Here is a 922,746-nt window from a genome sequence, read left to right on the forward strand (position 1 = left end):
CTCAGCCTTGAGAAGCAAAAAATCTATTTCTCGTTCCCACGCTCCAGCGTGGGAATGCATATCGGTCTTCCGCGTCGCATGGATTCCCACGGCGGACCGCTCATCGTTATACACATCTCTGTGCGACAACCTGCTGAGCTTCCAATGCAATGACAAAATCGCGCAAACGCTGCAGTCCGATCCACATGGCTTTGGCACCCGGCGGCCCGTCATGCTTGCGTCCGAGATAACCGCCCAAGCTCGCCACCAAGAGAATCACTTCGCCCAAGCGAGGTGGCGTAAGCGGCGGCGGGCAAAGCTTAACCACAATGTAAGCAGCCCGCCACTCCTGTGGATCGAAGATAATTTCACAATCCATGTCCGGCGTAGTCCGTCCCAACATCAGCGTGAACAATACCCGCCAGGCAATAACCATGTACAACGCTAAACAAGGTAGCAGTCGGTCCTCGGTTTCCAGATGCAGTCGCTTAATCTGGCATCCGCTCTTGAGCACATGGAAGTACACTTCAATGCACCACCGCACGGCGTACCACATGACGATCGTTGCCGCCTGTTCGAAACAATCGATCGGCAAGCTAGTCAACAATAGCCATTCCAAACGTTCCACGCCAGACGGTGGTGCATCTTCGCGTGCCAGCACCGCATTGATGGTGAGTTCCGGTAGCCGATACCCTATCCGCTTAGGCGGTTTGAGGGTCACTGTAATGGCGCGTAACGTGATATGCGCCAGTCGCGCCGTGCGGTTCGGTCGCGGTTTGACGTTCACCTCAGAGTAACCCAATACAGGAGCTTGCTCCACGGCGGCCCACAGGCATTTCGTACCGTTCTCCGGCGAAGCCAACACTCGGTTTTGCGCCGCACGTACGATCCATTGAGCCCGTACCGCAGGTGCGTAGTCATGGTATTCGGCAAACCACTCGTAAATATCGCCCTCCCTGTCGGCAAGATTGATCAGCAGGGTGTCCGGCATTTGCGCCTGTAAAGCGCAACTGTCCTGGTAACTTTCCAGCCAATGGCGACTCTCTTTTTCGTCTACGCCTTTGTGAAGTCGTTCACTCCTTTGGCTTGGGATCTCTCGAGGCCAATACGATGCTTTCACGACACCCAAACAAATACGCGATGGCGTAAAGGCAACTGTCGGATGCAGGCGGCGCAAGTGTTTCTCCACGTCTTTCACTGTGCCAAGTCCCTTCGGCCCCAAGCAAATATTCTTATCGTCCTCGGTGGTGTCCTGTGCCAGCAGCACGATTGGGCTGCTCTTCATGCGCTCGATCGTGGCATCTCGATGCGGCGCCAGTATCTTCTCGAATGTCGTCTTAGCGTTATTGAAGAAGCGATAGGCTCCCATCGTCTCCTTCCAGCCTCCGCAGGCCGCCGGAATACTGAGTTGTGGATGCTCGCCCAATTGCTCCAATAGCAAGGCCAATCTCTTGTTTAGACGTTGATCTTCCAAATTGGCAGTTTGCACTTCTTCTTCGGCCCAGTTGCTCATCGCCTTTCTCCTGTTTCTGTGTCTCCTTGTAGTTTAGTCTTTGAGGGACTTGTGTATAACGATGAGCGGCGGACCGTGGGAACCAGGAAAATTAGATATGCAGGCAAATTTGCCCGATTTACCGGCTAATATCAAAATATTAGGCATATTTGCCTGCTAATCAATGGTTATGCGTTATCAACAATCGCTTTCTTTGCGTCTAAAATTTGCTCATCTGTAAGGTGTTCAAATTCTCCAATACCAAGTGTTTTCCTGCACGCTTGCCCAATTGGAGATTTTGCGCCCTGGTGGTGATACAAAATCCAAGTCAGTAGCCTTCTGATATGCCGCAATTCATTCTCGGCTTCTTCATTACCATATGTTGCTTCGTCTAATGCTGTCAGCATTGTTCAGCTCCCGCCGCATAACACGGCACTAAAGGCGACACCCGGAAGCATCGCGGTATTGTTTAATTTAGTCGGCGGCGCGCCTTAGTTCGGCGTTATGCGGCACATTTCCAGTTCCGCCGCATTTGTGGCACGATTCGCTCTCTAAACCGTACAAACGCAAATCGGCATAGTCTGTTTTGACTTCACCGCTCCCGGCACATGCCAGGCATTTCCGCATAACCACACGTTGCACCGGAACAGCTAAAGCTAAGTCGTTTTCGGTGTCGCCGTCTTCGTTAAAATTTATTTCACTCATATCGTTCTCCAGTTAATCCGCTGTCCGGTAAACTCTGCGCGTTAGGCGGCTCATTCTGGTTCGTCTTGTTGTAATCAAGTTGTGCCTTATAGGCACAACGCGCCAACAACAATACCGCCTCAGCTAATCCAACAACCTCTAACCTATCTTCTTCATTATCGCTTTGCGATAGCCTTATCAATTGTTCTGCGGTTTTCTTCATTGCCCAAAAATGAAGCATCACATTTATTTCATTGTTATCATCCACGCTTTGTAAATAACCGTCGCGTTTACCTTCTGCGTGCCCAGTGTAAAAACCGTGGCCCCATTGTTTACTACTCAAATTTTTCTCCAATAAAAACGCATAACCAGTCAGTCAACCCGACCGCTATCGCGGCGGGTTACTTTTTCCTGAATCCGTGACTCCACATATTGCCAGACCTTTTATTCGTCATACTCTTCCAAAATTCGCTGAATTTAAAAGTGTGGTCCGGGCAATCGAGTTTAACGGCTAGAAATGCAGCGTATTATCTGGAATATTTTCCCTGCATGATTCAATTTGATGGACTTTAGGCGCAGGATTCCCAAGCCACTGTGAATTTGCGGCGTTGTGCTATCGATGGCAGAGCGATCAGTCGCTAGCCGGCGGCGAGTTTGGCGTAGGTGGATTCAAAAGCGATGAAACCGGGACAGCTCTGTGAAAAGCGCAGCTTCAGCCGGTGCCCGCTACGGATGAGTCGCGCGGCCAGATACATCAGTTCCTGGATCACGGTTTTGATACGCCGCCGCTTGGCAGGATGCCTGACCGGGCTTTGTTCGCCCAGCAAGCCGATCAGGCCTATCCAGCGCAGGATGTTGTAGCTATAGGCGCTGAGGCTCATGATCAGGTCGTTGGTGGCAAACTTGCCGGATGGCAGGCGCTCGATATCCAGATCGGTCTTGAATTCGCTGTGGAATTGTTCAGCGGTGGCATGGTCGCGATAGAGGGCAATAACCATGGCATCGTCGTAATCGGCCACCGGCAGACTGGTCCACCAGCCTTCGATTTCGATATCCGGTAGCACGAGGGCTTGGCCTTGAGCCGTGATGGTGCGCTCGGTGATTTGCATGACCCGGCGACAGGTATAGGTTTTACCGTTGCGAGTGTGTTGCTCCATGACACTGAACAAGGCCACGCGTTTGCCTTCGCGCGGTGTGGTCCACTGGCCGTGTTGTTCGGCGTAGGCCAGCCAGGCGTCGGCATCTTGTTTACGCGGGTTCCATTTGATGATGAAATCGACCTGATCGGCTTCGTGTAAGTCGATGCGATTGTCGAGCGCGTCGTGACCGCCATCCAGCCGGACCAACAAAGGCAAAGTCGTCAAACGTTTCGCGGCGGCGAGTCCGCGCTCCAGCGCATAGCGGAATTCGTATTGGCAATGCTGCTTGCCTTCGCGCAGTTCATTACCAATACACCAGCCCTCTTTACCCAGATAGAGGGCAATCGGGGCGTAGCCGTCAAAACCTTTGTAGGTTCGGGAGACGCCTTCTTTGCAGGTTTTTTCGTTGTTCATGGGGTAAACATCGATATCCAACGCGACATGGCCTGTGGCTAACGGCGTTACCGGCACCTGGGCGTGAGCCAGAAAATCGAGGTTGCTTTGATAAATGATCGGTAATAAGGCGTCGGCGTGTTCATCCAGTCGCTGTCTGAGGCGGGCGCTGGAGGGTACTTGATGAATGGCGAGCGCGGCTTTGAAATAGTCGTCGTCGCGATGGTTTTCGATGGCTTCGAAGTCGCTTTTGCCCAGGCTAAGGGTGCCTATATAGCTTTTGATAATATCGGCGTGAGCAATACCGTGCCGTAGCGGAATACCTTTTTCCAGCGCCTGATTGAGCTGGCCATATTGATTCAAACATAAACCGACCAAGGCTAATCCAGAATGGCTGGTATAAAATTCAGTTTCAGATTGCTCCAGGATAAACCGCTTCATGAATCACTCGCCGGGTGAATGGAAGAATAGCGGTATTATCCCAGAATAAGCGTTTTAAATCATTGCGTTGCGGCCGTGGATGGCCTTTTAAGTCACGGATTCAGGTTTTTGCGTTATACGTCAAAATCATTTTCGTGAAATAATTCGATCGTTTCTTTTGATTTACTATTCGCAGTCAATTTTAGGACTTACGCATTGACGGAAGCCTGAAACTGTGGGTTCAAATATTCCTTGCCGACCATGAAGCTGTTGACGAATGCGGCGATCACATCCTGATACAACGTTCTTTGCCATTGGTAAGCATTGCGAATAATTTCAGTAAATTGCATTCGCTGCAGATGAACATAGCCACATAAAGCGGCAAAGATATGGTTGAGTATCGGTACTTTGCTACGGACTTGGAACTTCTCGATGTTGCAAACCTGCTTGATCATGCGGTGGTATTGCTCGATCTGCCAATGCTGGTCGTGCAGTTTCTGAAAATCGGATTGCTTAAAGGCATCATAAGCCTCAGCCTCTGGCAGGAACACCACGTAATGGCGCAGTTGGTCTTTTAACCGCGTCCGAAACAGCTTCACGTTGCCAAAATCACGTAACCAGACCCGCATGCCGTCGTCAGGAATGTCCAGTTTTTGTACCTGGATCCAGGTGCCTTTTTCCGTCGACACCCGGCGATTGCTTTCCACCGCAAACATAAACCCCATCCGGTGGTTTTTTACCGTCTTAAGGTTGTCCACACAGGAATACCAACTATCCCCGGTCATAAAATTCGGTTGTAATCCCCAAGCCAGCACCTCGCCCAACATGTCGAGGAAATAATCATTTTTGGTTTTTCCTTCTGCCTTGTCGTATACACGATAGTTAACGGGCAGGCTGCGGCCTTGCGGGTCAGTGTAGTATAACGTGATGAGATTCAAGCCTTTAACCACGCGATGATGCTTGCCAGACCAAAAATGTCCAACCAGTTCCATGCGTTGGCTGTAGGGTTTGTCTAAGGTGCTGTCATCCACGTTCAGCGTCCCGCCCACCAAGTTCAACAGACATTTTGCCTCATTGAACAAGTCTTTCGGCTCGTAACTTTCTCGTAACAGGAAACGATTCACGCTGTCATGGGAAATGTTCATCACCTCGGAAAGACGGGTGCAGGTACTTGATTTCGGTTCGCTCATCAAAAATCCCATATACATTGGCAAGGTGCAACGCGCTGTCGGTGGGCGGCTAGGCTTTCTTATCATCCCTGAATCGTTCTTGTTAAATGTACTTCCTATGACATAGTTATTGCTTGATCGTCAATGCGTAAGTCCTAAATTTTATGTACCACCATCCGGACGCAACAGAATTTTCACGATCAACAAATCCAACCCGCCCAGGATATTTGGGTTTTCCGAGACGATCCTGGTCTCGCCGTATCGTAACAATCTGTCCAGGCCGTATAACTCGGCGCTCAACCGGAGCGCGGAAGCAAGGTTCATTCATTTCTCAGTCTCCTGGGCCGCGCCCGGTTAGCTTTGCGTTATGCGGAATCTAATATTTGCTTAATTCTGCTAATGAACTGCTCTTTTGTTTCATGATGCGATGTACAAACATGTGTAATTTGTTCCAGTTTGTCAGTGGCAAAATCTATATCTAAACCAACTTGCTTCGGGTCTGGCTGTTCTGTATCGGCTCCTCGGCGCCATTCATTGAAATAGCGCAGCCTCATAACCACACGTTGCACCGGAACATCTGAAGCTGCGCGGTTTTCAGAGTCTTTGTCTTCGTCAAAATTCGTTTCACTCATGAATCTCTCCAGTTAATCCGCTGTCCGGTAAACTCTGCGCGTTATAAGTGGTTATAATAACCATCATGAACAGCAAGCAACTGATTAAGCAACTGGAACAAGACGGCTGGTATCTGGCGCGGGTCAAAGGCTCACACCACCAATTCAAGCACCCCACCAAACCCGGTTTGGTCACCGTCAAGCATCCAGACAGCGACATTCCAAAACCCACGTTGCACAGTATTTACCGGCAAGCCGGTTGGCGTTAATTGCATAGGAGAAGCACCCATGAAATTTACCGTTGTTTTGCATACTGATGATGGTCATCATTACGGGGTCATCGTGCCTGATCTTCCCGGCTGTTTTTCCGCCGGTGACGGCATCGATGAGGCGCTGTCATCCGTCATAGAAGCCATTGACCTGCATGTTGAAACATTGCTGGAAGACGGCGGCGATATTCCGGCACGTTTGCCCATCGATGCGCACAAAGACAATCCTGATTTTGCCGGCGGTATTTGGGCGGTCGTTGACGCGCCCATTGAAAAATACTTTGGCCCGGCGGAAAAAATCAACATTACCTTACCCAAGCTGTTACTGGCCAAGATCGATAGCTATGCTAAGGCGCATGGCGCTACCCGCTCAGGGTTTCTGGCCGATGCGGCGCGCTCTGCCATGCGGTAAGTGGTAGGGTACGCACGGCGTACCCTACAATTGGGCATTATCAGCGCCGGATAACGCCATTTGCTTTCGCTTGGCGTTGCTGCGGCTGGTTTTGCCGCCTTCCGCGCAATTGGGCGGCGGCAATAGATTGGATTCGGGGGCCGCCTCCAGGTGGTCTTTCAGCATTTGAAAGGGGATTCTGACGCTGCCGTCTGATACGAGCTTGCCAATCAGCTTACCCTGGCGCCGCAGTTTTTGAATGGTCGATACGGACACGTCTAGCAGCTTGGCGGCGGTTTCTTCGCTGACTGCCAGGGGTTCACAGGTAATAATCTCTTTCATGGGTTATTGTCCGTCGTTGAGAGGGTCAACCAAGTGTTTGGCCGCGCGATCGATGTCAGCGCGGTCGGCGTTGTATAACAGTTCGTACAGCCGGCGCATTCTGCCAGTGCGCCTATGGCGGGCGCGGCGGAATACTTCGCGCCAGTCGCCACCCAGTTCCATGGCCGTGCAGGCTTCGAGCAGGCGGTTATGCAGCTCGTGGATCTGGGTGTCGGTGAGTTTAGGCAGTTGTTTGGTTAGGCTCATCGTGTGCCTCCGCTTCAATTTCATCCGCCCATTCCGCCACCAAGCCAGCCGCGCCGGACAATTCGCGTCCATGCTGGCTGTATAGCGGGTTGAATCCGCCGTAGAAGTCCATTGCCGTTGCGATCTCGAGCATGTCGTCCTGGAGCAGGCGCAATTTATGGGCGATTTGTTGTTTTGTCATCGCGTTACACCGGTTTGCAGCAACTCAAAGGCTTTGCTGACGTACTTGGCTTGATGTATTGCGTCTGACAGGGCGTCGTGTTGGGTGCCGTCGAACGGGGTTTCTTTTTTGGCATCTATGCCGGTGATACGCTTGGCGATGTCTACCAACGTGCGGGTGTCGCGTTCTTGCCAATAGTGCCATGGGGTCGTTAGCCCGTGGCGTTCGTATGCGCTGCGCAATATAACCAAATCGAAACTAGCGCCGTTGCTCCAGATGTTATGCGCCATTCTTGACCAAGCCGAAAGTCTGTTCAATGCTTCGGCCAGGTAAATTTTTTCGCCATCCAGCAGTCTTGCCTGCGCTTCTTTTGGCTGTTTTAGCCACCACTCGACGGTATCCGCACTAATGTGGCCAAACCACGTCACATCTTCCATGTTGATTTTGGTTTGATAGCTTTGGCCTATTTTCCCAGTGGTAATGTCGAACAGGCAGAGTCCGATACTCAATATCGCTGCATCGTGCCGCGTACTCAGGGTTTCTAAATCGATCATGATGTCGTTCATGTTTAATCCTGTTGGAGGGTTTTGTCTTCGATAAACGTGTCGCAACCGCCTTGGTCATCAATCATGGTGCTGACGTAAGGCAAGGCTTCGATGGGATCGAATTTGATGGTGATAAATCGCTGGCATTGGCGTTTGCGCGGGCAATGCATGCCGTAACAGCGGGTGATGTCGTTGGGGAGTGGTGTCATGTTGTGCATCACGCGACGTCCGTCGGCAAAAAGGATTCTGCGCGGTTGATCCATCCTGACAAAAACACGCGCTGGGTAGGATCTGCTTTGACCAAGCCCTCATAGAAAATCACTCTTCGGCGGACCAAGACTTTGATCAGCTCATTGCCCATGTGTTGGGCGGCGACTTTGGCGGCGGCGCTGGTTTTGGGGCCGATGCGGCCGTCCGCTTTGCCGCAGTCGTAGCCGTGGCAATTCAGCGCATCCTGCAGCAGCTTGATGCCGCGCTTGCCGCTGTTGACCACCATGTCAAAGACGATGGGGCGGATCAGTTCCGGCAGGTCGTTGATTCTGGGTTTGATGTAATACTGGCTGTAATAAATGTCTCGCGCGGTTTGTTTGCTGAGCTTTTCAACGTCGGCTACCGTCGCTTCGCGGGCTAGCCACAGCGTGAGGGTTTTTTGGGTGATGCCCATGTTGGTGGGGCCGCCGCGGTCGGCGGGATGATTCACAAAGCCGCCTTCGCGCTTGAGGATTTGTTCGATTTCGTGGTGGATGTTAAAGCTCATGCCGCCTCCAGTTTTTCCAGATCCATCCTGATGCCAAACAACAGCGACTTGACGTCGCCCGGCAGCAGGTCGTTGTTTTCCATCCGTTCCAGCAATTGCAGCTTTTCGGCCTTGCGCTCGATCATGGGTCCGGCGATGGCGTGGATTTTGTTGACCAGGGCGATGATGGCCGCGTCGATTTCATAGGCGGGATCGAGCAGCAGCGATTGCCCGGCGGGGGCGGTTTCCTGTTGCAGTGTTTCCAGCATGGCCGGGGGATAGGTTTTGATCGGCAGTTCCGCGGGCGGCTCGATGACGGCATTGTCATCGGCGGCTGGGTCATCGGCGTCATCGTGAAGAACCGAATAAGCCGCGCGGCCTTGCGGTGTTATGGTCCAACGGCAGCCGTCCATGCCTTGGCGGGCGCCTTTGCTGACGTGGCCAGCATTGAGCATGGCGTTGAGTGATCTGCTGATTTTTTCAGCGTCGTTGTTGCTCAGTTCCTGCGGTATTTTTTCCAGCAGTTGTGAGCGAAACAGGCCAATGGGCGATTCTGAAAGCTTGCGTGCGATGGCGCTTTGTAAATTATCTGCCATTTTTTTTCCTCTTCTGATAGTCGGCAACGGCTTGTTTTTTGATTTCCAAGCCGCATATCTGTGTTTCTCTCGTTCCCGCGCTCCGGCGTGGGAATGCATATCGGTCTTCCGCGTCGCATGGATTCCCACGGCGGACCGTGGGAACCAGAAAAGGTGCTCCTAGTGATGACGTTGCGGTTTTTGCAATTGCGCGATGACGCGGGTTGCGCTTTTGCGGGTTTGGTCTAGCGCCGTGGCTGGGCTGTGGCCGTTTTGCAGATAGTTCATAGCCAAGCGGACAAAGGCGTTGATGTCGTAAGACTCGGTAAAGCCCAAGCGCTGCAGCATGACCGCGACTTGTGCCGCCAACCTGGCGCGGCGTTCCGCCGGGTCGTACACGATGCGCGGCGCATGGTTGATATGGGTGTTGCGGTTGAGCATGTTGTTGATTACGCATGGCTTGAGCATGCGGCCTCCTCAGCGTGGGCTGGTTGATAATTTGGGTTAAAAATCGTTTGCATGGCTGCGAATGCTTGATCGTATGCCGCTTCAAATTCTGTGTCCCACAGAAAGCCTCTGTTTCTACGCATCAAGGTCATAACAGCGCTTAAACCTGACATTGCTTCGGCATATGAGATTACGTTTCCTGGGCGATAGGCATTTTTCCTGGCGTAATCCTCGACCAGCTGGTCCAGCACGGCCTTAAAGGCTGGCAGGTCTATTTCGTAGACTGTTGACATGGCTTTATCCTCTCGATTGAGTGTCAGGCCTCCCAAAAAGGGCTGCCGAAGCAGCCAAGGAGGACATACAAAGCGAGCACTTTGCACAAAGCACCCTGCGTCAAGGCGCTTTGTGCAAAGAGTGGCGCGCAAGGAACGAATTGAATAAAGAAGCTTGCGCGTCTGATGACACGTAACAGTTCGCCGATGTAATAAAACTGTTCGCCTTTCGGCACTGGCTCGGGTCTTTTTTCGGAGCCCGAGGACTCCGCGCGTCATCCGAAAAACCCCGTGCCGGTATTGCGAGGTATGCCGAGAGAGGGTTGCCCGGCACAGGGTTTTTCGGATGGGCCGGTTAAGCGCCGGCCGCGCCGTGATATTCCGTGGTTGCCCGTCTATCCAGTTCCATCAGCTCCAGTACCGTCATATCGATGACTTCCTTACGCGATGCCTTGATCAATCGGGCCAGGCATTGCTGGTAGCCGGCGTTGCCGGCGCCGATGGTGTGCAATGCATGCACGGGTTCAAGAATCTTCGCTATCTCATTGATGCTCATGGTCATGGCTGTCTCCCTCTGTACGACGTGATTGGTCGCCGCCTGGTTACCACCCAGGCGGCTATCGCCTTTCTCCCTCATGCCCGTGGAGCCGCTCCGGGCAGCGATGCGATGTTCTCGCTGTGCGCCTGTCGATTCAGGCCGCCTGGTTGGTTAGGCCGGGCTTTGGCTCCGATGCTCTGTTAGCCTGCGGCGGCGATGGAAAAAGACCCCGGGGTTAGCCGGGGTTGAGTGCTCTTCTCATCAACAGGCCGGTGGCTGCTGGGTAATGAGTTTAGCAAATAGCTAAACGATGTCAAGCAAATTGCTAAAGTTTTTTTTCGTAGGCAATAAAAAACCCGCCGAAGCGGGTCGTGTGATTGTTGCTTGTATAAAGTAGGATACAATATAAGCATGAAAACGACAGCCTACTTTCAAAACGACGTATTGATTAAACGGCCTTACCTTCGGCTGGAGTGGTGCCAACAAGCTGTAGAGCATCCGTTACGCCGCGAAATACAAGACGATGGCAGAATTAGGTATTGGCTATTTGTCGAGGAATTAGGTAAATATTTGCGCGTGGTAACGCTGGCCGATGGCGTTACCATTCATAATGCTTTCCCAGATAGGAGATTTAAGCCATGAAACTGAGTTACGATCCTGAAACCGATTCGTTGTACATCCACCTAAGCGATAAGGCGTCTGTCGATTCTGATGAAGTCGCTGACGGCGTAGTGTTGGACTTTGATGAGAACGGGCATTTGGTGGGAATTGATGTGCAGCATGCTAGCCAGCATGCGGACATTCAATCGCTGGCAATCTCTCATTTGCCATTAACCAACTTGCAGGCCGCTGCGTGATCGACGCCTCCATGCTAGAAAGACTTCAAGCCGCGTTGGACAACAATGACGCGCAGGGGTTTAGTAGGGAGCTGGGAAATATAGCCAAATTGCGCAGTATGGCCCAGCTTGCCAAAGATACCGGGCTTGGCCGTGAGAGTTTATATAAAGCCTTATCCGGCGAAGGCAACCCCAGCTTTGGCACGATATTGAAGGTGATTCATGCGCTAGGCCTAAAGCTGAATGTGCAGTTACCAGAAAGGACGGTATGAAAGCCCGCGCGGGGCGGGCTTTTCAGGTTTGTGGGCTAGGCTTATTTCTTGTTGGCTATCACTTTTAGGGTGTCTTTGATATCGGTCAACTGCGAATCTATACTATCAATGTGTTTTTCTATCTTTTCGACCCGATAGTCAAATTTTTCGAGTTGGTGGTCGATTCGGTCTAAGTCGCCCTTTATTTCGGCCCGGATCATGCCCGGTAATGCGGTTTTAATCGTATTGGTAGAAAAAGTAGTGGCTGCGATAATGGTGCCAAATAAGGTAATGGCTATGCCGATCATCCATTTGGTGTGCGCGGCTTCGGCCTTGGCCATATTGGCCTCTACCTGCGCAAACTTGGTATTGGAATCGCCCATCATTCTTTCGAATTTAGCATTGAACTCGCCCAGTGCTTTTTCGAATCTTGCAGCCGCGTCTGCTTCTTTGACCTTGATTTTGTTATCGAGGCCGGCCATTTCTTTTTCGATCCACTCTTTCGATGGGGCGCTGCTCATGGGTGCAAACAGTATTGGTTTAGACGAATTTCCATGATCATAGTCTACATCGGTATTTTTGGAATGGTTAGAATAGCTAGCAGGGCAATCGCGCTTTGTAGCACTTGCACGGGCAAGGGGTTTAGTATAGCGATTTTGCCTAATATCCCAGATGCTCCCAGATCCAACCCCCTATTTTGCTGACCTCACAGACCCGCGGCGAGAGGGCAAAAACAAACTCCACAAACTCACGGATATCGTGATGATCGTCTTATGCGCAGTATTGAGCGGCATCGAGGATTGGGTCGGCATGGAAGAGTTTGCCGAAGAAAAAGAAGATTGGCTGCGGACCTTTTTGGAATTACCGAATGGAATTCCCTCGCACGATACCCTGAGTAATGTCTTGGGCCGCCTGAATCCCCAAGCGTTTGCCGAGACCTTTCAACGTTGGGTGCAGGCGGCATTGCCAAGCCTTTCAGGACAGCAAGTCTGTTTGGACGGCAAGACCTTGCGCGGCAGCCGCGAAGGGGATAAGGCCGTGCATTTGATGAGCGCCTTTGCGGCTGAAGCGCGTTGGGTGTTGGCGCAACAGGCGGTGGATGAGAAGACTAACGAAATCAAGGCGATCCCCGATTTATTGTCGATGTTGGACATCAAAGGAGCTCTGATCTCGATCGATGCCATGGGTTGTCAAAAAGCCATTGCGAAAACCATCGTTACGGCGCAAGCGGATTACGTGTTGGCACTGAAGGATAATCATCCGAACCTTTGCGAGGATGTCAGGTTGTGGCTGGATACTGAAAATGCCAACGACCGCTTACCGGTCTACGAAACCATCGACAAAGATCACGGTCGCCTGGAAATACGCCGTTACAGCTTGAGTAGCGAGATTGCTTGGTTGACGCAAAAACCTGACTGGGCCGGGCTACAAGCCATTGGTCGGGTTGAATCGATTCGCACCCTCGGTGACAAGACCTCGGTTGAGTGTCGCTACTATTTGTGTTCGTTTACGGATTTGCAGCGCTTTGCCGAAGGGGTACGGCAGCATTGGGCGATAGAAAATTCCCAGCACTGGGTGCTGGATGTGCAGTTTGGCGAAGATGCGAATCGCGCCAGAACAGATCATTCCGCCGAAAACTTGGCGTTGATGCGACGGATGGCACTCAATTTACTACGAAATAACGGACCTACTAAAGACAGCTTGAAGCGCCGCAAGTTGCGAGCATGTTTGAACGATAACTATCGCTTTAAATTACTCTTCGGAACATCTGCAACATAGCGCGATTGCCCTGGAATAGCTAGTGGCATAAGTCTCAGACAGTTTGACAGTCGATGTGTAATTTGTCGGTGGGATGTGGTCAATCGCTGTCATTGGTTGCCATTGATTTTAGTGCCGGATTAACTCTAATTTGCTCATTAATCGCGTCGCGAAGATTGATCAGTGTGTCTAGTGGCATTGTAACCAGGCATTCTTCGTAATTAACGACACCCTGAATTTCATTATCAAAGGTTTGCACCGGTTCTGCCCGTAAAAACCGGATCATGGCATCGTGGTGCGATGAATTGAGCATAAAACCGTTGGCATAAATCGCTCGGTATTCTTTCGCTTTTTCCATTGTCATCGTTTTTAATTGATCATCGGCCATGAGGCACTCCAGGTTGGTTTGATTTAACTGGTTCCCACGGTCCGCCGCTCATCGTTATACACATCTCTGTGCGACAACCTGCTGAGCTTCCAATGCAATGACAAAATCGCGCAAACGCTGCAGTCCGATCCACATGGCTTTGGCACCCGGCGGCCCGTCATGCTTGCGTCCGAGATAACCGCCCAAGCTCGCCACCAAGAGAATCACTTCGCCCAAGCGAGGTGGCGTAAGCGGCGGCGGGCAAAGCTTAACCACAATGTAAGCAGCCCGCCACTCCTGTGGATCGAAGATAATTTCACAATCCATGTCCGGCGTAGTCCGTCCCAACATCAGCGTGAACAATACCCGCCAGGCAATAACCATGTACAACGCTAAACAAGGTAGCAGTCGGTCCTCGGTTTCCAGATGCAGTCGCTTAATCTGGCATCCGCTCTTGAGCACATGGAAGTACACTTCAATGCACCACCGCACGGCGTACCACATGACGATCGTTGCCGCCTGTTCGAAACAATCGATCGGCAAGCTAGTCAACAATAGCCATTCCAAACGTTCCACGCCAGACGGTGGTGCATCTTCGCGTGCCAGCACCGCATTGATGGTGAGTTCCGGTAGCCGATACCCTATCCGCTTAGGCGGTTTGAGGGTCACTGTAATGGCGCGTAACGTGATATGCGCCAGTCGCGCCGTGCGGTTCGGTCGCGGTTTGACGTTCACCTCAGAGTAACCCAATACAGGAGCTTGCTCCACGGCGGCCCACAGGCATTTCGTACCGTTCTCCGGCGAAGCCAACACTCGGTTTTGCGCCGCACGTACGATCCATTGAGCCCGTACCGCAGGTGCGTAGTCATGGTATTCGGCAAACCACTCGTAAATATCGCCCTCCCTGTCGGCAAGATTGATCAGCAGGGTGTCCGGCATTTGCGCCTGTAAAGCGCAACTGTCCTGGTAACTTTCCAGCCAATGGCGACTCTCTTTTTCGTCTACGCCTTTGTGAAGTCGTTCACTCCTTTGGCTTGGGATCTCTCGAGGCCAATACGATGCTTTCACGACACCCAAACAAATACGCGATGGCGTAAAGGCAACTGTCGGATGCAGGCGGCGCAAGTGTTTCTCCACGTCTTTCACTGTGCCAAGTCCCTTCGGCCCCAAGCAAATATTCTTATCGTCCTCGGTGGTGTCCTGTGCCAGCAGCACGATTGGGCTGCTCTTCATGCGCTCGATCGTGGCATCTCGATCCGGAGAGTCGCTATTTTTGCCGAAAGATTTTTTCGGGCATCCTGCTAGAAAAAATCGGCAAAAATCACGCGACCGCTTATGCCTTCGGCGCCCCGATTCGTCCGCGTCACCTCGTTCCGACCCAGCAAGGGGTCGGAACTTTGGTTCTCGCATGACTTGACGCCGTTTCGCGATGCCTTGCAGGTTTTCTTCGCTTCGCTGCGAAAACCCGCCCGGCGCTACGGCTATCGGGGACTAAAAATCTTCACTTCGCTGGCGCTCCGTTTCCAAGATTTTCAGCGGCGGCGCCAGTATCTTCTCGAATGTCGTCTTAGCGTTATTGAAGAAGCGATAGGCTCCCATCGTCTCCTTCCAGCCTCCGCAGGCCGCCGGAATACTGAGTTGTGGATGCTCGCCCAATTGCTCCAATAGCAAGGCCAATCTCTTGTTTAGACGTTGATCTTCCAAATTGGCAGTTTGCACTTCTTCTTCGGCCCAGTTGCTCATCGCCTTTCTCCTGTTTCTGTGTCTCCTTGTAGTTTAGTCTTTGAGGGACTTGTGTATAACGATGAGCGGTCCGCCGTGGGAACCTCTGTAGGCTTCCGTAGGAACGAGGAATGCTAAGCCGCCGACCATTCGGCAATCTCTTCCGCAAGCCGCTTTGGGCTGTCGTCGGCCTCGATCAGCCAGTGTTTATCGCGCATTTTCCATAACAGTTTATCCAGCACATTGTCGGTGGCGTCCATCTCTTTGGCGGTCAAATGCATGTCGGCGCGGGGACGCAGGATGAACAGACCAATTTGACCGGGTCTGGGTTTCAAGCGGTCGGCGGTATTGAGATCCAGTTGAGCGTTAAGGATATGCTTTTCCACCGAGGCCGGATTTTTATAGCAGGCCGAGATGATGCTGCCGTAATGGCCGATGGGTTGCAAAGGAATATCCAGGCGGCGTTTTCCAGTTGGCGTGTCGATTTCCAGATAATCGGTTTCCGCAATGAGGGCGTGCGTTTTATGGAGGCCGTGTAAATGATCCAGTTGTTCGTAAATCAAGCCTCTGGCTTTCTGGTTGGTCAGCGCCTGGAATGCGCTTTCCTCTCGCTGCTCTTTGTTTTCCGGTGCTCTGCCGATGGGAATGACGGTATCGTAGAGATTGTTCAGAATCGCGTCGATATTGGCACCGGCCGCGTGAAAAGGACCTTCGACGTTGATGTTGTAGCTGGGTAAAGCCAACAGCGATTCTTCGTTGACCAGTTGTTCGCGCAGCAGTTGCAGCAAAAAGCGGGTTTGTTCCTCGATGGCATCCCCATAAAGGCAGCGCAACCGCGCGTAATGCGCCAGAAACCGGTAATGCAGCGCGCCTTCAATATCGCAAAAAACCACGCCCACATTAAAGCGGTCGCCGCTTTGCAAGTTGGGTGTCATGGCAATCTTGTACCAGCGTCCGATGACGTTGTTTTCGGCGTTGTGTTGCTGTCGTGCTGCTTCCAGCAAGGCTTTCATAGCAAAGCGCCGAAACGCTGGGCAATCAGGCTTGGGCAGATAGTGGCGCGTTTCATAATGAATCGATGTAGGGCTGTGAGCTCGTTATTATCGAGCAAAAGTTTCCACCAATACACCAGTTCTTGCAAGACTTGAATATTGGCGGTCATGGCGCTTTCGGAAAAATACATCATTTCGTTAACCTGCTTGACGTCGGCCGGTCCGCGATCGGTCCACAAAATGTAAGCTAATAAATTCTGGATTTTTCGACCGGGTTCCAGCCAGTCAGCTTGCCAGGTTCGATGTATGGCAATGTCCTCATGATCGATCAATGTATAGCAGTGCTTGCCGGTGCGGATCAAATTGCCGACGTTGCGATCGCTATTGCCTAGCCATTCATCGAATACCACCGTATCCAATACATGTTTCCATTTGGAAATATCGGCGATGAACACCGGATTTTCATGCACATTTTTCAAATTATAGTGAATTTTTGGGCTGGAGCCAGGGATAGAGCAGGTACACCAGAGTGGAATTAAGTCGTCTTGATCCGGGAATGCCAGTCTGGAATCTATGGATTGCAGATAACCGGCTTTGACCAACACAATGAACGCTTTCGGTGCTATCGGTAAACCCAGCGCCATTGCCAGAAGGTAGGCCGTTATTTCATTGACCAAGCTTTTTGGATGAGTTGCGGCGGGATAAAAACTGGCGAATACGCTGTGATCCTGATGGCCATCATTGATAATCGCCTGATGATTATGGCCAATTCCGTCTGGCGCATGGCTCAGAAAAATTCGGTAGCTTTGTTCATTCAGAAGAGTGATTTTTTTGGGCCTCGTCAAGCAATTTTCCATATGACGGTTTCTCTCTTTTCCTTAAAGGATGGGGTGACGTTAGTCTTTGAATGATGGATTCCAGCAGCTTCAAGTCCTGGTCGGTCAAGTAGCCCTCTTGATCCGCTTTGGCCAGGGTTTCGAGTATCGACCGGGTGTTAGGTGATGACGTGGCGATCAATGCCGCCAAGTTATTATTGATCTGCCCCTGAAAATGCCCGCCGACGCCTTCGAGCGTGGCGTTTAAATTCCCTACGGCATTTCGTGGATGGTATTGGTCCATCCATCCTCTTGGTTTTCCGCAGCCATTTTCTAATTTGCGGGCGAAATCCTCGCCAATGTTTCGAGAATGCTTCGGATTTTCACTCAGTACCTGGCTGATATAAGCAGGGTCTGTATCCGCTAGCTTCGCAATAGTGGATTTCTTGCCAACCTCATCAATCAAGATGAGCAAGTTCGTTTTTCTAATTTCGTTAATAGTCAATGCCATAACGAGATTAAAACGGGTTTTAGCTATTTGATAAATGGGCTGCATGCTAAATTACTTTGACAAGCTTTAGCCATCTGCTAAACTTATTTTTATGGACATGAAGGATTTCTTGAAATCAACCAAAAAAGAGGAGCGTGAACGACTAGCAAACGCCGTCGGCTCATCGGTTGCGTATTTTTATCAGGTCGCTGGCGGTCATCGTAAGCCCAGTGCAAGTCTGTGCGTGTTGTTGGAACAACACTCCAATGGGCTTCTCACAAAAGAAGAATTGCGGCCGGAATTTTTTGGACCTACTAACCATAAGCCTTTTTTGCATGGCAACAGTCTGTCACCCATGGCCGACAAAAGAAATTAGGAGAGATGCGATGACACACAGAATCAAAGCGATCCTGGTAGACAAGGACGGGCTGACCCAGCGCGAAGCCCAAATCGCCGCCTTGCTCTGCGAAGGGCTGTCCAATAAAGCCATTGCCCGGCGCCTGGCCGTCAAGCTGTGCACGGTGCACAAGCATCTGGAGCACGTTTACGCCAAGCTGGAATGCCAGCAGCATGAATTCGATTCGCGCTGCGCGGCGATTGCTACCTTGTTTCGGCGCGGCATGGTGTCGTTCACGTGTGATGAGGGGGCCTGAACCATGCCAAAACCCAATCTCATGGCGGTTATCGTGTTGATCGTCTCCATCTACGCCGGCATCGCGTGGGGACGGCTCAAGACCGCCTGCCTGTGGTGCGGCACGCGGTTGATCGATTTCTTGGCGGGCCATGCCGGGGATTTTGAATGATAGTCAAGTCCGGCATCACATACGCCGTCGCCCAGCTGGTCATGCTGCCGATTGCCCTGACAGCCGTGAGCATCATCGTGGTGTGGGCCGTCGGCATGGGGCTGTGCCAATTGGGACTGTGGGCCTGGAAGAGGCTGGATGGGGAGGATTGCCAGTGAGCCGCAAAGATGACCAAGGCAAATTGGACTGGACGCTGATTCCGTGGAAAGGCTTGCGGCCGGTGGTGCGGGTGCTGGAATTCGGCCTGTGGCATGCGGTGTGTTGTTTGTTGTTTATGTTGGGGCTAGGTGATGAATAACGTTTTTTTACCGCTGATTAAGATCGAAACCATGTCCAGCTTGGAAATTGCCGAGCTGACTGGGAAAAATCATTCGCATGTGCTCCGTGATATACGGGAAATACTGGCCGAGCTATATGAGGTTCAGAATCCAAATTTGGATTCTATTGATATTGAAGGGGTTTCGGTAGAGATTGCCGAAAACGGCATGACAAAACAAATATGGCTGGACGAAGAGCATACTTTGACGTTGGTCACGGGTTATTCGATTCGCCTGCGCCGCAAGGTTGTGGCGCGCTGGCGTTACCTGGAAGAGCAACTGCGCGTCGTGCAATTCCGCCAAGGCACCAAAAAGCACCAACTCAATGCCATGGAAGCGCTGAGTCATTTGCTGCCCGATGATCTTGCCGACGAAGCGCTGAGTTACATCAAAGCCAATACCGTGGTCAACAAAGCGGTCAGCAACCTGTTCGGGTTTCCCAAGATGCTCAAGAAAGACGACATGTCGCCCGACATGCTGTCGGTGCGTGAGCGGGTGATGGACGATTATCTGAAACTCTACGATGTGCTGGACGACAACGCCAAGGTGGCGGCGATCGTGTACGAAAAATACCAGCCCAAGCGGATCGAGGCGGCATGAACCTGATTGACGGGGGCAAAACGGGTGATGAATGATTTGGTATTCGTTAATGCGAAAAAAGAAGCGGTGACGTCGCATGTGGTCATTTCGGAAGGGATGGAAGTGACGCAAGATTCTTCATTAAAACTGATCAAACAATACAAAGCGGACTTGGAAGAGTTTGGAAGGGTCCGATTTCAAATCGTACCCTTTGAAACCCCTGGTGGCATTCAAAAGCGCAAGGAGTACCTGCTCAATCGTGATCAAGCCATATTCCTGATCACGCTCATGCGTAACAACCCTAAAACCGTCGAATTCAAAAAGCAGCTAGTTAAACAGTTCACATCGATGGAACGCTGGATACACGAACGCGCACAGGCGTCCATCGAGGCGCAGTTGATGTGCGAAACCTTGCGCGAAGTGCGGCAGCTGGCCGGTCAGTTGACCGAGGGTTTTCATTACGCCAACGAGCACAAGCTGATCAACTTCGCCATGACCGGTGCCTACACGGCCATGGATAGGCGGGGACTGGATGCCGTTTCGCTCAAAGTGCTGACGGCGCTGGAAATGCGTAATGCCGTTTTGATCGGCGCAGGGATCGACCGGGATACCCGTCGGCAAGCGTTACTGAATCTGTGCCAGGAGTTGAAGGCGTTATCGGAGTTGGCATGAAGGCGGCATTGCTGGCCATGATCGCCGTCCTGCAAGCAAAGTGTTTCGGAGGATGTGATGAAACCTAAGTATGAAGTGATCGAGATCGACAACGCCCAAGTGACGGTTGATATTTCGTTGCTGAGCAAAACGGAAGAGCTGTTTTTTAATGCGACGGACATGGCCAAGCATTTTGGCAAAAAGCCAGATGATTTTTTAAGGCTTTCCTCCACTGCGGAATACATCGATGCCATTTTAAAGTCGGGAATTCCCGACATTAAAACCGTCGATGACCTAATCAGGATTACAAAAGGTAAATATGGTGGTACCTGGTTGCACAAAGAATTGGCCTTTGAGTTTGCGGGATGGTGTAGTGCGATATTCCGTCGCAATCTGCATAAATGGGCAGAAGCCAGGCTGGAACAAGAGCGCATTTGGCGGCAAAAGCGCCTGGAAACCAAGACCGGATTCAAGCCGCTGACCGACGCCATTCAAAAAGCGCATGATCCTGTCATGCCGTATCACTTTTCCAACGAGTGCGAAATGATCAACAAGATCGTGCTGGGCATGCGCGCCAAGCCATTTTGCGAGCAAAACCAAGTCACCCAGGTGCGTGATGCGCTGGATGCGCGGCAGTTGCAGGAAATCAATCAATTACAGTTGATCAATGCCGGGCTGATCCAGATCGGCATGGATTATGAAACCCGCAAGATGCACCTGCAAACGTGGTATGAGCGGCAATTGCTGCTCTAAAGCGGCTACGCGATCAGGCAGCGTTTTCAGTTGCTTCCATAACGGAATCATGTCCAGGAGTTTAGTAATGTCCGATACAGAAACCATAAAAGCCTCGTTGATTAATGAAACGCAAATAGAAAAAGACGGCCTCTTAAAAGCCCGTTTGTCGTTCGATCAGCTTTCAATCATAGAGCAAACGGATGGAAATGCCACGCTGGAAGTCTTGCATGCAGGTCTCTCAGTGCGCTTTATGCTCACGCCGGAGCAATGCCGCTATTTGGCGGGTTTACTGATCAAGGCGGCTGATCGTGATTGACACCGCCGCCGTGCTTGGCTGGGATTTAGGCCGCCAATTCATGTACCCCCAAGCTATCCCGTTTGGCCTCCCATTGCCAAACATCGTAAGCCGCCTGGGCAGCCAGCCACGATTCGGCGCTCTTGCCGAAAGCCAGTTCCAAACGCACGGCCATTTCCGGGCTGAGTGCGGTCTTGCCGTTGACCAGTTCGGACAACGCTTTGCGCGACACATTCAACGCTTTGGCGGTTTCGGTAATACTCAGGCCCAACGGCTCGAGCCACAGATCGGCCAAGATTTCGCCGGGATGCGGGGGGTTAAACATGCGCATGACGATACCTCCTCAATGGTAGTCCAGATAATCGACGACATAAACATCGCCGTCCTCGAAACGAAAGATCACACGCCAGTTGGCTTGTACCGTGACCGCCCAAAATCCGGCAAGATCGCCTTTCAGCCCGTGCAATTTCAGCGCAGGCGCGTTAAGGTCGGACAACTCGCGGGCATCGTTGAGCAGCGCCAGAATCAGCCGCAGGCGCTTAGCATGTATCGCCTGAATGCCTGCCTGGCTGCCGGTGGTGAAAAACTTTTCCAAGCCTTTGTGCGTGAAACTTTTAATCATGGGTTGATTGTAACCCGCAAGGTTACGCACTGCAAGATTGACACAGCCATGGCGCAAGGCTGTGCCAAATTACCCCCAACGCATCCTAACGTATGCCGCTATCGTTTGGGAAATGGCGGCATTCAAAGCTTGTTTTCCGCCGTCTTTGCTGGCCGCCTTGATCTTATCCAGCAAACTGGCTTTTTTGCCGGTCAGGGTTTTCGGTACCAGATTCAATGTCAACAGGCCCTTGCCGGTCAATTTGACGAAGCTGTAGCTATCGCCCGATTGAGACAACGAACTGCAACGGATAAACCCTTCGGTAGCCAAAAAATCGAACGTGCCGATCAGGTTTTTCTTTTCTATGTCGTCCAAGTCCTTTTGGATACCGTCCAGCAGCAGCGGAGAAATGTCTTGAGGAAATGCTTCGTACATCCGTTCAAGAATTTTGGCGGCAAAGCGGTTGAAATCGTCGATATTTTGAGACATAGCGAGGCTCCAGCATGAAATTGCAATTAAAAGTAGATGAGCGCGGGCGTTATTTCCAGCTGATAACGCCGTCCGGCGAAGAGATCGAAGGCGTACTGGACATCAGCTTAGGTGTGGGTGAGGACGAATACCAGCATCGCGGTCAGTCGGTCTATGCGCTGGTGAAATTCCAGGTGGGCTGCGGCGCGCTAGACTTTGCCGGCCACTTCACCCAAGAGGCGGCTGAGGAAATTCGCCGTAAATGGAATAAGCGCTGTGGTAAATCCCATGATTGACACCGCCGCCGTGCTTGGCTATGCTGTACCCACTGTCCCACATTGGACAGGCGGGTTTGGTCGCCCGTTGAGATATGGCGCAGAAGCTATGCGCCGCAAGTCGTGTGGCTTTTTTTACGCCCGAAATCCGTCTTTGGCGGGTGGCGTAATGGGAGGCCGCAAGGCCTGCCGGTTCCATATCCCGGTCGACCAACCCGTTACGTCATCCGCCGCCCTGAGTTTGGTCGCTCCGGTCGGTGGTTTAAAAACCGCAGATATGGAGCATGCCATGAGCAAGCACACCCCAATTGCGCCCAGCGCTATCGAAATTTCCCACGTTGCCATTCGCCAAGACGATCAAGGCCGTTATTGCCTGAACGATCTGCATAAGGCATCTGGTGGTTTGCAAAAACATCAGCCTCGCTACTGGCTTGATAACCAACAGGCTAAAGACCTGATTGCCGAACTCGAAAAAGATGATAGCGGAATTCCGCTATCAAAAATCCAAGGACGCGGCAAAGCCCAAGGCACCTACGTCGTCAAAGAACTGGTCTACGCCTACGCGATGTGGATCAGCGCCAAATTCCACCTGCAAGTCATCCGCGCCTACGATGCCCTGCAGCACACCCAACCGGCCACACCGGCCTTGCCGCGTCCTCACACCGTCCGCTTGTCTGGCGATCACTACGCCGGCGGCGGTATCCGGATCGAAGGCGATAAAGCATGGCTGACATTTGGCATCAAAACCGACGAATTGTTGTTCAACCTGCGCCAAATCGGTTATGAGCTGATCAACCGTAATGAATTGCCGCAGCGCTTGGGCGAAATTTACCCCGAACATCGCTTGATCTCCCGCGACGAATTCCAATTGTTTCAACTGATGCGGGAAATCTTTACCGTCAACGAGGGCGGCAAGCCATGCTGACCACGGAACAAGAACGCAGTGTGTTGACTCATTTATTCACGGTGGAGGGCTAGGCCATGTCTCAAAACATTCAATTTTTTCAATTCCACAACTACAGTCTGCGGATGCTGGTCGATGAAAATGGCGAGCCGTGGTTTGTTGCAATGGATGTTGCAGAAATACTCGATTACACCGATGCGCAAGCGATGACGCGAAGGCTTGACGAAGACGAAGTTCGAAACCGACAAATTGTCGGTTTTGGCAATCGAGGTGTGACCACTGTCAATGAGTCGGGTTTGTACTCCTCCATTATCGGTAGCCACAAACCAGAAGCAAAGGCGTTTAAAAAATGGGTTACGTCCGAAGTATTGCCCTCGATCCGCAAGCATGGCTATTACGTCGCACAGGGGTCATCGGCGCCGGATTCCGTGCCGCAGTTTGAAGCGCCCAATGAGCTGCTGCCGTTTCAACGGGTCAAGGGTAGCCAGTTGTCAAAGCTGTGCAAGATGTCAAAAAGCCTGGGGCATGCGTATTTGATCGAGTGCGGCGTGACGCCGGAATACGTGTCTAAGCTGCTGCAAACCCATGACCCTTATGCGGCGTTGGTTTCCAATCCTGCCGCGATCGTAGAGCGGGAATTGACCGTGCCATTCGAGGTGTTGCAAGCCGAGATTCCCATGAGGGCTGATGCGGCGGATAAAGAGTTTTTCTATTTACTTTCATCCACCTGGACGGCGCTGTGTGGCGATTATGATGCTATTGCCACGGCGAGAATGCTGAAGCATCGCGGGTTTTTGAAGTTTTACCACCAAACTCTGCTCATTAAAGCGCCGCGCGGGCTGCTTGGTGGCGGTAGGCCGCTAGTGTATGCGGTCAAAAGATCAATGGTCGAGGCATAGGCGCCGCCATGCTGACCACGGAACAAGAGCGCAGTGTGTTGGACGCCATGGCCGCTGTTGGCCTGGCGTCGGCCAAGCCGTTGGCGTTGAGCGTAGATGAAAAGATCAAGCGCTTTAAGTTGCAGGACGATAAGGCCGGCAAGGCCAGCGGTTGGTTGGTGCTGTACGGCAATATGGACGTCATCGCCGGGGCGTTTGGTAGCTGGCGAACCGGCGAAAGTCATAGTTGGTGCAGCAAGGCTAAGCATGAGATTTCGGCAGCGGAACGTGAGTCGCTGCGTCTGCGCTATGAGCAGGTGAAGCGGGATCGGGACGCCGAACAGCAGAGGGTTTGGGCGGAAGCGGCGGCCAAGGCGGATCGCTTGTGGAATGCTGGCGGGCCGGCCAAGGCGGGCGATCATCCGTATTTGCAGGCCAAGGGCATTAAGCCGTTTGGGCTTAAAACGCTGCGGCAGTCGTTGATGGTGCCGGCGCGTAATGCCGATGGCGCTATCACGACGTTGCAGTTTATCAGTGCCGATGGCTCCAAGCGGTTTTTGACCGGCGGCAAGATCACCGGCAGTTATTACAGTATCGGTAAGCCGGGGACGATTATTTTGATTTGCGAGGGCTTTGCTACGGGGGCCAGTCTGTATGAGGCGACCGGTTACGCGGTGGCTGTGGTATTCAATGCGGGGAATTTGAAGCCGGTGGCGCTTGCGCTGCGGGCGAAGTTTCCCGATATGACGATTTTAATCTGCGGCGATAACGATGTTGGCACCGAGGGTAATCCGGGCTTGACCAAGGCGATGGAAGCGGCTGCTGCGATTGGCGCTAGGTATGTGGTGCCGGATTTTACCGAGGAGGCGGCGTGAGCCAGACCGATTTTAACGATTTGGCGCAAGCGCGGGGCCTGACGGCGGTCAATTCTCGCATCAAGCAGGCGTTATTCAGTGATGACAGTGCGCCGGATTCTCCGTCCCCCCCGGTGGATGCCAGTGGGCCGCGCACGTTGGCGGATTTCGAGCAGCTGATCGAGGATTCCGAGGATTTCGATTACCTGACTGAGTTTTTGTTGCGGCAAATCGCTAAGGCAAAGCATCTGCGCAAGCCGGCGGTCGAGCGCTTGATTGGGTTGATCGCGAAAAAGGCGAATACCACGAAGGCGGCGTTGCAGGATGAGTTTAAGGCACTGTCGGCGCGGTTTGGCGATAACGTGCCGGATACGCCTGTCAGCGAGGATGATGTGGTGGGTACGTTGAATCAAATCCATGCCATTCTGCCGATGGGCGGCCGCACGGTGATTTTGAATCGGGAGTTTGACCCGGTGATGCATAAGAAGTTTTTGACCTTTTCCAGCCGTCAAGACTTCGTGTTGAAGTATTGCAATAAGAAAGTCTTCATGAACGGGGAGTCGGTCGGTTGGGGTGATTATTGGCTTGAGCATCCTGAGCGGGCGGAATACGCGGGGATGGTGTTTTTGCCGGGTGAAAATGAGCCGGGTTATCTGAATCTGTGGCAGGGCTGGGGATGTGCGCCGGGTGAGGGCCAGTGTGGTTTGTATTTGGCCTTTGTGCATGAGGTGATTTGCAGCGGGGATGATGATCTGTATGACTATATTTTGAATTGGTGCGCGCATCTGGTGCAAAGGCCGCAGGAATTACCCGAAACGGCGCTGGTGTTTCGGGGCCGGGAAGGGATAGGCAAGAATACGTTTATCGAGCCGTTGGCCAGGATCGTGGGGCAGGAACATTATTTGATGTTGTCTAGTTTGAATCAGGTGACTGGGCGTTTTTCCGGGCATTTGGCCAATGCATTACTGATTTTTTGCAATGAGTCGGTGTGGGGCGGCGATAAGTCCGCTCAGGGTGTTTTGAAAAGCATGATCACAGATCCCGTACAGCCGATCGAGTACAAGGGTCGTGATTTGTCGATGGTGCGGTCGTTTCGGCGCTGCATTTTCGCGACTAATGAGCAGTGGGCGGTTCCGCGAGGTGCAGACGATCGGCGCTATGTGATTACTGATGTGTCGGATGAGCGCAAGGGTGATTGGGCGTATTTTCAGGCGCTGAATAAGGAGATGCGGGAAGAGGGCGGTACCGAGGCGTTGATGGCGTATTTGTTGGGCCGCGATATTAGCGCATGGCATCCAAGACAGATTCCGGACAACATCATCAAGCGCGGGCTGGATTTGAAGCTGATGAGCGCCAATAGTGTCGTGCGTTGGTGGTTTGAGGCGTTGATGCTGGGCTATCTGTTTGAAGACGGCGATGCCTATTCGGATGCGCATAAGTTTGTCTGGCCTGATCGGATCAAGCGGGAAGTGCTGGGCAATCTGTATCTGGCGTATTGCAAGAAAAACAATATCTCCCATTCCGAGCAGATGCATACCGTGGGTGAGCATTTGCGCAAGTGGGGCGTGCGTTCTACCAGGCCGCGTGAGAATGGCGACAGGCCCTATTACTACGTGTTGCCGACGATTGATGAGGCGAGGGGCGTTTTTGGCCAGTTGTGGGGCGTGGAAGCCTCGGTTTGGGAGGGTGATGATTAGGTTGGTCCGGTTGGCGGTCTTGGACCGGTCTTAAATGGTCGAATCCTGAAACCCGCGCGGTTACTGGGGCGGTCTAGGCAGTCTAGGCAGTCCAGGCTGTTTTTAACATTGCCCGCTTGGTGTGTTTTTGTGTGATGCATGAGAGAGCGGCCAATATTTTTTATTTTATTTATTTACCCTAGACCAATTAGACCGCCTAGACCAAGCCAGTAAATTCAAGGGTTTTTGGTCTTAAAACGGTCTAGGTGGTCTTGAGGTTTTTAATCCATAGATGGGGAGTTGGTGATGCTGAAAGTTGATTTTGAGAATCGGAAAAGCCCTGAGGATATCGCCAGACATCTGGATGGGTATCGTTCGCAGATTCCGTTTGCCACCTCATTGGCGATCAATCGCACGGCGGATTTGGTCAGGAAGGCGATCGTGGCGGAAATGAAGCGGGTCTTCGATAGGCCGACGCCGTTTACGCTGAATAGCCTGTATGTCTCGCCGTCGAACAAGGACAAGCTGGAAGCGGTGGTGTGGCTGAAGGATGGGAACGATGTTGTTAAAGCCGGACCCTATGCAACCATGACAAAGGATGGGGTGAACTGGAGTCGTTATCAACCAAAAGACATCGCTAAGTCAGGCAATGTTGGCACGCCGGCAACCAAGTACCTGGGGCCTGAGATATTCGGCGGGCAGCGGAATGCCAGGAATTCGGAGAGACGCTTGCGTGATGCTGGTTTGTTGGGATCAAGTATGTTTACCACGCCCGCCAAGGGCGCAGAAGCATTGCTGGATAAGTATGGGAACATGAGTGGAAGTTTTGTAAAGCAGATTCTGTCTGGCTTGCAGGCAGCAGACTATGCATTAGGGTGGACGTCAAACGTCACTGCACGATCTATAGCGCGCAATCCAGATAGGGCAATGTATTTTGTCGTTGGCGGTAAAGAAAACCCGCAAGGTATTGCGAGGCGAAAACCAGGGTTAAGAGATATTGGCAAAGATAGCAAAGGCAAATGGCAGGTAACTAGACGCCGTTCGCCAAAAGGGCAAGCTATATGCGGTCCATTGGAACCTGTGCTGTGGTTCGTCAAGGCGCCCAACTATGAGCCTCGTCTGGACTTCTTCGGCATCGGGCGCAAGGCGATCGATGAGAACTTGGAACGTGAGCTGGTCAAGGCCATGAAATACGCTATCAAGACAGCAAGGTAAGCATGCAACAAGACAACAACAAATCAGGTTTGGTAGCGCATCTATTGGATACCGGATCCAGTCGGCATCCATTGCTGCCAAGAGTATGCAACGCATGTTACGACCTATTGACCGAAGCCATCGCCAATGCCGGCATTCACAACCAGGTAGCCGTGCATTGTCCGCATACCATGGTGCTGGTCGAAGTTGAGCTGCTGGACGGCATGCCGCTCGGCGTCATCGCCACCGGTCCCATCACACAAGACGAAGCCCATGCCAAGATCAATGCCGAATAATTGCGGGTCCTTCCAGGCCAAGCCCGTTAAGGGTAATTCGAACCCCGCCTTTTATCTAGCGGCTGGGGTTTTGGTGTGTTAACTGAACGGATAACATGACGCTATGGTGTTATTAACTCAAGCTGATTATGCAAGGCAGCGCGGCGTCAGTAAGGTAGCGGTACATAAAGCTATCAAATCTGGCCGCATATCATTGATCGATGGAAAGATAGATCCAGAGGTCGCCGACATTCAGTGGGAAAGAAACACAGACAAAGTCAAACAAGCCGCTGCCAATAGCGGACGCATGCGCGACGCTGAAAACAACCAAATTGCCACGTTGCTTGCCCAATCCTCGCCGGTAGTCGAGGATTACATGCACTGGAAGACGCGCCGCGAACGCGCCGAAGCCATACGCTCCGAGCAAGACCAAGAACGCGAAGCTGGCAACCTAATCTACCGCGACCAAGCCGAGCGCGGTGCCAAAACCGTAGCGCGCCTGTTACGCGACCAACTACTCTCAGTGCCATCCAGGCTGGCGGCAGAACTTTCGGCCATCACCGAAACCACCATCATTGAACAAAAGATTAGAGATGAAATCCGCACCGTTTTGTCAGGCATGGATAAACTGATCCAGCAATACGCCGAAGGAGTTGATGATGAGGCTTGATGTAGCCGACGGCTTCCTATCCTTCATGGCCGCATTTGCTGATGGATTGCGCCCCGATCCCGACATGCACGTTGACGAATGGGCAGACCAACACATGGTCATCCCCAAAAAATCCGGCGCAGCGGAACCTGGCCCATACCGCACCGACCGAACACCCTATGCCAGGGAAGTCATGCGCTGCCTATCGCCGACGCACCCATGCCGCCGCGTCATCGTCATGGGCGCCTCGCAAATGCTCAAAACCCAAGTCGCGCTAAACTGGATAGGGGCATCGATCCACCAGGCACCGGCCAATATCCTGGCGCTGTTCCCCACTGAAAAACTCGTCAAGCGCGTCTCGCACCGGATAGGCGAAGCCATCAAATCCGTGACCGTGCTCAACGACCGCGTAGCAGCGCCCCGCAGCCGCGACAGCCGCAACACCATTGACACCAAAGAATTTGACGGCGGCACATTACACCTAGCCACTGCCCGCTCGGCCTCAAACCTCTCAGAAATCTCCTGCCGCTACGTCTACGGCGACGAGCTAGACCGTTGGGAGATCGACGTTGGCGGCGAAGGCGACCCGATAGAACTGGCCGAAGCCCGGACATCCACCTTCGGCTTCAACGCCAAAATCTACTTTTCCAGTTCGCCGACCATTGAAGGCATCAGCTTAATCGACAAACTCTATCGCGCCTCAGATCAGCGCCGATACTATGTGCCATGCCCACACTGCGGACACATGCATACGCTAGAATGGGACCGTATGAAATGGTCAGAAGACCTTAGCGAAGCCTGGATGGTGTGCCCGGACTGCGGCGCTCTGATTGAAGAAAGCCACAAAACCCAAATGCTGGCTCAAGGCGAATGGCGATCAGAAAACCCGACCGCCGCCAATGGCGCCACCGTAGGCTTCAGCATATCCCAACTCTACGCGCCGCTAGGCTGGCAAAGCTGGGCCAACCTAGTAGAAAAATACATCAAAGCCAAACATGCGCTGGAAAAAGGCGACAAAGGCCCCATGCAAGTGTTTTATAACACCCGCCTGGCGCTTTGCTTTGACGCCGCCGACGAACGCGTGGCCGCTGACGCACTGAAAAAACGTGCCGAAGCCTACCCACTGCGCAGCGTACCCCAAGGCGCCTTGGTGCTGACAGCCGCCGTCGACGTCCAAGGCAACCGCCTCGAAGTCATCATCATGGGCTGGGGCGAGGGCCTGGAACGTTGGGTCATCGACTACACCATCATCACCGGCAACCCCGCCGAAGATGGCGTCTGGCAAGAACTGGATCACCTGTTACAAACCCCGCTATACAACCACTACGGCAAACCCATGGCTATCAGCGCCTGCGGCATCGACTCCGGCGGCCACTACACCCAAGACGTCTACCAATTCGTCCGTCCGCGCCGGCGCCGCAAGGTGCTAGCCCTCAAAGGCGCAAGTCGCCCTGGCAAACCCGTCATCTCCAGCAAACCCAGCCTGGTCGACATCAACTGGCGCGGCCGCGCGGAAAAGCACGGCGCCGAACTCTGGATAGTCGGCAGCGACACCGCCAAAGACTGGCTCATCACCCGCTGGAATTTTTCCGACGGCGCCGGCGCCATCCATTTCAGCCAAGAACTCCCAGACAGCTTCTACGACCAAGTCACAGCCGAACGCAAACTGATTCGCTATCGCAAAGGCCACGCCATCAGCGAATGGGTAAAAACGCCCGGCGAAGCCAACGAATGTTTAGACCTTTGCGTCTACAACCTCGCCATGGCCCAATTTTTGGGCTTGCACAAAAAAAGGCCCAATGAATGGGAAAAGCTCAGAGAAACATTCGAGCCCATTAATGGCGATGTATTCAGCCTGCCGGACAATCAAGACACAGCGCAAAATGCTGACCAGCCGGCACAGATTAAAAACCCTGTAAAAGCATCAGCCAATGTATCGGCAATACCCAGCATAAAGCCTAGCAAATTATTCATCCCCACATGAACGACGACAGCGACATCTACAGCCAAATTCTGCGCGAAATCCAGCAATCTGTACTGTATTTCGGCATCGACGCTGACATATCGCGCGACATGGCCGGCGCGATTACCGAAAAACTACGCAAACTGTTAAGCAAACATACCGTTTACTTTCCGGAAAAACCTGCTGACCGCAATGCACAGATCCGCGAAGCCTTCAACGGCTGCAACCGCGAAGAAGTCTGCGAGCAATTTGGGATTAGCAAGGCCACGTTTTATCGGGCGATTAGCGAGCGGGTATGACGATAAGTCTGCAACGCTTCGGGATCAGCCTGAGAACGCTGTCTCTTTCAAGAAACCTCAAGCTGCAACATCCAGCTCGCTCATCAAGTCCGGGTGGTTCATGATGATTTTCAACAGGCATAACACCCCGCCCGGCGGAGTAAACCGACCTTGTTCCCAGTCGCGCAGGGTAGCTGCCGGTGTTTGGATGCGCTCGGCAAATGCCTGTTGCGATAAACCCGTTTTAGCGCGCGCCGCGCGTACCAAAATCTGTTCCGGTGTCGTTATTCGGCCTTCGCCTGTTTGCATTTCCGCCAGGCCTTGGCGCAAATCGTCCAGCATCATGCCTGCGTCGTCCTCAATCGCTTGTGCTACTTTTTCAATATCCATGCTATACCGCCCTTGGAATATCACCGGGCTTGAGGTTGGTCTGATCCGTTTTTTGATACATCGCTACCAGAACCAGCGTGCCTTGCTCGGTAAAGTTGAAATAAATCACGCGGACACCTCCGCGCTTGCCTTGTCCCGCTATCGACCAGCGGACTTTTCGCGCGCCGTCTGCTCCCGGAATCACATTGCCCGCCAATGGATTGGCGGCTATCCAATCGATGAATGCCAAGCGCTCGGATTCAGACCAAACTTTATCGGCTTGCTTTTGAAAGGTTGGGGTTTCGATCACGGTGCGCACAGGCTAAGTGTACGGGATTCCCGTATAGTGTCAAGCCCAACACCCAATTCGATGTCGTTGACCGCTCTGGCCAGCCTTGGCTAAGGGTGGGGCAAATTGCCCAAGCCTTAGGATATAAAGGGGTGACCGTAAGGATTCGTGCGAAAATGGGCAATAGCGTCTATGCTAATTTTATTTGGGCTTCGTTGCTCTCCAGATCAAGCCGGAAATCATAGTCTATCGGCCCCGCCTCGCTATCCCGTAACTCATACATGCCGAATCGGCTAGGGTGTTGCCGGTATGGACTAAGAGCCCGCAATATGTCTGGCGTCAATATCATACCTTCATCCTGCAATTCCTTCAGTGCTTGCGTCATGCTCTTACAATTGTGGAAGATCAGTAAGTTTGCAATCAGGTGATTATATTTGATGACTTTAAGCTGCTCATCCCGTACATTTTCTTGAATCAGGTCAGAGGCGAAGTAGATCCATTGTGCGAACTTGTTAAAGCTCTCGCACCGATTCGTTGCGCTCTGAATCAGACGCCGCAATTCTTCGCTATTCACGTACTCCAGAAGGAAACAGGTACGGACGACCCGGCCAAGTTCCCGAAAGGCGTAATACAATTTGTTTTTCCGACTGGCCGTGCCTAGCTTACGCAGGATCGTCGAAGGTGCGATTTTGCCCGCTTTAATCGACAACGCAATCTGTAGCATATCCGGTAGATGCCGGGAGATCAGCGCCCAATTGATGTTGTCCTTGGCGAATAACTCGCTAATATGGTTATAAGCCTCATCCGAAGAGGGTTTGTAGCACTTCAAATCTTTCCAATTGCGAATACGTGGCATTAGTTTGATGCCCAGCAGATAAGCTAGACCAAATACAGGCGTACTTTGCGCCTGTGTATCGCCATGCAGCGTATCCGGCTGAATATCGGATTTATTCTTGGTCAGTCCGTCAAGAATGTAGATCGCCTCCCAAACGCCGCAAGGAATAAAATGCGAGAACAGGGCGATGTAATTGTCGCTCACATGATAGTATGCGATTCCACCCCAGCTACCGTAACGGATGTGGTACTCCGAGAGTAGATTGTTTTCGTAAAGATCCCACAGGGTGCCATCGGCAGCCGCACGTTTTGCATTTCCCCACAGTTTGGGTAACCAGAAGCGATTGTAGCCATTAATGACTTCACAGATAGCTGCTTCGAGTTTTTCGGTGGTGACATGCCGTTGATTGACGAATGCTATTTGCCTATCGCTGACACCGGACACACTCTTTGCCACCTGCGTTGGCCCAAGCCCTGTGCCATAAGCAAATGTCGTTAGTATCTGCCGACGATCTTCATCCTCCAGCTTGCTTTCGTGTCCACTTAACGGCCCAAAAAATTGTCCCCAGTTCAGCCACTGCATTGTATCGCCCAGCACATCAAGCATTGACAGGTCGAGTGCCTGCAATTTCCGCGTCAACGCTTCTTCAACGACCCTAAACCCTTTCGGCTCAGGCTTTTTGATAAGCCTTGCCAGTGTTGCTCGGCCATTGACGATATTGAAATTCGTATTACTCAGATAGTCGCGGTCAACTGCATTGGCGGCATCAGTGAGTTGAATCCGAAGATGATCGACGAATGCCTGACTCTCGACCGGCAGACCAACCAGCTCCCCATATTCAGCCAAAGCTTCGTTACACTCATCAGTAGACAAAAGCTGATCGCGGGAATCCGAGTAAGTATCGCTGCCCGGCACACAAATGTCGGCTGATTTCAGTTCCTGAACCAGTTGCCGAAAGACACAAACCTCGAACTGACGGCGGTTTACACGACTCGGCTCTAATTTGCAGTCACTTTCGCCGGTGACAAGTTTCCACCATTTCGCCGGCATCCAGTCCAAATCCTGCGGTGTTAGTACAGTTTCTCCCTTGCCGTTTAACGTGATCCAGTCGGAATGACGACGGTTGTAAGCAAGCACGAAGGCCAAGGCATTTTCAAAGCTTTTATCCTGACTGGTTGCGACGAAGCGAAGCTTGGCCAGGATTCGGAACAGTTCGCTCCGACGAGCTTTAAAATAGCGCCACATGAAACGGCATTCGTTTTTGCCGCCAAACTCTGAGTGAACGCGCGAAAACTCACATAAATCCGGTCGTTCAGTGAACAGTTGGCGGGCTTGGGTAATTTGATCGTCTACCGGTTGGTCGGACTGTAAGAGCGTATCGAGCTGGGCGAATCGGCGCAGAATTTCATCGGTCTTGTCCTGATTGGCCGTCAGGTAATCTTCAAGTTCTGCATCAGCCAGGTGTTGAACTTTCATCATCTGTTTGCAGATCATATCGCACAGATCGTCGGTTACCCGTGCTAATTGGCGCTCAATCAGGGCCAATGAAACGGTATAGCGCTTTTTCACTTCCATATCCGCCATGCTGGCGGCGTCCAGACTTAAGCCTTCCAGGGATAATTGCTGCCGTTTGACAACCGGGATATTGCGTAACAAGTCCTGATTACCAGCCAAGGCCGATAGTTGGTCATAGCGCGTTAGTAGTTCTCGCAAACCGCTCTGTGTCACCTTGGGTGCATCGATTTTCAGATCGTTCCACGGGCTGGTTTGGCAGTCTTCGCCGACCAGAAATAAGGCATCAAGTTGGGTGCGCTCAGCGTCACTCAAACGCTCATAGACATCACGGAACAGCGTTCGATAAGTTGCCGACCGCTGATCCTTGGCTTCTCGCAACAAAGTACCGAAGGCTGGCAGCTCGTACCGATACTTTACCAGTGTCTCGATCCCAACATTGATAATATCGGCTAAGTCGTCCTTGGTTAGCGCGGTGTCAACCAACGCTTGGCACAACAGCTTGTTTGCCTCGCTATTAAACTGACTAACGTTCAAATAGCTGCGTATCAGACCGACATGAGTTTTGCGCGAGCGTGAATCGTCGTAGTGCTTTAGCACTTCCCGATCAACGGGGACTTTTTGGATTTCCGCCAAATGGGCAATGATTGCGTCCGGAATTTGATCCGATGTTACAAAGTAGCCCAAACGCTGAAAGATCTTAAGGGTAAGGAGAAAACCGAATCGGTTACTCTGTCCACGCACAACCTTTGTGCAAAATTCACGCTCATCAGGGGTTGGGGAGTACCACCGCTCTAATTCGCCTGTATTGAAGCAGGTTTTTAATCTGGGGTAGGCCGTATCGCTCGCTAGCATGGCAGAAACTCGTTCATTACTGAACGCTCGACCAGCCTATTCGAGCCAAGGTTTCGATCAGCGTGGTACGTTTTACGCCAAAGTTACGGCAAACTGCGGCCTTGGACATACCACCTTTTAGCGCTGTAGTGATGGCCTCCAATTTTTCACCCACAATGGCGGGTGGTCGTCCGCCAATCCGTCCTCGCCGTTTAGCGGCAGCCAATCCAGCAACAACCCGTTCCTTTGTCAATGCTCTTTCATACTGGGCCAATGCCCCGAATACATGAAACAATAATTCGCCGGACGGTGTTGTTGTATCCATGCCCTCGGTGAGCGACCGGAAGGCAACCTGATTTTCTTTCAGCGCATTGACGATGGATAACAGGTGAGACAATGAGCGGCCAAGCCTATCCAGCTTCCAAACCACCAGAACATCGCCGGGGCGAACGAACTCCAGTGCTTTTGACAATCCTGGCCGATCATCTTTGGCGCCGGAGGCATGATCTTCAAATAAATGCCGACTATCGACGCCCGCCGCCATGAGCGCATCGCGCTGTAAGTCGGTCGTCTGGCGATCAGAGTCAGATGATACCCGCATATAACCAACAAGCATGTACGAAAAACCCTTAAAAATTAGTTTACGCATGATACATCATTGCGACAGGGTTTTTCGTACATTTCTGAGGGTGCTTTAAGCCGCGATAGCTGTGCTTTATCAGACTAACCGGAAAACAAGTGTTTTACGACACTATAAAAATGACATCATAAAGCCTATAATGCTATCATTGATATTTAACGTAAGAGGTGAAAGCAATGGCGTCTGTCACTGTCCGCAACTTATCTGATGAAACTCATCGCGCCTTGCGTGTGCGTGCCGCTATGCATGGTCATAGCACAGAAGCTGAAATCAGGGCAATTTTAGATAATACTGTCAGGCCCGATAATCGAATTAAGCTTGGTTCTTTGCTGGCCAAAATTGGTCTTGAAGTGGGCGGAGTCGATCTTGAGATAGAGCGTGATAAATCGCCTACTGAACCTTTGGATTTTGAATGATTTTGCTTGATACCAATGTCGTTTCTGAGCCTTTAAAAGCGTCCTGCGATAAAAGCGTACTTTCTTGGATTGATGAACAAGTCATCGAAACACTGTACCTCTCGACAATCAGCCTTGCAGAACTGCGTTTTGGTATCGCGGTGCTGCCAGAGGGTAAACGCAGGGATACTCTCTTTTCCAGCCTAGAGCAGCAAGTTTTACCGTTATTCGCTGGACGCATCCTGCTTTTCGATGAGTCGGCATCGCAAGCTTATGCAACATTGCGTGCCCGTGCCCGTACTGCTGGACAGGCCATTGCTACTGCAGATGGATATATTGCTGCAATTGCTGTGGCGCATGGTTTCGCGGTAGCAACTCGCGATACGTCGCCATTTGAGGCTGTTGGTTTAAAAGTCATCAACCCTTGGACGTGGATGGCTCATTGACGCAAACGTATTCTGATTGAATTGAACACTGATTCTGGTAGAAGTTGAACACCTAAAACCAAACGCATCGGTGCTACTAAAGCAGTCTAATTTGCACCATGGATGCGTATACCCCCCAAAGTCGCCACCAGTTCCGATACGATTACGCCAGTAGTGAATGACTGCTTTTGGAAGTGGCGAATTATAGCAATCGACCCAAACCCGTCATACGACTTTCTCCAAAGCGGTCGTATGCCAAAACATCGTTTTTCGGATTTCGCTTATAGGGGTAGCCACAGAATTCGGAAAAAATAGTACGCTAAGATTTTTCAGTGGTCCGCAGTGGTCTGAATTGCCCCTCTTCAATCTTTCTGTTCTGCCGCCAAATGTAATCGCCAGTCAGATTGATGTGTTCCCAACCCAACGGCGACAAGTATTGCAGTAGCGCATCATCAATAGGCTTGTCCAATCCCCGCAGTTTTTCGACAGCCCTTTCCAGATAGACGGTGTTCCATAACACAATGGCCGCCGTTACCAAATTAAGGCCGCTGGCACGATAACGCTGTTGTTCGAAGCTTGGGTCGCGGATTTCGCCCAGGCGATTAAAGAATACCGCTCTGGCTAAGGCATTGCGGGCCTCGCCTTTATTCAGTCCCGCATGAACACGTCGGCGCAGTTCTACGTTTTGCAACCAATCCAGAATGAACAAGGTGCGCTCGATACGGCCCAGTTCGCGCAAGGCCACAGCCAGTCCATTCTGCCGTGGGTAACTGCCCAGTTTCCGTAGCATCAACGACGCGGTGACAGTGCCTTGTTTGATTGACGTCGCAAGCCGTAGTATCTCGTCCCAATGCGTTTGGATGCTTTTGATATTCAAATTACCGCCGATCATGCTCTGCAACGCTGGGTAATCTTGGCCGTTTTTCGGTACATACAGCTTGGTATCCTTCAAATCGCGAATACGGGGCGCAAAGCGAAAGCCCAGCAGATGCATGAGTGCAAAAACATGGTCGGTAAAGCCGGCGGTATCGGTGTAATGTTCTTCGATCCGCAAATCCGATTCGTGATACAGCAAACCATCGAGCACATAGGTCGAATCGCGGATACCGACATTCACGACTTTGGTATGAAAAGGGGCGTACTGATCGGAAATGTGGGTATAGAACAATCGGCCCGGCTCGCTGCCATACTTCGGATTGACATGGCCCGAGCTCTCGGCCTTACCGCCAGCCCGGAAACGCTGGCCGTCAGAAGACGAGGTCGAGCCATCGCCCCAGTTTTCGGCAAACGCATGATTGAACTGGGCATTCACTAACTCGGCTAATCCGGCGGAATAGGTTTCGTCCCGGATATGCCAGGCTTGCAGCCACGACAGTTTGGTGTAAGTCGTGCCGGGGCAAGACTCGGCCATTTTGGTGAGCCCCAGATTAATGGCGTCGGCCAAGATGGCCGATAGCAACAAAGTGCGGTCTTTAGTCGGCTCTCCATCCTTCAAATGCACAAAATGCCGGCTAAAGCCGGTCCAGTCGTCCACGTCCATCAATAATTCGGTGATTTTGATGCGGGGTAACAACATGCCTGCGTGGTTGATCAATTGTTGTGCCGCTTCAGGAACGACGGCATCCAATGGGGTGATCTTCAGCCCTGAATCGGTGATAATGGCATCGGGAAGTTCATTGGCCAATGCCAAACGGTTTACCGTGCTCAGTTGTCGTTCAAGCAACTGCAACCGATCATGCAGGTATTGTTCGCAATCCGGATTGACGGCAACCGGCAATACTTTTGCCTGTTTGAGTTCTTGGAATTTCACGGAAGGCAACAGATATTCGTCGAAGTCGCGGAATTGTCTGGAACCCTGTACCCAGATGTCGCCGGACCGGAGTGCGTTTTTCAGTTCGGTGAGCGCACAGATTTCATAGAAACGGCGGTCAAGCCCTGGGTCGGCATGTACCAGCGACTTCCAGCGCGGTTTGATGAAAGCCGTCGGCGCATCAATCGGGACTTTGCGCGTACTGGCATTGTTCATAGTGCGGATCACTGCAATGGCATCCAGCACATCCTGCGCCGCCGGTGCCGCTCGTAATGTCAGCACGTCCAGGAAATCCGGCGTATAGCGGCGGAGGGTGCTGAATTGCTCAGCTATCAAGTGTAAGTGATCGAATGCGGCGGGCTTGGCCAATTGATCCGCTTCGATGATGCTTTGCTGGAAATCGTCCCAGGAAATAAGGCTATTTTTGCCCATCCCCTCGAAAAGGTAAAAATTAGCAGTAGCTAATATTAAGGGTCGCTACCTTCTCCCACAGACTTACGCCAGAAATCAGGGTCGTTATAGCGTGCCGCCAAGGCATCGATGTCAACCTTGGCGTTTTCTTCCGTAAATTCGAACTTACCGATCAGATTCACATTTTGCCATGCGACGGGCGACGTGCCTTTGATGATCTCGATAGCATCCTGGTCACCGGCAGCCAGTTTTTGCTCATACACCCGCGACAAGATCAGCGTGTTGTAGTGGATGATGGCGTTGGCAATCAGCCGGGAACACTCGTTCCAGATTTGCTGCTCCGCTTCGGTTTTTACCCGGAATTTGCCGGCATTGACATAGGAAATGGCTCGTCGCATACGGTGATACGCCTCGCCGCGATTAAGCGCCTTTTGAATGCGCTGCCTGAGTATCGGGTCATCGATGAAATCAAGGATATGAAGTGACCGATAAATATTGTCCAATTCCCATAGTGCCTTTTTGGTCTGGTTCTGCCGCTTATAACTGGCGAGCTTACGCACGATGGTTGCTTGAGTTACATCTTTTTGAGCCAGCGAAGCCAGAATGCGCTGGATATTCGGCCACTCCTTGCATATTAAAGTATCAAAGGCCTTACGCGATGGCTTAAACAAGGCATCGCCATAACGGCTTGGGTGCTGGAACCCAACTAGGCTATCGATTTTTTTATGCAGGTCACGATATCGTGGCGAAAATTGGTAGCCGAAGACGCGCAAGATAAAGAAATTCACTTGATTGGTGCCATGCGTGTCCGTCGAATGCCTTTCCGGCTTGATCTCCGTGGTATTGTTGTACAGGATGTCGAACACGAAATGTGATTCATGTTCGTGCGCACCGATAATCTTGGCATTAATCGGGACATGATTCATGGCCAAGGTAATGGCGTTTACGCCTTTCTTTAGCGCGAAAAACTTGCTGGAGTGTCGGGCATTGATCGTGTCGATCTGCGTGACTATATGCTGGCCATCACTGCTAGAATGTTTCTGATGGTGGATGTCGTACGCTTGGAAAACAGGTAACGCAGCCGTAGCGTTGGAAACGGCGTCATTCGCTGCATGTAGCGTTTCCGCCCGCAGGAAATTGCGAGCCGTCGTCAGCAACGCAGAATGACTAAGACCTGATACTTCCGCCATTTTCCATAAGCCCATATTGGTACCCATGGCAACAATACACGCCAGGATGAGTCTCGGATCGGCATCTTGTTTAACGTAGCGCTCCAAAACGTGGGCAAATGCTTTCAAGAATCCTGTTCTTTCAGCGACGAACCAAAGCAGGTCAGCCACGCCGATACTTGGCAATCGACCATAGAACGGACTGTTGGTTGGTTCTTCCTCGGAGGGATAAACCAACGTCCAGCGAAGTTTTTCCCCGGTACCGGTAATTTTGATATGTTTATTGTCGCCGCTTTCAATACGCTGGTTCACTGATTTGTACTTGGCTTCCAGTTCCCGCTTGAGCGCGGCTAACGTATCCTGGATTGGTGTCAACAGAATCGGTGCGCCGATTTCTTGCAATATCGCCTCTTTATCCTTATTCCAACGCGCGGCGTTGATCAGGTCGTCATCAAAGCTGCGAAATTCGTTGCTATCCCGAACAAATACGTCACAGGCTTCAAGCGCCTTCCGTAGCTCGCGGTACACCAGGAACTCATAACGATCAACCTCTAGGGTTTTCTTTTTATGTTCTTCCGACTTGGTATACAAATACCGCTGCAAATTCTTTGCAATGATTCCGGTCGGGAAGTTGGCCGGGTTCATCTGTCGTGGTGTCTTGCCCTGGCGCAGCAACTCCTGTAGAAAAAGGATAGATTCCAGCAGGGGCTCATCCGACACCAGGCAAACGAAATCGAGGTTACAGAACAAATGCCGTAAATTGAGCTTGAATTTGTGCCGCAGCGTACCGTAATACGACCATTCAAAAGCGGTTTTATCGAATTCGATGTTGCGCATAAAATCGGATACGACTGGAAAGCTCTCGATGTTGAGCAGATCGAAAGCCTTTTGCTTTATGGTCGCAAACGGTGTTTCATCAGGAATTGAAGCGTCGATGAACAATTCCAGAACTTGGCCTGCCGCCTGGAGATTCGCGCCGGCCTCGTTGATGGCTTGCTGCATGGCCTCGTCGGCGGCAAGTTTGGCTTGTTTCTCGTATTGGCCAATGAGACAAATCAGGGCTTCGATCAAATTATCGTTGATTTGCCGAAAGCGATGAAAGGCGAAACACAGCAAATACAGGCGTGTTGTGGGTTCCGCCATGCGCCGCAGCTTGTAGACGGAGTAGAACGGAACCAATGAGGCATAGTATTTTATACTCTCATTGGACAGGCCGGCAGTACCCAGAAAGCTTTGCCCGAATTCATACAGCGGCTGAAAAAATTTGCGGCGGTCAACCTCCTGGCGTAACTCGCGGTAACTGAAATCCTTAGGCTCGTGTTTGAGTAGGCTGATGCGATACATGCCTTCCTCGGACTCAAGCAAGGCTTCGAGCTGCTTGTCGACATCCGGCGTCACGGCTTTTTTCAGTAAGTCCGTAATCCGCCGACGTTCGCCTGTCACTACTCGGCTCACCATGTCCTGTAGATAAGTGTAGCCAGGAGCAATTAGGCGTTGGTTCGTAAGGTATTGTAAGGTTTCGCGTAGGATGTAAATCGGCTGTGTCGACAGCATGGCGACCCGCTGCGCTTTCTGTTCCAGTGCCGCCTTGGCCTCGCCGTCGCATAGGCGATAGTCGAATAACTGGAGGATGATCTGTTGCTGTTCGAGCCGGGTCGGCTTGGAAAGGGTTTTGATCTTATCTAATGCCTGGTCGGGGAAATACCGCTGGAGAATATAGTGTAGGTCGTCGAGCACGGCCTCCCGCCCGTAAACAAAAAACTGTTGCTTGGCCTTGAAATACCCGATTTGAAGGATTAAGTGGACTGCCGATGAGCGGGCATAAACGGCGTCGACAGCTTTCTGTTCAATCACGCTTAAATCGAAGAAGAGACTGCGGTCGTGATCGCTGAAACGAGGCAACCCGTATAGATCATCGATTTCACTTTTCGTCAGGATAGACAGGCGGCGCGAATTGACGTTCATTCGGCGCCGCTTTTCGGCGAGTGCAGAAAGTACACTTTTTGCACCCTACGTTCACCGATCCTTTCCAATTTCAATTCCTTTAATTTTGAGTGCAGAAACCTTTGCCAAAATCATAATGCATTTAACTGTGCTATGTGTTAACTTTTTGCACTATGCAAACCAATACTACCTCTACCACCACGCCACTTCATCGAATCGGCTATGCCCGAGTCAGCAGTATCGGCCAAAATCTGGATTCTCAAATTGATGCGCTGCAAAAAGCGGGGTGCGGCAAAATATTTTCCGACAAGATGACCGGCTCGCACATGGATCGACCTGGCTGGGATCAGCTTTTAGAATATGCTCGCCCTGGCGATACCTTGGTTGTCAGCGAATTAAGCCGCATGACGCGCTCTTTGATGGATTTACTGACAACGGCAAAGGTGCTGGAACAGCGGCAAATTAATTTAGTGTCATTGCGCGAAAATATCGATACCACCACGGCGACTGGCCGTTGTTTCTTGTCGATGATGGGCGCTATTCACCAAATGGAGCGGGAACTTCGCGCAGAGCGGGCGGCAGCGGGACGTTCATCCGCTAAAGCGCGGGGCAAAACGGGTGGAAGACCTAAAACTGACCCAGAAAAATTGGAGAATGCCAGAATCCTCTATGAAAACTCGGACAAAACTGCCGCCGAGGTTTGTGAGATTACCGGCGTAGGGAGACGAAAATTCTTCTCCTACGTGGCCGAGAAACGGAATGGCTCTGGTAAAACGTAAAATTGCATTTGAATTGGGGCTGACAAATGCACGAATTCTAGAGTGCCAATTGTTCTCTCGGGGGCTTCGGTGGATTGATCCAAATTAGCTCGGTCAAACTTAATCGAGTATAATTACTCTAGGTTTAGGTTCCCGCTTTGGCGGGTGAAACTGGAAGTCGGTTCAAGGCCGACGCTGCCCCCGCAACGGTAGGTGATTCGTCACGAGCCCGGAGACAGGCCTGAAACTTTAGCAACAGTCGCGGAGGGCGAGCTGTCAAATCGGTTTTTTTGGTTTGCCGTTCCCGCTGTTTTTCCGTCCACCTCATTCGGAACAGCCAACCATGAAAACGCTCACTGCCTCAACTGCCATCGTTTCCTCCAAACTCCTGCCCGGCCTGAGTGCCATTGTATTGGGCCTGAGCGTCGTTTTGGGTCTGGGTTTCTTGCAGGACGCCAATAACACACTGCACAACGCCGTCCACGACGGCCGTCATAGCGCAGCCTTTCCTTGCCATTGACATGGCGGATTTTCGCAAACTGGTCGCAGTCTCGCTGCTGGCCGGCGTATTGGGCGGCTTGTTGCTCAGCGTATTGCAACATTATCAAACCCTGCCGTTGATTTTGGCCGCCGAACAGTTCGAAACGCCATCGGCCGAACAGGCGCATGACTGGCAGCCGAGCTATGGCTGGCAGCGTAACGGCTTTACCTGGCTGTTCAACAGCCTGACCGGCTTCGGCTTTGCCTTGTTGATCAGTGCCGCCATGTACTGGCGCGATCAACGCGGCTATCTGTATGGGCTGGGCTGGGGTTTGGCCGGTTACTGGGTGTTTTTTGTCGCGCCGTCATTGGGACTGCCGCCAGAACTGCCCGGTACCGACAGCGCCGAGTTGCATAGCCGTCAGGCCTGGTGGCTGTTTACCGCAGCGGTGACGGCAGGAGGTTTGTTTGGCCTGTTTTTGAGCAGACAGCGCTGGCTGCAAATCGGTGGCGTCGGTTTGCTGGTATTACCGCATATCATCGGAGCGCCCCATCCGGAAGTTGCCCACGCCTTGGCTCCCGAAGCATTACAACAGCAATTCGTCATTGGTACGGCCATCAACAACGCCGTTTTCTGGCTGGCGTTGGGTGCTTTATCGGGCATGGCGTTACGCAAAGTGACATTTTCATGATGCAGACCATGGCAACGCACCATTGCCCGGCAATGTTGATTAGCGCCCCCGCCTCCGGCCAAGGCAAAACCACCATCACCGCAGCCCTGACCTACTACCATCGCCAACAAAACCGCAAGGTGCGAGTGTTCAAGACCGGGCCGGATTTTATCGATCCGCAAATCCTGAGCTTTGCTTGCGGACACCCCGTTTATCAGCTGGATTTATGGATGATGGGCGAAGCGCATTGCTGCGAGCTGCTGTATCAAGCGGCAGCCGATGCCGACGTCATTCTGATCGAAGGCGTGATGGGCTTGTTCGACGGTGACAGCAGCAGCGCCGATTTGGCGCAAACACTCGACGTGCCGGTGGCGGCGGTCATCGATGCCGGCGGCATGGCGCAAACCTTTGCCGCCGTGGCTTATGGTTTGGCCCACTACCGGGCTGATTTGCCGTTTGCCGGTGTCATTGCCAACAAAGTGGGCAGCCCTGGCCATGCCAAATTGCTGTTAGAGGCCTTGCCGGAAAACCTGCCTTTGCTGGCGGCAATGGCGAAAGACGATGGCGTAGGCTTGCCGTCCCGGCACTTGGGCTTGTTGCAGGCCGACGAAATCGGCGACCTCGATCTGCGCCTGGCGCGCGCTGCCGATTTGCTCAATAGCCTGGCGCTGTGCCGATTGCCGGAACCTGTTGCCTTCGCGCCGATCACGGCCTCACCGCCGCCACGTTTACTGGCCGGTAAACGTATCGCCGTGGCTCGCGATGCCGCGTTTTCCTTTATTTATCAGGCCAATCTGGATTGTTTGCTTGCGATGGGTGCCGAGCTGGCGTTTTTCTCGCCGCTGACCGATAGCGCATTGCCGGAGGCCGACAGCATCTATTTGCCCGGCGGCTACCCGGAACTGCACCTGCAAACATTGGCGGACAATGTTGCCATGAAACAAGTCTTGCAGGCGCATCATCAAGCCGGCAAGCCGATTTACGCCGAATGCGGCGGTTTTTTATATTTGCTGGAGCGATTGACCGACCATGATGGCCATTGCGCCAATATGGCCGGCCTGTTACCCGGCAGCGCGCAGATGCAGAAACGGCTGGTGAATCTGGGCATGCACAGCTTGCAGCTGGAACAAGGCGAAATTCGCGGTCACAGCTTTCATCATTCGCAACTGACAACGACTATGCAGCCATTCACGATGTCCAACCCGCAACGCCAGCGTAGCCATAGCGAAAACTTTTTCCGGGTCGGTTCGTTGCAGGCATCTTATCTGCACCTTTATTTTCCGTTCAATCCGCAGGTTGCGGCTGGGTTTTTTCTATGAACACGCAGCCTGATCCGGCGAAAGTCTGGTTCGTCGGCGCCGGCCCCGGCGACCCGGATTTGATCACCGTCAAAGGCCGAGACTTGATCGCCAAGGCAGATGCCATTTTATTCGCCGGCTCGTTGGTACAGGCCGCCGCGACCCAATGGGCGCCCAGCACTTGCGTGATCAAAGACTCCAAAGACATGACCCTGGAGCAGATTACCGACTGGCTGATCGAACAAGCCGGGCCGGGCAAAACCGTGATTCGCCTGCAAACCGGCGATCCGGGTTTGTACGGCGCCTTGATCGAAATGGTGCAACGGCTGGATGCAGCCCAGATTGCCGTCGAAGTGGTGCCAGGCGTGTCCTCCGCATTTGCCGCGATGGCCTGCGCTGTGGAAAGCCTGACCTTGCCCGAAGTGACGCAAACCGTGATTCTGACCCGGGTCGAAGGCCGCACGCCGATGCCGGACGGCGAATCCTTGCAGGAACTGGCCAGCCATCACACCACGCTGTGCCTGTTTTTATCGATTACCTTGCTGCCCACCATCGAGCGCGAATTGAAAGCCGCTGGTTGGGCGGATGATGCCCCGGTATTGGTGGTGCACAAAGCCAGTTGGCCGGACGAGCAGCAAATCATTCGCGGCACACTGGCCGATATCCGCGAACGCTGCCGGGCCGCCAAAATCAACAGCCAGGCCATGATTGTGGTCAGCCCCACTCTGGGCGCGCGGCAGTGGCCTACGTTAAAAAAATCCAAACTCTACGATGCCGGTTTTACCCATCGCTTCCGCCGTGCCGAGCGGCCAACTTCTCAGGAATAAGCATGACAACCACCGTCCTTCTGGTTGGCCACGGTTCACGTAATCAGGCCGGTAACGATGAAATTCAGCAATTTCAGCAACAATGGCAAGCCCAACACCCCGACTGGCGCATAGAGTTGTGCTATATCGAACTGGCCGATGTACTGTTGCCGGAGGGTTTGAGCCGCGCCGCGCAGGACTCCGAGCGGGTGATTGTGGTGCCATTGATCATCAGCGCCGCTGGCCATGTGAAGATGGAGATTCCCGAGCATATCGAAGCAGCCCGCGCGAAATTCCCAGGCGTCGAATTCATCTACGCACCGCATCTGGGCAGCAACGAAACCTTGCTGGCCATTCTGCAAAAACAACTGAAAGGCGCACTCAAATCCCTGGCCATGCCGGACCCAAAAACCACCGGCGTGATCATATTAGGCCGTGGTTCCTCCGACAAAGTCGCCAACGGCGAACTGGCCAAACTGGCGCGTTGGCTGTTCGAAGTCACCGAGCATGAATTGATCGACATCGCCTTTACCGGCATTACCCATCCCCGTCTGGAAACCGCCGTGCAACGCCAAGTGCGGCTGGGCATGACGCAGATTGCGATTTTGCCTTACTACCTGTTCACCGGTCTGCTGATCGAGCGCATCGGCCAACAAGTCGAGCGCTTGCAATGGCAATACCCTCAGGTTGCCTTCGCTGCCGGCAGTTATTTCGGTTTCGATCCGGCGATTTTTAAATTGCTCGATCAACGGGTGAGCGAAGCCTGCGACCCGACCGCACCAAACATGCTGGAATGCGACGGTTGTCAGTATCGCGAACAGGCCGAACATCACCACCATCATTGATTACGCCATGAGTCAAAATACACAGACTGAACAACTTACTCAAGCTGGACAGCAGATCGAGCATGACTCCTTTGCCATCGTCGACCGCGAAGTGGGCGAGCACTATTATTCAGATGGCCAATGGCAAGTGGTACGACGCATGATCCACGCCACCGCCGATTTTGAATTCAACGGCCTGACCGAGTTTTCCGCGCATGCGGTTGAAGGCGGCATACAAGCCATTCTAAATGGTGCGCCGATTGTCGCCGACGTGGAAATGATTTGCGTCGGTCTGTCGCAGCCGCGTCTGGCCCACTTCGGTATTAGTACCCGCCAGTTCATCGCCGATGACGATGTCATCGACGCGGCCAAACGAGTCAATAGCACTCGCGCGGTGCAAGCTATGCGCAAAGCGCACAACTTAGGTTTGCTCGATGGCGGCATCATCGCGGTCGGCAATGCACCGACCGCCTTGCTGGAAGTGTTGCGGATGATCCGCGAAGAAGGCATCAAACCGGCGCTCATCGTCGGCATGCCGGTCGGCTTTGTCTCGGCAGCGGAATCCAAGGATTTACTCGCCGAATTACACGATGTGCCCTGGATCATCACCCGTGGCCGCAAAGGTGGTTCGACACTGGTGGTCGCGGCGATTCATGCCTTGCTAAGTCTGGCGGAAAACCGGCAGAAAAACGGCTGACCGCATGGCGATGCCGGAACGCAAACCCAAGGGCACCCGCAAGGGTTACACCACCGGCGCCTGTTCGGCGGCGGCGGCGCGGGCGGCCGTACAAGGTTTGCTGGAAGGGTGTGTGCCGGAAACCATAGACTGTGAGCTGCCCAACGGCCAAGTGGTGGCGTTCAACGTCAAAGAAGGCTGGATAGACAACGATTGTGCGCATGCTGTGATCGAAAAAGACGCGGGCGACGATCCGGATTGCACTAACCACGCCTGGCTGACCGCGGATGTAGTTTGGATTGAACAACCCGATACCATTATCTTGCAAGGCGGCGCAGGCATCGGCCAGATCACCCGTCCTGGTTTAGGACTTGCCATTGGCGGCCCGGCTATCAATCCGGTTCCGCGCAAAAATATCGAAGATAACATCCGCTTGATCGCCGGTGAAGCCCTAAAAACCAGAGGCTTACAGGTGACCATCTCCGTGCCGGGCGGCGAAGAGATGGCGAAAAAAACCCTGAATTACCGCTTGGGCATAATCGGCGGTATTTCGATTTTGGGTACCACGGGCATCGTCCATCCGTATTCCACGGCGGCATTTCGGGCTAGCGTGGTGCAAGGCGTGGAAGTGGCGGCTAATCAAGGTCAAGCCAGCGTGGTACTGACCACCGGTGGCCGCACCGAGAAATTCGTGATGCGCGAGTTGCCCGAGCTGGATGAAAGCTGTTTCGTGCAAATGGGCGATTTCCTGACTCCGGCACTGGATGCCGCCGAGCGTTGCGGCATTCAAAACATCATCATCGGCGGCATGGTCGGCAAGCTGACCAAAATGGCGCAAGGCGAAACCATTACCCATGCCGGTCGCGCACCGGTCGATGTGGAACTGGTGGCCGACATCGCCCGCAGCATTGGCGCGCCGAACGATGTATGCGACGCTATCGCCGGGCAGGAAACCGCCCGTTACGCTTCGGAATGCATGGCGGAACTGGGGCTGGAACACGCCTTTCATGTCGAACTGGCTAGGCGGGTAATCGCCACGCTGGAAAACCGGTATCCCGGCCGTTTTCACATCAGTGTGCTGGTGTGTGACTTTGACGGCAACAAACTGGCCGAAGCCGGAAGGAATTGATCATGCAGGCAATGTGCAGTTTTATCGGCGTGCTCGACAACGGTGCGGCCAGCCTGAGCCAGGAGGCCTTGCAAACCTTGCATGCCGCCCAACACGTCATCGCCGGTAGTCGTCTGCTTGAAATCATGGCTGACGATATTAGCCATGCCCAACATTACGACCTGACCGGACGACTCAAACAGGTGCCGGGCTGGATCGAAGCCGCCCTGGCAAAAAATCAAGACGTGGCGGTGCTGGCGACCGGCGATCCCTTATGTCACGGCATCGCCGGCTTCCTGGCCGGCAAGCTGGATAAATCCCGGCTGCGCATCCTGCCCAATCTCAGCACCATACAATTAGCCTTTGCCGAGTTGAAATTGCCCTGGCATACGGCCCGCATCGTTTCCGTGCACAGCAAGGACGCCGGCGAATGGCAGCGCGGCGCTACACCCGAACATAACTTGTATGAATTGGCCCAACGCTGCCGCCAACATGACTTGTTGGCGATATTGACCAGCCCGGACAACACGCCGGCCCGTATTGCCCGGATGCTGCAAATTGAAGGTATGGCCGATAGGTTTCAAGTGGCTATTGCCGCATTGCTGACTCAACCGGAACAGCAGGTCAGTGGCTGGTTGAGTTGCGCCGAGGCGGCGAAAAGCGACTATCCCGATCCCAATGTTGTCATCCTGAAACGCACTACGCCACAGCCGTTTCCAGTATTATTCGGCCTGCCTGACGACAGTTTCAGCCAGCGCAAACCGGAAAAAGGCCTGATCACCAAACGCGAAGTGCGTGCGGTATCTTTGGCGAGGATGCAATTGACGCGTCGAAGCATTGTCTGGGACATCGGCGCGGGTTCCGGCTCGGTCGGGCTAGAGGCTGCGCGGCTGTGTTCGGAGGGTCATGTCTTTGCCATCGAAAAAAACACCGATGACATTGCTAATGTCGAACAGAATCAGGCCGCCTGGGGTATCAGCAACTACAGCTTCATGCACGGCAAAGCCCCGCAGTTTCTCGATACCTGGCCCGACCCGGACGCGGTATTTATCGGCGGTTCCGGCGGCGAACTGGTGGAACTGATCGCCTTGTGTTTAGGGCGTTTGCGCCCGGCGGGTTGGCTGGTAATGAACTTCGTCACGCTGGAAAACCTGTCCACCGCCGTCGAAACCCTGAAACAACTCGGCGCAGACTGGGACGTCTGCCAAATTCAGGCCTCGCGCAGCAGCCCGATTCTGGCCATGCATCGCATGCAGGCCGAGAATCCGGTGTGGATCGTGTCGGCCACCCATTCTTTACAGCCCATATCAAGCGGTCACGATGAACACTAAACTCGGCACCCTCTACGGCATCTCACTCGGCCCCGGCGACCCCGGCCTGATCACTCGTCGCGCTTGGGAATTACTCTCCAGCGCCGGTCATTGGACCTATCCGGTGCGCAAGAAAAATAGCGACAGTTATGCCTTGGACATTGCCTTGCGCGCCGGTCTTGAATGTCCCCAAGCCCATACTGCGCTGCATTTTCCAATGACTCACGATGCGGATATTCTGGCTCGCTATTGGTTGGAAGCCGCACAGACCGTGCTGGCCCTACTGCAAGGCGGTGAGGATGTGTTGTTTTTGGTGGAAGGCGACGCGTCAACGTATTCCACCTTTGGCCACTTACAACGTAGCGTTCGCGCTTTGCAAGCCGATGTCACGGTCGAGGTGGTGCCCGGCGTATCATCGTTTCATGCGGCGGCCGCGTGCGCGGGCGAAGCCTTGGCCGATGTCGACGATACTATCGCCATTGTGCCGGCCGGTTACGGCATCGCGCAGATAGAACGGATGTTGAACGACTTCGATACCTTGGTATTACTCAAGGTCAAACCATTGTTGGATGACATTATCGATCTGTTGCGCCGCCGCGATTTACTGGCCCACGGTTGGTTCGTCGAGAAAGCCGGTGCCCCGGAAGAGCGCATGGTGCATGACCTCGCCAGCCTATATGGGCAAAAGGTCAATTACCTGTCTTTACTGATTATCAAAAACCCAGGCCGCCAGCGCGGCGAAATGCAGCGCGGTTGCCGTAAAAAGCAGGATGAAATCCATGAATGATGTGCGTGTCGCCATCGTGGCGATTACCAAACACGGGGCCGCAATTGCCAGCCGCCTGGCGCCACAAATCCCGGAAGCCGAGGTGGTGGTATCGGAGAAGCAAGCCGAACATTTGGCTGAATTTGCCAATCCGCGGCGGGTGTATCAAGGCGCCTTGAGCGCGCAAATCGGCGATCTGTTCTCGGCTTACGACCAGATCATCTTTCTGGTGTCGCTGGGCGCGGTGGTGCGCTTGATTGCGCCGCATCTCAAATCCAAGGACGAAGACCCCGGCGTGCTGGTAATCGACGATGCCGCCGAATTCGTAATCCCGGTATTGTCCGGTCACGTCGGCGGCGCCAATGCCTATGCGGAAAAAGTCGCCGTCTTGTTGAAGTCCACGCCGGTACTGACTACGGCCTCGGATGTCGGCAAAACCATACCGGTGGATATTTTGGGACGCGAGCTGGGCTGGCAAGTGGAAGCTCCCAAGATCAACATCACCCGCGTGTCGGCGGACGTGGTCAATCAGCAGCCAGTTGCCTTCGTGCAGGAAGCCGGCAGTGCCAACTGGTGGACGCGGCCCACACCGTTACCGACCAATATTCATTTGTTCCAGCGCTTCGAGGACGTGGATACCGCGAAATACCACTCGATTTTATGGGTGACCCAGCGGGAAATAGCGCCGGCTATCTGGGAACAGCTTGCGGAAAGATTGGTGGTGTATAGGCCGCCGCTCGAGCAATGAAAGTAATGGTCGGCATGGGCTGCGACCGCAACGCCAGCCTGGAAACCTTGCGGCAGGCGTTGGCTCAGGCCTTGTGGCATTGCGGGCTGGATAAATCGGCGGTCGTTGGTCTGGCCAGTATCGACAAAAAAAACGACGAGGCGGCCTTATTAGAACTGGCGGCTGCGTACAGCTGGCCGCTGATGTTTTATTCCGCCGAGGAACTGGCCGCCATCGCTGTGCCGAATCCTTCCAAGGTGGTCATGAAATATATGGGCACGCCAGCCGTGGCGGAAGCGGCGGCGTTGAAGGCCGCCAATGTTGGTTGGGCACAGTTGCTGGTCGAAAAACATAAATATTGTGGCGCGGATGGCAAGAACGCCACCGTTTCAATTGCGAGAATTCAATGACGAAAGCGGGAAAAATTTTACTGGTCGGTATCGGCCCCGGCAATCACGAGCACATGACGGCTCGCGCACGACAAGCGATTGCGGAAGCAGACGTGGTAATTGGTTACAGCACCTACATCAAGCTGGTGCAAGACTTGCTCGATGGTAAGGAGGTCATCAAAAAAGGCATGACCGAAGAGCTGGATCGCAGCATCGAAGCCTACGAACACGCCAAGCAAGGCAAAATCGTCGCCATGGTGTCGTCCGGCGACATCGGTGTTTACGGCATGGCGGGGCCAACTTACGAGCTGCTGCTGGACAGCGGCTGGACGCCGGACGATCCGATTGAGGTGGAAGTGGTGCCCGGTAGCACCGCGTTGTCGAGTTGCGCCTCCCTGGTCGGCGCGCCGCTGACCCATGATTTCTGCTCGATCTCCCTATCCGATTTATTGACGCCGTGGCCGGTGATTGCCCGCCGCCTGGAAAGCGCTGCGCGTGGCGATTTCGTGGTGGCGCTCTATAACCCGAAAAGCGGCCGACGCACCCAGCATATCGTCGAAGCACAAACGATCTTACTGCACCATCGTAGCCCGGATACGCCGGTGGCCATCGTCAAATCGGGCTACCGCGCCCGGCAACACATCCAGTTGGTGCGTTTGGCGGAGATGGCCGATTGCGACATCGGCATGTTGACCACGGTCTTGGTCGGCAACAGCAGCACCTTTGTTCGGGAAGGTTTGATGGTGACGCCACGCGGCTATGCCAATAAATACAATGCCATGACCGGCGAAACCCGGGCAGGCGAACAGGCGGGGCGCTCGTTGAGCATGGGCCTGGAGGGCTGGAAAAGTTGTGTTCGGCAATATCTGCGCGACACGCCCAAGGTGACATTACAACAGGCGGCGGAATATTTTGGGCAACCGTTGTCGGAAGTTCTCGATGCGGTCGGCCATGCCACATTGGACGATCAGGCCGGCATTTTCTGTGCGCAACGGGCAGCGCCGGACAGTCATGAACGTTTACTCACCGCACTCCAGGAGTGGGGTAAATTACGTGCCGTGGTTCGTAGCGAAGGCGGAGCGGTGGCGGAATTGTTGATCAACGCCGCCGATTTGCAGGAAAAAAACGGCTGGCTGAGTATCGTCAACGACAGCTTTCATTTACACATCGACTGGCGTAAGGCGCAGCAGATCTGGTTTGTCAGCCGACAGGACCAAGCCCATGGCATTCAGGTGCTGGACAGCCAAGGTGAGGCCTTGTTCAATTTATGGTTGGTTGCCGGGGAAACAGGTTTCGACAGCGCAGCTCTGCAGCATTACCGCGACGACCGCACACAATTTGGCGTCTCAACGCCTGAGGAGTCCTGTCACCATGACTGATATGCCAGAAAAACCAAAAATGGGTGAATACAAACGCCACCTGCTGGTTTGTACCGGCCCACGCTGCACCGAAAATGGTGAAGCCCAAGCCTTATTCGAAACCCTGGGCGAGAAGTTTAAAGCGGCGGGCATCGACAAAGGCGAACTCAGGGTCAAACGTACCCGCACCCACTGTTTCGCCACCTGCAAATCCGGCCCCATTATGTGCGTACAACCCGATGGCGTCTGGTATTACAACGTCAATGAAGCCAATTTACAGCGTATCATCAATGAGCATTTGCTGGACGGCAAGCCGGTCGAGGATTTGATTTATCATCGAAGCGCTTGCCCGGTTCCATAGCAGTAACACCCAGTCGTCATGGATTATTTCCCGCTTTTCTTGAAAGTTAAAGGCCAAACGTGCCTGGTGGTAGGCGCTGGCGAAATCGCGGCGCGAAAAATTGAATTACTGATCCGCGCTGGAGGCAACATCGTCGTGGTTGCTACAGAAATTGGTAACACGGTAGCCGCTATGCAGCATTCAAACCCGATCGTTATCCGCCAAAAAGCATTTTCGCATGAGGATGTCGACGGTATGGGACTTGTGGTCTCCGCTACCAATTGCAGAACCACTAACATCGAGGTCTCCAACGTGGCGCATCAGCGAAGAATCCCGGTTAATGTGGTGGATGATCCGGCGTTGTGTTCTTTTATATTCCCGGCCATTATTGATCGCTCCCCTTTGCTTGTTGCCATTTCTTCGAGTGGTGTATCTCCCGTATTGACGCGGTTATTACGGGCCAGGATAGAAAGTGCCATCCCAGCGTCGTTTGGCCTGTTGGTTCAATTGGCAGAAAAATTCAAGTTATTGGTCAAACAACGCATTCCACAACCGAGTCAGCGGAGAATTTTCTGGGAAAAAATTTTACAAGGATCGGTCGCCGAATTAGTTTTTGTAGGCAAGCAGGACGAAGCGGAACAACTGCTGCTATCGCAACTGCAACAGGCCGATCCTGCTGTAAGTCAGGGTGAAGTGTATTTAATAGGTGCCGGCCCTGGCGACCCTGATTTATTAACGTTTAAAGCGTTGCGGTTGCTGCAGCAGGCTGATGTTGTCGTTTATGATCGACTGGTTTCCAACGAAATTCTTGATATGGCTAGGCGGGACGCCGAAAAAATCTATGTCGGTAAGCAGCGAGATAATCATAGCCTGCCGCAGGAGTCGATTAATCGATTGTTAACTGATTTAGCCCTGGCCGGCAAACGGGTCGCCCGATTAAAGGGTGGCGATCCTTTTGTCTTTGGTCGAGGGGGTGAAGAAATTGAGTCTATTATGCCACACGGGATCAGCTATCAGGTCGTGCCCGGCATTACGGCGGCGGCAGGCTGTGCCAGCTATGCGGGCATTCCCTTAACCCATCGAGATCATGCGCAATCCTGCACATTTGTCACCGGGCACTTAAAAGACGGCAGTATTAATCTCGATTGGCAGCATTTATCTCGTCCTAATCAAACGGTTGTGATTTTTATGGGACTGGCAGGATTGGCCACTATCTGCCGATCACTGATGGAACACGGTTGCCCGGCCAATCACCCCATTGCTGTCATTCAGTCAGGAACAACCAGAAACCAACGGGTATTAACAGGAACACTAGCCGATATGCCAGACCGTGTGGAACAGGCCGATATGGAGCCTCCGACACTGATTATTGTTGGTTCGGTAGTTACGCTCCATCAAAAATTGGACTGGTTTCAGACGTCATAGTAAAAATAAACTCTTACCATTGGGTGAGTTGATAAGCGATCTGTCATTTCCAATGTTAGTCACTACATCCATCAGCTTAATCCATTAGTTATTGCTAATTTTTACCTTTTCGAGGGGATGGGCAAAAATAGCCAATAACGGACTCGATTGCGGCGTAAGGATCGCTATCCGATTGCTTGGCATCCAACAAGGCATGGCCGATTTTTGAAAGTAATCGTACCTTGTCGTTGATCGCCTTGCCCTGTTGTTGAAACTGATGTTGATGCTTGTGCTTGGCTGCGCTGAATAACTTCAACAGGATACGGTCGTGTAGATCAATAATTTCGTCGATAATGGTAGCTGTGCTTTCCAAGGTTACGGCCACGAGCGTGGCGTATCGGCGTTCGCTTTCAAACTTGCCGAGGTCCTGCGGCGTCATTTGCCCACCTTCGCGCGCGATTTTTAATAGCCGGTTCTGGTGAATGTGCCGACCAATGCCGTCCGGCAAGGCAATTGCCTGAAAGGTTTTCAGCCGCTCGATGTGTTCCAGCATATAGCGGGAATTGGGCTTCAAAGACGATTGACGTAGCCAAACCAGCCAAGTCGTGTTGGAATCCGGCTTGATTTTCAGCAGTTCGTCGAGCCGTTGTCGATGCAACGCCGTGAGCGGCTGGGCCAACGCCCGGTAGATGCTGCGATTCGCGCGGGTGATAGCTTCGGCACAGGCTCGCTCAATCACGGTAAGCGTCGGTAGAATCACTTTGCGTTGGCGCAGTGCTTCCAAAGCATGAGCCGCTAACACTACACCTTTATCGGTTTGCATGGCGAGATCGGCCAGTGTTTTCACCAGAAACCGGAAATCGGATAATCCGAAGGCCGATACTCCAAGATAGCCGCGCAGTTCCTGGAAATGTTCGCGCCGCGTTTCATCGCGCTCGCCGTATTTTCGCCAAGCGCCGGGATCGGTCTTGATTTGGCCGGCGATCCAGTGGATTACCGATTCCGCTACAGTTGCATTCGCAGCTAAAGCGTAACCAGGGTAGCGCAGCAGGCAAAGCTGCACCGCGAAACCAAGGCGATTGGCATCGCCCCGGCGCTGTCGAATCAGAGCCCAGTCGGATTCATTGAAAGTGTAATGGCGAATCAGGTCGTCTTGAGTATCAGGCAAGGCCAGCAAACTGCCTCGTTCCATAGCGGACAAAACCAAGCGCCTGGACATGATTACTCAGTGGTCTTCAAATATTGGTATAGGGTTTCGCGGCTAATGCCATACTCGCGGGCCAACTTGGCTTTCTGCTCGCCGGCACTGGCCCGGCTTTGTAACTCTGCTACCTGCTCAGTCGATAGTGCTTTCTTGCGCCCCCGGTAAGCGCCGCGCTGTTTGGCCAGCGCAATGCCTTCGCGCTGCCGTTCGCGGATCAGCGCCCGTTCGAACTCGGCAAACGCCCCCATGACAGAAAGCAATAAATTGGCCATCGGCGAATCTTCGCCAGTGAAAGTCAAGCATTCCTTGACGAACTCGATGCGCACGCCGCGTTTGGTTAATTGCTGAACCAAGCGCCGTAAGTCATCCAGATTTCTCGCCAAGCGGTCCATGCTATGCACGACGACCGTATCGCCTTCTCGAACAAACGCAAGTAGCTCGTCCAAGGCGGGGCGTTCGGTATCTTTGCCAGACGCCTTATCGGTAAAAACTTTACTGACCTCGACCTGTTCCAGTTGCCGTTCTGGATTTTGGTCGAACGAGCTGACTCTGATGTAACCGATACGATGCCCTTGCAAATAATTGTCCTCAAAAAACCAAAAGTGTCAGGATAAAATCTATAGCCTTTAGCGGCATGTGTCAATATTTGCAAAAACATACTCTATCATGACGTCAAAACAGTGCATAACCTGACATCAGGTTAGGGTATAGTCTTAACTGACACCGCCGCCCATAGCTTGGTACAGAGCTGCGCTATCGACAAGGCGCTGCGCCTGAGCCGCGATCAAGTTAATTCTGGTCTGTTGCGCCGCTTGTTGTGCGATCAGTTGCTGAACGTAGCTGGCTGCACCCAGTGCATATTGCCTCTGCACGGATTGCAAAGAGCCCTGTGCCGCAGCATCGGCGCCGGCCAATGCTGCCAATGCCTGGGCATCGTTCTCCAGTGCGCGCAGGACATCGGCCACATTGCGCAGGGATTCGAGCACCACGCTTTGGTAATTGGCTGCCGCGGCATCGAACGCGGCCAATGCCGCGCGCTTTTCGGCGGGCAGTGCGGGATTAAAGAGCGGCTGGGTAAGTTGTCCAAGGACATTCCATATTGCCGAACCGGGGCCGAACAATGCGCCTGCAACCAAGGTTTGCGTAGCAAGATCGGCGCTGAGATTAAGCTGCGGATACAGCTTGGCGATTGCGCTGCCGTATTCCGCGTTGGCAGCGTGTAACAGCGCTTCTGCGCCCAGGATGTCGGGGCGGCGGCGCACCAACTCGGAAGGTACGATTAAGGGTAAATCGGACGGTAAGGTGAATTCTTCCAGCGTGAAAACGGGTAATCGCCCATCTCCCGGAGCACGGCCGGTGAGTGCGGCTAACAGATGTTCATTCTGCTGACTCTGTTTGCGCAACACAGGAAGTCCCGCGCGAGTCTGTTCCACTTGGGTTTGCAGCGCCAATACCTCATCCGGTGCGCCCTGGCCAAGACGCACGCGTTCTTGGGTAATGTGCAATTGTTCATTTTGAGCGCGAAGAATGGCCGCCGTAGTCTGTATTTGTGCCGCAAGCCTGGCTTGGGTGATCGCGGCGGTAACGATGTTGCCCGCCAAGGTCAGCTGCGCACCTTCCAATTCGTGGTGACGATACTCGGTTTGGGCGGCTAAGGCTTCCAATGCGCGGCGGTTACCGCCTGCAAGATCGAGTTGGTAATTTACGTTAACACCGGCGTTAAACAAACTGAATTCCCGCGCCTGGCCATCTTGTCCCAATACGATGGGATTAAAGCGTTGTCGTTGAGCGCTGAAACCGGCATCGACTTGAGGATACATCATCGCCCCCTCCTGCGCCGCATAGATTTCCTGTGCCTGACGTAACGTGGCCAGGGCGGAAGCCAGGGTGGGGCTGACCTGAAAAGCCTGCTCTATCAGTGCATCGAGCTTGGATGAACCCAGTTCACGCCACCATTGTGCGCTCACGTTCGCGCCGATCTTGAAGTGCTGCGCATTCCCCAAAGCCGTGGCTGCGGATACCGTTTGAGTCGACAAAGGGATTGCGGTGTAGGCTGGCGTATCGGGGCCGGCCGGTGCTTTGAAATCGGGCCCTACGGTGCAACCCGCCAGCAATCCGGCGACAATCAAGGCTGTATATGTCCAGACCACAATGCGATCAGTCTTCGTACGATCAGTGCCGGGACGCTGCATTCCTTCAACGTTGTCCATAAAAATGTTCCACGAACGATTTACGGAAGCTCTGATGGCAGGCCAGACAACTGCTTTGCAGGTTCGCAAAGGCTGCAATCACGCCTTGCCCATCGTTCCGAGCAGCAACTTGCTCCAGCGCCCGCGCAGCTTGATGTGTTGTTTCATCATGACTTTCGAACGTGCCCACATCGGTGCCAATGAAAGTCAGGATACGCATCTTCTCGATGACAGGCGGCTTTGGATGCTCGGCGATCCGTGGCGTGATTTTGGCGACCAAAGCCCAATCTTCACGAGAAATGGCGTCAGTGATGGTCTGCATGTTCTTACCGAGTTCCTGCATGATCCTGTGTAGTTCTAACGGCTTGGCTTCGGTATCGCCATCGGCCCAAGCATGCGAGTAGATGCTGGCAAGCAATACGCCGGCAGTAATGACTGTAAAGATGTTTTCAGTTTTCATAAAGTGCCTTGAATTTCATTGTTTATTCACTCGAATCCCCGTCCTTCGCCAGCTTCCTCATCGGTCACGCCGTCGCGGATATGGTAGATGCGTTTGAAGGTGGGAATAATTTTTTCGTCGTGGGTGACAACGATGATGGCGGTCTCGAACTGGCGTGCCATATCGTTGAGAATACGGATAACGGCCATGGCCCGCTCACTGTCGAGCGGCGCGGTGGGTTCGTCGGCAAGAATAACAGGCGGGCGATTGACCAGCCCACGGGCGATAGCCACGCGCTGCTGTTCGCCGCCGGAAAGCTGCGACGGCATGGCGCGGGCGCGGTGTTGTACATCCAGCGCGGTGAGGAGCTCCAGTGCTTTCGCACGCGCTTTACTATTGGGAATCCCTGCCAACATCGGCAGCAGTGCAACGTTGTCGGTCACATCGAGAAAAGGAATCAGGTAGGGTGCCTGGAATACGAAGCCGATCTTGTCGCGCCGCAAGGCTCGCAGGTCACGTACTTTCCAATCGTTGTCAAAGATCACCTCATCACCCAGAACCATGCGACCGGCAGTCGGATCGATCACCGCCCCCAGACACTTGAGCAGGGTGCTCTTACCGGAACCTGATGGACCGATGAGTCCTACCACTTCACCAGGAGCAACCTGCATGTCCACGCCCCTCAAGGCATGAACAGCGGTATCGCCCTCGCCGTAGCGTTTCTTTAAACCTTCAATGTGAATGCCTTTGCCGCTCACCTTAGCCTCCTATGGCGTCGGCCGGATCGACCTTGAGCGCCATACGGATAGCAACAAGGCTGGCCAATGCGCAGATTGCCAGCACAGCGAAAAAACCGGCGACGGAATCAAGTGGCTCCAACAGCACATACTTGGGGAAAATCGGCACCCAAAAGGTAGCGGTGATTTTCCCCACCACAAAACCTATAGTGCCAAGCGCAAGCGACTGCTGCATGATCATGCCGGCAATGGTGCGGTTCCTGGTGCCGATCAGTTTAAGCACCGCGATTTCCCGAATTTTTCCCAAGGTCAAGGTATAGATGATGAAAGCAACAATGGCCGCGCTGACGATGCTCAGAATCACCAAAAACAAGGCGATTTGCCTGGCTGATTTATCGATTACTTTGTCCATCAGAATAGATTCCATCTGGGCACGGGTATAAACCTGCAGGCGCGTCCAGCGGCGAATCGTTTCGGCTGCATCCTCAGGGAGTGTGCCGGGTTTGAGCTTAACAAGTACCGCATTAACATAGGTGTTGGTACTTTGCGATGCGTTCACCACAGCGAGTAGATCGGGAATGCCTGGACGATTGAAGTCCGGGTTCTCGGCATTGCGGCGGCGCTGCTGAACCAGGGCATCGTTGTCTTTCAGAAATTGCGCTTCTTGTGCGTCTTTAAGCGGGATGAAAACCATCGGATCACCGTTATAAGACACCGTGCGTTTGGATAATCCGACGACCGTGTAAAAATTGCGGCGGATTCGGATGCGCTCACCGAGCTGAAATCCGCTGGAAATATCGGCAATGGCTTCATAGTGGCTACGGGTGATATGTCGCCCGGCGACGAGATACCGGGGCTGTCCCGGCGTACCCGGCTTGCCGGCCGTGACGCCAACCACCATGGCGCTAACATCCTGATCGCCGTGACCTACCTGCATAATCAGATAGGTGATATTGGCTGCGTATTCTACCTCCGGCATATTCAGCAGACTGCGATACAGATCGTCGTACAGACTGGACGATTCGGCATAAGGCCCCTGAGTGCCCTGTTGCACCACCCACAGATCCGCGCCTGTATTGTCCAGCATCACCTGTGCATCGTCGACCATGCCTCGATAGATGCCGGCCATACTGAGCGTCACGCCGATCAATAAGCCTAATCCGACGCCGGTGAACACGAATTTACCCCAGGAATGGAGAATATCGCGGCCCGCCAAGCTGATCATCGTGCGGCACCGGGAATGTGTTCAACCACATGAATTCGGCTGTGTGTGGTCAGCGCCTTTTCGCTGTAAACCACTACCTGGTCGCCGTCCTTGAGGCCATCGCGTATTTGTATTTGGCCATCAAGATCAGCAACACCTAATTTAACGGGGGTAAAGTGCAGGTCGCCGTCCATAGCTTGCCAGACTCCAGCTTGCCCATTCTCACGATGGATGGCGGCATAGGGAATCACCGGGGCAACTGGTAGGGCAGGCAAGTCGACTGTGACTTCGGCCAGTTCACCCAGAGGCGGCAATGGATCGGGAGGCAAATCGAAACTCGCCTTGGCAAGCATTTCTTCAGTTACGGCATCAGCTTTGGGTTCCACCCGCAGTAAGCGGCCGGCCAGCACATGGCCACTGCGGGAGCGCAACACAATGCGGGCTGGCAGTCCGGCGGCAAGTCCGGCGGCACTGATCTGGTCGAAGCGTACGTTCAACCATAAACTTTCGGGATCGATCACTTCCACCACAGCTTGACCAGCAACGACAGTTGTGCCGGGATCAGCATCTCGGGAGCTGACCAAGCCATCAGCCGGCGCGATCAGACGCAGGTTACCCCGCTGCGTAATCAATGCCTCCCGGTCAGATCGGGCACGAGCGACGTCTTCATGGGCAACCGTAAGTACAGCATCCGCTATCTGCAATTCCTGTCGCTTGGTGTCGACTATTTCTTCGCTGGTCGAGCGTACTGCAAACAATTGTTCATATCGATGCAACTGGGCCTTCGCATACGCTTGCCGAGCCTTCGCTTCGCGCAATGCCGCTTCGGCACGCTTGAATGCCGATTCCTGCGAGTGGACGCGATCATCGAGATCGACCTGATCCATCTCGCCTAACACTTGACCGCCCTTCACCCGATCGCCCACATGCACCTCCAGACGTTGCACGCGACCGGCAACCGTGGGACCAATTTTGTAGGTATAGCGCGCCTCCACCGTGCCGATACCGAATAGCGCAGGGGCAATTGACTTTGACTTTACTTCCGCGACCGTCACGGTTACCGGTGCTAGCGGGCCGGATCGTAAGGCGACGTAGACGAAAAGCACAAGCAACGGCACAATAACTGCCATAAGCGCCAAGGTGCGTTTTTGTAGAGGCATGCGATTCATTGCGCACTCCGGATGCCACGCTGATAAATGGCAAAGACGCGTGGTGCATCGTGGCGGATACGCTCCACATTGCCGGCCAGCAGCGATTGCATGACCAGGCCTTGGATTGTGCCGATGAACAGGGTGGCCGCCGCTTCGGTATCGAGTGCGGCGGACAGCTCGCCGCAGGCCTTGCCCGCCTCGATCAGCCGGTGCAGGCGTTCTCCATAACGCCGGATCAAAGCTTGCACTATGCGCTTGGGCGCGGTCTGCTCGGCACGTTGCAATTCACCAAACATCATTCGGGGAACCCCTGGATGCTCGGCCACGAACTCGACGTGGCTCATGAATATCGCCTGCATCGCGGCTAGAGGCGATTCAATACCTTGCGCGGCGCAATCAATCCGGGCCAGAAGGCGTTCCGCCACCCACTCCATGACTGCCTGCCAAATGGCGTCCTTGGTCGGAAAATGACGAAACAACGCGCCCTGGGTCAGGTTCATATGTTTAGCGATAGCCGCAGTTGTGATTTCGCTGGGGTTTTGCGAACCCGCCAATTCAACCACCGCCTCGACTGTTACGGCCCGTCGTTCATCCGCAGGAAGATGTTTCACATAAGTATTCACGGTTGCTCTCAAAAAGATAGTAATCAATTACTATCTTATCGTGATAAACAAATTATGCAAGCGGAAATTCACTCGCGGTAAGTTACGATAATTTCGACGGCTCAATTGATCTAAGCATACGCATTTTGGACACCGGAATCGGTCGCGAAGTGAGAGCTAAGACTATTAAACTGGTCGCTAACTTAGTTTTCCGTTCCATTGCGCATCACCCCCTGAATAAGGGCATGCCACGATAACCGAATCAGTGGAAATTTGACGTAAATTGAGGAAAAGTAAGCCGCAGCTATAGATCTTAGATTAGACGCTAACATACGATCTTATCCGCTTTGCGAACTGATTGTCATTACAGCTCTTAAACTCTTACCATAAAGGCTTAGCGTACTATTTTTTCCGAATTCTGCGGTTACCCCTTATACAAAGCAGTCTGTCGTGGTCACCGGCAGTCGGCCAAAAAGAGACGAATAGGTACTGGTAAGGGTAAGTTTTTTGACATTAGTCATGAGAGCGGATCAGACAGCTAAGGGTCGCCTGGCGACCGTCTGCTCTTCAGATTCATTGCCGGAAAGCTGCCGTTCGTCACTGTGTCCAACAGGCCTTTAGCTGCCTAGTCTACCCACCTCAGCTATGTCGCCATTAAGTTCTCAAAGCCGCCGCACAACAACCAATACCCTCGTTAATTTCGAACCCATTTTGCATGGCTTTTGTGATGGTGACTATGCAAATATCGAAGGTCATGTTTTCTATATCCAGCGGCACAGTTTGCTGTTGGCAAAATAGCAAAAATCGCGCAAGAGAATTGAATCCTTCCAGGCCTGCCTGACCCAGCGTGGCAGTCAATACACTCGGATTTGTCCTCGCTTACCTTTAGGTACGACTACAATCCCGGATGGGCTAATAGGGTAGCGTTGCCGATCAGTTGTGGGGTCATAGCCGATCACAGTGGCCGGTTCGATGAGATTATATCGGCCAATGATGGCACGACGAAGACGGGTGCCACTGCCTATGAAGTTGTAGTCCATGATGATGCAATCTTCAATATCGACGTCGCGCTCGATCATTACCTCATGCCGGATCACCGAATTACGAATATTGCCCCCATTGATAATGGTCCCTCCGCCAATAATGCTGTTTCGAATTTCACCGCTAATGATCCTGGCTTCCGGCCCGAAATAGTGATCAGAATAAATGGGCCAATCGGGATTGAAGGTATCGAACAGAGGCTCCAGTCCAAGCAGGTCCATATGGGCTGCATGATAGGCATCAAGGTTGCCAACATCGCGCCAATAAGAGGGTTCTTCATAAGTTTTGACGCCTGGGATCCGGTTGGAGGTGAAATCATAAGTGCAGACCTTGTGCGTGCGAATCAGTCTGGGTAGTACATCATGGCCGAAATCTTTTTCTCCTCGAGCATGAGCTTCTTCCAAAGCATCAATGAGCACATGGGTCTTAAACAGGTAATTACCCATTGAGGAAAAACAGTGTTGCGGATCGCCAGGAATAGGCTTGGGTTGCGCTGGTTTTTCCTGAAAATCAATGATTCGGAACGAACTATCATGAGTGATGATGCCAAAGTTGTGACCCTGATCCAATGGCACAGGCAAGGCTGCCACCGTCATATCGGCCTCATGGTCCAAATGAAACTGAACCATTTGGTTAATATCCATGCGATAGATGTGATCGGCTCCAAAGACTGCCACTATGTCGGGGCGGTGATGTTCTATCAACCCCAGGTTCTGATAGACGGCGTCAGCAGTGCCCTGGAACCATTCCGGGCCACCGCGCATCTGGGCAGGCACGACAGTAACGAAGTGATCCGCAATGATATTCGAAACCGACCATGCCCGTCGTATGTGCTCGATCAGTGATTGGGATTTGTACTGAACCAGCAAATAGATCGAGTGGATTTCGGAATTAACTAGATTGCTGAGCACAAAATCGACGATGCGGTAACGTCCGCCGAAAGGAACTGCTGGCTTGGAACGCTCTGCCGTAAGCGGGTTCAGACGAGTGCCTTCGCCACCGGCCAATACTACCGCAAGTACTCTCGGGTTTGCCATCTTGCTCTCCGATTCTAAAGCCAAATACTCTCAATGAGAAAACACCTTTGGATCGCCTTTTAACATCGTTTCTTCGCGAGGTGATCCCGGTTGCTTAGCTGAACTGAATTACATCGTGTCGAGACTTCTGATAATCCAGATTCAGGATCGAATCATCGTAAGAATCATCTTGAATTGCTTCAGCGCCTTAAGACTGTGCGGTTGCTGCGCGGGTATGAGAATCATATCCCCTCCATGCAAGTGATTGGGTATACCTGCGATGCTGACTTCCGCTTCGCCTTCGAACACCTGCACCAGGGCGTCGAAGGGCGCCGTATGTTCGCTCAGGCCTTGTCCTTCGTCGAAAGCGAAGATGGTCACGTTACCCGTTGGCTTTTTGACAATTTCGCGGCTGACGATTGAGCCGTCCTGGTAGTTGACCAACTCGCTGACCCTGGCGATTTCGGCGCCATTGAGTCCTTTGGCCTTGGGTGTGTTTTCTGCTTGCATAATTCACCTTTTCAATCTGTTGTACCAAAGAGACAGAAGCCCGATATTTTCGAGATCTGTTGTCACGAGTGAAGTGATGGCTTATTCCATCAGTTTAAAAAAATCTTTAGGTGCTCCACAGATCGGACAAGACCAGTCATTGGGTATGTCGGCCCAAAGGGTTCCGGGAGCAAGGCCGCTATCGGGATCGCCCTTTGCTTCATCATAGATATGTTCGCATTCCCGGCACTGATACTTTTTAAAATTGGCCATGATGATTCTCCAGAATGGATTAGTAATTTGGGTAGATGAAGCAGTCCACGGCAATGCTTTGGATGCCCAAAAGAAAAAAGGATAGCTTCGCCTTCATCTTTCAAGTACCTCGGTTACTCGCTGCTTAAGCATGGGGAGCAACTCCTTCTCGAACCAAGGATTTCGGCTAAGCCAAATATTGTTTCGCGGACTTGGGTGCGGAAGGGGGATTATCTCGGGCCCATGGGATTGCCAACCTCGAACAGTCTCGGTAAGTGACGCGCGTGCTTCGCCGATGTGATACGCCTGTGCATACTGCCCAACAACCAACGTCACTTCAAGATGGTGCAGGTGACCGAGAAGTTGGCCGCGCCATGCCGCCGCGCATTCAGACCGTGGAGGAAGGTCACCGGATTTGCCCGTGCCGGGAAAACAAAGGCCCAGTGGTAGAATTGCGATCTGTTTCGAGTCGTAAAAGACTTCGCGCGTCACCCCCATCCACTCACGCAAACGCTCACCACTGGCATCATCGAAAGGCACTCCGGAGTCATGAGCTTTTCTGCCGGGTGCTTGACTGGCAATCAACACTCTAGCCAGCGGGTGTATTTGTAGAATGGGTCGGGGGCCGTGCGGCAGATATGCTGCGCAAATACAGCAGTCTTGCACCTCGGTTAGCAAAGATTCAAATGCGCTCATGGGTGACGTTCCTCACGACAGGCGAACAAACCGTAGTGGTACATTAATCGTGCTCTCCAGCTAACGGAAAAGCCAGTCATTTTCCTGGATCACTATCGCTTGGTTATGCTCTTCGTCCTTAGCTGCATAGACGAGCGTGACGATCCCCTTGTCCAGTTCTTGTTTTAAGAGCCGGATTTGCTCGTGATTGTCCTTGAGTTCAGCGAGATACTGATCCTTGAATTCTTCCCATCTGCCAAAATCATGGTCAAACCATTTCCGCAGTTCGGTGCTGGGAGCGATATCTTTGAGCCATAAATCAATGCCTGCTTTTTCCTTTGTCAAACCACGCGGCCAGAGCCTATCCACGAGAATACGCCGGCCGTCATGCTGGTCCGGCAATTCGTATACCCTTTTAATCTTGATGCTATGGTTTTCTGGCTGTTGCATTTGTGAATTGGATTCGCCGGTTGAGTTAAAAGAGTAATCACGAGGTATGGTGCAGTCGCATATTTGAAAATTGCCAGGCCAAGCACTAACAATTTAATCTTTAAAGATAATTGTGAGCAAAACAACCGAATCAACGACTGCTTTAACTGAGTGCGGCTCATCGGGCATTAAATAAAGTAGCTGGCCGGATGCCAATAGTTGAGTAGTTCCTATTGCTACGCACTCAATTTCCCCGGTTATACAATGAATCACACACGGCCCTGAAACTTTGTGATCAGCAAATTCTTTGCCTGCCGGAAGAACCAGGCGAACCAGTTCCATTTCATCTGTTTTCACAATGACTTTAGTTTTTTCGTTTGGTACGTCTTGCGCCCAAGTTGCCAAGTCAACAATTTCACCTGGTGATGCGTGATGCGTGGCCATGAATCTTTCCTCATAAGTTTAAATTTATCAGACACAAGCTAATGCACATCCAGCCAGCCTTTGATGGATGCGATTGCCAACGGTATGGCGCCAAACAGGATAAATACCAGATCACCGGGCAGACGTAGCCACTCGATCAGGCGCGACCTTTCGCTGCCGATGTAATCAAGGCTGCGAGCATGCCAGTATCCATGCTGAACGACATCCCAGACTTGCAACACGCCACTGGGGAACAAGCTCATGATTAACATCAGAGCCAGGCCAACATTGGAGCCCCAAAATCCGACCCTTACGTATTTCTCGACGCCGACCCAGCGCAAATCGGAACTGGTCTGGCGCAACACGAATACCATCAGCGCCAATGCCAGCATGCCGAATACCCCCATCATCGCGGCATGGCCATGGTTGGGTGTCAGTTGGGTGCCGACTTCATAGTAGCTGACGATAGGCAGGTTGATTAGAAAGCCGAAGATGCCGGCACCGACGAAGTTCCAGAAGCCGACTGCCATCAAGAAATAAAACGTCCATTTATGCGGTATGGCTACCGATTTGCCGCAGACGTCGCAGTCGGCACGCGTGGTGCGCACGAAATCCCAGGCGTCCAGGGTCAGCAGCGTCAACGGCACCACTTCCAGCACCGAAACCATTGCCGACAGTGCCATATTAACGCTGCTCTGGCCGGTAAAATACCAGTGATGGCCGGTGCCAATTAGGCCTCCGGCGAAATATAGGATGGCGTCAAGGTAAATCACTCGAAGGGCGACGTTGCGCTGGGTAAGCCCTAGTTGATAAAACAGCAGCGCGACCAGCGTGGTGGCGAAGAATTCAAAGAAACCTTCGACCCATAAATGAATGATCCAGAAGCGCCAGGTATCGACCACTGTGAAGTTGGTCTTTGCGCCGAAGAAGAGTGCCGGGATGTAGAACAGCGGAATCGCCAGTGAGGCCAGCAAGAACGCTCTGACCAACGGTTTCGCTTCTGACTCGTTCAGGGTATCAGGCTGTAGCAACTTAAATAAAAGCGTAAACCACACCAGCAGACCGGCGATAAGCAGGTACTGCCACAGGCGGCCGAGCTCCAGGTATTCCCAGCCTTGGTTGCCAAGCCAGAACCACCATTGACCCAGGATTTGCGAAATCCCCGCCCACTCGCCTAACAGGCTGCCGCCTATGACCACGGCGAAAGCACCGAACAGCAGATGAATCCAGCCCGCGAACCAGCGCGGTTCATCATTGCGCAGTGAACGGCCGAGAAACAAGGCTGCGGCGACAAAAGCGGTGGCAATCCAGAAAACCGCGGTTTGCAGATGCCAGGTGCGCATCAGATTGCTGGGAAATAGCTTCTCCAGCTCAAGGCCATAAAAACTGCCTGGATCGGCGCGATAGTGCGCCGTTGCACCGCCCACCAAGGTCTGAGCAAGAAACAGCAGCGCCACCACCACGAAAAATTTCACCAGTGCTAACTGACCGGCACTGGCTTGCCCAGGCAACAGATGAGGATGTACATGATGTCCTGTGCTAATCCAGCCAAGATAATCGAATTTTCCAAACATCAGTAGTACGATTCCAATACCGGCCAGCAGCACGATAAGGCTCAACGCACTCCATAACAGCGCACCGGGGACGGGCATATTCCCGACGCTGGGGTCGTATGGAAAATTGTTGGTGTAGGAGTAGTTCTCGCCGGGGCGGTTGGCCACCGAGGCCCAGGCAGTCCATGTGATGAAGGCGGTAAACTGGCGAAGTTCAGTCGGATCGCTGATCAATCCACGCTTGAGTCCGCCATTCCGTTCAGGATTCAGGAAATAATCCGTCCAATAAGCGATCTGCTTACGATAGGCGGATGTCTCCGGCACGGTCAGACGCAACGTTGCGCTGGCGGCATCATAATGATTGGTCTTTAGCTCGACTGCGGTTTGTGCATACACGGCGGCCAATTGGCCGGGCGTGAGTGAGGAAAGTGGCTGTTGGTATTGCTGCTGGGCAATGATAGTGGCGGTGTTCTCGCCGATTCGGTGCAATGCCTCGGCCGAATAATCTGGCCCCAAGTATGCGCCATGACCCCAGATACTGCCGTTGTTCATCAACCCGTATTTGAGAAAGATAGCCTGGCCTTCTTTGATTTCGTCACCGGAAAACAGGCGAACACCTTGTGCATCAACGATTTGGGCCGGAGTCGGCGGAGCATTACGATAGGCCAGCGATGTTATGACGATCAGGCCTGCAAAGCCCAGCACCATCACGATCAGCACCGTGCGCAGCCACCAGGGAGACAAATCAGGGGATTCTTTCATTAAGGGCTGCGCGGCAACATTCATGGTGTTTCAAGCCTTCATCAGTAACCTGAAAACTCTTCCGTGCGGATGTTGTCTTCATCGACCCCCGCTTTGCTCAACATGTCACGCATCGCTTTTACCATTGGGGCAGGACCGTCTATGTAAAAAATGGGCAGCGTCAGATCGTCGATGAACTTCAGCAGCATGGCTTTATTGATAAACCCGGTTTCGCCATGCCATTCGCGACTGGACTTTTCCATCTCGGCCATAGTGCCGACAAAGGTATAATTGGGGTTGGTGGCGTGTGCTGCGGACAAATTGTCCAGAAAGGCCGCATCTTCTGGTCTTCGATTAGCATAAAAGACCAGAATTCGGTGCGGAACCCGATCATGCAAGGCTTGCAGCACAATGCTTCTTACCGGCGTAACGCCTATACCACCGGTAAGAAAAACCGCCGGAACACTGGCATTGTTATGCAAGGTGAACGAGCCATAAGGCCCATCTAACATCACCTCGGTGCCGGGCTGCATGGTTTTTAATACCCGCTTAAACGCCGTATCACGCATGCGGGCCGCAAAAATAAGGTCGTCTTCGTAAGGGGCGCTGGCAAACGAAAACGCTCGTGTATTGCCTTCGGCATCTGTTTCAGCGGGATTTATCAATGTCAGGTTGCCGAATTGACCCGCTTTGAAGCTTAACCCGGGAGGCTTTTCAAAATGAAACGCCATGGTTCCTTCAGCAATTTCGCGGTTGCATTTCAGTTTGACGGTATATTTGGACATGGCGAACTCCCCTGACTTTTGTTAAAAAGCACAAAAAATAGCCGCAAGTACATGCTATACCGGCTGACATTGAACGCATCGGCATAGAGATTCTTCGTCGCGGCGTCTGCCAGAAAGGCTTTTCTTTTAGTGACCCGCACCATTTCCGGATGATGCCCGCACAAAAACATGCGCCAGTTTTTCAGACTGGGAAGGCAATGTTGTGAGCACGCCCTGTCGCACAACCAGCGGGGACACCGTCCCCGGTATCCAGTAGCTCTTTGGGATACAAACCGCCTCATACCGTTACCGGTTCGGCTACATGAACTCCCGTAAAAAGTTGCACATAGCCGCTAGCCAAATTCGCGACTGTGATTATAGGTAACTATAGGAATTCATTTAATATAAGACAAACGATTTTTATTGGAATTTAATATCGGCAAATCAAATGATAAAGCTGACATTCCGCATTCCCATGCAATATTTTGATAAAAAAATCCGGGGTCATATAGGTCTTGTTATCAAGCATCGATAGCTAAACTGACCGGCGGCTATTGAATCAGCTGCTGTCAATACCACTAAAACGTGGCAGCCCGCTTATGGCCGTAGTGGCGCAGTCATAAAGTCAATTTGCTTGCGGAAAAGCTGCCATTCGCCGAACTTAATGATTGAAAATTTCGCCGGCATCACCAGCGGCCGGTTATGGCCGAAACCGAACGATCAAAGTCTCGCTGGGTTTGTAGCGGAATCGGTGAGGGATTAGCGATCAGAATACGCACCATAGACACATAAGTCACATGATCTTAGCTACTATTGCCCATTTTCGCACGAATCCTTACGGTCACCCTAAAGATCACAGAGACTGCTCCAGAATTTATTTTCCTGGTTCCCACGGTTCGCCGTGGGAATCCATGCGCCGCGGAAGACCGATATGCATTCCCACGCTGGAGCGTGGGAACGAGAAAAACAGCAAAAGACAAGTTCCGTAGGGTACGCACGGCGTACCCTACATACTACCCAACCCTAACGTCTTTGGTCTACACTGGGCCTTTTTCATCACCATTGGAGCGCTTAATGAAACGACTATTCGCCGCCATTGCCCTGATCTTGGCCCTGCCAGCGCATGCCGAGTTATACAAATGCATGGCTGGCGGCAAAGTCAGTTACCAGCAAGGTCCGTGCAGCGCAAGCCAAGATGAAACGATACTGGAAGTTGGAAAAGAATCCGAAAAGACGGATGATTACTCTAAAATCTTTTCTCCGGCATCCATCAAAACGCCCACCATATTACGCGATGCGGAAGGCCGCATCGTTCGCAGCGAATCGGCGAAAAACGATTTCAAATCAACGCATCCATGTCCGGCCAACGGCCATCGTTCAGGTTCGTGTCCAGGGTACGTAATAGACCATGTCACCCCTCTAGCATGCGGTGGCACCGATGCCCCGAGCAATATGCAATGGCAAACCGTAGAGGAAGGCAAGGCCAAAGATAAATGGGGACGCGACGGCTGCGAGGTTGTCCCCCAAACATATCATGCGGCAAGCAAGCCGTCGAAAAGGATTAAATTAAAACCGATAACATCGGGCAATGGCGGTGACTATGACGGTTACAGTTCTTATGGCGGCGGAGATTCAACCGTGCACACTGGCCCGCGCGGCGGGCGTTACACGATTACCTCGGGCGGAAACAAAAGTTATCTGCCAAGGCATTGATTAAATTATTAAAAGGATAGGTTATCCCTCGTTCCCACGCTCCTGCGTGGGAATGCATAAAGGAGAAGAGATGACAACTGTTTGCCCAAAATGTGGTTACCAACGCCTGCCAAAAGATGATCATGAAGTGCCAGATTATCAATGCCCGGCTTGCGGGATTGTGTATGAAAAATTTTTGCAGCACAAAAACAAAGACCGAATGAATGGCTCACAAAAACGAGCAAGCAAGGTTACCAAGCAAGGCAATATCGAACTAACAGCTATCAAGGTATTGCAAATTAGAGATTGGATTTTTGATGCATTTGAAAAACTTCGGCTTGTCATATTACCCGTGCTTACTGAGCCGGCATTAATTAGACAACATCTTCCAACTATTGCCATGATTGTTTTAGCAATGGCATCAACGTGGTCTTTTGTCAGTCCAGCGCTGTTTTTTAAAAATTTACGCGAAACAGCCATAGAAAAAGATGCTAGCGATTTGGTTGGTTATATTGACTTTGAAAAGCTTAGAATGAATCTTAAAGCTACCCTACTTGAAACAATGAATACGCTTGATAAAAAATCAGCTAAAGAAGATTCTATGCAGGAGGCTGGCAAAGCATTAGGAATTATGATGGCTGATAAGATGATAGATACCATGGTATCCCCACATGGCATAAAAGTCATGCTGAGCAAACAAAGCAACAAAAATACCCCATCCGATGAATTGCCGGATTTTGAATTCCACTATGTTGATTTTAACAAAGCAAAAATCACTATTGGAGATGGTGTTGTGTCTTTAGATCGTACTGGGCCTTTTTCATGGGTGATGGTAGGTATAAATTTGAATATGGAAAATAACACTCATTGACAATCCATATTTCGGGCGCTAATCTAACCCCGTCGCCCACATGGGCGGCGCTGGATTGGCATCCGGTAAATTTCAACGGCATAGGCCGCGTCATGCGGTTTTTTTATGTCATGCATTCAGTTCGTTATTAGGTCGGGCTGGGTGAGGCAGTCGCAAGACTGGCCGGTCTCGTTGAAGCCGGTATGCCAACCTTACTCAGTCCGGCACCCATGATTGGCATCATGTTGCCGGTGAATAAATATTCAACGGAGACAGTCACATGACAACTCAAGCGCTAACCATCCCCTTTCACGATCAATCCTTGGTCGCCGCCCTCATTAACGATATGCCGCACGTGGCCTTAAAACCGATTTGCGATAATCTTGGTATCGATTGGACGGCCCAGTTTAGACGCATCAAGCGTAACGAGTTTTTGAATTCAACCGTTGCCATGATGGCAATAGTTGCCGAAGATGGAAAGCTCCGCGAAATGCTGATGATGCCGATCAAATACCTCAACGGCTGGCTATTCGGCGTCGATGCCTCACGGGTCAAGCCCGAGATCAAACCCCGCTTGCTGGACTACCAGCGCGAATGCTTCAAGGTGTTGGCCACCCACTTCATGCCTTCACTCCGCAACGGCCTGGTCGAAATGCCGAACAGCCAACCCCAAGCCAACAGCCAGCCCAACACGCCGATCAAGCTCCAATTTCACAACCACTCGGTCAGGCTGGTCGCTGACGAAAACGGCGAGCCCTGGTTTATGGCCAATGACGTTTGCAACGTGCTGGGCTATGCCAGCGTAGCCAAAGCCCTCAAAGACCACTGTCGTAGTCAGGGCGTTACCCATCGTTATCCGGTCACACTGGAAATCGGGCCAAGGTATCCCAGTTTCATCAGCCTGGGCAACCTGTACCGCATGATCATTAAGTCGCGCCGGGCCGATGCCGAATCCTTCGAAACCTGGATTCTGGCCGAAGCCTTGCCCAAGCTGCGCCCGGCAAACCCTGGAGCGCCACGCCTGCCGGCGGCATCCAGCTACGGTGTCACCCTGGGCTTTGCGCCGCTGGACGACGGCTAGCAACCCCGCCGCTGGCTGGTGACGCAGGGCAGAGACGACATGGTTCTCTGCTGTACGCTGGATGATGATCAAGAAGTCATGAGCTGGCAGGATTTCCGCAAGCAAATCGCTTACGAACCCACCGAGCTGCAAGCCCTGATCGAGCAGATGCCCATTGATATGCTGGCGGGCGTGATGTACACCACCGCCAAACGTCTGTCCGCCTGCGCCGCTGATTAAGCCCGGCTTCCTGGTTCCCACGGTCCGCCGCTCATCGTTATACACATCTCTGTGCGACAACCTGCTGAGCTTCCAATGCAATGACAAAATCGCGCAAACGCTGCAGTCCGATCCACATGGCTTTGGCACCCGGCGGCCCGTCATGCTTGCGTCCGAGATAACCGCCCAAGCTCGCCACCAAGAGAATCACTTCGCCCAAGCGAGGTGGCGTAAGCGGCGGCGGGCAAAGCTTAACCACAATGTAAGCAGCCCGCCACTCCTGTGGATCGAAGATAATTTCACAATCCATGTCCGGCGTAGTCCGTCCCAACATCAGCGTGAACAATACCCGCCAGGCAATAACCATGTACAACGCTAAACAAGGTAGCAGTCGGTCCTCGGTTTCCAGATGCAGTCGCTTAATCTGGCATCCGCTCTTGAGCACATGGAAGTACACTTCAATGCACCACCGCACGGCGTACCACATGACGATCGTTGCCGCCTGTTCGAAACAATCGATCGGCAAGCTAGTCAACAATAGCCATTCCAAACGTTCCACGCCAGACGGTGGTGCATCTTCGCGTGCCAGCACCGCATTGATGGTGAGTTCCGGTAGCCGATACCCTATCCGCTTAGGCGGTTTGAGGGTCACTGTAATGGCGCGTAACGTGATATGCGCCAGTCGCGCCGTGCGGTTCGGTCGCGGTTTGACGTTCACCTCAGAGTAACCCAATACAGGAGCTTGCTCCACGGCGGCCCACAGGCATTTCGTACCGTTCTCCGGCGAAGCCAACACTCGGTTTTGCGCCGCACGTACGATCCATTGAGCCCGTACCGCAGGTGCGTAGTCATGGTATTCGGCAAACCACTCGTAAATATCGCCCTCCCTGTCGGCAAGATTGATCAGCAGGGTGTCCGGCATTTGCGCCTGTAAAGCGCAACTGTCCTGGTAACTTTCCAGCCAATGGCGACTCTCTTTTTCGTCTACGCCTTTGTGAAGTCGTTCACTCCTTTGGCTTGGGATCTCTCGAGGCCAATACGATGCTTTCACGACACCCAAACAAATACGCGATGGCGTAAAGGCAACTGTCGGATGCAGGCGGCGCAAGTGTTTCTCCACGTCTTTCACTGTGCCAAGTCCCTTCGGCCCCAAGCAAATATTCTTATCGTCCTCGGTGGTGTCCTGTGCCAGCAGCACGATTGGGCTGCTCTTCATGCGCTCGATCGTGGCATCTCGATGCGGCGCCAGTATCTTCTCGAATGTCGTCTTAGCGTTATTGAAGAAGCGATAGGCTCCCATCGTCTCCTTCCAGCCTCCGCAGGCCGCCGGAATACTGAGTTGTGGATGCTCGCCCAATTGCTCCAATAGCAAGGCCAATCTCTTGTTTAGACGTTGATCTTCCAAATTGGCAGTTTGCACTTCTTCTTCGGCCCAGTTGCTCATCGCCTTTCTCCTGTTTCTGTGTCTCCTTGTAGTTTAGTCTTTGAGGGACTTGTGTATAACGATGAGCGGTCCGCCGTGGGAATCCATGCGCCGCGGAAGACCGATATGCATTCCCACGCTGGAGCGTGGGAACGAGAAAACCTATCGCTCAGCGCATCCTACGGCCTGGCGTGTTCTTTTCAAGCATTCACCTCGCGGCTCAAGGCCTCGCCAATCCATTGATTGATGCTTTTGCCTTGGGCCGCCGCCGCGCTGACGATGCTGGCATGCAAATCGGCGGGGATGCGCACGTTGAATTTTCCGGAAAAGGCCTTGAACGGTTCTATGCCGGATTCTTGGCAGGCTTCAAGATACACGCGCAAAGAAATTTCACCTTCGCGCTTCAATCCAGCCACGTCGGCGGCATAAAAGTCCGCGCTGCCGCTCAAGCCCACAAACTCACCGCGAAACAACTCGAGGTCGGAATCGTAAGTAATCACGGCCTTAACGCCGGCTATCATCATTTGATTAATCATGGATGTACTCCGTGAGATTTAAGCCAGTCGCGCACGCTGGCCACCGCGCCTTTATCGGTGTTGGGCGATGGATGCGGGCGGTGAAAAACGCGCACCTGGCCAAACAATACCACGCAAACCCGTGAACCTTCGCGTTCACTGACCGTTGCGCCCAGCTCCAGAAACAGCGACTCGATGTCGCGCCATGGGATATTCGCGCCGACAGGATGCGCGAAAAGCGCCTCGATGGTTTTTTGGTGTTTGCGTTTCATGGTGGAATGGTACTAAAAAACAGTACCACTCTCAAGCCAATAGACTCAACAAAAAATAGGGCTCTCCCAGATTTACCGTGGTCATCCATGCGACGCGTAAGACCGATATGCGTTCCCACGCTGGAGCGTGGGAACGAGAAAAAAGCGACCGCGGGAAAAATAGTCTCATTTTTCACTAAAAATGAGACTGGCTTTTCGGCATGATAACCCCATGTCGCACGCAAACCGCCTTACATCCAGATGAGCTTCGCCACCGAAACCTTGGCACTGGCTCAGGCCGCTTACCAAAAAGCCTTGGCCGGGCAGACCGTCGAATTCGGCGGCCGCCGTTTCACGTCACACGACATTGGCGCGCTGTTGAGCCAGGTCAAACATTGGCAAGCCGAAGTCGATAAGGAAGCGGCCAAGGCTGCCGGCACCGGCAAGCGCTCACCGATCAGGTTCTATCTATGACCTCGCACGTCGCCGCCGATCTGTCGGATGCCCGTTTAGCCGCCTGGGTGCCGCCGATGAAATCGGCCGATGCCGATTTGCTGAGCGAGCTGCCGGTCATCACCAACCGCGCCCGCGATTTAGTACGCAACAATCCCATCGCGGCGGGCGCCAAGCAGACGCTCACCGACAATATCGTCGGCAGCCAGTTGCGTTTATCCGCCCAGCCCAAATACCGCCTGCTGCACTGGGACAAAGAGCGCGCCAACGACTGGGCTAATATTGCCGAAGATCAATTCGCCACCTGGGCCGACACGACCGAATGCGACGCCGCGCGCACGCAAACCCTGCAGGGCTTGACCACGCTTTCGCTCGGCAGCGCCTTCATGAACGGCGACGCGCTGGCGTTGGTGATGTGGCTGCCGCGCGTCGGCTCGCCGTGGGCCACCCGCTTGCAAACCGTAGAAGCCGATCGTTTGTCCACGCCGCCCTGGCTATTCAATCAAAAGCATGTGCGCAACGGTGTGGAAATCGACGATTTAGGCGCGCCGGTCGCGTACTGGATCCAAAAAAGCCATCCGGGCGACGAAAACTATTGCCCGGCGGGGCAAGACGATTGGGAGCGCGTTCCCGCATTCACCTCCAGCGGCCGCCGCCGCGTCATTCATTTGTTCGACAAGGACCGTTCCGGCCAAAGCCGGGGCAAGTCTATCTTTACCTCGGTCATGCGGGAATTCAAAGTGGCCGGCGATTATCTCGGCCACGAATTGCAGGCGGCGGCGTCCAATGCACTGATTGCGGCCTTTCTGGAATCCGATCTCGATCCGCAAACCGTTGCAGACTTGTTCGGCTCGGACATCGGTACCGCCTCTGACTACTGGCAACAGGTTAGCGCCGCCACGCACCGCAAGAAAATGGAAGGTGGCATGATGTTGAACCTGCCGCTCGGTACCAAGTTGTCAGGCTACAACCCCAACCGCCCGAATACCGCATTCAATGGCTTCATGGAGTCGGTCCTGCGCCATATCGCCGCCGGCCTGAACATCCCTTATGAACTGCTGCTGAAGGATTTCTCCAAAACCAACTATTCCAGCGCCAGAGCGGCTTTGCTGGAAGCCTGGCGGTTTTTCCAGTCTAAACGCAAATGGTTGCAAGACCATTGGTTGAATCCGATCTACCAATGCTGGATGGAAGAAGCCGTCAACGCCAACCGTATCGATGCGCCGCAATTTTACGACAACCTCCACGCTTATACCGGCGCCCGCTGGGTGTTTGCTGGCCGAGGCTGGGTAGACCCTGTGAAAGAAAGTAAGGCCTCACAGATGCGGATGGAAATCGGGTTGTCTACCCAACAGGACGAATGCGCCGAACAAGGCAAGGATTATCAGGAAGTGCAAGACCAGCGCATCCGCGAATTGGTGGAGGCGTTCCAAAAGACAGAAGCCGCAGGCCTGCCGGAACAGGCCGCGTACCTCATCGCCGGATTCGCCGCGCCTGGTAAGGCCTCGGCATCTGTGCAGGCGCTGGATGCGATGCCGGATGACGTAGCAGACGACCAAAACAACGACGCTCAGCAACAGGACGATGATCCTCAGCAGAACAATAACTCTACATCAAGCAATGAGTAAAGAACATGGAAAACCAACATAGACATATCAAAGGCTATCGTGAATTAAGTCAGGAAGAAATCGACTTGATGAACCGTATCAAAGTAAAGGGTGAAGAACTGCTTTCTTTGCATGCCGAGCTATCCGGTCGCCTTTCTACTGATCATGACGTTAAATTGAGCGGTGCTCGCCGATCCATGGAAGGTAAGGAGTTCAATGGTGTTCCTTACAATGAACATACTGGCGCGTCAGATGAATGCCATGAATTTCGTCGTTTTATTGCCGCCGAGCCACAGAGATGGTCGGCAATAGGCAAGACAGATATCCAGACCGGCATCATGGCATTAGTTCGGGCGATAGCTCAGCCATCGGTGTAAGCCAATGCCCCTGCGTAACCCCGCGCTGTTCGCGCGCATCTTCAACACCCCGCTGATGATTGGCGCGGCCAAACTGGATGCCATCATTGCCGGCATCGGTCCGCGTTTCGGCATCGATGCGCCGCAGCCCGACCTATTCCTGACCGCCAGCGGCGAATTCAGGCGGCCAGGGTACCAGCTCGTCGGCAACGTGGCGGTCATCGACGTGTTTGGCATTCTGGCGCATCGCGGCAGCTTCGATGCCAATTGCAACTATATATTGGGGTACGACTGGCTGTCGAAAAAAATCGATATCGCCATCAACGACCCCGACGTTCAAGGCCTACTGCTGCAAATGGATTCCCCCGGCGGTGAGGTGGCCGGGGCGTTCGAACTGGCGCAGCAAATCCAGGCTGCCGGCCAGGTCAAGCCGATCAAAGCCGTGATTTCCAGCCTGGCCGCGTCAGCCGGCTATCTGATTGCCAGCGCCGCGCAAGACATTGCCATCGCCGAAACCGGTCTGGCAGGCTCTATCGGTGTCGTGATGCGCCACGTTGACGTATCCAAAATGGCTGCCGACCAAGGCATCAGCATCACGCACATCTTCGCCGGTGCGCAAAAGATCGATGGCCATCAATTCGCCGCCTTGCCGGATGACGTCAAAGCCAAATTTCAGGCCGAAATCGACGGCCTTTACACCCTATTCGTTGACACCGTGGCCGCCCATCGCGGCCTCGATGTCGCGGCCATCCGCGCACAGGAAGCCGGAATCTATCGAGGGCAGGACGCCATTCAGGCCGGATTGGCCGATCGTATCGCTACGCCGGACCAGGTTCTGGCCGAGATGCAGCAATCTTTTTCATCATCCCCAGGAGGTCGTTACATGACTACCCAAAAACCCGAAGCCGCCGCCGATGCCGCTGCGCTGGAGCAATCCCGCGCGGCCGGTTTTGAAGCCGGCAAACAGGACGGCCTGAAAGCCGGCGCGGAACAAGAGCGCGCCCGCATCAGCGCCATTCTCAACCACGAAGCCGCCGAAGGCCGGCAAACGCAAGCCAAAGTCCTGGCGCTGGACACCGACATGACGGTCGAACAAGCCGCCAAAGTACTGGCCGTTTCGCCCAAAGAGGCCGCGCCCGCCGCGCAAGGCGATCAGTTCAGCCAGTACATGGCCAAACAGAAAAACCCGTCTGTCGGTGCCGACGGCGGCGACGAACAACCCGAAACCGCCGCAGCGACCCAAGGCTGGCATGCCGCCATGGGGAAAGTCGTGGCCTTGAGAGGAGATAAACGCTAATGACTACCTTAACCGAAGGCCGGCATGCCGGCGAATTCCTGGTATCCGAGGGCCGTGGCTGGATCAGCCGCGAAGGCGTTGTCATCGATGTGGGTGAAAACCTGCAAGCGGGCGACGTGCTGGGCCAAATCACCCGCGCGAACAATGCCGCCGTGGTCACAGGGTCGATTGCGGCTACCGTATTGACCGTGACAGCCGTCACGTCCGGCAAGCTGGCCGTGGGTCAAGCCATTGCCGGCAGCGGCGTTACCGCCGGCACCACCATTACCGCGCTGGGTACCGGTACCGGCGGCGCGGGGACATATACCGTCAGCGCCTCGCAAACCGTGGCCAGCACCACCCTCACCGCCAGCAGCGCCAAGGCCGTGGCCGGTACCAATACCGGCGCGGGCGCCATGGGCGCCATTACGGTAAGCAATGCCGCCAAGCCGGGTGACTACACACTAAAAATCATCAAGACCGCCACCGGCGCCGGCGACTTCCAGGTCACGGATCCCGATGGCGTCGTAGTGGGCATCGGTACGGTCGGCGTCGCCTTCTCGGGCGGCGGCTTGTCTTTCACCCTGGCCGACGGCGATCCCGATTTTGCCGTAGGCGATACCTTCACCATCACCGTGGCGGACGGCAACGGCCATTATGCCTTGCACGATCCATCCGGTACCGATGGACGCGAGGTCGCCGCGGCGATTCTGTTCGATTTGGTCGATGCATCGTCCGCCAGCACAAACGGCGTGGCCATCGTCCGCGATGCGGAAATCAACGGTGACGAAATCGGCTGGAAAACCGGTATCAGCGACGCCAACAAAGCCGCCGGCATCGAGTCACTGAAATCACGCGGCATTGTCTTGCGCTAACAGGAGAAACACACATGGCAACATTAGATATTTTTAGACAGGATGCCTTCAAGCTGCAATCAATGCTGGCGGCGATCAACGAAGTTGATCACCTGCCGCAGCAACTGGGGCAAATGGGCATTTTTACGCCAACGCCGGTACGCACGCAAACAGTATCGATTGAAAAGCTCGGCGAAACGCTATCGTTGATTCAAACCTCTCAGCGCGGAGAACCCGCTAAAAACCGCGAGACTGAAAAACGTGATATTCGTGACTTTAGAACAGTACGGATTGCAAAAAAAGACCGCATTACTTCGTCTGAACTAGCCGATATTCGGGCATTTGGTACTGAAAGCGAGTTTCTTCAAGTGCAAACAGAAGTCGCCCGCCGCTTGATGGGCCCTGGCGGTCTTGCTAACGAAATCGAATTGACGCTGGAAAATATGCGGTTAGGCGCTATTCAGGGGATCGTGCCAGATGCGGATGGGTCAACGCTTATTAACTGGTACACCGTTTTTGGTGTCAATCAACCCAACGAAATCGACTTTGACTTAGATAACGCAAGCCCTGCCAGCGGCGCATTGATGAAAGCGTGCGACACCGTGGTAGATAGCATGCGCCGCGCGGCAAAAGGCGCATGGAACACTGGCACGCTGCCCATCGGCTTGTGTGGCTCGGCGTTTTGGCGTGATTTGATTGCGCATCCAGAAGTGCGGGCGGTTTATCAATACATGCTGCAGGGCGGTTTCAGAGATGGTCTTGATGGCATTCTTGGACGCGTGCAGCGTATTGAATACGGCGGCATTGTGTTTGTCAAATACTGGGGCACCGACGACGACACCAGCGTAGCCATCGGCACCGACAAATGTAAATTTTTCCCTGCCAATTCGCCGGGTGTATTCAAAGAGGTATTCAGCCCGGGTGAACAATTCGCGCATATCGGCCAATTGGGTCAGCGTCTGTATCCATTGATCGTGCCGGATCGCGATCGCGACATGTATGCGGACATCGAAGTGTACAGCTACCCGATGCACGTCTGCACCCGGCCTTTGATGCTGCAACGCGCCAAACGTACTTAACCGCCACATGGACCATAGCATGCCGGAAAAAGACCTGATGCCGTACCTGCTGGTGGGCCTCGTCTCCGCTTGGGGCGGTGTCGCCAGTTATATCCGCAAACTGCGGGCCGGATTATTCATCCGGTTTTCGCTGGCGGAGCTGGTCGGCGAAGTCACCATTTCCGGCTTCGTCGGTTTTCTGACTTTCTTTTTGTGTCAGGAATACCGGCTCAGCATGGAAATGACCGCCGTATTGACTGGCATCTGCGCCCACATGGGCAGCCGCGCTATTTTTACGATGGAAGTCGCCGCCGACAACGTGCTACGGCGCTGGGGCGGCGTCAAAATGAGAGGAGACCAATGAAGCGCTTAGTACTGATTGCGCTGCTGTCGGGTTGCAACGCCACGGCGCTGGACGACGGTTACCAAATCGGCGACGGCCTGAACATGGCCGCGGACGGCCTGCAGCGTTTGCAAGCCGCCGTCGACCGCTACTGCAGCACGGCGCCGGGCGATCCGGCTCGCAACACGGCGCTGGCCATCATTCGCAGACGCGATCCGGATATTCCGGAAAACGGCATTTGTACTGGCCTGCCCAATGAGGACTTCTAATGTTCGAGCAGATGAACGATAGCGTGCTGACCACCTTCGGCGAACCGTTTACCTACAAAGGCGCGGCGGGCGACGTGGTGCTGCAAGGCGTGTTCGATGAAAGCATCGATCAGGAACAGATCGGCGGCATCGGCCTCAGCGACCGGGTGTTTACCTTGTCGCTGCAGACAGCCCACGTGGCGGCCAATGGCATCGCCTTGCGGGAAACGGTCAGGGTGCGCGGGTTGGATTATCAAATCATAGACCTCCATACCGACGTCGCCGGCATGGCCACCTTGATTTTACGGGCCTATTGAGCTGGCCATGCTGACCCTGCAAACTGCTCTCATCGCCCGCATTCAAAGCCAGGTATCCGGATTCAAGACCATTGGCAATCCGTCGGTCATGGCCGGCCTGGGCCAGATTGGCCCCTTGTTGCCGGCCTGCTTGGTAGTGCCGGGCAAGGCAGAACCGGTGGTCAAAGCCGCCGATGCCTTACCCGCACAAGAAGAGCAGGCCTGGGACATCGTCGTCATCGTCGCGCACCAGCACACGCAAGCGGCCCACGGCCTGACCGAAAGCCTGGCCGCCAGTTTGATGGATGGCGTATTCAAAGCCGTGCAAGGCTGGAAAGCGTCGCCCAACCAGCGTAAAGGCTTCGTCTACCAAGGCCGCTCGGCGCCCAGTTACAGCATGGGCTATGCCGAATTTCCCATGACATTTACCGCATCAGCGGTGATAGGACAGTAAATGAGCCCAAAAAACAACACACAAGAATCGATTGATAGCGCCTTGGTCACTGTCACCTTGATAGCACCGCATAGCCATGCCGGCGAACGCTTCCAAAAAAACGACACGATTAAAGTCACGCTGGCGCAAGCGGATTGGCTAAAAACATTGGGCATCATCGCCCAAGACACGCACACCCACACTCTAGGAGAATAACCCATGGTCGCATTAGCAAACGACGGCTTTCTATTAGAAGGCACCGCCTATTTCGATAGATTGAACGATCTAGGCCAATATCTCGGTTTGAAAGAGCTACCCGGCATAGCCAAGCTGGCGATCAAAACCAGCGCCGACATCAAAGACATGACCAGCAAGGATAAAGGCTATTACGGCCAAATCATCGCCTCGGTGGCTATCCCCAAACCCTCTGAGCTATCGGTCGCCTTGCGCAACGGCTCCAAAGAGGGCGTGGCGCTGGCCTTGATGGGCGATTACAGCACCTTGTCGGCAGGCGGCGGTTCCGTCACCGATGAAGCCGTGACCGCCAAACTGGGCTATTGGGTGCAACTGGCGCAGCGTAATATCACAGCGGCATCGGTGGTAGTGACTAATAGCGCGGCTGACGTAACGTATGTCGAAAACACCGACTACGAAATCAATTACGCGTTGGGCATGATCAAGGCGAAAGCTACCATCACCGACGGCCAAGCGCTCAAAGTCGATTACGCCCACGGCGCGGTCTCAGGCTGGAAAGTGCGCGGCGCCACCACACCGCAAGCCAAAGGCCGCTTGATCCTGGATGGCCGCAACCTGATCAACAACAAGTCGGTGCGGTTCGAGGCGTACAGCTGCTTGCTGGTGTCCGATGGCGAATTCGACCTGATGGGCGACGACGTGACTGAGTTCAGCTTATCGGGCCGGCTGGAAACCCCGTCCGGCAAAACCGAACCGTTCATTATTGAGCAGTGGTAAGTCGCGTCCTGATTGGATGCGTGGAGTGAAACATCATCGAGCAGTGGTAATGCTTGATCCGGTTCCCACGGTCCTCCGTGGGAACCTCTACCGGCCTTGGAGCACACTAGAACTCATGCCATTAGCGCAACCCGTATGCATTCCCACGCGGGAGCGTGGGAACGAGAACAACAGCAGTGGTAATGCTTAGGGCATAAAAAACAAAACCCCCGGCAGACTGGCATCTGTCGAGGGTTTCTAACTCAAACCTAACCAACTAGGAATGAATATACATGCAGTTTAACGTAAACAACGGCGTAGTCAAGATGCTGGAAATTATTGCAAACCATAAATCGTTACAGGTGCTGATAGCGCTATTTATTCTGTTGCACGAATTGCCGGATTTGATTGCCGCCATCCGCTGGTGGTAAACCATGAGACACAGCAAAACCATAGAACTATCCGAAGGCCGCCTGGCCACCGTGCAAGAACTGCGGGTCAAAGATGCCCGCCGCCTAATTGCCAATCTCACCGGCGTCGGCTTGCCGGACATGCTGGGCGATAAATTCCCGGAAGTGGTCGGCCTGTTGGGCGACTGCGTGCAATTGCCGGAAGGGGAAGATTTCGACGACTTCAGTCTGGGCGATGCCAAAACCATCATCGACACCTTTACCGAGGTAAACCGAGATTTTTTCGCCATGGTGGGGCTGGAACACCTGGCGCCAACCCCGTCGAACAACTCGACATCACCTGTATCGGCTTGATCGAGCGCGGCCATGGCGGCGTATTTGATTATGGGTGGTCGTTTTTCATGCGAGCGGTCAGCGGTGCCAAGCCATCAGGCCGATAGCCAGCAAAAACGCACCGACGCCAAAGCCCAGCATCAAGGCCCAAGCCAAGCCAAGCAAGCCCTGAAAAAGAGGCGTTCCGCCCAAGGCATCGATCAGTATCAACGCGGCGGCAATCGAAAACCCCAATACATAATCCGGATAGCGTTTAACCATGGCCAATAATCTCGAAGTCAAAATAAAAATAGGTGCCGACGATAAGGAAGCGCTGGATGCGTTTGTGGCATTATCGCGGAAAGTGCGTGATACGCAATCGGACTTTCGGGCGGCTCAGGACACCGTCCAGCGCCTGGCGCGTGAAATCAAAGCCAGCGATGCACCGTCGAAGGAATTGACCAACGCCTTCGAAAAAGCCAAAAAAACCGTTTCTGATTTATCCGGCAAGCTCGACACCTACCGCAACAGCTTGAGCCAGCAACGCGCGGCGCTCACCGCTGCCGGGGTCGATGTCGCCAATCTGTCCGAAGCCTACCAAAAACTGGCGCGTTCCAGCGAAGCCGCAGCAAAAGCCCGCACGCTGGGCGATAGCTTCAAAACCCTGGATTTCAAACCCTTCTCGGAGATCCAGGCCAAAATCGACAGCCTGAACGCGGCTTATAATCACCTGGCAACCTCCGGCAAGCTGTCCATGGGCGAACTGGCCAAGGCCAAACTGCAATTAAAGGACAAAACCGCCGAATTGCATAGCCAGATGAATAACTTCACCGGCGCACTGGATAACCTCAATGGCAAATGGCTGGCCTTTGCCGGGGCCTTGGCGGGTGCTGGCGTGGCGTTCAAAGGCTTGATCGATGCCGGCGTCAAGATGGAGGCTATCAAATCGCAGCTAGACGCCGTGACGGGCTCCGGCGCAAAAACCGCCGACGCCTTGAAATACATCCAGGACGAATCTAATCGGTTGGGCCAGCGCACCGACGTAATGTCTGAAGGCTTCGCCAAACTGGCTGCTGCCGCCAAGGGCACGGCACTGGAAGGGGCACCGTTGAAAGAGGTATTTTCGGCGGTAGCCGAAGCGTCTACCGTCATGCATCTATCGGCGGATCGCACAAACGGCGTGCTTAATGCACTGTCGCAAATGATGGGCAAGGGCGTGGTTTCGGCGGAAGAGTTTAGGCAACAACTGGGCGACCAATTGCCGCAGGCCACGCAAGTCGGTGCCAAGGCCTTGGGCGTCACTACCGCCGAATTCACCAAGATGCTCAACAGCGGGCAAATCCTAGCCGCCGATTTTCTGCCCAAATTTGGCCAGGCTTTGCGTGATTCCGTGGCTGGTGGGCTGCCGCAAGCGGCCAACGGCGCCACGGCGGCCTTCAACCGGCTGTATAACGCCGTGCTGGCATTCAAGCAGGGCTTGGTCGATGGCGCGATCATGCGCGGCGTGGCCGTGCTGGCCAACGCGCTGGCTAAATTGCTGGAAACGGTCAATAAATTTTCTCCGATTACCAAAACCTTCATTGCCGCCTTGGCGACACTGGCGGGGGGCTTTGCCGCCTGGCGGCTGGCGATAGCGCCGGTGGTATCGGCGATCGGCAGCGCCTTGATTCCTGTGATGGCGGGCGCCACGCTGGCGACAGGGGCGTTGAGTGTTGCCTTGCGCGCCTTGCCGTTTGTTGGCTTGGGGCTGGCCATTTTCGAAGCCGGTAGGGCTTTTTATGGCTGGATCAGCGGCGCCAATCAGGCCCAACAAGCGACCCAGCAACTTAACCAGGAAACCACTAACATCGGTCCGCAGCTCGACGCGGCAGTGGCCGGCTATGACGCGGCCTTTGCCAAAATGTCGGAAAGCATGAAAGCGCTGACCGAAGCGCAAAAAGTGCAGTATGCGGAACAACTGGCCGCGCTGGACGCCAAACTGGCGCAAGAAATGGCCGCCATTACCACCAATGCCGGTTTGAGCGAACAGCAAAAAGAGCAAGCCAAAAATGAAGCCTTCGTGGCTGCCAGCGCCCAACGTCTGCAACTGATCCAAGCCTTCCAGGCTTTGCAGTTGCAGCAACTGGACGCCTACCACGAGCAGGAACGCGCCGCCAAACAAGCCCAACTCGACAGCTTGAATGCGGATGAAATGGGCAAGCGGCAAACCCTGCAACAGCAACTGGCCCAGCTTGATCTCGGTCACTTGCAGGCCCGCCGCGAAGTTTACGCGCAAGCGCAAACCGATCTGAACGCGCATATCACCAACCTGGTCAGCGAACGCCAGCGCGAACTGGACGCGGCCAATACCATTGCCCGACAAATCGTCGGCAATGAAAACGCCCGCGAACAGGCCATTTTGACCATCCAGCGCGCCGCGATGAGCGAAAAGGAACTGATGCGCAGCAAGGAGCAGGAGGAAGCCGCCAAAATCGCCACCTTCAAAGCGGAGCTGGCCAAAGGGGAAGGGGCCGACCAAGAGAAGCTAAATACACTGGCCAATGACGCCGCCAAGCTGATCACCAATAACGCGGTGGAAAAAGCCAAGGCGGCGAAGAGTGGTTGGCTAGCGGATCAAGTCACAAAAGCCGGCGTCAGCCAGGTCAACGAGATTTATGATGATCTCAATGAAGTCCTGGGCCAGAGTAAAACCGCCCATGACGAAAATGCCGTTGCCATTGGCGGCGAAATGGAATCCGCGCAACAGGCATTGAGTTCCGTTTCTCAAGCCATTGACGCCATCGACCGAAAGCTGATCGATGCCAAGCAGGTGGTGGTGGAAGTCGAGCGCAACAGTCTGCAAAAAGCGCAGGCCATCATTGCCGACCTGGTGGCGCCCGCAACCAAAATCATCACCATCCAAACCCAAAACGCCGCCGGCCAAGCCACCGGCGGACTGGCAGGGCAACCGACCGGCCTGCCATGGCGCAATTCGGCTCCGCTCATTGCAGGCTTTGCCGTCGGCGGCTTTGCCCGCAAGCAAGGCAAATTGGCCGGTTACGGTGGCGGGGATAAGATTCAAGCCCTGCTTGAGCCGGGCGAATTCATCGTGCGCAAGGAAGCCGTGCAAAAGCTCGGCGTGCCGGTACTGCAAGCCGTTAATCAAGGCGTGTTGCCGCTGCAACGGCGCTGGGGCGGCAGTATTGGCGACGCGGTCAATGAGGCCATCAAGAAAGACAAGCTGGAAGCCATCAAACAAGCCCTGATTGCGGCGCAATCGGCGTCGGCCTACGAGGCCATTCGCGGGCGTAGCAGCTTGTTTGCCAATCGTGCGCGTGAAAAATCACTCTCAGGTATCAACCTGGCCGGCCTGGACCCGGAAACCGCCGATCAAGTCCGGGAAGCCATGGCCAACGTGCCCGAGGCCAAACAGCTCAAGGCCAACCGCTTTACCTCGCTGGATTTCACCGGCTTTTTAAACAAGCGCAATGAACCGATCCGGGAGCAATCCATACGCGAGGGCTATGCCTTCAAGGCGCTGCTCGACAACTTGGGCAAGGTCTCCAGCAAAACCTTGGGCGATGGGGGTTTCAAAATCCCCAGCATACCCACCCTTCCGACCACCGAATCCGCAACGATGGCGCCGCCCAGCAAAACCATCACCTTGCAATTCAAGGCGCCGGATGGTTCCGGGCAGGTGGCGGCGGCCTTCAACAGCGAAGCGGATGTATCGAAAATGCTGGACATCCTCAAACAATCCGGCGCACGGGTGGGGGCATAAATGGCCATGTCGATAAGCGTGTTCAAAGACTATAAAGAGGTTTGCGATCCGCGTTTTTACACAAAGACCGTAGAATTTATACCGCAGGGCAATGGGGTTTATAAAATTACAGTCCGCCACGTTTTACGCGTGGGACGATTACAACTCGTGATAGTGACTGGGGTTTGATATGGCAATCACATTAGGCGCAATCACACTGCCATCGGATCTGTTATGGTCGGATGAATTCGACTGGACCCCGATCCAGCAAAACAAAAACTACACATTGACGGGTGCTTTGGTCATCGAATCCGGCAAGATGCTGGCAGGCCGCCCGATTACCTTAGCCGGTGGCGACAATCACGGCTGGGCCAGCCGCGCCACGGTCAAGGCCCTATATGCCGCGTTGGATACCGACGCCACCCTGACCTTGACCCTCAACGACGCCAGAACCTTCAGCGTCAAGTTCGACCATGCCGCCACGCCGATTCAGGCCCGGCAAATCGTCGATTACAACAACCCCGGCGACAGCGACCATTACGCGCTGACCATTAAATTGATTACGGTGTGACCATGACTGCCCCATTTTCTGATATTGCCTTGTTAGACCGGGTTTATGCAAACGTCGATTTGCGGATTCCGCCACGCGCGGAGCGGATCAAGCGCCGTCTCGGCCTGGACGGTTTAATACATGTTCAATCTCAATCAGCAGCTTTTGTAGCTGCTCTTTGTCCTGCATCTCGGGCGGAACTTGCCGCACAGCCTGCTCCCAGCGCTCTACAAACTCATCTCGCAAAAGCCCGAGGTTTATGCCGGGCTGTTCGAGTACGGCTAGCGCAAACGCTCGAAGGGCTAGCGTTTCGCTTACGAGCTTCTTAATAGTGTTGTGCTGGCTCAATACAGCGTTTTCCAGTTGTCCCATACGATCCACGGCAAATCTCCAAGGCGTTAAAAAATGACCATCCTAGCAAACGACATAAAACTGATGAAAGCGGACACCATGTCCGACGTGGCTGAAGGCGGCGGCGCCATGACCGGCCAGCCGATCCTCGACGGCGTGTCCAATAACATGTTCGACGACGTGTCTACCTTGGATCGGGTGTACGGCGCGGTGCATCTGCGCAAAGCCTTCGGTGCCGTGCAAACCGCCAACCAAGACAAATATTACGGCGCTCATGCGATCATCAGCAAATTGCCGGGCGATCAGAAAATCGGCGTCAACCTGTTCAACACCGGCGACTGGTTCGACCGCCGGCCGGTTGCCGCGTCGCGCATCGAGAACTACCGGGCCCAAGGCCCCATCTACGCTGGCTTCTTGTGGGGCACGCAATACATGGGCAGCCGGGCGGTCACGATCTTTCAAGGCGTGACCGCGCCTTTGCCCGGCATCGGCGACGTGTTGCTGCTGGTCGCCAGCGGGGGCAGTCAGTATATCCGCATCGTTGATCTGGAGTATTCCGACCAGCAATTCACCGATGACAAAGGCACCTTTACCCGCCGCATCATTGAAATCGAAATCAGCGACGTGTTGCAGCGCGATTTCGTCGGCGCGGAAATGTCGCGATTCGACACGCTCAGCCCCGCGGCCAAAATCTACAAAACCGTGGTGGCCAATGCCGCCCGTTATTATTCTGCCCGACCTTTGGCCTTGGCGGCCAATCTCAACGCCGTCGAAATCAAGGTCGATTCGGTTTACTCGCAAGTCGTGCCCGCCTCACAGGCCGAACGCGCCTTGGTTGACGTAGAATCCGCCTCGATTGCGGCGCCGGTGATGGACGCCGCGCAAACCACCACCAGCTTTAGTACCGGCATTACCTTCCAGGCCAATAGCACCTTATACCTGGGTAGCCCTTGCGTGCCGGGCTCGTTGGTGATCAGTGGCGGTGCCAGTTTGACCGACAATGCCGGCAAGGTGCTCAGCGGCAGTACCGTGGTGGGCAGCATCGATTACGCTGAGGGCCTGATTACGTTTGCGCCCACATCGCCAACCTACGGCAGTACAAAAACCGTGGTATTCCGGCCAGCCGCCGCGCCGGCCATGCCTGCCGATACCGATGCCATTCCAGTCACGGCGGCCAATCGCGGCTATGTCTGGGCTTTGACGCTCACGCCGGCGCCGAAGCCGGGCGCTCTGCGCGTCAGTTACCGCGCCATGGATAAATGGTATGAGCTGCGCGATAACGGCTCCGGCGGTTTGATAGCGGATGAAGCGGGCATCGGCACGGGTACGGTCAATTACGTGACAGGCGGAGTGTCGATCACCACGGCGGCCTTGCCCGATGTCGGTTCTGAAATCATGTTCGCCTGGGGGCAGGCCGCCGATTATTTCAATCGCTCTAATCTGGCGATAGGCAAAGTGACCTTCACGCATCAGCTCGGCAACATGGGCTTTGCCCCGGAAACCCTGGTTATCACCTGGAACGATGGCAGCGCCTGCACGGCTACTGTCAACGCCAGCGGCGTGATCAGCGGCGATGCCACCGGTAACGTCAACCTGGTCACGGGCGTGGTCAGCTTCAGCCCCAACAGTTTGCCGCTGGGCGGCACCACTTTTACCTTCAATTACAATTGGGGCACGCCGATCACCAAAACCTTGACCGCGTTTAATATCAGCGGTAATCAGGTCACGCTGGATGTGGCGGACACCGATCTGGTGCCAGGCTCGATTTCGGTGGCGTGGAATGCGCCGTGGGCGGCTGACCCTATCAAACTATCTCCAACGCCAAGCGGTAGTATCAAGCAGGAAGATAGAGATAATGGCGTGGGTGGCCTTATCGGTGGGCGCTCTGCGACGATTGATTATGCAACAGGCATTCTGGTATTCAATCACAATACGTCGGGGATTTATAAAGGCGCGATGTACACCAAGGGTTCCAATCCCTATAAAGCTGGCCACTACTCCGCGATTTACGACTATGGCTATTACTCAGCCAACACCACCGCGCCTTCGGAATTCGTCGTCACCTACCGCAAAACCAGCCCCGGCACGGCGGCGCAAGAAACCTTGGTGGCCAGTGCCTTGCAAATCGACCTGACGCCGGGCTACGCCGAAAACGTCATCCCAGGCAGCGTGCTGTTCACGTTGGGCGGCCGCACCTACTTCGACCGCCTGGGCCAGCTGTTTTACAACATCGACCGCGCCACAGGCTCTGCCACCTTGGGCGGCACGCTGGATTACACCACCGGCGTTTGCAGCATTAGTGCCTGGGCCTCGGGCCAATCGCCCACGCCGTCACTGTTGGCACTGGCCACCAGCATGAACTGGCGACCGGTGGAAGTGGCGGTATTCCGCACCTTGGCCGCGCCGATCAAGGTAGGCGTGTTCCAGATTCGCGCGACCGCCGCCGATGGCACGCAACTGGAAGCCACTGCCAACGCTCAAGGTGATATTGTGGCCAGTCAGATTGAAGGCAAGATCGAATACGACACCGGCGTCGTCAAGCTGCGCTTTGGCGAACTGGTCACGGCAGCCGGCAACGAGGGCGAAGACTGGTACATCGCTGAAAACGTCGAAAACGGCCAAATATGGAAGCCTAAGATGGTGCTGGCCAACAGCATTATTTACACTACCGTGTCCTATACCTATTTGCCGCTGTCTTCCGCCATTCTGGGCCTCGATCCGGTGCGCTTGCCTGCCGATGGCCGCGTGCCGATCTATGCGCCGGGGGATGTGGTGGTCGTGCTCAACGACCAAACTACCACCGGCACCTTTACCAGCAGCTCAACCACTAACCTGGGCCGGGTGCGCCTCGCCAAACTGACGGTACGCGATTTGGGCGGCAATGCCTTGCCTACCAACAAGTACACGGCTGATCTTGACGCCGGTACTATCACATGGGGCGATTTATCCGGCGTATCGCAACCATTGACTATCATCGACCGTATTGAGGACATGGCGGTGCTGACCGACGTGCAAATCACCGGGCAACTGGCTTTGTCGCAACCCTTGAGCCACAACTTCCCCAAGGAAGGCACGCTGGTTTCCAATGCCATCATCTGGGGCACGCTGTATGCGCGGACCAGCATTCCGTTCGATCAGCAAACCTGGACCAATGTCTGGAGCGATACCTTAATCGGCTCATCGGTCGCCGCGCAATACAACAACGTGCAATACCCGATAGCCGTCGATAACGCCAGCGCCATTCAGGAAAAGTGGGCGATCATCTTTACCTCGTCCACCGCCTTCAACGTCATCGGTCAAAACGTCGGCCAAATCGCCAGCGGCAACACCTCCGCCGATACCGCACCGATCAACCCCAACACCGGCCTGCCGTACTTCACGATACCGTATCAAGGCTGGGGTTCCGGCTGGGCCTCAGGTAACGTGCTCAGGTTCAACACCTACGCCGCCAATGCCCCGGTCTGGGTGATTCAGGCCATAGGGCAGGGCGAGGCGACGGATGATGATTACACCTTTTGCCTCGAAATAAGAGGCGACATCGGTACTGTGTAAGGTACGCAAAGACTGGTTCCCACGGTCCTCCGCTCATCGTTATACACATCTCTGTGCGACAACCTGCTGAGCTTCCAATGCAATGACAAAATCGCGCAAACGCTGCAGTCCGATCCACATGGCTTTGGCACCCGGCGGCCCGTCATGCTTGCGTCCGAGATAACCGCCCAAGCTCGCCACCAAGAGAATCACTTCGCCCAAGCGAGGTGGCGTAAGCGGCGGCGGGCAAAGCTTAACCACAATGTAAGCAGCCCGCCACTCCTGTGGATCGAAGATAATTTCACAATCCATGTCCGGCGTAGTCCGTCCCAACATCAGCGTGAACAATACCCGCCAGGCAATAACCATGTACAACGCTAAACAAGGTAGCAGTCGGTCCTCGGTTTCCAGATGCAGTCGCTTAATCTGGCATCCGCTCTTGAGCACATGGAAGTACACTTCAATGCACCACCGCACGGCGTACCACATGACGATCGTTGCCGCCTGTTCGAAACAATCGATCGGCAAGCTAGTCAACAATAGCCATTCCAAACGTTCCACGCCAGACGGTGGTGCATCTTCGCGTGCCAGCACCGCATTGATGGTGAGTTCCGGTAGCCGATACCCTATCCGCTTAGGCGGTTTGAGGGTCACTGTAATGGCGCGTAACGTGATATGCGCCAGTCGCGCCGTGCGGTTCGGTCGCGGTTTGACGTTCACCTCAGAGTAACCCAATACAGGAGCTTGCTCCACGGCGGCCCACAGGCATTTCGTACCGTTCTCCGGCGAAGCCAACACTCGGTTTTGCGCCGCACGTACGATCCATTGAGCCCGTACCGCAGGTGCGTAGTCATGGTATTCGGCAAACCACTCGTAAATATCGCCCTCCCTGTCGGCAAGATTGATCAGCAGGGTGTCCGGCATTTGCGCCTGTAAAGCGCAACTGTCCTGGTAACTTTCCAGCCAATGGCGACTCTCTTTTTCGTCTACGCCTTTGTGAAGTCGTTCACTCCTTTGGCTTGGGATCTCTCGAGGCCAATACGATGCTTTCACGACACCCAAACAAATACGCGATGGCGTAAAGGCAACTGTCGGATGCAGGCGGCGCAAGTGTTTCTCCACGTCTTTCACTGTGCCAAGTCCCTTCGGCCCCAAGCAAATATTCTTATCGTCCTCGGTGGTGTCCTGTGCCAGCAGCACGATTGGGCTGCTCTTCATGCGCTCGATCGTGGCATCTCGATGCGGCGCCAGTATCTTCTCGAATGTCGTCTTAGCGTTATTGAAGAAGCGATAGGCTCCCATCGTCTCCTTCCAGCCTCCGCAGGCCGCCGGAATACTGAGTTGTGGATGCTCGCCCAATTGCTCCAATAGCAAGGCCAATCTCTTGTTTAGACGTTGATCTTCCAAATTGGCAGTTTGCACTTCTTCTTCGGCCCAGTTGCTCATCGCCTTTCTCCTGTTTCTGTGTCTCCTTGTAGTTTAGTCTTTGAGGGACTTGTGTATAACGATGAGCGGTCCGCCGTGGGAACCCATGCCGGCCTGAAAGACAGGTATGCATTCCCACGCTAGAGCGTGGTAACGAGAATAAGAGGACACGCAATGACACTCGGGCTATCAACCACCATTAGAAACAACCGACTACAGACGATAGTCGACGCCTTCGACGCCGGTACCGGCTCCGGCAAAATCCTGCTCTATACCGCCGGCTCTGGCCGACCGGCCACCGGCGCGGCCATCACTGATCAAGTTTTGCTCGGCACGATTACGTTGTCAGATCCGTGCGGCACGGTCACCGATGGCGTATTGACCTTCGCCGCCTTTACCGAAGACTCGCTGGCCGACGCCACCGGCGATATCGCTTTTGCCCGGGGCGTCGATAGCGATGGTAATTTCGTGCTGGATATGGGCTGTGGGGTATCTGGCTCAGGGCAAGAGCTGATATTCAACACGCTATCCGTGCAAGCGGGCGGGGTGATTCAGATATTGAGCGGGTCGTTGACGGAGGGGAATGCGTAATGGCTGGCGATCCCTATTGGTACGATAACGTCAAGTTGTTGCTGCCGATGATCGGCGCAAACAATAGCACGACGTTTACTGATTTGGAGCGAGTGCCGAAGGTGGTTACGCCCTATGGCAATGCCAAAATCATCACATCGCAGGCCGATCCGTTTGGCAACAATACCGGGGTGGGGTCTTTTAATGGGAATGGAGATTATCTACAACTTGTAGCGTTAGGACTAAAAAACAGGAACTTTACTGTGGATGCCTGGATAAAGCCATTATCAACCCACATCGGCGTGGTGATCAGCGCTTATAATAAAACCGGATATCAAGCCAACACTACTTACATAGTTTTTTACAACAACGTAGTTTCTCTAGGAAACGGGCTTGTTGGCGTAGATTCGCCCACTTTACCTTTAGGCCAGTGGTCACTAATATCGTACACCTATAATCACGCGCAACAAAAGACAACCGGATTTTTGACCGGGCAGAATTTCGGCAGCGTAGTTGGCGCAATCACGAATGAGGCCCTGTCGTTTTTTGTCGGAGGTTCACCCGGCGATAATAACTGGGGGACGTGGTGGTTTAACGGGTATATAAGCAATGTCCGGATTACGCTAGACGTAATCAGATACACAGCAAACTTTACCCCGCCCACCGCACCATTCCCAGACTACAACACCCAAATCAGTGGCACCGTAGACGAAACCTTGGCAGCGTCCACTTTCGTGGCCGAAGCGCACCAAGCCAGCGACGGCGCATTGTCCGGTCGCAAGGTCTTTACCGGCGCGTCCTTTACCGTAGACATCAAAACCCCTGAAAAAGCCCATTATTTGACTGTCAAGCCCGATGTCGGCGCGGCATGGAAAGCCTCGACCGCCTACGCCCTCAATGGCAAAACATTCCCAACCGACCCCATCACCAAACCCTACTACTACACCGCCACCGTCGCCGGCACCTCGGGCACCACAGAACCCAACTGGCCCACCACGCCCGGCCAAACCGTCACCGACGGCACGGTAACCTGGGAATGCGTAGAGCGCCTGGTGCAGCCGATCACCCACGGGCCATTGATCCCCAGCTAAATGGCCTACACGCCCAGCACCACATTCAATTTTAGCCAGGGCAGCTACACACCCGGCACGACGTTTAGCTTCAACACCGGCGAAGCGGTTGCAGGCGAGATAGCCGCCACGCTGTCCGGCATCACCGGCGCGTTCACGGGGTATTCATTCGCGCCCGGCACCGTGTTGGGCGCTTTGGCGGGGCAATTGCAAGGCGTGTCGGCTGATCTGGTCGGCAACGTCGCCGCGCAGGGCGTTTTATCCGCCACCCTAGGCGGTTTAACCGGCCAATTTGCCGCCGCCGTCGTCCCACAAGGCCAAATCGACGCCACGCTGACCGGCATCACCGGCACGTTCGAGGGTTTGAATGTCGCCAACATGGGCCAAATCAACGCCACACTGCAAGGCGTGGGCGGCTATTGGTTCGCGGAATACGATTCCAACGTCCCGCGCTTTACTGTGGGCAGCGTTTGCAGCCGCCAACAAGACACCGGCACATTAACCCACGCCGCCCAAGCGCCCATCGATCAAACCACCCGCATCGATCACGCCACCGACTTGCCGCATACCCTTGCCACGCCGATCAATCCCGGCACTCGCTTGCCATACGGCCATACCAGCAAAACCCACATCCAGCGTTGCGGCACGGTAGCTGACGCCACGCCAGTAAACGCCAATATCCAATCGGTGCAAGACTTATTGCAATGGGCGGCCAAGCATTGGCTGAGCGATGCCGAAGATGCCAAGCCAACAAACGCCAGCGCCGCGGCGGTCGTACAGCAAATGACCAAAATCCGCCCGCCCGATTGGCGGCATCCCGTGCAAGATAGCGGCACCACTCGGCACGATTTCATCAAGACCATCGCCGCAGAACCGGAAGCGCCGTGGCGCTATACGCCAAGTTCTACGTTTTCGCTATTCGCGAATCCAGACTATACGCCTACCGAGGTTTTTGACTGGCCCAACGTCGTCCCGCGCATCCACTTGGCCATGCGTCACGTCGTCGGTATCGACGGCCTGAGCTTTTTAGCGCCACGCCAACAGGCCGGCCAAACCAAAACCAAGCGCTGCATTCCGGTCGACCAAGCCCGTAGGCCGCCGCCAGGCCAATCGATCATGCCGGAACCAGAGCGGCCACCGTACGAACCGCCGCCCGACCACGTCACCGTTACCATCCCGACTCAACAGGTTTACCTCATGCAACACGTTATCAGCGTCAAAACCGTACCCGGCAACATCGACGTGCCGATGGGCAATGTCAGCTTATCGTACGATGCAGATTCATTCGCCTGGCAATTCAGCGGCACGTTGCTGGACGCCGCCGCGCTGGCATTGGTGCAAGCCGAAACCGCCGTGGAGCTGGCCGTCACCATCGACGGCTATCTCTGGCATGTGCTGGTCGAAAGCATCGAACACGGCATCCAGTTTGCAAAACACTCTATCAGCCTGAAAGGTCGCTCACTGACTGCAGAGCTGGGCGCGCCGTATCTGCTGCCCACCAGCGCCACCATGGGCGATACGTTGGCCGTGCAACAATTAGCCGATTCATTGATGCCGGTCGGCTGGTCGATTGTCTGGAACGCACCCACCTGGAACGTTCCCGCCGGCGCCTTCAGCTACACCAACCAAACCCCGATCCAAGTCTTGGCCGGCCTGGTCAATGATATTGGCTGTGTCGCCGTCCCGCACCCTAGCCAGCGCAGCATCACGGTACAGCCGCGCTATCCGGTTTATCCATGGTACTTTGCCGAAGCTCCGGCCGATCTGGAAATACCCGAAGACGCCTTGACCAGCGTCAACCTGCGCCCATCTATCGCCACCCAAGCCAACGGCGTTTACGTGCACGGCGGCGAAATCGGCGGCGTGCTGGGATGGTGCAGGCTCACCGGCACCGACGGCGCGAAACTGGCCCCGACCATCAGTAACAGCCTGATGACCGACGTGATTGGTTGCAGGCTATTGGGCGAACGCATCCTGGCCGGCCAGCAAACACAACCCGTCATCAAATCCGCCACTTTGCCACTCGACGGCGATGTATTCCCGCTGGCCAGCGTAGGCGACCTGGTACAAATCACACTCGGCAGCGACATTATCAAAGGTATCGTCAACAGCGTCAGCATCGATGCGAGTCTGAGCAAAGTCAGCCAAACCATTCAAATCGGCGAAGAAACCGCCAACATCTGGACCGCATTCACCAGTCTATTGCCGCGCGATCCGTTGCTAGTCGGCACCATCGCCAGCGTTACCGGTGAAACCAGCGTAGTGACCCTGCTGGATGCCGGCGTCGTCAGCGTGCGCGGCACGGGTACGGTGGGCGGTAAGGTGTATATCCGGGCAGGGCGGATAGAAGGCCCAGCGCCGACAATGACGCAGAATGAGATTGTGGTTTAAGCCATCAGTTTCTTGGCGATTAGTTTTTAACAAATTTGTTAAAAAGTCCTGACCTTCTATAAATCCGTATTCTTCAATGCGATCTTTAATCCAACTGGTATCATATGTCCAACAGTCGGTCATTCAGCGTAGCTTTTGGCGTAAGCAAACAACAGACTGATAAAATAACCCTTAAGAATCAATAGTCAATAAACAATGGCGCAATACATTTTTTCCATGAATCGGGTTGGCAAGGTAGTGCCACCCAAGAAATACATTCTGAAAGACATTTCCTTGTCGTTCTTCCCCGGCGCAAAAATCGGCGTACTGGGCTTGAACGGTTCCGGTAAATCGACCTTGCTGCGCATCATGGCCGGCGTCGACAAGGAAATCGAAGGTGAGGCGATTCCGCTGAAAGGCATCAACATCGGCTATCTGCCGCAAGAGCCCCAGCTCGATCCCAACAAAACCGTGCGCGGCAACATCGAAGAAGCCGTTCAGCACATCAAGGATGCGCTGGCAAAACTGGATGCGGTTTATGCGGCTTACGCCGATCCTGATGCCGATTTCGACAAACTGGCTGCCGAACAGGCCAAGCTGGAAGACATCATCAACGCCTGTGACGGGCACAATCTCGATCGTCAATTGGAAATTGCCGCCGACGCGCTGCGCTTGCCGGATTGGGACGCCGATGTGACCAAGCTGTCCGGGGGTGAAAAACGCCGCGTGGCCTTGTGCCGTTTGTTGCTGTCCAAGCCCGACATGCTGCTGCTGGATGAGCCCACCAACCACTTGGATGCCGAATCCGTAGCCTGGCTGGAACGTTTCCTGCACGATTACACTGGCACCGTCGTCGCGGTGACCCACGACCGTTACTTCCTCGATAACGTCGCCGGCTGGATTCTGGAATTGGACCGTGGCATGGGCATTCCTTGGGAAGGCAACTACTCGTCCTGGCTGGAACAGAAGGAAAAACGCCTGGAACTGGAGGAGAAACAGGAAACCTCCCGCCAGAAAGCCATGAAAGCCGAGCTGGAGTGGGTGCGCTCGAATCCGAAAGGCCGTCATGCCAAGAGCAAGGCGCGTCTGGCCCGTTTCGAGGAGTTGTCGTCGGTCGAAGTGCAAAAACGCAACGAAACCCAGGAAATCTATATTCCACCCGGACCTCGCCTGGGCGACGTGGTGATCGAAGCCGAGAATGTCAGCAAAGGCTTTGGCGACCGATTATTGATCAACAACCTGAGCTTCAAATTGCCGCCCGGCGGCATCGTCGGCATCATCGGCCCGAACGGTGCCGGTAAGACCACGTTGTTCCGCATGATGGCCGGTTTCGAGAAGCCCGATTCCGGCACATTCACGATGGGTCAAACCGTGCAGTTGTCCTATGTCGAGCAGTTCCGCGACAACATGGACAATAACAGGACGGTCTGGGAAGAAATTTCCGATGGCCTGGACATGGTCACGGTCGGCAAGTATGAAACACCCTCACGGGCGTATTGCGGCCGCTTCAACTTCAAAGGGCCGGACCAGCAAAAACGCATCGGCGAATTGTCCGGTGGTGAACGCAACCGTGTGCATCTGGCCAAGTTGCTGAAAAGCGGCGGCAACGTATTGCTGCTCGACGAACCCACCAACGACCTGGACGTGGAAACCTTGCGGGCATTGGAAGAAGCCTTGCTGGCCTTCCCCGGTTGCGCGGTGGTGATTTCGCACGATCGCTGGTTTCTGGATCGGGTTGCGACCCACATGCTGGCCTTTGAGGGCGATAGCGAAGTAGTCTGGTTCGAGGGCAACTATGCCGATTACGAGGCCGATCGTCATCGTCGTCTGGGTATCGATGCCGACACGCCTCATCGTATCAAATACAAAAAAATCGGCTGACCGGCCTTGAATGCGCTGTCCGCTGACGTTTACCGAACGACGTGGACAGCAAAATATATGCGGGAACTTGAAAAGACAAAGACATGTCCCAATTCTGTCTTTGTATCTGTCTGGCAAACCCCAATGACAGTGTGTTGAAATGAACAGGTTTAGCGGGTAATGTATTGCCGCAGCCTGAACAATAATAAGGAGAAAGAGGATGTCAAAAGCGCAAAATTTGCAGGACAGTTTTTTGAATGCACTCAGAAAAGAGCATACCCCCGTGTCGATTTTTTTGGTCAATGGCATTAAATTGCAAGGGCGTGTCGATTCGTTTGACCAATACGTGGTGATGCTGAAAAACACGGTCAACCAAATGGTGTACAAACACGCCATTTCCACCATCGTCCCCAGTAAAAATGTCAGCATGCATCGCGATGCCGATAGCAGTGATGAAAGTTAAGAGGTTTTTGTTTGTTTGAACGTCCTGATGCGGGTGAACGGGCTATTCTCGTTCACCTGAATTTGCAAGTCGGACAAGAAGATCTCGACGAGCTAAAAGAACTCACCAAATCCGCCGGCGCGCAGCCGGTTCACGTCGTGACCGGGAGTCGCTACAAACCCGACCCGAAATATTTCGTCGGCATCGGCAAAGTAGACGAAATAAAGGCTGCGGTCGCCGAGCACCAGGCCGACATCATTATCGTCAATCATCCATTGTCACCCAGCCAGGAACGCAATCTGGAGCGTGCGCTCGAGGTGCGGGTGGTCGATCGCAACGGCCTGATTCTGGATATTTTTGCCCAGCGCGCGCAAACGTTCGAAGGCAAATTGCAAGTCGAACTGGCCCAGCTCAAGCATTTGTCGACGCGCTTGATCCGTGGCTGGACGCATCTGGAGCGGCAGAAAGGGGGGATAGGTTTGCGCGGCCCCGGTGAAACCCAATTGGAAACCGACCGGCGTTTGTTGGGCGTGCGCATCAAGCAAATTCAGCAACGCTTGGAAAAGGTGGAAAAACAGCGCCATCAAGGGCGCAGTAAACGCAAAAAAGCCGAAATTCCGACCGTTTCCTTGGTCGGTTATACCAATGCCGGCAAATCGACCCTGTTCAACACCCTGACCGGTGCCGGCATTTATGCGGCCGACCAGTTGTTCGCGACGCTGGATCCCACTTTGCGGCATTTGCCCCTGGGGAATAATGGTGAAGTGGTATTGGCGGATACCGTGGGCTTCATTCGGCATTTGCCCCATGAGCTGGTGGCGGCGTTTCGTTCGACCTTGCAGGAAGCCAGCGAAGCCGATTTATTGCTGCACGTGATCGATGCGAATGCCGAGGATAGGGATGAAACCATTTTTCAGGTCAATCAGGTCCTGGATGACATCGGCGCCGGCAAAATTCCTCAATTGAAGATTTTCAACAAGATCGACTTACTGGACGGCATTCCACCGCATATCGATTACGACGCCGAAGGCAAGCCGGTCGCGGTCTGGATTAGCGCGCAAAGCGGGGCCGGATGCGAGTTGTTGCAACAAGCTCTGATCGAATGTTTTTCCGATGGAAAAGTCATCAAAAAATGTTTTCTGTCTGCTGGACAAGCTGGTTTGAAGGCAAAATGGTTCGGACTGGTCAGATTCATCGATGAAACCGTCAATGATCATGGCGATTGCGAATTGACGATAGAGATCGACAAAAAGCACTTGGGGTTGCTAAAGGATGTTCGGGTGGAGGAAGTGGCTCCGGTGCCGCATCAATGACGACGGCAGTCCCAGTTTGTTGCCCGGATGGCGGGAAATTACGATAGAATGACCGAGTTTGGCGCGGCATAAAATAAAGCGGTTTTTCTCATAACGCTAATATGCACAGTTTACAATCCAATTGGAGCGTTTGGTATGTCTTGGAATGAGCCCGGTGGTGGCAACAAAGACCCCTGGAGTGGTCGTAACGATCAAAATAATCCACCTGACTTGGACGAAGTGATTCGTTCCTTGCAGGACAAGTTGGGCGGTCTGTTTGGTGGCGGCTCTGGGGGCGGTTCCTCGGACGGTTCCACCATGCGCGGCCTCGGTATCATCGCCGCCGGCGCCGCTGTGCTGTGGGGCTTGAGCGGCTTTTACATCGTCGATGAAGGTACCCGTGGCGTGGTGACACGCTTCGGTGCTTATGTCGAAACCACGACGCCCGGCTTGAATTGGCATGTGCCGACGCCGATAGAGCAGGTTCAGGTCATCAATGTCGAGCAGCAACGCTTCATCGAAGTGGGTTATCGCTCAGGCGGCGGTCAGGCCATGGGCTCTGTGCCGAAAGAATCCATGATGCTTACCAGGGATGAAAACATCGTTGACGTTCGTCTGGCGGTGCAATATCAGGTCAAGGACGCCAAAGATTATGCCTTCAACGTACTGGACCCCAATTCCACGTTGAAACAAGTCACCGAGAGCGTGCAGCGCGGCGTGATCGGCGCCAGCGACATGGATTTCGTGCTGACCGAAGGGCGTAGTGAAATCGTCATGGCGATCAAGTCGGAGATTCAAAACGTGATGGATGCCTATAAGGCCGGCATTTTGATCACCAGTGTGAATCTACAGGACGCTCAGCCCCCCGAACAGGTGCAAGGCGCGTTCGAGGATGCGATCAAGGCCCGAGAAGACAAGCAACGCTTGATCAACGAAGCGGAAGCCTATTCCAATGATGTAGTTCCGAAAGCGCGCGGCGCCGCTTCTCGCATCGTGCAAGAGGCCGAAGGTTACAAGGAAAAAGTCATCGCCCGGGCTAATGGTGACGTCAGCCGCTTTGGTCAATTGATGGTGGAATACAAAAAAGCCCCCGCGGTGACCAAACAGCGCATGTATATCGAAGCGATGGAGTCGGTACTGGAGCGCTCCAACAACGTCCTGGTCGATGTCAAGGGCGGCAATAACATCCTGTATCTGCCGCTGGATAAAATGACCACGAAAATGAGTGAAGAGCAGCCGGCGGTCGCGCCTGTCAGCCATGAATCGACTTCGGTGGTTTCGCAACCCGTCAAGGAAGCGGTCAAAACCGATATTCGTGCTTCAGCCCGTGAACGTGATGTGAGAGGACGCTAAGATGGGAAACAAGATAATCGTCGGCGTTGGTGCGCTGTTTATTGGTTTGGTCATGTCGGTGTTTACCGTTTCCGAGACGGAACGAGCCATTAAATTTCAATTGGGTGAGATCGTCGGCGCGGATTTCAAGCCGGGAATCCATTTCAAGATACCTTTCATCAATAACGTCAAAAAATTCGATGCGCGTATCCTGACCATGGATGCGACACCCGAGCGTTTTTTGACCGCTGAAAAGAAAAACGTCATCGTCGATTCGTTCGTTAAATGGCGTATCGGTGACGTAAAAGCGTTTTATACTTCGGTGGGCGGCGATATAAACCAAGCCAACATCCGCTTGGATCAAATCATGAAGGACGCCGCGCGTAGCGAATTCAGCAAGCGGGAAATCAAACAACTGGTTTCCACCGATCGCAGCGTCATTCGCGAAGCGTTGAAAACCAATGTATCGCCGCATGCGCAAAAGCTGGGTATCAACATTGTCGACATCCAAGTCAAACGCATCGATTTGCCGAACGAAGTGAGTGCCTCGGTTTATCAACGGATGGAAGCCGAGCGGGCCCGGGTGGCACGTGAATTTCGTTCGCAAGGTTCGGAAGCGGCCGAAAGAATCCGCGCCGATGCGGACAAGCAACGCGAAATCATTCTGGCCAATGCCTATCGCGACTCCGAAGTCCTGCGCGGTGAAGGCGATGCCAAGGCCGCCGAGATTTTCGCCAATACCTACAGTGAGGACAGCGACTTTTATGCGTTCTATCGCAGCATGATCGCGTACAAGCAAAGCCTGGGCAAATCCGGCAACATCATGGTGCTGGAACCCGATTCGGATTTCTTCAAGTTCTTCAAACATCAAAAATAAGCCATACCATTTGAAACGTGGTGGAAAGCGCTCCGCTATCTAGGCGGGGCGTTTTCTGCGATTGGGATAAAGAAAATGCAAAAAAAAGACTCCTGGTTGTTACCAGAAGGCATCAGCGAGGCACTGCCGGAAGAGGCAGCGCATCTGGAGCGCCTGCGCCGGAATTTGCTCGACACGTTCGCGTGCTGGGGATACCAGCTGGTTATTCCACCCTTCGTGGATTTTCTGGATTCTTTGTTGACGGGTTCCGGGCATGATCTTGACCTGCAAACCTTCAAGCTGACCGACCAATTGAGCGGTGAAATGTTGGGCGTGCGCGCCGACATGACCCCGCAAGTAGCCAGGATCGATGCGCACAATCTCAAACACGAGTGGCCGACCCGGCTCTGTTATGTCGGCACGACCTTGCACACCGTGGGCGACCCGCTGGAAAAGACTCGCAGTCCAATGCAGATAGGGGCGGAGTTATACGGTCATGCCGGCATCGAAAGCGATTACGAAGTGATTCAGCTGATGCTGGAAATGCTCGCCATTAGCGGCATTCAAAACGTGCATCTGGACATGGGCCATGTGGGCGTCTATCGGGCCTTGGTCGAACATGCCGGCTTGAACAAACAACAAGAAACCGAACTGTTCGATGTGTTGCAACGCAAAGCCAGAACCGAACTGGCGGAATTAATCGAAGGGTTTGCGATTTCCGCTCATTTCAAGGACATTTTCAACGCGCTGCCCAAATTGAACGGTGGCATCGACATCCTGTCCAAAGCGGCCCAACTGCTCGATATCGGCAATGGCGACATTCAAACCGCTTTGCAGGATTTGCAAGTCATCGCCGAAAAACTGCAACGCGATTATCCGTCTTTGACCGTCAGTTTCGATCTGGCCGAATTGCGCGGCTATCATTATCACACCGGTCTGGTCTTTGCCGCTTTTGTACCTTCGATAGGACGAGAAATCGCGCGGGGCGGGCGTTACGACAACATTGGTGCCGTGTTCGGCAGAGCCAGACCCGCGACCGGTTTCAGCGCGGATTTGAAAGTGTTGGCGGGCTTGTTGGCAGGCGAAGACGAAGCACCGGTACAAAGCATTTTCGCGCCCGCCGTGGAGGATTGCGAGCTGTCGCGGACCGTTCGCGATCTGCGCGCCTCCGGCGTGCGGGTCATTCGGCAATTGCCCGGTCAAACAGGCGGCCCCGAGCAATTGGGTTGTAACGCCGTATTGGAAAAACAAGATCAACAGTGGGTCGTCAGACCATTGGCTAGTCGTTAAAGCATTCATTCAAGGTTGGAAAAAGATATGGGAAAAAATGTTGTGGTTATCGGCACACAATGGGGTGACGAAGGTAAAGGCAAACTGGTCGACCTGCTGACCGAGCAGGCCGCGGCGGTCGTGCGTTTTCAAGGTGGCCACAATGCCGGTCATACGCTGGTGATCAATGGCGAAAAAACTGTCTTACATTTGATTCCGTCGGGCGTATTGCGCGAGGGTGTGCAATGCATGATCGGTAACGGCGTGGTGTTGTGCCCGCAGGCTTTGTTAAAAGAAATCAACATTCTGGAAAATTCCGGCGTACCGGTACGTGATCGGCTGAAAATCAGCGAAGCCTGCGCCTTGATTCTGCCGGTGCATGTCGCGATCGACCAAGCCCGGGAAAAGGCGCGTGGCGACAAAGCGATCGGTACCACGGGTCGCGGTATAGGCCCCGCTTACGAAGATAAAGTAGCCAGACGTGGCCTACGTGCCGGCGACCTGCGTAACACGGAAGAATTTGCCAAGCGCCTGAAAGAGTTGGTCGATTACCATAACTTCATGCTGGTCAATTATTACCATGTAGACCCTGTCAATTACGAAGAAATTTTGCAAACCACGCTGGAATTGGGCGAACACATCAAACCGATGTTGACCGATGTCGGCGAAGAGTTACAGGCTCACCAATCCCAGGGCCATAACATCCTGTTCGAAGGTGCACAGGGCGCGCTGCTGGACATCGACCACGGCACTTATCCTTATGTCACATCATCGAATACCACGGCGGGTGGCGCAGCGACTGGCGCCGGGGTTGGGCCATTGGCCATCGATTATGTGTTGGGTATCACCAAGGCTTATTCAACCCGCGTTGGCAACGGTCCATTCCCTACCGAACTGGAAGACGGCAATGGCGACCATCTGGGCGTCAAAGGGCATGAATTTGGTGCCACCACCGGTCGTAAACGCCGTTGTGGCTGGTTCGACGCGGTGTCGATGCGTAAATCGGCCCAGTTGAACAGCTTGAGCGGCATCTGCCTGACCAAACTGGACGTGTTGGACGGCCTGGAAAAAATCGGTATCTGTACGGCCTACAAAATCAATGGCCAACTCACCGAGATCGCCCCGTTGGGCGCGGATCAATATGCGGCCTGCGAAGCGGTCATCGAGGAAATGCCCGGCTGGACGGGAACCACGGCTGGTATAACCGAGTTCGACCAGTTACCGGAAAACGCCAAGGCCTATATCGCGCGCATAGAAGAATTGGTCGGTGTCAAGGTCACGATTCTTTCCACCGGCCCGGATCGCAACGAGACCATCGTGCTGGAAAGTCCGTTTGCCTAAAATAACGCTCGAGCATGGACGCAGACTGTTGTGTGCATGCTCGTTTATAAGTATTCTCCGAAATTGACAACTGTCAGTAATAACAGTACCTTAGCCCGCTTTGCTTACACGTCGTCTTCAATCCTGAATCTCAAGAGTCATTAATGGAAGAATTTCATCGCATCAGTCGTCTCCCGCCGTATGTCTTTAATATCGTCAATGAGCTGAAAGCCAAGGCGCGAGCCGAGGGCGAGGATATTATCGATTTGGGCATGGGCAATCCCGACCAGCCGACCCCGCCGCATATTTTGAACAAGATGATCGAAGTGGCGCAGCGTGGCGAAACCCATCGCTATTCGGTTTCCAAAGGCATACCCCGCCTGCGCAGGGCCATTTGCACCTGGTACAAGAACCGCTTCGACGTCGATCTGGATTACAACACCGAAGCCATCGTCACGATTGGCTCTAAAGAAGGTTTGTCTCACTTGGCCTTGGCGACCCTTGGGCCGGGCGACGTGGTATTGGTGCCGAATCCGGCTTATCCTATCCACCCTTATGGCGTCGTGATTGCCGGCGCCGATATTCGTCATGTGCCGTTGACGCCTGGGGTAGATTTCTTCGAAGAGTTGCGCAAGGGCATCGCCGAATGCTGGCCCAAGCCGAAGATGCTGATCCTGAATTTCCCCGGCAATCCGACGTGCCAGTGCGTCGAATTGGATTTCTTCGAAAAAGTGGTCGCGATCTGCAAGGAGCACAATATCTGGATCGTGCACGACATCGCCTATGCCGACATCGTCTTCGACGGCTACGTGGCGCCGTCCATCCTGCAAGTACCGGGGGCCAAGGACATCGCAGTGGAATTTTTCTCGATGTCGAAAAGTTACAACATGCCGGGCTGGCGGGTCGGCTTCATGTGCGGCAATCCGACTTTGGTCGCGGCTCTGACCCGCATCAAATCCTATATGGACTATGGCACCTTCACGCCGATCCAGGTCGCAGCGATTACCGCGCTGGAAGGGCCGCAGGATTGCGTCAAGGAAATCTGCGAAATGTACCGGGTACGCCGCGACGTGCTTTGTGATGGCCTGAATGGCATGGGCTGGCATGTGGAAAAACCCAAAGCCACGATGTTCGTGTGGGCGCCGATTCCGGATGCCTATAAGGAAATGGGTTCCATCGAGTTTTCCAAAAAATTGATCATCGATGCCAAGGTGGCCGTGTCGCCGGGTATCGGTTTTGGGCAATATGGCGACGACCATATCCGCTTCAGCCTGATCGAAAACGAACACAGGACCCGTCAGGCCTTGCGCAGCATCCGTAATATGCTGAAGAAAGACAACGTTATATAATTACGAGTATTTTGGGTTTAACGCTAGGAGTCGGGTTTGAAGCCAGTAAGAGTGGGTGTTTTGGGATTGGGGACCGTCGGCGGTGGTACCGTCAACGTATTGAAAAGGAATGCCGAGGAAATTGCCCGCCGGGCCGGTCGGGAAATCGTGGTCAGCCGGGCTTCGGCGCGCAATCTCACCCAACGGCGCATCTGCGATACCCAAGGCATTGCCTTGACGGCAGACCCTTTCGAAATCGTCAATGATCCCGATATCGATGTCGTCGTCGAGTTGATCGGCGGCTATGATTTGGCCAAACAACTGGTGATGTCCGCGATCGCCAACGGCAAGCACGTGGTCACCGCCAACAAGGCCCTGATTGCGCTGCACGGCAACGAAATATTCGCCGAAGCCAGTAAAAAAGGCGTCATGGTGATGTTCGAAGCCGCCGTCGCCGGTGGTATCCCCATCATCAAAGCCATCCGCGAAGGCTTGGCCGGTAACCGCATTCAATGGCTGGCCGGCATCATCAATGGCACCGGCAATTTCATCCTGACCGAAATGCGGGACAAGGGGCGCGATTTCGACGATGTCTTGAAGGAAGCGCAGGCTCTGGGTTATGCCGAAGCCGATCCTACCTTCGACGTCGAAGGCATCGATGCAGGCCACAAACTGACCATTCTGGCCTCGATCGCTTTTGGCATTCCGCTGCAATTCGACAAGGTCTTCACCGAAGGCATTACCAAGATCACCCGTCTGGATGTGGAATACGCAGAAGCCTTGGGTTACCGGATCAAGAATCTGGGCATCGCCCGCAAAACCGAACAAGGCATAGAACTGCGCGTGCATCCGACCCTGATTCCGAAACGCCGCTTGATCGCCAATGTCGACGGCGTGATGAATGCCGTTCTGGTCTGCGGCGATGCGGTGGGGCCGACCTTGTACTATGGCGCCGGTGCGGGGGCCGAGCCGACTGCTTCGGCCGTGGTGGCCGACCTGGTGGATGTGGTGCGGGCGATGACCAGCGATCCGGAAAACCGTGTACCGCATCTGGCGTTTCAACCGGATGCCATCGTCGAGACCCCGGTGCTGTCCGCCGACAATATCCGGACCGCTTATTATTTACGATTGATGGCGGACGACAAACCCGGTGTGCTTGCGGACGTGAGCCGCATTCTGGCGGCCCATCACATCAGTATCGAAGCCTTGATTCAGAAAGAGCCGCCGCAAGGCGAGACGTCGGTGCCTATCATCATGCTAACGCAGCAGACACAGGAAAAAGAAATGAACGCGGCGATTGCCGAAATCGAGGCGCTAACCACGGTCAATGGCAAAGTGGCTCGCATTCGCTTGGAAACCTTAGGATAAAGCATGGCAACAGAAAAACGTTATACAGGACTCATCGAACACTACCGCGACCGCTTGCCGGTTGCGGCCGATACCCGCGTGATCAGTTTGGGTGAGGGCAACACCCCATTGATTCAATTGCAAAACATTCCGCGCCTGATCGGCAAGGATGTCGATATCTACGTCAAATTCGAAGGCCTGAACCCGACTGGCTCCTTCAAGGACCGCGGCATGACCATGGCCGTGACCAAAGCGGTGGAAGAGGGCAGTCAGGCCATTATTTGCGCCTCGACCGGCAATACTTCGGCATCCGCGGCGGCCTATGCGGTTCGCGCCGGCATTCGCGCCTTCGTGCTGATTCCAGAAGGCAAGATCGCCCTGGGCAAGTTGGCGCAAACTTTGATGTACGGCGCCAAGATCATTCAGATTCGCGGCAACTTCGATGATGGCATGTCCATCGTCAAACAGATTGCCGATCATGCGCCGGTGACCATCGTCAACTCCATCAATCCTTACCGGCTGGAAGGACAAAAAACCGCCGCGTTCGAAATCGTAGACGAACTGGGCGATGCGCCGGATTTCCATTGTCTACCCGTCGGCAACGCCGGTAATATCACGGCTTACTGGAAAGGTTACAAGGAATATTCGACCGATAGCGCGACTCACAAGGCGATCACGAAAAAACGTCCGGTCATGTGCGGTTATCAGGCCGCCGGTGCCGCGCCATTCATTGCCGGCCACCCGATAGAACATCCGGAAACGCTAGCCACGGCGATACGCATCGGTAATCCACAATCCTGGGACGGCGCCTGGACCGCGCAAAAGCAATCCGGCGGCTGGTTTGCGTCGTTCAGTGACGAACAAATCCTGGCGGCGCAAAAAATGCTTTCGCAATACGAAGGCATTTTCTGCGAACCGGCTTCGGCCACTTCTCTGGCCGGCGCGCTACACGACATCGGCAATGGCAATATTCCAGAAGGCAGCAAGATCGTCTGTACCTTGACCGGCAACGGCATCAAGGACCCGGATACCGCGATCATGCAATGCAAGGACGCGCCGACCGTCACGGTTGACGCGACGATGGACGCGGTGAAAAAAGCCATCCTGGATTCGATGTAATCGTTGCACTCGCAACAAAGCCGGCGTTTGCCGGCTTTTTTATTTGATATATGTATTTACAAGGCGTCAAAAGAATCATTGCTCCGCGGCCGCATCAAGGTGAACCGGCCAATTTGACGGGTCTCGACCCGGTATTGCAACGAATTTTCAGTAGTCGAGGCATTCAAACCGTCGAAGAACTGGATCGCAGTCTGGCGAAACTGCCTTCGCCCTGGTTGTTGAGCGGCATGCAAACGATGGTGGAGCATCTCATCGCCGTCATTAAAGAGCAGCAAGCCTTGACGGTCGTAGCCGACTTCGATGCCGATGGCGCGACCAGTTGCGCGCTGGCCATCAAGGGCCTGGCCTTGTTTGGCGTCAAACGTTTGAATTTCGTGGTACCCAATCGTTTCGAATACGGCTATGGCTTGACGCCGGAAATCGTCGAATTGGTCAAACGGCAACAGCCGGACGTGGTCCTGACCGTCGACAACGGCATCTCCAGCTTGGCCGGGGTACAGGCCGCCAAGGCCGCCGGCATCAAGGTGCTGATTACCGATCATCATTTGCCGGGACATGAGATGCCCGCGGCCGACGCTATCGTCAATCCCAATCTACCCGAAGACAAATTCCCCAGTCGCAATATTGCCGGGGTCGGCGTGATGTTTTACGTGCTGATGGCCTTGCGCATCCGACTGCGCGAATTGCACTGGTTTGAAGACAAGCGAATGGCCGAACCCAACCTGGCGCAATTGCTGGACTATGTCGCCCTGGGTACCGTGGCGGACGTGGTGGCCTTGGACCAGGTCAACCGTGTTTTGGTGCATCAGGGGTTGTTGCGGATTCGCTCCGGGCAGTGTCAATGCGGCATCAAGGCCCTGGTGGAAGTATCCGGCCGGCGATTGGCCAACATTCACGCCGCCGATCTCGGTTTTTCCATTGCGCCGCGCCTCAATGCCGCCGGGCGCATGGATGACATGTCGCTGGGCATTCAATGCCTGCTGACCGACGATGCCGGCTTGGCAAAGGACATTGCAGAGCAACTCGATGTCTTGAATCAGGACAGAAAGGAAATCGAAGGTCAAATGAAGAACGAGGCCATGGCGTTGTTGGCCGAGATGCGGGCGTTGGATGAAAAACATGTCCCAGCGGGCGTCTGCTTGTATGATGCCAATTGGCACCAGGGCGTGATCGGTATCTTGGCTTCACGGATCAAGGATAGGGTGCATCGACCGGTGATCGCATTCGCGCCGGCGGATAACGGCGAACTCAAAGGCTCCGCGCGCTCGATAGCCGGGGTACACATCCGCGATGTGCTGAGCGACATTGCCGCGACGCATCCCCAAATATTGAGCAAATTCGGCGGACACGCGATGGCCGCTGGCCTGAGTATTAAGCTGCACGATTATCCCCATTTTGCCTTGCTGTTTGCGGATATTGTCGCCAACAAACTGCATCAGGCCGATCTCCAACAAAAAGCCTGGAGCGACGGGCAACTCGATCCCGAACATTTGACGCTGGCCTTTGCCGAACAATTGCAGCAAGTCGCCATTTGGGGGCAGGCATTTCCGGAACCGGCGTTCGACGGCATTTTCGACGTGTATCAATGCCGCATCGTCGGCAAGCAGCATCTGAAATTCGTGTTGAAATTGCCGTTCAGCAATGTATTGATCGACGCCATCGCTTTCTTTGCGGATAAACCGGAAAGTTGGTTGGGTTGCCGCAAGGTCAACGCGGTGTATAAACTGGATATCAATGAATATCGCGGCCAGCGTAGTTTGCAGCTGCAATTGCAGTACTTGGAAAAAATGGAGTGATCCCATTATGTTGGACAAGACCTTGGCTTGGATCGATCGCCACTTATTGTGGCTGTTATCAGCGGTACTGGTATTACGTGCTGGTTTCTTGTTTGGCAACGGACTGGATCTGATTGGCGACGAAAGTTATTACTGGGATTGGTCGCGGCAACCGGACTGGTGTTATTACAGCAAGCCACCGATGGTGGCCTGGCTGATCGGCGCATTTACCTGGTTATTGGGTGACTATACGGCCGTCGTGCGCTTGCCGACTTTGCTACTCGGCACGGTTTTCCTGGCTTATTTCCATGCCACGGCAAAAGCATTCTACGGGCCTAGGGCTGCGGCCATGGCTTTGCTGCTGATTTTGGCGACACCTATCAACGTGCTGGCCAATTTTTTGATGACCATCGATCCGCCGTTGTACTGTTTCTGGGTCATGGCGCTTTTTTACCTGCGCAAGGCCTTGTTCGATCACGACGCCAAAGCCTGGCTGTGGGCCGGATGCGCCAGCGCCGCGGCCTTGCTCAGCAAGCAAGTCGCCATAGCTTTGCCGGTGATATTGTTGCTGTTTTTGCTGATATCCTCACCGCACCGAAAGTATTTGAAGCGCGAATACTGGCTGTATGTGTTGCCGATGTTGCTAGCCGCAGTGCCGATATTGCTGTGGAATCAGCAACATGATTGGGTGATGTTTGGCCATAGTAAGTCTCACTTTGGTGATCACGAAGCAACTAGTTGGCTGAAACATTTACAGCACGCGCTAGATTTTCTGCTCTATCAGTTGTTGCTGTTATCGCCACTGATATTTTTGCTGCTGCTGTTTACCAGTTTGCAGGGCATATTGGGCTTCAACAAGCTGTCTTCAGAACAACAATTCCTCTGGCTAATGGGGCCATTAATGCTGTTGGGAGTATTGTTGCTCAGTGTACTGCAAAAAGTACAAGGCAACTGGCCGATGCCTTTTTATATCAGTGCCTTAATCTTGTTCGCCGGCACATGGGCGGCGGGCGCCTGGCAAAAGACCGTCAAATTTGCGCTGGCATTGGGTTATCTCATGGTGATGATGACCTATGTATTACCTTTACTACTGCAGATTCTGCATTTAAAAGACAGCGAATTCGATCCTACCAAGCGTTTTAAAAGTTGGCAGGAACTGGCACTGAATCTGCATTTTGAGCGCTTGATCGCTCAAGCCAGTCTGGACGACACCTTCGTCGTCGCATTGGGGCATCGCTATCTGGCCAGTCAATTGGCGTTTTATTTGCCCGACCATCCAAAGGTCTATCGCTTCGAAGAATCGGGGCAGGTCATCAGCCAATATGAGGTATGGCCGGGGCCGCGGGATTTCGTCGGCAAGAATGCCTTCATCGTCGGCGAAGGCCGGCAAGCGAAGGTGCCGGAAGCCCTGAAAAACGCTTTCATGCGCCTGACTTTTTTTGCTGAGGTTGTCAATCCAAACAAGCCGGATGCGCCATATTCTATCTATCTGGCCGAGAATCTGCTGAGTTGGCCGGCTACTACCAAACAAGATGTCATAAAGGACTGATATGCCGAATCGATCAATAAAGCGCGCCAAGCGAGAATTGTTGGTGTTGGTTTTTCTTGCGCTATCGACCACCTTGTTATTCTGGCTGACGGACCTGGATTCTCAATTGGCCGCGTTGTTCTATCACCCCGGCCACTCCCTCGCCGAATGGCCCTACCAATACTGGCCGCCCTTCAAGCTACTCTACGATTATGCGTTTCCGTTCACCGTCATCGGCGGTTTGACGGCATTGGTGATTTACATCGTTGGGCATTTTCATGCCCGCACGCGCAAATTCCGCCGCCGGGCCTTGTATATCTTGCTGGTGATCGCGTTAGGTCCGGGCGTATTGGTCAATCTGGTCGTCAAGGATCATTGGGGGCGGCCACGCCCGTTGCATACTCAGACTTTTGGCGGGCAATATGCTTATGTCCCGCCAGTGAAAGTTGGTCATACGCCAGATAAATCTTTCGTTTGCGGCCACTGTTCGGTCGGCTATGCCTTTTTTGCGCTGTATTTTTTATCGCAAAACCACAAAACGTTTTATTTGATTCTGACCCTCGCGCTGGCCTGGATCATGGGCTTCACCCGGATGACATCGGGTTCGCATTTTTTATCGGACATTTTGTGGTCCGGCTATTTGGTGTTTCTGGTGGCTTTTTCCTTATATTACGGCTGGTTTATCCGGGTAATGCCGGGACAGCCCAGGCCGGACCATAACGCATGAAACCGACTATCTGGGTGGATGCCGATGCCTGTCCCAACCTGATCAAAACCGTGCTATTCCGGGCGGCGCAAAAAAGGCAATTGAATCTGCGTCTGGTCGCCAATCAATTCATGGCGGTACCGCCGTCAAAATACATCGCGGCGATACGGGTTGGCGGCGGTTTTGATGTTGTCGATGACTATATCGTTCAGCATGCGCAGGCAGGCGATTTGGTCATTACGGCCGATATTCCGCTGGCCGCCGAAATCATCAGGCTACAGGGTTTTGCGCTGAATCCGCGTGGCGAAGTTTACAGTCAAGACAATATCGGCGAGAAGTTGGCGATGCGCAATTTCATGGCGGACATGCGTGATTGCGGCTTGCTGTCGGGCGGAGCCGCGGCAATGAGCGCCAAGGATGTGCAGAATTTTGCCAACGCCCTGGATCGCTTTCTGGCCCATCGTGCATCATAACGGGCTGGGTTTTGCCGGCGAGCTTGTTATAATAGTCGCTGTTTTTCCTAAAATTCTGACGAGAGATTTGCATGATTCAAGGTAGTATCGTTGCTTTGGTAACCCCGATGACGGAAGACGGCGCAGTCGACGACACCAGTCTGAAAAAACTGGTCGAGTTTCATGTCGAGCAGGGCACCGATGCACTGGTCGCGGTGGGTACTACCGGCGAATCGGCGACACTCGATGAAGACGAACATTGCCATGTGATCAAAGCGGTTGTCGAGTATGCGGCAGGACGCATTCCCGTGATTGCAGGCACCGGCGCCAATTGCACCCGCGAAGCGATTCAGCTGACCGAAAGAGCGAAACAGGCCGGCGCGGACGCCTGCTTGCTGGTCACGCCGTATTACAATAAACCGACGCAAGAAGGCTTGTATCTGCATTACAAAACCATCGCGGAAGCCGTCGACATTCCGCAAATTTTGTATAACGTACCCGGACGCACGGCTTGCGACATGCTGCCGGAAACCATTGGCCGCCTGGCGAAAATCCCCAACATCGTCGGGGTCAAGGAAGCCACCGGCAAACTGGAGCGCGTCAAGCAGATCCGCGAATTATGCGGCGACGACTTTGCGTTATATACCGGCGACGATGCCACCAGCATGGAATTTTGCCTGCTGGGCGGCAACGGCAGCATTACCGTTACCGGCAACGTTGCGCCAAAACTGGTACACGAAATGCTGTCCGCCGCGATGCAAGGGGATCGTGAAACCGCGGCCGCGATAGATGCCAAATTGCAAGGACTGCATAACGGCTTGTTCATTCAGTCCAACCCGATTCCGGTCAAATGGGCGGTCGCGGAAATGGGGTTGATGGGCAGGGGTATCCGCTTGCCGCTAACCTGGTTAACCGAGGATTGTGTGCCAACAGTGCGCGCCGCGATGCAACAGGCCGGCGTATTATAAACATGCATAATCCACGCATCCTGCGCTCATTCGCCGGTGCGGTGCTGCTATTGGGATTGTCGGCCTGTAGCACCATCAAAAGTTGGTTCCCGGACAAAGAGAGGGACTATCAATTCACCTCGGAGATTCCCGAGCTGATCGTACCGGATGACCTGAAAAACAAAGGTTTGGCCAGTTTGGCCGCCCCGTCGCCTCGGGCCAGCGACACGGCGTCGGAAGCCGCGTCAAGCGCAGCCGATGACAGTGTAGCCGAACAACAGACGGAAACCGGTTCAGCGGATCACACGACTCAGCAGGCCGGCACAGCAGATGAGCATGCCGAAGGGGTTGCGCCTGTCGCCAGCGGTGCCAGCAGTCTTCAAGTCGATCAACCCAAAACCCAGGCCACTCGGATGGTGGGACGTGCGCTGAGTCGGCAAAAAATGGAAATCGTCGAACGTAACATCGACAAGGGTTATTTCTATGTCAAATTCGACCCCCATGCCATAGAAGTCAAAGACGACAGTATCTGGGACGAATTCACCTTCATGTTTGGCGACGACCCCAGCCAGGAACAGGAATACCGCATCACCGTCCGGCAGATCAGCGAACAAATGAGTGAAGTCACCATTCAAGACAGTGATGGTAAAACCCTTTCCAATGAAGTGGCCAATGCATTGCTCAAATTGATCACCGACGGCATCAATCAGTCTGTCGCTTCGCCCGCTGAAGATATGACCGAAGAACCATCGGAGCAGAATGCACCCGAAGAGGCAGCGCCCGAACCCTCTCCGCAATGAAGGGTTTCGTAACAATCAAAACAGTCCCTCGCCCGCGAGGAGTAGGGACTTTTACGATAACCTCCAATGAGAGGATTTCGGCCGGACTTACCGCCTGATTTCCGATATACCCTTACATAATTCGCTTTAACACTTTTTAAAATCATCATGTTGACCATTCCCGGAACCCCCGCCTTATCGTCATTTCGTATCGAAAAACTGCTCAGCCAATTGCAAAGTCTGGATGACAAGGTTCTGGCGGTTCGAGCGCGTTTCGTGCATTTCGTGCAGCTGGAGGGCGATTTATCTGACGCGGATCACGGCATGCTCGCCCGGTTGCTGGATTATGGTTATGCGGCCGATACCACGGAGCCGGATGCCGAAGAAATCGTAGCTAAGTTATGGGTTGTTCCGCGTTTGGGTACCATATCGCCTTGGTCCAGCAAGGCCTCGGAAATTGCCGAGCGCTGCGGTTTGACGGCGGTCAAGCGCCTGGAACGCGGCATCGAATATCGTTTTACCTGCTCTTCGGCATTGAGCGCGGATGCTTTGCATGAATTGTCGGCCTTGTTGCATGATCGTATGACACAACAGGTGGTTTTCGCCGAAGCCGAACTGGATCTGTTTGCCGAGCACGAACCTCAGCCGCTGCAAACCGTGGCCATCATGGAGCGGGGCAGGGAAGCCTTGGTCAAAGCCAATACCGAATTGGGCCTGGCTTTGTCGGCTGACGAAATCGATTATTTGACGGACAGCTTTAGCCAATTGGGCCGTAATCCGACCGACGTGGAATTGATGATGTTCGCGCAGGCCAATTCCGAGCACTGCCGGCATAAAATTTTCAACGCCAGTTGGACCATAGATGGCGAAGAGCAGGCCAAATCGCTGTTCGCGATGATACGCAACACCTACAACGAAAATCCCCACAACATTCTGTCCGCTTACAAGGACAATGCCTCGGTGGTGCAAGGGCCGCAAGCCAAAGTTTTCATTCGCGACGCCAATACGCACGTCTACGGTTATGTCGACGAAGCAGCGCACATTCTGATGAAAGTGGAAACCCACAATCACCCGACCGCGATTTCTCCGCACCCCGGCGCCGCGACCGGTTCCGGCGGTGAAATTCGCGACGAAGGCGCAACCGGGCGTGGGTCGGCCACCAAGGCGGGTTTGACCGGTTTCAGCGTTTCTCATCTGAAAATCCCCGGTTTCACCCAACCCTGGGAAAGCGACAACGGCAAGCCCGATCGCATCGCCACGGCCTTGGATATCATGCTGGAGGGTCCGATAGGCGGCGCGGCGTTCAACAATGAATTTGGCCGCCCCAATATCGCCGGCTATTTCCGCAGCTTCGAACAACCCGTCGAGACCGGAGAAGCCAACCAATACCGCGGTTATCACAAACCCATCATGATCGCGGGCGGCATGGGCAACATCCGCCCGATGCTGGTCGAAAAACAACCGATTCCAGCCGGCGCCCTGATCGTGATTTTAGGCGGCCCCGCCATGCTGATCGGCCTGGGCGGCGGCGCGGCTTCGTCGCAAACTTCCGGCGAAAGCGCGGCGGAACTCGACTTTGCCTCGGTGCAACGCGAGAATCCGGAAATGGAGCGGCGTTGCCAGGAAGTCATCAACCACTGTAATTCATTGGGTGAAAATACGCCGGTTATCTCGATACACGACATCGGTGCCGGCGGCTTGTCCAATGCGGTGCCGGAGATCATCCACGATTGCGACCGCGGCGGCCGTTTTGAGTTGCGCAAGGTGCAAAATGCCGACAAAGGCATGTCGCCGATGCAAATCTGGTGCAACGAGGCGCAGGAACGTTATGTCGTGGCTATCAAACCCGAATCGCTCGAACTCTTCGAATCCTTCTGCAAACGCGAGCATTGTTTGTACGCCGTGATCGGCGAGGCCATCGACGAAGAGCATCTGACGCTGAGCGATGAATGGCTGGGGGGCAAACCGGTCGATCTGCCGATGTCGGTTTTGTTCGGCAAACCGCCGAAAATGCATCGGGATGTGCAACGTTTACACAAAACCTTGCCGACACTGAACTTCGAATCGGTCGATCTGGCGGACGCGGTCAAACGGGTATTGGCATTTCCGGCCGTCGCCGACAAGAGTTTTCTGATCCATATTGGCGATCGCTCGGTCACCGGTTTGGTGGCGCGCGATCAGATGGTCGGTCCGTGGCAAGTGCCCGTGGCCGACGTTGCGGTCACCGCATCCGGCTTTTCCGCCTATACGGGAGAAGCGATGGCGATGGGCGAGCGCACGCCGTTGGCCTTGATCGACGGCCCAGCTTCCGGGCGCATGGCGATAGGCGAAGCCTTGACCAATTTGGCCGCCGCGCGTATCGGCACGCTGAACGATGTCAAATTATCCGCCAACTGGATGGCCGCTTGCGGCAGTCCGGGCGAGGATGCGGTTTTATTTGATACCGTCAAGGCGGTCGGGATGGAGTTGTGTCCAGCCTTGGGCATCGCGATTCCGGTTGGCAAGGACTCTTTGTCGATGAAAAGCGTCTGGAAAGATGAACAGGGCGAGAAAACCATGACCTCGCCGTTGTCGCTGATCATCACCGCCTTTGCGCCGGTAGTGGAGATACGCAAAACCCTGACACCGGAACTGAAGCACGAAGATAGCGTGTTGCTCTTGATCGATTTGGGACAAGGCAAAAACCGCCTCGGCGGCTCGGTACTGGCCCAGGTTTACAATCAACTGGGCGATCGGGCGCCGGACTTGGATGACGCGGGATTATTCAAACGCTTCTTCGACGCCGTTCAAATGCTGAATGAAAAAGGCCTGATTCTGGCGTATCACGATCGGGCGGACGGCGGCTTGTTGGCGACGGTCGCGGAAATGTTGTTCGCCAGCCGTAAAGGCGTGGAGTTGGAGATCGCCGAATTGGGCGATGATGCCTTGGCGGCCTTGTTCAACGAAGAATTGGGGGCGGTGCTGCAAGTCAAAACCAGTGAGCTGGATCATGTCGCGCGCCTGCTGGATCAAGCAGGACTGGATGATTGCAGCTTCGTGATCGGCAAGGTAGTTGAGGGGCAGCGCTTGCGCATCGCGCATAATGGCCGGGAAATCTTCAGCGCGGATCGTGCCGCGTTGCAGCAAACCTGGTCGGAAGTCAGCTATCGCATGCAGGCCCTGCGCGATAATCCGGATTGCGCTCGTCAGCAATTCGAGCGCATCGCCGATGACAGCGATCCGGGCTTGTCGGTCACGTTGAGTTACGACGTCAACGACGACGTTGCCGCGCGCTTTGCCGGCCAGCCAAGGCCAAAAGTTGCGATCCTGCGGGAACAAGGCGTCAATGGCCATGTCGAGATGGCGGCGGCTTTCGACCGGGCTGGATTCGCGGCGATCGACATCCATATGACCGACATCATCAACGGCCGGGTCAGCTTGAGCGAATTTACCGGGCTAGTGGCGTGCGGTGGCTTTTCGTATGGCGACGTATTGGGTGCGGGCGGCGGTTGGGCCAAGTCGATTCTATTCAACCCGAAAGCGCGCGACGAATTCGCGGCCTTTTTCGCGCGCACGGATACCTTCGGTCTGGGCGTCTGCAACGGTTGCCAAATGATGTCGGGATTGAAAGACATCATACCCGGTGCCGAACATTGGCCGCAGTTCAAACGCAATCTGTCTGAACAATTCGAGGCACGGGTGGCGATGGTCAAAGTGCAAGCATCGCCGTCGATTTTCTTCCAAGGCATGGCCGGTTCCATGCTGCCGGTGGTCATTGCCCATGGCGAAGGACGCGCCGAATTCGGTTCGCAAAACCCGGCCGATGCCACAGTCGCGATCAGCTATGTCGACAACCGGGGTAATGAAACCGAGGCTTTTCCGGCCAACCCTAACGGTTCGCCGATGGGTATCACCGGACTGACGACAAACGATGGCCGTTTCACGATCATGATGCCGCATCCAGAGCGGTGCTTTCGCGCGGTACAAAACTCGTGGCATCCCGCCGATTGGCAGGAAGACGGCGCCTGGATGCGGATGTTCAGAAATGCACGAGTTTGGGTGGGTTAAACGCGACTTCGGCGCGGATAAACCTCCTGGCGTCCTTGTCCCGCTTGCTGGAAACGTATGGTAATAAGGCCATCTTCGTGCAAGCTTTTGCCGAATTCATCGCGAGTTATTTTTGTTTTTCGTTTATGCCTTGTTTAGGCTATTCTGCCGGGTTTAGAACGTCGATGGTTTGGCGATAGAGGAAAATAACGTGGATATTGCAACCGTACTCGGTTTTATAATTGGTGTGGCTTTGGTTGCGGCGGCGATTTTGACCGGCGGTAGCCTCATGCTATTCATCGATGTGCCGTCGATTTTGTTGGTGTTTGGCGGCACATTCGGGGTTTCGTTGATGCGTTTGTCATTGGATGATTTCTTGCGGTCGTTCGCGGTGGTCGGCAGAGCGTTTTTCAACAAAAAAACCGATCCGGCGCTATTGATCGAAGAGGCTGTAACCTTGGCGGACTTGGCGCGTAAAAACGGCTTGTTGGCGCTGGAGTCTGCCGAAGTTTCCGATCCTTTCATGAAAAAAGGCATTAGTTTATGCGTTGACGGCTATACGCCGGAATTCGTGCAAAATCTGCTACAGCAAGATATCGATCAAATGGTGAGCCGAAACGAGATAGGCCAATCGATGTGGAAAGGGGTTGCCGATCTGGCGCCGGCGATGGGCATGATAGGTACCTTGGTGGGTCTGGTACAGATGCTGGCCAATATGTCCGACCCGTCGGCCATTGGTCCGGCGATGGCGGTAGCCTTGTTGACGACCTTATACGGCGCGTTGATTGCCAACGTGTTCGCGCTGCCCATGATCGATAAGTTGGCTAGCGTCTTGAATTACGAAAAAACCAACAAGGAACTGGTGCTGAATTTCATCACCAATCTCCAGGAAGGCACCAACCCGAAAATCCTGCGAAACCTGTTGAACACCTATATTCCCGAGAAAAAACGCCCGGAGGACTAGCCGATGGCCAAATGTCCAAAATGTCCGCCACCCGGCGCGCCGGCCTGGTTAGCGACCTTCGCCGACATGATGTCGTTATTGATGTGTTTCTTCGTCTTGCTGTTATCCATGGCCAGCATGGATGTGCAGAAATTCAAGCAGATTGCGGATTCGATGAAAAATGCTTTCGGCGTGCAGCGTCTGATCCAGGTCGATCAAATCCCGTTGGGTACCAGCGTTATCGAGCAGCATTTCAGTCCTGGACAAACGCAGCCGACGCCGCTGGAAGAAATTCAGCAATCGACGCAACAGCAAACCGAGCAATTGGATGAGTCACCCGACACCATGGAACGGGCCAAGCAGCAAGTGATCGCGGAAAATCTGCAGCAAATCGCCGATCAAGCCGAGGAAATCAAGGATCGCCTGAAGGTTGAAATAGACCAGGGCCTGGTTACCGTGGGCACCAAGGGTTTCAGAATTGTCATTCGCATCAACGAAAAAGGCTCTTTCCCTTCGGCCAGCGCCATCTTGCAACCCGGTTTCGAACCGGTCATGGATAAAATCACGCAGTCGATTGCAGAATCGCACGGTAAAGTGATCGTAGCCGGCCATACCGACGACGTTCCAATCAAGACCGCGATGTATCGATCCAACTGGGAGTTATCCTCTTCCCGCGCCGTGACGGTCGTGCAATATATGCTGGAAAAGAATCAAATCGATCCTCAGAGATTTTTGATCGAAGGCCACGCCGACACACACCCCTTGTTTCCCAATGATAGTCAGCAAAACCGCGCGGCCAATCGTCGGGTGGAAATCGTCATTGCTCAGGATGAGGCCTTACTGAAAGACCAAGATCCTTCGTTACGGGTCATCCAGACGGACAGTTTTCCAGACAAACCCCTTTAAGCTGGATATTTATCATGTTCACCGCAAACACTGAGAGACGGCGATTTTTTAGAATCGACGATACCCTTTGCATTAGCTATCGCTTGATTGACCCAGAAACGGCGAGTGCTGGCCTCAAGGCAATGGAGCCGTTATCCCGCCAATTTTCGGTGGCCGCTACGCTCGATGTTTTGTCGCAAGAAGCGCAGCGCATCATGCTGAGAATCGAAAAGCAAAACCCGGAATGGCTGGAGCTTTATCAAGTGCTCGATGCAAAAATCAATACCCTGGCGCAGGCCATGATGTTCGCCTGTAGCGATGTCGACGCGCAAAATTGTCGGGATGTGAACTTGAGTGCGTCCGGCGTGGCTTTTGCACAATCCAGCCTTTTGGACATCGGGCAAAATTTGGCGATCGAAATGTATTTGCCGTCGACGCTAGCGCTGATTCTCGTGTATGGCAAGGTCGTCAATTGCCAGGAGCTAGGAGAGGGCCAGTATTCGATCAGCGTCGACTATACGCACATCCGAGCAGAAGACCAGGAACTGCTGATCAAGCATGTCGTGCGCCGGCAATGGCAGCAATTGCAGCAAAACAAGATGCGCGCCGAGTCCCTGTCATGAACGACCTGTTGCAGCTGCGATGAAGCAATACCGTGAAGATTGTTCATTTTGCCGACTCATGCGCAGCTTGGCCTTTACCGGGCTGGCGATGGGTTTGGGCGCGGGCGTGGCGTCTTTGTTTGACGTATCTCGAATTCAGATGGTTTACACCGGCATGATAGTCGCCGCAATCTTGGTTTTTGGCATACTCGGGTTGGGCCGAAACAAGACCGATGACCGAGGTTGACGACGGTTTTAGGGAGGCCGCAGACCTAAAAATCCCGCGAAGCGGAAAGCTGCCGAAGGCAGGCCTGAATCCCCTCATACCGCCCCGAGCATCGCCGCCGTTGGCAAGAATAGCCCGAAAGGGGCGCAGCAAGGAGGCTGCGCGTTTCTCGCATAGGCTGGGATGCCCCTTCGAAAAACCCTTGGCAACGGCAAGACGCGCAGGTTCAAGGCGGTATGCGGGGTGTCTTTTCTTTTGGATACTTTTCTTTCGACTGCATGGATGCAGGAGTTAGGGCAACGCATGGAGCTGTTGCCGAGGACAAGCAAAGAAAAGTATCTCGCCTGTCGGTGCGAAAACCGACTTTAACATAGGCTTCGCGGTGCGTTTCCTTAAATTGTAGCCTCAGTTTGAATGACATCCTTTGAAAGGAGGCGATATGATATTAGCGCCTTGCCAAAAAAGGTATTTTGAAAAGAGGCGTATCCCTTAGCCGAAGTAATTCAAATCGATTTTTTCCAGCGGCTGCCCGGACTGTTCCGGCGAAGATCGTCCCAATTCCAATAACAGGCCAGACGAAAGAGAACCGACTATTTTGGTGAGATCCGTGAGCTTGATACCTTGCTCCACCAGAAACAGCATGTAGGCATAACGTAGCGTTTCGGCATTGATTTGTTCTGGATTCCGCAGTCCGCTGTCGATCGCGGCGCAACAAAGCAAGGTTTCAATGTCTTCCAGGGTGGGCCAAGTGTTCACAGGGCCTTCCTGGGCGAGCAACTGCGCAACCTGCCGGGTCATCATCAGGTTTCGACGGCCGGGAATCAGGATTAGCGCATTCTGCGTGTCCAGGTTGTCAGGCTGTAGCGAGACTATTTCAGACAGCGATAACCCGTTCAGCAACAAGCCAATGATCAGTTTGATATGCGGGTCCGCCGCCAGGTATAGCGCCAGGACTTCCTCATGCGTCAACGCCCTGGAAATGTTCGCCACGGGTAAGGCCTTGGCCGGTTCGTAGGCAACCCGGGATTGAGGCGGCGTAAGGTCTAACATCGGCTGCGCTTGATGATGAAGATGTATGCCGCCTAAATTCATCGGCGCCGGCGCCGGCATCGGCAGCGGTTCCCGATTCAGATAATCGATGATGATGACGGCGGATAACGCCAGTCCAAGACTGACCACGAAGGCCAATAAGGATTGTTGCAAATAATTCGGGCTGATCGGTTTGTCCGGCAAGGTCGCCCAGTCGACCACATCCACTTGCGGATATTTTTGGCGCTGTTTGACATCGATATCGACCAGACGCTGCTTGGTGTCTTGTTGCAAGGTTTCCAGTTTCAGCAACTCCTGTTGCAGGGCTTGGTGTTCGGCAAATTGCTTGGTGTAATCCGCCGCCAGTTTCTTGTGGGCTTCCATTTGCTGCTTGATGGCGATCACCGCTTGCCGTGCCGCCGCATAATCGTTTTCGGCTTGTTGCCGGGCGAAGCTCTTGCCGACCGTGGCTTTTTCGGCAATTTTCGCTTCTATTTCCATCAGTTGTTCCCGCACCCGGCGCAGGCTGGGATTGAGTTCAATGTAATCGTGCGTGTATTGTCCTTCTATCGCGGCTAATTGATCGCGCAATTTCTCGGCCTGTTGCACCAAGACCGCCATCGATTGCGAATCGGTGTCGGGTACAACCGTCTCATTTCTGGAGATGGCAGCCAACACGGCGTCGAATTTGGCTTTAGCTTTGACTTCTTCCTCCATGGCCTTATTCAACGAAGCATTCAAGCCTTGCAGGCGCGCATGCGCCTGATTATCCGCGCTTTCGGTGGACAGAATGTTGTTTTGAAGCCGAAACTGATCGATTTCGTTGCGTTTTTCCACGACTTGTCGATCGATACGCTGCAACTGCTCGTTTAATTCGGCGACGACTTTTTCGGTATTTTCCGCGATAAAGCCGGCCCGAACCTTCAGATAAGAATCTATCCAGGCATTGATCGCCAATTGCAGTATTTGAGGTTCGGGTCCCTCGGCTTGCAACTGCACCAAATTGGTTTCCGGCTGGGGTATCACCGCGAACAAGCTTCTCAACTCATCCGCGGACCAGGTCTTGCTGTTGAGTCGCAGCTGTTGCAGGCGTTCAGCGGTTTTTTCCAGAATCATGGCGCCAAGCAAAATCTGCTTCTGAATATTGACGTGTTGCACATCGGCGGCGGGACTGGTTTGATCGATGTCGGTGGCGGCCATGGTCAGCACCGTAGCGACGCTTTGATAGATGGCCGGCTGCATGAAAATGTAAATCTGCGATGCCAAAAGACAAGGTATGAAGATCAGCGAGAACACCAACCAGCGCCGCAAGCGAACCGAAGTGCGCCGGTCATGGCCGGCAAAGCGGTCCGCGGCATTTTGAAACTCGTGAGCTTGATATTCCATGGCGGTTACCTCTAACCGGGGTAATAAGCCGCTAGTTTAGCAAGCAACGCCCGAGGCTTAGGCAAAAAATTAAGGTGGCGCCTTGCTACCAGCGCGCGGGCCAATACATACAATAATCAGTTGGAGTCCGTGTAGGGCGGCATTAGCGACGCCGTATGAAAAGTCAAGGAGCCGGCTGAATACCTCGGGTCGTTGCCGGTTCGGCCAATTGCTGTTGTCTAAAATCGGCAAAAGCTATCAATTTTGCCAACAATTGCTCATCTGCGCCCTGGTGCTGCAAGGCTTCGACGGCCTGATAAAACCGGGTTAAATTGCCTGCCGCGTCGGGATGAAGCAGGCGTTGACGGCAGAAATCCCGCCAGATTGGTCGTTCGGCTGCCGTGAGCGTATCCGGATAATTTCTGCCCCTATAACGAAACAACATTTCCGGCAAACGGGCATCGTCAAAGTCTAACGTCAAGTTTGCCAATTGCTGCGCGGGCGTTTGGCGGATTTTTTGCATCGCAAGCTTGTCTTTTTGACTGAAAAAGCCACCGCTGTAGATCATCAAGTCAGGATCTTGAGGGCTGTCCGTATAGCCGCGGTTAAACACCGTGGCCAATTTGTTTTCCAGCTCCGGGCGAACGGCGGCTTTAATGGCTTCCGCGTGCCGCAAGCATTGCGCGATATTCAACGCCAGCCGCTCGGCATCCTCAGCGCGCACGACATTGAGCGGCGCCAACACCGGGCTTTTGTTGATATGCACGGTTTTGAGTGGGATGCGTTCCATGCCTTCTTCGGCCAAGGCATCGTTGGAAACAAAGACGCGTTGTTGAATTTCGCTTGCCGATAATTCCAGCAAGGCGGCGGGATCAGCCGACAAATCGTAGACGATGATTTCATTGTTATTGCGCGGATGGGCGCAGATTGGCAAAACGATCGCCAAGCAATTTTTTTGCGCCGGGAAGCGTCCAGAGACGTGCACCAATGGCGTGAAACTGCCTAATTGCAGCAGTTTGAACGCGGCTTGTTTGGAACGATGCGCGAACAAGTAATCGTAAAGTTTGGGTTGGCGTTGCCGGATCAGGCGGGCGAGGGCGATGGTGGCGTGTACATCCGACAGCGCATCGTGGGCGGCTTGATGCGAAATATCGTTGGCTTGCGTGATGGCTTCCAGGCGAAAACTGGGCGTGCCGTCTTCGCTGACTGGCCAGTTGATGCCCGCAGGACGTAAGGCACGGGCGGCGCGGGCGATGTCGATCAAGTCCCAGCGCGAATTGCCGTTTTGCCATTCCCGGGCATAAGGATCGAAAAAATTCCGATACAGCAAATTGCGGGTGACTTCGTCGTCAAAACGAATGGAGTTATAACCCAGACTACAGGTGTCGGGTTGGGCCAGTTGCGCGTGGATGGTGCCAATAAACTCTGCTTCGCAAATACCTTTTTCATCGGCTAGTTGAGGGGTGATGCCGGTGATCAGGCAGGCTTCCGGATTGGGGAGGTAATCGTCCGCGGTTTTGCAATACAACATGACAGGTTCGCCGACGATGTTGAAATCCAGATCGGTGCGAATGCCGGCAAATTGGCAGGCCCGGTCGCGTTGCGGATCTGTGCCGAAGGTTTCGTAATCGTGCCAGAAATAAGTCGCCGTGCTCATCGTGTCATCCTGATTAGAGTAAGGTAATTGGGAATTTTTCCGCAATCGAGCTTTTGCGGCTACCCGATCAAGGAATTTATTTTATAATTCAGGATTCAATTTTATGTGACCACCATAGGAAAGTGTTATGAAAAAAACCTCGCTATTTGTTTCGGCTGCTTTGCTGATGTTTACCGGCATGGTCAATGCCCACGGGCCGGTCAGAGGAAAAATGACTGCAACCGTCGTCATCGACGCGCCGGCCGTCAAAGTTTGGGAAGTCATTAAAAATTATAACGATATGTCCTGGCACCCCAGCATCAAAAGCGTCGAAGGCGGTAACAACGAAAAAGGCGCGGTTCGTAAGCTGACTTTGGCCAATGGTGGCACGATCACCGAAGAACTGAAATCGCATGATGACAGCAAAATGTCCTACAAATATAAAATCACTGATATGAGCTCAACCGGCACCATCAAACACGCCGGTCAAGACGAGGAAATTCCGGTATTGCCAGTGGGTAACTATGCCGCAGAACTGTCCGTTGCAGACAAAGGTGGCAAGGCCGAAGTGGAATGGGTAGCCACTTACTACCGCGCTTATGTCAACAACAACCCGCCTGCGGAATTGAATGAAGAAGCTGCTGACAAGGCTGTTACCGACGTGTTGACGACCGGCCTGAAAGCGCTGGACAAAAAAGTGGGTTCCGGTTCCGCCGAAGTCAAAATCGACCTGAAACGTTAAAAATCCGTCCTATCACGGTTTCCATCGGCTGATGGAAACCGTTTCGCATCTTCTTCCCAGCTAAAAACATGCCCAATAAATCGATTGTCGTATTGGCGTTGTTGTCTGTTTTCACCGGCAACGCCCATGCCAGACCTTATGCGTTTATCACGAATCAGCTGGATAACTCGGTTTCCGTCATCGATACCGAGCGCCAACAAGTGGTGGAAACGGTCAAAGTCAACGGCAAACCCGCAGGGGTCGCTGTTAATCCGCAACGTCAACAGATTTATATCAGCACGCCGGAAGGGGGCGGTTTTGCGGTGATCGACAACGGTTCGTTCAAAGTCCGGAAAACCGTGAAGGTGGCCGGAGCATCGTTGGGTATCGCGGTCGACAAATCGGGTGAACAAGTGTTTGTGGCCGATTGGTATGAAAATACCGTTGCGGTTTTCGATACGCAGAATTTTGAAAAAACGGCGGTGCTATCGGTCGGTAAATCACCATCCGGCATGACCATCAGCCCGGATAACAAATGGCTTTTTGTTGCCAACCGGATAGACGATTCGGTGTCCCAGATCGATCTGAAAAAACTGACCGTCCGCAACACGACCAAGGTCGGCGCGCACCCGTTTGGCATTACACTGGACAAGGATGGTAAACGGCTTTATACCGCGAATGTCGAAAGCAACGACGTCACCGTGCTGGATACTCGCCGCTTGAAGCGTGTGGCTACCATCAAGGTTGGCGCCAGGCCATACGCGGTAGCTCTGGCCAAGAACGACAGCCTGTTGTTCGTGACCAATCAAGACGATGGCACGGTATCGGTGATCGATACGGTAAGCTTGAAAACCCTGAAGGAGATCCAGGTCGGCGATAAACCAGAAGGCATCAGCACGCATCCGGACGGACGCTTTGTTTATGTCGCCAATTGGTTTGATAACAACGTGTCGGTGATCGACGCGGACACACTGGAAGTCGTGAATACGATAAAAACAGGCGAGGGCAGTCGTGCCTTCGGCGAATTCATCAGCCCGTGATAAACTTGCGCGCGATTAAACTCCACTTGAGAATGCTATGGCAGAAACCGTTGAAGAATTGACCATTCGTTATGAAGATGGCGGCATCGAAACCGTCAAGGAATTGGACAAAAAAGTATTGAGTAAGGGGGCTTGGGCGACCGTGATTTATCGCTACCAGGATTGGGAGCCCAGTAAAAACCAATATAGCCAAGACAGATTCAGCATCCGTCGTTACCAAAAACGCAACGGCGAATATCAACAAAAATCCAAATTCAACATTTCCAGCGAGAAACAAGCGTTGGAACTGATCGAAGCATTACAAGGCTGGTTGGCCGATAAGTAAGCGTTTCATTGGGGCAGGGCCGCATCGGCCGTGCCTCGTATCAATCCACCCATTCATAAATTTCCGTCAGCAACGGATCGCATTTACAACAGCTGGTGCCACAATTGCTGCCAGCCGGAGATATGCGCACTTTGCCCTTGCTGATCCATTTGGCCAGCATGCCGCGCAAGGCATTGGCATCGACATGAAAATGCAAGACCAAGTCGTTCAATGTGACTCGGCGTTTGTTCTGTAAGTATGTCCGTAAATCCGAAAGAATCACGATAAAACCCCTCTCTGTTGCCGGGAACCATAGAATCGCAATAAAGACAGCGCGAGCACGAACAGCAACGCCAGCAAACCAAACCACAGACTTGCAGTCGCTGGCTGCTCGGCGAATCTCATGCCTTGATAGAAAAGAGTGGCGGTAGTGTACGCCAGGAAAGTCGTCCAGCACACCACGAACAAAGCCCAGCCGGCGCTGGTTTCTTTATAAATGGCGGCCGTGGCGGCGACGCAGGGCGCATACAGCAGAATGAAAAGCAGATAAGCAAAAGCGCCAGCCTTCCCATCGAATTGATTTTGCATGACGCCGAAAGTTGCCAGTTTGACTTCCTGTTGTTCGGCGGCCGTTGCTACATCCTCGACGTTGGCAATCCCCAGGCCCAGGGGGTCGAGGACTTTATCGGCAATTTCCGCCAGATTGTCCGGTACCGTCTGACAAGCTGCTAGCAAGGCTTCCGCCAGATCGAAGGGCTTGTCGGTTTGTTCTTGAGCACCAGCCGCCATTTGACTATAGAGTGCGTCCAGCGTGCCAACCACGGCTTCCTTGGCCAGGACGCCGGTGAAAATCCCGACCGTGGCCGGCCAATTGTCTTCACTGATACCCATGGGGCTAAATGCGGGCGTCAGCGCGCGGCCGATTTGGCTTAACACCGATTGATCACTATTCTCGCGACCAAAGCTGCCGTCGGTACCCAGGGAATTGAGGATATTCAGTATCAAGACCATAGGTACGATGAGCTTGCCGGCATTGAAGATAAAGGTTTTCAACCTATCCCAAGTCTTGATGTAGATACCGCGCAGGGTAGGGAGGTGGTAGGTGGGCAACTCCATCAAAAACGGGGTGGGTTCGCCTTTCAATAAGGTATGGCGCATGATCAAGCCGGTCAAAACGGCAACCAAGATACCCAACAAATACAAGCCAAAAACCAGGTTTTGTCCGCCAACCGGGAAAAATGCCGCGGCAAAAAGCGCATAGACCGGCAAACGCGCGCCACAGGACATGAAAGGATTCATCAGGTTGGTCAAAATCCGGTCGCGCGGATTTTCCAGCGTTCGGGTGGCGATAATGGCGGGCACATTACAACCAAAACCAACGATCATCGGTACGAAGGATTTCCCCGGCAAGCCAATCACGCACATGAAGCGGTCCATCACAAACGCAGCCCGGGACATGTAACCGGAGTCTTCCAGCATCGACAAAAAGATGAACAAAAAGCCAACGATGGGAATAAAGGTAGCCACAACTTGCACGCCGCCACCGATGCCATTACTCAACAGCACCACCAACCAATCCGGCCAGTTCAATGAAGTGAGCAGGGCGCTCATGCCGTCGACCAATAAGGCGCCGACCGCTTGATCGAAGAAATCGACGAAGGCGCTGCCGACATTGATCGTGAACATGAACATCGTGTACATCACCAGTAAAAATACCGGTATGCCCAAGAAACGATTCAGGACCACCGCATCGATCCTATCGGTGGTATGGCGTGATACCTCATTCAGCTTGCATACGGTCGTTTGGACCAGTTTATTGACCAAGCCGTAACGAGCATCGGCGGCCAGAATGTCGATTTCGTCGTTCGTTTCCTGTTCTATGCGTTGCCGCAATATTTCCGCGGCGTTTTGTAGCTCCGATCCGGCCAGTCGCTTGGCCAGTGTGTCATTTTCCAACAAACGCAATGCCAACCAGCGCAGATCACATTGGGCTTGATGCTCGGTCAATAGTGGCTGTAACTCGGTCACAGCCCTCTCGATGGCAGGATGATAACCCACATTGAGTGCGGGAATGGAGGGGTGCTGACAGGCCTTGTCAATGGCTTGTCGCAATTCCTTGATACCTTGGCCGGTAGCGGCCGTCACGGCGATAACCGGGCAGGACAACAGGGAAGACAATGAGGTGAGATCGATTTTAATGCCGCGTTTTTTCACGGCATCCATCATATTCAACACCACGATCATCGGCACCCGCATTTCGATCAATTGCGAGGTCAGATATAAATTCCGTTCTATATTCGAGGCATCGATGATGTTGATGATCAAATCCGCTTCGCGGGACGCAACATAGTCGCGCGCCACTTTTTCGTCCAACGACACGCTGTCATCATCGGCCTCCAGTGAATAGGTGCCAGGCAAATCAACCACGGCGATGCGTTTACCTTGGAATTGATATTCGCCGGTCTTTTTTTCTACTGTGACGCCTGGCCAGTTACCGACATGCTGACGCGAACCGGTCAAGGCATTGAACAGCGTAGTTTTACCGCAATTGGGGTTCCCAACGACACCGATAGTAAAATCAACGCTCATATTTTTTCTATCATCAAGACTGAAGCTTCGTTCTTACGTAAAGACAACGAAAAACCACGCAGTTTGATTTCGACGGGATCTCCCATGGGCGCAAAGCGCGTGATGGTAAATTCAGTACCAGGGGTTAAGCCCATGGCCAGTAATTTTTTTCGATAGGGTCCACCAGACTGGTCAAATCCCACAATACGGCCAGAATCGCCAGCCGTCAGCATCTTTAATGACATCAGCATTTGCTACCGCCTTTAGCCAAAAGGTAATTAATAATGGTTCTCATTAATTGCCAATATAGCATATCAGCAAAGCCGAATAAAAAATAAGGTGCATTTCGGCACATTATTTAACATAATATACATTATGCGAAGTAGCCGGCGCCGGCGAAATCTGACCTGGTCAGGCCTTTGAAGCGTTTTCAAGGTAGATATCGCGACGCGCGTAAACGCGCATCGATGAAGCAGTAAGTCTCCAAAAGCTCGCGCTAAAAAGTCCTGTTCGGCTTCCGCCTCACTGTTTACGCCCGGCTAGGGAAATGGCACGAAATAACTACGAGCGGGCTATTTTGCGCGAAAACGCAAGCGGTGTAGCCAATCCGTCAGGCGCTACAGCAAGGACGGGCTGCTAGCCCGTTAAGGCGCGAACACGATCACTCTCAAAAGGGTTTTTAGGGTGGAATGTATGCGGCGGAAAGGATGCGAGGCCCGCGGATCGCCGTGCTAAAGCTCGGCGATCCTCCCGAAGGTCTACGGTAATTAAGGTAACGTTACGTTAATTAAGGCTGTACAGGCTTAACCTCGGCTACTTGGGAAACCGGTAATGTTTTTGCCGGCATGTCAGCCGAATGCGGGGATGATTGCAAGCCGACATAAGGATTGAAATGCAAATTCATCATGTGTTCGTGACATTGCTCCCAAGTGACAGGGTAAGGCGTGGCTTGTTGTGTGTAGCATTTGCACGAGGTTTTAGTGGCAATGCAACCCGCTAAAACCGGAACGGCGGTCACCTTGAGCAACTCGGCATAAGCAGGAGCCGTTTCAGGATGATTAGGAACGGCCGGCGTAAAGTCCGGCGTCTTGATCATCGGTTGTACGGCGGACGCGCCCCCCGCGCCCGCTCCTGCCGTCGCTGTCGCGGGTGTCACGCCCACCGCGGACGGATTGTCGGTAGACGCCGGCTGGATAGCCTGATTAGGGTTTGAAAATTCATTGATCCGGTGATAAATCCGATAGCCAATAATGGCCAATACCAAGGCGCAAAAACACAACACATAAAAGCTCAAAGGCTTGCGCTTATTGAGCTTGGTGTGCAGTGATGCGGACTTGTAAAGTTTAAAGATTTGCTTGGGGAGCTTATAAGGCCTGATGACCGCATCACCACGAGAAGTCACATTTTGCCGGCATTCGGGGAATTCGTATTCCGTGCGACCACGCCAATTGGCGACCAGATGAATATGACGACCTACCAGCAAACGCACATTAGAATGAAAGAGATGGGGGCCTTGACTGATCAGCCAAAAATCAAGACCTTTATGCCGATGCGTTTCAAGCGCGGCAATTTCTTCAGGCAAGGCTGACGCGGAGTTGGTTGGACGCCAAACCCGCTGCACTTCGTCAAGAACAATTAAACTGCCATCGGTGGCCCAATAAGGCCAATCTTCGACCAGGTAAATAACTTTGCCCTCATTCTGCATTTGCTCTAGATCGAAAGAGCGGCAATGCTCACAAAGTTCTGACGTACAAAAAACAGGTTCATGGGCCACTTTAAGATCAGGGATACCATGCACATAAATTTTGCGCTGAGAAGGCAAGCGAGTAAGTTCCTGAACGGTCCAAGCGGTTTTGCCGGCACCAGGAGTGCCAGTAATCAACGTAATCATAAAGGCCTCAATTTTTTAATAGCCATCATGGCGGCGCGGGTAGTCAAACCCGCAGCCAAAATGCCCAAGAACTGCCCTACCCCGCCCAAATTCAGCAATTGCAAGATAGTTGGATCGATCAAGGCGAACTTGGCTTGAGCCTGGGCAATAACAGACGAAGCAAAGGCAGTCAAAGCCGCATAAGAAATCAAGCCAAAGCCAAGGGATACCAGGACACGAGCGGCCAAAGTGCCGGTAATAGATAGCAAAAAAGCTGCAATGGTATTCATCAATCACGTACCCCACCTAAAACAAACCAGCCAGCCATAAGCCAACCCACGGCAATCAAGACCGGTGCTAATGACGATAGAAACTGACAAACCGGCGCGTAACTAAAAACCGCACCCGAGAGAAAGTGACCTGCTACAGCAACGTCGGCGGGGCAGCTGCCAGATCCCCAGCTTGTCGAAGTGAAAGAAGCGTTAACCGGGGTAGTAGTCAAGGTTTCAGGAGATTGAATGGTGCCAAGTTTCAAACAACCAACGGCATCAGGGTATTTATCACAATCGGTCAACTGTTCGGATTCGACAGGTTTTGTTGATGTGTCGCTACCGTAGGCAATAGCCGAGGTTGAGGTTGTGGTAACACCTGTAACGCCATCCGTTATAGCTTGAGTTTGGGCAGAAGTTTTAGACACGTCGAAAGCATCACCGGCAGCGGTTGGTGCGATTGAATAGGTATCGGTTGTTGTAGTCACCGCCGTCATTGGGTGGCTGGTTGCCTGATCAAAATATGAGCGAGTCTCAGTTGTAGGCGGAGCCGTGACAGTGGAAGGATCAGCAGATTCTGCTTTGGGCTCTTCGTCAGTAGTCGGCGGAAATCCTTGTCCAATCAATTCATCAAGCAAAGACGGGATTTTTTGCTCTTTATTTGGCCCGTTTAATGTTTCGGCAATATCAGCCTCGAGAGTTTGACGGTTTGCAGGCTCATTGATGACCGATCCAACACACATTCCGGTAACGCTATCGTATGTTGACGGCGCTGTGCAGGTTGGGGCAATAGCGCATATCGCCTGTGTTTTGTCCCAATTAGACCCCGCAGGACACATAGTAGAATACGATATTATTCCCATGTAACCAATAAGGTTTCCACTAGAATAGAGTGAATAATAATCTTTTTGAGAGGCTGTATTACGAGAAGACCAGGCCGATGAAGAAAGGCTTAAGTTTGGAAAAACTTTTTTGAAGGCAGAGTTAAACGAACCATCACAATAAAAAGGGCCAGAAGCAATATTTTGCGCTACGCAATATTGACCAAGAGGCGTTGTTGTAGTTTGTGGCTGAGTAGGGTCAGGCGTTGTAACTTTTTCAAGAATTTCATTATAGACATAACTTATATCTATAACAGCAGCAACAGCAGCAGCACAGGCGAGTTTATTAAGCATACAACCGGCAGCAGCTTGAATAATAGCTTGAGTGGGCACAGCCTTAGAAACCGTAGCCGCCACCTTTTTTCCGGCAACGGATAAATCAAAAGAGGCCAAACCTTTTGCGCCACCCGTAGCAGAGTTATAAACAGAGGGCTTAGGTTTTAGAACATCACTATAAGAGACATTTGCATCTTTATTGTTGAGAACATAAACACCGGAGCCATTGGGAAAAAGACCCGACGCAAAAGAAGAAACAGGAATAATTAAAATAAAAATATAACCTGAATCCGTGACTTAAAAGGCCATCCACGGCCGCAACGCAATGATTTAAAACGCTTATTCTGGGATAATACCGCTATTCTTCCATTCACCCGGCGAGTGATTCATGAAGCGGTTTATCCTGGAGCAATCTGAAACTGAATTTTATACCAGCCATTCTGGATTAGCCTTGGTCGGTTTATGTTTGAATCAATATGGCCAGCTCAATCAGGCGCTGGAAAAAGGTATTCCGCTACGGCACGGTATTGCTCACGCCGATATTATCAAAAGCTATATAGGCACCCTTAGCCTGGGCAAAAGCGACTTCGAAGCCATCGAAAACCATCGCGACGACGACTATTTCAAAGCCGCGCTCGCCATTCATCAAGTACCCTCCAGCGCCCGCCTCAGACAGCGACTGGATGAACACGCCGACGCCTTATTACCGATCATTTATCAAAGCAACCTCGATTTTCTGGCTCACGCCCAGGTGCCGGTAACGCCGTTAGCCACAGGCCATGTCGCGTTGGATATCGATGTTTACCCCATGAACAACGAAAAAACCTGCAAAGAAGGCGTCTCCCGAACCTACAAAGGTTTTGACGGCTACGCCCCGATTGCCCTCTATCTGGGTAAAGAGGGCTGGTGTATTGGTAATGAACTGCGCGAAGGCAAGCAGCATTGCCAATACGAATTCCGCTATGCGCTGGAGCGCGGACTCGCCGCCGCGAAACGTTTGACGACTTTGCCTTTGTTGGTCCGGCTGGATGGCGGTCACGACGCGCTCGACAATCGCATCGACTTACACGAAGCCGATCAGGTCGATTTCATCATCAAATGGAACCCGCGTAAACAAGATGCCGACGCCTGGCTGGCCTACGCCGAACAACACGGCCAGTGGACCACACCGCGCGAAGGCAAACGCGTGGCCTTGTTCAGTGTCATGGAGCAACACACTCGCAACGGTAAAACCTATACCTGTCGCCGGGTCATGCAAATCACCGAGCGCACCATCACGGCTCAAGGCCAAGCCCTCGTGCTACCGGATATCGAAATCGAAGGCTGGTGGACCAGTCTGCCGGTGGCCGATTACGACGATGCCATGGTTATTGCCCTCTATCGCGACCATGCCACCGCTGAACAATTCCACAGCGAATTCAAGACCGATCTGGATATCGAGCGCCTGCCATCCGGCAAGTTTGCCACCAACGACCTGATCATGAGCCTCAGCGCCTATAGCTACAACATCCTGCGCTGGATAGGCCTGATCGGCTTGCTGGGCGAACAAAGCCCGGTCAGGCATCCTGCCAAGCGGCGGCGTATCAAAACCGTGATCCAGGAACTGATGTATCTGGCCGCGCGACTCATCCGTAGCGGGCACCGGCTGAAGCTGCGCTTTTCACAGAGCTGTCCCGGTTTCATCGCTTTTGAATCCACCTACGCCAAACTCGCCGCCGGCTAGCGACTGATCGCTCTGCCATCGATAGCACAACGCCGCAAATTCACAGTGGCTTGGGAATCCTGCGCCTAAAGTCCATCAAATTGAATCATGCAGGGAAAATATTCCAGATAATACGCTGCATTTCTAGCCGTTAAACTCGATTGCCCGGACCACACTTTTAAATTCAGCGAATTTTGGAAGAGTATGACGAATAAAAGGTCTGGCAATATGTGGAGTCACGGATTCAGGTTTAAATGAGCGCATGATAATTATGCCGGCCAAAAAAGCAGCCGCAACGGCGATCAAATCCGGCACCATGCCGGTTAATTGATCGGTAATAGCTTCTTGAATCATAAAAAACTCCAAAAAAAAAGGCGGGGTTTTACCCCCGCCCATCAGCAAGATTAGCTTGCGCCACGTTGCATGAGTTTGAAGGCAGCAATCGCGATAATGGCGATCAGGAACAAGCCGGCCACAGTAGACGCATCGGTTTTAGCATCTTCCAAGGCGGTTGAAACATCGGCAGGCACAGCAGCAAAAGCCGAACCGATAGACGCGGAAACCAAGGCGGTACCAGCGGCAATTTTTTTATTCAGTTTCATAAGTAAAACTCCTAATTGGGATTGATAAAAACCACGCTTTTTTTGGGTCGGTGTGCATGGCGTGAATAACACCGGATCGGGCCTGACGATCAATGAATAACCATCAGAATCGAATTCAGGCACTTGCATTGGTTGCCGCCTTGGGCACGACAACCCGCAAATGCTTAATGTTGATTTCGGCGAGTTCGAGCGAGCCGAAGCGGCCAACCTGAAAAGCGTTATCGCCCAACAGATATTTGCCCTTGGCAATCGGGCCTATCTTGTCGCGCTCTTCCCGGTTCTGGGTGAAGGCATGACGAATTTTGAACTGCAAGGGATAACGGCTTTGGTCGGTAAACATCAAAGCCGGTTGTTCCAGCGTGTAATAGACGGTGCCATCTTTGCGGCTAACCAACTGATCGGCTAAAAGGTCTTCTGTCTCGATTTCAATATGCATGGTTTTTCCTCAACGGGAGTGGTGGTTAGGCCGCTTTGTAAAACGGCGGGAACTGTTCGCCGAAATTGATTTCGACATAACGGATAAAGGGGATGACTTCACATTGCAGGCCATCGCCTTTCAGGTTTTGCAGGACGGCGCGCGAAAGACCAACTTCGTGGAGCATTTCAATAGCACCCCAGAAAACGTTTTCAGATGTAGCGGTACGCCTTGCTTCAATCCATCCATCGGCTTTAATAGATCGAAAAACACGATACGCGGACATGGCTTTACCGTAAGTGATCTTGCCGGAACGAGCGTTTACGGTGGGAAATTTGGCTTTTAATGCTTTCTCTATCTCTTCATCTCTAATGATTCTCATCTGTTTACCCTCTAACGCTTTGAATAGGTCTTGTGTGGCTTCTTTCCAATATTTTTCGGCGTTGAAAACCCTGGACAACGAAAATAAGTTGTTATCGATCTGTCGCCGCTCGAACCAACGGGTTTTCAAGCTGACTTCCCATCGCACCATGCCTTTAGCCCAATCGAGCAAAGCATCGGTGTAATGCTCGGAGACCTTGTCGCCACGCTTTTTGAGCTTGGCTAATTGGTTCATGACTTCCAGGAGCTTGACGTAAACCTTGATTTTCTTGATACGGCTGTTGGACTTGCCGAAATAGGCGGTGCCGGCATAACCGGTACGGGCGCGGGTTTGGCCATTACTGACATTCTGCAAGGCGTTGACGAATTGCAAGGCTTCGTTTTCCGTCTTGCACCAAGAGTGATAGGTAATATCGACCTGTTCAACCGACCAATGCTTTTGCTCTAAATACTCGATGAGATGCGGATAAGTATCGATCAACAAATGAATCATCTTTTCAGCGCAGTACCAAATATTGTCAGAACCGAACAGGTTATGACCTTGGATGAGTTTGGCCGGGCTGGCTTTGATCTCGATGAAAAAGTCTTGAACATCGGCGTTTTTCTTGAAACTGTCGCGGAAGTCGAAAACCTTGAAGGCCATAGTCGAAAGACTGGAAGGGATGGACTCCCAGCGATGCGTCAAGGCGATTTCTTCGCCATGAGCATCAAGGGAGGATTCCAGCGGAATTTTCAAATCAGAAAGGCTGATACGGGTTTTTTGCACTTCATGCAACACAGGCAAGCCGTTTTCGGTCAATCCGGATTCAAACACTTGGCGGAATGGGCAACGAAGGACAAGCATGTCGATCATGACTAAAAATCAGTTATCGATACCAGAACGAGGACGTTCTTCGCATTCGTCACAGTGACAAACCAAACCACGCTTTAAGCGTTGGTCATGCAGATAGAGTTCCAAAAATGGCAAGAAATAGCCGGTCACTCGACCAACCACAAACGAAGGACAAGCATGTCGATCATGACTAAAAATCAGTTATCGATACCAGAACGAGGACGTTCTTCGCATTCGTCACAGTGACAAACCAAACCACGCTTTAAGCGTTGGTCATGCAGATAGAGTTCCAAAAATGGCAAGAAATAGCCGGTCACTCGACCAACCACAAAGGCAATGACTAAACCGATAAAAATACCGGCCAGATAGGAACCCTGAACAGCAATATCAATAGCAGATAGGCATTCGTTCATAGGTTGCTCTCCTGCCCTACTGATTCGGCGGACTGGACAGGAGAGCGGCCAACGTCCGCTATACCAGCTCTAAAAAATTGAATTTCCTGAATGGATTTATCGACAAGCGATTGCAGTTTAGGGAAATCGATAAACAACAAGCGAATGCCATCCAGGCGGGAAATGTGAAGATCACAAATGGATTGACGAAAAGGAATGGGTTGTAACTTTTCTTCACACAAAGAGCGAAAACAGTTTTCAACAATGAAATCCAAGGTTTCTTTAATGGTTTTTTGGGGAATGTTCATTTTGAAACCTCTTTAGCCCAGGCTTCGAACAGTTCAGAACCATTGTCAAAATAAAGATGAATCTCTTGCACCGTAGCACGCGCGTCCATAGTCAAGACATCGATACAAGCAGTGAATAAATCGGAATCCAAACCGCGCAATCTGGTCAGGTCGAACGGGAAGCGATGGCCGTTATACAACCCCAGTAAAAACAAGCGAACCGTGGCGGCTTGGCCGGTGTCACGTTTAGCGATGATAGACAAGCGTTTCAACGATGGAACGCCAACAGATAAAACCGCTTTACGCTCGATTTCAAAATTCGAGATTTGATTAAGGAAATCCGTAACAGCTTGAGGTTGTTCGGGAGTGTCTTGGTGATCGGTAGTGTTCATCGGTTGGCCTCAATGATTCTTAGAACTTAGAAACGAGGCTTTTTTTACATTCTTAGAAATTAGAAGTCAAGAAAAAAGTAAACAGAATGCAGAATATGAGAACTAAAGAACACGAGAACAAAGACATGCCAAGCAAACACATCGACGACAAAACATGGAGAAAAATTCAGGACTTAACAGTAAAAACTGTTATAGCAACCCAAAAACCAATCAAAGAAACAGAAGTACTAGCCTATGTGATTAAGAGAGGCCTGGAAGAAGTGAATGTTGAAGAATTAAAAACATTAGGAAAAGACAAATAGTCTAACGGATTTAACTGAGTGGATTGGGAAAATAGAGATATATTAGAGAAAAACCATGTAACTGATAAAAAAAGACTTTCCTGAAACTTTGGACCAAGAGTCCACTGGTTATAGTACGTGGACTCTCCCGGACAGCTGGCAGGCTTCGAAAAGGGAAACTTCGCATAATGCAGAATATATAAAAAAGCCCTGTTGGGAAGTCATTTTCCAACAGGGCTTTTATACATATTCTCGTCACATTATGCGAAGTAGCCGGCGCCGGCGAAATCTGACCTGGTCAGGCCTTTGAAGCGTTTTCAAGGTAGATATCGCGACGCGCGTAAACGCGCATCGATGAAGCAGTAAGTCTCCAAAAGCTCGCGCTAAAAAGTCCTGTTCGGCTTCCGCCTCACTGTTTACGCCCGGCTAGGGAAATGGCACGAAATAACTACGAGCGGGCTATTTTGCGCGAAAACGCAAGCGGTGTAGCCAATCCGTCAGGCGCTACAGCAAGGACGGGCTGCTAGCCCGTTAAGGCGCGAACACGATCACTCTCAAAAGGGTTTTTAGGGTGGAATGTATGCGGCGGAAAGGATGCGAGGCCCGCGGATCGCCGTGCTAAAGCTCGGCGATCCTCCCGAAGGTCTACGGTAATTAAGGTAACGTTACGTTAATTAAGGCTGTACAGGCTTAACCTCGGCTACTTGGGAAACCGGTAATGTTTTTGCCGGCATGTCAGCCGAATGCGGGGATGATTGCAAGCCGACATAAGGATTGAAATGCAAATTCATCATGTGTTCGTGACATTGCTCCCAAGTGACAGGGTAAGGCGTGGCTTGTTGTGTGTAGCATTTGCACGAGGTTTTAGTGGCAATGCAACCCGCTAAAACCGGAACGGCGGTCACCTTGAGCAACTCGGCATAAGCAGGAGCCGTTTCAGGATGATTAGGAACGGCCGGCGTAAAGTCCGGCGTCTTGATCATCGGTTGTACGGCGGACGCGCCCCCCGCGCCCGCTCCTGCCGTCGCTGTCGCGGGTGTCACGCCCACCGCGGACGGATTGTCGGTAGACGCCGGCTGGATAGCCTGATTAGGGTTTGAAAATTCATTGATCCGGTGATAAATCCGATAGCCAATAATGGCCAATACCAAGGCGCAAAAACACAACACATAAAAGCTCAAAGGCTTGCGCTTATTGAGCTTGGTGTGCAGTGATGCGGACTTGTAAAGTTTAAAGATTTGCTTGGGGAGCTTATAAGGCCTGATGACCGCATCACCACGAGAAGTCACATTTTGCCGGCATTCGGGGAATTCGTATTCCGTGCGACCACGCCAATTGGCGACCAGATGAATATGACGACCTACCAGCAAACGCACATTAGAATGAAAGAGATGGGGGCCTTGACTGATCAGCCAAAAATCAAGACCTTTATGCCGATGCGTTTCAAGCGCGGCAATTTCTTCAGGCAAGGCTGACGCGGAGTTGGTTGGACGCCAAACCCGCTGCACTTCGTCAAGAACAATTAAACTGCCATCGGTGGCCCAATAAGGCCAATCTTCGACCAGGTAAATAACTTTGCCCTCATTCTGCATTTGCTCTAGATCGAAAGAGCGGCAATGCTCACAAAGTTCTGACGTACAAAAAACAGGTTCATGGGCCACTTTAAGATCAGGGATACCATGCACATAAATTTTGCGCTGAGAAGGCAAGCGAGTAAGTTCCTGAACGGTCCAAGCGGTTTTGCCGGCACCAGGAGTGCCAGTAATCAACGTAATCATAAAGGCCTCAATTTTTTAATAGCCATCATGGCGGCGCGGGTAGTCAAACCCGCAGCCAAAATGCCCAAGAACTGCCCTACCCCGCCCAAATTCAGCAATTGCAAGATAGTTGGATCGATCAAGGCGAACTTGGCTTGAGCCTGGGCAATAACAGACGAAGCAAAGGCAGTCAAAGCCGCATAAGAAATCAAGCCAAAGCCAAGGGATACCAGGACACGAGCGGCCAAAGTGCCGGTAATAGATAGCAAAAAAGCTGCAATGGTATTCATCAATCACGTACCCCACCTAAAACAAACCAGCCAGCCATAAGCCAACCCACGGCAATCAAGACCGGTGCTAATGACGATAGAAACTGACAAACCGGCGCGTAACTAAAAACCGCACCCGAGAGAAAGTGACCTGCTACAGCAACGTCGGCGGGGCAGCTGCCAGATCCCCAGCTTGTCGAAGTGAAAGAAGCGTTAACCGGGGTAGTAGTCAAGGTTTCAGGAGATTGAATGGTGCCAAGTTTCAAACAACCAACGGCATCAGGGTATTTATCACAATCGGTCAACTGTTCGGATTCGACAGGTTTTGTTGATGTGTCGCTACCGTAGGCAATAGCCGAGGTTGAGGTTGTGGTAACACCTGTAACGCCATCCGTTATAGCTTGAGTTTGGGCAGAAGTTTTAGACACGTCGAAAGCATCACCGGCAGCGGTTGGTGCGATTGAATAGGTATCGGTTGTTGTAGTCACCGCCGTCATTGGGTGGCTGGTTGCCTGATCAAAATATGAGCGAGTCTCAGTTGTAGGCGGAGCCGTGACAGTGGAAGGATCAGCAGATTCTGCTTTGGGCTCTTCGTCAGTAGTCGGCGGAAATCCTTGTCCAATCAATTCATCAAGCAAAGACGGGATTTTTTGCTCTTTATTTGGCCCGTTTAATGTTTCGGCAATATCAGCCTCGAGAGTTTGACGGTTTGCAGGCTCATTGATGACCGATCCAACACACATTCCGGTAACGCTATCGTATGTTGACGGCGCTGTGCAGGTTGGGGCAATAGCGCATATCGCCTGTGTTTTGTCCCAATTAGACCCCGCAGGACACATAGTAGAATACGATATTATTCCCATGTAACCAATAAGGTTTCCACTAGAATAGAGTGAATAATAATCTTTTTGAGAGGCTGTATTACGAGAAGACCAGGCCGATGAAGAAAGGCTTAAGTTTGGAAAAACTTTTTTGAAGGCAGAGTTAAACGAACCATCACAATAAAAAGGGCCAGAAGCAATATTTTGCGCTACGCAATATTGACCAAGAGGCGTTGTTGTAGTTTGTGGCTGAGTAGGGTCAGGCGTTGTAACTTTTTCAAGAATTTCATTATAGACATAACTTATATCTATAACAGCAGCAACAGCAGCAGCACAGGCGAGTTTATTAAGCATACAACCGGCAGCAGCTTGAATAATAGCTTGAGTGGGCACAGCCTTAGAAACCGTAGCCGCCACCTTTTTTCCGGCAACGGATAAATCAAAAGAGGCCAAACCTTTTGCGCCACCCGTAGCAGAGTTATAAACAGAGGGCTTAGGTTTTAGAACATCACTATAAGAGACATTTGCATCTTTATTGTTGAGAACATAAACACCGGAGCCATTGGGAAAAAGACCCGACGCAAAAGAAGAAACAGGAATAATTAAAATAAAAATATAAATTAATGTAAGCCGAATATGATCCATGCCGCACCCGTAATAGCCATATAAACCGCAATTAAATAAAACCTGAATCCGTGACTTAAAAGGCCATCCACGGCCGCAACGCAATGATTTAAAACGCTTATTCTGGGATAATACCGCTATTCTTCCATTCACCCGGCGAGTGATTCATGAAGCGGTTTATCCTGGAGCAATCTGAAACTGAATTTTATACCAGCCATTCTGGATTAGCCTTGGTCGGTTTATGTTTGAATCAATATGGCCAGCTCAATCAGGCGCTGGAAAAAGGTATTCCGCTACGGCACGGTATTGCTCACGCCGATATTATCAAAAGCTATATAGGCACCCTTAGCCTGGGCAAAAGCGACTTCGAAGCCATCGAAAACCATCGCGACGACGACTATTTCAAAGCCGCGCTCGCCATTCATCAAGTACCCTCCAGCGCCCGCCTCAGACAGCGACTGGATGAACACGCCGACGCCTTATTACCGATCATTTATCAAAGCAACCTCGATTTTCTGGCTCACGCCCAGGTGCCGGTAACGCCGTTAGCCACAGGCCATGTCGCGTTGGATATCGATGTTTACCCCATGAACAACGAAAAAACCTGCAAAGAAGGCGTCTCCCGAACCTACAAAGGTTTTGACGGCTACGCCCCGATTGCCCTCTATCTGGGTAAAGAGGGCTGGTGTATTGGTAATGAACTGCGCGAAGGCAAGCAGCATTGCCAATACGAATTCCGCTATGCGCTGGAGCGCGGACTCGCCGCCGCGAAACGTTTGACGACTTTGCCTTTGTTGGTCCGGCTGGATGGCGGTCACGACGCGCTCGACAATCGCATCGACTTACACGAAGCCGATCAGGTCGATTTCATCATCAAATGGAACCCGCGTAAACAAGATGCCGACGCCTGGCTGGCCTACGCCGAACAACACGGCCAGTGGACCACACCGCGCGAAGGCAAACGCGTGGCCTTGTTCAGTGTCATGGAGCAACACACTCGCAACGGTAAAACCTATACCTGTCGCAGGGTCATGCAAATCACCGAGCGCACCATCACGGCTCAAGGCCAAGCCCTCGTGCTACCGGATATCGAAATCGAAGGCTGGTGGACCAGTCTGCCGGTGGCCGATTACGACGATGCCATGGTTATTGCCCTCTATCGCGACCATGCCACCGCTGAACAATTCCACAGCGAATTCAAGACCGATCTGGATATCGAGCGCCTGCCATCCGGCAAGTTTGCCACCAACGACCTGATCATGAGCCTCAGCGCCTATAGCTACAACATCCTGCGCTGGATAGGCCTGATCGGCTTGCTGGGCGAACAAAGCCCGGTCAGGCATCCTGCCAAGCGGCGGCGTATCAAAACCGTGATCCAGGAACTGATGTATCTGGCCGCGCGACTCATCCGTAGCGGGCACCGGCTGAAGCTGCGCTTTTCACAGAGCTGTCCCGGTTTCATCGCTTTTGAATCCACCTACGCCAAACTCGCCGCCGGCTAGCGACTGATCGCTCTGCCATCGATAGCACAACGCCGCAAATTCACAGTGGCTTGGGAATCCTGCGCCTAAAGTCCATCAAATTGAATCATGCAGGGAAAATATTCCAGATAATACGCTGCATTTCTAGCCGTTAAACTCGATTGCCCGGACCACACTTTTAAATTCAGCGAATTTTGGAAGAGTATGACGAATAAAAGGTCTGGCAATATGTGGAGTCACGGATTCAGGTAAAAATCAGGCGTCATTATTTACCCCCTAGCCCGCATGCTTTTAATAGCCCAGGCGGACGCCCAAACCAAGACCACCATCCAAGACACCTCAACCACATCGGATAGCGTCAAGCCAGAATAGTTATGGTGATAACCGACCGACGAACAGGACGGATAAGCGCGAGTAATGGAAACAATCACGGGCAATCCACCCGCAAAGGGTTGATAATTGAAAGTCAGATCGGCAGTCGTGCCGCTGATATTGGTAACGGCTACGCCACCCAATAGACCCGTATCAACCGCAATAAGACCGCGCGACAAATCAGCATCGGCGGCCTCCTGGGTTGTTGAATAACAATATCCTTCAAATAAACTAGGCATATTAATAGTTTTTGAATTTTCCAGTTCTTAACGATAAACGCGATTTAATTTGAGGATTGTTCTTTTGAAAATTCGATTCAAAATTCTTAAAGTATTCATCTGAATTTTTCTGGTGCTGTTGAAAACGGGATAGCTGTTTATGTGAAACACCGTATTTTGATTTGATTTGCTTAAAACTCTTTAATTCACGAACAATATTATTGGTTTTAGGCTTTTGATTAGTATTAGGTTTTTGTGTTTTTGCGGGAGCATTAAAGGCCGATGAACCAGGACGAGAATAATTAAAAGCCGCGCGTTGCCTTTTTTGCTGAATTTGACGTTTAACACCACCCGAACGATTAGCAATGTATTCTTGCTTCCAGGCTTTGCCATCGATATTAAAAAAGGCTTTATCACCGGCTTTATGAGCATTGCCGGCAGCGATTTTATATTGTTTATCGAACTCGGCGGCATAGGCCATTTGTTTAAATGAGCGCATGATAATTATGCCGACCAAAAAAGCAGCCGCAACGGCGATCAAATCCGGCACCATGCCGGTTAATTGATCGGTAATAGCTTCTTGAATCATAAAAAACTCCAAAAAAAAAGGCGGGGTTTTACCCCCGCCCATCAGCAAGATTAGCTTGCGCCACGTTGCATGAGTTTGAAGGCAGCAATCGCGATAATGGCGATCAGGAACAAGCCGGCCACAGTAGACGCATCGGTTTTAGCATCTTCCAAGGCGGTTGAAACATCGGCAGGCACAGCAGCAAAAGCCGAACCGATAGACGCGGAAACCAAGGCGGTACCAGCGGCAATTTTTTTATTCAGTTTCATAAGTAAAACTCCTAATTGGGATTGATAAAAACCACGCTTTTTTTGGGTCGGTGTGCATGGCGTGAATAACACCGGATCGGGCCTGACGATCAATGAATAACCATCAGAATCGAATTCAGGCACTTGCATTGGTTGCCGCCTTGGGCACGACAACCCGCAAATGCTTAATGTTGATTTCGGCGAGTTCGAGCGAGCCGAAGCGGCCAACCTGAAAAGCGTTATCGCCCAACAGATATTTGCCCTTGGCAATCGGGCCTATCTTGTCGCGCTCTTCCCGGTTCTGGGTGAAGGCATGACGAATTTTGAACTGCAAGGGATAACGGCTTTGGTCGGTAAACATCAAAGCCGGTTGTTCCAGCGTGTAATAGACGGTGCCATCTTTGCGGCTAACCAACTGATCGGCTAAAAGGTCTTCTGTCTCGATTTCAATATGCATGGTTTTTCCTCAACGGGAGTGGTGGTTAGGCCGCTTTGTAAAACGGCGGGAACTGTTCGCCGAAATTGATTTCGACATAACGGATAAAGGGGATGACTTCACATTGCAGGCCATCGCCTTTCAGGTTTTGCAGGACGGCGCGCGAAAGACCAACTTCGTGGAGCATTTCAATAGCACCCCAGAAAACGTTTTCAGATGTAGCGGTACGCCTTGCTTCAATCCATCCATCGGCTTTAATAGATCGAAAAACACGATACGCGGACATGGCTTTACCGTAAGTGATCTTGCCGGAACGAGCGTTTACGGTGGGAAATTTGGCTTTTAATGCTTTCTCTATCTCTTCATCTCTAATGATTCTCATCTGTTTACCCTCTAACGCTTTGAATAGGTCTTGTGTGGCTTCTTTCCAATATTTTTCGGCGTTGAAAACCCTGGACAACGAAAATAAGTTGTTATCGATCTGTCGCCGCTCGAACCAACGGGTTTTCAAGCTGACTTCCCATCGCACCATGCCTTTAGCCCAATCGAGCAAAGCATCGGTGTAATGCTCGGAGACCTTGTCGCCACGCTTTTTGAGCTTGGCTAATTGGTTCATGACTTCCAGGAGCTTGACGTAAACCTTGATTTTCTTGATACGGCTGTTGGACTTGCCGAAATAGGCGGTGCCGGCATAACCGGTACGGGCGCGGGTTTGGCCATTACTGACATTCTGCAAGGCGTTGACGAATTGCAAGGCTTCGTTTTCCGTCTTGCACCAAGAGTGATAGGTAATATCGACCTGTTCAACCGACCAATGCTTTTGCTCTAAATACTCGATGAGATGCGGATAAGTATCGATCAACAAATGAATCATCTTTTCAGCGCAGTACCAAATATTGTCAGAACCGAACAGGTTATGACCTTGGATGAGTTTGGCCGGGCTGGCTTTGATCTCGATGAAAAAGTCTTGAACATCGGCGTTTTTCTTGAAACTGTCGCGGAAGTCGAAAACCTTGAAGGCCATAGTCGAAAGACTGGAAGGGATGGACTCCCAGCGATGCGTCAAGGCGATTTCTTCGCCATGAGCATCAAGGGAGGATTCCAGCGGAATTTTCAAATCAGAAAGGCTGATACGGGTTTTTTGCACTTCATGCAACACAGGCAAGCCGTTTTCGGTCAATCCGGATTCAAACACTTGGCGGAATGGGCAACGAAGGACAAGCATGTCGATCATGACTAAAAATCAGTTATCGATACCAGAACGAGGACGTTCTTCGCATTCGTCACAGTGACAAACCAAACCACGCTTTAAGCGTTGGTCATGCAGATAGAGTTCCAAAAATGGCAAGAAATAGCCGGTCACTCGACCAACCACAAACGAAGGACAAGCATGTCGATCATGACTAAAAATCAGTTATCGATACCAGAACGAGGACGTTCTTCGCATTCGTCACAGTGACAAACCAAACCACGCTTTAAGCGTTGGTCATGCAGATAGAGTTCCAAAAATGGCAAGAAATAGCCGGTCACTCGACCAACCACAAAGGCAATGACTAAACCGATAAAAATACCGGCCAGATAGGAACCCTGAACAGCAATATCAATAGCAGATAGGCATTCGTTCATAGGTTGCTCTCCTGCCCTACTGATTCGGCGGACTGGACAGGAGAGCGGCCAACGTCCGCTATACCAGCTCTAAAAAATTGAATTTCCTGAATGGATTTATCGACAAGCGATTGCAGTTTAGGGAAATCGATAAACAACAAGCGAATGCCATCCAGGCGGGAAATGTGAAGATCACAAATGGATTGACGAAAAGGAATGGGTTGTAACTTTTCTTCACACAAAGAGCGAAAACAGTTTTCAACAATGAAATCCAAGGTTTCTTTAATGGTTTTTTGGGGAATGTTCATTTTGAAACCTCTTTAGCCCAGGCTTCGAACAGTTCAGAACCATTGTCAAAATAAAGATGAATCTCTTGCACCGTAGCACGCGCGTCCATAGTCAAGACATCGATACAAGCAGTGAATAAATCGGAATCCAAACCGCGCAATCTGGTCAGGTCGAACGGGAAGCGATGGCCGTTATACAACCCCAGTAAAAACAAGCGAACCGTGGCGGCTTGGCCGGTGTCACGTTTAGCGATGATAGACAAGCGTTTCAACGATGGAACGCCAACAGATAAAACCGCTTTACGCTCGATTTCAAAATTCGAGATTTGATTAAGGAAATCCGTAACAGCTTGAGGTTGTTCGGGAGTGTCTTGGTGATCGGTAGTGTTCATCGGTTGGCCTCAATGATTCTTAGAACTTAGAAACGAGGCTTTTTTTACATTCTTAGAAATTAGAAGTCAAGAAAAAAGTAAACAGAATGCAGAATATGAGAACTAAAGAACACGAGAACAAAGACATGCCAAGCAAACACATCGACGACAAAACATGGAGAAAAATTCAGGACTTAACAGTAAAAACTGTTATAGCAACCCAAAAACCAATCAAAGAAACAGAAGTACTAGCCTATGTGATTAAGAGAGGCCTGGAAGAAGTGAATGTTGAAGAATTAAAAACATTAGGAAAAGACAAATAGTCTAACGGATTTAACTGAGTGGATTGGGAAAATAGAGATATATTAGAGAAAAACCATGTAACTGATAAAAAAAGACTTTCCTGAAACTTTGGACCAAGAGTCCACTGGTTATAGTACGTGGACTCTCCCGGACAGCTGGCAGGCTTCGAAAAGGGAAACTTCGCATAATGCAGAATATATAAAAAAGCCCTGTTGGGAAGTCATTTTCCAACAGGGCTTTTATACATATTCTCGTCACATTATGCGAACTAATTTATTGAGGTCTCCGGTATCGCTGGCACACATTCAAAGCCTCTTTGTCTTCTAGCCGGTCTAGGCATACAATCAAGCCCATTTCATGAGCTCCGTATCCGACGATGGATGACGACAAAACCCGAATCAGACCAGCTACCGTCTTGAATGCCGGTATCGACGACGACCGCACGACCTTACTGCGTCCAATCCATGAAGCACTGCAGATCGATTTATTGGATGCTCAGGGCAATCAAATCGGGCATTTTTCGCTATCGGCACCGATTAGCGTCGGTCGAGGCCAGGATAACGCGATTGTGATTTCACATGAGGTAGTCAGCCGGCATCATCTAATAATCAAAGCCGAAGCCGGCGCCTGGTGGGTGTATAACCTCAACAGCACCAACGGCGCCTATATTGATGGTCGCTTGATAGCCGACCGGGAACCCTTGCATTTGCCGGTGTTGATCGGTATCGGTGTCGGCGGTTTTTATCTTCGAGTCCTGCAACAGCAAACCGATGCAACCTTGGTTCCCACGCCACAAACTTCAGCACCCTCCACAACAGAGCCTCTTCCCTCTGTGCACCGTACCCTTTCACAGAACGACATCGAAGCACGCTTGTTGGCAGAGGAAGCTCCACCGGACATGGGTGACTACACCATGATGGCCCGACGGGTGATTCACCAAGACCGGGTAAAACAGGCAAAAAGCTATAAGAAAGTCATCTGGAGTTTGCTGGGCGTTTGTCTGGTTGTGGCGGGACTGGCTACCTATCAACATTTTGCACTGGAGAATACTCGCAAGCTCGCGTTGGATATGTTTTACGACATCAAAACCCTGGAGGTGAATCTATCGCAGGCCGACATCAAACTCGAAGAAAGCGCGACGGTATTGGAAGACACCCTAAAAGCCATCAATCAGGAAAAACTGCGCATTTCGCAGGAGCAATTAAAGACGCAACAAGAGCAAATTGCCGCGGAAAGACAGCGCATGCGTCTGGAACGGGAGCGGCTGGCCCAGATGAAAGCCAAGTATCGGCAATATGTGGAAGAAGCCAACAGCATGCGCCTGAGGTTCCCAACCGATACGGAGTATGAGAATCAACTGATCGCCAAGGTTGCGCGCGATTTGGGCGAAAGCGAATTGGAACTGCCCGAGGACTTCGTGGGCGAAGTCCGCAAATACATCGGTTATTGGCAAGGCACTTCTCGACTACAAAATAGCATACGCACCGTTGAACAAAACAATCTGTTACAGCCGGTCGTCGCTGCGCTGCAGAAATACGGCCTGCCGCTGTATTTTATTTATTTGCCATTGCAAGAAAGCAATTACGATATCCGCGCGATCGGCCCGGAAACCCGCTTCGGTATCGCCAAGGGCGCTTGGCAGCTGTTGGCCGGCACTGCCCAGGATTTCGGCGTTGCGCCGGGGCCGTTAGCGAATCTGCGAGAATTCGACGAGCAGGACGGCCGTTTCGATTTTACCCTGGCGACGCAAGCCGCCATCAAATACATCCGCAAGATATACGGCACCGAAGCCCAAGCTTCCGGTCTGTTGGTGATGGCAAGTTACAATTATGGCGACAACCGGGTCAGGGAGTTGATCAGGCAGATGCCGGACAATCCCAAGGAGCGGAATTTCTGGACTTTCCTGCAACGCTACGAATTACCCACGGAAACCCGGGATTATGTCTTCATGATTTTTTCCGCCGCCGTGATTGGCGAAGATCCGCAGCATTTTGGTTTTAAATTCAACCCGCCGCTGTATCCGTTCAAGTCCTGAAATACCATTGAGGCTTTGTACGCCATTGCCCCCCCGCTAACAGTTTTGGAAGATGGTGGTAATGGCGTCGAATGCACGAACAGTTTAGCCTCCACCACCCTTGCGCACCATCATGCCCTTGGAGGGGTTGTACCCCAGGATGGCCGCGCCGATGAACACGAAAAACGCGGCACTGGTAAAGATCAAGGCCTGTGCGTTGAACTGCTCGTACAACGCGAAGCGGATCAATTCGACGGCTTGCGAGAACGGGTTGTATTGCGCCAGCGTGTACAAAATCTCGCTGGATTCCTTGATTTTCCATAGCGGATAAAGCGCCGTGGACATGAAAAACAGCGGAAAAATCACGAAATTCATCACGCCGGCAAAGTTTTCCAGTTGCTTGATGAACGATGACAACAACAAGCCCAAGGCCCCCAGCATCATACCTACCAACACCAAGGCCGGCAGAATCCAGACATACCCCATCAACGGCGCCTGAATGTCATACAACCAGGCAATCCCCAAGAAGGCATAGGATTGCAATACACCGACTGCGGTGCCGGCGATCAATTTGCTGCACAGCAAAAACCAACGCGGCAACGGACAAACCATCAACATGCGCATGCTGCCCATCTCGCGGTCGTACACCATGGATAGCGAGCTTTGCATGCCGTTGAACAACTGGATCATGCCGATCAAGCCGGGCGTGATGTACACCTCGTAGAGAATATAGGTTTCATACGGCGGACTGATCGCGATGCCCAACGCGGCGCGGAAACCGGCCGCGAACACGAACAACCACACCAGCGGCCTAACCAGCGCGGAAACGAAGCGTTCGCGCTGGTGCAAGAAACGTAGCAGTTCGCGGCCTACGATGCCCGCCATCGCCCGCCAATAATGTAACACTCTCATGCTTTTGGACCTTTGTGCCCTGGAGGGTTTTGAGTCAATTTGTGGAATACCTCGCCCGGATCGGCGCTATTCGTGGCTTGCAATACCTCGGCCAGTTTTCCTTTGGCCTTGATCTGGCCCTGATGCAGCACGATCAGGCTGTCGTCGGCGGCGATTTCATCGATCAAATGCGTGGCCCACAGCACCGCCAGTTGTTCTTGTTTGACCAGTTCATGTACGTGTGCAACGATGGCTTGACGGCTCGGCAGATCCAAACCCACGGTTGGCTCATCCAGCAACAACAAGCTGGGATGGTGCAACAAAGCGCGGGCGATCTCCACCCGCCGTTTGTGGCCACCGTTCAGTTGCCTGACCTTTTCTCCGCGCCGATCGAACATATTCAGCCTTTCCAATTCTTCCTGAATGCGCGCGTCGGCGGCTTTGCGTCCGATGCCGTGCAGGGCGGCGTGGTAACGCAGGTTTTGCGTCACCGACAAATCCGGGTCCAGCGTGGTCTGCTGGAACACCACGCCCAGCTTAGCCAGCGCTTGCAGGCTTTGTTTCTTGACGTCGTACCCGCACAAGGCGATCCGCCCTTCCCTCGCGTCGTAAAGTCTGGTGATCAGCGAAAACAGTGTACTCTTGCCGGCGCCATTCGGCCCCAGCAAGATCGTGCATTCGCCGGTCGAGACCGTGAAATTGACGTTATCCAGGGCTTTTTTGCTGCCATAGGCAAAGCTCAAGCCTTGGACTTCCAACGCAAAATCCGTCATGGCTTGACCGCCACGCCCCAGGGATAGCGCCCAACGGCTACCGATTTGGTGACCTTGTGCTCCTCAAGATCGATGATCGAAATATCATTGCTGACGCCGTTGGTGGTATAGAGCCGTTTTTGATCCGGCGAAAACGCCAGATTCCAGACCCTTTGTCCGACCAGCAGGTATTTTTCAACCTGCAAGGTTTGCGCGTTGATCACCGCGACCCGGTTGGCCGGCCCCATCGCCACATAAGCGTAACGGCGATCTTTATCGATCACGACGCCGACCGGCTGAATCTGCTCGTCATTTACCCCTTGAACCTGCAGTTTGATGGTTTGCAGGATTTGCTTGCTGGCGGTATCCAGCACCATCACGGTGCCGGCCATTTCCGAAGTTGCCCAGAGCTGTTGACTGTCGGCGGTAAAGCTGACGGCGCGCGGACGCGGGTCGACCAGGGTATTTTCGACGATTTTGCGGCTCTTGGTGTCTATCCAGTGCAGCATGTTGGTGGTTTCCGACGCGCTGATCGCCCATTGATTATCCGGGCTGACCGCGATACCTTCCGGCTCGACACCGACCTTGATCTTTTCGACGGCTTTCTTGCTGGTGATGTCGATCACAGTGACTTCGCTGTCGTCTTCATTGGACACATACATCAGTTTGCCATCCGGGCTGACGGCGAAGGTTTCCGGGTCTTCGCCGGACGGCAACTTGCCGGTTTCCTTCAACGTTTCGCTATCGATGATCTTGATGGTGTCGTCGTCGCTGGTGGCGACAAACAGCGTCTTGCCGTCCTGGCTGATCGCGATGCCGCGTGGACGCTGGCCGACAGGCGCGGTTTTGAGCAATTTTCCCTCCGCTGGATCGACCACGGCTATAGCGTTGTCTTTTTCCAGCGTGACAAACACGGTTTCGGCTTCGGCAAAACCGGCACATAGTAAGGCGGCCGCAAGCGCGGTGGGTTTGAATATCTGCATGGTCATTCCTTATTTACAGTTGGTTTCGGGTTGATCGTAACCCAAGGTATCGAGTTCGGATTTCGGGTGCAAAAAGCCATCCAGTGGAGCCACCCCGACCAATGAGCGCGGAGCGGCCAGTAAAATCGGCTGCCTCAGCTGATTGTCCCACGGACGGAACGACAAGGGCTTGCCCTTGTAACCTTGCAACGCAAAGGCATCGGATAGCATGTAATCCTTGATCGCCTGTACTTGGTTGGATTTGGCGCGAACGCTGGCCTCGCCGATTGCCCGTACCGCCAGGTAAGCAGCATAGTCTTCTTCCTCCATCCAGCGCCCCGCCTGCTCCTTGAAACGGTTTTGCAGCTGCACGGCGCCCCATTGTTCATGGGTCCGGTGCCAGGCCGTGGCGATCAAGCCTTGCGTGCCGATCACGGGACGCGGTAGCCAGGTGCGGTAATCCAGATACTCGCCGAACAGGCCTTGTTCGTCGGCCACCACCAATACGTCATAATCTTCGCCTTGAGTAAATACCGGCACATCGGATTGAGCGGTTCGGCGGGCATCGTAAGTATTGTCCCAGGCTTTTTCCGCCACGATTTTCATGCCGAAACGTTTGCCGGCACGCTTGATCGCCGCGGCGAACAATTGATCTTCGCCAGTCGGCCCCACCACCAGAAACCATTTTTGCCAGCGTTTTTTCAGCATGTATTGCGCCAGCGCATCGGCGCGCATCGCCCGGCTGGGCAATAGATGCAAGACATGATGACGGCAATTCGTGCCGCGCAATTCGTCATCGCGACTTACGGCGTCGAACAGCAATTTATGTTGAGCGGCGGGTAAATCGGCCAGTTGATTGATTTGAGCGGCATTGACATTCAACACGACCAGACCAATATCATCCCCCAGTTGGTTGAATGCCTGCATTAGATCGCCATCTATGGGCACCACGACTTTTTTCAGTTCATAATGCTGGCCAGTAAATTGACCGGTAGTGTTGTTATCGCTGATCGCCAATTCGGCGCCGAGCTGACCTTTGTTCTGAATGAAGGGGTCCAGGTTGGACAGGGCCGCGGGCACTGCCCTTTCCTGGGAAAGATAGGCAATTTTAATCATTTGTTTATCGGCGGCATTGGCAGTACACAGCCACATGAGCCCAACCAACATTAACAGGACTGGAAACTTTTTAGTCATTGTCGTCTGCAAGAATTTTTGGAAAACCAATTTTAACGGATAAATCTTGTGACAGCTTCCCGAATAATCCTGAAAGCCGCTATTGAAATTTGCCACCCAAGCGTTAATACTTAGCCCATTTCTCTGGTTCGGTCCGATCGAAATGCCTGATAACAACGACTTTGATGATTTTGATGACCTGAATCATGACATAGAGCTTGACAGCCTGTTGTTGAACAAGCGCATTTCCGTGCGCTATCGCCGCAATGACATCAAAGCCATGATAAAAACCCACAGCCTGTTTTTTCCGAAGCTGTTCCGGGTCAATTTAATCGACATCAGTAGCAAAGGTGCCGCCGTGCAAAGCGATAACAAATTAAAACTCAAATCCCGCATTACGTTCTTTTTACAATTTGCCGATGGCAAACGCTTCACCATCAATGCGTCCGTCGCACATGTGCATTCGGCACCGCGTTATGGCTTGAAATTCGACCTGTATCAAGGCGAACTCGCCGAACATCTGCTCCATACCCAAACCGATTTGGAATTCGGTTAAATCTGGCGCTCATCAAATGCCGATTCTCAGTCAAATCTTTCTCTACCCGATCAAATCCTTGGCAGGCATCCAAGTCCAAAGCTGGCTGGTGGACAAAAACGGTTTACGTTATGACCGCAAATGGATGCTGGTTGATGAAGATGGCCAATTCATGAGTCAACGCCGCTTACCTCAAATGGCATTGATCAAGACCCGTATCGAACAAGACCATCTGATTGTCTCGGCTGCCGGCATGGAGGACATGCGTTTGGCATTGCAACCCGATGGCGGCGATGACATCGAAGTCATTATCTGGCACGACCGCTGCGCCGCAAAAATCGTTTCCAAACAGGCGGATGAATGGTTCAGCGAGTTCCTAAATACAAAATGCAGTTTGGTTTATCACCCCGACGGCAGCACGCGCCAAGTCGATCAACGTTACGCAAAGCGCGATGACCAAACGGCTTTTGCCGACGGATTTCCGTTTTTGATTACCGCTGAAAGTTCTTTGCAAGCACTGAACGAAGCCATGCCGTTCGCAATCGGCATGAACCGTTTTCGCCCGAACTTGGTGATTTCGGGTTGCGACCGTTATGCCGAAGACAGCTGGCGCAGAATTCGCGTCAACGACATCGAATTCCGGCTGCCCAAACCCTGTTCGCGCTGTTCGGTACCCGGCATAAATCCGGATACGGCCATCAGTGACAAGGAAACGCTGCTTATGCTGAGCAGACTGCGCAAATGGGAAAACCGGGTATATTTCGGGCAAAATGCCCTGCACGACAGCCTTGGCGAACTCGCGGTCGGCAATGCTGTCGATGTTCTTGAAACAGGCAGCCGACAACCTCCCGTAAACGTGGAATTTTGAAATCGTGGCGTTTCGGTAGCCCATTAACACAATCGAATATTAAGCAGAAGTTAAGCAAGCTTGATAAAAATCCCCCCAACTTCAAGACATACGAAGACAGCGTCGGATACCGCAGGACTGGCTTCATTTTTTCTTTTTTAACTGAAAATCAGGACAACGACATGAACAAAAAATTATTGTTAACCGGCATCGGCGTGGCTTTATTGGCGGGTTGTACCACCAATCCCTACACCGGCCAGTCCAGCATCAGCAACCTGGGCAAGGGAGCCGGTATCGGCGCCGCCGTGGGTGCCGGCGCGGGTACTTTATTTGGCGGCAATGACTTGCAAAACGCGGGTTGGGGTGCGCTGGCCGGCGCTGCACTCGGTGCGGGTGTTGGTTATTACATGGATAAACAAGAAGAAGAAATGCAACAATCGTTGCAAGGCACCGGCATTCAGGTACAGCGCACGGCGGAAAATACCTTGACGCTGAACATGCCCAGCACCAGTAACGTGACCTTCGCCTTTGCCAAGTCCGATTTGAGCTTCGAAGCGCAAAACGCTCTGAATTCCGTGGCGCAAGTACTGAACAACTACCCTGATTCAACCATCATGGTCGCCGGTCATACCGATGATGTGGGTTCGGACGCCGATAACCAACGTCTATCGGAAGCGCGAGCTACCAGCGTCGCCAATTATCTTGCTCAACGCGGCGTCAATCCGATACGGATTTCAAAGCAAGGCATGGGGGAAAGCCAGCCTAAAGTCCCCAACACTAGCGATGCCAACCGCGCGGTCAATCGCCGGGTAGAATTGTCCATCATTGCCAATCAAAATGCCGGCGCCAGTCAACAGCAGCAACAGCAACAAGCTCCGCAAGGCTATCAGCAGCCTCAAGGCGGCTACCCGCAACAGCAATATCCGCAACAGGGTTACCCTCAACAACAGTATCCACAACAAGGCTATCCACAACAGCAGTACCCGCAGCAGGGCTACCCTCAGCAACAATATCCGCAACAACAATATCAGTATCCACAGCAACAGCAGCCTTACCAGCAACAAAACTACCCGCAGCAAAGCTATCCTTATTACCGTTGATAGCTAACGCACGGACCTAAAAAAGCCGGGTTGAGGTTTGTTCGACCCGGCTTTTTTGTTGTCGTTTCCGCCGCGCTAGCCTGTTGGAAGCCCTCAGATTCGAGTTGCAAAAAAGCTAAAGCTTTTTCACTCCGGGCAATTCAACCGTGTGGATTGACCGCGATCACTCCTCGCCGGCTCGCACGTCGAATTCGATTTTCCAGCGCTTGCCGTCGCGATTGGAGACAGCCCTCAGCTCCAAGGTACCGACTTCGGTCACCGCCGAGGACAAATGCACCGGCACTATCTCGCCCGCCGAGCCGCCTTCTTCCGGCAGCGTGATTTCAATCTCGTCCAACTCTTCCAGCTCGTCTGCGTTCCAGCTTTCCAGCCGCGCCCCCACCGTGTCTTCACGGCGGGTTTTCGAGCCGAAGAACCGAAAACGCACGGGTTCACCGATGATCAAGCCAAATTCGTCATTCGGCAGCTCTTGCTCGGTACCCTCTTCCATGCCAAACGGCGCGATACACAAGGCTTCGATTTCCGGCGGCAAACCCGGAACGGCCGGCATCGCACTTTCCACGCCAACATAATAAGACGCGGCGGTGCCGCCCTTGATGCGCACACCTTTGCCCTGACGGACGAAACCGTAATAAGCCGCGCCGCGCGCCACGGCCAAATCCAGATCGGCACCCTGCAGCAAACGGGCCTCCGGGGCCTGCTCGCCCTGCAGCCAGCCGTTCAAGATAGCCATCAATCGATCGGCCAGAACCCCGGCTTTCAATACACCGCCGTTGAACAACACCGCGGTGGGGTGCAGAAAGCTGGCGTTTTCCGCCGGCGTATGCCCCAGTTCCATGGTAGCGTCTTTTTGCCTGGATAAAAACGCCGCCAGATGACGGGTGATCCCGGCGTCCTGCGCGTAAGGAAGACCCGCCGAGCGCAAACCGCTACGCGGCCTGACCACTGGCTTGTCGCCAGCCGCCACTCGCGGCAAAAAGCCTTCGACCAGTATTTGGTTCAATTCGTCGCGGGTCAATTCGGTGCGCAAGGTACCACCGATCAACGACGAACCCCGAGACGCCACGACCAACGGCATGCTGACAAGATCTGGCTGGTTGAACAATTTTTCCTTGGCTTCGCGGCAACCATGGGTCAAGGCCTGCAGTTGCCAGGATTCCAGTTTTTTCTGGCTTTCCTGTTCCAGTTTGGCTTTGACCGTGTAGGCTAGGGCCAAATCCATGTTATCGCCTCCCAGCAGGATATGATCGCCGACCGCGACCCGGGTCAGTTGCAGATTGCCGTCCTGCTCCGTCACCGCTATCAAGGACAGGTCGGTGGTGCCGCCGCCGACGTCCACGACCAGGATCACATCGCCGACCTTGACGTGATTACGCCAGTCGCCCTCGCTTTTTTCTATCCAGCTATACAAGGCCGCTTGCGGCTCTTCCAGCAGCACCGCCTGCCCCAAACCGACATGGCGCGCCGCTTCCACGGTCAATTCACGCGCCGCCGGATCGAACGAGGCCGGCACGGTGATCGTTACATCCTGTTGTTGCAGAGGGTAATCCGGAAACTGATGGTTCCAGGCATCGCGCAAATGCTGCAGATAAGCCTTGGTCGCCGCGAACGGCGAAATCCGCTGCACGTCTTCCGGTGCCTCGGCCGGCAAAATGGCCTGCTTGCAATCGACGCCGGCATGGCATAACCAGCTCTTGGCGCTGGCGACCAATCTGATCGGGGTTTTGCTGCCCATATTGCGGGCAATCTCACCGACCAGATGCTCCGGTTTCGCGGTCCAGGGCAAGCTGGTTTCGCCTTCGCCGATTTCGGCGGGGTGAGCCAAATAGGTAAAAGACGGCAATTGGGCCTTTTCTTCTATCGTACCCGGACTCGTCAATTGCGGAACGGCCATGACCGTCAACACGACTTGATCGTCGGCCGCCGTCAAGTCGACATAGGACAATACGCAGTGTGTGGTGCCCAGATCGATGCCGACCGAATAACGCGCTGGGTTACTCATAGCTCCACCTCGGCAGCGGCGATGATCCTGGCATTATGACCTTCGGTCAGTTTCGGCAAACGCAAGTCGGTCACTTGCCAGCCTTTATGCACCAGCGTACCGGTAAAAGGCGCTTCGCCAACGATGTTGCCCGTCAGACGGAATGAGGCGGCATCAAAGCCTTTGTTCAGTGTGACCCGGCTGCCCTCTTGATCCTGGCTGACCGGTGCCAAGGTGAAATGTTCCTTGATCACCTTACTGCAGCCTTGATGCACGACGCGCGCCGCCGCGCCGATGTCGGCATCGGAAAATACGCTGACGTCTTCCTTGATGAAATCGATGAAGCGGGCTTCTTTTTGCAGCAGACTCAACAATTGCAAGGCTGCATCGGGAGTGGCTTCTTTCAGGATTACGGGTTCCGGCGCCGGCGCCTGCACGATTTTTTCGACTTCGACGATCTTCTCGACGATTTTTATTTCCGGCTCGGGCTTGACGACCGGCGCTGCCGGCACGGGTTGCGACACGGGTTCGGCGCGTCTGCAACGACGCATGCCCAGCACTACCGAAATCAGCACGACGATCAACAACAAGGCCAGCACGGCAACGGTGCCGGCCAGACAGACGTGCCACAAATCGAACGTGGTGGGTCGCAAGGATAAATCAATGATATAGGTATTCATAAGTCAAGTCAGTTATTGTAGTTGGCCGGATTTTCTTGCAGCTTCTTGGTACATCAGTTCCTGCAGCAAATTGCGAGTGACCTGGATTCTCAATTTTTTCATATGCCGATCGGCCACGACGCCAGGCACCTTGACATCGATATAGACTTTGCGCATCTCGCCCAGGCTTGGTTCGCACGATTTAATGATCTCATCGGTGGCATGGCGGCTTTCCATCTTGGCAACTTCCGGTTTTTGCATCGCATCGACCACGCATTTTTTATAGATAAACTGTGCTTGCTGAATCTTTTGGATGGTTTCCTCGTTCAAACTGGTTTCATTCCACTCTTCTTCAGCAGCGTCTGCGGCGAAAGCCAAATTGGCAGCTAACAGCAGCGCAGCGATTAATGAATATTTCATTACTTAACTCCATGGCTTAAAAATCGTTTACAGGGGATTTTACGCGATGCGGCCAAAAAGCGACAACCAAGCGCGGCAGAGTCGCGCGTCCCCCCTTCACGGAAAGCCAGGAAATATCCCAACTCTTGAGCGTATTCAAACCAAACTGGCTTGGTTCGTCGACGAATGGACGCGTGAATACATCACGGTAAGCACTATGTAAAACGCTCATTACATCAATGATTTGTCACTTTTATCCTATTTTCACCGAACAACCAGAATCGGTATCGGTGACTCGTTTTTTCATAAGTCTTGCATTACATCGGTGGATAAGACATTGGACAACCAGTATTATCCTCTACGCATCCCGCAGCTTTGCAACCCGATAGTGAGAAGTGGCGGTGAATTTGAGTATTTCAACAGCCCGTTCATTCGTTTTTCGAGAACCCTATGACTGACATCATTTTCCTTGCAGTGCCAGCTTCCGCCATCATCGCCTTGGCTTTCGCATTCTTTTTCTTCAAACAAATGATGCGAGAAAGCGAAGGCAACGACACCATGCGGCAAATCGCCGGGTATGTGCGAGTGGGGGCCATGTCCTATTTGAAGCAGCAATACAAGGTGGTTTTTATCGTATTCATGGTACTGGCTCTGCTGTTTTCGCTGATGGCCTATTTTGGCGTGCAAAACCCCTGGGTTCCCTTCGCTTTTCTAAGCGGCGGTTTCTTTTCAGGCTTGGCAGGTTTCTTCGGCATGAAAACGGCGACGTATGCTTCGGCCCGTACCGCTCATGCAGCCTCTAAATCACTGAACCAAGGGCTGCAAATCGCATTCCGTTCCGGCGCTGTGATGGGCTTGGTCGTGGTCGGTCTGGCGCTGGTTGACATATCGGCTTGGTATTGGGTGCTGGATTATTTCATCGATGACAACGAGCCGGGGCATAAGTTGATCATCGTTACCACTACGATGCTGACCTTTGGCATGGGGGCATCGACTCAAGCCTTGTTTGCCAGGGTCGGCGGGGGCATTTACACCAAGGCGGCCGACGTTGGCGCGGATCTGGTCGGCAAAGTGGAAGCGGGCATTCCTGAGGACGATCCACGCAATCCGGCAACCATTGCCGATAATGTCGGCGATAACGTGGGCGACGTGGCCGGAATGGGAGCCGATCTTTACGAATCCTACTGCGGCTCCATTTTGGCGACGGCAGCCCTGGGGGCCTCGGCGTTTGCCTTGAACCCGGAAATGCAACTGAAAGCGGTTTTTGCGCCGATGCTGATCGCTGCCGCGGGCGTTTTATTGTCCATCCTCGGGATTTTGCTGGTCAAAACCCACGAAAATGCCGACATGAAACAATTGATGAGCGCCTTGAACCGCGGCGTCAATCTCAGCTCGCTGCTAACGGCGCTGGCGGTTTACGGAATACTGTACGGCATTGAACTGCATAATTGGCTGGGTTTGTCGTCCGCCGTCGTCTGCGGCCTGATTGCCGGCATCATCATAGGTCAAGGCGCCGAATATTACACTTCGCACTCCTATCGTCCGACGCAAAAAATCGCCGAAAGCTCGGCAACCGGGCCCGCCACCGTGATCATTTCCGGGTTGGGCATTGGCATGATTTCAACGGCTTTACCGGTCATGACCATTGGCGCCGCCATCATGGCGTCTTTTTTATGCGCCATCGAATTTGATGTGCAACATCTATTGAGCGCTGAAAATTTAAGCCTCGGGCTCTATGGCATCGGTATTGCCGCCGTGGGCATGTTGTCGACCCTGGGTATCACGCTGGCGACAGACGCTTACGGGCCCATCGCGGATAACGCCGGCGGCAACGCCGAAATGAGTGGTTTGGGCCAGGAAGTGCGCAAACGTACCGATGCACTCGATGCTTTGGGAAACACCACGGCCGCTACCGGTAAGGGCTTTGCAATCGGTTCGGCGGCACTGACGGCACTAGTCTTGCTTGCATCCTATATCGAAGAAATCAGAATCGGCTTGCTGCGTCTTGGTCAAACCACGCTGACATTTACCCACGGCGATTCGATAGCTACCCAACAGGCTGGTTTCATCGACTTCATGAATTACTATCAAGTCTCGTTGATGAATCCCAAGGTGTTGATTGGCATGTTTTTGGGATCGATGATGGCTTTTGTATTCTGCGGTTTGACGATGAATGCGGTCGGCCGCGCCGCGCAAAAAATGGTGGAGGAAGTGCGCCGCCAGTTTCGCGACATCAAGGGCATTTTGGAAGGCAGCGCTAAACCCGACTATGCGCGTTGCGTCGAGATTTCCACGCAAAGCGCGCAAAGAGAAATGTTGTTGCCTTCGGTACTGGCCTTGCTAGTCCCTACCCTTACAGGCGTCGTGTTCGGCGTTGCCGGCGTGATGGGTTTATTGATAGGCGGGCTTTCGACCGGCTTCGTGTTGGCAATTTTCATGGCCAACGCCGGCGGCGCCTGGGACAACGCCAAGAAATACGTCGAAGAAGGTCACTTGGGCGGCAAGGGCTCGGACGCGCACAAAGCCTGCGTGGTTGGCGATACCGTCGGCGACCCGTTCAAGGACACCTCGGGCCCTTCCTTGAATATCCTGATCAAGCTGATGAGCATGGTGGCTATCGTGATGGCAGGCCTGACGTCGGCCTGGAGCTTGTTTTGAAGATGCCATGACTTTCAGCCAATGATCTTCCCTAACCTTGATACCTTGAATCCAGTCGCGGACGATGACCTGACCGTTCTGCCTCCCGAAACACCGGCCGGCGTTCGAAACCATAAACTTCGGCTTTCCGATCATTTGACGATTCTGGATTTGATCGACCAAGGCGGCATCGGCCGCGTCTCGCTGGCCTACGACGAAACCATAGGCCGCCGGGTAGCCGTCAAGGAGCTGCTGGATGAATATGCGCTGAACGATCCGGCCAACGCCGAAGTCACCAATACCTTCATCCATGAAGCCAAAATCACCGGCAAGCTGGAACATCCCGGTGTCGTGCCGGTATACGAACTGGGGAAGCGTAGCGATGGCCAGCCGTATTATGTGATGCGCTATGTCAAAGGCGAAACCCTGGAAAGATCGCTAAAAAAATGCGTGGCCACTGAAAACGAGACGGCTTTCGCCAGGCGCCTGAAATTACTCGACATACTGATCGCGGTTTGCGACACGGTCGCCTATGCTCATGCCAAGGGTGTGATACACCGCGACCTGAAGCCCGCCAACATCATCAGCGGCAGCTATGGCGAAACCATCGTGCTGGATTGGGGATTGGCGCAAGTGGTCGAAGATCGCGACAACACCTATTTCTACCGGGAAGTGCTGACTCATCAACGCCACACCTTCAGCGACCAAAGCACGTCTGAAGTCATGGGCACCCCGGCCTACATGGCGCCGGAGCAATTCCAGGGTTTTGCCAGCAAGGCCAGCGATGTTTACAGCCTGGGTGTCATTCTGTACCGCATCCTGACCGGCACACTGCCCTATCACGGAACCCTGGAAGACATCAAAAACCAAATCGCCTCCCCGCAAAACTCGCCGTCGGCAAAGCAAGCCAATCCCAATGCGCAACCGGAATTGATCGCGATATGTGACAAAGCCATGCACAAACAGGCTGAAGAACGTTTTGCCGATGCCGGCGAATTGGCCGCGGAATTAAAAGCCTTTCGCGAAGGCCGCATGGTCAACATCTATGCCTATTCCAGGCAGGAGTTATTGCGCCGTTTTCTGAATCAGAACAAAACCCTGGTCGTGATGGCCGGTTTGTTGATGTGCACCGTTCTGGCGGGCGCCGGTTTCTCGCTTTATTACGCCAAACAAATGGAGCAGGCCAAACTCCAGGCCGAGGAATCCCTGGTCGTACTGACGGCTTTTGGTGAACGCTCGCAACAACAGGCACGGGACATCGCGGCGGCTATCTCAACCCGCACAAGCCGTCTTTTTACCGATTTGAAACAAGCCGCGCGTCAAATCGATACGGCCGAACCGCAAGCCAACGAACCCTTGCTGACGCAATTGCATCGCCAATATCCCCGTTTCGAATCGTTTTCATTGCGTAACGCGGACGAAATCTCACTGTTATTCAGCAAGGACGGCGACGACGCGCAAACCGTCGAGCGGCCGATCACGCAATTCGAAAACCAGCGCCTGGCCTTGATTTACCGGGTGCCTGTTTTGAGGAACGGCCAGGTAATCCAGTATCTGGAAGCCCGTCTGTATCCGGAAAAAGTGTTGCCGGATTTCCTGCCGCTGAATACGCAATCAGATAAGCATCGGCGTAACATTTGGATCATGCGCAACGACGGCCTGATCTTGTTTGATGAGTCGCCGCAATATATCGCCACCAATCTGTTCACCGACGTCGACAACTACCGCTCGCCGTCCCTGCAGGCCTTCGGTCGCCTGATGTTGACCGACGATGACAGCATCGGCTATTACTCCATCGGTGACGGCGACAGCGAAACCCACAAGATCGCCGCCTGGGATTCGATCAAATTCGGCCCCGATCACAGCTGGAAGGTGATCGTCAGTTATGCCTATATGCAAAAAAAAACATCTCCCCCGTCTTCCTTGTCGGAAATGAATATCGGTGACTGATCGATTGCCTTGGCCATTGCCGGACACAGCCAGTCGCGAAAATCTCTCTCAAACCGAACGAATCGCAAGACAAGCGCCGGATTTTCAAGGAAAATGGCGGCTTTTCATTATTCGCTGCATCGCATGTACAAATACGACGGCCTGGTCATTCACCAAAGCCATGACGACGAAGGCATCATAGAAGTCGTCGAAAACAACGGCGAACGCGCCCTGCACTTCGGCTCAACTTCCCGGCAAAGCAGCATGCTGCTGGCCGATCCCAACCGCCTGCATTCCTTGTATGCCAGAGCGATGATGGCCGGGCTGTTGTTTCACGACCAGCCGCGCGAAGTGCTGATGATAGGCCTCGGCGGCGGCACCATCGCCAAGTTCATGCTGCACCAGTTCCCCGACTGCCGCCTGAAAGTCGTGGAGTTTCGCGGCAGCGTGCTCAAAGTCGCTCGCAGCCATTTCGGCCTGCCCTTCGATCCACGCCTGAAAATCAAGATCGGCTGCGGCGCCCAACATGTGCGGCACGAAAGCCGCGAACAGGCTGAACGCTATGATCTGATGCTGATCGATGCCTACGATCATGCCGGCATGGCGCCAGAAGTGAGCAGCGAAAAATTTTTCGACAATTGCCGAACCTTGCTGAGCAAAGACGGTCTGCTAGTGATCAATTTGTGGGGCACCGACAAGGACATGTTCCAGCAAGTGACCTGGAACATGGGACGCATGTTCAATTGGCGCATCCTGTTTCTACCGGTACGTGGCCGCGGCAACGTGATCGGCTTTGCCTTTGGCGAGACCTTCCCCAAGCCGCGCATGAAGGACTTGAGCGAAAAAGCCAAACACCTGGAACAACAATACCAACTGGAATTTTCCACCTTTTTACAAGATTTCAAACGCAATAATCCCAGCGTCATCAACCGAGTAATTCATAAATGATACACAACGCGCCAAACATCTTCGGCTACAAAAAATACTGGGCCCACCGCTTCGGTCCGGCGCCGGAACTGCCGATGAGCCTGGAAGAAATGCAGCAACTGGGCTGGGACGCCTGCGACATCATCTTGGTGACTGGTGATGCTTATGTCGATCACCCAAGCTTTGGCATGGCGGTGATAGGCCGAGTATTGGAAGCGCAAGGGTTTCGGGTTGGCATCATCTCGCAGCCGGACTGGCACTCGGCCTCCGACTTCAGAAAACTCGGCCAGCCCACGCTGTTTTTCGGCGTCACCGGCGGCAACATGGACTCGATGGTCAATCGCTATACCTCGGACAAGAAAATCCGCTCTAACGACGCCTATACGGCTAACGGCGAGGCCGGCAAGCGTCCGGACCGTGCCGTGAACGTCTATTCGCATCGCTGCCGCGAGGCCTATAAAAACGTGCCGATCATCATCGGTGGCATCGAGGCCAGCCTGCGTCGCATCGCCCATTACGATTACTGGTCGGACAAGGTGCGCAAATCGATTCTGCTGGACTCGAAAGCCGACTTATTGGTCTACGGCAATGCCGAGCGCCAGATCGTCGAAATTGCCCATCGCCTGGCCAAGGGCGAAAGCATCCATGATCTGAAAGGCATCCGCGGCACCGTGCATTTCGTCAAGCAAGTGCCGCAAGGCTGGATCGAAAAAGACTCCACCGACATCGACAAGCCCGGCGCAGCGATCGTGCATCAGAATCCTTATCAGGAGATGCCGGCATGTGACGACAAACCGGCTGTAGGGGCAAATTCATTCGCCCAACAGCCGAACGAACACGTCATCCAATTCAAACCCATCGCCAACAAAAACCGCGCGCAAACCGTGATTAGGCTGCCCGATTACGATGCGGTCAAGGACGATCCGATTTTGTACGCGCACGCCTCACGCGTGATGCATGGCGAAACCAATCCCGGCAACGCCCGCGCATTGATCCAGCGCCACGGCAACCGCGAAGTCTGGATCAATCCGCCGCCGCTACCCTTGACCACACCGGAAATGGACGGCGTATTCGACCTGCCTTATTCCCGCCTGCCGCATCAGTCTTACGGCAAGGCCAACATTCCGGCCTTCGAGATGATCCAGCATTCGGTGCTGATCATGCGCGGCTGCTTCGGCGGCTGCAGTTTTTGTTCCATCACCGAGCACGAAGGCCGTATCATCCAGAATCGTTCGGAAGACTCGATCATCCGCGAGATCGAAACCATCCGCGATACCTCGCCCAACTTCACCGGCAATATCTCCGACCTGGGCGGCCCGACCGCCAACATGTGGCGCCTGGCCTGCAAGGACCCGAAAATCGAGGCATCCTGCCGCAAACCGTCCTGTGTCTATCCGGGCATCTGCCACAATCTGAACACCGACCAGACGCCGCTGATCAAGCTGTATCGTCGTGCCCGCGCCCTGCCCGGCATCAAGAAAATCTTCATCGCTTCTGGCCTGCGTTACGACATCGCCGTGGAAACCCCGGCTTATGTGAAAGAACTCGTCACCCACCACGTCGGCGGCTACCTGAAAATCGCCCCGGAACACACCGAACAAGGCCCGCTATCGAAAATGATGAAACCTGGCATGGGCACCTACGACCGCTTCAAGGCCATGTTCGACAAGTATTCCAAAGAAGCCGGCAAGGAACAATACCTGATCCCGTACTTCATCGCGGCTCATCCGGGCACCACCGACGAAGACATGTTGAACCTGGCTTTGTGGCTGAAACGCAATGGCTTCAGAGCCGACCAGGTGCAGGCTTTTTTGCCGTCGCCGATGTCGATTGCCACGGCGATGTATCATTCCGGCAAGGATACCTTGCACAAGATCGGTCGCAACGTGCCGGACATCGCGATTCCGCGCAGCATGAAGCAACGCAAACTGCACAAGGCCTTTTTGCGCTACCACGACCCAAAAAACTGGCCGCTGCTGCGCGAAGCCTTGAAACAAATGGGCCGCGCCGATTTGATCGGCAACGGCAAGCACCACTTGGTCCCGAGTTTTCAGCCCAAAACGGGCGAAACGGCGCCGCAACCCTCAAAAATGGCTAAGCGCCCGTTCGCCACCAAGCATACCGGCGAGAATTTCAGGCCGCAAAAGAGGAGATATCGGGGTTAATTAACCAAAAGAACGGTTTGTCCCCGCACTCCGCCGAAACCTTTGGATCACTGGCTTGCAGCAAAAAGATCGATTTCAAGTTGACCAATTGGTTTATCTCTGAATTCACTGTCATCCTTCGGCGTTCTTGCGTTACTCGCCTAGCGCATGATATAAGCTGACGGCATTCGTCACGTACCGTCCAGATATCGGAACGGCGCGACGTTCAACGAACCGGCACGGAGCTTGGTGAAGGAGCTTCGGAACCGGCTCAAATTACTCTGCCAAAATCGGGTAATGCCCTTCACCATCGAAGTAAGGAAGCGTTTCATGAAAGCACAGGATTTCTATCAAGGTTTGTTCGTCTTGTTTTTCGGGGTCTATTTAGCGGCCTGCACACCCAGTGCGACGCGGACCAATGCCTCGAATGCCGTTTCCGTTGTGCAACCCGTCGTGGTTCCCGGATTCGACGAACCGCTGATCTATCTCAATGCGGCGACAGCCGATTGGATTCCCCTGGTAAAACCGGAAATCCGGCCCGAAGCGACTGACTTGGAACGCTTGTCCCAATACTGGCGACTCAACCGCAATACGCCCTGGGAAGCCTCCATTCAGTTGAATTTAGGTTTGGCCTATTACCGCAGCGGTTATTTTAGCCAAACCTTCGACGCCTTCGAACAGGCGTGGACACTCAGCAAAGACTATCAGGAAGCTGAAGCGAAAGCCTTAGCCGACCGGGCCTTCGGCGAACTCATCCGCATGCATGCTCGCTTGGGCCACGCGGACCTGGTGGAAAGCTTATTGGCCTCCGTCAAAGGCCGCGCGTTCACAGGACCTGCCACCGCTGCTGTTGCCGGCGCCGAAGAAGGCTTGTGGATGATGCGTAATAATCCTGGCATCACTTATTTGTGCGGTCCAAAGGCGCTTTACTCCGTGCTCAAATGGCAACAACCCGATGCGGAAGGGTTGCAAGTGCTCGATGCTTACCGTTCGGGCGTCAACGGCGTTAATTTGATTGAATTAGGCCAATTGGCCGAACAAGCAAAAATGCATTACCGGACGGTCTATCGTGCTGCCGGGCAAAATATTCCGGTGCCGTCCGTGATCCATTGGCGTGTCAACCATTATGCCGCCATCGTCGAAAAGCAAGGCGAGCTTTACCATATCCAAGACCCGACCTTCGGGCAAGACCTCTGGTTTACCGCCGATGCCATCAACGCCCAAGCCAGCGGCTATTTCTTAGTACCGGAAGGCGACATCCGGTTAGGCGGCGATTGGCAAGCGGCCCCCATCGCTCAAGCCGAGAACGTCTACGGCCAAGGTTATACGGCCAGCAGCGATCCAAACCGCACAACCACCTGCGATGCCAAAATATCCCAACAACCGTGCAACAACGTCGATCAACCGAATGGAACTGGCGGTGGCATGGCCTATTACGACGTGCATACCATGCTGGTTAGCCTGAATATCACCGATACACCGATCAGCTATAAGCCGCCGCTGGGCGATCCCATTCGCTTTACATTCACCTACAATCAACGCGAAGCCAGCCAGCCGGCCAACTTTACTTTCGGCAATTTGGGACCCAAATGGACCCACAACTGGTTAACCTACATCCAAGACGTGCCGACCAATCCGTCCGCCGTCGTCAATCGCATAGCGGCCGGCGGCGGCGCTATCGATTACGCACACTACAACACGGCGACCGGCGAATTCCAAAAAGGCGTTGCGGACAACGCCAGGCTCTACCGGGTTTCCAGCAATCCGATCGTTTACGAACGGCGGTTACCCGATGGCTCCAAAGAAATCTACGGTTTCAGCGACGGTGCCGTCAGCGGGGTACGCCGGGTGTTCCTAACCGAAAAAATCGACCCGCAAGGCCAAGCCGTACAATTGACCTACGACGCGCAATTGCGCCTGACCGGTATTACCGATGCCGTGGGACGAACGACCATTCTGTCTTATGAACATGGCACTAACCCCAAATTGATCACCCGAGTCAGCGATCCCTTCGGTCGAGAAGCGATTATCCAATACGATAATAACGGCCGTTTAGCCAGCATTACCGACCCGGTCGGCATCGTCTCAGCCTTCGGCTACGACAGCGGCGACTTCATCAACGTCATGACCACACCCTATGGCGATACCCGATTCGCTTATAACGGTAACGGTACCTCCAGAACCTTGATCGTCACCGATCCCTATGGCGAACAAGAACGCATCGAATACGGCCAATCGCTAGGCCTATCCGGCAGCGTGCCGGACATGCCGACCGGCAACATCCTAACCCTGAATGCTTACCACAACTACCGCAACACCGCCTACTGGGACAAACAGACCTATAAAGACTACGGGCGGAATATGTCCAAAGCCGAAATTTCCCATTGGCTGCACACGCCGGACAGCAAAACCAGCGGTTTATTGGAAACCTTCAAAAAACCCCTGGAACATCGGGTGTGGTTCAACTATCCGGGACAAACCTCCGCTATAACGGAAAACAATATCTCCCAGGAAAACCCTTCGCGTCTTGGCCGGGTACTGGACGACGGCAGCTCGCAAATCTTCATCCGCGAATTCAACGCCTTCGGCAAACCAACCCTGGAAAAAAGCCCGTTAGGCCATGTCACCCGCTATCTCTACGCCGACAACCAAATCGATCCGGTGAAAATCGTCAAATGGCGTAACGGCGTTGAAGAAACCGTGGCCGAATTCGAATGGGACGACCATCATAACCTGATCCGAGCCACCGACGGTTTAGGCCATAGCACCACCTTCATCTACAATGCCGCCGGTCAAATACTGACCCGCCGCAACGCCTTGGGCCATGTTACCCGCTACGAATACGACGCGCTGGGCTATTTGGTCAAAGTAAGCTATCCGACCGGCAAAACCGAACAATATGCTTACGACGACATCGGCCGCGTCGTCGCCTACACCGATACCGGCGGCCACACCCGCACGCAAGACTACGACGGCTTGAACCGGCTGCTCAGCGTGGGTTATGACGACGGCACCGCGGTGGAATACACCTGGGACAAGCTGGACCTGGTCAAAATTCGCGATCGCCTTGGCCGGGAAACTCATTACACCTACGACGCGCTGCGCCGCAAAATCAGCGAAAAAGATCATCTGGGCCGGGAAACCAGCTATGCCTACGACGCCAGCGGACGTTTACTGACGGTTACCGATCCGTTAAACCACGCGACCCACTACGAATACGACATCCAAGGCCGCAAAACCGCGATGATCGATGCCGACGGCCACAAAACCCGGTACGTTTACGAACAAAGCACGAGCCGTTTGGCCAGTATGATAGACGCCGACCAGGGGGCGAGCGACTTCGGCTACGACCGCTCGAATCGCTTGGTGGCCGTGACCGACCCCAACGGCCATGTCACCCGCTATCAATTGGACGAAGTCGGCAATACCTTGCAAACCGACAGTCCGGACAGCGGCTTGACCGCTTATGCCTATAACGTGCTCGGCCAAGCGGTGCAAAAAACCGACGCCCGCGGCATCCTCAGCCAATACCATTACGACGCCTTGAATCGCTTGACTGCAGTCACCTATGCCGACAGCAGCTACAACCTGCTCTGGTATTACGACGGCGACAACTACGGCGATGCCGTCGGCACCGAGCAGCGTCAAACCGCGATCGGCCAACGCACTGGAATGAGCGATCCGACCGGTCAAACCCAATGGCAGTATAACCGTTATGGCGACATCGCACGCCAGGATACCGGCTTGAGCGCGTTGGGCGGCAAAACCTTCAGCCAACAATTCGCCTACGACTATCGCTACGAACCGGGCCAAGGGCTGTTGACCCAACACGTCTACCCGAACGGCCAAGTCTTCGACTACCAATACGACAACCACGGCCGGGTCGAGAGCATAGGCAGCACGGCGGGCGGCGGCAAAACTCCGGTTGTTTCCGGCGTCAGCTACCATCCGGTCGCGGCCGACGGCATCGCCGCCTTCCAATATGGCAACGGCATTCATTACCAACGCCAAGTGGACGACCTGAGCCGGTTGGCCGAGCTGACGCTGACCGGCCAACAAACGCTATTCCACCGGCAATGGCAGTACACGCCGGCCTCCGACATAGCCGCAATCAGCGACCTGCTCGAACCGCTGCAAAACCGCACTTACCAATACGATGCCTTGCATCGCCTAAGCCAAACGGCCGGACCGTTTCCAAGCACATACCAATACGACGCCAACGGCAACCGCACCGTCCGAAATAGCGAAAACTATAATATCGACGCTGACAGTAACCGGCTACAGTCTATCTCTGATGCCGGGCTTAACAATGCCTTGACCTACGATGCCGCCGGCAACCTGATCGAAAAAACTGCGGGTAGCGCCGGATATACTTACCAATACGATCCGCACAACCGGCTGGCCAGCATCGTAAGCGACCAGAGCCAAATTGCCGCCTACCAATACAACGGCCTAGGCCAACGCGTAGTCAAACAAACCGGCGAAGGCAACGAGTACAGCCTGTACGATTTGCAAGGCCGGCGCATCGCCCAACTGAACAGCGGCGGCGAACTGCTGCACAACACCCTGTATTGGCAAGGACAGCCGCTGGCTCAATATCGAACCGACCCTGAAGGCGTTTACCGTTTTCTCTCCACGCAACCGCACCGGGATGCCGAGCTGAGTGTCGACATTAACACCCGGCGCATCCGTCTGCTGCGGGAAGACAGCAGTGTGTTGGATACCGTCATCGACGCCGCCTTATGGCAGATCGATACCACCGGCGCAGGCACGGTCTACCATTTCGCCATCGGCCAAGGCGCGGACCAGGCATTGAAAGGCTGGATGCACCTGCCCGAAGACGGCAAAGGCTTCGCCCATATCATGGACAAAACCCAGGGCCATCCCCAGGAGTACCGGTTGGACGAACGCGAGCGCAGTTTAAACGCCTATTATTACCACCTCGACCACCTCGGAACACCGCAAGTCATCACCGACCAAGACCAAAATATCGTCTGGCAGGCGAGTTACGCGCCGTTCGGACAAACCGTGGTCACCAGCGAAACCCTCGACAACGACTTGCGGTTTCCGGGGCAGTATTACGACCGGGAGTCGGGGTTGTATTACAACTGGAACCGGTACTATGATCCTAGCACGGGTAGATATGTCCAGAGTGATCCCATAGGACTGGAAGGGGGCTTAAATACCTATCTCTACGCGAATGCAAATCCAAACAGATATATTGATCCGACCGGAAATGTGGCTATAGCTGATGATGCCATCATCGGCGGAACCATCATTGTTGGGGCATGTATTGCTACCAATTGCACGAAACCGATTTCAGATGTGATTGAGAATACTATCGATGCAATTGGTGATATATGTAGGGATGACGATTGCCCGCCGTGTAAAACTGTAAGTGGCCGTATTGTCCCTGTCGGTACGATGGGGTACCGACCATTGGATGTGCTGCCTGATGACGTGATTCAACATGGAGTTGCAGGGTCGCATCATAATATTTTCATTGCCAAGCAAAATCCAAATAATTGCCAATGTTTTTGGCAAAAACAAAAATATGTTCTGAAGCCCCATGAGTTGCCGCCTGATGCAATTCCTATAGAGCCGTTTGTGAATTAAGGAAAATTGCATGAACTATCCAAACGGACAGAAAATGAAAGTTGGGGACAAGCTTAGGCTGTGGGAAGGCTGTGTTGGCGAGGTTGTTTGTTCGATAGATGATGAAGAGTATTCAGATAAGTTCACCAAGAAGGATTGGGAATATCTGGGGGAAGGTGTTCTTATAAATACAGATATTGCTGGATTGATTCACTACACAGAGCCAGAATCCAGTTTCCAACTGATGCAAAGGAAAAGGCCTTAGGGCCTGAGCGTGGGTTTTTGGGATGATGGGTTTTGGGCAAGATGAGAAATAATATTCGTTGGGTAATCTTGCTAGTGGTATTTGGATTCATAGGTCTGTTTTTTTATACCTGAATCCGTGACTTAAAAGGCCATCCACGGCCGCAACGCAATGATTTAAAACGCTTATTCTGGGATAATACCGCTATTCTTCCATTCACCCGGCGAGTGATTCATGAAGCGGTTTATCCTGGAGCAATCTGAAACTGAATTTTATACCAGCCATTCTGGATTAGCCTTGGTCGGTTTATGTTTGAATCAATATGGCCAGCTCAATCAGGCGCTGGAAAAAGGTATTCCGCTACGGCACGGTATTGCTCACGCCGATATTATCAAAAGCTATATAGGCACCCTTAGCCTGGGCAAAAGCGACTTCGAAGCCATCGAAAACCATCGCGACGACGACTATTTCAAAGCCGCGCTCGCCATTCATCAAGTACCCTCCAGCGCCCGCCTCAGACAGCGACTGGATGAACACGCCGACGCCTTATTACCGATCATTTATCAAAGCAACCTCGATTTTCTGGCTCACGCCCAGGTGCCGGTAACGCCGTTAGCCACAGGCCATGTCGCGTTGGATATCGATGTTTACCCCATGAACAACGAAAAAACCTGCAAAGAAGGCGTCTCCCGAACCTACAAAGGTTTTGACGGCTACGCCCCGATTGCCCTCTATCTGGGTAAAGAGGGCTGGTGTATTGGTAATGAACTGCGCGAAGGCAAGCAGCATTGCCAATACGAATTCCGCTATGCGCTGGAGCGCGGACTCGCCGCCGCGAAACGTTTGACGACTTTGCCTTTGTTGGTCCGGCTGGATGGCGGTCACGACGCGCTCGACAATCGCATCGACTTACACGAAGCCGATCAGGTCGATTTCATCATCAAATGGAACCCGCGTAAACAAGATGCCGACGCCTGGCTGGCCTACGCCGAACAACACGGCCAGTGGACCACACCGCGCGAAGGCAAACGCGTGGCCTTGTTCAGTGTCATGGAGCAACACACTCGCAACGGTAAAACCTATACCTGTCGCCGGGTCATGCAAATCACCGAGCGCACCATCACGGCTCAAGGCCAAGCCCTCGTGCTACCGGATATCGAAATCGAAGGCTGGTGGACCAGTCTGCCGGTGGCCGATTACGACGATGCCATGGTTATTGCCCTCTATCGCGACCATGCCACCGCTGAACAATTCCACAGCGAATTCAAGACCGATCTGGATATCGAGCGCCTGCCATCCGGCAAGTTTGCCACCAACGACCTGATCATGAGCCTCAGCGCCTATAGCTACAACATCCTGCGCTGGATAGGCCTGATCGGCTTGCTGGGCGAACAAAGCCCGGTCAGGCATCCTGCCAAGCGGCGGCGTATCAAAACCGTGATCCAGGAACTGATGTATCTGGCCGCGCGACTCATCCGTAGCGGGCACCGGCTGAAGCTGCGCTTTTCACAGAGCTGTCCCGGTTTCATCGCTTTTGAATCCACCTACGCCAAACTCGCCGCCGGCTAGCGACTGATCGCTCTGCCATCGATAGCACAACGCCGCAAATTCACAGTGGCTTGGGAATCCTGCGCCTAAAGTCCATCAAATTGAATCATGCAGGGAAAATATTCCAGATAATACGCTGCATTTCTAGCCGTTAAACTCGATTGCCCGGACCACACTTTTAAATTCAGCGAATTTTGGAAGAGTATGACGAATAAAAGGTCTGGCAATATGTGGAGTCACGGATTCAGGTTAATATTTACCGGCTTTTCAGGCACTTTTGCCTGGATAATGAATAAATCCTGCATATTGGCCATGATTCCTTGATATAGACAGAAATGTCACCACCCTATCCCTGCAATGCATCCAACTCATCCCAGCGTGCATAAGCCTGGGCGAGTTCGTCTTCGGTGGTTTTCAATCGTTCCAGAGCTTCCGAGACTTTATCCTGGCTTTGCTTGTAAAACTCGGCGCTGCCGATTTGCGCGCTCAGTTCGGCCTGCAAGGATTCCAGTTGCTCGATGCGTTCCGGTAGTTGCTCTAGTTCGCGCTGTTCCTTGTAACTGAGTTTCTTGGCCGGCGCCGATTTGGGCTTTTCTTTTTTGGCAGCTTCGGCGGCCACTTTGGCGGTAGCGACTTCGTCCTTTTTGTTTTGTTCGCTCAACGCAAACCAGTCGGCATAGCCGCCGATGTACTCGCCTACCCTGCCCTCGCCTTCGAACACCAATACGCTGGTAACGACATTGTCCAGAAATTCGCGGTCGTGACTGACCAGCAATAAGGTGCCTTGGTACTCGACCAGTTTTTCTTCCAGGATTTCCAGGGTTTCCAGATCCAGGTCGTTGGTCGGCTCGTCCATTACGATCAGGTTGGCCGGTTTGGTGAACAAACGGGCCAGTAGCAAGCGGTTTTTCTCGCCGCCGGACAAACTCTTGACCGGCGAACGGGCGCGGGCGGGCGCGAACAAAAAATCCGCCAGATAGCTCATTACGTGGCGGCGTCCGCCCGGCAGGTCGATGAATTCACCGCCATCCAGCACGCTGTCGGCTACCGACAGTTCCGGGTCGAGCTGTTCGCGCAATTGGTCGAAATAGGCGATTTGCAAGTTGGTGCCAAGTTCTATCGTGCCCGTCGTGGGTTGCAATTGTCCCAACAGCAGCTTCAACAAGGTGGATTTTCCGGCACCGTTGTTGCCGATCAAACCGATCTTGTCGCCGCGATCGATGCGTATCGAAAAATCCTTGATGATGGTTTTGTCGCCGTAACTGAAATTGACATCGACCGCTTCGATGACTTTTTTGCCGGAAGTTTCGCCTTGGTTCAAACTCAATTTGGCTGTGCCCTGGGTGTTTCGGCGCTCGGCGCGTTCCGCCCGCAGTTTTTTCAGCGCCCGGACCCGGCCTTCGTTGCGGGTGCGGCGGGCCTTGATGCCCTGCCGGATCCAGACTTCTTCCTTGGCCAGTTTTTTATCGAACTCGGCATTTTGATTGGCCTCGTCTTCCAGCGCCGCCGCCTTCCGGGTCAGATAATCCTGATAATTGCCGGCCCATGACGTCAACTGGCCGCGATCCAGATCGATAATGCGGGTCGCCAGTTTTTGCAAAAAAGCCCGATCGTGGGTCACGAACAGCACCGCGCCTGGAAACGCCAATAACTGCTCTTCCAGCCAGCTGATGCTTTCGAAATCCAGATGGTTGGTCGGCTCGTCCAGTAACAATACTTCCGGATCGATCACCAAGGCCCGCGCCAAGGCCACTCGGCGTTTCCAGCCGCCGGACAGACTGCCAACCTTGATATCCGCCGGCAACTGCAGTTTGCTTAAAACCGCTTCGACACGCGTCTGAAACTGCCAGCCATTGTCGGCTTCCAGTTTGTGTTGCACTTCGCCCAAGGCTTGCAGGGATTGTTCACTGCCGTCCATGTGCGTCAGCAGTTCGTGGTAACGGGCGATCAAACACCCCAACTCGCCAAAACCACCGGCCACGGCTTCGTAGATCGTATCGTCTTCGTCCAGAGTCGGCGTTTGCTCCAGCCAGGCTAGGCGCAATTCCGGTTGCCGCCAGATTTCACCATGGTCGGGCGAAATGTCGCCGGCGATGATTTTCATCAGGGTGGATTTGCCTTCGCCGTTGCGCCCGAGCAAGCCGACGCGTTCGCCGGCATCGAGTTGAAAGGCGGCGTTGTCGAGTAATGCGTGGGTGCCGAAGGCGATGGAAACGTTGGTTAAGCGGATTAAAGGCATGAGTTTTGTAAGGTGCGTCTGATTAAGTCCAGGCTGAACAAGGCCGCCTGGTTTTGCTTGGTTTGGGCGGCGCCGGCCAAATTTTGTTGGCTATGAAAAACGCCGGTATCGGTCAAAAGGCAATTATAAAGGACTATGCGGCCACTCGGCCGGCGATAATCGTCCGCCGAGCCCAGATAAACCTGCACCAGCGCAAGATCGGCGTCTTGCTGTTGTTTCAGGCGATTGGCCAATTGTTGAGCGGCTTGAGCCATGTCGCCCATGGTTTCGGTGTTGCATAGCCTGCCGGCATGCTGCAGATCTTTCGCAATCGTCACCGAGGCCAGCCATTCCCGGCCGTGACACTTGGCCGCCAGCATCCCGCCGCTGGCGGTTTCCAGCACCGCTAGCTTATGGCCGTTTTCCCTCAAATAACGATCGACTACCGTCAACAAATCGCCGCCCGCTTCATCGGGCAGCCCGTCTATCGCGAACACATGATCGCCGATGCGCGTGGCGACCACGCGCGTCAAGCTTCGCATTTCTGTGAGTGGATGATTCGCAGGAAACGACAGTTTGGTCTGCACCTCGTCGACAGCGGCGCGAAAGCCCAGTCGCACGCCTTCAGGCAAGGTCAAATCGTGCAGCGCTTGTTGAATGGTCGACTCGCCTATGCCTAAGCTGCGTAGAACCACCAAAGCATCAGGCTGCAAGCGAAAACGCCGCAACAATCGCTCACGAAGCGCGCCGAACATGGCTTTCATTTCCGACGGCACGCCGGGCAAGAACACAAACCAGCAACGTTGGATTTGCAATGCAAATCCAGGCGCGGTGCCAATCGGATTGTCTATACGTATCGCCTGCTCTGGAAAATACGCCTGCTTGCGGTTGATGGCCGGCATTTCGCGTTGCCGGCTGCTGAAATAAGCGGCGATTTGGCGCATGGCTTCGGCGTCGAAACGCAGTGTCTGTCCAGCTGCGATGGCGACGGCTTCGGCGGTCAAATCATCGACGGTCGGCCCCAGGCCACCGGTGCAAATACAACAATCGGCGCGAGCCGCGATCTCCCGAATCAGGCCCACCAAGTCATCGAGATCGTCGCCGACCGCCGTATGACGCTTGACCGCAAAACCCAGTTCGTTCAGCTGTTGCGATAGCCAGGTCGCATTACTGTCGACGATTTGGCCGCTGACGACCTCTTCGCCCTGGGAAAAAATTTCCGCAATGACCGTCATAGCACGCCAAACCAGAACGACAAACTGATCAAACTCAGGCCGGTAGTCAACGTCACCGCCGTCGCGTACAAGGAACTATCCAAGCCATAACGATCACATAGCACCACGCCCAGCACCATGCTGGGCATGGCCAAATCCAGTACGGCCGCGGCTTTGTATTGCCCCTGCAGCTGCACGACATCGGCCAAAAACAGGGCCAGCCACGGCAGCACCAGCAATTTTAGTGTTACTACCGGCAGCATGAACTGCAAATTACGCCACCTGATCGCCCCCCAACTCAGCGCCAAACCCAACGAAAAAATCATCAAAGGTGCGACCGCCGCCGACAGTTTTTGCAACAATCCCGCCAGCCAATCCGGCGCCGGGATATGGCTCAGGTTAAGCAGCACCGCGACGAAGGCGGCCCAAAAAGGCGGCGCATTGACAAACCCCAACAACGATTTGGGCTTTTCCTCGGCATTGGTACCGTAATAACGGGCCAGGGCGATGCCCACTGTAAAAACCATGGGCGCCGCGGCGAATAGATCGATTTGTATCACCACCGAGCGCGACCAGGCGCCAAAGGTTTGTTCCAGCACCGGCAAGCCCAGATAGGTGACGTTGGGAAACGCCGTGGCCAAGATCATCGCGCCGGTTTGGGCGTTCTTGAACTTGAGCAATTTGGCGATCAGCCAGCTCAACAACACGCCAAGCAAAATGGTCGAACAGCCCAATGCGCTGAATTGCAGGGATTGCCAGCCGATGTCGGCCTTCCATAGCACGTCCAGCACCATGGCCGGCAGAAAAAAATAGTACACCACACTGGTCAGCGCCAACCGGGTCTGGTCGGCGGACAAGCCTTGTAGAGCAAACAGCCGCCAACCGGCTCCGCATAACATCAGCACGGTCATCTGAATTAAGGTGGTGATCATCGACGGTTGTTGAACGAGTTGATAAAGCTGAATTATACGGTGGGCCATGCTCGTCGACAGAATTTTGGCGATCGAAAATGGCCAGATTTAGCGAAACACAACCAAGCGAAGAAGAAAGACGAGGTAATCGGGAGAAAATACCCCCGCCAGGAGACAGGCGGGGAAGCATGCATTTGTGATGGAAGCTCCCTGGCTATCAGGAGCAATGGGACGTTTGTTATGCAAGCACCGGTTTACGCCTGACGGCCAGCAAGCCCATCAAACCGGTGATGAACATCCATGCCGCGGCCGGTAACGGCACATTCGATACCGCATACGACCCGACACCCAAATCGAAAGTGCCCACATTGACGAAGGCGGGCCCCATCAGCATATCGGCATAACCAGGAGCCATCAGCAGGCTGCCGCTTAATTTCCAGTTGTGCGCATCGGCGAACACCACGCTCAAATTCGCCAAATCGTAAGTCACCAAGCCGAAACCCAGGTTGTTTTTGATATACCAGCCGGTTGGCGCGCCGGCTTGAGTTCCCCATTCGCTGGCGCGTGCCGAAGGATCATAGGCAAGTGAAAAATCACCGGCAATAACATAGTTGTAAGGCGCGGGAAAATTAGGCAGGTAATAGCCCTGTACTCCGGTCATACCGATCTGCTCACCGCTTATACCGGTCAAGGTCTCTGAATCGATGGCGAAATGGGCCGAAGTACCCTGAACATGACGGCCGGTGGCTTGAGTTCCGGCATAGGCCCCCACCGGGGTTATGTCATGCACCAATGGCATCGAAATTTGCGTATTTCCTAAGTTCGCGGCGAAATGGGCAGTGGTATTGTTAGCGTCATAAGGGTCGGAAGCTGCGCCATCCCAGAAATTTGCCAGGTAATACCCTGGATTACTGCTGTTTCCACCTGCGTATTGAGCAAATGCCGCGTTGTCGTAGTTGAAGGTTACGCTGCCGCCAGCGGTTGCGTCCAGCACGGTAGCGTTGGCGCTTGTGGCAGCCAGCGCAAATTGGCATAACAACGAAGCCAACAGGATTTTGTCAGGCAGACCGTACTTCCTAGTGTTTCTCTTCATCTTTTCCTCGTAAAAGCAGTTATTGGCTTGATGTACCCATTTACTCCAAAATCACTCTATATGAGCGGTCCTGAGCCAAATAGGAATTCAATATCTACGCTGTTCATGCGTTAGACTATCGTCTTGTATCAACTATCGTGCCAACCTGCTTGCAGTACGACGAATGACACCTGGAAGACTTGATTTCTAAAGCAAAAACTTAGCCAATACGCAAAAACTTTATTTAAACTATGTTAAATAACTTTGTGCCATATCGGTTTATACGCTTTTTCCTTTATACCCTGATAGCCAGTCGCATCCAATCGTCGAACACTTTTCGGTTTGAACGGAACCAGAGGATTATGCCGTCTAGAGAGTGGGCTGAATATTCGATAAGCGGTCGTCCCCGCGAAGGCGGGGAACGACGAAAATACGGGGATGGGTGGCGGATCAAGCTTTTTTGACAAATTCCGATTTCAACTTCATTGCGCCAATGCCGTCGATCTTGCAGTCGATGTCGTGATCACCGTCCACCAGGCGAATATTTTTTACCTTGGTGCCGACTTTGACCACCAACGACGAGCCCTTGACTTTCAGGTCCTTAATCACGGTCACGCTGTCACCGTCTTGCAACACATTGCCATGCGCGTCTTTGATCACGCGTTCGTCGTTGCCATCATCCGCCTGAGCGTCCGTCGCCCATTCGTGCCCACATTCCGGGCAAATGTTCATGGCACCGTCGTTATAGGTATATTCAGAATTACATTTTGGACAATTGGGTAAATTACTCATCACTGCTGCTTGGGTTGGATTAAAAACTAAAACCAGGAACGCACTGAACCGTTACTAACGCGACTGCTCTTCCAGTACGGCTAGCCGCACCCGACTCGATATGGGCCGGCGCATCTGAATCACCGGTCCCAAAATTTGCACGGCTTGCAATTCGGCGCCGCTGATGCTGGGAAAATCGGGATGCATGGCCACCAATTCGTAGTCGACAGACTCGCCCGACAGCGACAATACGCGATAGCGAAATAAGCTCAGGCGCTTTGCTTCCGGTCGCAGCACCACGACCGGATCGCTGGGTTGAATCGGCGCATCCGGGTCTATCAACAATTGATCGCCGGGACGGAATTCGGGCTGGAATGTCTCGTCGCTCAAGCCCAATTTCAAGGCAAACAGTCGGGAGCCCGACTCGGCAAAGGGTAAGGAATAATCCATCGACACCCATTTGCCACTGGGTGATTGCACCGCCTGATCCGTCAGGAACGCTTGCACCCAGGCGCAATCGCGAGTCGTGAATAAAGGCACGCGCCGAGCGGTTGCCGTCAACAACGGGCGCAAGGCTCGAACCGGCTCATCCGCCCTCTGCCCAAACAGCAAGGTATCGAAGTCGACGCCGAGCGCCTTGGCGATTTGCGGTAAAAACGTGCTTTTTCTGATTTTGCCGGATTCCAGGCTTTGGATGGTTTGCTGGGCCGCGCCGACACGCAACGCCAGTTCATCCTGACTCAGGCCCAATCGTTCACGATAATGCCTGATTCGCGTGCCCATGGTCGGCAAATCAGTGTCTGGCTCGAACCGGGCGTCGGTTTTTTGCTGTGAATCCGAGATGTTTTTCGCTGTTTTTTTCATGCCGGTCGGCAAAACATTGAGAAATTACTATTTTAACAGTAAAGATCAAGAATCGCGCCATCTTCGCATCAAACATTCCGCCGGCTCATTCTGCGCGATCGAGAGAAGGTACGCATGACGTACCCTGCGGCGGAAAGTTGTTATTGACGAAATCCTTAGCGGCGGCCTCGCTTGCCTTTTGTGCCCTTGTCGATGTCGACATAAATCGTCTTGCCTTGAAAATCCCGACCATTCAAACCAGCAATGGCGGCGCGGGCCTCATGTCCCTCCATGTCGATCATCGCAAAACCCTTGAGTTGACCGGTAAAAAAGTCCTGATTGACTTTCATGCCAAACACTTTGCCGTAACTGGCAAACAGATCAAGCACGGCGGATTCGGTGGCGGTAGGGGGCAAACCTCTTACAACAAGCGTCAACATGACGGCACTCCAATTGAAAAAACAAACTTGGGTATTGGATATGACCATCCGCTCAACCGCTCCAACTGAAAGCGAGAAACACGTTAGCCTGTCAAGCCTGAGCAAGTTGTCGCGACGTACAAGTTGCCACAGCAATAACCATTAAAATGGCATTGTACTATATTTTTTACTACTTTAATAGTAAGGATCTGAAGCAGCCGAATAGGCTCATGCCGATGAGGAAATTGCGACAACAAGAGGCGGTATGATTTGCCCCATCTCGTAATACAAAAATGTCGTTTTCCGAAGTCATGCCGCATTTTCATGATCCTGGAAATATGTGGTGTTTTTTGTGTCTTTCGCGCATTCAAGTCCGCAGCCAGGCCGGGTCGGGCACCCAATTTCTGATCCAGTCCAACAGATCCGTTCCGCTCATTGCACGGGCAATGGCAAAACCCTGAGCGTTTTCGCAACCCAAGGCCAATAAACGCAGCCCGTGCTCCACGGTTTCGACCCCTTCCGCGATCAACTGCCGGCGAAACGTCGTGGACAGGTCGATGATGCCCTTCACGATCGCCAAGTCGTCGGAATTATCCAGCATGTTGATGACAAAGGATTTATCGATTTTCAACACCTGCGCCGGCAATGCTTTCAGATAGGTCAACGAAGAATAACCCGTGCCAAAGTCATCCAGTGCAAAATGAACCCCTAATCGTTGGCATTCATCCATGATCTTGGATACACGTTCGATGTCCTGCAATGCGGCAGTCTCGACGATTTCGAGCTCCAGACAGCCTGGCTGCAACAATGGATGCTCGGCAAATTTAACCGCCAACAATTGGCAAAAATCGGCATGCAACAAATGACAGGGCGCTACGTTTATGCTCAGCTTGATATTCAAGCCTTGACGCCGCCAATGTTCCAACTGCTCCAGCGCGGTCGCCAATACCCAGTTGCCGATCGCAAGTTCCAGCTCCGTACCTTCGATTTCCGGCAAAAACTCGCCAGGCGCTATTAAGCCTCTTTTGGGGTCCTGCCAACGGATCAGCGCTTCCGCGCCCAACAGCGTTCCCTGGCGCATGTTGACCTTGGGCTGAAAATGCAAGACAAATTGATCCGCGGCAAACGCAGCCTCGATCCGGGCAAAGCTTTCACCGCGCGCCAGCGCTATCCGGTCTTGTTGCGGATCGAACAAATGATGGCGATTCTTGCCCCGCTGCTTGGCCACGTACATGGCTTGATCGGCATGCCGGATCAGGGTTTCCGCGTCATTGAAATCATCCGGATAAAACGTAAACCCCAAGCTGGCCGACACCGCTACGCCATGCCCGTAAATGACACCGGGCTGCGCTACCTTGATCAATATTCGATCCAATACCGACTTACATTCCGAAACATCGTTGATATCCGATATCAACAGTACGAATTCGTCGCCGCCCACGCGCGCCAGGGTATCGCTGGCCCGTAAACATTCCTTGATGCGTTTGGTGACATCGATCAATAACTGATCGCCTGTTTCATGGCCGAACTGATCGTTGATCGGCTTGAAACCATCCAGATCCAGATAACATACCGCCAGCAATTTTTTGGCGCGACGGGTGTGGGCCAGCGCTTGCTGAATGCGATCGTTCAGCAACACCCTATTCGGAATGCCGGTCAAAGGATCGAAATGCGCGATCCGCTCCAGATCGTGTTGCTGTTTTTTCAGGCGGGTAATGTCCGAGAACAAGCCGATGTAATGATGGATATGATCCTGGTCATCTCGTACGACGGATATAGAAGTCAATGCGGCATAGACTTCACCACGCTTGTTGCGATTCCAGATTTCACCGCTCCAATGATCGCCGTTAGCCAAGGCTTGCCACATCGCCTGGTAAAACTCGGCCGACTGCCGTCCCGATTTGAGGACAGCGGGGTTTTTACCTACCACCTCTTCCAGTTGATAGCCGCTGATCCGGGTAAAGGCTGCATTGACATTGATGATGCGGTTTTCGGCATCGGTAATCACGATGCCGTCGTGGCTATGGGCAAAGACGCTGGCCGCCAGTCGCTGCTCGGCTTCCTTGCGTTGCAACTCTTGGCGTAATTGCTCCCGTTCCAACAAATTGCGGATACGCAGGCGGGCAATGTCGATATTGAAGGGTTTGACCAGAAAATCGGCGGCGCCCAGCGATAAACCCAAAATCTCGGCGTTCATTTCGCTCAATGCCGTTACGAATACAACCGGGATATGCTGCAACACCGGGTCGGCCTTGAAATGCCGGCAGGTATCGTAACCATCCATGTTCGGCATCATGATGTCGAGCAAAATCAAAGCAGGCGGATCTTCCCCGGCCAACTCCAGTCCTTTTGCTCCGGAAGTGGCAATCTGAACCACATAATCGTCTTGCAGCGCCAAACCTAATAAAGCCAGATTGGCGGGCGTGTCGTCGATGACGAGAATTTTGGGCTTTTTTTCAATCACGGCGTCAATTTCCTTGATCAGCCAAAAGTGCGCGAAGCTGGCCCAAGTGCTTGAGTGCTTGCTCGAATTTCATTTCGTTGATTAGTTTGCCCAATGTCTCAAAGCGAGGGGCGACCGGACTGCCATCCAGCAGGTTTTGTATGAGTTTGAATTGAGTGACGGCATTGAACATATGTTTTTCTAATAATCGTTCCAGTTCATCCAGTAAATCATGCATTTCCGGATGCCTGGCCATAAAAAGCCTTTCTTCGCCAAGACAGGGTACCTCGACTGCTTCAGGCAACAGGGGATGGGCAAAATACTTCAGACAAACATGGTTTATAACACGCCGATCCAATGGTTTGATCAACACATCGTCCATTCCGGCTTGCCGAGCGCGTTCACGCTCAACCTCAACCTCATTGTCAGCGTCGAGCAGCCCTAGAATCGACACGCGAGCCAGGCTTTTTACCGCTTCTTGGTCACGAATTCTGCGCACCCAGTCGCAGCTTTCGCTGTCATCCATCCGGCAGGGCAAAAAGATCAAGGCATGACCCTGCATTTTGGGTATGCAGTCCAAGGCAGCTTCGGCATTGGTCACGCAAGTAACAGAAATTCCCGGAACATCGAACATTGCCTGAACGCGGGCGCAAAATGCTTGATCCCGATCGACCAGCAATATCGAATATTCAGCCGGCTCGGGCGAACAAGGCTGTTGGGGCTCCAGCATGGCCCATGAAAAATTTGGCTCATCTTTTTCGACGCGTTGAGTCGGAATGCGAAACCAAAAACGGGAACCCTGGCCTAACTCGCTGTCGACCCCGGATTGACCTTGCATCAACTCGGCAAAATGTTGCACCAGCGACAAACCCAAGCCGGTGCCGACATACCGCCGTTTGGAGCCGCTATCGATCTGGCTGAAAGGTTTGAATAATTCATGCTGCTTATCCTTGGCGATGCCGATGCCGCTATCGCTCACGCTGAATTCCAAAACGACCTGGCCATGCTCCCGCGCGAATTCGCGGGCTGCGATACTGATTGCGCCGTGATCGGTAAATTTGATCGCATTACTGACCAAATTGGACAACATTTGCCTGATGCGCAAAGGGTCCAGCCTATAATCCACATTTTTTTCGCCATGCCAAACGGCATCGATTCGCAAACCTTTTTGCTGGGCGCTCCCCAGAAACAATGCCAATACGTCTTGAAGCACCTGGCGCGGATTGACCGCGGAAAATATCAATTCCAGGCGATTGGCTTCTATCTTGGACAAATCCAGCACATCGTTCAACAGCGCCAACAGGGTATTACCGGAAGATAAAATCGTTTTCGCGCATTCCCGGCGCTTTTCATCGACACATTGCGGCGCCGCCAACAATTGCGCCATCCCCAGAATGCCATTCAAGGGCGTGCGTATCTCATGCGACATCGTGGCCAAAAAGTTACTTTTGGCCTTATTGGCGGTTTCCGCGATCCGGGTCTTGATTTGATTGTTGAAAATCAGCGCCATGTGCGAAAAAAACGGCTTTAGGTATTCGCGCATCTGCGCCGTGCCGACCAAGTCTGCCATCTTGATGGCGCCGATGAATTCTTTGCCTACAAGCAAGGGCATCACCCAGGTGCAAGCGACGGCCGCTCGGTTGTTTTTCAATAGGGTATGATTCAAATCGCTGAGCTGTTCAATGAAGCGATGATGCTGAAATACTTGCGCCACCAACGGATCTTCCAAAATCTGGACGACGCGGCGCTCGCCCAACAAGTTGGCGAAGTGAATCACGCCGTCGTCCAGATAATAAATTTCCACGTCGCTGCCGCCCAAATTCGCGCACAACGCCAGCATCAAGCTTTCCAGAAAACTGTCGACGCCGGCCACGGGATTCAATTGCTCGACCAGATGCAAGACCAAGAATAAATTGGCTTTTTGTTCGGACAATTTGCGCACGCGGTGTTCCAGATGGGCGACACGCTCTTGCAATTCTTGATAAGTGGGTTCTGGATTCATGCGTCTTGGCTGAGACGTTGTTGTATCGCATCGGCCAGCACCTGTTCCAGGTGGTCGAGCGTAACGTCCATCCAGGTCAGCGGCAGATCGACGAAATCGGCGGCAATTTGCGCCGCTTCGGTGAAGTCGCCACTACACGGCGTGCGCACGGCGACCATGTATTTATGGCTGCTATGAAAAATGTCCCGAATCACCTCGACGTTATCGCCAAAACACGCCGTGATCATCGGCTTCCAGGTCAAGGCCCAATCTTCCAGCAAAAAATAGGCGCCCTTCTCCAGTTCTTCCATGAACTTTTCGTAACCCAATAATTGCACGATACAATTCTGCCCCTCGGTACGGCAGGTATGGTGGTCGTGTAAAAAGTTTTCCATCAAGGGATGGCAACTGCCATACAGCACCACGGTTTTTTCCCCGCGCTGTTCGCGTTCCGATAAGCTTGTATTCAGCTCGTTCGCCAAGCGATTGAAATAATTGTGTAACGCCGAATCCAGGTATTGGGTATGCACGTTCCAATGATTTTTTTCGATCAAGCGATCGACTTCCTTACGCAAAATACCGCAACCCACCATGGTCAACGGCGTTTGGTTTTCTGGATGCAAGATAAAATGCTTCATCGCAAACTCCCATAGAGATGGGCGGCATCCAGCATGGCCCGGATATTGGCTTCCGGCACCGCCAACGACACCACGCCGGTACCGAACAGAAAATGCCCGCCGGGCTTGCCGATGTCGAGGATACGCTTGACTTCCTCCCGGGTTTGTTCGGGCGTCCAGTGAATCATCTTGATGTCGTCGATGACGCCGCAGGTCAGGCCGCGGGTATCGATCAAACGTTTGGCTTCGGGCAAATCGGCCAACGGGCTGATATAAAAGGTTTTGATACTCAGTTCATCGAAAACCATGTCGATGACCTCGTTGAAGGGCGACATGCCGCAATAATAAACCAGATCATCGGTTGCCCCGCCTTGCAGGTCCCGCTTCATCCAAGGCAACACCAGGCTTTCTATCATCTTTTTGCTGACGAATTGCGGCGACCCGAACGGCGTGGAATACACCAGTACATTGGCGCCGACCGCCCGCAGCGCGGCAATGTGCTGCTGGACGAAATCCGAACATTTGCGCAATAACTCATCGCGCAAATCGAACGGTCCCAACAAAAACAATTCCATCCATTTGTCCATGCCCATCAACATAGACGGCAAGGTGGTCGAAGCGGTAATGTAGGCGCAAATGGGGTGCGTATTGCCTACTTCGCGGCGCAAGACGCTCATGCAATCGGCCACGGCCTGCCAGGCCGGATGCCGGGTGATGTCGGCGGGCACTTCGAGTTTGGCGATGTCGTCCAGATGCTTGATGACGAAATCGGCGACATTGGGCACACCGTCGTCGGCAAACAGAATGTCGTTACAGCCCAACAGCTCGGCCTCCTTGCCGACGTAATGCAGGCTCCAGACGTTATCATGGCCGTAGCGTTCCAGCAGCTTCAGTTGCGCTTCGGCGACGTACTCGCCTTGGCTGAAATAATCCCTGGCAGGCATGCCCAGCAATTTCGGGCCTTGATCGAGCAAATTGCAAAAAATGGGGATGCGCGGAGCCGGCGTACCGTTGATCGCCGCACCCAATATTTCCAAAGGCGTCATACTTTCACCTCCCTGATCAGTTCGGCTATGACCCTGGCGGCCGTCACGCCGTCGGGCGCCCAGGCATCGGCCCCGACCTTGGCGTAAAGTGCCGGGTCGAAGCGATAAGGCGCGCCGCCGACCACCAGTTTGATCTTATGCTCCAAACTGCGCTCATGTAGCAGCTCCCTGACCTTCAGACTGCCGTTTTCACCGGTCGCGGTATGTACCATCATCGCCGAGATCGCAATGACCTGGGCCTCGTGTTCCACCGCGGCGTCGACGAATTGTTCCGCGCGAATGTTGATACCCAGGTCTATCACATCGATCATCATCGATTTCAGACAGCCCATCACGATGCGTTTACCCAACGAATGCAAGTCGCCATAAGCCGCCCCTATCACGACCCGCCCGATGATTTCGGGTGGTCTGCTGAATTTTTCCAGCATTTTTTCCGTGACGTCGGCGGCGATTTGCGCGGTCATGAAATGCTGGGCCAGATTCGAGTCGGTATCTTGCTCTATCCTGATCATCATGGCTTCGACCGCCGGGATTACCAGATTGAACACGATATCTTCGGGCGTATAACCATCGCTCAAGGCCTGCTCCACCACGGCCAGCGCCGCCTGTTTGTCGGTCTCGAACACTGCTTCGTTATAGGCTTCGATGTAGTTGGTTCGCATCATGTGGGCTCCGGAAATCGCACGGGTTGCAAGCGTAAATGGTCGATGAAGCGGTCTTCGTAATCGGCGATACTGCCCAAGTTTACGACTTTTGCGCGTTCGACGATGATGGATAATAGAGCATCGGCGCCCGAATCGAGCAGCAGTTTTTCACAGCCTGCCAGACTGGCATTCGGCATCAATTTGAGTTTGGCGGCGGTTAGCGGCGGCAGCAGTCCGACCCGCATCGCGCTGTTCAGATCCAAATGCTGGCCGAAACTACCGCATATCCAGACGGCTTGCAGGTCATCCACCTTCAAACCGGCCATAACCAGCAATTGCATCATGCCGGCCGCGGAAGAGGCTTTGGCGCGTTGAAAAACATCGATGTCGCCAGCATAAATCGCCGAATACGGATTGTCTGCTTGCAGGCAATAACCGCCATCGGCTTGCGGCTCGGTAAAGCGGCCGGATGGTTTGAGCAGCTTTTGTTCCAACAGCCCAGCCACCGCATCGATGAAACCGCTGGCGCAAAAGCCGCGCGCCGGCACGGCTCCTATGGTGTGCAACTGCCATTGACCCTCTTGCAATACGACCTTGCTGATCGCACCCGCTTCAGCCGGCAGTCCGTTGCGCATGCCGACGCCTTCGAAAGCCGGCCCACCGGGCACCGACGTCGCCCAAAGCATCTGTCCGTCCCACAACGCGATCTCGGTATTGGTGCCGAAATCGGCCAACAGCATGGGCGCCGATTGTTCAGTAATGCCGGTGGCGAGCAGATCGGCCAATAGATCCGAGCCGACGAAACCCGCCAATGGCTGGGTAATCCTGATCTCGGCATTGGGCATGCGCCAGGCACCGCGCCAGGCGTCCAGATCTTGAGGGATGCAGGCGACGGCTTGCATCCAGTTTTCCAATTCATACAAATTGTCGCCGCTATGGCCGCAAACCAGCGTCAGCATCACGGTGTTGCCGACGATGACGACTGCGCCGATGGCTTGCAGAATCGCGCTGATTTCGCCGACATCCCGGCTCAATATGTCGCGAATCCCATCGATGATGGCCTTGCGTGCTTCCTGGCAAATCACCCGATTGTCATCATCCGTTAGACGTTGGGCGTCCAGCCTAGTCAGAATGTCCGCACCATGCGCGACTTGCGGATTGATGCTGAAACGGCTGGCGATGCGGCGGCCGCTCTGCCGATTCCATAATGACAAGCGAATGTGAGTGGTACCCAAATCAACCGCCACGCCATAGACATGCCGGTTAATGGCGGGATTCCCGGAAACCGCCTGGTAAAGCCGGTCAGCATCCAGGCTTTTCCAATCCGATTTGGGCGCGGGATTTTCCAGATACAGTTCCGCGTCGCTGTTCGCGCGTAATTGGCAGGCCAAGCGCATGCCCTTGGCCAAGTCGTCCGGCAAGATTTTTTGCTGCTCGGCCAGGGTGGGCGGATTGAATTCGCCGCTGACGATTTGTATCAAGCAGGCGCCGCAAGTCCCCAAGCCGCCGCAGGCCGCCCGCACCCTGAGTTCGGTGCGATCCAACGCCTGCCGCATATTGACCTCGGGCGACAAAGTCAGTGTCAGACTTTGTTCCTGACTACGAAACGTTACGTCGAAATTTGCCGATTCGGGCGTATTGCTGTTTACGGCATCCATGAATGCCTCGAACCGCATCGGCTAGCAGGGATTATCGGCATGGCATTTAGCCTTTCAAAAATCTGGCCCGGTTTGGCGCTCGGATGATGAGTTCCGGAATCGCCGACAGTGGCATTTCGCCATCGGTCGCGCCCAGTTTGACGGCTTCCTTGGGCATGCCATACACCACACAGCTGGCCTCGTCCTGCGCGACGGTCAATGCGCCAGTATCGTGCAATTCCTTCAAGCCGCGCGCGCCGTCGTCACCCATGCCGGTCATGATGATGCCCAAGGCATTTTTGCCGGCGGCTTGCGCGGTCGAGCGGAACAACACATCAACCGAGGGCCGATGCCTGCTCACCAGAGGGCCATCTTTGATTTCCACCCGATACTGCGCGCCACTTCGTCGCAGCAACATGTGCTTGCCGCCAGGCGCGATCAACGCCAGCCCCGGAATGACCCGGTCGTTCTGTTCGGCTTCCTTGACGTTGATTTGCGACAGACTGTTCAAACGCTGGGCAAACGCGGCCGTGAACGCTTCCGGCATGTGCTGGACGATGACGATACCCGGCACGCTGCGGGGTAGCCGGGTCAAGATATATTCCAGCGCTTGGGTGCCGCCCGTCGAGGTGCCGATGGCGACCACGCGGTCAGTGGTTTCCGACATCGGCACCAAACCGCTGGGCGCAATCACCGAATCGGCATTCAATTTGGGCTTTACGTCCAGTGTTTGCTTTGCGGCGGTTGACAGAGTCCTGAAGCGGGCATGGGACGCGGCTTTGATCGCATCGGCGAGCAAGGTTTTGGAATCCTGTAAAAAGCCTTTCAGATTGACCGTAGGCTTGGTGATGATATCCACCGCGCCGGCGCTCATGGCCTGCATCGTCACTTCGGCGCCCTTCGCGGTCAGGGTCGAACAGATGATCACCGGTGTCGGATGTTCCTGCATCAGTTTCTTCAGGAAGGTAATGCCATCCATGCGCGGCATTTCAATATCCAGAATGATCACATCCGGCCACTCGACTTCCATGCGTTTCAACGCAAAAATGGGGTCTGGCGCGGCGCCGATGACTCGAATGCCAGGCAATTCGCCAACCAATCCGGTCAAAACCTGTCTGACCACGGCTGAGTCGTCCACGATAAATACTTTGATGTCTGTCATAGGCTCTTGCATCCCCGCTTGCATCTGGCTATCAGTTAAGGATTTGGTTGAAAATAATTTCCCGCGCTCCGGGCTCATCAAGCGGAAGTTATTTCTGACGAAATCCTAAAAGAAATCAGCCTGACTTTTGGCTTTTTCACGTTCGTCGATATTTTTCTTCCAGTAACGACGCTCTTCTTTCTCGATCTGGCGTTCCTGGTTATCGGCGATCTTTTTGATGAATACGGAAAAATCGGTGCCGACAAAGTACACGTTTCTACCATGACTGCCGCCCAAACAGGAACTGACCAGCGGAATTTTTTCGTTTTGTAAAAATGCCTTGATGAACTCGACATTGACGTCGCCGACGGTTTTTTGATTGTCCTTGTCCTCGCGCAAGCGCAAAACATTGCCACCGCCAAAACATTTGGCTTTGAGATGCAGTTTGTTGGCCCCCAGTTTCATCAAGCCGTTGATCAATAATTCCATCGCATAGACGCCATATCGACCCTCATCGGACTGGATGATGGGCACGTTATGAGCATGATGACGATAGGCCAGCAAAAAATGATTCATGCCAAACACCCGATTGACCGGATCATACAGACACGCCGCGACGCAGGAGCCTAGCAAGGTGGAAATCACTTCCGGTTCGCGACTAACGTAATATTCGCCCGGATCGATAATGATGCGCCGGGTATTCTTGAAAGGTTGCGCAATCATGGCTTGCGATAAATGGAGGGTTTGACGATCTGCAACAGATCGGTGACACGATACAGACTTTCCGAATGGCTCACAAAAAAATAACCGCCTGGCTTTAGCGCCGTTACCAGACGCTCGACCACCTGCTTTTTGGTATCCTGATCAAAGTAAATCAGCACGTTACGCAAAAAAATCACGTCGAATTTGCCCAAATTGGGCGGCAATGGCGATTTCAGATTGACCTGATCAAAAGTGACCCGGTTGCGGATTTTGCCATCCACCCTGAAAAACCCCGCATGCGACCTCACCCCTTTCAAGCAATATTTTTCCAAATACTGATTATCCATGTGTTCCAGCCTATCCAGCAGGTAAACACCTTTACGGGCGGCATCCAGCACGCGGGTGCTCAAATCGGAGCCGAACACTTCCCATTGGCGCATCCCCAGGTTTTCCGCCATCACCATCGCCAGACTATAGGCTTCTTCCCCCGTGGAACTGGCGGCGCTCCAGACCCGGAAATGGTCGCCCCGCCATGGTTTTAGAATATGCTCCCGAAAAAACTCGAAATGCTTGGGCTCGCGAAAAAAATACGTTTCATTGGTAGTCAAGATATTGACCAGGGTTTGAAACTCCTGCGGGTGCTCGCGGCCCGTCACCAGGCGGTAATAGTCGCCATAAGTGGACAGGCCGTAATAATCCAGGCGCTTGGCCAGACGACTGGCCACCATGACCTTTTTTTCCGGCGTCAACGAAATGCCGGCGTAGTCATAAATCATGCGTCGAAAATACTCGAACTCTTCGGTGGTGATTGGAGAAATACTCAATTGATCCTCTGGGTCGATTCAAACAGCTTTGCAGTACATCCATCAACTTGGTCAGCCTCCCCGTCCAACGACCCCCCAATCATGCATAGGAATGAACATGAAATAATCCATGCAAGTATTCGGTGTAGGTCCAGCGAAAAGGTTTGGCGAAGGTTTCATTGAAAAACGCGATAAACTGAAAAATACGCTAGGACTTACGCATTGACGGAAGCCTGAAACTGTGGATTCAAATATTCCTTGCCGACCATGAAGTTGTTGACGAATGCGGCGATCACATCCTGATACAACGCTCTTTGCCATTAGTAAGCATTGCGAATAATTTCAGTAAATTGCATTCGCTGCAGATGAACATAACCACATAAAGCGGCAAAGATATGGTTGAGTATCGGTACTTTGCTACGGACTTGGAACTTCTCGATGTTGCAAACCTGCTTGATCATGCGGTGGTATTGCTCGATCTGCCAATGCTGGTCGTGCAGTTTCTGAAAATCGGATTGTTTAAAGGCATCATAAGCCTCAGCCTCTGGCAGGAACACCACGTAATGGCGCAGTTGGTCTTTTAACCGCGTCCGAAACAGCTTCACGTTGCCAAAATCGCGTAACCAGACCCGCATGCCGTCGTCAGGAATGTCCAGTTTTTGTACCTGGATCCAGGTGCCTTTTCCGTCGACACCCGGCGATTGCTTTCCACCGCAAACATAAACCCCATCCGGTGGTTTTTCACCGTCTTAAAAAAGTCGCGGTCAGCACCGGCAGCGGTAAAACGTCCTATACCTTACGTCATACCTATAACGACGAGGAATCCGCCATCGTGGCCGCCAAGGCCAAACAAAAGAAACTCGATAAAGGCGCGACAACGGTGGAAGTGACATTGGCCGTCGGCAACGCAAACCTGTTCGCCGAATCGCCCATGACATTGATTGGATTTAGAGCTGGTACGACGGTAGCCAATGGACCGCCACCAAGGTTGAACACGATTTTTCAGCGTCTGGGTTTACGACTCGAATCGAAGGCGAAACGAGCAATTAACTCGCGTAATTTGCAAATAAATCTTCCGCCAAATATCGCGCAAAATCACGCCAAATATCTCGCCGCGCTACATATTTTGAAGTGCCTCATAGAAACCACCAAGCATAAAAAAAGGACTTGGCTAATAACCTAAGTCCTTGTATTTTATGGTGCCTCGGGCCGGAGTCGAACCGGCACGGATTTTACTCCGCGGGATTTTAAGTCCCGTGCGTCTACCAATTTCGCCACCGAGGCATCTGTTGAATAAGCATTCTAATTTGGTTCATTGTTTATGTCAATTTTCAAGCCTTGCCATCAGGGCAATCATGCTAACCTAGTGTAGGTGGCGCAGTGAAATTGAACAGCCGGTTGAACGAAAGATTCGTTACTTTTTAGCCAGAGAACAGAAGCAAATTGGCAGGCATGACATTACGCAAACCCTAAACAGAAAAAATATAAATCAAAATGTTACAAAACTATTTTAATTTAGAATGCAAAGAATGTTCGCGCTTGGCTGCCTTTCTTTCGGAGGTTAAACAAAAGCATCCCAGCTATCACGCCCTGCCCGTAGCGCCTTTTGGCGATCCGAACGCGCGATTTTTAGTCGTGGGATTGGCGCCCGGCATGCATGGTGCCAATGCCAGCGGCCGCCCTTTTACCGGAGACTACGCCGGTCTATTGCTCTATCAGGCCTTGTATGATTTTGGTTTCAGCAATCAACTGCAATCGACCGGTTTGCAGGACGGCCTGCAATTGCACGATTGCCGCATCACCAATGCGGTCAAATGCCTGCCGCCACAAAATAAACCCACCGGCGATGAAATCAAACAATGCAATCGCTACTTGACGGCAGAAATCAAAACCTTGCCCGATAAATCCGTGATCCTAGCCCTGGGCAATATCGCTCACCAGGCCGTGCTGCGCGCCTATGGCTTGAAAGCCAACGCAGCGCCTTTCGGTCATCACAAAATATTCGTGCTGCCCGATGGCAAGCATTTGGTCAGTTCTTATCACTGTAGCCGTTACAACGTACAGACCAAACGCCTGAGCATGGAGATGCTCGCGGAAGTCTTTGTTACCATTAAGAATTTGCTTGCTGATTGATCTTGACCGAAGTCGCTACGCCCCAAGAATTTGACATCAAAGCCTTTTTGCAGACGCTGACCCAGCGTCCCGGCATTTATAAGATGCTGAACGACAAAGGCGAGATCATTTATATCGGCAAAGCCAAAAATCTAAAAAACCGGGTTTCCAGTTATTTTCGCGGTCAATCCGTTTCGCCCAAGCAAACCGCGATGGTTGCCAAAGTGGCTTCGATCGAGGTTACCGTGACCCATACCGAAGGCGAGGCGCTTTTACTGGAAAGCCAACTGATCAAGCGCCATAAACCGCGCTATAACATCAGCCTGCGGGATGACAAATCCTATCCTTATGTCTTCATTTCCAGTTTTCACGATTTTCCGCAGCTGTCCTATCACCGCGGCGCGAAAAAGCGCAAGGGCAAATATTTCGGCCCATACCCCAGCGCCAGTGCGGTCAAAGAAACCTTGAAGCTGTTACAGAAAATCTTCCCGGTGCGCCAATGCGAGGATTCTTATTTCAACGCCCGCTCCCGGCCTTGTTTGCAATATCAAATCGAGCGCTGCACCGCTCCCTGCGTTGGCTTGATCAGTCGTGAAACCTACAAAAACGACGTCGACAACACGATTTTGTTTCTGGAAGGCCAAGGCGGCCAGTTGATCGAACAACTGGTACAGAAAATGGAACAAGCGGCCGAAAGACTGGAATTCGAGCAGGCTGCCGCTTACCGCGACCAGATTCAGCGTTTACGCGCCGTATTGGAAAAACATTTCATCGAAGGTGAAAAAGGAGACGTCGATATCATCGCCTGCGCCAGTCAAGCTGATTTGGCTTGCGTGCAGGTGTTTTTCATCCGTAACGGGCAAAACTTGGGTAATCGTCAGTTTTTTCCGAAAATAGCCGACGATAATGATCCTGGCGTGATCTTGCAGGCCTTTATCAGTCAATATTATTTGGATAAATCCCTGCCCAACGAATTGATCGTCAGCCATCCGTTGCCGGAAGCGGCGTTATTGCACGAAGTCTTGAGCGCCCAAGCCAAACGCAACGTCGCCATCAGCCCCAACGTCCGAGGCGAACGACAAAAATGGCTGCAGATGGCAATGACCAATGCCGACAACGTCTTAAAGACCAAACTTGCGGACAAACAAGGTCTATACGCACGCTTTCTGAGTCTACAACACGAATTCGGCTGTAGTGAGGTGCCAAAACGACTGGAATGCTTCGACATCAGTCATACGCAAGGTGAGCAGACCGTCGCGTCTTGTGTCGTCTTCGACCGTGAAGGCCCCGTCAAATCCGACTACAGGCGTTTTAACATCGAAGGCGTGACCGGCGGAGACGATTATGCAGCGATTCATCAAGCAGTACTGCGTCGCTTCAAGCGGCAAAAACAAGGCGAACATCCGGCGCCGGATATTTTGTTGATCGACGGCGGCAAGGGCCAAGTCGCCGCGGCGCAAAAGGCGCTAGCGGAATTGGAGATAAACAATGTTATGATAGTCGGCGTTTCGAAAGGACCGGATCGTAAAGCGGGCATGGAAAAAATCATTTTGCCGGACCAGGAGCAGCCCTTGGATGTAACCCCAGGAGCCAGCGCTCTACTCCTGATACAGCATATTCGTGATGAAGCGCATCGGTTTGCCATTACCGGACATCGGCAACGCCGCGGTAAGTCAAAACGACAATCCACCTTGGAAGATATTGCAGGGTTAGGCCCCAAGCGGCGGCAGATTTTGCTGAAACAGTTTGGCGGCTTACAAGGGGTTTCCAGTGCGGGTGTCGATGCGTTAGCCAGTATAGACGGTATCAGCAGGCAATTGGCGCAAAGAATTTACGATACATTCCACCATCAAGATGGCAGTTAAATTTAATTTACCGACATATCTGACATTCTTACGCATCGGCATGATTCCGTTATTGGCTATCGTGTTTTATCTGCCATGGGAACTTAGCCGAATAGCCTGTACGGCGATTTTTCTGCTGGCCGGATTGACCGATTGGCTGGATGGTTATCTGGCCCGCAAAATGGGCCTGGAAACGGCCTTCGGCGCCTTCTTGGACCCCGTGGCCGATAAATTGATGGTGGCCTTCGTGCTGGTATTGATCGTTCAGGCCGAAGCCAGCCCGTGGCTGGCCATTGCCGCAGCTGTCATCATCGGCCGGGAAATTACCATCGCCTCACTCAGAGAATGGATGGCGGAAGTCGGTCAACGCGCCAAGGTCAAGGTATCGCAACTGGGCAAATGGAAAACCACGGCCCAAATGGCGGCGATCAGTTTATTGTTATATCGGGATGATTTATTCGGCCTCCCCATCAATCAGATGGGCTACTGGCTGTTATACTTGTCGGCGGTATTAACCTTATGGTCCATGGTCAATTATCTAATTGCCGCACTTTCCACACTTACAGAACAATAATAAATGCAGTCTATGCTGCAACCATCAGAGAGCAAAACAGCAGGTAAAGCTGTACATAAAAGCATGGAACAAGAACTAGAAACAGAAACAACCCCCAATCAACCTTTAAGCCAGGATCAAGTTTTACAGGCCGCCTTAAAACTGTTCGCGCAAAAAGGTTATTTCAATACTTCGCTGACTGATATCAAGGATGCGGTAGGCTTAAAAACCACCAGCGGCATCTATCAGTTTTTCAAAACCAAACAAGCCATTGCCGAGACGCTGCGCGAAAACATCCTCGATAGCTTGAGCATCTCCATCGATGACATTCGCCGCCGTAACCGCAAGGCATCCGAGCAGTTGCGAGAGATCGTCGATCTATTGTTCAAATTGACCGACGACGCACCCGACATTATCCAGTTTTTATTGTTCGTAAAAACCGAGGATTTCATCCCCGGCTCGACTGCGTTACTGGAGACGCCCGCGTTCAACAAAATCAAACGCATCATGCAAAACGGGATCAAGGAGGGAGAAATTAAGGCGCTAGATCCCATGCTCGCTTATTGTTATTTTTTTGGCATCATCAACCAGACCTTAATCATGGTACTGCAAGGCGCCTTGCCAAAATCAGCGGACTGCTATGAATCGCAAGTATGGATGGCGGCCTGGGGAGCTATCGCTAAAAAATAATCCCCTTTGTTCAAGAATTTCCTTTGCATGCGCAATCATCAGGAGTGACGACTATGCTCAATAACATCAAGATCGGCATGATAGGCCTTGGCTATGTTGGCTTGCCGCTGGCCGTGGAATTCGGCCGCACATATCAGACCGTCGGCTTCGATATCAATCAGCATCGTGTCGACGAATTACGCGCCGGCAGCGATCATACACTGGAAGTCAGCCCGGAAGAACTTGCGCAAGCCACACACCTGAGCTACACCGCTAAACTGGACGAGATCGCCGATTGCAACATCTACATCGTCACGGTGCCGACGCCCATCAATGAGCACAAGCAACCCGACTTGACCCCGCTGCAAAAAGCCAGTGACACCCTGGGCAAGGTCCTGAAAAAAGACGACATCGTGATTTACGAATCCACCGTCTATCCGGGCGCTACCGAAGAAGTCTGCGTGCCCATTTTGGAAAAAGTCTCCGGCTTGACTTTCAATAAAGACTTTTTCGTCGGTTATAGCCCTGAGCGCATCAATCCCGGCGATAAAGAACACCGCGTCATCAACATTTTAAAGGTTACTTCCGGCTCAACCCCTGAAACCGCTGAAAAAGTCGATCAGCTGTATAAAAGCATCATCACGGCTGGCACGCACAAAGCCAGCAGCATCAAAGTAGCCGAGGCCGCCAAGGTCATCGAAAACACCCAACGCGATGTCAATATCGCCTTGATCAACGAATTGGCCTTGATTTTCAATAAACTAGGCATCGACACCGAAGAAGTATTGCTTGCCGCCGGCACCAAATGGAACTTCCTGCCGTTCCGCCCCGGCCTAGTCGGTGGCCACTGCATCGGCGTCGACCCTTATTATCTGACCCATAAAGCGCAAGCCATCGGTTACAACCCGGAAGTCATTCTGTCCGGACGCCGCATCAATGACAGCATGGGCGCTTATGTGGTGTCGCAATTGATCAAGCTGATGCTGAAAAAACGCCTTCATGTTCAGGACGCCAATGTGCTGGTCATGGGCCTGACCTTCAAGGAAAACTGCCCGGATATCCGCAATACCCGCGTGGTTGACATCGTGGCGGAATTGCAAAGCTATGGCGTCAACGTCGATGTTTTCGATCCATGGGTCAATGGCGATGAAGCTTTCGCAGAATACGGCATCCGCCCAGTCGAAAAACTGGAGCAAAATAAATATGACGGCATCATGCTGGCAGTAGCTCACCAGCAATTCAAGCAAATGCCCATCGCCGAGATCCGCGCTTTGGGTAAGCCGCAATCGATTGTTTACGATCTGAAATATTTGTTCCCCGCCAACCAAACCGATGCGAGGCTATAACGAACGATGAAAATCATGGTCACCGGCACGGCCGGTTTTATCGGCAACCATCTGGCCTTGAGATTGCTCGAACGCGGCGACGAAGTCATCGGCATCGATAATCTGAACGACTATTACGAAGTCAGCCTTAAAATCGACCGCCTGGCCCGTATCAAAGATCACGCCAATTTCACCGACGTACGTCTGGACATCGCCGACCGCGCCGGCATGGAAGAGGTGTTTAAAAAACACCAACCGCAAAAAGTCGTCAATCTGGCTGCGCAAGCCGGCGTGCGCTATTCCCTGCAAAACCCGCATGCCTATGTCGACAGCAACATCGTCGGCTTCATCAATATCCTGGAAGGCTGCCGGCATCACAACGTCGAACATCTGGTCTACGCCTCCAGCAGTTCGGTTTATGGTGCCAATGAATCGATGCCGTTTTCGGTGCATGACAATGTCGATCACCCGTTGAGCCTGTATGCGGCCTCCAAAAAAGCCAACGAATTGATGGCGCACACTTACAGCAATCTGTACAACTTGCCCACCACCGGTCTGCGCTTTTTTACCGTCTACGGCCCTTGGGGGCGCCCGGACATGGCCTTGTTTTTGTTCACCAAGGCGATACTGTCCGGCGAAAAAATCGATGTCTTCAACTACGGCAAACACCGCCGCGACTTTACTTACATCGACGACATCGTCGAAGGCGTGATCCGGACCCTGGATCACAACGCCGAACCCAATCCGGACTGGAGCGGGCTAAAACCCGACCCCGGTACCAGCAAGACCCCCTGGCGCGTCTACAACATCGGCAATCAGAATCCCGTGGAATTGATGGCTTACATCGAAACCCTGGAACGCTTCCTCGGTAAGACTGCGGAAAAAAATCTGTTGCCACTGCAGCCTGGCGACGTGCCCGATACTTATGCCGACGTCGAGGCCCTGGTCACCGATGTGGGCTATAAGCCCAATACCAGCATAGAACAAGGCATAGAGCGTTTCGTCAGCTGGTTTCGAGATTACTACCAAATTTAAATACCTGAAAAAGCTGAAGCTTTTTCACTCCTAGCCGTAATCCGGGAGTGCAATAGCTTCGGCTATTGCACCAATTTCCGCATTCAGACTTCGGGACTCCAGCCGCCGCCCAAGGCCTTGTACAATTGAACCAAGGCCACCAGCACATCCAGTCGAGCCTGCACTTCGCTGTTTTCGGCGCTCAGCAAACTCCTTTGCGTGTTCAACAAGGTTTGATAATCGATGGCCCCTACCCGATATTGTTCTTGCGATATTTGAAAGGCTTCACGGGCTTTCTCGACCGCCAGCCGCAAGGCTTGCAACCGGCGCCGTGAATTGCTGCGTATGGCCACCGCATCTTCGACTTCCTTGAACGCCGTCAGCAAGGTTTGTTGATAAATTTCCACCAACTCGGCATTCCGCGCCTTGGCATCGGCCAAGCCACCTTCCAGGCGCCCCCCCTGGAACAAGGGTTGAGCCAGATTGGCCGCCATCGCCAATGCCACGCCCGCGGGTTGCGGATTGGCCAGCACCGTATCCAGATTCAGCTGCAGCTTGGGATAAAAGGCCGCCAAGGCGATACCCACATCGGCATTGGCGGCCTTTAACTGCATTTCGACCTGCCGCACGTCGGGTCGCCGTTGCAACAAGGCCGCCGGCTGTTGCGGTTGAATCGAAGGCATCACGATATCGGCGAATCGTTCGTTGCCCGGCTCGACGCTGGCAGGCGGATGACCGAGCAGAATGGCCAGCGTATTTTCCGCCAGCGCCTGCTGCTGGATCAGCAAATCCAGGTTGGCGCGCGCGGTGGCACGCTCGGTCTGTTGTTGAGCCAGATCGACCGCCGATACCGCGCCTGCCCTGAAACGCGCGTCGACGATGTCCAACACATCATCGACATTGCGCAAAAAATCCTCCGCGATACGTTTGCGCTCCTTGATCGCCAACAAATCGAAATACGCTTGAGCAACATCCGCCATCACCACCAATTGCAAGGCATCGCGCGCGTAAACCTCTCCGAGCAAACGTGCTTCGCCGGCATCCCGCCTCGCCCGATTGGCGCCCCATAAATCCACTTCGTAAGATACCGAAAAACGGCCTGATTTGACGCGTGTTTCGCCACCTTCGTTATGCGTGCCGGCGTAATCGCCATCTAGCCCCACTGCCGGCCATAAATCGGCGCCGGCGATCTTGGCCTGAGCGCGTGCTTGCTCGATGCGTTGCCCGGCCGCCGCCAGATCGTTGTTATAAGACAAGGCTTCCTGTACCAAACGATTCAGTTGATCGCTGCCGAAAGTTGACCACCAATCGGGCTGGATTTGGCTATTCGGTTTGGCCTCGGTTTCTTCCCGCCACTGGTCCGGAACTTCGGCCACGGGCTGTTGAAAATCCGGCACCAGGTTACAAGCCGTCAGCAAACAAGGCAGTGCGAAAACGGCTAGCTTCAAGTTGGCTGCGAAAGGCTCGCATCGCCGGGTATTGGCATTCCCACCAAAGCCGCTGTTTCCGCAAACCACCGGTAAATCAGAAAGATACGAACGAATACTTTTGCTGTTCATGTTTACTCCGCCGCCAACGCCACGACCGGGTCGAGATGGGCGGCTTTTCGCGCAGGCAAATAGCCAAACAGCAAGCCGGTGCCAAACGCACAGGAAAAGGCCAGAATAGCCGGCAACGGCGAGAACACCACGGCCATGTCGAAATAGCGCAGCAAGCTGCCAATCCCAAATCCAAGTGCTACCCCGAACACACCACCCAGCGTACAGACAACCGCCGCTTCGGTATTGAATTGCAGCAGAATGTCCCGCCGCCTCGCGCCGGTCGCCATCCGGATGCCGATTTCCCGTGTGCGCTCCGTGACGCTGACCAGCATGATGTTCATCACGCCAATCCCGCCGACCAGCAGCGAAATCGCGGCGACGATACCCAGCATCATCGTAAAGGTGCTTTGCGTTTGTTCGGCGGTTTCCAGAATGGATGCCATGTTGCGGATACGAAAATCCTCGGCCTGATGCCTGGCCAACAGCAAATCGAAAATCGCCTGCTGGGTTTCCTCGATCCTGGCGACATCCGCGACCCGTACCGTGATGCCGTTCAGGTAATTCTGGCCGAACAGGCGTATCAAGCCGGTCGTCAGCGGCACCAGTACCGTGTCGTCCTGATCGGTGCCCATCGCCGATGCCCCCTTGACACTCATCACCCCAATCACCTCGAAGGGAATGTTGTGCACCAGCACATATTTACCCAGCGGGTCGGCGCCATCGGGAAACAAAATCTGGGCGACGGTTTGCCCAAGCACCAATACCGGCGCATAGCGGCGCATGTCTTCGTCGTTGAAGAAATCGCCGGCCGCCACCGGCCAGTCGCGCACCGTGGGCATGCTGGGGGCGACGCCCTGCGCGCTGGTGGCGTAATCAATGTTGCCATAACGCACCGTCAATCTGGCATTGCGTTCCGCCGAAGCCCATTCCACGTTGTCCAGTTCCGCGATCGCATCCGCATCGGCCGGTATCAGCGTAGCCACATCGGAACTGCCGCGCAAGCCCGGCGCGCCGGGTCTTACCGACAGTACATTGGTGCCCATTGCCTTCATTTGGTCCATCACCTTCTTCTGGCTGCCCTCGCCCACCGCCATCATGGCCACGACCGCGGCCACCCCGATAACGATGCCCAGCAAGGTCAAGGCGGTACGAAACAGATTGACCCGTAACGAGCGCAAGGCGGTTTTGGCTGCTTCCAGCAGTTCAGAAACCAAGCCGGTCGCCGTCATTTCGTGATGTTCGGGCGTTTCCAAAGGTCTTTGGCCGCGACGCTCGCCGCTATCGCTGACGATTCTACCGTCGCTGATGCTGATGATACGCTCGGCATGGGCCGCGACCTTTTCGTCGTGAGTGATCAACAACACCGTGCGACCGCGAGCATGTAATTCAGCCAGCAAGGCCATCACTTCCTTGCCGCTTTGACTGTCCAGCGCGCCGGTTGGCTCGTCCGCCAGAATCACCGGCGGATTGTTCATCAGGGCCCGCGCAATCGCCACGCGTTGCTGTTGACCGCCCGACATCTGCATCGGTCGATGTCCACTGCGATCGCCAAGACCTAAATGTTGGAGCAATTGCAGAGCACGGCTTTCTCGGGCGCTTTTCGTCATGCCGGCATAGAGGGCCGGGATTTCCACATTTTCGGCGGCCGTGGCAGTCGTCAACAGGTTGTAACGCTGAAATACGAAACCAAAGGTTTCCCGGCGCAAGGCGGCCAATTGATCAGCATCCAGGGCCGCCACATCGCGCCCTAGTACCCGGTAACTGCCGCTATTGGGCTTATCCAGACAACCAATCAGATTCATCAGGGTGGATTTTCCGGAACCGGATTGGCCAATGATGGCGACGAATTCGCCGGGCCAGATGGTCAGCGACACATCGTTGAGCGCCCGTACTACCGTGTCGCCGTTGGGATAAAAGCGTTGAATCTGTTGCAGTTGCAACAACGGCGTTTCGCTGTCCAGTACATCCGGGCTCATAGGCGAGGCACTCCGGCGGTCGGATAGCCCCTGTCCTTTTTCTTGCCGTCGTTCTGCTGGCCGTTCCTTGCCTGGCTCAACACCTTGGCGCCAACGTCGATACCGTCGCGGATCTCTGCAAAGCGTCGGTTGCGCAGGCCGACATGCACCACTTTTTCCAGAACTTCGCCGGCCTTCGTCATTGCCTTGACTCGATAAGCGCGTCCCTGGTCATTGTCGGCCTCGGGCACCCTCGCCCCCAGCGCCGCGATCGGCAGCAAAGGCACTTGTTTGGCACTGCCGAGTACGAAAAACATCTGCGTGCTCATACCCGACATCAACTGTCGATCGTGATTATCGACGTCGACCAGCACGTTATACAGCACTACGTTGTTGACGACTTCTGGCGATGGCATAATTTGCCTGACTTCACCATGCCACCGCCTATCGCCCGCGCCCAGCGTCGTGAAATACACGGGCAAACCAGGCTTCAGACGCATGACGTCGGCTTCTGCCACCTGGGCGCGCACCGTCATTGCATCCAGCTTGGCCAGTTGCAGGATCATCGGCGTGGTTTGATTGGCGTTCAAGGTCTGGCCCAGGCGCGCGGTACGCGTGACCACCGTGCCATCGATCGGCGCGTAGATTTTGGTAAAGCCCAGATTGGTGCGATCGCCTTGCAAGGTCGATTGCACTTGCTCGATTTGCGCCTGGATGGCTGCGGCGGTGGCGACGGCTTTTTTCAGGTTGAACTCGCTGTTCTGAAAATCCTGTTCGCTGACGCCCTTGCTCTTCATCAATTCACGGTAGCGCTCGAATTGCTGGCGCGCGAACACCACATTCGCCTCTTGCCCCGCAAGTTGCGCCTGCAGATTCTTGATATTGGCTTCGTCGGCCGCCACGCGGGCCGCATAGACACGCGGATCGATCTCCACCAACAATTGACCGGTCTTGACGTCATCACCGATGTCGACGTACAGCTTTTGCAGCTGGCCGGTAACCTGCGCCCCCACATCGACGTATTCCTTTGGCTCCAGCTTGCCCTGCGCGGTGACGTTTTCCTCGATGTCGTCGACGATCACGCTGACGGTGGCTTGATTGTTTTGATCGTTTTCCTTCGGCTTGAATCCTAGATACGCGCCGATACCCGCAATCAACAGCAACACAACCATCAACCCGTATTGACCGCGAGTCTTCCCTTGCTTGATAGATACATTCATTGGTAAACAGCGCACTCCAATCTGAACAAAGGTACTCCTCAATGAAAAAGGCATCCGAAGATGCCTGTATATCATTGTTATTTATATGTCTTTATAAACGCATACATAACAATGTTTTGGGGAAACGATTGTAGCAAATCGATGGTCAGCAAAATGTGAAAAAAATGTGCAAGCCCTGTGGGCTTGATCTTACCGCAGACCGCCGCGCTTGGGTCCGTTTAAAGGAGTTCTAATGGTTTCAGTGAACATGCGTTCGTAACCTGGAATGCATTCCGCTGCTCGCTCTACCTGAAAGCAAAAACATGCCACCCTGTCAAGCCTTAACAGCTCGTCATGACGGGCATGCTGCCACAGCAACAACCATTAAAATAACATCACACTAGACTTTTTACTATTTTAATAGTAAAACGCGAGGAGCAATTATCAGCGACCCAGAACCAAGCAAACGATGAAAAATTCAACATCCCCAAATAACCCCTCAAATGACACCTGGAGCCAATTGCGCAGGCACTGGGAAGCCGATTTATCCGCCGGTTTCTTGGTGTTTCTGATAGCCCTGCCTTTATGTCTTGGTGTCGCGGTGGCCTCGGGTTTTCCACCGATGGCCGGCATCATTTCCGCCATCGTCGGCGGCCTGCTGGTTTCGAGGCTCAACAGTTCCTGCTTGACCATCACCGGCCCGGCGGCCGGCTTGATCGTGGTCATCCTGTCGTCGGTTCAAAATCTAGGGCAAGGGGATATGCTGGCGGGCTATGGTTATACGTTGGCCGCAATCGTGATTTCGGGTTTATTGCAGATCGTGCTGGGTTATTATCAGGCGGGGCGGCTTGCGGTATTTTTTCCCGCTTCGGTGGTACATGGCATGCTAGCCGCCATCGGCATCATTATCATCATCAAGCAATTATCCATGACGATGGGGGTGCAGATTGCCAATACGCCGACCGTGCTGGCCGGCATCACTGAAGTCATACATGCGCAAGCATTCTATGCACCCAAGATCGGTATGATCGCGTTACTGGCGGCCTGTATTCTGATAGGCTGGCCGAGATTGCCGCATCCTTGGCTTAAGAAAATTCCAGCCCCTATGCTGGTGATCGTGACCGGTATTTTGCTTGGCTACGCTTTCGATCTTACCCATTTTCAGCCCGACCCTTTATTTAAAGTTCCAGCCAACATCAACGTTGACGGCCCGTTTCTAGTATCCATTCCTGATAGTTTGTTCGACAGCTTCCATTTTCCGGATTTTTCAAAAGTCGCTAGCCTGGCTTTTTGGGAAAGCGTCGTTTCGATCACGCTGATAGGCAGCTTGGAAAGCTTGCTCAGCAGCGCCGCCGCTGACAGGCTGGACCCACAAAAACGCTATTCAGACTTGAACCGTGACCTGCGGGCGCTCGGCATCGGCAACTTGGTGTCAGGCATTCTCGGCGGCTTACCGATGATTACCGAAATCGTGCGTACCTCGGCAAACATTGATTATGGCGCACAAAGCGGCTGGTCGAATTTTTTTCACGGTGCCTTCTTATTGCTATTCATGCTTTTGTTTCCAGGGATAATTGCGACCATCCCCTTGGCTTCTCTTGCTGTGCTGCTGGTCTACATCGGCTTTCGCCTGGCTTCGCCTCAAGCTTTCGCCAAAACACTGGATGTTGGCAAAGAGCAATTATTCATATTCGTCGTGACTATCCTGGGTGTTATTGCCAGCAATCTACTAGTCGGGGTGTTTATCGGCATCATCGCAAAACTGCTGATCCACTTGAGTCGCGGCGTTTCCCCGAGGAATTTGCTGAAAATTTCTTACCAGATTGAGCAACAAGACGACCGTTTTAGAGTCACTATTCGTGGTTCGGCGGTTTTTTCCAATTTCATTGCGCTGAAGAGCGCACTGGCGACATTACCGGATAGACACCAAGTGATTTTTGATCTGGCCGACATCTATTTGATCGACCATACCGTAATGGACTTCGTCGATGCGTTTCAAGCGGATTATAAGGAGCGTGGTGGGCACTGCGAAATTCACGGGCTAGATAATCACATAGCCTATGCGGGACATGAGCTGGCTGCCCGGATTAAATATCCTCGGGAAATAGATAGAGCGCTATAAAAAGCAATCACACCTCAGCGGGGCGGGTTATTCAACCCGCCTCGAACGTTTTGGCTAAGCTTGAAAAAAGGCCGAAATGTCGGGACGGGGTTACCAACTTCGTGCGGTGCAAGAATTGCAACCAAAACCGCTCAGTGTGAACCATAGCGATCGTCTTGGCATAAAGAAGAACGATCATAAAAACGACACAACCAGTGCCGATGACGAATTCGCGGACGACCACCGCCAATACTCGGGTCGCTCGACATAGCCTTTGCGAACCGGGTTTTCGTGGATGTAGTTCAGTTTCTGCAGATAAAACGCCGGATTCTCGATTTTCTTTGGCGCATTGGTATCATGCCAGAAATGGTATTTTCCTGATTCGTCGATAAACAACTCCAAAACCCGCGACTCATGGGTCTCGATATTTTCCTTGAGTTTCTTCGAGGTAAAGCGTTTGAAGTCGCGCAGAAAACCAGCTACATCCGGCGAGGTCACGATCAGATGCAAATGATTCAGCATGAACACGTAGCCATTGAGCTCTAAACCCTTTTGCTGCTGGCAATAGCGCAACGAATCCGCCAATATTTGCCAGCGGTTGAAGCGATCGAACAGGTAATACCAGCGTTGGACGGTTAGCGTCAAATAATAGGTGCCGCTGTTGAGTTCGGTTGCTATCCCCCTGCGTCAGAATAGTTGTCGCCTCAAATTTTCAGACTGTATGAAATTTGAGATTTAAACATGAAGTATTCAAAAACCCGTTATTCTGATGAATTCAAAGAACAAGCCTTGGCCAAAGTCTATAGCCGAGGCAATCGCAGCATACAAGCCATCGCTGATGAATTGAATCTCAGCGTGCACACCTTAAAAACCTGGATGAGCCACACAGCACTCGACGATAAGAACTGTCGGCCATAGGCATCGGTCACCAGGGCCAATAAGCCGTTTTGGTAAGAGAGTTCTGTTTTATTGTTATTGCGGTCAGTGATGGATTTCAGCATCCAAGGCTCAACGGCAGCGATTCTTAGCGGATTACCGGGAATTTTTTCGAAGTGGAAGCTTGTGCCGCCCTGCCGATTGGTAATATCGATCGAACCGTCGGAATTTTGGATGACGGTTTGCTGTGTGCCGGAAATGGATGAAAGTGAACCGCTCCTGCCCGAGCGTTGATATTTGGTGACGATCCCGCCCGGACTCATTTTGAATACATCGCTGCCTTGGGTGAACAGAAAGATGTTGTAGGAGTGACTCCAACCAAAGCCCAATACGGTGTCCAGGGATGCGCTTTCGCCGTTGGCATTGTTGCTGGCATAACGCAGGGATAGAGACAAGCCTTCTTCGTTAGTACTGGATGTCGTCAGGACAGGGTAGGTTTCACCAAAGAGCCCTTCGGTATTAGAAACGAAACTGTTCGTTGAGCATTCACTACTGGGGCCGTTGAGGCTTGTGCCATCAGAACTGCATTGTTCAGGGCAATCTGAGCATGATTTTGCTGAACACGTGAAACCTGTGGCGCCTGTTATGCAGAAAACCCGTTTGGCACCGATGAATTTGGCTTCGACGGGACTGGAAAGCAAAACCAAGGCAGTGAAAAAAGTGGCTACAAAGAAGAAAATCCGGGCAGTTTGGTTCATGATGAACTCCTTTAGGCTTTCGCCTGCTTGCCGTTGGGGTAAGGATTTGTTGTCAGACGGAATTGATAATTTGCCTAACACCTGTGAAAACGGCGCATGATGGTTACTCCCAATAAAATTAAGGGCAGTGTCGCCGGCGTGGGTACCGTATAGCCGTATATTTCGGAGTCTGCTTCCGCGCTGATTTGATAGGTCTTGTTGTAATCGAGCAGGAACGAAACCCTTAAGGTACCTTGATTTTCGTGCAGGATGGTCGTGTTAGTACCAGAGATTGAATCCTGGAATTGATCAAAGGACAACAGTCCGTTGATGTCAAATAGTCTGAGGGTAGCGATGTGGGTGATGTCGACAAAGAAGCCTTCAGCATCAGCCGTTCCCAAAATACTGCCTTGATAATCCAATAAAAAATCGACCCATACACTGGTTTCGGTCGCATTGGGATTGGTGATCGTGAAGAAATTGTCAAAGGCAGACACCGCAAAGCCATCGGCCTGCATGTATTTGCGTTCCAAGTGAAGATCGGAATGCGTCGTGCCGGTTATGCCGGCGTTTGGATCAAGGCCAATTTGAGTGCCATTTTCCACAGTATAGTCAGCCAAGGAGCTGACATGGGCTGTGTTTGCAATTGCCTGGATTGAGCCATCATTGCCAAATAAAGAATTGCTGTCATTATCAGGAACGCTGTCGGAATCCGCCGCATGCGCTCTGACATCACCGTACCAGACATCAGTCCACTGCAGTTGTGCGCTGGTATCGCTCAAGGCAAATCTTAGGTTGTTGATCGCCATGTTGCTGGAAGCAGCCACAAATGCGGCTTGTACCTGTCCGGCGCAAAAAAATGCCAAACAAAAAAACGCATTCACTGTGTTCCGGAAAAATTTCGCATGTGTTGCCATGGCACTCCCCTTTGATATTTTGGACATAAAAAAGCCGAACCGCGAGATGAGACTTTTACGCTGTCTCTCTCGGCAGTACGGCTTTCCTATTTCTGGAGGATCCGTGACTTTCTGTCCCTACCTTACGGATAGGTTTAGCGAAGGTGAATTTTTTCGCTATATAACATCTGGGCTATGTGCTTGCAACCAAGTTTTTAAGTCAGTATTTTTTAGAAAGATTATCTGCCTTATTGATACAGTTAATCATCGAAAGATGAGAAACCACGAACACTCAGGCAGTTCCTAGCGAGCAGAAATTGTTCGGCCACAGCCATTGAGCAGAGTATTTTATTTGGCGGCTATGAGCATTCGGCGAGCGTTGTATGGGAAAACAGGAACCTGCATACCGTGATTGCGCCTCTATGGCGAAAATGACAACGGGGCATGTATACAATCGTTATAAATGGCGGCTTTGCTGGATGCAAAACCGCCCGAAGATGTCTTTGTTAGTTCAATCCATGCCTTATGCACTAATCCGCATGGATGAGCGATTTTATCTTCGATGGCTCTGAAGATACCCGCAGCAAGGCGGGTATCGTAGCACCAAGAGATAACTATGGCTTAAATGCCGTTGGGGAAATCGTAGCTGTAATGTTTGCGCAGCGGTTTAACGACTTCCCATTGGCTATCGAGACCGGCCGGAAATACCACCAAGTCGCCCGGCACAATACGTACTGGCTCTCCTCCCGCTGGGGTAACCAGGATTTCGCCATCCAGCACGTAGGCGCATTCGGTTTCGTCGAAATCGATCGGGAATTTGGAAACTTCTTTTTCCCAAATGTCCCAGTTGGAGACGCCCAGTTCCTGTAAACGTTCTTCGCTGGGGTTGTGTTCAATTTTGATTTCTGTCATGTCTCAAATCTATTCAAGTGAAAATAAGGCGATATTCTAGCATTTTGCTGGCCCAGTCTCGCCGAAACTGTCCAATATCAGCGCACCAAACTCAGCAAAACACCTGCCGCCACGGCCGAGCCGATCACGCCGGCCACATTAGGCCCCATCGCGTGCATCAACAAAAAGTTGTAGGGATTACTTTCCTGGCCGACTTTATTGGCTACCCGTGCGGCCATTGGCACAGCGGATACTCCCGCGGCGCCGATCAAGGGATTGATGGGCGTGCTGCTAAAGCGGTTCATCACTTTGGCCATCAATACGCCACTCGCAGTACCGATTGAAAAAGCAATCGCACCCAGTCCCAGAATGCCCAGAGTTTCCAGTTTCAAAAAAGCCTCGGCACTCAGTTTAGAACCCACGGAAAGTCCCAGGAATATCGTCACGATATTGATCAGCTCATTCTGCGCGGTTTTGCTGAGCCTATCCACCACGCCAGAGGCGTTCATCAAATTACCCAGACAAAACATGCCTACCAAGGGCGCGGCAGATGGCAGCAAAAACGCCGTCAACGTAACCAGCATCAGCGGAAACACGATTTTTTCGGTTTGACTGACGGTACGCAGTTGCTGCATTTCGATTTTACGTTCGTCTTCTGTGGTCAAGGCCCGCATGATGGGCGGCTGAATCAACGGTACCAGGGCCATGTACGAATAAGCGGCCACGGCAATCGCACCCAATAATTCCGGAGCCAATTTGGAGGCCACATAAATCGCCGTCGGACCATCCGCGCCCCCGATGATCGCAATCGCCGCCGCTTGTTTCAAATCGAAGGACATGCCCGGCACACCATTCAATGCCAATGCGCCGAACAGCGTGCCAAAAATGCCAAACTGCGCGGCGGCCCCCAATAACAGGGTTTTGGGGTTGGCCAGCATCGGGCCAAAGTCCGTCATGGCTCCCACGCCCATGAAAATCAACAAGGGGAACATGCCGGATTTGATGCCGCCATACAGATAGTAAAGTATCCCTCCTTCTTCGGTCATGTCGGCGACAGGAATGTTACTCAGAATCGCGCCAAAACCGATCGGCAACAACAGTAAAGGCTCGAAACCTTTTCGAATCGCCAAAAACAGCAGCAAAAAGCCCACCGACATCATGATGATCTGCGGGCCACTGATGTTGTAGAGGCCTGTGCTTTCCCACAACAATCTTAGATTTTCCATGAATGATCTTTATTGGTTTCAGACTAGATGGCGGAGCCCAAGCGCCGCCACAAGAAGTTATTAAAGGGTGACGAGTACGTCGCCGACCGCGACACTGTCGCCTTGCTTGACGTTGACCGCGCTGACGATGCCGCCCACTTTGGCGCGAATCTCGGTTTCCATCTTCATTGCCTCCATGACCATTACCACATCGCCTTCGGCAATATGCGCACCGATATTGACTTTAACCTTCAGCACCACGCCGGCCAAGGGCGATACCACCACGCCGTGACCACTGACTATCGGCGGCGTTACGACCAAATCAGGTCCGACAGGCGTGCCTGCGGATGCCTGTATCGAAAGGTTGGCCCCACCCGGTCCTACCGCAACATTGTAATTGCGTCCGTCGACATTGACGGTGTAAAGCTCGGTCGGTCCAGCCGTTGCAACCGGCTGACTGGCCGCTGCGGCGACCGCACTGGAGGCCTCGGGATTGGGCGCGGGTTCAAACGCCGCCGGATTACCGCGATTTTGCAAGAATTTCCAGCCGACTTGCGCGAACATGCCGTCGATCAAGGCGTCTTCTTCGACGCATTCCGCCAATTTAACGCCTTCCGCCGTGGCCTTGCGTTTGACTTCGGCGATCAATTTGTCCATTTCCGGCTGCAATAAATCGGCCGGGCGACAGGTAATCGGCTCCGCGCCGTTCAGCACGCGGGCTTGCAATTCCTTGTTGACAGGCGCTGGGGAAGCGCCATATTCGCCTTTCAAGACGCCGGCGGTTTCCTTGCTGATGGTTTTGTAGCGTTCCCCGGACAACACGTTCAATACGGCTTGGGTGCCGACGATTTGCGAAGTCGGGGTCACCAACGGAATGAATCCCAAGTCTTCACGCACACGCGGAATTTCCTTCAGCACTTCGTCGAATTTATCGGCGGCGCCCTGTTCCTTCAATTGACTCTCCATATTGGTCAACATGCCGCCCGGCACTTGCGAGACCAGGATACGACCATCGACGCCTTTCAAACTGCCTTCGAACTGCGCATATTTCTTCCGCACTTCGCGGAAATACGCGGCGATTTTTTCCAGTTTGCCCAAGTCGAGACCGGTATCTTGCGGCTGTCCTTGAAAGCTGGCGACGATGGTTTCTGTGGGACTATGACCATAGGTCATGCTCAGGGATGAAATCGCGGTATCTGCATTATCCAGGCCGGCCTCGACCGCCTTGACATAAGTGCCCACGCTCAAACCAGTCGTTGCATGGCATTGCATATGAATGGGAATCGAAACCGCTTTTTTCAGCTTGCTGACCAGTTCGTAAGCGGCGTAGGGCGTCAACAAGCCGGCCATGTCCTTGATACAGATCGAATGCGCGCCCATGTCCTCGATGATGCGACCCTGCTCGACCCATTTATCGATGGTATGCACCGGACTGGTGGTGTAGGAAATCGTGCCTTGGGCATGCGCATCGGTATTCAATACGGCCTTGACCGCGCGTTCGATATTGCGCATGTCGTTCATCGCATCGAAAATGCGGAACACGTCGATGCCATTGACGACACAGCGTTCGACGAATTTATCGACCACGTCATCGGCATAATGGCGATAACCTAATATGTTCTGGCCGCGGAACAGCATTTGCTGACGCGTGTTGGGCATGGCTTTTTTCAAGAGGCGCAAACGCTCCCAAGGGTCTTCGCCGAGATAACGAATACAAGCGTCGAACGTGGCACCACCCCATGACTCGATGGACCAGTAACCGACTTGATCCAGCTGCTCGCAGATGGGCAGCATGTCTTCAATGCGCAAACGGGTTGCCAGAATCGATTGATGGGCGTCGCGTAGCACGACTTCTGTAATGCCTAAAGGTTTTTTTACCTTTGCCACTCTTGTTTCTCCTTATGATGCCTTTTGGGTCCGGCAGCCATACCTTGCGGGAATTTCGCCGATGCGCCTGAATCAGGATTCAGAACGACTGTTAATTTTTTTGCTGATATTTTTTACGATACTGATGGACCGCTGCGCTGATCGCTGCGATCGTGCCGAGGTCATCGCCGTGATGATTGCCTGCATGCTGGCCCGCCGGAAGTTCCGGGAAAAACCGCAACAATACCGACGACATCAGCCTGATTGCGACGATCAACATCGCCAAAAAAGCGTAGACCATGCCCATGCCAATCAGCATGAGCTCAATTCCAGCCGACACGAGTTCGTTCATTCCGATCCATCCGTTAATACAAAGTTAAGCCGCATTATCGCCAAAACCTCTCGATTAAACAATCTTATACGCCAAATCCCATGCTGTCGGCGACAAAACGCGTTAGGATAAATGCTCCATAAAAAGCCGCCAGAGGCATGCAAAATTCTCTCGTTTAACGAAAATCAACTCGCCGATTCAAACAGGATAGACATGTCAGAAACCCTCATCGATTTTGCCGTACTCTGCCTGGGCCACGCCAGCTATGACCTGGTGTTTTCCGTGCCGCATCATCCCGCCGAAGACGAAAAACTATTCGCCGACAGTTTGCTGGGCTGCGGTGGCGGGCCTGCCGCCAACGCCGCCGTCATAGTCGCCCGATTGGGATTCAAATCCGCCTTTGCGGGTTATCTAGGACGCGATGTTTATGGAGAAAGCCATTTGCAGGAATTGCAACTGGCGGGGGTTGACACGCGCTTCGTGATTCGCGGCGATTCGCCAACACCGTTGTCCGCCGTCCTGGTCAAACCCGATGGCAAACGCGCGCTGTTGAATTACAAAGGCGACACCCAGCCATTGCCTACCGAAAGCATCGATTTTGTCGGTATTTCGGCGAAATGCATATTATTCGACGGCCACGAGCCGCATATTTCATTGCAGCTACTCAATCAACGCGACCTTACCCATACGGCCACGGTGCTCGATGCCGGTTCGCTGCATGCCGGCACGCGCGCTTTGATGGATAAAGTCGATTACCTGGTCTGCTCGGAAAAATTCGCCTTGCAGTATGCCGGCGATGAACGGACGGCCTTGCAACAAATGGCAGCCATCGTCCCCACGGTGGTCATTACTTTGGGGGAGCGTGGTTTGATCTGGCAACGAGGACAAGAATGCGGGCAATTACCGGCGCCGCCGATCAAAGCCGTCGATAGCACGGGTGCCGGGGATGCTTTTCATGGCGCCTTTGCGGCAGCCATTGCCGCCGATATGGATTGGCCTGAAACCTTGCGTTACGCCAGCGCCGCGGGGGCCTATTGTTGCACGCAAATGGGCGCTCGTCCTGGTTTGCCGAATAAACAGCAACTCCAGTCGTTGCTGGCGAGCTGGCACCCCGTCTAATCCGCATTAGACGTAAACCAAGCGCTTCAACGACGAAAGGTAAGCAACCATCCGACGGGATAGGCGTTTTTTCAATGTCCTTTTCGACACGACGCCGGCAGACCCAACAGTCTTATTCATCGGCAATAACATCCTTAGCCATATCCCGATTGATCAGGAAGTAGACGAGGGGAATCACCACCAGCGAGAACAGGGTGGAGGCGATGATGCCGAAGATGAAGCTCCAGGCCAGGCCGGAGAAGATTGGGTCGAGCACGATCATCACCGAGCCCAGCACCGCGGAGGCGGCGGTCAGGAAGATCGGATTCAGGCGGGTGGCACCGGCCTCGATGATGGCGTCGATCAGGCAGATGGCCGGGTTGCCGCGGTAGATGCTCTCGATGAAGTCGATCAGGATGATGGAGTTGCGCACCACGATGCCGGCCAGCGCGATCATGCCGATCATCGCCGTTGCGGTGAAATAGATGGGGTCGGCATAGGCGCCGACGTCCTCGGCAAACAGGTTGATGAACCAGAAGCCGGGCATGATGCCGATCACGGTCAACGGGATCGCGATCATCATGATCAAGGGCACGCCCAGGGAGCCGGTCTGCCCAACCAGCAGGATGTAGATCATCACCATCGCCGCGGCGAAGGCCAGGCCCAAATCCCGGAACACGTCGACGGTGATCTTCCATTCGCCCTCGCCGGCCATTTCGGCGTGGTAGCCGGGCGGCAGCGGTTTTTCGTCCAGCTTGTCGCCCAAGTCCCACACCGCTTCCACCGGGCTGCGCCCCGCCATCTCGGCTAGCACGTAGGCGACCCGCTGCAGGTTCTTGTGGTAGATGCTCTGGTCGCCGGTCTGGTGTTCGAAATAACCGAGCTCGCCCAGATGGACCATGTCGCCGCGGGCGGACTTGACCGTCAAGGCCAGCAAATCGGCTTCCGACGAGCGGGCGGCGCGCGGCAGTTGCAGTTGTATTCGCAGCGGCTGGCGCTCGCTTTCGACGTGCAGGGTGCCGGCCAGCCCGCCTTCGACCGCCAGTTTCAGGCTGTGGGCCACTTGCTGGTTGCTGATGCCGAGCAAGGCGGCCTTGTCCTGATCGAGACGGAAATGCAGTTTGGCTTGCGGCGCTTCGACGTAGTCGTCGACGTCGACCACGCCTTCGCTGTGTTCCAGGTCGGCGCGCACGCGGTTAGACACCTGGAGGATGTCGGCGTAGCGGGCTTCCGGTGGGCCGTAGATTTCCGCGACCACGCTGGACAGCACCGGCGGCCCCGGCGGCATTTCCACGATCTTGATGTTGGCACCGTAGCGGCGTTCGATTTTGTCGATCTCGGGCCGCATCCTCAAGGCAATCGCATGCGATTGTTGTTCGCGCCGGGTTTTGTCGACCAGGACGATGCGCACATCGCCGACATAGGCGCCCTGCCGTAGGTAGTAATGCCGCACCATGCCGTTGAAATCCATCGGCGAGGCCAGGCCGACATAGGTCTGGTAGTGGCTGACTTCGTTGACGCTGGCCAGGTAGCGGCCGAGGGCGGCCGCGACTTCGTCGGTCGCCTCCAGCGAAGACCCGCGCGGCATGTCGATCACCAGTTGCAGTTCGTTTTTGTTGTCGAACGGCAAAAGTTTCAGCGGCACCACCCGGGTCACTGCCATCAGCGCGGACAGGACGAAGGCGATGAATACCGCCAGCAAAAACCACAGGGCGCGGGGCTTGCTGTGGAGTAGCGGCGCCATGATGGCTTGATAGGTCTTGAAACCGCGGGTTTGTTTCAGGTCGAATTCGGGGCCGTGCTGCTTGCCGTAGTCGCCTTTCAGCAGGCGGTAACTGGCCCACGGCGTGACGCTGAAGGCGATGATCAGCGACATCAGCATCGCGATCGGTACGTTGAAGGCCATCGGCGCCATGTAGGGGCCCATCATGCCGGTGATGAAGAACATCGGCACGAAGGACATGATCACGGCAAAGGTCGCCAGTATCGTCGGCGGCCGAATTTCGTCGACCGCGGTCAGCAGGGCCTGCAGCGGCGGTTCCTTGCGCAGCTTGTAATGGCGATGGATGTTTTCGACGTCGACGATGGGGTCGTCCACCAGCAAGCCCAGCGACAGGATCAGCGCGAACAGGGTCACGCGGTTGATGGTGTAGCCGAAGATCAAGTCCAGCAGCAAGGTCACCGCGAAGGTCATCGGCACCGCCAGGGAGACGATCAGCGATTCCTTGAAGCCCAGGGACAAGGCCAGCAGCACGATGATGGTGGCGATGGCGATGCCCAGGTGCATGACCAGTTCGTTGACTTTGTGGTCGGCGGTTTCGCCGTAGTCGCGCGCCACCGTGACCAGGACGTCGTCGGGAATCAGCGTGCCGTGCAGTTGTGCGGTCAGCGCCAGGACCTGCTCGGCGACGCCGACCGCATTGCTGCCGCGGCGCTTGGCGATGGCGAGGGTGGCGGTTTGCCGCTCTTCGCCCATTTCCGGCCAGGGGCCGGCGGCCTGGCCGACGGTTTTCATGTGCGCGACGCCGGGACCGAAGCCGATGCGGGTGTAGTACGGGGTATCGCGCGGGCCGTCTTGAATCTCGGCCACGTCGCGCAGATAGAGCAAGCGGCCGTCGACGTTTTTCACTACCGTGGCGCCGACTTGGTCGAGGGTTTGATAGTGCGGGCCGGCTTCCAGCAGGATTTCCTGGTTTTGCTGGTTCAGCGCGCCGGCGGACAGTTTGAGGTTGCTTTGCGCCAGGGCTTGCCGAATGTCCAGCAGACTGAGTTGGGCCGCCTGGAGCTTGGCCGGTTGCGGATAGACCGAAATCTGCCGCGGTGCGGCGCCGATGACCCAGCTCTTGCCGACGTCGTCGATCGCGCGCAGGCGTTCGATCAGTTCTTCGGCGATGCGGCGCAACGCCAGGTTGTCTTCGCAGGCCTTAGGCAGCGACAGATTCAGCAGCAAGATCGGCACATCGTCGATTTCCACCGGTTTGACCACCCAGTCGGTGACGCCGGGCGGAATGATGTCCAGATTGGCGTCCAGTTTGTCGCGGGTCTTGATCAGGCTGTCTTCGATGCTCTGCCCCACTTCGTAGCGCACGGTGACCAGGGCCTGGCCGGGGCTGGAGACGGAATAGACGTATTCGACGCCCTGGATCTGTTTCAGTAGCACTTCCAGCGGGGTGGCAACGCGTTTTTCGACTTCTTCGGCGCTGGCGCCGGGGTATTGCACGAACACGTCCATCACCGGCACGATGATTTGCGGGTCTTCCTCGCGCGGGGTCAAGATCAGGGCGGCAGCGCCGGCCAACAGCGAGATCAGCAGGAACAACAGCGAGAGGTGCGAGGTGGTGAACAGTCTGACGATGGCGACCGTCAGGCTGTCTTTTGTGTTTGCGGCCTTCTGCGTCATAACGCCAATCCGCCGTCAGCCAGAAGGGTTTCGCCGTCGCGCAGGCCGGACAGGACTTCGATTTGATCGCCGTAGCGCTTGCCGGTGCGGATGTGACGGGTATGCAGGCGGCCGTCTTCGACCACTTTGACGGCTTGCAGCTGGCCGTATTGCAGGACCGCGCCGAGCGGTATCAACAAGGCCTGGCGCTCGGCCTGGCAGCTCAGTTCCAGCCAGCCGAACTGTCCATGCCGCACGCCGGCGGCCGCGGGCAAGCTGAGTTTGAGCAGGCGGGTATGGGTGTGCGGGTCAATGTCCGGGGCGATTTCGTCGACTTGCGCGCTGAGCGTTGGCGCCAGGGCGTCCAGGCGTACCGTGGCCGTCATGCCCCGGCTGACCGAGGCCGCGCACTGGCTGGCAATCGCCGCTTCGAAGCGCAGCGCTTGCGCTTGGTACAGGGTGACGACGGTTTCGCTGGGCATGGCCATGTCGCCGGGTTCTTTCAAGCGCTCGCTGATCACGCCGTCGAACGGCGCCCGCAGGCTATTGTCCCCCAGCAGGACCTGGGCCTGGCGGGCCGCGCCGGCGGCTTGGCCGACCAGGGCGCGCGCGGCCTTGGCCTGGGCAAGGGCGGCGTCGTAGTCTTGTTGCGTGGCGGCTTGTTTGTCATACAAAGCGGCCGCGCGCTTTTCGTCGGCCGTGGCTTGCGCGGCCCGCGCCTGGGCGGCCGCCAACGCGGCTGTCGCGGCCTCATGCGCCGCGCGTAACTCGCGGTCGTCGAGCCGGGCCAGCACGTCGCCCTGCTTGACGCTGTCGCCGGGCCGCACGTTGACTTCGAGGACGCGCGCGCTCAGTTTCGGCGAGAGGTTCGCCACGGTCCGCGAGCGCACGCGGCCTTGCCAGGCGAGGGTATTGACGGCCGCCTGGGCGCCGACTTTAAAGGTTTTGGCGCCGGCGGGCAGGGTTTGGCCCGGCCCCGGGCTGACACCGGGCTCGACCTTGTCCGGTCCGCCCAAAATGCCCAGGGCATACAAGATCACCAGCATCAAGCCGCCGATGGCGGCGGCGGGCAGCAACCAGCGCGGCTGGCGGGAAGCGTTGTGTTCCGACATGTGAGGTATCCTATGTGCTCAGTTCCAAAAACCGGTGGCCAGTTTCAAGGCCGCGTCGGCACGCAAGGCGTCGTAACGGGCGGCGATGTCGCGGGTCCGGGCCTTGTCGCGCGCGACTTCGGCTTCGATATAACGGGTTACGGTGACGACGCCGGCGTTGCGCTGTTCGTTGACCAGGCGCAGGGCTTCTTCGGCGGCCCGCACCGCGACCGCGGTCACCCGTTCGCGGCTCAGGGCTTCCAGTAATTTCAGGTGCGCGGTCTTGACCTGGTTTTCCACCTGCAGCCGCATTTGCCGGGCGGCTTCGCGGGCGGCGGTCACGGCGTGCTCGGCGTGCTTGATCTTTTCCTGGGTGGCGAAGCCGGAAAACACGTCGACTTCGAGCGTCACGCCGGCGGTGACGTTGTCGCGGCGGGTGCTGTAGGCCAGGTCCTGGCTGTCGGAGCCGTAGCTGACGAAGGCGTCGGCGCGCGGTAAATGCCCGGCTTCGGCCATGTCGAGCTGTTTCTCGGCGATGGCGACCCGCTTTTGGGCGGCCTGCAAGCCGGGATGCTGACGCAGGGCCTGGTCCAGCAAGACCTCGAACCCGGCCGGCGTTTCAGGCAGGTTTTGCTCGAGCGGGGTCGCCAAGGCAAAATCCTGTGCCGCCGGCAAGCCCATCAGGGTTTTCAGCATGGCCTTGGCCATATCGATCGCATGGGTCGCCTGGATTTCCGCGTCCTGGGCTTCGGCCAATTGCACTTCCAGCGACAACACATCGGATTTCAACAGCGTGCCGGCCTCGAAACGGGTGCGGCTTTGCCCCAGCTGGGCCTGCACGGCTTCGATCGAGCGCTGGCTCACGGCGTGCGCGTCTTGCGCAGCCCAATAGCCGTAGTAGGTCGCGGTGACGTTGTCGATCAGCTGATGCCGGGTGGCGGTTTTTTCCAGCTCGGCGGTCTCTATCCCCCACTCCGCCGCCTGCTTGCGGTAATAGTCCTGACCACCGCGAAACAAGGCATAACTGGCGCTCACTTCCGGCCGGTAGTTGTCGACCCCGCCCGGATGGTTGAAATAACCGTCCCCCTTGGCAAAATCCAGCCGCCGCTGGGCGATGATCATCGCGAAGGCTTGCGAGGGATTGTCGCTGTGCAGATACGACAGGCTCGCCTTGATTTGCGGATAAAACGCCGCCAACGCCTCGCCCAATTGCGCATCCGCCTGCTCGATCCTCGCCTGCAATACCCCCAGCTCCGGATTGTTCTCCAGCGCATAATCGAGGGTTTGTTGCAAGGTGTAAGCAGGCTGTCCCGAATCGGCCCGCGCCGGGTTGACCGCCAGCATTAACACCGGCGCCATTAGCCAAAAAACTCTCAGTCTCATTTCAAATTTTGTTGTTGCGAGGGTCAAATGATAGGACATGACAAAACCGCGGCAGAGGTTTGATGCCGTGGTCACGCCCAAGCAACGGGCGGCTATCTTGGCCGCCACCGCTGCTTGGCTCTGCCCTTTAGCCTTTCAGGCGCATGATGCCGAACATTTTCAGTGTCAAGCGTTCGTAGTAGGGCTCGCTGATGCCTTTGCGCACCTTGCGCATGAAATATTTTTCATAGCCTATCTTCGCCAAATGCACCCATTTGCCGCTGGAAGACCATTGCACATTGCGCGGTGGAATTTGCGGCATGGCCAGGAAAGCGACGCCACTGTCGCCGAAATCGGCCAGACACAGGGCATTCCAGCTGCCTTTGTCCTTGGGTTTTTTACCGTCGAGCTCGGCGCGAATGTTGTGCGCGGTGGCCGTCACCATGGACTCGATCATGTAGCCGGTTTTCGGCGTACCGGTTGGCACCGGTGTTTGTTCGATCGGCGGGATGGCGATGCAAACGCCGACGGAATAGATGTTTGTATAGGTCGGATTGCGTTGATGCTCGTCCACAATCACGAAACCGCGCGGGTTGACCAGTTTGTCGATACCCTGCAAAGCGTCTACCCCCTTGAAGGCCGGCAGTATCATGCTGTGTTTGAAAGCCAGCTCATGTTTCTTTTTCTCCTGGCCGTTTTCGTCGACTTCGGTGACGTACATCATGCCATCCTCGATCTTGTCGATTCTGGCGTTACAGATCCAGTTGATGCTCTTGTTGCGCAATTCACTTTCCAGCATGCCCTTGGTGTCGCCGACGCCGCCCAATCCCAGATGACCGATATAGGGTTCGGAGGTCACGTAAGTCATTTTGACCTTGTCGCGAATTTTGCGTTTGCGCAAGTCTGTTTCCGCGATGAACATGTACTCATATGCCGGGCCAAAGCACGATGCGCCTTGAGCGGCGCCGATGACGATGGGGCCTGGATCTTCGACGAATTTGTCCCAAAACTCCCCTGCCTCGCCCGCGTGATCGACATGACAAACCGATTGGGTGTAACCGTCAGGCCCCAAACCGGGCACTTCGTCGAAAGCCAGTTTCGGACCGGTGGCAATGATCAGATAATCGTAATCCACCCTGGCACCATCGGCCAATTCGACTTGGTTGCTGTCCGGGTGGAAACGGGTGACTTTTTGCTGAATGAAACCAATCTTCTTTTTGTTGAACATCGGCGCCAGTTCGACCTTGATGTCTTCGGGCTTGCGCCAGTTCACCGCCACCCAGGGATTGGAAGGCACGAAATGAAAAGTCGGGGTATCGGCAATCACCACTACCTCGTCTTCTTTCCGGGCGTTTTCCTTCATTTCCAGTGCCATCGGGATACCGCCGATGCCCGCGCCTACGATTACTATTTTTGCCATGAGTCTACTCCTGATCGATAGATAAAATTTTTGTCAGTGTTAATGGCATTTCTTATGCTCAATTATGTTTGCTCGATGCCTGGCGGACAGCATTGGGTAAAACCGCTGTGTAACCTAAGGGAAAACCGACAGCCCCACGAACGAATCGTCACGATAACCCTGCTTTCGACGGCCGGATAAACTTTCGCCGTCAAAGCAGCGAAAGCGAGGATCGATTCGTTTATAAGCAATACCTGAAATTCTTATATCAAATTACATGCCAGCTCTCTTTATCCCGTTGCGGCGCCTGTTTTCCAGGGGCATGGGCGATTTTCCCGCCCCAAGCATGTTTCAGTTTGAAACACGGAAACATCTTGGTTACAATTGCAACATCCTTGAAACAACATTGATATTCTGATGAGTCAATTCTCCCCGTTTTTCAATCGCTGGCTCAGCCGGATCGGCCCGGATCAGGTGGTGGCCATCCTGACGGAACTCGTGGATGCAGGTGCGGTGTTCGCGGTGGATGCCGACGGTAAGGTTTTGTTTTGGAGCAAGGGCGCGGAAAAGCTGTTTGGTCAAACGGCGGACATGGTGCTTGGTAAATCCTGCGCCGAGGCTCTGGGTTGCGATCAAGGACAGGACCCTTGTGGCTTGGCCGAACTGGGTTCGATCAAGGCGCAAAGCGTTCAGGTTAAACGCCTTTCGGGTGGCCGCCTGACCTGTCAGCGCACTGCGCGCGCCTTCTTCGACGCCCAGGGCCAATTTGCCGGCGCATTGGAATTTCTCCACCCGCAAGTATCGGCCGAAACGCTCGTAGGAAAACAGGGAAATAGCGAAAGCTTTCACGGCATTCTGTCCCGCGACCCGGCCATGCTGGAAGCGATCAAGATTATCCGCAATGTCGCCGAGACCGAAGCAACCGTGCTGATTCGAGGCGAATCGGGTACTGGAAAGGAATTGGTGGCGCGTGCATTGCATCAAGAAAGCCCACGCCGCCATCGCCCTTTTCTGGCCATCAACTGTGCGGCGCTAAGTCCCAACTTGCTGGAAAGCGAACTGTTTGGTCATGTCAAAGGCGCGTTCACCGGCGCCGTGCGCAACCATGCCGGCCTGTTCACGCGCGCGCATGGCGGTACCCTGTTTCTGGACGAAGTCGCCGAACTCCCGCTGGAATTGCAGGCCAAATTGCTCAGGGTTTTGCAAGAACAAAGCTTCATCCCGGTCGGCGGGGATTCGGCCATTAGCGTCGATGTCCGTATCATCGCCGCCACGCATCGCTCGCTCCGCGAGGAAGTAAAAGCGGGACGGTTTCGCGAGGATTTGATGTATCGCTTAAGGGTGGTTCCCGTCTTCTTGCCGCCACTGCGGGAGCGGCGGCTGGACGTCAACTTGCTGCTCTGGCATCAAATCAATCTGCATAATCTCCATGGTAAACGCCATGTCGACAGCATCGCCCCGGAGGCGATGCGGCGTTTGCTGGATCACGCCTGGCCCGGTAACGTGCGCGAGTTGATCAATGTCGTCGAATACGCTTTCGCGGTGGGACGCGGAAACGAACTGCGTCTGGATGATTTACCACCGGAATTTCGTGAACCCAAGCCCTTGGCGGCATTTGACGCCGTGCCGACCATCAGCCGGACCAGGAACAAACATGAAGCGGAATTGATCCGTGATGCGTTGAAAATGGCCAATGGCAATTTGGAGGCGGCGGCCAGCTATGCCGGCATGAGCCGGGTCACATTTTGGCGAAAGCGAAAAAAATATAACATCGAAGGGTATGACTAGGCGCTCGCGGCGGTTAAGGGCGGCGCCAATTAGTCCCCTGTAGGGGCTTTAGCTAGCCTGGCCGACGAAGAAACCTTCGCTTGCGCCCGCTTCAATCGAACAAAGCCCACACCGGTGTTAGATTGGTCGGCAACGGCGCCAATCTTCCCAGTTCCACCCATTGATTGTCCGGAGTATGAAAATCCGACCCCACCGACGCATGTAACTGATGCCGCAGCGCAAACTGCATGCTCAGCTGAATATCGTCCGCCGATGCCCTGCCGGTGACGACTTCCACGGCTTGACCACCAGCCTGTTTGAATGCGCTCAACGCACGGTTCATCCACTTATGGGTCAGGCTATAACGCAAGGGGTGGGCCAGCACCGCGACACCACCCGCCGACCGTATCCAGGCGACCGCATCGTCCAAAGCGGCCCACTGCGTAGGCACGAAAGCCGGTTTACCCTTGCTGAGATAGCGGTCGAAAGCTTCCTGCTGCGTGACGACATACCCTTCGGCCACCAGGAAATCGGCGAAGTGGGAACGGGTGATCTCGCCGCTACCCGCCGCCTGGCTAACTGCCGGATAGGCGCCCTTGATGCCTTTTTTTTCCAGTTTTTCGGCGATTTTCAGTGCGCGCTGATCGCGAATGGCTTGTTGTGTGGCGAGGCCTTCCCGCAAATCCTTCTGCTCGGGATCGATATTCAATCCGACTATGTGTAAACACTGATTGGCATAAGTCGCCGACAACTCGATGCCCGGAATCAGCTTCAACCCTATTTCGTCAGCCACTCGCGCGGCGTCGGCCAAGCCATCGGTCGTATCGTGATCGGTCAAGGCCAGCACGGTTACGCCTTGCCGATGCGCGCGCCTAACCAGTTCGGTCGGCGACAATGCACCGTCCGACGCGGTGGAATGACAGTGCAAATCGTACACTTCTGAGCTCATTGATATTCGCCGTAAAGTTTGGCATACAAGCCTTTTTGTTGAATCAAGGCTTCGTGCCGTCCCTGTTCGCAAATGCGGCCTTCTTCGAACACGTAGACATGATCAGCCTGCTTCACGGCGCTGAGACGGTGGGCGATGATGAGCGTGGTACGGCCATGTAAAAATTGGTTCAAGGCCTGGTGTAGCTTGTATTCGGTTTCGCTGTCCAGCGCCGATGTGGCCTCGTCGAGTATCACCACCGAGGGCTTGCTGACTATCATCCGCGCGATGGCCAGGCGTTGGCGTTGCCCACCCGACAAGCGCATGCCCTGCCGGCCGACCACGGTATCCAGGCCTTTATCCAGTTCGGCCACGGTCGTTTTCAATTGCGCCAATTCAAGGGCATACCACAATTCACTGTCCTCGATGGCGCGGCCCAAGGTCAAATTGGCGCGAATGGTGTCGTTTAACAAGGCGGGATGTTGTAATACCGTGGCCACATGCTCACGCACCACATCCAGGCCGATACGATCCAGCGGCACGCCGTCAAAGTAAATCATGCCTTCATCGGGTGGATACAAACCGATCAAGGTTTGCGCCAAGGTCGATTTACCACCGCCACTGGCACCCACCAGCGCGATTTTTTCACCGGCCGGTATATCCAGATTAATGCCGTTCAACACGGGTTCGTCCTTGTAACTGAAATGCAGATCTTTGACACTGACCGACACGGTCTTTTTGCCCAGAAATGGGTTGTGCAAATGCGGATATTGGGGTTCGCGTTGCAACTGCGTGAGTCGATTGACCCGAGCCAAGGCAGCCTTGGCGGCGTAAAAAGATTGCTGGATATTCAATATCTCTTGCACCGGCGCCATCATGAACCACAGGTATCCGAATACCGCCAGCATCTCGCCTATGGTTAGACTCGAATACAACACCATCAACATCGCCGTGGCACGAAAAATGTCGAAGCCAAACAAAAATGTCAAAAAACTCAGGCGGACCGTGGCATCACTTTTCCAGGCAAACGCGGTCGAATGTTCCTTGACCGCCAAGGCACTATTGATCAATTGCTTGCAGTAATGTTGTTCGCGGTTGCTGGCGCGAATCTGATTGATGGCTTCCAGGGTTTCGCTCAAGGCCTGCTGGAATATCGCATAGGCCTTGTTTTCGTTGGCTTTCAGGTCCTTGATTTTGGAACCGATGGCCTTGGCGAAATAAATCACGACCGGATTCAGAAAAATGATGAATAATCCCAGCTGCCAATGCATCCACAATAAAATCACGGCAGTACCCAGCACTGTCAAGCAGGCCACCAGCAGTTTGCTGATGGTGCTACCGATGAAATTATCCAGCGTATCGAGATCGGTCACCATATGCGCGGTCACGGTGCCACTGCCTAGACTTTCATATTCTGACATCGAAATATATTGCAAATGATCGACCATATCGGAGCGCATGTGAAAAATCACATCCTTGGCAATATTGGAAAACTGCCGGGTCTGGATGATATTCAACACTAGCGCGAACAGCCGCATCGCCAGACTCACGAGCAACACACCGGCGATGTAGACGATGGGCTGCTGCCAATCCGCCGGTAAAAACGGGTTGACGCTATTCAACACCAGGCCGGGATGGTTCAGCAGCACCTCGTCGACCAAGAGCGGCATCAATAGCGGCACCGGCACGCTGGCCACCGTGGCGAGAATGGCGATGACATGTCCCATCACCAATTGTTTTTTATGCAGCAGGGCAATGCGAAAAATGTAATGCCAGGAATAGTGTTGTTTACTGGACGAACGCGGCTTTTTCAATGTAGGGATGAGATCGATTAGTCTGTGGCGATTATAATGGTTTCCGCTTTAAGCAAAAACCATTCTCGACATGCGATTTTTGGGGAATTTTATATGAGGTTTGCCATCGGGCTGCTGCTATTAACCAATCTGCTGGCCTCCGGTATCAGCTTTGCGGCCGATTCGGCGCATTCCCTGAGCGCGCTGCGCAAAACCTTTCTGCAAGCCGAGCAATATATCAAGACGGACCGTGACGATGACTATTTCGCCTTGTCCGATACCTTAAAAAACTATCCGCTTTATCCCTATCTGCATTACCAGTGGCTGAGCAAGCATCTCGATGAAGAGCTGGCGATAACGACGTTCTTGCACGACTATCCCCACAGCCGTTACACCGCATTGTTGCACAACAAATGGCTATCGCATCTCGGGCACAAGCAACAATGGCTGAACTTTATCCGGCAATATCAAAAAAGCGATGATGTCGCATTGCAATGCTATTTTTCCCAAGCCCAATATCTAGCCGGCCAAGGCCAAGCAGCAATGGCGGCCGCCAAACAATTTTGGTTGAGCGGAAAAACGCTGCCGGCAGCCTGCGACAGGCTGTTTGATTGGTTGAGAGATTGGCCGGACTACGATGCGGAACTGATTTGGCAGCGTTTTGAAAACGCGCTCCGTCAAAACAATGCTCCACTGGCAAAACAAACGCTGGCCTTGCTGCCCGCCGCCGAGCAAATAATGGCGGAAACCTGGCTCAAATTGCATGAACGGCCACAACTGGTAAAAGAACCGGCTGCCTGGAAACGTAATTACGCCAAAGCCGGGGCATTGTTCGCCCATGCCATCGCACGCTGGACAGACAACGATCCGCTGGCGGCCGTGCGTACCTGGGATGAACAAAAACAACGCTTCGACATTGCCCCAGCCCTTCAGGCGGAGATCGAAAGACGCCTGGCCATGGGCCTGGCTTTGCGGCGCGATGCGCGTGCCTATGCCAGACTCACTCAATTTGCCGGTTCCGATCCATCGGCGCAGGAATGGCGGGTGCGTAGCGCCTTGATTCGACAAAACTGGGCCGATGTGCTCGCTGCGTTGGATGACCTCGGCGAGGCGTTGAAAACCCAAGACAAATGGCGTTATTGGCGCGCCAGGGCCCTGGCGGCGACCGTTTTCAAGCAAGAAGCGCAGGTTTTGCTGGAAGAACTCGCCAAACAACGTAGTTTTTACGGCTTCATGGCCGCCGATCGATTACAACAAAAAATCGAGTTGAACCATCAAGCCGTCAACGTGGCAGAAAACGATCTTGAGCAGTTGCGTCGCAACAACGAATTTCTGGTGGTAAACGAGTTATTCGCCATCGATCGCAGGCCCGAAGCCACCCGACAATGGTGGCATGCCATGAACGGCCTGAGCCCTCATCAACTGACCGTGGCGGCCAAACTGGCCGAGCATGCGCAATGGCCGGCCTTGGCCATTGCAACCATCGCCAAGGCCAACCAATGGGATGACATGGATTTACGCTTCCCACTTTCGTTCAGCACACAGATCATCGAACAAGCAAATGCACAGGCACTCGACCCCAGCCTGCTGTTTGCGTTGATTCGCCAAGAAAGCGCCTTCGATGAATTTGCCGGTTCCTCAGCCGGCGCAATCGGTTTGATGCAACTGATGCCGGCAACCGCCCGGCAGATTGCCGGCGAATTAAAGGAGCCGTGGAACAATGACTTCAATCTGGTGATGCCGGCGGTCAATCTGAAATACGGAAGTCATTACTTCAAAAAAATCCTGAATCGGTTCGATGGACATCCCGCACTGGCTATCGCCGCTTACAATGCCGGTAGTCAGCGGGTCAAGCAATGGTTACCCAAAAACCAGACATTACCCGCGGATATCTGGATAGAAACCATACCCTACAAAGAAACCCGGACTTATGTGACATCGGTGATTGCCTATGCGCTGATTTACCAACAGCGCCTGCAGAGAACGGGGTTGAAAGTCACTGATTTTCTGAAAGAAGTAGGCCCCGGCTAAAAATTGAGCTGATTTTTTGACTCGACTATTGGATAATGTGCAGTGTTTTCAGCTTACAAACCAGGTAAATAATTAGATGGAGAAACAGCATAGTTTCACGCGCGAAGAATTACTGATGTCGGGCCGAGGCGAGTTATACGGCCCACAAAACGCGCAACTCCCCCTTCCCAACATGCTGATGATGGATCGCATCGTTCATATTTCCGACGAAGGCGGCAAATATGGTAAGGGCGAAATTATTGCGGAACTCGACATCAATCCTGATTTGTGGTTTTTCGATTGCCATTTCCAAGGCGACCCTGTCATGCCTGGCTGCTTGGGCTTGGACGCGATGTGGCAACTGGTCGGATTTTATCTTTGCTGGATGGGTGGTCCCGGTAAAGGCCGCGCGTTAGGCTGCGGCGAAGTGAAATTCACCGGACAAGTGCTGCCGACTGCCAAGAAAGTCACCTATAAAGTCGATCTGAAACGCGTGATTCTGCGCAAGCTGGTGATGGGCATAGCCGACGCCACCATGGAAGTGGACGGCAAACAGATCTACGAGGCTACCGACTTACGGGTTGGCCTATTCACTTCTACTCAGGATTTTTAAGGTATTTGGCCATGAGACGCGCGGTTGTAACAGGTTTGGGAATAGTCTCCAGTATCGGCAATAATCGGGACGAAGTGGTTGCCTCGCTAAGAAGCGGCCGCTCCGGCATCATTCATTCCGAGGTTTATCAAGAACTCGGCTTCAGAAGCCATGTTCACGGCCCGATCAATCTGGATCTGGACGAGGCCATCGATCGCAAGATCAAACGTTTCATGGGTGACGGCGCGGCTTACAATTATCTGGCAATGGAGCAAGCCATCGCTGATTCTGGTTTGGAAGAAGAGCATGTATCCAATTTTCGCACCGGCCTGGTGATGGGATCAGGCGGCCCATCTACCTCAAACCTAGTCGATGCAGCCGATATTTTGCGCGCCAAGGGCGTCAAAAAAGTCGGCCCGTACATGGTGACGCGCGCGATGTCCAGCACCAATACCGCCTGTCTGGCCACGCCGTTCAAAATCAAGGGCGTCAACTACACCATCAGTTCCGCTTGCGCGACCAGCGCGCATTGCATCGGCCATGCGATGGAATTGATTCAGCTGAACAAGCAAGATGTCGTCTTCGCCGGTGGCGGCGAGGAATTGCATTGGAGCATGTCGGTATTGTTCGACGCGATGGGCGCCTTGTCCTCAAAATACAACGATGCCCCGGCTACCGCCTCAAGACCGTATGACGCCAACCGCGACGGCTTCGTAATTTCCGGTGGCGGCGGCGTCCTGGTCATCGAAGAACTCGAGCATGCCAAGGCGCGCGGGGCGAAAATCTATGCCGAATTGGTCGGCTATGGTGCGACCTCCGACGGTTACGACATGGTGCAACCGTCCGGCGAAGGCGCGGTACGCTGTATGCTGCAAGCCATGTCGACAGTGCACGACAAAATCGACTATATCAACGCCCACGGTACCAGCACCCCGGTTGGCGACACCCGGGAACTGGAAGCCATGCGCGCCGTCTTTGGCGCGGCGAACGTGCCGGCCGTCAGCTCGACCAAATCGCTGACCGGTCATGCCTTAGGCGCTGCCGGGGTCAACGAGGCGATTTACTCGCTGCTAATGATGCAGGAAAATTTCCTCAGCGCCTCGGCCAACATCAACGATCTTGATCCTGATGCAGCCGACATTCCGATCGTCCGTGAATACCGCGACAACGTGACATTGAACACGATCATGTCCAACAGCTTCGGCTTTGGCGGCACTAACGCCACGTTGATTTTCCAGCGTTATAACGGCTAATCGTTTCCGACCAACGCCTAGTGCGTTGGTCGCCCTCTCCTGTCCTTATGTCCAACCAAGAACAAAAATCCAGAACCCAGTTCAACAAACTGCAGAAGCGTCTGCGCCGCAGCGTCGGCGAAGCCATCGCCGATTTCAACATGATAGAACACGGCGACAAGGTAATGGTATGCCTGTCCGGCGGCAAGGATTCCTATACCATGCTGGACATCCTGCTGAATTTGCAGAAAACCGCGCCGGTCGATTTCGAAATCATCGCGGTCAATCTGGATCAAAAACAACCGGGTTTTCCCGAACACGTATTGCCGGAATATTTGACGTCTATCGGCGTGCCGTTCCATATCATCGAGCACGACACCTACAGCATCGTCAAACGCATCATCCCGGAAGGCAAAACAACCTGCAGCTTGTGCTCCAGGCTGCGCCGCGGCACCTTGTACGGTTTTGCCAAGGAGCACAAGGTTACCAAGATCGCCTTGGGCCATCACCGCGAAGACATCATCGAGACTTTTTTCCTGAACATGTTCTACGCCGGCAAGCTGAAAGCCATGCCGCCCAAGTTGCTCAGCGACGACAAGCAAAATATCGTGATTCGGCCGCTGGCTTATTGCCGGGAAAAAGACATCAATCGCTTCGCCGCCTTCAAGCAATTTCCGATCATCCCGTGCAACCTGTGCGGCTCGCAGGAAAACCTACAGCGCAAAGCCATGAAGCAAATGCTGGCCGGCTGGGACAAACAATTTCCGGGCCGCCTGGAAACCATTTTCTCCAGCCTGCAAAACATTGCACCGTCGCAAATGCTTGACCCCGGTTTGTTCGACTTCGCCGGCTTGCGCATCGATCCCGACGCCAATCTGCCGCGCACGGTTTCGGACGAACCTGGACTGGATATCCTCGAACGCTAACTAAACGGAACAAACCATGAAAAACGCGATCCTGGTAACGGGCGGCGCCGGTTATATCGGTAGCCACACCTGCGTGGAACTGCTGGAGCACGGTTACGAGGTCGTGGTCGTCGACAATCTATGCAACAGCAAAATCGAATCCATCCGCAGGATAGAACAAATCACCGGCCAGGCCGTCAGGTTTCATCAAACCGACATCAATGACGCCACGGCACTCAGCGATATTTTTCGGCAACATGACATCGCGGCGGTGATTCATTTCGCCGGCCTGAAAGCCGTCGGCGAATCCTGCCAACTGCCGCTGAAGTATTACCAAAACAACATCAACGGCACCTTGGTTCTACTGGAGATCATGGCTGAACAGGGCATCAAGAATCTGGTATTCAGTTCCTCCGCCACCGTTTATGGCGACCCGCACAGCGTGCCCATCACCGAAGATTTCCCGCTGTCCGCCACGAATCCTTACGGCCGCACCAAGCTGTTCATCGAGGAAATCTTGCGTGACGCCAGTATTGCCGATGGTTTGAACGGCACCCAAACACCCTGGAAAATCGCGTTATTGCGCTATTTCAACCCAATCGGCGCTCATCATAGCGGCCTGATCGGCGAAGATCCCAACGGCATACCCAACAACCTGATGCCTTATCTCTCGCAAGTCGCGATCGGCAAATTACCGGTTCTGTCGGTATTCGGCAACGACTACCCGACCCACGACGGTACCGGCGTACGCGATTACATCCATGTGGTCGATTTGGCGCAAGGCCATATCAAGGCCTTGCAATATTTGATGTCGCAATCGAAAGATACCGCCATCTGCGATGCGATAAATTTGGGCACCGGCAACGGCTATAGCGTGCTGGACATGATCAACACCTTCAGTCAAGTGACCGGCAAGCAGGTGCCTTACCAAATCACACCCAGACGCCCGGGCGACGTCGCGGCCTGTTATGCGGACCCCAGCCTGGCGAAACGGAAACTGGATTGGCAAGCCAAAAGGGATTTGCAGCAAATGATGGCCGATACCTGGCGTTGGCAAAGCAACAATCCGGATGGCTATCGTTAGAACGAGGCTAGCAGCAGTCTGAATCAATCGGCATCGAGTCGGCCCAGCAGGTTTTGCTCCGCGGGCGTTTCATCGCTCTGCCGCACCAACTTGCCGATATTACGGTCGGCCCCGGAGGGTAAAGTCTTCGCGTCATCCAGTATCCAATGGGCAATATCCTGCCAGATCAACGGGGCCTGCAAGTCGCGCAGCAGCATGTGGTAGCCGTTTTTGTAATAAGCCACGGTTTTCTTGTCCGCTTGCTCGTTCAACAACCCCCGTACAAACATCGCTGTCGGCTCCGCCGGCACGATTTCGTCTTTTTCACCATATAGCAGCAAGATTTTCTCGTCTAATTTTTCCGCCGAATCCAACGCCGCATCCATCAGATTGGTCAAGCCATAAATCGCATCGACGCGGGTTTCCTTGATCACCCAGGGATCGCGGCCCAGCGCAATCAGCATCTCGATGTTATCCGATGGTGTCACCTGCACCACGCCCTTGCCGGTCAGTGTCAGCCAAGGAAAAGTATGCGACAGCGTCCACAACAACGAAGTCTGATACCACGGCATGGTTTGCCGCCCCCAGACCGCGGGCGCGGATAGAATGATACCCGCCACATCCGGTTTTTGCGGCCTGGCCATCGCATCGATGATGATCGCTCCCCCCATGCTTTCACCGAGCAAGTAAACCGGTTTACCAGGATGACGCTCCTGAACCAGACGGGTAAACTCGGCCAAATCGCCCGCATAGGTATCGCTGCCTGCCCAAAACCCTTTATTGGGACTCTGGCCAAAACCGCGCTGGTCGTAGGCGTAACAAAAAACTTGCCGTTGCCGCAGATATTCGGCGGTCGAATGGAAGAAATGCCGATAATCGTTGAAGCCATGCAATGCAATAATGATGGCCTTGGGATCGGTTGCCGACCAGGTGCTTAGCGGTAATTCGGTACCGTCGGCTGCGATATAGACATGGTCGGTCAGACGGCTAACACCAAGCGTGGGCCCGGAAACCATCATGACCGGCGTACAGCCCGATAGCGATAAGCCCAGCAACAGAAACACCGAAACGGCGCGACATACCCTAAGTGAGCGAAACAATATGCAAAAACCAGATGACATAAGCGAACCACATGCCGAAACCATAGAATTGAATTTTCAGTCAGTGACTGATTTGGCTGACATGCAGTCGGTCAGCCAACTCGCCGGCGAAATTTGGCGAGAGCATTATATGCCCATCATAGGCGCAACGCAGATCGAATACATGCTGGCGCGCTTCCAGACCGCCGAGGCCATAGCCGAGCAAATCAACGCAGGTTATCGCTATTACCTGGCCTTACACCAGCAGCGAGCATTGGCCTATTTTGCGACATTGCCGGACCTGGAAAATAAATCGCTACACCTTGGCAAGCTTTATGTTTGCAAACGCTGGCAACGCCTTGGACTGGGCCGGCGGATCATTGCTTACCTGGAAGGCTATTGTCAGCGGCATGATTTTCATTCACTCTGGCTGACCGTCAACCGCCAAAATCACCAAGCCATAGACTTTTATCTGGGCAATGGGTTCATGAACATTGGAAATATAAGCAAAGACATCGGCGCAGGCTTTGTGATGGATGATTTCAAAATGCTCAAAACGATCAAATGAAATCCGAACTGCGGAGCCAGCGATCGGTCGAAGTGGAAACAATCATCCACGAAAAACACAGTCACAACCCAATTTGCGAAACTTTCCGTTTGACGAATATTCTCGATTGGACTGATGTGGCGACAGGGTGACTTTCGTGGATTTTCACACTTTCAAGGTTTGAGGCAAATCACTCAGGCGCCGGGACCACCACGATTGTTTTTCAACAGGTCGCGAATCTCGGTAAGCAGAATTTCTTCGTTGCTGGGTGCGGGTGGCGCAGCGGGGGCTTCCTCGACTTTTTTCTTAAATGACATCAATATTTTGATGATCAAAAAGATAGCCGCCGCAATAATCGTGAAATCAATGAACGTCTGGATGAATTTGCCATAACTGATTACTACAGCCGGCACGTCGACTCCCGCCGCGGTTTTTGAGGCTTCCTGGATCGTAATCGCCAAATCGGAAAAATCGACACCGCCTAATAACACCCCTATCGGCGGCATGATTACATCGGCCACCAGAGAGGACACTATCTTACCGAATGCGCCGCCGATGATGACACCTACCGCCATATCGACTACATTGCCTTTCATGGCGAACTCTTTGAATTCTTGCAGCATACTCATGACAGCTCTCCTTATATCTATTGTTGTTTGGATTCTGAACGACAAGCAGGCATAAGCGCCATGCCTGGGTCAAGTATGGCATGAGTCATAACATTCAGCAAAAAAACGAGCGGCCGCGCCAATTTCAGTGGATAGACTCGTGTTTGCTGTTAAACTTTGGCCGTAATCATGCAATTTCACAGGAGGGTTCATAATGCAATCAATGCGGCTCAAACAATTGTTCTTGCTGTTAGTGATGCTAGTCTTTGGCAATGCCGGTTACGCCGAAGAATCTGCCGTTACGGGCAGTGGCAAAGTCCATCACCTGGTGGTGGTCTGGCTAAAACAACACGGCGATCCCAAGGCTCGCCAGCAATACATGGAAGGCAGCAAGCGCCTGGCTAAATTACCCGGGGTACTGAGTTACGAGATAGGCCCTGTCGCCGACATCAAACACGACAAACCCAGTCCGTCTTTGGATGACAGCTTCGATATCGCGATTTCCGCCACCTTCGAATCCAGAACCGCGCTGGAAAATTATTCGAAACACCCGGAACACCAGAAAATCATCCAAGAAGTATTGAAACCTCTGGTCCAGCGCTACAAAGTCTACGATTTTGCGGACTGATCGAGCACAGAATGCGGAGAATATCCGGATAGATTTGACCATGACCGATGCTTCATCCCATGGTCAACCGTGATTTTTAGAGTAACGCTCATGAAGGCTTGGCATCGCCCCGGCAAATGAAAGTCAACTTTGTTATGTCGTTAGTCTGTTTTTGGGGTTGCCGCGTGACTTTCAGAGTAACGCCTCGCGGCAGGCTGGCGTTTCAAATGACCCGTGAAAACTGCCGCTGCTTTATCGCCAGGTATTTATCGAACACCATGCAGATATTGCGGATCAACAAGCGCCCTGCCGGCAATACCTGAATACCGTCCGCCGTCATGCGCAACAGGCCGTCGGTCTGCATGATCTCGAGATTTTCCAGTTCCGGCGCGAAATGCTCCGCGAATACGATATTGAACGTTTGCTCGATGCTGCTGAAGGTCAGATCGAAATGACAAATCAGCTGCGTGATCATGGTGCGGCGCAACTTGTCGTCTTCGTCAAGCTCGACACCTTTATAGACCGGCAAATGCCCTGCGGAAATGGCTTTGTCGTATTCGTCCAACTCCTTGTAATTCTGAATGTAGGCATCCCCCACCCGGCCGATCGAGGTGATGCCCAAACCGATCAAATCGCAGTCGGAATGGGTCGAATAACCCTGAAAATTGCGATACAACTTGCCTTCCCGTTGTGCCACGGCCAGTTCATCGTCTGGTTTGGCGAAATGGTCCATGCCGATATACACATAACCGGCCTCGGTTAATTTTCTACCGACCATTTGCAGAATGTCCAGCTTCAAGGCGGCCGACGGCAAATCGGCTTCGTTGATTTGCCGCTGAGTCTTGAACCGGCTGGGCATATGCGCATAGTTGAAGATCGAAAACCGGTCCGGCGCATAGGCCAACACTTGCTCCAGGGTACGCGCGAAGGTTTCCGCGGTTTGCAGCGGCAAGCCATAGATCAAATCAATATTAGTGGAGCGAAAACCTTCCTTGCGTGCGGCCTCCAATACCGCAAAGGTTTGTTCCCGGCTTTGCAAGCGATTGACGGCTTTTTGTACCTCCGCATCGAAATCCTGTAGCCCCAGGCTGATGCGGTTGAACCCCAGTTCGCGTAATTGCGCAATGGTTCTGTCGTTGGTTTCGCGCGGGTCGACTTCGATCGAATATTGCCCGCTATCGTCGTCGTGCAAATTGAAATGCGCGCGGGTGACAGCCATCAGGCGCTGCATTTGTCCGTAGCTCAAGAAGGTCGGCGTGCCGCCGCCCCAATGCAACTGATCGACTTTACGGTTCTTGTCAAACAGCGCGCCCTGCAGCGCGATTTCCTGGCACAAGTTATCCAGATAAGGCTCGGCGTGGGCGCGATTTTTGGTGACGATCTTGTTGCAGGCGCAATAAAAGCAAACGGTGTCGCAAAACGGGATATGGAAATACAGCGACAAAGGCCCGCCAGCGGCGTTGGACCGTTCGATATGCCGGCGATAGTCGGCCTCGCCGAACCCTTCGTGCAATTCCAGCGCGGTCGGATACGAGGTATAGCGCGGTCCGGCTTTATCGTAACGCTTGATCAGATCCAGATCGAATTTGATGGATTGATCGATCATTTGACTTCCTGATTGATTAACACATTAGCCGTTGCGCCGGCAAAAGGCTGGGCCAATTCCACGCTGCCCAGCAAATCGCCGGGTTGCGTCATGGCTTGGCCGGATTTGGATACACGGGCCACGATTCTTAATTGCTGCTGTTCGCCCAGGCGACTACTACCCTGCATCGCCATTTGATCATTCAAGACGACCTCGGTCGGCAAATCAGACGCCTGTTTACGCACGATCGCCAACGGCATTTTCGGCCCATTGACCGCCTGCGCATAGATGAAGACGGCATCCTGCGGCTGAAGGTTGGCTTTCAGTGCCGGATCGATAGTCACCTTGACCTTGATTTCGATGGCCGGGCCGGCTGACCGTTGTTTTTCCAGCTCTTGATCCACCGCCGCCAGCATTTGCTGGACTTGGGATAATCCTTCGGCATCCGGCGGCAACAGTTGCAACAGTTTTTGCCAGTATTGCTTGGCCTTGGCAAAATCTCCCGCTTCCGCCATTGCCATACCCGCCAGCCACAAGGCGTTGGCATTATCCGGCGCTTTTTCGATGACCCTGGCGATCAATTGCTCGGGCTCGCCCTTCATGCTGCCACCTCTGGCCATGGCCAGGTTGTTGGCATATTGCAGCATGATCTCGACGTCATCGGGTTTCAGCTTATCGGCCCTGGCAAACGCATCGGCGGCGTCTTGATACTGTTGTAGAAAACCATAAGAGCGCCCCAGCATGATCCAGCCCTCGACATCGTCTGGCTGCTGTTGCAAGCGCTGCTGTAATTTGCCCATCATACCGGCCATGTTTTCCGCCGCTTTGACTTGGGTCTGCTGCAACTCGACCTTGCTCAGCGCATTGATGTCCCCCAAGCTGACGTATAGCAACAAACTAAGCATAGGCAGTAGAACCAGCAAAATCGGGATGATCCAGCGCCCCTGCCGTTCCGGCGCTTTGCCGGCCTCGCTCGCTTGCAAGTCGTCATTCAACATCAACTGCAATTCCGCGTATTGCTCGTCGAACTGGACTTGATCCAGGACGCCGTCCTGTAATTGCTGCCTCAGTTCCGCCAAGCGTTGGCGAGCGATTTTGATGTTGCGTTGCCTGTGGTCGTCATCGGGCAACGGGGTTTTCCGCAATAATGGCGGTACGATCAGCGCCAGTGCCAACAACACCAAGCCGGCCACGATAATCCAGAACAGCGTATTCAATCCTCTTCACCTTTTTGCAAAATATCGTCGAGACGGCTTTGTTGCTGGACATCCAGCGCTGCGGCCTGGTCGGTGGCCTTTTTGCCGCGCGCCAGGATCACGACCGTAATGATGCCTATCAACAAAAACAATAACGGGCCCAGCCATAACAAACCGGTTTTCAGGTTGAATGCCGGCCGATACAACACGAAATCGCCATAGCGCTGGGTCATGAAATCCACCACATCCTGCCGGGATTTGCCCTGCTGCAGCATTTCGTAAACCTGCTGGCGCAAGTCCTTGGCCAGATCGGCATTGGAATCGGCGATGGTCTGATTCTGGCAGACCAGGCAGCGCAATTCCGAAATCAGCGTTTGATAGGCTTCTTCCTGTTCCGGGTCCTCGAAGGGATGGTATTCCACCGCCGCCCGGCTGGACAGCGAGATCAGCAACAACAAGCTCAACAACCAGACTCTCATGCCGGCTCCTGTTGCAGTTGGCGGATCAATGGTAAAAACAGGCGCTCGATGTCGCCCGGCTCCACCGGTCCGGTATGCTTGTAACGAATGATGCCACGCTTGTCGACCACAAAGGTTTCCGGCACGCCGTACACGCCATAATCGATACCGAGCCGACCATCGACGTCCATGATGCTGACATCATAAGGATTGCCCAATTGCCGTAACCACTGAGCCGCCGCCGGTGCTTCGTCCTTGTAGTTCAAGCCGACGAGGGTGACGAGCTTGAGTTTGGCCAGTTCCAGCAACAGCGGATGCTCCTGCCGGCAGGATACACACCAGGAAGCCCAAACGTTGAACAGCCAGACCTTGCCCTGCAAATCCTGATTGCTCAGTTTTTTTTCCGGCGTGCCCAATATCGGCAAGGCGAATGCGGGCGCCGGTTTGTCGATCAGCGGCGACGGAATGTCCTTGGGATTCAAGCGCAGGCCGACCGCCAGAAAAACAGCCAGTACGATGAACAATGCCAACGGCAACAAATATTTAAATTTAAGCATCGGTCGACACCGCTTTTTTATTCAACACGCGATAACGTCTATCCAAGGCTCCGAGCATACCGCCCACGGCCATGAACACGCCGCCCATCCAGATCCAGCGAATGAAAGCCTTGTAATAAACCCTGAGACTCCAGGCGCCCTCTTCGCCCAACGGTTCGCCGATCGCCACGAACAAATCCCGGAACAGACCGGCGTCGATCGCGGCTTCGGTCATCGGCATGGTTTGCACCCGATAGACGCGTTTTTGCGGATGGAGCTCCGCCACGGTTTCGCCGTCGTGGTTGACGGTCAGATAACCTTGCTGCGCCAGGTAATTGGGGCCCTCGGTTTGTTTGACCCCATGAAAGCTGAACACATAACCGAACATGTCCAGCGTGTCGCCCGGCGCCATGCGCACATCGCGTTCTATGCTATACACCGAGGTCAAGGTAATGCCGACCACGAACACCGAGATGCCGATATGCGCGAGGGTCATGCCGTAAAATCCGGCCGGAATTTGTTTCAATCGAGCCCAAGACCAGCTTTGCAGGCGTTGCTGGAAAGCCATGACGGCAATTGCGGTGGTCCATAAAGCCAAGGCCAATCCCAACACGGCAGCCCAGGAATAAAACGGCATGGCCAATGGCAACAAGACCGCCGCAACGAGACAAACCAACGCCGGCAGCCAAACCTGCTGGCCGATAATTTTGAGTTCGTCACGCTTCCATCGTAGCAATACGCCAAAACCCACCACGATGGCCAACGGCGCCATCAATGGAATGAATACCGCGTTGAAATACGGCGGGCCAACCGACAATTTGCCCAGGCCCAACGCGTCGATCACTAGCGGATACAAGGTGCCGAGCAGGATACTGGCGGCGGTTACCACCAGCAATACGTTGTTGACCAACAACACAGACTCGCGCGATACCAGTTCGAAACGGGCGCTGCTTTTGACTTCCGGCGCGCGGATCGCATATAGCAACAGCGAGCCGCCCACCACGACGGCCAAAAACACCAGGATAAAGACACCACGCGCCGGATCACTGGCGAAGGCATGCACCGAGGTCAACACGCCGGAACGCACCAAAAACGTGCCGAGCAGACTCAATGAAAACGCGAAAATCGCCAGCAATACGGTCCAGGTTTTGAACACCCCGCGTTTTTCGGTCGCCGCCAGCGAGTGAATCAAAGCCGTGCCGACCAGCCAGGGCATGAAGGACGCGTTTTCAACGGGGTCCCAAAACCACCAACCGCCCCACCCCAGTTCGTAATAGGCCCACCAGCTACCCAGCGTGATGCCGATGGTCAAAAACATCCAGGCCACCGTGGTCCAGGGTCGCGACCAGCGCGCCCAAGCCGCATCCAGTTTGCCTTCGATCAAGGCCGCAATCGAAAACGCAAAAGCCACCGAGAAGCCGACATAACCCATGTACAGCATAGGCGGATGAATCGCCAAGCCGGGGTCTTGCAACAAGGGGTTCAAATCACGCCCTTCGGACGGCGCCGGGAACAAACGCGCAAACGGATTGGACGTGAACAACAAAAACAAGATAAAACCGACCGCAACCAAGCCCATCACGCCCAATACTCTGGCGCGGGTTTGATCGGGAATGTTCTGGCTCAGCAAAGCCACCAATCCGGTCCAGATCGATAAGGTCAGGGCCCACAACAACAATGAACCTTCGTGCGCGCCCCACACCCCGGATACCAAATACAAAAACGGTAAAGCAGTGTTGGAGTTTTGTGCCACATAGGCCACCGAAAAATCATGGCTGATGAAACTGTAGGTCAGGCAGGCATAGGCAAAGCCCATGAACAGCAATTGTCCGTAGGCCGCCGGTTTGGCGACATAAATCCAGCCGACGATGCCGCGCCAGGCACCGATCAAAGGCAGCGTACCCTGAATCAGGGCCATGCACAGCGCCAGAATCAGCGAGAAGTGTCCGATTTCCGGAATCATTTGGCCTCCGGCGCTTTCTTCAAGCTGCCCGCCACTTCCGGCGGCATGTAATTTTCATCGTGCTTGGCCAACACTTCCTCAGCCACGAAAACGCCACGCTGATCCAGACGTCCCTTGGCGACGATGCCCTGCCCTTCCCGGAACAAATCCGGCAGGATGCCGCTGTATTCGACGGTGACTTCCTTGCTGAAATCGCTGAGTTTGAAACGTACCAGCATATCGGCGCCCGGTCGCTCCACGCTGCCCTTGACAACCATGCCGCCCAATCGGAACAAAGTATCCTTGGGTGCTTTGCCTTCGACGACATCGGTGGTGGAAAAAAAGTACATCAGATTTTCGTTGAAGGCCTTTAACGCAAAAGTGGCCGCCAAGCCGATGCCAATCAGCATCAGTACAATCAGAATCAGTCGTTGTTTGCGGTGTGCTTTCATCGTTGCGCGCGTTTTTGTTTCAGGGCCAATTGTCTAAGTAACTGTTTGCGTTGCACGATGGGCGCAAACAAATTCCACAGCAATACCGCCGTGGTAATGCCATAGGAGGTCCAGACGTAGAAGGCGTAGCCGCCCATGTGTAAAAAACTTTCCAGTGTCATGCTTTATTCTCCAGCAAATTTTTGACCCATTGCGCCGTGGCTTCCCGTTTCAACAATTCCAATTTGGCGGTCTGCAACACGGCAATGGCGTAATAAACCTTGAATGCTCCCGCCATCAACAACAGCGGAATCAGCATGCTGATATGGATGGATGGCTTGTCCATTTTACTGACCGTGGGCCCTTGGTGCAGGGTGTTCCACCATTCCACCGAATAATGGATGATGGGAATGTTGACGACACCGACCAGCGCCAAGATTGACACTGCCCGAGCCGCACTGCGCTTGTCCTCGATCGCGCCGTACAAAGCGCTGATACCCAGATACAAGAACAGCAAGATCAGTTCCGAGGTCAAACGCGCATCCCATACCCACCAGGTACCCCACATCGGCTTGCCCCACAACGACCCCGTCACCAGGGCGATGAAGGTAAAGCCGGCGCCTATCGGCGCGCTGCTGATCAGCATCACCTCGGCCAGTTTCATATGCCAGATCAGCGCAATGCCGCCCATGATCGCCATCAGCACGTAAATGAACAGCGACATCCAGGCGGCCGGCACGTGGATATAAATGATACGGTAACTATCACCCTGCTGATAATCGGCCGGCGCCATCACCAGGCCGCCGTATAAGCCGGGAATCAGCAGCAATAAAAACAATACGATCAGCCACGGGATGAACTTATCCGCCAACGCATAAAAATGCGGCGAGGAAGCGGTGCGGTGAAAAAAGCGACTGACAGAAGCGGGAATGATAGACATAAGCTTGTTTACTGAAAATAGTTGTCCACGAAAGACACGAAAAACACGAAAATTTTCATAGAACAATTCGAGCTATCGTTGCTTTCGGATATTCGCCAAAATTAACCAACAACCCAAGGCGCATTTTGGTCGCTTTTAGGTAATTCAATACCTGTGCTTTATGAGACTGCGAAATACTGGAAAGTGCTTTCAATTCAACGATTATTGCATCGAAACAAATAAAATCGGGTGTATAAGTTTGCCTTAAAGGCTCTCCTTTGTAGAAAAGCCTGAGTGGTTCCTGTTCAAGAAAGGGTATTTTTCGCTTTGAAAATTCCTGAGCCAAACATTCTTGGTATACCGCCTCAAGAAAACCACAGCCCATTTCACGATACACTTCGAACACCGCGCCTTGAATTCGATAGCTCTCCTCCTGGTAAAAAATCCCTCTTTCCATTTTCGTGCTTTTCGTGTGTTTCGTGGACACTAGTCGGTTTAATTCACGCTCATCTTCAGCGCCGCCGCCGTCGGCAGCGGGGTCAATACCAAAGCCAGCAGCAGCATGGCCAGCAAAATATTGATTTGCGCGGTAACCGGCAAGCCGCTGGCGGCGCGGTCGACGGCGCTGCTGGCGAAAATCAATACCGGGATATACAAAGGCAACACCAACAGCGACAACAGCATGCCGCCACGACGCAAGCCTACGGTCAACGCCACGCCAATGGCGCCAATCAAGCTAAGCATTGGCGTCGCCAACAGCAAGGTCAGCCAGAGCGTCGGCATGGCGCGTTCCGGCAAACCCAGGAATAATGCCAGCAAAGGCGCGACCAACAGCAACGGCAGGCCGGTCACCAGCCAATGCGCCACGATTTTGCCCAGCACCAGCACTGGCAGAGAATGCGGGCTCAACAGCAGTTGTTCCAGCGAGCCATCGTCGAAATCCGAGCGAAACAGGCTGTCCAAAGACAACAACGCCGCCAGTAAGGCCGACACCCAGATCACGCCGGGCGCCATCGCCTGCAACAAGTTGGGTTGCGCGCCCACCGCCAGCGGAAACAAGGTCACGACCATCACAAAAAACAGCAGCGGGTTGGCCATTTCGGCGCGGCGCCGAAAAGCCAGCAGCAAATCACGGCGGATGATCGCCAAAAAAGCCTGAGTCAAAGACATGAATCCAAATGAATGCGTTGCAAGCCGATATGATGCAGGCTCAGATCGTGATGAGAAGTCAAAATCACCATGCCGCCTTGTTTGACGTGCGCATCGATCAACGTCTCGATCAAATCGATGCCTTGCCTGTCCAGTGAGGTGAAGGGTTCATCCAGTATCCACAAAATATTGTGCGTGATCAGCAAACGGGCCAGCGACAAACGCCGTTTTTGCCCGGCGGACAAGGTGTGCACCGGATTATCGTCGTAACCGGCCAATTGTACTTTTTGCAGTGCCTCGTCGATGCCGTAATGGCCCGGCTGGCTCAACGCCAGGGCAAAGCGCAAATTTTCCAAAACCGTCAATTCCTTTTTGATGCCCTCGGCATGGCCGACATAGGCCATATCCGCATAATAAGAGCTCTCTTCCAGCAATTGGCCACACCAACGAATTTCGCCCTCATCGGCTTCACGAAAACCGCACAAGGTGCGCAACAAGGTAGTCTTGCCGCTGCCATTGCTCCCTTCCAGCAATAAAACCTGACCGGGACGCAGACCAAAGCTCAAGCCGGAAAACAGCAGCCTGTCGTCGCGCCCGCAGGCTAAATCCACGACAGCGAGTTCGGCTGGGTTTGTGTGTTCCATTACCGCAACGAATCCAAATATTCAAAGCCGCTTATCTTATCAACAAATAGCGCATCGATTGCAAATTACCGGCCTTTCTTTTTGTATCAGGAATTTTACCGTCACCAAGCCTCACCCCCGCCCGCAAAAATAACAAAGCCCGGCGCGGCATCTTGATACCCGTCAACACCAGGAAAAGCCCGCTCTGCCAGCCCGTGACATGGAAGACTAAATATTCATCCCTACCGACATACACCTTTTGGGCCAGTCAATCGACCGCCGTCGAATCTGATCATTCTGGCTTGATGCCGAATCACCGCAAACTTGCGTAGCCAGAAAAAATATCCTTTATGCGATAATCCTTTTATTTTAGATTACTGCATCGCACCGGAGATTTTGCATGACCGCATTGATAGGCATCATCATGGGTTCCACGTCCGACTGGGATACCATGCAACATGCCGCGCAAACCCTAGAACATCTTGATATCCCGCACGAAGTCGAGGTGGTATCGGCGCATCGCACCCCCGACAAGCTGTTTCAATACGCCGAAACCGCCGAGAGCAAGGGCTTGGAAGTCATCATTGCCGGTGCTGGCGGCGCCGCCCATTTGCCCGGCATGACGGCCGCCAAGACCGTGTTGCCGGTTTTGGGCGTGCCGGTACAATCCAAGGCACTGAACGGCATGGACTCGTTATTGTCCATCGTGCAAATGCCGGCCGGTATTCCCGTGGGCACTTTAGCCATCGGCAAAGCCGGCGCGATCAATGCAGCCCTGTTGGCGGCCGCGATCGTCAGCAACAAACATCCGCAATATCGCCCTGCCCTGGACGCCTATCGTCAACAACAAACCGATAACGTCAACGCCAATCCTGACCCGAGGCAGGTGCAACAATGAAAGTAGGCATCCTGGGTGGCGGCCAGCTCGCCAGAATGATCGCTTTGGCAGGCTACCCGCTGGGCTTGAAATTCATCGTGCTCGATCCGGATCCAAACGCCGGCGCGGCGGGCTTGAGTGAACACTTGCACGGCGCATACGACGATCCGGCCTTGCTGGCCGAACTGGCGGAAAAAGCCGACGTAGTCACCTATGAATTCGAAAACGTGCCGGCACATGTGGCCGAATTTCTGTCCAGCCACACCACGGTCTATCCACCCGCCAACGCACTGGCGGTTTCACAGGATAGGTTGCTGGAAAAAAACTTTTTCAAGGAACTGGGCATAGGCACCGCGCCCTACGCGCAGGTTGACAGCCTGGCGGACTTGAAAAATGCCATGACCACGATGGGCTATCCGGCTATTTTAAAAAGCCGGCGCATGGGCTACGATGGCAAGGGCCAGGTTGTTTTGATGTCCGCTGGCGACCTGGCCGCCGCCTGGGAAGCCATGCAAGGCGCGGCGGCCATCGTCGAAGGTTTCGTGCCATTTCGCCGCGAAGTTTCCATCATCGCGGCGCGACGACCATCCGGCGATATCGTGTTTTATCCGCTGTCCGAAAATCGTCATAGCGGCGGGATTCTGCGCGTGGCCAGCGCCTGCGCCGATGATGCCGAACAAGGCATGGCCGAGGATTACGTCAGGCGCTTGCTGGAAAAACTGGATTATGTCGGTGTCATTGCGCTGGAACTGTTCGATGTCGGTGGCCAGCTATTGGCCAACGAATTCGCCCCCAGGGTGCATAATTCGGGGCATTGGACCATAGAAGGCTCGGAAACCAGTCAGTTTGAAAACCATTTGCGCGCGATATTGGATTTACCCCTGGGCTCTACGCAAACCCGCGGCTTCGCAGCAATGGTAAATTTCATCGGCGGTTTGCCACAGACTGAAGAAATATTGAAGCTTGATCACGCGCACTTGCACCTTTACGACAAAGCACCGCGCAAAGGCCGCAAAGTGGCGCATGCCACCATCAGGAGCGAAGATCTCGAACAATTCGAACAGACTCGTGAAAAACTGACGAATTTGGCCAAACAGACGGATGATTCATGAAACATGGCGAGTCCATTGAGTTTTTCGATGCTTAGGATATGGTCAAGAATAACCGGCTTGTTTATTACTTTGCTCCCCCCTCTCCCAAAGGAGGGTGTCGTAAAAGTCAAAACAGATCCTTCTTCCTCCGGCAGAAGGTTAGGATGAGAGGGTATAAATCTTGTTCCCCTCACCCTCTCCCGCAAGGACAGGGGGCTTTTACGACCTCCAGAGAGCGAGGGAGCAAAATGCGGACGTTATTTTGGACTGAATCCTTATTTATGCCTATCGCGCCACAGCTGGCGCGCGTTGAACGGAGTGCAGCATGATCGAACACATGATCAGACATTACAATATCTTGTCTATCGTCGGAAACATCATCACCGTGAATGTCGCCAGCGCTACCACCCACCAGGACATCACCACCCGGTTTGGCGATCTGGCCCGTATCGAAGATCCCAACGGTAGCCAATCCTTGGCCCAAGTCATCAAAATCGATGGCAGCAAGGTATCGCTACAGGTGTTTTCCGGTACGCGCGGGATTTCCACCGCGGCCTCGGTACGATTTTTGGGCCACGCCCTGCAAGTGACCTACTCGACCAACATCTTAGGCCGCATTTTCAATGGTACGGGCGAACCGATCGACGGCGGCTCTGACTTGCAACCCGATCCCAAAGTCACCATCACCGGCGCTTCGGTCAATCCGATGAAACGGATTTTGGCCTCCAAGATGATCCGTACCGATGTACCGATGATCGACCTGTTCAATTGTCTGGTCGAAAGCCAGAAGATTCCGATCTTTTCCATTGCGGGCGAACCCTTCAACGCCTTTCTGGCGCGGGTCGGCATACAATCCGATGCCGACATCGTCGTGTTTGCCGGTCTGGGCTTGATCTTCGACGACTTTCATTATTTTCGTTCGCAATTCGAACTGGCCGGCGTCTTTGCCAGAACCGTGATGTTCTGCAATCTGGCTTCCGACCCCATCGTGGAACGCTTGCTGGTGCCAGACATGGCGCTGGCGGTAGCCGAGCGCTTTGCCGTCGAGGAAGGCAAACGCGTGTTGGTGCTGATGACCGACATGACGGCCTATGCCGACGCGATGAAAGAGGTCGGCATTTCGATGGAGCACGTCCCGTCCAATCGCGGCTACATGGGCGACCTGTATTCCCAGCTCGCCCGTCGCTACGAAAAAGCCTGCGATTACAAAGGCGCGGGCTCGGTGACGATACTCACGGTGACCACGATGCCGGGTAACGACGTCACTCACCCGGTGCCGGACAATACCGGCTACATCACCGAAGGCCAGTTTTATTTGCACGACGGTATGCTCGATCCCTTCGGTTCGCTGTCGCGCTTGAAGCAACACGTGATCGGCAAGGTCACCCGGGAAGATCACGCCCAGATCATGAACACGATGATCCGTTTCTATGCCGCCGCCAACGACGCCGAACAAAAACAGGCCATGGCCTTCGATTTATCCGATTACGACCGCAAGCTGCTGAAATTCGGCAAACTGTTCCGAAAACGCTTCATGGACATCAATGTCTCCATCCCGCTGGAACAAGCGCTGGATTTGAGCTGGCAAACCCTGGCGGAATGTTTCTCGGCAAGCGAATTGTTGATGAAACAAACCCTGATCGACAAATATTTCCCAAAGGCCCGCCATGGCGAAGCTGTCGCTGAATAAAGCCGCACTGCACAAAGAAAGCGGCAAACTCAAGCGCTATCGGCAATATCTGCCTTCTTTGGAACTGAAACGGCAAAAGCTGGTGGCGGAACGCGCCAAAAGCTGGACGCAGTTCGAAGCAACCCAGCAGCGCATCGCCGCGTGTCAAAAACGGGTAGCCCAATCGCTGCCGATGATGGCCAATCGCGACATCGATTTAAGCAATCTGGTCGCGGTGAAAAGCCTGGAACTCGACAACGAAAACATCGTCGGCATCAATTTGCCGGTATTGAAAAAAGTGGAATTGACCTGCAAACCCTATTCGCCTTACTTGAAGCCGCATTGGGTCGATGCCGTGGTCGTCCAGCTGCGGCTGATGCTGGAACTGCAATGTCAACATCGGATTCAGCAAAAACGTCTTGACTTGTTGAGTTCAGCGGTCAAGAAAGTGACCCAGAAGGTGAATCTGTTCGACAAAGTCTTGATTCCGAAGACCGAACAAAACATCCGTAAAATTCGCATTTTCCTCTCCGATGCCGAGCGTGCCGATGTGGTACGCTCAAAGCTCACCAAACAGCTCAGAGCCGCCGCGGGGGACTAAATGGCCATCGTCAAACTGAAAAAAATGACCTTTTGCGGCTTGATCGAGGACAAGGCGCGCGTATTGGATCAGTTGCAAACCATGGGTGACTTGCATTTGATTCCGTTGACGCCTTCCCGCCGCTCCCGCGAACGCGAAGGCGGCAAGCAGTCCGAGCAAATGATGCAGGCCTTGCGTTACTTGCGAAGCAGCCCCAACAAGCGTCATCAAGTCAAACGATCCAAAAATTTCAATAGCGATCATGTCGTCGATCAGGTGTTGAAATTGAAAAGCAAAACCAGGGAATTGACCGACAAGTACGATGCCTTGCAAAAACGCATCAAGGAACTGGAGCCCTGGGGCGATTTTCAATTACCCGAGACCGGTCTGTTGGCTGGGCAGCGCTTTTGGTTTTACATCATTCCCAAACGCATGATGAACAAGCTCAAAGACTGCGACTACACTTGGCAAACGGTGCATCAAGACAATCTTTTTTGCTACGTGGTCGTCATCGCCGAGACCGAACCACCCGAAAACGCTCTACCTGTCGCCAGGACCCATACCGGTTCGATAGCCTTGTCGGAACTGGAGCATCAGCGTGACGAGCTGGAATTGGCCCTGGAAGACCTGCAAGCACAACGCGAATCCCTGACGCGCTGGACATACCTGCTAACCCTGCATTGCAACGAAGCGTGGAATTTTGATAACTTGCAACAGGCGCAAATCCTGACGCGAGATGAAACCAGCGTGTTTGCGGTACAAGGCTGGCTGCCAGAAAAGCACCTACAACGTTATCAAGCGTTTGCCGAACAACAAGGCCTGGCCTTGCTGATAGAAGAGCCGACAGAAGAGGACAGACCGCCTACCCTCCTGGAAAACCCGCCGCAATTGGCCGGCGGTGAAGAGTTGGTCAATTTTTATCAAACCCCGCACTATGGCGGCTGGGACCCATCGGCGATGGTGTTCTTTTCTTTTTCGCTGTTTTTCGCCCTGATCCTGTCCGATGCCGGTTATGCGGCGGTGTTCGCCCTATTTTTGCTATTCAAATGGCGACAACTGGGCAAAAATGTCAAAGGCCGCCGTATCCGGGTTTTGGCCGCCAATACCATTTTTCTATCCCTGCTTTGGGGAGTGTTGTGCGGCAGCTACTTTGGCTATGCGCCGAAACCGGAAAGCGTATTTTCCGAACTCAAGTTTTTCGACCTCAACGATTTTAGCGGCATGATGCGCCTGACCATCGCGATCGGCGTCGTGCATATTGCGATGGCGAATTTGATCAAAGCCTATCAGCTCATGCCGTCCAGCCAGGCGCTGGGGCCAATCGGCTGGGTCGGTCTGGTCGTGGGCGGATTTTGCCTGTGGCTATCGCCAGCCGACAAGCAAGCCATATTGAGTATTTTCGGGAAAAGTTTGCTGATTGTAGGCGCGGTATTATTGGTGTTGTTCAATAGCCATCGGCGCATCAAACATTGGAGCGACTGGTTTCTGCGGCTGCTGGATGGACTCAAGAGCCTGATCGGCATCACGCAGTTATTCGGCGACGTGCTGAGCTATATGCGGCTGTTTGCGCTAGGATTGGCCAGCGCTTCGCTGGCGCTTACCTTCAACCATCTGGCCGAACAGGTTCACCACAATTTGCCCGGCCCCGGCTTGTTTTTCAGCATAATGATATTGCTGCTTGGGCACGGCTTGAATTTGTTGTTATGCATCTTGAGTGGCGTGGTACATGGCCTGCGCTTGAATTTCATCGAATTTTACAATTGGAGCGTTTCCGATGAAGGTTACCCGTTTAAAGCATTTTCCAAAAAAGGAGTCCATTAATGGCTGATTTAATTGTGGTTTTAGGTTGGATAGGGTTGTATGCGCCGATGGCGCTGGGCGCCGTCGGCAGTGTGATAGGTTGTTCGATTGCCGGCCAGGCCGCGATTGGCGCGATGCTGGATACCGAGACCGGTCACGGCCGTTATATCGGCGTATCGGCGATGCCGTCATCCCAGGTTATTTTCGGCATCGTCGTGATGTTCACGTTGAATCGCACCGTAACGCTGGCCAATGGCGCCGGCTTGTTTTCGGTCGGAGTCCTGGCCGGATTGGCTTTGATGTTGAGCGCGATTTACCAAGGCCAATGCTGCGCGGCGGCCATTCATGCCGCCAAGGCCAAACCGGAAATCTTTGGCTTATCTGTCGTGCCGGCCGCCATCGTGGAAGGTTTCGCGGTATTTTCCTTCATCTTTGCGCTCGTGATTAGCGGCGGCATCCCCCAAACCTGAGCGGGCGTCATCATGAAAGAGGAAAAAGCAGATATCGCCTCTTCGGGCGTCGACCAACTGATCGAACGCTTAAGGGAGCAAGCCATCAATACCGGTCAGGCCAAAGCCGAAAGCATCGTCGCCGATGCGCAAAAACGCGCGACTTGGCTAATCGATGAAGCCGAACAGGAAGCCAAGCGCATCGTTGCCAAGGCGCAAGCCGAGGCGGATGCGTTAAAAAATGCCGGCATCGATGCGCTGAACCTGGCCGCCCGCGACGCCTTGCTGAAATTGCGCGACACCTTGCTAGGTAGTTTCAGCCAGGAAGTGCAGCGCGTGGTCGGCGATAAAATGGCGCAACCCGCCTTCATCGAACAAATCATCCTGGCGCTGGCCGGCAGGGTTCGCGACAAAACCGGGCTGGACGAACGACAACACATCGCCCTGGTTTTACCGGAGGATGTCATTGGTGTCGAGGAACTACGCAAAAATCCGGAAGAATTGAAACAGGGCGTTCTATCCCACCTGAGTGCCTCTATTGCAGGCGACTTGTTACGCCAGGGTGTGACCTTCGAAGTCAGCGAGCAAATCAAGGCGGGACTAGTGATCAAACTGGAAAATAACGCGATGCAAATCGATTTCACCGACGAAGCGGTGGCTACTTTGTTATTACACCATTTGCAGCCTCGTTTCCGTGCATTGCTGCAAGGCATCGTCAAGTGATCAACCGGCATTTCAGATACACGCTGTTGATGACCAGCTTGCCGCCGCAACCGGTCGATCTGTTTTCGGCAAAGATATTGCCTATATCGCGCATACAGCTGGATAAACGCCTCAGCTTGCTCGATGCGGACGATGCCGCTGATCTGGCGCGTATCGAAAGATTGTTGCACTGGTCAAAAATGCAGGAAGCCGATGACGTGAACATCGTCACGCACGGGCATGCCGAAATGGCGTTGATTCGCAGCGAGTTCTTACGTCAGATCGTGTTATGGCGCCTGGAACTTAGAACCTTGATCAACGCCTTGCGCCGAAAACACGCCGGCGAAATCTTGCCGCTCGACCAGCCTTACCATGGTTTTGGCGATCGCCTGCAGTTCATTCGCCGCAATTGGCACAAGTCAGATTTCGGCCTGGGCCAGTCACTGCCCTGGTTGAAACAAGCCTGGCAATTGCTGTCGGAAAACAAGACCCTGGAACTGGATAAATTGATGCTGGAACTCAATTGGAAGTACTATGCGCGCCTGAGTCTGGGACATACCTTCGATTTTCCGGCCGTGGTGCTGTACGTGCTGCGTTGGTATGTGATCGATCGCTGGGTCAGTTACGACGCGGATAGAGCCTTGTTACGTTTTAATGAATTGATTAGCGCCGGAATGGCCGACGTTTCGCTGGAGTGTGAAGAAAGACCATGAACTCACAAAACTTTGCGGCAGCTACTGCCCGTGTAATCGCCGTGCAGGATGACATTATCTCGCTCGAAGCCATCGGCGAAACGCCGCTGACCAAGAACGAGGTCGTTTACATTTTGCCAAGCCGCTGCGAGACCAAGCATCAAGAACGCCTGAAAGCCGAGGTATTGCGCATTTATGGCAACCGGGCCGACGCACAGGTTTACGAAAGCACACTGGGAGTCGCGGTCGGCGATCCGGTCGAGCAAAGCGGTCAATTGTTATCGGTGGAATTGGGGCCTGGCTTGTTGGGGCAGGTATTCGACGGCTTGCAAAATCCGCTGGATTTGTTGGCCACCGAATTCGGATATTTTCTGCCGCGCGGCGTTGATTTGCCTTCACTGGATCATAATTGCAAATGGGCCTTCACCCCTTGCGTGCAACTGGGCACGAAATTACACGCGGGCGCGGCCCTGGGTACCGTGCAGGAACGCCGTTTCACGCACAAGATCATGGTGCCGTTCGATATCGCCGGCGAAGTCGAGGTCACCTGGATACAGGCCGGCAATGTCACGATAGACGAGCCGGTGGCCAAAATACGCCTGGCCAATGGCAAGGAACAAACGGTCATGCTGAAACAACGCTGGCCGGTGCGCAAACCCTTGTCGCAAGATTTGTTGCGCAATAACTTGAATCAAAGACAATACCCTACTGAACCCTTGATCACGCATTTGCGCCTGGTCGATACCTTCTTTCCCATTGCCCGCGGTGGAACCGGTTGCATTCCGGGCCCCTTCGGCGCCGGCAAAACCGTTTTGCAAAGCCTGATCGCGCGCAATTCGGAAGTCGACATCGTCATCGTGGTCGCCTGTGGCGAACGGGCCGGCGAAGTGGTCGAAACCATCACCGAATTTCCGTTGATGACCGACCCCAAAACGGGCGGCTCGTTGATGGATAGAACCATCATCATCTGCAATACCTCGTCGATGCCCGTCGCCGCCCGCGAAGCTTCGATCTACACCGGCATTACGCTGGGCGAGTATTACCGGCAAATGGGATTGAATGTGCTGTTGCTGGCAGACTCCACCTCGCGCTGGGCGCAGGCGATGCGGGAAACCTCGGGTCGGCTGGAGGAAATTCCCGGCGAAGAAGCCTTTCCGGCTTACCTGGATTCCTCGATCAAAAACATCTATGAGCGCGCTGGGGTCATCTCGAATGCCGATGGCAGCAGCGGAAGCCTGACCATGATAGGTACGGTTTCACCGGCGGGCGGCAACTTCGAGGAACCCGTTACCCAATCGACCTTGAACACCGTGAAAGCCTTCCTGGGCTTGAGCGCGGACCGCGCCTATAAACGCTTTTACCCCGCAGTCGATCCCTTGTTGTCATGGTCGCGCTACCTGGAGCAATTAAACCCTTGGTATCAACGCCATTTGGCGCCGGATTGGACGACTCACGCGCAACAGGTTCTGCAACTCCTTTCGCGTGGTAACAGCGTCCATGAAATGATTCAGGTTGCTGGTGAAGAAGGCGTGACAATGGAAGACTTTGTCATTTACCAGCAAGCCACATTTGTCGACATGGTTTATTTGCAGCAGGATGCGTTCGATCCTGTGGACGTGTCCGTACCACTTGAGCGGCAGAAAGAGACTTTTATGCTGATCGTCAAAATCATCGGTTCAAAACGTCAATTTAGCGACCAAAGCCATGTTCGAGACTTTTTTACGCAACTGACCGGCCTGTTTAAAAACCTGAACTATGCGGTTTGGCAGTCGACCGAGTACAAACAGTTATGGGGTAAAATCGAGGCCATGCTGTAACGGGTCCGCATGGCGCCCCTAGTAATCAGTTGAATTTTGTTTCCTCAACCAGACATCATGAAAAAAATCACTAGCCTAGTAGCCATATCGTTTGTTTCGATAGTTCTGAATGGCTGCGCCAGCTTCGGCAAGGGCATTGCAGAAGCCTTTCTGGAAAAACAGGATACCGAAGACACCCGTGTATGCGAGATTACCGGCAATAAGTTCAATGGTCTGAAGCCACAGCTGGAAGCCCCCGGTCGAAAAATGAAAGTTTTGATGGTGCATGGGGTCGGCAATCACCTGCCCGGTTACTCGACGGAGTTTCTGGAAAAGCTGGCCAAGGAACTGGATCTGACGGTCATGGCCAAGGCGCACAAAAACATCAAATTGGCGGGACCCGTCGATCCTAACAAAAACCTGGGTAACTTGCGTATCCATCGCTATTTGAATAAAGAAAAAACCCAGGAACTGCTGTTTTACGAATTGAGCTGGTCGGAGATCACCGCTCAGGACAAGGAAGTCCTGTCCTACGACAACTCCGGCGAATATTCGTTTCGCCGCGCCGAAGTCAATGATTTATTGAAAAAATTTTCCAATGACACCGGCCCCGACCCGATCATTTATCTTGGAGAAAAGCGCGAGGACATTCTGACCGCATTTGCGCAATCCTTTTGCTGGATGATCAACGGCGACTGGGACAGCCTGCCGGACGACGTGCATCAAGTGTGTTCATCCAGAAATGTCACGCCATTTTATAACGACAGCTATGCCTTCGTATCTCATAGCTTGGGTAGCCGTATCACGATAGACGGTTTGCAACGCATCGCCTCGATCTGGACTTCTAGCGAAAATGCGCCCTATTACACGGCCATCGCGAATGTCATGAAGAACAAGGAAGTGCCCATTTACATGATGTCCAATCAGTTGCCGATGTTGCAACTGGGACGGACGCTGCCAGAAATCACCAATCAGGCCGGGGCGTATTGTCAACCCACGGGGGAAAAATATGCCGACCGCATCCTGAAAAACACCAATATCATCGCCTTCAGCGATCCCAATGATTTGTTGAGCTATTCGCTGCCGCTGAGTTTCGTCAACAAATACCTCGACTCCAGGCTTTGCGTCAACGTCACCAACATCAACATCAATGTTGCCAAAGTCTATGATGCGTTTGGACTGGGCAGACTGGCCAACCCGCTCGACGCCCATATCGGCTACGATACCGATGATCGCGTAATTGCGTTGATCGCCAATGGCATCGCCAACGAAAAAACCGCGCCCATCGTCAACGAACGCTGCCGCTGGACCGAGACCATCGATTAACCTGGAAAAATTTCAATTCCCGTTCATCCCGAGCCCAGTCGAGGAATGGCCGGGAATTGAAATGCTCCCCCAATAGGTTGGGCGTAAAAGCCGCTCGCGCTTCGATCAACTCAGCGCACCGAAAGACACGAAATAAAAAGACTGTTACGCCACGAGATTCAGTCACCTGCCGGGTGTCCGCCTTTTTAACAATAACTTGCTGAAACTTTTCGTGATTTTCGTGTGTTTCGTGGACCAATTAGCTTTTCCAGGATCAATCAAACCGTCGCGCATCCACCGGTAATTTATTAAACAAGGGATGTTTCGCAATCCCGTAGCAATCGGGATAAAACACGCCACCCAGGTGCAAGCCGTGCGGCGGCGCGGTCATCGCTGCTTGCGCCCTATCCTTGATCGCCAGCAACTGGGCGGTCCAATCGACCGGCTGCTTGCCGCTGCCGATCTCGATCAACACGCCAGCGATATTTCTAACCATGTGATGCAAAAACGCATTCGCGCAGATGTCGATGATGACCCTGTCATCCTGCCGATAAACGTCGATGAAATGCATCAATCGATTGGGGCTTTTGGACTGGCAACCTTGCGCCCTGAACGACGAAAAATCGTGCTCGCCGATCAAATGTTGCGCGGCTTCATGCATTTTGTCGGCGTCGAGCGGCTGATAACACCAGGTCGCCTGCGTGCGCAGCAGGGCCGACTTCATGGCCCGGTTCAAGATCACATAACGATAAAACCGGGCAATCGCGCTGTAACGGGCGTGAAAATCGCCGATGGCAAGCTTCACCCAAATAATGCGGATATCGTCCGGCAACTGGCTGTTACCGCCCATCAGCCAAGCGCGCAAGTCCCGCGGCACCTCACAATCGAAATGCACGATCTGCTCCAGGGCATGCACGCCGGCATCGGTGCGGCCCGCGCAATGCACCGTGACCGGCTCAGCGGCGATCTTGCTCAAGGCTGCCTGCAACTCGCCCTGCAACGTGCGTTTACCCGCCTGCCATTGCCAGCCGGCATAGGCGCTACCGTCGTATTCGATGCCTAAAACGATGCGGGGCATGCCAGCGTTTCCTTATCGATCAACGCCGACTCGACAAAATCCGGCACCGGAGGCAACAATTCCGGATTGGCTTCGTTGACGCTGGCTTGCGCGATCTTGTCGTTCACGATATCGAGATAAAGCTTCAATGTCTCCAGCCTTTGTTGTTGAAAGTCTTTTAATTCCATAGCGCTGATACATTCATTTGTCTAATCCGCACTTTCTTACATAAATCCACAGCACACCTTACACGGTTAAGTTTAACATGCATTTTCAAAAACCCTTTTTAAATCAGATTGTTGCTGATTTGCAGCTCGGAATGCCATGGGCTTGCAGGTGCTTATCAATGTTTGCACGAACTGATAGGCCAAGACAGTGATAGGCTTGTGGCTTTATAACGAGTGGGAGCGTGTTGGCTTGGATTATATGAGACTTTCTTGTACATTGAGGTATGGCTAAAGCAAATCAACCAGGATGATTCAGTTTTCTCCCTTATGACGCAATACATAGCCCATATCCGAAACGACGATAAGAAAATCCAGACATTGGATAGTCACCTGCAAGAAGCATCGGAATTATCGAGACTGTTTGCTGCAAAGCTCGGTATTGCTGATGCGGGGGCGCTGATTGGCCTCATGCACGATTTCGGTAAATACAGTGCCTCATTTCAAACCTATATGCGCACCGAAACCGGTTTACTTGAACCGGATGCAGACACCCCAAGCAATCAAAAAGGAAAAATCGATCATTCGACTGCCGGAGCGCAATGGGTTTGGAACGCGCTTTCTAAATTCGCTAGAAACGGTAATCACGATGAGGGCATGTTATGCGGTCAGATTCTAGCCTTGTGCATAGCCTCTCATCACGGTGGCTTGATTGATAATTTGGCAGTGGATGGGGAAGATTCATTTGATAAACGCATTCAATCCAGACTTGCTTAATAGAGCTTAAACAAACCCACATAATGCCAATACAACATTCCAATCAAACGATCTACTACGCCCACTCAGGCATTCTTGAAGATTTGTCCGATGGCCAAACCTTAATCGATCACCTGGCTACGGTAAGTGAAATTGCCGGGCAAAACGCGCAGTGGTTTGGGGCTGAAGAATTAGCCCAATATGCCGGCTTGCTTCATGATCTCGGCAAATATTGCCCTGAGTTTCTGAAGCGCCTACAAGGCGGAAAAATCAGGGTAGACCATGCCACTGCCGGGGCAAAGATAGCTAATGAGCGCTGGCAACAAATGGGAAAATTGCTTGCCTATTGCATCGCAGGACATCATGCCGGCTTAGCAAATGGCATTGATGAAGGACAGCAGCGTTCAACACTGGATGAGCGTTTGAAGCTTAAGTTCGGCGAAGATATTCCTGATCTTGATCCGGTATGGCTGCAGGAAATAAATCTGCCTACGCACTTAACGCCACCAGTCTTAAAACTCCACAAAATTTGGCCCGGTTTTCAATTGGCTTTTTTTACCCGCATGATTTTTTCATGCTTGATCGATGCTGACAGAAAAGACACCAACAACTATTACCGTCGATTGGAGGGCAAAGGAAATGCTGAATCAAACTATCCGCCGCTGTCTACTTTGCGAGAGCGGTTCAATGCCAAATTAGAAGCAATCCAGCGGACGCTGGCAAGCCAGAGCCAGCCGCCGAAAAACATTAATCAACTCCGGCAACGCATACTTGACCACAGTCGCAAACAAGCGGAATTGCGTCCCGGTCTGTTTTCACTCACCGTACCGACCGGAGGCGGAAAAACTTATACCTCAATGGCTTTTGCATTGGATCATGCCATTACCCATCAGTTGCGGCGGATCATTTATGTCATCCCGTTTACCAGCATCATTGAACAAAACGCCAAAGTCTTCCGCGAAGCGTTTGGTGACGATTTGGCCTCTACGATCACGGAACATCACAGCGCTTTTGACGATACCAAACTGCCGAATAACGAGGCTCGCGACACCTTGAAACTAGCAATGGAAAGCTGGGATGCGCCCGTGATTGTCACTACCGCCGTGCAGTTTTTTGAATCCCTGTTTGCCGACAGGCCTTCCCAATGCCGCAAGCTACACAATATTGCCGGTAGCGTGATTATTCTCGACGAAGCTCAAACCTTGCCGCTTAAATTGCTGAGGCCAATCATGGCGGCGATCGATGAACTGGCATTGAATTACTGGTGCAGCGTTGTTTTATGTACCGCGACGCAACCTGCGCTAAAAAAAGCGGAGGGCTTCGTCAATGGATTTGAAAATGTCCGTGAAATTTCGCCCGATCCGCTCGCCTTGTTTACCGAACTTGAACGGGTAACGATAAAAAACATCGGCGAGCAATCTGACGAGCAACTGCTGAGCCATTTACAGGAAAAAGAGCAGGTACTCATCATCGTCAACAATCGCCGTCATGCCCGTAGTTTGTATGACAGCATGAAGAAGTTGAAACTGGAGGGCGCGACTCATCTGACTACTTTGATGTGCGCCAAGCATCGCTCGCAGATTTTGGAAAAAGTGAATGAAGACTTGAAGCTTGGCAAGCCCTGCCGAGTAGTTTCAACATCATTGATAGAAGCGGGTGTGGATGTCGATTTTCCATGTGTACTTCGCGCCGAAGCAGGGTTGGACTCCATTGCTCAAGCCGCAGGACGTTGTAACCGTGAAGGCAAGCGCGAGCGTAAAGATAGTGAAGTCTTGATATTTCAAAGCCCCGATTGGCATGCGCCGCCTGAACTGGAGCAATTGGCCGGCAATATGCGCGAAGTTATGCGTAACCATAGCGGGAATGTGCTGTCGCCCGGTGCGTTAACGAGCTATTTCAGTGCTGTGTACTGGTCTAAAGGTGACGAGCTTGACAAGAAGAAAATTCTGCAAGCACATAACAATCACTGCCGGCAATTGAGTTTCCCTTTTCAGAATATCGCCCGTGACTTTCGGATGATAGAAACCATGCTCAAGCCAGTAATCATTGAATTTGACGACGAAGCGGAAAGACTATTGCATGATTTAGAGTTTGCTGAAAATGCAAGCGGCATCGCCCGCCGGTTGCAGGTTTATCTGGTTCAAATTCCCGAACATGGCTTTAAAGAACTGTTAAAAGTTGGGGCTATCAAACCCATAAAACCGGAGAAGTTCGGCGATCAGTTTTGGCGTTTAACAGATCGCGATCTCTATGATAAGGAGGCAGGGCTTAGTTGGGATCAGGCAACCTTAGTTTTCATGGAATCTGAGAAAACAATAATTTAAATCGGAGTAAGGTTAATCATTATGGCTTACGGTATAAAGTTGCATATCTGGGGCGATTACGCATGTTTTACACGCCCGGAAATGAAGGTGGAGCGTGTGTCTTACGATGTCATCACGCCCTCAGCGGCTCGGGGCATACTTGAGGCAATTCACTGGAAACCGGCGATTCGCTGGGTTATCGACAAAATTCATGTTTTACACCCCGTGCGTTTCGAGTCGATACGGCGCAACGAAGTCGGTAGCAAAATTTCCGCGGCTAAAATCAAAACCGCCATCCGCAATCAAAGCACCCAGGATTTATATCTCGTCGCGGACGATTCCAAAGAGCGCCAGCAACGCGCATCAACCGTACTGCGCAATGTCGCTTATGTTATCGAAGCCCATTTTGAGTTAACCGATTTAGCCGGAGAAGAAGATAACGAAGGTAAGCACCTAGATATATTCAACCGCAGGGCGCGAAAAGGGCAATGCTTCCAACAGCCTTGCATGGGTGTTCGCGAGTTTCCGGCTTATTTTTCGCTGATAGAACCGGAACAGCCTTTGCCGGAATCAGGATTGGCGCCGGAACAACTTAACCGTGATTTAGGCTGGATGCTGCACGATATTGATTTCGACAACGGCATGATGCCGCGTTTTTTCAAAGCCGAACTTAAAAGCGGCGTAATCACAGTGCCAGACTTTTATAGCGACGAGGTGAAAGCATGATACTGAGTTCCCTAGCCCAATATTATCAACGCCTTTCGGATACATCCGATGAAATTACAGGACAGGCGCGTGTACCGTCTTATGGGTTTAGCGATGAAAAAATTAGTTATGCGTTGGTATTGTCGCGTGATGGTAGTTTGCTTGATGTACAAAATCACATGGATACCAGTGGCAAAAAGCCTCAGCCCAAGTTGGTTAGCGTGCCGCGCCCTGAAAAACGAACATCAGGCATTAAATCGAATTTTTTGTGGGATAAAACGGCTTATGTTCTTGGCATTGAAGGCAATAAAGACAAAGCAACCGCTCAACAAAATCCCTGGATAGTTGCTCAAAAAAATTTCGAAGCCTTCAAACAGTTGCATCTGACGGCACTTGCAGATGTTGACGATGCCGGATTACAAGCACTGAAATTATTTTTGCAAAATTGGCAACCGGAACATTTTAACCAAGCACCATGCTCAACTGAAATGATCGATGCCAATCTGGTTTTTAAGCTGGATGGCGAAGCTCAGTTTCTTCACCAAAGCTCTGCCGCCAAGAATTTATGGGCGAAAATGGTGGCACCAGATGACGATGCTGTTACCGCATGTTGTTTGGTAACGGGGAAAAACGCCGCCTTAGCTCGCTTACATCCATCAATAAAAGGCGTGTACGGTGGACAAAGCTCAGGTGGTTCGATTGTTTCCTTTAATGCCGATGCCTACACCTCCTACGGAAAATCGCAAGGCGAGAATGCGCCTGTTTCAGAAATGGCTGCATTTGCTTACACCACGGCCTTAAATTATCTGCTGAGGCGAGAGAATAACCAGTGCATTTCTATTGGCGATACCAGCACGGTTTTTTGGGCGGTTGCTAGTGATGCACAAACAGCGCAGCAAGCTGAGTCCTTGTTTGCGTTTATGCTGAACATGCCCGTAGACGATGGAAATCAAATAACACAAATAAAACCAATACTGGACAAAATAGCCAAAGGCCGACCATTAAAAGAGTTTGCGCCTAATCTTGATCCCGAAACTCGCTTTTTCGTGCTGGGCTTAGCGCCCAACGCCGCTCGGCTATCGATTCGTTATTGGCTAGATACCACCTTTGGACAATTAGCGGGATATATTAGAGAACACTTCCAGGATTTATCCTTAAATCCATTGCCTTGGCGCGAACCACCTTCCGTTTGGCGTCTACTGATCCAAACAGCGACGCAAGGCAAAAGTGAAAACATACCACCCCAATTAGCTGGCGAATTAATGCGCGCCATTATTACCGGGCATTCCTATCCGCGCATGTTGTTGGCACAACTGGTTCAAAGAATCCGCTCGGATGGTGATATTAACGGCATTCGAGTGGCGATGATAAAAGCCGTTATTCAACGCGATTTTCGTAAAGGATTAATACAGGAGGAAGTACCTATGAGTTTAAATTTAAACAGCACTCATACCGCCTACCGTTTGGGAAGGCTTTTTGCCGTCATAGAACGCATCCAGGAAGCCGCTTTAGGACGCGATTTGAATAGCACAGTCACCGATAAATATTACGGCACAGCGTCAAGTGTGCCTTTTTCTGTTTTCCCCCGCTTACTGGCTGGCAGTCAAAAGCATTTAACAAGCCTACGTAAAGACAAGCCCGGCTACGCAGTCAATCTGAAAAAAGATTTAGCTGAAATTATTGCTGGCATAGAAAACAGCTTTCCAAGGCATTTATCTGTCGAAGAACAAGGACGCTTTGCGATTGGCTATTACCACCAAAAGCAAAGCTATTTTGAAAGCAGCAAAAAAGCCGATGCCGTCGTGGACGAATCTAACGAATCATCAAACAATCAAGGATAACCATAATGACCATTCAAAACCGCTATGAATTTGTTTATTTATTTGACGTAAGCAACGGCAATCCCAATGGCGATCCCGATGCTGGCAATATGCCCCGCCTGGACCCCGAATCCAGTAAAGGCTTGGTTACCGACGTGTGCTTAAAGCGAAAAATCCGTAATTTCATTGAATTGACCGATGAGAAAACGTCCGGCTATGAAATTTATGTCAAAGAAAAAAGCATATTAAATCTGCAAAATAACGAAGCTTATAAAGCACTTGGAATTGAGCATGTGTCGAAAAAATTGCCCAAAGATATTAATGACGCAAATAAGATAACCAGTTGGATGTGCGAGCACTTTTTCGACATCCGTGCTTTTGGCGCGGTGATGACCACCGAGGTCAATTGCGGCCAAGTTCGCGGACCGGTCCAACTGGCCTTCGCCAAATCAATAGACCCAATTATCCCGCTAGAAATATCCATCACCCGCATGGCGGTAACCACTGAAAAAGAGGCCGAGGAGCAGGCGGGCGGAAACCGAACGATGGGGCGCAAACACATCGTGCCTTATGGTTTGTATCGCGTGCATGGTTTTATTTCCGCCAAGCTGGCGGAAAAAACCGGGTTTTCGGAAACCGATCTGGAAAAATTCTGGCAAGCCCTGGCGTTAATGTTCGAACACGACCGCTCTGCCGCTCGTGGTGAAATGGCTGCGCGTAAACTGGTCGTCTTTAAACATAACGATGCCTTAGGTAATGTTCCGGCGCATGCATTATTCGAACGGGTAAAAGTTGATCGCATTAACGGCGAAAAAGACACACCGGCCTCAAGTTTTAGCGACTATAAAATCAGCATCGACAAAACCAATCTTCAGGGTGTAACCATAGAGGAAAAATTCTAAGTTACTGATGTAACCCTTGAACCGATTACTTTATGTATCGATGGCTATGGTTAGCTTGCATCATTGCAAGGTTTAACCCCCGAAGAAATCGACGGCTTTTGATCCCGGCATGAACTGGTAAATTAACCAAACATTGGACTCACCATGACCACCATCCAAATCAAACTAAAAGATGTTTATGTCGACCACTTGCTGGCGGTCATTTCCAGTCATACGGAAATACCGATTGATGACATCACCATAGAAGCATCTACTCAAGCGGTCGATACGGAGAAGTCGCATAGTAAAGCGAAACTGCTACGCATTGCCCAAGAATGCGCGCAGTTGCCAACTCTTGATCAACGTTCGGCGGAGCAAATTCTTGGCTATGCGGGGGATGAGTTGGGTTTATGGGGTGGCGACTGATGGTCGTCGATTCATCGGTGTTGATTGCCGTATTGCTGATGGAGCCCGGTGCCGAGCAGTTCTTACAGCAACTGGCCGAGGCAGACGAACTTTTTCTCAGTCCGGCCAGCTTGCTAGAAACGGCAATGGTCATTGAATACAAAAAGGGTAAAGCCGGAGCCGACAAACTGGATGAATTATTGGGCGAGTTGATGCCAATAATTGTTCCATTCGATCACCAGCAAGCCTTGCTAGCCAGAATGGCATGGCGCGAATATGGCAAAGGCCGCCATCCGGCCAAATTGAACTTCGGCGATTGCTGTAGTTACGCGTTGGCCAAGCAGTTGAATAAACCCTTGCTATTCAAGGGCAACGACTTTTCCCAAACTGATTTGCTGTTAATGAATTCCGGGGATTGAACGTCATGCTTGGTTCGAAAGTTTAAATCCGCAAAACTGGCTAAGAACAGGAAAACCGAATGGAACCGGAACCCATCTACCTCTCGCGCCTGCAACACTATCTCTACTGTCCCCGACAGTTTGCGTTAATCGAACTGGAAGACGTCTGGGTCGAAAACCAGTTCACCGCCGAGGGAAAAGTGTTACATCAACGCGTGGATCAACCCGACAAACAAAAGCGTGGCGACATTCGTAGCGTACGCTCGTTGCGTTTATCGCATGCTGCGCTGGGCATAGAAGGCGTGGCGGATGTCGTGGAATACCATATACAGCCGGACGGCAGCGAACAGCCGTATCCCATCGAATACAAACGCGGCAAACCCAAACAGCATCGCGCTGACGAAGTGCAGTTGTGCGCACAGGCCTTGTGTCTCGAAGACATGGAAGGACTGCTGGTGCCGGAAGGCGCTTTGTTTTATGGCGAGGTACGGCGCCGGCATGTCGTCTATTTTGACGCGACGTTGCGGGAGCTGACTTTACAAACCATCCAGGCCTGCCGGGACATCGTTCAATCCAAAACGACGCCCAAGGCCGTTTACAAAGCCGGCAAATGCCGCAATTGTTCGCTGATCGAACAATGTCATCCGCAGGATTTCACCCGCCCGGCATCGGTTTGGCTGGCGCAACAACTGACAGAGAACTAAGCCATGCGACCATTACGCAACGTGATTTACATTCAGACCCAGAATGCCTGGGTACATAAGGACAACGACAATCTGGTAATGAAGGTCGGCGACGAGATCAAAGCCCGTGTGCCGATACACAAACTGCAAGGTCTGGTCTGTTTTGGCCAAGTCAGCATTTCGCCATACTTGATGGCGCACTGCTCGGAAAACGGTGTGACGATTACCTATCTGAATCAATTCGGCAAATTTCTGGCCCGCGTCGAAGGCCCGGTCAGCGGCAATGTCTTGCTGCGCCGCACCCAGCATCTAACCGGCGCCGACCGCGACAAAAGCGTAGCTATTGCCCGCACCATGTTGTCCGGCAAACTCTACAACCAACGCGCGGTATTGCGTCGTTATCTGCGCGATTACGGTGACCAGGCCGACGGCCAGGCGATGGCGGCAGAACTGACGACAGCGGAAAAGCGTTTGAGTCGCTGCTTAAATCAATTAGCCGACTGCGATGCTATTGATACCTTGATGGGACGGGAGGGTGAAGCGGCTCAAGTCTATTTCGGCGTGTTCCAGTATTTGATACGCCAGCCGGATTTCCAATTCGACGCCCGCCGACGTCGGCCACCAACCGATCCGGTCAACGCTTTGCTGTCTTTTTGCTATACCTTGCTGACCCATGACTGCCGTTCGGCATTGGAAACCACCGGCCTCGACCCAGCCAGCGGTTTTTTGCACCAGTTACGCAGTGGCAGGCCATCATTGGCACTAGATTTGGCAGAAGAGTTACGGCCGATGATCGATCGCTTCGTGCTGTCGTTGATCAACAAACGTCAATTGTCGCTCAAGGATTTTGAAGAATGGCCCAATGGTTCGTTTACCTTAAAGGAAGAGCCGCGCCGCACGCTGCTGGCAGCCTGGCAAGATCGCAAACAGGACACCTTAATGCACCCCTGGTTTGAAGAATCAGTGCCAATCGGCATGCTGCCCTGGACTCAGGCACAGATTCTCGCTCGATTTCTGCGCGGCGATTGTGACAGTTATGTACCGTTTTTATGGAAATAAACTGGAAGTCTATCGATGATGATCTTGGTAACCTACGACGTCAGTTTTAAAGATGAAGGTGGCCCGAAGCGTCTAAGACGCATAGCCCGGCTTTGTCAGGTATTTGGGCAACGGGTCCAGTATTCGGTATTCGAAATCGAAGTGGATATGGCGCAATGGACCGAACTAAAGAACCAGTTGGTCAACGTGATGGACGAAGAGCAAGATAGTCTGCGGATTTATTACCTGGGCAGTAATTGGGAACGCAAGGTCGAACACATCGGCGCAAAAAAGGTGTTGGATTTGAACGGCCTATTGCTGATGTGATGCGAACCACAAGTGATCATAATAATATCGGTAGTTTCGCAATCGCACTAAATTACTGAAAATAAAACAACTCTTAAAACTCGCCAAATTGGAATAAAATGTTTTTTGCGTTGGATGCTTTTGGTTCGCGTGGACAGGGCGATTATGTCTTGAAAATCAACCGGTAGCTATAACGCGGTCGCGCCCCGCGTGGGCGCGTGGATTGAAACATTACCTTTTACCTTCAGCCCAACCTACCTTTGTCGCGCCCCGCGTGGGCGCGTGGATTGAAACGCTTGCGCCTGTGCTTATTGCTGTAGGCTGGCGTCGCGCCCCGCGTGGGCGCGTGGATTGAAACCGTGACAACCTCCTGCCAGGTCAAATTGAAATGAGTCGCGCCCCGCGTGGGCGCGTGGATTGAAACTAAAAAAATCAAATGCCATCCGTATTTTTTGTGTCGCGCCCCGCGTGGGCGCGTGGATTGAAACAACAAAACCACAACCGTAACCATCGGAAAAATGTCGCGCCCCGCGTGGGCGCGTGGATTGAAACCATAATGTAGGGTTTTGTGCGCGTGGTTGTTGTGTCGCGCCCCGCGTGGGCGCGTGGATTGAAACAGGTTTTTATGCGATACGTCGAACTCGACCCGGTCGCGCCCCGCGTGGGCGCGTGGATTGAAACGACGCTGCGGCTGGAGGCGTAGGTAATCTGGCCGTCGCGCCCCGCGTGGGCGCGTGGATTGAAACCGTGAGTTCACCGCCGGCATGTTCCAGCGGCTTGTCGCGCCCCGCGTGGGCGCGTGGATTGAAACAGCAAATCAGCAATTCCAGGCTTTGAAACAACGTCGCGCCCCGCGTGGGCGCGTGGATTGAAACCACGGTATCCGGCGGGCAGAAATCATCCCAGCGGTCGCGCCCCGCGTGGGCGCGTGGATTGAAACCAATAGATCATCTAAAAGCGTCGGTGCTTTTTCGTCGCGCCCCGCGTGGGCGCGTGGATTGAAACCCGAGTACGCATATTGGCTTACAACAGGAAAAGTCGCGCCCCGCGTGGGCGCGTGGATTGAAACAAATAGATAAGGGTCAGGTCAAAGACATCTATGTCGCGCCCCGCGTGGGCGCGTGGATTGAAACTGTCTTTGACCTGGCGCTTGTCTATTTGAAATAGTCGCGCCCCGCGTGGGCGCGTGGATTGAAACATGAAAACAAATTAACCGAGACCGATTAAAGACGTCGCGCCCCGCGTGGGCGCGTGGATTGAAACATGGCCGCGCGAGTAGTCAAACCGGCAGCAAGAAGTCGCGCCCCGCGTGGGCGCGTGGATTGAAACATCCCAGACATAGGGTATCGCCAATGACGCAGGTCGCGCCCCGCGTGGGCGCGTGGATTGAAACAATTAACAAGGTTTATCCCTCTTGTTCGTCTGGTCGCGCCCCGCGTGGGCGCGTGGATTGAAACGGGATAAAACCCAAGCTGGATGAACTGATTAGTTGTCGCGCCCCGCGTGGGCGCGTGGATTGAAACGAAGATCCCAAAGAATCCACTTTGCTGGATCAGTCGCGCCCCGCGTGGGCGCGTGGATTGAAACCGGCGAGGCGCAACCGCTGCCAAACCAGAACACGTCGCGCCCCGCGTGGGCGCGTGGATTGAAACTTTGTCTACGTGCAGATAACGAAACAGCTCATGTCGCGCCCCGCGTGGGCGCGTGGATTGAAACTGAAACTCGTGGCGCGGCAGGCGGTCCGCCATTGTCGCGCCCCGCGTGGGCGCGTGGATTGAAACTTCGAGTGGCGCATGGCAAAACCTATCAAGATGTCGCGCCCCGCGTGGGCGCGTGGATTGAAACGCTTAGACGATCGGCGATTTTGGTCTGATTTGGTCGCGCCCCGCGTGGGCGCGTGGATTGAAACATCGACCGCTCTATTAATTGAGTTGATCGCCAGTCGCGCCCCGCGTGGGCGCGTGGATTGAAACAAGCCTTCGGCCGCCGATTCACCGCTACCGAAAGTCGCGCCCCGCGTGGGCGCGTGGATTGAAACTGTCTTGTTTCTTGTCTCAACCTTACTAAGCCGTCGCGCCCCGCGTGGGCGCGTGGATTGAAACTGCGACGATAATGCCCGTGGTTTTCGTTGTGCCGTCGCGCCCCGCGTGGGCGCGTGGATTGAAACGACGTATCGCACAAAAACCTGAAAGACGGCTGGTGTCGCGCCCCGCGTGGGCGCGTGGATTGAAACCCAACTGTTGTTGGTAATATCCATCAAACAAGGTCGCGCCCCGCGTGGGCGCGTGGATTGAAACGGCATGCAAAATCAGGCTGGCCACCTTGCGGTCGCGCCCCGCGTGGGCGCGTGGATTGAAACTGGCCGCCAGGCGTCGCCAAAAAAAGCCACTTGTCGCGCCCCGCGTGGGCGCGTGGATTGAAACCTGCGCAAAGTCAAACTCAATATCATCGCCGACCGGTCGCGCCCCGCGTGGGCGCGTGGATTGAAACAGATCTTGCAGGTTGGGATTGCTGACAATGTTGTCGCGCCCCGCGTGGGCGCGTGGATTGAAACAACGTCTCCGCCGCACCGGCAGAGATCCACGCGCGTCGCGCCCCGCGTGGGCGCGTGGATTGAAACCAAAGAACAGCGGTCGCTTACGGCGTGGCCGCGGTCGCGCCCCGCGTGGGCGCGTGGATTGAAACTGAGTACCGGTATCCACCAAGCGCTTGGGCGTGTCGCGCCCCGCGTGGGCGCGTGGATTGAAACGATAGATAATCGGCGGTCAAGCCATGATCGGGCGTCGCGCCCCGCGTGGGCGCGTGGATTGAAACTTCATCGGCATGAGCTTTGCGAGTAGCGTCTTGGTCGCGCCCCGCGTGGGCGCGTGGATTGAAACAGCTCGGAGAATTGTTGACGATTGAGTACATGAGTCGCGCCCCGCGTGGGCGCGTGGATTGAAACAAGCCATACCCAGAAAAGAACTGGCTATAAAGGTCGCGCCCCGCGTGGGCGCGTGGATTGAAACGTGGCATCTAAGCAACACAAGAAGGCTAGGACGTCGCGCCCCGCGTGGGCGCGTGGATTGAAACTATGCTTGTTTTTACGGCATGGCCTTTGTGACCGTCGCGCCCCGCGTGGGCGCGTGGATTGAAACTTACCACAAGCACAAGCAACAGAATTATATGTGTCGCGCCCCGCGTGGGCGCGTGGATTGAAACGCTTATCGGGCATGTACAAGTCAACCTGCATCGTCGCGCCCCGCGTGGGCGCGTGGATTGAAACTGATATTGAACACATACGCCACCAGATTGGCCGTCGCGCCCCGCGTGGGCGCGTGGATTGAAACACGGCATATTGCAGGAAAAAAGCAAAATCTGTGTCGCGCCCCGCGTGGGCGCGTGGATTGAAACTACTAACAACAGCGTAGGGTACGCACCGCGTAGTCGCGCCCCGCGTGGGCGCGTGGATTGAAACGCAGATAAACTGATCCGATTCGCTGATGGGATGTCGCGCCCCGCGTGGGCGCGTGGATTGAAACACCGGCTCCAGTTGCAGGTTTACATTGACCAGGGTCGCGCCCCGCGTGGGCGCGTGGATTGAAACCAGGGAAAGAGGGAAAGCCGAAAAGCGTAAATTGTCGCGCCCCGCGTGGGCGCGTGGATTGAAACTGCCAGATCGGCCGCTTTGCCTTGAATCCGAAGTCGCGCCCCGCGTGGGCGCGTGGATTGAAACAACCGCAGCCCTTTACCGCACCCTCGGTCGATGGTCGCGCCCCGCGTGGGCGCGTGGATTGAAACTATCCACCAACAGCAACACCGCGCAGTCGTATGTCGCGCCCCGCGTGGGCGCGTGGATTGAAACCCGGTGTTGGGGCTGGTATTGGTGCGCTGGCCGTCGCGCCCCGCGTGGGCGCGTGGATTGAAACGTTGTATCTGAACATCCCGCGCAGCAACGGCAGTCGCGCCCCGCGTGGGCGCGTGGATTGAAACTCCAGAGCCTGTGCCCCCAATGATTGCATTAGGTCGCGCCCCGCGTGGGCGCGTGGATTGAAACACCGTGATGCTGGTGGCGTCGCCGAATTGGTAGGTCGCGCCCCGCGTGGGCGCGTGGATTGAAACCATCGTTTCGACCGGATGGTTGAGCGAGGAATGTCGCGCCCCGCGTGGGCGCGTGGATTGAAACCAAAAACACTTGTTGCATCGCGGTTACCTCCAAGTCGCGCCCCGCGTGGGCGCGTGGATTGAAACCGGATCGCCGAAACTGAACATCAATGCCTTACCGTCGCGCCCCGCGTGGGCGCGTGGATTGAAACTGGATACCAAAGTTTAAAAAGCTGCGCAAAGTGGTCGCGCCCCGCGTGGGCGCGTGGATTGAAACGACGTATCGCACAAAAACCTGAAAGACGGCTGGGTCGCGCCCCGCGTGGGCGCGTGGATTGAAACCACCCCATCCGCCACCAGCCACGAGGCTTACGGTCGCGCCCCGCGTGGGCGCGTGGATTGAAACGCGTAAATATCACCGCTATGGGCTTCGGCTTTGTCGCGCCCCGCGTGGGCGCGTGGATTGAAACCAGCTGATGGTGTTGTGATTGCCGGTCAAGGTGTCGCGCCCCGCGTGGGCGCGTGGATTGAAACGTCGTACTGGGGGCGTGATGGGGAACATACTCACTGTCGCGCCCCGCGTGGGCGCGTGGATTGAAACTGGCGAAACACCAAGAGCTTTTGCAGTCAAAAGTCGCGCCCCGCGTGGGCGCGTGGATTGAAACAACCCCAAATTATCAAAGCTACGGCAAAGGGCGTCGCGCCCCGCGTGGGCGCGTGGATTGAAACACTCTCCAACTGTCATAACCAAGGGGGCGATTGGTCGCGCCCCGCGTGGGCGCGTGGATTGAAACCTTTTGCACTAAGCTAGCCATCCATACCGCCGAGTCGCGCCCCGCGTGGGCGCGTGGATTGAAACAGCAAATACCCGATGGAGCAAATCGAGCAAGCCGTCGCGCCCCGCGTGGGCGCGTGGATTGAAACCGTACCGCAGGCGGAATGTTGTGTAACAGCATGTCGCGCCCCGCGTGGGCGCGTGGATTGAAACTGGCCCGGTGTCAAATCAGCAAACTTCAAGGCGTCGCGCCCCGCGTGGGCGCGTGGATTGAAACCCCAAGAATCTGAACCTTTACGGACGGCTCGCGTCGCGCCCCGCGTGGGCGCGTGGATTGAAACTTCGAGTCCCATAAAAGCAAAAGGCGCTCGGCCGTCGCGCCCCGCGTGGGCGCGTGGATTGAAACGCCCGTTGTCTTATCAACGGCACCGGGTTGGAGTCGCGCCCCGCGTGGGCGCGTGGATTGAAACTTTATCGTGTTCCCACTGCTCGCGGCTTGGAAGTCGCGCCCCGCGTGGGCGCGTGGATTGAAACGTGCATCCAGGACATGACAAATGGACGGGCAAAGTCGCGCCCCGCGTGGGCGCGTGGATTGAAACATTGTGTCCTGTCACCGAATGCCCTGACGGTTGTCGCGCCCCGCGTGGGCGCGTGGATTGAAACGAATCAGACGAACGTTTGCAAATGGACAATCTGTCGCGCCCCGCGTGGGCGCGTGGATTGAAACATGACGCCGGGGTCCGATGTTCCTCTATGTGTCGTCGCGCCCCGCGTGGGCGCGTGGATTGAAACCTGCAAGATCCTATCTTTTATGTGCCTGCCGATGTCGCGCCCCGCGTGGGCGCGTGGATTGAAACATTGAATTTAAACCCCTTGCCTAGACCAGTTATTGTCGCGCCCCGCGTGGGCGCGTGGATTGAAACAGTCAGACCCGAACCTGCCGCCGTTACCTACTAGTCGCGCCCCGCGTGGGCGCGTGGATTGAAACAATAGATATATGGGGAAAGTAGACATGACCACACGTCGCGCCCCGCGTGGGCGCGTGGATTGAAACTTGGCTTTACCTCCTGCCTATGATCCTAAATATGTCGCGCCCCGCGTGGGCGCGTGGATTGAAACCAATCTTCGCGCCAATTGGTCCGTAGCGTAGAGTCGCGCCCCGCGTGGGCGCGTGGATTGAAACAAGAGGGGCGGCCCATCGTTACCAACGTACCGGTCGCGCCCCGCGTGGGCGCGTGGATTGAAACTAGCATTGGCCTTAGCTATGCTTTTGAAGAATGTCGCGCCCCTCGTGGGCGCGTGGATTGAAACTTATCGTTGATCAAATAATAGCGATCATGGCCGTCGCGCCCCGCGTGGGCGCGTGGATTGAAACATCAAGGTACCGCCGTTGGCATGAAAGCGGAAGTCGCGCCCCGCGTGGGCGCGTGGATTGAAACAACTCGTCGTCATGAATCGCCACCTCGCCTTCGTCGCGCCCCGCGTGGGCGCGTGGATTGAAACGCCACCCGCCGATACTCGCTGATGTGCCAACTGGTCGCGCCCCGCGTGGGCGCGTGGATTGAAACTTCCGCCTTGGTGGAGTCCGACCCGGCCTATAGTCGCGCCCCGCGTGGGCGCGTGGATTGAAACATGCTCTGGCCAAAGATTTATTTGCCTCTGGCCGTCGCGCCCCGCGTGGGCGCGTGGATTGAAACGCCAGATATTCGTGACTCAAACGCTTAGTAAATGTCGCGCCCCGCGTGGGCGCGTGGATTGAAACTCACATACGCTCAATAACATGTTGCGCAGCTATGTCGCGCCCCGCGTGGGCGCGTGGATTGAAACGGCGGCAGTGTTGGTAAACACGTTTTCACGCACATGTCGCGCCCCGCGTGGGCGCGTGGATTGAAACGGCAACAAGCCGGTGGCTATGGGCTACGACCCCGTCGCGCCCCGCGTGGGCGCGTGGATTGAAACCAGCAGACGGATAAATTGCCGCTCGGCGTCCGGGTCGCACCCCGCGTGGGCGCGTGGATTGAAACATAAATCAGGGCGTGCATGATGGACCAGGCGATGTCGCGCCCCGCGTGGGCGCGTGGATTGAAACAGAAAGATCAGGCCGTGGCCTTCAAGATCAAGGTCGCGCCCCGCGTGGGCGCGTGGATTGAAACCCGCACGGTACTCGATCCGGACGATACGCTGAAAGTCGCGCCCCGCGTGGGCGCGTGGATTGAAACGACATCACCGTTGCCGCCGGATCAGGCCAGTATTGTCGCGCCCCGCGTGGGCGCGTGGATTGAAACCGCTAGCACTGGCCGCAATCGTAACTGGGGTATGTCGCGCCCCGCGTGGGCGCGTGGATTGAAACAACGCGCGGCGTGGAGGGGACCGGTTTTAGCCGTCGCGCCCCGCGTGGGCGCGTGGATTGAAACAACGCGCGGCGTGGAGGGGACCGGTTTTAGCCGTCGCGCCCCGCGTGGGCGCGTGGATTGAAACCCCACGGCCAGGCGCTCGTCTAGCCGGCGCTCGTCGCGCCCCGCGTGGGCGCGTGGATTGAAACCAGCGTTACTAATCCAGCCGCGAATATCAGAACAGACTAAGACAATCGGACATCGACAAGATCGTCGCCGCCTATCAGGCACGGGAAAGCGAGGATAAATACGCCTATCTCGCCAGCTTTGTCGAGATAAAGGACAACGACTTCACCGTTACTATTTTTCCGCTGGTTGCGGTATGAATAAGTATGGAGTGGCTTGATCTATTGCTGAATCAATCCTGAAGTGGGGGGCATGAAAAGAAAATCCCTTGATAAACATGTATTTATCAAGGGCTTATAGCCAAATAATTGGCGGAGAAAGAGGGATTCGAACCCTCGATACGTTTCCGTATACACACTTTCCAGGCGTGCGCCTTCGACCGCTCGGCCATCTCTCCGGATTTGAATTTATCCGCTTATTATCAAACAAATACGCGATTTATGCAATCTTGTTGTACAAATCCGTGTAGAAATATTTTATCGGCAACATCCATGCAGTACCGACATCGATACGATGCCGTCTTAAGAACGCGATTCTTCGGTGTCTCGATACGGTGAGCCGTTGTTAGACAGGGGTTGGTTGTGTATGATTCTAGCCGTTTGATGCAATGGCAATATCCGAGCCGCTGCGAAAAACGTACCATTCATTTCCGTTCGCTATTGGAGTGTCGGCAGTGCCATTGATGCAGCCTAATGAAGGCGAGAGACGAATACTGGTTGCGGACGACAATGCCGTGAACCGAAAAATCGTATTGGCCATGCTGGCCAAACATCAACTGCGGGCCGATGTCGCCGAAAACGGGCAAATGGCCTTGGAATTAATGGGGCAACAAGACTATCACTTGGTATTGATGGATTGCCAAATGCCGGTGATGAATGGTTATGACGCCACTCGCGCTTATCGGCTGCTAGAGGCACAACGGCAAGCTCCCGCAACCCCCATTGTCGCGCTAAGCGCAGACGACTCCCCCGAAGCCAGACGCATCGGCCTGAATGCGGGCATGGATGACTTTCTTAGCAAGCCGATTGATTACCACATCCTGACCAACCTCTTGACCAAATGGCTCGCTATCGGCAAGCAGCCTGATTCTGGGGCATCGCAATCACCCCACAAAAATGCTGAAATCGCTTATTGGGACGCCGCCGCGGCTTTGAAATTGTTGGAAGGCGACGAAGAGCTACTGCTCGAACTGATACAACTCTTTCTGGACAATATCCCCGCCATGCTAAGCGCGCTGCATGCCGCGGTATTGCAACAGGACCCCAGTGCTGTTGCGCAGCATGCTCACTCGATCAAAAGCATGGTCAGCAGCTTTTTCGCGGAATCGGTAAGTTCGCTGGCTTATAGCCTGGAAAAGAGCGCTCGACAAAGCGATTCAGCCCAATTGCACCGATTGTCGATGGAACTGGCCGAGGCCGTCGCACACTTGAACGAGGCATTACGCCGCAAAACACAGACTTAGACATGAATGCCGAATCCAGTTTCAATGTGCTGAAAGAGACGACCCGCCTACCCTCGCCGTCCGGAGTCGCTTTAGCCATCATCAAGCTGGTTCAGCGCGAAGACGCAACCGTGCAGCAAGTAGCGCAATTGATCAAATCCGACCCGGCATTGAGTGGGCGCATCCTGGGTTTCGCCAATTCCGCGGCCTTCGGCGCACGCCGCGCCATCGCCAGCGTGGAAGACGCGGCATTCATGATCGGCACTGATGCGGTGCGTAATTTCGCGCTGAGCTTGTCCTTGCTGGATGACAATCGCCAAGGCGACTGCGCGGCATTCGACTATCCCTTTTTTTGGTCCCGCTCGCTGGCGCGCGCCGTTGCGCTGGCGGCATTGACGACAAGAGAACGTTCCGTGCCTCCGGAAGAAGCCTTTACGCTGGGATTGTTGTCCGACATAGGCCGCCTGGCATTGGCCAGTGTCTGGCCGGACGCCTACGGCGAGTGCCTGAAACAGGCCAGGAACAAGCATTTGCTCAAATTAGAACAGGAACGTTTCGCGATCACGCACCGGACTCTGACTGAAATGCTGTTGGCGGACTGGGGCTTGCCGCAACCCTTCCTGGAAGCAACGAAACTGAGTTTTGCCCATGAGGTGACCGAGGCGTCCAGAGTCGGCCGCCTTGCGAGACAATTGATATTTTGCCGGCAACTCGCCAAGTATTGCCTGGCTGACAGCGACAGCCGGGCTGCCCTGATGCCGACGCTGGAAAAAGAAGTGTGTCATCACGCGATGAATGCCGACACCTTGCAACAAGTACTGGATGAAATCGTCGAAAGATGGCATCTATGGGGCAAGGAAATCGACATCAAAACCGATATTCGGTATTCGGAGAGTCGATCGAACGCACCAACAATATCGCAAGCCGCCAATCTGGATTTATTATTGGTCGACGACGATCCCATCATTACCCGTCAATTATCCAAGAAACTCAGCGAGGCCGGGTATCAGGTCGCCGTCTGCCGGGACGGCGAATCCGCACTGAAATACGTCATCCAGCATAGGCCGCCCTTGTTGATTACGGACTGGCGCATGCAACCCATGGATGGCCTATCGCTGTGCAAGGCCTTGCGGAACACGGCGTTTGGCCAAAGCATTTACATCATCATGCTGACTGCCGCCGAAAGCGAGGATGAATTGGTGGATGCCTTCGATGCCGGCATCGATGACTATGTCACCAAACCCGTTAGCGTGAGAGTGCTGTTGTCCAGGCTGCGCGCGGGCCAACGCATTGTCCTGCTGCAACAGGAGGTGGAAAAGGAACGCCGCGATGTCCAACGCTATACCGCGGAGTTGCTCACCGCCAACCGTCGTCTGGAATTGATGGCTCACACCGATATCCTGACCAATTTACCCAATCGGCGCTACGCGCTGAATCGCCTGGCCCAGGAATTTGAAGCGGGACGCCGTTACAATCGCCCGCTGAGCTTGTTGATGCTGGATCTGGATCATTTCAAATCGATCAACGACACCTTTGGCCACGACGCCGGCGACCAGGTATTGGCTCATATCGCGGGTCTGATAAAGCATGCGGTCCGCTCGAATGACATTGCCTGCCGCTTGGGCGGCGAGGAGTTTTTGGTGATTGCCACCAACACGGATGGCGAAACCGCCCTGCTGCTGGCTGAACGCATCCGCGCCACGATCGAAAAAAAACAACCGGCAACCTTAAAGCTGACCCGCCCGATCACCATCAGTATCGGCGTCGCCGGCTCCAGCCCGGTCCTGAACAGTCACAAGGAACTGATGCGGCTGGCGGACAAAGCCCTGTATGCGGTCAAGCAAGGCGCCCGCAACGGCATAAATCTGGCGCTCGCGCATGAGCATTCGCCCTAAAACCAGCGCTGCTCTGGCGAAGGGCTTGCCAGAAAACCGTTCCGGCGGCGATGCCTCGCCCCTGAACGCTGAAGGGCGCGTGACGGCAATACGCGGCAGCGTGGTCGACGTGCGTTTTCCGGGCGATTTGCCCGCGGTCAATCATGCCCTGCGGGCCGGTGAAGACGGACGTGTCATCATCGAAGTCGCTGCTCATCAGAGCCCGGACACGGTGCGCGGCATTGCCCTCACCACGACTCAGGGCCTGTCGCGCGGCGCCCCGGTGATAGCCACCGGCCAGCCCTTGCGAATCCCGGTCGGCAAACGTTTATTGGGCAGAATGCTGAATGTTTTCGGCACCGCCATCGATGGTGGTGAATCGCTGGAAGACGGCGAATGGCGTTCGATTCATCAGCCACCACTTCCCTTGGCCCGGCGTTCGGCCAAACTGGAAATGTTCGAAACCGGAATCAAGGCCATCGATCTATTGTCACCCTTGCAGCGCGGCGGCAAAGCCGGCATGTTCGGTGGCGCGGGCGTTGGCAAGACCGTGGTAATCGACGAATTGATTCACAATATGGCCGGCCGTTATCAAGGCGTCAGCCTATTCTGCGGCATCGGCGAGCGTTGCCGCGAGGCCGAGGAAACCTTTCGCGACATGCGGGAAACCGGCGTGCTGCAGCGCGCGGTGCTGATATTCGGGCAAATGAACGAAGCGCCGGGCGCCCGCTTTCGTGTCGGCCATGCCGCCTTGACCATCGCCGAATACTTTCGCGACGTCGAAAAACAGGATGTATTGCTGTTGATAGACAACATTTTTCGTTTCATCCAGGCCGGCACCGAAGTCTCTGGCTTGATGGGCCGAATCCCGTCCCGCGTCGGCTACCAGCCCACGCTGGCAACCGAACTGGCCGAACTGGAAGAGCGCGTCACCAGTTCGCAAACCGGCGCCATTACGTCGGTGCAGGCGGTTTATGTACCGGCCGACGATTTCACCGACCCATCGGCCAGCCATACCTTCTCGCATTTGTCGGCATCGGTGGTGCTATCGCGCAAGCGCGCCGCGCAAGGATTTTATCCCGCCATCGACCCGCTGGTCTCGAACTCCAAAATGTTGAATCCGGCCGTGGTTGGCGACCGGCACTACCGGGTCGCGGGTGAAGTGCGCCGGACCCTGGCCGAATACGAGGATTTGAAGGACATTATCGCGATGCTGGGTCTGGAGGAACTCTCCGAAGCCGACCGGCGCACGGTCAACCGCGCCCGCCGCCTGGAGCGCTTCCTGACTCAACCCTTCTTCGCCACCGAGCAATTCACCGGCCAAGCTGGCCGCTGGGTAAGCCTGGACGAGACCTTGAACGGCTGTGAACAAATACTCGCCGATCGTTTCGCCGATAGCCCGGAAAATGCCTTATACATGATAGGCGGCATAAGCGAGGCCAGGCTTGATAATGATGGAAATTAGGCCCGAGATGCGCTTGAAAATCGTGTTGCCGAGCGAAGTTTTGCTGGATGTCGCCGTCAGCAAGATCATCGCCGAAGCGGAAAATGGCTCGTTTTGCCTGGAACCCAGGCATATCGATTTCGTTTCCGCGCTGGCGCCAGGCCTGCTGACGTATGTGACCGCTGACGGCGTCGAAAGGTGCGTCGGTATGGACGAAGGCGTTTTGGTGAAATGTGGCCGCGAAGTGCGAATATCGACGCGGGAAGCCGTGACTGGAGACAACCCGGACACATTGAGAGCGGCCATTCTCGATCGCGCGAAACGGCTCGATGAACACGAGCGCGGCGCCCGCGGCGTGCTGGCGCGTCTGGAGGCCGGCGTAGCGAAGCATTTTCTGGAATTACAAAAGAGGCGCTGATGCCCAAAACCGTGAAGCCGCCCAAAGCGCTGGCCGACAACATAGGCGACAAGGCCGTTCGCCGCCGAAAGGCGCGCAACCGGCCCGAGCGTGGTTTGTGGTTTGGACTAGGCATGTTCGGTCTGGTTGGCTGGTCCGTCATGATCCCGACGCTGCTGGGCATTGCCTTGGGCATCTGGCTGGATAAGCAGTGGCCGGGCCGGGTATCATGGACCTTGACGCTGTTGTTTTTGGGTGTGATAGTCGGTTGCCGCAACGCTTGGTATTGGATAGAACGCGAAAGACAAGGTAACGATGATGAAAAATGAGATGGCTTTGATCGCGGAATGTCTGCTGGCGGCGACCGCCGGATTCGGCCTGGGCTGCGTTTTTTTTGGCGGTTTATGGCTGACGGTCCGTCGCGTGCGGAGCTGGCGTTATCCCGCTCTGGGCATGCTGGCAAGCCTGGGTTTGCGGATGGTCCTGGTCGGCGCCGGCCTGTATCTGTTGGCGGATGGTCACTGGCAACGCTATGCGGCCGCATTGCCGGGTTTACTGGTTGCCCGCTGGTGGTGGCTCCGGCGCATGGCCCCCAAACCGCTCGTCCGATGAAGATCAGTCCCGACGACAACATTCTGGCCTGGCTGGGACCACTACCGATTAACGCCACGTTGGCCTACACCTGGCTGGTGATGGCGATCCTGGTGCTGGGCTCCTATCTGATCACGCGGCGTTTGCAGGATATCCCAAAGCTGACGCGCTGGCAAAACCTGCTGGAAATCCTGGTCAGCGGCTTGCGCGAGCAGATACGTCAGGCCAGTTGCCAGGAACCCGGTCCCTATTTGCCCTTCATCGGCACACTGTTTTTGTTCATCGCCACCGCCAACATGCTGGCGATCGTCCCCGGCTACATCCCGCCGACCGCCTCGTTGTCCACCACCACGGCGCTGGCGCTGGCGGTTTTCGCCGCGGTACCGCTTTACGGCGTCGCCCGTAACGGCTTGGGAAATTATTTGGCCAATTATCTGGAACCCACCCTCATCATGCTGCCGCTCAACATCCTGGGCGAATTGTCCAGGACGCTGGCCCTGGCCGTGCGCCTTTATGGGAATATGATGAACGGCACCATCATAGGCGCCATTTTATTGGGCATCGCCCCGTTGTTTTTCCCGATTGTCTTGCAGTTTCTGGGTTTGATTACAGGCATAGTCCAGGCCTATATCTTTGCGGTACTGGCGATGGTGTTCATCGCCTCGGCCCAATCCACTCAAGACAGCCCGACACAAAACCACCATTCAGGAGAAGATTGACATGACAGAGATCACAGCCGACGTCATCGTTGCCGTCGTTTCCATTTTTACCGCCGGTATTACGATGGCTATCGGCAGTATCGCGCCGGCGCTCGGCGAGGGGCGCGCCTTGGCCGAAGCGCTACAGGCCATTGCCCAGCAACCGGACGAGGCCCCAACCCTGACCCGCACACTGTTTGTCGGGATTGCGATGGTCGAATCGACCGGCATTTATTGCCTGGTGGTCAGCATGATCCTGATTTTCGCCAACCCGTTCTGGGATCATTTCATCACCAAGGCCGGAGGTTGACGCGTGCGGATCGACTGGTTGACGGTGGGCGCGCAATGGATCAATTTTCTGGTTCTGATGTGGCTGCTGAAGCGCTTTCTGTATCGCCCCATCATCGATGCCATGGACAGGCGGCAACAAAATATCGAGGCTCGCAGCGAGGAGGCCCGGCTAAGCATCGAGCAAGCCGAACAGCAAGCGCGAGACTATCGTGAAAAACTCACGCAACTGGAGGCGCAACGCGCGAAGCTATTGGCAGAAGCTCGCGAAGAGGCACACAGGGAACGCGAGCGCCTGATCACGGTGGCCCGCGAGGAAACCCAGACGTTGAGCCGGCAATGGCGACGCGAGTTCGAGCGTGAAAAAAACGACCTGCAACGACAACTACAACATCAATTGGGCTGTCTATCCCTCGACACCGCCCGTAAAGCCCTGCAAGACCTGACCGGTCAAGCACTGGAACAGGCCTTGTTCGAGAATTTCCTCGAGCGCCTGCGAGATTTGCCGGACGCCGACAAACGTTTGCTGACGGCCTCCGCCGGGAACCACATCGAGCTGGCCAGCAGCTTTGAACTCAGTCCATCGCTGCGCGACCGGTTTTCGAACGCGGTCAGGGACGTGCTGGCACCGGCTTTGTCCGTCCGCTTCACCTCACTGGCGGATAGTCGATTAGGTTTGCTGCTGTCCAGTCCGAGTTATACCCTGGAATGGCGCTTGGAGCAGTATTTCGCCGATCTGTTGGCGGAACTCGATGGCGCATTCAACGGTACCAAGCCATTCAACACCGATGCTGAATGAAGCACTCAAGGATGCCGCCGCCGTCATGACCCGCCTGCTGGAACGACATAGCGCCGCATTCTCCCTGGTTGAAACCGGCAGCGTCCGTCATGTTGGCCATGGCGTCGCCTGGGTGGACGGCCTGCCTAACGTGCAGGCCCTTGAATTGCTCGAGTTTGCCGGTGGCCAATTCGGTATGGCCTTCGACCTGGATACCGATCAGGTCGGGGTGGTCTTGCTCGACACCAGCCAGGACATCGCCGCTGGCAGCAAGATTCGCCGCACCGGCCGCGTAGCGGATGTACCCGTGGGCAATGCGTTACTCGGTCGTATCGTCAACGCACTGGGTCAACCGCTGGACGAACAAGGTACCTTGCAAACCCGTCAACGCCTGGCAATCGAGCGTGAGGCTCCCGCCATTCTGGAACGCGCCCCGGTCAATCAGCCGTTGCAAACAGGCATCAAGGTCATCGACGCTACGATCCCGATAGGCCGGGGGCAGCGGCAGTTGATCGTCGGCGACCGCCAGACCGGCAAAACCGCGCTTGCCTTGGCCACCATTCTGAATCAACGCCAGCATGGCGTCATCTGCATTTATTGTGCAATCGGCCAGCGCGGCGACGCGGTGGCGCGGGTGATCGATACGCTGCGCGCACAAGGCGCCATTGAGCAGACCATACTCGTCGTCGCGGGCGCCGATGAACCGCCCGGCCTGCAATACATTACCCCTTACGCCGCCACCAGCATGGCTGAATATTTCATGGAACAGGGCCGCGACGTGCTGATCGTTTACGACGACCTGAGCCATCACGCCTTGGCCTATCGGGAACTGTCGCTGTTGTTGCGCCGGCCGCCCGGCCGGGAAGCCTATCCCGGCGATATTTTTTACATCCATTCGCGCTTATTGGAGCGCTCGACCCGGCTGGCGCGCGGCGGCTCTTTGACTGCCTTGCCGATCGTCGAAATCGAAGCCGAAAACCTGGCCGCTTACATCGCCACCAATTTGATTTCGATCACCGACGGCCAGATTTATCTGTCCCCCGAGCTGTTCCACAAGGGGCTGTTACCGGCCGTCGATGTCGGCAAATCGGTGTCGCGGGTCGGCGGCAAGGCGCAATTGCCGGCTTACCGGCTGGTGGCGGGCGCCTTGAAGCTGTATTACGCCCAATTCGAGGAGCTGGAAATGTTCGCCCGCTTCGGTACCCGACTGGACGCCAGAACCCGCGCCCTGCTCGAGCGTGGTAGACGCGTGCGAGAAATCCTCAAGCAACATGAACATACGGCCCTAAGCCCTTTCGAACAAATCGTCGTGCTGCTGGCGGTCACCGAAGGCTTGTTCGACGATCTGCCGCCCGTAAGAATCCCGGAAGCCGAGCAAAGGCTGTGCAGCCTGGTCGTCAGGCAGTTTGGCGACATAGGCCGGCGCATTTATGAAGGCGAATCGCTGAACGCGGAGGATCGCATGGCGATATTGCAGGCCTGCAAACAAGTATCAACCGGCGAGGTTACGGATGGAAACCGCGCAAACACTTAGGCGGCGCATCAAAACCGTGGGCGAATTACACGCCATTGTCCGCACCATGAAAGCGCTGGCAGCGGTCAGCGGCCGTCAATATGAGGCGATATTGAAATCCCTGGAGGATTATGCGCGGCCCGTGGAAATGGGCTTGCGGGTGACGCTGCGTGGCCGCGTGCTGGAGCAAGTGAACCGTGCAAAAAAGCCGGGGCCGCTGGCGGCGGTGATTTTTGGCTCGGATGTCGGATTGTGCGGGCGTTTCAATGAGGAACTGGTCGCCTTCTCGCTGGAACAACTGCATGGCCGGTCGGGAGCAGCCGGCCTAAACATTTTGGCCGTCGGTGCCAGAATCGAAGCGCGCCTTAGCGAACTTGGCCAGCCGGTCTCGGCTATCCTGTCAACGCCAAGTTCGCCGGCTGGCATTGCCGCGGCTGTCGGCCAAATCCTAACCACGCTCGATCTCTGGCAGAAGCAGGCCATAGGCCAGGTCCTGTTGTTTTACAGCCAATCCGGCACTCCCAAACTATTCCCGCTCCTGCCTGTCGATTTGAAGCAATTCGACAGACTCATGGAAGAGCCTTGGCCGTCCAGGGTATTACCTACCTTCAGTCTGGACGCGGAGCGTCTGTTGGCGGCCTTGATACGCCAGCATCTGTTCGCAAGCGTCTATCGCGCCATCGTGGAATCCTTGACGGCAGAAAATCAACTGCGTCTTCGCGCGATGCAGGCCGCGGAAAAAAACATCGAAGAAAAAATGGACGAACTGGTATACGAATTTCGTACCCAACGCCAAGATGCGATCGACGCGGAGTTGCTGGACATCGGCGCGGGCTTTGAGGCAGTGCGCGGACATTAAGCGATTTATCCTAGAAAAATCATTTGGTCCACGAAACACACGAAAATCACAAAAAGTTTCAAACAGTTATCACACCTAAGAGCAGCACCTAACAGGTGAATCGATAAACTTCATAACGCAATGATTTCTTCGTGTATTTCATGATTTTCGCGGACTTACTGCCGTTTTACTCTGAAAGTCATGGTGGGAGCGACGCACAGTCGCGATAAATGGCTTCAATTCGAGACTATGCGTCGCTCCTACAGCTAGAACTTTCATCCACCCACTATGGAGCCCGTCGCAAAAGATGAAAAATGCCTTAACCCGCCGCCCGCCGTAAGAAGGCAAGGATGAGGGGGATATAAAACAGGGATCAGGTTTTTAGCGGAAAAGCTTCAGCTTTTTCCGCTTAACGCCGCCCCGGTTGCCGAAACATCACGGCCGCTAGTGTACATTTTCACGGCTGACCTCATAAGGCACTTCATAAATCGAGGATAGTTTGCGCCTGAATTCGTCGGTAATGGAACGTGCATCCTGCCGGCTGTTGATGACGCGAGGCGTGATCAATATCACGAGCTCATTCTTATCTTTGTTGCGCGTCGTGCTGCCAAACAACGGCCCAATCAACGGAATTTCATGCAGGAGCGGCACGCCAAAGCGCAGATAGTCATTGTTTTCCTTGATCAGCCCGCCCAACACGATGGTTTCTCCGCTTTGAATCGCCACGCTACTCTGAATTTCGCGTTTACTGATGGTCGGGGAATCAATATCGGACGACTCGGTCTGTTTGGCATCGTTAACCGTCTGCAAGATGTCCATTAAAACCAATCCGCCCGCGTTTACGCGCGGCCTGATCTCGAGACTAATACCGGTATCGAGCATATCGATGCCGCTGGTCTGAATGGGGTTGGTTGCATCATTGGTATTGGTCGATTGCGAAGTTCGCATCGGCACCGAGTCCCCAACCTTGATCGAGGCTTCCTGGTTGTTGAGTACCATCAGCGACGGCGACGAAATAACATTGATATTATCGTTTGTCGCGGCTGCTTTCAGGATGGCATTGATGTCCTTGGAATTGCTCGAAAATGCATAGGTAAAACCGCCGCTAAAGAAGCCCTTCGCGATATCGTCAAGCTTGATCCCACTATCCCTGCCGCCGCCGCTGATGAGGTTGTTACCACCATTGTTGTGAGTGATATACCATTGAATGCCATATTCCAGGTCGTCCTTCAAGGACACTTCCACAATCGTCGCATCGATCAACACCTGCAGCGGCAACACATCCAGTTGTTTGATCACCTTTTCGATTTTTGCATATTCTTCCGAATTGGCGACGATGACCAGGGCATTGTTGCCTTCGTCCGGGATGATTTTGACATTGGGCATTTCCGCATTGCTGCTGCCGGACATTCCGCCCGTGGTTCCACCAAGCAGATTGGACGTGGTCGAGCGGTCTTTCGTTCTTGAGTCGCTCAAACTCTTGTCCATCGTGGAATCTTTTGTAGCGCCGCCTTCTTGTCTATTGGACGCCGACAGCGCCTTGCGCCCAGAGGCGATAGACGCCGATTTCGAGCGTCGCGAAGTGCCGCCGCCGAAAATCTGCCCCAAGGTATCGGCCAAGTCAACCGCCGAGACGTGTTGCGCCCGGTAGACGTGCACACCACCACTGGCATCGGCATTGGTGCGATCGAGTCGGTACACCCAGCTTTCGATGTCCTGCAAATATTTGGCGTTATGGGTGATGGCCAGGATCGCGTTGAGGCGCTCTATTTCTATGAAGCGGAAAAAGCTGGTTTGCCCCGTTTTATCATCGTCAGACACCCGCTGGAAAACCTGCTCCAGCTCTTCGATGATTTTCGAGGCATCGACATGCGCCGGCGTGAACAAGGCAAACGAACGCCCTCTCAGCACATCCACGTCAAACGTGCCAACGACTTCCATGACCCTGCTCAATTCGGCGCCAGAACCCGATACTAACAAGATATTGCGATTGGGATCGACATGCACGAGCGCCTTTTCCGGCAACAGCGGTTTCAGTATCTCGGCGATTTCGCTGGCCGCCACATTCTTTACCGGAATGACCCGTGTTTGGTAGCCGGAAGGTAAACGGCTCGTACCCAGCGATTGAAAAGACGCACTGTAAACCGCTTCGTTCGCTGGTTTGATCATGTACATGCCGTCTTCTACCGACAAAGCCGCGTTGTTGACGCTCAACAACATTTCCAGCGTGGGAATCAGCTCGTCTTTGCTGAGCGGTTCCGTGGTTTGCAAGGTAACCTTGCCGCTGACTTGCGGACTGATCGTGTAGTTCTTTTTTAGGATCTCGCTCAAAATGACCTTGGCCACCTCGCCCAGGTCCGCATCATCGAAATTCAGACTGTATTCGCCCTTACCCGTGCCTTTTTTGGCGGGCGTGGCCGATTTGCGCGCGCTGATGCTGGCTTCGTCATTGGGAAAAACTTCCACTTTGGCGGCTTTACTACTGGCGGTTTTGTCTTCAAAGGGCAAGGTCTGACCTTCCTCAATCGGCTTGGCAGCCGGAAGAGGCATTTTTTTATGCAGTTGCGGGCCGATGTATTCACAGCCCGCCACCGTCAAGGCCAGCGCCATTATCAAGGGCGCTTTGCGTGTGTTAACCGTCATTGTTGATATTCTCGGAAGGATTGTTATTTGGCGGTGTTACGTTGGGTTGCACGGCTTTCACGGGAGGTGGCGGCCTTTTCGCCGGCTCGGGTATTTTCCCTTGTTCTCTCGGTTTTCTCAGCATCAAGGCCTTTTCCTGCGCGCCCTGCTGCAAGATCACCCGGTCAAACTGGATCTGTTTCAGCCGCCAGCCAGAAATCATCTGCTGTTCATTCAATTTCAAAAACTTTTTCGCTTCGTTTTGTTTTCGAAACAATGCCCATTGGCGCTTGTCCCTATTATAGATGCCAATCAGCAGCCAATCATCGATTTGTCCGGTTTCCGCGGCCGTTTCCACACCGGTTTCCACGGTTTCAGCCAGGGGTTTTCGCCCTTCGATGAACAAGGGCCGCTCGACGACACCCATGAAATTGCCCGACAGCTGCTTGGGCGGCTCCAGACTGGGCAAGGGCTCGGCCTGGTAATCGGCTGCAATGGTCTGATTCAGTATCTCCTGCAGCTCGCCGCGGCTGAATTCAGCAAAACTCCACTCCACGAACAACGCGAAGAGCAAGATTGCAGCGCTGATCAATTGCCATTTGAAAAGCGTGCGATTCATTGCGTCTGCCCCCGCATGAAACTCACCACTTGAAAACTCACATTCAGCTGTCCGCTCGGGTCGATTTTATTGGTCGCTCGATTGCGTATGCCGCGCACTGGGTTGATGTCCAGTTGATCCACGATCAATATCGGTACCGCCGTTTCCAGTGTATTAAGCACATTGACCAGGGCCTCCATGTTCGCCGTCATGCGCACTTTGACCGCGATGCGAAAGAAACCATCCTCCAACTTGCCCGGCAAGCCCTGCGTGCTGGTCAACTGCCCCCCGGCATCGGCCACGGCGGTCTTGACGATGTTCTGCAATTCGGCGGAGGCCAATGCTTCGGTGCTGCTGGTACTGAAATAACCTTGCTCCTGGAATTGCTGCTTGATGGTCTCCAGGGCTTCGGCAACCCGCCCTTCACGACCCGCAATGGTTTGCTGGCGCTGCAGGCGAAACAGCAAGTCATTTTTTTCTTCGTGGTAGGCCAGGCCGGTCGTCAGCAACGGGAGCAAGACGGCAAAGAGAATGACGCCAATGACGCCGAGCAATAAGCCGACAGCCAGCCAGCGCTGAAAACGGGGATCATTCACCGGCCGCCTCCTCTTCCAGGGCCGCCTCGCCCGCCGGCATGTCTTCTCCGTTGCTTGTTGCGTTGGCCGACCTATCGCTAGCAGATTCACCGTCGACAGCGTCCGTGGAAGCCGGCATCGTGATATCCATGCCGATCTGAAAACGTTCGCGCCCCGTCACCTTGTCCTGCGTCAGCGGTGAAACGAAACTGACGTTGCTGAAGAATTCAGAAGTTTCCAAGGCGGCGATCAGAGCGGATGCGGCGGGCGATTGACCTTGTATTTGCATGTGCTGGCCGGAAAACTGCATGTGCGTCAACCAGGTATCGTCGTTCAACAGATTGCTGAGCTCATTCAATACCGGCAGTAAGGCGGGCGCCTGGCGTTTGGTGTCTATCAACCTTTGCGTTTCCGTGCGCAAAGCATCGATCTCGGTTTGTTGCGCGTCGACGACCTGATTTTGTTTTTCCAATTGCCTGATGCGGGTCTTTAGACTTTCGACGGCCTGGCCTTCCATCCAGACCGGCAAAACCAGCACGCCAAACAGCAATGACAATAACAGAACACTCATCAGCCAATGCGCGGATTGCCTCAATGTACCGCCTGTTTGGCGATAACGCTCCGGCAGCAGGTTATAGGCATTATGGTACTGCGGAAAATCCGTCGTGGTCGGCAGATAATCGACGCGTCGCGGCCGCACGCCCCATGTCTCCAGCAAGGCCAAGGGTTCATCCAGCCGTTTTTTCGGCGCGATGATCAACAATACCTGTAATTGACCGTATCCCGTGTTACCGATGAGGATCGCGCTAAAGTAAACGTGGTCCATTTTGAACGGCGTGTAGCGGTCCAGTTCGAACCCAAGGACTTGTTGCAGGTTTTCCTGTGCCGCGGCGGGCAGGAAAACCGATTTATGCAAGCCATGATCCGCCGGTAAGCGCAATACCAGTTCGGCTTTCTCGATGGCGGGATATTGGTTTTTCAACTGCTGATAATGACCGATGTCGGCTGGCTCGATGCGGCGTTGCGTGACGGTGTTGCCATCATCGTCATAAAACACCACATCGAAACCTTGTCCATTGGGGGTAAAAATGACATTCCCGTGTCGGTCGCGGAGCTGACGACGTAGCGCTTTCGGCGCCAGAAAGGCCAATTCCTTCCCCCACCACTGGAAAAATCCCTTCAGATCAATATCTATCGTCGTATCTAAATTCATCTTGAATCGTGATTACCGCGTATCCCATTGCCTCGTCGAATAACGACGGCCCTTGTACATTTTGTTTCCAGTCGAGTATCTGATAAGGCATGTCCGCTTCGCCGCCCTGGCTTTTCACGACAACCTCCAAGCCGGCGACTGCTTCGCCATGCACCATCGCTTCCGCAAGAATAGTATAGGTTTCGCTTTCGCCAGCCAAGCCAGCTCCAGCTTCAGCATCGCCGTTGGCTTCGCCTGTCTTCGCCAAGCGGTTTTCCAGGGCGACGTCCTGAATGTTTCGTTTTTTCAACTCACTCGCCAGCAAGCTCAATAATTCGGGACTCGCCGTGTTTATATTCACTTCCGCTTGTCCGGAATAAAGGGTAATGAAGGGTTGTATCGCGGTGAATATCGCTTCATTCATGCCCAAGACCAATTGCAACTCCTCGAGCGTCTGAAACGCTTGGTTGCTGGGGCCGTAAGACAATCGTGCCATCTGATACTGCCGCCTTTCCGCGCCCAGCGTCCGGGTGTCGTCATCGGCATCACGCCAATCCAGGATGGCGTTCAAAAGCCGTTGTTGTTCCCAATCATCCTTGACTACCGCGGCGAGCAATGCAGTCAATTGCGTTTCGTTCGAGGTATTGATGTCGATTTTGCCGGCTTCCGACAGAATGCGTATGCGAACCTCGCTGTCTGGCTTGAGCAACCGGTACACCGTGCCATCGGCTTGCCAGCGCAGTTCCGGCTCAGTCTGAGCAAGCATGAATTGAGCCAATATTATACCGCTTTCGGCTTGCGCCAGTGCCTCGGCATTGTTTTTCAACGCCAGGCTAACACTGTTATCCCGGCGCATCGTCATCGCAAAACTGCCGGCCATCAAAGTCAACAAGGTCAAAACCCAGAGTACGATGACCAATGCCAAACCCGACTGGGGCGAGCGAATCAAAGACATGCGCTTACTGGACATCGTCGCTCGTTTCGCCTTCGGCTACCGCCTCCGGGGTGGCAAGTTGTGTGATTTTTACCGGGAACACCATTTCGGGCCAATAACTACCATCGGCGAGAATGATGGAAACCTTGATCAGACTGGGCAAGCGATCGGCCAAGGTCCATTCATCGCGCCACTGCAACTCGGCGACATCCTCTGTTTTACCGAAATAAGAAAATCGTAATTCCTCGATATTTTCCAGCAAGATTTCCGGCCGCGCGGGTGTCGCATCGACTTCCGCATCGGCATCGGCCTGACGATAAGGCGTTAGGTTTACCCATAAGGTTGAAGGATCGTCGGGAGCCAAGGTTATCGTGAAAATCTGCAATCCTTTACGGGCGGAACTGGCGGGTAATGCCGCCACGAAACGCAGGCTCTGCATCAAGCCCTGGAAGGCCTGCTGGCCATCGGCTGCCTGATCGCCCCGCTCATCCAGCATTGGTACCGGACGAATAGTCGTCAGGTGGCGCTTGAAAAACTGGTAAACGACGGCCTTGTTATTCAGTGCGGAAACCTTGCTTTCGCCGGCGTTCCAGCTCTCGGCCGCGATACGCAAACTGGCGAACAGCAAAACCACCATGACGCTCAACAGTGTCATGGCGATCAATACTTCTATCAATGTGAAACCGTTATCGCGAACCGACTTCACAAGGCCGGTTCCCGGAATAGCTTGAGCGCGTGCAATTCCAGCGCACGCTGATTGTCGTCATCCTCGCCCCAACTCACCCTCACCTTGACGGCCATCAATTGCAGCGGAATCGGTGCTTGGTCTTGTTCCTGCTCGGGCCGGGAACCGAATCTTTTGCCGATGAACGCGGGCCCCGCGACCGGCTCCATTCTGACGAGCCAATCGTATTTATCGCCTTCGGTCCCGTAAAACTCGCCGCTCTGCAACGGCGTTTCCACGCCCAGTCGCGCCATCAGTGATTCGGCGATTTGAACCGCCAAGGTGTATTCCTCGGATACGACAGCCGCATTGACGCCGGAACCAAAGATGCGAAGCACGATGGTCAACGCCACTGCCATGATGGCGAAGGCCACCAAAATCTCCAGCAAGGAAAAGCCTTTATACTTGCGCATCGACAGCCTGCCGTGCCACAAAAAATCGAGCAATGCCGGGGATCTTTACAGAAGATATGACGACAGCGCCGGTGATCCAGTTGACATCGATGCGGCGGACTTGCCGGCCCCATTCCAGGGTAATGCGGCCACCGGTCGAGGAACCGTCCGGGAAAAACCGAATGCTACCTTCCCGCTCTTCGCTGAATTCCTCCTCGGCGACGGTCAGCGAAATCTCGATTTGCGCATCCAGTTGGTAGACTTTGTCACGATTACTGATGCGATAACTGTTACCGTCCAGATTGACCGCCACACTGACAGGCTTGCGAGTCACCAGGGCCTGGCCATGGGCATAACGCAAGGCCGATGCGATGTCCCTTGCGGCTGCCTGCAAGCGGGTGCCTGGATTGCCGGAAGAAATATTGCTGCCGACGACCGCAAAGCCCAGCACGCTGATCAACAAGACGATGATCAGCTCCAGCAACGTAAAGCCTTGTTGGCTCTGAACCGCAAACGGCACGGAGCATCATTCCCAGCTATTGATATCCTGATCCTCGCCCTCGCCGCCTTCTTTTTCATCGGCGCCGTAGCTGAACAAATCGAAACTGCCGTGCTGGCCGGGATAGACATAGTGATAATCGTTCATCCAGGGGTCTTGCGGAATTTTTTCCTTACGCAAATACGGCCCATTCCAGCGCTTGGCGTCGGACGGTTTTTCGACCAACGCGCTCAGACCTTGTTGCTGGGTGGGATAGCGACCTTCATCCAATTTATACATATCCAGTGCCGCCGCCAGATCCTCGATTTGGACTTTGGCGGCCTTGGTTTTGGAAGCGCCCATGTGTTTCATCACTTGCGGGCCGACGATACCGGCCAAAAGCGCGATGATCCCCAAAACCACCAACAGTTCCAGCAAGGTAAAACCGCGCGAGCGGCGGATAGTGTGTTGCATGATTGCTCCTCCTTTAGACGGCAAGATCGTTGACACTCAAAATGGCTAATAAAATGGAAACAATGATGCCGGCGATCATCAAGCCCAGGGAAATGATCAAGGCGGGCTCCAATAACGCCAGCATGCGCTGTATCGTCGTTTTCAGTTGTTTGTCGTAAATCACCGCGACCCGCATCAGCATTTCCTCCAGCCGGCCTGTTTCCTCGCCCATTTTAATCATTTGCACGGCCAATTTGGGAAACAGGTTTTGCTTGGACAGCGCTTCCGACATGGTGCGTCCCTGTTTCAGTTGATCTTCCGCGTCCGCGAGCAAGTCCGCCAGGACACCATTCGTCACGGTTTCACGCACGATACCCAGGGATTTGAGGATGGACACGCCGTTACCCAGCAAGGTACCGAAGGTACGGCTGAAATTGGCGGTTTCCATATTGATGACGATAGCGCCGAACAAGGGCAGCCGCAAAAAACGTCCGTCCCATGCCTTTTTACTGACCGGATTGGCCAATTGCGCCTTCATGAACTGCACGCCCCCCATTATCAGCAACAGCAGCAACCACCAGTAACTTTGCAGAAACTCGGCCAACCCGACCACGATTTGGGTCGGAAGCGGCAGTGCTTGCCCCGCGCTTTCAAACATTTCCTTGAACTGCGGCACCACAAAGGTCAGCATCACGAACAACGAAACCAGAGACATCACCAACAAAATGGCGGGATAAATCAACGCCGTACTGACGGTATCCTTGAGCTCCTGACTGCGTTCCATATAATCGCCAAGGCGTTGCAACACCCCGCCCAGATTGCCGCCCATTTCGCCAGCGCGGATCATGTTCAAATAGAATTTGGAAAACACCTCGCCCTGACTCTCCAAGGCATCGGCCAGAGCCTTGCCAGCCTTGACCTTTTCCAGCACATTGGCGACCAATTTATGCAACTTGGCATTTTCCTCGGTCAATTGCAGCAAAATCGTCAATGATCTGTCCAGCGGCAAGCCGGATTCCAACAGCGTCGCCAGTTCACCCGTCAACATGCCGATTTCCTTGTAAGACAGGCGCAAGGCCGCTGACTTGAGCCTGAAACCCAGAAAGGTCTGGTCCTTGGCTGGCTCGATGCGAATCGGAATCAGACCCTGATTTTGCAGTTCCAGCAGCAAGGCTTGCTCATCCTTGGCGTCGCGCACGCCCTCTTCGGCCAAACCCTGGTTGTTGACGACTTTGTAGGAATACAGTGGCATGGAAAAAAAATGAATGACGATAAAAGACTACAACCGTGTAGTCCTGGTGCGTTTGCCAGAAGGTTTTTTATCTGCCCGATTGGGCATATTTTAGCCTCATTCTTTTGGCACTCTCTTCAATAAATCAAACAATTCGCTGTTGGTCGAAATCACGATGCTGGTATCGCCATCGATCACTTTGCGGTAAGTTTCCATGCTCTTCAGAAAGTTGTAAAACTTCGCGGCTTCCGGCTTCTGCCCGTAAGCCCTGGCATAGATCTCGGTGGCCTTGGCGTCGGCTTCGCCCTGGATTTCCTGCACCCGCTTGTAGGCCGTCGAACGAATTTCATTGATGTCACGCTCCCGGTTGCCATTGATCCTCGCCGCCTCTCCTTCGCCTTCGGAACGGAAGCGTTGCGCAATCTGCAAGCGTTCGCTGATCATGCGTTGATAAATACGCTCCAGCACCTGCTGGTTGTAATTGATGCGCTTGAGACGCACGTCCAGCAACTCGATGCCGAATTCCTCCAGCTTGGGGGCCGCGGCATCGTAGACGTCCTGTTCGATTTTCGCCCGGCCAACGCGAATAGGCCGCAGCTGGCCCAAAGTGCCCTCGCCCGCCAAATTACCCAAGCTTTCATCCATCACCGGTTTGCGTTCCTTCTCGGTCCGCACCACTTCGATCAACTCGTGGCGGGCGATGGCGGTGCGGGTTTCGCTCCCCAAAATATCCTCGAGCCGAGATTGCGCGCTGCGTTCGTCGCGCAGACGCAAGTAATAGCGCATCGGATCGGTAATCCGCCAACGGGCAAAGGTATCGACCTGCACATACGTCTTATCCTTGGTCGACATTTCCACCATCGGCCCGTCCCAAGCCAGATAGCGCTTGTCGAAACTGTTGACTTGTTGCACGAACGGCAGTTTGAAGTGCAGGCCGGGGTCCGTCACCGGGTCGCCGATAGGCCGGCCGAATTGAGTGATGATGACTTGTTCGGCTTGATTGACCGTGTAGGCCGACAAAAACAAGCCGAGCAAAATAATGGCAAGCAAACCGCCCGTGGTCGCGGAAAGTTTCATGGCGCTACCCCCAGCGGTTTGTCGGAAAACGGCAGCATCGGCAAGATTTGTTGCACGGTATCATCAACGATGATTTGCTGCCTGGCTTGCGGCAATACTTCACCCAGCGTTTCCAGATAAATACGGTCCCGGGTGACTTCCGGGGCTTTCAGGTATTGTGCCAACACCTGATTGAAGGCGGCGACATCACCCTCGGCTTCATTGATGCGTTTGAAACGATAGCCTTCGGCGGCGCGTATGGCCTGATCGGCTTCGCCACGCGCCCTGGGTACGGCTTTGTTGTATTCGCCATTGGCGATGTTGATGGCGTTTTCCTTGTCCTGCTGGGCACGGTTCACTTCATTGAACGAAGGCTGAACCGGCACCGGGGGATTGACGTTTTTGAGCTGCACTTGATTGATGGATACGCCGAGGTTATAGCGCTGGGCCAGTTCGCGCATGCCAGCCAGTGCAGAGTCTTCGATTTCCTGGCGACCGATGGTAATGATTTCATCGACGGTCCTGTCACCGACTATTTCGCGCATCACGGATTCCGAAATATCCCGTAGCGTCAGGCCGGGATCGCGTACATCGAACAAATATTTTTCGGGATCGGTTATCCGGTATTGCACTATCCATTCGACCAGAGCCGAATTCAGATCGCCGGTGACCATCGATCTTTCCAGCTCGGGTTCGTCGCTGGCCTGATCGCGATTGGTGAAACCAGGCGTGGTAAAACCGAATTCCAATTTTTGCTGGCGCTGGGTCGGGACTTCGATGACGGCATCGACGCCGAACGGAATCTTGAAATGCAAACCGGAAGGCACTTTGTCGATATACCGGCCAAAACGCAGCAAGACACCCTCCGACTCCGCCGGGATCGTATAAAACGACATATTCAGCCCTATCAGCAACAATAAGAGTAGAAAGATAGACTGAGGCGACAAGGGCCAGGCCATGCTGAAACGCTGAAACCATATCTTAGGATCGTTCATGCAAACCTCCGTACCTCAAATGGAATCAGCACCCGAAGCGAGCGAAAAGCGCACTCCGGGCCTCCAGCATCAGTGATGATGACCACCCGCGCCGTGAATATGGCCATGCGCCAGTTCATCGGCGGTAGCCGGTCTGACATCGACCACTTCGACCGCAAAATTCAGGGTTTCTCCGGCCAAGGGATGATTGCCGTCTATGGTCACATCGTCGCCGTTGATGTCGGTCACCGTGATGATGCCGGCGCCATGGCTCACGTCGGCGTGAAACTGCATACCCACCTCGACATCCATGCCTTCGAACATTTTCTTGGAAACCACTTGCACCATATCCGGCACCAGTTCGCCGTAAGCTTCGGCCGGCGGAATGGAAACATCGAACTTGTCGCCGACGGACTTGCCGGTCAAAGCCGCTTCCAAGCCAGAAATGATGTTGCCGGCACCATGCAAATACACCAACGGCTCTTCACCGCGGGAACTGTCCAACTGTTCTCCGACATCGTTGGTTAGGGTATAGTGTATGGAAACAGCTGTTTTATCAGTGATTTGCATAAATGCCTTTTTGCTTTTAGGAAAAAAGCCATTATAACCTCATCCCGGAAACGCTTGTCACCTTAACGAGTGATACGCCGACATCCCAACAATTGGCATTATATGGCATTGGTCATGGTGGGAACCTTGTTTTTGGTCAAGCAGAAAAAAAGCGGGGCGCCAGCAGTGTTCCATGTTGTCATTCAACGATTTTAGTGACGGCGCTGAAACATCTGCTACCTCGTCGCCAACTAACCGCAGAGGAATTGGCGGACATTATCAACTAGCGCCATTATATGAGGCGAAAGGCTTAGTGGTGGAGTTTCCAATCAGCTTCTCAGCAAAGCGAGTCTTACTAACAGCATGACAAATAATATTGCACTCCACAATAAAAAAAAATTTATAAATTTTTTTTCTTAGATTGGTGCTTCCAGCCGGCAACAAAGAGGGAGTTAAAAACAATGCGATAGGACTTACGCATTGACGGAAGCCTGAAACTGTGGGTTCAAATATTCCTTGCCGACCATGAAGCTGTTGACGAATGCGGCGATCACATCCTGATACAACGTTCTTTGCCATTGGTAAGCATTGCGAATAATTTCAGTAAATTGCATTCGCTGCAGATGAACATAGCCACATAAAGCGGCAAAGATATGGTTGAGTATCGGTACTTTGCTACGGACTTGGAACTTCTCGATGTTGCAAACCTGCTTGATCATGCGGTGGTATTGCTCGATCTGCCAATGCTGGTCGTGCAGTTTCTGAAAATCGGATTGCTTAAAGGCATCATAAGCCTCAGCCTCTGGCAGGAACACCACGTAATGGCGCAGTTGGTCTTTTAACCGCGTCCGAAACAGCTTCACGTTGCCAAAATCACGTAACCAGACCCGCATGCCGTCGTCAGGAATGTCCAGTTTTTGTACCTGGATCCAGGTGCCTTTTTCCGTCGACACCCGGCGATTGCTTTCCACCGCAAACATAAACCCCATCCGGTGGTTTTTTACCGTCTTAAGGTTGTCCACACAGGAATACCAACTATCCCCGGTCATAAAATTCGGTTGTAATCCCCAAGCCAGCACCTCGCCCAACATGTCGAGGAAATAATCATTTTTGGTTTTTCCTTCTGCCTTGTCGTATACACGATAGTTAACGGGCAGGCTGCGGCCTTGCGGGTCAGTGTAGTATAACGTGATGAGATTCAAGCCTTTAACCACGCGATGATGCTTGCCAGACCAAAAATGTCCAACCAGTTCCATGCGTTGGCTGTAGGGTTTGTCTAAGGTGCTGTCATCCACGTTCAGCGTCCCGCCCACCAAGTTCAACAGACATTTTGCCTCATTGAACAAGTCTTTCGGCTCGTAACTTTCTCGTAACAGGAAACGATTCACGCTGTCATGGGAAATGTTCATCACCTCGGAAAGACGGGTGCAGGTACTTGATTTCGGTTCGCTCATCAAAAATCCCATATACATTGGCAAGGTGCAACGCGCTGTCGGTGGGCGGCTAGGCTTTCTTATCATCCCTGAATCGTTCTTGTTAAATGTACTTCCTATGACATAGTTATTGCTTGATCGTCAATGCGTAAGTCCTATGCGATTGGAAAAACTTGCCTTACCGCAGGAGTGGACATCTTGTATATAGCCCACCCCAGCCTTAAGACCTGAACTAAGATATAAAAAATGGCAATAAACCCCAAAGTCACACAACTGAAAATTGCTAAATCAACTATGTTCATGACTATTTAGGCTCGCCAATGAGATTTTGAATCGCAGTATTAACCACGCTAATACCATCACGTAATGTGAAGTCTGCTTGTAATTGCAAGCTACCGCCCGCTCTAATTTGTGACCCAAAATTAGGCTCTCACAGATTTCCCGTGGTTAACCACAACCGATAGCGCGCATAAACAGCCTAAGATCACTACATATAGTGTCTACCACGGCAATTCTTGGAAAGCCCAGAATTAAGCTGTAACTCACTAGAAAATGGAGCGGAAAAAATGGCTCTCCCAGATTTGCCGTGGTAGTTCATGATCTCGGACTAAAACTGAGATTTCAAAGATTAGCAATAAAAAATAATTGCTTTTATTTCAATGGCATAGCTTTTATGAGGCAGGTTTGTTCGATCTGCAATCAGTATCGATAAGCTATTACCACGGAAAATCTGGGAGAGCCAAAAAAATTGCATATCATTGATTTTATGGCTCTTCCGTATTTCGCGGAGTAGCCCCGACATATAGGGTTATGCATAACCGAACAACCGTCTCCCTTCGATATCAAGCCAGATATGCTGAAACAGGCGGACGGTATTGTAAATGCCAAAGCAGCGTCGTTTGATGCTTTTGATTTTGTTGTTAAGCCCTTCAACAAAGCCACTGGTTTCCCGGCGAATGAAATAGTTGGTGATTTCATTTCGCCAGTTTTGATAGGTTTTGACAAACGCATCAAAGCCCTTCAACTTCAAGACTTTGATATGCTCCATCCAGCGATCCAAGGCTTTTTCGGCCTCAGCCTTATTGAGTCGGCGCTCAAAAATACCCGTCAAAAGCTCCCGTTGGATATAGACTTCTCGCAAAATGGGGGCTTGCTGGAATAGAAAAAGCAAAACGGTTTGCTGATCGGCAGAGAGTTCCATCCAGCGCTTCCGAAAAGCCCACATCGCGCCTTTCAGCTTGGCATAATCCTCGGCAGACAGGGTATTCTTGAGTTTTTTCATTTCCGCCTTGCGGACCTGGTCGGCGCCGTCTCGATAATGCTTGGCGACATGGAAGCGATCAACCACCACCTCGACGCCGGGCAATGTCTCATAGACGGCGTTGCGATACCCTTCATACATGTCCACGCAGACGCGTTGTAACGCGTGTTGCTGTGCCTCGGGAATATTCTGCAAAAAGGCTTTAACCGTTTCTTTTTTGCGGTCGGGCAGCACCGCCAGAATCCGCTTATGGTCCTCGGTATCGATAGCCGACACGATGACCACAAAATCTTGATGCCCTTTTTTCAAAGCGATTTCATCCAGTCCCAGCAAGCGAATGCCTTGGATGGCAGACCAATCAACTTGTTGGGCCACGTGCCGATTGATAATCCCTTCCGCCGCTTCGGCGCTGATGCCGTGCTTCACGTCCATGTCGGTCACGCTGCTGTTGATCAATTCACGCAATATCCACTGCTCATACGCTTTGGTATGGGGGCTTTTCCAGTTATACCAGCCACATTGTTGCGTGGTCGTCGGACCTTTGGGGCAGTCAGGGCATCGATAGCGCTTGGGGGTTAGCTTGATCCAAACCGGCCGATCGAAAATCGACAAATGACGCAAGGTGATTTCTCTGCCATAGCCATAAAACTTATCGATCCTCTGGCCGCATTGATGGCAGGTTGCACTGGTTAACGTACTACTGACCGTGATGATGAACTCGCCTTTGGCGGTGGTTTCAACTTTTTCGATACAAACATCAGGTATATCCAGCGGTATTTGAAGTAGCGACTGTGTCATCACGATACTCCAGCGTTAAATTGTCGACCTTAGCAAAACTCACTGTGGCAGGCAAAGACTATAGCACTACATGTAGTGGTTTCTCCGCAAAATACGGAAGAGCCGATTTTATAGCCCAGTAACATTCGCCGCCAAGACAACCATTAAAAAAGAACATAAATAGATTAAAATCATTAGGAATTTTTCGCTAAAATCATATTTATTCGGATAAAGTATCCACGAATTCCTATCTTCAATGCTCTCATCAATTTCAAGCCCAACCCTGTTTAGATATTTCCTCTTTACCAAAACAGGGCCAAAATATATTAGTAATGCAGAAAGAATTATTAAAACGATTTGAGATAAGTTTAATCTCCATAAAACATCAACAAACTTCGAAAAATCTAACATAGTTATAAGACTCCTAACGGTATTAATATATGATTAATTGTTAGAGCATCCACATTGATTTCTTAAACTGCTCACTCTCACATTTTGTGAGCCACCAACGGAGATCATGTTGTTTAAATATGCACTCGCAATAGCATTACCTTTACCTGAATCCGTGACTTTAAATATTGTCGGCCCTTTTTTCGCAAAATCATTCCGAAATTGGACTGTATTTAAAAGGGCATCCGTCGCAACCGAGTTTAACGTCTAAAAAACAAGCCTATTTTCAAGACTATTTTCCGGGCCTGGATAAAGTGGCGGGATTTTAAGCGTAGGGTTCTCTCACCGCTATGTTTTTGCGGTGATTAAGTGGCGAGCTGACGATGGCGTAACAATCAGCGTCTAGCCGACGGCGAGTTTGGCATAAGTGGATTCGAAGGCAATGAAGCCGGGACAAGCCTGCGAAAAACGCAACTTGAGCCGATGACCGGTACGGATGAGTCGTGCAGCCAGGTACATGAGCTCCTGGATCACGGTTTTGATACGCCGCCGCTTGGCAGGATGCCTGACCGGGCTTTGTTCGCCCAGCAAGCCGATCAGGCCTATCCAGCGCAGGATGTTGTAGCTATAGGCGCTGAGGCTCATGATCAGGTCGTTGGTGGCAAACTTGCCGGATGGCAGGCGCTCGATATCCAGATCGGTCTTGAATTCGCTGTGGAATTGTTCAGCGGTGGCATGGTCGCGATAGAGGGCAATAACCATGGCATCGTCGTAATCGGCCACCGGCAGACTGGTCCACCAGCCTTCGATTTCGATATCCGGTAGCACGAGGGCTTGGCCTTGAGCCGTGATGGTGCGCTCGGTGATTTGCATGACCCGGCGACAGGTATAGGTTTTACCGTTGCGAGTGTGTTGCTCCATGACACTGAACAAGGCCACGCGTTTGCCTTCGCGCGGTGTGGTCCACTGGCCGTGTTGTTCGGCGTAGGCCAGCCAGGCGTCGGCATCTTGTTTACGCGGGTTCCATTTGATGATGAAATCGACCTGATCGGCTTCGTGTAAGTCGATGCGATTGTCGAGCGCGTCGTGACCGCCATCCAGCCGGACCAACAAAGGCAAAGTCGTCAAACGTTTCGCGGCGGCGAGTCCGCGCTCCAGCGCATAGCGGAATTCGTATTGGCAATGCTGCTTGCCTTCGCGCAGTTCATTACCAATACACCAGCCCTCTTTACCCAGATAGAGGGCAATCGGGGCGTAGCCGTCAAAACCTTTGTAGGTTCGGGAGACGCCTTCTTTGCAGGTTTTTTCGTTGTTCATGGGGTAAACATCGATATCCAACGCGACATGGCCGGCTAACGGCGTTACCGGCACCTGGGCGTGAGCCAGAAAATCGAGGTTGCTTTGATAAATGATCGGTAATAAGGCGTCGGCGTGTTCATCCAGCCGCTGTCTGAGGCGAGCGCTAGAGGGCACGTGCTGAATCGACAGCGCAGCTTTGAAGTAGTCGTCATTGCGATGGTTTTCAATGGCCTCGAAATCACTTTTGCCCAGGCAAAGCGTGCCAATGATACTTTTGATAATATCCGCGTGAGAAATACTATACCGTGCCGTAATGGAATACCTTTTTCCAAGGCCTGATTGAGCTGACCATAACGATTTAAACATAAACCGACCAAGGCTAATCCAGAGTGACTGGTATAAAATTCAGTGTCAGATTGTTCCAGGATAAACCGCTTCATGAATCACTCGCTGGGTGAAGAATAGAATAGGCGAATTATACCAAAATAATCCTTATGAATCATTGGTATAGATCTATTTTGCGGGCTTTTAAGTCACGGATTCAGGCTTTAGATATGTCTTTTAAAATATTTATAACCTTACCTGGCGCCAATCCTATACCAACATGATCACCTTCTAAATTGCCGGTCACAGGATCAAAACTTGCACCTAATTCTCCAGCACCTATTAATGCCGAAGGCTCTCCAAGAATTGCCGTGGTAGACACTATATGTAGTGATCTTAGGCTGTTTATGTGCGCTATCGGTTGTGGTTAACCACGGGAAATCTGTGAGAGCCATGCCGAAGCCTCGCCTGAGGTATTTGCAAGGTCGCAAATACCACCTTTATCGTATCCTAAATTTAGTGTGGCTTTACCTAAACCAACATTTTGAGCGAAATCGGCACCGAAGAAACCACCAAAATCCCAATTCCCACCATTTGGGCCAGGAAACTCGATGGCTATTCCAGAGTGGATACCGCTTAACCCTTCAATTCCTGTCATTGACTCAGAAATAAAAGATGGCACTTGTATATTAGTGCTAAGAGAAATTGTATCTAACCCCAATGGGTCAATATTTGTGAGTGGATTATTCCGTACATAGGTGTATAGGTTTATACCTCCATTCTCGCCAATTGGGTCCCTCGATAACCATCGCCCGGTATCAGGATCATAAGCCCGATAGTTGGTTAAATGCAGCCCAACGCCCTGTATGTTAAACATCCCAGCATACAGAAAATCCGGTGTAATCGGCGCCGCCTTTTGGATCGGTTTACCGTAGGCATCGTAATCGAACGAACCTATCCTGGCACCGGTCGTCATCACCTGCACGTCACGCACCGAGCCTAAATGATCGCGGGCATAATAAAGCCGTACATTGCCGGCGATTCTGACCTCTCCTTCGGGATAATAACGCCGTGCCACTACGTCCGTAGCCGTGCGGGCTTGGCATAAGCTATCGCCGCACCACAAATAACGCATGACCGTCGGCGCCATCACGCCGTTATCGGATGTGATCGAGACGCGCCGGCCCAAGCCGTCGTAGGCCATCTGATACGAGAATCCCGGTTGTCCGGTCAACTCGACGTTGACCAGGCGATTTTCCGCATCCCAGGCATAGTCGCGCGCGCCGTCGTTAGAGAGGTTGCCATTGGCGTCGTAGGTATAGCTTTGGGCATTGGCGGTAGTGATTTGATTTAGGCCGTTCACCTCGATTGCGGTACTGCCTCTCGGCATGTCGATGCCAGTCAAGTTGTCGCCGGCGTCATAGGTATAGTCATATTGATCGCCCCTGGAGACATCCACCGAAGTCAGGCGGTCGGCGTCGTCGTAAGCGTAGGTGTAATCCTTGGCGGCCCAGCTTCCGCTTAAGGCCGTGGTTTCGTTGATTTCGCTGATCCGATTTTCCGGCGTGGTGACATAATCATAGCTGCGAGCCGCGCCGCTGTTTTGAATGCCCAATAATCGCCGATCGTTCTGGTTGTCGTCGTATTGCCAGCTCGTGCCAACTTTACCGGCGCTGTCTTGTAAACCGGTCAATTGATCGGTTTCGCCCAGATACGTTTGGGCGAAATCGCCCAGCGGATTATTGTGGTTGGTCAAACGACCCAGCGTGTCGTAACCCAAAGTTTCGCTACTGGCGTCCACGGTACGTTTTACCATCCGGCCCAGTTCGTCGTACTGGTAACCGATGGTGTCGTTGTTAAAAGGGCCGTCTATCTGGCTCAGTCTTAAGGCGCCTAATTGTCCAATGGCCTGATATTGGTACTGCGTGGTGCCGGTGCCGTCCGTCATCGATGCGACTCTTGGGAACCGAGAATCATAGCTAAAGCTAACATTCGGCGTGGGGTTGATGGCGTTGATATAACGCAACAAGGTGCGCATCCATAGGTTGTACCGAGCCAGCGGCGAGGCGCAACAGTCGCGATTGATGCGCCTCCTGACGTCGGCAGCATCCTATCGGCCCTCAAATTTGGCGCCCCTTATCGCGTTGATCTTTATTACAGTTGACCACCAAGAATAAGATGAAATTGTACTAGAGCAAGAAAAGCAATCACAGTCCAAATAACGGAAAACAAAATGGCATATAAAATGATTAATAATAATTCTGTATAAGCTTTATTAATCACTACTGTGCCAATATATAATATATTTATGTACAAAAATATAAAAAATACAAATACAGAAAATGCAAAATTAAATGGCTCATAAAGTAATAAATTAAATCCTTGACTTGGGCTTGTTGAAAACAAACTAAAATGCATTATTAATATACCTAATATTAACATTACCCCAACAACTAATGTCTTCTTTATATTCATACACATGCCGTATGTTAATTACAGAATCTATTGATTTTTATTCTTCTTTTCCGCTTCTCTTGCTCGATCAAGTACTGTATCAACCCATGTTTGGCAATTTCTCGCTCCCAATTTATAAGGTGTTGTGTACGGATACGCTATAATGCTATATTTAGGAAAATAGGTTTTTTGAGCTAAAACGTATTGATCTAAACTATTGTTTTCCCTTATAGTTTCACATCTATTACCCCCATCCCAATCATCAATTTCATTTTCACTGGTATCAACCCATCCATCACTCCAAAGCATATTATCACCTGCTTGAAAGCTAAGGATTTCACCATTAACACTTAAAAAGTCATGCCTCAAAGGTTGGTTTGATGAAACAGCCGAATTACCAGGCGCACCTAATCTCCTTCCGCACCGTTTAACCCAAAGGCCTTCAGGATCAACCCAATTAACCGGATTATTCTCAACATAGGTGTAAAGATTAACCCCTCCGTTTTCCATAATGGGGTCTCTGGACAACCATCGCCCGGTATCGGGATCATAAGCCCGATAGTTGGTTAAATGTAGCCCAACGCCCTGTATGTTAAACATCCCCGCATACAGAAAATCCGGTGTAATCGGCGCCGCCTTTTGGATCGGTTTACCGTAGGCATCGTAATCGAACGAACCTATCCTGGCACCGGTCGTCATCACCTGCACGTCACGCACCGAGCCTAAATGATCGCGGGCATAATAAAGCCGTACATTGCCGGCGATTCTGACCTCTCCTTCGGGATAATAACGCCGTGCCACTACGTCCGTAGCCGTGCGGGCTTGGCATAAGCTATCGCCGCACCACAAATAACGCATGACCGTCGGCGCCATCACGCCGTTATCGGATGTGATCGAGACGCGCCGGCCCAAGCCGTCGTAGGCCATCTGATACGAGAATCCCGGTTGCCCGGTCAACTCGACGTTGACCAGTCGATTTTCCGCATCCCAGGCATAGTTGCGCACGCCGTCGTTAGTGACGTTGCCATTGGCGTCGTAGGTATAGCTTTGGGCATTCGCGGTAGTGATTTGATTCAAGCCGTTCACCGCGATTGCGGTACTGCCTCTCGGCGTGTCGATGCCGGTCAAGTTGTCGCCGGCGTCATAGGTATAGTCATACTGATCGCCGCTGGAGACATCCACCGAAGTCAGGCGGTCGGCGTCGTCGTAAGCGTAGGCGTAATCCTTGGCGGCCCAGTTTCCGCTTAAGGCCGTGGTTTCGTTGATTTCGCTGATCCGATTTTCCGGCGTGGTGACATAATCATAGCTGCGAGCCGCGCCGCTGTTTTGAATGCCCAATAATCGCCGATCGTTCTGGTTGTCGTCGTATTGCCAGCTCGTGCCAACTTTACCGGCGCTGTCTTGTAAACCGGTCAATTGATCGGTTTCGCCCAGATACGTTTGGGCGAAATCGCCCAACGGATTATTGTGGTTGGTCAAACGACCCAGCGTGTCGTAACCGAAAGTTTCGCTACTGGCGTCCACGGTACGTTTTACCATCCGGCCCAGTTCGTTGAACTGGTAACCGATGGTGTCGTTGTTAAAAGGGCCGTCTATTTGGCTCAGTTTTAAGGCGCCTAATTGTCCAATGGCCTGATATTGGTACTGCGTGGTGCCGGTGCCGTCCGTCATCGATGCGACTCTTGGGAACCGAGAATCATAGCTAAAGCTAACATTCGGCGTGGGGTTGATGGCGTTGCTATAGGTCAGTGCCGTCCGGCGATCATCCTTGGCATAGGTAAAGGTTTTCTTTTGACCTAGCGCGTCGGTCACCGATTTCAGCCGGCTGGTCTTCGCTTCATAGGCATACGTCGTTTTCTTGCCATCGGCGTAAGTTTTAGCCGTCACCCGACTTTGAATATCACGACTCCAGGTGGTGACGTTACCGTTGCCGTCGCTCAGGCTTTTTAAGGTTCGATTCGGAAAATAGCCGTATTGGGTTTTATGGCTCAACGGATCGGTTTCTTCGACCATATTGCGCATGGCATCGTAACGGTAATGCGTCGTTCTGTTTTGGCGATCGGTGACCGAAACTTTATCGAGTTTATCCCAGGTTACGATTTGAGTGGTGTCATCCGGATAGGTGATTTTGGTGAGGCGGTCAAAATCGTCGTAGCTGTACGCGAGGGTGTAACCTTCCGAATCGGTGCGAGTCGCCACCCGGCCGTAATCGTCGTAGGTCAGGCTAAGTTGGGTCTTGCCGTTGACATTGGTAACCTTAGTCAAATAACCGAGATCGTCGTAGCCATACGAAGTAATTTGCCCTAAGGGGTCGGTCACTTGGGTTAGTTGGCCCGCGCTGTTGTAGCTGTAGGCGGTCGTTTGTCCGGCCGCATCGGTCGAGGTTAGCGGTAAATGCTGGCTGTTGTAGGTAAATTTGGCGACAGGGGTGTAGGTGTAGGTGTAGGTGTTGGTGGCGGTTTTTTGGTCGATCTGTATCGGATCGATTTGGTTGCCGGCATAGGTAATTTGAGTGTCGCAGCCCAAGGCATCGATGCTTTGGGTGATTTGTCCCTTGCCGTTATAGCTGGTTTGCAATAATTGCGTCGTGCCGTCATCCAGAACCCGACCTTGTCGCGTCGGCTGGTTATAACTTCCGGAAACCGCCGTGCCTAAGCCGCTACTGGGTTGCCCTGGATAATTGAACCAAATGCGACTTTCCAGCGGATACTTGATGCTTTCCACGGGTTCGCTGATTACATTGGTATTCTGCGCCCAATGCACCCAATGCTTGATGCGAGCCTTAGCGTAATCCCCGGCCCCAATTTGATACGCATATTTGTCCCAATAGAAGGTATTGCGATAATTCAGATACGCGTTGAATGGCGCAACGATACCTTGCGGAATGAGCGATGCGCTATCTGAATAAGGGATAGTGGAAACGCCGGGTTTGAGTTCCAGCCTTTCCGTATGGCCTAAAGGGTCCGTGGCTTGGAGATAACGCGAATTGCCGGTGCCCCCATAAGCGAAGGTTGTGGCGCCGTAAGGTGTGGTCAACCGATTAATCAGCGATGAACTATCGTATTGAACACTAGAGACGAGTCCTAAAACATCCGTAATGCTGGATAATCGCCCGTTACTATCGTAACTGATGGAAGCGCTACGTCCGAACGGGTCGGTGATTTTCGTGATCAGTAAAGGCCGATTGCTTAACTCATAACTGAACGTGGTGTCGCGGCCGGCGGCATCGGTGATAGACGTCAGGCGCAACTGGTTATCGTAGTTCAGCGTCACCGTATTGCCGGACGGATCGATCATTTGCGTCAGAAACACCAGCCGCGTCGAAGTCGTCGAACCGTTGGATTGCCCATACACTTCGACACTGCCGTTCGGCAACCGGCGCTCGTAACGCACCGGGTTGCTGGAAACCAGGACCAGGATCGATTGATCTTTGATCTCCGGGGTGAATTGATGAGTGCTGGTGTTATAGCCGCTGTACGCCACGGTTCCGCCACCGCTGCCATAGCGGGTCACATTGGCGCCGGGCGAATTAGGCGTATCCTGAATGTAACTAAGCCAATTGAGCGTCCATTTCTGGCTGACGTTGAAATAACCGAAATTAGCCGGTTGGGCATCTTCGCGCTGGTTATAAGTGAGCGTAGTGAATACCGAAGGGCCAACCGGAGGCGCGTAGCCTACGGGGCGATCTTTGATCTGAAGGCTCGCCACCATCTCGGTAAAGTTATAGGCGCACATGCCTGAGCCATTAGATGGGCAACCTTGAGCGGGGCTCATGCCATTAGTCAAAGGACCGACAACTTGCGGGTTACCCATACCGTAAAGCCGATCTGCTTCGGCGTTCTGGATTTTTTGCCAACCGTGATCCAGTTTCTTGGACGGGACCAAATAATAACCGCTTGCTTCATCATCGATGGCCGCGCGGGTGACCCATAAATCCTGGCCAAAGACCGGATCGTGGATATGGTAGCGGCCTTCGTTTTCGCCCAAGATGGCCGCATAGTGATTCACTTTCCAGTGCACAATTGATGGCACGGGAATCGCTTCACCCGGTTCGCGTTTAATGAGCGTATGCGGCAACTTGGCTTGCGTCGCTAAACGCCCGACTTCGGACAAACTGACGCCATGTTTACCGGAACGGAACCGATTGAGGAACTCGATTTGTCCGGCACTGGCCCCCTGAGAGAGTAATAGATTTTTTAACGCCAAAGGCCCGCATAGGTATGCCGTACCGGGATCGTGCTGCATACTCCACAGCCCTTCCCTCGCATCAGTAATATCTTCGGTGGCCGGTCCCGAGACATTTCTATCGCCCATTTCGGCGAACAAGGCTTCCAGACGCGCTGCGTGGCCAATGCGGGCATGCATGCGCATCAGCTCACCCAATGCGCGATCCACCACGACTTTGACAGACGGCTCGGTAATATTTTACCCAAATGCCACGCTTTCTCCCAAGCGTCGATGGTCAAACTAAAACGCCCGGCTTGATAATAGGATAAGCCTAAGTTGGTCAGTAAAGCCGTCTGCCATCCCGAGTCGGGATATGCGGCTAGGTAATTGGTTAAGGCGCTGTAATCGTCTTCGCTGCTGCGGGTTTGATATTTTTGGATTGCGGCAAGCAAAGCGCCGTCTTCTTCGTCCGTCGTTGCGCTTGTAGGGTACAGCGGTTCTGCAAATTGCGTGGTACTGAGTTTTGCTAGTTGCGCGTGAAGCTCGTCTGCCGCAAGATTCTCGTTGGCGTGAATCGCAGACGACAATCCACCAATCATCAACAGGAAAAGCAATTGGCGCCATCGTTTTAGGTTGTCGCCGAATTTGGCCCGTCGTGAGACGTGGAGGCCGAATAATCCGGTCGCCATCAGTAATAACGACGACGGCTCGAGAACGGTACCGCCGCCTGGATTCCCATTGTTAGCCTGAAGCGCTAAATCGTCGATGGCAAACTGTGTGCAATCGACACCGCCGCAACCGTAGGGGTCAGAAGTATTCCCTGTCACGGTGGCAAAAAAGTCCAGTTGGTTGATGCCGGTAAAATTGAAAGTGAATAATTGCGTAGCGGCCGAGGAAACGGTCACAGTCTTGCTAAACAGCACCGAACCGTTCAATAAGCCTTCGATAGTGACATCGAGCCCGTCGTAATAACCGGCGGCTAAATAGGCAGTGCCCACATCGAAAAGACCGGTTGAACTGATCGAACCAACAACCGGCAAGACTGTAGAACCGTTGATCAATTCACCGCCGCTGTAAGCGGCGTTTGTGCCAGAAACCACGCCGTTGGAAAAACCAAGGTATTGGTTCGCCGCGTCATACGCAATAAAATTAGACCAGCTATAGCCTTGGTAATTTGTTCCCGTTAAATTGATATTACCGCCACTGGCATTAAGATCGTCGAAATTGAGGGAAAACGCTTGAGTAGGCGGTGCAAAGACGAAACTGGGAATAACGAGGAAGACAGCAACCGGAAGAGTGAACGCGTTCATAAAAGTCCTTTAAGCGTTGTGCCGCCCCCTCATTGGTCTCCTGAAGGCCGACAATAGTTAATAAAAGTTCTGTAGTGTCAATAAATACCGGAAGTAAAAAACCAAAAGTGTTTTAACCATACCATAATCTTGAATAACTCCATATAAATTTCTACGGCCACCATCATTCCACAATTATTATGCCTTCATTTATGTTGCTATTTACCGCTCCATGTCAACTCAGTTAGCAATCTTGGCGACTGATCCACAAACCTGGATTGCAGGTTGTTTCATATAGGGGATGCCAGAGCAATCGCGCTATGTAGCTGCTGTTCCGAAGAGTAATTTAAAGCAATAGCTGCCGTTCAAACATGCTCGTAGCTTGCGGCGCTTCAAGCTGTCTTTAGTAGGGCCGTTATTTCTCAGTTATCGAGTGCCATCCGTCGCATCAACACCAAGTTTTCGGCGGAATGATCTTTTCTGGCACGATTCGCATCTTCGCCAAACTGCACATCCAGCACCCAGTGTTGGGAACTTTCTATCGTCCCGGAAACGCTTGTCACCTTAACGAGTGATACGCCGACATCCCAACAATCGGTCAAGCGATCATTTTTCATATTCGATCTCGGTGACATACCAAACAAACACGCCGGCCTCTGTCTTGACCACGACTTCGTCATCGACTTCCTTTTTCAATAAGGCGCGCGCCATCGGTGAATCGACTGAAATATAGTCCTTGCGATCGAAAATCTCGTCATAACCCGCGATACGAAAACGCTTGGTTTCGCCCTGCTCGCTCTCAATCTCCACCCAGGCACCAAAAAACACCTTGCCCTCCTGGTCCGGATGGTAATCGACGACCTTGAGGCCATCCAAACGCTTTTGCAGATACCTGAGCCGCCTGTCGATTTCTCTCAGGCGTTTTTTATTGTATTGGTAATCTGCGTTCTCGCTGCGATCGCCCAGGCTTGCGGCCCAGGTTACCAGTCTGGTCACTTCGGGGCGCTCGACCCGCCACAAATGATCGAGCTCCTGTTTGAGTCTCTCGTATCCTTGCCGTGTTATCAACGGTGTTGCCATATTCTCTCCGCAAAGCAAAATTCCGCCCCGGTTGACGGGGATCAGCCGCAAATATACCCGGCCGCTCCATGAAAATAAATCCGTCCAGCCAAGGCCCATCATTCGCTTCGACTCCGCTTGGCGATCTTATTTGCTGGGGTTCAAATCAACAAAAGGCTAAAATTAGCGGGATTTGACCATACAGCATCCAGATACCGGACATGTACCCCTGTCCATCGAATACAACCTACTCATCATGAGCACGACAGAAACCTTCCTGATTGCACTGACCATCATTTATACCGTCCCTTATTTTATCTGGCGGCTAGGAAAAACCGACTATTTTGCCCCGCTGGTCGTGGTGCAGATTTTGACCGGTGTCTTGCTGGGCCCCGGCGTCATGGGCAGGTGGTTTCCGGATTATTTTGCCTTCGTGTTCAACGATGCGGTGATTCAATCCCTGACAGGGCTAGCTTGGTGGGCGGTGATGATCTTTGTCTGGATTGCCGGGACGGAGCTCAACCTGCAAAAAGTCTGGACCAACCGCCTCGAAAGCGGCATCACGGCCCTGTTTGCCTTGGGAGTGCCGTTGTTATTCGGCTGTCTCACCGCGGCCGGCATGTCGTTATTCGAAGGCTGGATAGGCCCGAAAGCGATGACCTGGCAATTCATTTTGGGCATCGGCATGTCCTGCGCCGTTACCGCCTTGCCCATCTTGATTTTGCTGATGGAAAAAATGACCATCTTGAGAAAGCCAATCGGGCAACGCATCCTGCGTTACGCCAGTATCGATGACATTGCGGTTTGGGCGGTCTTGGCGTTAATCCTGATGGATTGGCAACGCGCCAGCAAGCAACTGACATTTCTGCTAGGCTTTTCGCTGCTTGGGTACGGCTTCCGCAAAATCGCCGTGCGCCTGCCTGAAGCCGACCGCTGGTATGTTGGCATGATTTGGTTGGCAGCCTGCGGCTTCTGCGCGGACTGGTCCGGCTTGCATTTCATGGTTGGAGCCTTTCTGGCCGGTCTCATCTTGGACGGTGACTGGTTCGATCAACAACAGATGGATGCTCTGCGTCATCATGTGCTGTTGATCATCATGCCCGTATTCTTTCTCAGCACGGGCTTAAAAACCCATTGGGGGGTAGGCGGTACGGCGGTATTCATCGCAGCGGCCGTCTTGTTGATCGCCTCGATCGCGGGCAAACTGATAGGCACCTGGCTGGCCGGCAAAATTCTGCATTGGCCCAAAGGCGAAGCCGCATTGATAGGCTGGCTGCTGCAAACCAAGGCTTTGATCATGATCATTTTCGCCAATGTATTACTGGACAAACAAATCATCACCAACGCCACGTTCGCCGCCCTGCTGTTCATGGCCATCGCCAGCACCATGCTGACCGTGCCGATGGTGACCCCCAGGTTGAAACGGCTTGAAGCGACAGCATCCGAGTCATAGAAATATTGATGCTCGACTACCTGTTCGTTTACGGCTCGTTGCGTAGGGCAAAAAACCACAGCCTGCATCCGTATTTGAATACTCACGCAGTCTTCATCGATCGCGCCACGCTGCCGGGCAAGCTTTACCACATCGCGTCCTATCCTGGCGCCATACCGGTCCATGCCAATGACAAGTCCTGGATTCGCGGCGAAGTCTATCGCCTGCTGCGGCCGAAATTGATATTACCGATATTGGATCATTATGAAGAGTGCACGCCCCAATTTCCCCAACCTCACGAATACCAGCGTCGCATGAGCCCCGTCACGCTTGAAAACGGCAAAATCCTCAGCGCCTGGGTATATTGGTATGGGCGTCCGGTTGCAGGTTTGACGCAAATCGCCACAGGAGATTATTTTCAATACCTGCCCGAAACACACGCGCCAAAACCAAAATGAATTCGAGCTATGCTATGCTGCGCCCGCCGATGCATTCGATCCAACAGACAGTGTTCCAAGCACCCCTTCGCACAATCCGACAGCATTATTTCTAGCACCTAATCATGATCAGCATCATACAACGTGTCACCGAAGCCAAAGTCACGGTTGACGGCATGGACATCGGCATCATTGATCGCGGCATCATGGCCTTGGTCGCCGTTGAAAAACAGGACGGCAAAGCCCAGGCCGATCGCTTGCTGGAGCGGATATTGAACTACCGCATTTTTGCCGACGCCGAGGATAAGATGAACTTGAGCCTGCGCGACATCCAGGGCGGTTTACTCATCGTACCCCAGTTTACCCTGGCGGCGGACACCCAAAAGGGCAATCGACCCAGCTTTGCGGCAGCCGCGCCACCGGCAATGGGCCGCGAATTATTCGCTTACATCGAAACCCAAGCGGCGCGACTCCATCCAGGCAGCCAGTTCGGACGATTCGGCGCCGATATGAAGGTATCGCTGGTCAATGATGGCCCCGTGACGTTTACCTTGCGTTGCACATGAAGCTTTTCAGTCTTGCTTGGCGGAATTTACTTCCCGCCGCTTAACGGCCTCGATACAACTCCAATACCCAATCCCTGAACCACAGAGGTTTTTTTAGAACGATATAGATAGCCACCAGCGACGTTACCGGAAAAGGCAAGAAATCGATGATTTCCAGCAAGATAAATCCCACCAGTAACTTGTATTTGGCTGCCATAATGCCGAAATCTCCTTTTAATACTGACTCAGCGGTGATACAGATGAAATCTGCATGTTTGATACTGATAGCCACGCTATCGATGGCTATGCCGGCCTCCGCGAATGAAGACTACCTGGCTGGTGTTTACTTATCGGAGTCAGGAGAAAAAATGACCGCATCATTCAACAATCAGGAGCACACGGTATCATTGTTGCTGCCCAACCAGAAAACAGTCACGCTTCACCTTGCCATCTCCGGCTCTGGCGCCCGTTATACCAAAGGTGACAGCGAATTCTGGGAACATCATGGGCAAGCCACTTACTCGGAGAACGGTAAAATTATCTTCGTTGGTAAAGTGTTGGCTCCCTCTACACACCCATAACCAATGACAAGCTGAAAACTCCGGTTTGGTTTTGCACGTTAGACTGCAGCATTACCACCATCGGCTGCGCCTACAATGACTCCGCCCTCTTCCACCCGGTTGCGACCATTGAATTTGGCTTGATACAAGGCCGTGTCGGCCGCTTGAATTAAACGCTGGGCGACTTCCGAGGTCGGCGATTTCGCGGCAGTCGGCTGAAATGTCGCGGCTCCAATGGATAGCGTCACGGCAATCTTCGCTTCCTGATGATCAAAGGGCAGCAAGGCAATCGCTTTTCTGATTCGTTCGGCGATTTCCGTGGCTCGAATGTTGTCACTTTCTGATAGCAAGGCAACAAACTCCTCGCCGCCATAACGTGATAACACATCGTTGCTACGCAAATGTTTTTTAATCGTGCAAGCTACCAGCGCCAACACATGATCGCCGGCTTGGTGCCCAAAAGTGTCATTGATACGCTTGAAATAATCAATATCCAAAAACAGGCAGGACAGGGATTGGCGGGTCCGCAGACTGCGATCGATTTCCTCTTCGATACGCTGTTCCAGAAAACGACGATTATTTACACCGGTCAATGGATCGATCAAACTGGTGCGGCGTAGCGTCTCGAAATTCAATGTATTTTCCAGGCACACGCTCAGTACCGAGGCCAAATGATCGATGAAGTCGGTGGCCATATTGCGTATGAAGCGATTGGAGCAGTAACTGCCCAAATTCAGCGATCCCAGATATTTACCTCGGCGCACTAACGGCGCCAGAATCACCGAAGAAGGGCATTGCGACTCGACATCGAAAAACCGCGCGTACTTTTCGGCGTTAAACATCCCCAGCAAGGGCCTGTCGCTGAAATGAAAATAATTTTTGAATAAATCCTCGTCCTTGACGATCAACAAGCCGGCACGGCTTTGGTGGGGATAATGATCGCTGGCGAGATGTGCGACGATTTCGTCCTTGGGATCGAACAGACACAGGCTGACGAGATCCAAATCAAATAAATCCTTGGTTTCGCCAAGAATGAATTCGATCATTTCTGTCAGCGCAGTCAGGCCCAAGAGCCGCATTTCAAACGCTTGCAGGCGCTTCAAGGTTAAACTGTTATGGTGAACGCGATCCAGCATGCCATCCAAATGGCTTTGCAAAACGCATAATTCGGTGGTGATATCTTGTTCCAAAGCCGTATCTCTGCAGAAATTACCGGTCGGATAAGACTAGCAGTGTTCGGAAAAATTGCTCGATTTCCACCGTGAGGAAAATCGAGCTTCTTTATACTCTCCGCGGATCAAACTTCGGCAGTGCCGAAGTTTGAAGTGCTAAAGCTATAGATCAAGCTACCTTGTCGGCCTTGGCTTGATAGCTGTCGATTTGGTTGAAGTTCAGATAACGATAGGTATCGCTGCTGCTTTGCTCGATCAATGCGGCATATTGCATGTATTCCTCGACCGTTGGAATCTTGCCTAGCAATGAACAGACCGCGGCTAATTCGGCCGATGACAGATACACGTTGGCCCCGTTACCCAAACGGTTTGGAAAATTGCGGGTCGAGGTCGAAACGACGGTGGAACCTTCCGCTACCCGTGCCTGGTTACCCATGCACAACGAACAGCCCGGCATTTCGGTGCGGGCACCGACCTTGCCGAAGGTGCCGTAATAACCTTCTTCGACCAACTGGCTTTGATCCATCTTGGTCGGTGGCGCCACCCATAACCTGGTCGGCAAGGCTCCGGCTTTTTCCAGCAGTTTGCCGGCGGCGCGGAAATGACCGATGTTGGTCATGCAGGATCCGATAAACACCTCGTCGATCTTGGTGCCGGCCACTTCTGACAACGGCTTGATATCGTCCGGATCGTTCGGGCAGGCCAGCAACGGCTCGGTGATTTGGCTCATGTCAATTTCGATGATCTCGGCGTATTCGGCGTCAGGATCGGCTTCCAGCAACACGGGCTTATCCAGCCATTCCTGCATCGCCTTGATTCGGCGTTCCAGGGTTCTGGCATCACCGTAACCTTCGGCGATCATCCATTTGAGCAAGGTGACGTTGGAGTTCAAATATTCCCGAATCGGCGCTTCATTGAGTTTGATCGTGCAACCGCCGGCCGACCGCTCCGCCGATGCGTCGGACAGTTCAAACGCCTGTTCCACTTTCAGATCAGGCAGGCCTTCGATTTCCAGAATCCGGCCGGAGAACACGTTTTTCTTGCCCTGTTTGGCCACTGTCAACAACCCGCGCTGAATCGCCGCATACGGAATCGCATTGACCAGATCGCGCAAGGTAATACCCGGTTGCATCTTGCCGGTGAAGCGCACCAACACGGATTCGGGCATATCCAGCGGCATCACGCCGGTCGCGGCGGCAAAGGCTACCAGACCGGAGCCTGCCGGGAACGAAATCCCGATCGGGAAACGGGTGTGCGAATCACCGCCGGTGCCGACGGTGTCGGGCAACAGCATGCGGTTCAACCAGGAATGGATCACGCCATCGCCCGGACGCAAGCTAACGCCGCCGCGGGTCATGATGAAGTCCGGCAAGGTATGCTGCATTTGCACATCCACCGGTTTTGGATAGGCGGCGGTATGACAAAAAGATTGCAACACCAGGTCGGCCGAGAAGCCCAAACACGCCAGGTCTTTCAGTTCGTCGCGGGTCATGGGCCCCGTGGTGTCCTGCGAACCGACGGTGGTCATTTTGGGTTCGCAATAGCTACCAGGGCGCACGCCTGGCAGACCGCAAGCCTTACCGACGATTTTCTGCGCCAAGGTATAGCCTTTGACCCCCAAGGATGGGGGGAATGCCGAAGGATGGTCGGAACCATCCCGGTGGCCGGTATCATTGACTTCGGCCAGTTTTTTGAAAACGGTAGAGGACGACAAACCCAAAGCCTTGCGGGCGCGTTCGGTCAAGCCGCGGCCGATGATCAGCGGAATCCGGCCACCGGCGCGAACTTCGTCCAGAATCACATCGGTTTTCAACGCGAATTCACAAACCACTTCGTCGCTATCATGGCGCCTGACAACGCCTTGATAAGGGTAGATGTCTATCACGTCGCCCATGTGCATATCGGTGACGTCGCATTCGATCGGCAAGGCGCCGGAATCTTCCATGGTATTGAAAAAAATTGGCGCGATTTTGCCGCCGATGCAGACGCCACCGGCGCGTTTGTTAGGAATGTACGGAATGTCCTCGCCCATGAACCACAATACCGAGTTGGTCGCCGACTTACGCGACGAGCCGGTACCAACCACGTCGCCAACGTAAGCGACCGGAAACCCCTTGGTTTTCAGTTCAGTGATCTGCTGTTCGGCGTTGGTGATACCCTCGCGCGGCATTTTCAGCATGGCCTTGGCGTGCAGCGGAATGTCCGGGCGCGACCACGCATCCGGCGCTGGCGACAAGTCGTCGGTATTGGTTTCTCCGCTGACCTTGAAAACCGTCACGGTCAGTTTTTCCGGCACTTGCGGGCGCGACGTGAACCATTCGGCCTCGGCCCAGGATTGCAACACCTGTTTGGCGTAGTCGTTGCCGGCATCGGCCTTTTCCTGCACATCGTGGAAGGCATCGAACACTAGCAGAATGTGCGACAGAGCCTTGGCTGCGGTTGCGCCCAATGTCGGGCTATCCAGCAATTCTATCAATGGCGCGATGTTGTAACCGCCCAGCATCGTGCCCAGCAACTCGGTGGCTTTTTCGGCGGACACGATGGGCGAAACGCTTTCACCCTTGGCGACGGCAGCCAGGAAGGCGGCCTTGACATAAGCCGCTTCGTCGACGCCGGCCGGAATGCGGTTTTCCAGCAAGTCCAGCAAAAATTGTTCCTCGCCAGCAGGCGGATTTTTCAGCAATTCGACCAAGGCCGCCACTTGCTCGGCATCCAGGGGTTTGGGAACGATGCCTTCGGCGGCGCGTTCGGCGACGTGTTTACGGTATTGTTCTAACATGATGATTTCCGTTAATGAATTTAGGCTTGTTGCGTATCTTTGGCGGCCTGCTGTACGGCGATGAAAGTCCTGACGTCGTCGTTATCGACTCTGGCGTAAATATCGGCCACGCTCAATGTCAATCCGACCGACTGGAAATGCACCTCGTCGCCGAGAAAGTAGTGATTGGAAACCCAGCCCTCGCTGCGCCGGCAGATTTCGACATCGACGATGTCCTGTTCGAGCAGCACGTATTCGAGCAAGGTGGGGATGCTCTGATACACGCGGCGTTTGACGGTTTCGTCGAGGCGGCGGGTGGATTTTGACAGCACTTCGACGACCAATACCGGCGAATCGGTGTAGTATTCGCTGGGATAGTTCTGATTACAAACCACCATCGCATCGGGATAAAACACGTGTCGGTCGGTTTTGATCTTGACGTTGGAGCCGAAGGCTTCGCACGGCTTGCCGCGCAAGTGATTGCGCAGCTCGGTGGCCATATTCAGAGCGATCCGCTCATGATTGATACTGCCTCCGGTCATCGCATAAATCTGACCGTCGATGTACTCATGCTTTAAATCGCTGTCGAGCTCACCCGCCAGATAATCCTCAATGGATTTCCAAGGCTTGTCGAATTTTGGCTGTGCGCTCATGACCGCCCTCCTCGATCAAAAATCAACTCATCGCATCGACGATGGCCTGACCCATTTCTTTGGTGCCGCAGGTGCTATTGGGGTTCAAATCCGGTGTCACGTATTTGCCTTCGTTGACGACTTTTTCGATGGCATTTTGCATTCTATGCGCGGCTTCGTGTTCGCCCAAATGGTTCAGCATCATCACGCCGGCCATCATCACGGCGGTAGGGTTGGCGATGTTCTTGCCGGCGATGTCGGGCGCACTGCCATGCACGGCTTCGAACAAGGCCGCATCGGTACCGATATTGGCGCCGGGAATCAGGCCCAAACCACCCACCAGGCCGGCGGTCAGATCCGACAAAATATCACCGAACATATTGGTCGTCACCACCACGTCGAACTGCTCGGGCTTCATGACCATGTGCATGCAGGCCGCATCGATGATTTTCTCGTCGAATTCGATCTGCGGGTACTTTTTCGCCACTTCGCGGGCGGTATTCAGGAACAAGCCTTGGGTATATTTCAGAATATTGGCTTTATGGCAGACCGTGACTTTTTTGCGGTCATTATCCAATGCATACTTGAAGGCATATTCGACGATGCGCTCCGAGCTGTCCTTGGTGACCACCGCCAAACTCTCGGCAATATCTCTGGCTGGCGTCAGATAATGTTCCAAGCCCACGTAAAGACCCTGGGTATTTTCGCGCACGACGACGATATCGACATCGTCGTAACGGGTTTTGACGCCCGGCCAACTCTTGGCCGGGCGCACATTGGCATAGAGATCGTATTTCTTGCGCAATTCAACGTTGATGCTACGAAAACCCTCACCGACCATCGTGGTCAGCGGGCCTTTGAAAGCCACCCGGGTTTGATCTATGGATTCCATCGTCGCATCCGGCAGTGGGGTTCCTGTTTTTTTATAGGCCGACATGCCGGCATCGGCTTCCTGCCAGTTGATTTTGGCGCCGGAGGCGTTTATCACGGCCACCGCGGCATCCATAATCGAAGGACCAATTCCATCACCTTTAATCAACGTGACGTTGTGCATTCACTCTCTCCTGGGGGTTTTAAATGAGTAATGATAACAGTTTCCGCCTTCTCAAGCAGCCACGGGACTGCATTCGTCATGCGCTGTCATCAACCGGATAACTACGGGAACTGTGAGAAATAAGCCCGGCAATGGTAGGTGCGAACTCATTCGCGCTGTGCGGATAAATCCGCACCCACACCAATACTTGCATAAGATATTTCATATTTATTCCTAAAAACCTTGTCATTACAGCAATTTTTATACCGCATGTTTGATTCAAGAAAATCCGAGTTTTCGGACCTGGATCAGCCGATTTTCGCACCGGAATGGTTTATTGCTAGCCTCGATGGTGCATGCTTGCTCGATTTGGTGAATAGTTAGCTACAATTTCCACGTTTCAACACAACAGGCGCTCTCATGATCTCTGTCGAAAATCTGGTTTTTGAATACCCCGGCCTGCGTGCGTTGGACGAGGTGTCTTTTGCGATCGAGCAAGGCAGCATCACCGCCTTGGTCGGTCCGAATGGCGCCGGCAAGACCACCTTGTTACGCTGCATGGCGGCCTTGGAGCAACCGGTCAGCGGCAACATAAACATCGCAGGCATCGACGTATTGGAACAGCCGCGTGATTGTCATCGCCTCATCGGCTACTTGTCCGATTTTTTTGGCCTCTATCAGCGTTTGACGGTACGGCAATGCCTGCATTTCGTCGCCCGGGCGCAAGGGATACCCGAGCACGATTGCGCGGCCGCCATCGCCGATGTCAGCCGCAGATTGCAGATCGAAGATAGATTGGCGATGCGCCCCGGAGAACTATCACGCGGTTTGCGGCAACGCGTCGCGATTGCCCAAGCCATCATCCATAAGCCACGCCTGGTATTGCTGGATGAGCCGGCTTCCGGCCTGGACCCGGAGGCGCGTCATGAATTGGCTGAATTGTTTTTGGATTTGCAACGTCAGGGCATGACATTATTGGTTTCGTCACATATCCTGGCCGAACTGGAAGCCTATTGCACCGATATGCTGGTGCTGCGTCAGGGCCGCATCGTCGAACAAGTGGCGATCAAAACCAGCCTACAACGAAAACCTTTCAAGTTGTTGCTGGCCGAGCCCGTAACCAGACTGGGCGAGTTGTTGCAACGGGTGAACGATCTCAGCGTGCTGAAAATTGAAAACGATTGTTCGGCCTTGGTGCAAGTTCCGGATAACCCCAGGCAGCAACATGCGATTTTAAAAGCCTTGCTGGCCCGCGAACTGCCGGTTTGCGAATTCGCGCCAGCCGCCAGTCATCTGCAAGATACTTATCTGCAAACCATCAGGCAATCGTCATGAATCTGAATCCGGAATTTCAACGCCAACTGTATCTGGAAGTTTCCCACGCCCGCCTGATCGGCGTGCCCTTGGTGCTGGGCGTCATTTTTACCTTGTGTTATTTCCTCGACGGCTACCGCCTGGGTACCAGCACGGCAAACACCGCCCTGACCCTGTACATGCTTATCACGCTGCTATGGGGGGCCAGGCAAACCATTGACAGCATCGTCGAAGAATACCGGGAACGTACCTGGGATACGCAACGCCTTTCCGCATTGGGCCCCTGGGATATGAGTTGGGGCAAACTGTTCGGCAGCACCGTCATGGTCTGGTACGCCGGCGCCCTCTGTTTGCTGGTTTACGCGCTGGCAACCGATAATCCATCAAATTTACCGCTGTTACTGTTTTACGGAATTTGCTCGGCCCTATTGGTGCAAGCCGGCGGCCTGTTGCTGGGTTTGTTGGCGGCCCAACGCGGACAAAGCAAAAGCGGTTCGATCTTCATCATTGCCGTGATCGGTTTTTTGTCGATAGCCCCCTGGCTGAGCAAAACGGCCTCGGTAACGTCATATGCATTTTCATTGAAAACGTTGTCCTGGTACGACTGGACGGTGAACAGCGAGAGTTTTCAGCAGTGCAGCCTGTTACTGGCCCTGTTCTGGTGCGCAGTCGGCATTTACCGGCTGATGGCGCAGGAACTGGGCATGCGCACCCTGCCCTGGGTCTGGTTGGCTTTTAGCGTGTTTCTGATCGTGTATCTGGGCGGTTTGCTGCCCAGCTCGACCTACTCGTTTTCGTTGATCGCCTTTGCGGTCTGTGCCGGCTTGACTTATCTGGGTCTGATGGTGGAACGCAACGACGCGATGCGCATCAAGCGCTTGCTGACTTATTTTGCCGAGCGCAATTGGCGCAGGGTCGGCGAAGAAACCCCGATCTGGTGGCTCAGCTATGCTTTGGCGTTGCCGGCCGCTTTGGTATTGAGTCTGTCTGAAAGCCCTTGGCGCGACTTTGGCGCAGCCTTCCATTTTTATCCATTGGCCATCGTCCTGATTTTGCTACGCGATTGCGCTATTTATCTGTATTTTTTTTACGGTAACAACCCGCAGCGCGCCCTGAGCCTGACCTTATTGGCCGGCATCTTGCTGTACGGCGTCATTCCCGGCCTGTTCAACGCCATTGGCCAAAACGGCTTGGCGGCATTGTTTTTTCCGCTGTGGGCCGATTCAGCCGGAACAGGCGTGTCCTGCGCGCTGATTCAGGTCGGCCTGATCTTGAACTTGCTTTACAGACGCTGGACAGTCAGTACCCGCAACACTAATTCGACCCGATGAAAAACGTCTACAAACATTCCCTGATCAACGAAGGGCCAAGTCTGCAAACCTGGCGGGAGAAATTGAATGAAGTGATTTTCGGCTCGGAGACGCGAGCCGGACGTAATTTCGATATTACCTTGATTTTGCTGATTTTATCGAGCGTATTGGTGGTCATGCTGGATAGTGTCGAAGAGTTTCACAATCGCTACTCGGACGAGTTGAACCTCCTGGAATGGTCATTTACGCTGCTGTTCAGCGTGGAATACTTGCTGCGCCTGCTGTGTGTGCGCCACCCCTGGCTGTATATGCGCAGCTTCTATGGCATCGTCGATCTGTTATCCATCCTGCCCAACTACATCGGCTTGATCTGTCCCGGCACGCAATACACCATGGTGGTGCGCGTGTTGCGCTTGTTGCGCATCTTCCGGGTGCTCAAATTGTCGGTTTATCTGAACGAAGCCACCGTATTGATGACCGCGTTGGTCAACTCGCGCTGGAAAATCATGGTGTTCCTCTACGCAGTATCGATGTTGATCGTCATCTATGGCGCGCTGATGTATGTCATCGAAGGCAAGGATGCCGGTTTTACCTCGATACCGCGCAGCATGTATTGGGCGATTGTCACCCTGACCACGGTCGGTTACGGCGATATCGCCCCCAAAACTGGATTCGGTCAATTCGTCGCCTCGATGATCATGATAACGGGTTACGGCATCATTGCGGTGCCCACCGGGATCTATGGCGTAGAACTGATCAAAACCGTCAAAAAGTCCAATCTACGCAACGACCCTTGTCCAGATTGCGGCGCGATAGGTCATGACCTGGATGCCGACTTTTGTAAATATTGCGGCCACCCTTTACACGCTTCCGATGAACTGGACGCATGAGCTCCGCATTTTCAGATCTGTCGGCCAGTCCCGCTTTGCTCCTGATCCCGTTTTATTAGGTCCGTCACTCACGCTAACAAGGGTAAGCATCCTGAATGTGGCGCTTATAAAAACGGTTTTTCGATCGGGCATTGATAAACGCCTCAAAGGTTTGCTCGGGCACATGACAAAATTCCTTGGCCTGATGATCCCTGAAGGCTATGCGCATTTTATGGGTTTGTTCGTCGTAGCCGACAATATCGATAGTACTGGATTTAACCGGGTGCATTTTCATGGCGACCTCCGCGTTGGCACTAGCAATCCGGTTAGGTCCATGGAATCGCCGATGGTTCAAACCTCACCGCAAAAAGTCATGGACTTTCTTCGAGCATAGGGCAGCGTGGCAGAAGATTAAGTGTGGCGACCTGCAATCATCTGCCGCAAACCAAATATTATTTGCAACTGAAATATGTTGCTGGCCATTGGCGGCAGCCGGCCAACTGCGGCCACCGATGCTTCGATTCCGATAGGCTGAATTCGAGTGTATACCCGACATTCAAGTGAAAAAATACTAAGTATCGGCTAGACAATGCTCAGCCAACGTGGAAAAAATGATATGACCAATACCGAAGTGGTAACGTCGGGTAGCTCAGTAAATTAAAACTTTGACTGCCATATACTGATCGCAGCGTGACTTTGCCTGGAAAATTAGCTAAAACACCTACCTGTTTAACTCACCAGTCATCGGCATTCCGGATTCGGCAATCATATATGGACATCTTCAGCTTACTCAATCAACAACTGGTCAAACTACTAACCACTAAATTACCGGCGCTGAAGTCCGACTGGTGGAAATCTCTGGTGCTGGACAAATTAACCTACCAACAAAAAACCTTCGCCGTCTCGCTACCGCCGCAAGCCCTAGAACGCCTGGATTTGGCCGCCCTGTTACGAATAGCCGACCAAAACTGGTACGACATAGCCAATCAAGGCGGTTTTAACCGCGAAGCGCGAAACTGGTTGAAAGAAGCCCAAACTATCCGCAACCGCTGGGCGCATGCTCCGGCCGAGGGCTTGCCGGACGACATGTGTTACCGCGATGTCGATACCATTGAACGACTGTTGCAAGTGTTCGGTGCCGACAGCCAAACCCTGAATCGCGTCAAACAAGAAAAGCAGCATCTGCTTAACCGTTTGGCTAATCACAAAAAAGCACCAGTCGAGCCCCCCCTGGAACCTATTTCCATAAGCTGCAGCTACAAACCCGGTGACATGGTACGCCTCAAAGCAGAGCCAAGCAAAACCGGCGCTATCACGGCGGTATTAAATGGAGACGTCGAAAATCGCTACCAAGTCTTTCTTGATGCTGCAATTTCGACTTTCTACGAATCGCAGATTGAACCGATAACCCTCGCTACGACCAGAACATCCGTAACTCCGGATGAATTGCATGCCGCGATGACCGCGTTGCAATTGCGCCACCCCAGCACCCGCCATCTTTATTCTTTATTCGCTTCACGCATCAGCTTTATTCCATACCAGTTCCGCCCGGTGCTGAAACTAATCCAGGCTGACCGCCCCAGAATTCTGATTGCCGACGAAGTCGGTGTCGGTAAAACCATCGAAGCTGGCTTGATACTAAAAGAGCTTCAAGCGCGCCGCGAATTGAAAACCGTGCTGGTGATTTGCCCCAAACCGCTGGTTGCCGAACGCAAATGGCTCAACGAAATGAAACGCTTCGACGAACGCTTCGAACATCTGGATGGACAAACACTGCGCTATTGCCTTGACGAGACTGATCTCGACGGCGTTTGGCCGCAAAATTATGCACGGGCAATTCTGCCGTATTCCCTATTGGATGAAAGCCTGCTGAACGGCAAGCAAAATGGTCGCAAGAAACAAAAAGGCTTGATCGATCTCGACCCGCCGCCGATTTTCGATCTGGTCATCGTCGACGAAGCCCACGCCATCCGCAATACCAACACCTGGGCTCACCAAAACGTCCGCTATTTTTGCGATAACGCCGAAGCAGTGGTCTTGCTGTCCGCCACGCCGATCCAACTGGGTAACCAGGACCTGTTCAATCTGTTACAACTGCTAAGACCGGATGTAATTACCCGTCGTGGCGATTTCGATGCGATGGCCGAGCCGAATCCGGCTTTGAACAAAGCAATTGAAGCCGCCAGAGCCGCCAAACCGGATTGGAAAGAGCGCGCATTCGACCATTTGCATGAAGCGTTGGCGACGGCATGGGGACTTGGGGTGTTAAGCAACGATCCAAAAACCCAGCAAATCCTTGACCTGCTGCTTGGAGAAGACGATTCCACAGAAGTCCGATTAACCATCGTGCGCCTGCTGGAAACGCTGTACACCTTTGCCCCCTTCATCAACCGGACCCGTCGACGCGACATCGGTAATTTCACCACCCGCAAACCGGAAACCATCAGCGTCGAATTCACGCCGGAACAAGCTGAACTGCACCGCGATTTACTCGATCTGCTCGCCAGGATTCTGCAACTTACGCACGGTAACCAAAACCTGAAATTCCTGCTGTCCACCATACGGCGGCAAATAGCAAGCAGCGTGTTCGGACTGGCGCCGTTACTAAAGGACATTTTGCACCGCCACTTGAGCAAACTCGAAATCGACGACATAGACCCCTACGACTCGATGGATACCGAGTCTATTAGCCAAATCATCATGCAATTCCGGCAAGAAGTGGATGAGCTGATTCAGAAGGCGCAACGGGTCGCCAATGGCCCCGATCCCAAATTAGCCGCCTTTCTCAAGGTCATCCGTGACAAACAGGCACTGGATAACAACAAACTATTGGTTTTTAGCTGCTTCCGCCATACCTGGGAATATCTGGAGCAAGCACTAAAACGGGAAGGCGTCCGAGTCGGTTTGATTCACGGCAAAATCGCCGACGACCAACGCCGCGAATTGCGCAATCGCTTTAGCCTGCCGAAAGACCATGCCGAGACACTGGACGTGTTGTTGTCTTCGGAAGTCGGTTGCGAAGGCTTGGATTACCAATTCTGCGACGGCATGGTCAATTACGACTTGCCGTGGAACCCGATGCGCGTCGAACAACGCATAGGCCGTATTGACCGTTACGGCCAAAAAAGCCCGACAGTGGTCATCTATAACTTCATTACACCCGGCACCGTCGATGCGGAAATTTACGACCGTTGCCTATGGCGTATCGGTGTCTTTCAGCAATCCATCGGCGGCAATGAAGAAATTCTTGGCGAACTGACCCAGGAAATCCAGAACATCGCCGACGACTTCAATCTGACGCCGGAACAACAAGCCGCCCGCCTACAACAACTGTCCGATAACGATGTTCGAATCATGCAGGAACAGGCCCAATTGGAGCAGCAACAAAGTCAACTGTTCGGCCTGACTCAGCCCAAGCAGGATCAAGACCTGGTCAATCAAGCGTCCAGCTTCTGGCTGAGCCAAACCATGCTGGCTAATCTAATCGGTCGTTATCTGCAACAACAGGGCGCGAACATTCCGGCATCGCTTGGGCAAAAAGCCGTTACGACCTTGCAACTCGGGCAAGACCTCCGCGACTGCTTGTTGAAACAGTTCCAAAGCTTGAAATTTAGTGGTGAATCGGCCCAGCAATGGCAACGCTGGTTGAAAGGTAACGATCCCTATTTGAAGATTACCTTCGACCAGGAAACTGCCAGCGATAATCGGGAAATTCTGTTCATCGCTCCCACCCATCCGCTAGCCCAACAAGCCGCATTTGCGGTGGAACCGGTTACACCAATGCAATGTAATCTTGTGACCCAAACCTATGCGATTCAACCGGGGTACTACCCTTACGCGATTTACCGCTGGCAGAAGAAAGGCATCAAAGAGGATTTCACCTTTCAACCGTTGAGCACCGACCCGCGCTTGACCGAAGCCATGCTTTCCATCCTGGAATTCGCACAGCCATTCGACAATGCGGATGTAGGCATTTCGGCTCAGGACGAAACCGAACTGGAACAACACCATCACCGCTTATGGCTGGACGCCCGCGCCGAGCACATCGAACAAGTCCGGCAACAAGTCGATTCGCGTTTGAACTCGCTTAAAACCACGCATTCCGCCCGTATTGCCGGATTGAAAGACCAACTGGAAACGAACAGCAACGCGAAAATTCAACGCATGAAACAAGCTCAAATTGAAACCGCTGAACGTGATTTTGCTCAGCACTTAGAGCAATTGGAGCTTGCAGCCAAGCAAGCGGATATATTGACTGAGGCGGTGGTGTTTGGGATTTTGGTGATTGAGGGAAAACAATGAATACAGAGTTACAGACATTAAAACAAAAGCGTCTTAAGTGGGTTGATTCTAACCGTGAAAATGGTTTCGATGAAGGTATAAACCGGCTTTTAACTGAGCTATATCCCGATAACGCCCACTTCATTTACGAACTACTGCAAAACGCCGAGGACCCTCAAGCAACAACAGTCCAGTTCAAATTAACCGATTCATCAGTAGAGTTTACACACAATGGCAAGCGCTTGTTCTCATTCAAAGATGTTGAATCCATTACCAGCATAGGCAACAGCACCAAACGCGACGACGCCACCAGTATCGGTAAATTCGGCGTGGGTTTCAAAGCGGTGTTTGCCTACACCAACACACCGGAAATTCATTCCGGCAACTTTCATTTTCGTATTCGTGATTTGGTGGTGCCGGATACTAAAGGCGTTAAGCAATCCGCATCGAATCAGCAACAAACCAACTTTAGTTTTCCCTTTGATAATCCAAAAAAGCCCGCAGAGACGGCAATGCAGGAGATTGCCAAAGGCTTGCAAGCTTTGGGTGATAACACCCTGCTGTTTTTGAGTCATATCCGCAAGATTGAATACACCTTACCGGATGCCGCCAAAGGTTCGTTGGAACGTATCGATCAAGGAAATGGACGCATTGACATCCGCGTTTGCAAGCCAAATGGCGAAGCGAATGTTTCACATTGGCTGCATTTCCAGAAAGATGTGGATGTAACCGACGAGGATGGCAAAACCAAAATATGCAGGATTGCTATTGCGTATAGTTTGGTTGAAGAAGCCAACAAAAAAAGGCTCTTCCGTATTTTGCGGAGAAACCACTACATGTAGTGCTATAGTCTTTGCCTGCCACAGTGAGTTTTGCTAAGGTCGACAATTTAACGCTGGAGTATCGTGATGACACAGTCGCTACTTCAAATACCGCTGGATATACCTGATGTTTGTATCGAAAAAGTTGAAACCACCGCCAAAGGCGAGTTCATCATCACGGTCAGTAGTACGTTAACCAGTGCAACCTGCCATCAATGCGGCCAGAGGATCGATAAGTTTTATGGCTATGGCAGAGAAATCACCTTGCGTCATTTGTCGATTTTCGATCGGCCGGTTTGGATCAAGCTAACCCCCAAGCGCTATCGATGCCCTGACTGCCCCAAAGGTCCGACGACCACGCAACAATGTGGCTGGTATAACTGGAAAAGCCCCCATACCAAAGCGTATGAGCAGTGGATATTGCGTGAATTGATCAACAGCAGCGTGACCGACATGGACGTGAAGCACGGCATCAGCGCCGAAGCGGCGGAAGGGATTATCAATCGGCACGTGGCCCAACAAGTTGATTGGTCTGCCATCCAAGGCATTCGCTTGCTGGGACTGGATGAAATCGCTTTGAAAAAAGGGCATCAAGATTTTGTGGTCATCGTGTCGGCTATCGATACCGAGGACCATAAGCGGATTCTGGCGGTGCTGCCCGACCGCAAAAAAGAAACGGTTAAAGCCTTTTTGCAGAATATTCCCGAGGCACAGCAACACGCGTTACAACGCGTCTGCGTGGACATGTATGAAGGGTATCGCAACGCCGTCTATGAGACATTGCCCGGCGTCGAGGTGGTGGTTGATCGCTTCCATGTCGCCAAGCATTATCGAGACGGCGCCGACCAGGTCCGCAAGGCGGAAATGAAAAAACTCAAGAATACCCTGTCTGCCGAGGATTATGCCAAGCTGAAAGGCGCGATGTGGGCTTTTCGGAAGCGCTGGATGGAACTCTCTGCCGATCAGCAAACCGTTTTGCTTTTTCTATTCCAGCAAGCCCCCATTTTGCGAGAAGTCTATATCCAACGGGAGCTTTTGACGGGTATTTTTGAGCGCCGACTCAATAAGGCTGAGGCCGAAAAAGCCTTGGATCGCTGGATGGAGCATATCAAAGTCTTGAAGTTGAAGGGCTTTGATGCGTTTGTCAAAACCTATCAAAACTGGCGAAATGAAATCACCAACTATTTCATTCGCCGGGAAACCAGTGGCTTTGTTGAAGGGCTTAACAACAAAATCAAAAGCATCAAACGACGCTGCTTTGGCATTTACAATACCGTCCGCCTGTTTCAGCATATCTGGCTTGATATCGAAGGGAGACGGTTGTTCGGTTATGCATAACCCTATATGTCGGGGCTACTCCGCGAAATACGGAAGAGCCCAAAAAAACGCAAGAAAGAGGTTGGAAAATTGTCCCGTTAGATCGTGGTCAAGTTTCAATTTATTTTCCCGCCGAGAAAGAAACATCCAATTTGCGCTTTCATATTCACGCACCATTTGCATCTACCGTGGCAAGAGATAGTGTCCGAGATTGCCGGGCCAATAATAAATTGCGTGATGAACTAGCCAAGCTCATTGTGGAATCACTTTCAAAAATCAAAGACCAAGGCTTATTGACAATCGGTTTTTTAGCGGTGCTTCCAAATGAAACTGACAATCTAACTCCATTTTATGAACGGATACGTAAAGAAATTACTCAAAAATTTCAAATGTATCCAATTACCCCAACCAGGAATAAAAGTTATGCCGCCGCTAAAAATCTTTATCGAGGAGCTTCGAAAATTTCCGAAGTAATTGACGATGAAGATTTATCATTTTTTACCGGTGAAAAAACACCGCTATGGGTTGCAAACCCATCTCAGCAGAACCAACGGGAGGATCGCTTTCTTGACAGTCTGAATATACGACGCTGGAGCTGGGATGAATTGAGTTTAATTTTTATAACGCTTCAAAGATACCAAACGAGAAGCTCAATTTATAAAAACACTCATCAACCCAGTGAAACCGAATTGGAACGCTGGTTAAAGCCAAAAACCGATAAATGGCTGATGAGCTTCTATGCACTATTGGGCGAAGCAATAAGTAATAATAAGCAGATCAAAGTCGTTGAGAATGTCAAAGTAATTAGGGTTTCGACGAAGCAAGACGATACTCATGTAACGCCATCTCAAGCCTACTTTCCACCAGTAGATGGCATTAAGGCGCCGAATAATATATTGATTGTAAAAAATTCAGTTTATGCAAATGGACGATCAGATGAACAAAAAAGACTTGCCAAACTATTTCTGGAAAAAAGTGGCGTTTCGCCGTTCGATACCAAACAGGTAATAAAGCTTAAATTAGATGAATATCAAGCTCAACCAGAGTCAGTTCCAAAAAAATACTGTGAAGACATAAAAATGTTCTGTGACTACTGGTTTAAAGATCAATCTAAAAATATCGAAATCTTCAAAGATAAAACTTTTTTACGTGCAAAATCACGAGATGGCACAGATAGTTGGTGCAAGCCGAGCGATATTTACATTGATAAGCCATTTGCTGATACTGGCCTCAAGGCATTATTTAGTCAGAATGCGTTCGAACTTGAAAAATATAAAAGTGAACTTTTAGAGAATTATCGATTCATTACTAACTTCACAGAGTTTGTTATAGCACTAGGTGTTATGGATAGACTTGAGATAAGAAGCCATGATGCTACAGCAATGCAATCCGATTTTGTTAAGCAAACAGGCCGAAAAACTAAGACCACTCTTGATGAAGATTATTACATGAACGCTTTAAATATCAGTAATGGTCAGTGGTGGCATAGTAAGGGATCGCAGAATTATATTGGCGAGCTACCTATTTACAAAAAAGAAATATCTCTTAGTCTGGCTGTTTGGAAAACCGTTTGCCGTGCCAAACCTGAACAACTGGAAGCACATTATGTTCCCAATCAATCCAATAGACATTTGGAAACAAAGACAGAAGCATTTTTTATCAAACAATTGGCTTCTTGCGAATGGATACCTGATCGGGAGGGTAACTTTCTAAAGCCAGCGGATTTGACAAGAGAAACTCTTCATCCGGATTTTGTTTATGACGATCAAAATGGTTGGCTAACGCTTGTAGGTTTGGGTAGTAGTCAAAGTACCAGAGACTGTGATGAATTCGCACGCAATTTTACTGCTCGTCTCGAGGGCTTTGACTCTTATGAACAGAAAATGCAATGTGTAAAGGCAATACAGGAGGGTTTTGATCCCAATTCGTTTCTCGTCAAAATCCACCCCGAATTTCCAGAAAACTCCGTTCCTAATCCCGAACGTCGAAAGAATCGAATAAAAAATCAATTTGAGAATTTGCCCAGTAAGGAAAGCGTGATGCGTGAGCGCTCTATTCAACCGGGTGTTGCAAATATTGTAGCCGAAGCTAAGGCCTATCTTCGATCTAAATATACCAATCCTGACCAAATAATGGTTTGCCAATGTTGCCAGCATGAAATGCCATTTAAAATTCGTGACGATTACTACTTTGAAGCAACACAGTGTCTTAAAAGTCTGGATAAACACGATATCCGAAACCGTCTTGCACTATGCCCAACTTGCTCAGCCATGTACCAATATGCTAGAGATGACGACGACGAAATAATTAAAGCTGCTATTGTAAATAACCCTGCAGAAGAAAACGCCAAGCCAATTGAAATCCCTGTCACACTGGCTGGAAAATTGCACCATATCCGCTTCGTCCAAGCCCATTGGTTCGATTTACGGACTATTTTAGATTTAGTTTGATAAGCAGCAAGAGGCTCGAGTAAATATGGTATGCAAGCTTTGCAAGCAAGACAAAGAACTACAGGAATCACATATTATTCCAAAGTTTATCTATAAACCGCTACGCGATGATAAAAATCGAATACAGAGGTTATCAATTATAGAACATGAAAATAAAAAGTATAAAAAACTTAAACCGATTCAAGATGGCCTTAAAGAGCGTCTTCTATGCTTTGATTGCGAACAACTATTAAATAATAAATACGAGAAATACTTCAAAACAGCATGGTTCGATGAAAACAAATGTTCAGTTCCCATCAGTGATGAAGGCGTCACAGTTACAGGGCTCGATTATTTAAAGTTCAAGTTATTTCACCTGTCTGTTTTATTTAGAGCAAGCGTTTCTTCTTTGCCAGAGTTCAAGGATGTCAATTTGGGAAAGCATGATGATGTATTGCGAGACATTTTACTTAACGAAGAATATTTGCCGGAGACAAAATATCCAATTGTTTGCCATGCAATTTCGAAATCGGAAAATGAAGTTCAGTTTGGCTTAGTCACAAGCCCTTTTAAGTTGCGCCAGCCCAACGGTTATAACAGCTATGGATTTTGTTTTGCCGGTTGTGTTTGGTATTACATTGTTGACGGTCGAGAGACTTCGTGTTTTTCTGATTTTATGCTCAGATCAAACGGAGAATTGAATATTCCTGGCATGCCTTGGGATGATTTTATAAATAAACACTGACTTAACCAAGCAATAAATAATTATTTCTGTAACATGCTGATCATTTGAAAAACTTAGAAATGCTATATTGAAGGGTATATAAATAATGACCATCGCCGACACCATCTACCAACACGTCAAAGCCCTGCCGCCCGCCAAGGCGTTGGAGGTTTTACATTTCGTCGAATTTCTGGAATCCAAACCCGACTCACCACCGGAACCCGCAGCCAACGAGGCTTTGGCCGCTTTTCTTCATAGTCTGCCGGTCGGACAGCGTAGCGACGCGGACATCAATGCCGTATTTCAGGCAATGCGCGACGAATGGGATAAACCATGAAGCTGTTTCTGGACGCTTGCGCCGTCATTTATTTGATCGAGTCGCAACAGGAACAGGGCCGAAAAACCCGCTTGCTCGTCGATGAAGCTCGCAAATCGAACGTGCGACTGAGCATATCCCGGCTGTCGTTTCTGGAATGCCGGGTATTACCGCTGAAAACCCAAAGCCGGGAATTGTTGGACTGCTACGACCGGTTTTTCAGACTGCCCGGTCTGGAAATCGTCGAACTCGACTCTACCGTTATCGACATCGCCACCGAACTGCGCGCCAATCACTCCGGAGGCTTAAGAACACCCGATGCCATCCAACTGGCTTGCGCCATAACTTCCGGAGCGGATCAGTTTTTGACGGGCGATAAAAAACTGGCAACTACCCAGGAAATAAAGGTCATCGTTGTATGATTAATAACGATTTCACCGTTGCGCATCACTAAAAATCACCGGTCGCTAACTGGAGATTATTTGCCGTTTGCAGATTTAGGATGAACGTCGCTTGTGGGTCGGTCTTTGTCGATCAAGTCACTGTTGACACCTGCTTCAAACAACAATCACCCCAGGAAACCTTCGTTTTCTGGGCACCATTAACTATCCGCAGCCAGTTACCAATCTACAGGGCCTTCTGAGTCCATAAACTTATTACACAAAACAAATTCCAGACAAACTGCGTTCATTTGACTTATGGAACTTTGTATTACGCGAAGCGGCGGCGCTTATTGTTGAGCCGGCAAGGCGCGTATGCGAGAGACCAGAGCCGTCAGGGCAGGATCGGGCGGATTGAGTTGCCCTAGCAGATACCGGATCAGTTCATCGTCTTCCTGCTCCAGCAAGGCTAAAAATGCTTGCTGCTCGGCTCGGTCTGCCGTGGAATAACGGGTTTCCAGATAACGTCGCAATACCAAGTCCAATTCCAACGTGCCGCGCCGGCAACGCCAGCGCAGTTTGTCGAGATCGCTCATGGATATTCGCGTTGCACCAGCATTTTCTTGATTTCGGCAATCGCTTTGGCGGGATTCAGGCCTTTCGGACAGGTGTCGGTGCAGTTCATGATGGTATGGCAGCGGTACAACTTGAACGACTCATCGAGTTCGTCCAGACGTGCCTGATCGTTGGTATCACGGCTATCGGCCAGCCAGCGGTAGGCTTGCAACAAAATCGCCGGCCCCAGATATTTGTCGCTGTTCCACCAATAGCTCGGGCAACTGGTCGAACAACAGGCGCACAACACGCATTCATACAGACCATCGAGCTTGGCCCGGTCTTCGCGGCTCTGCAGTTGCTCGGTTTCCGTCGGAATCTCATTAGACGTTTCCAACCAGGGCTTGATCGAGGCGTATTGCTCGAAGAAATGCGTCATGTCGGCAACCAGATCCTTCACCACCGCCATGTGCGGCAGCGGAAAAATCTTGACCGTGCCTTTGTAATCGCTGATCGCCTTGGTACAGGCCAAGGTATTTCTGCCGTTGATGTTCATCGCGCAAGAACCGCAGACGCCTTCGCGGCAGGAGCGGCGGAACGTCAGCGTGCTATCGATCTCATTCTTGATTTTCAAGATCGCATCCAGCACCATCGGTCCGCAATGATCCATATCGATTTCAAAGGTGTCGATACGCGGGTTTTCCCCCGAGTCGGGATCCCAGCGATAGATCTCGAATTTACGCACGTTTTTGGCGTCTTTAGCCGCCTTGTGCCATTGACCTTTTTTGACCACCGAATTTCCGGGCAAGCTGAATTCAACCATTAGTAGACCCTCTCTTTAGGCGGGATGGGTTCGACGTCGTTGCTCAAGGTGTACAAATGCACCGGTCGATAATCGATTTTGACCTGATTGCCTTCGCGCCAAGTCAGCGTATGTTTCAACCAGTTTTCGTCGTCGCGTTTAGGGAAATCCTCGCGGGCATGCCCTCCCCGGCTTTCCTGGCGATTGCCGGCGGCGTTGATCGTGACTTGCGCCTGACCAAGCAGATTGTCCAGCTCCAGGGTTTCGACCAGATCGGTATTCCAGATCAGTGACTTATCCCCGACGTTGACATCTTCGAACGAAGCGGCCACTTCGGCGATGCGCTCTATGCCTTCTTGCAAGGTGGCAGCCGTTCGGAACACCGCGGCCTTGGCCTGCATCGTGGTTTGCATGTCCAGCCGAATCTCGGCGGTTTTCCGGCTGCCATTGGCATGGCGAATCTTGTCGAAGCGCGCGAGGGCTTGATCGCAGGCATCCTTGGCCAAGGTTTTATGCGCCATGCCGGGTTTGATAAGTTCCTTGCAGCGTATCGCCGCGGCGCGGCCGAACACCACCAGATCCAGCAAGGAGTTGGAACCCAATCGGTTGGCGCCATGTACCGAAACGCAGGCGGTTTCGCCGATCGCCATCAATCCGGGGACGACGTAATCCGGGTTGCCGTCTTTCAGCGTGACGACCTCGGCTTTGTAATTGGTCGGGATGCCGCCCATGTTGTAATGTACGGTCGGCAAGACCGGAATCGGCTGTTTGGTCACGTCGACGCCGGCAAAAATCCTCGAGGTTTCGGCGATACCGGGCAGACGTTCGTGGATGACGGCCGGATCGAGGTGTTCCAAATGCAAGTGCACATGATCTTTTTTCGGCCCTAGGCCACGGCCGGCGTTGATTTCCATCGTAATCGCCCGGCTGACCACGTCGCGCGAGGCCAAGTCATGCGCGTGAGGCGCGTAACGAGGCATGAAGCGCTCGCCTTCGGAATTCGTCAAATAGCCGCCCTCGCCTCGGGCGCCTTCGGTGATCAGACAGCCAGCACCATAAATGCCGGTAGGATGGAATTGCACGAATTCCATGTCCTGCAGCGGCAAACCGGCCCTCAGCACCATGGCGTTACCGTCGCCGGTGACGGTATGCGCGGAGGTACAGGAGAAATAAGTCCTACCGTAACCGCCGGTCGCCAACACGGTCTGATGGCCCTTGAAAAGGTGAATCGAGCCGTCGTCCAGACACCAGGCCAGCACGCCACGGCATTCGCCGTCCTGCATGACGAGGTCCAGCGCGATATATTCAACAAAAAATTCGGCTTCATGCTTCAAGGCTTGCTGATACAAGGTATGCAAAATCGCATGTCCGGTGACATCTGCCGCCGCGCAAGTACGTTGCGCCTGGCCTTTGCCGAAATGGGTGGTCATGCCGCCGAACGCGCGTTGATAGATTTTGCCATCGGCGGTGCGGGAAAACGGCACGCCGTAATGCTCCAGCTCTATAACCGCCGGAATCGCCTCGCGGCACATGTATTCGATGGCATCCTGATCGCCCAGCCAATCCGATCCCTTGACCGTGTCGTACATGTGAAAACGCCAGTCGTCCTCCCCCATGTTGCCCAGCGCGGCGCTGATGCCACCCTGTGCCGCCACCGTGTGACTGCGGGTTGGGAATACTTTCGTGATGCAGGCCGTCTTCAGACCTTTTTCGACCATGCCAAAGGTGGCGCGCAAACCAGCGCCACCGGCACCGACCACGACCACATCGTGTTGGTGCTCGATGATGTTATAAGCGGAGGCCATAATTTCCCTGGGTATAAAGGATGTAGATGATCGCGGCCAGTGCCGCAATGCCTAGGAGTGAAAAAATCAGGTGCGAGACACGAATCGCCCAACGCCTCAGCGAAAGCGTCGAAACGTAATCCTCGAGCACGACTTGCAGCCCCAGAGCCGCATGATAAATCGCCACGATGCTCCAGACGGCCAGCGCGGCCGCATGAACCGGAGAGGTCAGCCAGGCCAGCGTTTCCGCATACGGTGCATGCAGCGCCAGATTCAAAAACAGCAGCAACCACACCGACAACGGCAACAAGGCCAGCGCGGTAAGGCGTTGATACCAAAAATGTCCGGTGGCATCGCTTTTGGACCTTCTGGGTGGGGCTTTGTAATCCATATCGGCTCCCGCTAAAGCAAAAAGAAAGTCGCCAACGTCAACGCCGCCGAAGCGAGTAATTCGATGACGGCATAGAGTGTCAACGTGGCCTTGTCGAAAGTCTTGCCGATGTCCCAGATCAAATGGCGAACGCCATGACACAAATGAAAGAACAAGGCATAGATGAAGCCCCAATACAGCCATTGGCACGGCCATAACGCCATGAATGTTTGCATGGCTTCATAAGTGGCTTCGCCGTAAGCTATCGCAAATAGCAAGTAGACGAATAACAGCAAACCCAACGATAGCAACACGCCGGTCATGCGGTGCGTGATGGAAATCAAGCCGGTCAAGGGTAAGCGATAAACTTGCAGGTGGGGCGAAAGTGGTCGATTGACTGACATGGCTGACTCAATGTTGATGTTGCAAACGCGCCGCGCTAAAAATCGACGCAGCGCCCCTTTCTTTCCCAGTCGCCGAAACGCGTGGGCTCGGGCCCTTTCGGCCCGTTGATTTCCTTGGCGTCTTCGCTCTTGACGGCACGGGGGTCGGTTGGTATTGCGGCCGTCCCCACATCCTCGACAAGTCCAGGCGTCTTTTCTACATCATTCATGTTGCGGTTAGCGCTCATCGATCGGCTGAAAATCCCGACGGGTCGGGCCGACATACAATTGCCGCGGCCGGCTGATCGGCGTGGACGCGTCTTCCATCATTTCCATCCAATGCGCCACCCAGCCCGCCGTCCGTGCAATCGCAAACATCACGGTAAACATTTCGACCGGAATGTTCAATGCCTTGTAGATGATACCGGAATAAAAATCGACGTTCGGATAGAGCTTGCGCTCGATGAAATAGTCGTCCTTCAACGCCTGCTCCTCCACCGCCAACGCCAATTCGAACAAAGGATCGCTGCTTTGGGTTTTTTTCAATATTTCATGGCAGGTCTTGCGGATAATGGTGGCGCGCGGGTCGAAATTTTTATAGACTCGATGACCGAAACCCATCAGCCGGAACGGATCTTCCGGATCTTTGGCCTTGGCAATATATTTGGGCACATTTTCGACCGTGCCGATTTCCGCCAGCATGTTCAGCACCGCCTCGTTGGCGCCACCATGCGCGGGCCCCCACAGCGCGGCAATGCCGGCCGCAATGCAGGCGTAAGGATTGGCGCCGGTACTGGCCGCCAGGCGTACCGTCGACGTACTGGCGTTCTGTTCGTGGTCGGCATGCAGAATGAACAACAAATTCAAGGCCTTGACGAAATCCTGATCGATGTAGTGATCCTGATCGATGTAATTTTGCGACGAGCGCGAAAACATCATGTTCAAGAAGTTTTCGCAATAACTCAACTCGATGCGTGGATAGACGAAAGGCCGGCCGACGGAATGCCGATACGAGGCCGCCGCTATGGTCGGCATCTTGCCTATCAGACGCGTCGCGCAGACTTTGCGGCTGACGGGGTCCTTGATATTCAGATCGCTGTGATAAAACGCCGATAATGAGCCGACAACCCCGACCAGCATCGCCATCGGATGCGCATCGTAATGGAAGCCGTCAAAGAATTTTCTCAACGATTCGTGGATGATGGCCCTGTCGTTGATTTCCAGATTGAAGTCCTGCAGTTGAGACTGGTTGGGTAATTCCCCATTCATCAGCAAATAGGCCACTTCGGTGAATTCGCAGCTTTCCGCCAGTTGCTCGATCGGATAGCCACGATACAACAGCACGCCGCTATCGCCGTCAATGAAGGTGATTTTGCTGGAGCAACTCGCCGTGGCGACAAAACCGGGATCGTGCGTGAAACAACCCAAATCTTTATACAGGTTGCGGATATCCACCGTATCGGCACCCAGCGTGCTTTTTAAAAGTGGGTACTCGACTTGCTTGCCGGTGCCCGCATGCTTTATCAGCAACGTTTCACTTGCCATAACGTTCTTTATCCTATGTGATTTTCTTACAAATAGGGACCCGATTATCACACAGGCGCCAGCATACTCCAACCCGCTATTGCCTATGCCGGTTAGGGAAATGGGCAAAATTGCCCAAATCCAGGCAGCGAGAGTGAGCGAAATTTACCTCTTGGCACGGGGTTGCAACTGGCCAGTCGGACTTAGGATTTCGTCAGAAATAACTTCCACTTATGGTTCCCATGCTCCGCGTGGGAACCTGCTCAGGGACGCTCTAGCGTCCCGAACCGCAGAGCGGTTCAGGCTGCATTCCCACGCGGAGCATGGGAACGATGAGCCCTGAGTGCGGGAAATTATTTTCAACCAAATCCTTACCTCTTTCGGGGCAAACCGGGCAAGACGGAAATGTTTACAGTCAGCGCGACAGCTAAAGCTATCGCACTCCCCAGCTTGTTTTTAGTCAAAAAGCGTTAGCTTTTCCAGCTATTTTGTTGTTTCACTCAGTATGGTTTGCAGAAATGAAAGCCTCAACGCTCGAAATACGCCAATAAAAAATCGACAAAACTGGTCAATTTGGCGGGATAAAAGCGACGTTGCAAATACGTCGCGTAAATCGCCACATTAGGGCGACGGTAATCGCGCAAGATTTCCACCAACTCCCCGCTTTCCAGATAAGACATCACCGACAGGCGCGGCGCCTGCACGATACCCATGCCCAATGCGGCGGCTTGGCACAACGCGCGGCCGTTGTTCGATGCCAACACCCAATCGGTCTTGATGCGTTTAGGTTCACCATCGACGTTGAACAACCAATAATCACCTTGCGGAGTGTCGACATAATGCAGACAACGATGCCGCGATAAGTCTTCAATGCAGTCCGGATAACCGTTATTGGCCAAATAAGCGGGCGAAGCATAGGTGCAAAGCTCGGTTTCCGCGATCTTGCGCGCCACCACGCCTGGATCGAGCTTGTCGGTTACCAGCAGGGAAATATCGAAACGGCCGTCCCGCAAATTGGGTGGTTTGTTATCCAGCGACATCGATATCTTGACTTCGGGATACTGTCGCAAATACTGCTCTATCACCGGCACCATGTAAATGCCGCCAAAATCGATCGGCGCGCAGAGCTTGATTTGGCCCTTGACGCGCTCGCCGTGCTGCTGCACCGAAACTTCCAGTTCGGCCAAATCCTCCAGCAACTGTTTGCTGCGATAATAATAAGCCTCGCCGGCCCCGGTTAAGCTGAGACTTCGCGTCGTCCGATTCAGCAATATCACGCCCAGCGACGCTTCCAGCTGCGCCATGTACTTGCTGATCATCATCGTCGACAACTTCAATTCCTTGGCAACGGCGGAAAAAGTACCGAGTTCGACGATACGGCAAAACACCCGCATATGATTGAATTTATCCATGCGAAACAATATAAACCCAAAGTTTATATTTTATAAACTAAACAATGTCTTTAAACCAGCAGAACCCCTGTATACAATCGAACGCGGAGATAGTCGTTTACCGTCTGGCTGAATCTCGGCCAGACCCTTTTTTCAACAACCGAGGTTTAATATGAGCAAAGTTTTAAATGAAGTATTGTTGGCCAATCGTGAATACGTGGCCGGTTTCAATAAAGGCGATCTGGTCATGCCGCCTGCTCGCCAATTTGCCATTTTGACCTGCATGGACGCCCGCCTGGATCCGGCGAAATATGCAGGCTTATCCGAAGGCGACGCGCACGTGATCCGCAACGCCGGCGGCCGCGCCAGCGATGACGCCATCCGTTCCCTGGTGATTTCCTATAAACTGCTCGGCACCAAGGAATGGTTTGTGATTCATCATACCGATTGCGGCATGGAAACCTTTACCAACGACATCATGAGCGATCTGCTGGCCAGCAGCCTGAAAACCGCAAGCGTCGACGCCTCGGGCTGGCACGATAGCGGCGAAGGCCCTGGCTCCACCGACGGCAAATACATCAACTGGCTGACCATCAAAAACCAGGCCGAAAGCGTGCTGGAAGATGTCAAACGCATCAAGGCGCATCCCTTGGTACCCAGCAACATTCCTGTTTATGGTTACATTTACGACGTCAAAACCGGCAGCTTGATCGAAGTTCCCGAAGCCACCGCAGCCGGCCAAGCTCACTAATTTCATCCGCTTCTCCAGTCTGGGTCGGCAACGCCTCGACCCAGACTGTTCTGCTTTAAAAGCCTGACACCTCAACGCGCCGCCAGCATCGCCACAAAATCGTCCGCCGGCATGGGCCTGGAAAACAAATAGCCTTGTCCATAATCACATCCCATTTCCCGCAACAAGGCATGCTGTGCTTCGGTTTCTATGCCTTCGGCAATCACTTTGATACCGAGCTTGTGCGCCATCAGGATGATCGCCTCGCACAATGCCATGTTGGTCGAGTTGGTCGAGAGATTGGCAATAAACCTTTGATCGATTTTCAGATAATCGATATCGAATTTCTGGATGTAGGCTAAGGACGAATAGCCGGTGCCAAAATCATCCAGCGACACCTGCACGCCGGCATCCCTGTAATTGAGCAACTGCCGCGAGGTGTTTGGCGACACATCCAGCAACAAGCCTTCGGTAATTTCGATCACGACGCTGTCGCCGGGCAAGCCCATTTGCCGCAAACACTCCAGCCAATCCGACTCGGAACCATTATTTTGCCGAAATTGCATGGGCGACTTATTGATGGACACTTGAAAATCGGCCGCCAACGCTTGCCGAAAAATCCTGACCTGCGAGACAACCTGACGGAATGCCCAGTCGCCGATACGGACAATCAGGCCGTTTTCCTCGGCAACCGATATGAACAACCCTGGGCTGACCAAACCTTTGCTCGGATGCCGCCAACGAATCAAGGCCTCCGCCTTATGGATACCGCCGTTTTTCAGCTCGACGATGGGTTGGTAATACATTTCAAACTGTTGCAAGCTCAGCGCGTTGCGCAAATCGTTGATCATGTTCATGCGATATTGCGCGGCGTATTGCAACTCTACGGTAAAGTAGCTGTAACCGTTCCGGCCGTTGCTCTTGGCGGCATACATGGCCTGATCGGCATTTTGGATCAATTGCGCGGCATCCATCGCATCGGTTGGATACAGCGTAATACCGACGCTTGCGGACACGTAACTTGACTCGCCGTTCAAGGGAAAAGGCTCCATCATGCAGGACAGCACGGCCTGAGCCACGCGCTCCACGGCGTCAGCGCTTTCGATGCCCGTCATGATGATGGTAAATTCATCTCCGCCCAGGCGTGACACGGTGTCGGTGTCGCGCACGCAACCACGCAAGCGCCTGGCGGCAATTTGCAGCAATTCGTCCCCCAAGGCATGCCCCAGGGTATCGTTGATTTCCTTGAAATGATCGAGATCGATGAACAGCAGCGCAAACGACGCGCCATTCCGGCTGCATTTCCTGATTTCCTGATCCAGGCGGTCGTGAAACATCTGCCGGTTGGGCAACCCCGTCAGTGGATCGAAATTGGCCTGCCGCCAAATTTGTTCCTCGCTGCGCTTTTTCTCGGTAATATCGATCGCCACGCCATCCCAAACCGGCGAATCTCCCATGAGTTTCGGTCTGGAACACAAGCTCAGCCAGCGTTCGCCGCCTTCCGGATACTTCAGGCGCAACTCCATCGAAAAATCGCTCAACTCGCGTCTGCTGCGTTTTTCCGCCTCCCGATACTGGGCAATTTGCGCCGGATCGACTTGGCCGAACAAGGTTGCCGGATCGCTTAAAACTTGTTCCACGCCGACCCCATGAATTTTTTCAACGCCCTTGCTGACGAATTGAAAACACGGCTTACCGTCACTGTCCAAGGCATATTGATAGATATAACCATCCGGCAGGTTGTTACCCAGCGAACGGATGCGCTCTTCACTGGCCAACAACTGTTCTTCAAAGCGCTTGCGTTCGGTAATATCGCGACTTATGCCCACGACTCCCAATAATTGCCCATCGGGCGCATAAAAAGGGGTTTTTATCGTATCCAGCAACCGCCGGCGACCATCGGGGTATTTCACCCATTCTTCGTTGCCGCAGGACTCGCCAGTTTCGAACATTTCCATGTCTTTCTGGCGAAAGAATTCCGCCGTTTCATGCTCGAAGAAATCGAAATCGGTCTTGCCGATTTGCTGGCTTTCCGCTCGGCCGGCGAATTCCGCAAAAGCCTGATTACAGCCCAGATAGACCCCGTTCCGATCCTTGAAGAAAATCAAATCCGGCACCGCATCGATGATGCAACGCAACAGCGAGCGCTCGTAGGACAGGCTCTCGCGCAAATGATACTCTTCCGTGACATCGCGAAAGACCAGGACCACGCCCAAAATCGCGCCATCGCGCGCGCGTATCGGCGCGGCGGAATCGGCGATCTGATATTCGGCTTTATCGCGTGAGATCAGCACGGTGTGATTCGCTAGGCCTACGGTTTGGCCGGTAGCCAGGACACGCTTGGCGGGCGCTTCGGCGCATTTGCGGGTCAGCGCGTTGATGATGACGAAAACCTCCTCGAGCTCCTTCCCCAGCGCGTCCGACAAACTCCAGCCCGTCAGTTGCTGGGCGACGTCATTCATGAAGGTGACATGATTGTCCGTGTCGGTGGCGATCACCGCGTCACCGATGGAAAACAATGTAACCGCCAGACGTTCCTTGCTTTCTTCCAGTTGCGCGATGGTTTCCTGCAACCTTTCCCGCATCCGATTCCAGGCTTCGCCCAGGGTGGCTAGCTCCCCTTTGCCGCTCATGTGCGCACTGGCTAAATAATCGCCTTCCTTGAAGCGAGCGACCACATCCGTCAAGTAGCGCAAGGGTCTGTCGATCCAGAACGAGATGATCGCGCCCACCGCCACCATCAGCAAGGCACCGATGATCAGGACCGGCAGCATGGATTTCAGTAATGCATGCCAGGAATCCGTTTTGAAACGCGATAAATCGTAATCCAGCAATAATAACCCTATCCGGGTAGGCCTAATCTTGCCCGCTTCCAAAGCCAGCATGACGGGCTGGCAGCCCAGCAGGCGCTGGCGATCCGCGGTGTATTCGATGATCGCGTTTTGTTTCAGCCTTATCGACGCACAAGCGCTACTGGCAAAATCGGGCAGCACCTGTCTAAAATCGCGGCCCAGCCATTCCAGGCGCGTGGCCAACATCACGCTACCGCCGTCATCGATCAAAGCCGCGTTGTTGATGGCGCTATTGACGCCAAACATCGCCATTTCGACCGCCAGCATGTCCTTTTCTTCATGTCTGATCAGGCTCTCGATGCGAATCTCGGAATCCGCCAGCATTTGGCGTACGTCGTTTTGTGCGCGTGCCTCGATGCTGCGAAGCATTTGGCTGTGCTGATACCACAGCGAAAACGCCAGCAACAGGCCAAAGGCGCCAATGACCAGCAAAGGCAAGGCACGCTGCAGCCTCAGTGTGTGGATGGGTTTCATGGCGGCGCATCCGGCAAGAAACCGGACTCGGCCAAAACATCCGTCTTGACGTCGGTTTGCAGCAAATCATGTCGGCGCATCAAGGCCGCCAGATCGGTGGCGACCTTATGCAAAGCCGGTGCTGGAGCGGCTAACCAGCGGCGGTTTTCGCTTAAATCCGGCAAACCAAGTCCCTTGAACATAGCCAAGACTTCTTGCGGCGAGACAGCCAGGCGGGGAGCCATCCGCTTGGCGGCATCGTCCGGCTGTTGCCGAAGATAATCCTGGGCCGCAAAATAAGCGCCGACGAGTTTTTTCAAGGATGCGCGATGCGCTTCGATTGCATCGGCGCGCACCAGCAATACGTCCAGAATGCGTCCCGGTATTTGGCTACTATTGAACAATTCATGCGCCCCCTCGGCAAGCAAACTGCTCCGGACGGGCTCGAAGGTTATCAGCGCATCGATCTCTTGATTTTTCCAGGCGGCCAAATGGTCGTTGACGGTCTTCGGAACGATGACAATGTCCTCGGCGTGGAGCCCTGCCCGTTCCAGGGCCGCGTCCAACACCACGGCACCGGTTGCCGTATTCTCCACCCCTACCCGCTTGCCGCGCAGCTGTTGCACTTCGACCAGATCGCCACGGCCCAGCAAGGCATCGGCGCCATTGGAAACATCCATCACCAAAATCACGCGCAAATCCAAGCTTGGGTCTTGCATCAGATTCAAGGCTTCATCGAGCGTCAAGGCGGCAGCTTCGACAATCCCGTTGCGGATGGCATGTAAGGACTGGCTCGCTGAAGGCATTTCCACCAGGCGAATTGGGGCATCCTGATACAAATCCAGACTGCGCGCCAGGTATAACATTTCGTAGCCTGGCCAGACGTTAGTGGCAATCCGCAACATGGGTTGCGGTGATCGCACGCAAGAAAGTGGCGCCAGGCACGACACAAACACGCCGAAATAAATGAAGCAGCGCAATACTCGATGAGTGATCAGCGGTCTGGGGAGACTGAGCATGTTGGGTATTGTTGGAGAAGAAATTGATGTCGTCTGTGAAAAATAGTCTCGTAAAAGTCATTCCTGGGTAAAACAGGCCAAAATCAAAGCCATCAAGTCATTATCCGCCGCCTGTCGATACCGTCCAGCAAACTGCAAAATCGAATTGGTTTCGTGCATGTTGCTCGCCATCGACCTGTCACGGTTCAGGCTTTTCCATCTGACTCGGCATATCAGCATAGGCGCCTTTGTGAATTTTATTATGCCGTACCTTGGCAGCGGATGAAGCTTCAATATTCAGCCTTGGCAAACAGCGGATCGTTTTTCCAGCGGCATGTCTATCCTGGCAAGCGATTTTGCATCCGCGCCAGCCGGGAAAATTTGATCCGGATCAATTGACCCTTCCCGCAAGCAAGCCGGGATACAACGCCTTGGCAAGGCAATAACATCATGATTTATATGCAAACTATTCAGACTTTTTGCTGAAAGTTTCCACACCTTTCGCCATTATCATCTATATTCGGAAAGGTTGGTTTTTATCTTTAGCGATCCAATCCATGGATTTTTACATAGATTTTTTGGTTTTGAATATCGGAGGGGGAATATGAGTCAGGATACAATGCCGGGAAACGACACCCTTGAGGCCGTCGTGATAGGCAGCGGATTTGGCGGTTCGGTCAGTTTCTGCAGGTTGTCGCAAAAGTGGGGCGACAAAGTCTTGTTGCTGGAGCGAGGCAAGCGTTATCCGATGGGCTCCTTCCCGCGAACGCCGCACGACATGGCCGACAATTTCTGGAGCGTGGAAGGTGATGAGGTTCAACGTCCCAAGCACATCCGCAAGAAACAAAATTTGCGCGGCCTGTTCGACATACGCAATTTTCGCAAGATGGATGCGGTATTTAGCGCGGGCCTGGGCGGCGGATCGCTGATTTACGCGAACGTATATTTAGAGCCGCCCGAACAGGTTTTCGAACAAGGCTGGCCTCGGCAATTGACCAAATCGACCCTGGAACCCTATTACCAAATCGCCCGGCAAGTGCTGGGTGCAAGGCCTGTGCCACCCTGGAACCAGGACCCTCGCCGCAAGATCACCCGCACCGAACTATTTCAGAAATTCGCCGAGCAGGAAAAACGCACCAGCAAACTGGCCGACATCTGCGTATTTTTCGGCGACGACTACAGCTATAAAGGCCAGGCACAACCGCTACCCATCGGCGAACAAGAACTGAACCGTTACGGCGCCAGACAGACTTCCTGCGTTTACTGTGGCGAATGCGACGTCGGCTGCAATACTCATTCGAAAAACACGCTGGATTTGAACTACCTGCATGTCGGCGAAAAGAGCCACGGCGGCAAAATTTTGACCAACTGCCTGGCCGAAAAAATCTTGCCGCTGAACAAGGCCGGAGCCGATGATCCCGAGGCCGACGGTTCTCATGGATATAAAGTCGTCTTCAAGGACCTGGAGCGTAATGAAACCATCGAAGTCAGGACCCGCCGCGTGATCGTTTCCGCCGGCACGCTGGGCAGCAACGAATTGCTGCTGCGTTGCCGCGATGTGTTCCGAACCCTGCCGAAGTTGAGCGCCAAGCTGGGCCATTGGTTTTCCGCGAACGGGGACTTTTTATCCTTCGTAATCGACGGCAAGCAGCCCGCCGATCCGAATTACGGCCCCGTCATCACCCAATACACAGACTACAACCTGTTCGACCGTTTCCAACGCAATCAGGCCTTCGTGCTGGAAGACGCCTCCTATCCGGCGTTTGCCGCCTGGTACCTGGAAGGGGTATTTCCGGCCGGTTGGCTGCGCCGGGCGATCCGGACCCTGAAGGCATTGTGGGCCTGGCTGAAAAACGTCGTCCGGAGCGGCTCCTGGACCGGGTCCGTCGGTTTCGTGTTCCATGAAATGCTGAAAGGCGACCTGTCCTATAAGACCAGCGTGCTGTTGTGCATGGGCCTTGATCGCGGCGACGGCACGCTGAGTTTGAACCACCAAGGCCGTGTCGATCTGGATTGGCCGCAAACGACCAGCATGGACTTGTATCAGGCGATTTTGGCAACCGGCGATCGTTTCAAAAATTTCGTCAAATCGCATTGGTTCGTGCCGTTGCCGACCTGGGGGTGGCCCGTGTTCCGCGAACTGACCTCCTGGTTTCCAGCCAGGAACAACGTCACGGTGCACCCGTTGGGCGGCTGCATCCTGGCCGACTCGCCCGATCAAGGTGTCGTCAGCGGCAGCGACGAAAATCGGGGCCAGGCCTTCGGTTATCAGGGATTGTATGTCGTCGACGGCTCGATTCTACCGAGCGCGGTGGGCGCCAACCCGATTGCGACCATTTCGGCCACCGCCGAATGGATCGCGGAAGGCATTACCGGCATCAAGCCGGACGCCAGCCTCGGCATCTGATCGAAAAGCGTGACGGGGCAGGCTTGGCTTCCAGCGTCCGTCCGCTGCTAAAAACAACAACAATAACAACCATCAAGAGTGATCGCTATGACAACAATTTCCTTCCAATTCACCGAAGAAATGAAAGGCTATCTGAGCCCCGGCAACACCGCCTTCGCAGACGGTTATCAACAGGGCAAGCAAGATGACCATTACTTCATGTTTCATCTCACCATCCGCACCGAGGACGTCGACGCTTTCCTGTCGTCTCCGGAACATCAGGCCGAAGCGACGGGCTATCTGGAAGGCGACCTGATCGGCGGCCGTTGCGCGGTAGAAAAAGGCATCTTCAACCTGTTCGTCGATACGGCCGACCTCAACCGCCGGCAGATGCGCTATCGACTGTTTTTCACCGGTCCCAAGGGTAAACCGATGACTTTCAGCGGCGTCAAGGAGATTCAGGACAACGTCGGCCCGGATCTCTGGAGCGACACCACCACGCTGTACACCAACCTCTACAACGGCCACGTCGAAGCCGCCGACGAGCCCAAGGCCAAGCTGTATGCAGTCGGCATCCTGCATATAGAAGCCATGGATTTCATGAAACAGCTGACGACCATACGCGCCGAAGGCGGCAACGCGCTCGACCGCTTCAAGGCCGTCGAGAGCTTCGGCAAGTTCTTCATGGGCAGTCTGTGGGAAGTCTATGGACCTTCGCTGATGCCGCGAATGGGGGCCTACGAGCGGGAAATCCCGCTATACACGACGGAAGGCGTCAAGGATGCCGAAATCACCACACATCCCTTCAACACCGCCGATCGTCTGGGCTTGAGCCTACTGCGGTTCCAGCGCAAGCAGTGCGACGACGTCGTCGTCATCGTGCATGGCTTAACGACTTCTTCGGACATGTTCATCATGCCGGAGCATTACAACCTGGTGCAATACCTTCTCGACAACGGCTTCGGCGACGTCTGGACGCTGGACTTTCGGATGAGCAACCGCTTTTCATACAACTTGCACCGCAACAATTTCAACATGGACGACATCGCGATGTACGACTACCCGGCGGCGATTGCGAAAATACGCGAAGCGGTCGGACCGGATCGGCGCATCCACGTGATCTGCCATTGCCTGGGTTCGGTCTCGTTCACGATGGCCTTGTTCGGCAAGACCGTCAGCGGCATCCGCAGCGTGATCGCCAACAGCGTGGCGTTGACACCCCGAATTCCGGCCTGGTCCAAAGTCAAATTGTCATTGGGGCCATTGCTGACCGATTACGTGCTGGGCCTGGAATATCTGAACCCGTATTGGCGGCGCGAGCCGGGCTGGTCGGTTGGCAAGCTGATAGGCTGGTTCGTGTCGTTTTTCCACCGGGAATGCGACGTGCCCGAGTGCCACATGCTCAGTTTCATGTGGGGCACCGGCTTTCCGGCCTTGTACAGCCATGAAAACCTGCTGGACGTCACGCACCGCCGCGGCGGCGACCTCTACGGCGGCGTCAGCGTCAATTATTACCGTCACGTCAACAAGATGGTCAAGGCCAACAACACCGCCGTCAAGTTCAATCCGGCCGATCCACGCTACCGTATGCTGCCCGACGATTATTTCCAATACGCGGCCGACATCGAGACGCCGGTGCTGTTCGTGACCGGCGAGAACAACAAGGTGTTCACCGACTCGAACATCGTCTGCCACAGACGGCTGGAACAGATCGCGCCGGGCCGCCACCAACTGCACGTCTTCCCCGGCTACGGCCACCAGGACGTATTCATGGGTAAGGACGTTGCCAAGGACATATTCCCCCGCTTCCTGCAATTCCTTCAAGAAAATCGCAACTAGGAGGCGGCTCATGCAAACCGACAGTCTCAAAATCACGCTGGAGACCTTGCAGCCCGAACGCCAAGCGTCAGCTGAGCCGCGAAACCGTTTATGCATCGCCATCAGCGACGTGCATTTCACCGACGGCACCGTCGGCACCCAAAACGCCGAAGCAACGGCCTGGAAGGATTTTTTCAGCGAAATCGTCAGCACCTGCCGGGAAGACGCCATTGACGACCTGACGCTGCTGCTGGTCGGCGATGTCGCCGACATGATACGCACGGCGGTCTGGGCGCAGGAAGGCGTCTATCCCTGGGAACGTACGCATGCCAACTTTTCGCCGGCGCCACGAAAAATCATGCATCGCATCGCCGACTTGCACGCCGGCGAACCTGGGCAATCCGCGGGACATGATTCCTGCGGCTTCTTTCATCACCTGCAAAATCTTCCGGCGCAACTCGCGGGTGTGCGCGTCGAAACCATCGTCCTGCTCGGCAATCACGACAAGGAAATCCTCGCCGACCCCGAGGCCCTGACGATATTTTACGAGCGTTGCCTGGGACGAAAAGTGGTGGATTTGAGCCCGGAATATCGGCGCTGGATAGGCCGAATGTACGGCGACGAAAAACGGTTTGCAGATCCTTCAAGCGTGCCGTGGCTACCCTTTTATTGGGGGGACGCGGACCTTAGGCTGTTCGTCACGCACGGCCAATGGCGCGATCCGGATAACAGCCGCGCCGTCGAGGCGCAAGGCAATCTGCCGGCCTGGCAGGTCGGCGACGGGTGGCGGGCCGATGTCTGGCAAAAGCTGGATTACCGGCCCTTTACCGATCCCTGTTTCGGCGATACCGTCGCGGCCGGAGTGTTGTCGACCTTCATTTATCAAGCCAAGCGAAAACTGGCGAATTTGCCAGACCCGGAACTGCCTCGCCTCATGCGCATACTCGACGAACTCGATCTTTATCGGCCGTCGTCGGATGCCAAGGTCGAATACACCGGCCAGGATTCGGTATTGGACAAGCCCAATTTTTCCTATATCAACTTCGGCACTTGGCACGATCAGATCGTCGACAAGGAAAACGGCGGCTATCGGCGCCGCGGCGTCGGCAGAGCCCTGTTCGTACAGCATCTGCAAAAAGAGCACGGCAAGAGCAAGCGCTATCGCTACTTCGTCCAGGACGGTATCCAATGGAGCGACCGCATGGACCAGTGGTAACGGCAGGATTTGCCCGGACCAAAGGGCGGCTGATCCACAAAGCACTCTGAAAGCAGCGAGACTTTATGACTACTCGCGTTTTTGGGGTGTTTCAGGGATCACCCGTGTTTGGGCCTCATTGTATTGACGTCAACCCAACAAGAGAATCACCATGACAAGCAACAGTGCAACCGATCAACGCCTCATGCCCGGCCAACGGGTATCCGACTGGGGCAGAATGAAATACGCCAACGTCGCCAACATCGCCCGCCCCCAAACCGAGGACGATTTGCGCGCCATTCTTGCCCATGCTAAGGAACACGACTTGAAAATCTCGGTTCGCGGCATCGGCCATAACACGGTCGGACAAAGCATCGTCGACAACGGCATCATGATCGACATGATGGCGATGAATCAAATCATCGAACTGAACGAACAGGCCAAGACCCTCAGGGTACAGGCCGGCGCGACCTGGGCGCAATTGACGCCGTTGCTGGAACAAAAGCGCCTGAGCCTGTCGACCAAGCAGGAGTTCAACATTTTCTCGGTGGGCGGCTCGTTGGCCGCGAATATCCACGGCAAGTCCATCGATTACGCGGCACTGATCACCCATGTCAAATCCTTCCGCATATTGACCGCCGACGGTGAAATCATCGAAGCCAGCCGCGAGCATAACTACGCTTTGTTCCGCGCCGCAATCGGCGGTTGGGGCTTGCTCGGCATCGTCGTCGACGTTACCTTCCAGTTGATCGACGACCGCATCGTCGAGAAATCCGAAGTGGTTTACATGAAACGCGAGCCTCTGCTCGATGCCTACAGAGAACGCATCCAGCGCGACCCGGCCGCGACGCCGCTGTGCTATGGCTTTTTGGATACCAGCTTCGACAATGGCTATTACTTGACTTACCGTTACCTGGAATCCGGCGAGACTTATAGCCTGGATGAACTCAAGCGCGACGAAACCCATCCTCTCGTCGTCGACATTCTGGTCTGGCTGCAGCGGCGCTGCGCTTTCGTCCGCCGCAAAGCCTTCAACTTGACCTGGGCGACCAGCGGCAATCCGGACAAGACCTTGTTGAGCCGGCGCCTGCTGTTGTGGGACAAGCCGCCCAAGGCTTTCAACGACTTGCTGCTGCAGAAATATTACCTGCCGCTAGACCGGTTTCAGGGTTTTCTGGGCAAAGCCCAGACGATTTTCCAGCGCTACGAGAAAGACATCAAGCTGATGATGCTGCATTTTCGCTTTCAGCCCGCCAATAACGAGGCGATGCTGGCATCCTTACAGCAGGAAGCCATGTGCTTCTTCCCGGTTTATCTGGCGGAAAAGGACGATGCCAACTGGGTAGCCGTCTACGAAAAGGTCAGTCACGAATTGGTCGAGGAAGTTCTGGCGCATGGCGGCAGCTTTTACCTGACCTTCGTGCCGGCCACGCTGGACCAGGTGCGCCGGGCGTTTCCCCACTGGAATGATTTCGTCGAGACCAAGCGGCGCTACGATCCGGAAGAGCGTTTCACCAGCCTGTTCTACGAAAATCTTCGAGCCGGCTGATAACGGCAGAGGCGCCGATTCGTTCAGTTCTTGCCCAACCGAGCGCGAATCGGCGCCTGAACCATTCCGTCTGAACCCGCAGAATGGTTGCCGGCCCTGTCATTGGCCAATCCTCAGCACCTTCGCACCGCGAATCTTGCCCATTTTCAATTCCAATAAAGCCTCATTGGCCTGCGCCAATTCGAAAACCTGCACGGTAGGTCGTAGTTTCATCTCGGCAGCCAGGCTCAAAAACTCCGCCACATCCCGGCGCGTGATGTTGGCGACGCTTTTGATTTCTTTTTCCCGCCACAAATGTTGCGGATAATCCAGCGTTAACAGACTGTCGCGGTCGTTTTCCTTGCGTATCGCGTTGATCACCAGCCTGCCGCCCGCCTCCAGATTGGCCAAGGCTTCCACGATGGGCAGCCATGCCGGCGTGGTATCGATGATGGCATCCAGTTTTTCGGGCGCGCGCTGCGTCGTTTCGCCGGCCCACACGGCTCCCAGTTCAAGCGCAAAGCCTCTTTCCTCCGCACTGCGGGCAAACACATAAATATCGCTGACGGGAAACAAGTGCTTTGCCATTTCAAGCACTAGATGCGCCGAGGCGCCAAAGCCGGTCAACCCCAGGCGCTGGCCGTTTTTCAAGCCGGTCAGGCGCAAGGATCGATAGCCGATGGCGCCGGCGCACAGCAACGGCGCGGCTTGCTCATCGGTAAACGCATCCGGTATGGCATGGGCAAAATCGGCGGAAACCGTCATGTATTCGGCATACCCGCCATTGGCGTCCCGGCCGGTCGCGGCAAAGTCGGGGCATAGATTTTCATTGCCGGCCAAACAAAACTTGCATTGGCCGCAGGCGGTAAAAATCCAGGCCACGCCGACACGCTCATCGCGCCGGAATCCTCGAACCTGAGGCCCCATATCGACAACTCGGCCAATCACCTGGTGTCCAAGCACCATCGGCAAGCGCGAAGGGAGCGTCCGGCCTTCGATTTCGTCCAGTTCGGTATGGCAGACACCACATACCGAGACTTTCAGCAGCAGTTCGTCGTCCGCCGGTTTCGGTTGCGGCAATTCCAGGCATCTCAACGGCGTCCGATTTTGTTTCAGATCACAGAGGCTCTCCAAGACCATCGCTTTCATGCTGCTCCCCTTTCTTGAGTTGGCGCTATACTGGATTTTGAATGGCTGGTGCGCGTTGTCAATCAAAAATACACTGGCTGAGTCGTCACGGGTTTACCTCAACCAGGAGTCAAACCATGAAAGATCTGGACCACATGTTGCGAGACATCGAGCGCGAGGTCGAATTGACCAGTCATTTCATCGGCAAGGATGCGCTGGATACCCGCGTGATGACTGCGATGGAAAAAGTCCCCCGGCATGAGTTTTTACCGGAAGATTTACGCTATCAGGCTTACGAAAACGGCCCGGTGCCCATCGGCTTGGGCCAAACCATTTCCCAACCCTATATCGTGGCCCTGATGACCGACCTGCTCGACAGCAAGCCTTCGGACGTCATCCTGGAAATCGGTACCGGCTCGGGTTACCAGGCCGCCGTTTTAGCGCAATTGGTCAGGCAAGTTTTTACGGTGGAAATCCTAGAACGACTGGCCAAGGACGCCGGCAAGCGCCTGAAAAACCTGGGCTATGCCAATATCACGGTTCGCAATGGCAACGGTTATGACGGTTGGCCGGAACATGCCCCTTTCGACGGCATCATCGTCACCGCAGCCGCCCCGCATGTACCGCCAGCCTTGATAGCTCAATTGCGGATAGGCGCCAAGCTGGTCATACCGCTCGGAACCCCATACGGTTATCAAGAATTGGTATTAATGGAAAAAACCGCCCCCGACGAAATGCAAAGCAAGACCATTCTGGGGGTGCGCTTCGTGCCGCTGACCGGTATTCACGACAAACCCGAAATTTAAGGCCATCGCATGTTCGCCAACGACCACGACATCAAAGACATTGCCCTCGCCGACCAAGGCCGCCAGCGTATCGACTGGGCTTATGCCGAAATGCCGGTGCTGCAAGCGATTCATCGGCAATTCCTGCAAGAAAAGCCCTTGGCCGGCGCCCGCATCAGCGCTTGCCTGCACATCACCACCGAAACCGCCAATCTGGCCCGCACGCTCCAAGCGGGCGGCGCCGAATTGGTATTATGCGCCAGCAATCCGCTCTGCACCCAGGACGACGTCGCCGCGGCACTGGTAAAACACTACGACATCCCTACCTTCGCCATGCGCGGCGAAGACAACCTGACCTATTACCACCACATCGGCAGGGCTTTGGCGCATCGCCCGCAACTGACGATGGACGATGGCGCGGATCTGGTCAGCGAACTGCACAAAAATCGCGCCGATTTAGTGGCCGACATGATAGGTGGCAGCGAGGAAACCACGACCGGCGTGATACGGCTGCGGGCGATGGCAAAGGACAACGCATTGAAATTTCCGGTGATCGCCGTCAACGACGCCATGACCAAGCATTTGTTCGACAACCGCTACGGGACGGGGCAAAGCACGATAGACGGCATTATTCGCGCCACCAATATTCTGCTGGCCGGCAAGACCTTTACCGTAGCCGGTTACGGCTGGTGCGGACGCGGTATCGCAATGCGCGCCAAGGGCCACGGCGCCCGGGTCATCATCACGGAAGTCGATCCCTTGCGTGCCTTGGAAGCCGCGATGGATGGCCACAGCGTGATGCCGATGCTGGAAGCCGCCGCCCGTTCGGACTTTATCGTCACTGCCACCGGCGACAAGAACGTACTGGACCGCGCGCATTTTCAAGTCATCAAGGATGGCTGCGTGATCGCCAATTCCGGTCATTTCAACGTCGAGATCAACCTCCCCGCGCTGGAAGCGCTGACCCTGGAAAAACATAAGCCCCGCGAGCACGTGCAAACCCATGTTCTTGGCAATGGCCGCAAGGTTTGCTTGTTAGCCGAGGGGCGCCTGGTGAATCTGGCCGCCGCCGAAGGCCACCCGGCAGCCGTGATGGACATGAGTTTCGCCAATCAGGCCTTGAGCATGGCTTATTTGTGGCAGCACGGCGCCAGCCTCGAATGCGCGGTTCATCCAGTGCCAGCCGATATTGACCGCCGCGTCGCACAGATGAAGCTCACGGCCATGGGGCTCGGCATAGACACGCTCAGCGCGGAACAACGGCATTATTTAAGCACCTGGCAAGAAGGCACTTAAGGACGTTGTCAGTAACTTCGTTTTTTTCGGGTGGGCATGGGGATACTTAGGCTCAATGCAATCATTCCTCTTCTTCTATCAGCGCCTTTAGCCTACCGGAGCTGACCGCGTCAACCAACAACGCATAATCCCGCTCGTTCTGATTCGCATAGGCAACGGCAAATTCGCCGATGGCTTGATCGAAGCGGTCCGATTTTCCCAAGTAGCCGCTGATGGTCGCCGCATCACCTGAGCGCGCATGAGCGCGCGCCAGGGTCCATGCGCAAAGTTCCGCATAAAGGTGGGATTGCTCGAGTGTTGCTCCCTCGATCGGGGGCGACATTTTCATATCGCGTAATTGGCGCACAAAGAAATCGCGGCCACTACTCGCCACTCTGGCCCACCCCAAAAAGATGTCGCTGGAAGATTGCATCAGGCGCTGCCCCATCACGACGCGTTGAGCATGATTGTCGTAGCGGCTTTTGCCGGCATAAGGCTCCAACACCGAAGGGCAAGCCTCCTTGAACTGCAACAACAAGGCATGGTTTTCCGCCGAGAAAAACAAGCCGATCGAACAGCGCGTGCCGACACTGCCGATGCCGACTACCTTCATCGCAAAGTCTTCCAGGCGATAGCGGTCGAACAGCACCCGGCGCTCATGCGACAGCGATTCTCTGTAAGCTTCCAAGCCTTCGCGCACCCTTTGTTCGGCCGCTTCATCCTGGAGGTGAAACAGTACGGGCGGCTGATCGATGAGCCGGTGGCGGCCGGCGACCGTGGTAGCTATTTTAGGTACCAACTGGTCACCGATGCGCTGCCGCGCTTTCTCTACGATCTGTTCCCGACGTTTCCGAATCTTTTCATCCGGCGCCATCTCCAGCAGGGTATCGGCGTCCAAACGGTCATACCAAACTTCCAATGGATTCATCTTGGAATATTCCCGTAAATGCTCCCGATAAGCCCGCGCACATTCCGCTGCAGTCGCTTGGGCCTCTGCATCGCTGAAACGTTGATCGCGAGCGGCCACCGCGAAACTGGTAGCCAGACGTTTGACATCCCATTCCCAAGGGGCCGGCAAGGTTTCATCGAAATCGTTGATGTCGAAAATCAAATTGCGCTCCGGCGTCGCGAACAAGCCGAAATTGAGCAAATGGCAATCGCCACAGGCCTGCACCCGCAAACCGGTACTCGGCGTCTGCGCCAGATCATAGGCCATCAAACCGGCCGATCCGCGCAAAAAGGTAAATGGGCTCCGTACCATGCGGCCGTAACGAATCGGCACCAACTCGGGCAACCTGCCCCGATTGGACTCTTCCAGGATATCGATCGGATCGCGCCGGCCGGCTGGCAGCGTCCAGGCGGCGTGGCTGGTGCGAGGCACCTTGTCCCGCAATTGCTTGCCCGCGGCAAGCCGTTCTTCACGGGATTTGAATTCTTGTTTGCCGGCGTCCTGTGATTTGGGTTCGGCTGATGCTTGCTTGTTTTTCTTCTTGGTATTAGCCATGACTGACTCCTGATGAAACGAATTAAAGGCAAAACCGACGCTATCCCCAAAATTGATAAAAAGATTTACAACAAATCGCCAATATCGCCTTTGAAATAGCGCTTGATGATGCTTGCCAGTTCGCTGCGTGCACTTCGGTCGTCGAGGGCAAAGGTTAGATACAGCGACTCGGCAATCTCTTCGAAGGCATATAAAATCACGGGATCAAAATGCTTGCCGGCCCCGCTCTGTAAAATTGTCAGGGCCTCTTCCAGGCTCAAAGGCGCTTTGTAAGGGCGCTCGGAAGTCAATGCATCGAACACGTCGACAATCGCGAATATCCGCGCGGTTAGAGGGATTTCCTCGCCTTTCAGCGCCTGATAATAGCCGCTGCCGTCGAATTTTTCGTGATGATTGCCAACCACTTCGGCAGCGTCTCGCAACCATTGGCAATTGTTGACGATATCCAATCCATGTTTGACGTGCATTTTCATGATCTCGAATTCGTCCGGCTCCAGCCGTCCGGGCTTGAGCAGGATACGATCGCGGATGCCAATCTTGCCCACGTCATGCAAAAAGGCGCCTTTGATCAGGGTGCGGATACTGCCTGCATCCAATTCGATTGCCTCGGCCAGTTTCACCGCATAAACGGTAACTCGAAAGTTATGGGCATCGGTATCGCTGTCGCGCTTGGCAATCGCGCTGCCGAACCCTTGCAAGGTTTCCAGATTCGCATCGAGCAAATTGATCGACAATTGCCCCAAGCGCCCCACTAACCGCCGTAACACAGGGTAATGTAGCCCAGTTACCAGAAGGACGATCAAAATAGAAGCGCCAACCGAGCGGACAATATCAAGCCAAAATCGCCTCATCACTTCGGGGGAAATGATGTATAGCCCACGTAGCGTTGCCAGCGTCTGTCCGGCATGTTCAATGACCAATGAAATTGCAAAACTATATCGACCATCGATCTTTGCCAACGGCACGACGACAGTACTATCATTGGTAGGCGTAACTTGCTGCCTGGCTTCTTCAATCAACGTTTGAATATTGGGAATATCGGCGCTGGCCAAACTGGCGATTTCAAGACCATCGGTATTGTGAATCGATGCCCAGGCAAAATGTCCTAACCTGCTTTGCGGAGCGACTCTACTCAGATCCTCCAATGCATCTTGCACCATGGTTTGCCAAGGCCGCTGACTGATTGCGACACTATCGCGCACGCGCAGCTTTAATAGCTCTATGACCACGCGCGTCTGCTCGGCAATCACATCTTTCACAATAAGACCCTCCCTGATGAAAACGCTGCCACCAACCAAAATAGACAGTACCATCGCCAAAGCCAATAATCGGAAAATCAATATGTTGCGCAAAGAATGCATGCGAGACTGCATTACCGGTTTCTCCTTGCCGTTTAAGCCGACCGTCTATGTTAAGCCAACTCACTGCCGCTTGCGGCCTGCACTGTAGACCCCGACCAGGCTCGCCACCATCACCGCCAAGTAAAACTGACCGATCAAGGCCTCCAAATAGGCCAACATTTTCGGCAATCCGCCGATCGGGGAAATGTCACCATAACCCAAACTCGCAATCGTGACGAAGCTGAAATAAACCAAATCGGGAAAAACTTTATCGGGTTGTTCGGAGATATTGCCGGTAAAACTCGCCCAACCGCAAATCTGTAATATTCGAAAAAGCAATGCCCACATTAATCCGAGCAACAAATAAACGCAAAAAGCCCCCACCAACGAATTGAGATCCACCCGGTGCCAAATAAAAACGTTACGAGCGGCGATGAAGCAGCTTAGCGCACAGAATACTGTTATCAGCAGAGATTCTATAATCTGCAAATGGTAAGAAACGCCGAAGACGATATTGACACCCACCAAGCTGCTAATTGCGACTACCAGCAAAATCCCGAATTGAAAAACGCGTTTGGACGCGGCCAAACTCCAAACCGAAATCAGCATGAAGAAGCAAAACAGCAGAGTAACCGAGTATCTACCTCCGCCCGGCAAGTTCGAACTAAACGGCATGGCCAGCAAAACGGCCAACAAACCGGCAAACAAATACCCAAAATTGCCACTTTTCATCGATATATAAGGCTTGATTCCATCAATGTTTTTCTCAATCCAGCAAAGTTCAAGCCAATGTGAATATCCATCGGCGCGCAGTATGTTGGCCGGATATTTGCTGACGAAACAACCAGGCGGCGAGACAAAATACTGGGCATGCCCTATCTAAAAACATCAAATCCGCTATGCAGCCGGTTAAAATGCGGGATTGCCAACCCCGATTTCAACGCTAATTGTTGATCTTTTCGAGGATTCAAATTCGTGGAATGCACGATATATCGGGGACCCGCATGCGCTTTGCCTTCCGTAACCGCTGGCCGCCTGCCCCCAAAATGATGGCTGGGTAGCGCCTTTCAACCGAGAACTTGCCCAGCTCATGCATGGCATGATAACTGCTTAGACTCGAAAGCGCCGAACAGGCATGGCAGCAAATTTCGAAACTGGCCAGCAACGCCACTATCTATCTGTATATAACTGTGAACATTCGCCGGTTTTCCGAAATCGGTCTAATCTTTTTAGCAATATTTGGCACACATGGAACCAAGCATGAAAGCACTGATTCTCGACGACACTGTTCGGTACGGCGACATTTTGTCAGTTAGATCCACTGTTGGTGCTCTTGCATTGACCCTGTTCTTATTCTGCAGCGCCTGCAACAAGACCGAGCCAGCACCGCCCCCTCCACCTCCGAGCGTCGAAGTCGCCGAGGTCGTGCAAAGAGACGTACCGATTCATCAGGAATGGGTCGGCACCTTGGACGGCATGGTCAATGCCCAAATCCTGGCCCAAGTCACCGGCTATTTGATCAAGCAGCATTATCAGGAAGGCCAGTTGGTCAAAAAAGGCCAGTTGCTGTACGAAATCGATCCTAAAGTGTTCCAGGCCACCTTGGATGGCGCCAAAAGTAATTTGGCCCGCCAGCAAGCGATATTGAAAACCGCGCGATTGGAGTTGGATCGCGTCGAGCGTTTATTACCCGAGCGCGCCGTCAGCGTGCGTGACCGCGACAATGCGGTGGGACAAGAGGCTTCGGCTCAGGCCGAAGTATTGGCGGCGCAAGCCGCGGTCGACAGCGCCCAATTGCAATTGGGCTTTACCAAAATCACCTCGCCCATCGACGGCGTGGCCGGCATTTCCAAGGCCCAAATCGGCAATCTGGTTGGTCCCGGCAGCGCGAGCAGCGAATTGACCACGGTTTCGAAGCTCGATCCGATCAAGGCTTACATTCCGCTCAGTGAGCAGGAATATCTGCAGTTCGCCCGCGAAAAACAAAACGTTTCCCAATCTGCCGACGATATGAATCTAGCGTTGATTCTGGCCGATGGCTCCAACTATCCGCATTCGGGCAAATTCTTCTTCGCCGACCGTCAGGTCGATGTCAAAACCGGCACGATACAAGTGGCGATCCTGTTCCCAAACCCCGGCAATCTGCTGCGTCCGGGCCAATATGCCAAGGTGCGGGCAGTGGTCAAACAAAAGCCCAACGCGTTATTGGTGCCGCAACGCGCGGTCGGCGAAATGCAGGGTCGACGCCTGGTGGCAGTCGTGAAGCCTGACAACAGCGTGGAATTGCGCCCGGTCAAGGTCGCCGAAACCATCGGCAGCGAATGGATCATAGCCGAAGGACTCAAAGCCGGCGAACGCGTGATTGCAGAAGGTATTCAAAAAGTCCGCCCCGGCACGACCGTTACGCCGCAACCCTACGCGGAAACCTCCGCAGCCGGCGCGAGGTAAACGCACATGGCCAAATTTTTTATCAATCGCCCGATAGTGGCGATCGTGATCGCCATTTTGATGGTGATGATCGGTTTGGTTTCAATGATGGAACTGCCGATTGCCCAATTTCCGAATATCGCCCCTCCCGAAATTCAGGTACAAACCACCTATACCGGCGCCGATGCCGTCACCGTGGAGCAAGCGGTCGCCACGCCGATAGAACAGCAGATGTCCGGCGTGGACAACATGAACTACATGTATTCCATCAACGCCAACAACGGCGTGATGACATTGCGTGTCAATTTCGACGTCTCCACCGATCCGAACACCGACCAAGTTTTGGCGCAGATGCGCAAATCCCAGGCCGAATCGCAGTTGCCGCAAGACGTGCGCAACTATGGCGTGAACGTACAAAAATCTACGGCCTCGCCGCTGATCATGTTTGCGCTGTATTCGCCCAACGGCAGTTACGACAATATCTTTTTGGCCAACTACGCTTACATCAACATCAACGACCAGATGACCCGGGTCAAAGGCATCGCCAGCGTATCGGTGTTCGGCGCCGGACAATACGCGATGCGGATATGGGTCAAGCCGGATCAATTAGCCAAACTGAACATCACGATTCCCGAAATCGTCAATGCGGTGCAGGCGCAAAACACGGTCAATCCGGCCGGTAAGGTCGGCGGCGAACCGGTGCCGCCGGGCCAGGAATATACCTATGCGGTGCGCGCACAAGGCCGTCTGCAAACCGAGGAAGAGTTCGGCAACATCGTGTTGCGGGCCGAAGCCAACGGCTCCATCGTCCGCATCAAAGACGTCGGCCGCATCGAATTGGGCGCACAAACCTATGACATGATAGGCCGCCTGAACGGTAAGCCCGCCGCGCTGGTGGCGCTGTACCAACTGCCCGGCACCAACGCGATCGAAGCGGCCGAAGGCGCCAAAAAAATGATGGAGGAACTGAAGACTCGCTTTCCCGAAGATTTGGACTATGTGGTCGCTCTGGATACCACGTTGGCCGTTACCGAAGGCATCAACGAAATCGTACATACCTTGTTCGAAGCGATGGTGCTGGTCATTTTGGTGGTTTTCCTGTTCCTGCAAGGCTGGCGCCCTACCCTGATTCCGTTGCTGGCCGTGCCGGTATCCCTGATCGGCACCTTCATGCTGTTCCCGCTGCTGGGGTTCTCGATCAACACGCTATCGCTATTCGGCCTGGTGCTGGCGATCGGCCTGGTGGTCGACGACCCCATCGTGGTGGTGGAGGCGGTGGAACATCACATCGAAAAAGGCTTGAGCCCTAAGGAAGCCACCTTGAAAACCATGCAGGAAGTGACCGGCCCCATCATCGGCACCTCGCTGGCTTTGATCGCGGTGTTTTTGCCGACCGTGTTCATCCCCGGTATCACCGGCAGCCTGTATCAGCAATTCGCCGTGACGGTCGGCGTGTCGGTGATGATTTCCACCTTCAACTCGTTGTCGTTGAGTCCCGCTTTGGCCGCGTTGATCTTGAAGCCCAAAGTGCGCGGCACGGGCCCTATCCAGAAATTTTACGACGGCTTCAACCGCCATTTCGGCATTGCCAACGAGGGTTACGTGAATTTTTGCGCGGTGCTGATGCGCAAGGCCGTGATTGCGATGATCTTTCTGGGTATTTTGACGGTATTTGCCGGCGGTCTCGGCAAAACCGTGCCAATGGGCTTTTTGCCCGACGAAGATCAAGGTTACCTTTTTGCAGGCATTCAATTGCCCAACGTCAGTTCCCTGCAACGCACCGACGAAGCCACCCGCAAAGTCGAGGACATCCTGAAAAACACCCCGGGCATTGCCTACTATTCATCGGTTATAGGCTACAACATGTTGAGCCAGGCCAATACCACTTACAACACCTTTTTCTTTATTTCATTGAAAAACTGGGCCGAACGCAGCAAACCCGAAGAACAATACGGCGCGATCAAGACCCATTTGAACAAGGAACTCGCCAAACTGCCGGAAGCGATCGGCGTGGCCTTCCCGCCGCCCGCGATTCCGGGCGTGGGCACCTCCGGCGGCGTAACCATGGTATTGGAGGATAGAGCCGGCAAAGACGTTGCCTACTTGGCCGAAAACACCGCCAAATTCATCGAGGCCGTCAAAAAGCGGCCCGAAGTCGCCAACGCCTTTACCACGGCTTTACCGTCGGTACCGCAAATCTTTGTCGATGTGGACAGAGACAAGGTGTTGAAACAAGGCGTGCAGCTGTCCGACGTGTATAAAACCTTGCAGGCCTACATGGGTTCCGGCTTCATCAACTACTTCAATCGCTTCGGCCGGCAATGGCAAACCTATGTGCAGGCCGAAGGGGAATTTCGCAAGGACACCAATGCGCTGGGACAGTTTTACGTGCGCAACAACGCCGGCGAAACCGTCCCTCTGGCGGCGCTGACCAGCATACGCAAGACCGAGGGCCCCGAATTCACGATGCGTTATAACCTGTTCCGCAGTGCGCAGATCAATGTCACGCCCAAACCGGGTTTTAGCTCGGCGCAAGCGATGCAAGCCTTGGAGGAAGTGTTTGCCGAAACCATGCCTTCCGATATGGGTTACGACTACATCGGCATGAGCTACCAGGAAAAACTGGCGCAACAAGGCGTCTCGCCGGCGGCGGTGTTCGTGTTCGCGATCTTCTGCGTATTCCTGATTCTGGCGGCGCTGTACGAAAGCTGGAGCCTGCCGTTCAGCGTGCTGCTGGGCACGCCGATTGCCGTATTCGGCGCCTTTGCCGGCTTGTTGATAGGCCACTACGAAAACAATCTGTACGCCCAAATCGGCTTGGTCATGCTGATCGGCCTGGCGGCCAAAAACGCCATTTTGATCGTCGAATTCGCCAAGATGGGCGTCGAGGAAGGCAAAAGCGCTTACGACGCCGCCATAGAAGCCGCCCGTCTGCGTTTGCGTCCCATCATGATGACCGCGTTATCGTTCATCCTGGGCTGCGTGCCGCTGGCAATCGCCAGCGGCGCCGGCGCGCTGTCCCGGCGCGTGATGGGCTACGCGGTGATAGGCGGCATGACCGCCGCGACCACCATCGCGATATTCTTGATTCCGGTGTTGTTCTATGTCGTGGAAAAATTGGCCAAATCCAAAACGGCGCCGTCCAAGGGAGAAGGCCATGAATAAATTGACGATTTTAAGTTTGGCTATCACCATGACGGGCTGTTTCGTGGTCGGTCCCGATTACGAAAAACCGCAAATCGAAGCCCCCAGGCAATGGCGTTTCGCCGCCGAAGATGCGCGCGACACCGCCAATCTGCCCTGGTGGCAACAATTGCAAGACCCCGTCCTGAACACTCTGGTCGAACAGGCCTTGCAGAATAACCTCGATCTGAAAATCGCCATTGCCAATGTCGAGCAATTCATGGGGGTTTACGGTGCCACCCGCGCCAATCTGTTTCCGCAGATTTTCGGCCAGGGCGGTTATCAACGCCAACAAACCAGCGGCGAAGCGAATCCGTTTTTCGGCGGAAAAGCGCCCGACACCGATTTTGCCCAACTGGGGGCGACGATGTTTTGGGAACTGGATGTCTGGGGTCAATTGCGCCGGGCCAAGGAAGCCGCAGCCGCCGATGTGCTGGCGCAGGAATCGGCCCGCGACGCCGTGGTGTTGACGCTGGTCAGCGCGGTCGCGCAAACCTACATAGAATTGCGCGCGCTGGATAGAAGCCTGGAAATCACCCGACAAACCGTCGACAGCCTGGTCGAGGAAAACCGCATCGCCAAGGCCCGCTTCGACGCCGGCTATGCGTCGGAAATCGAAGTCAGCCAGTCCGATTCCGAACTGGAGCGGCGCCGCGCCCTGATTCCCTTTTATGAACAACAAATCGCCCAAGCCGAACATGCCTTGAGCTTGTTGCTGGGCAAACCGCCCGGCGCGATCGCCCGCGGCATGACCTTGGACGAGTTGGCGCCGCCCGCGGTACCGGCCGGCCTGCCGTCCGAACAGTTGCAAAGAAGGCCCGACGTGCAACAAGCGGAACAAAACCTGATCGCCGCTACCGCCCGCATCGGCGTGGCACGCGGCGAATATTTCCCCAAAGTCACGCTGACCGGCGATTTGGGACAAGCCAGTGTGGAATTGGCGGCTTTGTTTACGCCAGGAGCGAACTTTTGGACCATAGGCGGAAGGCTGCTGGGGCCGATTCTGACCGCCGGCCGCGTTGCCGGCCAAGTTCAGGCCGCGGAAGGCGCGCAACAAGCGGCGCTGGCCTATTACGAGAAAACCATTCTGACCGCCTTTCGTGAATTCGAGGACGGTTTGATCGCCAGCAGCAAATCCAACGAACGGCAAACTTCGCAAGCAAACCGGGTCGAAGCGTTGAAAAATTATCTGCGTTTGTCCAGGACGCGTTACGACGAAGGCTATACCTCTTACCTGGAGGTGCTGGATGCACTGCGCCAATATTACGAAGGCCAAATCGAACTGGTGCAAGCGCGTAGCGATACCTTTACGTCGTTGATCCAGGTTTATCGGGCCATGGGCGGCGGCTGGATCGTTGCGGCGGAGCAAGGTGTACAGATGCCCAAACCCAAAGAGGCGTCGTTTTTTCCATAATTTCTTGCTAAAGCGGCGGGACGACTGGCAATAGCTAAAGCGATTGCACTGCCGGAATTGCGATTCCGGAGTGAAAAAGCTTCAGCTTTTTCCGTTAACCGCTATCCCGGCCAACCTAAAGAAAGCAGGTTAAAAACACGCGCTGTTAGTCTCGAACAATGAAAGACGCTTTGCGACCGCTAGCCAAACCCGATTCAAAACCATGTTGGAGCACGATATGCAAAACCAACCTCAGCCAGTGACGCCTGAAGCCTTTTCCCGCAATGCCGTCGAGGCGGCGCTGAAAATCGGTCTGCTGTTCGTGTTACTGAGCTGGTGTTTTCACATCGCCAAGCCCTTCATCAACCCGTTGGCCTGGGGCGTTATCATCGCCGTCGCGCTGTACCCTTTACATCTGCGGATGACGGAGCTACTGGGCGAGCGTGAGAAGCTTTCGGCCACGCTGATTACCGGACTGTTGTTGCTGGTCATCTTGGGTCCATGCGGTTTCCTGGCCGACATCATTGGCGAGAACGTCCGGGAGTTGGCAGGCAAACTTCAACAAAATCAGCTGACGATTCCGGAACCGCCGGAAAAAGTCGCAACCTGGCCGCTGATCGGTAAGCCGATCTTCAATTTCTGGCATCTGGCAGCCACCAATTTCGGCGAAGCCGTCAAGACCTTTGCCCCTCAGCTCAGAGAAGCCAGCAAATGGTTGCTGGCGTCCGGTGCCGCCGCCATCATGGCCTTGCTGCAACTGCTGGTCTCGGTGATCATTTGCGGCTTGTTGCTGGTCAATGGTGCCAGCGGCCATCAACTGGCTCTGGCCATCGGTCATCGTATTGCCGGCCACAAAGGCGAAGAACTGACCGAGTTGAGTATCGCGACGATTCGCGGTGTTGCTCGCGGGGTGTTGGGTGTAGCATTGATTCAAGCCTTGCTGGCCGGTATCGGATTTTTCATGGCTGGCGTTCCCGCGGCGGGCCTGCTAACGGTAGTCTGTTTATTTCTCGCCGTGGTGCAATTACCGACCGCCATCCTGCTGCTGCCGAGCATCATTTACGTGTTTTCGAGTCATGAAACCTTACCGGCCACCGTGTTCATGGTTTGGATGCTGGGCGTAGGGGCGATAGACAACGTCTTGAAACCGATACTGATGGGCCGCGGTTTGGACTTGCCGATGGCGGTGGTCTTCGTCGGCGCGATAGGCGGCATGATATTTTCCGGGATCATCGGGCTTTTCGTCGGTGCAGTGGTATTGGCGTTAGGTTATAAGCTATTTCTCTCCTGGCTAAAACAAACCAGCATTGCTTAGCAATGATCATGAAATAACCTCTGCAAGTCTTCGGCGCAGGTGCGGATTAATCCACACAGTGCGAATGAATTCGCACCTACCGTTGCCGAACTTGTTTTTTTATTGCTTAACTTCGAACATAAGCTTAAGGACAACAGCATGAGCGCAGAAATCATCAGTAACATGGGCGGCATCGTCACCAACAAAATCACAGGTTTATTGACTTACGCCGAGCTGGCTGGGGTGCAACAAGAATTGCTCGGTATCATCGGCCGCGAAGGCGGCATCCGCTTGTTGATCGTTTGCGAAGACTTCCAAGGTTGGGACAAACAAGGCGATTGGGACGATGTGTCGTTTCAATACAAAAGCGATCCCTACATCAACAAAATGGCGCTGGTCGGCGACAAGAAATGGAAAGACCTGGCGTTGCTGTTTACCGGCCAAGGCTTTCGAGAATTTCCGATCGAATATTTCGAGCCGCACGAGCTCGACAAAGCACGCGCTTGGCTGTTGGAAGGCTAAACCCTGAGCGCGACTCAGAAGGAGACGCAGAACATGATTTTCCTGGTCACGTTCATCTTAACGGTATTTATATACAGTTTGATTTCTCGACGGTTAGAAACGACGATTCTGACCGCACCGATACTCTTCACCTTGGCAGGAATAGCGCTATATCGATTACCACCGGCCTTCAGCGATCCGGAACTGAAGCGGCAAGGCTTTTTATTGGTGGCCGAAATCGGCCTGGTAATGACGCTATTCACCGACGCCGCGCGCATCAACCTGAAAAGCCTGACCTCCAACCGCAACTTACCGATCCGCCTGCTGACGACCGGCATGTTGCTGACCATTTTTTTGGGTACGCTGGGCGGCATGTGGCTTTTTCCGTCGTTGAGCTGGCAGGAAGCCGGCATCCTGGCCGCAATCTTGGCACCGACCGACGCGGGCTTGGGCATGGTGATCGTCAACAGCCCTTATGTGCCCAACCGGATTCGACAAGCGCTGAATGTGGAAGCCGGATTGAATGACGGTCTTTCCGTGCCTTTTTTGATGTGTTTCATCGCGATGTCTTTGCAAACCAGCGAAAGCGCGGGCGCGGTACTGTCCCGCTTTATCGGCGAGCAGATCGGTTACGGCTGCTTGATCGGCATCGGTATCGGTGCTATCGGCGGCTGGTTGCTGACACTGGCTACACGCAAACAGTGGATGAACGAATCCATGCAACAAATGGGCTTGGTAGCAATACCCTTGCTTTGTGCGCTCGCATCCGAGGCAAGCGGCGCCAGTATGTTTATCGCCGGATATGTGTCCGGTTTTGCGGTTCAGCTGGGCTTTGCGGAAGCCGGCCGCAACAGCGTCGAATTTACCGACACCTGGGGACAGTTATTCGATTTTTTCGTGTTTTTCCTGTTTGGTTTATTAGTCGCGCGATCATGGGCGCAATTCGAATGGCAGCATTTTTATTATGCCGTGTTCAGTTTGACCCTGGCTCGCATGCTGCCGGTGGCATTGGCCCTGCTGGGCAGTGGTTTGAGCCGCGCCACCTGGTTGTTCATGGGCTGGTTTGGGCCGCGTGGTTTGGCTTCTATCGTGTTGGGCTTGGTGTATCTGGAAGGTCAAGCGCACTTGCCGGGCGAAACCACCATCAAACTCGCCTTGATGATGACCGTCATCATCAGCATTTTTAGCCACGGCTTAAGCGCGCTACCGGGAATTAATCACTATGCCAAAATCATCCGCCGGCTGCCAGCCGATGCGGCGGAATATCACGATTGAACATTACCAGAACTTATTAGAACACCAACATTGGAGATCACGACCATGCAATATCCATTTCTCAGCTATTTACTCGCCACCAGCCTGCTTCTGCTGAACGCGTGTTCGAGCGTTTCGGTCAAGACTGACTTCGACCATGCCACGTCTTTTTCTCAGTACCACACTTACACGCTTGCGCCGAGTACTGAACCGATTGCCATGTCGCCTTCCACCGAATCGGCATTGCGCGAAACCTTACGCAGCAGCTTAGCGCGGCATGGCGTTACCGAGACCGATGAAAATGCCGACCTGCATATCGTGCGCCACATATCCACCAAGGATAAAGTGGTGGTTCATCAATCGAGCGCCGGCGTACCGTATCGTTACGGACGCTACGGCATGTGGGCGGGTTCACCGTATTATTATACCGACGTCTCGCAATATACCGAGGGCACCTTGATACTGGATTTCGTCGATGCCAAAACCCAAAAACTGGTATTTCGAGGAATAGGTACCGGCACGGTTAGCGACCCTGAAACGAATGCCGCCCGCATCAAGGAAGCCGTCGAAAAAATCGTGCAAGAGTACCCGGCTGGCAAGCCCGTTAGCCAATGATTATTTAAAAAGGCCTCAAGGTAAACGGCGTTTCATCGGTTACCATCTCGCCGGGTTTGCGATTGGCGATTTGCACGAACTGCTTGGCCCATCTATCCATGATACCTTTGGCCGGCCCATACCAGGTCAGCCGGGTCAAATCCACCGGCCCTGCATCCTGCATATCCCTGTCGGCGAATGTAGCGACGACTTCGCCAGTCTGCATATCGCGTAAACGGCCTTCAAAAGCGGCCCTGCGCTGGTTAACCACTCCCGCAGCGGTACCGCCGCCCGGTATCAGCCAGCCGGCCGCATGCAGAGCGGGCTGGGAAGGATCGATCTCGATCAAGGCCAACTCTAAGCGTAATGCAGGGAAGCGGTGTTGATTGGCAAACTCGAGCAGTTGAAAGCGATGATTGGGATCTTGTTTGAACGCCTTGATCACCTGGCTACGAAAATACTGAGCCAGATCTTCGATGTCTTTTTTGACATCTTGCAACAAATTCGCCGAGCTAAGCTGGTGCAACCAGTCCATTTCCAGCATGTACTGGGTATTGACCGGCGCAACCACCAACTCCTTGTAAGCCGAGGCATCGAAACCGGGCTTTACCCAGACTTTTTGGAACGGCAAGTCCGCGCGCTTGCGTTGCCTGTCCGGATTTTCGATAAATCCGGCATCTGGCGCCGGTTGCACAACCTCGGCCTTCAGCTGGTTGGTTTCCGTCCTGACGGTGGCACAGCCTGAAAACAGCAGCAGAATCGCGCTGAGCACCGCGCCTAGGTCGGTCACATGTTTTTGTTGTCTATTCATATGAAAAATCTATCTCCGGGTTCAAACATGAAAGGTTGCGAAAACTTGCGATATCCAGGGGGGAACGCCGAATAAATCGTCATCCCCGCGAAAGCCAGGATCCAATGCTTTGATTTTTTTAGGTTCCTGTTTTCACGGGAACGGTAGAAAAGCATAAATCAGCGTTTCCTTAGGTGAATTACCAACCAAAGCCCTTGGACGCCATGCAGGCATTAAACGCCTGGTTATAGGCATCGTTTGAGGCGCCTTGCTGCTGATCTTGCCGACGTTGCTGACGCTGTTTGGAAGCGCCAGCGGCCACGCCCATCTTGGCGGCTTCCTGCATCTGGTTGCGGGTATATTCTTCGGCTAATTCATCGGACACATTACCATACTGGTTGGTTTTGCTTTTTGCCTTGGCAGCGCCCGCCATGGCGCCGGCAGCGGCCCCCCTCGCCCGTCCTCCGGCATAGGGTTGTTGGCTGCTGCTGGACGATGCGCTGGCTTGCTGCTGCGCAATACTCTGACACTCGGCTTGCGCCTGTTCATAGGGAACTTGAGCCTGTGCCAAACCTGAAATTAGAATTCCGGAAATAGCGACGCCGAGACCTATCGATTTTGGATATAACATGATTTATCTCCTCAACGGGTTTAATCTAAAAAGAGCAATTGCTGTGTGTTGCAGGCCGTTCACACTTCGCCTGACTCAGCACCAACGGCCTGCAACATACCCACCCAAAGGGTGTTTGAAAAATCCGGCTTGCCCTACGACAAACTCAGAACAAACGGGATTTTTCAAGACTCGACTGCTGTTTTCAGTTTTTAGTGTTATCCATGGTCTGTCATAGCTTGCACAAGAAATCGCTATGCCGTGTCCTGGATGTCTTTCAAAAACAAGCATGCTTACCGCATACTCACTGCTTTGTCGGCCGTCGTAAATCCGATGGCAAAATGGTTTCTAGGTTTCGAATCGATGTTTTACCGGTTCGAGCATCCATGCCGACGCGCTATTGGAAAAAGCAACCACCATCCAGCCAAGCTAGCTTCCCGAAATACGGCTAAGCCGTTGACGATAAGCCTGCTCCGGCCGAGGACGCTTCGTTCTCGGCGGATTTCGCCAGCAAAAATTGGTATCGCTCGATTGCCTCTTGCGCATTGAATAGCATTCGCTCTCGACCTAGCCGTTCCGCCAATCCTGCACGGCGCACGACTTCAAGCACTCCTGGGTTCAGGCCGGTCAACCACAGGTTGGGGCCGGTTTCAGTCGCGCATTTTTCCCTCTCGATCAAAATCTTGAGCGCCGAATACTCCAAGTCCTGCACCCGACTCATATCCAACACCAATACTTTCGGCTGGTATTGCGAAATGAATGCCCTTATTTTTTCCGCGACCAGCTGCGCATTGACGAAAAAAATGCGGCCTTCCGGCCGAACGATCAACAGCCCGTCCCAGGTTTCATCGTTGGGATGTTTGTCCGACAGCGGCCGTAAATTGTTGGTACCGGGTTTGCGGCCAATCACGTAAACATTGGGATGAGCCGCCTGGCTGGCCAGCGAAATGACGGATACGATGATGGCCACGATAACCCCTTTCAACGTGCCGAATATCAGCACACCCAGGCAGGCGACGATAGTCCAGCGAAACTCCATCATGCGCACTTTGCGGATAGCTCTGAATTCCGCGGGTTCGATCAGCCCAATCGAGTAAACGATCACGACAGCCGCCAGCGTGGCGTGCGGCAAAAACCCCAGCAAAGGAGCGATCAGCAGCATCGTTGCCAGTGCAACGCCAGCGGTAAACCAGGATGCTTTCTGCGAAAGTCCGCCGGCCGCGCGCACCACAGCCGTCTGAGACGTACCGCCACCCGCCGGCATCGCGCCGAAAAAAGCCCCGCCTAAATTAGCCGCGCCCAACGCGATGAGTTCACGGTTTGCGTTGATCGGCGGCTCGGTATTTTTGGCAAAAGCGCGCGCCGCCGCAATCGACTCGGTAAAGCTCATCAGCGCGATGCCGAGCGCGCCGGGGACCAATGCTTCGATCAAGCCCCACTCGGGTAAAGTCAACGGCGGCAGGCCCTCAGGTATCACACCGACAGTTGCCAACCCCTTTCCATCGAGACCAAATATCCACGATGCTGCGATGCCGCCTCCGACCGCAACCAGGGGGGCCGGCGAATGCGGCCACCAGCGTTCCATACCGAACAACACCAGCAACGTAAACAGGGACACGCACAGCGTAATGAGCGAGGTTTCGGGTAAATGAAACAGGATGCTGAAGAAATCGCGAAAAAAGCCCACCTTCTCGATATGTATCCCAACCAGTTTTGGCAGTTGGTCTAGCACGATTACCATGCCAATCCCGGCCTTGAACCCGGTCAGCACCGGCGACGAAATGAAATTGGCGACGAAACCTAAACGAAGCAAAGACGCCAGCATCAGCATGATACCGACCAGCGCACACAGCGTCGCCACTGCGGTTATCAGTCTGGTCGGATCGCCGTCCGGCACCACCATAGCTAATTGAGTGCCAGCCAGAATACCCAGGGTTGTCGTCGAGCTGACGCTGAGAACCCGAGAGGAAGCCAGCAACGCATAAACCAGCATCGGAATGAAAGAGGTATAAAGCCCCACCGCAACGGGCAAACCGGCTACGCTCGCATAGGCCATCGCCTTGGGTAGAATCACCGCCGAGGCGGTAAGGCCCGCAATCAGGTCGTAACGAAAGGTCGTGCCTGTATCCGATGCATCTAAGGCTGTCGCGGAATGCTTCATACTAATTTTCCCTCTTTGCCAGATACATTAGAAAATTTCATGATCGCCTTCCGCACTCGAGCAACAGACGCGGCGGAAAAGTTACCGATGACGTTACTCCAGACAACTAACGCGTATTCAGACGGGTTTGATTTTCCGTGGCTTTTTCCATGATCTCATGGTACAGCTCTATCAATTTGCTGGCTAAGGCTTGATATTCCGGGTGCCGGTGAACGTGAGGCATGATATTTTGCGCATCCTCGAAAACTTCCTTGAAATACTCAATATCCATTTCATCGAGACACTCGCCAGCATCCACTTTTGCCTTGATTGCCAAAGCCCTCGGCAAGCGTTGTTTTTCAAGCCGTTCCAGCAGAACCGTAATAACACCTAAGTCATTGTCCGAAGTATTCATAAAAATATCTGTTGGTTGAAGGTTTTTAGGCCAACCTGCAAATTGCTCGCAAGCTCCTCTGAATATTCCAATAAGACCCGCCCAAATAAACGGTTCCTAATGCGGGTTCTCTGCGCGGATATGCATCGAAAAGTCGGGCGAATGATCCGCCGCCTCAGCCAGTCTGTTGATATGCGCCTTTTGCTGCAATTCGGCAAACGAAACATTCGTATCGAGCCGCTGGTGTTCGTAAAGATATTCGGGCAAATAGCCGCTCAACAATATTTTCCAGGAAAACGGCACATGATCCGGATTGATGCGGGCCAGAAACCAAATGGCAGTCGTGCAATTATCGAGCAAAGTGTTGTAAAACACAGGCTTTTGATTCAATTCATTGATTTTATTCATGTAAGCCAAAAACAAACGTTTACCGTCTTCTATCGGACCATGTACTCGATACAGATACACTTGCTCGGGCGGATTTTTTCGATAATTGGTACGCAAGCGAATCACGTCGCGCTCGTCCGCCACGAAATAAATCAGTTCATACTGGCGAAAAAATCCTTTGATGGTCGAATAACCTTCGTTCAATTCTTTTCTGGCTTCTATCGAAATCGCCAGATGATTGTTATCGCCAAAATCAAAACTGATAATGGTGTGCGCAATGGCGGGCCCCATCCAGTACACGGCAAACAAATCCACGCCTTGCAATTTGTTAAGCTCGAAGGTTTTGTCGTAATAGGCCGGTTGGTAATCAAACTCGCTGCGATAATCGAAATTACGGATGTTATGCACCGTGACGCCATCCCCCGCAAAGGTTGCATAAGCCAGTTTGGCGGCATCGGTTTGCCATGGCCTGTCGTTGGATGGACTGATACTCAACCACCCGAGCAAAATACCGGCAGAGACAACCGAATAACTCCAACACAAAAGCTTGCGCCAACGCCTGAATCCAAGCCCAACCAGCACCACCAAACCGAACAGGCCAAATAACGCCGCTAAACCGGTTTGACTATCCGAGCTGGCCGAATCGCCAAAAGCAATCGCGCACACGCCCCACAAAGTCGTTGCGATGACTAACAACGCCTTCAAGGCTGTTTTGACGATTTTCATAATAAGCGGCGATTGTTCATGCCCTTTCAAGGTTTTGCTGGCAAATAACTGCCTCAAATTCTGTTCCTTCCAAATCACGCTTTACTCCCCTTTTTTTGAAGCTGTCGTAAAAATCCTCTCAAGCTCCAATGCTTAGCGGAAGAAGCTAATGCTTTTTCACTCCAGTCGCAACGCAGGAGTGCAATTGCCTTAGTTATTGCCGACTAGCACTGGCGCTTTTTATTTTTTACGACCTCAATTTTTTTAAAAAGGCGAATACAGAAGTTGGAACAACGCATGAAATAACAGCCCACCGCATTATAAAGACCGGAGGCTTATTAACACCGCATGTTTTCTTAAGCATGAATTACGCCAATATAAGATTTTCTTGACTTATGCGCAAAGCAGGCGCAACCATCAGGCTTTTCGGCCCTTGCCGGCTTGAATAGTCGAAGCACGATAAACAGATGGCGCAAACTAGAACCACGACATTTCGTGGTTTACACGAAACTCATGTATTAAAAACGCTCAATTGATCAGATAGGCGCCCGCAAAACTGATTTTTAAAGCCATTTTGACCGTACGAACAAAGACTTTGGGGTGATGGCATTTGTTTTGCCTAAATAAAGATAAACTTGCTTTTGGGACCTATGCTTTACGCTTTCGCCGAAACAAAACAAGAAATCCGCCTATACCCGACGTCATGACCCATCATTTTTTTTTATTTGCCAAGCCTCCAATTCCCATCGCATTCCTGCAGCTTGCTTCACTGGCATTGGCCATATTATTGCTGCAAGGCTGCGCCACGCCAGTCGGGATCAATCCGGTCGACATTCAGACCGGTTATCAAATCAATACCGTCAGCGCGCTGTCGGCGGGCGAAGCATCGGAAGCTTCCAAAATGGTACTGAGACGCAACGGCCTGATGGACCGCTTCGAAACCGAACCGGAAGCCGTACTGGCGGAACTGCATGCAGGCCTTAAGCCCAGTGGCGATGAAGACAAACTGTTCGCCTTGGCGGAACTGTCCTTGCTACAGGGGGAACGAAACGATGATCACGCCTATTTCCTGGCAGCGTCGGTCTATGCCTGGTCTTTACTCTTTCCAGGTAATGGTGGTGTGCAACTAAAACCCTCCGATCCGCGCTACAGGTTGGCTTACGACCTTTATAACCAGGGTATCGCGCAAGGCTTGGCCGATCCGGAAGGTGACGATAAGGGTGAAATCGAGGTTTATCTAAGATCAGGCGAATACCCGCTGCCTTTCGGCAAACTGACAACGACGATTGAACAATCGGATCTGACCTGGGGCGGTTACAAACTGGAACATTTCATATCGACGGCCTCCATGCAGGTGAGAGGATTGCGCAATCGTTACCGTACTCCCGGACTTGGAGCCTCTTTAGCCGCCAGCATCACGGAACAAAAAAATAGCAAGAAAGTCGTCGGTTCCGATCGCATCGGCCCGCGTATCAAAGTGCCGATTACCGCGATATTGGATTTGGGCGATGCGCGTCGCCATTTGACTGAAAATGAATTCACCGCACATATCAACGTTTATGCGGCGAACCAAACAAAGGAAATTTCGCTCGATGGTCATCCACAGCCCATCGAGTTCGACCCGACCGCCGCGCTGGCTCACCAACTGCAGGACAACCCGATGTATACATTGGAAATCGCCAATTTTTTTAGCGGCGGCCTGTTCAGCACCATGGTACCGCAAGACCGCGCCAGGGACGGCCTATTCACCTTGCGTCCCTACCGCCCAGGCAAGATTCCGGTCGTCCTGGTACACGGCACCGCATCGAGCCCAGCCCGCTGGGCGGAATTGGTCAACGAACTCGAAGGCGATTCGAACATTCGGGAGAACTACCAGATCTGGGCATTCATGTACGACTCGGCCAACCCTATCCCTTACTCGGCGGGCCGCTTACGCATCGCCCTTCAAAACGCAATCAAGGAGTTCGATCCCGAGGGCAAGGATAGCGCGTTACAACGCATGGTAGTCATTGGTCATAGTCAAGGCGGCTTGTTGACCAAAATGACCGTGGTCGATACGGGAACCCGCCTATGGGATTTGATCAGCGACAAACCGTTCGATCAGATCTCCGTCAATCCGGAAAACCGGCAACTGTTACGGGATTCCTTGTTTTTTACCCCATTACCTTTCGTCAAACGTGTCGTATTCATTTCGACGCCTCAGCACGGCGCGATGGCGGCCGCCCATGAGTGGGTAACGGGACTGGTCGCGCGATTGGTCAAGCTACCGGCAACTATAATCACCGGTATCGCTCAGGCCGCCGCGTCCAGCGGCGATGCCAAATTGAATCGCCTGTTACGCCGTCCGCCTACCGCGGCCGACAACATGAATCCGAATAACCCCGGTTTGAAAACATTGGCATCGATACCGGTTTCGCCGGCCGTGCGCGCGCATTCCATCATTGCAGTGGAAGGTGATGGCCCGATAGAAGAAGGCGACGATGGCGTGGTTGCCTACAAAAGCGCTCATATCGATGAAGCCGTTTCGGAAAAAGTCATCCGCTGGGGCCATTCCTGTCAGGACCAACCCGAAGCAATCGAGGAAATTCGCCGGATTCTGATGGAGCATCTGGGCACGCCGGATTTAGCATCGATGTAAAAATTTTGATTTCTCTTCATGATCACACCACAGGAGTAAGCCATGAAAAAAAAACCACTCGCCACTCTATTTGCCGCTGCTAATATCAGTCTTCTGGCGCTTACCAACTTGGCTTATGCCGAGGGTGAAGCTGCGCCGGCCAGCCCAGCCCCTGTTTCCGCGCCAGCCGCCGCCCCGAATGCCGATACGGCGGAAGAAGGCAATGAACTGAAAATGTTCCGCTTCGCGCTGCGCATGGAAAAACTGGATTTCGTCAAGAAAGCCATGGTGCTAACCGCAGAACAGGAAAAAAAGTTCCTGGAGCAATACGACAAGTATGACATCGAGCTGAAAGCCTTGAACGACAACCGCTTGGCGATCATCAAAGATTATGCGGAAAAATTCGAAAATATCAGCGATAAGGATGCGGATAAGCTAGTGAAGCGTTCGCTGGAGTTCCGCAAAAAACGTACCGCGCTGTTGGAAAAATATTACGGCAAGATCGCCAAAGCGACCTCTAAAGTCATCGCAGCCCGTTTCCTGCAAGTGGAAAGCGTTTTGCAAGGTGCCGGCGACGTCAATATCGGCGCGTCGCTGCCATTGATGGAAAAATAATCTCCCGATTTTTGGCATCCGCCATGCCGGCATTCCCTACCGGCGTGGCGATGTTGTTAGCGAGGGTTTCATAGGCACTGACTTCGGCAAGTTTTGAAAACAAAACCCTGGCCTTATTGATCATTCGCCTATTTGACGCCTCATAAATCACCCCCAAAGCGGTATTGCCAGGCGATGCCGGTGGTATCGAAGTTGCTGCCGGCCAGTACTGAAACGCCTGTACTGTAATAAAGCTTGATCGAATGATAACGATCTATCGGCAACGCCAGCGTCGCGCCGACGCGGGAATTTTCCAGATTATCGTCGTTCTTGCGTCCGTTTACCCGCGTTTGCCCGCCGGTGTAAAACGTGGCGTCAGCGGCCAACCAAATGCCGTAGCCGATGTTATAAATCAAATGCCCTTGCACCGAATAAAGCGGATCTTGTTCGCGCAATCTATCGCCCAAGAATTGTTCATTGTCGGTATAAAACCTTACTCCGCCGGCCAACTCGAATGTCAATGGTCCCAACCGTTTGGAAATCCCCAGTTCCGGTTTGATCGACCAGCGATTGGTGCCCAGGTTCAGTAACTTGTCGGCGTCGTACTGACCACCCGGCGCCGTGATTTCCAATGTGGCGCCGATAATGGTGTCCTGCTGATAATCGGCAAACTCTTTCATCGACAAGGCCGGTGCCCCGAAAAAATTGTATGAAATATGAAACCTGGGATCGATAAGCCCATCCACCTGCCGCTGGCGAAACTCGCCAACGGCTGTCACGCTACCCTCGACCGAACCGTAAGGCAAAATCAGATCGAATTTGGCGGATTTGCCATAGAAATCGAACGAACGCGCATAGGCCAAAACCGCCGTATGCAACTCGACTTGGGTATTTTCTATCGGTAACGCCGGGTCGGTCGCCACGCCGCCTTCGGTATGACCGTATCCTAAAATCAAAAAATTCAAGCCGACCGGCGTATTCGCGTAAGTACGCGGCTCCAAATCCTGCCCGAAAACCAAACTCGGAAGCCAACAGGCAATATTGACAACTTTCTTCAGCAAGTGTTGACGAAACACTTTCGTCATTTGAGATACCCTCGTATTGCGATTGATGCCGGAACCTCGGTTTGGAGACTTCAGAACCTCATTATCGCAATATCGGTAGCCAGAATGTCACGCCAAATATTATTGTGGCGCAGGCACGGGGACATACATCGCGCCATTAGCACCATAGGCCTGAGTGTACCAAGCCGCCCCGCATTGATAATACGTCACGCCGTTCAACGACATTACATTAGGGGTGCAAGGCAAGCTGGCATAGCCCGAACTTGGCGGCTGCGTGTAAACCACCGTGGTTGAAGGCGTAGTCGTGACGGTTTCGGTCGTATTGGATTCCCCCGCCGCATAACCCGCCATCGCGCCAACGGCTGCCGCGCCAATCGCAACGGCGGCGACTTCGCCATCGTCCCAGTTATCGTCATCGTAGTATCCATCATGGTAGTATCCGCCGCCATGATAATGGTCATCGGCATAGTCCTGCCGGTTCTGCTGACGATTTGAATAACCTTCTTGCCGTTCCTGAGTCCTGTCTGTCATCCCTTGTTGGCGTTGCCCTTGTCTTTCGGTGCGTTCTGTTTGCCCGCTAGTTCTTGAGTCAACCCGGGTTTGACTGCGCTCGGTGGCCTGAGCCTGGAATTGCTGCTGGCTAGCGGCGCGATTGCTGGAAGCACTACTAAATGCCTCGGAACGTTGCGCGGATCGTTGCGTTGCACCCGCTTGGCGGGATTGTTCGCCAACCGTCCGTTGTCCACTGAATTGAGCACCTCCGCCGCCGGTACGGGATGAAAAACCGCCGCCCGCTGCGGCACCTCCACGGGAGAAGCCACCACCCCCGCCCCCACGAGAAAAGCTCCCGCCTCCTCCACCGCCACGCCCCCGAGCAGAAACATCATTCATTGTTGTGGTCAGCATCACAAAACCAGCTGCCATCACCAAAACGACCGGACTGAATTTTGCCTTCATTGTTCTTCTCCCGGATTGGCTGGATACTCGGATGCGCCACGCACTATGCTGGGCAATTGCACCAGAAATGCAATCTTCTTGGCACCCGCTGGCGGAGTGAATGTAAAGTCGGCGGCGCTGAGTGTCGGGCCGAAGTTCCAGTCGGACAATTGCGCCCTGAATTGCGGCTGGCCGTCGGCGTTTTTATATGTCAGCACCACCCGCAACGGTACAGGCTTGCTGCCTTCCGCAATCCACACCTGATAATCCACGGTCGCGGTCCGGCCGGCCAGGTGATGCGCGGGTTGCCCATGTATCGTGGTCTTTTCCACATAATCGAGCGATTCGGTCCGGCGCTCCAATTCGCTGGGCAATTGACTGACCAACAGCATCGCCAATGGCAGCTTCATGTTCAGGTCCTTCAAAAAATACTTGACCGCCTCGTCGATGCCGCCGGGCTTGGTGGTCTGCGCATAGACGTTTTCGTTCGGACTGAATACGCTGATGTTTTGCCCATCGTATATAACGATCTGTTTGTCACCGTGACTTTCTTCGTGCTCAACCTTCAAACCATTGGGCCGGCTGACGATGACTTTACGGCTGGCCGAGAATTCCAGTTTTTGCCCCGTGGCCTGCATGGCATCATAACTATCGCTAATGCTAACGGTGAACTTTTGCGCTTTAGCCAATAAATTTGCCATGCGCAGCAAAATATCCCTGGCTGTGCCGGGTTCCGGCCCCACTTCTGGCACGCTTTCCTGAACAGCCAAAGTCGCAGGTTGAACGATAGGCTGCTGCTCCGCACAACCCGATAGCACCGCCACAACCACCAGCCATAGCATGGTCAGAATTCCCCCGTGTAGCGTTCTATTCATTGTTCACCTCCCGAGGTGAGGATATCGAGACTTTTTAAAATTTGCCTGGCGTTTCAGATCGGCGGCATGGCTGGATTACGACACTTTGTCACACCAAAGCCTTGCTCCCGCCATGAATTTCAGGAGCAATCGAACACTCAATTCACGGAATACCCCAAGGCCCCCAAGCAGGACTTCATGGCCCGGTTATAGTTGTCCAGGCCAGGCGGCGGCGCGGATGCGGCTTCGCGCTGCCGGTCGCGTTCCTGAAAGCCGCGCCTCATGCCGCCAGCTGCAGCACCGATAGCAGCACCCTTGCCCGCGTCGCCGGCAATCGCCCCAATCGCGGCGCCAGCCGCCGCACCGCGCGCGCCGCCTCTCAGGGTTTCCTTGGAGGCGCTACCGATACTTGGACCCGAACTCTGAGCCGGTGGATTATTGGGATCATAGCCCGATTGCTGCACCGACCAAGTATGGCAGTTGTATTGATCCTGCTGCTGTTGCTGTGGACTTTGCCCGGCGGCGGGATAGATCATCAGATTCTGCCCCCACACATTCATCGTGCCAAAACCCAAGCACAAGGCACCGATGAGTAAGGTATTGCGTTTTTTGGAATTCGTCATATTCATAGTCATGCCCCGCATTTGAATTTGTTTGCAGCCCCGCCCCATCGTCATTCTTGCTCGGGGGCAATCGCACCGCAGTTCACCAAGCGATAGGCCAAACGATACGACCAATCGTCAAATGCGCGATTGACATCATCCCATTTACTGGTGACACCGAAGACCGATTTAGTACCGACAATAGCGTCAACGGCCGCGGCAATTCGCTCGCCCGTCATCGCATCGATCACCTCGACCTCGCCGCTCGCCCGACCCACGAAGGTAGCTGTTCCGGTAGCGGTTTCCTTGATCTTGGATATGACCAACGAATGAGGCAGGAACGACGACATGGTGTCTAGCGCCACCACAGAACCTTCGGCTTCGGTAATCGCCGTTCTGATTCTCAAGGTACCGGGTTGCGGGGTTTTTACCACTTGGTAGTATTTACCCAATTCGCTGACCAACGAGCCGTGCAAATGGTTAACCAAGTTTTGCCGTTCGCTTGGCGAAACGTCAGCCAGATCGCTATTTTCCTTAACCCAGATGCCAATGGGCTCGATCAATACCTTGTCGTAGGTTTCACATAGCTGAGGATAGTTTGGATCGATATAGATCTTCAGCGCCTCGCCAGCCTTGCCTTCACGCAATGCTGAATAGTCTTGCAGAAAACCCGAGGTTTCCACATCTTGTGCCTGTTTGATCGGAGCACAGGCGGCCAGAGTCAGCCCTAAAGTCAACTCTAAAACGCCAACAATCTTATGTTTCATATCGCCCGCCATAGATTCATCTCCTGCAGATAAAAATGCGCATGCGCCCACAAGGCCACTCAACACTCGGAACCCACGGTTATTAAGTATCGACCTGCCTAGGGTTTGATCCGGGTAATCTTGGAACCCTGCAATCCCAGGCCCGCCATCAGGCCGCGCTGACCGAACACGAAGGCATACACATCGTCGCGCAACGTGGTGGACGTCATTCGCTTGGCGATCCCCTCGTCGACCACCACCACGCTAGGCCCCATCCCGACTTCAAATCCGCTCGTGCTGTCAAGCGCCGCCATCGCCGCGTCGTTCATGAAAAACATCGCATAATCGAAGGATTGCACACCGGCCTGCAGCCCGTAAGAGCCGGCCACGATGTTGTAATAACCCGTGGTTTTGCCTCTTTTCCGCATGGCGCCATTGCCGTATTCGGCGCCACCGATGAAACCGGCCTTGAGGACATTGGGAAACACCAGAATGCCTTTGGCTTTAGAAGCCAGCTTCCTGGCCGCGGGCGTGGTTTCGTAAAGTTTGGTCAGTGCCGCGTTGACCTCGCGGTCTATTTGCGCCGGATTACTGGCCGATAAGCTTCCGGTCGTTTGGCAACCGGCAAGCATGGCTATGACGGCAAATAGCAATCCCAGCATGAGCGCTTTAATCGGCCTCGCAGGGTTTTGTCTGGAAAAAATAAAGTTCATACCGTAAACCCTCATCAGAATTGATCAATTAGCGGAGCTTTCAAAGCATCTGCCCTTGGAACGGCCTGAGCGTTTCTCGGGAGCGGCAAAAAAGCCGCAAGAACAACCGAGTATCTCGGTTAATTCATCGCAATCCGTCGACCGACGTCAATTGACGTCGTAAGCATTCGCCCTCACCCGCTCGGCGAAATCCAGACCATAAGTCTGGCTAATGAAGCGAAATTCGCAGGCTGGCGGTTCGCTGGACAACTCCATCAGCGCCGCCAAGCGACTGAAATGGGACGATGCAATCATTTTGCGCAGCGAAGCTTCGGATTCCCAAATTTCGTCATAGCAAACATAACGCGGAAACCCTACGGTCTTATAAACATCCACCTCAACACAGCCCGACTGCGTACGCGCGCTCTTAGCGAGAGCCTGCAACGCGTCCGTCAAGGCTCGGCTCTTATTGACCGGTACCCGCAACACAATATGCAGCTCAATCATGACGACAAAAATACATAATCCATGCCACATTCAAAACAATCGGGCCCAGATATAAAAAACATCGGTTTAACATGGCCTTACCCTTTTTCAACGCGAAAAATCTGCGGCAAACCCCGCCAAATGGCTACGAAATATCATGGATAACACGAAAATCAGGATCGCCAGAATATTTGCCCTCTCGGGATGCATGTTTCCGTTGCGTACCGACCGAATCAAAGGCTAGCGTCGAAACCCGCACTGGTTTCGACGGTACTCAATCAAGCCGTAGCCCTTATCGCAAAGAATAACTACCGTTGTGGAAACGATGGCCTCGTCGTGACAGGCGGCTCCCTGCACCATGGCTTCGCCCTAGAAAAATCATTTGGTCCACGAAACACACGAAAATCACGAAAAGTTGCAAACAGTTATCATCCTGACGGCCATGAAAAAGCTGAGTCGCCCCAGCCAATGAAAGTTTTCTGTAGCAGCGACACCCTCGTCGCGACGAAGGCGTCGCTCCCACAAGGACTTTCAGAGTAACGTTCATGAAGGCTGGGCATCGCCCCGGCAAATGAAAATAGTCTTCAGGGTAAGGTTGCTTGCCGGACAGGCCGCCGTGAATGCATCCATGTAGGCTCGACGGCGGCATCCTTGCCGCCGACGCCTGTCCAACAAGCAACCGCACCCTCACATTTTGCTACTTTCAGAGTAACGCTCATGAAGGCTTGGCATCGCCCCGGCAAATGAAAGTCAACTTTGTTATGTCGTTAGTCTGTTTTTGGGGTTGCCGCGTGACTTTCAGAGTAAAGAGCCGCATCAAACAGGTAAATCAATAAGTGTTCATAACATAATGATTTATTTCATGTATCTCGTGTTTTTCATGGACTGCTGCTGTTTTTAGGTTCACGGCAATTCATCAAAAAGGCCATTTCCAATTGGCAACCTCCGGCTTGTCTATGCCATGTTCATAGGCATAGTGGCTGCAGGCGATCTGCATGCCGCGCAATTTTTCCTTGACATGGGCGCCTGCCACATGCAGACCGGGCACTCGGTTGATCACATCGATGGCCAGGCTGAAGCGGTCGACCTCGTTGCGAATCGCCAGCTCCAGCGGCGTGTTGATGTTGCCCTTTTCCTTGTAGCCGCGCACGTGGATGTTTTTATGATTGGTGCGGCGATAGGCCAATCGGTGGATCAGCCACGGATAGCCGTGGAAGTTGAAGATCACCGGCTTGTCGGTCGTGAACAGACTGTCGAAATCCCGATCCGATAGGCCGTGCGGATGCTCGCTTTCCGGCGTCAAGCGGTAAAGATCCATCACGTTGACGAAACGGATTTTCAGTTGCGGAAAATGCTCGCGCAACAGGCAAACGGCCGCCAAGGCTTCCTGGGTCGAGATGTCGCCGCAGCTGGCCATCACCACGTCCGGTTCCGCGCCCTGGTCGTTGCTGGCCCAGTCCCAAATGCCTATGCCTTTGGTGCTATGTTCGATGGCGGCGTCCATGTCCAAAAATTGCAGATGTTTCTGCTTGTCCGCAACGATCACGTTGAAATAGTTGGTGCTCTGCAAGCAATGGTCGGCCACCGACAGCAGCGTATTGACATCGGGCGGCAGATAGATGCGGGTCACTTCGGGGCTTTTATTGACCACCACATCCAGAAAGCCGGGGTCCTGATGGGTAAAGCCGTTGTGGTCCTGCCGCCAAACCGTCGAGGTAATCAGCAAATTCAGCGACGATACCGGCGCCCGCCAGGACAGTTCGTTGCAAATATCCAGCCACTTGGCGTGCTGGTTGAACATCGAATCGATCACGTGCACGAAGGCTTCGTAACTGGAGAAAAAGCCGTGGCGCCCGGTCAAGAGGTAGGTTTCCAGCCAGCCTTCCAGGGTATGTTCGGACAGCATTTCCATGACCCGGCCATCCGGCGCCAGTTCGCCGCCATCGGCATCTTCCGGCAGGTAATCGGCCAGCCACATTTTTTTGCTGGTTTGATAAATCGCGTCCAGCTTGTTGGAAGTGTTTTCGTCCGGCCCGAACACGCGAAAATTGCTCGGATTCAATTTGACCACGTCGCGTAGGAACACGCCCAAGGGCTTGGTGTTTTCCACTTCTGCGACAGCCGGACGCTCCACCCGGACCCCGTATTCGCGAAAATCCGGCAGGCGCAGCGCCTTGCGCAACAAGCCGCCGTTGGCATGCGGATTGGCGCTCATGCGGCGGGTGCCGGCGGGCGCCAGCGCCTTCAGTTCCGGAATCAACCTGCCGTCGGCATCGAACAATTCTTCCGGCTTATAACTCAGCAACCACTCTTCCAGCTGTTTCATGTGTGCGCGGTTTTCCTTCATGCCGGCCAGCGGCACCTGGTGAGCACGCCAGAATCCTTCCACTTTATGACCATCCACTTCTTTCGGGCCGGTCCAGCCTTTCGGGCTGCGCAGCACGATCATCGGCCAGCGGGCCCGAGTCGGGGTGCCGCTGCTGCGCGCCTGTTGCTGAATGGCGCGTATTTCGCTGACGCAATGCTCCATCACCGCCGCCATGCGCTGATGCATCGTTTCCGGATCGCTGCCCTCGACGAAATACGGCGTCCAGCCATAGCCTTTGAACAGGTTTTCCAGTTCTTCATGGCTGATGCGCGACAGCAAGGTCGGGTTGTTTATTTTGTAACCGTTCAGGTTCAATACGGGCAGCACCGCGCCGTCGCGGATTGGATTCAAGAACTTGTTCGAATGCCAGGACGTCGCCAACGGCCCGGTTTCGGCTTCGCCGTCGCCGACCACCACCGTCACCAGCAAATCCGGGTTATCGAACGCCGCGCCGAAGGCATGCGAGACGCTGTAACCCAATTCGCCGCCTTCATGGATCGAACCCGGCGTTTCCGGCGTACAGTGACTGCCGATACCACCGGGGAAGGAGAATTCCTTGAAGAACAACCGCATGCCATCCAGATCTTCGCTTTTGTTCGGGTATATCTCCGAATAAGAGCCTTCCAGATAAATCGGCCCCAACACGCCGGGCGCGCCATGACCCGGACCCGCCAGGAAAATGGCGTTCAGGTCGTACTGTTTGATCAGGCGGTTCATGTGGATATAGGTAAAACTCAAGGCCGGGCTGGCGCCCCAGTGGCCGAGCAGCCTGTTTTTGATGTGCTCGGGCCTCAAGGGCTCTCTGAGCAAGGGGTTGTCTTGCAGATAAATCATGCCGGCCGCCAAATAATTGCACGCCCGCCAATAGCCGTGGATGTTATTCAGGGTTTCCGCATCCAGCGGCGCCGGGTTGCTCAAGTTTGGTTCGTTCATGTTTGCTCCTGACTGTTATTTTGAAGACCATAGGATAATTAAAATTACCGCCTTGTCGCGAAAGTTTCGCATCTCCAATGCATTTAACCTAACGATCATGAAGCCTTTGCTTCCCACGACCAATGAAAGTAGCATCCTGGGCACGCGTTTGGTTTCTCGAAAACACCCTCGCATTATTCCGCTTCCAAGGCCTTGCGGGCTTCTTCCAGCAATTTGCGTTGCTCGTCGTTCATTTCCGGAAATTTCAGTTCCAGCTCGCTCAACGTAGTGCTGACGATATTGGCAACGATGGCGCGCATCGCCCATTTGTCGTCGGCCGGCACGATATACCAGGGCGCCCATTTGGTGCTGGTGGCGCTGATGGCTTTTTCATAGGCATCGACATAATCGTCCCAGTAGCCGCGTTCCTTCATGTCGGCCAGGGAAAATTTCCAGTTTTTTTCCGGCCGCTCCAGACGGTCCATGAAGCGGCGCTTTTGTTCCTTCTTGGACACGTGCAGGAAAAATTTCAGCACCACGGTGCCGTTGCGCGCCAGATGGCGCTCGAATGCGTTGATATCGTCGTAACGCGCTTCCCAGAACGCCTTGCCGCGCTTGCCGTCCGGCAATTTTTGCTGCTCCAGCACGTCCTCATGAACCCTGACTACCAGCACGTCTTCGTAATACGAGCGGTTGAAGATGCCGATGCGGCCGCGCTCGGGTAGGGATTTCATATAGCGCCAAAGGAAGTTGTGATCGAGTTCTTCCGCCGACGGTTTCTTGAAGCTGAATACCTGGCAGCCCTGCGGGTTGACGCCCGACATCACATGCTTGATGGTACCGTCCTTGCCGGCCCCGTCCATGGCTTGAAACACGATCAATAGCGCATAACGGTCATCGGCATACAGCAGTTCCTGGCTTTCCGCCAAATCTTCTATGCTCTTTTGCAAGATCTCGTTGGCGCGCTCCTTGACCATTTTCTTGCCGGCTGATTTGAATTCGTCGGTTTGAGCCCAACTAGTCTCGTGATCCTTCAGGCGCACCTTGCTATCCGGCTTGACCTTGAACAGGTCGATAATCTCTTGTTTGATCATAACGGGCCTCCTGGCTTGGAATTCATGCGGTTTTATAAAAGTTCATAGGCTGGCAGATATTGCGCCGCCAATTGTTCGATGTGGGTTTGGTACTGTGCATAATCCGGCGAATCGGGCCGGCTGTAGTTCCAGTTTTTGTAATGCCCGGTCAATTTGGTGAAAAAGTCGCGCGCCTGATTCTTGTCTGCAAACCTGAAATCCGCCGTCACCAGTTTTTTCAACAACCTGAAGCTCTCCAATTGCCGCTCGCGTGGCATGCAGGCGTCCACCTCGTCGAAGGCATCCTGTTGCAAATACACCATGTCGAGCAGCACCGATTTCTGCCAGTCGACGAAATCCTCCAAGGTAATCCCTTCTTCGCCGGTCACCTGCATGATCTGGTAAATGCCGTCGCCGCGTTCCAATAAAGTCATCATATTTTTGACGTCGCTGACCCATTCGGCATCGAGCTCTTGCTTGAACCAGGGCGCCAGCTGGTCCAAATAGCGCGACCAGGACAACAAGGGATCGATGGCAGGATAAAACCGCCGGTAAGCGCGATCGGCGGACAGCCCCAAAAAGGTCTTGACGGTGCCCAAGGTGGATTGGGTAACCGGCTCCTCGAAATTGCCGCCGGCCGGCGACACCGTGCCGATCAAAGTCAGCGTCCCTGTGGTGCCGTCGGCGCAACGGATCACGCCGGCGCGCTCGTACAGGTTTTTGATGGCCGAATCGAGGTAGGCCGGAAAGGCTTCCTCGCCGGGAATTTCTTCCATCCGCCCCGAAGTTTCCCGCATTGCCTGGGCCCAGCGCGAGGTGGAATCGGCGATCAGCAGCACGCCGTACCCCATCTGCCGGAAATATTCGCCCAGCGTGATACCGGTATAAATCGAGGCCTCGCGAGCCGCTACCGGCATCGACGAGGTATTGCAGATGATGATGGTACGATCCATCAAGGTGCCGCCGGTGCGGGGATCTTTGGTTTGCGGGTATTCGTGTATGGTTTCGACCACTTCGCCGGCGCGTTCGCCGCACGCGACGATGATGACGATATCGACACTCGAATAACGCGCGACCAAGCTTTGCAATACGGTCTTGCCGGCCCCGAACGGTCCCGGAATGCAACCGGTACCGCCTTGGGCGATCGGAAAAAAGGTATCGATGATGCGGGTTGCCGTCGTCAAGGGCAGCACCGGAAACTGGCGTTCCGCATGGCGTCTGCGCAGCAATCCCTCGGGAATCGGGCGGCGGATCGGCCAGCGCCTCACCATAGTCAACGATTTTTCTTCGCCGGTTGCGGTCGTGTAACGGGCCACGGTTTCGTCTACGCTGAAACTGCCGCCTTGAATCCAACTGATCTTGACGGCTTCGGCTTCGTTGAACGGAATCATGATCTTATGCTTGAACGGGCCTTCCGGCACCGATCCGATCACGCCGCCCGGCAAGACGCTGTCGCCTATCGCCACATCCGGAGTGAATTGCCATTTTTTCTCGGTATCCAGCGCCGAAACCAGCACACCGCGCGGCAAGAAAAACCCGTATTTTTGCGCCAACACATGCAAGGGACTCAGCAAACCGTCGAACACTTGTCCCAACAAACCGGGCCCCAAGGTAGCGGACAGCATTTCGCCGGACAATTCGACCCGGTCGCCCACTTTCACATCGCGCGTGTCTTCGAAAACCTGCATATCCGCGGTGCGTCCGCGCACCCTCAGGATTTCCGCTTTCAATCGGGCGTCGCCGACACAGATATAACCGACTTCGTTTTTCATGACCTCGACGGTTTCGTCGAACTCGATCAAGACCAGGCTTTCCTTGACGCCGACCACGGTCGCAGCGACGGCGCCGGTAGTTTCATTGGACATGTTTTACCTCATCGATCAATATTTGAAAGCGTTGTTTCGCGGCATCCGCATCCCGCAGCAGCCATGCCTGCGCGATATCCCACTTGAACAAAAAAGCCGTGACGGCTTCGAAACCGAAAGGATTGGCATCGCCTAGAGTCGTCAGCTTGCGCCACAGCGTATCCATCAGCAGGCGATCCAAAGCCTGCGCATCGGCCGCCGCCAGATGCCGGCCTGCTTCCGTTATCCACGGACATAGCGTGCTCAAACCAAAATCCGCCGCATCCCAGTGAGTTTCGATGTGGCCAACCCGGCGTCCCAAGCCCCAACTACCCGGATAGCGCTGGGGCTCTATACCCGCCCGTTTAAGGCGCAATGCCGCCAGTATGGTCTGCATGTCCAGCCGGTATTCGACAAATTCCCGCAGCGCCGGCTGTACGATGTGTTGCAAACGCTTTTGGTAGTAGCCGGCAATGTCGACGCTCTTCACGTGGCCGAACGATACCCGCCAGCCCACCAACGATTCAGCCAGCAATAGCTGCCGGGTTTCATCCGCCTCCAGCATGCGCAAACGCTGTTCCAAGCGCAGACGCGACAGCGGCAAGCGCTCGAGCCGCACGAAATGAGGCAGATAAGGCAGACTGGATACCACGGTGTAATAGTCCTTCATCGCCGTTATCCTACTTTACTCCGCACCTACCAAAATGCTCTTGAATCGCGGCAATAAACGATCAGCCAGCATTTTGGCTATGGCTCGGTCGGTCAAATCGATCTCCAATTGTTCGCCGACCAAGCGCACTTTGGCGCCGCCTTCTATGGTGCTGCAAGGCACCAATTCGACACCTTCGCGCAACATATCGCTGGAGATGCTCAAAATGGCTTGTTTGCCCAACTCGCTTAATTGCGGGTCGGATTGCCCGGTCAGTATGGCTTCCGAAATCAGAATCTGGATGTGTTTGTCTTTGACGAATTCATCCACGCTATGTCCGGCCAGCACCAGAATCAGGTTTTTCATCAAGGCCTGGTCTTGGGTGGCTTTGGTAACCAGACGCCGCACAAAGTTTTCGAACGCGGCGGCGACGCCGTTTTTCAAGCGCTGTACGGTGTCACGGGCGGAAAGTTTCAAGGCCTCCTCCGCTGCAACCCTTTCGGCTTCTATCTCGGCTGTGGCTTTGGCGCGCAGTTGTTCGACTTGTTTTTGCGCGTCCGCGAGCAATTTGGCGGCTTTGGCTTCGGCCTCGGCTACGATGCGCACGGCCTCTTGCTTGGCGCTTTGCACGCCCTGATCGCGAATCCTATCGATCAAGGCCTGCACGCTGGTGTCATGGATGCTGGTTTCCGACATGACGGGCCTCCTTCGCCTATTTGGGAATGCTGGCGGACAGCACCAGTGCGAACACGAACGCAAACACCGCAAAACCTTCGACCAATGCGGCCGGCGCCAGCGAAATACCGAAGATTTCCAGCTTGCTTTTCGAGGCGTTGATGGCGGACGCGCAAGCACTGCCCTGGGCCAGTCCGCTCAACAGCAAGGCGATGCCGGTCAAAAACCCCAAACCGAATATGCCCGGCGAGTTCAACAGCGTGATGTCGCGCCGCAGCACCATCGTCACGACGACGCCGAAAATGGCTTGCGACGACGGCATTGCAGCCACGGCGATAAACCGACCGAAACCGCTTTCGACTTCCACCAAGGCGCCGCAAGCCGCCATGCCGGCTCGGGCGCAACCGAACATGCTGCCGACCGCCCCCAATGCCAGTGGCGCATACATACCCAACCAACCCAGCGATAGAATCATGGAATCCATACATAACCTCTCATCTTTAGGAAATTGCCATTGACCAACTCCCTCTCCTGCTGGAGAGGGCTGGGGTGAGGAGAATTTGATCGGCGAAATGCTTTGTTTCGGTTCCCCTCACCCTACCCTCAAAGAGGGTTATTGCGCTTCGCACTGAATAGTTACCGACTTTCTACCTTTCCGTGCGCCTAAAGGGTTTGAACGGCGTACCCTCTTCCTTCAAACCCCAGTTAAAAAACTCGATCACATTCAGCCGCAAGCCTTGAATCACGCCGCTCATCAAGCCCAACAAAAAATTGATGGTATGGCCGAGCAGCAGCACCAAAAACGCGAACACCAAACCGACCCCGGGCATGGCCTGATAGATGTCGGCGGCCATATGGTTGAATTCGATCGCCAGGGCCCCGCTGGCCAGGCCGAGCGCAAACAAGCGCAGATAGCTGAATATGTCGCCGAACGCGGCGGTAAATTTGGTCAAGCCGTGCAGGCCGTGCAGCAAGCGAGGCAGCGGTTTTTCGTAAGGGGACGAGAACAGTAGCACCAACACGCCGCCTAAAGCCGCCAAACCGGCCGGCAGCATGGTCAAGCCTTCGAACCCAAACGAGGTGATCAACAAAAACAGCAAACCGGCACTGACGACCAAGGCCCAGCCGGTAGGTGCCAAAGCCTGCAGGCTTCCCTTGTAACGAAGCGCATCCATGACCGTAGCCAGCAAGATATGCAAGCAGCCGATGCACACCGAAATTTTCATCATCCGGTTAGAATCGTTCATATCGAAAACAAAAAACCAATCCAATACCGAACCTTCGCGTGGCAACACGCCGAAATAGCTGCCAATCAGCATGCCGTACAGCAGCGAACACAAAACGATGGCGGCGCACAGCGCCCGGAAACGGCGGCCTTTGGCGGATTCACCCATGCGCTTCCAGTAGAACCATAAGACAGCACCCAAGATCAAGGCATAGCCCGCATCGGCCAAGATCATCGCGAAAAACCAGGCAAACGAAATGAAAACGACCGGCGACGGATCCCAAGTACGGTAACCCGGCGTCATATAGAAATTCACCAAGTCTTCGCCGGCGGCCAGCCACGACGGATTGTCCAAGCAGGTCGGCGGCAGCTCATCCGGCTGGGCTGCTTGCACATCGATATGAATGCCGCGCCGGCGGGCGTAGTCGCCAAGTTCGGCGATACGGGCGGTGGGCGCCCAACCTTGCAATGCAAACAGGCCGGAGCGCTTGAGGCTCAGTCGTTCGGCAGCCGCCAATGCTACTTTGTCTTCCGAGGCGGCAATATTGTCTCGCAGCAAGCCGTACCAACGGGTCAAGTAGGCCCGTTCGGCTTGCGCGTCTTCTATGGCCAGCTCCACGTCCTCCAGGCGCGCTTCCAAGTGCCGGCGCGACTGGGAACCGATACGGACGCGGCCTACCGGCATGCCTGCCGGCTCGCCGGCCGAGACTACGACCAGATAGTTATGCCGATGATCTTTTTTGACGATCTGATAGGTCAGCGGCAACTGCCTGACCAACGTCATCTCGCGATGCGGGACGACGTAAAACCATAAGCGCAAATCCCCCATGTCCGCCAAGGGCGAAAACTCGAAATCGCCCCAAGGCCGCATGTCCTGGATGCGTTTGAACAAAAAATCACGCTCGTCGGTCAGGGCTTGCAGGCGTTGGCGCACCTCCAGCACCTTGCGCTCGGTTTCCAGCGCATCGAAGCGGCTACTGTCGGACACCTGGCGTCTGCGCTGTGGACAATCGTGCAGAAACTGCAGAGCCTCGCGCGCGCCAGCAGGAACCGGCGCCAAGCCGTCTGTACCGTCCCCTTTCGCTGCCAAAGCTTGAATATGCAAACAGCCCAAATTCTGCAAATCTTCCAACAAAAGCGACCGGTCTTCGGCCATGCCGATGAAAGTCACCTTATCCAGACTGACTATGCTCATTCCGCCTGCTCCGTGAGCGCGCTGCGCTCGTGTAGTTGTTTCGACTTGGCCAGTTTCGAGGCCACCACGGCGGCGCGTTCGGTTTCACCGAGATAGATGCGGATGCGCTGGATATGGGTATGCGCAGTCGGTATCAGGATTTTTTCGAACAAGTTGACCCGCTGCGTCACGCGCCGCAACTGCACGCGCAAAATCTCCAGGCGTTGCGCCGCGATTTCGGCGCGCAAGCGACTGGTTTTGGCGTCTTTCAGGCGCTGCACCAGAATGTCCAACCACGGCGGCGTCGCCAACGGCGAATAGTCGGCCACCTGGCAATCCAACGCTTGCAACACCGGCAGCCTGACGCCGACGACGTTTTGCTCGCCCAAGCGATAGCCTTTGACGACGACCAAATCCCGCAAACGCAAACCCTCATCGGCCAGCATCGGTAATTCCTGGCCGATCCGCGTTTCCAAGGCCTCGCTCAACGCAAGCGCCTCGGCGTACTCTTCTTCGGCTTTTTGCGCCTCCAGCGTCAATTGCCGGCGTTTCAAGTCCAGCGACGGCAGCAGGCGCTTATACAGTTTCAACTGCTCCTGCTGCTCGTGCATCGCGTGCTTGCTGAGTTTCAGCTTGGCCATGGCGGCTTACTCCCCTGCCTCGGCGGCCAGTTGTTCGGGATAAAATTTATCGACGAGATTTTTTTTCATCAATAACTCGTCTTTGCTGAAGCATTCCGCCAAGGTCTGCCAGCATAAATCCAAGGCCTCGATCACCGGCAGCGAGACGGCTATGTCCATGAAACGCTGTTTGAACAAGCCACCGAATTTCAACAGCTTGTGGTCGAAAGGGGACAATTCGAAAGCCATCGCCTGTTTCTTTTGCGCTTCGACGGCACCGGAATAGAAGCGAATCATCGTATTCATGATTTGACCGTGATCTTCGCGCGTGGCCTTGCCGATCACGTGTTGTTTCAGACGCGACAGGGACCCGAACGGATCGATGATGCCGTCGTGCAGATAAAACTGGCCTTCGGTGATGTAGCCGGTATTGTCCGGCACCGGGTGGGTGACGTCGTCGCCCGGCATAGTCGTGACGGTCAGTATCGTCACAGAACCGGCGCCCTTGAAATCGCAGGCCTTTTCATAACGTTGAGCGAACTGGGTATATAAATCGCCCATGTAGCCGCGCACCGCCGGAATCCTTTCCTGGGCGACGCCCAATTCTTTCATCGCATCGGCGTAGGCCGTCATGTCGGTCAACAACACCAACACGCGCTGGTTTTCCTCGACCGCCATTTTTTCGGCCACCGCCAAGGCCATGTCCGGAATCATCAGGCGTTCGACCAAGGGGTCGGACGCCTGGTTGACGAACATCACGGTGCGGTGAAAAACCCCGTGGCTTTCGAAAGCATCGCGGAAGAAATGGTAGTCGTCGAAAATCAAGCCCATGCCGCCGAATACCAGCACGTCGGCATTGGCCTGAAAACCTATCCGCGCCAATAATTCGTTATAAGGCTCCCCAGCCACCGAGAATATCGGAATCTTTTGACTTTCGACCAGGCAATTGAACAGGTCGATCATCGGCACCTTGGTTTCTATCATATGCGTCGGCATGACGCGCATGGCCGGATTGACCGTAGGGCCCGCCACTTGAATCCGCGGATCGGTCTTGAGTTCCGGGCCGCCGTCGATAGGATCGCCGGAGCCACGAAAAATGCGCCCCAAGATGTTGGGCGAATACACCACATCCAAGCTACGCCCGAGAAAATTCACCGTAGCGCCGGTAGACAGGCCTTTGCCGCCGGAGAACACTTGCAAACTGACGATATCGCGATCGAGTTCGACGACTTTGGCCAACGACGACTCGCCATCGGTGTTCTCGACGATGGCCATCTCGCCGAAAGCCCTGCCCTTGGCGCGAACCCTAACGGTATCGCCGACGATCTCCAGTAAACGCGTATGCCGGGCGAGATTTTGGATTTGACTCATAGCCGTGTTTCCCCATTGTGTTTTCGCTTTACGTTGCGAGCCCTGATCGAATCAAATGCCAACTCTGCTTTGCGCTAGTTTCTTAAGCGCGCCAATGTGCGGCATAGATCAGTTGTCATTCGATCAGGTTTAACAACGCAGTAACCATGCCAGCCCAGCTCTAAGCAAAAAATACCGGACAAACAGTGAGTTACGAATAAGGGATAAATTGCTGATGGCTAACGCGAGCGGGCAAACCACGACATTTCGGTGATTCCCCGAGTTTCTACACTTGAAGTACAGGTAGATCGAATGAATCCAAGCTCAGATAACAGTCACTGCCATTAAGTTAAGGATTCCGCTAAAAATAACTTTCCGAAATGACTTTTCCCGCCAAACCGTTCGTGCTGAGCCCAGTCGAAGCATGAACGGTTTGGCGTGGTGGATGCTCGGATTTTCCCGCCCATCCTTCGACAAGCTCAGGACGAACGGGAAAATCCTTGTACCCTGAAACAGGGAAGTTATTTGTAACCATATCCTAAGTTACTGGGCAGGGCTGTGGAACACGAAAGGCTTGACGGGAAAAGCCATTTTGGGAATTTATTTTCGGCCAAATCCTAAGTTGCTCTCCTTTGTTGATAAGCATAGAACTGATTCAAACATGACACCATGCAAAACCGATGCTTTAGTCATTTAACACCTCATAACAAAATCCCGAGCAAGCGCTTAAGCAGATCTTCCAGCGAAATCATCGTCAAGGTCAATGGCAGCAACGGCAGCAGAACTGCGATAGCGGTTTGCAGCACAGCGGTTTTACTGAACGGAAACAGTCGCATCGTTTGTATCACATCAAAACTGCCTGCCAGGTCGTTCAAGGATTGAATATCACTGCTGCCGACCAATGATTCATCCGGCGAAGCACCGCCACGTAGCCATTTATCGTCAAATTCACGTACGTAGCGGTTCGCCAGTGCGCCATACTCGAGCAAGCCCCGCCGTTTTGCTTGCGCCAGGCGTGGGGCGAACACGCACAAGGGGCCAAACACGAGCAATAAGTAAAAAACCACGCCGACTGCGATCTCCGGCTTAAAGTCCAACAGTGTTTTGCCCTCATGGAAAATATGGTTGGCGATCAGGCCCGACAGCAACACACCTTGAGAAAGCAGTAACGGCATGAATGCCGCCGCACTGCCGCCGAGAAAACCGAGTCCCGCGGCGCGGTCGGGATGTGTCGGCACCAGATGTAGATCCAGCCGGGAAACCTGCCACAGAAACCGCGCCCAGATGAAAATGCGAAAAAGCCAACGGGCTGATAGAAATTGAAAAACCGGAATACTGACGAAGGCGTACCAATATCCCGCCAGAGAATATTGGCGATCCCCGTCCACGATGGTCGCGTACCAAGTCGCCGATTCCAGCGCCATCTGACTTGCCCAGAGATAATGCGTAGCCGTCAACACCAGGGCAATCAGCAATACCTCGATCAACACCGAATTGCGCAAACGCATCGCCGATGCAATTAGGGCTTGGAATGCCGGGTGAGCTTGTGGCGTAACGATTCTGCGTTCGATAAATTGCTGGATAGTCAGACGTATGCGCTGGTGAACTATCAACTCCGCGACCAACAGCAATGGCAAGGCCAATAGAAAACGAAGATGTACGTCCACGTCATAAATAAAAGGGACTTTAATGGCTCCCCCTAGGGCTTGGCCAGCCAATGCCGAAAGCAACAACAATGGCAACCAGCAAACCAGGGAAATGACGATGACTCTGCGCTTGACCAAATCCAGCGTATGGGTAGTTAGGTGCGCGCGAATGAAAAACTGATAAAGCGGGCCGCCCAGTACCAGCGAAAAATCATCGGGTATTTTGTATTCGGAATTGTTGCTCATGGTTTTGGAAATTCGGTTTTCATGCCAATATCCTGGGTTCGCTTGGCAATCGAGCCCAGGTTCTTGCCGTGGTGTAAAGACATGCAATGCCGGAAAACACTGGACTTTGGCGAAACGATGGGCGGAAGCCCTTCCCGGTTTCCGTGTTTCCAAGGCTAGCTGTTATTTTCCTACCGTCTTCTTGATAGCCGCCATCTCGACATCTGCACCGCTCAAAACCTGTTCCGTTATATCACCCATAATCTGAATGATGCGGGCAATGCAACCCGTCCAGCCGGTCTGATGGCTGGCGCCAATGCCCGCCCCGTTATCACCGTGAAAATATTCGTAGAACAGCACTAGATCCTTCCAATAAGGATCGTTTTGGAATTTTTCGGTACCCCCATAGACCGGCCGATGCCCGTTGCCATCGCGCAGAAAAATGTTGGTCAACCGCTTGCCCAGTTCCTGCTGAACCTCGAAAAGCGTCATTAACTGGCCGGACCTGGTCGGACATTCCACCTTGAACTGATCGCCAAAATAGGCATGCAGCCGCATCAGCGCGGTCAACAGCAAGAAATTGACCGGCATCCACACCGGTCCGCGCCAATTGGAGTTACCGCCGAACATGCCGGTATTGGAGTCTCCCGGCAGGTAATCCACACGGTATTCTTGTCCGTTATGATGAAAGATAAAAGGATGTTCCTGGTGATAACGAGACAGCGAGCGAATGCCATAAGGGCTCAAGAACTCGTTTTCATCCAGCATTCTCGCCAGTACGCGGCGCAATTTGGCTTCATTGAATACCGACAACATGCGCCGCCCGGCGGCCCCCGGCTGGCTGGGCAAATGCATATTGGCGGTGAATTCGGGATGGCGGCGAAAAAAAGCCTGCGCGCGTTGGCAGAAATTGGGTAGCTTTTCCAGATCGGCTTCTTCGAAAATGGCTATTGCCGCCAGCGGCAGCAATCCGACCATCGAGCGCACCTTCAAACGCGTCGCACTGCCATCCGGGAACCTCAAGACATCGTAGAAGAATCCATCCTCTTCGTCCCACATTTCGTCTTGCTGTTCACCCAGCCTGTCCATGGCCCCGGCTATCCACAGGGTATGCTCGAAAAATTTGCTGACGAATTCCTCGTACAAGGGATCGTGTAGCGCCAGTTCGACCGCAATCCGCAACATCTGCTGGCTGAAAAAGACCATCCAGGCCGTGCCGTCCGCCTGTTCCAGAAAGCCGCCGGTGGGTAGGGGCGAGCTGCGGTCGAACACGCCGATGTTATCCAACCCCAAAAAGCCGCCCTCGAACACGTTGTTCCCATTGCGGTCCTTCCGGTTGAGCCACCAGGTGAAATTGACCAGCAGTTTGGAGAAGGCATATTTGAGGAAATTGATATCCCCGTTGCCATCGTTGCGGGCTTTGTCCATCAGGTAGATCTGCATCGTGGCAAAGGCATGCACGGGCGGGTTCACGTCGCCGAAATTCCATTCGTAGGCCGGGATTTGACCATTGGGGTGCAGATAGTCGTTACGCAGCATCAAGTCCAGTTGCGATTTGGCAAAGTCCGAGTCCACGATCGATAACGGCAGCATATGAAAAGCCAAATCCCAGGCCGCGAACCAGGGGTATTCCCACTTGTCCGGCATCGAGATGATGTCGTCGCAGCAAATGTGAAACCATTCGCCGTTACGAATCCGATGGCGCTGCTCGGCACCCGACCAAGGGGTGACATGATGTTCCTCCAGCCACTTATCGACATCGTAATAGAAATATTGCTTTGACCATAGCATGCCGGCCAGGGCCTGGCGCATCAGATTGGCTCGATCCGGGTCGGTTTCCTCGATGATCGTTGGAATGATCTCGTGGTAAAAGGCGTCCGCTTCCTGTAAACGGGTTTTGAAAACAGCATCAAAACCTGAAAACGGCTCGCGGATCAGGGCGGACGCGATGCGGGTCAGGCGCAATTGGATGACTTGGGTTTCGCCTGCCCCCACTGTCAATTGATAGTGGGGGCAGGCTTTCGTGCCAGTCTGGGCCGGGTTGACGGCATCGAGTTGGCCGTGAATCAGATAGTCATTGATACCGTCCTTGACGTAGGGGCTGGCGTTCTCTCCGGCGAACAGTCGGGCATTATTGGTTTCGTTCTCGGTAAACAGCAAAGGTGCGTCGCCGTCGCAGTACAAATAGTAGTCGTTCAGGAATTCCTGAAACAGCGGATCGGTGTGATGGGCATGAATGACGCTGCCGGCGGCGTTGTCGACTTTTCGCAGAATGGGTTTGCTGCCGCCATCGGCCCAGGACCAGGTATTGCGGAACCAGAGAGTCGGCAAGACATGCAATGTCGCTGTTTCAGGTCCGCGGTTGCTGACGCTGATTTTTATCAGCATATCTTCTGCATCGGCTTTGGCATATTCGACGAGCACATCGTAATAGCGATCGTCGTTGAAAATACCGGTATCCAGCAGCTCGTATTCCAATTCGTCACGGCTGCAATTGCGGTTGGTATTGATCAGTTCTTCATAGGGGTAAGCCGCCTGCGGATACTTGTACAGGTACTTCATGTAGGAGTGCGTCGGCGTGCTGTCCAGATAAAAGTAATATTCCTTGACGTCCTCGCCGTGATTGCCTTCGCTATTGGTCAATCCAAACGCGCGTTCCTTGATGATCGGATCGTTGCCATTCCAAAGCGCCAACGCAAAACAAAGTATTTGATGGTCGTCTGAAATGCCGCCCAAGCCGTCCTCTCCCCAGCGATAAGCGCGTGAGCGCGCTTGGTCATGGGTAAAATAATTCCAGGCATCACCGTTGTCGCTGTAGTCCTCGCGGACCGTGCCCCATTGCCGCTCGCTTAAATAAGGCCCCCATTTTTTCCAGGGAACAGTCTGATCGCGGGCCTGTTGTAATCTTTCTTTTTCAATGACCATAAAAACATCCTTTTGCTTTTATTTATATGAGGGTTAAATCGGTAGCCATGCCTACTATCTATGCTTTTAACGAAGCGGTGTACTCAATTTGCTTTACGATTCCAGGATTCGTTATCCTCGCGCGGTCAGTATTGCGGATTTCAAAACTTAGCTGAGCCTTGATGTTATTCCTACAGAAAACTTTCATTTGCCTGGGTGATGTCGAGCCTTCATGATCGTTACTCTGAAAGTAGCAAAATGTGAGGGTGCGGTTGCTTGTTGGACAGGCGACGGCGGCAAGGATGCCGCCGTCGAGCCTACATGGATGTATTCACGGCGGCCTGTCCGGCAAGCAACCTTACCCTGAAGACTATTTTCATTTGCCGGGACGATGCCGAGTCTTCATGAGCGTTAGGTTAGATTTCATTTTCCTCAAATGTGACCGTGCTCATTGATATTAAACGGACGGCCGATGGATGTTTAATTTGATCATGCGGCTTTCCAGCGTGCTGGGTTTGAGGCCGAGAATTTCAGCCGCGCCGCCCTGGCCGCGCACGCGCCAGCCGGTCGCTTCCAGCACCCGCAAGATATAGTCCCGCTCGACATCTTCCAGCCTGCCCATCGCCGGTTTTGCCGGCGTTGTCGTTTGGATAGTTCCATTGGGTAAGGCGATTTTCAGGATAGGCCCTTTGGCCAGAATGACCGCCCGTTCGACGATATTGCGTAATTCCCGGATATTCCCAGGCCACGCATAGCAGCGTAGCGATTCCATGCTGGCCTTGGCAACCCCATCTACGTTTTTATCCATGCTCAAGGCAAACTCGTTGACGAAGGCTTCCACCAGTTTTGGAATATCTTCCCGGCGTTCGCGCAGCGGCGGCAATTCGATAGGGAACACATTCAAGCGGTAATACAAGTCTTCGCGAAAACGGCCGGCCGCCACTTCATTGGCCAAATTGCGGTTGGTCGCGGCGATGACTCTGACGTCGATTTTGATGGGTTTAGGGTTACCCAAGCGCTCGATTTCTTTTTCCTGCAAAGCTCTGAGCAGTTTGGCCTGGGCCTCCAACGGCAATTCGCCCACCTCGTCCAGAAACAACGTCGAACGGTCGGCCAATTCGAATCGGCCGACTTGTCTGGACAAGGCGCCGGTATAAGCGCCTTTTTCCCGGCCGAACAACTCGCTTTCTATCAACGCGGCCGGAATCGCGGCGCAGTTGACCCGGATCATGGGCCGGTCCTTGCGCGGGCTGGCTTCGTGTAACGCGGTTGCCAGCCGCTCTTTACCGGTACCGGTTTCGCCAATGATCAACACCGTGGCCAGTGTCGGCCCTACTTGTTCGATTTGTTCCTGGATACGCCGCATGGCCGGGCTGTTACTCGAATTGAGCTCGGCTGCGTAACGCCCCGATATTTCGTGGCGCAGATAAATATTTTCATGCTGTAACTGGTCTTTCAGGCTGCCAATCTGCTCCAGAGCGAGTTTGAGATCGGCGTTGGCACGCTCCAATTCGATTTTGTTGCGGCGAACCTCGGTGATGTTCAAGGTCGCCCCCATCAATAACTCTGGCAGTCCGGACGCACTGCGTTGACAGCGACCCGTGGCACACACCCAATGTTCGCTGCCGTCCGCATGCAACACCCGATATTCATGGCGTAATTGGTTTTCGCCTTGCAATATTCTTTGCACCACTTCGTTGACAGATTGCTTGTCGTCAGGATGCAAGCAATCCAAAAACCGTTGAAAGCTCAATTCTTCCTGTAACGGCACCCCGTAGATTTCCCTTGCCCTATCGGTCGCCCAAATCTTGTCTTTCGGAATATTCCAGACCCAAAGACCGATACCCGCCGCTTCCGCGGCCAGCCGCATTTGCTCCTCCCGCCCCTGAATGGTTTGCACGGTTCGCTTTCTTTCCAATACATTGGCAAATACATCGGCTATCAAGCCAAGGCCTCTTACGGTTTCGTTGGTCCAATGCCGCGGACGCGACGACGCAAAACCAATGCCGCCACACAAATGTCCGCCGACGACAAACGGAAACACTAAATCCGCCCTGATGTTGTAACGGAGAAAATTTTCCCGGTCGACAGCACCTTCGTGCGGCAGTTTATCCACATCATGCATGATGAAAGGTTTACCGGCCAGCAACGTGCGTGTCAGATAAGGTCCTTCAGCCATCAAGGAATCGGCTTGCCAAGGTTTGGAACAGGACTTGGCGTAACAATATTTAGAGTAGAAGTCTTGCGAGTCAGGAGTGATCAGACCCAATGCAATGTGATCCAAATCCAATTGTTCAGCGATGCGGCACAGGCTGTTCTGCACGGCCTGATCGATTTGTTCGTTCGGCACCCGCACGAAGGTATTGGATAGCTCGCCCAATAACGACTGAATTTTTAGACTTTGTTCCAGTTCCACTAAGGCGATGTTTTTATCTTGAATTTCCATTGAGCTGGTTAGGTAGCAGTTAGCGTTGGTTAAATTCGTAAGGTTTCACTGGTGAAATATACCCACTGCCGGATAAGAATAAACCATTTCTGTATTGGAGCATTTCAACGAACCTTGTCGAGCAATTGATTCAGCAGTTTTACCGTGTCCGGCGTATTCAAAATGCCCATGTGCGATTGTTGATAGCCGTATAGCCTGTCGGCTTCTTGTTGCGCTTCCGGGCGTAATTGGCTGGCCAAACTAACGGTACCGTCGCCGGCTTCGCTATCGATAAACGAAAACAGCAAATGTTTTTCGGTGGTCTTAGGCAAGCTACGCCGGGGCGCATCGTTCGCTTTACCCGTATAAAACAATTCTTGCAAGAAACGGCTGCCGGGCGCCAGATCTATCCAGGAATAAACCGGAGTCGGCGCGTGTTCGACGCCCAATTGCGCCGCCGCATGTCCGTTCCACGGCGTGGAGATCGTGATGAACAACGGGACTGCAAGATTGCTGGCCTCGTCGAAGTGATGCAACAAGAAGCTGCGCGATACCAAACCGCCCATGCTATGCGCCACCACAGCCATTTTATCGAAGCGGTATTTGGCCTGCAGTTGCCGCAGCATTTGTTCGATGTAACGCCCCACATTATCGATATGGGCGCCGGACGGATAATAGACGACCCAAGGCTGGTAACGGCTGCGATCGAGTTGCTCGATCAAATAATTGAAATTGCGCGGCGTGCCGTTGATGCCGTGCACGAACAACACCGGCATCTTGTTGGCCGCATAAGGTTCCAGAAAATAAAGGCCGGCATTACCATCGATCAAGAAATCCAGCGGCCGCCACAGGCTTTGCTTGGCCCGGTCATCGGCAAAGCGCGGCTCATCCAGACTGGCCATTTCGCCGACATGACTCACCTGACCCAAGGAAATGGCCAACTGCTCCTGGCTGCTACGGACTTGCAGTTTGGAAATATCCATTGCCGCCTGCAGTTTTGTGCGGCCTTGTTCCGGTATCAATAAAGCGATATCGGTTTCGACCGCACCTGGCGCGCATTGAATCAGCTTCTCCCGGTCGGGCATCAAGGCCGGTTCGTCCAATTGATAGACCATGTCGTTATTGACGTCCTTGAAGGCGGCCAGCGCATATTGGCCGGGGGCCGTGGCGAAATACCATTTGCCGGGACGGTCATTGACGAAATGGTCGAACAGACTCCAACTCTCACGCTTGTTGACATCGCCGCCGTTGAACTTGAACAACACAACGATAAGAGCCTTGCCGTTGTCGATTTCCGGCTTGACCGAGCCATAGATTTGACAATAACTCGCGATTTTTTCCTGCTGTTCTTTGACGGCAAACAAACCGCAGCCGGATAAACTGCACACCATAAAAAAAATCATTCCGAACAAACGATAGGTTTTCTGCATTTTTGATCTCCTCGCGGTAATGCAAGCCAATTCACTAACTGCAACGATCCGTCAGAAGTGTTTAGTATGCACTCCTTGAGGATATGGTCAAAAATAACTGACCTGTGCATCCCTTCACCCAGCAGGCTGTCGAAAAGTCAAAACAGTTCCTTCTCCCACCGGGAGAAAGTTAGGAGGGGGTATAAAGCAGGTGTGTACATTATCTATTCCCCTCACCCCCGCCCTCTCCCGCGAGGTGGAGGTTTTACCTCCCCAGATGGCGAGGCGCAAAATATGGATGTTGTTGACAGCACTCTTAAACATCAAGATGCCCCCCAAGGACGCCACATTGCCGGGTTGATTGGGTCAATTCGCTGGCTTAATCAATACCAAAGCCTTACCCCCACCACGCCTCGCAAACTATGCTGATGCTCGAGTAAGGATTCTTCCTCGACGTAGTCTAAACCGATATACGGCGCAAATTCCCGTTCTATCTCATAACGCAAACGTAGGCCAGCTTCCATTTCGGTGATGCCGGCCTTGACGCCGCGGTTTTGTAAATCCTCGGCGGCAACGTTGATTTCGAAGCGCGGCGCCAGAATCAGGCGCTGAGTCAGCAACAGTTCGTAGCCCAGCGTCAAGCGCCCGAGGACATTGCCGTTTTCGGTGATGAACATCGCGCTGTCGACTTCGATGAAATACGGCGCCAGCCCCTGAAAGCCGATCACCGCGTCGAAGGTGCGTTCCGGCTCGAAAGCGCGGCGGGCACCGATCTGAAAATCCCAAAAGGTATCGATGTTGCGGCTGTACAGCAATTGCAAATCGGCGCGGCCGAAGATGCCTTGATCGCCGGCATAATCGCCCTCGCTCTTCAACCACAATTTATGGTCGTCGTTGCCTATCCAATGCTGCACATCCCACTTGAACAGCTGCAATGCGCCGTTGCTTTCGTATTCCAGGCGTTCGGCCCTGAAATGGCTGAAGAGCCTGTCGTCGTCCTGGGCAGCCACCCGGCCGGCAAACGCCAGCAGAAACCACAAAGCCGCTTTATTCATGACGGTGCTCCGGCTTTTCGACGATCAGCTTGCGGAACATGCCGGTGTCCATGTGATACAGCAAATGGCAATGAAAAGCCCATTGCCCCTCGGCGTCGGCAATCACGTCTACGCTCTCGGTTCGCCCCGGTTTGACGTTGATGACATGCTTCTTGGGGTTGTACATGCCGTTGCCGTTATCCAGATATTGCCATAAGCCATGCAAATGGATGGGATGGTTCATCATGGTTTCGTTGACGTAATGAAACCGGATGCGCTCGCCGAATTTGACCCGGATCGGCTCGGCGTCGGAATATTTGACGTCGTCGAACGACCAGATATAGCGGTTCATGTTGCCGGTCAGGCGTAAGGTGATTTCCCGATCCGGCTCGCCCATCAGGCCGTGATTGGGTTCGGTGGCTTGCAAATGCTGATAGCTCAACAGCGGATGGGATTCGATGACGGGCTCGGCAGGCGCCATCATGCTATGCCCTTGATGGCCGGCATGAACATCATGCGCGGCGGCATGGCCTGAGTGATCCGTTTTCACCGCTTCGGTTTCGGTATCGTGCCCTGCATGCGCCACTTCGGCTTGCAGGTGCCGAGCATGACCTCCATGCGCGCCCCCCATATCCTCCAAGGTCAGTAAAGTCATTTTCCGCTGCGGCGGCACGCCGGCGATCCAATCCTCGCGCGGCGTCAGGCTGGCATGGGCGTAACCGCTGCGGTCCATCGCTTCGGCGAAGATGGCATAGGCTTGTTCGGCTTGCGGCTCGACGAACACGTCATAGGTTTCAGCGACCGCGATGCGGAATTCCTCGACATCGACCGGCTGTACCGGCTGACCGTCCGACGCGATCACCCGCATTTTCAAGCCCGGCATCCGCACGTCGAAATGCGTCATCGCCGAGGCGTTGATGAAACGCAACCTTAGCTTTTCACCCGGCTTGAACACATAGGTTTTGTGCATCGCCGGGGTTTGGCCGTTGACCAGAAAACGATAAGTCGAACCGGTCACGTCGGCCAGGTCGGTCGGCTCCATGCGCATCTCGCCCCAAGCCAAACGGTCTGCTAGCGTTTCCCAAAAGCCCAAGCGGCCTATGTCGGCAAAAAAATCAAACACCGTGCGTTTCTGAAAATTGTAATAGTCGTTTTGCTTTTTCAGGCGCGCCAGCGTGCGATGCGGGTCGGCTGCCGGCCAATCGGACAACATGACGATGTAATCGCGGTCGGCGTGCAGCGTTTCTGCGGCCGGATCGATGACGATGGCGCCGAACAAGCCTTGCTGCTCCTGCATGCCGGAATGGCCGTGATACCAGTAAGTACCGCTTTGCTTGATCGGGAAGCGGTAGCTGAAGGTCTGGCCCGGCGCTATGCCATCGAAGCTGATGCCCGGCACGCCGTCCATGTCGTAGGGCAACACGATGCCGTGCCAGTGTATCGAGGTTTGCTCCTTCAAGTTGTTGGTGACCTCCAGCGTGACGTTCTCGCCCTCGCGCCAATGCAGCGTCGGAGCCGGCAGGCCGTCATTGGCCAGGATGGCGCTTTGCGGTTGGCCGATCAGGTCGATGATGTTTTCGTTGATCGCCAGGCGATAGGTATCGGCCAAGCTCCAGTGACTGGCAACCAGAAAGCCAAGCAGCAAAATCAAGCGATTGCACACTGATCGATGATGGGACATGAAGCTTTTCAATGGAGCACGGATTGACCGCATCATAGCAAACCACCTTGAACTACCTGGTTGATTTTGTCCGCCTGGCCTTTGCTAACGCTTTCTGGATAACGGCGAAGCCTGGATCACGGACCACTACGCCATTCCTTGCCGGCAAATCCTTCTCACATCTTGATTGGCACGCAGACTGACAAACTCGGTAATACGTCTAATAACTTCCGTATTTAGCTATCTAGCCCTGCGAACCGTCGTAAAAATAAAAAACCGTGCTGTTCAGCAATAGCTAAAGCTATTGCACTCCTTGGTCGCTACTGGAGTAAAAAGCTTCAGCGTTTTCCACTCGACATGACACCCCTTTTTCGTGGTTTATACCACCCCTTTACTGCGGTTCTCCATGCGCCGCAGAAACTCACTCATGATGACGCGATACAACTCGTCGCCCAAATACTTGTCTTCGATACCGGCATCGATATTGGGGTTGTCATTGACTTCGATCACATAGGCTTTGCCGTTGATTTCCTTGACGTCCACGCCGTATAGGCCATCGCCTATCGCCTGGGTGGCCTTCAACGCCGCATCCAATACCGTTTTCGGCACCTCGAAGGTCGGCATCGTGGAAAAATCGCCACTATCGGTGCGGCGGCCGCCGTGGCGGTAGATCTGCCAATGATTTTTCACCATGAAGTAGCGGCACGCGTACAAAGCCTTGTTGTTGAACACGCCGATGCGCCAATCGAAATCGGTGTAGACGAATTCCTGCGCCAACAATAACGCCGATTGCTCGAACAATTCCGCGACCTTGTCGTCCAGCTCCTGCCGGTTGTTGACTTTGGCTATGCCGCGCGAAAACGAGCCGTCCGGAATCTTGATCACCAGCGGGTAACCAGCCGCGGCTTCTACCTTGTCCAGATGTTCGGCATTACCTTTGTGCAAAATCCAGGTTTTCGGCGACGGCACGCGGTGGGTACGGAACAAATCGGCCAGATATACCTTATTGGCGCAGCGCAAGATCGAGGTCGGATCATCGATCACCATCAAGCCCTCGGCCTCGGCCTTCTTGGCAAAGCGATACGTATGGTGGTCGATCGCGGTGGTTTCGCGGATGAACAGACCATCGAATTCAGGGATGCGGCCGAAATGATGCTTGGTGATCAATTCCACGTCGATGCCCATTTGCCGGCCGGTCTTGATGAACTTGGTCAAGGCGCGCCGGTTGCTGGGCGGCAAGGCTTCCGCCGGGTCGATCAAGATCGCCAAATCATAACGCGAAGCTTTGCGTGCCTTGCTCTTGCGCCAGACTTTTTTACTGTACTTATCCAAAGCCTCGGCAAACAGGGTTTGCATGCTGTCATCCAATTCGCGTGGCGAAACGGCCTTCAGATCGGTGATCTCCCAATGCTGTTGCCGCCGCAATCTGATTTCCAATATCGGACAGGGAAAACGCTCGAACAATAGCCGCGCTAGCTCCTGAAACGTCGTATCCGGCGTGATGCCGAAATAACTGTGCAGCACGAATTCGCCGTTCAGATTTTGATGCTTGAAGGCGCGCGCCAACGACTGGCTGAAATCTTCCAGTTGCAAACGATACAACGCGTTCTTGCCCAGGTCGTTGATGACCTTGACCGATGGAATCACGTGATGATTCCTCGCCTCGGCCAGCAGCGAGCAATAATAGCCATCGGACAGATAGGCATAACTGCCGCACAAATTGATCACGCGTACGCGCTGTTCCGCGCTGACCCTTTCACCGGCAAGGTACTGTTCGAAACTGATCACCCGTTCGCTGGGGTAATAAGGGCTCCAATCGGACAGATCGTCTACCACCAACAGTGTGCTTGCCATAGCAAAAATACCCGCTGCAAAGATTAAAACGCGCATTCTGAAACCAGACAGGCGTTTAAACAAGAAATTAAAGCGTCCGGGGCTCTGACCAGTACACAGAAATCAAGGTTGGCAAGGTATCGGGCTATACACCGCTTCGGACTTGATCCTGCATCCTTGCGGTTCAGGCAGACAAACATGGCATGGCTACGATAAGAGCCGCGCGATGGGTCATCCCTGACTCTATTTATACGACATTTAGATCACTTCTTCGATACATTCAGCCACACCGTAACAAGCCGCAAGTTTCGAATCCCGCATCTTGCAGCCTAGTCACTTGAAAGGGGTGCATATGGTCTGGATGTATTGGTTGAGTGGCGGCCTGGCGCTGGCCGTATTGGTTTATCTGGTAATCGCGTTGTTTTACCCGGAAAAGTTCTGATGACTGAGCAAGGTTTATTTCAAGTCGGCTTATATTTGCTGGCCTTGTTGCTGCTGGTCAGGCCGTTGGGCGCTTACATGGCCAGGGTCTATGCGGACGGATCGGCCGGTTCGAATCGATGGCTGAAGCGCGTCGAGCTATCGATGTATCGCCTGGCCGGCGTCGATTGCAATCGTGACATGAACTGGCGGCAATATGCTGTCGCCATGCTGCTGTTCAATCTGCTGGGCATAGCTGCGGTGTTCGGTTTGCAACGCTGGCAGGATATTCTGCCGCTGAATCCGCAGGGCTTGCCGGCTGTAAGCGTCGATTCGGCCTGGAATACGGCGGTCAGTTTTGTGACCAATACCAATTGGCAGGGCTATGGCGGCGAAACCACGATGAGCTACCTGACCCAGATGTTGGGCTTGACGGTGCAGAACTTCCTGTCCGCCGCCAGCGGCATGGCGGTTCTGGTGGCGTTGATTCGCGGCTTCAGCCGACATAATAGCGAACGCATCGGCAACTTCTGGGTGGATATGACGCGCAGCACGCTTTACATCCTGCTGCCTTTAGCGTTGGTTTTTGCTGTCATCCTGGCGGGCCAAGGCGTGGTGCAGAACTTTGAGCCTTACCAGAAAGTCACGATGGTCCAAGCCCAAAATGATCACCCCCAACAACAAACCATCGCGATGGGGCCGGTCGCTTCGCAAGTTGCGATCAAACAGCTGGGCACCAACGGCGGCGGTTTCTTCAACGTCAATGCCGCGCATCCGTTCGAAAATCCTACGCCTTTGTCCAATTTCTTGGAAATGCTGGCGATTTTGCTGATTCCGGCCGCCTTGTGTTACAGCTTCGGCGTCATGGTCGGCGATATCCGGCAGGGTTGGCTGATTCTGGCGGTGATGACGGCGCTCTTTGTGCCGTTCGTTTTGTCGACGGTGGCTGCCGAACAAGCCGGCAACCCTTTACTCGCCAATCTGGGCGCCGATCAAACACCCTCTGTCGCCCAAGCCGGCGGCAACATGGAAGGCAAGGAAACCCGTTTCGGTATCGTCAACTCGGCGTTATGGGCGGTGGCAACCACGGCTGCCTCCAATGGTTCGGTCAATGCGATGCACGATTCGTTCACGCCGCTGGGTGGCTTGGCGCCGATGGCACTGATGCAGCTGGGCGAAGTCGTGTTCGGCGGCGTCGGCTCGGGCCTGTACGGCATGCTCGTGTTTGCGCTGATCGCGGTATTCATCGCCGGCTTGATGATAGGCCGCACGCCGGAATATTTGGGCAAAAAGATCGAAGCCTTCGAAATGAAAATGGCCGCTTTGGTGATTCTGATTCCGCCGTTGTTGGTGTTGGGCGGCACCGCTTTGGCTTTGCTGACGGACGCCGGCAAGGCCTCGATCTTCAATCCCGGCGCTCACGGTTTCAGCGAAGTGCTGTATGCCTTTTCGTCGGCCGGCAACAATAACGGCAGTGCCTTTGCGGGCCTGAATGCCAACGTGCCTTTCTATAACCAGGTCCTCGCCATCGCGATGCTGATTGCGCGTTACGGCTTGATGGTGCCTATCCTGGCCATTGCGGGTTCCTTGGCGGAGAAAAAGACCGTCCCGGTCGGTGCCGGCACGTTGCCGACCCATACGCTGTTGTTCGGCTTGTTATTGCTGACTGTCGTGCTGATGGTCGGCGCCTTGACTTTCGTGCCAGCCTTGGCGCTGGGGCCGATCGTCGAACATTTGCAAATGACAGGACTTTAAAAATTATGAAGGTGACGTGATGAGTACAAAAACACTTTCGACTGATTTATTCGATAGCGCTGTTCTGCGGCAGGCCGTCATCGGCGCTTTCGCAAAACTGGCACCGCGCCAGCAATGGAAGAATCCGGTGATGTTCGTGGTTTATCTCGGCAGCCTGCTGACCAGCGTACTTTGGCTGCAAGCGGTGCGCGGGCAAGGCGACGCTCCGGCCGGGTTTATTCTGGCCATTGCCTGTTGGCTTTGGTTTACCGTACTGTTCGCCAACTTCGCCGAAGCGGTCGCGGAAGGCCGCAGCAAGGCGCAAGCCGCATTTTTGCATAGCGCCAAACGCGACATCACCGCGAAAAAGCTCGAAGAACCGCGCTACGGCAGGCAGTACAGGCCGGTCGCGGGTTCCAACCTGCGTAAAGGCGACGTGGTATTGATCGAAGCCGGCGATTTCGTGCCGGGCGACGGCGAGGTCATCGAAGGCGTGGCGTCGGTCGACGAAAGCGCGATTACCGGCGAAAGCGCACCGGTGATCCGGGAGTCCGGTGGCGACTTCAGTTCGGTGACCGGCGGCACGCGGGTTTTGTCGGATTGGTTGGTCGTGCGCATCAGCGTCAACCCCGGCGAAACCTTCCTGGATAGAATGATCGCGATGGTGGAAGGCTCTGAGCGCCAAAAAACGCCCAACGAAATCGCGCTGACGATTTTGCTGGTGGCGCTGACATTGGTCTTTTTGATGGCTACCGTGACCCTGTTGCCGTTTTCGCTATACGGCGTCGAGAGCGCCGGCAGCGGCAAGCCCTTGTCGATTACCGTGTTGGTTGCGTTGCTGGTGTGCCTGATCCCCACGACGATAGGCGGCTTGTTGTCGGCGGTCGGTGTCGCCGGCATAGGCCGGATGATGCAGAAAAACGTCATCGCCACCTCCGGTCGGGCTGTCGAAGCGGCTGGCGACGTCGATGTGTTGTTACTCGACAAAACCGGCACGATCACGTTGGGCAACCGCCAGGCGGCGGCCTTCATTCCGGCCAAGGGCGTCAGTGAAAGCCAACTGGCCGATGCCGCGCAACTGTCTTCACTGGCCGACGAAACCCCGGAAGGCCGTAGCATCGTGGTGTTGGCCAAGCAAAAATTCGGTATCCGCGGGCGGGACGTGCATGCCTTGGGCGCGACTTTCGTGCATTTCAGCGCCCAAACCCGCATGAGCGGCGTCAATTTACCCTCGCCCACGGGGCGAGAAGGCGAAATGGGTCGGCAGATTCGCAAGGGTTCCGAGGATGCGATTCGCGGCTATGTCTCGGCCCTGGGCGGCCGTTTTCCCGAGGACATGCAGAAAATCGTGGTCGATGTTTCTCGCCGCGGCTCCACGCCGTTGGTCGTAGCCGAGGACAAGAAAGTTCTGGGCGTGATCGAACTGAAGGATATCGTCAAGGGCGGCATCAAGGAACGTTTCATCGAGCTCAGGCAAATGGGCATCAAGACCATCATGATCACCGGCGACAACCGCCTGACCGCCGCGGCGATTGCCGCTGAGGCCGGCGTCGACGATTTTCTGGCCGAAGCCACCCCGGAAACCAAATTGGCCTTGATCCGCCAGCACCAGGCCGAAGGCCGCTTGGTGGCCATGACCGGCGACGGCACCAACGACGCCCCGGCTTTGGCCCAAGCCGATGTCGCGGTGGCGATGAACAGCGGCACCCAGGCCGCAAAGGAAGCCGGCAACATGGTGGATCTCGATTCGAATCCGACCAAATTGATCGAAATCGTCGAAACCGGCAAGCAAATGCTGATGACGCGCGGCGCGTTGACCACGTTCAGCATCGCCAACGACGTGGCGAAATATTTCGCGATCATCCCGGCAGCCTTCGCCGGCACCTATCCTGCTTTAAATGTGTTGAACGTGATGCATTTAACGACGCCGGCCAGCGCGATCCTATCGGCGGTGATCTTCAATGCCCTGATCATCATCGCATTGATTCCGCTGGCCTTGCGCGGCGTGCGTTACAAACCGGTCGGCGCCGAGCAGCTACTGCAAAACAATTTACTGGTTTACGGCTTGGGCGGCTTGGCAGTGCCTTTCATCGGCATCAAGCTGATCGATGTTTTGCTGGCCGGCCTGCAACTGCTCTAACAGGAGGCATTATGTCTAGTTATCTGAAACCCGCCTTGGTATTGTTTGCACTGCTGACACTTTTGACCGGCGTCGTCTATCCGTTATTGGTGACGGCTTTGGCGCAGGGCCTTTTTCCGGTTCAAGCCAACGGCAGCCTGCTCAAAAACGATGAAGGCCAAATCATCGGCTCCGAACTGATCGGGCAACCCTTCAGCGACACTCGATACTTTTGGGGTAGGCCGTCGGCGACCTCGCCCTATCCTTATAATGCCGCCGCGTCGTCCGGTTCCAATCTCGGGCCGACCAACCCGGCGTTAATCACCACCGTCGCGGCACGCATCAAAGCACTCCATGAGGCCGATCCCGAGAAACATGCCTCCATTCCGGTTGACCTGGTCACTGCCTCCGCCAGCGGCCTGGACCCGCACATCAGCATCGCAGCCGCCGAATACCAAATACCGCGCATTGCCAAAGCGCGCCACATCGACCCGGCCAAACTGCACAACTTGGTCGCAAAACACACCGAAGACCGGCAATGGCAAATCTTCGGCGAGCCCAGAGTCAATGTGCTGAAACTAAATTTGTCGTTGGCTGATTTGAGTCGCAAGGATTAAAGAGTTTGTTGACCTGCTCGGCCGGCTAAAAGCTGACAAACGAACAGTAAATGCCACTGGCTACTATCCAGCCGATAGTGGCGGTAGGGTGTGGTGAGTTTACGAACCGCAGCAATCGCAAAAGGACAGGAGCAGGTTTTGCGTAGCCTTGATGCTGCGCCAGCGAAATCAAGAATGTTGGCCTGTCAATGATTTGGTTTATCTCGTAACCCAGATGTAGGGTACGCATCGCGTACCTTTAGAAAACCATCATCGTGGCAAAGACCAGAAGGTACGCGGTGCGTATCTACGTGGCTTGATTGTAAGACCTGCCCTTGTGATGCTGCGCAATATTCAGGCTACGCAGGGATTGCGAATCAAGCCGAGGCGGAATTCTTATGCCTGCCATAAACCGCATCAGATATTGAAAACCGGAACCCATGCTAGAATCACTATAAACTTTAAGAGCAGGTAGGTCCTGAAAAATCCTGTTCGTTCAGAGCTTGTCGAAGAATGAGCGGGATTTTTCATTCACTCAGCGGGTGAGTGTGTTGTGGGCGGTCCATACCTCGACATTGCTTAGCACGAACAGTCCACAACAAACGCCAACTGCTCTTTTTTAGAATAAACGTTTACCGGCTTATCCTAGCCTACTCGGCGTTATACAACGAGACTAAGCGTTTAAAATGACAATATAGGCAGCAACATGATGACACTAAATATCGACGACGACACGGCGAACCTGCTCCGCCAGTTGTCCGAGCAGGAACACGTCAGCCCCGCGCAACTGATCAAAAATCTGCTCAGCGATTACCTAGAAGACTTGGCCGACGCCGCAGCAGGCGATGCGGCGTTAGTAGAATTATTGAGTAGTAAGGACGATACGATTAGCTTGGCGGAATGGGAGCAACAACTCAATGCCTTGGAGCGTTAGGCTTAAGACGGGCGCCGCCAAAGCCATCAACAAACTGGACAAACCCGTCCGCGACAGAATCAAAACCTTTCTCGCTCAGTTAGCCGAGCAAGACAATCCGCGCATTACCGGCAAAGCCTTGCAAGGTAAATTGTCCGCATACTGGCGCAGAGACGACGAACTCATCGTTTTGGTCGTCGAATTGGGTCATCGAAAAGACATTTATCGAGACAAGCATTAATCGCAAAAAACCTAACCCCAACACCTTACTTCATATACATTTCCAATGTTTGTTCGTTCACGCATCACGCTGGTTAGAGTTTCGGCATGACTTTCGATTATCTACCTTCCGAATCAATCAACGGCGCAACCGACTGGAGCATCCAGAAACCCAGGGCGTTTAGCGATGCCGAAATCGAGCCCGGTAGGATGCGGTGAGGTACGAACCGCATAAATCGCGTCATTCTCCCGCGGATACCTTCGACAAATCGATGTCATCGCCCCGGTTTTCGGGATACACCCCACGTTTCACATAGCCATGAAAACTTGAATGAGGCCAATCTTTAACGCATTGCACCCAACCATGCTTGACCGGATTCCAATGAAGATAGTCGATATGCTGCCGATAATCGGCTTCGTCGCGAATGAGGTGCTCCCAAAATCGACGCTGCCATAGGCCACGTTCTCCGCGCTTCTCTCGACTTGTGGAGATTCTTTCGCCCTTTGCAATATGGCGAGAAAGAGGCTTTGATTAATCCCCAGCGCGGAGAAAAGTCTGAATCGTTCTCTGGCAATGTCAAGATGCAATGAAGATGTTCGGGTAAAATCACCACAGCATCGATTTTATAAGGGTGCTTGGCTTTCACACGGCCAAAGGCCATTCGCAATCGATCAATCTGATCCGTTAAGGATCAATTGTCATGGCGCTCGGCCAAATTAACGGTAAAAAACCATGTAGCTCCGGGATGTTGAAAGCGGCGATATTCAGTCATCGCTCTGGGTTATAGCGTTAATTTTCTCGATCGATGCGGTTCGTACCTCACCACATCCTACTGGATTGTCGGCTTTACGGGATAGACTTACCAATTGAAAATTTTGACGATGGGCCAACCCAAAATCAAGGGAACCACCGTTCGCTGGCATTGGCTCCGAAATTCGTTCGCCGTTATTTTTTGAGATGTTAAAAGCCGTTAGCCATTACAAACCGTAAAAACCACGGCGTAGCCTTCTAGCCAGAATATTTACCGCATTTTTATAATCATAGCCGTAATCTTGACCTACCTTGGCTAGTCAACAATCCATACCGACTTTCATGAACCTCGAACGCCCCAATCCCGATGAACTCTTGGCTCGCGTCGAACGTGACGCGGCCAAGGCCAAGCGCGGACGCTTGAAGATATTTTTCGGCGCGGCGGCCGGCGTCGGCAAGACTTATGCGATGTTGCTGGCCGCGCGGGAGCGACGGGCGGAAAATCTCGATGTGGTCGTCGGTGTGGTTGAAACCCACGGCCGCCTGGATACGGCGGCCTTGCTGAATGGCTTGGAACAACTGCCAACCCGGCAGATCGATTACCGGGGCAATGTCCTGCAAGAATTCGACATCGACGCGGCCTTGAAAAGACGGCCGGCATTGATATTGGTCGACGAGCTCGCGCATACCAACGTGCCGGGTTCCCGCCATCCGAAACGCTGGCAGGACATTCAGGAACTTCTGGAAGCCGGTATCGACGTGTATACCGCGCTGAACGTGCAGCATCTGGAAAGCCTGAACGACGACATCGGCCAGATTTCGGGCATCCGGGTTTGGGAAACCGTGCCGGACACGGTATTCGAACAGGCCGACGAAGTCGAATTGGTCGATTTGCCGCCCGACGAATTATTGACCCGGCTGAAGGAAGGCAAGGTCTATATTCCGCAGCAAATCGAACTCGCCATGCGGAATTTTTTCCGCAAGGGCAACCTGATCGCGCTGCGCGAATTGGCGTTACGGCAAACCGCCAACCGGGTCGATGCGGACATGCTGGATTACCGGGAAGATCATGCGATCCGCGAAGTCTGGCAAGTCGGTGAACGGATTTTGGTCTGCATAGGCCCGAATATGCTGTCCGAACGCTTGGTACGGGCCGGCAAGCGGTTGGCGGTCGGGCTGAAAGCCGAATGGGTGGTAGCTTATGTCGAAACGCCGAAGCTGGCGAGATTGCCCGCCGAAAAGCGCGACGCCGTATTACGAATCTTACGGCTGGCCGAACAACTCGGCGCCGAAACCGTGACCTTGAGTTCGCCGGATATGAGCGAAGCCATCATCCGCTTCGCCCGCGAGCGCAACATCAACAAGATCGTAGTCGGCAAACCCAGCCGGCGCGGCTGGAAACGCTGGTTATTGGGATCGGTGGTGGATGTGCTGATCAGCCATGCGCACAACATCAATATCTACCTGTTGGGAAGTCCGCAACAGGGCGAGCTGGAAACGCTTGACCTGGAAACCTCTTTGTTCAAAAAACATCCACTGCCGGGACTCAGGCAGCGCATTCCGCCCAAAATGCAAAAACGCTACCGTGGCTATGTCTGGGCCGTCACGGTGACCATCATCAGCACCCTCTTCGGCCATTTGATGTTCGGCCGGCTGGAACTGGCCAACCTGGTGATGATCTTTTTGCTCGGCGTGGTCTACATCGCGATGCGCTTTGGACGTGGCCCGTCGATTCTGGCCTCGGTACTCGGCGTCGGCCTGATAGATTTGTTGTTCGTCAAACCTTTTTTAAGCTTGACCGTGGCCGATAGCCAATATCTGATCACCTTCGTTGTGATGCTGATCGTCGGCATCGTGATCAGCAATCTGATGATCAATGTCCGCTCCCAGGCCAAGGTGGCCGCGCATCGCGAGCGGCGGGCGGCCGTGCTGTATGCGATCAGCAAGGAGCTGGCCGCTAGCCAATCCGAGCAGGACATCGTCGCCATCGCCGTCAAACATCTATACGCAGAGTTCAGCAGCCCTAATGTCATTTTGTTTCCGGATGCCGCGGGACATCTGAATTATCCCAAGCAGCCCGGTTTGTCGCAATCCTTGCGCGGTGCCGACCTTAGCGTCGCGCAATGGGTATTCGACCACAACGAGATGGCTGGACAAGGCACTTATACCTTGCCGGGAGCGGACGCCATTTATTTTCCGGTTTCCGACGGCGACAAGGTGTTGGGGGTGTTGGCCTTATTGCCGGTCAATCTGCGCCGGGTGTTTTTGCCGGAACAACAGAAATTGCTGGAAACCTTCCTGCGGCAAATCGCCCAGGCTTTGCTGAGAATCCGCTTTTCCGAACAAGCGAAACGGACGCACATGCAGATAGAGGCCGAACGCCTGCGCAATTCCTTGCTCAGCGCGATTTCTCACGATCTACGCACGCCGTTGGCCAGCATCGTCGGTTCTGCCAGCACCTTGGCGGCCAACGATAACCGCATGTCCTCGCAGGATAGGCAGGAACTGAGCCAGGCCATCGTCGACGAAGCCGAGCGCATGACCAATCTTGTCAATAATATTCTGGACATGGCCCGTCTGGACGCCGGCATCGCGGAATTAAACAAGCAGTGGTATCCAGTGGAAGAAATCATCGGCGTGGTATTAAGCCGTTTACACAAGCTGCTTGCCGACAGACCGGTCGACGTTCATATAGCGCCGGATATGCCGATGCTGTTTGTCGACGCGGTCATGATAGAACAGGTGTTGATCAATCTGCTTGAAAATGCCGCGCGCTATACGCCGGCGGGTAGCGCATTGGAAATCAGGGTCGATGCATTCGAGAATGGCGTCGAAATTTCCGTCGCGGACCACGGGCCCGGTATTCCCAAAGGCCTCGAGGAAAGATTGTTCGAAAAATTTTATCAAGTCCGCCATGAGAGCGCGCAGAGTGGCGTCGGCCTGGGTTTGGCGATTTGCCGTGCCATTGTCGAAGTACACGGCGGCAGCATTCGAGGGCAAAATCGGCTGGAAGGCGGTGCGGTATTTACCATAACGCTGCCGAACGAGCCGATGCCGCCGCAATTCAGCGCGGAACCCTGAGGGACTGTTAGCCTATGTCAAAAACCGATCCCGTCATCATTATCGTCGAAGACGAGCTGGCCATACGCCAATTCCTGCGCACCGCTTTGCGCCTGCAGGGATACACCGTGTTTGAGGCCGAAACCGGCCAACGCGGCCTCGTCGAAGCCAACATACGCAAGCCCGATTTGCTGATTTTGGACTTGGGCTTGCCGGACATGGATGGCATCGAAGTCATCAAGGCCATTCGAGCATGGTCCACGCTGCCGATCATCGTGTTGTCGGCGCGTAGCCAAGAGCGACAAAAAGTCGATGCACTCGACCTCGGAGCTGACGATTATTTGACCAAACCGTTTGGTGTCGAGGAACTGATTGCAAGAATTCGAGTAGCCTTGCGCCATGCGAACAGAAAGGAACAATCACTGGATAACGATGTGTTGGTGACGGGCGGTTTGAAAGTGGATTTGAGTAAGCGCTTGGTCAGCGTCGATGGCCGGGAAATCGCTTTGACACCGATTCAATACCGCTTGTTGGCGGTATTGGCCAAAAATGCCGGCAAGGTCATGACGCACCGGCAGATCATGAAAGAAGTCTGGGGACCTTCTTATGTAGACAATGTACATTATGTCCGGATGTATATGAGTCAACTGCGGCATAAACTCGAAACCGATCCGGCTAAACCGCAGTACTTGGTTACGGAATCCGGTCTAGGCTACCGGCTGAAAATAAAAGACGAATAAGCCTAAAAACGCAGTCGAGCCTATCAAAACCCCGTTCGCCCTGAGCCTAAAGAATGTCAGGATACTTCCATGCTTGCTATTTTGGCGGACTCAGTTGTGGGTATCTTGGGATTCAAGCCGGATATTAGTGACCTGAGACGTTCGATGCGAACGTGGAAGCGTTGCACCCCATCGTGTTGCTCGTGATCTTGGTGCAGTTTTTGAAAGTCGTCCAAATAATCGCCAATCAGCGAGGTTTTTTGCGCCAAGCCGCTCATGATTTGGCTGACGATGTCCTCGAACTGGATGGCCATGACACCCTCTTCGGTCAGCTGGCGAATTCGTTCGGTGATTTCGGTGATTTGATGCGAATGGTCTCTGGCCTTATCGGTAACCTGGATGAGCTCGCTTTCCAAAGTGTTCAGGTTTTCTCGCGAGCGGTTGGCCAAGCTCAGATCGATTTGGGTGGAAAGGGTTACCTGCGTGCCCACCTCCTGAAGCGAATTCAGGATGTCTTTCAAAAGAACACCGATTTCGTCGTTGAAATTTCGGGTTCGGGAAGCCAGTGAACGCACTTCATCGGCTACCACGGCAAAGCCGCGGCCGGCTTCACCTGCCCGCGCCGCTTCGATGGCGGCGTTCAAGGCCAATAGATCGGTTTGTTGGGTTAATTTGGACACGCTTTCCAAGGCGCCGGTAATACCCAGTATTTTATGTTGCATTTGTTCGAAGCTGGTTGCGATGGCAGCGCTGGATTGTCTAAGCTCGCGCAGTTTGCCGACGAACTCGTCGATCAGCACATGAGTTTCGTCGAAAAAACGCTGTAATCCGGAGTTATGCTGCGCATCGACAACCTCCGACCCGGTCAATTGCAACACTTCGTCAATCAACGTTTTCAATACCTGACGCTGATTGGCCGACTGTTGCTCCAGACCAGTCAGGCTGCCGTATAGTTTGACGACCGACTCGCGCATGATTTGGCAAGCCTGCTGCGTATCGCGCTGTAGGGTCGAAAACTGATCTTGAGTATGACCGGCAACATGGTCGCATAGGGAATGGTATTCCGACATCATGGTATGCAACTGGTACAAGCGGGCTTGTTGGACCATTTTCGAAGACTGACGCCCGCGCCGGGAAAAAAATAAGGCAGCAACGGCAAGCAAGGACATCAGAATGTAAGGATATGGGCAAATCGGCGCACCGCTCATGCCCCAAAGCCAGCAGGCAAAAGAGATGAACATTACCAGCCAAATCAATACGGTATCGATACGTTTCATGGTAGGCCTATTATTTTTCCGAGTCATCTAAGTTAAGCAGTAGGGAAGCGCTGAATGAATCCACCATGAGCCCGAACCACAGGAAACAAGTCGGGATTTCCTTAGGCGGCGGGATGCATGATGGCATCGGCATCTGCCAGGAACTCATGTAGTTGTTCCTTGGAGTCTATTTGCCGAGCCGTGATGTTCACTACCGCCGCCGCGTCACCGAACAGGGTCTCGATACGGCTTTTGATACGCGCGGCGAAGCGGACGGCACCCGATGCCAGGGTATGCGGCAACAAAACGCCAAACGTGGTTTCGTTCCAGACGGCTACGGCGTCGGTGGCTCTTGCCCATTGCGGCAGTTCCACGGCGATTTGTCGCCGGATTTGCTCCAAGCCAAGAGGGAAATTTTCACGGGTTTGATGGCAAGCGATGGCAAATAGCGCGATTGAAAATGGCGCCGATTGGTAGCGGTAGATGCGGCCGATCTCATCATCCAGCTTTTGTTGCAATATTGCCCTAGTGTCGAGCCCGATAGCCAAGCTTTTCGATGTACTGTCGATGGTAGTTTTATTCTGTTCCATGCCAGCGATCAATTCGCGTAATTCATCGCTATGGTACTTGGTGAGATTGATCCAGGCGCTATACACAAAGCCAACCAACTCGCTTTGCGTGATGACGCCTAGCAAATCGCCGGATTCGCCAATGACGACCGAGCGCTTGATATTATGATTTTTAAGCTGACCAAGCGCTTCTTGAACGGTGGCCGTGGTCCGCGTGACGATGACCGGCCTGCTCATGTAGTCCGGCAAGCAGCCTCTAAGGCTTTTTCCGCCGGCGATGGCTCTGAAAACATCCTTGGTGGTGATAATGCCTAACGCCACGCCATCTTCAACCACGACGACGGCGTCTTCCAGGCGCTTGAAATGGCACAAGATGTCTTCCAATATCCAGTCGGGGGAAAACGTTATCAGCTCGGATTTCGAGATCAGATCGCCCACTGTCTTTTTTTCGACCAACACTGTAGGAGAAATGGCGGCCAAAAGGTCGGTATAAGTCAAAATCCCCGTAAGCGTGTCTCCCTGCAGGATGCCCAGATAGCGCTGCGCCGACGCTTCGAGACACTCCAACGCGGCGAGAACGTGCTGACTTTCGGTAATGGTGGGCAAAACCGGCAATGACAACTCGGCCAAAGGCGCATGTTGGTCGCCGTTTTTTGCCAGATAAGCCAGCAGTTGCTCGATCGAAAACAGGCAACGTTGCGTGCCTGCTTCGACAATCACGCTGCTGAGATTTCTTTCATCCATCAAGCGGGATGCTTCGGCCACGCTGATGTGCGGCGCAAGTAAAAATATCCGCTTTTGCGCAATCAATCCAACACTTGGGAAAATCGACATAATAATGAATGGGTTCTATCGATCCTGCCACGAATGCGTCCAGGGAACGCGCACTCGATTATTCGTCATTTGCTTCAACCTCAAATGAGCCAAACTCACCTTCATACGCCGAGGCTGACGTTGAAGGCTAAGTCGGTGAGATTAGAAGGCGCCGTAAAGGTATGGTAATCCCGGATCAAATCGGCAACCGACTTGGCCTTGATTTTACCCATCAGATTGGCGCGGTGAACTTTGACGGTCTTGATCGAAATGCCCATGACTGCCGAGATTTGTGAGCTAGAAAACCCTTTTACCACTAACTCACAGGTTTCCAGCTCCCGTCTGGTGAGTTGGTTGAATTTACGGCTGATTTCCAGACGGTGGATATGCCATGAGAAAACCTGTTCGAGCACTAATTTCATTTCTTCGAGTTTGAAAGGTTTATGAATGAATTCCGAGCTGCCGATATAGAGATTGCGCAACAATTGCAAATCCTTGAACTGTCTACTCAGGTAAATTTTAGAACAATTCAGCCAAATGACATCGAATGCGGACTCGTCGAAAATATCCGCAAAACAGGCATCGACAACCAGACAGGATGTCCACGTGCCTTGAGATAATTGGGCATAGTGACAGCGCAACCATGCAAATAAAGAATCCCGGCTTTCGAAATAATGCGTTTCCGTATTCGGAAACGGACAAATACGCAAAATACCTCTATAGGTGGATAATTCGCTATCGACCACTACGATTACGAATTTGTAATCAGAAAAATTGATCTGCATCAACATCAATCAAATTAGGTTGGGAACAACGTTAGTCATGTTGCCGAAGTTTAGGCGAATAGCACTCTTTGTCTATTGGGCCAAAGGCTTAGATTTGGAATAAGTATAGACGCTAAGTCTTGGTTATCAGGGCTAGACCTTTACAGTTTGCAATCGTCAGTCAATTATCCTGACGCTCCCGTACAATAGTTTGCAAACAACGAGTAATATCACTGGTTAATTTTACTTGCCTGGATGGACCACGATGTTTTCGCGTTTTCCGTTTGCCGAGATCGACACCCAGATATTTCCCGCCAGTTATCAGTCCGCCCGCCGGCAATGGCTGGAGCAGCAGACCGACCTGCCTTATCCTTGTCAGCACCTGAGATTTGCCTGTGCCGGAAAGGGCCCTGCAGGCGAGGACTTGATAACCGATGTACTGTGGCTGGGCGAGCAACAAGCCGAAAACGTCGTCGTACTGATTGCCGGCACGCACGGCGTGGAAGGCTTGACCGGTAGCGCGATTCAAACCGACTTATTGCAATTATTGGCCAGGGGTCAACCGACCTTTCCCCAGCGTACCGCGCTGCTATTGATTCATGCACTGACACCGTGGGGCTTCGCCTGGCTGCGCCGCTGCGACGCCGACGGGGTGGATCTGAACCGCAATGCAGTGGATTTTTCCGCGCCATTGCCAGAAAACTTGGGTTACGCCGCATTACGGGAAGCCTTGTTTGCCGGCGATGCCGAAACCCGGCAACGCTTGTTTGACCAATTCAGCGCGCAGCACGGCCGCGTGGCGTTGGAGATCGCCATCAGCGGCGGCCAATATCACGATCCCGCGGGGCCTTTCTTCGGCGGCCAAGCACCGGCGCATGGTCGCCGGGTATGCGAAACCTTGATCGAACAGTACGCCTTGTCGCAGCGGCGTTTGGCCGTGGTTGATTTGCATACAGGCCTTGGCCCTTACGGTTATGGGGAAATCATTTGCGATCACGCGCCCGACAGTGCCGGTGCCGATGTGGCACGACAGTGGTACGGCGACGCAGTGACGCTACCGTTAAGCGGCACGTCCAGTTCCGTGCCAAAAACAGGGCTATTGGACTATCTGTGGCATGCGGCGATGGACGAGCACAGCTGTTATGTCACCCTGGAATTCGGCACCTACAGCACCGATGCGTTATTCGAAGTGCTGCTGCGCGACCATCAACTGTGGGCGCAGGCCGAAAACGCGGACGAGCGCCTGGCGCACAGCTTGAAGATGAGGCATCATTTTTGCCCTAATGATACGGCTTGGCAGGAAATGGTGTTGGTTCGCGCCCGTCAAGTCATCGCTCAAGCGATACGAGGAGCTTCGTTTTGACATTATCGATACGCCCTGCCCTGCTCGCCGACCTCGATGCCTTGGTCGCATTGGAAAACGCCAGTTTCGTCACCGACCGGCTCAGCCGCCGCAGCTTCAAACATTGGCTGACCACCGACACTGATCACCGCGCCCTGCTGCTGGCCGAAAACGAACAAGGTCTGGCCGGCTATATCCTGATCATCTATCACCCTGGCACCCGGTTGGCACGGATATATTCCCTGGCCGTCGATCCAAGGCAGCGCAACAGCGGCATTGCCCAGGCCTTGATCATTCGGGGCGAACAAACCGCGCGCGATGACGGCCGCCTGTATCTGCGGCTGGAAGTCAACGTCGACAATACCCCGGCCATCAGGTTGTACGAAAAGCTAGGGTATCGGAAATTTGGCTTTTACCGGGATTATTACCAGGATCACAGCGATGCGCTGCGCTATCAAAAACGCATCCGTAGTTACAAGGATACGCCACAGCACCGCTCGGTGCATTGGCTGCGCCAGACCACTCCGTTCACCTGCGGACCGGCCGCGTTGATGATGGCCATGCACGGCCTGAACCACGCCTACCAACCCTCGCGGCAAGAAGAAATCGATTTGTGGCGCGAAGCCACCACGATTTTCATGACGTCGGGCCACGGCGGCTGTCATCCCGTGGGCCTGGCATTGGCCGCCAAACGGCGCGGCTTTGCGGTGGAAGTCTGGATCAACCAAAGCGGGCCGCTGTTCATCGACAGCGTGCGTAACGACGACAAAAAGCAAATCATCGAACTGGTCGACAATTGCTTCAAAGACCAAGCCGCCGCCCACGACATACCGATACATTACGGCAACGTCAGCCAAGACGATTTGATTGCGGCCTTTGAATCCGGCGCTATACCGTTGATCTTGATCAGCACCTTTGCGATGGACAGAAAAAAAGCCCCGCATTGGGTGGTCATGAGCGGTTTTGACCAGGATTGCCTGTATATGCACGATTCCGACCCCGACGACAGCCGGCAAAGCGAACTCGACTGCCAGTTCATCCCGGTCGCGCGCGAGGATTTCGAGCGCATGTCCTGTTTCGGCAAAAGCCGGTTGAGAACGGCGGTCATCATTCGGCCGGCCTAGCTTTTCAGGATGGGTCCACGAAGAATCCCCTTCCAGCATTTAAGTCACGAGACACTCGACTAAACGCCCAATCTAACCTTCTCCCGGCGGGAGAAGGCTGCGATTCGGCTTTTACGACGCTCTCCGTTTGAGCGAATGACCGATCTGTCGAACTCAGTCTGGTTCTAGCGCTGTGTCAACACCTTCGGCCTCTTTTGCATCAGCCGAGTCTTTAGCCTCATCCCGCTCGCATTTGCCTTCAAGCAGATCAATGGCGCCCGGCCAACAGGAGGCTTTCACGTAATCTTTTGCATAATCAAAAAAAGCCACACCGGAACAATCCTCGTGTTTGAGCGTAGCGGGCGCGCCCAGATCCTTTTCGTCATAAATTCTGACGACTTTACAAAAGTCAACGGGTCTCGACCAAGCCGGGCTTGATATTAGGCATAACAACGTCAAAGCGTAAACGTTCTTTTTATGAGTCATTTTTAATTTTTCTCCCATTGTCGGTGTTGCAATGTATTTGTTGCAGCTTCCCAGTTTTAGTGGGGCTACCTGATTGATGGAAACCTCTACCGATTTCAGTTCAGCACACCGTTCTAGCGCTTCCAGCCTGTGGCGAAATCGCTTTGGCCTTGCCTGAACAAGCCGGGGCCGACGCAGCGCATAGAATACACCGGCGCAGGCCAGATCATTAAAAAACGTTTTATAACATTAACCGGCCTGCGGTCGCCTAATAACCGATCATCCGTTGCATCGGCAACCGTCACATTCCTGTCATTTTTGCGGATTACGCTGTAACGGAATTTGGTCCACGAAACACACGAAAATCACGAAAAATCTCAAACAATTACCACACCTAAGAGCAGCACCGAACAGGTGAATAGACAAGCTTCATAACGCAATGATTTCTTTCGTGTATTTCATGATTTTCATGGACTTGCTGCCGTTTTTAGGATGAACCATCCATTTCCTTTACCACTGAATCATCGCCATGATTGATGCCGCTCGTATTCTGCAAGAAACCTATCCCGATTTTAAATTGGGCAAAGACAATGGCTTGGCCGTCAAGGCCTTGAAAAAGCTATTACACGAAGACGATTTCAACGCCTTCATCACCAAAAACCAGCATCTGCGCGGCTTTGCCTTCTTGGACAAATTGCTGAACCACTTCAATTTCAATTATCAGGTCAGCAACCGCTCCTACAGCAACATTCCAGCCGAAGGCCGGCTGTTGATCGTCGCCAATCACCCTATCGGCACTTTAGACGGCCTGGCCTTGGTCAAGCTGATTCGCTCGGTCCGCCCCGACGTGCGCATCGTCGCCAATCGGGTATTGACCTACATGGAGCCCTTGCAAACGATTTTTCTGCCGGTGGATGTGCTATCAGACAAAAAAAGCCTGAAAGACAGTTACAAAGCCATGCTGGACGCCCTGGAAAACGAAGAAGCCGTAATCATTTTCCCGGCCGGCGAAGTCTCGCGCATCACGCCCAAGGGCATACGCGACGGCAAATGGCAAAACGGCTTCATCAAGCTGGCCAGGAAAGCACGCTGCCCTATCCTGCCGATACATATCAAAGGCAAAAACTCGGCGCTGTTCTACGGCGTCTCCACCATGTACAAGCCGATGGGTACCTTGCTACTGGTCAAGGAAATGTTCAATAAAAAAGACCAGGAAATCCGCTTCAAGGTCGGCTCGCCAGTTCCGTTTGCCGCCATCGAACACAGCGAAGACAGCAATAAACAATTGGCACAACGTTTTAGCAAGCATGTGTTGAATCTGGGTAAAAAGGATAAAGCGCCACTGTTCGAAACGATAGAAACCGTCGTTCATCCGGCGGATGCCAAGACCATCAAAAAGGCCTTGTTTCAATCCCGCTTGCTGGGCGAAACCCGCGACGGCAAAAAGATTTTTTTGTATCGTTTTCAGCACGATTGCCCGGTGATGCAGGAAATCGCCCGCTTGCGGGAACTGACATTCAGAACGGTGGAAGAAGGCACCGGTTTGGCGTTGGACCTGGACAAATTCGATGTCTATTACAGCCATATCGTGCTGTGGGACGACAACAATCTGGACATCGTCGGCGCGTACCGGGTTGGCGAAGGCCCCAAAATCATGGCCAGCCATGGCATCGAAGGTTTTTACACCAGTACCTTATTCGACTTGAACCAGGATTTTGCCGCGTTGCTGCCGCAAAGCATAGAACTAGGCCGCAGTTTCGTGCAGCCACGTTACTGGGGGCAACACAGCCTGGATTATCTTTGGTACGGCATCGGCGCCTACTTGCGCGAGAAACCGGACATCAAATATTTGTTTGGCCCGGTCAGCATCAGTAACGCTTATCCGCAAATGGCCAAGGAATTGATCATCGGTTTTTACCGGCAGCAATTCGGCTCGAATTTGCCAACGGCGCAGGCCAAACGGCCGTTTGTGCTGTCAGAGCAAGGCCTGCAATTCGCCACCCAGGCATTCGACGGCGATTATTCGACCAGCTTTAAAGTCTTGAATAGCGAACTCAAAAAACTGGGGGTCAAAGTCCCGACCCTGTATAAACAATATGTAGAATTGTGCGTGGAAAAAGGTTGCCATTTCATCGATTTCAACGTTGACCCCGATTTCAATAACTGCATTGACGGCCTGATCATGGTCGAAATCGACAAGATCGCGCCGAAAAAACGTCTGCGCTACATTGAATCCGCGCTGACGCATTGATTTTGTGTTTTTTCCATTATCGCCATGTCGTGCGCTGATTACGAGGGAAGATGCGTAGCTCAGCCAAAGCCGACTTTGTCGAATTGACGCAACTCGAGGAATTGATCGATCAGTTGGGCACAAGGACCCAGGTCGAAGTGGTAGAGCGGATTCATCATCAAGGCCGAGAGTTTCCGATTTATAGCCTGGTTCTGGGGTCGATGCGCGACGATGTGCCGGTATTGGCCTTCTTCGGCGGCGTGCATGGACTGGAAAAAATTGGCTCGGAAGTGATTTTGTCGTATCTCAACACCCTGACCCAGTTATTGGATTGGGACGAGGAATTGAATGAGCGCCTGGAAAGATCGCGCCTGGTCTTCATGCCGATTGTGAATCCGGTCGGCGTTTTCCAGGGCACTCGCAGCAACGGCAATGGCGTCGATTTGATGCGCAACGCGCCGATAGACGGCACCGGAAACATCAAGCTCTATAGCGGCCACCGTCTCAGTCCCAAACTGCCCTGGTATCGCGGCGACGGCGCCGAAATGGAGACCGAAGCGCGCGCCTTGTGCCGCGTCGTCGAAAAACACTTGTTCAATGCGCCGTTGTCCATCGCGCTGGATTTGCATTCCGGATTTGGCATTCACGATCGCTTGTGGTTTCCTTATGCATCGATCAAACAAGCGTTTCCGGGTATCGCCGAGGCGCATGCGTTAAAGACATTATTTGACCGCTGCTATCCCAATCATTTTTATAAGATCGAACCCATGAGTCAGGAATATGTGATCAACGGCGACTTGTGGGATTATCTGTACGACAGTTTCATGCAAGCGCGTTCCCCGCATCATCTGTTTATGCCGCTGACCTTGGAAATGGGCTCCTGGCTCTGGCTGCGCAAGAGCCCTTTGCATTTGTTCCAACGTCATGGCTTATTCCATCCCTTGTTACCGCATCGTCATCAACGCATTTTGAGAAGGCACTTTACCTTGTTCGATTTTCTTTATCGCAGCCTGCTTTCTCCGGGGCAATGGGCCAAATTAAATACCGACAGACTCGACCATCATCGGCAACAAGCGATGAAGCTCTGGTATGGTTGACATGATTGGACAAAACTGGCTGTTATTACGGGGGCTGTCGCGCGAGGCCGCGCATTGGGGAGATTTTGTCGGATTATTGCAAGCACGCTTTCCGTTGGCCCAAATCAGCACCCTGGACTTACCGGGTACTGGTCAGCGTTATCTCGAAACCAGTCCTTGCACCGTAGCCGAAATTACCGAATCGGTACGCCGGCAAACCCTGGAAAAAGGCTTGCTGAATCACCCCTTGACTTTGGTTGGCCTGTCGCTAGGCGGCATGGTCGCCTGGGAATGGATGCTCAGGTATCCCCAAGACATTGCCGGTGCCGTCCTGATCAATACCAGTCAGGCGAACCTAAGCCCTTTTTACCAACGTTTGCGCTGGCAAAGTTACCCTAACTTTTTCAAGTTGATGCTACGGCCTAGTCGATTTGAGAGGGAGTTATTGATCTTGCAATGGGTGGTCAATCGCAGAGAAGAAGACGAAGAACTTGCCTCGTCATGGGAAGCCATACAAGCCCAAAGGCCTGTCAGCCTTTGCAACACCATTCGCCAATTAACCGCGGCGGCCCGCTACCGTCCCCGCGAGCAACGGCCAGCTGTGCCTGTTTTGCTGCTGAATAGCCGGGGCGACCGCTTGGTGGCCCCGGCTTGCTCTGAAGCCATACACAAGAAATGGCAACTTGCATTGGATACTCACCCTTGGGCCGGACATGACCTGCCACTGGACGACGGCGAATGGGTCACCTATCGCTTAAGCACCTGGCTCGAGCGGCTCAAGCATGAGTCGGAGATTATTTAATCTCGAATTCGGCTTTATCGCGGCCCGCGGCCAACAATTCCTGCATCCATTTAGGCGCCAGTCCACGTCCGGTCCAGGTTTGCGAGGCATCGGCGGGGTTACGGTATCTCGCGGCCACTTTACCGCCTTTTCTGTCGATTTTTTTATCGGCGTCGTGGATCTCAACTGTCACCCCTATAGAGGCCGCCAGCTCTTTAATTTGCGCAATGACTTCCTTGCGTTTGCTGCTTTGTTTTTCTTTCAAAGCCCTCTCGGCGTTATCGATCAGTGCTTGAATTTCCGCTTCAGAGAGATTGTTAAAATCGGTCATGGGTTTTCTATTCCTCATTAAATTAAAAACTCGGCCAATTGTAACATTTTGTTCAAATAATAATAAATAGTTATTTCATGGATTAATCAGGAAATTAACCTCACTGAACACTTTCCCTCGATTATCGATTAACACCACTTGCCATTCCCCTGCATCTTTCACAGTAACTTTTTTACTGGATATCAGCTTGTTTCTACCGGGTCCCAGGTCAAATTGCTTTTTATATACGAGGCGACCTCCCTTGAACCATCGATGGAATAATAACAGGTCTTTCCTGTTTCTAATTTCACTGAAATAAAATAATTCAAGCGTTTCATTCGGCTGCATAACCACCGGGACCTTAATTGAATCACCAGGCTCGCCGCTTTTGGGCACGGTCGTCAACGCGGCTCGAATGACGCGTTTATCGAAGATGATAGCGGCCGGACGTTTGACAATACCGGATTGCCTGGTTAAATCCTCTGAATTTACAGGAGAATCATTTACGTCAGGCTTAATTACACCGCTAGTTTGTATTGGCGCAGAGGATTCCGCCCCTCCCTGCTCACCGGCCTGCTGTATATTATTGGCAGTATCTTCGGCAGAAAACCATAAAACCATCAGCATCAGCATTAATACTAGAATCGCAATCGCGGCCAATATGCGCCGGGTATGCCAAACCGTTACCATTTTCGGGTCGATGAGTGCCTTTCTGTGCTTATCTTTATCGTAATTTATCTTAATAACCACTCTATTTTCCGCCATGCCGATTCTCGTCAGATTGATTCACTATCGCCGCCGCCCTCGTCCCCGAACAGGCGTCTTTACTCGATTTTTCCTTGGTAATATATCATTTTAGCTCTACCATAATGAGCACCACTTGCTAAGAACCTGGATGTCGCATGAGCAATTTGCTTGAACTATTTAAAGAGACCTCGGCGTTGTACGGCGGCAATGCCAGCTACATCGAATACCTCTACGAGCAATATCTGAGCAACCCGGACTCCATTTCCGGCACCTGGCGTCAGCGTTTCGACGACATTCACCGCGGCTCCACCGAAGACACCCCGCATAGCGTCATCGTCGAACGCTTCGAGAAACTGGCCATCTCGGAACCCGGCAAACTGGCCAAAATGCAGGGCTTTACCGAGCAGAGCGTCAAAAAACAATCGGCCGTGGCTCGCCTGATCAACCAATATAGGGTCAAGGGCCATCAAATTGCCGACAACAATCCCTTGGGCACGCGCAATACGATACCGGCCGACCTGGAGCCAATCTATTACGGCCTGACCCAGGCCGACATGGATACGCTGTTCGATACCGGCGGCTTATGCGGCATCGACCGCCTTCCACTGCACGCCATCATTCAAACCTTGAAGGAAATCTATTGCGGCAGCATCGGCAGCGAGTTCATGCATATCGTCGATGCCGAACCCAAGATGTGGATCAGGAAAAAACTGGAGGGCGCCAAACCGGACTATGCCAGCCATCCGGAAAAACGCATCTGGCTGTTAAAACAGCTGACTGCCGCAGAGGGCCTGGAGAAATACCTGCATCGTAAATATGTCGGACAAAAGCGCTTTTCGCTGGAAGGCGGCGAATCCTTGATCGTGATTCTGGACGAATTGATCATGCGGGCCGGCGAATACAAGGTCAAGGAAATGGTGCTCGGCATGGCCCATCGTGGCCGCTTGAACGTACTGATCAATATCCTCGGCAAGTGCCCCACCGTCTTGTTTGGCGAATTCGAAGGCACCCACACCTCGTCGCCCGGCGTATTGACCGGCGATGTGAAATATCACATGGGTTTTTCGTCGAATATCGCCACCGCCGCCGATCCGATTCACCTGACTCTGGCGTTCAACCCCTCTCACCTAGAAATCATAAACCCGGTCGTGGAAGGTTCCGTCAAGGCCAGGCAAGACCGGCACGGCGTCGGCGGCATCGACGCCATCGTACCGGTCTTGATACACGGCGATGCTGCATTCGCCGGCCAAGGCATCGTCATGGAAACCCTGAACATGTCGGAAACCCGTGCCTTCAACACCGGCGGCACGGTGCATATCGTCATCAACAATCAGATTGGCTTTACCACCAGCAATCCGTTCGACGCCCGCTCTACGCTGTATTGCACCGATGTCGCCAACATGATTCAGGCGCCGGTATTCCACGTCAACGGCGATGACCCGGAAGCCGTGGCCTTCATCACGCAAGTGGCGCTGGATTACCGCATGACCTTCCATAAGGACGTGGTCATCGATTTGATTTGCTATCGCCGGCTCGGCCACAACGAAGCCGACGAACCCGCCGCGACTCAACCGATGATGTATCAAAAGATTCGTAACCTTTTGCCGACTCGTCAGCTCTATGCGCAAAAATTGATCACCGAAGGCGTCATCACCGACGAAACCGTCGACGCGATCGAACAAGACTATTATCAGCGCTTGAGCGAAGGCCAAGTCGTTTCCCGGCCCATCGTGGAAAACCATAGCTATTCCTACTCTGCCCGCTGGGAAAAATACATCAGCCGCGAATGGGATCAGCACGCCGACACCTCGGTGACTTTAGAGCGCCTTCAATACTGCAATCAGCGACTGCACGATCTGCCGGCGGGATTCGAATTGCATCCCCGCGTCGCCAAGGTCATGGAGGATCGCAATAAAATGGCCAACGGCGAAATGCCGATGGACTGGGGCTTTGCCGAAAACATGGCTTATGCCACCTTGCTGGTGGAAGGCTATCACGTGCGCCTGACCGGGCAGGACATTGGCCGCGGCACCTTTTCACACCGACATGCGATCTTGCTGAACCAGCAAACCGGTGACAATTACATCCCTTTGCAACACCTGAGCGAAGATCAAGGTCGGGCGCAAATTTTCAACTCCTTGTTGTCCGAAGCCGGTGTCTTGGGCTTCGAATACGGCTATAGCTCGACCGTGCCCGACAAACTGGTCATTTGGGAAGCCCAATTCGGCGACTTTGCCAACGGCGCCCAGGTGGTGATCGACCAATTCATTAGCTCGGGCGAAACCAAATGGGGCAAACTCAGCGGCTTGGTCATGCTGTTGCCGCACGGCTTCGAAGGCCAAGGGCCGGAGCACTCGTCAGCGCGGCTCGAACGCTACCTGCAGCTCTGCGCCGACCAGAATATACAAGTCTGTTATCCGACCACGCCGGCGCAAATCTTTCATTTGTTACGCAGACAGTTGATCCGCCAATACCGTAAGCCGTTGATCGTGATGAGTCCCAAGAGCCTGCTCAGGCATAAACTGGCGGTTTCCAGCTTATCCGAATTGACCGATGGGGTCTTTTTGCCGATCATTGGCGAAATCGACGACATCGATCCGTTTCACGTCACGCGACTGATTCTATGCAGCGGCAAAGTCTATTACGATTTACTGGAAGCACGCCGGGAAGCCAATCTAAGACATATCGCGATCATCCGCATCGAACAGCTGTATCCATTCCCCAATGAATACTTCAAAGCGGAAATCGAAAAATACCCCAACGTCGAATTGGTGGTCTGGTGTCAGGAAGAGCCCAAAAACCAGGGCGCTTGGTATCAAAGCAAACACCATTTTTATGAAATCATCGACGAGAATATCCCGATCATTTATGCTGGCCGCGTCCCATCGGCGGCTCCCGCCGTTGGAAGTTATAAAACCCATGTGAACGAGCAAAAAGCCGTGGTGCAATCCGCCCTTTATGGCAACAAAGAAGGAAGAAAAAATGAGTTTTGATATTCTGGTACCCAGTCTCCCCGAGTCCGTCGCCGATGCCACCTTGGTGGCCTGGCACAAACAACCGGGCGACAGGGTGGATGCCGGCGAAAATCTGGCCGACCTGGAAACGGACAAGGTCATCCTGGAAGTGCCCGCGCCCTTTGGCGGGGTCTTGACCGAAATCATCCGCACCGCCGGAGAAACCGTGGTCAGCGGTGAATTACTGGCCAGACTGGATATGCAAAAACAGGCAGCCGCGCAACCCGCAAAACCCGCCGTCCACGAAGAGTCTCCGCTGAGTCCTTCGGTGCGTAAACTGGTTGCGGAAAACGAACTCGACCCGGCGGCCATCAGCGGCACGGGTAAGCATGGCCGCATCCTGAAAACCGATGTCCTGGAATATCTGCACGAGCAGCAAGCCAGCCCGGAAGAACCCACGCCTGCGCTGGACACCAGTCATGTACCGTTGTCAGCTACCGCGGTGGCCAGTTTGCGCCCAGAACAGCGGGTGCCGATGACCCGCTTGCGCGCCAAAATCGCCGAACGTTTGCTACAGGCCCAACAAAATGCGGCGATGCTGACCACCTTCAACGAAGTCAATCTGAAAGCCGTCATCGACCTACGCAACCAATATAAGGAACGTTTCGAAGCCAAACACAATGTCAAACTTGGCTTCATGTCATTTTTCGTCAAGGCCTCCATCGAAGCCCTGAAACGCTTCCCGGCCATCAACGCCTCGATCGATGGCAACGACATCATTTATCACGGCTATTACGACATCGGCATCGCTGTCACCACGCCACGCGGCTTGATCGTGCCAATTTTGCGCGATGCCGATCAACTCGATTTTGCCGGCATCGAAAAAGGCATACAAGACTTCGGCAGCAAGGCCCGCAATGGCTCGATCAGCGTCGAAGACCTGAGCGGCGGCACCTTTACCATCACCAATGGCGGCATTTTCGGCTCCATGCTGTCCACGCCGATACTCAATCCGCCGCAATGCGCGATTCTGGGCATGCATGCCATCAAAGACCGGCCGGTCGTCGAAAACGGCGAAATCGTGATTCGCCCCATCATGTATCTGGCCTTGTCTTATGACCATCGTCTGGTCGATGGCAAGGAAGCGGTGCAATTTCTCGGCATCATCAAGGAAAGCCTGGAAGCACCGGCTCACCTGCTGTTGAATATCTAACTCGCTGCGCGCCGTTGCAGGCGGCGCGCTCCGCTCAATTTAACGACACCATGCGCTATACCATCATCCCGGTCACTTCTTACCAACAAAACTGCACGCTGCTGGTGTGCGAACAAACCCATAAAGCGGCGCTGGTCGATCCCGGTGGCGACCTGGATGTATTACTGGAGGAAGTCGAAAAGCAAAAGGTCGAGCTGGAATCGATATTACTGACGCATGGACACATGGATCATATCGGGGGCGTGGCCGAACTTTCGACACAACTCAATTTACCGATCATCGGCCCGCACCAGGACGATGATTTCTGGATACAAAGCTTGCCGGAACAATGCCGGATGTTCGGTTTTCCAAGATGTGAAAGTTTTACCCCCAGTCGATGGTTAATCGATGGCGATAGCGTGAAGGTCGGTAATGAAAACCTGCAAGTCATCCATTGCCCAGGCCATACCCCAGGGCATGTAGTCTATTTCAGCGCCACGGACCGATTGACAATCGTCGGCGACGTGCTGTTCAAAGGCTCGATCGGTCGGACCGATTTTCCACGGGGCGATTATCAAACCCTGATCGATTCCATTCAACTCAAATTATGGCCCCTCGGCGGCGACATCGCCTTCATTCCGGGACACGGACCGATGTCGACCTTCGGCGAAGAGATGCGCAGCAATCCTTTTGTGGGTATGCGTTAACGTCGAAACTGCAATACGCTCACCCTTGCGAGTTACCAGTCCTTAAATTTAAACTGCTTCAACCGTTGTTTAAACTTTTCCTTGTCACTAAAGTAAAAAATCGCCAGAAAAACCCCAGGCCATAATAGAAACAAAAATATTTGACTCAAAGCGGCAAAACTCATGTGTGCGATCCTCTAAGACTAGGAATGGAAAATGACATTGATTGATCCACATTACCTGATCAGAAAATGGCCATCGCATCGCCATAACTGAAAAAACGGTAACGCTGTTGAATGGCATGCTGGTAGGCGCTCATGACCGCGTCGTAGCCGGCAAAAGCCGAAATCAGCATCAATAAGGTCGATTCCGGCAAATGGAAATTGGTCAACAGCGCATCGACGGTTTTGAACGAGTAGCCGGGGGTGATGAACAAGTCGGTATCGCCGCAACCAGCCGCCAACTCGCCAGATGAGGAAGCGGATTCCAAGGCCCTGACCGCCGTGGTGCCGATGGCGACCACTCGGCCGCCGCGTTTTTTGGCGGCGCGCACGGCGTCGACGCAGGATTGCGACACCTCGAAAAATTCCTTGTGCATGACATGCTGACGCAAATCGTCCACCCGCACCGGCTGAAACGTGCCACTGCCGACATGCAAGGTAACGAAGGTCTTGGGGATGCCCTTTTGTTCCAGTGTCTGCATGATCTTTTGGTCGAAATGCAAACCCGCCGTGGGCGCCGCCACGGCGCCGGCCTGCTTGGCGAACACGGTCTGATAACGTTCCAGATCGTCCTGATCGTCCGCCCGTTCGATATACGGCGGCAGCGGCATGTGTCCGATTTGCGCCAATATTTCCAGCAAGGTCGAATCGGTTTCGAACTGCAAGCGAAACAAATCGTGCTCGCGGCCCAAAACCCGGCAAGTCGTCCCGTTTTGCAAGTGCAACAAGGTGTCGGGTTTGGGGGCTTTGCTGGCTCTGACATGAGCTAGGGCCAGATGCTGATCTTCGATACGCTCGATCAGGATTTCGACCTTGCCGCCGGTGGCTTTGCTGGCAAACAAGCGCGCCGGTATGACCTTGGTATCGTTGAACACCAAGACATCATCCGGCCGCAACAGCTCGATAAAATCTCGAAATCTGGCATCGACGATTTCCCCTGTCCTTCTATTGAGCTGAAGCAGACGACTGGCGCTCCGTTCCGGCAAGGGTTTTTGTGCTATCAGCTCGGGCGGCAGGTGGTAATTGAAATCGCTTTTTTTCATTTTGAAACAGGCGTTGTCAGTTGTAGTATTCATCCACCTCTTAGAAAAAGAGGGTCGCGGTGAGATTTTTTCAACAAATTCCCGCTCACGTCCCCCTTTTCAAAGGGGGACGTGAGCATTCAGGAATAGGCGAGAAATGAGCTGGGCAATGGCAGGCACTCACAGCCGCTGCAGCAAAATCTCGCGAATCTCATCATCCGTCAGCACGATGGGATTGGTTTGCATGCTGCTGCCACGGCTATTGGCGATGATCAAGGTAAAATCCGCTTCGCCGATGCCGTAGCATTGCAGGCGCGGCAATTGCAGACGTTCGCTCCAATCCGCCAGTATTTCGATCAGGGCATTACGCGCGCCATCGTCATCCAAGTCGTGCCTGTCGCTCAGCAAACGCCCGACTTGTGCATATTTAGCCAGCGCCGGATGGTTGGGTTCCCGCGCTCGCAAGGCTTGAATATTGACTGCCGTCGCGGCGGCCACCAGCGTGCCGCAAACGACACCGTGCGGGATCGGGAAATAGGCGCCCAATGGTGACGCCAGACCATGGACCGAACCCAAGCCGACTTGCGCCAGGGTAATGCCGGACAATAAGGCGGCATACGCCATCGCCCCACGACCAGCGCTAGCTTCTGGCTCCCTGCCCCCCCACGCTGCAAAGAAACCTTCCTTGACCGCAGACATACCGCTCCAGGCCAGGGCGTCGATAAACGGATTGGCCTTTAACGAGACATAAGATTCCAATAACTGGGTGAAGGCATCCATGCCGTCGGCGGCGACCAATTCCGGCGGACAGCTGGCCAGTAAATCCGGGTCTATGACGGCGTATTCCGGGATCAAGCATTCGTCGCGAAACGATTTTTTAAAACCTTCCGGACCTTGTACGCTCAACACCGCGTTTTTGGTGGCTTCGCTGCCGGTACCGGCTGTGGTGGGCACGGCGATGAACGGCGTGCTGGGGCCACGATAAGGCACGTTTTTGCCGACCCCTTCGAGATGATCCATCACCGAATTGCCATGTGGCAGCAAACCGGCAATGGCCTTGGCCGCATCGAGTACACTGCCGCCGCCGATGGCGATGACCACGTCGATGGCTTCGGCGCGAAATTTGGCCACCACTTCGTCAACCAATTTCGGTGACGGTTCGCCGGAAACCGTGACGTGAAACCAGCGCACGCCCTTGGCATTCAGGGCCTTGGTAAACGCCGACCAGCGCGGCGTATGGCAAAAAGACTGTTTCCCCGTCACCAGCAAAGCGGTCTTGCCGTAGCTGGCGGCCAAGGCCGGCACTTCGTTGATGCGTCCGGCACCGTAACTGATGCGGGGTAATCGGGATATCGAAAATGGCGAGAATGGCATGATGTCTTATCCTTGTGGAAACAAGCCTTTGTACGAGATACCCTGGCGAGGCTCGGCCATCCAGTCGGACACGCTGTCGCGCCAGGCCAGATAATGGGCGGTTTGTTTATGCGCGGCGGCATCCTCGGCAGAAACGTAAGCTTCGTACAATACAAAACGCGCGGGGTCTTCCGGCGATTGCAACACATCGAAGCGGCGATTGCCGGATTCCTGTACCGACGCCTCGTGATTGAGCCGCGTCGCGGCAATGAAATCGTCTATATGCTCGGGTTTGACATGAACATGAACCAACGTAACGTGCATGGTGGCGCCTCGTGAACAATAAATGAAAGCCTCATTATACGCCAGCAAGCCTTGCCAACCATGCCCCACTGTCATTAACACCCAGGAGAGTACTGTCGAAGAAGTCAGAGTGGATAAGTTAAGCCGCTCGACAGGCTTATCACGAACGGCTTAACTTGGCTAACTGGCTTATAATGCGCCCTTCTTCGACCACTCACCACTTCTTTCAAACCACGATGTACACCATAGAACCGAACCAGGATTATCGCGACCAAAGCTTGCGTCAGGATCAGGCACTTTCCACCGAAGAACTCAAGGCTGATGCCACCCAGCATTACGATGAATGTTATCGCGACTATTTGTTTGCCTGGTGTAACCGTGACAATCTGGCTTTGCATTACGGCTATTGGGACGATGACAAGCCTTACAATCAACATCAGGCCTTGCTGAACAAGAATCAGGTGCTGTACGACAAAGCCGCCATTCAAGCGGGCGACAAGGTGCTTGACGCCGGTTGCGGCATTGGCGGCAGCACGATATGGATGGCCAGGGAACACGGCAACCGGGTTACCGGCATCACGATCAGCGCCAAGCAGGCCGACTACGCCCGGCAACACGCACGCCGCCACGGCGTGGCGGCATTGGTCGATTTCGAGGTGGCGGATTTTTGCGCGACGCCGTTTGCCGATGCCAGCTTCGATGTGGTGTGGGCCCTCGAAAGCTCTTGCCATGCCTTGAACAAAGGCGATTTTTTACGCGAGGCCTTCCGGGTCTTGAAACCCGGCGGCCGCGTGGTGGTTTGCGACGGCTTTTTATTGCAACGGCAATTCACCGAACAGCAATGGCAGGCCGTGGTGACCTGTCTCAATGGCTGGGCGGTGCCGAATTTGTGTTCTCGCGACGAAATGGAAGGTTTATTGGCACAACAAGGCTTCGCAAACGCTCAATGCCACGACATCACCGCGCAAACCCAGGCTTCGGTCGAGCACATGTACAAGGTGGCCAAGCGCCTGCAGCCTGTGCAAAAAATCAGCCAATGGCTGGGACTGCGCACCAAGGCGCAAACCGCGAATTATCTGGTCGGCTTGGCGCAATACCAGCTATTCAATGAAAAACTGACAGAATACCTGATTTTCACCGCGCAAAAGCCGAGCTGAGGCCTTGATTCATTTAACGCCGATTTTGCTGGCCATGGCTGGTAAAACCAGCATGCTGCAAATAATCATCAGCGAAATGCCAATCGCCAGCAGTAAACCCATGCTGGCGGTGCCGGCATGGGTGTTGAACGCCAGACTGGAAAAACTGCAGAAGGTGGTCAGGGCACTGTAAAACACGCCGCGGGCCGAGCTGGATTGCAATAACTCTTCGTGATTATCCTGATGTTGCAGTCTATGCACGATATGAATCCCGCTATCGACGCCCATGCCCAGCAACAACGGCAGCACGATGATGTTGGCGAAATTGAAGGGGTTGTTCAGCAACACGTTAAAGGCGCCGGTCAACAAGGACGCCAACAGCAACGGCGTGACGATCAACACGGTGTCTTTCACACTGCGGGTCAATATCAGCAATAACAGCACTATCATCACCAGCGCGCTGGAAAAAGCCTGCACGAAGGCCGCCACCACGGCTTGACCCGATGTGACGTCGCCTATCGGCAAGCCGAACACATTGGTATACGTTGCCATGATCTCATTGACGAAGGCTTTTAGGTTTTCCGCATCATTCAAGTCTTTTTTCGGCAGCACCACTACCCGGTACACCCCGTCGTTGCCGGCCCATTGCGAACGAACCTCATCGGGTATGTCATCCATGCCGAAAGGCTCCGCCGTCAAACCATCTCTGAGCATCAACATGGTATGCGGCAACAGTTTCAACACACTGTCTTCCAGGCGCGCATACACGTCCTGCGGATTTGGCTGACTATCGGCGTATCGAACGAAATCGGACACGTCCCGAGATAGCTTGTTCAGCACGTCGCTTGCGGACTGACCATCTGGTTGGGCAAGTCTTTTTTGCAAGGTATCCTGCAATTTCAGCAAAGCCGCGCGGATGTCGGATGCTTCCGGCGGTTTGGCGAATCGGTTCAATTGCACCGGCATGATCATGTTCAGGTTGTCGATGATCTCCAGTTTCTCGTCCTGTTGTTCCGCCACCAGGCTGCTCAGCGTAATGGCTTCATGGACGCCGGGCAGCTTAGCGAATTTGGCCGCCACTTCATCGGCCTGGGCCAAGCTCTCGGTCAATGCCGAGGTCGCAAAAGGGGAATCGGTCTGACTGCGGAGCAGCTTCCTGAAAGCCACCACCGATTGCGTGGTCGGATCGCGTAAGTTGATCGGGTTGGAATCGAACTTGAGATGGGTCAGGGTCCAGCCGGCCAAAATGGCCGCCAACAAAGCAACAAGCATCACAGCCTTGGCGTGGCGAAACGGAAACGTGTAGACCCAATCGGGTAGCCAACCGTTAGCCCCATCGGACAATGGCTTGATCGGCAAAAGTTTCAACAAGGCTGGTAATAGCGTTAGCGACACTAACAAACCGATGAAAATGCCGCCACCGGAAATTACACCCAACTCCGATACGCCTTTGAAATCGGTCGGAATGAACGCAAAAAAACCGATAGCCGTCGTGGCTGCACACAAAAACAGCGACTTGCCGACGGTATGCATGCTATTGCCAATGGCTTGTTCGGTATCCATGCCTTGCCCCCGGCATTCTTGATGACGCATGCAAAGGTGGGTCGCAAAATCCACGCCCAAGCCGATATACAGCACCGCGAAGGCAATCGAAATCAAATTGAGATGGCCGATGCTGACCGCGGCAAAACCCGCCGTCAGCACCAAACCGACGATCAAGGCCATGAAGGTCACGAACAACAAGCGCCAGGAGCGAAAACCGACCAATAGCGCCGCGCAAACCAACAACAACGAGACAATACTGGAAACCACCATACCCTGGTTCACGGTTTCCATTTCCTCGTGTTCCAGCGCGATTTCACCGGTAAAGCTCAGGTTGACGCCCGGAAATTGCGGCGCCATGTCGTTGGCCAGATTGCGCAGATAATTCATGGGTCCAGCGGCCGGTAACAGCTGGTCGAAATCCAAATGCGCCCGCGCAATCACCAGACGGCGCGTTTGCTCCTGACCAAAGCTCTCCTCGGTCAATAACTGCTGCCACGATAAGTAATGCTGCTGATCCGCCTTGATCGCCAAAATCGATTGGTCGATTGCATTCAACAACGGATCCAACGGCATCGTCAGATCCTGTTCCTGTCCATCCAGCGCCAGCCCGATGATGTCCATCAATCCGGCGAAATGATAATGCGCCGACAAGTAACCTATGAAAGGCTGGGCATCGACCAGCTTGACGGACAAGTCTTCCAGCTCGCCCAAGCCCAGATACAAAAAACCTTGCTGGCGGAAAAAGGCGTTATCGACCGGAATATAGGCCGAATCGAAAAAACGCTTCTCGCCTTGTAAACGCTTTTTGATGTAATCGGCGGCAATGGCGGTTTGCTCAGGCGTCGGCGATTCCACCATCACGATAATCGCGGAAGCATCCATCGGAAAGGCTTCGTCCAGCTTCGCACGTATCTTGATGAAGGGTAAATCCCTGGACAGTAAATCGGTGGTATTGGTGTTGATGCCAAGGTTACCCATCGTGTAATACCCACTAGCGACGGTGATGCTGAAAAACAGCAACACGATGCTCCAGGGAAAGCGAATGGGGAGATTTACAAAGAATGACAAGAGTCTATTGGATATAGTGTTGACGACAGAAGACATAAGACTGTAGATATGGAAACCCAGGAAAACTCACCGAGGCAAGTTTGAACACGATCGCCGCGCCATTCATCATGGCAGGGACACGAAAAAGCCGCCAGAGCAGATAACGGCACGGGTACTGATGAAGCCGATAGGAAACGCGGGATAGAAACCAAAGGCTGAATTATAGGCCAAAGCACTGATTTGGCACAGTAGCAGAGTATTCTGCTAAGCCGCGCGAATAAACTTATCCTTGATTCGAGCGGGCAAGGCAATAATTCGCCTCGCTGGCCGGCTGCAGAGCTAACGAAAAAACCGTTAAAAAACAGCCGCAACGCTGTTTGCATACTGCAGAAATCAATGCAATTTTCCATTCGACACGGACCCTCTTCCATTTCCCCAACAATGTCGCTAGGCTCTATGCATGGTCCATCTCCACTAACCCAAGGCTCAACGATGTTTGGATTCGAGAATCGCTCAGAAACCGACCTAGAAAAAATTCAAGCCGCGCGGGCGGATATCGCGCTCAACGCCCAGTTCGACAAGGCCTTCATCATCATGAACGCGCTGGCGGCGGTTATTGCGTCCTACGCGCTGCTGGCGGACAGCGGCTCCGGCGTAATCGGCGCGATGCTGGTGGCGATGCTGCTAAGCCCTATTGCCGGCATTTCCTTGGCATTGGTAGATGGCGAATCGGACTTGTTCAAACAGTCCCTGCTATCGCTGGGCGGCGGTATCGGCATCGTCCTGCTATGCTCGCTGGTGGTCGGCTTGCTGCATACCGATATTCCGGCCGGCAAGGAATTGTTGGCGCGTACCCGGCCGAATTACATGGACCTGATGATTGCGTTGGCGGGCGGCGCGGTCGGTGCCTATGCGGTCATTTCGCCGCGCATCGTCAATGCCGTGGTCGGCGTGGCGATTGCGACAGCCTTGGTGCCTCCCTTGTGTTCGGGCACCATTTTTGCCGCGCGCGGCGAATGGGAAAACGCCGGCGGTGCTTATCTGCTGGCGTTTGCCAACATCGTTGCGATTCAATTTTCCTCGTCGGTGGTGTTGTGGCTGGCGGGCTTTCATAAGGCCATCGACTATTTCTATCGCAACGACAGAGTCATCTGGCTCAATGTGATCAGCCTGTCATTGCTTGCCATACTGTTCACGTCCCTAGGCGCCAACACGCAAAAGGTCGTCGTCAAAATGCTGTTCGAAACCAATACCCGCAAGATAATGCAGCAGGAACTGGAGCATTATCCCGGCGCGCGCATGAGCGAACTGACGATCGCCGAGGAAGACGACAAAAACATCGTGCGCGTCGTGGTCCGCAGCCCGTTCGGTTTCTCGGCGAAGGACGTCGAATTGCTGGAGGCAAAATTACCCGATGCTCCCAACAAACTACCCCTGGAATTGCGCCTGCGCCATGTCAAAGTCGTAGTGATGACCAAACGGGGGCCCAAATACGATTTAACCCTGAGCGAGGCCGAACCTTTGGCGCAAGACAGCGAAAACGCCGGCGCGACCGAAGAGTAATCCTATCCGCCAAGGCCACCCAACAATCGGCGAGACCATGCGGCCGACCCTGCGAAAATTTCTAGCCATCGGGCTGGGCGCTTTGTTGATTGTGCCGTGCGCGGCTGTTTGCGAGGTCACGATTAGCGGCCTGGACGAGGAAGCGGAAAACAACGTCAGGCTGCTGTTGTCGCTATCCAAGGAGGACTGCGCCAGCGCGGAATGGAAAATTCGACAGTTACACGCCAAATCCGGCCAGGAAATCGATCAGGCCATGCGCGCCTTGGGCTATTACCACGCCAAAACCGACAGCACACTGACATTCAGTGGTGACTGCTGGCAAGCGCACTATAACGTGGACGCCGGCGAACCGGTGCTGATCGACTCCATGGACATCGTGTTTCACGGCGAAGCCGCCACCGACGACGCCTTTCAAAAGCTCGCGGACAAGCTCAAAGCCGATACCAGTCCCGTCCTGCACCACGGACAATACGAAAAAATGAAAAGTCGAATCGAAAATCTCGCCAGGGAACGCGGCTATTTCAACGCCCGCTTCAGCGAGAAAAAATTGCTGATCGATAAAGACAACAACAGTGCCGAGATCAAGCTGGTGTTCGATTCGGGCCAGCGCCTGGTATTCGGCGACATCAACGTCACTCAGGACATACTCACCCCAGACTTCGTCGATAAGTTCATTTCCGTCAAACCCGGCGACTATTACAGCAGTGAAACGCTGGCCAATACCCATAACGCCCTAGCCAAAAGCGGCTATTTTGACAGCGTGGATATTCACCCCGATCTGGAGCAAATCCAGCAGCGCAGCGTGCCCATCAACTTGCAGCTGTATCCCAAAAAAGTTCATCATTACAGCATCGGCGCCGGCTACGACACCGACAAGGGACCCTTGGTCGCGGCCAGTTACGACAACCGCCGACTGAATCGAGAGGGTCACTTTCTGACGGCCGACATCGACCTGTCGCCGGTATTATCCACGGCCAGCGCCGAATACAGCGTGCCGCTGGAACGCCCGACCAGCGATTTTTTCAGCTTTGGCGCCGGTCTCAAACGCGAAGATACCGACAGCTATGATTCCTTATCCGGCAAGCTCTCGGGGCGCCTAAAACACACGTTCGACAACGATTGGCGGCAGACGCTGTTTTTGGATCAGGTTTACGAAAGCTTCAATGCCGATGATGAAGATAGAGACGCCCTGCTCTTGCTCGCAGGCGGAAGCTGGCTGCGTTCGGTCGCCGACGATCCGCTGCGGCCCAAGCGCGGTTATCGGCTGGAGTTCAATGTCGCCGGCACTTACAAAAATCCGCTGTCGGACGTCAGCCTGCTGCAAGGTTCATTGGCTGCGGTCTGGACCCACCCCGTGCCATGGGATGGGCGTTTGATTTTGCGCGCCGAACAAGGCGCCACCTGGGTAGACGACTTCGACAAACTGCCGACGACCTACCGCTATTATGCCGGCGGCATGAACAGCATTCGCGGCTACGACTACAAGGAACTGGGCTCCAAAAACGCCAAGGGCGATGTGATTGGCGGACGCTTTCTCAGCGTGGTCAGCGTCGAATACGAGCAGGCCATCCTGGAAAACTGGGGGGTGGCCGCCTTCATAGACAGCGGTAATGCCTACAATCTGGACGACATCCGCATGAAAACCGGCGCCGGCCTGGGTCTGCGCTGGTACTCGCCGATAGGGCTGGTGCGGGTGGATTTTGCGGTGCCATTGGATGAAGCCGATTCCTCCTTTCAATTCCATTTTGCCGCCGGCACCCGCTTATGAAAAAGCGCATCGCCTTGCTGATCCTGTTGCTGCCCGGCTTGATCTTGCTCGGCACGCTGGGTTTGCTGAACAGCGAATCCGGTAGTCGCTGGCTGCTGGAGCGCTTGCTGTCCACGCTGCCGGCACAGACTACTTTCGCGCGCATGGAAGGCTCGTTGCTGCGGCAGGTCAGTCTCTCCGAGTTGCAATACCAAAGCCCGAACCAGTCCATCCGCATCGCGCGCCTGAACTTTTCCTGGCAACCCCGACAATTGCTGGCGGGCCGCTTGAAAATCGTCGAGATCAGCCTGGATGACGTCGACATCGTCATCAAACAGCCCAGCAAGACCTCCGAGGATGGCAGCTTCGACTGGAACGCGGAATTTCCGCTCCCGCTGCAATTGATCCTGGAAAAGCTATCTGTCACCAACCTGCGCTATCAAGCGGGCGATACCCAGATAGAGTTGCAACACTTGAATATTTCGGCGCTGACCCAAAAGGATCGGCTGGAATTGACTGCGTTGACCCTGGCGGCCAAGCCCTTCAGCGCACAAGCCCATGGCGTCATGCAGATAGGCAAGCGGTTTCCGTTCAAGCTGCAAACTAACTGGCGACTGGATACCGAGGAATATGGACAGTGGCAAACCAACACCCATATTGAAGGCGATGCCGAGCGACTGCTTATCACCAGTCACCAATCCTCGCCTTTTGTTCTGGATGTGCAGGGTGAACTCGAACAGCTGCAAAGCCTGCCGCAGTTTCAGCTGCGTGGGGACTGGCGGCAATTGAACTGGCCGCCCGTGGCCACTCCGGCCCAAATCAGTAGCGAACAAGGTTATTTTGCAGTCAGTGGAACAACGGATGATTATCGGCTGACGTTATCCGCGCCATTGACGCAGCCTTATCTGCCACAAGCGCAATTGCAGTTTTCCGGCCAGGGTAGCCGCACGGGCATCCGCATCGAGGACTTGCGTATCGACTCCGAAGCCGGCGCCTTTCAATTGCATGGCCAGGTCAATTGGCAGGATGACACCAGTTTTGCGCTGAACGCCAGCGGTAAAAACTTCAATCCCGCCCTCTTGGCGCCGCAGCTGCCGGGCAACTTGACGTTTCAGGCGCGGCTGAATGGCAAAATCGGCGAAAGCATCAAACAGTTGCACGCCGAAATCGACAGACTCGATGGCCAGTTACGCGGCAATCCAGTGCAGGCTCACGGCCGCCTGAGCCTGACCAACGACGATATAACCCTGGACAAGCTGACGCTCAAATCTGGCCGAAACCGTATCGATATCGACGGCACTTGGGGACCCGAGGACTCCAATCTTGAATTCAGCATGGACGCTCCGGCTTTGGTCGGTTTATGGCCCGGCCTGCAGGGTAGCTTCAAAGGCGACGGCCAAGTGCGAGGAAGCCGGCAAAATCTTGTAGCCCGTTTCAAAGCCCGCGGAAATGGCTTGCGATTCGATCAGTATCGGATCGGCAAGCTAGGCCTGGACTTGGACTACGCTGCCGCGCTCAACGCAAGATCAAACCTTCAATTAAACGCCAGCGCCATCGAAATAGGCTCGCAGGCTATCCAGTCACTGCGGATGTCGGGAAGCGGCAATGCAAAACGGCATCAGCTGGAGCTGACGTTACGCAGCCCTCTCGCCGCGCTTTCCAGCCACGTGAGCGGCGAACTGCGGGAGAATCGCTGGCAGGCAAACTTGAGCAAGCTGACAATCGAACATCCCCAGACCGGCCCCTGGCAATTGCGCGCACCGGTCAAGATTGCGGTCGAGCAACAGGGCGCAGGTTTGACGGCCAATCTGGGCGAAATCTGCCTGATTCGACAGGCGGCATCGTTATGCGGCCAAGGCAATTATCACGCTGCGGGTGATTTCGACCTGCTGCTGCGCGCCGCCGCGCTACCCACCGAATTGCTGCAACCCTATCTCGCCGATGATTGGCGACTGGTTGGCGTCCTGAATGCCGAGGCCGAGCTGAAGCGGCAACAAGGACGGCTCAGCGGCGGCTATCGCCTGGAGATGCCGGCCGAGGCCAAACTGATCGCAAAAGAGGCAGACAAGGCAACAGAACTTAACCTGGGCAAATTGACGATAAACGGCCAGTTAAAGGATACGCTACTGGCCAGCGATGTCGATCTGGCATTGATTGGCGACGATTATCTGCGTGCACAATTGCAGCTCGACACGCGTCCTTCGGGCGCCTTGTCCGGCTACATCGCCGCCGCGGTCGACGACTGGGCCCTGGTTCAACCCTTCATACCCGGCGAGGCCGAAATCAAGGGGCAATTGCTCGCCGATATACACTTGCGTGGCAGCGCGCCATCGCCCCGGATCAGCGGCAACGTCAGGCTGCAAGACGGCGCGATAAGTCTGCCCAACCTTGGTATGGCATTGCATGCCATCAATTTGCGCGCGCAGGCGGCGGAAGACGGCGGCGATCGTATCCAGCTCGACGGCAATTTTATCCCGGCCTGGCTAGCCACCGCCGACAGCCCAGGCCGGCCAGAATTCAACGGGCGTATCGAGGTTACGGCCGCCTTGCAGCAAACACAAAAACAATGGCGGGGTGATTATCGCCTCGACCTGCCTGCCAACAGCCGCATCAGCCTCGAAACAGCCGAAACCCGTCTCAAGGTTCCGTTCGCGGCTTCGTCGCTGAGCGGCAGCTTCGAGCCTGACCATGTTTCGGCACGGCTCGATGTGCGCATGAACCAGCAGGATTTTTTACTGAGCCAATTGCAAATCGACAACGGCCAGACTATTTCGGGCCAGGTCAATGCCTCGATACGGGACCTCGGCTTGTTCGACGCGCTGCTGCCGGATTTGAACGCCATACGCGGCCTCATCAAGGCCGACCTGTTAATCCAGGGCACTATCGAGCAGCCGACCGCCATCGGCTCGATCGGATTGACGCAAGGCGCGGCCGAGGTATCCGCTGTGGGAATCGCTCTGCGTGAACTCGAGTTGCAGTTGGATGCAACCCAGGGACAGACGGAAAATCTGAAAATTTCCGGTAGAGCCCTATCGGGCAAAGGCATGCTGACCATTCAGGGCCTGGCCGATCTGAAAGGCAACGCCGATATTTCATTGCGCGGCACTGATTTTGAACTGGTCAAGCTGACCGAGGCTCAAGTCGAGGTCAGTCCAGCCCTGCATTTGAAGGCCACGCCTACCCATGCCAAGGTCGATGGCCGGCTGGACATACCCAAGGCGATCATCACGCTGACGGAATTACCGGAAAATGCGGTGACGGTCAGCGAGGACGAAACCATTCTGGGGCAGACCGAAACGGCAAAAAAACCAGCCTCGGCGCCGGATCTGGATGCCAACATCGACATAGAGCTTGGCAAACAGGTCAGTTTCTCCGGCCAGGGTCTGAACACCGATTTGGCCGGCCGGCTGAAACTGATTAAAACCGGGCAACAAACCGATCTGCACGGCAGCATAGACATGAAAAACGGCCATTACAAAAGTTACGGCCAGGACTTGACGATACGCAAGGGCCGTTTCCTGTTCAATGGCCCGGCCGACTCGCCGTGGCTGGATGTGGAAGCCACTCGCCTGTCCAAAAGCAAGGAAGTCACGGCGATACTGAATTTGAGCGGGCCACTGAAGTCGCCAAAAACCCGGATTTATTCCGAGCCCTCGCTACCCGAGTCCGACGCGTTGGCCTATCTGATTACCGGTTCGCCATTGAATCAGGTGGGTAAATCGGATGGCAACATGGTCGCCAGCGCCGCGATCGCCTATGGCATGGGGCAGTTATCCTGGCTCACGACTCATCTGGGCGTGGACGAATTCGACGTGGAACAAGGCAGCGCGCTGCAAGACACACTGGTAACGATGGGCAAGTACCTAACGCCCGATTTTTACGTCGGCACCCGATTAAACATTTTCAATAAACAGGCTGTTTTGGTGCTGAAACATAAATTGACCAACACCTTGAATGTCGAAACCCAATCCGGAACCTCGCAACGCATCAAGCTGAATTACGAAGTCGAAACCGATTGAAGCCAGGCCCCGAAATGCCTGGCCTGTCTAGTAAACGCCGATTCATCGTTCCTGAACCGGATGCGAGCGCAAGCAAATCTGCATCACGTTCACCCTGCAAGTCCGATAGTCTTCCTCGCCAAGCAGGCGCCAGCCCAACTTGTGATAGAACGCCGCCCGATCCGGCGTGAATAGATACAAATTCTCGATCCCGGCATTTTGCGCCCGCAGCATCAGATACCGCACCAATTCAGAACCCAAGCCACGTCTTCTAAAGGCCGGTGCCACGAACACGCTGGCCAGCCAAGGCGTCCATTCAGGATGCGTATCCATATCGCAATCGACGATTGCCGCAGAACCCGCCAACTGGCCGTCGCATTTACAAATGAAGGTGCTAGGCACCAAGCCATCATCCAGATAATGCTGCATCGATTCGACACGGTCGCGCAGACTACGCCCTGGATTCAGATGCGCCCATTCCGCATGATGCCAGGCCGCCAATGCGGGGATATGTTGTGGTTCTTGCGTCAGATCGAGGATGTGCTTCATGAACTGGCCAGCGGTTTCAAATCCAGGCAGCCATCCGTCACGCCTGCCCCAATCGTAACGCCACCCGCCACAAATCTTCTTCGGTATCCACGCCTGCTTCCGGGGTTTGGTCGACGATTTTCACCAGCACTTTTTCGCCGTGCCACAGAATTCGCAGTTGCTCCAGGGACTCGACGCTTTCCAGCGGCGATGCCTCCCAACCACAATAACGCCGCAAGAAACCGACCGTGTACGCATACATGCCGATATGGCGTAAATACGGCAGTTTGGCCTTGTCTGGCGTATGGTGATCCGGGAAATTAGCCCTATCCCAGGGAATCGACGCCCGGCTGAAATATAAGGCATAGCCGTTTTTATCCAGCACCACTTTGACAGCATTGGGATTGAAGATTTCATCGGCCTCTTCGATCTTCGCCGCCAGCGTCGCGATACCGGCCTGATTTTGTCCGGCCAGGGCCAAAGCCGCATCCCGAATGTAGGCCGGCGGAATCAAGGGCTCATCGCCTTGTAGATTGACGACGATGTCGGCCGCTGACCATCCGAGTTTATCCGCGACTTCCGCGATGCGTTCGGTGCCGGATTGATGTTGCGGGTCGGTCATCACCACCTGTAGCCCCAACGCCGACACGGTGTCAAAGATGCGCTGATCATCGGTCGCAACGACCACTTGCTCCGCTTCGGCCTCCAGCGCGCGTTCGCAGACGTGGGCTATCATCGGCTTGCCGGCGATGTCCAGCAAGGGCTTGCCGGGCAGGCGCGTCGACGCGTAGCGCGCCGGAATCACGACTTTGAAGGCTGTCATTTGCGCAAGGCTTCCGCTTCTTCGAAACTCAGTTCGCGTGCTTCGTCTTCCAGCATCACCGGAATATCGTCGCGAATCGGGAAAGCCAGATTATCGGCCTTACAGATCAGTTCCTGTTTGTCTTTATCGTAAAGCAGCGAGCTTTTGCAGATCGGGCAAGCCAGGATATCAAGCAGTTTTTTGTCCATGAGTTTTGTCTTTGAGTAATGAGAGTAATTGTTCGGAAAAGGCTTCGGGCAACGAGGCATCGACCGGCAAATACCAGTGATGAGATTGGGCGAAACCGCTACATTTGACCGCGTCCTTCTCGGTCATGATCAGGGGCAATGCGTCCTTGAAGCGCAAATCCGCGGCACTGAAGGCATGGTGATCAGGAAAAGGGTGGGTTTGACAATCCAGGCCGGCCGCGGCCAATTGCTTGAAAAAACGGTTTGGATTGCCGATACCGGCCAGCGCATGGCATGACGTTCCTGCAAATGCCGCCAAGGGCTTGGCTGCGCCGGTTTGCAGATTGAGCAGACGCTCGCCCTGACATTGCATCGCAAATTCGCCGTCCAGCAATTCTTCGCCGCCATTGACCACGACCAAATCCGCTTCCTTGACCCGCTCCGGCGGCTCGCGCAACGGCCCTACCGGCAGGCAATAGCCGTTACCGAAACGACGCTCGCCGTCGATGACGACGATTTCGATGTCGCGCTGCAAGGCATAATGCTGCAAACCGTCGTCGGAAATGATCACGTCGCAAGCGTTGCTTGCCAACAACTGCCTGGCCGCCGCCGGCCGGTCCGCGCCGATCACGACCGGACAGCTGCAACGTCGCGCCAATACCAAGGGTTCGTCACCCACCAAGGCAGGGTCGCTATTGGCCATAACGGCTTGTGGCTTCTGATTCGCCGTGCCAGCATAGCCCCGACTGATCACGCCCGGCTTGTAGCCCTGGCGTTGCAACAGCTCGACCAGCCAGATCACCAGCGGCGTCTTGCCGGTGCCGCCCACGGTCAGATTGCCGACTATGATGACCGGCACCGGTAATCGCGTGCTGGACAAGCGTCCGGTCTTGTAAAGCCAACGCCGCAAACGCATCACATCAACATACAGCAATGACAATGGCATAAACCATGCCGAGATATACATCTCTTTGTACCAGGCATCTTCAAACCAGCGCACCAGTGTTTTTTTCATCATTTCTCCGGCGGATTGATCGCAAAAGTGACATGGTTAAAGCCCAATTGATTGGCGACGTCCAAGGCGCCGACCACCGCTTGATGCGGGGTTTTGCCGTCGGCGCTGATGATGAACGGCAATTGTTTGGCATCGCCGGAAAACGCGGCCAGAGCGTCTTTCAAACTTTGCAGGCTTTGCTCGGCCAGTGGCTGCGCTTTGCCATCCTCACCGGCAATCGCGTATTTACCGTCGGCATCGATGAACAGATTGATCGCCTTGCTGGCTTGTTCGCGTTCTTCGCCACTGGCTTCCGGCAGGTTGATTTTCAGGTTGGTGTGATGGCGAAAGGTCGTCGCCACCATGAAGAAAAACAGCAGCACCAACAACACGTCTATCATAGGAATCAGGCCTATCTCGACGGGCGCGCGTTTTTTGCGGCGGAACTCCATCAGGCGTCCTCTCGATTACCCTGCATGATGTCGACCAGACGCAGGGACTCTTCTTCCATGCGCACCACGTGATCGTCCACCACGCGCTCGAAATAGCGGTGAAAAAATAGACTCGGAATCGCCACCGCCAGACCGGAGGCGGTACAAATCAAGGCTTCCGAAATACCCGCGCTCAATATGGCCGGATCGCCCATGCCGCCTACGGCGATGTCGGAAAACACGCGGATGATGCCGCCGACGGTACCCAGCAAACCCAACAATGGCGTCACAGTGGCCAGACTGCCGAGCGCGTTCAGATAGCGCTCCAATTCGTGCGCAACCTGGCGACCGACTTCTTCTATACTGGTTTTCATGATTTCGCGGCCGTGTTTGCGGTTGAGCAAGCCTGCGGCCAATATCCGCCCCAACGGCGAACTCATGCGGATCCGGCGTATCGTGGCATCGTCCAGTTTATTGTCGCGATGCAGCTGCCAGATATATGGCACCAAATCGGTCGGTATGATGCGCTTACGCTGCAACGTCCAGAAACGTTCACCGATGATCGCCATCGCCGCAATCGAACATAAAATGATCGGCAGCATCATCCAGCCGCCGCTTTTAATGATTTCAAACACCTAACAAATTCCTCATGGTTGAATGAGCGATGATTTTAACTCAATGCCGGCGACTTTTGCCGAGCAACGCCGACATAGGCGATCAACAGCGCCAGGCCAGATAGCCAGGCCGCCATCACGAATACCGGTCCGCCGCCGAGTACATCCCAAAAGTAGCCGCTATAAACACTGCCCAGCATGCCACCCAAACCGAAACTGATGCTGCTGTAAAAAGCCTGCCCCTTGCCTTGGTGCCGCTCGCCAAAATAGCGATGCAACAACTGTATCGCCACGACATGCGCCACGCCAAAGCTGGCGGCATGCAACAGCTGCGCGGCCAGGATGACCGGCAACGACGCCACGCCGTACGCAATCATCAGCCAGCGCAACACGCTGAGCGCCAGGCTGCCGAGCAACAGGCCGCGCAAGTCGATACGCTGCAACAAACCGTACATCCAGATGAACACCAGGATTTCCGCCAAAACCCCCAGCGCCCATAGCAAGCCGGTGAATGTGGCGCTGTACTGATGCTGTTGCAAATAGACCGAATAAAATACGTAGTACGGCCCATGCGCAACTTGCAGCAGCATGTACACGGCCAAAAAAGCCAACAATTCCGGCTGCAAGATCAAGCGTAAAACACTTTCGCCGGCCTTGCCTTCATGCAGCGCATGTGCTTCGGGCGTAATCAAGGCCATCAGCCAATTGCTCATGAGCAGACAGCTAATGATCCAGGGCAAATGGGCAATGCTGACATAATCCAGCAAACGCCCGATACCCAGTACGGCAGCGATGAAACCGACCGAACCCCACAAGCGGATTCGGCTGTAACGCTGAGGGTTGGTTTTCAGATGCCGCAAGGTGGCCGCTTCGAACTGCGGCAGGGTTGCGTTCCAGAAAAAACTGAAGGTAATGGTGACCGCCGCCACCCACAAATAATCATGCCGATACAAAAATCCGGCAAACGTCAGCAAGGCCAGCAACGAAGTGACACGTATCACCCCCATGCAGCGCCCAGTTTTGTCCGCCAGCCAACTCCACAGATAAGGCGCGACGATCTTGGTCGCCACCAGCATCGCGGTCAGTTCGCCGATTTCGACGGCGGCAAAGCCGATTTGTTTCAGATACAGACTCCAGAACGGCAAAAATGCCCCTAGAGTGGCGAAGTAACAGAAATAAAAGCCGGATAAGCGCCAGTACGGCAGAGCCATTTAACGCAGCACGGGCAAACCGCTATCGACTTTCAGATTTTGCGCCCTATGCCGCAACAAGTGATCCATCAAGACGATGGCCACCATGGCTTCGGCAATCGGCGTGGCACGTATGCCGACGCAGGGATCGTGACGGCCTTCCGTAACGACTTCGATAGACTCGCCCTTGCCGTTGATGCTGCGGCCCGGCAGGCGCAGACTGGAGGTAGGTTTGAGCGCGATACGCGCGACGATGTCCTGACCGCTGGAGATGCCGCCCAAAATGCCGCCGGCGTGATTGCTCAAAAAGCCTTCCGGACTGATTTCGTCGCGGAATTGCGTACCCTTGGTATTGATGCAATCGAAGCCGTCGCCGATTTCGACGCCCTTGACCGCGTTGATGCTCATCAAGGCGTGAGCCAGATCCGCATCCAAACGATCGAAAATAGGCTCGCCCAATCCAGGCGGCACCTGGCTGGCGATGACTTCGATCTTGGCACCGATGGATTCGCCTTCCTTGCGCAGCGCATCCATGTATTGTTCCATTTCCGTCACCTTCGTGACATCGGGACAAAAAAACGGATTGTTATGAATTTCGTTCCAGTCGAACAGTTCGATCTTGATCGGCCCCAATTGCGACAAATAGCCACGTACTTGGATGCCGTGCTGCTCGGACAAATATTTTTTCGCAATCGCCCCGGCCGCGACCCGCATCGCCGTTTCCCGCGCCGAGGAGCGGCCGCCACCGCGGTAATCACGGAAACCGTATTTTTGCTGGTAGGTGTAATCGGCATGGCCTGGGCGAAAGCTATCGGCGATTTTGGAATAATCCTTGGAGCGTTGATCGGTGTTTTCGATCAGCAATCCAATCGGCGTGCCGGTGGTTTTGCCTTCGAATACGCCGGATAAAATTTTGACCTCATCGGCCTCGCGACGCTGGGTGGTGTGCCGGGATGTGCCGGGCTTGCGTCTATCCAGATCCACCTGCAAATCGGCCTCGCTCAGTTCCATGCCGGGCGGACAGCCATCGACGATGGCGCCCAATGCGTGGCCGTGACTTTCACCGAAGGTGGTCACCGTGAATAATTTTCCTATGCTGTTTCCTGACATGCTTATACCGCGCTTGCAAAGAGAGAGTGATAATCGTTGACTTGTTGGGCCGTCAGCAAGAATACGCCGTCGCCGCCGCGTTCGAATTCCAGCCAATGGAACGGCACGGTTGGGAACATGTCCTGCAGCGTTTGCGCGCTGCTGCCGACCTCGACGATCAAGATGCCCTGCTCGGCCAGATAATGTTTGGCATCGACCAAAATTCGAATCACCAAATCCAGGCCCGTTTCGCCGCCGGTGAATCCCATGGCCGGCTCGGCATGAAACTCTCGCGGCAGTGCTTCCCATTCGCTGATGGCGACGTAAGGCGGATTGCTGACGATGATGTCGTAAGGTTTGGTCGGCAAGTCGGCGAACAAATCCGAGCGATAGAGATCCAATTGCTCTCCCATGTCGTGTTTGTCCACATTGATTTGCGCTACCGCCAGCGCATCCGCCGACAAGTCCACCGCGTCGACTTGCGCGTCCGGGAAGGCGTAGGCACAAGCGATCGCGATGCAGGCGCTGCCGGTACATAAATCCAAGATATTAAAAACTTGATCTTCTTCCACCCAGGGTTCGAAGCGATCTTCGATCAATTCCGCGATCGGCGAACGCGGCACCAACACCCGCTCATCGACATAAAACGACAAGCCGGCAAAAATGGCTTCATGCGTTAAATAAGCCGACGGAATGCGTTCGCGGATGCGGCGCTCGATCAACCTGACCACCGCCTCTCTTTCCGGTAGCGTCAGCACGCTATCCAGGTAGCTGTCAGCCAGATCGTAGGGTTGATGCAGGGTATGCAACACGATCGCAGCCGACTCGTCCAACGGCGTGACGGTACCGTGCCCGAAAAAGAGTTCATGTTCGGCGAACAGGCTGGCCCCCCAGCGAATATAGTCTCTGATGCGAGTCAGGGTTGTGGTAACATCCGGCGAAATCGTAATCATGGCTTGCCTACAGAAAAAAGGCTTTAAATTTTAAACCAAACCCCGCTTGCTTGTCCGAATTAAGCACACGCCAATGACCGAGGCCGCCGCCGACACCAAAACCACCACGCTGGCAAAAAACCGTCTGTACCTGGATTGCTACAAATACATGCAATCGGACAAACTGGCCTTACCCACCATCCCGGACGTTTCGGTGAAGATTCGCCGGGCCATCAACGAACCCAGCGCCAATAGCAGCAAAATCGCGCGTGTGGTACAGATCGATCCCAGCATCACCGCCAGACTGATCAAGATTTCCAACAGCCCGCTGTATCGTGGCCGCCGGAAAATCGAAAGCTGCCCGGAAGCCATCACCCGCTTGGGCTTGAAAGCGGCGCAGGACATCATCACCGTGTTTGCACTGAAAGCCGTGTTCAACGCCCGCTCGGGATTGATTCGACGCAAAATGCAGGAATTATGGTCGCACAGCAGCCATGTCGCCGCCATCAGCGCGGTGCTGGCGCATAAAACGCCCGGTTTCGACCCGGATCGCGCCATGCTGGCAGGCTTGATCCACGACATCGGCATCGTACCGATATTGGCCTATGCCGACCGCCAACCCGAAATTCTCGCCTCCCCCGGCGATCTGGCCGAGACGGTGCGTGAATTACGCAGCGAAATCGGCGTGCAAATCATCCGCAAATGGGATTTTCCCGCCGACTTCGAAGACGTGGTGGTTCATGCCGAAAACTGGTATCGCGACAGCGGGCCGCAGGCCACATACAGCGACATCGTGATGATTTCGCAGTTGCACAGCTTTATTGGCAAGGTCGACATCAAGAAAATGCCAAAAATGAATGAATTGCCGGCCTACAAAAAACTCGCGGCAGGCAATTTGGACGCGGATTTAAGCATCAACATCCTGGATCAAGTCAAGGATGAAATCGATAACATTCGTGCCATGTTGAGCTGACGACCTCGACCTCGGTGGAGCAGGTTATCCTTGGTCTGCCACGGTCGCCAATGCCGTCTCTACCAGTCTTATCCAATACATCGCGCCCAGCGCCAAAATATCATCGTTAAAGTCGTAACTGGCATTATGCAAGGTACAAGGGCCCAGGCCATGCCCAGCAAGCCGATGATCCCCTTCGCCGTTTCCGATGAAACAGTAACTGCCGGGTAGCCGTTGCAACATGAACGCAAAATCTTCCGCGCCCATGACCGGCGGCTGGCGGATCACGTTGTCTTCTCCCACAATCTCCGCCAATATCCGGCGGGTAAGGTCGGCTGCTTCCGGGTCATTCACGGTCGCGGGATACCCTTTGCTGAACTCGATATCACAGCTCATGCCGTGTGCCAGACAGGTATGTTCGGCAATTTCGCGCATTCTTTGCTGCATTAGTTCCATCAGCTCGCTGGAAAAAGTCCGCAGGGTTCCGGTCAATTCGCAGCAATCGGCAATCACGTTTTTCGCCTGGCCGACATGCACTGTGGTAACCGACAACACGCCAGCATCCAACGGGTTGGCGTTACGCGTCAAAATCGTCTGAAACGCCAGAATCAGTTGCGCCGCGACCGGCACCGGGTCCAAACCCAGATGCGGCAATGCGGCATGGCACCCCTTGCCCTTGATGAGGATTCTGAAGGTATCGTAGGCCGCCATCACTGGTCCTGGGCTCACCGCAAATTGCCCCACCGGCATGCCTGGCCAATTGTGCATGCCGTAAACCGCCTGCATCGGAAACCGTTCGAACAAACCATCCTTGATCATAGCCTCGGCGCCGGCACCGCCCTCTTCCGCCGGTTGAAAAACCAAATAAACGGTGCCGTCGAAATTGCGCCGCTTGGCCAAATATTGGGCCGCGCCCAATAACATCGCGACATGACCATCATGGCCACAAGCATGCATTCTGCCGGCATGTTTGGACGCATGCGCGAAGGTATTTTGTTCCTGTATCGGCAAGGCATCCATGTCCGCGCGCAAGCCAATTGCACGCTTTGAATCACCGGCTTTGAGGATGCCGACAATGCCTGTTTTACCCAAGCCGGCATGAAAGGGAATGCCCCAATCGTTCAGCTTTGCCGCGATACGCTCGGCGGTACGGACTTCTTCGTATCCCAATTCCGGATGAGCATGAATATCGCGGCGAAAACCGATTATCTGATCCAGTTGCACCGCAACCTCCGGCAACACACCCGGTTGCGCAGAGGACAAAACCGAATCGTGAGCCTTTACTTTCATTATCCCCCCCTTGTAAAACATCAATGACAGCCTGCAAGCCAACAGTAACACCAGTCCGCCGAAGCGATACCTATGAATAGTGAGTGCTTGGCATGGGTTTGAGCATTTTTTTAATTGTACAACGCTAGAATTTGCTTGCCGTGGAAGCGGCTCGGCAACAGGCGCCAGGGAGTTGGCGCATACGGCTTCAGAGTTGGAAAGAGGCGGGGATTAGGGCGGTTAGACAATCCGGCATCCCCATCAAAACGCTGAGCAAGCAAGACTGCGCAACGCCAAACTAAGATATAATGCCGCATAAGCTCAAAGGATATGTGCTTTGCAAATTTAGTACAGATTCTAGTACAAATTTTTAAAAATCCAGTCTTATAACTCAATGTACCCCACTGAATACAAGCGTAGACGCACTTTTGCCATCATTTCCCATCCTGACGCCGGTAAAACCACGATCACAGAAAAATTGCTGCTGTTCGGCGGCGCGATACAGCTGGCCGGTTCGGTCAAAGGCCGCAAGGCCGCGCGCCATGCCACGTCCGACTGGATGGAAATGGAAAAGGAACGGGGTATTTCGGTCACCACCTCGGTGATGCAATTCGAGCACAATGGCGCCATCATCAACCTGCTGGACACGCCCGGCCATGAAGACTTTTCCGAGGACACCTACCGCACGTTGACCGCCGTCGATTCCGCGCTGATGGTGATCGACGTGGCCAAGGGCGTCGAGGATAGGACCATCAAGTTGATGGAAGTCTGCCGCCTGCGCGATACCCCTATCCTGACCTTCATCAACAAACTGGACCGCGAAGGCCGCGAGCCAATAGAGCTGTTGGACGAAGTCGAAAGCGTGCTGAAAATCGAATGCGCGCCGATGACCTGGCCTATCGGCATGGGTAAGCGCTTCAAGGGCGTCTATCAGATGTACAAGGATGAAATCCTGCTGTTCAATCCCCAGCACGGCGGCAAAATCGCCGACTCCGAACTGATCAAGGGCCTGAACAATCCGCACCTGGACGAATTGCTCGGTTTGCAGGCCGACGAATTGCGCGAGGAAATAGAGCTGGTCAAGGGGGCCAGCCACGAGTTCGACCTGGACAAATATCTGCGCGGCGAACAAACTCCGGTGTTTTTCGGCTCGGCGATCAATAACTTCGGCATCGTCGAACTGCTGGACGCGTTCGCGGAGTATGCGCCTTCTCCTCGCCCGCGTCAGGCCGAACAACGCCTGGTGCAAGCCGGCGAAGACAAATTCACCGGCTTTGTTTTCAAGATCCAGGCCAACATGGACCCGGCGCACCGCGACCGCGTTGCGTTCATGCGCATCTGTTCCGGCAAATTCGACAAGGGCATGAAATTGCATCACGTCCGCATCGGCAAAAGCATACAAGTCGCCAACGCCATCACCTTCCAGGCCGACAGCCGCAAGAACGTCGAGGAAGCCTATCCCGGCGACATCATTGGCTTGCATAACCACGGCACGATTCAAGTCGGCGACACCTTCACTCAAGGTGAAAACCTGAAGTTCGGCGGCATCCCTTACTTCGCGCCAGAGCTGTTCCGCCGCGTGGTGTTGAAAGACCCCTTGCGCGCCAAGGCTCTGCAAAAAGGCTTGGTGCAATTGACCGAGGAAGGAGCGACCCAGCTGTTCAAGCCACTGAAAAACAATGACTTGATCCTGGGCGCGGTCGGCATATTGCAGTTTGACGTCACCGCCCATCGCTTGAAGCATGAGTATAACGTCGAATGCGTATACGACGCCTCGCCGATCAACACCGTGCGCTGGGTCAGCTCCAGCAATCCGGCCAAACTCGAAGAATTCAAAAACAAGGCTTTTGAGAATCTGGCCGAGGATGGCGGCGGCTACCTGGTTTATCTGGCCAGTAGCCGGGTCAATCTGCAACTGACCGAGGAGCGTTGGCCGGACATAACCTTCAGCGCGACGCGGGAGCTTTGATCCCGCAGGCCTCTTTTTAAAAAATTCTGTGGAAGACCCCAAAACTTGACGTGGAGGGAACATGCGGCAAAGCACGATTCACAACCCGCCACAAACTCTGCTGGCACTGGGTTTGACCGGGATATTAACGATCACCTTCTCACCCAGCTGCCGCGCCGCCACCTGGCTAGTCGGCCCGCAACATGCGCTGAAATCGCCTAGCCAGGCTGCCAAAGTCGCTAAAGATGACGACATCATTCTGATTGCCGCCGCCACCTATCAGGGCGACGTAGCCAGCTGGCCGCAAAACCGCCTGATACTGCGAGGCATCGGTGGACGCGCCCATTTGAAAGCTCAGGATCAATCCGCGGAAGGCAAGGCCATCTGGGTTCTCAAAGGCAATGATATTCGCGTCGAAAATCTTGAATTTTCCGGCGCCACCGTTCCCGCCCTGAATGGCGCCGGCATACGTTTCGAAGGCACCAACCTGACCTTGCGCAATTGTCATTTTCACGACAACCAAATGGGTATCTTGACCGGCGCCAACCCGGCTAGCGAGATCCTGATTGAAGGCTCGGAATTCAACGACAACACCGTCGATTACCGGCGTTACGGCAAGCTAGGCCATAACATATACATCGGCAATATTCGCCGCTTTACGTTACGCCATTCCTATATCCACGATGCTCAAACCGGCCACAACGTCAAATCCAGAGCACAAGAAAATTATCTGCTTTACAACCGGATTGACGACGAGCATAACGCATCCAGTTACCTGGTTGATTTTCCAGACGGTGGACAAGCATTCATGGTCGGCAATTTACTGCGTCAAAGCCCAGATTCGGCAAATACCACGATGCTGTCATTTGCCGCGGAACATAACCAAAATCAACCGTTACAAGCGCTTTATCTCGTCAATAACACCTTTGTCAACGATAGATCCAGCGGTATTTTCCTTAATAATCACAGCAATACCCCGGCAAACTTGATCAACAATTTGTGGGTGGGTCGAGACAGTCGCGTGGAGGGTCCCGCGGAACTGCAACACAACATTTCATCCTCAAACACCGTATTTGCAAATCCCGCGAACCATGACTACCGCCTATCGGTCAATGCCGAGGCAATTGACCAAGGCACGCAGCCCGGACAAGCAAGCAACGGCTTTCAGCTACAGCCGGATTACCAATACCGCCATCCCCTGGACATCGAACCGCGCCCGCAACAAGGCCCTATCGATGTCGGCGCTTATGAATTCATTCCGGATTCGCCGACTAACCATAAGTAACTCAACTAGCGCGAATTTTTTAGGGAAACCGAGAGTACCCGTTTAACAGGCTTGACCGTTAAGGCTGGGTTTTCCTATAGTAAATTTGGAACGATAGTTTATGCTTGCTATGAATAGCATCAACCAAGAAAATGTTTTTGATCCACGATAGGCTGATAAAACACGAATAATATCAATAAGTCATAATCATAAATTGCGGCACCCTATCGGTGAATGCATCATGTTAATGACTCACTGATAATTTTCGTGTAGTTCGTGCTTTTCGTGGACCGCTGCTATTTTTAGGATCAATCGAGCTTGACAAGCCAACGCGTCATTACCCAACAGGAGTCGATGCCATGAAGTTTCTAGCCGTTCATCCCAGTCCGTTGATGTATACCAAGGTGTTTTTACGCCTGGAGCCCTTGGGGCTGGAACTGGTTGCCGATACGGCTCGCAAATCAGGCTGCGAGACGCGTCTGATCGATTTGCAAGTGGAATCGCATCAGGACTTGTATCGACTGCTGGATGACTGGCAACCCGACATCGTCGCTTTTTCGTTGAATTATCTGGCCAACGTTCCGGAAGTCATCGACCTGGCCAAGGCCAGCAAGGAACGCCTGCCGCAAGGCTTCGTCTTCATCGGCGGCCATAGTGCCTCATTTACCGCCGAAGAGATATTGGAGCACGGCGAAGGGAAAATAGACGCCATTCTAAGAGGCGAAGGCGAGTCAGGCTTGCCCTTGTTGCTGCAGGCACTCAGGGAAGACCCCGCCAATGCGCATACGGTACCGGGCGTGGTCACGATGAAAGGCCAAGGCGGCCAACCGACCTTCATCCCCCATCTCGATGACGTATCGCCGGCGAGGGATTTGATCAAACATCGCAAGAAATATTTCTTGGGCATGCTCGATCCTTGTGCTTCGATAGAATTTTCCCGCGGCTGTCCTTGGGATTGTTCGTTCTGCAGTGCCTGGACTTTTTACGGACGCAGCTATCGGGTCATGAGCCCGGAAAAAGTGGTTGAAGAAATCGAGCGCATTCGCGAACCAGGGCTTTTCATCGTCGACGACGTAGCCTTCATTCAAGAAAAAATGGGCTTCGAAATAGGCGAAGCCTTGCTGCGCAGAGGCATACGCAAGAACTATTACCTGGAAACCCGCGGCGACGTGCTGTTACGCAACAAGGATGTGTTCCGGCTATGGAAAAAACTCGGCATGAGTTATCTGTTCCTGGGCATAGAATCGATCGACGAAGGCGGTCTGGAAAAATACCGCAAACGCATCGATCTGAGCCGTAACTTCGAAGCGCTGGAATTTGCCCGCTCTTTGGGCATTCAAGTCGCCATCAACATCATCGCCGACACCGACTGGGACCGTGAGCGTTTCAAAGTCGTCAGGGAATGGTGCAAGGAGGTTCCGGAGATCGTCAACATCAGCATCAACACGCCTTATCCTGGCACCGAGAGTTGGCTGACCGAATCACGCAACCTGACCACCCGCGATTACCGCTTGTTTGACATTCAGCATGCCGTGTTGCCGACGCGGATGTCGCTGGAAGAATTTTATGCCGAACTGATAGAAACCCAACGCGTGATGTTTACCAAGCACATGGGCTGGGCTGCGGTACGCGATCTCGGCAAGGTCATCGGCGGCAACTTGCTGCGCGGGCAAACCAATTTCGTCAGAAACCTATGGAAATTCGACAAGGTCTATGATCCCAAGCTTCAACTCGCCGACCATAAGCTGCCGGTCAAATACGAAATGAAACCGCCGGTCCGTGACACGAAATTCGCCACGGCCAAGGCGCTATCGCAGTCGCTTTACATCCACCAACCACTCGGCAGAGCTAGTCGGCAATTAGACGACGCCACTGAAAAATTTGTCGATGAAAGCCGAGGCGTGGCTTGAAATCCCGAACGGCATGAACGATCGAACCCCGAGCGCTCATGCCGCGGGCGACATCAAAGAATTTTTAACTCGGCGAAACCAGGGCTCGCAACACATCGACCCGACTGATCATACCGACCATCTCACCCTCCCGCATCACCGGAAAACTTCTGATCGGAGTGTTTTGAAACTTGGCCGCGACATCGACCAAGCTTTCATCGGCATCGACGACTACGAGCTCTTTGGACATGAATTCAGAGACTTTTCCGGCCATACTCTGGTTATAGGCCGACTCAACGACTATTTTCATGCCATCTTTCTCGGAAAATATGCCTACCAGTTTGCCATGGCTATCGACCACCGGCACGCTGGTCACTCGGTGATCCAGCATTTTTTTCAGTGCCTGGGCGACGTCGGTTTCTGGTGCCACTGTCGTCACGTGTGTTGACATGTAATCGGCTACTGCAATTTTAGCTAGCATGTTGTTACCCTCATTGTGATTATTATCGTCCCACAGAAAGCCGCAGTGAAAACCTGATCTTGCCCGAGTTTCACAGACAGATAGCTAAGAGACATGTTTAAGTTCAAAGGCTTCCGGGGATAGATAGCCTAATTTGGAATGAAGCCGTTTGCGATTGTAATACACTTCGATGTATTCGAAGACATGTTGCTTGGCATCGGCTCGTGTTCTCGATTCGATCCAGTTCTTCCGACATCAGCTGGTGCTTTACTGTTTCACCTGATCAGTCCATCTCTATGAGAAAACCTCATTGATCATTATCACCAATCTCAACTTTGCTTAATGCGTGCAGGTATTCGGTGATGACAAGATACCGTCGGCGCTCCTTGACCGGATAGCCCATCATTGCAAAATCTTCGAAACCGGCAACGATTCTTATCACTTTAAACAACGGAAAAGGCGGTGGAAAACCAATAACCATTCAGGTTGACTGGAAACTTTTGAAAGCCGTTTGACACACCATGGGGACAACATTCCATATATGCAACAAAACCCTCCTCGCTACCCCCCAACGTTTGTCACTTTTGCTACAAACTCCTTGCAAAGAAAATTTCTTTTATTCAAATAAAAACAATTACTTACCGAAATAAAAAGATTGGTACGTTCTGTGCTGCCGCTTGTTTAACACGAGCCGCAAAGAAGACAACGGTTTCGGCATCTCAACAAAGGGCGCACCATTGCGTAACGCGCCGGGTTTACGCGCCAATAACGGCAGATAGTGTTGCCAATCGTAGCTGACCTGATCGCGATCCAACAGTCGCACATGGCTGGCAATCCAGGCATCGTCGGCATAGAGTTCAAGCTGTTCCGGATACAAGCGCACACTGATCCGTCGATTAGCAAAACGGCAAGGCACCGAATAGCGGTTTCGTTTCACCGTCACCAAGCAGGTGCTGGATACACGAGCCACAAACTCAATGTAACCATCGAACACGCCAGGCATGGGCATCAACTCCGGTTGTTCCAGTTCCAGCGCCTCTTGTAGCGTTAACCCTTGGCGTTCCGGCCAAGATAGTTCCGTCCACAAGGCTCGGCAACGGGCTTCCAGCCACTCATTCAACTCGGCAAAGCTGGCAAAACATTGTTGACTGGCATCCAGCCAAATGCGCCGCCGGCTATCCTGCACATTCTTCTCAACGATGCCTTTTTCCCAGCCGGATGCGACATTGCAGAAGTCAGGATCGAACAAGTAATACGCCGTCATTGCCGCAAAACGCGTATTGACGATGCGTTCTTTGCCTTTCTGTACCTTGTCGACCGCCGTCTTCATGTTGTCGTATATCCCCCGCAACGGCACGCCGCCAAAAGCCTGAAATGCGCGGCGATGGGCGTCGAACAGCATCTCATGGCTTTGGCTTGGATAAGCGGAAAGCAAAAAGGCACGGCTGGCACACAGCTTGGTATGGGCAATCTGCAAACGCCTATAAACGCCACCGACCACCAGAGACTCTTCGCTCCAGTCGAATTGAAAGGCTTCCCCCCAACGGAATTTCAATGGGACAAAGGCGTGTTTGCCAGCCTGGCTACCGGCACCCTGACGCCAGGCACGGATGTAATCGGTAAGCTGCGTGTAGCCGCCGTCATAGCCGGCTTTCTGTAACTCTTCCAATAACTTCAAGGCGGTTCGTCGCTCCCGCTTGGGGCGATAGCTGTCAGCGATCAGCGCTTGTTTGAGTTGATCCTCAAACGGGGAAAGCTTGGTTGAGCCGGGCTGGCGTTTATATTTCGGGTCGGTCCCATTGGGCATACGCAACCACTTTTTAACGGTATTGCGAGACAGACTCGTCCGTTTGGCAATCTCGTTGATGGAGAGTTTGTCACGGAAATACATCCGCCGAATTTTTGAAAATAAGATCATGGTTATCACCTTCTAAGCTCCTGTCTAATTTTTGGACAGGACAGGTTAATAACCCTGGTCAATTTTCGGCCGGAATTCGGCCTCTTACTTGGTCAATTTTCAACCGGCGTCAACACGCAAGTCGATTTGAGGCGAGAATGTGCATGGATAGATGCCGCGCAAGCTAAAGCTAAAAAGCCGATTTCTGTACCGCTCAATGCTGATGCAATGACGGTACTTAGAAACCAACATGGGCAACACAATATCTTTGTATTTACTTATGAAGGTGGTCCTATCAAAAAAGCCGGCGGAAAAGCCTGGAAAAAGGCGCTAAAACGCGCTGCTATTGAGGATTTCCGATGGCATGACTTACGCCATACTTGGGCAAGTTGGCACGTTCAAGCAGGAACGCCATTAAACGTTCTGCAAGTACTAGGAGGATGGGCAAGTTACGACATGGTTTTAAGGTATGCGCATCTATCAAGTGAGCACCTTAAAGCCCATGCTGGCAACTCTAATCTTATTGTGACAAAAATACTACCTGAATCCGTGACTTAAAAGGCCATCCACGGCCGCAACGCAATGATTTAAAACGCTTATTCTGGGATAATACCGCTATTCTTCCATTCACCCGGCGAGTGATTCATGAAGCGGTTTATCCTGGAGCAATCTGAAACTGAATTTTATACCAGCCATTCTGGATTAGCCTTGGTCGGTTTATGTTTGAATCAATATGGCCAGCTCAATCAGGCGCTGGAAAAAGGTATTCCGCTACGGCACGGTATTGCTCACGCCGATATTATCAAAAGCTATATAGGCACCCTTAGCCTGGGCAAAAGCGACTTCGAAGCCATCGAAAACCATCGCGACGACGACTATTTCAAAGCCGCGCTCGCCATTCATCAAGTACCCTCCAGCGCTCGCCTCAGACAGCGGCTGGATGAACACGCTGACGCCTTATTACCGATCATTTATCAAAGCAACCTCGATTTTCTGGCTCACGCCCAGGTGCCGGTAACGCCGTTAGCCACAGGCCATGTCGCGTTGGATATCGATGTTTACCCCATGAACAACGAAAAAACCTGCAAAGAAGGCGTCTCCCGAACCTACAAAGGTTTTGACGGCTACGCCCCGATTGCCCTCTATCTGGGTAAAGAGGGCTGGTGTATTGGTAATGAACTGCGCGAAGGCAAGCAGCATTGCCAATACGAATTCCGCTATGCGCTGGAGCGCGGACTCGCCGCCGCGAAACGTTTGACGACTTTGCCTTTGTTGGTCCGGCTGGATGGCGGTCACGACGCGCTCGACAATCGCATCGACTTACACGAAGCCGATCAGGTCGATTTCATCATCAAATGGAACCCGCGTAAACAAGATGCCGACGCCTGGCTGGCCTACGCCGAACAACACGGCCAGTGGACCACACCGCGCGAAGGCAAACGCGTGGCCTTGTTCAGTGTCATGGAGCAACACACTCGCAACGGTAAAACCTATACCTGTCGCAGGGTCATGCAAATCACCGAGCGCACCATCACGGCTCAAGGCCAAGCCCTCGTGCTACCGGATATCGAAATCGAAGGCTGGTGGACCAGTCTGCCGGTGGCCGATTACGACGATGCCATGGTTATTGCCCTCTATCGCGACCATGCCACCGCTGAACAATTCCACAGCGAATTCAAGACCGATCTGGATATCGAGCGCCTGCCATCCGGCAAGTTTGCCACCAACGACCTGATCATGAGCCTCAGCGCCTATAGCTACAACATCCTGCGCTGGATAGGCCTGATCGGCTTGCTGGGCGAACAAAGCCCGGTCAGGCATCCTGCCAAGCGGCGGCGTATCAAAACCGTGATCCAGGAACTGATGTATCTGGCCGCGCGACTCATCCGTAGCGGGCACCGGCTGAAGCTGCGCTTTTCACAGAGCTGTCCCGGTTTCATCGCTTTTGAATCCACCTACGCCAAACTCGCCGCCGGCTAGCGACTGATCGCTCTGCCATCGATAGCACAACGCCGCAAATTCACAGTGGCTTGGGAATCCTGCGCCTAAAGTCCATCAAATTGAATCATGCAGGGAAAATATTCCAGATAATACGCTGCATTTCTAGCCGTTAAACTCGATTGCCTGGACCACACTTTTAAATTCAGCGAATTTTGGAAGAGTATGACGAATAAAAGGTCTGGCAATATGTGGAGTCACGGATTCAGGTACTACACTTCGAAAAAAGAGCATAGTTAAAAATAACGTAAGTCATTGAAATATTTGGTCGGAACGACAGGATTTGAACCTGCTACCCCTTGTCCCCCAGAAAGGTAAATCCATATCCAATACCATCCATCCCCATCTAGATTAATCAGTATTTATCTATATATATCAACATATTATATTATTTTGTTGTCCAAGGCCGTTTATAGTGATTTAATCAAATCCAAGAAAAAATGTATCCCGGAATGTATCCCGGAAATTGATGTAGGCGGAATAAATCATGGCTAACAACAAACTAACCGACTTGGCATTTCGCAAGCTCAAACCTCTGGAAAAAGAGCAACTCATTCCGGATGGTGGCGGTCTTTATGTCAGGGTTCGACCAGTCACTGAAGGGGGTGCCATTTCTTTTCGCTTCCGTTATCTGAATCAAGGTAAACAAATCTGGATGACCTTAAAGGCGAAATCATTGGCTGATGCGAGAAAGGAACGGGACAACTACAAATCCATGGCGAAACAAGGGATCGACCCTGTCACTGAGCAAAAATTATCCGCAGAACGAGCGAGAGCTACCCAGCTCGCCGAGGAAGCAGAGATTGCCAGACTACAAGCATTGACTAGCGTTGATGGATTATTTGAACGCTGGGCCGCGACAGATCTTCAACAACGCAAAGATTTTGCTGAAGTTCAGCGTATGTTTACCAAAGATGTATTGCCGGTAATTGGCTCGTTTAACGTGCAGGACATTCGCAAAGGCCACGTGACTGACGTCATTGATCGCATCAAACGACGCGGCTCGGTTCATACCGCACGCAATCTGCTTAAATTGATGAGACAGATGTTCAAATTCGCAGTTGATCGAGACATCATTGAATTTGACCCGACGGCAAGTTTAAGTGTTAGCAAGATTACGACCAAAAACACCGAGCGCGATCGCGTGTTGTCACAAGATGAAATCAAACTTCTAACCCAGCAATTGCCTGCAGCAGGCCTGATGCCGTCAACCGAATGCGCACTCTGGATCATGTTATCCACGCTTTGCCGAGTTGGCGAATTAAGTAAAGCGCAATGGAAGCATGTCGATTTCGATGCCCGGACCTTTTTCATTCCCATTGAAAACAGTAAAAACGACAAGGCCCACACCATTTTTCTTTCTGACTTTGCTTATGCTCAGTTTCAACGATTGTTCACTTTCAAACAGTCGGAAACCTGGTTGTTTCCCAATAGCAAAAACACATCCCATGTTTGCGAAAAGTCCATCACCAAACAAATCGATGGCCGCCAGAATTCAACGGTTTACAGCAATAGAAGCAAGGCTAATCAGGCCTTGGTCATGCCCGGCGGCAAATGGACACCGCACGACTTGCGCAGGACCGGCGCCACCATGATGGGCAATCTTGGCGTACACGGCGACGTTATCGAGAAGTGCCTGAACCACACTCAGGAAAACACGCTGAAGCGCGTTTATCAACATCAAGCGTTGAAAACCGAGCAAGCAGAGGCATGGCGTGTGTTGGGTGAACGACTAGAACTATTGACCAGTGGTAACCCAAATGTCATTCCAATCAAACGGGTAATCTGAAGCAATGCTGAATCAAGATGCACAATTGGCGTACAATTGCATTCAAGCAATTGGAGGATCTTAGTTATGCCTACGACAGAAACAAGCAAGCAAGAGCGCATGCACATACGCCTGGATGCGGTTTCCAAACAAAAACTGGAAAAGGCTGCCAACTACAGCCATAAAAAGCTCTCGGAGTTTGTCTTGACTCAATCACTAGCGGCAGCCGAAAACATTATCAACGCGCACGAACACGTGACATTATCTCAAACGGATTGGTCGTTGTTTTTGGACGCGCTGGAAAATCCTCCCGCCAGAAATGCGAAATTGAAAGACGCTTTGGCCTTGCATCAACAGTCAGTTGTCACGGATTGATGAAATTAAAAATTGAATCGCTCAATGCCAGTCACCAACGCAAGGTTTTCGACTGTGGCGACACTGATCTAAATATCTACCTGCGACAGTACGCCCGCCAAAACGTTAAACACCGCATCAATAAAGTTTTCGTCGCGACTGACATCAATTCGCCGCAAACCATCCTCGGCTATTACACCCTAAGTGCCGGTAGCGTGCGGACCAATGAGTTACCACAAGAACATCAACGCCGCTTGCCCAATTATCCGGTACCGATAGCTCTGCTTGGCCGGCTTGCGGTCGATAAAAATCATCAGGGCCAACGCCTCGGAACGATACTGTTGGCCGATGCCATTCAGCGTGTGGAAAAAGCCAGCGAGGTCATGGCGGTGTATGCGATTATGGTGGATGCATTGAATCCGTCGGCAGTAGCATTTTATCGGCAGTTCGGTTTTATTACGTTTCCTGGACAATCCTTAAAATTATTCTTGCCGTTGAATGATTGAACAGAAATTATTCGGGTTAGGCCAGAAGTTTGGTTTGATCTTGGGCGTTGAGCTTGTTGACGTTGTTTTGTTCGTATTCGTTATTTTGAGGTATTACCGGTGTTACGGCCAGTTCTGGCGCGGGTTGTGGCGGTTTTACCGATGCAGTATCGGGTAACACCGGTGTTATCGCTGGAACATTTCACTTTGCGTTTCGAGGTGTTGATCGTCTGGCGGAAACAGCTCGTCGGTCGACTATGCCAGATAATGGCGAATCACGTTAGCGAGCATGATCGTCATCATCAAATTGAATCACGTAAAACCAAGCCGAGCCGCCGTGGACTTTGACCTGGGTGACATGCTTTTTTGGATTGGGGCCGGATTTCAGGATCCCCTGACCGATCAGCAATTTGACCGCCAGGGCCAGATCGGCATGACCAATGGCCTTTTTGAAACCGGCTGTGCTGAACAACCATTGCCGGCCGCGTTCGGTTTGGCGCCAATAGCCGGAACGCTCGCCATGCAGGCGGTTGGGGTCGTCGGTTTTGGTAAAGCGGCTGTCGCCATAGAGTTCAAGGTACTGCCGCAACGCATTGGCTAATTGCCGGGGTTCTAGTTCGCAGGGTCCACGCTGTTGACGCCAATGTTTGAAGCAGATCAATGCCGCTTCCATGGCGATGCATTCCGGCCAGCCCGTGACGCCATATTCGCTGGCCAACTCACCCACCATGCCGATCAAGGCAAAGCTGCCGGCTGCCCTGCCCTCCTCTGCTGATAAAGGGCCGTAGTGCTGTTCGAAAATACGCAGGCATTGCTCTAGATAGCCGGCAAAATCGCGTCGGTCGCGGGTCAATCGCTCCAGAAAAGCAATACCGGCGGTGCCATATTGCTGCGACGTGCGCTGATGCAGTGCCATGGCAAAGGCTCGTCTACTGCCATAGTCATGCAGATGGTCAAAGGCACCGTGTTGACCAAACACCGACAACTGCAGAAAGCGCACCAATTCACCGGCGTTGACCGGTATACCGGCTTTACTCAGATGGGCTTCAATCGAGTCTTCACCGTTGGACAAAATCGCTACCCGCCAATGCTGATGCAGCATGGCTTTGCCATGGATCGTGGCCCGTTGTTTGCCCACGCCATTGGCCAGCAGATACAGCGACTTGCTGACATCCTGGGCATCGGCCTTACTCATTTCATCCAGACACTGGCGGCGACTTGCATGCCGCTGGTCTTGCCCTGACTGGAGGGGCCATAAATATGAATGGCCAAGCTGTCCAGATGGCATTTAGCCAGCAAAGGGCCGCAAAAGGCGAGCGAGACCATTAACAGCAAAAAAGGATTGCCGGGACATAAACCCGCCACCTGTTGTTGCCAGGCGGACAAGGTACCGGCTTGCCGATACAAGTTACTGTTTGTATTCCCCTCGGACTGCAGCAAAACGGCATCCGTCGAATCGCCGATACTACGATCCGGCAGCACATAAACATTATCAAACCAACCGGGCGTCGATGTGATCCAGATCGTTCGATCAGGCTGTTGCTGACTCAAATACTCCGCCAACCGATTGCGTTGCGGGTAGTGAATATCCAGGCCTTGGTCGAACAAGGCTTTCTGTAGCTCATCGCCACGGCCAGCCAGAAATCGCAATGGCATGTGCCGCTGTTTGAGTACGCCCAGACGATCGCGAAAGTTCAGCAATAAGCCAAACTCGCCACCCTGCCGGTTGCGAACAATCGCCACGGCCTTCAACACACAACAGATTCTGACATCGCGTAGCGCCGGCGGCTCCTTGGCAGACGATTTGCCGAGAAAATGGTAATACACACCGGCGGGCCAGCTATGATCTGGACCACAAGTGTGTTCATACACGCGATAACAGGGGCGACTGTCGGCGCTGGGAAGTGAGGATGCCACATCCAAATCGAATTTGGCAGTACCGGTTGCCTGACTCGCTGTCCGGATCTCGGCCAAATCGGCGGACGACAACTGTGCGAGCAAAATTCGCTCTATGCTGGATACCAAAGCAAAACCGTCATCGACCGTTTCCTCCAGAATGAGTTCAGAATCAGTATTTACGTTAGTCACCCTACCCTCCTCCAGTCGATACACCACAATCTCGTCACGTACCTGCGCCCATCGCTGGCCCACGAGCCGACCAGAATCGTAATCAAACGCGGGTTGACTGAAATCCACATCGCTTGGCCAGACGACAACCCGTTCTGCGCCATCACCAAGCAGCAGCTTGATCAGTGCCATCACGTCATCATGACCGGCGGCCTGATCAGGTTGCCAGTCGACGATTAACATCAGGCCCAGCACAGGCCAACGATACTGGATCTGTGCCGAGTTAGAAGGACATATCAGTGCCCATAAGGTGGGATTGCCTTGCCACTGCCGGGCTCTATGCCAAACGGCGGCAACGGCAATCGTTGATCAGGCATCAGCGTTGCCGGTGCATTGAGCGCCTAAACGCGCAATGAGCTGGGCAATATCCTCGACCCGCCAGGCGGTCATATTGGGGCCCATTTTGATCGGCTTAGGAAAGATGCCTTTTTTGATGCCATCCCACCAAGATGATTTACTCATGGGCAGCAATCCATAAATGGGCGGATTGGCCTTTGGATCACCAATAATTTGTTTCAAACGCAGAAAACCAGTTTCGGGCAATTTACTCATGTTTATTAACCTCATAATCATTGGAAAAATGGGGCGATAGTCCTTATTTCAAGTCAGCCAGCCGACCAATTCTTTATTTTAAAAAGGTGATTGACAGGTGATTGGTCGACTCTGAACATAGAATGTTATAAATACAGAATCTAAGGATCGGTTTTCAAACTGGTCTTACAGACACAACACCGCTCTAATGATTTTTCACTGCCCACGATTATCAACACGGGCGAACTGCACTGATGGCATGAAATCAACCGCAACTGCTTATTCCTCAAGTCTCGCGCCACCAACCACGCTGTGGTGAAATCCAGGCTGCTATTGGGCAAGGAGATTTTGAAAAAGTCGAATGCCTGAATGACGTTATCGATGCCACCCTGAACATTTTCGGTTTCAATCGATTGAAATAGTTTGGCGAAGAGCGTGGCCTCCTTGTACCGCCTCACGTTGTGTGTCAGTCCACGAATCGACTCCTTGATCGGACCGGGACTGCCAGAACGGCCAAGTAGCTCTTTGTAAGTCGCTTTTATCAAGTCTTTAGGAACAGTGGTTTCCCTAATAATGACTGCAATTCTGGCTTGGCGCTGAATCAATTGAACAGTCAATTCATACTGTTTTAGTCTTTTGATCATCCTTTTGGCCTCCATTACTCGCCACCACCGCTTAATGTCAGCAAAACATCAATACCGTTACGCTGTTTGGTATTGATCTGCGTAAACAAATGATTCGGCATCCTGGGCGCAAAGCATAACCAGCCAGACTGGGCAATATGCTCAATATCTTCCAGCGACAAGCGTCCGATGGCTTGGCGCAAATCCTGATCAGTAATGCCCAAAATGTATCTGGCGCAAAACGGCTTATCGCGGCAAAGCTCGCGGGCTTTGATTAGCCATAGACTGTTCAATGACACGATTTCCTGATCAGTGGTCTGAGCCTGAAAGCGAGCCAAGCCATCGAAATAGTCATCCAACTCGCTGAGGGCAGACTGCATGACGCCACTGACTTCGGCGGACAGGTTTTTTAGCTGCAGCCATTGATTCAAAAAATCGGCGCCGAATTCGTTGGTCAAGGGGCACAATAGCGCCTGGCAAAATGCCTGTGACACTTGCCCAACATTCAAAAAGTCGAGGGTTAAGGGTTGATGATTGAAAAAGCATTCTCGCGCCAGATGGGCTAAATTTTTTCCTTCCGCCGCATCCAGTCTTGTTCGAGCATTGATAGATTGAACGAATAAGTACATAAAGACTCTCCTTGGTCGTTAGTAGCGGCCGAGACATATCGCCGAATTTTTTCGCTCATGTTGTGAAAAAGTCCGCGAAACACGAGATTGTCGACTCATAATCCCTGTTTGGGTTTGACACACTGGACAATGGATTGGCCCTTGAATACCCAGGTGAAGGCTCAGGTGCCGGGCATGACACGTCAGGCAAGTCACAAAACCCAAGGTGGAGGCACGGAATTGTTGGGTCAGTTGCCATGCCCGATTGATATCCAGCACTCTATGGAGTTTGAATTCTGCCTCTCGATGGCTGGGCTTTGGATTATGGGCGACGATACGGCAGTACAAATCGTATGCCGTGCAAAACCGCTGGCCAAACTCGATGCCATTACCATGCCCAGGCACATAATCCTGAATCAGCCCCAAGAAAATCGAAGCATGCAGATTGTTGACAGTCGCTCGCTCAATCCACTGCGGATCCCATGGCAGCATGCCTTTAATAGGCGCTTGTTTTTGCGCGAGCCAGTAAATGCGGTTCGCCGTTTTCCGTTTGATACCGCAGAGAGAGCAAACGATTGGCGTTCGGGCGCCCAGCTTGAACAACGTTTTAGCCAACATTAGTTCGGCACCAAAATGCGACAAGTCGACGAAGCCACCGTTATTCATGTTGGCCAGCCTGATTCAGTGAATCGTGGACGAGCAAGGCAGCATAAGCGGCGGCAGATATCGGGTGGTTGCCCAGTGGCAGCAAACTGATGACGGCGCGGTTGATCGCGGCCTGTTCTTTGATGATCTCCAGTGATAGGTCTGCCACTTGGCTGACCACCTCTGGATCAACACCAAACCGCCAAGCGGCTTCCATGGCGTTGCTGCGGGCACATTCTCTGAATAGCATCAAATACTGAAAATTCAGATGGGTCAGATCTTCTTCTAGCGTAGCCATGCAATGCTCCCTGGTTGATAACGACATGGGCTCATGCTACGAGGTTAGTTTTGTAAGCGTCACGCGCGCAAAGTGGGTGTTTTTGGGGCATTTTCCGCGCAAAGCCTTGCGGGACTTGGCTTGGCGAGGCTACGCCTTATGATTGAGGAGCAAAAAGCAATTGACAATTCGTAACCGTTTGTATTTTCGGTGAATTATTTTGCTGGATAGCTTTAGGTAGCGTAATTAGGTCAAAAGCGGGCCTTTTTTGCACGCTTGCAAGATTGAATTTTTCAGTAGACTCGGCTCAACCTTACGAGTCAACGCTGCCATGCACAATGTCGATTTGAAATCCGGTTTCCGATGGCGATGCGCCGCTAAACAGCATCGTCCCTGTCAGCGGCTCACTTTGCTGAGCCTTCTCTTCGTCTGTACCGCTTGTTTAGCCAATGACGGCAGCAAGCAGGTACATGTCGCTGTGCCCGTGCAGAAACTACAAAACACCCTTTGGTGGCGGATTGCCAAACAGCACCAACTGGACCCCTACATACTGTATGCGGTGGCATTAAAAGAATCCGCCAACGATGCCGATCCCGCATCGGTTAAACCTTGGCCCTGGGCATTGAATAAATCGGGAAAAGCCTTGATGGCCACATCGCGGCGAGAGGCCCAGGCCTTGCTCAAACAATCGCTCGACGAAGGCAATCGACTGATCGATGTGGGGTTGATGCAAATCAATCTGCGCTGGCATGGCCACAGAGTGAGCACACCGGCACAATTACTGGATCCGATGACCAATGTGCAAATCGGTGCCGAACTGTTAGCCGCAGCAATTCGATCGGCTCCACACGATTTGGCCTTAGGCATTGGCCGCTACTACAGTTGGAACAATGCGGAAGCCGCTGTCGCCTACGGACAAAGCGTCATGGCGATCGCCGACCACGTCAGGCAGGTGATTTGATATGGAGGAAAGTCTCTATCAACTGCAATTGGATTATTTGATGTTGGCACGGGAAATGGTATTGGCCGGCCAGGAACAAAAAGCCCTGTTTAGTTTGGGCTTGACGCCAGAAGCCGTGGCCATCCTGAAAAAATTACCCGTTCAGAAGATCCGAGAAATCGCTCGGCGCGAATGCGTGGCTTTTACCCCGCGTTTCAATGCCAGCTATTGGAGTCGCTATCTGCTCAGCGAACCACCGGCGGATGACAAACTGGCTTGTGAATACCAGGCGCGTGACTTGCTCATGTTAATCAGTGGCTCCGGTAATACCGCATGAGCACTTGGTATACCTACGAAGACCGGCTCAGGGATCATTATCTTGCCTATCAATTGCTGAAACGCAATCTGAGAACGTCGTTCGTCAAGGAGCAGATCAAAACCATTAGCCAGCACGAACTCAAGAATATCCACTATGCTATCCATCTGCATCGACCACCGTCCGGGCAATTACCGATCGTCTCAACCATTCCTTCATCCCGCGAATCGTTTCTATACCTGACTGTATTCCTGTCAATTTACCAGGCCGCCAGTCAAGTCAACACCCAATCGCAATTTGATGTGCCGGCCATCCTATTTGCCTGGGACTATTTCCAGAAAACCTTCAAAGAGCATATCGCTGTCGAAAGACCCTATGGCAAAATCCGGCCGGCCAATTTCAATGAAGCCTGGATATTGGCGCAAGGCCTGCGTAAGTGTGAGGTTGCCTTGAAATATTGCCCCCGTTGTCGGCATAACTATCTGATTATCTATCAGAGCAAATTTCTGCCCGTTTGCCAGTTATGCGACTTAGAAGAAGCAAAAAACCATGGCTTCACTAACACGCTAACTACTTCGAAGTAAATCGAGCTTTGGAATTGCATTTCAGCAAATCAGTCTGTATGGATCTGGTGATCTCAAGGACTATCATCAATAGGGTCGTCTCCATACCAGACATTCAAAATGTTGTAATTCAACAAAGGGATTTTTGTCGCTAACGACCCTAACCGGCCACCCAACACCTTCTAGTTAATCGGTCTGCTCTCACCCATATAGCAGACGTTCAATATTCACCGTTCCCGTAAACTCTCCCCTACATGTTCGATCAAGGGGCTGAGGAAGTATTCAATAACCCGGCGTTTACCAGTCTTGATTTCCACTGTTACAGCCATGCCCGGCGTCAGATTGACGGTCTTGTTTTCGATTTGCATCGTCGTGCGGGGCAGAGTTACCCTAGACGAATAAATCAAGCCTTTCGTTTCGTCGCTAATCGCATCGCGCGAGACGTGAGCGACTTCGCCGTGCAAAGTTCCGTATTTGGTGTAGGGAAAGGTTTCAATCTTGATTTCGGCTTCTTGGCCGGGATCGACAAAACCGATGTCCTTATTTTCGATAAAGGCTTCGATCTCCAGAGCTTGCCCAGCCGGTACGACGATCAACAATGGCTGAGCAGGCGTCACGACGCCGCCAACAGTGTGTACCGCCAATTGCTGAACGACGCCGTCGACCGGGGCAGTCAGCGTCAGCAATTGGCCACGCTGCCGCGCTTTGATGCTAGCCTGGGTATAGGTTTCTATTTTTTGCTCGCTGTCGTGCAAACGGTCCAGCGCATTACGTTGAGCGCCGGCCAACAGTTCGTTCCGTTGCTTGACTGCTTCCAAGATCGCCGCTTGCAGCTCTTGTTGTTTCTCCCTTTGTGCTGCCAGTTCGCCTTCCTGTTCGATCCTCGCCTGTTCCCGGTCCAGATAATCGTGATTGGAGACGTAGTGGCTGCCGTGCAACTTCTGGTAGTCTTCGGCCAGTTGCCGTACGATGGGCACCGCTTTTTCCAATTTGCTCACGGTGGCAGCGACCGAGCGCAAGGCCGCCTGCCGACTGTTTTTTTCGGCCTCCAGTCGGTCCAATTTGCTGGTCAGTTCTTGCCATTCGCCGTCCAGCAAGCGTTGTTCGTGTTCGAACTGCCAAGACGGTATCTCGATAGTCACGGCCAGCCGCGGCTGTCGGACTTTGCCTTCCTGTAGGGCTTTTAGACTGTCGAGAAAGGCCGAATCGCGCGCCGCGGTCAATTGCGCGGTACGCAGGTCGTTGGCGATGCTGGCTGTATCGGCATCCGCTACGGTCGTATCGAGTTCGATCAAGACATCGCCGGCTTTGACAGTTTGGCCGTCGCTAACGTGGATCGCTTTGACCGTCGCAGTTTCCAACGGTTGTATGGTCTTGACTCTGCCGCCGGGCACCAGTTTGCCTTGGGCGCTGGCAACAATGTCGACACGGCCAAAGCAAGCCCACAGCACCGCAATCAAGGCAAACGCGATCAATAGCCACATGGCGACACGCGGGGCCGGCGAAACCGGCGTTTCCTGTAAGGCCAAGGCCGCCGGCAAGAAAGCGGCTTCGTGGTTCAGTCTGGGCGAGCTGTCCAGTTCGGTCCGCCTAGCCCATACGTGGCGAAACACGTGGACATAGCGTTGAATCAAATCGAAAGTAGCTTGTAGTTTCAGCATGGGACGTGTTTGAATCGAGATAAAAACCGCTTCATTCCTGTTGCAAACGGTACAAATAAGCATAATGGCCGTCTTGCCGCTGGAGCAGTTCGGCGTGGCTGCCCTGCTCAACGATCCGGCCTTTATCCACCACGATAATGCGATTGGCGTCGCGCACGGCACTGAGTCTATGGGCGATGACGATAACAGTCCGTCCTCGGCAGATGGCTTTCATGTTGTGTTGAATGACGCGTTCGGATTCGTAGTCTAAAGCACTGGTGGCTTCGTCGAAAATCAGGATGCGTGGGTTGGCCAATAAGGCTCTGGCGATAGCGATGCGTTGGCGCTGCCCGCCGGACAGGGTCGATCCGTGTTCGCCGACCATGGTGTCGTAGGCTTCCGGTAGTTCCAGGATAAAGTCGTGGGCACCGGCCAGTTTGGCGGCGGCGATGACTTGCGGCAGCGGCGCACCGGGGTCAGTCAAGGCGATGTTGTCGCGTATGCTGCGGTTGAACAAGACATTTTCCTGCAATACTACGCCGATTTGGCGCCGGAGCGACGAGACGTCGGCCAAAGCCAAGTCCATGCCGTCGACCAATACCCGCCCTCGCTCGGGCACGTAGAGGCGTTGCACCAGCTTGGTCAAGGTGCTTTTGCCGGAACCGGAACGGCCGACGATGCCGATCACTTCGCCGGGTCGAATGTCTAGATTAATCCCACGCAATACTTCCGAACCGTCCGGCTGATAGCGAAACACGACTTGGTCGAAGGTTATTCGGCCTTGTAGCGGCGGCAAGCTGCTCTTGTTGGTAGCCATTTCGTTACGGGCGTTCAAGATATCACCCAAACGCTGCATCGAAATACCGGTCTGCTGAAAGTCGGTCCATAGTTGCGACAGCCGCATGACCGGTTGGGCCACGTGGCCGGCCAGCATATTGAAAGCGATCAGTTGGCCGACGGTGATTTCGCTCTCTATGACCAGATGTGCACCCAGCCACATCGTTGCCACGGTGACCAGCTTGCCGATCAAAGTGACGCCGCCGTTGGCAAAAATACCAATGGTGGCGGTACGGAAGCCGGCGGAGATATAGGCCGCCAATTGTTGATCCCAATGTCGGGTCAATTGCGGTTCTACCGCCATGGCCTTGACAGTGTTAATGCCGGCAATGGCTTCCACAAGAAAAGCCTGATTTTCGGCGCCGCGGTTGAATTTTTCGTGCAGGCGGCCGCGCAGCAAAGGCGTGTACAGCAGAGACAACAATACATAACAAGGTAGGGACATCAATACGATCAGAGTCAAGTCCCAACTGTAGTAAGTCATTACCGCCAAAAACACCACCGAAAACAACAAATCCAGCACAACGGTAACGGCGTTGCCGGTTAAAAAGGCCCGGATATTTTCCAGTTCCCGCACTCTGGCGACCGAATCGCCGACCCGCCGCGCTTCGAAATAAGCCATCGGCAAGTTCAGCAAATGCCTAAACAGCCTCGCACCGAGTTCGACATCGATGCGGCTGGTGGTATGCGCGAATACGTAACTGCGCAAGCCGGTCAACACCACTTCGAACAAGGTCACCACCAATAGGCCGACCGCGATGACATTCAGCGTGGTAAAGCCTCTATGTACTAAGACCTTATCCATCACCACTTGGAAGAACAGTGGCGTAACCAAGGCGAACAACTGCAACACGAAGCTGACCAGCAGCACTTCCAATAATAGTTTGCGGTATTTGACCACTGCCGGAATAAACCAGGTAAAGTCGAATTTACCGAGTTCTGCGGTCAGAGAGGCGCGGGAGGCGAAAAGCATCAACTCGCCGTTCCAGCGTTGTGCAAAATCGGTCAAGCTCAAACGCTCCGGCCGCCCGATGGTAGGTGATTGAATCAGCACCTGATCGGCTTCGACCTTAGCCAAGATGAAATACTCGCCGCTAACAGATTTGGCCAGCGCTGGCAGCGGCGTAGTGTTTAAACGTTCCAGTTTGACCCTGACAGCTTTGACCTTAAGGCCCAGTTGTTTACCAGCCAGCAAAATCTCGCCGTCACCAAAAGGACGACTGCCATCGCGGTATTGGTGTGCCAGCTGATCTGGATCGGCCGCAACCCCGTATAGCCTGGCCATCATTACCAAACCGATCAATCCGGTATCGGTAGACGCTGACGAATCGGTGTCCGAAGCAGGGGAAATAGTCATGGAAATAATTGTTAATGAAAGTGTGTTTGAAAAGCGAAAGGCAGGGGAAACTAACCGGAGCAACAGGCCCGGTTAGTTTCCGAATTTGGTTGCCGGCTTTAGACTACTGCCAGTTTGCCGCCAAGACCGGTGCCAAGGCATCTTGATAATCCTGTGGCAGCGTGGTCTGGCCTGCTGCAGGTGGAGCGAAATCCGCCATCGCGTTAACCAAGTTTTCGACCTGACTATCCAACAAAGTTAAACCATCTGTAGTTGTGAACTGTTCGATATGATAGGCCGATCCGGTATACCAATTGCTTATCGTCGTTTTATCATCAGTTCCAATAATACTGAGCTCCAGGTCAGAGCCGACGTGACGAAACCAAAGTTGCTCTGCAGCGATGCCGCTTTCGAACGAAATTTTATCGACATTACCAGCAGTTGCATCATATTCGTACACGATATCCTGCCCATCTCCCAAACCGAGCAGGTAAACGTCGGAGCCAGCACCGCCAACCAGATAGTCGTTTCCACCGCCCCCGTTCAGAATGTCATTGCCTGTTTCACCGTTGAGTGTGTCATTACCCGCCTGACCATTCAAGACATCATTACCGACACCGCCATTTAGGTAATCATCACCTAAATCCGCAGTAATGTTATCGTCACCCAGGCCGCCATAAAGATAATTTGTTTCAGCACCTCCCGTAATCACATCATTCGCATCGGTCCCTCCCATATTCACGCCTTTGGTGTTTAGCAAGGCGGTCGCGCTCAGTACCGTGCCGTCGGCAAACTGGAAGTTTTCGACTTGATAGCCCCAGTTGCCGTAGCTGTTGTTATAAACATACCAGTTCTTGAAGGTCAGCCGGTCGCCTTGACCCAGATCCATCACTAGGTCGGAACCCACTTGGGTAAAGACCATGTCCGCCGCCGCTATGCCAGCCCCGAACACGATCTTGTCGCCGTTGCCGCCCAAGTAAGACGTATCGTATCCGTCGCCACTTTCGATGACGGTATCCTCGCCGTCGCCTCGGTTGATGTAGTAGACGTCGGCGTTTCTGCCGCCTTGCAGTACGTCGTTGCCCAAGCCGCCGGTCAGGTTGTCGTTGCCGTCGCCGCCGATCAGGCTGTCGTTGCCGCCGTTCGCCAGTAGGGTGTCGTTGCCGCTGCCGCCGTTCAGGCTGTCGATACCGTCGCCGCTTTCCAGTCGATCGTTACCCGCATCGCCATTCAGCGTATTGTTACCACTGCCGCCCAGTAACACGTCATTACCGTTGCCGCCACTGATCGTATCATCGCCCAAGCCGCCGTCCAGTTGGTCGTTGCCGTCTTGACCGTTCAATACGTCGTTGCCGTCGTCGCCGCTGACGATGTCGTCACCCGCACCGGCATTGATGGTATCGTTACCCAGGCCGCCAATGATCCGATCAATCTCAGCGCCGCTCAGTATACTGTCGTTGCCGTCCGTGCCGACCGTATCGACGCCTTTGGTGTTTAGCAAGGCGGTCGCGCTCAGTACCGTGCCGTCGGCAAACTGGAAGTTTTCGACTTGATAGCCCCAGTTGCCGTAGCTGTTGTTATAAACATACCAGTTCTTGAAGGTCAGCCGGTCGCCTTGACCCAGATCCATCACTAGGTCGGAACCCACTTGGGTAAAGACCATGTCCGCCGCTTCGATGCCGGCCCCGAACACGATCTTGTCGCCGTTGCCGCCCAAGTAAGACGTATCGTATCCGTCGCCACTTTCGATGACGGTATCCTCGCCGTCGCCTCGGTTGATGTAGTAGACGTCGGCGTTTCTGCCGCCTTGCAGTACGTCGTTGCCCAAGCCGCCGGTCAGGTTGTCGTTGCCGTCGCCGCCGATCAGGCTGTCGTTGCCGCCGTTCGCCAGTAGGGTGTCGTTGCCGCTGCCGCCGTTCAGGCTGTCGATACCGTCGCCGCTTTCCAGTCGATCGTTACCCGCATCGCCATTCAGCGTATTGTTACCACTGCCGCCCAGTAACACGTCATTACCGTTGCCGCCACTGATCGTATCATCGCCCAAGCCGCCGTCCAGTTGGTCGTTGCCGTCTTGACCGTTCAATACGTCGTTGCCGTCGTCGCCGCTGACGATGTCGTCACCCGCACCGGCATTGATGGTATCGTTACCCAGGCCGCCAATGATCCGATCAATCTCAGCGCCGCTCAGTATACTGTCGTTGCCGTCCGTGCCGACCGTATCGACGCCTTTGGTGTTTAGCAAGGCGGTCGCGCTCAGTACCGTGCCGTCGGCAAACTGGAAGTTTTCGACTTGATAGCCCCAGTTGCCGTAGCTGTTGTTATAAACATACCAGTTCTTGAAGGTCAGCCGGTCGCCTTGACCCAGATCCATCACTAGGTCGGAACCCACTTGGGTAAAGACCATGTCCGCCGCTTCGATGCCGGCCCCGAACACGATCTTGTCGCCGTTGCCGCCCAAGTAAGACGTATCGTATCCGTCGCCACTTTCGATGACGGTATCCTCGCCGTCGCCTCGGTTGATGTAGTAGACGTCGGCGTTTCTGCCGCCTTGCAGTACGTCGTTGCCCAAGCCGCCGGTCAGGTTGTCGTTGCCGTCGCCGCCGATCAGGCTGTCGTTGCCGCCGTTCGCCAGTAGGGTGTCGTTGCCGCTGCCGCCGTTCAGGCTGTCGATACCGTCGCCGCTTTCCAGTCGATCGTTACCCGCATCGCCATTCAGCGTATTGTTACCACTGCCGCCCAGTAACACGTCATTACCGTTGCCGCCACTGATCGTATCATCGCCCAAGCCGCCGTCCAGTTGGTCGTTGCCGTCTTGACCGTTCAATACGTCGTTGCCGTCGTCGCCGCTGACGATGTCGTCACCCGCACCGGCATTGATGGTATCGTTACCCAGGCCGCCAATGATCCGATCAATCTCAGCGCCGCTCAGTATACTGTCGTTGCCGTCCGTGCCGACCGTATCGACGCCTTTGGTGTTTAGCAAGGCGGTCGCGCTCAGTACCGTGCCGTCGGCAAACTGGAAGTTTTCGACTTGATAGCCCCAGTTGCCGTAGCTGTTGTTATAAACATACCAGTTCTTGAAGGTCAGCCGGTCGCCTTGACCCAGATCCATCACTAGGTCGGAACCCACTTGGGTAAAGACCATGTCCGCCGCTTCGATGCCGGCCCCGAACACGATCTTGTCGCCGTTGCCGCCCAAGTAAGACGTATCGTATCCGTCGCCACTTTCGATGACGGTATCCTCGCCGTCGCCTCGGTTGATGTAGTAGACGTCGGCGTTTCTGCCGCCTTGCAGTACGTCGTTGCCCAAGCCGCCGGTCAGGTTGTCGTTGCCGTCGCCGCCGATCAGGCTGTCGTTGCCGCCGTTCGCCAGTAGGGTGTCGTTGCCGCTGCCGCCGTTCAGGCTGTCGATACCGTCGCCGCTTTCCAGTCGATCGTTACCCGCATCGCCATTCAGCGTATTGTTACCACTGCCGCCCAGTAACACGTCATTACCGTTGCCGCCACTGATCGTATCATCGCCCAAGCCGCCGTCCAGTTGGTCGTTGCCGTCTTGACCGTTCAATACGTCGTTGCCGTCGTCGCCGCTGACGATGTCGTCACCCGCACCGGCATTGATGGTATCGTTACCCAGGCCGCCAATGATCCGATCAATCTCAGCGCCGCTCAGTATACTGTCGTTGCCGTCCGTGCCGACCGTATCGACGCCTTTGGTGTTTAGCAAGGCGGTCGCGCTCAGTACCGTGCCGTCGGCAAACTGGAAGTTTTCGACTTGATAGCCCCAGTTGCCGTAGCTGTTGTTATAAACATACCAGTTCTTGAAGGTCAGCCGGTCGCCTTGACCCAGATCCATCACTAGGTCGGAACCCACTTGGGTAAAGACCATGTCCGCCGCTTCGATGCCGGCCCCGAACACGATCTTGTCGCCGTTGCCGCCCAAGTAAGACGTATCGTATCCGTCGCCACTTTCGATGACGGTATCCTCGCCGTCGCCTCGGTTGATGTAGTAGACGTCGGCGTTTCTGCCGCCTTGCAGTACGTCGTTGCCCAAGCCGCCGGTCAGGTTGTCGTTGCCGTCGCCGCCGATCAGGCTGTCGTTGCCGCCGTTCGCCAGTAGGGTGTCGTTGCCGCTGCCGCCGTTCAGGCTGTCGATACCGTCGCCGCTTTCCAGTCGATCGTTACCCGCATCGCCATTCAGCGTATTGTTACCACTGCCGCCCAGTAACACGTCATTACCGTTGCCGCCACTGATCGTATCATCGCCCAAGCCGCCGTCCAGTTGGTCGTTGCCGTCTTGACCGTTCAACACGTCGTTGCCGTCGTCGCCGCTGACGATGTCGTCACCCGCACCGGCATTGATGGTATCGTCACCCAGGCCACCATAAAGATAATTTGTTTCAGCACCTCCCGTAATCACATCATTCGCATCGGTCCCTCCCATATTCACGCCTTTGGTGTTTAGCAAGGCGGTCGCGCTCAGTACCGTGCCGTCGGCAAACTGGAAGTTTTCGACTTGATAGCCCCAGTTGCCGTAGCTGTTGTTATAAACATACCAGTTCTTGAAGGTCAGCCGGTCGCCTTGACCCAGATCCATCACTAGGTCGGAACCCACTTGGGTAAAGACCATGTCCGCCGCCGCTATGCCAGCCCCGAACACGATCTTGTCGCCGTTGCCGCCCAAGTAAGACGTATCGTATCCGTCGCCACTTTCGATGACGGTATCCTCGCCGTCGCCTCGGTTGATGTAGTAGACGTCGGCGTTTCTGCCGCCTTGCAGTACGTCGTTGCCCAAGCCGCCGGTCAGGTTGTCGTTGCCGTCGCCGCCGATCAGGCTGTCGTTGCCGCCGTTCGCCAGTAGGGTGTCGTTGCCGCTGCCGCCGTTCAGGCTGTCGATACCGTCGCCGCTTTCCAGTCGATCGTTACCCGCATCGCCATTCAGCGTATTGTTACCACTGCCGCCCAGTAACACGTCATTACCGTTGCCGCCACTGATCGTATCATCGCCCAAGCCGCCGTCCAGTTGGTCGTTGCCGTCTTGACCGTTCAATACGTCGTTGCCGTCGTCGCCGCTGACGATGTCGTCACCCGCACCGGCATTGATGGTATCGTTACCCAGGCCGCCAATGATCCGATCAATCTCAGCGCCGCTCAGTATACTGTCGTTGCCGTCCGTGCCGACCGTATCGACGCCTTTGGTGTTTAGCAAGGCGGTCGCGCTCAGTACCGTGCCGTCGGCAAACTGGAAGTTTTCGACTTGATAGCCCCAGTTGCCGTAGCTGTTGTTATAAACATACCAGTTCTTGAAGGTCAGCCGGTCGCCTTGACCCAGATCCATCACTAGGTCGGAACCCACTTGGGTAAAGACCATGTCCGCCGCTTCGATGCCGGCCCCGAACACGATCTTGTCGCCGTTGCCGCCCAAGTAAGACGTATCGTATCCGTCGCCACTTTCGATGACGGTATCCTCGCCGTCGCCTCGGTTGATGTAGTAGACGTCGGCGTTTCTGCCGCCTTGCAGTACGTCGTTGCCCAAGCCGCCGGTCAGGTTGTCGTTGCCGTCGCCGCCGATCAGGCTGTCGTTGCCGCCGTTCGCCAGTAGGGTGTCGTTGCCGCTGCCGCCGTTCAGGCTGTCGATACCGTCGCCGCTTTCCAGTCGATCGTTACCCGCATCGCCATTCAGCGTATTGTTACCACTGCCGCCCAGTAACACGTCATTACCGTTGCCGCCACTGATCGTATCATCGCCCAAGCCGCCGTCCAGTTGGTCGTTGCCGTCTTGACCGTTCAATACGTCGTTGCCGTCGTCGCCGCTGACGATGTCGTCACCCGCACCGGCATTGATGGTATCGTTACCCAGGCCGCCAATGATCCGATCAATCTCAGCGCCGCTCAGTATACTGTCGTTGCCGTCCGTGCCGACCGTATCGACGCCTTTGGTGTTTAGCAAGGCGGTCGCGCTCAGTACCGTGCCGTCGGCAAACTGGAAGTTTTCGACTTGATAGCCCCAGTTGCCGTAGCTGTTGTTATAAACATACCAGTTCTTGAAGGTCAGCCGGTCGCCTTGACCCAGATCCATCACTAGGTCGGAACCCACTTGGGTAAAGACCATGTCCGCCGCTTCGATGCCGGCCCCGAACACGATCTTGTCGCCGTTGCCGCCCAAGTAAGACGTATCGTATCCGTCGCCACTTTCGATGACGGTATCCTCGCCGTCGCCTCGGTTGATGTAGTAGACGTCGGCGTTTCTGCCGCCTTGCAGTACGTCGTTGCCCAAGCCGCCGGTCAGGTTGTCGTTGCCGTCGCCGCCGATCAGGCTGTCGTTGCCTGCATTTCCCAACAGTAGATCATTTCCGTTGCCGGTTGAAAAATTGTCTACACCGTTTGAACCCAGAAAAGTATCGTTTCCGTTGGTAGCATGGTTGTAACCGGTGTCTTGCAGCAAGCCGATCACGTTGACGGTATTGGGTAGCAAATCGATCCAATCGGCAATGGTTTCTATGCCATTCCAGCCATTCTGATTCAGATTGTCGCCGGCATATTTTTGCAGGTCCAGCAAATTGGCAAAAGCCATAGTCGGATCAGAGGATCTGTCGGCTTCTAGTCGTGACGCCATATCGGTAAAGTCCAACCGTATTCCACTATCATCGACTGTTAGTGTGATTGCGTCCAGATAAGGCTTCAATCGTGTCTGCATCACCAGACTGCTATACACTGATTCTTTCAAGCTGTCGTAACTGCGTTGCAGCAAGTCCTGGGTGGTGGTCCACAGGTTGACGGTGGCAGCGGTCGTGCCGTCGGGCACGGAGTTGAAGGTGCGGCCGTTGAAGTGTTCCAGGATGGTTAGCTTGTCGGCCAAGGCGTTGTAGGCTGCGCTGCCGGCGGCCAGGTTCTGCATGTTGACGGTCAGGTTGTGTCCGTCGTAGGCGCCGGTGAAGGTAGTCGCCAGAGTGCTGGTGTCGCTCCAGGCTTTTATAATCGAGTCCAGTAGAGCTTGTTGGCCTGTGCGGTCGGCAGCGGCAAAGTCGGTCAAAAGTTGTGCCAATGCGGAAGATAAAGTGGCAGCTTCCCGCAGGCTGCGCACTTGGCCGGCGCCTTGCATATCGGGTAAATCGGCTACAGCACTGGTATCCAGTCTATCGGCAAATTGGCTGTGGAAGGTGTCCTGCGCCAGGTTGATGTCGCCTAGGTTGCCAGTCACTTCGCCCAACGTGCCGCTGCTACCGTCGGTTTTGATAAAAGTACCGGTATCAGCCAGCTGGTTGCCGTTAGCGAGGATTTGGCTGTGCTCGCTGCTGCCGACATTGATGGCGGCGACGTTTTGGCTACTTAGCGTGAACAGTTCATTGGCCTGGCTGACGCCGTCCTGGTTCAGGTCGCGCCATAGGCGCAAGTTGACGAATTGGGCGTCGGACGCGTCCACCACGCCGTCGCCGTTGCCGTCTAGGTCGCGCAAGGCGTCGAAGCCGTCTGCCGCCAGCTGGCCGTTACTTTTGATATAGGCGTCGCCGAACAGTTCGCGGCCGTTGTCTATGCTGCCGTTGGCGTTTTTGTCCAACACCAAAAACGCGTCGTCGGCGGAGATCCAGCCGGTAGCGGTTTTGACGCCGTCGGCATTGTGGTCGAAGTAGATGGGGTTGGCGCTGTCGATGCCGGTGGTTTCCAGGCCGTCGTTGTCCAGGTCGAAGGTTAACGGGTCGCGGCGAACTGGGGCGGTGGCGACGGTGGCGGAGGTAAATAGATCAGAAATCTGTTGTCCCAGATGCTGCCCAACCCCATGCCCCCAATATGCAGTGTAAATACTCACACCGACCACTGACACCACACCTGCTGCAATGCCTAATGGCCCAAGCAAAGCCAAAGGTTCCAGTAGAAAAGCTAATCCTTGATACGTTACTCCACCAGCCAGAAAAGCACCCGAAGTACCTAAACTCCAATCTCGGACCATTTGGAGTGCTTGATCTTGATGTCCTGCTTGCCAAGCCTCATTAGCTTGATAAGCGGTTTTGACCAAATCGGCCACAGCAAGTACCCCGCCTACTGTACCCAAAACTTTGCCAGCCTGTTCTACACTCGTCCAGTATCTGTCGATATTGGCGGTTTGCTTCAACTGAGTGACGAAATCACTCAGTGTTGAAATGTATTCCGGCGATGGTGGACCCGCTAATTCACCAAGGGTCATTCTTGTGGCATCTTGCGGAAATTCGGGTACGTCAACCCCGACCGCCCACTTGGAGGTATCCATCCACGTAATACGCTGTTGCATGGTGCCATTTTCACCAGGGACCCATTCCACACCGACCGCGGTATTCTGTATTTCAAGTGAGGATTTAAATGAAATTAATTGCCGCACAGCATCGGTGGCGGCATCATTTGTCATTCCACTGTCTACCAAACCCGCACGAAAGCCGTCCCAAGCTGAATTCGGTATTTCGTCGATATAATTGATACCGGGAGTATTGAGTGCTGTCGGCACTTCTACTAATGCCAAGGTACGCATTGCATCGGCAAAAGTGCTGAACGGTTGAATAGGGCCGTTGGTTGCAGCGATGAATTTGTCCGAGGCGACCGCCCATGGACCGGTTTTAGCTTCGTAAAGCCAATTCTCGAATGCAATTTTATCGCCGTTAAAAGCCTGAAGCCCTGCTTCTTTGAACTCATTACTACCTAAAAATTCTGCAATCTGTGATGAATTGATAACACGGATATTTTGATTCAGAACACTATTTCCACTTATGAAATCAGCGATATCCCCCATTCTGGGGCCAGTATTGTTAGGTCCCGTGCTTCCGCTATAAGCGAAGGTATAAGTGATTACACCCGGTCGATCGGCAGGCGTTGCCACGGAAACCTGGCGAATCAGATCAAGCAGTCCATATTGGCCTTGATATTCTGGGTTATTTAACAGCGCAATTGCTTCTCCGGCGGTATAATTCATTACTGTACTCCTTGTTTAAGCGGATTTTCTATTCGAATTTCTTCAACATTGTCGAATTGTTGAAATTCTGCAGTTTTTTCTACTAACAATGCTTCTTCAAGTGCGGCTCGCATCTCGTCGTGATCTTTATTGAGCAGAGGAAAATTTTTTGGAAGATAAACATTGTCGATCGTCCAGATATGAATCCATTTGCCGTTGGTTGATTTTTCCCCTTTATAAAGAAGCCATGGTTCAAACCGAAGTCCTTTCCAGATGAACGCGTAAATCTCGTGATGCGGCGGCTCGCGAACTTGCCTTACCCAGATCAAAAAAGCATTCCTTTCGCGGTCAATAGTCCATTTATATAAACGTGGCCGTGGTTGGTAAGGCAACTCTATGATTGAAAAATCAAAAGTATTTTTCTCTTCTTCAGAAATCAATTCGTTAACAAAAGTCATGTTTACTTCTCCAAATTACAATTAACCGTGATACGTGCCCCGTACTTAGTTCAGCATGTTGTATGGGGCTGAATATGAATATATCCTGAATCCGTGACTTAAAAGGTCATCCACGGCCGCAACGCAATGATTTAAAACGCTTATTCTGGGATAATACCGCTATTCTTCCATTCACCCGGCGAGTGATTCATGAAGCGGTTTATCCTGGAGCAATCTGAAACTGAATTTTATACCAGCCATTCTGGATTAGCCTTGGTCGGTTTATGTTTGAATCAATATGGCCAGCTCAATCAGGCGCTGGAAAAAGGTATTCCGCTACGGCACGGTATTGCTCACGCCGATATTATCAAAAGCTATATAGGCACCCTTAGCCTGGGCAAAAGCGACTTCGAAGCCATCGAAAACCATCGCGACGACGACTATTTCAAAGCCGCACTCGCCATTCATCAAGTACCCTCCAGCGCCCGCCTCAGACAGCGGCTGGATGAACACGCCGACGCCTTATTACCGATCATTTATCAAAGCAACCTCGATTTTCTGGCTCACGCCCAGGTGCCGGTAACGCCGTTAGCCACAGGCCATGTCGCGTTGGATATCGATGTTTACCCCATGAACAACGAAAAAACCTGCAAAGAAGGCGTCTCCCGAACCTACAAAGGTTTTGACGGCTACGCCCCGATTGCCCTCTATCTGGGTAAAGAGGGCTGGTGTATTGGTAATGAACTGCGCGAAGGCAAGCAGCATTGCCAATACGAATTCCGCTATGCGCTGGAGCGCGGACTCGCCGCCGCGAAACGTTTGACGACTTTGCCTTTGTTGGTCCGGCTGGATGGCGGTCACGACGCGCTCGACAATCGCATCGACTTACACGAAGCCGATCAGGTCGATTTCATCATCAAATGGAACCCGCGTAAACAAGATGCCGACGCCTGGCTGGCCTACGCCGAACAACACGGCCAGTGGACCACACCGCGCGAAGGCAAACGCGTGGCCTTGTTCAGTGTCATGGAGCAACACACTCGCAACGGTAAAACCTATACCTGTCGCCGGGTCATGCAAATCACCGAGCGCACCATCACGGCTCAAGGCCAAGCCCTCGTGCTACCGGATATCGAAATCGAAGGCTGGTGGACCAGTCTGCCGGTGGCCGATTACGACGATGCCATGGTTATTGCCCTCTATCGCGACCATGCCACCGCTGAACAATTCCACAGCGAATTCAAGACCGATCTGGATATCGAGCGCCTGCCATCCGGCAAGTTTGCCACCAACGACCTGATCATGAGCCTCAGCGCCTATAGCTACAACATCCTGCGCTGGATAGGCCTGATCGGCTTGCTGGGCGAACAAAGCCCGGTCAGGCATCCTGCCAAGCGGCGGCGTATCAAAACCGTGATCCAGGAACTGATGTATCTGGCCGCGCGACTCATCCGTAGCGGGCACCGGCTGAAGCTGCGCTTTTCACAGAGCTGTCCCGGTTTCATCGCTTTTGAATCCACCTACGCCAAACTCGCCGCCGGCTAGCGACTGATCGCTCTGCCATCGATAGCACAACGCCGCAAATTCACAGTGGCTTGGGAATCCTGCGCCTAAAGTCCATCAAATTGAATCATGCAGGGAAAATATTCCAGATAATACGCTGCATTTCTAGCCGTTAAACTCGATTGCCTGGACCACACTTTTAAATTCAGCGAATTTTGGAAGAGTATGACGAATAAAAGGTCTGGCAATATGTGGAGTCACGGATTCAGGTATATAAAAGCAAGTCATGTTTTTTATCGATGCGTTTTGTTTTTCACGCTGCCTTCTCCATGTCGACTCGTTTGCCGCCGCGGTACCGTCTGGTGCGGCATTGAAGATGCGGTCGTTGAAGCGCTCCAGTATGGTCAGCTTGCTCGCCAAGGCGTTGTAGGCGTCGTTGCAGGCGGTGATGCCTTGAATGTTGACGGTCAGATTGTGGCTGTCGTAGGCGCCAGTGAAGGTGGTGACAAGGGTGCTGGTGTCGCTCCTGACTTTTATGATTGGGTCCATCAGGGCTTGTTGGCCGGTACGGTCGGCTGCGGTGAGGTCAGGCAGAAGCAGCGCCAACAAGGGCGATAAGGTGGCGGCTTCCCGCCGGCTGCGTACTTGGCCGGCGCACCTTCGACTCCGCTCAGAACAGGCCTGCATGCCGGATAAATCGGCTACGGCGCAGGTGTCCAGGCTGTCGGCAAACTGGCTGTAAAATGTGTCCTGCGCCAGGTTGATGTCGCCTAATTGGCCGCTGACCTTGGCCAGGGTTCCGTTGCTACGGTCGGTTTCGACGTAGCTTCTGGTGTTGATCGAAGTAATGTTCTGGCTGTCGGAATGTAAGTAAGAACTTTCCCTATAGTCTGTCGATTTCATTCAGTTCCATTCAAGTTAGGCTGTTATTCGGCGAAGTTGGTTGCCATTACGCGAGGCATAGTAATAGTAGTCAGATCGGCCGACTACCACCGTTAGGATATTTTCAGAAAAAGCCTTATAAGCTGCGATTGTCCAAAAGTCTAGTTTTGGAGCGCTTTTGCTGGCTAAGTTTGATTTAGCTCACGGTTTTTGACGGAAATAAGTCCGTAAGGCAATTTGTATGGGCCTACCAGATAACGACATCTGTGTGCCAGAGGGGTAAAATTGAGTTACCTAACCAGGGCCCATCAAGCGCACTGACCAACGGGCATTGCGCCTTGCGTATTCCAATCATGATGGCCAGGTCTTGCATCAACATTTTATCGAACAGGTCACCTTGCAAATTCCCCTAATTTTATATTTCGCAAAACAAATCAATCTCTGTCCGGCATCATCGGGTCGTACAATCAGCTTCATTCCCTGACTGTTCGATTAGGCGACCCTCACAATTTGGGCCAACTTATCCAACTACTATGCCAAACGAGCGGCTTGCTTTCACCGACTTGACCGCTACCCGCATGAATGGGATGAGGCACAAGTGGTTGTCTTTCCGTTGCAGCACAGCTAATCGAAAAAAATAGCTGCACTGAGTGTCACGCTCGCCGGAACGCCTTTTTACTAACAGTGCCTGTTTTACTACTTACGGCTCAAGGTACTTATGCTTTGAGCCCGAGAGAGCGGTTGCGCCATACATCCTTATATCTAAAAACCGGTGAGAATTTTCTGATGGCTTGAATAAAGCTCATGCTCAATGTGGCGAAACGGGTGTGCAGACGATCTGACATCTTTCTGGTTACACCCAGTTTTACTGGAAGTCATTGTAACTAATCGATGTCTGGAATGTACTTCCCCCGATTTTCAATTGAATGCGCCAAAATTTTCCTTTCAATTTATTCTTGCAAGTTGATTCTTAATGTCGCCAGGTAACGGCTATTTCATGTGTAAATGATTCAGCACTATAAATGGTGCGTGCCCTTGACGTTGTCAATTAGCTGTGGTTGTCTGAATAGACAACCCATACCTTCGCATAGAAATACAGCGCATACATTTTTCTTCGCTTTAAGCTAAACGCTAATTTCGATAAGGCCAAATACTGTGCGTTAGAAGATTACGTTGGATCAGCTGGTTCTTGCTTGTGAGGGTTCGGCAGCAATGTGTTTCAGGCTTATCGCCTAACGAGTAAGCGAGTATCGAATATCGAGTCAAAAACGATTCAGTTGGTCGATAAGGTGGGGCAGTTTTGGCACCAATAGCTGACCATCAACTGGCTGGATTTTTCTCTTCTTCAAGGTCGCTTATTGGCCGATCTCGTCTGCCATGTCCTAAAAATTCAAGAAATTTGAAAGTCTGCTATCGAGGTTAAATCCGTTTAAAAATATCCAATTGCGTCGTGATGAGCGAAGTTGAGAATGTGCTAAAGAACTTCAAAGGCAATGGTTGGCAATCCAAATGGGTTAAAGCTAACTTGGCAGCTCAGTCTGTTCGCAGTACGATAATACAGTAGCGAAAGACTGGAGATCATTAATGTCATCGTTTTCATCACAATCACCTCGCTTACGACTGGCAACCAAGAATCACCAAACTAAGCCCTCGAAGTCGGTATTTGCCGGGCATCATGCCACAGTCAATTGTCTCGAATGTAATCGCATCATGGTGCCCAGAGTAGTGACTTATTATGGCCAACCTCTGAGATCGATCTGCCCATTTTGTGGTGCTACTTTTGCAAAGTTTCCGAGTGGCTTACAGCGCTTTTGGCAGCGTTTTCATACTCGGAACCTATCGTTTACTGTTTTTTTTCGTCTTTTGATTATTGCTATAGGTTTTGTCGTCATAGGGTCTTTGAGTTCTTGGGAATTTCTACCTCGCAGTTTGGGACGTTTTGCAATATTCGGTACCATTATCTTTGCACCATTAGCCTTGGCAGAACTGATTTTTCAATGCATTGAACGATTAGCAGTCAAGTTCTCTCACGACAGTAACTATTATTGGGCCGCTATAGTCCTATTGGCCATCACCATTGCTAATCAAGTCCATGATGTTACCGGTTACATCGTGATGTTTTTCATTGTGATGTTAATTCGCGGACTAATTTCTGGTTTAGCTCAGTTCCCGAATACATCAAGTAAGACACACTTCAATAATTAATCAATCCGCGGGCACGATTATAGTTAGCAAGCTGATCGATCAGGTCTTTTCTATTTTGTCCCGCAGCACTTTTCAGTAGTTCGGCGATATTATCACCATCGTTCGACCCCTCCTCATCTAGGAGTTTCCGCTTAGCATTGCCTAAATCTCCAGCATTTTCACCATAGACAGCAATACCAGAGAAGGCATCAATCATAGCCGCTCTGTAATAGGCTTGCTGGCTCGGAGTTAGCTTATCGGCTACTTCACTCACTCTTTGGTCGGCCCAGTTTTTTGTCGCTTCTTTAAATCCCGAATAGGATTGTGAAGCACCGTATTTTATGGCTTCCCAATAATTAGCACCCTTAGAATAGGCTTCATCAGCATGAGACATGAACTCTTTTATGAATTGTTGACTACCTGCGCCCACTGCCTCAATATTTTTGGCCGAATTATAAAGACTCCCACCGAGATAATTGTATGAAGCCTCCGCTGCCGAAGGCGCGTCATTGGCCGCTGCCGCAATGGATTGCCTGAAATGCTCTGCTTTGACATTCGCCAATTGCCCAAAGCCTTCTCTTGAATTTTGTTCACGTTCAACCAGGTTGCGATCGTGTTGTGCTTCGACACGGGCTTCGCCACTGGTAATTTTTTCCGTCGCTGTACGAATCTTTGCCTGAGCATGCTGATTCAGCGATTCGGTTTCAGGACGTGGGCCTTTCAGCTGTGCTTGTTCGACGGTCGTCTGAACCTTGCCAGCTTCCGGTGCATTGGTTTTCAGAGATTCGTTCCGGCTAGCATTCCAGGTTTGATCGGCCTGCGGCGCATTAAACGCATCGCCTAGCAGTTGATAACCCGAGATGTGCGCCTGGTGCGATTGTTGATCATCCAACGTGCGGTAACTGGGTGAGGAGAAGCCGGTCAATAACGACATGCCGGCGGCTGCGTAGGCTTGATCGGCATCGCTGATCCAACCGGCGGCTTTCCACTGAGAGGCCAGCCGTTGCGTATCCCCGCGCAAGCCATATTGATCGAGTGTACGATCCAGACGTTCCATCAAGCCAGGGTCATGGGCGATTTTGTATCCCGTCTCCGCTGCGCCGAAACTGGCTTGTGTCCCGAAGCGTTGTTGAGCCAATAGGGTTTGTTGATAAGATTCGCTGGCGGATACCGCATCGGTTGCGCTGTGTTGCAACGAGGACAACGATTGATTTTGTAGCCCCATCGACGCGACGTTTCGAGTTCCAGTTTGCGCATCCAGTGCCAGGCTTTTCGCCAACCCGGCTTGATAGCCCTGACTGTCATTGACGGTTTGACTGATGTCGGCGGCGATGGCGTCGGACTTGTCCTGACTAACTTTAAAGTCATTCTGGAGCCGTCCCGAAATCGCCGCATTCAATTGTTCGTTTGAGGTCTTGCCGCCGGCATTGGCACTGCCGGCCACCAAGGCCGAGAACTGATCGGCTGATATGCCGGTATCAGCATGTTTCTTGGCGAAGGCTTCACCGAATTGGCGATTGTAAGCGTCGGTATAACTGGAACTGCTAGCAATCTGATTGCCCAACGCGCGGCTGTCGAACGCATCGCTGCTGATGCTGGCCGATTTCGACGCCGTTGACGACACACTGTGCATGAAGCTACTGGTGGCTTGCTCGGACGCGGAATAGGCCGACGAAACGGCGGCACTCATGTCCTTGCCGGCAGTAAAGGTCGGCAGTACTTTGTCGACACCCGTTTGGGTGACCGCCGACAACGGACTGTATTGGTGCTGCGCCTGAGCATTCAAGACCGGCGCCGGGCTGATCACATCGGGTGTAGCGATTTTTTCGTTAATGGTGTCACCGCCATCCATTCGTCCCAGGAAATGGGTGGCAGTCACTGCCCCGCGATAAATCAGCATCAAGGTAATGGCCGGCGTCGACGCCGCCAGCATGCCGCCAATCGACAGCCATTGCTGCAACTCCATATCCAGCTGGTAAATGCCCATCATTGACGGCAAGTTGTAGGTGGCGGTGGTCAGCGCCGCCATTTTACCGGCGGCCGACATCTGGATGAACAGATTGATCACCGCCAGTATCGGCATCCACAACTGGATCCACAGCAACATTGAGAAGTAGCCGATATTCATCCGAATTCCAACATTGCCCAGCATCACCACAAACGCCATGATCGGTGCGATGGCATAACTCAAACCTTCGATAAACGCCATCATCGGCCGCACGATCTTGGCAAACAGGGTTTGTTCGGCTGCCCATTGGGTATTGCGTTGCTGAATAGCTTGCTCGACCATGGCTGCCTTGTTCCAATGCAAACCGTCTTCATGCCGGCCGATCACGCCTTTCTCGAACATGGGCATGATGGCCGACATCAGCATGTAATCGGCGGCATCGATTAAACCCGGCCCGGCCAGTGCATCGAAGGCATCCTGGATTTTCGGCACCGTATCGGCTGCGACCGGCACACCCAAGGTCGGCTGCAACAACCCTTCCAGCGCCGTCGCAAAATTACCGGTGGCCACCACACTTAAATCCGCCCAGGCATCCGTGCAGGTTTTGGTTTGCGGTTGGCCGCCGACATAGATTTGGGTCATGTAGATGTCGGAATCAAACCTGATCGCATTCAACGGATCGGCATCACGCAAGATGGCGTCCACCGATTTTTGATTCAGATCGACACCGGTCAAGGTGCATTCGCGCACATAATTGGCAAACGAGGTTTCCATGTCGCTGCCGGCATTCGGCACGTTGGCCGAGCCCAAGTTGATTCTGGACAACAAATTCTTCCGTACCGCCGTCAAGGTCTGCAAACTGTCGGCGAAGCCATTGCCGGTCATCGACGGTGTGCCAAAGCCTTGTTCGAACAAGCGTGTGGTGCGATAGCCCATGTTCGACATCACGCTACCCACGACCGCCGGACCCAAGGGCACGTTGTCGACCACCACGACGCTGCCGGTATAGGCATCCTCGATCGACACCCGCACCGACGGCGCATACAACATCAACCACAGAACATAGGCCAACAATAAATCCTGATAACGAATGCCTCGGCCATCCCATTGCAACAACGCCCGCAGCATGACGATGATCACACCGATCAAGCCACCCACGGCCGCAGCGGTGCGGTAATCGCCAGTCCGGGAGATCATCGCGATGGCATTGAGGACGGCCTGCAAATAGGCGGAATCGCCCACGGAGAAGATTTCAAACATGGGCGACCTGCCTTTTAAACAACGAGGGAGTAAACCATAGTGGTGGGACGGGAGAACGAGATATTAAGGGCTTGGCCAAGCCACCCCGGATGCCGGCAACTGCGCCACAGTGCCGTAGTGTTTGGGCTTCACGGTGGTCATCAACTGCTGGTAAAACGCCATCAAGGTTTGTGGATTACCGTAGCGGCCGGCGATGGTGACGTATTCGTCCTGGATTTGCTCTCTAGCGTCCTTCAAGGCGTCCATCAGCAACTTGGCGTAGGCATGGTCGTTCATGTGCGCGGCGGTTTGTACGGCGTTCAGTAAATCGTTGACGATCAACTGAGCCAGTTCTAGGGCAATCACCGGTGCCGCTTCTTCGGCCCACAATTTGGCGATACCGGCGTCTTCCCGCGCCAAGTTATGGATCATGCCGCCGATGGCGTCCGGCACGGTTTGCATGAAGGCTTTTTCGCTATCGGTGATTTGACCGCTGTTGGTGGAGAATTTGTAGATCAAGCCGTTGCCGGTATTGGCCGAGCCCAACAGAATCTCCATCACACGCTGTTTTAAGCCCACCAGATTGACATTCTGGACAATGGGTTTCAGACACTGATCAGCATCGTGTCCATCCGAACAGGTGTACATTTTGACGGTTTGATAACTATTGCCGGCGTCGTTGCCGTACATCAAATCTTTGATCCGCAATACCGGCGGCGGCGCGCTAATGGCATTATTCTCGCCTTTGCCGTCGGGCGCGGCTTGTGGGGCATCGACGATCACCGTGCCGGAAATGCTCATCGCCGCTTCAAGCAAACTGTTACCGCCAAACCGGAACCAGCCGCCGGCGTTCTGATTGACCAAGGCCCGCCAGACCAGATTACCCTGAATGATTTTGGTCATGTCCGTCGGGTCGTTCTGTTTGACCTGCTGTACTGGATCACCCAGGGTACTGGTATTGGTCCAGCTGGAAAAAACATCCGAAATGCCTTGGGTAAACGAGGCATTGGACAGATTGGTTTTGCTTTGCAAATCGAAAGCTTTAACCGTATCGTTGACCAGGCCTTGCGCCAAGCGGCAAGAGTTGCTGAACATCTGGTTCATCTCCTGGATTTTCTTTTGCAGATCGGTCATCACCGAAGCACACCAGGGACACATGGCACCGACCGCCAGTTGAAAGGCATAGCCTGAAGCATTGGCGGCCACATTGCGCATCAATTGCACGAACTGATTGAAGTTGATGAAACTGAAACTGCCGGCAAACAAATCGATGCCGCCGCAACCGGCACTGAACGACGGCGGCACAAACGAGACCAAATTGGCGTTGGTGATGCCATTGCGCGCCACCAGGCTACCGCCGGTAATCACGCCGCGGCGCTGGCCCAAATGCGCGGTCGGCGCCGTGAAATTGGTCATGGTGCCGAACATGCTGTCCATTTCCTGTTGCAGGTCGGCATAGGCTGGAATGGAGCTCTCGACCAACAGAATCAACACCAGCACCTGGCGGTAGCGTATTAGCAGCGAAAACGAAGTCATGGCGTGTTCCCAAAATGTGCACTGCGTTGCAATGCCTGGATCAGTGATAGTGGATCTTGAGTGACCGCCGGGCTGATGCTACCGGCGGCCGGCAATAGCATCGGCGTGTTACGAATGCCCTGAGTGGTTTGGTATTGCGAGGCATCGATCCAACCGGCTTCTTTGGCGGCCAGTAGAATCCGACCTGTGATTTCTTCTAACGACAGCGCGCCTTGCGCCAACGGTACGATTTGCTTGGGCGGTTTCATCAGAAACAGCGCCGGGGTTTGCTCAACCCCCAACATCGCCGCCTGACCGTTATCCCGTTTGAACTGACTGAAAAAGCCGTTCGGCATCGGTAAACCATCCAGCGACACGGGATAGATTTTGAAACCGTAAGCGTTTTCCAGCATCGCCAAAATCGGTGCCTGCACATGGCAATAAGGGCAATTGGACCGAAAGAAGAACAAAATACCGGCTTGCGCGGCAATCGCTTTCAACGCGCGTTCGGCCACCACGCTGGCCTGATGATTGGCTTCATTGGCCGCATAGGTCGCCACCGGACGGCGCACCGTTTCGTCGAGTTGCGGATCGGACATCACCACGTAGCGCGCGGCGTTGGTAAAACGCTCGGCTTTATCCATCATCACCCGCTGCAGGTAATAAAACGCCGCCACATTCTCGGGACTCGGATCGTCGATGGCCTGGTTCAGGTAATGCTCGAGGTTTTGCTTCAACCAGGCCGAGGACAGTGGTTGGGGTTGGTACTCCGCCGTGGCATTCGGTTCTGAAGCCGATTTTTCCGAAGCATTGACTTCAGGCTTTGACAATTCCGGAAGAGGTTCAGGTGGTTTTTCAGCTTGGATGTTCTTGACCGGCTCCGGCAACACCTCGTACCAAAACCAGCCGCGCTGTTTGTCTTCGAAATACGACAAAGCTTGCGACGGCAACGCCTCATCCCCGCAGACCATCGAGGTCGGCAGCGACAGAACGATCAGGAATGGAAGCAGGACGTTTTTTGGGCTCATAGCCGAATTGTCCACTACCCCCCTGATTCGGTAGTTTGCGAAAACTCGCTAATTTTTGAGTTTTCGCAAGTTGGGTCAAAAAAATTGTGCCTTAAACGCCTGAATCAACGAAAACCGCGAAAACATCGACTTCTCACGGCAGGCCGTCAATCGCAGCCGATTAAAATTCAGCGCGCAGAAGCAAGATGACGATGAAAAAACCTAGTGACATTGGCGTGACGATCGCCTTGGTGTGCCTGGTCTGGCGCGGCTAACCGAGGACCGGCGAGATCATGGCCGCCCTATACAGGGTTTTTCGTCCAATGTTCATACAGGGAAATGACTGACGATTAGAGTCGCCTCAAGGCCTGACAAGTCGTTGATTCGATGAGCCGTTTCGTTAAAAAACCTGGTTAGGCTTTTGACTCGGATTTTGACTTGCCCTGAACACGTAATTTTTCCCAAAAAAGTCACTAGGTTTTTGCAGCGAAAAAACCTGTGGTTAAGAAGAGGTTTTTGACATGAATCCGATCACCGAATCGAACGATCGAATGGCCTATGCCGATGAACGCGTCATCGAGTGGCTGGCCGCCAACGTTGAAGGTCTGCATGGTCAGGCGCGTATGCTGGTCGATGATTATTGGCGGCGAGTCAGCCAGGAACGCAAAAAATATCCGGCGTCTCAACGCGGCCGACTGGGTGTCCGAATCCGGCGCCGGGAGAGCGCTTATTCTTTCACCATCGAGTGGTTTTTGATTGCCTCGCTGTCGATCGATGGACAAAACAAACCGGTGACGCAATACCTCAAAAAGGGCAAAGGCTACCGCTATCCCTTGCAGCAGGTTCTGAAAAAAGAGCCCGATTGGGAAGCCGCATTGGTGGAGGAATTCGAGAACGAGTTTGCCGACCTGCGCAAACAAGTCGATTTATTGGGCAAGTTCCGAGATGCCTTTCACCGCTGTCGGCGTGGACTGCGTGAAGGCCTGGATTGATCGGCAATCTGTTGCGGATGCCATGTTGGCACGAAGTTATCCACAGGGGCGTAGCCCCTTATATAGATTAAAAAAAGATTATAAATAGATTAGCACCCGTTTTTTCGTGTCGTTAAAAATCGCTGCAGCCCACGCCGGACAAGGCCTGCAGCGATTCGAAAAAATGAGACGAGCGTTAGTCGAATGCCGTGTGTTTTGTCAGTCGAATGCCGTGCTTTGCGTTAGCCGAATGCCGTGGGGTGTCAGTCGAATGCCGTTACCTTGTTAGCCGAATGCCGTGTCTCTGTCAGTCGAATGCCGTGTGCCCGTCAGCCGAATGCCGTGTCGGGGCGGCATTGACCGGTCCAAATAGGCGTCAGTCGAATGCCGTGCCCTTTCGTTCAATTGCGTGTCATCTCAAGATGCCGTTTTTGCGTCGGTGTCGGCTGTTTTTTGACCTTGACGACATCCTCATCGATCTCGAACGCCTCCAAAGCGCCGATCGTGACCAAGGCTTGCAAGGCTTTCCGCATTCGCAGTTTGAAATCCCTGGGGTTTTGCGTGCTACTGCCACTCAGTTGGTAGAGGGTTTGCAGTTTCAACGGATACGGTGCCGCATGCGACGACAAAAAGCCATGCAGCCATAACGCCAGGGGGTGTTTACGCAATAGCTGCCGCTGCTCGAATTCGATATGGGTATAACCGTCTTCGAACAGGCGTAACATCGACTCGGTCAGTTCCACCACATAGCGCTGAGTCGACTCGTCGCGGTGGTAGCGCAAAAAGCCCTTTTCACCAAAGGTCTGTCGGCCGTGGTAGGTGATTTCAACGAAGGCACCGCCCAAACGCGCCATGGATTCTTTTAGCCATTCGTGCTGACTTTTGCCGGTCGAGCGGCCCAGCGCCGTCAGCAAGGCATGGGCACTGAAGGTCACGCTAAAGCCCGGCAATTGTGTTCTGGACAGATGCACGATCTGCATCCAGACATCCAGGTCGGACTGATTCAATTGAACCCCCAGATAACGGACTTCGATACCATCGACAGCCGCCAGTAAGGTGCGCTTTTTGTACGCTATCCGTTCATTGCCCTGCACACCGGCAAACAAGGCACTGCGCAAACAGGCATTCGGCGTGCCGCGCATGCCGGCAGGCCAACTGGGCAGAGTGTCTAGCGGCTCAACACGTCGTGGTTGGGCTTTCTTGCGCTCCGTCAGCAACTGGAAGCGTTCGGTCAGATTGGTCAGTGAGGTCGCTGTTGGTTGAGTCATACGCACCTCACTTTTTCAAACTACGCGGATCGCAATGCCGGGTCGGATCGATCGGCGGCAGCGGGGTTTTCTCGATCCATTCGCGCTCGGCTGCAGTCAGATCGAGCTGGTGATGGCAGTATTTGCGCCAGGCGCGCTCTACCGCCTGAGGGTCGGGTGTAACCGAGAGCTCATCGCGGTTCTCTCCCTCGACGGTGGCCTCGGTGGCTATCGACAAGACCGGATCCTCCAGCCTGACCACATGTTCGATGGACGATCCACACAATACCGAGCCTCCCAAACGACTTGGCTGCCGGGTGACATCCAGACGCCACGCCTCGGATGCGGCGGCGGGAATCAGGGATTCGATGACGGTTTCGCCGACTTGAGCAGGCGGCGTTGGTAAGGTGCTACAACCCACGCTGAGCAAGGTGGGCAAGATGGCGGCAAACGGGGCAATGCGCATGTTCATGTCGTCTCCAAAACAGTAAGAAGACTCGACACAGTAAGCACTATTTTTTTGGGCTCGTTTGCGAAAACTCGATAATTATGCGTTTTTCGCAGATTGACTCAAAAAAATGACTGGCATGATAGCGAGTCATGAAAACCACGCTTTCAACGTTCTCGATCCCTTGGCTGCAACGTTTCTTCGTTGCCGGTAAACCTGCGCCTGAGTTAAATCCAGCCAGCCCGGAGGAAGAGATACCGCGGTATCCGCCGTTCATGAAAGGCTTACCGGCTGCACCGGTGGCCCGTATTCTCGGCACACAAACCGAGTTGATCCAGGCTATCGAGCAGGCCTTGGCCTGTCCGGAATCCCTGTTTCAAAGCATCGTGCTGCCGGTGATCGCGCGTTATGCGGCCTTCAGTCATCTGCTACCGGCGTCGGAATCGCACCACCATCGCGGCGCCGGCGGTTTGTTTCGGCATGGCTTGGAAGTCGCGCACTGGGCGACGTTGGCCTCCCAGGACTGTCTGTTTGCCACCGATGTCACGCCGAAGGCGCGTAAAGCGTTGGAACCGCGCTGGCGACTGGCGGTCTGTTTTGCCGGGTTGCTGCACGACATCGGCAAACCGGTATCGGACGTCGCCGTGATGGATAGACTGGGCGAACACACCTGGAATCCTTGCGATGAAAACCTGGCCGATTGGGCATCGCAGCATCACATCGATCGTTATTTCTTACGCTGGCGAGAGAATCGTCACAAGCGTCATGAGCAGTTCTCGGCCCTGGTCATCGAACGGGTTTTGACCCGTGAAGCACGCGCCTACATTCTGGCCCCCGGTCCTGACATCATGCAGGCCATGCTGGAAACCATCCACGATCTGGATCGCGGCTCGAAATGCTACGCACTGGTCATGGCGGCCGATTGCAGGAGTGTGGAACGGGATTTGAAAGCCCACTACCATGGCCTGGAATCGGCCATGGGCATGCCGGTCGAACGCTACCTGTGCGATGCGATGCGTCGACTGGTCAAATCGGGTCAATGGCAGGCCAATGAAAAAGGCGCCCGCATCTGGCGTTTCCAGGAGGGTCTCCATATCGTCTGGCGCAGCGCCGTCAAAGACATGCTGGCTCTGCTGGACAAGGATCACATCCCCGGCATTCCCCGCGATGAAGACACCCTGGCCGATATTTTGATCGAACGTGGGCTAGCTATTCCCAAAACCCTACCGAACGGCGGGCGGTTTCGCTATTGGCGCATGCAAACCGAAACCCTGAATGGCAGCTTGTTCATGTTGCGCCTGGCCTCGATCGAACTGGTATACAGCGGCGAGCCGCCGGTGGCAGTGGATGGCATCGAAGTCAGTGATGAACCGGAATCAATGTCTACCAACCCCGCCGCCGCCCAGTCCCAAACCACCAGCAAATCGGCTTCCGACAACAGTGGAGGCAAACGGCGAAAAGCGAAGACACCTGACCATGCAATCGAGACAGCGAGCTCTGAACTCAATGTTGAGCAACTGGCTGAGTCGGTCATCCCGGAGGATTTAGCCGCCATATTAGCGATGGATGCCGAGGCCGACAGAGACCATGAGCTTCACGATCATGCCGGTCAAGTCTTGGACGATAGAAGTGATCAACACCAAAACGACACCACGCCCAACTCTTCGACTAGCGGTTCGGAAGGCACGATTGAAGCAGAGGCAGCATCGGTCTCACCTCAAAATCCTGCTCCGGATCAAAGTAACGGTGCCAGACAATGGTTGGATGCACAAGGCCAGGCAGGACACTGGCTGATTCAACTGGCCGGTATTGTCACGGCTAATCATTGGCGCTGGGGCACTGATCTTCTGGAGCATAAGGACCAATGCCTGCTCGCTTTTCCCCGAACAGCGGATGCCCTGCAACTCGAAGCCAATCAGTTCATCAAATGCCTGGACGATAAAGGCTGGTTAGTGATCGACGTGCTCTCACCCATGCGCAAAATTCGGGAGATCGACAAAATCCGTGGCGTGTTACTCGCCAGCGAACCGAGTGCTATGTTCAAACGGCTGTTGGCGAGCACGCCCGTGTCCACCGCAAGTTTAGCGTCAGAGCCACTTGTCCCATCGGCAGTCGCCGGCAGCAGCAGTGCGTCAAAAACAATACATCGACCAACGACAACGGCACAGCAGACCGAGCAAGCATTATTACCGCAGCATCAGGTAGTCTTCGAGAATGCGCCTGCGACAGAAACGGCGCCGATTATCGTGGCTTCCCCGAGTAACACAACACCCACGCAGCCGTCTCGGTCCTCCAGTAAGCGGCAGGCCATCCAACTTGAATCCTCTGCCTCACGATCGGAATCCAGCGCGCCTCCAAAACAAAACCTCCGACAAGTCATCGAACACTGGATGGACGAATTGGCGCAAGCCGCGCCACTGCCGTCCATAGACGGAACCGACTCGGCATGGCTCGATGTCGAGGATCGGTCGATTGAGGCCTTGCTGCGAAACACACCCGGCTTGACCCGCACGCAGTTGATGCGGGCACTGGGTAGCCATGCCGATTTTCGAAGTATCGGTACCGTTTTGCAAATGCGGCGTAGACCATGAAATCCGATTACGACTACCAGTTTCCCTGGCGACCCATCTTCGAGGTGTATGCCATCTCGGGTTGGTTGGGCGGTGCCGGATTGGCATATTTCACCAGCCGCTGGTCGGGCCTGCCCCGCGAACCCTTCGATTGGTTGATGACGGCGTGCGCCGTGATGGCGTGTTGGCGGCTGTCACCGGCATTGAGTCTCTGGTATCGCAAACGCCGGTTGCGTCAGTTTCGGTTCCAATATCTGGATACCGAGAAGCTTGTCACCCTGGTGAAGCGCAACCCCGAGGCTTTGTGGTTCGGCTGGGGCTTCGATTGGGCGCAAAAGCACGCACAATTGGCGTATGAAATTCTGAAACGGGATGTCTCGACGCTGATTCCGAGCGATCATCAGCGCATGGGCTCGGCCTGGATACATGGATTGGAAGTGTCCGAAAGCGATATCCGCCAGCCCTTACAGCATACCGCCGGCCATACGCTTTTGGTCGGTACCACCGGCGCCGGTAAAACGCGTGCCTTTGACGTGTTGGTGACACAAGCTGTGTTGCGCGGCGAAGCGGTGATCATCATCGACCCCAAAGGCGACAAGGATTTGATGGCCTGCGCCAAACGCGCCTGCGCCTTGGCCCAGCGTCCGGATCGATTCGTGTATTTCCATCCGGCGTTTCCGGAAGACAGCGTGCGACTCGACCCCTTGCACAATTTCAACCGGCCTTCGGAAATCGCCAGTCGTATCAGCGCCATTTCGCCCAGCGAAAGCAGTAACGATCCGTTCAAAGCCTTTGGCCAAAAATCGCTGGATAACGTCATTCAAGGTTTGATGGTGATTGAGGAACGTCCGACTTTGGTGAAATTACGGCGTTACCTGGAAGGCGGTCCTTCGACGCTAGTGATTCAGGCCTTGGAACGCTATTTCGATAATAACCTGGGGCATTGGCGGCAAGAGGCGCGACCTTACCTGAAAAACGCCAAGGACATCGATTCCAAAGCCTTGGGATTGGTGCGATTTTACCGGGAGGTCGTGCAATACCAGTTGCCGAATCTGGATTTGGAAGGCTTGTTGTCCTTGTTCGAACACGACCGGGCGCACTTCAGCAAGATGGTCGCCTCCTTGATACCGATCATGAACATGCTGACATCGGGCTCTTTAGGCCCCCTGCTCTCCCCTAACCCTCATGATATAGACGATCTTAGGCCCATCACCAATACCGGCCACATCATTGAAAAAGCCCAGGTCGCTTACATCGGCCTGGACTCGTTATCGGATGGCATGGTCGGCAGCGCGATTGGTTCGATTCTGTTGGCCGATTTGGCGGCCGTCGCCGGCGACCGTTACAACTACGGTGTCTCGGACCGACCCGTCAATGTGTTTGTCGACGAGGCGGCGGAAGTCATCAACGATCCCTTCATTCAGGTGTTGAACAAAGGCCGTGGTGCCAAGATTCGTCTGTTCATCGCCACCCAAACCTTCGCCGATTTTGCCGCCCGTACCGGTTCCCAAGACAAAGCCCGGCAAGTGCTGGGTAACGTCAACAACCTGATCGCGCTGCGAATCATGGACAGCGAAACCCAGCAGTACATCACCGACAATCTGCCCAAAACCCGATTGAAATACATCATGCGCACCCAGGGCGTGGCCACCAGTGCGACCAATCCCAGCGTATTTTCCGGCAATGTCGGTGAACGATTGATGGAAGAGGAAGGCGATCTGTTTGCCCCTCAACTGCTGGGTCAACTGCCCGATCTGCATTACATCGCCAAGTTATCCGGCGGCCGGATCGTCAAAGGTCGCTTGCCGATACTGCGGTCTGACCTAGACCAGCAACTGAACCGCCAAAGCGCCTGCTCATGACCCGCAATCTGTTGTTTAGCCTGATGCTTTGGTTATTGGAAGTGATCTTGGTGGCCAGTTTTGTTTCCGACCGCTGGACGCGGGAACTGCAGCGGGCCGAAGACCGGATGATGATCGGCTATTTTGGTGTTGAAAAAGAATCTCAGATCAGCCAAACCGCGCAGCGCTGGTTTGATCGCTTGTTCGTCACCACCGGCATACGAGAAAGCGTTTTCCGCTACTTCATCCCGACCGAGCGCGAACGCCAGATGTCCAAAGGCTTCGAGGATGTGGGACGCAACGATTTGTTTCCCTTTATCGAAAGCCGGCTCAACGTGCTGTGGGACACGATCTTTCAAATGATCAAGCGCCTGACCACGGCGTGTATCTGGTTACCCTACCTTGCTGCTTCCTTGCTGCCGTTTGTCGTCGACGGACTGGTAAGGCGCAAGATCAGCCAAACCAATTTCGATTATCCCAGTCCCATGGCCCATCGCTACAGCCTTTATTTGATTCTGGGCGCGTTGTATCTGTTGCTGGTCAGTTTGACCTTGCCGTTCCCTATTCCGCCGCAAGCCGTCCCGGTGGGCGTCTTTGTCGTCGCTTATGCCGTCAACGTGCTGTTGGCCAATACGCAAAAGCGGATTTAGAGGCAGGCCATGGATTACATCAGGTACCTGGACTGATCGCACCTCATAAAACAAGCCCCCATATTAAGTCGCAAGCTCAGCCAAACACTCGATTCACCCCGTCAACCTCTATTCCTTGTGTACCATGCTGTCGCCACTACCCCGGTGCAGCACCGGGGATCTTCATTTGCTCAATTCCCCCAGGCGTATCAGCTTTCCCCGAATGTAGAATCGGGGCAGCCTGCACATTGGCTTTTTCGAGGCTTGCTCGGCGTTAATTCGCATTACGACCTGCACACGCGCGCCGTCACCGTATATCGTGAAAGTTTCACAGAAGGCTTCAGCCAGTTCGTTACTGGCGTAATCATATCGGAATCGATGAGGGGTTGATTCGGAATGGGTGGCTGATTTAGGCTGGAATATGTACCATTGTGGATGCAACTAAATTAACCGATTGAGAATATTCCATGGCGAAGGGATTCTATAATTTGGAGAGGTAAAGCGTCATGAAACAGACCATCAGCTTTGTCACCTTGGGGGTTGCTGATCTCGAACGCAGTCGCCGCTTCTATCGTGCGTTGGGCTGGACCGAATCGCCGAGCAGTCAGACGGCTGTCGCCTTCTTTCAAGTTGGCTGCATTGCCTTTGCCTTATTTGGTCGCGAATCCTTGGCTGACGATGCCAATGTCTCGTCCGAGGGCTCGGGATTTCCGGGTTTTACTATTGCACACAACGTGGCTTCTGAAAGCGACGTTGAAGCGACCTTGCAGGAAGCCTTGGCTGCGGGAGGTCGTTTGATTCGAGCTGCAGAAAAAGCGCCCTGGGGTGGTTTCCGAGGTTACTTTGCCGATCCCGATGGTTTTCTCTGGGAAGTCTGTTACAACCCGTTCTTTCCCTTGGATGACCAGGGCTTCGTGAAACTGCCAAAATGAGCGTCGACAGTAGGCTTGTCTATAAAAAATATTTCACCTGAACTACATTCGCCAAGGTCTTGAGTTTTCAAGCTATCCCCATTGGCTCGCAACAACTTGTTGCACCGTATCGACTTGATATTCCAGTAAAAACTGAAAAAATGCACCCCATCGATAACCTGTTGGATTTGATGGAGTGCGCTATGAAAGTTTTACTCGTGGCTTTGACCATGCTGTTTTCTGCAGCGATTTTGCTGGTCGCTGGTTTTCAATTGATTCGCTTGTTCGTCACCGAAGTGGCCGAATTTGTATTGGACGCTTGGCGTAGTCCAGAATTGCCGTCGGCGCATTGAATTCACATTGCAGGTTCTTCAGCCCGTGGAGGTTGAAGACGACGATTGTTAAAACCTGTGGCGGCTAATGTGGATTAACCGCCATTTCCGCTATTCTCCAATCATAAAACCAGGCCGTGAGATCGAAGGCAACTATCTCTTATACAACCGGTACGCCAGTCCAATCAGCGTCGAGGCAATCAAGCCCATGAGCAATACATAGCCTAGATAAGCATTCGAGGCGCCAAATAAGGCATTACCCACGGTCGGCCACAAGTGGCAAATGGCAAGAGGCGAGTCAACGCAGCGCCCATCCATGTCTCCAGCCACTAGGACTGCTAGCGATTGATACAGAAAGGGATAAACCGCCACTAATGCAATAATTAACGGAAACAAGACTTGAGTATGGCTTATCGACCTGGAATCCAACGGAGCTTGTTCCAGTTGATGACCGTCTTTGTGTTTGCTTGCAACCGACTCGATCGTCCGTTGTGCATCAAGCAGGCTGATACCATTCTTGATCCGTATCAAGCGGGCCGCTTCAACTTTATTACCACGCTGTATGGCCAATTCTGCCTCTTGTGGTATCTGAATTTTTCTTGCTTTTCTTTTCACGATGAATCCAACCAAATAAAAATCTAGGCGATTTTACTATGAATTGACAGATCACTGATTGTCATGATCCGGTCTGATGCCTAGCAAAACCAAGATGTTGTGGCCGGTGAGATTATCAGGATTCGGCGGGTGGTTACGAGAAGTTTGGAAACGATGAAGATTATTCGTTCTTTGCTGAAGTCCAACTATCTTTTAGGGAAACCCACCGTCTGCGCCAACAATACTTGTTGATCATGGGACAATTCCAATGCCTCCGCGATGGAGGCACGGTCGATCCATGCCCGGATGACCGTAGACAACCCGACGCTCGCGGAAAATAAATAGACATTTTGCGCAATGGCGCCCGCCGCTGCAGAAGCATATGATTCCCGCTGAGTGACCGGCACCATCGCCAGGCGCCGATAATCCGCGATATAAACCAAATCTAGCGGGGCTTCATCGACAAAGTCTTGATAACCCGTGATGCGTCTCAGGTCTTGTTTCACCATCAGGTCGAGAGCATGTCCGTGAGCATCGTACAGATAGGCGCCCTCAGGCAATGCGACATAAACATCGATCTCCTGCGCGTTTAAAGCCGAAGGCGCGGTACGCCCTCCATCTAGCCTATTAACGCCATAAGCCGCCCACAACAAGTCGGAAAGTAGCTGCAACGGCAAAGCATCAGGAGCAAACTCACGCGCAGAACAGCGTTTTAGCAACGTCTCCATCAGCGGGAGCCCACCCGCTTTCTCTGGCGGAGGAAGCGCGATCGATTCCTTCGATTTCCCTCGAACGGGTCCGGGACGCAGTTGTCCCATTATTCCCAATGCCAATTTGGTCAAAGTGCTCACGGTGGCCTCTCCAGATTTGGTGAAGTAAGAAGAACTGAATCGGTTATGCTGCTTTGAACGCAATGACCTTCACAAAATTGCAAAGTTTAGACTTTTGCTCAAGGTCAGGGTATCGAATTTAATCGATTTACCAAATTCGTCACCCGCCGCACTGACTTCTGCGACCTCACCGCCATCCCAAGCGCCTTTGTTGGTTCGCAGATCAACACCACCAATTGCTTTCCTCGTGTGACGCCGGTATAAGCCAAGTTGCATTCCAGCAAGGTGTAATGCTGCATCGCAGGCGGCATCACTATTTTCCGCATTTATCGCTGCGACAACCGGCCGCGCGGCAATGCGCCGCATTTTGGCACAAAAACGGTTCTGATAAATTACACACGCTTGTTCGTTGGGGGGAACGTAACAGGGTAAGTTCAAATCCATTTTTTAAGGAATGAAAGCATGAAAAAATCCGTGGTTACCTCAATGTCCATCCTTGCGCTAGCCCTGGCCGGCTTGGCGATGTTCAACAGCAGCGTTGCCAGCGAAAGCAGCGAAGACGCCAAATCAGTCGCCTGGTACGTCGCCAATATTCAAGAAGCCCGCCAACAAAATCAAGCGTGCTATAACACGCCCGGCCTGCAATCTACGCCGAATTGCGTCAACGCCTTACACGCCTTGGAAATCAGTTTCAAAGGCGGCAACTAATCCTTCGATCCAGTTCCTCGATAGTACCAAACCTGCCCGAGGGTAGGTTTACTTTTGTATGCGTAGTATCCTTCTCATATCCGGCCCCGTGCCGGATTTTTTTCGGCGAATGGCCCATGCAAACAGAATGGAAACGATGCGCTGAGCTGAGAATCCCCGGCCCGTTGGATTGCCACATGGCAAAACCTTACTTGGGCTGGCGATCAATGTCGGCCGGAATCAGTGTCATAATCGCCCGTTTTCAACCACACAAGGAGTCACTATGAACAAATCCGAATTAATCGATAGCATCGCCCAACACGCCAATCTGACTAAAGTCGAGGCCGGCAAAGCTTTGGAAGGCTTGATCCATAGCATCGAAAACACCCTGAAACTAGGCAATAGCGTAGCCTTGGTGGGTTTTGGCACTTTTGAACTCAAACACCGGGGCGAACGCAAAGGCCGTAATCCGCAAACCGGCGCCGAGATCACCATTGCTGCGTCGACCGTGCCGAGTTTCAAACCGGGCAAGGCTTTGAAAGATGCCGTCAACGGATAAAGCCGCGAGAGAAAAACGGTTAAGCCATTCGAGCTATTGCATGCTTGCTCTAATGGCTTAGCGTACTATTTTTGCTAATTCTGTGACTATCCTAATCCAAACCGATGACAGACTCCGCCTGGACTAAACAAGGCGCAACATTGAGCCTCAATAACGCTTGCAAGGAGTTTGGCCTTTCCGAACAAGACATCATCCATTCGATTCAACAAGGCAAATTGCAATATCGGCTCAATTACGCGCATGGAAATCCTTATTACAAGTTACTCAGAAAGGAAGCACAGGCATTGGCCCAGGCATTATATGGCGATGATTACTTGAAAAAGCAGGCGCTTGAACATGAATGGCTGACAGTAAACAAAGAAATCAATAGCCTGAAAAGGAAACTTTCAAAACTCGAAAAACAAAAAGCAGAACTGTCCCAAAAACTGGGTATCGCTTGAATGGAAGTGTTGTCCGCGCGGGGAATGTAAGCAGATGCCAGTGAGCGATTGGTTCGGTCTGTTGTTTGGCGTGCTATTGGTCGGAAGCGGGTATTTTTCCATCAAAAGAAAACGTTCCTCACACACCCAGTACGGCCGGTTTGAAGGACAGAGCGCCATCAACGTGGGTCTTTTCTGGCTTGTTTTGGGCCTGATGTTCATTGCCGGCACGTTGTTTGACATTCCGATTTTCAAATCATTGATCGGATTTATCCTAGAACGGCGGCGTTATTGAGCGCGTTGGTTTTCGCGAAAAGAGGTTGGAAAAATCTTAGCGCAGGATTTTTCTGAATTCAGTTAATTCTCCTCAAACAATGACGGATGAACAACTTCATGAATGGTGGCCCGATTTGGCGGTCGTGGTTATTGGCCTAAGAAGATTGGATTATCGCGCCGAAGTCGATGGTTTACTCTCAAATATCGGCGCCTGCACTTGTTCATCGGAAGTTCTGGCGGCTGTCGGCGATTTTCTACAAAAACGGCGAGGCTTCTATCACCAACTAAACCACTTAGAGCAACGCGCATGGGATACGGTCGCTAAAGATGTATATCGGGCATTCCCTGGAGCGCGATTGAGAAACTGGCTGTTACAGCTATGGCCGCGCTAGCCCCACAATAATTTTGTCTGCGAGTTTGTTGATTTGCATTATGTGGCACGCCCTATTTAACGTGCAAACCCGTATTGACCCTATCGCTGGTGAAGCGATTAACTGGGATATTACTCTGAAAGATACGCTGCGCGGGAGGCGAGCGCGAGCCTGACCTAAACAGGCCGAAAAAAATGATGTTGGGTCACACGCCAGTTAGGGCGTGATATAGCCGTATTGGATGAGCTTTTTGATCCAACGCGGCGCGTTGCGCTGGACAGCCAGTGCTTCGTAGTCCGTATCGGCATCCCGGTAATAATCGCCGCGCTGGATCAACAAAAACACGATTTTCAGTAACTTATGGGCGATGGCAAAAATGGCGCGCTTGCGCCCGCGTCGTATCAGCAAAGCCTTGAACTTGTCTTGTAAGCGGCATCGGGTTCGACTGGCGGCATTGGCGGCTTCGCACAAAATGCGGCGCAGATAAGGATTGCCTTTGCGGGTCCTGGCCGATTTTCGTTTGCCGGCCGACTCGTTTTGGCCGGGGCAGACGCCGGCCCAGGAGGCCAGTTTATCGGCTGAGCCAAAGGCACTCATGTCGTCGCCGATTTCGACCAATAACATCGCGGCGCTCAGTTCGTCGATCCCCGGTATCGTCTGCAGATTTTGCAGTATCCCTTGATAGTCACGCAAATGGCTCAGCAAGGTTTGGCGAAACCGACCGATACGCGCTTCCAATTCGTCGAGATGCGCCATCAATTCGCGAATGACGAAGCGGTGACAGTCCGACAGTTCCCCCGCCAAGGCCTCGCGCAATTCATCGGGCGTGGCTTTCAGGCGTGGATCGGCATGGGCTACTAATTGCTCGGGTGTTTCGCCGTCCAGCAAGCCTTGGATCATGGCTTTGGCCGATTTGCCGGACAAATCGCTGATCACGACGGACAGGCGAATGCCGGCGTCGGTCAACAATTTGTGCAAACGGGTTTTCTCGCCGGCGGCGATGCCGGTCAGTTTTTGCAGTTGCCGGGCGATCAGACGATAGTCGCGGAAATGTTGAGGCGGCACGAAGCCTCCACGCAACAAACCGCTTCGGGCTAGAATAGCCAGCCATTGCGCGTCGTTGATATCCGTTTTGCGTCCAGGGACTTGCTTGACATGGCGAGCATTGACCACGGCCAAATTCAAGCCATACCACTCCAATGCCGCATAGGGACTCTTCCAATAAATGCCCGTGCTTTCCATGACCACCAACTCCGGATGAAAGGACGCTACCCACGCGGCCATTTCGCGCCGATCCCGTTTGAAACCACCAAACTCGCGCACTTCGGTGACGACCTCGCCCAGGTCGTTTTCATACAGGACACAGACGGTCAGCTTGGCTTGGTGTACATCCAGCGCCGCCACACAACGATAGACTGCCGTTAATTCCATCATGACCTCCCAGGGTGTAAACTTGATGTGCAGGGAGGCGGCGGATGCCAGGCTAAATTCACCTTCAGGTTTGAACAGCCCGAGGTCTTATTACTCTGCGATCTCTTACGATTTATGCCAGGGTACGAGTTAGTCTGACGGGTCACGTTACTGGTTCAGGATCAAGTCGCTAAGAATTTGATCGACCTCTACCCGCCGCCTCCCGCGCAGTATCTTTCATTTGCCGGGGCGATGCCTAGCCTTCATGAACGTTACGATGAAGTTTTTCTCATTCACATCAGCAAAACCAATAAACATAAGTCACCAGAGTTATCCCCCTCAATCGCCGCTAGGCTAATCGGTTTTTTAGTATGCGGAGTAGCATGGTAGATTTGCGGCCTTTTTGTTTCAGGATCAGCCGCCAACCATGCGATATGCCATTTTCACGCTCGTATTCATTGCATTGTCATCATGCTCACCATCTGAATACGTCAAACCGATAAGCGACTTACGGGAGCCAAAGCCAACCGGCAGCTTACTCCAACTAGATTACGAAGGTTTTACGGTCTGGCTCGATTGCGAGAAACGCGGTGCGGTGAAATTCAGATACAACGCTCAACACGACATCGGCGCCGGCCAGCGCGATAGTAGTTTTTACCTCGATCGCCAAGTACCCAGCGAATGTCAGCAGACCAGCGCCAAGGGCTATGGCCAAAATTACGACCGCGGCCACCTTGTACCGGCCAATCATCTTGATCATTCGGAATTGGGCATCAAGCAGAGCAACTACATGACCAATATCCTGCCACAGGCGGCCAACATGAACCGAGGGGCTTGGCTTCTGACCGAGGAAATTATCGAATGCTACCGCGACATCGATGAGTTGCTGGTGATTGGCGGCGTGATATGGGGCAACAATCCGACGGATGATTACTTCGTGAAGTCACATGGCGTAGCAACGCCAGACGCCTTCTGGAAGGTAATCGTTCGCGGGCGTGGCCAAGACGAGCGGGCAATCGCCTGGATCGTGCCGAATTCGGTGGAGGCCACCAAGAAAAACCTGGACCGTTACCTGGTGACGGTCGATGACATCGAGCGTGTGACCGGCGAAAAAATACCGGTCTCCGATTATGCCAAGCATGATAAACCAAGGCATTCTTGGATGATCCCGAGAGGATGCGACAAGGGTTAATAGTGGAAGTGGTAGAAGTCCAATGAACGAAAAGTACGCTAAGTTGTAAAACAGATTGTTGATAAAGCCATGCCTTTCGGTTAGAAGGTTGGATCCATCAATAAAACATCCGTTACAGGAGGCCGCTATGCAAGTTTTAGACAGTTTGAAAATTATACAAATTGGTTTGCTGGCGACAGGCCTTGCCTGCTCGCCAGCGGTTTTTGCGAAGAAATCAAACTTTGACAACATCGTGGTATTCGGCAGCAGTCTAAGCGATTCCGGGAATGCGTTTACTTTGATCAAAAACGCGGTCGACTTGGGTTATGGCCAATGCAACCTTGGAGAGCCGCTGAATGTTCCGCCTTACGACCAAATGGATAAGCTGCAAATAATGGATGATTTTTATGAGCTGTTGGTCCCAGACGGGGTTTACGCCCGCGGTGGTCATCACGTTACCAATGGCGCAACCTGGATAGAACAATTTGCGCGCGGGCAAGGTTTATCTGGAAATGTGCGACCGGCGCTACTGAGTTACAGCATTCAGGCTAATAATTACGCGGTGGGCGGTGCACGGGCGCGGCCAGTGACGGAAGAAACGCCGGCTGACGATGTTATTCGGTGTCGTTTCAATCTTTCCGACCAGGTCAATGCATACTTGGCCGATCACCAAATCGATGCGTCACATCCGATTTCAGAAAAAACATTATTTACCATAGAAATAGGCGGTAATGACGTGAGGGATGCGCTGGATGTGTTATTGAACACCCAAGATGAGCCAGAGTCAGCCGCAAAAGCTTTGATCGGGCAAGCGATAACTCAAATTGCGCTAGCGATTCAAAGCTTACACAGTCTAGGGGCTGAAAACTTTCTGTTGGTAAATGTCCCAAATATTGCGCGGACACCTACGGTCAGACTGTTGAATGGGTTATATACGCCTCCACCCACACCAGAAGAACTAACTATTGCCTATAATGCAAACTTGTTGTCTGTGGGCTTCAATGAAGCACTGTCAGTGCTCCAAGCGCAATTTAATGCCTTGTACGACATTAAAATCCGCACGCTAGATTTGTATGGCTTACTTGAAGAGATCATTTATGATCGAGAAAGTAATGATTCGAATCTGTTTGGCATAATCAATGTCACCGACGCTTGCATCAAGCCAAACAAACCGCCATTTACCTGTAAAAAACCCGGAACTTACCTATTCTGGGACGGCATACATCCTACCGAAACAGTGCATGGCTTCATCGCGCAACGGGCAATGAATGCGTTGGAAAATTCCGATTAGGTTTAGCGATTGGCTCTCAAGAAACAGCCAAATTAATATTTTATAATCAATGGGTTACAGGCTATTCAAAATTATTGAATGATCCCTCAAACAGCTTGAGGCACTAGGTCAAATCCCAGCGATTTCGCTTTTAGCTGTAAATATTTGAGCGTGCGGTCCTGGAATTTCGCGTCATATTCAGCTTGTGACTGCTGAAGTACTCGGTGCCCTGTGTTAACAAGGCGTACACTAATCGGGCTAATTTATGCGCCGTGGCCGTGATGGCTTTTCCTTTACCCAGGCGAGCCGCCGTTCTCCGGTAATAAGCGCCTAAACCGCATTGGCTGCGATGCAAACCTTGCGCCGCTAACTTAAGCGCACGCGCTACCCGGTTGGGTATGCGTTTGCTGGCACCAGAAAGCCGTTTGCCGCCCGAGATCCGGGTGCCGGGACACAAGCCCAACCACGAACAAAAATGCTTGGCCGTTTTAAACTTGGATAGGTCCGTGCCTAACTCCACCAACACTTTAAGGGCCGTGCAGACATCAATACCGCCAATTTGGGTTAAATCCACGCCAGCCCATTGCCTCAGCGCCTCGTGCGCATCGAAACCGGGCGCATTCTTGCCGCCGCGTTTGGTTTTGCCTTTGGCGACTTTAAGGTCACGACAACGTAAAGAAGCGATGAGCGCCTCCAACTGGGCATCGGCATCCGCGATCAAGGCTTGATAGCTGTCATAGAGCGATAAGGCTTGCGACAGGCAAAATACATGCTCGACTTTCCAGGTCCCCTCCAAGCTTTTAGCAATATCCACTTCACTGGCCTTTATCCTGTAATTGCGATGTTTAGCCAATTCGAGAGGATCTCGTTCGCCGGCCACAATGGCCCGTATGATGTTCAATCCGGTTTGCCCCGTGATATCTGTGATGACGTTGGTGAGTTGCAGATTCATTTGGGTAAGCGCTTTTTGCATGCGTTGTACGCAACGCGCTTGATCTTGCAGCAAACTGTCGCGCTGGCGAGAGACGGCACGTAATGCACAGACCTGGGCGGGCGGGCGAAAGGCCGAACTGAGCAGCCCAAAACTCATCAACTGCTGGAGCCACTGGCAATCCAGTACGTCGGATTTACGGCCCGAGACATTTTTGACGCTACGCGCGTTGACCAACATCACCTCAATGCCGTGCGCTTCCAACACCTCGAACACCGGAATCCAATGAACGCCCGTCGATTCCAAAGCGGCAATCGTGATGCCGCAGTCGAGTAGCCATCTCGCGAGCGTTTGAAGGTCTTCGGTATAACATCCGAATTCCCGCACCGGCTCTGTCGAACGATCCGCCGGAACGGCCGCAAAGTGACTGCGGCTGCCAATGTCGATGCCAGCAGCATTCAGATACTGGATAGTCAATACTTTGTTGACGCGCATAGCCATGAGTAAACTCCAGATAACAAATCTAAAGGGCCTCACCAGCAACGGGACATCGTCATGCTCATTCTCTCAAGCGGGATGCAAAAGCTCACCAAAGTCGCCGACGTCACCAGACCACACTCAGACAACGGGCACAGGGCACCAGTGCTTATTCGGTCTTTGCTGGAAAGACTCACATAGCATAAACTCAAAACCAGCCTTTCCCTGTTTCTTGTTAACGCCATGCGCCCGTAGGGGGGCTTACTTTGCTCAGAACCAACAGCAAACACGCGGCGTCGTTTGCGTTGGTTATGGTGTCCTAAGTGTTTCCTGGCGCTCCGTCGTAAAACATTAGACGCCGTTTAACTCTCCGGATATTCAGCATAGCGCGGCAAGGTATCTCCATCGCATGACCAATCAGTTCTTGAATGCCAGAAAATTCGTGCTTGAGGTTTGATTGGAATTTCATCGTCCAGCGATCCGGCAGGAACCACGACTCCGTTTAGTTCTGGAACAAATCGAGCAACTTGGCTGCCGCATTCGCTGCAAAACTGGCGGGTGAAGCGCTTGGCGTCCGGCACTTTGAATTGCTTCACCAAAGATTCTCCGGCGGTAAACGCCAAATCCGCGTTTGCCAAGAACAGATTGGTAGCGTGCCCAGTGCCGGAAGACTTGCGGCAACGGGAACAATGGCAGTGATAAAAACGTTCTGGATTTCCACTGACTTGGTATTTCACGGCGCCGCAAAGGCAGCCGCCTTTAAACGTGATTGCCATAAAGCCCCCTGGTAATAAAAAACGAAATAGCGGACGCGCACCCAGAACCGGACGAGCCAAATCCTTGCATAAGAACCCTGACCGGTTTAGCGTCTTAAGTCTACATCATAAAGCGAGCGGCCTTCCCGCGACAAACAGAAACCAAAAGCCGGTTGACCTTGCAAAGCAGGAAGCTACAATATGACGACATATTAGGAGCTAATTGGGCCCAGACCAATAAAAAACTACTTGCTACGCCCGAGCAAACGGAAATCGTTGCAGGATGGACTAGCGTGCGTATTCCGATCAAACCCGCCACTGATTCCAATCTCAAAACCACCACCCATTCCGATATGATTGCGCCAGTACAGAATGAGTTTTTTAGGAGCTGTGAACTGTCGCAATCGACCCAAACCCGTCATGCGACTTTCTCCAAAGCGGCCGCATGCCGAAACATCTTTTTTCGAGTTTAGCTTCTACGAAGCAGTCCTTGGCGACCTCATCCAATCGGCCATAAGCCGACAGCTGCATCAACAAAATCACCGGCAGTGTTGATATCTTAAGCCGTCATTGAAGATTCAGAAATCAGTCGAATATATGCTTGGAAAGCTATTACTGCTTTAGACTGTCATTTCATGCCATCAGCTGCCGTTTATGTCACGTTTTCAGCAACTCTTTTCCCAATACTAGGTGTTTATTGGCTTGAAATTCAACATGATAAGGAATGTGAAATATTTGGCCTGATGATTGCTTGTATACGCGGACGACTTATAGCTGTTAATTTGACTTCTAAAAAATTAGGCTCTCGATGCGACTACTGGACAAAAAAATTGCTCGATTTACTTTTCTGACATGGATTTTTCTGTTTACCTTGCCAACAAGCGCGATGTCATTAGACCTGGGGTTAGCGGGCCAATTTAACGCCTTCGTACTTAATGATATGACAGCAAGCCATTCCGATGTGGAAGGCCGTCTTGCGGTTGGCGGCAACCTCAACCTGCAGCATTATGCGATCGGCATGGAACTCGGCAACTCTCAAGGTTATCGGGATGACCTAATTGTTGGCGGTGCGTTGAATTTCAGCGACGGGCGTGTCTATAACGGTAATGCCCGAAGCGGGGGGACTGCCACCATTGAACGCGTGGGCTTTTATAGTGAAGACCAGATTAACAGACTCAACGGAAACTATATTGCAGGAAATCCCATCGATTTTAGCCAAATTGGAGGGGAACTCGCCGATAAATCCAGGCTATGGGGTAATTTGAGCGTTAATGGTTTGGTCGATTTTGAAAGTTGGGGTGGTTTAACCTTGGCCGGCGACGATCCAACCCTGAATATTTTTTCGATTTCCGCCGAACAATTGGGAAGCACGACAAAATTTCTATTAGACATACCCGACTCTGCGCGAGCCTTAATCAATGTCACCGGCAAAAACGTCACGATGCAAGGATTCGGCTTTTACCGACAAGAGGATGGCGTTCCTGTGAATGACGATGACGGACGCATTCCAGACAATGCGCCGCCCAAGCGTCACGATGGTTTGCTGACGCAGAACATTCTGTTTAACTTCATCGAGGCGGAAGTTTTGGAAGCCTATGCCATAGGCATTAAAGGCAGTATCTTGGCGCCGCTGGCCGACATGATTTTTTACAATGGCCACATAGATGGCAATTTGATCGTTAACTCGTTGAGCAGCAAGCCAGGCGAATACACGGGCCAAGTCAATTACTATCCTTTTATGGGCATGACGGAATCGTCGTCCGCAATACCAGAACCGCCGCATGTTGCCTTGATTGTCATTTTCTTATTTGGCCTAGTCATCAAGACGCATACCACCCCGCAACGAAGGATCGCTGGCAAGTTGATTAAAAACCAGCGTTGTTCTCTTACGATAGAGATAAATACCTAATCTGACAAAGTAGAAATAACAAACTGATGAGGAACTTGCAAAATACCACTATTAGTGGCCAATTAATTTTAAAAACCACTATATCTAGTGGTTTTTGCGTAAAATTTCATAATTTTGCAAGTACCTCTGATTTAAAGGCACTTTTAAAGCTGAATGTTTACCATCTGGGTTACCAGCATTCCGCTACGGTTGCTGCGGACACACCTTTTACCCCAGTATTAGTAAGCGTCAACGTTCCGCATTTGTCATTAGCCTGCGCGCCGGTTGGCGTGGCCGACAGTGCGTAGGTATTTGCAGTGACCGCGCTGATGGTCAAACTATAAACAGCGTTCCCTGATGTGGGGCTCTGTGAATGATAGATAGACGGAGAGCCTGTATCATTGGTGCCTGCTGCTCCACAACTATTAGCACCATCCGTTCCTCCGGCATCGCAGTAACTATTGGACTCCGTAAAGTGCCTTTCCATCGCATTTGCCAAGCCCATTAATGCCCCTTCTGCATCGGCTCGGCGTGATTTCCTGACATGTTCTTGGTAGCTTGGAAGGGCGATAGAGACAAGAATACCGACAATCGCCACGGTAACCATCAATTCAACTAAGGTGAATGCCTGTTGTTTATTCATTATGGGTGTAACCTGTTCTTATTAAAGATAGCAGTATCATAAAAGTTGACGCCAGGATTGTCGTCTGGCTGGAAGCAGTGTTGGGGCTACGCTTTCAGGCGCTTTTTCCTTGACCAGCCATAGATTGGCGCTACTGCCGCTGGTGTATTTGCAATCTATACCATTTTCACAGTTGATCACGGCCGGCGTGTCGATAATACCAACCTGGGATTTGACTCCGGAAGCGGCAACGGCGACGCCATTTATCATCACCATGTCGTTGTCATCGACTTTGCCGTCATTATTTAAATCGATAGGTGTGCCTGATAGGCGTGCTCCGGAAAACTGATCCAATTCCATCAGCCAACTCGTACCGCCAGCGGTGCAAACATTGGTATTTGGAATCAAAGTTGGAAATATCACAACACCATGCCGCAATATGGGCATGCTTACGACCTTTTCGCCTTGCAATCCATAAACCGGGGAAATCAAATCGACAAACCAACCGCGCCTATTAATGTTATTGGTGCAGGGTGTGGTGGTTGTCGTTGGCAACGTAGAGCCATAAGCAACTTCGCAATCTGAGCTGATGCGTACATCGCCGTTAGCGCTGGAGCCGTCGGCTAGTAAGGTGTTGCCGCCACTGGTTTCGGCAATAATGCTTTGTTGTTGGAGCGATGATCGACCTGATACCACACCGTTACAGCCGGCTGCACTGGTTTTATCGCACTGATCCCATATGGCATAAAAGCTTTGTACCTGCGGCACGGTCGGAACCAGATTATCATCCGTCTCGAAATATTTTCCCGTACCGAAATAAAGCATCACACCACTGGTCTGCCCTGTGGCGGTTGCCTTGCCCGCTGCTGGCTTGGCGGTAATTGGCTGCGTCGCGGCAAGACTATCCGTTGCGACGAACAGAGGAGAACCCGAGTATGCGACTCCCCAGTTGGCGGTGTCACTACTGCTGACATCGAATTTCCACAAATTACCGTTCAAATCACCGGCATAAATATAATCCACTATTTTGTCGTTATCGCTATCGACAGCAATCGGACTAGATAATCCATTAATCCCACTTGCGGTTTCCGCTTCTATTTTCTTAATCAAGGCTCCCGTTTCAATATTGATGATAAATAGCACGGCCTTGCCGGCTAAGCTGTTATAACCGTTAGCAACAACCGCAGCCCATTGACCGTTAGCCATACGCACCACGTTGACCTGGGGTAGCGTGTACCCCATATCGGCATCGTTGCTGCTGGCAAACTCCCAAAGTACTTTATCGGCACCGAATGCGTCAGGATCGGTTACGTCGAGTGCAAACACTCATTTGCCGCCGCCCCCCAAACTACCCACTAATACGGTATGCCATGCGCCCTCATAGAACACATCGCCGCTTTGGGCTGAGCCGTCAACGAAATAATGATGGCTATAGGAGGGATCACTTAGCGTCACCAATTTGCTGCTTATCACGGCATTGGGAACATAAGCAAAGATCTCTTTACCACCATCGACGCCAGTGCTGGCATCAAAGCCGTGCAACATGCCATCATTAGCACCGACATAGATCATTTGGCGGCGAATGGTACTTGCGAAGCCACCATAGCTTGAACCTTCGCTACCCGGCAGAGAGGCATATCCGGCATCGTCCCGACCCACAAAAAGAGGATCGGAATTGACGATATCCCCTAAGATACTGCTGCGGTTTCTGAAGCTACCTCCATTGCTCTGCTCTAGGGTTTGAACGCCTCTCAAATAGTCGACTACATCTTGGCTGCCCAGAATATTCTGCTGACTGGCATTAAGGCTGCTCCAAACAAAGGGAATGCCCTTGCTTGTGGTGGCTGAAGGGTTATAAGAAAAAATGTCTCGATCGGCTGGGCTTGGTATCAGCGCGTTCGCACTCCATGTTTTTTGCCCAATCGCTCCGGCATCAAGTTTTCCATTGCCATTGGTATCTTCCCCCGGATCAAGCACTTTATCGCCATTAATGTCCTCACTGAGAAGCCTGAATGCCTGTAAGTTACCGCTCCAATCGCCGCTGTCAAATACTGCTTGGTAAATCAAAGTATCGGTCTGAAATTGAGTGGAATTGGTGGCAACCGAAGATGAAGCGCTGGCCTGTTCGGTAATAAAGTTAAAAGCGCTGACCAAGCTAGCGCTCAATTCGGCTTCGTTGCCGGCAAAATAAAATTTGCCACCGCCGTGCAATGCAGCATCCCTAGGCAGCGGGTTTACTCCGGGTATGTTAGGATTGATAGCATCGTCTGCAAAGCCGACGATAAATGTGGTCAAATTATTCTTGGCCTTATTCGATTCATTCTCATTGCGCAAATCTGGCCGTAAATCCATGTCGAACAAGGCTTGGGTCACATCGTCGAGATAATCACTGGAATTATTGCCGGCATTGTTAACTGACAAGTTAGGTGTCGCACCATTACCACCAGGGTAAGGGTATGCTTTTTTCATGTCGTAGGTCGTACAACTGTTGCTAAAATTGCCTGAACAGTCCCCGTCATAGTCCTTGAGATAACTATTGGTTGCAATATCACGATCCGATGAAGGCAAACCGTCAGTAATCAGCACAGCGAAATTCCGCTGGCAGCTATACTGAATTGGACTACTGGAATATGTGGCTTCGCTAGCAATTGCGGTGCGTCCCGACCAACCGGTACTGTTGCCTAAAGCACTCGGCAGAACACTATTCTTGCTTACCGTGGACGCATTACTGGTACCGGCCCTCAAAACTACATTATTACTACCGGTGGCAAAGTAGTTGCCAATATCCGCCATGGTTTCAGCCAGCGGCGTGTGCGCATTTGCACTGGTTGCATTGATACGGTTTTTGATATTGGCCTTCTTTGTGGTACCCAAATCATCAACCGCTTCCCACAGCGTTCCGCCGTTATCGACATTGAAAGTCGTGAATCCGATACGCGTATCACTGGTTAATGAATCCACCAGGAAATTCGCGGCGTTTTTGGCAACTTGTAAGCGGGTGGATGTAGTGCCGGCTTTGGCGATTTCGTTGCCGTAATACCAATTCAGATAATTCGCGCGCTGGGCAGTGGTGGTAACATTAGAAGGCAAAGTAAGATTGGTGGTATAGGCAATATTAGACGCAAAACATTTGGTTCCGATGGTATTGCCTGACTTATAGCCGAAAAAGTTGCTGGGTATGGTGGTGCCATAGGTTACCGGGTTAGTCACCGTCACCGTGCAACGGCCTCTACTGTTATTCCAAGACCCGCCCGCATTCTGGCATTTAGTTCTGGTATTCAAAGAGGTATCAACTTGTGTGCCGGTGGTTGAATTGGGCAGCGAATTGGCATCGCAGTTGGCACCCGTAGGATAAGTCGTCACCGGGTTGTAATCAGAGCCCGAGGCATTGATCGTCAGGGCTTCCGCCATGGACATCGAGTTATCCAGCATCAGCATCACATTGGGCTTGACAGAACTGGTCAAAAACAATGGTGATTGGGCGACATCAGCATGTGCCATGGCACTGAACAAGAAAAAAACTAACAGCGTGAATTCAAGTCGGCGAGATATCGGGCGCTTGTAAAAATAGAATGCCATGAGGCCTCCCTGAAAAGAAACGAGAATGCTATACCTTGGAATACATCAGGGTGCATCTACTTGATAAATGGATTGCAGCATCACCAGCGAATCGGCGGTACCGCCGCTAGCCCGTGCAGTGATGCGAAAATTACGGCGCTGATCGACCGCTGGACATGGTGTCGCGGGGGATGCACAGGTGAGGCCCATATCTTCGATGATATATCGTGGGTTGGTACTTATATCGGCTAAGGCCCCACTATAATGTACCGCTTGCGTATTCCAATCGATGCTGTTCCAGATAGGGGTAGTTTCCTGTACACCATCACAATTGACATCACGTGATTGGTAAAAACCAGTAGGATTAGGGGCTGTGGCTGGGCAAGCTGAAATGGTTGTGGTTTCTGCAGCCGCCTCGCCAGCATTTAATGCCGATTCTGCCGCCTGAAAAGCCAGATTCCGATCCCTCATGTTACCAGCCATTTTTTCGTCTAGCCCGGTGACTCTAACCGCCGTAGTGCCAATCAGCGTCAGCAGCAGCAGCATGATAAGACTGATAGCCAGAACTACGCCGGCTTGGTACTTATGCCTCGAGAACGAGCCCTTCCAATCGCTCATGCATCGATTAAACACGCGTTATCCTCCCTATGAATTCAGCCGATTACGGACGGCTAAGGTCGAGGTAAAAATTCTTCTGAGGCGGCGATCAACTGGAGTGGTCGTTGTGCCATTGAAGGTATAGGCGAGTGGCCGCGAAGCCAGATTGTCATCTCGCGAGGCAACCAGCACGCTAACCCGTGCGCTGATCACATTTTCAATGTTAACCACGCTATTAGCTGGGACGTAGTAGTTGGCTGTTCCATCGGCATCGGTATCTTCCCCGTAAAGAATTTGAAAATCTTCGATGTCTTCCAGTAACTCAACCGGATTTGAGCCGTTGACGACTGCCTTGGCGTTGTCAAGTCGCCACAGGGCGGGCCTCCCTGAAGCGCCGGTACGAATAAAGTAGCTATAGGAACGAAACACGAAAATTTCTGCATCGGCACCATATACTTTACTGAGCTTCGGGCTGGTATTCTGATTATTGGCGTGAGCGATGGTTTGCTTTCCGGCACCAGAGGAAGCGCTGGTGGCAACAAAAACATCCGCAGCATTACAATCCGAAATTAGCAGCGTGTCATATTGATTAATATTGCAAGTATTGGCGGCGGGGATTTGAATATTGGCATTGTCGGATGCCATATTTCCGGTTAGGTATCCACCACAGCTATCGGCGTATTGAACAGTGACTGCATCGGTGTTGGCAACGCATTGATTTGCCCCGGAACAGGCATTGGCATTCCAGCTAGTCGAAATGTTGTTATTGCCGACGATGGCATTCAAATTGGTAAAGGGATTTACCGCCGGATTCGGATTAGGGGATTGCGGGGAAGCATCGATTGCCGGAGTTACCGAACCGAGCGATGCACACCCCAGATAGCCCGCCATGCGAAGATCCCTGCTGATAAACTCCATCGCAAATCTGCCATTCTCCTGCAGCCTGGAAAGATTTTCCTGCATTCGATAAGTTTGCCGACTATTTATAAAAATCTCCAAAACGCCGCCGAGCAGGAACGCGCCAATCAACAGGGCAATCATGATTTCCACCAGCGTCAGACCGGATTGCCGATGCAATGACTGACTCTGACCTGCCACAAGCAGTCCCCTCATAGTTGAAAACTCATCTGAAAATTCGGGTCAGCATTATCGGTCAAGCCATCATGGTTATCGTCCCAATTAACGGTAACGGTAAAAACCCCGCCAGCGCTAGTAATCGTGGCAGCGCCCCCAGGTAAAGCGGTCGCCAGGGCGCTTTTCAACTCATACAGGTCGTTTTGCGCCATTTTTTCTGGGGAGCAGGTCGTGCTGACCTCGGTGCAATCCGCCTGCTGCGTTGCGGACGCAACCGCGGTAGAGGTGCTCAGGTAACTATTGCTTGCAGTAACATTGGCTCGCATACGATCGGCGATGTCATACGCAAGTTGAGTGGCCTGGCTGCGAAAATAGGCGCTCTGGTTATTTTTGAGATTGTTAGCTTGAAGTGCCGCCAACCCTAGCAAGCCAATAGACAACACCAAGGTGGCTACCAACACCTCTATTAGAGTAAAGCCGTTGTTTTTTCTCATGAGGATTAGGGACAAGATGCTGCGTTTCCTACTGTAGTACTAGGTCTGCCTATCGCATTGACACTGATTGTTCGCGAGTTCGTGGTATTTTGAGTGTTATCGCAAAGCCGAAAAACTTCGCTAACCTGATTTTTACTCAAGCCTTCGGCCAGATAAGTCGCATAATCCTTGTAACTGCTATTGCCTGTCCTAAGGGTATAGCCCGTCGACAAAGCATCATAGGTTTTTAATAGGCAATCTTCCGTAGCCTCGCATAGCGTGCTGTTGGCATTATCATCAAATGCACCATTACCATTGAGATCGACAAATACATCCCAACCCGTTTCCCAGTGTTGGCTTGTAGTTCCTTTGCGCCGGATTGATATGGGGGCACTCCGTTTTATGGCTTCGCTACGTGCATAATTCAGGCTAGAAACCAGTTCATTGGCGTAGGTTGTCAAGCGATTACTCCGCACAGTTCCGATGAAGCTTGGAACGGCCAAGCCCATAACAATTGCAGCGACGGTGACCGTTACCATCAACTCGATCAGAGTATATCCTTGGTATGACATTTCTTCGTGAAACATGAATAAAGGGGAAAGAGGATAAAACGCTAATCTAGGTTAGATGGCAATGCCATTATTTTCAACCTGTGCAATGACGCATTAATGGGTTATTGCATACTGCCATACGGATAGTCCATCTTGCCGCCCTCTGCAAAATCACCATGATACCCACTCAGCAATGGCTGCAGATGAAATCTGCCCGCCTAAAGGCGGGGACTTAAACCTTGGATATTGAAGTTCAACCTTGCAACGAAAAGCCCCGGATTGACCAGGGCTGTTTGCCGTTATACCCGTACGACTTTCTTGCGCCTAACGAATGAAAATCCAGCTAGACCAAGACCAATAAGCGCAAATGAGTTTGGTTCGGGTACCGAGAAAGATGATGGAGCAAGGGGTGTTTCAGTAAAAACGATGACATCTTGGCTCTTATTCCGCGCACCGTCGTTTAAATATGTGAGAGTATAGTTCCCGGTATTATTAGCAGTAGCTAATTGACTTAACCAATTATTGGCTAGACTGACAAAAGCTAATGATGAATCTTTAACCCTGAAATTCTTGTCGGTACTATCGATTATAAAACTTCCAACAGCACTGGGCGTACCATAGGCAATTTCCCAAATCGCTAGTTGAAAAGCTGCCGACTCGATTGTTGTGTCAATGAAACTGTAGACTTGATTGGCTAATTGAATCATTTTATCGACCCGTATCTGTCCGGGTGTTTCGGGACGTAATTTAGATAATTCGGTAGCGAGGTCGCTGGCAGTCGCAACGTCATAGATAGTGCTACCATTGCTCATCCAATGATAAATATCCACGCACCATGCATTGAATTGGCCACTTGACGAAAAGTCATAGTCTATATTGTTCGTGGTGAAACTGTTTCCACCTATCGATACACCAACGAAACTGTTATGTGAATTGGGATTGGGGGCGATAGCACCTGTGATGTAACCAACTTGACCACTACCAAAATCGGCCGATTTGGCATAGGTTACGTCAATAGTTGCCGCCATTGATGATGTGCTTGCAACACCTATTAATGCAACGAGCGGTAAAAAGTATCTCTGCTTCATATTGTATCCATGCATAATTGACATCCTCATACCAGCATTAACCGCGCCACAACTTGATCGATGCATGCGCGGTTTTAGGCGAATCGCATAAAATCATGATTTTGCTTATGATTTATTTTGACATGCATCACAAAAACACATGATGTGAACAGCCCAGCACCATAACAAGCATGCAATCTGCCAAAGATGTCACGTTGTGATGCCGAGCTTGTCATGCGGGTAGCATGTAAAAGATAACTTGATAAATATACATATGAGGGACTTGCAAAATTATAAAATTTCCCGCAAAAATCACTATATCTAGTGGTTTTTTTAAATAAGTCGATTACTAATAGTGGTATTTTGCAAGTCTCTCATAGATCTTTTTGCATTGGATCAAGAAATCGCCAATTCACAATTCAGCTGATAAAAGCAAAGCGTGTACAGTAAATGATCCGCTGCTTCCGTTAATAACATCTCATTTTTCTGGATACCTAAGGACTATGCTTTTTTTGAATCAGGCCGCAATATCTTAGAAGAGATGCCAAAAAACGAGGTTTATAGTGTTTAAAGTTGAAAGGATTTATTGCCAATGCAATTTCAAAACGGGTTCAAATGAATGGTTTTTTGTTGCCAGAGAAGGAGTATTTGGCCCTTACGGCAGCAAAGTTATCGCACAAAAAGCACTCAGTGAAATGATCAAGCATTGCATTGATAACGCAGACGATGGTGGCAGAAATCAACTAAACACTACCAAGCTAAGCCTTGTTCCGGATGACAAGTTTGAGCCTAAAAAGAAACCACAACAAGAAAGTAAATCCAAATCTAAGTCAAGCGGACATTGGATATACTGAGCAAAGCAAACATTTAGTGGACGCTCCAACAAATTCCGTCAGCCATCCGCCATTAACCAGACACTCGAAATGTGGCTAAATGGGGCAGAAATGGGTCGTGACGCAACCGTCATATCTTCGAATTCATCGCCCGCAAGCTGTCGTTGAAATCCGACTCCTGAAAGAGGCCAGTCGTCACTGAGTGCAACTGACCTGATTTCGACGATTTCAACGTAACGCTCATGAAGGCTGTGCATCGCCCCGGCAAATGAAAGTCAACTTTGTTATGTCGTTAGTCTGTTTTTGGGGTTGCCGCGTGACTTTCAGAGTAAAGATAGTCACGGGTTTTTAACCAGCCTGGCAGCCAGGTGAGTGATCCTGCGCTGTGATTGCTGATTTTTCACAGCCATTGCCAACGCTTTGGGCTGAGCAATCACGATGACCAGTTTTTTGCCACGCGTGACGCCGGTATATAGCAGATTGCGTTCCAGCAGCATAAAGTGCTGCATGGCCATCGGAATCACCACCACCGGATATTCCGAGCCTTGCGATTTGTGCACGCTGGTGGCATAAGCCAGCGTAATTTCGTCCAGATCGCTGAATTCGTAGTCGATTTCACGATCGTCGAACAAGATCTTGACCTGGCTTTCCTCAAGATCAATGGATTTGATGACGCCAATGTCGCCGTTGAAGACTTCCTTGTCGTAGTTGTTGATCCGCTGAATGACCTTGTCGCCAGGCGCATAGGTATTACCAAAACGGGTAATCTTCGGTTCGCTGTGCCCATTGAGCCGTGCTTGCAATTCGATGTTCAACGACCGTGCGCCCAGGCCACCCCGATTCATGGGCGTCAAAATTTGCACGTCATTGACCGGATGAAAGTGGAATCGCTGCGGAATCCGCTCAAGCACGACCTGCATCAATTTAGCGAAAATCTCCTCAGGTGTTTCGGCGTAGAGGCAATAAAAATCGCTGATGCCTTCAGTCTTATCCACCAAAGGCATTTGCCCTTGGTTAATCCGGTGCGCATTGGTAATGATTTTGGAGGTACTGGCCTGACGGAAAATTTCGGTCAGACGCACGGTGGCAATTTGACCGGAATCGATAATGTCGGCCAACACCGATCCTGGACCGACCGAGGGTAATTGATCGACATCTCCGACGATCAAGACCGCAGCTTCCGTCGGTATGGCTTTTAACAGCTGATTCATCAACACCACGTCCATCATCGACGACTCATCGATCACCAGGCAATCGAGGTCTAGCGGGTTTTCGTCGTTATGCTTGAACGCGAACTGCGTCGGATCGAACTCCAGTAAGCGATGCACGGTTTTTGCTTCCATGCCGGTCGATTCCGCTAAGCGTTTTGCCGCTCGTCCCGTCGGCGCGCACAAACCGATCCGCACCCGTTTGGCTTTGAGAATCTTGAGTAGACTGTTGACCAGGGTGGTTTTACCAACACCGGGGCCACCGGTGATCACCGAGACTTTATGCTGGAGTACCAATCGTATGGCAGCCGCTTGCGACTGCGATAAGGTCATGCCGGTTTGCTCTTCCACCCAGGGTATGGCTTTATCCGCATCAATCACACCCCACGGTGCATCGCCTTGATTCAATCGATTCAGGTGGGCGGCACAACCGATTTCAGCGCGGTGCAAGGGCGTCAGAAAAATGAATTCGTCACTACCGTCGATTTCGGCAATCAAATTGCCTTCGGTCAATTCAGCGGCGATGGCTTGGTCGATAATCGATAATGGAATTTCCAATAATTTCGCCGCCATTTCGCACAGCTTGCTGCGAATCGCGGCACAGTGGCCTTCGCCGGACCATTCTTGCAATACATGTCGGACACCCGCTTGGGCGCGCAGCAGGGATTGCGGGCCGATACCCAGCTTCTGTGCCAAAGTATCGGCGGTTTTAAAACCGACACCGTGGATATCCAGTGCCAGACGATAGGGATTTTCGCGCACTTTCTCGATGGATTGGTCGCCGTAGGTTTTGTAAATGCGCACCTAACGCGAGGTGCCGACGCCATGCGATTGCAGAAAGACCATGATCTCCAGAATCACTTTCTGTTCCGCCCAGGCGCTGGTCACCCGCTCCTGGCGTTTCTTGCCGATACCCGGCAATTCCAGCAGGCGTTCTGGTGTCTGCTCGATCACATCGAACACCTGCTCACCGAAGGCTTTGACCAGTTTTTTGGCGAAATGGGGACCGATACCTTTGACCATGCCGGAACCCAGGTATTTTTCGATACCGTCCAACGTGGTCGGCGGCACGATTTTCAAGGAAATGGTCTTGAATTGCTGGCCATGTTGGCGATCGTTCACCCAACAACCCAGGCATTCGATGTATTCACCCGCTGTGACACTAGCAGCCGAACCGATCACGGTAATCAGTTCCCGATAGCCTTTGACTTTGACCCGCAACACGCAAAACCCCGATGCCTCGCTATGGAACGTCACGCGTTCGATGGAGCCGTACAGTTTTTCGACGGGATTGTCCGCATGCGCTGGCGCAGCCTGTGACATCATGGGTTACTAACCCTCGTCATGTTCGATAAACAGCGAGGCTTGCGTGGGGTTCGCGTCATAGGACGTGCCATCGATGACAGGAAACAAACGTGAATAAGGCACCAGCCAAGTATGCTGCTCACAGATCTTGACAGTGGCCGTTTTGGGGTTCAGGCGGATGACTTCGCCGAACAATTCATGGTTGTCCCGGCCCTTGAATCCCACCCGCGTACCGACTTGCAAGGCACTTTTGGGAATCCCGGTGGTATGCGGTTTGGGTTGAATCGCCGTATCAACGTCATCCAGATTGAGGTAATAAAAAGGGATATTCCAGCTTTTCTGGTCTTTGACGTTTCTCACCAGGCAACGGGTCTTTTGAATCTTCAAGATCACCGCATCGATCAAGCCGTTGGCTTGCGGGTCGAAATAGCTAATCGATTGGCCGACTTTCAATTGGGCTTTTACCTGCTCCACCCGAACCGGATTGATGAGTTCCTGATAAATGGCAGACTGTAATCGATGTAAATCAAACAGTGATGCTTTATTGAGCGCTTCAAGAATTGCTGTGTAGTCCATTGCCGATATACCCCCGTAATAGTTTTACAGCGATATTACCGGCTTTTATACCGCCAAAATAGTGTCGTGCATCGGGTAACTTTGCTGAGGCGAGATGACAGAGCTGTCTCATTTTTTTCGGTTCCCTGTGTAACGGAGGACAAACGACGCGTTCAAACGGCATCCAGTCCGCTATAATTAATTGCCGGACAGAGCATCTACCAAGGCGATTAAGCAACATCCATGGACTTTATAAAACTTTGCGTGGGAGAGCGCTTCGAGCATGACATGCCGGAAGAAGGCATGAGTATTGTTCTCGCTAATGGCGCGCCATTATTGACTTTCAATTTTTCAGTTTCGCCGGGCGAAATCCAAGCCTTTCTCAATGGCGCTGCCTCGTTTGCTTTGTTCGCCGAACAAAACCATCTGTTCTTTTTGTTTAAAATCGAGGGCTTTCTAGATTGGTCGGACTTGGCGTTTACCATCCATCTTGCAGGTGATGAGATCATTGATGATGATGACGTCTACTTGCCCTTTAATCTGGTCTTGGTGGATCCGAACACTAAAATTGTCAAAGGTCTGCGCATGGTGACCGTCTCACCGGATTTCAGGTCAAGATTGGCTGAGTTGATCCGAGAACAAGCAGCAGAGCCGTTTGATATGATGACTTACTATCGCGGTATTGGCAGCCTTTATGACAAATATCCCACCGCAAGCGACTTACTCAAACAAGCCGTAATCATCGAACAAGGCGGAAAGACACTCCCGACGCTGTAATGGCTTGCACCCATCGGCACACACTGCCACAAATGATTCCTTTAACGCATACCCGATAATGACTAAATCCCAACTCATCGAACGCATCAGCCTTAAATTGCCCCATTTACAGCAACGCGACGTCGAAATGGCGATCAACATCACTATCGATGTGATGAGCCACCATCTGGCACAAGGCGAGCGTATTGAAATTCGTGGTTTCGGTGGCTTCTCGATGATTCAACGAGCCGCCCGGATGGGGCGCAATCCCAAGACAGGCGAACCCGTGAGTTTGCCCATACGGCACGCCATTCACTTCAAACCTGGGCTGGACTTACGTGAACGCGTGTCCCTTTCCAGAGACCGATTCCCCTTGATTAAGGACTAGCCATCCCGTTATCCAATGATTTCAGCGTCGCATTGGCAGAGAGTATCTAAGGGATGCTTTGGGTAGCCCAAAGCCAAGATTCCTTTCAATCTTTTACAGCCCAACTCGCGAAAGCGCGATAAATAGCGAGTTTTCGCAAACGACCTGCCGAAAATCCTCTTCACAATAATGACCATCCCAACCGGAGGTCATTATGGAACCCGTTGCCATTCCCCATTCGATAGACGATCCGATTCACATTTTGCTGTGGAGCGCGGACGAGATCGTGCCATTCATCGTGAGCATGCTTACCGGCATGTTGATCGATCAGTTCATACCCGGCTTGGCGCTCGGCCTCATCGCGGTCAAGTTTTACCGGCGTTTCCGCGATAACCGGCCTGACGGCTACACCTTGCACGCGCTGTATTGGCTGGGTTTATTGCCGAGCCGCGCGCAGACCATCCCCAATCCCTACATCCGTCGGTTCCTGCCATGAGATGGTCGGAGTTTCTGCAAACCTGGGATGGGCACGAGACCGAGAACCGCTTTAGCCGCGTCATTATCATTGGCTTGCTGGTGATTTGCGTGATTACTTCGCTGGCCGCCTGGCGTACCGAGCGCAGCATCATCCTGGTGCCCCCTACCCTCACCCAGGAAGTCGAAGTGACGCGCAGTAGCGCTTCCAGCGAGTTCAAGGAATCCTGGGGGTTGTTCCTGGCGGAACTCCTCGGCAACACCACGCCGGCCAATGCCGATTTTCTGAAAACCGCGGTCGAGCCGTTATTGGCGCCCGATATTTACCGCAGTGTCCTGGACGCCATGAGCGATCAAATCAAGGCCATCAAGATGGACCGGGTCGCAATCAGTTTTACGCCGCGTCACGTCGATTACGAAGCCGAAACTAACAAGGTCTTTGTCAGCGGCGAACTCAAAAGCCAGGGTCCCAGTTCCAAACCGGACGTCAAACTCCGTACCTATGAATTCATCATCGCCATCAAAAACTATCGGCCCCGGCTGGAATACATCGACGTGTATCCGGATTCTCCCAGAACCCTGGAGCGATTGAAATCCACCCAGGGGCAACCTCAAGAGGCTAAATCATGAAACTTGTGTCGCACCCCTGGTTGTTACTCACCCTTGCCGGTCCGGCGTGGGCCACCGATGACTTACCCGTGACGGTGTTACCCCCGGTCACCACCGTGGCCGAAGAGTCATCCTCTGCGCCTTCACAACCCGTTGTCCCGCCGCAGCCCGATTTTGGCATCGAGTTACCGCCGGTTGATGCCAGCGTCTTGAAAGCCGCCAAACAGCAAGCGGCAGCCTCAAACTCAGCGTCAGCCACTTCCATCGGACCGCAGCACATCGCCGTCAAACCCGGTATCAACGAACTGATGCCGATTGCCGTCGGCCATTTGAATCGTCTGGTGACGCCGTTCGAGCATCCGGTGGTCACGACCACCAGCCAGGCCACCACCAGTACCAAAGGCAAAATCGTCTATGTCGCCACCGCCGACGAAACGCCGGTGACGTTATACATCACCCCCGGCGACAACCAGGACATTGCGCTGTCGCTAACCCTGATCCCCAAACGGATTCCGGCCCGGGAAATCCATCTCGATCTGGATAAAGACAGCTACCAATTACTGAACCAATGGCAACGCTCTGATGCCGGGAACCGCAATTCAGGTCAACAGGAACAAGCTTACATTAGCCAACTGAAAACCTTGTTTCGGGATTTGGGATTGCAAAAGACCCCAACCGGTTATTCACTCCGCGAACCGAAGCCGCAGGAACAAATTCGCTGCCTGCAAGACCGCGTGCAGATTAAAACCGGTCAAGCCCTGGAAGGCCAGGACCGGCTGATTCTGGTGGGTCTTGCCAAAAATACCGGCAGCGACATGCTCGAGTTCGACGAACGCAGTTGTGCGACGACGCAACAGGACGTACTTGCCGTTTCGGTCTGGCCCAACGTGGTATTGAAACCGCAGGAAGCCACCGAGTTGTATGTCGTGGTCCGACAAGCGCCTGAGGCGTCAGTCAGTTTGCGGCCTTCGTTACTGAGCGGAGACCAACCCTAATGGCCAGCGTCGATACCTGGTGGGCACGCTTGACCCCGACCGCAAAACGCAATCTGGCCGTCGGCGGCATCGGTACCGTGGTGTTAACGGTCATCATCGCATTGGCCACCGTCACTCCGGAAGTCAGCAAACCGCTGAGCAAACAGGCCACCATTCAACACATTCTGACCGACAGCGATCCGCGCTCGCTGGGCATCGACGGCATCTCCGCGCAATTGCGAGATCTGCTGCAGAAGAACGACGAGCAAGCCCGCCGGCTGGCGGCCATCGAAGAACAGCAGCGCCGGGAACAGCAATCCGATGAAATCCGCTTCAAACAATGGACCACCGCTGAGCGGGAAGCCTATGAAGCCAAGCTTCAAGCGGTCACCGGTGAAGTTGAGACGTTGAAGAACAAAGCGTCTACAACGGCAGTGGCTGGCAACCCTGGCGACGCCAATCAACCTGCCGTAGAGCCATCGTCACCGGGAAGACCTTACAACCGTCGGCCAAGCAACGCGCCCTTCGACAACGCACAAGAGGATCTCAACCGGGTCTTCGAGCAAGCCGCCATTCCCTCGCCGACGCCTGGTAATACCGGCGTCTCGGGAGGCCGAGCCAATAGCCAAGCGCCGGCGGCAATGCAGATTCGTGTCATTCAGGAAGGCACTGAGCCGTCCAACGGCAAAGACAAAGACGCAACGCCGATCTCTGAGCGAGGCCGCTCGAACCGCGATCATGCCAACAGCGACGTTTTCATCCCGGCCGGCAGCATTTTGACCGGCGTCTTGCTTAACGGTCTCGATGCCCCGACCGGCAAAAAAGCCAAGAAAGAACCCATGCCGGTACTGTTCCGGATCAAGAAGGAAGCCATCCTGCCCAACCGTTTCCACGCCGATGTGCGCGAGTGCTTTTTGTTGGCTGCGGGCTTTGGCGACTTGAGTGCCGAGCGGGCCTACTTCCGCGGCGAGACCTTTTCCTGTGTACGCCAGGACGGTGGCGTCATCGAAGTGCCGATGAATGCCTATGCCACCGGCGAAGACGGCAAAAACGGGGTGCGCGGTCGCGTCGTTTCCAAACAAGGCGCGTTACTCGCCCAATCGATGATGGCGGGTTTTCTGCGCGGCTTTTCCGATGCCTTCGGTCGTAATCAGATCCCGGTGCTGATGACCGGCGGCATCGGTGCCCTATCCGGAACCACCCCTTTCCAAAGCGCTTTTTCCTCGCAGTCGATGGAAGGCGGCGCGCTAAAAGGCGCGGGCTACGCGATGGAACGCCTGTCGCATTTTTACATGGACATGGCCGAAGAGATTTACCCGGTCATCGAAGTCGATGCCACCCGCCAAGTCAACTTCATCGTGCAAAAAGGCACGGCGCTGAAGCTGAAAACCCCAAGCTGATTTTCACTAAAACACGGAAACGATTTATGTCTCTACGCCAAACCCGTTTACTGCTGGCATCGCTGTTAGTCACTTCAACGGCCTTCGCTGCCAATCCACCCAAACCGCCGGTGTCGGACATTGCCGCAGGCCTTTTGTCGATCAAGATCGACGGCATGCAGGACTTGCCCATCTCGGGTCTGAAGATGGTCAAGTCCGGTGAACAAACGGTGTTTATCTCCAGCAACGGCCGCTTTGCTTTCTACGGCGGCAAATTGATGGACATCTGGACTCAGCAGGAGATTAAGGAATTGGCGGATATCGACAAAATCGCCAACCGCATCGACCTGTCGCGGATGAAACTCAAGGCTGACGATCTCGGCGCCGTGACGGTCGGCCACGGCAAAGCCCAAGTGCTGGTGTTCATCGATCCCCGGTGCCCGTACTGCGGCAAGGTCATGAAAGACCTGCAAGCCTTGAAGGACCAATACACCTTCAAGCTGGTGATGGTCCCCATCCTCGGCCCCGAATCGCAAAACATTGTCGTGCAACTGGCCTGTCAGTTGGCCGCAAGCGATACCAAAGCCAAAGTCGCCGTGCGCGACCGCTTGTTGAAACAGGATTACGCCGGATTGCCAACCGAACCACCCACTCAGTGCAACAAAGAGCCGCTGCAGAAAGCCGTGGTCACCGCCAAGTTATTCGATTTGAAAGGTGTGCCGTTTCTGATCGCCCCGGACGGCCGTACCCACAGTGGCGCACCCGAGGTGTTAGCCGATTGGTTGGCCGACAAAACAAAGGCCGTATCCAGCACCACCACACCCGAACCAACGAAAGTGGAGAAAAAGCCATGAACCGTTATTGCCCGTTCCCATTAGTCCTTTCCAGCTTGACATGGATGTTTGTCACCGGCTGCGCAACACAGTACGGCTGTCAAGGCATGCCGGACGAACCCAGCTGTCTGTCGACCACGCAGGCTTACCAAGTCACCAATACGGCGATTGCGGAAGCGCCTCCGGAAAATAGCCAGAATTCGGAGTCAACCTCATCACCGGCAATCGTACCGCCGTTACAACAACCCGTACCCAAGATCGAAGATCCCACGCCGATTCGCACGCCATCGCAAGTCATGCGCATCTGGATCGCGCCTTGGGAAGATGCCGACGGCGATTTGATGGTGTCCAACTACGTCTACACCGAACTCGAACCCCGGCGTTGGATGATCGGCAAGGCGGTGCCCACTTCGAGTACCTCATTGATCCCGCTGCAAGTCGAGCAACGTCCGCCGGAGAAATGGTCCAGCGTCGATACCCCTGAAGACGAGAGTCCAGTCAATCGATTGGGCAAACAATTGCCCTGAACCGTAACCATTTTCACCGCAGGTCCCACGCCCCCTGCGAGAGTGAGCGGGCAACCGCTTATACCTGCCGGACTGAACGTCCGAGATTCGACGGGCAACCGTCTTTTAACCTGAATGAGGATATTTTTGATGAAAACATCCTATCGAAGCGGGGTCTTGCTGGCCCTGGCATCGTTATTTTTTATGCTAATGGCCAATGACGCCATGGCCGGTACCGGCGGTACCGAGTTCAACACCGTCTGGACCTTGCTGACCGGCTGGGTGGAAGGCTTGCTCGGCCGCATCATCGCTATCGTGTTCGTCATCGTCGGCCTGGTCGCCGGTGTCGTGCGCGGCAGCATCATGGGTTTTGTGCTGGGCATTGCCAGTGGTGTCGGCCTGTTTGCGGCGCCGACCATTATCACCAACATCGTGACCGCCACGATTTAGGCCTGGAACAACGATGACCGGTTCAAGTATTGATACCGAGAACGCGGCGGGCAACCGCCGCCCTTGTCCATCAGCGAAGGCCACGCGCAGCGTCAAGGTCCAAGCCGCCAATGGCCAGCCGATCAACCCCTGTCATCCGGCTAGAGCCCGGCAGTTGAAACGCAAAAAGCGTGCGGTTCGGGTTTGCCGGCATCCTTTCACGATTCGTTTACATCCGGAATGTCCAGCCGAAGCCTTGCAGCAACTTTATGAAGAGGATAAAGCACTATGACCACCGTGCAACGCCCCCGTGCCGATCAGTTATTCACGGTACTGGCTTACGAAGTTGACCATCATCTGTTCTTGATGGCCGATAGCAGCATTGGTTTTGGCTTTCTGTGCCGACCGCTGACCGGCGCGGATGCCAGCGTGTCCGCGCGGGTCAACGTGTTGCTGAACCAGGACTGGCCGACGGACACGCTGTTGCAGGTGAGCCTTTGGACCTCGCCGGACATCGAAGAGTCGCTGGCTATCATGCAAACGCGGCGCCTCAAGCAGCAAAAGTCGACCTATAAAACCATGACCCAGGCCAGCGTGGAATTCCTGCGGCGGGGTACGACCAAAGCCCCGGAAGCGATTTCAGGGGCACGCCTCCGGCGCAGTCACATTCTGGTGAGCGTCAAACTCCCCATGGCATCCCCCCGACCGAGCGAAACCGACATCCGCCGTGCCAGCGAATTGCAATTGGCCACCCAGCAGTCCCTGGCGACCATCGGCTTGTATCCGGAGGTTTTGGGTGCCGATCAATATGTGCGCATCCTCAACACGCTGCTCAACTGGCAGCCCGATGCCGGCTGGAAAGACCGCGTGGTCCCAGAATGTGACCCGACCCAACTCATCCGCGACCAATTGCTGGATTACGATAACGCCATTCGAACCGACGAGAAAGGCATTTGGCTTGGATCAAAACGGGTAAAGACCCTATCCGCCAAACGCACGCCCGACCATTTTTACTTCGGCAGCGCCAAAAGTTACTTGGGCGACATTCTCTCCGGCACCCGCGGTATAAGGCAAAACACCTTGCTCAGTCTGACCCTGCATTACCCCGATGCCGAATCAACCCGCACCCGCCAGGAAGGCGTGCGGCAATTCATCACCAACCAGGTCAACACTCCCATTGCCCGGTTTTTGCCGGTGCTGGTACAACGCAAACACCATTTCGACGTGTTGTTCGACGCCTACCGTGACGGCGACAGGCCTATTCGGGCCTATTTCGGGGTGCTGCTGTTTTGCGACGAAGCCGAAGAAGCGGCGGCGGTGTCCAATGCCCGTGTGTATTTTCGGGAGCTGGGTTTTCAGCTACTGGAAGACAAGTATTTCTGCCTGCCGTTTTTCTTGAACTGTTTGCCCTTCGGTCCGGAACGCGCGGCGATTGCCGACCTGAAACGCTATCGCACCCTGGCCACGCGCCATGCGATTCCGTTATTACCGCTGTTCGGCGATTGGGCCGGCACCGGTACGCCGACCTTGAATTTCGTCTCCCGTAACGGCGAACACATGGCGGTGTCGTTGTTCGACACCACCGGCAACTACAACCTCTGCATTGCCGCCGAATCCGGCAAAGGCAAATCCTTCCTAACCAACGAAATCATCGTCAGCTACCTGACCGAAGGCGCGCAAATCTGGGCGATCGATGTCGGCCGCTCCTATGAAAACCTCTGTGAGGTGCTGGAAGGTGATTTCGTCAAATTCACTCACGGTTCGGGGATTTGCATGAACCCGTTCGAGATCGTGCAGAACTTCGAGGAGGAAGCCGACATGCTGGCCGGCTTAGTCAGCCAGATGGCGGCGCCGACCGAGAAACTCACCGACTTTCAAACCGCCGGTCTCAAGCGGATATTGAAGCAACTGTGGACTGAAAAAGCCCAATCCATGTCGGTGGACGACATTGCAAAATGCCTGTGTACCGAAGCCGATCAGCGTTTGAAGGATGTCGGCGAGCAGTTGTTTCCATTCACCACCCGAGGCGAATACGGTCGCTACTTCAACGGTAAAAACAACGCCAAGTTCGCTCGCGACTTTACCGTATTGGAATTGGAGGAGCTAAAAGGACGTAAGCATCTGCAACAAGTCGTACTTTTGCAATTGATCTACCAGATCCAGCAGGAAATGTATCTCGGCGAACGTAACCGGCCCAAAATCGTGATCATCGACGAAGCCTGGGATTTACTCACCGAAGGCGATGTCGCCAAGTTCATGGAGCACGGCTACCGGCGGTTTCGTAAATACGGCGGTGCGGCAGTCACCATTACCCAGTCCGTGAACGATTTATACCGCAATGCCGCTGGCCGAGCGATTGTCGAGAACTCCGCCAATATGTATTTGCTCGGTCAAAAAGCCGAAGTCATTGAAGGCATGAAGCAGGACCGCCGCTTGCCGTTGTCGGACGGCGGCTACGAACTGCTGAAAACCGTGCATACCTTGCCGGGCGCGTATTCCGAAATCTTCTTCATCACCGAGATGGGTTCCGGCATCGGCCGCCTGATCGTCGATCCTTACAAACGCATTCTGTTCTCCACCAAGCCCGAAGACGTCAATGCCTTGAAGAATTTGCGCCGGCAAGGCTTGAGCCTGGGTGATGCCATTCAACAGCTCATCGACAGTCGCAGCAGCAAACCCAGGGAGAGTGCTTATGGATCCTAAATCGCAATGGCTCAGCACCATTTTCATCGCAGCCTGTCTGGGCGGCATCGGCGGTTGGCTGGCGGTACAACAGCAACTGCAGGAACCCTTGGTGCGCCTGAATCTGGTCACGCCGGTGTTCGTGCTCGATCGCGCCAAGCTGATTCAATCGATACCGCCCAACGCCAACCAGGAACAAATGGCCAAGATCGTCGACGACTGGCAGAGCCAGGCCAAGAAACTCAGTGATGCGGGCTATCTGGTGATCGATTCGACGGCGGTGGTGGCTGCACCGGAGGATGTTTATGTTCAACATCAAACCCGGTAAGGTTATGCAAACCAATCATTCGAAATACACACTTGCACGGACCTCCACTGCCAAGCAGAGACCCTATCAAACCCGTGCCGCATTGCTGCGGTTCATCGGGAAAGCCTTGCCGATATTATTGCTGGTATTAGCGGTGGAGCGCTATATCGGTCAACGCTTTCTAATCGGCGGCGATGACCAGGTCGATCGCTGTCTACCGGATAAATGGGTGTATCTGATCGATACCCACAACAAAGACATCTGGCGCGGTGATTTGATTGCCTTTCGCGCCGAACGCATGGCGCCATTTTTCAAGGACGGCCAGATCATCGTCAAAATCGCCGCCGGCGTCACGGGTGATACCGTCCACGTCGACTCACAGCACACCACGATTAACGGTGAACGAATCATCGACGGACTGCCGTTGACGGAGAAACTCAAAAAGCCGGCCGCCAGTTTTAAACGTCACGAAACCATTCCACCTTCTGCCTATTGGGTGACGGGGCAAACCGACAAAAGCTTCGATTCGCGTTACTGGGGCTATGTCTACGATCATCAAGTGATTGGACGGGCCTATGCGTTGTTTTGAGCCACCTCAATTTCCTTGGCGGCATTCGGCGCTCTGTTTGCTTTGCTGGTTCGTTGTGCAAGCGGTTCAAGCAGAAGAAGCTTGGCTGCAACGTTCTCAAGCCATTTTGCAGGCCTTGGAAGGACAGCCTCGACCCGACTGGTTGACCGGTCAATCTGAACAGTTGGACGTGAAACGCCAGGCGCAGCAAGTCTTGGACGCCTCGCAGGCGATTCGAACGAATGTTCTATCGACGGGTTCGAAAAGTCACCTGCCGATAAATCCTTCGAGCAAACCACTCACGTTGTTGTTTGTCTCCTTCTCGCTGAGTGAGTCCGCGCTGAAAAGCATCTTCGAAGAGGCCTCAGGCCGAGACGATGTGTTGCTGGTGTTTCGCGGCCCCAAACCTGGTCAAAAACTACCGGCGTTGATGGCCGACCTCAAACGCTTGTTGAAAGGCATCGAGCCGTTGCCCAACATCATTATCGATCCCACCCGTTTTCAACGTTGGTCGGTGTCATCGGTGCCGGATATCGTCGTCGAGCAGGACGGGAAAGCCCGTTTACACGCTCGCGGTGTCAGTAGTTTGCCCTGGCTGGACGAGCAGATCAAAGCCGGCAAGCAGGGTGATTTGGGCGCCTTGGGCGATGTTGGCGAAATTACCGAAATCGACTTGCTCGAAGAGATCAAACACCGGATGGCGGCCATCGACTGGAAACACAAGCAACAACAAGCCATCGCTCGATTCTGGGCACAACAAAAATTTGAAGACTTACCCACGGCTCAGGCCGATCGTGATCGGACCGTCGATCTGACCATCACCGCCCCGCGCGATCTGACAGCGCCAAACGGTCAGATGATCGTCCGAGCCGGACAAACCGTCAATCCGTTGGCCAAGATGCCGTTTGGCTTATGCCTGATGGTGTTCGATGCCACGGTGCCGGCTCAAGTCGAGCTGATTCGGCATCAGTCCTGTCAGGACAAACAGGCCCGTGTGATGTATCTGGCCACGCAATTGTCGCGTGAAGCTGGGTGGGAGGATCTTAAAAACTTGGAAACGCTGTTGAAATCGCCTGTGTATCTGCTGACGCCGGATGTGCGCAGGCGTTTTCAATTACAGCAGGTACCGGCGATTGTCGAACAAGCCGGTAACTGTCTACTGGTTCGTGAGCGAAAACTGCCGGCCTCAACAGGAGAGCGGTCATGAAGCAATGGCTGTTGCCTTGGGTGTTGGGAAGCTTGATAACGCTGGCAACGCCGCTTGTTGCCGAAACCACGACGAATAGCATCGACCCGTTGTGCTCGGACGCCGAACTGTGGTCCGGCAAACTGATTACCGATATTTGCTGGAGCTGTCTGTTTCCGATTCATGCAGCCGGGGCGTCGCTGGGCGGTGGCAACGTACCAAGCATCGCCACCGATGAGAAGTTTTGCTTCTGCACCGATCCGATGGGTATTCCGCAACTGGGCATGACCATGGGCCTATGGAATCCGGCTCGACTGGTCGAGATCGTCCGCAATCCCTGGTGCTCGCCGGCATTGGGCGGGCATAAGTTCAGTGCTTCGAATGTGCGTCTGATCGCCACTACCGGCAAAGCCGACTTTGATGCCAGCGAGATGTCATTTTTCAATTACCACTATTTCGCCTTTCCGCTGACCATTCTGCTGGATCTGTTTTGGGATGGCCGCTGTAACAGCGATGGCTACCGGGATTTTGACTTGCTGTATGTCTCGGAATTGGATCCGACCTGGAATAGCGACTTATTGGCGTTTTTTACCAGTCCGGAGACGGCCCTGTTTGCCAATCCCGTGGCCATTTCAGCGTGCGTCGCCGATGCCGCAGCGGCGGCCACCGGTAATCCGCTGGACGCCTTGTTCTGGTGTGCTGGCGCTTGGGGGCACATGTATCCGTTGTCCGGCATATCGCCGACCAGTTACGGTACCGATCCCAGAATTACCAGCTTGTTGGCCACACGCGCCACGGCGTCCTTGCATCGCCGGGGGCTGGCCTGGAAAACATCAGGCAACGATGCTTTGTGCGGTGGCTATATCTACCCCTTTATCCCGAAATCGCAATACCGGCTATCGATGTTTTATCCGGTCGCGGAAACCGAATCCAATCACGCCATTGGCGAAACCACCTTCAAGTGGGGTGCGGGACGTACATTCCCAGGACCGGGCGAGGACCATCTCTACATCCTGTGGCGCTGGCAGGACTGCTGTGTTGGCCTATAGCGATGCGTCAGATATTTGAACCGCAAGCACTGATTACACAAAGCCTATCAGCTGTACTCTGCGTTACGCTGGCCTGGACGCCGTTTGGTGTGTCCTGGGCGGATGCGATTCAGGCGGCTGGGCGTGATGGCCAACAACTGGGTCAGCAAGTCCTAGACGGTTTTGCGTTTCCACTCGATACCGGCAATGGCACGCTGACCTTGAATCCAGGCACATCCCAAGAAAGTGCGATTTCGATTGGTACGCTGTTTCCCGATACCCAAAGTGCCACGAGCACAACTCAAGATTTCGCCAATCTCTACGGCAACAATCCCGGCACGCTGGCGGCGGGTCTGGATGCACAGACCGCCTTGAACGGCGAAACCAGCTTCACTGGTGAAGCCTATCGTACCCTGATGGACAATGCTCACCAGTCACACCCGGACTTACAGGCTGACTCACTCTGGCAAGCCGGCGATCAGGTGTTCAGCGATTTCACCCCGTGGGCACAGTCGTTCGCGGACTGCACGACCACCACGACCCAAACTGAAACCCAGCAATCGGTTCGGGTGCCGGATTATCAGCTCTGCCTTAGACAACCGACGGTACCGCAAAGCTGTACCGCCACCCACCAAGTCAATGTCGAGCCCTTGATCCATTTTGTCAGTGGCGACGGCGGTTTTTCCAGTTGCGGGCCGGGCTGCATGGATTTGTATGTCGGCCGGGTGGGTGATGATTATTGGGAATCGGATTGTGGCTTGTTTACCTGGCAGGTCAAATACGAGGTCTTACATCCGGAAGCCATCACCAGCGCCACCCTGGAGTACGTCAAATACGATGACCACACTCGGGTCTATTACGATAATCAATTGATCTATACAGGATCCAGCGGCTGGTTTGGGGATTGCGAGCTTTACACCAGTTGGAACGAATACCCCAACACCAATGTACTGTATGCTTTCAATAGCAGTGGCATCAAGGTGTTTAAGGAAGAAACCCGCGTTTCCGGACGCGGCGAAGGCTATTCGCGGATTCGACTGCGCTATGACCTGTCGAAACTGATCACCCAGGACGAATGGAGCTGGAGCGGACCGAATTGCCAAAACTTGGCCAACGCGATTACCGATGGTATTTGCCAGGCTGGCAGCCAATTGAGTTGCACGAATGATGCTGCCAACGCTTCGGGTTGTTACGTCGACCCGACTTCGCAGGTGATGGTCTGCGGCTCGGATTTGGCACAAGCCCCGGTAGCCAGTTCGACGGGGATTCGCAATACCTGTATGAGTATCCAGGCGACTGGGAACTGCGATTTGAATCAGTATGGCCAATGCTGGACCGATACCGCCGGCACCCACTGTTTGGAGCCGCCGGCGAACGGGATACCCAACAAAACCTGTGATTCGTTGGAAACCCAAGGCTGCTCGTTCATCAAAAGCCAATGTACCAGTGTCTTGGCCTCCGGCACTTGCTGGGACAGTGTCGATACCTACGACTGCGGGCAAACGGTGGGCATTCCCGAGATTCAAAGCCATACCCAACAGCAGTGTGCCGGGCCGATTCGCTGCATGGGCGAAGACTGTATCAGCGTGAATCGGACGCAGAGCCAGGATTTCAGCAAGGCGGTAGCCTTACTCAACAGCGCCCAGCAAATGGCGATGGATTTGCATTGCGATTACGCCAATGCCGATCTGCAGCAAAAGGATCCGACCACCTGTGAGGTATTCCAAGGCAAGCCGGCCAGTTGCAAAATGGTCGGCGGCGCATTGAGTCTGGTCGATTGCTGCGAAACGCCCGAGGGAGCCATGGGCTTGGGTCGGTATATCGATTTATTGTTGGCGACCAGTCAGATGGATAGCGCGGTGATGGCCATGGATAGTACGTCCATCGTTCGTGGCGCCTGGGAAACCATGCGTACCCCGTTCACGCTGGCCGGCGATGCCTGGAACGGTTTTCAGGCGGATTTTGCCTCGACGGTGAACGACTTGGTCGGTACCGACATGCTCAGTACCAGCGATATTGCTTCACAAGGTTTACTGGATTCGCTGAAAGGCGAATTAATGAAGTCGGTAGCGGAATGGATCGGCCAAACCTTTGGCGAAGCGGCCGGCAATGCTTTGTTTAGTGCCGGTGGCCAGGCGGCCTTCGACTCGGCGGGCAATCTGACACCAGCGGCTCAATCGGGCGGCGTCGAGTTGGGTGGCGGTGCCGCGGTCGCGGGCGAACTGCTCAGCACCTTGATGACGGCGTATACCGTGGTGATGATCATCATCATGATTATCCAGATCGTCTATTCCTGCGAGGAGCCTGAGTATGAACTGGCCGCCAAGAAACAGCTTAAAGTCTGCACGGATCTCGGCACCTATTGTGAAAGCAAGGTGGCTGGCGTGTGTTGGGTGCGCAAGGAAAGTTACTGCTGCTACAACTCGCCGCTGGCACGCATCCTCAACGAACAAATCAAACCGCAGCTGGGCATGGATTTCGGCACGCCGGAAAATCCCAGTTGTACCGGCATCAAAGTCGCGGATCTGGACCGCGTGGACTGGACGCAAGTCAATCTCGACGAGTGGTTGGCGATTCTGGCGCAGACTGGGCATTTGCCGACAGCCGCCAATGCCGCATCCATGCTGAATCTGGATCAACTCACCGGTACCGGCAGCCGACTCAATCCGCAGAAATACGGCGCAGCCTCCAGCGGCCGGCAAGATACCTTAACCCGCACCCAAGGCCGGATGACCGACCTGGACGTCCCTACGGTCAAACGACAGTCGGAACTGGAAGGCTGGGGTATGGGGCCGCAATGATAGGTTTACAAGTTATTGAACCGCGTCTTTCAAGCCTTTACCGGCTTTGAAGGATGGCAGTTTTGCTGCAGAAATGGTAAAGGTTCGCATTTGCTGATCGACAGCGCGGGCGTCAAAATGTTGGACGAAGGCGAATTGAAAACCAAGAAAGATTGCGCCGAATATCGTCGGCAATGGCGTAAGGTTCACCTGGGAATTGATGCCGAAACCGAAACCCTGGAGATTCGAGCGATTGAAGTCAATTCCAATCGCGTGTGAGACGCTAAAGTCTTGCTGGATCGGCTGAATCAGATTCCTCGAGACGAACGAATCAACTCAGTCAGAGGGGGCTGTGCTTACGATACCAAGAAGGACCATACCGCAATTGCCGAACGAGAGGCCGAGGCGATCATTACTGTCCGCAAAAATGGCAAGCTATGGAGAGAAAATCCCTAGGATGCCTGTGCCAGAAATGGTAAGCGCTCTATAGACAGCGTCTATAGAGCGCTTACAGGCAATTCAACATAACCTATCTTATGCGAAGTCACGGTGTAAGCGCAATATAATAATGTCCTGTTTTAGGTGACCGTAAGGATTCGTGCGATTTTGGGTAATAGCGCCCTTTCTAATTGCGAAAAACCTTTAACACAGAATTTCCGTACAGCATGTCATAAGCGACACTGTTTTTCGTACATTTTTTGGGGTGTTTTGAGCGACAATAACGGTAATTTATCGACCACCACTGGAAAACATCTGTTTTCCGGCAGACTAAACATCAGAAGATTGCATCATTGATACTTATATCGCATGAGTTTAGCTACTATTGCCCATAATCGCACGAATCCTTACCTTGACCCAGGTTGAGTATTAGCACCCCAGTCAATTCGGTATATACGAATTACGGGACAAATGGGGGTTGAACGTCGGAAAGAATTTCATCGGTTTCCGCAAACGACAAGCTCATCAAATAAAGGACAACCATTCATACAAACCGAACGGTGACTGCACTCTCCACAGCGGTCCGAACTGAAGTAACTTCGAAACATCCCCATGTTTCTAGACTTTGTCCATATGTCCAGGAGTGTTGTCTCGCTGTCCAACTGATCGCCTTCTACCAAACCACTCTGGAAAGAACAGGGATATACCTTCAAATCCTCCGACACATACATCGAGAATCTACCCGCGTCGCAAGCGTCAACCATTGAAGTGTTGGCATTCGTTCGTGCGAATACACCACTAACGCAACATGCGTCAAAACCAACTTTCAGTTTCCTTTGTGGAGAGGTGGCTAATCCGAAAAATTCATCCAGTCTTGCACTGTTACGCAAGAGTTTTTCTTCAAACACTGTTCGGCCTGATGGTTTGTAGTTCAGAAAGATTATGGCGTTTATGCCCGCCAGATATTCGGGTGGTTGGTTGAGCCAATCAATTGCGGTGTCGATGCTCCCGGCGTCCAAGATGAAATGAATGTTGGTTTTGATGCCGTGGTCAGCCAATTTCTTGATTGTCGCAGCAGTCTCATCGTATGGTGGGTAAGCAGAAACAGCTACAGCACCGCAATACTTGCTTGTGGCATTAAGGATCTCATCGCTCATACCTCGACCGTTCGTTGTGTAGTTCGGAACTACACCTTTAGTTGCAGTGTACTCTAAGATCTCTATGAAGTTTGGATGTTGGTTGGGGTTGCCGCCCCCCAACGCCACTTGAAACGTTCCCATTTCCGCAGCTTGATCAATCACTCTCTTGTAGTCATCTAGCGCCATGTGTTCGCCGCATTTCGTCGAAGACTTGTAGCAAAAAGAGCAGCCTTTATCACACCAATTTGTGATTGAAATATCCATCAACTCCGGCCCATGCGGTGACCAAAACGGGTCTTTCTTCCCCGTATCCGGAACTCGGGCGAAGAAACCCGTATCTGGATTGAAAAAGGACGTATAGCCCAAGCTCTTGTAGCGGATGGCTTTTAGCACGAAACTACCAATAATTGTTGTAGGCGTTGATGTAGAAGCGGTCTGACTTGACCTCAAACATGGCCATGCACAGAAGCGACTCCGCAAGGGGGCCATCGCTGCTCAGCGTTGAGGTAACGACGTGTTTTCCCTGCTCAATCGCATCTTTCATCTTCTCAACAACCTCCGGTGTGAACTCATGTTCTCCAGCAAGGCTATCCGCGGCCTCTTTTGTCGTTACTTGTTTTCCGTTGCGCCGAATCGAAGTACTGATCTCGGAGTACATCTGACGAAACAAATCTCCGACAGGGCCATCACCGTCCACACCGGCTGCTTTGAGAAAAACCTCTTCGCTCAACTCTTCGTCTGAGATGTACACAAACGACGTCGATGAACTGTTTGAAACGAAATCAAGTTTGACTTTCATTCTGGGCCTCTTCTAGCTTTTTAATGCATTTAAGTACGGTGTCTAGCTTGTTGTTCTCGTACGCTCTATCTATAACCTGTGGCAGCCAAGTCACCATGAACACCCTATCTGCTTCCAAATCCTCTTCGCTTAAGGCTTCCCCATACCGAATTTCCACATACTCAGCCAAATTCGCATACTCGACGGAATAATACTTTTTGAATTCACCTTTGACTTCAATAGATGCGACAAACAGTGCGTCGTAGACGGTTCCGAAAAACTGTTCGCCAAGACCTCCACGAGACACTCCCAATGCTTCGAGAAACTCTTCTCGCTTGGGCTCCCATGAAGTCGGGAGGATCAATTCTATTTCATCCCTCATACTTCCCCCGTTCTTCTGCTATTTCTTTCAGGCAATTCTGCACCTTAACAGAAACAGTATTTTTACAGGCCTCAATAGCGCCACCTACCTCCTGCGTAAGCTGAAACTTCGAGAAAATATTGAGAGTGGTCTCCCGTTCATCCCAATGAGCATATGATGCAAAATGCAATGCAAGTGCTAATGCTGAAACACCCAATCCAAGAATTTGCTCTTCTCCAAGGTCCTTCAAACTATTGAGAAGATCGCTAACCCTACCCCTCCATTTATTGTCTCGAAAATCGAAAGAATCAGAGAACATCGTTCTTATGAAACGCTCGGATTCCTCATCATCTGTAAGCGCCCAGCCGTCCCACCTGTGAAAAACATTCGTCCTACGGCATCCTGTGATTTTTTGAACAGGAGCAGGTATGGCCATCACATCGAAATGGCGTCAGCATATTGAAGCGTGGCAACGCAGTGGACTGTCGCAAGCCGAGTATTGCGCAGCGCAGCAGATCAATGTTCGCACGTTCACGGCGCGACTGAGCGACTATCGCAAATTGCCCAAAGCCGATTCGGTTGCATTGATACCCGTCCAGGTTGCGCCTTCTGAGCCCGTCGATGCGGGCATTCTCTTTACCCATGTCCAAGGCCATCGCTTGGCGCTGCCTGCTTCGGTATCAGCGCGCTGGGTGGCGGAGTTGCTGCGATGCCTGGCCTGATCGGTTATCCAGCGCAGATTTGGATTGCCGTGGCGCCGGTGGACATGCGGCGCGGCCTGGATGGCTTGTCGGCCCTCGTGCAGCACAGTTTGGGGCATGCACCTTGCGCCGGCTCGGCTTTCATCTTCCGCAATCGAGCGGGTAATCGCTTGCGCTTGCTGCTGTGGGATGGCAATGGCGTCTGGTTGTGTCAACGCCGATTGCATCAGGGCAGCTTTGTCTGGCCCAAGGCCCCTGACGCGGTGTTTGCGCTCAGCCAGGCGCAATGGCACTGGTTAGTGGCCGGTGTCGACTGGCAGCGGTTATCAGCCGTCCCCAAAGCCGAATGGCAGGTTTAAAATGAGGCTGAAAAAGAGGCTCTAAAATCCGGCAAAACCCAATAAAATCAAGGCATTCAGGGGGTTCATGGGGTATAATAAACCCCATGAATCCCTTGGCCGAACTCGATCAATTGAACCTGGAACCTGCCGCGAAAATCCACGTCACGGCAATGATTCAGACGCTGGTCGATCAAGCCGCGCAGGATGCGCAAACCATCGCCAAGAAAGACGCCAAAATCGCCGCGCTGACGCACGAATTGGCGTATTACAAGCGCATCCGCTTCAGCCACAAGAGTGAAGCCCTGGCGCCGTTGCAACGCGATGTGTTCGAGGAAACCTGGAACACCGACATGTCGGCGATTGAAGCCGAGGTCGAGCAACTACAGGACAACAGCCCATCCGATACGGTCACTCGGCCCAAACGCCCCCGTGCCGGTCGTCAACCTTTGCCTGAACATCTGCCACGCATCGAACACCGTCACGAACCCGAATCCTGCACCTGCGGTCAATGCGGTAAAGACTTGGTCAAGATCGGCGAAGACGTGACCGAGCAACTGGACGTCGAACCCGCCAAGTTTTTCGTGCATCGCCACATCCGTCCACAATACGCCTGCCGAGCCTGCGAAACCATCACGGCGGCACCGATTCCACCGGCCGTGATCGATGGCGGCATGGCGGCGATCGGTTTGCTGACTTGGGTCATGATCAGTAAATTCCTGGATCATTTGCCCTTGTACCGACTGGAACAAATCGCCGCCAGGAATGGCGTGATCCTGTCCCGCTCCACCCTGGCCGATTGGGTCGGACGCATCGGCGTGGCCTTGCTGCCCTTGGCCGATCGCCTGACTTGGCATCTATTGCAACGCGATAGCTTGCACGCCGATGAAACCCCGGTGCCACAACTCGATCCGGGCAACGGCAAAACCAAGAAAGCCTATCTGTGGGCCTACCGCAGCAACGACTTGCAACCGGGCCCCAAGATCATCGTCTTCGACTATCAAGCCGGTCGCAGCGGCCGGCATGCGCAACAGTTTCTACAAGATTGGCACGGTCACCTGATGGTCGACGACTATGGCGGCTATAAGGCCTTGTTTGCCACTGCCCGCGCGCACCCGGAAACCCGACTTCTGCTTGAACCGTGTATCGAACTGGCGTGTTGGACACATGCGCGCAGAAAGTTCTTCGACCTGTTCCAAGCCAGCCAAAGCCCCGTGGCGCAAGCCGCCTTGCAGCGGATCGGCGCCCTGTATGCCATTGAAGCCGAGGGGCGAGACATGAGCAGCGACGAGCGCCAACGCCTGCGGGCGGAAAAAAGCCAGCCTGCCTTAACCGAGCTGCACGATTGGCTGCAGAAAACCCGACTGCTGATGGCGCCCAACAGCGCAACCGCCAAAGCCATCGATTACAGTCTGAAGCGCTGGCCCGCGCTGACGCGTTACGCCGAAACCGGCGATCTGCCCATCGACAACAATCCCGTCGAGAACAGCATTCGACCCATTGCCCTGGGCAAAAAGAATTGGTTGTTCGCAGGCTCGGAACGCGCCGGCCAGCGGGCGGCCGTCATTCAAACCCTGCTCGGTACCGCCAAACTCAACGGCCTCGATCCGGCCGCTTGGCTAAGCGACACCCTGGAAAAACTCCCCACCTGGCCCAACAGCCGCATCGACGAACTGCTGCCGTTTGCTAACGCCGATTAAGTCCTGCCAGCGAGCTGGGGTCGTGGTACCGCTACGCGCTTACCATCATCTAATTTACTAACATGATCGAGCAAAATTCGAATGTTCAGATGCTCCGAGTCCTCTCTTTTTCTGAACAGGAACCAAGCAACATGTCGGAGATCGTCTTCCGCTGTGTTATCTTTCAAAATGGCCTCCACACGCTCCACGTCTTCGGGCGTTTGAATGTCTGCTGACAAGAGCGACAGATTATTCAGATAATGCTTTTGGAAGTCTTCAGAAGTCTCACAAGCGGCCAAAACTGTATCGTTATTTTGCTTGCGTGCGAGAACATAGGCGTAGCGGAAAAAACCTTCATAGATAGGCCACTTGGGAATTTTCTCAAAAATACTGTTTACTTCTAATGGATTTGACGCCGCAAGCTCCACGACAATATAGTAAGCAAGTAAGAAATCTCGTAGTTCGTCGTATGTAAATGAGAAGTTTTCGATGCCCAACGACGCAAGCAGGGCAATCGCGCTATGTTGCAGATGTTCCGAAGAGTAATTTAAAGCGATACCTGAATCCGTGACTTAAAAGGTCATCCACGGCCGCAACGCAATGATTTAAAACGCTTATTCTGGGATAATACCGCTATTCTTCCATTCACCCGGCGAGTGATTCATGAAGCGGTTTATCCTGGAGCAATCTGAAACTGAATTTTATACCAGCCATTCTGGATTAGCCTTGGTCGGTTTATGTTTGAATCAATATGGCCAGCTCAATCAGGCGCTGGAAAAAGGTATTCCGCTACGGCACGGTATTGCTCACGCCGATATTATCAAAAGCTATATAGGCACCCTTAGCCTGGGCAAAAGCGACTTCGAAGCCATCGAAAACCATCGCGACGACGACTATTTCAAAGCCGCGCTCGCCATTCATCAAGTACCCTCCAGCGCTCGCCTCAGACAGCGGCTGGATGAACACGCTGACGCCTTATTACCGATCATTTATCAAAGCAACCTCGATTTTCTGGCTCACGCCCAGGTGCCGGTAACGCCGTTAGCCACAGGCCATGTCGCGTTGGATATCGATGTTTACCCCATGAACAACGAAAAAACCTGCAAAGAAGGCGTCTCCCGAACCTACAAAGGTTTTGACGGCTACGCCCCGATTGCCCTCTATCTGGGTAAAGAGGGCTGGTGTATTGGTAATGAACTGCGCGAAGGCAAGCAGCATTGCCAATACGAATTCCGCTATGCGCTGGAGCGCGGACTCGCCGCCGCGAAACGTTTGACGACTTTGCCTTTGTTGGTCCGGCTGGATGGCGGTCACGACGCGCTCGACAATCGCATCGACTTACACGAAGCCGATCAGGTCGATTTCATCATCAAATGGAACCCGCGTAAACAAGATGCCGACGCCTGGCTGGCCTACGCCGAACAACACGGCCAGTGGACCACACCGCGCGAAGGCAAACGCGTGGCCTTGTTCAGTGTCATGGAGCAACACACTCGCAACGGTAAAACCTATACCTGTCGCAGGGTCATGCAAATCACCGAGCGCACCATCACGGCTCAAGGCCAAGCCCTCGTGCTACCGGATATCGAAATCGAAGGCTGGTGGACCAGTCTGCCGGTGGCCGATTACGACGATGCCATGGTTATTGCCCTCTATCGCGACCATGCCACCGCTGAACAATTCCACAGCGAATTCAAGACCGATCTGGATATCGAGCGCCTGCCATCCGGCAAGTTTGCCACCAACGACCTGATCATGAGCCTCAGCGCCTATAGCTACAACATCCTGCGCTGGATAGGCCTGATCGGCTTGCTGGGCGAACAAAGCCCGGTCAGGCATCCTGCCAAGCGGCGGCGTATCAAAACCGTGATCCAGGAACTGATGTATCTGGCCGCGCGACTCATCCGTAGCGGGCACCGGCTGAAGCTGCGCTTTTCACAGAGCTGTCCCGGTTTCATCGCTTTTGAATCCACCTACGCCAAACTCGCCGCCGGCTAGCGACTGATCGCTCTGCCATCGATAGCACAACGCCGCAAATTCACAGTGGCTTGGGAATCCTGCGCCGTAAGCGCCCAGCCGTCCCACCTGTGAAAAACATTCGTCCTACGGCATCCTGTGATTTTTTGAACAGGAGCAGGTATGGCCATCACATCGAAATGGCGTCAGCATATTGAAGCGTGGCAACGCAGTGGACTGTCGCAAGCCGAGTATTGCGCAGCGCAGCAGATCAATGTTCGCACGTTCACGGCGCGACTGAGCGACTATCGCAAATTGCCCAAAGCCGATTCGGTTGCATTGATACCCGTCCAGGTTGCGCCTTCTGAGCCCGTCGATGCGGGCATTCTCTTTACCCATGTCCAAGGCCATCGCTTGGCGCTGCCTGCTTCGGTATCAGCGCGCTGGGTGGCGGAGTTGCTGCGATGCCTGGCCTGATCGGTTATCCAGCGCAGATTTGGATTGCCGTGGCGCCGGTGGACATGCGGCGCGGCCTGGATGGCTTGTCGGCCCTCGTGCAGCACAGTTTGGGGCATGCACCTTGCGCCGGCTCGGCTTTCATCTTCCGCAATCGAGCGGGTAATCGCTTGCGCTTGCTGCTGTGGGATGGCAATGGCGTCTGGTTGTGTCAACGCCGATTGCATCAGGGCAGCTTTGTCTGGCCCAAGGCCCCTGACGCGGTGTTTGCGCTCAGCCAGGCGCAATGGCACTGGTTAGTGGCCGGTGTCGACTGGCAGCGGTTATCAGCCGTCCCCAAAGCCGAATGGCAGGTTTAAAATGAGGCTGAAAAAGAGGCTCTAAAATCCGGCAAAACCCAATAAAATCAAGGCATTCAGGGGGTTCATGGGGTATAATAAACCCCATGAATCCCTTGGCCGAACTCGATCAATTGAACCTGGAACCTGCCGCGAAAATCCACGTCACGGCAATGATTCAGACGCTGGTCGATCAAGCCGCGCAGGATGCGCAAACCATCGCCAAGAAAGACGCCAAAATCGCCGCGCTGACGCACGAATTGGCGTATTACAAGCGCATCCGCTTCAGCCACAAGAGTGAAGCCCTGGCGCCGTTGCAACGCGATGTGTTCGAGGAAACCTGGAACACCGACATGTCGGCGATTGAAGCCGAGGTCGAGCAACTACAGGACAACAGCCCATCCGATACGGTCACTCGGCCCAAACGCCCCCGTGCCGGTCGTCAACCTTTGCCTGAACATCTGCCACGCATCGAACACCGTCACGAACCCGAATCCTGCACCTGCGGTCAATGCGGTAAAGACTTGGTCAAGATCGGCGAAGACGTGACCGAGCAACTGGACGTCGAACCCGCCAAGTTTTTCGTGCATCGCCACATCCGTCCACAATACGCCTGCCGAGCCTGCGAAACCATCACGGCGGCACCGATTCCACCGGCCGTGATCGATGGCGGCATGGCGGCGATCGGTTTGCTGACTTGGGTCATGATCAGTAAATTCCTGGATCATTTGCCCTTGTACCGACTGGAACAAATCGCCGCCAGGAATGGCGTGATCCTGTCCCGCTCCACCCTGGCCGATTGGGTCGGACGCATCGGCGTGGCCTTGCTGCCCTTGGCCGATCGCCTGACTTGGCATCTATTGCAACGCGATAGCTTGCACGCCGATGAAACCCCGGTGCCACAACTCGATCCGGGCAACGGCAAAACCAAGAAAGCCTATCTGTGGGCCTACCGCAGCAACGACTTGCAACCGGGCCCCAAGATCATCGTCTTCGACTATCAAGCCGGTCGCAGCGGCCGGCATGCGCAACAGTTTCTACAAGATTGGCACGGTCACCTGATGGTCGACGACTATGGCGGCTATAAGGCCTTGTTTGCCACTGCCCGCGCGCACCCGGAAACCCGACTTCTGCTTGAACCGTGTATCGAACTGGCGTGTTGGACACATGCGCGCAGAAAGTTCTTCGACCTGTTCCAAGCCAGCCAAAGCCCCGTGGCGCAAGCCGCCTTGCAGCGGATCGGCGCCCTGTATGCCATTGAAGCCGAGGGGCGAGACATGAGCAGCGACGAGCGCCAACGCCTGCGGGCGGAAAAAAGCCAGCCTGCCTTAACCGAGCTGCACGATTGGCTGCAGAAAACCCGACTGCTGATGGCGCCCAACAGCGCAACCGCCAAAGCCATCGATTACAGTCTGAAGCGCTGGCCCGCGCTGACGCGTTACGCCGAAACCGGCGATCTGCCCATCGACAACAATCCCGTCGAGAACAGCATTCGACCCATTGCCCTGGGCAAAAAGAATTGGTTGTTCGCAGGCTCGGAACGCGCCGGCCAGCGGGCGGCCGTCATTCAAACCCTGCTCGGTACCGCCAAACTCAACGGCCTCGATCCGGCCGCTTGGCTAAGCGACACCCTGGAAAAACTCCCCACCTGGCCCAACAGCCGCATCGACGAACTGCTGCCGTTTGCTAACGCCGATTAAGTCCTGCCAGCGAGCTGGGGTCGTGGTACCGCTACGCGCTTACCCTGCGCCTAAAGTCCATCAAATTGAATCATGCAGGGAAAATATTCCAGATAATACGCTGCATTTCTAGCCGTTAAACTCGATTGCCTGGACCACACTTTTAAATTCAGCGAATTTTGGAAGAGTATGACGAATAAAAGGTCTGGCAATATGTGGAGTCACGGATTCAGGCGATAGTTATCGTTCAAACATGCTCGCAACTTGCGGCGCTTCAAGCTGTCTTTAGTAGGTCCGTTATTTCGTAGTAAATTGAGTGCCATCCGTCGCATCAACGCCAAGTTTTCGGCGGAATGATCTGTTCTGGCGCGATTCGCATCTTCGCCAAACTGCACATCCAGCACCCAGTGCTGGGAATTTTCTATCGCCCAATGCTGCCGTACCCCTTCGGCAAAGCGCTGCAAATCCGTAAACGAACACAAATAGTAGCGACACTCAACCGAGGTCTTGTCACCGAGGGTGCGAATCGATTCAACCCGACCAATGGCTTGTAGCCCGGCCCAGTCAGGTTTTTGCGTCAACCAAGCAATCTCGCTACTCAAGCTGTAACGGCGTATTTCCAGGCGACCGTGATCTTTGTCGATGGTTTCGTAGACCGGTAAGCGGTCGTTGGCATTTTCAGTATCCAGCCACAACCTGACATCCTCGCAAAGGTTCGGATGATTATCCTTCAGTGCCAACACGTAATCCGCTTGCGCCGTAACGATGGTTTTCGCAATGGCTTTTTGACAACCCATGGCATCGATCGAGATCAGAGCTCCTTTGATGTCCAACATCGACAATAAATCGGGGATCGCCTTGATTTCGTTAGTCTTCTCATCCACCGCCTGTTGCGCCAACACCCAACGCGCTTCAGCCGCAAAGGCGCTCATCAAATGCACGGCCTTATCCCCTTCGCGGCTGCCGCGCAAGGTCTTGCCGTCCAAACAGACTTGCTGTCCTGAAAGGCTTGGCAATGCCGCCTGCACCCAACGTTGAAAGGTCTCGGCAAACGCTTGGGGATTCAGGCGGCCCAAGACATTACTCAGGGTATCGTGCGAGGGAATTCCATTCGGTAATTCCAAAAAGGTCCGCAGCCAATCTTCTTTTTCTTCGGCAAACTCTTCCATGCCGACCCAATCCTCGATGCCGCTCAATACTGCGCATAAGACGATCATCACGATATCCGTGAGTTTGTGGAGTTTGTTTTTGCCCTCTCGCCGCGGGTCTGTGAGGTCAGCAAAATAGGGGGTTGGATCTGGGAGCATCTGGGATATTAGGCAAAATCGCTATACTAAACCCCTTGCCCGTGCAAGTGCTACAAAGCGCGATTGCCCTGACGACGCAAGCCCTACAGACGGGACTTCCCTCCGCAGTATGATATCCTCACCTATCAACCGTTCAATAATTTGTCGCTCTGTGTCATCAAAACCCTCAACGGATATGAGAGAAAAATTCTCGTCAGCCAACATTTGGGAGCAAATTTTGTAAAGTGACTTTAAAGCCTTCTGCCTCAAATATGTTGGAAACCCCTCGACTTTCATAACCAGATATTTTTCGAAAATATCTCCTTTGTATATATCTGGCACATATCCAATATCTTTATCTTCATGGATTTCGGAGAAAATTCGCAGTAGGATGAGATCGTTTTCTAAGAACTCCGTTGAGCGTTTTGAAAAATTGGCTTTGATTTTAAAATGACGAAGGTAAGAGCTTAGTAGCCGAGATTTATTGTCTTCTGACATCTCGTTGCGAAGGTCTTTCACACGATACAGATGATCGGAGAATTGACGTTCAAATACGTCCGCGAATTTGTGATCAAAAAATTCGCTCCGACAGGTTATGACAATCTTTACGAAATCGTACTGACACAAGGCTTCAAGGAAAACTCGTAGTTCGGCAACAAACCCATCAAGGTCACCAACTTCGTTTATTCCATCGATGGCTATTACAAACGGTTTTTGGCATTCCTCGGCAACATTGTTTAGCAATGTGAGAAGGTCGTGGAGGTTTGAGACATCTGGAGCAAACCGATTGTTTCTGATGTACGACAGAATTCGACTAGGGCGAGGATAGTCGTTCAATGAGCGAGCAGGGATGAAGATTGTGGGAACCTCAAATGCCCTAAATTGATTTTCGATTAAATCGCAGATGAAGTTTGTTTTTCCTTGTCCCGCCATACCTGTAACTAAAAAAATCTTAGCTTGGGCAATTCCAATTTTCTTGGAGACCTTCTCAAGCGAACGGAACACTCCGCTTCCGCTTGATTCGATGCTATGCCGGAACACTTCCCAGTAGCCGGTCAAGTAGTCGCTAGGTGCAAACCGCTCCGCACGGTCACCATACCAAGAGAATGGAGAAACATGCTCTTGGATAGCTTCAAGCGCAGTTCTTTGTTGAACCAAACGTGCCCGAAGCTCAGACAGGTTGTTTGGCGCCGTCAAAGTTGTAATTCCGCGTAAATTGTCTGCAACGGGTTCGATTTTGGCCATACCTAGAAGCTCATTGAAATAGGCTAGGTCAATTCGTCGTAGATCATCATCGATCTTCCTGTAAAAAAACATCGGGTTCGCAAAATACCTCATCTCTTCCTTCGTTTCTGAAGTTTCCACGAAGACTGACGGAATGTATTTTTTTGTTCGCTTCTCATCCTCGATTTTTTGCTGACTGACTCCTAAGAATGCATCCAAGTTATTGCGGAATTGAAGATCGGCGTCCGCCTTCCTGAACTCCTTTTCAAGATGCTCATTGATGCGTTCAAGCTGCTCGTTAGTGAGTTCACTGAGCTTTTTCGCTAGATCTCGAAAATCCAGAATATTGGTCAATGTATCAAACTTAATTGACAGCTTGTTTATGGCTTCCGTCAGATTTTGGGAGATATACGATTTCTGTCTCTCCGTTATTACATATACGTAGAGGCTGTCAAAATCGCTACCAAGACCGTGAGACGCAAATTTTTCCAAAGTTTCACGAATTTTGCTGCTTGAAGAGTCGGATGTGATTTGAATGGAGGTCCTGCTAGTTGCGCATCCTAGATCGATGGCTGGGAAGTTCATTTGAATGCGGTTTTGGTTGCACAGATCAGGGCAGTTGAAAGCGATCGAGAAGATCGGGATAAGGAAGTCCTCCGCGATGGTGTTTATGTCGAATAGCCCCATGGCGTTCGCGACTTTCACCTCGTGCGCAAAACGCGCCAAAAAAGTACTTGATCGTTGTAGGAGTTCTTGCCGTGTCATATTTTTATCAATACACTCGAGTTCTTAGGTAAGCGCCCAGCCGTCCCACCTGTGAAAAACATTCGTCCTACGGCATCCTGTGATTTTTTGAACAGGAGCAGGTATGGCCATCACATCGAAATGGCGTCAGCATATTGAAGCGTGGCAACGCAGTGGACTGTCGCAAGCCGAGTATTGCGCAGCGCAGCAGATCAATGTTCGCACGTTCACGGCGCGACTGAGCGACTATCGCAAATTGCCCAAAGCCGATTCGGTTGCATTGATACCCGTCCAGGTTGCGCCTTCTGAGCCCGTCGATGCGGGCATTCTCTTTACCCATGTCCAAGGCCATCGCTTGGCGCTGCCTGCTTCGGTATCAGCGCGCTGGGTGGCGGAGTTGCTGCGATGCCTGGCCTGATCGGTTATCCAGCGCAGATTTGGATTGCCGTGGCGCCGGTGGACATGCGGCGCGGCCTGGATGGCTTGTCGGCCCTCGTGCAGCACAGTTTGGGGCATGCACCTTGCGCCGGCTCGGCTTTCATCTTCCGCAATCGAGCGGGTAATCGCTTGCGCTTGCTGCTGTGGGATGGCAATGGCGTCTGGTTGTGTCAACGCCGATTGCATCAGGGCAGCTTTGTCTGGCCCAAGGCCCCTGACGCGGTGTTTGCGCTCAGCCAGGCGCAATGGCACTGGTTAGTGGCCGGTGTCGACTGGCAGCGGTTATCAGCCGTCCCCAAAGCCGAATGGCAGGTTTAAAATGAGGCTGAAAAAGAGGCTCTAAAATCCGGCAAAACCCAATAAAATCAAGGCATTCAGGGGGTTCATGGGGTATAATAAACCCCATGAATCCCTTGGCCGAACTCGATCAATTGAACCTGGAACCTGCCGCGAAAATCCACGTCACGGCAATGATTCAGACGCTGGTCGATCAAGCCGCGCAGGATGCGCAAACCATCGCCAAGAAAGACGCCAAAATCGCCGCGCTGACGCACGAATTGGCGTATTACAAGCGCATCCGCTTCAGCCACAAGAGTGAAGCCCTGGCGCCGTTGCAACGCGATGTGTTCGAGGAAACCTGGAACACCGACATGTCGGCGATTGAAGCCGAGGTCGAGCAACTACAGGACAACAGCCCATCCGATACGGTCACTCGGCCCAAACGCCCCCGTGCCGGTCGTCAACCTTTGCCTGAACATCTGCCACGCATCGAACACCGTCACGAACCCGAATCCTGCACCTGCGGTCAATGCGGTAAAGACTTGGTCAAGATCGGCGAAGACGTGACCGAGCAACTGGACGTCGAACCCGCCAAGTTTTTCGTGCATCGCCACATCCGTCCACAATACGCCTGCCGAGCCTGCGAAACCATCACGGCGGCACCGATTCCACCGGCCGTGATCGATGGCGGCATGGCGGCGATCGGTTTGCTGACTTGGGTCATGATCAGTAAATTCCTGGATCATTTGCCCTTGTACCGACTGGAACAAATCGCCGCCAGGAATGGCGTGATCCTGTCCCGCTCCACCCTGGCCGATTGGGTCGGACGCATCGGCGTGGCCTTGCTGCCCTTGGCCGATCGCCTGACTTGGCATCTATTGCAACGCGATAGCTTGCACGCCGATGAAACCCCGGTGCCACAACTCGATCCGGGCAACGGCAAAACCAAGAAAGCCTATCTGTGGGCCTACCGCAGCAACGACTTGCAACCGGGCCCCAAGATCATCGTCTTCGACTATCAAGCCGGTCGCAGCGGCCGGCATGCGCAACAGTTTCTACAAGATTGGCACGGTCACCTGATGGTCGACGACTATGGCGGCTATAAGGCCTTGTTTGCCACTGCCCGCGCGCACCCGGAAACCCGACTTCTGCTTGAACCGTGTATCGAACTGGCGTGTTGGACACATGCGCGCAGAAAGTTCTTCGACCTGTTCCAAGCCAGCCAAAGCCCCGTGGCGCAAGCCGCCTTGCAGCGGATCGGCGCCCTGTATGCCATTGAAGCCGAGGGGCGAGACATGAGCAGCGACGAGCGCCAACGCCTGCGGGCGGAAAAAAGCCAGCCTGCCTTAACCGAGCTGCACGATTGGCTGCAGAAAACCCGACTGCTGATGGCGCCCAACAGCGCAACCGCCAAAGCCATCGATTACAGTCTGAAGCGCTGGCCCGCGCTGACGCGTTACGCCGAAACCGGCGATCTGCCCATCGACAACAATCCCGTCGAGAACAGCATTCGACCCATTGCCCTGGGCAAAAAGAATTGGTTGTTCGCAGGCTCGGAACGCGCCGGCCAGCGGGCGGCCGTCATTCAAACCCTGCTCGGTACCGCCAAACTCAACGGCCTCGATCCGGCCGCTTGGCTAAGCGACACCCTGGAAAAACTCCCCACCTGGCCCAACAGCCGCATCGACGAACTGCTGCCGTTTGCTAACGCCGATTAAGTCCTGCCAGCGAGCTGGGGTCGTGGTACCGCTACGCGCTTACGTTCTTAGTCTGCATTAGTAGCATCTATGATGCACTCGAACAGTTTCCAATAACTACTAAATCAGCTTGGTGACCCGCTTACCGCGCGTTTAATCAAGAAGCGCGTCATAAAAGACGCTAACTCGGTTTTTCGTTCCTCTGCGCCTCCCCCCCCCTGTTCGCCGTTCAACAGGTTGATGGGCACGGGACTTATACCCAGTTTGAACCAAGCTTCATCCTAAGAAGGCTTGAATTTTTTCGACCTAGTAGCTTTAGCACTTATGGTACCTCCATCCTCTAACCCAAGAGATAGCTGCACTGGAGCTTCTTGGCCCTCTAGAAGCGATCTTGTCCTAGTAGCCAATCCAATAAATTGGGCTAGAGCGGACTGCAATTCCCTTTCGCGTGCCGTTGCTTCATGCACAGGGCGAGATTCCGATTCTGACGCGCTGCCCAATGCAAGTCGAAATTGGCAAGTTGCCCCGGGCACAATTTCTACGGAAATCACCTTCGGCATCAGTTTGGGCAGGGTAGAAAAAATTTCGCTCGTATTAAACGCTTTTGCAAACCAAGCGAACTCTGACCAGCACAAGTCGAACCCAGATGACTCCACCCAATCAAACTTAGAGCGAATTTGTCGTTCAATACCTTTCACAGCCCGTGCCCAATATGGATCCCAAGTTCGAGGTCCGGCCAGTGCAGCGATTAGACCAAACCACACAGGAGCTTCAGGAAATGCCCTTCCGACCCGACGAAGTAGAAATTCATGAGTCGTACTTCTACCGACTAAGAAGGCGGCGGCGGCAACTATAGCTGAGGCAAAACCATTACGAGGATCGCGTACCGCTGAATGCATAAGCTCGTTAACTAGCCGCTGAAATACGAGCACACGTTCTTCGATAGAATCGCTGGCGAGTTTGCGATACTCGCTGGACCTCAATATATTTAATGTACTAGCCTTAGCATCAGACATATATTTTGCGGCAGCATCCAGCACTAAATCAGCAGCAGCACTCGGCGATAATGGCTCGTTAAAACGAGCTCCCGCCAAAGCCCATATTGGAAGCAGATCTTCTACAGAAACGGAACGTTTTACAAATCGGCGGTCGGCTTCAATTTGCCGCAGCCGGTTGGCGCATGTACGAGTCGCATCATCAGTTCCATGTATGGATGCGGCGCGGGCAATCGCAGTGGTGAAACAACCAGAAGCGCGTGATAGCGGGAGGAAGGCCAATTCTACATCTGCCTCACCCTGAGCAAGTGCTTCTCCAACGATTACGGATGCCCATATATCCTCCCTCAGAACTTTTTGTTTATAGTGGTTGTTCGCGTTGAATGTTTTCCAATCATCATTTGAGATGACTCTTGCGAACTGACTTAATGGCGAGGTCTCAGGGGCGTAGACTCTCAGCCAAGAAAATGTTTCTGCCGCAGATTCTTCATCCAAAACCAATATACCAGGTGGGGCGTAATCTGAGCCCTGACGAGTCACCGGGTAACCGACGGCAATATTTTCCTTCTTAATCTCATAGATATCTAAGTTGTGATACCCCTTTAGCTTGTGAGACTCAACACCGAAAAGAACTTCAGGAAGCAAATCTCGGGGGAATATTTGCCAATGGAGAATGTTGTTGTTCATACATCACCTGGCAAAAGATCATCAAGGTCAAAATGACGTGGCTCTGCAAATGCATTATCGAGCGGTTTATTTGTCTCACCTGTTAGGTAGGCATTCAATGAGGTCTTTGCACGAGTAATGGCTGTGAATCCAAGGCGTCGTCTATTTAGCGGAAAATTTGCCAAATCCTCCACCCCATACATATGAACGGCTCGGAATTCGGTACCTTTTGCGCCGTGAATGGTAAGTGCATGTATTGGACGTCCCCCCATAAAGCTAGAGTCTTCATCAATGCCATGTACAGCGATTGAATCTTCAAGGTCTGTTCCGTTGAAGCGCTCTCTTATTTCTGCCAACGTTTCCCTGGTACCACAGAATATCCCTATTGTGTCGTCTTTGAAGGCATCCAATTGAATGCGTATAAAGTCCTGCATAGTTGAGAATTGATCGTCACGACTTGCACAAACATGCATTTTTGCACTGGATTCGCCTTGCTCTTTTGAGTTGTAGTTTGATGAAGATTCGAGTGCCGCAGAGCTCTCTTCGGCTGGCATCAACCTATCTGCGACCCGCGCAATTTTTTGGCCGATGCGAAAGTGCCGTTGCAGTCTGTGTTGTTGTAGATCTAGCTTTGTCGCTATGTCCAAGCCATCACGGTTATAAATGCCTTGGCGGGCATCTCCACAAATACACACGTTATCGCTCAAATTCAAAAGCGCTTCTAGCTCATCAATAGTCAAATCTTGCGCTTCATCGACAAATATTGCGCTATATAGTTTGGGTGTTGGTAGCTTAGCATTGGCTTCTTTCACCATTTCGAGGATATCTATACGAGCTTTCTCGTCGAAATCTGCACCTTTGGGTATGGCACGGAGTCCGAGATATTGAAAAATGTGGTCAGTTGCCCATGAATGGTAAGTGCGAATTTGATTTGGAGAAATCAATCCGGTGACTCCAATACCTGAACGAATAAAATCAGCCAAAGCCTTGGTGTATGTCACAATGAGAATGTTTTTCTCGCCTGAACCAGCCAGAAACTGGGCTCGTAAGAGGAGGAGATTTGTCTTTCCTGATCCAGGGGGGCCGACGAGCGAATGGCGACCATGCGCAGGCAATCGAATAAATGCTTTCTGATCTTCATCAAGCTCTTTCTGTGAACGGAACCATCCCTTATTCATTTTTTCTCCAGTTTATTTTTGTAGCTGCAAATCAGTGCCGTGTAGTTTTGTGTGGTCCTCGGTAGCCTCTATTAAGTCCAATGCGTTTACTGCGACGTCTGCGATTGCATTAGCGACACCAATTGCCGACTCAGCTTCGTTTTCGGAAATTGTTAAGACTGAGATAGTCTTTGAATTGAGCACGCCAGTATGCTCGTCGAAACCATTACAAACCAATCTTGCATCTAACTGAATATTTGCGACCCGTTCGTATAGTTGCTCTTGCCAAGCAAAGTGTAGAGTGCAATCGATAGACAATTGCTTATCAACTGTTAATGAGAACCGAGCGTGCGGAGTTTCCCCGGGTACTGACGGTTTTACGGAAAGAGGAAGGTTCGTACCACAGGTTGGAAGCAACTCAGAACGTACTCTATCAATAAAAGTTCTAAAACATTCATTTCGCTCGAATTCGAGCCTTGATGCAGCTGCCTCATTTGAATGCCCGCTGGCGCTTAGCCGTCCTTTTGTCAATCGAGCACGAAGATTAGTTAGAGGATCTTTAGCCCCTTCCAATATAAAGTCTTCCCATCCAACAAATTGCAAACGTGTATCTAGGTCCTTAACCAAACAACGTGCGGAAAGAGCTTTCAGTTTGGCTAGCCGTTCGGGGGTACCTTCAGCAAAACTAGGGACCTTAGTTAGCACAGCCTTGGCGACTAGCCAGCGATTACCAAGGCTTACCTCGTGTTGGAAAATAGGCTGTTTCATTATTAGGTCGTGTAATACCGCACCTAGTTGGTAAAAATTAAGGCCTTTCCATAATTTGAGAGAAGGTTCATCTAATCGAAAGAGATATTCTGGAGAACTATATTGCGCTGTAGCGAGGAATGGACGAAGTGCCCCATGATCAGTAGCTGAAGCCTCTTCATCATCTAGAATTTCAAGTTCACGTGCCACACCCAAATCAAGGAGCTTGAGGTTGGCAAAGTCAGGGGAGACATGAATGTTCTCTGGTTTGATATCGCGGTGAACGATATTGTTTGCATCCAAGAATTTGACTGCATCTACAAGCTGGGTAATCAGCGGAATAACCGATTCGTCGGGAATGGACGGAAGCATCAAAGCCAGCTGGGGCCAGGGGACAAACTCCATCTCCAGAAAGGCCGTCCCTACGGCCTCCTCAACTCGGTATGCTTTTACTAAAGATGGGCATTGATGGCCAATTAAGCGGCGCTGAATCTCAAGACGGCGACGCTCAGCCGCTCCTCCAGGTCCATTAAGGAATTGCGGGTTGAAGGCTTTGAAAGCCCGTAGCCCCATCTCACACTCCACCTCGAAGACTGCAGCAGATCCCCCGGAGTTCAAGAACTGGGGCTCACCATATCCGCCTAGGCTCTTCAAGAAGGTCTTGAGACGTTCGGATAGGTCATCAACAACAATTTGGTCTAGCGCTGGCATAAGAATCTCCTGCATTGATAATATCAGTATCCACAATGATTTGATACCGCCAGCCTTGTCCAATGACACATGAGCCTGAAGAGAGGGCCGTCATTCCAATGTGATATGAGTCTGAAGGATTGAAAGTTGGGATCATGAGGACATGATCGTGACTTTACAAACCACTGGAATAAAAACACTGGAGCAGGTACAGCCACATTCCGGGCCGTTATGCCAAACTTGTTTAGTTTTTTTCATACCATTCACAAGAGCACAATATTTACATGCTTGCCAAACACCGCTTGCACCGTTGGAATCAGATGGTCATGGTGGCTCAGGAAGATGACTTGAGTCTGTTCGGACAATGCCTTAAGGGCCTCAAACCCCGCTTTTGAGCGGACATCATCGTAGTTGATAAATAGATCGTCGGCGACGAATGGCAACGGCATGGCCTGTTCCAGGTGCATTTCCAGGGCCGCCAGTCGCAGTGCCAAATAAAGCTGATCTCGTGTGCCGTCGCTCATACCCGAAATACCGACTAGCTTGCCATCGGAACGTAGCCCTTCCAACACCATCGGTTCCCGTTCAAAATCCACAATCAGCTTACTAAACGATCCGGACGTTAATGTCGAAAAGATCGTACCCGCGCGTTGTAACAGTGGCCCCTGCTTCTCTTCTCGATAGCGGTCAATTGACCAACGCAACAAACGCCCGGCGGTAAAAACTTTTACATAACGTTCGGCGGCATCCGACATTTGCGCAAGTGCTTCTTGGCGTTGGGCCTCCGCCTGTGTGGCCGCGTCTGATCCACCGATTTCGGACAAAGCCCGTAAGGCATTCGCATGGTCAGCCGAAAGCGTCGTTTGCTGCTGCACTGCATCAGCAATTTCATCGTTGATGTGTGCGAGTTCAACAGCCAGCTGAACTAGGTTAGCTGCATCAATCTCCGCTTCGATTTGCCTCCGCGTTAGGCCATCTCCCCCATTGAGAAGAGTAGTATTAGCCTCTGCCAGCTCGGCATTTAGGCGACGCTGCTCGTCAGATCGACCAATTGCTTCATTCAACAAAGTCGTGGTGTCGACGCCTGCTTTTTCCAATAAGGGTTTCAAACTCGCCATGGCGGTTTGACTGGATTCCTTGGCTTCCAATACCTGGCTGTTTGCAATACGCAGGGCTTCTTTAAGCCGACTGCTTTCCGCAAAAGACTCGCGGGCTCGATCTAAACGATGGGCTAATGTCAGAGCAATTTGCTCGGCCGGCTGATCTTTGAGCTCAGCAGCAACGATTTGCGCAAGTCGATTCGCTTCAATAGAAAACGTCTTCAGATCAGCGTTCATGGTGTCGATACGCTCGACTTGAATCTGCCGCATCTTGTCTAATTTTTCGGCGATTTGCTCAATGAGCTCAAGAGCCCCTTCCACCGTGCCAGTATCGCTGTCAGGGGATAACCCCGTCTTGGTGAGCGTCGTAGACCAGGCCTCAGACCAGCGGCTTACCTCCGCTTTCGCATCCTCAGTGACTTGCTTTAACGTTGTGGCCAGTGACTGCGCAGCAAGTAATTGAGCCGATAGGGTTTCGTGCCGAATTTTAGCGCTGTCGATGGCTTGGATATGCTGTTCCGCATGAACGCACAGCACGGACAAACTATCCGTCTCGACCACAGGCAGCCCGGCTTCTTGTAAGGCCTTGGCGAGGGATAATCTGGATGCTGCAATTGATTGAGACAATGACTCCAGGTCACTCTGTGCTTCTTGATAGGTAATGCCAGCAGACAGCGCCCTCTCCCGCCTAAGCATCCAGGCACCCATGTCTTCTAAGTTCATGCCGGCCAAATCCATGCTGACTGCCTCTTGTGCCCATTGGTCATCGAATAAGTGAAGCTCTGCTTCCAATTGCGAACATTGGCCTTCGATCAGCGTTAGGCTCTGCTGCTCCCGTTCCAGCAGCTGATTCAAGCTTTGTAGTTCGGTTGCTTCTTCGACATCGTCAAGCCGTCTATCGGCCACTTGGTCGGCATAGGCCATCTTCTCTTCAAATACTATTCCCTCTCGCTGCAGATCAATTTCACCGGTTTTTATCGACCCCCACAATACATCTCGTTCAGCCCGCGCTTCAATCACCGCCTCCAGTGTCGTGGGATGATGAAGTGCTTTAAACTGGGCAATTTGCAATTCAATTCGGGCAACCTCGGCGGTTTGATTTTTTAGTCGCAGTAAGTCAGCTTTTCGATCCGCAATAAGGGCCTGCCGCTCTTGCATCAAACGGGTTAGTTTTTCTTGGCTAGGCGGCTGTAGTGCTATTAACTCAGGTAAGGGCTTGCGCCATTGCCCCAAGTCCAACAATAAACCGTCCAACGCTGACTTGGTCCTGGTCAACGTGGATTGTAGCTTTTGGAGGGCTATTTCCGTGTCACCCAATGATTTGGCGTTTGCTAACGCCGCACGTAGCGCGGGCTTGATCTCACCCATTTGCAAGTCAGCCAGTTGAGCTGATAGCGTTTTGATTTCAGAATTCTTGGTCTTTTCGGCCTGTTCTGCTGCCCGTAATGTCTGAAAAATGCCGCCACGGTCGCGGACCAGTTGCCTGAGTTCCCGGCGTATCAGCAGTGTGGGTAGGCGCTGGGCAATTGCGCTTTCAGAGTCTTGGGCCCAACCCAGCTGAATACAGGCTTGACCAACCGCTTGCCAAAGTGCGGCTATTTCCTTTTTTCGTTGGACGATATCGCCTTCATAGGCGCTGTATTGCAGGCGAAGGTTATCCAGTTTGGTTATGTCGGCAGCCAGTTCAAGTACGGCTTCGTCTAATTCGATGTGTGATAGCGCTTCCGTGAGGTTTTCAGCCTCGCCATTGCGCAGCTCCAGGCGCTCAAGGGCGATAGCCAGCTCGCGTTCTGCGCTTGCGAGAGTGGCCGCGGCCTCTGCCGGCAGTTCTATCACCTCGCCCAGTTCAGCCAGTTTCTGTTCGTTTTCCCTAAGCGTTATCAGAAATGGGGCTAGCCTGCGGATGCGTTCCAGGCTGTTGCGCTCGCTTTGGCGTTGCTGATGACGTTTTCGCTCATGACTGAGCGCTTCGTGCAGAGATTCGACTTTACTATTGGCGTCCACCCAGACTTTAGTGCGAACAGTGGCTTCTTTTAACGCGTTGGTCGCCTTATCGAGCTGATCTGAAGCGATGTAATAGGCCCGCTCATTGGATTTTCGGGGAGCCCAAAGCTTATCCGCCTCGGCGACTAACGCATCACGGATTTTGCCCAGGCTGGCAACGCCGGCGGCCGATTGAAACAGTATCTGACCCACGTCGTTCTCGGCATTGAGGATGCTATTACCGCCGGACACCAAGCGGGTATGGTCAAGACCGAACATTTGGTCAAAGAAACTTCTATCCGCAGTCCCAAGGAACGGTGTCAGCGCGGAATCCGACAAGATAGCATCCACTGGCGAGCGCAGGGTATGTTTTTGCGCTTTAGCGCGCTGAAATTCAAGCGTGTCTGCGGCATTGCCAATGTAAGCCCCTAAGCGCAATTCGTTAAGCGGGTGCAGAAAGCTATGAACGGAACGCGGCGGGATACCGAACAATAAATCAACAATGGCGGCCCGCAAGGTGGACTTGCCGGCCTCGTTGGGCCCGACAATCAGATGAAAGTCCTGTTTGGCCACGGGAAACACAACCGAGCGGTCAGAGAATTTGCCATATTTGATCAGGTCCAAGCGGTGGAATCGCATCGTCAGTTCACTCCACCTTGGCTAAATGAGACAACAGGCCCGGACGGACTTCACGAACCAAATCCACTAACTCGCCTGAGCGGATGGCTTTAAAGTAAGGGACGCTAGTTTGTAATTCCAGGGGCGCCTTGTTGACTAAGCTCAACAGATCATCTTGCAAGCTGTTAAGAAAGTCTGCATCTGATTCAGCGGCCTGAAGCAGGTCCTGTAAATCGGATAAGGCATCGGCTCGTGCTCGCAGCGCCTCGCCGTCATCTGCCGCCGAAGTGGCCACCCTCACCTTTTCAATCCAAAGTCGCTCCCCCCCCATGGCGACAGCCAAGGCCAAGACTTCGGCGCGCAGTTGCGACTCCAGTCCGAAAAGATCACCGTGCGCGGCTGTTTTGCCGGTGACGGTGATCCTAACAGCTATAGGGATGGTCGACGGGCTGCTTTCTACCAGTTCGTCGAGCGCTTTGCCTATCCTGGACACTACTTCCGATAGCGTTTTGCACTCGGTGACATCGACTTCCAGACTGGCCCAGCGCAGAACATCGACGAACAGACGCTGAATGTCCTGAATGCCCTGCTCGTCTGCCGTCACCATCACGGCGCCACGTGGTCCGGTCTCCCGGATATGACGACCTTGAAGATTGCCAGGGAAAACCACTGTCGAAGCACCTTCCCATATTTGATATTCATGTACATGACCCAGTGCCCAGTAGTGGTAGCCCTTGGCATGCAGTTCATCCAAACAGCATGGGGCATAGGTGGCATGCGCTGCGTTGCCCTCCAGCGCGGTGTGTAGCACGCCAATATTGAACATGCCTGGTACCGGGGCTGGATAGCCTGTGACGAGGTTTTCTAAAGTCTCTTTTTCCCTAAAGCTGCGGCCATGTAGGGCAACCTTTAGGTTATCCAGACGAAACGTGTTGGGTTTTCGGGTGTCGAAGGCAAAGACGTTGTCAGGCAGTTGCAGTTTCTTGGTCATCTCACTTTCGGCATCGTGGTTGCCGAACAGCAGATACACCGGAATGCCGGCTTTTTTCAGGCGCCCCATTTCTTTACAGAAATAAATGCCGGTGTTGTGATCCTTCCAGGTGCCATCATAGAGGTCGCCGGCAATCACCATGAAGTCAACCGCTTGCTCAATCGCTTCGGTCACCAGGTTGGAAAAAGCATCGCGCGTTGCTGTGCGCAGCATTTCCACCGGGGCATCGGCGTAAGCGCTCAATCCGGTTAAGGGGCTGTCCAGGTGTATGTCTGCCGCATGGATGAATTTCACTAACCTTGCCTTTTGCTGGGTATTACGAATCTTCCTGGTGTGCTTCCAGGAGATGTTATTGACGTCTAAACCGATTGATCACGGTAAAAAACAGCCTATTTTGGGAAGCCAAAAACAAGCTAAATATTTTATTGGATAACTCAAAGGTGACGCTTTTTTATCCTCGTTTTACGGGTTCGAAGAACATAGACCAGTAGTATTCGGCAGCTCCTTGGTGTGTAAGTGGACCTTTGTCGGCACGTTGTAAATTCGATATTCCCATTCCCATTGGCTCCAATCCAAGCATGTTGCCGGTATCCTTCACGCTCATACTTTCGTTAAAACTATTTCCTTGTCCAAGTCCCGCATAGCTATAAATTATCGACGATAATCCGCTTGAACCAAACGGAGCGCCGAGCCAAATACCACATTTAGATATTTGTTTTCCATTGCGGTAGATTATGGCCTCGAATGATCGAGCATCTACTTTTTGGAAACGTATATTGATTTCTGGATTACGATCTTGGATTTCTTTAAGCGAGTTCTCAAAAAAACTAGCCATGTAATGGAAAGCATCTGTAACAAAAGTGTCTCGATCGTGATCGGAAAAGGTTTTTGATATGGCTAGATTACTTGAGCGAGGCAACTCTGATCTGAATGTCGCGGGCGTAGCTATTGCCGCTTTCCCAAACAAGATATCAGCAGCTGCAGGCATTGCAGGCGATGAATTGCTAGATGTAGAAATTCGCTTTGCGATGGCTTCAATGCCCTGCGTAATTTCAAGGAATGCATCATCCAAACTTGGATATTTTTCAACTGGCCTACCGTCTCTGGTAGCTGCTTGTAATTTGCCAAAGGGAAGGCCTGTCCAGTGGCATGGGCGAAGAATGACCGGAATGACTACAGCCTCGCGACGATCATGGCGAGCGAGTGCTTCAGTCATTTCCAACTCGTAGCAATAACGTGAGGCAATGAAATCTGAGCTCACCAACAAAAGTATGATGTCTGCTTTGCGCAGCTCATCGTCAATGCGGTTCGCCCATTCTTCTCCCGCAACAATGCGTCGGTCATGCCACGATTCTATAATTCCTTGATGCTTAAGGCTCATCAAATGTTTTTCGAGTTCGTTGCGGTAGTTTTCGTCAGCGTGCGAATAGGAAAAGAAAACTCTAATCATGTTTGGTAATTTAAATAAAAATTTGTTGTTAAATTGACTTCAAAGTTTGCAGTGCATGACGTGCTTCGTGCGCTTAGTTTTTCATCTCGGCTACTTTGCTTTGGATGTGTCAGAAGCTTGCTGATTAGCTAATCCGGAAATGGGAGTTCGAATTGCCATCGACCTCAGGTATCCAGCATGTCCCAATCCTCGCCAAGAACCCAACGTAGGGCAGACAGTTTGCCATTAAGCATTCCCCATTCGAAGTCATCCCAGCCCAGATTTTCCCTGCCATACTTGCGTTCTATCCGTTCCGCTGCCTGCTTCGCCTTTTCCAGGATAGGTTTTTGCCCCTCTGTCAATTCGTCTTCCCCAGTTTCCAGACGATACAGCCAATTCTGGTGGCGGTTCCACCAAACCTTATTAATAAGTTCGTCGATTACATCAGTGATTTCCGTCAGCCGCCTAGGCTCTTCAACCCATTCTTGCTCAATCATCAAATCGGCAAATTGTGCTGGCTGGATGCGACGTAGAGCCTCGCCAAGAGTAATAAAATAGAGCGACTTTACTCGCGAAAATAAGGATGCAATGTCCGGATGTGGTTGCTTGTTCGTTGCGCTCGGATGGCTAAAATCCTTCGTGTTATGGGAAATAAAAGCAAACCGGCTTTTAACCGTTGTTTTTGTACCAATCTCATCTGCGTATAGCTCAATTAAAATGGCATCATCAATGCCATTGCGTTGTCTATGGAACGGTGCGCGTTTATCAATTGCACGTTATGCCGCGCGTAGCTTCACCGCATCTGAAATTTCAATAATGGGCGTACGCTCGAATAGCTTCTCAATGCGACCGACAGTGCCAACTGCGGCATCACCCAAAGTTGGAAGCCGGTGATCAACTTCGTTGAGCTGGTTTAGGACAGTCAGCTTTAGCTCTGGTTCGCCAAACTTTTCCACGACCTCCTTAGTACGCTTCAGGGTACTCGACAGACTGCGACTGCTCTCTTCGATGACCCGAGCTTTGTTGCGGTCGAATTCATCAACGACTGTGCGGCGAAGGATCAATGCTATATCTCCCTGCCGAACCAGTTCTTCGAGAGCGTTCAGAATAGCTTGCTGCTGGTAATCTTTGGCGAGGTCGAGCCATACGCAGGTATCAATAAGAATCCTAAACATGGGATGTTTTACTCATGCGGCCTGACACTCAATATAAACCTTCCATTGCGCAGTAAACTCCATTATTCAACCCCCAGCGCCTTAAAAACCGCATCAACAGGGTCAGAGTAAAAACTGGTTTGGAATTTGGCAAACAACTCACCCGGCACGGTCGGAATATCTGTTACGCTCGACATCGGTAGCAAAATGCGTTTTGCACCTGCATCGAAAGCGACCTGAAGGCTCTCTGCGAGATTTCTGACCTGGACAATAGTGCCGCCCAAACTCATATCGCCCATAACGACCATCTGTGATTGCATGGGCTTAACTAATGCAGCGGAGCACAGCGCTATAAAGCCGGCAAGGGTTAATGCATCCGGCGTACCGGTATTTTGGAGTTCGACAAGGTGTAAGTGAAAGTCATGCTCGCCACTTTTTATGGAAGCACTCACTCTCGACGCATTGGCTTTGAAGTAATCGAAGGCCACTTTGACCGATTCCCGTGGCGCAAGACCTGAGACGTTGATCTTGCCGTTGCCGTTGATCGATTGTATTTCCAGGCGATAAGTGCCTGGCATTTCAGACGAACCCATGCTGATGGTATGTAGGGTGCCAGGTTGCAAGCGGCCTTCCGGAATCAGTGCGCCACTGGATTGTTCCGGCACGGTAATAAAACGTTCCTGAGCCTCTTCAAGATCGATGTAACTGAAATGCACATCGTAAAACTCCATGCCGCCGATTTTTTTCAGTTGCTCTTTGACCCGCCGCCGTGTTTCCAAGGCATATTCTAGGCACTTGCGAACGATCTCTTTATCGTAATCGCCGTTCGGGCAAAGCAACTTCAATAAGCCTGATGTCGTGCGCCGTACTGCAATCGTATCCCGCTGATTCAGGTTGTTACCCAGCTTAAACCACTTGTCGATTGCGTCCGCAAAATTTCGCTTACGCATTTCCCGCAAAAACTCGGCCAGATAGTCGACGATCATGCCGTACTGGTTGGTAAAGAACTCAGGCCGCATTTTGGGAATTTCCCAACCCGGCACATAGGCGTGGAACCGGTCAAAGAATGCAGAATCGATCATCACTTCCGGAAACGGGGCCAACAGATGTGATGTTTTGACCAGGGACTCGACACTTTGATTGATGTTACCGATAAACACCATGGACGCATTGGCATTGATCGATTCCCGACCACGGCTGAAGGAGCCCGAGGCCATGTAATCCTTCATGATCTGGATGCCGTCCTTGTCTTTAAAATTGATGCCGGCGACTTCATCGAACGCCACGACATCCCATAAGCCCACCAACCCGACCTTGCGAGCGCTCATGTTGTAGAACAAGTTGGCTACCGTGGTTTGCCCACCGGACACTAGGATGCTATTCGGGCTGATCTCTTTGTAGATGTGGCTTTTACCGGTGCCACGCGGCCCCAGTTCGCAGTAGTTGTAATTGTTTTCGACTAACGGAATCATCCTTGCCAATAAGTGCCACTTCGCCCGTTCCTTAAAACAGGAAGGTTCCATCCCCGTGGAACGCAGTAGTGCGTCTATCCATTGCTCATGGGAAAACAGCTTCCGGCTTTCGAACAATTCCTGCATGTCCATATTGGGCATCTGGATGGGCTTTAATTCCGTGACGATGAACGGTGAGCCCTTCTGATTTTCCTCGAACTGGTAACGCACGGTGACAATACACCAAATACCGCCCACCAATAACTTCTCAAAATCACGGACAAAGCGATCCGAGATTTCCGCATTTTTTACGCCAAGGTTTGCCAGCAATGCCTCATAAACATCCCGCTTTTCGTTGAGCTTGACCGTGACTTTATCGATAACCTTGTAGGTGCTGCTTTCCCTTATCTTCGACTTCACCTTTTCGGCTTCGTCAGGACGCACATAGTTTTCCGCCAAGATACGTTTGACGTTTTTTAAACCGGCCTGAATCGTCTCATCGTCGTCACTCGCGCAGTACATGCCCAGCAAATATTCCAACACATAGACCGGTACGTTCGCGCCTTCTTTGATCAGTTTGGTTAAGTCTTTGCGGACCACCTTGCCGGCAAAGTGCTGGTTTAGCAGCTTATCTAGGCTGGTATCCATGTCGACGGGATTTACAGTTTCGTTCATCGGCTATCCTAGAAATCGTTGCTAAAGGCCAAATCAACTTTTAGCGGCACTCTCAATACCTCCACTTTCGTCGTAGCATCGCGAGCAACTAGGAAGTAATCTTTGTTGCGATTATATGCGCCTGACAACACGGTCAGCATCAATGACCGCTTGCGCTCATCCAGCAGTTGCGAGCTACTATCAAAAGTAACGGTCTGTTCGTTACTGATGGACTTATCGCCGTCGCGCAGTGAAATCACCACCGACCGCGCTAACACCCGTTCAGAAACCGCCTCATTCTGAATAAACTCAAACCGCTGGGTATTGGTGACAACCTTATTGGAAGCGCCCAACAAGCTGATGCTGACTGTCTTGGTTTTGGTCGCTTCCGACTCGCTTTCGCGAATGGCTATCACGGGAACCACGACTTCTTGAGGCATAGCACTACCATGAACAAATCGTGCCCCACCGGCAAAATGGAAACGACTGGCTCCCTTCGGCACCCAAAAATCGAGACTACCCTCCCGTTCGGTACCTGCCGTCAACGCCGTATTTCCGGACCAAGCCTTGTTGGTACTACCAAGATTATGGCCTAGCATATAACGCTTTTTCGCCCGTAAAGTCCCTTCCGGTTTATCGCTTAGTACGGATTTATCCGCTTCTTCCAGCGCGGATTCCTGATACATAAAGCCGTGGTCCGCCGTTACCAGCACATTCGAGCCATTCAGGCTGTTCACAATAAAACTGACTAACTGCGCAAGTTCGGTGACCGTATCGGCGGCCGCTTCAAAGGTTTTGCTCTCGGATGATTGCTTATCGCCAATCAGATCGATACGATCATGGTAGATGTAGATCAGTTGCCGATCCTTTACGAACTCCCGGCCCTTATCTTTGCCCATCACCAGCAAGTCTTCGGCTTTAATGGCGACGCCGGCATAAGCCGCTAAATGCCCGCTACGTTGTTCTATTGACGATACCGGCTTGCCATCGGCGACAAGATCCAGATTCGCATTGGTTTTGTAAGACAGTGTTTGATGAGGTAGCAAAGCCGCCATACCTAAGCCGGTATAGCTCGGCAAAACGCCTAATAGGCTGGAAAGGTTAGCTTTGAGTCGGCTTTTACTGTTAATGACCTGAACCAATTCCTCAGCAACTTCATAGCGGAAGGCATCGGAAATCACCACAAACATCCGTTTGGCACCGCCATCCGATAACGGGCTGACAACCTTGGCGAAAAAGTCTTGCTGATTAATAACAGCCGGTAGTCGCCAGGTGGACAGCAAACCGGCTTCGCCCTCCAATACGCTATCCCATGCCGAACTCAGCTGAGGAATAAACCAGCCGGAATAATTGGCTTCAATCCGTTGTCGTAATTCATGTAAAACCGCCCAGCCCATCGGTTCGACGTATTCCGCCGCGCGATTGAAATGCCGATACAGTTGATCGAAACGAAATAGCTCAGCTTGATATGCGGAAAACCCTGCCTCGGCGGAAGCGAAACTAAAACCATCCGGATACTGCGCCTTAAGGCTTAGAAATTGCGTACCCGCTTCCAAAGCATCATAACTGGCCGCCAATGCTCGACTCACGTCATTCGCATTGGCCAGAATAGAATTAGCCCAATGACCTTCCCGGCGACGGCCAATCAAGGTAAACACCGACTCCATCATAGCGCCGGCGCCGCCGAGAACCCTATCTTTCAAGTCGCTGATGATACGCCGCTCGACTTCTTCAAAAGTCATCACTTCAACCAGGTCATCCGCAGAAAATCCGCTCAGAATCCGATTAAGCTCCAAATCCCTTTCCACAGCGGCGGAAATCAGGTTGTAACTACTGTAATGGCTTAAATCAGAACGCCAGCGGGACGTAAACACCGAGGCATTGGCGGCCAGATTGCGTTCCGGCAGAATAAAATGCTTTAAAGACTCAGCTGGATCGCATAGCAACGACCGGCAAAAATCGGTAACCAGGATGCGGAACAGTAAATCGCGCAAGCTGGGGTCGGTTTCCGTGTAGCCGAATAAAGCTTTTGCCAACAACCAAAACGCGTCGCTCAAGTCATTGCTGACAATGTCTTGCCATAGTTTCGGCTGAGCATTCAAATCAACATTGCCGTCACTCACCAGCGCAGCAAACAAGCGCTGGAGTATGGAAAACAACTCTGGCTGGTCTGCGCGAGTCAGAACTGCCAACATTTTACGGTCAAGATCGTCAGCGTTATCGCTGGCAACCACCAAGCGCTTCAAACGTTCAACCCGGTCTTTGGATCGTAAGAATTTGGCTCGTTCCTTCAAATAGCCACGCAGGCTTTGCGACACTAACCCCAAATCATCCAGCAAGATCGATGTCGAATCGGCTTTAAAGGATTTACTACGAAGCCGAATATCCAACAGCCAGTCGTGGTGTGGATCAGGCTCGACTTGTTGGCTATAAAGCAACCAGCGTTGATCGAGCTGCCGTTCAATATCGATTTTGACTTGTAGTGCCGGCGTCTCATTCAGACGAACCAGATTGACGTTTTCCAAGGCAAGGTTGCCAACTGATGCGGAAAACTCGCCATCTACATCATTCCAGAAAACGATGGCATATGAGGCAAACAGGGTGTTTAACGATTCCGTAATGCGTTGCAAGCTCAAAGCTGATTCCCTTTAAGTGGTTAAATCGTCCAGTGCGAGTTTGAGATCATCCTTAAATGATTTAAAGCTCGGCATTGCTGCGGCGCGGTTAATATCGAATGGAGACTCAGCCAACCAGTCGCATAGACCATCGGCAGATTTATGTTCGCCAAACGCATCGTCCAATTTTTTCTTGGGATGGTTAGCGGACTCCACATTACCTGGCAGTTCCTCAAGTTGTGCGCAACTTTGGTAGTGCTGCGGTTTGGCGGCGCAAAGCCACCACACTTCCGAAGTGGGTTTGGGTAAACAGGGTACGCCACGGCTGAATTGTGAAAATTTAAAGCCATCGACCATCGATTTCCGCTTGTTTTCCCATGCACCTGCATGCGCAGAACGGGTGGAATCGCAGTCTCTGTGCAAAATGGCTATAGCTTGTTGCCCGCTTTGAGTTTCCAATTCTTTGGCAATTACACCTAATGCAATAGCGTTGCCAAAGAAATAGCCGGTCTCGGCCTCCTTCTTTTTACTACGCGCGGGTTGCAGGCGGCCGGGAAGAGTTTTGGCTTTCTCTCGTAAAAATGCCTCGCTACGATAATAAAGCGACTCGCGATTATCCAGGACCGAATGCCCCTTCAACATAGTAATCATCTGATCGACCAACACCGTTAATGGTCCAAGAGTAATATCCTCGCCGCTACACCGCCCTAGCGCATTGCTGCAAGCCCCAAAGTCAGTTGGGCCTTCTCCGCTTAAAACCAAAATCATCCTTGCTTTTCCTGAGCAGACTTTGTTTCCAAGCGATCCAACTCAATGCATTCCTGCGTCAGAGACTCAAGATTGGTATCTACAAAAGCATCACCCGGCCCCATGTAACTCAGTTTTTCGCCGATGCGAGGAATGTCGAAGAACCGTCGAATGCGCGATTCGCCCTGTGGTGATTTGTAAATAAACTGCACCGACTCCCGCGCTAAGTCATCGTCGAGAAAATTTAGAATCAATGGGCTGTGGGTAGTAACCAGTATTTGCTGCGGGCTGGCGACCAAGGTATCCACTAACTTTTCAATAATTTCTTGATTGATGCCGTTTTCAATCTCGTCCAACAGAATCAAAGAACGATCGGAGTCCGATTGTGCTAAGACCGCAAGAATACGCAGTAATCCATCGCTTAGATGTGTGGCGTCGGTTTCTAGTCGATGCCCTTCAAACTGTTCTATCACCGAAAGCTTCTTCCAGCCGGCGCGTTGATTGGTTACCTTGAAATCTTCGAGCTTGGGATAAAAGGTTTGTAATAACTTGACCAATTTTTTTCTGGGTTCGCCTTTGATGCTGTGTAGATAACCCGCCAACTTTTCGCCACCAGAACCGATGTCGACATCATGGGTACGGGCACTCTTGCGCATAAGTTGCGGCGAAAGCAATTCCAATGAGCGTATGCGCCTTACAGAATCCCGAAACTCCAATATTGAAGACGGTAACTCTGAGTCTTTTAAAACCGATAACAATGAACCTTGATAAACAAAAGTAATGTTTTGTTTAGGCTGCTTTTCAATTCGAAACTGCGTACCAGTTGATCTGAAAATATTTTCGCCATCCAAAGTGATAATTTCACCTTTACATTGCAATGCATATCGATTGAAGCTGGCTCGCCAAATCAGCTTTTGTCCAGTCTTTGTCTCGAATCGCACACCAACATTTAGATTTGTCTCGTTTAGTAATTTAGATTTCAAATCATGGATATCCCATCCTCGACTACCCAGCCAATCCTCAATTTGACCGATCATGAGTTGAGAAATGAAATCTAGGCCTTGCAAAACTGTGCTTTTCCCTGACCCATTCATGCCTATCAAACAATTGAACTTGTCCAATGGCATTGAAACATCAACAAGCGACTTAAAATTTTGAATTTGAATTTTCTTAATCATCGCTAGCGCCACCAGTCACTGCTTTCACCTCAGCCAATAAATCGCCAAACTTGCCATAGTTGACCTTTACGCCGTCGTCGAGGTCGAGCTGGATGCGGCGGTCGGCGTAGTGGCGGAGTTTTTCGTCGTAGGCGAGCAGTTCAACGTGCTTTTTCTTGAGCTTTTCGATGTCTTTGTTCAGTTTGTTGCGGGCGGCATTGGATGATGCGGCAATGGCGTCCTTTTCCAGCATTTCGATGCGGGACTGGATTTTGCCGGTGAGCGGTACCACGTACTCGGCGCGCATTCGGGCCAAGGTACCTTCGTGATAGCGGTGCAGGTAGACCAATGCCTGGAATGCGCCTTGTTTGCCACTGGAAAACAGCCAGTAAATCGGGCGTTTTTTGTAGGTTTGCAGATGGTCTTTAAAGAAGCTGCCGGCCAGATAGCGGCGGATGGTTTCTTCCGGGGTTTCGTTGGCTTTTTGGCCCAGGCTTTCCGCCAACCAGGCTAGGTTCTCCTCCAGAGTTTCCGCGCCCCAGACCGCGAGTAAAAATTCGCGGATGCGATTAGCGGCATCATCTTCAAACCAGAGTTCGTCGGTGATCGGCACGATGCCATCGGCGTCGGCGGGAAATGTGTTGTAGCGATCAGGATCAAAACCGACATTACCGGCGTGTGCATAAATCAGGCCCGGCTCATCCAGGCTGTAGCGACCCATCATGCAACCTATGGCATAGGAAATCAGGCGTTGGCAGTCTTTTTCCCGGTCGGCTCTGGCGAGGGAAATTTGCTCTTCTGGGACTTCGGGGGAAAGCTCGTCTTGCAGACCATAGGCCTCGATGAACAGACGGTTGTTTTGCTCTTCCATCTGTTGTAGATACTTTATATCTGAATAGTTAGAAATCTTGTGCCGTTCCCATGATAGTTCTAGTGTATTAGACTTCAGATTACCGGCCAACCAACTTAAAGTTAGAAAATCCCAAGATAGTTCAGACTGATCCCAGTCAGCTTTTGCAATTTTAACCATATTACTTACTAGATGTTCGCAAGCGACATCAATATATGGCAATCTACCAACATCCCCTGATTGAGCAGTTAGTGTTGGGTTTATAATTCCGAGTAAATAATTTGCAACTCGGGAATTCAAGAAGCCAAGCGTATTTAATACGCTTTTAGTACTTGGGTATAACGCACCACTAGCACTTTCACAGAAAAAATTCTCTTCAAAAACTCTAAAGGAATTCAAGGAGCTTGTAATACGTCCCCACTCAATTCCAGGCTTGAACAAAAAATCTTTATTTCTGATTGTTGCTTTACCATTGTTTACGATTTCCTTTCCATCAGCCCCCCAATTAATCAAATACTCCCTGTTGCCGTACCATCGTCTGTAAGCTCCACCCTTCAAGCATTTTTTCCAATTACTGTTTGCGCAGCTAGATATTTCAAACCATAAGCGTAAAAACTTTTCATTATCACCAATCGTTGATCCCTGTTTAGGATTTGCAAGGCGGCTAATATTTTCCTTAAGTCTGAATAGGTTTCTAGTTTTATCATTTATCCAATATGCAATAGGGGCTCCTTCAATTGAAGAAAAGTCACACTGCTCAACGGCATAATACTTTTTATTTGAAAGAAAAGTTTCTCTTTTATCAGAGGATTGCCCAGTATTGTTGAGGTTGACATAGATACCGCCATGTCTCATTAGCGAGGAATTTAATATACTAAAAGAACATGCTTGGGCTATCTTTGAATTCATCTCTGGAAAACTGTTATAGCCAATTTGCACCAAATTCAGAATGGTTTTTGAATTTATTAATTTCTCTCTGAAACTCTCAAAACAAGAAAGAAACATCCAGCTCTGCATCGTCACCATACTGTTAAAGCCAGATGGTTTACACCAGTCAAAGCCACGCTCTATAAACATTGCAAACAAATCCGATTTACTATCAGGAAATTGACGTTTGGCATAATCCTTCAAGGACACATTCATGCCTTTGCCACCCATATACGGCGGATTCGCTACCACTGCATCAAACTCCATTCCTATAATTTGTGCCTGCCGTACCAATGGCAATAAATCAAACGCTGCTGCATGAGTAAACAGATCGCCGCTTTGAATGGCTTGTTGTAAAGCGTCCTCCAGTGCCGGCAGTTGTGCATTCAATTCCGCCGGAATTTGAATCAAGGAGCCGAAGGTCTTGGCGTGAGTAAAAATTTCCAGCAAAGAGTTGAGCGTAGGTTGGGTTAGCGCAGCGTAACCCAACATGTCGGATTTGGAAGCGCTGTCTGCTCCCATTGTTGGGTTACGCCCTCCGCTTTGCTGCGGGCTAACCCAACCTACGGAGCCTACGAAACCCGCTAAATGGATGGTCAATTCATCGGGATCCAATCCCTTGCTGTCCTGCAAAGCCAATACATTTAGTTTGGGTGGATTGTCGAGCAGGCGACGGTCGTCGGCGCGGGCCTTCATCAACAAGGCAAATCCAGCCAATTGTGCAGCTCGGTCGTCAATGTCCAGGCCGTAGAGATTCTTTTCCAGAATCAAACGCGGAATACTGCGAGGTTGGTAGCCGCGTTCGAGATAAATCGACTTCAATACTTCATAGGCTTCCACCAGGATATGGCCTGATCCGCAAGCCGGATCGAGGACGGTCAGAGTTTCCGGATTCAGACTGCCGCCATCCTCTGCCATCCGCGTTTGAATCAAGGCGTCTAGTTGGGCTTGTACTTCTGGAGTTTGTTCGGCAGGCTCGATGTAATAGGGCCAATCATTTTTTAATGTGGATGCAGGATTGGCCATCAACCACAGCCGGCCGACACTGTTTTGCACCAGATATTGCACGATCCAGTTAGGGGTAAATAACTGGGTGGCGGCCGGAATGTCTTCGGATTTAACCACCTTGCCGATGACCTGATCCTTTCTATCGCTGATGTAAAACTGATACAGCCAGCCGATGATCTCGACCTGGCTCCAGTCTTCCTCCGGAATGGCCTCCACCAGCTTGGCAATGACCGAATCGGTCAGCAGCAAATTGTCGGGCAACAGTAATTCGGTTTCGTCGTCAATGCGCTCGAATAAAAACGGCATGGCCTTGGATAGCGCGTTACATTGGGCAATCAGTGTCCAACGGTAAAGTTCGCCATCCTGATCCCCGGCCAATTTGAGTTCGATAGCTCGTTGTGGATTAAGACCCGGAAGATCGCCGCTTTGCGCCAGTTCCGGAGCGTGGCCGAGTATTTCCGGTAAACCGCCTTCGCGACTGGATAAAACCCGATAGCCATGGTTGAGGTAATCGTGGATCTCCATATACCGCAACGCCGCGAAACGGTTAAACCAGGTGTAGGCGACGTTCTCCAGGGTTTGAGCAAATCCGTGCTTTTGCATCAACCCGATGAGATTATCGCGTTGCCGGCTGATTTTGGCCGGCCAGGATTGCCCAGCAATGATCACCAAGTCGCCGGCTTTTTCCGCCGGCGCGATGTTTAGCTGACCGCCTTGTTCGGATAAACCCAGCCTATGCGCACGGGCGGTAACGGCGGCGATGAAATCTTTACGGGCTTGGGGGGCGTAGGTTTTGAGTTTGGCTTTGTTCACTCGGTGTAATCCTTTAGTAGCAAAATCCGACCACTTCCTTCAGCTTTTCGGTAATAGACGTTATCGGCGGTAATCAACGTCGCACCAGGCGTGTTTAATGCGACGGCGTGATAGAGGGTATCGAACAGGTGATGCCGATAACGGGCGGCAAGGTCGATGGCGGTAATATAGATTCCGGGGTCATCAGCGATACGACTTTCAATGTTTAATAAATCAAACAGATCGTCTTCCGCTTCGTCGGGCTTTTCTCGGGTCAACACCGCCGCTACTTCGGCAATAAAATGCGGCGGCTGAAGGAGGCGTATGCGCCCCTCGTCGACACCATCAAGAAGGGTTAAAGCTCGATCACAATCGGCTTCGTTTTCTCGGTCTTGGAAGAACCATTTCAGCGCAACACTGGCATCTACCACCAATATCATGGACGACCGTCTTCACGTGCTGCACGAATCTGTTCATTTGTTAGCGCCGGCGCGTGTTTGCGTCGTTCCACGATTCTCGCGATTGCTTGGTGACTACGTTGTTTGCGTTCCGCGCGTTCGACGGCCTCGCGCATTAAATCAGCAATCACGGCACTTTTGTTTTGTCCTTGATAGGCGGCATTGAACGCATCTTTGACGTCGTCGGGAACGCTGAAATTCACGGTAGCCATGACTCACTCCTGGATTGTTGAAGATTTCAACAAATTATTAGCCATTGCCATGGAAAGTGCAACGATTTATAGACAGTCGCCTTTATTGAATCCGGGCTCTTTTACCTTCTTGCAGGGCGGTTAATAGCTCATGTCTAAGTTTGGCTAAATAGGCGTCAACTTCGGCTTCAGTTTCCAGATAGCTTTTACTGCTTAACGCCTGGGCGCGAATGACCTTGACGGGTTTTGCTACCGGGACAGCGACTGGTTTTGACGTGTCTCCTGGTATTTGATTGCCCGCTCCGGGTTCTTTAACTCCTGCTGATGCTTGCTTTTGCGAGGCGGCGATAGCATCCATGGCCGAATCCAGATGCACATCGGTTTGTTCGGCCAAGTAACGGATTTTAGGTATGCTGACCAGTCCCGCAATACTGGCTTTTAGCTGTTGCATGGGATACAAGGCTTTATTACGTAGTGCGGCATCCGCATGCACTTGATCCAGCGCCACTTCAATTTCAGACAGTTTTTGTTCGATCGCCAATAAGGCGATTCCCCTTTCTCTGCCGGCCAAGCGCTCATTTACTGTTTCCACCGTACTCAGCAATGGATCGATGCGGTTGATTTGCCCGTAAGGGCTTGCGTTATCGCGGATAGCGTTGAGTTGCTTAATGGCCTCGGCGGCATCCGCATCCTGCTGCAAGGCTTCATGGTTGTCGGCAAACGCCGTCATGGCCTCCAACATGCGTTGCCAAGTGGGGAGTTGGGTTTTGTAAAAACTGATGACATCGTGAATGTCATCGGCCAAATCCAACCAATCGTTTTTTCCGGTTAACAAGGTTTCGATGAATTCGAAACTATCGCGAATAGCCAGTTGTTTGCCAATACGGATAAGGGCTTGCTCGATGACCGATTTACCTGGGTAGTATCGATTAGCGGCGGTATGGCTGTAACTTTTGAGTTCGGTTTGCCAATGGCTCAGGCTGTCGCGAAAATCGGCGACCAACGCGTCTTCCACTTCTCGGGGTAGTTTGGCAAATAGCTTACGATGTAAGTCACGAGCGCGTTTTAACGACACGGTATCGGCGGATTTACGTTTCAGAATGGAAACCTGCCGAAAGCGAACCGACTTGGTTAAAGGATCAATCGCTGAACCTGGATCGAGGTCTGATCCTTCCAGCATTAATTTGATCTCGCCGGCCATGAACAACCTGGCGACCAGTAAGACTATTTCCCAATCCGGTTTCCATCCCCAAGGGATACCGGTAAAGCGGTCGACAATATCCGATAACAACACGCGATTTTCTGAGGCTGTCAGTAACAGGTATTGGCGCAGTTCGTTGAGTGCCAGAGGATTAAGTTCTTCGATATTGGTATCGAGCGACTGTTGTTTGACGTCATCTGCGGTTAAAACCGCTTTGATTTCGGCGACGGGATCGGCACAGCGGTATTTGAGATAGGGCAGTTTGCTGTAGGTATTGGCGACCAAATAATTGATCAATTCATCCAGTAGGCTGGTCGGATGCAAGCCGGGTTTAATGTCGGGCTTTTGACCCAGCACATAATAATCCCCCATCGACATCAGGTTGCCGAGTTGCTCGACCAGGCGCAGCCTTCGCTCACGGTTTTCTTCCTTGCGGTCGGAAAGAATGCGTTTTAGCGATGGCGTGGCTTGATCCGCCTTTGGGCTGATGATGTATTTTTCAATCTGCAGGTAAAGGTTCAATTCTTCAAAAAGCCGTTGTCCTTCTGCCATACGAATGATGGCTCGCCCGGTACCCTCGGCGCTACGCATGATGCAAGTCGCTTCCTGCATCCTGTCATACTCGTCGCCCAAGGGACTCAGAATTTCCAATGACAGGGCGTGGCTAGCCGTTTTCCAGGGTGCTCCATCCAGCAGGCGGTTAAAGTCATAATCGCCTTTGGAATCGCGATGGCGTATTTTGGTTTGGCTTCTAAGAATGTCTTCAAAAATCAACTCAGACAGTAAGCGAGTCCGTTCAGCGGAGGAGACTTCAACATGGCCCAATTCTCTGGCAACATCTCGTTCCTCGTTGGTCAGGAAAAACCACAAGTCACCGTTACGACTGACCAGTTGTTGTTGTTCCAAGCGAGCCAGAGATTCTTGAATACGGCGTTTCAGTGCAAGCTTGTCGGCATCGACTTCTTCGACACATAGGGTTGCCAGGTTATCGATGGTGGGTTTGACGGTTTCCGTGATGTACCGTATTAGGAACAAGGCTTTGAGCAACTGAGTGTCGTAGGGCTCTAGCGCTTCGTTGTAAGGTGCTTGGTCAATTGATCGCTTGGCGACACTATCAATAAAGCTTTCGATGGACGGATAAAAGTCATACAGCGGTATCAATGCATCGGTAGTTTTGCCGGCATTTTGTATGGCGGCAGATTGAAACGCATCGAGCAAAGAACGTTCACCGCGCGATAAATGTTTGCCGGTAGCGCCGACTTTACGAATCGACTCGAAGATTTTTTGCAGCAGTTGAAACTGATAGGGCGCAAATGGATAGTAGGCCACAAATTCAGCGGCATCCCGGTAGCCGCGCAAATTGACGGCATTACCGAGAAAGGACAGTTGGTTGTTAATGATGTCGCCCTTTTGCGCGAAGGTATCGCGTAAGGTGACATGAGCCTGCTCGGTTTTTGACAGCAAACGCTCGCCGATGACCTCGTCGGTGTTGGAACTGGCTAAAGACAAACGAGTATGAAAACGGGCTTGAATCTTGGAGAAATCCTGGGACTTGGCTTTGTTGGCTTCGCCAATCGCCGCATCGATGTCTTCCTGACTGGTCACTATCACCCAGGCACGGCCTTGGCAGAGTGTCCCCAACTGCTCAATGATGGTTTGCAAGCTCAGCATCAGTTGGGTGTTGTCACCGATAAACTGGCCAACTTCATCGACCAGAAAGATGACCCGATGGTCGGCTGGCTTGGTTTCCAGGTATTCGCGTATCAGTTTGGCAAAACCTTCGATGTTAATCCGGTAATCGTCGCGGGCATTGTCAAACCAACGGCCGGCAGATTCTTCGGTCATATTCAGCGACTGTGCCAAGGCGGCCACTACGTCGTCACGTAGAAAATCGACGGCGTCGCGCTCTTGTTCCCAGGCGCTGCCATTTCTGCTTTGAAAAACGGTTTTGAAGGTGTCGTAGGCGCCTTTGGAAATTAAATACCGCTCCATTTCGGCGATATGAGGCGCATCGCCACAAAGGCCGAGCTTTTCATTGAAGACACGTAGAAATACCTGAACAATGGCATCACGGTCGGTTTTGGCATCGGCTTTAGCATCGATGTTAAACAGCATGACATCGGCGGTGCCTTTGATGGCTCGATGAATATCAGCCAGAAGCAAAGGGTCTTTGATCTTGTGCTCATCAAAAAACTCTGCCGCTTTCTTATGGGCGCCGGTTTTGGGATCGATGGCCTCAATATTTTCCAGCAGGTAAGACAGAATTTTGATGTAGTGGGATTTACCGGAACCAAAGAAACCGGATACCCAAACCCCCATGCGTGCGGTGATGGTCGGGTCTTTGGCTTTTTCGGCGGCCGCGAGATAAGCATCGAAAAAGCGCCGAAAGTATTCGGTTAGCTGTTTAGTTACAACGTACTCTTCCAATTCCTGCCAAACGCTTTCGGCATCTAATTGGTCGGCCTTGATGACACCATTGATGGGACGGTCGATAGGCTTGGTGAATAAATCCCTTATTTCCATCTTATTCTTCTTAATTGATAGGTGAGTTATTGCGCTTCAGGAACTAATCTGAAAGCACGGTAATAATGATCTTCGGAGAGTTTGTTAAACAAACGCAGAGAGTAGCCGTCATATCGGCCAGGGTAAAACATCAGCAAAGGAGTCCTACCCATCAATGGATGGAGCGCTGATAGCAACGTGTGGGTTCGAAGCATGGGATAAGCGCTTCCGACGCCGCAAAGAATTAGCAAGTCGATGTTATCCAAATCTACTAAGGACACGACTTTCTGAGCCAATTTATCTTCTTTAAGAACCGGGCGTAAAGCGGCCATAACTGCGTCATCACCTTTGTTACGCTGCATGTCGACAGCCTTATCCAACAACTTGCGTTCTTCAAGTAGCTGTATGACTAAATCAAATAGATTGATGACGCCGGTTCGGATAGGCGGCTGGGCTTTATGCAGGCTGGTGAGAACCGTTCTGCTTAGAAAGTCTCGCATCTCCAGCTCCCTCTCGGGAGGGTAATCGAATATCCAGAAACCAATTTCATTACCCAGTCCTTTGCTGTTTAGGAAGTCATCGGAACTGATTTTTGGCAGAATTTGATTAAGTCGCTCCTCAAAAGTCAAAGCCATTAGGCTCGCTCCAATAATGACATCACATAAGTGTTACCACTTGTTGAGAGATAACGCTTCACTTCTGGGTGTAATGATTGTGGTGTTAGCTTCATGTTGCGAGTGCTTTCAATATATTTGGCCTCAGCCAGGATACGAATTATGACTTGGAATAGTTTAATCTGGGTTGATGCCGACCATTGGTTAACCGATGAATCCTTATGACTGCATTCGGTGAGGAATCCATCCCAATTACCCGGCAAAATGGCTAAGTCTAAGCGGCGCTGGTGATCGATGTAAACATGCTCAATGAAATCGGCTAACAGTTGGCTATGCTTAACTGCTGCTACCAATAACAATTGGATAGACACTTCTTGCTCACGGGTAGCGATCATTGCCCAGGCCGTTGCATCAAGTGTTTCAAGCCGTTTTCTAATTAATTTGGCTTGCCTAAGTGCAGTAGCTGGCGATCTTTTTTGCAGTAGATTGTCTTCGACCAATGCTCGCCGCCAAACGGATTCGTTTGGTTGAGTTATTAGAAATGCCGCAATTCGGCGGCTTTCTAAGGGCATGAGGGAACCTGCAGAGATTTCTGCGTTGTATATGTTAGTCACTTATAAGGATTGGATACGAAAACCATCAGAGCATTTTATGTGAAAAGTGAAAATTTTAGCCGCTAAAAAATGAGATGCGTCGAAGGAAGTCAATTTAGAATAAGCGCTTCCGCAGATAGTGCCGGATACAAGCAATCGACATAGTGATTTGGCTGTACAAACGTTTTTCTGATGGGAAACCGCTTGATTATCATTCTGCACAGCTAATAAATTATGTGATTAAAAACGCCTATCAAAGCGACTTTTCATTCAAAAATTTGGAAAAAACATTGAATGAATACTTTTCTATAAAAAAGCCGCCTACTGCTGAGGAATTGAAAAAAGCGAAAGTGTTTTTAGAAAAAGAATATGTACAAGAACGCATAGGGCAAACAAAGATCTAGCATCATTTACCTGTGCGAATAGCGTAATAGCCCTTTTTACATTTAGCAGCACACAACTTCTTTCCGGCGACGATGGCGTCTTCCTGGGTGTCGAACCACTCCTTTCTGACGGTACCCGGTGAACCAACCCTACCCCATTCCTTTATCAGCGACCAATCGTCAAACAAGCCAGGTGTCACAAACATCTGATAAAAACGATGCATGTTGTTTTCGGTATCGTGCCTTTCCAGATATAGATGATTCATCAGTTACTCTCCAGAAGAGTGGATTGTATTGTCGACTTTTTGTGCTTTCAACGCAGCTTCCCTAATCCGCATAATGGTTTGCCGGGTGGTTTTGAATTCCCGAGCCAACTCCGAAACGTTGCTGCCAGCGGCCAATCGTTTGACAACTTCAGCACGATCTTCCGTTATACACAAGTCGTCCAGGCTAGATGAATCAGGGACTTCTCGACAAGCAGAACCTGATTAGCTCGGCAACGGGTTCACGAAAAATCAAGGGGTTGTAACCTGCCTGCTTCTCGTTCTGCTGACTTGTGTATAAGGGTATGGGCTAAAGGTGGTGTCGATGCCGTTCGTGTGAAAAAAATGACACTCAAGGATTTTTTATTGAAATCCGACAAACTGGTCATCGCTAAGCTACTGGAACTGGGTAAAACCCAGGCCTTAGATTTGAAAGCCAAGGAAATTAAAAAGCTGACATTTTCAACAATCAGTAAAAACAGCATCAAAAAGTTGATCGGCGAATGAAGCAGGATAAAAATCGGTGGAGGATGGAGCCAACGACTCAACTTGCGCGTAAATGCTCACCTTCAATGCAGCTTTTGTAACTATTGCCCACTAATGGGGTTAATACACATGGTTTCGACCTCATGCTTCGAGAGAACGGCGTAAATCCTTGATGAGACGGTAAAGGTGCAAGGGGTCAGTCGGCGAGGGGACAAAACCAAACCGCTCGTAGAACTGTTTAGCCGACTCGTCCTTGGCGTGAACAGCAAAAGCACGAATACCGCCAATGTCGGCAGCCTGCAATGTGCGTAGCATGGCGTCTTTTAATAGGCCGGAACCCATCTTGCGGCCTTGCCATGGGGTACTTACAGCCAACCGTGCTAACAACATGACGGGAACAGGGTGACGGGCCAAGCCTTTGGTCAAGCGCTCCGGCGCATCGCCAAAGGCGACTTCGCCCACAACCAGGCTGTAGAAGCCGATGACCTCCTGGTCATGCAGACCGATATAGGTTTGCGAAGCGTTGGCTTGCTGATTGCCTAGCGCATAGCGAATAAGAAAGCGATCAAGTTCATCGCGCCCACAGGTAAAGCTATCAACGGGATGATCGCGCCGTAGCTTCTCAATACGAAACCCCGTCATTCGGTCGTCGGCAGCTCAAAGGGACTCGGCTCGCGAAACAAACGCTGAATCTGGGGCACAACTTGCGGCGGCGCATCGAGTGCAGCCATGAAATGTTCCCATTGCTCTGCATTGAGTTCAAAGCGTTGTCGCTCGCTAAGCGTTTCGGCGGCGCGTGACAAGGCACTCGCCAATACAAACTGACTGACGGAGCAATGGGCTGCTTTTGCCGCCGCGCTCAAGGTTTGCTTTGCTTCGGGCGATAAGCGCAGGTCAAGTTTGGTGGTGCGTGTCGATTGAGTGGCCATAATACCTCCCTTAGGCATAGATGAGCAGTATAGCTGCCAGACGTTGTCATGACAATAAGAAGCTAAACGGTTTACGCAAGATCGACTCGGTGACGAACTGTCTATTTTTCACCAAGTGCTTGAGTCAAATGTGACATTCCTCCTTCGGCAAATCGGTATCCAACTTGGATTCCGGCTCCACATTCAAGCCTGATTCCAATCTAGCAATTTTTAATTCCTCTCCATGACCTTGTTCATACGCCGCCTGGTGCGCATGCCGTTCCATCGTCACTATTTTATTGGCTAGTCGCTGCAATCGCTGCTGCCACTGATAGCGGGCCTCGATGCAATGTTTGTTGGAGATGACCTGGCACAGCCACAAGGTGTCCATCACGATCATCAATTGATCCAGCAAACGAATCAACTCGACGAATTGGGCTATCTGCGGCGAGGCAATCTTGGCCAAAAATTCCCTGGGGTGCGTGTAGGTCGGCGTTTCAGTGATGCCGTTGTCAGCCTTGAGTTTTTCCAGTCGACTCTTTTCCTGCTGCAGCTGCTCCGCGCACTCGGCAATCATCTGACTGACGATGCTTTCGACTTCATCGACCGTTTCCTCCCGGCCGATGATGCGCAGGATCACGTCAATCGCATACAAGGACACCATCAGTCGGTGATAGCTATCACGAATGACTCGAATGGCTTGTTCGCTGTTGATGCTAAACGTACGCTCAAATATCGGGCGACTGATCGTGTGTCGTTTGCTTTTGGGTTGAACCGGACTTTCTGCCATATCAGCACCTGTTTGGGAAGATTAACGATAGCCCAATCATACGGTGTCTGTTTCCAATGCCTGTTCGCGAAAGCTCGATAATTGTCGAGCTTTCGCGAACGACTCTTCCAAAAAATCTGCTCCAATGACATCACAGTTCATGAGGTGTTTGCTCACGTCATGATCCGACTTCGGTCGGCGTTCCGTTATTAAGCGGCGACGGTGGTTGTCCATCGGCGTGTCAGGTGCGTCAAGCCTGATGTGAGTTTTTATTGTTTAACCCTGCCGGGCGTCTCGATTCCCTCAGGGATTCGGCGTTCCGGCATGCCCATCGCCGCGCCGCTGGGTATTGTTATCGTTGAGTCGGGCGCGGCCGACAGGAGGAATGTCATCATGGCCAATCGCGGCGTGAACAAAGTCATCTTGCTAGGCCGGCTCGGCGCCGATCCGGACGTTCGTTATATGCCAAATAACGGCGGCAAAGTCGTTGCCATCCGTTTGGCAACCAGCGAAGTCTGGAACGATCCCAAAAACGGCAAACAGGAGCGGACCGAATGGCATCGGGTCGTGTTTTTCAAAAAACTCGCCGATACCGCCGAACAGTATTTGCGTAAAGGCAGCAAGGTCTATGTGGAAGGCACTCTTCGCACCCAGCAATGGGATAAGAACGGCGAAAAACGCTACCGCACGGAAGTGGTTGTGCATGATTTGCAACTGCTCGACCGCCCTGCCCCGTCAACACCTACCAATGGTTCATCAACATCGAACCCGGCCGCCGAGGACGCCGACTGGGATGACGACTACAGCGATATGCCCATGCATTAAACCCCAGCACGCCGATCATTGGCGTTCGTTGGTTTAACCGTTACACCGCCGACCCGTTTCAGGTTTCGGTATTTCAACCCCCTGGGGAACACCATTCCCTAGCGGGCGATGGCGTTCCCTTTTTTATTGAAGGAGAGCCACCATGAACCCAAACAACCGTAATACCTTACCCAAAACCCGCGACCTGCCGATGCCGGTAGCCGCGCAACAAAGCTATGGACTGTCGGAGCAGTCCTGGAAAGTGCTGACCGAAGTCACCTTTCCCACGGCGAAAACCCCGGAAGCCATCCTGATGGCGCTGGATTACTGCAAAGCCCGCAAGCTCGACATCTTCAAAAAGCCGGTACATATCGTGCCGATGTGGAGCGCGGGGTTGGGCCGCAATATCGAAACCGTCTGGCCGTCCATCATGGAAATCCAGACCACTGCGTCGCGGACCGGTGTTTGGGCCGGCATGGATAGGCCCGCCTGGGGTCCGGATGTCACCAAAACCTTTACCGGTCGCTACAAGGACGATAACGAGCAATGGCAGGAATCCAGTATCACCGTGACCTTTCCCGAATGGGTGGCGGTTACTGTGTACCGGATCGTCGGCGGCAAACGTTGCGCCTTTACCGAGGAAGTCTACTGGCTGGAGGCTTATAGCACCGCCGGCGGTAAAAACTCGCAAGTCCCAACCGCCATGTGGATCAAACGCCCCAAAGGGCAGTTGGCCAAATGCGGTAAAGCAGCGTCGCTCAGGGCCGCCTTTCCGGAGGAATGCGGTTATGCCGCCGAGGAAATGGATGGCAAAACCCTTGACGATATTGCCGACGGTAGCGTGATCGATGGCAGTGCCACGGTTGTCAATGCAACCGAAGCTGACAATGAAGATCGCGTTTGGGCGGGCGATGCAGGCGTTGATGCAAACCGCGTCATCGATCTGTCGCAAATCCATCCCAAGGTGCAAAAAGCCGTGGCGGAACTGGTAAGGCGTACAGCAGCGGCCGGCGCCTGGAAAGCCGCCTACGACTATGCCAACCAGAAGTTCAAAGGCATCGACCTGACCTTTGCCTTGGCCGAGTTGGACAAGGTATCGGAAATTGCCCCCAATGCCACACAAGTCTTGGGCCAAGCCGACAGTACCGCCATGCCACCATTGTCACCCAAAGAGATGGCCATGACTCAGGCGCGTCAGGCTTTGGGTGCCAACCGGTAGTCATATCGCTGGACAGGGCTTTGCCGTTGCTTAATCGGATTACGGGTTAGGCCATTTTCAATCGGGCGTCTGCTGGCTTTTCAGCATCCGTCACATTCAACTACCACCCCTTCAGGGCGTCATGACTCGCCCGTGGGGGATTCATGATGCTCTGAATTTCTTCATAAGGAGAGATCATGAATGCTATCGATCAATCATTGAACCGCGTGCCCTGTCATACCGACTGGCAACGTTACGATTCACCCACGGTATTACGCCGTCACGGCCGGGGGTTTCTGGAACGCCTATGGCGACCCCAGCACTGCGAGCGCAATCCGCAGCCCTTGAGCCGACCAGAACTAACGACACTGGCCGAGAGTTTTGGCGGAGTCTGTCTGCCGGCGCAAGACGAACTGCTGTTGCTGTTCGGTGATGGCCATTGGGCCCGGCGCTGCCAGACCCAGTTGCACAAGCTCGGCATCGAGACCGTGCGCTTCGGTTGCCAGGTACAGTTGACCGGATTTTCGCGATGAAGGTCGTCGACGTATCGCAACGTTCCGATGCCTGGCGGCAATGGCGTTCACAAGGCGTCAGTGCCAGTGAAGCGGCCATCGTCATGAACCGCTCACCGTATAAAAGCTATTGGCGACTCTGGGCAGAAAAGATTGGTCTGGTGTTGGAAGCCAGTTTGGACAACAACCCGTTGATCCGCGCCGGCATCCAGCAAGAGCCCGAGGCCCTGCAACGCTTCGAGGATAAACACGAGCTGATGCTATTGCCACTGTGCGGCGAGTCGGAGCAGTTTCCTTTGATACGGGCTTCGTTCGACGGCTTGTCCGAACACCAAGAACCCGTCGAAATCAAATGTCCGCACGAGACCACGTTTCTGGATGTGGTGTTGAACCGGGAAGCCTCGGCTGCCTATCAATTGTATTGGTGCCAAGTGCAACAGCAACTCTTGGTCGCCGAAGCACAACGCGGTTTTTTGTTTTTCTATCACCAAGGCCAGGATGTGGAATTTGAGATTCAGCGCGATGAGACCTTTCTCACCGCCCTGGTCGAGTCCGCGATGGACTTCTGGTCGGCGGTGAAATCGAAAAAGGAACCACATAAGGATCCCGAACGCGATTTGTATTTGCCGCAAGGCGATGCAGAACGGCAATGGCAACAACTGGCGGCAACGTATCGACAGCGGGCGTTGACTATCCAAGATCTCAAAAGCCATCTCAACCAGTTGGAGGACGAGCAGTCGCGCATTGAAGACACCTTGGTGACATTGATGGGCGATTACGTGGCCGCAGAGCATTCCGGGTTGCGTATCAGCCGGTTTCAAAGCCAGGGTGCCATCGATTACAAGGCGGCACTGCAAGCCTTGCAACCGGATGTTCAGGCTGAGGCGCTGGAAGTCTATCGAAAACCGTCCACCACACGGGTCCGCGTGACCTGCCGGGACGACGACGGCAAGCATGCCGAAGTGCCGTTTGATGCTCAAGCCTTGAAAGACCTGGTGGGCGTGGACTTTTGGTTTTGAGTCTTGATGGTTCGTTTAACGACATCCTGTAACCCTGGTGGTTACGGGATGTTCATTCATTGACGTCATGATTGATTCGGTTCGGGCATGTCGGTTTTAGGCTGGGCTTTTAAAAAAAGTCCAACCCAAAACCCGCATCGTTCAGGCATTCCCTTCGTGGAATCCCGAATCCGGTTTCGACCGGCGTTCCGTTGTTAAGCGGCATGAGCGTTTGCCTCGTGTGCCAGGTGCGTCAAGCCTGGTGTTTTTGTTTGTCCCGTTGGGGTTCATCACCTTTGCGGGACTTGGTGACCCCTTTTATTGATTGAAGGAGGTCATTATGAATCACGACTTTTGGAAAACTTTTCAATGCTGGTTGAACGTTGCGCATAACGATGACATCCAGGTCAAAAAGCGGTTGTTGCTGGACATGCACCGTCAACTCTCGGACCCCGGTTTGAGAAGCGACATTCAGCGCATTCTGCGTTTGATGGATCGGGAGCTATTGGCCCGTGCCGAATGGGCGATGTACTGCGTCATGCAGCTACGTTGATTTTTTAATCCATCCTGGTTGACCAGGGCTTTATTCACCCGTTGGGGCTCATCACCCCTCGGGACCGGTGCGCCCCTTGTTATTTGAGGCTAGTCCTCGAGGAGCTCACCATGTATCAATCCTATTCCATTGCCGACACCTTCGGCATTCAGGCCCCGGCGTCCATGAAAGTGGAAGGCTTTGCCCCGGCCAATAACCCTTATGTGCCGGCTATCAAGCCGTATGTGTTTCGCAAGGATCACTTGCGGGATGTGTTGGCGTTTTTAGGCGCTCATAATGGCGATGGCTTATACCTGACTGGTCCGACCGGTTCCGGTAAAACCTCGTTGTTGGAACAAGTCGCGGCGCGTCTCAACTGGGGCGTGCATTCGGTCACCGGTCACGGTCGACTGGAACTCAATGATCTGCTCGGCCAGTATATGCTGGTCGACGGCGGCGGCATGAAGTGGATCGATGGTCCGTTGACCCTGGCGGTTCGCCTGGGCCATGTGCTGTTGATCAACGAAATCGATGCCATCGATCCAGCCGAACTGATTGGCTTGAATGAAATTGTTGAAGGAAAACCTCTAACGATTCCGCAAACCGGCGATGTGATTGCTCCGCATCCCAAGTTTCGTTTGGTGGCCACCGGCAATAGTGCTGGATCGGGTGATCAATCGGGATTGTATCAAGGGGTGTTGCGGCAAAACTTGGCGTTTTTAGACAGGTTTCGCTTGATGGAAGTCGGTTACCCCGAACCGGAAGACGAAATGAAGTTGTTGGCCGATGTGGTGCCAACCATGCCGGAATCGGTACGGGAAAGCATGATCAAAGTCGCCAATCAGATTCGTAAAGTCTTCATCGGCGGTGCGGATGGCGGCGGTATGTTGTCGGTGACCTTATCGACGCGCGGTTTAGTGCGCTGGGCTTCGTTGGTCGCCACCTTTAAAAGTGCGCCCAATGCCCTCGCCTATTCGTTGGATCGGGCCTTGACCTTCCGAGCCGAACCCGCCGAACGCGAAGCGATTCATCGCATCGCCAAGGATGTGTTCGGAGACGATTGGGCGGTGTAGCCATGAGCGCCTGGACTTTATACCGTCACCGTAATGCTGACGGCAGTTCCAAAGACTGGGCGGTCACCACCAATGCTGACGGTTCGATCTCGACGCGTTGGGGCAAGACAGCTTCTCGTCTGCCGAGCATCAATACGCGAACGGGAATACGCCAGCACGATATCGAACGGCAAAAACAGGCCAAGGGTTATGTGTTTGTCGGAGAAGTCGAAATCGATGATGACGGCAATATCCGGTTACCCCGGTCCGCGCCCATGCTGACCGAAACGCCACCGATCACGGTCGACAAGCTGTATTGGCATGTCGATTGCCGTGCCGGGCACGCGACCTTGCTCGATATGGGTAGCGCGCTACGACGTTGGTTGGGAGATCTGGAAGCCTGGTCTCAGGCTCAAGGCCTTGCCGCAAGCGACTGGTCCGGTTGGCAACGGTTGGTCGATGCCAGCCTGGGCAAAGAGGCTTTTGATCTCAGCGGGCAAATCCACCGTGAACACGGAATATTGCCTTGGCTGTGGTTGATGGCCTTGAAGCAGGCTGCCTTTCCTGGCGTTTCGGTCGGCATTGCGACCGAAAGCGGCCGCGACGTGTCGGCGGACTTGAAAGCCGAAACCGAGGTATTGGCGTTATTCGATACCAACGTCGAAGTGCTTAGGCCGTTGGCGGAAAGCCTGGGGCTTTTGAAACCGAGGCTCAACCTGGCATTGGCCATGGCGGATCACACCGATCATTGGTTTTGATTCTCTGAAGGCCCAGCCTTGTATTCCTATATCGGGTTCGATACAGGCATTTTTAACAATCACCCGGAAGGGGCCATTCGCCCCAGCGGGGTCGGTGTGCCTTCTTCCCAAGGAGGCACTCATGACACACACCCAACTCATTCTGGACCAAGTGGTCTTGATCAAAGTCGACGCCACGATTTACGGCGCGCGCAAGAAGCTCAACAAGGAGGATCTGGTACTGGCCGATGGGAGCAAGTTGCCACCGGAGGATTTGGCCAGTTTGGGCTCGAAGCGCTTGCTCGACCCGGATCGGCTTTCGGTGTTCAACCGGCTAAAGAAGGAAGCAGAACGCATTTGTTTGCGCGTCGGCACCCGATTTCTCGGCGGCTTCATCGTACCGGTGGCGGCAGCGGCGCAGGTCACGGCGGAACTGGATCGCATCGCCAGGGATTTTGCCCAGGCACGGGCCGAGTTTCTGGATGGCTACGATGCGGCGGTACAAGACTGGATGGTCAAACATCCGGAATTTGCCGGCATCATCGAAAAGGCCATCGACTCAATGGCCTTGGTCGCCACCCGCTTGGCGTTTGATTACCTGGTGGTCTCGGTCGCTTTACCCGAACAGATACCAACACAGGAGGTCGAACGCCTGGAAAGCAAACTCGGTTCGTTGAGCGAGCAGATGTTCCATGAAATCGCGGTGGACGCCAACTTGCTGGTCGAGCAATCGTTACTCGGCAAGGAACAAGTCACCCGCAACGCGCTCAGGCCGATCAAACGCATCCGCGACAAACTCGATGGTTTGAGTTTTCTGGATCATCGGGTGGCGCCTGTGGTAGCAACCATTGACGACTTGCTCGGCAAGATCCCGAATCGGGGATCGATCGAAGGCAGTTTACTGCAAGAAATCCTCGCCACGGCGATGTTGCTGGCCGATCCGGATAAAACCCGGCGGCACGGTGAAGGTTTGTTGGCGGCGCAAGCGCCTGCACCGAAGCTAGCGACCGATACTGACGTTGATGTCGAAGAAACCGTCGATCCAACGGAACCCGAGTCATCCGAATTGCCAGCATCACCAACACCCGTCATCCCTGTCATTGCAGAGTCCGTTTCGAGCGATCCGGATTTTACCGATCTGTTTGACGGCATCTTTGATGATGATCTGGAAGCGGAATCGGCAACGGAAGACTGGGCTTTGGAGGTCTTGCTGATTAACCATCAGTCTGATCTGGAAGCCGGTCATGATGCAGATAAACCTAATCACTCTGAAGCTCCTGCAGAACCGATAACGGTGACTGCGGGAAACGATGAGGAAACCGACGATTCCGACCAGGATTACTGGTTCTGAATGCGCTGAAACCCTTTAACACTAAACCCACGGGGGCAAAGTCATGTCCCGCTGGGGCCATGGTTTGCCCCCACAATTGGAGCACACCATGAAAAATAGAACCTTACACAACGCCTTTCCCATCGTTGCGGCGGCCATTGGCAATCGCTTTGGCGTCAAAGTCAGCGTCGGTGGTGAACAAGCTTATACCGATGGCAAATCGATTCAATTGCCGGCCTATGAGGGCGACGATCCGGATTATCAGGATGTCGCCTGGGGTCTGTTAGCGCATGAAGCGGCGCATATTCGCTATTCGGATTTTACGCTGCGCTATGGGCATTCGGTCTTACGTCGGCGGCTTTGCAATGCCATTGAAGATGTCCGCATCGAGCACGAATTGGCCAAAGACTTTCCGGGGACTCGACTGACGATACGTACGGTCATCGAAAAGATGATTGCCAAAGGCGACTTTGTCGCCAGCCGTATCGACGAACATCCAGCTAATATTCTGTACAGCTATGTCTTGAAAAGCTTGCGTGCCAGTGTATTGGGTCAGTCGGCGTTACGGCCGTTGGTCGAGGAAACCGAAATCGCATTGAAGGCAACGTTTCCAAACGGTGCGGTGACGCGGCTGAAAGGCTTGCTGTCCGAAGTACCGGAAGGTTTGCAATCGGAGTCCGATTGCCTGCATTTGACCGATCGCATCCTGACCATGATCGAGGAAGCATTCGAGCAACAACGGCAGCGGAATCAGGCGCAACAATCTGAAAATGAGGAAGGTTCGCCTGAATCGGATGATGCGGATCAAGACGCAGACTCAGAAGATTCGGACGATTCGAATGACCAGGATTCCCAAGATGAAGTGGAACCCGATGAACGATTACCCAACGATACTGACGACAATACGTCTTCAGAACCGGCGGGTAATGATGATTCGAATCCCAAAAATCCTGACGATGAACCGACAACGCCATCCGACAGTTCGACATCCGACCCGCAAGGTGAAGATGAAGAAAACACGGAGATTGCCGATCCGATTGGCATCTTGCAAACCCTATTGTCCGCCGAAGACGCTGACATCGAGCAGGATATATTCGAGTCATTGAAATCGGCGTTGTCGTTGACGGCGGAAAACGTGTCGGAACTGCTGATGCCCAGTGGCCTCGAACCGCCCATGGACGAACGAGCCGGTGCGATTTTACTGCGCAAGGTGCAAGGCGAATCGGGAAAAATCCGTGCCGCGCTGCAAGGCATCGTGCAATCGCAAACCCTGAGCCGCACGCAACATGCCTGTCGTGGTCGGCGGCTGGATGGCAAGCGTTTGCATCGCCTGCCTCTCGGTGAAATCAGGGTATTTCAACGTCAACAGGCGAAAGCGGCACCGAATACGGCGATTCATTTATTACTCGATAAATCCGAAAGCATGGGTTATCAGGTGACAGATAGCCAAGGGCAACCGATTGGATCGCGTATGCCGATTGCGTTGGAAGCGACCTTAGCGCTGGCCTTGGCCTTTGAAGAGATTCCGGGGGTTAATCCCGGCGTCACCGCGTTTCCAGGGCGTCAGGACGATTCGGTCTATCGCTTGCTGGAACATGGTCAACGTGTGAATGCTCGAACCGGTGCCTTTTCGGTAGCCGCCGCCGGCAGTACACCAATGACTGAAGCGATTTGGTTTGGTGTGGCGTCACTGCTGCGATGCAGGGAACCGCGCAAAGTGTTGATGGTGATGACCGATGGTCAGCCCAACGAGTCACTGAGCACACTGGAGTTGTTGCAGCGCTGCCGCGATAGCGGTATTGAAACCGTCGGTGTGGGGTTGGGACTGGATGTCAGTCATCTCTTCCCGGTTGCCATCACCATTAACGATCTTTCAGAGCTGAGAGCGCAATTGTTCGAGCTCTCGAAAGCGGTGTTGTTAGCGGCGTAATCCTCAGTCCGTTATCCGTAGCCCAATCCTTGGCTTAATGCCTTGGATTATGGCTACGGGTAGCTGATTGCAACCGCATATTGTCGAATGCACTCAATTCCTGGAGTCCATTCGACAAGCAGACATTTCATGCGTTCTTTTCGAAGGATGCTGAATCCGACTTCGGTCGGCGTTCCGTCGTTAGGCGGCGAGCACGTTAAACCGTGATCGTGTCGGGTGCGTCAAGCCCGATGTAAAGCGCAGGGGTATGAACTGCTGCAAATCTAAAACCCGCTTCGGGCGACCATCGCCCGGCCGGGTGCTGTTCATTCGAAGTGTTTCTTAAATTTTCAAAGGAGAACTTCAATGAACTTTGTTTTCGGCATCATTATTTTGGCGCTGTTCATCCTCGCCTTGCGGGTAATCTGGGCAACGGCGTTGCAACTGCTGAGCACATTGAAACACGTGTCTCAAATGTTTCGCAGCTATCAAAGCAAGCGCCAAGCACGTAACCGGCTACCGGTCATCATGCCACGTAGCCGCGAGGGCATGGATTGGTTGGCGATATCGGATTCGGTGCGTCAGGAAATTCAGACACGCAATCACGGTGTCAATCGTGAGGATGTCCGACTGGAAGCGCAATTACAGGCGAAGTTAAAAACCATCGAGATCTACGAGGCGGATATTCAAATCGCCAAACTGGAACGGGAGTTATTGAAAATCAAACCAGTGATCGAAAGTCCCGAGCCTGAAGTCAAAAAACCTCGGCGCTCGAAAAAGCAATCGCTTGCGGTTGCTGGTGTAGAAACTCAGAAAGTTCCGCATCAGGTATCCCAATTACGGGCAGCACTGAAAGGCAACGGTTTATCGACGCCAGTCAGTGAGTCTGTCCGCCATTGAAAACCGCAAGCGTCGCGCCGTTTTGTGTTATCACGGTGCGTACTGGCTTAGCCAAGTCAACCGTGGGTTCGTCGAAGCGAAAGCCGTCCGGCAACAGCGACTGGAGATCCTCAAAGGTTTCCCGTCGCAATTGCCGGACATTGCTCAACAACGTCCAGGCTCGCTTCGGATAGTCGATGTTTTGCAACACATCGGCTTCCGCGGCATCCAACTTGGTCAAAATTGTTTTGCAAAGATTTAACGCATTCAGTCTGGGATCGAGTGGTATTGCCATCGGTTTTCGTACTGCTTGCGTACTCTCGGTCTGCTTAGGACTGAGAAAATCAAAAATGCGCAAAATATCGTCAAACATGGCTATTTCTCTGCTTTTTAATGAGTTTTAGTCACCATATACCGATTTTTACGCGAATTCAACCCCGCTGCATGAGCCAGATTTAGGCTTAATGCAGCGTTTTTAACCCTGCAGGAACCTCATCCTGTCGGGTGGTCGCTCCTGCATTTTTTGGAGGACATGACCATGAAAACAATCAACCAACCCAGAGTTGGCACAACCTCTGCCGAAAACAGCACGGTTCGCTATCTGAATCAGTACCGCTGTCCTTACTGCCAAACCGAATGGGAGGATATATGGGATTGCGGCTGTAACGATCGCTGTCCAGACTGCAACAAGGAGATCGAGCCTTATGAAAGCGCATTGATCGAGGGTGAATCGGTGTAAACCGAATCGCCAGTCGAAGACCCCGCCTACGCCAATGTCACGGTGAAGGGTGTAAATCGGCTCTTCGTTGTTTCCTACGAAATCGACTATGTTCACCGCGTGTCGATTGGCATCACCGCGGATAGTCCGGAAACGGCACAACAGATTGCCGAGCAGGCATTCAACGATGCCACCCTTTGGGATGACACCGCCGCCATGCCGTTATCGTTAGCATTCTGGACGATTTGCGCCAGGATCGCCGGGAGGCCGACGATGTGGCGGGCGAGTTTCAACTGCCCCATGAGTTGGCCTTGACGAATGCCTTCATCGATAACGCGGTGTTGATGTTCAATGCCGCGGTCGAAGCAGCGCGACAGGCCGTGGTCAGTGAAGCCCGAGCCAGCCGTTATCGGACCATGCTGGGCAAAACGCTCGGCGAACTGAGCGGTGGCGGTATCAGTAGTGAAGACGACTCGTCATCGGATGCGGTGAAGCGGTCGCTGTTCAAACGTTATCACGATCTGAAGAATCGGGCCTGGGCCAGCATCTTACGCTCGACACAGGTCACTTCGCGCTTGTCATCGGCGGCGCAGAAACGCTTGGAGTCGGATTTCGAAACGGTGAAATCCTTGGAATTTACCGTGTCGAATATCTACGGCTTTCTGCAAGGCATCATCGATCAGCAAGGTGAAATTCAACTGAGCATGGTGTGCGATGTGTTTGATTTGATCACCCGCTATTACAGTGACAATGCAGTGTTTTACATGGGCTGGAAAAGCAATGACAAACATCGCACGCTGGGGATGCGGATCAAAACCACGCGTTTCGTTCTACCAGGGCACAAAGTTGAGTCTTATCATAACAGTCTGAACTGGGAGTCGGAACGTCTGTTAGCGGATTTCGACAAGGTGTTTGCGTTGCTCGATGGTAAGACCGAAGCGGACGTGAGTTTGGTGTCGGTGTTTCGGCAGCATTTTCATGAACTTCGGGCTGGAAAACGGATCAGCGGCAGTTATTTTGACGTTCGCTATTATCCAGGCGTCGGCACCATCCACTTTTTTCCAAAGAGCAAAACCTTGATCGACCGCATGAACCGTTGGGTCGGTCGCCAGCGCCGCTGGTTACCGCCTGTAGATACTCAAGCCGGACAAGGCTTCTGGCAGCAGTTCGAACAGGCAGAATCGTTCGACAGAGCGTTTCACAGCGAAGTGAACAGGCAGTGTCCTCGCAGTAGCCGGCATATCCATTTCGATCCCTTTTGGGCGATCAAGCACGGCGGCGAGTCGGAACGGGAAAGAGGTCATCGTCTGTTAACCCAGGCGATGAGCACGGTACTTGCCAGCCGAGGCATCGATCCCGATGCGGTATTGGAAAACGAACCATCCAGCTTGCTGGAATGGACTGGCTCATTACCATCTTCTACCGACCTGGCTTTGGCATCGTAATCCGGTGTTATACAGGTCTTTAACTTAACCACTGGCCTAGCCAGTACTACCCGCCTCGGGGAGATGATCCGTTCTCCCCGTCGGGGTTGGACTGTGTCGTTTCCTCGGGGCTTTTTTATTTGAGGAACTCACATGAACACCACACAATTATCGGTAAACCCCGAAAAACTGATCAACAACCTACGCTTCAGCTTTACCCAGTCCACCACGGTACTGGGAGAGCTGATGCAAAATGCCCGCCGTGCCGGCGCCACGTTCGTCAGCTTCGAGTATTCGGAAGACGCTCGAACCTTGACGGTGTGTGACGATGGCTGCGGCATTGCCTGTTTGAAAACGTTACTCACCGTAGCTGAGTCCGGCTGGGATGTTGAGGTCATCGAACGGGAACATCCGTTTGGATTGGGATTTTTGTCGGCAATCTTTGCCTGCGATGCCATCAGCGTCGACAGCAAAGGCGGTCGATTTTCGGTGGGTACAGCCAAGCTTTTGGCCTTCCAACCGATTGCGATCGAACCCGCGGACTGGCAAGGCATCACGCGTTTGACGTTGACCCAGTTCAAACCGGAAGCGGATCGGATTGAATCCCAGTTGCGTCGCTTGGCACGGGGATATCCGATTGAGGTGCGCTTTAACGGTGTCAGTCTGGATCGGCCGCGAGCGGTTAACTCAACATTACCGTTCATCAAGACCGAACTGGGTGAGCTGTATTTGTATGGTTTGTCCCAGGGCGAAGACTGGTTACGACAGTCGGAGTATTTTCATCTGTATCTGCAAGGCTTGCCGGTCTATCACAGTCATCACGAACGAGACCCCGGTCATGTGATCCATTTGGATTCAAGCCGGTTTTTCGCGCGGTTGCCGGATCGGGATAAGTTGATTGATGAAGCACAGGTGATAGCCGAGGTTAAGCAGGTTCTGCAACGGGAAGCCAGGCAACGCCTGGAAGCGATCAAGCACCAGCTGTCGGCGGTGGCGTTTGTACAGGGCTACAACGCACTGAAAACCTACCGCTGCCTGGATTTACTGAATGACGTACCGTTATTGCCCCAACAGGTATTGGCGATTATTCAGGACTATCCGATCAAGGAAGGTTGCAGCAATGTGAATTTGACAGCGGTTTCACAACCGGTCAGTCGAAGCGATGTGGAAAACGGCCTTGTCAAAGTCGCCGACCTGGATGATCTCGATGAGGTCGGTGCGCTACGCTGGATGTTTGCTTGGCACAGGGATTATCGGGTGTTTCGGCCGGGGTTGGATGCCAGGCATTGGCTGTTTTCGTACCTGGTCGATTTGAACGCGCCGGTCATCACCCTAGACATCGTCAACGAAACGCACCGCGCGTTTTTTGAAGGGCAATGGGTGAGTGGTCAGGCGGTATTTTGTGAAAAATACCGGTTAACCCTGAATGGCGAGTCTGTTGACATCGATCACGATGCCGTCTATGACGAGGATCAGGACTGCTTCATCGTACCCAGTCGGGAGACATCCGGATTGGTGGTTTGCCAGGCATCGTCCTACTACGACGAATGGGATACGTTCATGGAATCCGCCAAGGAAGCCGATGAATGGGATTTTCATAACTTCGTGGTGGCCAATACGGCTGACAAACCAGCGGACGCATTGCAACGACTGTTGCCGACCTTTAACAGTTGTCCGGCGCTGTTTTCCAGGACCTTTCAAATCGTGCTCGGCAATGATGGCGATGTCGTCACCGTTGCGGAAATGTAGTCGAAACCCAATTGGCAATGGCTGCGGCTGTGTTAGCCCGTGGCTATTGGCGGGTTTTCTGGCGAACGACCGCTTAACAAGCACGCATTCCAAAACACCTGACGCAGTAATGTCGCCAGCTTAAGCGTCTTTAGTGAAATGTGCTCTGCCGACGGTCAACGTCTGCAGGCATCGCTAACGACGCTTTGAACATTTTTGACAACCCTTCCGGAGAAAGTCCACCCCGGAAGGGGACGGCTTTCTCCAAATTTTTTAGATTACGGGAGAAAGCCCATGTTATTCATTCGAGGAACCAATAATCGTTACCGTATGGCCGATGAACAGGATGTCATCTTCGAGACGATTCAGATCTACAACCGCACGTTCAGTCGAGGCGAAACCTTGACTAGTCCGGACAAGGCGAAGGACTGTATCAAATTGAAATTGGCGCCATACGAGCACGAAGTATTTGTGTGTCTGTTCTTGACAATCAACACCGCATCATCGCTTGCGATGAATTATTCCGGGGTACGATTGATGGCGCTAGCGTGTACCCGCGCGAAGTCGTCAAAGCGGCGCTGTACTATAATGCGGCGGCGCTAATCATGGCCCATTTTGTGGCGCGCCACAAAATGGGCCTTATGTGCCCCGTTAATTTATGTGCCTGTTAGCTGCGACGCTAAGACAATTCAGGGGTTTCATTTCGGATTTGGACACATAACGCTCCAGACATCAAAACGGAGAATGGCTGCTCTCATCTCAGAGGGATGGTTGTTTCGTCTACCCCAAAATCTGGGCGGTCAAAATCATCACCAATACCGCCCCTATAAAAAGCACAGACTATAAGGAGGTCAGCCAGGCCAACATTCCAACATCGTCTTGCCTCGCAGGTTTGCGTGCCCGGCACCCACGTTTGCTACAACCGGTTCGCAGAGTTCCAAAGCGTCAGCCTTCGTGCGGATGGTGATTTCAGCATATCTGTTGGTCGTGTTCAGACTGACGTGCCCCAACCATCCCCTGATAACATTTACCTCGACACCCGCCTCCAGCAGATGGACTGCAAGGGTATGGCAGAATATGTGAGGAGTGATTCTAATCTGAGACGGGGCTTTGCCGAAGCTTCCCAAGGTTTCGACTTGCTCAATCTGAATTGATTAGCTGTAGATTGGGAAAGTTTTCGAGGGAAACTTAGTCTGGACGAGATAGGTTATGTATCAATTCAATTCCGCCGTCAGAAACGACTTCACCGAATTGGAAGCATCAAGGACAAAACATGCTGCACTGTTCGGGATACAAGGCAGAGAAAAATGTATCCCGGAATGTATCCCGAAAATCAAAAAATGCGAACGATCAATTTACAGGCTTCTATAACTTATTGATTTAATTGGTCGGGACGGCGGGATTTGAACCCACGACCACTTGCCCCCCAGACAAGTGCGCTACCAGGCTGCGCTACGCCCCGATGAAGAATGGTATGATTTTTGTCGAGATCAACAAAGAGATGCAATCATACCATATTGCAAGGAAAATGTTACTTCAAAAGTTCCAAAATATCCTCTAACTCACCTATCATTTGGTGTATCAACTGCTTTGTGCGCAGGGAATCTTCCTTGGCGTGATCGCTTGCCAAATGCGCCCGGGCACCGCCTATGGTGTAGCCTTGCTCATATAACAAGGCGCGTATCTGCCGAATCAGCAGAACATCGTGCCGTTGGTAATAACGGCGATTGCCTCGCCGCTTGACCGGGCTCAGTTCACTGAATTCCTGTTCCCAGTAACGCAGGACGTGTGGTTTGACGCCACACAAATCACTGACCTCACCGATAGTGAAATATCTTTTTGCCGGTATGACCGGCAATTCATTATTATTACTGGGTTCCAGCATAGGCTTCTACTCGAGCTTTTAGTTTTTGGCCGGTTCTAAATGTCACGACGCGGCGAGGCGTAATCGGAATTTCCTCGCCCGTTTTCGGGTTACGCCCGGGGCGCCCGCTTTTATCGCGTAATTCGAATTTGCCGAAACCGGAGATTTTGACTTGTTCGCCGCATTCAAGCGAGCGTTTGATTTCTTCAAAAAACAGCTCGACGATTTCTTTGGCTTCACGTTTATTCAAACCGAGATCTTCGAACAGTTTTTCAGCAATATCTGCTTTGGTTAATGCCACAATCACTCCCTCAATTTTGCATCTAGTTGTGCCGACAATTTTTCCAGCAACCTGCGAAATATAGCATCAATTTCAGAGTCAGTGAGCGTTTGCGCGAAATCTTGCAACACAAGACTCAACGCGACACTTTTAAAACCCTCTTCTATGCCCTTGCCTTGATAAACATCGAATATAGACACGTCCCGCACCGACGCTTCTCGACTGCTTTCAATGCAATCCAGAATTTGCTTGGCCGAAATTTCCTGCCGAACCAATAAGGCCACATCTCTACGTACGGATGGAAATTTAGACAACGGCGCAAATTTAGGCACCTCGCGTTGCAAAATTTTATCCTGAATCAATTCAAACAGAAAAACAGGACCATCGAAACCTAGCTGCTTTTCCAGATTAGGATGCAACATGCCAATCAAGCCGACAAAATCCGCGTTAGCGTCAACGATTTCAGCCGTCTGTCCTGGATGTAATGCGGGGTGTTGCGACGGCTGAAAACTCAAACCACTGCCAGACAAAGCCAGCAACGCTTCCACATCGGCTTTCACATCAAAAAAGTCGATGTCTCTGCTCTTTTCACCCCATTGCTCGGCGTAAGCGCTACCTAAAGCCAGACCGGCCAGCATTTTTTGTTGCAGTGTCTCGCCATTGTGCCGAATGAAACGCAAACCTGTTTCAAACAAACGCACGCGTGTTTGTTGGCGATTGACGTTGTACAGCGCGGCATCCAACAAACCGCTCCACAATGTCGTACGCATTACCGCCAATTCCGAAGAAATCGGGTTTTGTAGACGAATGAACTCGTCATTCGGCGCCACGGCCTTTTGCATGGCTTCGTCGACAAAACTATACGTAATTGCTTCCTGATAGCCCCTGTCGACCAGGCAATCCTGCAATCTTGCCATCGGCAGCAAGGCTTCGGTGGCGTTTCCCAGTTTGGTACGCATCATTAGCGTGCGCGTGGGCAAATTGTCATAGCCTACGATACGACCGACCTCTTCCAGTAGATCTTCTTCGATTGCGATATCGAAACGAAAACCGGGTGGGGTGATTTCCCAGCCATCGGCGGATTCGATGACCTGCATGCCCAGACCTTGGAATAGACTGCTAATTTCTGCGTTCGATCGTGTAATGCCGAGTAGTTTTTCCAGACGTTGTTTGCGCAACTTGACCGGCTGCCGTGCCGGCAAATGCGTTTCGCAGACGACCGCATTGATTGGACCAACACTGCCGCCGGCGATTTCGACGATCAGCTGCGTGGCCCGCTCGATTGCGCGTTGCTGCAAGGTAAAATCGACGCCACGCTCGAAACGGTGCGACGAATCGGTATGCAAACCAAAACCCCGCGCCTTGCCGGCAATGCTGCGCGGCGTGAAAAATGCGCATTCCAGGAAAATGTCCTGCGTGCTGTCGGACACGGCGCTGGCACTGCCGCCCATCACGCCGGCCAGGGCCAGGGCTTGTTTCTGGTCGGCGATGACCAAGGCTTCGCCGACCAGCTCGATGGTCTGATCGTTCAACAAAGCCAGGCTTTCACCTTTACGGCTGTTGCGAACCACGATGGGCGCTGCCAATTTGGCGGCGTCGAAGGCGTGCAAGGGCTGGCCCAGCTCCAACAACACATAATTGGTGACATCGACCACCGGGCTCAGACTACGAATCCCCGAACGGCGCAGGCGTTCCTGCATCCATAATGGCGTTTGCGCGTTTTGATCGATGCCTTTGATCAAACGACCTAGATAAACCGGACAGGCTTCGGGCGCTTCGACCTTGATTTCCAAGGTCTCTTGATGAACGACCGCTGCCGGTTCGACAGCAAGGTTCTGGAACGCCAGCTTATTCAACACAGCCGCTTCACGAGCCACGCCTTCGACGCTCAAACAATCCGCCCGATTCGGCGTCAAACCCAGTTCGATGACATTATCGTTCAACATCAAATAATTGCGAATGTCCGTGCCGACAGGCGCATCGTCGGGCAATTCCATCAAGCCGCTGGAACTCGTCGCCAAGCCCAATTCGGTTTCAGAGCACAGCATGCCGAATGACAATTCGCCGCGCAGCTTGGATTGCTTGATCTTGAAATCGCCCGGCAAGACCGCGCCAATGAGAGCGGCGGGAATTTTCAGCCCCGGACGCACATTGCTGGCGCCGCAGACGATTTGCAAAGGCTCCGCTTGGCCGACATTGACCTGGCAAACCCTAAGTTTGTCAGCATTCGGATGTTGCTCGGTGCTGAGCACCTGCCCCACCACGACGCCGCCGAACTCGGCCGCAACGGGCGTTACCGCATCGACCTCCAAACCGGCCATAGTCAATTGGGCGACCAATTGTTCTGTGTTGACGGGTGGATTGATCAGTTCCCTCAACCACGCTTCACTTACTTGCATGACTCAAACCACTCTCATTTAAACTGTTGCAGGAATTTGAGATCGTTCTCGAAGAACATTCTCAAATCGTTGATGCCGTAGCGCATCATCGCCAGGCGCTCGACGCCCGTGCCGAAGGCGAAGCCGGAATAACGCTCGTGATCGATGCCGACCGATTTGAAGACTTCCGGATGTATCATGCCGCAGCCGCCGACTTCCAGCCAGCCGGTCTGTTTGCAAACCCGGCAGCCCTTGCCGTCGCACATCACGCAAGAAACGTCGAATTCGGCGGAAGGTTCGGTAAATGGAAAATAAGACGGGCGGAAACGCACATTCACGTCTTTTTCGAAAAAGGCGCGTAAAAATTCGAAAATCACCCCTTTCAGATCGCCGAAACTGACGTCGGTATCGACCAGAAAGCCTTCGACCTGATGAAACATCGGCGAATGAGTCATGTCCGAGTCGCAACGATACACACGGCCTGGCGCGATGACTTTCAGTGGAGGTTCGGAGGATTCCATGACCCTGATCTGCACCGGCGAGGTATGGGTTCTAAGCACGGTATGCGCATCGAAATAGAAGGTGTCGTGCATCGCCCGCGCAGGATGATGCTCGGGAATGTTCAATGCACCAAAATTATGATAGTCGTCTTCGATTTCGGGACCTTCGGCGATGTCGAAACCGGCGTCGGCAAAAATTTTGCCGATGCGGCGCATCGTTACGGTGACGGGATGGAGGCCGGCGATGGCTTGGCCTCTGCCCGGTAACGTCACGTCAATACGCTCCGCCGCCAGTCGCGCTTGCAATGCCGCCGACTCCAGGTTTTGCTTGCGACTATCCAGGGCTTCCTGAAAACTGTTTTTTGCGGTGTTGATGACTTGGCCAACGCTTTTGCGCTGTTCGGGATCAAGTTTTCCCAGTTCCTTCATCTGTTCGGTAAACAAACCTTTTTTACCGAGGTAATGAACTCTGGCCTGATCCAGCTCGGACAGGTCTTTGGCGTCCGCAAGCGCTTGTAATGCCTGCGTAAGAATTTCTTCGATACTAGCCGACACGACTCAGCTCACTTTGTTGAATGGGGGGATGACACGGCGGACATTTTTTCTGTAGGCCGCTCGAAAAACTCCCCGCATGAGCGGGGAGTCAATTTCTTCCAGTTGCCGTGAAACCGGCAAGCAATAGCTATTAAGGCTTGCTTTGGTTGGCAATGGCGATCTTGGCGATTTCGCCGAACGCTTCGATATCGCGCACGGCCAAATCGGCCAGCACTTTACGATCGATCGCCACGTTGGCTTTGTTCAAGCCATTGATCATACGGCTATAAGAAATGCCGAATTGACGTGCGGCAGCGTTGATACGCACGATCCACAGGGCACGAAATTGGCGTTTTTTCTGTTTACGGTCGCGATAGGCATATTGACCGGCCTTGATGACGGCTTGTTTCGCTACGCGATAAACCCGGCTACGGGCACCATAATAGCCTTTTGCCAGCTTTAAAATCTTTTTGTGTCTTGCTCTAGCGGTGACGCCGCGTTTTACTCTAGCCATGTTCTACTCTCTTCAATAACGGTGACAAATCAACTGTACGGCAGCATGCGTGCTACCAATGGCGTATCTGAAGGATGCAGGATGGCTGTTTTACGCAGTTGTCTTTTACGTTTGGTGGTTTTTTTGGTCAGGATATGACGCTTGTGCGATTGCTTGCACTTGAATCCACCTGAACCGGTTTTCTTGAAGCGCTTGCCTGCGCCGCTATGGCTTTTCAATTTTGGCATTTGTTTTCTCCAATGATTAAAGTTAAGTCCCTGAGATAAAACCCAGTGAGGCAAAATGCTTGGCCCCATTGAATTTTTGGCGTAAATCCGCCAATAGACGCTTCATCCTGAAGCGCCAGTTGTTTAACGAAACAACTAAAATTTATCGGGTCAGCCTTCGGCGTAACCCGAATTATCTAGGATTAGGATGGTCTTATTTTTTCTTTTTAGGTCCCATGACCATGACCATTTGCCGGCCTTCCAGCTTGGGAAATTGCTCGACGGCGGCGATTTCTTCCAGGTCGGTTTCGATGCGCTTCAACAGATCCATGCCCAATTCACGATGACTCAACTCGCGCCCTTTGAAGCGCACAGTGATTTTGGTCTTGTCACCCTCGTTCAGGAATTTGATCAAGCTGCGCAATTTGACCTGGTAGTCACCTTCTTCGGTGCCTGGCCTGAATTTGATTTCCTTGATCTGGATTTGCTTCTGCTTTTTCTTGGCGGCTTGCAGTTTTTTGTTTTGTTCAAACTGGTATTTGCCGTAATCCATGACTTTACAAACCGGCGGATCCGCGTTGGGCGAAATCTCGACCAAGTCCATGCTTGCATCATAAGCAGTTTGTAATGCTTCGGCGATCGAAACAACCCCGACTTGTTCCCCTTCGGCACCTATCAAGCGAACCCGTCTGGCGGTGATTTCGTCGTTTAGGCGCGTTGCATCTTTTTTAGAGCTGATACCCTAATCCTCCAAGTTGTTATTATTTTCTGTCCGCAATCTCGGTTTTCAAGCGTTCGATCAACTCGTTGACTGCCAGACTCCCCAGGTCTTCACCTTTTTGGGTGCGAACTGCTACGGTTTGATTTTCCATTTCTTTGTCACCGATAATCAAAAGATATGGCACACGCTGCATGGAATGCTCACGGATTTTAAAGCCTATCTTCTCATTTCTCAAGTCAATTTTGACTCTAATGCCCTGTTTTTCCAGTTCTCGCCTAACCTGCTCCGCGTAATCGGACTGGCGATCGGTGATATTCATCACCATGGCTTGAACCGGAGCCAGCCACAGCGGGAAATTCCCCGCATGCTGCTCGATCAAGATACCAATGAATCGCTCCAACGAACCCAGTATGGCCCGATGCAACATCACCGGCACGTGACGTGCGCTGTCTTCGCCGATATACGAGGCGCCCAAGCGGTCCGGCATCGAAAAATCGACCTGTATCGTACCGCATTGCCAGACCCGGCCAATGCAATCCTTCAAGGAAAACTCGATCTTCGGCCCGTAAAACGCGCCCTCGCCCGGCTGCAAATCCCAAGCCAGCCCCTTGTTATTCAGCGCCAATTCCAAGGCATTCTCGGCCTTATCCCAAACCTCATCACTACCTACGCGATTTTCCGGCCGAGTAGACAATTTGATGATGACATCCTCGAAACCAAAATCCTTGTAAACCTCGAACAACAAATCGATGAAGGTCGATACTTCGGACTGGATTTGGTCTTCGGTACAGAAAATATGCGCATCATCCTGCACGAAGTTACGAACCCGCATCAAACCATGCAAAGTACCCGACGGCTCGTTGCGATGGCAAGAGCCGAACTCCGCCAACCGTACCGGCAAATCGCGATAACTCTTGATGCCTTGATTGTAAATCTGAACATGACAAGGACAGTTCATCGGCTTGACCGCATAATCGCGATTTTCCGAATGCGTGGTGAACATCATCGCACTAAACTTATCCCAGTGACCGGACTTTTCCCACAAACTGCGATCGACCACTTGCGGCGTTCTCACTTCGCCGTAGCCATTGACCCGCAATTTTTCCCGGACATATTGCTCGACCTGTTGATAAACCGCCCAACCCTTGTCGTGCCAGAATACCATGCCCGGCGCTTCTTCCTGGGTATGGAACAAATCCAGCGCCTTGCCGATTTTACGGTGATCCCGCTTTTCGGCTTCCTCCAGGCGATGCAGGTACTCGGCCAAGTCTTTTTTATCCGTCCAAGCGGTGCCATAAATACGCTGCAACATTTCGTTGTTGGAGTCGCCGCGCCAATAGGCACCAGCAATCTTCATCAACTTGAAGGCTTTCAACTTGCCGGTACTCGGCACGTGCGGACCACGGCACAAGTCGGTGAATTCGCCTTGAGTATAAAGCGACAGATCTTCGTTGGCCGGAATCGAGGCAATGATTTCGGCCTTGTATTTTTCACCCATGCCTTCGAAAAACTTGACCGCCTCGTCGCGCGACATCACGGAGCGATTGATCGCCATATCTTGCGCCGCCAGTTCCTGCATTTTGTTTTCAATGGAGATTAAATCGTCGGGCGTAAACGAGCGCTCGAAGGAAATGTCGTAGTAGAAGCCGTTTTCGATGACAGGACCGATAGTAATCTGGGCAGCAGGAAATAATTGTTTGACGGCTTGCGCCAATAGATGAGCAGTGGAATGCCGTATGATGTCTACACCTTCTTCATCTTTGACGGTGATGATCTGCAAAGCCGCATCATCTTCAATGAGCGTACTGGCATCAACCAGTTTGCCGTCAACCTTGCCAGCCAAGGTGGCTTTAGCCAAACCGGAACCGATTGATTTGGCGACATCCATTACGGTGACGGCTTGTTCGAATTGACGCTGAGAACCGTCGGGAAGAATAATTACTGGCATTTTCGATTCCACAATAAAAAAAGCACCGACGAGCGGTGCTTTATGTTTGGTAGGCGCGAGTGGACTCGAACCACCGACCCCCACCATGTCAAGGTGGTGCTCTAACCAACTGAGCTACGCGCCTGCAGTCTGTCGTTCGATTTGGTCATTATACCGTCGTTTATCGGTTTTGCAAGCGTTTTATTTGAAAACCACAAACAATCTTCGTTTCGCATGACTTCGGCAAGATCCAAAGGCTAGCCATCAAACCAGAACGCGCTCTATGCCCCCACGGGAAGCTTTCTTGATGTAGTCCTTCATCCAGTCCTTGCCGAGCACATGCTTGGCAATTTCCACGACGATGTAATCCACTTCCAAGTCATCGACCTCGCCCTTATACCTTTGCAAACCCTGCAAACAAGACGGGCACGAGGTCAGTACCTTGACAGGTCCCTGATAACCCTCGCTTTTGAGCCGATCGGCATCGTTGCGCAACTCTTCCGCCTTGCGAAAACGAATCTGCGTGGAAATATCCGGACGCGCTACCGCCAAGGTGCCGGATTCGCCGCAACAGCGCTCAGACTTGATGACATTGCTTCCCATCAAACTGGAGACGGTTTGCAACGGATCTTGCAGCTTCATCGGTGTATGACACGGATCATGATAGACATAGCGGTCTCCGCTGACGCCATCCAGTTTCACCCCTTTTTCCAATAGATACTCATGAATATCGATCAAGCGGCAACCCGGGAAAATCTTGTCGAACTCGTAATCCAGCAATTGATCCATGCAGGTGCCGCAACTGACGACGACGGTCTTGATATCCAGATAATTCAAGGTATTGGCCACCCGATGAAACAACACCCGATTATCGGTCGTGATTTCTTGTGCCTTGTCCAATTGGCCGGCCGCCCGCTGCGGAAAACCGCAGCACAGATAACCGGGCGGCAACACGGTTTGCACTCCAATTTCATACAGCATGGCCTGCGTCGCCAGACCGACTTGCGAAAACAAGCGCTCGGAACCGCAACCGGGGAAATAAAACACCGCCTCGGAATCGGTTTGCGTCTTGTTGCGGTCGCGGATGATAGGCACGATTTCGTCGCTCTCGATGCCCAATAAGGCCCGCGCGGTCTTGTTCGGCAGTTTACCTGGCATTTTTCGATTGGTGAAATGAATCACGTACTCGCGCAACTCCGGACGACCGGTCGAGGACGGCGGATGAGCCAGTTGCGCCCTACCCCATGGCCGCAGGAAAAAACTGCCCAGTCGCTGCGCCTTATATGACCATTCGATCAATAGCTTACGCATCAGCTTGACACTGCTGGGGCGTCCGGTTGACAAGAACGCAATCGCCGCGGCTTTGACCGGGTTAAAGCTTTGCTTACCCATCTTGCGCAGCAAATTGCGCATGTTCATCGATACATTGCCAAAGTCGATGTCGACCGGGCACGGGCTATAGCATTTATGACAGACCGTGCAATGATCGGCCACATCCTCGAATTCCTTCCAATGCGTAATCGATACACCGCGGCGGGTTTGTTCCTCGTACAAAAAGGCCTCGATCAACAACGAGGTAGCCAAGATTTTGTTACGCGGCGAATACAGCAGATTCGCGCGCGGCACATGCGTCGAACACACGGGCTTGCACTTACCGCAGCGCAGGCAATCCTTCACCGAATCCGAAATCGCGCCGATGTCGCTTTGCTGCATGATCAGCGACTCGAAACCCATCAAACTGAACGACGTCGTGTATGCCTTGCGGAGGTCGGCGCCCGGCATCAGCTTGCCGCGATTGAATCTGCCTTCCGGATCGATTTGTTCTTTATAGGCGTGAAAACTCGCCAGCTCTTCGCGACTTAAAAACTCGTATTTGGTGATGCCGATGCCATGCTCGCCGGAGATGACTCCGCCCAGGGAGCGCGCCAGCGCCATGATGCGCGCCACGGCCTGATTGGCTTCCTGCAGCATCTCGTAATGATCGGAGTTGACCGGCAAATTGGTATGCACATTACCGTCGCCGGCATGCATGTGCAGCGCCACGAAGACCCGGCTGCGCAATACTTCTTTATGAATGGCTTCGATGCGTTCGACGACCGGGCGAAAATTGTCGCCGACGAAAATTTCCTTTAAGCGCGGCAGCAATTCCTGCTTCCAGGAAACGCGCACGGAATGATCTTGTAGACGATGGAATACGCTGGGTTGCTCGGCCTTGTTGGTTAACTCGCCGACTTGAATGCCATAGTCGCCAAACAGGGTTTCGGCCTGCAGCAACGGCATATCCAGGTTGTCATACAACCACTGCCAGCGCTGCCGGACCTTGTCGACGGCCTCCTGCGCCAGGTTTCGCCTGTCCCAAATGATGGCGTTTTTGTTATCGTCGCCCTCGAAAAAGCGCAGTGGCAAATCGCCTTGCAAAAATTCGCTGAGTGCATAGCAAAGGCGTAATTTGTTGCGCAGCGACAGCTCAATATTGATACGCTCGATACCGTCGCAGTAATCGCCCATGCGCGGCAACGGAATCACCACGTCTTCGTTGATCTTGAAGGCGTTGGTATGCTTGGCGATCGCGGCGGTCCGCGCCCGATCTGCCCAGAAGCGCTTGCGCGTTTCCGCGCTGACGGCAATGAATCCCTCCGCGCCGCGCGCGTTGCACAGCCGCACTACTTCCGACGCGGCCCAGGCCACTTGATTGTCGTCATCGCCGACGATGTCGCCGATCAAGACCATTTTGGGCCTACCGTGCTGTTTGGCCTTGCTGGCATAGCCGACGGCTTTCACATAACGTTCGTCGAGATGCTCCAAGCCCGCCAACATGACCCGCTCCGGTCCGTTTTTGGCCAACGACGCCAGATAATCGCGTATTTCGACGATAGCCGGCACCGCTTCGCGCACTTGTCCGTAAAACTCCAGACAGAAGGTACGGGTATGCGGCGGCATCTTGTGCAAAATCCAGCGCGCCGACGTGATGATGCCGTCACAACCTTCCTTTTGAATACCCGGCAAACCGCCAAGGAATTTGTCGGTCACATCCTTGCCCAGCTCCCCTTTGCGAAATAATGCGCCCGGCATGATTAATTGCTCTTCGGACAACAGTTTTTTGCCTTTGGCGTCGAAACGTTTCAACGCAAACGTCACTTGTTCCTGATCGTGTATCTTGCCCAGGTTGTGATGGATACGTTCGACTTCCAGCCAATTGCCGTCCGGCGTCACCATGCGCCACGACAACAAATTATCCAGCGCGGTCCCCCACAACACCGCTTTTTTGCCACCGGCATTCATCGCGATATTGCCGCCGACGCAAGATGCATCGGCCGACGTTGGATCGCAGGCAAACACCAGCCCGGCATTTTCTGCCACGTCCATCACCCGCCGCGTCACGACGCCAGCCCCGGTATGAATCGTTGCGTAAGACTGATCGACGCCGGGTAATTGACTATCGGGTTCGACCTGGCCAATCTGAATCAGTTTTTCGGTATTGATCACCGCGGAAAATGGCGTCAAAGGCACCGCACCACCGGTGTAACCGGTGCCGCCGCCGCGCGGAATGATGGTCAAGCCCAGCTTGATGCAGTCGCGCACCAAGTGTCCGACCTCCTCTTCATTGCAAGGATAAAGCACCACGAAGGGATACTCGACGCGCCAGTCGGTGGCATCGGTGACATGAGACACGCGGGCAAAGCCATCGAAGCAGATATTGTCTTTGCGAGTATGCTTGGACAACAAAGCCAACGCTTTGCGGCGCATGTCACGGGTACGATCGAAATGCGCTGCAAACGCATCGACCGCTTGTCGCGCCGCCTCGATTAGCAACGCCACACGCTTGGCGCGTTCGGGATATTCGACTTCATGCTCGTGATGCCGCTTTTCCATCTGCCGCAAGCGGTGGCGCAAAGCCTCCAGCAGCGCTTTGCGGCGCTTGCGATTATCGAGTAAATCGTCTTCCAGATACGGGTTGCGCTGAACCGCCCAAATATCGCCCAACACTTCGAACAACATCCGGGCCGAGCGTCCCGTGATGCGTTCATCGCGCAACGAATTCAAGATATGCCAGTTTTCTTCGCCCAGCAGGCGAATGACGATTTCGCGGTCGGAAAACGACGTATAGTTATAAGGAATTTCGCGCAACCGAACCGGCTCCGCGTCGGAAAAAAGGACGGGCTTTGCTAAATCCACAGACATCCGGGTTCATGATGTGGTTGATGATACAGGCATTGTATCATCGGCAAACCGGCGAAAATACCTCAAACTGCCGGGTAGATTTCGCCAGCAGGCCGCGAAACGCCGGCCTGCAATCCGGTACCGTGACCCAACGTCGAAACTCAAACCTATGCTCGTAGCATGCAGGAGAGCATCGATAATACCCCTCTGCAAAGACAGAGCATGGCGCGAACGCTGGCAAATTTGCAGTAAATGCTTTCGACCAGATTGCGTTTTGGATATCGCAGAAACTTTCGATACTGGAGTGGGAAAGCTTTAGCCTTTCCAAGACCAGAGCCTTCGGCCCTAACTCAGACTGACGCAATAGCTGAAGCTATTGCACTCCATCACTGCAATGCTTTAAATAAACTGGCTGAAGCGATCCTAGCAAGGAAGCCAAGAACAAGCGGAAAGGCACGTATAATACTCATCATGAATACCGGCCTTAATCCGTGCCTGTTTCGCCATCAACCTTTGCAACTCGCCCTTGGAATCACGCATGACCGCAGCCTCGAATTTTTCCGTACAAGCCCTGCAATGGACGGGCCATAGCTTAAAAGTGCTGGACCAGCGCCAGCTACCGGAAACCATCGCTTACGATGACTATCAAGACGCCGCCGGCGTTACCGAGGCCATCGCCTCGATGCAGGTACGCGGTGCGCCCGCCATCGGCATTGCCGCCGCTTACGGCGTGGTGCTGTCCGCGATGCGCCATTATCCCGGCGGCGACTGGCAAACCAGAGTCGCGCAAGACATCGAGCAATTGGCCGCTTCCCGGCCGACCGCCGTGAATCTGTTCTGGGCACTGGACAAAATGCGCGCGCTGCTGGCGGCGCAACCGGCCGATCCGATTGCCGCCTTGACTCAACTGGCCAAACAAATCCATGCCGACGACTTGGCTGCCAATCTGGCGATGGGCGAGCGCGGCGCCGACATCATCGGCGAGGCCAAGGCCGTGCTGACGCACTGCAACGCCGGCGCCTTAGCAACCGGTGGCTATGGCACGGCCCTGGGCGTGATTCGCAGCCTGCACAAACGCGGCCGCCTGCAAAACGTTTACGCCGATGAAACCCGCCCCTGGCTGCAAGGCGCGCGCCTGACGGTATGGGAACTGGCGCAGGACGGCATCCCGGCCACGCTGATTGCCGATTCGGCCGCCGCCTGGCTGATGAAATCCGGCAAAATCGACTGGATCATCGTCGGCGCCGACCGCATCACCGCCAACGGCGACGTCGCCAACAAGATCGGCACGTATTCGCTGGCGGTGTTAGCCAAACAGCATGGCGTCAAAGTCATGGTCGCGGCGCCCTCCTCCACCTTCGATTTCAGCCTGGAGAACGGCGATAGCATCGAGATCGAAGAACGCAACCCCAAGGAACTGTTGGCTGAGTGCTATTTGCACGATGGTTCGCTGGTCAACGCCTGGAATCCCGTATTCGACGTCACACCGGCCGCATTGATCAGCGCCATCGTTACTGAACGCGGCGCCGTGATCGATCCCGGCAAACACGGCGTAAGGAGCTTACAGACATGTTAAATCTCAATAAGGGCAACAATCCGTTGTTCGCACTGAACTGCCTGGTGCAAGGCATCAAATTGCTGCCGCATCCGTCCTTGCGCAAATATCTGTTGATACCGTTTTTCATCAATATCGTGCTGTATACCGGCGCTTTCGTGCTGGGCTATCACTCGGTATCGGCACTGATCCACCAGTTCATTCCAGACTGGTTGTCGTGGTTGAGCTGGATATTGTGGCCATTGTTTTTCGTCAGCTTTCTGGTGGTAGGCTTTTTCACCTTCACGCTGCTCGCCAACCTGATCGCTGCGCCCTATTACAGCCAGTTGTCGGCCAAGGCTCTGCAAATCGTCACCGGGCAGCCAGATCAAGCTGTAACGGAAGCGCCATGGGACAAGATATTTCTCGGCGAATTGCGCCGTATCGGCTACTTGCTGGCTCGTATCCTGCCGTTGCTGCTGTTGTTCGTGATTCCGGTAGTCAATCTGATTGCCCCGGTGGTGTGGGCATTGTTCGCCGCCTGGGGCGTTGCGATGGAATTCATGGCCTATCCGCTAGAATGCCGCGGCCTGCCGTTTCCTGAACAAAAACGTTTTTTACAGCAAACCCGTTTGGGTTCGCTTTGTTTCGGTGGCGTAATCGGTATGGCCTTGACGCTTCCCCTGGTTAATTTGCTGATTGGCCAGGCAGCCGTGATCGGCGCGACCCTGTATGTTCATCAACTTTCTGAATCCAACGCAAACACAGAGCAAACATCATGAAATTCAGCCCCTGTATCGACCAATGCACCAAAGACGGCACGCATTGCCAAGGCTGCGGCCGTTCCCATGAAGAAATCGCCGGCACCAAGCAAATCGTGCAGTCCGCCGTGGCCTTCATCCGCGAACAACAATACGACAACCCCGAGGAGTTCGTCGCCGCGATCAGCAAAAGCATTTTGAAGAAACTGCAAAAAACGGATTGACCCTCATCCACTCCCACGCGCCAGCGTGGAAATCGACGCCAGAATGGCTAAGCCAGTCCCAAATAACTGGCGATACCGCTTAATTCGGCATCGCTGGCGGCAATGCGAAAATCGTCGCGGACCAGTGCGTTCAAGTGTTCGGCGGTTTCGACGATCGTACTGATCCGCTCGCCGGCGCGAAACTCGGTAAAGGTGGTGTTGTAGAGGTGAATGCGGCCAAAATCGGTATTACGGCACAATAGCAGGTTCTGTGACAATGGCGATTGCTCCCAGGTGGAGCACAAAACGTTGGCGGCATCCAGATCGCAGCGCCTCACCGCAGCCCGGTCAAAGCTGTACAGCGAAAACCAGTCACCGTCTTGCCGTCGCTCGAGCACGCTTTCACCACTGTCTGCTTCGTAGCGGATGCGAAACACATCGTCCTCCTGAGATTGTTCTTGTTCCGTATCCATTCGTAGCGGATGGTAGTGGCTCGGCCCGCCGAAACCGGCATCCACTAGCCAGTGTTCTCCTTCTGCCTCGACGATATAAGCCAGATGGTGTCGTGGGCCGCCCTCGCCGCGCCCCATCCTCACCCGGGCCAGAATGGGCTGGTACTCAAAGCCTAATTCATCGAGCGCCAATCCCAACAAGCCGTTCAATTCGAAACAATAGCCGCCACGCCCCTTGTCGATGATTTTTTCCGTCAAGGCCGGTGGCTCCAGATCCGGCAAGACGCCCAGCAAGGGATTGATGTTTTCGAAGGCAACAGCGTTGAGTTGAGCCTGCTGCAATAGCGCCAAGCCCTCAGCGCTCGGTTCGGGTTTAGCCAGACCAATACGGTCCAAATAGTCGTTTAATTTGAAAGCCATGCCGCCAAGTATAAAAGATTTGCACAGGACACCCCCAATCAAGCAAAAGGCTGAGCTTCATCGCATTCAGGACAATCCGCCCGCCACGACAGCCCTGGGATCTTGATCCATGCAGTGCGCAAACCCAGTTGCGCACTGCGGAAGTGCGTTATTTTTTGGTCATGAAATAGTAAACGGTCTGACACTTCAGAACCATTTGGTTGCCGGTTTTTTCGATGGCTTCGCAGGTTTCCATTTTGGAGCGACCGGGTGCCGCCTGCTTGACCAGCTTGCCGTCTTGAATGGAATAATTCAGCACCGCTTTGAGACTATCGAGCCGCGCGTGGGAGTCCGATTCCTGAGTGAAGCCCTCTATGGTTCCATCTTGTTTGATGGTCCAGGTTGAATTTGAGCTTCTCGCATTGCTGCCGTCACTGTTTGCGGATTCCTTGTCGATTTGCCAGGTTCCAATCAATTCGGCTTGAGTCAGCTTGACTTCCGCGGTCGCGGAAAAAGATAAAAACATCAGGCCCACAATGGATAGTTTGTTGATTTGCATGAGAAAGACCTTGTTGATGGTGTGGAAAAATTGGATTGTAACACAGCGACGCCAATAACCCTGTTTACGAGCGCTGGCGAACCGAATCATCCTCGCGCCAGATACACCGTTTCGCTGGCATGGAATCGCAATAGCCCGGATAATGCACGATTTTTTGCTTGAACTCGACATGAACATCGCGGATTTGAATCAACTTTCCCGCCGCCGCGTGCCCGCGTTTCCCGGCTGGTGGGCCGCACTCGGCCCTGGCGTGGTCTGGATGGCTTTGGCGCAAGGTAGCGGCGAATTGATCTGGTGGCCGTATATGGTGGCCAAATACGGTCTGACTTTCTTATGGCTACTGGCACCGGCCTGCTTGCTGCAATATCCTTTGAACCTGGAAATCGGCCGTTACACGATGCTGACTGGCGAGAGCATATTCCATGGTTTCATTCGTCTGAATCGCTATTTCGGCATTTTCCTATGGCTGTTGATGAGCGTGTCTTTTCTGTGGTTTGGTGCCTTTGCTTCGGCTGGCGGCACGGCGATGGCGGAATTGACGCACTGGCCGGAAGACTGGAGCCAGCGAGGACAAAGCCTGTTTTGGGGCTATGCCTCGATTGCAATATTTTTGCTCGCTATTCTGGCCAGCGGCGTGGTCTACACACTGATCGAACGCTTCATGAAGCTGGTTGCCATCGTCACCGTGGTCGGCTTGCTGTCGGCCTGCATGCAGAAGGATGTGCTGGCCACATTGCCGACCTTTGCCCAGGGCTTGCTCGGCCCGGTCGGCGACATGCCAAGACCGTGGGATGCGGCGGATTCCAGTAAATTGCTGACCGCGATCACCTTTGCCGGCCTCGGCGGCTTCTGGATTCTGTTTTATTCCTACTGGCTGCGCGACAAGGGCGCGGCGATGGCTGGCCTGGTCGGTCGCATCACGGGTCTTGGCGGCGCCGAGGAAGCGGTGCTCAGCGACGGCTTTCTGCCCAACGACGATAGCGAAAGCGCACAAAACTGGGCCATCTGGCGCCGCTTCTTGAGCGCGGACATCCTGGTCGGCATTATCGGCAACCTGCTCACCACCTTGATGACCTGCCTGCTAGCCTTCGCCTTGTTGTTCCCTAAAGGCTTGCTGCCGCAGGAATATGAACTGGCGGTGGTACAAAGCCAGTTTTTCGCTGTCAGCTGGGGAGAAATCGGCAGACTGTTGTTTCTAGTAGTCGCGGCGGCGTTTTTGACCGACACCTGGCTGGCCACCGCCGATGCAGTCAGCCGGATACAAGCCGACATCGTATTGACGCTATTCCCCAAAGCTCGTCGCCTACCGGCACGCAAGTGGTATTACATTTTCCTCGGGCTATTGACCCTGATCACGTCGTTCACGATGCAACTGGACGCCCCTGGCCCGCTCATCTTGACCAGCGCATTGATTGGCTTCATCGGCACGATCATTTTCCCCGTGGCGCTTTATCTACTCAATCATAAAGTGCTGCCGCCGCATTTGCCCGGCTGGGCCCGCCCCAAACACAAACCCTGGCTGCTGGGTGTAAGTTTCATCGTGTATTTGATATTGGCGACTTTATATGTCGTCAACGCTTAGGCCACGGTGGGCCCTTCGGCCATTTACGAATACTCTGTTGGCCACGGAGATAGGCAATGCCGTCGGCTCCTACCCGAGACTTCACAGATTTTCTGTCACCGGCAATCTCCATGTCTGGCAAGGTATCGCCATCAATCCCGACCCATTAACCAGGCCGGGATCAGCACAATCAATGTCAACCCACCCATCAACATAGGTAATAGCCACAGCTCTAAAAACAAATCGGGACGGGCATTTTCCGGATTCGTTGCATCATAAAATACCGTCAAGCTATCTCCGACTTTGAACGCGCCGTAAGGCTCGGCGCCGTCACTCTCAAGACGCAAGATCCGTCCTTGACCGACGCGATATTCCACCACCAGCGAAGGCAATCTATCGTTTTTGATTTCGACGACACGGCCTTGCGCGCGTTCGGCGGCATAGGTAAACCATAACGCTTTGAAACACAGCACAGCCGTCAGCAGCAGAAACGGTAAAACCACGATCATATAACCCCACCGCATGCCTTGCCGATGGAGGCGCCTCAAGCGTTGCAAGTCCGCCGAATCGCCCCGCCATTCTGCCTGAAAACGCTCGGGGCTGGCATGCAAACCGTCATTTGCTTGCGAATTCTTATCAGTTTGATTTTCCAGCTTTTTCAGCAAGGCACGAAAGCCATTGCCCGGCTGCATGTTTTCGCTGAAACACAAAATCGTTCGACCCTGCGCATCACGGACGACATACCTATCCAGCGCGGATGACTGCGTGGAAACGCGCCTGCCAGTTGTTTGCTCCATGGCATTGACATTTTCCAGTTCGAGGGCGGCTACGGCAGACCACGGTACCCGTTTCACGCAGAACAAACTACTATCGATCAAGCCGCTCCGACTTTGGTAAACGGCCCGGCTGAAGGTTTCCCCGGCCTGATAAAACAGTAAAACCGCAACGACCACCACGGCGGCGATCAGCAAAAAAGCCTGCAGTGGATCATCGTAAAGGCTTTGTAGCGCCAGCGGCAGCAATACGCCAGTCAGCAACAGCAATAACAAAGCCCAAAAAATAACGCTTTTCCGGTTTTCCCCAGTCTCCCGTATCACCACCGGCTCAAATTCGTCAAACCCTACCCGTTGCGGCGCGGCGGGCGTAGGCACCCAAGCGCCGTTCATCCAGGTGACATCCTCGCCCCATGTCGCTTGCCTGAGCCAGCGCCAAAATCCCAGGCAAATCAACGCCACGCCGGCATAACCAAACACCGGCAACCACAGCACCGGAAAACTCAAAAACGCCAACTCATCCGGCTTTTGCGGGTTTTGCACGATTTCGATCTCATCCATCAGATCATCCCAGAGATAAGGGCTACGCGGCAACAGTATGCAGGTTCTGTCATTCTCGTGCGGATAACAGGATTCCGGCACGGCCCGAGGCGGCAAGGACTCAAAAAATGACTGAGCCACTTCCAGCTCGATGGTCTCCTCGTGCGCCAGGCTACTGATATAGGCGGTCTGCCGCGGCCAGGACAGATACATTTCGATATTCCGATAACTGAGCGCCATCACGCGATACAGGATCAGGGCGAGCAATAACACCAGGCCGAACGCCAGAAACTGCTTCAGATGCCGGGTGATGCGTAGGCGTGGAAATTCTTGAATCATGTAACCCCCTGTCGCTCGGCTTAGAATCGTGCCGGTGAGCCGAAATTATGTCAGTCCATCATCCATTGAACAATCCGACCCTGTACCAGCCCAAACATAGGCCAGTTTAAGTATCTCGCTACAAATACCTCTCCAGCAGAGGCTGTCGCAAAAGCCGGATCAGATTGAAGGCAATCAATCCAAAGTTTCTGATTTCGTTGGGTTGCACTACGAAAACCCAAACTAGATTTTGGCTTTTACGACCACCCTCAGACGGGGTTGGACCGATGCCTAATACTGCGCGTCGTGGTAAACGTTTTGCACATCGTCCAGATCGTTCAACATATCCAGAAACTTCTCGAACATGATGACATCATCGCCGCTGATCGGCGTCGAACCCTTGGGTAAAAACTGAATTTCATCGACTTCGAAATCGATCTCGCCCAACAAATCCGTCAACACCTGCTTGGCTTTGGCATAATCGGTATGCGGCGTGAACACCGTAATCCTGCCATCCTCGTTTTCCACGTCGCTGACATCGACATCCTCGCCCAGCAAGGCCTCCAGCACGGCATCCTCATCGTCGTGCTTGAAGGCCAGAATCGCCGAATGGTCGAACATATGACTGACCGTGCCCGGTGTGCCAATCTTGGCTTTGGTCTTGGTGAAACACAGCCGCACATCACCGAATGTACGGTTAGGGTTGTCGGTCAAGCAATCGACGATCACCATGCAACCGCCGGGGCCAAAGCCTTCGTAGCGCGCCGGCGCAAAATCCTCACCGCCGCCGCCCTTGGCCTTATCGAGGGCCTTTTCGATCACGTGGTTGGGCACCTGATCCTTCTTGGCGCGCTCGATCAGGCCGCGCAAGGCCAGGTTGCCGGCCGGGTCGCCGCCGCCGGACTTGGCGCAAACATAGATTTCCCGGCCATATTTGCTGTAGACCTTGGTCTTGGCGTCGGCCGTTTTGGCCATGGATACTTTACGGTTTTGATAGGCTCTTCCCATGGGGTGGTTGCTCCGTTGACAAAGAAAAAACCGCAAATTTTACCGGTTAGTCATGACGCTGGAAAACGCTTTCGACTGGTTAGCGACAATCGCTCAGGCTAAAATAGCCCGGCATAAGGCCTTGCGTGGTGCAAAGCCCGTTCTCCACAACCGGTATCGTTCAGATGAAAATCGTCTCCTGGAATGTCAACGGCATCCGCGCCGTACAAGAAAAAGGTTTTGCCGAAACCTTGCATGGTCTCGACGCCGACTGTCTGCTGCTGCAAGAAACCAAGGCTCAGGATGATCAAGTCAAAAAAGCCCTGGAAAACATCGACCACTACCAGATTTACTGTAACTCGGCCGAACGTAAAGGCTATTCCGGCGTGGCCATTTTGACCCGCAGGGAACCCTTGCGAGTATTTCACGGCATCGGCATCCCCGAACACGATTTGGAAGGTCGCGTCATCGTCCTGGAATTCGAGCAATTTTTTCTGCTGAACGTCTATGTGCCGAACTCCGGCGACCAACTGGCGCGCCTGGATTATCGGAAAGACTGGGACCAAGCCTTTTTGGCGTACATGCAGTCCTTGCAAAGCCAAAAGCCGCTGATCGCCTGCGGTGACTTCAACGTGGCCCATCAAGCCATCGACATCGCCCGCCCCAAGGCCAATTACAACAAGTCTGCCGGCTACACCCAAGTCGAAATCGACGGCTTCTCCCGCTTCGTTGAAGCCGGCCTGGTCGACAGCTACAGGCATTTCCATCCCGATACCGTAGCCTACAGCTGGTGGAGCTACCGCGCCAACGCCCGCGCCAAAAACATCGGCTGGCGGATAGATTACGTCCTGACCAGTCAGTCGCTGCTCGACCCCATCGGCGATGCCTTCATCCTGCCCGGCATCATGGGTTCCGATCACTGTCCAGTAGGGATAGACATCGCACTGTAATCGACATCACAGGACATCGGCTGATGATCAACCTGAAAAATTACACGGAACTCGGCGTATTGGCCATGGTGGCCGCGGCGAACGCAGCGCTGTTGGTTTTCATCAAGATTGCCGCCGAAGTCAGCGAGGGCGAAACGGAAGTACTCGACCTGGCGATCCTAATGTGGCTGCGTTCGCCGACCGATCCAAGCGATCCGCTGGGGCCCTTGTGGCTTGAGGATTTTGTCCGCGACATCACGGCCTTGGGTAGCCCCATCGTATTGGGATTATTGGTATTGACCAGCATCATTTACCTGGTTTTGGCCGGACAACGCCTTCTGTGGCTTTTCATGCTACTAGCGACGGGCAGCGGCGCGCTGGCCTCACTCGGACTGAAGGCACTGTTTGGACGCGACCGCCCCGGCCTGTCCTTGCACGGCATGCCGGTGTATGCATCCAGCTTTCCGAGCGGACACGCCATGCTATCCACCCTGGTTTATCTAACCTTGGCCACACTGATTGCGCGCCTGGCGCCCTCGCCGGTATTAAAACTCTATATCATGGTGGTAGCGCTGGCGTTTTCCACATTGGTCGGCATCAGCCGGATTTATCTGGGCGTACACTGGCCGACTGACGTACTGGCCGGCTGGGCCGCCGGTGCCGCGTGGGCACTGGCATGCGGTGCGATTGCCCGAATCATTCATCTCGGCACGGGAGAAACACCATGAAGGGGCAAGCGTTCAACAAAAGACTAAGATTCGCCTTGCAAGGCCTATATGTCGCCTTTTGCCGTGAGCACAGCGTGCGCGCCCATTTGCTGGCCGGGAGCGGGGTAATCCTGGTTCTGCTCATGACTCGCCCCCCCGCGATATGGTGGGCCATTGCCATTTTGACGGTAGGCGTGGTCCTGATGGCCGAACTATTGAACGCGGCCCTGGAAACATTGGCCGATCATCTGCATCCAGAACAGCATCCGGAAATAGGCGCGGCGAAAGACATTGCCGCCGGCGCCGTTTTGATTGCCGCCATCGCCGCGGCAATGGTGGCGGTGGCGTTTTGGTTGCGTTAAGCTTAAATCATCATCAACTGACTTCCGGACATGACCATGCACAGCAAACCCGCCATCAGCAGCTTTCCGCTACACGACATCATCAAAAATCGCTGGAGCCCTCGTTCCTTCGATAGAAACAAAGCAATAGACGACGACACCTTGACAACCTTGCTGGAAGCCGCGCGCTGGGCGCCTTCTTGTTTCAACGACCAACCTTGGCGATTCGTCGTCTGCAATAAAAACCAGGATGGAACGGCATGGCAAACATTGCTGAGCTGCCTCGCGGAAAAGAACCAGCTGTGGGCGCAAAACGCGCCGGTTTTGATACTCAGTGTTGCGATGCAGAATTTTGGCCACAATGACAAGCCCAATCGCTGGGCCGCCTTCGATACCGGCGCAGCTTGCGTCAGCCTGTGCTTGCAAGCAACGGCCATGGGCCTGGCGACCCACCAAATGGGTGGATTCGACGCCGAACGCTGCCGCGAGCATTTCCGGCTTCCGGAAACCTGTACCCCCATGTCGGTCATGGCAATCGGCTACCAGGCGCCAGCGGAATTATTGAATGAAGAATCAAGGCAAACAGAGTTGAGCGAGCGCGCCCGCAAACCTCTGAGCGAATGCTTTTATTTCGGGGTATGGAGCGAACAATAAAATCGCTCGCCCAGAGACTCGAACGCGTAGCTATAAACCTGCCACCTTGCTGCCTTCCTCTTCTTGAAAATTGCGGTAATTGATCGAGATTTTCAAACCGGCGAAGCGGCCGGCCATTTTGACCAACTCGTTGCTGGCCTTGTCGAATGTCAACTTGACCTCGCTCAAGGCCCGGTCTTCGTAACCTTCTTCAATGTCGCGCGCATCAAGGCGGAATTGATATTTATAAATTTCTTCCTTGTCTTGATCTTCGACTTCCAAAGGCTCGCCCAAATGGCTCAGCACCGCGGATTTTTTCGGTAACTCGGCCGATACTTTGTTGATGAATTCCGCTTTTGCCCGCAATTGTTTTTTGTCTTCATTGATTTCGGCGCCGCCCAGCGAACGAAACGAGGCTTCCAAAAACTCGGGTGGCGCGATTTGCAGAAACAACTTGGAAAACGACCACTCGGTCACCTTGTCCTCTTTGTCGAACACCAAATCACAATAAAAACTAATCTCCGGATGCGCTAGCTGGTTATCCTTGCCGACCTTACGGAACCAGTAGCGCCAACGCTTGCCGTCCGTGATTGTTTCTTCGCTACTGGCATGCAATTTGGCCAAGGCCACGAAGTCCTCGCTAAACAAACGCGGCTGCTTGAAATGCACGGTAAAATTTTCGTTGGCCGTCACCGCAAAGTAGCGGTCGAATTCTTCCATTTGCAAATAGGTCTGGTAGGCATGCAGCCATTCCAAACAGCCGGTCTGCGTTCCCAGCAGCAGCGCAAGCAGAATAAAACGGGTAACGCGTTGGATTGTTTTCATGACAGCCTCAGTGCCGCGTGGGCGAGTCGTTATCATTGGCCACGGCATTGACCAACAGATTTTGTACATCGATTCTATCGAAATGGTATTGCGCACCGCAGAACTGACAATCCACTTCGATTCGATCGCGTTCTTTCAATATTGCGTTTAGCTCAGACTGGCCCAATGCCAATAAAGTGCCGCCGATTTTCTGCCGGGAACAGTTACATTGAAATTCAACCGGTTCGGGCTCATACAATCTGACTTTTTCCTCATGGAACAAGCGATGCAATAATTCTTCGCAATCCAGGGTCAGCATTTCTTCCGCCGTCACGGTATCCGCCAGCATTTCTATGCGCCGCCAATCCTCTCTCTCATGTTTCTCACTCGGCAGTTCTTGAATGAACAAGCCGGCCGCCTGAGTCCCGTTGGCAACCAGCCATAAACGGGTATCGAGTTGCTCCGACTGCGCGAAATAGGTTTTCAACACGCCCGCCAAATCGTCTTCCGCCACGCCGACGATGCCTTGGTAAGGCTCGGCTTTATCGGATTCCACCGTCAGCACCAAACGACTACCCTCCCCCATCATCTTCTGCAATGAAGTGTCCGTTACGCTGTTTTCGCTGCGCGCCAGACAACGCACTTTACGCTCGTTGGTCACTTGCGCCACCAGCGCCGTTACTTGCCCATTGCCCTGAATCTGCATGATCATCGCGCCCTTGAACTTGATGGTCGCCGATAGCAACACCGTCGCCGCCAACACTTGCCCGAGCTGCGACTCGACCACCTCATTCACCAGCACCTGATGTTGTTTGGCCTCTTGCCAGCTGCGTTCCAGACGGACCCATTCCCCGCGCACCCCGTGTTCTTCGAATAAAAAGCGTCTCAGACAATCTTGTTGTTTCATAGGTTTGTGGCAAAATCAGAATAAGCTGGCGATTATAATCGTCCTCCCCCCTTCATTCGACTTTAGAAATGACTTTATGAGCCTTTTTAGCAAAAAAACCGCTCTACCCAGCGCCGAACAGGCCTTGCCGGGCCGTCAGCAAGCCATGATCACGGCTACTCAGCATGTCGTCAGCGGCAACCCTATAGTGCCGCCTTTTCCAGCGCATCTGCAACGTGCCCAATTCGGCCTGGGCTGTTTTTGGGGCGCCGAACGCAAGTTTTGGCAGCAACCCGGCGTGTTCAGCACGGCCGTCGGTTATGCCGGCGGTTACACGCCCAATCCCACGTATCAAGAGCTATGTACCGGCATGACCGGCCATAATGAAGTGGTCCTGGTCATTTTCGACGCCAACCAGATCAGCTATCAGGCGTTGTTACGGGTATTTTGGGAATCGCACGACCCCACGCAGGGCATGCGTCAGGGCAACGACGTCGGTACGCAATATCGTTCCAGTATCGACGTGTTCAATGCAGAGCAAAACGCCGCCGCGCAGCAAAGCCTGCAACACTATCAAAGCAAACTGGCGGCCGCTGGACTAGGTAAAATCACTACCGAGATTCGCCAGGCGGCGGTTTTTTATTATGCCGAAGACGAACATCAGCAATATCTGGCGAAAAATCCGCTGGGTTACTGCGGCCTGGGTGGATTAGGCGTCAGTTATGCTTGAAGCCATTCCAGCCGGTGGCAGGTCCATCCCTGATTTGGCGCCGAACGCACGGTTTGTGATTTGCCTATCGAGCAGAATCGGCTAACAGCTTGCGACGACATGACCCAGGCGCGACATGACCAACATCACTCTATCCAGCCGACTTTTTGATACGCTAGGCGAAGGCATTGTCACAATCACGTCGACAGGGGAAATACTGAGCCTGAACGCAACGGCCTCTCACGTGTTCGGCTATGAAAACGCAGAGGCGCAGGGGCAACAACTGGCAAATTTACTGGCGGAACCCCATGCCAGCGCATGTCAATCCCAACTTATCGATGCCATCGATGGCCAGGCTGACGTGGCTCGGCAAACGATTGGTAAACGCAAGGATGGCTCTATCTTCCCGATGACGTTGACCCTGGATAAAATCCAGATCGCCGGCGAAACGGGATGGCTGGGCATCGTTCGCGATCTGACGCCGCAAAAACCCACTGAAACCATACAAGCGCATTATGCCGCCATCGTCGCGTCCTCCGCAGACGCCATCATCGGCAAAACCCTAGACGGCAAGATTACCAGCTGGAATCCGGCCGCGAGCCGGATGTTCGGCTATTCCGAACAGGAAATGCTCGGCGAATCGATTGAAATCCTGATTCCTCCGAATCACGCCGGCGAGGAGCAGGCCATCATTGCCCGGATGCAGAAAGGCGAGCGTATCGAACATTTCGAGACCAACCGCCGTCGAAAAAATGGCGAGACTTTTCCGGTATCCGTGACGATTTCCCCGATCAGGAACGACCAGGGCGACATCATCGGCGTGTCGAAAATCGTTCGAGACATTACCGCGCGCCGGCGCGCCGAGATCGAGGGCCGAGAACACCGCTTCCGCACACTGTTCGATACCATCGTCGACGGCATACTCGTCATTGACGATAAGGCCCACATTCAAGCGCTGAATCCCGCAGCCGTGCGATTGTTTGGTTACCAGCCCGTCGAGGTGCAGGGGCAAAACATCAAGTTGTTGATGCCCGAGCCTTACGCCAGCGAGCACGATGGCTATCTACGCAATTACCTCACGACAGGCATCAAGAAAGTGATCGGCATTGGCCGCGAAGTGACCGGCCGGCGCAAGGACGGCTCGACTTTCCCGATGGAACTGGCCGTCAGTGAAATGGAGGTGGACGGCGAACGCATGTTCACCGGCATCGTGCGCGACATCACGCAACGCAAACAGGCCGAAGCGGAAATTCAAGTCAACGAAAATCGCTTTCGCGCACTGTTCGACACCATCGTCGACGGCATCATCGTCATCGACGCCCGCGGCCATATTCAGGCTTTGAACCCGGCCGCGGTCGACCTGTTCGGTTACAGTCCGCATGAAGCCCAAGGTCAAAACGTCAAGATCTTGATGCCGGAACCCTATGCCAGCGAGCACGATGGTTACCTGCATAATTATCTGACCACCGGCATCGAAAAGGTGATCGGTATCGGTCGCGAGGTTCTCGGCAAACGCAAGGACGGCACGACCTTTCCGATCGATCTGGCGGTCAGTGAAATGAAAGTCGGCAACGAACGCATGTTCACCGGCATCGTGCGCGACATCACGCAACGCAAGGAAATTGAAACCGCGCTGAATAGGGCGTCGGAAATGGCCGTCAAAGCCAATCAGGCCAAAACCGAATTTCTGGCCAGCATGAGCCATGAACTGCGCACACCGCTGAACGCGATCCTGGGATTTTCACAATTATTCGAGCTGGAAGCCGATTTGCCGGCCGAGTATCGGGATTATGCCGGCGAAATCACGCGGGCGGGCAAACACCTGCTGGCCTTGATCAATGATTTGATCGACTTGTCGCGCATCGAAAGCGGGAAACTCGAGATGACGACGCAGTCGGTAAAAGTGCTGGACGTCATTCATACCAGCATACAGCTGGTCACCCCATTGGCGAACGAACAAGACATCTCGCTGGTCAACACCACCCCGACTAGCGAAAACTGGACGGTAAAGGCCGATGCGGTCAGGCTGCGTCAAGTCATCATCAACCTGCTTTCCAACGCCATCAAATACAACTATCCAGGCGGTCGCGTGATGCTGGGCTGCCGACGCCATCAAGCCTGGGTCGACATCACCGTCACCGATACCGGCTCCGGCATTCCGGTCGAAATGCAAAATCGCGTCTTCACCGCCTTCGATCGACTGGGACGCGAAACCGGCACGACAGTGGGTACCGGCATAGGCTTGGTCATTACCCGCCAAATCGTCGAAGCGATGGGGGGACGCATCGGCTTCGAAAGCCTGGAAGGCACCGGCAGCACCTTTTGGGTCCGCTTGCCGGAAGGTGACAATACGGGGCCAGCCTTATCGCCGGCCGCGGCGGACAGCGACAGGCAAAGATTATCCATCTCGGTCGAACGTCACAAACTGCTGTATATCGAAGACAACCCGGTCAATGTGCGCCTGATGGAACAACTGTTTGCCAAACGCAAACACATCGACTTTCACACGGCACCCTCGGCGGAACTCGGCCTGGCCTCGATACACCGCGCGTTACCCGCATTGATCCTGATGGACATCAATTTACCCGGCATGAACGGTTATGAGGCTATGGAAAGACTCAAAGCCGATCCGAAAACCACAGCCATTCCCATCATTGCGCTGTCGGCCAACGCGATGAAGGAAGATATCGAACGCGGCAAGCGGGCCGGTTTTAGCCATTATTTGACCAAACCCGTCGATCTGGTGAAGTTGCTGGCCATCGTAGACGCGTTATTGCGTTAAGGAATGTGTGAGAAATAAGCTCGACAATGGGAGGTGCGAATTCATTCGCCCGGTGCGGATAAATCCGCACCCACACCGAATACTTGAATAAAGTATTTCATGTTCATTCCTAAGCGAGTTTCGCGAATGCCTAGCCTCCGGAAGCACCATCGCGGCGACATGATCCGTGCGATTGTTTGCTACAATTTCCGGTTACCGCTTCATTGAGCCTTGATTCGCCCGCCGATTTTTTCCGCTCAACCAGGAAAATTATGCAACGCTTTTGCACGCTCTCCTTCGTACTCGGCCTGATTTTAATGATTTTCGGGCTGACGTATTTGTTGCCGATCGCCGCTTCGCTTTATTTCGAGGATGGCATGGTCGATCATTTCGTGCACGGCATGAGTTTGAATATCGGCATCGGCGGCATGCTGGCGGGCTCCACGATGCGTTTTCGCGGCGAAGTCAAAACCCGGGACGGTTATCTTCTGGTGGCTTTTTTCTGGATTCTGATGGCGGCCGCCGCCACATTGCCGTTGCTATGGGGCATTCCTGGCTTGTCGTTTACCGACGCTTTTTTCGAGGCCATGTCCGGCTTTACCACCACCTGCGCCACCGTACTGACCGGGCTCGACGACCTGGCCCCATCCTTGAATCTGTGGCGGCATGAAATGGTCTGGATCGGCGGCCTGGGAATCATCGTGCTGGCCGTGGCGATTCTGCCCTTGCTCGGCGTCGGCGGCATGCAGCTCTACAAAGCCGAAATCGCCGGCCCGGTCAAGGACAACAAGCTGGCCCCGCGCATCACCGAAACCGCGCGCCTGCTCTGGCTGGTGTACACCGCCTACACCCTGCTGTGCATCACCTGCTTGAAGCTGGCCGGCATGAGCTGGTTCGATGCGATCTGTCACGGTTTTTCCACGCTGGCCTTGGGGGGTTTTTCCACTCACGACGCCAGTATCGGCTACTACGATTCCACCGCGATAGAACTGATCCTGACCTTCTTCATGCTGATAGGCGCGATCAATTTCGCCACCCATTACACCGCCCTGCACAACCATAATTTCAAGGCCTATCTGCATGACGCGGAAGCCATGCCCATGTTGGGATTGCTGTCCGCCAGCATTCTGCTGTGCGCCACTTACCTATGGGATGTGGATGTGTATGCCGATTTTCACACCGCGCTACGACAGGTCACCTTCAACCTGATTTCGATCGCGACCGGCTGCGGTTATTCCAGTGCCGATTACAATCTCTGGCCGCCTTTCGTGCCCTGGTGGATGCTGTATCTCAGCTGCATCACTTGCTGCACCGGCTCGACCGGCGGCGGCATCAAGATGTTCCGTACCCTGTTGCTGTGGAAACAAGCCGGCCGGGAATTATTCAGCATCCTGCACCCACGCGCCATCAATCCGATCTATATCGGCAACACACCGATTCCGAACAAAATCATTTTCGCGGTGCTGGCCTTCATATTTTTGTACTTCATCTCCGTCGTGGTCCTGACGTTTTCGCTGATCTTCGCCGGCATGGAGCCGATTTCCGCGCTCAGCGCGATACTGGCCTGTATCAATAACGCAGGCCCCGGTCTCGATCAAGTCGGACCCGCGACCAATTACGAAAGTCTTAGTGATTTCCAAACCTGGATTTGCGCGCTCGCGATGCTACTGGGACGCCTGGAAGTATTCACTTTGGTCGTGCTTTTTACGCCTACTTTCTGGAGAAAATAGTACAATTGACGCAGTTGGCCTCGGCGCAAACCTTATAATTCCTGTACTTTTTATGAGTGCAATCCCTTAAATAACCGATAATTTTTTAACTCAGGAATCCGCATGCATCCATCGCGACATCTCGATTTTCTCGGCAAACGCAAACTCGCCTACCTCTTTTCCGGCACCTTGTTCTTGATTTCGATCGTGTCATTCATGGTCAAAGGCATGAATCTGGGCATCGATTTCACCGGCGGCAGCGTCTATGAACTGCACTACAGCCAGTCCGTCGATCTCGACAAAATGCGCGGCACCCTGGAACAACAAGGCTTTGCCGATGCCAACATACAGCATTTCGGCAGCTCGCAAGACGTACTGATTCGTCTGAAACCCGTCGAAAACATTAGCCAGAAGGAATTGACCGAAAAAATCCTCAGCGTCAGCGACAGCAGCCAACCGGCGCCCGGTGAAATGCGCCGCGTCGAATTCGTCGGCCCGCAAGTGGGTGAAGATTTGGTCAATGACGGCGGTTTGGCCTTGTTTTTTGCCTTTGCAGGCGTAATGACCTATGTCGGCATGCGTTTCGAATGGAAACTGTCGATCGGCGCGATTGCGGCCTTGTTCCACGACACCGTCATCACGATGGGTTTTTTCTCGGTCTTCGGCTGGGAATTCGACATGACGGTGTTGTCGGCCATCCTGGCGCTGGTCGGCTATTCGATCAACGATACCATCGTGGTCTACGACCGCATCCGCGAAACCGTTCGCACCAGCCGGGTCAAGGAGTCCATCCATGAAATCGTCAACAATGCCCTGAACGACACCCTGAGCCGGACCATCCTGACCTCGTTGACGGTAATGCTGACCCTGCTGGCCCTGGTATTCCTGGGCGGTAAAACCATACACGGCTTCGCGATCGCGATGCTGATCGGCGTCATCAAAGGCACTTACTCGTCTATTTATATCGCCAGTTCCTTAGCCTTGACGCTGGGATTGACCCGAGAAGACTTGATGCCGGCCGAAAAAGAAGCGGTAGTCGACGAACTGCCCTGATTCACATTTTTAATTCATACCTTCAAGCGAACAGAAACGGAACAACTTGATGACACAGCAGATCAATACCCGCCAACTCACGCAACTGACTCTGGGCATTCCCGGCTTCGAATACAAAGACCTCTACGACGCCAAACGCCTGAACGATTTGATGACCGTATTCGACCAGTCGGTCGAGCAGCACGATCCTGAATTATTCAATGAAATCGTCGCTTATCGGGCGTGTGCCGGCGAAGGCATGAAGCCGGAGGAAATCTCCGAGTTGTTGGTCAAAATGGCGCCGCTGGTCGGCACCTTCGTCGCCAGGCTGTTCAATGTCGTCGACGTACGCGACAAGCAAATTGAACATATCCGCGGCGAATTCGACAGCGTTTTCACCTATCGCAGTGAAATCATCGGCAACCTGGCCAAGCTGTTCAAGGGCCAGACCATCGAAGGTTGGGACATCGCCGCCTTGCGCTTGCAACTGGATGCCTTGTTGGCCGCGACCGGCAAGACCGAGCTTTATGCCGCCGACCCCGAGCTGGCCGTCGCCCAACTCGGCGCCGACTTATGGCGCATGTCCAAAAACGAAGCACTCAGCGACGCCGACGTAGCGGTCTTGAAAAGCCAAATCAGCGACGCGCCAGTGCTGAATGCTAGTTATGACAGCCCCTCTGCATTGGTGGCGGGCCTTTTGGACATCGTCTGCCGCTGGAGTTTCGCCGCCAAGCACGACCCACAACTACAAGCCCTCGTCGCAAAATGGTTGAGCTACAAGGTGCCGGAAAAAACCGATCTGGAAAACCTGGTCGATCACGCAACGGCGAGCCAGGACGGTTACGACGTCTGGGCCTGCGACGAGCACCATCATCGCCGCCGCGACGGTTTCGCCTTGACCGACAAACGCTTCAAACAACGGCAAGCCTTGTATGAAGTCGATCACTGCATTTACTGCCACGACCGCGACAACGACTCCTGCTCGAAAGGCATCAAGAACAAAAAAGACGGTACTTTCAAGACCAATCATCTCGGCGCCTTGATGACCGGCTGCCCACTGGAGGAAAAAATCTCCGAGATGCACGTGGTCAAACGCCAAGGCGATAACATCGGCGCGCTGGCGATGATCATCATCGACAACCCGATGTGCCCCGGCACCGGCCACCGTATCTGCAACGACTGCATGCGCGGCTGTATTTACCAAAAGACCGAATCGGTCAACATTCCGCAGATCGAAACCAACGTCTTGACCGACGTGCTGTTCATGCCGTGGGGCTTTGAGATTTACAGCCTGTTGACCCGCTGGAATCCGCTGAACGTCAAGCGCCCAACCGCCCTGCCCTATAACGGCAAGAACGTGTTGGTCGCCGGCATGGGCCCCGCCGGTTACACACTGGCGCATTATCTGCTGAACGAAGGTTTTGGCGTGGTCGGCATCGACGCGCTGAAAATCGAGCCGCTGCCCTTGCATCTGACCGGCGACCGCAACAATCCACCCATGCCCATCATGGACTTCAAGGATTTGTACGAAGACCTGGACAAACGCGTCATGCTGGGCTTTGGCGGCGTGGCCGAGTACGGCATCACGGTGCGGTGGGACAAAAACTTCCTGAAAGTGATTTACCTGACCCTGCTGCGCCGGAGTGCCTTCAAATGCTACGGCGGCATCCGCTTCGGCGGCACCGTGACGATAGAGGAAGCCTGGAATCTGGGCTTCGATCACATCGCCATCGCCAGCGGTGCCGGCAAGCCGACCGTGATCGACCTGAAGAACAACATGACCCGCGGCATCCGCAAGGCGTCCGACTTTTTGATGGGCCTGCAATTGACCGGCGCGGCGAAAGATTCGTCCCTGGCCAACCTGCAAGTCAGACTGCCGGCTGGCGTGATCGGCGGCGGCTTGACCGCGATCGATACCGCCACCGAATTGTTGGCTTACTATCCGGTGCAAGTCAGCAAAATCGTCAAACGTTACGACAAATTGGTGGCCAAATACGGTGAAGCCGAAGTACGCGGCCGTTACGACAAGGAAGAACTGGAAATCCTGGAGGAATTCCTGTCCCACGGCCGAGTGATCGAAGCCGAGCGCGAACGCGCCGCGACGGCCGGCGAATCCCCGAACTTCCTGCCCTTCCTGAAACAATGGGGCGGCGTGACCATGTTCTACCGTAAAGGCATCAAGGATTCGCCGGCCTACCGCCAGAACCACGAAGAGATCCACGAAGCGCTGTCGGAAGGCATTTATCTGGCCGAAGGCATGAGCCCGCTGGAAGCGATCGACGACGAATACGGGCATCTGAAAGCCGTGCGCTTCGAAAAACTGGAATTGCAGGAAAGCCGTTGGCGTAAGGTCGGCGAGCAGGAAGTCGCCTTGCGCGGCCTGTTCATCGCCGCTGGCACCGCACCGAACACGATCTACCAAAACGAACATCCGATGACTTTCGCGATGGATGGCAAGTTTTACAAACGTCACGAACCTGAATGGCTGCAAGGCCAGGCGACGCTGGTACCTGCCACTGACGAAGCCCAAGTCAAGGTCGGTAAACCGGCGCCGTTCACGTCCTACAGCAGCAACGGCCGCCATATCAGCTTCTACGGCGACAACCACCCGGTTTATGCCGGCAACGTGGTCAAAGCGATGGCCAGCGCGAAGGACGGTTATCCTTACATCGTCAAACTATTCGAGAACCACATCGCCCAGCTGGATGCCGCCAAACAAGCCGAGCGCGACGCGCAACTGCGCGCAATGCAGGACAAACTGGACGAATTGTTCCTGGCTCATGTGGTCGAAGTCAACCGCCTGACGCCGACCATCATCGAGGTGGTGATCAAGGCGCCTGCCGCGGCAAAAAATTTCGAACCCGGCCAGTTCTACCGCGTGCAAAACTACGAATCCCTGGCCCCCGTCGTCGAAGGCACCGCACTGGCAGCCGAAGGACTGGCCTTGACCGGTGCCTGGGTTGACAAGGAAAAAGGCCTGGTATCCTTGATTGCACTGGAAATGGGCAGCTCCAGCCGCTTGTGCGCGACCTGGAAGGCTGGCGATCCGCTGGTCCTGATGGGCGTCACCGGCGCGCCGACCGAGATTCCAACCGGCAAAACCGTGTTGCTGCTGGGCGGCGGCTTGGGTAACGCGGTGCTGTTCTCGATCGGCAAGGCCATGCGTGCCGCCGGCAACAAGGTGTTGTATTTCGCCGGCTACCGCAACCGCGCCGACTTGTTCAAAGTCCCCGAAATCGAGGAAGCCTCCGACGTGATCGTCTGGGCGGTGGACAAACTGCCGGGCAACGAAGCAATCCCAGTTACCCGCCCGCAGGACAAGACCTTCGTCGGCAACATCGTCGAGGCGATGATCGCTTACGCGGAAGGTCAGTTGGGCGACACCGAGTTGAAGCTGCAGGACGTCGACCATCTGATCGTGATCGGTTCCGACCGCATGATGGCGGCGGTCAAGTCTGCGCGTTTCGGCGTGTTGAAGCCTTACCTGAAGGAAGGCCACGAAGCCATCGGCTCGATCAACTCACCGATGCAGTGCATGATGAAGGGTGTCTGCGCGCAATGCATGTGCAAGCATGTCGACCCCGAATCCGGCGAGGAAAGCTTCATGTACTCCTGCTACAACCAGGACCAGGCCCTGGATTACGTGGACTTCCCCAACCTGAACGCCCGTTTGCGGCAAAACACCGTGCAGGAAAAATTGTCTTCGCTGTGGTTGACCTATCTACTGGAAAAAGTCTGAGTCAAACATGATTCGATGGAAGCCACGGACGGCTCGCTTTTAAAAAACGAAGCAAACCTGACCAATCCGGGTTTAATGGTTGCCTAAGGCAGTTGCGAGTAAACCGCTTGCAACTGCCTTAGTGCTTTGATGCCGCAACACAGATTTTGAAGAATCGCCCATGAATCTCGACGTGTTTTTATCCCTGTTCAGCTTGATGCTGATCTCTCTGGCAGTGTTTATCCTGTCAAAAAAGCTCAAACTACCCTATACCGTACTCCTGGTAATCGCCGGCTCCTTACTGGTCCCGATTTCGCATATCGATTTTTTCTCGTTCATCACCAGCTTCGAATTGACGCCGGAGCTGCTGTTCTTCGTGTTTTTGCCCATTCTGATTTTTGAATCGGCCTATAACATGAACATCCGGCATCTGCTGGAGAACATCTATTCGATAGGCTTGCTGGCCGTGGCCGGATTATTGGTTTCGGTATTGTTCATCGGTTTTGGCGGCCAATACATTTTCGAGTTTGCCGGTTATCACATCCCGATTTTGGCGCTGCTGTTGTTCGGCGCCATCATCTCTTCGACCGACCCGGTCGCGGTTCTGGCGCTGTTCAAGGAATACGGCGCTCCGCAGCGCCTGACCTTGATTTTTGAAGGCGAAAGCTTGTTCAACGACGCCACCTCGTTCGCCGCCTTCCTGATCGCCCTGGACCTGATGACCCATGGCTATCAAGGCCCAGATTCGGCGGTGAGCGGCTTGATTTCGTTCCTGACCATGCTCGGCGGCGGTTTGGTGTTTGGTTTGTTCATGGGCTTTTTGTTCGCCAAACTGATCGAAAAGGTGCACGGCAACGAACATCTGGAAATCACGCTAACACTGCTGGTCGCCCACTTCACCTTCATTCTGACCGAAGTCATTTCCGAGCATTTATACATCGCCGGCCAACAAATCCGCCTGTCCTCCATCATCGCCACCTTGATCGCCTCCATGGTGATCGGCAATTTCGGTCGTTACAAAATGTCGCCCCACGTCGAAGAATACATGGAGCAATTCTGGGGCTATTTCGCCTTTGTCACCAACTCCTTGGTCTTCATATTGATGGGATTGTTGTTCGCCAGCCTGGCCATCGACCTGAATGTGGCGATCTGGCTGATCCTGCTGGCCATCGCTACCGTGGTCATCAGCCGTGGCCTGGCGGTATATCCCTTGTTGTGGCTGTTGAACCTGCTGGGCAAGGAACGTCCGATACCGCGCAACTGGATGCATCTTCTGGCCTGGGGCAGCTTGCGCGGATCACTGGCTATCGTGATGGTGTTGCTGATTCCGAACGACCTGTCCATAGAAGGCTGGAATCTGGATTTCACTGTCAAACAGTTCATCGCCGCCGTCACGATAGGCTGCATTTACTTTACCCTGCTGGTCAAAGCGACGACTATAGGCAAGGTCATGCATGTGCTGGGCATCGACGCCCTGACCGCGATGGAACAGGTCGGCTACCACAAGAGCAAGGCGCAAATTTACGATAAATCCCTGATGAAGCTCGATGAGTTATTGCAAAACCAGCACATCGACCAGAACCAGCATGCCGATTTGCGCCAGCGCTACCAGAGCCTGTATCAATTGGCCTGCCTGGACTATAAAACCGCCATTGGCGACTCCAGCATCATGATCGAGAACATGCTGAGAACCTATGCGCTGGGTATCGAAAAAGAGGAATTGAAAGAGCTGTTGCTGAAAGAGGAAATCGAGGAAAAAACCTATAAAAAGATCACCAACATGCTGAGCATCCAGACGGAACGCATCAAACGCGGCCAGGAACAAGTCAAATCGGTGGACGAGCATTTTCCGATCGATAGCTTGGAAAAGCTGGTGTTAATGGTTTCCCGCCTGGCATTTTGGCGCGATCACAGCTTCAAGCCGGAAGAGTTGTATTGCTACTACCGCGCCCTGCACAAAATCGCCGGCAGAGTCGTGGGAGAGCTTGGCACGCTCGAAGGTTCCGGCCTCAGCCAGGTCTTTGACGACCAAGTCGTGCTGGATAGAATCCTGACCCTGTATCGCGCCTTTCAGGCCAATACCTGGAAGAAAATGCAAGCGATACTCAGCCAAAACAGCGAGTCGTTGAGCCGGCTGAATCAGTCGACGGCCAATCAATCGCTGAATGCGGTGCAGATGGATACGCTGGATAAACTGCATAAAAATGAAATCATCACCAGCAAGCTTTACATCATGCTGCGCCATGAACTGGAGCAGAACAAGCGTTGAGATTGAACAGGACTGCCGTACTCATGACCCCATGGGTATGGCCCGTCTTGAATTTTCGATCTCAGCGCATCGCTTTCGCAAAATGGTTTAACGGCCCCTTTCTGGCGCGCACGCCAACCATGAACCCCAAAAAAACCATATCAATCAGAAGCTTATTTATCATCACCAAACAGCCTGTCTGATTGAAGCGGCCGGTTTTGCATCGTCACTAAACCTTAACAGGCAGAATCCATCTTTTTTGCTTTGACAATGCCAATAGCTATGTATAATGGCACCGATTTAGCTCGGTAATCGTTGTCGCTTTACACGTCTACTACTACCCGCTTTATTCACCACCCGTAACAAAAACGCCGGCAACGGCACTAAATAGCAAGAGAGATTTATGTCAGCACAAGTAGAAGGCAAAGTAAAATGGTTCAACGATGAAAAAGGCTTCGGCTTCATCGAGCAAGAAGGCGGCAAGGATGTATTCGTACATTTCAGCGCAATCAACGGCAGCGGCCGTAAAACCTTGAAAGAAGGCCAAAAAGTCACTATGGAAGTGACCAACGGCCAAAAAGGTCCACAAGCTGAAAACGTGAACCCTTTATAAGCTTACGCCTATAAAAAACAAAAGCCGCCCTCGGATTTTTCCGGGGCGGCTTTTTTGTGCCTATCGCTTTCTTCGACCGACCGAGCATTTTCTACCGGCCTGTCACCAGGCTTTGCAACATGCTGCGAGCTTGCAATTCTCCGACCTCACCGAAGCAGGCCAGCAGCCCTATACCAAGCGTCCCCACAAATCGTATTCATCGGCCTCTTCGATCTCGACCCGGACGAAATCGCCTACCTGCAAATGGGTCGCGCCGTCGATGAACACCTGACCGTCGATTTCCGGTGCATCGCTTTTGCTGCGCGCCACCGCGCCTTCTTCGACCACTTCGTCGATCAGTACGGTTTCGATACGCCCTACCCTACGCTGCAAACGTTCGGCACTAATACCGGCCTGATGCTCCATAAAGCGCGCTAATCGCTCCTGTTTGACTTCTTCAGGCACCGCATCCGGCAAGTCGTTGGCGGCCGCACCCTTGACAGGCGAATAAGCAAAACAGCCCACTCTATCCATTTGCGCTTCGGTCAAAAACTGCAGCAACTCCTCGAACTCTTGGTCGGTTTCGCCGGGAAAACCGACGATGAAGGTACTGCGTATCGTCAAGTCCGGGCATATGTTGCGCCAAGCGCGAATGCGTTCCAGATTGTTCTCGGCCGCGGCCGGACGCTTCATCAGTTTCAGGATGCGAGCATTAGCATGCTGGAACGGAATATCCAGATATGGCAGGATTTTGCCTTCCGCCATCAGCGGCACTACGTCATCGACATGCGGATAGGGATAGACGTAATGCATGCGTACCCAGATACCCAGCTCCCCCAGCGCCACGGCCAAATCCTTGAAGCGGGTTTGATACGCCTGACCACGCCAATGCCGACTTTCATATTTCAAGTCCAGGCCATAGGCCGAGGTATCCTGCGACACGATCAGCAGTTCTTTTACGCCGGCATCGGCCAGCCTCTCGGCTTCCAGCATCACATCGTCTATCGGCCGACTGACGAGATCGCCGCGCATCGACGGGATGATGCAAAAGGTACAACGATGATTGCAACCTTCGGAAATTTTCAAATAAGCGTAATGCTTGGGCGTCAGTTTGATGCCCTGTGGCGGCACTAGATCCAGAAAAGGATTGTGTACCGGCGGCAAATATTCATGCACTGCCTCGACGACTTCGTCGGTGGCGTGCGCGCCGGTAATTTTCAGGACCTGCGGATGCCGCGCCAGAATTTCATCCTGCCGCGCGCCCAAACATCCAGTGACGATCACCTTGCCGTTTTCCGTCAACGCCTCGCCTATGCTATCCAAAGACTCTTCCACCGCCGCATCGATGAAACCGCACGTGTTGACGATGACCAAATCCGAATCCTTGTAATTCGGCGACACGTGATAGCCTTCACTGCGTAAGCGCGTCAAAATCTGCTCGCTATCGACCAGCGCCTTAGGGCAGCCCAAACTGATAAAACCAACGCGGGGATTAGACATTCAACTCTCTCAAAACAAAAATAGGTAAATTACAAGCAGGTAGGTGGCTTGGGTAGACCGGCTAGCTTACAGGCATATTTCAACGGGCCGGCCGGGAACAGCTTTTGCAGATAACGGCTATTGGCTTTTTCCTCGCCCAATTTTTTACGGATGGCGGCGGCAAACATGCGCGCATTCGGTAAATGCTGGAACTGAAAATAATAGTCCCGAATAAACAACAGAATTTCCCAGTGCGCCGGGCTGATATCAATGCCCTCGCGGCTAGCCAACGCCTCAGCGACCTGTTGATTCCAAAGCGTGGCGTCACGCAAAAAACCATCGTCGCTGGTTTCCAGACTCAAGTCACCGACGATCAACACCACGTATGACTTACCGGATTTTTGACAGTCAACTCGACGAATCCAGCGTAGTCAATCGTTTCTATATTCGACAACAACTGCTGATTTTCGATGCCATTCATCGCCAATGAATCCTGTAACACATGGATCCGGCAAGCACGGGACAGCAAATCAAGTAATTTGGGATTGTCCTGATGCCCGATGAACGCGGCCCAGACCGTACCAGCCAATAAAATAACATCATCGCCGGCGTCGATGCGATCAACCACCGCTTGCGACAACGAAGATTCGCTAACGATATGCAGCATTAGTCGACATGCGTCAGTTTAAGACCGGCAATGCCGATGACGATCATCATGATCGAGGCTAGACGAATCCAGTCTGCCGATTCTTTGAACAGAAAGATGCCAATAATGGCGACACCGACCGCCCCCATGCCGGTCCATACGGCGTAAGCAGTACCCAATGGCAGCGTCTTCAATGACCACATCAATAAACCGAAGCTGCCTGCACCGGATATGCAAGTCACCACGCTGGGCCATAACTTACTGAAACCTTCGTTATATTTCAGGCTCAACGCGAAGATGATTTCAGACATACCCGCACAAAACAACAACAGCCACCCCATCAAGACACCCTTGTATATACATTGCAACAGCGCCTATTTTACAATAGCCAGTCAGTCTCACAGCAATATTTAGCATTTTCTAATGTCATCAGATTCCGATTACCTCGTCAGAAACCCGAAAATCGTACTCGAGCACTTTAAGGAACTGATCGACAAAAAATGTTTGATCACGGCCTATTTCGGCGAGATGAATGCGTCGTTTATAACGACGATCGTCGCTTTGGACAAGGAAAACCAGATCATCAGCCTGGATTGCGGGCCTACCGAAGCATTGGACAAACAGCTTTTGAACTCCGCGAAAATTCTATTTCGAACGGAATTGGGTGGCATCAAAGTCTCATTCGGCGGCAAGGGTATAAAAAAAACCAAACTGGATAACGAGTCCGTCTTGTCGATGCCCATACCCAACACCATTTTTTGGATGCAACGCCGCAAGTATTATCGGGTCAAAATCCCGTTATCCCATACCGGTAGCTATTGCCGGTTGACCCTTCACATTGATGACAAACTGGAAATCGCAACTTTTCAGCTGAACGATCTCAGCATCAATGGTTTCTCATTTTTTAATCCGGAATCCAGGTGGAGCCAATATTTAAAGCCAGAATCCGAATTTGTCGACAGCACATTGCACTTGCATACAGGTAGCCATGCCGCCATTAACTTCACGGTTAAGAATCAAATCAAGGTCCAAAACAGTGCACATGGCGAGCAGGATAGAATAGGCTGCTCAATTCATTCGGTGAGTCCCATATTTGAATCCAGTATTCAGCGCTATATGCAAGACATCGAACTGCAACAAAAAAATATTGGCCAAACAGACTAGTCCTGGATACTTTTGCTGTTTTATCAAGCTCCAACCCTAGATGTTCTTACCGCAATCCGGTGTCACCGCCTTTATAATTGAATCATCCCCAGTTCATCGATAACGCAATGCAACCACCATCGCTCACTACCCCCACCATTCCTCAAACGGCCGACGCCCCTATTTATTGGACCGGCTTTTCAGGTTGCGGCGATTCCTTGCTACTGGCCACGGCAATTACCCAAGAAAAACGGCTGGTCGTCATTGTCACGCCCGACACCCAAACCGCGCTGCGTCTGGAACATGAATTAGCCTTCTTTCTGGATAATGCCTACCCCATACTGCAATTTCCGGACTGGGAAACCCTGCCCTACGACGTATTCTCGCCGCTGCCGGAAATCATCTCCGAGCGCTTGCGCACGCTGGCTTTGTTGCCGGAAACCCAACGCGGCGCGCTGATCGTACCGGTCTCGACGCTGATGCATCGGCTAGCGCCGCGCGAACATGTTCTGGCCCACAGTTTTGCGATCGAAGTGGGTGGCACGCTGAACCTGGAATTAACCCGGATCAAGCTGGAAGCGGTCGGCTACCAATGCGTGTCCCAGGTCTATCAACATGGCGAATTTGCGGTGCGCGGATCGATCCTGGACCTGTTCCCGATGGGCTCCAAACAACCTTACCGGATCGAATTGTTCGATGACGACGTGGAATCGATCAGAAGCTTCGACCCCGACACGCAGATGTCACAGGACAAGATGCAAAAAGTCGAGCTGTTTCCGGCCCGCGAATTTCCGTTTACCGACGACGCCATCAAACGCTTCCGTCAAGCTTTCCGCGAACAATTTCCGGACGCCTCGCCCAAGAACAATCTATACCTGGACGTTTCCAAACAAATCGCTCCCGCCGGCATCGAGTATTATCTGCCGCTATTCGTCGAGCGCACCGAATCGCTATTTGCCTACCTACCCAAAACCGCGCTGTTCGTGCTGCCAGCCCGATTTGCAGATAGCGCCAGCCGTTTTTATAACGAGGCCGACGAGCGTTATCAACAGCGCAAATACGATGTCGACAGACCGTTGCTACCGCCGGAACGCTTGTTTTTGTCGGCCGCGGAACTGGTTGGGCATGCGGAAAGCTTTTGCCGCATCGTGCTGGACAATCAGGCTGAACAAGGTGAGTTATTCCACTGCAAAGCCCTGCCCGATCTCGCCATCGACAACCGTTTGAAAGAACCGGCCCAGCGCCTGCGCCAGTTCATAGAAGGCTTTGACGGCAAAATCCTGTTCGTCGCCGAAACCGCAGGCCATCGTGAAGGTCTGATCGACAAACTGAAAAGCGTCAAGCTGACCGCCAAGCAAGTCCAGAACTGGCCTGAATTTTTAAAATCCGAACATTCGCCGTGCATCGTCGTCGCGCCGATGGATCACGGCTTATGGCTCGAAGAGGCAAAGCTGGCCATCATCACCGAAAGCCAGCTCAGCGGTGAGAAAGTCCAACAGCGCCGACGCCGGGCCAAGTCCGCCGCCCGCGCACTGGAAAACATCTTCAATAACCTCGACGAACTGACCATCGGTTCGCCGGTGGTGCATCAGGAACACGGCGTTGGTCGCTATCTGGGCCTACAGACCTTGACGGTCGGCGGCATCGAAGCCGAGTTCTTGATGCTGGAATACGCTGGCGGTGACAAGATTTACGTGCCGGTTTCATCATTACATCTGATCGGCCGCTACAGCGGCGTCAGCGCCGAAAACGCGCCGCTGCACAAACTCGGCAGCGAACAATGGAGCAAGGCCAAACAAAAGGCCATGGAACGAGCGCGCGACGTGGCCGCCGAATTGCTGGACATCCACGCCAAACGGGCCGCCCGTCAAGGTTTTGCCTTCAATGTCGACAACAGCGATTACGAAGCCTTCGCCGCCGCCTTCCCGTTCGAAGAAACCCCAGACCAACTCAGCGCTATCGAAGCCATCCTGCAGGACATGGCCGCGCCGCAACCCATGGATCGCGTGGTATGCGGCGACGTCGGCTTCGGCAAGACCGAAGTGGCGATGCGCGCTGCATTTGTTGCAGTGCAAAGCGGCAAACAGGTCGCGGTACTGGTGCCGACTACCTTGCTGGCCCAACAGCATTACCAAAATTTCCGCGACCGTTTCGCCGACTGGCCAGTCCGGGTCGAGGTGATGTCGCGTTTCGTCACGACCAAGCAGCAAAAAACCATTGCCGACGAACTGGCCGAAGGCAAGGTCGATATCATCATCGGCACTCACAAACTGCTGTCCAAGGACATGCAATATCAGGCTTTGGGCCTGGTGATCATCGACGAGGAACACCGTTTCGGCGTCACCCAAAAAGAGCATTTCAAGAAGCTGCGCTACGAACTGGACCTCTTGACACTGACCGCGACGCCGATTCCGCGCACGCTGAACATGGCGATGTCGGGTCTGCGCGACATTTCGATCATCGCCACGCCGCCGCCGAACCGCCACGCGATCAAGACCTTCGTCACCGAATGGATAGACTCGCAGGTTCAAGAGGCCTGCCAGCGCGAGATCAAACGCGGCGGTCAGGTGTTTTTCCTGCACAACGACGTCAAGACTATGGACAAGATGGCACGCGAACTCGGCGAGTTGGTGCCTGAGGCGCGCATCCAGGTCGCCCACGGCCAGATGGCCGAGCGTGAACTGGAGCAGATCATGCTGGATTTTTATCACCAGCGTTTCAATTTGCTGATCGCCACCACCATCATCGAGAGCGGCATCGACATCCCCAGCGCCAACACCATCGTCATCAACCGCGCCGACAAACTGGGCCTGGCCCAGTTGCATCAGCTGCGTGGCCGGGTCGGCCGTTCCCACCACCGGGCTTATGCCTATTGCATCGTGCCGCCCAAGTCGCTGATGACCAAGGACGCCATCAAGCGCCTGGAAGCCTTCGAAACCTCCGGCGAACTGGGTGCCGGCTTCATGCTGTCCTCCCATGACATGGAAATTCGCGGGGCTGGTGAACTGTTGGGCGATGAACAAAGTGGCCAGATTCAGGAAATCGGTTTTACCTTGTACACCGAACTTTTGGAACGCGCGGTCAAAGCTTTGAAATCCGGCAAACAACCAGAACTGGACGCACCTTTGGAAACCGGGCCGGAGGTAGATTTGCAGGTCGCCGCGCTAATCCCTGAAGATTACCTACCCGACATCCACGCCCGACTGGTGCTATACAAGCGCATCGCCAGCGCCGAAACCGAAGAAGACTTGCGTAAGCTGAAAATCGAGATGATAGACCGTTTTGGCTTGCTGCCGGATCAGGTCAAAGCCCTGTTCGCGATCACCGAACTCAAGCAACAGGCCGTGCATCTGGGCATCAAGAAAATCGAGGCCACCAATACGGGAGGCCGTATCGTCTTTGCCGCCACTCCCAATATCGATACCGGCGAATTGATCATGATGATACAAAGCCAGTCGCAAGCGTATAAATTGGACGGCGCGGACAAATTGCGCTTTAGCTACACCTTCAAGGACATGGAAGACAAGGTGGCGTTTTTGCAGAAGCTGCTGGAGAGGTTGGAGCCTAAAAAGTAAGACCGTAAGGCGGATTCGAACTATCGCGACAATCCGCCATGCCTGTATAGGTTTGGCGGCTTTGCAGGTACGGCGCCGCCAAGCGGTCCCGTGAAACTATTTCTTGTTAAAGTGGTAAATATCGCCAAACTTGCCTTTCAAGGTCATCGTTTTATCGTCTTTTTCCACCAACGAGAAAACATCGAACTTGTCGGACCTGCCTAAAATGGAAACTTTCAATTTGCCGTCTTCCACTTCGTAATTGACCGGCGATTGATCGTAATACGTTCCTTCCCGTGGAATATGGGTGATGGAGACTTTGCCAGCGTTAAACGTCCAGGTATCTTCCCGTTTGATGGTTTCCTGGGAATTTGCCGATTTTTTGGTGTATTCAAGCTTCCAACTACCTTGCACGTCCTGAATGGATTGCAGCGGAACATCGGCAAAACATGGGCTGGCCAACGCCAGTAAAACCATCGCCAAATTTAATTTTTTCATAACTGCCCCGCTTTTAATGATAAAGAGACTTGGCATTGTACGCCCAGTTTTGCAAAAAGTATTTTTAAATACCCCCCACATCAACCCCGACTCAAAACCGCATGCCTTGCCCTGAAAAGCCATCTACAACGGGCGAGTTAGGGTAAAATTCCGATTTTTGCAATTTCAATCGCAGGACTCATCACTCATGTTGCGCTACGACCGAACTCGCTATATCGCCTTGGGCTTGTCCAGTCTGTTGAACGCCGCACTGCTGATCTACCTGCTGGAACTTCCTACCGACAGCTGGCCAGAGGATTATGCCAAACGCTTGTACTGGCTACTGGCCGGCGGACTGGCTTTGTTTGGTGCTACGGCGATGATCAAACGTGCTCGCGACATCGGCTCGTCGGCCTGGGGAATTTTGTTGGGATTTTTATTTGCGCCACCCTTCATGCTGCTGGTGGGCTTGGTGTTGAGTTTCATCCCCAGCAATCCGGATGTCGACACACTGATGCCTTCGCCACCAGCGGCATCGCCCAAGATTTGGCTAGCTGGAGCCGCGCTAGTGCTGTTACCGTGGCTAACGGTACTCTCAATTCCAAATTTGCTCGGGCTATGCTGTTGATCGACATCGACTGCTGACTTTCGTGTTTCAAATAGTTGATAAGCCATTGAACTTACGGAACTAACGTTTTTCAAGTAAAAAAATCTCTGGCCGCGCCAACTCAAAACACAACATATTGTGTTAATATTTTCACATAGGCACTATATACGGTGCATGACCGCAATATCGTGTCTCCGCTTCAAACCAATTGCACATCAAAGCCTTAGGCTATTTTCAGGCATGAAATGGCAATTGACCCGTACTCTATACCAGACCAGGAACCCCCAAGCATGACCGCAAAACTCCACGTTGTGACGACCCACACTACCGACATTCCGCTACAAAGTGCCTCGCTCGACATCTGGGACAGCAAATACCGGTTAAAAACCAAGGACGGCAAGGCCATCGACGCCACCATCGATGATACCTACAAGCGGGTTGCCAAAGCCCTGTCCGAAGTCGAAAAAACCAAGGCTTTGCAGGAGAAGCATTACAAGGAGTTTTTGTGGGCCTTGCGCAAGGGCGTGATTCCTGCCGGCCGCATCGTCTCCAACGCCGGCGCGCTGGAACACAAACCGGCCACATCGACCATCAACTGCACCGTGTCCGGCATCATTGAAGATTCGATGGACGATATTCTGGCCAAAGTCCACGAAGCCGGCTTGACTCTGAAAGCCGGTTGCGGCATCGGTTACGAATTTTCCACATTGCGGCCTCGCGACGCTTATGTGTCAGGCGCCGGCGCCTATACCTCCGGCCCGCTGTCGTTCATGGATATCTACGACAAGATGTGTTTCACCGTGTCGTCCGCCGGTGGCCGTCGTGGCGCGCAAATGGCGACCTTTGATGTCGCGCATCCGGACGTGGTGGATTTCATCCGCGCCAAACGTGAGGATGGCCGTCTGCGCCAGTTCAATCTGTCCTTACTCATCACCAGCGAATTCGTCGAAGCCGTGAAAAACAACGGTCAGTGGCCATTATCCTTCCCTGTCACCGAGCGTGAAGCCAAGGCTGATCAACTGGATTTGAATGACACCAGCAAAATCATCTGGCGCGACCTGCCCAACAAAAAGGGTTACGTGGTCAACGAAGACGGTCTGGTGGCCTGTCGCATCAGCAAGATCATGCCGGCCCGCCGCTTGTGGGACATCATCATGTCCTCTACCTATGACTACGCCGAACCCGGTTTCATTCTGATCGACAAGGTCAACGAGATGAACAACAACTGGTTCTGCGAACACATCCGCGCCACCAACCCCTGCGGCGAACAACCGTTGCCGCCCTACGGCAGTTGCTTGCTCGGCTCGATCAACCTGACCCGCTTCGTCGAAAACCCCTTTGGCCAGGAAGCGTCCTTCGATTGGGAAAGCTACCGCAAGACCATCCGCATCTTCACCCGCATGCTGGACAACGTGGTCGAGATCAACGGTCTGCCTCTGGAAAAACAACGCGAGGAGATCCTCGGCAAACGCCGCCACGGCATGGGCTATCTCGGCTTGGGTTCGACCATCACGATGCTGGGCATGAAATACGGCGATGAAGCTTCGCTGGCGTTTACCGAGCAAGTCACCAAGGAACTGGCGTTGGAAGGCTGGAAAACCGGCTTGGAACTGGCCAAGGAAAAAGGACCTGCGCCTATCATGGAACAAGTCTTCACCGTGACCGGCGAGATGCTGCACAAACGCCCGGAAATGAAACAAGACGGCTACAAACTGGGCGATGAAGTGCCGGGTCGCGTGCTCCACGCCAAATACAGCCGTTACATGCAACAACTGGCCCAGGAAGAACCGCAACTGGTCGCCGATCTGGCCGAAACCGGCTGCCGATTCACCCACCACAGCTCGATCGCGCCGACCGGCACCATCTCCTTGTCGTTGGCCAATAACGCCAGCAACGGCATCGAGCCGAGCTTTGCCCACCATTATTCGCGCAACGTGATCCGCGAAGGCAAAAAGTCCAAGGAAAAGATCGACGTATTTTCATTCGAACTGTTGGCTTACCGGCAATTGGTCAATACGGAAGCGATGCCGTACAGCGACGATCCCGCGCAAAAATTGCCGGATTATTTCATCGCCGCCGACGACATCACACCGAAACAACACGTGGACATCCAGGCCGCCGCGCAAAAATGGATCGATTCGTCGATTTCCAAAACCGCCAACGTGCCGACCGATTATCCCTACGAAGACTTCAAGTCCATCTACGAATACGCCTACGACAAAGGCCTGAAAGGCTGCACCACCTTCCGCTTCAATCCGGAAGTGTTCCAGGGCGTGCTGGTGAAAGAATCCGATCTGGAAAACACCACCTACCAGTTCACATTGGAAGACGGCCACGTCGTCGAATTCAAGGGCAACGAAGAAGTGGAATACGACGGCGAAATCCATACCGCCGCCAACTTGTTCGACGCGTTGAAGGAAGGGTATTACGGGAAGTTTTAAGATCGTCCAACACAATCCTGCTGATTAAGGTGTGTCTATGCCTGCTATTTCAATGTTTTATGGAATTATTGTTTACATGTATTTCATGGACAATAAACAACACAAATTGCCACATATACACGTCAAATATCAAAATGACGAGGTCATTGTCGCTATTACAGACGGCGAGATACTAGACGGTAATATTCCGAAAGCACAAATGAAACTGCTGCAAGCTTGGATAGAATTGCACAAAGACGAATTATTAGCGGATTGGCAACTTGCCGTATCAGGCGAGCAGCCCTATAAAATCGAGCCGTTGAGGTAATACCATGAATCCACGCGTCAAAACAGTCGAAGCCACGGATGATTATCAATTGATTTTACTATTTACCGATGGCAAACAAGGTATTTACGACTGTACGCCATTATTGGATTTTGGTGTCTTCAAAGAACTGCGCAATAAACAGTATTTCAAACGCGTAACGGTCGATAATGGCACGGTTGCCTGGCCAAATGAGCAAGATATTTGCCCGGATACGCTGTATCTGGAAGCCGTTAAAGTCGAAATAGCATCGTAACTCCTTATTCAGAACATGAGCGGCAAGTTTTATTGACTTGCCTGATACCCAATATTTTTAGGCGTAAGACCATGACCCTACACAAAATCAGCAAAAAAATCGTCGGCTACAAAGTGCTGACCAAAGAAACCACGGAAGCCGTCCAAACCGAAGCGGAAAAGCCCTCTCTGGAAGAAATGCACGAAAACGTCGAGCGCCCTGAAGTGCTGCTCGGCTCCACCTATAAAATCAAGACACCGCAGTCCGAGCATGCCTTGTACATCACCATCAACGACATGGTGCTGAACATGGGCACTGCGCACGAAGAGCGTCGGCCTTACGAGATATTCATCAACTCCAAAAACATGGAGCATTTCCAGTGGGTTTTGGCCTTGACCCGGGTTATTTCGGCGGTATTTCGTAAAGGCGGCGACGCTACCTTTCTGGTGGAAGAAATGAAAGCGGTGTTTGACCCGCGCGGCGGCTACTTTAAAAAGGGCGGCGTATTCATGCCGTCGCTGGTAGCGGAAATTGGCTCGGCTATCGAAACCCACATGAAACACATCGGCATGATCAAGCCGGAAAAAATGACCGATCACCAGAAAGAATTTTTGGCCGAAAAACGCCGCGAATTCGAAGCCCAGCATGGTGAATCCAATGGTTCGGCTTTTCCGGAAAAAGCCGTGCTCTGCACCAAATGCAGCACCAAAGCCATGGTGTTGATGGATGGGTGTATGACATGCCTCAACTGTGGCGAGTCGAAGTGTGGTTGATTGGTAGGTGATCTGCCAATTTTGGAGACCGTCATTCGGCGAAGCGCCTGATGACTTCCGCTTTACGAGTTAAGATTTTTGATTGAACGATAGAATATGAAATATAAATCCTGAATCCGTGACTCCACATATTGCCAGACCTTTTATTCGTCATACTCTTCCAAAATTCGCTGAATTTAAAAGTGTGGCCCGGGCAATCGAGTTTAACGGCTAGAAATGCAGCGTATTATCTGGAATATTTTCCCTGCATGATTCAATTTGATGGACTTTAGGCGCAGGATTCCCAAGCCACTGTGAATTTGCGGCGTTGTGCTATCGATGGCAGAGCGATCAGTCGCTAGCCGGCGGCGAGTTTGGCGTAGGTGGATTCAAAAGCGATGAAACCGGGACAGCTCTGTGAAAAGCGCAGCTTCAGCCGGTGCCCGCTACGGATGAGTCGCGCGGCCAGATACATCAGTTCCTGGATCACGGTTTTGATACGCCGCCGCTTGGCAGGATGCCTGACAGGGCTTTGTTCGCCCAACAAGCCGATCAGGCCTATCCAGCGCAGGATGTTGTAGCTATAGGCGCTGAGGCTCATGATCAGGTCGTTGGTGGCAAACTTGCCGGATGGCAGGCGCTCGATATCCAGATCGGTCTTGAATTCGCTGTGGAATTGTTCGGCGGTGGCGTGGTCGCGATAGAGGGCAATAACCATGGCATCGTCGTAATCGGCCACCGGCAGACTGGTCCACCAGCCTTCGATTTCGATATCCGGTAGCACGAGGGCTTGGCCTTGAGCCGTGATGGTGCGCTCGGTGATTTGCATGACCCGGCGACAGGTATAGGTTTTACCGTTGCGAGTGTGTTGCTCCATGACACTGAACAAGGCCACGCGTTTGCCTTCGCGCGGTGTGGTCCACTGGCCGTGTTGTTCGGCGTAGGCCAGCCAGGCGTCGGCATCTTGTTTACGCGGGTTCCATCTGATGATGAAATCGACCTGATCGGCTTCGTGTAAGTCGATGCGATTGTCGAGCGCGTCGTGACCGCCATCCAGCCGGACCAACAAAGGCAAAGTCGTCAAACGTTTCGCGGCGGCGAGTCCGCGCTCCAGCGCATAGCGGAATTCGTATTGGCAATGCTGCTTGCCTTCGCGCAGTTCATTACCAATACACCAGCCCTCTTTACCCAGATAGAGGGCAATCGGGGCGTAGCCGTCAAAACCTTTGTAGGTTCGGGAGACGCCTTCTTTGCAGGTTTTTTCGTTGTTCATGGGGTAAACATCGATATCCAACGCGACATGGCCTGTGGCTAACGGCGTTACCGGCACCTGGGCGTGAGCCAGAAAATCGAGGTTGCTTTGATAAATGATCGGTAATAAGGCGGCGGCGTGTTCATCCAGCCGCTGTCTGAGGCGGGCGCTGGAGGGTACTTGATGAATGGCGAGCGCGGCTTTGAAATAGTCGTCGTCGCGATGGTTTTCGATGGCTTCGAAGTCGCTTTTGCCCAGGCTAAGGGTGCCTATATAGCTTTTGATAATATCGGCGTGAGCAATACCGTGCCGTAGCGGAATACCTTTTTCCAGCGCCTGATTGAGCTGGCCATTGGCCGAGAGCCGAACCCGTTTAGCCGTTATCAAGGCGCTGTGTTGCCGATGATGCAGCGTAACGAGATGCTGAAACGCTTTATCGACGCCATGCAAGGCATACCGGCAGAGATTCGCAAAGAGCAGGACGAATACCGCAGTCGAATCGATGAGATAACCAGGGTGGCAAAAGAGCGTGACGAAACCTTGGCAATGCTGGAAGAGCAGCTTGTAATTGATGGCGACCTACCAGCCGAGCAGCGCAAATTATTGTTAGAGCTTAAAACCCTGCAAGCCGCATAAATCCGTATGCTTCCAGATTTCAAATCGAAAAGAAGCCAAGGGGCTAACGAATCGTTATACCCTCCAAGGTTGGCGTTTTAAACGCAACCCTTTAAAGGGCTGCATTTGGAATGTGACCCTTTTGAAGGTTTGGATTTGAAATCCTACCCTGTAAACAATACTGAGCCATGACAGACTTTAATCCTGAAACTGAGTTGAAAAGCCTTTTTGAGTTGTCCGACTATGCGTTAATGTCGTGGCTGGCGGTTGAATCGCCCGGAGATAGACGGCGGCAAAAGGCGCTTGAGTTGCTGGCCGAGGCTTCGATGCTACTGTGCAATGCCCTGAAAAACTTAGGCGCTGTTAGTCCTGAATGTGAAGGCTGGCACGCTTACGACCGGTAAGCCGTTTAGAAAATCACAGCAACAAGGCCGGGTAACACCGGCTTTTTTATTGCCTGTTTTTGGGGGGATTTATTTTTGAATGGGACAAAAATGGGACAAGACATAAAAAAAGCACTTGGTTTTTGGCCTAAGTGCTTGTTTTATATGGTGGCGACACCGGGAATTGAACCTGGAACCTCGGGGTTATGAATCCCGCGCTCTAACCGGTTGAGCTATGTCGCCACGAAACTGTTAAAGAGCTGCTATTATAGAAGGCAAAAAACCGGTTGTCAAACATTAAACCTAAAATGCATGACATCACCGTCCTGTACTTTGTAATCCTTGCCTTCCAGACGCCATTTGCCGGCATCTTTCGCGCCCTGCTCACCTTTGTAGGTTACAAAATCTTCGTAAGAAATGACTTCGGCGCGAATGAATCCTTTTTCAAAGTCCGAATGAATCACGCCCGCCGCTTGCGGCGCCGTGGCGTTGACAGGAATGGTCCAAGCTCTGACTTCCTTGACGCCGGCGGTGAAGTAAGTTGACAGATTCAACAACTGATAAGCGGCGCGGATAACCCGATTCAAGCCGGGTTCATCCAATCCCAAGTCGTTTAGGAATTCCTGCTTTTCAGTATCGTCCAGTTGCACGATTTCCGCTTCTATGGCCGCGCAAACCGGCACTACCCTGGAGCCTTCATTTTCCGCGAAGGCAATGACTTTATCCAGCATTGGATTATCTGTAAAACCGTCGTCTTGCACGTTGGCCACATACAAAGTCGGCTTGATGGTCAACAGACACAATTCCTTGATCAACTTGACCTCGTCGTCCGATAACCCCAGGGTTCTCACCGGCTCGCCGGCATTCAAATGGGCCAACACACGCTCCAGGACTTGTTTCCGCGCCAATTCGTCCTTGTTTCCGGATTTGGAAGCCTTGGCCGTCTTTTGTAGGGCTTTTTCCACGGAAGCCATGTCAGCCAGGGCCAACTCGGTATTGATGACCTCGATGTCACCTAGCGGGTCGACTTTACCAGCCACATGTATGACGTTATCGTCTTCGAAGCAACGCACTACGTGCACTATCGCATCGGTTTCGCGAATATTGCCTAAAAACTGGTTTCCCAGGCCCTCGCCTTTCGAGGCTCCCGCCACCAAACCAGCAATATCGACAAATTCTATCGTGGTCGGCAATACTCGCTCTGGCTTGACGATTTCAGCCAAATTATCCATTCTGGGATCGGGAACCGGCACTACGCCGACATTGGGATCGATGGTGCAAAAAGGATAGTTTTCAGCCGCAATTGTGGCCTTGGTTAATGCATTGAACAAAGTAGATTTGCCGACGTTGGGTAAACCAACGATGCCGCAGTGTAGTGCCATAGTGTTTTTGTTTATCCGATGAAATTGATTCCGCTCGATGTCGGAAATAAAAGGCTCGGATTATACTAGGCCGCGAAGGTTTATGCACTCGGCCGCAACTCGCTTAATCAACCTTGGTTCCCTCTTCGTCGCCATCATCGACAGCCACTTCCTGCACCCTGGATTTATCGATGAAAAATGGGTGCAATACGGCGCCGGCCACGAAACCGCCCAAATGCGCCCACCAAGCAGAATCCATCGCCATCCCTGGAAATATCGCCGCCGTGGTTATATCCCGCAATTGCCAGATCACCCACAGCCCTAAAAAAGCAATGGCCGGAATCTCGAAAAACAACGGAAAAAAGAATATCGGCACCACGATGGCGACACGCGCATAAGGAAAGCGAAAAAAGTAGGTGCCCAGTACACCGGCAATGGCTCCCGATGCACCTACGACCGGCACCACCAGATTTTGGGAAAAATACCATTGCGCATAAGTCGCCAACACGCCACACAACAGATAAAAGACCAGAAAACGACCATGCCCCATCAAGTCTTCGATATTGTCGGCAAAAATCCACATGAACATCATATTGACGGCAATATGCGCCCAGTTACCGTGCAAAAACAGATTGGTCAGAAACGACAGATAGTGATCGGGCGGCAAACCGAAATGTTGCGCCCATACCGGATTGGTGTAGCGGATGGGTACCATGCCATACAAATACAGGAAATGCTGCAGCATGTGATCGGGCATCAGCAACATCAACAGAAAAACCGCAATGCAAATCGCCATGATGGACCACGTCACATAAGGCTTGATATTGCATGGTATCGAATCTCTGATGGGAATCATGTCGCTTGCCCCGATTTGGTTAAATCACAGTTAAGAGTCCTTTCAATTTTTTTCGTTCCAGGCCTTTTCAAGACGCTGCACTGAAACAGGGTACGCCGTCTTGAGTTGTTGAGCAAACAAAGACACTCGCAATTCCTCCAACTGCCAACGAAACAACTCCCTTTCCGGAAGCGGTTGTACGTTTTTCAGCTGTTTTTCGACATGCTGCCAATACCGTTGCCATAAACGCTGCAGGCCTTGCACATCGGGCGAATCGGGCTTTTGTTTGTCCAGCCTGAATTCAATCGCTTTCAAATAACGCGGAATTGCCTGCAACTGCGCCAGCGGGGTCTGCCGGATGAAGCCGCAATAAAGCAATAAGCCTAGCTGATTTCCCACATCCAGCTGGGTAGCCGGTGCAATGCCGGGTTGTTGCAACCGCTGTCTAATCGAATGGTAGTTTGCCATGATTTCGTTGATTTGCTTGCCGGCCTGGTTGCACACCATCATCAATGCCGACTTTTTCTCGGTCAACTGCTGCTCGAAGGCCGCTTGCGTGCGAATCTCGGCGCCTTCGACGAACACGCTGCTGAAAACCAGATGCAACATATCGGCTTTGAAATCGCCGGCGCGCTCAGTCAAAATCGGATGCTTGGGCAACTGGTTGTAGGCCAATTGCAAGGCCGGCGATACGCCGTGATTTTTCAGAATGTACTGAGCCTCTCTTTTACACACCAACTGATACAGCTTGGTCAGACCATCGAAATGCGCCAACTCCGCCTTACGCTGGGTTTCCAGAATCCTGACACCGACCGTCTCGCCCTCGTCGACGATGGCCGGATAGCCGATAAAGCTCTGGCCTTTTTGCATGAATTGCCAAGTTTCGGGCAAATCGTCAAAGGCCCAAGCGATGCAGCCGGTGTAATTCATCTCCTCCTGCGCCAGTTTGTCGAAACTGTCGCCGGCCTTGCTCGCGAATTGGGCCTGCAATTTGGCTAGGTTGCGACCGTAACCCAACGCCTTGCCACTGTCATCCACCACCCGAAAGTTCATTTTCAAATGCTCCGGTAAGGCATCCGGCTGCCATTCGTTCAACGGAATTGCCTCGCCGGTCAGCTTGCGCAGACGGTTAGAAAGCCATTCGTACAGCGAGCCTTTGAAATCCGGCTCGATTTCCAGACAAGCCTTGGCGGTATTCGGCACCGGCACGAAATGCTTGCGTAGATGCTTGGGCAAGGCCTTGATCAGCGCCGTGACTTTTTCTTCCAGCATGCCGGGCACCAGCCAGTCGAACGACATTTGCCGAATTTGATTCAGTTGATGCACCGGAATGATCGCCGTGACCCCGTCCTCGTCGTGGCCGGGTTCGAAGCGGTAATGCAGTTCTATGGTCAAATCGCCGATCTTTTTGCTATCGGGAAAATCCCAGTCGTTGATTTGATTGTCCTCATTACGGGTCAAATCCTCCTTGGTCAAAAACAATATCTTCGGATTGTCGCGCTCGATCTTCTTGCGCCATTGGTCCAATGTGATGCCGTTGACCACTTCGGCCGGCAGTTTCTTGTCGTAAAACTGGTACAACCATTCCTCGTCCTCGACCAGATCGACGCGGCGACCCTTATGCTGGATGTAACCCACCTCCTCCAGCAGTTTTTCGTTGGCCTTGAAAAACGGCGCGTTGGAATGGTAATCCTGATTGACCAGGGCATGACGGATGAACAGCTCGCGCGCCGCCTTGGGCTCGACGCTTTCGTACGGCACCTTGCGCTTGGCCTGCAGGGTCAAGCCGTACAACAGCGTGCGTTCGTAGACGCCGCAGCGGCCGGCGTTTTTCTCCCAATGCGGGTCGTAGTAATTGCGCTTGACCAAGTGCTGCGCGCAAGCCTCTATCCATTCCGGCTCGATCTTGGCGACGGTGCGGGCGTAGACCTTGCTGGTCTCGACTTGCTCGGCGGCCATGATCCATTTAGGCCGGGCCTTGTGCTGGCCGGAGCCTGGAAAAATGAAGAACTTCAGGCCGCGGGCGCCCAGATATTCGTATTGTTCGTGTCTGAAGCCGATGTTGGACAGCAGGCCCGGCAGCAGCGCCATGTGAATCTGCTCGTAATTGGCCGGATTGCCGCTGGTCTTTAGCCCCAAATCGCCGCGCGCCACCTGCATGATCTGAGCATGGATGTCATGCCACTCGCGCATGCGTATGTATGACAGAAAATTGTCCTGGCAATATTTGCGCAGCTTGCTGTTGGTTAAATGTTTTTTCTGCTCCTCGAAGGCATTCCACAGATTCAGCAAGGTCAAGAAGTCCGAATCCTCGGCCTTGAACTGCGCGTGTTTGGCTTCGGCCTGCGGCAATTTGTCGGCCGGTTTGTCGCGAGGGTCCTGGATGCTCAAGGCCGACACAATGATAGACACCTCATGCAAGGAACCCAGTTCGGCTGCGGCTAACAGCATGCGCGCCAGTTTCGGGTCGGTCGGAATCTTGGCCAACTGCTTGCCGGTTTCGGTCAGGTTGCCCTGCTTGTCCAACGCATCGACCTCGAACAAGGCATTCTTGCCATCGCGGACCATTTTCTCTTCCGGCGGTTCGACGAAAGGAAATTCCTCGATGTCGCCCAATTTCAAGGCCGCCATCTGCAAGATCACCGACGACAGATTGGTACGCAAAATCTCCGGATCGGTGAATTCCGGCCGGGCCAGATAATCTTCCTTGGAATACAAACGGATGCAGATACCTTCGGCGACCCGGCCGCAGCGCCCTGCCCGTTGGTTGGCACTGGCTTGCGAGATGCGTTCTATCGGCAGGCGCTGAATCTTGCTGCGTGCGCTATAGCGACTGATACGGGCGTGACCGCTGTCGATCACGCAACGGATACCGGGCACGGTCAAGGACGTTTCGGCGACGTTGGTCGCCAGCACAATGCGCGGCTTGTTACCCGCCGGCTTGAAGACCCGCTCCTGCTCGGCCACGCTGAGTTTGGAATACAGCGGCAATACTTCATAGCGGCTGTTGTGGTGCGACTTGCGCAAGGATTCGGTCGTTTCGCGGATCTCGTGCTCGCCGCTCAGGAAGATCAAGATATCGCCGCGCAAATCCCGATACAGCTCGTCGACCGCATCCAGAATGGCCTGCTGCAAATCGGCCGACGTTTCGTCGTCTTCTTCGATTTGTTCAATGGGCCGGTAGCGAATGTCCACCGGATAGGTACGGCCGGACACATTGACGATCGGCGCGCCGCCGAAATGCTGGGCAAAACGCTCGGGATCAATGGTCGCCGAGGTAATGATGACTTTCAAATCAGGCCGTTTCGGTAACAACCAGCGCAGATAGCCCAGCAAAAAGTCGATGTTCAGGCTGCGCTCGTGAGCCTCGTCTATGATCAGCGTGTCGTATTGATTCAGATAACGGTCGTTCTGGGTCTCGGCCAGCAGGATACCGTCTGTCATCAATTTGACCAGCGAATTCGGCGCGGTCTGGTCGTGAAAGCGCACCTTGTAACCGACCGTGTTGCCAATGGCCTGGCCTAATTCCTCGGCGATGCGATCGGCCACGGTGCGGGCCGCTATTCTTCTGGGCTGGGTGTGTCCTATCATGCCGCTGACGCCGCGGCCGATTTCCAGGCAAATCTTCGGCAACTGCGTGGTCTTGCCGGAGCCGGTCTCGCCGCAGACGATGGTGACTTGGTGGTTCTTGATCAGTTCCGCGATCTCGTCCTTCTTGCCGCTGACCGGCAAATCCGGGTAATTGATCACCGGCACGGACGCCTTGCGCTGGTTACAGCGACTGATGGAGCGCTCGATCTTGTCAGCCAACTGCTGCAATTGCCCGCTTACTTCTTTGCCCTTTCCTGCCTCGCCGCGCAGCCTATCCAGTTGGCGTTTGAAGCCGTGGCGGTCGGCGCTCATGCAATTACCAAGGCTTTTGCCAAGTCGTTTTAGAGTATCGTTGACGGACATAATGACGTTTAGTCGAGAAAAACCCGTCATTATAAAGCTCGACCCGTTGATTTTACATGCCGTTCAACCCATCCTACATCGGGGCCGAACGTTTATCAGGGCTGTCTAATCGTTTTGACTGGTTGTGCCGCATTCATTGAGGCGCATCGTTTTGCAAGACCTGGAAAATCTTGGCGTATTCCAGGTTATCGGCATGCCGGCGCAGTTTTTTGCCGAGATCGGCATTAAACGCGCTGACTTTGGCGATGGCTTCGGCTATCGGCTCTTCGTATAAGGAAATCAGGGCTTCCTTCAGTTCGTCACGTAATGCCGCCGGTAGCCCAGCCAATTCACCCGAAGACAACTCGGCATGAGTTCTTTCATCCTCGCGTTCGGCACCTTGATAAACGAAGCGCACGCCCAGGTGCTTGCTCATGCAGGCGAAAATCTCGTCCGCTCGATAAGGTTTGCGTATCAGATCGTCCATGCCTGCATCCAGCATTTCCTGTTGCTGTTCCTTGAACACCGACGCTGTCAGTGCAACGATCTTGACGGTTTGGCCACCTTCCAGCTCGCGAATGTGCTGAGTAGCCTCCATGCCATCCATGACCGGCATGCGTCTATCCATCCAAATGAAATGCGGCAACCAGCTTTTGAAGACTTCCACGCCTTGTTGACCGTTTTCCGCGGTTTTTACCTGGAAACCGACGTTTTCCAGCAACTTTTTCAGTAACAGCGTATTTTCCAACTGATCTTCGACGATCAAGATTCGATAATCGATTTGACCCGCTTCTATCCCTATGACCATGCCGCGTTGCGGCTCCGGTGCTACCAATTCATGCTCATGGGCCAATTCCACCGGCAATTCAGCCTTGAACAGAGAGCCTTTACCCAGTGTACTGACCAAGGTCAGGCTTCCACCCAATAATTGAATAAATTGACGTGAGATCGCCAGGCCCAAGCCTGTACCTTTGTGGTTGCTGGTTTTACCAGCCTGGATGAAGGCATCGAAAATGCGCGGTTGATCTTCCGGTGCGACGCCAATGCCGGTATCTTCCACTTCGATGGTCAACCATGAAGTTTCATCCCTATTCTTCGCGTTCAAGCGCAAGGTTATGCAACCTCGCTCGGTAAACTTGACGGCATTGCCGATCAAATTGGTGATGATTTGGCGTAATTTCGCCTCGTCGCTCCGGATGAAGCGCGGAAAATGGGACGACTGGTCTATCAACAGCCGTAAGCCTTTTTCCTCGGCACGCTGGTGCATCATATCAGTAATATCGCGCACCAACGCCCCCAAATCAAATGCGGCAATGTCCAGTTCGATCCGGCCGGATTCGATCTTGGCCATATCCAGTACATCGTTGATCAAACGCAACAAATGATCTCCGCTGCGGTTGATGATGTCCAAGCTTTCCCGCTGGCTGTCGGAAATCGTCGGATCGCGCTGCATCAGGCCGGAAAATCCCAGGATGGCATTCATCGGCGTGCGCAGTTCGTGACTCATATTGGCCAAAAACAGGCTTTTGGCACGATTGGCGGCCTCGGCTTTTTCTTTGGCCTCTTCCAGTTCATGGGTTCGCGCCTTGACCTCGTTTTCCAAGCCGGCCTGTACCGATCGCAACGCCTCGGTTCGCTGGTCGAAAATCGCCGCCAGCTCCTCCAGTTCGTCTCCGGTGCCGAGTGGGGCACAACGACGCTCCGGACTGCCATCGGCTAACGCCGCGCGTTGACACAAAATCAGAATCGGCCGGGCCAGACGATAGCCAAACCAGGACGCCAGGCCAATGCCGATTATCGTCAGCAGCAAGCCCAGCATCGCAACATCGCGAATCGCCGTCTTGGCGGGCGCCAACACTTTTTGCCGCGACATCGCAACCTCTACCTCCAGATCCAAGCCGGCCAGATTGGTGGACCCCGGACTATCCGACAGCCTTCCCCGCTTAACCATCGCATCCGCCGCCGGTATATCCCCCAGGATGCATAGCGTCTGATTGCCGCTGAACAGACCAAGACGCGAGTCGGATTCCGCCGGCAACGCACGTCTGGCGATGGCCGGCAGATCGAAAGCGACCAGCAGCGCCGCCTGGGTGGTACCGTAGTACACGACCGGCACGAATACGTGCCAAAGCTTGTGTTCGACATCGATGGCCTGGCCGACCACACCGAAATTCAAGGCCGTGCGTAGTTCCGGCGAGTCTTGATAGGTCGGCAAATCCGGCTGACTCGAATAAATGGGGCGCCCATCAAAATCCAATAAGGCCACGATCTTGACATCGCGCCCCTCCTCAAAATTCGCCACCAATTTGGGTAAATACGTTTTACGCCCTTGGGTATCGCTAATACCGTTAATGACCAAGGGATTCTTCGCCAAGACTTGAACACTTTCCAGCAAGTAATCAAACCGTTGCTCAAGTTGGCCGGCATCAACTTCGAAACGCTTGTCCAGATCGTTTTCCAAGGATTCCGTCAGCAAGCCGATCAAGCGATACCCCACCACTGCCGAGACGCTCAGCATCGCCATCACGACGAAGCTGCCAAACATCCAGATAATCCGTCCGCGCAGACTATGATTCAAAGCGAACAACGACTTTGGCTTCATCATTCGGCCTCGACGACGCGCCCCCATCTATCGTAGCGGGCTAAACGCAGCACCTCCGGTCCCAACGCATCATGGCGATCCGAGGTAAAGGGCGGATGATAATCGCGAACGATGCCGGCATAAGGTTTTTTCAATGTTTCCAGGGCGGCTTGAATTGCGGCATGATCGCCATTACCCGCTTGTCGTACCGCAAGAGCCAGGATTTGAACCAGATCGTAAGCATGCACGGCGCCAATCGGCGCCGGAATGGGGTCGATTTCCGCCAGGCCATAGTGAGCGCGATACTGTTCGGTAAATACAGTCACACGGGTATTTCTTTTGTTATTTTCGATTAGGATGGTCTGAACGAAACGTAAATCGACTTTGTTCAGTGCATTATGGCTTTGCTGCCAAAATTTGCCACCTGTAAATCCCCAGTGGGCATAGATCGGCATGGGCTTTTCCATTTGCGCCATGGCTTCGACCAAGGCTTTGCTTTCCGGCGCCGTTGCCACCAACAACAGGACGTCGACACCACGGCTCTGCAATTCGGCCAGTCGCGCCGAAAAATCGGTTTCCCCCCGATTCAACCATTCCAACTCGATCGTGTCGGGTGGAAATTTGGCGATCACGGGTTTCAGGGCTTCTTCATTGCTGCGCCCCCAGGCTGATTGTTCCAATAGGACGGCAACGTGTCGGCCTCGACGCTGGGCGTGTTCGAGCAAAAACGGAGCGGCCCAACCATCATCGATGGAAACCCGAAACGTATAACTGGGCCGGTAATCATGATGAATAACCCCGCTGCCGGCCGCCCAGGGAATCAACACCGGTATTTGCAGGCGATGAATGGCTTCCAATTCGTCCTGCACAATGCTGGCCTGCATGCCCCCCATGATCGCCAACATACCCGGCATGCCATCGAAAGCCTCCATATTCTGGATGCCGCGCTGTGGATTTTGCCGGTGATCGCGGGCAACTATACGCAGTGGCCGTCCCAGGATACCGCCCTTGGCATTGATGTCAGCGACGGCCATTTCCATGCCGCGCAAGATCGATCCCCCCGCCACCAAACCGGTACCGGACAAATCCGCATCAAGGCCAATCAACCAAGGTAATGAGATAGCGGGCAGATTGTTCTTTTCGGCCTGCGCCAGTAATGCCAAAGTTCGCAATTCGTCGGTCTTGGCCAGCAAATCGTAACCCACGTCAAAACCATAGCGGCGTGCAATCGGTGTTAGCGCCTCGACAAATCGCTGGCGTTCTTCGTCACTCAACTCATGAATTTCGACACCTGCCGCACGTATGGTGTCCAAAAATGCAATTTCTCGCCGGGCGGTTTCTTCGCGTTCCCAGGTTGTCAGTTCGCGGGCCGTATCGATGATCAGATTCCGCAGGTCTTGCGGCAAACTCTCGAGCACCTTGCGGCTGGCTGAAAAAACGTAGCCCAGCCAGGCATGATTACTGAGCGTCAAATGTTTTTGCACCTCATACAGCCGTTTACCGGCGATCGCGACCAGCGGATTTTCTTGCCCATCGACGGCGCCGTCGGCCAAGGCTTGATAAAGCGTGGCAAAATCGATTACGACCGGTTCGGCATGCATGGCGCTAAACTGATCCATCAATAAGCGACTTTTCATCGTGCGAATGCGTAAGCCGGTAAAATCTTCCGGACGCCGTATCGGACGATTGGCGGTGAATTGCTTAAAACCGTTTTCCCAAAAGGCGATACCAACCAAACCGATATCATAAAGTTTGCTCAACAGTAACTTACCCGGCTCGCCATCGAGCATCGTGTACAGTTCGGACCGATCGGCAAAATAGAACGGTAAATCAGCGTATTGCATGGCCGGCACGTCGACACTGAGCTTGGCGGTCGGCGTCAGCAGCAAATCGAGCTTGCCTTCCCTGGCCATCTCAATCATTTGCTCATCGGTACCCAGCAACTGGTCGGGGTACAACGTTACCTCGATCCTACCGCCGCTACGCGCGGAAACCTGCTGTGCAAACCTTTGCGCGGCGGCATGTAACGCACTATCCGCACTGAGATTGAGCCCCAAGCGCAGGTTGTAATGAGGCTCGGGCACCGATGTTTGCGTCTGCTCCTGCGATTTGGACGTATCCGAGTAAAAAAACCGCCAGGCAGCGAATACCATACCCGCCAGGAGCATGATCGCAGCCATGTAAATAAAAACTTTTCCTTTCATCAATTTTCGTCTTTATTATTCGATTCGCCGTTGCGCCTTGCCCGTAATGGAAACACCATTCGCCATGCGCGTTTGCCTAAAAAAGCGCGGACTGCTAAAAGTGGGCTGAGTAATCATTGAGCGCTTTTCAAATCCCACGGAAATAATTAGCTCGTATAAGCTCAAATTAAGCAGATTGTCATGGACTGAACTACATGTTTAGGCTACAAAGCCAGATCTCGTCATCAAAAAAGGTATATAGGATGTCCCGATTCTTTTTAAGGTTGCTGGGTTTTATTTTGTTGCTGTCGACGATGGGTTTGGCAACTTGTCAGTCTCTGGTCAAGGCGGACCCCATGCAGGCTTCATCAAATGCTCTGCAACCAATCCGGCTTGGTATCGCATCATGAACGGATTTGCACCGCTGAAATCAGCCAAACGTTTCACTGGCAACAGTTTAAGCCAATATTCGCCGCGCGGGTTGTTACTTTATTTTCTGCCGCTGGCACTGATTCCCGCAACCGTGATCGGCTTGCTCAAGGGCCATGTCATGACAGTACTGATCAACGCAGGAGCCTTTAGCTTGTATAGCCTGGCGGCGATTTGCTTGCGCAAGGGACTGAAGGCCGAGCGCACCGACTCACGTAGCAAACTGAAAAACCCATCCCGATGGCCATTGAAATTGCTGTCGGCGATTTTGGTGGCATTGACAACGGGTTTGTTGGCAACGCTTGGCGCGGGTCAATCCTGGACCATTGCCTTGCTGTATGCCGGCGGTGCATTTTTGGGTATGTACTTGAGCTATGGCTTCGATAGCCGGCAAATCTCGCCCGTACTGGCCGCGGATGGTTATTCCGCGGACGAAATCCGTAAAACCCTCGCCGACGCCTATGCCATTATCAGCAGCATCGATCAGGCCAATCGAGCCATTCGCCACGACGAACTGAATCAGCGCATAGCCACTATTTGCCAGATCGCGGAGGGCGTGATCGCCGATCTGGAAGCCGACCCGCGCGGGATTCGGCGTGCCCGAAAATTCTTGAATGTGTATCTGGAAAACGTGCAACAAGTCATTCAAGGCTATGCCAAAACCCATCAACAAACCACCTCGCAAGCGCTGGAACAGAATTTTCGCCAGGCTTTGGAGGCGATAGAATCCGCTTTTCTGGAACAGCAACAAAAGCTGCTGGAAGAGGATGTGTTTGATTTAGACGTTAAAATCGAAGTGTTGACCGCGCAGCTCAAACGCGAAGGCATCATGTGACCCCATCATTTGCTTCAAGAGGACAATCCGTTATGAGTGAACAAATACAGCCATTGAACACAGCGATAGCAGCCGATGTCGCGGCGCAAACGACAGGACAGGAAATCGTGCCAGGCATAACAACCGACATCACACCGTTGGCCGAAGCTCCAGCGGAAAAACAACTGAAGATTCGCGAGTTATTGCAGCAAATCGATTTACGGGACAGCCAGTCTATCCTGTTCTTCGGCAGCAAGGCCCAGGAGCAATTGACCACCGTGTCCGACAGAATGCTGGAAGGCGTGAAGAACAAGGAAATAGGACCGGCTGGCGACGATTTGAACGAAATGGTCGCCACGATCCGCGGTTTTGATGTCGATGAGCTCGATCCGAACAAGAAACAAGGCTTTTTCGACAAATTGCTGGGCAAGACCAAGCCGGTGATCAAATTCGTCCAGCAATACGAAGAAGTGCGCAAACAAATCGACGCCATCACCGACAAGCTGGAAAAACACAAGACCAAGCTGCTGACCGATGTCGCTGCGCTGGACCGGCTGTATCAGGCCAACTTGGACTATTTTCACACCCTGGAAGACTACATCGCCGCCGGCGACGAAAAACTGCGCGAATTGGATCAGGTGATCATCCCGCAGCAAGCTGCCACTGCCGAAGCCGGCCAGGATATGCTGGCTGCGCAAAACCTGCGCGATTTGCGTAGCGCCCGCGACGACCTGGAACGGCGCATTCATGACTTGCGCCTGACTCGGCAAGTCGCCATGCAAAGCCTGCCCAGCATCCGTTTGGTGCAAGAAAACGATAAAGGCCTGATCAACAAGATCAATTCGACCATCGTCAACACGATTCCACTGTGGCGACAACAACTCGCTACCGCCGTCACGATTTTCCGGAGTTCCGAAGCTGCGCAAACTGTCAAGGCCGCCACCGATCTGACCAATGAACTATTGGCCGCCAACGCGGAAAACCTCAAACTGGCGAATGCCGAAACCCGCAAGCAATTGGAGCGTGGCGTATTCGACATCGAAGTGGTGAAACAAGCCAATCAGGCCTTGATCGCAACAATAGAAGAAAGCCTGCAAATCGCCGATCAAGGCAAAAAAATGCGCAGCGAAGCGGTATTGCAACTCCAGCAGTGCGAGGATGAGTTGAGAAAGACCTTGATTTCGGCTCAGGCCAAAAAAGAAATGTAGGTACGCACTGCGTAAAAATTAGGTTTTTGCAAACAAAGATGAATTGAGAGTAAACAGCGTGGGCATCCTAGACAAACTATTCGGCGAGTTCATCGATGTGATCGAATGGACCGATGACAGCCAAAACACCATGGTTTACCGTTTCGAGCGCTATGGCAATGAAATCAAATACGGCGCGATGCTGACGGTGCGTGAAGCGCAAACCGCGATACTGGTCAGCGAAGGCCGAATTGCGGACGTTTTCGAGCCCGGCTTGTACCAGCTGGATACCCGCAACATGCCGATTCTGACCACGCTGGAAAGCTGGCCGCATGGTTTTTCCAGTCCGTTCAAGGCGGAAGTGTACTTTTTCAATATGCGCCGTTTCACCGACTTGAAATGGGGCACCAAGAATCCCGTCATGCTGCGCGACAAGGAATTCGGTCCTGTGCGTCTGCGAGCCTTCGGCACTTATACGATACGCATCGCCGACCCCAAGGTCTTTATCAAGGAAATCGTCGGCACCGGCGGCCATTTCCAGACCGGGGATATCGCCGACCAATTGCGTAATTTGATCGTGTCGCGCTTCGCCGACATTCTGGGTGAATCCGGCATACCGATACTGGATTTATCCGGCAATTACAACGAACTTGGCGCTTTCGTCACCGAAAAAATCCGGCCCGAGTTTGTTAGTTATGGCCTGGATGTGATGCAAATGCTGGTGGAAAACATTTCGCTACCGCCGGAAGTCGAGGCCGCATTGGACAAAAGGACCAGCATGGGTATCATCGGCGACTTGGGCCGTTACACCCAATTCCAGACCGCGGAAGCCCTGGCCGCGGCTGCGCAAAATCCTTCCGGTGCAGCCGGCGAAGGCATTGGCTTGGGAATGGGATTTGCGATGGCAAAAAATCTCGGCCAAAGTATGAGTCATGACGCCACGCAAACGACCACCCCGCCGCCGCTACCCAGCGCTCTAGTATATTTCGCGGCCATCAACGGCCAGCAACAGGGCCCTTTCGATCTGCTTACCCTGACGCAGAAGATCAAAACCGGCGAAGTCACGCGGCAAACCCTGATCTGGAGCCAGGAATTGATAGAGTGGACACCGGCCGACAAAGTGGCGGCCTTGGCTTCGGCTTTTGCGCAAACTCCACCACCCATTCCACCAACCCCAAACCAATAAATGCCCACTCTCGCCAAAGCACTCGTCCGCAGAGTGGCCGGCACATTACAATTTCCCTGCCGGCAATGTGGTTCGGTATTGAAATACGCGCCAGGCACCGAGCTTTTGGTCTGCGAACATTGCGGGACCGAAAACCGCATCGAACTGCGCTCCGGCCTCATTGAAGAATACGACCTGAAACAAGCCCTCAGTCAGGTGGTGGAAAGACGCACCAAAGCCAGCACGCCAAGCATTCATTGCAACGGCTGCGGAGCCGGTTTTCAGTTCGAAGCCAAAAACCACGCCGGCGAATGCCCATTCTGCGGTACGCCCATTGTCACCGGCACGGACGACATCAAACCGATACAACCCAAATCGCTGTTGCCTTTCCAGATTGACGAAGCCACCGCACGCCAACGCTTTCAGCGATGGATTAACGGCCTGTGGTTTGCGCCGAATGCGATCAAGAAATATGCGCGTAGCGACAGTAAATTGACCGGCGTGTATCTGCCCTTCTGGACCTTCGACAGCCAAACATTGAGCCGTTACAGTGGCGAACGTGGCGATGTCTATTATGTACAACAAGAAGTACAGGTCATGCGCAATAACCGGTTAGTCACTGAAACACGGCAAGTGCCCAAGATACGCTGGACGCCGGTCAACGGCCAGGTCAGCCGCTTTTTTGACGATGTGTTGGTGGGAGCCAGCCGCTCGTTACCACGCACGATTCTGGATGCCCTGCAACCGTGGGACTTGGAGGCGTTGCTTCCATATGATGAAAATTATTTGAGCGGCTTTCGTAGCGAGTATTATCAGGTGGAGCTAGCGGAAGGCTTCGATTTGGCGAGACAAATCATGGACAACCAGATTTACCGAGACATTTGCAACGACATCGGCGGCGATCATCAGCGCATACATCAGGTCAACACACACCACAGTGGCTCGACTTTCAAGCATTGCCTGTTACCGGTATGGTCCGCGGGCTTTCGTTACCGGGACAAATCCTACCGCTTCGTCATCAACGGCAGGACCGGCAAAGTGCAGGGTGAGCGCCCCTACAGCTTCTGGAAAATAAGCTTCGCGGTTCTGGCAACGTTGCTAATGATAGCCGCCGCCTATGTTTATCTGGATAAATCCGGCGCACTAAGAAACATTCAAGTACAAAACTTCGATATACAACCCTATCATCACCAATAGTCTATGTATCAACTCTGTTTTTATGTTCCCGCCAGCCATCTGGAAACAGTCAAAAATGCATTATTCGCCGCTGGCGCCGGGGAATATGCAGGTTACGATTGCTGTGCATGGCAGACATTAGGACAAGGACAGTTCAGGCCTCTTGAAAAGAGCCGACCACATGTCGGCGAGATAGATAAATTGGAAAGGACCTTTGAATATAAAGTCGAGATGGTCTGCGTTGAAAACCGGGTTAAACAAGCAGTTGCCGCCTTGCTGGAAGCACACCCTTATGAGCAGCCTGCATATTCGGTTTACAGAATTATGACTTACGATGACTTGTAACATGTAAAGCGAACAAGGCTCCATCTGGAGATTTACCAAAGCACTGGCCAAAAAAAAAGCCCATTCAAAGCTGAATGGGCTTTTGGTTTTGGAGCTTGGCGATGACCTACTTTCACATGGCAAACTGCCACACTATCATCGGCGCAAAGCGGTTTCACTTCCGAGTTCGGGATGGGATCGGGTGGTTCACGCTCGCTATGGTCACCAAGCAAAGGGTGTTGGTTGACGTCCTTTGGACTCAACCGTCATGCACAGGGTGGGACTTTGGCCTTAACCTGTCTTCATGGAAATCTGTATGCGATGGTTCTCTTAGCCTTCAGCTTTTTGTCAACTGACCCAAACGCATTGGGTGTTATATGGTCAAGCCTCACGGGCAATTAGTACACGTTAGCTACGCCCATTACTGGACTTCCACACCGTGCCTATCAACGTCGTCGTCTCCAACGGCCCTTCAGGGGACTTATAGTCCCAGTGAGATCTCATCTTGGGAGGGGCTTCCCGCTTAGATGCTTTCAGCGGTTATCCTGTCCGAACGTGGCTACCCAGCAATGCCCTTGGCAGGACAACTGGAACACCAGAGGTTCGTCCACTTCGGTCCTCTCGTACTAGAAGCAGCTTCCCTCAAATCTCAAACGCCCACGGCAGATAGGGACCGAACTGTCTCACGACGTTCTGAACCCAGCTCGCGTACCACTTTAAATGGCGAACAGCCATACCCTTGGGACCTGCTTCAGCCCCAGGATGTGATGAGCCGACATCGAGGTGCCAAACACCGCCGTCGATATGAACTCTTGGGCGGTATCAGCCTGTTATCCCCGGCGTACCTTTTATCCGTTGAGCGATGGCCCTTCCATACAGAACCACCGGATCACTAAGACCTACTTTCGTACCTGCTCGACTTGTCCGTCTCGCAGTCAAGCACCCTTATGCCTTTGCACTCATTGCCTGATTTCCGACCAGGCTGAGGGTACCTTCGTGCTCCTCCGTTACTCTTTGGGAGGAGACCGCCCCAGTCAAACTACCCACCAGACACTGTCCCTAACCCGGATCACGGGTCGAGGTTAGAACTCCAAACATACCAGGGTGGTATTTCAAGGTTGGCTCCACCCCGGCTGGCGCCGGGGCTTCACAGCCTCCCACCTATCCTACACAAGTAGGTTCAAAGTCCAGTGTCAAGCTATAGTAAAGGTGCACGGGGTCTTTCCGTCTAGCCGCGGGTACACTGCATCTTCACAGCGATTTCAATTTCACTGAGTCCCAGGTGGAGACAGTGTGGCCATCGTTACGCCATTCGTGCAGGTCGGAACTTACCCGACAAGGAATTTCGCTACCTTAGGACCGTTATAGTTACGGCCGCCGTTTACTGGGGCTTCGATCAAGAGCTTCTCCGAAGATAACCCCATCAATTAACCTTCCAGCACCGGGCAGGCGTCACACCCTATACGTCCACTTTCGTGTTTGCAGAGTGCTATGTTTTTGCTAAACAGTCGCAGCCACCGATTTTTTGCAACCGCCTTACGCTCCATCCGCGAGGGACTTCACTTATCAACGGCATACCTTCTCCCGAAGTTACGGTATCATTTTGCCTAGTTCCTTCACCTGGGTTCTCTCAAGCGCCTTAGAATTTTCATCCCACCCACCTGTGTCGGTTTAGGGTACGGCCGCATGTAACCTGAAGCTTAGAGGTTTTTCTTGGAAGCTGGGCATCTATCACTTCCTCTGCAAGCAGAGTCGTCATCACTTCTCAGCATATAGACTCCCGGATTTGCCTAAGAGTCCTGCCTACCTGCTTAAACTGACACTTCCAACCGTCAGCTGATATAGCCTTCTCCGTCACCCCATCGCAGTTACATCCGGTACAGGAATATTAACCTGTTTTCCATCGACTACGCCTTTCGGCCTCGCCTTAGGTGCCGACTAACCCTGCGTCGATTAACGTTGCGCAGGAAACCTTGGGTTTTCGGCGAGGGAGTTTTTCACTCCCTTTATCGTTACTTATGTCAGCATTCGCACTTCTGATACCTCCAGCCGACTTCTCAATCGACCTTCGCAGGCGTACAGAACGCTCCTCTACCACTCACGCTTACGCGTAAATCCGTAGCTTCGGTACTATGCTTAGCCCCGGTAAATCTTCCGCGCAGACCGACTCGACCAGTGAGCTATTACGCTTTCTTTAAAGGGTGGCTGCTTCTAAGCCAACCTCCTGGCTGTCTGGGCCTTTCCACATCGTTTCCCACTGAGCATAGATTTGGGGACCTTAGCTGACGGTCTGGGCTGTTTCCCTTTTCACGACGGACCTTATCACCCGCCGTGTGTCTCCCGTGCTTGCACTTTCTGGTATTCGGAGTTTGCATCGGGTTGGTAAGTCGGGATGACCCCCTAGCCGAAACAGTGCTCTACCCCCAGAAGCGATACACGAGGCGCTACCTAAATAGCTTTCGAGGAGAACCAGCTATCTCCGAGCTTGATTAGCCTTTCACTCCGATCCACAACTCATCCCCTACCTTTTCAACGGGAGTGGGTTCGGTCCTCCAGTGTGTGTTACCACACCTTCAACCTGGTCATGGATAGATCGCCCGGTTTCGGGTCTACACCTTGCGACTAAACGCCCTATTAAGACTCGGTTTCCCTACGCCTCCCCTATTCGGTTAAGCTTGCCACAAAATGTAAGTCGCTGACCCATTATACAAAAGGTACGCAGTCACCCCACGAAGGGGCTCCCACTGCTTGTACGCATACGGTTTCAGGTTCTATTTCACTCCGCTCTCCGCGGTTCTTTTCGCCTTTCCCTCACGGTACTGGTTCACTATCGGTCAGTAAGGAGTATTTAGCCTTGGAGGATGGTCCCCCCATATTCAGTCAACGTTTCACGTGCGCCGACCTACTCGATTTCACTAAAAACAGGTTTTCGTGTACGGGGCTATCACCCTGTATCGCCGGACTTTCCAGACCGTTCCACTAACCTAAATCTAGCTTAAGGGCTAGTCCCCGTTCGCTCGCCACTACTTAGGGAATCTCGGTTGATTTCTTTTCCTCCGGGTACTTAGATGTTTCAGTTCTCCGGGTTCGCTTCAGTGAGCTATGTATTCACTCAAAGATGACCAGCTTATGCTGGCCGGGTTGCCCCATTCAGAGATCGCCGGATCAAAGGTTGTTTGCCACCTCCCCGACGCTTTTCGCAGGCTACCACGTCTTTCATCGCCTCTTACTGCCTAGGCATCCACCGTATGCGCTTATTCACTTGACCATATAACCCGAATACGTCTGTATTTTGGTTATCAGTCGCTGACATGTTCGCTGATGTATTGCTTGAGAACGCTTTGCGTTTTTGACGTTCGTCTTGGCCTTGCGGCTGACGCGCGTTTCAATTCGCATTACGCTTCAGTTTTGATCGTTTCCGATCAAGACTTTACAGATTTCCATATTGTTAAAGAGCTATTGATACGAATATCAATGCTATAAACCCTGAGTTTCGATCACGGCCTTCCGGCATTGATCATCAAGTCTTATAGCGTTGCTATCGGTATCTTGGCAGGTTCGACGCGACGTTTATCCACTCATGTGGCTATGGTGGAGCCAGGGAGGATCGAACTCCCGACCTCCTGCGTGCAAGGCAGGCGCTCTCCCAGCTGAGCTATGGCCCCGATGTGATTAAGACTTTCGCCTTTTTCGTTAGTTGGTGGGTCTGGGAGGATTTGAACCTCCGACCTCACCCTTATCAGGGGTGCGCTCTAACCAACTGAGCTACAGACCCAGGTGCGTCTTTCAATCGAAATAATTTGTTGTGAGCACGTATCAGGTGTTCTGTCTTTGTAAGGAGGTGATCCAGCCCCAGGTTCCCCTAGGGCTACCTTGTTACGACTTCACCCCAGTCATGAATCACAAAGTGGTAAGCGCCCTCCCGAAGGTTAAACTACCTACTTCTTTTGCAACCCACTCCCATGGTGTGACGGGCGGTGTGTACAAGGCCCGGGAACGTATTCACCGCGGCATTCTGATCCGCGATTACTAGCGATTCCGACTTCATGCAGTCGAGTTGCAGACTGCAATCCGGACTAGGATCGGCTTTTTGGGATTGGCTGGCTCTCGCGAGTTCGCAACCCTCTGTACCGACCATTGTAGCACGTGTGTAGCCCTACCCATAAGGGCCATGATGACTTGACGTCGTCCCCACCTTCCTCCGGTTTATCACCGGCAGTCTCCCTAGAGTTCCCGGCCGAACCGCTGGCAACTAAGGATAAGGGTTGCGCTCGTTACGGGACTTAACCCAACATCTCACGACACGAGCTGACGACAGCCATGCAGCACCTGTCTCTCGGTTCCCGAAGGCACCAAGTCATCTCTGACAAGTTCCGAGGATGTCAAGGGTAGGTAAGGTTCTTCGCGTTGCATCGAATTAAACCACATGCTCCACCGCTTGTGCGGGCCCCCGTCAATTCATTTGAGTTTTAGCCTTGCGGCCGTACTCCCCAGGCGGTCAACTTAATACGTTAGCTCCACCACTAAGTTCTTTAAGAACCCAACGGTTAGTTGACATCGTTTACGGCGTGGACTACCAGGGTATCTAATCCTGTTTGCTACCCACGCTTTCGTACCTCAGCGTCAGTTTGAGTCCAGAGAGCCGCCTTCGCCACTGGTGTTCCTTCAGATCTCTACGCATTTCACCGCTACACCTGAAATTCCACTCTCCTCTACTCAACTCTAGTTCCCCAGTATCAAATGCAGTTCCCAGGTTAAGCCCAGGGCTTTCACATCTGACTTAAAAAACCGCCTACGCACGCTTTACGCCCAGTAATTCCGATTAACGCTTGCACCCTCCGTATTACCGCGGCTGCTGGCACGGAGTTAGCCGGTGCTTCTTGTATGGGTAATGTCAGTCTACCGGGTATTAACCGATAGGTGTTCCTTCCCATTGAAAGTGCTTTACAACCCTCAGGCCTTCTTCACACACGCGGTATTGCTGGATCAGGCTTGCGCCCATTGTCCAATATTCCCCACTGCTGCCTCCCGTAGGAGTCTGGGCCGTGTCTCAGTCCCAGTGTGGCTGATCATCCTCTCAGACCAGCTACGGATCGTCGCCTTGGTAGGCCTTTACCCCACCAACTAGCTAATCCGACATAGGCTCATCTATTAGCGCCAGGCCCGAAGGTCCCCGGCTTTCCTCCGTAGAGCGTATGCGGTATTAGCGTGAGTTTCCCCACGTTATCCCCCACTAATAGGCAGATTCCTATGCATTACTCACCCGTCCGCCACTCATCCAGGTGCAAGCACCCTTCAGCGTTCGACTTGCATGTGTTAAGCATACCGCCAGCGTTCAATCTGAGCCATGATCAAACTCTTCAGTTTAATTTTGCTTTGTGACTATATGATTAGCCACCAATCTTGACTCGATTACAGAACGTCATTTAAGCTTTAAATTGACGTGGTCTGTACCGATAATTTCCAACAGAAACTTCTCCGATACATGCCCACACAAATTATTTCGATTCTTCTTGTTAAAGAGCTAAGGGCATTCATTCCGCCCTGTTGAGCCGATGCATTCTACAGCATCTCAACTCATTGTCAAATTTATTTTTTCGAGGCCTTCAAAAAACAACACCTCAAAACCATAAACCAGGGCAACCAAAACCTTGCCCTCTCGAAGCATTTGCTTTCAAACAACCCCGAAGAGCAGACGATTCTACAGCCCTCAGCATGAATGTCAAGAAATTATTTCAATCGCGCTACATCTTAACGATTTACTAGCGTTGTAGCGCGATTGAAAAGCGCAACGCCAAGGAGCTACTTTCCTAAGACCTCGCCGCGCACCGACTCCACAATCGCCGCCGCTTCGGCAATCAATTCCGCAGGTACATTCAATTCCTGCATCGTCGCTCCCAAATGACCCATAACCGCATCAAAGTGAGAGTCGTTCAACCCCATCTTGACCAAGCGCGCATGACCATCCCGTAACGAACGCCCAGTGTAATTATTGGGCCCGCCAAACGCGACGGTCATGAATGTTTTCAAGTGTTCGAGCTGCTTCTCCATATCGGTCTTATCGAAGAAACGATTGATCCGAAAGTCATTGAGTACTTTGTCGTAAAAAAGATCGACCGCCGCATTGACGGCTGCTTCACCGCCGATTCGCTCATACAGAGAGACTTTTTGTTCTTCGCTCATAGCATCCTCATAGTTTTAGTTGTTAATTGACTGCAAACAGACACTGGAAATAATACAACCTCCAATCCCTATGCAATCAACCAAGGATGATACCGCAAATGGTTTCGGATCAAAACAACAAGCTTGAATACGCAGGATTCATTGTTTAGCCGATGACTTCCATCCCTCCCATGTATTTGCGCAAGGCTTCCGGTACGGTAATTGAACCATCTGCATTTTGGTAATTTTCCAGGATCGCAATCAACGTTCTGCCGGCGGCCAAACCAGAACCATTCAAGGTATGCACCAACTCGGGCTTGCCTGTCTCGGGATTACGCCAGCGCGCCTGCAGACGCCGCGCCTGAAAATCCTTGAAATTACTGCAAGACGAAATTTCTCGATATTTCTGCTGTCCCGGCAACCAGACTTCCAAATCATAGGTTTTGGCTGACGAGAAGCCGGTATCGCCTGCACACAATAGGACTTTCCGATAAGGCAGTTTCAGGATTTTGAGAATATTTTCGGCATGCGCGGTCAGTTCCTCATGCGCCTGCGCCGATTGCTCGGGCGGCACTATTTGCACCAGTTCGACCTTTTCAAATTGGTGTTGTCGGATCATGCCACGCACATCACTACCGTAAGCACCGGCCTCACTGCGAAAACACGGCGAATGGCAGACGTATTTCAGTGGCATGTGTTTGGCATCGACAATCACATCCCGGACGATGTTGGTGACCGGTACTTCCGCGGTCGGAATCAAATAAAAGGTTGGCTCGTTTTTGACCGTGAACAAATCCGCTTCAAATTTCGGCAATTGTCCTGTGCCCCGCAAACTGTCAGCGTTGGCCATGAACGGCACATAGGTTTCCTGATAACCGTGTTCGTTGATATGCGTATCCAGCATCAATTGAATGATGGCGCGTTGCAAGGTAGCCAACTTGCCCGCCAAAACCACGAAACGGGCGCTAGCGATTTTCGCGCCCAGCTCGAAATTCATGCCCAATGGCTCGCCCAGATCCACATGATCCTTAGGCGTAAAGTCAAATTGCGGCGGCTCGCCCCAGCGACTGATTTCGACGTTATCGGCATCACTTTTACCCTCTGGCACCGACTCATCCAGAATATTGGGTACGCCTTCCATGATCGCATTCAGCTGTGCCTGCACCTCGTCCAACTCGGTTTCCGCCGCCTTCAATTGATCGCCCAAGTTCTGCACTTGATCCAATAAGGGCTGAATATCCTCGCCTTTGGCTTTGGCCTGACCAATCGCCTTGGAACGCGTATTGCGTTCATTCTGCAAATCCTGCGTTTTTACTTGAATATCCTTGCGACGGGCTTCCAACGCCGAATAGGTGTCGACGTCGAAGTCAAAACCACGTCTTTTGAGTTGTTGTTGAACCTGTTCCAGTTCGCTTCTGAATAAACGAGGGTCTAACATGTGAATCTGTTACCTGAATGTAATAAATAATGGATCGAATAGAATTTGCGTCGCCAAAGACAAGCAGTCAGCCAAAGCTTTTTTGACTAAACGCAACGCCGAAATCGTTTTAAAATTTGAAAAAATGCTCGCGGTAATATTTCAACTCGCCAATGGACTCGAGAATATCATCCAGCGCCTTATGTGATGCCTGCTTGGTAAAACCGTCCTTGATTTGCGGCGCCCAGCGGCCCGCCAGTTCCTTGACTGTCGACACGTCCAAATTACGATAATGGAAAAAAGCTTCCAGCTTGGGCATGTAGCGATATAGAAAGCGCCTATCCTGACAAATACTGTTACCGCACATCGGTGACGATCTCACAGGCGCCCACTGACTCAAAAATGCCAGCGTTTGCTCTTCAGCGTCGGCGTCGGTGATGGTCGATGCCTTGACTCGCTGAATCAAGCCGGATGCGCCATGATGCTGCCGGTTCCAGTCATCCATAGCCGCCAACATCGCATCGGATTGCTTTATCGCCAAAACTGGCCCTTCGGCCAATAGGTTGAGATTCTTATCAGTGACTACCGTGGCGATTTCGATAATCAAATCGCGATCAGGATCAAGACCCGTCATTTCCAGATCGATCCAAATCAGATTGTCAGCATCCTGAGCCATTATGGATTCCATGATGATTAATGTTGCGGCAAATTGTAGCATTAGCTACTCTGTACCGCTAATCGATAACCCGTCCACCTTCCTGGAACAATGAACACCTTTACAGTCCTTTTTTTATTCGCCTTAATCCTTTCCTACGGCATCCAATTTTGGTTATCCGCCAGACAAAAATCCTATGTCGCGGCGCATCGCGATCAAGTCCCACAGGCTTTCAGGGATAGAGTGCCCCTCGCCGCGCACCAAAAAGCCGCCGATTACACGATAGAAAAAAGCAAACTCGGCGACATCGACAGTGGTTTCGGCATGCTGTTTTTATTGCTGATCACCTTGGGAGGCGGCATTAGTTTGGTATTTGAGTTCTGGACGACGTTTGATCTATCGCCACTGATGGCCGACCTTTTTTCGGTGGCTAGCGTGTTTCTGTTGATGACGTTGATCGAAATTCCGTTCAGCCTGTATCAAACCTTTGTCATCGAGGATAAATACGGCTTCAACAAGAACACCCTGCCCCAATTCGCCAAGGATCAATTGCTATCCGTGGCACTGACGCTGGGGATAGGCATGCCAATTTTGGCCTTGATCTTGTGGGTCATGGATAGCATCGGCAGCCTGTGGTGGCTATATGCCTGGGCCATCATCATGAGCTTTTCGTTGTTGATGAGCTGGCTGTTCCCTACCTTGATTGCACCACTGTTCAACAAATTCACGCCGATGGAAGAAGGCAGCCTGAAAAACCGTATCCAAAAATTGTTGGAACGCTGCGGTTTCAACAGTCAAGGCATTTTCATCATGGACGGCTCCCGTCGTTCCGGCCATGGCAACGCTTATTTCACGGGCCTTGGCAACAACAAACGCATCGTATTTTTCGACACGCTGGTCAATTCGCTGGATGAAGAAGAGTTGGAGGCGGTATTGGCGCATGAGCTGGGGCATTTCAAATGCAAACATGTCATCAAAATGCTGGCGGCCTCGTCCGTGATGACTTTAATCAGTTTCGCGATCTTGGGCTGGCTGATCACACAAGACTGGTTTTTCGACGGCCTGGGCGTCAGCACGCATTCCAATGCGGCAGCCTTGCTGCTGTTCATGCTGGTTTCACCGGTGTTCACCACCTTCCTGCATCCGGTTAGCGCATATTTTCAGCGTAAATTCGAATTCGAAGCCGACGAGTTCGCCACCCGCCATGCCCAAGGCAGCAAAATGATCAGCGGTTTGGTCAAGCTGTACGAAGAAAACGCCAGCACCTTGACGCCGGACCCCTTGTATTCGGCATTTCATTACAGCCATCCGCCCGCAGCGATTCGCATCGCCCATATCGAAGAAAAAATGCAGTCCGCGTGATGTCGGCGCTGATAGAAGGCCTGGTCGTCGCCCATCTTGGCAAAGGCATTGCCGTCGAGGTGGGTGAAAACCTAGACACGGAAGCAAAGGCAACGCCTGGCAGCATCATCCTGTGTCAAACCTTGCGCAAACTGGATACCGTGGTGGTGGGTGACAGGGTTTTGATTTCGTTGTCTTCGCCGGAACAAGGTCGCATCGAACAATTATTACCCCGCCGCTCGGTTTTGCAGCGCCCCAGCCGCGGCGAACAGATTCGTCCGGTTGCGGCGAACATCGATACCATTTTCGTGGTATTCGCCGCCGAACCGGAATGCGATTTTTTGCTACTCGATCAATATCTGGCAATTTGTGAAAACTGCAATATCGATGCTGCACTGGTATTCAACAAAATCGACCTGCCTCACGCCGAATCGGTTGAACGGGAACTACAAAATTATCTGGCCTTGGGCTATAGCCTGCATCGGGTCAGCGCCAATCTAGGCATAGGCATGCCAGAGCTGCAGAACGTGTTATCCACGCAAACCAGCCTGTTTGCCGGCCAATCCGGCGTCGGCAAATCCTCGTTGACCAATGCCCTGCTGCCGGACAAAACCCTCAAAATCAACAGCGTGTCCGAAACCACCCGCCATGGCCGCCATACCACGACCGCGGCCACGCTGTATCACTTACCCGGCGGCGGCGATTTGATCGACAGTCCCGGCGTGGCGATTTTTGGCCTGGCCGGTCTATCAGAGGCTCAACTGGCTTGGGGTTATCGCGAATTTCATCCCTACATCGGCCAATGCCGCTTCAACGATTGCCGGCATGTCAACGACAAGGATTGCGCGGTGCGCGAGGCCGCTGAAAACGGCGCCATCCCTATCAGCCGTTATCGGCGCTTCTTGAAACTCCGAGAAAAAATGCCGCTCGCCAATCGCGCTTAAACCAGTTGGGTAGACAGGCAGCTCAACCCGGCGGCCAATGCATGCGCCGACCGCCCAGCACATGCAAATGCAAATGATGCACGGTCTGCCCGCCGTCGGCGTTGCAATTGAACAAACTGCGATAACCGCTCTCGGCATAGCCTTGTTGCTCGGCGATTTTGGCCGCCGTTTGCAAGATATGGCCGCCTAGCGCCGCATCATCGAGATCGTTCAAATTGGTGACATGCCGTTTTGGAATCACCAAAACATGCATGGGCGCTTGCGGGTGCAAATCCCTAAACGCCAACACCTTATCATCTTCAAAAACCACATCCGGCTTGATTTCACCGCTTACCATCTTACAAAACAGACAATCTGTCATTGCCGCTCCTTGTCTTTAAGTTGATCGGAAAGTTCAAAAAAGGATGGCGGATACCGACACCACCTTCCAGGTCACACGCTATCACGAGCCCCGCACAAAATCCAACCCCGGCCGGCAAATGCCGGTAAAATTTGCCCGATATTTCAGTCCAATCATCAACCCAAGGTTAAGTCCCATCATGAGAATTATGATCGTCGGCAGCGGTGGCCGTGAGCACGCCCTGGCCTGGAAAGCCAAACAATCTCCAAAAGTCAGCCAAGTATTCGTCGCACCCGGCAATGCCGGCACCTCCCTGGAACCCGGCATCGAAAACGTCGCGATTCAAGTGGACGACATCGCCGGCTTGCTGAGTTTCGCCGAAGCCCGCGACATCGCGCTGACCATCGTCGGCCCGGAAGTGCCACTGGTCAAGGGCATCATAGATGCGTTCAGCGCCGCCGGCCGCGCCTGCTTCGGCCCGACCGCGCAAGCCGCGCAACTGGAAGGCTCCAAATCGTTTTGCAAGGACTTTCTGGCCCGCCATGACATTCCTACCGCCGAATACCAAGTATTCACCGAAATCGAACCCGCCGTCGCCTACATCGAGCGCATGGGCGCGCCCATCGTGGTCAAGGCCGACGGCCTGGCCGCCGGCAAGGGGGTGATCGTCGCGCAAACCGAACAGGAAGCCATAGATGCCGTCAACGACATGCTGGCCGGCAACAGTTTCGGCGAAGCCGGTAACCGCGTCGTGATAGAAGAATTCCTGGTGGGCGAAGAAGCCAGTTTCATCGTCATCGCCGACGGCGAGCACGCGCTACCGATGGCCACCTCGCAGGACCACAAAGCCCGCGACAACGGCGACCGGGGCCCCAACACCGGCGGCATGGGCGCTTACTCGCCAGCCCCCGTCGTCACGGCGGAAATTCATCAACGCGTGATGGACGAGATCATCTACCCGACCCTGCGCGGCATGAAGGCAGATGGCATGCCCTATACCGGCTTTTTGTATGCTGGCCTGATGATAGACAAACGCGGCAACGCCAAAGTCCTGGAATACAACTGCCGCTTCGGTGACCCGGAAACCCAACCGATCATGATGCGCTTGCAAAGCGACCTGGTGGCGTTATGCCAGGCGGCATTGAATCAGTCCCTGGACAAAATTGAAACCGAGTGGGACCCGCGTGCGGCGCTGGGCGTGGTATTGGCGGCGGGCGGCTATCCCGACGACTACGCCAAAGGCCAGGTCATCAGCGGCTTGCCAACGGAGAGTGTGGAAGATCGCAAGGTGTTTCACGCCGGCACCCAACGCCAAGACGGCGATATCGTCACCGCGGGTGGCCGCGTGTTGTGTGCTTGCGCGCTCGGCGACAGTATCGCCGAAGCACAGAGCAAAGCTTATGAACTTTGCAAGCAAATCGGTTGGCAAGATATGTACTATCGCACTGACATCGGCTTTAAAGCTATCAAGCCGGTTGATTAGCGATACCTACAGCGTTCCGGCAGAGCTTTGCCGGAACGCTGCTCAGGGCAATCGGGCCATGTTCGTATTCGCACCACCAAGGGTTACCTGCAAATGAATTCGCCCCCACACTGGTTTGTCTCCCGTAAAACCCTGTTACCCCCCAATTAGCCTGGAGACCATGGCTCGATTATCTTGATCCTGGACTAGGGTTTTTCCATGGTGTTGATGAAAGCATCGGCTTCGTTGATGGACTTTTCCATGGCCGAGACCAAAGCGGACACATCGGATTGAACAGTACTCAACTGTCCTTTCAACGACACGATCGCCTGCGCGTTCAGGTTGTGTTTTAAATACAACACCTGATCCCGAAATACGCTCAATACCGGCTCTATCCTGGCTTCGGCCCGGCGCATCGCCGCGATCAATTGCTCATATTGCGCACGGGTGGCGGTCAATTTCTGCTGGCTATTCTGCCTCAACGCCGCATTGCCGTATTGCGTCAATTCCGTTTCCCATTCAGAGAACAAGGCGTTGGAAACATCTTCGATGTCGGCGATGCGCTTTTTCACTTCTTCAGCCTTTTGCACGCTAGCTTCATATTCGCCATTCAATTTTTGATAGGTCGCTTCCAGATCGCCACCCTGAAAATGAGTGACCGCGGTGAATTGCTCCAAAGCCGATTTGAATTGCTGCTTGGTTTCTTCCTGCGTATCACGTGCTTTTTCCACGCGATGCACCATCACATCGCGCTTGGGGATGCCTATTTTCTCCAAACCGCTGTAATAGATCGAGGAACAAGCAGTCAATATGGTCATCAACAATAAAAATACGAGTCTTGATAGGGACGTCATGGCGGATTCCTTTTAGTTGTCGCTAAGTAGTAGCCTGGCAAAGCCCGCGGGATAGATCGGCTTTGCAAGCCAACGGTAATGACGGGCCGAGATAAATCTAGTGGATAACGCGGATTATGCACGGTTTCGCCGGGCCAAGACGATAAAACCAAGAAGGGGCGGCCGAGCAAAAAACATCATGCCAACGGGCTCGTTATCATGTTGCTTGCCAAAGCCTCATGCCCTATTCATTTAATATCATTAGCATGTCATCATTGACTGACAATTTTATCCATTGTTGACGATGTCGAAACATTTCTTCCTTGGCTTTTATCTGGTTTTACTCGCGCAAATCCTTATGCCGGGCATGGGCTATGCCTCGCAGAACGGGAACGGGAAAGGCACCGGGCTGGAAAAGGTCAGGCTGCAACTGAAATGGTTTCATCAATTCCAGTTCGCCGGCTACTATGCGGCCCTCGAAAAAGGTTTCTTCGCCGAGGCGGGCCTGGACGTCGAAATCATTGAACGCGATCTGGACAAAAGCGTGGTCAGACAAGTTGTATCGGGCGAAGCTGACTACGGCATAGGCGATGCAGGTCTGTTGTCGGAATACGCCAAGGGCGAGCCTGTGGTTGCGTTAGCCGCTATCTTTCAGCACAACCCAATGGTATTCATGGCCAGACAGGATTCCGGCATCATCAGCCCCTATGAGATGGCAGGAAAAACCATCATGTCCGACACCCTGAGCGCCAATGAAGCTCCGCTCCGGGCCATGCTGGTGGACGCCAACCTCAGGGATAATGACTATACCCCACTCCAGCAAAGTAATGATTACAGCTTGCTGACGCAGGGCAAGGTGGATGTCATCTCAGGCTATTTGACGGATCAACCCTATTATTTCAAGCAAAATGACGTCAAGATCAACATCATCAATCCGCAAAACTATGGCATCGACTTCTATGGCGACATCCTGTTCACCTGCCGCCAGGAACTGATACGCCACCCAGGGCGCGCCGATCGCTTCACCCGTGCCGCATTGAAGGGATGGCGCTACGCGCTGGATCATCCCGAAGAATTGATTGCAATCCTTGTCAACAAATATCACAGCAAACTCGCGCCCGATCGTCTGCATTTCGAGGCCGCCGAAACCCGTAAATTGATTTTGCCCGATACGATCCCATTAGGACAAATCGACCTCAGGCGCCTGAAATTCGTTGCCGATACCTATGCCCGCGCCGGCTTCAACAAAGCACTTTCCGAGGCTGAACTCATGGCTTTCGTAAACAAGCAACTTTCTGGCGAACTGAACCTGACAGATGCGGAAAAAAGCTGGCTTGCGGCTCATCCAGTCATTCGAGTCGGCATCGACCGGGATTTCGCGCCTTACGAATGGATAGACAATAAAGGCCGCTACGTCGGCATGGCCGCCGATTACATAAAGTTGCTCGAGCAAAAACTGGGTGTGCATTTCGAAATCATTGGCGATCGTTCTTGGGCCGAGGTTCTCGACCTGGCCAAAAAGGGCGAACTGGACATGCTGTCGGCGGCGGTCGAAACGCCCGAGCATTCGGAATACTTGATATTTACCGAGCCGTTTAAATCAGGGCCAGCCGTCATCATCGACAACGGCCAAGGCGGCTTTATCGGTAGCCTGGAAAACTTGTACGAAAAACGCGTCTCGGTGGAAAAAGGCTATTTCATGCAGGAATTGCTGGAAAAAAATCATCCCCGGATTGATCTGGTGCCTGCACAGGACATGAAGGCTGCCCTGCAAAAAGTAGTCGATGGCCAGGCCGATGCTTATGTCGGTGATGCGGCATCCGCCAACTACGTAATCAAGAAGGAAGGCTTGCTGACCTTGCGTTTTTCTGGTTTGACCGAATATCGCAGCCGCCATAGCGTGGCGATCCATAAACGGCATCCGGAACTGGCAACCATCATCATCAAGGCGATGGACAGCATTCCGGCCGAACAGGCCGATGAAATTTTTAATCGCTGGCTGGGGCTGAGGATAGAACAGGGCATCAAAGTCGAAACCGCGGTGAAATACGCACTGGCCGCCCTGGTTTTTTTTCTGATATTCGCCTATTGGTTGATCCGATTGAAATGGGAAATCAACGAACGCAAGCTGGCTGAATTACGCGAACAACACCGCAATCGAGTATTGCGAATGCTCACCGAAAAACTGCCGCTGCCGCTCGTGCTGGATACCATTGCGCGAGATATCGAAGCCATCAATCGCAGCATGTTATGCAGCATTTTGTTGCTGGACAAAGACAGAGGTCGATTACTCCATGGCGCAGCGCCCAGTCTACCTGACTTTTATAAGGAAGCACTCAATGGTCTGATTATTGGACCGGGCATCGGTTGTTGCGGCACGGCGGCTCATAGCGGCCAACCGGTGATAGTCGAAGATATCGCCAGACATCCCTGGTGGCTGCCTTACCGGGATTTGATCCGTAAAGCCAAGCTGCGGTCCTGCTGGTCACAGCCCATTTTATCGATGCAAGGCCAGGTGTTGGGCACGTTTGCCCTCTACCACCGCCATGTCAGACGTCCAGCGGCGGCAGATCAACGCCTGATGGAAGACGAGGCCCGTCTGGTGGCGTTGGCTATCGAAACAGCGGAGGCCGAAAATCGCTTGCAGCTGGCGGCGAACGTTTTCACCCATGCCCGTGAAGGCATCTTGATTTCCGATGTCGATGGCCTAATCCTGGATGTCAATCAAACATTCTCCGACATTTCCGGCTATGCCCGTGACGAAGTTATCGGGCAGAATCCGAGGCTATTGAAATCAGGCCGCCATGATCACGGGTTCTATCAAACGCTATGGACGGATTTGCTGGAAAAAGGCTATTGGAGTGGTGAAATCTGGAACCGCCACAAGGACGGCATCATTTATGCGGAAATGTTGACCATCAGCGCCGTGCGCGATGTCAGAGGCAGCATCCAAAATTTTGTCGCCCTTTTCACCGACATCACGCCCATCAAAAACTACCAGCAACGGCTCGAACACCTCGCCCACTACGACGCCCTAACGGGGCTACCAAACCGCGTGTTATTGTCCGATCGTCTGCGGCAAGCCATCATTCACAGCCAGCGCAACCGGCTGGCCATCGCCGTGTTGTATATCGATCTGGATGGCTTCAAAGCCATCAACGACTCCCACGGACATGACGTAGGTGACGAACTGTTGATCAATCTGGCGAAACTGATGAAATCGAGCCTGCGCGAAGGCGATACCCTGGCGCGCATCGGTGGGGATGAATTCATCGGCGTACTGGCAGGCCTGGAGCATCCCCAAGACTGCAACCCCATCCTGCAACGCCTGTTAAAAGCAACGGCCGAGACGGTGATTGTCCGTACCCTGCCTTTGCAGGTATCGGCCAGCATCGGCGTTACACTTTATCCCGAGGACAATGCCGATGCCGATCAACTGATACGTCACGCCGATCAGGCCATGTACGCCGCCAAACGGTCAGGCAAAAACCGCTGCTATTTTTTCTCCGTCGCCGAAAATCAAGTCACTCAATAACCGATCATCACGCTGAATTAGCCTTCTATCCGCACCTCTAAAACCGCAGCCGTCGGGGCGGTTTGCGCAAATAACAAGGTTTGTTCACTTCAGCGCGCACCCCCTAAAAATATGGTCTGACAGACCTCAAGCGGTTTCGGGCAAATCGCCTGTAGTACACCTCGCGACGAATCAACCTACAAAAGCTCAACAGAAATTCCAGTCCGCAACCGCCTCGCCGCGGCGTTGCCACTGCAGATAAAGCTGGGTCAAAGCGACGAAATCGCCCGGGTTATCCTTGATGAACCCCCGTTGCCAATCGCTGCCGGCCTGCTGTCTGGCAACGCGCTGGCGTATGATGTCCAAATAAACATGACTATCGCCTGCATCGATGCCAAGCGCGAGCAAACCTCCTTTGGCGCGCGGCAACAGCTCGTGTTCTATCAACGGCAGCAAGCGGGATTTACGCTCTCCCAGCCAAGTGACATGACTGTCCAGACCATACCGGGCAGCCTGATAAAAATTATCCTTGGCTTGAGCAAAGCTCAAATCGGCATGGCCTGCGGTGCATTCATCAGAAAGATTTTTTACCAAGCCATAAAAGAACGCGGCGTTGGCGATAGAATCCAATACCGTCGGCCCCGCAGCCGGGGTGCGATGTTCGATACGGATGTGTGGCGTACCATCGTCGTCGAAACCTACCAAGGGCCGATTCCAGCGCCAGATCGTCCCGTTATGCAATCTAAGATGCGAGAACATTGCAGGGTCGTCGTCAAACGATTCCGGCAATAAAATCGGAAAGTGCAGCAGGTTTTCCTGGAAGCATTCCAGAATCGAATGCCGGGCGAAACCGGAACCAAAACTGACACGATGCAATGGGCCTTCGGCCGCGCCGTCAAAGCCTCCCAACGCAACGGCTTGCTCGAACATCGGGATACGGGTTTCGTGCCACAAATCCTTGCCAAACAGATAAGGCGCATTCGCGCATAGCGCCACCATCGGCGCGGAGGCCACGATAGAGGCATTATAAAAACGGTGCGCTGTACTCAAAGGGCATTGTATATGCAACTGAAACGACGTCGTCGCCGCTTCCAGCATCACGTCGTGATGCTCCACTCTCAGATGTTCGTGTCCGCAAATATCCAGCACAATCGGTTTGCTCCGCCTTTGCAGCACTTGCCGATTCAATTCCCGATAACGATTCATGTTCGACATGTTGTGCAGATTCAAGTGTCGCTGCTCCAGCGTCGGCAAAATGCCTATCATCAACAGATTCAAATCCATTTGCCGGGCAAGCAGTTCCGCTTGTTTCCAGGTATTGCCCAGATGCTGATGCAGCCTGCTGAATGCATCGCCAGTCAAGGGCACTGGCTGCGTATTCAGTTCGACATTGAACTTGGCCAATTCGGGCCCCGCCATCGGATTGTTGAACGACTGCAGGAAAACCTCATTCAATGGCGCGGGACGCATGTCGCCGTATAACAGCCAGGCTTCGATCTCAAAACCGGCGACCGGCGACTTTTCCGAGCAAGCGCGGTCTTTGATGAAACTGCCAAGCAGTTCGGTTTCGGCTTGCAAACGCTGTTGAAAGCGACGGTAGTCGGCTGCTTGATACGCCGCCGCGGGATGAATTTCTTGCCCCATATCGCTCACCACTCACTATCCGACCCTGAGGTCGCATAGTATGTGGCTTGAGGGTGAAGGTCAATGTTGGCCGGCAATCACGAACCGAAACGCAATCGGGCTCGGTACCAAATCAAGCAAACAAGCTCAACAAGCCATTGCTGGCCACCGCCCTGCCGGCTTCGATTTCATCGACCAAATTTTGCGCGGCATTGCCTGTTCCGTTGCCATCTGTGTCGAGTTCGGCATGATCTCTACGATGTTGCTCACTGGCCATTTGAAAAAAATCACGCGCTTGCTGGCGTTGATCGGATTGCTGCTGCGAAACGTTGACATCGGCCAGGTTTAACTGTTGCCCACTGAACATTTCCCGCAATTTGGGGATCGCGGCCTCTATCGCATCCTTGACCGCCAAATGCTGCGCGGTAAAGGCGATGTGGGCTTGATCCTGGTTCACGTCGATTCTGACCAGCACAGGCCCCAGATGTTCTGGATTCAATCGCAATTCGACCGACGGAATCGATTGCTTGTGCATCCAGATCAATTTTTCGCCCAGTTCCTTATTCCAGGCCGGGTCGGCAAAATGTTTGCTCATGGCCGGCTGCGCGGGAACAGGGGAGGCCTCACCGCGAACCGCTTGATTCAGCCGGGCGATATCCGCGGCTACGCCCGGCAGGGTTTTGCCGGCTTCGCCACCATCCGTCTGCTGCTCCATTTGATTCAATAGGTTTTCGGCTTTGAACCCCAAGTTATTCTTGTCTTGCTGGGATTTGCCATCGGCGCCCTGCTCCGCCAGCATCGCACTGATACTGCGGTCGAAATCAGGTCCAAGCATGTCCGCCTCAGTGCTTGCGCTCTCTAGCCGCTCATCTGGATTGCCGGCCTGCGGATTGGCCACGGCCGATTTGTTAGCAAACGACACCGAAGGCTCGGAAAGCTCCGTCAATGGCTCGGCATTATCCTGCAGCTCCGGTGCAGGCACGAATATCGGCACGAAGGCCGCGACGTTGGCGGCTGCATCGCCGTCATCGGCTACAGGCGCCGAATCGCCGTCAACCTTCAGGGTATCGAGCGCAGGTACGTCTATCGGCGCGTCGGCATCGAGTTGCTGCAATTCTTGCAAAACACCCGCCAAGGTTTGCAAGGTATCCTCCAGATCGATGTCCGCGCCGGTTTTGTTGGCCGTCGGCGGCAAATCCTTTCCGAACCAAGCGGCAAAACCTTGCAACCCCGGCTCGGCATTGCCATTTTTTGCCGAATCCATCCAGTCCTGAATAGCCGCCAAGTCCGGGCTGGCGCCCTTGCCCTGTAACAGACCCAATTGCTCCATTAATGCCGATGCAAACCCGGCCTCGCCGTCTGCCGAGCCCAGCAGACCTTGCTGGAGATTACCCAGATTCTCGGAACCAGACAGCAAAGATAATAAATTCACGCCTTGGATATTCATGACATTTCTCCCACGCTTTTTTTCATTCAAGCACTTCCCATGCCATCCTTTCGAGCTGTTCTGGCCGCCCTGGCGTCCTGTTCGCTCTGTTCCCGTTTGTTCTCGATTTTGTTCTCTTCCGCCACGGCCAATTCGCCCAGCTTTTGCAGGCTCTTGGTGCGCTGGTGGCATTCTTCCCATTTGGCCCTCGCCCGTTGCAGCTCCCGCTCATGCATGATCACCGTCTGCCTCTGGCCTTCTATGGCCTTGTCCAATTTATCCGCAAACGCGCGAAATTCCAGCAATTGGTTGACGTTCATGCCGGCCCGTTGCCTATCGACCAGTTTGTTCAGATATTCCAGTTTATAGTTTTGCAGGTGTTCCAGTTGGGTCTGCTGTATCTCGAGCTGCTGCTGGCAATGCCCCATCAACTGCAGAGCGTCGTTTTCCTGACGCGCGTGTAGATCGATGATGGTTTGTAAACGTTGAGATCTTTTCATCAGCTAGCCAGCAATTGGGTCAATTCGTTCAGACTGCGTTCGATGTCGACCGCCTCGTCCATGTCCTGCTGCAGAAATTCCATGATCGCTGGTTGTTTGGCGATGGCTTTGTCGATACGGGGATCGGACCCGCTGCGGTAGGCGCCGACACTGATCAAATCCTTGTTCTGCTGATACGTGGAATACAAGCGGCGTAATTCTCGCGCCGCCTGCAAATGCTCGCTATCGACGATATCCGGCATCACCCGGCTGATCGAGGCCTCGATGTCTATCGCCGGATAATGGCCGGATTCGGCCAGACTCCTGGACAATACCACATGGCCGTCCAACACGCCGCGCGCGGCATCGGCGATCGGGTCGTTGGTATCGTCGCCTTCCGCCAGGACGGTGTAAAACGCCGTGATGGAGCCTCCGTCAACGTCGCCATTGCCGGCCCGTTCGACCAATTGCGGCAGCTTGGCGAATACCGACGGAGGGTAACCCTTGGTCGCCGGCGGTTCGTCGATTGCCAGCGCGATTTCCCGATAGGCTTGAGCATAACGAGTCAGAGAATCCATCAGTAACAAAACGTCCAAACCTTGATCGCGAAAATATTCCGCAATGCTGGTCGCGCGCAAAGCGCCATGCACCCGCATCAACGGCGAATCGTCTGCCGGCGAAGCCACCACCACCGCTCTCTTCAGGCCTTCCTCGCCCAGAATTTTCAAAACGAACTCGTTGACCTCCCTGCCCCGCTCGCCTATCAGGCCGACCACGACGATATCGGCATTGGTAAACTTGGTCATCATCCCGAGCAATACGCTCTTGCCGACACCGGTTCCGGCAAACAAACCCATGCGTTGGCCGCGACCGACGCTGAGTATCGAATTGATCGCCCTGACTCCGACATCGAGTATTTGCCGAATCGGTTTGCGCGACAGCGGGTTGATGGTCGCCCCCGCCAGCGAGACTTTGGCATCGGTCGCCAAAGGCCCTTTGTTATCCAAGGGATTGCCCGCCCCGTCCAGCACGCGTCCCAGCAAACCAAAACCGACATTGGCCAGACTGTTTTTGCCCATCGGAATCACGCGGCAACCGGGGTCCAAGCCATGCGTATCGCCGGTCGGCATCAAAAACAGGCGTCCGCTGGAAAAACCGACCACTTCGGCGCCTATGCTTTTGCCGCTCGTGGTCAGCACCTGACACAACGAACCAATGGCTGCCCGGCAGCCTTCCGCCTCCAGCGTCAAACCGACCATGCGCGACAACTTGCCCTCCACCACCAATTCGGGCGGTTCTTGCAGTCTATCCCGGTAGGGTTTCAAGCGGGCCAGCCACTCCGAGCTGCGATTTAAGTTAGGTATCATTGCCTCTGTCCTGTTGCCGCTCGTCGCCTAGCATGGTCGCAATCACGGTGGATAAACGTTTTTCCAACGTAGCATCAACCGCGGACACCTCGGTTTCCACGGTACAACCGCCACGCGTGATCAAGGGATTTTCCTGCAAGCGCCACAACGGCGGATTTTCATCCAACTTCAAGATCGAACGCACCAGCTCGGCGTCATCGGGATGCAGGTTCAGGGTAATTTTTTGCGAAGCCAGGGGCAAGACGTTGACGGCCTCCCGGATCACGCCGACGATCTGACCGGGGTCCATCCTGATTTCCCGCCGTATGATTTGCCGCGCAATGGCAATGACGAGCTTGACCAATTCGTGTTCGACTTCATCGTCGAGCTTTTTGAAAGGTTCGGCCAAAGCCTGCAGCAGACTGTCCAATTCAGACACCTGTTTTTGCAACAAATGCTGGCTTTCTTCGTAACCTTGTTTATGGCCGGTTTCGAGGCCTTGCTGATGCCCTTGTTCATAACCTTGTTTCAAGCCCTGTTCGAAGCCCTGTTGCCGGCCTTGCTCGAAAGCTTCGTCATACGCCTGCTTCTGCATGGCTTCGATTTGTTCGACCGTCAATACCTGCGTGGCTTCGGTCACCTCGACGACTTCGGAACGAGGCGCGGCGAAATCTTCCAGATCCCGCCAGGTATCCAAGGCCTCCAGTTCGTCTGGCGTGAACTTGGGCGATTTAGACGAACTCATCGCCACCGCCACCGCCCAGCGCTATCTCGCCGGAATCCGCCAAACGTTTGGCAATCGACAAAATATCTTTTTGCGCCGCTTCAACCTCGCTGAGCCGCACGGGTGGCGCCGCTTCCAAATCGTCGCGCAGCATTTCCGCGGCACGCCTGGACATATTGGCAAAAATCTTGTCCTTCAAGGCGGGGTCGACGCTGCGCAAGGCCAGCAACAACTGGTCGGTTGAAACCTCCCGCAACAGGGTTTGTATGCCGCGATCGTCGACGTTGATCAAATCACTGAAGACGAACATCTTGTCTTGAATACGTTGCGCCAGATCGGCGTTGTTTTCGCTGATGTCCTGCATCATGGGCTCGCCGATCGAGCTCTCTATGAAATTCAAGATATTGGCGGCGGCATCGATCCCGCCGATCTGCGACGACTTGGCGCCTTCGCTGCCGGAGAGTTGTTTTTCCATGATGTCGTCCAGCTCGCGCAAGGCGGCAGGCTGCACGCCTTCCAACGTGGCGATGCGCATCAAGATGTCTGAGCGCATGTTCTGCGGCAACAGCGTCAGGACTTCGGCAGCCTGATCCGCATCAAGCAAGGATAAAATGATCGAAATGATCTGCGGATGTTCCAGGCGGATCAAATCGGCGATGGAACGCGTGTCCATCCACTTCAACTGCTCGATACCCTTGCTATTGCCGCCCAGCAGGATTCTATCGATGATGCTGCCGGCCTTCTCGGCGCCCAAGGCCTTAGTCAGCATGTTGCGGATATATTCGTCGGAATCCAAACCCAGACCGGTTTCGTTTTTGATTTCGATGATGAATTCTTCCAATACATCGTCGACCATGTTCGACGAAATCGGCCCGAGCTGCGCCATGGTCGAACCAACCAGTTGCACCTCTTTCGGTCCCATGTGTTTCAGCACGGCCGCCGCGCGATCTTGCCCGACCGCCAGCAGCAGCAAGGATGCACGCTGCGCGTGCGATAAATCTCTACTGTCTTCAGACATCTTCTTTCAACCAGGTTTTAACGACTTGCGCCACCAGCTTGGGATCTTCGTCTATCAGTTTTTGGATGTATTCCAACCGTTTTTCATAACTTTGCGGTGCTTCGAGCAGTAACAAATCCTCGGCCCCGGCGGAAATGCCGACCATCTCGCCGGTTTCTTCATCGATTTTGACCGCCACCGGTTTGCCGCTTTCATCGAAACGCACCACGCCGCCCATCTCCTCGGCGGCTTTTCGGGCTTCTTCCAGTGCTTTCAGCTGGTCTTCTTTTTCGTCCTTACCGATCAAGGTGGCAAAAACCGGTCGCAATACTTTCATAATCAGGAACAATAGCACCGCGGCAGCCACCAACAATTTCATCACATCGATGAACCAAGCTCGTTCCCAGACCGGTTCGGAAACCGCTTCCATGACTTCTGGCGCCTTAAAGGCCACATTGGTAACAGTGACCTGATCGCCCCGGCTCATATCATAGCCGACGGCTTGCTTGACCAGATCCCGCAGTTGATTGAGATCTTCTTGCGAATAGGGTTGTTGCGTCAAATTTCCGTCGAGACTGACGCGTTTGTCGTCGACCACCACGGCCACCGACAGCCGCCGCAAAGCCCCGGTGGCCTGCCGGGTATGGGTGATGGTCTTGTCCAGTTCATAATTGCGGGTGGCGCTTCTACTGCTGGAGCCCGAGCCCGACTGTGCGCTGGCTTCCTTCTCTTGGCCGCTGACCACTTCCGGCGCCACGCCGGTCGGTGGCGGCTGGTTGGACAATGCCCCCGGCACTCCCTGCACTTTGGACAGGCTACTGGTGTCTTCCTGGGTTTGTTCGCTACGCAAGGCCGGCAGGTCCGGGTTGAACATTTCCTGCGTCTTTTCGGTGACGGTAAAGTCGACGTCGGCGGAAATTTGCGCCCGCATGCCCTCCATCCCGACCAAGGGTGCCAGGATGTTTTCGATGCGTTGGCGCAGATGTTCCTCGATATTTTTTTTGTATTCGAATTGCTTGGCTGTCAGCGAAATGTCTTCCGGCGTATCCTTGCTGCTCAGCAAGCGACCTTTGTGATCGACTACGGTGACCTGACTGGCTTCCATCAACGGCACGCTGGAGGCGACCAAATGCACGATGGACTCGATTTGCTCCTTTTCCAGCGTGCGGCCTTGATATAGCTCGACCACCACCGAGGCGCTGGGCTTTTTGCGCTCGCGCACGAACACCGATTGCACCGGCAATGCCAGCAGGACTTTGGCGGATTTGACGTTTTGAATGGTTTGTATGGTCAGCGCGATTTCGCCTTCCAGCGCCCTTTGAAAGCGCATGGCTTCCACGCTTTTACTGGTGCCGAAGCCGTTTTCCTTGTCCAGCAGCTCATAACCCAGGCTGGCGCTGCGCGGCAAGCCCTGCGCGGCAAGCTTCAGTTTCAATTCCCTGGCGCTGCCGGCCGGCACCATCACCGCCCCGGAACCGGGCTCAACTTTGTATTTGGCGCCGAGTTTGTCCAGGGCTTCGATGATTTCCGCCGCATCTTTTTCAGCCACACCGGAAAACAATAAATCGTAGCTTGGCGCCTGCGCCCACAACACCACCGCCATGCCGATCGCGACGCTGGCGGCCAGGGCCAGCATCAGGCCGATTTGCCGGGCCGCGGATAATTTCATCAGGTTCTTGAAAACCGGAGGCAAATTGGCTTCTTGCGCGGACTTTTGCGGCTGGGCCTCGACGGGAAAGTTATTGTTTGCTTCGCTCATGGCTTAAAAGTATAGCGCTCTACATGGGCATACTCATAACATCCTTATAAGCATCGACCAATTTGTTGCGCACCTGTAACATGGCTTGGAAGGAGACACTGGCTTTTTGCGAAGCGATCATGACCTCGGCCAGACTCACATCGGGCTGACCGGTTTCGAAAGCCCTCGCCATCTCAGTGGATTGTTTCTGAACCTGGTTGACGGAATCTATCGATTGCTTCAACAGCGCGGCGAAATCGCTGGAATCATTGCCGACCGCTGGTTTGCCGCCGCCGGCTTCGATCGACAGGGTCCGCATCTGGGCCAATACTTGATTGACATTGATATCTGACATATTCGTGACTCTTGGCTAATGTTTAACATCATTAAGCATTTTTCGAGCCAAATTTAACAAGGTACGGCGACGCCCGCCTCTTTCATGCGGGCGAGTTTGTAACGCAGCGTGCGTGGACTGATGCCCAGTTTTTCCGCGGTCGCTTTCCGATTGCCGCTCGCCTCACTGAGAAATTGCAAAATGATTTTTTCTTCGGCCGAGCGCACGCCCTCCCCCAAGCTTTGCAATTCCACGCCGTCCATATCGACATCCGCCGCGGTATCGGCTTCGAACGACACAAGGCTTAACTGCTCGACGCCTGAATCGTGCGATAACGAGGCCATCTCGTCTTCTTCAAAAAACAAATCGTCCGCGCCGATCAAGTTACCGCCTTGCAAGATCAAGGCCCGCTGCACGACATTTTCCAGCTCCCTGACATTACCCGGCCAATGATAGGCCCGCAATTTATCGGCCGCCGCCGCATCGAAACGGCACTTGGCTTTGCCGGACGGGCTGTGTCTATCCAGCAATTCATTGGCCAGCGGCAAAATATCGCCGACCCGCTCGCGCAGTGGCGGAATTCGAATGGGAAATACGTTGAGCCTGAAATATAAATCTTCCCGAAATCGCCCTTGCTGCACGTATTCTTTAAGTTTTCGATTGGTGGTCGCCAGAATTCTGACGTTGAGGGCTATTTTGCGTTGACTGCCCAGGCGCTCGACTTCTTTTTCCTGCAATACCCGCAGCAACTTGGCCTGCAGCCCCAAATCCATTTCAGAGATTTCATCCAATAACAGCGTGCCGCCTTGCGCCTGCTCGAACTTACCCGGCATCGATTGAACGGCGCCGGTAAACGCGCCTTTTTCATAGCCAAACAGCATGGCTTCCAGCATGTTTTCCGGAATCGCCGCACAGTTGATGGCTTCGAAAGGACCATTATGAAAATGCGAATTACGATGGATATAGCGCGCCAATACTTCCTTGCCGGTGCCGCTCTCACCCTGCAACAGCATCGTGACATTGGTCTTGGCGACCTTGTTGACCAGAGCGTAGAGTTTTTTCATCTGATCATCGACGACCACCCGTTCTTGCTCGGGTAGCGGTGCGGCAACCACTCGATTGGCAACCTTGGCGATCAACGTCCTGGCTTCGAAGGGCTTGATCAAATAATCCGCAGCCCCTGCCTGCATCGCTTCCACGGCCCGCGGAATGGTGCCGTAGGCCGTCATCAATAGTACCGGGAGCTGCTCGAATTTTTGCCGAATATTTTGCAACAATTGCAAGCCATCCATCACCGGCATTTGCACGTCGCTGACCACCAGCCCGAACGCGTGTTTTTGCAACTGGCTGAGGGCCTCGATGCCGTTTTTTGCCGACAGCACCCGATAACCCTCGAGTTCCAGGGTATCGCACAGTGCTTCGCATAAAGCGATGTCGTCCTCGACGATCAACACATCATACTGTTTCATGATCTTCCTCCCGCAGCGCCCGGTTGATTCCGCTCAAAGACAAGCTCAATTGACCTTGCGCAATCGGCAACGTCAGGGTAAAGCAACAGCCCCGCCCGGTTTCGGACCGACATTCCACCCGGCCGCCATGGGCTTTGACCACGCTGTCCACGACCGCCAGACCCAAGCCTGTACCATGGACTTTGGTGGTGTAAAACGGCTCGAACAGTTTGGCCACTGCGGCTGCGTCGATGCCGGGACCGTTATCTTGTATCGTGATTTCGATGTCTTGCCCCAGTTGTATTGCCTGCAGACTAATGACATCGGCACCGGATTCGATCGCGTTGTTCAACAGATTCAACAACGCGCCGCGCAAGGCGTCCTCATTTCCGAGCACAGTCTGTTCTTCGACCCGATTATCCAGCATGAATGCGCCATCGAAAGATTCCATGCTCTCGGCCACGGGTTGCAACATGCCATGCCAGGAAAAGCCCTGCATCGCCAGACGTCCTTGCTTGGCAAAAATCAGCATGTCATTCACTTGCCGTTCCAGATAGTGCAAGCGTTCCAATATCTTTGCCGAAAATTGCCGCCGCTTGAACTCAGGCACATTGGGTTGCCCCCATTGCGAGGCATAGAGAATCGCCGTCGCCAACGGCGTTCTGATTTGGTGCGCCAGGCTGGCGACCATTTCCCCCATCGCCGACAAATGCTTTTGCTGCGCCAAACTGTCCTGTAAATCGCGCAATTCACTGATATCCGACAGCAGGATGATTTGCTCGGCGTCGTTACTCAGGTGATTCAGGGTAAGACTGACGACACGGCCGTCCTTGAGTCGACGCTCATGAGGGGAATCGGCAATCAAGAACAGGCTGCGCGCCATGATCTCGTGCCATGGCAAGCCCAATAGCGGCTCGCCCAAAAAATCGATCGCGTGATTATTGCAGTCGACGACGCGCCCCCGCTCATCGAGCACCACAACGGCAGCCGGCAATGCCGCCAGAATCTGTTGCAAGCGATTGGCCAGCCGCTCTTTTTCGATCAGCGTGTTCAAGCGTTCACTATGCGCGGCAGCCAATTGACGATTCAGATGGGCAACTTGTTCCTGCAGCCCTTGATAGGACAGGGCCAGATTTTCCGAAAGCTCGTTGAAAACCCGAAAGGCGTCCGCCAAGCGTTCGGATTTTTGTTGATATTGAAGATTGGCGTTACTCATGTCATGGCTTGGCAATATTTTTACTGTATCCAGCAAAAAGCAAAATTCAAGCCATGTTTTTTTATATTGATTTACAGTGCCTTGGACAGGCTATGACATTTTATTGACGCGTCGGTCAGGCCGCATCCACCTTGCGCAATTTTTCCACCAGGGTGGTGCGGCGCATATTCAGCAATTTGGCGGCATGCGCAACCACGCCATTGCATTCTTCCAGAGCCTGACGTATCAGCTCGTTTTCCAGATCGGTCAAATATTCTTTCAAATCGATGCCCTGTTCGGGCAGTTGAATGGATTTACCAACCGCAATCGGCGCCACGCTTCGCGCGGGCGCCTCTTCATCCACCGCCCCCTCATTGTCGGACGTCGGTTCAGCCTCGGTCCAATCCAGACTCGTGTCCTCGGGGATTGGGTAACCTTGAAATTTTTCCGGCAAATCCGACGCGTCCACCACGGCATCAGGATAAATAATCGCCAGGCGCTCGATCAAATTGGACAGCTCGCGCACGTTACCGGGCCAGCGATGCTGCATCAACAATGCGATGGCATTGCGCGTCAGCCTGACCGAGCCGCGATTGGATGCCTCCATGCGCTTGACCAAGTCATGAACTAGATAAGGAATGTCTTCGGCCCGTTCCCGTAGTGGCGGCACCTCGATCGGAAACACGTTCAGGCGATAGAACAAATCTTCCCGAAACCGCTTTTCCTGGATTTCCTGTTCCAGCTGGCGATGCGTCGCCGCGATGATGCGCACATCGCATTGTATGGTTTTATTGCTGCCTACGCGTTCGAACGTGCGTTCCTGCAACACCCTTAACAGCTTGACCTGCATCGGCATCGGCATGTCGCCGATTTCATCCAGGAACAAGGTTCCACCTTCGGCCAGCTCGAAACGCCCCTGCCGCGTGGTCAGGGCGCCGGTAAACGCACCTTTTTCATGACCGAACAATTCACTTTCCAGCAGTTCGCCGGGAATCGCGCCGCAATTGACCGGCACAAACGGCTTGTCCTTGCGTAACGAAGCGCGATGCAGGGCCTGAGCGATCACTTCCTTGCCGGTGCCTGACTCGCCCAGAATCAAGACGGTGGCATCGGATTTGGCCACTTGATCGATCAGTTCGCGGGTCTTCTGGATGGCTTTGCTCCGCCCGGCCAAGCCTTTGTGTTGAGAGCCTTTCCTGGGCAGCGCCCGAAGTTGCGGCAGATCACTCAGCAAACCAGCCAACACGGAATAGACGGTCGGCCACTCCAATATCTGCGTCACCATTTGTTGTATCGCGCTGGAAACCGGTTGAGAGTCCTTTTCTACTAGCAAAAAGATCGGCAACTCGGCGGCTTTATCGCTGACGATTCTCAATAACGAGGCCTGCTTTTCACTGGCAGCGCCAACGAATACCGCAGCGTAGTCATCGATCTCCTGCAAAACGCCCTGACATTCGCCGCTACCGACCGCAGTGACCCCATACTCTAAAAACTTGAGTATCGTCTCTACTTGTTGGGCTCTGATTACATTGTCATCAATTAACAAAATACCGGGCGAAACCATGCGGGCGTCTCTAAGTTATACGGATAAGGTCGATGGAGGGTCATAAACTTTTCAAGTTAAGCATTGAATCAAGCCATTGTCAAAACACCTCTCGATTCAATTTGTTGTGCGGCAAACCTCAAGTTGATTTCAGAAAAAACAGAGGGCTTGACAAACTTAATCAAGCCTTAACGACTTGACAAAACCGCGCCAGCATAGAAACTAGCAGCATGTTTTGTAACCTTGAGCCCCTTCGTTGAACGACATTCCCTTAAGTATATTGCTTGGCCTTTTGGCCGTGTTATTACTTCTATCCGCTTTCTTTTCCGGCTCTGAAACCGCGCTGATGACCCTGAACCGTTATCGGCTGCAGCACTTGGTCAAACAAAAACATCGCGGCGCGATAAAAGCCCATGAATTGCTCAAGCGACCGGACCGTTTGATCGGCTTGATCCTGCTCGGCAACAACTTCGTCAACATCATGGCCTCTTCCATCGCCACGGTGATCGCGATTCGGATTGGTGGCGACGAAATCATCCCGGCCGCCACGGCCTTGTTGACCATCGTGGTGTTGATTTTCTCGGAGGTCACGCCAAAAACCTTGGCCGCGTTGAGGCCCGAGCTGCTGGCATTCATTTCGGCCTGGATTTACGTACCTCTACTGAAAATCTTTTATCCCATCGTCTGGATAGTCAACGTCATATCCAACGTATTACTGCGCATCGTTGGCATCAACCCGAAGAAGGCCAAAAAAGACACGCTGGACAAAGATGAATTGAGGAGCATAGTGTCCGATACCGACCATCTGTTGCCATCGCGTTATCAAAACATGCTGCTCCGCATTCTCGACCTGGAATCGGCCCGTGTCGAAGACATCATGACCCAACGCAAGGAAATCGTCGGTATCGATTTGGAAGACTCCATCGAAGAAATCATCGAACAACTGCGCAACAGCCCCCATACACGACTGCCGGTTTACAAGAAAAACATCGATCGCGTGATCGGTTTTTTGCATATACGCACCGTGTTAGCCAGAATCACGCATACCGATTTCGACAAGCAGGTCATTACCGACAGCCTGAGCAAACCCTTTTTCATTCCGGCCAGTACCTCGATCCACAAGCAGATGCAAATATTCAAGACCGAACGGCAGCGCATAGGCCTGGTGGTCGATGAATACGGTGATGTGCAGGGTTTGGTGACCTTGGACGACTTGTTGCAGGAAATCGTGGGTGAATTGATTGCCGAGGAAGAAGCCGACATCAAAAAGCAAAAGGACGGCAGCTATCTAGTCGACGCCAGCGTCACTGTCAGAGATCTGAACCGGGTTACTGACTGGGATCTGCCGACGGAAGGCCCCAAGACGCTGAACGGCTTGATTATCGAATACATGGAAATGATTCCGGAACCCGGCACCAGCATCAAATTCCACGGACATGTCCTGGAGATCATCCAGCGCGACGAAAACACCGTCAAACTGGTTCGCTTCCATCCTCAAACCTAACGACCGTCAGAAAAAAGCTGAAGCTTTTTCACTCCAGTATCGCCATCCAGTGAGTGTAATCGCTTCAGCCATTACCCATCAACGCATGCCTTGCACCGATGATTGAGGGTTATCGAGGGATAGCAAGCAATCAGTCGGAATGCTCGCTGGAACCTTTTCGGCGCCAAAGCCAATATCCCACACCCATCACTCCCGCTATGAGGAGTAGCATCAAAACGGGATACTGATAAAAAGCATCAAAAAAAGCACCCGTGCCTTGAGAAGTCGCTCGATAGTAAGGCCCCATAATATCTCCCCCTAATCAAAATGGATAACGGGCAGCCGGCGAACCTACTCAAATGCGCTGCCCCATACGGGGAGATTACCCTGGAAATGGACTTTGTCTAGTCGAAAAAACCTATACCATGCGCCATAGAGCCACGCTGATTCTCACTCGGCAACCGGGCCTACCGAACGTCCGGCAAATAGCCGATAAGCCGGATTGTCGGTTTCGTGCTGATACATCAAGCCCAAGTTACTGATGCATTTTTCGAAGGCTACGCACTGGGATGCGGAAATTTGCAAGCCTATCAAAACCTTGCCGAAGGCTGCGGCATGATTGCGGTAGTGAAACAAGCTGATGTTCCATTGGCTGCCCAGCGCTAGCAAAAATTTCAATAATGCGCCCGGCCGCTCCGGAAATTGCAGGCTATAGATTTTTTCGTTCAGCTCGCAAGGCGCATGGCCGCCGACCATGTAGCGAATATGATCCTTGGCCAGTTCGTTGCCGGTCATGTCGGTAACCTTAAAACCATCCCCCACCAATTGCTCGATCAATTGCCGCCTGTCCGACTCGACACCGCTGCTGGTGATACCAACGAATACTTGCGCCATTTGTTGGTCGAAATAGCGGTAATTGAATTCGGTGATGCTGCGTTTACCCAGCGTTTTGCAAAACTTCAAGAAACTGCCCGGCGTTTCCGGAATCGCCACGGCCAGCAGGATTTCCCGATGTTCGCCAACCTGGGTGCGCTCGGCCACATAACGCAATCGATCGAAATTGATGTTGGCGCCGCTGTCGATCGCAACCAATGTTTGCTGCCTGACCCCTTGCTGCTCGATGTATTTCTTCATGCCGGCCACTGCCAGCGCGCCGGCCGGTTCCGCCACCGAACGGGTGTCGTCGAAAATATCCTTGATCGCCGCGCAGATTTCATCGGTGCTGACGGTGATCACTTGATCGACGAATTGTTGCGCCAACCGGAAAGGCTCCGCACCAACCTGCTTGACGGCCACGCCATCGGTGAACAAGCCGACCTGCTCCAAAATGACCCGCTGGCCCGCTTTGAGCGCCTGATTCAAACAATCGGCATCGTCGGGTTCGACCGCGATGACCTTGATTTCCGGGCGCACGAACTTGACATAGGCAACAATACCCGCCAGCAATCCGCCACCGCCCACCGGCACGAAAATCGCGTGAATGTCGGCATTGTGTTGACGCAATATTTCCATCGCAATCGTGCCTTGGCCGGCGATGACTTCCGGATCATCGTAGGGATGAATGAACGTCATGCCCTTGTCCGCGACCAGTTCCTGCGCATGCGCATAGGCCTCGTCGTAAGAATCGCCGTGCAGCACGATTTTGGCGCCTCGGGCTTTGACCGATTTGACCTTGATCTCGGGCGTGGTTTTCGGCATCACGATCAGGGCCTTGATGCCCAGCTTTTTGGCGGCCAGCGCCACGCCTTGAGCATGGTTGCCGGCCGACGCTGCGATCACGCCATGAACGGTTTGCGCCGGGGTCAGCGATGCGATTTTGTTGTAAGCGCCGCGCAATTTGAAGGAAAACACTGGCTGCAGGTCCTCGCGCTTTAGATAGATCCGGTTTTCCAACTTATCCGACAACATGGGCGCGTAATCCAATGGCGTTTCCTCGGCCACGTCATAAACTTTGGCGCGCAGAATTTTTTCGATGTAATGATGCATGCTTGTCCTCGGCAACGAGTCCAGACGTTGCCCTTATGCTGGGTAGACTTCAATGTCTGCCGATTTCGCCGCAAAAACAGCTGAGAGATTGACTTTAATCGGTTATTATCCCACACATTGACGGGCCTTTAGCCGCACCGAATTTATAACAACCCCTCATCAGGAAGAAGCACAATGACTCAAGATGAATTAAAAAAACAAGTCGCCGCCGCCGCTCTGAAATACTTGAAAGACGTACCCATCATCGGCATGGGCACAGGCTCCACCGTCACTCATCTGATCAACCAGCTGGCCGACTGCGATTTCAAACACGACATCGAAGCGGCCGTGTCCAGTTCGATCAAAACCACCGAACATCTGCAATCGATTGGCATCAAAGTATTGGAACTGAATCAAACCGGCGACCTGGAAGTGTATATCGACGGCGCCGATGAAGTGACTCCGCACAAAAAAATGCTGAAAGGCGGCGGCGGCGCGCTGACCCGGGAAAAAATCATCGCCGGCGCCAGCAAAAAATTCGTCTGCATCGTCGACGAAACCAAATGCGTGGACGTGCTGGGCAAATTCCCGCTACCGGTGGAAGTGCTGCCGTTGTCGCGCAGCTTCGTCGCCAGACAGCTGGTCAAATTGGGCGGCCAGCCGGAACTGCGCATCAACAAGGAAACCGGACAACCTTACATCACCGACAACGGCTGCGAGATTCTGGACGTTCACAATATGACCATCCTGAACCCGGTCGAAATGGAACAAGCCATCAACAACATCCCTGGTGTCATCACCAACGGCTTGTTTGCGATGCGCGATGCCGACGTGGTGTTGGTAGGCAAAGGCTCGGAAGTCATTTCGTATTAAGAAACCACGTTACAGACAAAAAAATCCGCCCTGCAGAGGTTGCCATAAAAGCCCCCTCTCTCCTTGCGGGAGAGCAGGAGTGAGGGGATAAATAATGTACACACTGACTTATCCCCCGACCTTCTCCCTGAGGGAGAAGGAATTGTTATCCTCCTGCAGGGCGTTTTTTTGCAAGGCGCTTTACCAAAAATCAATCTGCCGGAGTATGGGGTAAATTCACCGAGTAACGGGCTCCGTTGCTCAAGCCATACACGCCAAATTGATTGCTGAATTTACCGACGAAGCCCTGTTTATCCGGGGTTAACTGCAGATCGAAGCTTGAGATCACGGCAAAGTCAGGCGCATTAGGGTTCGGATGGAAACGAATCTCCATGTCCACCGAGCAATTGCTGTTGATGCTCGCCGTTCCGTAGACCTCGCCTTGGAAATTCGGATTGCCGCTGACATTGGGATCGAATGCGCAGACACCGGCCAAAACGCCATTGGTGACGTTCACTTCGCAACGGCCTGTATGGTTCAGCTCGGGCTTATTCACCGCCGCCTGATACATCACATAATCCCCATCCAAGTCCTGGCCGCGACAGGGGTGTTTTTTCTGCTGATGCCCTTGCCTGTCATCGGCATATGCTTGAGCAGACAGCAACGCCAGGGTTGCAAAAATCTGGGTAATTTTATTCATTTCGTTATCCTTTCATTCCGTGGTTTGTAGTGGACTTCCTAGAGTTCGCAACAACTGGGCTCGCTCCCTAATCAAATCCGTTTTTCGCTGAATTTGGCAAAATTCAACGGCGATTATGGTAAAGGTTGGCCACGTCCGCTTACTACCTCCGTTCGTATTGCAAACGTAATGTTTCGTATGCCAGACGGATTTTCTTTCAAAAATAACGACCAAAGCCATAAACTGTCATCGAGCAGACGCCACGACCTATCAGAGCATTCCTGATCTACATAACCCACAACCCAGCATTTGAGCGAGCCCCGTATGGACATAAAACCGTCTTTAACCGCCGGCCTGCCGTCGACGGGCCCTAAGCCGAGCAGCGCCGGCCTCGACCTGAAAATGCACCAACTGCTGGAAGCCAAAGTCATCGAAAACCAAATTGCCTTGGACAAACTGACGGTCAAGGTCGCCGACAAGACGCTAAGCCTGCAAACAGACCGCCCGTTGAATTTACAAGGCGGCCAAGCGATACAATTACAGGTCGTCAAGTTATTGCCGCAGCCCGAATTTAAAATCGTGCCTACCTCTCTGACGCCCTCCCCCAATATCACGGCGAATCCGTCACAAGACACACCGACCTTGAAATGGGTTCTTTCCTCTGGCAACGCAAGCGCGCAAATGGTTCAACCGGCCTCGTTTAGCCTGGGCCAACAATTGCAGGCCAGCATCGTCGATGTCTCAAATAACAAAATCACCTTGCAATTACTGCCGGCAACGACCCGCGCGGCTAACGCGCCCGCCAACACCCTGCTGACGCTAGATGCCAAACAACTGATACCCATCGGCGGCAGCGTCGATACCAGCCCCCGCGCCCAGACAAGCGCCTCGCCACAAAATACGCTAAGCGTTGGCGCGCAGTTGACCCTGCAGGTGATAAAAGCCGGGGATTCGCCGACTTTCGCGGTTTCAGCCATTCCAGTCGATGATAGTCAAATGATCGTCAACGCCTTGAAGCAATGGTTACCGATACAAGCCCCGCCAACCGCTTTATTGAACCAGTTGCAACAGGCTCTGCCGCAGCTGATCACGGACGCCACGCTGGCCGAAGCCTTGAAGAACCTGGCGCAAAAAATTTTGAGCAGTTTGCCGATCAAGCCGCAATTGACCGAAGCAAGCCAGCTAAAACAGGCCATCGATGAATCGGGGTTGTTTTTGGAGCACAAATTGCTCCAATCGCTATTAGGCAAACCCGACCTTTTGTTAAATGATGACTTCAAAGCCAAACTGAGCAAATTGATCCAACTGCTCAACCATGAGCTCGCCACGCGAACGGAGGGAAAAACGTCAGCCACCGAAGCACTGCTCAAGGAAAGTCTGCAAAAAGCCCATGGCGCCTTGGCCAAATTGACGGTCGATCAGCTCAATTCCCTGCCCAAGGACGATTCACCTAAACAAAGCTGGATATTGGAGCTGCCGTTTTTTCATGACGGCAACCCCGAAAGCATGAAAATCCAGATCGAACGGGACCGACGCAAAGCCGATGACAAGCCGGAAAACAACTGGGCCGTCAGCATTACCATCAGCCCACCCAATCTTGCTACAATACATTGCAGGATCTCCTGTTACGACGGCACCGTCAATACCCGCTTTTGGAGCGAGGCCATTGATACCGTGGACAGAATCAACGCTCACCTCGATTATCTGAAACAACAGCTCGAACAAAAAGGAATCGTTACTGGATTTATGGAAGCCCACCAAGGTCAACCGCCCACCCCGGATAGCATCGTTTCTTCGATGCCCCATCTGTTGAGAGAAAAAGCCTGACCCGCACAACCCAGCCCATTAGGAGATGTTATGGACACGCAACTCGCCATTGAATCGCGCCGTTCGGTCAAACAATTCGACCCCAACCACCGCATCAGCGAACAAGAAATCGAATCGCTATTATCACTAGCCATGCTGTCGCCAACGGCCTTCAATATTCAGCACTGGCGCTTTGTGTTGGTGCGCGATCCGGCGCTGCGTCGGCAAATTCGCCAAGTCGCCTGGGACCAAGCGCAAGTCACCGATGCTTCCCTGCTGATCGTGTTATGCGCCGATCTGAACGCCTGGCAAAAACAACCCGAGCGTTACTGGCGTAACGCCTCGCAAGCGGCGCGAGATTTTTTGCTGCCGGCGATTCAGGCCTATTACGCCGGCAAACCGCAAGTACAACGCGATGAAGCCATGCGTTCCTGCGGCATGGCCGCGCAAACCTTGATGTTGAGCGCCAAGGCCATGGGTTACGACTCCTGCCCGATGGACGGCTTCGACTTCGACGCGGCCGGCCAATTGATCAACTTACCCGAAGACCATGTCATCAGCATGTTCGTCGCCATCGGCAAGGCTTTGCAACCCGCGCTGCCTCGCGGCGGCCAGCTTGCCCTGCATGAGGTCGTCATCAACGACCGTTTCGCCTAATTCAGACACCTATTCACCTATCATGACTCAAGCGCCCAAAGACATCGACGATCAAATCACGCTGACCCAATTCATCATCGAGCAACAACGTGGCCTGCCCGGAGCATCGGGTACGTTTACGTTATTGCTGAACAACATCGCCACGGCATGCAAGCAAATTTCCCACCGGGTGAACCGGGGCGCGCTGATCGGCGTTTTGGGCAGCGCGGGCACGGAAAACGTGCAAGGCGAAGTGCAAAAAAAACTGGACATCATCACCCACGAGATCATGGTCAAGGCCTTGGACTGGAGCGGCCATTTGGGCGGCATGGCGTCGGAAGAAATCGATGCGCCAATCAAAATCCCCAAACAATACCCGAAAGGCAAATATCTGGTGTTGTTCGACCCCCTGGACGGCTCGTCCAACATTGACATCAACCTGACCGTGGGTACGATCTTTTCGGTATTGCGTTGCCGCGAAGGCGTGGAGCCCGAAACCGAAGACTTTTTACGCCGCGGCAGCGAGCAAGTCTGCGCCGGCTTCGTGTTGTACGGCCCCTCGACGATGTTGGTGCTGACGACTGGCAACGGCGTCAATGGTTTTACGCTGGACCCGGACATCGGCGAATTCATCCTGACCCATCACAATATGCGCATTCCGGAAGAAACGTCCGAGTTCGCGATCAACATGTCCAACCAGCGCTTTTGGGAGCCGCCGGTCAAACGCTATGTCGAGGAATGCCTGGCCGGGGAAGACGGTCCGCGCGGCAAGAATTTCAACATGCGCTGGATCGCCTCGCTGGTGGCGGATGTCTACCGCATCCTGACACGGGGTGGGGTTTATTTGTATCCCTACGATTTACGCGATCCCAATCGCGCGGGCCGCTTGCGACTATTGTACGAAGCCAATCCCATGGCCTTCATCATCGAGCAGGCCGGCGGCGCTTGCAGCACCGGCACGGAACGCATGCTGGACATCAAACCGCAAGACATTCACCAGCGCATACCGTTGATTTTCGGCTCTAAAAAAGAAGTCGAACGCATCGTCGGCTATTATCAACAATCATCCAACGACTAGAATCCGAAAGTGCCCTATAAGCAAGTCATTTGCAGCAATTGCAGCCTGGACAACATTTGCCTGCCGCGCGGCCTGTCTCAAGCCGAAATCGAAAACATCAGCAAGGTGGTCAAAGCCCGCAAAACCTTGCAGCGCGGCGATTTCATCTACCGCGAAGGCGATCATTTCAAGGGCATACTGGCCATCAAGTCCGGCAGCGCCAAACTGGTCGCCAACGACAGCCACGGCAACGAACATATTCTGAATATCCTGTTGCCCGGTGAATTACTGGGTTTCGATGGTTTGTCCACCGAAAAACACGGTTGCGCCGCGATTGCGCTGGAAACCATGACCTTTTGCATGCTGCCGGCCGACAGCATGGAACAGTTGTTTCAAAAACTGCCGGGTTTAACCCGCGAGCTCTTTCGCCATTCCGGCGAAAAAATGCTGGAGGACAAAAACCAGCTGGTGTTGAGCAAGCGCCCGGCCGAGGAGCGCCTGGCCTATTTTTTGATCAGCCTGTCGGAACGCCTGAGACGACGAGGATTTTCCTCGTCGGAATTCAAACTTTCGCTGACTCGGCAGGAAATCGGCAACCATTTGGGCCTGGCCTTGGAAACGGTCAGCCGTCTGCTGAAGAAGTTTCAGGATGAGGGTTTGATCGCGGTGCAAAACCGTTTCATTCACATCAAAAACCTGAACTCATTGAAAAATCTGCTGCAGCCCCTGGATTGACGGCTTACCCCATCCTGCACGGCCTGGGCGGGACGCAGGCGGTTAATGACGTATAACCTACTAATATAGTATGATATGTCCGACTAAACGCTTGCCAACCCTAGCCATGACAGAGAACGTACATCCGCACGAAATCCACAAATTTGGTTCACAAGCCGAGCGCTGGTGGGACCCCAACGGCGAGTTCAAAACCCTGCACGACGTCAATCCGCTGAGGTTGCGATTCATTCAGCAATATGCCGGCTTGTCGGGCAAGCGCGTCGTGGACGTAGGCTGTGGCGGCGGCATTCTGACCGAAGGCTTGGCCAAGGCCGGTGCCGACGCGCTGGGTATCGATCTCAGCGAAGAACTGATCGACATCGCCGATTTGCATGGCCTGGAAACCGGCGTCAAAGCGAATTACCAAAGAATCAGCGCCGAAACCCTGGCCGAACAACAACCTGAAGCATTCGACCATGTGACCTGCATGGAAATGCTGGAACATGTTCCCGATCCGGCTTCGATCATTCGCGCCTGCGCGACGCTGGTCAAGCCTGCCGGCATGGTGTTTTTTTCCACCTTGAACCGGGTGCCAAAGGCTTACTTGCTGGCCATTTTGGCGGCCGAACACCTGATGAAAATAGTTCCCAAGGGCACGCACGACTATAAAACCTTCATCAAGCCTTCCGAGTTATGCCAGAGCGCGCGCAACGCCGGCCTGGAACTGCAAGGCATGGTCGGCATTCAATACAACCCGTTCAACAAGCAATTCAGCCTGGGCAAGGACATCGATGTCAACTACATCGCGGCTTTCCAACGCACAGAATAATCATGAACGACTTTCGACTAGATTGCGTTTTGTTCGACCTGGATGGCACGCTGGTGGATACGGCCCCGGATTTGCTGGCCTGTCTGCATGAGACCCTGGCAACGCACGCTTACCCCACTGCCGACGAAGCCGAGTTGAAACCCTTGATTTCACTGGGCGCGCTGGCGATGATCAAACATGCCGCGGCCCATGCCAGCGAAACCGAACAAACCCAACTGCTGGAATTCATGCTGGATTGCTATCAAAACAACATCGCCAGGTACAGTCAGTTTTTCCACGGCATCACCGAAACCCTGGCAACCATTGAAAATCTGGGCCTGAAATGGGGCGTGGTCACCAACAAACGCGAACGTTTCACGCTGCCACTGATGGACGCGCTCAATCTGCGCCAACGCGCCGCCTGCGTGATCAGCGGCGATACCACCGCCAATAGCAAGCCCCATCCGGAACCCATGCTGGCCGCATGCAGACAAGCCGGCGTCAAGCCGGAAAATTGCGTTTATATCGGTGATGCCGCACATGACATTGCCGCCGGCAAGAATGCCCACATGAAAACCCTGGCCGCCGTCTACGGCTATCTGAAAGACGGCGACCGGCCCGAAAACTGGGGCGCGGATGCCTTGATAGAACATCCACAACAATTACAGCAATGGATACAGGCCTCGCTATGTCATTGAACAAGCAAGTCATATTGATCACGGGCGCCGGCGGCGGACTGGGCGGCGCGGCGGCCTTGGCCCTGGCCAAACAAGGCGCGGAACTCATTTTGCTGGATAAAAGCATTCCGAAGCTGGAAAAGGTCTACGATGCCATCGTCGAAAGCGGTGGTCAGGAACCCGTCATGTACCCTTTTGACCTGGCGGGTGCCAGCGAAGCCCAATACCAGGAAATGGCCGACGTGATCGAACAGCGTTATGGCGCGTTGCAGGGGTTATTGCATTCGGCCGCGGAATTCAGCGCTTTTACTCCGATCGCTATCCATAAAACGCAAGACTGGGGTCATACCCTAAACGTCAACTTAAACGCCGCATTTTTACTGACGCGTGTATTGCTGCCGCTGCTGCAAAAAAGCCAGCATGCGTCGATTGTGTTTACCTCCGATTCCGGTGCACGGCAGGCCCGAGCTTACAGCGGCGCTTACGGCGTTTCGAAAATCGCCTTGGAAGGTTTTGCCAAAATTTTGGCCGAGGAACTGGAAGGCGGCGAAAAAATCAGGGTCAATACATTGGTGCCCGGTCCCGTGGATTCGCCGCTGCGCAAAAAAGCCTATCCAGCCGAAGACAAAGCCAAATTACCGGGATTGCAAAGCCTGGCCTCGATCTATTGCTATTTATTCGACAGCGCCAGTATAGGCATTACCGGTCAAGTTTTTGACGCTCAGACTTTTAAAATCTAAATACCGTTATGGCAGAAAGAGAAGTTGTTACCTTAACCCGCGACGTCAATATCGTTACGATACCCGATGGCCACCACGGCACCTTGAACAAAGGCCAGAGCGTGACGATTCATCAATCGCTCGGCAGCAATTACACCGTGATCACCGATTACGGCCACATGGTCCGCATCGCCGGCACCGATGCCGATGCGCTAGGCAAGGAAGCGCATGAGCTGCATACCCTGGTTTCGGAAACCGACACCAAGGCGGTGGAAAAAAATTGCTGGGAAGTCATGAAAACCGTTTACGACCCGGAAATTCCGGTCAATATCGTCGACCTGGGACTGGTTTATGGCTGCGATGTCACCAGCGACGGCAAGGGCGGCAACGACGTGCATGTCAGGATGACGCTGACCGCGCCGGGCTGCGGCATGGGGCCCGTGATTCAGAGCGACGTGGAAAAATGCATCCGCGCGCTACCCGGTGTCAGTTCGGTCAACGTGGAAGTGGTACTTGATCCGCCCTGGTCTCGCGAGATGATGTCTGAAGTGGCGCAAGTCCAATTGGGCTTGTTTTAGCGGTGCTTTATCAGCGGCAAAAATTTGCCGCAGCCCAACAAAAAAATAAATAAATAATTGATTTAATTAAATAAAATAAATTTGGCACAACTATGGCTTGAAAACGAAAAACCATCGTTTCCAGGCCCGAGGAAGTGTCATGAAAGAAAGAACCGCCGAACTAGCCGTTGTCAGCAATAAAAGTTTTCAAGCCTCGACAGCGGTCAATCTTCATCATTACGACATCAGCAGCGCACTGCAAACCACGCTGGAATTCAACGAGCTGATTGCGATCTTTTGCAACAAAATCCAAGCCACCGTCCCGCATAACAGCGTGGAATACACCAACGACGAATTCGGCCTTTCATTCAAGCGCGGCATCGTCGGCCGTCATTCCTGCAGCTATGCGCTGAAAGTCGAAGACCAGCAACTTGGCGAACTGAAACTGACCCGCACTCATCGCTTCGGTAAGGATGAACTGGCAATGCTGGAAAGCCTGCTGTGCTGCCTGATCTACCCGCTACGAAACGCCACCTTGTTCCATCAAGCCTTGCAAATGGCTTACACCGATCCGTTGACCCAAACGCACAACCGTGCCGGTTTCAACGATATGTTGGCGCGGGAGATCAAGCGGGCCAATCGCTGCGAGCAGCATTTATCGTTGATTTTCGTAGACATCGATCACTTTAAAGCTCTCAACGACGAATATGGCCACGATTGCGGCGACATGGCGCTGGCGGCGGTGGCCAGCAAGGTCAAAGACAGCGTGCGCGGCAGTGATGTCGTGTTTCGTTATGGGGGGGAAGAATTCGTGATCATGCTGATCGATACCAATCTGGACGCCGCCGCCGTCATCGCTGAACGCGTGCGCACCTGCATCGAATCGCAGACGCTGGCCTACGGCATGGAAGTCTTGAATATCACCGCCAGCCTCGGCGTCAGTTCGTTACGCGGCAACGAAAACATGGAAAGCTTCATCAAACGCGCCGACACAGCCATGTATAAGGCCAAACAAACGGGTCGCAACCGTGTTTGCGTGGCTTAACGTATTGCGTAATTTCGGCTACCCATTGGCGGGGCAACCGTTCGCTCTAAGCCCTTCGGCCACGCTCAGGCGAGCCTTGTCTAAGGGCTTGTAATCCATATTTTGACAAGCTCAGCACGAAAGGATTCCACGCACCACCCATTTGGTGAGCATTCTAAAGCCCGCCTCCCTTTCGACTAGGCTCAGGGCGAACGGGATTTAAAATGCTCAACTGATTTTTTTAGGTTCCCTGGAATAACTGTCCCGCTTAAAGCTTTAAGCGGGAAGCCGTAATGCCCAGATTCACTGCAAAAAGCTAGAGGTTATGTGACAAGCTTTTTAGCGAGGCAAACAATTTGTCCCTCAAAACGCGAAACTCATCCAGCGTTGCCTGCCTGGTTTGCTGATGCCCCTGCGCGGTCAAATCAACCAACTCCTTGGCCAGTTCGTGCAGCCGATGATGCAATGCATGAATTTCCTCGAAGACCGATGGCTCGCATCTACCGTTTAAACCGCCGGCATCCAACCAGATACCCAGGCGGCACAAATGATGATTCAGCGCCGGCGGGTTACTGCAATCATCGACCAGGGCCTTCTCGAACGCTGAAACCCAGCCCTTGAGTTCGACTCTAGCGTAAAGCAATGGCAAGTCGGCGCGGTTGACGGTCCGCAAACCAACCCAACTCGGATTCGGCCGCCATTCAGCCCACCAATTTAATAACTGCGCCGCCGTCATCGAGTGACCGATACCGTAACCTTGGGCAAGCTCGCAGCCCAATTGCAACAGCATTTCACCATGCTCGACGGTCTCCACGCCCTCGGCGATGACTTGCCGCCGAAAAGCCATCGCTAGCCCCAGCACACCGTCCAAAATAGCCAAATCGTCCGGGTCGTCCAACATATCGCGCACAAAACTTTGATCGATCTTCAGCACGTTCGCCGACAACCGTTTCAGGTAAGTCAAAGAAGAATACCCGGTACCGAAATCATCTAGCGCGAACTTGACGCCAATCTCCCGGCATTCTTTTATCACTTGGCAAACTTGCACCAAATCCGCCAGCGCGCTCGTTTCCAGCACTTCCAGCTCCAACAAAGCAGGTTGAATTCGAGGATGGGACGCTAGTAACGATTGCAATCGCTCGACGAAATTGGCCTGTTGCAATTGTTGCGCACCGATATTGACGCTAATCGGAATATCGAAACCCGTTGCTTGCCATGCCTCGATTTGGCTCAACGCCGTATCGATGACCCATTCACCCAATTCGATGGACAGTGGATTTTCTTCGATCACCGACAAGAATACGCCGGGTAGTAACAGCCCGCGCTCGGGATGCCGCCAGCGAATCAAGGCCTCCACCCCCACCATGACCCCGTCGCGCATATTGACCTTGGGTTGGTAATACAACACGAATTCGCCATCCACCAACGCGCGGCGGATGCGTTCCACACTCTCATGCAGGCCACGCGCCAGACGATCTTGTTCGACATCAAACACATGAAATTTATTTTTGCCGGCCAATTTGGCCTGATACATGGCCTGATCCGCCTGACGCAGCAACTGATCGGCATCCACTTCCTCCAGTTGAGGATAAAAGGACACGCCGATACTGGCAGACACTTGCAAAACACTTTCGTCATGTTTTACCGGTTCCTGTGCCGCCCCCAACAAGCGCAAAAACATGGGCGTACTGGCTTCGATATCGTTTAAATCGATCAATACCGCGACGAATTCGTCACCGCCCAAGCGGGCGAGACTATCGCCATCGCGTAACGTATGTTTCATGTTATTGGCGACCAGCATCAACAAATGATCGCCGGCATCATGCCCATAGCTGTCGTTGATGGTCTTGAAGCCATCCAGATCGATATAAGCCACGGCCAGACGCTGACCCCGACGCAACGCCTGAGCCATGGCTTTTTGCAAGCGGTCCGCAAACAATACTCGATTCGGTAAGCCCGTCAGCGCGTCGTAATGAGCGATACGTTCCAGATAACGCTCGTGCTCCTTCAACATAGTGATGTTGGTGGAAATCCCCAGCAAACCCCAAACCGACTTACCCGCCTCGTCCTGATAAATCGGCGTCTTGGACTCCAGATAAACTTGCCGCCCGCCTTCTGCATATGCCACCTCGATTTCCTCGTCGGTTTGTTCACCTTGAAATACCCGCGCATCGATTTCTCTGAGCCGCTTGGCTGTCTCCGGGGGGAAAAACCGATAATCGTCGCAGCCCACCAGCTGTTCCGCCGACACGCCGAACAAGCCCAAGGCCGCGCGATTGGCATAGACATAACACGACTGCGTGTCTTTCATATAGATGCAAGCCGAGACATAATCCAGCGCCTTTCGGAAACGTTCGGTTTCGGTATGCGCCGCCCTAAGCTGCAATTCGGCTTGCTTGCGCTGGGTTATATCCATCGCCACCCCGTTCAGCTTCGCAATCGCGCCATTTTCATCGCGGACTGCCTCGCCTCTGGCCAACAACCATCCCATCGTCCCATCAGAACGGATGGTTTCCAATTCGAGCTCGTAGGGTGTGCCGTCTTGCCGCGCGCGTGAAACGGCGGCATTCAAAGCGCTCCAGCTTTGTGGCGTGAAAAAACCGCTTTGCTCAGGATAATCGGGCACCGGCCGCTTCGGATCTAACCCCATAATCCGATACAACTCATCCGACCATCGCACCTGTTCGGTAGCGAGGTCGAGTTGCCAACTACCGGCTTGCGCGATGCGTTGCGCTTCTTGCAATTCGGCGCGGCTTTGTCTTAGCGCTTGATCCAACATCCGGCGTTGATGAATATCGGTATGCGTGCCTATGATACGCAGTGGCTTGCCGTTATCCGCATTACGCACCGCGATACCTCGGGCCAGTATCCATTTCCAATCCCCGCCCTTGCAGCGCAGCCGGTGTTCGCAAATGTAAACGTCGATATTACCGCTCAGATAAGCATCCACCGTCGCCAAAGTTTGGGTTTTATCGTCTGGATGGATCAGCTGCGCCCAATCGTCTGGGCTGCTGTCGATCTCGTCTTCCTGATAGCCCAGCATTTCTTTCCAACGCCGACTAAAAAAGACCTTATTGTTTTCCAAGTTCCAGTCCCAGACCCCATCCCCCGCGCCTTCCAACGCGAAACGCCAACGGCATTCGCTTTCCGCAAGCTGTTGCTCGCGGCGCTTGATTTCTTCGGTCAGACGATTAGCGATACGCTCTGCGTTTTTTTGGGTGTTGATCAACGACAACATCAAGCCAAACAACAAGAGGCTGAGTATGGCTCCGCCACCCAACGAAACCCATACCGACAGGTAACTGATAGCGAACGGAAAACCGATACGCTCGAAATTCAGCAGCCACTGGTGACCATTGAAATCAATAACGCGTTGATTTTGCAGCAAGACATGATGATCTGGCGGCCGGACAGACTGACTGACGAACAATAAACTGGCAGGGTCCACCTGCGGCCCATCGTAAATTTGCAAACCAATGTTCTGACCTTCTCGATGTTCCCAATCTCCTAGAATCCCGGTCATCAAGTCGTTCATCCGGTAAGGGCTATAAACCCAGCCTATCAATTCAGCGCGGCGCTGCTCGAGGGTTTCATGGGGCTTATCCCGGCGAAAAACCGGCACATACATCAAAGCCCCCGCCTGCACATCGGCTCCCGTTTCCTGCACCAATTCAACCTTGCCCGACAAAGCCACAGTGCCGGTGTCTCTGGCCTGCTCCATCGCCAGCCGCCTAACCGGCTCTGAAAACATGTCATAGCCGAATGCGCGCAAATTACGCTCGTTGAAGGGTTCGAGATAGATAATCGCGGTATAGAGATCGCGCGCGCCTGCCGGTTTTACGCTGTAATCGGAAAAGCCTTCCGCCTGGATGCGAGCGACATGACTGACCAGTTGATCCGGTCTAATGAGCTCGGTAAAGCCGATGCCTTGCACGCCGGGTATCGCGTCTTGGGCGCGTAAAGTTTCGCTGTAAGCCCGCCACGCCTGCCGACTGACATGCTCGGATGCATCAAACAGCGCAGCGCCACCGCGCAACGTCAAGGCATAAGCATTAAGGCGTTCGCGAATTTTCAACGCGATCTGATCGCAGCTAAAGGAAAACTGCCTCACGCCTTCCGCGTCGATACCTTGTTTGATCTGCAGACTGGTAAAACCGGTGACAAGCAGTCCCAGCCCTAGTAGGAGCCAAGCGAACAACGATTGCTTGGTCGTTTTATTCATGCGTGAGGGATGACAGTTCCACTGAATAAGGTAGGAAAAGGCTGACAACTATAACAAAATCATGGCGCCTCACCATACCAAAATAATAAAAGCACTGAGCCTCTTGCAAAATTATCAAACTACGCCCAAGACAACCATTATCGACGGCTTGATTGGCCGATTTTTTGAGCCACCGGGGTTCGTTTTAAATTTTTATCTCGCTATGTCATGGTTTCTAAAAATTCAGGGCATAGCTAGCCCTGCTATTGTGTAAGGGATGATGCCGTTTTCAAAATACCGTTTCCGGTGCGATGGTGATATCCCACCATTTCAAGGCCGTTGAGCGTTGCAGTCTCGCCTCAAGTTCGCGCACCTGATCGGCGGCTAATTTAACGCCTTTTTCATAGACACCGGCCATCATCGAGACCACGGCCCGCTGTCCTTTTCAGATAAAAATCCCCGCGCGCTTCAAAACCGTCTCTTGAGAATCCAACAAATAGCCATTCCAGGCTTTCTCCAGCCCCGCCCAAAAACGCTCGATCGCGTTGTACCCTAAAGGGCATCGAAATATTTGCTGTGATAAGGCGGGTAATACACCAGACGGATGGTCAACCCGGTTTTGTCTGCAAACTCAACCAGCCGTTGTAAATACCGGGTTCGGTGACCACTACACTCCGGGCCGTTGTCCGAATTGATCACCAAGGTACGAATACCGGATAACCCGGCTTTCGCTGTTCCCACCAAGCTTCCAGGCCATCGATCATGAAATCGCTGGTTTTGTAACTTTCCCCAAAAAACAGGAAAGACCGTCCGCTGACAGGCTCCAATAGGCCGCCTGGAATCAATTTCGCTTTACTCGCCATGTCGTGATCGAGGGCCTTAACCGCATTAAGAACTCGTGATTTGACGCCTCGGGAATACTCGCCAAGGTTCACGGTCGCTTTGGTATCCATGCTAATTCGTAACGTCGTCGGCGTCGGCCTCACTATTGATCTGGCGCACATTCGCGAATATCGGATCGGTCATTTCGGTTTTTTTTGAACTTTGCTCTTGGCAACCGTCCGTCGACGATAGCCTTGTCGATTCAGCAACTCATAGAACGTCCGCTCCGCCGGTAGCGCCTCTTCCGTGTAAACCATTACAGGCAATCCGACACGACAATTCTATCGGCGTTGCAAAATGCAGATATAGCGTCTTTTGTGAAGGAAATTGGCGCCTTAGCGATGCTCTAACTCGATGACTCATGCCACGGATGAAATCGACGGACCGTTGCCCCGAGCTGCCGGTTGGCTTGACAACAACACAGATTGGCTTGGCATGTTCCTGACTTCTTGTCAGACAATCACGCCGGCCGCCACGGTATTCAGTGACACGGGCTCGATGACGATAAAACTGCCCGTGACGCGGTTATCCGCGTAAGCATCGGTCAGCAAAGGCTGCTGCAGTTTCAACCTGACCCGCACGATGTCGTTCATATGCGCTGTCTCGGGTCCCTTATGTCGTGCCAACGTGTTGACATCGATCAGGTAATCCAATTCGGCGAACAGTGCCTGAACCGTACGCGTGGTATGCTTGATCAGGTACTTGCCGCGCGGTTGCAGCGGTTGCTCCGACAGCCAGCATAAATCGGCGACCAATTCCTTACTGACGCGCGGCGGTTCGCGCGGGTCGACCAGCATATCGCCGCGCGAAACATCCAATTCCCGATCCAGCGAGACCACCACCGAACGATCCATGGCGGCCTGGGCCAGCGACTGCTCGCCGATCTTTATGCCAGCAACACGAGCACGTTGAGCCGAAGGCATGACCATCACTTCATCACCTGGCCGCAAGGTTCCCGAGGCTAGCGTTCCCTGATAACCGCGAAATTCGCCATGGGTCGAACCATCCGCGCCATTGCCCAGCATCACGCGCGCCACGCGCTGTACAGGCAGGCGCAAGGATGCCAGTCCGGCATCGCGTCTTGCCGGAATACTTTCCAGATACTCCAATAAAGTTGGGCCGCGGTACCACGACACGGACTGGTCCCTAGCCACGACATTGCTCCCGCTCAATGCCGATAAGGGAATCGCCTGGACGTGGTGACGGCCCAAGCGGGTGACGAAGGAAACAAACTCGTCGACTATCGCTTGGTAAACCGCCGGCTGCCAATCCACGAGGTCCATTTTGTTGACCGCCAGCATCAGCTCGCGAATACCCAACAAATGCGCCAGATAAGCATGGCGGCGGGTCTGGGTGACTACACCCTTGCGAGCGTCCACCAATAAGATCGCTAAATCGGCGTTCGATGCCGCGGTAACCATGTTGCGGGTGTACTGTTCATGACCGGGCGCATCGCCGATGATGAATTTACGCCGCGCCGTGGAAAAATAACGATAAGCCACGTCAATCGTGATGCCTTGCTCGCGTTCGGCCAGCAAGCCGTCGGTCAACAACGACCAATCGATTTCGGCCAGGCCGCGTTTCTGCGAGGTAGCGAGTATCGAGGCCAATTGATCGCTGGCCACATTCCCCGTGTCGTATAGCAAACGTCCGATCAGCGTGCTTTTACCGTCGTCGACGCTGCCGGCGGTTATGAAACGCAGCAGGCCCGACAGGCTTTCATCATGCTTTAGGCCGCCGGCTTTCGTAGATTTAGCTGGCGTTGCAATCGCGTTCATCAGAAATACCCCTCTTTTTTGCGTTGTTCCATCGCCGCTTCCGCAGCACGGTCGTCCAATCGCGTAGCGCCGCGTTCGCTCAACAGGCATTGCGCGGTTTCTTCGATGATCTCGGACAGCGTCCCGGCCATCGACGGTACCGGCGCGGTGCAGGAAATATCGCCGACAGTACGAAAACGGCAACTGATGGTTTCCACGACATCACCGGCCTTGGCGGGCGTCAGCCGGGTAACTGGCACCAATACCTCCCCCCGGCGCACCACTTGGCGCGGATGGGCAAAATACAGTTCGGGCAGTTCGATATCCTCGCGCTGGATGTATTGCCAAACGTCGAGTTCGGTCCAGTTGGAAATCGGAAACACTCGCAAATGACCGCCTGGTTCCACACGGGTGTTATACAACGACCATAGCTCCGGCCGCTGATTTTTTGGTTCCCATTGGCCAAACTCGTCGCGCACGCTAAACACCCGCTCTTTGGCGCGCGACTTTTCCTCGTCGCGCCGGGCGCCGCCCAGGCATGCATCGAAACCGAATTCGGCGATGGATTCCATCAAGGTCACCGATTGATGCGGGTTGCGCGATTCCAGTGGATCACGCAAGCGTACCGAACCATTGCGAATCGAGTCCTCGACATGGCGCACATACAGGCGGCAGCCATAACGCTCCGCCATGCGATCACGATAGGCAATCACCTCTTCATAGTTATGACCGGTATCGATATGCAGCAACGCAAAACCGATCCGCTCGGGGTGAAACGCCTTGTAAGCCAGATGTAGCAACACCGCCGAATCCTTGCCGCCAGAAAACAGCAGCACCGGATGTCGGCATTCGGCCGCCACTTCGCGCAGGATGAACAGTGCCTCGGCTTCGAGCAAATCCAGATGCGCGGCATGCATGGGAAGCCGGGAGGACATGTTCAGACCCAGGGGTTCTAGTGGCAAAATAATGTCTCGCGTGGCGGCTAAAGTTGACATCTCGGTATGTCTCCCGGTTACTGGTCAAAAAGTCATTGCATTGAAAAATCGCTTTCAAAGCCGGGATCATGCTATCAATTGCAACTCATATAAATCCAATATAAGAATTTAAACAAACCATTCTATTTTCATTATGGATTGCAAAGGTGGCATTGTCCGGCGTTGGCATATTGCCTCGCTCGCTCGATTTGTTGTTGGTGACCACAGCGAACACAACGCAGCAAGTCGGCTTTGATCTCCGCGGTGGGCATGCCGCAATTTTCGCAAGGCAAACCTTTTACAACTTCGGCCCTGGCAAAGCCGGGCGCCCGGCAAACTGGACAATAGGACGTCAAGCGAATGGCCAGTTCTTGCGCCGCCAACCGTATCGTTTCCATCCTTGACGGGTTGGCAAACGCGCGCATGTCGGTTTCAATGAAGACCTGAGCGTTTTCTGCAACGGCCATGGCCCAGGCGACCGCATGCTCGAACGCCAGCCAATCGGACAAGCCTTTTCTAAATACAGGATAATCCTGATGCTGCGGGCGCACGACCAAATAGTGCTGGGGAAAACCGACCCGTTCGGCAAAATGTTTCGCCTCTGCCCAGCTAGCAACCAGAGCACTGGCAAAATTGGTTCGGCCGGATACGGTGGCGATGACTTCGATACCCAAATCGTCATCTATCCAAACCAGCAACTCACGGTTATACGACATCATGTAGGTCACTGGATCCGGACCAAAACTGCCTTCGCTGGCCAGGCCAATAGGCAAACCGGACAATTGCATACCGATCCGAGCCTTACGTCTCGCGGCCTCCAATTGATTGCCGACCCTGGCAATATCGCGCGTAAACGTGCCTAAGGTATCGGTATCGAAACCTTCGATACGCTCCACCTTACAAGCCAGCGCCTCACCCAGCACTTCTCCGAGCACGGCTTCCTTGCCATGTTGGGTCAGTAATGCAACGCGACGGTCAACATACAGGTTTGGGGAAAGTTCCAATGAGGGATACATTGTTTGCTCCTTAAAATTCGCCACGCGTTTGGCGCACGGCAGCCAGCCATTTCCAGCGCGCGATCCGGTGCAGCAAGATTCCGAGCCTGGGATGCGCGTAAAAATGTAAGCGCGCGCTTGCCCAGGCGTGATTGTGTCCTATCAATAAGACGAGGATGCCGCCCAAAACCAGCCCCAGCAACCGTTCATTGAACAAAGCCAGTTCCATCGAGGCAACCGGCACGACTTCTTGTAATCCGATCAAGAAACAACGTTGCATTGCAAAATAAGACATGCCGACCAATGCCATCAATTCGATGACGCGCGAAATTGGTTTTTGCACCGTAGAAGAATCCAGGGAGCCCCACAGAAAATAGGCAAATAGGCATTGCAGCATCATGCCGGGCATCACGGTCTCTGGCTGTGCCACTGGATTCAGACCGACGGCCAGAGCGGCGAGGAAGGTCGTGGTCAATGCCAGGAACAGCGGCAACAACAATTCATTTGTCCTGTGTTGGCTAGTTGCCAACGCTGACTGAGTTCGCTCGGTCATATCGCCCATACCGCCGTAACCACAGAGCGCGTGAACCAGATATACAACGCAGACAAAGATGGATAGTACAGCCGATGAAAACGCCCCTACACCGCATTGCAATGCCAGGAATCCGCCTTGGGCAAGCATGCACGCGTTCAATAACTTATCCGGCTTGTTCGAGAGCAATATCGCGGAGACTCCAGACAAGAATACTGCGGCCCCGCTGATCGCCAGCAAATTCATCGCGGCGGGGTTTATTGCCAGGACATGGCTCATCCTGGCCATCACAAATCCACAGGCGTTGATGATGCAAGCAAACAGCAAGCCCAAAACCGGGGAGGATATTCTCGTCGCGTCCGCAAGCAACACAAAATACGCCAATGGCAGCAGCCGCAGAATCAGGCTCAAGGCCAGCAAGAATGCGGCCCCACTCAATCCCCAGACATTGCTGGACAAGGAATCAACGAGCGCTGCCTGCGCGGCGGTAAAAATCTCGGCGAACGTGATAGGGCCCAAGTCGTGATATAACACCGACACTGCCAATATCAGGCATAGATCACCTAGGCGGCTGAAAAATAATAGCTTGCGTGCCTCTATTCCGATTGCTTGCGCTGCCGCCGTGCATCGCAGCAAGCGCTGCCCCGCCAAATTGAGTCCCAACCAGGCCATCGCGAATTGAATCAAGTTACCTGAAACGACCAGCATCATTGCCGAGCCGACAGCGAGCGCCAGCCATTTTAGTAAGCGTCCTTGCGCTGATGCTGACCGATGACGAACATAGCTCACCGACAAGCAGCCGGCATAAGCCACTAATAGCAGCATCGTCAGCGCCAATGCATCCAGATAGACATCAAACCGGGCCATCGTGAAACGGAGGCTACCTTCGAACAGAAAAATCAAGCCGATGCTCATGACAGCGGTTAATGAGGCCGATGTCCCGAACCTCGCCAATTGGAGCATGCGCTTCGGCTGGCGCTCTGCCAGGCGCTGCGGGATCAAACCGATAGCCAGCAGCAAACCGGGTCCGAACATAACCAGCGCGGCAGTCATTGTTTGCATACTGCCCCCTGGGCACTGGATTTGGGAAATTGGATGAGCCATAAGCAAGACGGCGCGTCTTCCGCCAATGGCGCAGCGACGCTGAAAACAGACACGGCAGGCGACTGGACTGACCGGCAGGCTAGCAGGCTCATGATGATCTCCCAAAAAATCAGTTGAGCTCATGCTAGCAATCGCCGCTTATTTCATCCAATATATGTATTCAATACAAACATTCTTTTTTTTATATACCAATGGCTGCACTGAATTATCATCACTTGCGTTATTTCTGGGTCATCGCCAATGAAAACAATCTGACACGCGCCGCCGAGAAACTGCATGTTTCACAGTCGGCGCTGAGTATTCAGCTGCGGCAACTCGAAGAATCCCTGGGACAAAAACTATTCGACCGAGAAGGCAGACGCCTGTCCTTGACCGAGGCAGGACGCATAACTCTGGATTATGCCGATGCGATTTTCCGCACGGGAGATGAACTCGTTAGCCTGATGCATGGCAGACCGGCCGGCACTCGGCAACTATTGCGGGTCGGAGCGGTTTCGACGTTGTCACGAAACTTTCAATTGGAATTGGTGCGCCCCCTGTTGCAGCGCACCGATATAGAACTGGTGTTGCGCTCCGGCAGTCTGCGCGAATTACTGGCTCAAATGCACACTCATACCATAGACTTGATTCTGTCCAATCGCCCGGTTCCGCGCGATGCGCAAGCCAACTGGCATTGCCATCTGCTAGACGAACAGGCGGTCAGTCTGGTCGGCAAACCGGCTTTGGTCGAGCAAGCGTTTTGCTTTCCTCGAGACCTGGAAACCACCCCGCTATTGCTGCCAAGCATCGAGAGCGAAATTCGCGCCGCGTTCGATTTCTTACTGGAACAGGCCGGTGTCCGCCCGCTGGTGATTGCCGAGGTCGACGACATGGCAATGCTGAGATTATTGGCGCGCGAATCCGGCCATCTGGCCCTGGTTCCGCCGGTGGTCGTAATGGACGAATTACGCCAGGGTTTATTGGTGGAACATTACCAAATCGCCAAGATTCGCGAACGTTTCTACGCCATCACCCCGAGCCGGCGTTTTCCGAACGAGGCGCTTCGCGATTTATTGGCCGGCAGGCTCGACGCGGGATACGACGCAAAAGCACCCGAACGTTAAACCTAGAAAAATCATTGGGTCCACGAAACACACGAAAATCACGAAAAGTTTCAAACCGTTATCATATCTAAGAGCAGCACCGAACAGGTGAATCGACAAGCTTCATAACGCAATGCTTTCTTTCGTGTATTTCGTGATTTTCGTGGATGACTGATGTTTTACTCTGAAAGTCACGCGGCAACCCCAAAAAAAGACTAACGACATAACAAAGTTGACTTTCATTTGCCGGGGCGATGCACAGCCTTCATGAGCGTTACTCTGAAAGTCATGGTGGGAGCGACGCACAGTCGCGACAAATGGCTTCAATTCGCGACTATGCGTCGCTCCTACAGCTAGAACTTTCATTGGCCGGGGCGATGCCGAGCCTTCATGAACGTTAGGATGACAACGTTCGATCTGGATCAATTTTCGAACACATCCACACCCTTGGGCGGGTTGAAATTGAATAAATCGTCGCTCAAGACGGGATTGAGTTTGATATTGGAAAAATAGATACGGGTCAACTGACCAAAATTGTCGCTGAGCTCCATGCCGCCCAGCTGGCCGTGGCTCAGGCCAATCAGGATATATTTGAAACCGCTTTCTTCGTTTTTCGGCGACAAGCGTATCCAGTTCATTTCTTCGTCGCTGCCCTGCTCTTCCAAGATGAATTTTTCGTTTATGTCCACCTGCCCCGTCAACAATAATGCCGGCGTGGACCCCAGGGAATCGTCCAGCTGCTTGACGGTGACCTGTTCCAAATCCGCATCGTAAAACCAGACCTTACCGGCATTGGACACGATTTCCTGATTGAAGGGTTTTTGATAATTCCAGCGAAATTTACCTGGCCTGCGCAGGTAAAACTGTCCGACACTGGTCTGACCGGCTTGTCCGGCCTTGTTGAAGCTAACCTGCTTGAAGTCCGCCGACAAGGCGGCGTTGGTTTTCAAAAAGGTCTTGAGTTGCTCTATCGGCGCCTCGTCGGCCCAAGCGCCGCCGTTGATGCCAGCCAGTAAAACACAGGTCGTTAAAAATTTTTTAATCATATTCAAAAAGGATTCAAGTGGTTAAGCCAAGTTTCAACCGCGCCCGGCTCTGCCGGACCACAATTCGAGTATTCCGTGGGTTCGGAGCCTTCGACGAATGGCAACAAACGTGCACCGGCACAGCCTTCGCCCGTCAACCAACCCGTGGCGGAATCTATCCATTTCATGCCGACATTATCCGGCGGCACTAGCTGTACCGGTTGTTTGCTAACCTGCCGCATCAACTCCGCCCAGATTTGCAACGCTCCGCTTCCGCCCGTCAAACCGGTGGTTTTATTGTCATCCCGGCCAACCCAAACAACGGACAAATAATCACCACTGAAGCCGGCGAACCAGCTGTCCCGCATTTCGTTGGTCGTACCGGTCTTGCCGACCAGATTCATCTCCGCCGGCATGTAGTTATAGGCGGAACGCCCGGTACCGTAACGCATGACATCTTGCATGATGGTGTTGGTAATATAAGTCGCGGCGGGGTCGACGGCCTGGCGCACGGTAAACGGATAACTCTGCAAGGCCTTGCCGTCGGCGGCATTGACCGCACGAATCGATCGGAGCGGCGTGGCAAAGCCATCGCCCGCCAGGGTTTGATAAATCTGCGTCACCTCCAGCGGCGACAAGGGCGCAGCGCCCAACAGCATGGAAGGATACAGCTCAACTGGCCGGCTGACCCCCATATTTTTCAGGTTATTGGCAATTCTGGCCAGGCCTATGTCCATCCCGACCCTGACCGTCGCCATGTTATAGGAGTTCGTCAATGCGGTATGCAGCGGGACGACACCGTGCTCGCGATGATCATAATTGTCCGGCGACCAGGTCTTGCCCTTTTCCGCCGGAATTTCCAGGCGAGTATCGCTGATGGGCGTAACGATGGTGTAACGATCGGGGTACTCCAGCGCGGTCAGGTAAACCACCGGCTTGATCAGCGAACCGATCGGCCTGACGGCATCCAGAGCCCGATTGAATCCGGTTTCATCGGCATTACGGCCTCCCGCCAGCGCGACGATTTCGCCGCTATCCCGCCGAGTCACGACGGCGGCGCTTTCCAAATCATTACTTTTAGGGCTTTTTTCCAGTTTGTTCAGCTTGCTTGCTATCGCCTGCTCAAGCGCATCCTGCACGCGGGTATCCAGCGTGGTGACGATGCGCAAGCCTTCCGAGGTCAAATCCTCTTCTTTATATTCCTGTTTCAATTGCCGTTTGACTAAATCGATGAAACCCGGATAGCGATTCGCGGAGCGGTGCGTCATCGCGGCCACGGCCAGCGGCTGCTTTTTGGCGTCGCCGGCTTGTTGCTCGGTGATATAGCCTTCGGCCACCATTGAATCCAGCACCAGGTTACGGCGCTCCAGCGCCCTTTCCTGATTGCGGCGCGGGTCGTAATAAGACGGGCCGCGCACCAGAGCCACCAAAGTCGCTACTTGCGGCAAATTCAAGGTCTTCAAGGACTGGCCAAAATAAAATTCGCTGGCCAAGCCAAAGCCGTGCACCGCGCTGGAGCCGTCCTGGCCTAAAAAGATTTCGTTCAGGTAGGCTTCCAGAATTTCGTCCTTGCTGTAATGATATTCCAGAATCAGTGACATCAAGGCTTCGTTGACCTTACGCTTCAGGCTGCGCTCGGAAGTCAGGAAAAAATTCTTCACCAATTGTTGCGTGATGGTGCTCCCGCCCTGCACCATGCCGCCGGCCTTGATATTTGACCACATCGCTCGCGCTATGCCTTTCGGCGACAAGCCAAAATGACTATAAAAATCCCTGTCCTCGGTGGAAAACAAGCCCTGCAACAACGTTTGCGGTGCTTCTTCCAGCTTGATCAATATGCGATCTTCCTTGCGCGTCGGGTAAAAGCTGCCGATCTGAATCGGCTCCATGCGCAGAATGGCTAAGTCGCTACCGGTCGCGGCATCGACGATGCTTGCAATGGCACTGCCGACGATATTGATCTTGATCTTTCGGCTTTCCTGCAAGGTGTCGCCAAAGTTGAAAGCCCGTGTCTTGAGATTGATCTGGCCACCGCGAATGAAATAAGCCCCCTCGCCAGCCAACTGATTGTCTTGGCGGTAATGCAATTGCAGCAACAAGTCTTCCAGATTTTTCAAGCTGTAGGGCAAGCCGGCATAAAGCTCTACCGGACTGGCATAGACGCGCGCGGGGATGGACCAGCGTTTGCCTTCGAATTGTTCGCGCACCGTGTAATCGAGATAGCCGATATATGACGACAATAAGAAACCGCCACCGATCAACAGCGGCAGCAAAGCCTTCCACAGCCATGACGAGCCGGCTTGTTTTTTTTTGCGTCGATTAGAGGTAGAACTGGTGCGAGTTCGCGGTCTGGGTCGTCTTGCCATTCAAAAAAGAAGTCTGATGCTGTATCAAGCGGATGGATTGCGGATATGCAAAACAAAGATTTAAATTCAGTTGGGAACGCATACGGGCTCAATTAAACGAATGCTCCCTTAAGCCGACATTATCCATCAAATAAAAATTTCTAGTCGGTTTGACAGGGACTTTTTTTTCATACTATAAAGCAGGCTTTATGCCACGTAATCAAATCCAGGTTCAAGAATGGCGTCTGGCGAACATAAATACAAGGCAAGCCGGGAAACCGGCTACCGTTTTAATCTGATTTTAATTAGTTCAAAGTGAATGATGTGACCGACCATAGACGACATCAGCGACTTCTTCATCGCGCAAGAATCAAGGTAACGATACCGAGCCTGTCCAAACAGTTTGAGACTGACATGCGGGATTTTTCCGAAAGCGGTCTGTTTCTGCTTTATCCCAAAGATCTCGGTCTGGAAAAGGGGGCGATTGTGGAAGTGCAAACGCTGGAATTTGAAGACGCGCCGATACAAAGCTGTAAAGTGGTTCGCATCGAGCCGGGAATTGGCATTGCGGTTGAATTTGTTTGATGGACTTACGCGCTGACATCCAATAGCGAACCACTGCGCGGGGCGTTTTGTTGCGCTCGCATTAATTCGATAGTCGCTTTGCTGGCCATCGCGGTGGCCCGGCTGGCTACACTGTAATCTTGGGCGGACGGTTGCGCCGGGGCTAGCGCGGCGCGGCGTATGGTTTCGGCTTTGCGCAACGTCGCCGCCGGATCGCCGGCAACGGCCGAGGTATCGATGCTAACCTCACCGCCCACGGCGTAACGCTGCCCATCCGGGCCGACGGTATAGCTGAAGCTGGCGCCACTGACGGCGATGCCGCCCGCCGCGCTCAAATGTGCCTGTTCGTGAGTCCTGACTTCACGATCACGGTTTTTTAACCATTGAATCTGGCGCAACACTTCCGCGTCGGCGATTTCGGTTGGTTTTTGGACGGCCGTATCGTTCTCGCGCCGATCGGCCTGCCCAGGCATATTTTGAGCCGGATAGCGGTTGGTGGGATTCAGATTGACAGGCGAAGAGCCGGATATCCGCATGACTTACCTCAATGGCTTGCGCCAACATCTGATAGCGAATATAACGCTGAATCAGTAATTTGTAAAAATCCTTTTGAGTGTTTGCAAGGGGGAAATCGATGACGGCCAAACGGCGCATGGAACTGAGTCAATCGGCGATTACTGGCATAATAAGCGATCCACGCGCTATCCCGACCTCGCCGCACGCCATGCATAAACCTTTCAAAATCCAGAGTCGCTATCAACCGGCCGGCGATCAGCCCGCAGCCATCAAACAATTGGTGGAGGGCATCAATGACGGCGAAGTGCACCAGACCCTGCTCGGCGTCACGGGGTCCGGAAAGACCTTTACCGTCGCCAATGTGATTCAGCAAACCCAGCGCCCCGCCATGATCCTGGCGCCCAACAAGACGCTGGCCGCCCAGCTGTACGGCGAGATGAAGGAGTTTTTTCCGGATAACAGCGTCGAGTATTTCGTGTCCTACTACGATTATTACCAACCGGAAGCCTATATTCCGGCCTCTGACACCTTCATCGACAAGGACGCCTCGTTGAACCAACACATCGAGCAAATGCGCCTGTCCGCGACCAAGGCCCTGCTGGAGCGGCGCGATACCGTGGTGGTCGCCACCGTATCGGCGATTTATGGCCTGGGCGAGCCGGAATCCTATTTCCAGATGGTGCTGCATTTGGTGCGCGGCGACATGATCAAGCAGCGCGATATTCTGCGCCGACTGGCCGAGATGCAATACACCCGCAACGACACGGAACTGCGCCGCGCCACTTACCGGGTGCGCGGCGAAGTCATCGACGTGTTTCCGGCCGAATCGGAAGAACAGGCCCTGCGCATCGAGTTGTTCGACGACGAAATCGAGCGGCTGTCGATGTTCGACCCGTTGACCGGCGAAGTCACCCAGCGCCTAGCCCGTTTCACGATTTATCCGAAAAGCCATTACGTGACGCCGCGCGAACAGCTATTGATCGCCGTCGAGAAAATCAAGCTCGAACTGGCTGAACGCCTGGAGCATTTACGCGACAACCACAAATTGGTCGAAGCCCAGCGCCTGGAGCAGCGCACCCTGTTCGACATCGAGATGATACTGGAAGTGGGTTATTGCTCCGGCATCGAAAACTATTCGCGGCATCTGTCCAACCGCGGCCCAGGTGAATCGCCGCCGACCATGTTCGATTATTTGCCCAAGGACGCCTTGGTCATCATCGACGAAAGTCACGTCACGGTGCCGCAGATCGGCGCGATGTACAAGGGCGACCGCTCGCGCAAGGAAACCCTGGTGGAGTACGGCTTCCGTTTGCCGTCGGCATTGGACAACCGGCCCTTGCGTTTCGAGGAATTCGAGCAAATCTGCGGCCAGCGCATTTACGTGTCGGCGACGCCCGGCCCGTACGAAAAAGAACATTCCGGCGCGGTGGTCGAGCAAGTGGTACGCCCGACCGGTCTGGTCGATCCAGTGGTCGAAGTACGGCCGGCAACGACACAGGTCGATGACCTGCTGTCCGAAATCAATAAACGCGTCGCGGCCAAGGAAAGGGTGCTGGTTACGACCTTGACCAAGCGCATGTCCGAGGATTTGACCGACTATCTGCTGGAGCATAACGTCAAGGTGCGCTACCTGCATTCGGACATCGAAACCGTCGAGCGGGTCGAGATCATCCGCGACCTGCGCCTCGGCGTGTTCGACGTACTGGTCGGCATCAACCTGCTGCGTGAAGGTCTGGACATCCCGGAAGTATCGCTGGTGGGCATACTGGATGCCGACAAGGAAGGCTTTTTGCGTTCGATCACCTCATTGATCCAGACCATAGGCCGCGCCGCCCGCAACGCCAACGGCAAGGTGATTTTATACGGCGACAGGATCACCCGCTCGATGCAGCAAGCCATCGACGAAACCGAGCGCCGCCGGGCGAAACAGATCGCGTTCAACCTGAAAAACAATATCACGCCCAAAACCGTGTTCAAATCGGTCACGGACATCCTGGAACTATCCATCCCCGGCGCCGGCGGCTCGATTGCCAGCGCCAAGGCCAAGGTCGCCGAAGCCGCGGTCGAATACAAGGCCATGACACCGAAGCAGGCTGCCAAAACCCTAAAACAACTGGAAGAAAAAATGTACCAGCACGCGAAAAATCTCGAATTCGAAGAAGCGGCGCGTGTCAGGGATCAGATAAAATTATTGCAGGCGGAAATGGTGGTTTAAGCCACCGCTGAAATCTTTCGAGAGGAAACACGATATGTCGACAGCCTGGGCCGGCGGTGCCGATGCGATTGCGGAACGCATGGAAAAAATGACCGAATTGTTCGTCGCGGAAACCCGCAAAGCCATCTATCACGGCGAATCCGCCACGCATTGCGAGGAATGCGGCGAACCGATTCCCGAAGCCCGCAGGAAAGCCATCGCCTGTAAATATTGTTTACCCTGCCAAAGCCAATTGGAGAAACATACCTGAGGCCTGCCGTACCGACGACCATCTAGCCTTGCCGCAGCATCTCCAAGGCCAAATCGGCCATATTTTTCGAGCCGCCACCCTCCCCCAGCAAACGCTTCACACGTCGCAATTCATTGATCACGGTTTCCCGATAGCTTGCCGCATAAAGCAGGCGCTCGATTTCGGCCGCCAAATTCTCGGCAGTCACCGCGTCTTGTATCAATTCCTTGACGATGGCTTTGCCGGCAATGATGTTGGGCAGCCCGATGAAGGGGATTTTGACCAACTGCTTGCCCAGCCAATAGGTCAATGGCGACAAACGATAGGCGATCACCATAGGCACTTGCAACAGCGCGATTTCCAGCGACGCCGTGCCGGAGGTCGTCATGATCGCATCACAACATTGAATGACGTCATAGGCCTGATGCTTGACCACGTTGATCGCAACGTCAAAACCTTGCAGGTGGCTCTGCAATATCTCGTCGCTGACGGAATCGGCTTGCGGCAGCACGAATTGCACGTCAGGATGGCTGCGGGCCAGTTCTCCCGCCGCCTCAAGCATCGCCGGCAGCATGCGCTTGATTTCATTGGCCCGGCTACCCGGCAACAAACCGACCACAGGTCGCCCCGGTTCCAGACCGAACAAGGCAAAATCTTCCTGCTTGCCGCGCAAGGGATGTACCTTATCGACGGATGGATGGCCGACATAGCGTACCGGCACGTTCTCGGCTTCGTAATAAGCCGTCTCAAACGGGAATATCACCGCCATCATGTCGATGGCCTTGCCATAGGTTTTCACCCTGCCCGGCCGCCAAGCCCAGACTTGCGGGCTGACGTAAAACAACACCTTGACACCTTGTTTCTTGGCGAACTGGGCCAGCTTGAGATTGAATTCCTTGTAATCGACGCAAACCAGCAGATCGGGCTTTTCGTTGGCGAGGATGGCCTTCATCAGCTGCAGGGCTTGGCGGATTTCAGCGTAATGCTTCAAGACTTCGACCAACCCGATCACGCCGATGCCGGACGAATCGAAGCGGATATCGATACCGGCCTGCCGCATCTTGGCCCCGCCCATGCCCATGCCCCGGATTTCCGGGCACAGTTTTTGCATGTCCTGAAACATGTGGGCGGCATGTTGATCGCCGGAGGATTCGCCGGCGCTGAACAATACGGTGTATTGAGGAATGGACATTGAAAATGAAAAATGTAGGTGGTTTTACGCAGCCCAACCCACCATGAAGCCGATGATAAATTGACGGGTTAGGTTATAGCCCCAGGATTTGGCTACGCATGACGTGTCCTTTGGAAAAAGCTGAAGCTTTTTCACTCCAGCCGCAATTCAATGGCTATTAAGCCGTCAAAGCCTTGCGAATCACACCGGCTATGTGCTGCACGGTCTCATCGCTCAAGTTCGCACAAATGGGCAAGGAGAAACAACGCGCCGCGACCGATTCGGTGATGGGCAAGGATAACTCCGCACATTCGTCTTTGAACACATTTTGCCGATGCAGCGGCACCGGATAATAAACTGCGGAAGCGATTTGCTGATCTTGCAAGGCTTTCATGACCTCGTCGCGGCGGTCACACAACAAGGTGTACTGGTGATAGACATGCACACCGACACGGTCTTCATAAGGCGTCGTCAACGGCAAATCCTCCAGCAATTTCGAATAAAGACGCGCGGCATGGCGCCGGGCCGCGTTGTATTGATCGATGCGCTTCAATTTCGCGCGTAGCACCACGGCTTGCAATTCATCCAGCCGGCTGTTGTAGCCGATGACGTCATGGTAATAACGCACATCGGAGCCATGATTGCGAAATTGCTTGATCTTGGCCGCGATTTCATCGCTGTTGGTGGTCACCAGACCGCCATCGCCAAAACAACCCAAATTTTTACTGGGGAAAAAGCTAAAGCCGGCCGCGTCACCGAAACTGCCCGTTTGCTGATTGTCTACAGTCGCGCCAAACGATTGCGCGCAATCTTCGATCAGTTTCAAATCATGCTTTTCACAGATCGCCTTGATGGCCGGCAAATCGACGGGTTGGCCAAACAAATGTACCGGCATCACCGCCTTGGTTTTCGGTGTGATGGCTTTCAGGATGTTTGCCGGCGTGATATTGAACGTACCAGGATCAATGTCGACAAAAACCGGCGTCGCCCCGACATATTTGATGGCTTCCGCGGTGGCGATGAAGGTGAATGCCGTCGTGATGACTTCATCGCCTTGTCCTATGCCTGCCGCCAACAAGGCCAGATGCAAGGCGTCGGTACCAGAGGCGCAGCCAATCGCATGTTTGACGCCCAAATACTCTGCCGCTTCCTTTTCGAACGCCTGTACATTCGGCCCCAGGATGAAGGCGCAATTGTCTAAGGTTTCGGCAAAGCCGCTAATGATTTCGTCTTGAATTTCAGCGTATTGCGCCTTCAGATTGACCATGGGGATCATAATGTGCTGCCTTTTATCCGTGTTTTAAAAATCGGGTAATTTCGATGGCGGTGGCCAATGCCTTGCGCCCTGCTTCGCCCGGCACCAGCGGATTCTCGCCGGTTCTGATGCAATTGACAAAATGTTTGATTTCTTCCAGCAAGGCATCGCCGCTTTCGAAAACGGATTCCTCGGTGACGATTTCGGGTATGCCGGGGAACATCTCCTTCTCGCCGGTCTTGTGCTTGATCAGCACACGGTTTTGAAAATCGACCGAAATGTAAGAACACGGCCGGAACATGCGCATCTTGCGTTCCATTTTCATGCTGATGCGACTGGCCGTGACGTTGGCGACGCAACCGTTCTTGAAGGTGATCCGGGCATTGGCGATGTCCGTACCTTGCGTCAGTACCGCCGTGCCGCTGGCGTCGATCTTTTCCACTTCCGAATCGACCAGAGCCAGAATGATGTCGATGTCGTGTATCATCAAATCCAATACCACGCTGACATCGTTGGCCCGCGGATTGAATGGCGACAAACGGTGAGACTCGATGAACAGCGGCTTTTCGGCCATATTGTCCAGACCACGTACCGCTGGATTGAAGCGCTCCAGATGCCCTACTTGCAAAATGACGTTCTTTTCCCTGGCAATCGCTATCAGATCGTCGGCTTCTTCGACGGTAACGGTAATGGGCTTTTCGACCAGAACGTGAGTCCCGGCGCTCAGGAAGTCTCGCGATACCGTGTGATGCAGACTGGTGGGCACCACGATGCTGACGGCATCGATCTGTCCCAATAAAGACTGATAATCGGTCATGGCCTGCGCGCCATGCTTTTTTGCGACCTGTTCAGCAGCCTCAGGATTGACATCGACCACGGCCACCAACTCACATTCTTTTAACGACGCATATTTCTCCGCATGAAATTTCCCCAAATAGCCTGCACCGATAACGGCACATTTCAGTTTACTCATAAACGACCACACGTTGATTCGCAGTTCCCCCGACACAGTCAAGACCGGGGCATAAAACGGCGCATTGTAACATTAGTTTTATAGTCGAATAAGCTGCAGTATCGGTGACACCAGGGCAATCGCGCTTTGTAGCACTTGCACGGGCAAGGGGTTTAGTATAGCGATTTTGCCTAATATCCCAGATGCTCCCAGATCCAACCCCCTATTTTGCTGACCTCACAGACCCGCGGCGAGAGGGCAAAAACAAACTCCACAAACTCACGGATATCGTGATGATCGTCTTATGCGCAGTATTGAGCGGCATCGAGGATTGGGTCGGCATGGAAGAGTTTGCCGAAGAAAAAGAAGATTGGCTGCGGACCTTTTTGGAATTACCGAATGGAATTCCCTCGCACGATACCCTGAGTAATGTCTTGGGCCGCCTGAATCCCCAAGCGTTTGCCGAGACCTTTCAACGTTGGGTGCAGGCGGCATTGCCAAGCCTTTCAGGACAGCAAGTCTGTTTGGACGGCAAGACCTTGCGCGGCAGCCGCGAAGGGGATAAGGCCGTGCATTTGATGAGCGCCTTTGCGGCTGAAGCGCGTTGGGTGTTGGCGCAACAGGCGGTGGATGAGAAGACTAACGAAATCAAGGCGATCCCCGATTTATTGTCGATGTTGGACATCAAAGGAGCTCTGATCTCGATCGATGCCATGGGTTGTCAAAAAGCCATTGCGAAAACCATCGTTACGGCGCAAGCGGATTACGTGTTGGCACTGAAGGATAATCATCCGAACCTTTGCGAGGATGTCAGGTTGTGGCTGGATACTGAAAATGCCAACGACCGCTTACCGGTCTACGAAACCATCGACAAAGATCACGGTCGCCTGGAAATACGCCGTTACAGCTTGAGTAGCGAGATTGCTTGGTTGACGCAAAAACCTGACTGGGCCGGGCTACAAGCCATTGGTCGGGTTGAATCGATTCGCACCCTCGGTGACAAGACCTCGGTTGAGTGTCGCTACTATTTGTGTTCGTTTACGGATTTGCAGCGCTTTGCCGAAGGGGTACGGCAGCATTGGGCGATAGAAAATTCCCAGCACTGGGTGCTGGATGTGCAGTTTGGCGAAGATGCGAATCGCGCCAGAACAGATCATTCCGCCGAAAACTTGGCGTTGATGCGACGGATGGCACTCAATTTACTACGAAATAACGGACCTACTAAAGACAGCTTGAAGCGCCGCAAGTTGCGAGCATGTTTGAACGATAACTATCGCTTTAAATTACTCTTCGGAACATCTGCAACATAGCGCGATTGCCCTGTCGGTGACACTGATGATGAGTAAACCGTCGAACTTCCAGTCTCCAGCGAGAATACCGAAAAAGCCTATTCATTTGAAAAAGTTAAAGCTTTTTTGTCCCATACCCTCAGCTCAGAAGAGCTATCGCCTTAGACTTTTCTGAATGGTGTTTGAATGTTTGACGGCAGCCTTGATACGGCTGCCGCTCTTGGTGAATCTTTTCGAAACCGGCGACTAATGAATAACGGCCAACGACACTCGTAGCCGAACCGCCGCTACAACACTCATGGAGCGTCTTCCTCATCGAGCTTGATCCAGCGCAAGCGATTGGCATTGCTGACCACCGTCACCGAAGACATGGCCATGGCCGCGCCCGCGATCATGGGGTTCAGTAACACGCCGAACAAGGGATACAACAGGCCGGCCGCTACCGGAATCCCGACGGTGTTGTAAAAAAACGCACCGAATAAATTTTGCTTGATGTTGGCAACGGTCAATCTGGACAGCGCCATGGCTGCCGGCACTTTCAGCAACGAGCCTTGCAGCAATACTACATCGGCGCTTTCAATGGCCACGTCGGTGCCCGTACCTATCGCAAAGCCGACATCGGCTTGCGCCAATGCGGGCGCATCGTTGATGCCATCGCCCACCATGCCGACTATCTCGCCTTGGGCCTGCAATTCCTTGACAACGGCCGCCTTGTCTTGCGGTAAAACTTGCGCGCGAACTTCGCTGATGCCGGCCTGTGCGGCGATCGCCTGCGCGGTGATCGGGTTATCGCCAGTGACCATCAACACCCGCACACCGCGACGTTGCAGTTGCTGAACGGCGCGCGCCGAGTCGGCTTTGATCGGGTCGGCCACGCTGAGGATACCCACCACCACCTTATCGACGGCGAGCAACATGGGGGTTTGCCCTTGCGCGGCCAACTCGGCCATGACATCACCATGCGCATCCACATCTATTTGGTGTTCGGCCATCAACGCGGCATTACCGAACAACCATTGCTGATCGGCAATGCGCCCAGTGATGCCGTGTCCTGCGACGGCGTGAAATTTTCTGACTCGATCCAGTTTGAGCTGTTTTTCTTCGGCGGCCGCCAATATCGCCGCCGCCAAGGGATGTTCCGAGCCCGATTCCAGACTTGCTGCTCGCTGTAAAACCTGCTCTTCGCCATATCCCTCAAAAGCCACGATATGCGACAGGGTCGGCTTGCCCACGGTTACGGTGCCGGTTTTGTCCAAAATCAAACAGGTCAATTTGCCGGCCGTTTGCAAGGCTTCGCCTTTACGAATCAACACCCCCATTTGGGCGGCACGCCCGACCGACACCATCACCGAAATGGGGGTTGCCAGACCCAGCGCGCATGGACAAGCGATCACCAGCACCGTCATCGAGGTGACGAAAGCGTAGCCTACCGCCGGATCGGGACCGAAAATCAGCCAGACGAAAAAGCTGAAAATCGAGATTGCCACCACCGTCGGCACGAAGACAGCCGAAATTTTATCGGCCAGCCTGGCCAAGGCCGGCTTGCTGCTTTGCGCCTGCCTTACGCTGTGAATGATTTGCGCCAGCGCGGTATCGCGGCCGATACGCGTCGCGGTAAATAGAAAGCTGCCATGTTGATTGATGGTACCGGCCGCCACGGTAGAACCGACCAGTTTTTCCACCGGCATCGATTCGCCCGTCAACATGGATTCGTCGACCGTGGAATGCCCTTCTATCAACTCGCCATCCACGGCAATCTTTTCGCCGGGCCGAACCCTAAGGGTTTCCCCCAAGCCCACTTGTTCGATAGGGATATCGACGTCCTGGCCTTCTCGCACCACGCGCGCGGTTCGCGGCTGCAAACCAATCAAGGCGCGTATCGCCGCAGAGGTTTTGCCGCGCGCGCGCGTTTCCAATGCACTGCCCAGATTGATGAACGCCAGAATCACCGCCGATGCTTCGAAATACGCATGGTTGGACAGACTCGGCAAGTTGTCGGAGTAATCGATCACGATGGAAGAATATAGCCAGGCCGAACCGGTACCCAATGCAATCAGGGTATCCATGTTGGCCTGTTTGACCCGCAGCAATTTGATCGCACTGGTGAAGAAATGGCCGCCGGAATAAAACATCACGACCAAGGTCAACAGCGCTACGGTAGTCCAAAATCCCGTACCCTCCCGGGTTCCCATCATAGGAAACCAGTCCAGGTGAGCCCCCAGCATCAGAGGCAAGCCCAAGGCGCCGGCAACGGCTGCCTTGCGCATCAGATCCCGATATCGCTCTTCTTCCTGCCTTTCTTCATCACTGGGATCTTCCAATCCTTCCATGACGGCTCCATCGTAACCCGCCTCCTTCAGCGCGGATTTGAGCAGGGCCGGATCGGCGGAACCGGTAACGACCGCCGAATGGTCGGCAAAATTGACATTGACGGTCTCGACACCCGCCACCCCTTGCAAGGCCGTTTCCACGGCGGCAATACAACCAGCGCACCGCATCCCTAAGATGGATAAGCGAATTTCCTGGTCCTGACTCATCGTTTGATCTGTGCTCATGACAACCTGCTCAGGTGGGTTTGGATAAAAAATAAAACCGCGCCTATTTATTCGACATTGAAACCGGCATCGATAATGGCGTCTTCTATCGCTTCCATATCGGTTTTGCCTGGATCGAATTCAACATCGACCTTTTTTTCCTTATGCGAGGCTTTGACTGACACAACGCCTTCGATAGCGGCCACGGCAGTATTGATGGTGTTTTCACAACCGCCACATTTCATTCCGCTGACATTGATTGATACTGATTCTGACATCTTGATTCTCCTTATGAATACTGCATGAATACTGCGTTATTAGTAACTATTCGTCCCCTGGGTGGTTTGCCGCGGAGGCTTCATCCAATATCTTGCAAAACCCTGTCCGACGGTCAAGCCTACACCCGTAATCCGCCAAAGCGGCAAGAATGGCTACCTTTTCATCAACTCTGAAGACAGAGGCTAGCTCAACTAAATTTTATCGGTCATCATATTGAGGCCTCATAATTTCATCATAGTTCAACCTCTGTTGCTTCGTAAACTACATGAAAGACATACTGATTGGTCGCCAGCAAATCCTGGACTGCAAACTTAACACTTTTGCGTATGAAATCCTCTTCCGCGGCGATCATTTCGACTTGTCGAAAAAAGAAGGCGCCGCATCAGCAACCAATCAGGTCATCACCGACACGATACTGGAAATCGGCTTGAATGAGCTGGTCGGGCCACATTTTGCGTTTATCAATTTCACCGCGCAAAACATTCTGGAAAAAACCCCGCTACATTTACCCAAGGAACGCATTGTCATCGAGGTATTGGAAGACGTCGCGGTCGATTTGCGCATCATCAACAACCTGCGAGAGTTATCCGCGCAGGGCTACATCATCGCGCTGGATGACTTCGTCCTGGCGCCACAATGGCTGCCCTTGCTGGAGTTTGCCGATATCGTCAAATTGGACATCATGGCAAACAAACGGGAAGATACCAGGCAATTGATCGAAAAGTTAAAGCCTTACAACGTCAGACTTCTCGCGGAAAAAGTCGAAACCCATGAGGACTTTGAATGCCTGCGTGATTGGGGCTGTGAATTATTCCAGGGGTTTTTCTTCAGCAAACCCAACCTCGTCAAAGGCAAGCGCCTTAGCGTCAGCCAAACCGCCGCCATCCAATTATTGGCCATCATCAACAATGACGATGTCAGCTTCCAGAAACTCAGTCAAACCGTCGCCCAGGATGTGGGTCTGACCTATAAACTGCTGCATTACCTCAACTCTGCTTCTTTCGCGCTACCCAACAAGATAGAATCGATTCAGCACGCGCTTACCTTTTTGGGACTACGGGAAATCAAACGCTGGGTCAATATTCTGACCTTGTCGTCGATGTCAACCAAGCCATCTTCCCTGTTGCAGACGATATTGGTAAGGGCCAAGATGTGCGAATTGCTGGCGAACGAAATCGGCGAAGACCAAGAAACCTATTTCCTGGTTGGACTTTTATCCGGTCTGGACAGCATCATCGACCAACCCCTGGAAACCGCTCTGCAACCCTTGCCCTTGTCCGCCCCCATCAAAAATGCCATTTTGTTTAACGCCGGCAGGGCCGGAGAAGCGTTACAATATGTGATCAATTATGAGCGCTGGGAAATTGAGGGCGATACTTTTCGCAACATTGCACCGCAACGCATTGCCGCAATCTACCTGGAATGCCTCCAGTGGTGGGGTGCTGACGTGTATCCCTTTATCAGATGAAACATGAAAAAAACACGGTTATCGTTATTCCCTGGCTTGTTGTTTATTAGTAGCGCGCTGATGGCTACGGAATTGAAAACCGTAAGTCCCGAGCAGTTACTGGATATGCAGCAAAATCAAAACGCGCTGGTCGTGGATATTCGCACAGAAGCCGAGTGGCAAGCCTCCGGCATCCTATCGAACAGCCTAAAACTGCAATCCTTCGACCCTCAAGGCCGCTTCGACCAAGCCAAATGGGTCGCCGCACTGGAACAATTAAAATCTTCGCCCGACCAACCGGTGATTTTAATCTGCCGTTCCGGCAACCGCAGCGCCAGAGTGGGCGATTTCTTGACTCGTCAACTGGGCATGAAAAATGTCCATCATTTACAAAATGGCCTGCAATCATGGCTCGAATCGGGCGGCCCGGTATCGCCCAACTGCCTGCAAGTCGCCTGTAAATAAGGTGATTCATGACAATAAATCCACCCGCCATGAACAATGTTTCCGTTTCGTTGACCTGGCAAAGCCGAAGCCCATCATGGGCTTCGTCTCTGCTCAGCGAATTCAGGCGGCCATGCAACTGGCCGGGTTTTTCTCAAAAACAGCTTAACGACCATGTCTTTGATCTCCATTAGCAACCAAACCATCGCCCTCGCCGGCATAGCTCAATCCGTCTCCTTGGTTCGGCAACTGGCGACTACTGGCAACGCCGACCAAGACGCCATGGCCGCCAGCATAGGCAGTCTGTTGAAAATCGATTCCGATAGCGTCGCCGACGTTTATGGCGGGCTGGCAGGCATACGCCACGGCCTGGAACAACTCGACAAGCAATTGACCAGCCGCGTGGTGGCCAACCCCGAGCAAGCACGCTACGCCGCGCAATTGGTGCATCTGCAAAAGCAGCTCAGCCAAAATCAGGACATGCTGAACAAGATTCGCGTCGGCATCACCCGGGCTCAAGCGCAGGCCGAACATTTTGGCGCGTTGCATGAAAATGTGTTGGCCAATCTAGCCGACATTTACCATGGCACCATCAGCACACTGCAACCGCGCATCATGATCAACGGCGACCCGCAGTATCTGGGCAACCAAGCCACGGTCAACAAAATCCGCGCGCTATTGCTGGCGGGCATACGCGCCAGTCTGTTGTGGCGTCAATGTGGAGGCAGCCGTTGGCACCTGCTACTGTCCCGCAAGAAACTGCAAGCCGAAGCCCGGCATTTATTATCCCAGCTCTAAACCCATGCCGGAATTACCCGAGGTCGAGACCAGTCGCCGCGGCATTGCGCCGCATATTTTGGGCAAATGCTTCAGCAGCGTCATCGTCCGCCAGCCCCGGCTACGTTGGCCGGTCCCAAGCGATCTGCCGAGCACGCTGGCTGGATTGAGGCTGGGCGCAGTCGAGCGCCGTGGCAAATATTTGTTGTTGACCACCGAGGCCGGCACCCTGTTGCTGCATTTGGGCATGTCGGGGAACTTGCGCATCACGACGCCCGACCAACCCATGCTCAAACATGACCACGTCGATTTCGTCTTTGATGATGGCACCGTGTTGCGTTTTAATGACCAACGCAGATTCGGCGCGGTTTTATGGACAGATCAAGCCGTCGAAACGCATCCTTTGCTGGCATCACTGGGGCCAGAGCCTTTATCCGCTGCCTTTGGCGGCGATTACCTGTACGCTTGCAGCCGAAACCGCAAGACAGCCGTCAAAAGCCTGATCATGGACAGCCATATCGTGGTGGGCGTCGGCAACATTTACGCCAGTGAATCGCTCTTTCTGGCCCGCCTGCATCCCAACCGCGCCGCTGGCGACATCGGCTTAGCCAGCTATCAAGACCTGAGCGCGGCCATTAAAACTGTCCTGCAGCGTTCCATAGACCAAGGCGGCACCACATTGCGAGATTTTCTCAATGCGCAAGGCAAGCCCGGCTATTTTCAACAATCCTTATCGGTTTATGGCCGCGAGGGCCAGGCCTGCCTATGTTGCGCGGAGCCCATTCAGCAACTCAAAATTGGCCAGCGTGCCAGTTATTTTTGTGGCGGCTGCCAGCGCTGACCGGTTTAGCGCAGCCAGTCAAACACGGCCGTGACGCGATTGCCCTTGCCGTGAAAGGTCACCCGGCTACACAAGGTTTCCAGCAACTTCAACCCGCGGCCGCAGAAACCGAGATTGTCGCGCAAGTCGTGCTGAAATCCTTGCCAATTGAAGCCATCGCCGCTATCGCTGACTTCTATCGTCAACTGCCCTCCCTTGTCAGTCGGTTTATGGGAGAACAGCAAGCAAATCTTGCCGACCTGCAAGCCCTGCAAGCGCTCTTCCTTCATTTGATAAAAACGCATGAAACCTTCGGGCGAGGTCTTGATTGCCGAATCCAGTTTCAATAAGCCATGATCCAGCGCATTGGCAAACAATTCGCTGATAATCAGGAATATCGATTGCCGGTATTGTTGCAAACCCTGTATTTCCATTAACGCATCGACCAGCACAGGCACGGGATTCAATAGTCGTAGCGCATCGATCTCGAGCTCCATGCTGGTTTTCCAGTTCAAGGCCTGAGTAGGACGGTCCAATCGCTCGGCGATGGCGCACTGCCACGGCACATCGTCGACATCGCATATCAATTTGACAAAGGAAATGTCGTCTTGCTGTTTCAAGTCAGCCGTATGCTCGTCCAGCATCGCGCGCAAGGAATCGAAACCGGATGCCGCCCGCCGGCAGAGCGCCGCCGTGATGCGTTCGGTTCCAAACGCCTCGCCCTGACTATTGGGCGCGTCGAACACTCCATCGGTCATCAGATACAGATGATGATGCCTGGCCACGCTGAAACTTTGCTCTTCTAACTCGAGCGTTCTTTGAATACCCAACGGGATGTTTTTGGAAGGAATGACCTTGTGACTGCCGTCAAGATCATTGACCAGGAAGTGTTCCGGCAGGCCGCAGGTGATCAGGCTCAAACTCTTGGAATCGGGATAAAGCGCGACTGCCGTGGCAGCCAGAAATCGATTGGTCGGCAAGACCCTGTAAAGCCTGGCATTGATCTCCTGCACAAGATCGGCCAGCGCAAAGCCTTTGCGGGCCATGCCATAAAAAATATCAGCCACTGGCATCGCGGCAACCGAGGCCGATAAGCCATGACCGGTAAAGTCGCCGAGCAAGACGTACAAATTATTGTCGGGCGTTCTCTCCGCCAATAGCAAATCACCATTGAACAAGGCCATCGGCGACATGAAGGACTTGATCACCCCGGTATGCAGATAATTGCTCTGCAACACGTTCTGGTAGATCTTGAACGCAACCTCCTGTTCCAAATCCATTTGCTGCGAAAAATCCGCCAATTGCCGGCGTTGCTGTCTCACGCGCCGATCAAGCCGCCCCATCCGCAGTGCCGACTCGACACTCATTCGCAGCAATCTTTGATCCAGCGGCCGAAAGACGAATCCATCCACGCCAATTTTCAGATAGTCGTCGATAAAATCATCCTGGCCTCGCTCCCCGACCACGACAAGCGGAAGATAGCCCGCCACCTCAGTCAGGATCGAAGCCAACTGCTCGGACACGTTGACAGGCGTCGACACCATCAAAAGATCCAGGCAGCCACCGGTCCGAATAAAATCGGCCGCCTGCTGTATGGAAACAACAGAATGGCATTGATAACCGACCCTTGCCAGAAATTCCGCCAGGCCATCTTGTTTACAACTTTCATCCTCAATCAGCAAAACTGTCGCCATTGAGTCGATTGTTAATAAGCTGTCAGAATTCATCGCACTTTTTCAATAATGGCCTGCATCGCCAATATTCGCTTTATAATTTGGCAATTCAAGTTGCCACCTTTTTTAAGGCTCATGTCCATTCTATTCTTTAATTTACGCGGCGTGCCGGCGGATGAAGCCGAAGACGTTCGCGAACTGCTTCTGGCAAACGACATTACGTTTTACGAAACCTCCGCCGGTTTCTGGGGTATATCTCTACCGGCCATCTGGCTGCATCACCCTGATGACTTACCCACTGCCCTGCGCCTGTTCGATGAATATCAACAGCAGCGAGCCATCACACAGCGCGCGCTTTATCAACAACGCAAACAACAGGGACTGCAGCCGGGTTTCTGGTTACACAATCTGAACAACCCGCTTCGCTTCATCGCCTACTGTAGCGTCATCGGCCTGGTCATTTACCTTTCCGTCAAATGGGTACTGGAACTGGGCTTTTAGCCTTGTGGTTTCGCATTCAAGATCGTCAGCATGCGCTGCGTGTGTTCAGCTGCCTCGACACCTAAATCGGTCAGATAACCTCCATCGACCTGGGTAGTCAACCCTTTTTCGAATAGTCGTTTGGCGGCTGCTATGACTTGCGGCTCGGCATCATGATGCACTTTGACCCCTTCCTGGTGAGAGGCCAGATTGAACAATGACAACAAATGGATTTCTGCGGCTATTTCGTCGGTTATGCGCATTTACATGCTCCTGATTCTAGGATTAAAAATTAATTTGGGTTCAAATTCAAGGTCAGCCAGCCATGGACGCGCTTGACTACCATGGCCGGATCGTGCGAATAGTCGTGATCTTCTCCATTGATTACGACTTGTCTATAGACCGGATTGTCCTTGGCCAGCATGCGCCGCTGACGCGCGGTATCGGCGACTTCGGGCAAATCAAACTCGGCATAGATATCCAGAAACGGCAACGCAATTTGTTTGAGAAAATCGCCGATCCGGGCTTGCGGCAACGTACTGTCCGGTAACGGTAGACTGATGGCCGCCAACGCAAGCAAGGCATCGGGTTCAAGACTGATGGTATAAGCCGCCATCGCCGCGCCGATGCCATGGCCGACCAGGGCTATGTTTCTCGCACCGTTGCCGCGCAAGAACGCAACCGCGGCCTGAATGCGGCCTCTGGCCTCGTCGAATAGACCGTAATAATCCCGCGCTTCCGCGCCGATCTCGCGCAGTGGCAACTGGATAGCCAAGGTTGCCCAATTATATTCCGGCAAGGAGGTTCGCAGGCCGCGAATCAACGGCTGATGATCCGGATGATTGCCCATGTCGTGAAGCAAAATCACCGCATTGGTATTGTCGGCTTTCTCGGCTTCGGTCCAAATCCCCAAAAAACGCTGCCCGGCCGAGTTCAACCAAACCACGTTGCCGGCGGAAGTGCCGGCCTGGAGCTGTTCGGCGAACTCCAATTCCCGCCGCTGGTCGCTGGCCCTTGCATCACCTATCAGGACTGCCAATACGACTAAAGCCAGCAGACGGTGGTTCACAGATAGGAACCGCCACTATAAAAACCGCTGACGGTATATCGGCCATGAACATGGCGCAATAACACCATGATCACCGAAGCCACCGGCAACGCCAGCAAAATGCCCAAGAAACCAAAGAGCTGCCCGCCGGCCAAAACGGCAAAGATGACGGCAACCGGATGCAAGCCAATCTTGTTGCCGACCAGCCACGGCGTCAGCCACATGCTTTCCAGACTATGCCCAACGCCAAACACGATCAAGACAGAAACCAGATGCACCGCATCCTGAAACTGCAACAACGCCGCCAGACAAGCCAGGCCGATTCCGACCAAAACACCCATATAGGGTACGAAACTGATCATGCCCGCAATCATCCCGATCAATAGCGCCAGATCCAGCCCAATCAGCAACAATCCAAGACTATAGATGACACCCAGCGCCAACATCACGTAGAACTGGCCCCGGAAAAACGCACCCAGCACATCATCCGCCTCGCCGGCCAATTTACCAACCGTTGTCGCGGCCCGTCGCGGGAACAAATCATGGATCTTGGCCATGAGGAGGTCCCAGTCCCGCAATAAATAAAACGTAATCACCGGAATCAGCACCAAATTCATCAGCCAGCCGATAATCAGCGCGCCTGAATGCGAGACGGACTGCAACAGGTTTTCCGTTCCCGATTCGCCTTCTTGCCAATAACCTCGTATGTAGACGATTAACTGATCGGTTTTCAACGGTCTGATACCCTTGCCAAAATATTTCTGCAAGCTCGGAATGACCGACTTGTTCAACCAATGCAAGTAGGACGGTAATTTATCGATGAACTCGCTGATCTGATATTCAATCGTTGGAATGATGAACAGTAAAACACCGGTCGCGATCACGATGATACCGAGAAACACGACGACGACCGCCAGCGTCCGGTTCAGGCGAAAGTTTCGGTAGCGGAACAACTCCAGCCTATCGACCAGGGGATCGCCCAAATACGCCAAAATAGCCGCCACTGCGAAAGGCATCAGAATGGGGGCAAGCCGATAAAGCAACCAGCCCACACCAACGACAAAAGCCAGAATCAGCCATTTTTGTGAATCGCTCATAGGACTTTCCATTGCGCCGCCATGCCAGTTTTCAACACTCAATCAATACAGATAGGCATAAGCGGCGACCGCGGCGCTAACCAGACCCAAAGCCGCGGCCGTGAGCCATAGCCATTTCTTGCCGACCTTGCCCTGAGGTTTTACCAGCTCCGCGCCATCAATGCGCGCATTGATGGCCTTGAACTTGCCGCCCGCATCCTGCCCTACTTGATAAAACAACACGTCGCCGCGAACCGGACGTCGGGCCACGCCCTGCAAGGCGGAAATGTGGATAAAAATATCCTTATCGCCATGATCGGGTTGAATAAAACCAAACCCTCTGTCGTCTTTCCAGGTTTTTAAAACCCCTCTATGAAATTCTGCCATCGTCTTTACCTCTGTCTGACTTAGGATGCGGTCATAAATGACATCCCGATTCAATAAACCTGCTGTGGTACGCCCTTCTTTTTGGAAAATTACTTTTACCTGTTCCTCTCGTTTCGTAATGCGTCCATGCGCAGAGGCACCCGTTCGGAACGGAAAGCAGGTCATTCATGAAAAACCCATTCCGCGACAGGCTTGCCGCCAACCAAATGCTGCTCGATGATGGTATCGAGCTTTTCATCATCAACCGCATAATACCAGACCCCATCTGGCTGCACGCACAGTAAAGGCCCGCCAGTACATACCCCAAAGCAATGCACTTGGCTGCGCTTGATTTTGATGTTCCCATCGACCAAGCCCCGCTGTTTCAATTTGGTTTTCAAGGCTTCGTATAAAGCCAGGCCTTCCCCATGTCGGGTACAGTTCTTCCCGGTGCAAACCAATACGTATCGATCGTAGGCCGGCATGCTGGGTTTTAGGGAGTCTGACATGGCTTGTTCGAAAATCGGGGCTATTGTAAAGGTGGAGGGCTTGCTTTCTCCGACAGCGCGCATGTCGAGACAACAATCTGAGCATAAAAATCCCGGGACAATCTGCCCTCAAAAAAGTCAATGCCGACCGAGGTTGTCGTAAAAGCCCCTCTCCTCGCGCGCGCGGGTGAGGGAATAAACAACGAATTTATCCCCTCTTCTAAGCTGCTCCCGGCGGGTGAAGGCATTGGCTTGGGAATGAACATGAAATAATCTATGCCAATATTCGGTGCAGGTGTGGATTTATCCGCACAGTGCGAATGAATTCGCACCTACCTTTGTCGAGCTTATTTCTCACACATTCCTTACCTTTATAGGATTTGGTTGAAAATAATTTCCCGCACTCGGGGCTCATCGTCCCCATGCTCCGCGTGGGAATGCAGCCTGAAGCGCCCTGCGGTTCGGGATGCTAGAGTGTCCCTGAGCAGGCTTCCACGCGGAGCATGGGAACCAAAAGCGGAAGTTATTTCTGACGAAATCCTTACGACCTCTGGACTGGGGGAAAACACGGCGCTCCCGATAAACACAGGAACACCTTTTTGACTAGAATTTTTTATCGATCAGGACCTGACCGTCGATCACGAGCTTGGAAACGCCGCCCAATTGCTGATGCAAGGTGCAGGATGCGGTTTTGAAATTATCGCCCGCTTCGCCAACCCATTCCATCGTGACATAGGTCTCTTTATCGGTATCGGTCTTGGACGGAAAATAAACCTGCGAGCCGGTTTTGCTTTGTATCAATTTCGGACATTTTTGATTGGCCATTTCCTGCATCGCTACTAACGAGCGAATCTGCGAGGCGGCTTCCTTTTCTTCATTGGTTTGGTCCTTACTGGCACCCACCACCAAAAACCCCACCACGAATACGCCGACGACGGCTATCATCAATTTCTGTGTTTCACCCATGCTTGCTCTCCTCTGTTTATAGTTATTTCGGCAAATCGGAAATATTGCACTTCGGATTCTATGCGATGCCGGCACTATCGGCAATTGGTGATTCCGAAATCACGCGGAATCACCCCTGGATGAACAGCAATCCTTATTGTTGCGGATCGACCTGCGCAATCCAGTCTCCCAGATTGTAATAGTTGGTGACTCGAGCCACTTTGCCGTCGCGAATATCGAAAAAGGCGCCGGCCGGCAGACGGTACGTTTGGCCGTTGGCTTCCGGCAGGCCTTCGTCGGTATTCAAATATTCGCCCAACACCACAAATTCCGCGGCAGCGCGAGTGCCATCTTCGTTGGCCATGACAACCATGTCCACCAGTTGTTCGCGATAATGATGATTCATTTTATCCATGAATCTGGCAAATGCTTCCTTGCCTTGCTCGCGATCGCCCTGGTTGATGTCATGCACCACGTCGTCGGTCAGCAAGCTCAGAAAGGTATCCATATCGCCATTGTTGAAGGCTTGATAGTATTTTTCGATCAATTGTTTGGCTTGTTGCATGATTGCACTCGTTTGACGGATTAAAAAGGCGGCAATTCTGCCAGAAACGGCGGATTATTTCAGCTTAAAATTCGACGCCTTGCTCGGCTTTGATACCCGCTTGAAAGGCATGTTTGATGGGTTTCATCTCGGTGACGGTATGCGCGGCCGCAATCACCTCCGGCGCCGCATTCCGTCCGGTCAATACGAGATGCAGCCAATCGGGTTTGTCCTGCCTGATGAAATCCGCGACTTCCTGGCCACTGATCCAGCCGTAGCCGCAGCAATAGTTGATTTCATCCAATATGACCAGATCAAACGCCCCGGACACTATTTTTTGTTTGGCAAATTCCCATATATCGCGACTGGTCTTGATGTCTTGCTCCGGATTCTTGGTATTCCAGGTAAAACCGTCACCCAACGCGTGCCATTCGATATTATCAAAGCGTTCCGCGGCTTTTTGCTCGCCGGTTTGCCATTGCCCCTTGATGAACTGAATCACGCACACGTTCATGCCCCAGCCGGCGGCCCTGAACACCATGCCAAACGCACTGGAGGATTTCCCCTTGCCTTCTCCGCTATGCACCAGCACCACGCCTTGCCGTCTTTCTCTGCTTTTCATTAACCCTATTTCCTTGACTGATTTAAAAGGAACAAAATACCAAGAATTGGATGGCTTGCCTGATTATTATGGCGAGATCATCAAGGATTTGTACATCGGCACATTTGGTCTAGTATCGGATTGAGTATCGGGTAACAATTAAGGTGGACTTTAGTCAAATGACTGGAGGTTACAAGGTTGCCGGGTGAATCATCACCGGCGCGATCCAAAACTGACCACTGGACCAAATTTGGCCTGATCTTCACGGCAAAAACTATTTCCGCCAAAGCTTATCCGGAATTTACGGGGAGACGACATGCAAAAACAACATTTGATTTGGCTAGTGCCGGTAGTGGCGATCCTGCTGGTTTGGCTCGACCTGCCTAACGTACTTAGCCTGGACAATATCCGCGCTCACAGGGAAGCCTTGCTGGCATTTACCGAGCGGCATTATCTGGCGATGTTGCTGTTGTGCGGCCTGGGTTACAGCCTTTCGACCGCGCTTAGTTTACCCGGCGGCACGGTGTTATCTCTGCTGCTGGGATTTTTGTTCGGGCGCTGGGCAGGTACCGTGCTGATCGTGATTTCGGCTACGCTAGGCGCGGGCGCCGTGTTCTGGCTGGCGCGTTATTTGTTCGCCGACTGGGCACGGGAGAAGCTGAAAGCCAGCGCCTTGTCGCAAAAACTGCTGGACGGTTTTGATGCCGACGCCTTCAATTACCTGTTGTTCCTGCGCCTGGTGCCGCTGTTCCCGTTCTGGCTGGTCAATCTCGCGCCCGCCTTTACCTCGGTATCGATGCGCACTTACCTGGTCACGACCTTTATCGGCATCATGCCGGGCAGTTTCATCTTCGCCAATCTGGGTCAGTCGTTGGGCCGCATCGATCGTCTGGATCAATTGCTGTCGGTTGAAACCATGGCGGCGCTGAGCTTGCTCGGACTGTTGTCGTTGATGCCGGTGCTGTCCAAACACTTGCAACCGGACTGATTCCCGTCATGCCACGGCCATTGTTTTCTCCACCGATTTCCGCGGCCCCATCATCGCCAATACCGCCCACAAAATGACCATCAACCCGGATCAGCAATATTTTTTAATGAGTTTCAGATTCGATAAAAAGACTCCAGCAGACTTCGGCCTCGTATCGGTGCCGGAACAGGATGATCTCTTCATCAGCACACACGACAATTCCCGTTGGAAGAAAAAGGAGCTCTATGATTTCGGCTGGGGCAACGAGAATGGCTTTGTCAGGCAACCCGAACTGGGCTTCGACGCGTTGTGGTATTTGCTGTCAAACAGCGAAATACAGGAAAACGAATACGGCGCGGCAAGCGAATTACTGGAGCGATTCCCCGAAAATCTATTGGGCACAGTGGAACAGTTTTTGGGACACGGCGACCGAAATCTTGAGCCAAAACAAAAAAAGGCCTTGATGATTTTAAAGCTGGATCAAGCGACAAATCGATGTCCAATAATCGGTAAATCTTACGCACAAATCAGTCAGGATTTTGCAAGATGGGAAGCAGTGAGCCAAAAGGTTACTGCTCTGAAAAATTTACCTTCAGCGATTCAGTCAAGCCAAACAAAAACACCAAGTCCAAGAGATAAACGCCCTTGGTGGAAGTTTTGGTGAGCATAATATTGCCCCTGCTTATAACCCGCGCCGACCGGATAACCCATCATTTCCAGTCATATGCCCCAGCGCTCCAAGCAAGCTCTAATCTAGGTCGTTCAATGACGCCAGCCGGTATCGTCCAGTGCTTTCCAGACTTTGCCAAGAACGAGCATTCGACCAACCATTAATTTCGAATCGCTATATTATTGGAAGTTTCGCGGGCCCGTGGGTTAGAATTGTCCACCTAACAAGCTATAAACCCAACCAAAGATTATTAACAAGCCCAGTAAGAGGCAATACCTTCATGAAATACCAAAGCTGTGACGAATTTCTGAACCACGTCGCTCAACTAAACCCCGGTCAGCCAGAATTCCTCCAAGCCGTGACGGAAGTGATGGAGAGTTTGTGGCCCTTTATTTCCCGCTTTCCCAAATACGCCGAGAATGGCTTGCTGGATCGTCTGGTCGAACCCGAGCGCGTCGTCATGTTCCGTGTATCCTGGGTCGACGATCAAGGTAAAGTGCAAGTCAACCGCGGCTATCGCATTCAGCACAACATGGCTATCGGCCCCTACAAAGGTGGTTTGCGTTTCCACCCTTCGGTCAATCTGTCTATCCTGAAATTCCTGGCTTTCGAACAAACCTTCAAGAATGCGCTGACCACCTTGCCCATGGGCGGCGGCAAAGGCGGCTCCGATTTCGATCCCAAAGGCAAAAGCCCGGGAGAGGTCATGCGCTTCTGCCAGGCCTTCGTATCCGAACTGTTCCGCCATGTCGGCGCAGATACCGACGTACCCGCGGGCGACATCGGTGTGGGCGGCCGCGAAGTCGGTTATATGGCCGGCATGATGAAAAAACTCACCAACCGAGCGGACTGCGTGTTCACCGGCAAGGGCCTGAGCTTCGGGGGCTCACTGATTCGTCCGGAAGCCACCGGCTACGGCACGGTCTACTTTGCCGAAGAAATGCTGAAACGCCACGGCCTGTCGTTCGATGGTCTGAGGGTCAGCATATCGGGTTCCGGCAACGTGGCGCAATACGCGGTGGAAAAGGCCATGGAGCTGGGCGCCAAGGTCGTCACCGTCTCCGACTCCAGCGGCACCATCGTCGATAACGAGGGCTTCACGCCGGAAAAACTGGCGGAATTGATGGAAGTGAAAAACCACCTCTACGGCCGGGTCAGCGATTACGCGGCACGAACCGGCAGCGAATTCCGCGCTGGCGCCAAGCCCTGGGATGTCCCTGTCGACGTGGCCTTGCCTTGCGCGACGCAAAACGAACTGGATGCCGTCGACGCGGCCACGCTGGTCAGAAACGGCGTCAAATGCGTGGCCGAGGGCGCCAACATGCCGACCACCATCGAAGCGGTCAAGCTGTTCGAAGCCAACAAGGTGCTCTATGCACCGGGCAAAGCCAGCAACGCCGGCGGCGTGGCTACTTCCGGCCTGGAAATGAGCCAGAACGCCATGCGGCTGTCGTGGACCCGCGAAGAAGTCGACATGCGGCTGCAGGAAATCATGCGCGGCATTCATCAAGCTTGCGTGCAGTACGGTGACCGCGAAGACGGCAGCTTCAGCTATGTCGACGGCGCCAACGTGGCGGGCTTCGTGAAAGTGGCTGACGCCATGATCGCGCAAGGGGTTTTATAAACCGTAGCCTCCTTGAATCAGGATTGCGCCGAATCCCAGATTGTGACTCTCCCCTTTCAGCAGAGGCCGTCGTAAAAGTCCTCATCGCCTCGGGGGAGAAGGAACTGTTTTGACTGTTACGACACTCTCCATCAAGAGGGGAGCTTTCAATCTCGCTGAAAAAGGTGTTTTCCAAAACGAATCATCCCTTGTTAGCAGGGCTCAAGTCATATTTTCCGCAAAACGCTTGGCGCGGCCGCGGCAAAATCGGCTAAGCTAACGCGATCAACTTTACCGTAGGCGGAACGACGATGGCAGAAAACGAACAGATTCTCATTGGGCAACTGGTGGAAGTGCGCGGCGACGGCATGGACGCCCGCCTCACCGAGGAACACTCGACCGCGGCGCCCATCATCAAGGTCGGCAACGAAGAAATCCTGGCCGGCAATATCGGTTCTTACGTGGTGATACGGCAATCGACTATCAGTGTGTTGGCGCTGGTGTTCAAGATGTGGGAGCGCGATCGTTTCGATAGCCTCGGCAACCGCGCCAGCGACCGCTTCATTTCCTTGATTCCGGTCGGCGAATTGACGACGGACAACGTGTTCATCCGTGGCGTGCGGCATTACCCGACCCCCGGCGCCAGCGTCTATGCGGTCGGCCTGAGCGAAATCAACGCGATTTTCGTCAAATTCCGCCAATACGAGTTTTTCATCGGCCAACTGGCCTCGCAGAAAGACTACCACCTGAGCCTGGACCCGCGCGCCTTGTTCGGCCGCCATTTCGCGATTTTGGGCCAGTCCGGTTCCGGCAAATCCTGGACCGTCACCAGCTTGATCCAGCATACCATCAAGGCCATGCCCAAAACCCATCTGATTCTGCTGGATTTGCACGGCGAATATTGCTGGAAGGACGACGACGGCCGCATCCAATCGGCGTTTCCCAACGAAGTCGTCAATTACGTCGACGCGCTGGATCTGGAAATGCCGTATTGGATGATGAGCTATGCCGAGTTGGTGGATTTGTTCATCGACAAGGATGACAAGGGCGCCTCGATGCAAATGGCCTTCATGCGCGAGGTGCTGCAAACCTTGAAACGCAAGGAAGCCAAGGCGATAGGCCTGCCCGGTGTCACCATCGACACGCCGATTTTTTTCCCATTGGCGGAAATGTACATGCAGTTCAAGGCCGCCAACGAAGAGCGCAAGGATTTCGGCAAGACGCAAGGCGCATTGTTCGGTCAGTTCGATGAATTTTTAGTGCGCATGCAAAGCCGTTTCAACGACGTGCGCTACGATTTCTTGTTGAAACCGAAAAAACGCAATACCTCGGCCAGCATGGCGGACTTGCTGCGGCAGTTCATCGGCCTGGGCCAGAAAAAAGCCAATATCACCGTGGTCGATTTGAGCTCGGTGCCAACCGACATCCGGCCGGCGGTTTCGGCGCAAGTCGGCCGCCTGGCTTATGAATTCAACTACTGGAATCCGAAACGGCGCGAATTTCCGATCACCCTGATCTGCGAGGAAGCCCACGCCTATATTCCGCGGGAAAAAGGCGGCCAATTCGACGGCACCAAGAAGATGATGGAAAGGATCGCCAAGGAAGGCAGGAAATACGGGGTATCCATAGGCGTCGTCAGCCAACGGCCGACCGAATTATCGGAGACCATGCTGGCGCAATGCAGCTCTTTCATTTGTCTGCGCACCACCAACCCGGACGACCAGGCTTATATTCGCGGACTGGTACCGGAAGCGGAAGGCGATTTGACCGACATATTGACATCATTGGGCCGCGGCGAGGCTTTGGTCTTGGGTGAAGCCGCCCCGCTGCCAACCCGGGTGCAAATCTATCGACCCAACCCGGAACCCAAGAGTAACGACGTCGATTACTTCACTGGCTGGCGCGAAGGCCCGGACGATCTGGACGTGGATGGCATCGTCAACAACTGGCGCACGCAAACAAGGCAATGAAACCCAACATTTTGCTTGCGTTGGATTTCGCCATATCAAGCCAACTCGGACATTCATTGCCCTGCCTGGAATAACGCCTTATTCCAGCAATTGAAAAAAATCCTTAGGCGCGCCGCAGATCGGACAGGACCAGTCATCCGGGATGTCGGCCCAACGGGTTCCCGGCGCAATGCCGCTATCGGGATCTCCCTTTGCTTCATCGTAGATATGCTCGCATTCCCTGCATTGATATTTTTTGAAGTCGGACATCATGCTTCTCCTGAAAGGTAATTTATGAAGGAAAACTTCTGGATGTTTGAAGATCGCGTCGGCCAGCGCCTCATCGTTCCAGCGCTTCTGACACTCGCCGCTTGAGCATGGGAAGCAATTCGCTCGCAAACCATGGATTCCGACTCAGCCAGATATTGTTTCGCGGACTGGGATGTGGAAGCGGGATTCTGTGAGGCCAATAGGAACGCCAGCTCCGGACCCTATCGGTTAGTGACAAGCCATCTGCAATCATGTGATATGCCTGCGCATACTGTCCGACGAGCAAGGTCACTTCCAGTTGACGCAATTGCTCAAGCAGCCGCTCTCGCCAAGCCGCCGCGCATTCGGACCGTGGCGGAAGGTCACCGGATTTACCGGTACCGGGAAAACAAAGACCCATCGGTAGTATCGCTATTCGTTGCGAGTCATAGAAAACTTCACGCGTCACCCCCATCCACTCGCGCAGGCGATCTCCGCTGGCATCATCAAAAGGTAGCCCCGATTCATGCGCCTTCCTGCCGGGAGCCTGGGCTGCAATCAACACTCTGGCCTCAGAGCCTAATTGCAGAATTGGCCGCGCGGGATGCGGCAAATTTGCCGCACAAATCGAGCAATCGCTCAGTTCAGCCAACAACGAAGCAAGTTGATTCATGCAACGATCACTGCGGCGTTGCGAAAATCAGCCAGCTTATTCGCTGCCGGCATGCAAAGCGTGTCGCGCGTATCCATGGCGCCACCAATCGCACTTGGTCCCCAATCAAAACGCAAATACATGACCGGTTTCTTCCTCCTGCATAGGGCATGCTCAGCATGTTTAATCATCGAATAAGCAAGCGTTTTCCTGGATCACGACCGCCTGATTATGCGCCATGTCCTTTGCCGCATAGACAAGCGTAACGGTACCCTTGTCCATTGCCTGCCTGAGGGCCCGGATTGGCTCAGGATTATGCTTCAGTTCGTCAAGATAGCGCCGCTTGAATTCATGCCACTTGTCGGGATCGTGGTCGAACCAATTTCGTAGCTCAGCGCTGGGCGCAATGTCCTTGAGCCATAGATCGATGCGTGCTTGTTCTTTGGTCAAGCCGCGCGGCCACATCCTGTCCACGAGGATGCGCCGACCATCATACTCATCCGGCGGATCGTATACGCGCTTAATCCTCAATCGTTGCTTGTGTGGCTGTTGCATGAAGACCCGGTTCGTTTATCCCAAAAAATCATTCGTCCACGAAAAGTACGAAATACACGAAAATTATCAGCGGATAAGCCTAAGGAATATGTGAGAAATATGCTCGACAATGGTAGGTGCGAATTCATTCGCCCTGTGCGGATAAATCCGCACAGGGCGAATACTGGCATAGATTATTTTATGTTCATTCCTAAGCCTTTTTACTCCAGTCACAACTCGGGAGCGCAATGGCTTTAGTTATTGCCGGATAGCACCGGTGTTTTTGGCTTTTACGCCCCCCCCAGTCAGGCGAGGGAACAAAACGTGGAAGCTATTTTGCACGGCGTCATCAGTCGGACAAATAATATTCCACTGTCGAGACTACCCTGACCTTTTTGATATGCGGATTGTTTTTGTCTCTGTCTTCTATGGAAAACTGGCCTTGGGATGCTTGCTTGATTTTTCCCAGCTTGCTGTTTGAATCCGCCGCGAATTTTCCGGCCACTTCCCTGGCATTGCGCGTGGCCTCTTCTATCATTTCCGGCTTGACCTCATTTAACCGAGTAAATAGATACTCGGTCTTGACTTGGTAGTCTTCGCCGGAAAATGCGATTCCGCTTTTGCCCAGTTCGGACAACGAATTCATCAGCGGCTGTACCTTTTTGATGTTTTTTGAGTAGACCGTCACGGTCTGCGTGGCGGTGTAGCGAAATTCCGCCTTTTCGGTTTGGCCAAATTCGCGCGCGGATTTGTCCGTTATGGCGGGGCTGGACACGGTGATTTCGTCCGGGCTGATAGCGTTTTTGACCAGAAAATCTTTGATTTGTCCAGTGCTGTCGTCAACGGCATTATAGAGGTCAACCAGGCTATTGTTTGCCTGGGTAAATTGAATGGGCCAGATCACGATGTCCGCGTCAAACTCCCGTTCCGACAAGCCTTTGACGGTGACGCTACGCTCACATTTTTTCACCTCGATCGCCGCATCAGCCAATAAATACCCTAACGACAGCAAGCCGAGAAAAATGAAAACACCGAGCAAAAAAGCGCTTGTTTTGGTTTCGGTAAGCATGGATTCCCCCTCACAAAGACAAAAAACCGGCAAGATCTTGCCTGCTGGTTATGACAGCAAAACCGCCGACAGCAGCCATTTATCGAACATGTCCAGGCAAACTATCAGCGGAGTGTCGTAAAAGTCCCTCGCCTCGTGGACGGGGGAAATCAATAGAATTATATCCTCTCATCCCAACCTTCTCCCGCCGGGAGAAGGAATTAGCCTACCTTAATATATGCGCCAGAGGACGAGGGAGGAAAACGCGGTCAAGCCCAGCTAATCAGGCGCTCAGATCGCCTTTTGCGGCCGCCGCGGCTTGTTGCGCCTCGAATTTTTTACGCTTGTCGCATTTTTCGGTACAAATGCAGTTGCCGGTACCGCCACAGGAACCTTTGATGGCATTGCGGCCAAAGATTACCCCCACCGCCATGATCGCAATCACGATCAGCATGAAAATAAATGTCGCTAAAAAATAGCCCATCGCCTTTCTCCTAAATTTTCAAAACCTGTAAAACAAAAAACGAGGAGAAATCCTTATGATCGCTCCTCGTTCCTTGTCAGCGCTATGCGTGCTTAACCGCCGAAGTCGTCCAGGAAGATGTTTTCCCTGTCAACGCCGTTGGCCAGCAGCATATTGATCACCGATGAGTTCATGATCGGAGGTCCGCACATGTAGAACTCACAGTCTTCGGGTGCCGGATGGTTCTTGATGAACTCTTCGAACAACACGTTGTGGATGAAGCCGGTGTAACCGGTCCAGTTGTCCTCCGGTAGCGGATCGGACAATGCCACGTGCCATTTGAAGTTTTCGTTTTCGCGTTGCAGCATGTCGAAATCTTCCACATAGAACATTTCGCGCTTGCTGCGGGCACCGTACCAGAAGGTGATCTTGCGCTTGGATTTCAGCCTGCGCAACTGGTCGAAGATGTGCGAACGCATGGGGGCCATACCCGCGCCACCACCGATGAAGACCATTTCGGCGTCGGTGTCCTTGGCGAAGAATTCACCGTAAGGACCGGATACCCAAACCTTGTCGCCCGGTTTCAGGTTGAAGATGAACGACGACATGATGCCCGGCGGTGTGCCTTCCGGCGCATTCGGCGGCGGCGTGGCAATACGGACGTTCAGCATGATTTCCTTCTCTTCGGGATAGGAAGCCATCGAGTATGCACGCAAGGTAGGTTCCTTAACCTCGGAGACATAGCGCCACAGATTGAATTTATCCCAATCCGGACGGTATTCCTCGGCGACGTTCATATCCGCGTATTTTGAAACGTGCGGCGGACATTCGATCTGGATATAACCACCGGCACGGTAGTTGATCGCTTCGCCTTCCGGCAATTGCAATACCAATTCCTTGATGAAGGTCGCGACGTTGTCGTTGGACTTGACCGTGCATTCCCATTTTTTGACGCCGAATACGCTGTCTTCCACCTCGACTTCCATATCGGTTTTGACGGACACCTGGCACGCCAGACGTTCGCCGTGAGCCGCTTCACGTTTGGTAATGTGCGACAGTTCGGTCGGCAAAATGTCGCCGCCGCCTTTATGGACCTTGACTTTACATTGACCACAGGAACCGCCACCACCACAGGCAGAAGACACGAACAACTGGTTGTCGGACAACGCGTTTAACAATTTGGAGCCCGCTGGCACATGGATCTTCTTCTCGCTATTGATCAGAATTTCCACGTCTCCGGCGGCCACCAGCTTCTTCTTCGCGCCGATGATCATAAACACCAGCGCAATCACGATAGCCGTGAAGAAAATAACACCTAATGCAATTTCTAGCATTACGATACCCTTACAATTGAATTCCAGAGAACGCCATGAAGCCCAGAGACATCAAGCCGGCGGTAATAAATGTGATGCCCAGACCTTGCAGTGCGGCAGGCACGTCGCTGTATTTCAGTTTTTCACGCACACCAGCCATCAAGGTGATCGCCAGTGCCCAGCCAAAACCGGAACCGATACCGTAAACAACGCTCTCGCCGAAGTTGTAGTCGCGTTCGATCATGAACAAACTACCCGCCAGAATCGCGCAGTTCACGGTGATCAACGGCAGGAAAATACCCAGCGCGTTATACAGCGCAGGCACGAACTTATCCAGGAACATTTCCAGAATCTGTACGATCGCCGCGATCATGCCGATACAGCTCAGAAGGCTCAAAAAGCTCAAATCGACGCCGGTGATACCCAGCCACGACAAGGCATCTTCCTTCAACAAAGTTTGGTAGATGAAGTTGTTGGCCGGCACGGTCAAGGTTTGTACCACCATCACCGCAACCCCCAATCCCATCGCTGTGGAAATCTTCTTGGACACGGCCAAGAAGGTACACATGCCCAGGAAGAAGGACAGGGCCAAGTTTTCAATGAAAACCGCTTTAACAAATAAGCTGATATAGGCTTCCATTAGTGGTGCCCTCCTTCACCGTGAGCAATAGCCATGATTTTGAACTCGTTGTGTTCTACTTGTTTCGGCTTCCAGGTACGGAAGGCCCAAATGATCAAACCGATCACGAAGAACGCGCTAGGCGGCAACAGCATCAAACCGTTCGGCACGTACCAGCCACCATCTTTGACCAATGGCAATACTTCGAAACCCAACAATTTGCCGGAACCCAAGGTTTCGCGCACCAAGGCCACCAGGATCAGGATCAAGCTGTAACCCGCGCCGTTGCCGATACCGTCGATGAAGCTTTGCAATGGCGGATTCTTCATAGCATAGGCTTCGGCGCGCCCCATCACGATACAGTTGGTGATGATCAAACCGACGAATACCGACAGTTTTTTACTGACGTCGAAGGCAAACGCTTTCAACAATTGATCGACCACGATAACCAGCGACGCAATGATGATCATCTGCACGATGATCCGGATGCTGCTGGGCGTGTGTTGACGCACCGCGCTGATCGCCGCGCTGGAACACGCGGTAACCGAAGTCAAGGCCAAAGCCATGATCAACGAGGTCGACATTTGCGAAGTCACCGCCAGCGCCGAACAAACCCCGAGCACCTGCAGGGTGATCGGGTTGTTATCGACCAACGGTTCGAATAACACTTTTTTAGTTTCTTTATCCATGACGATTCCTAACCGTTTGATTTGATTTTATTCAGGTAAGGCGCGAAACCTTCCGGCCCCATCCAATACAGAATCAGGTTGCTGACACCGCGGCTGGTCAAGGTCGCACCGGCCAGACCGTCAACTTTGTACGCTGCATCGGGACGGCCGGTGTCGACAGTGCCTTTGACCAGGGTCAGAGCGACGTCGCCATTGTCACCGTAAACTTTTTTACCTTTCCAAAGCGCGCGCCAGTTGGGGTTGACGACTTCGCCACCCAGGCCCGGGGTTTCACCCTGGTCGTACAAGTTGATGCTTTGCACGGTCTGACCATCCGCTTCCAGAGCCAGGAAGCCGTACATGGTTGACCACAGGCCGTAACCGTTGATCGGCAGAATGATGGATTGCAACTGATCGCCATTTTTCACTAAAAACACTTTCGCGACCTTGGCTTTGGTGCGAATGCTGGCGATATCCTTGTCAGTCGGAATCACCTCGTTTTGCGCGGGATCCTTGGCGGCTTTGCGTTGGTCGTATTCGTCGACGTTACCATCGACATACTCGCCGGTCGCCAGATCCACCAATTTGGCTTCGATACGCTCCTTGAAGGCCTGATCGATGTTGGTGCCGTCTTGCAACAAGCCCGCGACATCGAGAATGTTTTTCTTCATGTCCAGGGCTTTGTTGTGCGACTGCAAAGGCCGCAACGCAACGGTCGCAATCGAAACCAGTACCGCGCAGACCAGACACAGCGCCAGCGCGACGTTGATGGTTTTTTCCAGACTGTCGTTGCTCAGCGCCAGAATACGATCGGCATAAGCTCTGAACTGTTCGTAATATTTGCAGAGCTGCTCGTTATACTTACAGGTTTTTTTCTCGGCATTAAGCATGGCGTTTGATCCTTCTTCTAATATTCGCTTGAACCACAAAGTAATCGATCAATGGTGCGAACATGTTGGAGAACAGAATCGCAAGCATGACTCCCTCGGGGAAAGCAGGGTTGATGACTCGGATGATAACGATCATGACGCCGATCAGGATGCCGTAGACCCAGCGGCCGGTATCGGTGTTGGCTGCGGAAACGGGATCGGTGGCCATATAGACGGTACCAAAGGCAAAACCACCCAATACCATGTGCCAGTACCAGGGAATCGCGAACATTGGATTGGTCGTGCTGCCGATCACGTTCAACAAGGTGGACATCGCGATCATGCCGATCATGACACCGCCCATGATGCGGTAGGAGGCGACACGGGTGTACAACAAGAACGCGGCGCCTAGCAAACAGGCCAGCGTGGATGTTTCACCCATGGAACCCGGAATGAAGCCGAAGAAGGCTTGCAACCAGCTGAAGCTGCCCTTGATCGCTTCCAAGCCACCGGCAGAAGCCAGCGACAAGGCTGTCGCGCCGCTGTAACCGTCGACCGCAACCCAGACCGCATCACCGGAAATCGAAGCAGGATACGCGAAAAACAGGAAGGCACGACCGGTCAAGGCTGGATTCAGGAAGTTTTTACCGGTACCACCGAAAACCTCTTTGCCCAACACGATGCCGAACGAGATACCCAGCGCCACTTGCCACAAAGGCATGTCGGGCGGCAGGATCAGGGTATACAACATCGAGGAGACCAGGAAGCCTTCGTTGACTTCGTGCTTGCGCACGGTCGCGAACAACACTTCCCAGATACCGCCTACCGCCAAGGTCGTGATGTAGATCGGGAAGAAATACAGCATGCCGTGGACCAGGCACGACAACGGGTTGTACGGGTTGTAACCGAACAACGCCATGATCAGGCTGCGCCAGCCGTTGGTTTCTTCCAGACCCATGCCCTTCATCGCCATGTTGGCTTGATAGCCGGTGTTGTACCAGGCCATCAGGATACAGAATGCCGTAGCGATCACTACGAAGGTCATGGTTCGTTTCAGGTCGTTGCCGTCGCGAACGTGGGTTTTACCGCGTGTTACATCGGACGGCGTATACATGAAAGTATCCACCATCTCATAGAGACCGTAGTACTTTTCGAACTTGCCGCCTTTTGTAAAATGCGGCTCTATGCTATCTAATAAGTCTCTAGCCGACATTTATCCTTCCTTCTCGATTTTAGTTAAATTAGCTCTGAGCACAGGCGCGAAATCGTGCTTGCCCGGATCGACGAAGGTGAACAAGGAAACGTCTTCTTCGTTCAACTCCAAGCAACCCAAGGCTTGCGCGGAATCGGTATCGCCGACCACGATGGCTTTCAACAACGGCGTCGCCAAAATGTCCATGGGCATCACGGATTCATAGACACCCACCGGTACAATGGCGCGGTTACTGCCGTTTTTATCGGTAGTCAATGGAAATTGACGACCACTTTGCCTATCCTTGCTCGACACATAAACATTCATCGCCGAATACTTGTCTTTTCCAGGCACGATCCAGCCGAAGAATTCGCGATCACGGCCTTCTTTCAACGCGGAAACTTGCAAAGTATTAGCGCCCAGATAGGCAACAGGGCCGGTGGCTTCGTGGCCGTACAACACGGAACCGGAAATCACCCGGCTTTCCACGTCGTCCTGCAATTCACCCGCCACCAAGTCTTGCAGGTTCGCACCGGCACGCGTGCGCACCAAGCGTGGGTTTTTGACCGTAGGCCCGGCCAATGCAACCACTCTCTCGACATTCAGTTTACCGGTGGTAAACAGCGTGCCAATCGCAATGACGGCTTGGTAATCGATATGCCAGACGAATTTGTTGATGCTGACGGGGTCGATGAAGTGGATGTGGGTACTGGGCAGACCCGCTGGATGTGGTCCCGCAAATTCGGCCACTTGAACAGCCGCATTGCTGACGATGTCCACGCCGGTTGCCTTGCACAAATAGGTTTTGCCATTGGTCAGCTTGGAAATCACAGTCAAGCCATTAGCAAAGTCGTTGGCACGTTCTTTGATGATGACTGACGGATCGGCCGCCAAAGGACGGGTATCGATAGCCGTGACAAAAATCGAACTCGGCGTGCCATCGATCGCGGGGACTTTGCCGTAAGGGCGCGTGACAAAGGATGTCCAAAGCCCGGATGCCGCCAGATTCTCTTTTACCTGCTCCACTGACAAGCTGGCCAATTCGGCTTCACCATAGCTGGCAAACTTTTCCTGGTCGTTACCCTTCAGCTCGATCACCACGGACAGCAAAGCACGTCTGTCGCCGCGATGAATCGCCTTGACGATACCGGCACCGGGCGCGGTAAAGTTGACACCAGGATTTTGTTTGTCGGAAAACAGGACTTGGCCCAGTTTGACCTTATCCCCCTCCGCCACCATCATCTTCGGCTTCAGACCCACGTAATCGCCGCCCAACAGGGCTACCGACTTGACGCTGTTGCCATCGGTTATCTTTTGTTCGGGTCCACCCGTAATGGGCAAATCCAAACCTTTTTTAATAGTAAATTGCATAATTGATACGCCTGCTCTCCAGACAAATTGCAGCCAAAAGCCCCCCTAAGTTACCGCTAAAATTTAGGGGGCAGTTCAAGACATAAAACCCTCACATTACATCACAACTAACCGGCTTTCTCAACGACAAATCCATGCCCGTCCTCCCCTACGAAAGCCAGCAAACCACGCCCACGGACCACATAGTGTCGATTAAATATCAATTACCTTGTTGATGTCAAAACCATTTACTTCGCGCCGACCAAGATAGCCGCGCGTGTTGCTCAAAATCCGCGCATCGGCAATACGATAATCTCCCAAATTATGCACATGCCCATGAAACCAGGCCGCGATTTCGTATTCATGAAACAACCATTTCAGATCATTGCAATAAGCCATTTTCTTCAACGCATTGGGTGTTTCTATCCAGCTCCATTCGGTCGGCGCATGGTGCGTCACAACCACCGTACGCCCCGCATAAGGTTGAGCCAATTGTTTTTCCAGCCAACGCCTGGACTCTTGGTGCAATTCGGAAAAATGATTTTGGTTGAATTCGTCGTCATGAAACCGAATTTTGCGAAAATCGTTCAGCGTCTTGCCAATGGCCCGAGCCTTGTCTGCGCCATCTACGAATAAATCGGTCCACAACGTACAACCCAGGAACCTTACGCCCTGGAAAAACCACAGATCTTGCTCTAGAAACTGAATGTTGCTGCCGGCACATTCCTGACGCAACATTGCCAATACCTGATTGTATTCTGCGTTGTAAAACTCGTGATTCCCCGCGACGTAGACCACCGGTTTTTTGATAGCTTTCAGCCAATCCACCCCTTGCCTGAAAACGCCGATGTCGCCCGCGGCGATTACGACATCTGCATTGGTCTCCGGCAGACTTTGCTCGCCAAACTCAAGGTGTACATCAGAAAAATAATTGATCCGCACAATTTGCTCTTTCGTCTTACTAGTAAGGGGGTATAATTTGGAAACCCAAGTGAATTACTTGGTAATTTTCAGATAACTTTGATTTTTTGCAAACAATTCTATGTCGATTAGCCCCAGAAAACACACACAACAGGTTTTGGTTGGTAACATTAAAGTCGGTGGCGGCGCCCCGATTGTCGTGCAATCGATGACCAATACCGATACCGCCGATGTTGCAGGAAGCGTTCAACAGATCATGGAATTAGCTACGGCCGGCTCTGAAGTAGTCAGAGTAACCGTCAACACCGAGGAAGCAGCCAAAGCCGTGCCCGAAATCGTCAACCAGCTGGCGCAAAAAGGCTTCGACACGCCCATTATCGGCGACTTCCATTTCAACGGCCACAAGTTACTGGAAAAATACCCCGACTGCGCGCAAGCCCTGGCCAAATACCGCATCAATCCCGGCAACGTCGGCAAAGGCAAGGCCCGCGATCCGCAATTCCAGCAAATGATCGAATTCGCGATCCAATACAACAAACCCGTGCGCATCGGTGTCAACGGGGGCAGCTTGGATCAGGCGGTGCTGACACGCTTGCTGGATGAAAACCGTCAATTGGCCGAACCCAAGGAATTGCCCGCCATTACCCGCGAAGCCATCGTGCTGTCTGCCCTGGAAAGCGCCGCCAAAGCTCAGGAAATCGGCCTGGGTAAAGACAAAATCATTCTGTCCTGCAAAATCAGCAACGTACAGGAATTGATCAGCATCTACGAAGACCTTTCCAACCGCTGCGACTATGCCTTGCACCTGGGCCTGACCGAAGCCGGCATGGGCTCCAAAGGCATCGTAGCTTCCGCCGCCGCCTTGGGCGTATTGATGCAACAAGGCATAGGCGACACCATCCGCATCTCATTGACCCCCGAACCCGGCGCCGCACGCACCAAGGAAGTCATCGTGGCGCAAGAAATTCTGCAAACCATGGGCTTCCGCTCGTTCACGCCGATGGTTATCGCCTGCCCCGGCTGCGGCCGCACCACCAGCGATTACTTCCAACGCCTGGCACAAGACATCCAAGCATTTTTACGCGAACAAATGCCGGTCTGGAAAACCAAATACAAAGGCGTGGAAAACATGGAAGTCGCAGTCATGGGGTGCGTCGTGAATGGCCCCGGCGAAAGCAAGAATGCCAACATCGGCATCAGCCTGCCCGGCAGCGGCGAATCCCCAGTTGCGCCGGTTTATGAAGACGGCGTCAAAACCGTCACCTTGAAAGGCGACAACATTGCAGCCGAGTTCCAGACTTTAGTAGAAAAATACATCGAATCGCATTACGGCGCCCATTAAGCTCGCTGAGCGTGCAAAAGGCGGCTTCAAGCCGCCTTTTTTGTTTATACTTCCTACATCCTTTTGAATTTTTGACGATTTTTGTTTATTTTCCGAACCTAATTTTTTTGGAGTGATGCGCCAATAATCCCAGAAAAAGATGCCGGCCCGCGAAAGACACAAAACCAGTCCTGAGCGCAGTCGAAGGGATCACGAAAAATTTCCGCCAGTTATCACCATAAACAGCGATACCAATAGTTGAATGCATAAAGTAATAATCCATCGATTGCTTGCGTGCTTTTCGTGGATTACCGATGTTTTCAGGATAATTGACCCATGATGGAAAACCAACAACCCTTTCGCCGTTTTCATTGGCAAGACGCAGACTATGCAACAGCCTTCAATACCCTACTTCGCGCGTCGGGAGAGCGTCCTCATGTCCACGCATTTTTAAGGAAGCTTATTGACCAATATCCCACGACCGGCCTCGCTTTAGACTGGGGCGCCGGAGATGGGGATTTGACGCAACTGCTTGCCAGCCATTTCGACAATATTTTAGCGATCGAACCCAATTCATCTTTGCGTGCAGGCTTGATCGCAGCATGTCCCAAAGCCGTCATACTGGACGGAACATTGAGTACCGCCATGCCACCAGGCAACGTGGATGTCGGCATCATCAGCCACGTCTTCTACCACATTCCGGACCATAAATGGAGCGCTTACGTACTCAGGGCCGCCCGCTGTCTTTCGGAACACGGCACGCTGGTGGTCATGCTCAAGGATGCGAATTCTGCTTGCAATCGCATGCTGGAACATTTTGGCGCGACACGTTTTGACCTGGTCGCGACGCTTCTCCCCATCATGCAAAGACATACCGAATATAATTATCGGCTAGAAAGGCTGCCGGGCTCGTTTTCCACCAGCAACCTGCAAGATACCCTCGACATAGCTCGACTGATGCTTTGCGACAGGGACGCCGACGCGTTCTGCCGGCCGTTATTGGAGGAAACCTTTGTCGATTACGTCAAAACCCATTTCTGGAACGAAAACACGCAAAGCGGCGGATGGCATTACGACGTGATGATGTTTACGATGAGCCGTGGAAAAACCAATCACGCGCAACAGGCGGCGACAATTCATCCTACGCCGGACATCCATCAACAAACGAACCTGACTACTGGAGAAACCCCATGAGCGAATCGATGGCGGAATTATTTCGATGTGTCACATCGGGCGTCTATGTTGTTGGTGTTGCCTCGGCTGAGCGCCATAACGCATTTACCGCCGCGTGGGTCTCGCTGGTTTCTTTTCAGCCCTTGTTGATCACATTGAGCATCAATCCCAGACACTCGTCATATCAACTATTGAAATCCGGCGGCGTTTTTTCGCTCAACGTGCTGCGCCGCGATCAAATGGCATTGGCCGAACATTTCGGGGGGCCCAATAAAAACGACAAGCTCTCAGCCATCGACTGGCGCCCCGGAAAAACCGGCGCTCCATTATTGAATGACGCCATGGCCCATTTTGAATGTGAAATGACGGCCGAACACCCCGCCGGTGACCATGTATTGATAATAGGCCGAGTCGTTGGCGGCACCCTGCTTCAGCCTGACGCCATCCCTCTGAGCTACAGGGATACGGGCGACATGGATGGCGCCTCGGCTCTTTTTCCCGCCCGTTTCTGACGAAAACGCCAGCAAGTTTGCCACGGGAGCATTGAGACCACCGCTCCCGCAATGACACACTAACCCGCCTCGCCATCGATGCGAGGCTGGGTCAAAATCGACGCATAAGACAGCGCGAACAGCGAAAAAGCCGCCAGCCAGCTGTAGGTGGAAACCATCACGAAGCCGCTATACCACGCCGGCAGTAACGCGGGAAACAACACGCGAAACAAGGCCGCCAGATTGATCAAGACAAACGCCAGCGCCATCATATTGGAAGCCTTCAAGGCCCGGCCGGTATGGCCCAACGCAACCCTGGCCATCATGCCCAAAGTCAAAATCCCGATGCCACCGACGGTAAAGGCATGTAACGCGAGAGCCAATGGAATCAAGGCATAAGCGGCCAAAGCCACCAACACAAAGCCCAAAATCAACCAGCCATAACCGACATACAGCACCCACAGCAACGGCACGTACCAAATACGCGGATTGTACCAGCCGGACACCCGCATCACGTTCAGTACGACGGCCGCCACCGCTACCGTCGTCAACAATGTGGCGGAAATATCGAACGCCAGTCCCAAAAAAACCGCCAAACTGACGACGATAGCGGCGACATCCAAGCCCGGATTCCGGATACAGATCACGCCGGATAAGCCGCGCTCGGTAAAAAACGGAAACACCCGGCCCGCAATCACCAAGATCATCATGACGATGATCGCCAACACCAGATTCAAACCCGCCATGGCGCCGGACTCCGAAACACCGAGAATTTCGGCGTGCAGCAAGGCATTGGCCAGCGCCATCGCCAGCAACAACAAGGTGAAAATCTGATTTTTGAGTTGCCCGGTTTTCAGCATCGGCTTGCTGACGAAATAAGCCAAGGCCGGCAAAAACGCCACATCGATCATGGCAATCAGCACATCCGGCAACAACTCGGAATAAAACGGCGTCACCCGGCCATATATCCACAAAAAGCTCAAGGAAGCCAATTGATCCGGCGTCACGGTTTGTACGCCAGTCCAATTTCTGACCGCAGTCAGCAAGAAACCGGCAATCACCGCCGTCGAATAGCCCAACAACATTTCATGACCATGCCAGACCGTAGCGGGATAATAATTGTCGATGTGCAGCGCCCCCTTGGACATGGCGTTCCACAGCGCAATCAACGCCAGCGCCGACAAGCCGGCCAGCGCGAAAAACGCCCTAAAGCCCATGGCGAACAGCGGGTAATCAAAAACCGGTTTGTCATTCATGCGACCTCTCCTCCAGCCAATCGATTTCGTTATGCGTGAATCCCGCGATTATACGCACTTCGCGGTTAAACGGCCCTTTGGGTTTGCCTTGGTAACAGGCGATGATCTTTTCCTTATAAACCTGCTCAGCATCCAGGCCGCGCTGGCCGGCAAACAGGTTGAACCAATAGGAACCGCGCTCGACATGGCCGATTTCGTCTTGATAGATGCGCGTCAAAATCGACACGCCAACCTGATCATTCATCGCCTTGAGCTTGTCTATCATCGCCGGCGTCACATCCAGACCGCGCGCCTCCATGCAGCGCGGCACCACCGCCAGGCGGGCCAGAATGTCGTCGGCGGTATCCTCGGCGTGAGTCCATAAACCCTTGTGGGCCGGCAGATCACCGTAATCCGTATGCAACGTCAAAAGATGCGACCTTAACATTTCGAAATGTTGCGCTTCTTCGTCGGCTATCCTGAGCCAATCACGGTAAAAAGCCTGCGGCAAGCCGCGAAACCGGTAGACGATGTCCCAGGCCAGATAAATCGCCATGAATTCGATATGGGCCAGCGCATGAAAAAATGCCGCCTTGCCCTCTTTGGTGTCCAGGCGCCGGCGCGGCATATCGCGCGGCATCAACAATTTCGGCTTTTCGGGAAACACCGTATCGGCGATTGGGCGCGGCGCTCCCTTATCCTCGAAAGACAGGCTGCCATTTTCCGCGCATTGCCAGGCTTGATGCGTCAAGCGCAGTTTATGCTCGATATCGGCTTCGAACAGACAGGCTTCGGCGAATTCAAACAGATTTTTCATGCACGTCACCGACTTTCCACCAATACCCTGCCTAGCAGGCTTTGCTTGTCTATCGGCTTCATCGCTTCGCCGGCGCATTGTTCCATCATATTCGCCAATTGCTGCGACAACACCTCGTTACGCTGCTGTTCGGTCTGCACAATGTGTTTGATTTCGGCCAAAATGCTGGCCAAGGCCAGTTGCAAACCCTTCTGCAGCCCCCTGGCTGCGGCCGTTTCCAGGGATGGCTGGAGCTTTTTATGCAAAAAGAATGGAATCAGCCAGCTCAAGCCTATCAATAACACGCTATGAATCGCAAAATTGGCGCCCAGGTAGGCCCAGGCATCGGCCGCGCTGTGATAGTAGCCGGAATACACCTGATAACCGACCACGGCCATCGCCGCCAGCGGCAACACGGTTTCACACATGCCCGTGAACTTGATCAGAAACCGCTGCATGCCGTTACCCGGCTTCAACATCGCCTGCCGCCCCATCAGCTCGCTTTGGGTAATCACGGTTTTTTCGGCATTATCCCGCACGGCTTGCAAAGCCGTTTTCAGCGGCCTGCTGGGAATGTGGTGTTGCGCCGCTTCCAGCACCAATTCGTCCAACAGGTCTTGCAAACGGTTTTGCGCCCAATCATCCCAGATTTTGATGTCGTGCTTTTGCCCCAAATTCCTGGCCCAATGTTGCGATAATTGCTGGATGGGCCAAACCAAACCTTGTTCCAGGTTGCTCCGTGCCTGCTGCCAATGCAGTTCCAGTTGCTGCAACAGCCGACCATGAGCTTGCCGGGAAAAGTTTTCCGCCAATTGCTCCAGGCATTGCCGCAACTGCTGACGGCGCAATTGCTCATGGCGTTTTTCCAATTCGACAAGGTTCTGCCGCCCCGCCAAGACTCGTAACTGCTTGAGTAATTCGCTGAATTCATCGCCATCCGGCTCCGTGCAACTGGTTCTGACGATCAGCGGATCGTCGAAGCCGGCCTTGGCCAATTGCTGCTTGAAGTCATCGAATTGCTCCCGCTGCCCCCTGTCCCACTGGTTCATCACGAACAGCCAGGCATGCTTGGCGCCCTCTGCCAGCAGCAATTGCCAGGCCTTGTTGTCCCGGTAACGTTCCGGGCTGACCACATAAAGCAGCACATCGATATGCGGTAGCCATTCCAATACCAAGCGCTTATTGGAGAGCTCCACGCTATCGAAATCCGGCATGTCTATCCAGACCACATGAGCATTGTCACCGTCATCATGCGGACTGATCTTGACACTCTCCAGCGGCAAACCGGTAGGCAATTTGTTGATGGCTAGCGATTGGTGATGATAAAGCGTCACTTCCCGCGACGTTGGCCGCTCGACGCCGGCCTTGGCAATCGCCTGACCCGCCAAGCGGTTCAACAACGAGCTTTTGCCGACACCGGTACCGCCCATGAAGGCCACGATCAAAGGCCGGGAGGCGGCATTCGCGTTTTCAGTGCCGAACAATTGCTCCGGCGAACGTTGATCGAGCGTCAATAGGGCGCGCGCTTGCTCCGCGCTTATGCGGCCTTCGGCCAGAGCCGATTGAGTCCAGGCCTGCGCGCGCGCCAATAGTTCATAGTATGCGTAATCCATGCTTCTTCTCTTTCAGTGTCCGTTCAGCTTGCTGGCATTGTGCTTCTGAGATATTGAATCTTAACGGCGAGTTGCTTTTTTCAGGCAGTGAATACAGGCGTTCGCGCAAGCAGCTTTCAAATAACACGGTTTTTACCGTATGCAGCTGATGTTGTTTCAATTCGGCCTCGACCCGGTGCATATAACCGCCGATCGCGCTTTCGGTCAGCAACGAGGTTATGCTCAGCATCATCGGCGTGATCACCAGATCATGCACGCCGATGCCGCCGGCCTGTATCGCCAACAACATCGCGCCGGCATCGGTGGAAATACGGGTGGCGCGCAAGCTGTTCAAAACCAAGGGCTGCTCCTGAAGTTTGTAGTACAGGCGATGCGCAGCCGCGTCGACGTCTTGTTTGAAGCCATTGTGATAATCCATCACTACTTGCCGATAGGTTTGCAACACCTCAGCGCGATGCTGCCGCAGCACGACCGCCGTATCACGCCACCAACCGCCGTTCGCGGCCTCCGTTTCGGTTTTTTCCAGCAGCTTGTCAGCCAGTTGTATCATCACATGCTCACCGATCTGATCGAGCACGGCAATTTCCTGCGTCGGATTGGTCGCCGAACCGCCCTGCCCCAAGGCCATCAGCTTGCGCGCCGGCCAGGTCATCACACGGCGGGTTTTACTCAGGATCTTGGCTATCCCCGGGATCTCCAACAGCCTCAGCAGATTCAGCAAAGCCGCCTGAAAGGTATGGTAATGGTGAGGGTGATCCAGATAGTCGCGGCGATAGGCCTTCTGCGCTTCACCAAGGCATTGGTCCACCAAAGTCTGCCAATGGCGTTGGGCTTGATGTTCCGCATGCAACGGCGCCAGCCATCGTGGCCAATGCCGGGTTAAAAATTGCTGTTGCTTGAGCGCGTGCTTGTTGTGCTCGATCCGTTTGACCAACTCGATCAGCGCCAACTTTGCGGCCTCCGGCCAACTTGGCAATAGCGGCTGTTTCTGAAACCACATCGATACGACTGGAGGCATCGCATCATGCCGGGTTTGTTGCCATTTTTGCGCGAGCGAATCCAGCACCAGTTTTTCACTGCCTTCGGCCAACTTATTCAGGCAAATCAAGGTCGGTTGTCCGAACGGCTCAATGATTTTCATGACCTCCCAAACCGATTGATCGGCGTATTTTTCCTTGCTGACGACCAGCACCACGACATCGGCCAGAGCGATGGTCCGAATCACGCCTTCACGGTAATCGTCGGCATCGATGGAGTCGAAATCCGGCGTATCCCACAACAGGCAACGGGGTAATAAGGCCGAATCGGTCGGACTGGTCGAAATCGCGTAACAATCAAACCGATGCCGGTTGAGCGCGGTCTGCTCCAGGGCCTGAAATCGACCGAAATAATGCTGCAGGCCATCGCAATCATCACTGTCCAATCGATGGCAAAATCCTTGCGGATGCACGGTATAACCGGCCAACGGACTGACCCCGGCCACATCGCTATTCAGCAGCAGATTGACGACCGAGCTCTTGCCGACCTGCGTCGGGCCGATTACGGCGATCTGTACGGGGAAATCCGGTCTATCGGCAAGCAATTGACCCTTGCGGATAAAAGCTTCCGCATAAAGTAATTGCTCATTATGCTGGAGATATTCAAAATACTGCGGCGTTTTTTTATCCAACCGTGCAAGCACGGATTGGTATCGCTGTTCGAGGAGTTGGATAAATTCCAGCATGTTAAATGGGCTTGGGTTTATAATTACCGAGTGAATTGCTTCGTTTAATGGCCCGGGCCACGCATTATAAATAGAAAAATCCGGGTTTGTTTATTTCGCCACTGGGGGGCTTTTATATATGAGAAAAGCGACAACTGTTTTAATGTTTCTAATCTGTTCATTGACGCTGGTGGCTTGCAATAAAAGCCACCAGATCAATGGCAGCAGTCTAAAAACCGTCAACAGGTCGGTCAATGTCATCAAGGAAAAACTACCGCTGGATCAGCGCATCGAATTTGAAGTCTCCTTCTGGACGTTGCGCGACGAAATCAGAAACAACAAGGACTTTTTGAACGAGATCGACGGCTTGACCCCGGAAAGATTGATCGAAAAAGGCAAGGAATTGTTCGCGAAACGCAAAGCGAGCGGCAACAAGGATTACGAGAAATATGACAACTGGGATCAAATGATCGCTCAATACACGCAAGAGCGGATCGATCAAAACCGGAAAAAAACCATAGACCCTCGCGACAAAAATCAAGGCAACAAGATCGACTATAAAATGCACCCCATGTAAGCTAGCGGCGCAGCACCGGGGCCGGCAATTGCTTCTGTTCCACCAATACGGAAACAAACTGGCTGGCCTCGCTGATGGTCTTTTCCATGACCTCGATCAAACGCGAAATATCCACCCCCATTTCTACAAACTCATGCCGCAGCGCGGCAATCGCATGCGCATTGAGATTGTGCTTTAAAAACAAAACCTGATCCTGAAAGGCCGCCAGCACGGGATGCATGCGTGACTCGGCGACTTGCAGGGTTTTCAACAAACGCCCATATTGCTGCCGGGATTTTTTCAATTGTTGCTGACTGCGCGCGCGCAAAGAGCGGCTGCTGTACAACGCCAATTCCGCTTCCCATTCCGCGAACAAGGCTTCGCTGACTTCCTCGATGGCCCTGATGCGCTGCGCCACTTGGTCGGCCTTGTTCCGGCAAATGTCGTAGCGTTTTTTCAATTGCTGGTAACGCTGCTCCAGTGAACTGTCGTCGTAGCGAGCGATACTCTTGAATTTTTCCAGCGCATCGACAAACTGATCGCGACTTTCTTTCAGACTTTCGCACGCCTGATCGACCTGAAGCACGACAATGTCGCGTTTGTGATGCCCCAGCAGCGATTCTCGACTCTGATAATAGGCATTACGCAAAGGTTTATTCAGCAGAGATTTGACGAACTTGATCATGATATGGACAAAAAACGATCCTTATTGATAACTCTGGTTTTGTAACCAGCCCCTGCGACAAAACTTACAAAACCAACGTCGATAACGCCACCTTGCTGTAAATCCGTCAGAGCGGCCCCCTCATCGACTGAGCAAGACTTAACCAGCAGCAAGGCGTCCGCCTGGACCCGACCGGCCAGCCAAGCCGCCAGACTGTCTGAGGTAATGTCCCAACTGGGGACGATCCCGGCTTCATCCAGTTCATCGATATCCGGCGACCACACCGCCACCTTCGGCAGCGAGATTATCTTCAGAACGCTATCGAACAAGGCAAAATCCGGTTTCAGGCTATTGAACAACAAGGCCATTTGCCCCATCGCCAGGATCGCCATGCGATGCGCCGCGACATCATCGAAACCCCATTGGCGTTGGGCCAAGCGAACTTGATCGGCAAACACGCCACCACCAGGAACCAGCAGAATGTTGCCGGGATAACGCTCAACCGTATCCAGACAGGCCGGCAACGCCGAAGCGCTCAGCAAACTGCCGCCCAGCTTGATCACCGTGATCACCGCCGCAACTGCTCCAATAATTGCAACAGCGCGGCGGCTTTATCGAAGCATTCCTGATATTCGGCGGCTTCATCCGAGTCGTTGACGATGCCGCCACCTACCCAAAAGCGAATGCTGCCCTGGTTATGCACCAACGTGCGTATCGCGATGTTGGTGTCCATATTGCCGTCAAAACCGATATAACCGATCGCGCCGCAATAAACACCGCGCCGATGCGGTTCCAATTCCTCGATGATTTCCATTGCGCGTATCTTGGGAGCGCCGGTAATCGAGCCACCGGGAAAACAGCTGCGCAATAAATCCAGCGCATGCCGCCCCTCGGCCAGCTCGCCGGTTACGGTACTGACCAAATGATGCACGGTGGCATAACTTTCGATCGCAAATAATTTCGGCACCCGCACAGAGCCATCCTTGCAGGTTTTGCCGAGGTCATTGCGCAATAAATCCACGATCATCACGTTTTCCGCTCTATCCTTGGTACTGGCGGCCAGCTCGGCGGCTTGGCGCTGGTCCTCACTGGCCAAGGCCTTACGCGGACGCGTGCCTTTGATCGGTTTGGTTTCCACTTGGCCGTAGCTTACTTTCAAGAAACGCTCAGGAGAAGAACTCAGCACCTGCCCAGCCGGCAGGTTCAAATAGGCACTGAACGGCGCGGCATTGATCTTGCGCAGCACTTGATAAGCAAACCACGGATTACCCTGGCATGCGCTAACGAAGCGTTGCGTCAGATTGACCTGATAACAATCGCCTTCTTTCAGATAATGCTTGATTCTGGCGAAAGCCCGACCATAAGCACTTCTGTCCATATTGGATTGCGGCGTGGCCAAAACCCGGAAATCGTCGACCACGCGCAACAGCGGTAAACGCCGAAATTGTTCAGTTAACCGAGCGACTTGCCTTTCGCTCAAGTCATAACCCAGCAACCAAGTTTGGCGTTTTTGATGATCGACCACCACCGCCCAGCGATAAATGCCAACCGCCATCTCCGGCAATTGTTCGGCATCCTTGGCAAGGGCCGGCAACTTTTCGATGCGTCTCGCCAGATCATAGGCAAAGTAGCCCATCGCGCCGCCATTGAAAGGCAAATCATCCACGCTGGGCAATGCCTGGCCCAAGCGCTGCTTGAGCAACTCGAAGGGATCCTCGCTGCTCGCTGTTTCACCCTCCCGATCGCGGATGAACGTGATAGCCCCGCGCGTCTCCAGAGTACAAACCGGATCATAGGCCATGATGTCGAAACGGCCCTGCTGGCTACCAGGAAAGGCACTATCCAGAAAAATCGCCCAGGGCTGATCGGCGCATACCGCAAACAATAAGGCGCTATCCTCGAAATAAGGCAATGATTGTTTTGTAAGCTTAAAAGGCATCAGCGGGAGTGATTAAGCGATTCGGTCTTGCCGAAGAAATGCGTGATCATGGACTGATTTTATACCAGCCACCGGCATTAACCAAACCCAGCGGCCAGATAAGCCACCGCAACCGCCGGCGCACAGTCGGCGGCATCGACATCGCCCACCGAAGCCCCTTGCCGCAACAGCGCGGTGAAATCGACATAACCGAGTCCGAGATCGGCGGCTATCTCCTTGGCTAAAAAGCGCCCCACTCCGGCGCCAATCAGGCACAAATCCTTTGCCTGATCGCAGCCGCTTCCCAGCTGCTGCAGACAGGCTTCGTGTATGAGCGCTCGCTGTTGGCGCTTCAGTTCCTGCGCGAACGCCAACCAAAGCGGCCAGTCGCTTTCCACAAACTCGAACCCCGTCATCCGGGACAAACGCCGTGCGCTGGCTACCGGAGACTTATCCGCGCCATCGGCGGTTTCGCTTTGATCATGGGCTTCATTCAAATCTCCCGTCAAGCGATACACATCCGCCATGGTGGCAAAGTATTCCGCCATGAGTCCCATGTCGCGCCCATTGAACACAGCCCGCTGCGCCACGGCCATTACGGCCGTACGCACGATGCCGGTGTAAACCAATTCGCCGGAAACCAGGCGCTCATAGTCGGTATGGCCCACAGCTTGCACAGCATGGCTTTCTATCCGCAAGATATCGCTGGTGGTACTACCAATATCGACAAATAGCGCGTTTTTCCGGCACCTGGCCGCCAATTGCGCGCTCGCCAGCCAATTAGCCGAGGCGATGACCATGTAATCATCGCTGCGCACGTCATCAAGCGAAATGAAACCGGCGTTACCGGCAAAAACACGTATATCCGATTTAGGCAATCTGCCTTGCAAGGTGTGCAGGATGGCTTCCACCCCTTGCTCTCGGCTGCTGAAGCAATCGACCAATTCTCCGGTCATCGTCACCGCATGCCGTTCGACCTCTCTGGGTAATTGCATGAGCACGGCATCGATAGCCGCCTCCAGATAGGACAACCCTTTCCACAACGGACACGGTCGTTGTATCACTTGCAGTACGACGCCCGAATCATCGAGCATGGCGGCTTTTACATGGGCTCCGCCAATGTCCCAACCTATGATGAATCTTTGCATGATTTAATGAATGGTTACCTGAATGGGGCCAACGCCAGAAAATGTCAGATCGGGCTCGCCTTCCAGCAGGCGCAAGACTTGCTCGGCGACATTGATGCCGGTAGCGCGCTGGATGCCGACATAAGACGTGGTCAGGCGAGGATTGATCTCCAATATCAAGGGTCCTTGGTCGGTCGTTTCGATCAAATCGATACCGATATATCCCCAAAGCCCCGGCATCGCAGCGGCAATTTGCCGAACCAGGGTTTGGTAAAAAGCCTGGCGCGGGTTCGGCGCGTTGACCAAACAACCGTGCAAATTAAAAGAATGACCGGTTTTATCGACCTGTTGTTCGTTGCAACATAGCAGCCAGCCCCGACCTCGTTTGCATAAACAGGACAGGCTGACGGCCCGCCCTGCCAACAAGGGCTGAGCCAGATAACGGGATGGATCGTCCAGACCGGCCACCGTAGCCTGAAATTCGCTTGCATTCTGCAGGATACGACTCCCTTCGCAACCAACGCCATCGATGGGCTTTATGACGCAAGCCGAAAAAGGCAATCGCGCCCACTCCGCAACCGACACGCTTGGCACAACTGGCAATGCATGCGACAGCAAACAGTGATAGGTTGCCAATTTGTCGCCACATAACGCGACCGTATCAGGATCTGACAATAAAAAGATCTTGCCCGCCACGATGACACGCCGCGCCAGCTCGGCGAGCAAGCCCCCCGTCTCCGGGGCAATCAGCCAAACCGCATCGGCTTCGGCAATCAATGTCGCCAAGACTTGGTTGAGGTCGGTTTTTGCGTCAACTGGCGTCACATGCGTATCGGGGGGCAATGAAACATGCATGCACCGGCTATCCAGCGGTAACAACAGCTGCAGATCAAGCACGGACTTTAGATCATCCAGCAAAGCCTGTAACATCATGCCGCCTTCGGCAGCCAACGTAGCCGGCAAGTCCTGCCCGGCCAAACCACCGCCCGTAATGTATTCAAAAACAAGAATTTTCAACCGATTCAAACCTTATGCAGATTATTCCAGTGATAGACTTGAAAGACGGCCAAGTCGTACATGCCGTCCGCGGTGATCGTGCAAACTATCAACCCATACACCATCATTCGGTACTCAGCGCCAGCAGCCATATCGACGCCGTTTTGGCGGGCTTTTTAGAAATTTTCCCGTTCAAGCGCTTCTATATCGCCGATTTGAATGCCATTACCGGCACGGACGACCACCAAGCACTGATCGCCGCAGTGTTAGCAGCGCATCCCGAGATCGAATTCTGGCTCGACGATGGTAGCCCCTTATCGAGACTGCAAAGCCCTGTGCCGAATTTGAAACAGGTGATCGGCACGGAATCCCAGCAAGAACCACCTGGCCTCACGCAACACGATTATATTCTGTCGCTGGATTTTAAAAACGAACGCGCAAGCGGGCCCGCTTCCTGGTTTAGCGAGAGCCGGTATTGGCCCAGCACCGTGATCGCGATGACCCTGCATCGCGTGGGCAGCAATAATGGCCCGGACTTCGACAAACTTGTTCAGTTACGGCAAAGCCACCCGGATAAACGCCTCGTTGCGGCTGGCGGCATACGCAATTACGCCGACCTTGTTCAACTTAAAGCCATGGGCGTACACACCGCCTTGCTGGCAACAGCCTTGCATGCCGGTGCCATTGGCACACCGGAGCTAGAAAACCTTTAGGCAAAAAAATACCCCGGCAAGCCGGGGTATTTTGTCCAACCAATTGTAACTAAAAGATTAAACTTTGTTAGTTGCAAATGGGTGTTTAGCTTCTTTTTTACCAGCAACGACTTCTTTAGCAGTCGGAGTGCCAGCAACAGCGCGAGCGATCGCTTCTTTGGTTGCTTTGTAGTTGTACTCTTCGATTTTTGCATCGTCTTCAGCCAACCAGTGGATGAAAACACCTACAGAAACGAACAAGTCATCCGCTTCGTCTGCTGGGATGGTGCCGTCTTCGACAGAATCAGCAACAGCCATAGCAACGCCACGTTGAGCAGGTCCAAACATTTGAACAGCTTGTTTAGAACCTTTGATGGTTACTTTGTTGAACAGAATGGTAGCTGGTTTAACCATCAGGTTAGGAGCAACAACAGCCAACAGGGTTGAGAAACCGTCTTTGTTGTTTGTCAGCGCATTTGCGAATGCAGTTTCAGCAGCTGAACCACGTGGTCCGATGATCAAGTCGATGTGCGCGACTTCGTTGCCGTCACCAACCAAAGATTCGCCAACGCGCATGTTTGTAATTTTTGCCATTTTTAATTTATCCCCTAAAGATAAGATTTAACCAATTGAAAGACATAGCATGTCCTTATTAAAGCCTCCGGGAGATTCCATCCAAAACTTTTTAGTCAAATCTCATGACTAAAAAGTTGTTCCAGAAGCACCACTAGTACCGTTGCGACAGTGATGTCAGCGGTAGTACCCGGGTTGACTTTTTTCGCCTTGAACGCCTCATCGATGCGATAAAGCAACGGCAAGACATCGTCCGGCTTGTCCGCAGCTTTGATAGCCTTGCAAAGCTCGGCCATCTGTTCCGCGATCCACTCTGAATACTGCTTTCCATACTTTCGCTCAATATGGCTATCCGGAAAACGCGCCAACATTTCGGCAAAAACCGTCAGTGCCGCCCATCCGCTTTCGCCAGACAAAACGAAAGCACGATTATACTCTGAAATCGTGAATTCAAAAATATCTTTGAAACAATTTGTGTATTGCAACGCAATTCGATCGCGTTCGGCCGCGATGGCCATGGCTTGCGTCAAGGTGACAGTGGCATCCTGATTCACGTCTTGCCGACCGGACTCACCCAGCCCGGCCGGCGCCGCCAACACGATGGCCTTGAACACCCATTCCGCGTCCCGCACGGTGGTATTGTCCAATACATTGGACAAGGCCTGGCGCAAGTTTTGCCCCCTCGCGGCCGTTTGCACGGCCTGCATCAACGGCGCGCATAGCAAGACTATCCCCAGATTGGTATTGCACGCCACCGCTTCACGCGTCGCCTCGATCGCGTAATAGATTTTCTCGCCCAACGAATAATCAGGATTTGTAATGGCCGCCGCACTGACCTTGGCACTGAGCCTGAAATCTTCCACCGTCATATCATCAGCCGCACTGTATATACTGACATTGCCCGGCTTGAAAGCCTGCAACTCGGTTTCGCAGGCCTGTAGATAGACATCCATCAACGCTTGTCGCTCTATCATGCTGATTGCCCCACATGGCGCTCAAGCAAGTCCTGAACCAGACAAGCCGCTATATCGACGCCGCAAACGCTTTGCAAGCCTTTCCAGGCCGGCACGCTGTTGACCTCGATCACACTCAGGGAGCCATCGCGCTGCCGGATGATATCCACGCCGGCATAATCCATTTTTAATACCGCCACGGCGCGCACCGCCAGTTCGGCTACCTCGTCACTGAGCGCTATCGCTTCGCAAGTCGCCCCGCGCGCGACATTATTCAACCAGGAAATCCCGCGCCGACGCATCGCGGCCACCGCCTTGCCATTGATGACGAATACACGCTTATCGTAATAACCTTCGCCATCGCACTCGACAAAGCGCTGCAAATAATAAATACCGTGACTGCTGGTCAACCAGAACAAATCGGTCGATTTTTCGATGCGGCGTATGCCCTCACCCTGCGAGCCGAACAAAGGCTTGCTGATCAAATAATGTCCCGCCGCCAATTCTTGTTCGGCGACCGTCAGCGCTTCGTCCCGGTCACGCAACACCCAGGTCATAGGGGTCGGCAAGCCAGCGTTTTGCAATAGAAAACTGGTCATGGCCTTGTCGACGCTGCGCTCTATCGCATGCCCATCGTTATAGACGGGCACGCCCAATAGTTTCAGCGCATGCAGCACATCGAGATAAAACACCACTTCTTCCAGCGAGCCGCCCGGCACGCCGCGCACGAAAACAGCGTCCGGCAATTTTTGCTCAAAGCCCGGGATATGCAGCAGAGGAATGCCGGCGGTCTGTATCCGGCAAGCCGTCAGGGAAACGTATTCGGCAACACAATCACGCTCGGCAAAAGCCCGGCATAATTGCTTGCCGTGCCAGCCGGGGTCGTCGGTAAAAATCGCAATACGGCGCACAGAAGTCATGTCAGGTTGACGCTAGATAATAAAAAAGCCGGTCTCGATAAAGCCCGGCTTTGATAAACAGAGAAAGGAATTAGAGGCCGAAGGATTGATCCAGCAGGGCATTGTCCAATTTGCCGGCACGAAAGCTTTTGCCGGATTCCACCGCCGTGACGATCACGCTGGCCGGACTGAACAGCATCGCATCGATTTTGAAAAAATCGTATTCATAGGCCTTGAAAATGTCGGCAAACGGCTTGCCATAATCCTTGGACGTGGAGCTCGGCAATTCTTTCGCCAGTTTTTCAGCAGCCTCGTCGCTGCCCTTGACGAACAAATGCACCTGCCCTGCGAACAGAATCGCATCATTGGTACGCCCCATCGCCTTGACGAAATTGGGGTGCGGCGGGCAAATTGGTGCGGAACCCGAACCGTCGACGATATTCTCCAAGGGGAAATGCAGCGCATGCGCCTTATGCATCGCCACTTCCAGCACCCGACCCACCACTTGCACACCACCCGCCAGACTGCTGGTGGGGGTAACGATGATGGTCAGATTGGCCGGAGACACGCCGCAGGCTGCCGCGACTTTTTCGACGATTTCCAGCGGCGGCACCGCATCGTTTTCGATCACCAGCACTGTGTTATCGCAGCTGTCGCGGTACTCCAATTCTTTGTACAACTCTTCGACCGGCTCGACCGCACCGTCTTTGACTTTAGTAGCCATTGCCCGCGCAGGACCGGAACCCAAGGCGTAATATTTGCCGTGCGACAAACTCCAACCAGCATACTGGCTACCCAGGCAAGACAGCACCGGATTGGTGGCATGCACGTTAATCGTCAGCGGCCAGTTGTTGGTATAACTGCTTTGCGAAATCGTCGCAGTCCCCATACCACCCATGCAAATCTCGGTGATGATGCGTCCCGCTTCCAGGCCGCCCGGCACCTTGATGCCGGCATCGATAATCGTGCAACCGTTTTCCTGCTTTTCGATACCCAATCTCAATTTATCCGCGTTATCCAGCAGATGTTTAACCAAGGGCTGAGTGAGTTTATTGACGCTTGCCTGATATTGCATGATTTTAGAAACCTATATTCAAAATATTTTCAATGACTTGCTGCCTATGACACAGGCACTCCTCTGCCTGGCCCGGACTTTTTCCGGCGGCAATGATACTGCATATGGGCTGCCCCATGCCAACAATTGCGCCGCCGCTCGGCCTGTCCAGCGCCCAGTCAGGCCAATCCACAGACACTGGAATCTTGACCGCCTGCTTGGCATACACGACTTGATAGGCAGCAGGCTCGGACTCGATAGAGTCATCCGTCATCACGCCCAAACAGGCTTGCAGGTGGAGGCTGAACACCCGTTTGCCATACAACTGTGCGCTGGCCGGAATCCTGGCATTGATTTCGAGCACATAGCAATAGCCATCGGCCAGCATGAAATCCAGGCTTCCCAAGCCCCGCAACGGATACACCCGCGCCAGCTTCGTCAACCATTCATATAACAGGCGCCGATGATCGTCCGACACATTGGCATGACTGGCGATACCCGCAAACAAAAAGGGCTGCTTTTCATGGCCGACGGAACAGATCCACTGCCGATTGAATCCCACTATCCCGATCCGACCTTCCGCAGCCAAGAACAGCATGGACAAAGCCTCACCTCTGACGAAACGCTGCCAGTAGAACTTATCCGCACAAACCGAATCATTTGGATCATGCCACCTGATATGAGCCCCTCCCGCGCCGCTAACAGGCTTGAGCAACCATTGCCTTCTCTCGCCACTCGGCGGAGTAAAAATCGTTTGAGGATACAGAATTGACAATGCGGCAAGCCGGGCAAAAAAGGCGGGCTTATCCTGAATCTGTCGAAAAACCTCGACCGAATTCCCCAATACGACCCAGTTTTGTTGCAGAAAGCCCAGGGTTTCGAGGTGATCTTCAAACCCACTGCCATAGACGACATGCGTCAAGCCATGCTTCACTTGCACCGCATCGAGCGCCGGCCGCACCTCATTCAATCTCAACGACTCGACTTTAATCGCCTCCAAGGCCAATTGCAGGGTATCGGAATCGGCATAACAATCGATTGCCACCGCAGAAAAACCCGCACCGACAGCCATCTGCACCAGCATGCGCGCGGATTGCGCGATCACCAACAAAGTCAATGGAATATCTTGTTCAGCCATGCCACGCAACCTAAAAAAATTTCAGATTAGCAAAAAAAACTCTGGATTTTAAAAAATTATCTGGCATAATGCGCGGCTCATGGAGAGCTGGCTGAGCGGTCGAAAGCGGCGGTCTTGAAAACCGTTGACGGCTTATACCCGTCCTGGGGTTCGAATCCCTAGCTCTCCGCCATTATTTATGATTAAGGCCTTGATAAATAACGTTTTATCAAGGCCTTAATTTTTTCTACCCTACTCCCTACCCTACTTTTGATTCTAATAACCATCACTGATTCCATTTCAGCCGGCGTTATTTTATACAGGATCATTATCAGCCATTTGTCGACTCCACGCATGATTTGAGTCCAACAACGGGCTCAACAATCCTGGATAGAGCGCAATCCCGATTATTGGCGTCAATACCGTGAATCTCATCCAAAGTATGCTGATCGTAATCGTACATTACAACGCACTCGCAACACCAAAGCCAAGATTAATCGAATTGGAAATATGGACGCGTCAACCCCAGCAAAGCTGCTGCCATCAGGAATTTACAGACTAAGGTTGGTGACAGAAACCAATATTGCAAAGATGGACGTTTGGACCTTAAAAATCTTGGTACATGCTTGCGAATGTCGGCCATAAGCCAGTGTTGCAAATAGATGACTTGATCGGCAAACCAATCTGATTCTTATACCGTATTGTCAGTTCGCTCTTGGTAAACCCTGGATTTGGCTGGCCCCGCTTAGAAAATAGCTCCGGTCCACCAGTGGCTTGGTGAGAGCCTAATTTTCATGTGAATGGGGATCATCAGGTTTGATAAATGAAATCTTGATTAGCAATCATTTTCCGCTCATCCCAAAAAAGCTTGGCAAACAAGCGTACACTCAACAGAAAAGTTATCTGGAGGTGTGTCATGATCTGGACCGCAGGTGTGTTCATACACGCGGTAACAGGGGCGACTGTCGACGTCGGAGAATGACGATGCTATATCCACATCAAATTTGGCAGCACCGGTTGCCTGACGCGCTTTCTGGATCTCGGCCAAATCGGCGGACGACATTCCTCAATTTTCGGCAGGATGTACGTCGGATCCAGCCCCCTGCGTAATCATTGCCGCCGGCACGACGGCTAAACCCAGCCGTTATTGCCGGTTCTTACCCTTAACTGCTTTCACTCATTTCTATCGAATGGCAGCAGTCAGATCTTTTCAGTGGACTCCAATAGAACAGGCCAACACAGTTACATGCTGTTATTTACCACTGATACGATACATCGCTGGCCAATTTTATAGAGTCCCTTTCGGCTACCGTTCAATGTGGACGCTCTAACCGCATATCCTTTCTGTAACACGTATTTTTTCATCTCGTGTTCGCATTCTATCTCTAGTCCCATTTCCTTTTTGTTACCACCGGTACCGCCGGGCGAAATGCGGAAACAAATTTTACCGGTCTCTCTGTTTTTCATCTTAACCGGATAGAGCTTGTCGCCATTCTTGTGAACTAAATAAAACAGATTGCTAAATAGAGTATCAGTCATAAAACATCCAGCAAGTTAAAAAAATGAAAAAAGGAGTCCTGAATACCTTGCATTCGGCCTGAAAGATGGTATTCTATTTTCAACGGGAACAAATGAGTCCTTATGTCACCGCGGAGCCACTATGATAACACTGTCAAAAATCACGAGAGAAGAAGCCAAAGAAACCGCCATGATGTTTCTGAGTATTTGGTCCATGTGGGCCGATTGCTTCTTCGACCCTAAAGCAGGGGCTAGATTGTTGGGAATCAATGAAGAAAACTACGAAGGTGGCGATATTCACTACGACCATCTACCTACAGCGGTACTGAAAAAAAATATTTCACAAAGCAACTTAGAGAACAATACGTTTGTAAAACGGATTGAAGAAATTTTGGATTTTGCGCAAACAGGCGCTTGGAATGGCATAGATACCATTCATGGCACAAAGCATTTTGACGCGTGGTTATTAGAGGCGATCACAGAATTAGGCTCATTCAGACAAATGTTTGGTAAACGACCAATTTTGTCATTTAAGGAGGCTGGGATTGTGATGCTAGGAGGCGACGATGACCCAATTTTAAACACTTTATTGACAATAACCGATGCGGCCTACGCCAGATGGAAACTGTTGGAAGGGTTAGCACTGACATTGGATGAAATCGCGTTACTGGCCGGGGTTGGGATAAAAACCGTGAGAAATGCCGTTAGTTCGAAAGGACATGACCGCTTGATTGTCTCTGGTCGCATCGAAGATAAAACCGTGATCGAAGCCGAAGAAGCGTACCGCTGGCTGTTAACAAAAAAAGGGTTCACAGGACCGTTTCTTTATCACGAAGAACCGCCTTTCGACAGCTACGAGACATTAGGTCAATTTCGACATCATTGCTATGTCATGAGAACTTTGGCGAAGCTGGAAATTGCCGAGTTGACCAAAAAACTTGACTGGAACGAATCGCTTATTCAGGCATATACCGATTTGGAAAAATTGGACGCCTCCGAGAGGTTAGAACTTTTAACACCTGAAACGCTGATGCAAATCGGCAAATTTTACCAATCGAAAAACCTTCATACATTTGTCGTCGAGGGTAGCCGGATTTTGGCTGCGGTCGCCGCCGAGTATCGGGCGAAACAGTTGTTCAACTAAAGATAAGGGTGATTGCCATGATTTTAACCAAACATGCTGAGACCAGAATTCAACAACGTTGTATCCCTAAGCTGGTATTGGATTTATTACTTGAGCATGGCGCGATCGAACACCAGCACGGCGGCACGGAGTTGGTATATTTCAAGTCGAAGAATTTCGAGAGAGCGAGAAAGCAACTGGAACGAACATTGAAGGAGTTCGACAAATTGCGGGAAGCCTATTTGATCAAAAGTAACCAAGAAGCGGAAAGTCTAATCATTACCGCAGGTTATTTGAAAGGTAGTCCGAGAACCAAAACGAATCTGTAAATCGTCATTTAACACTTTCGACCAAGGTAAAAAATATGCGCGACAGTTTGGAAGCCAAATTAGAAGTAGCCGGTTTTTTAGAAAGGATCATCAATCGGAGTACGTATTCGCAGAAAGAAATTGCCGAGATGTGTGGTTTTAACACGCCTAATATCATCACTATGCTTAAACAAGGGTCCACGAAAGTCCCTGTCGAAAAAATTCCGGCATTGGCTAAGGCGCTGGATATTGATCGCGTCGAGTTTTTTGAGTTGGTGATGAAAAACTACAGGCCGAAAGAATATGAGGTCATTGTCGAAATTTTCGGGGAGCCGATATCCGATGCAGAAAGAGCAATTATCAAGCTTTTGAGACAGGTCATCCCGGCAGGGCAGTTAGTCAATAACACCAATCATTATCGAAATAAAATTCGGGAAGCCCTGGAAAATTGATCAAATTCGAGACTAAGCCAACGCCCCAATTTTTAATCAGGAATTGATATGCCAACCAATACATGCTTGTTTAATCAGTATCAAAAAACCATTACTAACCTCGACCCAAATAGCCTAGAAAATGGACATTTTCCAGAAAACTTGTTGATTCAAAAAGAAAACTCATTTTCGGTCTGGTACGCACCGTTCGATTACGTTAATCCGGTAGCCAAGATTGTACTCGTAGGCATCACACCAGGTTATCAACAAGCCTCAAATGCTTTAAGGAAAGCGCATGAAGTCTTAATGGCAGGCGGTTCTAATGATCACGCCAAAGCTGAAGCGAAAAAATTTGCCAGTTTTAGCGGCCCCATGCGTACTAATTTAACTGATATGCTTGATTTCATTGGCATACCTCAGTTGCTGGATATTTCATCGACAAAAACCTTGTTTGAAGATCAAACGCATTTAGTGCATTTTACTTCGGCACTTAGGTATCCAGTCATGATGAATGGAGAAAATTATGGAGGCACGCCAGCGATCACAAAAACTCCGTTTCTGAAGCATCAATTAGAATCTTGGTTTGCCAAGGAGTGTCAAATGTTGCCGGATGCGCTTTTTGTACCGCTTGGTCCGAAAGTAAGCGAATCACTATGGGCGCTAAAAGAGAAAGGTATACTTAGAGGCGACCAAATTTTGGATGGTTTGCCTCATCCGTCTGGCGCGAACGCTGAACGTGTTAAATATTTCCTGCGGCCTGGGCAGGTCATCCTGCATTCCGACAACGGCAGTCCTATGAAGGGGGCTACCATGCTCGCGACCTTGCAGCGGCTCGGCGTCGTCCCTTCGTTTAGCCGCCCGGCCGTGAGCAACGACAACCCTTATTCGGAATCGCTGTTCAAAACCTTGAAATATCGCCCGCAATACCCGTTGAAACCGTTTGCCGACCTGACGGTTGCCCGGCAATGGGTGGCCGATCTGGTGCAGTGGTACAACCACGAACACCGCCATAGCGCCATTGGATTTGTGACCCCGGCGCAACGCCATGCCGGCTTGGACTTAGCCCTATTGGCGAAACGCACCGCGCTCTATGAAAACGCCCGCCGCCAAAATCCGCAGCGCTGGAGTAAAAATACTCGTAACTGGAACAGAATCCATACCGTTCATCTCAATCCCGATCATGCCGAAGCCCAAAACAACTCGAACCAGGAGCCCTCTAACCAAAACAAAATAACCGCATAAGTTTTTACATTGAGGCGACAACTAGCTTGAAATTTTCCGCCCTCAAGAACGACATCCCCTTTGAGAGGGTGGGCCAGGGTGAGGACGCGATAAGCGATTACAGCAAAACTCCAACTGTCTGTCAGCGTGTTAATGCCAGACTCAGCCCGGAGAATTTCTGGGGCACCGTAATCTGGAGTAAACACACCTTGCCGGCCATCACGCGACTGACTCGCAACGTTGTCGGCATCGATTAACCAGACTTCGGCATACTCAAGTGACTGAGATACGAAGACATTCGCAGGGGAGAGATCGCCGTAGGCCAGTCCACGACCATGCAACTCAGCCAATATTCGCGCCAGTCGCGCAAGCATCTTTAACCGACGCGACAGGCCGCCTGTTTTTACATAGCCGGAGAGGCCGTCCTCAGACATCAATGCATCCGTCGACACCTGCATCAGTTCAGTCATTGGTGTGAGACCGTCCATTAGTTCCATGACGTAGCCAGGTTGCGGCTGTGTGATCAAAGCCAGGGGATGGGCGATTGGAAGGCCTTCGAGGGGGTGGCGCATCAGTGCGCGGATCTTGATCGCCCAACTGGCTCTCATTTCTTCTGTGGTTGCGCGCGCAACTTTGATGAGAACGTTAGGGTGGTTGGTCGTGCAGACGATCCCTTGTCCACCTTCACCGATACGACCCGTTAGCTCGTAGGACTGACCGTGCTGGTCTATCACCGTCCGGTTCTTCTTTGGCGCTTCTGCTGTTGTTATGCTCATTTGGATATCCTAAATATGGCCACCAGTGTTTTGTCGTCGCTATGCAGAGGGGTTGCCCAGTCATTCAATTCAGACTGTAGCCACCGCCTACCTCTGCGGCGATTCCGAGTGCTCAGGTCTTGATAAAGTGCGTCAAAAAACTCGGCAAGTTGAGCTGGTTCTAGATCATCGGCAACGCCATCTGTCATCAGCACCACACCATCGCCAGGCTCGGCAAGTTTGTCCTGTGTGGTACTCCATTTGTCCTGCAAGTGTGTGGACTCAAGTGCCCACGTCTGATTGCCATAGGCAGTGCGTTCTGGCGTAACGCGACGGAACTCGCCATCGCATCTCACCAGAAGCAGACCATCACCCAATTGAGCAGCCTGGAGATCGCCTTCAGCCGTCACGCGTGCGAACAACAGCGTCGTCGCAGCATCTCTTGGCCTTGCTAGCCCAATCGCTTCGATCCACAGCTGATGGAACAATGGCAGAGTTGCCGGCAGATCGAGGCCCATCGGTGCCGCGCGCAAGATCCGTCTGGCAACCTGGCAAGCACGACGCGCGCCCAGATCACTGCGGGCTCGAGAGCCCAATCCGTCAGCCACAGCCGCAATCCAGCCGTCCCGGCAGCCCGTCAAAGCCATAGCGTCCTGATTAGGCTCGCCAAGATCTAGGTGTCGGGGGCCGATAACGCTCGCACCGCAGGCAATAAACCTCATTGGAAGTCGAGGTCCAGTGCATCGTCATCCGGTGGCGGGACGACAAAGGCGGCTGAGAGATCTGGATTTTGACTTGTAGTGCGAGTGGTCACGCTCATAGTCACGGCACGGAAGAACCGATGTATATCCCGAGCGTTGTGCGCCTTGAAAATGGGAGCTTCTGCATCGTTTGCAAAATCCCTCAGCATTGCTTCATCGGCATCTGGACCAATTGCCATTGCAAGTCGGGCTGCTTTCTGCGCCCGCTCGGAATCACAGAGAGCCTTGAAAGGTGCTTCCCAATCATCGGTCGGCAGCCCATCAGATATGAGAATCAAAACAGGCCGGTATGCCCTGGAGGGAATGCGGTCTTTATCTTCGAGCAACTGCCGGACAAGGTCAAATGCTGCGCCCATAGGCGTCACACCTTCAGCCTTTAGCTCAGCAAATCCAGAAACACTATGCGCTGCAACTAATGGCAGGTGCATCTGTGCCTTACCACCAAAGGTGATCAATCCAACTTGAATTTCAGCGCGCAGACGACTTTCTTTGGAGAAAGTCGAGACCATGTCCTTCATCGCCGCGTTGAGCGCCTCGATCTTGCCGTTCTCCCCCATGCTGCCACTCGCGTCAGCCAAGACGATCACGGGTAGAGGCCGGGGCGTGGCGACAGCGAATTTCTTGAGACTGCTCATTTTCTTTATCCTTTGATCAAGTTGATTTTTCATATTTGGGGTTGCTGGATTGGGTGGAGCGGCTGGCGAGTGGGTGGTCCGCATCGCGTAATCGCTGATGTACCGACTCACGATGTCTTCTTGGTATTTTGCAAACCCCATGATCTAGCCTCCAATTCATAAAAGTTCCTATCTTTACGCACCATTCGTGCCATCTATCTTCAACTGGTATTTGACCAGCCAGTTTGTCAAAGTCTGGTAGCTCCCTAGGCCTAAAAGCTTCGCTGCCTCGGTCTTGTTTCCGAGGCTCTGTGCCATAGCCCGCTCAAGGTAGTGACGTGCTACATCTCCCATCAAGTCAGGAAGAGAGAACGCTTCACCAAGCGGCGCTCCAAGAATGGCGTCATCTGCGGGACTAGATGTCAACGCGAGAACTTCAGCCACATCCTCAGCCGTCATCTCCTCACCGGGCACCCAGATGGAGGCGCGCAAAAGAGCGTTGTGCAACTCTCTTACGTTACCTGGCCACGGGTGCCGAAGAAGAAGATTTCTTGCACCAACAGATAATCTTTTATGCTCAAAGCCCGGTTGTGATATTGCTTCGCGGTTGATCTGAGCAAGCAAGGCATCAATCAGTAGATTGATGTCTCCCTCTCGCTTCCGCAGCGGAGGTAAGACCAAGATGCCAACAGCGATTCGGTGAAACACATCCTCCCTGAATCGACCCGCCCGGACCTCATCCGGGAGGATTCGATTGGTAGCGGCAATGATACGCACATCGACTTTTCTGGTCTTGCTGGCACCTAGACGCGTAATCTCGCGCTCCTGAAGCACGCGAAGCAATCGCACTTGTGACGACAAAGGAAGCTCACCGAGCTCGTCCAGAAAAAGCGTGCCGCCATCCGCCGACTCAAAGTGACCAACGCGAGCAGTGTGGGCACCGGTGAAGGCGCCCTTTTCGTGCCCAAACAGCTCCGAATCAATGAGTTCGAGAGGTATGGCTCCGCAATTGACCGCCACGAATGGCGCAGCGCTTCGTTTGCTTGAGGCGTGAATTGCGCGAGCAAACAGCTCTTTTCCAGTTCCAGATTCACCTTGAATCAACACCGGCAGATCCCGCTGAGCGAGTCGCTGCGCCATCGCGACCACACGCTTCATCGGACCGCAGCGATGAATGATATTGGAAAACTCTGGCGAAGCCGGTGGCAGTCCTTGGACTAGCTGCGACAGGGTTTCATCGGCCCGCTTACTGGCAATGGGAAGAAACTCTGCGGCTAGGTCAAAAGGAACCACGACTGGACGCACGCCATGCTCACGAGAGGTCTCGATGAGGTTACACGCGTACTTGGCCTTTGCTAATAACACCCACACTGCAGCCATAGCGGGCGTACCAGGGCTCACATGAAAAGTGATGTTCAGCCCAGGTGATGAAGAGAGCGCTGCAGACACCGCTTCGTTAGCCGCAACATAAATATCTTCGAAATCGGTGGGGTTGCGCAGTTTCGTATAACACACATCAATAGCGCCCGAAAATTTGCTTCTCAGCCATGTCAAAAATCTCTGCGTTCTGTCCTGCCCGTGATCTGACAAGAGCATTAGACAATCGTACGCACCTGTATCCAGCGCCATCAAGATAGGGCCGGAGTCTGCGCTGGACTCATCCGCTGATGCGCGGAGGTCGGAGTTACCAAGCCATGCAAAAAGTGTGGGCATTTGGCATAAGAAATTATGTGATTACATAAATTTCATTCTATCTCGCTCCGTATGCAAATGGAAAGTCCATTAGTGTGGAAGGTGGCGATCGGAGGTCAGAATATGTGTTGATGCACAAGCCCGTCTCCACTATGCAACGCCTGAGAAGTCGCCACTTCCCAAGAAATTTGCATCAGGTACCTGAAGGCCCTCATTCGAAACGATTAGCAACCGCATTGGGTATAGAATCTGGCTTTGCGAAGTAAAAATACTGCTGTTCAACATTATTGGTCGTCAAAGGAAAGCTTGCCAACGTATTGCTGACTGAATCAGTCAGCCTCTCGAATGACAGCTTTGTAGCCTTATCGTTCGCAAAATCTGGATTTAGCTCAATGGCCGCTTTGGAGAAACGCGACCGACCGCTAGGGGTCGATTCTGTTGAAAAAGTCGGCATTTTGAATGAGCTATGTAGTGGCGCATTAGGCGAGTGATTAGATTTTGGGGGTCTGGCAAATGAATTTTCGAGGATGTCTCGAGTTTTTTTGGCTCTTCCGTATTTTGCGGAGAAACCACTACATGTAGTGCTATAGTCTTTGCCTGCCACAGTGAGTTTTGCTAAGGTCGACAATTTAACGCTGGAGTATCGTGATGACACAGTCGCTACTTCAAATACCGCTGGATATACCTGATGTTTGTATCGAAAAAGTTGAAACCACCGCCAAAGGCGAGTTCATCATCACGGTCAGTAGTACGTTAACCAGTGCAACCTGCCATCAATGCGGCCAGAGGATCGATAAGTTTTATGGCTATGGCAGAGAAATCACCTTGCGTCATTTGTCGATTTTCGATCGGCCGGTTTGGATCAAGCTAACCCCCAAGCGCTATCGATGCCCTGACTGCCCCAAAGGTCCGACGACCACGCAACAATGTGGCTGGTATAACTGGAAAAGCCCCCATACCAAAGCGTATGAGCAGTGGATATTGCGTGAATTGATCAACAGCAGCGTGACCGACATGGACGTGAAGCACGGCATCAGCGCCGAAGCGGCGGAAGGGATTATCAATCGGCACGTGGCCCAACAAGTTGATTGGTCTGCCATCCAAGGCATTCGCTTGCTGGGACTGGATGAAATCGCTTTGAAAAAAGGGCATCAAGATTTTGTGGTCATCGTGTCGGCTATCGATACCGAGGACCATAAGCGGATTCTGGCGGTGCTGCCCGACCGCAAAAAAGAAACGGTTAAAGCCTTTTTGCAGAATATTCCCGAGGCACAGCAACACGCGTTACAACGCGTCTGCGTGGACATGTATGAAGGGTATCGCAACGCCGTCTATGAGACATTGCCCGGCGTCGAGGTGGTGGTTGATCGCTTCCATGTCGCCAAGCATTATCGAGACGGCGCCGACCAGGTCCGCAAGGCGGAAATGAAAAAACTCAAGAATACCCTGTCTGCCGAGGATTATGCCAAGCTGAAAGGCGCGATGTGGGCTTTTCGGAAGCGCTGGATGGAACTCTCTGCCGATCAGCAAACCGTTTTGCTTTTTCTATTCCAGCAAGCCCCCATTTTGCGAGAAGTCTATATCCAACGGGAGCTTTTGACGGGTATTTTTGAGCGCCGACTCAATAAGGCTGAGGCCGAAAAAGCCTTGGATCGCTGGATGGAGCATATCAAAGTCTTGAAGTTGAAGGGCTTTGATGCGTTTGTCAAAACCTATCAAAACTGGCGAAATGAAATCACCAACTATTTCATTCGCCGGGAAACCAGTGGCTTTGTTGAAGGGCTTAACAACAAAATCAAAAGCATCAAACGACGCTGCTTTGGCATTTACAATACCGTCCGCCTGTTTCAGCATATCTGGCTTGATATCGAAGGGAGACGGTTGTTCGGTTATGCATAACCCTATATGTCGGGGCTACTCCGCGAAATACGGAAGAGCCGTTTTTTTGAGGTAAAACCGCCTTTTCGGCAGTTATGCGGGTATTGGGGGGGGCTGGTGTTGTTACCGCTAACATCTTGGCCATTCGCCTTAGATTTTGAGCAGTCGCCGCCAGTAGGAACTCATCCTTGGCATTACTGAAGCCTCGTAAACGCAGCTTATCCATTTTCAAAATGCGCTTGAGATGGGCAAACAGCATTTCCACCTTCTTACGTTCCTTACGTGACTGCTTATAAGCATCGGTTTTGGTAATGGCGCGCGCGACATCACGGGCCGATTCGTGGGGGCTTCGATCTATTTGACGATTAGCCATGTTAGGACAGCACTGCTCTTTGAGCGGACAGGCTTGGCAATCCAATTGGCTGGCGCGATAGCGATAAGGGTTTTTCTGTTTGCTGCGCCAAGCGGTTTTCAGAAACTTACCCGCAGGACAGATATACCGATTATTGTCCGCATCATAGGTAAAGTCAGAGCGGCCAAAGGTGCCATCGGTGCGTTCCGACTTATCAAATACGGGTACATGCGGTTCTATGTCTTTTTCATCGACTAACCATCCGAGCATGGCGGCTGCCCCATAATTGGTATCGCCCACCAAACGTTCGGGCTTCAGACCAAATGTCTCTTCTACCCGATCAATCATGGTCCGAGTCGCCTCCACTTCGGCGGCTTTATTGACCGCTGAGGCTTCCACGTCAAGGATGATGCCCGCTTCCAGATCGATCAAGTAATTGGTTGAATACGCGAAAAATGCGGGCCCACCAGGCGCAGCTGTCCAGGTAGCAGCTGGGTCGGTCAGTGAAAGCGTCCGGGTGGACTCTTTAGGATCATTCGTTTCTTCTAGTGCCGCGAGATATTCACGGACCGGGCGTTCTGCTTGAGCGGGATCGCCCCAATCTATGTCATCACCATTTTCAACTCGGCGTTGCCGTTGTGCATCGGCTTTGATGATGCTGGCGTCGGTGGCAAAACCTTCGCCACGCACCAGGCCTTCTGCCATACACCGTTTCAGGACAGTCTCAAACACTATCCGAAAAGCCTGGCTGTCCCGAAAGCGACCCAGACGGTTCTTAGAAAAGGTGGAATGATCCGGCACGGGATCGTCTAAATCCAGTTTGCAAAACCAACGGTAAGCCAAGTTGACATGCACTTCTTCACAGAGACGGCGTTCGGAACGAATCCCGAAACAATAGCCAAGGATTAACATGCGAATCATCAGTTCGGGAGCAATCGACGGCCGGCCAATGGGGCTGTAATACTCTGCTAATTGCTGACGAAAATCACCCAGATCGAGGAAGCGGTTGATACCGCGCAGCAGATGATCTTTGGGAATGTGCTTTTCGAGACTGAAACAGAAAAACAACTGCTCCTGAATCCCCGATTGTTGTCCCATCATGGCGTCACCTCATGATTGAGTGGCTGTTGGCTGTATTTTACTACTCTAGGAACCTTATATCAGGGGACTTTTTCAACAGAATCGGTCGTGACGCGACCGTCATATCTTCGAATTCATCGGCCGAAAGCTGTCGTTAAAATTCCGATTCCTGAAAGAGGCCAGCCGTCACTTAGTGAAACCGACACGATCTCAGCGTAACGATAGTCACGAATTTTTAACCAGCCTCGCAGCCAGATGAGTGATCCTTCGCTGTGATTGTTGGTTTTTCACTGCCATAGCCAATGCCTTGGGCTGGGCAATCACAACGACCAGTTTTTTACCACGCGTGACGCCGGTATACAGCAGATTGCGTTCCAGCAGCATAAAGTGCTGCATGGCCATCGGAATCACTACCACGGGATATTCGGAGCCTTGCGACTTGTGCACACTGGTGGCGTAAGCCAGCGTAATTTCGTCCAGATCACTGAATTCGTAGTCTACTTCCCGATCATCGAATACGATCTTGACCTGGCTTTCCTCAAGATCGATGGATTTGATCACGCCAATGTCGCCGTTGAACACTTCCTTGTCGTAGTTGTTGATTCGCTGAATGACCTTGTCACCGGGCGCATAGGTGTTGCCGAAACGGGTAATCTTCGGTTCGCTGTGTCCATTTAGCCGTGCTTGCAATTCGATGTTCAACGACCGCGCTCCCAGACCACCACGATTCATGGGCGTCAAAATTTGCACGTCGTTGACCGGATGAAACTGGAAACGCTGCGGAATCCGTTCGAGGACGACTTGCATCAATTTAGCGAAAATCTCCTCAGGTGTTTCGGCGTAGAGGCAATAAAAATCGCTGATGCCTTCAGTCTTATCCACCAAAGGCATTTGCCCTTGGTTAATCCGGTGCGCATTGGTAATGATTTTGGAGGTACTGGCCTGACGGAAAATTTCGGTCAGACGCACGGTGGCAATTTGACCGGAATCGATAATGTCGGCCAACACCGATCCTGGACCGACCGAGGGTAATTGATCGACATCTCCGACGATCAAGACCGCAGCCTCCGTCGGTATGGCTTTTAACAGCTGATTCATCAACACCACGTCCATCATCGACGACTCATCGATCACCAGGCAATCGAGGTCTAGCGGGTTTTCGTCGTTATGCTTGAACGCGAACTGCGTTGGATCGAACTCCAGTAAGCGATGCACCGTTTTCGCTTCCATGCCGGTCGATTCCGCTAAGCGTTTTGCCGCTCGCCCCGTCGGCGCGCACAAACCGATTCGAACTCGTTTGGCTTTGAGAATCTTGAGCAGACTGTTGACCAGGGTGGTTTTACCGACACCGGGGCCGCCAGTGATCACCGAGACTTTATGCTGGAGTACCAATCGTACGGCAGCCGCTTGCGACTGCGATAAGGTCATGCCGGTTTGCTCTTCCACCCAGGGTATGGCTTTATCCGCATCAATCACACCCCACGGTGCATCGCCTTGATTCAATCGATTCAGGTGGGCGGCACAACCGATTTCAGCGCGGTGCAAGGGCGTCAGAAAAATGAATTCGTCACTACCGTCGATTTCGGCAATCAAATTGCCTTCGGTCAATTCAGCGGCGATGGCTTGGTCGATAATCGATAATGGAATTTCCAATAATTTCGCCGCCATTTCGCACAGCTTGCTGCGAATCGCGGCACAGTGGCCTTCGCCGGACCATTCTTGCAATACATGTCGGACACCCGCTTGGGCGCGCAGCAGGGATTGCGGGCCGATACCCAGCTTCTGTGCCAAAGTATCGGCGGTTTTAAAACCGACACCGTGGATATCCAGTGCCAGACGATAGGGATTTTCGCGCACTTTCTCGATGGATTGGTCGCCGTAGGTTTTGTAAATGCGCACCGAACGCGAGGTGCCGACACCATGCGATTGCAGAAAGACCATGATTTCCCGAATCACTTTCTGTTCCGCCCAGGCGCTGGTCACCCGCTCCTGGCGTTTCTTGCCGATACCCGGCAATTCCAGCAGGCGTTCTGGTGTCTGCTCGATCACATCGAACACCTGCTCACCGAAGGCTTTGACCAGTTTTTTGGCGAAATGGGGACCGATACCTTTGACCATGCCGGAACCCAGGTATTTTTCGATACCGTCCAACGTGGTCGGCGGCACGATTTTCAAGGAAATGGTCTTGAATTGCTGGCCATGTTGGCGATCGTTCACCCAACAACCCAGGCATTCGATGTATTCACCCGCTGTGACACTAGCAGCCGAACCGATCACGGTAATCAGTTCCCGATAGCCTTTGACTTTGACCCGCAACACGCAAAATCCCGAGGCCTCGCTATGAAACGTCACGCGCTCGATGGAGCCGTGCAGTTTTTCAACCGGATTGTCCGCATGCGCTGGCGCAGCCTGTGACGTCATGGGTTACTAACTCTCGTCATGTTCGATAAACAGCGACGCTTGCGTGGGGTTCGCGTCATAGGACGTGCCATCGATGACAGGAAACAAACGTGAATAAGGCACCAGCCAAGTATGCTGCTCACTGATCTTGACAGTGGCCGTTTTGGGGTTCAGCCTAATGACTTCGCCGAACAATTCATGGTTGTCCCGGCCCTTGAATCCCACCTGCGTACCGACTTGCAATGCACTTTTGGGAATCCCGGTGGTATGCGGTTTGGGTTGAATCGCCGTATCAACGTCATCCAGATTGAGGTAATAAAATGGGATATTCCAGTTTTTCTGGTCTTTGACGTTTCTCACCAAGCAACGGGTCTTTTGAATCTTCAAGATCACCGCATCGATCAAGCCGTTGGCTTGCGGGTCGAAATAGCTAATCGATTGGCCGACTTTCAATTGGGCTTTTATCTGCTCTACCCGAACCGGATTGATGAGTTCCTGATAAATGGCAGACTGTAATCGATGTAAATCAAACAGTGATGCTTTATTGAGCGCTTCAAGAATTGCTGTGTAGTCCATTGCCGACGTCCCCGTTAACGGTTTTACCGCGATATTACCGGCTTTTATGTCGCCAAAATAGTGCCATGCATCGGGTAACATACAAAGCCGCCTCGTTTTTTCGCTTCACGGTGGCACCCAGGATAGAAGACGAGTTCGAACGGTATCCAGTCCGTTATACTGGGTTGGCGGACAGAACATCTACCAGGACGATTAATCCAAACAGCATCTATGGACTTTATAAAATTATGCGTGGGCGAGCGCTTCGATCATGACATGCCGGAAGAAGGCATGAGCATCATTCTGGCTAATGGCGCGCCATTATTGACTTTTAATTTTTCAGTTTCGCCGGGCGAAATCCAAGCCTTTCTCAATGGCGCCGCCTCGTTCGCGTTATTTGCCGAACAAAACCATCTGTTCTTTTTGTTTAAAATCGAGGGCTTTCTGGATTGGTCGGACTTGGCGTTTACCATTCATCTTGCCGGCGATGAGACCATCGATGAGGGTGATGCTTACTTGCTCTTTAATCTGGTCTTGGTGGATCCGAATACCAAAATTGTCAAAGGTTTGCGCATGGTGACCGTCTCACCGGATTTCAGGTCAAGATTGGCTGAGTTGATCCGCAAACAAGCCTCAGAGCCGTTTGATACGATGGCTTACTATCGTGGCATTGGCAGCCTTTATGATAAATATCCCACCGCAAGCGACTTACTCAAACAAGCCATGATCATCGAACAAGGCGGAAAGACACTACCGACGCTGTGATGGCTAGCGCCTACCCGCCCCACTGCCACAAATGATTCCTTTCATGCATACCCGATAATGACTAAATCCCAGCTCATCGAACGCATCAGCCTTAAATTGCCCCATTTACAGCAACGCGACGTCGAAATGGCGATCAACATCACTATCGATGTGATGAGCCACCATCTGGCACAAGGCGAGCGTATTGAAATTCGTGGTTTCGGTGGCTTCTCGATGATTCAACGAGCCGCCCGGATGGGGCGCAATCCCAAGACAGGCGAACCCGTGAGTTTGCCCATACGGCACGCCATTCACTTCAAACCTGGGCTGGACTTACGTGAACGCGTGTCCCTTTCCAGAGACCGATTCCCCTTGATTAAGGACTAGCCATCCCGTTATCCAATGATTTCAGCGTCGCATTGGCAGAGAGTATCTAAGGGATGCTTTGGGTAGCCCAAAGCCAAGATTCCTTTCAATCTTTTACAGCCCAACTCGCGAAAGCGCGATAAATAGCGAGTTTTCGCAAACGACCTGCCGAAAATCCTCTTCACAATAATGACCATCCCAACCGGAGGTCATTATGGAACCCGTTGCCATTCCCCATTCGATAGACGATCCGATTCACATTTTGCTGTGGAGCGCGGACGAGATCGTGCCATTCATCGTGAGCATGCTTACCGGCATGTTGATCGATCAGTTCATACCCGGCTTGGCGCTCGGCCTCATCGCGGTCAAGTTTTACCGGCGTTTCCGCGATAACCGGCCTGACGGCTACACCTTGCACGCGCTGTATTGGCTGGGTTTATTGCCGAGCCGCGCGCAGACCATCCCCAATCCCTACATCCGTCGGTTCCTGCCATGAGATGGTCGGAGTTTCTGCAAACCTGGGATGGGCACGAGACCGAGAACCGCTTTAGCCGCGTCATTATCATTGGCTTGCTGGTGATTTGCGTGATTACTTCGCTGGCCGCCTGGCGTACCGAGCGCAGCATCATCCTGGTGCCCCCTACCCTCACCCAGGAAGTCGAAGTGACGCGCAGTAGCGCTTCCAGCGAGTTCAAGGAATCCTGGGGGTTGTTCCTGGCGGAACTCCTCGGCAACACCACGCCGGCCAATGCCGATTTTCTGAAAACCGCGGTCGAGCCGTTATTGGCGCCCGATATTTACCGCAGTGTCCTGGACGCCATGAGCGATCAAATCAAGGCCATCAAGATGGACCGGGTCGCAATCAGTTTTACGCCGCGTCACGTCGATTACGAAGCCGAAACTAACAAGGTCTTTGTCAGCGGCGAACTCAAAAGCCAGGGTCCCAGTTCCAAACCGGACGTCAAACTCCGTACCTATGAATTCATCATCGCCATCAAAAACTATCGGCCCCGGCTGGAATACATCGACGTGTATCCGGATTCTCCCAGAACCCTGGAGCGATTGAAATCCACCCAGGGGCAACCTCAAGAGGCTAAATCATGAAACTTGTGTCGCACCCCTGGTTGTTACTCACCCTTGCCGGTCCGGCGTGGGCCACCGATGACTTACCCGTGACGGTGTTACCCCCGGTCACCACCGTGGCCGAAGAGTCATCCTCTGCGCCTTCACAACCCGTTGTCCCGCCGCAGCCCGATTTTGGCATCGAGTTACCGCCGGTTGATGCCAGCGTCTTGAAAGCCGCCAAACAGCAAGCGGCAGCCTCAAACTCAGCGTCAGCCACTTCCATCGGACCGCAGCACATCGCCGTCAAACCCGGTATCAACGAACTGATGCCGATTGCCGTCGGCCATTTGAATCGTCTGGTGACGCCGTTCGAGCATCCGGTGGTCACGACCACCAGCCAGGCCACCACCAGTACCAAAGGCAAAATCGTCTATGTCGCCACCGCCGACGAAACGCCGGTGACGTTATACATCACCCCCGGCGACAACCAGGACATTGCGCTGTCGCTAACCCTGATCCCCAAACGGATTCCGGCCCGGGAAATCCATCTCGATCTGGATAAGGACAGCTACCAACTGCTGAATCAATGGCAGCGCGCCGACACCGCGAGTCGATCTTCGAGCCAACAGGAACAAGCTTACATCAGCCAACTGAAAACCTTGTTTCGGGATTTGGGTTTGCAAAAGACCCCAGCCGGTTATTCACTCCGCGAACCCAAGCCACAAGAACAGATTCGCTGCCTGCAAGACCGCGTGCAGATCAAAACCGGCCAAGTCCTAGAGGGCCAGGATCGGCTGATATTGGTGGGTCTTGCCAAGAATACCGGCAGCGACCTGCTCGAGTTCGACGAACGCAGTTGTGCGACGACGCAACAGGACGTACTTGCCGTTTCGGTCTGGCCCAACGTGGTATTGAAACCGCAGGAAGCCACCGAGTTGTATGTCGTGGTCCGACAAGCGCCTGAGGCGTCAGTCAGTTTGCGGCCTTCGTTACTGAGCGGAGACCAACCCTAATGGCCAGCGTCGATACCTGGTGGGCACGCTTGACCCCGACCGCAAAACGCAATCTGGCCGTCGGCGGCATTGGTACCGTGCTGTTAGCCGTGATCATCGCGTTAGCCACTGTCACCCCGGAAGTCAGCAAGCCGCTCAGCAAACAGGCCACCATCCAACACATCCTGACCGATAGCGATCCGCGCTCGCTGGGCATCGACGGCATTTCCGCGCAATTACGCGATCTGCTGCAGAAGAACGACGAACAAGCCCGCCGGCTGGCCGCGATCGAAGAACAACAGCGGCGCGAGCAGCAATCCGACGAAATCCGCTTCAAACAATGGACCACCGCGGAGCGGGAAGCCTATGAAGCCAAACTGCAAGCCGTGACCGGTGAAGTCGAGTCGTTGAAGAACAAAGCCTCTACACCGGCGGTAGCCGGAAGCCCAGGTGATTCCAGTCAGCCTTCCATAGAACCAACAACACAGGGAAGACCCTACAACCGCCGCCCAAACAACTCGCCATTCGACAACGGGCAAGACGATCTCAACCGCGTGTTCGAGCAAGCCGCCATTCCCGCGCCGACACCTGGCAATACCGGTGTCTCGGGAGGACGAACCAATAGCCAAGCACCGGCGGCGATGCAGATTCGTGTCATCCAGGAAGGCGCTGACCAAGCCAATGGTAAAGACAAAGACGCTGCCCCAAGCTCTGACCGAGGCCGCTCGAACCGCGATCATGCCAAAAGCGACGTCTTCATCCCGGCCGGCAGTATTTTGACCGGCGTATTGTTGAACGGTCTCGATGCCCCGACCGGACGCAAAGCCAAGAAAGAACCGATGCCGGTACTGTTCCGGATCAAGAAGGAAGCCATTCTGCCCAACCGTTTTCACGCCGATGTGCGTGAGTGCTTCCTGCTGGCCGCAGGCTTCGGTGACTTGAGTGCCGAGCGCGCCTACTTTCGCGGCGAGACCTTTTCCTGTGTACGCCAGGACGGTGGCGTCATCGAAGTGCCGATGAATGCCTATGCCACCGGCGAAGACGGCAAAAACGGGGTGCGCGGTCGCGTCGTTTCCAAACAAGGCGCGTTACTCGCCCAATCGATGATGGCGGGTTTTCTGCGCGGCTTTTCCGATGCCTTCGGTCGTAATCAGATCCCGGTGCTGATGACCGGCGGCATCGGTGCCCTATCCGGAACCACCCCTTTCCAAAGCGCTTTTTCCTCGCAGTCGATGGAAGGCGGCGCGCTAAAAGGCGCGGGCTACGCGATGGAACGACTGTCGCATTTTTACATGGACATGGCCGAGGAGATTTACCCAGTCATCGAAGTCGATGCCACCCGCCAAGTCAACTTCATCGTGCAAAAAGGCACGGCGCTGAAGCTGAAAACCCCAAGCTGATTTTCACTAAAACACGGAAACGATTTATGCCTCTTCGCCAAACCCGTTTACTGCTGGCATCGCTGTTAGTCACTTCAACGGCCTTCGCTGCCAACCCGCCAAAACCGCCGGTGTCGGACATTGCTGCAGGCCTTTTGTCGATCAAGATCGACGGCATGCAGGACTTACCGATCTCGGGCCTGAAGATGGTCAAGTCCGGTGAACAAACGGTGTTTATTTCCAGTAACGGCCGCTTTGCCTTTTATGGCGGCAAATTGATGGACATCTGGACTCAACAGGAAATCAAGGAACTGGCCGATATTGAAAAAGTCGCCAACCGTATCGACCTGTCGCGGATGAAACTCAAGCCCGATGAGCTGGGCGCGGTGACGGTCGGCCACGGCAAAGCCCAGGTATTGATATTCATCGATCCCCGGTGCCCCTACTGCGGCAAGGTCATGCAAGAGCTGCAAGCCTTGCAAGACCAGTACACCTTCAAGCTGGTAATGGTCCCCATCCTCGGCCCCGAATCGCAAAACATTGTCGTGCAACTGGCCTGTCAGTTGGCCGCAAGCGATACCAAAGCCAAAGTCGCCGTGCGCGACCGCTTGTTGAAACAGGATTACGCCGGATTGCCAACCGAACCACCCACTCAGTGCAACAAAGAGCCGCTGCAGAAAGCCGTGGTCACCGCCAAGTTATTCGATTTGAAAGGTGTGCCGTTTCTGATCGCCCCGGACGGCCGTACCCACAGTGGCGCACCCGAGGTGTTAGCCGATTGGTTGGCCGACAAAACAAAGGCCGTATCCAGCACCACCACACCCGAACCAACGAAAGTGGAGAAAAAGCCATGAACCGTTATTGCCCGTTCCCATTAGTCCTTTCCAGCTTGACATGGATGTTTGTCACCGGCTGCGCAACACAGTACGGCTGTCAAGGCATGCCGGACGAACCCAGCTGTCTGTCGACCACGCAGGCTTACCAAGTCACCAATACGGCGATTGCGGAAGCGCCTCCGGAAAATAGCCAGAATTCGGAGTCAACCTCATCACCGGCAATCGTACCGCCGTTACAACAACCCGTACCCAAGATCGAAGATCCCACGCCGATTCGCACGCCATCGCAAGTCATGCGCATCTGGATCGCGCCTTGGGAAGATGCCGACGGCGATTTGATGGTGTCCAACTACGTCTACACCGAACTCGAACCCCGGCGTTGGATGATCGGCAAGGCGGTGCCCACTTCGAGTACCTCATTGATCCCGCTGCAAGTCGAGCAACGTCCGCCGGAGAAATGGTCCAGCGTCGATACCCCTGAAGACGAGAGTCCAGTCAATCGATTGGGCAAACAATTGCCCTGAACCGTAACCATTTTCACCGCAGGTCCCACGCCCCCTGCGAGAGTGAGCGGGCAACCGCTTATACCTGCCGGACTGAACGTCCGAGATTCGACGGGCAACCGTCTTTTAACCTGAATGAGGATATTTTTGATGAAAACATCCTATCGAAGCGGGGTCTTGCTGGCCCTGGCATCGTTATTTTTTATGCTAATGGCCAATGACGCCATGGCCGGTACCGGCGGTACCGAGTTCAACACCGTCTGGACCTTGCTGACCGGCTGGGTGGAAGGCTTGCTCGGCCGCATCATCGCTATCGTGTTCGTCATCGTCGGCCTGGTCGCCGGTGTCGTGCGCGGCAGCATCATGGGTTTTGTGCTGGGCATTGCCAGTGGTGTCGGCCTGTTTGCGGCGCCGACCATTATCACCAACATCGTGACCGCCACGATTTAGGCCTGGAACAACGATGACCGGTTCAAGTATTGATACCGAGAACGCGGCGGGCAACCGCCGCCCTTGTCCATCAGCGAAGGCCACGCGCAGCGTCAAGGTCCAAGCCGCCAATGGCCAGCCGATCAACCCCTGTCATCCGGCTAGAGCCCGGCAGTTGAAACGCAAAAAGCGTGCGGTTCGGGTTTGCCGGCATCCTTTCACGATTCGTTTACATCCGGAATGTCCAGCCGAAGCCTTGCAGCAACTTTATGAAGAGGATAAAGCACTATGACCACCGTGCAACGCCCCCGTGCCGATCAGTTATTCACGGTACTGGCTTACGAAGTTGACCATCATCTGTTCTTGATGGCCGATAGCAGCATTGGTTTTGGCTTTCTGTGCCGACCGCTGACCGGCGCGGATGCCAGCGTGTCCGCGCGGGTCAACGTGTTGCTGAACCAGGACTGGCCGACGGACACGCTGTTGCAGGTGAGCCTTTGGACCTCGCCGGACATCGAAGAGTCGCTGGCTATCATGCAAACGCGGCGCCTCAAGCAGCAAAAGTCGACCTATAAAACCATGACCCAGGCCAGCGTGGAATTCCTGCGGCGGGGTACGACCAAAGCCCCGGAAGCGATTTCAGGGGCACGCCTCCGGCGCAGTCACATTCTGGTGAGCGTCAAACTCCCCATGGCATCCCCCCGACCGAGCGAAACCGACATCCGCCGTGCCAGCGAATTACAAATGGCCACCCAACAATCACTGTCGACCATCGGCTTATATCCGGAGGTTTTGGGTGCCGATCAGTATGTCCGTATCCTGAACACGATTCTCAACTGGCAGCCCGATGCCGGCTGGAAAGACCGTGTGGTCCCCGAGTGCGATCCCACCCAACTCATCCGCGACCAATTGCTGGATTACGACAACGCCTTACAGACCGACGAAAAAGGGATTTGGCTTGGCTCAAAACGCGTCAAGACGCTGTCCGCAAAACGCACACCCGATCATTTTTACTTTGGCAGCGCCAAAAGTTACTTGGGCGACATTCTCTCAGGCACGCGTGGCATTCGCCAGAATGCTTTGCTCAGTCTGACCCTGCATTATCCCGATGCCGAATCAACCCGTACCCGGCAGGAAGGTGTGCGGCAATTCATTACCAACCAGGTCAATACACCAATCGCCCGGTTTTTGCCGGTGTTGGTGCAGCGTAAACACCATTTCGACGTGTTGTTCGATGCCTACCGTGACGGCGACCGGCCAATCAGGGCCTATTTCGGTGTGTTGCTGTTTTGCGACGAACAAGAAGAAGCGGCGGCGGTGTCCAATGCCCGAGTGTATTTTCGGGAGCTGGGTTTTCAGCTGTTGGAAGACAAGTATTTCTGCCTGCCGTTTTTCCTGAACTGTTTGCCGTTCGGGCCGGAGCGTTCGGCGATTGCCGACCTGAAACGCTACCGCACCCTGGCTACCCGGCATGCGATTCCGTTATTGCCGCTATTTGGTGATTGGGCGGGCACCGGTACGCCGACCTTGAATTTCGTTTCCCGTAACGGCGAACACATGGCCGTATCGCTGTTCGATACCACCGGTAACTACAACCTCTGCATTGCCGCCGAATCCGGCAAAGGCAAATCCTTTCTGACCAACGAGATCATCGTCAGTTACCTGACCGAAGGCGCGCAAATCTGGGCGATCGATGTTGGCCGCTCCTATGAAAACCTTTGCGAAGTTCTGGAAGGCGATTTCGTCAAGTTCACTCACGGTTCGGGGATTTGCATGAACCCGTTCGAGATCGTGCAGAACTTCGAGGAGGAAGCCGACATGCTGGCCGGCTTAGTCAGCCAGATGGCGGCGCCGACCGAGAAACTCACCGACTTTCAAACCGCCGGTCTCAAGCGGATATTGAAGCAACTGTGGACTGAAAAAGCCCAATCCATGTCGGTGGACGACATTGCAAAATGCCTGTGTACCGAAGCCGATCAGCGTTTGAAGGATGTCGGCGAGCAGTTGTTTCCATTCACCACCCGAGGCGAATACGGTCGCTACTTCAACGGTAAAAACAACGCCAAGTTCGCTCGCGACTTTACCGTATTGGAATTGGAGGAGCTAAAAGGACGTAAGCATCTGCAACAAGTCGTACTTTTGCAATTGATCTACCAGATCCAGCAGGAAATGTATCTGGGCGAACGCAACCGCCCGAAGATCGTCATCATCGACGAAGCCTGGGATTTGCTCACCGAAGGCGATGTCGCCAAGTTCATGGAACATGGCTACCGGCGCTTCCGGAAATACGGCGGTGCAGCGGTGACGATTACCCAGTCGGTGAACGACTTGTACCGCAATGCTGCAGGCCGGGCCATCGTCGAGAACTCGGCGAATATGTATTTGCTTGGCCAGAAAGCCGAAGTCATCGAAGGCATGAAGCAGGATCGGCGCTTGCCGTTGTCGGACGGCGGCTACGAACTCCTGAAAACCGTGCATACCTTGCCCGGCGCCTATTCCGAGATTTTCTTCATCACCGAAATGGGCTCAGGGATTGGCCGCCTGATCGTCGATCCTTACAAACGCATTCTGTTCTCCACCAAACCCGAAGACGTCAACGCCTTGAAGCAGTTGCGCCGGCAAGGCTTGAGTCTGGGTGATGCCATTCAAAAACTCATCGACAGTCGCTGCAGCAAACCCAGGGAGAGCACTTATGGATCCTAAATCGCAATGGCTCAGCACCATTTTCATCGCAGCCTGTCTGGGCGGCATCGGCGGTTGGCTGACAGCACAACAGCAACTGCAGGAACCCTTGGTGCGCCTGAATCTGGTCACGCCGGTGTTCGTGCTCGATCGCGCCAAATTGATTCAATCGATACCGCCCAACGCCAACCAGGAACAAATGGCCAAGATCGTCGACGACTGGCAGAGCCAGGCCAAGAAACTCAGTGATGCGGGCTATCTGGTGATCGATTCGACGGCGGTGGTGGCTGCACCGGAGGATGTTTATGTTCAACATCAAACCCGGTAAGGTTATGCAAACCAATCATTCGAAATACACACTTGCACGGACCTCCACTGCCAAGCAGAGACCCTATCAAACCCGTGCCGCATTGCTGCGGTTCATCGGGAAAGCCTTGCCGATATTATTGCTGGTATTAGCGGTGGAGCGCTATATCGGTCAACGCTTTCTAATCGGCGGCGATGACCAGGTCGATCGCTGTCTACCGGATAAATGGGTGTATCTGATCGATACCCACAACAAAGACATCTGGCGCGGCGATTTGATCGCGTTCCGCGCCGAGCGCATGGCACCCTTTTTTAAGGATGGGCAGATCATCGTCAAAATCGCCGCCGGCGTCACGGGCGACACTATACACGTCGACTCGCAGCACACCACGATTAACGGCGAACGGGTTATCGATGGATTGCCACTCACGGAGAAACTGAACAAAGCCCCCTCCGCTTTCAAACGCCATGAAACCATTCCACCGGCCGCCTATTGGGTGACCGGGCAAACCGACAAAAGCTTCGATTCGCGTTACTGGGGCTATGTCTACGATCATCAAGTGATTGGACGGGCCTATGCGTTGTTTTGAGCCACCTCAATTTCCTTGGCGGCATTCGGCGCTCTGTTTGCTTTGCTGGTTCGTTGTGCAAGCGGTTCAAGCAGAAGAAGCTTGGCTGCAACGTTCTCAAGCCATTTTGCAGGCCTTGGAAGGACAGCCTCGACCCGACTGGTTGACCGGTCAATCTGAACAGTTGGACGTGAAACGCCAGGCGCAGCAAGTCTTGGACGCCTCGCAGGCGATTCGAACGAATGTTCTATCGACGGGTTCGAAAAGTCACCTGCCGATAAATCCTTCGAGCAAACCACTCACGTTGTTGTTTGTCTCCTTCTCGCTGAGTGAGTCCGCGCTGAAAAGCATCTTCGAAGAGGCCTCAGGCCGAGACGATGTGTTGCTGGTGTTTCGCGGCCCCAAACCTGGTCAAAAACTACCGGCGTTGATGGCCGACCTCAAACGCTTGTTGAAAGGCATCGAGCCGTTGCCCAACATCATTATCGATCCCACCCGTTTTCAACGTTGGTCGGTGTCATCGGTGCCGGATATCGTCGTCGAGCAGGACGGGAAAGCCCGTTTACACGCTCGCGGTGTCAGTAGTTTGCCCTGGCTGGACGAGCAGATCAAAGCCGGCAAGCAGGGTGATTTGGGCGCCTTGGGCGATGTTGGCGAAATTACCGAAATCGACTTGCTCGAAGAGATCAAACACCGGATGGCGGCCATCGACTGGAAACACAAGCAACAACAAGCCATCGCTCGATTCTGGGCACAACAAAAATTTGAAGACTTACCCACGGCTCAGGCCGATCGTGATCGGACCGTCGATCTGACCATCACCGCCCCGCGCGATCTGACAGCGCCAAACGGTCAGATGATCGTCCGAGCCGGACAAACCGTCAATCCGTTGGCCAAGATGCCGTTTGGCTTATGCCTGATGGTGTTCGATGCCACGGTGCCGGCTCAAGTCGAGCTGATTCGGCATCAGTCCTGTCAGGACAAACAGGCCCGTGTGATGTATCTGGCCACGCAATTGTCGCGTGAAGCTGGGTGGGAGGATCTTAAAAACTTGGAAACGCTGTTGAAATCGCCTGTGTATCTGCTGACGCCGGATGTGCGCAGGCGTTTTCAATTACAGCAGGTACCGGCGATTGTCGAACAAGCCGGTAACTGTCTACTGGTTCGTGAGCGAAAACTGCCGGCCTCAACAGGAGAGCGGTCATGAAGCAATGGCTGTTGCCTTGGGTGTTGGGAAGCTTGATAACGCTGGCAACGCCGCTTGTTGCCGAAACCACGACGAATAGCATCGACCCGTTGTGCTCGGACGCCGAACTGTGGTCCGGCAAACTGATTACCGATATTTGCTGGAGCTGTCTGTTTCCGATTCATGCAGCCGGGGCGTCGCTGGGCGGTGGCAACGTACCAAGCATCGCCACCGATGAGAAGTTTTGCTTCTGCACCGATCCGATGGGTATTCCGCAACTGGGCATGACCATGGGCCTATGGAATCCGGCTCGACTGGTCGAGATCGTCCGCAATCCCTGGTGCTCGCCGGCATTGGGCGGGCATAAGTTCAGTGCTTCGAATGTGCGTCTGATCGCCACTACCGGCAAAGCCGACTTTGATGCCAGCGAGATGTCATTTTTCAATTACCACTATTTCGCCTTTCCGCTGACCATTCTGCTGGATCTGTTTTGGGATGGCCGCTGTAACAGCGATGGCTACCGGGATTTTGACTTGCTGTATGTCTCGGAATTGGATCCGACCTGGAATAGCGACTTATTGGCGTTTTTTACCAGTCCGGAGACGGCCCTGTTTGCCAATCCCGTGGCCATTTCAGCGTGCGTCGCCGATGCCGCAGCGGCGGCCACCGGTAATCCGCTGGACGCCTTGTTCTGGTGTGCTGGCGCTTGGGGGCACATGTATCCGTTGTCCGGCATATCGCCGACCAGTTACGGTACCGATCCGCGTATTACCAGCTTGTTAGCGACACGGGCGACGGCCTCCTTGCATCGGCGCGGGTTGGCTTGGAAAACCTCAGGCAACGATGCTTTATGCGGCGGCACTATCTATCCGTTTATCCCGAAATCGCAATACCGGCTATCGATGTTTTATCCGGTCGCTGAAACCCAGTCCAATCACGCCATTGGCGAAACGACCTTCAATTGGGGTGCCGGCCGCACTTATCCGGGGCCGGGTGAAGATCATCTCTACCTGCTGTGGCGTTGGCAAGACTGTTGTGTTGGCCTATAGCGATGCGTCAGATATTTGAACTCCAAGCACTGATCACACAAAGCCTTTCAGCGGTACTCTGCGTTACGCTGGCCTGGACCCCGTTTGGCGTCTCCTGGGCGGATGCGATTCAGGCGGCCGGGCGTGATGGCCAACAACTGGGTCAGCAAGTCCTAGACGGTTTTGCGTTTCCACTGGATACCGGCAACGGCACGCTGACCTTGAATCCAGAAACGGCTCAAGAAAGTACCATTTCGATCGGCACCCTGTTTCCGGACACCGATAGCGCCACGACCACACTCCAAGACTTTGCCAATCTCTACGGCAATAACCCAGGCACCATTGCTGCTGGGTTGAACGCACAGACAGCCTTGAACGGTGAAACCAGCTTCACCGGCGAAGCCTATCGTACCCTGATGGACAACGCTCACCAGTCACACCCGGACTTACAGGCTGACCCACTCTGGCAAGCCGGCGATCAAGTGTTCAGCAATTTCACCCCGTGGGCACAGTCTTTCGCGGACTGCACGACCACGACGACCCAAACCGAAACTCAGCAGTCATTGCGCGTGCCGGATTATCAACTCTGCTTACGGCAACCGACGGTACCACAAAGCTGCACCGCCACTCACCAAGTCGATGTACAGCCCTTGATCCGCTTCGTCAGTGGCGACGGTGGGTTTTCCAGTTGCGGTCCGGGCTGCATGGATTTGTATGTCGGCCGGGTCGGTGATGATTACTGGGAATCGGATTGCGGCTTGTTTACCTGGCAGGTCAAATACGAAGTCTTGCATCCGGAAGCCATCACTAGCGCCACCCTGGAGTACGTCAAATACGATGACCACACTCGGGTTTATTACGATAATCAATTGATCTATACAGGATCCAGCGGTTGGTTTGGGGATTGCGAGCTTTACACCAGTTGGAACGAATATCCCAACACTAATGTGCTGTATGCCTTCAACAGTAGCGGCATCAAGGTGTTCAAGGAAGAAACCCGCGTTTCCGGACGCGGCGAAGGCTATTCGCGGATTCGGCTGCGCTATGACCTGTCGAAACTGATCACCCAGGACGAATGGAGCTGGAGCGGGCCGAATTGCCAAAACTTGGCCAACGCAATTACCGATGGCATTTGCCAGGCCGGCAGCCAATTGAGTTGCTCGAACGATCCCGCCAATGCCTCGGACTGTTACGTCGATCCCACGTCGCAAGTGATGGTCTGCGGTTCCGATTTGGCCCAAGCGCCGGTGGCCAGCTCAAGTGGAATAAGCAATACCTGTATGAGTATCCAGGCGGCTGGAAACTGCGACCTGAATCAGTACGGTCAATGTTGGACCGATACCGCCGGCACCCACTGTTTAGAACCGCCGGCGAACGGGATACCCAACAAGAGTTGTGCGTCGTTGGAAACCCAAGGCTGCTCGTTTATCAAAAGCCAATGTACCAGTGTACTCGCCTCAGGCACCTGTTGGGACAGTGTCGATACCTACGACTGCGGGCAAACGGTGGGCATTCCCGAGATTCAAAGCCATACCCAACAGCAGTGTGCCGGGCCGATTCGCTGCATGGGCGAAGACTGTATCAGCGTGAATCGGACGCAGAGCCAGGATTTCAGCAAGGCGGTAGCCTTACTCAACAGCGCCCAGCAAATGGCCATGGATCTGCATTGCGACTACGCCAACGCCGATCTTCAGCAAAAGGATCCGACAACTTGCCAGGTGTTCCAAGGAAAACCCGCCAGTTGCAAGATGGTCGGCGGCGCGCTCAGCTTGGTGGATTGCTGTGAAACGCCGGCTGGGGCGATGGGACTGGGACGCTATATCGATTTACTGTTGGCGACCAGTCAGATGGATAGCGCCGTCATGACCATGGACAGCACCTCCATCGTCCGTGGCGCCTGGGAAACCATGCGTACCCCGTTCACGCTGGCCGGCGATGCCTGGAACAGTTTTCAGGTGGATTTTGCCTCGACGGTGAACGACTTGGTCGGTACCGACATGCTCAGTACCAGCGATATTGCTTCACAAGGTTTACTGGATTCGCTGAAAGGCGAATTAATGAAGTCGGTAGCGGAATGGATCGGCCAGACCTTTGGCGAAGCCGCCGGCAATGCCTTGTTCAGTGCCGGCGGCCAGGCGGCCTTCGACTCGGCGGGCAACTTGACCCCAGCTGCACAATCGGGCGGCGTTGAGCTGGGTGGTGGTGCCGCGGTCGCGGGCGAACTGCTCAGCACCTTGATGACGGCGTATACCGTGGTGATGATCATCATCATGATTATCCAGATCGTCTATTCCTGCGAGGAACCGGAATACGAACTCGCCGCCAAGAAACAGATCAAAGTCTGCACGGACCTCGGCACCTATTGCGAGAGCAAGGTGGCAGGGGTGTGTTGGGTGCGCAAGGAAAGTTACTGTTGCTACAATTCGCCGCTAGCGCGCATCCTCAATGAACAAATCAAACCGCAGTTGGGCATGGATTTCGGTACACCGGAAAGTCCAAGCTGTACCGGCATAAAAGTCGCGGATCTGGACCGTGTGGACTGGACACAAGTGAATCTCGACGAATGGTTGGCAATTCTGGCGCAGACCGGGCATTTGCCGACCGCTGCCAATGCAGCATCCATGCTCAATCTAGATCAACTCACCGGCACAGGTAGCCGACTCAATCCGCAAAAATACGGCGCCACCTCCAGCAGCCGGCAAGACACCTTAACCCGCACTCAAGGCCGGATGACCGATCTGGACGTGCCTACGGTCAAACGGCAGTCGGAATTGGAAGGCTGGGGCATGGGGCCGCAATAGACTTGCGGCTAACCCTTTACTGAACTGCGTCTTTCAGGGCTTTGCCGGCTTTGAAGGATGGCAATTTGGCGGCGGCAATGGTGATGGTTTCGCCGGTTTGAGGATTGCGGCCAGAGCGTTCGGCGCGCTCTTTCACTTCGAAGGTACCGAAGCCCACCAAAGCCACGGAATCGCCTGCTTTCAGTGCGGATTGGACTGATTGTGTGATGGCATCCAGGGCCCGGCCGGCGTCGGCTTTGGTCAGGTTGGCGTGGCTGGCGATGGCGTCGATGAGGTCGGATTTGTTCATATTAGTGTTGATTTAAGCTAGAAAAAAACTCGTGTAAAGTTAGTTCATTTTTGTAACAACTGAGTACATGCTCTTTAAGAAGCAAGCTACCAATATGAAGTATGCATCACTTCATATTCCAAGCGAAGGGATATATGATTGGCTTATTCCTAACAACAACCCATCAATCATTTTGGCGAACCGAATTTATCTAGACTACGCAGCGACCACCCCAATGGCGCCAGAGGCGGTTAAAGCGCTCTGCGGCAGCCTTACCTTAGGCGACAACTTCGCAAATCCCGCATCTTTGCAACATAATTTTGGTGAACGCGCCCATGAGCGGGTAGAAAACGCCAGAACAAAAATAGCGACTTGTCTAAAGGGTAAGCCCAGCGATTTGATATTCACATCCGGTGCAACAGAATCCAACAACCTAGCCATCAAAGGTATCGCGCTCGGTTATCGAAATAAAGGTCAACATATCATTACTTCGGCAAGCGAACACAAGGCCGTATTAGATACCTGCAAGTATCTTGAATCGATAGGTTTTGGTGTCACTTATCTGCGACCCGATATGAAAGGCAAAATCAGCGTTGACCAAGTTTTGTCAGCCATCACCAGCAAGACCATTCTGGTTTCGCTCATGCATGTCAATAATGAAACAGGAGTCATTAACGACATTCATCAGCTTGCAAAAGCCCTTGAACAAAAAGATGTTTTTTTTCATGTCGACGCGGCTCAAAGCGCCGGCAAACTGTCCATCGATTTATCCGAATCGCCGATCGATTTACTTTCGCTTTCTGGGCATAAATTTTACGGCCCTAAAGGTATTGGCGGCCTGTATGTCCGAAATCGAAAAAAGCTTAATCTCATCCCCTTGTTCCATGGCGGTGGCCAAGAACACGGCTTAAGGCCAGGTACCTTGCCGACCCACCAAATTGCCGGCATGGCAACAGCATTTGAACTGATCAACAACACTCGGGATGCGGATTATAAGCACGCAACTGCCTTAGCACGGGCATTGACCGAACAACTAAGCAAGCTAGGCGATGTCTATTTCAACGGTGACCAAGAACAAAAGTTGCCTAATATCATCAATGTCAGTTTTGAACAGGTCAGCTCTGAATCTTTAATTATTGCACTGAGAGACGAAGTGGCTATCGCGTCCGGGTCGGCTTGCAACAGCGGCGCCGTCGAAGCATCGCACGTTTTACGATCCATGGGCATTGAAGGGGATAGACTTTATGGAGCGGTGCGCATCAGTTTTGGTCGCTACACCACCGTCGATGAAATTACCTGGGCCGGACAACGCATTGGTGAGGAAGTCACGCGTTTAAGGGAATTGGCATTAGAATAAATGGCACTATGGCTTAACCTCATGCTCGGCAAAAAAGTTCTCAATAATGTTTATTGGCATTACAGCCTGACGGTCTGTCAAGATTCCGAAGTACAACAGACAGTCAAAGCCGCCGAGGTTTTAGCCCATTTAAAACCAAGCCTTGATTACAACGTCATCAAGTATGACGGCAAATCCGAAATGCTGTCGTTGCTATGGTATCCGAATTTCTTCGAAGAGCCATTCCCTGCCCTAGAGACGAGTTTTCGGATTGATCTGACAACGCAAAGAGTCGAAAAACGCAGTTATCAAACCTCGTTAAATCCGCCTATCTTGCATCGCAAGGAGTTATTACTCAGCGGCGATGCGCCGAACTATCAGCAATTTACTCAATTAACCGAGACTGCCGAACAACTGGGTTTATTCGACGATACCATCAGGATTGGCTTCAAACAAGCCTGGAACGCGTTAATCCGCGACAAGGGCTTTCAAATCATCGATTACCAATTTGTGCCGATTGGCAACGATGAATCCAGCGATAGCCTAACCTTTGAATTTCTAGAAAGCACAAGCATTTCCCGGCATCTCACGGCGCTTTCCCGCAGTAATTTATCCGCGCCGATGCAATGCCTGGCGCGTCACGGTTTTTTAGATGGCTCGTTAACTGTATTCGATTACGGTTGCGGCAAAGGCGACGACATTCGCAATCTTTCGGCAAACGATCTTACCGTGTCCGGCTGGGACCCGCATTACGCGCCGGATCAACCAAAGCAAGCCGCCGACATTGTTAATTTGGGCTTTGTGATCAATGTCATCGAAAACTATCATGAGAGACTGGAAGCATTGCTTGGCGCTTATAACCTGGCTAACCAAGTGCTAGTGGTTTCCGCCATGTTATTCAATCAAAACGCACTAAAAGGCCAAGCGTTTAACGATGGCGTCGTGACTCAACGCAATACCTTCCAAAAATACTATACCCAAAGCGAGCTCAAGGAATTTTTAACCGAGACATTAGAGACGGACGCGATTCCTGTCGCTCCCGGTATCTTTTTTGTGTTTAAAAATCCAGATGCCGAACAGCGCTTTCTGCTCGGCAGGCAACGCAGCCAACGCAACGTTTTACGCTTATCGCATCGGCCCATTTCACCCGCTGAGCCAAAACTGTCTCGAAACGAGAAGAAATATCTGGCTTACAAACACCTTATCGATCCACTTTGGCAGAAAATTCTGGAACTAGGGCGGTTACCCGACAAATCGGAAATCGATTCGCTGATCGAACTCACCGAAGCCTTTGGCAGCATCAGCAAAGCCATACGCTTTACGCTGGACAACAACGAAGCAGCGGTATTCGAACAAGCCCGACAAAGCAAAATCGAAGACTTAATCACCTATTTCGCACTACAGGCCTTTTCCAAGCGCAAGCCGTACAAACAGTTGGAAGCAGGGCTGCAAAAAGACATCAAGGCCTTTTTTGGCGATTATCAAAATGCCATCGAGACAGCCAGATCGATTTTATTCAAAATCAGCCATGCCGAGCTCATTGCCGAAGCCTGCCAACACGCGACAGAACAAGGTCTAGGATTTCTGGATGAAGGCGAGGCTCTCCATCTGCACACCCGCATGGTTCAGGAATTGCCGGCTTTGCTGCGGATATACATTGGCTGTGCCACGCTTTTGTATGGCGATATCGAACAAACGGATTTAATCAAAATTCATATCCAATCCGGCAAATTAAGCCTGATGCGCTATGACGACTTTGAGAATCAAGCCATCCCGCGCTTGCTGGAGCAGGTCAAAATCAATCTGCGAGAGCAAACGTTCGATCTATACGAGTACGGCGACGCTTTTGAACCCACTAATCTGTATTTAAAATCCCGCTATATCAACGAGGAATTTCCGCACTTCGCCGAGCAGCTCAATTTTGATGAGCAATTACAAGCATTAAACCTATTTGACTTGAGCGGTTATGGACCAAAACCAGAAGAGTTTCGGCAAACTTTAGCCCGCGCTCGCTGGGAAATTGATGGTTTTGACCTGATTCGTAGTCGTTCAATACCAGAACTCGATGAGCAGTGTGGAAGCAATCTGACTTATCGGCAACTGATCGAATGCGGAGAAACTCAACAAGCAACGGGTATATCCAATCTCCCCAAACAAGCCCATAGCTATAATGCGCTATACGATCTGGCGGTCAATATAATCGACCCCGTGATCGATTATTTTGGCATGATCAGACTAACTTACGGTTTTTGTTCGCATGAATTGAGTAAGCACATTAAAAAACGCGTGGCGCCTAAACTCGATCAACATGCCGCGCATGAAGTGAACACCCAAAAAAATCACATTTGCCCGAGGCTTGGCGCTGCGGTTGATTTCATTGTCGACGATGAAAACATGCGAGAAGTCGCCGATTGGATTAGCGAAAATACGCCTTATGACCGGCTGTACTTTTATGGCGAGAATCGCCCCATCCATGTCAGCTTCGGCCCCGAACAAAAAAGAGAATATGTGGATTTAGTCATAACTGACTCAGGGCGGCAGGTTCCGCGAAAACGACAACGAAACTTATCTAAAAATCGTACAATCATTGCGACGTTTGATTGCTTAAAAATTCAAGCATCTCTTCGTTATGCACCCGAGCGTAAATCTCTTCGACCGACAATGTCAGGTTAATCGATTCAAAAGTTACTTCATCTCCCAGAAAGTAGTGTCTTGGCAACCAAGATTCATTTCTTCGAATCACCTGAATATCAATATAATCCTGCTCGATCAATACATACTCTTGTAAGCTAGCAATATTGATATAGGAAAGCAATTTAACCGTTTCATCCATTTTGCGCGTAGCCTTCGACAACACCTCGACAATAATGATGGGTGACTCCACATAATACGGCTGGGATTCATCGAAGTGGCAATCGACACTGACATCCGGATAAAAAAAGTTTGAGCCTGCTTTGACCTTCATGTCTGATCCGAAGGGTTCGCAAGGAGAACCTTCTAAATGGTTTCCAAACTTTCTGTAAAGATTGCCTGCAATTCGCTCATGGTTTGCGCTGGCACCAGCCATTGCATAGACACAACCATCGATCAGCTCGTGTTTTACATCGCTGATTAATTCGCCTTGCAAGTAGTCTTGTTCGGTAACTATGTTTATATTTTTGGGCTTCAACACAGATTGTCCCCCTCTTTTATTCTATTCATCTCAAATCAGACATCGTTCAGATCATCCGGATCAATCACGGCCTTTAGCCGAGCAAATGTCCGCAAATCTTCTGTTGCAGGCATGGTCTGATAGTCAGGATTGTTTGCGATCAACTCATATTGGCCCGATCCCCGTTTTCGTACATATCGCAATACATATTGATCGTCTCCGGAAACATCCTGCCGTTCAATCGCCACGATCTGATTGCTAATGCTTCCCGCATTATCGGGGGTAATTACTTCGAGCAAAAGATAGTCGCCATCCTTGATTGGATTTTTGCCGCCATCCATCGAATTACCGGTCGCGTGCGCAATGAAATGCCTGTTCGCATCCAGGTGACCATATTGCTCCGGCAACGAGACCTTGCGAACAGTCTCTTCATCGTGTTCACTGACTTTAAAGTGGCCGCAGGCGATTTTCAAATCCGGAAAGTAGGGAATGCGCTGTTTTCTGGCTTTTTCGATGCTAATGACATTGGCTTTAGGCTCGGATTGAATGGGCTGTTTTTTCTCCGGCCTTGCTTCGTACTGCATATAGCGATAATCGATTAATTCACCGACAAATTCCAGAAATATGTCAATTTCGGTTTCCGGTATATTGCCTTGGAAAATCAATCGATCATTTTCGACTTTGAAGAAAGCCCGGCTGGCATTCCTAATATTGCCGCCTGTCCAGGCATTGATAGGATTATCCATCCAGTACCGATACCAACGCTTTAGGTGTTTGTCATCCAATTGATTGAGCCCCCTGAAACGATCCGGCAAATCGGAAAGCAATGCTCGTCGGCGCTGAATAACATTAAAACTGGTTACGGCTAATTCGGTAATATCGACTGCCTGTTGGAAGCCGTCAAGTTCGATTAATGCTTCCAAAAGCACGATTTTATAAGACTTGGTTAGAGTGGTGGTTTCAAGCTCTTTGAAGAACGCTTGAAAGCGTTGCAAACACTGCCTTTGTTCAGTCGACAGGTCATGCTCGGCATCGACAAATGCCAACCACTGGCCATGATGCTGACGGATCGCCTGGACATCGCCATCCGCTTGATAAAATTCCGCTAATGTCGGCCGGCGTTCCTTTGCTTCTTTCAGCGAACGATAAAACTGCTCCTGAGTATCGATGTTTGTGGCGATCAGTTTTGCCAAAAAATCGATGGCATCAAGGTCGTAGTTGACGAAACAGCCTTGTGGAAGTTTTAGAGTGCCCGTTTGAACTTGTCTTATAAACTCACCCCGCTCCTTTTTCGACACTCCGATTTTGAACAAGGCTTCGGGCTTGCGAAAGAAGCTAACGTGGTTGCCGATAAAGTCCAACACCACTAGCTTTTCTTTCAAAGAATGCGTCCTGAGGCCTCGCCCCAATTGCTGCAGAAAAATGATTTTAGAATCGGTGGGCCTTAACATTAACACCGTGTCGATGGCGGGCAAATCAACACCTTCATTGAACAAGTCGACGGAAAAAATAATGTCGATTTCGGCTTGCTCTAATTTTGATAGTGCGTCATTGCGGCGGATATTGGAATCGCTATGCACGGAAACCGCCTTATAACCGTGATCCCGAAAATAATCGGCCATATAATCCGCGTGCTTTTTAGAAATACAAAACGCCAATGTTCTGGTTTGTTTCGACGCTTCCCAGCGTTGCAACGCATGTTTGGCGCGCCGCGTGGTCGCCAACTTATTCTGCAATTGTTCGGGATCGAACTTGCCATTCCGCCAAGGAATGCTTTGGTAATCGACCTCTTGGTCGGCTATTCCGTAATAACTGAAAGGTGACAACAGACCGGAATTGATGCCGTCGAACATATCCCGGCGGTAGACCAGGTTATCGTCACAAAGCGCCAGAATATCGGCCTGATCGGTTCGTTCCGGAGTGGCAGTCAATCCCAACAAAAAACGCGGCTGGAAATGGTTCAATAATTGGCGGTAGGTTTGCGCGGCGGCATGGTGAAATTCGTCGACGACGATGTAATCGAAATGGTCTGCCGCGAATTTATGCAAATGATGTGCTTTACCCAAGGTCTGGATCGAAGCAAACAGCATATCCGCTTCAAGTTGATGCTCTAATCCGCTATAACGGGCCACCTTATCTTCGGGACGTATGCGAACAAAGGTATATTCAGCCTGCGTCAGAATTTCTTCCCGATGGGCGACGAATAACACTTTTTCACTGGCTAACTGCACGCTATCAAACGCAGCCAACCAGGTTTTTCCAAGCCCTGTCGCCATGACAACCAGTCCGCGTTTATAACCTTCAATTCGCGTCTGTTTCAGTGCAAGCAGTGCCGCCCGCTGAATGGCATTGGGTTCTGGGGGCAATAACGGTTCTTCTGGCTCTAATTCAGGAAACAGCAGGACCGGCTGATGTTCAAACTGCTTTTGATAGACCGCTATCCAAGCATTCGAAAGCCGTTGGGTATTTTCGTGAAAATAAATAGCTTCGAATTTCCGGCAAATCTCGGCAAATCTCGCCGGATTTTCTTCCAGCTCGACTTTTAAATTCCATTCCAAGCCTTGATTTAATGCGGAACTTGAGATGTTGCTAGAGCCAACATAAGCGTGGCCGCTTTTTTCTCCGTGTTCGCCGGAAAAGGTAAAGATATAGGCTTTCATGTGAAAGCTTTGCTTGCCGCGCGTTTCAAAGATTCGAATGTCGGCGCCGGATTCTTGCAGCAGCAACAAATGGCGCAAAGCCATCGGTTCGGTAACGTTCAGATAATCACCGGTCAAAATACGCATTTCAACGCCCCGATCCAGCGCATCGATCAGGGCATCGAGTATCAACCGTAAACCGCTTTGCCGAATAAAAGAAACCGTAATATCGATTCTTTTGGCTGAATTGATGTCATTGATCAGCTTTGGCCGAAAGGGGTCCTCGCCACCCGTGATCAAATATTGATGGTTGTTTGCCGTCATTTAACGTGTTTTCTTGCGAAGACATTCAACCATGTTTGGAAACCGCTTCTTAAAGGTTTTGTTTCAGTGAATATTTCTACAATCTGCAACTCCGCATACTCGGCAAGCAGCTTAGACATACTAGCTTCCGTGTAATCGTTAAAAAAACGTCCTCGTTCATCAATACGCTCGTCCGTTCCATACTTGAACGACATATAGATAATGCCATTAGGTTTCAACGCCTTGGTCATTCTTTGCATCACACCACCCATTGCCGATTTAGGGCAATGCAGTAGGCTGGCACAAGCCCAAATACCATCAAATGCTTCTAAATAATCAATCTCTTGGAATGACAGATTCTCCACCGGTTGACCAATGAATTCACTGGCGAGATTTGCTAACTCATCAGAAGCATCGACTGCAGTGATTGAACAACCATGAGCGAGAAAAAACCGACTATCACGACCAGAACCGCAGCCTAAATCTAAGATATGGCCGCCTTCAGGAATATGATTCAAGAAAAGATTGCGGATATTTGAAACATCCAAATCAACAGTTTCCGCAACATATTGGGGGGCTTGCGTATTATAGAAATCCAGAGTTCTGTTAGATTTTTCGTCCATCATCAATTTTCCTAAAAGCCTATGATTTATTGATGTATGGCTTAACAAAATCAACCACGGTCTTCAGCACATCCAGAAGTTGTATCGACAATTCAAGCGCTTTATTCAAGACTTCCGCTTGCATACTCGGGTCATCCGGATAATCATGTGAAAAAGCGTTTCTTATTTCTCGCATCAACAGCCAATTGTCCGCAGAAGGAATGGCACCGATTTTTTCCAGTCGGTAAAGCTTGTCGATAAAAGCTTTCAAATCGCCGGGCTCTTTAGTCAGCTCCAGAACCGCTGGAAATAATTTTGCCCCCATTGCGTCTTGTAACTTGGCAAAGCGGGTTGAAAATTGATCGAGAATGGCCAAATCGATATCGCTCAATTGAGCCAGAGTTTGTTCCGACAAAGGCCGGTGTTTTTGAAGCTCTGTCATAGCCCAGCGTAAGCGATCGGCATGACGATCACAAACCTTGATGATTTCAACTAATGATTCGTTCATCGCAGCATGATCCCGGTTTGTTTGGCTATTCGATAAACCGATAATTCCAACGAACTATCTAGCCGACGCAAAACCACGTCAATTTTTTGTTCACCCATTTTTTTATGTAAATCTCTTAGAAACTGTAACTTGGCCATCACTAAATCGGCGATATTTTGTATTGAGGGCTCTATATATAAATCGATATCACCACCTTTGGCTTGGTCGTTTACCCGTGACCCAAATAACCAAATATGCACATCCGAGCCAAAATATTTTTCAGCGGTTTCACAAATAATATGCTTTTGTATTTGGGTTATGCGCATACATTTACTGTATTTATATTTCTAATACCAGGCATTTTCAGTATGGTAGATTCTAAAGATACGCGCTGCGTACCCTACCTCTTAGTCAATCAAAAGCCACGCAATTGGAAAAAGAATCATGAAACACACCAAGCTAAAACTAAAAGTATTTTAGATACCGCCCAATGTGCATACAAACCTTTCGTTAATCGATAGCCCTGACACCACGGCACTTTGGAAATGCCGAACACCCCCAGAAAGCGTTACCTGTATTGGCGCCTTGTTTGGCTATTCGCTTTACCATGGCGCCACCGCATTTGGGACAAGAAGGAGTAGCTGGGATAATCTCGGGTTTAGCGGCATCAAAAATCTTTGGTGATATATCCGCTTGAGGTTGCTGAATTGATCGAGCTGTTTTCGCTTTTTCAATCATTCGACTAAGCTCTGAACCATCAATCAATTCGATATTTCGTCCTTTGGCAAAGGACTTTGCATCTTCTGTAAAACTGCCAGAAGTTACTACAAATCCTCCCGTTGCGCCTTGTGCCGCCATCACACCATACAGTTCACGCACAATGTTCACCGAAACTTTAAATGCTCGCCATTGCTTGCATTGAACCAAAAAAAGTTCGCCACCCTTCTTTAACATCAAGTCGATGCCGCCGTCTGCACCGCCGCCGCCTGTCTCGCTCACCGAATAACCTCTCATTCGGAACGCTTCACCAACCAGCAACTCAAACTCTTGCCAGCTCAGACTCCGTAACGTATTGCCAGAACTATCGCGGCCCGTGACTAAAACTAATTCTTCCCGCTTACGTCTTCCCAAAAACGAAGCAATTGCACCAGCGATAAACACCAGTGGGAGAATATATTGCCCGTATACCGCCAGCATTTTCGTCACTTGGTCAACAACCATGTGGCCGATTTGCCCGGGTACTGCCGTCGTCGGTACTTCAGCAATCGCATAACGATGCAAAATGATGTAAGCAATGATGGCAAGTAGTGCTCCTACCCACCAAGGTAATACTGCTGTAATTTCGTACAAATCTTCAATTACAGTACTTTTCTTTCTTCTTGCCATGATTCCCTTTATGCTAATGGAAACTACTTAAATATCAACTTTATCGAAGTCAGGAAATTTGACCTTCAACCATTCAATAATGGAACGCCATTTTGGTGTCGTAGGCTTACAGCTTGGTTGGGTACGCATCACGTACCATCTTTCTTTCGGTACAATACCTTCTAAAACTTCTAAATGTGCGCGATGCGTACCCTACTGCTAGCGCGCCTCGAACGTAATCGGTCAAAACCTTTAGGCAGTCAATCTTGCCGAGGAAAATAATCGGGCTGGTATTAAGTACGACTTTCACAGTGTTAAAGCTTGTCGACAGTTTGCATATCTTCTAACACGCATTCTTCAGTCAAGATGTAGCCTTGGTTAAAGTGCTCCATCAAGCGGCTTTTAAAGCTTTCAAAATCCAAGCCGGCCAACTGTGCGGCACTGGCAAAGCTAATTTTACGGGCATGATATAGGCTAGCCGCTAGAAAAAACTCTGCCGCAGCGTTGCCCAGCGGCTGTAATATGTCATCAAATTCGGGCTGAAGCTGGATATTCATAATATCGTCCTATTCAAATAAAAGACTTAAAAGGTCATCTCGCGTTAGATTAAAATGCTGTGCAACATCGTTCAATATCGCCGATAACATGCCCGTTTTTAACGGATTATGAGCCGGAATGGTTATATGATGCTCACCTTTTTCTAATGTCGTTAACCGCATGTGGCTACCTGTTTGCCGCGTTATTTGGTAGCCTAAAAACTGCTAATCTTTTAGCAAGCAATATGCCTGTTAGATCGCGAGGCAATTTCATGCCGCAATCACTTCATCACGGACAAAATGCAAACGAATAATGCTTGGCTTTTCGTCTGACTCGAAATGGCAGGCGACCGCATCTCGTACATAAGTATGCAGTTGTTCAACATCATCCGCTTCGGTGTAAATTGAATAACCAAGCGCTTTTGCAATAAAACCGCCCTCTGCGGCTTCTTCTACAACAAAAATTATTTCGTTCATTTGCGCATCATCTAAGTTGATTTTTTTAATAAAAAGCGCTTCGCGATCAAAAGCTGTGTAATCGTCACGAAACATCGCTCCAGAGTATTCCAATAGTAACTATTCACCTCCCCCTTTGAAAAAGGGGGATTGAGCGGGATTTATTCAAAAAATCTCCCCTATCCCCTCTTTTTCTAAGAGGGGGACTGAACAGTTACTTCCAATATTTTTGTGCTTTATTCTGTTACGAATCACTTTTAAATATTAACCTTCGCTAGCTAATTCCTGCATCAATCTAGCCAAAATGTCTTGCCTTAAGGCTTTGTCCTCTTTTGCTAAATTCAGTTCCGCTATCTTGGCATCGGCTTGTTGTTTGAGCTTTTCGGTAATATAGGCAATTTCACTATATTCTCCCTGTTCGCTAACGATGCGGATTAAAGTCGCTTGGCTGCCAACATGAGCTATTGTCAAATCTGGTGTTCAGTGGTTGATCAAGCGGCGATCCGGTCAGTGGTATCGACTTCAATGCCGTCCTTGAATGGGACACCGGCAATCACTTTGGCGAGATAATCGGGCTCTTCCGTATTTCGCGGAGTAGCCCCGACATATAGGGTTATGCATAACCGAACAACCGTCTCCCTTCGATATCAAGCCAGATATGCTGAAACAGGCGGACGGTATTGTAAATGCCAAAGCAGCGTCGTTTGATGCTTTTGATTTTGTTGTTAAGCCCTTCAACAAAGCCACTGGTTTCCCGGCGAATGAAATAGTTGGTGATTTCATTTCGCCAGTTTTGATAGGTTTTGACAAACGCATCAAAGCCCTTCAACTTCAAGACTTTGATATGCTCCATCCAGCGATCCAAGGCTTTTTCGGCCTCAGCCTTATTGAGTCGGCGCTCAAAAATACCCGTCAAAAGCTCCCGTTGGATATAGACTTCTCGCAAAATGGGGGCTTGCTGGAATAGAAAAAGCAAAACGGTTTGCTGATCGGCAGAGAGTTCCATCCAGCGCTTCCGAAAAGCCCACATCGCGCCTTTCAGCTTGGCATAATCCTCGGCAGACAGGGTATTCTTGAGTTTTTTCATTTCCGCCTTGCGGACCTGGTCGGCGCCGTCTCGATAATGCTTGGCGACATGGAAGCGATCAACCACCACCTCGACGCCGGGCAATGTCTCATAGACGGCGTTGCGATACCCTTCATACATGTCCACGCAGACGCGTTGTAACGCGTGTTGCTGTGCCTCGGGAATATTCTGCAAAAAGGCTTTAACCGTTTCTTTTTTGCGGTCGGGCAGCACCGCCAGAATCCGCTTATGGTCCTCGGTATCGATAGCCGACACGATGACCACAAAATCTTGATGCCCTTTTTTCAAAGCGATTTCATCCAGTCCCAGCAAGCGAATGCCTTGGATGGCAGACCAATCAACTTGTTGGGCCACGTGCCGATTGATAATCCCTTCCGCCGCTTCGGCGCTGATGCCGTGCTTCACGTCCATGTCGGTCACGCTGCTGTTGATCAATTCACGCAATATCCACTGCTCATACGCTTTGGTATGGGGGCTTTTCCAGTTATACCAGCCACATTGTTGCGTGGTCGTCGGACCTTTGGGGCAGTCAGGGCATCGATAGCGCTTGGGGGTTAGCTTGATCCAAACCGGCCGATCGAAAATCGACAAATGACGCAAGGTGATTTCTCTGCCATAGCCATAAAACTTATCGATCCTCTGGCCGCATTGATGGCAGGTTGCACTGGTTAACGTACTACTGACCGTGATGATGAACTCGCCTTTGGCGGTGGTTTCAACTTTTTCGATACAAACATCAGGTATATCCAGCGGTATTTGAAGTAGCGACTGTGTCATCACGATACTCCAGCGTTAAATTGTCGACCTTAGCAAAACTCACTGTGGCAGGCAAAGACTATAGCACTACATGTAGTGGTTTCTCCGCAAAATACGGAAGAGCCGATAATCGAATCCTCGTTGGCGCCGCCAGGTTTTTTCGGCTGATTGTCCTAGCTTAAACAGCATGTGCAGCATCCCGTCCCGCGACAGGCAGCCCTTGGCTCGCGTGGTCCGGTGGCGGATGGTGGCGAAGGTCGATTCAATCGGGTTGGTCGTGCGAATACTTTGCCAGTGCTGGGCCGGGAAATCATAGAACGCCAGCAGTTCGCCCCGGTCTTTGTACAAGCACTCAACCGCTTTGGGATATTTGGCGTCATAGAGCGCGGCGAACTGGTCGAAGGCGCGTTCGGCATTCTTCTGGGTGTCGGCTTGCCAAATGTCGTATAGCGACTGCTTCATCTTGGGTTGCACCGATTGCGGGGCGCGATTCAGCACATTGTTCATTTTATGAATCCAGCAGCGCTGTTGTCGGGTGTCGCTGTACACTTCGTCCAACGCCGCCCAGAACCCCATCGCTCCGTCGCCGATGGCCAACTTAGGGGCATTCATGCCGCGCGCCTTCAGACCCAGCAGTACTTCCCGCCAACTCTGCGTCGATTCGCGTACCCCGTCTTCAATGGCCAGAAAGCGCTTTTCGCCGCGCTCATTGACGCCAATGATGACCAAGGCACACAGCTTGGCGTCTTCCGCCCGCAGGCCGCTGTAAATGCCGTCGGCCCAGATATAGACCCATTGATCGCGATCCAGGCGGGTCGTTCGCCAGTCGGCATATTCCGACGCCCACTCACGTTTTAAGCGTGCCACGGTGCTGGCCGACAAACCCTTGGCTTCCGTGCCAACCAACACTTCCAGCGCCGCTTCCATTTCACCGGTTGAAATGCCTTTCAGGTACAGCCAGGGCAAGGCCGCCGACAGAGAACGGGTTTTACGCACATACGGCGGCACTAATGCCGAACGGAACGTGGCGCCCTGGCCGTCTTTCGCCCGGACCTTCGGCACCTTCACAGGCACCGGGCCGATGCCGGTCTGAATCTCGCGTTCCGGCTGGTAACCGTTGCGGACGACGGCTGCTCGGCCATCGTTTAGCGTCCTTTCGCTGAAGGCTTCCATATAGGCCGCCAATTCGGCTTCGATCGCTTGTTCAATCAGCTTGCGAGCCCCTTGTCGGATCAGATCGGTCAACGGATCGGCGTTCTCTTCTCGACTCGACAGGTCGATTACATTACTCTTCTTCATCGTGGCGTATCCTTTGGGTTTGATTGTTTTGTTTGGTCACAAATAATCAACCAGATACGCCGCTTCTCTTCAACTCCAAACACCAGATTCAGTTATAGCTCTGCCAACATCGGCTTTTTGTTGTTCGGCGTGTACTACTGCTAATTCTTTTAAACGCTCGCTGAATTCGCGCAGACGATAATCGGCTTGCGTGATATTGTTTGGCTTCCATTTATCCGGCGGTGCGCTACCTAAAAACGCGGCAACCGATTCCAACCAGCCTTGGTCGGTATCCTTTTCGTTTTGCAGCCTTATGATGAAGGCTTTGAGCCCTTGCCCATCAACGGTGTATTTTTCCAGACCCGCATAACGTTGGTTAAGCGCATGTCTTAGTGTGCTGATCTCTTCCTGTTCGCTCAGTTCAAAGGCTTGGCAGAGCTGGCGTTTAAACTGGGACAATAACTTCTGATAAGCTTTATTCAGGATATTTAGGCACTCGACCAGCACATTCAGAAAATCGTTCGGGTTACTGCCGTTAAAGTGTTGCTCGTCGGTATAGGGGGGGAAACCACAAGCTTCCGGTAATTCCTTAAACAATAATTGCATCGGACTTTGCGTGCTTTGGAACGCGTCGCGCACCGCCAACGCTTTTGGGTCCAATTCCCGCGTGGCTAAGGTGTAAGCCGGCAATTGATGGATGAATTTTGCCAATGGTTTAACGATGTCGAGTAGGGTGCTATTTTCCGGCGACTTACCCACCAATCTTTCTAGATATTGATTAAACAAATCGGCACGAACTCCACTAAAGTCAAACGCTTCAACAGCAAATAACTCGGGACGCTTTAATAAGATTTCGAAATGCTCTTGCGTTACATGCGGGCAAAAAACGCCACTTTCGTAGAGTGCCAATGAACGCTGGTTAGCGAGAAAATACCCGACAAAAATCAGCGATGACACGCCTTTTTGCACACCATAAGGCGGTTGTTCTATCAGCTTATAGATGTCGACAAGCGGCTGCGGACGCTGACTGCTTTTTAATTGTTCATCGATCGCTTGCCATAGGTCATAAAATCGATATTTGTTAGTCGGACTTGGATTAATGAATTGCCACACACCATTGTGTAGTTCATGAATACCCGGTTCTTTGAATACCGCACGATAAATGGTTTTTTCAGGGGGGTATTTTTTAGGATCGAATCCCAAGTCTTCCAAATGGGGGTTAGACAATAAAGCCGCTACCAGTTTATTTTTTGCGGCATTGGCTTGTCCCGAGGTTTTGTCGCGGTTGATCAGTTCGTTTTTAATCAACGGTGCTTTATTAAAAACCGTCTCCAAAACCCTTGAGAGTAAGGTTTGCAGGTTCTTTTTGCTGTTCAGGAGCGTTTGAGCGCCTTTCCAATACCAGTCAAAAGACTCGGGCTGTTCCAAATAGGCATTGAGTAGATCGAGTTCTAAGCGGTTCACCGTTTGGAGTCGATCTTTCAGTTCTCGTTGCGAAACGGGGTCTGACTTTAATTCCGCCCGTTCGCTTTGAATTTTTTCCAACGCAATCGCTTCGGAAACCACTTGTTTGATTTGCGCGGCGTTATCGCATAAGACGTAGATCGTGAGTGGGTCAGGGTAAGTCCTGACTTTTTCACCGAATATCTCGCGTTCGTCTTGCCCTTCCGCCAAAAAGAAAACGACCCTGGGTTGGTCGACACTTTCGAAAAAATCATTCCGCGTTGTAACGTCTGCATAAAAGGGCTGAAAATAGCGCAATACGCTGCTGGTTATGGAGTACCTGCGGGCGACGACCGGCATCAGCTGGTTTCGATGTGTCAGTGCCTCAGCCAAATTGACGCGACCAAGCTTTTGTGTCGTTTCGATAATGGCGGCATCAAGGTCAAAATCACTACCTTCCCATACCCGATATTCCGAGCTGTATTTGCGATAGTTGATAATGGATTTAGCCTGCAGATTCCTAAGCATTTGCTCCACATCGACCGATTTTGGGAAACACAGGGTTAATATTTCCTGACTGGCTTTAAATCCTGTTTGACGGCCAATGATATTAAATAGGCCGATGGTTTTTAATAATTGAATTTCCCGAGCTTCGGCATCGCCCAACCGTTCCGTAGCAGTGATGACTTCTGCCCAGCGTCTGTGGGTTGCATGATCCGTGGTAGCCGAAGGTTGATTTTCTATGAAATATTCAAAGATTTCCCAGGGCAATACCCAGTCACCCACATGTTGTATTCGACTTAAGCTGTCTTTAAAACCAAAGTATTCCTGACTGCCGAGATAGCTGAACAGGGTTCTTTCGTTTTGAGCGACTTTTTGACACAGCGTCGGTAATAACAGTGTCGCAATCGGATGTAGGGGATAACATTTTGTCAGAACGTCTATGGCCGCATCTGCCGACAATCCTGACAGGAGGGCGTTTTGTTCGGCTAATACGCCTACGATTTCGGTGACCTGTTCCTGAATGTCTTGCCGGGCTGCCGGTGTTAATTGGCTGTGAAAAGCCGCCGATATGACTCTTAATGTTTGTTCCGTTGACTCCAGAAACGGCACATTTTCGAACCGCCCCTGTACTTTTAACCATTCCTGTTTTTGTACTTCGGCAAGACCTCTTGAGTATTGTTCGAAGGCTTGATGCATCAATACCACGAGCAGGATGTTGGCATCCCCGCCTTCAACACATAATTCGCCTAGTGCTTGCAGCAAAAAGATGTCATTGCTACCCTGATGGCGGGCCTCGTATTCCAGAAATTTTCCCAGCTCATCGATGACGATCAAAATGCCTTTGCCAGAAACATGGCTCACGGCCTCGCGCAGTTTTTTTAACAGTTCGATAATTCCACTGGTTGTTTGTGTTTGGTGTCTTGCTTGCTCTAGGTCGTGGACGATTGAAGACCTGCCTTTTGGTTCAATTTCTTCGAAATAGCCGACCGCAGCTTGGTATAGCGCTTGAACGAACCGCTTGCTCAATGACTCGGGGCTACCGGTTAATAGCACTATGCAATAGGCATTAGAGTCGTGTGTGCAGGCGGTAAATTTTTCCGCGACTTCCGGATTGTGTCGCTGCAAAATTTCTTCGGCAAGTACGCTGTTTGTGCGTTCCTGGTTTTCTAAAAGATGCGCCAGAAACGCAGCAAACGACGACTTGCCCGATCCATACGGCCCAACTAAAGACCATGCTCTAGGCATCGCCTTTTGGTTAAATGTTTGTGCGATTTTGTCTAAAGTTTGAACGGCACGGGATGTTGGAATATAAGCCCTAAGAACATCGCTTGACTCGGCATCTCGTTCTAAGTTGATAGAACGGGTGTAATGGGTGTCTACTTGTACAATATCTTTCATATCGCCGCCATCACCGGGTAGGTTGATAATAAGACCTAAGAAAAGTCAGGGACTCGGTCGTGTTATCTTGCCGGTAAAGCTGATTGACGCCAGCGGTTTCATTGATTTGAAAAATGTCGGGGTATGCTTTCACTAAATTTTCTAATTTTGCCAACAAGGCGCTTTCTGTCAGTCTGAATATGCTTCCCAGTGCAATCCCATTTTTTGGGCCGTACATTAGATCGGCAATTGGAAGATATTCGGTCTGTCGTTGATTAAATATTTCGTTGGCGGCATAGCCAACCAGTTCTATCGGTAAACTCGATTGCAAATTGCCATAGGAACGGTAAATGTGTAGGTCTTCTACAGCAGTAACCAGTTTTAGAGAGGCTAATGGCGAATCCAAGCTTTCTTCAATCAATTTAGCATTGCCTTTAGAGGGGCAATACATCCGCAATATCATTGCAACTTCTTGTTTTACGGTTCTTTCCGAGTGCTTGCCATTCAGGTTGTTACGCACAAACTCAGCTAACGTTTCCATGGCATCATCAGTCGTAAACTCGGCCTTATGGTAACAATTGAAAAACCAATACCAGGCTGTAGCCAGTTCCGCATTCGTGGCCAATTGCCAATGAATAAGCCAAAGCGTGGCTTCGTCTTCAAGATAAGGATCCCAGCCATTGTCAGAAAGAATGGCTTCGCCAAGCGCTGATGATTCTAAGCCTTCGTCTGTATCCAGCAACATAGCGCTGGCTCTCAACCAGTATTTGATGGCGTTGACCATGTTTTTACCGACGCCGAGTTCTATCGTCGCTTCGTCAGAAGAAAATATGGATTGGTTTTTTTTGAAAGCCTGAAATCCTTTGGTTAACCATGAATAACGGAGTGCGAATGTTTCATGTCGACCGAATGATGCTTTTTTAGGATTAAGCGGCTTGAGCAGACTGTCCATGTATAAAATTATTAGGAGGTATAAATGCCAAAATTTAGCGATTGCTGCGTTCAACGCGCACTCGTCTTCTCTTAATTCTAACATCCACCAAGGTCGAGGCTGCCGTGTTTTTGCGTACTTAATCCCAATAAACACTCCGCATCGCAATATTAATACCCCTTAGTCAACAACGAAATCAGTCGCGTCACCGCTGCTTATGCAAACAGGCAATCCATTAGTAACGCATCAAACTCCTTGCTGTGAGCAATGATGGTTTTCTTGAAATCCTGAACCCAGCCGTACAGCTTAGGACTGTCGTACAGAACGTCTAACCCGATGTCGGCACGATGATAGACACGTTTATGCGTCAACTTCTTTGCCTTGCAGACACTGTCTTTGCCCGAGTGCTTTTCCAAACATTTCAAGAAGGCGGATGCTCGCTTTTCCCGGTTTTTGAACAGTTGCAGCAACAGTATCTGGTCGCATAAAGGCGCTTGCTCAGAAAGTAAGCGGCAAAAACAAAGCGGTTTTTGCATGTCCATTTTGTGATAGTAAAAGCGAGCCATGCGAATCCATTCGCCGGGGCTCAACGTTTCATCCGCGTGGCCTTTGCCAAGTGCGCATTTGATCAAACCGGATAAATCCAAATCCCTTTTCGCTTGATTGGCAATTGTCGATACGATGACAATATTGTCCGGACAGTAACCGCGCGTGTTATCGATTCTATCCACTGACCAGTCGGTGGTTTGATTTTCAGCAAACGTGAAGGGTTGGCCTGTAATTGGGCAGTTTTCGCCTGCTTCAGCTAATTTTTCTTGCAGGTCGTTCTTGGTGATTGAAACTTCCAGGCTTTTGATGATTGCTCTGTCACGGATCGCAAGCAATTTTCTATCGAATAGATCAGGCTTTTTCTGAGACACCTTCTGAAGTTTGGCTGCTTCGTAGCCATGGCGAATTTGGGGACGATGACAGTCTTGGAAACGACTAATTTCCAAAGGCAAACCAAAACGGTAATGATCAAAACCGATTTCAAAGGCTAAACTGGTCATGGCTAATTCCCTCATGCTGGTTGAAGAGTAGGCGCGCTGTGCTGATCTAGGGTATAGCTTACGGATGACCCTTACAAAGTGTGTCAGGGTAAGACATTAGAAATTTTAGGCTTGTAAGGAGCGAAATTTGCCTGATCAAAAATCTCAAGCTGTTCTGCAGCGACGGCTATTGGTGTTGGAAAGCATTCGTCGGCTGAGCGGGCGGTCAGAGCGATGGGTAACCGTTGGAGAAATCGTCAATGATTTGCAACAACAAGGTTACGCAGTAGAAACGCACAGCATTCGCCGCGATATGAAATCGTTACTAGAAACTTATCCGCAGTTGGAATGTAACGACAACAGTCAGGGAAACGGCGAGGCGAAAGCTGGCTTAGCCCATGGCTATCGTTGGGTAGGCAAAGATGCACAATTGCAGGGTGGCATTACCTTGCCGGAAGCCTTATCGCTGGTAATGGTTGAACGCTATCTGAGCCAATCATTGCCTGTGCTATTGACTCGTCCATTGCAAGATATTTTCACAAAAGCCCACCAGACACTAGAGCTGCATAAGAAAAGCCAAATCACCCATTGGCCTGAAAAAATTTGCGTGATCCAACCGGCACAACCACTTATCCCACCAGATGTCAGAGGTGAAATTCTTGAGAGGGTGCATGATGCGTTGCTGAACGAAAAGCAGCTTCGGGTGAACTACCGCGCTACTCAAAAGGTTGATGCCCAACCCAAAGCATACCGATTGCATCCTTTAGGTTTGATTCAACGCGGCCCAATTACTTACTTGGCCGCCATGGCCAACGAATATGAGGCTGTATATCTTTATGCTTTGCATCGTATGTTGACGGTAGAAGTTCTAACGGAGGATTGTCGAGGAAAAAACGGCTTTGATTTGCACCAATTTGCCCAGAGCCAGGGACATTTTGGTACCGCATCGCCCATCCGCCTTGAAGCAAAAGTTTGCGACCATTTGGCATTGATACTTCAAGAATCGCCACTCAGTGAAAACCAAATCGTTTCCGAAGCCGACAGCTTGGGATTCAAGTTGTTGCTCGCTGATGTCTTAGATACTTGGCAGTTGCGCTGGTGGATTATGGGTGAAGCTGATCGGATTGAAGTTATTTCCCCTCCAGAACTGAGACAGGATATTCAAACGATGCTGGCAAAAGCCCATCAGCATTATGTTTGACCTTGCAATTAGACGGATAACTGACACAGTGATTTACAACTTTGATTCGTGAATTCAAGCCATTGAGTTGTCTCTAAGGACTTAAAAACCAGGCTGTTCGATTCCAAAAAAGTTAAACTGTCCTGCTAATTTGATTTCAACATTTGATCCATGCCAGACACTACCTACAAACATGCGACGGGATTGATCCGTGAAGCCGAAAAGATCAGCAACCTACCGGTTCGCGTGACTTGGGACGATACCCTCCAAGTAGGCGCCGTTCTGCATTTGAGCGAAGCGCAATGGTCCAAACAATTGCGGATTTCAGTCAAACCCAACAGACCGGACATTCCCTATCTGGTTGGCGTGCAATGTGGGCTGGCGATTCGTTTTTACACACAACGCGAACAACGGCATTTAACCGCTTCGCAAACTAGCCGCGACAAAGCGGTCAGTGAATTTCGCGAACTGGGTTATGCACCTGAGATGGCAAAGTCTCTGGCGGAGAATTTATTGGCGCAATTAGGCAGCCAAATTCGCAGTGCGGCACCGTTGATCAAACTGTCGGCGCAGATCTATAGAGACTATCCGGAGCTACGCGACAGTCAGTTGACACATTTTCTGTTGGAAAAAGAAGACGGCGAACGATCATTAGGCATCGATACTGCGAAGTTTCCGGAATGGATATTACGCAGTCATCAAGCCATCAATGGCGCAAACGCTTTGGCTGCCGATTATTTGTTCGATCGTACCGATTTTTTTGCGCCGTTCAAGCAGGCTGGTTTTGAAGCGATTTGCACTGGATTGGTGGGCGATGTCACCGGCAGTAAGACGGATGCTTCGGATACCGAACTGGTCAATGCTTGGTTGAACCGCTTGGATTTGAATGACCGTTTTGAATGGATGACACCCTGATATGCAAACACCGAGCACCGTTTTTATCAAAATCGCCGATTACGATTTGTCGGCCTTACCGGAAACCTGCCGTGACCCGAATGCACCTGGTTTCGCTGATACGTTGATTCGACATGTTGCCGACGAGTATGCCGCCGATGGGATGTTTGCCAACGTCAGCATCGAACAGGATACCTTGATCATCGCTGAAGATCCGGAAGCCAAAGCCAAGTGTGACGAAGGGTTGGATGCCTTACAACGCGGGGTTTACGCCAAGGGCAAAGCCATTTTCGAAACCTTGCTATCCGAGCATCCGAATAATGCGATTGTGCTGTACAACTTAGGCATGGTCTACAGCGATGAAGGCAATCTGGGCAAGGCCATTGAGTTGTTATCGACGTTGATTCGCCTCAAACCGGATTACGCCCATGGCTGGGTGGCGTTGGCTGTGGCTTACATGCGGAACAACCAAATTATCGAAGCCGATCAAGCCGCACAAAAGGCGGTGCAGTTAGCGCCGAATGATCAATACGCCCTGCGTACCGCTGGCTATATTGCCTCGAAATTGAATGAACCGGAAGCGGCCGCCTTACTGGAAAATGCGGTCAGAGCCGCGCCTAATGATCCCATTGCGTTACTAGCGCTGGCGGAAAATCTAATGGTTACCCATAAAGACGAGGCCATCAAAAAACGTGTGTCGGCCCTGCTGACGCAGGTCATCGATGTCGCGCCGGGCTCGAAAGCGGCAGAGCGCGCGGAAGAAATCTTGCGAAACCTCGCTTACGACAAATTTCGCCAGACCGGATCACTCAATCCGCAAGCCATCGAGTACTGCCTGCATGCGCTATGGACTTTCCAGGGCATGTCACCTCAAGAAGTAGCGGGTGTGGCCATGGAAACCGCCGCATTAGGCCAAGGTGGCTTGGATGTGAATAACCCCAACAAAACCTATCAGCTACGCGCGGTACCCGGCAACTACACCGGCCTGCAGGTGGTTTGCTTCATGTACGTCGCTCTGGAACAAGTCGCCCCAGGGCAGGATATTGGATTTGATCTGAAGGCAGAATATGAGGAAGCGTTGCGGATTCATAATGCCAGCAAACCTTGACCGCGAAAGACTATTTTTAATGCGGCCATTCCACTTAACGGATCGTTTTGTTGCTCCATTCCTTAACGCCGCAATATAGCCTGGGAATAAAGTGAAACCGGATTTGAATACACCGCATCCCTCATGACACAGCAAAAAGCCAATCGCATTGCGGTATTTGTAGACGCCGAAAATGTTACAAACTGGATCAAGCACGACGGCGTCAGATTACTGATGGAAGAACTGAATCAGTATGGCCAGATCATTATCCGTCGCGCTTATGGTGTTTGGAGCAAACCGAATTTGGCCATGCACCAAGCCGCTATCAATCAATCCGGGTTTGAACTCATCCATTGTTACCATCCCGTGACCGGCAAGAATACGGCGGACATTCAGATGACGGTGGATGTCATTGAATGCGCCTGGCAATTACCGAATATTACCTGTTTTGTGCTGGTCACCGGCGACTCGGATTTTACACCCGTTTTTCGCCGTCTTCGGGAAATGGACAAGGATGTGATCGGCGTTGGCCAGCATTCTACCTTGAGCGAATGCGTGAAGACGTCTTGCACTCGTTTCATTTACACGGACGATGTCATAAACACGTTAATCGGCAATGAGGCTTCGCTACAGGAGTCCCTAGCTCCGCAGCCATTACCGAATTCCCAACCAACCCTTACGCTGGCACAGGCCAATGAGTTGGTCATTGGCCACTTGAAGGCATCGCCATCCCCTGTCAATACCTCGCAAATCAAGAATCTGCTCAAGCGGACCGCGGCCGACTTCGACGAAAAACATTACGGATTTAAAACGTTCACAGACTTCCTAACCGCTAACAACGCCATTGAAATCAGCAAAAACGGCACCGCCAATTTCGCCAGTTTGGCGAAGCCTGCCCAACCAACCGAAACAGTCAACCCCATTGCAACCACAGATGCCTACAAAGCCCTGTTGAAAAAATACAATGCGCTGCCGGACAATGCCGACACGCTAAAAAAAATTTACAAACATGCCGTGGCCTTGAAAGACATCTGTACTGATGCGGCGCAATTCAGAGTGGCCTTATTCGATCAGTGCCATAAAGTTGATGCGAGCATCACTAAAACGACCGTGAACAAGGCATTTTCCTATTTTATCGTCATGGGGCTGGTGCATACCGAAAAGGCTAAAGGCGGCGTCGATACCGTGCGGGTGAAAAAAATCACACTCAAGGACTTTTTATTGAAATCCGACAAGTTGGTCATCGCCAAACTGCTGGAACTCGGCAAAACTCAGCCCTTGGACTTGAAAGCCAAGGAAGTCAAGAAGCTCACGCTGTCAACGATCAGTAAAGACAGCATCAAAAAATTGATCGGTGAATGAGGTACGATGAACCGGATGGATCAGGCTCAACTCGTGCGTAAATGCCCCTTAAATGCAGCTTTTGCTAGCATCGGCCACTGATCCATGCAGGAACCGAAAGCGTTGTTAAAACCTCGCATTGCAACTGGAACAGGGCAATGTCGTCAGCGCGTCCAATCACTCAATCCTTGCGGAAATCTTGCCATCGCCACTTGATGGATTAATGCGCATAGTTTCGACGTTATGCTTCGAGAGAGCGGCGTAAATCCTTGATGAGACGGTAAAGGTGCAAGGGGTCAGTCGGCGAGGGGACAAAACCAAACTGCTCGTAGAACTGTTTAGCAGGCTCGTCCTTGGCGTGAACAGCAAAAGCACGAATACCGCCAATGTCGGCAGCCTGCAATGTGCGTAGCATGGCGTCTTTTAATAGGCCGGAACCCATCTTGCGGCCTTGCCATGGGGTACTTACAGCCAACCGTGCCAACAACATGACGGGAACAGGGTGACGGGCCAAGCCTTTGGTCAAGCGCTCCGGCGCATCGCCAAAGGCGACTTCGCCCACAACCAGGCTGTAGAAGCCGATGACCTCCTGGTCATGCAGACCTATATAGGTTTGCGAAGCGTTGGCGTGCTGATTGCCTAGCGCATAGCGAATAAGAAAGCGATCAAGTTCATCGCGCCCACAGGTAAAGCTATCAACGGGATGATCGCGCCGTAGCTTCTCAATACGAAACCCCGTCATTCGGTCGTCGGCAGCTCAAAGGGACTCGGCTCGCGGAACAAACGCTGAATCTGGGGCACAACTTGCGGCGGTGCATCGAGTGCGGCCATGAAATGTTCCCATTGCTCTGCATTAAGTTCAAAGCGTTGTCGCTCGCTAAGCGTTTCGGCGGCGCGTGATAAAGCACTCGCCAATACAAACTGACTGACGGAGCAATGGGCTGCTTGTGCCGCCGCGCTCAAGGTTTGCTTTGCTTCGGGCGATAAGCGCAGGTCAAGTTTGGTGGTGCGTGTCGATTGAGTAGCCATAATACCTCCCTTAGGCAGTGAAGAGCAGTATAGCCGCCAGACGTTGTCATGACAATAATAAGCTAAACGGTTTACGCAGGATCGACTTGGTGACGAACTGCCTATTTTTCACCAAGTGGTTGAGTCAAATGTGCCTATCATCCCTCGGCGAATCGTGATCAAAAGTGGATACCGGCTCCACATTCAATCCTGATTCCTGCTTAGCCAATCTAACCTCTTCACCATGCCCCTGCGCATATGCAGCCTGATGCGCATGCCGTTCCATCGTCACAATTTTATTCGCCAGCCGCTGTAACCGCTGCTGCCACTGATACCGGGCCTCGATGCAATGTTTGTTGGAGATAACCTGGCACAGCCACAAGGTGTCCATGACAATCATCAACTGATCCAATAAACGAATCAACTCCACGAATTGGGCAATCTGCGGCGAGGCAATCTTGGCCACGAATTCCCTGGGGTGCGTGTAGGTTGGCGTTTCAGTGATGCCGTTGTCAGCCTTGAGTTTTTCCAGCCGACTCTTTTCCTGCTGTAGCTGCTCCGCACATTCGGCAATCATCTGGCTAACAATGCTTTCTATTTCATCGACCGTTTCCTCCCTGCCGATGATGCGCAGGATCACGTCAATCGCATACAAGGACACCATCAGTCGGTGATAGCTATCACGAATGACCCGAATGGCTTGTTCGCTGTTGATGCTAAACGTACGCTCAAATATCGGGCGACTGATCGTGTGTCGTTTGCTTTTGGGTTGAACCGGACTTTCTGCCATGTCAGCACCTGCTTGGGAAGATTAACGATAGCCCAATCATACGGTGTCTGTTTCTAATGCCTGTTCGCGAAAGCTCGATAATTGTCGAGCTTTCGCGAACGACTCTTCCAAAAAATCTGCTCCAATGACATCACAGCTCATGAGGTGTTTGATCACGTCATGATCCGACTTCGGTCGGCGTTCCGTTTTTAAGCGGCGACGGTGGTTTCCCATCGGCGTGTCAGGTGCGTCAAGCCTGATGTGATGGTTGTATTTTAGATTTTCATCCTGTCTGGGAGCGCTTATTCCTAGCCGGGAATGTGCCTGCCGGATGTGCCCCATCGCCGCGCAGGTGGGTTTCATTTTCAATTGTCGGGCGCGGCCGATAGGAGGACATCATCATGGCCAATCGTGGTGTAAACAAAGTCATCTTGCTGGGCCGTCTCGGCGCCGATCCGGATATTCGCTATTTACCGAATAACGGCGGCAAAGTCGTGGCGGTGCGTTTGGCAACCAGTGAAGTTTGGAAAGATGCAAAAAACGCCAAACAGGAACGCACCGAATGGCATCGGGTCGTGTTTTTTAAAAAACTGGCCGATACCGCTGGCGATTTTTTGAAGAAAGGCAGCAAGATCTATGTGGAAGGCACTCTTCGCACCCAGCAATGGGATAAGAACGGCGAAAAACGCTACCGCACGGAAGTGGTTGTGCATGATTTGCAACTGCTCGACCGCCCTGCCCCGTCAACACCTACCAATGGTTCATCAACATCGAACCCGGCCGCCGAGGACGCCGACTGGGATGACGACTACAGCGATATGCCCATGCATTAAACCCCAGCACGCCGATCATTGGCGTTCGTTGGTTTAACCGTTACACCGCCGACCCGTTTCAGGTTTCGGTATTTCAACCCCCTGGGGAACACCATTCCCTAGCGGGCGATGGCGTTCCCTTTTTTATTGAAGGAGAGCCACCATGAACCCAAACAACCGTAATACCTTACCCAAAACCCGCGACCTGCCGATGCCGGTAGCCGCGCAACAAAGCTATGGACTGTCGGAGCAGTCCTGGAAAGTGCTGACCGAAGTCACCTTTCCCACGGCGAAAACCCCGGAAGCCATCCTGATGGCGCTGGATTACTGCAAAGCCCGCAAGCTCGACATCTTCAAAAAGCCGGTACATATCGTGCCGATGTGGAGCGCGGGGTTGGGCCGCAATATCGAAACCGTCTGGCCGTCCATCATGGAAATCCAGACCACTGCGTCGCGGACCGGTGTTTGGGCCGGCATGGATAGGCCCGCCTGGGGTCCGGATGTCACCAAAACCTTTACCGGTCGCTACAAGGACGATAACGAGCAATGGCAGGAATCCAGTATCACCGTGACCTTTCCCGAATGGGTGGCGGTTACTGTGTACCGGATCGTCGGCGGCAAACGTTGCGCCTTTACCGAGGAAGTCTACTGGCTGGAGGCTTATAGCACCGCCGGCGGTAAAAACTCGCAAGTCCCAACCGCCATGTGGATCAAACGCCCCAAAGGGCAGTTGGCCAAATGCGGTAAAGCAGCGTCGCTCAGGGCCGCCTTTCCGGAGGAATGCGGTTATGCCGCCGAGGAAATGGATGGCAAAACCCTTGACGATATTGCCGACGGTAGCGTGATCGATGGCAGTGCCACGGTTGTCAATGCAACCGAAGCTGACAATGAAGATCGCGTTTGGGCGGGCGATGCAGGCGTTGATGCAAACCGCGTCATCGATCTGTCGCAAATCCATCCCAAGGTGCAAAAAGCCGTGGCGGAACTGGTAAGGCGTACAGCAGCGGCCGGCGCCTGGAAAGCCGCCTACGACTATGCCAACCAGAAGTTCAAAGGCATCGACCTGACCTTTGCCTTGGCCGAGTTGGACAAGGTATCGGAAATTGCCCCCAATGCCACACAAGTCTTGGGCCAAGCCGACAGTACCGCCATGCCACCATTGTCACCCAAAGAGATGGCCATGACTCAGGCGCGTCAGGCTTTGGGTGCCAACCGGTAGTCATATCGCTGGACAGGGCTTTGCCGTTGCTTAATCGGATTACGGGTTAGGCCATTTTCAATCGGGCGTCTGCTGGCTTTTCAGCATCCGTCACATTCAACTACCACCCCTTCAGGGCGTCATGACTCGCCCGTGGGGGATTCATGATGCTCTGAATTTCTTCATAAGGAGAGATCATGAATGCTATCGATCAATCATTGAACCGCGTGCCCTGTCATACCGACTGGCAACGTTACGATTCACCCACGGTATTACGCCGTCACGGCCGGGGGTTTCTGGAACGCCTATGGCGACCCCAGCACTGCGAGCGCAATCCGCAGCCCTTGAGCCGACCAGAACTAACGACACTGGCCGAGAGTTTTGGCGGAGTCTGTCTGCCGGCGCAAGACGAACTGCTGTTGCTGTTCGGTGATGGCCATTGGGCCCGGCGCTGCCAGACCCAGTTGCACAAGCTCGGCATCGAGACCGTGCGCTTCGGTTGCCAGGTACAGTTGACCGGATTTTCGCGATGAAGGTCGTCGACGTATCGCAACGTTCCGATGCCTGGCGGCAATGGCGTTCACAAGGCGTCAGTGCCAGTGAAGCGGCCATCGTCATGAACCGCTCACCGTATAAAAGCTATTGGCGACTCTGGGCAGAAAAGATTGGTCTGGTGTTGGAAGCCAGTTTGGACAACAACCCGTTGATCCGCGCCGGCATCCAGCAAGAGCCCGAGGCCCTGCAACGCTTCGAGGATAAACACGAGCTGATGCTATTGCCACTGTGCGGCGAGTCGGAGCAGTTTCCTTTGATACGGGCTTCGTTCGACGGCTTGTCCGAACACCAAGAACCCGTCGAAATCAAATGTCCGCACGAGACCACGTTTCTGGATGTGGTGTTGAACCGGGAAGCCTCGGCTGCCTATCAATTGTATTGGTGCCAAGTGCAACAGCAACTCTTGGTCGCCGAAGCACAACGCGGTTTTTTGTTTTTCTATCACCAAGGCCAGGATGTGGAATTTGAGATTCAGCGCGATGAGACCTTTCTCACCGCCCTGGTCGAGTCCGCGATGGACTTCTGGTCGGCGGTGAAATCGAAAAAGGAACCACATAAGGATCCCGAACGCGATTTGTATTTGCCGCAAGGCGATGCAGAACGGCAATGGCAACAACTGGCGGCAACGTATCGACAGCGGGCGTTGACTATCCAAGATCTCAAAAGCCATCTCAACCAGTTGGAGGACGAGCAGTCGCGCATTGAAGACACCTTGGTGACATTGATGGGCGATTACGTGGCCGCAGAGCATTCCGGGTTGCGTATCAGCCGGTTTCAAAGCCAGGGTGCCATCGATTACAAGGCGGCACTGCAAGCCTTGCAACCGGATGTTCAGGCTGAGGCGCTGGAAGTCTATCGAAAACCGTCCACCACACGGGTCCGCGTGACCTGCCGGGACGACGACGGCAAGCATGCCGAAGTGCCGTTTGATGCTCAAGCCTTGAAAGACCTGGTGGGCGTGGACTTTTGGTTTTGAGTCTTGATGGTTCGTTTAACGACATCCTGTAACCCTGGTGGTTACGGGATGTTCATTCATTGACGTCATGATTGATTCGGTTCGGGCATGTCGGTTTTAGGCTGGGCTTTTAAAAAAAGTCCAACCCAAAACCCGCATCGTTCAGGCATTCCCTTCGTGGAATCCCGAATCCGGTTTCGACCGGCGTTCCGTTGTTAAGCGGCATGAGCGTTTGCCTCGTGTGCCAGGTGCGTCAAGCCTGGTGTTTTTGTTTGTCCCGTTGGGGTTCATCACCTTTGCGGGACTTGGTGACCCCTTTTATTGATTGAAGGAGGTCATTATGAATCACGACTTTTGGAAAACTTTTCAATGCTGGTTGAACGTTGCGCATAACGATGACATCCAGGTCAAAAAGCGGTTGTTGCTGGACATGCACCGTCAACTCTCGGACCCCGGTTTGAGAAGCGACATTCAGCGCATTCTGCGTTTGATGGATCGGGAGCTATTGGCCCGTGCCGAATGGGCGATGTACTGCGTCATGCAGCTACGTTGATTTTTTAATCCATCCTGGTTGACCAGGGCTTTATTCACCCGTTGGGGCTCATCACCCCTCGGGACCGGTGCGCCCCTTGTTATTTGAGGCTAGTCCTCGAGGAGCTCACCATGTATCAATCCTATTCCATTGCCGACACCTTCGGCATTCAGGCCCCGGCGTCCATGAAAGTGGAAGGCTTTGCCCCGGCCAATAACCCTTATGTGCCGGCTATCAAGCCGTATGTGTTTCGCAAGGATCACTTGCGGGATGTGTTGGCGTTTTTAGGCGCTCATAATGGCGATGGCTTATACCTGACTGGTCCGACCGGTTCCGGTAAAACCTCGTTATTGGAGCAAGTCGCGGCACGTCTGCATTGGGGCGTGCATTCGGTCACCGGTCACGGTCGATTGGAACTCAACGACCTGTTGGGTCAGTACATGCTGGTCGACGGCGGCGCGATGAAGTGGATCGATGGTCCGTTGACCCTGGCGGTTCGCCTGGGACATGTGTTGTTGATCAACGAAATCGATGCCATCGACCCCGCTGAACTGATCGGTTTGAATGAAATCGTCGAAGGGAAACCTCTAACGATTCCGCAGACTGGCGATGTGATTGCACCCCATCCGAAATTCCGTTTAGTGGCCACCGGTAATAGTGCCGGCAGCGGCGATCAATCGGGTTTGTATCAAGGTGTGTTGCGGCAAAACTTGGCGTTTCTGGATCGGTTTCGATTGATGGAAGTCGGCTACCCGGAACCCGAGGATGAAATGAAGCTGTTGGCCGATGTCGTGCCGACCATGCCGGAATCGGTACGGGAAAGCATGATCAAAGTGGCCAACCAGATTCGTAAAGTCTTTATCGGCGGTGCGGATGGCAGCGGCATGTTGTCGGTGACCTTATCGACACGCGGTTTAGTGCGCTGGGCAACCTTGGTGGCGACCTTCAAAAGTGCCCCGAATGCCCTCGCCTATTCGCTGGATCGTGCCTTGACCTTCCGTGCCGAACCCGCCAAACGCGAAGCGATTCATCGCATCGCCAAGGATGTGTTCGGTGACGATTGGGTGTGACGTGAAGTTATGTAACTAATTGTTTATATTGATATTTGTCATTAATAAACCTGCCGTTCCCTCGGCAGTAGCCTATCGCCACATGCGACCCCGGTAACGGGACGGTATGAAGCTGGCGAGACAATGTACCCCATCCTCTAAAGATGGTAAGTCGAACCCGCGAGGGGAAAACGTATCTGCGAGCGCTACGCAGAAGGGGGCTAGGCTGAGTGGTATGGTCAACGAAAGTGAACTGTTGGAAACTCCGTAACGCCGACTGAGCCAAAAGCGATGACAGGCTCAAACCAAAATGGTACGTAGCAGGTTAATCCATTCCAGTCTTGGATTACAGGGACAAACAGCTACCGGAGCAGAGACAGAACCTAACCCACTCTTGTTAGTTACATAGAACACGGAAAACCCGACCCTTCGCCAGCGATGGCAAGCTAACCGTAAGGAAGGCCGATGGAGGGCGGGCATGGGAAAGCGGAAAAAGCGAATGTCGCTCGGTAATAGAGCGAATAGGGATTGAGCTAATGTCGGCGACATTATCCCAACTGGCAACGGTGCAGACTTCCGCTAGGTCTCTCGTCACGAGAGAGCATGAAGAACCTTTATTAGGAGGAAAAGCAAATGAACTTGATTGATAACACAATCATGTGTGCATCCTCCGGCATGGAGACAAATTGGCACAGCATCAACTGGAGCAAATTTTATCAAAATGTCAGGAGGCTACAAGCGCGTATCGTGAAGGCAAATCAGGAAGGCCGCTGGGGTAAGGTGAAAGCCTTGCAATGGTTGCTGACCCACTCGTACAGCGGCAAAGCAATTGCCGTCAGACGGGTGACAGAAAATCAAGGTAAGAATACTCCCGGCGTGGATGGAAAAACTTGGTCAACGCCGGAGGCCAAATCAGAAGCAATACTTTCGCTTAAAAGACATGGTTACCAGCCATTCCCTTTGAAGCGGGTTTATATCCCAAAGAGTAACGGTAAGAAACGGCCGCTAGGCATTCCGACAATGAAAGACCGGGCTATGCAGGCATTACACTTGTTGGCCCTGGAACCCGTTGCGGAAACGACTGCGGATCGAAACTCTTACGGATTCAGACCGGAAAGATCTACGGCGGACGCACATGTCCAATGCTACATAGTGTTGGCTAAAAAAGCGTCACCCGCATGGATTCTTGAAGGTGACATCACAGGGTGCTTCGACAACATCAGCCATGCATGGATGCTCAACAATATTCCAACAGACAGGATGGTTCTTCGGAAATGGCTGAAAAGTGGCTATCTCTACCAAAATCAACTCTTCCCAACGGAAGCGGGTACGCCGCAAGGCGGTATTATCTCGCCGACGCTGGCCAATATGGTGCTAGATGGTTTGGAACGGGAACTTCAACGCAAGTTCTCAAGTTCTGAATCCGGGCGGTTTAATCGAAATAAAGCTGCCTTAAACCAGGTCAATTTTGTGCGATATGCGGATGACTTCATTATTACTGGAAAATCAAAAGAAATTCTGGTGAACGAAGTCAAACCACTGGTTGAAGATTTTCTAGCGGAAAGGGGATTATCCCTATCGCCGGAAAAAACCAAGATTACCTCAATCGCAGAGGGTGTTGATTTTCTCGGATGGAACATACGAAAGTATGACGGAAAATTTTTGATAAAACCGTCCAAAAAGAACATTCAAACGTTCCTGGATAACATCCGTGAAACAGTAAAGGCGAATAAACAGGCAAAACAGGAAAACTTGATTCGTTTGCTCAATCCAAAAATTAGGGGTTGGACAAACTATCATAAATGTTCTGTTGCGTCGGAAGCCTTTTCCAAGGTAGACAAAGAGATTTGGCAATTATTGTGGCAGTGGGCAAAACGCAGACACTCCAAGAAAAGTAAAACTTGGATTAAGAGGAGATACTTTCACTCCAATGGAAATCGGAACTGGGTATTTTCTACTAAGGTTGTCTCCCCAGATGGTAAATCGAAACATGCGACGCTAATTAAAGCGTGCGATACCAAAATTCGACGACACCATAAAATCAAAGGTGAAGCTAATCCATTTGATCCAAAATGGGAAACCTATTTTGAAGATCGGCTTGGTCGGAAAATGCTGGCAAACCACAAGGAGCGAAAAAGATTGATACATCTTTGGTTGGATCAAGATGGAGTATGTCCTGCATGCCGCCAAAAGATTACGGAAGAAACGGGATGGCATATTCATCACATCCTGCCGAAGTCTGAAGGCGGCAAAGATGTAACATCAAACTTGGTGTTGTTGCATCCAACCTGTCACATGCAAGTCCACAACCTGAAGTTGAAAGTTGATAAACCGGCTTCCGTAAGGGGGCTTAGATGAGGCTTGAGCCGTGTGAAGGGAAACTTTCATGCACGGTTCTTAGGGGGCGGGGTTGCAGTAATGCAAGCCTTGCTACCCGACGCGGTGTAGCCATGGCCGTGTGGAGTTTATTTCGTTATCGTCACCGCGATGGTAGCTCCAAAGACTGGGCGGTCACCACGAATGCCGACGGTTCGATTTCGACCCGTTGGGGAAAGACGGCTTTACGTTTGCCGAGCATTAACACGCGAACGGAGATACGCCAGCACGATATCGAACGGCAAAAACAGGCCAAGGGCTATGTGTTTGTCGGCGAAGTCGAAATCGATACTGATGGCAATATCAGTTTGCCCCAGTCCGCGCCGATAGCCGATCCTGCGTCCGTGCATTCCCAGACTCCATCGGTCACTGTCGACAAGTTGTATTGGCATGTCGATTGTCGCGCCGGGCCCAATACCCTGCTCGATATGGGTTTCGCGCTGCGGCGTTGGTTGGGCGATCTGGAAGCCTGGTCTCAGGCCCAAGGTTGTGCCGCGAGTGACTGGCCCGGTTGGCAACGGCTTGTCGATGTCAGCCTGGGCGATGAAACCTTCGATCTCAGCGGGCAAATCGACCTTGAACACGGGTTACTGCCTTGGCTGTGGTTGATGGCATTGAAGCATGCAGCATTTCCCGGCGTCTTGGTCGGCATTGCCACCGAAAACGGTCGCGACGTGTCGGCGGACCTGAAAGCCGAAACCGAGGTATTGGCGTTATTCGATACCGACGTCGAGGCCATACGACCCTTGGCGGAAAGCTTGGGGCTTTTGAAACCCCGGCTTGATCTGGCATTGGCCATGGCCGATCAAACCGATCACTGGTTTTGATTCGCCGAGGTTTTAGCCGATGACGCCTGTATCGAAGAGTTCGATGTAGGTATTTTTTAACATTCACCCGGAAGGGGCCATTCGCCCCGTGGGGTCGGTGTGCCTTCTTCCAAAGGAGGTACACATGACACACACCCAACTCATTCTGGACCAAGTGGTCTTGGTCAAAGTCGACGCCACGATTTACGGCGCGCGCAAAAAGCTCAACAAGGAGGATCTGGTACTGGCCGACGGTAGCAAGTTGCCACCGGAGGATTTGGCCAGTTTGGGCTCGAAGCGCTTGCTTGATCCGGATCGTCTATCGGTGTTCAACCGCCTGAAGAAGGAGGCCGAACGCATTTGTTTACGCGTCGGCACCCGATTTCTGGGCGGATTCATCGTACCGGTCGCGGCAGCGGCACAGGTCACGGCGGAACTGGATCGTATCGCCGGGGACTTTGCCCTGGCACGGGCCGAGTTTCTGGCAGGCTACGATGCTGCGGTACAAGACTGGATGGTCAAACATCCGGAATTTGCCGGCATCATCGAAAAAGCCATCGACTCGGTGGCTTTGGTCGCAACCCGCTTGGCGTTCGATTATCTTGTGGTGTCGGTCGCCCTACCCGACCAGTTACCGGATAAGGATACCGAACGCCTGGACAGCAAAATCGGTTCGTTAAGCGAGCAGATGTTCCATGAAATTGCGGTGGACGCCAACCTGCTGGTCGAGCAATCGTTACTCGGTAAGGAACAAGTCACCCGCAACCCTCTCAGGCCGATCAAACGCATCCGCGACAAGCTCGATGGTTTGTGTTTTCTGGACCATCGCGTGGCGCCGGTGGTGGCGACCATTGACGATTTGCTCGGCAAGATCCCGAGTCGGGGATCGATCGAAGGTAGTCTGCTGCAGGAAATTCTTGCCACGGCGATGTTGCTGGCCGATCCGGATAAAACCCGGCGGCATGGTGAAGGATTGTTGGCGGCGCAAGCGCCTGCACCGGAGCTAGCGACCGATACTGACGTTGATGTCGAAGAAACCGTCGATCCAACGGAACCCGAGTCATCCGAATTGCCAGAATCACCAACACCCGTCATCCCTGTCATTGCAGAGACCATTTCGAGCGATCCGGATTTTACCGTGTTGACACCGGTATAAAATTGACCAACCGTACCGGTTGAAATTTGACCAGGGGGCGGAGCCGGTTTTTGAAGTCACCGGCTGTGGATAAGTGTAAAGGAAACGGATAACAATCGGTAGTCTTGCTACCCGTTTCCAAGCTGGATTTTTAAAACGGATTTTCCTCGTAGGCGATATCTTCCGGTGTTTTTCCACTGCGTTTAGCTTGCTCTCTCGCTTGTATCCGAGCCTTGGCTTCTTCAGAACTTTGCCGGAAGCGATAGGATTCGTTGCCAGTTTCAAGGATATAGCAGTGGTGCGTCAGTCGATCCAATAAGGCGGTGGTCATTTTGGCATCACTGAACACGCTGGGCCATTCGGCAAAGGTCAAATTGGTGGTGATGACCACGCTGGTTCGCTCGTACAGCTTCGATAACAAGTGAAACAACAACGCGCCACCATCCTTGGAAAACGGCAAGTAGCCCAGTTCATCCAAGATGATCAAATCGACCTGCATCAAGCGATAGGCTAATTTGCCTTGGTTGCCAGCGGCCTTTTCCCGTTCGAGTTGTGTGACCAGATCGATGGTGGAATAAAAACGGACGCGCTTGCTGTGGTCAGTAACGGCTTTGACGCCGAACGCGGTGGCCAGATGCGTCTTGCCGGTACCGGTGCCGCCCACCAGCACCACGTTATGGGCGGCGTCGATAAAGGCGCCGCTCGCCAGTTGTTCCACCAAGACGCGATCCACCTTGGCTTGCTCAAAGTCAAAACCGGCCAAGTTGCGATGCACGGGGAATCGTGCGCTTTGAAGTTGGTACCGAATCGAGCGAATGTGTTGATCCTCGATTTCCGCGTGCAGTAGTTGCCACAGCAACCATTCCGAGGATTGCAATTTGGCACCGCCTTGGCTGGCGACTTCGGCGTAAGCTGAGGCCATGCCGAAGAGTTTAAGAGATTTCAATTCCGCTTCCAGATCACGCATCGCCGTTCTCCTGATCCACCAGAGCTAAGTCGAACGCTTCGCGCAATTGCTCATATCGCGCGGTATCGGCGATGGGCGCATCCTTGATCTGTAAGACGTCAGGCGTGATTACCGTCTGCGGTTCGGCAGGCGGTTGACCGTCCCCGGCGAGCGTAGACACGAGATGTTTGACCTGCTCGATACTGATCACCCCGGCGGCCAGCAAAGACTCAACCGCCGCCAACACCGCATCCAGCCCTTGCCGGGGTACGCAGGCTAAAAGATCAGCCATCGCTCGATCACCGCCAGGGCGCTTGTTTAACACGAGCCGCAAAGAAGACAACGGTTTCGGCATCTCAACAAAGGGCGCACCATTGCGTAACGCGCCGGGTTTACGCGCCAATAACGGCAGATAGTGTTGCCAATCGTAGCTGACCTGATCGCGATCCAACAGTCGCACATGGCTGGCAATCCAGGCATCGTCGGCATAGAGTTCAAGCTGTTCCGGATACAAGCGCACACTGATCCGTCGATTAGCAAAACGGCAAGGCACCGAATAGCGGTTTCGTTTCACCGTCACCAAGCAGGTGCTGGATACACGAGCCACAAACTCAATGTAACCATCGAACACGCCAGGCATGGGCATCAACTCCGGTTGTTCCAGTTCCAGCGCCTCTTGTAGCGTTAACCCTTGGCGCTCCGGCCAAGATAGTTCCGTCCACAAGGCTCGGCAACGGGCTTCCAGCCACTCATTCAACTCGGCAAAGCTGGCAAAACATTGTTGACTGGCATCCAGCCAAATGCGCCGCCGGCTATCCTGCACATTCTTCTCAACGATGCCTTTTTCCCAGCCGGATGCGACATTGCAGAAGTCAGGATCGAACAAGTAATACGCCGTCATTGCCGCAAAACGCGTATTGACGATGCAGTAAAGCGCGTTTGAATTCAGGACAAAATGCGTTTGAATTCAGGACGGGGAATAAACGCATAAATGGCTTGAATTCAGGACGCGCAATATTCACTCAAAATTTCTGATTATCAACTCGCGCGACGGTTTTCTTTTTTCACCACCGCCAACGGTGTAATCAATACCAACAGACTCGATAAACAACCCATCAAACGCCTGCCGCATTTCCGGAATATCGTTCACCGACACGATCATCTTGCCTTTGATCGACACGGCCAGCTCGGCCATCTTGCCGTACTGATCAAGACCAAAGCCGACCCCATAACCCTCCGTGCCCCAATAAGGTGGGTCCATGTAAAACAGGGTATGCGGTCGATCATAGCGACGGATACAATCATCCCAGGCAACATGCTCTATAAACACCCGCGATAACCGCAAATGCGCCGCCGACAATTCCTCCTCTATTCGCAGCAGATTCAACCTGGGCGGACTGGTCGTGGCCGTGCCAAAGGTCTGATTGGCCACCTTGCCGCCGAAAGCCATTTTCTGCAGATAATAAAACCGCGCGGCGCGCTGAATATCGGTCAAGGGTTCACCCGGCGATTGCTTAAGCCATTCGTAAATCTGCCGACTCACCAACGCCCATTTAAATTGCCGGACAAACTCCTCCAAATGGTGTTTGACGACCCTGTAAAGGTTCACCAAATCACCATTGATGTCATTTAAAACCTCGACGTCGGCGCGATCCTTCATAAAGAACAGCGCGGCACCGCCAGCGAAAGGCTCGACATAACAGCCGTGAGCCGGAAACAACGGCAGTATGTGTTTAGCCAAGCGGCGCTTACCGCCGATCCACGGAATAATTGGTTTGACCATCGCAATTCTCATCAGGCGCTCGCGGCGCGCGGGTTAGAGGCTCGACGGCCTTCAAATCGTTGAGCGTTCCACAGCGGGAACATTTGATTGCCAGGCGCAAATATTGCGCCTCGGCTAGTTTTCGGTCGCAATGACCGCAACGTATCGTTTCCATAAAAAGCCACTTTGGTCTAGGCTTAGCTAGCTGTGTGCACAGCACGGTGCCAAGGCCTGAAGCAGCTCACCCTGCGAAAGGTGGCTTGTTCGGGTGCGACAACACCCGGACAAGTCGCACCGTCTAAACATTAAGGATTGATCGCTTCGCCGAAGACAAGCGGCCAATCCTGCAAATAATCGTAGGTTTCCGGTGTAGCACTAGCCAAAGCACCGGCCCGATGGGTTTCAGCCGCCGCGAATATCGCCGCTTGCTGAAAGCCGGCGGCCTCTACCAAATCGAACGCGACTTGAGCCGTAATCGTTACTTGTGTCCCGTCCATGGTCGACCAAACCACGGGCAGACCGCCAATGGTCAGGTTATCGGACAAAGCACCGCCCGCCGCCAACAGATCGCGCGCTTTATCCTTAAGCCCCAAATGCTGCACCAGAGAGAACTCGTCTGAGTGAAACCATTTTTGTTGCCCGCCAATCGTGACCGGCACGCCCGCACGCCAGCGGCGATTGCGCTCACGGTCGATTGCGGACAGCAAACCATCCAAGGCAAACGGCTGCGTAAACAACGCATGCTCGGGCGGCGCCAAACCCAGTTCCTCGATACGATGCTCGGACCCGTCTGCGAGGTAGTAAACCGCGCTGCGATGATCCGGCACAACCTCCCAGGCCGAGCCGTTAAAAACTGCGGCTTGATTTGCGTAAACCGACGGCGGTTGAATGGTGGTGGCATTGGCCGGTACTAAAAAAACACCAGGCTCTAGTGGCGATGCGTCGGCCACGCCGGTTGCTGTAACTTCGTGGGTTACAGGATGGTAGTGATAGATTTGCATGGTTAATCTCAATATTTGATGCAGGCGAGTAGAGCAATGTTTCGCGGCCTAGTCGTACCTAGAGACCCAGTCACAGCAGCACTGTTTGTTGCCCCGCCAATTGTGTGTATATATGTGCCGGATGTATATTCTGGATACGCATCTAATCCAATACCTGCACGACCACTTGAATTGCTAGATATACCCGCCATAGTGCTATCCGAAACCGCATCAAATGTTGACTGGGTGCCACTCTGCCACGATCCGATAGCCCGACCTGAATCAACCCCGCGCCCATCATCCAAAAACCTCGGAAACTCGCCTCTTACATCAAACGCCGTGAACGTCGTCCCGTCCGCATTGTCTTTAACGGCAATCGTGCCGGCTGCCCAGGTGCCTTCGGCTACCATGATGCCGTTATGCATCGCCCAACCGCGCAAGGCGGCATAGGCCGTGCGGCTCAAATTAGCGACACCAGACTTGATGTAGCCCGCGCGCGGGGTCGGCTGGGTGTCCAGCAACAGATTACCCACCAACACACTGGCATAGCCGGTATAAGCCGCCCCATTGGCGGTAAACGCCTGCCAGATCATGATGGAGTTATAGTCGTCATGCCAGATTGGGCCGATATTCGCGTTAGGCAAGGCCTCGCCAGTAGCAAAATGCCGAATCCTGGCCCCCAGCACATCCGCCAACTGATGATCCGACTCACCCAGCGCCGCCCCATCTTTCTGAGCCGCCGCCGCCAACTCGTTTTGCACGTCGTTAAGCCAAATGTCCGTCACTTCGGTCGGCGGCCGATTCGTGGCGGCATCCTCGGTGACAAACTGATTCAACACGTGGCCGGCGCCACTGATCTTACGCATAACTCACCTCTCCACCGCTGCCGGTGATGTCCTCAAACCATAAATAAACGTGCGCTTGCTTGAAATCGGCCAGCGCATCCCATAAAACCTTTGGATCGGCCACCGACCGGTAATAACGCACCCGCAGAATGTAGCGGCCGCGATGGCTCCAACAGCGGTCCCCAACCCGGCTGCCGGCTCTCAACGGCCGAGTCAGCAAATGATCGACCCGCACCAAATCGACCGGAAACGTCGTAGCCGGACCATTGGCGCTCCACAACCTGTCGCCAACGTGACTGCCGACGCCGAACATCTTGCGCGGCATGGCCTCTGTTACGCCGGCCAGCGCCTCACTCGCCACCCTGCGATACTCGCTGATGTGCCAGCTGCTGATCTTGGGGCGGTGGGTTTCGATAGCGTTATCCAACACCGCTTGAGTGGCGGCCTCGACGCGGGCCAGCTCAGCCGCCATGCCTAACAACAGATCACGGCCCAAACCGCCAGCCGGCCAATCCCAGGCGGCGCCAGGCGGCAGTAGCTCTTTTTGTACGTCGGCAAAATCCGCCACCGAATGCGTGACTATCTTCATCAGACCCAAACCACAGGTTGCAGTACGAACACTTCGCCAGCACCAATGGCGATATCGGCCACCGGCGCGATGCGGGTATATTGGGTAGTCACCGTGGCGATCGCGGCATCGATCTCGGCCAAGGCCAGCAATGACGTCTCGCTGGATTCGGCCAACACCAGCGCCGAAAGGGCCGCGGCAATCGCGTTGCGGTTATCAACCGTGTCGTAGCCGGGAAATAGATCGATCGACACCGTTACGGCATGCACGATCGGAGCGACAACACTCCAATCGGCCGTTGCCGGGGCAATATCCAGTAAAAAGGCGATGACGGCAGCCAATACCGCAGGCGTTGGCTGCCGGTCGGTCAATGTGTTACAGATCGGCCGCACGATCACCGTGCCCATGCCCAACACTTGCGGCTGCACCAGCGCGGTCGTCACGGAGGGATGCGCGGTTTTAGCCCAAAACCGGTAGTCGTCTGGCTTGCCGGAGCGCGCGCCGCGCGTCACCATCGTGCGCCACTCGTCGGTCACCCGCGCCCGCCAGGCTTCCAGGGTTTCAATTTCCGCGCCGCCAGTCAGGCCAGCGCCGTCAACCGTCAAGGTACTGGCAACACCGGGCACCGGATCGACCAGCGTCAAGGTTTGGCCAGCAATCAGGTTGCCGGCGCTGCCGGCCGTGTTGCAGCGCACCGCCACCGGCGTGGAACCCGCGCCCAGCGTCACCGCCGCCAATACCGTGTAATCCAGGCCGTTTTGACCGCGCAGCACGGTATCGGCCAATAGCGCGGTACCGATAGTGCCGGTCGCCAGCACATTGCCGGTGGCTTGGGTGGCGGATAACCGGTCCACGCCATACAGCGCCGCCCAGTCATATAAACGCTCCAGCTCGCAGGTCAACGGCGAGCATTGCTTATCGATCCACTCCAGATAACCATGCTGGCCGTGGCAGGCCCGCGCCCAGGCGGCCGACAAAGGCCCGCGCAACACCGCCGGCACAGCAGCCAAGTCGGTTTCGATGCGGGTTTTCAGCTCGGCATAACGGGGGCGAACGTAATCGGTCACAACGGCACACTCAGAGTAAAGGTGCGGCCATTATGCAAACCACTGATACGCAGGAACACGCCGGAAACGTTTCCCGCGCCGGCCGGGTCCTCCGTGACCGAAACATCAGACAGACCATGATCGATCAAGGCTTGCTCCACCCTAAAAATAGCCTCGCGCCGGGCCGATTGACTCAAAGGCTGCCGGCGCACATGCCAAATGCCGGTACCGGCAGCCGGATCGGCCCACCAGCCGCGCCGCTCGTAACGATCCGGCACCCGACTGTCCGGCGCTTCCTGGTCGGTGAACAGCACCGCATACACCAGGGTTTGAATCGCCGCCTCGGCATCGTTCAGCGCCGGGTCGTCAAACACCAGGTCGAACACGCCGTTATCGATTTGGACCAGTTTCAACATGAATACCTCACACCGGCTCGCCGGAATTGCCACTACCGGGTTGTACGTTTTTATGCAAATGATGCAGGACGGAGATATTGCCGACGATGACGTCACCGTCTGGTATTAACACATTAGGTGCATTCGCGATTGTCACGTCATGCCCCCCACCATCGATCGCTATGCCGTTGCGGCCTAACTTCACCACATGTCCAATATCGTCATGCAATGCCACTTCCCCTTCGACCAGCTCCAACTGATAACGCTTGTCGCCAATCACGATCGCCACGCCATAAGAGCGGTCGCCGGACGGAAACAGCAAATAAGCCTGCGCGCCGGGTTTGGGCCGGTAACTGAAGCCGTAAGGTTCCACCCTGGCCAGATTGTTCAGCACCTCGCCATCCAGTATCCTGGCCTGCAGTTTTTCCTGGCCAATCAGCGTTGCCACGCCATGCGCAAACAGCAACTGCAGCCTATTCCAAATCTGTTGCATAAATCAGCCTCTCGTCCTGGCTTTTAGCCTTATGTTTAGCACCTCTCTTGGCTTTGCCCGGCGCCGGATCGCCCAGGAATGCCTCACGCTTCATCACGCTCAATCGGGTCATGCTGCCGCGCTGATCATCCAGGGTAAACGCGCGATCGCCGATCAGATACACACCGTCTATGTCTTCATCAGGGATGATCACCCGCACCTGACTATTGATATCCCACACGCCGCCGGCATGCGTCCAGCCGACCACCTCCAAATCAATCCGATTGGCCCGTGCCTGACGCCGATTGCGCTCCGTGGTAGCGCGCCGGTCGCAACCGCCCACACCCTGGCCGGTTTTGTCGGCCATGATATGCAGCGGGCGAAAAAACGTGATACCGCTATCCTTCACCGCGCCTTTCAAAGCCAAGTCATTCCGGTAGTCATACCCCTTCACCAAATAATCGGAATAGCGTAGCTTGTATTCATCCACCACCGTGTAACTCTCGATATGCTCGCCATACACCAGCGTAGCCACCGGCGCTGCGCTGCTCGGTTCCGTCAACAGCAAACCGCCGTCCGGCGTGGCGTACAACAATAAATTGGCCGCACGGGCCGCATTGATCAAGGCATTGGCCGGCGATTCGCATTGCAAACTAAAGTCCGGCACCACGGCCGCTTTTGCCGTCACTTGCACAGGCACGTTAAACGTACTGCAAAGCCGCTTTACAATCTCATCCAAACTCAAGCCGGACAGGGTTTGCGAATACTGGCAATCGATCAGCTCCCGGCCCAACGAGCGCGCCTCGATGTCGATGCTATGGCTGTTTGCGTCCACATGCCGGCGAATCGAATCCGGGCGGATCGTCGTCACCACCGTGCCTTCAATCAACACCTCGATCACGGTATTGGCATCCACCCCCAAACGCTGGCCAGTACCGGGCCGGGTCACCGCCAACGTCACCGAGGCGGCCAGATCATCCACCGACGCGGAGATATGCACCTGCTGCCAGTACGCATAGCGCTGACCATTGAATTTAATCTCAACCATACACACGCCCCCGCACGAACAGCGGATGCCGCACGCCATTGCGGGCAATCAACACAGCCTCATCGATCTGCATGCGATGCGCCAAAACCGTGGACGGCAACGGCGATACGATGTCGCGGATCTGCTGCGGCTTGAGGTCTTGCGCCATCACCGCGTCCATCAACGCGGCTCGCGCCGAAATCGCCGCCTGAAACACCGCATCGGGCAAGGCCGGCAGCAACGCATCGTAAGCCGCGTCAATAGACTGTAGCGCAGCGTCCCGGTCGGCCTCGGCGGCAAAGTCCACCAGCGTCGCCTGCATGGCGGTCGTTAAAAACAGCCGGCTTTGCAAGGCCTGTTCACGGGCCAGATTGCCACGCACCGCGCTATCGGTGGCCGCCACGCCGGTCACGACATACGCGGGACGGCTGGACAAAGCGGTCAAGCGAGACACCCAGCGCGGCCGGTCGCTAGCGGAAAGCGAGATACCCCCCGCATCGGCGCTGGTGTTGCCCTGGACATCACCCAGGCCGACGGCATGGGTCAGGCTGCGCAAGGTGGCGGCATAGCGGTCAGGCGTCGCCGCCAGACTGCCGACATCACCCTTAAACCCGCTGACCAAATTCAACGCCTGCTGCGCCCAGCTCAACGGCAGTGCGGCAAACGCAATAGCCTGCCTGACCATTTCCAGACCGCCTTGCACAGTCGAGACAAACGCATTCAAGCCATCGGCGCTCATGGTCAACAAATCGAAATCCGCCTCGGCCGCGTCGGCAAAACCCTCGATCGCCGCAGCGGCGGCATCCACCTTATCCGGCTCTGCGACCGGCGGCGGCTCGCCCCCCGGCACAAACTCAATCGCCAGCGTACAAAAGCCTTGCTCCTGATGGGTTTCGCGCCGGCTCCAACTGCGGGCGCGCACCCACAACCGGCCCAGCCACGGATGAATCAGCCACTCCGCGCCGGGCTTGATCAATTCGGCAATCAGCGCATCGCACGCGGTGTCGTAATTCGCGCCGATAAAATAGGCGTTCAGCGTCCAGCCATTAGCCTGACCGCCCAAATCCTCCACCACCGGCCACTCCGCGCCGGGAAACTCATGCACCGCCAGGCGGCGGCCGCCTTTAGCGTCGTGGCTGTCGGTCAAAAACTCGAGGTCGCGGAATTGGGCGGTTTGCCAGCGGTCTTGGTAACTCATTAGGGTGATCCTGGTGCGCCGGTGCGGATGTTGCCGGTGTTGCTTTTGACTTCGTGGCTTGCTACACCGCGCGATTTTTGCTTATCGACGCGCGCCAAGTAACCCATGTCTTTAGGCTCTATCACGACATGCACTAGATTTTTTGCTGATTCGACGACGTCATAAGCGAATGTGCTGAGCGTAGCATCCGGGGCATCTGAAAAATACTGCACGGCTTTATCTACTGCCGGTTTAACTACGGTTGACCCGAATTCGAAACCCGCCACAGCCGCTGAAATGACACCAGCAGCACTTACCAATTTAGAAGCCGTCATCGTGGCGGCCCCGGCCAAACCACCAGCACCGCCAGACGTGCCCAACGCTAATGCCGTAAAACCGGCAGCACTTGCTACAGCGGTAATCCCGGATGTAGCGAGTGTAGTGCCTCCTGTCAGCTCTGGATACTTGGCTGAAAGGTCGGAAAACTTATCCGCCAAATCACCAATGATCGGCGTCAACCGGTCGGCGGCGGCATACTCGCCCAGATCTTTCAATTCCCCAGCGCGGCGCACCTTAAAGCCGCTTTTGGTTTCCATGTAACCAAAATCGCTATTCACCGCGCCATCTCTTACGGCTTGCGCTATTGATTCAGCCACCTGTTTTCCAAAATCAACATCGAGCAAACTGATCATGCCGGACTTGGCTTGCATGTCTCTAAAGAACGTTGCCAATCCTTGACCACCCGCCATACTTTTGATGGATTCAATCGCTGCATCTTGATCAGCAACACTTTTAGCAGACTTTAGTTTTGCCATGGCCGGTTTCAGATTCGGATTTTTATCAATCTCACTTTGAATCACTTGCTGCCAAGCAGTGGCTGGATCGATACCTTGCGCTGCTTTCATCATCAACATTTTGCCAAGATCACCCCGTCCAGCATCGTCGAATGCTTTCGCGGTATCGTCTGATTGCAGCTTTGCCAAAGCATTCTTAACGTTATTGGCGGCTTCTTGTGATGTGCCGGCCTTGCCGCGTGCTTGTTGCAACCAAACCAGCAGCTTTTCATAGCCCGCTTGGCCGGTTAAACCTGCGTTCTTGGCATCTGGCAACAATTCAGGCAGGTAACGCGCCATGTCGACCATTTCAAACTGTCCAGCTTTACCAGCGCCTACACCTTGCTCAACCATGCGCTTGGCTTGATCCAGATTTTTGGCGTAACCGCTACCCATCAACGTAGTTAACAGATTTGATACATCCTCGCCAGCTGCACCTTGTCCGCTTGAAACCTTGGCAATAAATGGCAATAAATCGATAGCGCCTTGAGTGCCACCTACCTGATTGCCTGAAATTAACGTATGCAATGCATCCAATGCCGAGTCTTTGGTCATGCCGTTTTTAACCGCTTCGACTATCGCCGCGCGCATGGCATCTTCACCCATTTTTTTGCCGGCATAGTTATATTCCGCATAACCGGTGTTGGCTTCCAATGCCAATCGCTCATCAAAGCTCATTGCATTCATCACAGGCTGTTTCAGCGTGTACGTCCCAGCAATGAGACCTGCGGTGCCGGCCACAACGCCGCGAATCCGCCCCTGCGCCGTTTCAAAATCCTTGGCGGCCTTGGCGGCTTTTTGCTGCTCGGCCGTCAGCTTGCCCATTTCATTGGTCAGTCGGGTGATCTTTTGCCGGGTCTTTTCGGCGGCGCGGGTGAGTTCATCTTGGCTTGCGGTGCCGGATTTTCTAAGTTCTTGGTAAGCGTTGACGGTTTTCCGCATTTCTTCGCGGATTTTGCTTTCCGACCGCATGCCCAACTGCTCGCGAGCCAAGGATAGGCGCTCGTAGCTTTGGCGCTGCTTGTTGTTGGATTGGTTGACCCGCTGTTCAGCATCTCGGGTGATCTTTTCGACGTGTTTGGCAACCTTGTCGATCGCCGAAGATGCCCCGGCGTCCGATACCTTGATGCGTAACTCGACAGGGACTTGATTGGACATAAAAAAACTCCGGATACGGGATGTAACCGGAGTTTACGGGGATAAAGCAGATATGATCAGGCTGGAAATGTTTCCAGGGATATAGTCTCCCCTTGGGAGAGGGCCGGGGTGAGTGTGTATTTACTCGTTCCCACGCTCCCGCGTGGGAATGCATAGCGTGCTTTAGTGCCGGTATGGGTTCCCACGGCGGACCGTGGGAACCAGGGGCTAATCAAACTTCCGCCCCTCCATAGCCGCCGCCATCTTGGCCCACATAAACAACTCGACCAACGGCAGGGCTTTAATGACCGGCAGCGGCTGATGCAGGCCGCGCGCGACTAATCCGACAGCGGTGAGGATTCTGATGACTTTTTTTCGGCTGTTTGCGCCGCCACCGCCGCATCCGCCTCGAGCATGTCGCTGGCGATCTGCTCCGCCCGCACATAATCCGGCCCGCGCAGCTGCTTGATCAACGCTTCGTCGGTGCCGGTCAACGACGCAATCAACGCAATCCGCTGCGCCACGCCGCCGCGCTGGTCGAAGGACAGATAATCTTCGGCGGTGGTGTAGTCGCGAAAGCTGAGTTCTGTGATTTGTTTTTTGCCGAGATTTAACGGCGTGGATAGTATGAGTTTTGGCATGGTGTTTTGCTTGTGTAGTTGGATGCCATTCGGCGGAACCGCGATGCGTTCCGCCTTACGGGTTGCGGGTTTGTCTAAGCTAGTGTCTTGCTATGATTGATCATCGCATGCTGTCCAAATCGCACCGTTACCTCGGCGGCTATTTTGCTGTAAAAAGAGGTTTGAATATAAATACCTGTCGTCCCATCTGGTATTGCCATTTTAGGAGTTGCTATGACGCCTCGCCAGCCGGCCTTATTGAGCGCCGGGTGTATTGAGTTAGTCGTAAATCCTTTTGCTGTTTTATTTGCGCCTGCAAATGTGATCAAAATGTATGGATAGTGCACATTCGCCGGGTTGCTGCCGGCATCGACTTCAATCTCGCAGAGATATTGCACGACATCACCAATTGCAAAACCTGCGTTTAAAGCAATGGCGGAACCGTTTGAATAAAAATCCAGTAGCTTGCCGGCCCCGTCTGGCGTCCATACGACTTGTTGCCAGTAGCCCGGACCATCAGTGCGCGCCACTTTTGACGCAACCGCAGTGCCACCGTTTGCGGTAGTTCTGATGCTAAAGCCGTTTGCGACATTACCTGTCACGTTTGCGCCTTTTGCGCCTGACGTACCAATGTTTATAGAATTCGGGTCGATAGCCGTTTCGTCTGCTGTTCCCAACGCGGCAATACCAAACAACGGGGATTTGTTGGGTAGGTAAGGGTCAAGCACGCTAGCGGCTGTTTGTGCAATTAAAAATGCGCCCGGCAAATCAGGATGCAACCCATCAACCGCCAATGTGCTCTTAGCCGCACCCGTTAATACATCCGGATCGGCGCATTGATAATGCTGTGGAATCACGACAACATCGAACAAACGTGGCGCTGTATGCAGCATCCACTGATTGAATTTGGCCCAAACCGAGCGTTTCGCGGTGGTGTCTAGCTGATTAGATGGCCCAACCGTGTTTGAGATAACCCGCATCCCTGCGGCATTGAGCGTTGCAAACAAATAGCTATATTCAGCAACTAATTCATCAAATGATTTTGTGCCTGGATTGAAGTCATTGACGCTTGCTCGCAGAGCACACCAATGAGCGCCAGATGCTATGGCAGCTCCGATTCTGTTCCTGTAAACAGAGGCTCCAGTTAATGCGCCAGTTCCGCTTATGCCGTCAATGTGGATAAAGTCCAACCGTTGACTCATCAGTAAGTTTGTTAAATTCCAGACCGCATAAGATTCAGTCGACAACGAGCCAGCTGTATCAGTGATTTTTGCGCGCTCATCAAATGAATCTCCTACGATAGCGACTTTATTTTTAGGGTTTGATATTGACAGTCTATGCAACCTTGACTCGTCGCATAAATACAGTATCCCTTTAATCCTAACCATACCATCCTCATACCCAGCCGCCCCACCATCAGTCTCAAACTCGGCCATCGAGTCATATTCCCAAATCTCCCGTGCGCGTCGCTTGCCCATTACGCAATCCTCTCTGAGGTATTGCTCATCAGCGTAAGCTTGCTTTCACCCTCGCCAAACCCGGCCGGTTCGCCGGCGCGGAACGCTTGCGGCATCATATAGACTTGGCCACTGGTCAGGCGCACCACGACATCTTCGTTCTTGATGTTGTTGATCGCATCCATATCCACGCCGGCTTGCAGATTGATGTTCAGATCCAGCTTGGCGGGGCTGCTGGAGGTTTTGTAGCCGCCGTCTTCCGGCAGCCGGCCGGGGACATGGTCGCGGGTTTCGCCGGACGGGGTAAAGGTGCCGGGCTCTTTGGCCAGCGGCAGTTTGCCGATGGAGGGTACCGAAACGGTGCGGATATTGTTTAATTCAGCCATGGTTTAAATCTCCAAAAATGTCTGCTGTGTTCCCACGCCGGAGCGTGGGAACCCTGTTGGATCGGGGTTAAACCCGCTTGGCAAACTGTGCCCGGCCGGCCAGGATGTAGAACGGCGACAGCAGTACCGGTTTGTCCAAATAGTTGAAGCGGCTCGGATTGGTCGGGTCTTGCTCCACGACCAGCGTATCTTTGTAATAGGCATAGTTTTGCACCCAGCCGTATTCGCGCATCAAGGTGTTCTGGTACAGGCTCAGCAGATACGCCCGCACCGAATCCTCGGTGGTAATGCGCAATCCGGGTTTATAGCCCTCGTTGGTCTTGGCCGCCGCCGTGCCGACAAAGGCCTTGATGGCGCCCATGCGCTGCACGTAGCGAATCCGCTCCAGCACCTCCGGCGTGTTGACGTCCAGATACGCATCGTCCGGCGAGCCGTCCGGCCGTTTCTGGTGCAGGGTGATCAGGCGCTTGATGGTGCAACTGCCATCCGCGCCGATCTGCATCACGCTCATACCCTTAAACAGCAGGCTGTTGGCGTTGGTCCAGTCGTGGTAGGTCGTGCCGATCATGCCGGTCAAGGTAGTGCCTTCCAGGGATTCCACCGGGTTGTTGTACAACTTCGGCGCGGCCGCTGCCGTGACGATCGCGGCCGCTTCCCAGGTGGGGGTTGGGTTGATCTCCAACGACAGCATGCAAATGTGCTCATAGTTTTTGGTTTCGCCAAAGCCGGCTGCCGCCGCGTAATCGCCGCGATGGGCGGTAAACGCTCTAAAGCCGGCCTGCACCGGCGGTTGATAACGGCGCTGGCTTTCGGTGTGCCAGGCAGCCAGGGTGGCGGCGTCGTTGATGCCCAGTGCGATATAGCGGTACCAGCGGTTGGCGCCCAACAGCGTGGTCAAATCGCCCGGCGCCGGGTCGCCCGATCCGCCGGCCATGGCCGACAAGGTCAGCCCCAGCCCGGTCGGCTTGAGTTCGCCATACAGATTCAAGCGCAAATCGATGTTGTTGCCGCAGGTGCCTTTGTGGCGGGCGGTCAAAGTCACGACGCTAGCCACGGCGGCGGCCGTGACCGGAATATCGGCATCGGTAAACGCGGCGGCAATCGCGGTGGCGATTTGCGCGGTGGTCATCGTGCTGGCAATGCCGACGCTGACCAATTTGCCGCCTATATATAATGATAGGGTGCCGTCGGCAGTGGCGACGTTGGTCACCGTGATAGTACCGGTCGCGGCCACGCCAGCCACGTTGTCGGCATACGGCAGCATGTACAAGTCCAGGGTTTCGTCGATGGCCCGGTAACGCGCGGCCATTTGCGCCAGCATCGAGCCGGCGCCGGCTTTTTGCACCGCGTCGTACACCGAGCTGATCCGGGTAATCTCGCCGGCCACGGCGGTTCCGGCGGCCAATTTTTGACCGACCAGCAGCACGGCGGGAATATCGTCGCCCAGGCCGGCCTGGCTGCCGTCGATTTCGATATAGACGCCGGGGTAGCGCAGCGCCTGCGGAATGTAGTCGTAACTGATAGTCATAGGTCGGGTGCTCCGGTGTAAACCAGCTCGCTATACGGGCCGGGGTCGGGTAAATAGTTGGTAATCAGGGCATCGAATTGGTAACGGTCTGCCCAGTAAATGTCCTGCTGGGTGTATTCCAGCACCTTGCCGCCCACGAACCGGATCGGCGTGATGTCGGCCTCTATCTCCCAGCCTTGCAGCAACTTGCGCACGGCGTGTCGATAGGCCAGCAACACGTCGTCGGTTTCGCCGGCGCGCTGGGTGCGGGTGTTCTCGATGGCGATGATGGCATCGAACGCCAGCGTCATATCCTCGGCGCGGCCTTCGTTATCGGCGGCATCGGATTTGTCGGCGGCGCGGACCAGCCAAATCGCCGGCAGCGGTAAGGCGGTCGGCTCGATTTGGGCAAACTCGGCGGCCAGGCCGAAATCGCGAAACCAGGCGCCGTCAAAATGGGCGGGCTTGGGCTTGAGGTGATTGAGTACCGGTGTCAACGAGATCACGTTACCAGTCCTCGATTACAGTTGTCGCGCTGCCATAACGCCGGGTTGAACTCTCGAACTGCACCAGGTCATCGGATACGACCGGGTCCAGCGGGCCGGGTGGCGGTGCGGGCACCAAGTCCAGCTCGCCGCGCTTGAACATCTTGAGCATGTCCATGACGCCGTCGTAAGCCCGTTGCACTTCGGCGGTCATCCGCTCCGCGCCTTGCAAATAAAACAGGGCGATAGTCGACGCCATCCGCGCCAGCAGACTGGTTTGGGTACCGTCCGGAACGCCGGCGCTGATCAATACCTGGTCGGCATCAGCCAAGGCTTTGTCGATCGCATCCAGCGCACCGGCCAGTGCGGTTTGCTCGTCAGCGCTGTAGACGGCCAAACTGCCGCCGTTAATGGCGACGCGCAGCGCGGCTTCCGGAGGCATCACCATGTCGGCCGGCACTGCCAGTTGCGCGAGGCGGCGGGCGTTGGTACGGGCCAACAGATCGGCGCGGGTAGCGAAGGGCATTACTCAGCCGCCGCTTGGGTTTTGATTTGGTTCCAGGCTTGGTCGCGCTCGGCGGCCAGCACTTTGAAACCGGTCAAGGCCGTAATGGCATCGATCCCGGGTTTGCCGTCGCTCAACCAATGCTCGGCATTGTTAGCGTCCAGTTGGGCAATGGCGGCTTTGATGGCATCCATACGAGGATCGGCTTCGGTTTTTTCTTCGACGTTCGCTTGTTGTTCGCCTTCCGTGGCAGCGGTGCCATCCGCTACAGCGTCTGCGGCATCTGCCGCCGGGGCGGTTTCGCCCGTTTCAATGGCTTCATCATTTTCCGTTTCAGCTTCGGCCGCATTGGCCTCCGGGGAGGCGGTACCGGTATCGGTTCCTTCCGCCGCTGTCTCCCCAGTCGATCCCTCATCAGTTGCAAGGCTCTCGGGTGTGTTATTCGGGTCTTGTGCGGTTTCAATCGCGCCGGTTTGGGTGGCGGCGGCAACTTCGACCAACACGGTCGGCGAGTCGCTCACTTCCAAATAGGGGTCTTCTTGCAACGCCGCCAGGGTGGCATCATCAATCCCGTCCAGCTCGCGCCAGTTGCGGGTAAAACGCAGGCCGGCGCGGTCGCGTTTTTCCAGATCGGTGCGTAGGTTTACGCGGGCATATAATTTAGGCATCTCAATTCTCCATTGGATGTAGGCTGGGTTAAACAACGTGCAACCCAGCGTGATGGCTTTGTGCTGGGTTTCGCTTTGCTCTACCCAGCCTACGTCGGATCATGATTACGCAACCCAAGGGGTTACCAGCAAATCAACCTTTTTGTAGTTGATGTTGGTTTCGCCCGTCGCCAGACGATCACGCAACAACAGGTTTTCCGCCGCCACGCGGTTAGTCGGGCCGCAGACCAGCAAAGTCGGCACCGTGCCCAACTTGATGCCGCCATCGCCCACCTGGCTCAGCATGCGGTTATACAGGTCGGCAAAGTTGGTGGCGTCCAAGGTGGCCTTACTGCCGTAACAGCATTGCCAAAAGCCATAGGCCGCCGCACCGCGCCACCGGCCGCCAAACGAAAACACGTCGTTTTCGAACACGTTGGTCGAGCTATTGCCATCGGTTTGCGATTCCAGCTTGGCCGGCACGCGTTCTTGCAGGATCAAGGCAGGCGCATTGGGCGCAAACAGGTACCACGGCGCACCGGCACCGGCCTGAATGTTGGACGTAGAGACCGGCGTGCCAGTACCGTCGGTGTTGGGATAAACCGGGTGATCCGTGTCAAAGAAAAACTGGTCGTCGTAACAGTTGGTAGACCAGCCGGCCAGCAGCGCGGAAAAGATGATCTCATCCATCAAGCGCGCGGCGGCTTCGCCGTGACCATAAGCCACGGTGGCGTAATGGCCGAAGTCGTCGTCTTCCACGTCGGTACGCTGCACATCGATGGTGGCCTCGTACTTGTCATTGGTGACGGTGTAGGCTTTTTCTGCAATGGCTTTATGCAACCGCGCGCCGACCCATTTGCGGAAAGACGGCCATTTGGTCAACCAGGCATAGGTCGAGCTTTTGCTGGTGGACTTCATCAACCGGGCAATCATCTTCCAATTGCTCGGGGTATTGACCAGACCTTTATCGAAATTGGCCTGCAGCGTGGTTTTGAGTGCGTCGATTTGCGCTTGTGTCAGCATCGTGTGCTCCTAAAGTCAGGTAATCGGTGCCGGCGATTAGCGGGCGTGTTTTTTCTGCGCGGCCAGGAACTCTTCTTCCGTCACGCCCATTTTTTCCGCAATGGCCTTTTGCTCGGCGGTGAGCGCAGCGGTGCCGGTGGTGTGGCCGTCGCTGGCCTGGCGCTGGGTAATGGGCAGCGGGCCGCTGGTCTCCAAAAACTCGGTCAAGGCGGCCAAACTTTGTTTTTCCGCCCAAGGCTTCAGCGCCGGCGCCATGCGGCCATCGGTCAAGGCGGCGGTAATCAGGTCGGTTTTTTTCTGCGCTTCGGCCGCTGCATTGGCGTCGCTGATTTGCTTGTTCAGCGCGGCCAGTTCGGTGGTTAATGTGTCGCGCTCGGTTGTCAATGCCGCCAGCTGGGTTTTTAATGTGTCGCGCTCGGCAGTCAACGCCGCCAGCGAGGTTTCGGTTTGGGCATGCGTCACGCGCAGCGCGGCGAGTTCTTCTTCGGGTCTTGGCATGTCGGAGGTCTCCGGGTTGAGATTGGGTAAGGAAAAGCGTTTCGAAAGGGCGGCCATGCCGTCGTCATCGTCCAGGCCGTCCAGGCCATCAATGGCGGGGGTATTGGTGAGTGCGACGGAAATCACGTCGAGCACTTCACCTGTGGCGCTGTAGTAGTAAAAAACGGCGCTGATGTAGCGATACTCTTTGTCGGTGATGCGCTGCTGGGCGGTCGTGGTCCAATCCACACCCACAGCGTACAGGCCTTTGCCATCGCGCCACGCCATGTCGTGAAACCAACCGGCGGCAATCACCGGCTGACCGTTCCACTCGGAACGCAGGGATTGGTGTTCGTAATCGATCAGAGTGTCGTTTTTGCGGTCGCGCAGGCGTTGAATCACATTTGCGGCAATCTCGGCGTCCAACTGCCAGGCCTCGCAGTCTTCCGGACGACCATCGGCGGCGCGAAACGGACCGACCGGCAGCAAATGCGCTTCGGTTGGCACGGTGCCGGCAGCGGCAATTTCAAACGCAAGGGATGCGACTTTGACAGCGGGTTTGGACATAGCGGCCTCAAAAAATCAGTTGAGGCGATTGTCCGGGTTTGAGGGGTGTTTGATCAGGCTGGAAATGTTTCCAGGGGATACGTTCTAGTATACGATTGCGTATCGCGTGATAACGCGTTTGTAACCGCGTTCAAAACCCGTTTAAAAGCCCGCAGACGCGTTTAAACAATTTTGGGCTAGGCAAGGATGGCGACCTGGTCGCGCGCGGCGCTTAAATCGCCTCAGATTCGTTTGGCCCCGTCTCGTGGGGCCATGCCGATCGATGCGCCGACGGGAGGTAAATGCGCCGGGTCGATTGCGGGTGTTTTGGTGGCTGGCTCACCGCCCGCTGGAGCCTTTGCCTCCGAGAGGCTTGTTCATAAATCGAATATGCTCATATTCCAGTCGTCGGCTTCACGGCGGATATTTTGGATTTGCCTTGAGCACAGGTTGTACATTCGCGCCTGCTGGGCGATGCTTTCTTTATGCATATTGGCGGTGATGGCGTGGTTACGGTGAACAGCCAACAGCTTGTTTGCCTTTGGGCAAGTAAAACGCCGGTTGGCGTCCAGGTGCGGTTGCAGGGTATGGGCCAGCCGCGCCAGCTCGTCATCGGTCAGCGATAACGCCGAGGATTTGTGCAGAGGAATATGGACATTGACGCCGCCATGGTCGCGCAGCCATTCCTGGGCGCGAACAAACCCGAGCGCGCGCACAATCGCCCGCAATACGGGCGGCAGGGTGGCTAACAGTTCGGGGGCGACGTCGGGGAAATCCATTTTTAGCGTGCCATCCAGGCTTTCAGGGCTTCGATAATGGCCTGGCGCTCTTCGGGCGTCAGGCTATCCAGGTCGGGGACATTGTGGGCGGTTTGGCGGGCGCAAAAGGCCAGCAGCGCCGGGCGGCCGGCGTTGTTGACTTTGCCGGCCTGGCCTAGCTTGCCCCATAGTTTAACGATCATGCCGATCTGCGGCGTGACTTTGTTGGGTTTGGCGGCCGCCGCCGGCTGGTAGGTTTTACGCCGTGGCCAGCCGCGCGCGGCGTAGTCGTCCAACACTGCCGCTAGCTGCGGCACATTGAGCGTACTGGCGCTGACGCGGCCGTTTTGACCGGTGGCGCCGTGGCGGGACAACAGTTGGCGATGCATGTCGTCATCCCAGCCCGGCAGGTGTTTACCGGCCCAGCTGTTGGCGATGCCGACCAGTTGCCGATAGTGCTTTATGAGGTCGCTCATGACTGCGCGTCCTGCAGTTGCGCTACCAGCTCGTCCGCTTCATCCTCCGCCCTGGCGGCTGCCCGCATATCCTCGTTGTAGGCGGCGCGGCTGTCGGCATGCTGCGCGGCGTCGCGCAGGTGTTTGGCGCGTAGGCGCAGTTCTTGAATGCGTTCTTGGGTAGCTATGCGGTCCATTACGCCACCTCCTGCTCGAACGGCACAACGGCAAAATCTTCCACGCCGCTGTTGATGGTGATGCCGGCAATGCCTTGCACGGTTTTGGGGTCGGCCAGCATGGCTTCCTTGTTGGGTTCTTCCTTGGTGCGGATGAAACGCTCCAGCTTGAGCGCCTTCAGGGTTTCCAGCACCTTGTCCACCGCACGGATGCTGACACTGGGCGGCCGCTGACGCCAGCTGACTTCGCCGGTGATCAGATTGGCGGTTTTGCCGCCGTCTTTGCACAGTTCGGCCCGGTTGGCTTCGCACCAGGTCTGAATACCGGTCACCAGGCTATCGACACGGCTTTTCAAGGCCTCGATCTGGTCTTTGCGGCTGGCGGTGATGGCGGCGATCTCGTCGTTCACTTCGGTTTCGATGCGGATCAATTCGCGCTGGGTGTCGCCCAACAATTTGATAGCGATCTGGGTTTGTTCTTTGCTTTGACAGACAAAACTGGCTGCCGGGGCTTTGTGTTTCTTGGCCATGTTGGCTCCTATGGTTGGGGTTTTTCTCGTTCCCACGGTCCCCCGTGGGAATGCATATCGGTCCAGAGTCGACACCCTACGAGGTATCCGGCGCTATGCCGCCTTTCCAGTTGGCAGGCGGCTTGCTCTTGGCCTTCTTCTGCGCGGTCGCCGCCAGTTCCGCCACCGACACCGGCGCGCCGCCGACATTGCTGCGGTTGCGTTGCTGCTCGATCTTGTCTTGCTCCAGCTTGGCCGCCGCCCGTTCGCCGCGACCGGCGATCATGCTCAGCAGATAGCCGTTGCTCTTCAGCGGCAGCACCAGCGATTCCGGCCGGTTGACGACCAGTTTCATCATTTCCGCTTCCCACATCGCCGCCGGCGCCGAGTAGACGATGCCGTTGCGCTTGACTTGCGCGGCCTTGATCTGCGGCACCAGCTCCTTGGTCAGCGCCAAGCGGCGGCTCCAGCGCAGCTCCTGCTTGGTGGGCTTGAACAGCTCCAGATACCGCAGCAGCGCCCCGACCAAACTGATCGGCAAGCCGCCCAGCAACTCGGTCCACTCGTTGCCGGCCACCATTTCCATGGCCTGGACGATGTCGACGTCCTTGCCGCAATACGGGCAGGGTATGGCGCAGGCATTACTCACCGTGCACACTCCAGCACGACGGCGGCCGGCCACTGCCACCACATCAGCGCGCAGACCACGCCCAGCCCGACGGCGGCAATCCAGCCGGACCATTTGTCTGATTTGGCATAGGTCATTTGCGCATGCAGCCAGGCGGCGTAGGCTCGCTCGGCGTCGATGATGCGGAGCAGATAGCCGGCGTAACCGCCTTCCGGCTGGTGGGTAACGGTGTATTGAGGCTTCGGTTCTGTCATGACTCACTCCTATTCAGTTGCAGGGTTAATGCACGCGGCGGCCAACGCTTTGCACATTGACGGCGCGCTCCACGCCATGCGCGGCCAGGTATTGGTTTAAGGTATCCACCAGAAAACAGCCCATGCTGTGCGCGACGGTTTTGTCATCCGATGGGTGGCGCATGTCGTGGGCTTTGATGACCACGCCTTTTTCGTTGTCTTCGATGCTGATTAAAAATGTGCTCATCGCTATTTCTCCAGCGCCAACGGCTTCAAACACAAGGCCTTTTGCACCACCGCATCCACCAACGCCGCGCTCAATTCGCGACCTGACCGGGCTTGCTTGATGGCCGGTACGATGGCCTCCATCAACATGCGGGCGCTGCCCTGGCTGTAGGCATACAGCCGTGCAGCGACATCATCGGCAATCTCGTCATCGGCAAAGGCCGATTCGGTCAGCGCACGGGCGTCGTCGGCGCTGATGCGTTCGATAGTTTCCCGCCAATAGCCGATACGGCTCCTGATTTGGTCGAAGTTCTGATTTTTGCTGCGGACGATGCCGCTCAGGTGTTCGGTACCCACCAAACAAATGCCAATCCCGGCCATGTCGCGCAAACGGCGCAAGGTGTTGAGCACGTGCGGTGTTAAGGTTTCCGCTTCGTCTACGATCAACAGGCTGTCGGTGTCCTTCAGTTCATCGACGATGCCGCGAAACTTGTCATCGATGCTGCCCTTGTCAAAACCCACCACCATGCGCGCCAACAGCTTGACCAAACTTTGCACGGTCATGGTCGGCGTGGCCTCGATCAAATAAGTGTTCGGGGTGTTGCGCAGGTAATGCTTGGCGGCAAAGGTCTTGCCGGTGCCGACATACGCGCTCAATACCGAGAAGTTCTTGTAGCGCCGCGCCATCTGAAACGCCGACATCGCCACCCGGTACACGCCGGTTTCCACCGCTACTACGCTATCGGCGGCTTGGTCTTCCGCGTGTTTCATGGCGTTGCTAATCTTCAGCAACAGCACGCCTGGCGCGGTGGCGTAGGTGCCGCCTAAAATCTGACTGAGGCTGCTGGAGGATATGCGAGCCAAGCGCGCTAGCGCCGCCTGCTTGTAGTTGGTTTCCGCCATCCAGGCTTTGATCTCGCCGATCTGCTTGATGTCATCCGGGCTGTAATGCGCCGGGTACAGAGACACGACGTTGTCTTGTGTTTGTTTTTCCGCGTTCACGGGCTTCTCCTTACTCAAATCCAAAGTTGTCGAAATCGATGTCGATCTCGGGTGTAGGTAATACGGGGGTACTGCTGTTGCCGATCAGGGTTAAGGCGTCATCGGCGACGCTGTGGGCATCGATGGTGATTCCGGCCTGCCGTTTCAATTCATCCAGCTTGCGTTGAGCGCGTTGTTGTTGATGTTCCTGGCGCTCCATGCGTTTTTTCTCCAACCGGTTAGGTGCGACAGCATCAATGGCGGTGATCAGGTTGGCGTTACAAATCCAGCGCCCATCCAGGTCGCGTATCACGCCCACGCTGTAATCCATCAAGTCGTACTCCAAAACCACCTCTTTGTGGTTATAGGCGTGTAAGTCCGGGTGGCCGTATTCCACTTGTTTATGCTTGACGCTGGCCCGGCGCACCGTCAAAGTGACCGCTTGGCGTTTCATCTCCAGCAAATCCGCTTGCGGTGGCAAGGGTGATAAACCACCCCACAAAGCCGCCTTGGTTTTGGTTTTTTCTTCCGGGTGTTGACGTTGGTGATAACGTTCCAGCCAAGCATTAAAGGCAATGGCAAACTCTTGAGGCGTGGGCGGATTGATTTTGCCCTCCTTAAAATCCTTTTCCGCTCGATTGCGGGTTTCGGCGCGGGCCTCGTCATTCATGTCATCGCCGCAGTAAAACGCCGGTTTCCAGGTTTTCAGAAAGTCGCGCTTGACCTCAACAAAAAAACGTTCTATCCAGCCCTTGCCGTGCGGATTGCCGGGGATGGCGTGAATCACCTCAATGTTGTGTCGCACGTAAAATCCCGTGACGGCATCGCTCATCAACTTATTTTTATGACCGGAACCGTTGTCCACATACAGCATCAAGGGCACATGGTTCCAGCGGGCGAAGGTTTCCGCCCACAGGTTCTGTACGGCAGTGGTGCCCTCGTGTTCATCCATGCGCCAACCCGGTATAAAGCGACTGCGCAAGTCCATACAGATGGTCAGCTCTGGTCTCCACATCAACTTGCCGGATACCGGATTGAACAAAAAGATATCCGCCATATAACCATCGGCCACATACACGTCACCAGCTTGGCAGCGGTCGGTACAGCGGCGGATGTATTGCTTTTCGGTCAGGCGATACAATCGCTTGCCGATCCGCGCTGGGCTGTAGCGACCCAGCATGGCGGGCACGCCGTTTAGGTAGTTGCGCACTTGGTCATACGTCACTGCAAATCCCTCCACTTCGGTTAATAAACGCCAGACCACCGCTATTTCGGTATTGCCCGGCTGGTTGTAATACTCCAAGGCTGGCCCCCACCAAGCCGGTTGCTCTTTCAATACCCGGCCCTTATGACCTTCTAACAACTCAACTTTGCCGCCACCTTCCCGCACGGTTTTAACCCACTCGGCAATCGGGCTTTTGCTGGGTGCCAGGCGGCCGTTTTTGGCGGCGGTTTTCATGACGGCTTGGTAATAGGGTTGCAAACGACCGGTAGCCGCCTGATTCAGCAGGGTTTCAATGGCCTTGCGTTCGCTAAAACCTTCTTTGGTCATGTCAATCACCTTGCAAGCAATATCCAACCGGGCCATAGCCACTGCCCGCTGCTGCTCGCTGGCTTCGGAAAACGGGTCGCGCTGGCGTAGCGCGATGACCTGGGCGGTGGGGCGAACGGCAAGGCTGTTATTGTCCATCCGTTGTACTAATTGATTGCTGTTGCGGCGCATCGCACACTCTCCAATACCTCTTGGATAATCCGTTTTGACACACGGTGCCGGACCAAAGCGTTTTCGCGAGCTGCCTGACCTGTTAATGCTCTCGACGGTTCAAGCTTGTAATACCGAGGAGGATCGACTAACCGATCAATTTCGTAGTCACCAAATGGGGTTTCTATCAGCTCTAACAACTGAGTCATGGCCTATTCCCTCTAATCACCACCCTTTTTAGGGCGGCCTGGACCTTTGGGCTTCTCGGCATCGCGCTTTTCCTGGCGATTGGCTTTAGCTTTGAGGTGCTTGCGTTCCAGCTGTTCGTAATCGTCCAGCCAGCGCAGCGCCTCATCGTCCAGCATCCGATGCTGTATACCGATGGCCTCCGGCATGCCTTCCAGGCCATAACCGCGCAAGAAAGCCAAGGCATCCATAGCCCGCGCCGCTACCACATGAATCGTCACCCAGGCTTGTTCAATGCGTAGATCGCGCTCGACTTTGTTGTCGTCGTTGATACAGTCATCAAAAAGCTGTCGCAGACTGTTTAAAGCCAGTTCACACTCGGCTTGATGGGCCAGGCATTCTTCTCGAACCAGGTGGGTTTGCGGCTCGAAGTGGTACGCCCTGAGGCTGTCTTGCTTTAAGCGAATGTTTTCTTCTTTTAGTGCGGTGTTATCCGATTGCAGAATACCGATAGTTTGCTTATGGATGCTTTCCACATCGCGCAGGCGTTGGCGTAGCTCACGCACGTTCAACGTCAAATCAACACCTGGATCATCCAAAAAGTCTTGTACTACTTCTGGGTCGGCAGCGGCTAAAGCCATCACCTTGGTTTTCGGCAATGAAAATACCTGTTTGCGCTGTTCGGGCTCCAATCGGCTATATAGCTTGGCGCATGCCATCAATTCGGATGCCCGCTGACTTGATATGCCATGTGCTTTCAATCGCTTTTCAAATTCACCGTGCTGGCTATCGGATTTCACTTTCAGCAGCAAATAACCAGCCTCCAGCACTAACGACGCTGCTACGTTTTGCGCCAATACTGCACGCTGCAAACAAGTCTCTATAGGACCAACTAATGAAATTCCCAGCCCGGTTGCCGCCGCATCATCTGCGTCATCAAACACGTTAATCGCAAATCCCCGTTGTTTGGGGATTTGATTTGTTGGCGCAACAGCTTGTAGCTCAGCATCCAAATCAACCAATTCACCATCAATAAAGGTGCGTACTGGCGGCAGTTCGTCCATATCCAAGTCGAAATCTATTTCAGCCATGACCATTCTCCTTGCGCCATTGTTTGATGGCTTCATGCGCCTCACTGGGTACAACAAGACCGTCCCACATGCCTGCCACCAACAGCGGCCATCCGCCACGCCGCCTGAATATGGCTATGATTTCATCCACATCGCTATCCAACAGACCTTGGGTGTTTATGGCTTTTTCGCGATAAACCTTTTCGCAAATCACCATCAGCTCGGCATGGCTGCGGGGCTGAAACCTGTTATCTTCGGGATGGCGGCCAGTCACCAGGTAATTCAAACTGCCGCCCAGCTTGACCATCTCCCGCAAATAACCGGCAGTCGGTTCTGACTTGTTTTTTTCGTACCTGATCTGGGTTTTCTCGTCGATGCCTGCCAGCTCGGCAAAACCGGCCTCGCTCAGACTCATGGATTTGCGCAATTCTGTGATGCGTTGACCTAGGTTCATGTCGCTTCTCCTTGTTTCAAACCCAGCGCAACCGCAATGCGGTGTGCCTCTCCATAGCGACCCTTATTGGTGCCATTCAACACAGCAATGACTTGGGTGTACTTAAAACCATTTCTGCGCGCGTATTCGGCGGCAGTCACGCCGGATTCAATCAATTTTTGTTTAGCTTCTTGCGGTGTCATAATCTCGCCTCCTGTTGGCCGTTAAATGCTGAATACGGCTTAATTATGGAAAGATTTCTTTCCATTGTCAACAACGTAATGGAAATATTTACATGACTATTGGCGCAAGACTAAGAGAAGAACGAGAGCGCTTAAAAATCTCTCAAACACCGTTTGCAGAAGCGGGCGGGGCAACAAAGCAAACGCAACACGCTTACGAATCGAACAAAACGACACCTAAAGGCCGCTATCTGGCAAAGGTGGCGGCTCTAGGCGTTGACGTTGGCTATGTGATTACCGGCATCCGCGCCGAAAACGTCGCGCACACGCCAACGGAATTAGGCTATCTGAGGCATTGCCGGATATTGGCAACCAGAAACTTGCATGAGCAAGGCCTTAAAGGCCTGCAATTTTTAAGAGAATCAAACGGTATCCCATGGACAGATATGCCTGCGGTTTACCAAGCGATGCAAACCGGCGAAGAGCCTGAACCCACCAACGAAGGAGACAAGGAATGAAAAAATTTTTAGCCGTCGCGATGCTGACGATTGGAACAGCGCATGCAGAAACGCCACCACCGCCAAAGCTGAACATCCCGCTCGATCCATGGGTACAGCAGATGAACGCCGCGCTCAAGTCGATGAAGATGAAACCGTTGTCTACCAGCACGGAACCGGCTACCTGCGACGTGTGGTGTACGCGCAGCTATGAATCTGGCGAATTTGTCAGTTATTTGGTGTCGTACCGCGACGATAAAATTCACGAAGTGATGAGTCTGGCCAGCGGTGACGGCACAGTCAAATCCGGTGCAGACATCTTGTTTGGCTCCCTCATCATGGCGAATGTCCTATCGCCCAAGACTCAAAAAGATAAAGTCTCTGAAGTAGTTATGAAATTGATCGGCGATGCCTTTGACGGTAAAAAAGTTAAGCCGGTTGTCATGGACGGCATCAGTTATTCGGCGTCACATATCGAGGGCATGGGATTGTTTATCAGTGCATCCAAGCCGGATGGGAAATAGGGAATAACCCATGAACGAACAAATCGAATTATTGAAAATCGCCGCGCAAATGACGGCAACGGTAATGCAGGATAAAAGCGCCGCCAGTCAGGCGGTGGTTTTAGAGGCGCAAAAAGGCGGCGACGGGAGACGGCCTGATTACCAGGCCGATTTTGGTGTCGCTGTCATGGGTTTCACCTTCCGTTCCCGCTGGGAACTGGAAACGGTTGGCTTGTTGCTGGGAAATCAGGAAAGCGTTATGACTCGGATTGATCGGGAAGTGCGGACGGGAAGTTGTGAGTATTCGGCGCATCAGCATTAACTAAGGACGAAAAACTATATCGCGGCTCAACCTTCGTTCCGTTGTCGATAGGGGCATTTGTTGCGAACATTGCTAGAAATTCAGCAACACCGATGGTGCCTTTCGGTAACAGTTGTACTTTTACCGATTGCATTATTTTGCCCTCGCCTGTTGCAATACGCGTTGAAGATGATCGGTTGCCACGTTTTCTACCAAGTCTCGGTCTGAATCCGGAAAGCCAATTAATTCGCGCTTTGGTAAGCCAGGATGATTGACGCGCTTGGTAACGATACCGGCAAATGCTAAGACGGGACTGTTGCGCGGGGTAATCACACGCGGCTTTGTCCCAAACTGATGGTAACGTGCCCGTTCTGCTTCGACATTGCCCCAAAAAAAGACACGTAGTTCGTCGCCGTTTACATCTTTATGAAGTGCCTTGAGCATTTCACCAGACCGCAGCAAGGGTTGTTGGCTTTTCCGCTTGATGGGCTGTTTGGTTTTTGGATCAGTGGCTTGTAACGTCAGCGGAGACAATGGCTTCCATGGCTGGCCGTTTGGATCGAGGCCAGCATCATGTCGTTTTCTGTTCTGCTGGAGTAGCGTAAAGCCAATGCTATCCAGCATGCCTTCCGGATGCTCAATTTCGCCCCGTGCGGCGCGTAACACATAGGTTAAATGACTGGTATCAAATTCAAGTTCAAACTGCATAAAGACCTCGACAAAAAATGGGGCTCAAAGGCCCTCTGAGGTTGGGCGCTCGCGGCGCTCAGCGTTGGAGCTCTTGGCCCTCGGTTTTTTGGTACTGTACATCTGCATAAACGAACTGCCAGTGCTGGAAACGTTACCAGCTGTTTTTGAACATTAGCCTGAAAAGAGCAAGCTTATCGAGCATATTCGATCCCTGCCTGCTGAGGCACTGAAGACGGCAACAACACATCTTTTAAAGCAGGCGCTTGAGTATTTGCCGGACGCCATTCCGCTGCTGCAAAAATTGCTTGGTTCTTTATGACTTGCTGAAAATCAAAACGCATCCAGCCCATAAATGATTTGTCTGGTGCCGTAAATTCAAGCCAGAAATAGCCTTTAGCATGATGAATTTTGGCTTGCTTTGCTTCTATTGAAACCATTAGTTCGCATGCCGACCGTTTATTTCTACGCATGTCTATCCATGCGTCATAGCCTTCAAGGCACGGAAAACCTGTATTGTTCATGACACTATCCGTTAGTTTGATTGTTAACTAAAAGGCAATCTTTCTGAAAGAATCTACGCGCGATTGTTTCTTTAATACGGCAAATCATCGTCATAATCATCACCCGCCGGGACATTCGTTGCCGCAGGCCCGGTTCCGTTGCTTTTACTCGTTAGCATGTGCATCTCACTGGCGATAATCTCCGTGGTGTAGCGTTCCACGCCGTCTCTGTCTTGCCATTTGCGCGTCTTTAAACGGCCTTCCACATAGATTTGCTGGCCTTTTTTGACGTATTCAATCACCACTTTGGCTAGGCCGGCAAAGAACACGATGCGGTGCCACTCGGTTTCTTCCTTGCGCTCGTGGGTGTTGCGGTCTTTCCAGCGGCGAGTGGTGGCTAAGGTAATGCTGGCGGTGGGTGTGCCGTCGGGCAGATAGCGCACATCCGGGTCGCCGCCCAGGCGGCCAATGAGTTGGGCTTTGTTTAGCATGCTGACCTCCAGTGTTGGGTTAAGCAGCGCGTCAGTTGGGTCATGATGGCCGGGCTATATAGGATTAAACACAGCAGCACGGCTATGATCAGGGCGCTGCCGGTAAATAACGGTCTGTTTAAAAAAGCTCTCATCGACACTCCTTGGGTGGTGGTTTGTCATCCGCTGGCAGGTGCAACATGGCCCGCCACACGCGGTTGAATTTCTGCGGGTTGGCGGCTATGGCTTGCCATTGTTCTTCCGTGCGCCCACGGCTCAAGTAAAACTGTTTGATGCGTTGGTATTTGCGGTCGGCGCGGGCTTGCCAGTTCATTTGACAGTCGTTGCATACACAGCCCAGAACACCCCGGTCACTACGCCAACGAAAAAAAATGCCAAAGGGCTTCCGGTAACCACTGCCAGCACGCCGAAAATTAACCAGGCGGCGAAAAATTCAATCATAAATTGCACATCGCATATTTATTTCGGTTGGCATTCGAACACCTGGCTGCCAACGTAAAACCTGCCTAGGAGTTTGCACTCTGTAGCAACCTCATGATGGGCCATGCCCCAAATGCACCATCCGAACAGCCATATCAGTAAATGCTTTAGCATCAACTGCAAAAACAGGCTTTTCAATGTCCCACTCCCAACAATGCCCCGCGCTTGGCTTGCACGGGCTTATGCAGCGAGACATCCTTGGCGGCATCCAAACCGGCCGCTTGGGCTTTCCAGTCGTGACCATGTTTGGAGGATGCGCCAGATCGGTCGTCCGATTTCAATCGATCGCCAAAGGTAGCCTGTTTGTAAGCGGCGATGGCAGCGCGCTCTTGCTCGGTGCCGGCGAATTCCTCCACCTGGCGAGCGATGCCCGTTACCCATGCTTGGCAAAACAAATCGGCACGGCGGATTTTGGTCGCGCGTTTCAGGTTTTTTCGTAACGATTCCGCGTACTTCGTGCGGTCGCGTTTGAGAGTGCGGCTTAGCACGTCGAAGGTGTAGGCAGCCAGCTCCGGCTTGATGCCGACGCCCATAAAACGGATGACCGTATTGCGTTTGAAAAAGGCGTTATTGATCCCAATCGAATTAACCGCGGCGCAACCAAATGCATCGGCAATCACGCCGGCCAATTGACTGAGATAAACCGGCGGTCGATGCACCGACTTGGTGTCGCTGGTTTCTTCATGCACCGCAGCCGCCGCCACATCTCCGCTGGTGAGGTTGTACTTCTTCATCAACGCATCGGCCTGGCGCTTGGCGGCTTCGGCTTCCGCCGGGTTGTCGCTGGCTGCCAAGGCCAGACACTTGGCTATTTTGTCGGCAATCTTTTTCAGTTCGGCAGCGGTCACGGCGCAAACCCTCCCGGCATCACCACCCACACCGTCACGCACGGCAGCAGGTTGATACATAGGCGCTTGTTGGCCGCCGACCAGTGGGCGCCAATCCAGAGCGAGCCGGGCCTGATGTGCCAGCCGTAGCGCCATGTTTGAATGGGTGGTTTTTCTGGAATATCGGGTTGCGGTATGTGTTTGGCCGGTCTGGTATAGCGCATGGTGTCCTCCTGTTCTGGCCGCGCACTCTACGCCGGCTGTGTCACCCGGGCAGCGCTGGAAACGTTTCCAGCCTCATCAAGCCTCGCGCGCGCGCGTACTCTGCAGTCTCCGAAAGGCAGTAATCAGCAACAGGAGACGATATGAAAATAAATTTGCACGAGGCATCGACCAAGCGGGGCTTGGTATTCGTGGTCACTGGCTTGGTGGCGGTGGTGTTTTGGTGGTTTGGTAAAGATGTACAGCCTGTGTTAGCGGCTGGCACGTTTGTAGTTGGCGGTTTGGGTGTGGCATTGCCGGATCGTGCGGAGTAGGCCATGAATGCCAATCGCAAAGCGTTTTTGGACATGATTGCCCATTCCGAGGGTACCAGCACCTGTAAGGCCACGCGGCACAATGGTTACGATGTGATTGTGGGCGGTACGGTATTTACGGATTTTTCCGACCATCCGCGTAAGTTGGTGCAACTCAATACCCGCCTCAAATCCACCGCTGCCGGGCGTTATCAGCTTTTGATGCGCTATTGGGATGTTTACAAAAAACAGCTAAAGCTTCCGGATTTTTCGCCGGCCTCACAAGACGCGGTTGCCATTCAGCAGATCAGGGAGCAAAAAGCCCTGGCGGATGTGGATGCCGGCCGGTTTGAGGTGGCGGTGGCCAAGTGCGCCAACATCTGGGCCAGCTTTCCGGGCGCCGGTTATGGCCAGCATGAAAATACGTTGGCGGCATTGCAGAAGGCTTATGTTGAGGCTGGCGGGGTGGTGGCATGAGCAGACTCTATCTCGCCGGCCCGATGACCGGTATCGCCGACTTTAATTACCCGCTGTTTAATACCACGGCTGCCAAATTGCGCGCCAAAGGTTTTGTAGTCGAAAACCCGGCGGAAAATCCGGCGCCAGCCAATAACGATTGGCATTTGTATATGCGCATGTCGATTCGGCAAATGCTGACCTGCGACATGGTGGTATTGCTGCCGGGTTGGTCCGGCTCGCGCGGCGCGGCCATCGAACATGAGGTGGCCACGCAGCTGGGCATGCCGACCCGTATGGTCGACGATTTATTACAGGAGGCCGTATGAATCCGTTGTTTATCGTGGCCTTGCTGTGCTCTGTCGGTGGCCTGCTGGCGGGCGGTGGCGCGGTAGACATGCTACGCAGGGCCGACATCGCCATTTTAAAGGCCAGCCAAGCCGCTGCCCTGGCGGATGCCGAGCAATTGTACCGGCGCCGGTTGGCCGATGAGCAGGAGCGCGGCTTTGCGCTGTCGGACAAGCTGGCCAAAACCGAAACCCAACTGACCCAACGCACCCTGGAGGTATCCCGTGCCCTTTCTAAAGTTACTACTGGTCGCGCTTGTCTTGGCAATGATGCTGTGCGGCTGCTCAACCGCGCCCCGCGTGATGATCCAACCGTGCCCGAAACCGCCGGCCCATCTGTTACAGAAGGTGGCGCCGTTGCCACCGATACCGACGTCGCCGGCTGGATCGGCAACGCCCAATGGCAATACGACACCTGCCGAGCCCGGCTAAACACATTGATTGATTTCGAGACAGGAAGACCCGATGACCGAACAAAACAATAACGAAGCCGCCCTGGCGCAAAACATAGGCCACTTGACCGGCGAAATCCGTGCCATGCATGCGGCTATCCTGGCGTCGATCGAGCATTTGCGCGAGGACATGCGGCGCATCGAGACCTCCAGCAATGCCCGCATCGATAGGCTGGAAGACAAGATGGCCGATAGGCTGGATGCGGTTGAATCCAAGATCGGCGAGCTGCAAAGCGAGGATAAGCGCATCATCGAGAAGGTGGCCAAGATCGGCGCTTTGGGCGGCGGGGCCGGCGGCGCGCTGGTGGCCGGCATGGTTGAAGTGCTGAAACGGATGAGCTGAACGTGGCGCACACTCCTGAAACACGGGCCAACGTCCGCCGCATGTACGTCGAAGGCATGGCGCTAACCGCCGCCGCTGCTTGCGGCAATGTCAGCTACGACACGGCGCGCGAGTGGAAGCGGCTGGGCAAGGAACGCGGCGACGATTGGGACACCGCACGGGCGGCGTATCGAATCAGCGAGCAAGGCATCGACGAGTTGAACAAGAACATGATCGAGGATTTTGCCCGGCTGGTGTTGACGACGACACGCGAGCTGGACAGTTCGACCATTCCCGCCCACGAAAAAGCCGGCGTGCTGTCGCAGCTGGCCGACGCGCATGCCAAGTTTGCCAAGGCATTCAGCCGCATCAATCCGCAGTTTAGCGGGCTGAGCGTGGCGCTGGATACGCTGAAAACCGTAGTGGATTTGCTGCAAAAGCGCGATCCACAGGCGCTAAGGGCCTTGCAGCCGCATATTGATGAGATTGGGGCGGTGTTGGGGAAGCGCTATGGGTAATCGTCCATGGCAATCCGATGGCCAAACGCCTGAGTCACAAATCGCCGCGATCGCCTTTCGATATCGTCACCACATGGGCGGTTGTCGCGCTGTCGCTGAATGCGAGACTGAGCTACTGAGCTTTTTTACGGGCAAAAAATTGAGACGGTCTGAAATGATCGCATTATCCGAGAATTTTGATTTGGGTGTTCCGCACGGGCCGGCTTTTAATCCCAGGTTGGTAGCGGAGTATTTTCAGCAGTATGGCGATGAATACCTAAAAAAAATAAAGCGGCTGCTGAATATCGCGACTGAGGATGATCGCAATGTTGATGCACAAAGGCTAATTGACCATGTCTGAATCCATCGACATCAAGATCGAATTAAGCAAACCTTGCCCTGGTTGCGGAGAATCTGACTCGAAAAAACGCTGTCTTGGTTGCTTTCATAGGTTCACCGATAAAACCGATGAGACTGATGGTTCCATTGGCAGAAACCAGATAGCCCTTGGCCTCGCTGGTAGGAATGACCATGTCTGACGCCATCGACATCCAAGAAGTCCGCAACTGGCGCGAGTTCGAGAAAGAGCTTGCGGTACTCGGCGAGCAAATCCGTCAGCAGATCGAGCTGGAGTGCGAGGCGTTCGATACCGATCCGGCGGCGAGCCGCGAGCGGCGGGAACGCGCCTGGCACGACTACGGCTATTTCTGCAAAACCTATTTCCCGCATTATGTGCCGACGCCGCATTTCAGCCAGTTTCACGAGTTCATCTTCCTGCGCTTTCCGCAAGTGATCGACGGCGCCGCCGATGGCCGCGAGGTGCATCAAGCGCCGCGCGGCGAGGCGAAATCGACCTACGAAACCCAGCTCGGCAGCTTGTGGTGCATCGTCACCGGTCGCAAGCACATGATCGGCATCATCATGAACACCGAGGAACAGGCGGCGGAGATGCTGGAAAGCATCAAGGCCGAGCTGGACACCAATCCACGGTTGATGATGGACTTTCCGGACGCCTGCGGCCGGGGCCGGGTGTGGCAGGCGACCACGGCCATCACCGCCAACAACATCAAGATTCGCATCGGCGGTACCGGCAAGAAAATCCGCGGTATGAAACACGGCCCGCATCGGCCGGATTTGATCTTCCTGGACGATCTGGAGAACGACGAGAACGTCAAGGACAAGGGCCAGCGCGACAAGGTGCAGAAGTATGTACTCAGCGCGGTGCTGGGCTTGGCCGGACCGGGCGGCGGCATGGATGTGTTTTGGGTCGGCACCAGTTTGCATTACGACGCAGCTATCAACCGTGTCAGCCGCGCGCCGGGCTGGCGGCGCAAGGTGTTCCGCTCGATTTTGAAATGGCCGGACCGGATGGACCTTTGGGACCAGTGGGAAGCGTTGTACACCCGTAGCGGTGACGATGACGAAAAGGAACAGTTCGAGGCCGAGGCGCTGGCGTTTTACCAAAAGCACAAGAAGGCGATGGATGCCGGAGCCGTGGTCAGTTGGCCGGAGGTGCGGCCTCTGTACCGGTTGATGTGCATGCGGGCGATCAATCACGACGCGTTTTCCCAAGAGCAGCAAAACGAAGCCGGCAACGATGAAAACGCGCCGTTTAAGGGCGTTCATTTCTGGGTCAATCATTTGGCCGAGTGGATATTTTTCGGCTCTATCGATCCCTCGCTGGGCAAAAAAGGCAAGCCGAAGGGTGACCCATCAGCGATTCTGGTCGGAGGTTTGGACCGGCGGACAATGACACTGGATGTGGTTGAAGCCGATATCGCCCGCCGCGTGCCCGATTTGATCATCAGCCGCGCCATCGATCTGCAAGCCGAATATAGCTGTATGGCCTGGGTCGTGGAGACCATTCAGTATCAGTATTTTTTGCACACCGAGATACTCAAGCGTGCGGCGCTGAAAGGCATTGCATTTCCGGGCATTCCAGTGGAACCGGATACCGACAAGGCGCTGCGCATCATTAGCTTGCAACCGCACATCAACAACGGGCTAATTCGCTTACACCGCAGCCAGTCCACATTGATAGAGCAGCTGAAGTTTTGGCCGGAAGCGGACCACGACGACGGCCCGGACGCGCTGGAAATGCTGTGGCAAATCGCCAAACAGTTTGGCGGCGAGTGGGATTACACGCCGGCAGGCAGCAGTCGCGGCCAGCGGCGCTCCACCAGCCGGGGCAATAGCGATTATGACGAGGATTGGGATGATGATTGACGATGAAGAATTATTTGAATTTGAGGTTAGCTGTAGCAAAACTAAAAGTTCAGATGAACGAATTTCCTGTGCGGTATACACAGTAGGGTTGTATGCAAAGGATGAAGCCGCGGTGCGTAAAATCATGGCTGATGAAGAGCCGGATTTGACGATTGATAGCATCAAACTCATAGGACCGGCATAACATGATCAAACAAGCCAAAGCCGCCTTGGCCGCGCTGGCGGGCGTCAGCAAGAAAGGCCTGCAAGTGTTGCAAGCCGGTGCCCGCTCCACGCAAAGCACGCCGATGAATTACAACAGCGTCAACACGCTGGACCCGACCCGGCTGGCGAATGCGTTTGCCCAGGCCGACCAGGGCTATATCACCGATCAGGCGACGCTGTTCGAGTTGGTCGAAGAGCAGGACGCGCATATTTTTTCGGAGCTGGCCAAGCGCCGCCGCGCGGTGACTGGGTTGAATTGGGACTTGCATCCGAAAGACGATGCCACCCAGGCGGAGATCGACAGGACTAAAGAGCTGAAAGACATGCTGTGTCAGATCCCGCGCTTTGAAGATGCGCAGTACGATTTAACCGATGCCATCGGTAAAGGCCTGGCGGCATTGGAAATCGAATGGCGGACCGGCGCGGAGTGGGTGCCGGCGGCATTGCATTGGGTGCCGCAGCGCGAGTTGGAGATTGACATCAAAACCGGCGATCTGCTGTACCGCAAAAACGGCATGACGGAAGCCTTGCGGCCGTGGGGCTGGGTGATCCACGAGCACCGGGCGAAGTCGGGGTACATCGAACAAGCCGCGTTGTTCCGGGTGCTGGCCTGGACCTATGCCTACAAAGCCTACAACGTGCGCGATATGCAGCGCTTCCTGGAAGTGTACGGCATGCCGTTGCGACTGGGTAAGTATCCGGCCGGCATCGGTAAGGCCGAGCGCGATCAGCTGCTGCGCGCGGTGCGCAATATTGGCAACGACGGTGCCGGCATCGTGCCCAGCACCATGACCATCGATTTCGTCACCCAAACCTCGACCGGCAATGTCACCGACTTTTTGAACGCGATCCAATATTGGGAGCGCAAGCAATCGATGGCGATCCTGGGCGGCACGTTGACCAGCCAGGCGGACGGCAAGACCAGTACCAATGCGCTGGGGGCGATTCACGACAAGGTGCGACGTGAAATCATGCTGCACGATGTGCGGCAGATCGACCCGACCATTAACCGCGATATCGTCCGGCCGATTGCGTTATTGAACGGCATGTTCGCCGAAGACCGTATGCCGGAAGCGCGGCATGATACCTCTGATGAAGTCGATCAAAAGGCGATGGCTGAGGTACTGGATCTGGCGGCGGCGATGGGCATGGAGATCGATGTGGATTGGGCGCATAAGGCGTTGCAGATCCCCAAGGCTGGCAAGGACGCGAAGATTTTAACGGTGTCCGGCAAATCGCCCGCGCCGACCCAAGCCGGGGCGGCATTAACCCGATTGGCAGCACTGGCCAAGCAACAACAGGACGGCGATATCGTCGGCAATTACAGCCAACAATTGGCCGCGCTATGCATGCCACACGAAGAGGCGGCGATTCAACAGATTGCAGCGGTGGTGGCGGCGGCGGGCTCGTTTGATGAGGCGATTGCTGGCATCGAGGCGCTGAATTTGGATAGTAACGCCTGGGCCGGGTCGTTGCAGCTGGGCATGGCGGCGGCGCATTTAGCGGGGCGCGGCGATATCGGCGGTGCAAAATGAGTGTGCATATCGAATGGACGCAGGGCGTGGCGCGGACGTTCGATCCCGGCATGCGCTTCGAGGATGCGGCGCCGTTCGTATCCGTCGTGAAATTGGACAAAATCGGGCCGGATACGGTGCTGCTGTCGGCGGATTTGTCGCAACGTAAACTCAATCGTGGCGATATCGCCGATTTGAAAGCCGCATTAGCCGCGGCCGGGTTTGAGTTGGTGCATTGCTGGCGCAAGATCGGCCGCAAAGTGCCTTACGGCGGCAGAGTGATCCGCACCAAGGGCCAACTGGCACTGTGGGAGATACCGTTGTGACCGATTCGCCGGCCCAACTGCCGTTTAAAGAGGCGATTGATTTTTATAAGGCCAAAATCCAGCTGCCGACCGCGAGTTGGACCGATATTTGGCAGCAGCAACACAGCCACGCCTTTGTCGTGGCCGGGGCGGCGCACGATGCGCTGGTCGAAGACTTCTATAACGCGATTTTCGATGCCAAGCAGAACGGCGGCGGTTATGAGGATTTTCGCGGGCGGTTTGACGAGATAGTGGCCAAGCACGGCTGGAGTTATAACGGTTCCGCCGGCTGGCGGAGCAAGGTGATCTACGACACCAATATCAATCAGTCGTACAACGCTGGACGCTATCAGCAAATGGTGGCGGTCAAGCATCTGCGACCGTATTGGGAGTATGACCACACATCAATCGAGCATCCTCGGTTGGAGCATAAGGCCTGGGACGGGCTGATTTTGTCGGCGGATGACGTCTGGTGGGATACGCACATGCCGCAAAACGGCTGGGGTTGCCGGTGCCGGGTCAATTCGCTGTCCAATTATGAAGCGGAACAGGCCTGGCAGGCCAAAGGCATGACCGGCCCGGACACCGCGCCGCCGATCGAGTGGGAGGAAAAGACGGTCGGCAGCAAAGGTGCGTCGCCGCGCACTGTGCGGGTGCCGAAGGGGATTGATCCCGGCTTTGCGTATAACCCCGGCAAGGCCTATCTGGAACCGACGACGGTGCCGCCGTTGACGGGATATGGCGCTGTGTTGAAACAGCGCGATAAGCCCTGGCCGACTGGGTTTAAGGTGCCGGAAATGCCGAAGCCGACCAAGGTTTCGCCGGCTATTTTGCTGCCGGCCGATATCGCGCCGGAGGTGGCGGTGGCGGAGTTTTTGTCGATTTTCGGGGCGACGATGGAGGAAGGCGCGGCGTTTACCGATGCGGCTGGTTCAACGCTGGCGATTACAAAGGCGTTGTTTGCCGATGGTGCGGGCGGCGTTGCGATTTCTGCTGATTTGGTCTCGAATATCAATTTATTGGCGATGACGTTACTGGAGCCGGATGAGATTTGGTGGCATTGGGTGCGCGATGAGGCGGATGTCGGCCGGTGGCGGCTGAAACGGCGCTATTTGCGGGCGTTCGAGGTGGACAATAGCAATCAATTTGTCGCTGTATCGTATGAATGGGGCCGTACTGGCTGGGCTGGCGACCAGATTACGGCGAGTAAAACGCAAGCAGACGCGTGGTTGGACGATAGCCGAATCGGCCGGCCTCTATATATAAGGTGATGCTATGCAATTTGAGATCGAATTCGAGGTGGGGCATCTGGAGCGGGTGCTGGAGGCGGTAAGACGTGAGATTGCAACACCGGAGGAGATGCTGGACAGCATCGGCGAGTCGCTGTTGCGGGTTAACAGGCGGCGGCATGAACAAGGCGTCGATCCGGAGGGTAAGGCATGGAAAAAGCTATCGTCATTGACGCTGGCTGAGGGTAATCGCAAGGGCGGACCGCTGAAAAAAACCGGTCGGATGTTGGCCAGTCTGAATTATCAGGTTTCAGCTAATACGTTGATTTTAGGATTTGATGGACAAAGGGATTCAATGCTGGCTGCCATTCACAACGCAGGCGCAGATCCGTATGTTATTCGGCCGCGTACTAAAAAAGCGCTGGCATTTGCGGGTATAGTTCGTAAGCGAGTGAATCATCCAGGACTGCCGAAAAGGGAGCTTGTTGGCTTTCCGGATAGCGATAAAAACTTGGTAGAAAATGTGACGGTCGATCATCTCACACGTGTTTTAACGCGCGTTCGATGAACGAATAAACGGCCTTTAATCGGTAATTAATCCGTAATCGGCGGTAGTGTTTTTCCAAAAAAGGACATGGTTTTTCCGCGTTTTCATGCCAATTTTGTCCGGAATTCAAGATTTTTTGCTTTTAGCCTGAATCCCGCGAATTTCGGGGTTTTCGGGGCGAATTTGGGTGTTGTAACTGTCCGTTTTCCACCTCCTCCCTACTGATGCGTTCTTTGCCTTTCTGTATCTTGTCGACCGCCGTCTTCATGTTGTCGTATATCCCCCGCAACGGCACGCCGCCAAAAGCCTGAAATGCGCGGCGATGGGCGTCGAACAGCATCTCATGGCTTTGGCTTGGATAAGCGGAAAGCAAAAAGGCACGGCTGGCACACAGCTTGGTATGGGCAATCTGCAAACGCCTATAAACGCCACCGACCACCAGAGACTCTTCGCTCCAGTCGAATTGAAAGGCTTCGCCCCAACGGAATTTCAATGGGACAAAGGCGTGTTTGCCAGCCTGGCTACCGGCACCCTGACGCCAGGCACGGATGTAATCGGTAAGCTGCGTGTAGCCGCCGTCATAGCCGGCTTTCTGTAACTCTTCCAATAACTTCAAGGCGGTTCGTCGCTCCCGCTTGGGGCGATAGCTGTCAGCGATCAGCGCTTGTTTGAGTTGATCCTCAAACGGGGAAAGCTTGGTTGAGCCGGGCTGGCGTTTATATTTCGGGTCGGTCCCATTGGGCATACGCAACCACTTTTTAACGGTATTGCGAGACAGACTCGTCCGTTTGGCAATCTCGTTGATGGAGAGTTTGTCACGGAAATACATCCGCCGAATTTTTGAAAATAAGATCATGGTTATCACCTTCTAAGCTCCTGTCTAATTTTTGGACAGGACAGGTTAATAACCCTGGTCAATTTTCGGCCGGAATTCGGCCTCTTACTTGGTCAATTTTCAACCGGCGTCAACATTTTACCGATCTGTTTGACGGCATCTTTGATGATGATCTGGAAGCGGAATCGGCAACGGAAGACTGGGCTTTGAAGGTCTTGCTGATTAATCATCAGTCTGATCTGGAAGCCGGTCATGATGCAGATAAACCTAATCACTCTGAAGCTCCTGCAGAACCGGTAACGGTGACAGCAGGCAGCGATGAGGAGGCGGACGATTCCGACCAGGATTACTGGTTCTAATCTGACGCCATTTAACTATTCACCCACTGGGGCAAAGTCATGTCCCGCTGGGGTCATGGTTTGCCCCTAACTTTTGGAGCACACCATGAAAAATAGAACCTTACATAACGCATTTCCGATCGTCGCGGCTGCCATCGGCAATCGCTTTGGCGTCAAAGTCAGCGTCGGTGGTGATCAAGCCTATACCGATGGAAAATCGATTCAACTTCCGGCCTATGAAGGTGACGATCCGGATTATCAGGATGTTGCCTGGGGCTTACTGGCACATGAAGCCGCGCATATTCGGTATTCGGATTTTACGCTGCGCTTTGGGCATTCGGTGTTACGCCGGCGGTTATGCAACGCGATTGAAGATGTTCGCATCGAGCATGAACTGGCCAAGGATTTTCCGGGAACACGACTGACCATCCGCACGGTGATTGAAAAGATGATTGCCAAAGGCGACTTTGTTGCCAGCAAAATCGACGATCATCCAGCCAATATTCTGTACAGCTATGTCTTGAAAAGCTTGCGTGCCAGTGTATTGGGTCAGTCGGCGTTACGGCCGTTGGTCGAGGAAACCGAAATCGCATTGAAGGCAACGTTTCCAAACGGTGCGGTGACACGACTGAAAGGCTTGCTGTCCGAAGTACCGGAAGGTTTGTATTCTGAGTCCGATTGCTTGCATTTGACCGATCGCATCCTGACCATGATTGAGCAGGAGTTCGAGCAACAACAGCAGCGTAATCAGGCACAACCATCGGCGGATGATGAAGCCATGCATCCTGAACCGGATGAAACCGATCAGGACGCAGATTCAGAAGATTCGGACGATTCGAATGGCAAGGATTCCGAGGATGACACGGAGTCCGATGAACGCTTACCCAACGACACTGATGACGTATCGTCTTCAGAATCCGGTGGTAACGATGCATCGAATCCGGAAAATCCTGACGAAGAACCGACAACATCTTCCGATAGTGCTCCATCCAATCCGCAAGATGAGGATGTAGAAAATACGGAGATTCCCGACCCGATGGGCGTCTTGCAAACACTATTGTCCGCCGAAGACGGTGACATTGAGCAAGACCTGTTCGAATCGCTGAAATCGGCGTTGTCGTTGGCGACCGAAGACGTATCGGAATTGCTCATGCCGAGCGGCCACGAGCCGCGCATGGACGAGCAAGCCGGTGCGTTTTTGCTGCGCAAGGTGCAAAGCGAATCGGGTAAAATCCGCGCCGCTTTGCAAGGCCTGGTGCAATCGCAAACCTTAAATCGCCCACAACACGCCTGTCGTGGTCGTCGTATGGATGGCAAGCGTTTGCATCGCCTACCTCTCGGTGAAATCAGGGTATTTCAGCGTCAACAGGCGAAAGCGGCACCGAATACGGCCATTCATCTCTTACTCGATAAATCCGAAAGCATGGGTTATCAGGTAACCGATAGTCAGGGTCAACCGATGGGATCGCGAATGCCGATTGCATTGGAAGCCACCTTGGCACTGGCGTTGGCATTTGAAGGAATTCCTGGGGTAAATCCTGGTGTCACCGCGTTTCCGGGGCGCCAAGATGACTCGGTGTTCCGCTTGTTAGATCATGGTCAACGTGTAAATGCCCGAGCCAGTGCATTTTCACTGACGGCTACCGGCAGCACACCGATGACCGAAGCGATTTGGTTTGGTGCGGCGTCACTGCTGCGTTGCCGCGAACCGCGCAAGGTATTGATGGTAATGACCGATGGTCAACCCAACGATACCCTGAGCACACTGGAGCTGTTGCAGCGCTGCCGCGATAGCGGTATTGAAACCGTCGGTGTGGGGTTGGGACTGGATGTCAGTCATCTGTTTCCGATTGCCATCACCATTAACGATCTTTCAGGGCTGAGAGCGCAATTGTTCGAACTCTCGAAAGCGGTGTTGTTGGTGGCTTAAATACTGAAGGAGATCTTGCTTACTCGAACAAGGTCGATAGTCGTGCCAGTACGTCATCCATGATGGCATCCGGCACGCTATCGACCCATCGGGCTTGGCGTGCCGCCAAATCGAGAACACGCGGTTGATCGCACCGAATCACACCGGTGGTTTTGAGGCCGGTCAACGGAACCGCAAATCCCAGGCGGCGGGCGAAATTACCGCCCGTGGTAATCGGTAACACGACCGGCAGTTTGGTGACTTGATTGAATTCATCCGGGGACACGATGACCACAGGCCGGCTGCCTTTTTGTTCATGGCCGGCGGTCGGATCGAGTCAAACCAAATAGATGTCGCCGCGCTTCACAGCAGTTCGTTACCCACCGCCGGCGTATCGATCCATTCGCGCTCTTCTTCGGACAGTGGTGCGGAATAATCTGAATTGGCCAGTAATTCGGCCAGGGTGTAATGCGGCTTCGGAGATGGCTCTACGATCAAACGGCCATGATCGATGACTAAGCCTACCGTAGCGCCAGGTTGCAAATGTAATTGTTCCAACAATGCCGGAGGCACCGCCAACATGACCGAGCCGCCGACTTTTCGTAGATTGGTGGTATGCATAGCATTTCTCCGGATTGATTGTTATATAAAAATATAACATCAATGGCCTCACTGCGGGCCGGTTTTTCCAATGGCTCGACATCTCAAGTCCAGCATCGGAAAATCAGGCTCTTCATGCATTCTTTTCAAAGAATGCTGAATCCGACCTCGGTCGGCGTTCCGTCTTTAGGCGGCGAGCACGTTAAATCGTGATCGTGTCGGGTGCGTTAAGCCCGATGTAAATCGCAGTGGTATGACCCACTGCAAATCAAAACCCGCTTCGGGCGACCATCGCCTGGCCGGGCGCTGTTCATTCGAAGTGTTTTCTTAAATTTTCAAAGGAGAACTTCAATGAACTTTATTTTCGGCGTTATCCTTTTGGCGATGTTTATCCTTGCCTTGCGAGTCCTTTGGGCAACGGCGTTGCAACTGCTGAGCGCATTGAAACACGCCGACCAACTGTTTCACCGCTATCGTGCGCAGCGATTGGCGCGAAACCGGCTACCGGTCATCATGCCACGTAGCCGCGAGGACATAGATTGGTTAGCGATATCGGATTCGGTGCATCAGCAAATTCAAACCCGCAATCACGCTATCAATCGTGAGGCTGTCCGACTGGAAGCACAATTACAGGCCAAGTTAAAAACGATCGAGATCTACGAGGCGGATATTCAAATCGCCAAACTGGAGCGGGAATTGTTGAAAATCAAACCGGTGATCGACAGTCCCGAACCTGAAGTCAAAAAACCTCGGCGCGCTAAAAAGCAGTCGGTTGCGGTTACTGACGTAGCGACCCAGAAAGTTCCGCATCAGGTATCCCAATTACGGGCAGCGCTGAAAGGCAACGGTTTATCGACGCCGGTCAGTGAGTCTGTCCGCCATTGAATACCGCAAGCGTCGCGCCGTTTTTTGTCATTACGGTGCGTACTGGCTTAGCCAAGTCAACCTTGGGTTCGTCGAAGCGAAAGCCATCCGGCAACAGCGATTGGAGATCCTCAAAGGTTTCCCGTCGCAATTGCCGGACATTGCTCAACAACGTCCAGGCTCGCTTCGGATCGTCGATGTTTTGCAACACATCGGCTTCCGCGGCATCCAACTTCGTCAAAATTGTTTTGCAAAGATTTAACGCATTCAGTCTGGGATCGAGTGGTATTGCCATCGGTTTTCGTACTGGTTGCGTACTCTCGGTCTGCTTAAGACTGAGGAAATCAAAAATGCGCAAAATATCGTCAAACATGGCTACTTCTCTGCTATTTAGTGAGTTTTAGCCACCATATACCGAATTTTTCGTGAATTCAACCCCGCTGTGCGAGCCAGATTTAGGCTTAATTCAGCGTTTTTAACCCTGCAGGAACCTCATCCTGTCGGGTGGTCGTTCCTGCATTTTTTGGAGGAGATGACCATGAAAACAATTAACCAACATAGCGTTGGCACAACCCCTGCCGAAAACAGCACGGTTCGGTATCTGAATCAGTACCGCTGTCCCTACTGCCAAACCGAATGGGAGGATGAATGGGATTGCGCCTGTAACGATCGCTGCCCGGACTGCAACAAGGAGATCGAACCTTATGAAAGCGCATTGATCAAGGGTGAGTCGGCGGAAACCCCGAATCGCCAGTCGAAGAACCAGCCTCCGCCAATGTCACGGTGGAGGGTGTGAATCGGCTCTTCGTTGTCTCCTACGAAATCGACTATGTTCACCGCGTGTCGATTGGCATCACCGCGGATAGTCCCGAGACGGCACAACAGATTGCCGAGCAGGCATTCAATGACGCCACGATTTGGGATGACACCGCCGCCATGCCGTTATTGTCCGATGACTATCATGAAGCGGAGGGTGAAAGCTTAGTCTGGGAATGCGTTGCCGTTGAACAATTGCCTGCCCCGGATCATTCGGTACGACAATTGAAGCAGGAATACGCCGCCATGTGGGGTTGCCGGGGTTTGGTCGAAGCCTATCAACAAGGTGAAGCCAGTGGCGGCAGTATCGATTGGGACGACTTGGATCCATTAATCCCTCTGGCCTTACAAGCCTTGGGGAAACCTGCATTGGAAATTCAATCCTAAAACTTCGCGCGGTCTTTAAGCGCGCAATTTGCAAAAGCCCGAGGTAGCCACGTCATTTGATTTGGCACTCATTTTTTCCACCCACACGGGAATGTCCTATTCCCGCTGGGGAATCGTGATGTTTCCGTTTTTTTGAGGACAACATCATGAAACAAATTTTTGAACACACGTTTGTCAACGGTCATTGCGTTCTGTATCAGCGCTTGCCGTCCGGCACCTGCTATCACGCCGACACACCGGAACCGGTCGTCGAATTGTTGGAACAACTTCGCCATAGCCGGCGCAAAATCCGGTTGTATTACGGCGACACCCAAACCGGTCAGTCCTGGCATGATGAGCACGACGTCATCGGTTGGATCGGCCGCTCGACCGGCACGATTAAAGTGCCACTTTTGATCGAACCGGGTGACATCGGTGGTCCGGCATTGCTGGATCATTGCATCGTCCGTATCGACAGCCCACGCCAAGTGCTTTACCAACACGATGAATTTCGTGTTGGAGAGGTGGAACTGGTCAGAGGTGAGCTTATCCGCTTGCCTTGGGAAATCTGGATCGACGGAGCCGTGCATGCCCGGTTCAAGGGGAAAATCGAAGCCCGGCAGTATCAGGACTTCATAGAAGGCAAACGATTTGCGTTGATCTGACGCGTCGTTTTCACTTTTGACGCTCGGTTAAGCCGAGTTTTTTCAAGATCCCCTGCGGGATGATTCAATCCCGCTGGGATTGAATCGGTCGCGAGGGGGTCTTTGGAGTACACCATGACAGACCCATTTCAACATTACCCCGTATCCTCTGCAGCCCACGCCAGATAAGGCGGTAACACTGGTAATACCAGTAATCTCACTTCACTATAAGTTTAACAGTTATTGCGCCCGGGTTTGCCCAGAGAGGCACTACAGTCTGTCGTGATGATTAAACAGGTCTTTTATAGATCATAAAATGCTATATTTGTGATCGATAAAATCATTTTGTATTAATCATGCTCTGGAATTGGCAACTGGCCGATTGGCCGCACTTCACCTATAACGCGCCGCAGCTGGACGATTTTGAAAAGCGCTTATTGCTTGGCGCCGGCGTATCATTCGGCGCGGTGAAGCATTTATCCGAAGACGACAGACGGCAGCTGACTATCGAGCTGATCAGCAATGAAGCCCTAAAAACGTCAGCTATTGAAGGTGAATATCTGAACCGGGACAGCCTGCAATCTTCCATTTGCCGTCAATTCGGTTTAATCACCGATCATCGAAAAGTCCCGCCGGCCGAGCAAGGCATCGCAGAGGTTATGGTCGATCTGTACCAGCACTTCGCAACGCCTATGACTCACGAGCAACTATATCAATGGCATTCCTGGATTACCGCCGGTCGCAACGATCTACAGGATGTCGGACGTTATCGAAGCCACGAAGATCCGATGCAAATTGTCTCCGGTCCCATTTACGCGCCCAAAGTGCATTTCGAAGCTCCCCCGTCCAGTCAGATGGCACGAGAGATGGATCAGTTCATTGAATGGTTCAATCGCACGGTGCCTGATGGAAAAACACCCTTGCCTGCTTTACAGCGGGCCGGGATCGCCCATCTTTATTTCGTCAGCATTCATCCGTTCGAGGACGGCAACGGTCGCATCGGTCGCGCGATTGCCGAAAAGGCGTTGGCCCAATGCCTGGGGCAACCGACATTAATCGCGCTCGCATTTACCATCGAACGCCGCCGCAATGCGTATTACACCGCTTTGGAAATGGCCAACAAGCAGATCGACGTAACTGACTGGCTGGTTTATTTCGCCGAATTGGTGATAGCCGCTCAGGATTACACCCACCAATGGATCGATTTTTTAATTCAAAAAACCAAGCTCTACGACCGCGTGCGCGGACAATTGAATCCGCGTCAGGAAAAAGCCTTGGCCAGAATGTTTCGCGAAGGTCCAGATGGCTTTACTGGTGGACTCAGCGCGGACAAATATCGAAGCATCACTGGGGCACCATCGGCAACGGCCACTCGCGATCTGCAGGATCTGGTCTCCAATGGAGCATTGATTCGAACAGGCGAACGGAAACATACGCGCTACTATTTGAATTTAACCGAGCCACTGCCTTAAATTCTAATAAGCCTGCTCGCAATACCTGGCCCAATCGGCCATAAGCTGCGATCGCTTTTCCATCAAATCCCCTCGGCGATACGCTGCCTAGCTCTCCGCCATTATTTTTGATTAAGGCCTTGATAAATAACGTTTTATCAAGGCCTTAATTTTTTCCACCCTACTCCCTACCCTGCTTTTGATTCTAATGACCATCCCTGATTCCATTTCAGTCGGGGTTATTTGATACAGAACCATTATCAGCCATTTGTCGACTCCACGCCTAATTTGAGCCGAAGCTCGCAACACTAGGCTTGGGACCAGCCTTTTCAACCAGGCCCGTAACTTCCACTGCAAACCTATGGTTCGGCGCCTGCTTGCCAGCAGGATCGTAAACGACAAACGCCACAAACCGCAGACACCCTGACTATCAAAAAAGCCAACATCAGGCTCAACAACTCTCGATAGCGCACAATTCAGTCATTGATCTCAAAAATCATGAGTTGTCTTAAATCTAACCTGAATCCGTGACTCCACATATTGCCAGACCTTTTATTCGTCATACTCTTCCAAAATTCGCTGAATTTAAAAGTGTGGTCCGGGCAATCGAGTTTAACGGCTAGAAATGCAGCGTATTATCTGGAATATTTTCCCTGCATGATTCAATTTGATGGACTTTAGGCGCAGGATTCCCAAGCCACTGTGAATTTGCGGCGTTGTGCTATCGATGGCAGAGCGATCAGTCGCTAGCCGGCGGCGAGTTTGGCGTAGGTGGATTCAAAAGCGATGAAACCGGGACAGCTCTGTGAAAAGCGCAGCTTCAGCCGGTGCCCGCTACGGATGAGTCGCGCGGCCAGATACATCAGTTCCTGGATCACGGTTTTGATACGCCGCCGCTTGGCAGGATGCCTGACCGGGCTTTGTTCGCCCAGCAAGCCGATCAGGCCTATCCAGCGCAGGATGTTGTAGCTATAGGCGCTGAGGCTCATGATCAGGTCGTTGGTGGCAAACTTGCCGGATGGCAGGCGCTCGATATCCAGATCGGTCTTGAATTCGCTGTGGAATTGTTCAGCGGTGGCATGGTCGCGATAGAGGGCAATAACCATGGCATCGTCGTAATCGGCCACCGGCAGACTGGTCCACCAGCCTTCGATTTCGATATCCGGTAGCACGAGGGCTTGGCCTTGAGCCGTGATGGTGCGCTCGGTGATTTGCATGACCCTGCGACAGGTATAGGTTTTACCGTTGCGAGTGTGTTGCTCCATGACACTGAACAAGGCCACGCGTTTGCCTTCGCGCGGTGTGGTCCACTGGCCGTGTTGTTCGGCGTAGGCCAGCCAGGCGTCGGCATCTTGTTTACGCGGGTTCCATTTGATGATGAAATCGACCTGATCGGCTTCGTGTAAGTCGATGCGATTGTCGAGCGCGTCGTGACCGCCATCCAGCCGGACCAACAAAGGCAAAGTCGTCAAACGTTTCGCGGCGGCGAGTCCGCGCTCCAGCGCATAGCGGAATTCGTATTGGCAATGCTGCTTGCCTTCGCGCAGTTCATTACCAATACACCAGCCCTCTTTACCCAGATAGAGGGCAATCGGGGCGTAGCCGTCAAAACCTTTGTAGGTTCGGGAGACGCCTTCTTTGCAGGTTTTTTCGTTGTTCATGGGGTAAACATCGATATCCAACGCGACATGGCCTGTGGCTAACGGCGTTACCGGCACCTGGGCGTGAGCCAGAAAATCGAGGTTGCTTTGATAAATGATCGGTAATAAGGCGTCGGCGTGTTCATCCAGTCGCTGTCTGAGGCGGGCGCTGGAGGGTACTTGATGAATGGCGAGCGCGGCTTTGAAATAGTCGTCGTCGCGATGGTTTTCGATGGCTTCGAAGTCGCTTTTGCCCAGGCTAAGGGTGCCTATATAGCTTTTGATAATATCGGCGTGAGCAATACCGTGCCGTAGCGGAATACCTTTTTCCAGCGCCTGATTGAGCTGGCCATATTGATTCAAACATAAACCGACCAAGGCTAATCCAGAATGGCTGGTATAAAATTCAGTTTCAGATTGCTCCAGGATAAACCGCTTCATGAATCACTCGCCGGGTGAATGGAAGAATAGCGGTATTATCCCAGAATAAGCGTTTTAAATCATTGCGTTGCGGCCGTGGATGGCCTTTTAAGTCACGGATTCAGGTCTAATAGACTGATTTCGTTGCATCATTAAGGCTATATTGGTTTTTCTGCTCAATATCGAACAGCCTTCGTCGATAGCAGCGGCAAAGTGAAAAGCTTGTCAAACAGGATTTAGATTGTTAAGTTCCTATAATCAAAACAAGGAGGTTGAATCATGATGTCGAGCGCTTATCCCGCCATTCCATTCAAGGCATACCGGTTTTATTACGATGCACCTCACCCCATCCGCTTGCCAGATTATCCTGGCTCCGCCTGGCGTGGCGCGTTAGGCCACGCCTTGAAACGCACGGTCTGTGTCGTCAGAAACACACCCTGCAACCAATGCTTATTGAAAAATGCCTGCGCTTACAGTTATGTGTTCGAAACCCCGCCACCGGGTAATGCGGAAAAAATGCGCAAATACAACGCGGCGCCACATCCATTCGTGCTGCGCCTTCCGGAAAATACCGCAAGCAACTTGCCTTACCAGCTTGATTTGATTTTATTCGGTCACGGTCAGCGCTTTTTCCCATACTTGATTCATGCGCTGCAAATGGCGGGTAAAGAAGGGATAGGCGGTAAACGCCAGATTTTTGAATTGCTGCAAATCGACGAGCTCGACGACCAGGGTGGCTGCAGATGCATCTACAAGGATGGCGCGTTGCAAGCACAAAGCCCTGCCATTTCCCCGCCGATCCCGGACATGCCCGCGCGCATGGAATTGACTTTCCACACTCCGCTACGCATCAAGCACGATCAGAAAAACGTTACTGCGGACAACTTCACCTTCGGCGCCCTGTTTAGCACTTTGCTCAGGCGCATTTCCATGATCAGTTATTTTCATACCGACACACCGCTGGATACCGATTTTGCCGGCCTTACCACCCAGGCCAAACAAGTTACCATCGCCGGGCAACAACTGAAATGGTTCGATTGGACGCGTTATTCCTCCCGCCAACAAACCGAAATGAACCTGGGCGGACTGGTGGGTAATATCACGCTGGATACCAGTGGTTTGGAGGATTTCTGGCCATATCTCTGGCTGGGACAATGGACGCATGTCGGCAAAGCTACCAGCATGGGCATGGGAGCTTACAGCATCAAAGCCACAAGCTTGCCAAATGGCTAATATCGCTTAAGGCCCGCTATGCTGAATTGCCTTGGTTCCTGGACTTTTGACTAACGAACGAGACTTGTGGGAGCCACTCCCCGTCGCGATTCAAAAAGAAACACTAACAAATAAACAGCATGAACCAAACCCGATTGCTCGCCGTCACCGGTCTGACTCCGCAAGTCGTCACCGAAACCCTGTATGCCTTGCATGCCCAGGGCGAGCGCCTACCGGCCGAGATTCACATACTGACCACCGCCGAAGGCCATCAACGCGCCAAACTGACTTTGATCAACGAAGGCTGGCTGGCCCGTTTTTACGACGATTACCAACTGACTATGCCGGCCTTCGACGAAGGCCATATCCACGTGCTACAGCAAGTCGATGGCCAGCCGCTACACGATATCCGCAGCCAAGCCGACAACCAGGCCATGGCCGACGGCATCACCGAATGGATCAGAACCTTCACTACAAATTCCGAAACCGCGCTGCACGTCTCCATCGCCGGTGGCCGCAAAACCATGGGCTTTTACGCCGGCTACGCCTTGTCGCTTTACGGCCGTCAACAGGACAGACTCAGCCATGTACTAGTGTCGGCCGACTACGAATCTCACCCGCAATCTTATTATCCAACCCCGTATTCGCGCGTGATCTACGCCACCGACGCCGGCCGCAAACCCGTGGACTCGCAAAACGCCGAAGTCATACTGGCCGATATTGCCTTCGTCAGATTACGCCACGGCCTGGACCAAGCCCTGCTGCAAGGCAAAAGCAGCTTCAGCCAGTCCGTCGCCAACGCCCAACTGGCGTTGGGGCCTGCCCAATTGAGCATCGATTTATCCAAGCGCCTGCTCATCGCCCACGGCAAGCCAATCAAACTGACACCCGCAGACCTGGCGTTTTACCTGTGGCTATTGCAACGCCAAGCCGAAAGATTGCCAGCCCCGCAATGCCCCAGCGACGGCGCGCCTGACCAAGACTATGCCGCTGAATATTTGCTGCACTACCGCCACATCACCGGCGAGATGGGCGGCGCCGACCGCACCGCGGCGGCCTTGCAACACGGCATGAGCAAGACCTTCTTCGAACAGCGCAAGTCGCGGATCAACAAAGCCTTGCATCAAGTGTTGGGATATGCGGCAACGGCTTACTTGATTCAGCCCGTTGGTAAAAGGCCACAGACGCGTTATCTAATTGCTTTAAGCTCAGAACAGATTCAAATCATTTCATCAAACGGAAACAAGGCATGAAAAAACACGACCACGCCGTTTTAGGCTGTTTACTTCACGACATCGGCAAGTTTTTTGAACGTGCGGAATTGCTGGAGCATTACAGAAACGACATAGTAAAACGCCAGAGTTTTTGTCCGAAAAACCGTGAAAAAGGCTATTACAGCCATTTACACGTTCTACATACCTTGGCTTTCTGCGAGTTGCTAGCCGAAAAGATTCCGCAACTGAAACCCGTTGAACAGCAAACTATTGCCACAGCCGATCAAAACTGGGTGAATCTGGCTACCTACCACCATGTTCCATCTGGTAGAGCTGAAGCGTATCTGGAAAAACTTGTTCAGTCTGCCGATCATCTTGCCAGCGCCGAACGCGAGAAAGGTGAATTTTATGAACAAGGTATCCATAAAAAGACCCGTTTGGAATCGTTGCTGGGCAGGATTCAGATTGGGGAAACCGCTAGGCAAAACGACTATTTTCTGCCGCTTGCGGGAATCCAACTTTCTTCCGCTAGCATTTACCCCCAAGCAGCGGTTTCCGCTGGTATGGAAGAAAAAACCAACGATAAAGGCAAGGTTTGGTTAAGCAAAACCAGCTTACTGCCGGAGTATCAAAAAATAGCCCAGGGATTATTGAACGACCTGGAGCATTTACAAAGCTTCCAGGCCAACGTCGACAAAGACAAAATCCTAAAGTCGGTTACCAGAAGTCTATTGACGCTTTTGGAAAAGTATTTAAGCCAAGTGCCAGCTGCTACCAATGTGCAGCATCCCGATATTTCTTTATTCGATCATCTCAGGGTTACGGCTGCGATTGGGGAAAGTCTTTTTTTGCATCACCAAGCCAAGAATGAAACCAGCGGTTTTGACGACCACCAAACCCCTAAATGGCAATTGGTGTGCGGTGATTTTTCGGGCATACAAAAATTCATTTATAAAATCACCAGCAAAGGTGCGGCCAAGGGCTTGCGAGGGCGCTCGTTCTTCATCCAGCTGCTATGCGATGCCGTTGCCGAACAAATCATACGAACATTAGGCCTGTATCCAACGGCCAGGATTTATTCTTCCGGTGGCAAATTCTACTTGTTGATTCCGACGCACTTGAAAGCCAAAGCACAGAGTATTGCCGATTCGGTCAACAAAACCTTGCTCAATGAATTTCAGGGTGAAGTGTTTTTAGGCTTGGGCTTTGCTGACATTTGTGGCGATGATTTTACAGAAGGCAACATGGGCCAGCGCTGGCAGCAGGTGAACGAAGACCTGCAAAAACAACGCTTGCAGCCTTTTAAAGCCCAAGTCAGTCAAGACATCGAGTGTTTCGCTCAGCAAATGCAGCATGAACGTGGTGCCTGCAAAATTTGCGGTCGCGATGATGATCAGGCAGACATCAACGCCAACCAAAATTGTCGGCAATGCCAAAGTCTGGAACGCATGGGCCAAGCCTTGGCTGATACCCGCTACTTATTTTGGGTCTGGGGTGAAAACCGTAAAACCGTTAAACACAAAATGCAGGACCCGCTTTTCAGTTTGCCGATAGTCGGCACCGATTGTGAAGTGTACTTTTTAGCGCAGGAACCGCAATTTAGCGAACTCACCGACTTGACTGAATCACATCTGGAAGTGCTGAACGACTGGAAGGGCTTAACAGCCAATGCCCAAGGCTATTCACAAGGTGTGCGCTATGTCGGCCAATGGCAAAACGCAAAAACCTCCGGCGACTATGAATTTGATGATTTTGCCGAACACGCTCAGGGCATTAGCCGCATGGGAATATTGCGCATGGACGTGGACAACCTCGGCGAGATATTTATTCGCGGCCTGAACTTTGGCAAAAAAGATGCGACAGGCAATCAAACCAGCATGGGTTCGCTGTCGCGAGTCGCCACCGTTTCCAGGCAATTGCATTTGTTCTTCGCCGGTTATTTGCACCACATTTTGGAAGCGTTTCCGCGAAGCCAGATCATTTACGCTGGCGGCGATGATGTATTCATTATTGGCAGTTGGGACGAGTTGCCGGATGTGGCAAAAAAAATCCGCGACGAATTCATTAAATATTGTGCTAACAATCTCTGCTTTACTTTGTCCGGCGGCATTGCTCTGGTAGGCGGTCGTTACCCAATTTCTCGCGCGGCGGAACTGGCGGGCGAAGCCGAAGAACAAGCCAAACACCTGCAACGCGGCCAGAAGGAAAAGGATGCCTTGAGCTTTCTGGAAACAGCCATCGGCTGGGAAAGCTTTGCCGACGCAATTCAATTGCGCGACACCTTGTTGGACATTGTCGAGAAAACCAACAGCCAAGCTATTATCGACCGTTTGCGGCAAGTGGTTATTGCCGTGGATGAAATCAAAGCCAGAGAAAAATCCGGCAATATTACCGACCAGATTTACTGGGACAAATGGCGCTGGCGACTGGTTTACAACTTGAAACGGATGGAAAAGCGTTATCCCGAAGTGGCAATACAACTTGAAAATTTACAAAGGCAACTAATCACCCAACTAATGCTGGCAAACAAGCAGCCGGTCATGGAATGGCTGCAATTACCGGTACGTTGGGCAGAATTTTTATTGAGGAGTAAAACAAATGACTAACGAAGTTAGCTCTTTTATTCAAAGAGACGATACAGCGAAGAAGATGATCGAGTTTGCCGACAAATTGGCGTTAGCAATCAAAGATGTCAGTACTTCCCAAATAAGAAATGCTTATGGAACGGTAAAAAAATTAGAAATGCAAACGGACTTTACGGAAAAATCCTATCGTGAATTATTGCTTCTGAAACCTAAACTGGCGTATGCCAGGGGGCGAACTGAATTTAAAAAAAGAGACACATTCAAGTTGTTGGAAGATGCGCTATCTCAGGCCATAGATGCTGTGGAAGTCAAGGATAGAGAGACCTTCAAAAGGTTCTGTAATTTTTTTGAAGCCATTTTGGCTTACCACAAAGTTTATAGCACTAAATAACTACGAGACACGAACATGAGCAATCAAATCAACCCAAAACTGAAAAGCAAAATTTTCATCAAAGGCAAAATCACAGCACTGACTGGCCTGCATATTGGCGGCAACTCCATTGGCATGGCGATTGGCGGCGCGGATAAAGTTGTGGTCAGAAATCCCTTGACCAATGAGCCGTATATTCCAGGCTCTTCATTACGCGGAAAAATGCGGTCATTATTGGAGCGGGCAAGGGGCGATGAAAAACATAATCCAAGTGAAGGGGGATTCAGCTTAAAAGAAGGCAAACTGGAAGCTCAAGCCGGTATCAATCCTGAAACCCTGCTCGGCAAGCTGTTCGGTGTTTCCGCCGACAAAAACAATGGTCAGCCTACCCGCTTGATGGTGCGTGACGCTAGTTTGACCAAAGAAAGCAAACAACAACTGGAAAACGCTCCAAACACCGACATGCCGATGACCGAGGTCAAAACTGAAGTCAATATCGACCGGATCACCTCGGCAGCCAATCCGCGCCAATTCGAACGGGTACCGGCCGGAGCTGAGTTTGCCTTTGAACTGTTGTTGACCTTGCTGGAAGGGGATGACGAAGCCCAATTTTTAAACCTGATCCGCGAAGGCTTGGAACTGGTGCAACACGACAGCTTGGGAGGACACGGTTCGCGCGGGTATGGAGCGGTTGAGTTTTCGGTGCAAACCTTGCAAGAGCGCACCATGCCGCAGTATCAAAAAGGCGAATCGGCGGCTGACGTTAACGAAAAACTGATGGCGCTGTTCGCCGACTTGCAAACTCAAAACGTCGCCATCGGAGCCTGAGATGCAGTGCTATCGGCTCACCTTCACCGCGCCGTTCCATGTCGATAGTCGCGGTAATGCCTTTTACGAGGAAAGCAGCAGCTTCATCCATTCCGATACCCTGAGCGCGGCGATTTTGGCGACCTGGGCATTGATTTGGCCGGAGCAAATTGCTCAACAAGCGCAAAATCCGCCGTTTCGCCTCAGTTCGGCGTTTCCGTTTTACCGGGATTGTTACTTTCTGCCGCGCGTGCTCAGCAGTCAAGCCATCCGCTTGCCACCAGATAAACAAAAGCAAGCCAAAAAGCTGAAAAAAATCCAGTGGCTAGACAGCAAGCTCTGGCATTCGTCCTTGAGTAATCCCAAATGGGCGGACGCCATCGATCTGAAAACAGGCGTATGCCAAAGCGTTTTAGCCAGCCAGTCAACCACATTACCAGAAAAGCTCTGGCTGGAAGAGGAACGCCCGCGCTTGGCGATAGACCGCAACAGCAATCAAGCCGCCGAACGCCAAATCTTCAATTTCAGCCGCATCTGGTTCGATAAAAACGGTGGCTTGTACTTTCTGGCGGTATTTGACGATGAGACGAGTCGGCAACAATTTGAGACCGCGCTTTCGGTACTCGGCGACAGCGGCATCGGCGCGGATCGCACCAGCGGCAATGGTTGTTTTACCTGGAGTAAAGGGCAAATGCCGCAATTGCAACTGGCCGAACAAGGCCAAGCGGTAGCGTTATCGTTGGTCAATCCCGATCCTGGCGATTGCCAAACCGGTTGGCTGGACGGCGCGGCTTACAAGTTGGTGTCGCGTGGCGGCTGGATAGGCGGCAGCGGCAAGCGTAAACAGCGCTTGCGCATGTTTGCCGAGGGCAGTGTATTTGCCAAGCCCCTACAAGGGCGAATGGTTGATGTATCGGTTGATCAACTGCCACAAAAAGTCTATCGGGACGGGCGCGGCTTTTTCGTTAAAGCCAGTTAACTGTAGGAGCGACGCACAGTCGCGATCAACATTTAAGAATCGCGACTGTACGTCGCTCCTACAAAACCAACATAGGTTTATGAGAATGAAAGGTATCAATCAAACAGTCAAATTGGGTCTGGAAATCATCACCCCCACGCAATCCGGTTCCGGTGCTGAACTGTTCAAAGAGCTGGATTACATCGAGCGCGACCAAATGGCCTTTATCGTCGATCAACAAGCCAGCTTCAATGCCGTGGCTTCCGGTAACCTGGCATTGAATGCGCAACTGTTATCGGGCAATCGTTTAAGCGATTGGGCAACAGCGGCGGGTCAGGATTTTGGCTACCGATTACCATGGTTGAGCAGCACGGCAAAAGTACCGGAGAAGTTTCGCGAACAGCTCAAGGACGCCATGAACCGGCCTTATTTACCGGGATCAGCGATCAAGGGCGCGATTCGCACGGCGTTGATTGCGGAGTGGTTGCGAAGTACGCCACCGAATAGTTTTGATCACTTACTTCCCCAAAAAGACAGGTTCGGAAAGGCACCCTCGAAGCAATGGGCAGCTAAAAAACTGATGGATGAAATCACAGGCAAAACTGCTAACCAAGACATCTTCCGCTCATTTAAAGTCAAAGACACATTATTTGTTGATGCAGATTTACGTTTGGCCGACATACGTTGGTTAAACGAAACTCGCTGGCGCAGCATGACCAAAAAGAAAAGTTTTGATAATTGGCATGATGGCGATGGCATTTATGCCGAAGTATTACAGCCATCTGCACTAGGATTGATGACCTTGAATTGGGACGGCTTCTTACTGAGTGACGTCAGCAAATGGCAGCAGGCCACAGCAATTTCCAATATTGCGCCAAAAGGCTACGACGACTTGCGCCAACGCCTCAACCAACACGCCAAATATCGCTTGGAACGCGAAATTCAGTTTTATAAAAAACAAGGCAAAGCGGCACCAGAGCAAGAATGCCAACGGATTTTAAGCATGATCCAACAGGACCAACATTCCGCCTACCTGCAAATGTCCTGGGGTAGCGGTTGGCGAGGGATGACAGGAGATTGGGCTTCAGATAATCTCGTCGAACAATTTAGGCAACTCTATCCGAGGGATCTTGGTCGCCCAGAGAAGATTTTTCCAAAAACCCGCCGCTTAGTAGTTTCCGGCGAACCCAAGCTTCCCATGGGTTGGGTACGGTTAATGCCATTCGCAATGGTAGCCGAAAAGCTGGTAAAACAGCATACCCAACAACAAGCCACCGCAGCACAATCGGCTTGGGTAAACCAAAAGCTGGCGCAAATTGCCCAGCAAAATCGCAGCTCAGAAAAAGATGCGTTACGCGGCAAGGCTCTGGCCGAAGCTTGGCAGGCGCTACCAAATGGCGAAGAAAAGCAAGCGGCGCTAGCAGATATCAAACGGCGCTGGCAATCGGAAGATTGGTGGGAACAGCCAAACGGCAAATCCGTAAAGCTGGCCAAGGCCATTTATGAGCAAGGTTAATTGAATGACCACATACTTTATCACCAGCGCTTTCCCTGCCTGGTAGGACGGATTGTAGGAGCGACGCCAGTCGCGATTTCCAATCAAAATTCGCGACTGGCGTCGCTCCTACGCGCACCGTTGGCGACAGCTAGCAATCGAGCATTGGAATGCACGATGAAAAATCGCTAGTTGCGTACAAAAAATAAGTACTTCTACAATGCCAACACATGCATGCTAACCACGGAACCGCCCATGGATACCATCAATTACACAACCTTGCGCAACAACCTCGCCAGCGTGCTTGATAAAGTCAACGACGACCATAACCCGGTCTTGGTGACACGGCAAAATGGCAAACCGGCGGTGATCTTGTCGCTGGAAGATTACAAATCCTTCGAGGAAACCGCTTATTTGATGGCCAGCCCGGTCAATGCGCAGCGTTTGAACCAAGCAATTGCGGAAGTGGAAGCCGGTAATACCGTAAACCATGAACTGATAGAACCATGATTTTGGCTTGGGCGACAAATGCTTGGGACGATTACTTGTACTGGCAGGCCACCGATAAAAAGGTGCTGAAACGTATCAATACCTTGATCGAAGACATCAAACGCCAGCCATTCACCGGCATTGGCGATCCGGAGCTATTAAAGCACAACTGGTCCGGATACTGGTCCAGGCGCATCGACCGTGAACATCGGTTGGTTTACAAGGCGGATGCCACCACGATTACCATCGTGCAATGTCGCTATCACTACTAATTCACGATATCGACCGGGGAAATCGCGACTGGCGTCGCTCCTACAACAACCAATCCACTAAAACCATGACCAACATCCTCATCTGCACCGTCGGCGGCAGCCACCAACCCATCGTCAGCGCCATCAACGACATGCGCCCGGACCATGTCGTGTTCATCTGCACCGACAAGGACCCGGCCACCGGCCAACCGGGGTCACGGACCCAAATCGACGGCAAGGGCCATTGCATCAAGGCCAGCCCCAAGGATGCCGCGCCGTCATTGCCCAACATTCCCAGCCAAACCGGGCTGGCCGCCGATCAATATCAAACCGTGCTGACGCTGTCCGACGACCTCGACCGCATTTATCTCGATTGCACACTGGCCATAGACCAAGTCATGCAACGCTTTCCGGCAGCCAGAGTCGTAGCCGACTACACCGGCGGCACCAAGTCCATGAGCGCCGGGCTGGTGATGGCGGCTGTCGAAAGGCCGGACATCGACCTACAGCTCGTTACCGGCAGCCGCACGGATTTGATCAAAGTCCAGGACGGCTCGCAGTTTGCCGACAAGGCCGATTGCGAACGCATCCGCTACCGCCGTTTGACCGAGCCCTATCGGCGCGCCTGGCACCGTTACGCCTACAGTGAAGCGTGGGCGGGCCTGGCCGATTTCAGGCCGCCCAAAGGCCTGCGCAACGAATACACCCGCTTTCGGGAACTGAGCCGCGCCTTTGCAGAATGGGACAATTTCAACCATGCCCTGACCTTGAACATCTTGCAGCCTTATGCGCCCAGCCTGCCGGACACGATGAAAACCTACATCGGCATGGCGATGCGCCTCAACGATCAAAACCAAGGCAAACGCGAAGCGGCCCGGCTGTTTGATCTTTACCGCAACGCCGAACGCCACGCCGCCCAAGGCCGTTACGACGACGCGGTTTCAAGGGTTTACCGGCTGATCGAATGGACGGCCCAATGGCTGCTGGAAACCCAATGCGGTATCCAAACCGGCGACATCAAACCGGAGCAAGTCCCGGAAACCATGGTCTTAAAAGCCAACCGCAACGGCATCATTCAAGTGGGTTTGTTCGAGGCCTGGCAACTGGTCAAGCTCAAAACCCAAGGCGCCGCTGCCCGCTTTATCGCGGAACAGGAAAACACCCTGCTCAATCACACCAAGATTCGCAACGCTTCGATTTTGGCGCATGGTTTTACGCCCATCAAACTGACGGAATGGCAGATCATCCACAGCTGGCTGGAGCAATATTTCATGCCGATGCTGCTGGAGGAATCATCAAAAGTCGGCATCAAGCAAATGCCGCCGCAATTGCCGAGTGGTTACGAAAGCTAATTTGCCGGCGCCACCTATGACGGACACAACGGTAGGATCGACCGTAGGAGCGACGCACAGTCGCGATTTCAACCAGTCAAATCGCGACTATGCGTCGCTCCTACAAACCCAGGGCAGTAAACCGCATGGCAAAGAATTACGCAAACGCCGACATTCTATCGCGGGCCAGATTTACCTGATCACTACCGTTACTCAAAACCGTAGACCGGTTTTTGCCGATCTGTTCGCCGCTCGGCTGCTGGTTCAAACCTTGCGGTTCGAGCAACAGCGGCATACCGCCGATACCTTGGCTTATGTAGTCATGCCGGATCACTTGCATTGGCTGATGACGCTTGGTCCCAGCCAGCCCTTGGCAAAAGTCGTACAGGCTATAAAAGCCTCGTCGGCCAAACGAATCGGCCAGCCTATTTGGCAAGCGGGCTATCACGACCATGCCTTACGCAAGGAAGAAGATTTGCAAGCCGTGGCCCGCTATGTCATCGCCAACCCGTTGCGGGCCGGCTTGGTGGAACGCATCGGCGATTACCCGCATTGGGATGCGATATGGTTTTAAATCCCCTATTGGTAGGAGCGACCTAAATTTAACAAGCAAATACTTATGCCAAACATCCTGCTATGTACCCTAGGCGCCAGTTGGGCCGTCATTCCGGAAGCCTACGCCTTTCTGGCGCCGGATAAACTGCCGCTGTACCTCAACCATCCCGAGCAAACGCAATTGCTGGCATTGAAAGACCAATACCAATTACAACCGCCGGATGAGATTTGGGTCTGTACCACCCAAGGCCAGCAAACCCAAACAAGTTTGCAAACCCTGAAAGCCTGGATAGATTGTTTGCCGAATGCACCGCAGTTACGCATCTGGCAAGCCGCGCAAACCGACCAACTCGCCACCCAACAGGAATGCGCTGCCATTCGCGAGTTGATCGTGCGCGCCTGCCTCAAAGCGCATGATCATGCCTCAGGCGGTCAGGTGGTGTTGTCGCTGGCCGGTGGGCGCAAGACCATGAGCGCGGACATGCAATGGGCCGGCAGTCTGTTCGGTTGCCAGGCCTTATTGCATGTGATCAGTGCCGACAAATTGCCCGACGAATTGCGCTTTGCTCAACCCGCCACATTGGCGCGAACCTTAAGCGCGGATTTGGCCCAACTGATCATGCCGCTGATCGCCGGCCAAACCAGCCGCAGCGATTTGCTGGACATCAGCGTCGATGGCGTCGGCCCGATAAAAACCGAGGATTATCCCCTGGATTTGCCTGCGCCAAACCAAATTGGTTTATTCGCAGATACCGATCACCGTCTCAGCCAAGAACTTGGCAAACGCGAAAAAGCCAGCAGCCGCTTGTTCGGTAATTACCTTCTGGACATCAGCCGCACCGAAAGCCACGAAAACTGGCGCAGCCTGTACCGCCTGCCGCCGCGCCGTATCGACCAGCTCAGAACCACGATGCTTGGCGAAAAAGATCGCCAATGGTTGCTTGAATTACCCAAAGCCGATTTGCACCGCCATCTCGGCGGTTGTTTGAGCTTGGATGACCAGCGCAGAGTGGCCGAAGCCATCTGGCAAAACCTAACCGCTGCCGAGCGCGATCAAGCTCTGGCCCATTGTCAAAAACTGCTCCAACAGCCGCGCTGGCCGTGGAACTGGCCCAAATTTCTTAAATGCAATAGCCAACGCAGCCACAACACGGCGGCGCTGCTGCTGCACGCCAGCGAAGAACAACTCCAAGAAAATTTGTGGCAAGTCACCGAACCGCGCGTGGGCTTGAAAGACCAACACCCGGCCGGCTTTTCCGCCTACGAGCGTCCCGGCGAATTGTCCGGTTCGGCTTTGCTTTACCATCCTGCGGCCATTCAGCCCTATGCCCAAGCCATAGCCCAACAAGCGATCGATGAAGGCTTGGCCTATGTCGAATTGCGCGGCAGCCCGCAAAAATATGACCCGGCCGATGGCTTGGCCTTTTTAAAACAATTTCATCAAGCCCTGACAAGCTTGCCAAACCCGACCAACATCCAATTTCGGTTTATCGTCATCGCCGACCGCCGCGCCGAGGAAGCCGACTTGCAAAAAACCATAGACATGGCCGTGCAGGCCAAACGGGAACTGCCCGATTTCGTGGTCGGCTTGGACATGGCCGGCGACGAATCGCGCACCCAACCGGAAAAAATCGCGCATCTGTTCACGCCGGCTTTCGCCGCCTGCCTGCCGATCACCATCCATGCCGGCGAAGGCGAAGCCGCGGAATCCATTTGGCAAGCCGCCTATCATCTGCATGCCGACCGCATAGGCCACGGCCTGACGCTGAACGACAACGAAAACCTGGCCCAGCGCTTTCGTGACCGCAACATTTGTTTGGAACTGTGCCCCAGCTCCAACCGCGAAGTCGTGGGGTTTTTCGATGCTAAATTTCCAGAAACCGAAGAAATGCCGGTCTATCCATTGTTGGCATTGTGGCAAAAAGGCCTACCTTTGACACTTTGCAGCGACAACCCCGGCATCAGCCAAACCAGCTTGGCCGACGAATATTTGGCGGCGGCGCGCATGACCGATTTTAGGCTCAGCCAATGGGATGCCTTGGCCATGATCAAGCAAGGCTTCGTGCATGCCTTCATTCCCGGCCAGGAAAAGGAAAAACTATTGAAAGACATAGACGCCAAGTTATACGAACTATTGATAACCGCCTGATGAGCCGTAGGAGCGACGCCAGTCGCGATAATCACCGCTCAAATCGCGACTGGCGTCTTTAAAATCGCGACTGGCGTCGCTCCTACAACAACATGCAGCGTAACCGTTATCCAACCGAGCAAAGCCACTATGAAACTCACCGCCCACTTAATCCTGGTCTCCGCCCAGCCCATCCCCAACATCACCCCCATGCTGGACGAAGCCATCAAGCCGCAAAAAGTGCTCATGCTGGTCAGCCCGGACATGCGCGAACGTGCCAAAGCCTTGGAAAATATCTTCAAGCCGCGTGGCATTAGCGTCGAGCAATACGCTATCGAAGACCCCTGGGATGCAGAGCGCATCAGCGATACGGCGCTCGATATTCTGAGCCAATATCCCGCCGGGGACATCGCGCTCAACGCCACCGGCGGCACCAAACTGATGAGCATCGCCGCCTACGAAGCCTTTCGCAGCGAAAATGCGCCGATTTACTATGTGCATCCGGAACATGACCGCCTGCTGTGGCTGTCGCCCAAGCGAGCGCCGCACGAGCTGGCCGACCGCCTGAAGCTCAAGGATTACCTGATGGCCTACGGCGCCGATCAGGTAGACATTCCGGACCTCGGCCAAAGCGTGCCGGCGCCGATCCAGGCATTGACCCAAAACCTGCTGGCCGGTATCGACCGCTATGCCGATGAACTGGGCGCGCTGAATTATTTGGCCTTACAAGCCGACAACCCGCAACTCAGCACCCAAATCGAACACGGCCCGCAAGCCAAACCCATGCTGTGGGAACTGCTGGAATTATTTGAACAGGCCGGCCTTTGCCGCATCGATGGCCGCCGGCTGAGTTTTCCCGACCAACAAGCCCGCTTCGTGGCCAACGGTGGCTGGCTGGAAATGCATACCTACAAAATCTGCACCCAGTTGAAAAAAGACTGCCGCATCCAGGACGTGGCCTGCAACATCACGATACAACGCCATCCGGCTGGCAAAACCCCTGTCAAAAACGAAATTGACGTTGGGCTGATTCGGGACAATCGCTTGCATTTGATCGAATGCAAAACCAAACGTTTTGAAAAAGACGCCGACGTGCTGTATAAGCTGGACAGCCTGCGCGACTTGATAGGCGGCCTGCAAGGCCGAGCCATGCTGGTCAGCTTTAACAGCCTAGACAAAGTCAGCCGGGCCCGCGCCAAGGAATTGAACATTGCCTTGTGCAGCAAAACCGACCTGAGAAATTTGCAACAGCACCTGCATGCATGGCTGACCGCCGGGAGATAACTTTTTGAAAACCCATTTCTTTGGCAACCCCATCTGTAACCCCATGAAAACAAAAGGAGATCAACGCCGAGCTATTTAAATAACAGACCTTATAAAGAAGGGATTAAGACCGCAGTAATCGACATGTTCGCCTAGCAATGTATTTAACCTGAATCCGTGACTCCACATATTGCCAGACCTTTTATTCGTCATACTCTTCCAAAATTCGCTGAATTTAAAAGTGTGGTCCGGGCAATCGAGTTTAACGGCTAGAAATGCAGCGTATTATCTGGAATATTTTCCCTGCATGATTCAATTTGATGGACTTTAGGCGCAGGATTCCCAAGCCACTGTGAATTTGCGGCGTTGTGCTATCGATGGCAGAGCGATCAGTCGCTAGCCGGCGGCGAGTTTGGCGTAGGTGGATTCAAAAGCGATGAAACCGGGACAGCTCTGTGAAAAGCGCAGCTTCAGCCGGTGCCCGCTACGGATGAGTCGCGCGGCCAGATACATCAGTTCCTGGATCACGGTTTTGATACGCCGCCGCTTGGCAGGATGCCTGACCGGGCTTTGTTCGCCCAGCAAGCCGATCAGGCCTATCCAGCGCAGGATGTTGTAGCTATAGGCGCTGAGGCTCATGATCAGGTCGTTGGTGGCAAACTTGCCGGATGGCAGGCGCTCGATATCCAGATCGGTCTTGAATTCGCTGTGGAATTGTTCAGCGGTGGCATGGTCGCGATAGAGGGCAATAACCATGGCATCGTCGTAATCGGCCACCGGCAGACTGGTCCACCAGCCTTCGATTTCGATATCCGGTAGCACGAGGGCTTGGCCTTGAGCCGTGATGGTGCGCTCGGTGATTTGCATGACCCTGCGACAGGTATAGGTTTTACCGTTGCGAGTGTGTTGCTCCATGACACTGAACAAGGCCACGCGTTTGCCTTCGCGCGGTGTGGTCCACTGGCCGTGTTGTTCGGCGTAGGCCAGCCAGGCGTCGGCATCTTGTTTACGCGGGTTCCATTTGATGATGAAATCGACCTGATCGGCTTCGTGTAAGTCGATGCGATTGTCGAGCGCGTCGTGACCGCCATCCAGCCGGACCAACAAAGGCAAAGTCGTCAAACGTTTCGCGGCGGCGAGTCCGCGCTCCAGCGCATAGCGGAATTCGTATTGGCAATGCTGCTTGCCTTCGCGCAGTTCATTACCAATACACCAGCCCTCTTTACCCAGATAGAGGGCAATCGGGGCGTAGCCGTCAAAACCTTTGTAGGTTCGGGAGACGCCTTCTTTGCAGGTTTTTTCGTTGTTCATGGGGTAAACATCGATATCCAACGCGACATGGCCTGTGGCTAACGGCGTTACCGGCACCTGGGCGTGAGCCAGAAAATCGAGGTTGCTTTGATAAATGATCGGTAATAAGGCGTCGGCGTGTTCATCCAGTCGCTGTCTGAGGCGGGCGCTGGAGGGTACTTGATGAATGGCGAGCGCGGCTTTGAAATAGTCGTCGTCGCGATGGTTTTCGATGGCTTCGAAGTCGCTTTTGCCCAGGCTAAGGGTGCCTATATAGCTTTTGATAATATCGGCGTGAGCAATACCGTGCCGTAGCGGAATACCTTTTTCCAGCGCCTGATTGAGCTGGCCATATTGATTCAAACATAAACCGACCAAGGCTAATCCAGAATGGCTGGTATAAAATTCAGTTTCAGATTGCTCCAGGATAAACCGCTTCATGAATCACTCGCCGGGTGAATGGAAGAATAGCGGTATTATCCCAGAATAAGCGTTTTAAATCATTGCGTTGCGGCCGTGGATGGCCTTTTAAGTCACGGATTCAGGTTTAAATAACAGACCTTATAAAGAAGGGATTAAGACCCACTACTGCCAGACCTATCGAGGGATGACATGCATTTAAATAACAGACCTTATAAAGAAGGGATTAAGACAAATGATTGAATACATATTTTCTCCAATTAAAATTTAAATAACAGACCTTATAAAGAAGGGATTAAGACGCCTCTTGCCGGTCTTGTTCTGCCAGCCAGCTATATTTAAATAACAGACCTTATAAAGAAGGGATTAAGACGCCTCTTGCCGGTCTTGTTCTGCCAGCCAGCTATATTTAAATAACAGACCTTATAAAGAAGGGATTAAGACCCGTTGCAACCGTAGCACTTGGTGCCGTGCATTAATTTAAATAACAGACCTTATAAAGAAGGGATTAAGACCATTTTTTGGCTTTAAGCGGGTTGATGCTTTATATTTAAATAACAGACCTTATAAAGAAGGGATTAAGACAAAACAATTTTGCCGATGGTTACGGTGGTGGTATTTAAATAACAGACCTTATAAAGAAGGGATTAAGACCTAATGTTTTTGCTTGATTTTCAGCTAAACGGGTTATTTAAATAACAGACCTTATAAAGAAGGGATTAAGACATTATTTCTTTTTTCATGTTCTTGTTCTCGGTTTTGATTTAAATAACAGACCTTATAAAGAAGGGATTAAGACCAAGCCCGCGCAAAGCGTAGATTGCTGTATTGTTCTATTTAAATAACAGACCTTATAAAGAAGGGATTAAGACTCATGATTTTAATCCTCATTGGTTACTTGCTAGAACGTAGATATAAGCCACAGCGTAGGAGCGACGCATAGTCGCGATGCGTGAGCCTGCGATCGCGACTTGCATCGCTCCTGCCAAACTCCTGAACGGTTCGACCATGCCCAAAGCAAGGGAAACGTCTGGCGTGGGTTAAATAACCCTCCCGGCGCCCAGTCATCCCACTATGGATTACCACGCAGAGCATGGTAATCAGGTCAAAGATGGGATTTTGTGGGAGCGACGCCTCGTCGCGAGTTGAAGGTTTTGAAATCGCGACGAGGTGTCGCTCCTACCAAGATCCTCACAAGCTTGCCAACGCTAACCGGCGCCGGTTTTTTGCTTACCTTGTTGCCATGACTCAACGGCAACTCTATCTGGCGGCATACGACATTTCTTGCAACCGGCGGCTACGCAAGGCGCTGTACGTGCTGCGCGGCTATGCCTCTGGCGGGCAAAAATCGGTGTTCGAATGTTTTCTAACCCCGACGGAAAAATCATTACTGCTGGAAGATATTGCCCAGGTCATAAACCCCGAGGAGGATCGCTTCATTTTGCTGAGACTGGCGGGCGCCAAGCACGTGCGCACACTCGGCAAGGCGGTGCCGCCTCAGGATGGTTCGTTTTTTTATGTGGGGTAACGGATGAGCAGTCTGTATCTGGACAGGAAGAATCTCGGCATCAAACTCGACGGCCAGGCGCTGGCTATGTACGAGGACGGCGAGCGCAAGGGTTCCGTGCCCTTGCATTTGCTGGACCGGGTGGTGCTGCGCGGCAACGTGCAATTGGAAAGCCGGGTGCTAGGCGCGTTGTCGGAGCGCAATATCGGCTTGCTGGTGTTGTCTGGCCGCAATACCGACGCAACGGCGATGCTGGCGGGGCGTGCGCATAGCGATAGTACCCGGCGTTTGGGGCAATACCGGGTCAGCATGGATGACGGGTTGCGCACGCCGCTGGCGCGCTGGCTGGTGTTGATCAAAGTCAGGGCGCAACAGCGTCTGTTGAAAGACGCCTTGGCCGGCCGCGCGGATTTGCGCCATCCCTTGACGACGGCCAGCGAAACCTTGAACGGCATCATCGGCCAATTGCGCGAGGACCAGTTTGCACTTTCGCTGGCGAGTTTGCGTGGTTTCGAAGGCGCAGCCGCAGCCGCCTATTTCAACGGCTTTACGCGCTTGTTCGCGCCGGCCTTGAATTTTACCGGCAGAAACAAGCGCCCGCCGCCGGACCCGGTGAATGCTTGTTTGTCGCTGGGGTATACGCTATTGCATTACGATGCGGTGCGGGCCTGTCATATCGTGGGTTTGGACAGCATGTTGGGGTTTTATCACGATGTCAATTTTGGCCGAGAATCCTTGGCCTGCGACTTGATGGAACCCTTGCGGCCGTTGATGGATCGCTGGGTGTGGCAAATGTTTCGCGAGCGGCAACTGCGCGCCGAGCATTTCAGCGATGACAACGGCCGCTGCCAGATGAACAAGGCTGGCAGGCAATGCTTTTATGCCTTTTACGAATCGCAAGCAGGATCGGCGCGGCGCTTGCTGCGGCGTTATGGCCATGCGCTGGCCAAGCGTTACCAATCGGTTTACGAGGACTGCTGATGCGGCCTTTGTATATCGACGGCTCGCCCGGTTGCCGGGTGGTGCTGGACGAGCCCGCCTTGCGGGTTTGCCTGCCGGAAAAGGCCGATCAATTGTTTCCGCTGACGCGGGTGTCGCGCGTGGTCTGCAATGGCGTGGTGGAATGGAGCATGTCGGCCTTGCTGGCCTGCGCCGATGCCGGCATTACGGTGTTGTTTTTGGAAAGAAACGGTAAGGTCCGGGCGCGCTGGCTCGGGCATGGCGGCGAAAGACAATCCTTGACTCAACGCTTGGTGGATTTATTGGCGCGCGGGGATGGGCCAGGCTTGTACGAAAACTGGTATTTGTCCATGGAGAAACTGGCGGCCCGCAGTTTCGCCCGACGCATGGCGTTGAACGATTGGCGTGAAATTTCGGTGGTGCAACTCCGCAAGCAGCTGGCTTTGGCATTAGCGGAAACGGGCAGGCGGCGAGCCAATCTGCTGCAAAGTCTGTTGCATGCCGAGCTGCTGGCTTGGTTGCCGGATGCCGGTTTGGGCAGCGACGACGAAGCCTTGCTGGACGATAAGCTGGATTTGGCCAGCGATATGAGCAAGCTGTTGATTTGGGATTTTTATCCAGCCTTGTTGGAATGGGATGGGGACGTGCAGCAAGCAGATATGCAGTCGATGGCGGCTTTGTTTCAGCAACGCACCGATCGCTGTTATCTGCTGTTTAGAAGCAGCATCAATAAGTTGCACCAGTTTTTGTTGGCGGTGAGCTGATGGCCGACAGCCGGCTAGGTTTATATTTGATTGCTTATGACATCGCCGATCCACGGCGTTTGTCGAAGGTACATCGTATTTTGAAGAAGGAGGGATTGCCGGTGCAGTATTCGGTGTTTACCGTGGTCATGAAGCGGCCGCGCATGCTGCGTTTGCTAGAGCGCATAGACGCACAGATTCTGCAGTTGGAGGACGATGTGCGTTGTTATCGTTTACCGGAAAATTCCGAAGCCAACACGCTGGGCCGGCAATATTTCCCGGACGATGTCATGCTGTTTACCGGCGGCGTAAATAGGCTATTGAGCGGTTGAGGCTGGAGCTGTGGGTGCGATGTTTGTGCCGGCGTCGCTACCGCGTCAAAGCGATTTTTTGCCGTACCTATTCAGCGCTTACCCCTGGTTTGTTGATAACTCATTGGAAAAGTATGCGAAATCCGTAGGAGCGACGCATAGTCGCGATCAAGCGCTTTCATTCGCGACTATGCGTCGCTCCTACAGGAATTTCTGCATAGTTCATTTTGCTTTAAATAAAATTTGATATTTGGATTTTGCATGAAGATTTTTCATACCTCGGACTGGCATTTGGGCCAGAGCTTGCGCGGATTTGACCGCTATTACGAACATCAATGTTTTCTGGATTGGTTGTTGGCGCAGATCCGCACGGAAGACATCGACGTGTTGTTGGTGTCGGGCGATATTTTCGATAACGCCAATCCGTCTTCGGCCTCGCAAAAACAGTTGTACCGTTTCTTGCAGGCGGCCAGGGAAGCCGCACCGCATCTGCGCGTAGTGCTGATCGCCGGCAACCACGATTCGCCCGGACGCCTGGAGGCACCGTCGCCGTTATTGGCGAGGTTTGAAACTCGCGTCGTCGGACAAACGGCAAGAATTGCGGACGGTAATATCGATCTCGAGCAACTCATCATTCCGTTGCATGACCGTAACGATCAGCTGCGAGCCTGGTGTTTGGCCGTGCCGTTTTTGCGGCCGGGTGACGTGCCGCGCATCGAGAGCGAACAGGATGCTTATCTGGCTGGCGTAGAAGCTTTGTACCAACAGGCTTTGCAGCAGATTTTGCTGAGGCGACACCCTGGCCAGGCCATCGTTGCGTTGGGGCATTGCCATTTGGAGGGTGGGGCGACCTCGCGAGATTCGGAGCGGCGTATCGTGGTGGGCGGGCTGGAGGCTCTATCGGCTGGCATTTTCGACAAGCACATCGCCTACGCCGCTTTGGGGCATTTGCATCTGCCGCAAGCCGTAGGCGGCAGGGAGTGGGTGCGCTATAGCGGTAGCCCGCTACCGATGTCGTTTGCTGAAACCGAGTACCCGCATCAGATCGTCAAGATAGAACTGGATGGGGAACGGCTCCAGGCCATCACTCCGTTGCGGGTGCCGCGCAGCGTGGAGCTGCTGAAAATACCAGCGCAACCGGCGCCGCTCCCGGAGGTTTTGCAGGCTTTACAGAACCTGCCGTATGACGACCTGAGCTTGCCCGAACGACAATGGCCTTATCTGGAGGTGCGGGTGAGTTTCGAGACACCGGAACCGGGCGCTCGGGCTTTGATAGAAGAGGCCATCAAACACAAGGCGGTGCGGCTGGCTGGCATCGACGCCAATTATCGGCGCGGCGACGGCTCGATGCACATTGATGAGGACAGCACATTTAATGACTTGAGCCAACTGCAAGCGGAGGATATTTTGCGACAGCATCATCAAACCCAATATGGTGGCCCCGTGCCCGACGATGTGATGAAAGCCTTTCAGGAATTGTTGCTGGAGGCGGAACTATGAAGATTTTAGCGGTGCGCGGCAAAAATTTGGCGTCGTTGGCTGGCGAGTTCGAGATCGATTTTTTGCAGCCGCCTTTGTCTACGGCCGGGCTGTTTGCGATCAGCGGCCCCACCGGCGCCGGCAAGAGTACGCTGTTGGACGCCTTGTGTCTGGCGCTGTACGACCGGACGCCGCGATTGCAGCATGCCGCCGCCCAGGGGGTGCGTCTGCGCGATGTCGGCGACGAAACCCTGCCGCCACAGGATGTGCGTAACGTGTTGCGCCGTGGTTGCGCGGACGGTTATGCGGAAGTGGATTTCATCGGCAACGACAAACAGCATTATCGCAGCCGTTGGAGCGTGCGGCGCGCGCATGGCCGGGTCGACGGCCGGTTGCAGGCTACCGAAATGAGTTTGTTGCGTCTGCCGGAAGCGCAGCCAATAGGCGGTGTGAAAACCGAGGTGTTGGAACACATACGCCAACGGCTGGGTTTGAGTTTCGAGCAATTTACTCGCGCGGTGTTGCTGGCGCAAAACGAATTCAGCGTGTTCTTGAAAGCCGGCGACGACGAACGCGCCAGTCTGCTGGAAACCCTGACCGGCACCGACGAATACAGCCGCATTTCCATGTTGGCTTTCGAACGAGCCAAGCAGGAAAAGGGGCGT

At 53.2% G+C, this 922,746-nt stretch carries 868 protein-coding genes, 8 tRNA genes, 3 rRNA genes, 24 pseudogenes, 2 CRISPR repeat arrays and 2 riboswitches (2 of these 907 only partly in view); of the genes and pseudogenes, 423 read left to right on the plus strand and 480 right to left on the minus strand.

The window, feature by feature from the left end; translation table 11 throughout:
• From NM686_RS21785 to NM686_RS10500, 9 genes and pseudogenes are all read right to left on the minus strand, one after another.
• Nucleotides 1-213, minus strand: a pseudogene (locus tag NM686_RS21785) (antA/AntB antirepressor family protein); its annotated part reaches 75 nt to the left of the window's first position; the annotation flags it as partial.
• On the minus strand, nt 107-1,492 hold the full coding sequence (locus tag NM686_RS10465; RefSeq protein WP_255187523.1) for an IS4 family transposase: 1,386 nt from the start codon (nt 1,490-1,492) through the stop codon (nt 107-109). The gene NM686_RS10465 and the pseudogene NM686_RS21785, both read right to left, overlap by 107 nt.
• A gap of 167 nt (nt 1,493-1,659) precedes the next feature.
• Nucleotides 1,660-1,878, minus strand: a complete 219-nt coding sequence (locus NM686_RS10470) for a hypothetical protein (RefSeq protein ID WP_255187821.1) — start codon at nt 1,876-1,878, stop codon at nt 1,660-1,662.
• Between the two features lie 67 nt (nt 1,879-1,945).
• Entirely contained in the window at nt 1,946-2,176 is a 231-nt protein-coding gene (locus NM686_RS10475; RefSeq protein ID WP_255187822.1) for a hypothetical protein, read from the minus strand.
• Nucleotides 2,169-2,498, minus strand: coding sequence for a hypothetical protein (locus tag NM686_RS10480; protein ID WP_255187823.1), 330 nt, complete (start codon nt 2,496-2,498; stop codon nt 2,169-2,171). The genes NM686_RS10475 and NM686_RS10480 overlap by 8 nt, the downstream gene beginning before the upstream one ends.
• A gap of 295 nt (nt 2,499-2,793) precedes the next feature.
• The gene (locus NM686_RS10485; RefSeq protein ID WP_255188233.1) at nt 2,794-4,128 is read right to left on the minus strand and encodes an IS1380 family transposase; all 1,335 of its coding nucleotides are present in this window, start codon (nt 4,126-4,128) and stop codon (nt 2,794-2,796) included.
• Nucleotides 4,129-4,316: 188 nt separating this feature from the next.
• Nucleotides 4,317-5,360, minus strand: coding sequence for an IS701 family transposase (locus tag NM686_RS10490; protein ID WP_255188588.1), 1,044 nt, complete (start codon nt 5,358-5,360; stop codon nt 4,317-4,319).
• A 78-nt stretch (nt 5,361-5,438) separates the two neighbouring features.
• Nucleotides 5,439-5,600: a hypothetical protein gene (locus tag NM686_RS10495; RefSeq protein WP_255187824.1), complete on the minus strand. Its 162-nt coding sequence runs from the start codon at nt 5,598-5,600 to the stop codon at nt 5,439-5,441.
• Nucleotides 5,601-5,641: 41 nt separating this feature from the next.
• Nucleotides 5,642-5,908 (minus strand): hypothetical protein, encoded by a 267-nt coding sequence (locus tag NM686_RS10500; protein WP_255187825.1) that lies wholly within the window; start codon nt 5,906-5,908, stop codon nt 5,642-5,644.
• Between the two features lie 65 nt (nt 5,909-5,973).
• Here NM686_RS10500 and NM686_RS10505 point away from each other — a divergent pair, with 65 nt between their 5' ends.
• Both NM686_RS10505 and NM686_RS10510 read left to right on the plus strand, forming a co-directional pair.
• A complete protein-coding gene (locus NM686_RS10505) occupies nt 5,974-6,156 on the plus strand; it encodes a type II toxin-antitoxin system HicA family toxin (protein ID WP_255188596.1) in 183 nt (60 codons plus the stop codon).
• Nucleotides 6,157-6,175: 19 nt separating this feature from the next.
• Nucleotides 6,176-6,568 carry a type II toxin-antitoxin system HicB family antitoxin gene (locus NM686_RS10510; protein ID WP_255187826.1) on the plus strand — a complete coding sequence of 131 codons (393 nt, stop codon included), beginning with the start codon at nt 6,176-6,178 and terminating at the stop codon, nt 6,566-6,568.
• 24 nt (nt 6,569-6,592) lie between these two features.
• On the opposite strand, the gene NM686_RS10515 is transcribed toward NM686_RS10510, so the two are convergent.
• The 10 genes from NM686_RS10515 to NM686_RS10560 all read right to left on the minus strand — a co-directional run bounded on the left by NM686_RS10515 (nt 6,593) and on the right by NM686_RS10560 (nt 10,507).
• Nucleotides 6,593-6,889, minus strand: a complete 297-nt coding sequence (locus NM686_RS10515; RefSeq protein ID WP_255187827.1) for a helix-turn-helix domain-containing protein — start codon at nt 6,887-6,889, stop codon at nt 6,593-6,595.
• A gap of 3 nt (nt 6,890-6,892) precedes the next feature.
• On the minus strand, nt 6,893-7,135 hold the full coding sequence (locus NM686_RS10520; protein WP_255189182.1) for a hypothetical protein: 243 nt from the start codon (nt 7,133-7,135) through the stop codon (nt 6,893-6,895).
• Entirely contained in the window at nt 7,110-7,316 is a 207-nt protein-coding gene (locus NM686_RS10525) for a hypothetical protein (RefSeq protein ID WP_255187829.1), read from the minus strand. Before NM686_RS10525 ends, NM686_RS10520 begins: the two co-directional genes overlap by 26 nt.
• The gene (locus NM686_RS10530; RefSeq protein ID WP_255187830.1) at nt 7,313-7,861 is read right to left on the minus strand and encodes a 3'-5' exonuclease; all 549 of its coding nucleotides are present in this window, start codon (nt 7,859-7,861) and stop codon (nt 7,313-7,315) included. The genes NM686_RS10525 and NM686_RS10530 overlap by 4 nt, the downstream gene beginning before the upstream one ends.
• A gap of 2 nt (nt 7,862-7,863) precedes the next feature.
• A complete protein-coding gene (locus NM686_RS10535) occupies nt 7,864-8,049 on the minus strand; it encodes a hypothetical protein (protein ID WP_255187831.1) in 186 nt (61 codons plus the stop codon).
• Between the two features lie 8 nt (nt 8,050-8,057).
• Nucleotides 8,058-8,597: a glycoside hydrolase family 108 protein gene (locus NM686_RS10540; RefSeq protein WP_255187832.1), complete on the minus strand. Its 540-nt coding sequence runs from the start codon at nt 8,595-8,597 to the stop codon at nt 8,058-8,060.
• Nucleotides 8,594-9,172, minus strand: coding sequence for a hypothetical protein (locus tag NM686_RS10545; RefSeq protein ID WP_255187833.1), 579 nt, complete (start codon nt 9,170-9,172; stop codon nt 8,594-8,596). The genes NM686_RS10540 and NM686_RS10545 overlap by 4 nt, the downstream gene beginning before the upstream one ends.
• Before the next feature lie 159 nt (nt 9,173-9,331).
• Entirely contained in the window at nt 9,332-9,619 is a 288-nt protein-coding gene (locus NM686_RS10550; RefSeq protein WP_255187834.1) for a hypothetical protein, read from the minus strand.
• Nucleotides 9,601-9,891: a hypothetical protein gene (locus tag NM686_RS10555; RefSeq protein WP_255187835.1), complete on the minus strand. Its 291-nt coding sequence runs from the start codon at nt 9,889-9,891 to the stop codon at nt 9,601-9,603. Before NM686_RS10555 ends, NM686_RS10550 begins: the two co-directional genes overlap by 19 nt.
• 334 nt (nt 9,892-10,225) lie before the next feature.
• Nucleotides 10,226-10,507, minus strand: a complete 282-nt coding sequence (locus NM686_RS10560; RefSeq protein ID WP_255187836.1) for a hypothetical protein — start codon at nt 10,505-10,507, stop codon at nt 10,226-10,228.
• Between the two features lie 312 nt (nt 10,508-10,819).
• On the opposite strand from NM686_RS10560, the gene NM686_RS10565 reads away from it, so the two are divergent.
• From NM686_RS10565 to NM686_RS10575, 3 genes are read left to right on the plus strand one after another with little or no spacing between them, the layout of a single operon-like run.
• Nucleotides 10,820-11,050, plus strand: a complete 231-nt coding sequence (locus NM686_RS10565) for a hypothetical protein (protein ID WP_255187837.1) — start codon at nt 10,820-10,822, stop codon at nt 11,048-11,050.
• Nucleotides 11,047-11,265 carry a DUF2283 domain-containing protein gene (locus NM686_RS10570; protein WP_255187838.1) on the plus strand — a complete coding sequence of 73 codons (219 nt, stop codon included), beginning with the start codon at nt 11,047-11,049 and terminating at the stop codon, nt 11,263-11,265. Before NM686_RS10565 ends, NM686_RS10570 begins: the two co-directional genes overlap by 4 nt.
• Before the next feature lie 11 nt (nt 11,266-11,276).
• Complete coding sequence (locus NM686_RS10575) at nt 11,277-11,516, plus strand: addiction module antidote protein (protein ID WP_255187839.1); 240 nt, start codon at nt 11,277-11,279, stop codon at nt 11,514-11,516.
• A gap of 41 nt (nt 11,517-11,557) precedes the next feature.
• Here NM686_RS10575 and NM686_RS10580 read toward each other — a convergent pair whose 3' ends face one another.
• A complete protein-coding gene (locus tag NM686_RS10580) occupies nt 11,558-11,977 on the minus strand; it encodes a hypothetical protein (protein WP_269022859.1) in 420 nt (139 codons plus the stop codon).
• Between the two features lie 190 nt (nt 11,978-12,167).
• On the opposite strand from NM686_RS10580, the gene NM686_RS10585 reads away from it, so the two are divergent.
• The gene (locus NM686_RS10585) at nt 12,168-13,274 is read left to right on the plus strand and encodes an ISAs1 family transposase (RefSeq protein ID WP_255187025.1); all 1,107 of its coding nucleotides are present in this window, start codon (nt 12,168-12,170) and stop codon (nt 13,272-13,274) included.
• A gap of 79 nt (nt 13,275-13,353) precedes the next feature.
• Here the strand turns inward: NM686_RS10585 and NM686_RS10590 are convergent, their stop codons facing one another.
• The 6 genes and pseudogenes from NM686_RS10590 to NM686_RS10615 all read right to left on the minus strand — a co-directional run bounded on the left by NM686_RS10590 (nt 13,354) and on the right by NM686_RS10615 (nt 17,705).
• Nucleotides 13,354-13,641, minus strand: a complete 288-nt coding sequence (locus NM686_RS10590; RefSeq protein WP_255187841.1) for a hypothetical protein — start codon at nt 13,639-13,641, stop codon at nt 13,354-13,356.
• A 54-nt stretch (nt 13,642-13,695) separates the two neighbouring features.
• On the minus strand, nt 13,696-15,030 hold the full coding sequence (locus NM686_RS10595; RefSeq protein WP_407942376.1) for an IS4 family transposase: 1,335 nt from the start codon (nt 15,028-15,030) through the stop codon (nt 13,696-13,698).
• Between the two features lie 135 nt (nt 15,031-15,165).
• Nucleotides 15,166-15,363: pseudogene (locus tag NM686_RS10600) on the minus strand (IS4/Tn5 family transposase DNA-binding protein); the annotation flags it as partial.
• A gap of 113 nt (nt 15,364-15,476) precedes the next feature.
• Nucleotides 15,477-16,355 (minus strand): DUF3037 domain-containing protein, encoded by an 879-nt coding sequence (locus NM686_RS10605; RefSeq protein WP_255187842.1) that lies wholly within the window; start codon nt 16,353-16,355, stop codon nt 15,477-15,479.
• Nucleotides 16,352-17,179, minus strand: a complete 828-nt coding sequence (locus NM686_RS10610; RefSeq protein WP_255187843.1) for a hypothetical protein — start codon at nt 17,177-17,179, stop codon at nt 16,352-16,354. Before NM686_RS10610 ends, NM686_RS10605 begins: the two co-directional genes overlap by 4 nt.
• Nucleotides 17,145-17,705, minus strand: coding sequence for a hypothetical protein (locus NM686_RS10615; protein WP_255187844.1), 561 nt, complete (start codon nt 17,703-17,705; stop codon nt 17,145-17,147). Before NM686_RS10615 ends, NM686_RS10610 begins: the two co-directional genes overlap by 35 nt.
• 64 nt (nt 17,706-17,769) lie before the next feature.
• Between NM686_RS10615 and NM686_RS10620 the strand changes: the two genes are divergently transcribed.
• From NM686_RS10620 to NM686_RS10660, 9 genes are all read left to right on the plus strand, one after another.
• Nucleotides 17,770-18,015, plus strand: a complete 246-nt coding sequence (locus tag NM686_RS10620) for a helix-turn-helix domain-containing protein (RefSeq protein ID WP_269022862.1) — start codon at nt 17,770-17,772, stop codon at nt 18,013-18,015.
• A gap of 10 nt (nt 18,016-18,025) precedes the next feature.
• Nucleotides 18,026-18,292, plus strand: coding sequence for a response regulator transcription factor (locus tag NM686_RS10625; RefSeq protein ID WP_255187846.1), 267 nt, complete (start codon nt 18,026-18,028; stop codon nt 18,290-18,292).
• Between the two features lie 3 nt (nt 18,293-18,295).
• Entirely contained in the window at nt 18,296-18,442 is a 147-nt protein-coding gene (locus NM686_RS10630; protein ID WP_255187847.1) for a hypothetical protein, read from the plus strand.
• The gene (locus NM686_RS10635) at nt 18,439-18,600 is read left to right on the plus strand and encodes a hypothetical protein (protein WP_255187848.1); all 162 of its coding nucleotides are present in this window, start codon (nt 18,439-18,441) and stop codon (nt 18,598-18,600) included. Before NM686_RS10630 ends, NM686_RS10635 begins: the two co-directional genes overlap by 4 nt.
• Nucleotides 18,597-18,740 carry a hypothetical protein gene (locus NM686_RS10640; RefSeq protein ID WP_255187849.1) on the plus strand — a complete coding sequence of 48 codons (144 nt, stop codon included), beginning with the start codon at nt 18,597-18,599 and terminating at the stop codon, nt 18,738-18,740. Before NM686_RS10635 ends, NM686_RS10640 begins: the two co-directional genes overlap by 4 nt.
• Nucleotides 18,733-19,359, plus strand: coding sequence for a Rha family transcriptional regulator (locus tag NM686_RS10645; RefSeq protein WP_255187850.1), 627 nt, complete (start codon nt 18,733-18,735; stop codon nt 19,357-19,359). Before NM686_RS10640 ends, NM686_RS10645 begins: the two co-directional genes overlap by 8 nt.
• 27 nt (nt 19,360-19,386) lie before the next feature.
• On the plus strand, nt 19,387-20,010 hold the full coding sequence (locus NM686_RS10650; RefSeq protein ID WP_255187851.1) for a Rha family transcriptional regulator: 624 nt from the start codon (nt 19,387-19,389) through the stop codon (nt 20,008-20,010).
• 57 nt (nt 20,011-20,067) lie between these two features.
• On the plus strand, nt 20,068-20,742 hold the full coding sequence (locus tag NM686_RS10655) for a KilA-N domain-containing protein (protein ID WP_255187852.1): 675 nt from the start codon (nt 20,068-20,070) through the stop codon (nt 20,740-20,742).
• Nucleotides 20,743-20,809: 67 nt separating this feature from the next.
• Nucleotides 20,810-21,040, plus strand: a complete 231-nt coding sequence (locus NM686_RS10660) for a hypothetical protein (RefSeq protein ID WP_255187853.1) — start codon at nt 20,810-20,812, stop codon at nt 21,038-21,040.
• Between the two features lie 25 nt (nt 21,041-21,065).
• Here the strand turns inward: NM686_RS10660 and NM686_RS10665 are convergent, their stop codons facing one another.
• From NM686_RS10665 to NM686_RS10675, 3 genes are all read right to left on the minus strand, one after another.
• A complete protein-coding gene (locus tag NM686_RS10665) occupies nt 21,066-21,350 on the minus strand; it encodes a HigA family addiction module antitoxin (RefSeq protein ID WP_255187854.1) in 285 nt (94 codons plus the stop codon).
• A gap of 12 nt (nt 21,351-21,362) precedes the next feature.
• A complete protein-coding gene (locus tag NM686_RS10670; RefSeq protein ID WP_255187855.1) occupies nt 21,363-21,641 on the minus strand; it encodes a type II toxin-antitoxin system RelE/ParE family toxin in 279 nt (92 codons plus the stop codon).
• Nucleotides 21,642-21,710: 69 nt separating this feature from the next.
• Nucleotides 21,711-22,109 carry a hypothetical protein gene (locus tag NM686_RS10675; RefSeq protein WP_255187856.1) on the minus strand — a complete coding sequence of 133 codons (399 nt, stop codon included), beginning with the start codon at nt 22,107-22,109 and terminating at the stop codon, nt 21,711-21,713.
• Between the two features lie 14 nt (nt 22,110-22,123).
• Here NM686_RS10675 and NM686_RS10680 point away from each other — a divergent pair, with 14 nt between their 5' ends.
• From NM686_RS10680 to NM686_RS10725, 10 genes are all read left to right on the plus strand, one after another.
• Nucleotides 22,124-22,384 (plus strand): hypothetical protein, encoded by a 261-nt coding sequence (locus NM686_RS10680; protein WP_255187857.1) that lies wholly within the window; start codon nt 22,124-22,126, stop codon nt 22,382-22,384.
• Complete coding sequence (locus NM686_RS10685) at nt 22,377-23,288, plus strand: KilA-N domain-containing protein (protein WP_255187858.1); 912 nt, start codon at nt 22,377-22,379, stop codon at nt 23,286-23,288. Before NM686_RS10680 ends, NM686_RS10685 begins: the two co-directional genes overlap by 8 nt.
• Nucleotides 23,289-23,344: 56 nt before the next feature.
• Nucleotides 23,345-24,166 (plus strand): BRO-N domain-containing protein, encoded by an 822-nt coding sequence (locus tag NM686_RS10690; RefSeq protein ID WP_269022868.1) that lies wholly within the window; start codon nt 23,345-23,347, stop codon nt 24,164-24,166.
• 8 nt (nt 24,167-24,174) lie between these two features.
• Nucleotides 24,175-25,020, plus strand: a complete 846-nt coding sequence (locus tag NM686_RS10695) for a toprim domain-containing protein (protein WP_255187860.1) — start codon at nt 24,175-24,177, stop codon at nt 25,018-25,020.
• Nucleotides 25,017-26,696 (plus strand): primase-helicase family protein, encoded by a 1,680-nt coding sequence (locus tag NM686_RS10700; protein ID WP_255187861.1) that lies wholly within the window; start codon nt 25,017-25,019, stop codon nt 26,694-26,696. Before NM686_RS10695 ends, NM686_RS10700 begins: the two co-directional genes overlap by 4 nt.
• A 285-nt stretch (nt 26,697-26,981) precedes the next feature.
• A complete protein-coding gene (locus tag NM686_RS10705; protein WP_255187862.1) occupies nt 26,982-27,890 on the plus strand; it encodes a hypothetical protein in 909 nt (302 codons plus the stop codon).
• A 2-nt stretch (nt 27,891-27,892) separates the two neighbouring features.
• Nucleotides 27,893-28,165 carry a hypothetical protein gene (locus NM686_RS10710; protein ID WP_255187863.1) on the plus strand — a complete coding sequence of 91 codons (273 nt, stop codon included), beginning with the start codon at nt 27,893-27,895 and terminating at the stop codon, nt 28,163-28,165.
• 103 nt (nt 28,166-28,268) lie between these two features.
• The gene (locus tag NM686_RS10715) at nt 28,269-28,814 is read left to right on the plus strand and encodes a hypothetical protein (RefSeq protein ID WP_255187864.1); all 546 of its coding nucleotides are present in this window, start codon (nt 28,269-28,271) and stop codon (nt 28,812-28,814) included.
• The gene (locus tag NM686_RS10720; RefSeq protein WP_269022872.1) at nt 28,801-30,777 is read left to right on the plus strand and encodes a phage terminase large subunit family protein; all 1,977 of its coding nucleotides are present in this window, start codon (nt 28,801-28,803) and stop codon (nt 30,775-30,777) included. The genes NM686_RS10715 and NM686_RS10720 overlap by 14 nt, the downstream gene beginning before the upstream one ends.
• Nucleotides 30,774-31,055 carry a Mor transcription activator family protein gene (locus NM686_RS10725; RefSeq protein WP_255187866.1) on the plus strand — a complete coding sequence of 94 codons (282 nt, stop codon included), beginning with the start codon at nt 30,774-30,776 and terminating at the stop codon, nt 31,053-31,055. Before NM686_RS10720 ends, NM686_RS10725 begins: the two co-directional genes overlap by 4 nt.
• Before the next feature lie 57 nt (nt 31,056-31,112).
• Here NM686_RS10725 and NM686_RS10730 read toward each other — a convergent pair whose 3' ends face one another.
• From NM686_RS10730 to NM686_RS10745, 4 genes are all read right to left on the minus strand, one after another.
• The gene (locus NM686_RS10730; RefSeq protein ID WP_255187867.1) at nt 31,113-31,424 is read right to left on the minus strand and encodes a helix-turn-helix domain-containing protein; all 312 of its coding nucleotides are present in this window, start codon (nt 31,422-31,424) and stop codon (nt 31,113-31,115) included.
• Nucleotide 31,425: 1 nt separating this feature from the next.
• Nucleotides 31,426-31,713 (minus strand): transcriptional regulator, encoded by a 288-nt coding sequence (locus tag NM686_RS10735; protein ID WP_269022874.1) that lies wholly within the window; start codon nt 31,711-31,713, stop codon nt 31,426-31,428.
• A 169-nt stretch (nt 31,714-31,882) separates the two neighbouring features.
• Nucleotides 31,883-34,894, minus strand: coding sequence for a Tn3 family transposase (locus NM686_RS10740; RefSeq protein ID WP_255187869.1), 3,012 nt, complete (start codon nt 34,892-34,894; stop codon nt 31,883-31,885).
• 16 nt (nt 34,895-34,910) lie between these two features.
• Nucleotides 34,911-35,522, minus strand: a complete 612-nt coding sequence (locus NM686_RS10745) for a recombinase family protein (protein ID WP_456238247.1) — start codon at nt 35,520-35,522, stop codon at nt 34,911-34,913.
• A gap of 167 nt (nt 35,523-35,689) precedes the next feature.
• Between NM686_RS10745 and NM686_RS10750 the strand changes: the two genes are divergently transcribed.
• Together NM686_RS10750 and NM686_RS10755 are read left to right on the plus strand one after the other, a co-directional pair.
• Nucleotides 35,690-35,929 (plus strand): FitA-like ribbon-helix-helix domain-containing protein, encoded by a 240-nt coding sequence (locus NM686_RS10750; RefSeq protein WP_255187870.1) that lies wholly within the window; start codon nt 35,690-35,692, stop codon nt 35,927-35,929.
• Complete coding sequence (locus tag NM686_RS10755) at nt 35,926-36,354, plus strand: type II toxin-antitoxin system VapC family toxin (RefSeq protein ID WP_255187871.1); 429 nt, start codon at nt 35,926-35,928, stop codon at nt 36,352-36,354. The genes NM686_RS10750 and NM686_RS10755 overlap by 4 nt, the downstream gene beginning before the upstream one ends.
• 298 nt (nt 36,355-36,652) lie before the next feature.
• On the opposite strand, the pseudogene NM686_RS10760 reads toward NM686_RS10755, so the two are convergent.
• Nucleotides 36,653-38,563 (minus strand): annotated as a pseudogene (locus NM686_RS10760) (Tn3 family transposase); the annotation flags it as partial.
• A 47-nt stretch (nt 38,564-38,610) separates the two neighbouring features.
• Complete coding sequence (locus NM686_RS10765; protein WP_255187872.1) at nt 38,611-41,688, minus strand: Tn3 family transposase; 3,078 nt, start codon at nt 41,686-41,688, stop codon at nt 38,611-38,613.
• Between the two features lie 152 nt (nt 41,689-41,840).
• On the opposite strand from NM686_RS10765, the gene NM686_RS10770 reads away from it, so the two are divergent.
• From NM686_RS10770 to cysG, 15 genes are all read left to right on the plus strand, one after another.
• Complete coding sequence (locus NM686_RS10770) at nt 41,841-42,446, plus strand: recombinase family protein (protein ID WP_255187873.1); 606 nt, start codon at nt 41,841-41,843, stop codon at nt 42,444-42,446.
• Between the two features lie 109 nt (nt 42,447-42,555).
• A riboswitch (cobalamin riboswitch) is annotated at nt 42,556-42,684 on the plus strand.
• 84 nt (nt 42,685-42,768) lie between these two features.
• Complete coding sequence (locus tag NM686_RS10775) at nt 42,769-42,945, plus strand: CbtB domain-containing protein (RefSeq protein WP_255187874.1); 177 nt, start codon at nt 42,769-42,771, stop codon at nt 42,943-42,945.
• Nucleotide 42,946: 1 nt separating this feature from the next.
• Nucleotides 42,947-43,597: a CbtA family protein gene (locus NM686_RS10780; protein WP_255187875.1), complete on the plus strand. Its 651-nt coding sequence runs from the start codon at nt 42,947-42,949 to the stop codon at nt 43,595-43,597.
• Nucleotides 43,594-44,895 carry a cobyrinate a,c-diamide synthase gene (locus NM686_RS10785; protein ID WP_255187876.1) on the plus strand — a complete coding sequence of 434 codons (1,302 nt, stop codon included), beginning with the start codon at nt 43,594-43,596 and terminating at the stop codon, nt 44,893-44,895. Before NM686_RS10780 ends, NM686_RS10785 begins: the two co-directional genes overlap by 4 nt.
• Complete coding sequence (cobM, locus tag NM686_RS10790; protein WP_255187877.1) at nt 44,892-45,701, plus strand: precorrin-4 C(11)-methyltransferase; 810 nt, start codon at nt 44,892-44,894, stop codon at nt 45,699-45,701. Before NM686_RS10785 ends, cobM begins: the two co-directional genes overlap by 4 nt.
• A 2-nt stretch (nt 45,702-45,703) precedes the next feature.
• Nucleotides 45,704-46,525: a sirohydrochlorin chelatase gene (locus NM686_RS10795; RefSeq protein WP_255187878.1), complete on the plus strand. Its 822-nt coding sequence runs from the start codon at nt 45,704-45,706 to the stop codon at nt 46,523-46,525.
• 7 nt (nt 46,526-46,532) lie between these two features.
• Complete coding sequence (locus tag NM686_RS10800) at nt 46,533-47,201, plus strand: precorrin-8X methylmutase (protein WP_255187879.1); 669 nt, start codon at nt 46,533-46,535, stop codon at nt 47,199-47,201.
• A gap of 4 nt (nt 47,202-47,205) precedes the next feature.
• The gene (locus NM686_RS10805) at nt 47,206-48,309 is read left to right on the plus strand and encodes a cobalt-precorrin-5B (C(1))-methyltransferase (RefSeq protein WP_255187880.1); all 1,104 of its coding nucleotides are present in this window, start codon (nt 47,206-47,208) and stop codon (nt 48,307-48,309) included.
• A gap of 2 nt (nt 48,310-48,311) precedes the next feature.
• Entirely contained in the window at nt 48,312-49,619 is a 1,308-nt protein-coding gene (cbiE, locus tag NM686_RS10810; protein ID WP_255187881.1) for a precorrin-6y C5,15-methyltransferase (decarboxylating) subunit CbiE, read from the plus strand.
• On the plus strand, nt 49,609-50,385 hold the full coding sequence (gene cobI / locus NM686_RS10815) for a precorrin-2 C(20)-methyltransferase (protein WP_255187882.1): 777 nt from the start codon (nt 49,609-49,611) through the stop codon (nt 50,383-50,385). Before cbiE ends, cobI begins: the two co-directional genes overlap by 11 nt.
• Complete coding sequence (locus tag NM686_RS10820; RefSeq protein WP_255187883.1) at nt 50,378-51,112, plus strand: cobalamin biosynthesis central domain-containing protein; 735 nt, start codon at nt 50,378-50,380, stop codon at nt 51,110-51,112. Before cobI ends, NM686_RS10820 begins: the two co-directional genes overlap by 8 nt.
• Nucleotides 51,109-51,501 (plus strand): cobalamin biosynthesis protein, encoded by a 393-nt coding sequence (locus NM686_RS10825; RefSeq protein ID WP_255187884.1) that lies wholly within the window; start codon nt 51,109-51,111, stop codon nt 51,499-51,501. The genes NM686_RS10820 and NM686_RS10825 overlap by 4 nt, the downstream gene beginning before the upstream one ends.
• The gene (gene cobJ / locus NM686_RS10830) at nt 51,498-52,859 is read left to right on the plus strand and encodes a precorrin-3B C(17)-methyltransferase (protein ID WP_255187885.1); all 1,362 of its coding nucleotides are present in this window, start codon (nt 51,498-51,500) and stop codon (nt 52,857-52,859) included. Before NM686_RS10825 ends, cobJ begins: the two co-directional genes overlap by 4 nt.
• Entirely contained in the window at nt 52,852-53,199 is a 348-nt protein-coding gene (locus NM686_RS10835; RefSeq protein ID WP_255187886.1) for a (2Fe-2S) ferredoxin domain-containing protein, read from the plus strand. Before cobJ ends, NM686_RS10835 begins: the two co-directional genes overlap by 8 nt.
• Nucleotides 53,200-53,217: 18 nt before the next feature.
• Nucleotides 53,218-54,603 carry a siroheme synthase CysG gene (gene cysG, locus NM686_RS10840; RefSeq protein WP_255187887.1) on the plus strand — a complete coding sequence of 462 codons (1,386 nt, stop codon included), beginning with the start codon at nt 53,218-53,220 and terminating at the stop codon, nt 54,601-54,603.
• A gap of 127 nt (nt 54,604-54,730) precedes the next feature.
• Here cysG and NM686_RS10845 read toward each other — a convergent pair.
• The 17 genes and pseudogenes from NM686_RS10845 to NM686_RS10925 all read right to left on the minus strand — a co-directional run.
• Nucleotides 54,731-55,801 (minus strand): annotated as a pseudogene (locus tag NM686_RS10845) (DUF4158 domain-containing protein); the annotation flags it as partial.
• 2 nt (nt 55,802-55,803) lie between these two features.
• Nucleotides 55,804-56,364, minus strand: a complete 561-nt coding sequence (locus NM686_RS10850; RefSeq protein ID WP_064023727.1) for a recombinase family protein — start codon at nt 56,362-56,364, stop codon at nt 55,804-55,806.
• A 135-nt stretch (nt 56,365-56,499) separates the two neighbouring features.
• Nucleotides 56,500-57,996: an efflux transporter outer membrane subunit gene (locus NM686_RS10855; protein WP_255187888.1), complete on the minus strand. Its 1,497-nt coding sequence runs from the start codon at nt 57,994-57,996 to the stop codon at nt 56,500-56,502.
• Nucleotides 57,983-58,435 (minus strand): cytochrome c, encoded by a 453-nt coding sequence (locus NM686_RS10860; protein WP_255187889.1) that lies wholly within the window; start codon nt 58,433-58,435, stop codon nt 57,983-57,985. Before NM686_RS10860 ends, NM686_RS10855 begins: the two co-directional genes overlap by 14 nt.
• Nucleotides 58,436-58,461: 26 nt before the next feature.
• On the minus strand, nt 58,462-59,172 hold the full coding sequence (locus tag NM686_RS10865; RefSeq protein WP_255187890.1) for an ABC transporter ATP-binding protein: 711 nt from the start codon (nt 59,170-59,172) through the stop codon (nt 58,462-58,464).
• 1 nt (nt 59,173) lies between these two features.
• A complete protein-coding gene (locus NM686_RS10870; RefSeq protein ID WP_064006683.1) occupies nt 59,174-60,376 on the minus strand; it encodes an ABC transporter permease in 1,203 nt (400 codons plus the stop codon).
• Nucleotides 60,373-61,524, minus strand: a complete 1,152-nt coding sequence (locus NM686_RS10875; protein WP_064006682.1) for an efflux RND transporter periplasmic adaptor subunit — start codon at nt 61,522-61,524, stop codon at nt 60,373-60,375. The genes NM686_RS10870 and NM686_RS10875 overlap by 4 nt, the downstream gene beginning before the upstream one ends.
• Nucleotides 61,521-62,129, minus strand: coding sequence for a TetR/AcrR family transcriptional regulator (locus NM686_RS10880; protein WP_255187891.1), 609 nt, complete (start codon nt 62,127-62,129; stop codon nt 61,521-61,523). Before NM686_RS10880 ends, NM686_RS10875 begins: the two co-directional genes overlap by 4 nt.
• Before the next feature lie 633 nt (nt 62,130-62,762).
• Nucleotides 62,763-62,966: a hypothetical protein gene (locus NM686_RS10885; RefSeq protein WP_255187892.1), complete on the minus strand. Its 204-nt coding sequence runs from the start codon at nt 62,964-62,966 to the stop codon at nt 62,763-62,765.
• A complete protein-coding gene (gene glgC / locus NM686_RS10890) occupies nt 62,963-64,186 on the minus strand; it encodes a glucose-1-phosphate adenylyltransferase (RefSeq protein WP_255187893.1) in 1,224 nt (407 codons plus the stop codon). The genes NM686_RS10885 and glgC overlap by 4 nt, the downstream gene beginning before the upstream one ends.
• 141 nt (nt 64,187-64,327) lie before the next feature.
• Nucleotides 64,328-64,675: a cupin domain-containing protein gene (locus NM686_RS10895; RefSeq protein ID WP_196436547.1), complete on the minus strand. Its 348-nt coding sequence runs from the start codon at nt 64,673-64,675 to the stop codon at nt 64,328-64,330.
• A gap of 81 nt (nt 64,676-64,756) precedes the next feature.
• On the minus strand, nt 64,757-64,927 hold the full coding sequence (locus tag NM686_RS10900; RefSeq protein ID WP_255187894.1) for a rubredoxin: 171 nt from the start codon (nt 64,925-64,927) through the stop codon (nt 64,757-64,759).
• Between the two features lie 93 nt (nt 64,928-65,020).
• Nucleotides 65,021-65,602, minus strand: coding sequence for a uracil-DNA glycosylase family protein (locus NM686_RS10905; protein ID WP_255187895.1), 582 nt, complete (start codon nt 65,600-65,602; stop codon nt 65,021-65,023).
• Between the two features lie 60 nt (nt 65,603-65,662).
• Nucleotides 65,663-66,031 carry a DUF488 domain-containing protein gene (locus tag NM686_RS10910; RefSeq protein WP_255187896.1) on the minus strand — a complete coding sequence of 123 codons (369 nt, stop codon included), beginning with the start codon at nt 66,029-66,031 and terminating at the stop codon, nt 65,663-65,665.
• 93 nt (nt 66,032-66,124) lie between these two features.
• Nucleotides 66,125-66,454 carry a cupin domain-containing protein gene (locus NM686_RS10915; protein ID WP_255187897.1) on the minus strand — a complete coding sequence of 110 codons (330 nt, stop codon included), beginning with the start codon at nt 66,452-66,454 and terminating at the stop codon, nt 66,125-66,127.
• Nucleotides 66,455-66,492: 38 nt separating this feature from the next.
• Nucleotides 66,493-68,748 carry a nitric-oxide reductase large subunit gene (locus NM686_RS10920; protein WP_255187898.1) on the minus strand — a complete coding sequence of 752 codons (2,256 nt, stop codon included), beginning with the start codon at nt 68,746-68,748 and terminating at the stop codon, nt 66,493-66,495.
• 41 nt (nt 68,749-68,789) lie between these two features.
• Nucleotides 68,790-69,512, minus strand: a complete 723-nt coding sequence (locus NM686_RS10925; protein ID WP_255187899.1) for a ferredoxin--NADP reductase — start codon at nt 69,510-69,512, stop codon at nt 68,790-68,792.
• 1,053 nt (nt 69,513-70,565) lie between these two features.
• Here NM686_RS10925 and NM686_RS10930 point away from each other — a divergent pair.
• From NM686_RS10930 to NM686_RS10945, 4 genes are all read left to right on the plus strand, one after another.
• Nucleotides 70,566-71,204: a DUF4124 domain-containing protein gene (locus NM686_RS10930; RefSeq protein ID WP_255187900.1), complete on the plus strand. Its 639-nt coding sequence runs from the start codon at nt 70,566-70,568 to the stop codon at nt 71,202-71,204.
• Nucleotides 71,205-71,274: 70 nt separating this feature from the next.
• Complete coding sequence (locus tag NM686_RS10935; protein ID WP_255187901.1) at nt 71,275-72,054, plus strand: DUF2939 domain-containing protein; 780 nt, start codon at nt 71,275-71,277, stop codon at nt 72,052-72,054.
• 259 nt (nt 72,055-72,313) lie between these two features.
• A complete protein-coding gene (locus tag NM686_RS10940; RefSeq protein ID WP_255187902.1) occupies nt 72,314-73,114 on the plus strand; it encodes a phage antirepressor N-terminal domain-containing protein in 801 nt (266 codons plus the stop codon).
• 39 nt (nt 73,115-73,153) lie between these two features.
• Nucleotides 73,154-73,333, plus strand: coding sequence for a hypothetical protein (locus NM686_RS10945; RefSeq protein WP_255187903.1), 180 nt, complete (start codon nt 73,154-73,156; stop codon nt 73,331-73,333).
• A 37-nt stretch (nt 73,334-73,370) separates the two neighbouring features.
• Here the strand turns inward: NM686_RS10945 and NM686_RS10950 are convergent, their stop codons facing one another.
• The 3 genes from NM686_RS10950 to NM686_RS10960 all read right to left on the minus strand — a co-directional run bounded on the left by NM686_RS10950 (nt 73,371) and on the right by NM686_RS10960 (nt 75,522).
• Complete coding sequence (locus NM686_RS10950) at nt 73,371-74,756, minus strand: IS4 family transposase (protein WP_255187523.1); 1,386 nt, start codon at nt 74,754-74,756, stop codon at nt 73,371-73,373.
• Nucleotides 74,757-74,935: 179 nt separating this feature from the next.
• Entirely contained in the window at nt 74,936-75,271 is a 336-nt protein-coding gene (locus tag NM686_RS10955) for a type II toxin-antitoxin system HicB family antitoxin (protein WP_255187904.1), read from the minus strand.
• Nucleotides 75,268-75,522 (minus strand): type II toxin-antitoxin system HicA family toxin, encoded by a 255-nt coding sequence (locus tag NM686_RS10960; RefSeq protein WP_255187905.1) that lies wholly within the window; start codon nt 75,520-75,522, stop codon nt 75,268-75,270. The genes NM686_RS10955 and NM686_RS10960 overlap by 4 nt, the downstream gene beginning before the upstream one ends.
• Before the next feature lie 240 nt (nt 75,523-75,762).
• Between NM686_RS10960 and NM686_RS10965 the strand changes: the two genes are divergently transcribed.
• The 14 genes from NM686_RS10965 to NM686_RS11030 all read left to right on the plus strand — a co-directional run bounded on the left by NM686_RS10965 (nt 75,763) and on the right by NM686_RS11030 (nt 84,140).
• Complete coding sequence (locus NM686_RS10965; protein ID WP_255187906.1) at nt 75,763-75,975, plus strand: hypothetical protein; 213 nt, start codon at nt 75,763-75,765, stop codon at nt 75,973-75,975.
• Nucleotides 75,972-77,582, plus strand: coding sequence for a phage portal protein (locus tag NM686_RS10970; protein ID WP_255187907.1), 1,611 nt, complete (start codon nt 75,972-75,974; stop codon nt 77,580-77,582). The genes NM686_RS10965 and NM686_RS10970 overlap by 4 nt, the downstream gene beginning before the upstream one ends.
• Before the next feature lie 5 nt (nt 77,583-77,587).
• Nucleotides 77,588-77,938 carry an Acb2/Tad1 domain-containing protein gene (locus tag NM686_RS10975; protein ID WP_255187908.1) on the plus strand — a complete coding sequence of 117 codons (351 nt, stop codon included), beginning with the start codon at nt 77,588-77,590 and terminating at the stop codon, nt 77,936-77,938.
• A 4-nt stretch (nt 77,939-77,942) separates the two neighbouring features.
• On the plus strand, nt 77,943-79,214 hold the full coding sequence (locus NM686_RS10980) for a S49 family peptidase (protein WP_255187909.1): 1,272 nt from the start codon (nt 77,943-77,945) through the stop codon (nt 79,212-79,214).
• Nucleotides 79,214-80,068 (plus strand): head decoration protein, encoded by an 855-nt coding sequence (locus NM686_RS10985; protein WP_255187910.1) that lies wholly within the window; start codon nt 79,214-79,216, stop codon nt 80,066-80,068. Before NM686_RS10980 ends, NM686_RS10985 begins: the two co-directional genes overlap by 1 nt.
• Before the next feature lie 62 nt (nt 80,069-80,130).
• Entirely contained in the window at nt 80,131-81,126 is a 996-nt protein-coding gene (locus NM686_RS10990; RefSeq protein ID WP_456238237.1) for a major capsid protein, read from the plus strand.
• A 19-nt stretch (nt 81,127-81,145) separates the two neighbouring features.
• Nucleotides 81,146-81,469, plus strand: a complete 324-nt coding sequence (locus tag NM686_RS10995) for a phage holin family protein (protein ID WP_255187912.1) — start codon at nt 81,146-81,148, stop codon at nt 81,467-81,469.
• Entirely contained in the window at nt 81,466-81,717 is a 252-nt protein-coding gene (locus NM686_RS11000) for a hypothetical protein (protein ID WP_255187913.1), read from the plus strand. The genes NM686_RS10995 and NM686_RS11000 overlap by 4 nt, the downstream gene beginning before the upstream one ends.
• Nucleotides 81,717-82,013, plus strand: coding sequence for a head-tail joining protein (locus NM686_RS11005; protein ID WP_255187914.1), 297 nt, complete (start codon nt 81,717-81,719; stop codon nt 82,011-82,013). Before NM686_RS11000 ends, NM686_RS11005 begins: the two co-directional genes overlap by 1 nt.
• 7 nt (nt 82,014-82,020) lie before the next feature.
• The gene (locus NM686_RS11010) at nt 82,021-82,446 is read left to right on the plus strand and encodes a phage tail terminator protein (RefSeq protein ID WP_255187915.1); all 426 of its coding nucleotides are present in this window, start codon (nt 82,021-82,023) and stop codon (nt 82,444-82,446) included.
• Nucleotides 82,447-82,641: a DUF7210 family protein gene (locus NM686_RS11015; RefSeq protein ID WP_255187916.1), complete on the plus strand. Its 195-nt coding sequence runs from the start codon at nt 82,447-82,449 to the stop codon at nt 82,639-82,641. It begins immediately after the preceding gene.
• Nucleotides 82,642-82,644: 3 nt separating this feature from the next.
• Nucleotides 82,645-83,397 carry a phage tail tube protein gene (locus NM686_RS11020; protein ID WP_255187917.1) on the plus strand — a complete coding sequence of 251 codons (753 nt, stop codon included), beginning with the start codon at nt 82,645-82,647 and terminating at the stop codon, nt 83,395-83,397.
• 272 nt (nt 83,398-83,669) lie between these two features.
• Complete coding sequence (locus NM686_RS11025; RefSeq protein WP_255187918.1) at nt 83,670-83,807, plus strand: hypothetical protein; 138 nt, start codon at nt 83,670-83,672, stop codon at nt 83,805-83,807.
• A 3-nt stretch (nt 83,808-83,810) separates the two neighbouring features.
• The gene (locus NM686_RS11030) at nt 83,811-84,140 is read left to right on the plus strand and encodes a hypothetical protein (RefSeq protein WP_255187919.1); all 330 of its coding nucleotides are present in this window, start codon (nt 83,811-83,813) and stop codon (nt 84,138-84,140) included.
• A gap of 57 nt (nt 84,141-84,197) precedes the next feature.
• Here NM686_RS11030 and NM686_RS11035 read toward each other — a convergent pair whose 3' ends face one another.
• Nucleotides 84,198-84,380, minus strand: coding sequence for a hypothetical protein (locus tag NM686_RS11035; protein ID WP_255187920.1), 183 nt, complete (start codon nt 84,378-84,380; stop codon nt 84,198-84,200).
• Here NM686_RS11035 and NM686_RS11040 point away from each other — a divergent pair.
• Together NM686_RS11040 and NM686_RS11045 are read left to right on the plus strand one after the other, a co-directional pair.
• On the plus strand, nt 84,379-87,858 hold the full coding sequence (locus NM686_RS11040; RefSeq protein WP_255187921.1) for a tape measure protein: 3,480 nt from the start codon (nt 84,379-84,381) through the stop codon (nt 87,856-87,858). The genes NM686_RS11035 and NM686_RS11040 overlap by 2 nt on opposite strands.
• A gap of 169 nt (nt 87,859-88,027) precedes the next feature.
• Nucleotides 88,028-88,408, plus strand: a complete 381-nt coding sequence (locus NM686_RS11045) for a hypothetical protein (protein ID WP_255187922.1) — start codon at nt 88,028-88,030, stop codon at nt 88,406-88,408.
• A gap of 87 nt (nt 88,409-88,495) precedes the next feature.
• Here the strand turns inward: NM686_RS11045 and NM686_RS11050 are convergent, their stop codons facing one another.
• The gene (locus NM686_RS11050) at nt 88,496-88,759 is read right to left on the minus strand and encodes a hypothetical protein (protein ID WP_255187923.1); all 264 of its coding nucleotides are present in this window, start codon (nt 88,757-88,759) and stop codon (nt 88,496-88,498) included.
• A gap of 33 nt (nt 88,760-88,792) precedes the next feature.
• Here NM686_RS11050 and NM686_RS11055 point away from each other — a divergent pair, with 33 nt between their 5' ends.
• A complete protein-coding gene (locus tag NM686_RS11055) occupies nt 88,793-92,290 on the plus strand; it encodes a hypothetical protein (protein WP_255187924.1) in 3,498 nt (1,165 codons plus the stop codon).
• A gap of 39 nt (nt 92,291-92,329) precedes the next feature.
• Here NM686_RS11055 and NM686_RS11060 read toward each other — a convergent pair whose 3' ends face one another.
• The gene (locus NM686_RS11060; RefSeq protein WP_255187523.1) at nt 92,330-93,715 is read right to left on the minus strand and encodes an IS4 family transposase; all 1,386 of its coding nucleotides are present in this window, start codon (nt 93,713-93,715) and stop codon (nt 92,330-92,332) included.
• A 153-nt stretch (nt 93,716-93,868) separates the two neighbouring features.
• Between NM686_RS11060 and NM686_RS11065 the strand changes: the two genes are divergently transcribed.
• From NM686_RS11065 to NM686_RS11075, 3 genes are read left to right on the plus strand one after another with little or no spacing between them, the layout of a single operon-like run.
• Nucleotides 93,869-94,285 (plus strand): hypothetical protein, encoded by a 417-nt coding sequence (locus tag NM686_RS11065; RefSeq protein ID WP_255187925.1) that lies wholly within the window; start codon nt 93,869-93,871, stop codon nt 94,283-94,285.
• Complete coding sequence (locus tag NM686_RS11070) at nt 94,285-95,355, plus strand: LamG domain-containing protein (protein WP_255187926.1); 1,071 nt, start codon at nt 94,285-94,287, stop codon at nt 95,353-95,355. Before NM686_RS11065 ends, NM686_RS11070 begins: the two co-directional genes overlap by 1 nt.
• Nucleotides 95,356-97,725, plus strand: a complete 2,370-nt coding sequence (locus tag NM686_RS11075; RefSeq protein WP_255187927.1) for a hypothetical protein — start codon at nt 95,356-95,358, stop codon at nt 97,723-97,725.
• Nucleotides 97,726-97,761: 36 nt separating this feature from the next.
• On the opposite strand, the pseudogene NM686_RS21790 reads toward NM686_RS11075, so the two are convergent.
• Nucleotides 97,762-97,848, minus strand: a pseudogene (locus NM686_RS21790) (hypothetical protein); the annotation flags it as partial.
• A gap of 72 nt (nt 97,849-97,920) precedes the next feature.
• Here NM686_RS21790 and ettA point away from each other — a divergent pair.
• The 21 genes from ettA to NM686_RS11180 all read left to right on the plus strand — a co-directional run bounded on the left by ettA (nt 97,921) and on the right by NM686_RS11180 (nt 122,759).
• The gene (gene ettA / locus NM686_RS11080; protein ID WP_255187928.1) at nt 97,921-99,585 is read left to right on the plus strand and encodes an energy-dependent translational throttle protein EttA; all 1,665 of its coding nucleotides are present in this window, start codon (nt 97,921-97,923) and stop codon (nt 99,583-99,585) included.
• Nucleotides 99,586-99,784: 199 nt separating this feature from the next.
• Nucleotides 99,785-100,027, plus strand: coding sequence for an RNA chaperone Hfq (gene hfq, locus NM686_RS11085; protein ID WP_255187929.1), 243 nt, complete (start codon nt 99,785-99,787; stop codon nt 100,025-100,027).
• Between the two features lie 11 nt (nt 100,028-100,038).
• Entirely contained in the window at nt 100,039-101,319 is a 1,281-nt protein-coding gene (gene hflX, locus NM686_RS11090) for a ribosome rescue GTPase HflX (protein WP_255187930.1), read from the plus strand.
• Between the two features lie 135 nt (nt 101,320-101,454).
• Nucleotides 101,455-102,651, plus strand: a complete 1,197-nt coding sequence (hflK, locus tag NM686_RS11095) for an FtsH protease activity modulator HflK (protein WP_255187931.1) — start codon at nt 101,455-101,457, stop codon at nt 102,649-102,651.
• A 1-nt stretch (nt 102,652) separates the two neighbouring features.
• The gene (hflC, locus tag NM686_RS11100) at nt 102,653-103,507 is read left to right on the plus strand and encodes a protease modulator HflC (RefSeq protein ID WP_255187932.1); all 855 of its coding nucleotides are present in this window, start codon (nt 102,653-102,655) and stop codon (nt 103,505-103,507) included.
• A gap of 75 nt (nt 103,508-103,582) precedes the next feature.
• A complete protein-coding gene (locus tag NM686_RS11105) occupies nt 103,583-104,776 on the plus strand; it encodes an ATP phosphoribosyltransferase regulatory subunit (RefSeq protein WP_255187933.1) in 1,194 nt (397 codons plus the stop codon).
• Between the two features lie 27 nt (nt 104,777-104,803).
• A complete protein-coding gene (locus NM686_RS11110) occupies nt 104,804-106,096 on the plus strand; it encodes an adenylosuccinate synthase (RefSeq protein WP_255187934.1) in 1,293 nt (430 codons plus the stop codon).
• 143 nt (nt 106,097-106,239) lie between these two features.
• The gene (gene alaC, locus NM686_RS11115) at nt 106,240-107,424 is read left to right on the plus strand and encodes an alanine transaminase (protein WP_255187935.1); all 1,185 of its coding nucleotides are present in this window, start codon (nt 106,240-106,242) and stop codon (nt 107,422-107,424) included.
• Nucleotides 107,425-107,460: 36 nt separating this feature from the next.
• On the plus strand, nt 107,461-108,771 hold the full coding sequence (locus NM686_RS11120; protein WP_255187936.1) for a homoserine dehydrogenase: 1,311 nt from the start codon (nt 107,461-107,463) through the stop codon (nt 108,769-108,771).
• A 3-nt stretch (nt 108,772-108,774) separates the two neighbouring features.
• Entirely contained in the window at nt 108,775-109,869 is a 1,095-nt protein-coding gene (thrC, locus tag NM686_RS11125) for a threonine synthase (protein ID WP_255187937.1), read from the plus strand.
• 50 nt (nt 109,870-109,919) lie between these two features.
• Nucleotides 109,920-111,665 carry a single-stranded-DNA-specific exonuclease RecJ gene (gene recJ, locus NM686_RS11130; RefSeq protein ID WP_255187938.1) on the plus strand — a complete coding sequence of 582 codons (1,746 nt, stop codon included), beginning with the start codon at nt 109,920-109,922 and terminating at the stop codon, nt 111,663-111,665.
• A 7-nt stretch (nt 111,666-111,672) separates the two neighbouring features.
• Nucleotides 111,673-113,193, plus strand: a complete 1,521-nt coding sequence (locus NM686_RS11135; RefSeq protein WP_255187939.1) for an ArnT family glycosyltransferase — start codon at nt 111,673-111,675, stop codon at nt 113,191-113,193.
• Between the two features lies 1 nt (nt 113,194).
• Nucleotides 113,195-113,899, plus strand: a complete 705-nt coding sequence (locus NM686_RS11140) for a phosphatase PAP2 family protein (protein WP_255187940.1) — start codon at nt 113,195-113,197, stop codon at nt 113,897-113,899.
• The gene (locus NM686_RS11145) at nt 113,896-114,351 is read left to right on the plus strand and encodes a YaiI/YqxD family protein (protein ID WP_255187941.1); all 456 of its coding nucleotides are present in this window, start codon (nt 113,896-113,898) and stop codon (nt 114,349-114,351) included. The genes NM686_RS11140 and NM686_RS11145 overlap by 4 nt, the downstream gene beginning before the upstream one ends.
• 71 nt (nt 114,352-114,422) lie before the next feature.
• Complete coding sequence (gene dapA / locus NM686_RS11150) at nt 114,423-115,298, plus strand: 4-hydroxy-tetrahydrodipicolinate synthase (protein WP_255187942.1); 876 nt, start codon at nt 114,423-114,425, stop codon at nt 115,296-115,298.
• 2 nt (nt 115,299-115,300) lie between these two features.
• Nucleotides 115,301-116,077, plus strand: a complete 777-nt coding sequence (bamC, locus tag NM686_RS11155) for an outer membrane protein assembly factor BamC (RefSeq protein WP_255187943.1) — start codon at nt 115,301-115,303, stop codon at nt 116,075-116,077.
• Nucleotides 116,078-116,224: 147 nt separating this feature from the next.
• Complete coding sequence (gene purL, locus NM686_RS11160) at nt 116,225-120,103, plus strand: phosphoribosylformylglycinamidine synthase (protein WP_255187944.1); 3,879 nt, start codon at nt 116,225-116,227, stop codon at nt 120,101-120,103.
• A 190-nt stretch (nt 120,104-120,293) separates the two neighbouring features.
• On the plus strand, nt 120,294-121,046 hold the full coding sequence (locus tag NM686_RS11165; protein ID WP_255187945.1) for a MotA/TolQ/ExbB proton channel family protein: 753 nt from the start codon (nt 120,294-120,296) through the stop codon (nt 121,044-121,046).
• Nucleotides 121,047-121,049: 3 nt separating this feature from the next.
• Entirely contained in the window at nt 121,050-121,931 is an 882-nt protein-coding gene (locus NM686_RS11170) for a MotB family protein (RefSeq protein WP_255187946.1), read from the plus strand.
• 14 nt (nt 121,932-121,945) lie between these two features.
• Entirely contained in the window at nt 121,946-122,533 is a 588-nt protein-coding gene (locus NM686_RS11175) for a PilZ domain-containing protein (RefSeq protein ID WP_269021738.1), read from the plus strand.
• A 19-nt stretch (nt 122,534-122,552) separates the two neighbouring features.
• Nucleotides 122,553-122,759, plus strand: coding sequence for a hypothetical protein (locus NM686_RS11180; protein WP_269021739.1), 207 nt, complete (start codon nt 122,553-122,555; stop codon nt 122,757-122,759).
• A gap of 468 nt (nt 122,760-123,227) precedes the next feature.
• Here the strand turns inward: NM686_RS11180 and NM686_RS11185 are convergent, their stop codons facing one another.
• Nucleotides 123,228-125,153, minus strand: coding sequence for a GumC family protein (locus NM686_RS11185; RefSeq protein WP_255187949.1), 1,926 nt, complete (start codon nt 125,151-125,153; stop codon nt 123,228-123,230).
• 163 nt (nt 125,154-125,316) lie between these two features.
• Nucleotides 125,317-126,789, minus strand: coding sequence for an exodeoxyribonuclease I (gene sbcB, locus NM686_RS11190; RefSeq protein ID WP_255187950.1), 1,473 nt, complete (start codon nt 126,787-126,789; stop codon nt 125,317-125,319).
• 127 nt (nt 126,790-126,916) lie between these two features.
• Between sbcB and NM686_RS11195 the strand changes: the two genes are divergently transcribed.
• The 3 genes from NM686_RS11195 (at nt 126,917) to NM686_RS11205 (ending at nt 128,854) form a co-directional block, all read left to right on the plus strand.
• Nucleotides 126,917-127,510: an SRPBCC family protein gene (locus tag NM686_RS11195; protein WP_255187951.1), complete on the plus strand. Its 594-nt coding sequence runs from the start codon at nt 126,917-126,919 to the stop codon at nt 127,508-127,510.
• Nucleotides 127,511-127,578: 68 nt separating this feature from the next.
• Nucleotides 127,579-128,529 (plus strand): cytochrome D1 domain-containing protein, encoded by a 951-nt coding sequence (locus NM686_RS11200; RefSeq protein ID WP_255187952.1) that lies wholly within the window; start codon nt 127,579-127,581, stop codon nt 128,527-128,529.
• Nucleotides 128,530-128,566: 37 nt separating this feature from the next.
• The gene (locus NM686_RS11205; protein ID WP_255187953.1) at nt 128,567-128,854 is read left to right on the plus strand and encodes a hypothetical protein; all 288 of its coding nucleotides are present in this window, start codon (nt 128,567-128,569) and stop codon (nt 128,852-128,854) included.
• A gap of 40 nt (nt 128,855-128,894) precedes the next feature.
• Here NM686_RS11205 and NM686_RS11210 read toward each other — a convergent pair whose 3' ends face one another.
• From NM686_RS11210 to NM686_RS11235, 6 genes are all read right to left on the minus strand, one after another.
• On the minus strand, nt 128,895-129,116 hold the full coding sequence (locus tag NM686_RS11210; protein ID WP_255187954.1) for a FeoC-like transcriptional regulator: 222 nt from the start codon (nt 129,114-129,116) through the stop codon (nt 128,895-128,897).
• Nucleotides 129,113-131,422 carry a Fe(2+) transporter permease subunit FeoB gene (gene feoB, locus NM686_RS11215; RefSeq protein WP_255187955.1) on the minus strand — a complete coding sequence of 770 codons (2,310 nt, stop codon included), beginning with the start codon at nt 131,420-131,422 and terminating at the stop codon, nt 129,113-129,115. The genes NM686_RS11210 and feoB overlap by 4 nt, the downstream gene beginning before the upstream one ends.
• The gene (locus tag NM686_RS11220; protein ID WP_255187956.1) at nt 131,419-131,652 is read right to left on the minus strand and encodes a FeoA family protein; all 234 of its coding nucleotides are present in this window, start codon (nt 131,650-131,652) and stop codon (nt 131,419-131,421) included. The genes feoB and NM686_RS11220 overlap by 4 nt, the downstream gene beginning before the upstream one ends.
• Nucleotides 131,653-132,188: 536 nt before the next feature.
• Nucleotides 132,189-133,292 (minus strand): zonular occludens toxin domain-containing protein, encoded by a 1,104-nt coding sequence (locus NM686_RS11225; protein WP_255187970.1) that lies wholly within the window; start codon nt 133,290-133,292, stop codon nt 132,189-132,191.
• Entirely contained in the window at nt 133,289-133,561 is a 273-nt protein-coding gene (locus tag NM686_RS11230) for a DUF2523 domain-containing protein (RefSeq protein ID WP_255187960.1), read from the minus strand. Before NM686_RS11230 ends, NM686_RS11225 begins: the two co-directional genes overlap by 4 nt.
• On the minus strand, nt 133,561-134,814 hold the full coding sequence (locus NM686_RS11235; RefSeq protein ID WP_255187961.1) for a virulence factor TspB C-terminal domain-related protein: 1,254 nt from the start codon (nt 134,812-134,814) through the stop codon (nt 133,561-133,563). Before NM686_RS11235 ends, NM686_RS11230 begins: the two co-directional genes overlap by 1 nt.
• A 271-nt stretch (nt 134,815-135,085) precedes the next feature.
• Here NM686_RS11235 and NM686_RS11240 point away from each other — a divergent pair, with 271 nt between their 5' ends.
• The gene (locus NM686_RS11240) at nt 135,086-136,420 is read left to right on the plus strand and encodes an IS1380 family transposase (RefSeq protein WP_255188233.1); all 1,335 of its coding nucleotides are present in this window, start codon (nt 135,086-135,088) and stop codon (nt 136,418-136,420) included.
• Between the two features lie 123 nt (nt 136,421-136,543).
• Here the strand turns inward: NM686_RS11240 and NM686_RS11245 are convergent, their stop codons facing one another.
• The 7 genes from NM686_RS11245 to NM686_RS11275 all read right to left on the minus strand — a co-directional run bounded on the left by NM686_RS11245 (nt 136,544) and on the right by NM686_RS11275 (nt 139,700).
• Entirely contained in the window at nt 136,544-136,753 is a 210-nt protein-coding gene (locus NM686_RS11245) for a hypothetical protein (protein ID WP_255187962.1), read from the minus strand.
• A gap of 50 nt (nt 136,754-136,803) precedes the next feature.
• On the minus strand, nt 136,804-137,130 hold the full coding sequence (locus tag NM686_RS11250; protein WP_255187963.1) for a major capsid protein: 327 nt from the start codon (nt 137,128-137,130) through the stop codon (nt 136,804-136,806).
• Nucleotides 137,117-137,437, minus strand: a complete 321-nt coding sequence (locus tag NM686_RS11255) for a G5P family DNA-binding protein (RefSeq protein ID WP_255187964.1) — start codon at nt 137,435-137,437, stop codon at nt 137,117-137,119. The genes NM686_RS11250 and NM686_RS11255 overlap by 14 nt, the downstream gene beginning before the upstream one ends.
• A 25-nt stretch (nt 137,438-137,462) precedes the next feature.
• Nucleotides 137,463-138,650 carry a phage/plasmid replication protein, II/X family gene (locus NM686_RS11260; protein WP_269021740.1) on the minus strand — a complete coding sequence of 396 codons (1,188 nt, stop codon included), beginning with the start codon at nt 138,648-138,650 and terminating at the stop codon, nt 137,463-137,465.
• Nucleotides 138,651-138,826: 176 nt separating this feature from the next.
• Nucleotides 138,827-139,042, minus strand: coding sequence for a hypothetical protein (locus NM686_RS11265; protein WP_255187966.1), 216 nt, complete (start codon nt 139,040-139,042; stop codon nt 138,827-138,829).
• The gene (locus NM686_RS11270; RefSeq protein WP_255187967.1) at nt 139,039-139,329 is read right to left on the minus strand and encodes a hypothetical protein; all 291 of its coding nucleotides are present in this window, start codon (nt 139,327-139,329) and stop codon (nt 139,039-139,041) included. The genes NM686_RS11265 and NM686_RS11270 overlap by 4 nt, the downstream gene beginning before the upstream one ends.
• A complete protein-coding gene (locus tag NM686_RS11275; protein ID WP_255187968.1) occupies nt 139,326-139,700 on the minus strand; it encodes a DUF7673 family protein in 375 nt (124 codons plus the stop codon). The genes NM686_RS11270 and NM686_RS11275 overlap by 4 nt, the downstream gene beginning before the upstream one ends.
• Before the next feature lie 95 nt (nt 139,701-139,795).
• On the opposite strand from NM686_RS11275, the gene NM686_RS11280 reads away from it, so the two are divergent.
• Complete coding sequence (locus NM686_RS11280; RefSeq protein WP_255187969.1) at nt 139,796-140,002, plus strand: hypothetical protein; 207 nt, start codon at nt 139,796-139,798, stop codon at nt 140,000-140,002.
• 653 nt (nt 140,003-140,655) lie between these two features.
• Here the strand turns inward: NM686_RS11280 and NM686_RS11285 are convergent.
• From NM686_RS11285 to NM686_RS11295, 3 genes are read right to left on the minus strand one after another with little or no spacing between them, the layout of a single operon-like run.
• The gene (locus tag NM686_RS11285) at nt 140,656-141,759 is read right to left on the minus strand and encodes a zonular occludens toxin domain-containing protein (RefSeq protein WP_255187970.1); all 1,104 of its coding nucleotides are present in this window, start codon (nt 141,757-141,759) and stop codon (nt 140,656-140,658) included.
• Nucleotides 141,756-142,028, minus strand: a complete 273-nt coding sequence (locus NM686_RS11290; protein WP_255187960.1) for a DUF2523 domain-containing protein — start codon at nt 142,026-142,028, stop codon at nt 141,756-141,758. The genes NM686_RS11285 and NM686_RS11290 overlap by 4 nt, the downstream gene beginning before the upstream one ends.
• Nucleotides 142,028-143,473, minus strand: coding sequence for a virulence factor TspB C-terminal domain-related protein (locus tag NM686_RS11295; RefSeq protein ID WP_269021741.1), 1,446 nt, complete (start codon nt 143,471-143,473; stop codon nt 142,028-142,030). The genes NM686_RS11290 and NM686_RS11295 overlap by 1 nt, the downstream gene beginning before the upstream one ends.
• A 146-nt stretch (nt 143,474-143,619) precedes the next feature.
• Here NM686_RS11295 and NM686_RS11300 point away from each other — a divergent pair, with 146 nt between their 5' ends.
• Nucleotides 143,620-144,954 carry an IS1380 family transposase gene (locus tag NM686_RS11300; protein ID WP_255188233.1) on the plus strand — a complete coding sequence of 445 codons (1,335 nt, stop codon included), beginning with the start codon at nt 143,620-143,622 and terminating at the stop codon, nt 144,952-144,954.
• A gap of 248 nt (nt 144,955-145,202) precedes the next feature.
• Here the strand turns inward: NM686_RS11300 and NM686_RS11305 are convergent, their stop codons facing one another.
• The 8 genes from NM686_RS11305 to NM686_RS11340 form a co-directional block, all read right to left on the minus strand.
• Nucleotides 145,203-145,544 (minus strand): hypothetical protein, encoded by a 342-nt coding sequence (locus tag NM686_RS11305; protein ID WP_255187972.1) that lies wholly within the window; start codon nt 145,542-145,544, stop codon nt 145,203-145,205.
• Nucleotide 145,545: 1 nt separating this feature from the next.
• Nucleotides 145,546-146,112, minus strand: a complete 567-nt coding sequence (locus tag NM686_RS11310; protein WP_255187973.1) for a hypothetical protein — start codon at nt 146,110-146,112, stop codon at nt 145,546-145,548.
• Nucleotides 146,113-146,162: 50 nt separating this feature from the next.
• On the minus strand, nt 146,163-146,489 hold the full coding sequence (locus tag NM686_RS11315) for a major capsid protein (RefSeq protein WP_255187963.1): 327 nt from the start codon (nt 146,487-146,489) through the stop codon (nt 146,163-146,165).
• A complete protein-coding gene (locus NM686_RS11320; RefSeq protein ID WP_255187964.1) occupies nt 146,476-146,796 on the minus strand; it encodes a G5P family DNA-binding protein in 321 nt (106 codons plus the stop codon). Before NM686_RS11320 ends, NM686_RS11315 begins: the two co-directional genes overlap by 14 nt.
• 25 nt (nt 146,797-146,821) lie before the next feature.
• Complete coding sequence (locus NM686_RS11325; RefSeq protein WP_269021740.1) at nt 146,822-148,009, minus strand: phage/plasmid replication protein, II/X family; 1,188 nt, start codon at nt 148,007-148,009, stop codon at nt 146,822-146,824.
• Nucleotides 148,010-148,185: 176 nt separating this feature from the next.
• The gene (locus tag NM686_RS11330; RefSeq protein WP_255187966.1) at nt 148,186-148,401 is read right to left on the minus strand and encodes a hypothetical protein; all 216 of its coding nucleotides are present in this window, start codon (nt 148,399-148,401) and stop codon (nt 148,186-148,188) included.
• Nucleotides 148,398-148,688, minus strand: a complete 291-nt coding sequence (locus tag NM686_RS11335; RefSeq protein WP_255187967.1) for a hypothetical protein — start codon at nt 148,686-148,688, stop codon at nt 148,398-148,400. Before NM686_RS11335 ends, NM686_RS11330 begins: the two co-directional genes overlap by 4 nt.
• Nucleotides 148,685-149,059 carry a DUF7673 family protein gene (locus NM686_RS11340; protein WP_255187968.1) on the minus strand — a complete coding sequence of 125 codons (375 nt, stop codon included), beginning with the start codon at nt 149,057-149,059 and terminating at the stop codon, nt 148,685-148,687. The genes NM686_RS11335 and NM686_RS11340 overlap by 4 nt, the downstream gene beginning before the upstream one ends.
• Nucleotides 149,060-149,154: 95 nt before the next feature.
• Here NM686_RS11340 and NM686_RS11345 point away from each other — a divergent pair, with 95 nt between their 5' ends.
• Entirely contained in the window at nt 149,155-149,361 is a 207-nt protein-coding gene (locus tag NM686_RS11345; RefSeq protein ID WP_255187969.1) for a hypothetical protein, read from the plus strand.
• A 356-nt stretch (nt 149,362-149,717) separates the two neighbouring features.
• On the plus strand, nt 149,718-151,376 hold the full coding sequence (locus NM686_RS11350) for an FHA domain-containing protein (protein ID WP_255187975.1): 1,659 nt from the start codon (nt 149,718-149,720) through the stop codon (nt 151,374-151,376).
• 84 nt (nt 151,377-151,460) lie between these two features.
• Here the strand turns inward: NM686_RS11350 and NM686_RS11355 are convergent, their stop codons facing one another.
• The 4 genes from NM686_RS11355 to NM686_RS11370 are packed head-to-tail and all read right to left on the minus strand — an operon-like array spanning nt 151,461 to nt 155,127.
• The gene (locus NM686_RS11355) at nt 151,461-152,267 is read right to left on the minus strand and encodes an ABC transporter permease (protein WP_255187976.1); all 807 of its coding nucleotides are present in this window, start codon (nt 152,265-152,267) and stop codon (nt 151,461-151,463) included.
• Entirely contained in the window at nt 152,264-153,019 is a 756-nt protein-coding gene (locus NM686_RS11360) for an ABC transporter ATP-binding protein (RefSeq protein WP_255187977.1), read from the minus strand. The genes NM686_RS11355 and NM686_RS11360 overlap by 4 nt, the downstream gene beginning before the upstream one ends.
• Nucleotides 153,016-153,981 (minus strand): PQQ-dependent catabolism-associated beta-propeller protein, encoded by a 966-nt coding sequence (locus NM686_RS11365; RefSeq protein WP_269021742.1) that lies wholly within the window; start codon nt 153,979-153,981, stop codon nt 153,016-153,018. Before NM686_RS11365 ends, NM686_RS11360 begins: the two co-directional genes overlap by 4 nt.
• Before the next feature lie 9 nt (nt 153,982-153,990).
• Complete coding sequence (locus NM686_RS11370; RefSeq protein ID WP_269022960.1) at nt 153,991-155,127, minus strand: ABC transporter substrate-binding protein; 1,137 nt, start codon at nt 155,125-155,127, stop codon at nt 153,991-153,993.
• Between the two features lie 169 nt (nt 155,128-155,296).
• Between NM686_RS11370 and NM686_RS11375 the strand changes: the two genes are divergently transcribed.
• The 3 genes from NM686_RS11375 to NM686_RS11385 all read left to right on the plus strand — a co-directional run bounded on the left by NM686_RS11375 (nt 155,297) and on the right by NM686_RS11385 (nt 157,615).
• The gene (locus NM686_RS11375) at nt 155,297-155,689 is read left to right on the plus strand and encodes a PilZ domain-containing protein (RefSeq protein ID WP_255187980.1); all 393 of its coding nucleotides are present in this window, start codon (nt 155,297-155,299) and stop codon (nt 155,687-155,689) included.
• 16 nt (nt 155,690-155,705) lie between these two features.
• Nucleotides 155,706-156,536 (plus strand): MOSC domain-containing protein, encoded by an 831-nt coding sequence (locus tag NM686_RS11380; protein WP_255187981.1) that lies wholly within the window; start codon nt 155,706-155,708, stop codon nt 156,534-156,536.
• Between the two features lie 161 nt (nt 156,537-156,697).
• Nucleotides 156,698-157,615, plus strand: a complete 918-nt coding sequence (locus NM686_RS11385; RefSeq protein ID WP_255187982.1) for an OmpA family protein — start codon at nt 156,698-156,700, stop codon at nt 157,613-157,615.
• A 163-nt stretch (nt 157,616-157,778) separates the two neighbouring features.
• Here the strand turns inward: NM686_RS11385 and NM686_RS11390 are convergent, their stop codons facing one another.
• The 3 genes from NM686_RS11390 to NM686_RS11400 are packed head-to-tail and all read right to left on the minus strand — an operon-like array spanning nt 157,779 to nt 160,675.
• Nucleotides 157,779-159,617 (minus strand): Hsp70 family protein, encoded by a 1,839-nt coding sequence (locus NM686_RS11390; protein ID WP_255187983.1) that lies wholly within the window; start codon nt 159,615-159,617, stop codon nt 157,779-157,781.
• On the minus strand, nt 159,614-160,276 hold the full coding sequence (locus NM686_RS11395) for a DUF2760 domain-containing protein (protein ID WP_255187984.1): 663 nt from the start codon (nt 160,274-160,276) through the stop codon (nt 159,614-159,616). The genes NM686_RS11390 and NM686_RS11395 overlap by 4 nt, the downstream gene beginning before the upstream one ends.
• A 12-nt stretch (nt 160,277-160,288) precedes the next feature.
• A complete protein-coding gene (locus NM686_RS11400) occupies nt 160,289-160,675 on the minus strand; it encodes a hypothetical protein (RefSeq protein ID WP_255187985.1) in 387 nt (128 codons plus the stop codon).
• 429 nt (nt 160,676-161,104) lie between these two features.
• Between NM686_RS11400 and NM686_RS11405 the strand changes: the two genes are divergently transcribed.
• The 7 genes from NM686_RS11405 (at nt 161,105) to NM686_RS11435 (ending at nt 175,699) form a co-directional block, all read left to right on the plus strand.
• A complete protein-coding gene (locus tag NM686_RS11405; protein WP_255187986.1) occupies nt 161,105-163,312 on the plus strand; it encodes a sodium-translocating pyrophosphatase in 2,208 nt (735 codons plus the stop codon).
• 21 nt (nt 163,313-163,333) lie between these two features.
• Nucleotides 163,334-165,241, plus strand: coding sequence for a serine/threonine-protein kinase (locus NM686_RS11410; RefSeq protein WP_255187987.1), 1,908 nt, complete (start codon nt 163,334-163,336; stop codon nt 165,239-165,241).
• A gap of 93 nt (nt 165,242-165,334) precedes the next feature.
• Nucleotides 165,335-166,168 carry a spermine/spermidine synthase domain-containing protein gene (locus NM686_RS11415; RefSeq protein ID WP_255187988.1) on the plus strand — a complete coding sequence of 278 codons (834 nt, stop codon included), beginning with the start codon at nt 165,335-165,337 and terminating at the stop codon, nt 166,166-166,168.
• A complete protein-coding gene (locus tag NM686_RS11420; protein ID WP_255187989.1) occupies nt 166,165-168,312 on the plus strand; it encodes a YgiQ family radical SAM protein in 2,148 nt (715 codons plus the stop codon). Before NM686_RS11415 ends, NM686_RS11420 begins: the two co-directional genes overlap by 4 nt.
• A gap of 309 nt (nt 168,313-168,621) precedes the next feature.
• Nucleotides 168,622-173,907 carry an RHS repeat-associated core domain-containing protein gene (locus NM686_RS11425; protein WP_255187990.1) on the plus strand — a complete coding sequence of 1,762 codons (5,286 nt, stop codon included), beginning with the start codon at nt 168,622-168,624 and terminating at the stop codon, nt 173,905-173,907.
• Nucleotides 173,908-173,917: 10 nt separating this feature from the next.
• The gene (locus NM686_RS11430; protein ID WP_255187991.1) at nt 173,918-174,151 is read left to right on the plus strand and encodes a hypothetical protein; all 234 of its coding nucleotides are present in this window, start codon (nt 173,918-173,920) and stop codon (nt 174,149-174,151) included.
• 213 nt (nt 174,152-174,364) lie between these two features.
• Complete coding sequence (locus tag NM686_RS11435) at nt 174,365-175,699, plus strand: IS1380 family transposase (protein WP_255188233.1); 1,335 nt, start codon at nt 174,365-174,367, stop codon at nt 175,697-175,699.
• Nucleotides 175,700-176,024: 325 nt separating this feature from the next.
• On the opposite strand, the gene abc-f is transcribed toward NM686_RS11435, so the two are convergent.
• The 17 genes and pseudogenes from abc-f to NM686_RS11520 form a co-directional block, all read right to left on the minus strand.
• Entirely contained in the window at nt 176,025-177,917 is a 1,893-nt protein-coding gene (gene abc-f, locus NM686_RS11440) for a ribosomal protection-like ABC-F family protein (RefSeq protein WP_255187992.1), read from the minus strand.
• Nucleotides 177,908-179,131: a competence/damage-inducible protein A gene (locus NM686_RS11445; protein WP_255187993.1), complete on the minus strand. Its 1,224-nt coding sequence runs from the start codon at nt 179,129-179,131 to the stop codon at nt 177,908-177,910. The genes abc-f and NM686_RS11445 overlap by 10 nt, the downstream gene beginning before the upstream one ends.
• Nucleotides 179,128-180,042: an AEC family transporter gene (locus NM686_RS11450; RefSeq protein ID WP_269021743.1), complete on the minus strand. Its 915-nt coding sequence runs from the start codon at nt 180,040-180,042 to the stop codon at nt 179,128-179,130. The genes NM686_RS11445 and NM686_RS11450 overlap by 4 nt, the downstream gene beginning before the upstream one ends.
• Nucleotides 180,043-180,259: 217 nt before the next feature.
• Nucleotides 180,260-181,114, minus strand: coding sequence for a VPLPA-CTERM sorting domain-containing protein (locus NM686_RS11455; protein WP_255187995.1), 855 nt, complete (start codon nt 181,112-181,114; stop codon nt 180,260-180,262).
• A gap of 429 nt (nt 181,115-181,543) precedes the next feature.
• The gene (locus NM686_RS11460; RefSeq protein ID WP_255187996.1) at nt 181,544-181,885 is read right to left on the minus strand and encodes a zinc ribbon domain-containing protein YjdM; all 342 of its coding nucleotides are present in this window, start codon (nt 181,883-181,885) and stop codon (nt 181,544-181,546) included.
• Nucleotides 181,886-181,939: 54 nt separating this feature from the next.
• A complete protein-coding gene (locus NM686_RS11465; protein WP_255187997.1) occupies nt 181,940-182,728 on the minus strand; it encodes a helix-turn-helix domain-containing protein in 789 nt (262 codons plus the stop codon).
• A gap of 155 nt (nt 182,729-182,883) precedes the next feature.
• Nucleotides 182,884-183,147 (minus strand): RNA recognition motif domain-containing protein, encoded by a 264-nt coding sequence (locus NM686_RS11470; protein WP_255187998.1) that lies wholly within the window; start codon nt 183,145-183,147, stop codon nt 182,884-182,886.
• Nucleotides 183,148-183,493: 346 nt separating this feature from the next.
• Complete coding sequence (locus NM686_RS11475; RefSeq protein WP_255187999.1) at nt 183,494-185,590, minus strand: EAL domain-containing response regulator; 2,097 nt, start codon at nt 185,588-185,590, stop codon at nt 183,494-183,496.
• 4 nt (nt 185,591-185,594) lie between these two features.
• Nucleotides 185,595-187,571: a hybrid sensor histidine kinase/response regulator gene (locus tag NM686_RS11480; RefSeq protein WP_255188000.1), complete on the minus strand. Its 1,977-nt coding sequence runs from the start codon at nt 187,569-187,571 to the stop codon at nt 185,595-185,597.
• On the minus strand, nt 187,568-188,188 hold the full coding sequence (locus NM686_RS11485; protein ID WP_255188001.1) for a DUF1638 domain-containing protein: 621 nt from the start codon (nt 188,186-188,188) through the stop codon (nt 187,568-187,570). The genes NM686_RS11480 and NM686_RS11485 overlap by 4 nt, the downstream gene beginning before the upstream one ends.
• Complete coding sequence (locus NM686_RS11490) at nt 188,185-189,213, minus strand: uroporphyrinogen decarboxylase family protein (RefSeq protein ID WP_255188002.1); 1,029 nt, start codon at nt 189,211-189,213, stop codon at nt 188,185-188,187. Before NM686_RS11490 ends, NM686_RS11485 begins: the two co-directional genes overlap by 4 nt.
• A complete protein-coding gene (locus NM686_RS11495; RefSeq protein ID WP_255188003.1) occupies nt 189,210-189,878 on the minus strand; it encodes a cobalamin B12-binding domain-containing protein in 669 nt (222 codons plus the stop codon). The genes NM686_RS11490 and NM686_RS11495 overlap by 4 nt, the downstream gene beginning before the upstream one ends.
• A complete protein-coding gene (locus NM686_RS11500; protein ID WP_255188004.1) occupies nt 189,875-191,515 on the minus strand; it encodes an ASKHA domain-containing protein in 1,641 nt (546 codons plus the stop codon). Before NM686_RS11500 ends, NM686_RS11495 begins: the two co-directional genes overlap by 4 nt.
• Nucleotides 191,516-191,561: 46 nt before the next feature.
• Nucleotides 191,562-192,656 (minus strand): protein-glutamate methylesterase/protein-glutamine glutaminase, encoded by a 1,095-nt coding sequence (locus NM686_RS11505; protein ID WP_255188005.1) that lies wholly within the window; start codon nt 192,654-192,656, stop codon nt 191,562-191,564.
• A gap of 105 nt (nt 192,657-192,761) precedes the next feature.
• Nucleotides 192,762-193,358, minus strand: coding sequence for a chemotaxis protein CheD (locus tag NM686_RS11510; RefSeq protein ID WP_255188006.1), 597 nt, complete (start codon nt 193,356-193,358; stop codon nt 192,762-192,764).
• A complete protein-coding gene (locus NM686_RS11515; protein WP_255188007.1) occupies nt 193,355-194,161 on the minus strand; it encodes a CheR family methyltransferase in 807 nt (268 codons plus the stop codon). The genes NM686_RS11510 and NM686_RS11515 overlap by 4 nt, the downstream gene beginning before the upstream one ends.
• Nucleotides 194,162-194,355: 194 nt before the next feature.
• Nucleotides 194,356-194,891 (minus strand): annotated as a pseudogene (locus NM686_RS11520) (transposase); the annotation flags it as partial.
• An 81-nt stretch (nt 194,892-194,972) separates the two neighbouring features.
• Here NM686_RS11520 and NM686_RS11525 point away from each other — a divergent pair.
• Nucleotides 194,973-195,323 carry a hypothetical protein gene (locus tag NM686_RS11525; protein ID WP_255188008.1) on the plus strand — a complete coding sequence of 117 codons (351 nt, stop codon included), beginning with the start codon at nt 194,973-194,975 and terminating at the stop codon, nt 195,321-195,323.
• A gap of 14 nt (nt 195,324-195,337) precedes the next feature.
• On the opposite strand, the gene NM686_RS11530 is transcribed toward NM686_RS11525, so the two are convergent.
• A tRNA-Leu gene (locus NM686_RS11530) sits at nt 195,338-195,424 on the minus strand.
• A 255-nt stretch (nt 195,425-195,679) separates the two neighbouring features.
• On the opposite strand from NM686_RS11530, the gene NM686_RS11535 reads away from it, so the two are divergent.
• From NM686_RS11535 to NM686_RS11560, 6 genes are all read left to right on the plus strand, one after another.
• Nucleotides 195,680-196,273, plus strand: a complete 594-nt coding sequence (locus tag NM686_RS11535) for a uracil-DNA glycosylase (RefSeq protein ID WP_255188009.1) — start codon at nt 195,680-195,682, stop codon at nt 196,271-196,273.
• Nucleotides 196,274-196,275: 2 nt separating this feature from the next.
• On the plus strand, nt 196,276-198,117 hold the full coding sequence (gene uvrC, locus NM686_RS11540; RefSeq protein WP_255188010.1) for an excinuclease ABC subunit UvrC: 1,842 nt from the start codon (nt 196,276-196,278) through the stop codon (nt 198,115-198,117).
• Nucleotides 198,107-198,670 (plus strand): CDP-diacylglycerol--glycerol-3-phosphate 3-phosphatidyltransferase, encoded by a 564-nt coding sequence (pgsA, locus tag NM686_RS11545; protein ID WP_255188011.1) that lies wholly within the window; start codon nt 198,107-198,109, stop codon nt 198,668-198,670. The genes uvrC and pgsA overlap by 11 nt, the downstream gene beginning before the upstream one ends.
• 63 nt (nt 198,671-198,733) lie before the next feature.
• Nucleotides 198,734-199,339 carry a TetR/AcrR family transcriptional regulator gene (locus NM686_RS11550; RefSeq protein ID WP_255188012.1) on the plus strand — a complete coding sequence of 202 codons (606 nt, stop codon included), beginning with the start codon at nt 198,734-198,736 and terminating at the stop codon, nt 199,337-199,339.
• A gap of 53 nt (nt 199,340-199,392) precedes the next feature.
• The gene (tviB, locus tag NM686_RS11555; RefSeq protein WP_255188013.1) at nt 199,393-200,664 is read left to right on the plus strand and encodes a Vi polysaccharide biosynthesis UDP-N-acetylglucosamine C-6 dehydrogenase TviB; all 1,272 of its coding nucleotides are present in this window, start codon (nt 199,393-199,395) and stop codon (nt 200,662-200,664) included.
• Between the two features lie 6 nt (nt 200,665-200,670).
• Nucleotides 200,671-201,678 (plus strand): NAD-dependent epimerase, encoded by a 1,008-nt coding sequence (locus NM686_RS11560; RefSeq protein ID WP_255188014.1) that lies wholly within the window; start codon nt 200,671-200,673, stop codon nt 201,676-201,678.
• Nucleotides 201,679-201,761: 83 nt separating this feature from the next.
• Here NM686_RS11560 and NM686_RS11565 read toward each other — a convergent pair whose 3' ends face one another.
• From NM686_RS11565 to NM686_RS11575, 3 genes are read right to left on the minus strand one after another with little or no spacing between them, the layout of a single operon-like run.
• Nucleotides 201,762-203,216, minus strand: a complete 1,455-nt coding sequence (locus NM686_RS11565; RefSeq protein WP_255188015.1) for an efflux transporter outer membrane subunit — start codon at nt 203,214-203,216, stop codon at nt 201,762-201,764.
• A 2-nt stretch (nt 203,217-203,218) separates the two neighbouring features.
• A complete protein-coding gene (locus NM686_RS11570) occupies nt 203,219-205,174 on the minus strand; it encodes a MacB family efflux pump subunit (protein ID WP_329959139.1) in 1,956 nt (651 codons plus the stop codon).
• The gene (locus NM686_RS11575) at nt 205,171-206,373 is read right to left on the minus strand and encodes an efflux RND transporter periplasmic adaptor subunit (RefSeq protein WP_255188016.1); all 1,203 of its coding nucleotides are present in this window, start codon (nt 206,371-206,373) and stop codon (nt 205,171-205,173) included. The genes NM686_RS11570 and NM686_RS11575 overlap by 4 nt, the downstream gene beginning before the upstream one ends.
• A gap of 448 nt (nt 206,374-206,821) precedes the next feature.
• On the opposite strand from NM686_RS11575, the gene NM686_RS11580 reads away from it, so the two are divergent.
• Nucleotides 206,822-208,474, plus strand: a complete 1,653-nt coding sequence (locus NM686_RS11580; protein WP_269021747.1) for a SulP family inorganic anion transporter — start codon at nt 206,822-206,824, stop codon at nt 208,472-208,474.
• Between the two features lie 174 nt (nt 208,475-208,648).
• On the opposite strand, the gene NM686_RS11585 is transcribed toward NM686_RS11580, so the two are convergent.
• On the minus strand, nt 208,649-209,131 hold the full coding sequence (locus tag NM686_RS11585; RefSeq protein ID WP_407942388.1) for an REP-associated tyrosine transposase: 483 nt from the start codon (nt 209,129-209,131) through the stop codon (nt 208,649-208,651).
• Between the two features lie 63 nt (nt 209,132-209,194).
• Between NM686_RS11585 and NM686_RS11590 the strand changes: the two genes are divergently transcribed.
• Together NM686_RS11590 and NM686_RS11595 are read left to right on the plus strand one after the other, a co-directional pair.
• Nucleotides 209,195-209,371, plus strand: coding sequence for a transposase (locus tag NM686_RS11590; protein WP_269021749.1), 177 nt, complete (start codon nt 209,195-209,197; stop codon nt 209,369-209,371).
• 528 nt (nt 209,372-209,899) lie between these two features.
• Nucleotides 209,900-210,187 carry a hypothetical protein gene (locus NM686_RS11595; RefSeq protein WP_269021751.1) on the plus strand — a complete coding sequence of 96 codons (288 nt, stop codon included), beginning with the start codon at nt 209,900-209,902 and terminating at the stop codon, nt 210,185-210,187.
• On the opposite strand, the gene NM686_RS11600 is transcribed toward NM686_RS11595, so the two are convergent.
• The 5 genes from NM686_RS11600 to NM686_RS11620 form a co-directional block, all read right to left on the minus strand.
• Nucleotides 210,162-210,983, minus strand: coding sequence for a hypothetical protein (locus tag NM686_RS11600; protein ID WP_255188020.1), 822 nt, complete (start codon nt 210,981-210,983; stop codon nt 210,162-210,164). The genes NM686_RS11595 and NM686_RS11600 overlap by 26 nt on opposite strands.
• 68 nt (nt 210,984-211,051) lie before the next feature.
• Nucleotides 211,052-211,132: riboswitch (cyclic di-GMP riboswitch) on the minus strand.
• Nucleotides 211,133-211,583: 451 nt separating this feature from the next.
• Nucleotides 211,584-211,874, minus strand: coding sequence for a cupin domain-containing protein (locus NM686_RS11605; RefSeq protein ID WP_255188021.1), 291 nt, complete (start codon nt 211,872-211,874; stop codon nt 211,584-211,586).
• A gap of 77 nt (nt 211,875-211,951) precedes the next feature.
• Nucleotides 211,952-213,079: a sodium ion-translocating decarboxylase subunit beta gene (locus NM686_RS11610; RefSeq protein ID WP_255188022.1), complete on the minus strand. Its 1,128-nt coding sequence runs from the start codon at nt 213,077-213,079 to the stop codon at nt 211,952-211,954.
• Between the two features lie 60 nt (nt 213,080-213,139).
• On the minus strand, nt 213,140-214,945 hold the full coding sequence (oadA, locus tag NM686_RS11615) for a sodium-extruding oxaloacetate decarboxylase subunit alpha (protein WP_255188023.1): 1,806 nt from the start codon (nt 214,943-214,945) through the stop codon (nt 213,140-213,142).
• A gap of 91 nt (nt 214,946-215,036) precedes the next feature.
• Complete coding sequence (locus tag NM686_RS11620; RefSeq protein WP_255188024.1) at nt 215,037-215,276, minus strand: OadG family protein; 240 nt, start codon at nt 215,274-215,276, stop codon at nt 215,037-215,039.
• Between the two features lie 192 nt (nt 215,277-215,468).
• Between NM686_RS11620 and NM686_RS11625 the strand changes: the two genes are divergently transcribed.
• Nucleotides 215,469-216,374, plus strand: a complete 906-nt coding sequence (locus NM686_RS11625; protein WP_255188025.1) for a carbohydrate kinase family protein — start codon at nt 215,469-215,471, stop codon at nt 216,372-216,374.
• A gap of 112 nt (nt 216,375-216,486) precedes the next feature.
• Here NM686_RS11625 and NM686_RS11630 read toward each other — a convergent pair whose 3' ends face one another.
• Together NM686_RS11630 and NM686_RS11635 are read right to left on the minus strand one after the other, a co-directional pair.
• Nucleotides 216,487-219,753 (minus strand): efflux RND transporter permease subunit, encoded by a 3,267-nt coding sequence (locus NM686_RS11630; RefSeq protein ID WP_269021752.1) that lies wholly within the window; start codon nt 219,751-219,753, stop codon nt 216,487-216,489.
• Nucleotides 219,750-220,622 (minus strand): efflux RND transporter periplasmic adaptor subunit, encoded by an 873-nt coding sequence (locus tag NM686_RS11635; protein ID WP_255188568.1) that lies wholly within the window; start codon nt 220,620-220,622, stop codon nt 219,750-219,752. Before NM686_RS11635 ends, NM686_RS11630 begins: the two co-directional genes overlap by 4 nt.
• Here NM686_RS11635 and NM686_RS11640 point away from each other — a divergent pair.
• Nucleotides 220,561-220,848 (plus strand): hypothetical protein, encoded by a 288-nt coding sequence (locus NM686_RS11640; protein WP_269023023.1) that lies wholly within the window; start codon nt 220,561-220,563, stop codon nt 220,846-220,848. The two genes, NM686_RS11635 and NM686_RS11640, sit on opposite strands and share 62 nt — an antisense overlap.
• 14 nt (nt 220,849-220,862) lie before the next feature.
• Here the strand turns inward: NM686_RS11640 and NM686_RS11645 are convergent, their stop codons facing one another.
• Together NM686_RS11645 and NM686_RS11650 are read right to left on the minus strand one after the other, a co-directional pair.
• Entirely contained in the window at nt 220,863-222,206 is a 1,344-nt protein-coding gene (locus tag NM686_RS11645; RefSeq protein WP_269021753.1) for a TolC family protein, read from the minus strand.
• 127 nt (nt 222,207-222,333) lie between these two features.
• Entirely contained in the window at nt 222,334-223,605 is a 1,272-nt protein-coding gene (locus NM686_RS11650) for an NAD(P)/FAD-dependent oxidoreductase (RefSeq protein ID WP_255188030.1), read from the minus strand.
• 396 nt (nt 223,606-224,001) lie between these two features.
• Here NM686_RS11650 and NM686_RS11655 point away from each other — a divergent pair, with 396 nt between their 5' ends.
• Nucleotides 224,002-225,372, plus strand: coding sequence for a sigma-54 interaction domain-containing protein (locus tag NM686_RS11655; protein WP_255188031.1), 1,371 nt, complete (start codon nt 224,002-224,004; stop codon nt 225,370-225,372).
• A gap of 91 nt (nt 225,373-225,463) precedes the next feature.
• Here the strand turns inward: NM686_RS11655 and NM686_RS11660 are convergent, their stop codons facing one another.
• Nucleotides 225,464-226,300, minus strand: a complete 837-nt coding sequence (locus tag NM686_RS11660; RefSeq protein WP_255188032.1) for a PHP domain-containing protein — start codon at nt 226,298-226,300, stop codon at nt 225,464-225,466.
• On the minus strand, nt 226,297-228,093 hold the full coding sequence (locus tag NM686_RS11665) for an ABC transporter ATP-binding protein (protein ID WP_255188033.1): 1,797 nt from the start codon (nt 228,091-228,093) through the stop codon (nt 226,297-226,299). The genes NM686_RS11660 and NM686_RS11665 overlap by 4 nt, the downstream gene beginning before the upstream one ends.
• A 93-nt stretch (nt 228,094-228,186) precedes the next feature.
• Between NM686_RS11665 and NM686_RS11670 the strand changes: the two genes are divergently transcribed.
• The 5 genes from NM686_RS11670 (at nt 228,187) to galE (ending at nt 233,895) form a co-directional block, all read left to right on the plus strand.
• Nucleotides 228,187-230,103 carry a transglycosylase SLT domain-containing protein gene (locus NM686_RS11670; protein ID WP_255188034.1) on the plus strand — a complete coding sequence of 639 codons (1,917 nt, stop codon included), beginning with the start codon at nt 228,187-228,189 and terminating at the stop codon, nt 230,101-230,103.
• Between the two features lie 76 nt (nt 230,104-230,179).
• Nucleotides 230,180-230,695, plus strand: a complete 516-nt coding sequence (gene fabA, locus NM686_RS11675) for a 3-hydroxyacyl-[acyl-carrier-protein] dehydratase FabA (protein WP_255188035.1) — start codon at nt 230,180-230,182, stop codon at nt 230,693-230,695.
• An 11-nt stretch (nt 230,696-230,706) separates the two neighbouring features.
• Entirely contained in the window at nt 230,707-231,927 is a 1,221-nt protein-coding gene (fabB, locus tag NM686_RS11680; protein WP_255188036.1) for a beta-ketoacyl-ACP synthase I, read from the plus strand.
• A gap of 47 nt (nt 231,928-231,974) precedes the next feature.
• On the plus strand, nt 231,975-232,832 hold the full coding sequence (gene ttcA / locus NM686_RS11685; protein WP_255188037.1) for a tRNA 2-thiocytidine(32) synthetase TtcA: 858 nt from the start codon (nt 231,975-231,977) through the stop codon (nt 232,830-232,832).
• Between the two features lie 16 nt (nt 232,833-232,848).
• Nucleotides 232,849-233,895, plus strand: coding sequence for a UDP-glucose 4-epimerase GalE (gene galE, locus NM686_RS11690; RefSeq protein WP_255188038.1), 1,047 nt, complete (start codon nt 232,849-232,851; stop codon nt 233,893-233,895).
• Between the two features lie 23 nt (nt 233,896-233,918).
• On the opposite strand, the gene NM686_RS11695 is transcribed toward galE, so the two are convergent.
• On the minus strand, nt 233,919-234,938 hold the full coding sequence (locus tag NM686_RS11695) for an alpha/beta hydrolase (RefSeq protein ID WP_329959140.1): 1,020 nt from the start codon (nt 234,936-234,938) through the stop codon (nt 233,919-233,921).
• Nucleotides 234,939-234,975: 37 nt separating this feature from the next.
• Here NM686_RS11695 and NM686_RS11700 point away from each other — a divergent pair, with 37 nt between their 5' ends.
• Entirely contained in the window at nt 234,976-235,521 is a 546-nt protein-coding gene (locus NM686_RS11700; RefSeq protein WP_255188040.1) for a GNAT family N-acetyltransferase, read from the plus strand.
• 173 nt (nt 235,522-235,694) lie between these two features.
• Here the strand turns inward: NM686_RS11700 and mscL are convergent, their stop codons facing one another.
• On the minus strand, nt 235,695-236,129 hold the full coding sequence (gene mscL, locus NM686_RS11705; RefSeq protein ID WP_255188041.1) for a large-conductance mechanosensitive channel protein MscL: 435 nt from the start codon (nt 236,127-236,129) through the stop codon (nt 235,695-235,697).
• A 193-nt stretch (nt 236,130-236,322) separates the two neighbouring features.
• On the opposite strand from mscL, the gene NM686_RS11710 reads away from it, so the two are divergent.
• A complete protein-coding gene (locus tag NM686_RS11710) occupies nt 236,323-236,736 on the plus strand; it encodes a Dabb family protein (protein WP_255188042.1) in 414 nt (137 codons plus the stop codon).
• Nucleotides 236,737-236,938: 202 nt separating this feature from the next.
• Here the strand turns inward: NM686_RS11710 and hemN are convergent, their stop codons facing one another.
• Genes hemN through ccmA form a run of 11 tightly spaced genes read right to left on the minus strand, consistent with a single transcriptional unit; the run spans nt 236,939 to nt 245,575 of the window.
• The gene (gene hemN, locus NM686_RS11715) at nt 236,939-238,321 is read right to left on the minus strand and encodes an oxygen-independent coproporphyrinogen III oxidase (RefSeq protein ID WP_255188043.1); all 1,383 of its coding nucleotides are present in this window, start codon (nt 238,319-238,321) and stop codon (nt 236,939-236,941) included.
• On the minus strand, nt 238,318-239,517 hold the full coding sequence (gene ccmI, locus NM686_RS11720; protein ID WP_255188044.1) for a c-type cytochrome biogenesis protein CcmI: 1,200 nt from the start codon (nt 239,515-239,517) through the stop codon (nt 238,318-238,320). The genes hemN and ccmI overlap by 4 nt, the downstream gene beginning before the upstream one ends.
• On the minus strand, nt 239,514-239,975 hold the full coding sequence (locus NM686_RS11725) for a cytochrome c-type biogenesis protein (protein ID WP_255188045.1): 462 nt from the start codon (nt 239,973-239,975) through the stop codon (nt 239,514-239,516). Before NM686_RS11725 ends, ccmI begins: the two co-directional genes overlap by 4 nt.
• Complete coding sequence (locus NM686_RS11730) at nt 239,972-240,511, minus strand: DsbE family thiol:disulfide interchange protein (protein WP_255188046.1); 540 nt, start codon at nt 240,509-240,511, stop codon at nt 239,972-239,974. Before NM686_RS11730 ends, NM686_RS11725 begins: the two co-directional genes overlap by 4 nt.
• Nucleotides 240,504-242,453 carry a heme lyase CcmF/NrfE family subunit gene (locus tag NM686_RS11735; protein ID WP_255188047.1) on the minus strand — a complete coding sequence of 650 codons (1,950 nt, stop codon included), beginning with the start codon at nt 242,451-242,453 and terminating at the stop codon, nt 240,504-240,506. The genes NM686_RS11730 and NM686_RS11735 overlap by 8 nt, the downstream gene beginning before the upstream one ends.
• The gene (gene ccmE / locus NM686_RS11740; RefSeq protein ID WP_255188048.1) at nt 242,450-242,884 is read right to left on the minus strand and encodes a cytochrome c maturation protein CcmE; all 435 of its coding nucleotides are present in this window, start codon (nt 242,882-242,884) and stop codon (nt 242,450-242,452) included. Before ccmE ends, NM686_RS11735 begins: the two co-directional genes overlap by 4 nt.
• Nucleotides 242,881-243,045, minus strand: a complete 165-nt coding sequence (gene ccmD, locus NM686_RS11745; RefSeq protein ID WP_255188049.1) for a heme exporter protein CcmD — start codon at nt 243,043-243,045, stop codon at nt 242,881-242,883. Before ccmD ends, ccmE begins: the two co-directional genes overlap by 4 nt.
• Nucleotides 243,042-243,803: a heme ABC transporter permease gene (locus tag NM686_RS11750; RefSeq protein WP_255188050.1), complete on the minus strand. Its 762-nt coding sequence runs from the start codon at nt 243,801-243,803 to the stop codon at nt 243,042-243,044. The genes ccmD and NM686_RS11750 overlap by 4 nt, the downstream gene beginning before the upstream one ends.
• 55 nt (nt 243,804-243,858) lie before the next feature.
• Nucleotides 243,859-244,239, minus strand: coding sequence for a GxxExxY protein (locus NM686_RS11755; RefSeq protein ID WP_255188051.1), 381 nt, complete (start codon nt 244,237-244,239; stop codon nt 243,859-243,861).
• A gap of 38 nt (nt 244,240-244,277) precedes the next feature.
• A complete protein-coding gene (ccmB, locus tag NM686_RS11760; RefSeq protein ID WP_255188052.1) occupies nt 244,278-244,952 on the minus strand; it encodes a heme exporter protein CcmB in 675 nt (224 codons plus the stop codon).
• On the minus strand, nt 244,943-245,575 hold the full coding sequence (gene ccmA / locus NM686_RS11765) for a cytochrome c biogenesis heme-transporting ATPase CcmA (protein WP_255188053.1): 633 nt from the start codon (nt 245,573-245,575) through the stop codon (nt 244,943-244,945). The genes ccmB and ccmA overlap by 10 nt, the downstream gene beginning before the upstream one ends.
• Nucleotides 245,576-245,954: 379 nt before the next feature.
• Between ccmA and purE the strand changes: the two genes are divergently transcribed.
• The 10 genes from purE (at nt 245,955) to NM686_RS11815 (ending at nt 256,536) form a co-directional block, all read left to right on the plus strand.
• A complete protein-coding gene (gene purE / locus NM686_RS11770) occupies nt 245,955-246,452 on the plus strand; it encodes a 5-(carboxyamino)imidazole ribonucleotide mutase (RefSeq protein ID WP_255188054.1) in 498 nt (165 codons plus the stop codon).
• Nucleotides 246,449-247,543, plus strand: a complete 1,095-nt coding sequence (locus tag NM686_RS11775) for a 5-(carboxyamino)imidazole ribonucleotide synthase (protein WP_255188055.1) — start codon at nt 246,449-246,451, stop codon at nt 247,541-247,543. The genes purE and NM686_RS11775 overlap by 4 nt, the downstream gene beginning before the upstream one ends.
• A 304-nt stretch (nt 247,544-247,847) precedes the next feature.
• Complete coding sequence (locus NM686_RS11780) at nt 247,848-249,212, plus strand: V-type ATP synthase subunit B (protein ID WP_255188056.1); 1,365 nt, start codon at nt 247,848-247,850, stop codon at nt 249,210-249,212.
• Nucleotides 249,190-249,792: a V-type ATP synthase subunit D gene (locus NM686_RS11785; protein ID WP_255188057.1), complete on the plus strand. Its 603-nt coding sequence runs from the start codon at nt 249,190-249,192 to the stop codon at nt 249,790-249,792. Before NM686_RS11780 ends, NM686_RS11785 begins: the two co-directional genes overlap by 23 nt.
• Nucleotides 249,793-251,592, plus strand: coding sequence for a V-type ATP synthase subunit I (locus NM686_RS11790; RefSeq protein WP_255188058.1), 1,800 nt, complete (start codon nt 249,793-249,795; stop codon nt 251,590-251,592).
• Nucleotides 251,592-252,041: an ATP synthase subunit C gene (locus NM686_RS11795; protein WP_255188059.1), complete on the plus strand. Its 450-nt coding sequence runs from the start codon at nt 251,592-251,594 to the stop codon at nt 252,039-252,041. The genes NM686_RS11790 and NM686_RS11795 overlap by 1 nt, the downstream gene beginning before the upstream one ends.
• Before the next feature lie 12 nt (nt 252,042-252,053).
• On the plus strand, nt 252,054-252,743 hold the full coding sequence (locus NM686_RS11800) for a hypothetical protein (protein WP_255188060.1): 690 nt from the start codon (nt 252,054-252,056) through the stop codon (nt 252,741-252,743).
• Complete coding sequence (locus NM686_RS11805; protein WP_255188061.1) at nt 252,740-253,435, plus strand: DUF2764 family protein; 696 nt, start codon at nt 252,740-252,742, stop codon at nt 253,433-253,435. The genes NM686_RS11800 and NM686_RS11805 overlap by 4 nt, the downstream gene beginning before the upstream one ends.
• On the plus strand, nt 253,432-255,231 hold the full coding sequence (locus NM686_RS11810; protein ID WP_255188062.1) for a V-type ATP synthase subunit A: 1,800 nt from the start codon (nt 253,432-253,434) through the stop codon (nt 255,229-255,231). Before NM686_RS11805 ends, NM686_RS11810 begins: the two co-directional genes overlap by 4 nt.
• 57 nt (nt 255,232-255,288) lie before the next feature.
• Complete coding sequence (locus NM686_RS11815) at nt 255,289-256,536, plus strand: hypothetical protein (RefSeq protein WP_255188063.1); 1,248 nt, start codon at nt 255,289-255,291, stop codon at nt 256,534-256,536.
• A gap of 253 nt (nt 256,537-256,789) precedes the next feature.
• Here NM686_RS11815 and truA read toward each other — a convergent pair whose 3' ends face one another.
• Together truA and NM686_RS11825 are read right to left on the minus strand one after the other, a co-directional pair.
• The gene (gene truA / locus NM686_RS11820; protein WP_255188064.1) at nt 256,790-257,593 is read right to left on the minus strand and encodes a tRNA pseudouridine(38-40) synthase TruA; all 804 of its coding nucleotides are present in this window, start codon (nt 257,591-257,593) and stop codon (nt 256,790-256,792) included.
• Nucleotides 257,575-257,760 carry a hypothetical protein gene (locus tag NM686_RS11825; protein WP_255188065.1) on the minus strand — a complete coding sequence of 62 codons (186 nt, stop codon included), beginning with the start codon at nt 257,758-257,760 and terminating at the stop codon, nt 257,575-257,577. The genes truA and NM686_RS11825 overlap by 19 nt, the downstream gene beginning before the upstream one ends.
• A gap of 249 nt (nt 257,761-258,009) precedes the next feature.
• Between NM686_RS11825 and NM686_RS11830 the strand changes: the two genes are divergently transcribed.
• The 11 genes and pseudogenes from NM686_RS11830 to NM686_RS21795 form a co-directional block, all read left to right on the plus strand.
• Nucleotides 258,010-258,513, plus strand: coding sequence for a CRISPR-associated endonuclease Cas3'' (locus NM686_RS11830; protein ID WP_255188066.1), 504 nt, complete (start codon nt 258,010-258,012; stop codon nt 258,511-258,513).
• 23 nt (nt 258,514-258,536) lie between these two features.
• Nucleotides 258,537-260,816, plus strand: a complete 2,280-nt coding sequence (cas3, locus tag NM686_RS11835; RefSeq protein ID WP_255188067.1) for a CRISPR-associated helicase Cas3' — start codon at nt 258,537-258,539, stop codon at nt 260,814-260,816.
• A gap of 21 nt (nt 260,817-260,837) precedes the next feature.
• Nucleotides 260,838-261,521 carry a type I-C CRISPR-associated protein Cas5c gene (gene cas5c, locus NM686_RS11840; RefSeq protein WP_255188068.1) on the plus strand — a complete coding sequence of 228 codons (684 nt, stop codon included), beginning with the start codon at nt 260,838-260,840 and terminating at the stop codon, nt 261,519-261,521.
• Nucleotides 261,518-263,341: a type I-C CRISPR-associated protein Cas8c/Csd1 gene (gene cas8c, locus NM686_RS11845; protein ID WP_255188069.1), complete on the plus strand. Its 1,824-nt coding sequence runs from the start codon at nt 261,518-261,520 to the stop codon at nt 263,339-263,341. Before cas5c ends, cas8c begins: the two co-directional genes overlap by 4 nt.
• Before the next feature lie 5 nt (nt 263,342-263,346).
• Nucleotides 263,347-264,222 carry a type I-C CRISPR-associated protein Cas7/Csd2 gene (cas7c, locus tag NM686_RS11850; protein WP_269021757.1) on the plus strand — a complete coding sequence of 292 codons (876 nt, stop codon included), beginning with the start codon at nt 263,347-263,349 and terminating at the stop codon, nt 264,220-264,222.
• A gap of 144 nt (nt 264,223-264,366) precedes the next feature.
• Entirely contained in the window at nt 264,367-264,627 is a 261-nt protein-coding gene (locus NM686_RS11855; protein ID WP_255188070.1) for a hypothetical protein, read from the plus strand.
• Complete coding sequence (locus NM686_RS11860) at nt 264,627-265,025, plus strand: type II toxin-antitoxin system VapC family toxin (protein ID WP_255188071.1); 399 nt, start codon at nt 264,627-264,629, stop codon at nt 265,023-265,025. The genes NM686_RS11855 and NM686_RS11860 overlap by 1 nt, the downstream gene beginning before the upstream one ends.
• A 59-nt stretch (nt 265,026-265,084) precedes the next feature.
• Nucleotides 265,085-265,708, plus strand: coding sequence for a CRISPR-associated protein Cas4 (gene cas4, locus NM686_RS11865; RefSeq protein ID WP_255188072.1), 624 nt, complete (start codon nt 265,085-265,087; stop codon nt 265,706-265,708).
• A 3-nt stretch (nt 265,709-265,711) separates the two neighbouring features.
• Complete coding sequence (gene cas1c, locus NM686_RS11870; RefSeq protein ID WP_255188073.1) at nt 265,712-266,746, plus strand: type I-C CRISPR-associated endonuclease Cas1c; 1,035 nt, start codon at nt 265,712-265,714, stop codon at nt 266,744-266,746.
• A gap of 15 nt (nt 266,747-266,761) precedes the next feature.
• A complete protein-coding gene (gene cas2 / locus NM686_RS11875; RefSeq protein WP_255188074.1) occupies nt 266,762-267,052 on the plus strand; it encodes a CRISPR-associated endonuclease Cas2 in 291 nt (96 codons plus the stop codon).
• A gap of 177 nt (nt 267,053-267,229) precedes the next feature.
• A CRISPR array of direct repeats spans nt 267,230-274,431; the repeat unit is 32 nt; unit sequence GTCGCGCCCCGCGTGGGCGCGTGGATTGAAAC.
• A 36-nt stretch (nt 274,432-274,467) separates the two neighbouring features.
• A pseudogene (locus NM686_RS21795) lies at nt 274,468-274,608 on the plus strand (N-6 DNA methylase); the annotation flags it as partial.
• Nucleotides 274,609-274,717: 109 nt separating this feature from the next.
• Here the strand turns inward: NM686_RS21795 and NM686_RS11880 are convergent.
• Nucleotides 274,718-274,805, minus strand: a tRNA-Ser gene (locus tag NM686_RS11880).
• Between the two features lie 285 nt (nt 274,806-275,090).
• On the opposite strand from NM686_RS11880, the gene NM686_RS11885 reads away from it, so the two are divergent.
• From NM686_RS11885 to NM686_RS11935, 11 genes are read left to right on the plus strand one after another with little or no spacing between them, the layout of a single operon-like run.
• On the plus strand, nt 275,091-275,870 hold the full coding sequence (locus tag NM686_RS11885; RefSeq protein WP_255188075.1) for a response regulator: 780 nt from the start codon (nt 275,091-275,093) through the stop codon (nt 275,868-275,870).
• Nucleotides 275,871-275,872: 2 nt separating this feature from the next.
• Entirely contained in the window at nt 275,873-277,744 is a 1,872-nt protein-coding gene (locus tag NM686_RS11890; protein WP_255188076.1) for a GGDEF domain-containing response regulator, read from the plus strand.
• The gene (gene atpD / locus NM686_RS11895) at nt 277,728-279,188 is read left to right on the plus strand and encodes a F0F1 ATP synthase subunit beta (RefSeq protein WP_255188077.1); all 1,461 of its coding nucleotides are present in this window, start codon (nt 277,728-277,730) and stop codon (nt 279,186-279,188) included. Before NM686_RS11890 ends, atpD begins: the two co-directional genes overlap by 17 nt.
• The gene (locus NM686_RS11900) at nt 279,175-279,585 is read left to right on the plus strand and encodes a F0F1 ATP synthase subunit epsilon (protein ID WP_255188078.1); all 411 of its coding nucleotides are present in this window, start codon (nt 279,175-279,177) and stop codon (nt 279,583-279,585) included. Before atpD ends, NM686_RS11900 begins: the two co-directional genes overlap by 14 nt.
• Nucleotides 279,585-279,893, plus strand: a complete 309-nt coding sequence (locus tag NM686_RS11905; RefSeq protein WP_255188079.1) for an AtpZ/AtpI family protein — start codon at nt 279,585-279,587, stop codon at nt 279,891-279,893. Before NM686_RS11900 ends, NM686_RS11905 begins: the two co-directional genes overlap by 1 nt.
• Nucleotides 279,880-280,176, plus strand: coding sequence for an ATP synthase subunit I (locus NM686_RS11910; RefSeq protein WP_269021759.1), 297 nt, complete (start codon nt 279,880-279,882; stop codon nt 280,174-280,176). Before NM686_RS11905 ends, NM686_RS11910 begins: the two co-directional genes overlap by 14 nt.
• On the plus strand, nt 280,173-280,874 hold the full coding sequence (locus NM686_RS11915; RefSeq protein WP_255188081.1) for a F0F1 ATP synthase subunit A: 702 nt from the start codon (nt 280,173-280,175) through the stop codon (nt 280,872-280,874). Before NM686_RS11910 ends, NM686_RS11915 begins: the two co-directional genes overlap by 4 nt.
• A 1-nt stretch (nt 280,875) precedes the next feature.
• Complete coding sequence (locus tag NM686_RS11920) at nt 280,876-281,163, plus strand: F0F1 ATP synthase subunit C (RefSeq protein WP_255188082.1); 288 nt, start codon at nt 280,876-280,878, stop codon at nt 281,161-281,163.
• 3 nt (nt 281,164-281,166) lie between these two features.
• Nucleotides 281,167-281,940 carry a F0F1 ATP synthase subunit B gene (gene atpF, locus NM686_RS11925; protein ID WP_255188083.1) on the plus strand — a complete coding sequence of 258 codons (774 nt, stop codon included), beginning with the start codon at nt 281,167-281,169 and terminating at the stop codon, nt 281,938-281,940.
• A complete protein-coding gene (locus tag NM686_RS11930; protein ID WP_329959141.1) occupies nt 281,894-283,453 on the plus strand; it encodes an alternate F1F0 ATPase, F1 subunit alpha in 1,560 nt (519 codons plus the stop codon). Before atpF ends, NM686_RS11930 begins: the two co-directional genes overlap by 47 nt.
• Complete coding sequence (locus NM686_RS11935) at nt 283,431-284,291, plus strand: F0F1 ATP synthase subunit gamma (RefSeq protein ID WP_255188084.1); 861 nt, start codon at nt 283,431-283,433, stop codon at nt 284,289-284,291. The genes NM686_RS11930 and NM686_RS11935 overlap by 23 nt, the downstream gene beginning before the upstream one ends.
• Nucleotides 284,292-284,714: 423 nt before the next feature.
• On the opposite strand, the gene gspD is transcribed toward NM686_RS11935, so the two are convergent.
• The 24 genes and pseudogenes from gspD to greB form a co-directional block, all read right to left on the minus strand.
• A complete protein-coding gene (gspD, locus tag NM686_RS11940; RefSeq protein ID WP_255188085.1) occupies nt 284,715-286,913 on the minus strand; it encodes a type II secretion system secretin GspD in 2,199 nt (732 codons plus the stop codon).
• Nucleotides 286,903-287,511 (minus strand): hypothetical protein, encoded by a 609-nt coding sequence (locus NM686_RS11945; protein WP_255188086.1) that lies wholly within the window; start codon nt 287,509-287,511, stop codon nt 286,903-286,905. The genes gspD and NM686_RS11945 overlap by 11 nt, the downstream gene beginning before the upstream one ends.
• A complete protein-coding gene (gene gspM, locus NM686_RS11950) occupies nt 287,508-288,086 on the minus strand; it encodes a type II secretion system protein GspM (RefSeq protein WP_255188087.1) in 579 nt (192 codons plus the stop codon). Before gspM ends, NM686_RS11945 begins: the two co-directional genes overlap by 4 nt.
• The gene (locus NM686_RS11955; protein WP_255188088.1) at nt 288,079-289,278 is read right to left on the minus strand and encodes a PilN domain-containing protein; all 1,200 of its coding nucleotides are present in this window, start codon (nt 289,276-289,278) and stop codon (nt 288,079-288,081) included. The genes gspM and NM686_RS11955 overlap by 8 nt, the downstream gene beginning before the upstream one ends.
• Nucleotides 289,250-290,212 carry a type II secretion system minor pseudopilin gene (locus NM686_RS11960; protein ID WP_269021760.1) on the minus strand — a complete coding sequence of 321 codons (963 nt, stop codon included), beginning with the start codon at nt 290,210-290,212 and terminating at the stop codon, nt 289,250-289,252. Before NM686_RS11960 ends, NM686_RS11955 begins: the two co-directional genes overlap by 29 nt.
• Nucleotides 290,213-290,216: 4 nt before the next feature.
• Nucleotides 290,217-290,897: a prepilin-type N-terminal cleavage/methylation domain-containing protein gene (locus tag NM686_RS11965; protein WP_255188090.1), complete on the minus strand. Its 681-nt coding sequence runs from the start codon at nt 290,895-290,897 to the stop codon at nt 290,217-290,219.
• Complete coding sequence (locus tag NM686_RS11970) at nt 290,894-291,328, minus strand: type IV pilus modification PilV family protein (RefSeq protein ID WP_255188091.1); 435 nt, start codon at nt 291,326-291,328, stop codon at nt 290,894-290,896. The genes NM686_RS11965 and NM686_RS11970 overlap by 4 nt, the downstream gene beginning before the upstream one ends.
• Complete coding sequence (locus NM686_RS11975; RefSeq protein ID WP_255188092.1) at nt 291,315-291,827, minus strand: GspH/FimT family protein; 513 nt, start codon at nt 291,825-291,827, stop codon at nt 291,315-291,317. Before NM686_RS11975 ends, NM686_RS11970 begins: the two co-directional genes overlap by 14 nt.
• A 6-nt stretch (nt 291,828-291,833) precedes the next feature.
• Nucleotides 291,834-292,259, minus strand: a complete 426-nt coding sequence (gene gspG / locus NM686_RS11980; RefSeq protein WP_255188093.1) for a type II secretion system major pseudopilin GspG — start codon at nt 292,257-292,259, stop codon at nt 291,834-291,836.
• Nucleotides 292,260-292,272: 13 nt separating this feature from the next.
• The gene (locus NM686_RS11985) at nt 292,273-293,490 is read right to left on the minus strand and encodes a type II secretion system F family protein (RefSeq protein ID WP_255188094.1); all 1,218 of its coding nucleotides are present in this window, start codon (nt 293,488-293,490) and stop codon (nt 292,273-292,275) included.
• Nucleotides 293,491-293,586: 96 nt separating this feature from the next.
• A complete protein-coding gene (gene hflC / locus NM686_RS11990; RefSeq protein WP_255188095.1) occupies nt 293,587-294,546 on the minus strand; it encodes a protease modulator HflC in 960 nt (319 codons plus the stop codon).
• Nucleotides 294,543-295,520, minus strand: coding sequence for an FtsH protease activity modulator HflK (hflK, locus tag NM686_RS11995; RefSeq protein ID WP_255188096.1), 978 nt, complete (start codon nt 295,518-295,520; stop codon nt 294,543-294,545). Before hflK (NM686_RS11995) ends, hflC (NM686_RS11990) begins: the two co-directional genes overlap by 4 nt.
• Before the next feature lie 69 nt (nt 295,521-295,589).
• Nucleotides 295,590-296,069 carry an FKBP-type peptidyl-prolyl cis-trans isomerase gene (locus NM686_RS12000; protein ID WP_255188097.1) on the minus strand — a complete coding sequence of 160 codons (480 nt, stop codon included), beginning with the start codon at nt 296,067-296,069 and terminating at the stop codon, nt 295,590-295,592.
• A 452-nt stretch (nt 296,070-296,521) separates the two neighbouring features.
• A complete protein-coding gene (locus tag NM686_RS12005) occupies nt 296,522-297,565 on the minus strand; it encodes an IS701 family transposase (protein ID WP_255188588.1) in 1,044 nt (347 codons plus the stop codon).
• A gap of 724 nt (nt 297,566-298,289) precedes the next feature.
• A complete protein-coding gene (locus NM686_RS12010; RefSeq protein WP_255187011.1) occupies nt 298,290-299,540 on the minus strand; it encodes an ISL3 family transposase in 1,251 nt (416 codons plus the stop codon).
• A 108-nt stretch (nt 299,541-299,648) separates the two neighbouring features.
• Nucleotides 299,649-299,930: a hypothetical protein gene (locus tag NM686_RS12015; RefSeq protein ID WP_255188100.1), complete on the minus strand. Its 282-nt coding sequence runs from the start codon at nt 299,928-299,930 to the stop codon at nt 299,649-299,651.
• Between the two features lie 381 nt (nt 299,931-300,311).
• Nucleotides 300,312-301,648, minus strand: a pseudogene (locus NM686_RS12020) (IS1380 family transposase).
• Nucleotides 301,649-301,749: 101 nt separating this feature from the next.
• Nucleotides 301,750-301,914 carry a hypothetical protein gene (locus tag NM686_RS12025; RefSeq protein WP_255188101.1) on the minus strand — a complete coding sequence of 55 codons (165 nt, stop codon included), beginning with the start codon at nt 301,912-301,914 and terminating at the stop codon, nt 301,750-301,752.
• Between the two features lie 45 nt (nt 301,915-301,959).
• A complete protein-coding gene (locus NM686_RS12030) occupies nt 301,960-303,561 on the minus strand; it encodes an RHS repeat-associated core domain-containing protein (RefSeq protein ID WP_255188102.1) in 1,602 nt (533 codons plus the stop codon).
• A gap of 125 nt (nt 303,562-303,686) precedes the next feature.
• On the minus strand, nt 303,687-304,007 hold the full coding sequence (locus NM686_RS12035) for a hypothetical protein (protein WP_255188103.1): 321 nt from the start codon (nt 304,005-304,007) through the stop codon (nt 303,687-303,689).
• Between the two features lie 27 nt (nt 304,008-304,034).
• Entirely contained in the window at nt 304,035-308,351 is a 4,317-nt protein-coding gene (locus NM686_RS12040; RefSeq protein WP_269021761.1) for an RHS repeat-associated core domain-containing protein, read from the minus strand.
• 5 nt (nt 308,352-308,356) lie between these two features.
• Entirely contained in the window at nt 308,357-309,463 is a 1,107-nt protein-coding gene (locus NM686_RS12045; RefSeq protein ID WP_255188105.1) for a PEP-CTERM sorting domain-containing protein, read from the minus strand.
• Nucleotides 309,464-309,864: 401 nt separating this feature from the next.
• Complete coding sequence (locus NM686_RS12050) at nt 309,865-310,059, minus strand: hypothetical protein (protein ID WP_407942353.1); 195 nt, start codon at nt 310,057-310,059, stop codon at nt 309,865-309,867.
• On the minus strand, nt 310,049-310,522 hold the full coding sequence (greB, locus tag NM686_RS12055) for a transcription elongation factor GreB (protein ID WP_255188106.1): 474 nt from the start codon (nt 310,520-310,522) through the stop codon (nt 310,049-310,051). The genes NM686_RS12050 and greB overlap by 11 nt, the downstream gene beginning before the upstream one ends.
• Nucleotides 310,523-310,757: 235 nt before the next feature.
• Here greB and NM686_RS12060 point away from each other — a divergent pair, with 235 nt between their 5' ends.
• From NM686_RS12060 to dtd, 3 genes are all read left to right on the plus strand, one after another.
• Nucleotides 310,758-311,954, plus strand: coding sequence for a cation:proton antiporter (locus tag NM686_RS12060; protein WP_255188107.1), 1,197 nt, complete (start codon nt 310,758-310,760; stop codon nt 311,952-311,954).
• A gap of 8 nt (nt 311,955-311,962) precedes the next feature.
• Nucleotides 311,963-312,391, plus strand: a complete 429-nt coding sequence (locus NM686_RS12065; RefSeq protein WP_255188108.1) for a gamma-glutamylcyclotransferase family protein — start codon at nt 311,963-311,965, stop codon at nt 312,389-312,391.
• 104 nt (nt 312,392-312,495) lie between these two features.
• Nucleotides 312,496-312,936 carry a D-aminoacyl-tRNA deacylase gene (gene dtd, locus NM686_RS12070; protein ID WP_255188109.1) on the plus strand — a complete coding sequence of 147 codons (441 nt, stop codon included), beginning with the start codon at nt 312,496-312,498 and terminating at the stop codon, nt 312,934-312,936.
• A 40-nt stretch (nt 312,937-312,976) separates the two neighbouring features.
• Here dtd and NM686_RS12075 read toward each other — a convergent pair whose 3' ends face one another.
• On the minus strand, nt 312,977-313,132 hold the full coding sequence (locus NM686_RS12075) for a hypothetical protein (protein ID WP_255188110.1): 156 nt from the start codon (nt 313,130-313,132) through the stop codon (nt 312,977-312,979).
• Nucleotide 313,133: 1 nt separating this feature from the next.
• Here NM686_RS12075 and NM686_RS12080 point away from each other — a divergent pair, with 1 nt between their 5' ends.
• Nucleotides 313,134-313,496: an MliC family protein gene (locus NM686_RS12080; RefSeq protein ID WP_269021762.1), complete on the plus strand. Its 363-nt coding sequence runs from the start codon at nt 313,134-313,136 to the stop codon at nt 313,494-313,496.
• Nucleotides 313,497-313,534: 38 nt separating this feature from the next.
• Here the strand turns inward: NM686_RS12080 and NM686_RS12085 are convergent, their stop codons facing one another.
• The 4 genes from NM686_RS12085 to NM686_RS12100 all read right to left on the minus strand — a co-directional run bounded on the left by NM686_RS12085 (nt 313,535) and on the right by NM686_RS12100 (nt 319,091).
• Entirely contained in the window at nt 313,535-314,665 is a 1,131-nt protein-coding gene (locus tag NM686_RS12085; protein WP_255188112.1) for a sensor domain-containing diguanylate cyclase, read from the minus strand.
• Nucleotides 314,666-314,816: 151 nt separating this feature from the next.
• Complete coding sequence (gene acnB, locus NM686_RS12090) at nt 314,817-317,426, minus strand: bifunctional aconitate hydratase 2/2-methylisocitrate dehydratase (RefSeq protein WP_255188113.1); 2,610 nt, start codon at nt 317,424-317,426, stop codon at nt 314,817-314,819.
• Nucleotides 317,427-317,446: 20 nt separating this feature from the next.
• Complete coding sequence (locus tag NM686_RS12095) at nt 317,447-318,058, minus strand: Uma2 family endonuclease (RefSeq protein ID WP_255188114.1); 612 nt, start codon at nt 318,056-318,058, stop codon at nt 317,447-317,449.
• A 22-nt stretch (nt 318,059-318,080) separates the two neighbouring features.
• Nucleotides 318,081-319,091, minus strand: a complete 1,011-nt coding sequence (locus tag NM686_RS12100) for an isocitrate/isopropylmalate dehydrogenase family protein (RefSeq protein ID WP_255188115.1) — start codon at nt 319,089-319,091, stop codon at nt 318,081-318,083.
• Nucleotides 319,092-319,490: 399 nt separating this feature from the next.
• Between NM686_RS12100 and NM686_RS12105 the strand changes: the two genes are divergently transcribed.
• The 3 genes from NM686_RS12105 to NM686_RS12115 are packed head-to-tail and all read left to right on the plus strand — an operon-like array spanning nt 319,491 to nt 322,584.
• Nucleotides 319,491-320,405: an ABC transporter ATP-binding protein gene (locus NM686_RS12105; protein WP_255188116.1), complete on the plus strand. Its 915-nt coding sequence runs from the start codon at nt 319,491-319,493 to the stop codon at nt 320,403-320,405.
• Entirely contained in the window at nt 320,402-321,715 is a 1,314-nt protein-coding gene (locus tag NM686_RS12110; RefSeq protein WP_255188117.1) for an ABC transporter permease, read from the plus strand. Before NM686_RS12105 ends, NM686_RS12110 begins: the two co-directional genes overlap by 4 nt.
• Entirely contained in the window at nt 321,712-322,584 is an 873-nt protein-coding gene (locus NM686_RS12115; protein WP_255188118.1) for an ion transporter, read from the plus strand. Before NM686_RS12110 ends, NM686_RS12115 begins: the two co-directional genes overlap by 4 nt.
• A 73-nt stretch (nt 322,585-322,657) precedes the next feature.
• On the opposite strand, the gene NM686_RS12120 is transcribed toward NM686_RS12115, so the two are convergent.
• On the minus strand, nt 322,658-322,858 hold the full coding sequence (locus tag NM686_RS12120) for a KTSC domain-containing protein (protein ID WP_255188119.1): 201 nt from the start codon (nt 322,856-322,858) through the stop codon (nt 322,658-322,660).
• A gap of 476 nt (nt 322,859-323,334) precedes the next feature.
• Here NM686_RS12120 and NM686_RS12125 point away from each other — a divergent pair, with 476 nt between their 5' ends.
• From NM686_RS12125 to NM686_RS12155, 7 genes are all read left to right on the plus strand, one after another.
• Nucleotides 323,335-326,865: a DEAD/DEAH box helicase gene (locus NM686_RS12125; protein ID WP_255188120.1), complete on the plus strand. Its 3,531-nt coding sequence runs from the start codon at nt 323,335-323,337 to the stop codon at nt 326,863-326,865.
• Nucleotides 326,862-327,686, plus strand: coding sequence for a sacsin N-terminal ATP-binding-like domain-containing protein (locus NM686_RS12130; protein WP_255188121.1), 825 nt, complete (start codon nt 326,862-326,864; stop codon nt 327,684-327,686). The genes NM686_RS12125 and NM686_RS12130 overlap by 4 nt, the downstream gene beginning before the upstream one ends.
• A 66-nt stretch (nt 327,687-327,752) precedes the next feature.
• The gene (locus NM686_RS12135; protein WP_255187011.1) at nt 327,753-329,003 is read left to right on the plus strand and encodes an ISL3 family transposase; all 1,251 of its coding nucleotides are present in this window, start codon (nt 327,753-327,755) and stop codon (nt 329,001-329,003) included.
• A gap of 167 nt (nt 329,004-329,170) precedes the next feature.
• Entirely contained in the window at nt 329,171-331,432 is a 2,262-nt protein-coding gene (locus tag NM686_RS12140) for a hypothetical protein (RefSeq protein ID WP_255188124.1), read from the plus strand.
• A gap of 25 nt (nt 331,433-331,457) precedes the next feature.
• Entirely contained in the window at nt 331,458-332,156 is a 699-nt protein-coding gene (locus tag NM686_RS12145; protein WP_255188125.1) for a hypothetical protein, read from the plus strand.
• An 85-nt stretch (nt 332,157-332,241) separates the two neighbouring features.
• Nucleotides 332,242-332,472 (plus strand): DUF2281 domain-containing protein, encoded by a 231-nt coding sequence (locus tag NM686_RS12150; protein ID WP_255188126.1) that lies wholly within the window; start codon nt 332,242-332,244, stop codon nt 332,470-332,472.
• Nucleotides 332,469-332,873: a type II toxin-antitoxin system VapC family toxin gene (locus NM686_RS12155; protein ID WP_255188127.1), complete on the plus strand. Its 405-nt coding sequence runs from the start codon at nt 332,469-332,471 to the stop codon at nt 332,871-332,873. The genes NM686_RS12150 and NM686_RS12155 overlap by 4 nt, the downstream gene beginning before the upstream one ends.
• Nucleotides 332,874-333,181: 308 nt before the next feature.
• On the opposite strand, the gene NM686_RS12160 is transcribed toward NM686_RS12155, so the two are convergent.
• The 8 genes from NM686_RS12160 to NM686_RS12195 form a co-directional block, all read right to left on the minus strand.
• A complete protein-coding gene (locus NM686_RS12160; RefSeq protein WP_255188128.1) occupies nt 333,182-333,427 on the minus strand; it encodes an FAD assembly factor SdhE in 246 nt (81 codons plus the stop codon).
• Nucleotides 333,424-334,209, minus strand: coding sequence for a succinate dehydrogenase iron-sulfur subunit (locus NM686_RS12165; protein ID WP_329959142.1), 786 nt, complete (start codon nt 334,207-334,209; stop codon nt 333,424-333,426). Before NM686_RS12165 ends, NM686_RS12160 begins: the two co-directional genes overlap by 4 nt.
• Nucleotides 334,209-335,993 (minus strand): succinate dehydrogenase flavoprotein subunit, encoded by a 1,785-nt coding sequence (sdhA, locus tag NM686_RS12170; protein ID WP_255188129.1) that lies wholly within the window; start codon nt 335,991-335,993, stop codon nt 334,209-334,211. The genes NM686_RS12165 and sdhA overlap by 1 nt, the downstream gene beginning before the upstream one ends.
• On the minus strand, nt 335,977-336,363 hold the full coding sequence (sdhD, locus tag NM686_RS12175) for a succinate dehydrogenase, hydrophobic membrane anchor protein (protein ID WP_255188130.1): 387 nt from the start codon (nt 336,361-336,363) through the stop codon (nt 335,977-335,979). Before sdhD ends, sdhA begins: the two co-directional genes overlap by 17 nt.
• A gap of 11 nt (nt 336,364-336,374) precedes the next feature.
• Nucleotides 336,375-336,746, minus strand: coding sequence for a succinate dehydrogenase, cytochrome b556 subunit (sdhC, locus tag NM686_RS12180; RefSeq protein ID WP_255188131.1), 372 nt, complete (start codon nt 336,744-336,746; stop codon nt 336,375-336,377).
• Nucleotides 336,747-336,781: 35 nt separating this feature from the next.
• Nucleotides 336,782-337,009 (minus strand): DUF1674 domain-containing protein, encoded by a 228-nt coding sequence (locus NM686_RS12185; protein WP_329959143.1) that lies wholly within the window; start codon nt 337,007-337,009, stop codon nt 336,782-336,784.
• Nucleotides 336,963-338,270: a citrate synthase gene (locus tag NM686_RS12190; protein ID WP_255188133.1), complete on the minus strand. Its 1,308-nt coding sequence runs from the start codon at nt 338,268-338,270 to the stop codon at nt 336,963-336,965. Before NM686_RS12190 ends, NM686_RS12185 begins: the two co-directional genes overlap by 47 nt.
• A gap of 506 nt (nt 338,271-338,776) precedes the next feature.
• On the minus strand, nt 338,777-339,661 hold the full coding sequence (locus NM686_RS12195; protein WP_255188134.1) for a LysR family transcriptional regulator: 885 nt from the start codon (nt 339,659-339,661) through the stop codon (nt 338,777-338,779).
• Nucleotides 339,662-339,812: 151 nt separating this feature from the next.
• On the opposite strand from NM686_RS12195, the gene NM686_RS12200 reads away from it, so the two are divergent.
• A complete protein-coding gene (locus NM686_RS12200) occupies nt 339,813-340,391 on the plus strand; it encodes a beta-class carbonic anhydrase (protein WP_255188135.1) in 579 nt (192 codons plus the stop codon).
• Between the two features lie 71 nt (nt 340,392-340,462).
• Here NM686_RS12200 and NM686_RS12205 read toward each other — a convergent pair whose 3' ends face one another.
• Both NM686_RS12205 and NM686_RS12210 read right to left on the minus strand, forming a co-directional pair.
• Nucleotides 340,463-343,696: an EAL domain-containing protein gene (locus NM686_RS12205; protein WP_255188136.1), complete on the minus strand. Its 3,234-nt coding sequence runs from the start codon at nt 343,694-343,696 to the stop codon at nt 340,463-340,465.
• The gene (locus NM686_RS12210; protein ID WP_255188137.1) at nt 343,693-344,694 is read right to left on the minus strand and encodes an ABC transporter substrate-binding protein; all 1,002 of its coding nucleotides are present in this window, start codon (nt 344,692-344,694) and stop codon (nt 343,693-343,695) included. Before NM686_RS12210 ends, NM686_RS12205 begins: the two co-directional genes overlap by 4 nt.
• Nucleotides 344,695-345,277: 583 nt before the next feature.
• On the opposite strand from NM686_RS12210, the gene NM686_RS12215 reads away from it, so the two are divergent.
• The 4 genes from NM686_RS12215 to NM686_RS12230 all read left to right on the plus strand — a co-directional run bounded on the left by NM686_RS12215 (nt 345,278) and on the right by NM686_RS12230 (nt 351,621).
• Nucleotides 345,278-347,080 (plus strand): GMC oxidoreductase, encoded by a 1,803-nt coding sequence (locus tag NM686_RS12215; protein ID WP_255188139.1) that lies wholly within the window; start codon nt 345,278-345,280, stop codon nt 347,078-347,080.
• 87 nt (nt 347,081-347,167) lie between these two features.
• Nucleotides 347,168-348,898, plus strand: a complete 1,731-nt coding sequence (locus tag NM686_RS12220; RefSeq protein ID WP_255188140.1) for an alpha/beta fold hydrolase — start codon at nt 347,168-347,170, stop codon at nt 348,896-348,898.
• A gap of 10 nt (nt 348,899-348,908) precedes the next feature.
• Nucleotides 348,909-350,093, plus strand: a complete 1,185-nt coding sequence (locus NM686_RS12225) for a hypothetical protein (protein ID WP_255188141.1) — start codon at nt 348,909-348,911, stop codon at nt 350,091-350,093.
• Between the two features lie 151 nt (nt 350,094-350,244).
• Nucleotides 350,245-351,621, plus strand: a complete 1,377-nt coding sequence (locus NM686_RS12230) for an FAD-binding oxidoreductase (protein ID WP_255188142.1) — start codon at nt 350,245-350,247, stop codon at nt 351,619-351,621.
• Nucleotides 351,622-351,720: 99 nt separating this feature from the next.
• Here the strand turns inward: NM686_RS12230 and NM686_RS12235 are convergent, their stop codons facing one another.
• A complete protein-coding gene (locus tag NM686_RS12235) occupies nt 351,721-352,749 on the minus strand; it encodes a zinc-dependent alcohol dehydrogenase family protein (RefSeq protein WP_255188143.1) in 1,029 nt (342 codons plus the stop codon).
• 116 nt (nt 352,750-352,865) lie between these two features.
• On the opposite strand from NM686_RS12235, the gene NM686_RS12240 reads away from it, so the two are divergent.
• Together NM686_RS12240 and ahcY are read left to right on the plus strand one after the other, a co-directional pair.
• On the plus strand, nt 352,866-353,534 hold the full coding sequence (locus NM686_RS12240) for a protein-L-isoaspartate(D-aspartate) O-methyltransferase (protein ID WP_255188144.1): 669 nt from the start codon (nt 352,866-352,868) through the stop codon (nt 353,532-353,534).
• 9 nt (nt 353,535-353,543) lie between these two features.
• Complete coding sequence (gene ahcY / locus NM686_RS12245) at nt 353,544-354,809, plus strand: adenosylhomocysteinase (RefSeq protein WP_255188145.1); 1,266 nt, start codon at nt 353,544-353,546, stop codon at nt 354,807-354,809.
• Between the two features lie 61 nt (nt 354,810-354,870).
• Here the strand turns inward: ahcY and NM686_RS12250 are convergent, their stop codons facing one another.
• The 3 genes from NM686_RS12250 to NM686_RS12260 all read right to left on the minus strand — a co-directional run bounded on the left by NM686_RS12250 (nt 354,871) and on the right by NM686_RS12260 (nt 358,364).
• Complete coding sequence (locus NM686_RS12250) at nt 354,871-356,292, minus strand: DUF2252 domain-containing protein (protein ID WP_255188146.1); 1,422 nt, start codon at nt 356,290-356,292, stop codon at nt 354,871-354,873.
• Between the two features lie 65 nt (nt 356,293-356,357).
• Nucleotides 356,358-357,665 carry an HD-GYP domain-containing protein gene (locus NM686_RS12255; protein ID WP_255188147.1) on the minus strand — a complete coding sequence of 436 codons (1,308 nt, stop codon included), beginning with the start codon at nt 357,663-357,665 and terminating at the stop codon, nt 356,358-356,360.
• Nucleotides 357,666-357,713: 48 nt separating this feature from the next.
• The gene (locus NM686_RS12260; protein ID WP_255188148.1) at nt 357,714-358,364 is read right to left on the minus strand and encodes a potassium channel family protein; all 651 of its coding nucleotides are present in this window, start codon (nt 358,362-358,364) and stop codon (nt 357,714-357,716) included.
• Nucleotides 358,365-358,892: 528 nt separating this feature from the next.
• Between NM686_RS12260 and NM686_RS12265 the strand changes: the two genes are divergently transcribed.
• From NM686_RS12265 to NM686_RS12295, 7 genes are all read left to right on the plus strand, one after another.
• On the plus strand, nt 358,893-360,080 hold the full coding sequence (locus NM686_RS12265) for an efflux RND transporter periplasmic adaptor subunit (protein ID WP_255188149.1): 1,188 nt from the start codon (nt 358,893-358,895) through the stop codon (nt 360,078-360,080).
• A 6-nt stretch (nt 360,081-360,086) separates the two neighbouring features.
• Nucleotides 360,087-363,224, plus strand: coding sequence for an efflux RND transporter permease subunit (locus NM686_RS12270; protein ID WP_255188150.1), 3,138 nt, complete (start codon nt 360,087-360,089; stop codon nt 363,222-363,224).
• Nucleotides 363,217-364,656 carry an efflux transporter outer membrane subunit gene (locus tag NM686_RS12275; protein WP_255188151.1) on the plus strand — a complete coding sequence of 480 codons (1,440 nt, stop codon included), beginning with the start codon at nt 363,217-363,219 and terminating at the stop codon, nt 364,654-364,656. The genes NM686_RS12270 and NM686_RS12275 overlap by 8 nt, the downstream gene beginning before the upstream one ends.
• Nucleotides 364,657-364,873: 217 nt before the next feature.
• The gene (locus tag NM686_RS12280; RefSeq protein WP_255188152.1) at nt 364,874-365,950 is read left to right on the plus strand and encodes an AI-2E family transporter; all 1,077 of its coding nucleotides are present in this window, start codon (nt 364,874-364,876) and stop codon (nt 365,948-365,950) included.
• Nucleotides 365,951-366,088: 138 nt separating this feature from the next.
• A complete protein-coding gene (locus tag NM686_RS12285; protein ID WP_255188153.1) occupies nt 366,089-366,451 on the plus strand; it encodes a SpoIIAA family protein in 363 nt (120 codons plus the stop codon).
• 33 nt (nt 366,452-366,484) lie between these two features.
• Entirely contained in the window at nt 366,485-367,705 is a 1,221-nt protein-coding gene (locus tag NM686_RS12290; RefSeq protein ID WP_255188154.1) for a cation:proton antiporter domain-containing protein, read from the plus strand.
• Nucleotides 367,706-367,750: 45 nt separating this feature from the next.
• Entirely contained in the window at nt 367,751-368,299 is a 549-nt protein-coding gene (locus NM686_RS12295) for a DUF4136 domain-containing protein (RefSeq protein ID WP_255188155.1), read from the plus strand.
• 4 nt (nt 368,300-368,303) lie between these two features.
• On the opposite strand, the gene NM686_RS12300 is transcribed toward NM686_RS12295, so the two are convergent.
• The 5 genes from NM686_RS12300 to NM686_RS12320 all read right to left on the minus strand — a co-directional run bounded on the left by NM686_RS12300 (nt 368,304) and on the right by NM686_RS12320 (nt 373,403).
• Nucleotides 368,304-369,089, minus strand: a complete 786-nt coding sequence (locus NM686_RS12300; RefSeq protein WP_255188156.1) for a DUF3313 family protein — start codon at nt 369,087-369,089, stop codon at nt 368,304-368,306.
• Nucleotides 369,090-369,267: 178 nt separating this feature from the next.
• Nucleotides 369,268-369,699 (minus strand): hypothetical protein, encoded by a 432-nt coding sequence (locus tag NM686_RS12305; RefSeq protein ID WP_255188157.1) that lies wholly within the window; start codon nt 369,697-369,699, stop codon nt 369,268-369,270.
• Nucleotides 369,700-370,126: 427 nt separating this feature from the next.
• Nucleotides 370,127-371,839 (minus strand): SulP family inorganic anion transporter, encoded by a 1,713-nt coding sequence (locus tag NM686_RS12310; protein ID WP_255188158.1) that lies wholly within the window; start codon nt 371,837-371,839, stop codon nt 370,127-370,129.
• A gap of 106 nt (nt 371,840-371,945) precedes the next feature.
• Nucleotides 371,946-372,233 (minus strand): hypothetical protein, encoded by a 288-nt coding sequence (locus NM686_RS12315; RefSeq protein WP_255188159.1) that lies wholly within the window; start codon nt 372,231-372,233, stop codon nt 371,946-371,948.
• A gap of 96 nt (nt 372,234-372,329) precedes the next feature.
• Nucleotides 372,330-373,403: an Lnb N-terminal periplasmic domain-containing protein gene (locus NM686_RS12320; protein ID WP_255188160.1), complete on the minus strand. Its 1,074-nt coding sequence runs from the start codon at nt 373,401-373,403 to the stop codon at nt 372,330-372,332.
• Nucleotides 373,404-374,007: 604 nt separating this feature from the next.
• Between NM686_RS12320 and NM686_RS12325 the strand changes: the two genes are divergently transcribed.
• Entirely contained in the window at nt 374,008-375,942 is a 1,935-nt protein-coding gene (locus NM686_RS12325; protein ID WP_255188161.1) for an esterase/lipase family protein, read from the plus strand.
• A gap of 42 nt (nt 375,943-375,984) precedes the next feature.
• On the plus strand, nt 375,985-376,536 hold the full coding sequence (locus tag NM686_RS12330; RefSeq protein WP_255188162.1) for a hypothetical protein: 552 nt from the start codon (nt 375,985-375,987) through the stop codon (nt 376,534-376,536).
• Here NM686_RS12330 and NM686_RS12335 read toward each other — a convergent pair.
• From NM686_RS12335 to NM686_RS12450, 24 genes are all read right to left on the minus strand, one after another.
• A complete protein-coding gene (locus NM686_RS12335) occupies nt 376,499-376,660 on the minus strand; it encodes a hypothetical protein (protein ID WP_255188163.1) in 162 nt (53 codons plus the stop codon). The two genes, NM686_RS12330 and NM686_RS12335, sit on opposite strands and share 38 nt — an antisense overlap.
• Before the next feature lie 16 nt (nt 376,661-376,676).
• Nucleotides 376,677-377,600 carry a transporter gene (locus NM686_RS12340; protein ID WP_255188164.1) on the minus strand — a complete coding sequence of 308 codons (924 nt, stop codon included), beginning with the start codon at nt 377,598-377,600 and terminating at the stop codon, nt 376,677-376,679.
• 99 nt (nt 377,601-377,699) lie between these two features.
• Entirely contained in the window at nt 377,700-378,536 is an 837-nt protein-coding gene (locus NM686_RS12345) for a hypothetical protein (protein ID WP_255188165.1), read from the minus strand.
• Complete coding sequence (locus NM686_RS12350; protein WP_255188166.1) at nt 378,533-379,390, minus strand: DUF2092 domain-containing protein; 858 nt, start codon at nt 379,388-379,390, stop codon at nt 378,533-378,535. The genes NM686_RS12345 and NM686_RS12350 overlap by 4 nt, the downstream gene beginning before the upstream one ends.
• 137 nt (nt 379,391-379,527) lie before the next feature.
• Complete coding sequence (locus tag NM686_RS12355) at nt 379,528-379,992, minus strand: YMGG-like glycine zipper-containing protein (RefSeq protein WP_255188167.1); 465 nt, start codon at nt 379,990-379,992, stop codon at nt 379,528-379,530.
• Nucleotides 379,993-380,042: 50 nt separating this feature from the next.
• On the minus strand, nt 380,043-380,738 hold the full coding sequence (locus NM686_RS12360) for a DUF3313 domain-containing protein (protein WP_255188168.1): 696 nt from the start codon (nt 380,736-380,738) through the stop codon (nt 380,043-380,045).
• Between the two features lie 98 nt (nt 380,739-380,836).
• Nucleotides 380,837-381,430, minus strand: coding sequence for a lipid-binding SYLF domain-containing protein (locus NM686_RS12365; protein ID WP_269021765.1), 594 nt, complete (start codon nt 381,428-381,430; stop codon nt 380,837-380,839).
• A gap of 147 nt (nt 381,431-381,577) precedes the next feature.
• Entirely contained in the window at nt 381,578-381,916 is a 339-nt protein-coding gene (locus NM686_RS12370) for a putative quinol monooxygenase (protein ID WP_255188170.1), read from the minus strand.
• A gap of 895 nt (nt 381,917-382,811) precedes the next feature.
• The gene (locus tag NM686_RS12375; protein WP_255188171.1) at nt 382,812-385,196 is read right to left on the minus strand and encodes a phosphoketolase family protein; all 2,385 of its coding nucleotides are present in this window, start codon (nt 385,194-385,196) and stop codon (nt 382,812-382,814) included.
• A 173-nt stretch (nt 385,197-385,369) separates the two neighbouring features.
• Nucleotides 385,370-386,269 (minus strand): polyphosphate kinase 2 family protein, encoded by a 900-nt coding sequence (locus tag NM686_RS12380; protein WP_255188172.1) that lies wholly within the window; start codon nt 386,267-386,269, stop codon nt 385,370-385,372.
• A 32-nt stretch (nt 386,270-386,301) separates the two neighbouring features.
• Entirely contained in the window at nt 386,302-388,113 is a 1,812-nt protein-coding gene (locus NM686_RS12385) for a V-type ATP synthase subunit A (RefSeq protein WP_255188173.1), read from the minus strand.
• Complete coding sequence (locus tag NM686_RS12390; RefSeq protein WP_255188174.1) at nt 388,103-388,762, minus strand: DUF2764 family protein; 660 nt, start codon at nt 388,760-388,762, stop codon at nt 388,103-388,105. The genes NM686_RS12385 and NM686_RS12390 overlap by 11 nt, the downstream gene beginning before the upstream one ends.
• Nucleotides 388,763-388,777: 15 nt before the next feature.
• Nucleotides 388,778-389,437 (minus strand): hypothetical protein, encoded by a 660-nt coding sequence (locus tag NM686_RS12395; protein ID WP_255188175.1) that lies wholly within the window; start codon nt 389,435-389,437, stop codon nt 388,778-388,780.
• Between the two features lie 16 nt (nt 389,438-389,453).
• A complete protein-coding gene (locus NM686_RS12400) occupies nt 389,454-389,900 on the minus strand; it encodes an ATP synthase subunit C (protein ID WP_269021767.1) in 447 nt (148 codons plus the stop codon).
• Nucleotides 389,901-390,063: 163 nt separating this feature from the next.
• The gene (locus tag NM686_RS12405) at nt 390,064-391,836 is read right to left on the minus strand and encodes a V-type ATP synthase subunit I (protein WP_255188177.1); all 1,773 of its coding nucleotides are present in this window, start codon (nt 391,834-391,836) and stop codon (nt 390,064-390,066) included.
• Nucleotides 391,833-392,456 carry a V-type ATP synthase subunit D gene (locus NM686_RS12410; RefSeq protein WP_255188178.1) on the minus strand — a complete coding sequence of 208 codons (624 nt, stop codon included), beginning with the start codon at nt 392,454-392,456 and terminating at the stop codon, nt 391,833-391,835. Before NM686_RS12410 ends, NM686_RS12405 begins: the two co-directional genes overlap by 4 nt.
• A gap of 6 nt (nt 392,457-392,462) precedes the next feature.
• Nucleotides 392,463-393,806, minus strand: a complete 1,344-nt coding sequence (locus tag NM686_RS12415; protein ID WP_255188179.1) for a V-type ATP synthase subunit B — start codon at nt 393,804-393,806, stop codon at nt 392,463-392,465.
• 680 nt (nt 393,807-394,486) lie between these two features.
• On the minus strand, nt 394,487-395,677 hold the full coding sequence (locus tag NM686_RS12420; RefSeq protein WP_255188180.1) for a hypothetical protein: 1,191 nt from the start codon (nt 395,675-395,677) through the stop codon (nt 394,487-394,489).
• A 162-nt stretch (nt 395,678-395,839) separates the two neighbouring features.
• A complete protein-coding gene (locus NM686_RS12425; protein ID WP_255188181.1) occupies nt 395,840-398,581 on the minus strand; it encodes an MGH1-like glycoside hydrolase domain-containing protein in 2,742 nt (913 codons plus the stop codon).
• Nucleotides 398,582-399,017: 436 nt separating this feature from the next.
• Nucleotides 399,018-401,006: a sigma-54-dependent Fis family transcriptional regulator gene (locus NM686_RS12430; protein WP_255188182.1), complete on the minus strand. Its 1,989-nt coding sequence runs from the start codon at nt 401,004-401,006 to the stop codon at nt 399,018-399,020.
• Nucleotides 401,007-401,110: 104 nt separating this feature from the next.
• Nucleotides 401,111-402,415, minus strand: coding sequence for an alpha/beta fold hydrolase (locus tag NM686_RS12435; protein WP_255188183.1), 1,305 nt, complete (start codon nt 402,413-402,415; stop codon nt 401,111-401,113).
• 362 nt (nt 402,416-402,777) lie between these two features.
• On the minus strand, nt 402,778-403,449 hold the full coding sequence (locus tag NM686_RS12440) for a copper resistance protein B (protein ID WP_255188184.1): 672 nt from the start codon (nt 403,447-403,449) through the stop codon (nt 402,778-402,780).
• A complete protein-coding gene (locus NM686_RS12445; protein WP_255188185.1) occupies nt 403,442-405,145 on the minus strand; it encodes a copper resistance system multicopper oxidase in 1,704 nt (567 codons plus the stop codon). Before NM686_RS12445 ends, NM686_RS12440 begins: the two co-directional genes overlap by 8 nt.
• Nucleotides 405,146-405,466: 321 nt before the next feature.
• Entirely contained in the window at nt 405,467-406,942 is a 1,476-nt protein-coding gene (locus tag NM686_RS12450) for a RimK family protein (RefSeq protein ID WP_255188186.1), read from the minus strand.
• Between the two features lie 301 nt (nt 406,943-407,243).
• Between NM686_RS12450 and NM686_RS12455 the strand changes: the two genes are divergently transcribed.
• The 6 genes from NM686_RS12455 to NM686_RS12480 all read left to right on the plus strand — a co-directional run bounded on the left by NM686_RS12455 (nt 407,244) and on the right by NM686_RS12480 (nt 412,944).
• Complete coding sequence (locus NM686_RS12455; RefSeq protein WP_255188187.1) at nt 407,244-407,363, plus strand: potassium-transporting ATPase subunit F; 120 nt, start codon at nt 407,244-407,246, stop codon at nt 407,361-407,363.
• Nucleotides 407,363-409,096 (plus strand): potassium-transporting ATPase subunit KdpA, encoded by a 1,734-nt coding sequence (kdpA, locus tag NM686_RS12460; RefSeq protein ID WP_255188188.1) that lies wholly within the window; start codon nt 407,363-407,365, stop codon nt 409,094-409,096. Before NM686_RS12455 ends, kdpA begins: the two co-directional genes overlap by 1 nt.
• 19 nt (nt 409,097-409,115) lie before the next feature.
• The gene (gene kdpB / locus NM686_RS12465) at nt 409,116-411,215 is read left to right on the plus strand and encodes a potassium-transporting ATPase subunit KdpB (protein ID WP_255188189.1); all 2,100 of its coding nucleotides are present in this window, start codon (nt 409,116-409,118) and stop codon (nt 411,213-411,215) included.
• Nucleotides 411,216-411,226: 11 nt separating this feature from the next.
• Entirely contained in the window at nt 411,227-411,811 is a 585-nt protein-coding gene (gene kdpC / locus NM686_RS12470; protein WP_255188190.1) for a potassium-transporting ATPase subunit KdpC, read from the plus strand.
• Between the two features lie 685 nt (nt 411,812-412,496).
• A complete protein-coding gene (locus tag NM686_RS12475; protein WP_255188191.1) occupies nt 412,497-412,724 on the plus strand; it encodes a DUF6290 family protein in 228 nt (75 codons plus the stop codon).
• Nucleotides 412,708-412,944, plus strand: a complete 237-nt coding sequence (locus NM686_RS12480) for a type II toxin-antitoxin system RelE family toxin (RefSeq protein ID WP_255188192.1) — start codon at nt 412,708-412,710, stop codon at nt 412,942-412,944. Before NM686_RS12475 ends, NM686_RS12480 begins: the two co-directional genes overlap by 17 nt.
• Nucleotides 412,945-413,163: 219 nt before the next feature.
• Here the strand turns inward: NM686_RS12480 and NM686_RS21800 are convergent.
• A pseudogene (locus tag NM686_RS21800) lies at nt 413,164-413,695 on the minus strand (REP-associated tyrosine transposase).
• Nucleotides 413,696-414,015: 320 nt separating this feature from the next.
• On the opposite strand from NM686_RS21800, the gene NM686_RS12490 reads away from it, so the two are divergent.
• Both NM686_RS12490 and NM686_RS12495 read left to right on the plus strand, forming a co-directional pair.
• Entirely contained in the window at nt 414,016-416,754 is a 2,739-nt protein-coding gene (locus NM686_RS12490) for a sensor histidine kinase (protein WP_269021768.1), read from the plus strand.
• Between the two features lie 14 nt (nt 416,755-416,768).
• Nucleotides 416,769-417,473, plus strand: a complete 705-nt coding sequence (locus tag NM686_RS12495) for a response regulator (RefSeq protein WP_255188194.1) — start codon at nt 416,769-416,771, stop codon at nt 417,471-417,473.
• Nucleotides 417,474-417,529: 56 nt separating this feature from the next.
• On the opposite strand, the gene NM686_RS12500 is transcribed toward NM686_RS12495, so the two are convergent.
• The 3 genes from NM686_RS12500 to NM686_RS12510 all read right to left on the minus strand — a co-directional run bounded on the left by NM686_RS12500 (nt 417,530) and on the right by NM686_RS12510 (nt 420,875).
• Nucleotides 417,530-418,729: a methyl-accepting chemotaxis protein gene (locus tag NM686_RS12500; protein ID WP_269021769.1), complete on the minus strand. Its 1,200-nt coding sequence runs from the start codon at nt 418,727-418,729 to the stop codon at nt 417,530-417,532.
• Nucleotides 418,730-418,830: 101 nt separating this feature from the next.
• Nucleotides 418,831-420,111, minus strand: coding sequence for a CBS domain-containing protein (locus NM686_RS12505; protein ID WP_255188196.1), 1,281 nt, complete (start codon nt 420,109-420,111; stop codon nt 418,831-418,833).
• A gap of 101 nt (nt 420,112-420,212) precedes the next feature.
• Nucleotides 420,213-420,875, minus strand: a complete 663-nt coding sequence (locus NM686_RS12510; protein ID WP_255188197.1) for a response regulator transcription factor — start codon at nt 420,873-420,875, stop codon at nt 420,213-420,215.
• A gap of 244 nt (nt 420,876-421,119) precedes the next feature.
• Between NM686_RS12510 and NM686_RS12515 the strand changes: the two genes are divergently transcribed.
• Nucleotides 421,120-422,217, plus strand: coding sequence for a DUF2817 domain-containing protein (locus tag NM686_RS12515; RefSeq protein ID WP_255188198.1), 1,098 nt, complete (start codon nt 421,120-421,122; stop codon nt 422,215-422,217).
• Nucleotides 422,214-423,320: a GNAT family N-acetyltransferase/peptidase C39 family protein gene (locus NM686_RS12520; protein ID WP_255188199.1), complete on the plus strand. Its 1,107-nt coding sequence runs from the start codon at nt 422,214-422,216 to the stop codon at nt 423,318-423,320. Before NM686_RS12515 ends, NM686_RS12520 begins: the two co-directional genes overlap by 4 nt.
• Before the next feature lie 153 nt (nt 423,321-423,473).
• Here NM686_RS12520 and NM686_RS12525 read toward each other — a convergent pair whose 3' ends face one another.
• Nucleotides 423,474-423,803 (minus strand): hypothetical protein, encoded by a 330-nt coding sequence (locus NM686_RS12525; RefSeq protein ID WP_255188200.1) that lies wholly within the window; start codon nt 423,801-423,803, stop codon nt 423,474-423,476.
• Between the two features lie 490 nt (nt 423,804-424,293).
• On the opposite strand from NM686_RS12525, the gene NM686_RS12530 reads away from it, so the two are divergent.
• The 3 genes from NM686_RS12530 to NM686_RS12540 are packed head-to-tail and all read left to right on the plus strand — an operon-like array spanning nt 424,294 to nt 427,872.
• Nucleotides 424,294-426,015, plus strand: coding sequence for a lysophospholipid acyltransferase family protein (locus NM686_RS12530; protein ID WP_255188201.1), 1,722 nt, complete (start codon nt 424,294-424,296; stop codon nt 426,013-426,015).
• Nucleotides 426,016-426,065: 50 nt separating this feature from the next.
• Nucleotides 426,066-427,091 (plus strand): M14 family zinc carboxypeptidase, encoded by a 1,026-nt coding sequence (locus NM686_RS12535; protein ID WP_255188202.1) that lies wholly within the window; start codon nt 426,066-426,068, stop codon nt 427,089-427,091.
• Complete coding sequence (locus NM686_RS12540; protein WP_255188203.1) at nt 427,084-427,872, plus strand: alpha/beta fold hydrolase; 789 nt, start codon at nt 427,084-427,086, stop codon at nt 427,870-427,872. The genes NM686_RS12535 and NM686_RS12540 overlap by 8 nt, the downstream gene beginning before the upstream one ends.
• Here NM686_RS12540 and NM686_RS12545 read toward each other — a convergent pair.
• Nucleotides 427,865-428,182 (minus strand): H-NS histone family protein, encoded by a 318-nt coding sequence (locus NM686_RS12545; protein WP_255188204.1) that lies wholly within the window; start codon nt 428,180-428,182, stop codon nt 427,865-427,867. The genes NM686_RS12540 and NM686_RS12545 overlap by 8 nt on opposite strands.
• Nucleotides 428,183-428,257: 75 nt before the next feature.
• On the minus strand, nt 428,258-428,926 hold the full coding sequence (locus tag NM686_RS12550; protein ID WP_255188205.1) for a DUF2914 domain-containing protein: 669 nt from the start codon (nt 428,924-428,926) through the stop codon (nt 428,258-428,260).
• A gap of 137 nt (nt 428,927-429,063) precedes the next feature.
• Between NM686_RS12550 and NM686_RS12555 the strand changes: the two genes are divergently transcribed.
• Genes NM686_RS12555 through NM686_RS12565 form a run of 3 tightly spaced genes read left to right on the plus strand, consistent with a single transcriptional unit; the run spans nt 429,064 to nt 433,761 of the window.
• Complete coding sequence (locus NM686_RS12555) at nt 429,064-431,901, plus strand: 2-oxoglutarate dehydrogenase E1 component (RefSeq protein WP_255188206.1); 2,838 nt, start codon at nt 429,064-429,066, stop codon at nt 431,899-431,901.
• A complete protein-coding gene (gene odhB, locus NM686_RS12560; protein ID WP_255188207.1) occupies nt 431,891-433,075 on the plus strand; it encodes a 2-oxoglutarate dehydrogenase complex dihydrolipoyllysine-residue succinyltransferase in 1,185 nt (394 codons plus the stop codon). Before NM686_RS12555 ends, odhB begins: the two co-directional genes overlap by 11 nt.
• Before the next feature lie 50 nt (nt 433,076-433,125).
• Nucleotides 433,126-433,761, plus strand: a complete 636-nt coding sequence (locus NM686_RS12565) for an MBL fold metallo-hydrolase (RefSeq protein ID WP_255188208.1) — start codon at nt 433,126-433,128, stop codon at nt 433,759-433,761.
• A 223-nt stretch (nt 433,762-433,984) separates the two neighbouring features.
• Here NM686_RS12565 and queA read toward each other — a convergent pair whose 3' ends face one another.
• From queA to NM686_RS12580, 3 genes are all read right to left on the minus strand, one after another.
• Complete coding sequence (gene queA / locus NM686_RS12570) at nt 433,985-435,004, minus strand: tRNA preQ1(34) S-adenosylmethionine ribosyltransferase-isomerase QueA (protein WP_255188209.1); 1,020 nt, start codon at nt 435,002-435,004, stop codon at nt 433,985-433,987.
• A 159-nt stretch (nt 435,005-435,163) separates the two neighbouring features.
• Nucleotides 435,164-436,357: an iron-containing alcohol dehydrogenase gene (locus tag NM686_RS12575; RefSeq protein WP_255188210.1), complete on the minus strand. Its 1,194-nt coding sequence runs from the start codon at nt 436,355-436,357 to the stop codon at nt 435,164-435,166.
• 6 nt (nt 436,358-436,363) lie between these two features.
• Complete coding sequence (locus tag NM686_RS12580) at nt 436,364-436,660, minus strand: antibiotic biosynthesis monooxygenase (protein WP_269021772.1); 297 nt, start codon at nt 436,658-436,660, stop codon at nt 436,364-436,366.
• Nucleotides 436,661-436,875: 215 nt separating this feature from the next.
• Between NM686_RS12580 and NM686_RS12585 the strand changes: the two genes are divergently transcribed.
• Complete coding sequence (locus tag NM686_RS12585) at nt 436,876-437,796, plus strand: methyltransferase domain-containing protein (RefSeq protein WP_255188212.1); 921 nt, start codon at nt 436,876-436,878, stop codon at nt 437,794-437,796.
• A 9-nt stretch (nt 437,797-437,805) separates the two neighbouring features.
• On the opposite strand, the gene NM686_RS12590 is transcribed toward NM686_RS12585, so the two are convergent.
• Nucleotides 437,806-440,388, minus strand: coding sequence for an MMPL family transporter (locus NM686_RS12590; RefSeq protein ID WP_255188213.1), 2,583 nt, complete (start codon nt 440,386-440,388; stop codon nt 437,806-437,808).
• Nucleotides 440,389-440,859: 471 nt separating this feature from the next.
• Between NM686_RS12590 and NM686_RS12595 the strand changes: the two genes are divergently transcribed.
• Genes NM686_RS12595 through NM686_RS12605 form a run of 3 tightly spaced genes read left to right on the plus strand, consistent with a single transcriptional unit; the run spans nt 440,860 to nt 447,696 of the window.
• Nucleotides 440,860-441,930, plus strand: coding sequence for a DUF389 domain-containing protein (locus NM686_RS12595; protein ID WP_255188214.1), 1,071 nt, complete (start codon nt 440,860-440,862; stop codon nt 441,928-441,930).
• Between the two features lie 37 nt (nt 441,931-441,967).
• The gene (locus tag NM686_RS12600; protein ID WP_255188215.1) at nt 441,968-443,698 is read left to right on the plus strand and encodes an autotransporter assembly complex protein TamA; all 1,731 of its coding nucleotides are present in this window, start codon (nt 441,968-441,970) and stop codon (nt 443,696-443,698) included.
• Nucleotides 443,695-447,696 carry a translocation/assembly module TamB domain-containing protein gene (locus tag NM686_RS12605; protein WP_255188216.1) on the plus strand — a complete coding sequence of 1,334 codons (4,002 nt, stop codon included), beginning with the start codon at nt 443,695-443,697 and terminating at the stop codon, nt 447,694-447,696. The genes NM686_RS12600 and NM686_RS12605 overlap by 4 nt, the downstream gene beginning before the upstream one ends.
• Nucleotides 447,697-447,738: 42 nt before the next feature.
• Here NM686_RS12605 and NM686_RS12610 read toward each other — a convergent pair whose 3' ends face one another.
• From NM686_RS12610 to prmB, 9 genes are read right to left on the minus strand one after another with little or no spacing between them, the layout of a single operon-like run.
• Nucleotides 447,739-448,224 carry a GNAT family N-acetyltransferase gene (locus NM686_RS12610; RefSeq protein ID WP_255188217.1) on the minus strand — a complete coding sequence of 162 codons (486 nt, stop codon included), beginning with the start codon at nt 448,222-448,224 and terminating at the stop codon, nt 447,739-447,741.
• 37 nt (nt 448,225-448,261) lie between these two features.
• Complete coding sequence (kdsB, locus tag NM686_RS12615) at nt 448,262-449,026, minus strand: 3-deoxy-manno-octulosonate cytidylyltransferase (protein WP_255188218.1); 765 nt, start codon at nt 449,024-449,026, stop codon at nt 448,262-448,264.
• Nucleotides 449,023-449,214 carry a Trm112 family protein gene (locus NM686_RS12620; protein ID WP_255188219.1) on the minus strand — a complete coding sequence of 64 codons (192 nt, stop codon included), beginning with the start codon at nt 449,212-449,214 and terminating at the stop codon, nt 449,023-449,025. The genes kdsB and NM686_RS12620 overlap by 4 nt, the downstream gene beginning before the upstream one ends.
• The gene (gene lpxK / locus NM686_RS12625; protein WP_255188220.1) at nt 449,195-450,208 is read right to left on the minus strand and encodes a tetraacyldisaccharide 4'-kinase; all 1,014 of its coding nucleotides are present in this window, start codon (nt 450,206-450,208) and stop codon (nt 449,195-449,197) included. The genes NM686_RS12620 and lpxK overlap by 20 nt, the downstream gene beginning before the upstream one ends.
• The gene (locus tag NM686_RS12630; protein ID WP_255188221.1) at nt 450,208-450,639 is read right to left on the minus strand and encodes an ExbD/TolR family protein; all 432 of its coding nucleotides are present in this window, start codon (nt 450,637-450,639) and stop codon (nt 450,208-450,210) included. The genes lpxK and NM686_RS12630 overlap by 1 nt, the downstream gene beginning before the upstream one ends.
• Complete coding sequence (locus NM686_RS12635; RefSeq protein WP_255188222.1) at nt 450,639-451,253, minus strand: MotA/TolQ/ExbB proton channel family protein; 615 nt, start codon at nt 451,251-451,253, stop codon at nt 450,639-450,641. The genes NM686_RS12630 and NM686_RS12635 overlap by 1 nt, the downstream gene beginning before the upstream one ends.
• A 35-nt stretch (nt 451,254-451,288) precedes the next feature.
• Nucleotides 451,289-452,443 carry an MFS transporter gene (locus NM686_RS12640; protein WP_255188223.1) on the minus strand — a complete coding sequence of 385 codons (1,155 nt, stop codon included), beginning with the start codon at nt 452,441-452,443 and terminating at the stop codon, nt 451,289-451,291.
• Entirely contained in the window at nt 452,444-453,532 is a 1,089-nt protein-coding gene (gene aroC / locus NM686_RS12645) for a chorismate synthase (protein ID WP_255188224.1), read from the minus strand.
• A gap of 2 nt (nt 453,533-453,534) precedes the next feature.
• Nucleotides 453,535-454,464, minus strand: a complete 930-nt coding sequence (gene prmB / locus NM686_RS12650; protein WP_255188225.1) for a 50S ribosomal protein L3 N(5)-glutamine methyltransferase — start codon at nt 454,462-454,464, stop codon at nt 453,535-453,537.
• Between the two features lie 73 nt (nt 454,465-454,537).
• Here prmB and NM686_RS12655 point away from each other — a divergent pair, with 73 nt between their 5' ends.
• Entirely contained in the window at nt 454,538-455,416 is an 879-nt protein-coding gene (locus tag NM686_RS12655) for an HDOD domain-containing protein (RefSeq protein WP_255188226.1), read from the plus strand.
• Nucleotides 455,417-455,440: 24 nt separating this feature from the next.
• Here NM686_RS12655 and NM686_RS12660 read toward each other — a convergent pair whose 3' ends face one another.
• Nucleotides 455,441-456,685 carry a M20 aminoacylase family protein gene (locus NM686_RS12660; protein WP_255188227.1) on the minus strand — a complete coding sequence of 415 codons (1,245 nt, stop codon included), beginning with the start codon at nt 456,683-456,685 and terminating at the stop codon, nt 455,441-455,443.
• A 373-nt stretch (nt 456,686-457,058) separates the two neighbouring features.
• On the opposite strand from NM686_RS12660, the gene NM686_RS12665 reads away from it, so the two are divergent.
• The 3 genes from NM686_RS12665 to hpnR all read left to right on the plus strand — a co-directional run bounded on the left by NM686_RS12665 (nt 457,059) and on the right by hpnR (nt 461,786).
• Nucleotides 457,059-458,633 (plus strand): peptide chain release factor 3, encoded by a 1,575-nt coding sequence (locus NM686_RS12665; protein WP_255188228.1) that lies wholly within the window; start codon nt 457,059-457,061, stop codon nt 458,631-458,633.
• Between the two features lie 61 nt (nt 458,634-458,694).
• On the plus strand, nt 458,695-459,897 hold the full coding sequence (locus NM686_RS12670; protein ID WP_255188229.1) for a right-handed parallel beta-helix repeat-containing protein: 1,203 nt from the start codon (nt 458,695-458,697) through the stop codon (nt 459,895-459,897).
• 338 nt (nt 459,898-460,235) lie between these two features.
• Nucleotides 460,236-461,786, plus strand: coding sequence for a hopanoid C-3 methylase HpnR (gene hpnR / locus NM686_RS12675; RefSeq protein WP_255188230.1), 1,551 nt, complete (start codon nt 460,236-460,238; stop codon nt 461,784-461,786).
• Between the two features lie 64 nt (nt 461,787-461,850).
• Here the strand turns inward: hpnR and NM686_RS12680 are convergent, their stop codons facing one another.
• Nucleotides 461,851-462,246, minus strand: a complete 396-nt coding sequence (locus NM686_RS12680) for a CBS domain-containing protein (protein WP_255188231.1) — start codon at nt 462,244-462,246, stop codon at nt 461,851-461,853.
• An 84-nt stretch (nt 462,247-462,330) separates the two neighbouring features.
• A pseudogene (locus tag NM686_RS12685) lies at nt 462,331-462,450 on the minus strand (IS3 family transposase); the annotation flags it as partial.
• Between the two features lie 36 nt (nt 462,451-462,486).
• Between NM686_RS12685 and NM686_RS12690 the strand changes: the two are divergent.
• Nucleotides 462,487-462,715 (plus strand): annotated as a pseudogene (locus NM686_RS12690) (ATP-binding protein); the annotation flags it as partial.
• Nucleotides 462,716-462,916: 201 nt separating this feature from the next.
• Here the strand turns inward: NM686_RS12690 and istA (NM686_RS12695) are convergent.
• Nucleotides 462,917-464,143: pseudogene (gene istA / locus NM686_RS12695) on the minus strand (IS21 family transposase); the annotation flags it as partial.
• Nucleotides 464,144-464,269: 126 nt separating this feature from the next.
• On the opposite strand from istA (NM686_RS12695), the gene NM686_RS12700 reads away from it, so the two are divergent.
• From NM686_RS12700 to NM686_RS12720, 5 genes are all read left to right on the plus strand, one after another.
• Nucleotides 464,270-464,680: a tyrosine-type recombinase/integrase gene (locus tag NM686_RS12700; protein ID WP_255188232.1), complete on the plus strand. Its 411-nt coding sequence runs from the start codon at nt 464,270-464,272 to the stop codon at nt 464,678-464,680.
• 87 nt (nt 464,681-464,767) lie between these two features.
• On the plus strand, nt 464,768-466,102 hold the full coding sequence (locus NM686_RS12705) for an IS1380 family transposase (protein WP_255188233.1): 1,335 nt from the start codon (nt 464,768-464,770) through the stop codon (nt 466,100-466,102).
• 505 nt (nt 466,103-466,607) lie between these two features.
• Complete coding sequence (locus NM686_RS12710; RefSeq protein ID WP_255188234.1) at nt 466,608-467,909, plus strand: tyrosine-type recombinase/integrase; 1,302 nt, start codon at nt 466,608-466,610, stop codon at nt 467,907-467,909.
• 66 nt (nt 467,910-467,975) lie between these two features.
• Entirely contained in the window at nt 467,976-468,263 is a 288-nt protein-coding gene (locus tag NM686_RS12715) for a type II toxin-antitoxin system TacA family antitoxin (protein ID WP_255188235.1), read from the plus strand.
• The gene (locus tag NM686_RS12720) at nt 468,263-468,748 is read left to right on the plus strand and encodes a GNAT family N-acetyltransferase (RefSeq protein WP_255188236.1); all 486 of its coding nucleotides are present in this window, start codon (nt 468,263-468,265) and stop codon (nt 468,746-468,748) included. The genes NM686_RS12715 and NM686_RS12720 overlap by 1 nt, the downstream gene beginning before the upstream one ends.
• Nucleotides 468,749-468,764: 16 nt before the next feature.
• Here NM686_RS12720 and NM686_RS12725 read toward each other — a convergent pair whose 3' ends face one another.
• The 7 genes and pseudogenes from NM686_RS12725 to NM686_RS12755 form a co-directional block, all read right to left on the minus strand.
• Nucleotides 468,765-468,908 carry a hypothetical protein gene (locus NM686_RS12725; RefSeq protein ID WP_269021778.1) on the minus strand — a complete coding sequence of 48 codons (144 nt, stop codon included), beginning with the start codon at nt 468,906-468,908 and terminating at the stop codon, nt 468,765-468,767.
• A 99-nt stretch (nt 468,909-469,007) separates the two neighbouring features.
• A pseudogene (locus tag NM686_RS12730) lies at nt 469,008-471,037 on the minus strand (DUF927 domain-containing protein).
• A gap of 126 nt (nt 471,038-471,163) precedes the next feature.
• Nucleotides 471,164-471,373, minus strand: a complete 210-nt coding sequence (locus tag NM686_RS12735; RefSeq protein WP_269021779.1) for a helix-turn-helix transcriptional regulator — start codon at nt 471,371-471,373, stop codon at nt 471,164-471,166.
• A gap of 173 nt (nt 471,374-471,546) precedes the next feature.
• Nucleotides 471,547-472,044, minus strand: coding sequence for a FlhC family transcriptional regulator (locus tag NM686_RS12740; protein ID WP_255188237.1), 498 nt, complete (start codon nt 472,042-472,044; stop codon nt 471,547-471,549).
• Nucleotides 472,044-472,637: an STAS-like domain-containing protein gene (locus NM686_RS12745; protein ID WP_255188238.1), complete on the minus strand. Its 594-nt coding sequence runs from the start codon at nt 472,635-472,637 to the stop codon at nt 472,044-472,046. The genes NM686_RS12740 and NM686_RS12745 overlap by 1 nt, the downstream gene beginning before the upstream one ends.
• A gap of 18 nt (nt 472,638-472,655) precedes the next feature.
• Nucleotides 472,656-473,282 (minus strand): FlhC family transcriptional regulator, encoded by a 627-nt coding sequence (locus tag NM686_RS21805; RefSeq protein ID WP_407942357.1) that lies wholly within the window; start codon nt 473,280-473,282, stop codon nt 472,656-472,658.
• Nucleotides 473,275-473,559, minus strand: coding sequence for a flagellar transcriptional regulator FlhD (locus NM686_RS12755; RefSeq protein WP_255188240.1), 285 nt, complete (start codon nt 473,557-473,559; stop codon nt 473,275-473,277). Before NM686_RS12755 ends, NM686_RS21805 begins: the two co-directional genes overlap by 8 nt.
• 310 nt (nt 473,560-473,869) lie before the next feature.
• Here NM686_RS12755 and NM686_RS12760 point away from each other — a divergent pair, with 310 nt between their 5' ends.
• From NM686_RS12760 to NM686_RS12770, 3 genes are read left to right on the plus strand one after another with little or no spacing between them, the layout of a single operon-like run.
• A complete protein-coding gene (locus NM686_RS12760; protein ID WP_255188241.1) occupies nt 473,870-474,499 on the plus strand; it encodes a transglycosylase SLT domain-containing protein in 630 nt (209 codons plus the stop codon).
• 1 nt (nt 474,500) lies between these two features.
• Nucleotides 474,501-474,815, plus strand: a complete 315-nt coding sequence (locus NM686_RS12765; protein WP_255188242.1) for a flagellar transcriptional regulator FlhD — start codon at nt 474,501-474,503, stop codon at nt 474,813-474,815.
• Nucleotides 474,812-475,378 carry a FlhC family transcriptional regulator gene (locus tag NM686_RS12770; RefSeq protein ID WP_255188243.1) on the plus strand — a complete coding sequence of 189 codons (567 nt, stop codon included), beginning with the start codon at nt 474,812-474,814 and terminating at the stop codon, nt 475,376-475,378. Before NM686_RS12765 ends, NM686_RS12770 begins: the two co-directional genes overlap by 4 nt.
• 206 nt (nt 475,379-475,584) lie before the next feature.
• Here NM686_RS12770 and NM686_RS12775 read toward each other — a convergent pair whose 3' ends face one another.
• From NM686_RS12775 to NM686_RS12790, 4 genes are all read right to left on the minus strand, one after another.
• Nucleotides 475,585-477,018: an HlyD family type I secretion periplasmic adaptor subunit gene (locus NM686_RS12775; protein WP_255188244.1), complete on the minus strand. Its 1,434-nt coding sequence runs from the start codon at nt 477,016-477,018 to the stop codon at nt 475,585-475,587.
• Between the two features lie 31 nt (nt 477,019-477,049).
• Nucleotides 477,050-479,191, minus strand: a complete 2,142-nt coding sequence (locus NM686_RS12780; protein ID WP_255188245.1) for a type I secretion system permease/ATPase — start codon at nt 479,189-479,191, stop codon at nt 477,050-477,052.
• A 103-nt stretch (nt 479,192-479,294) separates the two neighbouring features.
• Nucleotides 479,295-488,105 carry a calcium-binding protein gene (locus tag NM686_RS12785; RefSeq protein WP_269021781.1) on the minus strand — a complete coding sequence of 2,937 codons (8,811 nt, stop codon included), beginning with the start codon at nt 488,103-488,105 and terminating at the stop codon, nt 479,295-479,297.
• Nucleotides 488,105-488,542, minus strand: a complete 438-nt coding sequence (locus NM686_RS12790; protein ID WP_255188247.1) for a hypothetical protein — start codon at nt 488,540-488,542, stop codon at nt 488,105-488,107. Before NM686_RS12790 ends, NM686_RS12785 begins: the two co-directional genes overlap by 1 nt.
• 189 nt (nt 488,543-488,731) lie before the next feature.
• Here NM686_RS12790 and NM686_RS12795 point away from each other — a divergent pair, with 189 nt between their 5' ends.
• A complete protein-coding gene (locus NM686_RS12795; protein WP_255188233.1) occupies nt 488,732-490,066 on the plus strand; it encodes an IS1380 family transposase in 1,335 nt (444 codons plus the stop codon).
• A gap of 123 nt (nt 490,067-490,189) precedes the next feature.
• Here the strand turns inward: NM686_RS12795 and NM686_RS12800 are convergent, their stop codons facing one another.
• The gene (locus NM686_RS12800) at nt 490,190-490,927 is read right to left on the minus strand and encodes a hypothetical protein (protein ID WP_255188248.1); all 738 of its coding nucleotides are present in this window, start codon (nt 490,925-490,927) and stop codon (nt 490,190-490,192) included.
• Nucleotides 490,928-492,490: 1,563 nt separating this feature from the next.
• On the opposite strand from NM686_RS12800, the gene NM686_RS12805 reads away from it, so the two are divergent.
• Nucleotides 492,491-493,111, plus strand: coding sequence for a hypothetical protein (locus tag NM686_RS12805; RefSeq protein WP_269021782.1), 621 nt, complete (start codon nt 492,491-492,493; stop codon nt 493,109-493,111).
• On the opposite strand, the gene NM686_RS12810 is transcribed toward NM686_RS12805, so the two are convergent.
• The 3 genes from NM686_RS12810 to traF all read right to left on the minus strand — a co-directional run bounded on the left by NM686_RS12810 (nt 493,101) and on the right by traF (nt 498,820).
• Nucleotides 493,101-496,298 (minus strand): conjugal transfer protein TraG N-terminal domain-containing protein, encoded by a 3,198-nt coding sequence (locus tag NM686_RS12810; RefSeq protein WP_255188249.1) that lies wholly within the window; start codon nt 496,296-496,298, stop codon nt 493,101-493,103. The genes NM686_RS12805 and NM686_RS12810 overlap by 11 nt on opposite strands.
• Before the next feature lie 63 nt (nt 496,299-496,361).
• Entirely contained in the window at nt 496,362-497,813 is a 1,452-nt protein-coding gene (locus NM686_RS12815) for a conjugal transfer protein TraH (protein ID WP_255188250.1), read from the minus strand.
• The gene (gene traF / locus NM686_RS12820; RefSeq protein WP_255188251.1) at nt 497,810-498,820 is read right to left on the minus strand and encodes a conjugal transfer protein TraF; all 1,011 of its coding nucleotides are present in this window, start codon (nt 498,818-498,820) and stop codon (nt 497,810-497,812) included. Before traF ends, NM686_RS12815 begins: the two co-directional genes overlap by 4 nt.
• A gap of 500 nt (nt 498,821-499,320) precedes the next feature.
• Here traF and mobI point away from each other — a divergent pair, with 500 nt between their 5' ends.
• Nucleotides 499,321-499,791 (plus strand): conjugative transfer protein MobI(A/C), encoded by a 471-nt coding sequence (gene mobI, locus NM686_RS12825; RefSeq protein WP_255188252.1) that lies wholly within the window; start codon nt 499,321-499,323, stop codon nt 499,789-499,791.
• A gap of 380 nt (nt 499,792-500,171) precedes the next feature.
• Here the strand turns inward: mobI and trfA are convergent, their stop codons facing one another.
• Together trfA and NM686_RS12835 are read right to left on the minus strand one after the other, a co-directional pair.
• Nucleotides 500,172-501,038: a plasmid replication initiator TrfA gene (gene trfA, locus NM686_RS12830; RefSeq protein ID WP_255188253.1), complete on the minus strand. Its 867-nt coding sequence runs from the start codon at nt 501,036-501,038 to the stop codon at nt 500,172-500,174.
• Between the two features lie 7 nt (nt 501,039-501,045).
• Nucleotides 501,046-501,489 (minus strand): hypothetical protein, encoded by a 444-nt coding sequence (locus NM686_RS12835; protein WP_255188254.1) that lies wholly within the window; start codon nt 501,487-501,489, stop codon nt 501,046-501,048.
• Between the two features lie 128 nt (nt 501,490-501,617).
• On the opposite strand from NM686_RS12835, the gene mobH reads away from it, so the two are divergent.
• From mobH to NM686_RS12860, 5 genes are all read left to right on the plus strand, one after another.
• Nucleotides 501,618-504,056: a MobH family relaxase gene (gene mobH / locus NM686_RS12840; protein WP_255188255.1), complete on the plus strand. Its 2,439-nt coding sequence runs from the start codon at nt 501,618-501,620 to the stop codon at nt 504,054-504,056.
• Nucleotides 504,053-505,897: a conjugative transfer system coupling protein TraD gene (gene traD, locus NM686_RS12845; RefSeq protein WP_255188256.1), complete on the plus strand. Its 1,845-nt coding sequence runs from the start codon at nt 504,053-504,055 to the stop codon at nt 505,895-505,897. Before mobH ends, traD begins: the two co-directional genes overlap by 4 nt.
• A complete protein-coding gene (locus NM686_RS12850) occupies nt 505,894-506,526 on the plus strand; it encodes a DUF4400 domain-containing protein (RefSeq protein WP_255188257.1) in 633 nt (210 codons plus the stop codon). Before traD ends, NM686_RS12850 begins: the two co-directional genes overlap by 4 nt.
• Before the next feature lie 485 nt (nt 506,527-507,011).
• Nucleotides 507,012-507,437, plus strand: coding sequence for a VOC family protein (locus NM686_RS12855; protein WP_255188258.1), 426 nt, complete (start codon nt 507,012-507,014; stop codon nt 507,435-507,437).
• A 182-nt stretch (nt 507,438-507,619) separates the two neighbouring features.
• Nucleotides 507,620-507,769, plus strand: a complete 150-nt coding sequence (locus tag NM686_RS12860) for a hypothetical protein (protein WP_255188259.1) — start codon at nt 507,620-507,622, stop codon at nt 507,767-507,769.
• 132 nt (nt 507,770-507,901) lie between these two features.
• Here NM686_RS12860 and NM686_RS12865 read toward each other — a convergent pair whose 3' ends face one another.
• The 3 genes from NM686_RS12865 to NM686_RS12875 form a co-directional block, all read right to left on the minus strand.
• Nucleotides 507,902-508,363, minus strand: coding sequence for a hypothetical protein (locus NM686_RS12865; protein WP_255188260.1), 462 nt, complete (start codon nt 508,361-508,363; stop codon nt 507,902-507,904).
• A gap of 185 nt (nt 508,364-508,548) precedes the next feature.
• Nucleotides 508,549-509,193: a nitroreductase family protein gene (locus tag NM686_RS12870; protein WP_255188261.1), complete on the minus strand. Its 645-nt coding sequence runs from the start codon at nt 509,191-509,193 to the stop codon at nt 508,549-508,551.
• A 69-nt stretch (nt 509,194-509,262) separates the two neighbouring features.
• Nucleotides 509,263-509,538 (minus strand): hypothetical protein, encoded by a 276-nt coding sequence (locus NM686_RS12875; RefSeq protein ID WP_269021784.1) that lies wholly within the window; start codon nt 509,536-509,538, stop codon nt 509,263-509,265.
• 96 nt (nt 509,539-509,634) lie between these two features.
• Between NM686_RS12875 and NM686_RS12880 the strand changes: the two genes are divergently transcribed.
• The 5 genes from NM686_RS12880 to NM686_RS12900 all read left to right on the plus strand — a co-directional run bounded on the left by NM686_RS12880 (nt 509,635) and on the right by NM686_RS12900 (nt 511,505).
• Nucleotides 509,635-509,880, plus strand: coding sequence for an EexN family lipoprotein (locus tag NM686_RS12880; RefSeq protein ID WP_255188263.1), 246 nt, complete (start codon nt 509,635-509,637; stop codon nt 509,878-509,880).
• Nucleotides 509,881-510,142: 262 nt separating this feature from the next.
• Nucleotides 510,143-510,418 (plus strand): HU family DNA-binding protein, encoded by a 276-nt coding sequence (locus NM686_RS12885; protein WP_255188264.1) that lies wholly within the window; start codon nt 510,143-510,145, stop codon nt 510,416-510,418.
• Nucleotides 510,419-510,522: 104 nt separating this feature from the next.
• Nucleotides 510,523-510,858, plus strand: coding sequence for a hypothetical protein (locus NM686_RS12890; RefSeq protein WP_255188265.1), 336 nt, complete (start codon nt 510,523-510,525; stop codon nt 510,856-510,858).
• A 40-nt stretch (nt 510,859-510,898) separates the two neighbouring features.
• Nucleotides 510,899-511,132, plus strand: a complete 234-nt coding sequence (locus NM686_RS12895) for a hypothetical protein (RefSeq protein WP_255188266.1) — start codon at nt 510,899-510,901, stop codon at nt 511,130-511,132.
• A 79-nt stretch (nt 511,133-511,211) separates the two neighbouring features.
• Nucleotides 511,212-511,505 (plus strand): hypothetical protein, encoded by a 294-nt coding sequence (locus NM686_RS12900; RefSeq protein ID WP_255188267.1) that lies wholly within the window; start codon nt 511,212-511,214, stop codon nt 511,503-511,505.
• 195 nt (nt 511,506-511,700) lie between these two features.
• Here the strand turns inward: NM686_RS12900 and NM686_RS12905 are convergent, their stop codons facing one another.
• Entirely contained in the window at nt 511,701-512,915 is a 1,215-nt protein-coding gene (locus tag NM686_RS12905) for an IS110 family RNA-guided transposase (protein WP_255188268.1), read from the minus strand.
• Nucleotides 512,916-513,321: 406 nt separating this feature from the next.
• Here NM686_RS12905 and NM686_RS12910 point away from each other — a divergent pair, with 406 nt between their 5' ends.
• Both NM686_RS12910 and NM686_RS12915 read left to right on the plus strand, forming a co-directional pair.
• Nucleotides 513,322-514,086, plus strand: coding sequence for a DNA/RNA non-specific endonuclease (locus NM686_RS12910; protein ID WP_255188269.1), 765 nt, complete (start codon nt 513,322-513,324; stop codon nt 514,084-514,086).
• A gap of 127 nt (nt 514,087-514,213) precedes the next feature.
• Entirely contained in the window at nt 514,214-515,356 is a 1,143-nt protein-coding gene (locus NM686_RS12915) for an SGNH/GDSL hydrolase family protein (protein ID WP_255188270.1), read from the plus strand.
• 86 nt (nt 515,357-515,442) lie between these two features.
• Here NM686_RS12915 and NM686_RS12920 read toward each other — a convergent pair.
• Both NM686_RS12920 and NM686_RS12925 read right to left on the minus strand, forming a co-directional pair.
• Nucleotides 515,443-516,767 (minus strand): annotated as a pseudogene (locus NM686_RS12920) (IS110 family RNA-guided transposase).
• A 338-nt stretch (nt 516,768-517,105) separates the two neighbouring features.
• Entirely contained in the window at nt 517,106-517,579 is a 474-nt protein-coding gene (locus NM686_RS12925) for a GFA family protein (RefSeq protein ID WP_255188271.1), read from the minus strand.
• Between the two features lie 727 nt (nt 517,580-518,306).
• Between NM686_RS12925 and NM686_RS12930 the strand changes: the two genes are divergently transcribed.
• On the plus strand, nt 518,307-519,407 hold the full coding sequence (locus NM686_RS12930; protein WP_255188272.1) for a choice-of-anchor A family protein: 1,101 nt from the start codon (nt 518,307-518,309) through the stop codon (nt 519,405-519,407).
• A 169-nt stretch (nt 519,408-519,576) separates the two neighbouring features.
• On the opposite strand, the gene NM686_RS12935 is transcribed toward NM686_RS12930, so the two are convergent.
• From NM686_RS12935 to NM686_RS12965, 7 genes and pseudogenes are all read right to left on the minus strand, one after another.
• Nucleotides 519,577-520,029, minus strand: coding sequence for a type IV pilin protein (locus tag NM686_RS12935; RefSeq protein ID WP_269021786.1), 453 nt, complete (start codon nt 520,027-520,029; stop codon nt 519,577-519,579).
• Nucleotides 520,030-520,065: 36 nt separating this feature from the next.
• Nucleotides 520,066-523,587 (minus strand): annotated as a pseudogene (locus tag NM686_RS12940) (PilC/PilY family type IV pilus protein).
• Nucleotides 523,588-523,632: 45 nt separating this feature from the next.
• On the minus strand, nt 523,633-524,112 hold the full coding sequence (locus NM686_RS12945; protein WP_407942358.1) for a pilus assembly PilX family protein: 480 nt from the start codon (nt 524,110-524,112) through the stop codon (nt 523,633-523,635).
• A 99-nt stretch (nt 524,113-524,211) separates the two neighbouring features.
• On the minus strand, nt 524,212-525,261 hold the full coding sequence (locus NM686_RS12950) for a PilW family protein (RefSeq protein ID WP_255188273.1): 1,050 nt from the start codon (nt 525,259-525,261) through the stop codon (nt 524,212-524,214).
• Between the two features lie 11 nt (nt 525,262-525,272).
• The gene (gene pilV / locus NM686_RS12955; RefSeq protein ID WP_255188274.1) at nt 525,273-525,731 is read right to left on the minus strand and encodes a type IV pilus modification protein PilV; all 459 of its coding nucleotides are present in this window, start codon (nt 525,729-525,731) and stop codon (nt 525,273-525,275) included.
• A gap of 5 nt (nt 525,732-525,736) precedes the next feature.
• Nucleotides 525,737-526,297 carry a GspH/FimT family pseudopilin gene (locus tag NM686_RS12960; RefSeq protein ID WP_255188275.1) on the minus strand — a complete coding sequence of 187 codons (561 nt, stop codon included), beginning with the start codon at nt 526,295-526,297 and terminating at the stop codon, nt 525,737-525,739.
• Nucleotides 526,298-526,560: 263 nt separating this feature from the next.
• Nucleotides 526,561-527,349 carry a PEP-CTERM sorting domain-containing protein gene (locus NM686_RS12965; protein WP_255188276.1) on the minus strand — a complete coding sequence of 263 codons (789 nt, stop codon included), beginning with the start codon at nt 527,347-527,349 and terminating at the stop codon, nt 526,561-526,563.
• A 542-nt stretch (nt 527,350-527,891) separates the two neighbouring features.
• Between NM686_RS12965 and NM686_RS12970 the strand changes: the two genes are divergently transcribed.
• Complete coding sequence (locus NM686_RS12970; protein WP_255187135.1) at nt 527,892-528,182, plus strand: hypothetical protein; 291 nt, start codon at nt 527,892-527,894, stop codon at nt 528,180-528,182.
• A gap of 317 nt (nt 528,183-528,499) precedes the next feature.
• Here NM686_RS12970 and recD2 (NM686_RS12975) read toward each other — a convergent pair whose 3' ends face one another.
• From recD2 (NM686_RS12975) to NM686_RS12985, 3 genes are read right to left on the minus strand one after another with little or no spacing between them, the layout of a single operon-like run.
• Complete coding sequence (gene recD2, locus NM686_RS12975) at nt 528,500-530,173, minus strand: SF1B family DNA helicase RecD2 (RefSeq protein ID WP_269021788.1); 1,674 nt, start codon at nt 530,171-530,173, stop codon at nt 528,500-528,502.
• Nucleotides 530,174-530,695: a helix-hairpin-helix domain-containing protein gene (locus tag NM686_RS12980; protein ID WP_269021789.1), complete on the minus strand. Its 522-nt coding sequence runs from the start codon at nt 530,693-530,695 to the stop codon at nt 530,174-530,176.
• Nucleotides 530,696-530,701: 6 nt separating this feature from the next.
• The gene (locus NM686_RS12985; RefSeq protein ID WP_255188277.1) at nt 530,702-531,250 is read right to left on the minus strand and encodes a hypothetical protein; all 549 of its coding nucleotides are present in this window, start codon (nt 531,248-531,250) and stop codon (nt 530,702-530,704) included.
• A gap of 222 nt (nt 531,251-531,472) precedes the next feature.
• Here NM686_RS12985 and NM686_RS12990 point away from each other — a divergent pair, with 222 nt between their 5' ends.
• From NM686_RS12990 to NM686_RS13070, 17 genes and pseudogenes are all read left to right on the plus strand, one after another.
• The gene (locus NM686_RS12990; RefSeq protein ID WP_255188278.1) at nt 531,473-532,006 is read left to right on the plus strand and encodes a hypothetical protein; all 534 of its coding nucleotides are present in this window, start codon (nt 531,473-531,475) and stop codon (nt 532,004-532,006) included.
• Nucleotides 532,007-532,064: 58 nt separating this feature from the next.
• Complete coding sequence (locus NM686_RS12995; RefSeq protein ID WP_255188279.1) at nt 532,065-532,373, plus strand: integration host factor subunit beta; 309 nt, start codon at nt 532,065-532,067, stop codon at nt 532,371-532,373.
• 193 nt (nt 532,374-532,566) lie between these two features.
• Nucleotides 532,567-532,848 (plus strand): type IV conjugative transfer system protein TraL, encoded by a 282-nt coding sequence (traL, locus tag NM686_RS13000; RefSeq protein WP_255188280.1) that lies wholly within the window; start codon nt 532,567-532,569, stop codon nt 532,846-532,848.
• Nucleotides 532,845-533,456 (plus strand): type IV conjugative transfer system protein TraE, encoded by a 612-nt coding sequence (locus NM686_RS13005; protein ID WP_255188281.1) that lies wholly within the window; start codon nt 532,845-532,847, stop codon nt 533,454-533,456. Before traL (NM686_RS13000) ends, NM686_RS13005 begins: the two co-directional genes overlap by 4 nt.
• A complete protein-coding gene (locus tag NM686_RS13010) occupies nt 533,453-534,430 on the plus strand; it encodes a TraK domain-containing protein (protein ID WP_255188282.1) in 978 nt (325 codons plus the stop codon). The genes NM686_RS13005 and NM686_RS13010 overlap by 4 nt, the downstream gene beginning before the upstream one ends.
• A complete protein-coding gene (locus NM686_RS13015) occupies nt 534,430-535,809 on the plus strand; it encodes a TraB/VirB10 family protein (protein WP_255188283.1) in 1,380 nt (459 codons plus the stop codon). The genes NM686_RS13010 and NM686_RS13015 overlap by 1 nt, the downstream gene beginning before the upstream one ends.
• Nucleotides 535,810-535,835: 26 nt before the next feature.
• The gene (locus NM686_RS13020; protein ID WP_255188284.1) at nt 535,836-536,642 is read left to right on the plus strand and encodes a DsbC family protein; all 807 of its coding nucleotides are present in this window, start codon (nt 535,836-535,838) and stop codon (nt 536,640-536,642) included.
• Nucleotides 536,639-537,148 carry a TraV family lipoprotein gene (locus NM686_RS13025; RefSeq protein WP_255188285.1) on the plus strand — a complete coding sequence of 170 codons (510 nt, stop codon included), beginning with the start codon at nt 536,639-536,641 and terminating at the stop codon, nt 537,146-537,148. The genes NM686_RS13020 and NM686_RS13025 overlap by 4 nt, the downstream gene beginning before the upstream one ends.
• 129 nt (nt 537,149-537,277) lie before the next feature.
• Nucleotides 537,278-537,577: a TraA family conjugative transfer protein gene (gene traA, locus NM686_RS13030; RefSeq protein ID WP_255188286.1), complete on the plus strand. Its 300-nt coding sequence runs from the start codon at nt 537,278-537,280 to the stop codon at nt 537,575-537,577.
• A gap of 13 nt (nt 537,578-537,590) precedes the next feature.
• Complete coding sequence (locus NM686_RS13035; protein WP_255188287.1) at nt 537,591-537,848, plus strand: RRXRR domain-containing protein; 258 nt, start codon at nt 537,591-537,593, stop codon at nt 537,846-537,848.
• Nucleotides 537,845-540,259: a type IV secretion system protein TraC gene (traC, locus tag NM686_RS13040; protein WP_255188288.1), complete on the plus strand. Its 2,415-nt coding sequence runs from the start codon at nt 537,845-537,847 to the stop codon at nt 540,257-540,259. Before NM686_RS13035 ends, traC (NM686_RS13040) begins: the two co-directional genes overlap by 4 nt.
• Entirely contained in the window at nt 540,249-540,566 is a 318-nt protein-coding gene (locus NM686_RS13045; RefSeq protein WP_255188289.1) for a hypothetical protein, read from the plus strand. The genes traC (NM686_RS13040) and NM686_RS13045 overlap by 11 nt, the downstream gene beginning before the upstream one ends.
• A complete protein-coding gene (gene lepB / locus NM686_RS13050; protein WP_255188290.1) occupies nt 540,544-541,134 on the plus strand; it encodes a signal peptidase I in 591 nt (196 codons plus the stop codon). The genes NM686_RS13045 and lepB (NM686_RS13050) overlap by 23 nt, the downstream gene beginning before the upstream one ends.
• Before the next feature lie 55 nt (nt 541,135-541,189).
• Nucleotides 541,190-542,320, plus strand: coding sequence for a TrbC family F-type conjugative pilus assembly protein (locus tag NM686_RS13055; RefSeq protein ID WP_255188291.1), 1,131 nt, complete (start codon nt 541,190-541,192; stop codon nt 542,318-542,320).
• Nucleotides 542,317-543,348, plus strand: a complete 1,032-nt coding sequence (locus NM686_RS13060; RefSeq protein ID WP_255188292.1) for a TraU family protein — start codon at nt 542,317-542,319, stop codon at nt 543,346-543,348. The genes NM686_RS13055 and NM686_RS13060 overlap by 4 nt, the downstream gene beginning before the upstream one ends.
• A 2-nt stretch (nt 543,349-543,350) precedes the next feature.
• The gene (gene traN, locus NM686_RS13065) at nt 543,351-546,128 is read left to right on the plus strand and encodes a conjugal transfer mating pair stabilization protein TraN (RefSeq protein ID WP_255188293.1); all 2,778 of its coding nucleotides are present in this window, start codon (nt 543,351-543,353) and stop codon (nt 546,126-546,128) included.
• An 81-nt stretch (nt 546,129-546,209) separates the two neighbouring features.
• Nucleotides 546,210-546,554: pseudogene (locus tag NM686_RS13070) on the plus strand (transposase); the annotation flags it as partial.
• Nucleotides 546,555-547,042: 488 nt separating this feature from the next.
• Here the strand turns inward: NM686_RS13070 and NM686_RS13075 are convergent.
• From NM686_RS13075 to NM686_RS13090, 4 genes are read right to left on the minus strand one after another with little or no spacing between them, the layout of a single operon-like run.
• Nucleotides 547,043-548,077 (minus strand): radical SAM/SPASM domain-containing protein, encoded by a 1,035-nt coding sequence (locus tag NM686_RS13075; RefSeq protein ID WP_255188294.1) that lies wholly within the window; start codon nt 548,075-548,077, stop codon nt 547,043-547,045.
• A 4-nt stretch (nt 548,078-548,081) separates the two neighbouring features.
• Nucleotides 548,082-548,483, minus strand: a complete 402-nt coding sequence (locus NM686_RS13080) for a hypothetical protein (RefSeq protein WP_255188295.1) — start codon at nt 548,481-548,483, stop codon at nt 548,082-548,084.
• Complete coding sequence (locus NM686_RS13085) at nt 548,467-548,844, minus strand: hypothetical protein (protein ID WP_255188296.1); 378 nt, start codon at nt 548,842-548,844, stop codon at nt 548,467-548,469. The genes NM686_RS13080 and NM686_RS13085 overlap by 17 nt, the downstream gene beginning before the upstream one ends.
• Nucleotides 548,834-549,259, minus strand: coding sequence for a hypothetical protein (locus NM686_RS13090; RefSeq protein WP_255188297.1), 426 nt, complete (start codon nt 549,257-549,259; stop codon nt 548,834-548,836). Before NM686_RS13090 ends, NM686_RS13085 begins: the two co-directional genes overlap by 11 nt.
• Here NM686_RS13090 and tnpA (NM686_RS13095) point away from each other — a divergent pair.
• The 3 genes from tnpA (NM686_RS13095) to tnpC (NM686_RS13105) all read left to right on the plus strand — a co-directional run bounded on the left by tnpA (NM686_RS13095) (nt 549,252) and on the right by tnpC (NM686_RS13105) (nt 551,562).
• Nucleotides 549,252-549,545 (plus strand): IS66 family insertion sequence element accessory protein TnpA, encoded by a 294-nt coding sequence (gene tnpA, locus NM686_RS13095; protein WP_255187174.1) that lies wholly within the window; start codon nt 549,252-549,254, stop codon nt 549,543-549,545. The genes NM686_RS13090 and tnpA (NM686_RS13095) overlap by 8 nt on opposite strands.
• Entirely contained in the window at nt 549,533-549,883 is a 351-nt protein-coding gene (gene tnpB / locus NM686_RS13100) for an IS66 family insertion sequence element accessory protein TnpB (protein ID WP_255187173.1), read from the plus strand. The genes tnpA (NM686_RS13095) and tnpB (NM686_RS13100) overlap by 13 nt, the downstream gene beginning before the upstream one ends.
• An 86-nt stretch (nt 549,884-549,969) precedes the next feature.
• A complete protein-coding gene (gene tnpC, locus NM686_RS13105; protein WP_255187172.1) occupies nt 549,970-551,562 on the plus strand; it encodes an IS66 family transposase in 1,593 nt (530 codons plus the stop codon).
• On the opposite strand, the gene NM686_RS13110 is transcribed toward tnpC (NM686_RS13105), so the two are convergent.
• Nucleotides 551,559-552,038 (minus strand): hypothetical protein, encoded by a 480-nt coding sequence (locus NM686_RS13110; protein ID WP_255188298.1) that lies wholly within the window; start codon nt 552,036-552,038, stop codon nt 551,559-551,561. The two genes, tnpC (NM686_RS13105) and NM686_RS13110, sit on opposite strands and share 4 nt — an antisense overlap.
• 166 nt (nt 552,039-552,204) lie before the next feature.
• On the opposite strand from NM686_RS13110, the gene NM686_RS13115 reads away from it, so the two are divergent.
• The 4 genes from NM686_RS13115 (at nt 552,205) to tnpC (NM686_RS13130) (ending at nt 555,991) form a co-directional block, all read left to right on the plus strand.
• Nucleotides 552,205-553,539, plus strand: coding sequence for an IS1380 family transposase (locus NM686_RS13115; RefSeq protein WP_255188233.1), 1,335 nt, complete (start codon nt 552,205-552,207; stop codon nt 553,537-553,539).
• A 141-nt stretch (nt 553,540-553,680) separates the two neighbouring features.
• A complete protein-coding gene (gene tnpA, locus NM686_RS13120) occupies nt 553,681-553,974 on the plus strand; it encodes an IS66 family insertion sequence element accessory protein TnpA (RefSeq protein WP_255187174.1) in 294 nt (97 codons plus the stop codon).
• Nucleotides 553,962-554,312 carry an IS66 family insertion sequence element accessory protein TnpB gene (gene tnpB / locus NM686_RS13125; RefSeq protein ID WP_255187173.1) on the plus strand — a complete coding sequence of 117 codons (351 nt, stop codon included), beginning with the start codon at nt 553,962-553,964 and terminating at the stop codon, nt 554,310-554,312. The genes tnpA (NM686_RS13120) and tnpB (NM686_RS13125) overlap by 13 nt, the downstream gene beginning before the upstream one ends.
• Nucleotides 554,313-554,398: 86 nt before the next feature.
• Nucleotides 554,399-555,991, plus strand: coding sequence for an IS66 family transposase (gene tnpC / locus NM686_RS13130; protein ID WP_255187172.1), 1,593 nt, complete (start codon nt 554,399-554,401; stop codon nt 555,989-555,991).
• Nucleotides 555,992-556,191: 200 nt separating this feature from the next.
• On the opposite strand, the gene NM686_RS13135 is transcribed toward tnpC (NM686_RS13130), so the two are convergent.
• Both NM686_RS13135 and NM686_RS13140 read right to left on the minus strand, forming a co-directional pair.
• Complete coding sequence (locus NM686_RS13135) at nt 556,192-557,277, minus strand: ISAs1 family transposase (protein WP_269021791.1); 1,086 nt, start codon at nt 557,275-557,277, stop codon at nt 556,192-556,194.
• Between the two features lie 21 nt (nt 557,278-557,298).
• Nucleotides 557,299-559,245, minus strand: coding sequence for an SMEK domain-containing protein (locus NM686_RS13140; RefSeq protein WP_269021792.1), 1,947 nt, complete (start codon nt 559,243-559,245; stop codon nt 557,299-557,301).
• Nucleotides 559,246-559,348: 103 nt separating this feature from the next.
• On the opposite strand from NM686_RS13140, the gene tnpA (NM686_RS13145) reads away from it, so the two are divergent.
• The 3 genes from tnpA (NM686_RS13145) (at nt 559,349) to tnpC (NM686_RS13155) (ending at nt 561,659) form a co-directional block, all read left to right on the plus strand.
• Nucleotides 559,349-559,642 (plus strand): IS66 family insertion sequence element accessory protein TnpA, encoded by a 294-nt coding sequence (gene tnpA / locus NM686_RS13145; RefSeq protein WP_255187174.1) that lies wholly within the window; start codon nt 559,349-559,351, stop codon nt 559,640-559,642.
• The gene (gene tnpB / locus NM686_RS13150; protein WP_255187173.1) at nt 559,630-559,980 is read left to right on the plus strand and encodes an IS66 family insertion sequence element accessory protein TnpB; all 351 of its coding nucleotides are present in this window, start codon (nt 559,630-559,632) and stop codon (nt 559,978-559,980) included. The genes tnpA (NM686_RS13145) and tnpB (NM686_RS13150) overlap by 13 nt, the downstream gene beginning before the upstream one ends.
• An 86-nt stretch (nt 559,981-560,066) precedes the next feature.
• Nucleotides 560,067-561,659: an IS66 family transposase gene (tnpC, locus tag NM686_RS13155; protein ID WP_255187172.1), complete on the plus strand. Its 1,593-nt coding sequence runs from the start codon at nt 560,067-560,069 to the stop codon at nt 561,657-561,659.
• A 260-nt stretch (nt 561,660-561,919) separates the two neighbouring features.
• Here tnpC (NM686_RS13155) and NM686_RS13160 read toward each other — a convergent pair whose 3' ends face one another.
• The 18 genes from NM686_RS13160 to NM686_RS13245 form a co-directional block, all read right to left on the minus strand.
• Entirely contained in the window at nt 561,920-563,320 is a 1,401-nt protein-coding gene (locus NM686_RS13160) for a hypothetical protein (protein WP_255188300.1), read from the minus strand.
• Nucleotides 563,317-564,477, minus strand: coding sequence for a UvrD-helicase domain-containing protein (locus NM686_RS13165; protein WP_255188301.1), 1,161 nt, complete (start codon nt 564,475-564,477; stop codon nt 563,317-563,319). The genes NM686_RS13160 and NM686_RS13165 overlap by 4 nt, the downstream gene beginning before the upstream one ends.
• Before the next feature lie 12 nt (nt 564,478-564,489).
• On the minus strand, nt 564,490-565,914 hold the full coding sequence (locus NM686_RS13170) for a protein kinase domain-containing protein (RefSeq protein ID WP_255188302.1): 1,425 nt from the start codon (nt 565,912-565,914) through the stop codon (nt 564,490-564,492).
• Between the two features lie 242 nt (nt 565,915-566,156).
• A complete protein-coding gene (locus tag NM686_RS13175) occupies nt 566,157-569,615 on the minus strand; it encodes a YhaN family protein (protein ID WP_255188303.1) in 3,459 nt (1,152 codons plus the stop codon).
• Between the two features lie 7 nt (nt 569,616-569,622).
• Nucleotides 569,623-570,879: a metallophosphoesterase family protein gene (locus tag NM686_RS13180; RefSeq protein ID WP_255188304.1), complete on the minus strand. Its 1,257-nt coding sequence runs from the start codon at nt 570,877-570,879 to the stop codon at nt 569,623-569,625.
• A gap of 157 nt (nt 570,880-571,036) precedes the next feature.
• On the minus strand, nt 571,037-572,035 hold the full coding sequence (locus NM686_RS13185) for a toll/interleukin-1 receptor domain-containing protein (RefSeq protein WP_255188305.1): 999 nt from the start codon (nt 572,033-572,035) through the stop codon (nt 571,037-571,039).
• A 164-nt stretch (nt 572,036-572,199) separates the two neighbouring features.
• Entirely contained in the window at nt 572,200-572,511 is a 312-nt protein-coding gene (locus tag NM686_RS13190; RefSeq protein WP_255188306.1) for a hypothetical protein, read from the minus strand.
• Between the two features lie 279 nt (nt 572,512-572,790).
• On the minus strand, nt 572,791-573,189 hold the full coding sequence (locus NM686_RS13195; protein ID WP_255188307.1) for a PIN domain-containing protein: 399 nt from the start codon (nt 573,187-573,189) through the stop codon (nt 572,791-572,793).
• Nucleotides 573,190-573,251: 62 nt separating this feature from the next.
• A complete protein-coding gene (brxL, locus tag NM686_RS13200; RefSeq protein WP_255188308.1) occupies nt 573,252-575,294 on the minus strand; it encodes a protease Lon-related BREX system protein BrxL in 2,043 nt (680 codons plus the stop codon).
• Between the two features lie 8 nt (nt 575,295-575,302).
• Nucleotides 575,303-577,909 carry a BREX-1 system phosphatase PglZ type A gene (gene pglZ / locus NM686_RS13205; protein WP_255188309.1) on the minus strand — a complete coding sequence of 869 codons (2,607 nt, stop codon included), beginning with the start codon at nt 577,907-577,909 and terminating at the stop codon, nt 575,303-575,305.
• 12 nt (nt 577,910-577,921) lie between these two features.
• Complete coding sequence (locus tag NM686_RS13210; protein ID WP_255188310.1) at nt 577,922-578,656, minus strand: hypothetical protein; 735 nt, start codon at nt 578,654-578,656, stop codon at nt 577,922-577,924.
• Nucleotides 578,653-579,813: an AAA family ATPase gene (locus NM686_RS13215; RefSeq protein WP_255188311.1), complete on the minus strand. Its 1,161-nt coding sequence runs from the start codon at nt 579,811-579,813 to the stop codon at nt 578,653-578,655. The genes NM686_RS13210 and NM686_RS13215 overlap by 4 nt, the downstream gene beginning before the upstream one ends.
• On the minus strand, nt 579,806-583,390 hold the full coding sequence (gene pglX, locus NM686_RS13220) for a BREX-1 system adenine-specific DNA-methyltransferase PglX (RefSeq protein ID WP_255188312.1): 3,585 nt from the start codon (nt 583,388-583,390) through the stop codon (nt 579,806-579,808). The genes NM686_RS13215 and pglX overlap by 8 nt, the downstream gene beginning before the upstream one ends.
• Nucleotides 583,387-583,809, minus strand: coding sequence for a type II toxin-antitoxin system VapC family toxin (locus NM686_RS13225; RefSeq protein ID WP_255188313.1), 423 nt, complete (start codon nt 583,807-583,809; stop codon nt 583,387-583,389). Before NM686_RS13225 ends, pglX begins: the two co-directional genes overlap by 4 nt.
• Nucleotides 583,806-584,039 carry a hypothetical protein gene (locus NM686_RS13230; protein ID WP_255188314.1) on the minus strand — a complete coding sequence of 78 codons (234 nt, stop codon included), beginning with the start codon at nt 584,037-584,039 and terminating at the stop codon, nt 583,806-583,808. The genes NM686_RS13225 and NM686_RS13230 overlap by 4 nt, the downstream gene beginning before the upstream one ends.
• Nucleotides 584,040-584,121: 82 nt before the next feature.
• Nucleotides 584,122-587,742 (minus strand): BREX system P-loop protein BrxC, encoded by a 3,621-nt coding sequence (brxC, locus tag NM686_RS13235; RefSeq protein WP_255188315.1) that lies wholly within the window; start codon nt 587,740-587,742, stop codon nt 584,122-584,124.
• Nucleotides 587,743-587,768: 26 nt separating this feature from the next.
• Nucleotides 587,769-588,356, minus strand: a complete 588-nt coding sequence (locus tag NM686_RS13240) for a DUF1788 domain-containing protein (protein WP_255188316.1) — start codon at nt 588,354-588,356, stop codon at nt 587,769-587,771.
• A complete protein-coding gene (locus NM686_RS13245) occupies nt 588,356-588,949 on the minus strand; it encodes a DUF1819 family protein (RefSeq protein WP_255188317.1) in 594 nt (197 codons plus the stop codon). Before NM686_RS13245 ends, NM686_RS13240 begins: the two co-directional genes overlap by 1 nt.
• A 143-nt stretch (nt 588,950-589,092) precedes the next feature.
• Between NM686_RS13245 and NM686_RS13250 the strand changes: the two genes are divergently transcribed.
• Complete coding sequence (locus tag NM686_RS13250) at nt 589,093-589,332, plus strand: hypothetical protein (RefSeq protein ID WP_255188318.1); 240 nt, start codon at nt 589,093-589,095, stop codon at nt 589,330-589,332.
• Nucleotides 589,333-589,334: 2 nt separating this feature from the next.
• On the opposite strand, the gene NM686_RS13255 is transcribed toward NM686_RS13250, so the two are convergent.
• Both NM686_RS13255 and NM686_RS13260 read right to left on the minus strand, forming a co-directional pair.
• A complete protein-coding gene (locus NM686_RS13255) occupies nt 589,335-589,577 on the minus strand; it encodes a WGR domain-containing protein (RefSeq protein WP_255188319.1) in 243 nt (80 codons plus the stop codon).
• Between the two features lie 3 nt (nt 589,578-589,580).
• A complete protein-coding gene (locus NM686_RS13260; RefSeq protein ID WP_269021793.1) occupies nt 589,581-589,751 on the minus strand; it encodes a helix-turn-helix domain-containing protein in 171 nt (56 codons plus the stop codon).
• Nucleotides 589,752-589,910: 159 nt separating this feature from the next.
• Here NM686_RS13260 and NM686_RS13265 point away from each other — a divergent pair, with 159 nt between their 5' ends.
• Complete coding sequence (locus tag NM686_RS13265; RefSeq protein ID WP_269021794.1) at nt 589,911-590,081, plus strand: hypothetical protein; 171 nt, start codon at nt 589,911-589,913, stop codon at nt 590,079-590,081.
• A 120-nt stretch (nt 590,082-590,201) separates the two neighbouring features.
• Here NM686_RS13265 and NM686_RS13270 read toward each other — a convergent pair whose 3' ends face one another.
• The 3 genes from NM686_RS13270 to NM686_RS13280 all read right to left on the minus strand — a co-directional run bounded on the left by NM686_RS13270 (nt 590,202) and on the right by NM686_RS13280 (nt 591,758).
• Complete coding sequence (locus tag NM686_RS13270; RefSeq protein ID WP_255188321.1) at nt 590,202-590,702, minus strand: GNAT family N-acetyltransferase; 501 nt, start codon at nt 590,700-590,702, stop codon at nt 590,202-590,204.
• Nucleotides 590,699-590,989 (minus strand): type II toxin-antitoxin system TacA family antitoxin, encoded by a 291-nt coding sequence (locus tag NM686_RS13275; protein ID WP_255188322.1) that lies wholly within the window; start codon nt 590,987-590,989, stop codon nt 590,699-590,701. The genes NM686_RS13270 and NM686_RS13275 overlap by 4 nt, the downstream gene beginning before the upstream one ends.
• Before the next feature lie 124 nt (nt 590,990-591,113).
• Nucleotides 591,114-591,758, minus strand: coding sequence for a hypothetical protein (locus NM686_RS13280; protein WP_255188323.1), 645 nt, complete (start codon nt 591,756-591,758; stop codon nt 591,114-591,116).
• 240 nt (nt 591,759-591,998) lie between these two features.
• On the opposite strand from NM686_RS13280, the gene ssb (NM686_RS13285) reads away from it, so the two are divergent.
• The 10 genes from ssb (NM686_RS13285) to NM686_RS13330 all read left to right on the plus strand — a co-directional run bounded on the left by ssb (NM686_RS13285) (nt 591,999) and on the right by NM686_RS13330 (nt 601,709).
• Nucleotides 591,999-592,562, plus strand: a complete 564-nt coding sequence (gene ssb / locus NM686_RS13285) for a single-stranded DNA-binding protein (RefSeq protein WP_407942359.1) — start codon at nt 591,999-592,001, stop codon at nt 592,560-592,562.
• A 142-nt stretch (nt 592,563-592,704) separates the two neighbouring features.
• The gene (bet, locus tag NM686_RS13290) at nt 592,705-593,760 is read left to right on the plus strand and encodes a phage recombination protein Bet (protein ID WP_255188324.1); all 1,056 of its coding nucleotides are present in this window, start codon (nt 592,705-592,707) and stop codon (nt 593,758-593,760) included.
• 176 nt (nt 593,761-593,936) lie between these two features.
• The gene (locus tag NM686_RS13295; RefSeq protein ID WP_255188325.1) at nt 593,937-594,272 is read left to right on the plus strand and encodes a hypothetical protein; all 336 of its coding nucleotides are present in this window, start codon (nt 593,937-593,939) and stop codon (nt 594,270-594,272) included.
• Nucleotides 594,269-595,270, plus strand: coding sequence for a YqaJ viral recombinase family nuclease (locus NM686_RS13300; RefSeq protein WP_255188326.1), 1,002 nt, complete (start codon nt 594,269-594,271; stop codon nt 595,268-595,270). The genes NM686_RS13295 and NM686_RS13300 overlap by 4 nt, the downstream gene beginning before the upstream one ends.
• A gap of 319 nt (nt 595,271-595,589) precedes the next feature.
• Nucleotides 595,590-595,802 (plus strand): hypothetical protein, encoded by a 213-nt coding sequence (locus NM686_RS13305; RefSeq protein WP_255188328.1) that lies wholly within the window; start codon nt 595,590-595,592, stop codon nt 595,800-595,802.
• Nucleotides 595,803-595,912: 110 nt separating this feature from the next.
• A complete protein-coding gene (locus tag NM686_RS13310; protein WP_255188329.1) occupies nt 595,913-596,854 on the plus strand; it encodes an AAA family ATPase in 942 nt (313 codons plus the stop codon).
• A gap of 2 nt (nt 596,855-596,856) precedes the next feature.
• A complete protein-coding gene (locus NM686_RS13315; protein ID WP_255188330.1) occupies nt 596,857-597,591 on the plus strand; it encodes a hypothetical protein in 735 nt (244 codons plus the stop codon).
• Between the two features lie 121 nt (nt 597,592-597,712).
• Complete coding sequence (locus NM686_RS13320; RefSeq protein WP_255188331.1) at nt 597,713-598,921, plus strand: DUF3150 domain-containing protein; 1,209 nt, start codon at nt 597,713-597,715, stop codon at nt 598,919-598,921.
• An 88-nt stretch (nt 598,922-599,009) separates the two neighbouring features.
• The gene (locus NM686_RS13325) at nt 599,010-600,830 is read left to right on the plus strand and encodes a VWA domain-containing protein (RefSeq protein ID WP_255188332.1); all 1,821 of its coding nucleotides are present in this window, start codon (nt 599,010-599,012) and stop codon (nt 600,828-600,830) included.
• 345 nt (nt 600,831-601,175) lie between these two features.
• On the plus strand, nt 601,176-601,709 hold the full coding sequence (locus NM686_RS13330; RefSeq protein WP_255188333.1) for a hypothetical protein: 534 nt from the start codon (nt 601,176-601,178) through the stop codon (nt 601,707-601,709).
• On the opposite strand, the gene NM686_RS13335 is transcribed toward NM686_RS13330, so the two are convergent.
• Nucleotides 601,687-602,061, minus strand: a complete 375-nt coding sequence (locus tag NM686_RS13335) for a hypothetical protein (RefSeq protein WP_255188334.1) — start codon at nt 602,059-602,061, stop codon at nt 601,687-601,689. The two genes, NM686_RS13330 and NM686_RS13335, sit on opposite strands and share 23 nt — an antisense overlap.
• Before the next feature lie 165 nt (nt 602,062-602,226).
• Here NM686_RS13335 and NM686_RS13340 point away from each other — a divergent pair, with 165 nt between their 5' ends.
• The 5 genes from NM686_RS13340 (at nt 602,227) to NM686_RS21810 (ending at nt 606,229) form a co-directional block, all read left to right on the plus strand.
• A complete protein-coding gene (locus NM686_RS13340) occupies nt 602,227-602,427 on the plus strand; it encodes a hypothetical protein (RefSeq protein WP_255188335.1) in 201 nt (66 codons plus the stop codon).
• Between the two features lie 42 nt (nt 602,428-602,469).
• Entirely contained in the window at nt 602,470-602,721 is a 252-nt protein-coding gene (locus tag NM686_RS13345; RefSeq protein WP_269021798.1) for a hypothetical protein, read from the plus strand.
• Nucleotides 602,682-603,851, plus strand: a complete 1,170-nt coding sequence (locus NM686_RS13350; RefSeq protein ID WP_255188337.1) for a DUF4942 domain-containing protein — start codon at nt 602,682-602,684, stop codon at nt 603,849-603,851. Before NM686_RS13345 ends, NM686_RS13350 begins: the two co-directional genes overlap by 40 nt.
• Before the next feature lie 132 nt (nt 603,852-603,983).
• Entirely contained in the window at nt 603,984-605,579 is a 1,596-nt protein-coding gene (locus tag NM686_RS13355) for an ATP-binding protein (RefSeq protein ID WP_255188338.1), read from the plus strand.
• 452 nt (nt 605,580-606,031) lie between these two features.
• Nucleotides 606,032-606,229, plus strand: coding sequence for a JAB domain-containing protein (locus NM686_RS21810; RefSeq protein ID WP_255188339.1), 198 nt, complete (start codon nt 606,032-606,034; stop codon nt 606,227-606,229).
• A gap of 180 nt (nt 606,230-606,409) precedes the next feature.
• On the opposite strand, the gene NM686_RS13365 is transcribed toward NM686_RS21810, so the two are convergent.
• The 12 genes from NM686_RS13365 to NM686_RS13420 all read right to left on the minus strand — a co-directional run bounded on the left by NM686_RS13365 (nt 606,410) and on the right by NM686_RS13420 (nt 618,664).
• On the minus strand, nt 606,410-606,685 hold the full coding sequence (locus NM686_RS13365; protein WP_255188340.1) for a tyrosine-type recombinase/integrase: 276 nt from the start codon (nt 606,683-606,685) through the stop codon (nt 606,410-606,412).
• Nucleotides 606,686-606,943: 258 nt separating this feature from the next.
• A tRNA-Pro gene (locus tag NM686_RS13370) sits at nt 606,944-607,020 on the minus strand.
• 69 nt (nt 607,021-607,089) lie between these two features.
• A complete protein-coding gene (locus NM686_RS13375) occupies nt 607,090-607,443 on the minus strand; it encodes a MerR family transcriptional regulator (protein ID WP_255188341.1) in 354 nt (117 codons plus the stop codon).
• Entirely contained in the window at nt 607,427-607,723 is a 297-nt protein-coding gene (gene ihfA / locus NM686_RS13380) for an integration host factor subunit alpha (RefSeq protein WP_255188342.1), read from the minus strand. The genes NM686_RS13375 and ihfA overlap by 17 nt, the downstream gene beginning before the upstream one ends.
• Before the next feature lie 2 nt (nt 607,724-607,725).
• Nucleotides 607,726-610,101 carry a phenylalanine--tRNA ligase subunit beta gene (gene pheT, locus NM686_RS13385; protein WP_255188343.1) on the minus strand — a complete coding sequence of 792 codons (2,376 nt, stop codon included), beginning with the start codon at nt 610,099-610,101 and terminating at the stop codon, nt 607,726-607,728.
• 14 nt (nt 610,102-610,115) lie between these two features.
• A complete protein-coding gene (gene pheS / locus NM686_RS13390) occupies nt 610,116-611,135 on the minus strand; it encodes a phenylalanine--tRNA ligase subunit alpha (protein ID WP_255188344.1) in 1,020 nt (339 codons plus the stop codon).
• A 130-nt stretch (nt 611,136-611,265) separates the two neighbouring features.
• Entirely contained in the window at nt 611,266-611,628 is a 363-nt protein-coding gene (rplT, locus tag NM686_RS13395) for a 50S ribosomal protein L20 (RefSeq protein WP_255188345.1), read from the minus strand.
• Nucleotides 611,629-611,657: 29 nt separating this feature from the next.
• On the minus strand, nt 611,658-611,855 hold the full coding sequence (gene rpmI / locus NM686_RS13400) for a 50S ribosomal protein L35 (RefSeq protein ID WP_255188346.1): 198 nt from the start codon (nt 611,853-611,855) through the stop codon (nt 611,658-611,660).
• Nucleotides 611,856-612,048: 193 nt separating this feature from the next.
• Nucleotides 612,049-612,573 (minus strand): translation initiation factor IF-3, encoded by a 525-nt coding sequence (gene infC, locus NM686_RS13405; protein ID WP_255188604.1) that lies wholly within the window; start codon nt 612,571-612,573, stop codon nt 612,049-612,051.
• A gap of 22 nt (nt 612,574-612,595) precedes the next feature.
• Nucleotides 612,596-614,503, minus strand: coding sequence for a threonine--tRNA ligase (thrS, locus tag NM686_RS13410; protein WP_255188347.1), 1,908 nt, complete (start codon nt 614,501-614,503; stop codon nt 612,596-612,598).
• 47 nt (nt 614,504-614,550) lie between these two features.
• Nucleotides 614,551-614,627, minus strand: a tRNA-Val gene (locus tag NM686_RS13415).
• Nucleotides 614,628-614,746: 119 nt separating this feature from the next.
• Nucleotides 614,747-618,664 carry an FAD/FMN-binding oxidoreductase gene (locus NM686_RS13420; RefSeq protein ID WP_269021800.1) on the minus strand — a complete coding sequence of 1,306 codons (3,918 nt, stop codon included), beginning with the start codon at nt 618,662-618,664 and terminating at the stop codon, nt 614,747-614,749.
• A gap of 517 nt (nt 618,665-619,181) precedes the next feature.
• Between NM686_RS13420 and mtnA the strand changes: the two genes are divergently transcribed.
• The 3 genes from mtnA to NM686_RS13435 are packed head-to-tail and all read left to right on the plus strand — an operon-like array spanning nt 619,182 to nt 621,162.
• The gene (gene mtnA, locus NM686_RS13425) at nt 619,182-620,219 is read left to right on the plus strand and encodes an S-methyl-5-thioribose-1-phosphate isomerase (RefSeq protein ID WP_255188349.1); all 1,038 of its coding nucleotides are present in this window, start codon (nt 619,182-619,184) and stop codon (nt 620,217-620,219) included.
• Nucleotides 620,213-620,959 (plus strand): sulfate transporter CysZ, encoded by a 747-nt coding sequence (gene cysZ, locus NM686_RS13430; RefSeq protein ID WP_255188350.1) that lies wholly within the window; start codon nt 620,213-620,215, stop codon nt 620,957-620,959. Before mtnA ends, cysZ begins: the two co-directional genes overlap by 7 nt.
• Nucleotides 620,956-621,162, plus strand: a complete 207-nt coding sequence (locus NM686_RS13435) for a DUF1289 domain-containing protein (protein WP_255188351.1) — start codon at nt 620,956-620,958, stop codon at nt 621,160-621,162. The genes cysZ and NM686_RS13435 overlap by 4 nt, the downstream gene beginning before the upstream one ends.
• 47 nt (nt 621,163-621,209) lie before the next feature.
• Here NM686_RS13435 and NM686_RS13440 read toward each other — a convergent pair whose 3' ends face one another.
• Nucleotides 621,210-622,013, minus strand: a complete 804-nt coding sequence (locus NM686_RS13440) for an arylamine N-acetyltransferase family protein (protein ID WP_255188352.1) — start codon at nt 622,011-622,013, stop codon at nt 621,210-621,212.
• A 148-nt stretch (nt 622,014-622,161) separates the two neighbouring features.
• On the minus strand, nt 622,162-622,551 hold the full coding sequence (locus tag NM686_RS13445; RefSeq protein ID WP_255188353.1) for a lipocalin-like domain-containing protein: 390 nt from the start codon (nt 622,549-622,551) through the stop codon (nt 622,162-622,164).
• 169 nt (nt 622,552-622,720) lie between these two features.
• Between NM686_RS13445 and NM686_RS13450 the strand changes: the two genes are divergently transcribed.
• A complete protein-coding gene (locus NM686_RS13450; RefSeq protein WP_255188354.1) occupies nt 622,721-624,133 on the plus strand; it encodes an Nramp family divalent metal transporter in 1,413 nt (470 codons plus the stop codon).
• Between the two features lie 131 nt (nt 624,134-624,264).
• Here NM686_RS13450 and NM686_RS13455 read toward each other — a convergent pair whose 3' ends face one another.
• Nucleotides 624,265-625,764: a DUF3592 domain-containing protein gene (locus tag NM686_RS13455; protein ID WP_255188355.1), complete on the minus strand. Its 1,500-nt coding sequence runs from the start codon at nt 625,762-625,764 to the stop codon at nt 624,265-624,267.
• Between the two features lie 270 nt (nt 625,765-626,034).
• The gene (locus NM686_RS13460) at nt 626,035-626,751 is read right to left on the minus strand and encodes a YebC/PmpR family DNA-binding transcriptional regulator (RefSeq protein ID WP_255188356.1); all 717 of its coding nucleotides are present in this window, start codon (nt 626,749-626,751) and stop codon (nt 626,035-626,037) included.
• A gap of 164 nt (nt 626,752-626,915) precedes the next feature.
• Between NM686_RS13460 and NM686_RS13465 the strand changes: the two genes are divergently transcribed.
• Genes NM686_RS13465 through NM686_RS13480 form a run of 4 tightly spaced genes read left to right on the plus strand, consistent with a single transcriptional unit; the run spans nt 626,916 to nt 629,361 of the window.
• Nucleotides 626,916-627,680, plus strand: coding sequence for an exodeoxyribonuclease III (locus NM686_RS13465; protein WP_255188357.1), 765 nt, complete (start codon nt 626,916-626,918; stop codon nt 627,678-627,680).
• A gap of 23 nt (nt 627,681-627,703) precedes the next feature.
• The gene (locus tag NM686_RS13470; RefSeq protein WP_255188358.1) at nt 627,704-628,387 is read left to right on the plus strand and encodes a phosphatase PAP2 family protein; all 684 of its coding nucleotides are present in this window, start codon (nt 627,704-627,706) and stop codon (nt 628,385-628,387) included.
• Entirely contained in the window at nt 628,384-628,728 is a 345-nt protein-coding gene (locus NM686_RS13475) for a diacylglycerol kinase (RefSeq protein WP_255188359.1), read from the plus strand. Before NM686_RS13470 ends, NM686_RS13475 begins: the two co-directional genes overlap by 4 nt.
• Before the next feature lie 36 nt (nt 628,729-628,764).
• Nucleotides 628,765-629,361: a nitroreductase family protein gene (locus NM686_RS13480; protein ID WP_255188360.1), complete on the plus strand. Its 597-nt coding sequence runs from the start codon at nt 628,765-628,767 to the stop codon at nt 629,359-629,361.
• A 30-nt stretch (nt 629,362-629,391) separates the two neighbouring features.
• Here NM686_RS13480 and NM686_RS13485 read toward each other — a convergent pair whose 3' ends face one another.
• On the minus strand, nt 629,392-630,165 hold the full coding sequence (locus NM686_RS13485; RefSeq protein WP_255188361.1) for a hypothetical protein: 774 nt from the start codon (nt 630,163-630,165) through the stop codon (nt 629,392-629,394).
• 7 nt (nt 630,166-630,172) lie between these two features.
• A complete protein-coding gene (gene hslO / locus NM686_RS13490) occupies nt 630,173-631,051 on the minus strand; it encodes an Hsp33 family molecular chaperone HslO (RefSeq protein ID WP_255188362.1) in 879 nt (292 codons plus the stop codon).
• A 76-nt stretch (nt 631,052-631,127) separates the two neighbouring features.
• Here hslO and msrA point away from each other — a divergent pair, with 76 nt between their 5' ends.
• From msrA to NM686_RS13525, 7 genes are all read left to right on the plus strand, one after another.
• Complete coding sequence (gene msrA / locus NM686_RS13495) at nt 631,128-631,760, plus strand: peptide-methionine (S)-S-oxide reductase MsrA (RefSeq protein ID WP_255188363.1); 633 nt, start codon at nt 631,128-631,130, stop codon at nt 631,758-631,760.
• Nucleotides 631,761-631,875: 115 nt separating this feature from the next.
• The gene (locus NM686_RS13500; RefSeq protein ID WP_255188364.1) at nt 631,876-634,521 is read left to right on the plus strand and encodes a PAS domain S-box protein; all 2,646 of its coding nucleotides are present in this window, start codon (nt 631,876-631,878) and stop codon (nt 634,519-634,521) included.
• Between the two features lie 251 nt (nt 634,522-634,772).
• Complete coding sequence (locus NM686_RS13505) at nt 634,773-636,230, plus strand: TrkH family potassium uptake protein (RefSeq protein ID WP_255188365.1); 1,458 nt, start codon at nt 634,773-634,775, stop codon at nt 636,228-636,230.
• 102 nt (nt 636,231-636,332) lie between these two features.
• On the plus strand, nt 636,333-637,262 hold the full coding sequence (gene secF / locus NM686_RS13510; protein ID WP_255188366.1) for a protein translocase subunit SecF: 930 nt from the start codon (nt 636,333-636,335) through the stop codon (nt 637,260-637,262).
• Between the two features lie 49 nt (nt 637,263-637,311).
• Nucleotides 637,312-640,980, plus strand: a complete 3,669-nt coding sequence (locus NM686_RS13515; protein ID WP_255188367.1) for a pyridine nucleotide-disulfide oxidoreductase — start codon at nt 637,312-637,314, stop codon at nt 640,978-640,980.
• A gap of 160 nt (nt 640,981-641,140) precedes the next feature.
• Nucleotides 641,141-643,228 (plus strand): cation:proton antiporter, encoded by a 2,088-nt coding sequence (locus NM686_RS13520; RefSeq protein ID WP_255188368.1) that lies wholly within the window; start codon nt 641,141-641,143, stop codon nt 643,226-643,228.
• Nucleotides 643,229-643,610: 382 nt separating this feature from the next.
• Entirely contained in the window at nt 643,611-643,820 is a 210-nt protein-coding gene (locus NM686_RS13525) for a cold-shock protein (RefSeq protein ID WP_255188369.1), read from the plus strand.
• 168 nt (nt 643,821-643,988) lie between these two features.
• Here NM686_RS13525 and rimO read toward each other — a convergent pair whose 3' ends face one another.
• From rimO to NM686_RS13545, 4 genes are read right to left on the minus strand one after another with little or no spacing between them, the layout of a single operon-like run.
• Nucleotides 643,989-645,299, minus strand: coding sequence for a 30S ribosomal protein S12 methylthiotransferase RimO (gene rimO, locus NM686_RS13530; RefSeq protein ID WP_255188370.1), 1,311 nt, complete (start codon nt 645,297-645,299; stop codon nt 643,989-643,991).
• A 29-nt stretch (nt 645,300-645,328) separates the two neighbouring features.
• Nucleotides 645,329-645,661 (minus strand): TusE/DsrC/DsvC family sulfur relay protein, encoded by a 333-nt coding sequence (locus NM686_RS13535; RefSeq protein ID WP_269021802.1) that lies wholly within the window; start codon nt 645,659-645,661, stop codon nt 645,329-645,331.
• The gene (locus NM686_RS13540; protein ID WP_255188372.1) at nt 645,652-645,945 is read right to left on the minus strand and encodes a DsrH/TusB family sulfur relay protein; all 294 of its coding nucleotides are present in this window, start codon (nt 645,943-645,945) and stop codon (nt 645,652-645,654) included. Before NM686_RS13540 ends, NM686_RS13535 begins: the two co-directional genes overlap by 10 nt.
• Complete coding sequence (locus NM686_RS13545; RefSeq protein WP_255188373.1) at nt 645,945-646,265, minus strand: DMT family transporter; 321 nt, start codon at nt 646,263-646,265, stop codon at nt 645,945-645,947. The genes NM686_RS13540 and NM686_RS13545 overlap by 1 nt, the downstream gene beginning before the upstream one ends.
• Before the next feature lie 82 nt (nt 646,266-646,347).
• Here NM686_RS13545 and NM686_RS13550 point away from each other — a divergent pair, with 82 nt between their 5' ends.
• Nucleotides 646,348-647,088 carry a flagellar brake protein gene (locus NM686_RS13550; protein ID WP_255188374.1) on the plus strand — a complete coding sequence of 247 codons (741 nt, stop codon included), beginning with the start codon at nt 646,348-646,350 and terminating at the stop codon, nt 647,086-647,088.
• Between the two features lie 107 nt (nt 647,089-647,195).
• Nucleotides 647,196-650,642 (plus strand): transcription-repair coupling factor, encoded by a 3,447-nt coding sequence (gene mfd, locus NM686_RS13555; RefSeq protein ID WP_255188375.1) that lies wholly within the window; start codon nt 647,196-647,198, stop codon nt 650,640-650,642.
• 96 nt (nt 650,643-650,738) lie between these two features.
• Here mfd and NM686_RS13560 read toward each other — a convergent pair whose 3' ends face one another.
• Nucleotides 650,739-651,119, minus strand: a complete 381-nt coding sequence (locus NM686_RS13560) for a lipocalin family protein (protein WP_255188376.1) — start codon at nt 651,117-651,119, stop codon at nt 650,739-650,741.
• A gap of 187 nt (nt 651,120-651,306) precedes the next feature.
• Between NM686_RS13560 and NM686_RS13565 the strand changes: the two genes are divergently transcribed.
• The 5 genes from NM686_RS13565 to NM686_RS13585 all read left to right on the plus strand — a co-directional run bounded on the left by NM686_RS13565 (nt 651,307) and on the right by NM686_RS13585 (nt 655,458).
• A complete protein-coding gene (locus tag NM686_RS13565; protein ID WP_255188377.1) occupies nt 651,307-651,726 on the plus strand; it encodes a DUF805 domain-containing protein in 420 nt (139 codons plus the stop codon).
• A 269-nt stretch (nt 651,727-651,995) separates the two neighbouring features.
• Complete coding sequence (locus NM686_RS13570) at nt 651,996-654,146, plus strand: adenosylcobalamin-dependent ribonucleoside-diphosphate reductase (protein WP_255188378.1); 2,151 nt, start codon at nt 651,996-651,998, stop codon at nt 654,144-654,146.
• A 37-nt stretch (nt 654,147-654,183) separates the two neighbouring features.
• Nucleotides 654,184-654,453 (plus strand): type II toxin-antitoxin system toxin DhiT, encoded by a 270-nt coding sequence (gene dhiT / locus NM686_RS13575; protein ID WP_255188379.1) that lies wholly within the window; start codon nt 654,184-654,186, stop codon nt 654,451-654,453.
• Nucleotides 654,454-654,457: 4 nt separating this feature from the next.
• Nucleotides 654,458-654,706: a DUF2442 domain-containing protein gene (locus NM686_RS13580; protein ID WP_255188380.1), complete on the plus strand. Its 249-nt coding sequence runs from the start codon at nt 654,458-654,460 to the stop codon at nt 654,704-654,706.
• A 71-nt stretch (nt 654,707-654,777) separates the two neighbouring features.
• Nucleotides 654,778-655,458: a TSCPD domain-containing protein gene (locus tag NM686_RS13585; protein ID WP_255188381.1), complete on the plus strand. Its 681-nt coding sequence runs from the start codon at nt 654,778-654,780 to the stop codon at nt 655,456-655,458.
• A 337-nt stretch (nt 655,459-655,795) separates the two neighbouring features.
• Here NM686_RS13585 and NM686_RS13590 read toward each other — a convergent pair.
• Nucleotides 655,796-657,034, minus strand: a pseudogene (locus NM686_RS13590) (IS1380 family transposase); the annotation flags it as partial.
• 57 nt (nt 657,035-657,091) lie between these two features.
• Here NM686_RS13590 and NM686_RS13595 point away from each other — a divergent pair.
• Nucleotides 657,092-657,325, plus strand: coding sequence for a hypothetical protein (locus NM686_RS13595; RefSeq protein ID WP_255188383.1), 234 nt, complete (start codon nt 657,092-657,094; stop codon nt 657,323-657,325).
• Nucleotides 657,326-657,492: 167 nt separating this feature from the next.
• Nucleotides 657,493-657,708, plus strand: a complete 216-nt coding sequence (locus NM686_RS13600) for a hypothetical protein (protein WP_255188384.1) — start codon at nt 657,493-657,495, stop codon at nt 657,706-657,708.
• A gap of 145 nt (nt 657,709-657,853) precedes the next feature.
• Here the strand turns inward: NM686_RS13600 and NM686_RS13605 are convergent.
• The 6 genes from NM686_RS13605 to NM686_RS13630 form a co-directional block, all read right to left on the minus strand.
• Nucleotides 657,854-657,930: transfer RNA gene (locus NM686_RS13605), tRNA-Met, on the minus strand.
• 47 nt (nt 657,931-657,977) lie between these two features.
• Nucleotides 657,978-659,069 carry a redox-regulated ATPase YchF gene (gene ychF / locus NM686_RS13610; protein WP_255188385.1) on the minus strand — a complete coding sequence of 364 codons (1,092 nt, stop codon included), beginning with the start codon at nt 659,067-659,069 and terminating at the stop codon, nt 657,978-657,980.
• 103 nt (nt 659,070-659,172) lie between these two features.
• Nucleotides 659,173-659,904 carry a rhomboid family intramembrane serine protease gene (locus NM686_RS13615; protein ID WP_255188386.1) on the minus strand — a complete coding sequence of 244 codons (732 nt, stop codon included), beginning with the start codon at nt 659,902-659,904 and terminating at the stop codon, nt 659,173-659,175.
• A 42-nt stretch (nt 659,905-659,946) separates the two neighbouring features.
• Complete coding sequence (hrpA, locus tag NM686_RS13620) at nt 659,947-663,837, minus strand: ATP-dependent RNA helicase HrpA (RefSeq protein ID WP_255188387.1); 3,891 nt, start codon at nt 663,835-663,837, stop codon at nt 659,947-659,949.
• A gap of 133 nt (nt 663,838-663,970) precedes the next feature.
• Nucleotides 663,971-666,421, minus strand: a complete 2,451-nt coding sequence (locus NM686_RS13625) for an ATP-binding protein (RefSeq protein ID WP_255188388.1) — start codon at nt 666,419-666,421, stop codon at nt 663,971-663,973.
• Complete coding sequence (locus tag NM686_RS13630; protein ID WP_269021804.1) at nt 666,418-668,601, minus strand: DctP family TRAP transporter solute-binding subunit; 2,184 nt, start codon at nt 668,599-668,601, stop codon at nt 666,418-666,420. Before NM686_RS13630 ends, NM686_RS13625 begins: the two co-directional genes overlap by 4 nt.
• Before the next feature lie 385 nt (nt 668,602-668,986).
• Here NM686_RS13630 and NM686_RS13635 point away from each other — a divergent pair, with 385 nt between their 5' ends.
• The 5 genes from NM686_RS13635 to NM686_RS13655 are packed head-to-tail and all read left to right on the plus strand — an operon-like array spanning nt 668,987 to nt 673,696.
• Complete coding sequence (locus NM686_RS13635) at nt 668,987-669,844, plus strand: 5-bromo-4-chloroindolyl phosphate hydrolysis family protein (RefSeq protein ID WP_255188390.1); 858 nt, start codon at nt 668,987-668,989, stop codon at nt 669,842-669,844.
• A gap of 32 nt (nt 669,845-669,876) precedes the next feature.
• Nucleotides 669,877-671,031 carry a toxic anion resistance protein gene (locus NM686_RS13640; protein ID WP_255188391.1) on the plus strand — a complete coding sequence of 385 codons (1,155 nt, stop codon included), beginning with the start codon at nt 669,877-669,879 and terminating at the stop codon, nt 671,029-671,031.
• A gap of 58 nt (nt 671,032-671,089) precedes the next feature.
• Complete coding sequence (locus NM686_RS13645; protein WP_255188392.1) at nt 671,090-672,196, plus strand: SPFH domain-containing protein; 1,107 nt, start codon at nt 671,090-671,092, stop codon at nt 672,194-672,196.
• On the plus strand, nt 672,197-673,372 hold the full coding sequence (locus NM686_RS13650; protein WP_255188393.1) for a hypothetical protein: 1,176 nt from the start codon (nt 672,197-672,199) through the stop codon (nt 673,370-673,372).
• Nucleotides 673,373-673,375: 3 nt separating this feature from the next.
• Entirely contained in the window at nt 673,376-673,696 is a 321-nt protein-coding gene (locus tag NM686_RS13655) for a hypothetical protein (protein ID WP_255188394.1), read from the plus strand.
• Between the two features lie 93 nt (nt 673,697-673,789).
• Here the strand turns inward: NM686_RS13655 and rrf are convergent.
• From rrf to orn, 8 genes are all read right to left on the minus strand, one after another.
• Nucleotides 673,790-673,905 (minus strand): 5S ribosomal RNA (gene rrf / locus NM686_RS13660).
• Nucleotides 673,906-674,052: 147 nt separating this feature from the next.
• Nucleotides 674,053-676,943, minus strand: a 23S ribosomal RNA gene (locus NM686_RS13665).
• 321 nt (nt 676,944-677,264) lie between these two features.
• Nucleotides 677,265-677,340 (minus strand) — tRNA-Ala (locus tag NM686_RS13670).
• A 33-nt stretch (nt 677,341-677,373) separates the two neighbouring features.
• A tRNA-Ile gene (locus tag NM686_RS13675) sits at nt 677,374-677,450 on the minus strand.
• 59 nt (nt 677,451-677,509) lie between these two features.
• A 16S ribosomal RNA gene (locus tag NM686_RS13680) occupies nt 677,510-679,042 on the minus strand.
• The 16S, 23S and 5S rRNA genes sit together here with 2 tRNA genes alongside, the layout of an rRNA operon.
• 435 nt (nt 679,043-679,477) lie before the next feature.
• Nucleotides 679,478-679,858, minus strand: coding sequence for a group I truncated hemoglobin (locus tag NM686_RS13685; protein ID WP_255188395.1), 381 nt, complete (start codon nt 679,856-679,858; stop codon nt 679,478-679,480).
• A gap of 145 nt (nt 679,859-680,003) precedes the next feature.
• Nucleotides 680,004-681,275 (minus strand): serine--tRNA ligase, encoded by a 1,272-nt coding sequence (gene serS / locus NM686_RS13690; RefSeq protein ID WP_255188396.1) that lies wholly within the window; start codon nt 681,273-681,275, stop codon nt 680,004-680,006.
• A 109-nt stretch (nt 681,276-681,384) separates the two neighbouring features.
• The gene (gene orn / locus NM686_RS13695) at nt 681,385-681,930 is read right to left on the minus strand and encodes an oligoribonuclease (protein WP_255188397.1); all 546 of its coding nucleotides are present in this window, start codon (nt 681,928-681,930) and stop codon (nt 681,385-681,387) included.
• Nucleotides 681,931-682,020: 90 nt separating this feature from the next.
• On the opposite strand from orn, the gene NM686_RS13700 reads away from it, so the two are divergent.
• Nucleotides 682,021-683,271, plus strand: coding sequence for a M48 family metallopeptidase (locus tag NM686_RS13700; protein ID WP_255188398.1), 1,251 nt, complete (start codon nt 682,021-682,023; stop codon nt 683,269-683,271).
• A complete protein-coding gene (gene rsgA / locus NM686_RS13705) occupies nt 683,271-684,194 on the plus strand; it encodes a ribosome small subunit-dependent GTPase A (protein ID WP_255188399.1) in 924 nt (307 codons plus the stop codon). The genes NM686_RS13700 and rsgA overlap by 1 nt, the downstream gene beginning before the upstream one ends.
• A gap of 22 nt (nt 684,195-684,216) precedes the next feature.
• Here the strand turns inward: rsgA and NM686_RS13710 are convergent, their stop codons facing one another.
• Complete coding sequence (locus NM686_RS13710) at nt 684,217-684,555, minus strand: histidine triad nucleotide-binding protein (RefSeq protein WP_255188400.1); 339 nt, start codon at nt 684,553-684,555, stop codon at nt 684,217-684,219.
• A gap of 178 nt (nt 684,556-684,733) precedes the next feature.
• On the opposite strand from NM686_RS13710, the gene purD reads away from it, so the two are divergent.
• A complete protein-coding gene (gene purD, locus NM686_RS13715; protein ID WP_255188401.1) occupies nt 684,734-686,017 on the plus strand; it encodes a phosphoribosylamine--glycine ligase in 1,284 nt (427 codons plus the stop codon).
• 185 nt (nt 686,018-686,202) lie between these two features.
• On the opposite strand, the gene NM686_RS13720 is transcribed toward purD, so the two are convergent.
• Nucleotides 686,203-686,850 carry a DUF2959 domain-containing protein gene (locus tag NM686_RS13720; protein ID WP_255188402.1) on the minus strand — a complete coding sequence of 216 codons (648 nt, stop codon included), beginning with the start codon at nt 686,848-686,850 and terminating at the stop codon, nt 686,203-686,205.
• Nucleotides 686,851-687,133: 283 nt separating this feature from the next.
• Here NM686_RS13720 and NM686_RS13725 point away from each other — a divergent pair, with 283 nt between their 5' ends.
• Nucleotides 687,134-690,364, plus strand: coding sequence for an ABC transporter substrate-binding protein (locus NM686_RS13725; protein ID WP_255188403.1), 3,231 nt, complete (start codon nt 687,134-687,136; stop codon nt 690,362-690,364).
• 186 nt (nt 690,365-690,550) lie between these two features.
• On the opposite strand, the gene NM686_RS13730 is transcribed toward NM686_RS13725, so the two are convergent.
• From NM686_RS13730 to NM686_RS13780, 11 genes are all read right to left on the minus strand, one after another.
• Entirely contained in the window at nt 690,551-691,987 is a 1,437-nt protein-coding gene (locus tag NM686_RS13730) for a hypothetical protein (RefSeq protein ID WP_255188404.1), read from the minus strand.
• A 112-nt stretch (nt 691,988-692,099) separates the two neighbouring features.
• Entirely contained in the window at nt 692,100-693,413 is a 1,314-nt protein-coding gene (locus NM686_RS13735) for a flagellar hook-length control protein FliK (RefSeq protein ID WP_255188405.1), read from the minus strand.
• 26 nt (nt 693,414-693,439) lie between these two features.
• Complete coding sequence (gene fliJ, locus NM686_RS13740; protein ID WP_255188406.1) at nt 693,440-693,892, minus strand: flagellar export protein FliJ; 453 nt, start codon at nt 693,890-693,892, stop codon at nt 693,440-693,442.
• Nucleotides 693,892-695,238 (minus strand): flagellar protein export ATPase FliI, encoded by a 1,347-nt coding sequence (gene fliI / locus NM686_RS13745; protein ID WP_255188407.1) that lies wholly within the window; start codon nt 695,236-695,238, stop codon nt 693,892-693,894. The genes fliJ and fliI overlap by 1 nt, the downstream gene beginning before the upstream one ends.
• Nucleotides 695,228-695,962, minus strand: coding sequence for a flagellar assembly protein FliH (fliH, locus tag NM686_RS13750; RefSeq protein WP_255188408.1), 735 nt, complete (start codon nt 695,960-695,962; stop codon nt 695,228-695,230). Before fliH ends, fliI begins: the two co-directional genes overlap by 11 nt.
• Nucleotides 695,949-696,959, minus strand: a complete 1,011-nt coding sequence (fliG, locus tag NM686_RS13755) for a flagellar motor switch protein FliG (protein WP_255188409.1) — start codon at nt 696,957-696,959, stop codon at nt 695,949-695,951. The genes fliH and fliG overlap by 14 nt, the downstream gene beginning before the upstream one ends.
• Nucleotides 696,952-698,697: a flagellar basal-body MS-ring/collar protein FliF gene (fliF, locus tag NM686_RS13760; protein ID WP_255188410.1), complete on the minus strand. Its 1,746-nt coding sequence runs from the start codon at nt 698,695-698,697 to the stop codon at nt 696,952-696,954. Before fliF ends, fliG begins: the two co-directional genes overlap by 8 nt.
• Nucleotides 698,698-698,716: 19 nt before the next feature.
• The gene (gene fliE, locus NM686_RS13765; RefSeq protein ID WP_255188411.1) at nt 698,717-699,031 is read right to left on the minus strand and encodes a flagellar hook-basal body complex protein FliE; all 315 of its coding nucleotides are present in this window, start codon (nt 699,029-699,031) and stop codon (nt 698,717-698,719) included.
• A gap of 53 nt (nt 699,032-699,084) precedes the next feature.
• The gene (locus NM686_RS13770; protein ID WP_255188412.1) at nt 699,085-700,479 is read right to left on the minus strand and encodes a sigma-54-dependent transcriptional regulator; all 1,395 of its coding nucleotides are present in this window, start codon (nt 700,477-700,479) and stop codon (nt 699,085-699,087) included.
• Nucleotides 700,466-701,674 carry a sensor histidine kinase gene (locus NM686_RS13775; protein WP_255188413.1) on the minus strand — a complete coding sequence of 403 codons (1,209 nt, stop codon included), beginning with the start codon at nt 701,672-701,674 and terminating at the stop codon, nt 700,466-700,468. The genes NM686_RS13770 and NM686_RS13775 overlap by 14 nt, the downstream gene beginning before the upstream one ends.
• Nucleotides 701,675-701,789: 115 nt before the next feature.
• On the minus strand, nt 701,790-703,217 hold the full coding sequence (locus tag NM686_RS13780; protein ID WP_255188414.1) for a sigma-54 dependent transcriptional regulator: 1,428 nt from the start codon (nt 703,215-703,217) through the stop codon (nt 701,790-701,792).
• 235 nt (nt 703,218-703,452) lie between these two features.
• On the opposite strand from NM686_RS13780, the gene NM686_RS13785 reads away from it, so the two are divergent.
• The gene (locus NM686_RS13785) at nt 703,453-704,700 is read left to right on the plus strand and encodes an HlyC/CorC family transporter (RefSeq protein ID WP_269021807.1); all 1,248 of its coding nucleotides are present in this window, start codon (nt 703,453-703,455) and stop codon (nt 704,698-704,700) included.
• 429 nt (nt 704,701-705,129) lie between these two features.
• Here NM686_RS13785 and ilvA read toward each other — a convergent pair whose 3' ends face one another.
• Nucleotides 705,130-706,665, minus strand: a complete 1,536-nt coding sequence (gene ilvA / locus NM686_RS13790) for a threonine ammonia-lyase, biosynthetic (RefSeq protein ID WP_255188416.1) — start codon at nt 706,663-706,665, stop codon at nt 705,130-705,132.
• A 174-nt stretch (nt 706,666-706,839) separates the two neighbouring features.
• Between ilvA and rpiA the strand changes: the two genes are divergently transcribed.
• Complete coding sequence (rpiA, locus tag NM686_RS13795) at nt 706,840-707,517, plus strand: ribose-5-phosphate isomerase RpiA (protein ID WP_255188417.1); 678 nt, start codon at nt 706,840-706,842, stop codon at nt 707,515-707,517.
• Nucleotides 707,518-707,707: 190 nt separating this feature from the next.
• Here the strand turns inward: rpiA and NM686_RS13800 are convergent, their stop codons facing one another.
• Entirely contained in the window at nt 707,708-708,196 is a 489-nt protein-coding gene (locus NM686_RS13800) for a hypothetical protein (RefSeq protein WP_255188418.1), read from the minus strand.
• A gap of 303 nt (nt 708,197-708,499) precedes the next feature.
• On the opposite strand from NM686_RS13800, the gene fliK reads away from it, so the two are divergent.
• From fliK to NM686_RS13845, 9 genes are all read left to right on the plus strand, one after another.
• Nucleotides 708,500-710,002: a flagellar hook-length control protein FliK gene (fliK, locus tag NM686_RS13805; protein ID WP_255188419.1), complete on the plus strand. Its 1,503-nt coding sequence runs from the start codon at nt 708,500-708,502 to the stop codon at nt 710,000-710,002.
• Nucleotides 710,003-710,032: 30 nt separating this feature from the next.
• The gene (locus NM686_RS13810) at nt 710,033-710,638 is read left to right on the plus strand and encodes a nitroreductase family protein (protein ID WP_255188420.1); all 606 of its coding nucleotides are present in this window, start codon (nt 710,033-710,035) and stop codon (nt 710,636-710,638) included.
• A 22-nt stretch (nt 710,639-710,660) separates the two neighbouring features.
• Nucleotides 710,661-711,695, plus strand: a complete 1,035-nt coding sequence (locus tag NM686_RS13815) for a class 1 fructose-bisphosphatase (protein WP_255188421.1) — start codon at nt 710,661-710,663, stop codon at nt 711,693-711,695.
• Between the two features lie 9 nt (nt 711,696-711,704).
• Nucleotides 711,705-712,409 carry a helix-turn-helix domain-containing protein gene (locus NM686_RS13820; RefSeq protein ID WP_255188422.1) on the plus strand — a complete coding sequence of 235 codons (705 nt, stop codon included), beginning with the start codon at nt 711,705-711,707 and terminating at the stop codon, nt 712,407-712,409.
• A 106-nt stretch (nt 712,410-712,515) separates the two neighbouring features.
• Entirely contained in the window at nt 712,516-713,217 is a 702-nt protein-coding gene (gene ubiG, locus NM686_RS13825; RefSeq protein WP_255188423.1) for a bifunctional 2-polyprenyl-6-hydroxyphenol methylase/3-demethylubiquinol 3-O-methyltransferase UbiG, read from the plus strand.
• A 2-nt stretch (nt 713,218-713,219) separates the two neighbouring features.
• The gene (locus NM686_RS13830) at nt 713,220-713,894 is read left to right on the plus strand and encodes an HAD family hydrolase (RefSeq protein WP_255188424.1); all 675 of its coding nucleotides are present in this window, start codon (nt 713,220-713,222) and stop codon (nt 713,892-713,894) included.
• Nucleotides 713,885-714,613, plus strand: coding sequence for an SDR family NAD(P)-dependent oxidoreductase (locus NM686_RS13835; RefSeq protein WP_255188425.1), 729 nt, complete (start codon nt 713,885-713,887; stop codon nt 714,611-714,613). The genes NM686_RS13830 and NM686_RS13835 overlap by 10 nt, the downstream gene beginning before the upstream one ends.
• 8 nt (nt 714,614-714,621) lie before the next feature.
• Complete coding sequence (sufT, locus tag NM686_RS13840; protein WP_255188426.1) at nt 714,622-715,170, plus strand: putative Fe-S cluster assembly protein SufT; 549 nt, start codon at nt 714,622-714,624, stop codon at nt 715,168-715,170.
• Between the two features lie 139 nt (nt 715,171-715,309).
• Nucleotides 715,310-716,194, plus strand: coding sequence for a GGDEF domain-containing protein (locus NM686_RS13845; protein WP_255188427.1), 885 nt, complete (start codon nt 715,310-715,312; stop codon nt 716,192-716,194).
• A gap of 295 nt (nt 716,195-716,489) precedes the next feature.
• Here NM686_RS13845 and NM686_RS13850 read toward each other — a convergent pair whose 3' ends face one another.
• From NM686_RS13850 to NM686_RS13880, 7 genes and pseudogenes are all read right to left on the minus strand, one after another.
• Nucleotides 716,490-720,395, minus strand: a complete 3,906-nt coding sequence (locus NM686_RS13850; protein ID WP_255188428.1) for an EAL domain-containing protein — start codon at nt 720,393-720,395, stop codon at nt 716,490-716,492.
• A gap of 268 nt (nt 720,396-720,663) precedes the next feature.
• Nucleotides 720,664-720,804, minus strand: a complete 141-nt coding sequence (locus tag NM686_RS13855) for a hypothetical protein (protein ID WP_255188429.1) — start codon at nt 720,802-720,804, stop codon at nt 720,664-720,666.
• A 122-nt stretch (nt 720,805-720,926) separates the two neighbouring features.
• Nucleotides 720,927-721,378: pseudogene (locus NM686_RS21815) on the minus strand (ISAzo13-like element transposase-related protein).
• A 330-nt stretch (nt 721,379-721,708) separates the two neighbouring features.
• Nucleotides 721,709-723,034, minus strand: a complete 1,326-nt coding sequence (locus NM686_RS13865) for a sulfate adenylyltransferase subunit 1 (RefSeq protein WP_255188431.1) — start codon at nt 723,032-723,034, stop codon at nt 721,709-721,711.
• On the minus strand, nt 723,034-724,008 hold the full coding sequence (gene cysD / locus NM686_RS13870; protein WP_269021809.1) for a sulfate adenylyltransferase subunit CysD: 975 nt from the start codon (nt 724,006-724,008) through the stop codon (nt 723,034-723,036). The genes NM686_RS13865 and cysD overlap by 1 nt, the downstream gene beginning before the upstream one ends.
• Before the next feature lie 131 nt (nt 724,009-724,139).
• Complete coding sequence (locus tag NM686_RS13875) at nt 724,140-725,003, minus strand: DUF6671 family protein (RefSeq protein WP_255188432.1); 864 nt, start codon at nt 725,001-725,003, stop codon at nt 724,140-724,142.
• 10 nt (nt 725,004-725,013) lie between these two features.
• A complete protein-coding gene (locus NM686_RS13880) occupies nt 725,014-726,576 on the minus strand; it encodes a proton-conducting transporter transmembrane domain-containing protein (protein WP_255188433.1) in 1,563 nt (520 codons plus the stop codon).
• Nucleotides 726,577-726,809: 233 nt separating this feature from the next.
• Here NM686_RS13880 and NM686_RS13885 point away from each other — a divergent pair, with 233 nt between their 5' ends.
• Complete coding sequence (locus tag NM686_RS13885) at nt 726,810-727,721, plus strand: LysR family transcriptional regulator (protein WP_255188434.1); 912 nt, start codon at nt 726,810-726,812, stop codon at nt 727,719-727,721.
• Nucleotides 727,722-728,122: 401 nt separating this feature from the next.
• On the opposite strand, the gene lolA is transcribed toward NM686_RS13885, so the two are convergent.
• Both lolA and mrcB read right to left on the minus strand, forming a co-directional pair.
• Nucleotides 728,123-728,746: an outer membrane lipoprotein chaperone LolA gene (lolA, locus tag NM686_RS13890; RefSeq protein WP_255188435.1), complete on the minus strand. Its 624-nt coding sequence runs from the start codon at nt 728,744-728,746 to the stop codon at nt 728,123-728,125.
• Nucleotides 728,747-728,748: 2 nt separating this feature from the next.
• Nucleotides 728,749-731,091, minus strand: a complete 2,343-nt coding sequence (mrcB, locus tag NM686_RS13895) for a penicillin-binding protein 1B (protein ID WP_255188436.1) — start codon at nt 731,089-731,091, stop codon at nt 728,749-728,751.
• 303 nt (nt 731,092-731,394) lie between these two features.
• Here mrcB and NM686_RS13900 point away from each other — a divergent pair, with 303 nt between their 5' ends.
• On the plus strand, nt 731,395-731,655 hold the full coding sequence (locus NM686_RS13900) for a PilZ domain-containing protein (protein ID WP_269022972.1): 261 nt from the start codon (nt 731,395-731,397) through the stop codon (nt 731,653-731,655).
• A gap of 5 nt (nt 731,656-731,660) precedes the next feature.
• Here the strand turns inward: NM686_RS13900 and NM686_RS13905 are convergent, their stop codons facing one another.
• Entirely contained in the window at nt 731,661-732,170 is a 510-nt protein-coding gene (locus NM686_RS13905; RefSeq protein WP_255188438.1) for a putative metalloprotease CJM1_0395 family protein, read from the minus strand.
• A 188-nt stretch (nt 732,171-732,358) separates the two neighbouring features.
• Here NM686_RS13905 and uvrB point away from each other — a divergent pair, with 188 nt between their 5' ends.
• Complete coding sequence (gene uvrB, locus NM686_RS13910) at nt 732,359-734,365, plus strand: excinuclease ABC subunit UvrB (RefSeq protein ID WP_255188606.1); 2,007 nt, start codon at nt 732,359-732,361, stop codon at nt 734,363-734,365.
• 34 nt (nt 734,366-734,399) lie between these two features.
• Complete coding sequence (locus NM686_RS13915; protein ID WP_255188439.1) at nt 734,400-734,615, plus strand: TraR/DksA C4-type zinc finger protein; 216 nt, start codon at nt 734,400-734,402, stop codon at nt 734,613-734,615.
• 22 nt (nt 734,616-734,637) lie between these two features.
• Here the strand turns inward: NM686_RS13915 and lpxB are convergent, their stop codons facing one another.
• The 3 genes from lpxB to NM686_RS13930 all read right to left on the minus strand — a co-directional run bounded on the left by lpxB (nt 734,638) and on the right by NM686_RS13930 (nt 737,993).
• On the minus strand, nt 734,638-735,786 hold the full coding sequence (gene lpxB, locus NM686_RS13920; protein WP_255188440.1) for a lipid-A-disaccharide synthase: 1,149 nt from the start codon (nt 735,784-735,786) through the stop codon (nt 734,638-734,640).
• A 157-nt stretch (nt 735,787-735,943) separates the two neighbouring features.
• Complete coding sequence (locus tag NM686_RS13925) at nt 735,944-737,041, minus strand: DegT/DnrJ/EryC1/StrS family aminotransferase (RefSeq protein ID WP_255188441.1); 1,098 nt, start codon at nt 737,039-737,041, stop codon at nt 735,944-735,946.
• A gap of 13 nt (nt 737,042-737,054) precedes the next feature.
• Complete coding sequence (locus NM686_RS13930) at nt 737,055-737,993, minus strand: Gfo/Idh/MocA family protein (protein ID WP_255188442.1); 939 nt, start codon at nt 737,991-737,993, stop codon at nt 737,055-737,057.
• A gap of 182 nt (nt 737,994-738,175) precedes the next feature.
• Between NM686_RS13930 and NM686_RS13935 the strand changes: the two genes are divergently transcribed.
• Nucleotides 738,176-739,282, plus strand: a complete 1,107-nt coding sequence (locus tag NM686_RS13935) for an ISAs1 family transposase (protein WP_255187025.1) — start codon at nt 738,176-738,178, stop codon at nt 739,280-739,282.
• A 275-nt stretch (nt 739,283-739,557) separates the two neighbouring features.
• Here the strand turns inward: NM686_RS13935 and NM686_RS13940 are convergent, their stop codons facing one another.
• The gene (locus NM686_RS13940; protein WP_255188443.1) at nt 739,558-741,816 is read right to left on the minus strand and encodes a heavy metal translocating P-type ATPase; all 2,259 of its coding nucleotides are present in this window, start codon (nt 741,814-741,816) and stop codon (nt 739,558-739,560) included.
• Nucleotides 741,817-741,863: 47 nt separating this feature from the next.
• Nucleotides 741,864-742,073 carry a heavy-metal-associated domain-containing protein gene (locus NM686_RS13945; protein WP_255188444.1) on the minus strand — a complete coding sequence of 70 codons (210 nt, stop codon included), beginning with the start codon at nt 742,071-742,073 and terminating at the stop codon, nt 741,864-741,866.
• Between the two features lie 266 nt (nt 742,074-742,339).
• Here NM686_RS13945 and NM686_RS13950 point away from each other — a divergent pair, with 266 nt between their 5' ends.
• The 4 genes from NM686_RS13950 (at nt 742,340) to mutM (ending at nt 745,583) form a co-directional block, all read left to right on the plus strand.
• On the plus strand, nt 742,340-743,542 hold the full coding sequence (locus NM686_RS13950) for an EAL and HDOD domain-containing protein (protein WP_255188445.1): 1,203 nt from the start codon (nt 742,340-742,342) through the stop codon (nt 743,540-743,542).
• A gap of 3 nt (nt 743,543-743,545) precedes the next feature.
• A complete protein-coding gene (locus tag NM686_RS13955; protein ID WP_255188446.1) occupies nt 743,546-743,986 on the plus strand; it encodes a rhodanese-like domain-containing protein in 441 nt (146 codons plus the stop codon).
• Between the two features lie 153 nt (nt 743,987-744,139).
• Nucleotides 744,140-744,763, plus strand: coding sequence for a high frequency lysogenization protein HflD (gene hflD, locus NM686_RS13960; RefSeq protein WP_255188447.1), 624 nt, complete (start codon nt 744,140-744,142; stop codon nt 744,761-744,763).
• A 4-nt stretch (nt 744,764-744,767) separates the two neighbouring features.
• Nucleotides 744,768-745,583: a bifunctional DNA-formamidopyrimidine glycosylase/DNA-(apurinic or apyrimidinic site) lyase gene (mutM, locus tag NM686_RS13965; RefSeq protein ID WP_255188448.1), complete on the plus strand. Its 816-nt coding sequence runs from the start codon at nt 744,768-744,770 to the stop codon at nt 745,581-745,583.
• A 5-nt stretch (nt 745,584-745,588) separates the two neighbouring features.
• Here mutM and NM686_RS13970 read toward each other — a convergent pair whose 3' ends face one another.
• Nucleotides 745,589-747,256 carry an ATP-binding SpoIIE family protein phosphatase gene (locus NM686_RS13970; protein WP_255188449.1) on the minus strand — a complete coding sequence of 556 codons (1,668 nt, stop codon included), beginning with the start codon at nt 747,254-747,256 and terminating at the stop codon, nt 745,589-745,591.
• A gap of 114 nt (nt 747,257-747,370) precedes the next feature.
• Between NM686_RS13970 and NM686_RS13975 the strand changes: the two genes are divergently transcribed.
• The gene (locus NM686_RS13975) at nt 747,371-747,736 is read left to right on the plus strand and encodes a DUF6164 family protein (RefSeq protein ID WP_255188450.1); all 366 of its coding nucleotides are present in this window, start codon (nt 747,371-747,373) and stop codon (nt 747,734-747,736) included.
• Here NM686_RS13975 and NM686_RS13980 read toward each other — a convergent pair.
• The 8 genes from NM686_RS13980 to cobO all read right to left on the minus strand — a co-directional run bounded on the left by NM686_RS13980 (nt 747,733) and on the right by cobO (nt 752,804).
• On the minus strand, nt 747,733-747,978 hold the full coding sequence (locus NM686_RS13980) for a TIGR02647 family protein (RefSeq protein WP_255188451.1): 246 nt from the start codon (nt 747,976-747,978) through the stop codon (nt 747,733-747,735). The two genes, NM686_RS13975 and NM686_RS13980, sit on opposite strands and share 4 nt — an antisense overlap.
• A gap of 29 nt (nt 747,979-748,007) precedes the next feature.
• On the minus strand, nt 748,008-748,784 hold the full coding sequence (locus NM686_RS13985) for a DUF3530 family protein (protein ID WP_255188452.1): 777 nt from the start codon (nt 748,782-748,784) through the stop codon (nt 748,008-748,010).
• A complete protein-coding gene (locus NM686_RS13990; protein ID WP_255188453.1) occupies nt 748,781-749,860 on the minus strand; it encodes an AI-2E family transporter in 1,080 nt (359 codons plus the stop codon). The genes NM686_RS13985 and NM686_RS13990 overlap by 4 nt, the downstream gene beginning before the upstream one ends.
• Nucleotides 749,861-749,902: 42 nt before the next feature.
• Complete coding sequence (locus NM686_RS13995) at nt 749,903-750,226, minus strand: cold shock domain-containing protein (protein ID WP_269021813.1); 324 nt, start codon at nt 750,224-750,226, stop codon at nt 749,903-749,905.
• Between the two features lie 161 nt (nt 750,227-750,387).
• Nucleotides 750,388-750,714, minus strand: coding sequence for a (2Fe-2S) ferredoxin domain-containing protein (locus NM686_RS14000; RefSeq protein WP_255188454.1), 327 nt, complete (start codon nt 750,712-750,714; stop codon nt 750,388-750,390).
• A gap of 582 nt (nt 750,715-751,296) precedes the next feature.
• Nucleotides 751,297-751,659: a hypothetical protein gene (locus tag NM686_RS14005; RefSeq protein WP_255188455.1), complete on the minus strand. Its 363-nt coding sequence runs from the start codon at nt 751,657-751,659 to the stop codon at nt 751,297-751,299.
• A 133-nt stretch (nt 751,660-751,792) separates the two neighbouring features.
• Nucleotides 751,793-752,203, minus strand: coding sequence for a ketosteroid isomerase-related protein (locus NM686_RS14010; protein ID WP_255188456.1), 411 nt, complete (start codon nt 752,201-752,203; stop codon nt 751,793-751,795).
• Between the two features lie 64 nt (nt 752,204-752,267).
• Nucleotides 752,268-752,804, minus strand: a complete 537-nt coding sequence (cobO, locus tag NM686_RS14015; RefSeq protein ID WP_255188457.1) for a cob(I)yrinic acid a,c-diamide adenosyltransferase — start codon at nt 752,802-752,804, stop codon at nt 752,268-752,270.
• 295 nt (nt 752,805-753,099) lie between these two features.
• On the opposite strand from cobO, the gene NM686_RS14020 reads away from it, so the two are divergent.
• From NM686_RS14020 to NM686_RS14035, 4 genes are all read left to right on the plus strand, one after another.
• Nucleotides 753,100-753,771 carry a TVP38/TMEM64 family protein gene (locus NM686_RS14020; RefSeq protein ID WP_255188458.1) on the plus strand — a complete coding sequence of 224 codons (672 nt, stop codon included), beginning with the start codon at nt 753,100-753,102 and terminating at the stop codon, nt 753,769-753,771.
• A 73-nt stretch (nt 753,772-753,844) separates the two neighbouring features.
• Nucleotides 753,845-754,414: a hypothetical protein gene (locus NM686_RS14025; protein ID WP_255188459.1), complete on the plus strand. Its 570-nt coding sequence runs from the start codon at nt 753,845-753,847 to the stop codon at nt 754,412-754,414.
• Nucleotides 754,415-754,700: 286 nt separating this feature from the next.
• Complete coding sequence (gdhA, locus tag NM686_RS14030) at nt 754,701-756,044, plus strand: NADP-specific glutamate dehydrogenase (RefSeq protein ID WP_255188460.1); 1,344 nt, start codon at nt 754,701-754,703, stop codon at nt 756,042-756,044.
• Between the two features lie 290 nt (nt 756,045-756,334).
• Entirely contained in the window at nt 756,335-757,993 is a 1,659-nt protein-coding gene (locus NM686_RS14035) for an ATP-binding protein (RefSeq protein ID WP_255188461.1), read from the plus strand.
• 78 nt (nt 757,994-758,071) lie between these two features.
• Here NM686_RS14035 and NM686_RS14040 read toward each other — a convergent pair whose 3' ends face one another.
• The 13 genes from NM686_RS14040 to NM686_RS14100 form a co-directional block, all read right to left on the minus strand.
• Nucleotides 758,072-758,242: a rubredoxin gene (locus NM686_RS14040; protein ID WP_255188462.1), complete on the minus strand. Its 171-nt coding sequence runs from the start codon at nt 758,240-758,242 to the stop codon at nt 758,072-758,074.
• A 70-nt stretch (nt 758,243-758,312) separates the two neighbouring features.
• Nucleotides 758,313-758,894 (minus strand): uracil-DNA glycosylase family protein, encoded by a 582-nt coding sequence (locus NM686_RS14045; protein ID WP_255188463.1) that lies wholly within the window; start codon nt 758,892-758,894, stop codon nt 758,313-758,315.
• A complete protein-coding gene (locus NM686_RS14050) occupies nt 758,891-759,016 on the minus strand; it encodes a hypothetical protein (protein WP_269021816.1) in 126 nt (41 codons plus the stop codon). Before NM686_RS14050 ends, NM686_RS14045 begins: the two co-directional genes overlap by 4 nt.
• A gap of 40 nt (nt 759,017-759,056) precedes the next feature.
• Entirely contained in the window at nt 759,057-759,428 is a 372-nt protein-coding gene (locus NM686_RS14055) for a DUF488 domain-containing protein (protein WP_255188465.1), read from the minus strand.
• Between the two features lie 328 nt (nt 759,429-759,756).
• Nucleotides 759,757-760,476 carry an SIMPL domain-containing protein gene (locus NM686_RS14060; protein ID WP_255188466.1) on the minus strand — a complete coding sequence of 240 codons (720 nt, stop codon included), beginning with the start codon at nt 760,474-760,476 and terminating at the stop codon, nt 759,757-759,759.
• Nucleotides 760,477-760,738: 262 nt separating this feature from the next.
• On the minus strand, nt 760,739-760,939 hold the full coding sequence (gene nqrM / locus NM686_RS14065; protein WP_255188467.1) for a (Na+)-NQR maturation NqrM: 201 nt from the start codon (nt 760,937-760,939) through the stop codon (nt 760,739-760,741).
• A 92-nt stretch (nt 760,940-761,031) separates the two neighbouring features.
• The gene (gene nqrF, locus NM686_RS14070) at nt 761,032-762,252 is read right to left on the minus strand and encodes an NADH:ubiquinone reductase (Na(+)-transporting) subunit F (protein WP_255188468.1); all 1,221 of its coding nucleotides are present in this window, start codon (nt 762,250-762,252) and stop codon (nt 761,032-761,034) included.
• Nucleotides 762,253-762,262: 10 nt separating this feature from the next.
• Nucleotides 762,263-762,871 carry an NADH:ubiquinone reductase (Na(+)-transporting) subunit E gene (gene nqrE, locus NM686_RS14075; protein WP_255188469.1) on the minus strand — a complete coding sequence of 203 codons (609 nt, stop codon included), beginning with the start codon at nt 762,869-762,871 and terminating at the stop codon, nt 762,263-762,265.
• A complete protein-coding gene (locus tag NM686_RS14080; RefSeq protein ID WP_150048533.1) occupies nt 762,871-763,539 on the minus strand; it encodes an NADH:ubiquinone reductase (Na(+)-transporting) subunit D in 669 nt (222 codons plus the stop codon). Before NM686_RS14080 ends, nqrE begins: the two co-directional genes overlap by 1 nt.
• A gap of 8 nt (nt 763,540-763,547) precedes the next feature.
• Nucleotides 763,548-764,408: a Na(+)-translocating NADH-quinone reductase subunit C gene (locus NM686_RS14085; protein WP_255188470.1), complete on the minus strand. Its 861-nt coding sequence runs from the start codon at nt 764,406-764,408 to the stop codon at nt 763,548-763,550.
• Nucleotides 764,401-765,600, minus strand: a complete 1,200-nt coding sequence (locus tag NM686_RS14090; protein WP_255188471.1) for an NADH:ubiquinone reductase (Na(+)-transporting) subunit B — start codon at nt 765,598-765,600, stop codon at nt 764,401-764,403. Before NM686_RS14090 ends, NM686_RS14085 begins: the two co-directional genes overlap by 8 nt.
• Complete coding sequence (locus NM686_RS14095) at nt 765,601-766,950, minus strand: Na(+)-translocating NADH-quinone reductase subunit A (protein ID WP_255188472.1); 1,350 nt, start codon at nt 766,948-766,950, stop codon at nt 765,601-765,603.
• A gap of 192 nt (nt 766,951-767,142) precedes the next feature.
• Nucleotides 767,143-767,871 (minus strand): metallophosphoesterase, encoded by a 729-nt coding sequence (locus NM686_RS14100; protein ID WP_255188473.1) that lies wholly within the window; start codon nt 767,869-767,871, stop codon nt 767,143-767,145.
• A gap of 100 nt (nt 767,872-767,971) precedes the next feature.
• Between NM686_RS14100 and ispG the strand changes: the two genes are divergently transcribed.
• The 3 genes from ispG (at nt 767,972) to NM686_RS14115 (ending at nt 770,856) form a co-directional block, all read left to right on the plus strand.
• Complete coding sequence (gene ispG / locus NM686_RS14105; protein WP_255188474.1) at nt 767,972-769,192, plus strand: flavodoxin-dependent (E)-4-hydroxy-3-methylbut-2-enyl-diphosphate synthase; 1,221 nt, start codon at nt 767,972-767,974, stop codon at nt 769,190-769,192.
• A gap of 315 nt (nt 769,193-769,507) precedes the next feature.
• Complete coding sequence (locus NM686_RS14110; RefSeq protein ID WP_255188475.1) at nt 769,508-770,365, plus strand: class I SAM-dependent methyltransferase; 858 nt, start codon at nt 769,508-769,510, stop codon at nt 770,363-770,365.
• A complete protein-coding gene (locus NM686_RS14115) occupies nt 770,362-770,856 on the plus strand; it encodes a flavin reductase family protein (protein WP_255188476.1) in 495 nt (164 codons plus the stop codon). The genes NM686_RS14110 and NM686_RS14115 overlap by 4 nt, the downstream gene beginning before the upstream one ends.
• A gap of 59 nt (nt 770,857-770,915) precedes the next feature.
• Here NM686_RS14115 and NM686_RS14120 read toward each other — a convergent pair whose 3' ends face one another.
• Genes NM686_RS14120 through NM686_RS14135 form a run of 4 tightly spaced genes read right to left on the minus strand, consistent with a single transcriptional unit; the run spans nt 770,916 to nt 776,202 of the window.
• Entirely contained in the window at nt 770,916-772,091 is a 1,176-nt protein-coding gene (locus NM686_RS14120; protein WP_255188477.1) for an NnrS family protein, read from the minus strand.
• Complete coding sequence (locus NM686_RS14125; protein WP_255188478.1) at nt 772,084-772,887, minus strand: ferritin-like domain-containing protein; 804 nt, start codon at nt 772,885-772,887, stop codon at nt 772,084-772,086. Before NM686_RS14125 ends, NM686_RS14120 begins: the two co-directional genes overlap by 8 nt.
• 5 nt (nt 772,888-772,892) lie before the next feature.
• Nucleotides 772,893-774,479, minus strand: coding sequence for a GTPase (locus NM686_RS14130; RefSeq protein ID WP_255188479.1), 1,587 nt, complete (start codon nt 774,477-774,479; stop codon nt 772,893-772,895).
• Nucleotides 774,460-776,202: a GTPase gene (locus NM686_RS14135; protein ID WP_255188480.1), complete on the minus strand. Its 1,743-nt coding sequence runs from the start codon at nt 776,200-776,202 to the stop codon at nt 774,460-774,462. Before NM686_RS14135 ends, NM686_RS14130 begins: the two co-directional genes overlap by 20 nt.
• 142 nt (nt 776,203-776,344) lie before the next feature.
• Between NM686_RS14135 and NM686_RS14140 the strand changes: the two genes are divergently transcribed.
• Complete coding sequence (locus NM686_RS14140) at nt 776,345-776,758, plus strand: hypothetical protein (protein WP_255188481.1); 414 nt, start codon at nt 776,345-776,347, stop codon at nt 776,756-776,758.
• Between the two features lies 1 nt (nt 776,759).
• Here NM686_RS14140 and NM686_RS14145 read toward each other — a convergent pair whose 3' ends face one another.
• The 5 genes from NM686_RS14145 to NM686_RS14165 all read right to left on the minus strand — a co-directional run bounded on the left by NM686_RS14145 (nt 776,760) and on the right by NM686_RS14165 (nt 781,463).
• Complete coding sequence (locus NM686_RS14145) at nt 776,760-777,422, minus strand: DUF2959 domain-containing protein (protein WP_255188482.1); 663 nt, start codon at nt 777,420-777,422, stop codon at nt 776,760-776,762.
• Nucleotides 777,419-777,973 (minus strand): amino acid kinase family protein, encoded by a 555-nt coding sequence (locus NM686_RS14150; RefSeq protein WP_255188483.1) that lies wholly within the window; start codon nt 777,971-777,973, stop codon nt 777,419-777,421. The genes NM686_RS14145 and NM686_RS14150 overlap by 4 nt, the downstream gene beginning before the upstream one ends.
• Nucleotides 777,970-779,340: an aminodeoxychorismate synthase component I gene (pabB, locus tag NM686_RS14155; RefSeq protein WP_255188484.1), complete on the minus strand. Its 1,371-nt coding sequence runs from the start codon at nt 779,338-779,340 to the stop codon at nt 777,970-777,972. The genes NM686_RS14150 and pabB overlap by 4 nt, the downstream gene beginning before the upstream one ends.
• A gap of 77 nt (nt 779,341-779,417) precedes the next feature.
• A complete protein-coding gene (locus tag NM686_RS14160; RefSeq protein ID WP_255188485.1) occupies nt 779,418-780,467 on the minus strand; it encodes a hydantoinase/oxoprolinase family protein in 1,050 nt (349 codons plus the stop codon).
• 3 nt (nt 780,468-780,470) lie between these two features.
• A complete protein-coding gene (locus tag NM686_RS14165) occupies nt 780,471-781,463 on the minus strand; it encodes an ATP-grasp domain-containing protein (RefSeq protein ID WP_255188486.1) in 993 nt (330 codons plus the stop codon).
• Between the two features lie 14 nt (nt 781,464-781,477).
• Between NM686_RS14165 and NM686_RS14170 the strand changes: the two genes are divergently transcribed.
• Nucleotides 781,478-782,155, plus strand: a complete 678-nt coding sequence (locus tag NM686_RS14170; protein ID WP_255188487.1) for a HisA/HisF-related TIM barrel protein — start codon at nt 781,478-781,480, stop codon at nt 782,153-782,155.
• A gap of 57 nt (nt 782,156-782,212) precedes the next feature.
• Here NM686_RS14170 and fae read toward each other — a convergent pair whose 3' ends face one another.
• The 5 genes from fae to NM686_RS14195 form a co-directional block, all read right to left on the minus strand.
• A complete protein-coding gene (fae, locus tag NM686_RS14175; RefSeq protein ID WP_255188488.1) occupies nt 782,213-782,728 on the minus strand; it encodes a formaldehyde-activating enzyme in 516 nt (171 codons plus the stop codon).
• A 95-nt stretch (nt 782,729-782,823) separates the two neighbouring features.
• On the minus strand, nt 782,824-783,681 hold the full coding sequence (locus tag NM686_RS14180) for a triphosphoribosyl-dephospho-CoA synthase (RefSeq protein ID WP_255188489.1): 858 nt from the start codon (nt 783,679-783,681) through the stop codon (nt 782,824-782,826).
• Entirely contained in the window at nt 783,678-784,571 is an 894-nt protein-coding gene (locus NM686_RS14185) for an ATP-grasp domain-containing protein (RefSeq protein ID WP_269022974.1), read from the minus strand. The genes NM686_RS14180 and NM686_RS14185 overlap by 4 nt, the downstream gene beginning before the upstream one ends.
• Before the next feature lie 79 nt (nt 784,572-784,650).
• Nucleotides 784,651-785,634: a methenyltetrahydromethanopterin cyclohydrolase gene (gene mch / locus NM686_RS14190; RefSeq protein ID WP_255188491.1), complete on the minus strand. Its 984-nt coding sequence runs from the start codon at nt 785,632-785,634 to the stop codon at nt 784,651-784,653.
• A 4-nt stretch (nt 785,635-785,638) separates the two neighbouring features.
• Nucleotides 785,639-786,751 (minus strand): ATP-grasp domain-containing protein, encoded by a 1,113-nt coding sequence (locus NM686_RS14195; RefSeq protein ID WP_255188492.1) that lies wholly within the window; start codon nt 786,749-786,751, stop codon nt 785,639-785,641.
• Nucleotides 786,752-786,832: 81 nt separating this feature from the next.
• On the opposite strand from NM686_RS14195, the gene NM686_RS14200 reads away from it, so the two are divergent.
• The 5 genes and pseudogenes from NM686_RS14200 to NM686_RS14220 all read left to right on the plus strand — a co-directional run.
• Nucleotides 786,833-786,923: transfer RNA gene (locus NM686_RS14200), tRNA-Ser, on the plus strand.
• Nucleotides 786,924-788,390: 1,467 nt separating this feature from the next.
• The gene (locus NM686_RS14205) at nt 788,391-789,392 is read left to right on the plus strand and encodes a hypothetical protein (RefSeq protein WP_255188494.1); all 1,002 of its coding nucleotides are present in this window, start codon (nt 788,391-788,393) and stop codon (nt 789,390-789,392) included.
• A 17-nt stretch (nt 789,393-789,409) separates the two neighbouring features.
• Complete coding sequence (locus NM686_RS14210; protein WP_255188495.1) at nt 789,410-789,700, plus strand: hypothetical protein; 291 nt, start codon at nt 789,410-789,412, stop codon at nt 789,698-789,700.
• A 35-nt stretch (nt 789,701-789,735) separates the two neighbouring features.
• Complete coding sequence (locus tag NM686_RS14215; RefSeq protein ID WP_255188496.1) at nt 789,736-790,131, plus strand: helix-turn-helix domain-containing protein; 396 nt, start codon at nt 789,736-789,738, stop codon at nt 790,129-790,131.
• 729 nt (nt 790,132-790,860) lie between these two features.
• Nucleotides 790,861-791,352 (plus strand): annotated as a pseudogene (locus tag NM686_RS14220) (transposase); the annotation flags it as partial.
• Here the strand turns inward: NM686_RS14220 and NM686_RS14225 are convergent.
• The 5 genes from NM686_RS14225 to NM686_RS14245 all read right to left on the minus strand — a co-directional run bounded on the left by NM686_RS14225 (nt 791,289) and on the right by NM686_RS14245 (nt 795,757).
• On the minus strand, nt 791,289-792,107 hold the full coding sequence (locus NM686_RS14225; RefSeq protein WP_255188497.1) for a protein kinase domain-containing protein: 819 nt from the start codon (nt 792,105-792,107) through the stop codon (nt 791,289-791,291). The pseudogene NM686_RS14220 and the gene NM686_RS14225 sit on opposite strands and share 64 nt — an antisense overlap.
• On the minus strand, nt 792,104-792,808 hold the full coding sequence (locus tag NM686_RS14230) for a PP2C family serine/threonine-protein phosphatase (RefSeq protein ID WP_255188498.1): 705 nt from the start codon (nt 792,806-792,808) through the stop codon (nt 792,104-792,106). The genes NM686_RS14225 and NM686_RS14230 overlap by 4 nt, the downstream gene beginning before the upstream one ends.
• Nucleotides 792,805-793,623, minus strand: a complete 819-nt coding sequence (locus NM686_RS14235; RefSeq protein WP_255188499.1) for a vWA domain-containing protein — start codon at nt 793,621-793,623, stop codon at nt 792,805-792,807. The genes NM686_RS14230 and NM686_RS14235 overlap by 4 nt, the downstream gene beginning before the upstream one ends.
• Before the next feature lie 33 nt (nt 793,624-793,656).
• On the minus strand, nt 793,657-795,057 hold the full coding sequence (locus tag NM686_RS14240) for a sigma-54 interaction domain-containing protein (RefSeq protein ID WP_269021822.1): 1,401 nt from the start codon (nt 795,055-795,057) through the stop codon (nt 793,657-793,659).
• Between the two features lie 307 nt (nt 795,058-795,364).
• Entirely contained in the window at nt 795,365-795,757 is a 393-nt protein-coding gene (locus tag NM686_RS14245) for a hypothetical protein (protein ID WP_269021823.1), read from the minus strand.
• Nucleotides 795,758-795,801: 44 nt separating this feature from the next.
• Here NM686_RS14245 and NM686_RS14250 point away from each other — a divergent pair, with 44 nt between their 5' ends.
• On the plus strand, nt 795,802-797,052 hold the full coding sequence (locus tag NM686_RS14250; RefSeq protein WP_255187011.1) for an ISL3 family transposase: 1,251 nt from the start codon (nt 795,802-795,804) through the stop codon (nt 797,050-797,052).
• 94 nt (nt 797,053-797,146) lie between these two features.
• Here the strand turns inward: NM686_RS14250 and NM686_RS14255 are convergent.
• The 3 genes and pseudogenes from NM686_RS14255 to NM686_RS14265 all read right to left on the minus strand — a co-directional run.
• Nucleotides 797,147-798,484, minus strand: a pseudogene (locus NM686_RS14255) (transposase); the annotation flags it as partial.
• 204 nt (nt 798,485-798,688) lie between these two features.
• Nucleotides 798,689-800,884: an SF1B family DNA helicase RecD2 gene (gene recD2, locus NM686_RS14260; RefSeq protein ID WP_255188502.1), complete on the minus strand. Its 2,196-nt coding sequence runs from the start codon at nt 800,882-800,884 to the stop codon at nt 798,689-798,691.
• Nucleotides 800,885-800,890: 6 nt separating this feature from the next.
• Nucleotides 800,891-801,439, minus strand: a complete 549-nt coding sequence (locus tag NM686_RS14265) for a hypothetical protein (protein ID WP_269021824.1) — start codon at nt 801,437-801,439, stop codon at nt 800,891-800,893.
• 210 nt (nt 801,440-801,649) lie between these two features.
• On the opposite strand from NM686_RS14265, the gene NM686_RS14270 reads away from it, so the two are divergent.
• From NM686_RS14270 to traN (NM686_RS14345), 16 genes are all read left to right on the plus strand, one after another.
• Nucleotides 801,650-802,183, plus strand: coding sequence for a hypothetical protein (locus tag NM686_RS14270; protein WP_196436528.1), 534 nt, complete (start codon nt 801,650-801,652; stop codon nt 802,181-802,183).
• Nucleotides 802,184-802,240: 57 nt separating this feature from the next.
• Nucleotides 802,241-802,549, plus strand: a complete 309-nt coding sequence (locus NM686_RS14275) for an integration host factor subunit beta (protein WP_255188279.1) — start codon at nt 802,241-802,243, stop codon at nt 802,547-802,549.
• Nucleotides 802,550-802,742: 193 nt separating this feature from the next.
• On the plus strand, nt 802,743-803,024 hold the full coding sequence (traL, locus tag NM686_RS14280; protein WP_255188280.1) for a type IV conjugative transfer system protein TraL: 282 nt from the start codon (nt 802,743-802,745) through the stop codon (nt 803,022-803,024).
• Nucleotides 803,021-803,632 carry a type IV conjugative transfer system protein TraE gene (locus NM686_RS14285; protein ID WP_255188281.1) on the plus strand — a complete coding sequence of 204 codons (612 nt, stop codon included), beginning with the start codon at nt 803,021-803,023 and terminating at the stop codon, nt 803,630-803,632. Before traL (NM686_RS14280) ends, NM686_RS14285 begins: the two co-directional genes overlap by 4 nt.
• Nucleotides 803,629-804,606 (plus strand): TraK domain-containing protein, encoded by a 978-nt coding sequence (locus NM686_RS14290; RefSeq protein WP_255188506.1) that lies wholly within the window; start codon nt 803,629-803,631, stop codon nt 804,604-804,606. Before NM686_RS14285 ends, NM686_RS14290 begins: the two co-directional genes overlap by 4 nt.
• Nucleotides 804,606-805,985 (plus strand): TraB/VirB10 family protein, encoded by a 1,380-nt coding sequence (locus tag NM686_RS14295; protein ID WP_255188507.1) that lies wholly within the window; start codon nt 804,606-804,608, stop codon nt 805,983-805,985. Before NM686_RS14290 ends, NM686_RS14295 begins: the two co-directional genes overlap by 1 nt.
• A 26-nt stretch (nt 805,986-806,011) precedes the next feature.
• A complete protein-coding gene (locus NM686_RS14300; protein WP_269021825.1) occupies nt 806,012-806,818 on the plus strand; it encodes a DsbC family protein in 807 nt (268 codons plus the stop codon).
• Entirely contained in the window at nt 806,815-807,324 is a 510-nt protein-coding gene (locus tag NM686_RS14305) for a TraV family lipoprotein (protein ID WP_255188285.1), read from the plus strand. Before NM686_RS14300 ends, NM686_RS14305 begins: the two co-directional genes overlap by 4 nt.
• A gap of 129 nt (nt 807,325-807,453) precedes the next feature.
• Entirely contained in the window at nt 807,454-807,753 is a 300-nt protein-coding gene (gene traA / locus NM686_RS14310) for a TraA family conjugative transfer protein (protein WP_255188286.1), read from the plus strand.
• A 13-nt stretch (nt 807,754-807,766) separates the two neighbouring features.
• Nucleotides 807,767-808,024 carry an RRXRR domain-containing protein gene (locus tag NM686_RS14315; RefSeq protein ID WP_255188287.1) on the plus strand — a complete coding sequence of 86 codons (258 nt, stop codon included), beginning with the start codon at nt 807,767-807,769 and terminating at the stop codon, nt 808,022-808,024.
• Nucleotides 808,021-810,435, plus strand: a complete 2,415-nt coding sequence (gene traC / locus NM686_RS14320) for a type IV secretion system protein TraC (RefSeq protein WP_269021826.1) — start codon at nt 808,021-808,023, stop codon at nt 810,433-810,435. Before NM686_RS14315 ends, traC (NM686_RS14320) begins: the two co-directional genes overlap by 4 nt.
• Nucleotides 810,425-810,742 (plus strand): hypothetical protein, encoded by a 318-nt coding sequence (locus NM686_RS14325; protein WP_255188514.1) that lies wholly within the window; start codon nt 810,425-810,427, stop codon nt 810,740-810,742. Before traC (NM686_RS14320) ends, NM686_RS14325 begins: the two co-directional genes overlap by 11 nt.
• On the plus strand, nt 810,720-811,310 hold the full coding sequence (gene lepB, locus NM686_RS14330) for a signal peptidase I (RefSeq protein WP_255188515.1): 591 nt from the start codon (nt 810,720-810,722) through the stop codon (nt 811,308-811,310). The genes NM686_RS14325 and lepB (NM686_RS14330) overlap by 23 nt, the downstream gene beginning before the upstream one ends.
• Nucleotides 811,311-811,365: 55 nt before the next feature.
• Entirely contained in the window at nt 811,366-812,496 is a 1,131-nt protein-coding gene (locus tag NM686_RS14335; RefSeq protein WP_255188291.1) for a TrbC family F-type conjugative pilus assembly protein, read from the plus strand.
• Nucleotides 812,493-813,524 (plus strand): TraU family protein, encoded by a 1,032-nt coding sequence (locus NM686_RS14340; RefSeq protein WP_269021827.1) that lies wholly within the window; start codon nt 812,493-812,495, stop codon nt 813,522-813,524. Before NM686_RS14335 ends, NM686_RS14340 begins: the two co-directional genes overlap by 4 nt.
• A gap of 2 nt (nt 813,525-813,526) precedes the next feature.
• Nucleotides 813,527-816,304: a conjugal transfer mating pair stabilization protein TraN gene (gene traN / locus NM686_RS14345; RefSeq protein ID WP_255188520.1), complete on the plus strand. Its 2,778-nt coding sequence runs from the start codon at nt 813,527-813,529 to the stop codon at nt 816,302-816,304.
• Between the two features lie 16 nt (nt 816,305-816,320).
• Here the strand turns inward: traN (NM686_RS14345) and NM686_RS14350 are convergent, their stop codons facing one another.
• Nucleotides 816,321-816,593: an HU family DNA-binding protein gene (locus tag NM686_RS14350; RefSeq protein ID WP_255188521.1), complete on the minus strand. Its 273-nt coding sequence runs from the start codon at nt 816,591-816,593 to the stop codon at nt 816,321-816,323.
• 94 nt (nt 816,594-816,687) lie between these two features.
• Between NM686_RS14350 and NM686_RS14355 the strand changes: the two genes are divergently transcribed.
• Together NM686_RS14355 and NM686_RS14360 are read left to right on the plus strand one after the other, a co-directional pair.
• Nucleotides 816,688-817,929 carry a cysteine desulfurase family protein gene (locus tag NM686_RS14355; RefSeq protein WP_269021828.1) on the plus strand — a complete coding sequence of 414 codons (1,242 nt, stop codon included), beginning with the start codon at nt 816,688-816,690 and terminating at the stop codon, nt 817,927-817,929.
• 21 nt (nt 817,930-817,950) lie between these two features.
• A complete protein-coding gene (locus NM686_RS14360) occupies nt 817,951-820,581 on the plus strand; it encodes a DNA phosphorothioation-associated putative methyltransferase (RefSeq protein WP_255188523.1) in 2,631 nt (876 codons plus the stop codon).
• Here NM686_RS14360 and NM686_RS14365 read toward each other — a convergent pair.
• The 15 genes and pseudogenes from NM686_RS14365 to NM686_RS14435 form a co-directional block, all read right to left on the minus strand.
• The gene (locus NM686_RS14365) at nt 820,493-821,080 is read right to left on the minus strand and encodes a Uma2 family endonuclease (protein ID WP_255188524.1); all 588 of its coding nucleotides are present in this window, start codon (nt 821,078-821,080) and stop codon (nt 820,493-820,495) included. The genes NM686_RS14360 and NM686_RS14365 overlap by 89 nt on opposite strands.
• 35 nt (nt 821,081-821,115) lie before the next feature.
• Entirely contained in the window at nt 821,116-824,022 is a 2,907-nt protein-coding gene (locus tag NM686_RS14370) for a DEAD/DEAH box helicase family protein (RefSeq protein WP_255188525.1), read from the minus strand.
• Nucleotides 824,019-824,627 carry a class I SAM-dependent methyltransferase gene (locus tag NM686_RS14375; protein WP_255188526.1) on the minus strand — a complete coding sequence of 203 codons (609 nt, stop codon included), beginning with the start codon at nt 824,625-824,627 and terminating at the stop codon, nt 824,019-824,021. The genes NM686_RS14370 and NM686_RS14375 overlap by 4 nt, the downstream gene beginning before the upstream one ends.
• Nucleotides 824,628-824,643: 16 nt before the next feature.
• Nucleotides 824,644-825,111 (minus strand): hypothetical protein, encoded by a 468-nt coding sequence (locus NM686_RS14380; protein WP_255188527.1) that lies wholly within the window; start codon nt 825,109-825,111, stop codon nt 824,644-824,646.
• Entirely contained in the window at nt 825,108-825,416 is a 309-nt protein-coding gene (locus NM686_RS14385) for a nucleotidyltransferase domain-containing protein (protein ID WP_255188528.1), read from the minus strand. Before NM686_RS14385 ends, NM686_RS14380 begins: the two co-directional genes overlap by 4 nt.
• A 184-nt stretch (nt 825,417-825,600) precedes the next feature.
• A complete protein-coding gene (locus tag NM686_RS14390) occupies nt 825,601-826,476 on the minus strand; it encodes a restriction endonuclease (RefSeq protein WP_255188529.1) in 876 nt (291 codons plus the stop codon).
• Between the two features lie 293 nt (nt 826,477-826,769).
• The gene (locus tag NM686_RS14395; RefSeq protein WP_255188530.1) at nt 826,770-827,012 is read right to left on the minus strand and encodes a UPF0175 family protein; all 243 of its coding nucleotides are present in this window, start codon (nt 827,010-827,012) and stop codon (nt 826,770-826,772) included.
• 9 nt (nt 827,013-827,021) lie between these two features.
• Nucleotides 827,022-827,174, minus strand: a complete 153-nt coding sequence (locus NM686_RS14400; RefSeq protein WP_269021830.1) for a hypothetical protein — start codon at nt 827,172-827,174, stop codon at nt 827,022-827,024.
• Between the two features lie 87 nt (nt 827,175-827,261).
• A complete protein-coding gene (locus NM686_RS14405; protein WP_269021831.1) occupies nt 827,262-827,543 on the minus strand; it encodes a 2-oxoisovalerate dehydrogenase in 282 nt (93 codons plus the stop codon).
• 168 nt (nt 827,544-827,711) lie between these two features.
• Nucleotides 827,712-827,918, minus strand: a complete 207-nt coding sequence (locus tag NM686_RS14410) for a hypothetical protein (RefSeq protein WP_255188532.1) — start codon at nt 827,916-827,918, stop codon at nt 827,712-827,714.
• A gap of 142 nt (nt 827,919-828,060) precedes the next feature.
• Nucleotides 828,061-829,311, minus strand: a complete 1,251-nt coding sequence (locus NM686_RS14415; protein WP_255187011.1) for an ISL3 family transposase — start codon at nt 829,309-829,311, stop codon at nt 828,061-828,063.
• A 105-nt stretch (nt 829,312-829,416) separates the two neighbouring features.
• Nucleotides 829,417-830,589 (minus strand): annotated as a pseudogene (locus NM686_RS14420) (IS256 family transposase); the annotation flags it as partial.
• A gap of 69 nt (nt 830,590-830,658) precedes the next feature.
• Nucleotides 830,659-833,913 (minus strand): DUF6079 family protein, encoded by a 3,255-nt coding sequence (locus NM686_RS14425; RefSeq protein WP_255188536.1) that lies wholly within the window; start codon nt 833,911-833,913, stop codon nt 830,659-830,661.
• 10 nt (nt 833,914-833,923) lie between these two features.
• Nucleotides 833,924-834,844: a DUF4007 family protein gene (locus tag NM686_RS14430; protein ID WP_255188537.1), complete on the minus strand. Its 921-nt coding sequence runs from the start codon at nt 834,842-834,844 to the stop codon at nt 833,924-833,926.
• A gap of 194 nt (nt 834,845-835,038) precedes the next feature.
• Nucleotides 835,039-835,872: a hypothetical protein gene (locus tag NM686_RS14435; RefSeq protein WP_255188538.1), complete on the minus strand. Its 834-nt coding sequence runs from the start codon at nt 835,870-835,872 to the stop codon at nt 835,039-835,041.
• Between the two features lie 127 nt (nt 835,873-835,999).
• On the opposite strand from NM686_RS14435, the gene NM686_RS14440 reads away from it, so the two are divergent.
• The 4 genes from NM686_RS14440 to NM686_RS14455 all read left to right on the plus strand — a co-directional run bounded on the left by NM686_RS14440 (nt 836,000) and on the right by NM686_RS14455 (nt 840,374).
• A complete protein-coding gene (locus tag NM686_RS14440; protein ID WP_255188539.1) occupies nt 836,000-837,052 on the plus strand; it encodes a helix-turn-helix transcriptional regulator in 1,053 nt (350 codons plus the stop codon).
• Nucleotides 837,053-837,202: 150 nt separating this feature from the next.
• Nucleotides 837,203-837,946: a hypothetical protein gene (locus NM686_RS14445; RefSeq protein WP_255188540.1), complete on the plus strand. Its 744-nt coding sequence runs from the start codon at nt 837,203-837,205 to the stop codon at nt 837,944-837,946.
• 1 nt (nt 837,947) lies between these two features.
• Nucleotides 837,948-839,033, plus strand: coding sequence for a tetratricopeptide repeat protein (locus NM686_RS14450; protein ID WP_255188541.1), 1,086 nt, complete (start codon nt 837,948-837,950; stop codon nt 839,031-839,033).
• Between the two features lie 123 nt (nt 839,034-839,156).
• Entirely contained in the window at nt 839,157-840,374 is a 1,218-nt protein-coding gene (locus tag NM686_RS14455; RefSeq protein WP_255188542.1) for an NYN domain-containing protein, read from the plus strand.
• 220 nt (nt 840,375-840,594) lie between these two features.
• Here the strand turns inward: NM686_RS14455 and NM686_RS14460 are convergent, their stop codons facing one another.
• The 4 genes from NM686_RS14460 to NM686_RS14475 all read right to left on the minus strand — a co-directional run bounded on the left by NM686_RS14460 (nt 840,595) and on the right by NM686_RS14475 (nt 842,493).
• Nucleotides 840,595-841,095, minus strand: a complete 501-nt coding sequence (locus tag NM686_RS14460; RefSeq protein WP_255188543.1) for a GNAT family N-acetyltransferase — start codon at nt 841,093-841,095, stop codon at nt 840,595-840,597.
• Nucleotides 841,092-841,382 (minus strand): type II toxin-antitoxin system TacA family antitoxin, encoded by a 291-nt coding sequence (locus NM686_RS14465; RefSeq protein WP_196436497.1) that lies wholly within the window; start codon nt 841,380-841,382, stop codon nt 841,092-841,094. The genes NM686_RS14460 and NM686_RS14465 overlap by 4 nt, the downstream gene beginning before the upstream one ends.
• 124 nt (nt 841,383-841,506) lie before the next feature.
• Nucleotides 841,507-842,151 carry a hypothetical protein gene (locus NM686_RS14470; RefSeq protein ID WP_255188544.1) on the minus strand — a complete coding sequence of 215 codons (645 nt, stop codon included), beginning with the start codon at nt 842,149-842,151 and terminating at the stop codon, nt 841,507-841,509.
• A 36-nt stretch (nt 842,152-842,187) separates the two neighbouring features.
• Nucleotides 842,188-842,493 carry a hypothetical protein gene (locus NM686_RS14475; protein WP_255188545.1) on the minus strand — a complete coding sequence of 102 codons (306 nt, stop codon included), beginning with the start codon at nt 842,491-842,493 and terminating at the stop codon, nt 842,188-842,190.
• A gap of 38 nt (nt 842,494-842,531) precedes the next feature.
• On the opposite strand from NM686_RS14475, the gene ssb (NM686_RS14480) reads away from it, so the two are divergent.
• The 9 genes from ssb (NM686_RS14480) to NM686_RS14520 all read left to right on the plus strand — a co-directional run bounded on the left by ssb (NM686_RS14480) (nt 842,532) and on the right by NM686_RS14520 (nt 851,569).
• Entirely contained in the window at nt 842,532-842,963 is a 432-nt protein-coding gene (ssb, locus tag NM686_RS14480; protein WP_255188546.1) for a single-stranded DNA-binding protein, read from the plus strand.
• 142 nt (nt 842,964-843,105) lie between these two features.
• Nucleotides 843,106-844,161, plus strand: coding sequence for a phage recombination protein Bet (gene bet / locus NM686_RS14485; protein ID WP_255188324.1), 1,056 nt, complete (start codon nt 843,106-843,108; stop codon nt 844,159-844,161).
• Nucleotides 844,162-844,337: 176 nt separating this feature from the next.
• Nucleotides 844,338-844,673, plus strand: a complete 336-nt coding sequence (locus NM686_RS14490) for a hypothetical protein (protein ID WP_255188325.1) — start codon at nt 844,338-844,340, stop codon at nt 844,671-844,673.
• Nucleotides 844,670-845,671, plus strand: a complete 1,002-nt coding sequence (locus tag NM686_RS14495) for a YqaJ viral recombinase family nuclease (RefSeq protein WP_255188326.1) — start codon at nt 844,670-844,672, stop codon at nt 845,669-845,671. Before NM686_RS14490 ends, NM686_RS14495 begins: the two co-directional genes overlap by 4 nt.
• A 319-nt stretch (nt 845,672-845,990) precedes the next feature.
• Complete coding sequence (locus NM686_RS14500) at nt 845,991-846,203, plus strand: hypothetical protein (protein ID WP_255188328.1); 213 nt, start codon at nt 845,991-845,993, stop codon at nt 846,201-846,203.
• Nucleotides 846,204-846,313: 110 nt separating this feature from the next.
• Nucleotides 846,314-847,252 carry an AAA family ATPase gene (locus NM686_RS14505; RefSeq protein ID WP_255188549.1) on the plus strand — a complete coding sequence of 313 codons (939 nt, stop codon included), beginning with the start codon at nt 846,314-846,316 and terminating at the stop codon, nt 847,250-847,252.
• A 612-nt stretch (nt 847,253-847,864) separates the two neighbouring features.
• Nucleotides 847,865-849,589: a group II intron reverse transcriptase/maturase gene (gene ltrA, locus NM686_RS14510; protein WP_255186901.1), complete on the plus strand. Its 1,725-nt coding sequence runs from the start codon at nt 847,865-847,867 to the stop codon at nt 849,587-849,589.
• A 92-nt stretch (nt 849,590-849,681) separates the two neighbouring features.
• The gene (locus NM686_RS14515) at nt 849,682-850,434 is read left to right on the plus strand and encodes a hypothetical protein (protein ID WP_255188551.1); all 753 of its coding nucleotides are present in this window, start codon (nt 849,682-849,684) and stop codon (nt 850,432-850,434) included.
• 124 nt (nt 850,435-850,558) lie between these two features.
• The gene (locus NM686_RS14520) at nt 850,559-851,569 is read left to right on the plus strand and encodes a DUF3150 domain-containing protein (RefSeq protein WP_255188552.1); all 1,011 of its coding nucleotides are present in this window, start codon (nt 850,559-850,561) and stop codon (nt 851,567-851,569) included.
• Nucleotides 851,570-851,699: 130 nt separating this feature from the next.
• Here NM686_RS14520 and istB read toward each other — a convergent pair whose 3' ends face one another.
• From istB to NM686_RS14685, 34 genes and pseudogenes are all read right to left on the minus strand, one after another.
• Entirely contained in the window at nt 851,700-852,515 is an 816-nt protein-coding gene (gene istB, locus NM686_RS14525) for an IS21-like element helper ATPase IstB (RefSeq protein ID WP_255188553.1), read from the minus strand.
• Nucleotides 852,508-853,416, minus strand: a pseudogene (locus tag NM686_RS14530) (Mu transposase domain-containing protein); the annotation flags it as partial. The pseudogene NM686_RS14530 and the gene istB, both read right to left, overlap by 8 nt.
• A gap of 96 nt (nt 853,417-853,512) precedes the next feature.
• A complete protein-coding gene (locus tag NM686_RS14535) occupies nt 853,513-854,277 on the minus strand; it encodes a DNA adenine methylase (protein ID WP_255188554.1) in 765 nt (254 codons plus the stop codon).
• Nucleotides 854,243-854,431 carry a Com family DNA-binding transcriptional regulator gene (locus NM686_RS21820; protein WP_407942360.1) on the minus strand — a complete coding sequence of 63 codons (189 nt, stop codon included), beginning with the start codon at nt 854,429-854,431 and terminating at the stop codon, nt 854,243-854,245. The genes NM686_RS14535 and NM686_RS21820 overlap by 35 nt, the downstream gene beginning before the upstream one ends.
• A 130-nt stretch (nt 854,432-854,561) precedes the next feature.
• On the minus strand, nt 854,562-855,257 hold the full coding sequence (locus tag NM686_RS14540) for a DUF4376 domain-containing protein (RefSeq protein WP_255188555.1): 696 nt from the start codon (nt 855,255-855,257) through the stop codon (nt 854,562-854,564).
• 8 nt (nt 855,258-855,265) lie between these two features.
• Nucleotides 855,266-856,102: a hypothetical protein gene (locus NM686_RS14545; protein WP_255188556.1), complete on the minus strand. Its 837-nt coding sequence runs from the start codon at nt 856,100-856,102 to the stop codon at nt 855,266-855,268.
• Entirely contained in the window at nt 856,095-856,670 is a 576-nt protein-coding gene (locus NM686_RS14550) for a hypothetical protein (protein WP_255188557.1), read from the minus strand. Before NM686_RS14550 ends, NM686_RS14545 begins: the two co-directional genes overlap by 8 nt.
• Nucleotides 856,670-857,716: a baseplate J/gp47 family protein gene (locus NM686_RS14555; protein ID WP_255190428.1), complete on the minus strand. Its 1,047-nt coding sequence runs from the start codon at nt 857,714-857,716 to the stop codon at nt 856,670-856,672. The genes NM686_RS14550 and NM686_RS14555 overlap by 1 nt, the downstream gene beginning before the upstream one ends.
• A complete protein-coding gene (locus NM686_RS14560; RefSeq protein ID WP_255188559.1) occupies nt 857,713-858,111 on the minus strand; it encodes a phage GP46 family protein in 399 nt (132 codons plus the stop codon). The genes NM686_RS14555 and NM686_RS14560 overlap by 4 nt, the downstream gene beginning before the upstream one ends.
• A gap of 7 nt (nt 858,112-858,118) precedes the next feature.
• On the minus strand, nt 858,119-858,583 hold the full coding sequence (locus NM686_RS14565) for a phage baseplate assembly protein domain-containing protein (RefSeq protein WP_255188560.1): 465 nt from the start codon (nt 858,581-858,583) through the stop codon (nt 858,119-858,121).
• On the minus strand, nt 858,564-859,610 hold the full coding sequence (locus NM686_RS14570; RefSeq protein WP_255190476.1) for a phage baseplate assembly protein: 1,047 nt from the start codon (nt 859,608-859,610) through the stop codon (nt 858,564-858,566). Before NM686_RS14570 ends, NM686_RS14565 begins: the two co-directional genes overlap by 20 nt.
• Nucleotides 859,603-860,787 carry a DNA circularization N-terminal domain-containing protein gene (locus NM686_RS14575; protein ID WP_269021838.1) on the minus strand — a complete coding sequence of 395 codons (1,185 nt, stop codon included), beginning with the start codon at nt 860,785-860,787 and terminating at the stop codon, nt 859,603-859,605. Before NM686_RS14575 ends, NM686_RS14570 begins: the two co-directional genes overlap by 8 nt.
• Nucleotides 860,787-862,757, minus strand: a complete 1,971-nt coding sequence (locus tag NM686_RS14580; RefSeq protein WP_269021839.1) for a phage tail tape measure protein — start codon at nt 862,755-862,757, stop codon at nt 860,787-860,789. The genes NM686_RS14575 and NM686_RS14580 overlap by 1 nt, the downstream gene beginning before the upstream one ends.
• Before the next feature lie 317 nt (nt 862,758-863,074).
• Complete coding sequence (locus NM686_RS14585; protein WP_269021840.1) at nt 863,075-863,377, minus strand: phage tail assembly protein; 303 nt, start codon at nt 863,375-863,377, stop codon at nt 863,075-863,077.
• Between the two features lie 74 nt (nt 863,378-863,451).
• On the minus strand, nt 863,452-864,792 hold the full coding sequence (locus tag NM686_RS14590) for an SGNH/GDSL hydrolase family protein (protein WP_255190480.1): 1,341 nt from the start codon (nt 864,790-864,792) through the stop codon (nt 863,452-863,454).
• A gap of 41 nt (nt 864,793-864,833) precedes the next feature.
• Nucleotides 864,834-865,199, minus strand: a complete 366-nt coding sequence (locus NM686_RS14595; protein ID WP_255190481.1) for a phage tail tube protein — start codon at nt 865,197-865,199, stop codon at nt 864,834-864,836.
• A 67-nt stretch (nt 865,200-865,266) separates the two neighbouring features.
• Entirely contained in the window at nt 865,267-866,727 is a 1,461-nt protein-coding gene (locus tag NM686_RS14600; protein ID WP_255190482.1) for a hypothetical protein, read from the minus strand.
• On the minus strand, nt 866,724-867,212 hold the full coding sequence (locus tag NM686_RS14605) for a phage tail terminator protein (protein WP_255190483.1): 489 nt from the start codon (nt 867,210-867,212) through the stop codon (nt 866,724-866,726). The genes NM686_RS14600 and NM686_RS14605 overlap by 4 nt, the downstream gene beginning before the upstream one ends.
• Nucleotide 867,213: 1 nt before the next feature.
• Nucleotides 867,214-867,717 carry a phage protein Gp36 family protein gene (locus tag NM686_RS14610; RefSeq protein WP_255190484.1) on the minus strand — a complete coding sequence of 168 codons (504 nt, stop codon included), beginning with the start codon at nt 867,715-867,717 and terminating at the stop codon, nt 867,214-867,216.
• Nucleotides 867,717-868,364 (minus strand): hypothetical protein, encoded by a 648-nt coding sequence (locus NM686_RS14615; protein ID WP_255190485.1) that lies wholly within the window; start codon nt 868,362-868,364, stop codon nt 867,717-867,719. Before NM686_RS14615 ends, NM686_RS14610 begins: the two co-directional genes overlap by 1 nt.
• Nucleotides 868,365-868,469: 105 nt before the next feature.
• A complete protein-coding gene (locus NM686_RS14620) occupies nt 868,470-869,366 on the minus strand; it encodes a Mu-like prophage major head subunit gpT family protein (RefSeq protein WP_255190486.1) in 897 nt (298 codons plus the stop codon).
• A gap of 36 nt (nt 869,367-869,402) precedes the next feature.
• On the minus strand, nt 869,403-870,410 hold the full coding sequence (locus NM686_RS14625; RefSeq protein WP_255190487.1) for a phage protease: 1,008 nt from the start codon (nt 870,408-870,410) through the stop codon (nt 869,403-869,405).
• A 356-nt stretch (nt 870,411-870,766) separates the two neighbouring features.
• Nucleotides 870,767-871,168 (minus strand): hypothetical protein, encoded by a 402-nt coding sequence (locus tag NM686_RS14630; RefSeq protein WP_269021843.1) that lies wholly within the window; start codon nt 871,166-871,168, stop codon nt 870,767-870,769.
• A gap of 2 nt (nt 871,169-871,170) precedes the next feature.
• Complete coding sequence (locus NM686_RS14635; RefSeq protein WP_255190489.1) at nt 871,171-871,623, minus strand: regulatory protein GemA; 453 nt, start codon at nt 871,621-871,623, stop codon at nt 871,171-871,173.
• Nucleotides 871,620-871,799, minus strand: a complete 180-nt coding sequence (locus tag NM686_RS14640; protein ID WP_255190490.1) for a hypothetical protein — start codon at nt 871,797-871,799, stop codon at nt 871,620-871,622. Before NM686_RS14640 ends, NM686_RS14635 begins: the two co-directional genes overlap by 4 nt.
• The gene (locus NM686_RS14645; protein ID WP_255190491.1) at nt 871,799-872,308 is read right to left on the minus strand and encodes a host-nuclease inhibitor Gam family protein; all 510 of its coding nucleotides are present in this window, start codon (nt 872,306-872,308) and stop codon (nt 871,799-871,801) included. Before NM686_RS14645 ends, NM686_RS14640 begins: the two co-directional genes overlap by 1 nt.
• 76 nt (nt 872,309-872,384) lie before the next feature.
• Entirely contained in the window at nt 872,385-872,936 is a 552-nt protein-coding gene (locus tag NM686_RS14650; RefSeq protein WP_255190492.1) for a hypothetical protein, read from the minus strand.
• A complete protein-coding gene (locus tag NM686_RS14655; RefSeq protein ID WP_255190493.1) occupies nt 872,933-873,169 on the minus strand; it encodes a hypothetical protein in 237 nt (78 codons plus the stop codon). The genes NM686_RS14650 and NM686_RS14655 overlap by 4 nt, the downstream gene beginning before the upstream one ends.
• Nucleotides 873,170-873,194: 25 nt before the next feature.
• Nucleotides 873,195-873,395 carry a hypothetical protein gene (locus NM686_RS14660; protein ID WP_255190494.1) on the minus strand — a complete coding sequence of 67 codons (201 nt, stop codon included), beginning with the start codon at nt 873,393-873,395 and terminating at the stop codon, nt 873,195-873,197.
• 2 nt (nt 873,396-873,397) lie between these two features.
• Nucleotides 873,398-874,375: an AAA family ATPase gene (locus NM686_RS14665; RefSeq protein ID WP_255190495.1), complete on the minus strand. Its 978-nt coding sequence runs from the start codon at nt 874,373-874,375 to the stop codon at nt 873,398-873,400.
• A 10-nt stretch (nt 874,376-874,385) separates the two neighbouring features.
• Complete coding sequence (locus NM686_RS14670) at nt 874,386-876,077, minus strand: transposase family protein (RefSeq protein WP_269021845.1); 1,692 nt, start codon at nt 876,075-876,077, stop codon at nt 874,386-874,388.
• 200 nt (nt 876,078-876,277) lie between these two features.
• Nucleotides 876,278-877,333 (minus strand): hypothetical protein, encoded by a 1,056-nt coding sequence (locus NM686_RS14675; RefSeq protein ID WP_255190498.1) that lies wholly within the window; start codon nt 877,331-877,333, stop codon nt 876,278-876,280.
• Nucleotides 877,326-877,766 carry a helix-turn-helix domain-containing protein gene (locus NM686_RS14680; RefSeq protein WP_255190523.1) on the minus strand — a complete coding sequence of 147 codons (441 nt, stop codon included), beginning with the start codon at nt 877,764-877,766 and terminating at the stop codon, nt 877,326-877,328. The genes NM686_RS14675 and NM686_RS14680 overlap by 8 nt, the downstream gene beginning before the upstream one ends.
• Nucleotides 877,763-877,948, minus strand: a complete 186-nt coding sequence (locus tag NM686_RS14685) for a DNA-binding protein (protein WP_255190500.1) — start codon at nt 877,946-877,948, stop codon at nt 877,763-877,765. The genes NM686_RS14680 and NM686_RS14685 overlap by 4 nt, the downstream gene beginning before the upstream one ends.
• A gap of 92 nt (nt 877,949-878,040) precedes the next feature.
• On the opposite strand from NM686_RS14685, the gene NM686_RS14690 reads away from it, so the two are divergent.
• From NM686_RS14690 to NM686_RS14700, 3 genes are read left to right on the plus strand one after another with little or no spacing between them, the layout of a single operon-like run.
• On the plus strand, nt 878,041-878,445 hold the full coding sequence (locus NM686_RS14690) for a helix-turn-helix domain-containing protein (RefSeq protein ID WP_255190501.1): 405 nt from the start codon (nt 878,041-878,043) through the stop codon (nt 878,443-878,445).
• The gene (locus NM686_RS14695) at nt 878,442-878,948 is read left to right on the plus strand and encodes a hypothetical protein (protein ID WP_255190502.1); all 507 of its coding nucleotides are present in this window, start codon (nt 878,442-878,444) and stop codon (nt 878,946-878,948) included. Before NM686_RS14690 ends, NM686_RS14695 begins: the two co-directional genes overlap by 4 nt.
• A gap of 10 nt (nt 878,949-878,958) precedes the next feature.
• Nucleotides 878,959-879,249 (plus strand): hypothetical protein, encoded by a 291-nt coding sequence (locus NM686_RS14700; RefSeq protein WP_255190524.1) that lies wholly within the window; start codon nt 878,959-878,961, stop codon nt 879,247-879,249.
• A 132-nt stretch (nt 879,250-879,381) separates the two neighbouring features.
• Here the strand turns inward: NM686_RS14700 and NM686_RS14705 are convergent, their stop codons facing one another.
• From NM686_RS14705 to NM686_RS14730, 6 genes are all read right to left on the minus strand, one after another.
• Entirely contained in the window at nt 879,382-879,936 is a 555-nt protein-coding gene (locus NM686_RS14705) for a phage virion morphogenesis protein (protein WP_255190504.1), read from the minus strand.
• Between the two features lie 173 nt (nt 879,937-880,109).
• Nucleotides 880,110-880,439: a hypothetical protein gene (locus tag NM686_RS14710; RefSeq protein ID WP_255190505.1), complete on the minus strand. Its 330-nt coding sequence runs from the start codon at nt 880,437-880,439 to the stop codon at nt 880,110-880,112.
• Nucleotides 880,440-880,510: 71 nt separating this feature from the next.
• Nucleotides 880,511-880,909, minus strand: a complete 399-nt coding sequence (locus NM686_RS14715; RefSeq protein ID WP_255190506.1) for a single-stranded DNA-binding protein — start codon at nt 880,907-880,909, stop codon at nt 880,511-880,513.
• A 130-nt stretch (nt 880,910-881,039) separates the two neighbouring features.
• On the minus strand, nt 881,040-881,222 hold the full coding sequence (locus NM686_RS14720; protein WP_255188614.1) for a hypothetical protein: 183 nt from the start codon (nt 881,220-881,222) through the stop codon (nt 881,040-881,042).
• A gap of 301 nt (nt 881,223-881,523) precedes the next feature.
• The gene (locus NM686_RS14725; RefSeq protein ID WP_255190508.1) at nt 881,524-882,237 is read right to left on the minus strand and encodes a DUF2786 domain-containing protein; all 714 of its coding nucleotides are present in this window, start codon (nt 882,235-882,237) and stop codon (nt 881,524-881,526) included.
• Nucleotides 882,234-882,440: a hypothetical protein gene (locus NM686_RS14730; RefSeq protein ID WP_255190509.1), complete on the minus strand. Its 207-nt coding sequence runs from the start codon at nt 882,438-882,440 to the stop codon at nt 882,234-882,236. Before NM686_RS14730 ends, NM686_RS14725 begins: the two co-directional genes overlap by 4 nt.
• Before the next feature lie 141 nt (nt 882,441-882,581).
• Between NM686_RS14730 and NM686_RS14735 the strand changes: the two genes are divergently transcribed.
• The 13 genes from NM686_RS14735 to NM686_RS14795 all read left to right on the plus strand — a co-directional run bounded on the left by NM686_RS14735 (nt 882,582) and on the right by NM686_RS14795 (nt 890,851).
• The gene (locus NM686_RS14735; protein ID WP_255188618.1) at nt 882,582-882,752 is read left to right on the plus strand and encodes a hypothetical protein; all 171 of its coding nucleotides are present in this window, start codon (nt 882,582-882,584) and stop codon (nt 882,750-882,752) included.
• 3 nt (nt 882,753-882,755) lie between these two features.
• Entirely contained in the window at nt 882,756-883,208 is a 453-nt protein-coding gene (locus tag NM686_RS14740) for a glycoside hydrolase family 24 protein (protein WP_255188619.1), read from the plus strand.
• Nucleotides 883,205-883,516 (plus strand): DUF4406 domain-containing protein, encoded by a 312-nt coding sequence (locus tag NM686_RS14745; protein WP_255188620.1) that lies wholly within the window; start codon nt 883,205-883,207, stop codon nt 883,514-883,516. The genes NM686_RS14740 and NM686_RS14745 overlap by 4 nt, the downstream gene beginning before the upstream one ends.
• Nucleotides 883,513-884,019: a hypothetical protein gene (locus NM686_RS14750; protein ID WP_255188621.1), complete on the plus strand. Its 507-nt coding sequence runs from the start codon at nt 883,513-883,515 to the stop codon at nt 884,017-884,019. The genes NM686_RS14745 and NM686_RS14750 overlap by 4 nt, the downstream gene beginning before the upstream one ends.
• Nucleotides 884,000-884,329 (plus strand): hypothetical protein, encoded by a 330-nt coding sequence (locus NM686_RS14755; RefSeq protein WP_255186409.1) that lies wholly within the window; start codon nt 884,000-884,002, stop codon nt 884,327-884,329. Before NM686_RS14750 ends, NM686_RS14755 begins: the two co-directional genes overlap by 20 nt.
• A gap of 2 nt (nt 884,330-884,331) precedes the next feature.
• Nucleotides 884,332-884,826 carry a DUF1804 family protein gene (locus tag NM686_RS14760; RefSeq protein WP_255188622.1) on the plus strand — a complete coding sequence of 165 codons (495 nt, stop codon included), beginning with the start codon at nt 884,332-884,334 and terminating at the stop codon, nt 884,824-884,826.
• Nucleotides 884,819-885,166, plus strand: a complete 348-nt coding sequence (locus NM686_RS14765) for a hypothetical protein (RefSeq protein WP_255188623.1) — start codon at nt 884,819-884,821, stop codon at nt 885,164-885,166. Before NM686_RS14760 ends, NM686_RS14765 begins: the two co-directional genes overlap by 8 nt.
• A 170-nt stretch (nt 885,167-885,336) precedes the next feature.
• The gene (gene terL / locus NM686_RS14770; RefSeq protein ID WP_255188624.1) at nt 885,337-887,031 is read left to right on the plus strand and encodes a phage terminase large subunit; all 1,695 of its coding nucleotides are present in this window, start codon (nt 885,337-885,339) and stop codon (nt 887,029-887,031) included.
• Nucleotides 887,021-887,215 (plus strand): hypothetical protein, encoded by a 195-nt coding sequence (locus NM686_RS14775; protein WP_255188625.1) that lies wholly within the window; start codon nt 887,021-887,023, stop codon nt 887,213-887,215. Before terL ends, NM686_RS14775 begins: the two co-directional genes overlap by 11 nt.
• A 1-nt stretch (nt 887,216) precedes the next feature.
• Nucleotides 887,217-888,770 (plus strand): DUF935 domain-containing protein, encoded by a 1,554-nt coding sequence (locus tag NM686_RS14780; protein WP_255190517.1) that lies wholly within the window; start codon nt 887,217-887,219, stop codon nt 888,768-888,770.
• Nucleotides 888,767-889,075: a hypothetical protein gene (locus NM686_RS14785; RefSeq protein WP_255186418.1), complete on the plus strand. Its 309-nt coding sequence runs from the start codon at nt 888,767-888,769 to the stop codon at nt 889,073-889,075. Before NM686_RS14780 ends, NM686_RS14785 begins: the two co-directional genes overlap by 4 nt.
• On the plus strand, nt 889,072-890,325 hold the full coding sequence (locus NM686_RS14790) for a PBECR2 nuclease fold domain-containing protein (RefSeq protein WP_255188627.1): 1,254 nt from the start codon (nt 889,072-889,074) through the stop codon (nt 890,323-890,325). Before NM686_RS14785 ends, NM686_RS14790 begins: the two co-directional genes overlap by 4 nt.
• 4 nt (nt 890,326-890,329) lie before the next feature.
• Nucleotides 890,330-890,851, plus strand: coding sequence for a phage virion morphogenesis protein (locus tag NM686_RS14795; protein ID WP_255186421.1), 522 nt, complete (start codon nt 890,330-890,332; stop codon nt 890,849-890,851).
• Between the two features lie 205 nt (nt 890,852-891,056).
• Here NM686_RS14795 and istA (NM686_RS14800) read toward each other — a convergent pair.
• Nucleotides 891,057-891,686, minus strand: a pseudogene (gene istA, locus NM686_RS14800) (IS21 family transposase); the annotation flags it as partial.
• On the opposite strand from istA (NM686_RS14800), the gene NM686_RS14805 reads away from it, so the two are divergent.
• Together NM686_RS14805 and NM686_RS14810 are read left to right on the plus strand one after the other, a co-directional pair.
• The gene (locus tag NM686_RS14805; RefSeq protein WP_255188628.1) at nt 891,671-892,024 is read left to right on the plus strand and encodes a hypothetical protein; all 354 of its coding nucleotides are present in this window, start codon (nt 891,671-891,673) and stop codon (nt 892,022-892,024) included. The pseudogene istA (NM686_RS14800) and the gene NM686_RS14805 sit on opposite strands and share 16 nt — an antisense overlap.
• An 85-nt stretch (nt 892,025-892,109) precedes the next feature.
• The gene (locus NM686_RS14810; protein ID WP_255188629.1) at nt 892,110-893,933 is read left to right on the plus strand and encodes a VWA domain-containing protein; all 1,824 of its coding nucleotides are present in this window, start codon (nt 892,110-892,112) and stop codon (nt 893,931-893,933) included.
• 19 nt (nt 893,934-893,952) lie between these two features.
• On the opposite strand, the pseudogene NM686_RS14815 reads toward NM686_RS14810, so the two are convergent.
• A pseudogene (locus NM686_RS14815) lies at nt 893,953-894,237 on the minus strand (type II toxin-antitoxin system PemK/MazF family toxin); the annotation flags it as partial.
• 38 nt (nt 894,238-894,275) lie between these two features.
• Nucleotides 894,276-894,533 (minus strand): AbrB/MazE/SpoVT family DNA-binding domain-containing protein, encoded by a 258-nt coding sequence (locus NM686_RS14820; RefSeq protein ID WP_255188630.1) that lies wholly within the window; start codon nt 894,531-894,533, stop codon nt 894,276-894,278.
• A 330-nt stretch (nt 894,534-894,863) separates the two neighbouring features.
• Here NM686_RS14820 and NM686_RS14825 point away from each other — a divergent pair, with 330 nt between their 5' ends.
• Nucleotides 894,864-895,397, plus strand: coding sequence for a hypothetical protein (locus NM686_RS14825; RefSeq protein ID WP_255188631.1), 534 nt, complete (start codon nt 894,864-894,866; stop codon nt 895,395-895,397).
• Here NM686_RS14825 and NM686_RS14830 read toward each other — a convergent pair.
• Entirely contained in the window at nt 895,375-895,749 is a 375-nt protein-coding gene (locus tag NM686_RS14830) for a hypothetical protein (RefSeq protein WP_033155174.1), read from the minus strand. The genes NM686_RS14825 and NM686_RS14830 overlap by 23 nt on opposite strands.
• 165 nt (nt 895,750-895,914) lie before the next feature.
• On the opposite strand from NM686_RS14830, the gene NM686_RS14835 reads away from it, so the two are divergent.
• From NM686_RS14835 to NM686_RS14850, 4 genes are all read left to right on the plus strand, one after another.
• Nucleotides 895,915-896,172, plus strand: a complete 258-nt coding sequence (locus NM686_RS14835) for a hypothetical protein (RefSeq protein ID WP_255188633.1) — start codon at nt 895,915-895,917, stop codon at nt 896,170-896,172.
• A complete protein-coding gene (locus NM686_RS14840) occupies nt 896,169-896,579 on the plus strand; it encodes a hypothetical protein (protein ID WP_255188634.1) in 411 nt (136 codons plus the stop codon). Before NM686_RS14835 ends, NM686_RS14840 begins: the two co-directional genes overlap by 4 nt.
• A 146-nt stretch (nt 896,580-896,725) precedes the next feature.
• The gene (locus NM686_RS14845) at nt 896,726-897,223 is read left to right on the plus strand and encodes a hypothetical protein (RefSeq protein WP_255188635.1); all 498 of its coding nucleotides are present in this window, start codon (nt 896,726-896,728) and stop codon (nt 897,221-897,223) included.
• Between the two features lie 335 nt (nt 897,224-897,558).
• The gene (locus NM686_RS14850) at nt 897,559-898,674 is read left to right on the plus strand and encodes a Fic family protein (protein ID WP_255188636.1); all 1,116 of its coding nucleotides are present in this window, start codon (nt 897,559-897,561) and stop codon (nt 898,672-898,674) included.
• 725 nt (nt 898,675-899,399) lie between these two features.
• Here NM686_RS14850 and NM686_RS14855 read toward each other — a convergent pair.
• Nucleotides 899,400-900,734, minus strand: a complete 1,335-nt coding sequence (locus NM686_RS14855) for an IS1380 family transposase (protein WP_255188233.1) — start codon at nt 900,732-900,734, stop codon at nt 899,400-899,402.
• Between the two features lie 258 nt (nt 900,735-900,992).
• Between NM686_RS14855 and cas6 the strand changes: the two genes are divergently transcribed.
• The 13 genes from cas6 to NM686_RS14920 all read left to right on the plus strand — a co-directional run bounded on the left by cas6 (nt 900,993) and on the right by NM686_RS14920 (nt 915,392).
• Nucleotides 900,993-901,946 (plus strand): CRISPR system precrRNA processing endoribonuclease RAMP protein Cas6, encoded by a 954-nt coding sequence (gene cas6, locus NM686_RS14860; protein ID WP_255188637.1) that lies wholly within the window; start codon nt 900,993-900,995, stop codon nt 901,944-901,946.
• 119 nt (nt 901,947-902,065) lie between these two features.
• The gene (gene csm6, locus NM686_RS14865; protein WP_255188638.1) at nt 902,066-903,178 is read left to right on the plus strand and encodes a CRISPR-associated ring nuclease Csm6; all 1,113 of its coding nucleotides are present in this window, start codon (nt 902,066-902,068) and stop codon (nt 903,176-903,178) included.
• Nucleotides 903,175-905,745 (plus strand): type III-A CRISPR-associated protein Cas10/Csm1, encoded by a 2,571-nt coding sequence (gene cas10, locus NM686_RS14870; protein ID WP_255188639.1) that lies wholly within the window; start codon nt 903,175-903,177, stop codon nt 905,743-905,745. The genes csm6 and cas10 overlap by 4 nt, the downstream gene beginning before the upstream one ends.
• The gene (gene csm2, locus NM686_RS14875; RefSeq protein WP_255188640.1) at nt 905,738-906,115 is read left to right on the plus strand and encodes a type III-A CRISPR-associated protein Csm2; all 378 of its coding nucleotides are present in this window, start codon (nt 905,738-905,740) and stop codon (nt 906,113-906,115) included. Before cas10 ends, csm2 begins: the two co-directional genes overlap by 8 nt.
• A 15-nt stretch (nt 906,116-906,130) precedes the next feature.
• Entirely contained in the window at nt 906,131-906,922 is a 792-nt protein-coding gene (gene csm3, locus NM686_RS14880) for a type III-A CRISPR-associated RAMP protein Csm3 (RefSeq protein WP_255188641.1), read from the plus strand.
• Between the two features lies 1 nt (nt 906,923).
• Nucleotides 906,924-907,880, plus strand: coding sequence for a type III-A CRISPR-associated RAMP protein Csm4 (csm4, locus tag NM686_RS14885; RefSeq protein ID WP_255188642.1), 957 nt, complete (start codon nt 906,924-906,926; stop codon nt 907,878-907,880).
• An 85-nt stretch (nt 907,881-907,965) separates the two neighbouring features.
• Nucleotides 907,966-909,375, plus strand: coding sequence for a type III-A CRISPR-associated RAMP protein Csm5 (csm5, locus tag NM686_RS14890; RefSeq protein WP_255188643.1), 1,410 nt, complete (start codon nt 907,966-907,968; stop codon nt 909,373-909,375).
• 234 nt (nt 909,376-909,609) lie between these two features.
• On the plus strand, nt 909,610-909,864 hold the full coding sequence (locus NM686_RS14895) for a type II toxin-antitoxin system Phd/YefM family antitoxin (protein WP_255188644.1): 255 nt from the start codon (nt 909,610-909,612) through the stop codon (nt 909,862-909,864).
• A complete protein-coding gene (locus tag NM686_RS14900) occupies nt 909,861-910,115 on the plus strand; it encodes a Txe/YoeB family addiction module toxin (RefSeq protein ID WP_255188645.1) in 255 nt (84 codons plus the stop codon). Before NM686_RS14895 ends, NM686_RS14900 begins: the two co-directional genes overlap by 4 nt.
• Before the next feature lie 65 nt (nt 910,116-910,180).
• A complete protein-coding gene (locus NM686_RS14905) occupies nt 910,181-911,446 on the plus strand; it encodes a TIGR02710 family CRISPR-associated CARF protein (protein ID WP_255188646.1) in 1,266 nt (421 codons plus the stop codon).
• 16 nt (nt 911,447-911,462) lie between these two features.
• Nucleotides 911,463-911,999: an REP-associated tyrosine transposase gene (locus NM686_RS14910; protein WP_255188647.1), complete on the plus strand. Its 537-nt coding sequence runs from the start codon at nt 911,463-911,465 to the stop codon at nt 911,997-911,999.
• Nucleotides 912,000-912,044: 45 nt separating this feature from the next.
• A complete protein-coding gene (locus tag NM686_RS14915) occupies nt 912,045-914,129 on the plus strand; it encodes a CRISPR-associated ring nuclease (protein WP_255188648.1) in 2,085 nt (694 codons plus the stop codon).
• A 129-nt stretch (nt 914,130-914,258) separates the two neighbouring features.
• Entirely contained in the window at nt 914,259-915,392 is a 1,134-nt protein-coding gene (locus NM686_RS14920; RefSeq protein WP_255188649.1) for a Card1-like endonuclease domain-containing protein, read from the plus strand.
• A 375-nt stretch (nt 915,393-915,767) separates the two neighbouring features.
• Here NM686_RS14920 and NM686_RS14925 read toward each other — a convergent pair whose 3' ends face one another.
• Nucleotides 915,768-917,102: an IS1380 family transposase gene (locus tag NM686_RS14925; RefSeq protein ID WP_255188233.1), complete on the minus strand. Its 1,335-nt coding sequence runs from the start codon at nt 917,100-917,102 to the stop codon at nt 915,768-915,770.
• 104 nt (nt 917,103-917,206) lie between these two features.
• A CRISPR array of direct repeats spans nt 917,207-917,953; the repeat unit is 37 nt; unit sequence ATTTAAATAACAGACCTTATAAAGAAGGGATTAAGAC.
• A gap of 371 nt (nt 917,954-918,324) precedes the next feature.
• Between NM686_RS14925 and cas2 (NM686_RS14930) the strand changes: the two genes are divergently transcribed.
• From cas2 (NM686_RS14930) to NM686_RS14955, 6 genes are all read left to right on the plus strand, one after another.
• Nucleotides 918,325-918,609, plus strand: a complete 285-nt coding sequence (gene cas2, locus NM686_RS14930; protein WP_255188650.1) for a CRISPR-associated endonuclease Cas2 — start codon at nt 918,325-918,327, stop codon at nt 918,607-918,609.
• 3 nt (nt 918,610-918,612) lie between these two features.
• The gene (gene cas1, locus NM686_RS14935; protein WP_255188651.1) at nt 918,613-919,569 is read left to right on the plus strand and encodes a CRISPR-associated endonuclease Cas1; all 957 of its coding nucleotides are present in this window, start codon (nt 918,613-918,615) and stop codon (nt 919,567-919,569) included.
• Nucleotides 919,569-920,312: a CRISPR-associated endonuclease Cas1 gene (locus NM686_RS14940; RefSeq protein WP_255188652.1), complete on the plus strand. Its 744-nt coding sequence runs from the start codon at nt 919,569-919,571 to the stop codon at nt 920,310-920,312. Before cas1 ends, NM686_RS14940 begins: the two co-directional genes overlap by 1 nt.
• Nucleotides 920,312-920,623, plus strand: coding sequence for a CRISPR-associated endonuclease Cas2 (gene cas2, locus NM686_RS14945; protein ID WP_255188653.1), 312 nt, complete (start codon nt 920,312-920,314; stop codon nt 920,621-920,623). Before NM686_RS14940 ends, cas2 (NM686_RS14945) begins: the two co-directional genes overlap by 1 nt.
• Before the next feature lie 240 nt (nt 920,624-920,863).
• Entirely contained in the window at nt 920,864-922,102 is a 1,239-nt protein-coding gene (locus NM686_RS14950) for an exonuclease SbcCD subunit D (protein ID WP_255188654.1), read from the plus strand.
• Nucleotides 922,099-922,746 carry the 5' portion of an AAA family ATPase gene (locus NM686_RS14955; protein ID WP_255188655.1) on the plus strand. It continues 3,087 nt past the right edge of the window, so 648 of the gene's 3,735 nt are visible here — the first part of the coding sequence; it begins with the start codon at nt 922,099-922,101; the stop codon falls past the right edge of the window. The genes NM686_RS14950 and NM686_RS14955 overlap by 4 nt, the downstream gene beginning before the upstream one ends.

The organism is Methylomonas rapida, from assembly GCF_024360925.2.
Taxonomy (GTDB): domain Bacteria; phylum Pseudomonadota; class Gammaproteobacteria; order Methylococcales; family Methylomonadaceae; genus Methylomonas; species Methylomonas rapida.

Bases quoted from the DNA above. Each gene is read 5' to 3' on its own strand.
- NM686_RS13160 (WP_255188300.1), bottom strand. From the start codon at position 563,320: ATGAACAACAACATTCTCCATTGGCAAATATTCCCCCGAGATTTGCTT.
- NM686_RS12670 (WP_255188229.1), top strand. From the start codon at position 458,695: ATGCGGCAAAGCACGATTCACAACCCGCCACAAACTCTGCTGGCACTG.
- cas1 (WP_255188651.1), top strand. From the start codon at position 918,613: ATGAGCAGTCTGTATCTGGACAGGAAGAATCTCGGCATCAAACTCGAC.
- fabA (WP_255188035.1), top strand. From the start codon at position 230,180: ATGGAGAAACAGCATAGTTTCACGCGCGAAGAATTACTGATGTCGGGC.
- traN (WP_255188293.1), top strand. From the start codon at position 543,351: ATGCGTCAGATATTTGAACCGCAAGCACTGATTACACAAAGCCTATCA.
- NM686_RS13725 (WP_255188403.1), top strand. From the start codon at position 687,134: ATGTCGAAACATTTCTTCCTTGGCTTTTATCTGGTTTTACTCGCGCAA.
- NM686_RS14110 (WP_255188475.1), top strand. From the start codon at position 769,508: ATGATGGAAAACCAACAACCCTTTCGCCGTTTTCATTGGCAAGACGCA.
- NM686_RS13450 (WP_255188354.1), top strand. From the start codon at position 622,721: ATGAACATCGCGGATTTGAATCAACTTTCCCGCCGCCGCGTGCCCGCG.
- NM686_RS14290 (WP_255188506.1), top strand. From the start codon at position 803,629: ATGAAACTTGTGTCGCACCCCTGGTTGTTACTCACCCTTGCCGGTCCG.
- recD2 (WP_255188502.1), bottom strand. From the start codon at position 800,884: ATGACGTCACAGGCTGCGCCAGCGCATGCGGACAATCCGGTTGAAAAA.
- feoB (WP_255187955.1), bottom strand. From the start codon at position 131,422: ATGAGCGTTGATTTTACTATCGGTGTCGTTGGGAACCCCAATTGCGGT.
- NM686_RS11335 (WP_255187967.1), bottom strand. From the start codon at position 148,688: ATGAACATTCCCCAAAAAACCATTAAAGAAACCTTGGATTTCATTGTT.
- purL (WP_255187944.1), top strand. From the start codon at position 116,225: ATGTTGACCATTCCCGGAACCCCCGCCTTATCGTCATTTCGTATCGAA.
- NM686_RS11580 (WP_269021747.1), top strand. From the start codon at position 206,822: ATGAAAAATTCAACATCCCCAAATAACCCCTCAAATGACACCTGGAGC.
- NM686_RS12705 (WP_255188233.1), top strand. From the start codon at position 464,768: ATGAAGCGGTTTATCCTGGAGCAATCTGAAACTGAATTTTATACCAGC.
- NM686_RS10595 (WP_407942376.1), bottom strand. From the start codon at position 15,030: ATGCGAGAACCAAAGTTCCGACCCCTTGCTGGGTCGGAACGAGGTGAC.
- NM686_RS14235 (WP_255188499.1), bottom strand. From the start codon at position 793,623: ATGGGGTTTGCAAAATACCAAGAAGACATCGTGAGTCGGTACATCAGC.
- NM686_RS14400 (WP_269021830.1), bottom strand. From the start codon at position 827,174: ATGCGGTTAACGACATTAGAAAAAGGTGAGCATCATATAACCATTCCG.
- cbiE (WP_255187881.1), top strand. From the start codon at position 48,312: ATGCAGGCAATGTGCAGTTTTATCGGCGTGCTCGACAACGGTGCGGCC.
- abc-f (WP_255187992.1), bottom strand. From the start codon at position 177,917: ATGCCTTTAATCCGCTTAACCAACGTTTCCATCGCCTTCGGCACCCAC.
- NM686_RS14730 (WP_255190509.1), bottom strand. From the start codon at position 882,440: ATGCGCTATACCAGACCGGCCAAACACATACCGCAACCCGATATTCCA.
- NM686_RS10900 (WP_255187894.1), bottom strand. From the start codon at position 64,927: ATGGCCAATTTTAAAAAGTATCAGTGCCGGGAATGCGAACATATCTAT.
- NM686_RS11485 (WP_255188001.1), bottom strand. From the start codon at position 188,188: ATGAAGCATTTTATCTTGCATCCAGAAAACCAAACGCCGTTGACCATG.
- NM686_RS14195 (WP_255188492.1), bottom strand. From the start codon at position 786,751: ATGGCTGAACAAGATATTCCATTGACTTTGTTGGTGATCGCGCAATCC.
- lpxB (WP_255188440.1), bottom strand. From the start codon at position 735,786: ATGTCCATTCCTCAATACACCGTATTGTTCAGCGCCGGCGAATCCTCC.
- NM686_RS10755 (WP_255187871.1), top strand. From the start codon at position 35,926: ATGATTTTGCTTGATACCAATGTCGTTTCTGAGCCTTTAAAAGCGTCC.
- NM686_RS11445 (WP_255187993.1), bottom strand. From the start codon at position 179,131: ATGACGGTCATTGCGGAAATTTTTTCCCAGGGCGAAGAGGTCGTCAGC.
- trfA (WP_255188253.1), bottom strand. From the start codon at position 501,038: ATGACTCAACCAACAGCGACCTCACTGACCAATCTGACCGAACGCTTC.
- NM686_RS13020 (WP_255188284.1), top strand. From the start codon at position 535,836: ATGTCTCTACGCCAAACCCGTTTACTGCTGGCATCGCTGTTAGTCACT.
- tnpC (WP_255187172.1), top strand. From the start codon at position 554,399: ATGAATCCCTTGGCCGAACTCGATCAATTGAACCTGGAACCTGCCGCG.
- NM686_RS12655 (WP_255188226.1), top strand. From the start codon at position 454,538: ATGACCGAGGCCGCCGCCGACACCAAAACCACCACGCTGGCAAAAAAC.
- NM686_RS14170 (WP_255188487.1), top strand. From the start codon at position 781,478: ATGCAGATTATTCCAGTGATAGACTTGAAAGACGGCCAAGTCGTACAT.
- NM686_RS11225 (WP_255187970.1), bottom strand. From the start codon at position 133,292: ATGATTACGTTGATTACTGGCACTCCTGGTGCCGGCAAAACCGCTTGG.
- NM686_RS11735 (WP_255188047.1), bottom strand. From the start codon at position 242,453: ATGATTCCGGAAATCGGACACTTCTCGCTGATTCTGGCGCTGTGCATG.
- NM686_RS13475 (WP_255188359.1), top strand. From the start codon at position 628,384: ATGAAGGGGCAAGCGTTCAACAAAAGACTAAGATTCGCCTTGCAAGGC.
- NM686_RS13310 (WP_255188329.1), top strand. From the start codon at position 595,913: ATGTATCAATCCTATTCCATTGCCGACACCTTCGGCATTCAGGCCCCG.
- NM686_RS11510 (WP_255188006.1), bottom strand. From the start codon at position 193,358: ATGATTGCGCAACCTTTCAAGAATACCCGGCGCATCATTATCGATCCG.
- NM686_RS11275 (WP_255187968.1), bottom strand. From the start codon at position 139,700: ATGAACACTACCGATCACCAAGACACTCCCGAACAACCTCAAGCTGTT.
- NM686_RS14380 (WP_255188527.1), bottom strand. From the start codon at position 825,111: ATGAACGAATCATTAGTTGAAATCATCAAGGTTTGTGATCGTCATGCC.
- uvrB (WP_255188606.1), top strand. From the start codon at position 732,359: ATGCATAAACCTTTCAAAATCCAGAGTCGCTATCAACCGGCCGGCGAT.
- NM686_RS10870 (WP_064006683.1), bottom strand. From the start codon at position 60,376: ATGATCAGCTTGGCGGGCCGCGATATTCTCCATTCCTGGGGTAAATTC.
- NM686_RS13885 (WP_255188434.1), top strand. From the start codon at position 726,810: ATGGCTGCACTGAATTATCATCACTTGCGTTATTTCTGGGTCATCGCC.
- kdsB (WP_255188218.1), bottom strand. From the start codon at position 449,026: ATGACAGCCTTCAAAGTCGTGATTCCGGCGCGCTACGCGTCGACGCGC.
- tnpA (WP_255187174.1), top strand. From the start codon at position 549,252: ATGGCCATCACATCGAAATGGCGTCAGCATATTGAAGCGTGGCAACGC.
- csm5 (WP_255188643.1), top strand. From the start codon at position 907,966: ATGAAAGGTATCAATCAAACAGTCAAATTGGGTCTGGAAATCATCACC.
- recJ (WP_255187938.1), top strand. From the start codon at position 109,920: ATGTATTTACAAGGCGTCAAAAGAATCATTGCTCCGCGGCCGCATCAA.
- NM686_RS10795 (WP_255187878.1), top strand. From the start codon at position 45,704: ATGACAACCACCGTCCTTCTGGTTGGCCACGGTTCACGTAATCAGGCC.
- NM686_RS14835 (WP_255188633.1), top strand. From the start codon at position 895,915: ATGAAAACAATTAACCAACATAGCGTTGGCACAACCCCTGCCGAAAAC.
- NM686_RS11890 (WP_255188076.1), top strand. From the start codon at position 275,873: ATGAATGCCGAATCCAGTTTCAATGTGCTGAAAGAGACGACCCGCCTA.
- NM686_RS13640 (WP_255188391.1), top strand. From the start codon at position 669,877: ATGAGTGAACAAATACAGCCATTGAACACAGCGATAGCAGCCGATGTC.
- NM686_RS13275 (WP_255188322.1), bottom strand. From the start codon at position 590,989: ATGGCCACTCAATCGACACGCACCACCAAACTTGACCTGCGCTTATCG.
- NM686_RS13115 (WP_255188233.1), top strand. From the start codon at position 552,205: ATGAAGCGGTTTATCCTGGAGCAATCTGAAACTGAATTTTATACCAGC.
- NM686_RS12900 (WP_255188267.1), top strand. From the start codon at position 511,212: ATGACGGATGAACAACTTCATGAATGGTGGCCCGATTTGGCGGTCGTG.
- NM686_RS11270 (WP_255187967.1), bottom strand. From the start codon at position 139,329: ATGAACATTCCCCAAAAAACCATTAAAGAAACCTTGGATTTCATTGTT.
- NM686_RS12530 (WP_255188201.1), top strand. From the start codon at position 424,294: ATGATTGATGCCGCTCGTATTCTGCAAGAAACCTATCCCGATTTTAAA.
- NM686_RS11955 (WP_255188088.1), bottom strand. From the start codon at position 289,278: ATGAATTTAGATACGACGATAGATATTGATCTGAAGGGATTTTTCCAG.
- NM686_RS11380 (WP_255187981.1), top strand. From the start codon at position 155,706: ATGCCGATTCTCAGTCAAATCTTTCTCTACCCGATCAAATCCTTGGCA.
- NM686_RS11425 (WP_255187990.1), top strand. From the start codon at position 168,622: ATGAAAGCACAGGATTTCTATCAAGGTTTGTTCGTCTTGTTTTTCGGG.
- NM686_RS14095 (WP_255188472.1), bottom strand. From the start codon at position 766,950: ATGCAATTTACTATTAAAAAAGGTTTGGATTTGCCCATTACGGGTGGA.
- NM686_RS13255 (WP_255188319.1), bottom strand. From the start codon at position 589,577: ATGAATCATCTATATCTGGAAAGGCACGATACCGAAAACAACATGCAT.
- NM686_RS14610 (WP_255190484.1), bottom strand. From the start codon at position 867,717: ATGCCCTTCGCTACCCGCGCCGATCTGTTGGCCCGTACCAACGCCCGC.
- cas7c (WP_269021757.1), top strand. From the start codon at position 263,347: ATGACCATTCAAAACCGCTATGAATTTGTTTATTTATTTGACGTAAGC.
- NM686_RS12775 (WP_255188244.1), bottom strand. From the start codon at position 477,018: ATGCTGAAACTACAAGCTACTTTCGATTTGATTCAACGCTATGTCCAC.
- NM686_RS11800 (WP_255188060.1), top strand. From the start codon at position 252,054: ATGAAAGAGGAAAAAGCAGATATCGCCTCTTCGGGCGTCGACCAACTG.
- NM686_RS14920 (WP_255188649.1), top strand. From the start codon at position 914,259: ATGAAACTCACCGCCCACTTAATCCTGGTCTCCGCCCAGCCCATCCCC.
- NM686_RS13635 (WP_255188390.1), top strand. From the start codon at position 668,987: ATGAACGGATTTGCACCGCTGAAATCAGCCAAACGTTTCACTGGCAAC.
- NM686_RS11930 (WP_329959141.1), top strand. From the start codon at position 281,894: ATGGCGCATTCAACGGTACCAAGCCATTCAACACCGATGCTGAATGAA.
- NM686_RS13585 (WP_255188381.1), top strand. From the start codon at position 654,778: ATGACCCTACACAAAATCAGCAAAAAAATCGTCGGCTACAAAGTGCTG.
- NM686_RS11780 (WP_255188056.1), top strand. From the start codon at position 247,848: ATGATCGAACACATGATCAGACATTACAATATCTTGTCTATCGTCGGA.
- hflK (WP_255188096.1), bottom strand. From the start codon at position 295,520: ATGAACGATCCTAAGATATGGTTTCAGCGTTTCAGCATGGCCTGGCCC.
- NM686_RS11920 (WP_255188082.1), top strand. From the start codon at position 280,876: ATGACAGAGATCACAGCCGACGTCATCGTTGCCGTCGTTTCCATTTTT.
- ettA (WP_255187928.1), top strand. From the start codon at position 97,921: ATGGCGCAATACATTTTTTCCATGAATCGGGTTGGCAAGGTAGTGCCA.
- NM686_RS11750 (WP_255188050.1), bottom strand. From the start codon at position 243,803: ATGTCTATCATTCCCGCTTCTGTCAGTCGCTTTTTTCACCGCACCGCT.
- NM686_RS11495 (WP_255188003.1), bottom strand. From the start codon at position 189,878: ATGATGCGAACCAACTACATCGAAGCCTATAACGAAGCAGTGTTCGAG.
- NM686_RS11460 (WP_255187996.1), bottom strand. From the start codon at position 181,885: ATGAGTAATTTACCCAATTGTCCAAAATGTAATTCTGAATATACCTAT.
- NM686_RS10920 (WP_255187898.1), bottom strand. From the start codon at position 68,748: ATGAAAGAATCCCCTGATTTGTCTCCCTGGTGGCTGCGCACGGTGCTG.
- NM686_RS11660 (WP_255188032.1), bottom strand. From the start codon at position 226,300: ATGAGCTCAGAAGTGTACGATTTGCACTGTCATTCCACCGCGTCGGAC.
- NM686_RS11000 (WP_255187913.1), top strand. From the start codon at position 81,466: ATGAAGCGCTTAGTACTGATTGCGCTGCTGTCGGGTTGCAACGCCACG.
- cas1c (WP_255188073.1), top strand. From the start codon at position 265,712: ATGCGACCATTACGCAACGTGATTTACATTCAGACCCAGAATGCCTGG.
- NM686_RS12145 (WP_255188125.1), top strand. From the start codon at position 331,458: ATGGTATGCAAGCTTTGCAAGCAAGACAAAGAACTACAGGAATCACAT.
- NM686_RS11255 (WP_255187964.1), bottom strand. From the start codon at position 137,437: ATGCATATTGAAATCGAGACAGAAGACCTTTTAGCCGATCAGTTGGTT.
- NM686_RS10780 (WP_255187875.1), top strand. From the start codon at position 42,947: ATGGCGGATTTTCGCAAACTGGTCGCAGTCTCGCTGCTGGCCGGCGTA.
- NM686_RS11175 (WP_269021738.1), top strand. From the start codon at position 121,946: ATGTTCACCGCAAACACTGAGAGACGGCGATTTTTTAGAATCGACGAT.
- NM686_RS11450 (WP_269021743.1), bottom strand. From the start codon at position 180,042: ATGATCACCACCTTAATTCAGATGACCGTGCTGATGTTATGCGGAGCC.
- NM686_RS14740 (WP_255188619.1), top strand. From the start codon at position 882,756: ATGAATGCCAATCGCAAAGCGTTTTTGGACATGATTGCCCATTCCGAG.
- NM686_RS14640 (WP_255190490.1), bottom strand. From the start codon at position 871,799: ATGGACCGCATAGCTACCCAAGAACGCATTCAAGAACTGCGCCTACGC.
- mfd (WP_255188375.1), top strand. From the start codon at position 647,196: ATGCAACCACCATCGCTCACTACCCCCACCATTCCTCAAACGGCCGAC.
- NM686_RS12610 (WP_255188217.1), bottom strand. From the start codon at position 448,224: ATGAAGCACATCCTCGATCTGACGCAAGAACCACAACATATCCCCGCA.
- NM686_RS12565 (WP_255188208.1), top strand. From the start codon at position 433,126: ATGCGCTATACCATCATCCCGGTCACTTCTTACCAACAAAACTGCACG.
- NM686_RS12310 (WP_255188158.1), bottom strand. From the start codon at position 371,839: ATGAAGCATTCCGCGACAGCCTTAGATGCATCGGATACAGGCACGACC.
- traA (WP_255188286.1), top strand. From the start codon at position 807,454: ATGAAAACATCCTATCGAAGCGGGGTCTTGCTGGCCCTGGCATCGTTA.
- NM686_RS12195 (WP_255188134.1), bottom strand. From the start codon at position 339,661: ATGGATAAATTCAATCATATGCGGGTGTTTTGCCGTATCGTCGAACTC.
- NM686_RS14795 (WP_255186421.1), top strand. From the start codon at position 890,330: ATGCAATTTGAGATCGAATTCGAGGTGGGGCATCTGGAGCGGGTGCTG.
- NM686_RS12340 (WP_255188164.1), bottom strand. From the start codon at position 377,600: ATGACGAAAGTGTTTCGTCAACACTTGCTGAAGAAAGTTGTCAATATT.
- NM686_RS10965 (WP_255187906.1), top strand. From the start codon at position 75,763: ATGAGCTTCGCCACCGAAACCTTGGCACTGGCTCAGGCCGCTTACCAA.
- NM686_RS14785 (WP_255186418.1), top strand. From the start codon at position 888,767: ATGAGTGTGCATATCGAATGGACGCAGGGCGTGGCGCGGACGTTCGAT.
- mscL (WP_255188041.1), bottom strand. From the start codon at position 236,129: ATGAGTATGCTGCAAGAATTCAAAGAGTTCGCCATGAAAGGCAATGTA.
- NM686_RS12740 (WP_255188237.1), bottom strand. From the start codon at position 472,044: ATGGAGGCCAAAAGGATGATCAAAAGACTAAAACAGTATGAATTGACT.
- NM686_RS14495 (WP_255188326.1), top strand. From the start codon at position 844,670: ATGAAGGTCGTCGACGTATCGCAACGTTCCGATGCCTGGCGGCAATGG.
- NM686_RS13990 (WP_255188453.1), bottom strand. From the start codon at position 749,860: ATGAGCGATTCACAAAAATGGCTGATTCTGGCTTTTGTCGTTGGTGTG.
- NM686_RS12260 (WP_255188148.1), bottom strand. From the start codon at position 358,364: ATGAAAAGTGGCAATTTTGGGTATTTGTTTGCCGGTTTGTTGGCCGTT.
- NM686_RS10855 (WP_255187888.1), bottom strand. From the start codon at position 57,996: ATGGACAACGTTGAAGGAATGCAGCGTCCCGGCACTGATCGTACGAAG.
- NM686_RS14565 (WP_255188560.1), bottom strand. From the start codon at position 858,583: ATGCAACAGATTTGGAATAGGCTGCAGTTGCTGTTTGCGCATGGCGTG.
- thrC (WP_255187937.1), top strand. From the start codon at position 108,775: ATGGCAACAGAAAAACGTTATACAGGACTCATCGAACACTACCGCGAC.
- NM686_RS14600 (WP_255190482.1), bottom strand. From the start codon at position 866,727: ATGACTATCAGTTACGACTACATTCCGCAGGCGCTGCGCTACCCCGGC.
- NM686_RS13295 (WP_255188325.1), top strand. From the start codon at position 593,937: ATGAATGCTATCGATCAATCATTGAACCGCGTGCCCTGTCATACCGAC.
- NM686_RS11065 (WP_255187925.1), top strand. From the start codon at position 93,869: ATGACACTCGGGCTATCAACCACCATTAGAAACAACCGACTACAGACG.
- cas4 (WP_255188072.1), top strand. From the start codon at position 265,085: ATGGAACCGGAACCCATCTACCTCTCGCGCCTGCAACACTATCTCTAC.
- NM686_RS11420 (WP_255187989.1), top strand. From the start codon at position 166,165: ATGATACACAACGCGCCAAACATCTTCGGCTACAAAAAATACTGGGCC.
- NM686_RS14705 (WP_255190504.1), bottom strand. From the start codon at position 879,936: ATGCAGTTTGAACTTGAATTTGATACCAGTCATTTAACCTATGTGTTA.
- bet (WP_255188324.1), top strand. From the start codon at position 592,705: ATGAACCCAAACAACCGTAATACCTTACCCAAAACCCGCGACCTGCCG.
- NM686_RS12270 (WP_255188150.1), top strand. From the start codon at position 360,087: ATGGCCAAATTTTTTATCAATCGCCCGATAGTGGCGATCGTGATCGCC.
- NM686_RS11250 (WP_255187963.1), bottom strand. From the start codon at position 137,130: ATGCAAGTGCCTGAATTCGATTCTGATGGTTATTCATTGATCGTCAGG.
- NM686_RS12235 (WP_255188143.1), bottom strand. From the start codon at position 352,749: ATGAAAGCGATGGTCTTGGAGAGCCTCTGTGATCTGAAACAAAATCGG.
- NM686_RS11565 (WP_255188015.1), bottom strand. From the start codon at position 203,216: ATGAACAGCAAAAGTATTCGTTCGTATCTTTCTGATTTACCGGTGGTT.
- NM686_RS12480 (WP_255188192.1), top strand. From the start codon at position 412,708: ATGCCTTGGAGCGTTAGGCTTAAGACGGGCGCCGCCAAAGCCATCAAC.
- mtnA (WP_255188349.1), top strand. From the start codon at position 619,182: ATGACCGCAGCCTCGAATTTTTCCGTACAAGCCCTGCAATGGACGGGC.
- NM686_RS13505 (WP_255188365.1), top strand. From the start codon at position 634,773: ATGCAACGCTTTTGCACGCTCTCCTTCGTACTCGGCCTGATTTTAATG.
- cas2 (WP_255188653.1), top strand. From the start codon at position 920,312: ATGGCCGACAGCCGGCTAGGTTTATATTTGATTGCTTATGACATCGCC.
- fliE (WP_255188411.1), bottom strand. From the start codon at position 699,031: ATGTCAGATATCAATGTCAATCAAGTATTGGCCCAGATGCGGACCCTG.
- NM686_RS10540 (WP_255187832.1), bottom strand. From the start codon at position 8,597: ATGAGCTTTAACATCCACCACGAAATCGAACAAATCCTCAAGCGCGAA.
- NM686_RS13085 (WP_255188296.1), bottom strand. From the start codon at position 548,844: ATGAGGGATGAAATAGAATTGATCCTCCCGACTTCATGGGAGCCCAAG.
- NM686_RS13710 (WP_255188400.1), bottom strand. From the start codon at position 684,555: ATGACAGATTGTCTGTTTTGTAAGATGGTAAGCGGTGAAATCAAGCCG.
- NM686_RS14020 (WP_255188458.1), top strand. From the start codon at position 753,100: ATGCAAAAACAACATTTGATTTGGCTAGTGCCGGTAGTGGCGATCCTG.
- NM686_RS10740 (WP_255187869.1), bottom strand. From the start codon at position 34,894: ATGCTAGCGAGCGATACGGCCTACCCCAGATTAAAAACCTGCTTCAAT.
- NM686_RS10465 (WP_255187523.1), bottom strand. From the start codon at position 1,492: ATGAGCAACTGGGCCGAAGAAGAAGTGCAAACTGCCAATTTGGAAGAT.
- NM686_RS12475 (WP_255188191.1), top strand. From the start codon at position 412,497: ATGATGACACTAAATATCGACGACGACACGGCGAACCTGCTCCGCCAG.
- NM686_RS11170 (WP_255187946.1), top strand. From the start codon at position 121,050: ATGGCCAAATGTCCAAAATGTCCGCCACCCGGCGCGCCGGCCTGGTTA.
- msrA (WP_255188363.1), top strand. From the start codon at position 631,128: ATGAGCCTTTTTAGCAAAAAAACCGCTCTACCCAGCGCCGAACAGGCC.
- NM686_RS13080 (WP_255188295.1), bottom strand. From the start codon at position 548,483: ATGAAAGTCAAACTTGATTTCGTTTCAAACAGTTCATCGACGTCGTTT.
- NM686_RS12415 (WP_255188179.1), bottom strand. From the start codon at position 393,806: ATGAGTCAAATCCAAAATCTCGCCCGGCATACGCGTTTACTGGAGATC.
- tnpC (WP_255187172.1), top strand. From the start codon at position 560,067: ATGAATCCCTTGGCCGAACTCGATCAATTGAACCTGGAACCTGCCGCG.
- NM686_RS14615 (WP_255190485.1), bottom strand. From the start codon at position 868,364: ATGCCTAAATTATATGCCCGCGTAAACCTACGCACCGATCTGGAAAAA.
- NM686_RS14560 (WP_255188559.1), bottom strand. From the start codon at position 858,111: ATGTTGAAACTGGTCCAAATCGATAACGGCGTGTTCGACCTGGTGTTT.
- NM686_RS12980 (WP_269021789.1), bottom strand. From the start codon at position 530,695: ATGATGTCACAGGCTGCGCCAGCGCATGCGGACAATCCCGTCGAAAAA.
- hflC (WP_255188095.1), bottom strand. From the start codon at position 294,546: ATGAAACTTTCCGCGACCACGGGCGGTTTGCTTGCCATTATTTTGCTC.
- NM686_RS10645 (WP_255187850.1), top strand. From the start codon at position 18,733: ATGAATAACGTTTTTTTACCGCTGATTAAGATCGAAACCATGTCCAGC.
- csm2 (WP_255188640.1), top strand. From the start codon at position 905,738: ATGACTAACGAAGTTAGCTCTTTTATTCAAAGAGACGATACAGCGAAG.
- NM686_RS11815 (WP_255188063.1), top strand. From the start codon at position 255,289: ATGAAAAAAATCACTAGCCTAGTAGCCATATCGTTTGTTTCGATAGTT.
- NM686_RS12345 (WP_255188165.1), bottom strand. From the start codon at position 378,536: ATGAAGGCAAAATTCAGTCCGGTCGTTTTGGTGATGGCAGCTGGTTTT.
- tviB (WP_255188013.1), top strand. From the start codon at position 199,393: ATGCTCAATAACATCAAGATCGGCATGATAGGCCTTGGCTATGTTGGC.
- NM686_RS12125 (WP_255188120.1), top strand. From the start codon at position 323,335: ATGGACATCTTCAGCTTACTCAATCAACAACTGGTCAAACTACTAACC.
- NM686_RS11490 (WP_255188002.1), bottom strand. From the start codon at position 189,213: ATGACGCCTTTGGAAATATTGGGTGCGGCGATCAACGGTACGCCGGCT.
- NM686_RS14370 (WP_255188525.1), bottom strand. From the start codon at position 824,022: ATGACGGCAAACAACCATCAATATTTGATCACGGGTGGCGAGGACCCC.
- NM686_RS11330 (WP_255187966.1), bottom strand. From the start codon at position 148,401: ATGAACGAATGCCTATCTGCTATTGATATTGCTGTTCAGGGTTCCTAT.
- hslO (WP_255188362.1), bottom strand. From the start codon at position 631,051: ATGAAACAACAAGATTGTCTGAGACGCTTTTTATTCGAAGAACACGGG.
- hfq (WP_255187929.1), top strand. From the start codon at position 99,785: ATGTCAAAAGCGCAAAATTTGCAGGACAGTTTTTTGAATGCACTCAGA.
- ahcY (WP_255188145.1), top strand. From the start codon at position 353,544: ATGTTCGCCAACGACCACGACATCAAAGACATTGCCCTCGCCGACCAA.
- NM686_RS11855 (WP_255188070.1), top strand. From the start codon at position 264,367: ATGACCACCATCCAAATCAAACTAAAAGATGTTTATGTCGACCACTTG.
- NM686_RS12875 (WP_269021784.1), bottom strand. From the start codon at position 509,538: ATGCGGCGCATTGCCGCGCGGCCGGTTGTCGCAGCGATAAATGCGGAA.
- rpiA (WP_255188417.1), top strand. From the start codon at position 706,840: ATGACTCAAGATGAATTAAAAAAACAAGTCGCCGCCGCCGCTCTGAAA.
- NM686_RS10950 (WP_255187523.1), bottom strand. From the start codon at position 74,756: ATGAGCAACTGGGCCGAAGAAGAAGTGCAAACTGCCAATTTGGAAGAT.
- mobI (WP_255188252.1), top strand. From the start codon at position 499,321: ATGAATCCGATCACCGAATCGAACGATCGAATGGCCTATGCCGATGAA.
- NM686_RS10675 (WP_255187856.1), bottom strand. From the start codon at position 22,109: ATGTCTCAAAATATCGACGATTTCAACCGCTTTGCCGCCAAAATTCTT.
- NM686_RS14315 (WP_255188287.1), top strand. From the start codon at position 807,767: ATGACCGGTTCAAGTATTGATACCGAGAACGCGGCGGGCAACCGCCGC.
- NM686_RS12755 (WP_255188240.1), bottom strand. From the start codon at position 473,559: ATGGCTACGCTAGAAGAAGATCTGACCCATCTGAATTTTCAGTATTTG.
- NM686_RS11055 (WP_255187924.1), top strand. From the start codon at position 88,793: ATGACCATCCTAGCAAACGACATAAAACTGATGAAAGCGGACACCATG.
- NM686_RS13520 (WP_255188368.1), top strand. From the start codon at position 641,141: ATGAATCTCGACGTGTTTTTATCCCTGTTCAGCTTGATGCTGATCTCT.
- NM686_RS13325 (WP_255188332.1), top strand. From the start codon at position 599,010: ATGAAAAATAGAACCTTACACAACGCCTTTCCCATCGTTGCGGCGGCC.
- NM686_RS12965 (WP_255188276.1), bottom strand. From the start codon at position 527,349: ATGAAGCAGAGATACTTTTTACCGCTCGTTGCATTAATAGGTGTTGCA.
- NM686_RS10680 (WP_255187857.1), top strand. From the start codon at position 22,124: ATGAAATTGCAATTAAAAGTAGATGAGCGCGGGCGTTATTTCCAGCTG.
- NM686_RS13335 (WP_255188334.1), bottom strand. From the start codon at position 602,061: ATGTTTGACGATATTTTGCGCATTTTTGATTTTCTCAGTCCTAAGCAG.
- NM686_RS12355 (WP_255188167.1), bottom strand. From the start codon at position 379,992: ATGACGAATTCCAAAAAACGCAATACCTTACTCATCGGTGCCTTGTGC.
- NM686_RS12440 (WP_255188184.1), bottom strand. From the start codon at position 403,449: ATGAATAAAGCGGCTTTGTGGTTTCTGCTGGCGTTTGCCGGCCGGGTG.
- NM686_RS13315 (WP_255188330.1), top strand. From the start codon at position 596,857: ATGAGCGCCTGGACTTTATACCGTCACCGTAATGCTGACGGCAGTTCC.
- NM686_RS14520 (WP_255188552.1), top strand. From the start codon at position 850,559: ATGACACACACCCAACTCATTCTGGACCAAGTGGTCTTGGTCAAAGTC.
- sdhD (WP_255188130.1), bottom strand. From the start codon at position 336,363: ATGGATTACAAAGCCCCACCCAGAAGGTCCAAAAGCGATGCCACCGGA.
- NM686_RS14130 (WP_255188479.1), bottom strand. From the start codon at position 774,479: ATGGATTACGCATACTATGAACTATTGGCGCGCGCGCAGGCCTGGACT.
- cas2 (WP_255188650.1), top strand. From the start codon at position 918,325: ATGACTCAACGGCAACTCTATCTGGCGGCATACGACATTTCTTGCAAC.
- NM686_RS10515 (WP_255187827.1), bottom strand. From the start codon at position 6,889: ATGAAAGAGATTATTACCTGTGAACCCCTGGCAGTCAGCGAAGAAACC.
- NM686_RS13975 (WP_255188450.1), top strand. From the start codon at position 747,371: ATGTCCATTCTATTCTTTAATTTACGCGGCGTGCCGGCGGATGAAGCC.
- dapA (WP_255187942.1), top strand. From the start codon at position 114,423: ATGATTCAAGGTAGTATCGTTGCTTTGGTAACCCCGATGACGGAAGAC.
- NM686_RS12250 (WP_255188146.1), bottom strand. From the start codon at position 356,292: ATGGCTAATACCAAGAAGAAAAACAAGCAAGCATCAGCCGAACCCAAA.
- traN (WP_255188520.1), top strand. From the start codon at position 813,527: ATGCGTCAGATATTTGAACTCCAAGCACTGATCACACAAAGCCTTTCA.
- NM686_RS13570 (WP_255188378.1), top strand. From the start codon at position 651,996: ATGACCGCAAAACTCCACGTTGTGACGACCCACACTACCGACATTCCG.
- kdpC (WP_255188190.1), top strand. From the start codon at position 411,227: ATGTCTAGTTATCTGAAACCCGCCTTGGTATTGTTTGCACTGCTGACA.
- NM686_RS13720 (WP_255188402.1), bottom strand. From the start codon at position 686,850: ATGACGTCCCTATCAAGACTCGTATTTTTATTGTTGATGACCATATTG.
- NM686_RS12010 (WP_255187011.1), bottom strand. From the start codon at position 299,540: ATGACACAGTCGCTACTTCAAATACCGCTGGATATACCTGATGTTTGT.
- NM686_RS11360 (WP_255187977.1), bottom strand. From the start codon at position 153,019: ATGACGGATTTTGCGTTGGAAGTCCAAGGCTTGAGCTTTGCCTATGGC.
- NM686_RS12050 (WP_407942353.1), bottom strand. From the start codon at position 310,059: ATGAAAAATGATCGCTTGACCGATTGTTGGGATGTCGGCGTATCACTC.
- purD (WP_255188401.1), top strand. From the start codon at position 684,734: ATGAGAATTATGATCGTCGGCAGCGGTGGCCGTGAGCACGCCCTGGCC.
- NM686_RS10970 (WP_255187907.1), top strand. From the start codon at position 75,972: ATGACCTCGCACGTCGCCGCCGATCTGTCGGATGCCCGTTTAGCCGCC.
- NM686_RS14275 (WP_255188279.1), top strand. From the start codon at position 802,241: ATGACTAAATCCCAGCTCATCGAACGCATCAGCCTTAAATTGCCCCAT.
- NM686_RS11025 (WP_255187918.1), top strand. From the start codon at position 83,670: ATGCAGTTTAACGTAAACAACGGCGTAGTCAAGATGCTGGAAATTATT.
- NM686_RS14450 (WP_255188541.1), top strand. From the start codon at position 837,948: ATGCAAACACCGAGCACCGTTTTTATCAAAATCGCCGATTACGATTTG.
- NM686_RS10670 (WP_255187855.1), bottom strand. From the start codon at position 21,641: ATGATTAAAAGTTTCACGCACAAAGGCTTGGAAAAGTTTTTCACCACC.
- NM686_RS11795 (WP_255188059.1), top strand. From the start codon at position 251,592: ATGGCTGATTTAATTGTGGTTTTAGGTTGGATAGGGTTGTATGCGCCG.
- NM686_RS12935 (WP_269021786.1), bottom strand. From the start codon at position 520,029: ATGAATAAACAACAGGCATTCACCTTAGTTGAATTGATGGTTACCGTG.
- NM686_RS13340 (WP_255188335.1), top strand. From the start codon at position 602,227: ATGAAAACAATCAACCAACCCAGAGTTGGCACAACCTCTGCCGAAAAC.
- NM686_RS13545 (WP_255188373.1), bottom strand. From the start codon at position 646,265: ATGGGGTGGCTGTTGTTGTTTTGTGCGGGTATGTCTGAAATCATCTTC.
- NM686_RS13515 (WP_255188367.1), top strand. From the start codon at position 637,312: ATGACACAGCAGATCAATACCCGCCAACTCACGCAACTGACTCTGGGC.
- truA (WP_255188064.1), bottom strand. From the start codon at position 257,593: ATGCCCCGCATCGTTTTAGGCATCGAATACGACGGTAGCGCCTATGCC.
- NM686_RS10485 (WP_255188233.1), bottom strand. From the start codon at position 4,128: ATGAAGCGGTTTATCCTGGAGCAATCTGAAACTGAATTTTATACCAGC.
- NM686_RS14500 (WP_255188328.1), top strand. From the start codon at position 845,991: ATGAATCACGACTTTTGGAAAACTTTTCAATGCTGGTTGAACGTTGCG.
- NM686_RS14570 (WP_255190476.1), bottom strand. From the start codon at position 859,610: ATGGTTGAGATTAAATTCAATGGTCAGCGCTATGCGTACTGGCAGCAG.
- NM686_RS11400 (WP_255187985.1), bottom strand. From the start codon at position 160,675: ATGAAATATTCATTAATCGCTGCGCTGCTGTTAGCTGCCAATTTGGCT.
- NM686_RS13565 (WP_255188377.1), top strand. From the start codon at position 651,307: ATGTTGCGCTACGACCGAACTCGCTATATCGCCTTGGGCTTGTCCAGT.
- NM686_RS10535 (WP_255187831.1), bottom strand. From the start codon at position 8,049: ATGACACCACTCCCCAACGACATCACCCGCTGTTACGGCATGCATTGC.
- NM686_RS10985 (WP_255187910.1), top strand. From the start codon at position 79,214: ATGACTACCTTAACCGAAGGCCGGCATGCCGGCGAATTCCTGGTATCC.
- glgC (WP_255187893.1), bottom strand. From the start codon at position 64,186: ATGGCAAACCCGAGAGTACTTGCGGTAGTATTGGCCGGTGGCGAAGGC.
- NM686_RS11560 (WP_255188014.1), top strand. From the start codon at position 200,671: ATGAAAATCATGGTCACCGGCACGGCCGGTTTTATCGGCAACCATCTG.
- NM686_RS12000 (WP_255188097.1), bottom strand. From the start codon at position 296,069: ATGCAAATCACTGATAAAACAGCTGTTTCCATACACTATACCCTAACC.
- cas5c (WP_255188068.1), top strand. From the start codon at position 260,838: ATGGCTTACGGTATAAAGTTGCATATCTGGGGCGATTACGCATGTTTT.
- NM686_RS12120 (WP_255188119.1), bottom strand. From the start codon at position 322,858: ATGAAAATGCACCCGGTTAAATCCAGTACTATCGATATTGTCGGCTAC.
- NM686_RS13800 (WP_255188418.1), bottom strand. From the start codon at position 708,196: ATGAATAAAATTACCCAGATTTTTGCAACCCTGGCGTTGCTGTCTGCT.
- NM686_RS12225 (WP_255188141.1), top strand. From the start codon at position 348,909: ATGCAAACCGACAGTCTCAAAATCACGCTGGAGACCTTGCAGCCCGAA.
- acnB (WP_255188113.1), bottom strand. From the start codon at position 317,426: ATGTTAGAACAATACCGTAAACACGTCGCCGAACGCGCCGCCGAAGGC.
- NM686_RS13420 (WP_269021800.1), bottom strand. From the start codon at position 618,664: ATGTCTGTGGATTTAGCAAAGCCCGTCCTTTTTTCCGACGCGGAGCCG.
- NM686_RS11945 (WP_255188086.1), bottom strand. From the start codon at position 287,511: ATGAATCGCACGCTTTTCAAATGGCAATTGATCAGCGCTGCAATCTTG.
- NM686_RS14700 (WP_255190524.1), top strand. From the start codon at position 878,959: ATGAACGAACAAATCGAATTATTGAAAATCGCCGCGCAAATGACGGCA.
- NM686_RS14585 (WP_269021840.1), bottom strand. From the start codon at position 863,377: ATGCCAAAACTCATACTATCCACGCCGTTAAATCTCGGCAAAAAACAA.
- NM686_RS11370 (WP_269022960.1), bottom strand. From the start codon at position 155,127: ATGTTGGTTGGGCTCATGTGGCTGTGTACTGCCAATGCCGCCGATAAA.
- NM686_RS14045 (WP_255188463.1), bottom strand. From the start codon at position 758,894: ATGAATCAACTTGCTTCGTTGTTGGCTGAACTGAGCGATTGCTCGATT.
- csm4 (WP_255188642.1), top strand. From the start codon at position 906,924: ATGCAGTGCTATCGGCTCACCTTCACCGCGCCGTTCCATGTCGATAGT.
- hflK (WP_255187931.1), top strand. From the start codon at position 101,455: ATGTCTTGGAATGAGCCCGGTGGTGGCAACAAAGACCCCTGGAGTGGT.
- NM686_RS14005 (WP_255188455.1), bottom strand. From the start codon at position 751,659: ATGGGTGAAACACAGAAATTGATGATAGCCGTCGTCGGCGTATTCGTG.
- NM686_RS14125 (WP_255188478.1), bottom strand. From the start codon at position 772,887: ATGAAAAATCTGTTTGAATTCGCCGAAGCCTGTCTGTTCGAAGCCGAT.
- NM686_RS11700 (WP_255188040.1), top strand. From the start codon at position 234,976: ATGCAAAAACCAGATGACATAAGCGAACCACATGCCGAAACCATAGAA.
- NM686_RS14215 (WP_255188496.1), top strand. From the start codon at position 789,736: ATGCGCGACAGTTTGGAAGCCAAATTAGAAGTAGCCGGTTTTTTAGAA.
- NM686_RS11610 (WP_255188022.1), bottom strand. From the start codon at position 213,079: ATGGAAAATCTAAGATTGTTGTGGGAAAGCACAGGCCTCTACAACATC.
- NM686_RS14540 (WP_255188555.1), bottom strand. From the start codon at position 855,257: ATGCAAATCTATCACTACCATCCTGTAACCCACGAAGTTACAGCAACC.
- NM686_RS11105 (WP_255187933.1), top strand. From the start codon at position 103,583: ATGCAAAAAAAAGACTCCTGGTTGTTACCAGAAGGCATCAGCGAGGCA.
- NM686_RS12040 (WP_269021761.1), bottom strand. From the start codon at position 308,351: ATGCATGCCCGCATTGGCCACGCAGCGCGTCTGGAAGCCTTGTTCGCC.
- NM686_RS13780 (WP_255188414.1), bottom strand. From the start codon at position 703,217: ATGGTTTCGCCCGGTATTTTGTTAATTGATGACAATGTAATCAGAGCC.
- NM686_RS12575 (WP_255188210.1), bottom strand. From the start codon at position 436,357: ATGCCATTCTCGCCATTTTCGATATCCCGATTACCCCGCATCAGTTAC.
- NM686_RS11325 (WP_269021740.1), bottom strand. From the start codon at position 148,009: ATGATCGACATGCTTGTCCTTCGTTGCCCATTCCGCCAAGTGTTTGAA.
- lepB (WP_255188290.1), top strand. From the start codon at position 540,544: ATGTTCAACATCAAACCCGGTAAGGTTATGCAAACCAATCATTCGAAA.
- NM686_RS12595 (WP_255188214.1), top strand. From the start codon at position 440,860: ATGTTTGGATTCGAGAATCGCTCAGAAACCGACCTAGAAAAAATTCAA.
- NM686_RS10785 (WP_255187876.1), top strand. From the start codon at position 43,594: ATGATGCAGACCATGGCAACGCACCATTGCCCGGCAATGTTGATTAGC.
- NM686_RS11410 (WP_255187987.1), top strand. From the start codon at position 163,334: ATGATCTTCCCTAACCTTGATACCTTGAATCCAGTCGCGGACGATGAC.
- NM686_RS11885 (WP_255188075.1), top strand. From the start codon at position 275,091: ATGCAGCCTAATGAAGGCGAGAGACGAATACTGGTTGCGGACGACAAT.
- aroC (WP_255188224.1), bottom strand. From the start codon at position 453,532: ATGTCAGGAAACAGCATAGGAAAATTATTCACGGTGACCACCTTCGGT.
- NM686_RS12990 (WP_255188278.1), top strand. From the start codon at position 531,473: ATGGACTTTATAAAACTTTGCGTGGGAGAGCGCTTCGAGCATGACATG.
- NM686_RS10525 (WP_255187829.1), bottom strand. From the start codon at position 7,316: ATGACAAAACAACAAATCGCCCATAAATTGCGCCTGCTCCAGGACGAC.
- NM686_RS14855 (WP_255188233.1), bottom strand. From the start codon at position 900,734: ATGAAGCGGTTTATCCTGGAGCAATCTGAAACTGAATTTTATACCAGC.
- NM686_RS13945 (WP_255188444.1), bottom strand. From the start codon at position 742,073: ATGTCAGAATCAGTATCAATCAATGTCAGCGGAATGAAATGTGGCGGT.
- brxL (WP_255188308.1), bottom strand. From the start codon at position 575,294: ATGAACGAAACTGTAAATCCCGTCGACATGGATACCAGCCTAGATAAG.
- NM686_RS11200 (WP_255187952.1), top strand. From the start codon at position 127,579: ATGCCCAATAAATCGATTGTCGTATTGGCGTTGTTGTCTGTTTTCACC.
- NM686_RS14720 (WP_255188614.1), bottom strand. From the start codon at position 881,222: ATGAACTGGCAAGCCCGCGCCGACCGCAAATACCAACGCATCAAACAG.
- NM686_RS12150 (WP_255188126.1), top strand. From the start codon at position 332,242: ATGACCATCGCCGACACCATCTACCAACACGTCAAAGCCCTGCCGCCC.
- NM686_RS12850 (WP_255188257.1), top strand. From the start codon at position 505,894: ATGACCCGCAATCTGTTGTTTAGCCTGATGCTTTGGTTATTGGAAGTG.
- NM686_RS11185 (WP_255187949.1), bottom strand. From the start codon at position 125,153: ATGGAATATCAAGCTCACGAGTTTCAAAATGCCGCGGACCGCTTTGCC.
- greB (WP_255188106.1), bottom strand. From the start codon at position 310,522: ATGGCAACACCGTTGATAACACGGCAAGGATACGAGAGACTCAAACAG.
- NM686_RS12230 (WP_255188142.1), top strand. From the start codon at position 350,245: ATGACAAGCAACAGTGCAACCGATCAACGCCTCATGCCCGGCCAACGG.
- csm6 (WP_255188638.1), top strand. From the start codon at position 902,066: ATGAACCAAACCCGATTGCTCGCCGTCACCGGTCTGACTCCGCAAGTC.
- NM686_RS13015 (WP_255188283.1), top strand. From the start codon at position 534,430: ATGGCCAGCGTCGATACCTGGTGGGCACGCTTGACCCCGACCGCAAAA.
- NM686_RS12540 (WP_255188203.1), top strand. From the start codon at position 427,084: ATGGTTGACATGATTGGACAAAACTGGCTGTTATTACGGGGGCTGTCG.
- NM686_RS12325 (WP_255188161.1), top strand. From the start codon at position 374,008: ATGACCCATCATTTTTTTTTATTTGCCAAGCCTCCAATTCCCATCGCA.
- NM686_RS10765 (WP_255187872.1), bottom strand. From the start codon at position 41,688: ATGAACGTCAATTCGCGCCGCCTGTCTATCCTGACGAAAAGTGAAATC.
- NM686_RS14350 (WP_255188521.1), bottom strand. From the start codon at position 816,593: ATGAACAAATCCGACCTCATCGACGCCATCGCCAGCCACGCCAACCTG.
- NM686_RS12785 (WP_269021781.1), bottom strand. From the start codon at position 488,105: ATGAATTATACCGCCGGAGAAGCAATTGCGCTGTTAAATAACCCAGAA.
- NM686_RS14225 (WP_255188497.1), bottom strand. From the start codon at position 792,107: ATGAGCATAACAACAGCAGAAGCGCCAAAGAAGAACCGGACGGTGATA.
- NM686_RS13875 (WP_255188432.1), bottom strand. From the start codon at position 725,003: ATGTATCCCTCATTGGAACTTTCCCCAAACCTGTATGTTGACCGTCGC.
- NM686_RS11620 (WP_255188024.1), bottom strand. From the start codon at position 215,276: ATGAACGAACTCGTGTCGGCTGGAATTGAGCTCATGCTGATTGGCATG.
- alaC (WP_255187935.1), top strand. From the start codon at position 106,240: ATGGAAGAATTTCATCGCATCAGTCGTCTCCCGCCGTATGTCTTTAAT.
- NM686_RS12075 (WP_255188110.1), bottom strand. From the start codon at position 313,132: ATGGCAGCCAAATACAAGTTACTGGTGGGATTTATCTTGCTGGAAATC.
- sufT (WP_255188426.1), top strand. From the start codon at position 714,622: ATGGCAGAAAGAGAAGTTGTTACCTTAACCCGCGACGTCAATATCGTT.
- NM686_RS12395 (WP_255188175.1), bottom strand. From the start codon at position 389,437: ATGTCGGAAACCAGCATCCATGACACCAGCGTGCAGGCCTTGATCGAT.
- NM686_RS21820 (WP_407942360.1), bottom strand. From the start codon at position 854,431: ATGGAAACGATACGTTGCGGTCATTGCGACCGAAAACTAGCCGAGGCG.
- NM686_RS10895 (WP_196436547.1), bottom strand. From the start codon at position 64,675: ATGCAAGCAGAAAACACACCCAAGGCCAAAGGACTCAATGGCGCCGAA.
- NM686_RS10530 (WP_255187830.1), bottom strand. From the start codon at position 7,861: ATGAACGACATCATGATCGATTTAGAAACCCTGAGTACGCGGCACGAT.
- NM686_RS14405 (WP_269021831.1), bottom strand. From the start codon at position 827,543: ATGTTTCGTGACGATTACACAGCTTTTGATCGCGAAGCGCTTTTTATT.
- hrpA (WP_255188387.1), bottom strand. From the start codon at position 663,837: ATGTCCGTCAACGATACTCTAAAACGACTTGGCAAAAGCCTTGGTAAT.
- mutM (WP_255188448.1), top strand. From the start codon at position 744,768: ATGCCGGAATTACCCGAGGTCGAGACCAGTCGCCGCGGCATTGCGCCG.
- NM686_RS12115 (WP_255188118.1), top strand. From the start codon at position 321,712: ATGAAAAACGTCTACAAACATTCCCTGATCAACGAAGGGCCAAGTCTG.
- orn (WP_255188397.1), bottom strand. From the start codon at position 681,930: ATGGCTCAGGATGCTGACAATCTGATTTGGATCGATCTGGAAATGACG.
- NM686_RS12800 (WP_255188248.1), bottom strand. From the start codon at position 490,927: ATGAAATCGACAGACTATAGGGAAAGTTCTTACTTACATTCCGACAGC.
- NM686_RS11645 (WP_269021753.1), bottom strand. From the start codon at position 222,206: ATGAGACTGAGAGTTTTTTGGCTAATGGCGCCGGTGTTAATGCTGGCG.
- ccmB (WP_255188052.1), bottom strand. From the start codon at position 244,952: ATGTCTTTGACTCAGGCTTTTTTGGCGATCATCCGCCGTGATTTGCTG.
- NM686_RS10905 (WP_255187895.1), bottom strand. From the start codon at position 65,602: ATGAGCGCATTTGAATCTTTGCTAACCGAGGTGCAAGACTGCTGTATT.
- NM686_RS14735 (WP_255188618.1), top strand. From the start codon at position 882,582: ATGAAAATAAATTTGCACGAGGCATCGACCAAGCGGGGCTTGGTATTC.
- NM686_RS13045 (WP_255188289.1), top strand. From the start codon at position 540,249: ATGGATCCTAAATCGCAATGGCTCAGCACCATTTTCATCGCAGCCTGT.
- NM686_RS13955 (WP_255188446.1), top strand. From the start codon at position 743,546: ATGAAAAAAACACGGTTATCGTTATTCCCTGGCTTGTTGTTTATTAGT.
- fliH (WP_255188408.1), bottom strand. From the start codon at position 695,962: ATGAGTTCGTCTAAATCGCCCAAGTTCACGCCAGACGAACTGGAGGCC.
- NM686_RS12660 (WP_255188227.1), bottom strand. From the start codon at position 456,685: ATGAAAGTAAAGGCTCACGATTCGGTTTTGTCCTCTGCGCAACCGGGT.
- NM686_RS11015 (WP_255187916.1), top strand. From the start codon at position 82,447: ATGAGCCCAAAAAACAACACACAAGAATCGATTGATAGCGCCTTGGTC.
- NM686_RS11730 (WP_255188046.1), bottom strand. From the start codon at position 240,511: ATGCTTAAATTTAAATATTTGTTGCCGTTGGCATTGTTCATCGTACTG.
- NM686_RS10750 (WP_255187870.1), top strand. From the start codon at position 35,690: ATGGCGTCTGTCACTGTCCGCAACTTATCTGATGAAACTCATCGCGCC.
- fliJ (WP_255188406.1), bottom strand. From the start codon at position 693,892: ATGAAAAGATCTCAACGTTTACAAACCATCATCGATCTACACGCGCGT.
- NM686_RS11970 (WP_255188091.1), bottom strand. From the start codon at position 291,328: ATGCGCAAGTATAAAGGCTTTTCCTTGCTGGAGATTTTGGTGGCCTTC.
- NM686_RS11245 (WP_255187962.1), bottom strand. From the start codon at position 136,753: ATGATTCAAGAAGCTATTACCGATCAATTAACCGGCATGGTGCCGGAT.
- NM686_RS13630 (WP_269021804.1), bottom strand. From the start codon at position 668,601: ATGAAAGGAAAAGTTTTTATTTACATGGCTGCGATCATGCTCCTGGCG.
- NM686_RS14810 (WP_255188629.1), top strand. From the start codon at position 892,110: ATGAAAAATAGAACCTTACATAACGCATTTCCGATCGTCGCGGCTGCC.
- NM686_RS10575 (WP_255187839.1), top strand. From the start codon at position 11,277: ATGCTAGAAAGACTTCAAGCCGCGTTGGACAACAATGACGCGCAGGGG.
- NM686_RS13525 (WP_255188369.1), top strand. From the start codon at position 643,611: ATGTCAGCACAAGTAGAAGGCAAAGTAAAATGGTTCAACGATGAAAAA.
- NM686_RS10715 (WP_255187864.1), top strand. From the start codon at position 28,269: ATGGTGTTATTAACTCAAGCTGATTATGCAAGGCAGCGCGGCGTCAGT.
- NM686_RS13560 (WP_255188376.1), bottom strand. From the start codon at position 651,119: ATGAAAAAATTAAATTTGGCGATGGTTTTACTGGCGTTGGCCAGCCCA.
- NM686_RS11320 (WP_255187964.1), bottom strand. From the start codon at position 146,796: ATGCATATTGAAATCGAGACAGAAGACCTTTTAGCCGATCAGTTGGTT.
- NM686_RS14780 (WP_255190517.1), top strand. From the start codon at position 887,217: ATGATCAAACAAGCCAAAGCCGCCTTGGCCGCGCTGGCGGGCGTCAGC.
- NM686_RS13685 (WP_255188395.1), bottom strand. From the start codon at position 679,858: ATGAGCGAAGAACAAAAAGTCTCTCTGTATGAGCGAATCGGCGGTGAA.
- NM686_RS14535 (WP_255188554.1), bottom strand. From the start codon at position 854,277: ATGGTCAAACCAATTATTCCGTGGATCGGCGGTAAGCGCCGCTTGGCT.
- NM686_RS11305 (WP_255187972.1), bottom strand. From the start codon at position 145,544: ATGCCTAGTTTATTTGAAGGATATTGTTATTCAACAACCCAGGAGGCC.
- NM686_RS13625 (WP_255188388.1), bottom strand. From the start codon at position 666,421: ATGATGAAGCCAAAGTCGTTGTTCGCTTTGAATCATAGTCTGCGCGGA.
- ccmD (WP_255188049.1), bottom strand. From the start codon at position 243,045: ATGACACTGGAAAGTTTTTTACACATGGGCGGCTACGCCTTCTACGTC.
- NM686_RS10745 (WP_456238247.1), bottom strand. From the start codon at position 35,522: ATGCGTAAACTAATTTTTAAGGGTTTTTCGTACATGCTTGTTGGTTAT.
- NM686_RS14250 (WP_255187011.1), top strand. From the start codon at position 795,802: ATGACACAGTCGCTACTTCAAATACCGCTGGATATACCTGATGTTTGT.
- mrcB (WP_255188436.1), bottom strand. From the start codon at position 731,091: ATGGCAAGACGACCCAGACCGCGAACTCGCACCAGTTCTACCTCTAAT.
- NM686_RS12110 (WP_255188117.1), top strand. From the start codon at position 320,402: ATGAATCTGAATCCGGAATTTCAACGCCAACTGTATCTGGAAGTTTCC.
- atpD (WP_255188077.1), top strand. From the start codon at position 277,728: ATGAGCATTCGCCCTAAAACCAGCGCTGCTCTGGCGAAGGGCTTGCCA.
- NM686_RS14550 (WP_255188557.1), bottom strand. From the start codon at position 856,670: ATGAAGATAGTCACGCATTCGGTGGCGGATTTTGCCGACGTACAAAAA.
- NM686_RS11040 (WP_255187921.1), top strand. From the start codon at position 84,379: ATGGCCAATAATCTCGAAGTCAAAATAAAAATAGGTGCCGACGATAAG.
- NM686_RS12495 (WP_255188194.1), top strand. From the start codon at position 416,769: ATGTCAAAAACCGATCCCGTCATCATTATCGTCGAAGACGAGCTGGCC.
- traF (WP_255188251.1), bottom strand. From the start codon at position 498,820: ATGAGCCCAAAAAACGTCCTGCTTCCATTCCTGATCGTTCTGTCGCTG.
- NM686_RS11470 (WP_255187998.1), bottom strand. From the start codon at position 183,147: ATGTTGACGCTTGTTGTAAGAGGTTTGCCCCCTACCGCCACCGAATCC.
- NM686_RS12855 (WP_255188258.1), top strand. From the start codon at position 507,012: ATGAAACAGACCATCAGCTTTGTCACCTTGGGGGTTGCTGATCTCGAA.
- NM686_RS10580 (WP_269022859.1), bottom strand. From the start codon at position 11,977: ATGGCCGGCCTCGATAACAAAATCAAGGTCAAAGAAGCAGACGCGGCT.
- NM686_RS12200 (WP_255188135.1), top strand. From the start codon at position 339,813: ATGAGCAAAGTTTTAAATGAAGTATTGTTGGCCAATCGTGAATACGTG.
- fliF (WP_255188410.1), bottom strand. From the start codon at position 698,697: ATGAGCGAAGCAAACAATAACTTTCCCGTCGAGGCCCAGCCGCAAAAG.
- NM686_RS14900 (WP_255188645.1), top strand. From the start codon at position 909,861: ATGATTTTGGCTTGGGCGACAAATGCTTGGGACGATTACTTGTACTGG.
- NM686_RS14505 (WP_255188549.1), top strand. From the start codon at position 846,314: ATGTATCAATCCTATTCCATTGCCGACACCTTCGGCATTCAGGCCCCG.
- tnpA (WP_255187174.1), top strand. From the start codon at position 553,681: ATGGCCATCACATCGAAATGGCGTCAGCATATTGAAGCGTGGCAACGC.
- NM686_RS13435 (WP_255188351.1), top strand. From the start codon at position 620,956: ATGAAATTCAGCCCCTGTATCGACCAATGCACCAAAGACGGCACGCAT.
- NM686_RS14915 (WP_255188648.1), top strand. From the start codon at position 912,045: ATGCCAAACATCCTGCTATGTACCCTAGGCGCCAGTTGGGCCGTCATT.
- thrS (WP_255188347.1), bottom strand. From the start codon at position 614,503: ATGCCAGTAATTATTCTTCCCGACGGTTCTCAGCGTCAATTCGAACAA.
- NM686_RS12815 (WP_255188250.1), bottom strand. From the start codon at position 497,813: ATGACTTCGTTTTCGCTGCTAATACGCTACCGCCAGGTGCTGGTGTTG.
- fliK (WP_255188419.1), top strand. From the start codon at position 708,500: ATGGACATAAAACCGTCTTTAACCGCCGGCCTGCCGTCGACGGGCCCT.
- NM686_RS10655 (WP_255187852.1), top strand. From the start codon at position 20,068: ATGAAACCTAAGTATGAAGTGATCGAGATCGACAACGCCCAAGTGACG.
- NM686_RS12445 (WP_255188185.1), bottom strand. From the start codon at position 405,145: ATGATGCGGTCAATCCGTGCTCCATTGAAAAGCTTCATGTCCCATCAT.
- NM686_RS13355 (WP_255188338.1), top strand. From the start codon at position 603,984: ATGAACACCACACAATTATCGGTAAACCCCGAAAAACTGATCAACAAC.
- NM686_RS11005 (WP_255187914.1), top strand. From the start codon at position 81,717: ATGTTCGAGCAGATGAACGATAGCGTGCTGACCACCTTCGGCGAACCG.
- kdpA (WP_255188188.1), top strand. From the start codon at position 407,363: ATGACTGAGCAAGGTTTATTTCAAGTCGGCTTATATTTGCTGGCCTTG.
- NM686_RS11240 (WP_255188233.1), top strand. From the start codon at position 135,086: ATGAAGCGGTTTATCCTGGAGCAATCTGAAACTGAATTTTATACCAGC.
- NM686_RS13165 (WP_255188301.1), bottom strand. From the start codon at position 564,477: ATGAATAAGGGATGGTTCCGTTCACAGAAAGAGCTTGATGAAGATCAG.
- NM686_RS12335 (WP_255188163.1), bottom strand. From the start codon at position 376,660: ATGATCAATAAGGCCAGGGTTTTGTTTTCAAAACTTGCCGAAGTCAGT.
- NM686_RS12930 (WP_255188272.1), top strand. From the start codon at position 518,307: ATGCGACTACTGGACAAAAAAATTGCTCGATTTACTTTTCTGACATGG.
- cobI (WP_255187882.1), top strand. From the start codon at position 49,609: ATGAACACTAAACTCGGCACCCTCTACGGCATCTCACTCGGCCCCGGC.
- pilV (WP_255188274.1), bottom strand. From the start codon at position 525,731: ATGAGAAAAAACAACGGCTTTACTCTAATAGAGGTGTTGGTAGCCACC.
- cas8c (WP_255188069.1), top strand. From the start codon at position 261,518: ATGATACTGAGTTCCCTAGCCCAATATTATCAACGCCTTTCGGATACA.
- cysZ (WP_255188350.1), top strand. From the start codon at position 620,213: ATGTTAAATCTCAATAAGGGCAACAATCCGTTGTTCGCACTGAACTGC.
- NM686_RS10705 (WP_255187862.1), top strand. From the start codon at position 26,982: ATGCTGAAAGTTGATTTTGAGAATCGGAAAAGCCCTGAGGATATCGCC.
- NM686_RS13440 (WP_255188352.1), bottom strand. From the start codon at position 622,013: ATGGCTTTCAAATTAAACGACTATTTGGACCGTATTGGTCTGGCTAAA.
- NM686_RS11220 (WP_255187956.1), bottom strand. From the start codon at position 131,652: ATGCTGATGTCATTAAAGATGCTGACGGCTGGCGATTCTGGCCGTATT.
- NM686_RS13300 (WP_255188326.1), top strand. From the start codon at position 594,269: ATGAAGGTCGTCGACGTATCGCAACGTTCCGATGCCTGGCGGCAATGG.
- NM686_RS14425 (WP_255188536.1), bottom strand. From the start codon at position 833,913: ATGAAAGATATTGTACAAGTAGACACCCATTACACCCGTTCTATCAAC.
- NM686_RS11355 (WP_255187976.1), bottom strand. From the start codon at position 152,267: ATGAGAGTGTTACATTATTGGCGGGCGATGGCGGGCATCGTAGGCCGC.
- NM686_RS13595 (WP_255188383.1), top strand. From the start codon at position 657,092: ATGATGCAGCGTAACGAGATGCTGAAACGCTTTATCGACGCCATGCAA.
- NM686_RS11265 (WP_255187966.1), bottom strand. From the start codon at position 139,042: ATGAACGAATGCCTATCTGCTATTGATATTGCTGTTCAGGGTTCCTAT.
- NM686_RS11135 (WP_255187939.1), top strand. From the start codon at position 111,673: ATGTTGGACAAGACCTTGGCTTGGATCGATCGCCACTTATTGTGGCTG.
- NM686_RS12400 (WP_269021767.1), bottom strand. From the start codon at position 389,900: ATGGATTCCATGATTCTATCGCTGGGTTGGTTGGGTATGTATGCGCCA.
- NM686_RS14690 (WP_255190501.1), top strand. From the start codon at position 878,041: ATGACTATTGGCGCAAGACTAAGAGAAGAACGAGAGCGCTTAAAAATC.
- NM686_RS13650 (WP_255188393.1), top strand. From the start codon at position 672,197: ATGCCCACTCTCGCCAAAGCACTCGTCCGCAGAGTGGCCGGCACATTA.
- ltrA (WP_255186901.1), top strand. From the start codon at position 847,865: ATGAACTTGATTGATAACACAATCATGTGTGCATCCTCCGGCATGGAG.
- NM686_RS10665 (WP_255187854.1), bottom strand. From the start codon at position 21,350: ATGCGCATGTTTAACCCCCCGCATCCCGGCGAAATCTTGGCCGATCTG.
- NM686_RS10685 (WP_255187858.1), top strand. From the start codon at position 22,377: ATGATTGACACCGCCGCCGTGCTTGGCTATGCTGTACCCACTGTCCCA.
- NM686_RS13775 (WP_255188413.1), bottom strand. From the start codon at position 701,674: ATGAGTAACGCCAATCTTCAATATCAACAAAAATCCGAACGCTTGGCG.
- NM686_RS14285 (WP_255188281.1), top strand. From the start codon at position 803,021: ATGAGATGGTCGGAGTTTCTGCAAACCTGGGATGGGCACGAGACCGAG.
- NM686_RS10955 (WP_255187904.1), bottom strand. From the start codon at position 75,271: ATGATTAATCAAATGATGATAGCCGGCGTTAAGGCCGTGATTACTTAC.
- ttcA (WP_255188037.1), top strand. From the start codon at position 231,975: ATGTCCAACCAAGAACAAAAATCCAGAACCCAGTTCAACAAACTGCAG.
- NM686_RS12710 (WP_255188234.1), top strand. From the start codon at position 466,608: ATGGCTAACAACAAACTAACCGACTTGGCATTTCGCAAGCTCAAACCT.
- NM686_RS12450 (WP_255188186.1), bottom strand. From the start codon at position 406,942: ATGGCAAGCACACTGTTGGTGGTAGACGATCTGTCCGATTGGAGCCCT.
- NM686_RS13170 (WP_255188302.1), bottom strand. From the start codon at position 565,914: ATGCCAGCGCTAGACCAAATTGTTGTTGATGACCTATCCGAACGTCTC.
- NM686_RS13655 (WP_255188394.1), top strand. From the start codon at position 673,376: ATGTATCAACTCTGTTTTTATGTTCCCGCCAGCCATCTGGAAACAGTC.
- NM686_RS11465 (WP_255187997.1), bottom strand. From the start codon at position 182,728: ATGAAAAAAACAGCGAAAAACATCTCGGATTCACAGCAAAAAACCGAC.
- NM686_RS11140 (WP_255187940.1), top strand. From the start codon at position 113,195: ATGCCGAATCGATCAATAAAGCGCGCCAAGCGAGAATTGTTGGTGTTG.
- NM686_RS14470 (WP_255188544.1), bottom strand. From the start codon at position 842,151: ATGGCAGAAAGTCCGGTTCAACCCAAAAGCAAACGACACACGATCAGT.
- NM686_RS12185 (WP_329959143.1), bottom strand. From the start codon at position 337,009: ATGTCGGCCCGACCCGTCGGGATTTTCAGCCGATCGATGAGCGCTAAC.
- NM686_RS12295 (WP_255188155.1), top strand. From the start codon at position 367,751: ATGCAATATCCATTTCTCAGCTATTTACTCGCCACCAGCCTGCTTCTG.
- cas2 (WP_255188074.1), top strand. From the start codon at position 266,762: ATGATGATCTTGGTAACCTACGACGTCAGTTTTAAAGATGAAGGTGGC.
- NM686_RS12280 (WP_255188152.1), top strand. From the start codon at position 364,874: ATGCAAAACCAACCTCAGCCAGTGACGCCTGAAGCCTTTTCCCGCAAT.
- NM686_RS13925 (WP_255188441.1), bottom strand. From the start codon at position 737,041: ATGATCCCCATGGTCAATCTGAAGGCGCAATACGCTGAAATTCAAGAC.
- NM686_RS12915 (WP_255188270.1), top strand. From the start codon at position 514,214: ATGCAAGTTTTAGACAGTTTGAAAATTATACAAATTGGTTTGCTGGCG.
- fliI (WP_255188407.1), bottom strand. From the start codon at position 695,238: ATGATACCTAACTTAAATCGCAGCTCGGAGTGGCTGGCCCGCTTGAAA.
- NM686_RS10835 (WP_255187886.1), top strand. From the start codon at position 52,852: ATGACTGATATGCCAGAAAAACCAAAAATGGGTGAATACAAACGCCAC.
- NM686_RS14145 (WP_255188482.1), bottom strand. From the start codon at position 777,422: ATGATCAAGTTCGTCAAATCTCTGCTGAATAAACCTTTGCGTAATGCC.
- prmB (WP_255188225.1), bottom strand. From the start codon at position 454,464: ATGATTACGATTTCGCCGGATGTTACCACAACCCTGACTCGCATCAGA.
- NM686_RS12420 (WP_255188180.1), bottom strand. From the start codon at position 395,677: ATGAGCAACAATTCCGAATACAAAATACCCGATGATTTTTCGCTGGTA.
- NM686_RS12370 (WP_255188170.1), bottom strand. From the start codon at position 381,916: ATGATTGAGCTGCATATTGTGTTGCGGGTACCGGTCAATAAGAGCCGA.
- NM686_RS14830 (WP_033155174.1), bottom strand. From the start codon at position 895,749: ATGTTTGACGATATTTTGCGCATTTTTGATTTCCTCAGTCTTAAGCAG.
- NM686_RS13375 (WP_255188341.1), bottom strand. From the start codon at position 607,443: ATGCTGGAACCCAGTAATAATAATGAATTGCCGGTCATACCGGCAAAA.
- NM686_RS13005 (WP_255188281.1), top strand. From the start codon at position 532,845: ATGAGATGGTCGGAGTTTCTGCAAACCTGGGATGGGCACGAGACCGAG.
- NM686_RS14180 (WP_255188489.1), bottom strand. From the start codon at position 783,681: ATGATAGAGCGACAAGCGTTGATGGATGTCTATCTACAGGCCTGCGAA.
- sdhC (WP_255188131.1), bottom strand. From the start codon at position 336,746: ATGTCAGTCAATCGACCACTTTCGCCCCACCTGCAAGTTTATCGCTTA.
- NM686_RS14620 (WP_255190486.1), bottom strand. From the start codon at position 869,366: ATGCTGACACAAGCGCAAATCGACGCACTCAAAACCACGCTGCAGGCC.
- gspG (WP_255188093.1), bottom strand. From the start codon at position 292,259: ATGCAACACACTATCCGCCGCTCGCGCGGTTTTACCTTGCTGGAACTG.
- NM686_RS11480 (WP_255188000.1), bottom strand. From the start codon at position 187,571: ATGAATCCAGAACCCACTTATCAAGAATTGCAAGAGCGTGTCGCCCAT.
- NM686_RS11205 (WP_255187953.1), top strand. From the start codon at position 128,567: ATGGCAGAAACCGTTGAAGAATTGACCATTCGTTATGAAGATGGCGGC.
- NM686_RS13330 (WP_255188333.1), top strand. From the start codon at position 601,176: ATGAACTTTGTTTTCGGCATCATTATTTTGGCGCTGTTCATCCTCGCC.
- NM686_RS11790 (WP_255188058.1), top strand. From the start codon at position 249,793: ATGGCCATCGTCAAACTGAAAAAAATGACCTTTTGCGGCTTGATCGAG.
- NM686_RS11725 (WP_255188045.1), bottom strand. From the start codon at position 239,975: ATGAGAGTCTGGTTGTTGAGCTTGTTGTTGCTGATCTCGCTGTCCAGC.
- NM686_RS11345 (WP_255187969.1), top strand. From the start codon at position 149,155: ATGAGAACTAAAGAACACGAGAACAAAGACATGCCAAGCAAACACATC.
- NM686_RS11900 (WP_255188078.1), top strand. From the start codon at position 279,175: ATGATGGAAATTAGGCCCGAGATGCGCTTGAAAATCGTGTTGCCGAGC.
- NM686_RS14680 (WP_255190523.1), bottom strand. From the start codon at position 877,766: ATGAACCTAGGTCAACGCATCACAGAATTGCGCAAATCCATGAGTCTG.
- NM686_RS14775 (WP_255188625.1), top strand. From the start codon at position 887,021: ATGATGATTGACGATGAAGAATTATTTGAATTTGAGGTTAGCTGTAGC.
- NM686_RS13915 (WP_255188439.1), top strand. From the start codon at position 734,400: ATGTCGACAGCCTGGGCCGGCGGTGCCGATGCGATTGCGGAACGCATG.
- NM686_RS12390 (WP_255188174.1), bottom strand. From the start codon at position 388,762: ATGAAGGACTATTACACCGTGGTATCCAGTCTGCCTTATCTGCCTCAT.
- NM686_RS10960 (WP_255187905.1), bottom strand. From the start codon at position 75,522: ATGAAACGCAAACACCAAAAAACCATCGAGGCGCTTTTCGCGCATCCT.
- NM686_RS11230 (WP_255187960.1), bottom strand. From the start codon at position 133,561: ATGAATACCATTGCAGCTTTTTTGCTATCTATTACCGGCACTTTGGCC.
- NM686_RS13940 (WP_255188443.1), bottom strand. From the start codon at position 741,816: ATGAGCACAGATCAAACGATGAGTCAGGACCAGGAAATTCGCTTATCC.
- NM686_RS12985 (WP_255188277.1), bottom strand. From the start codon at position 531,250: ATGGACTACACAGCAATTCTTGAAGCGCTCAATAAAGCATCACTGTTT.
- NM686_RS14300 (WP_269021825.1), top strand. From the start codon at position 806,012: ATGCCTCTTCGCCAAACCCGTTTACTGCTGGCATCGCTGTTAGTCACT.
- NM686_RS12265 (WP_255188149.1), top strand. From the start codon at position 358,893: ATGAAAGCACTGATTCTCGACGACACTGTTCGGTACGGCGACATTTTG.
- NM686_RS12300 (WP_255188156.1), bottom strand. From the start codon at position 369,089: ATGAATAGACAACAAAAACATGTGACCGACCTAGGCGCGGTGCTCAGC.
- istB (WP_255188553.1), bottom strand. From the start codon at position 852,515: ATGCGTGATCTGGAAGCGGAATTGAAATCTCTTAAACTCTTCGGCATG.
- NM686_RS12880 (WP_255188263.1), top strand. From the start codon at position 509,635: ATGAAAAAATCCGTGGTTACCTCAATGTCCATCCTTGCGCTAGCCCTG.
- NM686_RS13730 (WP_255188404.1), bottom strand. From the start codon at position 691,987: ATGGGGCAAGAAATTCATCCCGCGGCGGCGTATCAAGCAGCCGACTAC.
- NM686_RS14475 (WP_255188545.1), bottom strand. From the start codon at position 842,493: ATGAAACCCACCTGCGCGGCGATGGGGCACATCCGGCAGGCACATTCC.
- NM686_RS14645 (WP_255190491.1), bottom strand. From the start codon at position 872,308: ATGGCCAAGAAACACAAAGCCCCGGCAGCCAGTTTTGTCTGTCAAAGC.
- cysG (WP_255187887.1), top strand. From the start codon at position 53,218: ATGGATTATTTCCCGCTTTTCTTGAAAGTTAAAGGCCAAACGTGCCTG.
- NM686_RS11500 (WP_255188004.1), bottom strand. From the start codon at position 191,515: ATGGATGCCGTAAACAGCAATACGCCCGAATCGGCAAATTTCGACGTA.
- NM686_RS10635 (WP_255187848.1), top strand. From the start codon at position 18,439: ATGATAGTCAAGTCCGGCATCACATACGCCGTCGCCCAGCTGGTCATG.
- NM686_RS12745 (WP_255188238.1), bottom strand. From the start codon at position 472,637: ATGTACTTATTCGTTCAATCTATCAATGCTCGAACAAGACTGGATGCG.
- NM686_RS14910 (WP_255188647.1), top strand. From the start codon at position 911,463: ATGACGGACACAACGGTAGGATCGACCGTAGGAGCGACGCACAGTCGC.
- NM686_RS11195 (WP_255187951.1), top strand. From the start codon at position 126,917: ATGAAAAAAACCTCGCTATTTGTTTCGGCTGCTTTGCTGATGTTTACC.
- pgsA (WP_255188011.1), top strand. From the start codon at position 198,107: ATGGCAGTTAAATTTAATTTACCGACATATCTGACATTCTTACGCATC.
- NM686_RS14435 (WP_255188538.1), bottom strand. From the start codon at position 835,872: ATGACCAGTTTAGCCTTTGAAATCGGTTTTGATCATTACCGTTTTGGT.
- NM686_RS11505 (WP_255188005.1), bottom strand. From the start codon at position 192,656: ATGACAGACATCAAAGTATTTATCGTGGACGACTCAGCCGTGGTCAGA.
- NM686_RS13035 (WP_255188287.1), top strand. From the start codon at position 537,591: ATGACCGGTTCAAGTATTGATACCGAGAACGCGGCGGGCAACCGCCGC.
- NM686_RS12015 (WP_255188100.1), bottom strand. From the start codon at position 299,930: ATGTTAGATTTTTCGAAGTTTGTTGATGTTTTATGGAGATTAAACTTA.
- NM686_RS14940 (WP_255188652.1), top strand. From the start codon at position 919,569: ATGCGGCCTTTGTATATCGACGGCTCGCCCGGTTGCCGGGTGGTGCTG.
- NM686_RS10475 (WP_255187822.1), bottom strand. From the start codon at position 2,176: ATGAGTGAAATAAATTTTAACGAAGACGGCGACACCGAAAACGACTTA.
- lepB (WP_255188515.1), top strand. From the start codon at position 810,720: ATGTTCAACATCAAACCCGGTAAGGTTATGCAAACCAATCATTCGAAA.
- cas6 (WP_255188637.1), top strand. From the start codon at position 900,993: ATGATGTCGAGCGCTTATCCCGCCATTCCATTCAAGGCATACCGGTTT.
- ccmA (WP_255188053.1), bottom strand. From the start codon at position 245,575: ATGGAACACACAAACCCAGCCGAACTCGCTGTCGTGGATTTAGCCTGC.
- NM686_RS11310 (WP_255187973.1), bottom strand. From the start codon at position 146,112: ATGATTCAAGAAGCTATTACCGATCAATTAACCGGCATGGTGCCGGAT.
- NM686_RS13455 (WP_255188355.1), bottom strand. From the start codon at position 625,764: ATGATTCAAGAATTTCCACGCCTACGCATCACCCGGCATCTGAAGCAG.
- NM686_RS12505 (WP_255188196.1), bottom strand. From the start codon at position 420,111: ATGTCGATTTTCCCAAGTGTTGGATTGATTGCGCAAAAGCGGATATTT.
- ubiG (WP_255188423.1), top strand. From the start codon at position 712,516: ATGACAGAGAACGTACATCCGCACGAAATCCACAAATTTGGTTCACAA.
- NM686_RS12805 (WP_269021782.1), top strand. From the start codon at position 492,491: ATGTCATCGTTTTCATCACAATCACCTCGCTTACGACTGGCAACCAAG.
- NM686_RS11030 (WP_255187919.1), top strand. From the start codon at position 83,811: ATGAGACACAGCAAAACCATAGAACTATCCGAAGGCCGCCTGGCCACC.
- traC (WP_269021826.1), top strand. From the start codon at position 808,021: ATGACCACCGTGCAACGCCCCCGTGCCGATCAGTTATTCACGGTACTG.
- NM686_RS12600 (WP_255188215.1), top strand. From the start codon at position 441,968: ATGCGGCCGACCCTGCGAAAATTTCTAGCCATCGGGCTGGGCGCTTTG.
- NM686_RS14360 (WP_255188523.1), top strand. From the start codon at position 817,951: ATGCTCGGCAAAAAAGTTCTCAATAATGTTTATTGGCATTACAGCCTG.
- NM686_RS12240 (WP_255188144.1), top strand. From the start codon at position 352,866: ATGAAAGATCTGGACCACATGTTGCGAGACATCGAGCGCGAGGTCGAA.
- NM686_RS11070 (WP_255187926.1), top strand. From the start codon at position 94,285: ATGGCTGGCGATCCCTATTGGTACGATAACGTCAAGTTGTTGCTGCCG.
- NM686_RS10980 (WP_255187909.1), top strand. From the start codon at position 77,943: ATGCCCCTGCGTAACCCCGCGCTGTTCGCGCGCATCTTCAACACCCCG.
- NM686_RS12255 (WP_255188147.1), bottom strand. From the start codon at position 357,665: ATGCAGTCTCGCATGCATTCTTTGCGCAACATATTGATTTTCCGATTA.
- NM686_RS11020 (WP_255187917.1), top strand. From the start codon at position 82,645: ATGGTCGCATTAGCAAACGACGGCTTTCTATTAGAAGGCACCGCCTAT.
- NM686_RS14670 (WP_269021845.1), bottom strand. From the start codon at position 876,077: ATGCGCCGCAACAGCAATCAATTAGTACAACGGATGGACAATAACAGC.
- traL (WP_255188280.1), top strand. From the start codon at position 532,567: ATGGAACCCGTTGCCATTCCCCATTCGATAGACGATCCGATTCACATT.
- traD (WP_255188256.1), top strand. From the start codon at position 504,053: ATGAAATCCGATTACGACTACCAGTTTCCCTGGCGACCCATCTTCGAG.
- NM686_RS10695 (WP_255187860.1), top strand. From the start codon at position 24,175: ATGCTGACCACGGAACAAGAGCGCAGTGTGTTGGACGCCATGGCCGCT.
- NM686_RS10510 (WP_255187826.1), top strand. From the start codon at position 6,176: ATGAAATTTACCGTTGTTTTGCATACTGATGATGGTCATCATTACGGG.
- sdhA (WP_255188129.1), bottom strand. From the start codon at position 335,993: ATGGCCTCCGCTTATAACATCATCGAGCACCAACACGATGTGGTCGTG.
- NM686_RS13815 (WP_255188421.1), top strand. From the start codon at position 710,661: ATGACTCAAGCGCCCAAAGACATCGACGATCAAATCACGCTGACCCAA.
- NM686_RS10720 (WP_269022872.1), top strand. From the start codon at position 28,801: ATGATGAGGCTTGATGTAGCCGACGGCTTCCTATCCTTCATGGCCGCA.
- NM686_RS11810 (WP_255188062.1), top strand. From the start codon at position 253,432: ATGAACTCACAAAACTTTGCGGCAGCTACTGCCCGTGTAATCGCCGTG.
- NM686_RS14000 (WP_255188454.1), bottom strand. From the start codon at position 750,714: ATGTCAGACTCCCTAAAACCCAGCATGCCGGCCTACGATCGATACGTA.
- NM686_RS11145 (WP_255187941.1), top strand. From the start codon at position 113,896: ATGAAACCGACTATCTGGGTGGATGCCGATGCCTGTCCCAACCTGATC.
- NM686_RS12210 (WP_255188137.1), bottom strand. From the start codon at position 344,694: ATGCTCAGTCTCCCCAGACCGCTGATCACTCATCGAGTATTGCGCTGC.
- pheT (WP_255188343.1), bottom strand. From the start codon at position 610,101: ATGCAAGTAAGTGAAGCGTGGTTGAGGGAACTGATCAATCCACCCGTC.
- NM686_RS14575 (WP_269021838.1), bottom strand. From the start codon at position 860,787: ATGAGTTACCAAGACCGCTGGCAAACCGCCCAATTCCGCGACCTCGAG.
- cobM (WP_255187877.1), top strand. From the start codon at position 44,892: ATGAACACGCAGCCTGATCCGGCGAAAGTCTGGTTCGTCGGCGCCGGC.
- NM686_RS10730 (WP_255187867.1), bottom strand. From the start codon at position 31,424: ATGGATATTGAAAAAGTAGCACAAGCGATTGAGGACGACGCAGGCATG.
- NM686_RS12035 (WP_255188103.1), bottom strand. From the start codon at position 304,007: ATGAATATAAAGAAGACATTAGTTGTTGGGGTAATGTTAATATTAGGT.
- NM686_RS12160 (WP_255188128.1), bottom strand. From the start codon at position 333,427: ATGAGCGATCTCGACAAACTGCGCTGGCGTTGCCGGCGCGGCACGTTG.
- NM686_RS12285 (WP_255188153.1), top strand. From the start codon at position 366,089: ATGAGCGCAGAAATCATCAGTAACATGGGCGGCATCGTCACCAACAAA.
- NM686_RS10860 (WP_255187889.1), bottom strand. From the start codon at position 58,435: ATGAAAACTGAAAACATCTTTACAGTCATTACTGCCGGCGTATTGCTT.
- NM686_RS13195 (WP_255188307.1), bottom strand. From the start codon at position 573,189: ATGTTTAGGATTCTTATTGATACCTGCGTATGGCTCGACCTCGCCAAA.
- NM686_RS12425 (WP_255188181.1), bottom strand. From the start codon at position 398,581: ATGGTCATTGAAAAAGAAAGATTACAACAGGCCCGCGATCAGACTGTT.
- NM686_RS10930 (WP_255187900.1), top strand. From the start codon at position 70,566: ATGAAACGACTATTCGCCGCCATTGCCCTGATCTTGGCCCTGCCAGCG.
- NM686_RS12095 (WP_255188114.1), bottom strand. From the start codon at position 318,058: ATGAGCGCACAGCCAAAATTCGACAAGCCTTGGAAATCCATTGAGGAT.
- NM686_RS11455 (WP_255187995.1), bottom strand. From the start codon at position 181,114: ATGAAGAGAAACACTAGGAAGTACGGTCTGCCTGACAAAATCCTGTTG.
- NM686_RS10605 (WP_255187842.1), bottom strand. From the start codon at position 16,355: ATGAAAGCCTTGCTGGAAGCAGCACGACAGCAACACAACGCCGAAAAC.
- NM686_RS11775 (WP_255188055.1), top strand. From the start codon at position 246,449: ATGAAAGTAGGCATCCTGGGTGGCGGCCAGCTCGCCAGAATGATCGCT.
- hpnR (WP_255188230.1), top strand. From the start codon at position 460,236: ATGAAGTTTCTAGCCGTTCATCCCAGTCCGTTGATGTATACCAAGGTG.
- NM686_RS10570 (WP_255187838.1), top strand. From the start codon at position 11,047: ATGAAACTGAGTTACGATCCTGAAACCGATTCGTTGTACATCCACCTA.
- NM686_RS11415 (WP_255187988.1), top strand. From the start codon at position 165,335: ATGGCGGCTTTTCATTATTCGCTGCATCGCATGTACAAATACGACGGC.
- sbcB (WP_255187950.1), bottom strand. From the start codon at position 126,789: ATGAGCACGGCGACTTATTTCTGGCACGATTACGAAACCTTCGGCACA.
- queA (WP_255188209.1), bottom strand. From the start codon at position 435,004: ATGAAAAAAAGCGATTTCAATTACCACCTGCCGCCCGAGCTGATAGCA.
- NM686_RS10650 (WP_255187851.1), top strand. From the start codon at position 19,387: ATGAATGATTTGGTATTCGTTAATGCGAAAAAAGAAGCGGTGACGTCG.
- NM686_RS14455 (WP_255188542.1), top strand. From the start codon at position 839,157: ATGACACAGCAAAAAGCCAATCGCATTGCGGTATTTGTAGACGCCGAA.
- NM686_RS14895 (WP_255188644.1), top strand. From the start codon at position 909,610: ATGGATACCATCAATTACACAACCTTGCGCAACAACCTCGCCAGCGTG.
- NM686_RS12580 (WP_269021772.1), bottom strand. From the start codon at position 436,660: ATGCACGTTACGTTGGTTCATGTTCATGTCAAACCCGAGCATATAGAC.
- NM686_RS10615 (WP_255187844.1), bottom strand. From the start codon at position 17,705: ATGCAGCCCATTTATCAAATAGCTAAAACCCGTTTTAATCTCGTTATG.
- NM686_RS14035 (WP_255188461.1), top strand. From the start codon at position 756,335: ATGGCAGAAAACGAACAGATTCTCATTGGGCAACTGGTGGAAGTGCGC.
- NM686_RS12275 (WP_255188151.1), top strand. From the start codon at position 363,217: ATGAATAAATTGACGATTTTAAGTTTGGCTATCACCATGACGGGCTGT.
- NM686_RS10520 (WP_255189182.1), bottom strand. From the start codon at position 7,135: ATGAGCCTAACCAAACAACTGCCTAAACTCACCGACACCCAGATCCAC.
- NM686_RS14375 (WP_255188526.1), bottom strand. From the start codon at position 824,627: ATGATGGACGAAAAATCTAACAGAACTCTGGATTTCTATAATACGCAA.
- NM686_RS11655 (WP_255188031.1), top strand. From the start codon at position 224,002: ATGAGTCAATTCTCCCCGTTTTTCAATCGCTGGCTCAGCCGGATCGGC.
- NM686_RS14630 (WP_269021843.1), bottom strand. From the start codon at position 871,168: ATGGATTTCCCCGACGTCGCCCCCGAACTGTTAGCCACCCTGCCGCCC.
- NM686_RS13935 (WP_255187025.1), top strand. From the start codon at position 738,176: ATGCTCCCAGATCCAACCCCCTATTTTGCTGACCTCACAGACCCGCGG.
- NM686_RS11605 (WP_255188021.1), bottom strand. From the start codon at position 211,874: ATGACAGAAATCAAAATTGAACACAACCCCAGCGAAGAACGTTTACAG.
- NM686_RS13305 (WP_255188328.1), top strand. From the start codon at position 595,590: ATGAATCACGACTTTTGGAAAACTTTTCAATGCTGGTTGAACGTTGCG.
- NM686_RS14765 (WP_255188623.1), top strand. From the start codon at position 884,819: ATGGGTAATCGTCCATGGCAATCCGATGGCCAAACGCCTGAGTCACAA.
- NM686_RS13950 (WP_255188445.1), top strand. From the start codon at position 742,340: ATGAAAGACATACTGATTGGTCGCCAGCAAATCCTGGACTGCAAACTT.
- NM686_RS14655 (WP_255190493.1), bottom strand. From the start codon at position 873,169: ATGACAGAACCGAAGCCTCAATACACCGTTACCCACCAGCCGGAAGGC.
- NM686_RS14265 (WP_269021824.1), bottom strand. From the start codon at position 801,439: ATGGACTACACAGCAATTCTTGAAGCGCTCAATAAAGCATCACTGTTT.
- NM686_RS12665 (WP_255188228.1), top strand. From the start codon at position 457,059: ATGTACCCCACTGAATACAAGCGTAGACGCACTTTTGCCATCATTTCC.
- NM686_RS14080 (WP_150048533.1), bottom strand. From the start codon at position 763,539: ATGGATAAAGAAACTAAAAAAGTGTTATTCGAACCGTTGGTCGATAAC.
- NM686_RS14325 (WP_255188514.1), top strand. From the start codon at position 810,425: ATGGATCCTAAATCGCAATGGCTCAGCACCATTTTCATCGCAGCCTGT.
- NM686_RS11570 (WP_329959139.1), bottom strand. From the start codon at position 205,174: ATGAGCCCGGATGTACTGGACAGCGAAACGCCGTTGTTGCAACTGCAA.
- NM686_RS13615 (WP_255188386.1), bottom strand. From the start codon at position 659,904: ATGATTCCCATCAGAGATTCGATACCATGCAATATCAAGCCTTATGTG.
- NM686_RS12350 (WP_255188166.1), bottom strand. From the start codon at position 379,390: ATGAATAGAACGCTACACGGGGGAATTCTGACCATGCTATGGCTGGTG.
- NM686_RS13550 (WP_255188374.1), top strand. From the start codon at position 646,348: ATGTCATCAGATTCCGATTACCTCGTCAGAAACCCGAAAATCGTACTC.
- tnpB (WP_255187173.1), top strand. From the start codon at position 549,533: ATGCCTGGCCTGATCGGTTATCCAGCGCAGATTTGGATTGCCGTGGCG.
- NM686_RS10560 (WP_255187836.1), bottom strand. From the start codon at position 10,507: ATGAGGGAGAAAGGCGATAGCCGCCTGGGTGGTAACCAGGCGGCGACC.
- cobO (WP_255188457.1), bottom strand. From the start codon at position 752,804: ATGAAAAGCAGAGAAAGACGGCAAGGCGTGGTGCTGGTGCATAGCGGA.
- NM686_RS13480 (WP_255188360.1), top strand. From the start codon at position 628,765: ATGCACAGCAAACCCGCCATCAGCAGCTTTCCGCTACACGACATCATC.
- NM686_RS10925 (WP_255187899.1), bottom strand. From the start codon at position 69,512: ATGTCCAAATATACCGTCAAACTGAAATGCAACCGCGAAATTGCTGAA.
- NM686_RS14040 (WP_255188462.1), bottom strand. From the start codon at position 758,242: ATGTCCGACTTCAAAAAATATCAATGCAGGGAATGCGAGCATATCTAC.
- NM686_RS11045 (WP_255187922.1), top strand. From the start codon at position 88,028: ATGGCAATCACATTAGGCGCAATCACACTGCCATCGGATCTGTTATGG.
- NM686_RS12995 (WP_255188279.1), top strand. From the start codon at position 532,065: ATGACTAAATCCCAACTCATCGAACGCATCAGCCTTAAATTGCCCCAT.
- rimO (WP_255188370.1), bottom strand. From the start codon at position 645,299: ATGTCTAATCCCCGCGTTGGTTTTATCAGTTTGGGCTGCCCTAAGGCG.
- NM686_RS12060 (WP_255188107.1), top strand. From the start codon at position 310,758: ATGAGCACGACAGAAACCTTCCTGATTGCACTGACCATCATTTATACC.
- NM686_RS13580 (WP_255188380.1), top strand. From the start codon at position 654,458: ATGAATCCACGCGTCAAAACAGTCGAAGCCACGGATGATTATCAATTG.
- NM686_RS11860 (WP_255188071.1), top strand. From the start codon at position 264,627: ATGGTCGTCGATTCATCGGTGTTGATTGCCGTATTGCTGATGGAGCCC.
- NM686_RS13135 (WP_269021791.1), bottom strand. From the start codon at position 557,277: ATGCTCCCAGATCCAACCCCCTATTTTGCTGACCTCACAGACCCGCGG.
- NM686_RS13735 (WP_255188405.1), bottom strand. From the start codon at position 693,413: ATGAATATCCAAGGCGTGAATTTATTATCTTTGCTGTCTGGTTCCGAG.
- NM686_RS13240 (WP_255188316.1), bottom strand. From the start codon at position 588,356: ATGGCTTTGACTTTTGAGGAGCGACTTAATCAAATTCTGCCAAAAATC.
- purE (WP_255188054.1), top strand. From the start codon at position 245,955: ATGACCGCATTGATAGGCATCATCATGGGTTCCACGTCCGACTGGGAT.
- NM686_RS12365 (WP_269021765.1), bottom strand. From the start codon at position 381,430: ATGAACTTTATTTTTTCCAGACAAAACCCTGCGAGGCCGATTAAAGCG.
- NM686_RS14090 (WP_255188471.1), bottom strand. From the start codon at position 765,600: ATGTCGGCTAGAGACTTATTAGATAGCATAGAGCCGCATTTTACAAAA.
- NM686_RS13835 (WP_255188425.1), top strand. From the start codon at position 713,885: ATGTCATTGAACAAGCAAGTCATATTGATCACGGGCGCCGGCGGCGGA.
- NM686_RS13865 (WP_255188431.1), bottom strand. From the start codon at position 723,034: ATGAACGCGATTGCAACGCCAGCTAAATCTACGAAAGCCGGCGGCCTA.
- NM686_RS12360 (WP_255188168.1), bottom strand. From the start codon at position 380,738: ATGAAACATAAGATTGTTGGCGTTTTAGAGTTGACTTTAGGGCTGACT.
- NM686_RS13140 (WP_269021792.1), bottom strand. From the start codon at position 559,245: ATGACACGGCAAGAACTCCTACAACGATCAAGTACTTTTTTGGCGCGT.
- cas10 (WP_255188639.1), top strand. From the start codon at position 903,175: ATGAAAAAACACGACCACGCCGTTTTAGGCTGTTTACTTCACGACATC.
- NM686_RS11340 (WP_255187968.1), bottom strand. From the start codon at position 149,059: ATGAACACTACCGATCACCAAGACACTCCCGAACAACCTCAAGCTGTT.
- NM686_RS12385 (WP_255188173.1), bottom strand. From the start codon at position 388,113: ATGTCCAATGAAACTACCGGCGCCGTCGCTGCGACCGTGGTCGGCGTC.
- NM686_RS12960 (WP_255188275.1), bottom strand. From the start codon at position 526,297: ATGTTTCACGAAGAAATGTCATACCAAGGATATACTCTGATCGAGTTG.
- NM686_RS11300 (WP_255188233.1), top strand. From the start codon at position 143,620: ATGAAGCGGTTTATCCTGGAGCAATCTGAAACTGAATTTTATACCAGC.
- csm3 (WP_255188641.1), top strand. From the start codon at position 906,131: ATGAGCAATCAAATCAACCCAAAACTGAAAAGCAAAATTTTCATCAAA.
- NM686_RS14445 (WP_255188540.1), top strand. From the start codon at position 837,203: ATGCCAGACACTACCTACAAACATGCGACGGGATTGATCCGTGAAGCC.
- gspD (WP_255188085.1), bottom strand. From the start codon at position 286,913: ATGACGGTTAACACACGCAAAGCGCCCTTGATAATGGCGCTGGCCTTG.
- NM686_RS14635 (WP_255190489.1), bottom strand. From the start codon at position 871,623: ATGAGCGACCTCATAAAGCACTATCGGCAACTGGTCGGCATCGCCAAC.
- NM686_RS11050 (WP_255187923.1), bottom strand. From the start codon at position 88,759: ATGGGACAACTGGAAAACGCTGTATTGAGCCAGCACAACACTATTAAG.
- NM686_RS14580 (WP_269021839.1), bottom strand. From the start codon at position 862,757: ATGTCCAATCAAGTCCCTGTCGAGTTACGCATCAAGGTATCGGACGCC.
- NM686_RS14460 (WP_255188543.1), bottom strand. From the start codon at position 841,095: ATGACGGGGTTTCGTATTGAGAAGCTACGGCGCGATCATCCCGTTGAT.
- NM686_RS10590 (WP_255187841.1), bottom strand. From the start codon at position 13,641: ATGGCCGATGATCAATTAAAAACGATGACAATGGAAAAAGCGAAAGAA.
- NM686_RS12405 (WP_255188177.1), bottom strand. From the start codon at position 391,836: ATGAGCATAGTCAGTCTGGATAAGGTGACTTTCATCGGCATGGCCGAA.
- fabB (WP_255188036.1), top strand. From the start codon at position 230,707: ATGAGACGCGCGGTTGTAACAGGTTTGGGAATAGTCTCCAGTATCGGC.
- NM686_RS10820 (WP_255187883.1), top strand. From the start codon at position 50,378: ATGAATGATGTGCGTGTCGCCATCGTGGCGATTACCAAACACGGGGCC.
- NM686_RS11035 (WP_255187920.1), bottom strand. From the start codon at position 84,380: ATGGTTAAACGCTATCCGGATTATGTATTGGGGTTTTCGATTGCCGCC.
- dhiT (WP_255188379.1), top strand. From the start codon at position 654,184: ATGCCTGCTATTTCAATGTTTTATGGAATTATTGTTTACATGTATTTC.
- NM686_RS12905 (WP_255188268.1), bottom strand. From the start codon at position 512,915: ATGGAATTAACGGCAGTCTATCGTTGTGTGGCGGCGCTGGATGTACAC.
- NM686_RS14465 (WP_196436497.1), bottom strand. From the start codon at position 841,382: ATGGCTACTCAATCGACACGCACCACCAAACTTGACCTGCGCTTATCG.
- hemN (WP_255188043.1), bottom strand. From the start codon at position 238,321: ATGATCGATCAATCCATCAAATTCGATCTGGATCTGATCAAGCGTTAC.
- NM686_RS14395 (WP_255188530.1), bottom strand. From the start codon at position 827,012: ATGAATATCCAGCTTCAGCCCGAATTTGATGACATATTACAGCCGCTG.
- NM686_RS12860 (WP_255188259.1), top strand. From the start codon at position 507,620: ATGAAAGTTTTACTCGTGGCTTTGACCATGCTGTTTTCTGCAGCGATT.
- NM686_RS11365 (WP_269021742.1), bottom strand. From the start codon at position 153,981: ATGCAGATATTCAAACCCACCGCGCTTGCGGCCGCCTTACTATGTGCC.
- traA (WP_255188286.1), top strand. From the start codon at position 537,278: ATGAAAACATCCTATCGAAGCGGGGTCTTGCTGGCCCTGGCATCGTTA.
- NM686_RS13970 (WP_255188449.1), bottom strand. From the start codon at position 747,256: ATGGCGACAGTTTTGCTGATTGAGGATGAAAGTTGTAAACAAGATGGC.
- gdhA (WP_255188460.1), top strand. From the start codon at position 754,701: ATGAAATACCAAAGCTGTGACGAATTTCTGAACCACGTCGCTCAACTA.
- bamC (WP_255187943.1), top strand. From the start codon at position 115,301: ATGCATAATCCACGCATCCTGCGCTCATTCGCCGGTGCGGTGCTGCTA.
- lolA (WP_255188435.1), bottom strand. From the start codon at position 728,746: ATGATTAAAAAATTTTTAACGACCTGTGTTTTACTGGCTGGCATCAAC.
- NM686_RS14820 (WP_255188630.1), bottom strand. From the start codon at position 894,533: ATGCATACCACCAATCTACGAAAAGTCGGCGGCTCGGTCATGTTGGCG.
- NM686_RS12945 (WP_407942358.1), bottom strand. From the start codon at position 524,112: ATGCTGCTGCTGCTGACGCTGATTGGCACTACGGCGGTTAGAGTCACC.
- NM686_RS13485 (WP_255188361.1), bottom strand. From the start codon at position 630,165: ATGAAAACAATCCAACGCGTTACCCGTTTTATTCTGCTTGCGCTGCTG.
- NM686_RS13225 (WP_255188313.1), bottom strand. From the start codon at position 583,809: ATGATATTGGTGGTAGATGCCAGTGTTGCGCTGAAATGGTTCTTCCAA.
- NM686_RS14710 (WP_255190505.1), bottom strand. From the start codon at position 880,439: ATGAACAATACAGGTTTTCCGTGCCTTGAAGGCTATGACGCATGGATA.
- tnpA (WP_255187174.1), top strand. From the start codon at position 559,349: ATGGCCATCACATCGAAATGGCGTCAGCATATTGAAGCGTGGCAACGC.
- NM686_RS14010 (WP_255188456.1), bottom strand. From the start codon at position 752,203: ATGCAACAAGCCAAACAATTGATCGAAAAATACTATCAAGCCTTCAAC.
- kdpB (WP_255188189.1), top strand. From the start codon at position 409,116: ATGAGTACAAAAACACTTTCGACTGATTTATTCGATAGCGCTGTTCTG.
- NM686_RS12810 (WP_255188249.1), bottom strand. From the start codon at position 496,298: ATGTTTGAAATCTTCTCCGTGGGCGATTCCGCCTATTTGCAGGCCGTC.
- NM686_RS13880 (WP_255188433.1), bottom strand. From the start codon at position 726,576: ATGCAAACAATGACTGCCGCGCTGGTTATGTTCGGACCCGGTTTGCTG.
- NM686_RS13215 (WP_255188311.1), bottom strand. From the start codon at position 579,813: ATGATTAAGAAAATTCAAATTCAAAATTTTAAGTCGCTTGTTGATGTT.
- NM686_RS12305 (WP_255188157.1), bottom strand. From the start codon at position 369,699: ATGTTATATCCAAAATCGATAGGTCTCGGCGTCGCTATTTCCGGAATT.
- NM686_RS10710 (WP_255187863.1), top strand. From the start codon at position 27,893: ATGCAACAAGACAACAACAAATCAGGTTTGGTAGCGCATCTATTGGAT.
- NM686_RS12605 (WP_255188216.1), top strand. From the start codon at position 443,695: ATGAAAAAGCGCATCGCCTTGCTGATCCTGTTGCTGCCCGGCTTGATC.
- NM686_RS13175 (WP_255188303.1), bottom strand. From the start codon at position 569,615: ATGCGATTCCACCGCTTGGACCTGATCAAATATGGCAAATTCTCTGAC.
- NM686_RS12525 (WP_255188200.1), bottom strand. From the start codon at position 423,803: ATGGGAGAAAAATTAAAAATGACTCATAAAAAGAACGTTTACGCTTTG.
- NM686_RS10505 (WP_255188596.1), top strand. From the start codon at position 5,974: ATGAACAGCAAGCAACTGATTAAGCAACTGGAACAAGACGGCTGGTAT.
- NM686_RS11630 (WP_269021752.1), bottom strand. From the start codon at position 219,753: ATGACGCAGAAGGCCGCAAACACAAAAGACAGCCTGACGGTCGCCATC.
- NM686_RS10625 (WP_255187846.1), top strand. From the start codon at position 18,026: ATGACACACAGAATCAAAGCGATCCTGGTAGACAAGGACGGGCTGACC.
- NM686_RS14695 (WP_255190502.1), top strand. From the start codon at position 878,442: ATGAAAAAATTTTTAGCCGTCGCGATGCTGACGATTGGAACAGCGCAT.
- NM686_RS10585 (WP_255187025.1), top strand. From the start codon at position 12,168: ATGCTCCCAGATCCAACCCCCTATTTTGCTGACCTCACAGACCCGCGG.
- cysD (WP_269021809.1), bottom strand. From the start codon at position 724,008: ATGTCAACTTTAGCCGCCACGCGAGACATTATTTTGCCACTAGAACCC.
- dtd (WP_255188109.1), top strand. From the start codon at position 312,496: ATGATCAGCATCATACAACGTGTCACCGAAGCCAAAGTCACGGTTGAC.
- NM686_RS14135 (WP_255188480.1), bottom strand. From the start codon at position 776,202: ATGCTGGAATTTATCCAACTCCTCGAACAGCGATACCAATCCGTGCTT.
- tnpC (WP_255187172.1), top strand. From the start codon at position 549,970: ATGAATCCCTTGGCCGAACTCGATCAATTGAACCTGGAACCTGCCGCG.
- NM686_RS13850 (WP_255188428.1), bottom strand. From the start codon at position 720,395: ATGAATAAAACGACCAAGCAATCGTTGTTCGCTTGGCTCCTACTAGGG.
- NM686_RS10825 (WP_255187884.1), top strand. From the start codon at position 51,109: ATGAAAGTAATGGTCGGCATGGGCTGCGACCGCAACGCCAGCCTGGAA.
- NM686_RS10470 (WP_255187821.1), bottom strand. From the start codon at position 1,878: ATGCTGACAGCATTAGACGAAGCAACATATGGTAATGAAGAAGCCGAG.
- NM686_RS12435 (WP_255188183.1), bottom strand. From the start codon at position 402,415: ATGCAGAAAACCTATCGTTTGTTCGGAATGATTTTTTTTATGGTGTGC.
- NM686_RS10990 (WP_456238237.1), top strand. From the start codon at position 80,131: ATGCTGGCGGCGATCAACGAAGTTGATCACCTGCCGCAGCAACTGGGG.
- NM686_RS12330 (WP_255188162.1), top strand. From the start codon at position 375,985: ATGAAAAAAAAACCACTCGCCACTCTATTTGCCGCTGCTAATATCAGT.
- NM686_RS12715 (WP_255188235.1), top strand. From the start codon at position 467,976: ATGCCTACGACAGAAACAAGCAAGCAAGAGCGCATGCACATACGCCTG.
- NM686_RS14545 (WP_255188556.1), bottom strand. From the start codon at position 856,102: ATGCGTAAGATCAGTGGCGCCGGCCACGTGTTGAATCAGTTTGTCACC.
- NM686_RS12510 (WP_255188197.1), bottom strand. From the start codon at position 420,875: ATGCAGATCAATTTTTCTGATTACAAATTCGTAATCGTAGTGGTCGAT.
- NM686_RS14270 (WP_196436528.1), top strand. From the start codon at position 801,650: ATGGACTTTATAAAATTATGCGTGGGCGAGCGCTTCGATCATGACATG.
- NM686_RS11960 (WP_269021760.1), bottom strand. From the start codon at position 290,212: ATGTCTTTGATTCGCTCGCCCCAGTCGGGTTTGGCATTGGTCATCGTA.
- NM686_RS11435 (WP_255188233.1), top strand. From the start codon at position 174,365: ATGAAGCGGTTTATCCTGGAGCAATCTGAAACTGAATTTTATACCAGC.
- NM686_RS12190 (WP_255188133.1), bottom strand. From the start codon at position 338,270: ATGGCAAGTGAAACGTTGCTGATAAAGCATGCGGGCACCGGCAAGCAA.
- NM686_RS14355 (WP_269021828.1), top strand. From the start codon at position 816,688: ATGAAGTATGCATCACTTCATATTCCAAGCGAAGGGATATATGATTGG.
- NM686_RS11180 (WP_269021739.1), top strand. From the start codon at position 122,553: ATGAAGCAATACCGTGAAGATTGTTCATTTTGCCGACTCATGCGCAGC.
- NM686_RS11060 (WP_255187523.1), bottom strand. From the start codon at position 93,715: ATGAGCAACTGGGCCGAAGAAGAAGTGCAAACTGCCAATTTGGAAGAT.
- NM686_RS13600 (WP_255188384.1), top strand. From the start codon at position 657,493: ATGACAGACTTTAATCCTGAAACTGAGTTGAAAAGCCTTTTTGAGTTG.
- NM686_RS10805 (WP_255187880.1), top strand. From the start codon at position 47,206: ATGGCGATGCCGGAACGCAAACCCAAGGGCACCCGCAAGGGTTACACC.
- fliG (WP_255188409.1), bottom strand. From the start codon at position 696,959: ATGTCTGAAGACAGTAGAGATTTATCGCACGCGCAGCGTGCATCCTTG.
- NM686_RS12490 (WP_269021768.1), top strand. From the start codon at position 414,016: ATGAACCTCGAACGCCCCAATCCCGATGAACTCTTGGCTCGCGTCGAA.
- NM686_RS11985 (WP_255188094.1), bottom strand. From the start codon at position 293,490: ATGCCACTGTATTCCTACAAAGTCGTCAACAACCAGGGTTTGGCCGAA.
- NM686_RS11915 (WP_255188081.1), top strand. From the start codon at position 280,173: ATGAAGATCAGTCCCGACGACAACATTCTGGCCTGGCTGGGACCACTA.
- NM686_RS12215 (WP_255188139.1), top strand. From the start codon at position 345,278: ATGAGTCAGGATACAATGCCGGGAAACGACACCCTTGAGGCCGTCGTG.
- NM686_RS14660 (WP_255190494.1), bottom strand. From the start codon at position 873,395: ATGAGCACATTTTTAATCAGCATCGAAGACAACGAAAAAGGCGTGGTC.
- NM686_RS12135 (WP_255187011.1), top strand. From the start codon at position 327,753: ATGACACAGTCGCTACTTCAAATACCGCTGGATATACCTGATGTTTGT.
- NM686_RS12760 (WP_255188241.1), top strand. From the start codon at position 473,870: ATGCACAATGTCGATTTGAAATCCGGTTTCCGATGGCGATGCGCCGCT.
- NM686_RS11075 (WP_255187927.1), top strand. From the start codon at position 95,356: ATGGCCTACACGCCCAGCACCACATTCAATTTTAGCCAGGGCAGCTAC.
- ssb (WP_255188546.1), top strand. From the start codon at position 842,532: ATGGCCAATCGTGGTGTAAACAAAGTCATCTTGCTGGGCCGTCTCGGC.
- NM686_RS12430 (WP_255188182.1), bottom strand. From the start codon at position 401,006: ATGGAAATTCAAGATAAAAACATCGCCTTAGTGGAACTGGAACAAAGT.
- NM686_RS11315 (WP_255187963.1), bottom strand. From the start codon at position 146,489: ATGCAAGTGCCTGAATTCGATTCTGATGGTTATTCATTGATCGTCAGG.
- NM686_RS13320 (WP_255188331.1), top strand. From the start codon at position 597,713: ATGACACACACCCAACTCATTCTGGACCAAGTGGTCTTGATCAAAGTC.
- NM686_RS10555 (WP_255187835.1), bottom strand. From the start codon at position 9,891: ATGTCAACAGTCTACGAAATAGACCTGCCAGCCTTTAAGGCCGTGCTG.
- NM686_RS10550 (WP_255187834.1), bottom strand. From the start codon at position 9,619: ATGCTCAAGCCATGCGTAATCAACAACATGCTCAACCGCAACACCCAT.
- NM686_RS13700 (WP_255188398.1), top strand. From the start codon at position 682,021: ATGAACACCTTTACAGTCCTTTTTTTATTCGCCTTAATCCTTTCCTAC.
- NM686_RS13830 (WP_255188424.1), top strand. From the start codon at position 713,220: ATGAACGACTTTCGACTAGATTGCGTTTTGTTCGACCTGGATGGCACG.
- NM686_RS12080 (WP_269021762.1), top strand. From the start codon at position 313,134: ATGCCGAAATCTCCTTTTAATACTGACTCAGCGGTGATACAGATGAAA.
- NM686_RS14140 (WP_255188481.1), top strand. From the start codon at position 776,345: ATGTTTCTAATCTGTTCATTGACGCTGGTGGCTTGCAATAAAAGCCAC.
- NM686_RS13280 (WP_255188323.1), bottom strand. From the start codon at position 591,758: ATGGCAGAAAGTCCGGTTCAACCCAAAAGCAAACGACACACGATCAGT.
- NM686_RS13930 (WP_255188442.1), bottom strand. From the start codon at position 737,993: ATGAGTAAACTGAAATGTGCCGTTATCGGTGCAGGCTATTTGGGGAAA.
- NM686_RS13905 (WP_255188438.1), bottom strand. From the start codon at position 732,170: ATGCGGATATCCGGCTCTTCGCCTGTCAATCTGAATCCCACCAACCGC.
- NM686_RS13460 (WP_255188356.1), bottom strand. From the start codon at position 626,751: ATGGGAAGAGCCTATCAAAACCGTAAAGTATCCATGGCCAAAACGGCC.
- NM686_RS14430 (WP_255188537.1), bottom strand. From the start codon at position 834,844: ATGGACAGTCTGCTCAAGCCGCTTAATCCTAAAAAAGCATCATTCGGT.
- NM686_RS13060 (WP_255188292.1), top strand. From the start codon at position 542,317: ATGAAGCAATGGCTGTTGCCTTGGGTGTTGGGAAGCTTGATAACGCTG.
- NM686_RS14515 (WP_255188551.1), top strand. From the start codon at position 849,682: ATGGCCGTGTGGAGTTTATTTCGTTATCGTCACCGCGATGGTAGCTCC.
- NM686_RS12585 (WP_255188212.1), top strand. From the start codon at position 436,876: ATGTACACCATAGAACCGAACCAGGATTATCGCGACCAAAGCTTGCGT.
- NM686_RS12910 (WP_255188269.1), top strand. From the start codon at position 513,322: ATGCGATATGCCATTTTCACGCTCGTATTCATTGCATTGTCATCATGC.
- NM686_RS12500 (WP_269021769.1), bottom strand. From the start codon at position 418,729: ATGAAACGTATCGATACCGTATTGATTTGGCTGGTAATGTTCATCTCT.
- NM686_RS11110 (WP_255187934.1), top strand. From the start codon at position 104,804: ATGGGAAAAAATGTTGTGGTTATCGGCACACAATGGGGTGACGAAGGT.
- NM686_RS14205 (WP_255188494.1), top strand. From the start codon at position 788,391: ATGATAACACTGTCAAAAATCACGAGAGAAGAAGCCAAAGAAACCGCC.
- NM686_RS11290 (WP_255187960.1), bottom strand. From the start codon at position 142,028: ATGAATACCATTGCAGCTTTTTTGCTATCTATTACCGGCACTTTGGCC.
- NM686_RS14845 (WP_255188635.1), top strand. From the start codon at position 896,726: ATGAAACAAATTTTTGAACACACGTTTGTCAACGGTCATTGCGTTCTG.
- NM686_RS12790 (WP_255188247.1), bottom strand. From the start codon at position 488,542: ATGACTTTTGTTAACGAATTGATTTCTGAAGAAGAGAAAAATACTTTT.
- NM686_RS10940 (WP_255187902.1), top strand. From the start codon at position 72,314: ATGACAACTCAAGCGCTAACCATCCCCTTTCACGATCAATCCTTGGTC.
- NM686_RS11785 (WP_255188057.1), top strand. From the start codon at position 249,190: ATGGCGAAGCTGTCGCTGAATAAAGCCGCACTGCACAAAGAAAGCGGC.
- NM686_RS14230 (WP_255188498.1), bottom strand. From the start codon at position 792,808: ATGAGGTTTATTGCCTGCGGTGCGAGCGTTATCGGCCCCCGACACCTA.
- NM686_RS12100 (WP_255188115.1), bottom strand. From the start codon at position 319,091: ATGCACAACGTCACGTTGATTAAAGGTGATGGAATTGGTCCTTCGATT.
- NM686_RS12795 (WP_255188233.1), top strand. From the start codon at position 488,732: ATGAAGCGGTTTATCCTGGAGCAATCTGAAACTGAATTTTATACCAGC.
- NM686_RS14950 (WP_255188654.1), top strand. From the start codon at position 920,864: ATGAAGATTTTTCATACCTCGGACTGGCATTTGGGCCAGAGCTTGCGC.
- NM686_RS13270 (WP_255188321.1), bottom strand. From the start codon at position 590,702: ATGACGGGGTTTCGTATTGAGAAGCTACGGCGCGATCATCCCGTTGAT.
- NM686_RS14210 (WP_255188495.1), top strand. From the start codon at position 789,410: ATGATTTTAACCAAACATGCTGAGACCAGAATTCAACAACGTTGTATC.
- NM686_RS14925 (WP_255188233.1), bottom strand. From the start codon at position 917,102: ATGAAGCGGTTTATCCTGGAGCAATCTGAAACTGAATTTTATACCAGC.
- cas3 (WP_255188067.1), top strand. From the start codon at position 258,537: ATGCCAATACAACATTCCAATCAAACGATCTACTACGCCCACTCAGGC.
- fae (WP_255188488.1), bottom strand. From the start codon at position 782,728: ATGGCAAAAATTACAAACATGCGCGTTGGCGAATCTTTGGTTGGTGAC.
- NM686_RS14415 (WP_255187011.1), bottom strand. From the start codon at position 829,311: ATGACACAGTCGCTACTTCAAATACCGCTGGATATACCTGATGTTTGT.
- NM686_RS13185 (WP_255188305.1), bottom strand. From the start codon at position 572,035: ATGATTAGAGTTTTCTTTTCCTATTCGCACGCTGACGAAAACTACCGC.
- secF (WP_255188366.1), top strand. From the start codon at position 636,333: ATGCATCCATCGCGACATCTCGATTTTCTCGGCAAACGCAAACTCGCC.
- NM686_RS14050 (WP_269021816.1), bottom strand. From the start codon at position 759,016: ATGTATTTGCGTTTTGATTGGGGACCAAGTGCGATTGGTGGCGCCATG.
- NM686_RS11375 (WP_255187980.1), top strand. From the start codon at position 155,297: ATGCCTGATAACAACGACTTTGATGATTTTGATGACCTGAATCATGAC.
- NM686_RS10935 (WP_255187901.1), top strand. From the start codon at position 71,275: ATGACAACTGTTTGCCCAAAATGTGGTTACCAACGCCTGCCAAAAGAT.
- NM686_RS14390 (WP_255188529.1), bottom strand. From the start codon at position 826,476: ATGGCAAGAAGAAAGAAAAGTACTGTAATTGAAGATTTGTACGAAATT.
- NM686_RS14715 (WP_255190506.1), bottom strand. From the start codon at position 880,909: ATGCTAAACAAAGCCCAACTCATTGGCCGCCTGGGCGGCGACCCGGAT.
- NM686_RS14755 (WP_255186409.1), top strand. From the start codon at position 884,000: ATGACCGAACAAAACAATAACGAAGCCGCCCTGGCGCAAAACATAGGC.
- NM686_RS14120 (WP_255188477.1), bottom strand. From the start codon at position 772,091: ATGAATGACAAACCGGTTTTTGATTACCCGCTGTTCGCCATGGGCTTT.
- NM686_RS12410 (WP_255188178.1), bottom strand. From the start codon at position 392,456: ATGGCCAAGCTGAAACTCAGCAAGCACGCGATGCACGAGCAGCAGGAG.
- NM686_RS12550 (WP_255188205.1), bottom strand. From the start codon at position 428,926: ATGGCGGAAAATAGAGTGGTTATTAAGATAAATTACGATAAAGATAAG.
- NM686_RS14685 (WP_255190500.1), bottom strand. From the start codon at position 877,948: ATGACACCGCAAGAAGCTAAACAAAAATTGATTGAATCCGGCGTGACT.
- NM686_RS12515 (WP_255188198.1), top strand. From the start codon at position 421,120: ATGTTTTCGCGTTTTCCGTTTGCCGAGATCGACACCCAGATATTTCCC.
- NM686_RS11670 (WP_255188034.1), top strand. From the start codon at position 228,187: ATGAGGTTTGCCATCGGGCTGCTGCTATTAACCAATCTGCTGGCCTCC.
- serS (WP_255188396.1), bottom strand. From the start codon at position 681,275: ATGTTAGACCCTCGTTTATTCAGAAGCGAACTGGAACAGGTTCAACAA.
- NM686_RS12545 (WP_255188204.1), bottom strand. From the start codon at position 428,182: ATGACCGATTTTAACAATCTCTCTGAAGCGGAAATTCAAGCACTGATC.
- hflD (WP_255188447.1), top strand. From the start codon at position 744,140: ATGTCTTTGATCTCCATTAGCAACCAAACCATCGCCCTCGCCGGCATA.
- NM686_RS10775 (WP_255187874.1), top strand. From the start codon at position 42,769: ATGAAAACGCTCACTGCCTCAACTGCCATCGTTTCCTCCAAACTCCTG.
- NM686_RS14675 (WP_255190498.1), bottom strand. From the start codon at position 877,333: ATGGCTGAAATAGATTTCGACTTGGATATGGACGAACTGCCGCCAGTA.
- NM686_RS10800 (WP_255187879.1), top strand. From the start codon at position 46,533: ATGAGTCAAAATACACAGACTGAACAACTTACTCAAGCTGGACAGCAG.
- NM686_RS12720 (WP_255188236.1), top strand. From the start codon at position 468,263: ATGAAATTAAAAATTGAATCGCTCAATGCCAGTCACCAACGCAAGGTT.
- NM686_RS14305 (WP_255188285.1), top strand. From the start codon at position 806,815: ATGAACCGTTATTGCCCGTTCCCATTAGTCCTTTCCAGCTTGACATGG.
- NM686_RS11575 (WP_255188016.1), bottom strand. From the start codon at position 206,373: ATGAATGTATCTATCAAGCAAGGGAAGACTCGCGGTCAATACGGGTTG.
- nqrF (WP_255188468.1), bottom strand. From the start codon at position 762,252: ATGCTAGAAATTGCATTAGGTGTTATTTTCTTCACGGCTATCGTGATT.
- NM686_RS12680 (WP_255188231.1), bottom strand. From the start codon at position 462,246: ATGCTAGCTAAAATTGCAGTAGCCGATTACATGTCAACACACGTGACG.
- NM686_RS12290 (WP_255188154.1), top strand. From the start codon at position 366,485: ATGATTTTCCTGGTCACGTTCATCTTAACGGTATTTATATACAGTTTG.
- NM686_RS11910 (WP_269021759.1), top strand. From the start codon at position 279,880: ATGATGAAAAATGAGATGGCTTTGATCGCGGAATGTCTGCTGGCGGCG.
- NM686_RS12890 (WP_255188265.1), top strand. From the start codon at position 510,523: ATGACAGACTCCGCCTGGACTAAACAAGGCGCAACATTGAGCCTCAAT.
- NM686_RS11260 (WP_269021740.1), bottom strand. From the start codon at position 138,650: ATGATCGACATGCTTGTCCTTCGTTGCCCATTCCGCCAAGTGTTTGAA.
- NM686_RS14295 (WP_255188507.1), top strand. From the start codon at position 804,606: ATGGCCAGCGTCGATACCTGGTGGGCACGCTTGACCCCGACCGCAAAA.
- rsgA (WP_255188399.1), top strand. From the start codon at position 683,271: ATGTCGGCGCTGATAGAAGGCCTGGTCGTCGCCCATCTTGGCAAAGGC.
- NM686_RS12315 (WP_255188159.1), bottom strand. From the start codon at position 372,233: ATGAATACTTCGGACAATGACTTAGGTGTTATTACGGTTCTGCTGGAA.
- NM686_RS11825 (WP_255188065.1), bottom strand. From the start codon at position 257,760: ATGGAATTAAAAGACTTTCAACAACAAAGGCTGGAGACATTGAAGCTT.
- NM686_RS13090 (WP_255188297.1), bottom strand. From the start codon at position 549,259: ATGGCCATACCTGCTCCTGTTCAAAAAATCACAGGATGCCGTAGGACG.
- NM686_RS14905 (WP_255188646.1), top strand. From the start codon at position 910,181: ATGACCAACATCCTCATCTGCACCGTCGGCGGCAGCCACCAACCCATC.
- NM686_RS10495 (WP_255187824.1), bottom strand. From the start codon at position 5,600: ATGAACCTTGCTTCCGCGCTCCGGTTGAGCGCCGAGTTATACGGCCTG.
- NM686_RS12885 (WP_255188264.1), top strand. From the start codon at position 510,143: ATGAACAAATCCGAATTAATCGATAGCATCGCCCAACACGCCAATCTG.
- mobH (WP_255188255.1), top strand. From the start codon at position 501,618: ATGAAAACCACGCTTTCAACGTTCTCGATCCCTTGGCTGCAACGTTTC.
- NM686_RS11650 (WP_255188030.1), bottom strand. From the start codon at position 223,605: ATGGCAAAAATAGTAATCGTAGGCGCGGGCATCGGCGGTATCCCGATG.
- NM686_RS12620 (WP_255188219.1), bottom strand. From the start codon at position 449,214: ATGGACAAAAAACTGCTTGATATCCTGGCTTGCCCGATCTGCAAAAGC.
- NM686_RS14825 (WP_255188631.1), top strand. From the start codon at position 894,864: ATGAACTTTATTTTCGGCGTTATCCTTTTGGCGATGTTTATCCTTGCC.
- NM686_RS11285 (WP_255187970.1), bottom strand. From the start codon at position 141,759: ATGATTACGTTGATTACTGGCACTCCTGGTGCCGGCAAAACCGCTTGG.
- NM686_RS14490 (WP_255188325.1), top strand. From the start codon at position 844,338: ATGAATGCTATCGATCAATCATTGAACCGCGTGCCCTGTCATACCGAC.
- ispG (WP_255188474.1), top strand. From the start codon at position 767,972: ATGTCGATTAGCCCCAGAAAACACACACAACAGGTTTTGGTTGGTAAC.
- NM686_RS10995 (WP_255187912.1), top strand. From the start codon at position 81,146: ATGCCGGAAAAAGACCTGATGCCGTACCTGCTGGTGGGCCTCGTCTCC.
- NM686_RS11710 (WP_255188042.1), top strand. From the start codon at position 236,323: ATGCAATCAATGCGGCTCAAACAATTGTTCTTGCTGTTAGTGATGCTA.
- NM686_RS14160 (WP_255188485.1), bottom strand. From the start codon at position 780,467: ATGCAAAGATTCATCATAGGTTGGGACATTGGCGGAGCCCATGTAAAA.
- galE (WP_255188038.1), top strand. From the start codon at position 232,849: ATGAAAAACGCGATCCTGGTAACGGGCGGCGCCGGTTATATCGGTAGC.
- NM686_RS11550 (WP_255188012.1), top strand. From the start codon at position 198,734: ATGGAACAAGAACTAGAAACAGAAACAACCCCCAATCAACCTTTAAGC.
- traL (WP_255188280.1), top strand. From the start codon at position 802,743: ATGGAACCCGTTGCCATTCCCCATTCGATAGACGATCCGATTCACATT.
- NM686_RS13190 (WP_255188306.1), bottom strand. From the start codon at position 572,511: ATGATTGAGCAAGAATGGGTTGAAGAGCCTAGGCGGCTGACGGAAATC.
- NM686_RS13995 (WP_269021813.1), bottom strand. From the start codon at position 750,226: ATGGCAGAATTTCATAGAGGGGTTTTAAAAACCTGGAAAGACGACAGA.
- NM686_RS14385 (WP_255188528.1), bottom strand. From the start codon at position 825,416: ATGCGCATAACCCAAATACAAAAGCATATTATTTGTGAAACCGCTGAA.
- NM686_RS13210 (WP_255188310.1), bottom strand. From the start codon at position 578,656: ATGATTTTGGTTTTAAGCGGAGAAGGCCCAACTGACTTTGGGGCTTGC.
- cobJ (WP_255187885.1), top strand. From the start codon at position 51,498: ATGACGAAAGCGGGAAAAATTTTACTGGTCGGTATCGGCCCCGGCAAT.
- rpmI (WP_255188346.1), bottom strand. From the start codon at position 611,855: ATGCCAAAATTGAAAAGCCATAGCGGCGCAGGCAAGCGCTTCAAGAAA.
- NM686_RS14590 (WP_255190480.1), bottom strand. From the start codon at position 864,792: ATGGCCGAGTTTGAGACTGATGGTGGGGCGGCTGGGTATGAGGATGGT.
- NM686_RS10945 (WP_255187903.1), top strand. From the start codon at position 73,154: ATGGTTCTCTGCTGTACGCTGGATGATGATCAAGAAGTCATGAGCTGG.
- NM686_RS11395 (WP_255187984.1), bottom strand. From the start codon at position 160,276: ATGAATACCTATATCATTGATTTATCCTTGCGACCCACCACGTTCGAT.
- NM686_RS10545 (WP_255187833.1), bottom strand. From the start codon at position 9,172: ATGGCAGATAATTTACAAAGCGCCATCGCACGCAAGCTTTCAGAATCG.
- ccmE (WP_255188048.1), bottom strand. From the start codon at position 242,884: ATGAAAGCACACCGCAAACAACGACTGATTCTGATTGTACTGATGCTG.
- NM686_RS12205 (WP_255188136.1), bottom strand. From the start codon at position 343,696: ATGAAACCCATCCACACACTGAGGCTGCAGCGTGCCTTGCCTTTGCTG.
- NM686_RS14850 (WP_255188636.1), top strand. From the start codon at position 897,559: ATGCTCTGGAATTGGCAACTGGCCGATTGGCCGCACTTCACCTATAAC.
- odhB (WP_255188207.1), top strand. From the start codon at position 431,891: ATGAGTTTTGATATTCTGGTACCCAGTCTCCCCGAGTCCGTCGCCGAT.
- traC (WP_255188288.1), top strand. From the start codon at position 537,845: ATGACCACCGTGCAACGCCCCCGTGCCGATCAGTTATTCACGGTACTG.
- NM686_RS10975 (WP_255187908.1), top strand. From the start codon at position 77,588: ATGGAAAACCAACATAGACATATCAAAGGCTATCGTGAATTAAGTCAG.
- NM686_RS14240 (WP_269021822.1), bottom strand. From the start codon at position 795,057: ATGCTCTTGTCAGATCACGGGCAGGACAGAACGCAGAGATTTTTGACA.
- NM686_RS12045 (WP_255188105.1), bottom strand. From the start codon at position 309,463: ATGAACGCGTTCACTCTTCCGGTTGCTGTCTTCCTCGTTATTCCCAGT.
- NM686_RS13540 (WP_255188372.1), bottom strand. From the start codon at position 645,945: ATGCTGCATATCGTTAGCGAATCTTCGTTGTCGCAAGCGGTGGTTGAT.
- NM686_RS11010 (WP_255187915.1), top strand. From the start codon at position 82,021: ATGCTGACCCTGCAAACTGCTCTCATCGCCCGCATTCAAAGCCAGGTA.
- terL (WP_255188624.1), top strand. From the start codon at position 885,337: ATGTCTGACGCCATCGACATCCAAGAAGTCCGCAACTGGCGCGAGTTC.
- NM686_RS12380 (WP_255188172.1), bottom strand. From the start codon at position 386,269: ATGATCAAACAAGAGATTATCGACCTGTTCAAGGTCAAGCCGGATAGC.
- NM686_RS14625 (WP_255190487.1), bottom strand. From the start codon at position 870,410: ATGTCCAAACCCGCTGTCAAAGTCGCATCCCTTGCGTTTGAAATTGCC.
- NM686_RS11430 (WP_255187991.1), top strand. From the start codon at position 173,918: ATGAACTATCCAAACGGACAGAAAATGAAAGTTGGGGACAAGCTTAGG.
- NM686_RS11625 (WP_255188025.1), top strand. From the start codon at position 215,469: ATGTCAGAAACCCTCATCGATTTTGCCGTACTCTGCCTGGGCCACGCC.
- NM686_RS10725 (WP_255187866.1), top strand. From the start codon at position 30,774: ATGAACGACGACAGCGACATCTACAGCCAAATTCTGCGCGAAATCCAG.
- lpxK (WP_255188220.1), bottom strand. From the start codon at position 450,208: ATGAAAAAAACACTGGTGCGCTGGTTTGAAGATGCCTGGTACAAAGAG.
- NM686_RS14750 (WP_255188621.1), top strand. From the start codon at position 883,513: ATGAATCCGTTGTTTATCGTGGCCTTGCTGTGCTCTGTCGGTGGCCTG.
- NM686_RS10910 (WP_255187896.1), bottom strand. From the start codon at position 66,031: ATGCAACAGCCAGAAAACCATAGCATCAAGATTAAAAGGGTATACGAA.
- NM686_RS10630 (WP_255187847.1), top strand. From the start codon at position 18,296: ATGCCAAAACCCAATCTCATGGCGGTTATCGTGTTGATCGTCTCCATC.
- NM686_RS14055 (WP_255188465.1), bottom strand. From the start codon at position 759,428: ATGCAACAGCCACACAAGCAACGATTGAGGATTAAGCGCGTATACGAT.
- NM686_RS11755 (WP_255188051.1), bottom strand. From the start codon at position 244,239: ATGGAAAGAGGGATTTTTTACCAGGAGGAGAGCTATCGAATTCAAGGC.
- NM686_RS11280 (WP_255187969.1), top strand. From the start codon at position 139,796: ATGAGAACTAAAGAACACGAGAACAAAGACATGCCAAGCAAACACATC.
- NM686_RS13470 (WP_255188358.1), top strand. From the start codon at position 627,704: ATGATCAACCTGAAAAATTACACGGAACTCGGCGTATTGGCCATGGTG.
- NM686_RS13230 (WP_255188314.1), bottom strand. From the start codon at position 584,039: ATGGCTACCGTGAATTTCAGCGTTCCCGACGACGTCAAAGATGCGTTC.
- NM686_RS11295 (WP_269021741.1), bottom strand. From the start codon at position 143,473: ATGGATCATATTCGGCTTACATTAATTTATATTTTTATTTTAATTATT.
- NM686_RS10565 (WP_255187837.1), top strand. From the start codon at position 10,820: ATGAAAACGACAGCCTACTTTCAAAACGACGTATTGATTAAACGGCCT.
- NM686_RS21805 (WP_407942357.1), bottom strand. From the start codon at position 473,282: ATGAATAACGGTGGCTTCGTCGACTTGTCGCATTTTGGTGCCGAACTA.
- NM686_RS13810 (WP_255188420.1), top strand. From the start codon at position 710,033: ATGGACACGCAACTCGCCATTGAATCGCGCCGTTCGGTCAAACAATTC.
- NM686_RS13465 (WP_255188357.1), top strand. From the start codon at position 626,916: ATGAAAATCGTCTCCTGGAATGTCAACGGCATCCGCGCCGTACAAGAA.
- nqrM (WP_255188467.1), bottom strand. From the start codon at position 760,939: ATGGGCTATTTTTTAGCGACATTTATTTTCATGCTGATCGTGATTGCG.
- bet (WP_255188324.1), top strand. From the start codon at position 843,106: ATGAACCCAAACAACCGTAATACCTTACCCAAAACCCGCGACCTGCCG.
- nqrE (WP_255188469.1), bottom strand. From the start codon at position 762,871: ATGGAAGCCTATATCAGCTTATTTGTTAAAGCGGTTTTCATTGAAAAC.
- NM686_RS12835 (WP_255188254.1), bottom strand. From the start codon at position 501,489: ATGAACATGCGCATTGCCCCGTTTGCCGCCATCTTGCCCACCTTGCTC.
- NM686_RS10770 (WP_255187873.1), top strand. From the start codon at position 41,841: ATGCAAACCAATACTACCTCTACCACCACGCCACTTCATCGAATCGGC.
- NM686_RS13770 (WP_255188412.1), bottom strand. From the start codon at position 700,479: ATGAAACAGTATGATGTGTTGATCGTCGAGGACGACATCGCTTTATGC.
- NM686_RS12130 (WP_255188121.1), top strand. From the start codon at position 326,862: ATGAATACAGAGTTACAGACATTAAAACAAAAGCGTCTTAAGTGGGTT.
- mch (WP_255188491.1), bottom strand. From the start codon at position 785,634: ATGCAATATCAGGCAAGCGTCAATAAACTCACTCAGCCCTTGGTTAAA.
- NM686_RS14595 (WP_255190481.1), bottom strand. From the start codon at position 865,199: ATGGCTGAATTAAACAATATCCGCACCGTTTCGGTACCCTCCATCGGC.
- NM686_RS10915 (WP_255187897.1), bottom strand. From the start codon at position 66,454: ATGGCCACGCATCACGCATCACCAGGTGAAATTGTTGACTTGGCAACT.
- NM686_RS12375 (WP_255188171.1), bottom strand. From the start codon at position 385,196: ATGAACGAACCAAACTTGAGCAACCCGGCGCCGCTGGATGCGGAAACC.
- NM686_RS12155 (WP_255188127.1), top strand. From the start codon at position 332,469: ATGAAGCTGTTTCTGGACGCTTGCGCCGTCATTTATTTGATCGAGTCG.
- NM686_RS13500 (WP_255188364.1), top strand. From the start codon at position 631,876: ATGACCAACATCACTCTATCCAGCCGACTTTTTGATACGCTAGGCGAA.
- NM686_RS14060 (WP_255188466.1), bottom strand. From the start codon at position 760,476: ATGCTTACCGAAACCAAAACAAGCGCTTTTTTGCTCGGTGTTTTCATT.
- NM686_RS10690 (WP_269022868.1), top strand. From the start codon at position 23,345: ATGTCTCAAAACATTCAATTTTTTCAATTCCACAACTACAGTCTGCGG.
- hflC (WP_255187932.1), top strand. From the start codon at position 102,653: ATGGGAAACAAGATAATCGTCGGCGTTGGTGCGCTGTTTATTGGTTTG.
- NM686_RS12765 (WP_255188242.1), top strand. From the start codon at position 474,501: ATGGAGGAAAGTCTCTATCAACTGCAATTGGATTATTTGATGTTGGCA.
- NM686_RS13010 (WP_255188282.1), top strand. From the start codon at position 533,453: ATGAAACTTGTGTCGCACCCCTGGTTGTTACTCACCCTTGCCGGTCCG.
- NM686_RS12780 (WP_255188245.1), bottom strand. From the start codon at position 479,191: ATGACTATTTCCCCTGCTTCGGACACCGATTCGTCAGCGTCTACCGAT.
- NM686_RS11385 (WP_255187982.1), top strand. From the start codon at position 156,698: ATGAACAAAAAATTATTGTTAACCGGCATCGGCGTGGCTTTATTGGCG.
- NM686_RS12065 (WP_255188108.1), top strand. From the start codon at position 311,963: ATGCTCGACTACCTGTTCGTTTACGGCTCGTTGCGTAGGGCAAAAAAC.
- ilvA (WP_255188416.1), bottom strand. From the start codon at position 706,665: ATGCATCATTACATCGAAAAAATTCTGCGCGCCAAAGTTTATGACGTG.
- NM686_RS11905 (WP_255188079.1), top strand. From the start codon at position 279,585: ATGCCCAAAACCGTGAAGCCGCCCAAAGCGCTGGCCGACAACATAGGC.
- tnpB (WP_255187173.1), top strand. From the start codon at position 553,962: ATGCCTGGCCTGATCGGTTATCCAGCGCAGATTTGGATTGCCGTGGCG.
- NM686_RS11600 (WP_255188020.1), bottom strand. From the start codon at position 210,983: ATGGCAACACATGCGAAATTTTTCCGGAACACAGTGAATGCGTTTTTT.
- NM686_RS12630 (WP_255188221.1), bottom strand. From the start codon at position 450,639: ATGGAGTTCCGCCGCAAAAAACGCGCGCCCGTCGAGATAGGCCTGATT.
- NM686_RS10660 (WP_255187853.1), top strand. From the start codon at position 20,810: ATGTCCGATACAGAAACCATAAAAGCCTCGTTGATTAATGAAACGCAA.
- NM686_RS11390 (WP_255187983.1), bottom strand. From the start codon at position 159,617: ATGAGTAACCCAGCGCGTTATTCGGTCGGCATCGATCTGGGCACCACA.
- NM686_RS14085 (WP_255188470.1), bottom strand. From the start codon at position 764,408: ATGCTTAATGCCGAGAAAAAAACCTGTAAGTATAACGAGCAGCTCTGC.
- NM686_RS13445 (WP_255188353.1), bottom strand. From the start codon at position 622,551: ATGCAAATCAACAAACTATCCATTGTGGGCCTGATGTTTTTATCTTTT.
- NM686_RS12165 (WP_329959142.1), bottom strand. From the start codon at position 334,209: ATGGTTGAATTCAGCTTGCCCGGAAATTCGGTGGTCAAAAAAGGTCAA.
- NM686_RS12220 (WP_255188140.1), top strand. From the start codon at position 347,168: ATGACAACAATTTCCTTCCAATTCACCGAAGAAATGAAAGGCTATCTG.
- NM686_RS12105 (WP_255188116.1), top strand. From the start codon at position 319,491: ATGATCTCTGTCGAAAATCTGGTTTTTGAATACCCCGGCCTGCGTGCG.
- NM686_RS11590 (WP_269021749.1), top strand. From the start codon at position 209,195: ATGAAGTATTCAAAAACCCGTTATTCTGATGAATTCAAAGAACAAGCC.
- NM686_RS14340 (WP_269021827.1), top strand. From the start codon at position 812,493: ATGAAGCAATGGCTGTTGCCTTGGGTGTTGGGAAGCTTGATAACGCTG.
- NM686_RS11935 (WP_255188084.1), top strand. From the start codon at position 283,431: ATGGAAACCGCGCAAACACTTAGGCGGCGCATCAAAACCGTGGGCGAA.
- ychF (WP_255188385.1), bottom strand. From the start codon at position 659,069: ATGGCACTACACTGCGGCATCGTTGGTTTACCCAACGTCGGCAAATCT.
- rplT (WP_255188345.1), bottom strand. From the start codon at position 611,628: ATGGCTAGAGTAAAACGCGGCGTCACCGCTAGAGCAAGACACAAAAAG.
- pabB (WP_255188484.1), bottom strand. From the start codon at position 779,340: ATGCCTTTTAAGCTTACAAAACAATCATTGCCTTATTTCGAGGATAGC.
- NM686_RS14745 (WP_255188620.1), top strand. From the start codon at position 883,205: ATGAGCAGACTCTATCTCGCCGGCCCGATGACCGGTATCGCCGACTTT.
- NM686_RS14115 (WP_255188476.1), top strand. From the start codon at position 770,362: ATGAGCGAATCGATGGCGGAATTATTTCGATGTGTCACATCGGGCGTC.
- NM686_RS12770 (WP_255188243.1), top strand. From the start codon at position 474,812: ATGAGCACTTGGTATACCTACGAAGACCGGCTCAGGGATCATTATCTT.
- NM686_RS10875 (WP_064006682.1), bottom strand. From the start codon at position 61,524: ATGAATCGCATGCCTCTACAAAAACGCACCTTGGCGCTTATGGCAGTT.
- NM686_RS12640 (WP_255188223.1), bottom strand. From the start codon at position 452,443: ATGGCTCTGCCGTACTGGCGCTTATCCGGCTTTTATTTCTGTTACTTC.
- NM686_RS11405 (WP_255187986.1), top strand. From the start codon at position 161,105: ATGACTGACATCATTTTCCTTGCAGTGCCAGCTTCCGCCATCATCGCC.
- brxC (WP_255188315.1), bottom strand. From the start codon at position 587,742: ATGGAAATAAGGGATTTATTCACCAAGCCTATCGACCGTCCCATCAAT.
- NM686_RS13845 (WP_255188427.1), top strand. From the start codon at position 715,310: ATGAAAGAAAGAACCGCCGAACTAGCCGTTGTCAGCAATAAAAGTTTT.
- NM686_RS10500 (WP_255187825.1), bottom strand. From the start codon at position 5,908: ATGAGTGAAACGAATTTTGACGAAGACAAAGACTCTGAAAACCGCGCA.
- NM686_RS12555 (WP_255188206.1), top strand. From the start codon at position 429,064: ATGAGCAATTTGCTTGAACTATTTAAAGAGACCTCGGCGTTGTACGGC.
- NM686_RS14025 (WP_255188459.1), top strand. From the start codon at position 753,845: ATGACCATCAACCCGGATCAGCAATATTTTTTAATGAGTTTCAGATTC.
- NM686_RS13980 (WP_255188451.1), bottom strand. From the start codon at position 747,978: ATGCGCATAACCGACGAAATAGCCGCAGAAATCCATTTGTTGTCATTG.
- NM686_RS12535 (WP_255188202.1), top strand. From the start codon at position 426,066: ATGCGTAGCTCAGCCAAAGCCGACTTTGTCGAATTGACGCAACTCGAG.
- tnpB (WP_255187173.1), top strand. From the start codon at position 559,630: ATGCCTGGCCTGATCGGTTATCCAGCGCAGATTTGGATTGCCGTGGCG.
- NM686_RS11350 (WP_255187975.1), top strand. From the start codon at position 149,718: ATGGATGACGACAAAACCCGAATCAGACCAGCTACCGTCTTGAATGCC.
- NM686_RS13025 (WP_255188285.1), top strand. From the start codon at position 536,639: ATGAACCGTTATTGCCCGTTCCCATTAGTCCTTTCCAGCTTGACATGG.